Source organism: Chryseobacterium fluminis, assembly GCF_026314945.1.
GTDB classification, from domain to species: Bacteria; Bacteroidota; Bacteroidia; order Flavobacteriales; family Weeksellaceae; genus Chryseobacterium; species Chryseobacterium fluminis.
This window is the reverse complement of the sequence record NZ_CP111121.1, coordinates 2,652,893-3,575,638: the sequence shown is the minus strand read 5'-3', so window position 1 is coordinate 3,575,638 and position 922,746 is coordinate 2,652,893. Positions and strand designations below refer to the sequence as shown.

Annotated in this window: 834 protein-coding genes, 14 tRNA genes, 6 rRNA genes, 15 pseudogenes and 4 riboswitches (2 of these 873 only partly in view); of the genes and pseudogenes, 449 read left to right on the top strand and 420 right to left on the bottom strand. The window is 38.1% G+C overall.

The genetic code is table 11. From position 1 onward, the window contains the following. The 27 genes from rpsD to ODZ84_RS16265 form a co-directional block, all read right to left on the bottom strand. A protein-coding gene (gene rpsD, locus ODZ84_RS16395) for a 30S ribosomal protein S4 (RefSeq protein ID WP_266173477.1) crosses the window boundary here: on the bottom strand, positions 1–412 show its 5' portion. The gene continues 197 nt to the left of window position 1, outside the view; only the first 412 of its 609 coding nucleotides appear in the window; the start codon lies at positions 410–412; its stop codon lies beyond the left edge, outside the window. A 94-nt stretch (positions 413–506) separates the two neighbouring features. Continuing rightward, positions 507–896, bottom strand: coding sequence for a 30S ribosomal protein S11 (rpsK, locus tag ODZ84_RS16390; protein ID WP_259110854.1), 390 nt, complete (start codon positions 894–896; stop codon positions 507–509). A gap of 12 nt (positions 897–908) precedes the next feature. Beyond that, complete coding sequence (rpsM, locus tag ODZ84_RS16385) at positions 909–1,286, bottom strand: 30S ribosomal protein S13 (protein ID WP_266173476.1); 378 nt, start codon at positions 1,284–1,286, stop codon at positions 909–911. 9 nt (positions 1,287–1,295) lie between these two features. Then, positions 1,296–1,412 carry a 50S ribosomal protein L36 gene (rpmJ, locus tag ODZ84_RS23460; protein WP_007839480.1) on the bottom strand — a complete coding sequence of 39 codons (117 nt, stop codon included), beginning with the start codon at positions 1,410–1,412 and terminating at the stop codon, positions 1,296–1,298. A 110-nt stretch (positions 1,413–1,522) separates the two neighbouring features. Further along, positions 1,523–1,738: a translation initiation factor IF-1 gene (gene infA / locus ODZ84_RS16375; protein WP_027381317.1), complete on the bottom strand. Its 216-nt coding sequence runs from the start codon at positions 1,736–1,738 to the stop codon at positions 1,523–1,525. A 3-nt stretch (positions 1,739–1,741) separates the two neighbouring features. Next, entirely contained in the window at positions 1,742–3,121 is a 1,380-nt protein-coding gene (gene secY, locus ODZ84_RS16370; RefSeq protein ID WP_266173475.1) for a preprotein translocase subunit SecY, read from the bottom strand. Between the two features lie 9 nt (positions 3,122–3,130). Then, the gene (gene rplO / locus ODZ84_RS16365) at positions 3,131–3,580 is read right to left on the bottom strand and encodes a 50S ribosomal protein L15 (protein ID WP_266173474.1); all 450 of its coding nucleotides are present in this window, start codon (positions 3,578–3,580) and stop codon (positions 3,131–3,133) included. Between the two features lie 20 nt (positions 3,581–3,600). Then, positions 3,601–3,777, bottom strand: a complete 177-nt coding sequence (rpmD, locus tag ODZ84_RS16360) for a 50S ribosomal protein L30 (RefSeq protein ID WP_029297759.1) — start codon at positions 3,775–3,777, stop codon at positions 3,601–3,603. Positions 3,778–3,787: 10 nt separating this feature from the next. After that, a complete protein-coding gene (gene rpsE, locus ODZ84_RS16355) occupies positions 3,788–4,309 on the bottom strand; it encodes a 30S ribosomal protein S5 (RefSeq protein WP_149246717.1) in 522 nt (173 codons plus the stop codon). A 19-nt stretch (positions 4,310–4,328) separates the two neighbouring features. After that, positions 4,329–4,682: a 50S ribosomal protein L18 gene (gene rplR, locus ODZ84_RS16350; protein ID WP_100377194.1), complete on the bottom strand. Its 354-nt coding sequence runs from the start codon at positions 4,680–4,682 to the stop codon at positions 4,329–4,331. A 15-nt stretch (positions 4,683–4,697) separates the two neighbouring features. After that, positions 4,698–5,243: a 50S ribosomal protein L6 gene (rplF, locus tag ODZ84_RS16345; protein WP_266173473.1), complete on the bottom strand. Its 546-nt coding sequence runs from the start codon at positions 5,241–5,243 to the stop codon at positions 4,698–4,700. 17 nt (positions 5,244–5,260) lie between these two features. Beyond that, positions 5,261–5,659: a 30S ribosomal protein S8 gene (rpsH, locus tag ODZ84_RS16340; protein ID WP_266173472.1), complete on the bottom strand. Its 399-nt coding sequence runs from the start codon at positions 5,657–5,659 to the stop codon at positions 5,261–5,263. Positions 5,660–5,802: 143 nt separating this feature from the next. Next, positions 5,803–6,072 carry a 30S ribosomal protein S14 gene (gene rpsN, locus ODZ84_RS16335; protein WP_027387207.1) on the bottom strand — a complete coding sequence of 90 codons (270 nt, stop codon included), beginning with the start codon at positions 6,070–6,072 and terminating at the stop codon, positions 5,803–5,805. A gap of 3 nt (positions 6,073–6,075) precedes the next feature. Beyond that, positions 6,076–6,627 (bottom strand): 50S ribosomal protein L5, encoded by a 552-nt coding sequence (gene rplE, locus ODZ84_RS16330; RefSeq protein WP_089028770.1) that lies wholly within the window; start codon positions 6,625–6,627, stop codon positions 6,076–6,078. Between the two features lie 13 nt (positions 6,628–6,640). Further along, entirely contained in the window at positions 6,641–6,967 is a 327-nt protein-coding gene (rplX, locus tag ODZ84_RS16325) for a 50S ribosomal protein L24 (RefSeq protein WP_266173471.1), read from the bottom strand. A gap of 19 nt (positions 6,968–6,986) precedes the next feature. After that, the gene (gene rplN, locus ODZ84_RS16320; RefSeq protein ID WP_007839504.1) at positions 6,987–7,355 is read right to left on the bottom strand and encodes a 50S ribosomal protein L14; all 369 of its coding nucleotides are present in this window, start codon (positions 7,353–7,355) and stop codon (positions 6,987–6,989) included. Positions 7,356–7,357: 2 nt separating this feature from the next. Further along, positions 7,358–7,612, bottom strand: coding sequence for a 30S ribosomal protein S17 (gene rpsQ, locus ODZ84_RS16315; RefSeq protein ID WP_065400323.1), 255 nt, complete (start codon positions 7,610–7,612; stop codon positions 7,358–7,360). Between the two features lie 12 nt (positions 7,613–7,624). After that, a complete protein-coding gene (gene rpmC, locus ODZ84_RS16310; RefSeq protein ID WP_266173470.1) occupies positions 7,625–7,810 on the bottom strand; it encodes a 50S ribosomal protein L29 in 186 nt (61 codons plus the stop codon). 12 nt (positions 7,811–7,822) lie between these two features. Beyond that, positions 7,823–8,248, bottom strand: a complete 426-nt coding sequence (gene rplP, locus ODZ84_RS16305) for a 50S ribosomal protein L16 (protein ID WP_042720939.1) — start codon at positions 8,246–8,248, stop codon at positions 7,823–7,825. Positions 8,249–8,345: 97 nt separating this feature from the next. After that, positions 8,346–9,104, bottom strand: a complete 759-nt coding sequence (rpsC, locus tag ODZ84_RS16300) for a 30S ribosomal protein S3 (RefSeq protein WP_266173469.1) — start codon at positions 9,102–9,104, stop codon at positions 8,346–8,348. A gap of 7 nt (positions 9,105–9,111) precedes the next feature. Further along, positions 9,112–9,510, bottom strand: coding sequence for a 50S ribosomal protein L22 (gene rplV / locus ODZ84_RS16295; RefSeq protein ID WP_103289182.1), 399 nt, complete (start codon positions 9,508–9,510; stop codon positions 9,112–9,114). 2 nt (positions 9,511–9,512) lie between these two features. Next, positions 9,513–9,791, bottom strand: a complete 279-nt coding sequence (rpsS, locus tag ODZ84_RS16290; protein WP_034702850.1) for a 30S ribosomal protein S19 — start codon at positions 9,789–9,791, stop codon at positions 9,513–9,515. A gap of 2 nt (positions 9,792–9,793) precedes the next feature. Beyond that, the gene (rplB, locus tag ODZ84_RS16285; protein ID WP_262149551.1) at positions 9,794–10,615 is read right to left on the bottom strand and encodes a 50S ribosomal protein L2; all 822 of its coding nucleotides are present in this window, start codon (positions 10,613–10,615) and stop codon (positions 9,794–9,796) included. A gap of 22 nt (positions 10,616–10,637) precedes the next feature. Then, positions 10,638–10,928, bottom strand: a complete 291-nt coding sequence (gene rplW, locus ODZ84_RS16280; protein ID WP_055987507.1) for a 50S ribosomal protein L23 — start codon at positions 10,926–10,928, stop codon at positions 10,638–10,640. Between the two features lie 3 nt (positions 10,929–10,931). Further along, positions 10,932–11,561 carry a 50S ribosomal protein L4 gene (gene rplD, locus ODZ84_RS16275; RefSeq protein WP_266173468.1) on the bottom strand — a complete coding sequence of 210 codons (630 nt, stop codon included), beginning with the start codon at positions 11,559–11,561 and terminating at the stop codon, positions 10,932–10,934. Beyond that, on the bottom strand, positions 11,552–12,178 hold the full coding sequence (gene rplC / locus ODZ84_RS16270) for a 50S ribosomal protein L3 (protein WP_007839520.1): 627 nt from the start codon (positions 12,176–12,178) through the stop codon (positions 11,552–11,554). The genes rplD and rplC overlap by 10 nt, the downstream gene beginning before the upstream one ends. Positions 12,179–12,427: 249 nt before the next feature. Further along, on the bottom strand, positions 12,428–13,192 hold the full coding sequence (locus ODZ84_RS16265) for a DeoR/GlpR family DNA-binding transcription regulator (protein WP_266173467.1): 765 nt from the start codon (positions 13,190–13,192) through the stop codon (positions 12,428–12,430). A gap of 112 nt (positions 13,193–13,304) precedes the next feature. On the opposite strand from ODZ84_RS16265, the gene ODZ84_RS16260 reads away from it, so the two are divergent. From ODZ84_RS16260 to ODZ84_RS16235, 6 genes and pseudogenes are all read left to right on the top strand, one after another. Further along, entirely contained in the window at positions 13,305–14,903 is a 1,599-nt protein-coding gene (locus ODZ84_RS16260) for a glycerol-3-phosphate dehydrogenase/oxidase (protein WP_266173466.1), read from the top strand. A gap of 7 nt (positions 14,904–14,910) precedes the next feature. Continuing rightward, a pseudogene (gene glpK / locus ODZ84_RS16255) lies at positions 14,911–16,408 on the top strand (glycerol kinase GlpK). Between the two features lie 16 nt (positions 16,409–16,424). Continuing rightward, positions 16,425–17,159 (top strand): MIP/aquaporin family protein, encoded by a 735-nt coding sequence (locus tag ODZ84_RS16250; protein WP_266173465.1) that lies wholly within the window; start codon positions 16,425–16,427, stop codon positions 17,157–17,159. Positions 17,160–17,298: 139 nt separating this feature from the next. Further along, the gene (locus ODZ84_RS16245) at positions 17,299–17,712 is read left to right on the top strand and encodes a hypothetical protein (protein WP_266173464.1); all 414 of its coding nucleotides are present in this window, start codon (positions 17,299–17,301) and stop codon (positions 17,710–17,712) included. After that, the gene (locus tag ODZ84_RS16240; RefSeq protein ID WP_266173463.1) at positions 17,712–18,695 is read left to right on the top strand and encodes a hypothetical protein; all 984 of its coding nucleotides are present in this window, start codon (positions 17,712–17,714) and stop codon (positions 18,693–18,695) included. Before ODZ84_RS16245 ends, ODZ84_RS16240 begins: the two co-directional genes overlap by 1 nt. 34 nt (positions 18,696–18,729) lie before the next feature. Further along, positions 18,730–21,435 carry a hypothetical protein gene (locus ODZ84_RS16235; protein WP_266173462.1) on the top strand — a complete coding sequence of 902 codons (2,706 nt, stop codon included), beginning with the start codon at positions 18,730–18,732 and terminating at the stop codon, positions 21,433–21,435. A 109-nt stretch (positions 21,436–21,544) separates the two neighbouring features. Here the strand turns inward: ODZ84_RS16235 and ODZ84_RS23220 are convergent, their stop codons facing one another. The 17 genes from ODZ84_RS23220 to ODZ84_RS16150 form a co-directional block, all read right to left on the bottom strand. Next, positions 21,545–21,877: a hypothetical protein gene (locus tag ODZ84_RS23220; protein WP_323136754.1), complete on the bottom strand. Its 333-nt coding sequence runs from the start codon at positions 21,875–21,877 to the stop codon at positions 21,545–21,547. A gap of 111 nt (positions 21,878–21,988) precedes the next feature. After that, the gene (locus tag ODZ84_RS16225; protein ID WP_266173461.1) at positions 21,989–22,456 is read right to left on the bottom strand and encodes a hypothetical protein; all 468 of its coding nucleotides are present in this window, start codon (positions 22,454–22,456) and stop codon (positions 21,989–21,991) included. Beyond that, a complete protein-coding gene (locus ODZ84_RS16220) occupies positions 22,453–22,842 on the bottom strand; it encodes a hypothetical protein (RefSeq protein WP_266173460.1) in 390 nt (129 codons plus the stop codon). Before ODZ84_RS16220 ends, ODZ84_RS16225 begins: the two co-directional genes overlap by 4 nt. A 215-nt stretch (positions 22,843–23,057) precedes the next feature. After that, positions 23,058–23,441 carry a hypothetical protein gene (locus ODZ84_RS16215; protein WP_266173459.1) on the bottom strand — a complete coding sequence of 128 codons (384 nt, stop codon included), beginning with the start codon at positions 23,439–23,441 and terminating at the stop codon, positions 23,058–23,060. A gap of 2 nt (positions 23,442–23,443) precedes the next feature. Continuing rightward, entirely contained in the window at positions 23,444–25,378 is a 1,935-nt protein-coding gene (locus tag ODZ84_RS23215) for an RHS repeat-associated core domain-containing protein (protein WP_323136753.1), read from the bottom strand. Between the two features lie 346 nt (positions 25,379–25,724). After that, a complete protein-coding gene (locus ODZ84_RS16205; protein ID WP_266173458.1) occupies positions 25,725–26,120 on the bottom strand; it encodes a hypothetical protein in 396 nt (131 codons plus the stop codon). Beyond that, positions 26,117–29,722: a DUF6443 domain-containing protein gene (locus ODZ84_RS16200; RefSeq protein WP_266173457.1), complete on the bottom strand. Its 3,606-nt coding sequence runs from the start codon at positions 29,720–29,722 to the stop codon at positions 26,117–26,119. The genes ODZ84_RS16205 and ODZ84_RS16200 overlap by 4 nt, the downstream gene beginning before the upstream one ends. Before the next feature lie 6 nt (positions 29,723–29,728). Beyond that, complete coding sequence (locus tag ODZ84_RS16195; protein WP_266173456.1) at positions 29,729–32,809, bottom strand: RHS repeat domain-containing protein; 3,081 nt, start codon at positions 32,807–32,809, stop codon at positions 29,729–29,731. A 2-nt stretch (positions 32,810–32,811) separates the two neighbouring features. Further along, a complete protein-coding gene (locus ODZ84_RS16190; protein WP_266173455.1) occupies positions 32,812–34,371 on the bottom strand; it encodes a T9SS type A sorting domain-containing protein in 1,560 nt (519 codons plus the stop codon). A gap of 427 nt (positions 34,372–34,798) precedes the next feature. Beyond that, positions 34,799–37,018 carry a zinc-dependent metalloprotease gene (locus ODZ84_RS16185; protein WP_266173454.1) on the bottom strand — a complete coding sequence of 740 codons (2,220 nt, stop codon included), beginning with the start codon at positions 37,016–37,018 and terminating at the stop codon, positions 34,799–34,801. Positions 37,019–37,172: 154 nt separating this feature from the next. Further along, positions 37,173–37,661, bottom strand: coding sequence for a low affinity iron permease family protein (locus tag ODZ84_RS16180; RefSeq protein ID WP_266173453.1), 489 nt, complete (start codon positions 37,659–37,661; stop codon positions 37,173–37,175). A gap of 79 nt (positions 37,662–37,740) precedes the next feature. Then, positions 37,741–38,565 carry a GLPGLI family protein gene (locus ODZ84_RS16175; protein ID WP_266173452.1) on the bottom strand — a complete coding sequence of 275 codons (825 nt, stop codon included), beginning with the start codon at positions 38,563–38,565 and terminating at the stop codon, positions 37,741–37,743. A 149-nt stretch (positions 38,566–38,714) separates the two neighbouring features. Further along, on the bottom strand, positions 38,715–39,020 hold the full coding sequence (gene rpsJ, locus ODZ84_RS16170; RefSeq protein ID WP_002661363.1) for a 30S ribosomal protein S10: 306 nt from the start codon (positions 39,018–39,020) through the stop codon (positions 38,715–38,717). Between the two features lie 16 nt (positions 39,021–39,036). Next, on the bottom strand, positions 39,037–41,154 hold the full coding sequence (gene fusA / locus ODZ84_RS16165; protein ID WP_266173451.1) for an elongation factor G: 2,118 nt from the start codon (positions 41,152–41,154) through the stop codon (positions 39,037–39,039). A 6-nt stretch (positions 41,155–41,160) separates the two neighbouring features. Next, on the bottom strand, positions 41,161–41,637 hold the full coding sequence (rpsG, locus tag ODZ84_RS16160) for a 30S ribosomal protein S7 (RefSeq protein WP_266173450.1): 477 nt from the start codon (positions 41,635–41,637) through the stop codon (positions 41,161–41,163). A gap of 23 nt (positions 41,638–41,660) precedes the next feature. After that, positions 41,661–42,074: a 30S ribosomal protein S12 gene (gene rpsL, locus ODZ84_RS16155; RefSeq protein ID WP_002983146.1), complete on the bottom strand. Its 414-nt coding sequence runs from the start codon at positions 42,072–42,074 to the stop codon at positions 41,661–41,663. A 123-nt stretch (positions 42,075–42,197) separates the two neighbouring features. Then, positions 42,198–43,712 carry a hypothetical protein gene (locus tag ODZ84_RS16150; protein ID WP_266173449.1) on the bottom strand — a complete coding sequence of 505 codons (1,515 nt, stop codon included), beginning with the start codon at positions 43,710–43,712 and terminating at the stop codon, positions 42,198–42,200. 621 nt (positions 43,713–44,333) lie between these two features. On the opposite strand from ODZ84_RS16150, the gene ODZ84_RS16145 reads away from it, so the two are divergent. The 7 genes and pseudogenes from ODZ84_RS16145 to ODZ84_RS16115 all read left to right on the top strand — a co-directional run bounded on the left by ODZ84_RS16145 (position 44,334) and on the right by ODZ84_RS16115 (position 50,434). Next, positions 44,334–44,810: a Dps family protein gene (locus ODZ84_RS16145; protein WP_266173448.1), complete on the top strand. Its 477-nt coding sequence runs from the start codon at positions 44,334–44,336 to the stop codon at positions 44,808–44,810. A gap of 84 nt (positions 44,811–44,894) precedes the next feature. Further along, positions 44,895–46,072, top strand: a pseudogene (pncB, locus tag ODZ84_RS16140) (nicotinate phosphoribosyltransferase). A gap of 224 nt (positions 46,073–46,296) precedes the next feature. Beyond that, the gene (locus ODZ84_RS16135; RefSeq protein ID WP_266173447.1) at positions 46,297–46,899 is read left to right on the top strand and encodes a hypothetical protein; all 603 of its coding nucleotides are present in this window, start codon (positions 46,297–46,299) and stop codon (positions 46,897–46,899) included. 121 nt (positions 46,900–47,020) lie between these two features. Next, on the top strand, positions 47,021–47,392 hold the full coding sequence (locus ODZ84_RS16130; RefSeq protein ID WP_266173446.1) for a helix-turn-helix transcriptional regulator: 372 nt from the start codon (positions 47,021–47,023) through the stop codon (positions 47,390–47,392). 148 nt (positions 47,393–47,540) lie between these two features. Further along, entirely contained in the window at positions 47,541–47,798 is a 258-nt protein-coding gene (locus ODZ84_RS16125) for a hypothetical protein (RefSeq protein ID WP_266173445.1), read from the top strand. Positions 47,799–48,071: 273 nt separating this feature from the next. Further along, positions 48,072–49,580: a DNA recombination protein RmuC gene (rmuC, locus tag ODZ84_RS16120; RefSeq protein WP_408612348.1), complete on the top strand. Its 1,509-nt coding sequence runs from the start codon at positions 48,072–48,074 to the stop codon at positions 49,578–49,580. Between the two features lie 86 nt (positions 49,581–49,666). Further along, positions 49,667–50,434: a TrmH family RNA methyltransferase gene (locus ODZ84_RS16115; RefSeq protein WP_266173443.1), complete on the top strand. Its 768-nt coding sequence runs from the start codon at positions 49,667–49,669 to the stop codon at positions 50,432–50,434. Between the two features lie 96 nt (positions 50,435–50,530). Here the strand turns inward: ODZ84_RS16115 and ODZ84_RS16110 are convergent, their stop codons facing one another. After that, positions 50,531–50,860, bottom strand: coding sequence for a hypothetical protein (locus tag ODZ84_RS16110; protein WP_266173442.1), 330 nt, complete (start codon positions 50,858–50,860; stop codon positions 50,531–50,533). 181 nt (positions 50,861–51,041) lie between these two features. Between ODZ84_RS16110 and ODZ84_RS16105 the strand changes: the two genes are divergently transcribed. Beyond that, positions 51,042–52,208 carry a hypothetical protein gene (locus tag ODZ84_RS16105; protein ID WP_266173441.1) on the top strand — a complete coding sequence of 389 codons (1,167 nt, stop codon included), beginning with the start codon at positions 51,042–51,044 and terminating at the stop codon, positions 52,206–52,208. Beyond that, positions 52,189–52,779 carry a hypothetical protein gene (locus ODZ84_RS16100; RefSeq protein WP_266173440.1) on the top strand — a complete coding sequence of 197 codons (591 nt, stop codon included), beginning with the start codon at positions 52,189–52,191 and terminating at the stop codon, positions 52,777–52,779. Before ODZ84_RS16105 ends, ODZ84_RS16100 begins: the two co-directional genes overlap by 20 nt. Here the strand turns inward: ODZ84_RS16100 and ODZ84_RS16095 are convergent. Continuing rightward, on the bottom strand, positions 52,728–53,273 hold the full coding sequence (locus tag ODZ84_RS16095; protein WP_266173439.1) for a 5-formyltetrahydrofolate cyclo-ligase: 546 nt from the start codon (positions 53,271–53,273) through the stop codon (positions 52,728–52,730). The genes ODZ84_RS16100 and ODZ84_RS16095 overlap by 52 nt on opposite strands. A 35-nt stretch (positions 53,274–53,308) precedes the next feature. Further along, positions 53,309–54,691 carry an oxygen-dependent tRNA uridine(34) hydroxylase TrhO gene (trhO, locus tag ODZ84_RS16090; RefSeq protein WP_266173438.1) on the bottom strand — a complete coding sequence of 461 codons (1,383 nt, stop codon included), beginning with the start codon at positions 54,689–54,691 and terminating at the stop codon, positions 53,309–53,311. Between the two features lie 504 nt (positions 54,692–55,195). On the opposite strand from trhO, the gene ODZ84_RS16085 reads away from it, so the two are divergent. Then, a complete protein-coding gene (locus tag ODZ84_RS16085) occupies positions 55,196–56,731 on the top strand; it encodes a trypsin-like peptidase domain-containing protein (protein ID WP_266173437.1) in 1,536 nt (511 codons plus the stop codon). A 61-nt stretch (positions 56,732–56,792) separates the two neighbouring features. Here the strand turns inward: ODZ84_RS16085 and ODZ84_RS16080 are convergent, their stop codons facing one another. From ODZ84_RS16080 to ODZ84_RS16070, 3 genes are all read right to left on the bottom strand, one after another. Next, the gene (locus ODZ84_RS16080; RefSeq protein WP_266173436.1) at positions 56,793–57,251 is read right to left on the bottom strand and encodes a hypothetical protein; all 459 of its coding nucleotides are present in this window, start codon (positions 57,249–57,251) and stop codon (positions 56,793–56,795) included. Next, entirely contained in the window at positions 57,251–57,631 is a 381-nt protein-coding gene (locus ODZ84_RS16075) for a RidA family protein (protein WP_266173435.1), read from the bottom strand. The genes ODZ84_RS16080 and ODZ84_RS16075 overlap by 1 nt, the downstream gene beginning before the upstream one ends. A 139-nt stretch (positions 57,632–57,770) precedes the next feature. Continuing rightward, positions 57,771–60,359: a putative LPS assembly protein LptD gene (locus ODZ84_RS16070; RefSeq protein WP_266173434.1), complete on the bottom strand. Its 2,589-nt coding sequence runs from the start codon at positions 60,357–60,359 to the stop codon at positions 57,771–57,773. A gap of 63 nt (positions 60,360–60,422) precedes the next feature. On the opposite strand from ODZ84_RS16070, the gene ODZ84_RS16065 reads away from it, so the two are divergent. The 8 genes from ODZ84_RS16065 (at position 60,423) to ODZ84_RS16030 (ending at position 64,742) form a co-directional block, all read left to right on the top strand. Further along, complete coding sequence (locus tag ODZ84_RS16065) at positions 60,423–61,709, top strand: N-acetylmuramoyl-L-alanine amidase family protein (protein WP_266173433.1); 1,287 nt, start codon at positions 60,423–60,425, stop codon at positions 61,707–61,709. A gap of 58 nt (positions 61,710–61,767) precedes the next feature. After that, positions 61,768–61,842 (top strand) — tRNA-Glu (locus tag ODZ84_RS16060). 11 nt (positions 61,843–61,853) lie between these two features. Then, complete coding sequence (locus ODZ84_RS16055) at positions 61,854–62,174, top strand: hypothetical protein (protein WP_266173432.1); 321 nt, start codon at positions 61,854–61,856, stop codon at positions 62,172–62,174. Between the two features lie 67 nt (positions 62,175–62,241). Beyond that, positions 62,242–62,496, top strand: a complete 255-nt coding sequence (gene rpsT / locus ODZ84_RS16050) for a 30S ribosomal protein S20 (RefSeq protein WP_048510903.1) — start codon at positions 62,242–62,244, stop codon at positions 62,494–62,496. 11 nt (positions 62,497–62,507) lie between these two features. Continuing rightward, positions 62,508–62,579: transfer RNA gene (locus ODZ84_RS16045), tRNA-Glu, on the top strand. 93 nt (positions 62,580–62,672) lie between these two features. Further along, positions 62,673–62,744 (top strand) — tRNA-Glu (locus tag ODZ84_RS16040). An 85-nt stretch (positions 62,745–62,829) separates the two neighbouring features. Continuing rightward, a complete protein-coding gene (locus ODZ84_RS16035; protein WP_266173431.1) occupies positions 62,830–63,483 on the top strand; it encodes a FadR/GntR family transcriptional regulator in 654 nt (217 codons plus the stop codon). A 53-nt stretch (positions 63,484–63,536) separates the two neighbouring features. Further along, complete coding sequence (locus ODZ84_RS16030) at positions 63,537–64,742, top strand: MFS transporter (protein WP_266173430.1); 1,206 nt, start codon at positions 63,537–63,539, stop codon at positions 64,740–64,742. A gap of 235 nt (positions 64,743–64,977) precedes the next feature. Here ODZ84_RS16030 and ODZ84_RS16025 read toward each other — a convergent pair whose 3' ends face one another. The 19 genes and pseudogenes from ODZ84_RS16025 to ODZ84_RS15935 form a co-directional block, all read right to left on the bottom strand. Then, the gene (locus ODZ84_RS16025; RefSeq protein ID WP_266173429.1) at positions 64,978–66,453 is read right to left on the bottom strand and encodes a DUF1254 domain-containing protein; all 1,476 of its coding nucleotides are present in this window, start codon (positions 66,451–66,453) and stop codon (positions 64,978–64,980) included. A 105-nt stretch (positions 66,454–66,558) separates the two neighbouring features. Further along, positions 66,559–67,383, bottom strand: coding sequence for a hypothetical protein (locus ODZ84_RS16020; RefSeq protein WP_266173428.1), 825 nt, complete (start codon positions 67,381–67,383; stop codon positions 66,559–66,561). A gap of 323 nt (positions 67,384–67,706) precedes the next feature. Then, entirely contained in the window at positions 67,707–69,977 is a 2,271-nt protein-coding gene (locus ODZ84_RS16015) for a T9SS type A sorting domain-containing protein (RefSeq protein WP_266173427.1), read from the bottom strand. Positions 69,978–70,009: 32 nt separating this feature from the next. Then, positions 70,010–71,209 (bottom strand): cell surface protein, encoded by a 1,200-nt coding sequence (locus ODZ84_RS16010; protein ID WP_266173426.1) that lies wholly within the window; start codon positions 71,207–71,209, stop codon positions 70,010–70,012. Between the two features lie 14 nt (positions 71,210–71,223). Beyond that, positions 71,224–72,360, bottom strand: coding sequence for a YncE family protein (locus tag ODZ84_RS16005; RefSeq protein ID WP_266173425.1), 1,137 nt, complete (start codon positions 72,358–72,360; stop codon positions 71,224–71,226). Continuing rightward, a complete protein-coding gene (locus tag ODZ84_RS16000) occupies positions 72,357–74,387 on the bottom strand; it encodes a TonB-dependent receptor plug domain-containing protein (RefSeq protein WP_266173424.1) in 2,031 nt (676 codons plus the stop codon). Before ODZ84_RS16000 ends, ODZ84_RS16005 begins: the two co-directional genes overlap by 4 nt. Before the next feature lie 111 nt (positions 74,388–74,498). Beyond that, positions 74,499–74,684, bottom strand: a riboswitch (cobalamin riboswitch). Positions 74,685–74,865: 181 nt separating this feature from the next. Next, positions 74,866–75,807: a transporter gene (locus ODZ84_RS15995; RefSeq protein WP_266173423.1), complete on the bottom strand. Its 942-nt coding sequence runs from the start codon at positions 75,805–75,807 to the stop codon at positions 74,866–74,868. A gap of 10 nt (positions 75,808–75,817) precedes the next feature. Further along, entirely contained in the window at positions 75,818–76,861 is a 1,044-nt protein-coding gene (locus ODZ84_RS15990; protein WP_266173422.1) for a cytochrome-c peroxidase, read from the bottom strand. Continuing rightward, entirely contained in the window at positions 76,854–77,681 is an 828-nt protein-coding gene (locus tag ODZ84_RS15985) for an MbnP family protein (protein WP_266173421.1), read from the bottom strand. Before ODZ84_RS15985 ends, ODZ84_RS15990 begins: the two co-directional genes overlap by 8 nt. 172 nt (positions 77,682–77,853) lie before the next feature. After that, positions 77,854–78,222, bottom strand: a complete 369-nt coding sequence (locus ODZ84_RS15980; protein WP_266173420.1) for a hypothetical protein — start codon at positions 78,220–78,222, stop codon at positions 77,854–77,856. A 3-nt stretch (positions 78,223–78,225) separates the two neighbouring features. Then, the gene (locus tag ODZ84_RS15975) at positions 78,226–78,891 is read right to left on the bottom strand and encodes a superoxide dismutase (RefSeq protein WP_408612438.1); all 666 of its coding nucleotides are present in this window, start codon (positions 78,889–78,891) and stop codon (positions 78,226–78,228) included. Positions 78,892–79,000: 109 nt separating this feature from the next. Next, positions 79,001–79,681, bottom strand: coding sequence for an SCO family protein (locus ODZ84_RS15970; RefSeq protein ID WP_266173419.1), 681 nt, complete (start codon positions 79,679–79,681; stop codon positions 79,001–79,003). Further along, a complete protein-coding gene (locus ODZ84_RS15965; RefSeq protein WP_266173418.1) occupies positions 79,668–79,943 on the bottom strand; it encodes a YHS domain-containing protein in 276 nt (91 codons plus the stop codon). The genes ODZ84_RS15970 and ODZ84_RS15965 overlap by 14 nt, the downstream gene beginning before the upstream one ends. 178 nt (positions 79,944–80,121) lie before the next feature. Next, positions 80,122–80,484 (bottom strand): hypothetical protein, encoded by a 363-nt coding sequence (locus ODZ84_RS15960; protein WP_266173417.1) that lies wholly within the window; start codon positions 80,482–80,484, stop codon positions 80,122–80,124. 354 nt (positions 80,485–80,838) lie between these two features. Next, positions 80,839–82,791 (bottom strand): heavy metal translocating P-type ATPase, encoded by a 1,953-nt coding sequence (locus ODZ84_RS15955; RefSeq protein WP_266173416.1) that lies wholly within the window; start codon positions 82,789–82,791, stop codon positions 80,839–80,841. A gap of 44 nt (positions 82,792–82,835) precedes the next feature. Continuing rightward, positions 82,836–83,255 (bottom strand): Fur family transcriptional regulator, encoded by a 420-nt coding sequence (locus ODZ84_RS15950; RefSeq protein WP_266173415.1) that lies wholly within the window; start codon positions 83,253–83,255, stop codon positions 82,836–82,838. A 12-nt stretch (positions 83,256–83,267) separates the two neighbouring features. After that, on the bottom strand, positions 83,268–84,491 hold the full coding sequence (locus ODZ84_RS15945) for an efflux RND transporter periplasmic adaptor subunit (protein WP_266173414.1): 1,224 nt from the start codon (positions 84,489–84,491) through the stop codon (positions 83,268–83,270). 1 nt (position 84,492) lies between these two features. Further along, a pseudogene (locus ODZ84_RS15940) lies at positions 84,493–88,856 on the bottom strand (CusA/CzcA family heavy metal efflux RND transporter). A 298-nt stretch (positions 88,857–89,154) separates the two neighbouring features. After that, positions 89,155–89,478, bottom strand: a complete 324-nt coding sequence (locus tag ODZ84_RS15935; protein WP_266173413.1) for a DUF6660 family protein — start codon at positions 89,476–89,478, stop codon at positions 89,155–89,157. A gap of 445 nt (positions 89,479–89,923) precedes the next feature. On the opposite strand from ODZ84_RS15935, the gene ODZ84_RS15930 reads away from it, so the two are divergent. From ODZ84_RS15930 to ODZ84_RS15875, 12 genes are all read left to right on the top strand, one after another. After that, positions 89,924–91,147: a glycosyltransferase family 39 protein gene (locus ODZ84_RS15930; RefSeq protein WP_266173412.1), complete on the top strand. Its 1,224-nt coding sequence runs from the start codon at positions 89,924–89,926 to the stop codon at positions 91,145–91,147. Positions 91,148–91,155: 8 nt separating this feature from the next. Then, the gene (locus tag ODZ84_RS15925) at positions 91,156–92,094 is read left to right on the top strand and encodes a cell wall anchor protein (protein WP_266173411.1); all 939 of its coding nucleotides are present in this window, start codon (positions 91,156–91,158) and stop codon (positions 92,092–92,094) included. A 5-nt stretch (positions 92,095–92,099) separates the two neighbouring features. Next, positions 92,100–92,477, top strand: coding sequence for a hypothetical protein (locus ODZ84_RS15920; RefSeq protein ID WP_266173410.1), 378 nt, complete (start codon positions 92,100–92,102; stop codon positions 92,475–92,477). 40 nt (positions 92,478–92,517) lie between these two features. Next, positions 92,518–93,875, top strand: a protein-coding gene (locus tag ODZ84_RS15915; RefSeq protein ID WP_408612347.1) for an IS3 family transposase whose coding sequence is annotated in 2 segments (ribosomal slippage) — positions 92,518–92,853 and positions 92,856–93,875 — 1,356 coding nt in all. Because the reading frame shifts where the segments join, the coding sequence is not laid out codon by codon here. Positions 93,876–93,921: 46 nt separating this feature from the next. Next, positions 93,922–94,476, top strand: a complete 555-nt coding sequence (locus ODZ84_RS15910) for a hypothetical protein (RefSeq protein ID WP_266173409.1) — start codon at positions 93,922–93,924, stop codon at positions 94,474–94,476. 364 nt (positions 94,477–94,840) lie between these two features. Continuing rightward, positions 94,841–95,188 carry a hypothetical protein gene (locus ODZ84_RS15905; protein ID WP_266173408.1) on the top strand — a complete coding sequence of 116 codons (348 nt, stop codon included), beginning with the start codon at positions 94,841–94,843 and terminating at the stop codon, positions 95,186–95,188. Positions 95,189–95,314: 126 nt separating this feature from the next. Then, entirely contained in the window at positions 95,315–95,821 is a 507-nt protein-coding gene (locus ODZ84_RS15900) for a hypothetical protein (protein WP_266173407.1), read from the top strand. Between the two features lie 706 nt (positions 95,822–96,527). Beyond that, complete coding sequence (locus tag ODZ84_RS15895) at positions 96,528–96,923, top strand: hypothetical protein (RefSeq protein ID WP_266173406.1); 396 nt, start codon at positions 96,528–96,530, stop codon at positions 96,921–96,923. 521 nt (positions 96,924–97,444) lie between these two features. Next, complete coding sequence (locus ODZ84_RS15890; RefSeq protein ID WP_266173405.1) at positions 97,445–97,789, top strand: hypothetical protein; 345 nt, start codon at positions 97,445–97,447, stop codon at positions 97,787–97,789. Between the two features lie 150 nt (positions 97,790–97,939). Next, positions 97,940–98,095: a hypothetical protein gene (locus ODZ84_RS15885; protein WP_266173404.1), complete on the top strand. Its 156-nt coding sequence runs from the start codon at positions 97,940–97,942 to the stop codon at positions 98,093–98,095. A gap of 98 nt (positions 98,096–98,193) precedes the next feature. Beyond that, positions 98,194–98,550, top strand: a complete 357-nt coding sequence (locus ODZ84_RS15880; RefSeq protein ID WP_266173403.1) for a hypothetical protein — start codon at positions 98,194–98,196, stop codon at positions 98,548–98,550. A 293-nt stretch (positions 98,551–98,843) separates the two neighbouring features. After that, complete coding sequence (locus tag ODZ84_RS15875) at positions 98,844–99,098, top strand: hypothetical protein (protein WP_266173402.1); 255 nt, start codon at positions 98,844–98,846, stop codon at positions 99,096–99,098. 175 nt (positions 99,099–99,273) lie between these two features. Here ODZ84_RS15875 and ODZ84_RS15870 read toward each other — a convergent pair whose 3' ends face one another. Genes ODZ84_RS15870 through ODZ84_RS15860 form a run of 3 tightly spaced genes read right to left on the bottom strand, consistent with a single transcriptional unit; the run spans position 99,274 to position 103,694 of the window. Beyond that, positions 99,274–100,767 carry a RagB/SusD family nutrient uptake outer membrane protein gene (locus tag ODZ84_RS15870; protein WP_266173401.1) on the bottom strand — a complete coding sequence of 498 codons (1,494 nt, stop codon included), beginning with the start codon at positions 100,765–100,767 and terminating at the stop codon, positions 99,274–99,276. An 18-nt stretch (positions 100,768–100,785) separates the two neighbouring features. Continuing rightward, entirely contained in the window at positions 100,786–101,259 is a 474-nt protein-coding gene (locus tag ODZ84_RS15865) for a hypothetical protein (protein WP_266173400.1), read from the bottom strand. Then, a complete protein-coding gene (locus ODZ84_RS15860) occupies positions 101,247–103,694 on the bottom strand; it encodes a SusC/RagA family TonB-linked outer membrane protein (protein ID WP_266173399.1) in 2,448 nt (815 codons plus the stop codon). The genes ODZ84_RS15865 and ODZ84_RS15860 overlap by 13 nt, the downstream gene beginning before the upstream one ends. Before the next feature lie 83 nt (positions 103,695–103,777). Next, positions 103,778–103,874: riboswitch (SAM riboswitch) on the bottom strand. A gap of 352 nt (positions 103,875–104,226) precedes the next feature. Here ODZ84_RS15860 and ODZ84_RS15855 point away from each other — a divergent pair. Together ODZ84_RS15855 and ODZ84_RS15850 are read left to right on the top strand one after the other, a co-directional pair. Then, on the top strand, positions 104,227–104,634 hold the full coding sequence (locus ODZ84_RS15855; protein ID WP_266173398.1) for a type II 3-dehydroquinate dehydratase: 408 nt from the start codon (positions 104,227–104,229) through the stop codon (positions 104,632–104,634). Positions 104,635–104,649: 15 nt separating this feature from the next. Beyond that, positions 104,650–105,087 carry a hypothetical protein gene (locus tag ODZ84_RS15850; RefSeq protein WP_266173397.1) on the top strand — a complete coding sequence of 146 codons (438 nt, stop codon included), beginning with the start codon at positions 104,650–104,652 and terminating at the stop codon, positions 105,085–105,087. 33 nt (positions 105,088–105,120) lie between these two features. Here the strand turns inward: ODZ84_RS15850 and pckA are convergent, their stop codons facing one another. From pckA to ODZ84_RS15810, 8 genes are all read right to left on the bottom strand, one after another. Then, positions 105,121–106,740, bottom strand: a complete 1,620-nt coding sequence (gene pckA, locus ODZ84_RS15845; RefSeq protein ID WP_266173396.1) for a phosphoenolpyruvate carboxykinase (ATP) — start codon at positions 106,738–106,740, stop codon at positions 105,121–105,123. Between the two features lie 130 nt (positions 106,741–106,870). Beyond that, on the bottom strand, positions 106,871–107,773 hold the full coding sequence (locus tag ODZ84_RS15840; RefSeq protein WP_266173395.1) for a GYDIA family GHMP kinase: 903 nt from the start codon (positions 107,771–107,773) through the stop codon (positions 106,871–106,873). Between the two features lie 11 nt (positions 107,774–107,784). Then, positions 107,785–108,660 (bottom strand): ACP S-malonyltransferase, encoded by an 876-nt coding sequence (fabD, locus tag ODZ84_RS15835; protein ID WP_266173394.1) that lies wholly within the window; start codon positions 108,658–108,660, stop codon positions 107,785–107,787. 70 nt (positions 108,661–108,730) lie between these two features. Continuing rightward, a complete protein-coding gene (locus ODZ84_RS15830) occupies positions 108,731–110,665 on the bottom strand; it encodes a LysM peptidoglycan-binding domain-containing protein (protein WP_266173393.1) in 1,935 nt (644 codons plus the stop codon). Positions 110,666–110,702: 37 nt separating this feature from the next. Continuing rightward, the gene (bshC, locus tag ODZ84_RS15825; RefSeq protein ID WP_266173392.1) at positions 110,703–112,289 is read right to left on the bottom strand and encodes a bacillithiol biosynthesis cysteine-adding enzyme BshC; all 1,587 of its coding nucleotides are present in this window, start codon (positions 112,287–112,289) and stop codon (positions 110,703–110,705) included. Between the two features lie 13 nt (positions 112,290–112,302). After that, a complete protein-coding gene (locus ODZ84_RS15820; RefSeq protein WP_266173391.1) occupies positions 112,303–114,237 on the bottom strand; it encodes a putative porin in 1,935 nt (644 codons plus the stop codon). 143 nt (positions 114,238–114,380) lie between these two features. Continuing rightward, entirely contained in the window at positions 114,381–116,003 is a 1,623-nt protein-coding gene (locus ODZ84_RS15815; RefSeq protein ID WP_266173390.1) for a RagB/SusD family nutrient uptake outer membrane protein, read from the bottom strand. 12 nt (positions 116,004–116,015) lie between these two features. Then, on the bottom strand, positions 116,016–118,871 hold the full coding sequence (locus ODZ84_RS15810) for a SusC/RagA family TonB-linked outer membrane protein (RefSeq protein WP_266173389.1): 2,856 nt from the start codon (positions 118,869–118,871) through the stop codon (positions 116,016–116,018). A gap of 403 nt (positions 118,872–119,274) precedes the next feature. Between ODZ84_RS15810 and ODZ84_RS15805 the strand changes: the two genes are divergently transcribed. Continuing rightward, positions 119,275–119,949, top strand: coding sequence for a hypothetical protein (locus tag ODZ84_RS15805; RefSeq protein WP_266173388.1), 675 nt, complete (start codon positions 119,275–119,277; stop codon positions 119,947–119,949). Between the two features lie 57 nt (positions 119,950–120,006). On the opposite strand, the gene infB is transcribed toward ODZ84_RS15805, so the two are convergent. The 4 genes from infB to rimP form a co-directional block, all read right to left on the bottom strand. Continuing rightward, positions 120,007–122,535 carry a translation initiation factor IF-2 gene (gene infB / locus ODZ84_RS15800; RefSeq protein ID WP_323136745.1) on the bottom strand — a complete coding sequence of 843 codons (2,529 nt, stop codon included), beginning with the start codon at positions 122,533–122,535 and terminating at the stop codon, positions 120,007–120,009. Between the two features lie 77 nt (positions 122,536–122,612). Next, positions 122,613–123,014, bottom strand: a complete 402-nt coding sequence (locus ODZ84_RS23670) for a hypothetical protein (RefSeq protein WP_323136744.1) — start codon at positions 123,012–123,014, stop codon at positions 122,613–122,615. Between the two features lie 80 nt (positions 123,015–123,094). Further along, the gene (gene nusA / locus ODZ84_RS15795; protein WP_266173387.1) at positions 123,095–124,330 is read right to left on the bottom strand and encodes a transcription termination factor NusA; all 1,236 of its coding nucleotides are present in this window, start codon (positions 124,328–124,330) and stop codon (positions 123,095–123,097) included. Positions 124,331–124,345: 15 nt separating this feature from the next. Beyond that, positions 124,346–124,813, bottom strand: coding sequence for a ribosome assembly cofactor RimP (rimP, locus tag ODZ84_RS15790; RefSeq protein ID WP_266173386.1), 468 nt, complete (start codon positions 124,811–124,813; stop codon positions 124,346–124,348). 216 nt (positions 124,814–125,029) lie between these two features. Between rimP and ODZ84_RS15785 the strand changes: the two genes are divergently transcribed. The 21 genes from ODZ84_RS15785 (at position 125,030) to ODZ84_RS15685 (ending at position 146,028) form a co-directional block, all read left to right on the top strand. Further along, the gene (locus ODZ84_RS15785) at positions 125,030–126,340 is read left to right on the top strand and encodes a UDP-glucose dehydrogenase family protein (RefSeq protein ID WP_266173385.1); all 1,311 of its coding nucleotides are present in this window, start codon (positions 125,030–125,032) and stop codon (positions 126,338–126,340) included. 87 nt (positions 126,341–126,427) lie between these two features. Beyond that, positions 126,428–127,507 (top strand): dTDP-glucose 4,6-dehydratase, encoded by a 1,080-nt coding sequence (gene rfbB / locus ODZ84_RS15780; protein ID WP_266173384.1) that lies wholly within the window; start codon positions 126,428–126,430, stop codon positions 127,505–127,507. Between the two features lie 14 nt (positions 127,508–127,521). Further along, positions 127,522–128,385, top strand: a complete 864-nt coding sequence (gene rfbA / locus ODZ84_RS15775) for a glucose-1-phosphate thymidylyltransferase RfbA (protein WP_266173383.1) — start codon at positions 127,522–127,524, stop codon at positions 128,383–128,385. Positions 128,386–128,560: 175 nt separating this feature from the next. Next, a complete protein-coding gene (locus tag ODZ84_RS15770; RefSeq protein WP_266173382.1) occupies positions 128,561–129,409 on the top strand; it encodes an ABC transporter permease in 849 nt (282 codons plus the stop codon). A gap of 36 nt (positions 129,410–129,445) precedes the next feature. Next, a complete protein-coding gene (locus ODZ84_RS15765; RefSeq protein ID WP_266173381.1) occupies positions 129,446–130,708 on the top strand; it encodes an ABC transporter ATP-binding protein in 1,263 nt (420 codons plus the stop codon). After that, positions 130,701–131,114, top strand: coding sequence for a sugar 3,4-ketoisomerase (locus ODZ84_RS15760; RefSeq protein ID WP_266173380.1), 414 nt, complete (start codon positions 130,701–130,703; stop codon positions 131,112–131,114). The genes ODZ84_RS15765 and ODZ84_RS15760 overlap by 8 nt, the downstream gene beginning before the upstream one ends. Next, complete coding sequence (locus ODZ84_RS15755) at positions 131,104–131,601, top strand: acyltransferase (protein WP_266173379.1); 498 nt, start codon at positions 131,104–131,106, stop codon at positions 131,599–131,601. The genes ODZ84_RS15760 and ODZ84_RS15755 overlap by 11 nt, the downstream gene beginning before the upstream one ends. Beyond that, entirely contained in the window at positions 131,598–132,698 is a 1,101-nt protein-coding gene (locus ODZ84_RS15750; RefSeq protein ID WP_266173378.1) for a DegT/DnrJ/EryC1/StrS family aminotransferase, read from the top strand. The genes ODZ84_RS15755 and ODZ84_RS15750 overlap by 4 nt, the downstream gene beginning before the upstream one ends. Before the next feature lie 45 nt (positions 132,699–132,743). Continuing rightward, positions 132,744–134,279, top strand: coding sequence for a glycosyltransferase family protein (locus ODZ84_RS15745; RefSeq protein ID WP_266173377.1), 1,536 nt, complete (start codon positions 132,744–132,746; stop codon positions 134,277–134,279). Next, complete coding sequence (locus ODZ84_RS15740; protein ID WP_266173376.1) at positions 134,276–135,310, top strand: acyltransferase family protein; 1,035 nt, start codon at positions 134,276–134,278, stop codon at positions 135,308–135,310. Before ODZ84_RS15745 ends, ODZ84_RS15740 begins: the two co-directional genes overlap by 4 nt. After that, on the top strand, positions 135,307–136,227 hold the full coding sequence (locus ODZ84_RS15735; RefSeq protein WP_266173375.1) for a glycosyltransferase family A protein: 921 nt from the start codon (positions 135,307–135,309) through the stop codon (positions 136,225–136,227). Before ODZ84_RS15740 ends, ODZ84_RS15735 begins: the two co-directional genes overlap by 4 nt. A 34-nt stretch (positions 136,228–136,261) precedes the next feature. Further along, entirely contained in the window at positions 136,262–137,068 is an 807-nt protein-coding gene (locus ODZ84_RS15730) for a glycosyltransferase family 2 protein (RefSeq protein ID WP_266173374.1), read from the top strand. Position 137,069: 1 nt separating this feature from the next. Continuing rightward, positions 137,070–138,005, top strand: a complete 936-nt coding sequence (locus ODZ84_RS15725; protein ID WP_266173373.1) for a glycosyltransferase — start codon at positions 137,070–137,072, stop codon at positions 138,003–138,005. Positions 138,006–138,010: 5 nt separating this feature from the next. Further along, a complete protein-coding gene (locus ODZ84_RS15720) occupies positions 138,011–138,943 on the top strand; it encodes a glycosyltransferase family 2 protein (protein ID WP_266173372.1) in 933 nt (310 codons plus the stop codon). 16 nt (positions 138,944–138,959) lie between these two features. After that, positions 138,960–139,646, top strand: coding sequence for an NAD-dependent epimerase/dehydratase family protein (locus ODZ84_RS15715; protein ID WP_266173371.1), 687 nt, complete (start codon positions 138,960–138,962; stop codon positions 139,644–139,646). Continuing rightward, on the top strand, positions 139,639–140,556 hold the full coding sequence (locus ODZ84_RS15710) for a glycosyltransferase family 2 protein (RefSeq protein ID WP_266173370.1): 918 nt from the start codon (positions 139,639–139,641) through the stop codon (positions 140,554–140,556). The genes ODZ84_RS15715 and ODZ84_RS15710 overlap by 8 nt, the downstream gene beginning before the upstream one ends. Positions 140,557–140,591: 35 nt before the next feature. Next, positions 140,592–141,344, top strand: a complete 753-nt coding sequence (locus ODZ84_RS15705; RefSeq protein WP_266173369.1) for a class I SAM-dependent methyltransferase — start codon at positions 140,592–140,594, stop codon at positions 141,342–141,344. A gap of 40 nt (positions 141,345–141,384) precedes the next feature. Then, entirely contained in the window at positions 141,385–143,181 is a 1,797-nt protein-coding gene (gene asnB, locus ODZ84_RS15700) for an asparagine synthase (glutamine-hydrolyzing) (protein WP_266173368.1), read from the top strand. A 2-nt stretch (positions 143,182–143,183) separates the two neighbouring features. Then, entirely contained in the window at positions 143,184–144,119 is a 936-nt protein-coding gene (locus ODZ84_RS15695) for a glycosyltransferase family 2 protein (RefSeq protein ID WP_266173367.1), read from the top strand. Further along, entirely contained in the window at positions 144,119–145,063 is a 945-nt protein-coding gene (locus ODZ84_RS15690) for a glycosyltransferase family 2 protein (protein ID WP_266173366.1), read from the top strand. Before ODZ84_RS15695 ends, ODZ84_RS15690 begins: the two co-directional genes overlap by 1 nt. Positions 145,064–145,086: 23 nt before the next feature. After that, positions 145,087–146,028 carry a glycosyltransferase family 2 protein gene (locus ODZ84_RS15685; RefSeq protein WP_266173365.1) on the top strand — a complete coding sequence of 314 codons (942 nt, stop codon included), beginning with the start codon at positions 145,087–145,089 and terminating at the stop codon, positions 146,026–146,028. On the opposite strand, the gene ODZ84_RS15680 is transcribed toward ODZ84_RS15685, so the two are convergent. The 5 genes from ODZ84_RS15680 to ODZ84_RS15660 form a co-directional block, all read right to left on the bottom strand. Then, positions 146,020–146,706 (bottom strand): hypothetical protein, encoded by a 687-nt coding sequence (locus ODZ84_RS15680; protein WP_266173364.1) that lies wholly within the window; start codon positions 146,704–146,706, stop codon positions 146,020–146,022. The two genes, ODZ84_RS15685 and ODZ84_RS15680, sit on opposite strands and share 9 nt — an antisense overlap. Before the next feature lie 5 nt (positions 146,707–146,711). Beyond that, entirely contained in the window at positions 146,712–146,933 is a 222-nt protein-coding gene (locus tag ODZ84_RS15675; RefSeq protein WP_266173363.1) for a hypothetical protein, read from the bottom strand. 1 nt (position 146,934) lies between these two features. Next, on the bottom strand, positions 146,935–148,368 hold the full coding sequence (locus ODZ84_RS15670; protein ID WP_266173362.1) for an MBOAT family O-acyltransferase: 1,434 nt from the start codon (positions 148,366–148,368) through the stop codon (positions 146,935–146,937). 147 nt (positions 148,369–148,515) lie between these two features. Next, positions 148,516–149,532: an acyltransferase family protein gene (locus tag ODZ84_RS15665; RefSeq protein WP_266173361.1), complete on the bottom strand. Its 1,017-nt coding sequence runs from the start codon at positions 149,530–149,532 to the stop codon at positions 148,516–148,518. 25 nt (positions 149,533–149,557) lie between these two features. Continuing rightward, positions 149,558–150,328, bottom strand: coding sequence for an O-methyltransferase (locus ODZ84_RS15660; RefSeq protein ID WP_266173360.1), 771 nt, complete (start codon positions 150,326–150,328; stop codon positions 149,558–149,560). Positions 150,329–150,415: 87 nt separating this feature from the next. Here ODZ84_RS15660 and ODZ84_RS15655 point away from each other — a divergent pair, with 87 nt between their 5' ends. From ODZ84_RS15655 to ODZ84_RS15615, 9 genes are all read left to right on the top strand, one after another. After that, positions 150,416–151,255, top strand: a complete 840-nt coding sequence (locus ODZ84_RS15655) for a glycosyltransferase family 2 protein (RefSeq protein ID WP_266173359.1) — start codon at positions 150,416–150,418, stop codon at positions 151,253–151,255. Continuing rightward, entirely contained in the window at positions 151,255–152,418 is a 1,164-nt protein-coding gene (locus ODZ84_RS15650) for a glycosyltransferase (RefSeq protein ID WP_266173358.1), read from the top strand. Before ODZ84_RS15655 ends, ODZ84_RS15650 begins: the two co-directional genes overlap by 1 nt. Continuing rightward, entirely contained in the window at positions 152,415–152,981 is a 567-nt protein-coding gene (locus ODZ84_RS15645; protein WP_266173357.1) for an acyltransferase, read from the top strand. The genes ODZ84_RS15650 and ODZ84_RS15645 overlap by 4 nt, the downstream gene beginning before the upstream one ends. Further along, positions 152,978–154,129, top strand: coding sequence for a glycosyltransferase (locus ODZ84_RS15640; RefSeq protein ID WP_266173356.1), 1,152 nt, complete (start codon positions 152,978–152,980; stop codon positions 154,127–154,129). Before ODZ84_RS15645 ends, ODZ84_RS15640 begins: the two co-directional genes overlap by 4 nt. A gap of 1,123 nt (positions 154,130–155,252) precedes the next feature. After that, a complete protein-coding gene (locus tag ODZ84_RS15635) occupies positions 155,253–155,804 on the top strand; it encodes a serine O-acetyltransferase (protein WP_266173355.1) in 552 nt (183 codons plus the stop codon). Between the two features lie 339 nt (positions 155,805–156,143). After that, positions 156,144–156,812, top strand: coding sequence for a carbonic anhydrase (locus tag ODZ84_RS15630; protein ID WP_266173354.1), 669 nt, complete (start codon positions 156,144–156,146; stop codon positions 156,810–156,812). A gap of 20 nt (positions 156,813–156,832) precedes the next feature. Continuing rightward, complete coding sequence (locus ODZ84_RS15625) at positions 156,833–157,132, top strand: hypothetical protein (RefSeq protein ID WP_266173353.1); 300 nt, start codon at positions 156,833–156,835, stop codon at positions 157,130–157,132. A 139-nt stretch (positions 157,133–157,271) separates the two neighbouring features. Further along, positions 157,272–158,864, top strand: coding sequence for a SulP family inorganic anion transporter (locus ODZ84_RS15620; RefSeq protein ID WP_266173352.1), 1,593 nt, complete (start codon positions 157,272–157,274; stop codon positions 158,862–158,864). 47 nt (positions 158,865–158,911) lie between these two features. Next, complete coding sequence (locus tag ODZ84_RS15615) at positions 158,912–159,547, top strand: carbonic anhydrase family protein (protein ID WP_266173351.1); 636 nt, start codon at positions 158,912–158,914, stop codon at positions 159,545–159,547. Positions 159,548–159,692: 145 nt separating this feature from the next. Here ODZ84_RS15615 and pth read toward each other — a convergent pair whose 3' ends face one another. The 7 genes from pth to mfd form a co-directional block, all read right to left on the bottom strand. Then, entirely contained in the window at positions 159,693–160,256 is a 564-nt protein-coding gene (gene pth / locus ODZ84_RS15610) for an aminoacyl-tRNA hydrolase (protein WP_266173350.1), read from the bottom strand. An 88-nt stretch (positions 160,257–160,344) separates the two neighbouring features. After that, on the bottom strand, positions 160,345–161,274 hold the full coding sequence (locus tag ODZ84_RS15605) for a hypothetical protein (protein ID WP_266173349.1): 930 nt from the start codon (positions 161,272–161,274) through the stop codon (positions 160,345–160,347). A gap of 99 nt (positions 161,275–161,373) precedes the next feature. After that, complete coding sequence (locus tag ODZ84_RS15600; protein ID WP_266173348.1) at positions 161,374–162,228, bottom strand: hypothetical protein; 855 nt, start codon at positions 162,226–162,228, stop codon at positions 161,374–161,376. A 146-nt stretch (positions 162,229–162,374) separates the two neighbouring features. Next, positions 162,375–163,118 carry a hypothetical protein gene (locus tag ODZ84_RS15595; protein WP_266173347.1) on the bottom strand — a complete coding sequence of 248 codons (744 nt, stop codon included), beginning with the start codon at positions 163,116–163,118 and terminating at the stop codon, positions 162,375–162,377. A gap of 2 nt (positions 163,119–163,120) precedes the next feature. Next, positions 163,121–163,801, bottom strand: a complete 681-nt coding sequence (locus ODZ84_RS15590) for a hypothetical protein (protein WP_266173346.1) — start codon at positions 163,799–163,801, stop codon at positions 163,121–163,123. 137 nt (positions 163,802–163,938) lie between these two features. Continuing rightward, positions 163,939–164,763, bottom strand: a complete 825-nt coding sequence (locus ODZ84_RS15585) for a hypothetical protein (protein ID WP_266173345.1) — start codon at positions 164,761–164,763, stop codon at positions 163,939–163,941. A 130-nt stretch (positions 164,764–164,893) separates the two neighbouring features. After that, positions 164,894–168,265: a transcription-repair coupling factor gene (mfd, locus tag ODZ84_RS15580; RefSeq protein ID WP_266173344.1), complete on the bottom strand. Its 3,372-nt coding sequence runs from the start codon at positions 168,263–168,265 to the stop codon at positions 164,894–164,896. Positions 168,266–168,502: 237 nt separating this feature from the next. Between mfd and ODZ84_RS15575 the strand changes: the two genes are divergently transcribed. From ODZ84_RS15575 to ODZ84_RS15480, 20 genes are all read left to right on the top strand, one after another. After that, on the top strand, positions 168,503–168,892 hold the full coding sequence (locus ODZ84_RS15575; RefSeq protein ID WP_266173343.1) for a hypothetical protein: 390 nt from the start codon (positions 168,503–168,505) through the stop codon (positions 168,890–168,892). A gap of 199 nt (positions 168,893–169,091) precedes the next feature. Continuing rightward, positions 169,092–169,277, top strand: a complete 186-nt coding sequence (locus tag ODZ84_RS15570; protein WP_266173342.1) for a hypothetical protein — start codon at positions 169,092–169,094, stop codon at positions 169,275–169,277. Between the two features lie 295 nt (positions 169,278–169,572). Then, positions 169,573–169,821, top strand: a complete 249-nt coding sequence (locus tag ODZ84_RS15565; RefSeq protein WP_266173341.1) for a hypothetical protein — start codon at positions 169,573–169,575, stop codon at positions 169,819–169,821. A 118-nt stretch (positions 169,822–169,939) separates the two neighbouring features. Beyond that, complete coding sequence (locus ODZ84_RS15560; protein ID WP_266173340.1) at positions 169,940–171,439, top strand: GH3 auxin-responsive promoter family protein; 1,500 nt, start codon at positions 169,940–169,942, stop codon at positions 171,437–171,439. A 69-nt stretch (positions 171,440–171,508) separates the two neighbouring features. Continuing rightward, the gene (locus ODZ84_RS15555; protein WP_266173339.1) at positions 171,509–171,871 is read left to right on the top strand and encodes a hypothetical protein; all 363 of its coding nucleotides are present in this window, start codon (positions 171,509–171,511) and stop codon (positions 171,869–171,871) included. Positions 171,872–171,964: 93 nt separating this feature from the next. Continuing rightward, positions 171,965–173,200, top strand: coding sequence for an MFS transporter (locus ODZ84_RS15550; protein WP_266173338.1), 1,236 nt, complete (start codon positions 171,965–171,967; stop codon positions 173,198–173,200). A gap of 91 nt (positions 173,201–173,291) precedes the next feature. Continuing rightward, a complete protein-coding gene (locus ODZ84_RS15545; RefSeq protein ID WP_266173337.1) occupies positions 173,292–175,382 on the top strand; it encodes a T9SS type B sorting domain-containing protein in 2,091 nt (696 codons plus the stop codon). Positions 175,383–175,473: 91 nt separating this feature from the next. Further along, the gene (locus ODZ84_RS15540) at positions 175,474–177,534 is read left to right on the top strand and encodes a T9SS type B sorting domain-containing protein (protein WP_266173336.1); all 2,061 of its coding nucleotides are present in this window, start codon (positions 175,474–175,476) and stop codon (positions 177,532–177,534) included. Positions 177,535–177,689: 155 nt separating this feature from the next. Then, positions 177,690–179,273: a replicative DNA helicase gene (dnaB, locus tag ODZ84_RS15535; protein ID WP_266173335.1), complete on the top strand. Its 1,584-nt coding sequence runs from the start codon at positions 177,690–177,692 to the stop codon at positions 179,271–179,273. 80 nt (positions 179,274–179,353) lie between these two features. Beyond that, complete coding sequence (gene rnhA, locus ODZ84_RS15530; RefSeq protein ID WP_266173334.1) at positions 179,354–179,830, top strand: ribonuclease HI; 477 nt, start codon at positions 179,354–179,356, stop codon at positions 179,828–179,830. 179 nt (positions 179,831–180,009) lie between these two features. Further along, positions 180,010–182,268: a T9SS type B sorting domain-containing protein gene (locus ODZ84_RS15525; protein ID WP_266173333.1), complete on the top strand. Its 2,259-nt coding sequence runs from the start codon at positions 180,010–180,012 to the stop codon at positions 182,266–182,268. A gap of 169 nt (positions 182,269–182,437) precedes the next feature. Further along, the gene (locus tag ODZ84_RS15520; protein ID WP_266173332.1) at positions 182,438–184,696 is read left to right on the top strand and encodes a T9SS type B sorting domain-containing protein; all 2,259 of its coding nucleotides are present in this window, start codon (positions 182,438–182,440) and stop codon (positions 184,694–184,696) included. 559 nt (positions 184,697–185,255) lie between these two features. Beyond that, positions 185,256–185,882, top strand: a complete 627-nt coding sequence (locus tag ODZ84_RS15515) for an NAD(P)H-dependent oxidoreductase (RefSeq protein WP_266173331.1) — start codon at positions 185,256–185,258, stop codon at positions 185,880–185,882. A 32-nt stretch (positions 185,883–185,914) separates the two neighbouring features. Continuing rightward, complete coding sequence (gene nadB, locus ODZ84_RS15510) at positions 185,915–187,486, top strand: L-aspartate oxidase (RefSeq protein ID WP_266173330.1); 1,572 nt, start codon at positions 185,915–185,917, stop codon at positions 187,484–187,486. A gap of 11 nt (positions 187,487–187,497) precedes the next feature. Next, positions 187,498–188,358, top strand: a complete 861-nt coding sequence (nadC, locus tag ODZ84_RS15505) for a carboxylating nicotinate-nucleotide diphosphorylase (RefSeq protein WP_266173329.1) — start codon at positions 187,498–187,500, stop codon at positions 188,356–188,358. 210 nt (positions 188,359–188,568) lie between these two features. After that, positions 188,569–191,238, top strand: a complete 2,670-nt coding sequence (locus tag ODZ84_RS15500; protein ID WP_266173328.1) for a TonB-dependent receptor — start codon at positions 188,569–188,571, stop codon at positions 191,236–191,238. Positions 191,239–191,331: 93 nt separating this feature from the next. Further along, the gene (locus ODZ84_RS15495) at positions 191,332–191,763 is read left to right on the top strand and encodes a hypothetical protein (protein WP_266173327.1); all 432 of its coding nucleotides are present in this window, start codon (positions 191,332–191,334) and stop codon (positions 191,761–191,763) included. Positions 191,764–191,795: 32 nt separating this feature from the next. Next, positions 191,796–192,788 (top strand): aspartate-semialdehyde dehydrogenase, encoded by a 993-nt coding sequence (locus ODZ84_RS15490; protein ID WP_266173326.1) that lies wholly within the window; start codon positions 191,796–191,798, stop codon positions 192,786–192,788. A 54-nt stretch (positions 192,789–192,842) separates the two neighbouring features. Continuing rightward, positions 192,843–193,841: a cation diffusion facilitator family transporter gene (locus ODZ84_RS15485; protein WP_266173325.1), complete on the top strand. Its 999-nt coding sequence runs from the start codon at positions 192,843–192,845 to the stop codon at positions 193,839–193,841. A gap of 31 nt (positions 193,842–193,872) precedes the next feature. After that, positions 193,873–194,217, top strand: a complete 345-nt coding sequence (locus tag ODZ84_RS15480; protein WP_266173324.1) for a helix-turn-helix domain-containing protein — start codon at positions 193,873–193,875, stop codon at positions 194,215–194,217. A 189-nt stretch (positions 194,218–194,406) separates the two neighbouring features. Here the strand turns inward: ODZ84_RS15480 and ODZ84_RS15475 are convergent, their stop codons facing one another. The 4 genes from ODZ84_RS15475 to xrtF form a co-directional block, all read right to left on the bottom strand. Next, positions 194,407–195,219 carry a GLPGLI family protein gene (locus ODZ84_RS15475; RefSeq protein WP_266173323.1) on the bottom strand — a complete coding sequence of 271 codons (813 nt, stop codon included), beginning with the start codon at positions 195,217–195,219 and terminating at the stop codon, positions 194,407–194,409. 51 nt (positions 195,220–195,270) lie between these two features. Continuing rightward, complete coding sequence (locus ODZ84_RS15470) at positions 195,271–195,477, bottom strand: bacteriocin-like protein (protein ID WP_266173322.1); 207 nt, start codon at positions 195,475–195,477, stop codon at positions 195,271–195,273. Positions 195,478–196,050: 573 nt separating this feature from the next. Next, a complete protein-coding gene (locus tag ODZ84_RS15465) occupies positions 196,051–196,494 on the bottom strand; it encodes an exosortase F system-associated membrane protein (RefSeq protein ID WP_266173321.1) in 444 nt (147 codons plus the stop codon). Then, entirely contained in the window at positions 196,481–197,011 is a 531-nt protein-coding gene (gene xrtF, locus ODZ84_RS15460) for an exosortase family protein XrtF (RefSeq protein ID WP_266173320.1), read from the bottom strand. Before xrtF ends, ODZ84_RS15465 begins: the two co-directional genes overlap by 14 nt. 48 nt (positions 197,012–197,059) lie before the next feature. On the opposite strand from xrtF, the gene ODZ84_RS15455 reads away from it, so the two are divergent. The 5 genes from ODZ84_RS15455 (at position 197,060) to ODZ84_RS15435 (ending at position 200,638) form a co-directional block, all read left to right on the top strand. Then, positions 197,060–198,079, top strand: coding sequence for an aminoglycoside phosphotransferase family protein (locus tag ODZ84_RS15455; RefSeq protein ID WP_266173319.1), 1,020 nt, complete (start codon positions 197,060–197,062; stop codon positions 198,077–198,079). A gap of 79 nt (positions 198,080–198,158) precedes the next feature. Further along, positions 198,159–198,572 (top strand): RapZ C-terminal domain-containing protein, encoded by a 414-nt coding sequence (locus ODZ84_RS15450; RefSeq protein WP_408612345.1) that lies wholly within the window; start codon positions 198,159–198,161, stop codon positions 198,570–198,572. Positions 198,573–198,639: 67 nt separating this feature from the next. Then, positions 198,640–199,353 (top strand): nucleotidyltransferase family protein, encoded by a 714-nt coding sequence (locus tag ODZ84_RS15445; protein WP_266173318.1) that lies wholly within the window; start codon positions 198,640–198,642, stop codon positions 199,351–199,353. A 6-nt stretch (positions 199,354–199,359) separates the two neighbouring features. Beyond that, positions 199,360–200,109: an LOG family protein gene (locus tag ODZ84_RS15440; protein WP_266173317.1), complete on the top strand. Its 750-nt coding sequence runs from the start codon at positions 199,360–199,362 to the stop codon at positions 200,107–200,109. 58 nt (positions 200,110–200,167) lie between these two features. Further along, entirely contained in the window at positions 200,168–200,638 is a 471-nt protein-coding gene (locus tag ODZ84_RS15435) for a DUF6702 family protein (RefSeq protein ID WP_266173316.1), read from the top strand. A gap of 505 nt (positions 200,639–201,143) precedes the next feature. On the opposite strand, the gene ODZ84_RS15430 is transcribed toward ODZ84_RS15435, so the two are convergent. The 10 genes from ODZ84_RS15430 to ODZ84_RS15385 all read right to left on the bottom strand — a co-directional run bounded on the left by ODZ84_RS15430 (position 201,144) and on the right by ODZ84_RS15385 (position 217,464). Next, on the bottom strand, positions 201,144–201,605 hold the full coding sequence (locus ODZ84_RS15430; RefSeq protein WP_323136937.1) for an STM3941 family protein: 462 nt from the start codon (positions 201,603–201,605) through the stop codon (positions 201,144–201,146). Between the two features lie 114 nt (positions 201,606–201,719). After that, positions 201,720–201,920 (bottom strand): hypothetical protein, encoded by a 201-nt coding sequence (locus ODZ84_RS15425; RefSeq protein ID WP_266173314.1) that lies wholly within the window; start codon positions 201,918–201,920, stop codon positions 201,720–201,722. A 135-nt stretch (positions 201,921–202,055) separates the two neighbouring features. Beyond that, the gene (locus tag ODZ84_RS15420) at positions 202,056–202,310 is read right to left on the bottom strand and encodes an STM3941 family protein (protein WP_266173313.1); all 255 of its coding nucleotides are present in this window, start codon (positions 202,308–202,310) and stop codon (positions 202,056–202,058) included. Between the two features lie 420 nt (positions 202,311–202,730). Further along, the gene (locus ODZ84_RS15415) at positions 202,731–202,889 is read right to left on the bottom strand and encodes a hypothetical protein (protein ID WP_266173312.1); all 159 of its coding nucleotides are present in this window, start codon (positions 202,887–202,889) and stop codon (positions 202,731–202,733) included. Positions 202,890–202,943: 54 nt separating this feature from the next. Next, on the bottom strand, positions 202,944–203,474 hold the full coding sequence (locus ODZ84_RS15410; protein WP_266173311.1) for an STM3941 family protein: 531 nt from the start codon (positions 203,472–203,474) through the stop codon (positions 202,944–202,946). Between the two features lie 12 nt (positions 203,475–203,486). Continuing rightward, positions 203,487–206,999, bottom strand: coding sequence for a DUF6443 domain-containing protein (locus ODZ84_RS15405; RefSeq protein WP_266173309.1), 3,513 nt, complete (start codon positions 206,997–206,999; stop codon positions 203,487–203,489). 8 nt (positions 207,000–207,007) lie between these two features. Beyond that, complete coding sequence (locus ODZ84_RS15400; protein ID WP_266173307.1) at positions 207,008–210,661, bottom strand: DUF5977 domain-containing protein; 3,654 nt, start codon at positions 210,659–210,661, stop codon at positions 207,008–207,010. A gap of 11 nt (positions 210,662–210,672) precedes the next feature. Next, positions 210,673–212,232, bottom strand: coding sequence for a T9SS type A sorting domain-containing protein (locus ODZ84_RS15395; RefSeq protein ID WP_266173306.1), 1,560 nt, complete (start codon positions 212,230–212,232; stop codon positions 210,673–210,675). 337 nt (positions 212,233–212,569) lie between these two features. After that, positions 212,570–214,717 carry a DUF5689 domain-containing protein gene (locus ODZ84_RS15390; RefSeq protein ID WP_266173305.1) on the bottom strand — a complete coding sequence of 716 codons (2,148 nt, stop codon included), beginning with the start codon at positions 214,715–214,717 and terminating at the stop codon, positions 212,570–212,572. An 11-nt stretch (positions 214,718–214,728) separates the two neighbouring features. Further along, positions 214,729–217,464 carry a carboxypeptidase-like regulatory domain-containing protein gene (locus ODZ84_RS15385; protein ID WP_266173303.1) on the bottom strand — a complete coding sequence of 912 codons (2,736 nt, stop codon included), beginning with the start codon at positions 217,462–217,464 and terminating at the stop codon, positions 214,729–214,731. A 384-nt stretch (positions 217,465–217,848) separates the two neighbouring features. Here ODZ84_RS15385 and ODZ84_RS15380 point away from each other — a divergent pair, with 384 nt between their 5' ends. Continuing rightward, positions 217,849–219,048, top strand: a complete 1,200-nt coding sequence (locus ODZ84_RS15380; protein WP_266173301.1) for an endonuclease/exonuclease/phosphatase family protein — start codon at positions 217,849–217,851, stop codon at positions 219,046–219,048. 151 nt (positions 219,049–219,199) lie between these two features. Here the strand turns inward: ODZ84_RS15380 and ODZ84_RS15375 are convergent, their stop codons facing one another. Beyond that, the gene (locus tag ODZ84_RS15375; RefSeq protein WP_266173299.1) at positions 219,200–219,796 is read right to left on the bottom strand and encodes a superoxide dismutase; all 597 of its coding nucleotides are present in this window, start codon (positions 219,794–219,796) and stop codon (positions 219,200–219,202) included. A gap of 301 nt (positions 219,797–220,097) precedes the next feature. Then, positions 220,098–221,960, bottom strand: coding sequence for a transcription termination factor Rho (gene rho, locus ODZ84_RS15370; protein ID WP_266173298.1), 1,863 nt, complete (start codon positions 221,958–221,960; stop codon positions 220,098–220,100). Positions 221,961–222,105: 145 nt separating this feature from the next. Between rho and ODZ84_RS15365 the strand changes: the two genes are divergently transcribed. From ODZ84_RS15365 to ODZ84_RS15355, 3 genes are all read left to right on the top strand, one after another. Further along, positions 222,106–222,495, top strand: coding sequence for a DUF4293 family protein (locus ODZ84_RS15365; RefSeq protein ID WP_266173296.1), 390 nt, complete (start codon positions 222,106–222,108; stop codon positions 222,493–222,495). A 153-nt stretch (positions 222,496–222,648) separates the two neighbouring features. Then, entirely contained in the window at positions 222,649–223,572 is a 924-nt protein-coding gene (locus tag ODZ84_RS15360; RefSeq protein ID WP_266173294.1) for a M28 family peptidase, read from the top strand. 202 nt (positions 223,573–223,774) lie between these two features. Then, complete coding sequence (locus tag ODZ84_RS15355; protein WP_266173292.1) at positions 223,775–225,613, top strand: ABC transporter ATP-binding protein; 1,839 nt, start codon at positions 223,775–223,777, stop codon at positions 225,611–225,613. A 241-nt stretch (positions 225,614–225,854) separates the two neighbouring features. Here ODZ84_RS15355 and ODZ84_RS15350 read toward each other — a convergent pair whose 3' ends face one another. The 6 genes from ODZ84_RS15350 to rsfS form a co-directional block, all read right to left on the bottom strand. Next, positions 225,855–226,271: a hypothetical protein gene (locus ODZ84_RS15350; RefSeq protein WP_266173291.1), complete on the bottom strand. Its 417-nt coding sequence runs from the start codon at positions 226,269–226,271 to the stop codon at positions 225,855–225,857. An 86-nt stretch (positions 226,272–226,357) separates the two neighbouring features. Further along, positions 226,358–227,011: a phosphatidylserine decarboxylase family protein gene (locus tag ODZ84_RS15345; protein WP_266173290.1), complete on the bottom strand. Its 654-nt coding sequence runs from the start codon at positions 227,009–227,011 to the stop codon at positions 226,358–226,360. A gap of 4 nt (positions 227,012–227,015) precedes the next feature. Further along, positions 227,016–227,888: a phosphatidate cytidylyltransferase gene (locus tag ODZ84_RS15340; RefSeq protein WP_266173289.1), complete on the bottom strand. Its 873-nt coding sequence runs from the start codon at positions 227,886–227,888 to the stop codon at positions 227,016–227,018. 22 nt (positions 227,889–227,910) lie between these two features. Beyond that, positions 227,911–228,492 carry an LUD domain-containing protein gene (locus ODZ84_RS15335; protein WP_266173288.1) on the bottom strand — a complete coding sequence of 194 codons (582 nt, stop codon included), beginning with the start codon at positions 228,490–228,492 and terminating at the stop codon, positions 227,911–227,913. Positions 228,493–228,628: 136 nt separating this feature from the next. Next, on the bottom strand, positions 228,629–230,641 hold the full coding sequence (ftsH, locus tag ODZ84_RS15330) for an ATP-dependent zinc metalloprotease FtsH (protein WP_266173286.1): 2,013 nt from the start codon (positions 230,639–230,641) through the stop codon (positions 228,629–228,631). 16 nt (positions 230,642–230,657) lie between these two features. Next, positions 230,658–231,026, bottom strand: coding sequence for a ribosome silencing factor (gene rsfS / locus ODZ84_RS15325; RefSeq protein ID WP_266173284.1), 369 nt, complete (start codon positions 231,024–231,026; stop codon positions 230,658–230,660). Between the two features lie 86 nt (positions 231,027–231,112). Between rsfS and ODZ84_RS15320 the strand changes: the two genes are divergently transcribed. Beyond that, entirely contained in the window at positions 231,113–231,829 is a 717-nt protein-coding gene (locus tag ODZ84_RS15320; RefSeq protein WP_266173283.1) for a biotin--[acetyl-CoA-carboxylase] ligase, read from the top strand. Here the strand turns inward: ODZ84_RS15320 and ODZ84_RS15315 are convergent. From ODZ84_RS15315 to ODZ84_RS15300, 4 genes are all read right to left on the bottom strand, one after another. Then, positions 231,823–232,932: an LptF/LptG family permease gene (locus tag ODZ84_RS15315; protein ID WP_266177382.1), complete on the bottom strand. Its 1,110-nt coding sequence runs from the start codon at positions 232,930–232,932 to the stop codon at positions 231,823–231,825. The genes ODZ84_RS15320 and ODZ84_RS15315 overlap by 7 nt on opposite strands. A gap of 82 nt (positions 232,933–233,014) precedes the next feature. Continuing rightward, positions 233,015–234,148, bottom strand: coding sequence for a tRNA guanosine(34) transglycosylase Tgt (tgt, locus tag ODZ84_RS15310; RefSeq protein ID WP_266177381.1), 1,134 nt, complete (start codon positions 234,146–234,148; stop codon positions 233,015–233,017). Positions 234,149–234,153: 5 nt separating this feature from the next. Then, positions 234,154–234,522, bottom strand: coding sequence for a DUF4296 domain-containing protein (locus ODZ84_RS15305; protein WP_266173281.1), 369 nt, complete (start codon positions 234,520–234,522; stop codon positions 234,154–234,156). Further along, positions 234,519–235,235 carry a polyprenol monophosphomannose synthase gene (locus ODZ84_RS15300; RefSeq protein WP_266177380.1) on the bottom strand — a complete coding sequence of 239 codons (717 nt, stop codon included), beginning with the start codon at positions 235,233–235,235 and terminating at the stop codon, positions 234,519–234,521. The genes ODZ84_RS15305 and ODZ84_RS15300 overlap by 4 nt, the downstream gene beginning before the upstream one ends. A 59-nt stretch (positions 235,236–235,294) precedes the next feature. Here ODZ84_RS15300 and ODZ84_RS15295 point away from each other — a divergent pair, with 59 nt between their 5' ends. From ODZ84_RS15295 to ODZ84_RS15280, 4 genes are all read left to right on the top strand, one after another. Next, positions 235,295–235,981 (top strand): DUF4271 domain-containing protein, encoded by a 687-nt coding sequence (locus ODZ84_RS15295; RefSeq protein WP_266173280.1) that lies wholly within the window; start codon positions 235,295–235,297, stop codon positions 235,979–235,981. A 12-nt stretch (positions 235,982–235,993) separates the two neighbouring features. Beyond that, positions 235,994–236,734 carry a uroporphyrinogen-III synthase gene (locus ODZ84_RS15290; protein ID WP_266177378.1) on the top strand — a complete coding sequence of 247 codons (741 nt, stop codon included), beginning with the start codon at positions 235,994–235,996 and terminating at the stop codon, positions 236,732–236,734. A 161-nt stretch (positions 236,735–236,895) separates the two neighbouring features. Then, positions 236,896–238,947 (top strand): S9 family peptidase, encoded by a 2,052-nt coding sequence (locus tag ODZ84_RS15285; protein ID WP_266173279.1) that lies wholly within the window; start codon positions 236,896–236,898, stop codon positions 238,945–238,947. Next, positions 238,940–239,281 (top strand): hypothetical protein, encoded by a 342-nt coding sequence (locus ODZ84_RS15280; RefSeq protein ID WP_266173278.1) that lies wholly within the window; start codon positions 238,940–238,942, stop codon positions 239,279–239,281. Before ODZ84_RS15285 ends, ODZ84_RS15280 begins: the two co-directional genes overlap by 8 nt. A gap of 171 nt (positions 239,282–239,452) precedes the next feature. On the opposite strand, the gene ODZ84_RS15275 is transcribed toward ODZ84_RS15280, so the two are convergent. After that, positions 239,453–239,944: an SRPBCC family protein gene (locus ODZ84_RS15275; RefSeq protein ID WP_266173277.1), complete on the bottom strand. Its 492-nt coding sequence runs from the start codon at positions 239,942–239,944 to the stop codon at positions 239,453–239,455. Positions 239,945–240,146: 202 nt separating this feature from the next. On the opposite strand from ODZ84_RS15275, the gene ODZ84_RS15270 reads away from it, so the two are divergent. From ODZ84_RS15270 to ODZ84_RS15250, 5 genes are all read left to right on the top strand, one after another. Further along, entirely contained in the window at positions 240,147–241,694 is a 1,548-nt protein-coding gene (locus ODZ84_RS15270) for a sensor histidine kinase (RefSeq protein ID WP_266173276.1), read from the top strand. A gap of 104 nt (positions 241,695–241,798) precedes the next feature. Further along, the gene (locus tag ODZ84_RS15265) at positions 241,799–242,485 is read left to right on the top strand and encodes a response regulator transcription factor (protein WP_266173275.1); all 687 of its coding nucleotides are present in this window, start codon (positions 241,799–241,801) and stop codon (positions 242,483–242,485) included. Positions 242,486–242,564: 79 nt separating this feature from the next. Further along, positions 242,565–243,194: a hypothetical protein gene (locus ODZ84_RS15260; protein WP_266173274.1), complete on the top strand. Its 630-nt coding sequence runs from the start codon at positions 242,565–242,567 to the stop codon at positions 243,192–243,194. A gap of 19 nt (positions 243,195–243,213) precedes the next feature. Continuing rightward, the gene (locus tag ODZ84_RS15255) at positions 243,214–243,573 is read left to right on the top strand and encodes a hypothetical protein (protein WP_266173273.1); all 360 of its coding nucleotides are present in this window, start codon (positions 243,214–243,216) and stop codon (positions 243,571–243,573) included. 93 nt (positions 243,574–243,666) lie between these two features. Further along, positions 243,667–246,354 (top strand): TonB-dependent receptor domain-containing protein, encoded by a 2,688-nt coding sequence (locus tag ODZ84_RS15250; protein WP_266173272.1) that lies wholly within the window; start codon positions 243,667–243,669, stop codon positions 246,352–246,354. A gap of 246 nt (positions 246,355–246,600) precedes the next feature. Here the strand turns inward: ODZ84_RS15250 and ODZ84_RS15245 are convergent, their stop codons facing one another. The 13 genes from ODZ84_RS15245 to ODZ84_RS15185 all read right to left on the bottom strand — a co-directional run bounded on the left by ODZ84_RS15245 (position 246,601) and on the right by ODZ84_RS15185 (position 266,531). Continuing rightward, positions 246,601–247,098: a cupin domain-containing protein gene (locus ODZ84_RS15245; RefSeq protein WP_266173271.1), complete on the bottom strand. Its 498-nt coding sequence runs from the start codon at positions 247,096–247,098 to the stop codon at positions 246,601–246,603. Positions 247,099–247,145: 47 nt separating this feature from the next. Then, positions 247,146–249,416 (bottom strand): GH92 family glycosyl hydrolase, encoded by a 2,271-nt coding sequence (locus tag ODZ84_RS15240; RefSeq protein WP_266173270.1) that lies wholly within the window; start codon positions 249,414–249,416, stop codon positions 247,146–247,148. 405 nt (positions 249,417–249,821) lie between these two features. Next, complete coding sequence (locus ODZ84_RS15235; RefSeq protein WP_266173268.1) at positions 249,822–251,966, bottom strand: endo-beta-N-acetylglucosaminidase H; 2,145 nt, start codon at positions 251,964–251,966, stop codon at positions 249,822–249,824. 70 nt (positions 251,967–252,036) lie between these two features. Beyond that, the gene (locus tag ODZ84_RS15230; protein ID WP_266173266.1) at positions 252,037–254,361 is read right to left on the bottom strand and encodes a glucosamine-6-phosphate isomerase; all 2,325 of its coding nucleotides are present in this window, start codon (positions 254,359–254,361) and stop codon (positions 252,037–252,039) included. Between the two features lie 36 nt (positions 254,362–254,397). Beyond that, entirely contained in the window at positions 254,398–255,825 is a 1,428-nt protein-coding gene (locus ODZ84_RS15225; RefSeq protein WP_266173265.1) for a glycoside hydrolase family 125 protein, read from the bottom strand. Between the two features lie 29 nt (positions 255,826–255,854). Continuing rightward, positions 255,855–258,086 (bottom strand): GH92 family glycosyl hydrolase, encoded by a 2,232-nt coding sequence (locus ODZ84_RS15220; RefSeq protein WP_266173263.1) that lies wholly within the window; start codon positions 258,084–258,086, stop codon positions 255,855–255,857. Between the two features lie 123 nt (positions 258,087–258,209). After that, a complete protein-coding gene (locus tag ODZ84_RS15215) occupies positions 258,210–259,181 on the bottom strand; it encodes a glycoside hydrolase family 130 protein (RefSeq protein ID WP_266173261.1) in 972 nt (323 codons plus the stop codon). A gap of 37 nt (positions 259,182–259,218) precedes the next feature. After that, a complete protein-coding gene (locus tag ODZ84_RS15210) occupies positions 259,219–259,863 on the bottom strand; it encodes an MFS transporter (protein WP_323136936.1) in 645 nt (214 codons plus the stop codon). Positions 259,864–259,868: 5 nt separating this feature from the next. Next, positions 259,869–260,504 (bottom strand): MFS transporter, encoded by a 636-nt coding sequence (locus tag ODZ84_RS15205; RefSeq protein WP_266173259.1) that lies wholly within the window; start codon positions 260,502–260,504, stop codon positions 259,869–259,871. A gap of 178 nt (positions 260,505–260,682) precedes the next feature. After that, positions 260,683–262,308, bottom strand: a complete 1,626-nt coding sequence (locus ODZ84_RS15200) for a SusD/RagB family nutrient-binding outer membrane lipoprotein (protein WP_266173258.1) — start codon at positions 262,306–262,308, stop codon at positions 260,683–260,685. 11 nt (positions 262,309–262,319) lie between these two features. Then, complete coding sequence (locus ODZ84_RS15195; protein WP_266173256.1) at positions 262,320–264,104, bottom strand: SusC/RagA family TonB-linked outer membrane protein; 1,785 nt, start codon at positions 264,102–264,104, stop codon at positions 262,320–262,322. Beyond that, complete coding sequence (locus ODZ84_RS15190) at positions 264,101–265,261, bottom strand: TonB-dependent receptor plug domain-containing protein (protein WP_266173255.1); 1,161 nt, start codon at positions 265,259–265,261, stop codon at positions 264,101–264,103. Before ODZ84_RS15190 ends, ODZ84_RS15195 begins: the two co-directional genes overlap by 4 nt. A gap of 391 nt (positions 265,262–265,652) precedes the next feature. Beyond that, a complete protein-coding gene (locus tag ODZ84_RS15185; protein WP_266173254.1) occupies positions 265,653–266,531 on the bottom strand; it encodes an AraC family transcriptional regulator in 879 nt (292 codons plus the stop codon). Positions 266,532–266,772: 241 nt separating this feature from the next. Between ODZ84_RS15185 and ODZ84_RS15180 the strand changes: the two genes are divergently transcribed. From ODZ84_RS15180 to fabF, 6 genes are all read left to right on the top strand, one after another. Further along, a complete protein-coding gene (locus ODZ84_RS15180) occupies positions 266,773–267,639 on the top strand; it encodes a helix-turn-helix domain-containing protein (RefSeq protein ID WP_266173253.1) in 867 nt (288 codons plus the stop codon). An 89-nt stretch (positions 267,640–267,728) separates the two neighbouring features. Continuing rightward, entirely contained in the window at positions 267,729–268,151 is a 423-nt protein-coding gene (locus ODZ84_RS15175) for an OsmC family protein (protein ID WP_266173252.1), read from the top strand. 271 nt (positions 268,152–268,422) lie between these two features. Continuing rightward, positions 268,423–269,025, top strand: coding sequence for a TetR/AcrR family transcriptional regulator (locus tag ODZ84_RS15170; RefSeq protein ID WP_266173251.1), 603 nt, complete (start codon positions 268,423–268,425; stop codon positions 269,023–269,025). 10 nt (positions 269,026–269,035) lie between these two features. Further along, a complete protein-coding gene (locus ODZ84_RS15165; RefSeq protein WP_266173250.1) occupies positions 269,036–270,304 on the top strand; it encodes an acetyl-CoA C-acetyltransferase in 1,269 nt (422 codons plus the stop codon). 8 nt (positions 270,305–270,312) lie between these two features. Continuing rightward, positions 270,313–270,738, top strand: a complete 426-nt coding sequence (locus ODZ84_RS15160; RefSeq protein WP_266173249.1) for a PaaI family thioesterase — start codon at positions 270,313–270,315, stop codon at positions 270,736–270,738. Between the two features lie 2 nt (positions 270,739–270,740). Then, positions 270,741–271,982, top strand: a complete 1,242-nt coding sequence (gene fabF / locus ODZ84_RS15155; protein ID WP_266173248.1) for a beta-ketoacyl-ACP synthase II — start codon at positions 270,741–270,743, stop codon at positions 271,980–271,982. A gap of 150 nt (positions 271,983–272,132) precedes the next feature. Here fabF and ODZ84_RS15150 read toward each other — a convergent pair whose 3' ends face one another. From ODZ84_RS15150 to ODZ84_RS15140, 3 genes are read right to left on the bottom strand one after another with little or no spacing between them, the layout of a single operon-like run. Then, positions 272,133–272,624, bottom strand: coding sequence for a cupin domain-containing protein (locus ODZ84_RS15150; protein WP_266173247.1), 492 nt, complete (start codon positions 272,622–272,624; stop codon positions 272,133–272,135). A gap of 20 nt (positions 272,625–272,644) precedes the next feature. Further along, positions 272,645–273,064: a Dabb family protein gene (locus ODZ84_RS15145; protein ID WP_266173246.1), complete on the bottom strand. Its 420-nt coding sequence runs from the start codon at positions 273,062–273,064 to the stop codon at positions 272,645–272,647. 11 nt (positions 273,065–273,075) lie between these two features. Beyond that, positions 273,076–274,404: a hypothetical protein gene (locus tag ODZ84_RS15140; RefSeq protein ID WP_266173245.1), complete on the bottom strand. Its 1,329-nt coding sequence runs from the start codon at positions 274,402–274,404 to the stop codon at positions 273,076–273,078. Positions 274,405–274,647: 243 nt separating this feature from the next. On the opposite strand from ODZ84_RS15140, the gene ODZ84_RS15135 reads away from it, so the two are divergent. Then, the gene (locus tag ODZ84_RS15135; protein WP_266173244.1) at positions 274,648–275,331 is read left to right on the top strand and encodes a response regulator transcription factor; all 684 of its coding nucleotides are present in this window, start codon (positions 274,648–274,650) and stop codon (positions 275,329–275,331) included. A gap of 2 nt (positions 275,332–275,333) precedes the next feature. Continuing rightward, entirely contained in the window at positions 275,334–276,713 is a 1,380-nt protein-coding gene (locus ODZ84_RS15130; RefSeq protein WP_266173243.1) for a HAMP domain-containing sensor histidine kinase, read from the top strand. A gap of 221 nt (positions 276,714–276,934) precedes the next feature. On the opposite strand, the gene ODZ84_RS15125 is transcribed toward ODZ84_RS15130, so the two are convergent. After that, positions 276,935–277,687, bottom strand: coding sequence for a murein L,D-transpeptidase catalytic domain family protein (locus tag ODZ84_RS15125; protein ID WP_266173241.1), 753 nt, complete (start codon positions 277,685–277,687; stop codon positions 276,935–276,937). Positions 277,688–277,816: 129 nt separating this feature from the next. Beyond that, a complete protein-coding gene (gene msrB / locus ODZ84_RS15120) occupies positions 277,817–278,260 on the bottom strand; it encodes a peptide-methionine (R)-S-oxide reductase MsrB (protein WP_266173239.1) in 444 nt (147 codons plus the stop codon). Positions 278,261–278,510: 250 nt separating this feature from the next. Between msrB and ODZ84_RS15115 the strand changes: the two genes are divergently transcribed. Both ODZ84_RS15115 and ODZ84_RS15110 read left to right on the top strand, forming a co-directional pair. Continuing rightward, positions 278,511–279,755, top strand: coding sequence for a DUF445 domain-containing protein (locus tag ODZ84_RS15115; protein ID WP_266173238.1), 1,245 nt, complete (start codon positions 278,511–278,513; stop codon positions 279,753–279,755). A gap of 22 nt (positions 279,756–279,777) precedes the next feature. After that, on the top strand, positions 279,778–280,662 hold the full coding sequence (locus tag ODZ84_RS15110; protein ID WP_266173237.1) for a hypothetical protein: 885 nt from the start codon (positions 279,778–279,780) through the stop codon (positions 280,660–280,662). Positions 280,663–280,695: 33 nt separating this feature from the next. Here ODZ84_RS15110 and ODZ84_RS15105 read toward each other — a convergent pair whose 3' ends face one another. After that, positions 280,696–281,733 (bottom strand): quinone-dependent dihydroorotate dehydrogenase, encoded by a 1,038-nt coding sequence (locus ODZ84_RS15105; protein WP_266173235.1) that lies wholly within the window; start codon positions 281,731–281,733, stop codon positions 280,696–280,698. Between the two features lie 256 nt (positions 281,734–281,989). Then, positions 281,990–282,685, bottom strand: a complete 696-nt coding sequence (locus tag ODZ84_RS15100) for a pseudouridine synthase (RefSeq protein WP_266173234.1) — start codon at positions 282,683–282,685, stop codon at positions 281,990–281,992. Between the two features lie 306 nt (positions 282,686–282,991). Here ODZ84_RS15100 and ODZ84_RS15095 point away from each other — a divergent pair, with 306 nt between their 5' ends. From ODZ84_RS15095 to ODZ84_RS15085, 3 genes are all read left to right on the top strand, one after another. Then, positions 282,992–283,516 carry a hypothetical protein gene (locus ODZ84_RS15095; protein WP_266173233.1) on the top strand — a complete coding sequence of 175 codons (525 nt, stop codon included), beginning with the start codon at positions 282,992–282,994 and terminating at the stop codon, positions 283,514–283,516. Positions 283,517–283,610: 94 nt separating this feature from the next. Continuing rightward, positions 283,611–285,152 (top strand): glycine--tRNA ligase, encoded by a 1,542-nt coding sequence (locus tag ODZ84_RS15090; protein ID WP_266173232.1) that lies wholly within the window; start codon positions 283,611–283,613, stop codon positions 285,150–285,152. Between the two features lie 191 nt (positions 285,153–285,343). Then, positions 285,344–286,867 carry a hypothetical protein gene (locus ODZ84_RS15085; protein ID WP_266173231.1) on the top strand — a complete coding sequence of 508 codons (1,524 nt, stop codon included), beginning with the start codon at positions 285,344–285,346 and terminating at the stop codon, positions 286,865–286,867. Positions 286,868–286,893: 26 nt separating this feature from the next. Here the strand turns inward: ODZ84_RS15085 and ODZ84_RS15080 are convergent, their stop codons facing one another. Further along, positions 286,894–288,195: a M48 family metallopeptidase gene (locus tag ODZ84_RS15080; RefSeq protein ID WP_266173230.1), complete on the bottom strand. Its 1,302-nt coding sequence runs from the start codon at positions 288,193–288,195 to the stop codon at positions 286,894–286,896. 98 nt (positions 288,196–288,293) lie between these two features. Here ODZ84_RS15080 and ODZ84_RS15075 point away from each other — a divergent pair, with 98 nt between their 5' ends. After that, complete coding sequence (locus ODZ84_RS15075; RefSeq protein WP_266173229.1) at positions 288,294–289,433, top strand: serine hydrolase domain-containing protein; 1,140 nt, start codon at positions 288,294–288,296, stop codon at positions 289,431–289,433. A 4-nt stretch (positions 289,434–289,437) separates the two neighbouring features. Beyond that, positions 289,438–290,052, top strand: coding sequence for a YdeI/OmpD-associated family protein (locus ODZ84_RS15070; protein WP_266173228.1), 615 nt, complete (start codon positions 289,438–289,440; stop codon positions 290,050–290,052). Between the two features lie 128 nt (positions 290,053–290,180). Here the strand turns inward: ODZ84_RS15070 and ODZ84_RS15065 are convergent, their stop codons facing one another. From ODZ84_RS15065 to dinB, 3 genes are read right to left on the bottom strand one after another with little or no spacing between them, the layout of a single operon-like run. Beyond that, entirely contained in the window at positions 290,181–290,795 is a 615-nt protein-coding gene (locus ODZ84_RS15065) for an alpha-ketoglutarate-dependent dioxygenase AlkB family protein (RefSeq protein WP_266173227.1), read from the bottom strand. 21 nt (positions 290,796–290,816) lie between these two features. Beyond that, positions 290,817–293,882 (bottom strand): DNA polymerase III subunit alpha, encoded by a 3,066-nt coding sequence (locus ODZ84_RS15060; protein WP_266173226.1) that lies wholly within the window; start codon positions 293,880–293,882, stop codon positions 290,817–290,819. 18 nt (positions 293,883–293,900) lie between these two features. Continuing rightward, positions 293,901–295,049, bottom strand: a complete 1,149-nt coding sequence (gene dinB / locus ODZ84_RS15055) for a DNA polymerase IV (RefSeq protein ID WP_266173225.1) — start codon at positions 295,047–295,049, stop codon at positions 293,901–293,903. 61 nt (positions 295,050–295,110) lie between these two features. Here dinB and ODZ84_RS15050 point away from each other — a divergent pair, with 61 nt between their 5' ends. Both ODZ84_RS15050 and ODZ84_RS15045 read left to right on the top strand, forming a co-directional pair. Then, positions 295,111–295,884, top strand: coding sequence for an XRE family transcriptional regulator (locus tag ODZ84_RS15050; protein ID WP_266173224.1), 774 nt, complete (start codon positions 295,111–295,113; stop codon positions 295,882–295,884). Between the two features lie 286 nt (positions 295,885–296,170). Next, positions 296,171–296,818 (top strand): prephenate dehydratase, encoded by a 648-nt coding sequence (locus tag ODZ84_RS15045; protein WP_266173223.1) that lies wholly within the window; start codon positions 296,171–296,173, stop codon positions 296,816–296,818. A gap of 282 nt (positions 296,819–297,100) precedes the next feature. Here the strand turns inward: ODZ84_RS15045 and ODZ84_RS15040 are convergent, their stop codons facing one another. Then, entirely contained in the window at positions 297,101–299,296 is a 2,196-nt protein-coding gene (locus tag ODZ84_RS15040; protein ID WP_266173221.1) for a glutamine synthetase III family protein, read from the bottom strand. Positions 299,297–299,605: 309 nt separating this feature from the next. Here ODZ84_RS15040 and ODZ84_RS15035 point away from each other — a divergent pair, with 309 nt between their 5' ends. The 4 genes from ODZ84_RS15035 to ODZ84_RS15020 all read left to right on the top strand — a co-directional run bounded on the left by ODZ84_RS15035 (position 299,606) and on the right by ODZ84_RS15020 (position 304,957). Continuing rightward, positions 299,606–301,297, top strand: a complete 1,692-nt coding sequence (locus tag ODZ84_RS15035) for a DUF6909 family protein (RefSeq protein ID WP_266173220.1) — start codon at positions 299,606–299,608, stop codon at positions 301,295–301,297. 284 nt (positions 301,298–301,581) lie between these two features. Continuing rightward, positions 301,582–303,420: a M1 family metallopeptidase gene (locus ODZ84_RS15030; protein ID WP_266173219.1), complete on the top strand. Its 1,839-nt coding sequence runs from the start codon at positions 301,582–301,584 to the stop codon at positions 303,418–303,420. A 198-nt stretch (positions 303,421–303,618) separates the two neighbouring features. After that, positions 303,619–304,377: a type III pantothenate kinase gene (locus ODZ84_RS15025; RefSeq protein WP_266173217.1), complete on the top strand. Its 759-nt coding sequence runs from the start codon at positions 303,619–303,621 to the stop codon at positions 304,375–304,377. A 46-nt stretch (positions 304,378–304,423) separates the two neighbouring features. After that, positions 304,424–304,957 (top strand): GNAT family N-acetyltransferase, encoded by a 534-nt coding sequence (locus ODZ84_RS15020; protein ID WP_266173215.1) that lies wholly within the window; start codon positions 304,424–304,426, stop codon positions 304,955–304,957. Here ODZ84_RS15020 and ODZ84_RS15015 read toward each other — a convergent pair. The 7 genes from ODZ84_RS15015 to ODZ84_RS14985 all read right to left on the bottom strand — a co-directional run bounded on the left by ODZ84_RS15015 (position 304,954) and on the right by ODZ84_RS14985 (position 310,313). After that, the gene (locus ODZ84_RS15015; protein WP_266173213.1) at positions 304,954–305,385 is read right to left on the bottom strand and encodes a nucleoside deaminase; all 432 of its coding nucleotides are present in this window, start codon (positions 305,383–305,385) and stop codon (positions 304,954–304,956) included. The genes ODZ84_RS15020 and ODZ84_RS15015 overlap by 4 nt on opposite strands. A gap of 4 nt (positions 305,386–305,389) precedes the next feature. Continuing rightward, positions 305,390–306,016 (bottom strand): energy transducer TonB, encoded by a 627-nt coding sequence (locus tag ODZ84_RS15010; RefSeq protein ID WP_266173212.1) that lies wholly within the window; start codon positions 306,014–306,016, stop codon positions 305,390–305,392. A gap of 49 nt (positions 306,017–306,065) precedes the next feature. Next, positions 306,066–306,986 carry a helix-turn-helix transcriptional regulator gene (locus tag ODZ84_RS15005; RefSeq protein WP_266173210.1) on the bottom strand — a complete coding sequence of 307 codons (921 nt, stop codon included), beginning with the start codon at positions 306,984–306,986 and terminating at the stop codon, positions 306,066–306,068. Between the two features lie 163 nt (positions 306,987–307,149). Then, positions 307,150–307,794 carry a leucine-rich repeat domain-containing protein gene (locus ODZ84_RS15000; protein ID WP_266173208.1) on the bottom strand — a complete coding sequence of 215 codons (645 nt, stop codon included), beginning with the start codon at positions 307,792–307,794 and terminating at the stop codon, positions 307,150–307,152. 171 nt (positions 307,795–307,965) lie between these two features. Then, on the bottom strand, positions 307,966–308,136 hold the full coding sequence (locus ODZ84_RS14995) for a hypothetical protein (protein WP_266173206.1): 171 nt from the start codon (positions 308,134–308,136) through the stop codon (positions 307,966–307,968). A gap of 218 nt (positions 308,137–308,354) precedes the next feature. Next, on the bottom strand, positions 308,355–309,392 hold the full coding sequence (locus ODZ84_RS14990) for a patatin-like phospholipase family protein (RefSeq protein WP_266173205.1): 1,038 nt from the start codon (positions 309,390–309,392) through the stop codon (positions 308,355–308,357). A gap of 420 nt (positions 309,393–309,812) precedes the next feature. Next, positions 309,813–310,313, bottom strand: coding sequence for a M15 family metallopeptidase (locus ODZ84_RS14985; RefSeq protein ID WP_266173204.1), 501 nt, complete (start codon positions 310,311–310,313; stop codon positions 309,813–309,815). 387 nt (positions 310,314–310,700) lie between these two features. On the opposite strand from ODZ84_RS14985, the gene ODZ84_RS14980 reads away from it, so the two are divergent. The 3 genes from ODZ84_RS14980 (at position 310,701) to ODZ84_RS14970 (ending at position 313,876) form a co-directional block, all read left to right on the top strand. Next, positions 310,701–312,230, top strand: coding sequence for a PAS domain-containing sensor histidine kinase (locus ODZ84_RS14980; RefSeq protein ID WP_266173203.1), 1,530 nt, complete (start codon positions 310,701–310,703; stop codon positions 312,228–312,230). A 4-nt stretch (positions 312,231–312,234) separates the two neighbouring features. Beyond that, positions 312,235–312,615, top strand: coding sequence for a response regulator (locus ODZ84_RS14975; RefSeq protein WP_266173202.1), 381 nt, complete (start codon positions 312,235–312,237; stop codon positions 312,613–312,615). Positions 312,616–313,162: 547 nt separating this feature from the next. Continuing rightward, on the top strand, positions 313,163–313,876 hold the full coding sequence (locus tag ODZ84_RS14970; RefSeq protein WP_266173201.1) for a C40 family peptidase: 714 nt from the start codon (positions 313,163–313,165) through the stop codon (positions 313,874–313,876). 119 nt (positions 313,877–313,995) lie between these two features. On the opposite strand, the gene ODZ84_RS14965 is transcribed toward ODZ84_RS14970, so the two are convergent. The 6 genes from ODZ84_RS14965 to ODZ84_RS14940 all read right to left on the bottom strand — a co-directional run bounded on the left by ODZ84_RS14965 (position 313,996) and on the right by ODZ84_RS14940 (position 320,311). After that, complete coding sequence (locus ODZ84_RS14965; RefSeq protein WP_266173199.1) at positions 313,996–314,571, bottom strand: pentapeptide repeat-containing protein; 576 nt, start codon at positions 314,569–314,571, stop codon at positions 313,996–313,998. A gap of 76 nt (positions 314,572–314,647) precedes the next feature. Beyond that, the gene (gene rodA / locus ODZ84_RS14960) at positions 314,648–315,877 is read right to left on the bottom strand and encodes a rod shape-determining protein RodA (RefSeq protein WP_266173198.1); all 1,230 of its coding nucleotides are present in this window, start codon (positions 315,875–315,877) and stop codon (positions 314,648–314,650) included. Continuing rightward, positions 315,874–317,910 (bottom strand): peptidoglycan D,D-transpeptidase FtsI family protein, encoded by a 2,037-nt coding sequence (locus ODZ84_RS14955; protein WP_266173197.1) that lies wholly within the window; start codon positions 317,908–317,910, stop codon positions 315,874–315,876. Before ODZ84_RS14955 ends, rodA begins: the two co-directional genes overlap by 4 nt. Beyond that, positions 317,907–318,413 (bottom strand): rod shape-determining protein MreD, encoded by a 507-nt coding sequence (locus ODZ84_RS14950; protein ID WP_266173195.1) that lies wholly within the window; start codon positions 318,411–318,413, stop codon positions 317,907–317,909. Before ODZ84_RS14950 ends, ODZ84_RS14955 begins: the two co-directional genes overlap by 4 nt. Next, a complete protein-coding gene (gene mreC, locus ODZ84_RS14945; RefSeq protein WP_266173194.1) occupies positions 318,406–319,260 on the bottom strand; it encodes a rod shape-determining protein MreC in 855 nt (284 codons plus the stop codon). The genes ODZ84_RS14950 and mreC overlap by 8 nt, the downstream gene beginning before the upstream one ends. Positions 319,261–319,285: 25 nt before the next feature. Further along, a complete protein-coding gene (locus ODZ84_RS14940) occupies positions 319,286–320,311 on the bottom strand; it encodes a rod shape-determining protein (protein WP_266173193.1) in 1,026 nt (341 codons plus the stop codon). A 392-nt stretch (positions 320,312–320,703) separates the two neighbouring features. Here ODZ84_RS14940 and hemA point away from each other — a divergent pair, with 392 nt between their 5' ends. The 4 genes and pseudogenes from hemA to hemE all read left to right on the top strand — a co-directional run bounded on the left by hemA (position 320,704) and on the right by hemE (position 324,657). Next, positions 320,704–321,978 (top strand): glutamyl-tRNA reductase, encoded by a 1,275-nt coding sequence (hemA, locus tag ODZ84_RS14935; protein ID WP_266173192.1) that lies wholly within the window; start codon positions 320,704–320,706, stop codon positions 321,976–321,978. Next, positions 321,965–322,873 (top strand): hydroxymethylbilane synthase, encoded by a 909-nt coding sequence (gene hemC / locus ODZ84_RS14930; protein ID WP_266173191.1) that lies wholly within the window; start codon positions 321,965–321,967, stop codon positions 322,871–322,873. The genes hemA and hemC overlap by 14 nt, the downstream gene beginning before the upstream one ends. A 32-nt stretch (positions 322,874–322,905) precedes the next feature. Then, positions 322,906–323,586 (top strand): uroporphyrinogen-III synthase, encoded by a 681-nt coding sequence (locus tag ODZ84_RS14925; protein ID WP_266173189.1) that lies wholly within the window; start codon positions 322,906–322,908, stop codon positions 323,584–323,586. Positions 323,587–323,686: 100 nt separating this feature from the next. Next, a pseudogene (hemE, locus tag ODZ84_RS14920) lies at positions 323,687–324,657 on the top strand (uroporphyrinogen decarboxylase). Positions 324,658–324,750: 93 nt separating this feature from the next. Here the strand turns inward: hemE and ODZ84_RS14915 are convergent. The 6 genes from ODZ84_RS14915 to ODZ84_RS14890 form a co-directional block, all read right to left on the bottom strand. Continuing rightward, positions 324,751–325,383 (bottom strand): NAD(P)H-dependent oxidoreductase, encoded by a 633-nt coding sequence (locus ODZ84_RS14915; RefSeq protein ID WP_266173188.1) that lies wholly within the window; start codon positions 325,381–325,383, stop codon positions 324,751–324,753. Positions 325,384–325,524: 141 nt separating this feature from the next. After that, positions 325,525–326,745, bottom strand: coding sequence for an aminotransferase class V-fold PLP-dependent enzyme (locus tag ODZ84_RS14910; RefSeq protein WP_266173186.1), 1,221 nt, complete (start codon positions 326,743–326,745; stop codon positions 325,525–325,527). A 231-nt stretch (positions 326,746–326,976) separates the two neighbouring features. Continuing rightward, on the bottom strand, positions 326,977–327,618 hold the full coding sequence (locus tag ODZ84_RS14905; protein WP_266173184.1) for a 50S ribosomal protein L25/general stress protein Ctc: 642 nt from the start codon (positions 327,616–327,618) through the stop codon (positions 326,977–326,979). 56 nt (positions 327,619–327,674) lie between these two features. Next, positions 327,675–328,613 (bottom strand): ribose-phosphate pyrophosphokinase, encoded by a 939-nt coding sequence (locus ODZ84_RS14900; RefSeq protein WP_266173183.1) that lies wholly within the window; start codon positions 328,611–328,613, stop codon positions 327,675–327,677. Positions 328,614–328,697: 84 nt separating this feature from the next. Continuing rightward, the gene (locus tag ODZ84_RS14895; protein WP_266173182.1) at positions 328,698–330,284 is read right to left on the bottom strand and encodes an SGNH/GDSL hydrolase family protein; all 1,587 of its coding nucleotides are present in this window, start codon (positions 330,282–330,284) and stop codon (positions 328,698–328,700) included. A 10-nt stretch (positions 330,285–330,294) separates the two neighbouring features. Then, positions 330,295–331,527, bottom strand: coding sequence for an OmpP1/FadL family transporter (locus tag ODZ84_RS14890; protein ID WP_266173181.1), 1,233 nt, complete (start codon positions 331,525–331,527; stop codon positions 330,295–330,297). Positions 331,528–331,801: 274 nt separating this feature from the next. Here ODZ84_RS14890 and ricT point away from each other — a divergent pair, with 274 nt between their 5' ends. From ricT to ODZ84_RS14860, 6 genes and pseudogenes are all read left to right on the top strand, one after another. After that, complete coding sequence (ricT, locus tag ODZ84_RS14885) at positions 331,802–333,271, top strand: PSP1 domain-containing protein (RefSeq protein WP_266173179.1); 1,470 nt, start codon at positions 331,802–331,804, stop codon at positions 333,269–333,271. Continuing rightward, positions 333,264–333,728, top strand: a complete 465-nt coding sequence (locus tag ODZ84_RS14880) for a gliding motility lipoprotein GldH (protein WP_266173177.1) — start codon at positions 333,264–333,266, stop codon at positions 333,726–333,728. Before ricT ends, ODZ84_RS14880 begins: the two co-directional genes overlap by 8 nt. A 6-nt stretch (positions 333,729–333,734) precedes the next feature. After that, positions 333,735–336,108, top strand: a pseudogene (locus ODZ84_RS23455) (penicillin-binding protein 1A). 75 nt (positions 336,109–336,183) lie between these two features. Next, complete coding sequence (locus ODZ84_RS14870) at positions 336,184–337,725, top strand: protein adenylyltransferase SelO (protein ID WP_266177376.1); 1,542 nt, start codon at positions 336,184–336,186, stop codon at positions 337,723–337,725. 90 nt (positions 337,726–337,815) lie between these two features. After that, positions 337,816–338,730: a T9SS-dependent choice-of-anchor J family protein gene (locus ODZ84_RS14865; protein ID WP_266173175.1), complete on the top strand. Its 915-nt coding sequence runs from the start codon at positions 337,816–337,818 to the stop codon at positions 338,728–338,730. A gap of 77 nt (positions 338,731–338,807) precedes the next feature. Then, positions 338,808–340,082 (top strand): DUF6080 domain-containing protein, encoded by a 1,275-nt coding sequence (locus ODZ84_RS14860; protein WP_266173174.1) that lies wholly within the window; start codon positions 338,808–338,810, stop codon positions 340,080–340,082. 47 nt (positions 340,083–340,129) lie between these two features. Here ODZ84_RS14860 and ODZ84_RS14855 read toward each other — a convergent pair whose 3' ends face one another. Then, positions 340,130–340,669, bottom strand: a complete 540-nt coding sequence (locus ODZ84_RS14855) for an SPOR domain-containing protein (protein WP_266173173.1) — start codon at positions 340,667–340,669, stop codon at positions 340,130–340,132. Positions 340,670–340,850: 181 nt separating this feature from the next. Here ODZ84_RS14855 and ODZ84_RS14850 point away from each other — a divergent pair, with 181 nt between their 5' ends. The 12 genes from ODZ84_RS14850 (at position 340,851) to ODZ84_RS14795 (ending at position 355,913) form a co-directional block, all read left to right on the top strand. Then, complete coding sequence (locus tag ODZ84_RS14850) at positions 340,851–342,212, top strand: c-type cytochrome (protein ID WP_266173172.1); 1,362 nt, start codon at positions 340,851–340,853, stop codon at positions 342,210–342,212. 23 nt (positions 342,213–342,235) lie between these two features. Further along, positions 342,236–345,304 carry a TAT-variant-translocated molybdopterin oxidoreductase gene (locus ODZ84_RS14845; RefSeq protein WP_266173171.1) on the top strand — a complete coding sequence of 1,023 codons (3,069 nt, stop codon included), beginning with the start codon at positions 342,236–342,238 and terminating at the stop codon, positions 345,302–345,304. Between the two features lie 25 nt (positions 345,305–345,329). Further along, entirely contained in the window at positions 345,330–346,727 is a 1,398-nt protein-coding gene (gene nrfD / locus ODZ84_RS14840) for an NrfD/PsrC family molybdoenzyme membrane anchor subunit (RefSeq protein ID WP_266173170.1), read from the top strand. After that, a complete protein-coding gene (locus ODZ84_RS14835; protein WP_266173169.1) occupies positions 346,714–347,235 on the top strand; it encodes a DUF3341 domain-containing protein in 522 nt (173 codons plus the stop codon). Before nrfD ends, ODZ84_RS14835 begins: the two co-directional genes overlap by 14 nt. Position 347,236: 1 nt before the next feature. Beyond that, on the top strand, positions 347,237–347,920 hold the full coding sequence (locus tag ODZ84_RS14830) for a c-type cytochrome (protein WP_266173168.1): 684 nt from the start codon (positions 347,237–347,239) through the stop codon (positions 347,918–347,920). Positions 347,921–347,928: 8 nt separating this feature from the next. Further along, positions 347,929–349,260, top strand: a complete 1,332-nt coding sequence (locus ODZ84_RS14825; RefSeq protein WP_266173167.1) for a quinol:cytochrome C oxidoreductase — start codon at positions 347,929–347,931, stop codon at positions 349,258–349,260. Between the two features lie 132 nt (positions 349,261–349,392). After that, on the top strand, positions 349,393–350,412 hold the full coding sequence (locus tag ODZ84_RS14820; protein ID WP_266173165.1) for a hypothetical protein: 1,020 nt from the start codon (positions 349,393–349,395) through the stop codon (positions 350,410–350,412). Between the two features lie 49 nt (positions 350,413–350,461). Further along, positions 350,462–351,664: a hypothetical protein gene (locus ODZ84_RS14815; RefSeq protein ID WP_266173163.1), complete on the top strand. Its 1,203-nt coding sequence runs from the start codon at positions 350,462–350,464 to the stop codon at positions 351,662–351,664. 8 nt (positions 351,665–351,672) lie between these two features. After that, entirely contained in the window at positions 351,673–352,209 is a 537-nt protein-coding gene (locus ODZ84_RS14810; RefSeq protein WP_266173162.1) for an adenine phosphoribosyltransferase, read from the top strand. A 160-nt stretch (positions 352,210–352,369) separates the two neighbouring features. Continuing rightward, the gene (locus tag ODZ84_RS14805; RefSeq protein WP_266173161.1) at positions 352,370–353,077 is read left to right on the top strand and encodes a YfgM family protein; all 708 of its coding nucleotides are present in this window, start codon (positions 352,370–352,372) and stop codon (positions 353,075–353,077) included. Positions 353,078–353,080: 3 nt separating this feature from the next. After that, complete coding sequence (ribH, locus tag ODZ84_RS14800; protein WP_266173159.1) at positions 353,081–353,599, top strand: 6,7-dimethyl-8-ribityllumazine synthase; 519 nt, start codon at positions 353,081–353,083, stop codon at positions 353,597–353,599. A 235-nt stretch (positions 353,600–353,834) separates the two neighbouring features. Continuing rightward, a complete protein-coding gene (locus ODZ84_RS14795) occupies positions 353,835–355,913 on the top strand; it encodes an LTA synthase family protein (RefSeq protein ID WP_266173157.1) in 2,079 nt (692 codons plus the stop codon). A 349-nt stretch (positions 355,914–356,262) separates the two neighbouring features. On the opposite strand, the gene ODZ84_RS23665 is transcribed toward ODZ84_RS14795, so the two are convergent. Next, positions 356,263–356,424: a bacteriocin-like protein gene (locus tag ODZ84_RS23665; protein ID WP_408612344.1), complete on the bottom strand. Its 162-nt coding sequence runs from the start codon at positions 356,422–356,424 to the stop codon at positions 356,263–356,265. 494 nt (positions 356,425–356,918) lie between these two features. Here ODZ84_RS23665 and ypfJ point away from each other — a divergent pair, with 494 nt between their 5' ends. Then, positions 356,919–357,773 (top strand): KPN_02809 family neutral zinc metallopeptidase, encoded by an 855-nt coding sequence (gene ypfJ / locus ODZ84_RS14790; RefSeq protein ID WP_266173155.1) that lies wholly within the window; start codon positions 356,919–356,921, stop codon positions 357,771–357,773. 144 nt (positions 357,774–357,917) lie between these two features. Next, positions 357,918–358,721, top strand: a complete 804-nt coding sequence (locus ODZ84_RS14785; RefSeq protein WP_266173153.1) for a hypothetical protein — start codon at positions 357,918–357,920, stop codon at positions 358,719–358,721. Positions 358,722–358,853: 132 nt separating this feature from the next. Here the strand turns inward: ODZ84_RS14785 and ODZ84_RS14780 are convergent, their stop codons facing one another. Continuing rightward, complete coding sequence (locus ODZ84_RS14780) at positions 358,854–359,720, bottom strand: GLPGLI family protein (RefSeq protein ID WP_266173152.1); 867 nt, start codon at positions 359,718–359,720, stop codon at positions 358,854–358,856. 392 nt (positions 359,721–360,112) lie between these two features. On the opposite strand from ODZ84_RS14780, the gene ODZ84_RS14775 reads away from it, so the two are divergent. The 5 genes from ODZ84_RS14775 to sufD all read left to right on the top strand — a co-directional run bounded on the left by ODZ84_RS14775 (position 360,113) and on the right by sufD (position 364,582). Next, a complete protein-coding gene (locus ODZ84_RS14775) occupies positions 360,113–360,442 on the top strand; it encodes a HesB/IscA family protein (RefSeq protein WP_266173151.1) in 330 nt (109 codons plus the stop codon). Between the two features lie 82 nt (positions 360,443–360,524). Then, positions 360,525–361,973 carry a Fe-S cluster assembly protein SufB gene (gene sufB, locus ODZ84_RS14770; protein ID WP_266173149.1) on the top strand — a complete coding sequence of 483 codons (1,449 nt, stop codon included), beginning with the start codon at positions 360,525–360,527 and terminating at the stop codon, positions 361,971–361,973. 54 nt (positions 361,974–362,027) lie between these two features. Then, positions 362,028–362,177, top strand: a complete 150-nt coding sequence (locus ODZ84_RS23660) for a GxxExxY protein (protein ID WP_408612436.1) — start codon at positions 362,028–362,030, stop codon at positions 362,175–362,177. 189 nt (positions 362,178–362,366) lie between these two features. Next, positions 362,367–363,110, top strand: a complete 744-nt coding sequence (gene sufC / locus ODZ84_RS14765) for a Fe-S cluster assembly ATPase SufC (protein WP_266173148.1) — start codon at positions 362,367–362,369, stop codon at positions 363,108–363,110. A gap of 164 nt (positions 363,111–363,274) precedes the next feature. Next, positions 363,275–364,582 (top strand): Fe-S cluster assembly protein SufD, encoded by a 1,308-nt coding sequence (gene sufD / locus ODZ84_RS14760; protein ID WP_266177375.1) that lies wholly within the window; start codon positions 363,275–363,277, stop codon positions 364,580–364,582. Positions 364,583–364,728: 146 nt separating this feature from the next. On the opposite strand, the gene ODZ84_RS14755 is transcribed toward sufD, so the two are convergent. Beyond that, positions 364,729–365,673: a DUF3078 domain-containing protein gene (locus tag ODZ84_RS14755; RefSeq protein ID WP_266173147.1), complete on the bottom strand. Its 945-nt coding sequence runs from the start codon at positions 365,671–365,673 to the stop codon at positions 364,729–364,731. A gap of 273 nt (positions 365,674–365,946) precedes the next feature. Between ODZ84_RS14755 and ODZ84_RS14750 the strand changes: the two genes are divergently transcribed. The 3 genes from ODZ84_RS14750 (at position 365,947) to gdhA (ending at position 369,411) form a co-directional block, all read left to right on the top strand. Further along, complete coding sequence (locus tag ODZ84_RS14750) at positions 365,947–366,714, top strand: rhomboid family intramembrane serine protease (protein WP_266173146.1); 768 nt, start codon at positions 365,947–365,949, stop codon at positions 366,712–366,714. A 38-nt stretch (positions 366,715–366,752) separates the two neighbouring features. Beyond that, on the top strand, positions 366,753–367,862 hold the full coding sequence (dprA, locus tag ODZ84_RS14745) for a DNA-processing protein DprA (RefSeq protein ID WP_266173145.1): 1,110 nt from the start codon (positions 366,753–366,755) through the stop codon (positions 367,860–367,862). A gap of 190 nt (positions 367,863–368,052) precedes the next feature. Beyond that, positions 368,053–369,411 (top strand): NADP-specific glutamate dehydrogenase, encoded by a 1,359-nt coding sequence (gene gdhA, locus ODZ84_RS14740; RefSeq protein ID WP_266173144.1) that lies wholly within the window; start codon positions 368,053–368,055, stop codon positions 369,409–369,411. Between the two features lie 447 nt (positions 369,412–369,858). Here gdhA and ODZ84_RS14735 read toward each other — a convergent pair whose 3' ends face one another. Then, complete coding sequence (locus ODZ84_RS14735; RefSeq protein ID WP_266173143.1) at positions 369,859–370,347, bottom strand: YkgJ family cysteine cluster protein; 489 nt, start codon at positions 370,345–370,347, stop codon at positions 369,859–369,861. Then, positions 370,348–371,316, bottom strand: coding sequence for an ion channel (locus ODZ84_RS14730; protein WP_266173141.1), 969 nt, complete (start codon positions 371,314–371,316; stop codon positions 370,348–370,350). Positions 371,317–371,471: 155 nt separating this feature from the next. Here ODZ84_RS14730 and ODZ84_RS14725 point away from each other — a divergent pair, with 155 nt between their 5' ends. Further along, entirely contained in the window at positions 371,472–371,852 is a 381-nt protein-coding gene (locus tag ODZ84_RS14725; RefSeq protein WP_266173140.1) for a group III truncated hemoglobin, read from the top strand. Between the two features lie 38 nt (positions 371,853–371,890). On the opposite strand, the gene ODZ84_RS14720 is transcribed toward ODZ84_RS14725, so the two are convergent. From ODZ84_RS14720 to ODZ84_RS14675, 10 genes are all read right to left on the bottom strand, one after another. Then, a complete protein-coding gene (locus ODZ84_RS14720) occupies positions 371,891–372,961 on the bottom strand; it encodes a calcium:proton antiporter (RefSeq protein ID WP_266173139.1) in 1,071 nt (356 codons plus the stop codon). Between the two features lie 66 nt (positions 372,962–373,027). Beyond that, entirely contained in the window at positions 373,028–373,366 is a 339-nt protein-coding gene (locus ODZ84_RS14715; RefSeq protein WP_266173137.1) for a DUF6122 family protein, read from the bottom strand. A 6-nt stretch (positions 373,367–373,372) separates the two neighbouring features. Then, a complete protein-coding gene (locus ODZ84_RS14710) occupies positions 373,373–374,608 on the bottom strand; it encodes a hypothetical protein (RefSeq protein ID WP_266173135.1) in 1,236 nt (411 codons plus the stop codon). Next, the gene (locus ODZ84_RS14705) at positions 374,609–376,645 is read right to left on the bottom strand and encodes a hypothetical protein (protein WP_266173134.1); all 2,037 of its coding nucleotides are present in this window, start codon (positions 376,643–376,645) and stop codon (positions 374,609–374,611) included. A 15-nt stretch (positions 376,646–376,660) separates the two neighbouring features. Next, positions 376,661–377,329: a hypothetical protein gene (locus tag ODZ84_RS14700; RefSeq protein ID WP_266173133.1), complete on the bottom strand. Its 669-nt coding sequence runs from the start codon at positions 377,327–377,329 to the stop codon at positions 376,661–376,663. A 37-nt stretch (positions 377,330–377,366) separates the two neighbouring features. After that, entirely contained in the window at positions 377,367–378,083 is a 717-nt protein-coding gene (locus ODZ84_RS14695) for a DNA alkylation repair protein (RefSeq protein WP_266173132.1), read from the bottom strand. 91 nt (positions 378,084–378,174) lie between these two features. Further along, a complete protein-coding gene (locus ODZ84_RS14690) occupies positions 378,175–379,461 on the bottom strand; it encodes a cation:proton antiporter (RefSeq protein WP_266173131.1) in 1,287 nt (428 codons plus the stop codon). 23 nt (positions 379,462–379,484) lie between these two features. Then, positions 379,485–380,114: a DUF4919 domain-containing protein gene (locus ODZ84_RS14685; RefSeq protein WP_266173130.1), complete on the bottom strand. Its 630-nt coding sequence runs from the start codon at positions 380,112–380,114 to the stop codon at positions 379,485–379,487. Next, entirely contained in the window at positions 380,114–381,337 is a 1,224-nt protein-coding gene (gene hflX, locus ODZ84_RS14680) for a GTPase HflX (RefSeq protein WP_266173129.1), read from the bottom strand. Before hflX ends, ODZ84_RS14685 begins: the two co-directional genes overlap by 1 nt. A gap of 354 nt (positions 381,338–381,691) precedes the next feature. After that, a complete protein-coding gene (locus tag ODZ84_RS14675) occupies positions 381,692–382,126 on the bottom strand; it encodes an META domain-containing protein (protein WP_266173127.1) in 435 nt (144 codons plus the stop codon). A gap of 86 nt (positions 382,127–382,212) precedes the next feature. On the opposite strand from ODZ84_RS14675, the gene ODZ84_RS14670 reads away from it, so the two are divergent. The 3 genes from ODZ84_RS14670 (at position 382,213) to ODZ84_RS14660 (ending at position 386,771) form a co-directional block, all read left to right on the top strand. Continuing rightward, positions 382,213–384,405: a S46 family peptidase gene (locus ODZ84_RS14670; protein ID WP_266173126.1), complete on the top strand. Its 2,193-nt coding sequence runs from the start codon at positions 382,213–382,215 to the stop codon at positions 384,403–384,405. Between the two features lie 166 nt (positions 384,406–384,571). Then, positions 384,572–385,804, top strand: a complete 1,233-nt coding sequence (locus tag ODZ84_RS14665) for a spondin domain-containing protein (protein ID WP_266173125.1) — start codon at positions 384,572–384,574, stop codon at positions 385,802–385,804. A gap of 127 nt (positions 385,805–385,931) precedes the next feature. Further along, positions 385,932–386,771: a hypothetical protein gene (locus ODZ84_RS14660; protein WP_266173123.1), complete on the top strand. Its 840-nt coding sequence runs from the start codon at positions 385,932–385,934 to the stop codon at positions 386,769–386,771. A gap of 10 nt (positions 386,772–386,781) precedes the next feature. Here ODZ84_RS14660 and ODZ84_RS14655 read toward each other — a convergent pair whose 3' ends face one another. The 7 genes from ODZ84_RS14655 to ODZ84_RS14625 all read right to left on the bottom strand — a co-directional run bounded on the left by ODZ84_RS14655 (position 386,782) and on the right by ODZ84_RS14625 (position 392,672). Continuing rightward, entirely contained in the window at positions 386,782–387,087 is a 306-nt protein-coding gene (locus tag ODZ84_RS14655; RefSeq protein ID WP_266173121.1) for a hypothetical protein, read from the bottom strand. A gap of 160 nt (positions 387,088–387,247) precedes the next feature. Next, the gene (locus ODZ84_RS14650; RefSeq protein ID WP_266173120.1) at positions 387,248–388,783 is read right to left on the bottom strand and encodes a YifB family Mg chelatase-like AAA ATPase; all 1,536 of its coding nucleotides are present in this window, start codon (positions 388,781–388,783) and stop codon (positions 387,248–387,250) included. Positions 388,784–388,975: 192 nt separating this feature from the next. Beyond that, positions 388,976–389,938: a T9SS type A sorting domain-containing protein gene (locus tag ODZ84_RS14645; RefSeq protein ID WP_266173119.1), complete on the bottom strand. Its 963-nt coding sequence runs from the start codon at positions 389,936–389,938 to the stop codon at positions 388,976–388,978. Positions 389,939–390,066: 128 nt separating this feature from the next. Then, positions 390,067–391,443, bottom strand: a complete 1,377-nt coding sequence (locus ODZ84_RS14640) for an outer membrane beta-barrel protein (RefSeq protein WP_266173118.1) — start codon at positions 391,441–391,443, stop codon at positions 390,067–390,069. Then, positions 391,436–391,999, bottom strand: coding sequence for an RNA polymerase sigma factor (locus ODZ84_RS14635; RefSeq protein WP_266173117.1), 564 nt, complete (start codon positions 391,997–391,999; stop codon positions 391,436–391,438). Before ODZ84_RS14635 ends, ODZ84_RS14640 begins: the two co-directional genes overlap by 8 nt. 101 nt (positions 392,000–392,100) lie before the next feature. Continuing rightward, on the bottom strand, positions 392,101–392,424 hold the full coding sequence (locus ODZ84_RS14630) for a DUF4840 domain-containing protein (RefSeq protein ID WP_266177373.1): 324 nt from the start codon (positions 392,422–392,424) through the stop codon (positions 392,101–392,103). Positions 392,425–392,432: 8 nt separating this feature from the next. Then, complete coding sequence (locus tag ODZ84_RS14625; RefSeq protein WP_266173116.1) at positions 392,433–392,672, bottom strand: hypothetical protein; 240 nt, start codon at positions 392,670–392,672, stop codon at positions 392,433–392,435. A 197-nt stretch (positions 392,673–392,869) separates the two neighbouring features. On the opposite strand from ODZ84_RS14625, the gene ODZ84_RS14620 reads away from it, so the two are divergent. From ODZ84_RS14620 to ODZ84_RS14605, 4 genes are all read left to right on the top strand, one after another. Continuing rightward, positions 392,870–393,379, top strand: a complete 510-nt coding sequence (locus ODZ84_RS14620) for a hypothetical protein (RefSeq protein WP_266173115.1) — start codon at positions 392,870–392,872, stop codon at positions 393,377–393,379. Continuing rightward, on the top strand, positions 393,376–393,723 hold the full coding sequence (locus ODZ84_RS14615; RefSeq protein ID WP_266173113.1) for a tRNA-binding protein: 348 nt from the start codon (positions 393,376–393,378) through the stop codon (positions 393,721–393,723). Before ODZ84_RS14620 ends, ODZ84_RS14615 begins: the two co-directional genes overlap by 4 nt. 84 nt (positions 393,724–393,807) lie before the next feature. Next, on the top strand, positions 393,808–394,506 hold the full coding sequence (locus ODZ84_RS14610) for a 3'-5' exonuclease (protein ID WP_266173112.1): 699 nt from the start codon (positions 393,808–393,810) through the stop codon (positions 394,504–394,506). An 8-nt stretch (positions 394,507–394,514) separates the two neighbouring features. Next, positions 394,515–394,841 carry an SUF system Fe-S cluster assembly protein gene (locus ODZ84_RS14605; RefSeq protein ID WP_039371432.1) on the top strand — a complete coding sequence of 109 codons (327 nt, stop codon included), beginning with the start codon at positions 394,515–394,517 and terminating at the stop codon, positions 394,839–394,841. A 135-nt stretch (positions 394,842–394,976) separates the two neighbouring features. Here ODZ84_RS14605 and ODZ84_RS14600 read toward each other — a convergent pair whose 3' ends face one another. Together ODZ84_RS14600 and ODZ84_RS14595 are read right to left on the bottom strand one after the other, a co-directional pair. Continuing rightward, on the bottom strand, positions 394,977–395,816 hold the full coding sequence (locus ODZ84_RS14600) for a sulfurtransferase (protein WP_266173110.1): 840 nt from the start codon (positions 395,814–395,816) through the stop codon (positions 394,977–394,979). A 221-nt stretch (positions 395,817–396,037) separates the two neighbouring features. Further along, entirely contained in the window at positions 396,038–396,886 is an 849-nt protein-coding gene (locus ODZ84_RS14595) for a hydroxymethylglutaryl-CoA lyase (protein ID WP_266173109.1), read from the bottom strand. Between the two features lie 187 nt (positions 396,887–397,073). On the opposite strand from ODZ84_RS14595, the gene pepT reads away from it, so the two are divergent. Beyond that, complete coding sequence (pepT, locus tag ODZ84_RS14590) at positions 397,074–398,321, top strand: peptidase T (protein ID WP_266173108.1); 1,248 nt, start codon at positions 397,074–397,076, stop codon at positions 398,319–398,321. Positions 398,322–398,324: 3 nt separating this feature from the next. Next, the gene (locus tag ODZ84_RS14585) at positions 398,325–398,903 is read left to right on the top strand and encodes a hypothetical protein (RefSeq protein WP_266173106.1); all 579 of its coding nucleotides are present in this window, start codon (positions 398,325–398,327) and stop codon (positions 398,901–398,903) included. 578 nt (positions 398,904–399,481) lie between these two features. Here ODZ84_RS14585 and ODZ84_RS14580 read toward each other — a convergent pair. From ODZ84_RS14580 to ODZ84_RS14570, 3 genes are all read right to left on the bottom strand, one after another. Beyond that, on the bottom strand, positions 399,482–400,834 hold the full coding sequence (locus ODZ84_RS14580) for a T9SS type A sorting domain-containing protein (protein WP_266173105.1): 1,353 nt from the start codon (positions 400,832–400,834) through the stop codon (positions 399,482–399,484). A 144-nt stretch (positions 400,835–400,978) separates the two neighbouring features. Further along, positions 400,979–402,040 carry a thiamine-phosphate kinase gene (gene thiL / locus ODZ84_RS14575; protein WP_266173104.1) on the bottom strand — a complete coding sequence of 354 codons (1,062 nt, stop codon included), beginning with the start codon at positions 402,038–402,040 and terminating at the stop codon, positions 400,979–400,981. A 79-nt stretch (positions 402,041–402,119) separates the two neighbouring features. Beyond that, positions 402,120–402,611 carry an acyl-CoA thioesterase gene (locus ODZ84_RS14570; RefSeq protein ID WP_266173102.1) on the bottom strand — a complete coding sequence of 164 codons (492 nt, stop codon included), beginning with the start codon at positions 402,609–402,611 and terminating at the stop codon, positions 402,120–402,122. 114 nt (positions 402,612–402,725) lie between these two features. Here ODZ84_RS14570 and ODZ84_RS14565 point away from each other — a divergent pair, with 114 nt between their 5' ends. From ODZ84_RS14565 to ODZ84_RS14550, 4 genes are read left to right on the top strand one after another with little or no spacing between them, the layout of a single operon-like run. Further along, on the top strand, positions 402,726–403,928 hold the full coding sequence (locus tag ODZ84_RS14565; protein WP_266173101.1) for a BaiN/RdsA family NAD(P)/FAD-dependent oxidoreductase: 1,203 nt from the start codon (positions 402,726–402,728) through the stop codon (positions 403,926–403,928). A 12-nt stretch (positions 403,929–403,940) separates the two neighbouring features. Continuing rightward, positions 403,941–404,354 (top strand): energy transducer TonB, encoded by a 414-nt coding sequence (locus ODZ84_RS14560; protein ID WP_266173100.1) that lies wholly within the window; start codon positions 403,941–403,943, stop codon positions 404,352–404,354. 8 nt (positions 404,355–404,362) lie between these two features. Then, positions 404,363–405,001 (top strand): DUF2306 domain-containing protein, encoded by a 639-nt coding sequence (locus tag ODZ84_RS14555; protein WP_266173099.1) that lies wholly within the window; start codon positions 404,363–404,365, stop codon positions 404,999–405,001. Between the two features lie 47 nt (positions 405,002–405,048). After that, positions 405,049–405,969, top strand: a complete 921-nt coding sequence (locus ODZ84_RS14550) for a YARHG domain-containing protein (protein ID WP_266173098.1) — start codon at positions 405,049–405,051, stop codon at positions 405,967–405,969. On the opposite strand, the gene ODZ84_RS14545 is transcribed toward ODZ84_RS14550, so the two are convergent. Further along, a complete protein-coding gene (locus tag ODZ84_RS14545; RefSeq protein ID WP_266173096.1) occupies positions 405,970–406,374 on the bottom strand; it encodes a ribosomal maturation YjgA family protein in 405 nt (134 codons plus the stop codon). It abuts the gene before it with no gap. 686 nt (positions 406,375–407,060) lie between these two features. Here ODZ84_RS14545 and ODZ84_RS14540 point away from each other — a divergent pair. From ODZ84_RS14540 to ODZ84_RS23655, 4 genes are read left to right on the top strand one after another with little or no spacing between them, the layout of a single operon-like run. Further along, on the top strand, positions 407,061–407,501 hold the full coding sequence (locus tag ODZ84_RS14540) for an energy transducer TonB (RefSeq protein WP_266173095.1): 441 nt from the start codon (positions 407,061–407,063) through the stop codon (positions 407,499–407,501). Between the two features lie 28 nt (positions 407,502–407,529). Further along, positions 407,530–407,964: an energy transducer TonB gene (locus tag ODZ84_RS14535; protein ID WP_266173094.1), complete on the top strand. Its 435-nt coding sequence runs from the start codon at positions 407,530–407,532 to the stop codon at positions 407,962–407,964. Between the two features lie 47 nt (positions 407,965–408,011). Further along, positions 408,012–408,161 (top strand): hypothetical protein, encoded by a 150-nt coding sequence (locus ODZ84_RS14530; protein WP_266173093.1) that lies wholly within the window; start codon positions 408,012–408,014, stop codon positions 408,159–408,161. Continuing rightward, positions 408,158–408,415 carry an energy transducer TonB gene (locus ODZ84_RS23655; protein WP_408612342.1) on the top strand — a complete coding sequence of 86 codons (258 nt, stop codon included), beginning with the start codon at positions 408,158–408,160 and terminating at the stop codon, positions 408,413–408,415. Before ODZ84_RS14530 ends, ODZ84_RS23655 begins: the two co-directional genes overlap by 4 nt. Positions 408,416–408,447: 32 nt before the next feature. On the opposite strand, the gene ODZ84_RS23650 is transcribed toward ODZ84_RS23655, so the two are convergent. Together ODZ84_RS23650 and mutS are read right to left on the bottom strand one after the other, a co-directional pair. After that, positions 408,448–408,699 carry a hypothetical protein gene (locus tag ODZ84_RS23650; RefSeq protein ID WP_323136725.1) on the bottom strand — a complete coding sequence of 84 codons (252 nt, stop codon included), beginning with the start codon at positions 408,697–408,699 and terminating at the stop codon, positions 408,448–408,450. Between the two features lie 9 nt (positions 408,700–408,708). Then, positions 408,709–411,005 (bottom strand): annotated as a pseudogene (gene mutS / locus ODZ84_RS14525) (DNA mismatch repair protein MutS); the annotation flags it as partial. 321 nt (positions 411,006–411,326) lie between these two features. Here mutS and ODZ84_RS14520 point away from each other — a divergent pair. Then, entirely contained in the window at positions 411,327–412,205 is an 879-nt protein-coding gene (locus tag ODZ84_RS14520; protein WP_266173092.1) for a bestrophin family protein, read from the top strand. A gap of 9 nt (positions 412,206–412,214) precedes the next feature. Here the strand turns inward: ODZ84_RS14520 and ODZ84_RS14515 are convergent, their stop codons facing one another. Next, the gene (locus tag ODZ84_RS14515; RefSeq protein ID WP_266173091.1) at positions 412,215–412,811 is read right to left on the bottom strand and encodes a hypothetical protein; all 597 of its coding nucleotides are present in this window, start codon (positions 412,809–412,811) and stop codon (positions 412,215–412,217) included. Between the two features lie 145 nt (positions 412,812–412,956). Here ODZ84_RS14515 and ODZ84_RS14510 point away from each other — a divergent pair, with 145 nt between their 5' ends. From ODZ84_RS14510 to ODZ84_RS14470, 9 genes are all read left to right on the top strand, one after another. Further along, positions 412,957–413,577, top strand: a complete 621-nt coding sequence (locus ODZ84_RS14510; protein WP_266173090.1) for a toxin-antitoxin system YwqK family antitoxin — start codon at positions 412,957–412,959, stop codon at positions 413,575–413,577. 4 nt (positions 413,578–413,581) lie between these two features. After that, positions 413,582–414,112, top strand: coding sequence for an RNA methyltransferase (locus ODZ84_RS14505; protein ID WP_266173089.1), 531 nt, complete (start codon positions 413,582–413,584; stop codon positions 414,110–414,112). Between the two features lie 185 nt (positions 414,113–414,297). Continuing rightward, entirely contained in the window at positions 414,298–414,948 is a 651-nt protein-coding gene (locus ODZ84_RS14500; protein WP_266173087.1) for a CBS domain-containing protein, read from the top strand. Positions 414,949–414,954: 6 nt separating this feature from the next. After that, positions 414,955–415,821, top strand: coding sequence for an NAD kinase (locus tag ODZ84_RS14495; protein ID WP_266173086.1), 867 nt, complete (start codon positions 414,955–414,957; stop codon positions 415,819–415,821). Between the two features lie 72 nt (positions 415,822–415,893). After that, positions 415,894–416,964 carry a class II fructose-bisphosphate aldolase gene (gene fbaA / locus ODZ84_RS14490; protein ID WP_266173084.1) on the top strand — a complete coding sequence of 357 codons (1,071 nt, stop codon included), beginning with the start codon at positions 415,894–415,896 and terminating at the stop codon, positions 416,962–416,964. Positions 416,965–417,044: 80 nt separating this feature from the next. Beyond that, positions 417,045–417,899 carry an acetyl-CoA carboxylase, carboxyltransferase subunit beta gene (accD, locus tag ODZ84_RS14485; RefSeq protein WP_266177371.1) on the top strand — a complete coding sequence of 285 codons (855 nt, stop codon included), beginning with the start codon at positions 417,045–417,047 and terminating at the stop codon, positions 417,897–417,899. A 54-nt stretch (positions 417,900–417,953) separates the two neighbouring features. After that, positions 417,954–418,466 carry a DUF6973 domain-containing protein gene (locus tag ODZ84_RS14480; RefSeq protein WP_266173083.1) on the top strand — a complete coding sequence of 171 codons (513 nt, stop codon included), beginning with the start codon at positions 417,954–417,956 and terminating at the stop codon, positions 418,464–418,466. A gap of 271 nt (positions 418,467–418,737) precedes the next feature. Further along, positions 418,738–420,141 carry a nucleoside recognition domain-containing protein gene (locus ODZ84_RS14475; RefSeq protein ID WP_266173082.1) on the top strand — a complete coding sequence of 468 codons (1,404 nt, stop codon included), beginning with the start codon at positions 418,738–418,740 and terminating at the stop codon, positions 420,139–420,141. Between the two features lie 129 nt (positions 420,142–420,270). Beyond that, the gene (locus tag ODZ84_RS14470; protein WP_266173081.1) at positions 420,271–420,663 is read left to right on the top strand and encodes a hypothetical protein; all 393 of its coding nucleotides are present in this window, start codon (positions 420,271–420,273) and stop codon (positions 420,661–420,663) included. A gap of 14 nt (positions 420,664–420,677) precedes the next feature. Here ODZ84_RS14470 and ODZ84_RS14465 read toward each other — a convergent pair whose 3' ends face one another. The 4 genes from ODZ84_RS14465 to ODZ84_RS14450 all read right to left on the bottom strand — a co-directional run bounded on the left by ODZ84_RS14465 (position 420,678) and on the right by ODZ84_RS14450 (position 423,340). Next, positions 420,678–421,562 (bottom strand): ferric siderophore ABC transporter substrate-binding protein, encoded by an 885-nt coding sequence (locus ODZ84_RS14465; RefSeq protein WP_266173080.1) that lies wholly within the window; start codon positions 421,560–421,562, stop codon positions 420,678–420,680. A gap of 32 nt (positions 421,563–421,594) precedes the next feature. Next, positions 421,595–421,993 carry an ExbD/TolR family protein gene (locus tag ODZ84_RS14460; RefSeq protein ID WP_266173079.1) on the bottom strand — a complete coding sequence of 133 codons (399 nt, stop codon included), beginning with the start codon at positions 421,991–421,993 and terminating at the stop codon, positions 421,595–421,597. 9 nt (positions 421,994–422,002) lie between these two features. Then, on the bottom strand, positions 422,003–422,707 hold the full coding sequence (locus ODZ84_RS14455) for a MotA/TolQ/ExbB proton channel family protein (RefSeq protein WP_266173078.1): 705 nt from the start codon (positions 422,705–422,707) through the stop codon (positions 422,003–422,005). A 171-nt stretch (positions 422,708–422,878) separates the two neighbouring features. Then, a complete protein-coding gene (locus ODZ84_RS14450) occupies positions 422,879–423,340 on the bottom strand; it encodes a hypothetical protein (protein ID WP_266173077.1) in 462 nt (153 codons plus the stop codon). A 170-nt stretch (positions 423,341–423,510) separates the two neighbouring features. Here ODZ84_RS14450 and ODZ84_RS14445 point away from each other — a divergent pair, with 170 nt between their 5' ends. Together ODZ84_RS14445 and ODZ84_RS14440 are read left to right on the top strand one after the other, a co-directional pair. Next, the gene (locus ODZ84_RS14445) at positions 423,511–425,307 is read left to right on the top strand and encodes a DUF885 domain-containing protein (RefSeq protein ID WP_266173076.1); all 1,797 of its coding nucleotides are present in this window, start codon (positions 423,511–423,513) and stop codon (positions 425,305–425,307) included. 119 nt (positions 425,308–425,426) lie between these two features. Next, a complete protein-coding gene (locus ODZ84_RS14440; RefSeq protein ID WP_266173075.1) occupies positions 425,427–425,873 on the top strand; it encodes a DinB family protein in 447 nt (148 codons plus the stop codon). Positions 425,874–425,970: 97 nt separating this feature from the next. On the opposite strand, the gene ODZ84_RS14435 is transcribed toward ODZ84_RS14440, so the two are convergent. Beyond that, positions 425,971–426,591 carry an endonuclease III domain-containing protein gene (locus ODZ84_RS14435; RefSeq protein WP_266173074.1) on the bottom strand — a complete coding sequence of 207 codons (621 nt, stop codon included), beginning with the start codon at positions 426,589–426,591 and terminating at the stop codon, positions 425,971–425,973. A gap of 33 nt (positions 426,592–426,624) precedes the next feature. On the opposite strand from ODZ84_RS14435, the gene bcp reads away from it, so the two are divergent. After that, on the top strand, positions 426,625–427,074 hold the full coding sequence (bcp, locus tag ODZ84_RS14430; protein ID WP_266173073.1) for a thioredoxin-dependent thiol peroxidase: 450 nt from the start codon (positions 426,625–426,627) through the stop codon (positions 427,072–427,074). A gap of 171 nt (positions 427,075–427,245) precedes the next feature. On the opposite strand, the gene ODZ84_RS14425 is transcribed toward bcp, so the two are convergent. The 5 genes from ODZ84_RS14425 to ODZ84_RS14405 are packed head-to-tail and all read right to left on the bottom strand — an operon-like array spanning position 427,246 to position 431,455. After that, the gene (locus ODZ84_RS14425; RefSeq protein ID WP_266173072.1) at positions 427,246–427,779 is read right to left on the bottom strand and encodes a GNAT family N-acetyltransferase; all 534 of its coding nucleotides are present in this window, start codon (positions 427,777–427,779) and stop codon (positions 427,246–427,248) included. After that, complete coding sequence (locus ODZ84_RS14420) at positions 427,748–428,410, bottom strand: hypothetical protein (RefSeq protein ID WP_266173071.1); 663 nt, start codon at positions 428,408–428,410, stop codon at positions 427,748–427,750. Before ODZ84_RS14420 ends, ODZ84_RS14425 begins: the two co-directional genes overlap by 32 nt. Positions 428,411–428,431: 21 nt before the next feature. After that, positions 428,432–429,514 carry a mannose-1-phosphate guanylyltransferase gene (locus tag ODZ84_RS14415; RefSeq protein WP_266173070.1) on the bottom strand — a complete coding sequence of 361 codons (1,083 nt, stop codon included), beginning with the start codon at positions 429,512–429,514 and terminating at the stop codon, positions 428,432–428,434. A 2-nt stretch (positions 429,515–429,516) separates the two neighbouring features. Next, positions 429,517–430,107, bottom strand: coding sequence for a SprT-like domain-containing protein (locus ODZ84_RS14410; RefSeq protein WP_266173069.1), 591 nt, complete (start codon positions 430,105–430,107; stop codon positions 429,517–429,519). A gap of 1 nt (position 430,108) precedes the next feature. Beyond that, the gene (locus tag ODZ84_RS14405; protein ID WP_266173068.1) at positions 430,109–431,455 is read right to left on the bottom strand and encodes a TolC family protein; all 1,347 of its coding nucleotides are present in this window, start codon (positions 431,453–431,455) and stop codon (positions 430,109–430,111) included. 96 nt (positions 431,456–431,551) lie between these two features. Here ODZ84_RS14405 and ODZ84_RS14400 point away from each other — a divergent pair, with 96 nt between their 5' ends. The 8 genes from ODZ84_RS14400 to ODZ84_RS14365 all read left to right on the top strand — a co-directional run bounded on the left by ODZ84_RS14400 (position 431,552) and on the right by ODZ84_RS14365 (position 439,110). Further along, a complete protein-coding gene (locus ODZ84_RS14400; protein WP_266173067.1) occupies positions 431,552–432,796 on the top strand; it encodes a bifunctional folylpolyglutamate synthase/dihydrofolate synthase in 1,245 nt (414 codons plus the stop codon). Between the two features lie 44 nt (positions 432,797–432,840). Continuing rightward, positions 432,841–432,915: transfer RNA gene (locus ODZ84_RS14395), tRNA-Val, on the top strand. A gap of 32 nt (positions 432,916–432,947) precedes the next feature. Then, positions 432,948–433,022, top strand: a tRNA-Val gene (locus ODZ84_RS14390). A gap of 143 nt (positions 433,023–433,165) precedes the next feature. Then, positions 433,166–434,146 (top strand): hypothetical protein, encoded by a 981-nt coding sequence (locus ODZ84_RS14385; RefSeq protein WP_266173066.1) that lies wholly within the window; start codon positions 433,166–433,168, stop codon positions 434,144–434,146. Between the two features lie 56 nt (positions 434,147–434,202). Continuing rightward, positions 434,203–434,679 carry a DUF4280 domain-containing protein gene (locus ODZ84_RS14380; protein WP_266173064.1) on the top strand — a complete coding sequence of 159 codons (477 nt, stop codon included), beginning with the start codon at positions 434,203–434,205 and terminating at the stop codon, positions 434,677–434,679. Position 434,680: 1 nt separating this feature from the next. After that, entirely contained in the window at positions 434,681–437,707 is a 3,027-nt protein-coding gene (locus ODZ84_RS14375; protein WP_266173063.1) for a hypothetical protein, read from the top strand. Positions 437,708–437,825: 118 nt separating this feature from the next. Then, positions 437,826–438,641: a hypothetical protein gene (locus tag ODZ84_RS14370; RefSeq protein ID WP_266173062.1), complete on the top strand. Its 816-nt coding sequence runs from the start codon at positions 437,826–437,828 to the stop codon at positions 438,639–438,641. Between the two features lie 22 nt (positions 438,642–438,663). Next, positions 438,664–439,110 carry a hypothetical protein gene (locus ODZ84_RS14365; RefSeq protein WP_266173061.1) on the top strand — a complete coding sequence of 149 codons (447 nt, stop codon included), beginning with the start codon at positions 438,664–438,666 and terminating at the stop codon, positions 439,108–439,110. 109 nt (positions 439,111–439,219) lie between these two features. Here the strand turns inward: ODZ84_RS14365 and ODZ84_RS14360 are convergent, their stop codons facing one another. The 4 genes from ODZ84_RS14360 to ODZ84_RS14345 all read right to left on the bottom strand — a co-directional run bounded on the left by ODZ84_RS14360 (position 439,220) and on the right by ODZ84_RS14345 (position 442,037). Next, the gene (locus tag ODZ84_RS14360; protein ID WP_266173060.1) at positions 439,220–440,185 is read right to left on the bottom strand and encodes a glycosyltransferase family 9 protein; all 966 of its coding nucleotides are present in this window, start codon (positions 440,183–440,185) and stop codon (positions 439,220–439,222) included. 2 nt (positions 440,186–440,187) lie between these two features. Then, the gene (locus ODZ84_RS14355) at positions 440,188–440,607 is read right to left on the bottom strand and encodes a SufE family protein (RefSeq protein ID WP_266173059.1); all 420 of its coding nucleotides are present in this window, start codon (positions 440,605–440,607) and stop codon (positions 440,188–440,190) included. Positions 440,608–440,712: 105 nt separating this feature from the next. Beyond that, positions 440,713–441,813, bottom strand: a complete 1,101-nt coding sequence (locus ODZ84_RS14350) for a glycosyltransferase (RefSeq protein ID WP_266173058.1) — start codon at positions 441,811–441,813, stop codon at positions 440,713–440,715. Next, the gene (locus ODZ84_RS14345; protein WP_266173057.1) at positions 441,813–442,037 is read right to left on the bottom strand and encodes a uroporphyrinogen decarboxylase; all 225 of its coding nucleotides are present in this window, start codon (positions 442,035–442,037) and stop codon (positions 441,813–441,815) included. The genes ODZ84_RS14350 and ODZ84_RS14345 overlap by 1 nt, the downstream gene beginning before the upstream one ends. Positions 442,038–442,189: 152 nt before the next feature. On the opposite strand from ODZ84_RS14345, the gene ODZ84_RS14340 reads away from it, so the two are divergent. Next, positions 442,190–444,724, top strand: a complete 2,535-nt coding sequence (locus tag ODZ84_RS14340) for an ATP-dependent Clp protease ATP-binding subunit (RefSeq protein ID WP_266173056.1) — start codon at positions 442,190–442,192, stop codon at positions 444,722–444,724. Positions 444,725–444,885: 161 nt separating this feature from the next. On the opposite strand, the gene ODZ84_RS14335 is transcribed toward ODZ84_RS14340, so the two are convergent. The 3 genes from ODZ84_RS14335 to ODZ84_RS14325 all read right to left on the bottom strand — a co-directional run bounded on the left by ODZ84_RS14335 (position 444,886) and on the right by ODZ84_RS14325 (position 447,196). Continuing rightward, entirely contained in the window at positions 444,886–445,395 is a 510-nt protein-coding gene (locus ODZ84_RS14335; RefSeq protein ID WP_266173055.1) for a DUF4411 family protein, read from the bottom strand. Next, entirely contained in the window at positions 445,392–446,570 is a 1,179-nt protein-coding gene (locus tag ODZ84_RS14330; RefSeq protein ID WP_266173054.1) for an XRE family transcriptional regulator, read from the bottom strand. The genes ODZ84_RS14335 and ODZ84_RS14330 overlap by 4 nt, the downstream gene beginning before the upstream one ends. A 98-nt stretch (positions 446,571–446,668) precedes the next feature. After that, a complete protein-coding gene (locus ODZ84_RS14325; RefSeq protein ID WP_266173053.1) occupies positions 446,669–447,196 on the bottom strand; it encodes a hypothetical protein in 528 nt (175 codons plus the stop codon). 115 nt (positions 447,197–447,311) lie between these two features. On the opposite strand from ODZ84_RS14325, the gene mnmA reads away from it, so the two are divergent. Continuing rightward, a complete protein-coding gene (gene mnmA, locus ODZ84_RS14320) occupies positions 447,312–448,499 on the top strand; it encodes a tRNA 2-thiouridine(34) synthase MnmA (RefSeq protein ID WP_266173052.1) in 1,188 nt (395 codons plus the stop codon). 446 nt (positions 448,500–448,945) lie between these two features. Continuing rightward, positions 448,946–449,248 (top strand): hypothetical protein, encoded by a 303-nt coding sequence (locus ODZ84_RS14315; protein ID WP_266173051.1) that lies wholly within the window; start codon positions 448,946–448,948, stop codon positions 449,246–449,248. A 389-nt stretch (positions 449,249–449,637) separates the two neighbouring features. On the opposite strand, the gene ODZ84_RS14310 is transcribed toward ODZ84_RS14315, so the two are convergent. Next, positions 449,638–449,988 (bottom strand): hypothetical protein, encoded by a 351-nt coding sequence (locus ODZ84_RS14310; RefSeq protein ID WP_266173050.1) that lies wholly within the window; start codon positions 449,986–449,988, stop codon positions 449,638–449,640. Between the two features lie 11 nt (positions 449,989–449,999). Continuing rightward, positions 450,000–450,707 carry a glycine-rich domain-containing protein gene (locus tag ODZ84_RS14305; RefSeq protein ID WP_266173049.1) on the bottom strand — a complete coding sequence of 236 codons (708 nt, stop codon included), beginning with the start codon at positions 450,705–450,707 and terminating at the stop codon, positions 450,000–450,002. 99 nt (positions 450,708–450,806) lie between these two features. Here ODZ84_RS14305 and ODZ84_RS14300 point away from each other — a divergent pair, with 99 nt between their 5' ends. After that, the gene (locus tag ODZ84_RS14300) at positions 450,807–451,703 is read left to right on the top strand and encodes a hypothetical protein (protein ID WP_266173048.1); all 897 of its coding nucleotides are present in this window, start codon (positions 450,807–450,809) and stop codon (positions 451,701–451,703) included. Between the two features lie 79 nt (positions 451,704–451,782). On the opposite strand, the gene ODZ84_RS14295 is transcribed toward ODZ84_RS14300, so the two are convergent. From ODZ84_RS14295 to ODZ84_RS14255, 9 genes are all read right to left on the bottom strand, one after another. Further along, positions 451,783–452,526: a LytR/AlgR family response regulator transcription factor gene (locus ODZ84_RS14295; RefSeq protein WP_266173046.1), complete on the bottom strand. Its 744-nt coding sequence runs from the start codon at positions 452,524–452,526 to the stop codon at positions 451,783–451,785. Between the two features lie 31 nt (positions 452,527–452,557). Further along, on the bottom strand, positions 452,558–452,851 hold the full coding sequence (locus ODZ84_RS14290) for a 2TM domain-containing protein (protein ID WP_266173045.1): 294 nt from the start codon (positions 452,849–452,851) through the stop codon (positions 452,558–452,560). Positions 452,852–452,864: 13 nt separating this feature from the next. After that, positions 452,865–453,158 carry a 2TM domain-containing protein gene (locus tag ODZ84_RS14285; RefSeq protein ID WP_266173044.1) on the bottom strand — a complete coding sequence of 98 codons (294 nt, stop codon included), beginning with the start codon at positions 453,156–453,158 and terminating at the stop codon, positions 452,865–452,867. Positions 453,159–453,367: 209 nt separating this feature from the next. Further along, positions 453,368–453,937 (bottom strand): methyltransferase family protein, encoded by a 570-nt coding sequence (locus tag ODZ84_RS14280; protein ID WP_266173043.1) that lies wholly within the window; start codon positions 453,935–453,937, stop codon positions 453,368–453,370. Positions 453,938–454,015: 78 nt separating this feature from the next. After that, positions 454,016–454,318, bottom strand: coding sequence for a 2TM domain-containing protein (locus tag ODZ84_RS14275; protein ID WP_266173042.1), 303 nt, complete (start codon positions 454,316–454,318; stop codon positions 454,016–454,018). 14 nt (positions 454,319–454,332) lie between these two features. Further along, positions 454,333–455,649 carry a 2TM domain-containing protein gene (locus ODZ84_RS14270; protein ID WP_266173041.1) on the bottom strand — a complete coding sequence of 439 codons (1,317 nt, stop codon included), beginning with the start codon at positions 455,647–455,649 and terminating at the stop codon, positions 454,333–454,335. 139 nt (positions 455,650–455,788) lie between these two features. Further along, the gene (locus ODZ84_RS14265) at positions 455,789–456,442 is read right to left on the bottom strand and encodes a hypothetical protein (RefSeq protein ID WP_266173040.1); all 654 of its coding nucleotides are present in this window, start codon (positions 456,440–456,442) and stop codon (positions 455,789–455,791) included. A gap of 94 nt (positions 456,443–456,536) precedes the next feature. Further along, positions 456,537–458,786, bottom strand: a complete 2,250-nt coding sequence (locus ODZ84_RS14260; RefSeq protein ID WP_266173039.1) for a TonB-dependent receptor — start codon at positions 458,784–458,786, stop codon at positions 456,537–456,539. A gap of 228 nt (positions 458,787–459,014) precedes the next feature. Further along, positions 459,015–459,917 (bottom strand): AraC family transcriptional regulator, encoded by a 903-nt coding sequence (locus tag ODZ84_RS14255; protein WP_266173038.1) that lies wholly within the window; start codon positions 459,915–459,917, stop codon positions 459,015–459,017. Positions 459,918–460,061: 144 nt separating this feature from the next. Here ODZ84_RS14255 and ODZ84_RS14250 point away from each other — a divergent pair, with 144 nt between their 5' ends. Beyond that, positions 460,062–460,565 carry a superoxide dismutase family protein gene (locus tag ODZ84_RS14250; RefSeq protein WP_266173037.1) on the top strand — a complete coding sequence of 168 codons (504 nt, stop codon included), beginning with the start codon at positions 460,062–460,064 and terminating at the stop codon, positions 460,563–460,565. 85 nt (positions 460,566–460,650) lie between these two features. On the opposite strand, the gene ODZ84_RS14245 is transcribed toward ODZ84_RS14250, so the two are convergent. After that, a complete protein-coding gene (locus tag ODZ84_RS14245) occupies positions 460,651–462,690 on the bottom strand; it encodes a carboxy terminal-processing peptidase (protein WP_323136722.1) in 2,040 nt (679 codons plus the stop codon). A gap of 433 nt (positions 462,691–463,123) precedes the next feature. Between ODZ84_RS14245 and surE the strand changes: the two genes are divergently transcribed. Beyond that, entirely contained in the window at positions 463,124–463,894 is a 771-nt protein-coding gene (gene surE / locus ODZ84_RS14240) for a 5'/3'-nucleotidase SurE (RefSeq protein ID WP_266173036.1), read from the top strand. Positions 463,895–464,035: 141 nt separating this feature from the next. On the opposite strand, the gene ODZ84_RS14235 is transcribed toward surE, so the two are convergent. From ODZ84_RS14235 to ODZ84_RS14225, 3 genes are read right to left on the bottom strand one after another with little or no spacing between them, the layout of a single operon-like run. Continuing rightward, complete coding sequence (locus ODZ84_RS14235; RefSeq protein ID WP_266173035.1) at positions 464,036–465,439, bottom strand: radical SAM protein; 1,404 nt, start codon at positions 465,437–465,439, stop codon at positions 464,036–464,038. A gap of 9 nt (positions 465,440–465,448) precedes the next feature. After that, the gene (locus tag ODZ84_RS14230) at positions 465,449–465,685 is read right to left on the bottom strand and encodes a hypothetical protein (RefSeq protein WP_266173034.1); all 237 of its coding nucleotides are present in this window, start codon (positions 465,683–465,685) and stop codon (positions 465,449–465,451) included. Then, a complete protein-coding gene (locus tag ODZ84_RS14225) occupies positions 465,682–466,434 on the bottom strand; it encodes a prolipoprotein diacylglyceryl transferase (protein WP_266173033.1) in 753 nt (250 codons plus the stop codon). Before ODZ84_RS14225 ends, ODZ84_RS14230 begins: the two co-directional genes overlap by 4 nt. A gap of 72 nt (positions 466,435–466,506) precedes the next feature. Here ODZ84_RS14225 and ODZ84_RS14220 point away from each other — a divergent pair, with 72 nt between their 5' ends. Continuing rightward, positions 466,507–467,547: a GMP reductase gene (locus tag ODZ84_RS14220; protein WP_266173032.1), complete on the top strand. Its 1,041-nt coding sequence runs from the start codon at positions 466,507–466,509 to the stop codon at positions 467,545–467,547. Positions 467,548–467,716: 169 nt separating this feature from the next. Here the strand turns inward: ODZ84_RS14220 and fabG (ODZ84_RS14215) are convergent, their stop codons facing one another. The 4 genes from fabG (ODZ84_RS14215) to ODZ84_RS14200 all read right to left on the bottom strand — a co-directional run bounded on the left by fabG (ODZ84_RS14215) (position 467,717) and on the right by ODZ84_RS14200 (position 472,349). Next, a complete protein-coding gene (fabG, locus tag ODZ84_RS14215; protein WP_266173031.1) occupies positions 467,717–468,463 on the bottom strand; it encodes a 3-oxoacyl-[acyl-carrier-protein] reductase in 747 nt (248 codons plus the stop codon). Between the two features lie 173 nt (positions 468,464–468,636). Further along, positions 468,637–470,136 carry a WG repeat-containing protein gene (locus ODZ84_RS14210; protein WP_266173030.1) on the bottom strand — a complete coding sequence of 500 codons (1,500 nt, stop codon included), beginning with the start codon at positions 470,134–470,136 and terminating at the stop codon, positions 468,637–468,639. 6 nt (positions 470,137–470,142) lie between these two features. Beyond that, positions 470,143–470,817, bottom strand: a complete 675-nt coding sequence (rsmI, locus tag ODZ84_RS14205; RefSeq protein WP_266173029.1) for a 16S rRNA (cytidine(1402)-2'-O)-methyltransferase — start codon at positions 470,815–470,817, stop codon at positions 470,143–470,145. An 8-nt stretch (positions 470,818–470,825) separates the two neighbouring features. Beyond that, the gene (locus tag ODZ84_RS14200) at positions 470,826–472,349 is read right to left on the bottom strand and encodes a hypothetical protein (protein ID WP_266173028.1); all 1,524 of its coding nucleotides are present in this window, start codon (positions 472,347–472,349) and stop codon (positions 470,826–470,828) included. Between the two features lie 60 nt (positions 472,350–472,409). On the opposite strand from ODZ84_RS14200, the gene ODZ84_RS14195 reads away from it, so the two are divergent. The 8 genes from ODZ84_RS14195 (at position 472,410) to ODZ84_RS14160 (ending at position 481,696) form a co-directional block, all read left to right on the top strand. Then, a complete protein-coding gene (locus tag ODZ84_RS14195; RefSeq protein ID WP_266173027.1) occupies positions 472,410–473,000 on the top strand; it encodes a thymidine kinase in 591 nt (196 codons plus the stop codon). 54 nt (positions 473,001–473,054) lie between these two features. Next, positions 473,055–473,339, top strand: a complete 285-nt coding sequence (locus ODZ84_RS14190; protein ID WP_266173026.1) for a hypothetical protein — start codon at positions 473,055–473,057, stop codon at positions 473,337–473,339. A gap of 13 nt (positions 473,340–473,352) precedes the next feature. Beyond that, positions 473,353–473,670: a type II toxin-antitoxin system RelE/ParE family toxin gene (locus tag ODZ84_RS14185; protein ID WP_266173025.1), complete on the top strand. Its 318-nt coding sequence runs from the start codon at positions 473,353–473,355 to the stop codon at positions 473,668–473,670. Positions 473,671–473,673: 3 nt separating this feature from the next. Beyond that, entirely contained in the window at positions 473,674–476,121 is a 2,448-nt protein-coding gene (locus tag ODZ84_RS14180) for a bifunctional UDP-N-acetylmuramoyl-tripeptide:D-alanyl-D-alanine ligase/alanine racemase (RefSeq protein WP_266173023.1), read from the top strand. Between the two features lie 3 nt (positions 476,122–476,124). After that, a complete protein-coding gene (locus ODZ84_RS14175) occupies positions 476,125–478,281 on the top strand; it encodes a patatin-like phospholipase family protein (protein WP_266173022.1) in 2,157 nt (718 codons plus the stop codon). Between the two features lie 4 nt (positions 478,282–478,285). Next, complete coding sequence (gene ybeY, locus ODZ84_RS14170) at positions 478,286–478,693, top strand: rRNA maturation RNase YbeY (RefSeq protein ID WP_266173021.1); 408 nt, start codon at positions 478,286–478,288, stop codon at positions 478,691–478,693. A gap of 203 nt (positions 478,694–478,896) precedes the next feature. Continuing rightward, entirely contained in the window at positions 478,897–480,759 is a 1,863-nt protein-coding gene (gene mnmG / locus ODZ84_RS14165) for a tRNA uridine-5-carboxymethylaminomethyl(34) synthesis enzyme MnmG (RefSeq protein WP_266173020.1), read from the top strand. A gap of 115 nt (positions 480,760–480,874) precedes the next feature. Beyond that, on the top strand, positions 480,875–481,696 hold the full coding sequence (locus ODZ84_RS14160) for a class I SAM-dependent methyltransferase (protein WP_266173019.1): 822 nt from the start codon (positions 480,875–480,877) through the stop codon (positions 481,694–481,696). Positions 481,697–482,185: 489 nt separating this feature from the next. Here the strand turns inward: ODZ84_RS14160 and ODZ84_RS14155 are convergent, their stop codons facing one another. Then, on the bottom strand, positions 482,186–483,376 hold the full coding sequence (locus tag ODZ84_RS14155; RefSeq protein ID WP_266173018.1) for a phosphoglycerate kinase: 1,191 nt from the start codon (positions 483,374–483,376) through the stop codon (positions 482,186–482,188). 636 nt (positions 483,377–484,012) lie between these two features. On the opposite strand from ODZ84_RS14155, the gene rpiB reads away from it, so the two are divergent. The 5 genes from rpiB to ODZ84_RS14130 all read left to right on the top strand — a co-directional run bounded on the left by rpiB (position 484,013) and on the right by ODZ84_RS14130 (position 489,281). Next, positions 484,013–484,447: a ribose 5-phosphate isomerase B gene (gene rpiB / locus ODZ84_RS14150; RefSeq protein WP_266173017.1), complete on the top strand. Its 435-nt coding sequence runs from the start codon at positions 484,013–484,015 to the stop codon at positions 484,445–484,447. 450 nt (positions 484,448–484,897) lie between these two features. Continuing rightward, on the top strand, positions 484,898–487,051 hold the full coding sequence (gene rnr / locus ODZ84_RS14145) for a ribonuclease R (RefSeq protein WP_266173016.1): 2,154 nt from the start codon (positions 484,898–484,900) through the stop codon (positions 487,049–487,051). A gap of 3 nt (positions 487,052–487,054) precedes the next feature. After that, the gene (locus ODZ84_RS14140; protein ID WP_266173015.1) at positions 487,055–487,567 is read left to right on the top strand and encodes a hypothetical protein; all 513 of its coding nucleotides are present in this window, start codon (positions 487,055–487,057) and stop codon (positions 487,565–487,567) included. A 101-nt stretch (positions 487,568–487,668) separates the two neighbouring features. Then, positions 487,669–488,355 carry a LysE family translocator gene (locus tag ODZ84_RS14135; RefSeq protein WP_266173014.1) on the top strand — a complete coding sequence of 229 codons (687 nt, stop codon included), beginning with the start codon at positions 487,669–487,671 and terminating at the stop codon, positions 488,353–488,355. Continuing rightward, positions 488,352–489,281 (top strand): S66 peptidase family protein, encoded by a 930-nt coding sequence (locus ODZ84_RS14130; RefSeq protein ID WP_266173013.1) that lies wholly within the window; start codon positions 488,352–488,354, stop codon positions 489,279–489,281. Before ODZ84_RS14135 ends, ODZ84_RS14130 begins: the two co-directional genes overlap by 4 nt. 6 nt (positions 489,282–489,287) lie before the next feature. Here the strand turns inward: ODZ84_RS14130 and ODZ84_RS14125 are convergent, their stop codons facing one another. Beyond that, entirely contained in the window at positions 489,288–490,403 is a 1,116-nt protein-coding gene (locus ODZ84_RS14125; protein WP_266173012.1) for an outer membrane protein assembly factor BamB family protein, read from the bottom strand. 37 nt (positions 490,404–490,440) lie between these two features. On the opposite strand from ODZ84_RS14125, the gene ODZ84_RS14120 reads away from it, so the two are divergent. The 3 genes from ODZ84_RS14120 (at position 490,441) to tsaB (ending at position 492,598) form a co-directional block, all read left to right on the top strand. Beyond that, positions 490,441–490,812, top strand: a complete 372-nt coding sequence (locus ODZ84_RS14120; RefSeq protein ID WP_266173011.1) for a YraN family protein — start codon at positions 490,441–490,443, stop codon at positions 490,810–490,812. 274 nt (positions 490,813–491,086) lie between these two features. Next, complete coding sequence (locus ODZ84_RS14115) at positions 491,087–491,836, top strand: SDR family NAD(P)-dependent oxidoreductase (RefSeq protein WP_266173010.1); 750 nt, start codon at positions 491,087–491,089, stop codon at positions 491,834–491,836. A gap of 75 nt (positions 491,837–491,911) precedes the next feature. Beyond that, complete coding sequence (tsaB, locus tag ODZ84_RS14110; RefSeq protein ID WP_266173009.1) at positions 491,912–492,598, top strand: tRNA (adenosine(37)-N6)-threonylcarbamoyltransferase complex dimerization subunit type 1 TsaB; 687 nt, start codon at positions 491,912–491,914, stop codon at positions 492,596–492,598. Between the two features lie 46 nt (positions 492,599–492,644). Here the strand turns inward: tsaB and porW are convergent, their stop codons facing one another. The 4 genes from porW to ODZ84_RS14090 all read right to left on the bottom strand — a co-directional run bounded on the left by porW (position 492,645) and on the right by ODZ84_RS14090 (position 497,133). Beyond that, a complete protein-coding gene (gene porW, locus ODZ84_RS14105; RefSeq protein ID WP_266173007.1) occupies positions 492,645–495,224 on the bottom strand; it encodes a type IX secretion system periplasmic lipoprotein PorW/SprE in 2,580 nt (859 codons plus the stop codon). A gap of 86 nt (positions 495,225–495,310) precedes the next feature. Next, positions 495,311–495,865, bottom strand: a complete 555-nt coding sequence (locus ODZ84_RS14100) for a Maf family protein (RefSeq protein ID WP_266173005.1) — start codon at positions 495,863–495,865, stop codon at positions 495,311–495,313. 10 nt (positions 495,866–495,875) lie between these two features. Further along, positions 495,876–496,394, bottom strand: coding sequence for a KdsC family phosphatase (locus tag ODZ84_RS14095; RefSeq protein ID WP_266173004.1), 519 nt, complete (start codon positions 496,392–496,394; stop codon positions 495,876–495,878). Continuing rightward, positions 496,384–497,133 (bottom strand): Rossmann-like and DUF2520 domain-containing protein, encoded by a 750-nt coding sequence (locus tag ODZ84_RS14090; RefSeq protein ID WP_266173003.1) that lies wholly within the window; start codon positions 497,131–497,133, stop codon positions 496,384–496,386. Before ODZ84_RS14090 ends, ODZ84_RS14095 begins: the two co-directional genes overlap by 11 nt. A 199-nt stretch (positions 497,134–497,332) precedes the next feature. Here ODZ84_RS14090 and ODZ84_RS14085 point away from each other — a divergent pair, with 199 nt between their 5' ends. The 25 genes from ODZ84_RS14085 (at position 497,333) to ODZ84_RS13965 (ending at position 519,007) form a co-directional block, all read left to right on the top strand. Beyond that, positions 497,333–497,884: an RNA polymerase sigma factor gene (locus ODZ84_RS14085; protein WP_266173001.1), complete on the top strand. Its 552-nt coding sequence runs from the start codon at positions 497,333–497,335 to the stop codon at positions 497,882–497,884. A gap of 18 nt (positions 497,885–497,902) precedes the next feature. Beyond that, the gene (locus tag ODZ84_RS14080) at positions 497,903–498,529 is read left to right on the top strand and encodes a hypothetical protein (RefSeq protein ID WP_266172999.1); all 627 of its coding nucleotides are present in this window, start codon (positions 497,903–497,905) and stop codon (positions 498,527–498,529) included. Positions 498,530–498,538: 9 nt separating this feature from the next. Then, positions 498,539–499,048, top strand: a complete 510-nt coding sequence (locus tag ODZ84_RS14075; RefSeq protein WP_266172998.1) for a hypothetical protein — start codon at positions 498,539–498,541, stop codon at positions 499,046–499,048. A gap of 99 nt (positions 499,049–499,147) precedes the next feature. Beyond that, the gene (locus ODZ84_RS14070; RefSeq protein ID WP_266172997.1) at positions 499,148–500,173 is read left to right on the top strand and encodes a hypothetical protein; all 1,026 of its coding nucleotides are present in this window, start codon (positions 499,148–499,150) and stop codon (positions 500,171–500,173) included. Positions 500,174–500,260: 87 nt separating this feature from the next. Continuing rightward, entirely contained in the window at positions 500,261–501,301 is a 1,041-nt protein-coding gene (locus ODZ84_RS14065; protein ID WP_266172995.1) for a hypothetical protein, read from the top strand. A 205-nt stretch (positions 501,302–501,506) separates the two neighbouring features. Next, positions 501,507–503,303: a translation elongation factor 4 gene (lepA, locus tag ODZ84_RS14060; protein ID WP_266172994.1), complete on the top strand. Its 1,797-nt coding sequence runs from the start codon at positions 501,507–501,509 to the stop codon at positions 503,301–503,303. Between the two features lie 121 nt (positions 503,304–503,424). Then, a complete protein-coding gene (locus ODZ84_RS14055; RefSeq protein ID WP_266172993.1) occupies positions 503,425–503,880 on the top strand; it encodes a T9SS type A sorting domain-containing protein in 456 nt (151 codons plus the stop codon). An 8-nt stretch (positions 503,881–503,888) separates the two neighbouring features. Then, complete coding sequence (locus ODZ84_RS14050) at positions 503,889–505,031, top strand: hypothetical protein (protein WP_266172992.1); 1,143 nt, start codon at positions 503,889–503,891, stop codon at positions 505,029–505,031. 49 nt (positions 505,032–505,080) lie between these two features. Next, positions 505,081–506,151 (top strand): hypothetical protein, encoded by a 1,071-nt coding sequence (locus ODZ84_RS14045; protein WP_266172991.1) that lies wholly within the window; start codon positions 505,081–505,083, stop codon positions 506,149–506,151. A gap of 214 nt (positions 506,152–506,365) precedes the next feature. Then, positions 506,366–507,061 carry an NUDIX hydrolase gene (locus ODZ84_RS14040; protein ID WP_266172990.1) on the top strand — a complete coding sequence of 232 codons (696 nt, stop codon included), beginning with the start codon at positions 506,366–506,368 and terminating at the stop codon, positions 507,059–507,061. 396 nt (positions 507,062–507,457) lie between these two features. Next, positions 507,458–508,000, top strand: coding sequence for an NADAR family protein (locus ODZ84_RS14035; protein WP_266172989.1), 543 nt, complete (start codon positions 507,458–507,460; stop codon positions 507,998–508,000). Positions 508,001–508,030: 30 nt separating this feature from the next. Further along, complete coding sequence (locus ODZ84_RS14030) at positions 508,031–508,579, top strand: prolyl hydroxylase family protein (protein ID WP_266172988.1); 549 nt, start codon at positions 508,031–508,033, stop codon at positions 508,577–508,579. A 67-nt stretch (positions 508,580–508,646) separates the two neighbouring features. Beyond that, positions 508,647–508,982 (top strand): hypothetical protein, encoded by a 336-nt coding sequence (locus tag ODZ84_RS14025; protein ID WP_266172987.1) that lies wholly within the window; start codon positions 508,647–508,649, stop codon positions 508,980–508,982. Between the two features lie 3 nt (positions 508,983–508,985). Then, the gene (locus ODZ84_RS14020; protein ID WP_266172986.1) at positions 508,986–509,846 is read left to right on the top strand and encodes a hypothetical protein; all 861 of its coding nucleotides are present in this window, start codon (positions 508,986–508,988) and stop codon (positions 509,844–509,846) included. A gap of 1 nt (position 509,847) precedes the next feature. Then, positions 509,848–510,933, top strand: a complete 1,086-nt coding sequence (locus ODZ84_RS14015; RefSeq protein WP_266172985.1) for an adenylosuccinate synthetase — start codon at positions 509,848–509,850, stop codon at positions 510,931–510,933. Between the two features lie 102 nt (positions 510,934–511,035). Further along, positions 511,036–511,509, top strand: a complete 474-nt coding sequence (locus ODZ84_RS14010) for a macro domain-containing protein (RefSeq protein WP_266172984.1) — start codon at positions 511,036–511,038, stop codon at positions 511,507–511,509. A gap of 119 nt (positions 511,510–511,628) precedes the next feature. Then, a complete protein-coding gene (locus tag ODZ84_RS14005; protein ID WP_266172983.1) occupies positions 511,629–512,057 on the top strand; it encodes an ADP-ribosylation/crystallin J1 in 429 nt (142 codons plus the stop codon). Beyond that, on the top strand, positions 512,047–512,859 hold the full coding sequence (locus tag ODZ84_RS14000; RefSeq protein WP_266172982.1) for a TIGR02452 family protein: 813 nt from the start codon (positions 512,047–512,049) through the stop codon (positions 512,857–512,859). The genes ODZ84_RS14005 and ODZ84_RS14000 overlap by 11 nt, the downstream gene beginning before the upstream one ends. Then, complete coding sequence (locus ODZ84_RS13995; protein ID WP_266172981.1) at positions 512,859–513,494, top strand: DUF4291 domain-containing protein; 636 nt, start codon at positions 512,859–512,861, stop codon at positions 513,492–513,494. The genes ODZ84_RS14000 and ODZ84_RS13995 overlap by 1 nt, the downstream gene beginning before the upstream one ends. Before the next feature lie 10 nt (positions 513,495–513,504). Beyond that, a complete protein-coding gene (locus ODZ84_RS13990) occupies positions 513,505–514,011 on the top strand; it encodes an O-acetyl-ADP-ribose deacetylase (protein WP_408612435.1) in 507 nt (168 codons plus the stop codon). Between the two features lie 95 nt (positions 514,012–514,106). Next, positions 514,107–514,796, top strand: a complete 690-nt coding sequence (locus ODZ84_RS13985; RefSeq protein ID WP_266172978.1) for an SIR2 family NAD-dependent protein deacylase — start codon at positions 514,107–514,109, stop codon at positions 514,794–514,796. After that, on the top strand, positions 514,793–515,734 hold the full coding sequence (locus ODZ84_RS13980) for an ADP-ribosylglycohydrolase family protein (protein ID WP_266172977.1): 942 nt from the start codon (positions 514,793–514,795) through the stop codon (positions 515,732–515,734). Before ODZ84_RS13985 ends, ODZ84_RS13980 begins: the two co-directional genes overlap by 4 nt. An 11-nt stretch (positions 515,735–515,745) precedes the next feature. After that, positions 515,746–516,288, top strand: a complete 543-nt coding sequence (locus ODZ84_RS13975; protein ID WP_266172976.1) for an RNA 2'-phosphotransferase — start codon at positions 515,746–515,748, stop codon at positions 516,286–516,288. Then, the gene (locus tag ODZ84_RS13970) at positions 516,289–517,044 is read left to right on the top strand and encodes a metallophosphoesterase family protein (protein WP_266172975.1); all 756 of its coding nucleotides are present in this window, start codon (positions 516,289–516,291) and stop codon (positions 517,042–517,044) included. A gap of 238 nt (positions 517,045–517,282) precedes the next feature. Beyond that, positions 517,283–519,007, top strand: a complete 1,725-nt coding sequence (locus ODZ84_RS13965) for a M14 family metallopeptidase (RefSeq protein WP_266172974.1) — start codon at positions 517,283–517,285, stop codon at positions 519,005–519,007. Positions 519,008–519,137: 130 nt separating this feature from the next. On the opposite strand, the gene ODZ84_RS13960 is transcribed toward ODZ84_RS13965, so the two are convergent. Then, positions 519,138–519,293, bottom strand: a complete 156-nt coding sequence (locus tag ODZ84_RS13960; protein ID WP_266172973.1) for a hypothetical protein — start codon at positions 519,291–519,293, stop codon at positions 519,138–519,140. Positions 519,294–519,404: 111 nt separating this feature from the next. Continuing rightward, the gene (locus ODZ84_RS13955) at positions 519,405–520,286 is read right to left on the bottom strand and encodes a cupin-like domain-containing protein (RefSeq protein WP_266172972.1); all 882 of its coding nucleotides are present in this window, start codon (positions 520,284–520,286) and stop codon (positions 519,405–519,407) included. A 473-nt stretch (positions 520,287–520,759) separates the two neighbouring features. On the opposite strand from ODZ84_RS13955, the gene ODZ84_RS13950 reads away from it, so the two are divergent. The 8 genes from ODZ84_RS13950 to ODZ84_RS13915 all read left to right on the top strand — a co-directional run bounded on the left by ODZ84_RS13950 (position 520,760) and on the right by ODZ84_RS13915 (position 532,104). Then, a complete protein-coding gene (locus ODZ84_RS13950; RefSeq protein WP_266172971.1) occupies positions 520,760–523,483 on the top strand; it encodes a hypothetical protein in 2,724 nt (907 codons plus the stop codon). A 308-nt stretch (positions 523,484–523,791) separates the two neighbouring features. Further along, positions 523,792–524,688, top strand: coding sequence for a GLPGLI family protein (locus ODZ84_RS13945; RefSeq protein ID WP_266172970.1), 897 nt, complete (start codon positions 523,792–523,794; stop codon positions 524,686–524,688). Between the two features lie 202 nt (positions 524,689–524,890). Next, positions 524,891–525,166: a hypothetical protein gene (locus ODZ84_RS13940; protein WP_266172969.1), complete on the top strand. Its 276-nt coding sequence runs from the start codon at positions 524,891–524,893 to the stop codon at positions 525,164–525,166. A gap of 118 nt (positions 525,167–525,284) precedes the next feature. Beyond that, positions 525,285–525,539: a FeoA family protein gene (locus ODZ84_RS13935; protein ID WP_266172968.1), complete on the top strand. Its 255-nt coding sequence runs from the start codon at positions 525,285–525,287 to the stop codon at positions 525,537–525,539. Next, a complete protein-coding gene (gene feoB / locus ODZ84_RS13930) occupies positions 525,539–527,572 on the top strand; it encodes a ferrous iron transport protein B (RefSeq protein WP_266172967.1) in 2,034 nt (677 codons plus the stop codon). The genes ODZ84_RS13935 and feoB overlap by 1 nt, the downstream gene beginning before the upstream one ends. 178 nt (positions 527,573–527,750) lie before the next feature. Further along, entirely contained in the window at positions 527,751–528,806 is a 1,056-nt protein-coding gene (locus tag ODZ84_RS13925; RefSeq protein WP_266172966.1) for a DUF4421 family protein, read from the top strand. Positions 528,807–528,875: 69 nt separating this feature from the next. Then, entirely contained in the window at positions 528,876–530,258 is a 1,383-nt protein-coding gene (gene glmM, locus ODZ84_RS13920) for a phosphoglucosamine mutase (protein WP_266172965.1), read from the top strand. Between the two features lie 466 nt (positions 530,259–530,724). Next, positions 530,725–532,104 carry a tetratricopeptide repeat protein gene (locus ODZ84_RS13915; protein ID WP_266172964.1) on the top strand — a complete coding sequence of 460 codons (1,380 nt, stop codon included), beginning with the start codon at positions 530,725–530,727 and terminating at the stop codon, positions 532,102–532,104. 57 nt (positions 532,105–532,161) lie between these two features. On the opposite strand, the gene ODZ84_RS13910 is transcribed toward ODZ84_RS13915, so the two are convergent. The 3 genes and pseudogenes from ODZ84_RS13910 to ODZ84_RS13900 form a co-directional block, all read right to left on the bottom strand. Beyond that, positions 532,162–533,052: a DMT family transporter gene (locus ODZ84_RS13910; protein WP_266172963.1), complete on the bottom strand. Its 891-nt coding sequence runs from the start codon at positions 533,050–533,052 to the stop codon at positions 532,162–532,164. Further along, positions 533,039–533,691: pseudogene (gene aat, locus ODZ84_RS13905) on the bottom strand (leucyl/phenylalanyl-tRNA--protein transferase). The gene ODZ84_RS13910 and the pseudogene aat overlap by 14 nt, the downstream one beginning before the upstream one ends. A gap of 62 nt (positions 533,692–533,753) precedes the next feature. Then, positions 533,754–534,131, bottom strand: a complete 378-nt coding sequence (locus ODZ84_RS13900; RefSeq protein ID WP_266172962.1) for a DUF3127 domain-containing protein — start codon at positions 534,129–534,131, stop codon at positions 533,754–533,756. Between the two features lie 189 nt (positions 534,132–534,320). On the opposite strand from ODZ84_RS13900, the gene ODZ84_RS13895 reads away from it, so the two are divergent. From ODZ84_RS13895 to ODZ84_RS13885, 3 genes are all read left to right on the top strand, one after another. Continuing rightward, a tRNA-Leu gene (locus ODZ84_RS13895) sits at positions 534,321–534,402 on the top strand. A 6-nt stretch (positions 534,403–534,408) separates the two neighbouring features. Further along, positions 534,409–534,484: transfer RNA gene (locus tag ODZ84_RS13890), tRNA-Gly, on the top strand. A 6-nt stretch (positions 534,485–534,490) separates the two neighbouring features. Beyond that, a tRNA-Leu gene (locus ODZ84_RS13885) sits at positions 534,491–534,574 on the top strand. Between the two features lie 110 nt (positions 534,575–534,684). Here the strand turns inward: ODZ84_RS13885 and ODZ84_RS13880 are convergent. Next, complete coding sequence (locus ODZ84_RS13880; RefSeq protein ID WP_266172842.1) at positions 534,685–535,629, bottom strand: ISAon1 family transposase; 945 nt, start codon at positions 535,627–535,629, stop codon at positions 534,685–534,687. A 28-nt stretch (positions 535,630–535,657) separates the two neighbouring features. Further along, the gene (locus ODZ84_RS13875) at positions 535,658–536,011 is read right to left on the bottom strand and encodes an ISAon1 family transposase N-terminal region protein (RefSeq protein ID WP_266172843.1); all 354 of its coding nucleotides are present in this window, start codon (positions 536,009–536,011) and stop codon (positions 535,658–535,660) included. A gap of 168 nt (positions 536,012–536,179) precedes the next feature. Between ODZ84_RS13875 and ODZ84_RS13870 the strand changes: the two genes are divergently transcribed. The 6 genes from ODZ84_RS13870 (at position 536,180) to ODZ84_RS13845 (ending at position 542,118) form a co-directional block, all read left to right on the top strand. Beyond that, a complete protein-coding gene (locus ODZ84_RS13870) occupies positions 536,180–537,337 on the top strand; it encodes an RES family NAD+ phosphorylase (protein ID WP_266172961.1) in 1,158 nt (385 codons plus the stop codon). Positions 537,338–537,507: 170 nt separating this feature from the next. Further along, positions 537,508–538,437, top strand: coding sequence for an ABC-three component system protein (locus tag ODZ84_RS13865; protein ID WP_266172960.1), 930 nt, complete (start codon positions 537,508–537,510; stop codon positions 538,435–538,437). After that, positions 538,430–538,663 (top strand): ABC-three component system middle component 8, encoded by a 234-nt coding sequence (locus tag ODZ84_RS13860; protein WP_056215280.1) that lies wholly within the window; start codon positions 538,430–538,432, stop codon positions 538,661–538,663. Before ODZ84_RS13865 ends, ODZ84_RS13860 begins: the two co-directional genes overlap by 8 nt. Positions 538,664–538,666: 3 nt before the next feature. Further along, positions 538,667–540,424 (top strand): DUF2326 domain-containing protein, encoded by a 1,758-nt coding sequence (locus ODZ84_RS13855; RefSeq protein ID WP_266172959.1) that lies wholly within the window; start codon positions 538,667–538,669, stop codon positions 540,422–540,424. A 141-nt stretch (positions 540,425–540,565) separates the two neighbouring features. Next, positions 540,566–541,189 (top strand): hypothetical protein, encoded by a 624-nt coding sequence (locus ODZ84_RS13850; protein ID WP_266172958.1) that lies wholly within the window; start codon positions 540,566–540,568, stop codon positions 541,187–541,189. A gap of 32 nt (positions 541,190–541,221) precedes the next feature. Beyond that, positions 541,222–542,118: a hypothetical protein gene (locus tag ODZ84_RS13845; protein WP_266172957.1), complete on the top strand. Its 897-nt coding sequence runs from the start codon at positions 541,222–541,224 to the stop codon at positions 542,116–542,118. Positions 542,119–542,417: 299 nt separating this feature from the next. Here the strand turns inward: ODZ84_RS13845 and ODZ84_RS13840 are convergent, their stop codons facing one another. Further along, complete coding sequence (locus ODZ84_RS13840; RefSeq protein WP_266172956.1) at positions 542,418–542,867, bottom strand: T9SS type A sorting domain-containing protein; 450 nt, start codon at positions 542,865–542,867, stop codon at positions 542,418–542,420. 442 nt (positions 542,868–543,309) lie between these two features. Then, positions 543,310–545,166, bottom strand: coding sequence for an alkaline phosphatase family protein (locus ODZ84_RS13835; protein WP_266172955.1), 1,857 nt, complete (start codon positions 545,164–545,166; stop codon positions 543,310–543,312). A 201-nt stretch (positions 545,167–545,367) separates the two neighbouring features. Here ODZ84_RS13835 and ODZ84_RS13830 point away from each other — a divergent pair, with 201 nt between their 5' ends. The 13 genes from ODZ84_RS13830 to ODZ84_RS13770 all read left to right on the top strand — a co-directional run bounded on the left by ODZ84_RS13830 (position 545,368) and on the right by ODZ84_RS13770 (position 556,767). Further along, positions 545,368–545,523 carry a hypothetical protein gene (locus ODZ84_RS13830; RefSeq protein ID WP_266172954.1) on the top strand — a complete coding sequence of 52 codons (156 nt, stop codon included), beginning with the start codon at positions 545,368–545,370 and terminating at the stop codon, positions 545,521–545,523. Positions 545,524–545,566: 43 nt separating this feature from the next. Continuing rightward, complete coding sequence (locus ODZ84_RS13825; protein WP_266172953.1) at positions 545,567–546,454, top strand: hypothetical protein; 888 nt, start codon at positions 545,567–545,569, stop codon at positions 546,452–546,454. After that, on the top strand, positions 546,451–547,260 hold the full coding sequence (locus ODZ84_RS13820) for a GLPGLI family protein (protein ID WP_266172952.1): 810 nt from the start codon (positions 546,451–546,453) through the stop codon (positions 547,258–547,260). Before ODZ84_RS13825 ends, ODZ84_RS13820 begins: the two co-directional genes overlap by 4 nt. Before the next feature lie 148 nt (positions 547,261–547,408). Beyond that, positions 547,409–548,113 carry a response regulator transcription factor gene (locus ODZ84_RS13815; protein WP_266172951.1) on the top strand — a complete coding sequence of 235 codons (705 nt, stop codon included), beginning with the start codon at positions 547,409–547,411 and terminating at the stop codon, positions 548,111–548,113. A gap of 3 nt (positions 548,114–548,116) precedes the next feature. Continuing rightward, complete coding sequence (locus tag ODZ84_RS13810) at positions 548,117–549,529, top strand: sensor histidine kinase (protein ID WP_266172950.1); 1,413 nt, start codon at positions 548,117–548,119, stop codon at positions 549,527–549,529. 208 nt (positions 549,530–549,737) lie between these two features. Beyond that, positions 549,738–550,232 (top strand): hypothetical protein, encoded by a 495-nt coding sequence (locus tag ODZ84_RS13805; protein WP_266172948.1) that lies wholly within the window; start codon positions 549,738–549,740, stop codon positions 550,230–550,232. Positions 550,233–550,262: 30 nt separating this feature from the next. Continuing rightward, the gene (locus ODZ84_RS13800; protein ID WP_266172947.1) at positions 550,263–551,102 is read left to right on the top strand and encodes a YoaK family protein; all 840 of its coding nucleotides are present in this window, start codon (positions 550,263–550,265) and stop codon (positions 551,100–551,102) included. 277 nt (positions 551,103–551,379) lie between these two features. After that, positions 551,380–553,158, top strand: coding sequence for a DNA mismatch repair endonuclease MutL (mutL, locus tag ODZ84_RS13795; RefSeq protein WP_266172946.1), 1,779 nt, complete (start codon positions 551,380–551,382; stop codon positions 553,156–553,158). 4 nt (positions 553,159–553,162) lie between these two features. Continuing rightward, positions 553,163–553,921, top strand: coding sequence for a rhomboid family intramembrane serine protease (locus ODZ84_RS13790; protein ID WP_266172945.1), 759 nt, complete (start codon positions 553,163–553,165; stop codon positions 553,919–553,921). A 5-nt stretch (positions 553,922–553,926) separates the two neighbouring features. Next, entirely contained in the window at positions 553,927–554,922 is a 996-nt protein-coding gene (locus ODZ84_RS13785) for an endonuclease/exonuclease/phosphatase family protein (protein ID WP_266172944.1), read from the top strand. A 71-nt stretch (positions 554,923–554,993) separates the two neighbouring features. Continuing rightward, positions 554,994–555,968, top strand: a complete 975-nt coding sequence (locus ODZ84_RS13780) for an endonuclease/exonuclease/phosphatase family protein (RefSeq protein ID WP_266172943.1) — start codon at positions 554,994–554,996, stop codon at positions 555,966–555,968. A gap of 4 nt (positions 555,969–555,972) precedes the next feature. Beyond that, positions 555,973–556,335 carry a hypothetical protein gene (locus ODZ84_RS13775; RefSeq protein ID WP_266172942.1) on the top strand — a complete coding sequence of 121 codons (363 nt, stop codon included), beginning with the start codon at positions 555,973–555,975 and terminating at the stop codon, positions 556,333–556,335. A 21-nt stretch (positions 556,336–556,356) separates the two neighbouring features. After that, positions 556,357–556,767 (top strand): hypothetical protein, encoded by a 411-nt coding sequence (locus tag ODZ84_RS13770; protein WP_266172941.1) that lies wholly within the window; start codon positions 556,357–556,359, stop codon positions 556,765–556,767. Positions 556,768–556,798: 31 nt separating this feature from the next. On the opposite strand, the gene ODZ84_RS13765 is transcribed toward ODZ84_RS13770, so the two are convergent. The 16 genes from ODZ84_RS13765 to mraZ form a co-directional block, all read right to left on the bottom strand. After that, positions 556,799–558,313, bottom strand: a complete 1,515-nt coding sequence (locus ODZ84_RS13765; RefSeq protein WP_266172940.1) for a GH3 auxin-responsive promoter family protein — start codon at positions 558,311–558,313, stop codon at positions 556,799–556,801. A 104-nt stretch (positions 558,314–558,417) separates the two neighbouring features. Continuing rightward, positions 558,418–558,828: a BrxA/BrxB family bacilliredoxin gene (locus tag ODZ84_RS13760; RefSeq protein WP_266172939.1), complete on the bottom strand. Its 411-nt coding sequence runs from the start codon at positions 558,826–558,828 to the stop codon at positions 558,418–558,420. 400 nt (positions 558,829–559,228) lie between these two features. Then, positions 559,229–559,675, bottom strand: a complete 447-nt coding sequence (locus ODZ84_RS13755; protein WP_266172938.1) for a GatB/YqeY domain-containing protein — start codon at positions 559,673–559,675, stop codon at positions 559,229–559,231. A 117-nt stretch (positions 559,676–559,792) separates the two neighbouring features. Beyond that, positions 559,793–561,688 carry a cell division protein FtsZ gene (gene ftsZ, locus ODZ84_RS13750; RefSeq protein ID WP_266172937.1) on the bottom strand — a complete coding sequence of 632 codons (1,896 nt, stop codon included), beginning with the start codon at positions 561,686–561,688 and terminating at the stop codon, positions 559,793–559,795. 82 nt (positions 561,689–561,770) lie between these two features. Beyond that, the gene (gene ftsA / locus ODZ84_RS13745; protein ID WP_266172936.1) at positions 561,771–563,156 is read right to left on the bottom strand and encodes a cell division protein FtsA; all 1,386 of its coding nucleotides are present in this window, start codon (positions 563,154–563,156) and stop codon (positions 561,771–561,773) included. Between the two features lie 94 nt (positions 563,157–563,250). Next, complete coding sequence (locus tag ODZ84_RS13740) at positions 563,251–564,198, bottom strand: cell division protein FtsQ/DivIB (protein WP_266172935.1); 948 nt, start codon at positions 564,196–564,198, stop codon at positions 563,251–563,253. 87 nt (positions 564,199–564,285) lie between these two features. Further along, positions 564,286–565,653, bottom strand: coding sequence for a UDP-N-acetylmuramate--L-alanine ligase (gene murC, locus ODZ84_RS13735; protein ID WP_266172934.1), 1,368 nt, complete (start codon positions 565,651–565,653; stop codon positions 564,286–564,288). Between the two features lie 125 nt (positions 565,654–565,778). After that, positions 565,779–566,930, bottom strand: a complete 1,152-nt coding sequence (murG, locus tag ODZ84_RS13730) for an undecaprenyldiphospho-muramoylpentapeptide beta-N-acetylglucosaminyltransferase (protein WP_266172933.1) — start codon at positions 566,928–566,930, stop codon at positions 565,779–565,781. A gap of 36 nt (positions 566,931–566,966) precedes the next feature. Next, entirely contained in the window at positions 566,967–568,205 is a 1,239-nt protein-coding gene (locus ODZ84_RS13725) for an FtsW/RodA/SpoVE family cell cycle protein (RefSeq protein WP_266172932.1), read from the bottom strand. Positions 568,206–568,211: 6 nt separating this feature from the next. After that, complete coding sequence (murD, locus tag ODZ84_RS13720) at positions 568,212–569,549, bottom strand: UDP-N-acetylmuramoyl-L-alanine--D-glutamate ligase (protein ID WP_266172931.1); 1,338 nt, start codon at positions 569,547–569,549, stop codon at positions 568,212–568,214. 83 nt (positions 569,550–569,632) lie between these two features. Then, positions 569,633–570,874, bottom strand: coding sequence for a phospho-N-acetylmuramoyl-pentapeptide-transferase (mraY, locus tag ODZ84_RS13715; RefSeq protein ID WP_266172930.1), 1,242 nt, complete (start codon positions 570,872–570,874; stop codon positions 569,633–569,635). 108 nt (positions 570,875–570,982) lie between these two features. Next, entirely contained in the window at positions 570,983–572,443 is a 1,461-nt protein-coding gene (locus ODZ84_RS13710; protein ID WP_266172928.1) for a UDP-N-acetylmuramoyl-L-alanyl-D-glutamate--2,6-diaminopimelate ligase, read from the bottom strand. Between the two features lie 62 nt (positions 572,444–572,505). Then, positions 572,506–574,497, bottom strand: a complete 1,992-nt coding sequence (locus tag ODZ84_RS13705) for a penicillin-binding transpeptidase domain-containing protein (protein WP_266172927.1) — start codon at positions 574,495–574,497, stop codon at positions 572,506–572,508. Beyond that, positions 574,481–574,849: an FtsL-like putative cell division protein gene (locus tag ODZ84_RS13700; RefSeq protein WP_266172926.1), complete on the bottom strand. Its 369-nt coding sequence runs from the start codon at positions 574,847–574,849 to the stop codon at positions 574,481–574,483. Before ODZ84_RS13700 ends, ODZ84_RS13705 begins: the two co-directional genes overlap by 17 nt. A 62-nt stretch (positions 574,850–574,911) precedes the next feature. Beyond that, positions 574,912–575,805: a 16S rRNA (cytosine(1402)-N(4))-methyltransferase RsmH gene (gene rsmH, locus ODZ84_RS13695; RefSeq protein WP_266172925.1), complete on the bottom strand. Its 894-nt coding sequence runs from the start codon at positions 575,803–575,805 to the stop codon at positions 574,912–574,914. Positions 575,806–575,843: 38 nt separating this feature from the next. After that, positions 575,844–576,302, bottom strand: coding sequence for a division/cell wall cluster transcriptional repressor MraZ (mraZ, locus tag ODZ84_RS13690; protein WP_266172924.1), 459 nt, complete (start codon positions 576,300–576,302; stop codon positions 575,844–575,846). Between the two features lie 271 nt (positions 576,303–576,573). Here mraZ and ODZ84_RS13685 point away from each other — a divergent pair, with 271 nt between their 5' ends. The 3 genes from ODZ84_RS13685 to ODZ84_RS13675 all read left to right on the top strand — a co-directional run bounded on the left by ODZ84_RS13685 (position 576,574) and on the right by ODZ84_RS13675 (position 578,467). After that, positions 576,574–577,335: an alpha/beta fold hydrolase gene (locus tag ODZ84_RS13685; protein ID WP_266172923.1), complete on the top strand. Its 762-nt coding sequence runs from the start codon at positions 576,574–576,576 to the stop codon at positions 577,333–577,335. A 66-nt stretch (positions 577,336–577,401) separates the two neighbouring features. After that, positions 577,402–578,025, top strand: a complete 624-nt coding sequence (gene yihA / locus ODZ84_RS13680) for a ribosome biogenesis GTP-binding protein YihA/YsxC (protein WP_266172922.1) — start codon at positions 577,402–577,404, stop codon at positions 578,023–578,025. Continuing rightward, a complete protein-coding gene (locus ODZ84_RS13675) occupies positions 578,018–578,467 on the top strand; it encodes a GNAT family N-acetyltransferase (RefSeq protein ID WP_266172921.1) in 450 nt (149 codons plus the stop codon). Before yihA ends, ODZ84_RS13675 begins: the two co-directional genes overlap by 8 nt. A gap of 58 nt (positions 578,468–578,525) precedes the next feature. Here the strand turns inward: ODZ84_RS13675 and ODZ84_RS13670 are convergent, their stop codons facing one another. The 14 genes from ODZ84_RS13670 to ODZ84_RS13605 form a co-directional block, all read right to left on the bottom strand. After that, the gene (locus tag ODZ84_RS13670) at positions 578,526–579,425 is read right to left on the bottom strand and encodes a hypothetical protein (protein WP_266172920.1); all 900 of its coding nucleotides are present in this window, start codon (positions 579,423–579,425) and stop codon (positions 578,526–578,528) included. An 11-nt stretch (positions 579,426–579,436) separates the two neighbouring features. Continuing rightward, positions 579,437–580,777: a beta-carotene 15,15'-monooxygenase gene (locus ODZ84_RS13665; RefSeq protein WP_266172919.1), complete on the bottom strand. Its 1,341-nt coding sequence runs from the start codon at positions 580,775–580,777 to the stop codon at positions 579,437–579,439. 6 nt (positions 580,778–580,783) lie between these two features. Further along, positions 580,784–581,191, bottom strand: coding sequence for a hypothetical protein (locus tag ODZ84_RS13660; RefSeq protein WP_266172918.1), 408 nt, complete (start codon positions 581,189–581,191; stop codon positions 580,784–580,786). 5 nt (positions 581,192–581,196) lie between these two features. Next, positions 581,197–581,598 carry a DUF6804 family protein gene (locus tag ODZ84_RS13655; RefSeq protein ID WP_266172917.1) on the bottom strand — a complete coding sequence of 134 codons (402 nt, stop codon included), beginning with the start codon at positions 581,596–581,598 and terminating at the stop codon, positions 581,197–581,199. 9 nt (positions 581,599–581,607) lie between these two features. Beyond that, entirely contained in the window at positions 581,608–581,823 is a 216-nt protein-coding gene (locus tag ODZ84_RS13650) for a TM2 domain-containing protein (protein ID WP_266172916.1), read from the bottom strand. Positions 581,824–581,826: 3 nt separating this feature from the next. Beyond that, complete coding sequence (locus ODZ84_RS13645) at positions 581,827–582,453, bottom strand: PH domain-containing protein (protein WP_266172915.1); 627 nt, start codon at positions 582,451–582,453, stop codon at positions 581,827–581,829. Positions 582,454–582,470: 17 nt separating this feature from the next. After that, positions 582,471–582,995: an SH3 domain-containing protein gene (locus ODZ84_RS13640; protein ID WP_266172913.1), complete on the bottom strand. Its 525-nt coding sequence runs from the start codon at positions 582,993–582,995 to the stop codon at positions 582,471–582,473. Between the two features lie 11 nt (positions 582,996–583,006). Next, positions 583,007–584,077: a type I restriction endonuclease gene (locus ODZ84_RS13635; RefSeq protein WP_266172911.1), complete on the bottom strand. Its 1,071-nt coding sequence runs from the start codon at positions 584,075–584,077 to the stop codon at positions 583,007–583,009. A gap of 5 nt (positions 584,078–584,082) precedes the next feature. Then, the gene (locus ODZ84_RS13630) at positions 584,083–584,421 is read right to left on the bottom strand and encodes a YegP family protein (protein WP_266172909.1); all 339 of its coding nucleotides are present in this window, start codon (positions 584,419–584,421) and stop codon (positions 584,083–584,085) included. Between the two features lie 69 nt (positions 584,422–584,490). After that, a complete protein-coding gene (locus tag ODZ84_RS13625) occupies positions 584,491–584,661 on the bottom strand; it encodes a hypothetical protein (RefSeq protein WP_168802030.1) in 171 nt (56 codons plus the stop codon). A gap of 144 nt (positions 584,662–584,805) precedes the next feature. After that, complete coding sequence (locus tag ODZ84_RS13620) at positions 584,806–585,471, bottom strand: response regulator (protein ID WP_266172908.1); 666 nt, start codon at positions 585,469–585,471, stop codon at positions 584,806–584,808. Positions 585,472–585,588: 117 nt separating this feature from the next. Continuing rightward, the gene (locus ODZ84_RS13615; protein ID WP_266172907.1) at positions 585,589–586,251 is read right to left on the bottom strand and encodes a response regulator; all 663 of its coding nucleotides are present in this window, start codon (positions 586,249–586,251) and stop codon (positions 585,589–585,591) included. Positions 586,252–586,261: 10 nt separating this feature from the next. Then, the gene (locus ODZ84_RS13610; protein WP_266172906.1) at positions 586,262–587,890 is read right to left on the bottom strand and encodes a tetratricopeptide repeat-containing sensor histidine kinase; all 1,629 of its coding nucleotides are present in this window, start codon (positions 587,888–587,890) and stop codon (positions 586,262–586,264) included. 62 nt (positions 587,891–587,952) lie between these two features. After that, positions 587,953–588,162 (bottom strand): hypothetical protein, encoded by a 210-nt coding sequence (locus ODZ84_RS13605; RefSeq protein ID WP_266172905.1) that lies wholly within the window; start codon positions 588,160–588,162, stop codon positions 587,953–587,955. Between the two features lie 375 nt (positions 588,163–588,537). Between ODZ84_RS13605 and ODZ84_RS13600 the strand changes: the two genes are divergently transcribed. Then, positions 588,538–589,371: a hypothetical protein gene (locus tag ODZ84_RS13600; RefSeq protein WP_266172903.1), complete on the top strand. Its 834-nt coding sequence runs from the start codon at positions 588,538–588,540 to the stop codon at positions 589,369–589,371. 74 nt (positions 589,372–589,445) lie between these two features. Next, entirely contained in the window at positions 589,446–591,236 is a 1,791-nt protein-coding gene (locus tag ODZ84_RS13595) for a metallophosphoesterase family protein (protein WP_266172902.1), read from the top strand. A gap of 155 nt (positions 591,237–591,391) precedes the next feature. Here ODZ84_RS13595 and ODZ84_RS13590 read toward each other — a convergent pair whose 3' ends face one another. Next, positions 591,392–592,459, bottom strand: coding sequence for a phosphatidylinositol-specific phospholipase C1-like protein (locus ODZ84_RS13590; protein ID WP_266172901.1), 1,068 nt, complete (start codon positions 592,457–592,459; stop codon positions 591,392–591,394). 327 nt (positions 592,460–592,786) lie between these two features. Between ODZ84_RS13590 and ODZ84_RS13585 the strand changes: the two genes are divergently transcribed. Then, positions 592,787–595,828: a SusC/RagA family TonB-linked outer membrane protein gene (locus tag ODZ84_RS13585; RefSeq protein WP_266172900.1), complete on the top strand. Its 3,042-nt coding sequence runs from the start codon at positions 592,787–592,789 to the stop codon at positions 595,826–595,828. A gap of 17 nt (positions 595,829–595,845) precedes the next feature. Then, a complete protein-coding gene (locus ODZ84_RS13580) occupies positions 595,846–597,612 on the top strand; it encodes a RagB/SusD family nutrient uptake outer membrane protein (RefSeq protein WP_266172899.1) in 1,767 nt (588 codons plus the stop codon). 120 nt (positions 597,613–597,732) lie between these two features. On the opposite strand, the gene msrA is transcribed toward ODZ84_RS13580, so the two are convergent. The 9 genes from msrA to ODZ84_RS13535 form a co-directional block, all read right to left on the bottom strand. Next, positions 597,733–598,287: a peptide-methionine (S)-S-oxide reductase MsrA gene (gene msrA / locus ODZ84_RS13575; protein ID WP_266172898.1), complete on the bottom strand. Its 555-nt coding sequence runs from the start codon at positions 598,285–598,287 to the stop codon at positions 597,733–597,735. A 592-nt stretch (positions 598,288–598,879) separates the two neighbouring features. Then, entirely contained in the window at positions 598,880–599,848 is a 969-nt protein-coding gene (locus ODZ84_RS13570) for an ROK family protein (protein WP_266172897.1), read from the bottom strand. A 95-nt stretch (positions 599,849–599,943) separates the two neighbouring features. Then, a complete protein-coding gene (locus ODZ84_RS13565) occupies positions 599,944–601,143 on the bottom strand; it encodes a PepSY-associated TM helix domain-containing protein (protein WP_266172896.1) in 1,200 nt (399 codons plus the stop codon). Positions 601,144–601,416: 273 nt separating this feature from the next. After that, on the bottom strand, positions 601,417–603,534 hold the full coding sequence (locus tag ODZ84_RS13560; RefSeq protein WP_266172895.1) for a TonB-dependent receptor: 2,118 nt from the start codon (positions 603,532–603,534) through the stop codon (positions 601,417–601,419). Continuing rightward, a complete protein-coding gene (locus ODZ84_RS13555) occupies positions 603,531–604,730 on the bottom strand; it encodes a PepSY-associated TM helix domain-containing protein (protein WP_266172894.1) in 1,200 nt (399 codons plus the stop codon). Before ODZ84_RS13555 ends, ODZ84_RS13560 begins: the two co-directional genes overlap by 4 nt. 38 nt (positions 604,731–604,768) lie before the next feature. Next, a complete protein-coding gene (locus ODZ84_RS13550; RefSeq protein ID WP_266172893.1) occupies positions 604,769–606,922 on the bottom strand; it encodes a TonB-dependent siderophore receptor in 2,154 nt (717 codons plus the stop codon). A 151-nt stretch (positions 606,923–607,073) separates the two neighbouring features. Beyond that, positions 607,074–610,148: a preprotein translocase subunit SecA gene (secA, locus tag ODZ84_RS13545; RefSeq protein WP_266172892.1), complete on the bottom strand. Its 3,075-nt coding sequence runs from the start codon at positions 610,146–610,148 to the stop codon at positions 607,074–607,076. A 124-nt stretch (positions 610,149–610,272) separates the two neighbouring features. Continuing rightward, the gene (locus ODZ84_RS13540; RefSeq protein ID WP_027382805.1) at positions 610,273–610,494 is read right to left on the bottom strand and encodes a DUF2795 domain-containing protein; all 222 of its coding nucleotides are present in this window, start codon (positions 610,492–610,494) and stop codon (positions 610,273–610,275) included. A 140-nt stretch (positions 610,495–610,634) separates the two neighbouring features. Beyond that, a complete protein-coding gene (locus ODZ84_RS13535) occupies positions 610,635–611,657 on the bottom strand; it encodes a GDP-mannose 4,6-dehydratase (RefSeq protein WP_266172882.1) in 1,023 nt (340 codons plus the stop codon). An 89-nt stretch (positions 611,658–611,746) separates the two neighbouring features. Here ODZ84_RS13535 and ODZ84_RS13530 point away from each other — a divergent pair, with 89 nt between their 5' ends. Further along, positions 611,747–612,544 (top strand): DUF2797 domain-containing protein, encoded by a 798-nt coding sequence (locus ODZ84_RS13530; protein WP_266172881.1) that lies wholly within the window; start codon positions 611,747–611,749, stop codon positions 612,542–612,544. Positions 612,545–612,582: 38 nt separating this feature from the next. Further along, the gene (locus tag ODZ84_RS13525; RefSeq protein ID WP_266172880.1) at positions 612,583–615,198 is read left to right on the top strand and encodes a hypothetical protein; all 2,616 of its coding nucleotides are present in this window, start codon (positions 612,583–612,585) and stop codon (positions 615,196–615,198) included. A 63-nt stretch (positions 615,199–615,261) separates the two neighbouring features. Here ODZ84_RS13525 and ODZ84_RS13520 read toward each other — a convergent pair whose 3' ends face one another. Then, on the bottom strand, positions 615,262–615,609 hold the full coding sequence (locus ODZ84_RS13520; RefSeq protein ID WP_266172879.1) for a hypothetical protein: 348 nt from the start codon (positions 615,607–615,609) through the stop codon (positions 615,262–615,264). 151 nt (positions 615,610–615,760) lie between these two features. Between ODZ84_RS13520 and ODZ84_RS13515 the strand changes: the two genes are divergently transcribed. Together ODZ84_RS13515 and ODZ84_RS13510 are read left to right on the top strand one after the other, a co-directional pair. Continuing rightward, positions 615,761–615,955 (top strand): hypothetical protein, encoded by a 195-nt coding sequence (locus ODZ84_RS13515; RefSeq protein ID WP_266172878.1) that lies wholly within the window; start codon positions 615,761–615,763, stop codon positions 615,953–615,955. A gap of 115 nt (positions 615,956–616,070) precedes the next feature. Then, positions 616,071–617,117 carry a PA0069 family radical SAM protein gene (locus ODZ84_RS13510; protein ID WP_266172876.1) on the top strand — a complete coding sequence of 349 codons (1,047 nt, stop codon included), beginning with the start codon at positions 616,071–616,073 and terminating at the stop codon, positions 617,115–617,117. Positions 617,118–617,199: 82 nt separating this feature from the next. Here the strand turns inward: ODZ84_RS13510 and ODZ84_RS13505 are convergent, their stop codons facing one another. Both ODZ84_RS13505 and ODZ84_RS13500 read right to left on the bottom strand, forming a co-directional pair. After that, positions 617,200–617,370: a bacteriocin-like protein gene (locus ODZ84_RS13505; RefSeq protein WP_266172875.1), complete on the bottom strand. Its 171-nt coding sequence runs from the start codon at positions 617,368–617,370 to the stop codon at positions 617,200–617,202. A 79-nt stretch (positions 617,371–617,449) separates the two neighbouring features. Beyond that, complete coding sequence (locus ODZ84_RS13500) at positions 617,450–617,611, bottom strand: bacteriocin-like protein (protein ID WP_266172874.1); 162 nt, start codon at positions 617,609–617,611, stop codon at positions 617,450–617,452. Between the two features lie 232 nt (positions 617,612–617,843). Between ODZ84_RS13500 and ODZ84_RS13495 the strand changes: the two genes are divergently transcribed. Next, on the top strand, positions 617,844–618,116 hold the full coding sequence (locus tag ODZ84_RS13495) for a hypothetical protein (RefSeq protein WP_266172873.1): 273 nt from the start codon (positions 617,844–617,846) through the stop codon (positions 618,114–618,116). A gap of 61 nt (positions 618,117–618,177) precedes the next feature. Here ODZ84_RS13495 and ODZ84_RS13490 read toward each other — a convergent pair whose 3' ends face one another. After that, entirely contained in the window at positions 618,178–619,128 is a 951-nt protein-coding gene (locus tag ODZ84_RS13490; protein ID WP_266172872.1) for an isopenicillin N synthase family dioxygenase, read from the bottom strand. An 86-nt stretch (positions 619,129–619,214) separates the two neighbouring features. Between ODZ84_RS13490 and menD the strand changes: the two genes are divergently transcribed. Beyond that, positions 619,215–620,894, top strand: coding sequence for a 2-succinyl-5-enolpyruvyl-6-hydroxy-3-cyclohexene-1-carboxylic-acid synthase (gene menD, locus ODZ84_RS13485; RefSeq protein WP_266172871.1), 1,680 nt, complete (start codon positions 619,215–619,217; stop codon positions 620,892–620,894). On the opposite strand, the gene ODZ84_RS13480 is transcribed toward menD, so the two are convergent. Then, positions 620,891–621,517, bottom strand: a complete 627-nt coding sequence (locus ODZ84_RS13480; RefSeq protein ID WP_266172869.1) for an aminotransferase class IV — start codon at positions 621,515–621,517, stop codon at positions 620,891–620,893. The two genes, menD and ODZ84_RS13480, sit on opposite strands and share 4 nt — an antisense overlap. Next, complete coding sequence (locus ODZ84_RS13475; protein WP_266172868.1) at positions 621,501–622,478, bottom strand: aminodeoxychorismate synthase component I; 978 nt, start codon at positions 622,476–622,478, stop codon at positions 621,501–621,503. The genes ODZ84_RS13480 and ODZ84_RS13475 overlap by 17 nt, the downstream gene beginning before the upstream one ends. A 50-nt stretch (positions 622,479–622,528) precedes the next feature. On the opposite strand from ODZ84_RS13475, the gene ODZ84_RS13470 reads away from it, so the two are divergent. The 4 genes from ODZ84_RS13470 (at position 622,529) to ODZ84_RS13455 (ending at position 625,360) form a co-directional block, all read left to right on the top strand. Beyond that, positions 622,529–623,251 carry a hypothetical protein gene (locus ODZ84_RS13470; RefSeq protein ID WP_266172867.1) on the top strand — a complete coding sequence of 241 codons (723 nt, stop codon included), beginning with the start codon at positions 622,529–622,531 and terminating at the stop codon, positions 623,249–623,251. 72 nt (positions 623,252–623,323) lie between these two features. Then, positions 623,324–624,052, top strand: coding sequence for a beta-carotene 15,15'-monooxygenase (locus ODZ84_RS13465; protein WP_266172866.1), 729 nt, complete (start codon positions 623,324–623,326; stop codon positions 624,050–624,052). Further along, entirely contained in the window at positions 624,052–625,137 is a 1,086-nt protein-coding gene (locus ODZ84_RS13460) for an AI-2E family transporter (RefSeq protein ID WP_266172865.1), read from the top strand. The genes ODZ84_RS13465 and ODZ84_RS13460 overlap by 1 nt, the downstream gene beginning before the upstream one ends. A 10-nt stretch (positions 625,138–625,147) precedes the next feature. Continuing rightward, complete coding sequence (locus ODZ84_RS13455; RefSeq protein ID WP_266177369.1) at positions 625,148–625,360, top strand: DUF3820 family protein; 213 nt, start codon at positions 625,148–625,150, stop codon at positions 625,358–625,360. Between the two features lie 89 nt (positions 625,361–625,449). Here the strand turns inward: ODZ84_RS13455 and ODZ84_RS13450 are convergent, their stop codons facing one another. Beyond that, on the bottom strand, positions 625,450–625,824 hold the full coding sequence (locus ODZ84_RS13450; protein ID WP_266172864.1) for a VOC family protein: 375 nt from the start codon (positions 625,822–625,824) through the stop codon (positions 625,450–625,452). Between the two features lie 30 nt (positions 625,825–625,854). Beyond that, on the bottom strand, positions 625,855–627,846 hold the full coding sequence (gene uvrB / locus ODZ84_RS13445) for an excinuclease ABC subunit UvrB (protein ID WP_266172863.1): 1,992 nt from the start codon (positions 627,844–627,846) through the stop codon (positions 625,855–625,857). Positions 627,847–628,094: 248 nt separating this feature from the next. Between uvrB and ODZ84_RS13440 the strand changes: the two genes are divergently transcribed. Both ODZ84_RS13440 and ODZ84_RS13435 read left to right on the top strand, forming a co-directional pair. Beyond that, positions 628,095–629,444 carry a peptide-N-glycosidase F-related protein gene (locus ODZ84_RS13440; RefSeq protein ID WP_266172862.1) on the top strand — a complete coding sequence of 450 codons (1,350 nt, stop codon included), beginning with the start codon at positions 628,095–628,097 and terminating at the stop codon, positions 629,442–629,444. Positions 629,445–629,521: 77 nt separating this feature from the next. Further along, positions 629,522–630,742: a PQQ-dependent sugar dehydrogenase gene (locus ODZ84_RS13435; RefSeq protein WP_266172861.1), complete on the top strand. Its 1,221-nt coding sequence runs from the start codon at positions 629,522–629,524 to the stop codon at positions 630,740–630,742. A gap of 154 nt (positions 630,743–630,896) precedes the next feature. Here ODZ84_RS13435 and ODZ84_RS13430 read toward each other — a convergent pair whose 3' ends face one another. From ODZ84_RS13430 to miaE, 3 genes are all read right to left on the bottom strand, one after another. Then, positions 630,897–632,273 (bottom strand): tryptophanase, encoded by a 1,377-nt coding sequence (locus ODZ84_RS13430; protein ID WP_266172860.1) that lies wholly within the window; start codon positions 632,271–632,273, stop codon positions 630,897–630,899. Between the two features lie 86 nt (positions 632,274–632,359). Next, entirely contained in the window at positions 632,360–632,977 is a 618-nt protein-coding gene (locus ODZ84_RS13425; RefSeq protein WP_266172859.1) for a DUF502 domain-containing protein, read from the bottom strand. Positions 632,978–632,997: 20 nt separating this feature from the next. Continuing rightward, the gene (gene miaE / locus ODZ84_RS13420) at positions 632,998–633,579 is read right to left on the bottom strand and encodes a tRNA-(ms[2]io[6]A)-hydroxylase (protein ID WP_266172858.1); all 582 of its coding nucleotides are present in this window, start codon (positions 633,577–633,579) and stop codon (positions 632,998–633,000) included. Between the two features lie 156 nt (positions 633,580–633,735). Between miaE and ODZ84_RS13415 the strand changes: the two genes are divergently transcribed. Beyond that, the gene (locus tag ODZ84_RS13415) at positions 633,736–633,963 is read left to right on the top strand and encodes a hypothetical protein (RefSeq protein ID WP_266172857.1); all 228 of its coding nucleotides are present in this window, start codon (positions 633,736–633,738) and stop codon (positions 633,961–633,963) included. On the opposite strand, the gene ODZ84_RS13410 is transcribed toward ODZ84_RS13415, so the two are convergent. Then, positions 633,960–635,057: an acyltransferase family protein gene (locus ODZ84_RS13410; RefSeq protein ID WP_266172856.1), complete on the bottom strand. Its 1,098-nt coding sequence runs from the start codon at positions 635,055–635,057 to the stop codon at positions 633,960–633,962. The genes ODZ84_RS13415 and ODZ84_RS13410 overlap by 4 nt on opposite strands. 108 nt (positions 635,058–635,165) lie before the next feature. Further along, on the bottom strand, positions 635,166–636,050 hold the full coding sequence (locus ODZ84_RS13405) for a neutral zinc metallopeptidase (RefSeq protein ID WP_266172854.1): 885 nt from the start codon (positions 636,048–636,050) through the stop codon (positions 635,166–635,168). 180 nt (positions 636,051–636,230) lie between these two features. On the opposite strand from ODZ84_RS13405, the gene rplU reads away from it, so the two are divergent. The 3 genes from rplU (at position 636,231) to ODZ84_RS13390 (ending at position 637,382) form a co-directional block, all read left to right on the top strand. Next, a complete protein-coding gene (rplU, locus tag ODZ84_RS13400; protein ID WP_266172853.1) occupies positions 636,231–636,620 on the top strand; it encodes a 50S ribosomal protein L21 in 390 nt (129 codons plus the stop codon). Positions 636,621–636,648: 28 nt separating this feature from the next. Continuing rightward, the gene (rpmA, locus tag ODZ84_RS13395) at positions 636,649–636,906 is read left to right on the top strand and encodes a 50S ribosomal protein L27 (protein ID WP_047399085.1); all 258 of its coding nucleotides are present in this window, start codon (positions 636,649–636,651) and stop codon (positions 636,904–636,906) included. Between the two features lie 290 nt (positions 636,907–637,196). After that, positions 637,197–637,382, top strand: a complete 186-nt coding sequence (locus ODZ84_RS13390) for a bacteriocin-like protein (protein ID WP_266172849.1) — start codon at positions 637,197–637,199, stop codon at positions 637,380–637,382. Positions 637,383–637,424: 42 nt separating this feature from the next. Here the strand turns inward: ODZ84_RS13390 and ODZ84_RS13385 are convergent, their stop codons facing one another. The 5 genes and pseudogenes from ODZ84_RS13385 to ODZ84_RS13370 all read right to left on the bottom strand — a co-directional run bounded on the left by ODZ84_RS13385 (position 637,425) and on the right by ODZ84_RS13370 (position 643,369). Next, a complete protein-coding gene (locus tag ODZ84_RS13385) occupies positions 637,425–639,965 on the bottom strand; it encodes a DUF5686 family protein (protein ID WP_266172848.1) in 2,541 nt (846 codons plus the stop codon). Positions 639,966–640,605: 640 nt separating this feature from the next. Beyond that, positions 640,606–641,460, bottom strand: coding sequence for a GLPGLI family protein (locus tag ODZ84_RS13380; protein WP_266172847.1), 855 nt, complete (start codon positions 641,458–641,460; stop codon positions 640,606–640,608). 66 nt (positions 641,461–641,526) lie between these two features. After that, positions 641,527–641,727 (bottom strand): annotated as a pseudogene (locus tag ODZ84_RS23645) (bacteriocin-like protein); the annotation flags it as partial. A 437-nt stretch (positions 641,728–642,164) separates the two neighbouring features. After that, the gene (locus ODZ84_RS13375; protein WP_266172846.1) at positions 642,165–642,587 is read right to left on the bottom strand and encodes a tyrosine-type recombinase/integrase; all 423 of its coding nucleotides are present in this window, start codon (positions 642,585–642,587) and stop codon (positions 642,165–642,167) included. Continuing rightward, positions 642,560–643,369 carry a site-specific integrase gene (locus ODZ84_RS13370; protein WP_266172845.1) on the bottom strand — a complete coding sequence of 270 codons (810 nt, stop codon included), beginning with the start codon at positions 643,367–643,369 and terminating at the stop codon, positions 642,560–642,562. The genes ODZ84_RS13375 and ODZ84_RS13370 overlap by 28 nt, the downstream gene beginning before the upstream one ends. Positions 643,370–643,449: 80 nt before the next feature. Between ODZ84_RS13370 and ODZ84_RS13365 the strand changes: the two genes are divergently transcribed. From ODZ84_RS13365 to ODZ84_RS13355, 3 genes are all read left to right on the top strand, one after another. After that, positions 643,450–643,584 (top strand): hypothetical protein, encoded by a 135-nt coding sequence (locus ODZ84_RS13365; protein WP_266172844.1) that lies wholly within the window; start codon positions 643,450–643,452, stop codon positions 643,582–643,584. Between the two features lie 216 nt (positions 643,585–643,800). Further along, entirely contained in the window at positions 643,801–644,154 is a 354-nt protein-coding gene (locus tag ODZ84_RS13360) for an ISAon1 family transposase N-terminal region protein (RefSeq protein ID WP_266172843.1), read from the top strand. Positions 644,155–644,182: 28 nt separating this feature from the next. Further along, on the top strand, positions 644,183–645,127 hold the full coding sequence (locus tag ODZ84_RS13355; RefSeq protein WP_266172842.1) for an ISAon1 family transposase: 945 nt from the start codon (positions 644,183–644,185) through the stop codon (positions 645,125–645,127). Positions 645,128–645,393: 266 nt separating this feature from the next. Here the strand turns inward: ODZ84_RS13355 and ODZ84_RS13350 are convergent. The 4 genes from ODZ84_RS13350 to ODZ84_RS13335 all read right to left on the bottom strand — a co-directional run bounded on the left by ODZ84_RS13350 (position 645,394) and on the right by ODZ84_RS13335 (position 647,880). Beyond that, positions 645,394–645,470 (bottom strand) — tRNA-Asn (locus ODZ84_RS13350). A 365-nt stretch (positions 645,471–645,835) separates the two neighbouring features. Next, positions 645,836–645,909, bottom strand: a tRNA-Asn gene (locus ODZ84_RS13345). An 80-nt stretch (positions 645,910–645,989) separates the two neighbouring features. Beyond that, positions 645,990–647,336: an RIP metalloprotease RseP gene (gene rseP, locus ODZ84_RS13340; RefSeq protein ID WP_266172841.1), complete on the bottom strand. Its 1,347-nt coding sequence runs from the start codon at positions 647,334–647,336 to the stop codon at positions 645,990–645,992. Positions 647,337–647,439: 103 nt separating this feature from the next. Then, the gene (locus tag ODZ84_RS13335; protein WP_266172840.1) at positions 647,440–647,880 is read right to left on the bottom strand and encodes a DUF6646 family protein; all 441 of its coding nucleotides are present in this window, start codon (positions 647,878–647,880) and stop codon (positions 647,440–647,442) included. A 103-nt stretch (positions 647,881–647,983) separates the two neighbouring features. Here ODZ84_RS13335 and ODZ84_RS13330 point away from each other — a divergent pair, with 103 nt between their 5' ends. Then, positions 647,984–648,736 carry an amidohydrolase gene (locus ODZ84_RS13330; RefSeq protein WP_266172839.1) on the top strand — a complete coding sequence of 251 codons (753 nt, stop codon included), beginning with the start codon at positions 647,984–647,986 and terminating at the stop codon, positions 648,734–648,736. Positions 648,737–648,833: 97 nt separating this feature from the next. Here ODZ84_RS13330 and ODZ84_RS13325 read toward each other — a convergent pair whose 3' ends face one another. From ODZ84_RS13325 to ODZ84_RS13315, 3 genes are all read right to left on the bottom strand, one after another. Beyond that, positions 648,834–649,133: a thioredoxin family protein gene (locus ODZ84_RS13325; protein ID WP_266172838.1), complete on the bottom strand. Its 300-nt coding sequence runs from the start codon at positions 649,131–649,133 to the stop codon at positions 648,834–648,836. Between the two features lie 121 nt (positions 649,134–649,254). After that, on the bottom strand, positions 649,255–649,623 hold the full coding sequence (locus ODZ84_RS13320; protein ID WP_266172837.1) for a rhodanese-like domain-containing protein: 369 nt from the start codon (positions 649,621–649,623) through the stop codon (positions 649,255–649,257). Next, on the bottom strand, positions 649,623–651,032 hold the full coding sequence (locus ODZ84_RS13315) for an MBL fold metallo-hydrolase (protein ID WP_266172836.1): 1,410 nt from the start codon (positions 651,030–651,032) through the stop codon (positions 649,623–649,625). The genes ODZ84_RS13320 and ODZ84_RS13315 overlap by 1 nt, the downstream gene beginning before the upstream one ends. A 283-nt stretch (positions 651,033–651,315) precedes the next feature. Between ODZ84_RS13315 and ODZ84_RS13310 the strand changes: the two genes are divergently transcribed. The 14 genes from ODZ84_RS13310 (at position 651,316) to ODZ84_RS13245 (ending at position 667,404) form a co-directional block, all read left to right on the top strand. Continuing rightward, a complete protein-coding gene (locus ODZ84_RS13310) occupies positions 651,316–652,842 on the top strand; it encodes a helicase HerA-like domain-containing protein (protein ID WP_266172835.1) in 1,527 nt (508 codons plus the stop codon). 168 nt (positions 652,843–653,010) lie between these two features. Beyond that, positions 653,011–654,234 (top strand): 3'-5' exonuclease, encoded by a 1,224-nt coding sequence (locus ODZ84_RS13305; protein WP_266172834.1) that lies wholly within the window; start codon positions 653,011–653,013, stop codon positions 654,232–654,234. A 308-nt stretch (positions 654,235–654,542) separates the two neighbouring features. Then, positions 654,543–655,745: a diaminopimelate decarboxylase gene (gene lysA, locus ODZ84_RS13300; RefSeq protein WP_266172833.1), complete on the top strand. Its 1,203-nt coding sequence runs from the start codon at positions 654,543–654,545 to the stop codon at positions 655,743–655,745. A gap of 177 nt (positions 655,746–655,922) precedes the next feature. Then, the gene (locus ODZ84_RS13295; RefSeq protein ID WP_266172832.1) at positions 655,923–657,656 is read left to right on the top strand and encodes a thiamine pyrophosphate-dependent enzyme; all 1,734 of its coding nucleotides are present in this window, start codon (positions 655,923–655,925) and stop codon (positions 657,654–657,656) included. After that, on the top strand, positions 657,656–658,891 hold the full coding sequence (locus ODZ84_RS13290) for an MFS transporter (RefSeq protein ID WP_266172831.1): 1,236 nt from the start codon (positions 657,656–657,658) through the stop codon (positions 658,889–658,891). The genes ODZ84_RS13295 and ODZ84_RS13290 overlap by 1 nt, the downstream gene beginning before the upstream one ends. A 110-nt stretch (positions 658,892–659,001) precedes the next feature. Continuing rightward, positions 659,002–659,487: an energy transducer TonB gene (locus tag ODZ84_RS13285; RefSeq protein ID WP_266172830.1), complete on the top strand. Its 486-nt coding sequence runs from the start codon at positions 659,002–659,004 to the stop codon at positions 659,485–659,487. Between the two features lie 91 nt (positions 659,488–659,578). After that, a complete protein-coding gene (locus ODZ84_RS13280; protein WP_266172829.1) occupies positions 659,579–660,358 on the top strand; it encodes a hypothetical protein in 780 nt (259 codons plus the stop codon). 116 nt (positions 660,359–660,474) lie between these two features. Then, the gene (gene miaB / locus ODZ84_RS13275; RefSeq protein WP_266172828.1) at positions 660,475–661,914 is read left to right on the top strand and encodes a tRNA (N6-isopentenyl adenosine(37)-C2)-methylthiotransferase MiaB; all 1,440 of its coding nucleotides are present in this window, start codon (positions 660,475–660,477) and stop codon (positions 661,912–661,914) included. A gap of 72 nt (positions 661,915–661,986) precedes the next feature. Then, the gene (locus ODZ84_RS13270; RefSeq protein ID WP_266172827.1) at positions 661,987–662,415 is read left to right on the top strand and encodes a hypothetical protein; all 429 of its coding nucleotides are present in this window, start codon (positions 661,987–661,989) and stop codon (positions 662,413–662,415) included. Between the two features lie 86 nt (positions 662,416–662,501). Then, positions 662,502–663,788 carry a sigma-54 interaction domain-containing protein gene (locus tag ODZ84_RS13265; RefSeq protein ID WP_266172826.1) on the top strand — a complete coding sequence of 429 codons (1,287 nt, stop codon included), beginning with the start codon at positions 662,502–662,504 and terminating at the stop codon, positions 663,786–663,788. Between the two features lie 7 nt (positions 663,789–663,795). Then, positions 663,796–664,497, top strand: a complete 702-nt coding sequence (locus ODZ84_RS13260; RefSeq protein ID WP_266172825.1) for a hypothetical protein — start codon at positions 663,796–663,798, stop codon at positions 664,495–664,497. After that, entirely contained in the window at positions 664,494–665,015 is a 522-nt protein-coding gene (gene lptE / locus ODZ84_RS13255; RefSeq protein WP_266172824.1) for an LPS assembly lipoprotein LptE, read from the top strand. Before ODZ84_RS13260 ends, lptE begins: the two co-directional genes overlap by 4 nt. Position 665,016: 1 nt before the next feature. Then, positions 665,017–667,203 carry a hypothetical protein gene (locus ODZ84_RS13250; protein ID WP_266172823.1) on the top strand — a complete coding sequence of 729 codons (2,187 nt, stop codon included), beginning with the start codon at positions 665,017–665,019 and terminating at the stop codon, positions 667,201–667,203. A gap of 6 nt (positions 667,204–667,209) precedes the next feature. After that, positions 667,210–667,404, top strand: coding sequence for a hypothetical protein (locus tag ODZ84_RS13245; protein WP_266172822.1), 195 nt, complete (start codon positions 667,210–667,212; stop codon positions 667,402–667,404). Positions 667,405–667,416: 12 nt separating this feature from the next. Here ODZ84_RS13245 and ODZ84_RS13240 read toward each other — a convergent pair whose 3' ends face one another. From ODZ84_RS13240 to ODZ84_RS13225, 4 genes are all read right to left on the bottom strand, one after another. After that, a complete protein-coding gene (locus ODZ84_RS13240; protein ID WP_266172820.1) occupies positions 667,417–668,025 on the bottom strand; it encodes a DUF4126 domain-containing protein in 609 nt (202 codons plus the stop codon). Positions 668,026–668,126: 101 nt separating this feature from the next. After that, positions 668,127–668,501 (bottom strand): ribonuclease P protein component, encoded by a 375-nt coding sequence (gene rnpA, locus ODZ84_RS13235; RefSeq protein WP_266172817.1) that lies wholly within the window; start codon positions 668,499–668,501, stop codon positions 668,127–668,129. 150 nt (positions 668,502–668,651) lie between these two features. After that, positions 668,652–669,374 (bottom strand): tRNA threonylcarbamoyladenosine dehydratase, encoded by a 723-nt coding sequence (locus tag ODZ84_RS13230; RefSeq protein WP_266172815.1) that lies wholly within the window; start codon positions 669,372–669,374, stop codon positions 668,652–668,654. Next, positions 669,367–669,993: a TatD family hydrolase gene (locus tag ODZ84_RS13225; RefSeq protein ID WP_266172814.1), complete on the bottom strand. Its 627-nt coding sequence runs from the start codon at positions 669,991–669,993 to the stop codon at positions 669,367–669,369. Before ODZ84_RS13225 ends, ODZ84_RS13230 begins: the two co-directional genes overlap by 8 nt. Before the next feature lie 99 nt (positions 669,994–670,092). Between ODZ84_RS13225 and ODZ84_RS13220 the strand changes: the two genes are divergently transcribed. From ODZ84_RS13220 to ODZ84_RS13180, 9 genes are all read left to right on the top strand, one after another. Continuing rightward, entirely contained in the window at positions 670,093–670,722 is a 630-nt protein-coding gene (locus tag ODZ84_RS13220) for a TetR/AcrR family transcriptional regulator (protein WP_266172812.1), read from the top strand. A 103-nt stretch (positions 670,723–670,825) separates the two neighbouring features. Beyond that, positions 670,826–671,821, top strand: a complete 996-nt coding sequence (locus ODZ84_RS13215; protein ID WP_266172811.1) for an outer membrane protein assembly factor BamD — start codon at positions 670,826–670,828, stop codon at positions 671,819–671,821. 41 nt (positions 671,822–671,862) lie between these two features. Continuing rightward, positions 671,863–672,186: a DNA-directed RNA polymerase subunit omega gene (locus ODZ84_RS13210; protein ID WP_266172810.1), complete on the top strand. Its 324-nt coding sequence runs from the start codon at positions 671,863–671,865 to the stop codon at positions 672,184–672,186. Positions 672,187–672,307: 121 nt separating this feature from the next. Beyond that, a complete protein-coding gene (gene coaBC / locus ODZ84_RS13205; protein WP_266172808.1) occupies positions 672,308–673,510 on the top strand; it encodes a bifunctional phosphopantothenoylcysteine decarboxylase/phosphopantothenate--cysteine ligase CoaBC in 1,203 nt (400 codons plus the stop codon). 36 nt (positions 673,511–673,546) lie between these two features. Beyond that, positions 673,547–674,449 carry a type IX secretion system protein PorD gene (gene porD, locus ODZ84_RS13200; protein ID WP_266172807.1) on the top strand — a complete coding sequence of 301 codons (903 nt, stop codon included), beginning with the start codon at positions 673,547–673,549 and terminating at the stop codon, positions 674,447–674,449. Positions 674,450–674,516: 67 nt separating this feature from the next. After that, the gene (locus ODZ84_RS13195; RefSeq protein ID WP_266172806.1) at positions 674,517–676,166 is read left to right on the top strand and encodes a DNA repair protein RecN; all 1,650 of its coding nucleotides are present in this window, start codon (positions 674,517–674,519) and stop codon (positions 676,164–676,166) included. A 472-nt stretch (positions 676,167–676,638) separates the two neighbouring features. Further along, complete coding sequence (locus tag ODZ84_RS13190) at positions 676,639–678,306, top strand: T9SS-dependent choice-of-anchor J family protein (RefSeq protein WP_266172805.1); 1,668 nt, start codon at positions 676,639–676,641, stop codon at positions 678,304–678,306. Between the two features lie 140 nt (positions 678,307–678,446). Further along, on the top strand, positions 678,447–679,913 hold the full coding sequence (locus ODZ84_RS13185) for a DUF5687 family protein (RefSeq protein WP_266172804.1): 1,467 nt from the start codon (positions 678,447–678,449) through the stop codon (positions 679,911–679,913). A gap of 1 nt (position 679,914) precedes the next feature. Then, entirely contained in the window at positions 679,915–680,637 is a 723-nt protein-coding gene (locus tag ODZ84_RS13180; protein ID WP_266172803.1) for an ABC transporter ATP-binding protein, read from the top strand. Between the two features lie 98 nt (positions 680,638–680,735). Here the strand turns inward: ODZ84_RS13180 and ODZ84_RS13175 are convergent, their stop codons facing one another. Together ODZ84_RS13175 and fumC are read right to left on the bottom strand one after the other, a co-directional pair. Further along, positions 680,736–680,930 (bottom strand): bacteriocin-like protein, encoded by a 195-nt coding sequence (locus ODZ84_RS13175; protein ID WP_266172801.1) that lies wholly within the window; start codon positions 680,928–680,930, stop codon positions 680,736–680,738. Positions 680,931–681,093: 163 nt separating this feature from the next. Continuing rightward, positions 681,094–682,488 (bottom strand): class II fumarate hydratase, encoded by a 1,395-nt coding sequence (gene fumC / locus ODZ84_RS13170; RefSeq protein WP_266172800.1) that lies wholly within the window; start codon positions 682,486–682,488, stop codon positions 681,094–681,096. Between the two features lie 213 nt (positions 682,489–682,701). Here fumC and ODZ84_RS23450 point away from each other — a divergent pair. Both ODZ84_RS23450 and ODZ84_RS13160 read left to right on the top strand, forming a co-directional pair. Then, positions 682,702–684,310 (top strand): annotated as a pseudogene (locus tag ODZ84_RS23450) (fumarate hydratase). A gap of 164 nt (positions 684,311–684,474) precedes the next feature. Next, entirely contained in the window at positions 684,475–684,771 is a 297-nt protein-coding gene (locus ODZ84_RS13160; RefSeq protein WP_266172798.1) for a hypothetical protein, read from the top strand. A 96-nt stretch (positions 684,772–684,867) separates the two neighbouring features. On the opposite strand, the gene ODZ84_RS13155 is transcribed toward ODZ84_RS13160, so the two are convergent. Next, complete coding sequence (locus ODZ84_RS13155; protein ID WP_266172797.1) at positions 684,868–685,731, bottom strand: helix-turn-helix domain-containing protein; 864 nt, start codon at positions 685,729–685,731, stop codon at positions 684,868–684,870. Between the two features lie 152 nt (positions 685,732–685,883). On the opposite strand from ODZ84_RS13155, the gene ODZ84_RS13150 reads away from it, so the two are divergent. The 9 genes from ODZ84_RS13150 (at position 685,884) to ODZ84_RS13110 (ending at position 701,834) form a co-directional block, all read left to right on the top strand. Further along, positions 685,884–687,020, top strand: a complete 1,137-nt coding sequence (locus tag ODZ84_RS13150) for a T9SS type A sorting domain-containing protein (RefSeq protein ID WP_266172796.1) — start codon at positions 685,884–685,886, stop codon at positions 687,018–687,020. A 310-nt stretch (positions 687,021–687,330) separates the two neighbouring features. Continuing rightward, a complete protein-coding gene (locus ODZ84_RS13145; protein ID WP_266172795.1) occupies positions 687,331–690,165 on the top strand; it encodes an alpha-amylase family glycosyl hydrolase in 2,835 nt (944 codons plus the stop codon). Between the two features lie 381 nt (positions 690,166–690,546). Then, a riboswitch (SAM riboswitch) is annotated at positions 690,547–690,653 on the top strand. A gap of 94 nt (positions 690,654–690,747) precedes the next feature. Further along, positions 690,748–693,168 carry a TonB-dependent receptor plug domain-containing protein gene (locus ODZ84_RS13140; protein WP_266172794.1) on the top strand — a complete coding sequence of 807 codons (2,421 nt, stop codon included), beginning with the start codon at positions 690,748–690,750 and terminating at the stop codon, positions 693,166–693,168. 91 nt (positions 693,169–693,259) lie between these two features. Then, positions 693,260–694,558 carry an APC family permease gene (locus ODZ84_RS13135; RefSeq protein WP_266172793.1) on the top strand — a complete coding sequence of 433 codons (1,299 nt, stop codon included), beginning with the start codon at positions 693,260–693,262 and terminating at the stop codon, positions 694,556–694,558. Between the two features lie 175 nt (positions 694,559–694,733). Further along, positions 694,734–695,819 carry a peptide chain release factor 1 gene (gene prfA / locus ODZ84_RS13130; protein ID WP_266172792.1) on the top strand — a complete coding sequence of 362 codons (1,086 nt, stop codon included), beginning with the start codon at positions 694,734–694,736 and terminating at the stop codon, positions 695,817–695,819. Positions 695,820–695,904: 85 nt separating this feature from the next. Continuing rightward, entirely contained in the window at positions 695,905–696,582 is a 678-nt protein-coding gene (locus tag ODZ84_RS13125) for a hypothetical protein (RefSeq protein ID WP_266172791.1), read from the top strand. Positions 696,583–696,754: 172 nt separating this feature from the next. Continuing rightward, on the top strand, positions 696,755–698,866 hold the full coding sequence (locus ODZ84_RS13120) for a prolyl oligopeptidase family serine peptidase (protein WP_266172790.1): 2,112 nt from the start codon (positions 696,755–696,757) through the stop codon (positions 698,864–698,866). A 292-nt stretch (positions 698,867–699,158) separates the two neighbouring features. Next, on the top strand, positions 699,159–701,276 hold the full coding sequence (gene scpA, locus ODZ84_RS13115; protein ID WP_266172789.1) for a methylmalonyl-CoA mutase: 2,118 nt from the start codon (positions 699,159–699,161) through the stop codon (positions 701,274–701,276). A gap of 63 nt (positions 701,277–701,339) precedes the next feature. Beyond that, positions 701,340–701,834 carry a hypothetical protein gene (locus tag ODZ84_RS13110; RefSeq protein ID WP_266172788.1) on the top strand — a complete coding sequence of 165 codons (495 nt, stop codon included), beginning with the start codon at positions 701,340–701,342 and terminating at the stop codon, positions 701,832–701,834. Positions 701,835–701,885: 51 nt separating this feature from the next. Here the strand turns inward: ODZ84_RS13110 and ODZ84_RS13105 are convergent, their stop codons facing one another. From ODZ84_RS13105 to ODZ84_RS13095, 3 genes are read right to left on the bottom strand one after another with little or no spacing between them, the layout of a single operon-like run. After that, positions 701,886–703,046: an FtsX-like permease family protein gene (locus ODZ84_RS13105; RefSeq protein ID WP_266172787.1), complete on the bottom strand. Its 1,161-nt coding sequence runs from the start codon at positions 703,044–703,046 to the stop codon at positions 701,886–701,888. A 50-nt stretch (positions 703,047–703,096) separates the two neighbouring features. Further along, on the bottom strand, positions 703,097–703,699 hold the full coding sequence (locus ODZ84_RS13100) for an ATP-binding cassette domain-containing protein (protein ID WP_266172786.1): 603 nt from the start codon (positions 703,697–703,699) through the stop codon (positions 703,097–703,099). Further along, a complete protein-coding gene (locus ODZ84_RS13095) occupies positions 703,692–705,122 on the bottom strand; it encodes a DUF4836 family protein (RefSeq protein ID WP_266172785.1) in 1,431 nt (476 codons plus the stop codon). Before ODZ84_RS13095 ends, ODZ84_RS13100 begins: the two co-directional genes overlap by 8 nt. A 608-nt stretch (positions 705,123–705,730) precedes the next feature. Between ODZ84_RS13095 and ODZ84_RS13090 the strand changes: the two genes are divergently transcribed. From ODZ84_RS13090 to ODZ84_RS13045, 9 genes and pseudogenes are all read left to right on the top strand, one after another. Beyond that, positions 705,731–706,480: a hypothetical protein gene (locus ODZ84_RS13090; RefSeq protein ID WP_266172784.1), complete on the top strand. Its 750-nt coding sequence runs from the start codon at positions 705,731–705,733 to the stop codon at positions 706,478–706,480. A gap of 10 nt (positions 706,481–706,490) precedes the next feature. After that, complete coding sequence (locus ODZ84_RS13085) at positions 706,491–707,882, top strand: RtcB family protein (RefSeq protein WP_266172783.1); 1,392 nt, start codon at positions 706,491–706,493, stop codon at positions 707,880–707,882. 285 nt (positions 707,883–708,167) lie between these two features. Continuing rightward, positions 708,168–708,329 (top strand): annotated as a pseudogene (locus ODZ84_RS13075) (RtcB family protein); the annotation flags it as partial. A gap of 64 nt (positions 708,330–708,393) precedes the next feature. Continuing rightward, positions 708,394–708,555, top strand: a pseudogene (locus tag ODZ84_RS13070) (RtcB family protein); the annotation flags it as partial. A 284-nt stretch (positions 708,556–708,839) separates the two neighbouring features. Further along, positions 708,840–709,001, top strand: a pseudogene (locus tag ODZ84_RS13065) (RtcB family protein); the annotation flags it as partial. Positions 709,002–709,087: 86 nt separating this feature from the next. Continuing rightward, positions 709,088–709,213, top strand: coding sequence for an RtcB family protein (locus ODZ84_RS13060; protein WP_266172782.1), 126 nt, complete (start codon positions 709,088–709,090; stop codon positions 709,211–709,213). 68 nt (positions 709,214–709,281) lie between these two features. Further along, positions 709,282–709,443: pseudogene (locus tag ODZ84_RS13055) on the top strand (RtcB family protein); the annotation flags it as partial. Positions 709,444–709,674: 231 nt separating this feature from the next. Beyond that, complete coding sequence (locus tag ODZ84_RS13050; RefSeq protein WP_266172779.1) at positions 709,675–710,079, top strand: helix-turn-helix transcriptional regulator; 405 nt, start codon at positions 709,675–709,677, stop codon at positions 710,077–710,079. Positions 710,080–710,496: 417 nt separating this feature from the next. Further along, positions 710,497–713,058 carry a T9SS-dependent M36 family metallopeptidase gene (locus ODZ84_RS13045; RefSeq protein ID WP_266172777.1) on the top strand — a complete coding sequence of 854 codons (2,562 nt, stop codon included), beginning with the start codon at positions 710,497–710,499 and terminating at the stop codon, positions 713,056–713,058. A gap of 184 nt (positions 713,059–713,242) precedes the next feature. On the opposite strand, the gene ODZ84_RS13040 is transcribed toward ODZ84_RS13045, so the two are convergent. Beyond that, positions 713,243–713,533 (bottom strand): c-type cytochrome, encoded by a 291-nt coding sequence (locus ODZ84_RS13040; protein ID WP_266172776.1) that lies wholly within the window; start codon positions 713,531–713,533, stop codon positions 713,243–713,245. 204 nt (positions 713,534–713,737) lie between these two features. On the opposite strand from ODZ84_RS13040, the gene meaB reads away from it, so the two are divergent. Continuing rightward, positions 713,738–714,721, top strand: coding sequence for a methylmalonyl Co-A mutase-associated GTPase MeaB (gene meaB / locus ODZ84_RS13035; protein ID WP_266172774.1), 984 nt, complete (start codon positions 713,738–713,740; stop codon positions 714,719–714,721). On the opposite strand, the gene ODZ84_RS13030 is transcribed toward meaB, so the two are convergent. After that, complete coding sequence (locus tag ODZ84_RS13030) at positions 714,718–715,266, bottom strand: DUF4251 domain-containing protein (protein WP_266172772.1); 549 nt, start codon at positions 715,264–715,266, stop codon at positions 714,718–714,720. The two genes, meaB and ODZ84_RS13030, sit on opposite strands and share 4 nt — an antisense overlap. Before the next feature lie 109 nt (positions 715,267–715,375). Here ODZ84_RS13030 and ODZ84_RS13025 point away from each other — a divergent pair, with 109 nt between their 5' ends. Continuing rightward, the gene (locus tag ODZ84_RS13025) at positions 715,376–716,182 is read left to right on the top strand and encodes a M48 family metallopeptidase (RefSeq protein ID WP_266172771.1); all 807 of its coding nucleotides are present in this window, start codon (positions 715,376–715,378) and stop codon (positions 716,180–716,182) included. 84 nt (positions 716,183–716,266) lie between these two features. Continuing rightward, on the top strand, positions 716,267–716,584 hold the full coding sequence (locus ODZ84_RS13020; protein ID WP_266172770.1) for a hypothetical protein: 318 nt from the start codon (positions 716,267–716,269) through the stop codon (positions 716,582–716,584). 35 nt (positions 716,585–716,619) lie between these two features. On the opposite strand, the gene ODZ84_RS13015 is transcribed toward ODZ84_RS13020, so the two are convergent. The 8 genes and pseudogenes from ODZ84_RS13015 to ODZ84_RS12980 form a co-directional block, all read right to left on the bottom strand. Next, the gene (locus tag ODZ84_RS13015) at positions 716,620–717,237 is read right to left on the bottom strand and encodes an outer membrane beta-barrel protein (RefSeq protein WP_266172769.1); all 618 of its coding nucleotides are present in this window, start codon (positions 717,235–717,237) and stop codon (positions 716,620–716,622) included. Further along, positions 717,221–718,036: an ABC transporter ATP-binding protein gene (locus ODZ84_RS13010; RefSeq protein WP_266172768.1), complete on the bottom strand. Its 816-nt coding sequence runs from the start codon at positions 718,034–718,036 to the stop codon at positions 717,221–717,223. The genes ODZ84_RS13015 and ODZ84_RS13010 overlap by 17 nt, the downstream gene beginning before the upstream one ends. Next, positions 718,036–718,788 (bottom strand): MlaE family ABC transporter permease, encoded by a 753-nt coding sequence (locus ODZ84_RS13005; protein WP_266172767.1) that lies wholly within the window; start codon positions 718,786–718,788, stop codon positions 718,036–718,038. Before ODZ84_RS13005 ends, ODZ84_RS13010 begins: the two co-directional genes overlap by 1 nt. 104 nt (positions 718,789–718,892) lie before the next feature. Next, entirely contained in the window at positions 718,893–720,263 is a 1,371-nt protein-coding gene (locus ODZ84_RS13000) for an exopolysaccharide biosynthesis polyprenyl glycosylphosphotransferase (protein WP_266172765.1), read from the bottom strand. A gap of 41 nt (positions 720,264–720,304) precedes the next feature. Beyond that, the gene (locus tag ODZ84_RS12995; protein ID WP_266172764.1) at positions 720,305–720,934 is read right to left on the bottom strand and encodes a 7-carboxy-7-deazaguanine synthase QueE; all 630 of its coding nucleotides are present in this window, start codon (positions 720,932–720,934) and stop codon (positions 720,305–720,307) included. A 7-nt stretch (positions 720,935–720,941) separates the two neighbouring features. Then, a pseudogene (locus ODZ84_RS12990) lies at positions 720,942–721,825 on the bottom strand (bifunctional 5,10-methylenetetrahydrofolate dehydrogenase/5,10-methenyltetrahydrofolate cyclohydrolase). Positions 721,826–722,109: 284 nt separating this feature from the next. After that, complete coding sequence (gene pgi, locus ODZ84_RS12985; protein ID WP_266172763.1) at positions 722,110–723,750, bottom strand: glucose-6-phosphate isomerase; 1,641 nt, start codon at positions 723,748–723,750, stop codon at positions 722,110–722,112. A gap of 336 nt (positions 723,751–724,086) precedes the next feature. Further along, positions 724,087–724,992 carry a DUF4349 domain-containing protein gene (locus ODZ84_RS12980; protein ID WP_266172761.1) on the bottom strand — a complete coding sequence of 302 codons (906 nt, stop codon included), beginning with the start codon at positions 724,990–724,992 and terminating at the stop codon, positions 724,087–724,089. Between the two features lie 196 nt (positions 724,993–725,188). On the opposite strand from ODZ84_RS12980, the gene ODZ84_RS12975 reads away from it, so the two are divergent. Then, on the top strand, positions 725,189–726,547 hold the full coding sequence (locus ODZ84_RS12975) for an acyl-CoA dehydrogenase family protein (RefSeq protein WP_266172760.1): 1,359 nt from the start codon (positions 725,189–725,191) through the stop codon (positions 726,545–726,547). Between the two features lie 48 nt (positions 726,548–726,595). Here the strand turns inward: ODZ84_RS12975 and ODZ84_RS12970 are convergent, their stop codons facing one another. From ODZ84_RS12970 to lon, 3 genes are all read right to left on the bottom strand, one after another. Further along, a complete protein-coding gene (locus ODZ84_RS12970) occupies positions 726,596–726,973 on the bottom strand; it encodes a DoxX family protein (RefSeq protein WP_266172758.1) in 378 nt (125 codons plus the stop codon). A 426-nt stretch (positions 726,974–727,399) separates the two neighbouring features. Next, positions 727,400–728,512 (bottom strand): AI-2E family transporter, encoded by a 1,113-nt coding sequence (locus tag ODZ84_RS12965; RefSeq protein ID WP_266172757.1) that lies wholly within the window; start codon positions 728,510–728,512, stop codon positions 727,400–727,402. A 145-nt stretch (positions 728,513–728,657) separates the two neighbouring features. Continuing rightward, positions 728,658–731,063: an endopeptidase La gene (gene lon / locus ODZ84_RS12960; protein WP_266172755.1), complete on the bottom strand. Its 2,406-nt coding sequence runs from the start codon at positions 731,061–731,063 to the stop codon at positions 728,658–728,660. A gap of 260 nt (positions 731,064–731,323) precedes the next feature. Between lon and ODZ84_RS12955 the strand changes: the two genes are divergently transcribed. The 11 genes from ODZ84_RS12955 (at position 731,324) to serS (ending at position 744,123) form a co-directional block, all read left to right on the top strand. Beyond that, the gene (locus tag ODZ84_RS12955) at positions 731,324–733,471 is read left to right on the top strand and encodes a SurA N-terminal domain-containing protein (protein ID WP_266172754.1); all 2,148 of its coding nucleotides are present in this window, start codon (positions 731,324–731,326) and stop codon (positions 733,469–733,471) included. 125 nt (positions 733,472–733,596) lie between these two features. Next, complete coding sequence (locus ODZ84_RS12950) at positions 733,597–734,547, top strand: MlaD family protein (protein ID WP_266172753.1); 951 nt, start codon at positions 733,597–733,599, stop codon at positions 734,545–734,547. An 11-nt stretch (positions 734,548–734,558) separates the two neighbouring features. Next, positions 734,559–735,896: a (Fe-S)-binding protein gene (locus ODZ84_RS12945; RefSeq protein WP_266172752.1), complete on the top strand. Its 1,338-nt coding sequence runs from the start codon at positions 734,559–734,561 to the stop codon at positions 735,894–735,896. Positions 735,897–735,980: 84 nt separating this feature from the next. After that, positions 735,981–736,766: a (Fe-S)-binding protein gene (locus tag ODZ84_RS12940; protein WP_266172751.1), complete on the top strand. Its 786-nt coding sequence runs from the start codon at positions 735,981–735,983 to the stop codon at positions 736,764–736,766. Between the two features lie 98 nt (positions 736,767–736,864). Further along, positions 736,865–737,680, top strand: coding sequence for an FkbM family methyltransferase (locus ODZ84_RS12935; RefSeq protein ID WP_266172749.1), 816 nt, complete (start codon positions 736,865–736,867; stop codon positions 737,678–737,680). A 78-nt stretch (positions 737,681–737,758) separates the two neighbouring features. Next, a complete protein-coding gene (locus ODZ84_RS12930; protein ID WP_266172747.1) occupies positions 737,759–738,247 on the top strand; it encodes a hypothetical protein in 489 nt (162 codons plus the stop codon). 5 nt (positions 738,248–738,252) lie between these two features. Next, a complete protein-coding gene (locus tag ODZ84_RS12925) occupies positions 738,253–739,377 on the top strand; it encodes a glycosyltransferase (protein ID WP_266172746.1) in 1,125 nt (374 codons plus the stop codon). Continuing rightward, positions 739,374–741,023 (top strand): asparagine synthetase B family protein, encoded by a 1,650-nt coding sequence (locus tag ODZ84_RS12920; RefSeq protein WP_266172745.1) that lies wholly within the window; start codon positions 739,374–739,376, stop codon positions 741,021–741,023. Before ODZ84_RS12925 ends, ODZ84_RS12920 begins: the two co-directional genes overlap by 4 nt. Before the next feature lie 3 nt (positions 741,024–741,026). Then, positions 741,027–742,274 carry an oligosaccharide flippase family protein gene (locus ODZ84_RS12915; protein ID WP_266172744.1) on the top strand — a complete coding sequence of 416 codons (1,248 nt, stop codon included), beginning with the start codon at positions 741,027–741,029 and terminating at the stop codon, positions 742,272–742,274. Between the two features lie 19 nt (positions 742,275–742,293). Then, positions 742,294–742,791 (top strand): hypothetical protein, encoded by a 498-nt coding sequence (locus ODZ84_RS12910; protein WP_266172743.1) that lies wholly within the window; start codon positions 742,294–742,296, stop codon positions 742,789–742,791. A gap of 63 nt (positions 742,792–742,854) precedes the next feature. Then, entirely contained in the window at positions 742,855–744,123 is a 1,269-nt protein-coding gene (gene serS / locus ODZ84_RS12905) for a serine--tRNA ligase (protein ID WP_266172742.1), read from the top strand. Between the two features lie 51 nt (positions 744,124–744,174). Here the strand turns inward: serS and ODZ84_RS12900 are convergent, their stop codons facing one another. From ODZ84_RS12900 to ODZ84_RS12855, 10 genes are all read right to left on the bottom strand, one after another. Next, positions 744,175–744,633, bottom strand: a complete 459-nt coding sequence (locus ODZ84_RS12900) for a hypothetical protein (RefSeq protein ID WP_266172741.1) — start codon at positions 744,631–744,633, stop codon at positions 744,175–744,177. After that, entirely contained in the window at positions 744,630–744,938 is a 309-nt protein-coding gene (locus tag ODZ84_RS12895; RefSeq protein WP_266172740.1) for a hypothetical protein, read from the bottom strand. Before ODZ84_RS12895 ends, ODZ84_RS12900 begins: the two co-directional genes overlap by 4 nt. Before the next feature lie 14 nt (positions 744,939–744,952). Then, positions 744,953–745,720: a sulfite exporter TauE/SafE family protein gene (locus ODZ84_RS12890; protein WP_266172739.1), complete on the bottom strand. Its 768-nt coding sequence runs from the start codon at positions 745,718–745,720 to the stop codon at positions 744,953–744,955. Then, a complete protein-coding gene (locus ODZ84_RS12885; protein ID WP_266172738.1) occupies positions 745,711–746,163 on the bottom strand; it encodes a FixH family protein in 453 nt (150 codons plus the stop codon). The genes ODZ84_RS12890 and ODZ84_RS12885 overlap by 10 nt, the downstream gene beginning before the upstream one ends. 54 nt (positions 746,164–746,217) lie before the next feature. Then, positions 746,218–747,672 (bottom strand): cytochrome c oxidase accessory protein CcoG, encoded by a 1,455-nt coding sequence (gene ccoG / locus ODZ84_RS12880; protein ID WP_266172737.1) that lies wholly within the window; start codon positions 747,670–747,672, stop codon positions 746,218–746,220. Between the two features lie 96 nt (positions 747,673–747,768). Beyond that, positions 747,769–748,650, bottom strand: a complete 882-nt coding sequence (locus ODZ84_RS12875) for a cbb3-type cytochrome c oxidase N-terminal domain-containing protein (RefSeq protein ID WP_266172736.1) — start codon at positions 748,648–748,650, stop codon at positions 747,769–747,771. Positions 748,651–748,660: 10 nt separating this feature from the next. Beyond that, a complete protein-coding gene (locus tag ODZ84_RS12870; RefSeq protein WP_259112684.1) occupies positions 748,661–748,858 on the bottom strand; it encodes a cbb3-type cytochrome c oxidase subunit 3 in 198 nt (65 codons plus the stop codon). Positions 748,859–748,876: 18 nt separating this feature from the next. After that, complete coding sequence (gene ccoN / locus ODZ84_RS12865; RefSeq protein WP_266172734.1) at positions 748,877–751,138, bottom strand: cytochrome-c oxidase, cbb3-type subunit I; 2,262 nt, start codon at positions 751,136–751,138, stop codon at positions 748,877–748,879. Between the two features lie 39 nt (positions 751,139–751,177). Further along, a complete protein-coding gene (gene ccoS / locus ODZ84_RS12860) occupies positions 751,178–751,375 on the bottom strand; it encodes a cbb3-type cytochrome oxidase assembly protein CcoS (protein ID WP_266172733.1) in 198 nt (65 codons plus the stop codon). Positions 751,376–751,485: 110 nt separating this feature from the next. Then, positions 751,486–753,864 (bottom strand): heavy metal translocating P-type ATPase, encoded by a 2,379-nt coding sequence (locus ODZ84_RS12855; RefSeq protein WP_266172732.1) that lies wholly within the window; start codon positions 753,862–753,864, stop codon positions 751,486–751,488. An 89-nt stretch (positions 753,865–753,953) separates the two neighbouring features. Here ODZ84_RS12855 and ODZ84_RS12850 point away from each other — a divergent pair, with 89 nt between their 5' ends. From ODZ84_RS12850 to ODZ84_RS12795, 12 genes are all read left to right on the top strand, one after another. After that, positions 753,954–754,667, top strand: coding sequence for a Crp/Fnr family transcriptional regulator (locus tag ODZ84_RS12850; protein WP_266172731.1), 714 nt, complete (start codon positions 753,954–753,956; stop codon positions 754,665–754,667). A 60-nt stretch (positions 754,668–754,727) separates the two neighbouring features. Continuing rightward, positions 754,728–755,543: a 3-methyl-2-oxobutanoate hydroxymethyltransferase gene (gene panB / locus ODZ84_RS12845; protein WP_266172730.1), complete on the top strand. Its 816-nt coding sequence runs from the start codon at positions 754,728–754,730 to the stop codon at positions 755,541–755,543. Next, complete coding sequence (locus tag ODZ84_RS12840) at positions 755,543–755,869, top strand: hypothetical protein (protein ID WP_266172729.1); 327 nt, start codon at positions 755,543–755,545, stop codon at positions 755,867–755,869. Before panB ends, ODZ84_RS12840 begins: the two co-directional genes overlap by 1 nt. Before the next feature lie 3 nt (positions 755,870–755,872). Next, positions 755,873–756,550, top strand: coding sequence for an RluA family pseudouridine synthase (locus ODZ84_RS12835; RefSeq protein WP_266172728.1), 678 nt, complete (start codon positions 755,873–755,875; stop codon positions 756,548–756,550). 430 nt (positions 756,551–756,980) lie between these two features. Continuing rightward, positions 756,981–757,081: riboswitch (TPP riboswitch) on the top strand. 59 nt (positions 757,082–757,140) lie between these two features. Next, a complete protein-coding gene (gene thiS / locus ODZ84_RS12830; RefSeq protein WP_266172726.1) occupies positions 757,141–757,347 on the top strand; it encodes a sulfur carrier protein ThiS in 207 nt (68 codons plus the stop codon). A gap of 24 nt (positions 757,348–757,371) precedes the next feature. Further along, the gene (gene thiC / locus ODZ84_RS12825) at positions 757,372–759,183 is read left to right on the top strand and encodes a phosphomethylpyrimidine synthase ThiC (protein WP_266172723.1); all 1,812 of its coding nucleotides are present in this window, start codon (positions 757,372–757,374) and stop codon (positions 759,181–759,183) included. Then, complete coding sequence (locus ODZ84_RS12820; protein ID WP_266172721.1) at positions 759,180–759,767, top strand: thiamine phosphate synthase; 588 nt, start codon at positions 759,180–759,182, stop codon at positions 759,765–759,767. Before thiC ends, ODZ84_RS12820 begins: the two co-directional genes overlap by 4 nt. After that, positions 759,740–760,483: a hydroxymethylpyrimidine/phosphomethylpyrimidine kinase gene (locus ODZ84_RS12815; protein ID WP_266172719.1), complete on the top strand. Its 744-nt coding sequence runs from the start codon at positions 759,740–759,742 to the stop codon at positions 760,481–760,483. Before ODZ84_RS12820 ends, ODZ84_RS12815 begins: the two co-directional genes overlap by 28 nt. A 108-nt stretch (positions 760,484–760,591) precedes the next feature. Further along, positions 760,592–761,206, top strand: coding sequence for a thiamine phosphate synthase (locus ODZ84_RS12810; RefSeq protein ID WP_266172718.1), 615 nt, complete (start codon positions 760,592–760,594; stop codon positions 761,204–761,206). Beyond that, positions 761,203–761,979 (top strand): thiazole synthase, encoded by a 777-nt coding sequence (locus ODZ84_RS12805; protein WP_266172717.1) that lies wholly within the window; start codon positions 761,203–761,205, stop codon positions 761,977–761,979. The genes ODZ84_RS12810 and ODZ84_RS12805 overlap by 4 nt, the downstream gene beginning before the upstream one ends. Positions 761,980–762,080: 101 nt before the next feature. Beyond that, the gene (gene thiH, locus ODZ84_RS12800) at positions 762,081–763,199 is read left to right on the top strand and encodes a 2-iminoacetate synthase ThiH (RefSeq protein ID WP_266172716.1); all 1,119 of its coding nucleotides are present in this window, start codon (positions 762,081–762,083) and stop codon (positions 763,197–763,199) included. 180 nt (positions 763,200–763,379) lie between these two features. Next, on the top strand, positions 763,380–764,090 hold the full coding sequence (locus ODZ84_RS12795) for a HesA/MoeB/ThiF family protein (RefSeq protein ID WP_266172715.1): 711 nt from the start codon (positions 763,380–763,382) through the stop codon (positions 764,088–764,090). Positions 764,091–764,167: 77 nt separating this feature from the next. On the opposite strand, the gene ODZ84_RS12790 is transcribed toward ODZ84_RS12795, so the two are convergent. The 3 genes from ODZ84_RS12790 to ODZ84_RS12780 all read right to left on the bottom strand — a co-directional run bounded on the left by ODZ84_RS12790 (position 764,168) and on the right by ODZ84_RS12780 (position 772,007). Beyond that, positions 764,168–766,381 carry an outer membrane beta-barrel protein gene (locus ODZ84_RS12790; protein WP_266172714.1) on the bottom strand — a complete coding sequence of 738 codons (2,214 nt, stop codon included), beginning with the start codon at positions 766,379–766,381 and terminating at the stop codon, positions 764,168–764,170. A 261-nt stretch (positions 766,382–766,642) separates the two neighbouring features. After that, positions 766,643–768,910: an aconitate hydratase gene (locus ODZ84_RS12785; protein WP_266172713.1), complete on the bottom strand. Its 2,268-nt coding sequence runs from the start codon at positions 768,908–768,910 to the stop codon at positions 766,643–766,645. Positions 768,911–769,226: 316 nt separating this feature from the next. Next, positions 769,227–772,007 carry a bifunctional aconitate hydratase 2/2-methylisocitrate dehydratase gene (locus tag ODZ84_RS12780; protein ID WP_266172712.1) on the bottom strand — a complete coding sequence of 927 codons (2,781 nt, stop codon included), beginning with the start codon at positions 772,005–772,007 and terminating at the stop codon, positions 769,227–769,229. A 423-nt stretch (positions 772,008–772,430) separates the two neighbouring features. Here ODZ84_RS12780 and ODZ84_RS12775 point away from each other — a divergent pair, with 423 nt between their 5' ends. The 8 genes from ODZ84_RS12775 to ODZ84_RS12740 all read left to right on the top strand — a co-directional run bounded on the left by ODZ84_RS12775 (position 772,431) and on the right by ODZ84_RS12740 (position 782,019). After that, entirely contained in the window at positions 772,431–773,195 is a 765-nt protein-coding gene (locus ODZ84_RS12775; RefSeq protein ID WP_266172711.1) for a WG repeat-containing protein, read from the top strand. Between the two features lie 286 nt (positions 773,196–773,481). After that, complete coding sequence (locus ODZ84_RS12770) at positions 773,482–775,584, top strand: TonB-dependent receptor (protein WP_266172708.1); 2,103 nt, start codon at positions 773,482–773,484, stop codon at positions 775,582–775,584. A gap of 327 nt (positions 775,585–775,911) precedes the next feature. Next, positions 775,912–776,637 carry an HU domain-containing protein gene (locus ODZ84_RS12765; protein WP_266172706.1) on the top strand — a complete coding sequence of 242 codons (726 nt, stop codon included), beginning with the start codon at positions 775,912–775,914 and terminating at the stop codon, positions 776,635–776,637. A 6-nt stretch (positions 776,638–776,643) separates the two neighbouring features. Continuing rightward, a complete protein-coding gene (locus ODZ84_RS12760) occupies positions 776,644–777,174 on the top strand; it encodes an acyl-CoA thioesterase (RefSeq protein ID WP_266172705.1) in 531 nt (176 codons plus the stop codon). 277 nt (positions 777,175–777,451) lie between these two features. Then, positions 777,452–778,384 (top strand): 2-hydroxyacid dehydrogenase, encoded by a 933-nt coding sequence (locus ODZ84_RS12755; RefSeq protein ID WP_266172704.1) that lies wholly within the window; start codon positions 777,452–777,454, stop codon positions 778,382–778,384. Positions 778,385–778,516: 132 nt separating this feature from the next. Continuing rightward, positions 778,517–779,779 (top strand): serine hydrolase domain-containing protein, encoded by a 1,263-nt coding sequence (locus ODZ84_RS12750; RefSeq protein ID WP_266172703.1) that lies wholly within the window; start codon positions 778,517–778,519, stop codon positions 779,777–779,779. Positions 779,780–779,803: 24 nt separating this feature from the next. Then, on the top strand, positions 779,804–781,558 hold the full coding sequence (locus tag ODZ84_RS12745; RefSeq protein ID WP_266172701.1) for an Ig-like domain-containing protein: 1,755 nt from the start codon (positions 779,804–779,806) through the stop codon (positions 781,556–781,558). 2 nt (positions 781,559–781,560) lie between these two features. Beyond that, positions 781,561–782,019, top strand: a complete 459-nt coding sequence (locus ODZ84_RS12740) for a heme-binding domain-containing protein (RefSeq protein ID WP_266172700.1) — start codon at positions 781,561–781,563, stop codon at positions 782,017–782,019. Positions 782,020–782,054: 35 nt separating this feature from the next. On the opposite strand, the gene ODZ84_RS12735 is transcribed toward ODZ84_RS12740, so the two are convergent. The 5 genes from ODZ84_RS12735 to ODZ84_RS12715 all read right to left on the bottom strand — a co-directional run bounded on the left by ODZ84_RS12735 (position 782,055) and on the right by ODZ84_RS12715 (position 786,322). Then, complete coding sequence (locus ODZ84_RS12735) at positions 782,055–782,573, bottom strand: NUDIX hydrolase (RefSeq protein WP_266172699.1); 519 nt, start codon at positions 782,571–782,573, stop codon at positions 782,055–782,057. After that, a complete protein-coding gene (xerD, locus tag ODZ84_RS12730; RefSeq protein WP_266172698.1) occupies positions 782,573–783,484 on the bottom strand; it encodes a site-specific tyrosine recombinase XerD in 912 nt (303 codons plus the stop codon). The genes ODZ84_RS12735 and xerD overlap by 1 nt, the downstream gene beginning before the upstream one ends. A 6-nt stretch (positions 783,485–783,490) precedes the next feature. Next, positions 783,491–783,913, bottom strand: a complete 423-nt coding sequence (locus ODZ84_RS12725; RefSeq protein WP_266172697.1) for a deoxycytidylate deaminase — start codon at positions 783,911–783,913, stop codon at positions 783,491–783,493. A gap of 44 nt (positions 783,914–783,957) precedes the next feature. Continuing rightward, on the bottom strand, positions 783,958–784,725 hold the full coding sequence (locus tag ODZ84_RS12720; RefSeq protein ID WP_266172695.1) for an enoyl-CoA hydratase/isomerase family protein: 768 nt from the start codon (positions 784,723–784,725) through the stop codon (positions 783,958–783,960). A gap of 109 nt (positions 784,726–784,834) precedes the next feature. Then, the gene (locus ODZ84_RS12715) at positions 784,835–786,322 is read right to left on the bottom strand and encodes a catalase (protein ID WP_266172694.1); all 1,488 of its coding nucleotides are present in this window, start codon (positions 786,320–786,322) and stop codon (positions 784,835–784,837) included. Between the two features lie 131 nt (positions 786,323–786,453). On the opposite strand from ODZ84_RS12715, the gene ODZ84_RS12710 reads away from it, so the two are divergent. The 5 genes from ODZ84_RS12710 to ODZ84_RS12690 all read left to right on the top strand — a co-directional run bounded on the left by ODZ84_RS12710 (position 786,454) and on the right by ODZ84_RS12690 (position 791,178). Beyond that, positions 786,454–787,404 (top strand): LysR substrate-binding domain-containing protein, encoded by a 951-nt coding sequence (locus tag ODZ84_RS12710; protein WP_266172693.1) that lies wholly within the window; start codon positions 786,454–786,456, stop codon positions 787,402–787,404. A gap of 240 nt (positions 787,405–787,644) precedes the next feature. Beyond that, the gene (gene metK, locus ODZ84_RS12705; RefSeq protein WP_266172692.1) at positions 787,645–788,925 is read left to right on the top strand and encodes a methionine adenosyltransferase; all 1,281 of its coding nucleotides are present in this window, start codon (positions 787,645–787,647) and stop codon (positions 788,923–788,925) included. Between the two features lie 81 nt (positions 788,926–789,006). After that, positions 789,007–789,492 carry a hypothetical protein gene (locus tag ODZ84_RS12700; protein ID WP_266172690.1) on the top strand — a complete coding sequence of 162 codons (486 nt, stop codon included), beginning with the start codon at positions 789,007–789,009 and terminating at the stop codon, positions 789,490–789,492. A gap of 197 nt (positions 789,493–789,689) precedes the next feature. Further along, entirely contained in the window at positions 789,690–790,280 is a 591-nt protein-coding gene (locus tag ODZ84_RS12695) for an RNA polymerase sigma factor (RefSeq protein ID WP_266172689.1), read from the top strand. A gap of 202 nt (positions 790,281–790,482) precedes the next feature. Next, positions 790,483–791,178: a YjjG family noncanonical pyrimidine nucleotidase gene (locus ODZ84_RS12690; RefSeq protein ID WP_266172688.1), complete on the top strand. Its 696-nt coding sequence runs from the start codon at positions 790,483–790,485 to the stop codon at positions 791,176–791,178. Between the two features lie 59 nt (positions 791,179–791,237). Here the strand turns inward: ODZ84_RS12690 and trpS are convergent, their stop codons facing one another. From trpS to ileS, 7 genes are all read right to left on the bottom strand, one after another. After that, positions 791,238–792,206: a tryptophan--tRNA ligase gene (trpS, locus tag ODZ84_RS12685; protein WP_266172686.1), complete on the bottom strand. Its 969-nt coding sequence runs from the start codon at positions 792,204–792,206 to the stop codon at positions 791,238–791,240. A gap of 236 nt (positions 792,207–792,442) precedes the next feature. After that, positions 792,443–793,087, bottom strand: coding sequence for a SanA/YdcF family protein (locus ODZ84_RS12680; protein ID WP_266172685.1), 645 nt, complete (start codon positions 793,085–793,087; stop codon positions 792,443–792,445). 13 nt (positions 793,088–793,100) lie between these two features. Beyond that, positions 793,101–793,739 (bottom strand): lipoprotein signal peptidase, encoded by a 639-nt coding sequence (locus ODZ84_RS12675; protein ID WP_266172684.1) that lies wholly within the window; start codon positions 793,737–793,739, stop codon positions 793,101–793,103. Further along, positions 793,739–793,930 carry a DUF2683 family protein gene (locus tag ODZ84_RS12670; RefSeq protein WP_266172683.1) on the bottom strand — a complete coding sequence of 64 codons (192 nt, stop codon included), beginning with the start codon at positions 793,928–793,930 and terminating at the stop codon, positions 793,739–793,741. Before ODZ84_RS12670 ends, ODZ84_RS12675 begins: the two co-directional genes overlap by 1 nt. Positions 793,931–793,948: 18 nt before the next feature. Further along, a complete protein-coding gene (locus ODZ84_RS12665; protein WP_266172682.1) occupies positions 793,949–794,194 on the bottom strand; it encodes a DUF6576 domain-containing protein in 246 nt (81 codons plus the stop codon). An 84-nt stretch (positions 794,195–794,278) separates the two neighbouring features. Next, entirely contained in the window at positions 794,279–794,659 is a 381-nt protein-coding gene (locus tag ODZ84_RS12660) for a TraR/DksA family transcriptional regulator (RefSeq protein WP_266172681.1), read from the bottom strand. Positions 794,660–794,718: 59 nt separating this feature from the next. Beyond that, positions 794,719–798,105 (bottom strand): isoleucine--tRNA ligase, encoded by a 3,387-nt coding sequence (gene ileS, locus ODZ84_RS12655; RefSeq protein ID WP_266172680.1) that lies wholly within the window; start codon positions 798,103–798,105, stop codon positions 794,719–794,721. 434 nt (positions 798,106–798,539) lie between these two features. On the opposite strand from ileS, the gene ODZ84_RS12650 reads away from it, so the two are divergent. The 3 genes from ODZ84_RS12650 (at position 798,540) to ODZ84_RS12640 (ending at position 800,517) form a co-directional block, all read left to right on the top strand. Further along, positions 798,540–799,832, top strand: coding sequence for a phenylacetate--CoA ligase family protein (locus ODZ84_RS12650; RefSeq protein ID WP_266172679.1), 1,293 nt, complete (start codon positions 798,540–798,542; stop codon positions 799,830–799,832). Between the two features lie 92 nt (positions 799,833–799,924). Beyond that, positions 799,925–800,347, top strand: a complete 423-nt coding sequence (locus ODZ84_RS12645) for a hypothetical protein (protein ID WP_266172678.1) — start codon at positions 799,925–799,927, stop codon at positions 800,345–800,347. Further along, positions 800,302–800,517, top strand: a complete 216-nt coding sequence (locus tag ODZ84_RS12640; protein WP_266172677.1) for a hypothetical protein — start codon at positions 800,302–800,304, stop codon at positions 800,515–800,517. Before ODZ84_RS12645 ends, ODZ84_RS12640 begins: the two co-directional genes overlap by 46 nt. Positions 800,518–800,548: 31 nt before the next feature. On the opposite strand, the gene ODZ84_RS12635 is transcribed toward ODZ84_RS12640, so the two are convergent. Continuing rightward, complete coding sequence (locus tag ODZ84_RS12635; RefSeq protein WP_266172676.1) at positions 800,549–801,793, bottom strand: NAD(P)/FAD-dependent oxidoreductase; 1,245 nt, start codon at positions 801,791–801,793, stop codon at positions 800,549–800,551. Between the two features lie 98 nt (positions 801,794–801,891). On the opposite strand from ODZ84_RS12635, the gene ODZ84_RS12630 reads away from it, so the two are divergent. From ODZ84_RS12630 to ODZ84_RS12600, 7 genes are all read left to right on the top strand, one after another. After that, positions 801,892–803,412, top strand: coding sequence for an HAL/PAL/TAL family ammonia-lyase (locus ODZ84_RS12630; RefSeq protein ID WP_266172675.1), 1,521 nt, complete (start codon positions 801,892–801,894; stop codon positions 803,410–803,412). A 66-nt stretch (positions 803,413–803,478) separates the two neighbouring features. Then, the gene (gene fabG, locus ODZ84_RS12625; RefSeq protein ID WP_266172674.1) at positions 803,479–804,210 is read left to right on the top strand and encodes a 3-oxoacyl-ACP reductase FabG; all 732 of its coding nucleotides are present in this window, start codon (positions 803,479–803,481) and stop codon (positions 804,208–804,210) included. An 80-nt stretch (positions 804,211–804,290) separates the two neighbouring features. Next, positions 804,291–805,511, top strand: a complete 1,221-nt coding sequence (locus tag ODZ84_RS12620) for a beta-ketoacyl-[acyl-carrier-protein] synthase family protein (RefSeq protein WP_266172673.1) — start codon at positions 804,291–804,293, stop codon at positions 805,509–805,511. Positions 805,512–805,515: 4 nt separating this feature from the next. Then, positions 805,516–805,770, top strand: a complete 255-nt coding sequence (locus ODZ84_RS12615) for an acyl carrier protein (RefSeq protein WP_266172671.1) — start codon at positions 805,516–805,518, stop codon at positions 805,768–805,770. Positions 805,771–805,888: 118 nt separating this feature from the next. Beyond that, entirely contained in the window at positions 805,889–806,773 is an 885-nt protein-coding gene (locus ODZ84_RS12610; protein ID WP_266172670.1) for an LpxL/LpxP family acyltransferase, read from the top strand. Positions 806,774–806,982: 209 nt separating this feature from the next. Beyond that, positions 806,983–808,524 carry a phytoene desaturase family protein gene (locus tag ODZ84_RS12605; protein WP_266172669.1) on the top strand — a complete coding sequence of 514 codons (1,542 nt, stop codon included), beginning with the start codon at positions 806,983–806,985 and terminating at the stop codon, positions 808,522–808,524. Positions 808,525–808,528: 4 nt separating this feature from the next. Next, entirely contained in the window at positions 808,529–810,229 is a 1,701-nt protein-coding gene (locus tag ODZ84_RS12600; RefSeq protein ID WP_266177368.1) for a C45 family autoproteolytic acyltransferase/hydolase, read from the top strand. A 6-nt stretch (positions 810,230–810,235) separates the two neighbouring features. Here ODZ84_RS12600 and ODZ84_RS12595 read toward each other — a convergent pair whose 3' ends face one another. The 18 genes from ODZ84_RS12595 to ODZ84_RS12510 form a co-directional block, all read right to left on the bottom strand. Continuing rightward, positions 810,236–811,408, bottom strand: a complete 1,173-nt coding sequence (locus ODZ84_RS12595) for a DUF2062 domain-containing protein (protein ID WP_266172667.1) — start codon at positions 811,406–811,408, stop codon at positions 810,236–810,238. A gap of 4 nt (positions 811,409–811,412) precedes the next feature. After that, positions 811,413–811,889, bottom strand: a complete 477-nt coding sequence (locus ODZ84_RS12590; protein WP_266172665.1) for a hypothetical protein — start codon at positions 811,887–811,889, stop codon at positions 811,413–811,415. Next, entirely contained in the window at positions 811,886–812,266 is a 381-nt protein-coding gene (locus ODZ84_RS12585; protein ID WP_266172664.1) for a 3-hydroxyacyl-ACP dehydratase, read from the bottom strand. Before ODZ84_RS12585 ends, ODZ84_RS12590 begins: the two co-directional genes overlap by 4 nt. A 3-nt stretch (positions 812,267–812,269) precedes the next feature. Then, entirely contained in the window at positions 812,270–812,905 is a 636-nt protein-coding gene (locus tag ODZ84_RS12580) for a hypothetical protein (protein WP_266172663.1), read from the bottom strand. After that, the gene (locus ODZ84_RS12575; protein WP_266172662.1) at positions 812,871–813,497 is read right to left on the bottom strand and encodes a LolA family protein; all 627 of its coding nucleotides are present in this window, start codon (positions 813,495–813,497) and stop codon (positions 812,871–812,873) included. The genes ODZ84_RS12580 and ODZ84_RS12575 overlap by 35 nt, the downstream gene beginning before the upstream one ends. A gap of 146 nt (positions 813,498–813,643) precedes the next feature. Beyond that, on the bottom strand, positions 813,644–814,405 hold the full coding sequence (locus ODZ84_RS12570; protein ID WP_266172661.1) for a polysaccharide deacetylase family protein: 762 nt from the start codon (positions 814,403–814,405) through the stop codon (positions 813,644–813,646). Positions 814,406–814,488: 83 nt separating this feature from the next. Beyond that, positions 814,489–815,550, bottom strand: coding sequence for a beta-ketoacyl synthase N-terminal-like domain-containing protein (locus ODZ84_RS12565; RefSeq protein WP_266172660.1), 1,062 nt, complete (start codon positions 815,548–815,550; stop codon positions 814,489–814,491). Further along, on the bottom strand, positions 815,547–816,746 hold the full coding sequence (locus tag ODZ84_RS12560; RefSeq protein WP_266172657.1) for a beta-ketoacyl-[acyl-carrier-protein] synthase family protein: 1,200 nt from the start codon (positions 816,744–816,746) through the stop codon (positions 815,547–815,549). The genes ODZ84_RS12565 and ODZ84_RS12560 overlap by 4 nt, the downstream gene beginning before the upstream one ends. A gap of 79 nt (positions 816,747–816,825) precedes the next feature. Then, complete coding sequence (locus ODZ84_RS12555; RefSeq protein ID WP_076396292.1) at positions 816,826–817,083, bottom strand: phosphopantetheine-binding protein; 258 nt, start codon at positions 817,081–817,083, stop codon at positions 816,826–816,828. 153 nt (positions 817,084–817,236) lie between these two features. Continuing rightward, entirely contained in the window at positions 817,237–817,776 is a 540-nt protein-coding gene (locus tag ODZ84_RS12550; protein ID WP_266172655.1) for a 3-oxoacyl-ACP synthase, read from the bottom strand. Further along, positions 817,776–818,069, bottom strand: a complete 294-nt coding sequence (locus tag ODZ84_RS12545; RefSeq protein ID WP_266172654.1) for a type II toxin-antitoxin system RelE/ParE family toxin — start codon at positions 818,067–818,069, stop codon at positions 817,776–817,778. The genes ODZ84_RS12550 and ODZ84_RS12545 overlap by 1 nt, the downstream gene beginning before the upstream one ends. Further along, positions 818,066–818,305 carry an addiction module protein gene (locus ODZ84_RS12540; protein WP_266172653.1) on the bottom strand — a complete coding sequence of 80 codons (240 nt, stop codon included), beginning with the start codon at positions 818,303–818,305 and terminating at the stop codon, positions 818,066–818,068. Before ODZ84_RS12540 ends, ODZ84_RS12545 begins: the two co-directional genes overlap by 4 nt. A 41-nt stretch (positions 818,306–818,346) precedes the next feature. Next, positions 818,347–819,501, bottom strand: coding sequence for a beta-ketoacyl synthase N-terminal-like domain-containing protein (locus tag ODZ84_RS12535; protein ID WP_266172652.1), 1,155 nt, complete (start codon positions 819,499–819,501; stop codon positions 818,347–818,349). Further along, complete coding sequence (locus ODZ84_RS12530; protein ID WP_266172651.1) at positions 819,498–819,929, bottom strand: acyl-CoA thioesterase; 432 nt, start codon at positions 819,927–819,929, stop codon at positions 819,498–819,500. Before ODZ84_RS12530 ends, ODZ84_RS12535 begins: the two co-directional genes overlap by 4 nt. Continuing rightward, a complete protein-coding gene (locus tag ODZ84_RS12525) occupies positions 819,919–821,184 on the bottom strand; it encodes an ABC transporter permease (RefSeq protein WP_266172649.1) in 1,266 nt (421 codons plus the stop codon). The genes ODZ84_RS12530 and ODZ84_RS12525 overlap by 11 nt, the downstream gene beginning before the upstream one ends. Further along, on the bottom strand, positions 821,174–821,926 hold the full coding sequence (locus ODZ84_RS12520) for an ABC transporter ATP-binding protein (protein WP_266172648.1): 753 nt from the start codon (positions 821,924–821,926) through the stop codon (positions 821,174–821,176). The genes ODZ84_RS12525 and ODZ84_RS12520 overlap by 11 nt, the downstream gene beginning before the upstream one ends. Further along, positions 821,926–822,921, bottom strand: a complete 996-nt coding sequence (locus tag ODZ84_RS12515) for a BtrH N-terminal domain-containing protein (protein WP_266172647.1) — start codon at positions 822,919–822,921, stop codon at positions 821,926–821,928. The genes ODZ84_RS12520 and ODZ84_RS12515 overlap by 1 nt, the downstream gene beginning before the upstream one ends. Before the next feature lie 56 nt (positions 822,922–822,977). Then, complete coding sequence (locus ODZ84_RS12510; protein WP_266172646.1) at positions 822,978–823,382, bottom strand: hypothetical protein; 405 nt, start codon at positions 823,380–823,382, stop codon at positions 822,978–822,980. A gap of 285 nt (positions 823,383–823,667) precedes the next feature. Between ODZ84_RS12510 and ODZ84_RS12505 the strand changes: the two genes are divergently transcribed. After that, entirely contained in the window at positions 823,668–826,580 is a 2,913-nt protein-coding gene (locus ODZ84_RS12505; protein ID WP_266172645.1) for a M16 family metallopeptidase, read from the top strand. 131 nt (positions 826,581–826,711) lie between these two features. Here the strand turns inward: ODZ84_RS12505 and ODZ84_RS12500 are convergent, their stop codons facing one another. The 5 genes from ODZ84_RS12500 to ODZ84_RS12480 form a co-directional block, all read right to left on the bottom strand. Continuing rightward, the gene (locus ODZ84_RS12500; protein WP_266172644.1) at positions 826,712–827,155 is read right to left on the bottom strand and encodes an ABC transporter permease; all 444 of its coding nucleotides are present in this window, start codon (positions 827,153–827,155) and stop codon (positions 826,712–826,714) included. Positions 827,156–827,161: 6 nt separating this feature from the next. Continuing rightward, positions 827,162–827,593 carry a hypothetical protein gene (locus ODZ84_RS12495; protein WP_266172643.1) on the bottom strand — a complete coding sequence of 144 codons (432 nt, stop codon included), beginning with the start codon at positions 827,591–827,593 and terminating at the stop codon, positions 827,162–827,164. Next, positions 827,593–828,732, bottom strand: coding sequence for a beta-ketoacyl-ACP synthase III (locus tag ODZ84_RS12490; protein WP_266172641.1), 1,140 nt, complete (start codon positions 828,730–828,732; stop codon positions 827,593–827,595). The genes ODZ84_RS12495 and ODZ84_RS12490 overlap by 1 nt, the downstream gene beginning before the upstream one ends. A 144-nt stretch (positions 828,733–828,876) precedes the next feature. Further along, the gene (locus ODZ84_RS12485) at positions 828,877–829,647 is read right to left on the bottom strand and encodes a dialkylrecorsinol condensing enzyme DarA (RefSeq protein ID WP_266172640.1); all 771 of its coding nucleotides are present in this window, start codon (positions 829,645–829,647) and stop codon (positions 828,877–828,879) included. 42 nt (positions 829,648–829,689) lie between these two features. Further along, entirely contained in the window at positions 829,690–833,343 is a 3,654-nt protein-coding gene (locus ODZ84_RS12480) for an MMPL family transporter (RefSeq protein WP_266172639.1), read from the bottom strand. A gap of 196 nt (positions 833,344–833,539) precedes the next feature. On the opposite strand from ODZ84_RS12480, the gene ODZ84_RS12475 reads away from it, so the two are divergent. The 30 genes and pseudogenes from ODZ84_RS12475 (at position 833,540) to rrf (ODZ84_RS12330) (ending at position 872,456) form a co-directional block, all read left to right on the top strand. Then, on the top strand, positions 833,540–834,547 hold the full coding sequence (locus ODZ84_RS12475) for a hypothetical protein (protein WP_266172637.1): 1,008 nt from the start codon (positions 833,540–833,542) through the stop codon (positions 834,545–834,547). Continuing rightward, entirely contained in the window at positions 834,544–835,683 is a 1,140-nt protein-coding gene (locus tag ODZ84_RS12470; RefSeq protein WP_266172636.1) for an EpsG family protein, read from the top strand. The genes ODZ84_RS12475 and ODZ84_RS12470 overlap by 4 nt, the downstream gene beginning before the upstream one ends. 498 nt (positions 835,684–836,181) lie before the next feature. Beyond that, the gene (locus ODZ84_RS12465) at positions 836,182–839,505 is read left to right on the top strand and encodes a T9SS type A sorting domain-containing protein (RefSeq protein WP_266172635.1); all 3,324 of its coding nucleotides are present in this window, start codon (positions 836,182–836,184) and stop codon (positions 839,503–839,505) included. Positions 839,506–839,735: 230 nt separating this feature from the next. Beyond that, positions 839,736–842,291 (top strand): type I DNA topoisomerase, encoded by a 2,556-nt coding sequence (gene topA / locus ODZ84_RS12460; protein ID WP_266172634.1) that lies wholly within the window; start codon positions 839,736–839,738, stop codon positions 842,289–842,291. 207 nt (positions 842,292–842,498) lie between these two features. Continuing rightward, positions 842,499–843,578, top strand: a complete 1,080-nt coding sequence (locus ODZ84_RS12455; protein ID WP_266172632.1) for a glycoside hydrolase family protein — start codon at positions 842,499–842,501, stop codon at positions 843,576–843,578. A 141-nt stretch (positions 843,579–843,719) separates the two neighbouring features. Continuing rightward, positions 843,720–844,160, top strand: coding sequence for an ecotin family protein (locus ODZ84_RS12450; RefSeq protein ID WP_266172630.1), 441 nt, complete (start codon positions 843,720–843,722; stop codon positions 844,158–844,160). Positions 844,161–844,171: 11 nt separating this feature from the next. Then, on the top strand, positions 844,172–845,242 hold the full coding sequence (locus ODZ84_RS12445; protein WP_266172629.1) for a formimidoylglutamase: 1,071 nt from the start codon (positions 844,172–844,174) through the stop codon (positions 845,240–845,242). Positions 845,243–845,245: 3 nt separating this feature from the next. Continuing rightward, entirely contained in the window at positions 845,246–846,229 is a 984-nt protein-coding gene (locus tag ODZ84_RS12440; RefSeq protein WP_323136709.1) for a glycosyltransferase family 2 protein, read from the top strand. 126 nt (positions 846,230–846,355) lie between these two features. Beyond that, on the top strand, positions 846,356–847,483 hold the full coding sequence (locus ODZ84_RS12435) for a glycosyltransferase family 4 protein (protein ID WP_266172627.1): 1,128 nt from the start codon (positions 846,356–846,358) through the stop codon (positions 847,481–847,483). Positions 847,484–847,510: 27 nt separating this feature from the next. Then, positions 847,511–848,386 (top strand): polysaccharide biosynthesis/export family protein, encoded by an 876-nt coding sequence (locus ODZ84_RS12430; protein WP_266172626.1) that lies wholly within the window; start codon positions 847,511–847,513, stop codon positions 848,384–848,386. A 2-nt stretch (positions 848,387–848,388) separates the two neighbouring features. Beyond that, positions 848,389–850,884 carry an exopolysaccharide transport family protein gene (locus ODZ84_RS12425; RefSeq protein ID WP_266172624.1) on the top strand — a complete coding sequence of 832 codons (2,496 nt, stop codon included), beginning with the start codon at positions 848,389–848,391 and terminating at the stop codon, positions 850,882–850,884. A 214-nt stretch (positions 850,885–851,098) separates the two neighbouring features. Continuing rightward, entirely contained in the window at positions 851,099–851,992 is an 894-nt protein-coding gene (gene porG / locus ODZ84_RS12420) for a type IX secretion system protein PorG (RefSeq protein WP_266172623.1), read from the top strand. Positions 851,993–851,996: 4 nt separating this feature from the next. Next, entirely contained in the window at positions 851,997–852,746 is a 750-nt protein-coding gene (locus ODZ84_RS12415) for an isoprenyl transferase (protein WP_266172622.1), read from the top strand. A 28-nt stretch (positions 852,747–852,774) separates the two neighbouring features. Beyond that, positions 852,775–855,318 carry an outer membrane protein assembly factor BamA gene (bamA, locus tag ODZ84_RS12410; protein ID WP_266172621.1) on the top strand — a complete coding sequence of 848 codons (2,544 nt, stop codon included), beginning with the start codon at positions 852,775–852,777 and terminating at the stop codon, positions 855,316–855,318. Positions 855,319–855,324: 6 nt separating this feature from the next. After that, positions 855,325–855,874 (top strand): annotated as a pseudogene (locus ODZ84_RS12405) (OmpH family outer membrane protein). 66 nt (positions 855,875–855,940) lie between these two features. Then, entirely contained in the window at positions 855,941–856,444 is a 504-nt protein-coding gene (locus tag ODZ84_RS12400; protein ID WP_266172620.1) for an OmpH family outer membrane protein, read from the top strand. Between the two features lie 197 nt (positions 856,445–856,641). Continuing rightward, complete coding sequence (locus tag ODZ84_RS12395) at positions 856,642–856,848, top strand: bacteriocin-like protein (protein ID WP_266172619.1); 207 nt, start codon at positions 856,642–856,644, stop codon at positions 856,846–856,848. A gap of 72 nt (positions 856,849–856,920) precedes the next feature. Beyond that, positions 856,921–857,406 carry an acyl-CoA thioesterase gene (locus tag ODZ84_RS12390; RefSeq protein ID WP_266172618.1) on the top strand — a complete coding sequence of 162 codons (486 nt, stop codon included), beginning with the start codon at positions 856,921–856,923 and terminating at the stop codon, positions 857,404–857,406. Continuing rightward, positions 857,406–858,266, top strand: a complete 861-nt coding sequence (rfbD, locus tag ODZ84_RS12385) for a dTDP-4-dehydrorhamnose reductase (protein ID WP_266172617.1) — start codon at positions 857,406–857,408, stop codon at positions 858,264–858,266. Before ODZ84_RS12390 ends, rfbD begins: the two co-directional genes overlap by 1 nt. 11 nt (positions 858,267–858,277) lie before the next feature. Continuing rightward, positions 858,278–858,964 carry a hypothetical protein gene (locus ODZ84_RS12380; protein WP_266172616.1) on the top strand — a complete coding sequence of 229 codons (687 nt, stop codon included), beginning with the start codon at positions 858,278–858,280 and terminating at the stop codon, positions 858,962–858,964. A 912-nt stretch (positions 858,965–859,876) separates the two neighbouring features. After that, positions 859,877–861,394: ribosomal RNA gene (locus tag ODZ84_RS12375) — 16S ribosomal RNA — on the top strand. A gap of 224 nt (positions 861,395–861,618) precedes the next feature. Continuing rightward, positions 861,619–861,692: transfer RNA gene (locus tag ODZ84_RS12370), tRNA-Ile, on the top strand. A gap of 101 nt (positions 861,693–861,793) precedes the next feature. After that, positions 861,794–861,867: transfer RNA gene (locus tag ODZ84_RS12365), tRNA-Ala, on the top strand. A gap of 207 nt (positions 861,868–862,074) precedes the next feature. Next, positions 862,075–864,838, top strand: a 23S ribosomal RNA gene (locus tag ODZ84_RS12360). Between the two features lie 182 nt (positions 864,839–865,020). Then, positions 865,021–865,129: ribosomal RNA gene (gene rrf, locus ODZ84_RS12355) — 5S ribosomal RNA — on the top strand. Together the 16S, 23S and 5S rRNA genes with 2 tRNA genes alongside form the textbook arrangement of a ribosomal RNA operon. Positions 865,130–867,203: 2,074 nt before the next feature. After that, positions 867,204–868,721: ribosomal RNA gene (locus ODZ84_RS12350) — 16S ribosomal RNA — on the top strand. 224 nt (positions 868,722–868,945) lie between these two features. Next, a tRNA-Ile gene (locus ODZ84_RS12345) sits at positions 868,946–869,019 on the top strand. 101 nt (positions 869,020–869,120) lie between these two features. Next, positions 869,121–869,194: transfer RNA gene (locus tag ODZ84_RS12340), tRNA-Ala, on the top strand. 207 nt (positions 869,195–869,401) lie between these two features. Further along, positions 869,402–872,165 (top strand): 23S ribosomal RNA (locus ODZ84_RS12335). A gap of 182 nt (positions 872,166–872,347) precedes the next feature. Then, positions 872,348–872,456: ribosomal RNA gene (gene rrf, locus ODZ84_RS12330) — 5S ribosomal RNA — on the top strand. A gap of 54 nt (positions 872,457–872,510) precedes the next feature. Here the strand turns inward: rrf (ODZ84_RS12330) and ODZ84_RS12325 are convergent. Genes ODZ84_RS12325 through ODZ84_RS12305 form a run of 5 tightly spaced genes read right to left on the bottom strand, consistent with a single transcriptional unit; the run spans position 872,511 to position 877,030 of the window. Continuing rightward, a complete protein-coding gene (locus tag ODZ84_RS12325; protein WP_266172614.1) occupies positions 872,511–873,182 on the bottom strand; it encodes a hypothetical protein in 672 nt (223 codons plus the stop codon). 43 nt (positions 873,183–873,225) lie between these two features. Beyond that, positions 873,226–874,539 (bottom strand): spinster family MFS transporter, encoded by a 1,314-nt coding sequence (locus tag ODZ84_RS12320; RefSeq protein ID WP_266172613.1) that lies wholly within the window; start codon positions 874,537–874,539, stop codon positions 873,226–873,228. 28 nt (positions 874,540–874,567) lie between these two features. Beyond that, positions 874,568–875,074 (bottom strand): DinB family protein, encoded by a 507-nt coding sequence (locus ODZ84_RS12315; protein ID WP_266172612.1) that lies wholly within the window; start codon positions 875,072–875,074, stop codon positions 874,568–874,570. 20 nt (positions 875,075–875,094) lie between these two features. Continuing rightward, positions 875,095–875,982: a fumarylacetoacetate hydrolase family protein gene (locus ODZ84_RS12310; protein WP_266172610.1), complete on the bottom strand. Its 888-nt coding sequence runs from the start codon at positions 875,980–875,982 to the stop codon at positions 875,095–875,097. A gap of 28 nt (positions 875,983–876,010) precedes the next feature. Then, on the bottom strand, positions 876,011–877,030 hold the full coding sequence (locus tag ODZ84_RS12305) for a cupin domain-containing protein (protein ID WP_266172608.1): 1,020 nt from the start codon (positions 877,028–877,030) through the stop codon (positions 876,011–876,013). Between the two features lie 330 nt (positions 877,031–877,360). Between ODZ84_RS12305 and ODZ84_RS12300 the strand changes: the two genes are divergently transcribed. Next, complete coding sequence (locus ODZ84_RS12300) at positions 877,361–877,576, top strand: PadR family transcriptional regulator (protein ID WP_266172606.1); 216 nt, start codon at positions 877,361–877,363, stop codon at positions 877,574–877,576. After that, positions 877,533–877,928, top strand: coding sequence for a hypothetical protein (locus ODZ84_RS12295; protein WP_266172605.1), 396 nt, complete (start codon positions 877,533–877,535; stop codon positions 877,926–877,928). Before ODZ84_RS12300 ends, ODZ84_RS12295 begins: the two co-directional genes overlap by 44 nt. Before the next feature lie 202 nt (positions 877,929–878,130). On the opposite strand, the gene ODZ84_RS12290 is transcribed toward ODZ84_RS12295, so the two are convergent. The 8 genes from ODZ84_RS12290 to ODZ84_RS12255 all read right to left on the bottom strand — a co-directional run bounded on the left by ODZ84_RS12290 (position 878,131) and on the right by ODZ84_RS12255 (position 890,708). Next, entirely contained in the window at positions 878,131–878,658 is a 528-nt protein-coding gene (locus ODZ84_RS12290; RefSeq protein WP_266172604.1) for a hypothetical protein, read from the bottom strand. A gap of 10 nt (positions 878,659–878,668) precedes the next feature. Further along, positions 878,669–879,199 (bottom strand): hypothetical protein, encoded by a 531-nt coding sequence (locus tag ODZ84_RS12285; protein ID WP_266172603.1) that lies wholly within the window; start codon positions 879,197–879,199, stop codon positions 878,669–878,671. Next, a complete protein-coding gene (locus ODZ84_RS12280; RefSeq protein ID WP_266172602.1) occupies positions 879,199–881,940 on the bottom strand; it encodes a COG1470 family protein in 2,742 nt (913 codons plus the stop codon). Before ODZ84_RS12280 ends, ODZ84_RS12285 begins: the two co-directional genes overlap by 1 nt. Next, complete coding sequence (locus tag ODZ84_RS12275; RefSeq protein WP_266172601.1) at positions 881,933–882,733, bottom strand: WxL protein host-binding domain-containing protein; 801 nt, start codon at positions 882,731–882,733, stop codon at positions 881,933–881,935. The genes ODZ84_RS12280 and ODZ84_RS12275 overlap by 8 nt, the downstream gene beginning before the upstream one ends. A gap of 103 nt (positions 882,734–882,836) precedes the next feature. After that, complete coding sequence (locus tag ODZ84_RS12270; protein WP_266172600.1) at positions 882,837–883,415, bottom strand: hypothetical protein; 579 nt, start codon at positions 883,413–883,415, stop codon at positions 882,837–882,839. A gap of 231 nt (positions 883,416–883,646) precedes the next feature. Further along, positions 883,647–885,992, bottom strand: a complete 2,346-nt coding sequence (locus ODZ84_RS12265) for a phosphocholine-specific phospholipase C (protein ID WP_266172599.1) — start codon at positions 885,990–885,992, stop codon at positions 883,647–883,649. An 82-nt stretch (positions 885,993–886,074) separates the two neighbouring features. Continuing rightward, positions 886,075–887,550, bottom strand: coding sequence for a SusD/RagB family nutrient-binding outer membrane lipoprotein (locus tag ODZ84_RS12260; RefSeq protein ID WP_266172598.1), 1,476 nt, complete (start codon positions 887,548–887,550; stop codon positions 886,075–886,077). Positions 887,551–887,567: 17 nt separating this feature from the next. Beyond that, entirely contained in the window at positions 887,568–890,708 is a 3,141-nt protein-coding gene (locus ODZ84_RS12255; protein ID WP_266172597.1) for a SusC/RagA family TonB-linked outer membrane protein, read from the bottom strand. 606 nt (positions 890,709–891,314) lie between these two features. Between ODZ84_RS12255 and ODZ84_RS12250 the strand changes: the two genes are divergently transcribed. Continuing rightward, entirely contained in the window at positions 891,315–891,677 is a 363-nt protein-coding gene (locus ODZ84_RS12250) for a hypothetical protein (protein WP_266172596.1), read from the top strand. A 41-nt stretch (positions 891,678–891,718) separates the two neighbouring features. Here ODZ84_RS12250 and ODZ84_RS12245 read toward each other — a convergent pair whose 3' ends face one another. The 6 genes from ODZ84_RS12245 to ODZ84_RS12220 form a co-directional block, all read right to left on the bottom strand. Continuing rightward, positions 891,719–893,323 carry a BamA/TamA family outer membrane protein gene (locus ODZ84_RS12245; protein WP_266172595.1) on the bottom strand — a complete coding sequence of 535 codons (1,605 nt, stop codon included), beginning with the start codon at positions 893,321–893,323 and terminating at the stop codon, positions 891,719–891,721. Between the two features lie 5 nt (positions 893,324–893,328). Then, on the bottom strand, positions 893,329–893,949 hold the full coding sequence (locus ODZ84_RS12240; protein ID WP_266172594.1) for a hypothetical protein: 621 nt from the start codon (positions 893,947–893,949) through the stop codon (positions 893,329–893,331). Between the two features lie 21 nt (positions 893,950–893,970). Continuing rightward, positions 893,971–894,771, bottom strand: a complete 801-nt coding sequence (locus ODZ84_RS12235) for an SDR family oxidoreductase (RefSeq protein WP_266172593.1) — start codon at positions 894,769–894,771, stop codon at positions 893,971–893,973. A gap of 75 nt (positions 894,772–894,846) precedes the next feature. After that, the gene (locus tag ODZ84_RS12230; RefSeq protein WP_266172592.1) at positions 894,847–896,076 is read right to left on the bottom strand and encodes a 3-phosphoshikimate 1-carboxyvinyltransferase; all 1,230 of its coding nucleotides are present in this window, start codon (positions 896,074–896,076) and stop codon (positions 894,847–894,849) included. Between the two features lie 71 nt (positions 896,077–896,147). Beyond that, positions 896,148–896,474, bottom strand: a complete 327-nt coding sequence (locus tag ODZ84_RS12225; RefSeq protein ID WP_266172591.1) for a nucleotide pyrophosphohydrolase — start codon at positions 896,472–896,474, stop codon at positions 896,148–896,150. Beyond that, a complete protein-coding gene (locus tag ODZ84_RS12220) occupies positions 896,474–897,886 on the bottom strand; it encodes a hypothetical protein (RefSeq protein WP_266172590.1) in 1,413 nt (470 codons plus the stop codon). Before ODZ84_RS12220 ends, ODZ84_RS12225 begins: the two co-directional genes overlap by 1 nt. A gap of 181 nt (positions 897,887–898,067) precedes the next feature. Between ODZ84_RS12220 and ODZ84_RS12215 the strand changes: the two genes are divergently transcribed. Both ODZ84_RS12215 and ODZ84_RS12210 read left to right on the top strand, forming a co-directional pair. Continuing rightward, positions 898,068–898,319: a type B 50S ribosomal protein L31 gene (locus ODZ84_RS12215; RefSeq protein WP_027375398.1), complete on the top strand. Its 252-nt coding sequence runs from the start codon at positions 898,068–898,070 to the stop codon at positions 898,317–898,319. A 106-nt stretch (positions 898,320–898,425) separates the two neighbouring features. Next, complete coding sequence (locus ODZ84_RS12210; protein ID WP_266172588.1) at positions 898,426–899,589, top strand: GlmU family protein; 1,164 nt, start codon at positions 898,426–898,428, stop codon at positions 899,587–899,589. Positions 899,590–899,815: 226 nt separating this feature from the next. Here ODZ84_RS12210 and ODZ84_RS12205 read toward each other — a convergent pair whose 3' ends face one another. Genes ODZ84_RS12205 through ODZ84_RS12195 form a run of 3 tightly spaced genes read right to left on the bottom strand, consistent with a single transcriptional unit; the run spans position 899,816 to position 901,755 of the window. Then, on the bottom strand, positions 899,816–900,385 hold the full coding sequence (locus ODZ84_RS12205; RefSeq protein ID WP_266172587.1) for a DUF6705 family protein: 570 nt from the start codon (positions 900,383–900,385) through the stop codon (positions 899,816–899,818). A gap of 15 nt (positions 900,386–900,400) precedes the next feature. Then, positions 900,401–900,637 carry a hypothetical protein gene (locus ODZ84_RS12200; RefSeq protein ID WP_266172586.1) on the bottom strand — a complete coding sequence of 79 codons (237 nt, stop codon included), beginning with the start codon at positions 900,635–900,637 and terminating at the stop codon, positions 900,401–900,403. Positions 900,638–900,639: 2 nt separating this feature from the next. After that, positions 900,640–901,755 carry a hypothetical protein gene (locus ODZ84_RS12195; RefSeq protein WP_266172585.1) on the bottom strand — a complete coding sequence of 372 codons (1,116 nt, stop codon included), beginning with the start codon at positions 901,753–901,755 and terminating at the stop codon, positions 900,640–900,642. Between the two features lie 302 nt (positions 901,756–902,057). Here ODZ84_RS12195 and ODZ84_RS12190 point away from each other — a divergent pair, with 302 nt between their 5' ends. The 5 genes from ODZ84_RS12190 (at position 902,058) to guaB (ending at position 906,664) form a co-directional block, all read left to right on the top strand. Next, complete coding sequence (locus tag ODZ84_RS12190; protein ID WP_266172583.1) at positions 902,058–902,567, top strand: RNA polymerase sigma factor; 510 nt, start codon at positions 902,058–902,060, stop codon at positions 902,565–902,567. After that, positions 902,542–903,213 (top strand): hypothetical protein, encoded by a 672-nt coding sequence (locus ODZ84_RS12185; protein WP_266172582.1) that lies wholly within the window; start codon positions 902,542–902,544, stop codon positions 903,211–903,213. Before ODZ84_RS12190 ends, ODZ84_RS12185 begins: the two co-directional genes overlap by 26 nt. A gap of 59 nt (positions 903,214–903,272) precedes the next feature. Continuing rightward, complete coding sequence (locus tag ODZ84_RS12180; RefSeq protein WP_266172581.1) at positions 903,273–904,463, top strand: DUF4252 domain-containing protein; 1,191 nt, start codon at positions 903,273–903,275, stop codon at positions 904,461–904,463. A gap of 85 nt (positions 904,464–904,548) precedes the next feature. Continuing rightward, complete coding sequence (locus ODZ84_RS12175; RefSeq protein WP_266172580.1) at positions 904,549–905,049, top strand: DUF4252 domain-containing protein; 501 nt, start codon at positions 904,549–904,551, stop codon at positions 905,047–905,049. Positions 905,050–905,203: 154 nt separating this feature from the next. Continuing rightward, positions 905,204–906,664 (top strand): IMP dehydrogenase, encoded by a 1,461-nt coding sequence (gene guaB, locus ODZ84_RS12170; protein ID WP_266172579.1) that lies wholly within the window; start codon positions 905,204–905,206, stop codon positions 906,662–906,664. A gap of 608 nt (positions 906,665–907,272) precedes the next feature. Here the strand turns inward: guaB and ODZ84_RS23445 are convergent. After that, positions 907,273–907,473, bottom strand: a complete 201-nt coding sequence (locus tag ODZ84_RS23445) for a KTSC domain-containing protein (RefSeq protein ID WP_266172578.1) — start codon at positions 907,471–907,473, stop codon at positions 907,273–907,275. A gap of 208 nt (positions 907,474–907,681) precedes the next feature. Next, positions 907,682–908,752 (bottom strand): DUF4407 domain-containing protein, encoded by a 1,071-nt coding sequence (locus tag ODZ84_RS12160; protein WP_266172577.1) that lies wholly within the window; start codon positions 908,750–908,752, stop codon positions 907,682–907,684. Between the two features lie 166 nt (positions 908,753–908,918). Here ODZ84_RS12160 and ODZ84_RS12155 point away from each other — a divergent pair, with 166 nt between their 5' ends. Beyond that, entirely contained in the window at positions 908,919–909,329 is a 411-nt protein-coding gene (locus tag ODZ84_RS12155) for a hypothetical protein (RefSeq protein WP_266172575.1), read from the top strand. Positions 909,330–909,343: 14 nt separating this feature from the next. On the opposite strand, the gene ruvC is transcribed toward ODZ84_RS12155, so the two are convergent. Then, entirely contained in the window at positions 909,344–909,898 is a 555-nt protein-coding gene (gene ruvC, locus ODZ84_RS12150) for a crossover junction endodeoxyribonuclease RuvC (RefSeq protein WP_266177366.1), read from the bottom strand. A 101-nt stretch (positions 909,899–909,999) separates the two neighbouring features. On the opposite strand from ruvC, the gene ODZ84_RS12145 reads away from it, so the two are divergent. After that, entirely contained in the window at positions 910,000–910,488 is a 489-nt protein-coding gene (locus ODZ84_RS12145) for a hypothetical protein (protein WP_266172574.1), read from the top strand. 2 nt (positions 910,489–910,490) lie between these two features. Further along, positions 910,491–911,855, top strand: a complete 1,365-nt coding sequence (locus tag ODZ84_RS12140; RefSeq protein ID WP_266172573.1) for a T9SS type A sorting domain-containing protein — start codon at positions 910,491–910,493, stop codon at positions 911,853–911,855. A 145-nt stretch (positions 911,856–912,000) separates the two neighbouring features. Here ODZ84_RS12140 and ODZ84_RS12135 read toward each other — a convergent pair whose 3' ends face one another. From ODZ84_RS12135 to ODZ84_RS12115, 5 genes are all read right to left on the bottom strand, one after another. Then, entirely contained in the window at positions 912,001–912,528 is a 528-nt protein-coding gene (locus ODZ84_RS12135; RefSeq protein WP_266172572.1) for a 2'-5' RNA ligase family protein, read from the bottom strand. Positions 912,529–912,531: 3 nt separating this feature from the next. Beyond that, the gene (locus tag ODZ84_RS12130) at positions 912,532–913,662 is read right to left on the bottom strand and encodes a serine hydrolase domain-containing protein (protein ID WP_266172571.1); all 1,131 of its coding nucleotides are present in this window, start codon (positions 913,660–913,662) and stop codon (positions 912,532–912,534) included. Positions 913,663–913,820: 158 nt separating this feature from the next. Further along, entirely contained in the window at positions 913,821–914,525 is a 705-nt protein-coding gene (locus ODZ84_RS12125) for a Dph6-related ATP pyrophosphatase (protein WP_266172570.1), read from the bottom strand. Positions 914,526–914,723: 198 nt separating this feature from the next. Beyond that, on the bottom strand, positions 914,724–915,188 hold the full coding sequence (locus ODZ84_RS12120; protein WP_266172569.1) for a hypothetical protein: 465 nt from the start codon (positions 915,186–915,188) through the stop codon (positions 914,724–914,726). A 73-nt stretch (positions 915,189–915,261) separates the two neighbouring features. Then, a complete protein-coding gene (locus ODZ84_RS12115; RefSeq protein WP_266172568.1) occupies positions 915,262–918,609 on the bottom strand; it encodes a methylmalonyl-CoA mutase family protein in 3,348 nt (1,115 codons plus the stop codon). Positions 918,610–918,793: 184 nt separating this feature from the next. Here ODZ84_RS12115 and ODZ84_RS12110 point away from each other — a divergent pair, with 184 nt between their 5' ends. The 4 genes from ODZ84_RS12110 to rpsB all read left to right on the top strand — a co-directional run bounded on the left by ODZ84_RS12110 (position 918,794) and on the right by rpsB (position 921,230). Then, positions 918,794–919,126, top strand: coding sequence for a hypothetical protein (locus ODZ84_RS12110; RefSeq protein ID WP_266172567.1), 333 nt, complete (start codon positions 918,794–918,796; stop codon positions 919,124–919,126). A 310-nt stretch (positions 919,127–919,436) separates the two neighbouring features. Beyond that, positions 919,437–919,892 (top strand): 50S ribosomal protein L13, encoded by a 456-nt coding sequence (rplM, locus tag ODZ84_RS12105; protein ID WP_007843275.1) that lies wholly within the window; start codon positions 919,437–919,439, stop codon positions 919,890–919,892. Between the two features lie 6 nt (positions 919,893–919,898). Next, positions 919,899–920,285, top strand: a complete 387-nt coding sequence (rpsI, locus tag ODZ84_RS12100; protein ID WP_034706090.1) for a 30S ribosomal protein S9 — start codon at positions 919,899–919,901, stop codon at positions 920,283–920,285. A 183-nt stretch (positions 920,286–920,468) separates the two neighbouring features. Beyond that, positions 920,469–921,230: a 30S ribosomal protein S2 gene (gene rpsB / locus ODZ84_RS12095; RefSeq protein WP_259110445.1), complete on the top strand. Its 762-nt coding sequence runs from the start codon at positions 920,469–920,471 to the stop codon at positions 921,228–921,230. A 71-nt stretch (positions 921,231–921,301) separates the two neighbouring features. On the opposite strand, the gene ODZ84_RS12090 is transcribed toward rpsB, so the two are convergent. The 3 genes from ODZ84_RS12090 to trmB form a co-directional block, all read right to left on the bottom strand. Beyond that, positions 921,302–921,739, bottom strand: a complete 438-nt coding sequence (locus ODZ84_RS12090; RefSeq protein WP_266172566.1) for a DUF6759 domain-containing protein — start codon at positions 921,737–921,739, stop codon at positions 921,302–921,304. Positions 921,740–921,748: 9 nt separating this feature from the next. After that, a complete protein-coding gene (locus ODZ84_RS12085; RefSeq protein ID WP_266172565.1) occupies positions 921,749–922,465 on the bottom strand; it encodes a DUF6759 domain-containing protein in 717 nt (238 codons plus the stop codon). Between the two features lie 195 nt (positions 922,466–922,660). Next, positions 922,661–922,746 carry the 3' end of a tRNA (guanosine(46)-N7)-methyltransferase TrmB gene (gene trmB, locus ODZ84_RS12080; protein WP_266172564.1) on the bottom strand. It continues 592 nt past the right edge of the window, so only the last 86 of its 678 coding nucleotides appear in the window; the start codon falls outside the window, past its right edge; the stop codon is at positions 922,661–922,663.

Genomic DNA, 922,746 nt, shown 5'->3' with positions numbered 1-922,746 from the left:
CTTTAAGCAAATAAGATGGAATGTTTACCAGCTCTCCGTTCACAGTGATGTGTCTGTGAGAAACCAATTGTCTAGCACCAGCTCTGGTTTTAGCAAAACCTAATCTGTATACTACGTTATCCAATCTTGACTCGCAAAGTTGCAAAAGAACTTCACCAGTTACCCCTTTACTTCTGTGTGCTTTATCAAATAGGTTAGCAAACTGTCTTTCTAAAATACCGTACGTATATTTAGCTTTTTGTTTTTCGGCTAACTGAACTGCATATTCTGATTTTTTAGCACCTCTTCTTTTGTTAGGACCGTGTTGTCCTGGCGGTTGGTTTTTTCTTTTTTCGAAGTTTTTATCATCTCCGTAGATTGCAGCACCAAACTTTCTAGCAATCTTAGTTTTAGGTCCAATATATCTTGCCATTATTTTAGATTTTAGATTCTAGATTTTAGATTTTAGATTTTAAAAAATGTGAAATCACATTTAAAATTTAAAATTCAAAATTTAAAATTATAGATTATACTCTTCTTCTTTTTGGTGGTCTACAACCGTTGTGTGGCATAGGCGTCACGTCAACGATTTCTGAAACTTCAATTCCTGAATTGTGAATCGTTCTGATAGCAGATTCTCTACCAGCACCAGGACCTTTCACAAACACCTTTACTCTTCTTAAACCTGCTTCGTGAGCTACATTAGAGCAATTTTCTGCTGCCATTTGAGCAGCGAAAGGAGTATTCTTTTTAGAACCTCTGAATCCCATTTTACCGGCAGAAGCCCAAGAGATTACCTCTCCGTTTTTATTTGTTAAAGAAATGATGATGTTATTGAAAGAAGCCTGAATATGAGCTTCACCAATAGCTTCAACTTTTACTTTTCTTTTTTTAACTACTTTAGTTTGTTTTGCCATAATTCCTAACGATTATTTACTAGCTTTTTTCTTGTTAGCAACAGTTTTTCTCTTTCCTTTACGGGTTCTAGAGTTGTTTTTCGTTCTCTGGCCTCTTAAAGGTAATCCAAGTCTGTGACGTATTCCTCGTTGGCATCCTATGTCCATCAATCTCTTGATGTTCAATTGCACTTCAGATCTAAGCTCTCCTTCTACTTTTACGTTTTCTGAGATATAATTTCTGATTGCAGCCAATTCATCGTCATTCCATTCGTTGACTTTCTTGTCTTCGCTGATACCGGCAGCTTTAAGGATTTCAGAAGAAGTACTTCTTCCAACTCCGTAGATGTAAGTTAAACCGATAACGCCTCTTTTGTTTTTTGGTAAATCAATACCTGAAATTCTCGCCATAATTTAATTTTAGCCTTGTCTTTGTTTAAATTTTGGGTTTTTCTTGTTGATTACAAACAGTACACCTTTTCTGCGTACGATTTTGCAATCAGCACTTCTTTTTTTAATTGATGCTCTTACTTTCATTTTGAAAATATTTATTTTTTTAACTGCCAATAAAATCTTTCGATTTCATTCTGATAGTATTTATTTTTTAACAAGAGCCAAATGAAATAAATATTCCATTTGGCATTTGTTTAGTATCTGAATGTAATTCTCCCTTTTGATAAATCATACGGGGACATTTCTAATTTTACCTTATCACCAGGTAAAAGTTTAATATAGTGCATTCTCATTTTACCAGAAATATGAGCGATAAGGATATGCCCATTTTCCAGTTCTACACGGAACTGAGCGTTCGAAAGTGCTTCCGTAATAACGCCGTCTTGTTCAATATGTTTTTGTTTCGCCATAAATTAATATCCAGTCGTTCTTGATAATTTAGACTGCATTAAGCCATCATAATGATGGTTCAGCAGATAAGTATTAATCTGTTGAACAGTATCTAAAATTACTCCAACCATAATCAATAATGATGTTCCCCCGAAAAATAGGGCGAACGCATCTGTCTGAACAAAGCTTCCATGCACAATTGCCGGAAGGACTGCAAAGATAGATAAAAATATTGCACCTGGCAAGGTAATTTTTGATAAAATATCATCTAAATAATCAGCGGTTTCTTTCCCGGGTCTTACTTTCGGTACTAAACCTCCGTTTCTCTTCAAATCATCAGCCATTTGGTTTACCGGAATGGTAATCGCAGTATAGAAAAATGAGAAGATAATAATTAATAGCGCAAACAATACATTGTATTGCCAGCTAAAAACATTCTTGAAACCTGCAAGAAAAGTGTTTGATTCATCGAATTTCGTTAATAATCCAGGAACGAACATCAATGCCTGGGCAAAGATAATCGGCATTACACCTGCAGCATTTACTTTCAATGGGATCCACTGTCTTGCTCCTTGCATAAGATTTCTGTTTACACCTCCTCTTGCTTGAGCTCTGCTTACATACTGGATCGGGATTTTTCTGACAGCAACAGATAATACTACTGCTAAAAGAACTACCAACATCCAGAAAATTACTTCAATAAGGATCATGATAGATCCCATTCCTCCTTTTCCGTTCTGCACGGCCATTTCCTGTACAAATGCTTCCGGAAGTCTGGATAAAATACCGACCATAATAAGGATGGAAATACCATTTCCGATTCCTTTATCAGTAATTTTTTCACCCAGCCACATGGCAAATACAGATCCTGCAACAAGTATTACAATACTTGGTAACCAGAACATAATAGAATTTGGCTCTACATAATATGCAGAAGAGAATTGAGCATATGGTAAGAATAATTGAGTAATAGAAGTTAAGTAAGAAGGCGCCTGTACTAAACAGACTCCGATCGTTAACCATCTTGTAATTTGGTTCAATGTATTTCTACCTGACTCTCCATCTTTCTGAAGTTTCTGAAGATAAGGGATTGCCATCCCCATCAACTGAACAATAATAGAAGCAGAAATATAAGGCATGATTCCTAACGCCATCACGGAAGCATGACTGAATGCCCCTCCCGTAAACGACGAAAGCAAGCCAAGGAGACCTGCTCCTTGCTTGTTACCGCCCTGACTTTTATAATGCTCTAAGAGATCTCCTACTTCCGCAAGGTTAATTGCCGGAAGAGAGATATAAGATGCGAATCTATACACAAGGATAATTCCTAAAGTAAAGATAATTTTATCTCTAAGTTCTTTAAGACTCCAAATATTTTTAAGTGTTTGTATAAATTCTTTCATTAGTAATTATTATAAGGTAATTGCTTGTCCACCTGCTTTCGTGATAAGCTCTTCAGCAGATTTAGTGAATTTGTCAGCAGAGATCGAAACCGCAGATTTCAATTCTCCTCTACCCATAATTTTCACTAATTCGTTTTTAGTAATTAAACCGTTCTCAATCATAACTTCTCTTGTAATATCTCCAGTGATAGATTTATTTTCGATTAAAGTCTGAATGGTATCCAGGTTAATTCCTCTAAACTCTTTTCTGTTTATGTTTTTGAATCCGAATTTAGGTAATCTTCTTTGTAAAGGCATCTGACCTCCTTCAAAACCGATTTTCTGAGAATAACCGGCTCTTGCTTTCTGTCCTTTATGTCCTTTCGTAGCAGTACCTCCTTTTCCACTACCTTGTCCTCTACCAATTCTTTTTGAATTGAAAGTAGATCCTGCAGCAGGTTTTATGTTATTTAAATTCATTTTAATTTCTTTTTTAAAAATTATTTTTGAACTTCAAGTAAATGACTAACTGCAGCTATCATTCCTAAGATAGAAGGAGTAGCTTCGTGTTCTACAACTTGGTGAAGTTTCTTTAATCCTAATGCTTCAAGCGTTCTCTTTTGGGTTTTTGTTCTACCAATAGCGCTTCTTACTTGTTTTACTTTAATTGTTGCCATTGTTTATCTATTAACCGTTAAACACTTTACTTAGAGAAACTCCTCTCATTCTTGCAATTTCTTCTGGTCTTCTGATATCTAACAATGCTTTGAAAGTCGCCTTTACCACATTGTGAGGGTTTGAAGATCCTTTAGATTTTGAAAGGATATCATGAACTCCAGCAGACTCAAGTACCGCTCTTACCGCACCACCGGCAATCAATCCTGTACCGTGAGAAGCAGGTCTCAAGAAGATATCTGCACCACCGTATCTGGCAGAAGTCTGGTGAGGAATGGTGTGGTTCATTACAGGAACTTTTACCAAGTTTTTCTTAGCATCTTCTACTGCCTTAGCAATAGCAGAAGCTACTTCCTTAGACTTTCCTAAACCAAACCCGATAGTACCGGCTTCGTCTCCTACTACAACGATTGCAGAAAATCCGAAAGCTCTACCTCCTTTTGTTACTTTTGTTACTCTGTTAACAGCTACGAGACGATCTTTAAGTTCTAATCCTCCCGGTTTTACTCTTTCTATATTATCTAGTCCTAACATATTTTCCGAAATTTAATGATTAGAATTTAAGTCCACCTTCTCTCGCACCATCAGCAAGAGCTTTCACTCTTCCATGGTATACGAAACCGTTTCTGTCAAATACAATATTTTCAATTCCTGCAGCGATAGCTTTAGCAGCGATGGCTTTACCTACAGCAGCAGAAACTTCAGTTTTTGTTCCGTTAGCGTCAACTCCTTTCTCTCTTGAAGAAGCGGAAGCTAAAGTTTTTCCACTGTTGTCATCGATTAACTGAGCGTAAATTTCCTTATTACTTTTGTATACAGATAATCTTGGCAATTCAGAAGATCCAGAGATTTTCCCTCTTACTCTTCTTTTTATTCTTATTCTTTTTTCTAATTTACTTAATGCCATAATACTTATAATTTATTAAGCAGATTTACCAGCTTTACGTCTAACAATTTCTCCTACGAATTTAACACCTTTTCCTTTGTATGGCTCAGGCTTTCTGAAAGAACGGATCTTTGCAGCTACCATTCCAAGAAGTTGATTGTCGTGAGACGTTAAAGTAATAATTGGGTTTTTACCTTTTTCAGTCAATGTATCTACTTTCACTTCACCTGGAAGTTCTAGTACGATACCGTGAGAGAATCCTAAAGCCAACTCAAGTTTCTGACCTGAGTGAGAAGCTCTGTATCCTACCCCTACTAATTCCAGTTTCTTTTCGAAACCTGTATTTACACCAACAATCATGTTGTTGATTAACGCTCTGTATAAACCGTGAAGCGCTTTGTGTTGTTTAGTATCTGATGGTCTGTTCACGTTCAGTACCCCATCATTCTGTTCTAAAGTAATTCCTGCTGTAAGCTCCTGAGAAAGTTCTCCTTTAGGACCTTTAACCGTTACCACACCATTATTTTCAGTGACAGTAACTCCTGCTGGAACTGTTATAATTGCTTTACCAATTCTTGACATTTTCCTGTGATTAAAAATTAATAAACATAGCAGATTACTTCACCGCCTACTTTCTCTTCTCTAGCTTTCTTGTCAGTCATTACTCCTCTTGAAGTAGAGATGATAGAAATACCCAAACCGTTTAGTACTCTTGGAAGCTCAGTTGAACTTTTGTACTGTCTCAAACCTGGTCTAGAAGCTCTCTGAATAGACTTGATCGCCGGTTTGCTGGTTTGTTTGTCGTACTTTAAAGCGATTTTGATCGTTCCCTGAACAGCGCTATCTTCAAACTTGTAGTTTAAGATATACCCTTGATCAAATAAGATCTTAGTAATCTCCTTTTTGATTTTCGATGCAGGAATTTCCACCACTTTATGGCCTGCGCTTTGTGCGTTCCTTACTCTTGTTAGGAAATCTGAAATTGGATCTGTTACCATTTTTCTTTTATAAATTATTGGTTAAAGACAATCAGTATTGAAAGGACTTGAAGAGTAAAATATCAGACTTCAGAAAACTTCGGTCTGATATTATTCTTTAGTATCCAGACAACTTAATTGTCCCGATTTTTAATTAGTAATTATTACCAACTAGCTTTTTTAACTCCCGGGATAAGACCGTTGTTTGCCATTTCTCTGAAAGTTACTCTGGAAATACCGAACGTTCTCATGTATCCTCTTGGTCTACCTGTTAATTTACATCTGTTGTGTAATCTTACAGGAGAAGCGTTTTTAGGAAGTTTTTGCAAACCTTCGTAATCACCTGCTTCTTTAAGAGCTTTTCTTTTGTCAGCGTATTTAGCAACTAGTGCTTCTCTTTTGCGCTCACGCGCTTTCATTGATTCTTTAGCCATTTCTTAGTTCTTTTTAAATGGTAAACCGAAGTGAGTTAATAATGCTTTCGCTTCTTTATCTGTTTTCGCAGTTGTTACGAAAGTGATGTCCATCCCCTGGATTTTTTTCACTTTGTCAATTACGATCTCAGGGAAGATAATCTGCTCAGTAATTCCTAAGTTATAGTTACCTCTACCGTCGAAACCATCAGCCTTGATACCAGAAAAATCTCTAATACGTGGTAAAGCAGAAGCGGTAAGTCTGTCTAAGAACTCATACATTTTGTGAGCTCTTAAAGTAACTTTGGCCCCTACAGGCATTCCTTTTCTCAATTTGAAAGCAGCTTCGTCTTTCTTAGAGATCGTACCTACAGCCTTCTGACCAGTGATATTCGTTAATTCTTCAACAGCATAATCAATGATTTTTTTGTCTGCAGTAGCATCACCTAACCCTTGAGAAAGGATGATTTTTTCCAATTTAGGTACCTGCATTACTGACTTGTACCCGAATTCTTCCATCATTGCAGGAACAATCGTTTCTTTATATGCTTTTTTGGGTCTTGCTATATATTCCATGTGTTATTTAAAATTATAAAGTTTCACCCGTTTGTTTGTTGATTCTTACTTTCTTATCTCCTTCGATTTTGTAACCGACTTTGATCGCTTTTCCGTCTTTACCAACTAAAGCTACATTAGAGATATGAATAGAAGCTTCCTTCTCAGTGATTCCTCCTTGAGGGTTAGAAGCTGAAGGCTTAACGTGTTTTTTAACGATATTAAGTCCTGCAACGATAACTCTAGGGTCTCTTCCTTCTTTTTTGATCACTTCAATAACTTCACCTGTCTTACCTTTGATATCTTTCTTACCGGTAGTAATGATGACGTTATCTCCTCTTTTTATTTTTAACTTTGACATTTTTTTAAACTTTTAAATATTAAAGTACTTCAGGAGCTAATGAAATGATTTTCATATATTCTTTGTCTCTCAACTCACGAGCAACTGGTCCGAAAACACGTGTTCCTCTCATTTCTCCCGCTGCGTTTAGTAATACACAAGCATTGTCTTCGAATTTGATGTATGAACCATCTTTTCTTCTCACTGCTTTCTTAGTTCTTACTACTACAGCTTTAGATACCTGACCTTTTTTAGCGTTTCCTGATGGTGTGGAATCTTTGATAGTAACAACGATTTTATCACCAACTGAAGCATATCTTCTTCTGGTTCCTCCCAGAACTCTGATAACCAATACTTCTTTAGCACCTGTATTATCAGCAACTTTTAATCTTGATTCTGTTTGTAACATTATTACTTAGCTTTTTCAATGATTCTTACTAATCTCCATCTCTTGCTCTTGCTCAAAGGTCTAGTTTCTTGGATCAAAACTGTATCGCCTTCTGCGCATTCATTGTTCTCGTCGTGTGCAGTATATTTTTTCGTTTTCAAAACGAATTTACCGTACATCGGGTGCTTTACTCTTGTAGTCTCACTAACAACAATAGTTTTTTCCATTTTATTGCTGGAAACCACTCCGATTCTTTCTTTTCTTAAATTTCTATCCATTGTAAAATGAAATTATTGTTTGTTAGTTAACTCAGTATTTAGTCTTGCGATTGTCTTTCTCAAATCTCTGATTTGGATCGGGTTTTCAAGCGGGCTGATTTTGTGAGCCAATTTCATTTTAGAATATTGAGCTTTTGCATCAGCTAATTGAGCCTGAACATCCTCTGCGCTTAAATTTTTAATATCAGCTTTTTTCATTGTATTCAAAGATTAAAGAGGTTTAACAAAGTCGTTAGCAACGATGAATTTAGTAACTACTGGTAATTTCTGTGCAGCAAGTCTTAAAGCTTCCTTAGCGATCTCGTAAGGTACTCCTCCGATTTCGAACATAATTTTACCCGGTTTTACTACAGCTACCCAATATTCCACAGCACCTTTACCTTTACCCATACGTACTTCCGCAGGTTTTTTAGTAATTGGCTTATCCGGGAAGATTTTGATCCATAGTTGACCCTCTCTCTTCATATATCTTGTCGCAGCGATACGTGCAGCTTCAATTTGTCTTGCAGTGATCCAAGCACCTTCTGTCGCCTTGATCCCGAAAGTTCCATAAGCAAGTTGACTACCTCTCTGGGCATTCCCCTTCATTTTCATCTTATGAACTCTACGGAACTTGGTTCTTTTTGGTTGTAACATAATTTCTAAATTTTAGATTTTAGATTTTAGATTTTAGATTTTTTTTATTTTAAAAAAGTAACGGTAATTTAAAATTCAAAATTTCTATCTAAAATTTTTAATTATTATTGTTATTATTGTTATTGTTCTTTCTAGGTCCTCTATTGTCTCTTCTGTCTCCTCCTCTGTTATCTCTTCTGTCAGACTGACCTCCTTTTTTCTGTTGTCCCACTAGTGGAGAAAGCTCTCTTTTACCGTAAACTTCCCCTTTCATGATCCAAACTTTTACCCCTAGCTTACCGTACTGAGTCAATGCTTCACCAATGTGGTAATCGATATCAGCTCTGAAAGTAGACAAAGGAATTCTTCCGTCTTTGAAAGATTCTGATCTTGCCATTTCAGCTCCGTTCAATCTACCAGAGATCTGAACTTTAATTCCTTCAGCACCCATTCTCATGGTACCGGCGATAGCCATCTTAACAGCTCTTCTGTAAGAGATTCTGTTTTCGATCTGCTTAGCGATGCTGTCAGCCACTAATACGGCATCCAGCTCAGGTCTTTTAATTTCGAAGATGTTGATCTGAATATCCTTTTTAGTCAATTTTTTCAACTCTTCTTTCAATTTATCTACTTCCTGACCACCTTTACCGATGATAAGTCCCGGTCTAGCAGTAGTGATAGTCACTGTAACTAATTTTAATGTTCTTTCAATATAAATTCTTGAAATCCCACCTTTAGATAATCTAGCCTCAAGGTATCTTCTGATTTTGTAGTCTTCCGCGATTCTGTCTCCATAATCGTTTCCACCAAACCAGTTAGAATCCCATCCTCTGATGATACCTAATCTATTACCAATTGGATTTGTCTTCTGTCCCATACCTTGATTAATTTTCTTTTTTACCTAAGATTAATGTAATGTGGTTTGATCTTTTTCTGATTCTGTACCCTCTACCTTGTGGTGCCGGTCTCAGTCTCTTCAATTGTCTTGCACTGTCTACAAAAATTTCTTTAACGATAAGATTTGCTTCTTCAATATCAGCACCTTCGTTTTTAGTCTGCCAGTTAGCCATTGCTGAAAGCAATACTTTTTCCAACTTGTTAGATGCGTCTTTTTTAGAATATTTTAGAATATATAAAGCTTTGTCTACTTCTACTCCTCTGATGATATCAGCTACTAATCTCATTTTTCTTGGAGAAGACGGGCAATCATTATGTAATGCTTTTACTACATCCTGATTTGTTAACTTACGTGCTAATGCACTTTCTCTTTTTCTTGATCCCATGATTATCTACTTCCTTTGTTTTTGTTACCACCATGACCTCTGAAAGATCTTGTTGGAGAAAATTCGCCTAGCTTGTGACCAACCATGTTCTCTGTAACATAAACAGGGATAAAAGATTTCCCGTTGTGTACTGCAATAGTTTGTCCTACGAAGTCCGGAGAGATCATTGATGCTCTAGACCAAGTTTTGATAACTGTCTTCTTACCAGACTCTATGTTTGTCTGAACCTTCTTATCTAAAGTATGATGAATGAATGGTCCTTTTTTAAGTGATCTTGCCATAATTATTTTCTTTTAGATACGATGTAACGGTTAGACACTTTATTTTTCTTTCTTGTTTTGTAACCTTTAGCCGGCATTCCGTTTCTAGATCTTGGGTGACCTCCTGAAGAACGTCCTTCACCACCTCCCATTGGGTGATCTACTGGGTTCATCACTACCGGTCTTGTTCTTGGTCTTCTACCTAACCATCTGCTTCTACCAGCCTTACCTGATACTGTTAACTGATGATCTCCGTTAGAAACAGATCCAACCATTGCATAGCATTCAGTAAGAATCATTCTGGATTCCCCTGATGGCAATTTCACGATTGCATATTTACCGTCTCTGGAAGTTAATTGAGCTGAAGAACCAGCACTTCTTGCTAAAATAGCCCCTTGACCTGGCTTCATTTCGATACAAGAAATTACAGTACCCAAAGGAATGTTCTTCAATTTCATTGCGTTACCGATATTCGGTTCTACGCTTTCACCTGAAATGATTTTTTGGTCTACTTTGATCCCGTTTGGAGCGATGATATATCTCTTTTCTCCGTCTGCGTACTCCACTAAAGCGATGAAAGCAGTTCTGTTTGGATCGTACTCTACAGTTTTTACCGTAGCTTCAACATCATGCTTGTTTCTTTTGAAGTCGATAATTCTGTATTTCTTTTTGTGTCCACCTCCGGTGTAACGCATGGTCATTTTACCAGTTTGGTTACGTCCACCTGACTTACTAATACCAACGGTTAGAGATTTCTCCGGTTTGTTGGTAGTAATTTCCTCAAAATTGTTTACAACTCTGAATCTCTGTCCTGGGGTGATAGGTTTTAATTTTCTAACAGACATTACTATTATTTATAATTAATAATTAATTTACAGCAAAAATATCGATAACATCACCTTCAACAAGTTTAATTACCGCTTTTTTCAATTTGTTTGTCTTTCCTACTTGAAGACCTTTTTTAGTGTATTTCGAAGAAACCTTCGGAGCATAAATCATCGTGTTAACGTCTGCTACTTTTACACCATAAGCTGCTTCAACAGCTTTTTTAATCTGGATTTTATTCGCCTTAGGGTTTACTAAGAAAGAATAAGAACCTCTTAAATCTGTAAGGTAGTTAGCCTTTTCTGAGATCACTGGTTTAATAATAATAGACATGACTTATTTCTTTAAATTTTCCTGGAATTTTTCAACTGCACCTTCGAAGAATACGATCTCACCTGCGTTTACTAAATCGTAAGAACTAACTTCGTTGAAGTTCATTACTTTAGTTTTAGGTAAGTTTCTTGAAGATAAATACACATTCTTATTAGCTTCAGGAAGAATAAACAAAGATTTTTTACCGTTTAATGTCAATGCATCCAATAAAGTAATGAAATCCTTAGTTTTAGGAGCGTCTAAGCTCACATCTTCTAAAACTGTAATGCTGTTATCTCTCATTTTCTGAGATAAAACAGATTTCTTAGCTAATCTCTTAAGAGCTTTGTTCAATTTGAATCTGTAGTCTCTCGGTTTTGGTCCGAATACTCTACCTCCACCTCTGAAAGTTGGAGATTTGATATCACCATATCTTGCAGAACCAGATCCTTTTTGCTTCTTAAGTTTTTTGGTAGAAGCTGTAATTTCGCTTCTTTCCTTTGATTTATGAGTTCCTTGTCTCTGTGCGGCAAGGTACTGTTTAACTTCTAAGTAAACCGCGTGCTGATTTGGCTCAATTCCGAATACTGATTCGTCTAGAGTTACTTTTCTTCCGGTCTCTTTTCCTGATGTATTTAATACTACTAGTTCCATTTTCTGATAATTACATAAGAATTTTTAGCTCCCGGAACAGCACCTTTTACTACTAAAAGATTTTGTTCTTGATCCACTTTTAATACCTGAAGGTTTTGTACAGTTACCTGCTTACCTCCCATTCTACCCGCCATTCTCATTCCTTTGAATACTCTCGAAGGATCCGATCCAGCACCGATAGAACCCGGAGCTCTAAGTCTGTTGTGCTGACCATGAGTTGCTTGCATTACACCTCCAAATCCGTGTCTTTTAACAACACCCTGGAAACCTTTACCTTTAGAAGTACCTGTTACATCAACATACTCACCTTCAGCGAATAAATCAACTTTTACTTCCTCTCCTACTTTAACTTCATCAACGAATTCTCTGTAGAATTCTACCAATTTAGCTTTAGGAGCAGAACCAGCCTTTTTAAAATGGCCAGCTAACGCTTTACCAACGTTCTTCTCACTCTTGTCATCGAAACCTAATTGAACAGATTTATATCCGTCCTTTTCAATGGTTCTGACCTGTAAAACCGAGCATGGACCCGCCTGAATAACTGTACAAGGAATGTTTTTTCCTTCTTCGTTAAACAAAGACGTCATACCGATTTTTTTACCAATAATACCTGACATTGTTTATGTTATAATAAAATTTATCTTCTGTTTATCACCATTTTTCGGAGGTCTGAAGTAATTTCTACTTTTGATATAGGCATACTACGCCCCTAAAATGAGTGTGCAAATTTATGAATATTTTTAGAACTGACAAATATTTGCTGCAAAATATTTTGATTTTTAATCATTTAGGTAATTTTGGCATAATCCGCCCGTGATTTCCGGAAATATATTTTGGAAATATAAAAATTTTAAAAGGAGTTGATTTTAAGTAAGGATGACACGCACTCCAATTTCTTCAAGCCTGTCTCTGTCTTCACCGATCATCTTATGATCGGTAATCAGGTAATCAATTTTGTCAAGGGGCGCTATTTTGCCGAAGCCCTTTTTGTTGAGTTTAGAAGAATCCGCCAGAATAACGACCTGGTCTGAGCATTCGATCATCAGCTGATTTAAATGCGCTTCTGCGGCATTGGAAGTACTGATGCCGAAATCCATATCAAGACCATCTACCCCGAGGAATAATTTGTTGCAGGAAAATTGTTTCAGAATAGATTCAGAAATAGATCCCACAATGGAAGTTGAACTCTTTCTGACCTCTCCTCCCAGCTGAATGATGTTGATATTGGGATTATTGCAGAGTTCGATAGCGACCCGCAGAGAGGAAGTGAGCACCGTGAGGGGGCCGAAGCCTTTGAGCATCCTGGCCAGATAATGCATGGTGGTTCCGGAAGCCAGAATGATACAGTCGTTTTCCCGGATCAGGGACAGGGCGGCCTTTGCAATCCGTTGTTTGGCTTCTACATTAATGCTTTCTTTTTCATCAACGTTTTTTTCGTAAGCATACCGCACATGTTTACTCGCTCCACCGTGGTTTCTGAAAAGCAGCCCTAAGCTTTCAAGGTAACTAAGATCTTTTCGGATGGTGACAGAAGAAACACTGAACTTTTCACACAGTTCCTGTACGAGAACATAGTCTTTCTCTTCTATCTCCTTCAGTATGTCACTATGTCTCGGCTGCAGCTTTTCCATGAATTCGTTTCTCCAAAAGTATTACTTTTTTCCGAAACATAAAATTTCGTTTATTTTCTTTTTGATTTCGATTTTAATTTATAATTTTGAAAATGAAAGATAACGAAACATTATGAAACGACATGAAGAACTCGAAAAACTGAGCACCGTCAAAGAATGGGACTTTGTCGTGATAGGTGGCGGGGCTAGTGGTCTGGGTTCGGCACTGGATGCCACCAGCAGAGGATTCAGGACCCTTTTGCTGGAATCGCATGATTTTGCAAAAGCCACTTCGAGCCGGAGCACGAAGCTGGTGCACGGAGGCGTACGGTACCTTGCGCAGGGAGATATCGGACTGGTAAAAGAAGCTCTGAAAGAAAGAGGTTTACTGGCCCAGAATGCTGCTCATATCGTAAGAAATCAATCGTTCATCATTCCCAACTACAACTGGTGGGGCGGAATTTATTATAAAATAGGGCTATCTGTTTATGATTTTCTTGCCGGTAAATTAAGTTTGGGCAAAACCAGATACCTCAGCAAGTCAAAAGCCATTGATAAACTTCCTACTCTCGAACAAAAGAACCTGGCGAGCGGAGTCGTTTACCAGGACGGTCAGTTCGATGATGCCCGCCTGGCTGTTAATCTTGCACAGACGATCATTGAAAAAGGAGGGAGCGCCGTGAACTATATGAAAGTAACGGGCCTTCTGAAAAATAATTCTGATAAAATAACAGGCGTGGTGGCAGAGGATCAGTTAACGAAAAAGCAATTTGAAATTCATGCAAAAGTCGTCGTTAATGCAACCGGTGTGTTTACCAATGACATTCTGAATATGAATAATCCTGAACACGGAAAATTTGTCGTCCCGAGTCAGGGAATCCACCTGGTGCTGGACAAATCTTTTCTAAGAAGTGATCATGCAATCATGATTCCCAAAACATCGGACGGAAGGGTTTTATTTGTGGTTCCATGGCATGACCGGGCCCTGGTGGGAACTACGGATACGCTGCTGGAAAGTGAAAGCTTTGAACCCCGGGCACTGGAAGAAGAAATTAACTTTGTTCTCAATACCGCGCGTCAGTATTTATCAAAAAAACCAAGGCGGGAAGATGTGAAATCCGTTTTTGCAGGACTGAGACCTCTGGCTGCTCCGAAGGACGGAAGCAAGAGCACAAAAGAAGTTTCCAGAAGCCATAAAGTCGTAACTTCTGAAACCGGGTTAATTTCAATTATTGGCGGCAAATGGACCACCTACCGGAAAATGGCGGAGGATACGATTAATAAAGCGATGGAAATTCACCATTTAGGGTTGACCACCTCAAAGACCGAGCATCTCTCTATTCACGGAAATATAAAATCATCCCTAGTCAACACAAGCAGTCATCTGTATGTATACGGTTCGGATATTCCTTTTATAAAAGCATTACAGGAGAATAATCCTGAATATTCAGAAAAAATACATCCTGATCATCCATTTACCGTGGGTGAAATTGTATGGGCGATTCGAAACGAAATGGCAGAAACTATCGAAGACGTTTTGGCAAGAAGACTTCGTTTGTTATTTTTGGATGCGAGAGCTGCGATCGACAGCACACAAAAGGTAGCTACGATTATGGCAAAAGAAAAAGGATTACCGGAAGAATGGATCCATCAGCAGACCGAAGAATTTACAGAACTGGCAAAGGGATATTTACTAACGCCTTATTCTCCTAAAAACACTAACCCAAATTAAACACGATATGCGTGAGAAACTGATTCTTGCGCTGGACCAGGGAACGACTTCGTCCAGAGCGATCTTATTTAATCACAGAGGAGAAACGGAATTTATCTCCCAGAGAAATTTTGAACAAATTTTCCCGACCCCGGGTTGGGTAGAACATGATCCGAATGAAATCTGGTCTTCCCAGATTTCTGCTGCTGCAGAAATTATCGCCAAAGCGGGTATTTCCGGCCTGGAAGTAGCAGCCATCGGAATTACCAATCAACGGGAAACAACCGTTGTCTGGGACAGGGAAACGGGAGAACCTGTTTACAATGCTATTGTCTGGCAGGACCGGAGAACATCAAAATACTGTGACGAATTGAAAGAGCAGGGATATGCAGAAGATGATCCGTGAAAAGACAGGTCTTGTTTTGGATGCTTATTTTTCTGCAACCAAATTAAAATGGATTCTTGACACGGTGGAAGGCGCGCGCGAAAAAGCGGAAGCCGGTAAATTATGCTTCGGAACCGTTGATACCTGGCTGGTCTGGAAGCTCACCCGCGGAAAAATGTTTATTACCGATGTTTCCAATGCGAGCAGAACCATGCTTTTAAACATCCATACGCTGGAATGGGATGATGATTTGCTGGAGCTGTTTACGATTCCAAAGTCGATGTTGCCGTCGGTAAAACAAAGCAGTGAGATCTACGGAGAAACTGCCACTACCCTGTTTTCAACAAAAATTCCCATTGCCGGTATTGCTGGCGATCAGCAGGCTGCGCTTTTCGGGCAGATGTGCACGCACCCGGGAATGGTAAAAAATACGTACGGAACGGGCTGTTTTCTTTTAATGAATACAGGAAAAGAAGCAGTTTCCTCCAAAAACAACCTGCTGACAACGGTAGCCTGGAAAATCAACGGGGAAGTCAATTATGCTCTTGAAGGCAGTGTTTTCGTAGGCGGAGCTGCCATTCAGTGGCTTAGAGACGGCTTAAAACTGATCAGGTCTTCTGAAGAAATCAATGACCTGGCAAAAACTGTGGAAGATAACGGTGGGGTTTATTTTGTCCCTGCCCTTACAGGCTTGGGAGCACCTTACTGGGATCAGTATGCGCGAGGAACCATCGTAGGGGTCACCCGGGGCACTACCAACGGCCATATTGCCAGAGCCACGCTGGAAGGCATCGCTTTTCAGGTGTATGATATTGTGAAGGCTATGGAAGCAGACTCCGGAAGAGAAAGCCTGGAGCTGAGAGTAGACGGCGGCGCATCAGCGAGCAATTTACTGATGCAGATTCAGTCGGATCTATTCGGTTTTAAGATTACAAGACCGAAAACACTGGAAACAACAGCTTTAGGCGCTGCTTATCTTGCAGGGCTTGCGGTGGGATACTGGAAAAGCATTGATGAAATCCAGTCTCAATGGATCATTGATCAGGATTTCTACCCGCAGATGGAAAAAGAGAAGGTTGAAAAGATGGTCCACACCTGGGGCAAAGCGGTAAAACGTTCACAAAACTGGATTGAAGATTAATTTCTAAAAAATAAGTATGACACCATTTACCGCAGAATTTATCGGGACCCTGTTTATGATTCTATTAGGAAACGGCGTTGTGGCCAATGTTGTTCTGAAAGGCACCAAAGGACACGGCTCGGGCTGGATCGTGATTACCACTGCCTGGGCACTGGCGGTTTTTGTAGGCGTGACCATTGCAGGATCCGTGAGCGGCGCACATCTGAACCCGGCAGTTACCATCGGTTTAGCCGTTGCGGGGAAATTTCCGTGGGGATCTGTTCCGTCTTATGTTGCAGCCCAGATGTCCGGTGCGATGCTGGGTGCCTTTTTGGTCTGGCTATTCCACAGGGATCATTTTGCCATCACCGAAGATGAAGGCACAAAACTGGCGTGCTTCAGCACCTCTCCGGCTATCCGGAAAGCTTCTTCAAACCTGATCAGTGAAATGACCGGCACCTTTGTCCTGGTGTTTGTTATTTTTCATTTTGCAGACCCAAACATTACATTACATACCGATACTCATGCAAAAATAGGATTAGGATCGGTAGGCGCGATACCCGTCACCTTTTTAGTATGGGTGATCGGATTGTCTTTAGGCGGCACCACCGGATACGCGATTAATCCTGCCCGTGATCTGGGTCCCAGAATTATGCACGCCCTTTTACCCATCAAAGGAAACAGCGACTGGCGCTACGCATGGATCCCGGTTCTCGGTCCGATTGCCGGAGCCGCTATTGCAGGTATTTTATACATGGCTTTAACGCATTAATACAATTTAATGCAAATAAATATACCATGCTTCATTCCGGAGCGGTGTTATTGTATTAAAACCTTCCGTCAGGCTAATCCCCGGGATTTTACGGTGTAATTTTTGCTTAGATATTTTTAATTTTGAAAAAATTATTTATATGAAAAAGCTTTTTGGTTTATTGATGTTATGCTTCAGCATTTTATCGTTCGCTCAGGTAAAAACTCCTTTTACAGGAAAAAGAAGTTTCAATATTCTGGAGGGATTCGGAGGCAGCGGAACTCCTGCCTATTATGTAGATGTCAAGAAAAACGGCGATGTCCATTTCGGATATGTACAGGTGAATCAGGCAGACGGCACAGAAACTTCTGAAGATATCAACGTGGGAAAATATCACACCGGTGTTATGAAAGTACACTTTAAAAAATACAATGAGAAGTGGAATTTTAAGTTTAATAAAGAAAAAATCTATTTCACCGACGAAAAAGGAAATATCATGAAATCGGAAGACTGCTGTTCGGTAGCGGAAACGGAAAGCTCAAACTGTGAATGTGAAGGCGAATTGTTTCAATAATGAAGTATCTTAAACTCTTTTTTGTCTCGATTCTTATTTTCCTGTTCTCCTGCAATAACAAAAAGGATCATCTTTATGGTTTCTATTACTGGAAAACGCGGCTTTCGCTGAGTGAATCTGAGAAAACAGCATTGAAAAAGGCAGGTCTGCCTTATGTGTATACAAGATTTTTCGATGTTGACAAAATCGACGGAAAATTTCAGCCGGTCGGTGTTATTACGAAAGATAAAAGCTTTGAAACGGCTCAACAGATCGTTCCTACCATATTTGTAACCAACAGAACTTTCCTGTATATCACAAAAGAAGAAATACATTTTTTAGCGAAAAGCGTTTTAGATCTTATTCAGAAAAAGACCGCCGAATATCAACTGAAAAATTCAGGAGAGATTCAGATCGACTGTGACTGGACCGCCGGAACCCGGGATGATTATTTCGCATTTTTACAGGAGTTAAAAAAAATATCCGGAAAAGAAATTACCTGCACCCTGCGTCTTCACCAGGTAAAAGATAAAAACCTGATGGGCATTCCGCCTGTAAGCAAAGTATATCTGATGTGCTATTCCACTTCTTCTCCTTTGGAAAATTCTGATAAAAACTCGATTCTGGATGTCCGTATTCTGAAAAATTATCTTTCACAGGCAGATGATTATCCCATCAAAAAAATTGAAGTCGCGCTCCCGATCTATTCGTGGGGAATTGTGACGAATCACCTGGAAAAACATAAACTCATTAATGCTCTATCTGATAAAGACCTTGACAACCCGGATTTCAGAAGAATTTCAGCCAACGAAGCGGAAGTGATGAAAGACGGATTCTATTTCGGGCATTACTTAAATAAAGGATTCAGAATAAAGACCGAAGAGATCTCTGATCAGAAGCTTCGCGAAGTGGTTGATTTCCTTGAGGAAAAAATACCGCAATTCAATATTATTTATTATCAATTAGATAGTAAATTTGTAACCGGCCGGAATTTTAATTTTTAAAACCACCATAAACTCAAAAAACACCACTCACGATATGAAAAAGTATATTCTTTCACTCGCCGTAGTCTCTCTTTTTTATACCAAGTCCGATGCCTGCGCCTGGTCTGATCCGGATTATGAATACTTTAACCTGTTTACGCAAAGCATCATTAAAGATAAATCCTACCTGCCTTTTTTACACAGCTACTCTACCCGATTTTATACGGATTATAACAAGTCTCAGATTCCTGATGAAAATGTAGAATCATGGAAGAAATACTTTAATAATCAGCTGACGTATTCCGAGACTGATTTCCTGGTATACAAAATGGGAATGAATGATCTTAATGATCTGAAGAAAGGAGCCTCCACCAATCCGTTACTTCAGAAGCTGGGTAATGGTTCTTATCAGAAATACCGTGAAGGAATTGATTATCTGATTGAGGCTAAGTACCTGGAGCCTTTCATGAGGATCAATTTTGTCGAAAATGAAAACTCATTTTATTACGACGGAAATCAGAATGGTAAAAATGCCACGCAACTTGATTATAATAAAACCATTGCCGCTTTAACTTCTTTGTACAATGCGGCACAAAATCTGGAAATTAAGCAGCGGTATGGCTATCAGCTCGTCCGTTTCAATCATTACACCCGGAACTATGATGCCGCGACCCAGGCTTTTAAAACCTATATTGAGCCTGTAAAGCTAAGAGGCAGTGTTTATTTTATGGCTCTCGATCAGCTTGCCGGCGCTCAGCGGGGCCTGCAGATGAATACCGATGCCAACTGGAACTTTTTCCAGGTTTTCATGAACAGTAAGAGCCGTAAGGAATCTGCTTTTGTATCGATGAAACTATCGGATACCGCTTCATTTAATAATATTATGAAACGGGCCGGCACAAATGAAGAAAAAAATATGGCCTATTTTCTTCTGGGCTATGAAGATTTCAATAACCCGATTCCTATCATGGAAAAAATGTACGACATTAATCCTGATTCCGAAATGCTGAAAGTGATGGCCGTGAGAAGCATTAACGAGCTGGAAAGAAGCTACCTGCCGATCTATTATTACAACACCAATGAAACCCACGGATCTTCCGGCTACAACAAGACATCTGAAAGCAAAACGGAAAGCAGTCCGTCCGAAGCATCGGAAGTAAAACAGGAAAAGCTATCTTTCTGGCAGAAGATCGTACGTTTCTTTAAAAAGTTGTTCGGCATTAAGTCTGATCCGGCAACTGCTGATGGTAAGTCTGACCAAAGTGATGATGAGCTGCTCAACAATCCGGACAGAATTCCTTTTTACACCAAAAATAATTACTGGTACGATGAGAAGACAAAGGATTACCTGGACGACCTGGAAAAATTTACCGAAAAGACAAAAGAAAAATCGAAGGATGAATACTGGCAGATTGCAGACGCGTATTTAAAGTTCCTGAAAAAAGATTATAAGGCAAGCACGGAAATTCTGAATGATATTAAAACAACCCATCCCGAGTATCTGGAAGAAATAAAGAGAATGAAAGTTCTTAATGACATTGTTTCTCAGCCAAAGATCGATGCCGCTTATGAAGATCACCTGATAAAAGATTATGCTGAGTATTTCGTAGAAAAAGAGGTTAAAAAAGATACGGCTGCAACGGATGAGTATGATTATTACGGAACAGTTCCTTCCACCGCCGACTTCCTTAAGGACGTAATGGCCAACCGCTATTTCTTACAGGGGGAAGACGGAAAATCGTTTTTAATGAACAATAAGCTTTCGGATCTGCAGTACAATCCGAATTCAAGCTTAGTAAAAAGTGTTGAAGAATTCTACAGAAAACCTAATAAAACCCAGTTTGAACAGCAGATCATTGCTAAGAATATGGATGATGTGGGCAATATTGAAGGGTTTTTTGCGCTGATTTACGGAGACCGTGCGATGAGGCTGGCTGATTTTGAGAAGGCCAAATCCTATTATCAGAAAGCCGGAAACTTCAGCGGAATTCCACGGTCTGAATGGAATTACGATGCCAAGAAGGTGACCCCTCTGCAATATAAAGCCACCCAGTATAACGGGTATGCCAATATTTCTGATCTTGTATTCGGTCATAATGTGTGGGAAAGCTACCAAAGCGATGAGCAGACAAGTATGGCCAAAGAAGATTATTCTCCGTTCCCATTCATTAAGCCAAAGATGAATAAACTGGAACTGGCCGATGCGCTTATTCAGTTGAAAAAATTGGGTACAGGAAAAGACGAAAAGGCCGCAAAAGCCAACCAGCTGATCGGTAACCTCCTGTATAATACTTCTATTTTAGGGTATTACAGGCAACTGTTTGTAATGGACATTGATAATTCCAACGGAGGAAAATATGATTTCTGGAATACTGACCGAAAAAATCCATACCAGTATTATTATAAAAATTTCCTTAATACTACTTATATAGAGCCTGACAATTTTGATCTCGCGCTAAGCTACTATAAGAAAGCTCTGGATGCCTCTGCCAATAAAGAACAAAAAGCAAGAATCCTGTTCCAGATGGCGAGCGCAGAGCAGGGCAAGTATTACCAGTATGAAGCCAAAAACCCGGTGAAGATAGATTATTCAGATCCAAAATATACTGAGAAAACCGATGCCCATCAGCAAGAAATGGACCGCCTGAAAAATCAAAAGTTCAGAACCTATTTTGCCCTGTTAAAAACCCAGTATTCCGGTACGGAAACGGCAAAAAATTTAATGGGAAGCTGCTCTTATTTTGATTATTTTATGAAATAATTTTAATATTAAATGATAAAAACCGTCTCGGCAAAAGCTGAGACGGTTTTTTTGATATAAAACTTAATTAATTTTAGGGTGTAGTATAGTCAATAAGGAGAAATTTTGCTTATATTATTTTACGAACATCCAAATCGCTTATTAATTTTATATTATCTTCAATTTTGGTTTGTGTCAAAATATCTAAAATATCCGGAGATAAATCAGTTACTTCTAAGGGTTTTACTGGAGTAGTAACCAGATGATACAGATTATCAGTAAAATTATTTAAATGAGTCTTATCAAAAGAGTAAAGACCCCTTTGAGTAAAATATATAAAATCTCTCAGGTATCTTTCATCAGCACCACTTGCTTCTTTTAAAGCCAGATAGACTGATTTCATTACAGCGTCATTTGTTTGGAAACGACATTTTATTTTTGGTGTATTTACGGATTTTTCCATTGCGATTTTCAATTAAATTAAGAGCAAAAACCGCCTCATTTTGAAATGAGACGACTTCTTTTATCTTCAAAGGAACAAGCGGGACACTCGAACCATACAAAGAGCTACTTATTAAGTGCTTTCTTTGTTTATCTTATAAAATTTTAAAATTTCTATAAGGTACTTGTATTTTAACTCTTCTGAAAAATTTGTCTTCTTGAAGTAAGATAAAACTTCAGATATTGTTTTTGTAAGATTTTTTAAGTTAATAATTTTAACCTTATTATCCAACAACAAGAGGTAATATGGAGAATGACTAATAGATGGAATAATTATAAATATTCCCTTACTATTCTCTTTTACTAAACCCTTATCAAGAATTTCATTAATAAAAAAATGTCTGTTTATATATTTTACTTTATCTTCCTTAATCAAATTAGTTTGCTCTTTATTTAAAATTATATCTGCTATTTTTTGCTTAATTATAATTCCGTTATGGTCTAAGAAACTACTATTTATATGTATAATAGAGTCCTTTTTTTGTTGAGCATTTGTTAGAACAAAACAAATGATCAATAAAATCAATTTAATGCCTTTCATTGTTTTTTTTTATTTGCAATATCATGTAAAATTTGTTCCGCTTTCTGAGTTGGTATTGTTTCTGGATTTTTGCCATTCGCTTTATCTGTTTGATTTTTACTTTGCGAATGATCTATTTCATGGCCCAAAACAGCTATTGCCATATCAAATGCAGTAAGTTTAGTATTTTCTTTGATTATTTGTTCACCTTTCTCTGTTGCGTCTTGCTTTCCACTTCTAACATCAGAAACAAATTCTGAAATAACTCCAACGTTTATTGTGATATTGGATTCGGATATTATAACATCCACTACTTCATTTGTTTTAGTATTGATCTTTCGTCCTTCTATCGCATTTCCTGTTACCCTTAATTGGTATCCTCCTCTATCTTTAACTGTAGATTCCATGTTATAACTAACGGTGATAGGATGTTCAGAATTCACTAACGTTTGAAATTGTTTATTTCCAACATCTCCAGAATTACGTAATCCATCTCCAAAATTTCTATCATAAGCTCCTTTCCCTCCATTTGCTTTAGGATCATAAACTAATTGTCCATTTTTGTTTCTCCAATCCTCAACCTGTCTACCATCTAGATCAATAAATCTAAGTGGCTCTGTTATTAATTGCGAGTTTTTTCTTTATATTCTTTTTCAGTGATAAGAGTATCTTTTAAAACCTTTATCCCATTTAGATTCTCTTTATATTTATATATTATATTAGAAGATGGTTTATAGCATTTTAGATACAGAGTATCTTTTCCTTTAAAATAAATATCGATCACAGAACCGAAGTTTCCATGAAAAATAATATCTTCTTTATTGTTCTTTTCTATAGCAACATAATTTGTGATATCTGATATTGTACTTATTTGAAAAAAAGTTGCCTTAAGATTTCCATTATCAATAGTTTTAACAATAATTCTGTTTTCTTTTTCTTGCTCAGTTGTCCTTTCTTTCTTACAACTATATAGGCAAATTAAAATTGTTAAAAATAATATCCTCATTTTTAATATTTTATATCGGTTCTGTAAGGGAATCTCCCATAAAAACCATGAAAAATATACGATCCTGAAAATGTATGTTCTCCATAGAATGGCCAACCTGAATTATATCCTGTAGCTCCTTTATTTTGAGATTGATTGTAAGCCCCTACTCTTGGCATTACTCGATGATAAAAAAAGTCTTGATGGAATGGAGATTTATCTGCTGCTACGTTCATGTTAGCTCCAAATATTTCATTACCTAATCCTCTAATTGTTGTTAGTTTTCCATCAAGCATAACTACACTTTCTGGACTGAAACCAGCAACACTCGCTTTAATATCAAATTTCTTACTATTTCCTGAATTATCTCTTAAATATGAAAGAGTATCATACCAGCCCATACCCTTTGTCAGTTTTTTAAACAAATTGACATAAATATTTTTAATGTCATTACCATCTAAGTTTTTATATGATTTTCCATTAATCTTCATATTGTATTCTGGATTTAGGCTAAAGGTTGCATTTATATGTCCTTCAAATTTACCCGTAATATTATTTGCCTGCATGAATTCAGTTGGAAGATGGGTTTCAGCAACTTTTTGGCTTGAGTTTATATCATAATTACCCTTCTCATCAGTTATATAAACTCCTATATTTCCATCATTTTTAGCATTTACAACCGTGTAAGTCCCATCTTTGTTGTCCCTCACACCTGTACTTGCTACTCCACGTCCATCAGGATCGACAAAACTAATTGGATTGTTTATTGTATAGTTGTATGGCGACCATCTACGATATTCTTCGCTCAAAGGGTCTTGGCTAAACCATCTGCCTACATCAGGCATATAAAATCTTGCACCATAATCATACATCCCCGTCTCCTGCAATTCCTTTCCGTTGTACTTGTACTGGTACGCATTCTGAGTAGTCAGTGTATAATGATGCAGTAAACCAAACGGATAATAATTATTAACTTCCACAATCTCGCCCGGTTTCCAGATACTGATGCAGCTTGGGGGATTCCACGGATCCCATGGTATATTGTCACACAGACTCTGAAAATATTGCCGTGGCTGAATCGAACCATCTTTGTTGGTATCTGCATAACTCAATCTTACATTTCCCAAATGGTCTGTATAATGATAAATATAGAGCTTGTTAAGCGCATCATAATATCCTTCGGAAGTAGGAATAATCCTTAATTTTATTACTGCTGTTTGATTTGGGGCAGGCTCAACCATAATTCCACCAGTCACCAAACCTGCATTTTCCTCTGATGGTGTTGTAGACTTGTATTGAAATCCATCCAGATAATCTGTTTCAATGTCACCAAAGAGTTTTTTCACTTTTACTCCGTCTGCCCGGTAGGTATAACGGGTTATTTTAGACTGTCCCATAAATTGGGTCAAGGTCAAGGTCATTTGGGTAATCTGCTCTGGTAAATTTAAGTAATTATATTTGATTGCCGAAATTCCCTTGTCTAAATGACTGGTCATATTTCCATTATCATCATATCCTATTGTATTGTGCGTGGTCAAATAAGGATAGCCCCTGCTGTTACCAATCTGTTCTTCCGTTACTTTTGTGAGCCTGTTGCCTGCATAATCATACTTAAGATTATCGATCATTAAAGCGGTATTTCCTGAAACCAGTCCATCAGATCTTTGCAGTCTTTTTATGTTTCCATTCAGATCATACTCCAGTCTTTCAAAATATTCACGCGCCGACTCAGCACCCTGTTTCTGATAAAATCCAGCTGATAAACGGTTTAAATTGTCATACACATAACCGTACCTTTTTAAAGGCTCATTATCTTCTGTTAAGGTTTTCCAGGATACTTCAGCGATGTTTCCATTGTATTTCGGCTTTACTTTCAGATCCATAAAATCGGTATTCGGATTCTCCAAACCTTCGACATGGTTGTAATTGATTTTATAACCAAACAGATCATTGCCCAAATTGGACGGATCGTTGATCTGGGTCAGCCTATCCCCGGACTCTGCGGATTATCTCGTAGGATCTACCGATATTACTGGATAAAAATATTGGCTCTAAAATTTAGATATACAAAAACTATAAGAAAACGACAGACACACGTCTTCGCTCTCCTGTATGCTTTTGTTAAACCAATTAAATTGCAGTCGATTATGTAAAAAAGAGGCCGTCTCACAACTTGTGAAAACGGCCTATTCTTTATTTATTTGCTCACAGTCGAGGACTTTGCGCAGCGGGGGTTTATATGCCTAGAAAACCCTAATTTTTTATCTTTATTTGTGTAAGTCATAGTAATCGGGTTGTTTTTATCTACTTTTTTAGATAAGATTCTCTACGTTTATATCCTGTAAATACTGCAGTTGTATCTACTTTAATATTAAATCCTGCTATATTACTTTTTACAGTTATTGGTTCACTATATTTTTCAGGCTTTCCATAAAACAATAAGATAATATTATTGCCAGAAAGATTAACGTCTTTTAAGTTTGTAGATTTTATAATAGTATCATTCTTATCGTTTACCGGGTCATAAAGTAATACAAAATCAGCGGTTGTATTGCCAATTAATGAATAATAGAACCATTCTATGGTTTTTCCTTTCACTGGTATTTCTTTTAAGTAAAGACGATCTTTTTTGTCTGCATCTTTGTCTTTACATCCTACAAACAGTGCAAGACTAAAAAATAAAATTAAATACTTTTTCATTTTTTATAAAATTGTCTGAAATAACCAAAATAGATATATCCTCCGGAATAAGAATGTTCTCCAAAATAAGGAAAATATTTATTGTAACCGTTGCCTCCATTTTGAGACTGATTATATTGCCCTGCCTGATTCATAATAGCTCCATACCAAAAATTCTTTCCTACAATTGGAGGTTTTGCTAAAAGCATATTTGCACCAAATCCCATATTTCCCATTGCTCTAAGCGTTGTAATTATTGGTTTTCCTTTGGCATTTTTACCATTTCCGATTGCTGTATAAGGAGATAACCCCATACTTACTTTCACATCCAAGATAGAACCATTAGCCGATAATTCTCTTAATACCTGAAGCCAGCCATATGGTGTTCCTGGCATATCTTCATTAATGGTATCCATATAATACTGTTTAATCCATTGCAAAAGACCTACAGCATCTAAATCTTCTAACTCCGCGCTTCTTCCACTTTTATCTTTTGCAGTTCCAGAAACAGTAAGGTTATTTAAATTAAAGGTTACTCCAGATATTTTTTTATCAAACTTATAAATACCAGTTTCATCATCTGTCGTACAGAAATCGCAAGGACGCATTGTTTTTCCTATTACTTCACCTGTTCTCTTTCTCTCTTTCTCGTTGTTAACAACATATATATTGGTATCTCCATCATCATAGGCTCCTACAACAGTATAGGCTCCATTGGAATTTCTAACAACATCAGTACTTGCAATGTAATTATTGTTAGTTGGATAAGAAATCATTCCAGTTGGGTCGGTATAAAAAATAGGGTTGTTATTTGTATAACTATATGGTTGAAAAGTAGCATCACTTAATGGATCATGTACTCCCCATCGTCCAATATCCGGCATATAGAACCTTGCCCCATAATCATACATTCCGGTTTCTTGTAGCTCCTTACCATTGTATTTATAATTCCTGTACGAACTCTGCCCAAACATTGCACTACCCGTTTTCAGAAGATTCATCCCGAAAGGATAATAATCATTGGCATCGGTGATTTCTATAGCCTGCGACTGGCTGTTTCTGGTAAAACTTATTCTCGCGTTTCCAAGATGGTCTTTATACTGATAAATATACTGTTTTTTCTGGTAATCATAAAAACCCTCTGCTGTCGGAAAAAACTGCAGACCGATGGATGATGGAACAGGAAGCTTCTTTGCTTCAGGCGAAAATGCCTGTATCTCCATTGCCCGGGAAGATGCTGATGATAACGAAAGCAGTTCAGAACTTCCACCGTTATTACGATTCGTTGTGCTGGTAAAATACTGGAACCCGTCCAGGTAATCTGTAACATCCGATACCGTATAACAATCCATAATTCCACATTCAATTCTGGGGTTTATCTTTTGAAGCTTAACCCCATTGGCGCTATATTTATACTCCAACGTGATTCCGCGATGTATTTTACTGGGAAGATTCAAAAAATTGTAATCGATATTTGAGATATATTTATCTGGCATGCTTTTCATATTGCCATTCAAATCGTAGGTGATGGTCCGTCCGCCCCCTTCATAGCCACTAGGGTTATGCGCATTATCATTGATGGTCGTGGCTCTGTTTCCCTGGTAGGTGTAAGACAGATTATCAATGGTAGTAGGCGTCAGGCTATTCGTATTTTCGATGACCGATGTCCTGTAGAGCCGGGTTATATTTCCATTCGGGTCATACTCCAGGGATTCTGTATTTTCAGCGCTGTAGGCATTGTCAGGATTTTGGTAATATCCGGCCGTTAATCTGTTGAGCTTATCATACGCATAGCCATATCTCTTTGGTGTTAAAGAAGGATTTACACCTGGTGTTTCAACAGACCTCCAATCTACTTCCGCAATATTCCCGTTATATCTTGGAAGCACATTTTTTCCTGCAAACTGTGCTGTGCCGGGATTTTCTATTCCGTCTCTGCCCGTGTATTTAATTTTATAGGAAAACAACTTACCCCCTAAATCGGGCACCGTCATTTGATTTTTGTTGATATCAGTCAGCCATCCACGGATATTATACGCATAATCAATACTTTGTAAGTTGTTTCCTACTTTTTTATTAGTCAGCTGGGAAAGCTCATTATAGGTATGGTCTGCCAATAATTCCTCGGGGTTACTGTCTACCTGATGATAATGCTGTTTCAGCCTGTTCAGGTTGTCATAAACAAATCGTTCCCTGACGGTAACTCCTGCTTCGTCCGCTTTTCTTGCATGGTAGGTGTAGGTCTGAAGGACAGCGCCTGCAAAATCAAGCTTATTATTTACCACCGTATAGCCTCCCAGATGATTCTCACTCCTTGAGCCTATACTTCTTCCTTTGGTATCATACCAGGTGTAGATTTTGGTCCAGCTGTCGTCTTCAATATTTTTAACGTAGTTGGCTACCGGTAATCCTTTCGTGGATACGGTATTGGAATGGTTATCAGTCAGAAACTCCTGTGAGAACACATTGGTGACAGCGGGTGAACCGGCGGGATACGTATCATAGTAAGTAACCGTGAGTGCTGTATCAAAATACGGGAAACTGTCATTGGAATAGTAGATCTGCATCCCGTTTTTTGTAAAGCCAGCTGCATCTCTGCGCTCGGTCAGAATAAGATTATTCCCAATGACATTCTGCATATCGTTTCGGTCGGTTCCCGAAACACGTCCTGTAATAATGGGTCTTCCAAACGAGTCATACTTGGTAAAAAGCCACTTTCCGGCAGCACGCATTACAGCATCCTGCGTAAAAATCAGGCGGTCCGCTTTATCATACACCAGGTGTTCCCAGCCTTTTCCCGGGACTTTCTTTTCCACGAGTCTTGCCCTGCCGTCGTACCGGTACTGATAACAGAGATCATCCATCACAGTGTTGAGGTCTGTAGCGACGGCTGCTTTCGGAGGGATCACAAATGCCAGCTGATTATACTCATTGTATACATAATAGGTATCCACTTTTTCGGTTCCGTTGATTTTTCTGACTAAAACGACCTGGCCCTGACCGTTTTTAAATTCAATGGTTTTGTTTCCGTCTTCATCGGTGACCGTATTTTTATACAGCTGGTTGGCTCCGTAATTTCCGGTATAACTGATCGTGGATCTGGTGGCATTATTTTCCCAGGTGGTTGTGGTGGTATATTGAAACACTTCATCGGCTACTGCATTGGCATCATAATCGAATTTCACCGGCTTGTTGCTCCAGTCCGTTCCCACCTGGATCTGCTGCTGAATACGGTCTAACGGAGAGTTTTCCAAAATCTTCTCCGCATAGATCTTTTCTGAGCCGTAAGACGCAGAAGCATTGGCAAGTGGCGTCGGGAAAATAGCCCCGTTTAAGGTTTGGGATTGTGGGATGGGAAGATAATCTTTGGTCTGCCTTCCAAATCCGTCATATTCAATATGGGTCACCACATCTTTTCCCAGTGGCGAAGCTTTGACATTCACGATCTGTTTTGGCCGTCCCAGGCCATCGAAATACTGGACGGTTTCTGAGGTTTTGGTGGGAGTATTTCCGTTGTAATCTAAATACGTTTTGCTGTATACATAGTTTTCTGTCGGAGATAACTGACCGTACGTTATGTTGGATAGAAGCAGTGTTCCTATCGGGATTAATATTTTTTTCATCGTGTTTTAGTTTTTATAATTGTATTTGAATTCTTTCAAGACTTTACCGGTTTGGGAGTCCTGCCTGATTTCCTTTAACCTATTCGCGGTATCATACAGATATACTTCACGGATCCCTGAGGGTGGCGTGATGCTTCTTACTCCGATCAAAGGATCGTAGGTATAGGTAGTGATCTGATAGCTTGATAGTGCAGAATTGTTTCTAAAAGCATCTAATGCCTGCAATAAGCTTGTCTCATCATTATTCGGTGCTGCAGAAGCATCGGTATCAGAGGCTGTGACAATACCGGATGCTAAGCTCTGAACCTGTGTATAGGTTGCTCCTTCAATCCTGGCAATGGGCTGGGTTTGGTTGTAACCCCAGATGATGGTAGTGGAAATACCGTCTTTAGTAGTATATTGAAGGATATTCCCTGTGGAATCGTACTGATCATAGATGACTTCTGTGGTCGCAGACGCCGGATTTTGAAGGTCAAAAGATTTTAAGGATAATGGCAATACCAGCCCTGAGGTTTTTGCATTGGCTTCTGTTTGATTAAGGGGATAAATTGTTTCCGTTTTAGATAAAGTTCTGGTGGTGGTACCCCTGGTTTGAGTCGTGGTGGTTTCTAATGGGATGCCAATCATGTTTTTAGAAATCATTAACTGATTTCCTGAATCATTTGCATACCTATATTCGGTCAGAAGACTTACATTTTCAGCTGAAACCGTTTTTTTTGATAATAAATTATTTTGAAGAATTTCTTCATAATTTTGTTCGGTATAAGTACTGGTACTGCCAGTATTATAGAAATCAGTTATTATTGTTTTTTTTATTTGTGGAGAATTAAAAAAATATTTATAATTCTGGGCGTAGAACAAACATGTTTCATGATTAACAACAACATATTTTGAATTTATACTGTTATCAATTTCATTATTAAAGACGTTCTGAATTTCTTTAAGTAGTAGTCCGTTATTATTAAAATATTTTTCTGATAGAAGATTTCCTCTGAAATTATTTTTAGAGTTTGGATATATTCCATGCAGGTTCTTGACTAAATTATAGGGTCTAAATTGATATTGGGCAGTAGCTTCAGTTCCTGATCCCAACACAATTCGATACATTCCCAAATTTGAGTAATCATCAGAAGTATCTTCAAAATTAGAAAAATATGATTCTTTATAACCTTTCCCGTTTATAATTTCATACACTTTTTTATAATAAATATTGGCATTCTCAAGGCTGGCAGGAATCAAATTAGATGAAACCCAATGTGTCAGTGTATTATATTGGGTGCCGCTCAGATATTCCTTATAAGCATAAACGTATCTTGGCCAATTATTTAATATTCCACTTGAAACATCAGAGTTATAATCAACAGTGTATTTGTAATTTTTTTCATACAGGATATTACCATTAGAATCTTTATTAATTATTTGCTTTACTCGTGCACCTCCAACAATACCTGATTTATTATAAAGACCCTGAAGGAAATTGGTTTGCAGGTTTCGCTCAATTCTTTTCGAATATTGATGAGGCTCAAAAATAAATTCAGTTGAGCCCTTTGTGGGATATGAGATTGTTTTCAATAACGATACATCGGCTAAGTTAGGATTTGAATCTTTTTCTGTACCAACAATCTGATATTCGCCAGTATTAATGTCAATGCTGTGAGCAGGATATATTGGTTGTAAAGGAGCTGTACCATTCCAATAGCCCCAATGATCAGTTCCATAAGTATGAGGACTTGGCAGATTATCGGTTTTATAATAATCAAAAGCATAATTCTCTATGTTATTTATGCTCAAACCTGTCAGAAATGTTCTAGGATGGCTTCCTCCCTTATTTTGATAATTGAATTGTATCTTTTTAATTTGCCTTGTATTGTTAGTTAAAACAATATTATCAATAACAATTTCATTACCATTTTTCAGTGCGTCTACTTCATAGAATTTATATCCCCTATCCGAATAAGTAAAGGTAATTTTCTGGTCATTATATGCGATCTCTTTTATATAAGCTTTTTTTTGTATTTGATTAGTCGTATTATAACCATTTGCTGAGTTATACCCATACAAACATCCATAGTTACTTCCGCAATTAACCGTACTAGAATGTACACCACTGAACTCCGTAAAATAGTAAGACCTTAAAAATCTCCGGTTATAATAGTTATTGGAAGCATCTCTTTCTATTTCCTGATCAGTTGAATAATCCAGTCCGCTACTTTTTTTAAGATTTAGTTTATCGTAGGAAAAATTTATCACTTCATTGTTTGGAAACACAACTCTTGTCAAGTACCAGGAGTTGTTAACACTTGGTGTAGAACTTAATGAATGGAATACATCTGAAAGGTTAGTAGTGAATTCAATTGCATCAATTGATTCTCCGAAATAGTATCTAATTCCTCTATCATCGGTAAAAACAATCACAGATGCGGGCTTGTTTTTGTATCTTTGTAAGGTCGAATATGATACAATTCCTGATACGTCAACTTTTAGATTTCCAGCAGAACTTTTTACAACGGGGTTTCCATCATTCCCAATCATAAATTCACCAGAATATCCCATAAAATTAAAGGTAAATAAATCAGGTTCGCCTTCGTATCTTCCAGAATTATTGGACCCAATACCAAAGTTTAATCCTCCGATATTTAAACAGCTAAAATCATAGAAGCAATACTTGTTTTTCGGATCTGTTCTTACTCCTGTTAAAAAGCCACTAAATTTTGTTCCGGGACTGTCTGAGATATACTCATCAACAATTGCATTTACTTTTCTATTTACTACCCCTCCTTGAAATAGATTCCAGTTCATCCCGACTATACCTGGTGCCTTGAATGGCATGAACCCATTAGAATTATAAGTTAAATAAACATCTATTGCTTTTGAATACTTTGTATTTAAAGAAATTAATGGGATGTTCAAATCGAGCTCTCCAACCGCTAGTTTATTTCCAATATTTCCATATCTCCCCATTTCAGAAGCTTGTGGAGATTTAAAATTTATATTTGCCGGTAAAATTTCAATATTTTCTTGTGCATTTACTCTATGAATAAGAAAATTTGTAAAATAAAGCGTTATTAATAAAATATATTTTTTCATAATTATTTCTTAATCAGTTTACCATTCGCCGTTTTATCCGTATCCGTTTTGATGACCACCAGGTAAGCGCCCTGAATCAGATTCTGTGTATTGATCTTAGTCACCTTATTCTTGGTTTTCAGACTCTGCAGCTGTCTTCCGCCCATATCATACACTATAATCTCCGCATCCGTAAAATCTATCCCAATCTCTACGTACGCATAATCCGACACCGGGTTCGGGTAGATCTTAATATCCTGCTTCTCGATCAGCTGATCAATCTGCTGATCTCCCAGCTTTACAATTTTCCAGTTCTCTTTTCCCAGTTCGTCGGCACTGGTGCCTGCCAGGATAATGGAGCCGTCCCGGTTGAGCTTAATATCAGATAACCGTTCCTCTTTTTTAGAAGACTGCCCTTTCACATGCTTTCTCCACTGCTCATTTCCGTTTTCGTCCACGTACAGCATCCAGAATTTTTCATCATCGGCCTCTACCCTGCCCTCTGCCTGGGTATAACCTCCCAGTAAAATCCCTGTCGTCAGGTCTTTATTCTTTTCTCCTTTCTCTTTTTTCTCAATGACACTCATTCCCATCAGCACATCCCTGTTTTTAAAGCTGTAGGACTTCTGCCAGACTTCTTCTCCCCTGTTATTTAACGAAATCAACCATACATCCGTTCCTTCCGTGATCCCGACGGATTTATTTCCCGATCTTTCCGATCTTGATTCTCCTCCAACGATATAGCCGCTGGAAGTCAGTGCCAGTGTTCTTAAATGGTCATCTCCTTTTCCTCCGAAGTTCTTTTCCCATTCCACTTTTCCGTCTTTGGAAAGTTTTATGATCCAATAGTCGCCTTCCCCGAAGTTTTCGGTCTTCTTGGAGCCTCCCGCTGCACTTCTTGAGTATATCCCTAGCAGTGCACCTCCATCTTTTGTCGGGATCATTTTCTCCACTTCATCCAGGCCTTTTCCGCCCAGAATCAGCTGGGACAGTTCTTTCCCATTTTTATCGAGTCTTACCATCAGAACGTCTTTCGATCCGTATCCTTTGGCTGAATTTTGAATGTTTCCGGCTACAAAAAAGCCTAAATCGGTGGTCTGGATCACCGCTCTCGCCTCTTCATCAGAAGCGGTGCCGATCGTTTTTTGCCACATTTCTTCAGCAAAAGGACTAATTCTGACCAACCATATATCGGATCCTCCTTTCGAGTCTTCTTTTTTATCCAATCCTTTTCCTGAAAATGAAGTTCCTGCCAAAAGAAAACCACCTTCCTGCGTAGCAACTGTTGCCGATAAAAAATCGTGATTCTGTCCCGAGAAATATTTTTCCCAGACTTCTTCGCCTTTTTGGTTGAGTTTAACCAAATGAAATTCATAACCCTTGTTCTGTTTACCACCTCCAGACGGTATCTTCGTACTTTGAATGCTGCTTCCCGAAATTAGGTATTGCCCGTCGATGGTCGTAGTGACCTGGCTCAGGAAATCCTGGGTGTTGGATTGGATGTCTTTCTGCCAGATTACTTCCTGGGCAGAAAAATTTAAAATAGTGCATAAGAAAAATGCACTCCTGTAGAGTTTTTTCATATTCGTATTGATTAATGATTTATTTTGCTGATGATGGTGGATGGATGGCGATGCCGCAGAAAGGCATCCCTCTTAAGGTAATTTTTCATCGTTATAATTTTTTTGTGTTGTTTACATAGTAAATATAATTTTAATTATTGTTCCGGCCAAGAGATTTATGCTTTTTCTTCATCATAACGTATTGATTTTTATTATGATTGGTAAAAGTAGTGCTGCCCGGCGACAAAATAAGTCGTGTTAAAAATTAAAGATGCCGAAATATTACAAAAGGTAGGAAACAAAAAAAAGAGGCCGTCTCACAACTCGTGAAAACGGCCTTTTTTTTGAAATTTTCCTGTATCCCTATACGAGAAAGGTTTTCGTTTAAACGATCCTCAACCCACATCGTTTAGTTGTGATACACCTTCTTCAGCTTATTGAAAACTGATTATTTTTTAACAAACTTATTATGAAGCACAGTACCATTATTGTCTACTGTAATAAAATAAATACCCTTTACGAGATCTCTTACTACAATTTTAGCGTCACCTACCGTACCTTTAATAATTAACTGGCCAGCCGCGTTGTAAATTTCATACACCGCTTTTGAAGAAACATTTTTAATATTCAATACGTCGTCTGCCGGATTCGGATAGATCTGAACTGTTTTGATATTTCCTACCTCTGATACAGCCAGACTCCCTACCGTTGCCTGCCTTACAGCATAGAATACATTTCCGATCGCAGAAACCCTGATGTAAACCGTTTTATTGGCTAATGAAGCAGGAATAAAGATGCTTGCAGAACCGCTGTTCGGAACGGAAGCGGCTAAGGTATTCCATGTGGATCCATTATCCTCAGTATACTCAATTTTTACGTTGACTGCATTATAAGGTGCTGCTGTTGTTCCTGAAACATTCCAGGTAATTGTAGAATTTGAATTGGGCGTTAATGTTGGTGTATTAACAGTAAATGCACTTGCCGAACCTACCACAACCGTCTGTATGGCATACGCTGTCTGGGCCTGTCCTGCGGCTCTGTTATCTCTTACCGTTACCCGGAAATTCGTGGTTCTGGCCACTGTAGAAGCAGCTTCAAAGTCGGCTGTATTTTTTACAGCACCGCTAAGAACGGTAGCCTGTTTTGGGAAATATCGTGTCGGTCTTGATGTCGGAGACCAGGATCTGAAACTAGCTCCTGAAGTGGTATTTCCGATATTAGACTTCGTTACTCCGTTATCTAATATACTTGGATTGATCTGTTCCCAGCAATAGGTCAGCGCATCCCCATCCGGATCTGTTGCATTGGCCGTTAATACAAATGGTGTTGACTTGGGAATAGTATAAACGGTATTCATCGCAGTTATAACCGGCGGATTGTTTATGATCGGTGTTTCCACATCTGCCGTCACAGCAGCCAGATTGGCCTGTACCTGATCGATACTTACACTGTGGAAATAAGGGTCTGAATTACTTTGCAGATCTGTCGTACTGCCGGTTATACCAGCGTATCCCATAATGGTAGATCCTGAACCGGGTTCTACTTCCGTATCCATAAACTGCTCATAAAAACTGTAGGTATGCGAGTCTCCCAGCTGATGACCTATTTCGTGAGCTACGTAGTCTATATCAAAAGTATCTCCCATGGGTACAGCGTCTGCCGGAGAAGTTATACCACTCCCTTTGTAATTATCCGGAGCTATATAAGCATACCCGCATCCACCGTTGGCTGCGGAATAAGAAGTCGTAGAAACATCATTGCTTCCGATACATCCGATACATCCTGCATTTCCGCCTCCGCCACTGGCTCCAAAGAGGTGACCGATATCGAATCCTGCGTCATTTATCCCATAGTTTCCACCATGAAGAACATTCATCAGTTCATTATTCCATTTACACATCTGGCTGGCATTGCTGTAAGGATCAGTAGTAGAACTTGTAAAGATCAGATTCGGGGCACTTACCATATTTAAATGTAAATTAAATTCCTGCTCAAATACACCATTCACTCTGGTCAGGGTTGCATTTACCTGGGCCAGAGCCTGGGCAGCTCCCCCAAAAAAAGAAGTATATTCTCCCGTAACCGACATGGCTAACCGTAAGGTATGGTATTTCTTATCTCCGGATTTTGCGGCAGCTCCAGAAGCCATCATTTTCTGCATATTGGCTACCGACTGTGCACTTTCCTTAGTACTACAGGTGAATGCATGACCGTTTTTACCTGATTTTCCGTGGATAGAATAAAATGATTTATCCGTTGTTGCAGGCTCTATAAATTCATACTTCCCATTGGTAATGATCATCGACTGAAAATCATTGGGAGCAATACTGAATCTGATGTATCTTGTCGGATCATCAATTCCGACGCCTACATATGATCCTAACTGATACTGACCCGCCAGCTCCTGATCGATTACCGGAAAACTATTCACCGCAAATCTTTCAATTTTTCCTTCTAATGTGGGGATACTGATCGTAGCACTTCCGGTTCCTTTCCCAATTTCGGGAGCAGTAAGCAATTGGGTTCTGATTTTATTAATATCAAGTTTGTAATACACGGCGTTATCACTTTTTTTGACTACTTCGCGTGTGGGAACGCTTTTAGTCCACTGGGCATTAGCCATAGCCGCTGTTGCTACCAGTATTAAACAAAATAATTGTCTTTTCATGTAAACTAAAATTTTAGGCAAGCAAAAGTAATCTTTTGAAATAATATTTTAATTATAATACATGAAAATTCGTCTTTTTAACAATTAAATACCTGATATCTATTTATTATTTTAACTTTAATACGTTAAGATAATGAATTATAAAATTGGTGAATTATCTTTTTTGTTGTTTCCGCAGCCATTCCTCATGTTTCAGTTTAAAAAACTCATGCTTATAATCCTGGTTTCTTTTGGCGGCATCTATAGAATGTGAAGTATGGATATCCTCGTCCTCTTCAGCAAAATCTGACAGCTTTTCATAGTAACAGTGAAGGTCGTCAAGTTCTTTTTCAGTAAGGTCTTCGATATCCACGATCCTGTTGCTGGCTTTTTCGTTGGCGGCGAGAAGTTCGTTCAGTTTTATCTGGATCGCCTTCGAGTCCTTATTCTGTGCTTTCTGAATGAGAAAAACCATTAAAAAGGTAATAATGGTCGTCCCAGTATTGATAACCAGCTGCCATGTTTCCGAATATTTGAAAACCGGTCCTGAGATTGCCCAGACCAAAACAATAAGTGTTGCTCCGATAAATGCGTAGGAGCTTCCTGTGAATTTAGTTGCCCAATTGGAAAACCTCTCAAAAATGTCCTGATTCTTTTCTGCCATTTCATTAATTTTAGTACCGTAAGAGCATCAAAAACTTCGCCGAAACAGCAGATCTGCACTTATATCAATGCTTCAGGATTTAATAGGCCATCGCCTTATCAAGTTCAATCGGATTGTTTGTTTTACGAATCATCTCCTGAAGCTTTTTACTGAGCTCATTAAACTGTTCCCTGCTGGTGATTTTGGTTCCCATGACAAACATTTCGCCCTGCATATTATCTTTGTAACTGTTTCGCATATCGTGTAACGGATCATTATAAAATTCCAGTTTTTTTCTGACTCTGGTTTTTTCAGAAATCTCTAAGGGTTTTCTTCCGTAGTAGGTTTCTATAAATCCGGTTGTACTGTAAGTTTCAGCTAGATTTATATTTTTAATCAAAGTAAAAATATACTGAGATCTTGAGTCTTCCAATTGGAAAATAAGTCCCGGAAGTCCGCGGAATTTATACGGTCCTTCAGAAATACTGATCTCTTTGGTAAACCAGGCGGTCCAGCTTCTCCCTCCGAAATTTGCCGTCGCCTTCTGTAATGTATATTCCCCAAATTTCCTTGTATCATTTGTCAGCGTCCAGTTGATTTGATCTTCTGAAGGAAACGAAAACATATCATGACCAATGAGTTCATAATTTTGATTTTTAAATGAGTTCCTGTCCCGCAATAAGGATGGAAACCAACTTCCATATTGGTTTTCATAATTTCCGCGGCTTTTATTGATGGAATCTGTCTTGAGATAACTGAACTCATAGAATTTGACATCTTTCGGATTCACGTCCAGTGCAAAGCTGATCTTTTCGTAGTTTTCTTTAAGGCTGTCCATTCTGAACTGCATCTCATAAATAAATCTCTGAGTCTGCGCCTGTATATTCAAACTCATCAATAACATCAGTATTATAATTCTTTTCACAGTATTATTTTTGACAAAGATACAATGATAGCTGATATCTACTGAATAAAAATTAAATTACAGGGAAAGTAATGAAGATTCAGGACAAAATAAAAATCCGCCCCAAAAAGGAACGGATTTATTATAATCATTGCAAAGTATGCAAGTTATCACACTTTAATTTCAACGTCTACTCCTGAAGGAAGTTCTAATTTCATTAGAGCATCAACAGTTTTAGAGGAAGAAGAGTAGATATCCATCAATCTCTTGTGAGCTGATAACTGGAACTGCTCTCTTGCCTTCTTGTTTACGTGCGGAGATCTCAACACCGTGAAGATTCTCTTATTCGTTGGCAATGGAATCGGTCCGTTTACAACAGCACCGGTAGCCTTTACCGTTTTTACGATCTTCTCAGCAGACTTGTCTACCAAGTTATAATCGTAAGATTTTAGTTTTATTCTGATTCTTTGTGACATTTCTTTAATTTAAAAATTAACCTTTTGCTTTAGCAATGATATCTTCAGCAACGTTTTGTGGAGTTGGTAAATATTTCTCTAATTCCATAGAAGAAGTCGCTCTTCCTGATGAAAGTGTTCTTAGAGTTGTTACATATCCAAACATTTCAGAAAGTGGAACAGAACCTTTGATAACAACAGCTCCGTTTTTCTCTTCCTGACCGCTGATAGTACCTCTTCTCTTGTTAAGGTCACCGATGATGTTACCCATATATTCTTCCGGAGTTACAACTTCCAGTTTCATAATAGGCTCCATGATTACCGGTTTAGCAGCTTTACCAGCTTCCTTGAAACCAAGTTTAGCAGCTAATTCGAAAGAAAGTGCATCAGAATCCACTGCGTGGAAAGATCCGTCTTTAAGAACTACTTTAATACCTTCAACTTCGAAACCAGCCAAAGGACCGTTTTTCATTGCAGCTTTAAAGCCTTTTTCAATAGCAGGAACAAATTCTCTAGGAACGTTACCCCCTTTGATCTCATTGATGAATTCCAAACCGATTTTACCTTCTTCAGCAGGTCCAAGTTCAAATACGATATCCGCAAATTTACCTTTACCACCAGATTGTTTTTTGTAAACTTCTCTGTGCTGAGCAACTTTGGTTAAGTTTTCTTTGTATTCTACCTGAGGTTGTCCCTGGTTTACTTCAACCTTGAATTCTCTCTTCATACGGTCTACAATGATATCTAAGTGAAGCTCACCCATACCAGAGATAATCGTTTGTCCTGAAGCCTCGTCAGTTCTTACCGTAAATGTAGGATCTTCTTCAGCCAATTTAGCTAATGCGTTACCCATTTTATCCTGGTCAGCTTTAGTTTTAGGCTCCACAGCGATACCGATTACCGGATCAGGGAAAACCATCGATTCAAGAACGATCGGGTTTTTCTCGTCACACATCGTATCACCGGTTTTGATAGATTTGAATCCTACTGCAGCACCAATATCACCAGCTTCAATATATTCTACCGGGTTTTGCTTGTTCGCGTGCATCTGGTAGATTCTTGAGATTCTTTCTTTATCTCCTGAACGGGTGTTCAGGATATAAGATCCCGCGTCTAATCTTCCAGAGTATGCTCTGAAGAATGCCAATCTTCCTACGAAAGGATCGGTAGCAATCTTAAATGCTAAAGCCGAGAACGGCTCGTTTACGTCCGGTTTTCTTGTAATTTCAGCGTCAGTTCTAGGGTCAGTACCTTTGATGTCATCTTTATCCAATGGAGAAGGAAGGTATTTACATACTGCATCCAACATAAACTGTACTCCTTTATTTTTGAATGAAGAACCACAAGTCATTGGGATAATAGATAAATCGATCGTCGCTTTTCTTAAAGCTTCGTTGATTTCGTCTTCAGAGATTGAATCCGGATCTTCGAAGAATTTCTCCATCAAAGTCTCATCGTAGTCAGCTACAGCTTCTACTAATTTCTCTCTGTATTCAAGAACTTCAGCCTTCATGTCTTCAGGAATAGGCACAACTTCAAAAGTCGCCCCCTGTCCTGCTTCATCCCAGATGATTGCTCTGTTTTTAATTAAGTCTACTACACCTTTGAAATCTTCTTCAGCACCGATTGGTAAAACGATTGGAACGGCATTAGATCCTAACATTTCTTTAACCTGTTTTACCACGTTAAGGAAGTCAGCACCCTGTCTGTCCATTTTGTTTACGAATCCCATTCTTGCAACTTTGTAGTTGTCAGCAAGTCTCCAGTTTGTTTCAGACTGAGGCTCTACTCCATCTACGGCAGAGAATAAGAATACCAATCCATCCAATACTCTTAAAGATCTGTTTACTTCTACGGTGAAGTCAACGTGTCCCGGGGTATCGATGATGTTGAAGTGGTAAGGCTTAGTATCCGCTACAGGTTTTCCCTGATCTGTAGGAAAGTTCCAAGAACAAGTAGTTGCAGCAGAAGTAATCGTAATCCCTCTTTCTGCTTCCTGCTCCATCCAGTCCATTGTAGAAGCACCATCGTGAACTTCTCCAATTTTGTGGTTTACCCCTGTATAAAATAAAATTCTTTCTGTAGTGGTTGTCTTACCGGCATCAATATGCGCAGCAATACCAATATTTCTTGTAAATTTAAGATCTCTACCCATTTCAGATTAGAATTTAAAGTGTGAGAAAGCTTTGTTCGCTTCCGCCATTTTGTGAGTATCACTCTTTTTCTTATAAGCAGCACCTTCTTCTCTTGAAGCAGCTACTACCTCGTTAGCCAATTTCAAAGCCATAGATTTATCGTTTCTCTTTTTAGAGTAAAGGATTAACCATTTCATGGCCATAGAAATCTTTCTGTCTGCTCTGATCGGCATAGGAATCTGGAAGTTAGCTCCACCTACTCTTCTGGAACGTACTTCTACGTGAGGCATTACATTAGTAAGTGCATCTTTCCAGATTTCAAGGGCAGTTTTTTCGCTGTCTCCTTTTTTAGTTTCTACGATTTCCAATGCATCATAGAAAATTTTGAATGCAATTGACTTTTTACCGTCAAGCATTAAATTGTTTACAAATCTTGTTACCAATTGATCATTAAACTTCGGATCTGGTAACAACGGTCTTTTTTTCGCTTTTGTCTTTCTCATTGCTTCTGTACCTTATTTAATGATTATTTTTTCTTTCCTTTTGCAGGAGCTGCAGCAGCTTGTCCTGGTTTAGGTCTCTTAGCTCCGTACTTAGATCTTCTCTGAGTTCTTCCATTTACACCAGCGGTGTCCAAAGCACCTCTTACGATGTGGTAACGTACTCCCGGTAGGTCTTTCACCCTTCCGCCTCTAACCAATACTATCGAGTGCTCCTGAAGATTATGTCCTTCGCCCGGGATATAGGCATTCACTTCTTTACCGTTAGAAAGTCTTACCCTTGCCACTTTTCTAAGGGCAGAGTTAGGTTTCTTCGGTGTAGTAGTATATACTCTCGTACATACACCACGTCTTTGTGGACAAGAATCAAGGGCAGCCGATTTGCTCTTCTTGGCAAGCGTGGCTCTTCCTTTTCTTACTAATTGTTGAATAGTAGGCATTTAATTGCTTTTTATTTTAGGGTGCAAAAATACTAATATTTTTTTAATCCACAAGCAGTTATAAAGAAATAATAATTTTCCCCAGGTTTATTTAATGGATACTTAACGCCATGACTTCCACTCCTATTGAATAATATTTACCTTAACATGCTTATTCCACTTAAAGTTTTTTACATTCTCTTTAAGCTGATCATAAATCATATGGTCTATAGCATAAATCGTGACATGGTCCAGGGCCGCATTTGTATTGTTATTAATTTGCAGAACAGCCACTTTTTTCCAGTTTTCAGGAACGTGACCACCTAACCACTCTTCATAAACAATGGCCAGGTCATATTGATGATCAACAGTATACTGGGTCAGGAAGTTTTCAAATTGCTGATCAAAAATCTTTCCTTTTTCATTAAACGGAATCATTTCCTTAGAACCCAGTCCTGCAATATCGAACAGATGAATATCCGAAAAATAGCAGATGGCCCCGATATCATTAGCCACCACTTTCGAGGTATTATAATATTTCTTTAAAAATCTGGCCGACTGCACCTGCTGTTCATATATATTGCGACTCCCGTTGATCATCATCAAGTGGGCATATCCCGATTTATAAAACATCAGAAAGATATTACAGAGAACCAAAACAGCAAAAACCTTATTTTTTTTAAACTCAGGTAAAGGATTTACGAAGAAACCTTTTAACCTGGGAATTAAAACCATTGAAAATGCGACCAGTATATAAGCTTCATAACGGAAAAAACCGCGGAAATTCCCAAAACAGGCATGGAGAACCAACGTAAGACACCATACGGTAAGCAGAAAATTATTGACGACCAGACGATGGAAACTATATTTTTTACGGTAGTCCTTATACATGAAAACAGCAGCTATAAGAAGAGGGAAAAGCCCTACCTTGTAAAAGGTGACATTGAAAAGCACTTTATCAACAACCACGAATTTTATCTGAGAAAGATAATGTCCCGTCAGATCGAATGATGTCCCTTTGACAACCACTGAGTTCGGAAAAAAATAACCCGAATGCTGCTCATTAAAATACCCGAATACCAGAATCGGCAGAAATCCCCAGAATAAGGTAAAGAGCGCATATTTAAATTTTCTGATACAGCAGAAGACAAAGGCCAGCGATACAAAATAAAACATACTCTCAAACCGTATCAAACCCGATAATGCAAGGGTAAAATAAAACCAGTAAGAAGATTCCGAATTTTTAAAATCTGAACGGATCCAGTTCTGAAAGAAATAAATATTAACAATGATAACGGCCAGCTGTAATACATGCTCCATTCCTGCCATGACCTGCAGATGGGCCACCGCAAAAAACAGGGTGAATAGATTGGCAATAATAACATGATGCTCGTTCTCAAAATACCGGGTATAATATTGATTGAGAAAACAAATCGCAAAAAAAGCCATTGTGAGATTAAAGACCAAAGGAATCAGCTCATTGTTCCCAAAAATAAAGATCAGTATACTTAATATAAATGTGAACAGTGGCGAAGATGAAGAAGACGAAAAAGCATAAGGTGTCATTCCCCAGATCTTATGTAACGCAAAATTTTTTGCCATGGCCAGATGAATATAAGCATCGTCCAGGGTATACGTAAAAAAGAAGTCAGTTTTCATAAGCATCATTATTATATATAGGATGCAGATCCCGAAAAACAAACCACAGGTAATTAATAAACTTTTCATATCGCGACAATAATAAGGAAAGATTTTTTAACAGGCATATTATTTAGATTAAATCAGGGAGATATTTAATCAATACATAATTGGCAGGAGATAATAAGAAAGTAATTTCTTTCGCACAGATCACGCAGATCACGCAGATTTTTTACAGTAGGCTTTTACAAATAACCCAATTTATAATCTGCGTTATCTGCAAAATCAGCAGATTAAAAAAATGCTACCTTTTCAGGCCGATCCAGGAGATTACGCAGATTTTCATACCGGAGGATCTTTTATAATTGATTACATTTAATATCTGCGCACTATGCACAATCTGCGAGAAACTAAATAGTCAGAAAACAAGAATGCTGATACTTTCCTCACGCTGATTTAGCAGATTGCGCCGATTTTTTTACCAGAAGATCATTTATAATTACTAATGTAAAATCTTTGCAATCAGTACAATCTGCAAAAGATTAAATATTATTTTAAAAAATTCTACTATAGTTATCATCTATTAAATTATCAGAATTTCGGCACGATATTTCGTACATTTACGTCTAAAATAAATAAATTATGAAAAATTCCAACATAATTGGCTTACAGGAACACAAATGCAAAGAAATTGCAGACAAATTAAATGTTCTGTTAGCAAATTACTCCGTATTTTACCAGAACACTAGAGGTTCCCACTGGAATATCAAAGGAGATCAGTTTTTTACGCTTCACCCTAAGTTCGAAGAACTTTACAACAGTTTAGTATTAAAGATCGACGAAATCGCAGAAAGAATTCTCACCTTGGGAGCCACGCCTGCGCACAACTATTCGGACTATTTAAAAGTTTCCACAATCCAGGAAAGCAAAGAAGTATCTGATGGAAACAGAAGTGTAGAAATCATTTTAAACTCATTTAAAGTAGTGATCGATCTTCAGAGAGAGCTTTTGGACATTACCGCTGAAGCCGGAGATGAAGGAACCAACTCCCAGATGAGCGATTATATCACCGAACAGGAAAAAGAGGTCTGGATGTACAATTCTTATCTTGGAAAATAAAAGATCCGCAAATATTCAAAAAGTCACCTTACATTTAGGTGATTTTATTTTTAATGATTATATTTGCGTATAAATTACACAATTATGCACAACGTCAGATTAAATTCTATACTGGATAACGATTTCTACAAAATAACCATGCAGAATGCCGTGGTAAAATTATTTCCGGGCTCTGTGGTAAAATACGAATTTATCAACAGGGGAAAACATCAGTTTCCGGAAGATTTTGATGTAGCATTACGGGAAGCCGTCAACAAAATGGCCGAACTGAAACTGACCAAGGATGAAAAAAATATATGGCCAGAACCTGCCCCTATATCGATCTTCCCTATCTGGACTTTCTGGAAGGCTACCATTATGACCCTTCGGAAGTAAAGATTCATCAGCAAGGAACGGAACTGAGTGTCGTGGTTGAAGGACTCTGGTACAGGACGATCCTTTGGGAAGTGCCATTGTTAGCCTTAATCAGTGAGCTTCATTACGAAATGAATCATATGGAGAGGGATTCTAACGAGGTGGTCATGAGCAAAACCATTGAAAAAGCAGATGCTTTAGCAAAGTTAGGCGTTAATTTCGCAGAATTCGGAACGAGGAGAAGACACTCTCATAAAGTCCAGAACCTGGTCATGGAAGCTTTGACCCAAAAGAATGAATCAACCTTTATCGGCAGTTCGAATGTACATTTTGCCATGAAGTACGGGGTAAAACCTATCGGAACCCACGCCCATGAATGGTTTATGTTCCATGCAGCAGAATACGGCTTCAAAATGGCCAATGAATTAGCCCTGGAACATTGGGTAGATGTCTACAGAGGTGATCTCGGAGTAGCCCTTTCCGACACCTATACGACCGATGTATTTTTCCAGCAGTTTGACAAGAAATTTGCGAAACTGTTTGACGGGGTACGTCACGACAGTGGCGATCCCCTGGAGTTCGCAGACAAGACCATTGCCCATTATCAGAACAACGGAATCAACCCGTTATTCAAATACATTATTTTCTCTGATGGTTTAAATCTGGAAAAAGTAGAAGAAATTACCAACTACTGCAGCGGAAAAATAGGAATATCTTTCGGAATCGGCACTAACCTTACCAACGACGTCGGGTTAAAACCCATGAATATCGTGATGAAATTAATCGGCGTACAGGCTCCTAACGGAGAATGGATCCCAACCGTAAAACTTTCAGATGAACACGGAAAATATACCGGAGATCCTAAAATGATAGAACTGGCAAAAGAATTTCTGAGAATAAAAGATTAGACTTCTGATCTCATATTCCTATATGAAGGTTTAGAATGTCCTCATCTCTTGAAGATATCACCGTTATAAAGTAAAGGTTATTTTAACTTAAAAGACAGAAATGTCAATATAACAGATTCTCCGGTGCCATCCCGGAGGATCCGTTATCATTATTGTTCGGGTAAGACCCACGACATCACTCGCGGTTTAAAGTATATAAAGAAATCTCAAAAGACCACCACTCTATGAGTTTTTACAGTAAATTTTCTGAAGATGATCTGATTGAATCGTACAGAAACCAAACAGATTATCAGGGTAAGCCCAGCCATGAGCTTCTGGAAGAAATCTCGAAAAGAGGATCACTGGATGATTTCATCAGAAAAATCGATCATCAGAAATCAGTATTGGATGAGCGCAACAGGATCATCAGAGAAATCCACCGGCACTATTTAAATAAGTCTTCAAAACAGGAAGTTGCTGCATTATTACATTCTGAAATTTTATCTACTAAAGAGATAGATAGTCTTGTAGAAAAAAAATATGCAGATATCCACTTTGTAACTGAAAACTTAAAAGTGGACGCAGAAACGATCATAAGAAGTCTCATAGGAAGCCTGATTGCTTCATTGGCAAGCACGATCATCATGCTTTCCCTGATTCTTCTGGTCAATTCCCTGATTGTATTTCAATTCTTTTTGCTTGTTCCGGCTTATATTATCAATTATCTTATCATTAAATTTTTAACGAACAAAACGAGAGATAATTTAGCGGTATTCATTGCTACTTTTATAGCAACGGTTTTAAATGTTTTATATCTTTTCCTTTTACTATCTGCTTACAATCATTAGGATGATAATTAAACTTAAAGACAATAAGAACGATGCGCAAAAGCAGATCCCGCTATAAAAAAACTTCCGGAAATTCTCCATAATAAAATTAAATTTCCCAATTTTGTAAAAAATACCTATTATGGAAAAAGAAAAATTACGCAGGGTAAGAAAGCAGAAAGGCTTTACCCAACAGCAAATTGCCGACATTATTGCGACGGATGTTTCCAACTACAGCAGGAAAGAGGGCGGCAGTGTAAAAATCATTCATGACGAATGGAACAAGATTGCAAAATTCCTGGAAGTTCCGTTGGAAGATATTTATGAGGAAGAAGAGGCAACCATTATTATAAACAACGAAAATAATTCTTCAGGAGATAATTCAGGCTTCTATAGTGGTCTTAAGGATATTAATAATAATTACAATATCCCAAACAATGTTATCGACAGTCTTCAGAATTACATCGCCATGCTGGAAGAAGAAATAAAAAGACTTAAAGAGAACCAGAAATAATCCGGAAACTCTTAAATGATACAACATCCGGATCACCGGATCAGAAAAATTTAAAACAAAATCATTATGCACCTTCATAATGATTTTTTTATTACCTTAGACATTCATTGTCAATCACATACAATTTAACACCAAAAAAATTAATTCCATGAAAAAAATGAACGTATCAAGGCTTTCAAGAGAAGAACTGAAAGAGGTATTCGGGGGAACTTTGTACCCTGCCCTGGACTGTTATTCAGACAGAGAATGCGGTCGCTATGGTGAAGCGCTGATCCAATGCCCGAACGGCACTACGACTATGACCGGCTATATTTGCATGGGAGGCACCTGCATGATCGCCACAGGATTCTGCCAGCCCACAGGACCCATCGGACCGATAGATCCGGGACCGGTTGCCATCCCATAAACCGGCAGCAAAGCAGCCATTACAGTGAGTCCAATGGCTCACTTTTTTAATAATATGAGTCAAAAACAATTGTAAAAGGTGAACCGACATTACAGTCACGACTTCCACAATTAAATTACACCAGGAAATTCATCAAAAATCATTTAAAATCAAAGATCAGATCTCACTTCAGACCCATAATCCTGACAGGGAACAATGAAAAAATCTGATGACACAAAAAAAACTACGGTTTCCCATAAAAGAAATCACCCGTTGTTTTTGTAATTTTGAAATATGGAGATGACATATTTAATTTTAGGATGTATTGCCGGAGGAATTATCGGAGCACTGATATCCTATTTCGCATTCAGATCATCAATGGTTTCCAGGAGCTCTTATGATGAACTGAATACTGTACACATAAGAAAGCAGGCCGATTTAGAAAATTCGAATCTGAAAATTCAGGAATTGGTTCAGGCCGCTTACCAGGAAAAAGAAGCCAGGGAGCTGCAATCTGATCTTTTTAATGACCTTAAAAATGAGTTTTCCAGAATATCCGCAGAGAATGCCTCTTTGCAGTCGCAATTTTCGGAGCAGAAACTCCTCCTGCTAAAACAGGATAACCAGATCGAACTCCTGCAGACGGAAAAACAGACGGTATATGCCAAAAATGCAGAGCTGTCTGCAATGAATGAGAGCTTACAGCAGTCTCTTGAAATTCAGAAAACAGAGATCACAAAAATGCAGGAAGAATCGAAACTTCAGTTTGAAAACTTAGCCAATAAAATTCTTGAAGAAAAGACGGAAAAATTCACGACTTTGAATCAGAATAATTTAAAGACCATTTTAGAACCTTTTCAGGAAAGAATTACAGATTTAAAAAATAAGGTAAACGAAGCCTACGAAAAGGAAAACAAAGAACGCTTTTCCCTCGCAGAAAAAGTAAAAGAACTGGCAGCGCTGAACCAGCAGATTTCCGAAGATGCTAAAAAGCTGACCCGGGCCCTGAAAGGAGAAAGCAAAACCCAGGGAAACTGGGGCGAGATGATCCTTGAAAGCATTCTTGAAAAATCAGGTCTGGTAAAGGGAAGAGAGTATTTCCTCGAGCATGAACTGCGTGATGAGGATAACAATGCGCTGTTTTCGGAATTTTCAGGAAAAAAAATGCGCCCCGATGCGGTTATAAAATATCCGGACGAAAGAAACGTAATTATAGATTCCAAAGTTTCTCTGACGGCCTTTACAGAATTGGTGGATGAAACAGACCAGGATGTCTACCGGATCAAGCTAAACCAACATCTGTCTTCCATAAAAAACCATATTTCCCAGCTGAGCCAGAAAGCATATGATGATTATGGTAAATCATTGGATTTCGTCATGATGTTCATCCCAAGCGAACCGGCTTATATTGCAGCAATGCAGGCCGACCAGAACCTTTGGAACTATGCTTACGACAGGAGAATCCTCTTACTGAATCCCAGCAATCTGATCACTTCTCTGAAACTGATTGCCGACCTGTGGAAGCGTGAATACCAAAACAGAAATTCTATGGAGATCGCGGAAAGAGGCGCAAAACTTTACGATAAATTCGTAGGGTTCATAGAGAATCTTGAAAAAGTAGGTAAAAATCTTGATCAGGCAAAAAATGTCTACCATGATGCTTATAAGCAACTTTCTACAGGGAACGACAACCTGATTACCCAGACTCAGAAATTAAAATCACTGGGAATAAAGAACAAAAAAGAGCTTCCGCAAAGCCTCATTGATTCCGCCCATATTTTACCGGACGTTCCGGAAGAATAATCATTGGAAAAATTAAAAAACTGCAGTTTCATAGTGATGCTGCATTTTTTTATATATTAAAGTTGAATTTTCCATAATTTTGCGGAATGTTAATAGAAAGTTTTCAGAACGATAAGATAAAAAACATCACCAAACTCCTTTCGGACAACCGATTCAGAAAAAAATCCGGCGTTTTCGCCGTGGAAGGACAGCAGGAAAACGAAAGAGCCCGGGCTTATCATTTTGAACCCGTAGAATTTTATATTTGCGAAAGTATATTTAAAGGCGAACTCCCGACCGTAAAGGTACATTATGTAAGTGATAAGGTTTATGAAAAAATAGCATACAGGGGAACTTCCGAAGGGATTATCGGAGTGTACAAAGCCAGAGAATCAGACCTCAGTACCTTTAAGCCAAAGGAAAACTCAACGGTCATTGTTGTGGAGGGTGTGGAAAAGCCGGGAAATCTGGGCGCTATTTTAAGAAGCTGTGAAGCTTTCGGAATTGATGCCCTGATTGTTTCCGATGGCAAAACAGACTTCTATAATCCCAACGTCATCCGTTCCAGTGTAGGCTGCCTGTTCGGAATGCAGGTTTTTCAGGCCGAAAATCATCAGACTCTGGATTTTTTGCAGAAAAATAACTTCAGTATTTACACGACCATCATGGATGGCAGCTCAGAAGATCTCTTTAAAAGAGATTTTACCAGAAGATCTGCGGTATTATTCGGAACCGAACATTCGGGATTAAGTAATTTCTGGGCTGGCAAAGGAAAAAACACGCTTATTCCCATGTCCGGAAGTATTGACTCCCTGAATTTAAGCAATGCCGTTGCCATTACCTGCTATGAGGCCTTACGGCAAAAGAAACAATAATTCGCGGTCCCAAACAGATCCAGATACTTTTAAAGCACAAAAAAAACCGTCTCACAGGGTGAAACGGTTCTTTTTATTTTTAAGCGTAAGCTAAAATTATTTCTTAGCAGCATCTGCAGCAGCATCAGCAGCACCTTTAGCAGCATCAGCAGCACCTTTAGCAGCGTCAGCAGCACCAGCAGCAGCTCCTTTAGCAGCATCAGCACCAGCAGCAGTAGTAGCAGCAGCAGCATCTTTAGTAGCATCTACAGCAGTAGTAGCAGCAGAATCAACAACTTTAGCAGCAGAATCAACTACAGTAGCAGCAGAATCAGTAGCAACAGCAGCAGAAGAATCAGCGTTACCTTCAGTAGTAGTAGTTTCTCCTTTTTTACAAGCAACTAGAGAGATTGCAGCGATAGCAGCTACGAATAATGACTTTTTCATAATAAATTAAATTTAATTTTGTTAATATTGTTTTATAAAATTTTATTCTGTTCCGTTATTTGAACAAGACAAAGGTAGAGCAGATAGAAAATTTGTTTTGGAAAAATAATTGTAATACCTTTGTAAAATTGTTTTACAAAAGAACGATACTGAAAATCAACAATTTAATTATATTTTAAAATTGACAGATTTAGATCTATTGCATTTTGAGCAGCTGAAAAAAGAAGTTCAGGCTCAATATTTAAAAGAATATTCCCCTTCCTATGATGATATTTCGAAATGGAAGGGTATCGATATCATATACTTTCAGGAAGATCTCCGTAAAAAAGCCAAAGGGAACATCAGCGAAAAATCCTTCTATACTTACTTTAAAAACTCACCGGTAACAAAATTACCAAGGATTGACATGCTCAATCTTCTGAGTATTTATGCGGGATACGATTCATGGTATGAATTTAAGAAACAGCATCTCTTTGCGGGTGAACTCTTACAGGATGACGAGGAAACAGCTCCGGAAGTTATTCAGGAACTGGAACAGACCGTGTCTGCCGCACCTGACCTTCCAAAAACTGAAATTCCTTCTTCAAAAGAAGAAACAAAAACCCCGGAAATTACCGATTTACAAAAATCAATATCTGATAATCAGATAATTAGAAAAATTCCAGATACCGAAACGGAATCGCTGAAACCGAAGAAAAATTTCTTTAAAAAGAATGCGTGGGCTATCGTTACTTCGGTCCTTATTGTCATCACAGGATTATTAGGATTTAAAGATGAAATTTTTTCTCAGACTTATACCTATTGTTTCCGGGATGCAGACAGAGGCACTGCTGTGATCAATACTCTGGAAATTCAGGTAATCAAAGCAAATGAGTCGCCTATTACCTACCGGATTAAACCTGGAGAATGTTTTTATTATTCGACAAAAGACAAAGTCCTGAAAATGAAGATCCGTGCTCCGTTCTATGAATATCTGGAAGTAAACCGGAGCCTGGAAAACGCTCCCGACGAAGAGATACTGGAATTAAAGCCCGATGACTACAAAATGGCTGTTAATTATTTCTCAGTAAAAGACGTTAAGGGAGGTAATCCCGAAGAACAGATCGCTCTGATAAAGCAGAAAAGAAAACAGCTTGAGAATCTGATCAGCAACGACGCCACCATTTATCAGGTGTATGACAATGAAACTTTCGGTATAGAAACTTTAGACAAACAGAAGTACATCACTTTAGTAACCACCCCTACCACCTCTCTAAAAAATCTCAGCGTGATCGAAATGAAAAAAGACAAGGGAAAAATAGTATCCATTAAATTTAAAATTGCCAGCAATGATGAAAAAAATAAATAATTTCCTAGCTTTTACCCTCCTGATACTGGCTGTTGTTGCCTGTAACAATAAAAAAACAGAACCGAGTGATCTGGATAAATTACGGAACAGCAACAATACCAATAAAACATATCCTGCGGTACAGATGGACAGTGCACAGGTCATTAACTTTATTACCAAGCAGAAGGTGCAGGAACTTCTGGATCTATCGACACTTTATCTTTCAGGAAACAGAAATACTGAGATCGACACCGTGATCTATTCTCAAATGAAGGGCTATTTTCATAAACCGGACAGCCTGACCTTTAAGAAGCTGTTTCAGGAAATGGACAGTATGAAAGTGAAGACCGCCAAGGTAAACAGTCTTGAAGTTTATAAGGACTTTTATCAGCAGGATACCCTGGATTTTGCCAGATTCAGTGTGGAATATTTTGACGATAAAAATAAATCTCTGGGAATATTCGAGAGAAATGCACAATACATTTTAGTATCGGCACCGATAAAGTTTAAGAAAGAGTTTAAATTTTATTTCCTGGACTTTTATTCCACACCCAAACCAAAAGACAGCGTCCGCGCAGGCGTAACCAAATAGTCCAAAGGAATATCATTTTCCCGTATATCATCGATATTTTCATCGGGGTTAAAATAATTAACTCCGATTTTTTTTGACTTCTCCGGAATAGTCTCAAAAAAATCATCGTAAAAGCCTTTTCCATACCCTACCCGGTTTCCGCTATGGTCACAGTAAAGTAATGGGGTTATCACAAAATCGAAATTCAGGATTCCGGAATCTGTATCAGAGACAGGTTCTGAAATTCCCCACGGGCTGGTTTCGAATGCAGTACTTTCGGAAATCTCCACAGAGATGAGTTTTGCATCTACAATTTTTGGCACAAAAATGTGGATATTCCTGCTCAGGAAATAATCAATAAAAATTTTGGTATTTACTTCTTTAAACTTTTCAATCGGAATAAATATATGCACCCTCTGGCCGGGTAAAGGCTTGAAATAATCAACAAAATTTTTAAAAATATTTTCAGATAACAAGAAAGCCTCATCAGAAGACAAGGCTTTTCTTTTTTGCATATATTTTTTTCTGAGTTCAGCTTTCAGCATAAGTATTACGCGTTTTCTGAAGAGGTTATTATTTTATACAATTTGTCTGATAAACGGACTCTGAACGGAAGCTCAAAAGTGATCTGATCACCAGCTTTCGCCGTTGTGCAGGGACCTCCGTTAGCATAAATCTCCGTAACGGTAACTTCCTGCTCCCCGGTTGTCGGTCCGGAAATGAGTATCTGGTCTCCTACGGAAAGCTCACTATTTTCAATTAAAAACTGTGCAATTTTTGATTTTGAATAATAATGTTCGGCCTTTCCTATCAAGGTCTTCTTTACTTTTATTTTCTGGCGGATATTTTTGGTCTCAGGATTTGGGGCAGCTTTTGCTAAAGGCTGAGTAGATAAATGGCCGGAATTTTTGAATTTCAGAGCTTCGGATTTCCCTTTTCTGAATATTTTATTTCCAACCTGTAAACCTTTTCTTAACGCTACCTGCTCTTCCCAAGGCAAGTGAATGGTTTCGAGACACTCCGGAGAACAGGTATTCTCCATCGCTGCCTTACAGTCGTCACATTGGATAAATAACAAATGACAGGCATCATTGGCACAATTTGTATGATTATCGCATGGCTTGCCACACTGGTGACACTGTGAAATAATATCATCCGTAATTCTTTCTCCCAGACGGTGATCAAAAACGAAATTTTTACCAATAAATTTACTTTCGATATTTTCCTCTTTGATCTGGCGCGTGTATTCGATAATTCCGCCTTCCAGCTGGAAAACATTCTTAAAACCCTGATGTTTAAAATAAGCACTGGCTTTTTCGCAACGAATCCCGCCCGTACAGTACATCAAAAGATTTTTATCTTCTTTAAAATCCTGTAACTGTTCGTTGATGATCGGGAGACTTTCTCTGAAATTTTCCACATCGGGAGTGATGGCCCCTTCAAAATGCCCTACTTCGCTTTCATAGTGATTTCTGAAATCCACCACAATGGTATTGGGATCTTCGAGCAGGGTATTGAATTCCTTTGCTTTTAAATGAATTCCTTTATTGGTAACGTCAAAAGTTTCGTCATTCAGACCATCGGCCACAATCTTAGGTCTTACTTTTATCGTTAGTTTCAAAAATGAATGATTATCCTGCTCAACGGCAACATTTAAACGGATGCCCCGCATAAATTCGTAAACTTCCAGCGTATCACGAAATGCTTCGAATTGATCTGCCGGCACACTCATCTGAGCATTAATTCCTTCATGAGCTACATAGATACGGCCTAACGCATCCAGTGCATTCCAGGCTATAAATAAGTCGTCGCGAAATTTTTTGGGATCTTCAATTTTGGCATACGCATAGAAAGATAATGTAAGACGTTCTTTACCGGCTTCATCAATAAGCTGAGCTCTTTCTTCTGCGCTTAAGGTGTTATACAGTTGCATGCTATAAACGTTTTAAGTGAGAAAATATTTCTGCAAAGATAATAAATTCCTTTAATCTGACCGATAGGGTGTGTAAGAATCATCTGGTACTACTTTTTTGGATTCTGTAATTTTCACAGCAGAGACGGCAATTTTCAGATCCTCGTGCAATGGTAATGCTTTAAGTGAATGCCAAATATTATCAGAAAAAATGTCATACTTATACCAGATTAATTCTTGCTACTTTATCGGTCTTATACCTACTACGCCCATCCAGTTTTTGAAGATCATAATTTTGATCTATACTTTTGTCACATATTTCTTACATTTTGTCACATCCCTTTTAATAAATTTTTAAGTTTAGTTAACTGGCTTTTTAACAATTATGACAAAATATATGAATTATTGCTATTCCTGTTAAATTTTAGTTAAAATTGAAACATTGCATACTAATTGCATACCTATTTAGCATTAAATTTGTTTACCGTAGAACGATAATTATAATATAAATAAAGAAGATATACAATGAAGAGTACTTTAAAAAAACTATTACCCTTTGCAGTAGTAGGCGTTATGTCAGGAGCCACTACCGTTGGAGCATTACAATATTTCGATCATACCTCTGATAACGGGGACCAGTCTTATTTTACAAAATCGTCTAATGTTTCGTTTGCAGGAATGAATTCCGCAGCCGTAGGAGATGATTTCGTAAAAGCAGCCAAAACAACAGTTCCTGCTGTGGTAACCATTAAAAATTACCAGAACAGAGCTGGCGGCGGCGGCCGGGCTTCAGAGCAGGATCTGTTTGATTTCTTTTTCGGAGATCCTTTTGGTGGCGGAAGAAACCAGCAGAGACCGAAACAACAGCAGGCACCGGATAATATGCCTTCCGGTATGGGATCAGGGGTAATCATTTCTCCAGACGGTTACATAATTTCAAACAACCATGTTGTAGCCGGAGCCAGCAAACTTGAAGTTGTTTTAAGCAATAAAAAATCTTACATCGCAACCCTGGTGGGAACTGACCCGAACACAGACATCTCATTGCTGAAGATCGAAGAGAAAGGTCTTCCTTATTTAAATTTTGCCAACTCAGACAATATAGAAGTGGGACAATGGGCATTGGCAGTAGGAAACCCGCTTGGGCTAAACTCTACCGTGACTGCAGGGATTATTTCAGCCAAAGGCAGAGGTATCGGGATCTTGGGATCTCAGGGAAAAGCAGCTAATCCTATAGAGAGTTTCATCCAGACCGATGCGGCCATTAATCCGGGGAACTCCGGAGGAGCACTTGTGAACACCAATGGTGATCTTATCGGTATCAATTCTGCAATTCAGTCGACCACAGGATATTATCAGGGTTACGGATTTGCTGTTCCTGCCAATCTGGCAAGAAAAATTGTGGAAGATATTAAGAAATTCGGTATTGTACAGAGAGGATTCTTAGGAGTAACTTCTCTTGATCTTTCTGACGACCAGCAAATAGCAGCTTATAACAGACAGTTTAAAACCAATATCAAATCCGGTTCCGGAGTTTACATTACAGGCTTTGGTGACAGCAGCGGTGCTCAGGACGCAGGCCTAAGCAAAGGAGATGTGATCACTAAGATAGACGCTACTCCTGTAACCGATTTTGCCGATCTATCGATCGCTATCGGAAGCAAGCGTCCGGGAGATAAGGTGGCAGTTACGTATCTAAGAAACGGCAAGGAAAATACCACGACCGTTACTTTAAAAGACCAGAAAGGCGGAACCTCTACGAGAACCAAAGCTGACCTGAGTGTAGGTGAGAAGATCGGTGCAGATTTTGAACCGTTAAGCGACCGTTTTAAGACCGACTATGGACTGAACAGCGGTGTTGTTGCCAAAAATGTATCAGAGGGAAGCGAAATGGCTAAAATCGGGGTGGTGGATAACTACATCGTGATAGAAATCAACGGAAAGCCTGTGAATTCGCAAAAGGATGTAGAAAAGATACTTGAAAAGTATTCCGGAAACGTACAGGTAAAATTTGTGGATGAGTACGGAAGAATTTATACCAAAGGATTTAAAATGCCTTAATCATTAAACTAAACATTTCTTCATATCAATGAAAAACGCTGCAGATCTTTGCAGCGTTTTTTTATTTGGACTGATGATTCATCTTATCAGCGATCTTCTTTTTCTTTTTCCGTTCATAAATAACTTCAACGATCTTACCGCCGATCCACGAGAAAGGAAAAAAGGTAAGAAAAATAGAAATTTTATAAAACGTCGGATGATAAGGAAAGACAATCACATCCAGCATGGCTATAAAAAGCATGATAAAACCGATAAGGATCGCATAGGCTACTTTTGCGTACTTCACAATAATTGCTGTCGCCACCCCTCCGATTGTTGTTCCCAAACCGGAAATAAACAGCAGGAAACCAAAAAAGGCTCCATCATCCTGCATGCTGAACAGGAATTTTTGCCAATGCTCAAAAGGAGCAAAAGCTTCGAAAGTGACCCATTGCGGAAACACTCTTATGCCAAGAGTAATAGTAAGCCCTGCAATAGCAAGCCCAACAATAACCGCAATTGTATTTCTAAGAAAATTCATTAATCCTGATGTGCGATCATAGAAATTTCGATATCAACATTTTTAGGCAGACAGGAAACCTGTACCGTTTCACGGGCCGGAAAACTCTCTGCGTCCAGATAAGAAGCATAAATATCATTCATCACTGCAAAATCATCCATACTTTTAAGGAAGATCGTAGCTTTTACAACATTTTTAAAAGTCATTCCTGCTTCTGTAAGAATAGCTTCAAGATTTTTCATTACCTGATGCGTTTCCTTTTCAATTCCTTCTACTAGTTTGCCGGTTGCAGGATCTACAGGAATCTGACCGGAAATATACAATACTCCGTTAGCCATGTTTGCCTGAGAATAAGGTCCTATTGCTGCAGGAGCGTTCACTGTGTTGATTATTTGTTTCATATATGGATATTTATTTTCTATGGTCATATGGAATCATCAGCTACTGTATTTTACAATCATAAAATTCATTACCGTGATTTCACCAGAATTTATTTTGGGTGCAAATATAAAATTTATATTTGCAAATTTCACTCCAATATTAGAAAGGTGCGTTAGGTTGTGTAAAACTTCTGTCTTTATACTTTAATGCATCGCTTAAGATATTGGCTTTAATCCCGATAAAGAAATCATATACTTTATACTGTCCGAAAGGAACCCAGTTAAAATTAATGGTGAAACTTCGCTGATCCCTCGAGAAACCGATCCTGGTGTATGCCAGTTCTTTGGTCACCATATCGTAATGGGTACTTCCGTTGATATTCCAGTAAGGGGTAAGCTTAAGACTTCCGTCCAGACCTATCGAAGCCAGTCTTGTCGGAGTTCTTGACGCTGTACTTTTTGTATAAGCATAGTTGGCGTTGATATTCAGGGTCCATGCCTGATCAAAGTGGGCATAATTATCATTATCAAAATAATAATTTTCATTCCTGATTTCCCCTTTGGTATCGTATTTTTTAGCGTAGTCCTCCTTTTTACCGAAAATTTCGTTGCTTAAAGGATAAGATAACTGTACGTTAAACCCCTGTATGCTGAAGCTTCCAAAATCCTCCGTCCTGATTCCGGCATCCTGTCCCGGAATATAAATAGTTTTATAGGGATCCAGAGACAGGCTTGTATTGACACTTAATTTGTTATCAAAAAATGAGGACTGCCCATTGATGGTAAGAATAGACCATGGATGGTCCTTTGCCGCAAAGTTGTAGTTTCCGGAAAGGTTCAGGGATTCAAAAATCTTTACTTTTTTCACGCCTGTAGAATCACTTTTAGATTTTACCTTCATTTCAATATTGTTTCCGATATTAAAATTTAAGGCTCCTACCATTCCGCTGGTAGGAGTTCCCACAATACCGCCGTCAAAAATGGAATAAGGCGTTAAAGCACCATTGGCATCATAATAGTTTTTATAGTATCCGAATCCGGCACCTCCAAAATCAGGAGAATAAGTAAATCCGATACTTGGGGTCATCATATGCCTGATGGCTTCCACCGCTGAGCCTTTTTTAAATTTCAACATTCCGTAGAGGGTTGTCTGAAGACTTGCTGTAGTGGAAAAAGTAGAATATCCGGCAATACCTTTATCGGTTTCTGTTACGACCTTATCGGTAACGGGATTATAAAATTTGTCAACTGTTTTTGTTGTTAAAGCATTATCAATAGTGGCTCCCAAACTGAAAGTGAAATATTTCGCCACCGTGGTATTTGTACCTAACGCAATATTATTTTTCAGACCGGTCTGCATCTTATCCCACATGGCCTTTGTGAAAAGCTCGCCTTCATCGGTTTGAACAAAGTTGGTTAAGTTGATTCCCGTATTTACTGTAATATTCTCCAGTAATCCTGATCTAACTCCGGTTTTGGATCTGAACAGATAAAACTGATTGATGGCAATATTCATCTGTGGCAAACGAAGATCTGACAATCCGGTCGCAAAGTTCTGTGAATACGAGGTTGTTCCCGTAATCGTCATAGGCAGCTTCAGAAATCTTTTTGTGATGGTAACCGTCGAATTCTGTTGTGTATTCAGTACATTCTGATTCAGAATATAGTTATTATTCAAGGTATTATTATAAAACTTTGTACTTACAATATCCACAGACGCCGTAAAATTAAGGAAAGGATTTGCTTTTGTATCCTGGGTATGTCTCCAGGCAATTCTGTACGTGCTGTTTTTATTATAATCATCCAAACCTTTAATCCCCCGCACCATCGTTCCTACGTCTGCGGAAAAATTCCCGGAGTACCTGTATTTCTTCGCATAATTCATTTCAGGTCTTAAGTTCCAGCTTCCTTTGGTATAAATATCTGCAAGCACCTTAAGATCGAAATGATCTCCGATAGGCTGATAATATCCTATCCCGTTTAGAAAGAACCCTACATCCTGTCGTTCTCCAAAACTCGGGATCAGAATTCCTGCTGATCTTTTATCTGAAAACGGTAAAATGGCAAAGGGCATAATCAGCGGGGTCGGAACCCGCTCAATATACATCTGGATGGGACCGGTAATGATCTGAGATTTATTTTTCGTTTTAATTAATTTGATATTGGAAGCCAACATATGGTAATCGGCCGCGGTATCCTTTTTCTTTATGAAATAGTCATCCGTTGTGTACAGGGCATTTCTCATGGCAAAGACGGAATCGCTGTATTTCTTCGTCTTTTCAGCCACAATCACTCCTTCGCTCTCTTCCGTACGGGCATTGAAGGCAGTAGCCTGTCTTGTTTTGGTATTATACTGGAACTGATCGGTTTCATATTTTTTCCCGGCCTGCGTGGTCACTACCGGTTCGATAATCTTACCCAGAGAATCCTGTTTTCCGCGGGCGAACATCATATTTTTCTGTTCGTCAATAGAAATATAATCTGCATCTATCTGCATATCCTGGTACTTTACCTGAGCATTTTTGTTCAGATAAATCATTTTTTTCGGGAAATCTCTGCGGATATTATCCGCTTTTGTCTGCAGAATATCTTCTAAAGGTTCCTTTTTAATTACAACGGTATCCCTCTTGGGGATAGTATCATTAACCGCATTTTCAGGCAATTTTCCAGGATTTTTTTGTGCTAAAAAATTGTTAAAAATTAGGATAATTAAAATTTGTAATATATTTTTGAAGACGGTTTTGTCCAATTTTTATTATATTTATTATATACAATTAAGGCCCAAAATTAGTATAATTTTTAAAACTGTAAGATGCACAAACTAAATTTTAAAATAATTTTATCATTTCTCTTAATTCTTTCAAGCAACTTTATTTTTTCCCAGAAGAAATTTACATTAGTTTTAGACGCCGGACACGGGGGAAGTGATCACGGAGCAAACAGAACGTATTCAGATATCGGAAGAATTGCCGAAAAAGACGTTACGCTTGCCATCACCCTGAAAGTGGGCGCTATGCTTGAGAAAAACAAAGATTTTAAAGTTATTTACACCCGGAAGATTGATGAATATCCTTCGCTTTCGGACCGTACCAATCTGGCCAACAGAAGTAAAGCGGACCTTTTCGTATCCATTCACTGTAATTCTGCTGTAAGAAACACAGCCTACGGAACAGAAACTTATGTACAGGGGCCAGATCAGAATGATACGAACCTGGAAGTAGCCAAAAGAGAGAATGATGTGATCTTTCTTGACGAAAAAGATAAGCAGATTTTTGGGTCATATGATGCAAGTTCTCCTGAATCTCTGATTGCGCTGAAGCTTCAGCAAAGTAAATATCTTGAATCAAGTTTACTTTTGGGAGGTTTAGTAGAGGGCAATTTTGTAAATAAAGACAAAAGGTTCTCAAGAGGTGTTTTTCAGAAAAACCTACACGTTCTCCGTATGAATGCGATGCCGTCGGTATTAATTGAGGCAGGATTCATCAATCATCCGGAAGAAAGTCATTACCTTGCTTCAGACAGAGGCCAGACCGAAATCGCTGAGAGTATCTATCAGGCCATTATCGACTATAAAAAAGCCATCGACAGAAGATCAGGAGGTCCCGTAGTTACTAAAAAGCCGGAACCGGATAAATTAGCAGAAGTAGCTCTTAAAAATGACTTCAGAATTTTACTATTAAGTTCCCCGACGAAATATAATGACGGAGACCCCGCTTTAAAGGGCTTAAATTACATCCTTCCGATTAAAGAGAACGGACAGTACAAATACTATTACGGAGTGACCAATCTTGCTTCTGTAAGAGATATTAATATCAGAACTGCGAAGGACGCCGGATTCAGAAATGCATATGCGGTAGGGTTTATGCCTAATCAGAAACTGAGTGCCGGATATTATACCATCGAGCTGTATGTTGGAGACAAACTGAACGGCAATTCTTTCATTATGCAGACGCTGAAAGAGGTGGAAAGAACCAAGGAAAACGGAGTTTTCTATTATACCTATGGAAAATTTTACACTTTGGAAGATGCCGTTAAAGCCCAAAAAGGCATTGAGGCTAAAGGAATTAAGAATACGATCATTCAGAAAGTGTATAAATAATTAAAAAAAATATTTTGAAGTTAAAAAGTTAATCATTACTTTTGCAACCTCAAAATTTGGCCTATTCGTCTAGTGGTTAGGACTCAAGGTTTTCATCCTTGCAACAGGAGTTCGATTCTCCTATAGGCTACCAAATTTGATATCATGCCGGATTTAAAAATTCAAGAAGCACAATTGCTTTTTAAGAAAATCCACTCTAACCCAAAAAGTTATGATTTAAAAATCAATGAAGACGGGATTGCAGGCAGGGATGATAAAATTAGTTTCAGACTTTACAGGACGGGAGAAAGGGTCGCTTTTGAAGTAACGATTGACGGACTTACCTTCACCAATACTACCGGAGAATGGAACAATGCATTGATTATGCTGACAAGCACAATCAGAAAAATAGATAAGGAACAAGAAAATTTAAAAATAGAACAAGCAATAGATAAGCTTAAAAAATATTTATCAGAAGAAAATTAAAAATTTTTAAAGATAAATTTGGTAGATAAAAAAAAAGTCTATACTTTTGCACTCACATTTGAACGATATGGCAAATCATAAATCAGCACTTAAGAGAATCAGACAAAACGAAGTTAGAAAAGTTCGTAACAGATACTATCACAAGACTGCAAGAACGGCTTTGAAAGTATTAAGAAATGAAGAAGACAAAGCTGCAGCTGCTGAGCAGTTGCCAAAAGTAATCTCTTTGTTGGATAAATTAGCTAAGAAAAATATTATCCACAAAAACAAAGCAGCTAACTTAAAAAGTAAATTAACTAAGCACGTTAACAAACTAGCTTAATAAGTATAGTTGGCCCGTTCGTCTATCGGTTAGGACCTCAGATTTTCATTCTGGTAAGAGGGGTTCGATTCCCCTACGGGCTACAAAACTTAAACACTGCTAACCGGGTGTTTGGGATAAGAGTTGAAACTTATAAAAACAAAATACTAACCCTGTAGCAATACAGTTTGGTAGATGGCCCGTTCGTCTATCGGTTAGGACCTCAGATTTTCATTCTGGTAAGAGGGGTTCGATTCCCCTACGGGCTACAAAGAGACTTTATTTTTTAAAGTCTCTTTTTTTGTTTTAAAATTCTTATCTTTGCCATTCAGCAGATGATATGATGTTATCATTATGCAGATTCAGAAACGTACATTAGCACAGGAGGTAGCAGAAAGATTAACGGAGGGTATACTCACCGACCAATTCATGGTGGGAACAAAGCTGCCTACTGAACCGGAATTGATGCAGCTGTATGGTGTCGGGAGATCAAGTATTCGTGAGGCTATAAAAATTTTATCCATTAAGGGGATTTTAAGTGTTCAACAGGGTGTGGGAACATTTATTGTTTCAAAAAATATCCGGGAATCTCTGGAATCGCAAATGGATAAGGCTCAGATTGAAGAGGTATTTGAAGTGAGATCTCTTTTAGATTCGAAGATCGCTGCCAAAGCCGCTATGCATCGCACTGAGAAGGATCTGGAAATAATGAAGATGTATCTTGATCTCAGGAATACACTGGCAGAAGAAAACAGAATAACAGAATGCTATGAGGCAGATATTAATTTCCATGTAGCTATAGCGGAGGCCTGTGGTAATACCTTACTTAAAGAAATCTTCATCGTTGCGAGCAAGCATATCATGAGATCGTTTGAAAGCTCTCATACCGATACAGAACCTTTTAAAATTTCTCAAAATATACATACCGAACTTTATCATTCAATTGTCAATAAAGATTCTGAAAAAGCTGAATTCATAGCTCAACAAATCGTTGACAGAATCTATTAACTAAAAATTTAACAAAATTCATCAGATGATATGATGATTTAAAATATTATTCTATGGAAAATACCACGGTAAAAACAGTCGATACGTCAAAAATTGTTTATCCCATTTTATTCATGATCAGTTTTTCACATTTTCTGAATGATCTGATCCAGTCTACAATTCCTTCCCTCTATCCTATTCTGAAAGGAGAATTCAGCCTTTCATTTGCACAGATTGGAATTATTACACTGGTATTTCAGCTTACGGCTTCTATCCTTCAGCCATTTGTCGGAATTTATACGGACAAAAAACCAAATCCGCGGTCTTTAGCTATAGGAATGGCATTGTCGATGGCTGGCTTATTACTTCTGGCGGCCGCCCACCAATATTATGTAATCCTGATCGCGGTAGGGCTGATCGGAATGGGATCTTCCGTTTTTCATCCCGAAGCCTCCAGAGTCGCGCAGATGGCCTCCGGAGGACAGAAAGGCCTGGCACAGTCTATCTTTCAGGTCGGAGGAAATTCCGGAAGCGCCATCGGTCCCCTGTTGGTTGCCCTTATTGTTCTTCCGTTAGGTCAGGGATATGTGGGATTATTTGCGATTGCAGCATTTATAGGAATCATTCTCCTCTGGAGAATCGGTAACTGGTACGCTGATAGATTATCCGTTAAAAAGACAACCAAACATCATGATCTGGTGCTGAATATTCAATTATCAAGAAAAAAAGTTTTGTTTTCTATCACTATTTTACTGGCGCTGGTATTTTCAAAATATATTTACCTGGCTTCGATGACGAATTATTTCACGTTTTTCCTGATTGATAAGTTTCATATCTCCGTTAAAGATTCTCAGCTGTATTTATTTATGTTTCTCGCTGCCGTAGCTGTCGGAACCATCCTGGGAGGGAAGCTGGGCGATAAATACGGACGTAAAAAGATCATCTGGGTTTCTATCCTGGGAGCAGCACCATTTACGCTTTGTCTTCCTTATCTTTCATTGGTATGGACGATTGTCTTTGCTGTGATCATAGGCTTAATCATCGCATCGGCTTTTTCTGCAATTCTTGTTTATGCGACAGATCTGATGCCTGATAAGATCGGTTTGGTAGCAGGATTATTTTTTGGTTTTATGTTCGGAATGGGCGGAATAGGTTCCGCTGTGTTAGGGGCAGTTGCTGATGATACCAGTATCGAATACGTTTTTAAGATCTGTGCATTTTTACCGCTTATGGGTGTGATCACCGCGCTACTTCCCAATATTAAGGGAAGTAAGAAATAGTTATTTACCGGCGGTAATATCACTTGCTCAATAAAACCGATCTGCATAAAAAAACCCTTTACTTTTTACAGTAAAGGGTTCGAATTAATATTCGATTATAAGAAGAGAGTTTACGCTGGCACTGTGCTTCTAATGAAGCCTGTATAAGTTATTTATTCTGCGCTGAAAAAGTCTAAAGGATTTCTGGCCGCCAACGATGCTGTTGCACTCAAATATTTTGTAGTTAAACGATCCGTTAGTTCACTTTAACAACCGCAGGTGGTGTCCATATTCCTTTTATCACTCTGTCTTCCGGCCAATAGCATCTTATATACAAAGAGAACACTTCTTTGGGAGCGGGTAACCAGTTGCTTAATTTATCGTCTGAAGGCGGTGTATTCTGCACATACAGCGTTAAAGATCCGTCAGGATTATATTTTAAGTCTTTGTTTTTAGTTCCTAAAGAAAACCGGTTTATAGAATTCGGAGCAAAGAAGTGGTACTCATTGTATAGTGTAAGCGACCAGAAACCTTTCGCAGGAGGCACATTTCCTTTTTCAAAAGTAACCGTATATTTATGATCCCCTTTTAAACGGTCTCCTTTCATATCTTTGTCCTGATAGAAATATTTCGTTTCATTAGGCTTATTAACAAAAATATTCGCTTTGGCACATGCTGTCCTCGTGAGGTAATCTAAACCAAACTGTGCCCCATTTCCCTGGATGCTCCAGTTGTATTTTAATGGATAACCCACATTAGAGAATTGGAATAAAGGTGTAATTAATTTCTTATCTGCTTCTACAGCGGCCTGTTTCAGAATATCTTTTATTCTCTGATTATTTTTAGATGCATTTAACACAGATCGGATCTGTCCATATATCGCTTCTTCACCCGGTAATGATGGAACTTCTTTCATGATGACCGGCAATTCATCAAAAAAAGTTTCGGGCTTCACCCATTTTGTTTCTTCATTTCCTGCATCTGAGGGAGATGGCAATATGGGAATTTTTGTCCAGTCTTTTGTCTTCATCTTACCGTCAAACTGACTTAAGGGATACATTAATATCTGTTGGATAAGAGGCTGAATTGCTTTCTTATCCGCTGGATCATCAGTTTGAAAAACACGCGGAATAACAACACCTAAGTCTGTTGAAGATCTGAATACTTTTTTAATTCCTGACGGGACTTTCCCTTTCCAGTTAGGCCCTGCCAGCAAATAAAATCCGGCTTCCGTACCATACATTTTCCCCAGGGAAGCATATCCGTCCGTCCGCTGGTTGCAGACCTGATATACCCAGAACCGGTCTCCGAAATCAGGAACCTGGACTACCAGCGCATCTTTCGAAAAGTCCGTTAATCCAAAGCCGTATACAACGTCCTGGTTAGGACAGGCTACATCCTTTTCTCCCGGCTTGATATAATCTGTAAGCATACAGAGCTGATTAGGTGGACTCAGCGGCACCACGCCCCCTTTATATAAAGGTCCCGGAAGCTTTTCAAACAATACTTTCCTGTTATGGATGTTTACCATAGGCCAAGCCCACAGATAGGCGAATGAAGCCACTTGCCTGACGTACTCATCCGGTAATATTATATTAGCGGGTGGACCGGGCAGAATAGTTCTCTCTATAGCTGAAGAATCCAAATCAGCAGGTGTATTTTTTGCTGATGATTCTTTTCTGCAGTTTACTAATTGCGAAAATATTAATACTAAGATAAATACTTTTTTCATATGGCTGTTTTGTGTATTAAATAAATAAAAGATCTATATCATTTAGTGCTCAATTGGGCTATACCTTATTGATATCCAAACCTGTACGCGCTGCAGACCGGGATACTAGTGAGGAAAAACAAAAGCTACCACTGCTCTAAGTCCCCAATCCGGTCTTACCTGCGATGGTCCGACTATGGGAATCAGAGGCATTAAGGCAAATTGTACAACTTGATTTCCTAATTTGGTTACCGCTCCTATTGAAGGATTCACGGAAATCAGGGTGGTATTGGCTGCCCAGTTTTGAGTGATCTCGGCATTCACCCCAAGGCTTGCTCCACTTTTGTAGCTGTGAGAAAGGAAAATCTGTGTATAGAACTGATTAACATCCTCACGGTTTTCGTTTCCTGCCACCGACCATATCTGATTGGCTATAAAACCTGCGGAAAGGCCTTTAGCCTGATGCATAATTAATACACTTGGCCCTACCCCTAATTTTTCAGTGCCTAAAAATTTATTGGTTGCGATAGGTGCTAAAATCGCCGGACCTGCTCCCCAGATAATTTTCTCGCTTTTGGGCGCAAAAAATGCTGTAATGGTAGCATCACTTAAACCAAACTCATGCGTACTTTCTCCTGTAATGTCTCTTTGGTCTACAACAGGAACAATATAACGGGTAATTAAATTTAAATTTTCACTTAGCTTGAAAGGAATGACGGGCTGTACATTCACAGTATATCTTGATCCGTTAAAAGGCCCGATGCCATAGCTAATATTATTCTGCAGGGGAACACTGATAAGATTTGCAACCGGATTGGCTAATTTATCGGCAAGTTCCTGTACATTGGAATCAGTTTTTTCTACTTCCTGTGCATGGGCAGCATAGTGAATAAAAAAAATAAAGATTAATACCAATGGTGATTTAAGATTTAAACGTGAGGGATGTTTCATATAATAAATTATTAATAAATTTATAGTGCAGGTCAAATTCAATCAATCTTTCATCAGTTTTTGCAATACCCTTAAGATTATGTATTCAATTTCTTATTCAAAAATGAGAAAGCTAAACCCGAAAAAAGTATTCTTAAGATAGTTTTTATCTTATGGAAACGATTAAAATCCGTTTTCAGATTCTGAAAGTCAAATTATCGACTTTCATAAGCTATTGCTGTCCCAATTTCAGTAAAAATAAGCAGGCCAATGCATAAAAAAACCCTTTACTTTTTACGGTAAAGGGTTTCGATTAAAATCTAATTATTGAGAACGTGTTTTGGTTAATTTTTAATTAGTTTTTGCTGATAAACTGCTTTATCAGTCGTAGCACGTAAGATGTACATCCCTTTCGGAAGTGCACTTACATTGATTTGTCCATTGTTATACTGAACGTTAATCAATTTTCCGGAAATATCATAAAGCGTAATATTTTTAACCTGTTCCTGAGTTTTGATATATAAAATATCAGTAACAGGATTAGGATACACTGCGAATTCCAATTTCTTAACCTCAGCAGTAGCCAGGACTGAAGCAGTAGCATTAACAACCAGTGTTTTTTCAACGATTTTTCCGTTTGAGTTAAAGCTGATCACGATATCGGAGGTTCCGTTTGCAACAGGAGTCAGGACCAGCTCTTCATTAGCATTAACAGAAGCGGTTACCACAGCAGGATTTGAGTTGGACTTCACCGATTTAAGAATTGCAGCAGATAAATTATCCGAATCAGAAACAATTGTCTTAAGATCAATGGATGTAGCAGTGCCAACGTTTACCTGAGAAGGGAAAGTATTGCTTACTACCGGTGCGCTGTTATCGGGGAATACGGCCAACGCCGGGAACCAGTAATAGTCATTTAATATTTTTGTATTGGTCAGAACACCTGTATTGTTAAAAGTATGAATCCAGTTTTTCTGATAATGGGCTCCGTAGCCGCTTTCTGTTGTATTCAAAATTAATTCGTCAGTAGAAGGGTTTACTCTTAATCCCGCACCGTAAGGAATCTGCTTATACGTCCCTGTCTGTCCTGGAATTGCGGCAAAGTTTTCGTTAAAAGTCTTCGTTGTCACATCAAATTTTACAATCTGTGTTCCGGAAGAAAAACTGTTGATGGAATTGATCCAGTATAAAGCATTCTGCTGGCTGCTGGCCGTTAAACTTCCTGCATTCCAGGCTCCCCAGGCTCCTAAATACTTGGTCGTCGGAATAGCATATTCTGTTTTTGCAAAAGTAACCGGATTGATATTCACGATCTTCTGATCCTGGATGGCCCAGACACTTCCGTCTTTAGCCTGCACAATGGAATGGAAAGCTCCTGAAATTGTATTCACCACAGTATCCGTATTGGGATCAATGACTAAAATTCCTACGGTCTGTTTTACGGCAAAGACGTATTGCTGCGTACGGATCATATTTCCGACCTGTCCTGCATACTGACTTCCGCCCCCGGTTGTAGGAATTAAATTTCCTACCTGTAAGTGATCAATATCAAAAATATAAATTCCGTTAGACGCTCCGATATATCCCTTATGTTCATTTACGCCTACGAAAGATCTTCCGTCTCCTCCACCGATATTATTGAATCCTGCAATCTTCTGCATCGTCTGTGCATTCGCGATCACCAGCCTTCCGCCCGGAGTATATTGTGTATCTCCGCCATCAGCAGCCTGCTTTGAGATAAAATAAAACTTGTCTCCGTAAATAGTTCCGTATTGCGTTGTCGCTCCAAAAGCCTGATTGTTATTGGCATTGCTGTATACTCTGTAATTTATATTCCCATTACTGTCAATGAAATTTACAGATCCGTTTGTATGTCCGTACCATTCTTCGTTCACCATAAAATAGCCGTTGGTAAAATTGGTCGAGGCAATATAAGGTGAAACGGCTGTCATGGTTGAAGAAATAGGGAAATCTGCAAAACCGGCATTGAAGTTCCAGACATCCCAGGATCCGTTTACTAAAACACGGCTGGAAGCTCCTGCTCCGGAATATCCGAAATCAGGATCTGCAGGATCTTTTACCCAATACGCCCAATATCCGTTGGTAGCCCATCCGGATTGCCAGTGATCGTTAGCATCCGCAGCAGTATAATCATCAAAATCATAAGCTGTCGTGTTGACGATTCCGTCAACCGGATAATACGGGTACGTAACATTCCCGTTTTTGTACAGGGCATTAGCGTTGGCGCCGTTCAGGTCAAAGCCAAGTCCGCCGACTGCCGATCCGAACTGTGTTCCCTGATACAGCAGGGAGAAAAACCTGTGATCTGCTTTTGCGATAGCTTTTAACATATCTTCACCGGTAGCAGAACCGTTCCATCTGAATCCCCAAACGATGGCATCAGGATTCTTGCTGTCATTCCACTGAACAGCGAAAGCCGCCTGGTTTGTTCCGGTACCTACCCAATACTGAATATCGGAAAAATTAATAGTTGCTGCATTCTTATGGGCAGAATTCAGCTGAATATCATTCCGGGGCACGCCCTGTACTTTAATCTGCGCATGGGTGAAGAATGCGAAGAGAAAAAAGCTCATTAAAAGATAAAACTTTTTCATTTTTTTATTGATTTAAATATTGTTGTTAAATTTTAATTCAGATGTAAATCATAGGCTCCGGCTACTTCGGTAGAAACTTCACCCAGCCATCCAGCTTCCTGATTGATTCCGGTGTACACTTTTACAAAATCAATCCCCGGAAGTTTTACATACTTGCCGTTTTTGTCGACAGCCCAGGAGATATCAATATTAGATGCGTCGTCATTATTGGGTGCATTATCGGCATATCCGAAGTCATAAGATTTTCCTACCCAATACGATCCCGTTCCGCTCTGATCATAAAAATTGTTCTGAAGTTTTGTTCCCGAAAAACCGTACGAGCTATCTGTAAGCCATAACGGATAATAGCTTTGCCCATGAAAGGTATTTTTTGTTTTAAATCCTGAATTCCCTAAATTATCCTCCCATTTGATATATTCGGTATCGGTCTGCCAAAACTCATTTCCCGGAACGGGAATCTTATTTTCATTGGGTTTAAAGTAAGTGATGCTGTAATTTTTTACGGTTGTATTTTTAAAATATTCGCTGCCGGCAATTTCGTACCATTCGTCTTCATCGGGTTTTCCGTTTTTGTTTCTGTCGTAGGCTACCACTATAATTCCAGGCTCACAAGATCCCGAACGGGGCTGGCTGGTATCATTTCCCCAAAAGGCATTTCCGAGAATTTTAAAATCTTTACCGTTCATATTGGGAATGGTATGGTCAAAACCGAAAGTAACAGAGCCGCCATATCCTCCCAGCGTGATCATGGTGGAGTTTCCGCCGATTAAAGATGTTTTGGCTTTCTGAAGCATATCAACGGATGTATTTCCCGCTGTATATTCCGGAACTTCATTGATAAACTGGCCTACTGCCGGACGAAAATCTAAAACATCAGAAATATATTTGCTGTAATTTCCGGCTTCATGGCTGACAATTATTTTAGACTGGTAGGTTTTTACACCTCCGCTGCTTTCTATCTTTAATGTTAAAGGATAGGTTTTCACAACAGGACTGATGAAATCCAGCTCAGCATTCTGAGAGATCACAGAATCATTAATGCTCCAGGTAAAGGTTCCTCCCGCTTTCGGATTTATATTCAGTACTTTGAAACGGTTTATCGTATAAGATTCTTCAAGACCGGTAAAGTTTGAGGTATCTTCATCTTCTCTGTCGCTTTTGCACCCAACTACTGTTGCTACAGTAAGGGCGAGAAAAGTGGTTTTTATTACGTTAAAAGTTTTTCTTTCCATTTTTCAAATTCAGTTTATTTATACAAAAAGGTGAAATGGGCTGGGATATTTCCGCCTTCGGTTTTCCATTTAAATTGCCCGTTTTTATCAAAACAATACACAAAACCGGTGGATACATAATTTCGGGCATCCGTAATGTAAATATCTTCAGAGATTGGGTTCACAGCTATTCCGTAAGGTGTTTTTATAGCATCTACGTACTCCTGGCCAATGATCTTATTGGAAATAATTTCCTCGGTTTTTACATCAATGATTCCGAATGATTTTTTGTAGGTGTGCGTATTGTAATTAAACTCGTTCGCATAATAATAAAGTTTGTCATTCACGATTGTCATTTCGCTTACTGAAAGATGGAAATCTTTTTTGACGGTGCCTGTTGCCGCATCTATTAAGAATAAACTGGAAGGAACGGTATAATAATCTCCCCTGGACGTCACATACAAATCTCCGTAATTGTCCTTCTTCATCCGGTGAAGATTGATAGCCACATCTATTTTCTTTGTTTCCTTAAAAGTAGTAAGATCGACTACGGAAACCGTGCGGTCATAGTTCGGGAATTTATACCCTCCGGAATTGGCTACAAAAAGCTGGTTTCCCACCATCTGCATTTCTTCAGGCTGATATCCTACGACGACTTCTCTCTGAATATTCAGCGAAGCGGTATCGATTTCCACTACTTTTCCCAATGGAGCATTAGGATCTATAGAAACCGGACCTGCATAGCTTGAAGCGTAGGCTTTTCCGTTTTTAAATGTAATGTAACGGCAGTTCTGAAGATCGATCGATTTGATACGTTTCGCAGTTTTGGCGTCCATCACCTCTATTTTATTGGAAACATTCACCACTGCATACAGCTTGCTTCCGTAGATTTGGATATCGTTTCCAACGTCGCCAAGCTCTTTTACAACATTCGGATTGATTTCAGCATAGATATTCCGGTGATAGGTTCCTGTTGTATAATCGAAAAAGTCCAAAGTACATTTGTTGCTTCCCATGTTTCCTTCGTTCAGGACATAAAAACCTTTTATTGCCGTATTCTCCGGTTGGGCAAGTCCCGGAACCGTTTCTTCACGGGGAATATATTCATCCGTTCTACATGAAACCAATGAAAATAATACACCGATAAAAAGATAAAAGTTTAATTTTTTCATAATATAAAACTTACGATGAGTTTAAAATTTCTTCCGGGCATCGGATAATTCAGTACCACATCATAATATTGATTGAAAACATTATTCACCTCAACACTTGCCTTAAACTGATGCTCTCTCCACTTAATATTTTTCTGAACCGACAAATCATGCGTATACCAAGGCTGGATATAGTTGTACTGAATATTATTTTGTTGTCCGTCGTAACGCTCTCCTACATACACAAAGCTGTAATTGAAACTCCAGTCTTTGTAATCCGCCATCATCACAAAGTTTCCGCTGTGCCAAGGTGTGTAAGGAATCTGATCTCCGAAATAAGATTCGTTTCTGTCCGAAAAATCTCTTGCTCTTTGAAAAGTATAATTCATCTGAGGTTTTAACGTCACTTTCCCCAATTGAAGATCGGCCTGAACATGAACATCTGTTCCCAAGATCTCAACATTACCAAGATTCATCATAGTCCATCGGAATAAATTTCCTGTCGGAGCTGCAATGATTTTATTTTCAACTTTATTGAAATAACCATCCGCTTTAGCATAGATTAATTTTAAAAATCTTCCTGAAAATTGTTTTTCATAAGTCAAACCCAGATTATATTGATTGGTAAATTCGGGTTTCAGGGCTGTATTTCCAATAACCGTATAATAAAAATCATTAAAAGTCGGCATCCTAAAAATTCTTTTATAAAAAGCTCTTACCGTAAGATTTTTGTTTGAAAAAGGGTTATAAGACAGAAAAGCTGCAGGCGTCCATTCTCTCTTGTCGGGTGATTTTGAATTCTTTTCTACTTCTTCCGAAACAAAAGTTCCCAAAACACTTCCTAAGAATTTTAATCTTCCTAATTGATACGTCGTTGCGAAAGCTACCAAAGAAGTATATCGTTTAGGATAGGAAAAATTGACCAAATTCGCATCCAGATTATTAAACTGGAAATCTGCACTCGCACTTACATCCCAATCTTTGGTAATCGAATAAACATTGGAAGAAGAAACATAAAACTCTCGCTGAACATATATATTACGAACTGGAAAATCTGTTTCCGTAGAAAGAGTGTCTGAATAAAAAGTATAATCGTAAGCAAATTTTGCTTTAAGCTGAGTTTCAAATTTTGGAAATATTTTTTTCCTTAAACTTCCCTGAACAAAATAATTCTCGTCTCTCAAACGCTGTCCACGACTGCCGAAACGATTGTTTACAATGGCTGCGGGAATTCCCCGATCAGACAAATATCCGTATCCTCTCAACGTCCATTCTCCGTCTTTCAGTTTTCCGTTAAGCGAAGTTTCAAAACGTTTCGATTTTATATCAGAATCAAATCTTTTAGCAATAGTGTCATTGGCAACCTGTCCGTCAGGATACTTCTTTTTATACCTGAATTTGTAAATTCCGTCACTCTGCAAAAATTCAGAACTAAAGCTCGCTGAAATTTTATCAGAAATTTTCTGTTCCAGACGAAAAGAAGGATTAAAAAGATCAATCGAACTATTCTTAAATTTAACAACCAAATTTGTCTTTCTGTTTCCTTTAAAACTTGGAATTTTCGGTTGTAAGTAAATAGAACCCGAAGAACCGAAATCTTTCGCAGGTTGAAAAATTTCACTCTTTTGTCCGTTATACAACGAAATTTCCTCAAGATCATCCAACGAATACCTTCCCAAATCCACAATCCCGTTTTGTGCATTACCGATTTGGATTCCGTCGTAAAAGACACCGACATGCTGGCTTCCCATACTTCGGATATTGATGGTTTTCAAACCTCCTATTCCACCGTAATCTTTGATCTGAATTCCGGCAAAATATCGTAAGGCATCCGCAACGGACTGGCTATTCAATCGATCCAGCTGTTCACCCGATAAAACCTGTGCAGGAAGGATTTCTTTAAAATTTTTCTTTTTAATATGAACAGGAATGATCGTCTGTTCCTTTACCGTATCTTTCTTCGATTGTGAAAATATAAGGGTAGCCGTTAACACAAATACTGTGAAAACAACCTTCTGAAGTTGAGATGTAAAAAATGTTGTCACCATTAGCTCATTTAGAATAATGATGACGCCAATGGATATAAGAATACAACGACTGAGCACAGCTGTAAACTGCACAAAATCAATGATGTCCTAAGCTTTATTCCACGAAAGCGTCAAACGTTAAATCTTCTGGCAGGTCTTCTGACTTACTCCGTTTCTGAAATCCTTCCCATTAAATAACAGTGGATATCATCTTCAAAAACTTGTTTAGTGGAGCTTACAGCAGCGGGTCTGTTCCGGATTTTCACCGGATTCCCTTTTAAGCGCTTTTTACGGCTCACCAGATTGCGGCAAAGATAGAAAATAAATCATAGAATAAAAATTTAATTTAATTCTATGATTTTCAATTAAATACTTTAAAAATAAATTTTATAATTTCCCACAGATTCCACGGATTTTCACAGATGATAAGGTATATTTTTCGCTTTTTAAATTAATAATTAAAAAAATCTGTGTAATCTGTGGGAAACAAAAGCACTTTCTAAATTCCAAAATTTAAGAAAATACTAAATCGGGATCTTGCTTCAATATCTCCTCCTGCCAAATTGGAATATGCAGGAAGCATGACCTCACTTCCCAAACTGAATTTTCCGTAGGAAGCCTCAAATCCGAGCTTTCCGTATAATGCACTTCCTGCGGTATTGGGCAATGCTTCGCCAAATTGTCTGTTTGTATCGTAAACTTCTCCCTGCAAACCTATTTTGCCGGACAAAAGAGTTTTGTCACCGGACAGAATCTGATAAAATCCTGTCGTCGCATAGTTCCATTGATTTCCGAAACGGTAATCCTTTTTGTTTTCAGTTTTTATGGTATAATCTGTATTCACCAGAAGAGCCAGTTTATTTTTTTGAAATTTATAATTCAAAACCATCTGATAATCCCAACTCCCTGTTCCCAGCTGAAAACTTGGATTGACTCCCGAAACGCCTTTTTCATCAAATTTTCCCAACGGAACTTTTACCCCAAGTCCTCCATTGAACTGATGCAGATTATCTTTTGAACTGAAGAGCTGATAAATTCCCATCAGGTTCAGATCTCCGATTCCATGGATTGTAAGATCTCCCTGCGTGGTCTGCTTTTCATGAAAATGAAACGGCAGGCTTCCATACATACTCAGTTTTTGCGTCAAGGGAATTTTACCCCAAAGCTGAATGGTATTAAAATATTGGTCCTGCGTCAAATCTTTTACAAATAGGTTTTCTTTTGCCTTATAATGCTGGGCAAAATATTTAATCCCGATAAACTGAGGATTGAGTAACGATTCAAAACCGGACGACCCGTTGCCTGCGGCACATCCGCAGGCATCACAATCCTCAAAAAGCATGGGATTAGAAACCGCAGGAATATAGAGACTGTCAATGATAATTTCAGCCTGACTTACATGAAATAATGTCAGGCTTATGATTAAAAATATCTTCTTCATGTTCAATAAATTATTCCGCAAATTTTGGATCATTAATAAAGTTCTTGTCAGACAACGTTTTCAAAAAGGTAATAATGAATTGTTTTTCCTGGGCATTCATCGCAATTCCGACATGTCCGTTTTGCGTTAGCTGAGAATCAAGATTAGGATTATCTTCAACGTTATCCGAGTAAAAATCAAGCACCGCTTTTAACGTATAGAACCTTCCGTCATGCATGTAGGGTGCCGTATATTCCACATTTCGCAGACCTGGAACCCGGAATTTCATCCAATCACTTTGGTCGAGTGTTACGCGGTAACGTCCGGCATCTTTGAACTGCATATTGTAATACATCCCGGTATTTCTGAAACTTTCATCCGAAAAAAGGGGTCCGCTGTGACAGGAGGCACATTTCTGCTGAAACAAACCCATTCCCTGAGCTTCTTCTGAGGTAAAATTTTCTTTTCCCTGTTTTACACGGTCATATTTAGCATCTGCAGAAATCATCGTCGCCATAAATTGTGATAATGCTTTCAGTATTCTTTCGCCTGTAATATTTTCGTCTCCATATGCAGATCTGAATAATTTTTTATACTTAGAATCTGTCTTAAGCTTTGAAATTACTTCGGGCATTGAACTATCCATTTCATCTTCGTTGGTTATGGGAATGACCGGCTGTTCATTTAAATTGTGAATAACTCCATCCCACATGTACCGTTTTAGAAAAGCCATATTCTGGATCGCCGGCGCATTTCGTATTCCGGTCCTGTCGTCCACTCCATGACTGACCGTATGTCCGTGATGGGTAAATGCATTTTCCTGAATATGACAAAATCCACATGAAATGGTATTATTTCGTGAAAGTTTTCCTTCATAGAATAGTTTTCTTCCCAGTTCCACCCCATTTTTGGTTATGGGATTACCTGACTGATCGAAAGTCATTTCCGGAAAGTATGACGGAAAGGACAGGTTGTAGATCTCATCTTTTTCCAATGGCTCCATCACCTCCTCTGAACATGCCACAAAATTTAAAAGAGAAAGCAGGAGTACTCCTGTTTTATATATTTTAATCATTGTGTACATGGTCTACGGTAAACATTTTTGTCAGATTATCGGTAACCTTGACCAAATGCTGGCCGGATCCCATCATCATGTCGTTTGCTGAGGTTAGGAACAGCAAATTTCCCCCACTCAAATATTGATTAAAATCTGCAAGAATATGAATAGAAGGGGTAATATTGCTGGTCACCCTTGCCGTGGACGGGAGATTTAAGGTAATTTCCCTGTAAAGGTCCGGTGTTCCGTTGGCTGTAACATTCCCCATATTTCCGGTATGATTCATAAATTCCGTACCGGGAGAATTTGTTCCGTATTTCCCTTCCAGCTTTACAAAAATGTAACCGGCCGCCCAGGACCATGACATTCCTTTGGCTTTAGCCTTATTCCAGAATTCGGCCTGTCCGTCGTGCCCCAGGAGATAAGCGTTCTGACTGATGCCCAATCCGAATTTTATTTTTTTATAATTGTTTTTCGGAATTTCTTTTAGATTGAGATAGATAATTCCGGCTACGGCATCTGCCTGGTCTACGATGAAGGCACCTTTATCGGGATTATTTTCATTGTATTTGAACTCATTTCCTTTTTCATCGATCAGACTGATGTTACTGATCACATATTTCAGTGCAGAAAACTGATGTTTTTGTCCCTGCGAAGAGGTTTGTGTAGTTTGATTCAGAACAATATCTCCAAGATTATTGAATCCGTTTTCAAATTTAAGCTGAAGATTTCCGGGAGTTTCATTCGCGAAGTCTTCCCTGTCACTATTACGACAAGAGGTCAAAGCGAAAAAAGTGAAGGCAATATAAAGTAATGATAAAAATTTATAAATTTTCATTGTTGATTTTTTAGTGATATGTATAATGAGGTGCCCCCATCGCGATAGGGATGGTAGCGGTTATCCTTTTTTGGATTCTGACAGAGGAAGAATCTGAAAAAGATATGAGCGGACAGCCCGACCCGGGTGCTGGAAAAGCCGGGAGAGGGGATCGCCCTAACGATAAAATATCCTAAAAAACCGGTGGCCGGAAAATATTTTTCAGAAACAGAAAGGAATAATCTGTTTTATACGTGAATTTAAAATCGGCGAGAAAGGATTTCTCTGTAACCTGAATTTCCGTATTGTCGGGCAGAACATAAACATCCAGTAATTTCTGTCCCGGATTTTTTGTTTTATTTACAGGTGAAGGATCTGTATCATGGGTTTTTGCAATTTCTTTGCTGACATAACATTTTCCATTACAATGAAGGTCAGGATTGTTTTTGTTGATACATAACACTTGTGAAATATACTCATAATTTACAGCATATTCCACCAGCGGTACCAGAGGCCTGAATACCACAAATAAGGTGAGGAATATGCTGCAAATAAAGTTCATGAATTATTTTTTGCTGGTAGCTTCTTCGTATCTTCTGCTGATCTCCTTCCAGTTGGTAACGTTCCAGATCGCCGTTAAATAATCTGCTCTCTTATTCTGATATTTCAGATAATAGGCATGTTCCCATACATCGATCCCGAAGATAGGCGTTCCTTTTTCTTCTACCACGTCCATTAAAGGATTGTCCTGGTTAGGTGTGGAAGAAACGAATAATTTTCCGCTTTTATCTACCGAAAGCCATGCCCAGCCTGAACCAAACCGGTCGGCTCCCGCTTTGCTCATTTTCTCCTTAAATGCATCCATACTTCCAAAAGAGGCGTTAATGGCTTTTGTCAGTTTTTCAGAGGGCTTTGTATTTTTCTCAGGAGTAAGAACGGTCCAGAATAATTCGTGGTTGTAATGCCCTCCCGCGTTGTTTCTTACAGCCGCCGGCAGCTTCGAAGCATTCGACATGATCTGGAACAGGGTCTGCTTTTCCTGTGGAGTTCCTGCGATAGCTTTATTCAGGTTGGCAACATAGGCTGCTGCATGTTTTGAATAGTGAATTTCCATGGTCTGCGCATCGATATTCCCTTCCAATGCATTATAGGCATAAGGTAAAGGATTTTGTTTAAACTGTGCCAACGCAAACTGCGCTGCCAATACTGCACTTAAAGCAGCTACTTTCATAATCTTCATAACGTCTTGTTTTTTGTGGTTTGTATATGGGCAGGAATCCTGAATTGAAAGACTTTTTTCCGGGTATGAGAACCAGCTTCTCTCTTCATCTTCCTGCATTTTATTTTAATAATTTCTTAATATCTTCGATTAACATTTCCCGGTCGGGATGATATTTACCTGTGAGCTTGGGGGTTTTGCCTTCAGCATCCTCATAGTTTAATCCTGAGTAGTACAGAATCGGCATATTATCCTTATTGTACCGGCAGCGGATATTACCGTCCTTGTCGACAAGGGCAATCATACCGCTGTGGTTCAGGCTTTCGCCTTCATCTTCTTTGTCACCTACATAAATATTAAACTGATCTGCAATATTTCCGATATACGCTCTGTCTCCCGTTAAAAAATGCCAGTTGGGAGATTTCGCCCCAATTCTTTCAGCATGTTGTTTTAATAATCGGGGGGTATCGTTTTCGGGATCGATACTGATGGAGATAATTCCGAAATCAGGATCGTTTATTTCGTCCTCGATGGCCCTCATATTGGTATTCATGACGGGACAAATCGTGGGGCATCTGCTGAAGAAAAACTCAACGAGGTATACTTTCCCAAGCATCTGTTTACTGGTGATCTTTTTGTTATTCTGATCCGTCAGCTCAAAATCCGGAACTTTCATTACGGTATACAGACTTTTCTTAAAATAACCCATCCCTATACCTATTCCCAGGAAAAGCAATGCAATAACCGCAATGGGGACAATGATTTTGCTTCTGGAATTATCTGGTTTTTTATTTTTGGGCATATTTCTCAGGATTTTTCTTGAATTCGTCTTTACAGTAAGCACTGCAAAAACCGTACGTTTTATTTTTATAGACTGCCGTATCTTTCATACCGGGTTCTGTTGGCATATGACAAATCGGATCGGCAGCGTTCGCAAATTTCAGTTTTTGGACCTTTGATTTTGCAGAGGTATCTGATTTTTTATGCTTTACTTTAGGCGTTTCCTGGGCACAGGCCATCAGCGAAACCGACAATAATGCCGTTAAAATAATTTTTGATTTCATTTTATTAAATGGTAATTAATAATGGTATTGAATAAAAACAGATTGTTTCTTAAACTAAATTTAATATTGATCCTTTAAATGAAAGCCGCAAAGCTTTGCCTGACTCAGTATCCACCAAGTTGTTAATATTCACTAAGCTTATTGATATTCATTTAACCGGAAATTTAGTTTAAATCTACTAAGTTAAAGGAGGATGGAATATTCTGGAAAAATATTCTGAGGTGTTAAAATCAATATAATCCGGGACCGGATTTTTTACAGGAATATCCAATTGGTTTTTATCTGAAAAAAACAGGATTTCATTGGAAACGAAAACATCCAATCCCGCAATTTTTACATTTGAATTGCTGTTGGATTGCTTTTCTGTTTTTGCCAGTTCTTTTTCCACATAGCATTTTCCTTTACAGGTCGACTGGGGAATATTTCTGTTTTCACAAAGATTTTTCACGATATAACCGTAATTCACAGCATAGTTAATGAGCGGCAGTACCGGACGTAATGCAATGGTGAAAATAACAAATATGGTAATGAAAAATTTCAACTGTACTTCTGTTCTGCAAATATACTGCTGAAATTGTTTTTACCAATCGATTATGATGAAAGTCATTTTAATTTAATTCTATCTGCCTTACGGATGATTTGTTAATTGAGAATAAATGGAATCATCAGCATGATCTGTGGAATCTGCGGGAGATGATTACGTTTAGCTAAAGCCGGATTGTATTTATTCTAACAAAAAGAAGGTGTATCACAACTAAATGATGTGGGTTGAGAATCGTTTAAACGAAAACCCTGCTTGTATAGGGATACAGGAAAATTTCATATAAAAGGCCGTTTTCACGAGTTGTGAGACGGCCTCCCTATTGATAGTAACAGAGTCCCTCTTTCAACCTCATCAGAATTTCATCCGCTGAATTCTCACTGCATTCAGGATCGCCAGCAAAGCCACTCCCACATCGGCAAAGACCGCTTCCCACATGGTTGCCAGGCCGCCCGCCCCTAAAGCAAGAACCACTGCCTTCACGGCAAAAGCTAAAATGATATTCTGCCAGACAATTTTTTTAGTCTGTTTTCCGATGTTGATGGCCATCGGGATTTTACCCGGCCTGTCATCCTGGATGACCACATCTGCGGTTTCGATGGTAGCATCACTTCCAAGTCCGCCCATCGCTATTCCGACATCACTCAGAGCCACAACCGGTGCGTCATTCACCCCATCTCCAACGAATGCTACGGTTTGGTTTTTAGATTTGATTTCTTTGACCTTATTCACTTTATCTTCAGGAAGCAGGTCTCCATACGCCTTTTCGATTCCTAGAGTGTCCGCAACATGTTTTACGACTGAAGTTTTATCCCCACTCAGCATGATGGTGTTTACTTTCAGTGACTTTAATGTATTAACGGTTAATTGTGCATCCGCTTTAATTGAATCTGCAATGGTAAGATAGCCTACAAACTTCTGATCATATGCCACGGCAATTAAGGTATAGACCATATTTTCAGGCTTAAAGTTATAACGAATATCAAATTTGTCCATCAATTTAAAATTCCCTACCAGCAGTTCTTTTCCTTTGACCGTTGTTTTTAGACCATATCCTGCCAGTTCTTCGATATTTTCCAAAGGGACAGAATGGTCGACTTCCCCTACATATTCATGAATGGCGGTGGCGACGGGATGTGAACTTTTACTTTCTACGGCATTGACCAATTTTAAAATTTCATCTTTGTTAAACTCTTTCATGAAATTCACTTCCTGCACTTTGAAAACCCCTTCTGTCATGGTTCCGGTTTTATCCATCACGACATTTTGAACATTTGCCAAAATATCCAAGAAATTGCTTCCCTTGAATAAAATTCCGTTTCGGCTTCCCGCTCCGATTCCGCCAAAATACCCCAATGGAATGGAAATAACCAAAGCGCAGGGACACGAAATGACAAGAAATACCAACGCTCTGTACAACCAATCCCTGAACAGGTACCCATCAATGAAAAAATAAGGCAGAAAGGTGATGCCAATGGCAAGAAAAACAACAATCGGCGTATAAATTTTTGCAAATTTCCTGATAAAAAGTTCCGTCGGTGCTTTTTGAGCGGTCGCATTCTGAACCATTTCTAAAATTTTACTCAGCTTGCTGTCTTGATAAGCTTTGGTCACTTTTACCTGACTTACCGTGTTAAGATTGATCATTCCCGCCAGGACAGACTCTCCTTTTGTTTTGGTATCCGGTTTACTCTCACCCGTTAAAGCAGAGGTATTGAATGAGGCTGTCTCAGATAATAATTCCCCGTCCAAACCGAGTTTTTCTCCTGATTTTAACTGGATGATTTCCCCTATAATTACCTTTTCTGCCTTTACAGTCATAGGTTTTCCCTCTCTTAAAACGGTTACCTCATCAGGACGCTGGTCGAGCAATGATTTGATATTCGTTTTTGCCCTGGTCACGGCCATGGCCTGGAAAACTTCACCCACGGAATAGAAAAGCATTACGGCGACTCCTTCAGGATATTCTCCTATAGAAAATGCTCCTACTGTAGCGATTCCCATCAGGAAAAATTCTGAGAACACATCGCCGTTCCTGATGCTTTCATAAGCTTCCTTCAAAACAGGCCATCCTACCGGAATATAAGCGGTTAAATACCAGATCAACCGAACCCAGCCGGTAAACCAGTCAGGTTTTATATAGTAATCTAAAGCAATTCCTGTCAGCAGAAGCACCAATGAGATGATCGCGGGAAGAAACATCTTCAATGTTGACTGATCTCCCATATCGTGTGAATGGTCGTGGTCGTGGCCTTTATGATGGTGATCGTGCTCTTTTCCAGGTTTTGTACTGCAACATTCTTCCATAACTCAATAATTTAATCAAATGTAGGTTTAAACTCAATGCAATGCTATTGCAAACTTTCCAGGCAATTTTCACAGATGCCTTTCGCAAAGAGCCTGATTTCATCAATCCTGAAATTGGTCTGAACATTTTCGGGAAAGGAAATATCCTCTCTGCAGGTGGTCTGTTTACAGATTTTACAGTAAAAATGAAGATGCCGGTCCTGATGGGTATTTTCATCACATCCATCGTGGCAAAGTTTATATTTTGTAGTTGTAGTTTCCTGAATGCTGTGCACTATTCCTTTTTCTTCAAAAGTCTTCAGGGTTCGGTAAATGGTGATACGGTCCGCATTTTCAAAATTATTTTCAATTTCAGACAACGATAAAGCTGCGTTCTGAGTGCTCAGGAAATCATAAACCAGAATCCTCATGCTCGTCGGTTTTGTATTTTTGTCGATTAATTTATTTTCAATATCCTTTTTCATAATGATCATCTGTTAATGTTCGTGTTCTCCTGAATTCGTCAACTTTGCATTAATAAAAAATGCACCTTTTACTGCAATTTGTGCTCCTTCCGGAATAGCCTTTACCGGAGTAATTGCCGTATACCCCATTTCTGAAGTTCCTTTTACTACTTCCACTCTCTCAAAGTTAACGGTTTTTCCGCTGTGTTTTTCCTGAGATTTTTCATCTTTATGCCCCTCTGTTTTTTGTCCGGTCACAAGAAAAATATAATCTTTTCCGTCGGCACTGGTAATAGCTGTATTCGGAACGGCAGGCATTAATCTGTTGTTTAAGCTGACTACAGCTGTCGCATTCATTCCGTCAATTAATCCGTTTTTATTCCCTTTTACCTTACAGTGAACCGGGATGGTCTTGCTTTGATTTTCGAAAGCGGTTCCGATACTGTAGACTTCGGCATCATATTCTTCCACAGGGTTGTTCGTGAGGGTAAAATGAATTTTCTGTCCGACTTTTACCGAAGGTAAATCTTTCTCAAAAACCTGTAAATCGAGATGTAGGGAACTGTTATCCACAATTTCCGCAACAGGAGATGAAACATCGATATAGCTTCCGATCTGGAGCAAAATATTGCTGATGGTTCCGCTAATCGGTGCGGTAACCGGCAATCCTGACTTTAAATTTGAATTCGAAACACTGCCGGGGCTGATTCCCATCATCTGAATCTGTCTTTGAAGAGAAGCTCTTTTAGTTCTTAATATTTTTAATTCTGCTTCGGCGTTCTGTAGATTTTTTTTCGCTCCGGCATCATTATCAAAAAGTTCTTTTTGTCTTCTGTATTCCTGTTCTGCGAATGTAATTCTGCTTCCTGCCGTCAGATAGTCTTCCTGCAACTGAATAAAATCCGGATTAGCAATGGTCGTAATCACCTGACCTTTTTTCACATAATCTCCAACCTGTACATTCAGTGTTCTGATCACCCCGCCGTACAGAGAAGTAGCATTTGCTTTATTGTTATTGGGTACACTCAGCGCTCCATTGGCTTTGATCACGGCCGTCAATTCCTTCATTTCGATGGGTCCAAGCACTACCTCCACAGCATTCATCTGCTCTTCTGTCAGTGAAGCAACGGTCTTATTTTCATTTTCGGAATGTTTTTCAGTCTTCTCTTTTGTTTCTTCCGTCTTTTCGTTTTTATTACAATTGAGGAGAAAAACAGACAAAAGAATAAGTATGTTGATATTTAATTTTAACTTCATTTTATTGATTAATTAAAGAGTTGATGTTGATCACAGTTTGGTTCACCTGCTGAATGGATTGCAGATACTTAAGTTCAATATCCGTAGCAGTCTGCAGGGCAAAGAGGTATTCTACGTAAGAAATTTCACCTGTTTTATAGCCTAACTGAGCCGCTTTAACGATTCTTTCAGCATTAGGAACCGCCTGGTTGAGGTAATATTCATATTGCTGAAGATCCTGCTGATACTGACTCAACGAATTCTTTAGTTGAGCTTCCAATTGTTGCTGCTGAAATTTCACATTGCTTTCCTCCACCTGCTCCTGTAATTCCAAAGATTTAATTCTGGCTTTCGTTGCTCCAAATGTCAGGGGAATTGCCACTCCTACACTTACGGAACTGAACCGGTCACCTGCCCCGTAATATTTTTCCTGTCCGTTCAGCGAGTGGAAACCGATCAGCGACTGATTGGTATAGCCAATGGTGAAATCCGGCAGTCCCAGTGCTTTTTCCACATCTTTATTCTTTTCGAGGACTTCTCTATTTTGTTTAAGAATCTGAATCGAAGGATGATGGACAACGGTAGCGCTATTCGGAAGATATCCTGCGCTTAAAGGCTGATAATCCTGAGAAAAAGGTACTGCAATCTGTTCCTGTGTATTCAGTAAAACCTTTAAATTTTCATAAGCATTATTTAAATACACTTTATTTTGCTGAAACAGTAAATTGATTTCGCCTTTCTGGGTTTCTGCGGTGCTGATTTCAATTTTTTTGATATCTCCCGCTTTAAATCTTACGGTCGCAATCCTTATGAAATCGCCATAAAGACTATCCAGATACTGCAGTTTGGTTTGATTATGCTGCAGGTATTCAATCTGGTAAAAATAAGTCCGCACCTGTTTTATCAATTCATTTTCGGTGAGCTGTCTTTCCAGCTTTCTGCTTTTAACTTCTGCCCGGATCAGTTGTTTTCTTGCTTTGAATAAAGTCGGAAACGGAATGCTTTGAGAAACAGCAAACGACTGGTCGAATTTCGGACTGTTATATTGCCCGAGCTGTGCACTGAAATCTAATTTCGGGAGCTCTTTTGCTGTGGGCTGCAATGCTTCGGAAGACTGAACATTTAAATCTTTTGCCTTAATCGACGGATTATTTTTCTGCATCAGCGCTATCGCCTCATTCAAAGAAACCACTCTCGAATTTTGCGCATCAATATTCTGACCCAAGCATAGAAAACCTGTGATAACACCGACCGCTAAGGTTTTTTTAAGAAATTTATTTTTAAAATGAATGGTAGAATTAAAAATAACGTATAGCATGGGCAAAACAAACAGTGCAAGGAAGGTAGCAGACACTACCCCCCGATAACCACTGTTGCCAGAGGCTTCTGAACTTCGGCACCGGCACCTGTGCTCACCGCCATCGGTAGAAACCCGAATGAGGCTACCGTAGCCGTCATTAAAACCGGCCGCAGCCTGATTTTGGTGCCTTCCATTACTCTTTTGATTACATCCGAAACGCCCTCTTTTTCCAACTGATTAAAGGTTCCGATTAAAACAATTCCATTCAGAACCGCTACTCCGAATAACGCAATAAATCCGATACCCGCACTGATGCTGAAAGGCATATCCCTCAGCAGCAGGGCAAAAATGCCCCCGATGGCACTCATGGGAATAGCTGTAAATATCAATACCGCCTGTTTAAAGGAATGAAATGTAAAATACAACAACATAAAAATCAGTAAAAGTGATGCCGGAACTGCAATCATTAATCGCTGACCGGCTTCTTTTAAGTTTTCAAACTGCCCGCCATAGGTGAAATAATATCCGGGCGGAAGTTTTACTTCTTTTTCCAATTTTTGCTGAATATCTTTCACTACCGTTTCTACATCTCTGCCCTTTACATTAAAGCCGACAACAATCCTGCGTTTTCCGGCTTCACGGCTGATCTGGGCCGGACCCAGCCTGTATTCGATGCCGGCGATCTGAGATAAGGGAACCTGGGTACCCGTACTGGTGGGCACCATTACATTACTGACATCTTCAATACCGGTCCGGTACATGCTGTCCAGCCGTACTACCAAATCAAAGCGTCTTTCGTTTTCAAAAATCTGCCCGGCTGTCTTTCCGGCAAATGCAGTACTCAGTACGTCGTTAACATCTTCCACATTTAAGCCATAATTCGCCATTCCTGTCCTGTCGTAGGTTACCCTGATCTGCGGAAGCCCTCCTACTCTTTCAATCTGCGGCAAAGTGGCTCCTTCAACATTCTGAATCACTTTAGCGGCTTGTTCGGCATATACTGCGAGAGAATCCATATTTTCACCAAAAATTTTCACAGCAACATCCTGCCGGATTCCGGTCATCAATTCATTAAAACGCATCTGAATCGGCTGGTTGGCTTCGAAGAATACTCCGGGAATCAGTTCCAGTTTTTCTGTCATTTCTTCTGCCAGTTCCGTGTATGACTTTTTTGATTTCCATTCATTCTGCGGTTTCAGAACAATGATTAAATCAGAAGCTTCCGGAGGCATCGGGTCTGTAGGAACTTCGGCTGAACCTGTTTTTCCGACCACCATTTTTACCTCATCAAACTGCCTGATCATTCTGGAAGCCTGCATCGATGTTTCAATACTCTGGCTTAAAGAGCTTCCCTGCGGTAAAATGCAGTGAAAGGCAAAATCTCCTTCCTGCAGCTGAGGAATAAATTCGCCACCCATCCTGCTGAAAATAAAAGCTGATACGGAGAATAAAATAATTGTAGTCGCTACAATACTATATTTAATCTTCATCGCTTTCTGCAATAATGGTTGATATATTTTTTGCAGCCTGCTCATCATTTTATCGGAAAAGTTTTCTTTATGCGAAATATTTTTTGACAGAAAGAGCGCACACATCATCGGAATGTAAGTCAGGGAAAGAAGCAGGGCTCCGAGAATTGCAAATCCTACCGTTTTAGCCATGGGAGAAAACATTTTGCCTTCAATTCCGGCCAGGGTAAGGATCGGAATGTAAACAATTAAAATAATAATTTCTCCAAAGGCTGCACTTCCGCGAATTTTCGAGGCAGATAAAAAAACCTCTTCGTCCATCTCGCTCTGTGTGAGTTGCTGTACAGATTTTCTCAATCCTAGATGATGCAAAGTAGCCTCTACAATGATCACGGCTCCATCGACAATTAATCCGAAATCTATTGCTCCCAGACTCATTAAGTTGGCACTTACTCCAAATAGATTCATCATTCCCAACGCAAATAAAAGGGACAGAGGAATGGCAGATGCAACGATTAATCCCGCTCTGAAATTTCCGAGAAAAAGCACTAACACGAAGATTACGATGAGGGCTCCTTCCACCAGATTTTTCTCTACCGTTCCCATGGCGCGGCCTACGAGATCTGTTCTGTCCAAAAACGGTTCTATAACCATATCTTGCGGAAGCGATTTCTGAATCGTCGGGATTTTTTCTTTAATCCTTTTAACCACCTCATTGCTGTTAGCACCTTTCAGCATCATAACCACCCCTCCGACGGCATCGGTCTCCCCATTATACGTCATGGCACCGTATCTTATCGCATTTCCGAAACGGACATCGGCAACATCTTTTATAAAAACGGGAACTGTTCCGGAATTTTTCACCGCAATATTTTTCACATCATCTAATGAAGTGACCCAACCTATTCCGCGGATGAAGTAGGCATTCGGCTTTTTATCAATGTAGGCTCCCCCGGTATTCTGATTATTTTTTCCGAGGGCTGTAAAAATGTCCGAAATACTCACTCCCATGGCTTTTAACCGGTTGGGATCAACGGCGACTTCATACTGTTTTACTTCCCCACCAAAGCTGTTGACCTCAGCAACGCCCTCCGTTCCGTACAGTTGCCTAGCCACAATCCAATCCTGCATCGTCCGGAGGTCTTTTGCACTGTATTTTTTTTCGCTTCCTTTTTTAGGGTGTAAAATATACTGGTAAACTTCTCCCAATCCCGTACTTACGGGCGCCAGTTCAGGGGTTCCGATTCCTTTCGGGATGTTTTCTTCAGCTTTTTTTAACCTTTCATTGATTAGCTGACGTGCAAAATAGACATCCACTTTGTCCTTAAAAACAACGGTAATAACGGACAGTCCAAAACGGGAAATACTTCTGGTTTCCTCAATATCGGGAACATTGGCGATGCTCTGTTCGATCGGGAAAGTTACCAATTGTTCGACTTCCTGTCCGGCCAACGTAGGACAAACGGTAATAATCTGGACCTGATTGTTGGTGATATCCGGAACCGCATCAATAGGCAGCTTCGTAGCACTCCACAGTCCCCAGACCATGAGCAGCAAGGTCATTATTCCAATAACGATCTTGTTTTTGATACTGAATTTTATGATTTTATCTAACACAAACTGAGATTTAATTTGTGATTGTCTGCCTGGTGTTGTTTTTAATGCTGAGGCTCTATATTTCGCCCATTCGCTATTTTTAAAGACCATAAGGACTTTATTATACAAGAGGTAAGACAGACAATCTGTTAATTTTAATTGAAAATGCAGGCACTTCAGTAATGCAATTGAGGCTAGTGTTCTCTAAATCTCATAGGTTTTAAAAACCTATGAGGTTTGATACTGCTGAAATGCAAAAATATCATGAAGCTCTTTGCAAGGGTATTGCAAAGTTTCACGAAACGTTTAAAATAATTGATTAAATCTTAGGTGGTTGCCAGATATGGTCATATACCTGATAGGCAAAATTATTGTTCCGGAAAAAAATTTTCCTGGAAATAAGGGCTTTTATCTGTTCAGGAATTTCGAATAATGGTTCCATCTTAAAAGCGGTCACGGTAATCTGGCAGCAATTGCAGATACATAACGGGGAACAGATGTCTCCCTTATCTTTGGAGTGGGATTCTTCAATCCCTGAAGATAATTCTGTCTGGCCTGGACCTGATTTCTGATGCACATCTTCACAGGGCATTACGGATAAGGCCATGAAATAAAATGCTAAAATAAATCTGAACAGGTTCATCGTAACAAAGGTAAATATTTTTCAGCAACAGTAGTGCTGCAGAAAGTATATTTATCCGGCATGTATATTTTCTTTGTTTAAAAAGTTTCAATAGCAGTAAGACAAGGATAAGATTTTATTTACTCGCTTTGCTTATTGCTGTTTAGGTCCGATCTGAACTCATCCGAATATGATGGAAATCTCCGGAAATATTAAATTGCACAGAAAAATCTTCAGAAAAGCTCACCGAATGATGAGATAATTAATTTAGCGATTTATCATATCTCTATCATATTTCAATTTAGTGTAAATATTATTATGTTATTCACTCTTTAACGTACAAAATACCACGCAAACAACAATAAAATCCAAATATATTGTAAAACAATAAATTACAGGCTTTTTAATTTAAAAATAAAGGTCACAATTCTTAGATTTGCAGAAACGTAAATTTAGTCCGATACGTATGCAAAATAAATATTCAGTCTACACTTTTTTTTTCCTGGTAATTTTAGGAATTATATACTTTTTATCAATTGGTAAAGATCCTGCTTTAGGGGATAGCATTGGTTTTACGATACAAGGCTATAATGGATTTGCTTTTGAATCTAATGCTACCAATCACTTTTTGTTTTCCAATATTTTGGGGTTAGCCCATAAAGTACTCCCATTTATCAATGTTCATTTTTTATTTGTTGGAATATGCATTATTTCAGGTTTATTAGCTCTGTTTTATCTCAGAAAATTATTGCTTTTACTGGAAGTTTCTGAGAAATCATCGTTAATGTGTATTATGATCATGGGATTTTCATTTACATTCTGGAGACAAGCCGTTATTACAGAAGTGTATACGTTCTACTTGTTATTTGTAATCTTATTCCTGATTCAGTTATTCCGATTTCTTAAAGAAAAAGATATCAGACATTTTTATTATATGTCTGTGTTTCTAGGTATTCTTTTTTTAGTCCACATCCAAACCATTCTTTTCGGTCCGATTTATTTTTATTTTATATTTAAAAATTTCAGATTTCTTAAAAAACATTTTATATACGGAGGAGTTATAACCCTTGGATTATTTTCAATTCTGTTAATTCCTGTTGCGTTGGGACGTCATTCGTTATTATCTATATTTACCGATAATGCTTATGAAAACTCTCTTTTTGATTATGATCCTGCAACACTTTTGAATAGCATCATCAAGAATCTGGGGATCCTGGGATATAATTTTTTATTTTTCAGCTTATTTATTCTCTGGTCACTTAAAAACAGAAAATGGCTCGACTACATTCTTATCGGAGCTCTTCCTTTTTTATTTTTCTGTATAAAACATAATGTATCGGATGTTCATGTCTTTCAGCTTGTGCCTTATATCTTTATTATAATTCTCATAGGCCGGGGACTAGATAAATTTTCTAAAATCCCTGTTTTATTACCCGTTATTATTCCTGTTTTTTACTTTGCATCGTATAAAATCATTCAACCCACTTCTATCGGTCAGAATATCGAAAAAGAAAAAGGTTTTAAAGGAGGAACAAGATATATGTTTTTCCCTCCACTCCACGATAATCCAGATCTGGATTCTGTGTTGAAAAACTACGAAAAAGATTCACTCTATGAAAAATATGGTGTAAAAGAAATGTATCCTTCTATTATTCAATGGGAAGAAATTAAAAAGAAAAATAATTATTAAATCTAAATATGAAAAAAGTTTTATTTCTAGCAAGTAGTTTGATTATTAACAGTGCAGTATATTCTCAATTATATACGCCTAATTCAACGACTTCAACAACCACCAATGGTGCAACCGGCAATATTGGAATCGGGACTAATAATCCTGATGCCAAATTAACGGTTCAGGATAATGGAGTTTCGGGCTCTAACCAGTTTTTATTACGAACAAATCATGCCAGAAATCCTGAACGATATTTTATGAAAGCCAGTGTCTTCGGAACAGGAACAGAAGATATTGCTTTTTCCCTGAGACATGACGGGCAAATGTTTGTGGGAGGAAATGTACGGTTGGGTATGAATGACAATACAGCTTCTGATGCTGCATTACGCATCTTTAAAAATGAAAATACGCTTGTCGAAATTGCAAATTCTCTGGGCAGGCTTCAGATCTTTAAATCATCATGTGCTAACTGTGGCGCTATAGGAGCTGCTGCCGGGGATACTGTTTTAAGGAATTTGGGACAATCTCCCAATATTATCTTTTATATCCCTAACAACAGTAATGACGGTTTAAGCTACACCGGATTTGGTAACGATGCCCATGGGGTCTGGGCAAAATTTTTTAATAATAAAACTGCCAAATTCGATGGTAAAGTTTACGCCAAGGAAGTGGAAGTAAAAGCCAATGTATGGGCAGATTATGTTTTTAAGAAAGATTACAAGCTTAATTCTCTGGAAGAAGTGGAAAAACACATTGAAGAAAAAGGACATTTACCTAATATTCCTTCTGCAGAAGAAATTATAACGAAAGGCATCAATGTCGCTGAAATGGATGCTAAACTTCTTGAAAAAATTGAGGAGCTGACTTTGTATTCGATTGATCAGAATAAAAAATTACAACTCCAGTCTGAGAAAATCGAAAAGCTGGAGAAACAATTGGAACAACTTCTTTCTACTAAAAAATAACACCCATGAAAACAAAATTACTTTCGATCATCTCTGTATTTTTAAGCTTTCTGGGCTTCGCACAAACGGAGGTGTATTTTAAATATGATGAGGCCGGAAATCAAAGGTACCGGGGGACTAATGCTACCGGTAAAAAAGCGGCGGAAGAAATTAAAGAAATCCCTCAACTTGAGGAAGCCAGAACGGTTGCTGCCGTAAAGGATCCCGTGATGGATGAAAAATCTTTCTGGAAGCAGATCAGGCTGTATCCCGTTCCGGTAAATGATGTATTAACCATCGACTGGACAGAAGAAGCAGATGATATTATTGAATCTGTCGCTTTGTACCAGCACAGCACGGTGCACTGTGTAAATCGTCAGCAAAAAGTGGACATTAGACATTAAAAATTTAAGGAGTGTTTTCATAAAAAGAGTAATTTTAATTATGGCAACACCGAAAAAGAAACCGACCGAGAAATTCGTAAAAGATATTCGGCAGAACACCCGCAGAATATTCACTGCAGAGCAAAAGATTTTAATCGTGATGGAAGGTCTTCGAGCGGAGACTTCCGTAGCCGAACTTTGCAGGAACCATAATATTGCACAGTCGCAGTTTTATGCCTGGAACAAGGAGTTTATGGAAGCAGGAAAGAAGCGCTTAAATGGAGATGTCGCTCGCGAGGCTACGAGTGATGAAGTATCAGATCTGAAGAAGGAAAATGCACGTTTGAAAGAGATCGTAGCTGATCTGGTCGTTCGCTATGACATTGTAAAAAAAAGTTTAGACAGGCTGGATTAATCGATAAATACAGGAAATATATGAGATTATCGGCAGCTGAGAAATACGAGATCATTCAAACGGTAACCACAAGTGAACTCGGCGTGAAACGAACCTTGGAAAGTTTTGGAATTGCTAGAAGCAGCTTTTACAAATGGTATCAAAGCTACTTGGAAAACGGCTATGATGGCTTGGAAACTACGAAAAGAACAAACCATAGGCAATGGAACAGCATTCCTGAAAGACAGAAAGATCTGGTAGTAGAGATCGCTTTGGAACACACCGAATTATCTGCAAGGGAACTGGCCTACAAAATTACCGATGAGCAAAGTGTTTTTATTTCAGAATCTAGTGTTTACCGGATTTTGAAGCAAAGAGACTTAATCCCGGCACCGAATCATTTTCTTCTTTCGGCAGCAAATGAGTTCAAAGACAAAACGGAATTTGTGCATCAAATGTGGCAGACAGATTTTACTTATTTCAAGATCATAGGCTGGGGATGGTACTATCTGAGCACGATCTTGGACGATTACAGCCGCTACATCATTCACTGGGAGCTATGCGACTCAATGAAAGCCGAAGATGTGAAACGAACGGTGGACACAGCCATTAAAAAAGCAAAATTAAAGACCAAAGCCAAACCGAAACTGCTCTCGGACAACGGTTCCTGCTACGTCTCCAATGAGTTGAAAAGCTATCTGAAAGACGATTTAAGGATGAAACAGGTTCACGGAAAACCAATGCATCCGCAGACCCAGGGCAAGATTGAACGTTATCACAGAACGATGAAAAATGTAGTGAAACTAAATCATTTTTATCATCCCGAGGAACTCATCCAGGCACTGGAGAAGTTTGTAGAAAACTACAATAACAAGCGCTATCACGAGTCGATAAATAACCTCACTCCAGCAGATGTGTACTTCGGAAGATCAGAACAGATTTTGGAAAAAAGAAAGCAAACAAAAGCGGAATCCATCCGAAAAAGAAGACAAATATATAACCAACAAAAATTAGTAAGTTTATAAATCGAAAATCCTCCTTAAGGATTTAAACTAAAATGTCTAAGTTGGTTTGAAGACGTACAATGAAGCAATAGAAATCGCCTATGAAATACTTAAAGCAAGAGGTGTAATTTTTTCAATCTCTGAAGAACAGATGATAATTCAGATGATAAAGAATAAAAAACATAAAGAATTAAATATTACTAACATTAATAAATGGGATATTAATGCTGTTGATAAAGATTTATCAAATATTTTTTATTCTCAAAAAGCTGTTTGGTATTTTAGTGTTTTTGGAGGGGTACATATAGGTTCGGTTTTATTAGCTCTTAATTTATTTAGTATCTCGAAAAAAATGAGAGCGCTGTCGGTTATGTTGTTTGGTTTTTCCTACTCTGCAATGTCATACTATATTTATGAGTTAGCACAAATTTATTTTGCAGAATATAGTATTTTGATTTTTATTATTTTGACAGCTGGTGGAGCTTCTATACTTCAATTCTTTTTTTGGGATAAATATTTAGCTAATATTCAATATAGGAAAAAAGATATTCTGATGCCTATCATTTTATGTATTATTTTTAATACTTTAATATTTCTAGGAATAACAATGCTAAAAAAATAAATAAAAAGATAATTCATACCACTCTCTTTACTTAAAGATTAATTAAACTTGGTTTTGCTGATGCTAATAAGAAAGTTATGGATTAGTACACACAGGCATACTGAATTAGTTTAACGAAAAAGGAGGTTTATATAAAGTTGCACAATAATCAGGGATGTTTAAGAAGGAACAATTAAGATTTATGAAGACGGAAATTCATGGGGTATACAAGGAACAGATAGATTAAATTAAAACAGCGGAAAATTTTGATTGGATTTTTGATGGAAAGAAGTTCAACCTGTAAAAATTGATATCTGATTACATTTCAAATATAAATATGTTTTTCAAAACTCGCCAATTAATGATGGATTCAAAATTTTAGTCTATGAAAATTTTTAAGATTTTTAATATCATATTCTTATTAGCAACAATATATCAGTTTTATAATTTTAAAGTTATATTTAGGTATAGTATTTCTGATGAAAAATTAAATGCTGAATATAATTATGAGCAATGTAGAATTACTAAAGCAGAGTATGAAAAAGAGTTGTTTGATATTGGAATAGAAAAGGAAAAAATAGTTCTGTATGAGAAAATAAATCAATTCTTATTGATAATAAATATTTTATTCTTTTTATATTGGGTTCATATATGGATTAATAAGAAACAATTCAGACGATTTAAGAATTTATTACGTACGGTCAGGGATATAATAAATCAGGCTGAAGAATAAATGTTCAATACAAGGATAAAAGTTATACAGAAAGTGTATATCATGTAGATGTCGCTTTTATGAAAAATGGACAGGGCGTATTTGGACATACGCTTTATTCACCATACTATAATAAATTTTATTAAAATGAATTATAAATATATATTCGTTAGTATTTCTATGTTACTTAGTTTAATACATTGCACAACAAATAAAAAGTCTACGAATGAACAAGATTTAAAAAAAATAGAAATATTGTTATCAAAACATAAAAGATATGCTTTTATAGATTTATACCGAAAATCACTTAGACAGGAAGAAAAAAAATATCACGTAAAAAAATGCGATTCCTTATTGGATGTATCGTCCACTGAATTATATAATGAAAATTGTTTAAAAGCTGATTTTTATTCTGATGACCATAAATCGTATAATGATGAGAATTATAATTTATTAATTTTGAAATGGCTCAAAAAGGATTATCCTGTTTATATGCCAACGGATAATCCTGATGTCAGAACAACAATGACATTCAAAAAAGCGTTAGATTTTTACGAGAGCGATGATTTGAATAAATATATAGATTCATTAAGGATTTTGTTTTACAAAAAGTATGAACGGCATAATCTAAAAAGTATAGATTGTGTTGAATAGAATATATACCGTCATTTGGCTGGATTTCATATTAAAGAGAGAGCATTCTTATCTAGTTAATAAAGTCCCAGTTTTTTTATAAAGTCCTAGTTTTCAAACTTTAAAATATGAAATCAACAATTTATAATTTTTTACTTATCGTTATTGGAGTGCTTTTGTATTTCATTATTTTCAAATATTTTTTTATTAAGTTTGATATCACTGGATTAATTCATGATATTATAGAGCCGGAAAAAGAAGCTTATATTGGGTTGAGCTATCTGGGGTATGTCTATTTTATTTATAGTCTCATTTGGATAGGCATTTTATTGATTATCAGTCATTATATTAAGAAAAACAAATACACCAAATCAAATTATATATTGATTATAATTTTTGCATTGATAGGTTTATCTGGGTTGTATATTCAATTCTTGAACTAGTAAATTCCATTCATTAATCATTGTATAAAGCTTTGATTTTAAGATATATAATTAGCTCCAAAAAATTGACTCCATGTCAAATATTAAATCAGAGTAGGAATTTTTCTATTCTGATTTAGTTTTTACAGTTTATATTATGTTTGTTATACACATGAGGTATAAATCCAAATACAAGGTTTACCTAACTATAGATTAGAGTACTGAAACTACCAAAGAGAAGTAAAATATACGCAAGATTTGTGGTCTGTTCAACAATATTATAAGCATAAAAAGACTTCGGGATTATGAATAGAATTATTTTTTTAGTTATTTTATTGTACTGTAACTGTGCTTTTTCGCAGAGTATTTCTTTAAAAGTGAGTGATAATCTACACTACATCTACATTACTGTAAAATCAGAAAGCAGTATCAGTATCAAAAAGGATATAGAATATGCCAATAATAACTTTTATCAAGTAAAAACAATAGGGGTAAGTCCAAATAAATTAACCGTATTTTTATACGATGAAAAGGGCAACTTCATTGAAAGTGGAATTGCTAATAAAACAATTGGGAAAGCAGACTTTGAATCTGCTGAACAGCTTGACTCTTATTGGAAAGAAAAAGAAATATTAAATAAGGCATATCAAGACATACGTCAAATTAAGATGAAATTCCTACATCTAAAAACATTATATTAAAATATCCTTTTCGTATTTATAGTGATGCAACCTCTCTTTTTAAGGAATATCCCTGTACCATGCTCAACTGCTGGTATGAATTTTATACTTTAGAAAAAGGCAGGAAATACAAAATGCAAATTCAATTAAAAGTGAAATCTAAAATATCCAGATCTAATATTGTAGAATTTATTTATTAACAAAATGAAGACTTTCTCTTCAAAGGTAAACTCCCTTTTTGGAATAGGTAATTTGTTTTGTAAGCTTATACCATTTGACTCGTGAAAAAAAGAAATATATATTTATTTATACTGATTATACTTTTAGGAATATTTATCTTATTTAGACCCGATTTATTTATAAGGGAAATATTTAATTCTAAGAGGACTTCGAAAATACCGGAAAAATATGAAACCTACATACCTGCAGATTTTATTTCTCATCATGTTTATACCATAGAATATTCAGAGAGCCCGCCGGTAAGCTTTTTTAGAAATGACACAATTGATTTTATTACAGTCCAGTATGATTGTTATTCTAAAATGGATATCGCCTATTCCAAAAATGGTATTGAAAATTTAAATAACAAATTTTCCGGTGCATTTGAATTCAAAAATTCATTAGTCAGATATTTTAACAGGAATATTGGAAATGAAAAAATAAAAGTAATCAGATTCACCGGAGATTATACCGTAAGCATTAATAATGAAAAGATCAATTGCACCTACTTTACGGGAGATTTTGAAATATTAATCAATAATAAAAAAATAGTTTCCTACAAAACATTGGATAAAAGTTGTGTCATCCTTAAAAAGGATCAATCAGTCATACAGTTATACATTGTAGATAGTGACAACAAAGAGGTGATCAATCAATTTTTGCTTTAATAATCCGAGAGAAAAACGGCAATAAATTCTGTATTTAAAAAAGTTAAAAGAGGAACTTTTGGAACCTATTCAGCAGCTGGAGGTCAATTAATGTATGATGGAGTTATATATTCCCAAGGTAATATTTGTGGATATAGGCTCAGTTTCAGGATGGAAACAACAATTACATCTGCTATTGCCGCCACTGAAGCTGGTGTTGCTTTAGCAGGGCCTTATGGATTTTTAGTAAGGTCAACAATTAATAATGAATTTAAAAATATCAATAAAAAGCCAAATACAGGCTTTAAGAGAGCTGATTATAGTTAGTATAATATATTTCGGAACCATGTCTTTTCTGTATCTGAAAACTGATTTTGATTTATTCAGGATACTTTTTTTTTTCGACAATATGTTTCTACTTACTGGTGATTTTATTACCTGTCGTTATTTTGCATATTAATTATTTAAACAATAATAGTTTTAAAGACATTTCCGTTTATAAAAATAAGCTGGTTATCGGTAATAAAGAATATCATGCAGAAAATATTCAGTCCATTACCCTATATGCGACCCATCAGCATTTCAATAATTCAGTTGGCGCCTTTTCATTTGCCTACAATGATTACTATTACTACAGTGAAATTATCTTACAGAATAGTTCCGAAAAAATAATTTTAACTTCTTTGCTTGGTTATAAGCTCGATAAAATTTTAAGAGAAAACTTTGAATCCGTAAAAACGATTGAGCATATGGGAGGTTTCTTTTCATTATTAATTAAATGAAATTTAAAAAACTAAGTTTGTACAAATACATCAATCATACGGCAGAGGTTGCTATTTCTCAGAACAAATGATTAAATTAGTTCCGTTCAACAATATAAAAAAAGCAAGTTCCCGAAAATTATCGGTAAAACTAAATAACCAGATATGCAATCCCACATCCTTATATCAAAAATAATCGTCTGTATTTCTACCCTATTTTTAATTGCAGGCTGTAATGAAAAAAAGATTCAGAAAACCAAATTACCATAACCATCAGACCCATTGACAGCAAAACCAAACATCCTAGAATCAATATGTTTGATACGATAGTCATTAGAAAACAGGGCATTGGTTATTTAATAAAGACTTTTAATAAAGTTGGTGAATACATCACAGATTCTACAGGAACAGTTAATATTAAAGTCGATTCTACTAAGATATATGACATTTCAGTTTTCGGTTTGAATGGATCAGGAGGTGAAATATATTATCCCGGGAATTTAAAAAATGGTCAGGTAGTCAATATAGAGGCTATTGATCAGCAGATCATTAAAATAGGTAAACAATAATTTCGGTTGACAAAAATGTTGGTTGCAACGAAGATCTCATTTACAACTTATGTAAAATACTTTTATTTCTCCATTATTTTTAAAAAGCATTAGATTTCAATTGAATTCATGCATGGCAGACCATAAAAAACCGTCCCACAAATAGTGAGACGGCTGTTTTACAGATTGTATGAACCTATAAATTCGGATTATTCTCAATCTCCTTCTGCGGAATCGAAAATAAATAATACCTGCTGTTCGCTGTAAACGCGGACTGGTCCGGGAAAGCAAAAATCGTATGCCCTCTTCCATTCACGGTTTTCACGATGCCGTCCGGAGTGGTAATCTGCACCTGAATTGCCTGTCCGCTAGTATTTGTAAATGGTTTTCTTACCACGGTTCCCTGTGTTCTGATAATATCGGATAACGAAAAACCTTCACCGAACAGTTCTTTTCTTCTCTCAATCAGAACTTCTTTGATGACCTCATTCTGAGCCATAGATCCTGCATATGGATTGGCATTTCTTGCCAATTTCAACTGATTTAAAACCCCTACGGCATTGCTGACATTTCCGTTTCTTGCCTCAGCTTCAGCTTCAATTAAATACATTTCAGCAGCTCTCATGAAAACGATGTCTGCAATTAAATTTGCCTTAAATTTAAACTTGGCGTATCTCAACAGCCCTTCCCTACCCGGATTTCCATCCCATGAGAATAAAGAATAACGGATATCGTTCGTATCAAACAAATCTTTAAAATAAGGATCTGCCATAAAGCTGTAATAATAGCTTCCCGAAGAGGAAACATCCAAAAAGTGAAACGCATAGCTTTCACCCGACTGTTCCTGCGTCTGCCCATGTCCCCAGATCCATTCGCCGTTGCTGATGTCATTGAAGCCATCCTTATATTTCTCGGCAGTCATTAAAGCATATCCGTTCCTGGCAATTTTTGCGGAAGCAGCAGCCTTCGTCCATTCACCCGTATTCAGATAGGCTCTTGCCAAAAGGCCATTCACCACCGATCTGTCGATTTTATCTTTATTATTTCTTGAATAATTCTGTAGTAACAGATCAGCATCCTTCAGATCACTTTTGACCAGCGTATAAATTTCCTCCAGGCTTGCTTTTTTCTTTCCGACTGAGCTGGTGGTCGTAGGTTCGGTATAAATCGGGGCCGTGAGTGCATTTTTATCCTTTAAATAACTGAACTGGTAAAAACTTGCCAGGTTCAGGTAACAGAATGCTCTCAACGCTTTTGCCTGGCCCTTCACCTGGTCTTTTTTCTCCTGAGTTCCTTCTGCAGCATCAATTCTCGCAATAACATTATTCATATTATTGATGACGGAGTATAAAGAATTCCAGATATACAAAGGCCGGCTACCGGTATTGTTCACCAGATCCGTGAAAGCGTAGGCGCCTGGAAAACCATATTTATTGGTTAAAACCGCGACGTCACTTCCCATGGCATCACTCGTTCTCAACACGGTAGAATATCCTATGTTGGCATAAGTTGGTCCGTCATCATTGAATTTTGCCCAGGTTCCGTTAATAACAGTTTCAGCACTTTCGGCTGTTTTGAAAACCTCCGCTTCATTAGCCTGATTGGTAGGAGCAGTTTCCAGATCGCTTTCACAGCTTGTTAAAAACAGGGCTGTGATTAAAGCTAAAGACAGATATTTTAATTTTTTCATTGGTTTAATTTTAAAAGTTTAAAGAGTAGCCTGTAATCCGAAGGTAACCGTTCTCATCGCCGGATACCGGTAATATGTTGTCCCGTCTAAGGTCTGCTCAGGGTCCATTCCCTTATGTTTGTAAAAGGTTAAAAGGTTTTCAGCCTGTACATAGATTCTGAATTTCTTCAGTCCTATTTTTTCAAAATAATCGGTCGGAAGTGTGTATCCCAAACTTACATTTTTCACCCGGGCATACGTTCCGGAGTATAAAAATCTTGACGACGTTGAAGTCCAGTTATTGGTGGTTGTACTTAAAGCCGGAACATCCGTATCTGTATTTTCCGGAGTCCATCTGTTGATCATCTCGGCACTCCAGGCCCGTCCTGCCGAACTACCGTTATGCATTAACATGGTATAATCGGTATCTAAAATCTTTCCTCCCACGCTGAAAGTCACCAACGTTGAAAAGTCAAAGTTTTTATAAGCCAGGCTTGTCGTTAAACCACCCATAACCTTAGGAAGTGATGATCCTGCAAAGTTTTTGTAGCTTTCGCATATTCCGAGGTCGTTCCTTCCACCGTATTTCCTGCAGCATCAGTCGTTATGGTTTTCCAAAGCGGATTTCCGTTTGTCGGATCTACTCCCATCCATTCCGGAATGAAGAAATCGTAGATGGATCCTCCAACTTGTAACAGTTTTGTTCCGCTGACAATAGAACCTTTCGGAAGTTTTGTGATCTCATTTTTTAAAGTACTTAGATTAAGATCTACATTCCATTCAAAATCGCTTGTTTTAATTGGTGTTGTGAATAAAGAAAATTCAAAACCTTTATTTTTCAATTCCCCGATATTTGCCTGATATTCTGTGAAGCCCAGTGATGGCGCCAAAGGCATTCCGAATAAAAGGTCTTTACTCTGGCGCTGGAAATATTCTACATTCCCTTTAATTCTGTTTTTTAAAATCGCGAATTCCAAACCTACGTTTAAATTAAGGTTGGTTTCCCATTTCAGATCCGGAGTCGGCAATTTATTGGCAACCGTGCCCCCTTCGCCCAGATTATTGTAAAAGTCATACAAACTTTGGTAAGCATAATACGTACTCAGTTTATCATTCCCCTGGCCACCGTAGCTTGCCCGAAGCGTTAAATGGTTGAAGAAATTTAAATTTTTAATAAAAGTTTCGTTGGATGCTTTCCAGGAACCTCCGACAGACCAGAATGTCCCCCACCTGTTTTCAGGAGAAAATCTTGAAGATCCATCTGCTCTCACCGATCCGGAAAGGAAATATTTATTCTGATAATCGTATTCCGCTTTTCCAAGGTAACTCAGCAATCCCAACTGATCACTGCTTCCGCTGAATCCTCCTAATAAGGCCGCCGCATTAGGCTCGTAGTAATAAGGAAGTGAGAACTGGCTTCTGTTTCCTGAAATGGTCTGATATTCGTAATGGTAAAATTCCTGTCCACCCAAAATATTAATGTGATGCTGTCCGATTTTTTTATCATATGTCAAAATATTACTCGTAGTATAAGAAAGCGTTCTTGAATTGGTTTTCGTTACCGACCCTCCGATTTCCGCACCTTCACCCAACAATGGATTGGTGTAATAATGACCATTGTAATTCACTAAATCAACCGAAAAACTTGTTCGGAATTTAAGTTCCGGAAGGAAAGTAAATTCAGCAAAACCTTTTCCTGAAAAGTTATCTTCCCTGTTTTCATTTTTATCTAAAGGCAGTGTCGCTGCTGCATTTTCGTTCTGTAATGCACTGGTCGGTCTGTATTTTCCGAAATCGTAAATATAGTTTCCGTTGGAATCCAGCCTATAGCTTCCGTCTGCATTCCTTTCATAATACGGGTAAAAAGACGGAATAATTCTCGCGGCATTAATCACATTATCCGTTCTGGAATCTGATGAAGGCGGCGCTTCCTGGAGACTGTTGGTATAGGCTAAGTTCGCTCCCAGGTTCAGCCATTTTTTGACTTCAGAATTAATTTTTAATCTGGTACTGTATCTCTTAAATCCTGACTCAATGGCAATTCCCTTATCATCGAGGTATCCCAGAGAGAAGAAATAATTGCTCTTCTCATTTCCACCGCTGATGTCCAGGTCCACCTGGTTCCTTGAAGCCACTCTCTGCAAGATATCTTTCCAGTTGTCGTTCCATAAAGGAGTCGCTCCGGCTACCAGCTTCCCGTCTGTTCCCACCGGTTTTGTATAGCTGGCTCCATAAGGATTAATGCCTAATGCATTCACTAAATTATCCGTTGCCATCTGCGCTGCCTGCTGAGAAGAAATCTGGCTGGACTTATACCCGTTTCTCAATGCTTCCCAATACAGTTCGTAGTACTGATCGGTACTCAGCTGCTCATAATCTTTTACAGCACGGCCTGAAAAGCCCTGACTGATATTAAAATTCACGCGGGCTTCTCCTTTCTTACCTGATTTTGTCGTAATAATGATAATTCCGTTCGCTCCTCGTGATCCGTACAGGGAACTCGCTGTCGCATCCTTCAGCACACTGATCGATTCGATATCATTAGGACTTATTGAATTGATATTTCCGTCGAAAGGAATCCCGTCTACCACAAACAGAGGATTGCTGGAAGCACTGACAGAACCGATCCCACGAATTCTTATTGATGCCGTGGAACCCGGCTGTCCCGAAGAACTTACTGCCTGAAGTCCCGGAACCTGCCCTTCCAGTGCTTTCGTGATATTGGTAACGGGTCTGTTGTTGATTTTCTCGCTGGAAATGGTTGCTACCGAACCTGTATAACTTGTCCTTTTTGCTTTTCCGTACGCGACCACCACGACTTCATCGATCTCTTTTTCATGAAGCGTATCATTTTTTGTCTGCTGCGCATTAATCTGTGCTATCCCGAGAAAGAATGCCGCTACCGGCGGAATCCAGACTTTTGAATTAATTGAATCTTTGTTAATCATAATCAGTTTTTTATACCAAATATTAAAAATTTACCCTTTACAGAATAGTCAGCAAAGGGCACCGATCAATACGATTAACCAATTGCTTATTTTTCCTTTAAAGGCTGAATGTAACACCTTGCTTTGTGCAGGTTGTTAAGATTTCACAGGGTCAGTTCCCTCCATCTTTCTTTATAAGCCGATCGAAATAGGTCTGCAAATCTAAAAACAATTAGTCTATAAAACAAGTAGACTTTTGAAAAATTAATTATAATTTCACAAAAATTAAGTTAATTTTTAACCAAAAACCAATGAAACAACTACTTACGTAAAAATGTTAAATTAATAAATATGAGAAATATCATTAAAAATAATGCAATGGAAAAATTTATCTCTGCCCGAATTCATGTACGTAGTGGGTTTTGTCAGGTACGATTTCAGAATCACATCAAAAAGTGGTCTATAGATATCTGCGAGATATTGCGTTTATTTTTTTCTGAAAACAATCGTAACTACTGCGGCATAAATAAAAAAACTTAATTAATTTTATAGAATGAAAGTTTTAATTGTAAACGGACCTAATCTAAATCTGTTGGGCACACGAGAACCTGAGATCTACGGGACAACTTCAATGGAAAATTATCTGGAAATCTTAAGATCAGAATTTCCCAGTCATGAATTATACTATTATCAGTCTAATATCGAAGGAGAACTGATTAACAGATTGCAGGAAGATGATTTTGATGCCGTAGTGATCAACCCGGGCGCTTTCACCCATTACTCTTATGCGATCGCAGATTGTTTAAAGAATATCAGGAAGCAGAAAGTGGAAGTTCACATCAGCAATATTTACCAGAGAGAAGAGTTTCGGCAGAAGTCTGTAACAGCAGCGAATACGGATGCTGTGCTGTCTGGATTCGGATTGGATGGATATCGTCTGGCTATCTTAAGTTTAAAGTAATTTCCCGATGTTGTCATGGAAGTAAGCGATTCGGTGTACTGTAAAAACGTTGGAATATATGCTGGTCAACTGACTAAGAGGAAGTCATACAAAATCATAGAAATTAATCCACAGAATATTAGAATACAAAATGATGAAAATAAATTAAAATGGTATGCAAAATGGTATTTTGATTTAAACAATGAACCGGAAATAGTTTCAATTCATATAGACGACGAAATAACGGATGAAGAATCTGATCTTATAGAAGTGAGTATCGATTTAGTTAACGGCGCCAGGTACTGGGTCGTTTTTACCACCCCAAAATATTTGGATCAGATGCTGAATGACGAAAACCATTTTTCCGCCTACCACTGCATCATCATCAAAAACCTGAATGAAAAATCAATTCAATCAGTAATTTATCAATTGGATGAACAGAACGAGCTACTTGAAAACTGTAAAAAATATTAAAAAAGCCTCATCAAACTGATGAGGCTTTGTAACTTAGTTTGTTGTTTGTTCCTGCAATTGAGGACCGGAAGCAATAAGCTTTTTCCCTTCTTCAGTATTGCAGTACTGCTCAAAATTTGTGATATATTTTGCAGCAAGATCTTTTGCTTTTTCTTCCCATTCAGCCACATTGCTGTAAGAATCCCTGGGATCTAAAATTCCTTCAGAAACATTCGGTAATTCTGTAGGAACTTCAAGATTCATGATTGGGATTCTTGTTTTCGGAGCGTTTTCAATAGAACCGTCAATGATCGAATCGATAATCGCTCTGGTATCTTTTAGAGAAATTCTTTTTCCTGTCCCGTTCCAGCCTGTATTGACAAGGTATGCTTTAGCTCCGTGCTCTTTCATTTTTCCGATCAACGTTTTTGAATACATGGTCGGATGCAATGTCAGGAATGCTTCACCAAATGCCGGTGAAAAAGATGGCTGAGGTTCCGTGATTCCTCTTTCGGTACCTGCCAGTTTTGAAGTATATCCACACAGGAAATGATATTGAGCCTGGTTTTCGTCCAGAACAGAAACCGGAGGCAGTACTCCGAATGCATCCGCAGACAGATAAACAATTTTTTTGGCATGTCCTGCTTTTGAAGGCAGAACAATTTTATTAATATGATAGATCGGATAAGATACTCTCGTATTTTCTGTGATTGACCCATCCGTATAGTCGGCAACCCCGTTATTCACCACGACATTTTCAAGAAGGGCATCTCTCTTGATGGCTCTGAAAATATCCGGTTCTTTTTCCTCAGAAAGATCAATTACTTTGGCATAACAGCCTCCTTCGTAATTGAATACTCCATTGTTATCCCATCCATGCTCGTCATCGCCGATCAGATATCTTTTGGGATCTGCAGATAAAGTTGTTTTTCCTGTACCTGAAAGGCCGAAGAAAAGCGCAACATCACCTTCTTCACCTACGTTGGCAGAACAGTGCATGGAAGCCATCCCTTTTAAAGGCAGATAATAATTCATCATGGCAAACATTCCTTTTTTCATCTCCCCACCATACCAGGTTCCTCCGATGATCTGAAGTTTCTCCGTAAGATTGAACATGATAAAGTTTTCAGAATGCAATTCCTGCGCTTCCCAGTTCGGGTTGGTCGTTTTAGAACCATTGATCACGGTAAAGTCCGGTTCCCCGAAGTTTTCAAGCTCGTAGTGAGAAGGACGGATGAACATATTGGTAACGAAATGCGCCTGCCATGCTACCTCAACAATGAAACGCACTTTAAGTCTTGTGTCCGTATTGGTTCCACAAAAAGCATCAACGACATAGATTTTCTTTGAGGCAGAAAGCTGGTCCAGCACTAAATCTTTACAAGACTGGAAAATTTCCGCTGTAGTAGGCAAATTTACTTTACCGTCCCAGAAGATGGTTTCTCTTGTAACATCATCCTGAACGATATACCTGTCTTTAGGAGAACGACCTGTGAAAATTCCTGTTTTTACTGATACTGCACCAGATTCCGTAAGCTCAGCTTTTTCAAAGCCCTGATTTTCAGGAGAAACTTCATCTTGATACAATTCTTCGTAAGAAGGATTGTAAACGATTTCGTAATTTCCTTTAATCCCTAATTTTTCTAAATCCTGGATGATTTTAGCGTGTTTCATTTTACTTATATTTTCTATTTCTTTTTTGGGTATAACAAAATTAATATTAATTAATTGTTAAAGGTGGTTTAAATATAATGATATAAGTCAGAATGGCAAATAAAAAATAAGCCTTATAAGTTACTATTAATCAAATAATTAATTCATTCCAGTCGAAAATAGTGTTAAAACCTTTTCCCCAAAAATAGTCCTGATAGCCTTCAAATTTTGAGCTCATTACAAAATCTCCGCCCCATGCTCCCAAACTTTTAATAAAAACCGGACAATCGGGAAAAAACTGTTGTCTCACTGTGGGAATTTCAAGGAAATCGGATATTTTTTGCTCATGAATGAACAGGAGTTCAGAAAAATTTTCCAATTCGTTACATAGCAAAATATTTCTTGTGAGATCCGAAAATTCATCAACCCGTTTTTGAGACTTCTCTTTTGACCTGTAAAAACTGATTCCTTCACGGCTGTCCTGTTTTTGATTCAGGTGAATGAAAATAAGCTCATTTTTGAAAGGAGGACTGAAATTCACCTTTTCATAACTAATCTCAGGAACGTTCCGGAAAAGCACTGCTGATTTCTCTTTAGCAACTGCTATATCGTAACCGCTTCCACCCAGACTTATCTTATTAAGAAAGAAAGGATCGATCTCTGCCCATTCCGCGAGATTATTCATTAAGGTAGAACTGCTTCCAAGTCCGTAATTGGCAGGAAACTGAAGGTTGGTTGTTAAATGATACGTGAAGTCGTTTCTGAATCGAATGGCTGAGAGTGCCTGAACGTTCTTTAAGGTCTTCAGGATAAATTCAGCACCTGACGGAATATTGGTTTCTACAATCTGCCAGCTTTTATAATCAATGACCGCTTTCAGCCATAATTTGTTCTGATGATAGGCTTCCCAAAAAATCAAAGATTTCTGATCATCCTTTTGATAAAAGGAAAGCTCTTGTCCCAGCCTGGTAGGTACTGCTAAGACAAGAGCTCCGTCCATTGCGAAATATTCTGAAGTAAGCATAAGCTTTCCCGGTGAAAATATTCCGCTCATATTTTTAATTTTTAGATTGCTGATGCAACGTCTACAGAAGAATCGATTTTTTTAATTAATCCCTGAAGGGTTTTTCCGGGACCCACTTCGATAAAGTTGGTTGCTCCGTCCTTAATCATCTTCTGAACAGACTGTGTCCATTTTACCGGACCCGTAAGCTGTGCAATAAGGTTCTGTTTTATTTCTTCAGGATTTGTAATCGCTGTCGTCGTAATATTCTGATATACAGGAATGGTCGCATTTCTGAATTTTGTTTTCTCAATCGCTGCCGCCAGTCTTTCCTGTGCAGGCTGCATTAGTGGAGAATGAAAAGCTCCGTTTACAGGCAGCATTAAGGCTCTTTTTGCTCCTGCTTCTTTTAATTGAGCACAGGCTTCTTCTACAGCGGCCGTTTCTCCCGAAATCACCAATTGTCCGGGACAGTTATAATTGGCAGGAACTACTACCCCATTGATCTGGGCGCAGATCTCTTCCACTCTGGCATCTTCCAATCCTAAGATTGCAGCCATTGAACTTGGATTGGCATTACAGGCATCCTGCATAGCTTTCGCTCTTTCAGAAACCAATTTCAGCCCGTCATCAAAGGACAAAACGCCGTTGGCTACCAATGCTGAAAATTCTCCTAAAGAATGTCCTGCTACCATTTCGGCTCCAAGACCGTTTACTGCTTTCAGCGCAGCTACGGAATGTATAAAAATAGAAGGCTGGGTAACTTCTGTTTTTTTCAGGTCTTCATCTGTTCCATTAAACATAAGGGAAAGGATATCAAACCCTAAAATTTCATTGGCAGATTCCATCATGTCCTTAATGTCTTTTCTGGAATCATACAATTCTTTCCCCATTCCTACAAACTGAGAACCCTGCCCAGGAAATACAAGTGCTTTCATGTATTAATTTAAAATATTTTGCAAATATAAATATAATGTTAACAATATTCTCTAACTTGATTCAAATCATTTAGGGAACCAGTCTGATAACCCTGTAACCTGTATTTACGTAAGCTCCGTTTGCTTTTGATTTTACAAACTCAAATTTGGTTGCCAACTGAGTCTGAACTTTATTGATCTGTCTGAAGATTTCTCCTTTTCTGTTTTCTCTGCTCAGCATGTCATTTACTACATCAAAGCCGATAACAGCATATTTTGGAGGCGTCTTGCAATATTTACTTTTATAAGCTGCGAGAATTTCTTTTTCAAAACTACCTTCTGCGTTGATCTTTCTGTCCATCAGATACACCAGATTTGCCTGGCTCAGCTCATCCACTTTCTTTTCAAAAACCGGTGAGTAATACATACTGAAAGCTTTCACTCCCTGTACTTCTTTGGATAAGGCAATAACCCTGCTCGCAAAAGCATCTCCGGCCGTTCCATTATCATTTGCTAAAACAGCAATCACAGGAGCCGATTGCCCCGTCATCATATTCTGATCCAGCTGGATATCTGCCGGTGAATTTACAATGATTACATTGGGCGTTTTTAATGCTTTTTCAAGGCCTGCTTTAATATAATTGGCATTGTCTTTTTTAGCGTCTGCAACGATATAGACTTTCTGATCAGAATACGCCGATTTCACTTCATCAATAATTTTATCCGCATAGGTCTGATCATTGGTTTCCACAATAATCAGATTGCTGTAATTGTATAATTCCGGAGAGTTGGCAAATGGCGCTACGATCGGGATTTTCTGATTTTTAGTGAAGTCGAGTACGTCAACGACATTTGATTTAAAGAATGGTCCGATAATCAGGTCTGTATTATCCGGATTTATTTGAGTCAGTGAATTTCGGAAGGATGCTTCATTTCCCGAATCCACTATTTTCACATCTAATTTCTGTCCGTTTCTGGCATTTCTTTCAATAGCCAGCTTTGCTCCTGTCAAGAAATCAGTTGCCATGGTCCGATACTGAGTTTCGTTGGTACTGTATCCGAAAGGTAACATTAGCACAACGCTCAGGGCATCACCATTTTTCTTAACGTAAGCAGGATCAAGCTTTTTAATTTTTAAAATCATTCCTGATTTTAGTCCGTTAGATAAATCAGGATTTAAAGCGATTAAGTCATCGATAGAAATACCGAACTTATTGACAATAGAGAAAACGGTATCTCCCTGCTGAACGGTATAGGTCACATAATCATCTCCTACAGCCGTAGTGGTAGTGGAGGAAGATCTTTCGTTACCGGCATCTACTTTTGCTTTTGAACTGGTCTCCGCAACAGCTGTAGTTCCGGAAGTAGCTCCTTTCACTTTAATTGATTCTCCCGGCTTCAGGCCTCTTTCTTCCAATCCCGGATTGAGCTCAAAGAGCTCTTCCTTGGTAATATTAAATTGTCTTGAAATTCTGTAATAATTATCTTTCGACTGTACCACATATTCACCTTCCGTTGCCTGATGATCTGCGGTCTGTATCTCAACAGCTCTTTCTGCAGGCTTGGAAGCTGCAGCAATACTTTGCTGCTGGTCACCACCATATTTTTTGATACTTTCAAGAGGTAAAGTGATTTCATCTCCGATTTTCATATGGGAATCCAATTCGGGATTCAGTTTTCTTAAATCGGTTTCAGAAATGCGGTATTGTTTTGTAAGTCCGTAGATGGTCTGCTTAGGCTGTAACACAATTTTTCCAACCTGAGAATTATTCACCGGCTTTGAAGCTACCCCTGTTTTAGGTGCTGCAGCTGCTGCAGCTTTCTCAGTTTTGACGGTTAAAATATCTCCAAGCGCCAGCTTACCATCTTTCACCTTCGGATTCAGCTTATACAATTCATCTACAGTGAGTCCGTACTTTTTGGCAATATTGTAAGGAGTATCTCCTTTTACAACGGTATGCGATTTCTGAGCAGATACTCCCAACATCATACATAAACCGGATAGAATAAAAAACCTCTTTATCATAGTTGCAAATTATATGTACAAAAATACTTCTTTAAAATTAAATGGCAACAATTATTAGTTTGGACTCCCTTATTTCCATCTCTTCTAAACAAGTTTCAAGCCATGAATATCCATAATCTGCGAAGAATACGCTAAAATTATAAACCCTTTCCTGCCAGGTTTTAGAAGGATGTACATCTAAAAAGAGATTTTCCAGTCTTTCTAACAATTCAGTCTGTTTTATTTTTTCGGCATGAAGAAGACGTTTTTTTAATCTTTTAAAGGATTTCAGCTGTCTTACTTCTTCTGCCTTTACCATATTTCCAAAGGACTGTTCGGTCGTTTCAGCGGCCGCTTTTAAATCGGAAAACTGCTTTGCAAGGAGATCCTCCTTCTCTTCAAGCAATTTCAGAATGTCATTATTATTTAATATCTTATTGTTGGTGATCGTAGTAAAATTATGGAAGAAATCTTCAACTTTCAGTTCCAGTTTTTCAATTTTACCTAATGTTTTTTCTTTCAGAAAGAGCATAGAATTTCTTGGAATTAGAATCGGAAAAGGAATATTAATTTTCGAAAAATAGTCCTTAAGTTCGAGCCAGTACATGATTTCAGCATTGCCCCCGATGTAAGCCAGATTAGGCAGGACCGTTTCCTGATAAACCGGTCGCATCAGCGCATTGGGACTGAATTTTTCCGGAAAGTTCTCCAGCTCGGTTAAAATTTCTTCTTCTGTAAACTGAATGTTCCGGTCTACGATATGGTAGTGTGTTCCGTCGAAATCTATTCTGTCTCTTGTTTCAGATAAATAAAAAAGATTGATCTCACGTGGATTTACCTGTACCTTACCATACTTTGCCGTTAAGAAATCTACTTTTTCTTTTGTATTTTTATATAAGCTGAAATGAAGGAGCTCTCCTTTAAAAGTATTGCTGATCTGTTTTTTGAGGTCTATAGAGTCTCCGTCAAGAATGAGTAATCCAAATTCTGAAAAAAGACGGTTTACCAGAGTTCTGATGGCTGTTGTCAGCGTATTTCCCGGTTGATATGCCTCTTTTAACATCAAAATCAGTTCGGTTCCGAAGATCGAATCTTTAAATTCTTTTTCAAATTCAGAAATGAAATAAGTATCGCTGATCTTTATTCTCCCAACCGGACCGCCGGGTTTTTCGTTGTTTTCGTAATAGTTATTCTCTGTTTTAAAATGGTTGATCTCGGCAAAATCATGATCTTCCGAAGCCATCCAATAGACTGGAACAAAATTAAAATCAGGAAAGCTTTCTTTTAAATCACGGCACGTTTTAATGGTCTGTAAGATTTTATAAACGAAAAAAACCGGTCCCGAAAATAAGTTGAGCTGATGTCCGGTGGTGATGGTAAAGGTATCAGACCGCCTGAGACTTTCGATATTTTCTTTTTGTCCTGAAGAAAGCGAAAGGTTTTTTGACTGGTCGATGAACACTTTGTATAAAACCTCTCTCTGTTCCTCTGTAAAAGAGCTTTGTTTGAGGTGAATCTGTTTTTTAAAATTATCAAAAGAAAAAATATTTTCTTCAAAACCCTCTATTTTCTGATTTAAAAAATCTTTGACAAGCTGAGGAATACTCTCTATATCGTTGAACGATATTTTATTAATTGTTTTCAACTTTAATTAAGTTTTAGTTGAACAAATACCACACAATTCCGATATTTAATCTAAAATCATAGACCGGATAATGGGGAAATGCATAGGCTTTATTGTGAGACAAAAGCGTCCCGACCTGTTGTCCTTCTATAAAAAAGAACATCTTTTTCACCTTCATATTAATATACACATCAGCGATAGGCTGCCCACCGATGGAAAAAGAATTTGTTCCCGGTAAAATATAGTCATTAAGAACCGGAAAATATTCTCTGGAAGCAAATTTAGAGAAATAATATACTTTTATTCCCGCCTGGATTTCAGCAGCATTTTTAAAGGCCTTTGACTGATAGAAGAAATTGGCTCTTCCTATAAAACCGGGCATTGGTAAAAGTTCTTTGTTCGTCAGTGCGTTCTGGAACTGCAATCTTGTGTTCAGGTGAAAATTTCTGTAGCTGAAAGTCGCGTCACCTCCAATCTGAGAAATATTCAGGGGACTTTCACTCTGGGCAGGCATCGATTCGGCATCAAAATAGGTATAGTTATCGATCCTGAAGTAGTTGGCAAAGAGTTCTGTCTTAAACCACTTTAAATTGATGCTCCCCCCGATTTCCGTGATTGCCTGGTTTTTGGCGTCCTGTAAGTAATAATTAAAATTATTATACACAGAAGTATTGACAAGGTAATTAAATGATGGTGATGCGCTCTGAAAATTAACCCTGGCATTGACAAAATAATCTTTGACCGGCTCAAACTTTAGCTGATTGGTCGTTTTCACGTAACTTCCGAACTGACTTCCGTTTGAAAACTCCAGGAATGAATTGAGCTGTATTTTATCAAACAGCTTTACCTGCAGATTGCCAACCGCTCCTATCCTGCTTTCCTTCATTTCACTGGGAATATCAAAATTAGGAGATACCAGTTCTGTGGTTCCGAACTTTAACATCTGGTACCGGACCCCGGCATCCAGTTTAAACTTTTCATTATCCCAGACCATACTTACGGTATTGCTGAAATTATTGGAATATTTCTTTGTTGATAACGGGAATCCTGAAACAAGCTGAGATTCGTCATCGTACAAATATGGTTCTAAAGCATCCTGATGGTAATAATATTTATTCCCTTGGTTTGATATCGTATGTCTTATTTTAAAAGGAATCTTTTCTGAATTAAAAGGCGCAAACTGATGAGTCAGATAATATCTCCTGTAGGAAAACTGGGAACTTGTTCCGGTAAGATTTATCTGTGCGTTCGTCCTGTTTCTAAAATCACTGTCGCCACTCATGAAAAGGCTGTCTGCGACAATTCCTCCATTTTCCTGGTTATTTACATTTTGATGCAGATAGTGGGCGAATACTTCATAATTTCCGCTTTTAGAAGTATAATGTCCTGAAAATAGGGTATTGTTATTGGCAGCCAGGGAATTTCTGTAGAGACCTTGTGAACGCAGTCCCATGTACTCTAAGGCAAAATTGAACCTTTTCCCGATATTCTGGGTATAAGTAGATTTCAGAACGGCTCCGTTTTTCATTGAGTTATGATAGATGAATGCGGCGGTGGGCGTTTTTACATCATAATATTTAACATCACTTATCCCTAGAATCCCATAAGATTTATTGGCAGGCAGCAATGACAAATTTTCTTCGGCATTCACCTCATAAGACAGCGGATTAAATCCTGACCCCACGTTGGCAAACTGCACCCGTCCGAAATTATCTCTGTTGTTATATTGAGAAAATATATAGGTCTTATCAAAAGTCATTACGGTATCAAAAACCTTTTTCTCCGAAAACTGGGTCTGATACTGATAATCATTAATCGTAGGCTTAAATATTTTCATAGAATCCTTTTTTCCGGAATCGATGACTAAAGTGTCTTCTTCTTTAGGAAGCTGATTAAAATCTGTTTTATTAACTACCTGTGCCTGAGATATAAAACTAAAGAAAATCAGAAATGCAAGTATATACTTCATGTATTTATTTATATTATTCAAAAAGTCATATGCCATCCTACACCGAAGATGTTAATATCAAATTTTGTTAAGCAAAAATAAGAAATAATAGGAAATAAAAAACCCTGCTTGAAGCAGGGTTTTATATATATGGTTAATATCTATTAATAATAACCTGGGTTTTGCTGGATATTTGGGTTACCGGCAGTTTCCTGAATAGGAATTGGTAAGGTATACTTGTAGCTATCATTTGGAAGATTAGTAACAGCAACAATATCATCCTTAGCATTTCTATCCATAGTAACACCTGCGAGTGTTGCCAATCTTTTCAAGTCAATATAACGGTGACCCTCTAAGGCTAGCTCAACTCTACGTTCTTTCAAAATATCAGCATAAGCGATCTGAGTATTTGTATAAGCGGGAGTTACAGCAGTACCATTAAAGTTTCTAGCAACTCTTACTTGTTGTACAGCAGCAGCAGCAGCAGTTAAATTATTGGCAGCTACTTCAGCTTCAGCTACGATAAAATACATTTCAGACAATCTAAATATTTTAAGATCATTTCTTGTAGGCGCGCTGGTTTTACCCGGATATTTGTCAATAACAATTCTATCAGCAGTGGAAGACACATTCTGGTAATTTGTACTTGGTAAAGCAGAAGGATCTACGTATGCCCATCTTCTGATATCTCCCGGTACATTAATTAAATTATATAAGTTTCTTCCTAAGAACCACATAGGAACACCAGATACTTGCGAGGTGTTTGTATTCCATCTTGTTCCAATGCTGCTTCCAGCACCGGCAGGCAATCTATTTAATGCGAATACAATTTCCCCTCTGGTACGATCTGCCCACATATTTCTATAAGGATTGAATGAACCGTTCAGTCCGTTTCCATTTGCAGTCGATGTTCCTCCATAAAATGCTATATTCCAAGCACTAGACTGAGCAACATTAAGTGTTTGATTAAAAGGTCCTGAAACAGCACCTGAATAAGGATTGGTACCTTCAATAGGCATGGCTGTAGTAAGTACTAACCCTGAATTATTAATCGTTTCCTGAGCATATTGCTTAGCTAGCGCAGTATTCCCAATATAAAGATTGAATCTTGCAGATAGTGCGCTTACAAAGTTTTTATCAGCATAATATTGTGTTGTACCGTTAGCAGTTAAAACACCTCTAGCATAATCTAAGTCAGCTTTAATAAAGTCATAGATATCCTGATTTTTCACTCTAGGTAACTGAGCATCAGTAGCTGGTACATCTTTCACTAGCATAACTCCTAATGCATTAGGATTCTTCATATCAGTAGAGAAATAAGACTCTAACTGTAAATAACAGAATGCTCTGATAGCTCTAGCTTGAGCTAAAATACTGTTGTATTGATTAGTTTCAGCTGTACCGTTAGGAGTAATCTTCGTTGCTCCTTCGATTAATCTATTAATTCTGTTGATTGTAAAATAGTGACCTAACCAGATAGATCCTGTCAAACCTTCTGAAGGATCAAGAAAATATCTGTGTAGTTGAAATTCCTGTCCACCACTACCACTTCCTGGCTTAACCTCGTCGGTGATTACAGCTCCAAGGTAAATTTCATTATTTGTATCAAGACTTCCATATACAGATCCGATCAAGAATTCATTCATGTTAGCTACACTAACAAAAAGCTCATCTTCTCCTACCTGTCCTGGCTGAACGATATCAATGGCATCCTGGCAACTATTCATAGTGACACTTGCGGCCGAAAGAGTTGCTAAAATTAATACTGTATTTATTATTCTTTTCATAAATTCTTTTTTTTAAAAATCAACATTCACACCCACTGAAACAGTTCTTGGGTTAGGGTAAACATTTAATGAATATGTAGTAATTGGTTCTGGATCAAACCCTTTCCATGAAGTCCAGGTATATAAGTTTTCTGCCTGAACAAATACTTTAACCGATCTCACTGGCAAGTTACCTAATTGGCTTTTAGTAAAGTTATATCCTAATGAGATGTTCTTTAATCTGATAAAATCTGATTTATAAAGGAATCTATCTGAAGAACCTTCTAATCCTGCATTGTTTGCAAATAATGATGGTACATCTGTATTAGTATTATCAGGCGTCCACGCGTTTAATAAATCAGCAGAAACGTTGATATTATTAGCCGCATAGAATGGATCCATTACCCAAGAATATAAGTTATCATAGATATATCCTCCCTGTTGGAAAGAGAATAAAGTATCCATAAAGAATCCTTTATGCTGGAAGTTAAATCCAAAACCTCCTGTAAATTTAGCATATGGAGATTTCCCGGTTAATCTTCTGTCACCTGCAACTGGAGATTTCGTCATATTACCGTTAATATCCAGGAACATCTGCTCTCCGTCTGCAGGATCTACCCCAATGTAAGGATATAATTGATATTGACTAGCAGGACCTCCTACTGCATCTACTACATCTCCACTTAAATCCTGTGTATCCATAGATACGATTTTATTAGAGTTGTAAGCTGCATTGGCAAAAATACTTAATTTAGTGTCAGCTCCTTTCAATACATTGAATCTTACCGTACCTTCAACCCCTTTATTATCCATCACACCATTATTACCTCTGATAGTGTATTGACCGATAGCAGCAGATGTTACTAAATCATTAAACATTCTTGATGTTCTTTTCTGATAGTATTCTAAACTACCTTCAACAAATCCTTTGTAGTTAAAGTCTAATCCTATGTTCGTTTGTTTTACCTGCTCCCAACGCAAATATGGGTTTGCTAAATTAGAGAAAGAAACTCCCGGTAGATTTTGATAACCTGATACAGAGCTATATAAATCAAGATAGTTATTAGGTAAAAGTGCTAGTGGGTTGGTATTATTAGCAGGTACGGCTAAGTTTTGGTTACCCGTAGTACCAATTGAAGCTCTTAACTTTAATAATCTGAATCCAGAGTCAGCCATGAAGCTTTCTTTGTCGATATTCCATCTTGCAGCTACCGACCAGAAGGTTTCCCATCTGTTAGCACTGTTAAATCTGTAAGATCCATCTCTTCTTACAACTGCGCCTACCCCATAACGATCGTTATAGTCGTAATCCACTGTTCCAAAATAAGCAAGCGTTCCTCCGGTAACTTTCTGTGCAGAAACAGAAGGTCTGTAAATGTTCGGAGTATCTGGATTAAATGGTACATATCCTGTTCCAGCTCCAAATGACCAGAATAAAGGATTCAGACCATTCTGAGTCTGAGAATTATTATACCAGTGAATTTTATTATAATCTAAATAAGCTGCGGCTGAAATTGTATGTTCTCCAAAAGTCTTATTAAAAGTAACGTTCGTAATTGAGTTAAGTGTAAAGTCTTTTGTCGTACTGAACTGCTCAAGTCCTCCGTACTGTGCTCCTTGACCAGCAGCTACGGAAATAGCAAGATATCCTAGCGGAGATCTGGCAAAAATCCTTTCATATTCTTTATAATCAATACCTGTTCTGTTTCCTACACTTAACCAATCTGTCAATTTGTAGTTAACATTGGTAAGAGCACTGATGCTTGTTTCAGTAAATTGATTTCTGATACCTCCGTTAATATTATCGTAAAGAATGTATGGTCTGTTTGCTGCACTATTCTGTCCGATTGCATTAAATAGCTCTCTACCATTATTATATGGAGAAGGAGCCATAAATGATGGCGATAAAACTCCACCAAATAATGGGTTTTGAATTACGTTTGCATTAATAGCAGCGTTCGTTTCATCATCCAACTGATTTCTTTTGGAATACCCTAAACCAACGATTGTATTAAATGTTAATCTGCCATCTTTTGATTTTCCACTTAGATTATTTCTTAAGGTAAATCTTTTGAAATCCGTTGATTTAACGTTACCCTCACTATCCAAATATCCCAATGAAAGGAAGTTACTGATATTTTCACCTCCAGCACTTAATGATAAGTTATGTTGCTGAGACATCCCCACCTGAGTGAATTGCTTATTCCAATCGGTATCAATTCCCCAATTATCGATCTGCTCTTGCGTTAGTGTCGTTCCTAAACCTGCTGCACCATAGTTATTCTGAATTTGTAATAACTGTCTTGCATTAGACATATTGTAGTCAACCTTAGGCATATAAGAGAAAGAAGTCAGAGCATCGTAAGAAATTCTTAGTCCTGAGTTGAATTTACCACCTTTAGTAGTAATAACGACAACTCCATTAGCCGCTCTGTTACCATAGATCGCAGTAGCCTGAGCATCTTTTAAAATACTGAAAGTTTCAATATCATAAGAGTTCAAGTTTCTGAATTGAGATCCAGACGTAATAATACCGTCTACTACATATAATGGGTCTGTAGAACCGTTCAATGAACTTAGACCTCTAATTAAGATATTGAATTTACCTGAACCTGGTGATCCGGAAGCTGAGTTCACTACAATACCGGGAGCAGTACCCTGAATCGAGTTCAAAACAGAGATATTCGGTCTGTTTTCTAGAGTCTCAGATCCAACAGTTACAGAAGCCGATGTAGACTTAGCTTTTGTAGAAGTTTTGCTATACCCTAAAACAACTACCTCTTCGATTTTAGTCTCGTCTTTAGTTCTTGTAGAGTCGCTTTGTGCAAATACAGCCTGTCCTGTGAAAAACATGACACCAGCTGTTAATACTCGTAATTTAACATTCATATTAACAAATTTTAATATATTTTAATGGGCAAATATGTTAATAAATATTAACACTTGCAAGTTTTCTGATGACTTATATAGAATATTTTTTTATTAAATAATGTGAATACTATTATAATATAGTAATACTCAATAATAATTAGTGAATTTTATTCCATAATACGTAATTTTTACACCACTATAAGTTAATTTAACATTTTTTCAACAACATATAAAATATTATTTAGATTAATTATAAATTACAAAGCGTATAATTCACCAAAAAAAGATATTTTTACAAAATTTAACTTCTACCTCGTCAATAACTTAGAATAAATTAAACTTCAATATAAATTACTACATTTGTAAAGGCAATTCAAGTGTCATAAAACAACTCAATTACTAATCAACAACATAATCAAACATGAATCGTAAAATAATTCTTACAGGTCTATTATCCGTTTCGTCAATACTGGGTTATTCTCAGCAAACATTATCTGTAAATCAGGTGACGGGCGACCATGCAGTTTTCAGTGCTAAAGGAGAAGAAAAGCCCATGAAATATGAGGACATATCTGGATCTCCGTATATTGATAAAAATTTCCACCAGGCTAAGGTCGCTGACAACTATGAAAAAATCTCAGTGCGATATAATTCTTATAAAGATGAGGTTGAATTTCAGAAAGATAACAGCCCTCTTGTACTGCCAAAAGAAAGTCAGTTTTCAAGAATTGAGATATCATCACCACAGCAAACACTGGTTTTATTGGAAACCGGAGATGATTTAAGCGGATATTTTTTTGAACTGGCAGGCGGAAAAAATGCACTCTATAAAAAAGTAAAAACCAAATTTATAGATGCAGCTCCGGCAGCCAATTCTTACGCAACCGGTAGACCTGCATTGTTTAAACTTCAGCAGCCTGTTTATTATATTAAAACAGAAAAGGGATGGATCAAAAAACCTAAAAGCCAAAAAGACATCACAGAAGCTTTTTCAGATAAAAAGGATGCTTTAAATACATTCTTTAAATCCAATAAAATAAAGTTTGACAAAGAGGAAGACCTGATCAAACTGGTCAACTTTCTAAATCAAAATTAATTGAATAAAAAAACCACTTTAAAAAAGTGGTTTTTTTATGTTAATCAAAAAGTGAAATTATTTCAATTTTTTCTTCACGGCTACTTCTTCATAAACTTCAAGAATATCACCCGTTTCGATATCATTATACCCTTTCAGATTCAATCCACATTCGTAACCTTTTGTTACTTCTCTTACATCGTCTTTGAAACGTTTTAAACTTTCTAACTCGCCGTCAAACTTAACGATGCCATCTCTCAATAAACGAACTTTGGACTGTCTGGTAACTTTTCCTGTAAGAACCATACAACCTGCAATTGTTCCTACTTTAGAAATCTTGAATACCTCACGGATTTCAACATTACCGATTACCTGCTCCTGAATTTCCGGAGAAAGCATCCCTTCCATCGCTTCTTTTACTTCATCGATCGCTTTATAAATAACAGAATACGTTCTGATCTCAATTTCTTCACGGTCTGCAAGATCTTTTGCGTTGGCACCGGCTCTTACATTAAATCCGATAATGATCGCATCAGATGCTGCGGCTAAGTTGATATCAGATTCCGTGATCTGTCCTACTCCTGAGTGAAGGATTTTCACGCTGATCTCTTCCGTTGAAAGTCTTTGTAACTGATCAGAAAGTGCTTCTACAGAACCATCCACGTCACCTTTAAGGATAATATTCAGTTCTTTGAACTCACCTAAAGCAATACGTCTTCCCAATTCTTCAAGAGTTGTATGCTTCTTGGTTCGGATGGACAGTTCTCTCTGCAACTGCTCTCTTTTGTTAGCAATAGCCTTACCTTCACTCTCATCAGCATATACACGGAATTTATCCCCTGCTGTAGGTGCTCCGTCCAATCCTAAGATCGTTGCCGGAATTGAAGGACCAGCCTCTTCCAGATTTTTACCTCTTTCATCCAGTAAAGCTTTTACTTTACCGTGATTTTTACCGGCTACCACATAGTCACCGACTCTTAAAGTTCCTGTCTGTACCAGCATCGTTGCTACATACCCTCTACCTTTATCTAAAGACGCTTCGATAACAACACCGTTGGCTGCACGTTCCGGATTAGCTTTCAATTCAAGCATTTCTGCCTGCAATAGAACCTTCTCCAACAATACATCTACGTTATTACCAAATTTAGCTGAAATCTCCTGCGCCTGAACATTTCCACCCCATTCTTCAACCAATACCGGCGGATTTAATCCGGAAAGCTGCTGACGGATGTTATCAGGATTCGCATTAGGTTTATCAACCTTATTGATCGCAATAATCATCGGTACCTGCGCAGCCTGAGCATGGGCAATGGCTTCTTTCGTCTGAGGCATCACATCATCGTCCGCTGCAATTACAATAATAGCAATATCGGTGATCTGTGCTCCTCTCGCTCTCATTGCGGTAAAGGCTTCGTGACCGGGAGTATCCAGGAATGTAATTCTCTGTCCGTTTTCCAATTTCACGTTATAAGCTCCGATGTGCTGAGTAATTCCACCGGATTCTCCTGCAATTACATTGGTTTTCCTTACATAATCCAATAATGAAGTCTTACCGTGGTCAACGTGTCCCATTACGGTAACTACCGGCGCTCTGAATAACAGGCTTTCTTCAGTATCTATTTCGTCTTCTGCATCATTTTCTTCAAGATCCGCATCCGAGAATTCGATTTTGTACCCAAATTCATCCGCTACCAACAACAAGGTATCCGCTTCCAGTCTCTGGTTCATGGTAACCATTACCCCTAATGAGAAACATGCAGAAATAACTTCTGTCGGAGAAACATTCATTAAACTCGCAAGTTCACCTACCGTGATAAACTCGGTTACCTTTAATGTTCTGTCCTGTGCATCAATTTCCTGCTGACGCTCATCCTGTTCCCTACGGAAGTTTCTCTTATCTTTCCTGTGTTTGGCAGATTTTGATTTACCTCCTTTATTGGTTAACTTCTCAAGCGTTTCCTTGATCTGATTTTTAACTTGTTCATCTGTCAATTCAACAGGCATCGTTCTCTGACCAGGTCTGTTGTTACCAAAACGGTTTCCTCCCTGACCCGGCGGACGATTTCCCTGACCACCCTGACCTGGCGGTCGGCTGCCCTGGTTGTTTCCAAAACGGTTTCCACCCTGGCCGCCTTGCCCTTGCGGACGGTTCTGGCCACCTTGCCCCTGAGGACGGTTGCCTTGAGGCCCACCCTGTCCCTGAGGACGGTTTTGCCCACCCTGATTATTATTATAAGGACGGTTTCCCTGTGCACCACCCTGGTTGTTATTGTTTCCACCCTGCTGGTTGTTTCCACCACCTTGTGGATTGTTTCCACCGGGCTTTTCAATTCTTTTTCTTTTCTTCTTAGCCCCGGAATTTGGTTTTGGTGCAAATTGGGTTAAGTCGATCTTTTCACCAACAATTTTAGGTCCGTCAAGCTTTTGATAAACGGTTTCAATTTTTTGTGGTTCTTGAGGTTCTTCTTCTGTTTTCTTCGTTTCAACAGGTTTTACCTCGGCAGGCTTAGCAGCCTCAACAACTGGTTTTGGAGTTTCTTTCACAGGTTCTACAACTGGTTTTTCCTCTACTTTTTTCTCCTCTTCTTTAGGTTTGTCTTTTTTCACTGGTCTATTCCTAGATTCTATTTGAGACAAATCTATTTTATCCAGAACTTTAAATTCCTGCTTTTCAGGAGCCGCTTTCACCTCAGGAGCAGGTGCAGCTTCCTCTTTTTCTCCTCCACTACAGGTGCAGGTTTTTCAGCAGGAGTTTCTTCAACTTCAGGTTTTTTAGATTCAAGATCTATCTTACCTAAAATTTTAGTTTCCGGTTTATTAGCTTTAGCTCTTATTACTTCAGGGGTCTTTTTCTCTTCAATCTCCAGTTTTTCTTCCGGAACTTTAGTGATAACCACCTCATGGGAAGCTTTACGCTGCTCACCGTCTTTGGCAAACTCAGCTTCCAATGCAGAATATGCCGCTTCTTCTAATTGAGCGTTAGGATTGCTTTCAACCTCGATACCCTTAGCTTGTAAAAATTCCACTAATCTGGACATCGAAATATTGAATTCCTTAACCGCTTTATTTAATCTAATTTTTGGCATCTATACTATTTACTGTTTTTTTAATTCTATAAAATTAAAGTATTTCTTTTTTACTGTTTTATTAAAATTTATTGAAAATCTTAATCTTCGAATTCTTCTCTCAGAATACGTTTTACTTCTTCGATCGTTTCTTCTTCAAGGTCTACCATATTCAGAAGACTTTCAGTTTCCTTATCCAGTACCGATTTTGCAGTCGTAAGACCTACTTTTTTAAATTCATCCAGGATCCACTGCTCGATATCGTCATTAAATTCTCTTAATTCAACGTCGTCATCTTCGCTGGCTTCTCTATGCACATCAATTTCATAACCTGTCAACCAAGAAGCAAGTCTGATGTTCTGGCCCTGTTTTCCGATTACTTTGGAAATCTCTTCAATAGGCGTGTATACCAGTGCATACGACTGATCCTCATTGATATCAATTTTATTGATGGTAACATTTCCCAAAGCTCTCTTCACCAAAATTTCAGGGTTTTTAGACCACTGAATAACATCGATGTTTTCATTTCTCAACTCTCTTACCACGCCATGAATTCTGGATCCTTTCACCCCTACACAGGCACCTACCGGATCAATTCTGTCATCGTAAGCATCTACTGCTATTTTCGCCTTTTCCCCAGGAATTCTTACTACTTTTTTCAGCATAATAGTACCATCCTGAATTTCAGGGATTTCCAGCTCTAATAATTTCTCAAGGAATTTAGGAGCAGTTCTGGAAATAATAATCTGTGGTTTTGAACCTTTGAAATCTACTGTTTCAACAATAGCTCTGATATTCTCACCTTTTTTAAAGAAATCCGACGGAATCTGATTTTCTTTAGGCAAAATAAATTCGTTCCCTTCATCATCCAGCAAAATAACATGCTTATGACGGATGTGGTGAATTTCTCCTACAACAATCTCGCCAATTTTATCCCTGAACTGCTCATACAACATGGCGTTGTTATGCTCCTGCAGTTTGGTGGCAAGAATCTGCTTCAAAGTAAGGATATTTCTTCTGCCCAACTGAGCAACAGGAATTTCCATGGTAAAGTCTTCTCCAACTTCAAAGGTAGGGTCTATTTTTTTAGCCTCAGAAATTTCAATTTCCAAATCATCATCTTCAGACATTTCGTCTTCTACGATGGTTTTATTTAAAAATATCTGAAAATCTCCTTTATCAGGGTTTACAATCACATCAAAATGATCATCCGAATCGTATCTTTTTCTCAAAAGGGTCTTCAGTGAATCTTCAATAATTGCCATAAGATCAATCTTACTGATCCCCTTTTCGTCTTTAAAATCACCAAAGGATTCAATCAACGCTATATTGTCCATTTATTCTTTTTTCTTTTAAAATTTAATTGTTACTAACGCTTTTTTAATCTCAGAGTAAGGAATTTCTTTTTCCTCCTCCACATCTACTTTCCCTTTTCCAATATCTTTTGGCTTGCGGTAGCGCAGAATAAGTGTAATTTTTTCTTCATCCACTTTTGCAAGTTCTCCTTCTGTCTGGGTGGAGTCATTTAGTAAAACTTCAATTTCTCTTCCCAGATTTTTTGCAAACTGTCTTGGTGTCGACAGGGGCTCACTCAATCCTGCAGACATTACCTGAAGGCTGAAATCATGCTCCTCACGATCCATATTGAACTCTATTGCACGGCTTGCATCCAGGCAATCCTGCAAAGAAACGCCGTTATCACCATCCAGAATAACGGTGATATCATCCCCTGCAGAAAACTTTAAATCAATAAGAAATAAATCTTTTCTGGTGTCAAGGAATTCGTTTAATAATTCTTCAATTCTCTTTCTAAACTCCATAAAAAATGTAATCTTGATTTACCCGTACGAAAAAAGGCTTTCTTCCGAAGGCCTTCCCATTTTTTCCGTAAATCCAATGCAAATATACAAATTTTTCTTAAAAAACCAAAATATCCTTATTATCAATCAAATAAGTTAAAATGATTTACATCAAATTAAAAGTTGTGGTGAAGGTATTTTTATTATTTTTGTCTAGAATTTTTAAAAACATACATTTTGAATATAACGATTGTAGGAACAGGTTATGTAGGATTAGTAACAGGCACTACCCTAGCAGAACTTGGCAATTCAGTATACTGTGTAGATATTGATGAGAAAAAAGTAGAAGGTATGAAAAACGGCATCGTTCCCATTTATGAGCCGAACCTTGAAGAGATGTTCCTGAGAAACATTCAGGCTGAAAGATTATTTTTCACCACTAATCTGAAAGAAGCCTTAGACAAAAGTGAAGTGATCTACCTGGCTTTACCTACTCCTCCCGGAGAAGACGGTTCTGCAGATCTTTCATACGTCCTGAAAGTAGCCGGTGACATCGGCGAAATGATGACAGAATATAAAGTTGTCGTTAATAAAAGTACCGTTCCGGTAGGGACAGCAGACCGGGTACGTGAAGTTATTTCCTCAAAAACAAGCATTCCTTTTGATGTCGTTTCCAATCCGGAATTCTTAAGAGAAGGTTTTGCCGTTGAGGATTCTATGAACCCGGCAAGAGTAGTTGTGGGTTCGAGCTCTGACAAAGCGAAAGATATTATGGCTAAAATTTACCAGCCATTTACCAATACCGGAATTCCCATTATCTTCATGGATGAAAAATCTTCCGAACTTACCAAATATGCCGCCAACTCATTTTTAGCCGTAAAAATTACGTTTATGAATGAAATTGCCAATTATTGCGAAAAAGTAGGCGCCGATGTAGACAAGGTAAGACTCGGAATGGGAAGTGATGACAGGATCGGACACCGCTTTTTATTCCCCGGCATCGGTTACGGAGGAAGCTGTTTCCCTAAAGATGTAAAAGCACTGATAAGATCCGGCAAGCAGGAAGATTTTAATTTCCAGATCCTGGAAGCTACAGAAAATGTAAATATTGCCCAGAAAGTGATCCTGGTCTCAGAAATTGAAAAATATTTCGGAGGAAGCATCGAAGGAAAAACCATTGCCATGTGGGGACTGGCCTTTAAGGCCAATACGGATGACATCCGGGAAGCCTCTTCATTGGACAATATTGCTTTGCTATTAGAAAAAGGCGCGAAAATTGTTGCGTATGATGCCGTGGCAGAAAATAACGTCCGAAAAATACTGGGAGATCAGATTCAGTATGCAAAAACTATGTATGATGCACTGGAAAAAGCAGATGCATTGTTTGTCGCAACAGAGTGGCCCGAATTTAAGAACCCTAACTTTGGACTCATGGCTCAGAAAATGAACCACAAGGTTATTTTCGACGGAAGAAATTTGTACCCTCTTGAAATTCCGGAACAGAACGGATTCTATTATAAAAGTATCGGACGCAGAACAATCGGCTAAGAGCCATTGTAAGCATCTATTATTAATTAAAGACAATTAATCTTAAAAAAGTCAAAAGCGATAAGCCGTGACTTATAATATAAAAACATGAAGAATATAATCATTACTGGAGGAGCAGGATTTATCGGCTCGCATGTGGTAAGAGAATTTGTAAAAAACAATCCGGAATCTACCATCATCAACCTTGATGCGCTGACGTATGCCGGAAATCTCGAAAACCTGAAGGATATCGAAAACGAACCTAATTATGTTTTCGAAAAAGCAGACATCACAAAACCCGAAGAATTAAGAAAAGTATTTGAAAAATATAATCCGGACGCCGTGGTTCACCTGGCTGCAGAAAGCCACGTTGACAGAAGTATTACGGATCCTATGGCATTCATTAATACGAATGTAAACGGTACGGCCAATCTTCTGAATCTCTGTAAGGAATTCTGGACGTTAAATCCGGATCACACCCACGGAAGATTTCCTGATGAGAAAAGAACAAATCTTTTCTACCACGTTTCTACAGATGAAGTCTATGGAAGCCTTGGGGAAACAGGATTCTTTTTAGAAACTACGGCATATGATCCACAGTCTCCGTATTCAGCTTCCAAGGCTGCTTCTGACCACTTAGTAAGAGCGTACGGGAACACGTACGGAATGCCGTTTATTATTTCGAACTGTTCTAATAATTACGGTCCGAATCACTTTCCTGAAAAACTGATTCCTCTGTGTATTTCAAATATCATCAACGAGAGACCTTTGCCGATCTACGGTGACGGAAAATACACCAGAGACTGGTTATTCGTCATCGACCATGCTAAGGGCATCCACCAGATTTTTAACGAAGCAAAGACAGGAGAAACTTACAATATCGGCGGATTCAATGAATGGCAGAATATCGACCTGGTAAAAGAACTTATCAGACAGATGGATGAGAAGCTCGGAAGACCTCAAGGGCATTCAGAAAAGTTAATCACTTATGTAAAAGACAGACCGGGCCATGACAAACGTTACGCGATCGATGCAACGAAATTAAATTCCGAATTGGGATGGAAGCCTTCCGTAACTTTTGAAGAGGGCTTAGGAAAAACCATCGACTGGTATCTTGAGAACAAGGAATGGCTGGAACATGTAACGAGTGGTGATTACCAGAAATATTACGATAAACAATACAACTAAAACACAATCTGAAGATGAAAGGTATCATTTTAGCCGGAGGTTCCGGAACCAGACTTTACCCTCTTACCATAGCCGTAAGCAAACAGCTCATGCCTGTTTATGACAAACCGATGATCTACTACCCTCTTTCTACCCTGCTTCTGGCCGGGATCAAAGATATTCTTATCATTACGACACCTCATGACCAGGCCGGTTTTATTAAGCTTTTAGGAGACGGCTCACAGATAGGATGCAATATTGAATATGTAGTACAGCCAAGTCCGGACGGACTGGCCCAGGCATTCATTCTGGGTGATCAGTTTATAGGAGATGCTGCTGCTGCGCTGGTGTTGGGTGATAATATTTTCTATGGTTCAGAAATGGGCACTTTACTAAAAAATAAAACAAATCCGGACGGAGGTGTGGTTTTTGCCTATCATGTTTCAGATCCTGAAAGATATGGCGTGGTAGAATTTGATGACGACTTCAAAGCCGTTTCTATCGAAGAAAAACCCACCCAGCCCAAATCGAACTATGCCGTTCCGGGGCTTTATTTCTATGATAATAATGTGGTAGAAATCGCCAAAAACATCCAGCCTTCCCACAGAGGAGAGCTCGAAATCACGGACGTTAATAATGTCTATCTTCAGAACGGAAAACTTGAAGTCGGGGTATTGGACAGAGGTACGGCATGGCTGGATACGGGAACATTCGATTCCCTGAATGACGCCTCTGAGTTTGTAAGCGTTATTGAAAAAAGGCAGGGCTTCAAGATCGGATGTATCGAAGAAATCGCTTTCAGAAATAAATTTATCAATGAAGAAAAGCTGCTGGAAACTGCTGCCAAGTATGGAAAAAGCGGGTATGGCGAATATCTTAAAAAACTTGTTAACAAATAACGATTAACTTTAAATATTTATCAACTATTGGCCTTATTGGTCAATAGTTTTTGTTTATAACAGCAAATATCAATATATTAGTTGTTGTTTTTCTGTTTCAGGTGAATAATGTTTCGCAGGTGTGGAGTAACATAAGAATTAATTATTATAAATTTGCATTAAAATTTTTACATAGATGACTGAACCACAACAGAAGTGGACCGAAACGATTGAAGCCAACCACACCTTATTCGACTTAAAGCTTAAAGAAGTCTGGCGATATAAAGATCTTGTTTACATGTTTGTGAAGAGAGATTTCGTATCCAGTTTTAAGCAGACGATTTTAGGTCCAATCTGGTTTTTTATCAATCCTATTTTAACGACTATTGTTTATTTAATCGTTTTTGGGAGGATTGCAAATCTCCCTACAGATGGTGCTCCGCCATTACTTTTTTATCTTGCGGGCGTTACCCTCTGGAATTATTTTTCATCTTGCCTGCTTGGGACCTCATATACATTTGCAGGAAATGCAAATATATTCGGAAAGGTATATTTTCCGAGACTGGTTTCTCCCCTTTCTATTGTGATTTCAAACCTGATGCGTTTTGGGGTGCAATTTCTACTTTTTATTATCGGCTGGACGTATTACTTTTCTAAAGATCAGGTACATCCTAATATCTGGATCCTTGCCACTCCTTTTCTGATTATTTTAATGGCACTGTTTGCATTAGGTGTGGGAATGATTTTTTCCGCCCTTACAACAAAATATAAAGACCTGGCTATGCTTTTAGGATTTGGCGTAAGCTTATACATGTATGCTACTCCTGTTATCTATCCGACCTCTGCATTACCAGGATTTTTAAAAGAAGTTTCATTCTATAATCCTCTTACCGGAATATTCGAATGCTTCAAATATGCATGGCTTGGTGTCGGAAATTTTTCACCAGTAATGCTTGCCATAAGTACCGCTATTATATTGAGCCTTTTACTTATTGGTACTGTTATTTTTAATAAGGTTGAAAAGACCTTCATGGACACTGTTTAAAAAAATATTTATTAATTTTCCTAATTAAATTGTAAAATGCTGGCTTTAAAAGCAGAAAATATATCAAAACAATACCGCCTGGGGCAAGTCGGTACAGGAACCTTATCTCATGATCTTAACAGGTTCTGGCACAAAGTGAGAGGCAAAGAAGATCCCTATTTAAAAATAGGAGAAGCTAATGACAGGACCAAAAAAGGAACATCAGAATATGTATGGTCTCTTCAGGATATCAATTTTGAAATCGAACAAGGTGATACCGTTGGAATTGTGGGTAGAAACGGAGCAGGGAAATCTACCCTGCTGAAACTCTTAAGCAAAGTTACAAAACCTACGACAGGACAGATCTACACAAATGGGAGAATTGCATCCCTGCTGGAAGTGGGAACCGGATTTCATCCGGAGATGACTGGCCGCGAAAATGTTTTCTTAAACGGTGCCATTTTAGGAATGACCCGTAAAGAAATCAAGCGTAAGTTTGATGAAATTGTAGAATTCTCCGGTGTTGAAAGGTATATAGATACTCCAGTAAAAAGATATTCTTCGGGAATGTATGTACGTCTCGCATTTGCCGTTGCCGCCCATCTGGAATCTGAAATTTTAATTGTAGATGAGGTTCTTGCTGTTGGTGATGCAGACTTCCAGAAAAAATGCCTAGGGAAGATGAATGACGTAGCCAGAGGTGAAGGCAGAACTATTCTCTTTGTAAGCCACAATATGACAGCCGTAAAAGAGCTTTGCAATAAAGGCATTCTCCTTACACAAGGAAGGCTTGATTATAAAGGAGACATGCTAAGCACTATTATAGAATATCAAAAAAGCAGCTCTACAGCCACATCTTATCATTATAATGGTAATATTAGCGAAGCTTTAGGGAATGATAATATCAGAATAAAAGAATTTACGGTAACCCCTACTCATGGTAACTTAATAGATATCGATTCCGGGATACACGTAAAGCTTTCATTTTACAACAACTCTCCAAATATTAATCTTGATACAACTTTTGAATTAAGAAACTATGAAGAGCTTGTTATTTTTCATGTAGGAAACCTGATTACACAGAACAATGATTCCAAAAAAGGAGATTATACCGTAGAATTTGATATTCCTGCAGGATTACTCAATGCAGGGAATTACTATTTTAAACTGTACTTCGGCAAAGACCAAACCGAGCTACTATATGGTATTGATAATTTTATTGGATTTGAAGTTGAAAATGTAAAAGTTGGCACAAAGCTTCATGTATATCCTGGAGTTATAAGACCTAATTTTGATTATAATATAAATTTTAATGAATAGCGATATACCTCAGTATTTTAATTTAGACAGAATAGGGAACTCTTCTCTGGGTTTCATTACTGTGGCTGAAAGTCTGAAAAATATTCCGTTTGACATTAAACGTGTGTACTGGACCTACTATACTCCACAGGATGTTATAAGAGGTGGGCACGCTCACAAAAATCTCAAACAAATTATTGTTGCTGTTTCTGGTATCATTGAATTTAATACGGAGGACAAAACAAATAATAAAGAAGTTTTCACGTTAGACAATCCTTCAAAAGGCTTATATCTTCCCGAACTGGTATGGAGAGATATTAAATTTTCCCATAATGCAGTTTTATTATGCTTAGCTTCTGAACCATATACTGAGGATGATTATATTCGGGAATATAATGAATTTAAAAGCATTATTAATGAATTATAAAGTTCATAATCTGGCAGATGTTCAATCTGAAAACATAGGAGAAGATACCATGATATGGCAATTCTGTGTTGTTCTAAAAGATGCTGAAATTGGAAAAAACTGCAATATTAACTGCAATGTTTTAATCGAAAACGATGTAAAGATCGGCGATAATGTAACCATAAAACCAGGAGTTCAGGTTTGGGATGGGGTTACTTTAGAAGATAACGTATTTATTGGCCCTAACGTAACCTTTACCAATGATCTAATACCACGTTCCAAGCAATATCCTTTACAGTTCAGCAAAACTTTGGTAAAAAAGGGAGCTTCCATCGGAGCAAATTCTACCATTGTTGCAGGCAATACTATTGGGGAAAATGCCTTAATAGGCGCAGGAAGCGTTATTACGAAAGACGTGCTGCCAAATACCGTATGGTTCGGAAATCCGGCTAAGCAACGAGGAACTATCAATGAAAAAGGAGAAATCTCATATACAAAAACCAAATGATTAAATTTTTAGATCTACAAAAAATAAACTTATCTCATCAGGAAGAAATTGAAGAAAGGCTTCTAAAGGCCTTCCGTTCCGGATGGTACCTTATGGGTAATGAACTTAAGACGTTTGAAGCAAATCTTTCCCAATATATCGGGGCGAAGCATGCAATCGGCGTAGCCAATGGTCTGGATGCCCTCCGCCTTATCCTTCGTGGATACATCGAAATGGGACTGATGAAAGCCAATGACGAGATTCTGGTTCCTTCTAACACTTATATCGCTTCAATCCTAGCTATTTCCGATAACAGACTGGTTCCTGTATTGGTAGAGCCGGATATTGAAAATTATAATATCGATATCTCTAAAATTGAAGAAAAAATTACTTCCAGGACAAAAGCGATTTTAATTGTACACCTTTATGGAAGGGTTATCTTCTCGGACAAACTCGAAGCTTTAGCCAAAAAATATAACCTGAAGATTATTGAAGATAATGCCCAAGCCATCGGAGCAAAATGGAACGGTAAGAAGACAGGAAACCTTGGAGATGCTTCCGGATTTAGTTTTTATCCTGGGAAGAATCTCGGAGCATTGGGTGATGCAGGAGCTGTTACTACGAATGACGAAGAGCTTGCGAAGACCATCAAAGCTCTGGCGAATTATGGCTCGAATAAAAAATATGTAAATATCTACCAGGGCTTAAATTCAAGACTGGATGAGGTTCAGGCGGCTGTTTTGGATGTCAAGCTGAAATATATCGATCAGGAAAATGAAGTGAGAAGAAAGATAGCAGAGCGCTACATTGCCGAAATCTCCAATCCTAAAATTATTCTTCCGGAAAATCCGGAAAAAGGATCTGAGCATGTGTGGCATGTGTTTTTAGTCAGAACCGAAAAAAGAGATGAGCTACAGGCATATCTTACAGAAAACGGCGTACAGACTCTGATCCATTATCCTATCCCACCCCATAAGCAGGAGGCCTACAAAGATTGGAACGGTTTATCTTTTCCGATCAGTGAGAAGATTCATCAGGAAGTACTAAGCCTGCCGATCTCACCGGTTATGAGTGATGAAGAGGTACTAAAAGTAATTGAAGTTATCAATATGTATTAAAATTAGCCGCTACCAAAATATTAGCATTTACATTTAAGCACAAAATTGACAAAAAAGAAATTACATACCGATATAGAAAAAATACTGTTTTCAAATAAAAAGTATTTCGAATCCTGTGTCAAAACTGCTGAGAAGCTTTTTGAGGAAGGGCTGTATGAAGATTGCATTAATTATATTGAAAAAACAGCTTCCTTCGGATGGTTCAATTTTTCATGCTATTACAAATGTGAAAAATTAGAAATTCTTTTAGCTAAAATTCAGCAGAAGATTTTACCGGACTTCTTTCAGCAAAAGAAGCATGGGAAAACTAATAAAATACTTCATATATGTTCAGTGGTTTATACATCGGGAGGGCATTCTAAACTACTTTATAACTGGATAAAAAATGATACTTCCAAGAAGCATACAGTCTTAAGCACAAGGCTCTCTCTGGAGGAGCTGCAGGAAGTAAGTCATTTCCATCTCGGTGATTTCGAAGGTCTAGAACAGATCAGCGTACAAGCCTCATCAAAAATAGAATCCGTAAACTTGCTAAACCAGCTTCCTTTGAACGATTATGAAGCTATAATCCTGCATATACATCCTGACGAGACTATTACCAATATTGTTTTATCACAAAAAGATATTATAACCCCGGTTTGTTTAGTTAACCATGCCGATCATGTATTTTGGCTGGGAACTTCTATTGTTGATATTCTTCTCCAAATTAGAGAATCCAATATATCTATTGACACTGACAGAAGAGGTATCGCCCCGGAGCGACAGTTTTTTTTACCGATCCCTGTGGAAAACAGCAGCAATATAAATGATGGAAATACATCTTCAACCTTACAAATCTTAAGTACCGGAACAGCTTATAAATATAAGCCTACCGAAAACTATAATTTCCTTCAAGAGGCTCATAAAATTGTAGAGAAGCATCCTAATGTTATTTTTAATATTGTAGGAATAAGTCCGGATACATGGTATATTAAAGACTTTCATCACGAAAGAATCGTTCTGCACGGGATTATATCATCAACCGAGCTGGCTAGCCTTGAAGAAAAGACTCATATCTATGTTGAAGGTTTTCCTATGGCTTCGTTTACAGCGCTTCTGCAGGCTGCTTTGCGCAAAATACCTTTTGTGTTGCATTATAGACCGCTACTCTTATTTAAGCTTTTTAGTGAAAATAAAGAAAATGCAATCATATATCCTAATAATTTGGAACAGTGGCATGATATGATGGACAGGTTGATCCTTGATAAAAAATACCGGGCTGAGACTTTAGAAAATCAATATCAGTATATCCTGAATAATTTTAGTATTGATGTCTGGAAATCGCGTATTAATAATTTATATGAAATAATAAGTAGACAGTCTCATTCATTTTGGACGACGGGTCCGGATAAATATTACCATGATGAGAACGAGAAACTGCTGGTAACGATAGATAAAAGAAAATTTTCGCATTACAGCTTTACGGAAAAAATGTCTCTTAAAGGGAGGTATTTCGTATATAGAATGGCAAAATCTAAGAATATAAATATCGACTATCTTGAGAGAAAGGAAGTATTAAAATATCTTTTGAATAAAGCATGAGCACAATTCCCAATATTAACAGGATTAATAATTTTGATTTCCTCCGTTTACTCTTCGCCAGTTTAGTAATAGTATCCCATTCTTATCCTTTAACTGGCCGGCTTGAATTTGTAGGTATACTTACCAAAGATCAGCTAAGCCTCGGCTCTTTATCTGTAGATAGCTTTTTCATAATCAGCGGTTACCTTATCATGACGAGCCTGCAACGTAGTAAAAGCCCACAGGAATATCTGTGGAAAAGACTATTGCGGCTTTACCCGGCTTACACTGTCCTTCTTGTACTTACTATGCTTTTCCTTCCGATGATCTATCAGGGAAATAATATTTTTAAAGAAAAAACTTTTTGGAGTTATTTTCCTAATGCTATTTCTTTATATAAAGTACAGTATGAAGTAAAAGGAATCTTTGAAACCAATCCCTATCCAAGGGCTATCAATGGTAGCTTGTGGTCTTTGGCTTATGAATTCACCATGTATATTGCCCTGTTATTTTTATTTCCTTTCAGAAAAGCAAAATACCTCCGCATAATTGCATTGTCGATCTTTTTAATATCCTTCTTACTGAACGCTACGGATATCCATATCTTAGGGAATACCATGAAGAAGATATATCTCCAGCCCGCTGAATTTTATAGGCTTTGCACCTATTTTATGGCCGGAAGTGCTTTGGTTCTTTTCAATTTAGACAGAATAAATCATCTTTGGGTAAAATGGCTGTTGTTTGCGACCTTAATTGCCGCACTTTATTTTGAGGTATATAGATATGTAGCACCGGTTATTCTGCCCTTGTTTATTATCATGGCTGGTACCAGCAGCACCAAAGTCCTGAATAGTATCGGTAAAAAAATTGGTGATATTTCTTACGGTGTCTATATTTATGGTTTTATAGTACAGCAAACACTAATGTTCTATTTCAATCTTGGAGTAATTGAGCTAGCGATACTAAGCATTATGATCACCTACATTCTGGCATATGGCTCATGGCATATCATTGAAAAAAAGATGCTAAATTATAAAAATCTGGTAAAATGATTCAGGAAACTCAAAATAAACTTGCCATTGTTATACCTTACTACAAAATAGATTTTTTTGAAGAAACTATTCGCTCTATAGCATCGCAGACTAATAAAAATTTCACTATCTATATTGGGAATGATGCAAGCCCGGACGACCCCACTTCTATTATCGGAGAATATTTATATGAATACGAATATTACTATTTCGAGTATGCAGATAATTTAGGTGGTAAAAATCTGGCATTACAGTGGGAAAGAATTCTTGAAAATGTAAAAGAAGATTGGTTCCAGATCCTTGGCGATGATGATACTATCTCTGAAAATTTTGTGGAGGAATTTTATCATCATCTCACTAAAGCTGATGAAGGAAATATTAATGCTATAAAATTTTTATTCCACTGGATTAATGAAGACAGCAGTACTTATAAAATCCATGATTATAATACAGAATTCATTACAGCAGAGGAAATCTTGAAAAAAAAATATTTTGCAGAGATAGACAGCAGTCTTTCCGAAAATGTTTTCAGAACTTCTATGTATAAAAAATACAGATTTGAAAAGATACCATTGGCATGGGGCAGCGATGAACTGGCAATCCTGTCTTTTTCCGGAACAAAACCCATCCTGTTTGTTAAAGACGCAACCGTAAGCATCCGTATTTTCCCTAACAGCATTTCCGGATCTAAAGAAAAAAGCCTTGAAAAATCTCACGCCTACAATATATATCGGGAAAAACTAATCATAAAATATGGGCATCGGTTTCAGGAAAGCTTTGTAGAGAAAGTAACGGATGATTATCTCAACTGGTGCTATTATCAGAAACAGGATGCTAATCCTAATATCATCTTTTATTATTTAAAAAGATTTCAGTTTATAAAAGCTTTAAAGGCAGGCAGAAGAATTTTTTATATAAAAAGAAAATTAAAAATGTAACTTTATATAACATTAATGATGTAAAAACAGTACAATGAAATCTATTATAAGATCCCTTCTGGGAAATAAATATATGTTCTTTAAGGACTTATTTTTTCTGTTATCTGACCGAAAGAATTTAACCCAAATTATATCTCCAAAAGAAATACCTCTTATCATTATTAACTTCAATCAACTGTTTTATTTACAAAAACTGGTTGATTTTGCAGTTAAGAATAATTTCAAAAATATTGTCATTATAGATAATGTATCTACCTATCCTCCTCTATTGGATTATTATAAGAAAATAGAGCACTTCGTAACCATAGAAAGGATGGAGAAAAATTACGGACATATGGTTCTATTTGAAGTTCCGCAGCTGCTCGATAAATACTGCCGGAATTTCTTTATCCTTACCGATGCCGATATAGAACCCAATGCCAGGCTCCCATCTAACTTTTTAAAAAAGCTGATTTTTCTCCTGATGAAATACCATAATAAAGTTCTGAAAGTAGGATTTGCATTGGAAATAAAAGATATACCTCTACATTATCCCGCGCGAGAAAAAGTTTTGAGTTGGGAAAAAAAGTACTGGACCAAAGAAGTGGAAAAGGATATTTATGAAGCGTATATCGATACCACATTTGCCCTTTATAAGCCTCATCCGAAAAAATATATGAAATTTCCGCAAGATTTTTATAAAGCACTACGTATTGGGTCAGACTATACCGCAAAACATGGCGGCTGGTATATAAATTATGACCGCTTATCCGACGAGCAGCAGTATTACGTAAACCTGGCGAACCAAAGCAGTTCCTGGGTTTTAGATAAAGAAGGCACCACAAAAAGTAAAGATTATTGAAATGAAAGCATCTGTAGCTTTATGCACTTATAATGGCGAGCGATATCTGAACGAACAGTTAGATTCCATTCTCAGCCAGACGGTAGCAGTAGATGAGATTATTATCTGTGATGATGGCTCAAACGATAAAACCGTAGCAATACTCTTTGGCTACCGGGAAAAATATCCCGGTATTTTCAAGGTTTATCAGAATGAAACCAATCTTGGATTCATTAAAAATTTTGAAAAAGCAATTAAGCTCTGTTCTCATGAAGTTATTATTATCAGTGATCAGGATGATGTCTGGGAAAAGGATAAAGTAAAGGAGACTTTACATTTTTTTACCTCTAATACACAATTCGATGGCGTATTTCATGACTTGAAATTAATTGATAATGAAACCATACATTCTTCGTATCTGAATTGGAAAAAGATTTCCCACGAGGAAATTTTAAAAGAAATATCGGAAAAGGAGCTTTTCACTGCTCTAGTCAATAAAGGAAGTTTCATCCTTGGATGTGCCTTAGCCATTAGAAAAGAAGCATTACAAAGTCATCATTTGGAAAATTTTCCCATTGCCCATGATTATTTTATTGTTCAGAAACTGAGCATTAAAAATAAACTTGGCTTTATTCCGAAATCTTTATCTTCGTACAGGCTTCATGCAAATCAGGTCTATGGATTAAGATATAATTCTGACAAAAAACATGTTGAAAAACTCTCCAAAAGTAAACAGTATTTTAAAGATTATGTACATCCTTATATGAATGCCTTAAAAAGAGCCGGAGAACTATCTCCCGGAGAAGATCTGAAGAAGACAGAATTGTATTCAAAATTTATTGCTCGAAGAAATACCTATCTCAATACAATGGGATTTATACGTAAAAAGCTTTATATTGCAAAATGTGTCCGGTACCAATATCTGGATCTAAAACCTGCCGATATATTTACAATCTAATAATTATGGACATCAGTATTTGCATTACCACCTATAAACACGAAAAATATATCGTAGAATCTCTTGAGAGTATTTTCGCTCAGAAATTTTCAGGAACCTATGAAATTATTGTCTGCAATGACAATTCTCCTGATAATACCGAAAATATAATCAATACTATTATCCGTACACATCCCAAAGGTAGTGCGATTAAATATTTTAAGAACGTCCCGAATCTGGGATATGTGAAAAATACCCTTTTCTCTTTTTCAAAAGCCTCAGGAAAATATATTGCAATATTAGACGGTGATGATCTGTGGATAGATGCTTCAAAACTTCAAAAACAGTTTGACTTCCTAGAAGGCCATCCGGATTTTTCAGCAATAGGAACGGACTCTAAAGTTGTTTATGAAGATACTCCGGCGCCAAGTCACAGCTTCTCTGACCATGCCGGCGATGCGCTGACAAAAGACGATTTAACGGATCTTAAAATATGTCAGACCTCTACATTCTTTTTTAGAAAAAGCATTTTAAAAGATGATTTTCCTACCGATATTATCTCGGCAGACAGATGCCTTTATTTACTGGCAGGATGCTATGGAAAAATAAAGATTCTGCCCGACCAAATGAGTATTTACAGGCAGTTTGGAGCTAGTATTTCAAAAAATGTCACTTCAGAAACCATGAAAAAAGACTTCGCCATCATTTCTTTTATAAAAAAATATAATGCAGAATATAAAACTTTAAAACTAAAAACTTATTTTTATTTCACACTAATGTCTTATTCAAATTCTATTTCAAAATTTGAATTTTTTAAGGCAAGTGCCGGTTATCTGTTTTATAATATTTTATCTAAATTCTCTTTTAACCCTACGAAGTTATATTTAGCTATAAAATGGAGCAGGCATACTATAAAGCAGAAATACAAAATCAAACAAGAAAATAACAGCTTTATATAAGTAAAAACACTGATAAATGATTATAGGAACAGGACTTATTGCCCATGCGTTGAAAGATATCGACTCCGGAGCGATGCTGTATTTCGCTTCAGGAGTTTCAAATTCCCTCGAAACCAGAAGTTCGGAATTTGAAAGAGAATTTTCTCTTTTAAAAAAATCTGTGGAAGAAAACAAAGCCAGAAAGCTGGTTTATTTTTCTACACTCAGTATTCTGGACCAGTCGAAGCAAAACAGCCATTATGTTCTCCATAAAAAAGAGATGGAAGATTATATCAAAAAACATCTTGAATCTTATCTTATTCTGCGGATAGGAAATATTGTAGGAAACGGCGGAAATCCCAACACGCTTTTCAACTTCCTTAAAAACCAGATTACAGAAGACCGTGAATTCACCCTGCACAATAAAGCACGAAGACTCCTGATTGACATCGATGATATTTCCCGTTTTTTAGAGTCCGCCTGTGCACAGCTGCACAATCAGACCATCAATTTTGCCTTTCCTTATTATTATAACCTGAAAGAAATCATCAGGATTCTCGAACAGCAGATGGGGAGAACGGCAAAATACAATGAAACGGATGAGGGAGACTTCTACAAAGTAGATTTTGATGAAAAAACCGAAAATTTCTTTACGGGAACAGATCCGCAGGAATATTTACAGGTCTTGGCACAGAAATATATTCAAAAACACCAGAATGGCTAAAATTTATATTATCATTGTTACTTATAATGCCATGAAATGGGCAGAGAAATGCTTTACCAGTTTGAGGCAGTCGTCTGTTCCTGTAACAGCCATTGTTATTGACAACGGTTCTGCAGACGGCACCCAGAAATACATTAAAACTCATTTTCCGGAGGTTGATTTTATCCAGTCCGAAGAAAATCTCGGTTTCGGAAAAGCCAATAATATAGGGATCGAAAAAGCCTATAAAGAAGGTGCGGATTTCTTTTATTTAATGAACCAGGATGCCTGGCTCTATCAGGACAGTATGGAAAAATTGCTGGAAATCTATGATCAGTATCCGGATAAAAAAGAGATCGGTATTCTCAGCCCCATGCATATTGACGGTACAGAAAAGCTGCTGGATATTTTCCTTGATAAATATATCGCCATCAACTTTGAAACAAGATTAATTTCCGATCTCTATTTTCAGAATCTGAAACCGTATTACGAAATAAAATTCATCAATGCAGCACACTGGCTGATCCCCAGAGATACGATAGAGGTGGTAGGCGGTTTCAATCCTTATTTTTTTCACTATGGCGAAGATGTGGAATATGTGAACCGGATAATTTTCCATCAGAAAAAGACCCTTCTTGTCCCTGCCAGTAAAGTAGTACACGACGGAAAACAGCAGTTAACCAAAGTAGATACTTCGAAGTATCCGGATCTGAGGGTAGAAACCAATATCATGAATCCCGAGCTCCCGGATTCGCTATATTCGGAAAAAAAAGCGCTTAAACAGAGCATGCTTAAAAATATAGTTTTCGGAAAAATTGCCGATTATAAAAAACTATCCAAAAAGTATAAAAAGATCACATCGGAAGAGAAGGAACTTCATGAAATGAAAAATATCGTAACCCGGGTTGGGCCTGCTTTTCTGGATATATGAGTAAATCTATATAATAATAACAAAAATACACACAAATGAAAATCCTGAAAAAAATTAAAACCAAGCTCAAGCTATTATCACATTCCGGCTTTACCTACTATTGTCCTTTTTGTGGCTACCGCGCAAAAGACTGGGAGGTTGTAGGCCATGATCTTCCTGTGCTTCAGGAAAAAAAAGTGGTCGGAGGCGGAAGAAGAGCTGCCGGATGCTATAAGTGCCAGTCTCGGGATAGAGAAAGACTTTTATATGCTTTTATCGTAGAAGAATTGAGGCTCCCTGAAAATAAAAATCTCAGCCTGCTGCATATTGCTCCCGAAATTAAATTATCCGAGATCTTGCTTAATCAGAACTTTAAAGAATATATCTGTGGAGACTTGTTTACACCAGGATATTATTATGCCGATTATGTAAAAAACATCAATGTGCTGGATATTTCTTATTCGGATCATTATTTTGACTTTGTGATCTGCAATCATGTTCTGGAACATATTCCGGATGACAAGAAAGCTATGAGAGAATTATTCCGGGTACTGAAGCCCGGAGGAAAAGCGATATTACAGGTTCCTATTTCCGGTAACACCTGGGAAACTCACGAAGACTTTACGATTTCAGATCCCAAGAAAAGAGAAGAGCTGTTCGGACAGTTTGATCATGTCAGAATATACGGGCAGGACTACAGTTCCAGACTGGAAGAGTCAGGATTTAAAGTGAACCGAATAAATATTTCAGATCAATATAAAAAATTAGGTCTGAATCCTTATGAAGATATTTTCTTTTGTGAAAAGTAGTTTATATATTTAAACGTAATTAGAAAAATACAATACCATTATGTGCGGAATAGCAGGAATTATTGCCCGAAATGCCCGGAATTATCAGGAAGAAATTCAGAAAATGACAGATGCACTGGCACATCGCGGTCCGGATTCTTCACATGCGGAGTTTTATGAAAATGCGGCACTGGGGCACCGCAGACTTTCGATTATCGACTTATCGGAAAACGGCACACAGCCTATGTTTTCAAATACGAAAAACGAGTGTATTGTTCTGAACGGTGAAATTTACGGTTACCTGGCGATTAAAGACCAATATGCCGATTATCCCTACCACGGAAGTTCCGATACGGAGGTTATTCTTGCCATGTACCAGCGGAAAAAAGAAAAGCTGATCCACGATCTTCCCGGAATGTTTGCGTTTGCCATCTGGGATAATGAAAAACAGGAGCTTTTCTGTGCAAGAGACCGTTTCGGAGAAAAACCCTTTTTCTATGCAGTCGGAAAAAATAACGAATTTATCTTTGCTTCGGAAATAAAAAGTATCCTGGCTTCAGGATTAATTGAGCCACAAGTAAACCATGATGCCCTCTCCCACTATCTGCAGTACGGCTATGTAAGCACCTATCAAAGTATTTATCATAATATTTTTACGCTTCCCCCTGCCCATCAGCTTATCTGGAAAGACGGGAAATTTTCGGTTTCAAGATATTACAGCATTCCTGCAAAAGACCGGACCATGAGCTTATCCGAGGCAAAGGAAGAATTTACCTATTTACTGAAAAATGCCGTTAAGAAACAGCTGGTGGCAGATGTAGAAGTCGGCAGTTTCCTCAGCGGAGGTTTAGATTCCTCTTCCGTAGTTGCTTTGGTAGCCGAGTTTTTACCGCGGCAGACGACGATCAGCTTCGGATATGATCATAAAGAAAGTGAATTGAAATATGCCAAGGAAATTGCCGATAAATACCACACCAACCATATTGAAGTGCACGAAAAAAAGCAGGACCTTGCAACGGCACTTCTGAAGATTTCTCCATTTTTTGACGAGCCCTTTGCCGATATTTCGTTCATTCCCCATTATGAAATATGCAGAAATGCAAGAAAAGATCTTACGGTAGTGCTTTCCGGAGATGTGGGTGACGAGCTGTTTGGCGGTTATGATTTTTACAGGGTCGAAAATACGCTGAGAAACCATTTCAGCTATAAAAATATCATTGCCAAGTTTGGCTTAAAACTATATCAGAATCTGAAAGAAACGTCTTTTGTCACCAAGAAGAATCTGGCCCATCCGCATATCCTGGACTTCCATCAGAATTTTGTACGGAATTCATTTAATAAAGAAGAGCAGAGATCATTGGGAATTCTATCGGATTATCTTCAGCCCTATAGCTTTACTCCCGATCCGGATTCTCTGAATGACATTATGAGAGTGGATATGGAAGGATATGTACCGGGAAATATGATGGTAAAATCCGACCGGATGGCTATGGCCAATTCTCTCGAAGTACGAACTCCTTTCCTGGACGTGGATTTTGCTGAATTCTGCATTCAGCTTCCTGAGCAGCTGAAACTGAATAATGAACACGATAAAATCATTCTGCGGGAATCTATGGGTTCCTATTGGACGGAAACGATAAGAAACCGCCGCAAACAAGGATTCGGGATGAGTGTAAAAACATGGTTCGATGAAGAGAATCTCATCAGACTATCCGACGATCTGCTCAGAAACCGCGACCAGAAGATTTTTAACTATATCGATTTTGAGGCGGCTCAGAAATTCCAGAAGAAGGACCATAAGCACTGGAATCTGCTGCAACTTGCCCTTTGGGCTCATAACAACCAAAATGTTTTATAATAATGCTTGATGTTTCTGTTATCATCCCGGTCTACAATGCGGGCCCGTTTTTAGAAAAAGCGGTACGTTCTGCAATTCAGTTTGAAGAGGTAAGGGAGGTCATCTTAGTTGAAGATAAATCAACCGATCATTCACTGGAAATATGCAGGAAATTGGCGCTTGAATATCATAAGGTGGTCCTGTACCAGCATCCTGACAAAGAAAATCACGGAGCCGGGGCCACAAGAAATTTAGGAATTGAAAAGGCAACCGGAAATTTTATCACCTTTCTGGATGCGGATGATTATTATCTTCCCAACCGTTTTGATGCCGAGAAAGAAATCTTTAACGATCCCAAAATAGAAGGCGTTTTCGGAGCTATCGGCATTGAATACCTTACCGAAAAAGGTAAACAGGAGTACCAGTCGAAATTTAAAGATGCCCCGCTCACGACGGTAAACTACCATGCAGAAGGCGAGGAAGTATTCCGGGGCTTAATGAGTCTGACGCCTAAGACATTCGGCACTTTTTTTCATCTTAATGCATTAACGATCAGAAAATCGGCAGTCAACAAAAACAACCTGAGGTTTAATGTTAATCTTCGTGTACATCAGGATTCGGATTTCAATATTAAACTGGCGTATCACTGTTACCTGAAATCAGGAATTATCGATCAGCCGGTTGCGGTAAGAGGCATTCATGATGATAACCGGATTACAAAAATCATACAGTATTCCCCACAATATAACCAGAGACAGTATCTGTACTGGAAGTCCCTGTATGACTGGGCAAAGGCGGCTCATATTCCTGCTGAATATAAAAACAGAATCTATCTGAGTTATACCTCTTTTAATCTTTCTTTAAAAAAAGGACTGACTAAGTATTGCGGTATTATATGGGAAGCTATAAAAAACCCAGAGATTCTGAAAACAAAATATAGATTTAACTATTACAGATAATGATGAAGATTTCCATAGTGGTCCCTGTGTATAATGCAGAAAAATTTGTTACCCAGGCGGTAGAGTCCGCACTGTACTTTGATGAAGTGTACGAAGTTATTTTAATTGAAGATCAATCGCCGGATAATGCTCTTGAAGTCTGCCGCCGGCTGGCATTAACCTATGACAGGGTAAAATTGTTTCAGCATCCTGACCAGGGAAATCATGGAGCATCAGCCAGCCGGAATCTCGGAATAAAAAAAGCAACAGGTGATTTTATTGCTTTTCTGGATGCGGACGACTATTACCTGCCGAATCGTTTCGATGCCGAGAAAGAACTTTTCAAAGATCCCGGAGTAGACGGAGTGTACGGTGCTCTCGGAGTACACTACTATTCGGAAAAGGCCAGAGAACAGTATTATTCTGTCTTCCGGGATGATCTTACTACCGTTTATAAGAAACATCCGCCCAAAGATGTATTCCCGGGCCAGCTTTATATGCTCGGAAGTTTCGGTTTATTCAGTATCGACACCTTAACGCTACGACGGGATTCCCTGGAAAAGAAAATAAATATATTATTCAAATCGCATCTGAAAATGCATGAAGATACAGAATTCTTACTGCGTCTTTCTTATTATCTCGATCTTTATCCCGGCAGTATAGATAAGCCCATTGCGGTTCGCGGAGTACATGAGGATAACAGGATTACCAAAGTCGAGACCGGACAATTAAAACAGACAGTGTCCAGAGAAATACTTTGGAATGAAGTAAACAGTTGGGCGCAGAGCGAGGACACTATACCGCAAAATATAAAAACCCATATCAAAAGAATGCAGCGGAGTTTTAAGATTGCCAATGCCCCGAAACATAAGAAATGGGGAATGATTATAAAATATTTAATTCTTGATTATACCGGTATACGATCAGGATTATATAATATTAATTTCAGAAAAACACTATTATAACAGCCATTTTATTTGTATCAAGGATGAAAATATCAGTTATTGTACCTGTATATAATGCAGAAAAATATGTAACGCAGGCTGTAGAATCGGCACTGCAGTTTCAGGAAGTATATGAGATTATTCTGGTTGAAGACAAATCTCCGGACCATGCACTGCAGATCTGTAAATCATTGTCGGAAAAATATGACCGGGTTAAACTATTTCAGCACCCCGACCAGGGAAATCATGGTGCCGGAGCAAGCCGGAATCTGGGACTGGAAAAGGCGACCGGAGATTATATTGCCTTTCTGGATGCCGATGATTATTTTCTTCCGAACCGTTTTGATGCGGAAAAAGAACTGTTCAGAAATCCGGAAGTGGAGGGAGTATATGGCGCTCTTGGGGTACACTACTATTCTCAAAAAGCAAAAGAGCAATATTACAGCATTTTTGAAGACCGTCTGACCACAGTGTATAAGAGACATGATCCCAAAGATGTTTTCCCGGGACAAATTAATTTAAGGGGCAGTTTCGGATTATTCAGTATTGATACTTTAACGGTGCGGCGGGAAAATATGGTCCAAAAACTAAAGCCTTTCTTCAAAACACATTTAAGGCTGCATCAGGACACCGAATTTCTGTTCCGCCTGTCTTATTATCTTAATCTTTATCCCGGAATTTTAGATAAAGCTGTGGCAATGAGAGGCGTTCATGAAGACAACAGGATCACCCAACTGAATACCCGTAAAATAAATCCTGCCTCAACCAAAGTACTGCTTTGGAGGGAGATCTCCAGCTGGTCTGAACATGAAGCTTCCATTCCCGAACCTATCAAAACCCATATCAGAAGGATGCACCGCAGTTTCGAAATCGCATTGGCTCCGCCTTTAAAGAAATGGGGAATGATTACAAAATATCTGTTGACAGACTATCCCAGTATCCGGTCCGGGATCTATAACATTAATTTCAGGAAGGATTTATTTTAATAATCGAATCGAATCTGCAAGCTGAGCAGTAAATATTTTACCAGACTCCTTATACATATGATTCCCATCTGTATACTGATAATAATTTGGGTTTGGAGTAAAATCAAAATATTTTACCTGATGTTTCTCCGAGATTTTCTTCATTTTAAGGTTGAAATCCGGAGAATAGGAATTTTCTAATTTCAGCAGTCTTTCAGAGGTAGGAATTCTCACCAGATAAACAGTTCCTTTATCTTTGAGGAATTCGATAATATCCTCCAGAGACTTGATCCTTACTGAAGATAACTGTTGATTGGGTGCAAGCTCTTTATAAAAAAAATCTACTTTTTCAACTGCCCTTTTAGCCACCGAATCTTTTTGCATATCTACGGTTACTTCCAGCCATCCATCCTTATGCAGATAGGTATTGGATTTCCCCGTGTCTTCTCTCTCCGTATAAATTTTAAACCAGCTTCTGCTGTAGTTTTTTAAGAGATATTCATAATTGGGAGAGCAGTCGTAGAAATACATATTTTTTAAAGGAGAATGTTCTTCCGGAAAATCTTTTATTTTTTTAACCCTTTTGTCCAAAGATAAATTCCAGGGATCAACAGTTAAAATAAATATACCGTCTTTCGTATTTTCATTTATTTTTTTCTTTATCGCTTCATAGTAAATCGGACCATACGGAGACTGCACTACATTTAAACAAAAATTATCAAATTTTCGCTGAAGCTTTCCTTCCAGAATTTTCGGGAAAACGGCCTGTGATCCCTGGAGTCTCCCAAGATCATATGATGGGGCTTCTCTACTGCGAAATGCATATAATTGTCATCGGTATTTCCGTCAGCGAAAGATCCCAGAACACCAAAAACAGCCACTAATCCTACCAGATAAAACGATACTTTAAATAAAAACTTTTTCATACTAAAACTGAAAATAAATAAATTCGTTATTCCCGAAATTAGCATAACGGAGAATGATATATATAATGACCAAATAGAGGAGTCTTCGCAGCCACGGACTGAATCTTGCAATTTCCAATCCGTGGAACCGTGCTCTGTTAATCCATTCAATGAGCAGCATCACTCCTATTAATGCCAAAACTTTATAAGGAAGATTTGCCGGAACCGAAAAAATCGTCTGACTGAAAATTTTCCCTATATAGGAAACAGCGTCTGAAACAGATGCAGCCCTGAAAAAAATCCAGGCAAAGCAGGTAAGTAAAAAAGTAACGAATATCTGTAAAAACTCTTTCAATGACGGCAGAGATCTGTTCATTGCCACTACTTCAAGATTCTGTCGGTTTTTGCTGGCCACCAAAAGCGGCAGAAAATAAACGGCATTCAGCCCGCCCCATATAATAAAGGTCCAGTTGGCTCCATGCCAGAATCCTGATACCAGGAAGATGATAAAAGTATTTCTTATTTTCATCATCAGTCCCCCTTTACTGCCTCCCAGGGGAATATAAAGATAGTCCCTGAACCAGGAAGACAGAGAAATATGCCATCTTCTCCAGAACTCGGCAATATCTCTTGAGAAATACGGAAAAGCAAAGTTCTTCAATAGTTCGACACCGAATAATTTCGAGACTCCCAGAGCGATATCGGAATATCCGGAAAAATCACCATAAATCTGGAACGCAAATAATACAGCTCCCAAAACCAGGTTACTGGCACTTTCTGTGTGATAATGGGCAAAAATCTCGTTTACTAGCGGTGCACAATTATCTGCAATAACCATTTTCTTGAAAAAACCCCACAGAATCTGGCGCATGCCGTCTGTTGCCTGCTCATAGTTAAAGACTCTTCTCTTCTGAATTTGCGGCAATAAGTGCGTGGCTCTCTCTATAGGTCCTGCTACCAAAAGCGGGAAATAACTTACAAAAACAGCATAATCGATAAAATTTCGCTCTGCCGGGATTCTTTTCTTGTAAATATCAATGACGTAGGAAAGACCATGAAATGTATAAAAAGAAATCCCTACAGGAAGTACAATTTTAAGAAGCCAGACATTCGGATGGAATCCGAAACCTCCCAATAAGTCGGCAAAGCTTTCTATAAAAAAATTGTAATATTTAAAAAAGCCTAAAAAGCCCAGGTTGATAATAATACTTAGCGCCAGCCAAAACGTAGCCTCTTTCTTTGTTTTGCTTTTCTCGATCTGAAGGCCTGAAAAATAATCCAGCCCTATCGAGAATAATAGTAAAAACAGGAACCGCCAATCCCAGCAGGCATAAAAATAAAAACTTGCTACAAGAATCAGTACATTCTGATGTTGATATTTTTTATTAAATACAAACCAATATAGAAAAAAAACGATGGGGAGAAAGATCAAAAAACCAATGGAATTGAATAACATACAGTATTTTTAAAATTATTTTATTACTTATATGTTCCGGCCATACATTACGGATTTGAGACCACAGCCATTTTCGGGAATTATTATTTCACTCATGTGTATATGTTTGTTGAAGTTGAACAAAAATATCTATTTTTATTTAATGTTTTATTTTTTTAAATAATTTCTCATCGGTTTTTCAATAAACTGATAAAAAACCGCCGAAATAATTATTAAAATGATCAGATAAATTAAAAAAATAATGTCGGTTTTTAAAAACCCCATGATTTCCCATAAAATTTTTCTCACCAGGTATAGAACGGGAATGTGTAAAATATAGATTGCATAGCTTATCTCTCCCAAATATTCCATAGGCTTTAATGAAAATATCCTGGTCATCCATCCTGTATTGCAGGAAATCAGATAGATCAAAGGAATGAAAAGCACACCCATCAGGCCATTATGAAAATTCAGCGGAATACTTATTAATGAAAATAAAATGGCAGCAAAAATCAGAATGATCCACCAGTCAAGCTTCATCTTTTTATAATTTTTAACAAAAACCAATCCTGCCAGATTACCTGCTAAAAATTCATTAAGATGAAGGAGTGGGAAATACGAAATAAATTCATGGCTTATCGTATGCGGTCCCTGGTAAAATACGGAGTTTACATAAAGATTCGAAAACACCTGGGTAATCAGCCAAAGTAGAATTATTCCGATCCAGATGCTTTTATTTCCCTTAGAATAAAAATAATTATACAGTAAAGGGAAAAGCATATAAAAAAGAAATTCTACTGAAATAGACCATCCCGGAAAATTCAGAATCAAAGCATCACCGGGAATCCAGCTCTGTAGACCTGATAAATATAAGAGAATTTTATAAAAACTAAAATCAGAATATCTGGTGAACAGCAACAGCAGCAATCCTACAACATACAGAGGATAAATTCTGGCGAACCGGTTTCTGTAATATTCCCAATAAACGATCCTGTCTTTTTTATGATACGCAACAATCATGATAAAGCCGGAAAGAATAAAGAAATAACTCACTCCGACATTAGCCCGCAGGAAAATATCGGAGATATACCTAATTTTATACAGAAACAGATCTTTGCTGAAATGAGAGATGACAATAGCAATCGCTGCTATAAATCTTGTAAATGTAATCTGACTAATTTTCACTAAAATTCGAATACATTACCATCTATTATTTCACAAACACCCCGATGTATTTACCTTCGTATTCTACAACAACCGTATCGATTGCACTGGCCTCACAAAAATCCTGATAAGCAGAGTTGTCACCAATATCATCACTGATGAAAACACCTCCTTTTCTGAGATGCTTATATAATTCATGATAAGCCCATAATCTCCCGTTGTAACTTTTATCAGAGTCATAGTGCACTACATCGAAAGTTTCGTTGTCCGCGAAAATTTTGGGTAAAGATTCTTTATCTGCAAACCGGAACAGCTTCCAGAAACGCTTAAGATTTTCGGGAACGACAAAACCTACATACTGATCTCCATCCTGAGCCAGATATGGCATATCCGAACTGTACAGCGTACCCTCTCTTTTCTCCAGAGATAATAAGGCCGCCAGGGAAGACCAGCCATATGCAACACCGGTTTCCACGACATTCTTAGCATTGGCAAATTCGCAGGAATAATAAATCAATTCCAGAGCGCCGGGGCCTCCCATTTTAATAGGACATGCTCTTTCTTTTTGCTCGGACTGTTTTAAAACATCCGAAAATGCGGATCTGAAAGGAGAGCTGTCTGCTCCAAAAAGCTTGGCTATAGCCTCCTGCTGGGAAATTGATCTGGAAGATGCCCAGGAATTTGTTTTTTCCTTTCCTTTAAAAGCGTTACCGCGGTTTACGGTGTTTTTAACAATTTTTCTGCCCAATTCAGGGTAAAGATCCGGTCTTTTAAGATACGCAACGAACGTTTTGAGAACTCTTACTATTTCACTCACTGTGTTAAATTTAAGACACAAAAATAAAGATTTTTCTGTAACTTTTCAGATATAATTATATTTGTAAAAATTTATTAACACAAGTGTATGAAATTTTCTATTCTAATCGCCAATTATAATAATGGTAAATTCTTTAAAGATTGCTATGATTCTATTCTCTCCCAGGAGTATGAAAATTGGGAAACCATCATCATTGACGATCGTTCCACTGATGATTCCGTTGAAATTATTAAACAGATTATCGGAGATGACGAAAGATTTAAACTGTACGAAAATGAAGCCAATTATGGTGTAGGGGTTACAAAATCAGAGCTTATCGTGCGGTCCAGCGGTGACGTCTGTGGTTATGTGGACCCTGATGACTGCATTAAGCCAAAAGCATTGAAGAGCGCTGTTGAAGTTTTTCAAAAGAAGAAAGATGTCGTCCTTACGTATTCCCGTTTGGCGAAATGTGACGAGCATCTGAATGTTCTGCATGAATTCAAAGCTGCGATGCAGGTTCCCAACGGAGAAAAGTATTTTTTCAACTTTCCCATACAGATCGCTCCGTTTGTAGCATTCAGAAAAGAGGTGTATATGAAAACATCCGGAATAAATCCGGAATTGAAAATAGCAGAAGACCAGGACCTGTACTATAAAATGTATGAAGTCGGTAAGGTACAGTTTATCAATCAGACCGATTATTTATACAGAGCCCACCTGGGAGGCATTTCTCAGAACCATAACAAACAAAAGTCGTATGCCTATTATGCCTGGGCTATCTGGGAGGCGATCCAAAGAAGAAATCTAAAAGAAATTAACGGAATACCGGTTCCTGAAGATTATCAGGATCCACAGGAAATTTTTAAGCTTCTGGAATATCAAAATAAAATTCCCTTCCGTATAAAAAAACAAATTAAACTCAGAATACAAAAAATATTTAGATAATGACAGATCATAAAAAGATTAAAGTACTTTTTAGACATCGTTCCATGGAGATGGGAGGAGTGGAAAAAGTGATATTAAGCATGCTCCACAACCTCAATAAGGAAAAATTTGAGATCACTGTCTGTTTAAATATTAACCAGGGCGAGCTGAGAGACGAATTTCCGCCCCATGTAAAAAAAGTTTACCTTACGGGAGGAAGAGAAGATCTTTCTAAAAACCCTCTGATACAAAAAATACAATTGGTCCGCAGAAATCTTAAACTGAAAAAAGCGTTAAGAAATCCAAAGATGGCGGATGTTCTTTTAGAAGAGAATTATGATGTGGAAATTGCCACTACCTATTCTGCGTTTTCCCCGGTATTGAACTCTCTTAAAAAGAATTCAAAAAAAATAGGATGGTTTCATTCCGACATTACATTGCCCAAACTGCAGCCGCTGGTTCCTGAAATACTAAAACAGATTCCTCAGTTTGACTATTTTATATTCGGATCCCAGCAGACCAGGGACATTTTAGTGGAAACCTATCCTGAACTAAAAATTCCTGAAAACCAGGTCATATTAAATGCCATTCCTATTGAGGAGCTGAAGAAAAAAGCAGTCGCTTTCAATCCCGAATTTCCTGATAAGCCGGTCTTCGTATCTGTGGCAAGGCTCCATAGCAGAAAAGGGTTTCATAAGCTTATGGAGGCGCACGCAAGACTGTTAAAAGACGGTTTTGATCATCATATTATCGTTATCGGTGATGGTGAAGAAAAGGAAAATCTGAAAAAGCAGGCGGAACGTCTGGGAGTCGTTCAGAGTTTCGAGTTTTTGGGATCTCTGATAAATCCTTATCCGTATGTAAAACAGGCCGACTTCTTTATCCTGCCATCAGAGTCCGAAGGCTGGCCATTGATTATAGCTGATACCTTAATTCTTCAGAAACCGATTATATCAACCAATGTTGGCGGCATTCCGGAAATGATTACCCATGAAAAGAACGGATACCTCATCAATTATGAGACAGATGAGATGTATGGAGCTATGAAGAAATTTATTACGGATGCTGAGCTGGTTTCACAGATTACGGATAATCTGAAAGATATCGAAAAACAATTCGACAATCAGAAAATTTTTGATGCTGTTGAAAATATCATGACTAACTTAGTAAAAAAAGAACAATGATTTTCCTGTACCGCATTATTCTTAAGCTTCATACCACCTATCAGAAGATGATTCAGAAGATTTATATCAGAATTTCCATGGCGAGAGGATTAAGAGTCGGGAAAGAGGTGATATTCGTGGAAGCTCCGGATTTTGGTTCTGAACCTTTTTTAATTGAAATAGGAGACCGGACGAAAATTACAGCAGGTTGCAAATTCATCAATCATGATGGTGCGATGTATGTCATCCGCAGTATGAAAAAGTATGAAGATGCCCGAAATTTCGGCAGGATAAAACTTGGGAAAAACTGTTTTGTCGGGAATAACTGTATTTTTCTTCCGGGTTCCCAGATGGGAGACAACTGCATTCTGGGAGCAGGCTCGGTATTGAATTCCAGCATGCCTGACAATTCTGTTTATGCGGGAACTCCTGCAAAATTTATCTGTACCATAGAGGAATATGGCGACAGAGCCCTGGAAAACAATGTCATGTACCCAAGAGAACTGGAACCGGACCGGGCAAAACTTGAAGCCTACATCAAAGACCATCTTCCCTATAACTATAAACCTGTAAGAAAGAAATGATCAAAAAAAAGAAAATCCTGATCCGTATCGGTTCCCTAAGACATGGAGGCGCAGAAAAAGTGTTGGTCACCTTTTTAAAGAATCTTCCGGAAGATAAGTATGAAATCGACTTGCTGTTAAATCTATACTCAGGAAAATACTTACCTGAAGTTCCGGAATGGATCAATGTACTGTACCTCCACAAAGGTGAAATGATCACCACCAACCGTCCTCACGAAATTCCGAGGAAAGTAACCCGGGTACTTCATGAAAAAACATTAAAAAGATTTCCGAAACTTCTGTACAGAAGAAAATTAAAAAATAAACAATACGACATAGAATTTGCAGCCATCCATGGCATGCGCGATGAGATTTTAGGATCGCCTTTAACGGGCTCAAAAAAAATCGTCTGGATTCATAATGACCTCTCGCAGGTAAAAGGCTACACCGATGCTGAGATCCGGAAATTTTTCGGATTTGATAAAATTATGGTTATTTCGGAAAAAATCGAACATTTATTTTCAGCCCTGGCCAAAGACAATTCCGAAAAACAGAAGATTGTAAGAATTTATAATCCGCTGGATACTGAAGAATTTTTATCAAAGGCTGAAAAACCGGTTATCAATTATACTTTCGATTCTTCTGTTCCCACCTTTATCTCTGTAGGAACTGTTTTCCCTCAAAAAGGTTTCGACCGGCTGCTGAAGGTTCATAAGAGACTGCTGGACGAGGGATTAAAACATAAAATACTCATTGTAGGCGACGGATATGATTTCGAGAATATCAAAAAACTGAAATCAGACCTTGGCGTTGACTCGACAGCCACGATGCTCGGCTTTACGGATAACCCCTACCCGTACTTTAAAAGTGCCGATTTTTATATTTTAAGTTCAAGATATGAAGGATTTCCGACGGTTTTATTTGAAGCCATTACCCTGAAAAAGAAGATTATTTCCACAGATGTTTCCGGAGCCAGTGAGATGCTTGATCATGGCGCGCTGGGACTAATTGTAGAAAACTCGGAAGACGGAATTTACAATGGGATGAAGCAGGCTCTGACCCGGCCCGAGACTTTTGTATCCTATTCTGATAAACTCGGGGATTATAACATCCCTTTCAATCTAGAGAATTCTGTTTCAAAAATTATAGAGGTTTTTGAAAATTCATAGATTCCATTAAATAAAGATAATATCAGGCTAAAAATTATTATAATAAGAAGTATGTTATATCCCGTCTTTCGCAATTTTGAAGAAAATATAACGGCTGTCAAGAAAAGAAAGACATAGGGAAATAATAACCGTGGATTAAGATCATCAATATGGGTTTGAAAGTAAGAAATAATGGTCAAGACAAGAAAAATAAATCCCAGGGTTATACAGAATGCTGTCTCCCAAATAACCTTCCCTTTTTTCAATCCCTTCCTGATCATTATAAAGTAAATTAACAATATAAAAAAGTCAAAAACTGACAGTAAAAGATAATTTATCTTGTATCCTAATATAATTCTTTTGGCAACAACAGGATTTATTACATAAAGGATATTAAAAAAAGAATACCTGATGTTCATTTCATCCTTTATAGGTCCTGTTCTCTGGCCGACAAGCGTACCAGTACAGATATTATTGATCATCAAACAGATCCCTACCAGTACAGATGCTGATAAGACTGATACAAAAAATGGAGTAAATTTCTTTCTATTATAAAAAAACAGAACCGCCGAATAAAAAAAGCAGCCAAATATTATAAAAAATGCAGAATATTTCGTGATACAGAGTAACGCGAGAATAATTGCATTCCAAAAAATATATTTTTTATAAGTAATCTTTTCCTTGAAATAATTATGATTTAAATAAACAAGTAAAATAAGCAATGGCAGTAATATAATTTCAGCAAGTGAAAAGATGTAGATTCTCGTCATTACCGGAAATGCCAGTAATCCCCAAAACTCTTTCCAGAAAAAATTCTTGTAATAGGTAAAAGCATAGCAGAAAACAATCACCATAAAGCCAATCACTTTAGTTGAGACATAATAATCATCAATTAAAAAATTTACTATGCTGATTACAATGGGATAAAGAACCGGAAAAAGAGCTTCTTTAAGGTATGGAAGGCTGTCGGCAATTTCAATATAAAATCTGCTGTCCGTCGTTGTTCCTGTTCCAATCCCTTGGTAATCCTCTTCAAACATCAGATAAACAAGTGTATTGCATACAAGCAACATAGGAATTAAAATCCATATGATTTCTCTTTTTTTCATTTACATTTGTGGTTTTGTTAAATATATAAAAAATAATGAAATATTCCATCATTCAAAAGGATTTTTACCGGGAAAGCGGACAATGGCTTTCCGGCACCCGGGTCTGGACAAAATGCATCAATCCGAATCTTCATTTCATTTATGTTCTGAGGAAAGCCCAACAATATCAGGGAAAGCCCGTATCAGGAATATTCTGGAAATTGGTTTTAAGGCATTATCAGATAAAATACGGCTTCCAGATCTATCCGGAAACCAGAATAGGGGCCGGTTTCTATCTGGGACACTGGGGAAGTTTAGTTATTAATCCCAAAGTTATCATAGGAAAGAACTGCAATATTGCCCAGGGAGTTACCATCGGACAACAGAACCGCGGGAAAAACCAGGGCGTCCCTACCATCGGGGATGAAGTCTGGATCGGAGCCAACGCAGTGATTGTGGGCGGAATAACCATTGGAAATAATGTTCTGATTGCTCCGAATTCTTATGTTAATTTTAACGTTCCCCCCAATTCAGTGGTTATGGGAAACCCGGGAAAAATATACGAATCTGAAAATGCTACGGAAGGATATATTAATCATAAGATATAAAATTCCGAAAAACTGATAAGGCATCAATAAAAAGTTTTAAATATTACTATTCCTTAAATTGCGTCAGGATATTGGTTTTTTCACCCATTGTTTGTAATTTTATACTGGCTTTTTAAGAATAAGGGCTATCAAAAACTTAAAAAAGGACAGACAACATCAAGGATATCGCTTTTTAAAGCTTAAATTCGTATGATTTTAAACATACTTTAATATTAAACTTTGTTAAAAGTGATTACACTTTCACTAAAAATTATATTTTTGTAGAATTATTGATTTGGTCTATTGAATTTGGAAATAATTTACACGATATAAATAATTGTAACACTTTAAATTTTTTATATGTCACAATCGTACGAAGTTATTTTTGAAAACAACAGAAAATGGGTAGAATCCAAAGTTGCCAATAATCCCACTTTCTTCGAAGATTTAGCCAAAACTCAAAATCCGGATTATCTGTATATCGGATGTTCGGACAGCAGAGTCACCGCTGAAGAATTAATGGGCACACAGCCGGGCGAAGTTTTTGTTACAAGAAATATCGCTAACGTAGTCAATACCCTGGATATGAGCTCCACAGCGGTTATCCAGTATGCTGTAGAACATTTGAAAGTAAAACACATTATTGTGTGCGGGCACTACAACTGCGGAGGAGTAAAAGCAGCGATGACCCCTCAGGATATGGGATTGCTGAATCCCTGGCTGAGAACCATCCGAGACGTTTACCGATTGCACCAGGCAGAATTAGACGCTATTGAAGATGAAGACAGGCGCTATGACAGACTGGTAGAACTAAACGTTCAGGAGCAGTGCATCAATGTTATTAAAATGGCCTGTGTGCAGGAGCGGTATATTTTAGAAGAATATCCTGTTGTTCACGGGTGGGTGTTTGATCTTAGGACAGGTAAAATTATTGATCTGGATATCGACTTCGAAAAAATACTGAAGGATATTCAAAAAATTTATAACCTCATCAGTTCCGACTGGATCATGACGAGAAAAACAAAATAGTTTTTCAAAAAAAATGTAAAATGAAATTCTGGAGTATTATTGTTTTAACGTTTTTCCTGAACTTTACAGCTTTGCCAAGTATCGCTGCCGTTTTAGGCTGGGAATTGCAAAGAACCAATATGATCATCAATGAAGAAGAACCCCACTCCCATTCTACCTCTTTCACCGTTTACGAAAAAACACTTCCAAAAACCCTGGATGTATTCGATTACGTAAAATTTTTCGAGCCCGATCTTCAGGGTAAATCTTTCGTACTGATCGATGATGACTTTCATCTGTCGCCACTACTCACGATATTTTCTCCGCCTCCGGAAGCCTGATTTTTAAGTATCATTAGTTTTTTAATCGTATTCATATCAATCTGATATCGAATCGTCATGTGCTTTAAAAATTAAATTTCCAATCTTTTACAAATGGTCAATCACAGCTGGTCATCTGTAATCACAGCATTTTCATATCATGAAAAACACATCATTAATAGGAGGAATCAAGGAAAATTTCCCTTCAGGCCTCGTCGTATTTTTAGTCGCACTTCCTTTATGTTTAGGAATTGCATTGGCATCGGGAGCTCCGCCATTATCCGGAATTATCGCCGGGATCGTAGGAGGGCTGGTTGTAGGAACCATCAGTAATTCTAATATTTCGGTATCGGGTCCGGCAGCAGGATTAACCGCCATTGTCTTAACGGCCATTACAGATTTAGGAGCATTTGAGCTTTTTCTCTGTGCAGGCATTATCGCGGGTCTCATTCAGCTGGTATTGGGATTTGTAAAAGCGGGAAGTATCTCAAACTACTTTCCGAATAATGTTATTGAAGGGATGCTTGCCGCGATAGGGATCATTATTATTTTAAAACAGATCCCGCATGCACTGGGTTTTGACAAAGACTATGAAGGTCATGAGTCTATCTTTGACAACGGGCTGAATTTCGGTTATTTTACAGAGCTTTTCGGAGCGGTTCATCCGGGAGCAATTATTGTTACATTAGTCTCTATCGGGATTCTCTTGGCGTGGGATAAAATTCCGACATTAAGAAGAATGAAAATGCTCCCGGGAGCTTTGGTGGCTGTAGTAGCCGGTATTGTATTAAATGAACTCTTCAAAATGACGGGAAGCTCATTAGCCATCACCCCTCAGCATCTTGTTGTTCTGCCGGTTCCCCAATCTGCCGCTGACTTCAGCAACCTGATTGTAATGCCGGATTTTGCCGGATTCACCAATCTTAAAGTCTGGATCGTAGGAGCGACGATTGCTATTGTAGCCTCTATTGAAACCTTACTTTGTATCGAAGCATCAGACCGGTTGGATGCCCAGCGAAGAATTACCGATACCAATCTTGAATTGAAAGCTCAGGGTATCGGGAATCTTATCAGTTCGTTTATCGGTGGGCTTCCGATGACCTCCGTAGTGGTAAGAAGCTCTGCGAATGCCAATGCAGGAGCAACGTCTAAGCTTTCAGCGATTATCCATGGACTCCTTTTATTAATCTGCGTTCTTTCTATTCCGATGATTTTAAATCTGATTCCCCTGGCCACGTTGGCCGCAGTATTGCTCATGGTAGGTTATAAATTGGCAAAACCGGCCACATTTAAACATTTCTGGCATTTGGGCAAATTTCAGTTTATCCCTTTTGTAGCAACTGTAGCCGCTGTCGTAGCGACTGATTTGCTGAAAGGCGTGGGAATCGGTTTAGCAATATCTGTTTTTTATATTCTCCAGGGAAATATGAAAAGGGCATATTATTTAAGCCGTGAGAAGCTGGATGATGCTGACGGAATCACTATTAAGCTGGCTGAGGAAGTTTCATTTTTAAATAAAGCAGCAATTAAAAAGACATTAAAAAATATTAAGCCTAATTCTACAGTGACCATTGATGCCCGGGGAACTTCATACATCGCTACAGATGTGCTGGAAATGATCCAGGATTTTGCCAACATCAGGGCTAAAGAAGAAGATATCAGTGTAGAACTGCTAGGCTTCAAAACATCATACAAAGATTATGAACGAGACGAAGATTCTCACATTGTAATCACTCATAGAAGAGCAATGTAGCTCTGATTCGATAATTTTTTTAACTTTAAAAAGAATAAAACAAACATATGAAAGCACACACATCTGAAACTCAATCTACGATTACCCCTGAAAAAGCACTTAATTTTTTAAAGGAAGGAAATCAGAGATTTGTAAATAACTTAAAAGCAAACAGAGACCTTCTGGAGCAGGTAAATGCTACCCGCGAAGGACAATGGCCCTTTGCAGTGGTCTTGAGCTGTATCGACAGCCGTACTTCTGCGGAGTTGATCTTTGATCAGGGATTGGGAGATGTTTTCAGCATCAGAATTGCTGGAAATTTTGTAAATCAGGATATTCTAGGATCCATGGAGTTCGGCTGTAATGTTGCAGGCTCAAAACTTGTCGTGGTTTTAGGACATACCAAATGCGGCGCGCTGAAAGGTGGTCTGGATGCGGCTAAAATCGAGGGAATGGGAATGGACAATCTGAATCATCTGATCAATCATTTTGACCCTATCATCCATCAGGTCATTGAAGAGGGGGAAGAGCGTTCTTCCAGTAACAGTGATCTTTTGGAAAGACTAAACCAGCAGAACGTAAAAAGCGCCATTGAAGACATCCGCAAACAAAGCTCAACACTGAGAAGGCTTGAAGAGGAGAATAAAATAAAAATCGTTGGAGCCAATTACGATGTTGAAACCGGAGTGGTAACCTGGTTATAAAATCAGATCATCCATTATAATGATTCGCAGAAGGACTATCAGAAGAATGTTATAGTTAGATAGATTGGAAATTAATTTTTATTAAGAGTACAACAGAAAGACCATCGGTTTTCGATGGTCTTTTATTTTTTTCTTTATATATCTTTTACTTTCCGTTAAAAGAGGACATGGTATTGTTAATTCCTGCAAAAACAAAGGACAGACTTGCTTTGGAAAACTTTTCGATTCTTTCCTGAAGTGTTTTCGATTCTTCTTCATTCCAGGTTCCAAGTACATAATCTACCTGTCTTCCTTCTGAAAAATCTGCAGAAATCCCGAAGCGCAGTCGTGCATAATTCTGAGTCTGCAGAACCTCATTAATATTTTTCAGTCCGTTATGCCCTGCATCCGAACCTTTCCCTTTCATTCTCAGTGTTCCGAAAGGCAAAGCCAGATCATCAGTAACAATCAGGACGTTTTCCAAAGGGATATTTTCTTTCTGCATCCAAAATTTAACGGCATTGCCCGAAAGATTCATATAGGTATCCGGTTTTAGCACCAGCACTCTTCTTCCTTTATATTTTCCATCTGCCATCCAGCCAAAATTGGTAGAATTAAAAGGAACATCCAACAGTTCTGCAATCTTATCTGCAACTTTAAAACCTATATTATGACGGGTATTTTCGTATTCAGGCCCTTTGTTTCCCAGACCGACAATTAAATATTTCATTGAGAAATTTTTTGCAAAATTAAGGTATTAAAATAAAAAACTCAACCTTAAGAAAGATTGAGTTTGCTATTATGATTAAAAAATACGTTTAAAAAGGTTTATAGATATAGTTGATTCCAAACCCTTTGGTTACATACGTCTGAGGATCATAATTATAATCCGTAGAGAAAATCGTTGGGGTAGGAATAGGCTGCGTAAGATCCGTAACCGCTATCCTTTTGGGACTGTTCGGAGATAAAATCAGACTTCTGAAATCATTGGCCTGCGTAGATAAAAGATTTGAAATCTTATAGGCAAACGGCAATAGTGTATAAGCGCTGATCTGATTATCATAGCTTGTATACTCGTAGCTGTATTTTTCCGTTGCTGCCCCTGGTACCCCATTGGCCATTGGGCCATAATGTCTTACTACTTTAGAAACATTATCCCCTAAATAGGTATATTTTGTCTGTGAGTAATCTGTAAATCCGGAAGGACTTCCGGAAATATCCGGACCGGTTTTCATCGTAATAGAATCCAGTTTGGCTGTCGCCGCAGAATACATCAGGTTATACAAACTTTTGGTTTTTGCAAAAAGAACTTTCGGACCCAGCGTAGCCGGTGGCACAGCCGGACCTCTTTTATAATAAGAGCGGGTTTCTGAAATGGACTCCAGTCTTCCTGTATTCCCATAGGTAAACAGCTGGGTATAAGAGATGCTGTCTTTATCCAGTTTGCCGTCACCGTCTACATCCAGGAAACCGTTGAAATTAATTTTACTTACTTTTTCGCCACTGTACATTACATCTGTTACTGAAGCACTGTCTGTAAGCACTTTGGTCATCAGCAAACCGTTATAATGATACTCTGCGATGGTGTCTTTATCCGTTATTTCCCTGTAAAGTCCTCTCGGCCCGTTAAGACCTGTATTGTTGTTAAGATCTGAAAGCGGATCTCCGTTCTCATCCAGCATATCCTTACAAGAGTACACGGAAGATACACCAGCTAAGATTAAAATAAAATAAAAAATTCGTTTCATTCTTTAGGGATTATTTATTTTTCCACAAATATAATTTTTTTTTGCATAAAAATTACATAATTATTTATATTATAAAAAAAACGATAATCAAAAATATGATTATAATGCCTTATAAATATATTTTGTAGATTGCCCCTGATCCGATACCGGATAGTTTTGAGAATCATACAAATAGGTTTTAGGATATGATACCACAGCTCCTGCAGGGTTCTGCACTGTAATCTTTCCGGCATTGTTGGAAGAAATCATATTGAAATTAACCGGGAATAAAATTCCGGTAACGATAAAATATTCTCTTGACAGTGTTGTATAAGGATTAATCTTATTATCATAATTGTCGTAAGCATAGTTGGTCTTAGAAGCCGTTGTAGGATCAGGGTTATTATTTTTCATCAGCATCGCCGTATGCTCCATTCTTACCACGTTACTGGCAGAAAAAGTGAATTTATATTCTGCGTAGTGCGTGTAGGTGGCACTTCCGTTCATTTTTTTCTTTTCCTCTATTCTGTACAGGGTTCCTGCAGGATCATAACTTACGGTAAAATCGCTGAGATTAACGGCAGAACCGAGATTCTGCTGAAGGGTAACAGCAGTCATCCTTCCACCTGTATACGTGATATTATATTCATTATCGATCACATGCGGATTCTGATTATCGATATATTTTATCCTGGAAACCTTATCACCGGTATAGGTTACCGTGGCTGTTGTAGAATTGGCCGTGACCATGTCTTTCAGAATCACCTGAGAAATGGCACCTGAAGCAGTTATATACTCCTCTGATGTTGCCGTTCCGCTCATTACTTTATTCAGTACTCTGGGACCTGTGATAGTCGGTTCTCCATTATTTCCTGTATTATTCTGGTTGATGGGATCATCGGTCGTATTGTCACAAGAAACCAGAAGACCAAGAAGCACTGCGACAAAAGCTTTAAAAAAATAGTTTTTTTTCATAAGTAACTCAAATTTTCACGTTGCCAAATATAATTTATTTTAGCTTATGAAAGAATTAAAAAAACAAATATTTCGCTATCTATTTCACAAAAAAAATCTAAAAACAGATGCTTTTAGATTTTAATTATAAGGTATTAATCAATAAATTAATAAGGTTGCAATACCGATGTGGTCAGTACAGACTGGGACATTCCGGCATTCAGATAGGTGGTATTCACCGCTGTACCAATGCCTAATGTTCCTGAATTAAGATTTCTTTTCGTACAGGCTGCTTTTACGGTGTAATTGTTTTTAACAGCAAGATTGGTAAGTGTTGCATTAAGGTTAAAGATCTTATTGGTACCATCTGTTCCCAATAATACGTCTGTTCTTACGGCTCTTAAACGGTCATCAACAAAAATTCCGCAGGCAAAGCCCGAAGAGGCGCTTCCGTTTCCTGTTTTCTGTGCGGTGGTCTGGAATGTGAAAGCTACTTTGTTTGTTGTGCTGTTCACTGAAAATGTATCTGCCGTTCCGGGAAGAACAGTCCAGGTACTGGTGATTAAAGATCCTTCTGTGTAAGGGTCCGTAGAGCCATTCGTACCACTGAAAGAAGCACCGGTCTGGTCTGCAACCGTATTCATAAAAAACATAGACATGCTTCCCTGTCCGTCAGCAATTTTGATGCTTTTCCAGTCATTGACCGCCAGATCTGAATTGTTATGAAAAATAGTTCCGGCAGCACCCGTTGTTCCTTTAAAAGTATCGGTTCCGCCTGTTCTTATCTGTCCCCGCACATTGAAGTCACCATTGATATCAAGCATGGTAGCCGGTGCCGGTGTATTGATACCTACTTGGGCTTCATACAAAAACGAAAATAATAGGGACGTGATGAATAATATTTTTTTCATGATTAATTTAAAATTGTGTTAAATACCTGAGGCACTTCGTATACATCTACTTTCAGAGAGGATTGGGTAATGAAGCTGTCGATGTTAGTCGCCACATTGATCCCTATTCCCAGATTGACATTCGTATTATAGGATTTTAATCTGGAACACGCCACACTTACCGTATGCTGGCCTTTAGTGAGATTATCGGCAATACCGATCTGATTATGGGTAATGAAAGTACTTGATGCGCTGCTGGCTTTAATATTTCTCTGTCTCAGGTTGACCAGTTTATCATCTACAAATATCCCGCATGCATAATCAATCGAAATATCAGGGTCCCCGTTTACAGGGAATGCAGCCTGTACCACCGTTTCAAACTGAAAATAAGTTTTGCTCTGTGCACTGTAAATAGTGATCGGCTGTGAAAGTGCTGCAATTTTCTTAAATCTGTTCAGGGTACTGTAAGCAACGTTCTTGGTAAAGGAGGTAGATCTAGAACTTCCGTTGGTAGATTCTTCGGTGCTGCTGAACGTCACTCCTGTTTTATCCGAAAATGAATTATTAAAAATCAGGTAAAACTTATTGGCTTCATATTCCGGAATTCTGAGTGTTTTCCAAAGCGGCGGCAGGCCTTCTCCCTGAGACACCAATACCTGATCATTACTTCCTTCAAATAATTTATTATTATCAGAAACATTCATGACAGCCAGTTTACCTCTGAAATTGGTGTCTCCGTTTACATCAAGCGTTGCTTTCGGAGCATCAGTTTTTATTCCGATCTGCGCAGAGAGACAATCCTGTTATTACCAACAGGATAGAATATAATTTTTTCATTTAATTAGTTGGATTTGTAGGTTACGTATTCAATGACATCTGTTTTAAAAACAGATTCCAGCGTAAATGCGTTAGATTCAGTATTGGTGTTGGAGATATTTCGTCCGACTGTAAACTGAGCATTATTACTTGTCGTCTCTATTTTCCGGCATGCCACTTCTATTTTCTGGGCACCGATCCCTACATTTTGTTCTGTATAATTCAAGGTAAAGATATAATCCTGAAGCCCAGCTTTATCTGTATTATTGTTGGATGAGATTTTATCCGGTCGCACGGCGACCAGTTTACCGTTTCTGAACACACCACAGGCAAAACTTACACTCTGCATACTGGTGGCGGATGATGACTTCATTTCAACTCCGGTCTGCAGCTGATAGGTGAGTCTGTTTTTTGCATTCTTAATGGTAAAATTACCTTCCAGACCTGCAATTTTCATCCACTTGCCTTTACTCGTATCCGTGATATCATCATTTACACTGTTCTTGAAGACCCCGTCTCCGGCTACTCCGTTCGAAAGTGTCGTAATACCTGCCTGATCTGATGAAAGGTATGAATTAATTAATTTGTACTGTCCTTCTTCAAGGAAGGTTACATTTACGGTTTTCCAAACCGGCGGTAGGTTTTCTCCCTGAGAAACCAAAACCTGTCCATTCAGCCCGGCACTTCCTGCCTGAGATGAGGTTCCATTCACTCTAAGTTCTTTTCGTAAGGTGGTACGCCCGTTGATGTCGAGAGTAGAATTGGGGGCACTAGTTCCAATTCCCACCTGCGCGTACGACTGGATTGTAAAACATAATCCGATTACGCAGTAGTTAATAGTTTTTTTCATATAAGGGGCTGCAAAGGTAAAAAAATTTTCCCAAAAAATTCTACAACCCCGTTATAAATCAATAGAAATAAGCAATTTACAGCATAAATTAAATCACTTAAAAAGTGGAATTATTTCCTGCCGCGTTGAATTAAACATGATTTTTAAGGATCGATTTCAGAAGATAATTCACCTCATCGACATTTATTATCTTGTCTTTTCTCATCATAAGGTGATTTCCATCTTTGGTTATTTTCTCCTTCAGCTGCGCTTCAGCAGGGTTTTGGGTTAAGTAACTGATAATGTGCTTAAACTTATTTGTCTGATAAAATTTGTCCTGCGGGTTACTTGGGAAGTATCCGAGAAATACTCCGTTTTTCATGACGATCTTTTCAAAACCGATCTCCGCAGCCAGCCATTTTAAGGAAACACTTTTTAATAAATTAATGGCTTCATTGGGTAAATTCCCGAAGCGGTCGATCAATTCCGACTCAAATTTTTCCAGATCCTGTTCATTATCAATCTCAGCAAGCTTCTGATACAGCAACAGTCTTTCTTCCGTATTGGAGATATAAGAATCCGGAAGCATGAGCTCAAGATCCGTATCAATATTAACCTCTTTTACGGATTTGAAAAGCTTGTTCCGCTCTTCCTCATTTTCAAATAAATTTTCAAACTCCTGGTCATCTTTTAATTCTTCCAGTGCTTCCTGCATTAATTTCTGATAAGTTTCAAATCCCATCTCATTGATAAAGCCACTCTGCTCTGCTCCCAGCAAATCGCCCGCGCCACGAATTTCAAGATCTTTCATGGCAATCTGAAAGCCACTGCCCAGATCTGAAAACTGCTCGATAGCTTCCAGACGTTTTCTCGCATCCGAAGTCACCATATCGTAAGGCGGCGTGATCAGGTAACAGAAGGCTTTCCTGTTGCTTCGCCCTACTCTTCCTCTCATCTGGTGCAGATCTGCCATTCCGAATCTTTGGGCATCATTAATGAAAATGGTGTTTGCATTCGGCACGTCTACCCCACTTTCTACAATGGTGGTAGAAACCAGAACATCATATTTACCTTCCATAAAATCCAGGACGTTTCTTTCCAGCTGCTTGCCTTCCATCTGTCCATGCCCGGTAATTACTCTTGCATCAGGAACCAGTCTCTGGATCAGTCCGGCGATATCTTTCAGATTTTCAACCCTGTTGTTGATAAAATAGACCTGCCCGTCACGCTGGAGTTCGTAAGAAACAGCATCACGGATAATCTCTTCGTTAAAACCAATTAACTGGGTATCTACAGGCTGCCTGTTGGGCGGCGGTGTTTTAATGACTGATAAATCACGGGCAGCCATCAGAGAAAACTGCAATGTACGCGGAATGGGCGTGGCTGTTAATGTCAAAGTATCGACATTGCTTTTTAATGTCTTCAGCTTATCTTTTACAGACACCCCGAATTTATGTTCTTCATCAATGATAAGCAATCCCAGATCCTTGAACTTTACGGTATTACTGGCCAGCTGGTGAGTCCCGATGATAATATCCACTTTCCCGTTTTTAAGCCCGTCCAGGGTTTCAGACTTTTGTTTGGCAGTTCTGAAACGGTTGACATAGGCAACAGTCACCGGGAAATCTTTAAGCCTTTCCTTAAAGCTTCTGTAATGCTGAAACGCCAGAATAGTGGTGGGAACCAGAACCGCGACCTGTTTCCCGTCGGTAGCGGCTTTAAAGGCTGCGCGGATCGCTACCTCGGTTTTTCCGAAACCTACATCTCCACAAACCAACCGGTCCATTACCGTATCAGATTCCATGTCTTTTTTCACATCGATCGTTGCTTTTTCCTGATCCGGAGTATCTTCATAGATGAAGCTTGCCTCCAGTTCGTTCTGCAGATAAGAATCCGGGGTATACGCAAAACCTTTTGCTGTTTTTCGCTGGGCATATAATCTTATCAGGTCAAAAGCAATCTGCTTTACTTTTGCCTTGGTTTTTTGTTTCAGAGATTTCCATGTCGGCGATCCCAGCTTACTCAAAACCACTTCCCGCCCATCCGGGCCATTGTATTTCGAAATTTTATGAAGAGAATGGATACTTACATACAGCAGATCTCCATTTTTATAGGTCAGTTTAAAACATTCCTGAATTTTTCCGTCATTATTCACCTTTACCAATCCCATAAATTTTCCGATTCCATGGTCGATATGGGCAATATAGTCACCGATTTTCAGGGACATCAGATCTTTCAGGGTGAGTTGTTCGGATTTTGCAAAAGTATTTTTCGCTTTATAGCGCTGGTAGCGGTCAAAGATCTGGTGATCGGTATAAACCAGGATTTTATGCTGATGATCTACAAAACCTTCATGAAGTTCAGATTTAAAACTTTTAAAAGGGACTTCACGATCCAGCTCTTCAAAAATAGATTCCAGCCTTTCTTTCTGCTTGTCCGATGAAAAAGAAATCCAGGTTTCAAAACCAGCCTGCTGTTTTTCCTCAAGATCTTCGGTAAGCAGTTCGAAATTTTTATGAAAAGACGGCTGAACCTTCTGATCCATCCTGATTTCAGTCAGTTTTTTGATTCCCTCTATCGGGAGGCTTCCAAAATCTATTGTTTTGAATTTTTTATAATCAAATAAAAATTCCTGATCGGAACTGAATAATTCCTGGGGTGTTTTATGAGCAATATCTTTGCTCAGGGTTTCGTATTTTTCCAGTGCTTTTTCATAGAAAGCTTTCATTTTATTCATTCCTGCAATCCCATTTCTGGACACTACAAAACTGTCTTCGGGCAAAAGCTGAAGTAATGAAACCCGGCTGCCTGTCACTGAAAAGTTCATATTGGAAACCAGCTGAAATTCTTTTATCTTATCCAGGGAAAGCTGGGTCTCAATATCAAAAGTCTTAATGTTTTCAACTTCATTTCCAAAAAATGTAATACGGTAAGGTTTTTCGTATGAATAGGAAAATACATCGACGATTCCTCCCCGGATCGAAAACTCGCCGGGTTCGGAAACAAAATCGGTCTGCTGGAAATTGTAATGATTCAGAAGTTCATCAACAAAATCAAAATCCAGCTGGTCGCCCACTTTAATATGATGCGATATCGCTTTAAAATCTTCTTTTTTTAATACTTTTTCGGATAGCGCTCCTGCATAGGCTACAATCACTTTAGCTGCTTTACCGGAATTCATTTTATTCAGAACCTCGGTTCTCAGAACCAGATTGGCGTTCTGCGTTTTTTCAACCTGGTAAGGCTCAAGATGAGTGGCCGGAAAATACAAAACCTTTTCCTTGCCCAAAAGATCTTCCATTTCTGCATTGGCATATAGAGCATCTTCCTTATCATCTACTATATAAAGGATGGTTTTCTTATGGGTGAGAAAAAGCTCGGCTATAAATATGGAGACTGAAGATCCGGCACCTCCTTTTACAGAAACATGGTCATTGTTTTCGAGCTGGATAAAAATTTCTTTTCCAAATTCTTTCTTAAGCAACTCGGGAAGAAACTTTTCGCTGATGGTTTTTAACTGCATAATTAGTGATGGTATAACGACAAAAGCGATTTCGGGAGGTTCCCGGAATCGTTGGTCACTCAAAGATAATACTATTTTTTGTTTTTATGAGAATGACCGCCTCCCTGAACATAATTACTTTATTGAAATACCTTAATTTTTTGCTAATTTTTTTAACAAAAAGTTAAAAATTTCCTTAAAAAACCGTCGTGGCATAAACTTTGAAATTTCGAATGCACAACTTAAAGAAATAGTATTATGAAAAAAGCAATTAAAATTTTAGGAATGCTGATGCTGGCATTTTTCGCAGTAACTTCGATCACAGCATGCAGCGATGACGATGATCCGGCAAACAATGATTTCTTCGCAGGAACGTACAAAGGAAATATTTCCTATGTTGACAGTGACAAAAACATCAGTACCAACGGTAGTGTTTTTGTAACCAAAATTGCCAGCGGGACCAAATACAACTTCGCATTTTCGGATGGCATTCCTGATCTGAACGGCGTAGAATTTCAACAACAGGGAGACAATACACTGGTTATGGTAGGATCTACTGCAACCTCTTATATCAGAATTGATAATAATGATCTGAAAATATTATACATTAAAGATGGCAGAACCTGGACAGCCAACTGTACCAGATAATCACCTCCAGCTTAAATTAAACCTGTTCTTTAAAAGAGCAGGTTTTGTTTTTTATACCTGCAGAAAATTTCTATAAGAAAAATGGAAGCTGTTTAATCTTTTTTTAAGCTGTGATAAACTTTAGTTAAGTTTCTAAAATCGAGTATTTAAGTTCAGTTTTTGTATACCTTTGAATCAACAAACAAGTAAAATTATTCTTATGAAAAAGTTATTTCTGGCCATGTCCGTCATTTTTGGATTAGGACTCGCCACTGCTCAGCAAACAGCTCCGGCTAAAACAAATCCAACAACAAAAACAGCGAAACCTGCCAAAGTTAAAAAAGAGATTTCTGCTGAAAAAACAAAGACCGCCACTGCTGATAAAAAAAGTAAAGCTACCCATTAAACTCAACACATAGTTGTTATTTTCATAATCAAATTTCGAAAACCGGTGAATCTTTTCATCGGCTTTTTTATTCTCCGATGTTCCGGTGAAGAAGTGTCATTTACAGGAGGCCGGAGCTAAAGTCTTTTTATTATCAACTGAGGCAATAGCGATTAAAGATTAGAAGAGTGCATTTAATGCACTTGAACTTAATTTTTTTTTAAGCACTGATAAACTTTTGTAAAATTTACTAAACCTTTCATTTTCAACACATTTTTACTTAACTTTGATTTTACAAAAACAAAAAATCATCGTTATGAAAAAATTATTAGCAGCAATGTACCTGGCCCTAGGATTAGGATTTGCTACCGCTCAACAGACAGTTCCCGCTACTGCTGCAAAAACTCAGCAGACAACAAAAACGACAAAAACTGCCGCCACCACAAACCCGGCGTCCCCGACAGTTAAAATGAAAAAAGACGGAACTCCCGACAAGAGATATAAAGACAATAAAAATCTTAAAAAGGACGGCACTCCGGACAGGAGGTACAAGGCAAATAAATAAACTCTACATATAGTTATTATTTTCATAATCAAATTTCGAAGAACCGATGAACATACCCATCGGTTTTTTCTTATTCAAAAATGTCACAAAATTCTTCAGTAATTTATAAATTTGAATCATGTTAAACTTCCTCAAGAAAAAAGCAGCATTGATTTGGGCAAAAAAGCATGTTCAAAAAGCAGAAGAATTCAAGAAAAATTCTGAGAAGAACCAAGAAGAACTGTTGTTTGCTCTGGTAAATACAGCTCAGAAAACCCTTTTTGGAAGAGAGCATGATTTTGAGAATATCAGAACCGTAAAAGATTTTCAGGACAGGGTAAAAGTTTCCGATTATGAGGACCTGAAGCCTTATATTGAAAAAGTAAAAAAAGGACAGGCCAATATTCTGTGGACCTCGACACCGGAGTATTTTGCCAAAACATCAGGAACCACTTCAGGCGCAAAATATATTCCGATCTCCAAAGAAGGAATGCCTTACCAGATCAAAGGAGCTCAAAGTGCCCTTTTCCATTATATTGCCAAAAAACAAAATGCAGATTTTGTAAACGGGAAGATGATCTTTTTACAGGGAAGTCCGGAGCTGGAGGAGGTTTTCGGCATCAAAACAGGAAGACTCTCCGGAATCGTAGCGCACCATATCCCCAATTATCTGCAGAAAAACCGTCTTCCCAGCTGGGAAACCAATATGATGGATGACTGGGAGGCCAAGGTAGATAAAATAGTGGAAGAAACTGAAAACGAAAACATGACTTTGATTTCGGGAATTCCACCGTGGCTCATCATGTATTTTGAGAAGCTGACTGAGAAACACGGCAAAAAAATAAAGCAGATATTTCCCGATCTTCAGCTTATTGTAACCGGAGGCGTCAATTACGAACCTTACCGCGATAAAATGGAAGAACTTCTGGGTGGGAAAGTGGATATCGTGCAGACTTTTCCTGCTTCCGAGGGCTTTTTTGCCTTTCAGGACGACTACACCAGAGAAGGTCTTCTGCTTCTTACCAATCACGGCATTTTTTACGAATTTATTCCATTGGAAGATTATGGCAGGCCTGATGCCAGAAGACTGACCTTGAAAGATGTTGAACTGAATAAAGATTATGCTTTGATCTTAACGACAAATTCAGGGTTATGGGCTTATTCTATCGGGGATGTTGTCAGGTTTACCGATAAGACACCCTACCGGATTCTGGTGAGTGGACGGACCAAACATTTTACTTCTGCTTTTGGCGAGCACGTTATCGCTTTCGAAGTGGAAGAAGCTATGAAATCTACTGTGGAAAAATATCCCGCCCAGATTACAGAATTCCACCTTGCACCGCAGGTAAATCCTGATGAAGGACTTCCCTATCATGAATGGTTCATCGAGTTCGAAAAGGAACCTGAAAATTTAAATGTATTTAAAAGCGAACTTGACGATCAGCTCAGAAAACGAAATACGTATTACGATGATCTGATAACCGGCAGTATTCTTCAAAAGCTTCATCTTACCGTATTGAAAAAAGGGGCCTTTCATGAATATGCAAAATCCCAGGGTAAGCTCGGGGGACAAAACAAAACACCGCGACTGGCCAATGACAGAAAAATTGCCGATTTGTTGGAAATTTACAAAAAATAAATACATTTTTTCAATTCCGAAAACATATATTCAAAAAAAATTATACATTTGAGAAATTAAAAAATAATAATGAAAGCATCTGTACTTTTAAAATCATCATTACTTACATCTTTATTTGTTATTTCCTCTTGTGCAACGACAAAATATTCTGAAGACATTTCGAAGAATAACTATTCGAATCTGGAAGCCGGAAAAAAATATGTTGTTACGATGAAAGACGGTTCTCCAAAACAAAAAATGTTATTCCGTAACGTAGATGGTGATAACATTATCGGTACAGCCGGAAAAAAAGACAGTACAGTGGTGATCATTCCGAAATCCAACGTGGCAGCAGTAAAAGACAGCAGAAAAGCCGGGATTACTGCCGGAGCAGTGGTCATAGGAGCTGCAGGAGTGGCAGCCCTTGTATTAAGCTCATCCAGAGCAGACTAAAATAGATTTTATCTTTTACATTTTATTTGATTTATCATTTAAAAAACCGACATATACATAGCCTTAACTCAATATTTAGGGCTATTTTTGTGCATGATTTCGTTCACCCCGTTACAGACATTGCAAAATGTCGAATTCAGGAATCTTCTTACAGGAAGGTTCTTTATGGTTTTAGCCTTCAGAATGCTTGCTACTTTATTGGGATGGTGGGTATACCAGTTAACAAAAGACCCTTTTTCTATCGGACTTATCGGACTTTCAGAAGTGATTCCTGCAGTAAGCTGCGCCTTATACGCAGGGCATGTTATCGATATGAACGAGAAGAAAAGACTGTTGCTGATCTGCAATTACGCCTATGTATTTCTCATCGGACTGTTGTTAATTCCTGCTTTTCTGAACGTTGAAATGCACTTTACGGGCCACCAGATTACATACTATATTTATGGAGTGATCTTCTTTACCGGAATAGCCAGGGCTTTTATCGGGCCGATTGTACCTTCCATGATTCCGAAGATCGTCAAAAAGGAAAATCTCCCCAATGCAGTTACTTTAAACCAGGCTACTTTTCTTATTTCCTCGGTTTGCGGGCATGCGGTCGGAGGATTTCTGATCGGGTATTTCGGGGTACAGTGGACCCTGGTGGTGATCATATCATTAATATCCATAGCTTCTTTATTTTTCTGGCAACTGAATAAACAGTATTCTGAACACAAAAAAGAGACCGTGAATGTCATGGAGAGTATGAAAGAAGGTATCGCCTATATTTTTAAGACCAAAGAAATACTGGGAGCCTTGTGTCTGGACATGTTCGCGGTTTTATTCGGAGGGGCAGTGGCCATGATTCCGGTGTTTGCCACTGACATTTTAAAAGTGGGCGCTGAAGGTTTCGGCTTACTGAACGCTGCGTCAGACATTGGGTCGATGTGCATTATTACCATTCTATCTCTGGTTCCGCTGAGAAAAAATCAGGGTAAAATATTACTGGCCGTGGTTACCGGATTCGGACTTTGCATCATCGGATTCGGACTGTCGAGAATCTACTGGATTTCTTTCATGTTCCTGGTGTTTAGTGGTATGCTCGATGGCATTTCGGTGGTCATCAGAGGAACCATTGTACAGCTGAAGACTCCGGATCATATCCGAGGCCGGGTTTTAAGTGTAAATTCTATTTTCATCATGTCCAGTAACGAGATGGGACAGTTTGAGAGCGGACTGAGTGCCAAGATTTTAGGAGTCGTCCGTTCCGTTATTTTCGGGGGAAGCATGACCGTGCTTATCGCATTATTGGTAGGAACTACAAATTCTAAATTAAGAAAAATGCAATATTAGGAATGAATCTGCGTTATTCTTTAAATATATAGCAAAAACTTTAATTACAGATTAATAATTTTTTATATTTGCTTTATAAAATTCCCCCTTCATGAAAAAAACTCTACTCATTTTTCTGATCTCGTTTTTTCAGATAATTTCCGCGCAGGAAGATTGCGCAACAGCTTTGGCTGTCTGTGGAAACTCAGGTTTCTCATACACGCCTTCCGGTCATGGTATTCAGGAACTCCCTGAAGCCAATTGCGGTTCTTACCTGGAAGATTATTCGGTATGGTATAAATTTACGATTGCTACTGCCGGAACACTGACCTTTGCGATTACACCTTTACAAACCACTGCCGCAGATTACGACTTTTACGTCTGGGGCCCTAATGTGGACTGTAACAACAAAGGGAATACCGTGAGATGTTCAACGCCTTATACTGCCGGTGCAACAGGATTAAATTTAACCTCTACCGATCCTTATGATTATTTTGGGCAGCCCGGCTCTAATGCTGATGGCTGGGCCAAATACCTCGATGTTTTACCCGGAGAGACGTATTATCTATTAGTTAATAACTATTCCGGAAATACAAACGGATTTTCATTAACCTGGGGAGGAACGGCTACCCTGGCATCCCCGTTTAATGACCCGAACCTTACTCCTCATCCTTTCGTTCCGCCGGGACAGCCAGCGGCCAACCCTGCTGATCCGAGAGAGGTAATTGTGTGTACAAGCCCTGCAGTTTTCGATTTCAGCTCACTGACCAGTGGGATCGTCAACGGAAATGCTAATTTCCTGGTGAGCTACCATACTTCTCAGAATGATGCTATCTCCGGGAATAATGCAATTTTGACTCCGCAGACCGTGAACACAACGGATATTTATTATTACAGCATCCATTACCAGGATCCTGCTAACCCGGCCAACCCGATCAACTCTTGCCGGGAAATCGGAAAATTTAAATTTATCCTCGGAAATATCACAGCCAATGACGCAACGTTGACGGCATGTAACAATAATAATGCAGGCACGGCAATATTCGACCTTACTTCTGCTGCCGTATTCAACGACCCTACTGCGATCAAGAAATTTTATCCTACGATGAATGATCTGAACGCGGGAACCAATGAAATCACCAACCCTATTCAATATCAATCTTCAACAGGTGTTGTATACGTTTCTGTAACGACACTTCAGGGTTGTTCTGACACGGCTAAGATTACGTTAAACTTCTTCCCGGTAGTCGTTGTGAATGATGCTACCATACGATCTTGCTTTATAGAAGGAAGTCCGGCAACGGCATCTTTCAACCTTACCGTAGCGGGAGTTACGACCCAGAGCGGAATAACAAAGACTTATTATCCTTCATTAACGGATGCTGTAAACGGTACTAATGAGATCACTGCTCCTCTTACCTATATCGCACCAAACGGAGTTATCTATGTTAAGGTAACCAACGGAAACGGATGTTATGCTGTTGCAAAAGTAACTTTAGTAGTACTTCCTCCGGTATACTCAAATGTGCTGGAAGATAAAATCATCTGTATTGAAGATAAAACAACCTTAGATGCAGGTCCCGGATTTGCGTCTTACGAATGGAGCACGGGAGCAACGACTCAGAAGATCGACAATGCCGGTGTGGGAACCTACTGGGTTAAACTGAAAACCGGAGAATGCGTCACTCTACAGACCGTAAAAGTATATGCTTCCGAACAGCCTGTCGTTTCTAATATTGACATCACCAATAATACCGTTACCGCTTACGTAGTAGGAGGAACGGCTCCTTATAAATATTCGATGGATAATATCAACTGGCAGGATTCTAACGTATTTAATAATGTCCCAAGAGGTAATGGTGTGGTCTATGTAAAGGATGCTTACGACTGCGAGCCTATCGATGTTGAGATCGTGATCCCTAACCTGATCAACGTTATCACCCCGAACGGGGATGGAGTGAATGATGTGATCGATTATTCAGCATTGGGAACTAAACAGAATCTTGTATTTAACATCTACGACCGATACGGAACAAAAATCTTCCAGGCTGATAAACACAACGGTTATAAATGGGACGGAACTATCGCCGGTAAAAAAGTACCTACCGGAACGTACTGGTATTCTGTCACATGGAATGAAAACAACAAAAAAAATACTCCACTCAAATATTCCGGCTGGGTAATGGTAAAAAACAGAGATTAAGCTAATTAATATTATAAAAAAAACCGCTTGAAAGGGCGGTTTTTCACGTAAAAGAAACCCTATTATTTAAACTTCACATAAACTTAAAAAAATGAGAAGACTACTATTCATTTTAGTTTTATTTTTATCACAATTTTACTTTTCACAATCGGATTGTGATACCGCTATTCCCGTTTGCGGAAACTCCAATTTTTCGTATACTCCCAGCGGCTCTGGTACTGTGGATGAAGATCTGGGCGGATGTCTGGTTTCCGATGAGCACTTTTCTGTGTGGTATTCTTTTACCATCGCTACATCCGGAACTTTAACTTTTACCATTCATCCTAATGTATTTGCAGACGATTATGATTTTGCAGTATACGGACCAAATAAAACCTGCGGAAGTTTAGGCGCTCCGATCCGTTGTAATTATTCGGGAGCAGATGGTGATACAGGATTAACACTGGATCTGACTGATCAGGACACCGATGACGCATGGAGTGCCTATATGGATGTTGTTGCCGGAGAAACTTATTATCTGGTGGTTGACAATTATTTAAGTACGGCAAACGGTTTTTCATTAGCCTGGGGAGGCACTGCCACAATATCATCAGCATTTACTGATCCTACCCTTACCCCATTTCCGTTTGTGCCGCCTGGACAACCAAGCGCAACACCTAATCAGCCTAATGAAATTGCGAGATGCGCGCTTCCTACGACGTTTAATTTCAACTCTCTGACCAGTGGAATATTGAATGGAAATACAGCCTTTACCGTAACCTATCATACCACTATGAATGATGCCATTACCGGAGACAATCCTATTACCTCTCCTACAACGGTAACGGCAACAACCTATTATTACAGAGTAAAATATCAGGACCCAAATAACCCGGCCAACCCTCTGAACAAATGTTTCCAGACGGGGTCATTTAAGTTTGTCCTCGGGGATATAAAACCTATCAATACCACTCTTCTTGCCTGTAACAACAATGCAGCCGGAACGGCATCATTTAATTTAACACTGGCAGATGTGTATTCTGATCCTGGAGCCACTAAAAAATACTATCCGACCCAGGCAGATTTAACAGCTGGTACCAATGTGATCACCAACACCACCAATTATATTTCAGGTGAAAAAACAGTCTATGTAAAGGTAACCACCGCTGAAGGATGTACCGGAACAGCTGAAATAGCATTGAAATTTCATCCTGTAGTCGTCGTGAGAGACGCCAGCATAGAATCTTGTTTTATTGATACAGCTGTTACAACCGCTTCATTTGATTTAACAACGGCCAGCATAACCTCTCAGACAGGAATTACAAAAAAATTCTATACAACGTTTGCTAATGCGGTAAGCGGGGTCAACGAAATAACGACTCCTCTGGCTTATGTATCTGCCAGCGGGGATGTTTACGTGAAAGTAATCAGCACAAACGACTGTTATGCTATTGCTAAAATAACGCTCAAAGTTTTGCCGCCGGCAAAATCTAACATGCTGACCGACAAAACAATCTGTATGGAAGATACGACTACGCTGGATGCCGGACCCGGATTTGACGGTTATGAATGGAGCACAGGCGCTACAACGTCCTCTATTTCAAATGTTCCGGTAGGATCCTATTGGGTGAAATTAAAAACCGGGCCTTGCTTCACCTTACAGCAGGTAAAAGTATATGCTTCACAGCAGCCTGTCATTACGAGTATCGATATTACCAACGATTCTTTCACAGTGAATGTAAACGGAGGGAAATCTCCCTATAGATATTCCCTTGACGGAGTCAACTGGCAGGATTCTAATGTATTTACCGGTCTTCCGAGAGGGGAAAACAAGGTATTTGTAAAAGATGCTTTCGACTGTACCCCGATCGATGTTCAGGTGACCGTTCCCAATCTTCTGAATGCCATTACGCCCAACGGTGATAATATTAACGATTATATTGATTATTCGGCACTGGGTTATAAAAAGAATTTAACATTCATTGTTTACGACAGATACGGAAATAAATTGTACGAAGCCGATAAAATCAGAAATTATAAATGGGACGGAACTTCCGGTGGTAAAAAAATCATTACGGGAACCTACTGGTACACCATCTCATGGAACGAAAATGATAAAAACAATACCCCAACCAGCTATACCGGATGGATATTGGTTAAAAACAGAGAATAATTTAATTTTCACTTTCCATAAAAATCACCCCGATTCGGGGTGATTTTTTTTATTCACACATATAAGGCTCTTCATTACTGGAATTTTGGAACTTATCCACAATATTTATTAATTACTAATCTCAGATTATTTTTCAAATAAACTATCTTTGCATCATGGCGCAGAAAGAAACATTATCATCTCTTACCAACGGAAACTTTGCAAAAGAGCTGTCAATTGCTGATGGAAAAATGCCTCCTAATGCAGTGGATTTTGAAAGATTGGTGATCGGTACTTTTTTAATAGACAAAAAGGGGCTGGACCATTCCATCGATTTACTTACTCCCGATGTGTTTTATGATCCCAGACATCAGGTCATCTTCTCTACCGTTTTAAAATTATACGAAGCCAACCAGCCTGTTGATTTAATGACGATTATCCAGGATCTTAAAAAGTCTGAAAAACTTAATCTGGCCGGGGGAGATCATTATATTGTAGATTTAACGATGGGGGTAAGCTCATCTGCCCACATCGAATATCACGTGCGTGTTATTCTTGAAAAATACATCCTGAGAAGCTTAATTAATGTTTCTGCGAACGTAATCGATTCCTCGTATAAAGAATCTACAGACGTTTTTGAACTGCTGGACAAAGCGGAACAGTCTTTTTTTGAAATTACCAACGGCACCATCAAAAAAGGATTTGATACGGCCAATTCTTTGGTAAAACAAGCCATTGAAACCATCAAATCTTTAAAAGATAAAGAAGGACTTTCCGGAGTACCTTCAGGATTCAGGGATGTGGATAAAGAAACCGGAGGCTGGCAGAACTCCGACCTTATCATCATTGCGGCACGTCCGGCAATGGGGAAAACGGCTTTTCTCCTTTCCATGGCAAGAAATATCGCAGTGGGACATAAAATCCCGATGGCCCTTTTTTCTCTGGAGATGGCCTCGGTACAGCTGATCACCAGAATGATCGCTTCCGAAACAAGAATTTCATCTGAAAAATTACGGAAAGGGACCTTAGACGATGAAGAATGGCAGAGACTTTTCTCCAACGTTTCGGAATTGGAAAATGCACCCCTGTATATTGACGAAACGCCATCGCTTTCTATTTTCGACTTCCGTGCCAAATGCCGAAGGCTGGTGATGCAGCATGGTGTAAGAATAATAATGGTGGATTATCTTCAGCTGATGACTGCCGGTAGCGGCGGAAAAGGAGTCGGGAACCGTGAACAGGAAATTTCCATGATCTCCCGTTCCCTGAAAGCGATTGCAAAAGAATTAAACGTTCCTGTAATTGCCCTTTCACAGCTTTCCAGAAGTGTGGAAACCCGTCCCGGAAAAAGACCTCAGCTCTCAGATTTGAGGGAATCCGGAGCGATCGAGCAGGATGCCGATATTGTATCTTTTATTTTCAGACCTGAGTATTATAAAATTACCGTTTGGGACAATGATGAAGAGGGACAGGAAACTTCCACTGAAAACCAGGCCGAGTTGATTATCGCAAAACACAGAAACGGGGCTACAGCCGATGTCCGACTTTCTTTCTTAAAGCATTTTGCAAAATTCGGCGATGTCGAAGCAGCTATGGGAGGACCTGAAGGATATCCTTCCAATTTTAATGCGGAACCCAGCGGTTTTGATAAAATTAAGACGACCATTCAGCCGGGAGCCGCCTTTGACCTGCCGGACAGTTCTAAACTCTCCGGATCGTCGATGAATGATTTTGATGATGAAGATGATTTTCCGTTTTAATTATTAAGGCTAAAATTCAGGTCAGGATCAATGCCGACCCATAATAATTAAACTTACACTAAACCTCAGCCAACCTACAAATGAGAATAGAAATCTATACCGACGGAGCGTGCAGCGGAAATCCCGGAAAAGGAGGATACGGGATCCTTATGCGCGTGCCTGAAAAAAACTACCAGAAGACATTCTCAAAAGGATTCCGGAAGACCACCAACAACAGGATGGAGCTGTTGGCAGTCATTACGGCACTGGAAAAGCTGAAATCTACAGAAAACGACATCCATGTTTTTACAGACAGCAAGTATGTTTCCGATGCCATAAACCAGAACTGGATCTCCGGATGGGTAAAACGGGGCTGGAAAAATGTAAAGAATCCTGATCTATGGAAAAAATTCATAGAGCTCTATCGTTTACATAATCCGAAAATGCACTGGATAAAAGGACATGCCGGTCACTTCGAAAATGAACTTTGCGATAAGTTGGCCGTAGCAGCGGCAGCATCACCGGAACTTGAGGTCGATACGTACTTTGAAAGCCAGGAAAACAATACCCTGTTTTAAGAAAAATTTAAACTTATTTTTAATTAAACCAAATTTATATTAACTGCGTTACTTTTTTCGCTTTTCAAATTCATATTCATTATAAAATACTCAGCTTTTTCTACAAAATTAACATTATATACATATTTATTAATTAGGATTTAATATATTTACACGTCTAATTTTAAGTATGTTAATAAATGAATAAAAAACTACTATCTTATCTTTCCCTTCTTATCATCTGTTTTTTCGGAACATCATCAGCACAGACCTATCAGCTAACAGGTAATCCTGTAGTGACGACAGGATGGACCATGGTTGCACCGACACAGGTAAATGGTGATTTTGTTCAACTCACCCCCGACACCAATAACCAATCGGGATCCATCAGACTGAACGAGCAAATAAACTTAAAATATTGTGATAAATGGAGGGTGGAGTTCGACTTCAGAATGGATTCGAACCAGACTGCTAACGGAGACGGTATCGCCTTCTGGTACCTTCAGAATCCTCCGGTTGCCAGTGTACTGGGCTCCGGTTTAGGAGTTTCCCAGAATGCCATCGGTTTAGTAGTAGGATTTGACACCTATAACAATACCACAACCGCTGTAATGAGCAAGGTCCATGTAGGGTATGGACAGATCGCTAATACGACCGATAACAATAATGTAGAATTTTTCAATACCCCGGGAAGCTCTTTCCATTCCCCGGATATGAATACTACGCTTCCATTTCAGGGAACTACGTACAAGCACGTTGAAGTAACATCAGAAGTAGATCCTGCCAATCCCGCCAACTGGATCATCAAAATTACCATCGACGGAAACATCATATGCAATCAGTCATTTGCCCCCGCAGGAGCTGCTACTGCTGCCATGACCATTGGATATTTCGGTTTTTCCGCCTCTACCGGAGGAAACAGATCACGACATTCGGTTAAAAATGTGAAAGTATATGTCGATAAAGTAGCCATCAGCCAGACCACCGTTACGGATACCTTCTGCCCCAATCCATCAACAGGACAGGGAACCGCAAATCTTACCTCCTATCAGAATCAGTTTGTAACCAATCCTGCTAATTATACATTTTCATACAGTGTAGCAGGAACACCGATTGCAACGCCCGGCAACTATCAGTTTGCCGCCAACACTACAGTATCAGTTTTAGTTAAAGACAATTCAGGACTCCTCTGTGATAATCCCGATGGAAAAATCCAGCTGAATCTTTCCCCATTTACCGCGACACCGGCTACTTTAACCGCCTGTAACAACAACAATATCGGCACAGCCATGTACAATCTGAATCTTGCCAATGTGAATGAGCCTCCCGGCTCTACAAAGAAGTACTACAAAACAATGGCAGATCTGAATGCCGGCACGAATGAGATCACGAACCCGACCGCGTACCTGTCCATAGCCGGAACGGTGTATGTGAAAGTAACCACTCCCCTGGGATGTACAGGTTCAGCACCGATTACCCTTGCCTTTTATCCTCAAATACCTTTAACGGATGTGACCATGCAATCCTGTTTCATTGAAACGAATGTAACCACGGCACTGTTCAATCTTACCACTGCTGCCGTAACACAACCTTCGCAGACAGGAATCGTAAAACAATATTATACCACTCTGGCGAATGCGCAGAACGGAACCAATGAAATACAGAATCCTGCCGCTTATGTAACGACCAGCACAACAGTGTACGTAAGGGTTACAAATACAAACGGATGCTACAATATTGCCAAGATTAACCTTGTTGTATTGCCTCCGGTGAAATCCTCTGTATTAAAAGATAAAATAATCTGCATCGATGGTAGAACTGATCTTGACGCAGGCCCCGGATTTGACGGTTACGAATGGAATACAGGTGCTACAACACAATCTATCGGAGGTGTACCTGTAGGTGTTTATTGGGTGAAACTGAAAACAGGAAACTGCATTACCACCCAAACAGTAAAGGTAAATGCTTCTCTGCAGCCTGTGATTTCAAGCATTGACATCAACAATAATACGATCACCGTAAATGTAAACGGAGGAAACCCGCCATACCGGTATTCCCTGGATGGTATTAACTGGCAGGATTCTAATTATTTTACCAATCTGGCAAGAGGTGAAGTGAAAGTATATGTCAAAGACTTTTATAACTGCGAGCCTATTGATGTGCAGATTACCGTACCTAACCTGATCAATGCCATCACTCCGAACGGAGACAACATCAATGATGACATTGATTACTCTGCCCTGGCCTACAAGAAAAATCTCGTATTTACAGTATATGACAGATACGGAAACCAGCTATACCAGGCTGATAAAATCAGAAATTACAAATGGGACGGCACTGCCTTCGGTAAAAAAATTGTTACAGGAACCTACTGGTACACCATTACCTGGAATGAAAACGACAAAAACAATACTCAAACTAAGTATAACGGCTGGGTATTGGTAAAAAACAGAGAATAATATATTGTAAGATCGCTCCGGATGAGGAGTGATCTTTTTTATTTCAACTTAAAAAATAATTTTATCTCAACTTCATTTTATATTGATAAATCTGAATTACTATTCCTTAATTAACCTACTTTAACTTTAATATACTTACAAAATCAACAAAAAAAAAGAACCATAACATATGAAAAAAAATATACTCTACAATCTTTCAGTACTCCTTGTCTTTTTGTCAGGATTATTTTCAGCACAAACGTATCAACTTGTTGGAAATCCTGTTAACATTACCGGCTGGGATCTTGTTTCCAGCGCTACGGTAAATAATGACTTCATACAGCTTACCCAGGATATCGGCAGCCAGTATGGTGCTATAAAATTAACTGATCCCATCAACCTTAAGTATTGTGATAAATGGAAGGTGGAGTTTGACTTCAGAATCGACGGAAACGGAACTACACAGTTTGGCAGAGGAGACGGATTTACATTCTGGTATTTAGCCAATCCGCCAACAGGGTTTGTCTCAGGAGGAGGCCTCGGAATTCCGGCTAACGCCAACGGACTCATGGTAGGTTTCGACATTTTCAACAATACCACAGAGGGGCAAATGAGTAAAGTTCACGTTTTATACGGAACCAATAATGGCACTAACAACAATATTGAATATAACAATACGCCCGGAAGCACTTTCCATTCCAACGATCTCAATCCTACCCAACCCTTTGTAGGTGCTACCTACAAGCATGTTGAAGTTAACGGAGAAACAGATCCCGCCAATGCCGCTAACTGGCTTATCAAAATCAGAATTGATGGGGTACTGATCGTAGACCAATCCTTTGCTCCGTCGGGGAATGCCATCGGGATGACGACAGGATATTTCGGCTTCTCGGCTGCAACAGGCGGAGCCAGCGCCAGACATTCGATTAAAAACGCAAAAATATTCATCGATAAAGTTCCTATTTTAACCAATACCATTACACCGTTTGTATGTGTAAATCCGGCTACAGGAAACGGATCTGTGGATCTGACGTCTTTTCAGAATCAGTTTGTAGCAAATCCTGCCAATTATATTTTCTCCTATTACGGTCCCGGCGGAGTCCAGATTACAACCCCTGCCAACTATCAATATACCGCAGGCACCACCACCATTTCAGTGGTTGTAAAAGACCCCTCCTCTACCCTGTGTGATAATGGCGACGGTAAAATTGTATTAAACCCATCTCCTTTCTCAGCAGATGATGTGACATTAACCGGATGTAACAACAACAATGCCGGCGGGGCAATATTTGACCTGACTGCTGCACCGTTTACCACAGTTCCGGGCGTTACCATGCAGTTTTATAACAGCATGTATGATCTGAACAACAATATCAATCAGATTCAGAATCCAAATGCATTCTTTTCGCCGGCAGCAGTAATCTATGCTAAAGTGACTACCCCTCAGGGTTGCATCGACACCGCAAAAGTAACCTTAAACCTGTTTCCGGTCGTGGTTGTCAATGACGCCACCTTAAGATCCTGCTTTATTGAATCAACCCCTTCCCTTTCATCATTTAACCTTACAGTAGCAGCCGTAACCACGCAAACAGGAATTACTAAAAAATACTATCCTTCTGTAACTGATGCAGAGAACGAAACCAATGAAATTACGACCCCTACCGCTTATATCTCTCCAAACGGAGTAGTATATATAAAAGTGACTAACGGAAACGGATGCTATGCCATTGCAAAAGTAACCCTGACAGTACTTGCCCCTGTTTATTCCAATGTATTGAAAGATAAGATTATCTGCATGGAAGATAAAACGTCTCTGGATGCCGGGTCTGGCTTTGCAAGCTACGAGTGGAGCACCGGAGCAACGACCCAGGTTATCAGCAATGCAGGCGTCGGCACCTACTGGGTAAAATTAAAAACAGGAGAATGCGTTGCCACACAGACAGTAAAAGTATTTGCTTCCGAACAACCTGTCATTAAGAATGTGGACATTTCCAATAATACTGCCACCATTAATGTTATCGGAGGTACTCCGCCTTACAGATATTCGGCGGACGGAATTAACTGGCAGGATTCGAATGTATTCAAAAATCTGTCGAGAGGAGACCACGAAATCTACGTAAAGGATGATTATGACTGTGAACCGATCCATATTACGATTGTCGTCCCAAATCTGATCAATGTGATCACTCCCAACGGAGACGGAATCAATGATGTTATAGACTATTCAGCTTTAGCCGGTAAAAAGAATTTGGTTTTCACTATTTTTGACCGGTATGGAGCGAAAATCCACCAGGCAGACCAATCCAATAAGTACCGTTGGGACGGAACAATTGCAGGAAGAAAAGTACCTACCGGGAGCTACTGGTACTCTGTAACATGGAACGAAAATGACAAAAACAGTACGCCGTTTAAATATTCCGGCTGGATCTTGGTGAAAAACAGAGAATAAAAAATAACATTCATTCAATATCAGAGGATCACTTCATTCATTGAAGTGATCCTTTTTTATGAAAAGAAGACGTCACAAGAGGAGGAGCAAAATATATGTAAAAGATTCATACGATTGCCAACCCGTCGACATCTCGATAGTTGTTCCGAATCCTTTATTAATGTGATTACCCAAACTGAGACGGAATCAATGACGCTATAGACTATTCTGCATTAGCCGGTAAAGAACCTGGCTTTCACTATTTTTGACAGGTATGGAGCGAAAATCCACAAGGCAGACATATCCAACAATTACCGTTGGGACGGATCGGGATCGGTTGGCGGACAAAAAATCCCTGTCGGAAGTTACTGTATTTCGTTCGTGGAATGAAAACGACATGAAAATACAGCGATTAAATATTCCGACCGGATTCTTGTAAAAAAAGGAGAATAAAATTTTGACACACTCATTGACCAAAGAATCACTTCGACCGCTGAAGTGATTCTTTTTTATGCTTATTTAGAAAGAGATATTTCGTTTTAAACAGAATTTATTCACATTCAATTCTTAAATTTGTCTTATGAATTATTTGGAAGCTTTAAGCAGAAGATATTCTGTAAAGAAATTTAACGGCGAGATTATCCCTGAGGAAACACTTCACAACATTCTTGAGTCAGGAAAGCTGTCTGCAAGTTCTCTTGGGCTCCAGCCTTATAAAATTCTGGTGGTGGAAAGTGAAAACATGAGACAGAAACTCATCCCCGCCTTCTACAATCCTTCGCAGATCTCCACCTGCTCTCATTTGATCGTCATTATTTCAAAAAAAACAGTTGAGGAAACCTACATTACCGGGTACTTTAAGCATATTTCGGAAGTGAGGGAAACCCCTCTGGAGCAGCTCGATTTATTCAGAAACAGTATCAGCCAGCATATTAATCAGAAAAACCAGGATGAGATTTTCAACTGGGCAGAAAAACAATCTTACATCGTACTGGCCAATTTAATGTATGCGGCCGCTATCGAAGGGATCGACACCTGCCCCATGGAAGGTTTCCGGCACGATGTGATAGAGAGCATTTTAGGTATCGATCCGGAGACAGAAAAAGTAACCGTCACCCTCGCATTAGGCTACCGTTCTGAGGAAGACTATTTCCAGCACATGAAAAAAGTAAGAAAACCAAACGAAAAATTGTTTAAATTTATCTAATTATTGAGACGATTGTACCTAAAGCAAGCATAATGATAAAAGCGGATGTATTAGTAATTGGTTCCGGAATTTCGGGACTTTCTTATGCCATAAAAATTTCTGAGCAACTCCCTGATGCCAAAATAATTATCGTAACAAAATCTGATGAAGACGAAAGCAATACCAAGTACGCCCAGGGCGGTCTTGCCGTAGTCACCGATTCTAAAAACGACAATTTCAGCAAACATATCGAAGACACCATGCGTGCCGGAGACGGAGAGAACAAACGTGATGTGGTAGAAATGGTGGTGACGGAAGCTCCCGCAAGATTTAACGAAATCGTGGAATGGGGTGCCAATTTCGATATGAAAAATGGAGAATTTGCTTTAGGCAGAGAGGGCGGCCATACTGAGAACAGAATCGTCCACCATAAAGATATCACAGGTTTCGAAATCGAACGTGCATTACTGGAGACCGCTAAAAACAGTCCGAATATTGAAATTCTTGACCATCATTATGTTATTGATATCATTACCCAGCATCACGTACCCGGAAAAGAATTGCACGAAGGGCACATCCACTGTTACGGAGCTTACATTTTAGACGAAAAATCCAGATCCATCAAAAAGATCACCTCAAAAATAACATTGGTAGCCACCGGCGGGGCCGGCCATGTATATAAAAACACGACCAATCCCACCATTGCGACAGGCGACGGAATTGCTTTCGTGGCCCGTGCAAAAGGACAGGTTTCCAATATGCAGTACTATCAGTTCCATCCCACGGCTTTATACAGCAAAATAGACGGAATGCTGTTTCTTATTTCTGAAGCGGTACGTGGTGACGGAGCCAGATTAAGAACCAAGAGAGGCGAAAAATTCATGCATAAATACGATGAGCGTGAAGAACTGGCTTCAAGAGATATCGTCGCAAGAGCCATCGATGCCGAAATGAAAATTACAGGCGACGAATATGTAGGGCTGGACTGCCGCGATATGGATCACGAAAAATTCCTGGAACATTTCCCTAATATTTATAAAAAGTGCAGAGCTGAAGGGATTGATCCTTTTACACAGCTCATTCCTGTCGTACCGGCCTGTCATTATTTAATGGGCGGAATCGAAATCGATAAAGACGGACAATCTTCCATCAAAAATCTTTTTGCGGTGGGAGAATGCACCAATTCGGGACTTCATGGCGCCAACAGACTGGCTTCGAATTCATTACTTGAAGGATTGGTTTTCGGACACAGTGCCGCTATGAAAACAGTGGAACTACTGAATGAAAACAATTTCAACTTTGACGATTTAAAAGCCGTACCGGAATGGAATGAAGAAGGGATGAAAATCATGGATGAAATGGTTATCATTTCTTACCTGAGAAAACAGCTTCAGGAAATGATGAGCGATCTTGTAGGAATTGTACGGAGCAACAGGCGTCTGAGCATGGCTCTTCAAAAGCATCAGGAGATCGCTGCGGCCGTTAACGAAATCTATCACTATTCAATTCTTTCGCCTCAGCTATCTGAATTAAGAAACTTAACGACCGTTGCCCATCTCATCATCACCCAGTCTATGGAGATGACGGAGAATAAGGGGGCATTTTACAATAAAGATTTAGTTTAAAATCAAACAGAATGAAAAGACCAGCCTACGCCACAGATAAAATTTTAAAACAGTTTATTAAAAATGCTCTTGAAGAAGATATTCAGGACGGCGACCACTCTACCCTTTCCACGATTCCAAAAGATCTGCAGCAGAGTGCCAAACTCCTTGTGAAAGAAAACTGTATTCTGGCCGGTGTAGAACTCGCTGAAATTATTTTCAAAACTTTTGATAAAAATCTTAAGGTGGAAACTTTTTTTGCCGACGGTGATATTGCTAAAACAGGAGATATCGCTTTTATTGTCAGTGGAAGCGCAAGGTCTATCCTTTCCACTGAAAGACTGGTTTTAAACTGCATGCAGAGAATGAGCGGAATCGCAACGATGACCCATGACTGGGATTCACGACTGGTAGGAACAAAAACAAAGTTGCTGGATACCAGAAAAACAACCCCAAATTTCAGAGTCTGCGAAAAATGGGCGGTTGCCATTGGCGGCGGAACCAATCACCGGTATGGTCTTTACGATATGATCATGCTCAAAGACAACCATATCGATTACAACGGAAGCATTACCAATGCCGTAAAAATGGCGAAAGACTATATTAAAAAGAATAAGAAGAAATTAAAGATCGAGGTGGAAACCAGAAATCTTGAAGAAGTTCAGGAAGCCATTAAAGCGAAGGCAGACAGAATCATGCTCGATAACATGGATGTAAAAACGATGAAGAAAGCAGTAAAGATGATCAATAATGCCTGCGAATCTGAAGCTTCCGGCGGAATTACCCGTGACCAGCTGAAAGAAATTGCCTCTACAGGCGTAACCTATATATCCGCCGGAGCCCTTACTCACTCTGCAGAGAATATCGATTTGAGTCTCAAAGCCGTGAGATAGCATTGATTTTTTAATAAAAACAACCCATATTTGTTAAAAATTCAATAATATGATTTTTTTCATGTAAAATGTCAACTATTATTCAATACATTGTAAATCAAAATATTATAACTTATTAAGATTCAGTAAAAATTAACATAAAGTTAATATTAGTTAAACATTATTTTCCGAATTTTGCGGAAAATTTAAATCTAACTATTACTAACGATTATGAAATTAATCAACAAATCGATGCTAACTGCGATAATTACCTTATCTACGGCTAGTATTTATTACGCTCAAGAAGTTCAGGACACTACTACAAAGTCCAAAGACATCGAAGAGGTAATCCTAAGAGGTGTAACGGATATCGCAAAAGATAGAAAGACACCTGTTGCAGTATCTACTATTAAAGCTGCACAGATTCTTGAAAGACAAGGAAACCAGGAGCTTGTTGAATTACTTAACACAACACCGTCTGTATACGCTACAAAAGGGGGTGGTGGTTTTGGAGACTCTCAGATTGTTATGCGTGGGTTTGAGTCTAGAAACATTGCCGTAATGGTAAACGGTATGCCGGTTAACGATATGGAAGGCGGTACTGTTTATTTCTCAAACTGGACCGGATTATCAGACGTAACAAGTTTCATGCAGGTACAAAGAGGACTGGGTTCATCTAAATTAGCTATCGCTTCAGTAGGGGGAACTATGAACTTCATCACAAAGTCAGCTGACATGAAAAGAGGAGGTATCGTAAGATTAGGAGTGGGTAACAATGATTATCTTAAAACATCTTTTGCTTACAATACAGGTAAATCTGATCAGGGATGGTCATCATCTATTTTAATGAGCAGACAAGCAGGAAGTACTTATATTCAGAATACAGATTATGAGTCTTATGCTTACTACTTCGCTTTAGGTTGGGAAGCTAATAAAAAACATAATTTCCAATTTACTTTAACTTCTGCGCCACAATGGCACAACCAAAGAACATATTCACCTACGATTGCCGATTATAAAAGATATAATCAGGAAGATAACCAGACTCCGGACAGAACATACAACTCCGATTGGGGGTACTTCATCGATGGCAATGGGAACAGAGTAAATATTGCCAATAGAGCCAACTACTACTCAAAACCTGTAATGATGTTGAACTGGGATTTCTCAATTAGTGATAAATCCAAATTAAGCACAGTTCTTTATATGTCTAATGGTAGAGGTGGTGGAACAGGTGATCTAGGAAGCTACTGGACTGGTAAATTCAACGCTGCAGGGAATCCTACCACAACAAACCTTAACAGTTATAGAAGAGCAGATGACGGAACATACGATTACAATCAAATCTTCAATTTAAATAACGGTTTAGTCGCAGGAACACCTTACCAGGTTACAGATCCTAAAACAGGAAAAACATCAACCGTAAGAGATGGAATCATCCGAAGATCAAGCATCAACTCTCACAACTGGTATGGTATCTTAGCAAATTTCCAACATAAAATAAACGACAATTGGAATTTCTCAATTGGTACTGATGATAGATACTACTATGGATATCACTATCAAGTAGCTTCTGATCTTTATGGATCAAATGGTTACCAGGAAATTTTAAACAAAAACGTAGCACCTTATACTGTTACAAACACTTTCGATTATCAAAAACTTGCCTGGAATCCTTTCGGAGGAAAAACAGCTCCGCTTAACCAGCAGATCGGATACAGTAATGACGGAGAAGTTATTTGGTACAGTGCATTTGGTCAGGTTGAATATTCTAAAAATAACCTTTCTGCATTCTTACAGGGATCAGCTTCTAACCAAGGGTATCAGAGAATTGATAACTTCGTTCAGGACGGGGTAACTAAGCAACAAGGACAAGTAGTAAATACTAAAACAGGATTTAAAAACCTTTTTGGATATAACATTAAAGGGGGTGCCAACTATAACATAAGTGATCAACATAATGTATTTGCGAACGTTGGTTATTACAGCAAGCAACCTTTCTTCAACTCTGTATACCCAAGCAACTTTCAGGTTGTAAACCCAAGCTTAACAAATGAGAAAATTTTCTCGGCTGAAGTTGGATATGGTTTCAGATCTCCTAAGTTCTCGGCGAACATTAACGTATACAGAACTGAATGGAGAGACAGATGGTTGAGAAGAACAAACCAAACTTTTACCCTAGCTGATAATACAACGACTACAGGTTATGCCGAAATCAGTGGAATTACAGAAATTCACCAGGGAGTTGAGTTTGACGGAGTTTACAGACCAACTAATTTCTTAGAAATTAACGGGATGTTCTCATGGGGAGATTATTTCTATAAGGGAAATGCCAACGGAGCTGCATTTGATGATAATAACAACCCTCTTTCTTTATCAGGAGCATCTACAACATCTAATACACTTTACTTAGATAAAGTAAAAGTTGGAGGAACTAGTAACAACAGTATCCCACAAATGACAGCATCATTGGGTGCTACAGTGAAACCTGTTAAAGACCTAAGCATTTTCGGAACATGGAGATATGTTGGAAAACTTTATTCTTCTATTGACATTGCAACGTTTTCTAATCAATCTGCACAAGAAAAAGGTGTATTACAGTTACCAGATTTTAACTTATTTGATGTAGGTATTTCTTACAAAATCAGATTAAATAATACTAATCAGTACTTCACTATCGGGGCAAATGTTTATAATTTGCTTGATACCTTCTACATCTCTGATGCATCTACAAACAACTTTGCAAAGGGACAAGGAGACTTTAAAGACAGTGCAACTGCAACAGCTCAACAACAATATGAAGCGTACCAGAGTACTTTATACAAAGGTTTAGATCCTTCAAACCGTGTATTATTCGGATTTGGAAGAACCTGGTCAGCTAACCTGTCATTCAACTTCTAATGAATTAAAATATTAGATTTTATACATATCAATCCCGGCTTTTCGCCGGGATTTTTGCTATATTTGTGTCAGAAAAAACAAAAAAAACTAAATATGGATTTTTACAAGATTTTGCTTAGTGCTCACAAAGGATTTGGGTATTTGGAACTCCTTTTAACTTCATTATTTGTGATTGCGCTTTTGGCGACAATGTTTGGATTTAGCGGAAAAGTGAATAAATTTTTAAAGAAAACAACTTTATTCACCATGATCTTCTTCCACGTTCAATTTTTGATCGGACTCGTTATGTTGATCATCAATTTTACAAACGGATTAAATATGGGTGAAGTCATGAAGAATTCCGCGCTGAGATTTCAATATGTAGAACATCCATTTTCAATGTTAATCGCGGCTGTCTTGTTAACGGTTATCAACAAAAAAGTAAAAGTAAACCCTACAATTTCTCTGGGAATTGTAATAATGGGACTTATTGCGGTGGGCTTATTTGCATTCGCGTTCCCTTGGGCAAGAGTCTTCGGGGCATAAATATATTAACAAAATAATTTTTAATTAAATCAATGAAAGTAGCTGTAGTCGGTTCAACAGGAATGGTTGGACAAGTTATGCTTAAAGTTCTAGAAGAAAGGAACTTCCCTATCACAGAATTAATTCCGGTAGCTTCGGAAAGATCTATTGGTAAAAAGGTGAAGTATAAACAGGAGGAATTTACGATTGTAAGCATGAAAGACGCTATAGCTGCCAAACCGGATATCGCCATCTTCTCAGCTGGCGGCAGTACTTCTCTTGAATTTGCTCCCCTGTTTGCTGAGGCAGGAACTACCGTGATCGATAATTCTTCTGCATGGAGAATGGATCCGGATAAGAAACTGGTCGTTCCTGAGATCAATGCTGATGTATTGACCAAAGAAGATAAGATCATTGCCAATCCAAACTGTTCTACGATTCAGTTAGTGATGGTTTTAGGACCTCTGAATAAAAAATATGATTTAAAAAGAGTGATTGTCTCTACCTATCAATCGGTAACCGGAACCGGTAAAGCCGCGGTAGATCAGTTAAACGGGGAGATCGGCGGTGATGAATCTATCGCAAAAGTATATCCTTATCAGATTTTTAAAAATGCATTGCCACACTGTGATGTTTTTTCCGATGATGACTATACAAAGGAGGAAATAAAATTAATGAAGGAGCCTAAGAAAATTCTGGGTGATGACACTTTTAATCTAACCGCAACTGCAGTAAGGGTTCCTGTACAGGGAGGTCATTCTGAAAGTGTAAACATTGAGTTTGAGAACGAGTTCGATCTTGATGAGGTCAGAAAAATACTGTCTGAAACGCCGGGAGTTGTCGTAATGGACAATGTGAAAAACAATGAATATCCGATGCCTTTGTATTCCGAAGGGAAAGATGAAGTATTTGTGGGAAGGATCCGACGGGACCTCTCCCAGCCCAAGACGCTGAATCTCTGGATTGTAGCAGATAACCTCCGAAAAGGAGCTGCCACAAATGCAGTACAGATCGCAGAATACTTAGCATCAAACAACTTAGTTTAAACTAACAAAACAAAAAAGAGTCTCAGAGTTGAGATTCTTTTTTTTATCAAATCTATGAACGTTCAGAAAACTCATAAAAAAGATAAATTAGCCTTTCAGAAACTTATTGCTGTTTTTGGCATTGTCCTTTTTATCGGAAAAATTGCCGCGTGGAAACTTACCAATTCCGATGCTGTTTTCTCAGATGCCATGGAGAGCATTGTCAACGTGATCAGTGCATTTATGGGATTGTATTCGCTCTATCTGGCCGCGAAACCCAAAGATGAAGAACACCCGTACGGACATGGAAAAGTAGAATTTGTTACCTCAGGAATAGAGGGCGCCCTGATTGCTATTGCCGGCATTATGATCATCTATGAAGGGATTAACAGTTTAATTACCGGAAAAGTTTTAAATAAGCTGGACTGGGGAATCTGGATCATTGCAGCGACCGCCGTTGTGAATTATATTTTAGGATATATCTCCATCAAAAAAGGAGAAAATGAAAACTCTCCGGTTTTAATTTCTTCCGGAAAACATCTTCAGTCGGACACCATGACGACCCTGGGTGTGGTCATCAGCTTGATTATCGTTTACTTTACAAAAATCTATTGGCTGGATTCTGTCGTAGCCTTAGCTTTCGGGCTTTATATCATCTATGTAGGATACAAGATTGTCCGGAAGTCCCTGAGCGGAATTATGGACGAACAGGACCCTGATCTTTTACATCAGATCATTAAAATTTTAGAAGATAACCGAAAGGTAGAATGGATCGACGTTCACAATATGAAAATCCAGCAGTTCGGAGCTTCCCTTCATATCGACGCCCATATTACGCTTCCCTGGTATTACAGCCTTCGCGAGGCTCATAATGAGATGGAAAAAATGATCATTCTTTTAGCAGAAAATATACAGAGAAGTATTGAATTTAACTTTCATATGGATGACTGTAAGCCCATCTCCTGCCCTATCTGTCAGATTGCAAACTGCCCGGTCCGCGAAAAAGATTTTGTAAAAAGAGTGACATGGACTCCTGAAAATGTGACCTGTATGGATAAACACTCCGCAGAATAAAAAAAATATTACATTTGATAAAAATAACATTATGGGAGTTGGAACTAATCTTAAAAGACTGCGGAGCAAAACAAAATTTTCTCAGCAAGATATTGCAGATAAATTAAATATCGACAGAGTTACCTATGCAAACTGGGAAAGTGAAATGTTTGATGTGAAGTCTCAATATATTCCAAAACTTGCGGAGATCTTTGAAGTGGAATTAAAAGAGCTTTTTGAAGATGGAATAAAAAACATTAACACTACAGACAATACTTTTGAAAATAAGGACGATTCAACATCTGGAAATATCATTGTTTTTAATTTATCAGATAAAGATGTGGCAGAAAAACTAAGCTCACAATTTGCTGAACTGATTAAAAATATTAAAAAATAATCCTTTTCCATAATCTGAATTTCTCAAATTCAATGGAAAGGAATGACGTCAGAATCAGACGGTGTAGGTTCAGAATCTTTAAATGAAAACCTTCCCGTATCGGGCAATACATGATTTTACAGAAAAGACTTTTTTACGGGGAGGGCTTCTATTATTATTAAAAGTATAATCTGGCTCGAATAAACCCGTTTACTTAAAAATCAGTGCTTTATTGAGTTCTAAAAGATTATTTCCATTATTTTTCATATTGGCTTGAAATTTTTCTAATATTGTTTTAGGGCTCAAGGTAGAAATATTTCCTTTGTCATCACCCACTACATATTTAATTCCACTGCTCTTCACTTCATAAAATGGATCATTATAATAGCTTTGCATGATCTTCTGAAAGTCCATCCAGGTAATTTTTTTTCCGGAAGGAGGAGTGAAAAAGTCACTATTCTTTACATTCTTCAACTGTATTAAACTGAAATCATAATCCGAACGAGAGTCTGCTATTTTAACAATCAATCCAGGTAAGCCATTAAAAATATAAGGTCCTTCCTGAAGATTCATGGAATCCGCAAACCAAGCGGTCCAATGCCTGCCGCCATAATCCACTTCTGCTTTTTGGCAGTACAGTTCTCCTATTTTTTGTTTCTCACTTGTCATTTTCCAGTCCAGTTTATCCTCAATAGCGATATAAAACCTGGTTCTCATTGTCGGAGTGATAATTACTTTCTGAATTTCTTTCGTATCCAGATTTTTCTTGGCAAATAAATCTGTAAAAAAAAGCATTCCTCTGCCTGGGCCCAAGCCTGTTTTTTGTACTATTGAATCTGATCTCCTTTCTGATCCCGATCTAAAAATAGATTTCTTCCCATCAATCTCTAAATAAAACGGGCTGGCTACCAAACTATCTTTATCCTGATCTGGTCTGAATTTTAATTCATATATACAGGTTACACTCTGAGAATGCAACATACTTATTATAAATACCAATAAGCTGATCATATACTTTTTCATATCCAATTTGAGGTATGCAATATAAACGATGCTGTGCACCGGTTATATTTATTATATACATTTAAAACAGGCAGTGGTAACTGATCCATCAGAGCCTGTTGTACTCCACACTCCGCAAGTAAGGCCATACTGCTCACAAAAACCATTTCCCGGCGTACAGACACTCGCACAGCCAAATCCTCCGCCAGAATCGGGATCTACCCTTCCTCCAATAATAGTCTTTAAACTTTCTCTGGAGAATTTTTTCAAATTTTTCATAAGTATCTTTTTATTGTTACCATCACAAACCTAAACATTAGAAATGAAAAATTCTGTAACAGAAACACAACAAATTCCGTATGTTTTTTCCAACATTTAAGGACATCAAATAATTAATATTCAAAATATTAAGGATACTATTACTCGTTATGAATTTTAATAATGTAAAGCAAGTTCAATTGAAGAAAATTTTTATTTTCTCCTTATAAGATAATACATCATTTAATATTGCCAGTTCATGAAAAGATTTTATGAAGGAGTAAATGGGCGCTGAGAATTTGATCTGCGTGAATTATCAAATGGCAGAAAAATTTTAAAATGAGATTAAATATCTGAGTTTTGGCTAAAGCCTAAGTTGATCCTATAAATTTTACAGAATGGGCAAAGCTCGATTCCATTAAACCGTCATGTAATTCGTCAGATTATTTGTGATATTTTTTGTTTAATTAAATCCGACGGTTGGTTCGCATTCAGAATGATACTAAACACTACTTCAAAATTAAATAAACCGCAGTTCAAGCCCCGTCAGTCTGAGCCTGTCGAAGACTATATTATTAATAAAACTGTCTCCTTTTATTTATTGTCTTTGCTTGTATCCACTTGCCTACGGTAATAAAACATAGGAATAATCAGCAGTAAAATCAAAGGCTGAATCACAAATCTTCTCATATAAAACGAGAAAAGATAGCCAATCTCAAATCTGTCAGCAATGCAGTACAGATAAATCGGGAAAGTGATGACAAAAATGATCATCATTAAAATAGCTCCCTGCATCGTCCACTGCCTATTTTTAAATATGAAGTGAATGATGACACATGAGAAAAACAGGTTTAGACCAAATCTGAAAAGATAGCCCAGGATCAGCTTCCCCCATTCAAAAAACGGAAACGGCAGATTTTTATCGACTTCATGGAAGTAATCTAGAAAAGGATCATAAAAGAGGCTTCCTTCAAATGCTCGTACCCCAATGAGCCCGCAGAGCCCTGTGAATATGAAGAACCAATTAAGAATTTTCATTTTTTAAAGCAAAGAGTTTTATCCAGACCAGCCAAAGAACGACCACACTTCCGTAAATAACAGCAGGAAACACAAAATCATGTACTGCTTTCCCATATTGTTTGTAATCTGTCATCACCACATTAAGCCCCACAATACGAAGCAGATTCATTATGTACAGCAGAATAAGCCCTACAAAAGCAAAAATAAAAGTTCTGGAGCCTTTATAAAATGCGAATATAAAGGAGAGAAAAAGTATCATCACAGAAATCGCATTGCATCCTTCCACCATCCGGGTTGCATATCCATTTTTCACGTAAAACCATACCTGCGACCCTGTTACGTCATTGTATAACCGGGTTGGAAAGCCTATAAAATTCTGAATATGTCTTACCTGTCCTGCAATCAGTCTGGAAAACGGATCAAGACCTGACTTCTCAAAAGAATTCAGGTAAAACTGGTAGGCAAAAAGCAATACCAGATACATCATGATGAATCTGAAAAGAATTCCTAAAACCGGCTTAAAGTCCTTTAGCATATGCAAATATAAAAATTAGCTTGTAAATTACTATATTTGTTTCCGACTATGATTTCCGACGACGCAAAAAGATTTTTTGAAAACTTTACAGGTAAAAAGCCATCTGGATTTAAAATTTTAGCTCAAAGCGGCTCTGCCAGGGTTAATTTTTGGGCTAAATCTGACGATCAGCAGTATATTATTACTTATAATGAAAACGTTCAGGAGAATGAAAGTTTTTTATATTACTCTGAAATTTTTTCACGCCTCCACTTAAATACACCTTCCATTTTTGATATTTCTGAAGACAGAAAGATGTATATTCAGGAATTCCTGGGAGAACATACTCTTTCAGAAATTATTTCAGAGGACGGATTATCCGGGAAAACTAAATCTTTAGTAAAACAGACCCTGGAAAAACTGTTCAGACTGCAGATGGAGACCCGCAACGCCATAGACTACAGTAAGACCTTTGAATATGAGAACTACGATGATCTGCCGGTCATTCACGATTTATATTACTTCAAAAACTTTATTGCTGATGTGCTGGAGCTGGAATACCATAAATCTACGCTCCTGAAAGAATTTAAAAACATTGCATCTCTTATTGAGAGTCTTGAACCTAAAGGAATCATGATCCGTGATTTTCAGGCGAGAAATATTATGGTGGATAATGATGACGGGGTTTCATTCATAGATTACCAGTCTGCAATGAAAGGTCCCCTGATGTATGACGTCATTTCTTTCCTGTTCCAGGCCAAAGCCAACTTCCCGGAACATTTTAAAGAAGAAATGCTTACCTATTACATTCAGCAATTCGAAAGTACAGATTACCAGGATCAACTAAGAAAATCGGTGAAACCAATTCAACTGATGAGATTTCTCCAGGTTTTAGGAGCGTACGGTTTCAGAGGTCTGATTCAGAGGAAATCTCATTTTATTTTAAGTATTGAAAAAGGAATCGAAAATATTACGGTGTTTTCCGAAGACTGGGAACAGATGAAAGATTATCCTGAGCTTAAAAAAGTAATCAGGCAATTGAGTTTAAAAAAAACCGCAGTAAAAATTGAAGAAATTTTAAAATATTAAGTGTGTTAATAAATACAGGTCTTTTGACAGAATTCAACCATAGGTTTAATGGTTCAAAATAATTAAAAATAAAAAAAAAATGCTACACATCGATATACACAGCTTTTCGTATAAAAAAGGGGGAATTCCAAAAGATGATACCGGTAACGGAGGAGGTTTCACCTTCGACTGCCGTGGAATTCTGAATCCGGGAAGAGTTGAGGAATACAAAATTCAGACGGGAAATGACATCGGCGTTCAGGAATATTTGGAAACCAAGACTGAGATGCCGAAATTTTTAGAATTGGTTAAAAACATGGTTTCCATGAATATCGACAACTATCTTGAAAGAGGTTTTGAAAACCTGCAAATCAACTTCGGATGCACAGGCGGACAGCACCGCTCTGTTTATTCTGCTATAAAAATTGCTCATTTCATAGAAGAAAAATATGGTGAAAAAGTGGAAATCAGCCTTCACCATGACGAACAGCACCAACTTAATGATAAGTTATGAGACGTGTTGCCCATATCATGCCTAAATCTTCTATGACTCAGTACCAACAATTTATGATTCACATCCTATGAAGGCCTTAATTTTCGCAGCAGGGAAAGGCACACGCCTTAAACCTTTTACCAATCATCATCCTAAGGCATTGGCTAAGGTAAATGGCATTCCGCTTCTGGAAAGGAATATCATGTATCTTAAAAGTTTCGGAATACAGGATTTTGTAATCAATGTCCACCATTTTGGAAATCAAATACTTGATTTTTTAAAGCAGAATAATAATTTCGGCTGCCGTATTGAAATTTCCGATGAGTCCGATGAACTTCTTGAAACAGGAGGTGGTTTGATTTTTGCTAGAAGGTTTCTGGATCATGGGGAAGATTTTATAATCATGAATGCTGATATTCTCACCAATATAAATATCAACAGGCTGGCAGAATATCATAAAAAGATGAAAGATTTTGCTACTTTAGCCGTTTCAGACAGAGAGAGTTCAAGAAAACTGCTTTTCAACGACGACATGGTTTTAAGAGGTTGGCTTAATGTACAGACCGGCGAACAGAGGCTTGCCGAATTCAATAAAGGATTCAGGGCACTGGCTTTCAGTGGCGTTCACTGCATCAATCCTACGATCTTTGAGAAAATAAAAAGAACAGGCAAATTTTCTGTTATGGAAGAATATCTGGATCTGATGCTGACGGAGCATATCCACGGATTTGTACACGACAGCATCCTGATCGATGTCGGGAGACCGGAATCTGTAACAGAAGCCGAAAAACATTTTAAATAATTATTGATGGAAATCAACGGAAGAGACGAAAGCTTAATTAATCCCGAATTTGATATAAATGAGACAAAACTTCATAACAGTCTGAAGCAAAAAGCCTGGGACGAAACCATTACGAAGGACAGCTGGATGGTGTTTAAGGTAATGGCGGAGTTTGTAGACGGCTATGAGAAGCTGGCCAAGATAGGCCCTTGTGTTTCCATTTTCGGTTCTGCAAGGTTAAGGCCTGAAAGTAAATACTACGAGATGGCGGTAGAAATTGCGGAAAAAATAACACAGATCGGCTTCGGAATTATTACCGGAGGCGGTCCCGGAATTATGGAGGCCGGAAATAAAGGCGCGTTCAATGCAAAGGGGAAATCCATTGGTCTGAATATCGATCTTCCTTTCGAACAGCATTTTAATCCTTACATCAATAGATCGTATTCCATGAATTTCGATTATTTCTTTGTCAGAAAAGTGATGTTTGTAAAGTACTCTCAGGGATTTGTCGTAATGCCGGGAGGATTTGGTACCTTAGACGAACTTACTGAAGCGTTGACCCTTATCCAGACCAATAAGATCGGAAGATTCCCCATTGTTCTGGTAGGAACTGATTTCTGGAGCGGTTTACTGGACTGGTTTAAAGAGACCTTATTAAAAGAAGGAATGATCTCTGAAGGTGATCTTGATTTGTACCGCGTGGTAGATACTGCCGATGAAGCGGTGGCCCATATCAAGGCATTTTATGATAAATACTCCGTAAATGTTAATTTTTAATTGGCATATTATTTGTGACCTATAAAAAGCAATCATGATTGTAAATCTATTAAGTAAGATGAAAAGACTTTTATATATCTTAGGAATATTAACATTTTTTATGTTGATGAGTTTTATGAATGTAGACTTTTTCTCTTCGATGACAAAAGTGGATTATATAGATGGAAGCAAGACATTAAAGTTTACCACAAAGATGAATACCAATCATATTTCTGACGCCATAAAAATCAATGCGAATACCGCCGGATTTGAAGCAGAGGTTAAAAAATATGTAAATAATAATTTTGACGTGTATGTAAATGGCTCTCCAAAAACGATAACATTCACCGGAAGTCAGGTAAGCGGAGAAACCGTATGGGTATATTTCGAAACCGGAGGCGTTTCTGATATTAATACCTTAAAGATTAAAAACACGATCCTTTTAAGCGCTTTTCCAAAACAGGTAAACCTGGTTAACATTGCTTATAAAGGAAGCCAGAAGACAATGAGCTTCCAGAGAGGAAAAGAAGTCAATGAAGTTTCTTTCTAACCGAATTAATCTTAAATAAATATTCCCTGTTTCAGTATTGAGACAGGGATTTTTTTATGAAGTTAACCTGCTATCCTTCAAATCCGGGAACGTTCTTCGATAGGATTATTATATAAGATATTTCAAATTTGCTCAGGATATAAAGCAACAGAGCCAGTGGTCAATAAAATGGATAAAGATTATGTATTTACGCTCATTGACGTTTTTATCGCAAGAAACAAAATGCAACGATTTTAAAATAAAAAAGCCGTCTCACAACTGTTTGCACATCTCAAACACAGAAGTCATTTTAAACGATTTATGCTTAAATCACTTTCAAAAGTAGAAATTTAGTTCGGACTACATGCTTAGCTCACAATATAAGAAAAAGAAGTGTCATAAAATGGCTACCACAACTCAATCTAATTTAAAATCGCATCCAATAAAATTAATTACAAAAAAACCGTCTCATTTTACAATGAGACGGCTTCTTTTTCTATTATTCTCGGATTGTGAATCCACGCTATCAAGATTCTTTTTTATACTTCTCCCAAGAGTCAAATACGGCCTCTTTTAATTCTTCAAATGTGCAGTTTAGTAGTAAAGGATTTAGAACTACAGGAGTTCCAAATTTATTATATTGATTTTTAAACAGCACTTTCCAAATTAAATTCTTATTGTTAAAAAATTCTTCTGGATTTTTTAAATTTACAATTATTTGATTAATTTTTTTACTTTTTGTAAATTGTAAGTTTACTTCTTCATTATTTATTTCTATATTAGAAATATCCTTCCATTCAATCAATCCAACGGATGGCATTGTATAATTAGAGTAAATACCTTTTTGATCTATAATTATACCTAATGACTTTTTTAAACTAAGTAGTATTAAAAAAAACATTACTATAGATGCTAATCCAAAAAATACCAAACCAATAATTCCAACAATTTTTATTTTTAAAGGATCTTTTGTTAGGAAATTATATATTTTTCAGGATTGCCAATCAATAAGTTAGAGAGACAAATAAAAACAATTCCTATCAACAAATTTATAAATAACTTACCTTTTTTTATTTTAAATTCTCTATACATAATGCAATTTTTATTCATATGCTTTTTCTACTCCTGTTTTTCCCAATTCTGATCCGCCCCAGCTTCCAAGTGCTCCAAAAATAATACCACCTACAACGGCTCCAGGGACAGCACCTACGCCATCAAGCCAAACTCCGATTGCTGCTCCGGCGGCGGCACCAGCCTCACCTCCTGCAACTCCTCCTGCAACTCCCCTGCAACACTTCCTCATGCAACTGCTGTATTTCTTACCGTTGGTTTCACCTTCTGTCTGATAATCATTGTAATCTTCTGCTACGCAACTTCCAACTTCTAATTAGCAGTAAAATTTAGCAAAAGCCAAGTTGAACAGGCTTTTGCTAAATTATTAAAGAGATTGCTTTTTATACTTTTCCCAACTAACAATAATTGAGTTAATAATATCATTAAAACTGTCAGATAAAGCACTCACATTTATTATAAAGGGAGTCTTATACTTTTCAGTTCTAGATATAAAAAAATGTTTTTGAATTCCTTTTTCTTGATTTTTATAATAATCAATATTTTTAATATAAATTACGATATGTTTAATCCCATTAATTTCTACACTTTCAATACCTATTATATCTTTCCAGTAAATCAATTTGTTAGAATATTGGATTATTCCTAAAAATAAACCATCCTGATAAGAAATTTTTTATTAAAAACGCTTTTTAATATAATGTAAAGTAAAATTAAAGTGCCCAAATTGCCTAAAATACCTACTAAAAATACAGTTACTTCATTTGGCATTAACCAATAAATATATTCAGATGGATTAAAAATAAACAAAGCACTGATATAAGCTACAATAAATAAAATTAGTAAGAGTAATGATATAAAAAGTAAATATTTAGATTTATTCTTTTTGAAAATAATGTCTATCATAATTTTAATATTTATTTATATGCGTTTTCTACTGCTTGTCCTGCATACTCACTCGCAACATATCCAATAGCAGCTCCTACAACAAAACCTATTACAGTTCCTACGCCTGGTGCAACGGAACCACCTGCTGCTCCTGCTAAAGCACTAGTAAGCCACGTTGCACCCGCTCCTGCAACATATCCTGCTGCTGCCCCGTAACTACTTTCGCACTAGCAACTGCTGTGTTATTTCCGTTGATTTCACCTTTTATCTGATAATCATTGTAATCTTCTGCTACGCCATTTCCAACTTCCAACTAGCAGTAAAATTTAGCAAAAACCTGTTCAACCTGGCTTTTGCTAATAAATTATTAAATAGATTGCTTTTTATACTTTTCCCAAGAATCAAATATAGCTTTTTCAAGTTCTTCAAAACTACAATCTAAATCTCCCGAAGAAATTATATGAGCTGTCCCTATAGAGCTTTTATTCATATTGTATAGAAAATAATTTATCCCTTTTTCATTGTTTTTTGATTCTCTCAAAAAAATACCAACATAATTATTGTGATTATATCTAATGATTTCAATCTTATCAATTTCTTTCCATTTTATCAATTTGTTTTTATAAAAAGAAAAACCATTAAATATTCCATTTTCATCTATTTTTAATACAGCGTCCTTTCTAAATAAAGTTTTTATAATTAAAAATAATGCTAGTAAGCAAGCTAAAATTCCAAATACAGAAAATACAATGACGGCATTTTTCGTAGGTAATAGAAAGTAAGTGTGTTCTGATGGATAAAGCAAAAACTTAAATATTAGAAAATACATCGTACACAGTATCAATACTATTACTACAATAGTTTTAAAATAATTTCTATTTTTATTAATTATTCTCATTATAATTCAATTTTATTCATAGGCTTGTTCAAGTAATTCTCCAGCAGCCTCACTTGCAAAATATCCAACAGTAGCTCCAACAGCAGCTCCTAAAATAGTTCCTACAACAGGAAAAGAAGAACCCATTATCGCACCATAAGCAGCTCCTGTAGCTACTCCAGCTGCCCAACCCACAGCTGCCCCTGTAGCTACTTTTGCACTAGCAACCGCTGTATTCTTCCCATTGGTTTCTCCCTTTGTTTGATAGTCATCATAATCTTGTGATATTCCATCACCAATTTCTACAGCACCTAAAACTACAGAAGCTACAATAGAGCCTTTTTTCAAAAACTTGGAGACATTCATTGTTCTTACGCGAGCTCTCCCTCCTCCTGTCCAGTTGCTGCTATAATATCTAACATTAACCCTGTTGTAAAAGACGCCATCAAATTGTCTGTTTCTAAGAGTAGAAGTCCAAAAACCAATAGAACCTCCCTGATTGGGTCTGTGGCTAATGATATCGCCTGTATCTCCAATTCTGTCGTTGAAAAAATTAAGATAATCTAATGTTCCGCTCTCGCTTTTCTTTCCAGTTACAGCCACTTCCTGTATTTGGATTTCTCTTTCAGCGGTGTTTGTCTCAGGACTATAGACGTATGTATTGTTTTGATCATCAATATATGGCTTAAATTCTGGTGTGTTTGGACAGGTAGGACAAGTTGCAAGAGCGTCTCCGGTTTCTTCAAATAATCCTTTAGGGTCTTTAAAATATACAGGATTATTAAATGCAAAACGATAAGGTGTCCAACCGGCAATGACTCCTGTTAAAGGATCCATAACGCCAAATCTTCCAATATCGGGCATATATTGTCGCCAATCCATTCCGTACATTCCCGTCTCCTGAAGTTCCTTCCCATTGTATTTATAATTCTGATAACCTCCTAACAGTCCCTTAATTCCTCCCACATGGTTTAACCCAAACGGATAATAATCATTCGTATCGGTTATTGTAAGAATTCCTTCGCTGTCTTTTGTAAAGCTCACCCGGGCATTTCCTAAATGATCCCTGTACTGGTAAATATAACGATTTTCCGTAAAGCTGTAAAATCCTTCTGAAGTAGGGACAAAATCCAGCTTCCACTCAGCAGTGCCAGGAAAAGGATCCGGCGTTATCTCACCAAATGCCCTCTGCTCAAAGGCGACACTGGTTCGGCACCAATCACAAGGAGCCACGGTCTCACTGAAGTTATAATGAAAACCATCCAGATAATCTGTGACTGTATGGGTAACCGACTGTCCTTTCCCCCCTCCGCGGGTATAGGTGTTACGAAGCTTTGTACCATCAGCCCGATACAGATAACTCAATCCGAAATTAACGGAGGTCCCAAACGGATCCTGCTGGGTGATCGAATAAGAATCAGGCAGGCTCAAGTAATTATAAGCAATACTCTGGATACCTTTATCTTTCATATTGATCATATTTCCGTTCAGGTCGTAGTCAATGGTATTTCCGCCTCCCTCATACCCTGATGGGTTCATGGTAGCATCGGTCACTGACGTCAGCTGGTTTCCTGAATACTGATAGGTCAGGATATCAATTCCCTCATACCCACCAGATGGATTTTTAGCATTTCTCCACAGATTTGTAATATTTCCATTGAGATCATAAGCCGCTTCTTCGCTGTAAAAATGATTTTGAGGCACCGAAGTCATTGGCTCGCGGTAATGGGCCATGGTCAGTCTGTTCAGACCATCATAATTGTAATCGTATCTTTTTAAAACCCCGTCATTGGAATTCTTCCAGTCGATTGTAAGAATATTTCCATTATATCTCCCTCCTGTAATAGAACTCGTCGTTGGCGTCTGATATTTCATTTCATATCCGAATAATTTCCCGTTGAGATTAGCCGGATCATTGATTTTGGTCATCCACCCACGGATATTATAAGCATAATCGATGCTCTGAAGATTATTCCCTACTTTTTTATTGGTCAACTGGGAAAGTTCGTTGTACGTATTTTCAGCCAGTAATTCCCCAGGGTTATTGCCTACATAATGCCAGTGTTTTTTTACCCTGTTCTGATGATCGTATTCAAAGACTTCGGCAATACCGGTTTCGGGATCTCCCGCCAGTCTTTTGTGATAGGTATTGGTCTGAAGAACAGCACCAGCAAAATCAAGTTTATGATTGACCACCGTATAGCCTCCCAGATGATTATCACTCTTTGAGCCTATACTTCTTCCTTTGGTATCATACCAGATGTAGGTTTTGGTCCAGCTGTCGTCTTCGATATTTTTGATATAACTGGCTACCGGTAATCCTTTCGTAGATACGGCATTGGAATGGTTATCAGTCAGAAACTCCTGTGAGAACACATTGGTGACAGCGGGTGAACCGGCGGGATACGTATCATAATAGGTAACCGTGAGCGCTGTATCAAAATACGGGAAACTGTCATTGGAATAGTAGATCTGCATCCCGTTTTTTGTAAAACCGGCTGCATCTCTGCGCTCTGTAAGAATAAGATTATTCCCAATGACATTCTGCATATCGTTTCGGTCGGTCCCCGAAACACGCCCTGTGATAATGGGTCTTCCAAACGAGTCATACTTGGTAAAAAGCCACTTTCCGGCAGCGCGCATTACAGCATCCTGCGTAAAAATCAGGCGGTCCGCTTTATCATACACCAGGTGTTCCCAACCCTTGCCCGGGACCTTCTTTTCCACGAGTCTTGCCCTGCCGTCGTACCGGTACTGATAACAGAGATCATCCATCACAGTGTTGAGGTCTGTAGCGACGGCTGCTTTCGGAGGGATCACAAATGCCAGCTGATTATACTCATTGTATACATAATAGGTATCCACTTTTTCGGTTCCGTTGATTTTTCTGACTAAAACGACCTGGCCCTGACCGTTTTTAAATTCAATGGTTTTGTTTCCGTCTTCATCGGTGACCGTATTTTTATACAGCTGGTTGGCTCCGTAATTTCCGGTATAACTGATCGTAGATTTGGTCGCATTATTGTCCCAGGTGGTCGTAGTGGTGTATTTAACCACTTCATCGGCTAGTACATTGGCATCATAATCAAATTTCACCGGCTTGTTGCTCCAGTCCGTTCCCACCTGGATCTGCTGCTGAATACGGTCTAACGGAGAGTTTTCCAAAACCTTTTCCGCATAGATCTTTTCTGAGCCGTAAGACGCAGAAGCATTGGCAAGTGGCGTCGGGAAAATAGCCCCGTTTAAGGTTTGGGATTGTGGGATGGGAAGATAATCTTTGGTCTGCCTTCCGAATCCGTCATATTCAATAGGAGTCACCACATCTTTTCCCTGTGGTGAGGCTTTGACATTCACGATCTGTTTTGGCCGTCCCAGGCCATCGAAATACTGGACGGTGTTAATCTGTTTTGCATCCGGACTGGATGTTGTAACAGGCTCTAGATAGGTTCTGGACTGGATATAATTTTCTGTAGGACTCGGCGCATTCTGTGCATGAACTAAACCGGAAAGAAGCAATGTGGCTACTGGTATAATTATTTTTTTCATGATTTGTTTTATTTATCGTATTCAAAATTAAGGGTAGCTACACTTCCAGATGAACTTCCGCTTGAATATAACGTTACTCCTCCGCTTGGAGCTATAGAAATACTCCATCCGTTAATGCTTATATTTTTATAAGAATTGGGTCTGCATAGATCCTGAAGTGTTCCGATAAATACTCCCCCAGACCAATGTAAGTTGGGATCATTGACCGGTATGCTTATAATGGCTTTTATATGATTGGCTGATGTTTCCTGAAAGGCCGAATAATAAATAGAAACGTTATAAGAGGGTGTAACTGAACACACATAAGGTTTACACACTCCATTTGTGTTAGCATAAGCTTGTCCGTTGGCATTGATATCGTTCTGTGCTTTCTGGTCAGCATCCGCCTGGCTTATTTCTGAAGTATATTTTCCTGAAGGAATTTTATACACTAGAGGTTCTGTTAAAGTACTTGGCCCACAATTTTCTTTAGTGAATGCTTGACTTTTCTGGATGTTATAATATTTTTTCGGAGTATAATTAAATGTAAATTCTTTTACAATATTATTATTAATATCAACAATTTTTTCAAGTCTGTTTGAAGAATCATAGATATAGTTTTCTCTTATTCCTGATGGAGGTGTAATGCTTGTAATTCCAATTAACGGATTGTAAGTGTAAGTAGAAATCTTAAAGTCCTTTAATTCAGATTTGTTTCGAAAAGTATTAAGTTCAGATATCAAAGTGGATTCGGAATTGTTATCGATATCAAGGTTAGATTTGTCTACAATAGCCAATTGTAAATAAGAATTGTTATCACCTGAATTCAGACCAAAAGCTTGCATTACCTGAAGATAAGTTGCCCCTTCAATAGTAGCAATAGGTAGAGTTTGATTATAACCCCATATAGTTGTTGTGGGAATTCCTGATTTACTTGTTTGTTGAATAAGATTAACCTTATTATCATACAAATCAAAAATAGAATTATCCTCTGTTTGAGAAACGGGTATTTTATAGCTGTTAAAATCAAATGTCGAATTTAATAAGGAATTTCTCGTTTTCTTTATCGCATAGGCGCCAGATACAAGAGATGTAGTTGGAGAAAAAATGTTTTCTTTTAATAAAAACTTGTTATCATTATTCTTAGCAATTTCTACAACAGGCGTAAAAACATTTTTATAGTGAAGTTGCTGATAGGTAACATTTTGCCCACCAACAATTGTGATATTGTCATTACAGCTTACACAGGGATTTTCATTATACAAATCAATTGGATAAAGATACCTATTAATACTTGTCCCCAATATTGTATTATGCATAATTTCTTTAGGATAAGGATACCATGTGTAATCTTTACTAGTAGAAGATCCTTCATTATACTTTTTCAGAATTTTATCCAGATAGCTAATATTGTTGACCGTCTCCACGACCTTGTTACCAAAATATTCCCGAGTTATTTTGGAACTTAATAAATAAGGTATTACAGGTACATACATCGATTGGACGAATGCTGAATTATGATCACTTGTATATACATAGTAATTCAGATCGGAGACCTTACAACCTGCACAATTTTGTACTAAATCTAAATTTGGAAGCTTAGAAAGAAAATTAGAATATTTATATATTATTTCCTTTACTTTAATATTATCTTTATTATAGATCTCCTCTCTTAAAATTTTTCCTCGTTCATTAGCCTTGGAAAGATATTTCCTATCAATTTCATCCCAACTCTCCCAACCATAGATACTAAAATGAGAGCCGGGATATACTTTACTGGCCAGAGAATCCGGATTTGTAATCCTATCACTAAATTTGTAGTTTTTAAAACCCTTATTAGTTACTATTTCTTTGACATTACTATAATGTAAGGAATTTTGAGAATAAAGATTAGTAGCTAAATTCTTAAAACTTTGCATGTCAATTCCCTGTATGTACGTCTTAGTTACTTTTCCATCCAGTATTCCTGACGAAGTATTGTCATCATTTTTATAAGTATATAGAGTTTCTATATTATTTCCTGAAAGATCATTTTCTATTTTCTTATAAAGTCTAGGCGAATTAGTAGTTCCATTGTTATTAAACAATACTGGTTTTCTAGTATTGAAATCGATATTATATTCTTTTGAGAAATCACCATGCTCATAAAAGAAAGTTGAAGTACCTTTTGTAGGGAATGTCACTGTTTTCAGCATTCCTGTATCATATACTGACTGATCTTCAGATAATGGAGTATAGAGCATTATATCATAATTAGAAGCATCATAAGTCATCACCCCGTTCCAATAACCTAAATCATTTGTTAAAAATTCATTATAAGGGGGAAATTTAGTTGTATTATAATATTCAAAATATACATTTTCACCAACATTACTGGTAACATTATTGAGGAAGGTGCGTTTGTTGGTTGAACCATAGTCTTCATAATTCAAATTAATTTTTTTTATTAACTTATTTTTTCTTTTAATTTTAATTTCACTCAAATATTTATTAGTTAATTCTAAAGGATTCTGTGTATCAATGTATGAGTAATGAACTGTCACGTCATTTATAGTGATACTGTCTAACATGGCTTCTTTTGTATAAGTATCTAATTGTGTGTTAACATTTGTATATATTCCAGAACTTCCTACGAAACTAACTGTTCGCCCATATATTCTTGAATGCTTTATATTTAGATTATTGATATTTAAATCTACTTTAGTAGGAAAATTTGAACCTATATCACCAGAAGGCTCAAAAGTATATGCAGAATTGCCATTTCCTCTAAAATTATTAAGAATAGAATGATTCGAAACCTTATAAAAGCCATTTATTACTGTCCCATCATTTAGTATAACTTTCTTTAGTAGCCAAGAGTCAATATAATTTGTCCTCTTTATCTCATTTCCAACGCCTATATAATCATTATTAGAATAATTTAGATATGATTGACTGAAATTAATATCCAGTTCATTCAGACCTCCCCCAAAAAAATATTGATTTCCTTTATCATCTTGAATTATAATCTGTGAAGCTGCCACATTTTCAAAAATATTATAACATTTTGAATCAATTGAAATTTTTAATGAAGCATTTTCACTATAAACAATTGGTTTACCCTCATTATCGATAATAAAATATCCTTTATATCCTAGGAAATCAAAATAAAATTTATCTGGTTCATAATCTTTATAATGACTTAAATAAATTTCACCTCCAGCCCCTATCGTTTGACTCTTATAACTTGTATTGGCTGGATCATTTAAAATATTTTTTTTATAAATATTTTGTCCAAATGATGAAAATATACAATCATTTAACCTATATGGTACACTGGTGAGATTCCAATTAATTACGGAACCAGTTAAAGGTGCCAATCTTAAAATGTTAAGTACTGTTGGATCAATACGATGTTGCTCTCTAGTAATTTTCCCAAATTGTTGCATATTCCAGTTAAGTCCTACATAACTTGGCATCATGTGAGGAACGAATCCTCTTGATTCATATGATAAACTGTTACCTAATTTAAATTTACCTTCTGTTATCTCAAAAAGAGGAACTTCTAAATTTACAGTTCCAGAATGCAAATTAATATTTTCGTTGACACCTCTAATTAATGAATAACTTTCGGGAGGTTTTGTTTGGGTTAAATAGAGCAAGAATATATTTAGAAAAAATAGTATATTTAATTTTTTAATCATTTCAAGTAATTTTATTTTTTAATTAATTTAGCGTTAGCGGTATTATCCGTATCCGTTTTTATGACTACCAGATAAGCACCTTGAATCAGATTCTGTGTATTGATCTTAGTCACCTTATTCTTGGTTTTCAGACTCTGCAGCTGTCTTCCGCCCATATCATACACTATAATCTCCGCATCCGTGAAATCCATCCCAATCTCTACGTATGCATAGTCCGACACCGGATTCGGATAGATCTTAATATCCTGTTTCTCGATCAGCTGATCAATCTGCTGATCACCCAGCTTTACAATTTTCCAGTTCTCTTTTCCTAATTCCTCAGCGCTGGTGCCTGCCAGGATAATGGAGCCGTCCCTGTTGAGCTTAATATCAGATAACCTTTCCTCTTTTTTAGAAGACTGACCTTTCACATGCTTTCTCCACTGCTCATTTCCGTTCTCATCCAGATACAGCATCCAGAATTTTTCATCATCGGCCTCTATCCTGCCTTCCGCCTGGGTATAACCTCCTAATAAAATCCCTGTCGTAGAGTCTTTATTCTTTTCTCCTTTCTCTTTTTTCTCAATAACGCTCATTCCCATCAGCACATCCCTGTTTTTAAAGTTGTAGGACTTCTGCCAGACTTCTTCTCCCCTGTTATTTAAAGAAATCAACCATACATCCGTTCCTTCGGTGATCCCAACGGATTTATTTCCTGATCTCTCCGATCTTGATTCTCCTCCAACGATATAGCCGTTAGAAGTCAGTGCCAGGGTTCTTAAATGGTCATCCCCTTTCCCGCCGAAGTTCTTTTCCCATTCCACTTTTCCGTCTTTGGAAAGTTTTATGATCCAGTAATCGCCTTCCCCGAAGTTTTCGGTCTTCTTGGAGCCTCCGGCTGCACTCCTGGAATATATCCCTAGCAGTGCACCTCCATCTTTTGTCGGGATCATTTTCTCCACTTCATCCAGTCCTTTCCCTCCTAAAACGATCTGGGATAATTCTTTCCCGTTTTTATCGAGTCTTACCACCAGAACGTCTTTCGATCCGTACCCTTTAGCTGAGTTTTGGACGTTTCCTGCAACGAAAAATCCCAGGTCAGTCGTCTGGATCACCGCTCTCGCCTCTTCATCAGAAGCGGTGCCAATCGTTTTTTGCCACATTTCTTCAGCAAAAGGACTAATTCTGACCAACCATATATCGGATCCTCCTTTCGAGTCTTCTTTTTTATCCAATCCTTTTCCTGAAAATGAAGTTCCCGCCAAAAGAAAACCACCTTCCTGCGTAGCAACTGTTGCCGATAAAAAATCGTGATTCTGTCCCGAGAAATATTTTTCCCAGACTTCTTCGCCTTTTTGGTTGAGTTTAACTAAATGAAATTCATAGCCCTTGTTCTGTTTACCGCCTCCAGACGGTATCTTCGTACTTTGAATGCTGCTTCCCGAAATTAGGTATTGCCCGTCGATGGTCGTAGTGACCTGGCTCAGAAAATCCTGGGTGTTGGATTGGATGTCTTTCTGCCAGATTACTTCCTGGGCAGAAAAATTTAAAATAGTGCATAAGAAAAATGCACTCCTGTAGAGTTTTTTCATATTCGTATTGATTAATGATTTATTTTACTGATGATGGTGGATGGATGGCGATGCCGCAGAAAGGCATCCCTCTTAAGGTAATTTTTCATCGTTATAATTTTTTTTGTGTTGTTTACATGGTAAATATAATTTTAATTATTGTTCCGGCCAAGAGATTTATGCTTTTTCTTCATCATAACGTATTGATTTTTATTATGATTGGTAAAAGTAGTGCTGCCCGGCGACAAAATAAGTCGTGTTAAAATAAAGATGCTAAAAATTCTGTAAAAGTCGCGATACCAATAAGAAAGGCGAACTACAAAGTCCGCCTTTTCTTTATCATTTTAAATGCAAATTATTATTGCGCTTTAATTTTGAAATCATCAATCTCCCATGTTGCAGAGGCTGAAGTTGTAGAAGTATACTTAAAAGCAATTCTCACATTTTTACCTAAGAAAGCAGCTAAATCTACATTTCCGGAACTTACCCAGTCTCCAAATGCGGCAGTATTGGTATCTAAAGTCGCCGGTAACTGTACCCAGGTGGTTGTCGCCGGATCTCCTGTATAGTTCTCCGTGGCATAGACCTGTAAAGCATTTCCTGCATATCTAACGTCAGTTGTAAAGTTCACAATTGCTTTTGTTTTTCCTGCTAAACTTACCGATTTAGAAATTAACCAATCTTCATTGGCATTGCTTGATCCTACAAAACCATTCATTACTGCATAATAATTAGTCCCGTTTCCTTGGTTTGAAGTCGTCCAGACCTGAGGTCCTAAAACATTTTTTACCGTCCAGTCTGCGCTGAATCCTCCGTTTGCAAATTCGTCACTATAAATAGTGGCTAATGGATTATAAACCGAACCGTCACACCTAGGATTGGTGAATACTATATTATTTAACTGAGGAATCCATAACTGATAAGTGTTATTGAATATGCTTACGATAGCATAAATATCTCCTCTGCCCCCGGCAACTTCAATAGTACTGGCAGCTTTCAGTCCAAAAATAGCACGGCCGCTTGTCCTTAATGTTACGGTATTCCCTGTACAATCTTTTAAAGTTCTGTTCGATGTAGCCGTACCATCTGCATATGTTTTTCCGAGATCCCCATCTATAAACTCAAGATCTTTGATTTTGATCCATCTTCCGACATCTCCTGAACTTAGCTGGGAGATTGTTCTTTCCGTAGCCACGACGGATTTTGCAAGGGTATTATTATCAAATAAATATTTATAAATTTCTTCATCTTTAATTCTGTAAGCGACTGCAGAAGAGGAATCATTAGAACCAATCTGAAGCTCTCCACTTACATTTCTGATGTATAAACCTTTTAATTTGATATTGAGATCTTTTCCTACCTTAAACCTGTTTTCTAAAAACAGGTCAGCTCTGTTGATATTCACTCTAATACCTCCGGTAGCATCTTCCACATACAGATATTTAAATAAATTTCCGGTTTCATCATTAGCGGTTATCTGTGCTCTAACGTAGAAATCACCTGTGATCTGAACCAGCCCATTAGGAGCCAATCCAGCTGCGAGTTGTTTAATATCTGCAACGGATTTAGCCGTCAGCCCTGTCTCACTGAAGTTGCATGGGTTTTTTGTCTGACCATCCAAACGAGGAAAATGCTCATCTATTCCATCACCATCTTTATCTCCCTCCATGTTCAGGTCTGACACCTTATTAATATATAATTGATAAGCTGAATTGTACTTGCTGTAAATTCCCAAAAATGTTCCTTTACCTGCAGGAATAGTCTGGTTGGCAAAAGATGCATATCCACTATTTCTTACGATTGCTGTTTTCAGATATCTTTTATTTGCTGCATCCCATCCTTCACCGATAGTCTTATCAACAGTCTGTCCGTTTGGAGCAAAAGTTGTACAAAGAGCCCTTCCGTCAAATTCGACATTGTTCACCTGTATTAAACAACCGATAAGATTATCATTGGCTGTCATCATTTCTGTCATGGTTAATACTTTCGGAACAATATTCGCTCTGATATTACAGTCTCTGAAAATGTGGTTCGGAACTTCCTTTTCTAAAATTCTTGTTCCGGCAGGAGTAATCATCCCTAATTGCTTCACACCTCCATACGTACTAATCGCAAGATCCTTAACTTCAATATAAACTTTAGATCCCTGTGGAAATCTGGTATAAGTACTTACCATATCCAAACTTACGGTTAATCCTTCTGTTGGGTTTACAGGAGCATCCTGTATATAAAGCGTTTTATAAATATTTCCGGACTCGTCTGTAGATGAAACATATCCCTCGATGTAAGCTTTTTCTGTAATGGTTACATTCTGAGGTTTTGCTTTTAAATCTGCCAATGACCATTTTTGAAAATTGTTTTCAGGCTTGGTGTAATAATCAGCAGTTCTGCACTGATAATTTTCAAGATCAGGCTCATTATATTTATCATCGTGCACACAGCCTGTAATAAATAAGGCCGAAACGATAATAAAAATATAGTTGAAAATTGAATTATATTTTTTCATAATAGTCATAATTAGAATCTTAAATAAACATTAGTAAAGAAAGTTCTTCCTCTGTCATACCAAAGCTTTGGACCAAAGTAAGGCGTCGCTCTCTGGTACTCTTCCAAAGCATCCGGAAAATTAGCAAGTCTTCCCTGCTCAAAACCTCCGGTTACGTAATCTCTGTTGTTTAAAATATTGTTTACCGAAATACTGATTCCCATCCTGTATTTCCCAAACTGGAATGATTTACCGGCATTGGCATTCAGCATAAACTGATCATCAAATTTCTTTTGCGCCGTAAGTTGCTGGATAAGTTCAGGTGTTACGCCGTCATAATACATGTCAGTCGTACCGGGAACCGTGTAAAGAGCTGCTGTCTTGTTAAGTGCTGAAAAGTCCAGATACTGGTCCATCAGATAATTGGCAGAAGCGCCAACCCACCAATATCGGGAAGAATTGTATCTCAGCCCTAAAGAGAAAGCTTTTTGAGGCGTGCCTGCAACTTTATAATCTTTTATGTTTGCAGCTCCGAAGCTTCTGAACCCGTTCTGGTCATCAAATGAATACACCTGAGGAGTATTGGTAAATTTATATTCTCCAATACTTGCTACTCCCACAGCATTCAAGGTAGGTGTTATTTTTACATCAAATCCTAATTCAGCTCCCAAATACCTTTTATCTGCTCCACTCATAGCTTCATTGATCAATGTATTATATGATCCTGTGCTTGTAGAAGATGCGGCAGCATAATATCTGGAAATCTCCGTGGAATTACTGATGGTTGTATAATAACCCGATAATCTTAGCTTTAAGATCTGACCTCGCATGATATAGCTTAAATCATTAGAGTTAATAATTTGATTTTTAACTCCGGGAGTCAAATAATCAACAACTCTTGGGTTAATAAAAATCTCATTAAGGGTCGGTGCCAAACTAAAAAATGCTCCGTTATAGACAATGAAGTTCTTACCGTTAATTTTATAAGTAATTTTACCTTTGATCCCGGCGTCTATAGCATCATAGACAGCGCTTTTACCTTTAGAATTATTTACAAATTGCGCAATACCGCTTCTGTAATCTCCATTTCTGTAAGATTCTGAGTAGGAAGAGAAGATAGACGCTACAAAATTCCATTTTGCAAAATCTACTTCTGTAGATATGTTTAAAGTATAATGATTTTTTGTAAGTTGGTAAGAATACTGAGTTCTGTTACCTTCTTTTACCTGATAATTCGGATCATCAATATTATATTGCGCATCATTGTTAAACGGATTAAGATTGTAAGCATAATTTGCTCCTAATAAATCCTTAACTCTTCTAAAATTATCTGATTGTAAATTCTGATAATTGAAGTTGATGTTCAATTTCCAGTTATCACTAAGTCTTGTATCAAAGTGTGACGCCAGATTGAAAGTTTTATCTTTATTTACATCCTCTACCAATGTGTAGGAAGCTCCTCTTTTCGAGTCATCCATATTGGTGAGGTTAATGCGGTTTGCATTATATAAATAATCCCAGTCAATTTGAGATTGGGCTCTAAACTCGTCCGCTGTCAGAAGACCATAGCTCGGCAATTTTCTGTAGTACGTAGGATTCGGATCAGAGGCATGGAACCAGTCTAATCTGCTTCTTGCATCGCTGCCGATCTGGTAAGAAACCGTGTTGGTCCAGTTTGAGTTTTTACCGACTTTTAAATAATCGGTTAACATAAACATCGGTTCGAAAACCTTTCTGATTCTGGAATTTCTTTTTTCTCCGTCTTGCCATCCCCAGTATGAGTTATAGTCTTTTCCCATAATATCATACACTTCCTGGGTGTTTGGAGAGTTGGAAGCTCTGTAAGTGGGCGAACCGAAAGCTGTTAAGTTAATCGAGTGTCTGTCGCTGAATTTCTTCTCAATAGATCCGAAGTAAGCATACGCATCCTGGTAAACCCCGTCAATGATTGCATTGTCACCCCATCTTCTGCTGGCAGAGAAAGTAAATGCCCAACCTTTTTTCGAAAGACCTGAAGAATAAGTCGCCATTAATCTGTGCAGATAACTCCTGTTGGTAAATGAATAGGCCAATGAAGTTTGTTTTCTATAGCTGGAAGCTCTCGTATTATAATAAACAACACCACCCAAATTTCCGAAAGTATATTCTGAAGGAGTAATATTATCTACATTTTCGTAAGGATATCGGGTTACATCATTAAGACCACCCCAATTGCTGAAGTCTATTCTTCCGTCATCATTTTTAGACATCGAGACCCCGTTAAAAACAACGTCCTCAAATCTATTATCCACCCCTCTCGGTCTGAACCAGTAGGCTCCCAATTCAAAAGCAGAAACATTTTGGAAAGCATCTCTCCCGGAACTTAAAAGTCCCACAGTAGGCTGCATGGCAGAACCTCCGTCTTCTGTGTCGTTGGCAGAATCGTCAATTACGACAACTCCTGCATCTGATCCTACACTGTAATTAAGCGTAATCACACCTAAGTCTTTTCTCTTCTCATCATTCGTCACATCAAATTCCAGAATCTTAGATTCATAGCTTGATTTTGTAACGGTAATAAGATAATGGCCAGGTTTTAAATCCACAAACTGGAAGTATCCAATTTTATCCGCAGTTTTGTCATCGTCGGATTCTGCCAGATCTACTTCTGCTCTCTCTACAGGCTTACCGTCCTGATCTTTAACATACGCATAAACAGTCGTTTGCGCAAAGTAATAGGAAGCAGGCAGTAAAGTAAACAAAGAGATTAGGGATAGTTTTTTAATCATAATAAACTTATTTTTAACTCCTAATTTATTTAAGGGGCCACAAATTTAGAACTATTTTCATAAACACAAACATTTTCAATATTTTATTCTATTAATTTTTCTTAACGCACTAGTATTTCGATAATAAATCCTGCTATTTACCATCGATTGCAAAAACAATCCTCTATATATATTTTAGTGCGATAAGCTATTATGACAGATAAATTGTTATTATTAAGGCAGAATATTAAATGATTTATCTGGTTTCACATCGGTCAGGTCAAATATTTTTGTCTTCCATTAATCACGACATTCAATAAGCATAGATTGTTAAATATTTTTAACACCGTATTTTATATAAAATTAGTACTTTTAACCCCTTAAAATTTTGAATATACTAAGAGCATGAAAAAATATCTGATTGCTGCTGCAGTTTTTTGCTACGGATTTGCATTTTCACAACAAAAACAGGTAAAAAGGGCTGCTGTAGGTTTTTTGAACGTAGAAAACCTCTGGGACATTGTTCCATCAGCAGATTATATAGACGGAACATTGTCTGTTTCCAATCCTGCATTTCACAGGAGTGTGCCTGTCGACTCGCTGAAATTTCTGGAAACAACTGAAGATTATAAAGGGGAATGGAATGACGACCTTCTGAAAGGTAAAAAAGTGATACGCCATCAGGTCCTGGCAGAGGAATTTACAGAAAACAGCCCGAAAAGATGGGGCGCGAAGTTCTACAACCAGAAACTGGAAAATGAAGCCAGAGTTATTTCAGAACTGGGAAGACAATATACTAACGATAACCCTGCCATCTGCGGGTTAATCGAAGTCGAAAACAGACAGGTCATTGAAGATCTGATTAAGCAGCCGGCTTTAGCCAAAAGTAATTACGGAATTGTTCATTTCAATTCTTATGATTCAAGGGGTATTGATGTAGCTATTATTTATCAGAAAGGAAGATTTTCAGTTTTAGATTCATACAAAAGGGAAATTAAAATCTTTAACGAAGACGGAAGAAGAGAATACACCAGGGACATTGTGGTTGCCATAGGCCTGCTGGATGGTGAAAAAGTAGCTGTTTTAATGAACCACTGGCCTTCCAGAAGAGGGGGCGAAGCGATTTCACAAGCCAAAAGAAATGCAGCAGCGACCGTACTGAAAACTGAAATGGATAAAATAACTGCTGAAAATCCGGGAATCAAAATTTTCTCCATGGGCGATTACAATGATGATCCCGTAAGCCCGAGTCTGAAAAAATATCTCAGTGCAGTAGGTGATCCGGGCGACTTATCTGATAAATATCCTTATTATAATTTAATGTATAAATTATTTAAAGCGGGAGTAGCTTCTCTTGCTTACAGAGATGCTCCGAATCTGTTTGATCAGATTATTGTTTCAAAGAATTTATATTCTCCTGAAAAACTGACTCCTACTTACAGCATTTTTAAGGCTGAGATTTATGCTCCTTCCTATTTGGTGAACAAAGAAGGCCAGTGGAAAGGATATCCCTTACGTTCATGGGATGGAGACCGATTCACCGGAGGCTACAGTGACCACTTTCCGGCAGTTTCAATTGTTCAGAAAGAATATGTAAAAAAATAAATTAAACGAAGCTGTTCCAGAAGGATTGTATTTTTACTGAAATACGTCTCGGTATTAATGATCAGTTTAATTTGTGATTTATTACTGGTAACAGTTAAAAATAAAAAAGGTTCAGAGTAATTCTGAACCTTTTCATTTTATATAGCAAAAATTATTTATTAAATAATTCTTCCACTTTATCCCAGTTAACTACAGAGAAGAACGCTGCTACATAATCAGGTCTTCTGTTCTGATAGTTTAAATAGTAAGCATGTTCCCATACATCAAGTCCTAAAACCGGAGTTCCTTTAACGTCTGCAACAGGCATTAACGGGTTATCCTGGTTTGGAGTTGAAGATACAGAAACGGAACCGTCAGTATTTTTTACCAACCAGGCCCATCCTGAACCGAATCTTGTCTTAGCAGCATCAGAAAAATCCGTTTTAAATTTTTCAAGGCCTCCGTACGTTTCAATAGCAGCTTTTACATTTCCTACAGGTTCATTGCTTCCCCCAGGCGTTAAAATTTCCCAGAATAAAGAATGGTTAAAATGTCCACCCCCGTTATTTCTTACCGCTGGTTTATCAGTCCCTGTCTGGCAGATTTCTTCTATTGTTTTTTCTTCTAAGTCGGTCCCTTTTATGGCATTATTTAAATTGTCGATGTATGCCTGATGATGCTTGGTATGGTGGATTTCCATCGTTTTCGCATCAATAGTAGGCTCCAGTGCATCATAAGCATATGCTAATTTTGGTAATTCAAATGACATAATTATTATTTTTAATGTTATAAACCAAAGTTAGCCATAAATTAATCCATATTCAAAAAAAGGGGATTACTTTAATAAATCTTTAACATTGATATATTAATTTATAATACGATAGTTAGGAGGTAAGGAAGCTTGAATATGGACCTACAGCGGATTGAGAATTAAATAATAACAATTCGATAAATATAATTTTTTATCCTGAAATTTAATTATTCTGAAATCAACCCATGTATCATTTGATCAAAAACAAAAAGCACGGACCCAGAGATCCGTACTTCTTTAACAATATTAATCTATTAATTTATTTATTCATAGACATCAGGAATTCTTCGTTATTACGGGTTCCTCTGATGTTTTTACTTACGAATTCCATGGCTTCGATAGGATTCATTTCTGAAAGATATTTTCTCAGAATCCACATTCTCTGAGACGTCACCTCATCCAGAAGCAAATCATCTCTACGCGTGCTTGAAGCAACCAGGTCAATGGCAGGGTAAATTCTTCTGTTGGCAATTTTACGGTCTAACTGAAGTTCCATATTACCCGTTCCTTTGAATTCTTCAAAAATCACTTCATCCATTTTTGAGCCTGTGTCAATAAGAGCCGTTGCGATAATCGTCAATGATCCTCCACCCTCGATTTTTCTGGCAGCTCCGAAAAATCTTTTCGGCTTATGAAGAGCATTCGCATCAACCCCACCCGATAAAACTTTACCGGAAGCAGGTGTCACGGTATTATAAGCTCTTGCCAATCTTGTAATGGAATCCAGTAAGATCACCACATCATGTCCGCATTCAACCATTCTCTGTGCTTTTGCCAGTACAAGGTTCGCTACTTTTACATGTTTTTCCGCTGCTTCATCAAATGTAGATGCGATCACTTCCGCATTTACGCTTCTTTCCATATCGGTAACCTCCTCGGGACGTTCGTCAATAAGAAGCACCATCATATAAACTTCCGGGTGATTGGCAGCAATGGAATTGGCAATATCTTTAAGCAACATGGTCTTACCGGTTTTAGGCTGGGCGACGATCATGGCTCTTTGTCCTTTCCCGATAGGTGCAATTAAATCAACAATTCTGGTAGACATGGTAGAATTATTTCCGGTAAGATTAAATTTTTCTTCCGGGAAAAGCGGGGTAAGGTATTCGAAAGCGACACGGTCTTTAATAAAGGCAAGATCACGTCCGTTCACCTCTGTTGGCTTCAATAAAGAGAAATATTTTTCACCTTCTTTCGGAAGCCTCACGATTCCCCTTACGGTATCTCCTGTTTTTAAACTGAAATTTCTGATCTGTGCGGTAGATACATACACATCATCAGGAGAAGAAATATAACTGAAATCTGACGAACGTAAAAATCCGTAATTATCAGGTAAGATTTCCAGAACCCCTTCAATGCTTACCATCCCGTCGAAACTGAACTCTTTTTTGTGCTCGTGGTGTTCCTCCTGTCTTTCAGAATGCTGTTGTCTGTTCTGATTCTGATTCTGGTTTTGGTTTTGGTTTTGATTCGAATTCTGGTTCTGATTCTGATTCTGATTTCTATGCTGGTTTCCGCTGTTTTGCGGTTGGTTTTGTCCCTTTTGAGATCTGGCCTGAGGCTGTTGTTGAGGATTGGCAGGCTTTTCTTCTGCTGGAGCAGATTCCTGAGATTCTGTGTTTTTAGGAGCTTCTGTTTTAGGCTGCGGGGCTTCGGTATTACCGGTTTCCGCTACAGGAACTCTTTTTCTTTTTTTCTTCGCTGCGTTGGCGTTTGAAGTTTCATCTGTGGTTGTTGCTGGTTTTGCCTCTTCAGGGTGTTCAGCTTTTACTTCTTCGGAAACAATTTCCTTTTCTTCAGTTTTTATTTCTGCGGCTTCCTGTGGTTCTGCAGCCGCTTTTGCCGCCGGGACCTTAGGTTTTGCAGGTGTTTTCCTTGGAGCAGCAGCTTTCTTCACAGGCGCTTTCGCTGGTTTTTCGGCGGGCGCTTCTTCAGCAGTTATACTCGCTTCTGTGGTATTGAAATAATCTTTGGATACTTTAGGGTTAGAAGCTTGAAAGTCGAGAATAGCAAATATTTTATCATTCTCATTGCTGTTTCTTGCAACTTTAACGCCTAAATCCTTCAAGATTTTAGTCAGTTCCGTTACGGATTTTGACCTTAACGTTTCTATGTTAAACATATTTAATGTAAAAATGTAATTAATTGTGAGTAAGAAAAGTAAGTCCGGTGACTTTTAATTTTCAAGTACATTGTATAATGCAAATCTACACTTATTTTTGAATTGTGCAAAATTTATACTACTTTTGCCTGGAATTTAATATTCAATGTTACAAAGAATACAGACAATATGGACTTTTTTAGCAGTTTTGGCTGCTGTATTTCTGTTCGTTACAGGGCAGGATATGATCATTTCAGCTTCTATTCCTATCCTTGATATAGGCTGTGTGATCCTGGTTTTGGTTGGATTACTGAGTGTATTCAGCTTTAAAAACAGAAAGAGACAGATTTTGCTGAATACCATCAGCATTATTATAAACGCTTTGTTGATTGGTGTATTGATTTACTGGTTGCAAAACTTATCCGGAGGAATTCAGTTTCCTGAGAAGGGTATTGAGCCGGTTTTTCCATTGATCGCGGTGATCTGTTTGATTATTTCAAACACATACATCAAGAGAGATGAAAGGCTCGTAAAATCTGTAGACAGACTTCGATAACCGTACAACGATTTTTTGAGTAAGAACAGCTTCTTTTTAGGAGCTGTTTTTTTTATGCCGGCCAGTCATTTCTTTCGGCTTATTAGAAATAAGTAATTTCGTTGCAACATTTACGTTTATATCACGACAGATTATTAATAAATTCGATTTAAAATGAAAAAACTTACCTATCTTACCTTTTCTCTTTTTTCAGTTTTCTCCTTTGCGCAGCAGGTATCAGAAGAAAGAATCCGGACCGTACTTTCTACCCTGGCTTCCGACGAAATGAAAGGCCGGGAAATCGGAACTCCGGAAAATGACAATGCAGCCCATTATATTGCTGCACTTTTTAAAGAAAATAATTTAGAATACTGCACCGGAAATTCTTACCTGGTTCCCTTTAATTACAAAGGAAAAACGGTCTACAATGTATGTGGAATAAAGAAAGGAAAAACAGATCAATATCTCGGTTTCTCCGGTCATTTCGATCATATCGGAACAACCGGTAAAACAAATGGTGATAACATCTATAACGGCGCCGATGATGATGCCAGCGGCATTACCACACTGGTGGGAATTGCAGACTATTTCAAAAACAAAAAGCCAGATTTCTCTATGGTTTTCATGGCATTTAACGGAGAGGAAAAAGGGATGCTGGGCTCAACAGCGATTTCTACCGATAAGACACTGGATCCCATTTACAATAATCTTACTTCCCTTTTTAATTTTGAAATGGTGGCAACGGAATCAGAATTTGGCAAAAATGCAGTATTCATGACCGGTGACGGGTTTTCAGATCTTGCCGGAATTTTTAATAAAAATGCGGCGAACGGACTGAAAATACATCCCGACCCATATGCTAAGGAACAGTTGTTTTACAGATCCGATAACGTCAGCTTTGTGAAAAAGAAAATCATTGCCCATTCTATTTCTACGGCAGACATGAGTAAAATAAAGCATTATCATCAGGTAAGCGATGATGTCACTGTAGTGGATTTTGATAATCTCACCCGGATCATCAATAATTTTGGTACAACTTTAGAAAAGCTGTCTCCAGAGAATTTTGCCCCTAAATATAATGACAAAGTAAGATTTTAATAAAATTTTAATGCTATCGAAAACCACTGATTCCGGTGGTTTTTATTTGATATTAAATCAAAATCTTCAGCAAAGTCTTTTAATTGCCCGAAGACTGTAACGAATCCTCGTAAACGGTAACTTATCACACTAAAGTAAAAGACTATTAAAAAACGTCTTATCATTTTAATTATGTAATTTTGCTATCCAATTTTTTCATTGAATGAACCAATATATTAAAATACTAAAGTTCGCGAGACCTCACCAAAAATACATCTACGGAAGTTTATTCTTCAATATTTTATATTCCGTATTTCAGATTGCTTCTTTAGGGACCATTTTACCGGTTTTAGGAATGCTTTTCGGAACCATTGAAGCTAAAAAATACAGTACGGCACCTGTTTATTCGGGTGACATTTTAGACTTTTTTGACTATGTCAAAGAATACGCCAATTATTATGTTCAGAGTTTAGTGACAGAACATGGTGCACTCAGCGTACTGGCGTGGCTTTGTATCATTACGGCCTTTATGTTTTTACTTCGGAATATCTTCAGATATCTGGGTTCATTTTTGCTGATCAATTATCGTGTAGGAGTTACCAAGGATCTGCGGGGAGCCATGTACAGAAAGATCCTTTCTTTACCGGTTTCCTTCTTTACGGAAAGCCGGAAAGGAGATCTGATGTCCCGTATGTCGAATGATGTGGGTGAAGTGGAAGGTAATATTCTAGGCAGCCTGGTTGAGCTTATTAACGCTCCGTTTATGTTAATCAGTACACTGGTGACGCTTTTCTTTTTGAGTACAGAGATGACTCTTTTCTCATTATTGGTACTGCCGGTAATGGGAACGATGATCGCCTTAATCGGAAAAAGTCTGAAAAAGGATTCTCACGAAGCGCAGAACGAAATGGGAAACATCTTTTCTATCGTTGATGAAACCCTGAAATCTACCAAAGTGATTAAGATTTTCAGCGCCGAGAAAATAATGGATACCCGGTTTATGCAGTCTATGCAGCGTTGGATCAACAGCTCAATACGGTTAGGAAGAAAAAAAGAACTGGCATCGCCCATGAGTGAATTTTTAGGTTCAGTTACGTTCCTGATTATCGCCTGGTACGGCGGAAAACAGATTATCGTGGAACAAAGCATTTCTCCGGCAGATTTCCTAGTGTTCTTAGGTATTTTTTTCCAGATATTGCCTCCTGTAAAGAGTTTGTCACAGTCTATCTCCAATGTTCAGAAGGGAGAAGCTTCTCTTGAGAGAGTTCTGGAAATCCTTGATGCTGATGTAAAAATCGATGAAGCACCCAACCCGGTTTCAATTTCAACGCTAAATCATTCAATCGAGTTTAATAATATCGGATTCTTTTATGATAAAGACCATGCAATCCTTAAAAACTTCTCGCTCAGTATTCCCAAAGGAAAAACAGTAGCGCTGGTAGGACAGAGCGGCAGTGGGAAAACAACGATTGCCAATCTTCTGGCGAGGTTCTATGATGTTTCGGAAGGGGAAATTATGATCGACGAAACGAATATAAAAAATCTAAATCTGAAAAATTACCGACAGCTCTTGGGAATGGTTACTCAGGAATCTGTATTATTCAATGATACGGTTTATAATAATATCTTAATGGGTAAACCTGATGCCACCCGGGAAGAAGTGATCGCCGCAGCAAAAATTGCCAATGCCGATGCTTTTATCACAAGACTACCTGAAGGATATGATTCTAATATCGGTGATGACGGAGGCAAGCTTTCCGGAGGACAGAAACAAAGGGTTTCAATTGCCAGAGCCGTACTGAAAAATCCACCGATCATGATTCTGGATGAAGCTACATCTGCTTTAGATACCGAATCGGAAAGATTTGTGCAGGATGCGCTGGAAAAAATGATGGAAAACAGAACTTCACTGGTCATTGCCCACCGGCTTTCAACCATTCAGAAAGCAGACTGGATTGTGGTCATGGAGAAAGGCGATATTGTGGAACAGGGAACACACCATGAGCTTATGGCTAAGAAGGGCACTTATCAGAAATTGGTAGAGCTTCAGAATTTTGATTAAAGGCTCTTCATTATAATTTAAATAATCCCTGTAAAATCATCAGAGTACTTCTGCAGAATCACAAGCCTGGCAGAAGTACTCTTTTTTTATGCAGAAAAACAAGAACAGCCTCGTTTTGTATTACAATGAGAGATCGGGTGCTTAAGGCAATGGAAACAAGTTGAAATACCTGCTGGTATAAAAATATCCGTAATGATTATTTAAGTCTGATATACCGGTTAAAAACGCACTGCATATCCTTTTAATTAAATCCGTTTAAGAGAAAGGATATATTACTTTTGTGCTTTATTTTTCTGCTGACCGCTATTGTAATTTTATTCCCGTTAATTAAGGTATCTTTTAAAATATAATCTCCGGAATTTTTTTTATTATTCAGAAGGATGTAATACTCTGCCTGAGAAACCCATGATTGTCCGTACAACAATACATTTTTAAATTTAGGAGCATTTTTTACTTTCAGTTTATTGAATTCTTTTTTGTCAGTTGCGGTATATACACCTCCAAATGAAGTATAGTTCCAATGCAAAGCTTCATTCGCAAAACAGACATACCGTTTGTCGTCATCGCATTTCACCGTTTTTGTATCTTTTGAATATTCGCTGAACGTGGTGCATGAACAGAGGCTGGCGATCATTAAAATTAAAAGGAAAAATTTCATCGGCTTATTTTTAAATCATATTTAAATATAACGAAAAAAAAGACTGCTTCCTTCGAAACAGTCCTGTTAATATTTTAATACAGAATCTAATCTTTCATTCTGGCAATCACATCCAGACCTCCTTTTGTGATATCTCCGATCTTACAGATAATCTCGGTATCCAGCGGTAAAAAGACATCCATTCTCGACCCGAATTTAATAAACCCGAATTCGTGTCCTGCCTTAGCATGATCTCCTTCATTACAGTAGAAAACAATTCTTCTTGCCACATAGCCCGCAATTTGTCTGAAAACCACCTTATGATTCGTCAGACTCTGTACGGCAATCGTCGTTCTTTCGTTCTCAGTAGAAGATTTCTCGTGCCATGCAACCAGATATTTTCCGGGATGATATTTTTTGTAAATGACTTCTCCTGAAACAGGATACCGGCATATATGAACATTCAGAGGAGACATAAAAATGGAAACCTGGATGGCTTTTCCTTTAATAAATTCATCTTCTTCCACTTCTTTGATCATGACCACCTTTCCGTCAACCGGGGCAATAACATTTTCTCTGTGCTCAAGGATTTCACGATTCGGAACCCTGAAGAACCAAAATACCAAACTGTACACCACCAATAACGGCAGCACGATCACTAATGACCACATTTCAAGAAAATAAATAGCCAGCGCACCAATAATGATAAACAGTAGGGTTGCAACGGTAATTGTTCCTTTTGATTCTCTGTGTAATTTCATGAGATTAAATAAATTTTTCTAAAATAAAGTACAAATATACGACAGGAACGCAGATTAAAAAACTATCAAGCCTATCTAATACGCCACCGTGTCCCGGTATAATGTTTCCGCTGTCTTTGACTGCGAAATTTCTTTTAAGCTGGCTTTCTACCAGATCGCCCGCAGGAGCAAAGGCTGCCACAAGAAATCCTACCACCATCCAGTTTCCGCGAAGATCAGGATGATACTGCTCCACAAAATATGATAATACCAAAGTCAGTACTACTCCACCGACATACCCTTCCCAGGTCTTTTTAGGAGATATTTTAGGCGCCATTTTATGCTTCCCGAGGAACTTTCCTGTCAAATAAGCAAACGTGTCACTACTCCATATGAGAATAAACAAGAACAGAACCTCCAGGGAAAACCGGTCTTCATAACTTGAGAACTTAGGCAGACCCAGCGCAAAACTGAAGGGTAAGGCTACATAAATAACCGTAAAAATGAGTTTTCCGCTGTCAAAGTATAATTCATTGGGATACTTGAATAAAGTGACCACTGCGACCACAATTAAGACCAGAGCCAAAATCTCACTGAGCCTGAAATCAAAAAAGAAATCATGATGAAAATACCTTTTGGAAAAAATATAAAAGATAAATCCTACCAGTGGAAAAACGACCCATTTCTCATAACTGTTTCCAAACTTCATGATCTTTACACATTCCCATGAGCCTACTGCCATCAGAAATGTGATTAAACCGTAATACAGGTATTCCTGCTTTGCTGATTCCGGAGAGATGCTGTTAATAAGCTGAGCGCCTAAAGGCGTTGTACACAGAATAATAACGGCAACGTACACAATTCCGGAAAGGGTTCTTTGAATGAGGTTTTTGTCCAAAATTTAAAATTTAGAATAAAGCTTAATCTTCCAGCAACAATAAAAACAGTTTTGTATTGGAATGAGAAGACGTATCAAGTTTCGAATGGCTGCCGCTGATAGAAGTAAGATTCTTAATGTTCCCGTTTCTCTTTATTTTCCCCATAGCATCGTTTAGATTATTGACAATCTGCGAAACATTGGCTATGATAATAATCTTACCGGGTAATCTTGATGAGTGATAATGAAGGATGTTATTATGAGAAAGCATGATCCTTCCGTCATATGCGATCAGATATTCGCAGGTGATAAAAGCCGCATCACTTGAGTGCTCCATTTCCGGGGTATAAGGAACTTTCACGACATTTAGGAAGTTTTGCAGTTCTTTATCCCAACAGAATACCTTCCCGATGCCTTCTATTTTGATAATCTGATGTAATGTCTGTAGCGCTTCCGCTTCATCGGCACAATAATTAAAAAATCCTCCCGAGTGCGTAAACAATTGGGCAAACTTATAGTCGAGATCCGCATTTTTCAGCGAGTCCCCTAACTTTTCCAGGCTTGGTTTTTCTTCTTCCTCAGGCTGGTTGGTAAATTTACTAACAATCCTCTTGAATAAATTCAACTTAATTTATTTTTAGTCTACTTTATACAAAAGTAAAAAATTAATTATAATAGACTCCTAAAATCTGCCTCTAAATATGAAAAAACCTGACAATTTTCTTGTTGTCAGGTTTTAATTTATTGTTTTGTAAAGAATTTTAAAGTTGAGTAGGACTTTCAGGGGACTGAATTCCGGTTTCTCCTTCTTTTTCTTTTATAATAATCTGTTCAGTAGGCTCTATCACATCAGGAATCGTGTTGGTAACAGGTTTCTCTGTGAGTTCAGGATCCCAGGCTCTTTTTCCGAAGACCTCTTCCAGATCTTCACGGAAAATAACTTCTTTTTCCAAAAGCTTATTGGCCAAAGCATCCAGTTTGTCTTTATTATCTGTAAGAATCTGAACTGCTCTGCTGTACTGAGTCTCAATAATTCCTTTTATTTCTGCGTCAATCTTTTTTGCCGTTTCTTCAGAATAAGGTTTCCCAAAAGAATATTCAGACTGTCCTGAGCTGTCATAGTAAGAAATATTACCAATATTCGGACTCAGACCATAAATGGTTACCATCGCCTGTGCTCTTTTGGTTACACTTTCCAAATCTGAAAGGGCTCCTGTGGAAATATTATTGAAGATCACCTGCTCTGCGGCTCTGCCTCCCAATGTGGCACATAATTCGTCCAACATCTGTTCTGTAGTCGTCAGCTGTCTTTCTTCCGGCAGATACCATGCAGCTCCCAGAGAACGTCCTCTTGGAACGATCGTTACTTTAAGCAATGGTGAAGCGTGTTCTACCAACCATGAAATAGTGGCGTGTCCCGCTTCGTGGTAGGCTACTCTCTTCTTTTCAGAAGGCTTAATGGCTTTATTCTTTTTCTCAAGACCTCCGATGATTCTGTCTACAGCGTCAAGGAAATCCTGTTTTGTTACTGAAGTATGGTTATTTCTTGCTGCAATTAATGCGGCTTCGTTACATAAATTGGCTATGTCTGCTCCACTGAATCCCGGTGTTTGTTTTGCCAGGAAATCACGGTCTACATTGTCATCAAGTTTGATTTTCTTTAAGTGAACATCCAGAATCTGTCTTCTTTCATGCAGCTCAGGAAGATCCACAAAGATAGAACGGTCAAAACGTCCTGCTCTCATCAAAGCCTTATCCAGGATATCAGCTCTGTTGGTAGCTGCCATGACAATAACATTGGTATCGGTTCCGAAACCATCCATTTCCGTAAGAAGCTGGTTCAGGGTATTTTCTCTTTCATCATTTCCGCCTGAGAAATTATTTTTTCCTCTGGCACGTCCGATGGCATCAATCTCATCAATGAAGATAATGGCCGGAGACTTCGCTTTAGCCTGAGCAAAGAGATCTCTTACTCGCGACGCTCCTACTCCTACAAACATTTCCACGAAATCAGATCCCGAAAGTGAAAAGAAAGGAACTTTAGCTTCACCCGCTACTGCTTTTGCCAGTAACGTTTTTCCTGTTCCCGGAGGCCCTACTAAAAGGACACCCTTAGGAATTTTACCTCCCAGTTTCGTATATTTTTCAGAATTCTTCAGGAAATCCACAACTTCCTGTACTTCTTCTTTAGCACCTTCAAGACCTGCAACATCTTTAAAGGTCACCTGAATTCTTTCTTTTTCGTCAAAAAGTTTGGCTTTAGACTTTCCTATGGAGAAAATCTGTCCACCGGGACCTCCGCCACCGCCCATCTTTCTGAAAAGAAGGAAATAGAATAATCCTAAAATGGCGATCCAGATCAGTGCTGAGAACAAAATATCCATAAACGGATTTTTACCAGCCCCGTAATCTTTTGAGGTTTTAATGGCCGGATTTGCGGCTTTTACCTGATCAAATTTCTGAAGAAAAAGTTGAAGATCTCCGTACTTTACAGAATAATCTGCTTTTGGAGCCATTGAGAAAGCAGAAAGCGGGTCGTTTTCTTTGGTTTTACTCACCATCGCTGTTTTTGCTGCCTGCGTAAGGAACACATCGGCTTTCTCGGTATCTTTGTATATTATTACATTCTGAACTTTTCCGGACTGCATTTCTCTGAAGAAACCATCTTCATCGATAGATTTTGCATTTTCACCCCCTAAAAAATTAGAACCGAAAAGTAACAAAAGAGCTATGATTGCAATCGGAAAAAACCAGTTGAATCCTTTATTATTCATCTATTTTTTTTAAAATTTAATATTCGCTTTCAATTTTTGTAATTTTCGCATCTCCCCAAAGTTCCTCGATGTCATAATATTCACGAGTTTCTCTCTGGAAGATATGAACGACTACTGTAACATAATCTACCAAAACCCACATGGAGTTTTCAGTACCTTCTACATGCCATGGTCTGTCTTTAAGATCATTTCTTACCTTCTTCTCTACACTTCCTGCCAACGCAGATACCTGTGTATTAGAATTTCCGCTACAAATTATAAAAGTTTCTGCTACAGAGTTTTCTATGTTTGAAAGATCGAAAATCATAATATCTTCACCTTTTACATCCTGGATAGCCTCTACAATTTTATCTATTAGCGCTTGCTTTTCTGCTGTTTTATTCATTAAAATATCTATAATCTGCAAATTTATTGTTTTTTCTTTAGTTTAGCCTTATTTTTAGCCCTTTAAAAGTCTTAAAGTTTTCTTAAATGAGCCAATTGTTTTATCTTAAAGCCTGTTCTTCTACTAATGACGAAATATCAAAGTTTTTACTTTACGAAAAATCTGATTTTTTAGGTTTACATACATTCAATCAAACAAAAGGCCGCGGCCAGTACGGAAATACATGGGCTTCAGCCGCTGAAAAAAATGTGGCGTATACATTAGCCGTGAAAACGCAAAATTTCAAAGTCTCCGATTATATGTTCAATTATTATACCGCAATCATCATCAGAGATTTCCTTGCCAAATTGACTGATCTCCCTGTTTATATCAAATGGCCCAATGATATAATTCTTAAAAATAAAAAAATAGTCGGAATTCTGATAGAAAAGAAAAAAATTATTCAGAGTAATTACTTTATCATGGGAGCCGGATTTAATGTTCTTCAGGATAATTTTGATGAAATATCGAATGCAGGATCACTTCTGACCCAGACGGGGCAGAGATTTGAGCTGGAAGATTTCACCCTGAAACTCCATAATTATCTGACAGAAAAACTAAAAAACTATCCTTCTGAGCAGGAAATTATGGAAGAATTTAACCGCAATCTTTTCCGTAGAGATCAGGTTTCGGTTTTTGAGATCAAAAAAGAAAGACAAAATGGCATCATCAGATATGCAGATGAAAAAGGAGAACTGTGGATCGACCTGGAAAATGACGGATTACAGCGTTTTTATCACAAAGAGATAAAGTTGCTTTACTGATTCGCTCTTTTTAAATATAAATAGGCTGCAAGCGGAAAAAAAACAATATTCGGAAACCACATGGCCAGTACAGGTGACATGCTTTTATTTTCCGATACTACCTTTAATGCTTCGAACGAAAATACAAATACGAACGCCAAAGAGATTCCAAGTGCAAGGTTAATCCCCAGACCGCCACGCTTCTTCTGAGAAGAAAGCGAAAGCGCCAGAAATGTTAAAATCACAATAGAAATAGGCATCGAAGTCCTCTGATAAAGCTCGTTAAGGTGGGCATTAAGGTTACTGTTTCCCTTTTCGGTTTCCCTTTTAATGAATTTTAAAAGCTCAGGAGTCGTTTTATTCTGTCCTAAAAGTTCGTTGGGGAAAAGCTCATCAGGATCGTGGCCATAGCTTTTGATCAGCTCGTAACCATTGGCCAGTTTCTCAGAATCATCACTGTTAATGGTTTTCTCAAGGTAACTGTTAAGGATAAATTTCTTTTTTGTGTTGTCCCAAAGTACATCAGAAGCTTTAAGCTCATAAATCATCTTCCTGTTCTTATCAAACTTCTGGAAAATAAACCCGGAACCTCTTTTCTCCCTCTTATTCCAGGAATTAATAAAAATATACTCCGTTCTGCTCAGCTGTGCAGACACGGGTGCCGTTCCCAAAACTTTTTCTTTATTGGCCGCATTGTAAGTATAAGCTTCCAACTGGTTTTTCTGAATATTAGCCCAGGGCAATACGAAATGATTGATTCCCAATGACAATACCGCAATAAACAGAGAGGTAAGCAGATAAGGTTTTGCGAAACGGTGAAAACTTGCTCCACTGCTTATTATCGCTACAATTTCTGTATTGTTGGCCAGCCTTGATGTAAAATAGATTACTGAAATGAACACCAAAACGGATAAAAAAGTCATCACCAAATTGATGATCCAGAATGGATAAAAATGGATAAGAAAATAAGTCAGATCCAGTTTAGGATCAATGAGTTTAGCATTTTCAATCCTTGGAATTTTCTGCTGAACATCAATAACCAAAACCACGATAGACAGCAATATCAACATGAAACTAAAGGTTCCAAGGTATTTTTTAATGATATATCGGTCTATTATTTTCAGCATCTTACTGCGCTTTATTTTAAATATTGATCATTTTAGTGGAATTTTCCCACCGGTGTCAGTGTTTATTCAACTGTTATTTTTAAAGTCTCTGTCTGAGAACGGGAACAACAGAGCGTTTCCATTCGTAGAAATCACCTGCCAGGATATGCTCTCTCGCTACCTTTACCAAATCAAGATAAAATGCAAGATTGTGAATGGAAGCAATTTGTTTTGCCAGGTATTCTTTAGACACAAATAAATGTCTTACATACGCTTTTGAATATTCTCTGTCTACAAAACTTGTCCCAAACTCATCCAAAGGCGAAAAGTCTTTTTTCCACTTTTCATTTTTCATATTCATTACACCCTGCCATGTGAAAAGCATTGCATTTCTTGCATTTCTTGTCGGCATTACGCAGTCCATCATATCAATACCTAACCCGATAGACTCTAGAATATTCCATGGCGTACCTACTCCCATCAGATATCTTGGTTTTTCTTTTGGCAGGATATCGGTCACTTCGTCGGTGATCCGGTACATCTCCTCTTCAGGTTCTCCTACAGAAAGTCCTCCGATCGCATTTCCTTCAGCTCCGGATTCTGAAATGACCTCTGCCGAGATTTTTCTTAAATCAGAATAGGTAGATCCCTGAACGATTGGAAAAAGCCTTTGTTTATGACCATATAATTCCGGATTACTCTCCGTCCATTCAATACATCTCTTTAACCATCGGTGGGTAAGTTCCATGGATGTTTTAGCCTGATTATACTCACAGGGATACGGTGTACATTCATCGAAGGCCATGAAAATATCGGCTCCGATCTGTCGCTGGATTTCCATTGACTTTTCCGGAGAGAACATATGATAACTTCCGTCGATATGCGATTTGAATCTTGCTCCTTCTTCCGTCATCTTTCTGCTGCTTGCCAGGGAAAATACCTGAAAACCTCCTGAATCTGTAAGAATAGGAAGATCCCAATTCATGAATTTGTGTAGACCTCCGGCCTCCTGCATGGTTTCCATGCCGGGACGAAGGTATAAATGATAGGTATTACCCAAAATGATCTGGGCTTTAATGTCTTCTTTTAATTCTCTCTGGTGAACGGTTTTTACACTGGCCACCGTTCCGACAGGCATAAAAATAGGAGTCTGAATCTTACCGTGATCTGTGGTAATTTCTCCTGCTCTGGCCTTGCCTTCAGAGGTTTTTTCTATATTAAAAAATTTTTGCATCATAACTATCTTGCGAAAGACGGGACATTCCCGTTCTTCTTCAATTTATCCTTTACATACTGATCCGCTTTCGGATCTTTTTCTAATACTATTTTTTGGGCGTCTTCAGCTATTCCCTTCATTTTATTTTTAACAACATAATATTTGAAGCTGGCATTAAAATCATCAGGTTTCACCTGGTGTGTTTTCAGAACATACCTTGTTCCTGCTTCCATGTTTGAGTTCGGATACAGAAAAGTAGCCTGATCACTGATTGCGAGGTCAGCCATAATTTCGGCCATCTTTTTGGTATCGATCAGGTTTTTTGGCTTATCGACATAATCTCCGCATGAAAACAGAGTTAACAAAACGAAAATGAAGATCAGCTTTTTCATAATCTGTTGATTAATGATTTCCATTTTAAATTTAATACTCCAAAAACAGCTTCATGAATAATTCCGCCGTTCATTTTACTTTCTCCCAAAACTCTGTTGGTAAAAATAATAGGGACTTCTACAATTTTGAAACCCTTCTTAAAAGTTCTGAATTTCATTTCAATCTGAAACCCATATCCTTTCAGCCTTACATTATCCAGTCCGATTTCTTCCAGAACGTTCCGGGAAAAACAAACAAAACCTGCCGTTGTATCATGAATGGTAAGTCCTAAAATAAATCTTACATATCTGGATGCAAAATAAGAAAGCAATACTCTTCCCATGGGCCAATTGACCACATTTACTCCTTTAGAGTACCGGGACCCGATCGCCATATCCGCATTCAGACAGGCTTCATATAATTTTGGAAGATCATTGGGATTATGTGAAAAATCGGCATCCATCTCAAAAATATAGTCATATTTATTCTGGAGGGCCCATTTAAATCCATGGATATATGCTTTTCCCAAACCGTCTTTTACATGTCTCACCGAGAGGTGCAGGTTGTGAGTAAATCTTCTTTGCAGATCTCTCACAACTTCAGCCGTTCCGTCGGGGGAGGTATCATCCACAACCAAAATATGAAAGTCATCTTCCAATGCAAAAACAGCGGAAATAATATTTTCAATATTTTCCTTTTCGTTATACGTGGGGATAATGACCAGTTTTTTCATTTCGATTTGCAAAGATAGTTTATTTAACCTTTTTATTTTATACAAAATAATCTATAATTTTGCAAAAAAACATTCTGTTGCTGTTATCACAAAATTTCACAAACCATGTAAGAATACCCGAGAACAATGACTGGGTAATTTTTATACTGCTGGGCTGCATCTTCCTGTTCATTTTTATGATGAATGTTATCGAGAGAGATGCCAATTTAAAAGATTTCCTGCTTCAAAAATACTTTGATGCCAGCAACAATCTGCCCAGCTGGGTCATCACTTCGTGTGTAACCACTCTTACTCTTGCGGTTTTATTATCCCAATACATCCCCACGGTCCCAAAATACGTGGCCGATCTTCAGGTTATGGGCTATCAGATGAACAAATTCGGATATACCTTAACCGTTGTTATTTTATTTTATGTCTTAAAATCATCTTTCGGTTTCTTATTTTTCCAAAGTATCGGTGATGGAAAAAAATGGCCGGTATTTTATTTCACCTCCACAAAATTCTATTTCATCCTGTCTTTTCTGCTTATAATTTTATGTGTAGTCCATTATTATTTCCCTGTAGACAGAAGTAGAATATTTTATTACTATCTGTTGTTCTTTTCTTTTGTCTTCATTTTCAAGGTTTTTTTCTATTTATTTCACAAGAACAACGTATTACCTGAAAAATGGTATTATAAATTTTTGTATATTTGCACCCTCCAAATCGCACCACTTTTGTTGCTTTGGAAATTGTTGTTTTATTAATAAATGTCAATGATGAGAATAAAGTCTATTTTGGTTTCACAACCAGCGCCTAGTGAATCTTCGCCCTACCTGGATATAGCGAAAAAGGAAAAAATAAAGATTGATTTTCGCCCTTTCATCCATGTCGAGGGAGTTGACAACAAAGAACTTAGAACACAGAAGATAGATCTTACGCAGTATACCGGTATTATTTTTACCAGCAAGAATGCGATTGATCATTATTTCAGATTGGCTGAGGAACTTCGTTTTTCCGTTCCGGATACGATGAGATACATCTGCCAGTCGGAAGCTATTGCCAATTATCTTCAAAAACATATTGTTTACCGAAAAAGAAAGATCAGTTTCGGGGAGAAAAACTTCTCGGATCTTGCTCCTCTTTTCAAAAAATTCCCAACGGAAAAATACCTGCTTCCTTCTTCTGATGTGTTGAGTCCTGATATTGTTAAAACATTAGATTCCGCCAATATTCAGTGGACCAGAGCCATTATGTACAGAACGGTATGCAGTGATCTTACCGATATCAATATTAAGGATTATGATATGCTGATTTTCTTCAGCCCGCAGGGGATTAAATCCTTACAGCAGAACTTCCCTGACTTCAAGCAGGATGAAACGAAGATTGGCGTCTTCGGAACTACGACCTCGGCTGCTGCAGAAGAAGCTGGCTTAAAAGTAGACTTAATGGCTCCTACAAAGGAAACACCATCGATGACCATGGCATTAGAAAAATACATCAAAGCACTACACAAGTAGGATTTTGATATAAAATACAAACTCACCGTCTTTTCATAAAGGAAAGATGGTTTTTTTTTAATTAAATTTGAACAAGAATTAATATTAAAAGAAACGCCTGCAAAAAGATACTTTTTCAGGGAGAAAAACGTAGCAGCGCTTTAAAAATTTAAAACATTCGAATGAAAGCTCCACAGGCAAAAAAAATAGAAAAAATACTGGAAACACACGGAGATAAAAGGACCGACAATTATTTCTGGCTCAACGAAAGGGAAAATCCGGAAGTCATAAAATATCTTGAAGAAGAAAATGCCTACGCAAATTTCATCATGGAGGATACTGAAGCGTTTCAGGAAGAGCTTTTTGAGGAAATGAAGGCCCGTTATAAAAAAGATGATGAATCTCTACCCTATTTTTTTAATGGATACTGGTACATCGTTCGTTACGAAGAGGGAAAAGAATATCCTATTTTTTGCAGAAAGTATCAAAGTCTGGATAACGAAGAAGAAATTATTATCGATGTCAATGACCTGGCAGAAGGTGAAGACTATTTTGAAGTCGGCAGCCTCGCGGTAAGCCCGAATAATGAGATGGTATCCTTCTCTGAAGACAAAGTAGGGCGAAGAATTTATTCCATTCATTTTAAAGATTTAAAGACCGGAGAAATTCTTTCTGATAAAATCGACAATACGACAGGAAAAGCAGTCTGGGCTAATGATAACGAGCATGTTTTTTACATCCGAAAAGATGAAAGTCTACGTGCATTCCAGGTCTACAGACATAAATTGGGCACCGATGCTTCAGAAGATGTTCTTATCTTCCATGAAGAGGATGACACTTTTGACGTGAATGTCTTCAAAACAAAATCTCTGGAATATATTTTCATCGCAAGTTCAAGTACGATTTCCGACGAGCATAGATTCATTCCTTCCGATAATGTTTTTGCAGACTGGACGATCATTCAGCCGAGAATCGATGATCTGGAATATTCTGTAGAGCATTATGAAGACGAATTCTACATCATTACCAATGCAGATGATGCGTTTAATTTCAAAATCGTAAAAGCAAAGATCAGTAATTGCGGAATGGAAAACTGGGTGGATGTCATTACTCACCGTCCGGAAGTACTATTGGAAGGCTTTGAAATTTTCAGACATTATCTCGTCCTTGAGGAAAGAGAGGAAGGGCTGCTGCAGATCAAAATCATTGAAGAACAGACACAGGAATCATACTACCTTCCTTTTTCAGATCCTACTTATACTGCTTATATCGGCGTCAATCTTGAGTTTGACACGGAAATTTTACGCTATGGTTATACTTCACTGACCCAGCCAAGCTCTACTTACGAATATAATATGAAGGACAAAACCACCCGACTTTTGAAACAGCAGGAGGTTCTGGGTGGAACATTTTTCCCGGAAAATTACATTTCGGAAAGGATATGGGCAGAATCCCGGGATGGAGAGGTAAAAATTCCGATTTCTCTGGTTTACCATAAAGACACGAAAAAATCTGCAGATACCCCGTTGCTTCTGTACGGTTACGGAAGCTACGGTCATACCGTTGACGCAAGCTTCTCAAATGTGAGGCTGTCCATTTTAGACCGTGGTTTCATTTATGCCATTGCTCATATCAGAGGAGGTGAATATTTAGGAAGAGAATGGTATGAGAACGGAAAAATGATGTTTAAGAAGAATACCTTTTTTGATTTTATCGATGCCGGAAAATATCTGATTAAAGAAAATTACACTTCATCAAAACATCTGTATGCGATGGGCGGCAGTGCAGGCGGACTTCTGGTAGGTGCTGTGATGAATTATGAACCGGCTTTATTTAACGGAATCGTGGCGCAGGTCCCTTTTGTAGATGTTGTGACAACCATGCTGGATGAAACCATTCCTCTGACTACCGGGGAATACGACGAATGGGGAAATCCGAATGACGAAGAATATTATCATTATATGAAAGATTATTCGCCTTATGACAATGTAGAAGCTAAAGACTACCCTCATGCTCTGATCACCACCGGACTTCATGATTCCCAGGTTCAGTATTGGGAGCCTGCCAAATGGACGGCAAAATTAAGAGAGCTGAAGACGGATGACAATCTTCTGATCTTTAAGACCGATATGAGCTCAGGACACGGAGGTGCCAGCGGAAGATTCGAATCCCTAAAAGAGGATGCGCTGGAATATGCCTTCTTATTAAAATTAGAAAATAAAAAAGATGATTAACGACGCAGAATACTGGAAAAAAATACAGGAATTTTTTACCGAAAATTTTGACACTGAAAAAGATCCGCCTATTGAGACACTCTTATTTTTAATTGGCCTGCAGGAATTAGGAAGTGGTCAGCAGAAATATACCAAAGATGATAAATTAAATATTCTTCATATTGCCGTATGCAGATTACTCGAACCTTTCGGATACTATAAATTCTCGCATTACGAAGATGGCTGGCCACATTTTAACCAGCTGGAAGAACTTCCCGAATTGCGGCCTAATGAGCAGACGCTGCTTATGAAAAAGGCGATTATTCAATATTTTCAGGATGAAGAATTGATTTGAGAATTTGAAAATTTGAAAATTAAATAATTTGAAAATGGAAAGTAAAACCTACTTTCCATTTTTTGTTTTTTAGTTTGGCTAAAGCCAGATTTAATACGTTTATCTTGTAAATGGGCTAAAGACCGTTCCTGTTGATAAAATCATTGAATTTCTTCGTGAAAATATCAGTCATTAAGGGTTTATTAAAATCTGCTCTAACTGATCCAGTCCTCTTTTAAAACCGTCTTCAAAACCCATTTCCAGTAGCTGCTTCATGGCCTGCTCCGATTGAAAATGAATATTAACGGTAATTTTTGTTCCTTCTTCCACGCCGGTGAAACCGAACAGCCACCTGGTATCCGGAAAATCAGGATTTACCTGCCCGTTTTCATCACAGAAGTTATCGACACCGTCAAAACTTCTGTGTTCCATGATTTCACCGTATTTCATCTGCGCGTAATGCCTTTCACCCTCCGGTCCAATCATGGAGTAGAGCCAACTTCCGTCTTTCCTGAAATCCTGGTGTCTGGTTTCACACTTCCACGGTTTTGGAGCCCACCATTGATCCAGTAATTCCGATTGGGTAAAATAATTCCACATCTCTGAAACATCAGCGTTAAATATCTTCATAATATATACACTGTTCGAATCAAAATCTTTGTTAAAAATGATATCAGATTCCATAATACTATTTTGTTTTAAACAAAGCTACTTTTTTATTTTGTAACCTTACCGCACCTGTAAAAAGCCGTACAAATTCATAAATAAATGTTAAAAAACGTCTTTTTAAGAAAAATTATACAATTTTTTGGCTCGTTTTTTGTTCATTAAGTCATAAAATAATTAATTTTAACATTCATCATTACAAGAATTATAAAATACCCTCATGAATAATAAATTCATTCCAATAATTTCGGTGTTTATGACAATTTCATTGATTGTCTTCGTCACGCTTCAATTTTATTGGCTGAAACGTTATTATGGTGCTCTTGAGCAGGATTTTTCCAATAAAGTATATTCCGCTCTGGAAAGTACTTCCAAAAGCATGGCTGAAATTGAAGTTGACAAATATCTCAATATTGATTATAAGGACCTTAGAAATAATATTTTAGCCAATAGCGATAAACCTTCCCTGACAACCATTCAGCAGGTAGAAGATTCCGGCGCCCAGAGACAGATCATTTACTCAAAAAATATTATTGAGAAAACCCAGCTTCCCATTTCTCAGCAGGGAGACTCTATCAAGCTGACCAAATTATATACTGATGAAGCTGCTTACAAGATCAAAAGAGATACGACCAACCGTGAGATTTTAACTTCGGACATCAATCAGTCTTTGGAAAATGGTGATTACTCTTTAAAAGAATACGCTAAAATTTTAGGTAATAATATACCGATCACTAAAAGAGTGGATGAGAAAGTTCTGGATTCTGTGATCACCAAAGAACTGAGGATCAGGGGGATTTCATCCAAATTCGGCTATGGAATTATTGATAAGAATAATAATCTTACCAGCGTCGTTAATAAAGATTATAAGGAAAAAAAGGAAAACAATACGTACAGCTACCCTCTTTTTACCGACCAGAAAGAGAGAACTTTATATAATCTCGCATTGGTTTTCCCTAAAAAGGAATATTCACTGGCGATGAATAACTGGCCGATGTTGTTGGGAACTTTCCTGTCACTCCTAACCATTCTGGGAATTTATATCATTTCCATTAATTATATGATGAAGCAGAAAAAACTGGCAGAAGTGAAGACCGATTTTATCAATAATATGTCGCATGAGTTTAAGACGCCGCTGGCTACCATCTCCGTCGCTACCGATTCTTTGGCCAATGATAAGATCGCAACCAATCCTGAAAAGGTAAAATATTATTCAGAACTTATAAAGCAGGAAAATCTGCGGATGAAAAAGCAGGTGGAAAACGTTCTCAATATGTCGAAACTGGAGCGTAATGAAGTCAAACTGTTCTTAAGGGAAACCAATGTAAGAGAACTGATCAAGAGGACAACCGAATCATTTAACCTGATTGTACAGCAGCGAAACGGCTCTCTTACCCAGGAATTTACCGCCGATAGATATAAATTTAAAATTGATGAATTCCATATTTCCAATATGTTGGTAAACTTATTGGACAATGCGAATAAATATTCTCCTGAAAATCCTGAAATTCATGTAAAAACGAGCAATGAAGGAAATCTGTATGTTATTGAAGTCTCGGATAAAGGAATAGGAATGGAAAGCCAGAATAAAACAAAAATTTTCGAAAAGTTCTTCAGGGAGGAGACCGGGAATATTCACAATGTTAAAGGTCAGGGATTAGGGCTTTCTTACGTAAAAAAAATTGTAGACTTACACAAAGGGCAGATTATAGTAGACTCCAACAAAGGGGAAGGAAGTATATTTACTATAAAATTACCGATGAGTTAAAATAAATAAAAGTATAATCAATCATAAAACAGACCCAAGCAAAATATATAGAGAGAGGAATGCTTATAACATTCCTGCCTCTTAATTATTAATTACTTAAAACTATGAGCAACAGAATATTATTAGTAGAGGACGATCAGAGTTTCGGAGCAGTACTGAAGGATTATTTAACGATCAATAACTTCGAAGTTACCCTAGCCACAGATGGTGAGCAGGGATTGAAAGAATTTACAGAAAATGAATTCGACATTTGCATTTTTGATGTAATGATGCCTAAAAAAGACGGCTTTTCATTAGCCGAAGACGTAAAAAAGATCGATAAGAATACGCCTATTATTTTTCTGACTGCAAGAAATATGCGAGAAGATATTTTGAAGGGATATCAGCTGGGAGCAGATGATTATATCACAAAACCTTTTGATACCGAACTGCTGTTATATAAAATCAAAGCTATCCTGCAGAGAAGCTCCACATTGGAAAATGAAGAGCAGGAACAATTTAAGATCAGCAGTATTTTTTTTGATTCTATGCTGAGACAATTAAGAGTCGGTGACAACGAATACAAGCTGTCACCTAAAGAGAATGAATTATTAAAGCTTCTCTGCATCCACAGAAACGATTTCATGCCAAGAGATCTTGCCCTAAGGAAAATCTGGAAAAAAGAAAATTATTTCACCGCGAGAAGTATGGATGTTTATATTGCAAAACTTCGTAAGTTGTTGAAAGATGATGAAGGTTTGGAAATTATCAACGTTCATGGGGAAGGATTCCGACTTTTAGTTAAGAATTAATTCCTAAATATTATTATAAATATAAAATTAGCAAAACAATTAAAAATGTTTTGCTAATTTTGTTTCATACCAACAGGACATGAAGAATACATTTTTAAGTTTAGCTGCTGTTACGTTAATAGCAGTTTCTTGTAAAAAAGATGAAAGACCTACCTACATTAAAGAAGAGGCTGCCGTTCAGCAGCCTGGTGTTGCTGTAAATAACTCACCTAAGGCTTCTTTACTTAACCAGTCCGGTCTTCAGCCTATCCAAAGTACCTCTTCTGCTATCACCGCGCCCGGAATGAATCCTGCTCACGGGCAGCCGGGACACCGATGTGATATTCCTGTCGGACAGCCTTTAAACAGCAAACCGGCTCCGGCAGCTAAGAATGTTGCTGTCAACAATGTTCCGAATGCTGTTCAGATCGATCCGAATACACTGCCAAAGGGTAAATTTGTCATTCCGAATAATGGAAAACCGGTAAAGGTAGCTGCGGGAATGAATCCTGCTCACGGACAGCCTGGACACCGATGTGATATTCCTGTCGGACAGCCTTTAAACAGTAAACCGGCTCCCGCATCAACACAACCTGTTCAGACGATTGCTCAGAATACACCGGCACCCAATTCAGCTCCTGCTCCCACAGGTCCGAAGCCTGCTTTGAATCCTGCCCATGGAGAACCCTGGCATAATTGCGGCGTAAAAGTGGGTGAAGCTTTGCCATAATTTTTGTATTTTTGCATCTGTGAAATTATTTCAGATCATAGCTATTATTTTCTGCCTGGGGATTTTTCTGATTCCCAAAGATAAATTCTATTCACAAATTTCACAGGAAACATGCTGCACCTCCGGTTCAGAAATGAGTTGCTGTAAGGATGAACATTCCAAAGATAATCACGGAAAAGAACAGAAATCGTCTTCCTGTCATGATGACTGCTGCTCCACCTGTACCACCTGTTGCAGTTTTGTGGAAACTCCTTTTTCAAAGAATCTTCAACTGGAGATTTCGTACTACAAATCAAGCAAAAATCTATATTTCCGATATTCTGATCCTCATATTTCAGACCGTTTAAAAGAAATCTGGCAACCGCCGAAAATAGGTTAATTGAAAATGTAACGAAGTAATAGCTTACTGATTGGTAAACTAATACATCGTTATATTATTACATGATGTTCAATTAATCTAAATTTTAAACAAATGAAATTATATATTTCCAGGATTGTTCTTGGTTTATTTCTATTATCTACTCCATTTATATCCGCTCAGAATCTTTCAAAAAATCAGTTTCAGGTAAAAGGAAACTGTGAAATGTGTAAAGAAAGAATTGAAAGTGCCGCACGAAAAGCGGGCGCCAAAGCAGCAAGATATTCTATTGATAACCAAACCCTAACCTTAGAAACAGATTCCGGCGCTCCGGCAGAGGTCATCCTTAAAAAAATTGCAGAAGCAGGTCATGACAATGAAAAATTCAAAGCTTCTGACGAAGGATACGAAAGTCTTCCCGCATGCTGTCATTATGAAAGAGATCCGCAGCCACAGCCGGTTAAAAATAATGACCGTCATTCAAAAAAAGAGAATGAATTTTATGTCAGAGGAAACTGCGGATCATGCAAAGCCAGAATTGAAAAAGCAGCAAAAGACGCGGGTGCAGACTCAGCGGAGTGGACAGCAGAAAGACAAACGGTCATTTTGAATTTTGATGCCTCAAAAACGTCTGCAGACAGAATTTTAAAGAAAATCGCTGACGTTGGACACGATAATGAAAAATATAAGTCGACAGATTCAGTATATAACGGATTACCCGGGTGCTGTCTCTATGACCGTGAGATTCCTCTTGGTAAAATAGGCCCGAAAGTACACTTTGAAGAAAGTTCAGAATCTGAACACCTGGATACCCACAGTTATCATTCTGCAGGCGAAGACCATGATGGTAATGAAAAGCTTATTGAGGGCGTGAGCATAATAGGAGGAAAGGCTGCTACTACCCTAAGTAAGAAAGAAGCCGGCCTTGTTTTTAATATTGATAAAAAAGAATTATTAAAAGCAGCCTGCTGTAATTTATCTGAAAGCTTTGAAACCAATGCGACGGTAGATGTATCTTTCAGCAATGCCGTAACCGGAACAAAACAGCTGAAAATGTTGGGTTTAGACCAGAAATACACAAGCCTGACCAAAGAACTGCTACCTGAAATCAGGGGACTGGCTTCAGCCTATGGTTTAAATTTCATTCCCGGAAGATGGATTGAGAGCATCCAGCTTACCAAAGGGGGAAGCACCGTTACCAACGGTTACGAAAGCATCACAGGACAGATCAATACCGAACTGCTGAAAAATGCCAAAGAACCGGAAACTTCACTCAATATCTTTGCTGATTTCAACGGAAGGGCCGAAGTCAATATTACCAGCGTATCCCCTATTAATGAGAAATGGTCACAGACTTTTTTACTGCACGGAAACGGAACTTTCGGCAATACGGACATGAATGATGACTCCTTCCTGGACCGTCCGAAAGGTACTCAGATCAATGCTGCTTACTTATTAAATTATAATGATCTGGAAAGATCCGGTTTCGGTTCTCACTTCGGAATCAATTTTATCAGGGACGAGAGAACCGCAGGACAGACCGGTTTTGATAAAAATCTGGCGCAGGATAAGCAAAATGCGTACGGCGTAGGGATTGACATTTCAAGATTCCAGATATGGAATAAAACCGGGTATGTTTTTAGAGGGAAGCCTTACCAGAGCTTAGGATGGATGAACCAGTATGTTTATCACCAACAGGACAGCTTTTTCGGATTGAGAAATTATGCCGGGAAACAGCACACTTATTATTCCAACCTGATTTTTGAAAGCATCATTGGGAATACCAACCATAAGTATAAAGCCGGGGCCAGCTTTTTATATGACGGCTATGAAGAGACCTATCTAACGGATGATATGAAAAGAAATGAGATCGTTCCGGGCATCTTTGCAGAATATACATTGACAGGGCTAAAATATACCTTGGTAGCAGGGGCCAGAGCAGATTTCCATAATCTGGCAGGAACCCAATTTACTCCGAGATTAAATTTCAAATATGACTTTAGTCCTCAGACCATTGTAAGGCTTTCTGCCGGAAGAGGTTTTAGAACAGCTAATGTTTTTGCGGAGAACCAGCAGTATTTTGCATCCAACCGTTCTGTGAAGATCATAGAGAATGGAGGCAATATTTATGGCTTAAAGCCTGAAATTGCCTGGAATTACGGTGTAAGTTTACAGCAGGAATTCAAAATTTTCGGGAGAAAATCTACGCTTGTGGCAGACTTTTTCAGAACTGATTTCCAGGATCAGGTACTTGTAGATTTAGACCAATCTCCACAGCAGCTTACCTTTTATAATTTAGACGGGAAATCTTTTGCGAATTCTTTTCAGACGCAGTGGGATTTTACAGCTTTCAAGAATTTTGACGTGAGACTGGCTTATAAATATTACGATGTTCAGGCAGATTACCTGGATGGAAGGAGGACTGTTCCCTTTATGGCAAAACACAGAGGTTTTGTGAATTTAGCTTATGCAACCAACAAAAACAGTAAGGGAGGATTCTGGAGTTTTGATACAACTTTAAACTGGGTAGGAAAACAGAGACTTCCGGAAACTTCAGGTAATCCGGCTGAATTCCGGCTTCCGGCATATTCTGATTCTTATGCGGTACTGAATGCACAGATCTCAAGGAATTTCAATAAAAAAATCAGGGGTTATTTTGGAGGTGAAAATCTTACGTCTTATTATCAGAAAAATGCCATCGTGGATTTCAGGAATCCTTTGGGAAATTATTTTGACGGCGGAATGGTGTATGCGCCCATTATGAAGGCTAATTTTTATGTAGGGCTGGATGTGACTTTTTAATCATTAATCCGGTAAAGGTATGATTTCAAACCTTATAGGTTTTAAAAACCTATAAGGTTTAGCCCCAACAAATCCATCTTCAAAATTTTTATTCTACATCACACAAGGAAGTATTACAACTAACCGATGTGGATTGAGAATCGTTTAAACTAAAATCCTTCTCGCATAGGGATACAGGAAATTTCATAAAAAAGGCCGTTTTCACGACTTGTGAGACGGCCTCTTTGCTTGGTACCATCAGATCAATTATCTTCCGAAATCATCCTGTACTCTTACGATATCATCTTCATCCGATGGATGGGACACATCGGTATGCTGCCAGATTTCTGCCACCACGCCCCAGCCGTCCAGACCGATGAGCCTATGCCTCTCCCCCTGCTGAAGCTTAATCTGATCTTTCGGATGGTATTCTTTCAGTTCACCTTCTTCATCGGTATTGCTTGTCTTGACCCCCACTATTCCTTCTACAACCTGCCAGATCTCTGCTCTGCGGTGGTGATACTGCCAGCTCAGGCGTGTATTCGGAGCTACAAGAAGGATTTTTGGACTGAGCTTTCCTCCTATTTTCAGACTTTCAACATCAATTCCGTCAAAATACTGATTGGCAAAATCCTGCGCCTGGTTTTCATCAATGACGAAAAATCCGCCCCAGGGTCTTGAACTGTCTTTTGATGCAATGGTAAATCCCTGCGATGCCAGCATTTGCTCTATTTTACTAAATATTTCTGTTTTCTCTGCATTCATAAGTTATGTTCCTTTCTAAATTATTTTCAAATATAATGTTTGTCATTTTATTCTTTCGACATGGAATAGGGAAAATCTTTTTCCTGCGAACCTCTTTCTTTATTCGGCTTACTGTCCATCCTGAATTCCAGAATGGCTCCATTCATCAGTTCTTTGTGGCTCAGCCAGTTTTTGGAGTATGGCCGAAGGTTTACGTTTAAGGATTGTACATATAAATTTTCGGCACTGTTTTGCGGTGCCCGTATTTCAATTTTTTTCCCGTTTTCCAGGTGAATCACAGCCTCTTTGAAAAGCGGTGCTCCTAAAACATACTGATCTGTGGCTGGTGTCACGGGATAGAATCCTAATGCTGAAAAAATATACCATGCAGAGGTCTGCCCATTATCTTCGTCCCCGCAGTATCCGTCCGGCGCCGCATCATACAGCTTATCCATTACCTGTCTTGTCCAATACTGTGTTTTATACGGAACTCCTGCATAATTGTACAGGTAGATCATATGCTGGATCGGCTGGTTTCCGTGGGCATACTGCCCCATATTCATGATCTGCATTTCACGGATCTCATGGATCACACTTCCGTAATAGCTATCATCGAATACCGGAGGAAGTGAAAAAACTTCATCCAGCTTTGCTTCGAATTTCTTTTGGCCACCCATCAGTTTTGCCAAGCCATCAATATCCTGGAAAACCGACCAGGTGTAATGCCAGCTGTTCCCTTCTGTAAAGGCATCGCCCCATTTAAAAGGATTGAATGGTGACTGGAATTTTCCATCTTTGTTTTTACCACGCATCAGGCCTGTTTCCGGATCGAAAAGATTTTTATAATTATAGGCTCTTTTTTTATAGATGTCTATTTCGGAAGCCGGCTTTCCGAGAGCTTTTCCGAGTTGATAAATTGCAAAGTCATCATAAGCATATTCCAGTGTTCGGGCTGCGTTTTCATTGATCTTGACATCATAAGGGACGTAGCCCAGCGTATTGTAGTATTTTACTCCCTTACGGCCTACGGCATCCATTGGACCTTCATGATTGGCACCATGCTTTACCGCCTGCCAAAGGGTTTCGACATCATAGCCACGCAAACCTTTCAGGTAAGCATCGGCAACGACAGAAGCAGAATTATTCCCGATCATGATGTTGGAATATCCGGGGCTGCTCCATTCCGGTAAAAATCCGCCTTCTTTGAAGGCATTGGCAAGACCTTCCTGCATTTCTACATTGATGCTTGGATAGACGAGGTTCAGGAAAGGATACAATGCACGGAAGGTATCCCAGAAGCCTGTTCCTGCAAACATTTTCCCATCCATAATTTTCCCGTTATAAGGACTCCAGTGTTTTATTTTATCATCAGAATCAATCTCGTATAATTTCTGAGGGAAAAATAAAGTCCGGTAGAGTGAAGAGTAAAATGTTCTCATCTGCTGATCTGTTCCTCCTTTCACTTCAAGGCGGCCCAGAGTTTTGTTCCAGATATTTTTGGCATCTGCTTTTACCTGCCCGAAACTCCTGTTTCCGATCTCTCTTTTGAGGTTCAGTTCTGCCTGTTCAAAGCTGATGAATGAAGAAGCCGTTCTCGCATATACACTTTCTTTATTTTTAAGTTTAAATCCGATAACCGCTCCGGCATGATCACCGGTAATTTCCAGCTGGTTTTTGACAAAAGCACTGTCCTTCCAGGTGGTAGCTAAGTCAAAATCTTTATCGAACTGGATGACGAAATAGTTTTTGAAATTGTTATATTTCCCTCTGGCATATTTGGTAGTATACCCAAAAATTTTTCTTTCTTTGGGAAGTATTTTGATATATGAGCCTTTATTCAAAGCATCGATGATCACATAGGCACTGTCCGTTTTAGGGAAATCAAATCTGAAAAAAGCAGCTCTTTCTGTTGGAGTAAGTTCTGTGGTCACATTAATGTCTGCCAGATATACGCTGTAGCTGTAAGGTTTTGCAACTTCCGCTTTGTGGCTGAACCAGCTGGCACGGTCTTCTTCCTTAAATTTTAGTTTCCCCACACCCGGCATAATGGCAAAAGCACCGTAATCATTCATCCACGGAGACGGCTGATGGGTTTGTTTAAACCCTTTTATTCTGTCTGCATCATAGGTATAGGCCCATCCGTCCCCCATTTTCCCGGTCTGCGGTGTCCACAGGTTCATTCCCCATGGAAGTCCTGTTGCAGGATAGGTATTTCCATGGGACAAAGAGGGTTTGGATTGGGTACCCATGAGAGGATTCACATAGTCAGCGGGAGAGATTTCCTGCGCAAACGTGAAGATCGTGAATAGAATGAGAAAGCCTGTAAATAGAGATTTCATGATATCATTTTGTTAAATTTATTCTTGTTATTCTTCAAACTGCAACACCAAAAATGGCTGCACCTCCAAAAATAGCGGAAATTTTAATAGGAAGGTCGATTTTATGCTACGTCAGGTACTAATTTACGCAGAAGCAATAACCTCCCGGATCTTGGTAATGCGAACCTCCGATGTCTATTTTTGCTAAATTTTGCACTATACTATATTTGATTTTTCTGATCACGGCTTGTATTTTAAAACATACCATTTCAAATTCAGCATATTGTTGTTTACATCCTCACAACAGATTCACAAAGGAGTTTAAACTGCATCCTGAGCAAAAAATAACATTACGACAGAAGATTGATTTTCTTTTTTAGTATATTTTAATAAGATCACCGGGCCTGCGGCCCGGTGATCTTATGGTTATTTCACAATTAATTTCTCGGTTTGCTTCAGATTTCCGTTCTGAGATTCAAACTGAATGATATAATTCCCCATTTTAAGTCCGGAGAAATCATACGGATTGTTTCCCGGATTCAACGTTTTTGTTTCTAAAACAGTTCCGTTAAAATTATAGACGGTCAGTTTTCCTTTACTGTATTCTTCAGGCACGGAAATAATAAGCGGTGAAGGTATACTTAAAGGATTCGGGTATAATTTTATTTGTTCTTGGGCGGCTGTTTCTTCAAGACCTGCTGCTTTCCGGGTTCTTGCCGTTGAAGAAAGTTGCTGAGCCGTCGTACAGGGTATGTCAGTTCCCCAGTTGGAAGCATCAACTCCCGTAAGTGTCAGGGTCACTCCGTTTCCTGAGTTATCCTGAACAGTTGCACCGCTGCCTTCGTTAAATTTCCAATAGGCGGCAAGGGATGTGGCCGGAGCCGTTACATTACACATATTCTGGCTGATCTCCGTCTGTGTCAATGCTTTTTTCCATATACGGACCTCATCTATTTTCCCATTGAAATTTCTGGATGTACTGTATGAGTAGCCCACATTGAATGCTCCGCTGGAATTTACAGGTCCGGTCTGTGATTTGCTGGCATCAAGAACTCCGTTGATATAAATTTTCATCGTTGAGCCATCATAAGTAGCGGCAACGTGATACCATGTATTGGCCGTGAGTGCTGTAGCGGCAGTTAATTTTTGCTGTACATTATTGATACTTAAAACAAACTGAAGCTTGTTATTGGCAATATTAGCATCTCCAAGACGAAGTAACGCTGAATTGCTGTCACCCACTTCCGTTCCCATAAGCGAAGAAATATAAGGAGATGCTGATTTGAAAGACGATGGTTTGATCCAGCCTTCAAAAGACAGTGCGGACCCGCTTAAATTAAGGTTTCCAGCAGTGCCTGATTCTGTGCTTCCATCCAGAGAAAGAGAAGCTGAACCCGGAGATGCTGCTCCTGATCCACTATTGAATCTTGGTGCAAAAATATAGGTACTTTTTACGCTGCAGTTCGTCCTAATCCTCCAGTCGTATTCTGTATTGGCTGCCAATCCGGATAGGGTAACTGAAGTAGCCGTTGTAGCGGTCACCGCATTGGTCCATACCGTTGAAGCAGCCGGTTTATAATCTACGTCATAGGTATTGGCTCCTACGGCAGACCAGTTTAATCTGGCACCTGTTCCTGTCAGATTACCGGTAAATAATCCTATCGGGGCATCACAATTGGCTCCCTGGGTCCAGGACTGCAAAGGCGTGCTTAAGACCGTTTGTTCTCCATACAGTGTTTGTGTTCCTGCTGAAAGCTGAGAGGTTTCATTCGTTCCGTGAAGATCATACCACATGAATACTCCGTATCCGCCATTCTTGGTCTGGGTAGCCAGGCTGGTGGTGGTAGAACTGGACGTATTTCCCATCCATACTGCTGCAGGGGAAATCTGTGCATTGGTAAGCGGCGGAACATTGGGTGCTGAGAAAGTTCCATACATGGCATTCCAGCTGTAGTTGATATAATCTCCTACCCTTAGCCCGTTCCAGGAAAGTCTTGAAGCGGCAGGTCCGAAATAATAGAATGTGATTAATTTATCCGGCAGTAAAGCCTTTAATTCCTGTACAAGCATTACGAAAGAGCTGGCATTCGGCTGGCCGGTTCCGTTTTGTCCGTAGTCAGAATATTCATCATCAAAATCGATCCCGTCGAGACCATAGGTATTTACTGTATGGGCAAGCTGCTGGGCAAAATCTCTGGCAGCTTCACGGGTAGGGAAATTACAAAGTCCTGCTCCCTGGTGATTTCCCAAGATGGTAAGTACCACTTTCATTCCTTTAGCCTGTAGTGGCTTTATGTAAGTATCTGCATTGGTAAGTACTTTTGTAACGTTATTGTTACAGTAAAGATAAGGCCTGCTGCGGCTGGAATCGTAATTGATATTGGCAGCAAAAATATTGACGACATTAAATAAATATTTACCTGAAGTCTGCAACTTGTACGATCCTGCATTCAGAAGGTTGTTGTTGTTTACTTCCACATAGCATATTCCCGTAGGGTTAAGCTGTTGTGCATTAAGCACAGGGATGGCATTGATGATCATTACGATCATCAGGGTAATGGCTTTTTTCATAGTGGCTTTTTTAGTTGTTTGGTACTATCTAAAATTTCATTATTGAAATTTAATTGGCAATAAATTCAGGCTAAAATGCTCCTTCGGTAGACTTCTCCAGCTCCCTGGCAGACTTTAGAAATTCTTCCGCGTCCATTTCGCTGAAGAAAAGAAGGCCGTGTGCGGCCCTAAGGCGCGGGCTTTCATTGTCATAAAAGTAAGGTTTTCCTAAGACCAGCTGTACGTCCTCCAGCTGCTCTACCCACGTCTGAATGGAAAGATGACTGAATTTTCCATCGTAGCGGTAGCTTGGGAAGGATGCCTCCACCTGGCTCATATAGCTGTTGGTAAAGCTTACATCCATCGTACTCATCGCATTCAGCGATACCGGAAAAATATGGGTAACCTCTGCTGCATCAAACTGGTACCAGACATTTCTATAGCCCCATATCCTAACCTTTGAAAGGTCTTTTTCCTTACCCCATTCTCTTACGGCTTCAGCTATGGCCTGCAGCACCTTGTAATGAGTATCGGGTCCGCTGCCTTCGGGATCGAATGCCAGGCTTATGACCGTAGGATTTATATCTCTGAGCTGTTTCAGAATGGGAATTACATCCCTTTCCCGGTCGGGTTTTTCTGTAAAAATTGCTCCGGTATAAAATCCCAGTCTCAAATGATGAACATTTTCAGTCCTGACGCCAAAGTGGGCCCAGACCAGCTCTTCTTCGTACTCACGGATCATCCCTTTCAAAGTCTGGATTTTGGGTTCCGGATTCTGACCGTCGTAGCTTGAATTCACCGCAGTGATAATGGCACTGATCCTGACTTCTAGATCCGTTCTGTTTTTCAGATCCCAGAGTTCAACAACATTTCTTACTATCCTGTGCGAAACGGCCCTTGATCTTTCATAAGCATTTTCAGAGGCGATATTGATCAGGTAATGATAAACGTCTTTGTCTTTTTTATTTTTGTATCCTGCCTCGAAAAAGTCCGGGTACTGAAGCATCTCAATTTCTTCTTTCTGAACAAATGAGAGGGTTTCCGCAAGGATTCTTATTAAGAATTTATTGGTAACTGCCGTAAATCCGGAAGTAAGAACCGAATAATGGGAGACATTAGTCTCATTATGCGACTGATAATGAATATAGGGCAGCAATCCCAGTGAAATATCGTCGTGATGCGGGCCCGTGTGATAAAAAACTTCACTGCTGAGCCGTTCCGTTCCTTTTCTGATTTTGCAGGTAATGGAATCGATGACAGATTGAACGGTATGCTCCCCAAGACCGGGAATCAGGTGTGTATACGGGTCCTCCCTCAGATCATCAGGAGTCAGATGCTCTGCATATTTATTTAGTTTTCTTGTTAAAGACATCACTGCTTTATCTGTTTTTTCCTGGGACCAGCTTCCAGACCGGTAGTAATCATCTGTATAATCTTTCAGCATACCTGCAGCTCCCAACGTAATATAAAATCTTGCGTTCGGCAGGGTGCAAAGCACGGAAGCCGGATACAGATTGGACGGCGGCAGCTCAAGTGCATTTTTGATCATAGGAGCTTTGGCCTCTCCTGCGGCAAAAATAATGGCTACTGCATCCTGGTTATAGGTGATGGTCTCCAGACCAATTGTAATCACGAGCCTCTCCCTTGAGATTTCAATACCCCCGAGATCTCCTGCTGCTACGGCCTGTGTTTCAAAGTTGGTAGAGGTGAGCCTTGTGGTGGAATAACGGTCGGAACCTTTGATATTGAATGCAATATGCCCGTCAGGACCTATTCCGCCAAGAAAAAAACCGATTCCTCCCAATGCGCGGATTTTATATTCGTATTCCGAGCACCAGCTATCAATGAGGAAAATAGAGTCTTTCTGCAGTTTTTCAAGAGGATTCAGAGCTTCACGGTATCTCAGATCCAGATTTACTTTATGATCCGGAAAAACTTCTTCAAAGCTTTTGCCTTCTGCTAAAGGAATTACGTTGGAATTGATCAGTAGTGCATTTTCCCGCTTCAGCCCGAAACCTTCGATGTAATATTTGTTCACGTAATGGTAAAAACTGTTCGCCTGTGACGCCTGTATAGGGTAAAATTCATCGATCTGAACAAAGTGAAGTTCTGCCAGGGACGGTTTATCTTCCCACAGCAATCCGTGTTTCTTTCTGAGGGCAACCGTGCTTTCGTTTTCCCAGTTTTCAAGGATGTGTTGGGTCCAGAAAATAAAATATTCCGGTGTTTTACCTGTGGGAAGACTGATCACTCCGGCAGGGTTATCATGGACCCATTCCAGAAACCTCATCGCTGTAAGCATTCCTAAGTTCGGAAAGTTATCTACAGCGATATAGGGAACATTCACCTTATTGTTCCGCGGAACCTCATTTAAAAATGACTGTTCTACCGGTGTAAAAATTTTGTTTTTTTCCATTACGTTCAGTATTTGATGTTATACCAATCGATGCCGCTAGGTCAGCAGGTCAGGATTTTTGTTAAAGGTTTCCCATAGCAGCTCGCCAAACAGCGTGTTGGCCCACGCAAACCATTCTCTGGTGAATTTCTTATCGTTGTCCTTATGGAAAGATTCGTGCATGAATCCGGTTCCTCCGTGGGTTTTCTGTAAAGTGCCTATGCACCATTTGATCTCTTTTTTGTTATTGGAAGTGAGCGCTTTCATGATAATACTCATGGGCCAGATCATATCGAGACCGATGTGAGGTCCGCCGATCCCTTCTGCCAGCTTTCCTTTGAAGAAGAATGGGTTGTCTTTTGACCAGACATATTTTCTGGTATTAATGTAAACAGGATCATCGGCTTTCACAGCGCCCAGGTATGGCAATCCGAGCAAGCTCGGGCAGTTGGCATCATCCATCAGGTTATAACTTCCAAATCCATTGGTTTCAAAAGCGTATATTTTTCCGCATTCCGGATGATTGTAGATTCCGTATTTTTTGATGGCGGCCTCTACCTCATCGGCCAGACTGTTCAGCTGCTGGGCAAGTGCCTGCTCATTTTTGATCTTTGAAACCATTTCTGCTGCCTGACGTAAGCTTACCACTGCAAATAAATTAGAGGGAATCAGGAAAGCGTAGATTGTAGCGTCGTCACTAGGACGGAACATTGAGCTGATTAACCCCACGGGATTTGTCGGATAACCGTAACCTCCCATTGGAATGCCGTCTGTAGCCCATGCCGTGGTACGCTCGAATTTATAAGGTCCTAAGCCAGTCTTTCTCTGCTGTTCTCCAAAGGTCTGTAAAGTCAGTTTAATTCCCTGTAACCAATTATTGTCGAACGGTTTCGTATCCCCTGTTGTTTTCCAGAAATGATAGGCGAGACGGATAGGATAGCACAATGAATCTATTTCCCACTTTCTTTCGTGAATACCTGGTTTCATGTCTGTGTGATCGTATTCTTTCCATTTGCTGATTTTGTTCTCATCGTTGTAAAAAGCGTTGGCATACGGATCTTTCAGGATGAATTCCGTCTGTTTATGAATCACTCCTGAGATCAGCTGATGTAATTTTTCATCTTTTTCGGAGAACTTAAGATAAGGGAAGACCTGTGCAGAGCTGTCACGAAGCCACATGGCATCTATATCTCCTGTAATGACGTAGGTGTCGGGTCTTCCGTGAATTTCTTTATAAAAAACGGTAGTATCTAATGTATTGGGGAAACAGTTTTCGAATAACCAGACAAGTTCTTTATTTTTCACTTTCTGTTTAAAATCGGCAATCGCACTTTCTACGGCTTCACTGGTAAACTGTCTATTAGCTTTAGGAACACGTACCACCGGGAAGTCCTCGCGGCTCAATGTTTTCGCAAGAACATTTTGAGTAAACAGCAATCCTGCTCCTGCCAGTGCACTTGTCTTTATAAAATTTCTCCTTTCCATTATACTTTTTGTTTCGTTGTTTTTTGATGTTATTTTACTGGCCTGCTTCCCATTATTAATTTAAGTTCTCCGCCATTCATAATATCGCTGTGGTTAATTTCCCAGCTTTTAAATTTTTTCCCGTTCAGGAACATTTTCTGAACATAGATATTTTTGTCGGATATTTTATCTGCAGTCACTGTAAAAGTTTTTCCGTTTTCAAGCTTTAGGGAAACTTTCGGGAATTGAGGTGCTCCGATCGCATATACCGGCTTTCCCGGTGTTACAGGATAAAATCCCAGTGAAGAGAAAATATACCAGGCCGACATCTGCCCGCAGTCTTCGTTATTTACGATTCCGTCCGGTTTTGCAGCATACATATTATCGCGGATGAATTTCACCATTTTCTGGGTTTTGTAAGGGCTTCCTGCATAGTTGTACAGGTAAGGCACGTGATGTCCGGGTTCGTCCCCGAAACCTAAAGATCCGATAAACCCTGAGATATCCACATGCTGCTCGCCTTCCATGTTTAAGGCTTCCGTAAAGGTTTTATCCAGCTTTTCACCAAAACCTTTCTTTCCTCCGTACAGATTGATCATTTCGTCGATCTTGTGGGGAACGAAGAAATCATATGCCCAGATATTTCCGGAAACCCAGTGTGGCTGTAGTTTTTTCCAATCGTTTAATTTAAAATCAGCAAGGAACTCCCCGTTTTTCTGTCTTGGCCAGAAATGGTTATTTTCTTTATTGAATGTGTTAAGGAAGTTCATCGAGCGTTGCCTGTAAACTTCTGCTTCGTCTTTTTTACCCAGTTTTTCGGCCAGCTGCTGGATGCACCAGTCATCATACGCGTATTCCAGTGTTGCAGAGACCGACGCTCCGTTTTCAGATGGGGTGTAACCTAATTTAATATAATCATTCAGACCGCCGCCGCCATCGCTACTGCTCATTTTATCCGTTAAGGAAGCATCTTTCATTGCTGCAAAAGCTTTTTCGTGATCAATTCCCGGTACGCCTTTGGAAATAGCATCCCAGATCACGGAAACACTGTGATATCCAAGCATACAGAAATTATCATATCCGCACAGTTCCCAGATCGGCATGTGATCTTTACGGTCGGTATACCTGCTGATCAGGGAATTGGCAAATTCTTTCGTGTGCTTCTGATCCATAATGGTAAGCAGCGGATGTGTTGCCCTGAAGCCGTCCCAGTAGGAATAAGTGCTGTAATTGGTGAACCATTGGGTGTTCATATTTTCCTGTGCGGCCACATAATCTCCGTTGGTATCCATATACAGATTTGGGGCAATGAAGGTATGATACACTGCGGTAAAGAAAATTTTTCTCTGGTCATCTGTTCCTCCTGTTACGTGAAATCTGCCGATCAGGTCTCTCCATGTTTTCTGAGCGGTTTCTTTCGCTTTGGCAAAATCTACGTCTGTTGCTTCAGCATCAAAGTTCTGCTGTGCCCCTTCTGTACTTACGGGAGACAGGGAAACTTTAACTTCAATACTTTCGTTTTCCCGGGTAGAAAACCTTACGAAGGCTTTTGCATCTTTTGCCAGGGCAATTTTTTCATTTTCTTTAATTTTTCCTTCTGAATAGGTTCCGTATGATTTAAAAGGCTTTGAAAATTCCATCACGAAATAAGCGAATCGTTTGCCTCCCCAGCCGTTGCTGTAGCAGTAGCCTTTGACTTTATTATTCCCTTCAATGCTTACCAGCGTATGATAAATATTCCCGAAGATTTTGTTTGTAGGATCTATAATGACGTTGGCTTCATCACTCTTTGGAAAAGTGTATTTGTGGAATCCTACCCGTGGAGAGGCTGTTAATTCCGCTTTAATTCCATAACTGTCCAGCATCACGGAATAATATCCGGGCGATGCGGTTTCTTTTTCGTGGGTAAATGTAGAACGGTAACCGCTTTCCGGCTTGTCTTCAGAGCCCGGAAGCATCTTTATGTTCCCGGTTGTCGGCATTACCAGAATATCTCCAAGATCTGCCCAGCCCGTGCCGCTAAGGTGATTATGACTGAAGCCCATAATGGTTTTGCTGCTGTAATGGTATCCGGAGCACCAGTCCCAATCGCCGCTTTTGGTATTCTGATCCGGACTGAGCTGGATCATCCCGAAGGGTGTTGTAGCTCCCGGAAATGTGTGACCGTGCCCACCGGTTCCGATGAAAGGATCAACCCATGAAAGGATATCATTATGCTGTTGGGCATTTCCAACAGGCGAAAGCAAGGTAAGGAGTAAAAATATAAGCAGTTCATTTTTCATAATCATAGTATGGAAATCTAAAAATCCAAGATAAAGGTTTATTGAACAATATAAAAGCCATCGCGGGTTTCGGCAAACGGGAAGATAAGGTCTGCTGATCTGTTTTCTGAATTTTTTATCCTTTTAAAGGGAATTGTTTTTCATAAAATCAATAATTTCTGAAATATATCCGAAAGCTATGGCCACTACCGTATCTGCCGCTCCATAGTACACCGTTACTTTGTCTCCTTCGGAAAGTGCTGCACACGGAAAAACCACATTCGGAATATCCCCGGTAAGTTCATACAGTTCTGCAGGAGCCATCAGATAAGGTTTTGTACGGTAGAGTACTTGTGACGGATCTTCGAGGTCAAGCAGGGCTGCACCCATAGAATATCTGAATCCTCTGCATGTATTGATTACCCCATGATAGAAAAGCAGCCATCCTTCTTCAGTTTTTATAGGGACAGGACCTGCTCCTATTTTGGTACACTGCCATGCACTGTCTTCAAACCGTGCCACTTTCATTACGCATCTGTGCTCGCCCCAGTATACCATATCCGGGCTGTAGCTGATGTAAATATCTCCGAAAGGCGTATGCCCGTTATCACTGGGTCTGCTCAGCATGGCATATTTACCGTTTATTTTTTCCGGAAAAAGAACTCCGTTTCTGTTGAAGGGAAGAAATGCATTTTCGCACTGAAAGAATTCTTTAAAATCAAAAGTATAGGCGATCCCGATAGTGGGTCCGTGGTATCCGTTGCACCACGTAACCCAGTAACGGTCTTCGATAAAGGCGACCCGGGGATCATATTTATAATCCGAGTCTATCATTGGTGTATTTCCGGCCTTCATATCGATAGGGTCATGATTGATCTCCCAATTAATCCCATCCTTACTGAAACCTGCAAAAATATTCATCTGTACTGCTTTGTTGTCACATCGGAAAACACCTGCAAATCCATCCTCAAAAGCAACCACCGCACTGTTGAAAATGCTGTTGGATGTGGGGATCGCGTATCGGTTGATGATCGGATTTGCAGAGTAACGCCACATAATATCGTGGCTGCCCTCCGGACGATCCTGCCAGGGGATCTTTGATGGTTGAAATGTCATAAAGTATTTTTTACTTTTAATATGTTTAATGAATGATTTAGTGTTTTTTTAATTTTTCGGGATATGAAAACGGAACAAGCAGCGTCACGACAAATGCCGGAATGGTAGCGATGAGAACCCAGATAAAAAATATTTTGTACCCTACCCAATCACTGATCATTCCGCTGAACATTCCCGGAATCATGACCCCGAGGTTCATAATACCGGTTGCAAATGCATAATAAGCTGTTTTGTGCTCGCCAGGTGCAATCTGCTGCATGATATACAGCATAAGTCCTACAAATCCGAACCCATAGCCAATATATTCGACGACCACTGCAATACCTACCGGAAGTAGTTCTGCAGGCTGAAACCAGGCTAACAGCGCGTACACCACAAATGGGATATTAAAGGCTGTGCAGAGCCAGATCAGCGATCTTTTCAACCCTCTTGCAGCAATGAAATAGCCAGCCAGCACAGATCCTAAAATAAATGCGGCAGAACCATATGTCCCATAAATAAGCCCAATATCCGATGTGGATAACCCAAGTCCTCCTGAAGTTCTGGGTGCCTTGAAAAAAAGCGGAGCAATCTTGATTGCAAATCCTTCTGCAAAACGATAGAGAATAATGAAGAGCACCGCCCACATAATATTCTTTTTTCTGAAGAAAGAAGTGATTACTGCCAACAGCTCCTCACGGATGTTCCCTACTTTTCCGGTCTGCTTTTCCTTTTTTTTTCTTTTGGCAAAACGGTATAATGATAGACTGCCAGAGCAAAAAACAACAGGCCATACATTCCCATAATGATCATCCAGGCATTAGTCACTCCCTTTGTTTTTTCCAAAACTCCTGCGAAATAAACCAGTACTCCACTGCTTATGATCTTGGCCAGATTATAAAAAGCTCCCTGCCATCCTATATATTTTGCCTGCTCTTTATTGGTTAGAAAAGTGATATACGTTCCGTCTGCAGCAATATCATGGGTAGCCCCGCAGAACGCCACGACAGCGAAGAGAGCAATGCTGTATTTGAAAAAACCAGGCATCGGCAAGCTTAACGCAAGAAGTGCAAACAAAATTCCTATGGCAAACTGTGTGGCTACAACAAAAAATTTTTTTGTTTTATAGATCTCCAGAAACGGGCTCCAAAGTGGCTTCAATGTCCAGGAAAACATAATCAGGGCCGTCCAGAATGTGATCTTAGCATCTGAAACACCCATATCTTTGTACATAATCCCGGAGACTGCATTAATAGTTACAAAGGGGATTCCCATTGCAAAGTATAAGGTCGATATCCAGAAGATCGGCTTTATCAAACGTCTTTCAGAGCTGTTATTTCCCATATTCAACTAAAATACTAAAGAAAAGAGGGCCACCTAAAGCATCATTCCAGACTGAACGAAACTAAACTGAAGAATCTTAAAACTAACATGAGATCTCTTCTGCCGGAATAATAAAACCAAATTAAATCTAACTTTTGAGGCGGCCCCTTTACTTTTTGTGACTGATCTGCTAAAATTATTATTTTTTATCCCACCATAGCTTTGTTCCTCCTGTGTCCGGGCCTCCGAGATATTGTAAAGCCTGTGCATAATTGAGGGTATTGTTTCTATATTTGGTTGGGATAGGGATTCTTCTGATCATTGCATCTGTACTGATGGTCCCCTGGCTGTCATTAAGAACATTTTTGAAGATTATCGGATATCCGGTTCTTCTCTGTTCGGCCCAGGCCTCGGCTCCGTCGGGATAAACAGCAATCCATTTCTGAGTCATGATTCTTTCTAATTTTCTTTCGAAAGTATCGGCATCATTCCATTTGATGGTAATGGTACTTAATAACGGACTTCCCGCAGCAATGGTATTGGATGCATTTTTAGGATCGATATAAGGAGCTTCTTTGGAGGTCGCGTCTGCGATATACACGGCATAGGATGCACTTTTGCCCCATTCTGCAAAGGACATTTCGATCCCTTTATTATAGTTTACTCCGGCATCTCCTGCTCCCGCATATCCTCTGATGGCTGCTTCCGATTTCAGAAACCATGCTTCTGCAGCGGTGAATAATTTATTTTTCCCATTGCTCACAGAAAAGTAATCTCCGGTTGCAGATGCTGCTATAGGCTGGGAAAAGTCTCCGTAACGGTCTTTACTTCCACCCATGTCAACACCCTGCCGAACGCCGATGTACTGTCCTGCTACGGCAGGATCGGTGGCAGGCTTGGCATAAGCCGCTCTTCTCGGATCATTAAAACCGTTCATGTATGCCATTAACGGAGCCCCTATTTTACAGTCTCCCCATGAGTAAATAATATCACTCAGAGGAGAAGCCGCTCCGTAATTAACCAAAGCATTTTCCATATTGTCGCTGATAAGACCTGCAGAAGACGACAGTGCCTGCTCTGCATATAATTTAGCTTTTCCGGCGTCTGCATAACTGATACGCAAAGCATAACGCAGTTTCAGTGAATTCGCTAATTTCGCCCAGTTGGCAGAATTTCCTCCGAATACAAGGTCAGATTTTTTAAGGACTGCGTTGTCTTCTATTCCAATATTCGTCTGAAGCGCAGCTATTGCCACATCCAGGTCAGCGACAAAATTATGGTATGCATCCTGCTGGGAATCAAAATCCGTAATTCCTGTGGTTATATCCGGGTATTCAAATTTACTGTAAATAACGGGACCGTGAGCATCTGATACTTTTTGGGCCGCCATGATTCTCAATATGGAAAGTACTGCTAAAGAGTGCGAAAAATTAACACCGGCATAGTTTTTTACAGCAATGGTTTTAAAGTTTTTATATTGCTGATTCACATCTTCCAGCTGGTTCATCATGATCCTTTCATTCCATCCATCCATCATAAAATAGGTAGTATTATTCCTTCCCCCATTGTAAGGTGTTGCTGTACTGAACAACCCGCTGTACATATCAGCATTAAGATTGGTCTGCAGCTGATAGACCCAGTTGGTCTGGTTTTGGAGATTCCTCTGCATTTGTTTCATTGGATTGGTAAGCAACAGAAAATCGGCGTTCAGCTGTTCTGTTCCCAAACCTTCAGAACTTTTAGAATCTATTTCTGAAAAGTCATCGGTGCAGCTTGCTACGGAAAGAAACAGAGCAGCTGCTGCGAATAGTATTTTGATATTCATTTTCTATGTTTTTAAAAGTTAGCTTTTAAAGAAAAACCAAGTGACCTTGTAATAGGCATTCCAAACATATCCACGCCCACTCCGCCGGGATTTACGCCGGATACCTGCTCGGGATCGAATGGGGCTTTCTTGTAAAAGAAGAAAAGGTTGGTTCCGATTACACTTAACGTGACATCTCTGAAGTATTTTGCGTTTACACTGAAGGTATAAGATGCAGAAGCCTGTCTTAACCTTATCGTAGTTGCTTTGTAAATATAGGCCTCATTGATTCCGTCACTACCTCCTACAAGATTGTAGTAGGCGTGAGCGTCCGTACGTGCTGTATAAGCCTCCCCGTTGGCATAGACCGCATTAGGAATAACTACCCCGCCGGCATCTCTTGCATCAGCAGTGGTCTGGCTTACTCCAAACTTATCATTTAATGCCTGGGTCATTCCAAGTACCCTTCCACCAAATTTACCGTCAATCAGAAAATTTAAATTGAACTTCCCGATGTTAAACGAATTGCTGAAACCAAGCATGAACTTTGGATTCGGGTTGCCTAAATACTGTCTCTGATTGGGATCTTTCGATGGCAGACCGTTTTCGTCAACAATAATTCTTCCCTGCGCGTCTCTTAAGAACACTGTTCCATAGAGATCTCCAAAAGAACCTCCTTTTTTTATGACGTTAAATCCTCCTCCGTTAAGGGTAAATAATTTTTCAGGATCAGAATAAAATCCTGAAGGAAACACTTCTTTAATTCTATTTTTATTGGCTGAAGCATTGAAGGTGGTAGTCCATCCGAATTTAGCACCACTAAACACTTTATATGATAAGCTGGATTCAAAACCTGTATTCTGAATTTTACCGGCATTAATATCCCACTTTCCTATCGTTGTAGTGTAATATCCGGTAGCATCTACTCCTTTAAGGTATTGGTCTGTCGTTAATGTATTGTAATAGGTGATATCAAAACTTAACTTATTATTGAATAATCTAAATTCTGTTCCCGCTTCATAACTCTTCGTTTTTTCCGGTCTTGGGAAAAGAGCAGCAAGCTCAGGATAAAGGCTGATATCCACAGGAGATGAGGTGTACGATCCTGTAACCACGCCTCCGTTAAAAATGGGCTGAGGCAATGTAGAGTTTGGATCCAATGCATTTCCTACTGTAGCATATGAGGTTCTCAGTTTCCAGAAATTAACAAAGCCCGGAAGCCGGAAGATTTCGTTCATGATAACATTTACACCTATGGATTCATAGTCAAACGACCTGTTCGGCGCACCTGCAAGAGTGGAAGACCAGTCATTTCTGAACGTGAGATCCAAATAAAGCATTTTTCTATATCCAAAGTTTGCGCTCGCAAAAACAGACTGATTCCTTCTGTTGTAATTGGTAATTGTATAATTCAGTCCGTTTCCTACAGTTCCTTCTCCTGAGCTGTTTCCCCAGTCCAGATTATTCAGTGCAAAAAGATTGGCAATAAAGAGTTTATTGTTTTCTATGTTGGTCACTGTAGTTTTCGAATCGGAAATACTTCCTCCCACCGTAAAATCAAGGCTCAGATTGTCGTTGATCTTTGGATTACCTACGAAAATGAAGTCTCCGTAGGATGAAGTTCTTTCAACCGTATTCTTATAAAGTTTACCGTTGTTATTGCCTCCCAGAACAATCGGAAGGGAGAATACGGCCACATTACGCTGGCTGTCCGAATTGAAATAATTGTAATTTCCTCTTGCCTTTGCGACCAGCCAGTTATTGATGGTATAGCTCAGTGCGGCAGATCCGTAAAAAGTTTTGTTTTTTGTATTCACGGCATTTTTATTAAGTATCCAATACGGGTTCTGGGAGTTTTCCCGTTAAAACTGCCGTCCGGTTTTATTGCCCACCAGTTTTGCGCCGGAAGGTAGCGGGTCTGATCAAAATAGGTATAGTTGTCTCCGCTGAAATTGTCAAAATTTATTCCCCTCGGAAACCAGTAGATATTAGTAAGAGGCGAAAAATAACTTCCGGGCGTAAGTCTGTTTCTGGATTCCTGTAAAGATGCCATTACATTCGCATCCAAAACCAATCGGTCCTCTAAAAACTTGCTTGTATTTCTGAAATTAAGATTGTACTGGTCAAATGTTGAGGTAGGAATTACTCCTTTATTGGTAGTATTTCCAAAAGAAAAGAAACTCGAAGATTTATCATTTCCTGCCTGGAACGTGAGGCCGTTCGTCCAGGTTATGCCGGTATCAAAAAAATCTTTCACATGATCTTTGGAAGCTCCTTTTTCTCCCCAGCTGTCCTGAGATCCCGTAGTTCCTGTGGATGAATTGTAAGGAGTTGTCTGAAGGTAGCTGTACTGCAGTTTCGGTAAGCTATATACCTTATCAAAAGTAAGACTGGAAGTAAAAGACAGGAGTCCTTTTCCTTTTGATCCGGTTTTTGTAACGATCAGTACGGCCCCATTTCCTCCTGCCGCACCATACAAAGCTGCTGCAGAAGCTCCTTTCAAGAAATTGATACTCTCAATATCTTCAGGATTTATCGTGCTGAGTACATCGCCCGTGTCAGGCATTGATGCAAAATAATCCACATTTGGTCCGGTGGTTCCCTGAGTACCGGTATTGTTGATGATAGGTATCCCGTCGATTACATATAACGGCTGGCTGTTTCGTGTAGATTTATCGCCCCTCATGACCACCCTCACTGATCCACCGGCTCCACCGTTGGTTTTATTGATCTGCACATTGGACACCTTCCCGTTAATTGAATTCAGGAGATTGGGTGTTTTTACTTCTGTAAGTTCATCCCCTCCAATCTGCTGGCTAGAATAGGTTAAGGAACGTGCCTGCCTTTTTATCCCCAAAGAAGTAACAACCACCTCCTCTATTTTGGTTGTACTAGCAGTATCCGCCTTTTGGGTCTCCTGTGCATAGGCAGACAAAGAAGTAACTAATAAAACCGGTATAACAGTTTTTCTCATAAGGTTAGTTTTATTAAGATTTTTTAAGAATCAATCACATCACTTTAAAATATCGTTTAGATTTCAAAACAAGGTTTATCTTTATTTTTCTGCAATATTTGCATTAAATAATTAAAGTTTTGTTAAGATTTAATTCATATTAGCAAATCTAAATTTTGTAGCCAGTCGGATATAATACTATTTTATCATAAAACGATATTATTTTTTCAGGTACTTCTGATGACTCATGGTTACCATCTGACTAACAATAACTTACCTTGATTTCAGACTTTTGAATAGCCATGTATATAGGGCATATTTTTGACATTTTTTATCAAAACATGTTAAATATTTATCAAAAAATCCGGACATATGGTCCGGATCTTAATATTAAAATGTCTTTTTGACTGTATTACTCAATTTTTTTTACACCTTTAAAAAGTTCTTTAAATTCTGTGGGTGTTGTTTTTTTGATCGATTTAAAAACTTTATTAAAATTTGCGATGTTATTAAATCCGGCTTCAAAAGCAGTCTCAAAAACGGTCAGATTCTTCTCCATCAACCATCTTGCGGCATAGCTGATCCGGATTTCGTTCAGGTAATTCACAAAGGTTTTCCCGGTTCTTTTTTTGATAAATCTATTGAAAGTAACACTGCTCATATTGACAAGGGAAGCAGCATCATGAAGTGTTATTTTATTCTCAAAATTTTTATGGACAAAATCATGCACAATTTTCATTTTGTCATTATCCGCAAAGGTTTCAAGCTCGATACTGTATGAAGACAGGATGGTTTTGTCTTCAGCGATGGCCAGTTCGTTAAGAATTCTCATGATCTCAATAAAAGAATCAAAGCTGTTCATTTTTGATAGATTGAAGAAAGAATGCTTCAGCTTTTCTGCAGTTTCCACGGAAAATAAAATTCCCCGGATCGAGTCTTTCATCAGTTTGCTGATCGGTTTAAGAATATTTTTATCCATCATCGACTGGTTAAAAAAATCCTGGTTGAACTGCACGGTGATCTCGTGGGTCTTTTTGTTTTTACAGGTATGGTTAGCCCAGCAGTGCGGAAGATTGGGGCCTACCAGGACCAGTTCAATATCACCTATTTCTCCTGTGTGGTCACCAATTAATCTGCGATATCCTTTTCCTCTGCTGATAAAATTGATCTCGATTTCCGGATGATAATGGTATGGAAAATCAAAAGATGCCTTGATCCTGTCAAATACAAGAAAGCTGTCTTCAGGAGATAAGGGCGTTATTTCTCTCAAAATATTTTCTAACTTGTTCATGAGTCTTTGAAGAAATTAAAAATTATAATTCAATACAGTACATTTTGCAAAATTGATAAAAAACCAACAACTAATATATAATTTTTATTATTCTAATTTAAAAAAGTAAATAAAAATGGATAATTTTATCCAAAATATAATATTCAGCACATGTTATATTCAGAAAAGACTTCAAGACGGTATTTCATTGATGGATACTGTTCAAATTTTCTTTTTTGTATCTTAAAAATATAGTACTGGTATGCCGGAACAGCTCATTTTTGAGGATCATTATAAAAAACTGGGGCTTGAAATCTTCTCCCAGGGTGATCTGCAAATTCTTAACGGACCTAAATTCAGGTCCGATATCAAAATCTTTTTCATTCCAAAAGGCTATGAACTCACCGTAGATTTTAATCATTATAAAGTTTCAGTAAATTCGCTGTTCTTTCTTACGAACCAACATCTGAAAATAGAAACAGGCAAAGAAGAATCCATGATGCTGTATTACAACCGCGATTTCTACTGCATCCAGATTCATGATAAAGAGGTAGCCTGCGACGGGCTTCTTTTCCATAATGTGTTTGAGATTCCTTTTGTGGAACTTAATGATAAAGAAACTTCGGACATCAAAAATTTATTTCTTCATATAAAGGATGAATTGCAATGGAAAGATTCTTCTGCTGAGGAAATGATACGGACCTATGTAAAACAGATCATCATCCGGGCTACCAGAAACTGGAAAAAACAGCATCTTGACAATGATAAGGTAAAAATTCCGGGTAACGAACTGGAGGTCTTCAGAGATTTCAGCCGTTATCTGGAAATCCATTTCAGGGAGAAACATACCGTAGCAGAATATGCCGGACTTCTCCATATTGCCCCGAAAACATTAACCCATAAATTCAAAAGCCTGAAGCTGGAATCCCCAAACCAGCTGATCATCAACAGGATTTTACTCGAAGCCAAAAGACTTCTTTTTTATACAGACAAAACCGTGAAAGAAATTGCCTATGATCTCGGCTACGATGACCCCGCCTATTTCAACCGGCTTTTCACCCACAAAACAGGAACTACTCCTGTACATTTTAAAAAAAATTACTCTCCGGGAAAAAAGTACAATTTTTAAACCCTTTTATCTAATGCTTTGAATTAAAATCTGCCATACATTTGTAACATCAAAAACAAAACAACATTAAATAATTAAATACAAACATTATGAAACGTAACGCAACAGCCGTGTGGAACGGTAACATCAAAGAAGGAAACGGGCACCTAACGACTCAAAGTACTACATTAAACCAGACTCAGTATTCTTTTAACAGCCGTTTTGCCGACGGTGTGGGCACAAACCCGGAAGAATTGCTGGCCGCTGCTCATGCAGGATGCTTTACGATGAAACTAAGTGCAGAATTGTCACAAGCCGGTTTTACTCCTGAAGAATTAACTACGAAATCAGTCATTACTCTGGATCCGAATATTGGAAAAATTATCAAATCTGAACTGACTTTAACCGCAAAAGTTCCCGGAATTTCAGAAGAAGAATTTCAAAAATATGCTAAAATAGCAGAAGAGGGATGTCCTGTAAGTGCAGCGTTCAATTTTGAGATTACTTTGGAGGCTACTTTGGTTAATTCATAATCTGAACACGAAGATTTTATTTAAGAAGTTGAAGATCAATTCACTTCATATAAAATGATTCAACATCAATAGGAACGGGCTTCAGCCCGTTTTTTTATGAATGACCATCAAATGGGCTTTAGCCAAAACCTGAAAGCGATCATCATAATTTGTTTACCTTCCATTCAAATTCCTCCTTAATCATTTCAATAAATCAAAAAAAGAATTAATCACGCTAAATAAAATATACCGATTGGTATATTTTTGTATATTTGTGCCAGATTATTTGATAATGTCAAAAGCGGAAAAAACAAAACAATTCATCATTGAGAAAACAGCATCTTTGTTTAATACCAAAGGATATCTTTCTACGACCTTATCGGACATCGGACAGGCAACCCAGTTGACCAAGGGAAGCATCTACGGAAATTTTGCCAATAAAGATGAATTGGCAATAGCAGTTTACAAATACAATGCAGGAACATTGAGCAAAAGCGTGTCGCGGTCTTTCGGAAATAATTTTCCAACTACGGCAGACAAACTTCTTGCGTTTGTAGATTTTTACAGAAAAAACTGGCGTTCGGTTTTTTTAAACGGAGGTTGCCCGCTGATGAATGCTGCAACAGAATCCGACGATTCTTTTCCAGCTCTTAAAACTGAGGTTAATAAATCATTTGAAGACTGGATCGGAAAAATTTCTTCGGTAATCACTGAAGGCCAGGAAAATGGGGATCTAAATAAGAAAGCGAATGCCGGGGAATATGCTTCTCTTTTTATCATGTTGATTGAGGGCGGAATTTTACTATCCAAAACAACAGGAGATGACAAATTTCTAAACCAGGCTCTAGACAGAATTACCCGGATGATCGAACATGAATTGACCATTCCATCATAAAATTTATAATATGGAAACAAAAAAAGTGGCTATTGTAGGATATAATAGAATTCCTTTTGCCAGAATGAATACCGCCTATACAGACAAAGGAAATCAGGACTTACTGCTTCCTGCTCTGAATGGTTTGATCGACCGCTATAACCTCAGAGGAAAACTTCTCGGGGAAGTTGCCGGAGGAGCCACTATTAAACACATTTCCGAGAGCAACCTCATCCGGGAAACTGTGATGAATACCTCTCTTGATCCTGCAACTCCGGCATGCGATCTGCAGCAGGCGTGTGATACAGGGATTGAAGCAGCAGTTTATATAGCAAACAAAATCGCTTTAGGACAGATTGAAAGCGGAATTGCATGCGGCGTTGAAGCCATGAGCAACATTCCTTTTGAATCTTCACCCATATTGAGAAAAGCCTTATTAAAAGCCAGTAGAGAAAAATCTGCTTTTGGAAAAATCAAACAGCTGTTAGGCCCGAAGCTGAAAGACTGGATGCCGGTTCCTTACAAAGGCCAGGAGCCGAAAACAGGACTGGTCATGGGCGGTCATACCGAAATTACGGCAAAATATTACGGGATATCCCGCGAAGAACAGGATGAGCTGGCTCTTAAAAGTCACCAGAATATGGCAAAGGCTTATGATGAAGGATTTTTTGATGATATGATTACTCCGGCTTTTGGGTTGGATAAAGACAGTAATCTTCGAAGAGATACCAGTCTGGAAAAATTATCTTCTTTAAAACCAGCTTTCGATAAGCAAAATGGAACCTTAACAGCCGGAAATTCGACACCATTCACCGATGGAGCTTCTGCCGTTTTACTGGCGAGTGAAACATGGGCAAAAGCCAATAATTTACCGATTCTGGCATATATCACTTTTTCAGAAATTGCAGGGATTGAATATGTTGATAATCAAAAAAACTTATTGCTTGCACCGGTTTTCGCAGCCGAAAGAATGTTGAAAAAAGCTGGAATGAACCTTGAAGATTTTGACTATTATGAAATTCATGAAGCCTTTGCTGCACAGGTTCTGGCAACATTAAAAATCTGGGAGGATGATGATCTGGCTAAACAATTCGGGCTTGAAAAGGCATTGGGGAAAATCGACAGAAGCAAACTGAATATAAAAGGCGGAAGCCTGGCAGCAGCACATCCTTTTGCAGCGACTGGCGGAAGAATTATCGGAACATTAGCGAAAATTTTACACGAAAAAGGAAGCGGAAAAGGATTTATTTCCATTTGTGCCGCCCGCGGACAGGGTATAACAATGATTTTAGAAAAATAAAAGAAGATATGGATAGATTAGTACAATTAAAACAATATATCGGGAAAAAATTTGACCAGTCACCCTCCCCTTTTATGAAATGGCTGAATCCAACTGTTCTTTCTGTAGAAGAAGGTCAGCTGGCGTTTCAATATACCGTAAGAACGGAGTGGCTGAATCCTGTCGGAAATTTACACGGCGGCGTAACAGCAGCAATTATAGATGATATTATCGGGGCAACCATGTTTTCATTAAACGAAAAATCTTTTATTACCACCATAAATAACAGCATCGATTATTTTTCAGCTGCCAAAGAAAATGATAATATTGTAGCCGAAACAAAAATTATAAAAAGAGGAAAGCAATTCGTCAATGCGCAATGCGAAATATGGAATGCCGACAAAACACGATTAATTGCAAGAGGAACCTCTAATCTATTCAAAATCAATAATTAAGCATGAAAAGAGTTGTCATCACAGGTCTTGGCGCAGTGACGCCTTTGGGAAATAATGTTGAAGAATTCTGGCAAAACAGTATCAACGGGGTAAGTGGTGCCCATAAGATCACGCATTTTGACACAGAAAAATTTAAAGTACACTTCGCTTGTGAAGTTAAAAGTTTTGATCCAAAAGTTCATTTAACCCACAACGAGATCAAAAGAAGCGACCTTTTTTCACAGTATGCCATGTACTCTACTGCAGAAGCGCTGAAAGATTCCGGGCTGGAGCTGGAAAATATGGATCCTTTTGACACCGGCGTTATCTGGGGAACCGGACAGGGAGGCATGTGGACTTTCGAAAGTGAAGTCATGAACTTTGCAGCGGGAGACGGAAGCCCAAGGTTCAATCCTTTTTTCGTCCCGAAATTTATTGCGAATATGGCTTCGGGAATGATTTCCATGAAATTCGGACTGCAGGGCATCAATTACACTACGATTTCTGCCTGTGCCACAGGGAATACTGCTATAATGGATGCTTTCAACTATATTCGTTTAGGAAAGGCAAAAGTAATTGTGAGTGGTGGTTCTGAAGCCGCAATTTCTCCCGCTTCCGTTGGAGGCTTTTCAATTATGAAAGCAATGTCTACCAGAAATGACGATTTTGCCACCGCAAGCCGTCCTTATGATGCAGATCGGGATGGTTTTGTAATGGGTGAAGGCGCAGGAGCGCTCATTCTGGAAGAATATGAGCATGCAAAAGCAAGAGGGGCCAAAATCTATGCAGAACTGGTCGGCGCCGCAATGACCGCTGATGCGTATCACATGACAGCACCTCATCCGGACGGTGTGGGCGCAATCAAAGCAATGCAGCTGGCTCTAAAAGAAGCAGAGATTAACACAGATGATATCGACTACATCAATCCCCATGCAACCTCTACTCCTCTGGGAGATCTGGTGGAGCTTAACGGCATAAATAAACTGTTTAAAGGAAGCAAAAACTTAGATATCAGTGCCACAAAATCCATGACAGGACATTTATTGGGTGCGGCAGGAGCAGCAGAAGCTATTCTTTCGATTAAAACGATCGAAAACGGAATTATTCCTCCAACCATTAATCTTCATAAGATAGATGAAAACATTCCGAAGGATATCAATATTGTCTTTGGTGAAGCGAAGGAAAAAGATATTACGTATGCTCTAAGCAATGCATTTGGATTCGGAGGGCATAATGCCACTTTGATTTTTAAAAAGTTTTCTTAATTTTCAGTGGATCTCAACATAGTGGCAGATGCCGGAGGTTTATCTTTTTAAGTAATTTGAAAATCAGCTTGATTTAATATGAAAAGCAGTCTAAAATTAGACTGCTTTTACCATTGTACGAAATATAAAAACGCTGAAAATATCCCTAAATTAGTCTGAATCTTTATCTGAAATAAAAAAATCATCTGCATCTTCAGAAATAGGAATATATAGTCTCTCCCACGCCTTGCTTTTCACCATATCCCAGCTATGCCCTTTTCCTTTCAGATCTTCTGCCAGAAGAACCGTTCCCGGTTTGATGATAAAAGTGGAACCGTCAGTAACTTTAAATTTAATATTTCCTTTCAGGGTAATCACATATTGCCTTCTTGGAGCCGGATGCGCATTCTTCTCCCAGTCTTCTGTTTTATTACTCATCCAGAAGGTTGTGGTATTCATGTGCTTCAAAGTGGGAATTTTTCCTTTTTCGAAAGTACAGGAGCCGTCAGGATTATTAACCAACCTTACCGCAGGAATATAATCCTTCGATTCTTCGGTATTTACGCTGATACTTACATTTTTGTTTTTTTTGTGCTGTGCATTCATCAATCCAAATGTGCTTAATGCCAGAACAAAGCTAATGCCTTTAACTATATTTTTCATTCTAAAATTAAATTCTTTTTCTAATTGTAAACCGTATCATGAACGATCATTTTCTCAAAGAACGGTTTGTATTTTTTTACCAAAGCCAGATGCTCCGGAAGCTGTCCGTATGCTTCCAATTCTTCCAGCGTATCAAATTCCATAGAAGCATTGTACGTAAAAGTATTATCTAAAACATTTCTCGGACTGGAACCGGCAGGTTTTCCGTAGCGGAGATTTTTCTGATAAGGTAATTTTTTAAGTCCTTCAAAGAAGTTTTCAAATTCTTTTACTTCAGCGGCAGAAAGATCTTTTCTCAGCCAGAATAATAAATAATGGAAGTACACTTTTTTCTTTTTTACGGGGTTAAACATAGGTAAGGCAGACGCAAACACATTTCCGGAAATCAGTAACAGCGCTGATGCCTGCACTGAACGGAATAAAAATTTTCTTCTTTCCATTGTTATTTTTTTTAGTTAAAATCTATTCTGTATTTTAAAACAAACTGCCATTGTCTGTCGGAAACAACCGCATTATTATTGGCACTCCCGGTAAAAACAGGTCTGTTTTGGGCATCAAAAGTTAATCGCGAAGACATCCCATTCATTAATAAAGAAATTCCGGCATCGTAAATAACAGCGTTATCATGAAGCCCTTTAAGATCAGAAAGCTGCACCCCTACCGCAGGCTGAAGCTGAAGATTCTTCTTTTCCTTGTTTAAATACGGAAGTGTTCCTCCCAGCTGAACATAGTAGGTGTTTCCGGTTCCGATCACCGGCATGGCATTTCCTGCCCCATTAAGACTCGCCAAAGAGGCATCCACAGAAGTTGCCGGATTATTTGTGCCTACATACCGGATATAATTCGGTCCGTAATCATTATGCATCGCCATTCCGTATGCACTTACGGAAGTTCCTTTCTCTTTGTTTAAAGGTGCATCATAAAATAAATCGACCGCAAAATTTTTCATGTCATCGTTTACGGTATTTTTGTCGATATCCTGATGCCACAATGCATTATGAATATAATCGAACCCTGCACCCAGACTCAAAACATTTTTCTTTCCACCATAAGTTCCGGAATTAAAAGGGGTTGAAATATTTTCCGTATCCAGAAAGGCATACCTGAAGTATCCTGAGAAATCTTTATGAGGGGAATTTTTACTGAAGGCAGCTACATTATATTTAGGATCCGAAGTTGCCATCGTATATGGATCTGCCACCACCAACCGATAATCGAATTTTCCCAGCTGACCTTTGACGTAAGCGCCCAGTTCTCTCACTGTATAGTCTGTGGCACCCGCATTGGATGTGGCATAAGCCGGCAGATCATAGAGTAACGTATTTAAAGGTCCGGTTGTAAACCGTGAAAGCCCTCTCCAGGTTGAACGTCCCGCTCCAAAAGCAATTTTTTCATTAAACGTATATTCTGCATACGCATCCAGTAAATCAAAATAATTGCTTCCTTTTGCATTAACATTCACGTTGGTAGTCCCGCCCTGCAAAACAAACATTAATTTTTCTGTCGGTTTATAGGTCATTTTTACCCTCACTCTGCGTAGTGACAGGTCTGAAACATCTGTTTTTGCTTCATTATTAATCAGACTTCCCGGATTGAGCTGTGTGTATCGTGCCCAGAGTTCTGCATATCCGCTGAAAGAAACGTATCTTGTATGTTCGTCATTCAGATAATGCGTGAGTCCCGGATTATTAAAATCGTTCTTTTTCTGAGCTTCAATTTTTGAACATATACCCATAATTGACACTAAAATGAGTCCGATTTTAACAGATTTTCTATTCATAATATTTCTTTTTCTAAATCCTTAGTGTTGATTTCAACGGGACAAAATTAGGCTGGAAAGACCAGGAACATCATTAGAAAACAATTAGAAATACTATAGAAATTTATTAAAAAAATAAATCTGTTCTTTTTAAAATAAAAATATAGAATACCTTTGTACGGCAATCCAGGGACTACTGGCAATCAGTTCATTGACCCTACTTATTGTATGGTGAGATCAAAAATGTCCTGAAACAATTTTCACATGAAAGTTTTAATTATAGAAGATAATGCCCGTGTTTCTGCCTTATTAAAAAGAGGCCTTGAAAGTCAGGGCTATCAGATTTATATTTCGGAAGATGCAGAAGATGCCTTGGTGATGATCAAAAGAATTTCCTTTGATGTAATCATTACCGATATCATGTTGCCCCGGATGAACGGCATTGAACTGAGCAAAATCGTTAAACAAAACCATCCTGACCTTCCGATTATCATGTTAACCGCTTTGGGAACTATTGATGAAAAAATAGAAGGTTTTGATGCCGGTGCAGATGATTATATGGTAAAACCATTTGAAATCAGGGAGTTGTATGCCCGGATAAAAGCCGTGTTATTAAGAAAATCTTCTTCACCTGAGAAAAGTGAGCAGTCACACATCCTTGCCTATCATAATCTTAACATCAATAAAAATACAAATCGTGTTTTTAGAGATGATAAAGAAATCAATCTTACACCAAAGGAATTCAGGCTTCTGGTTTTTCTGATGAGCAATGCAGAAAGAGTGTTGAGCCGTGAAGAAATTGCAGAAAATGTCTGGGGAAATCATTTTGATACGGGCACTAACTATATAGATGTCTATATTGCCTATCTCCGCAAAAAAATTGACAAGGATTTTGAAGAGAAACTTATTCATACCAAGCCCGGAATGGGATTTATTTTTAAGCTTTAATAATGAAAATAGCCACCAGAACAGCGCTTAATTATGCCATTCTTACTGCGGGAATTCTTTTTGTTTTCGCCTATGTGCTTTATTTTGTGTCGGAAAAAAACAGGGAGGATGAGTTCAATGACCGCTTGGGATACAAAATTACCTGGAGATCAGAATTTATTTTTGATGCTAAAATTGAGGATTCGAAAATCCGTGAGCTGCACGAACGCAACAAAAAGCTGTTAAACGAAGCGGACATCAGTGTTTATAATGCTGATAAATCATTGATGTTTACGGATATTCCACCATCGAAAAATAATCTGAAATATCTGGATAAAATTATCAAAACCAAACGGGACAGGATTACGTGGCAGAACAAAGACCGCCAGTATATGGCTGTTAAATATGAATTTAACGGTGAGAACTTCTACATTATCGGAAGCGCAACCGACATTACCGGAAAAGCGCATATTGAAGAGTTTAAAAAAGATGTCATTACGATTTATATTATTTCGATTATCATTATTTTCGTTATCGGATTTTTGTTTTCCTATTATACGCTGAAGCCTTTGAAGGATATTATCTTACAGATCCGTGATATTTCAGAACATAATCTCAACCGGAGACTGGTGGTTCCAAAAGCAAAAGATGAAATTTATGAACTTACCGAAACGTTCAACTCAGCCTTTAACCGCCTGGAGAAATCATTTAATCATCACAGACAGTTTGTAACTACCATTTCCCATGAATTCCGGACACCACTTTCGACCTTAATTGCTGAACTTGAGCTTGCCAAAGAGCTTAATGTTACCCTTAATGATTATAAAATTTCGATAGATAATGCGCTACAGGATGCCAATCATGCGTCGCAGCTTTCATCGGCATTGCTGGATTTTGCAAGGGCCAGTTATGATATTTCACAGATCACTTTTTCAGATCTAAGGCTGGATGAAGTGCTGGCAGATGCTAAAGTCGCCCTGCTCCAAAAAAATTCTGCCTACAAAATAGGAATTCATTACATGGACAATCTGGCGGATAAGGATGAAAGCCATTATGATTTTCATGGAAACCCCTATTTACTCCAAATTGCATTTCTGAATCTGATGGAAAATGCCTGTAAATATTCATGTGATAAAAGTTGTTATGTAGAAATTGAGGTTCAGAACAAAAATCTTATCATACGTTTTATAGACCACGGAATCGGGATTTCGGAAGCCGACCAGCTCAAAATATTCGACTTATTTTACAGGGGGGAAAATAAAAATTACGAAAAAGGAAACGGTATCGGGTTATCGATTGTAAAAAGAATTATTGAGATGCACCAGGGAAGACTTTCCTTACAGTCTGAGTCGTTAAAAGGAAGTGTTTTTACGATAGAATTTATTTCCCAAAACAGATTGTAACTTCAAACCTATGGAAAAGCCCTCACAGCAAATTATTGAAGACCTATCAGACCGCGAACAAGAACACATGAGTTTTGAAAATCTTTGATTTTTTTTCTTATATATTCTGAATGTTTTAAGTTCTTATTGTGTCTTATGTGTTTAAATTACATCATACATATCTTTAAATTAAATTTTAAGCTAACATAAGTAAAAAAAGCAGCCTGATAGACTGCTTTATTTTATGATTTTAACCATTCCGATTTGGAAAGATAATTCTGATCCGGATAGTAAATAAAAAGGCAATTCCTTCCTTTTATCGTATTAATGATGGGTTGTGTCAAATCTCTCGGTACAGCGGGACACCCCCAGCTTCTTCCGATTCTTTTGTGTACAGCGGCAAAATTTTCGCTTACATAGTCGGCTCCGTGCATGACGATGGCTCTTTTATAAGCTGCGTCATTGAACCCCTTATCCATCCCCAGCAATCTTAAAGAATACCCGTTATCTCCGTTATAAGTAGCGTCTGTGATGTAAAATCCCAAACTGCTCTGCAGAGAACTGTTGGTATTCGAAAAGTTGGTGGCAAATTCTTCACCTGTATTTTTCCCGTGGGCCACAAGTGAATTGAATAAAACCTTCTTTTCTTCTGTATCGATCACCCACAGTCTTTTCGTATTGGAAGACATTGAAAAATCGCATACCGTTAATAAATGAGCATCCTGATTAAGCAAACCAGCTTTCTTCAAATTTTCAAAACCTGTTAAGGCTTTAAAGAAAACTTCTTCGTTAAGTTCGTGCCCCTCTTCAAACGGAATTGATTTGTACAATGCTTCCGACGAAGATAATGTTGTGATCTTCTCAGATTTCATTTCGTTTAATCTTTCAGTTTTTTCTGTACTGATTTCATTCTTTACGATTGCCTTTTCTGAAGACAGATAGAATGAAGTGGTAACCATGTAAACAATACCTAATAAGCTATAAAATCCTTTCATTCAATATTATGTTAAATTCAATTGAGTCAGCAAATGTATAAAAACATAATTATCTAGGAGGAATAACTCTAAAAAGTTTAACTGTATTTAAGAAACTTTAACTTACTGATTTCGTGATTTAAAAGTTGCTTATTTTGCAGAATCTCCAACAAATTCCAGACTGATGGAATTCATGCAGTAACGTAGCCCTGTAGGTTGCGGACCATCATCAAATACGTGCCCCAGGTGAGAGTCGCATCTCTTGCAAAGCACCTCTACTCTTTCCATTCCGTAAGCGGTATCTCTTTTATAATAGACGCCTTCCTTATCTGCCTCAAAGAAACTTGGCCATCCGCAACTGCTCGAAAACTTAGAATCAGAACGGAATAAATGGTTCCCACAAACTGCACAGTAATATTCTCCGATCTCGTCAAATTCATTGTATTTTCCTGTAAAAGCCCTTTCCGTGGCAGCTTCTCTTGAAATGGCATATAAATCAGGAGCTAAAATATTTTTCCACTCGTCATTCGAAATATTAAGTTTTGTTGTATCGGTTCTGGAATAGTATGGATTGTTTTTTGCTTCGTTTTCCATAGAATTATTTAAATATTTTTTGATTATTAATTGATATTCGACTATAAAATTAAAAAGTTAACACATAAGTTTGTCGGAGGCTACATTTTGTAACAAAAAGGTGCACCGGCATTTAAAAAATAGCTTGATTTTCTTATACGATCGGTATAAGTTTATCATTTTTAGGGTCTCATGTGTTACAATTTTCCTAAATCTTCTGTAGTTGAGTTAAATATTAAACTTCACAACCAAATTTACTAAATTTGAGAATATGAATGATGAAACCAAAAGAAAACAATTAAGAAAATTTAAAGCATTTGCCACGGGATTATTTGTGCTGATGGCATTGGTATTTATTATTACGACAATTGTACAGAAATCAAGCGATTCTCATTGGATTGGGTATGTGCGTGCTTTTTCAGAAGCGGCAATGGTCGGTGCCCTGGCAGATTGGTTTGCGGTAACGGCTTTGTTTCGGCATCCGCTTGGTCTTCCGATTCCACATACCAACCTTATCGAAAACAGCAAGCAAAAGCTGGGGGACAATTTAGGTAGCTTTGTCGTTTCCAATTTCTTATCTCCTCAGAACATACGTCCTTATATTCAAAAGCTGAAGGTTTCAAATTTTGTGGGAGAATGGCTTGCCAAGGAGAAAAATCAGGAAGTTTTAATCAAAAACCTTTCGGGTATTGTTTTGGATATTCTTAACAAACTGGATGATTCTACGGTAAGTGTTTTCATCAGTAAAAAAGTTTCTGAAATGACTGAAAATATCAAACTTAATGCTCTTTTGGGAAACGGAATCAATTATCTTTTAGACAAAAACGATCATCAGAAAATTATTACCAATCTTTCGGCCCAGATTAAAAATTATATTATTGAAAACGATGAAATGATTAAAGATCGCGTGAGAAAAGGTAGTTATACTTTTATTCCTGCTTTTGTTGATAATAAGATTGCAATTAAAGTTGCAGATGGACTTGCAGATTTTTTTAAAGAAATTGAAGAAAATCCGCAGCATGAAATCAGACAATTAATTACACAAAAAATCTACGATTTTTCTACCGAACTGAAACAGGATCCGAAATGGGAGGATGAATTTAAAACAATTAAAAATGATCTTCTTAAAAACGATAAACTGAATGAATATTCCAGCGATATATGGATTTCAATTAAAAACTCGCTGATTAAAGAACTTCAGGAGGATGAATCTTTATTAAAAAATTATTTATTGGTAAACCTGAACGAATTTTCCCAAAATTTAAAAACAGATGAAAATCTTCAGAATAAAATTGATCACTGGGTACGTGTAACTGCTTATAAATATATTCTTAAAAACACCCATCAATTCGGGGATCTCATTAGCTCAACCGTTGGAAACTGGCAGGGAAAAGAGCTCAGTGAAAAGCTGGAGCTCGAAGTCGGAAAAGATCTTCAGTTTATCCGGGTTAACGGGACTTTGGTCGGAGGTTTGGTCGGACTCATCATTTATACCATCTCCCACTTCTTCCTCTGAAACATAACCACAAAACTGAGCCATGAGAAAAACGCTACTTTTATTATTTTCTTTGAACATAACCTTCCTCCTCTGTCAGAAAGTTGAATTGAAGAAAGTAACGGATTCATCGCAGGTTTTCAAAGGAGATATTGCGGGCGTTCCTATCACGATGCAGCTTTATTTTGCAGGAATTGCGGACTGCAACTTGTCCCAATATTTTGTTGACGGATGGTATTACTATGATAAATACCAAAAGAAAATCCCATTGACCGGTATCTATGATTACGGGAAACTGTCTTTATTTAATTTCGCCGATCAGAAAAAGGGTTCTGAAAGTTTCAGAGAACAGATTACCTCACCTCAGAAAGTAGAAAAAGCAACAGAAATTGCAGAAACATTATCTCCTAAGGAGAAAATGATCTTCGAGCAAAATGACCTCAAAGAGAATCCTGTTCCGGGCAGTTTTTATCTGAATAAAAAAATACATCCGGCAAAATTATTCACCGGTAATACCATGGTTTACCGTTACAATAATTATCTGATTCTGCCCAATAATAAAAAGATCAATACTTTTGATTTTATTAATAAGCATGGCGGAAATGAGCTCATTTCCTATTTTTCCGGAGAGAACGGAAACCGTATTTTACTCTATTTCGAGCATTCCTCCAACTTTAATGCATGCGGAAGGTGTGGCGCAAGCGAAGGAGAAAAAGGCTATCGGGTTTTATATTTTACAAAAGACTGGAATTATAAAAACTACGAGGAGTTTCTCACAGAAAGCTGTCTGGAAAATATTTACGATACCAAAGTCACGCGAAATAAAGACTCAAAAATTCTGAAATTCAATATTAAAAAATCCGACAACAGGTCATCCTACAATATAACGGTAGACCCTAAAAACGCATCTGTTGTAAAGTCTAAATAGTTAAACATAAAAACAGCTGAAACGCTTTGTATGTTATCCCGGCAGTCTGCCCGCTCTTTTTAAAATTTCTTTATTGATATCGTTAATCAATTCCGGACCTTCATAGATGAATCCAGTGTACAGCTGAACCAAATCAGCTCCTGCATCCAGCTTTTCAATGGCATCTTTTGCAGAATGAATTCCACCGACCCCGATGATCGGGAATGCCCTGTTGCTTTTATCCGAAAGATATTTAATCATTTGGGTACTTCTCTCCCGAATCGGTTTACCGCTTAGTCCTCCGTTTCCGATTTGCTCCAGAACTTCCGGTGAAGTTTTCAGCCCCTCTCTGTTTACTGAAGTATTGGAAACTACGATCCCGTCGATCTTTGTCTCGGCAATCAATTCAATAATTTCGTCAAGCTGGGTATGATTGAGATCCGGAGCTATTTTAAGCAAAATCGGTTTCTGAACAGATTTCGACTGATTTATTTTTTTAACTTCCGTAATCAATTCGCGGAGATAGTCTACATCTTCCAGCTTGGCGTGGCTGCCTACATTCGGACAGCTTACATTCAGTACAAAATAATCTACATGAGGATGCAGACCTTCAAAACAATCTAGGTAATCCTGAGTATAATTTTCCGGGCTTGTATCTGTATTTTTTCCGATGTTTCCGCCAATGATAATTCTTCCCCTGTTCCCTTTCAGTTTTTCGATAGCAGCCTGAAGACCGTCATTATTAAACCCCATTCTGTTGATGATCCCGCCGTCCTCAATCAAACGGAACAATCTTTTTTTAGGGTTTCCGGCCTGCGCCCTCGGCGTTACCGTACCGATTTCTACAAATCCGAAACCCAGATCTCCCAATTCATTAAACAGTACCGCATTTTTATCAAAACCGGCGGCCAGTCCTACGGGATTTTTAAATTTCAATCCGAAAACTTCTCTTTCCAGACGCTTGTCTTTAATAGGTTTAGGAAAAAACAATCTGGTAAGAAATCCAAAATTTTTAAGCATCGAAAAAGTAAAGTGATGAACTTCTTCGGGATCAAATTTGAAAAGGATGGGGCGAATAAGCGATTTGTACATTGAAAAAAAGTTTTACAAAAATACTCATTTTAAAATTAATCCTAAATTGACGTATGATATTTTATCAAGAATGTATAAATAGCCTGAATCTATAACGTTACGTCAATTCAGGTAGGTTTAAAGACCATACTAAAAGTTAGTTAAGTTCTCAATACATTTCTCTGCTTTCTACGAAAACACTCAAACTGACAAAGTCTATTGATCTATGACCCTTGTCAAGGTTTGAAACTCTGACAAGGATATATTGAGGTTGTCATTACGAATAAGAGCTTAGGTCAAAATTCAGGATTTCCCCTACTCTTTTGAATTCATCATCCAGCGTGGCACTTAACGTAATTCTTTCATTGGTAACCGGATGATTAAAGATCAACTGATGGGCGTGAAGGGTCATTTTATTGATACCGAATGTTTCCAGCCACAACTTATTCTGTTTGTTGCACCCATGCTTACGACAGCCCAAAATAGGATGTAAAATATGTTTGAAATGTTTTCTCAGCTGATGAAATCTTCCGGTTTCAGGAGTAGCTTCTACTAAACAATATCTCGACGTCTGATGTTTTAAGAAAGGTAAATCTATTTCTGAGGTCTGTAAACGACGATAATACGTAACGGCATTTTGGGTGACTTCATTTTCATTAACCAGATCATAATCGATTGTTTCTTCTTCTTTGGCCCAACCCCGAAGAATAGCGATGTATTTCTTTTCGACTTCCCGGGATGCAAACTGCTCACTCATGATCCTCAGGGTCTCTTTATCCAAAGTAAACAGCAAAACACCCGAAGTTTTCCGGTCCAGCCGATGTACAGGAAAAACCTTTTGTCCGATCTGCTTTTTCAGCTCCTGAATAGCGTAGGTATCTGCTTCTCCTGCATAAAAGGATTTGTGAACCAGTAATCCGCTGGGTTTGTTGATGGCAATAAGGTGTTCGTCGCGATAAAGAATTTCTAGCATCCGGCAAAAGTAGAGATTTCAAATCTATTCACTTGAAACCTTCGCTGAAATTACCTGAAAATCTATTCCAATTTTGTTAAAATGATATTAGCTTTTATGATTTCAGACAGCGAATAAAAACCTGACGGGTTTTTGAAACCCGTCAGGTTTGAGTTCATTTCGTTGTTTTCAGCGCGGCGGCTGAGCCGCCGCGCTGAAAACAACGAAATAGCGAATAGCGAAAGCAGGCTCCCGGCTCCTGAAAGTTTAACTATAAAAATTCGTATACAAATCTTTATTTCTCTATTTTCGCGCAAAATTTTGACTATGAAAAAACTATTATTTGCAATCCTTTTAAGCAGCTTTCCATTAATTTCTTTTGCACAGAATTCAGATTCACTGGAATTAGGAAAAACCAATAAAGAATTTTATATCAGGGGAGATCAAACGTACAAAGCCTCAGAATATAAAAAGGTTTTTACCAATGCCGACGCCTTAAAGTATGCTAAAAGATCCCGTTCGAGCTCTACATTGGGACAGATTTTCGGTTTTACGGGAGGAGCACTGATGGGAGCGGGTATCGTAAAAGCTTTACAAAAAGATGAAACGGTTTATTTCAATTACGGATATGGAACGTCCATTCCCTATACTTATAAAAGAAACCAGGGAGGTTGGGCTCTGGCGGGAATTGGCGCAGGGGTTACCCTTATCGGAATTATCATTAACTCGAGTTCAAAAAAGAATTTAAATAAAGCGGTCGAACTGGAAAACGGATCTCGCCGTAATTCTAATCACGCGTATTATAAAGCCGGTTTTACCGGCCATGGGATGGCCTTCAGTTACCATTTTTAAGAATATCTCTTCAAGTTTTTTACAGCTTTTTTTTTGAATTTCATGGAATTGGAATTCAAATTCATATTTTTGCACTTCAGACGTAAAAAAAATTATGGCAAAACAAGAAGATGTTTTCAAGAAAGTGATTTCTCACGCTAAAGAATATGGTTTTATTTTCCCTTCGAGTGAGATCTACGATGGTTTATCCGCTGTCTATGATTACGGACAGAACGGGGCTGAACTAAAAAATAATATCAAACAATATTGGTGGAAAGCGATGGTACAGCTTAACGAAAATATTGTGGGTATTGATTCGGCAATCCTTATGCACCCCACTACCTGGAAGGCATCGGGCCACGTAGACGCTTTCAACGATCCATTGATTGACAATAAAGATTCTAAAAAACGTTTCAGAGCAGATGTTTTGGTGGAAGATTACTGCCTGAAAATAGAAGATAAAGAGAACAAAGAAATCGAGAAGGCAGCGAAAAGATTCGGTGATGCTTTCGATAAAGATCAGTTTGTTGCGACGAATCCGAAAATTTTGGAATACAGAGCAAAACGCGAAGCTATTCTTTCAAGACTCGCAAAATCTCTGGAGAATGAAGACCTTGCTGACGTAAAAGCTTTAATTGAAGAATTGGAAATTGCTGATCCTGATACAGGGTCTAAAAACTGGACGGAAGTAAGACAGTTTAACCTGATGTTCGGAACGAAACTGGGTGCTTCTGCAGATTCTGCGATGGATCTTTATCTGAGACCTGAAACGGCCCAGGGGATCTTCGTTAACTTTTTGAATGTACAGAAAACTTCACGTCACAGACTGCCTTTCGGTATTGCCCAGATCGGGAAAGCATTCAGAAATGAGATTGTTGCAAGACAGTTTATTTTCAGAATGCGCGAATTTGAACAAATGGAAATGCAGTTTTTCGTTGCCCCGGGAACAGAATTGGAATTCTACGAACAATGGAAGCAAAAACGTCTGAACTGGCACCTGGCGTTAGGTTTGGGAAATGATAATTACAGGTTTCATGACCATGAGAAACTGGCTCACTATGCTAATGCAGCAGCCGATATTGAATTTAACTTCCCATTTGGATTCAAAGAACTGGAAGGTATTCACTCCAGAACAGACTTCGACTTAAAAGCACATGAAGAATTCTCAGGAAGAAAGCTGCAGTTCTTCGATCCGGAAAGAAACCAGAATTATGTGCCATATGTGGTGGAAACTTCGGTAGGACTGGACAGGTTATTCCTTTCTATTTTTGCGCATTGCCTGAAAGATGAAACTTTGGAGGACGGATCAGAAAGAACGGTATTATCACTGCCTCCTGCTTTAGCTCCTATTAAAGCCGCAATTCTTCCGCTAATGAAGAAAGATGGTCTCGCAGAATATGCAGAACAGATTTTCAATGACTTAAAATACGATTTCAACTTATTCTACGAAGAGAAAGATGCGATCGGAAAACGATACAGAAGACAGGACGCCATCGGTACTCCTTACTGTATCACTATTGATCATGATTCACTGACGGATCACACGGTGACAATCCGAGACCGGGATACAATGCAACAGGAAAGAGTTCCGGTTTCAGAACTGAGAAGGATCATCGACGAAAAGACGAATTTCAGAAATTTACTTTCTAAACTATAGATCAGAAGCCTTGAGAAATCAGGGCTTTTTTATTTTGAAAAAGTAGAAAGGCCGGCGGTTAAGATTACCAAAGTAATCGGTATGCATCAGAAATTTCCGCCTTACCTCTCCACTCCCGTCTTATACCCTATTTTGATAAGAGTTTATGAAAATATAAGTTAATTTATTACTTTTGAGGCCAAATTTCAATCATGAAAAAAATATTTTTACTGGCATTTGGCTTAGTTCAGACTTTATATTTTTCCCAGACACAGGATCTGGCGGCTTTGGCTACCGGAGAACATGTAGGTATGAATGCTTTATTCGATGAGCAGGATAACCTTTACGGATATGTATCTCTTTATTCCTATGGGAAATCCGGAGACAAAACAAAAAAATTCGAGTATGTCATCCTGGATAAAAACCTGAATCCCGTTGCCAATAAAGAATTCGAAGGTGATATTACGGCAGGTTCGTATATGGGCTATGTAGACTTCAGAAAAAAAGTAATTCTGCGTCCCAGTTCATTAGATTATTCTAAGATTAAAATGGGTGAACTGTTTACGCCCCGTTCCATGGAAATTGACTTAGCAAGTAATTCTGTTCAGCAAAAGACGTATTACGACTACGACAACGGGACTTTCAAAGTGATCAATCAGCCCAAAAACTGGAAAACTGCCCGTCAGGAGAACAAGGAAGAGAAAAAAGCCAAAGGGTATAATTACTACTCAAGCGTTTTTGAAATCAAAGAAGGCGGCTTTTTAGCTATTGAACTCAATGATTATGGTAAATATGTCAACAATAATTCCCTGATAAAGTTTGATGAAAACAAAAACGAAGTCTGGAGATACCGATATAATGAAAATGGTGATAAGAAAAATACCGAAGAACTGGCATTGGTAGAAAAGGATGCCCAACATATCTACTTTATCAGACAGAAAAAAACCAACGACACCAAAGAATTCACTTTGCTTGTTTTAGATATGAAAACAGGGAAAGAAGTGGTCAGCAAACCTATTTCCGGGCTTTCTGATGACACCGTCGATCACATCACCTCACTTTCTTCCACAACGAGAAGTTTGGATAACGACAAAACATTCGATGATAAAATTGTCATGGTCGGAAGAAATTTTGAAAATAAAAAAGGGGTCGGCTTTGCAAGACTGATCATTGATAAGAATACTTTTGAAGTTACTACCAAAAAGATCAATTACACTACCGATCTGTCTTCTTACATTCCGAAAATTGATCAATTTGGATATGTGGAAAAAAGCTATCACCTACAGCCCCGGGATGTCTTTTTCTTAAAAGACGGAAGCGTGGGAATTCTCCTTGAAAAATATAAGATAGACTTCAATTACGGTGTTCCCAAAACAACCGACCTGGTTTATATTTTTACAGATAAAGACTTTAAAGTAAAAGGAACTAAGATATTCACCAAAGAAAAGTCGCTGGCAACCAGTGATTATTTGTTTTCACAATATATTAATGACGGGAATGATGTGGTTTTCTTTTACAGAGATTTACAAAAAGATAAAGAAACCAAGGAGAAAAACTGGAAACTCTTCATCAATACTCTTATTAACGGGACCTTTAAGCAGGAAGTCGTTCCTATTTCAGAGAAAGATTCTTATACCGTACTTCCTTATGTCGGAAAAGAAGGTTATATCCTACTCCGGGAGTTTAATGAAAAAGAAAAATTCAATAAAATACGTCTCGAAAGGCTGAACTACTGATAAGACAAAGAATCCTGATCATGCGATCAGGATTTTTTATTTTGATAATATTCTGAAATATTCTTAATCTCTTCGAGGCTCAGATTCCACATAAAATTTAAAAACTGCTGATAGCTGTCACTCTGTTTTTTAGGTTCAATTCTATCCAGGTATCTGTTAAGATTATAATTTTTCCGGGCTTCATAAATTTTTGCAAAGTATTTTCCAAGCCAGCTTTTATAATAGGCTTCATCTTTCCCATCCTGTAAAAACTGCAGCGAAACATAAATTCCTAATCCGTAATCTTCAGAATGATAATAGTTGGGCAAAACTTCCATTTCTGCTGCTTTTGCAAGGGTTTCATAAGCAGGCGAAGGTTTAAGGGTTTCAGTGTCCTGGCTGAGCTCCGGGAAAATTTTCTTTATATGCTCTATTCTTTTGGTCATCTCAGGATGTGATGCTAAAGAATCTCTGTTAAATTTTTCTTTATAAAAATCATAATTATAGAGTGAGAAATCTTCTTTTTTAAGCCACTGGTCTTTAAAATGCTGATGGGGAAGTTCAAAAAACTTTTTATAGGTTTCCACTTTCAATGTCCGGGGTGATATCGTATCAAAATCCTGAAGCTTTTTTAACATATTGACAAATTCACCCTTACGGAAATCTCCTCTTGTAAAAATTGAATAGCCCAATGAATCGGCTTCCATCTCCTGCTGTCTCTTTTCAGCACCCTTTTTATACATCCTGTTTTTAAGAATATCAAAAGCTTTTTGATTAATCCCCTTTTGCTCAATTTTCAGATTTTTGACGGCGACTTTATCTTTTTCATTATTTTCAACAAATTCCACAAAAAGCTTAAAAGAATGTTCTTTGATCCGATGGCCCAGCTCATGAGAAATAACAGCAGCCATCTGCTCTTCATTGTCAAGCCAGTAAAAAAGCCCCATATTGATCACAAAAGTTCCGTCCAGAAGGCAATATGCGTTGGGTGTATTGTCTTTAGCGATTAGTATTTTTAAATTTTGCGGAATCTGGGGACTATTTTTTCTTAACCGCTGAATCAGCGATTTTACGTGGATGTCATAATCTGATTTAAAGATAAAATCCCGGTTTTTCACCTGCTTCATAAAATCAGTCCCGAATTCTTTATAAATTTTGGCAAGCTCAGTCCCTGTTTTACCCGAATATTGCGATTTTATCTTTTTAATAAACAGCTCATTATTGATATCGAAAGTTTGTATAAATTCTTTTCGCTGTGCGTAATCTGCGGTGTCTGTAGTCTTATTTATCTGACTGAAAGACAATCCGAAAATAAAAATAAATAACCCGTTAATAAGTCTGAAATTCATGTTTTTATCAAATAATCACAAAAATAGTTTATTTACATATCCATTTTAATTTTCGTGTCAATTTTATTTTAAATTTGTTTTACCCTAATCATTTAAATATGTGGCTGATCATTTTACAGACCTTTCTGATTATTCTTATCATTATCATCGTCCTTACTTATATTTTCGGATATGGATATCTTTTTAACGGAATTTCAAAAACCTACCTGAAAGGAAAATCAAGTGCCAATATTGATGACGGCAAACTCTTTTCAGGAAATATCATTGCAACGAAAAATCCCGTTCTCTGGGAAGAAGCTCCCGGCTATAATGCAACGGAACTGCCTCAGAATATAACGGATGATCTGATCCATTCCCACACCGCTTCTTTCATTGTCGTTAAAAACGGGAAACTGGTTCATGAACAGTATTTTAACGGCTATACTCCATTGTCACAAACCAATTCTTTTTCCATGGCGAAAGCAGTTACTGTCATGCTTCTGGGAAAAGCCCTGGAAGAAGGGAAAATTAAAAGTATTGATGATAAATTATCCGATTATTTTGATGAATTCAAACAAAAAGAATTCGGAAAGGAGGTCACGTTAAAAAATCTGGCCCAAATGGAAGCCGGGTTAAACTGGAATGAAGACTATAAAAACCCTTTTCTTCCCAATGCCAAAGCATACTACGGAAGAAGTCTGGTAAAGGCTTCCTTTTCAAGAAAATTTAAACATAAGCCCGGTGAAAAATTTGAATATCAGAGCGGCTCCACACAGCTTCTTGGGTTTGCGGTACGAAAGGCTGTTAATCAGTCTTTAGCCGGTTATCTATCTGAAAAATTCTGGACACCATTGGGCATGGAACAAAATGCAGAATGGAGTACTGATGAAAGCGGAATGGAAAAAACCTATTGCTGCATCCACTCCAACGCAAGAGATTTTGCAAAACTGGGACAGTTTTTTCTGGACAACGGAAAAGTGGGAAACCAGCAAATTTTAAATCCTGATTTTATTAACCAAATGAGAATGCCTACTCAGAAATCCGGAGAAATTTATGGAATGGGATTCTGGATTAATCACGATAATCCTGTCCGGCATTATTATTTCCTTGGATTACAGGGCCAGTATATCATTATGATTCCTGAACACAATATGGTGATTGTAAGAACAGGAAGCTATAATAACCTTCCTAAAAATGACAGGGGAAGACCTGATCAGGTGAAATTCCTGGTGAACGAAACGGTAAAATTATTTCAATAAAAATATGAAAAAGTACAGCGCTCAGGTGGATGAATATATTGAGAAGTCCCGGGATTTTGCAAAGCCTGTTTTACATTATCTCCGCGAACTTGTTCATGAATACTGCCCCGATGCGGAAGAAACAATAAAATGGAGCTTCCCGAATTTCACTTATAAAGGCAAAATACTTTGTTCAATGGCTTCATTTAAGCAGCACTGTACCTTTGGATTCTGGCTGGAAAAGGAGATGAAAACGATGCGGGAGATCACGAAAAATATTGAGAAAAATTCGATGTTCAGCTTAGGAAAAATTACCAGAATTGAAGAGCTGCCTTCAAAACCTCAGCTTAAAAATGCCATTCTTGAGGCGATGGAGCTGACCGACATGGGAGTTACCGTAAAAAAAGCAGTCCCTTCTGCAAAGGAGCCTGAAATTCCGGATGCGTTTCAAAATGCACTGAATGACCATCAGAAAGCTCTTGCTGTTTTTGAGAAAGGATCAGCTTCATTCAGAAAAGAGTATATCAGCTGGATTGCTGAAGCAAAAACTGAAGCTACCAGGAACAAAAGAATAGCACAGGCGCTGGAATGGATTGCCGAAGGCAAAGGAAGAAACTGGAAATATGAAAAAAAGTTATGAAACCCTTCGATACACATTTGACCTAAATCTTTAGTTAACCCTGTATTGATTTAGTAAAATTGAGGCAGTCATTTCACAATGGGCTTTAATACCTACAGAAAGATAAACTATTTATCAGATGATTCCGGTTATATAAGATCATTCACTAATCTGAAAGTAAGATTAATCCTTTCCTTCATTGGAATGGCAGATTTAGCAATCCTATGCTCCCAATGTTCCTGCAGATCGCCTTTCATAATAAGTAGCGAGCCGTGGGGAAGAGGAAGGCTGTATTTGCTTTGATGGTGATCTTTTTTCCTGAAATCAAAGTTCCGGGTCTGCCCCAGACTAATGGATGCGATGACAGGCCGTTTCCCATACCTGCTTTCCTTATCCCTGTGCCAGGCCACAGAATCATTGTGGTCTCTGTAAAGGTTCAGCAGGACCCCGTTAAACCGGCAGCCAAACTCTTTCGCTATTTTTTCCTTTAAAGAAAACAGCTCAGGGGTCCATAGATTTGTCGGTTTTCTTTCTTCTTCAGCCTTATCATCTTTTGGATCTCCATACCAGGCTGTCAGCCGGGGAGTCAGTACGATTTTATCATACATTTTCTGGGTATGCTGTTCCCACGGAGCAGTATCCAGCAGAGTCTCTTTTAATCGGTCTGCTTCTTCCCTACTTAAAAAATGTTCTCTGTACTCCAGAAGATCTTTTGGAAATTCGTATAATTCTTCTGCATCAAATAAACTCAGCTGATCCATCATTTTATTATTTAAATTTAACTGCTATTCTATCTTATATCGTGGCAATCCGATCTCATGGGCCTGAGGATAGGGTTTTCTATTAGTCATGCTTACATCTTCCTTAATCTGCCGGTGAATATCATATTGCTTTTCTTTATCGTAAGCATACCGGGGATCCGGGATCATGGGCATCTTCGCCATCTTATGAATGGTAATGGTCGGAAAATGATAATCTACTTCTACCGTTCCTAAAAGTAAGTAGCATCCTCCACCCTGAAAATCATATTGTTTCAGGCTATCCGGAAAGTGGGCCGTATCAAAATAATCACCGTCCGCATCAATCCAGGTTCCGAAATACATCTCGCCTTTCTTAGTCGGCACATGTTTTCTGGAAATCAGATAGGCCATCATCTTTACCTGTTTTTTATGGAACCTCAACAGATCTTTCACAAAAACCGAGCCTCTGTATTGGGTCTGCAACAGATCAAACGGGCTGCATGAAACCGGAAAGCCTATCAGTTCGATTTCATCAAAAGCATCCTCAAACTTTTCTCTTTTTAACTCAGGAAGCCGAAATTCCTGAACGGGCTCCTGAATCAACATAAGTCCCCTGTTTTCAGGTTTGAAATTTACCAGCAGTATTCTGGCTTCCACCAGGAGTTCATTTTTAGGTTTATCCGTAAATCCGAATGCCCCGATAAAAATCAGGATCTGTATGGTTTCAATACCGACAGGAACACGTTTAATAAAGTCCTGTAAAGAGGAATAAGCCCCGTTTCTTTCCCGTTCCTCAACAATTCCGTGCGCAATTTTGGTCTCCAGGCCTTCCAGGAGCATCAGCCCCAAAAAGATCTCTTTTCCTTTTAGTGTTGTCTGAAGATCACTGGAATTGACACACGGAACCCGGATATTGCCTCCCGACATTCTTGCTTCATGAATATAGACTTCGGTCCGGTAAAATCCTCCCTGGTTATTGATCACCGAAACCATAAATTCCAAAGGATAATAGACCTTCAGGTATAGACTCTGATAGCTTTCTACTGCATACGATGCCGAATGTGCCTTACAGAAAGAGTACCCTGCGAAAGATTCTATTTGCCGGAATGCTTCGGCTGTTAACTGAAGCGAATGCCCTTTGTCGGTACAGGATTTAAAAAAATTAGCTTTTACTTCCCGAAGTTTTTTAATGGAGCGGCCTTTTCCACTCATTGCTCTCCGCAGAATATCTCCGTCAGCCAGAGACAGATTTCCGAAATACTGGGCAATTTTAATCACATCTTCCTGATAGACCATAATGCCATAGGTCTCTTTCAGATGCTCCTCAAATATGGGGTGGAAATACTGAAACTGATCCGGATGATTATGCCTGAAGATGTATTCCCGCATCATGCCACTCTGGGCCACTCCCGGTCTGATAATAGAGGAAGCGGCAACCAGTATCCTGTAATTGTCACATTTTAATCTTCTGAGTAGTCCGCGCATGGCCGGTGATTCTATATAAAAGCATCCGATTGTTTTCCCTATGGCTAAATATTCATTGGCTTTTTTTTCATCTTTGGAAAGCCTTGTATCGCGGATATCAACATCAATTCCTCTTGTTTTTCTGATCAGATCTACAGTATCCTGTATGGTTCCCAACCCTCTCTGAGAAAGAATATCAAATTTTTCAAGACCAATGTCTTCCGCCACATCCATATCAAACTGGGCAATCGGGAATCCCTTCGGGGGCCTTTCTAAAGCGGTAAAATTGGTAATGGGATCTTCAGAGATCAGAATGCCGCAGGCGTGCATACTCCGCTGGTTCGGATATTTTTCCAGAAGCTTCCCATATTTATACACCGATTTTATGATTTTATCAGAATAATGCGTTTCCGGTGGTTTTGTCGCCAGCATATCGAGCTCTTCTTTCGGAAGCCCGAAGGCTTTTCCCACTTCCCTGAAAATTGACCGGTACTTAAATTCTACATTGGTTCCACAGAATGCCACATGTTCTTTTCCGTATTTTTCAAAAACATATTTAAGAATGGCATCGCGGTCCTGCCAGCTCCAGTCGAGGTCAAAATCAGGAGGTGAGGTACGGTTGAGATTCAGAAAGCGTTCAAAATAAAGATCAAGTTCCACCGGACAGATATCTGTGATTCCCAGGCAATAACTCACAATGGAATTGGCCCCGCTTCCTCTTCCCACATGCATAAATCCCATCCTGTTGCTATGCTGAACAATATCCCATGTAATCAAAAAATAGGCAGAGAAATTAAGGTCACTTATTACTTTTAATTCAGTTTCAACTCTTAATCTTGCCGTTTCGTTTGTACCATATCTTTTCTCCAGACCTTCGTAGGCAAGCCTGGTCAACAGTTCTATATCTTCTTCCCGGGATTGGGTATAATATTTTTTATTCTTATTTTCTGTGCTTCCTTTCTCTTTATAGGTAAATTCAAAATGGCATTGGTTTAAAATAAACCGGGTATTCCGAATAATCTCCGGATGGTGCTGAAAGGTATGAATCATCTCTTTTTCGGATTTAAAATACTCCGACTTGCGACAGAGATTTCCTTCGGCAAGCTTTGAAATAATCGTATTATTATCGATCGCTCTCAAAATCCTGTGCAGGTTGTATTCTTCTTTCGTACTGAAGGTAACAGGATGCAGAACAACCATTTCAGAAATCCTTTTTTTAAGCTCGGGACGCACCAGAAGATTCAGCTCTTCTTCGCGGATTCCTATGAATTCATTTTCTCTTAAGCGCTCCGGAATATTGTGTAACGGGTAGATCACAAAAACGTTTTTAAATTCAGGAGCTGCTTCAGAAAGTTCTTCTTCATTACGGTTGTGTGCCGTAATTATTGTATTGACCTCACCGATCCCTGAAAATTCTTTTGCAATGGCAATATAAAGTAATCTGCTCTCTTTTCTGACTTCCATTCCTGCGATGGGTTTAATTCCTTTTCCTTCGCACACTTTCTTGAAATCATAAATCGCGGTAACCGTATTGATATCCGTCAGCACTAATTCTTTAATACCCAGCGCCTCCGCCTGCTGCACCAGTTTTTCTACCGATAAAGCTCCGTAACGGAGGCTGTGAAAGGAATGACAATTTAAAAACATATGAGAAAGGTTTACACGTTATTTTCCAAAATCAAAACCGGATGCCCTGCCGACTGCATCAGTACCAAACCTGTTCTTCAGATAATCCATCGTCTGGTATAAACTCATCTGTTCTTCCGTATCTTCAAACAGGTTCATCTGATGATGACCATGCACAAGCCCTGTGAAACGCAGCCCTACCAGCCTCAGCCGCATTCTTCTTGTATACACTTTACTGAAGAGTTCCAGTGCCACCCTTGACAAGGTATGATCAGCTGAAGTATAGGCAACTTTATGCTGTTTGGTTTCCGTATCAAAATTGGCATAACGGATCTTTACAACGACCGTAGAAGTCAGCCATTTCTCCTGTCTTAACTGATAAGCCAGCTGTTCTGCCATTCCCGAGATGAGTCTTCTGAGCTCTGGCATATCCATCGTATCATTCGTAAAGGTCTTCTCTGTTGAAATCGACTTTCGTTCCGAATAGGGAATCACAGGATTTTCATCGATGCCATTTGCTTTTTTCCACAGTTCCTGACCATTCACCCCGATCATCTGCTGCAGGACCTGCACCGGCATTTCCGCTAAAGTATGAATGGCACGAATTCCCATCCGTGACAGCAGATGGAACGTCTTATCCCCTACCATCGGAATCTTTTTGATGGATAGTGGATTCAAGAAAGGCTGAACTTCCATTTCCTTAATTTCCAGCCTTCCCACCGGTTTAGATTCCCCTGTTCCGATCTTCGAAACCGTTTTGTTCGTGGATAAGGCAAAACTTATCGGCAGCCCCGTTTCTTTGGTCACTGCAGCCGCAATTTCCTGCGTCCACTGATAACAGCCGAAAAACTTATCCATTCCGGAAAGATCCAGATAAAATTCATCGATACTTGCTTTTTCCATGACGGGAACTTTTTCCTGAATAATTTCGGTAACGGTATGAGATAAATTGGAATAAAGTTCATGATCACCCCGGATCACTTTGGCCTCCGGACACAATCTGAGCGCCATCCGGATGGGCATGGCCGACCGGACTCCGAATTTCCGTGCTTCATAAGAACAGGAAGCAACGACTCCACGGTCTCCGCCTCCTATAATCAGGGGAATCCCGTCAAGCCGCTCGTCATTACGCCTCTCGCAGGATACAAAAAATGTATCCAGGTCCATATGTACAATTGCTCGGTTCACTTTACAAAATTAGATACAAACTGTATCATTTTTCATATATTTGCTGATACAATTTGTATCAATGTCAATTTTCTCAGATAACATCAGGTTTTTAAGAGCTCAGAAAAATATATCCCAGAAAGAACTCGCGGATGAAATTTTGATGAGCAGGGTTCGGTATTCAAAATATGAAGATGGACGTTCAGAAGCACCGTACGAAGTTTTAATTAAAATTTCGAAGTATTTTAATGTAAGTATTGATCTGCTTCTTACCGTGGATATCCGAAAATACCCACTTGAGGATATCCTGAAACTTCCTGACAACAGAATCGTATTACCGGTAGTGGTCGACAGGCTGGGAAACAACAGTATTGAAATTGTTCCCCAGAAAGCATCTATGGGATATTTGTCCGGTTACAGTGATCCGGAATACATTGAAAACCTGCAGAGAATCTCATTACCGTTTTTAACGAATGGAAAATACAGGGCATTTCCTGCTCAGGGTGACTCCATGCCTCCTTTCAAAGACGGATCCTACATTATCGGAAAATATGTTGAAAATACAGAGGAACTGAAGGTGAATAAAAGCTATGTTTTTGTAACCCTCAATGACGGTATTTCCTATAAAAGACTGAAAGCCAAAAAGAAAAAGTCGATCACTGTAGCTGCTGATAATTCATTTTATAAGCCTTACGATATTTCTTTGGGAGAAGTTGTAGAAATATGGCAGTACGCATCCGGAATTTTTCCTGAAGACTTTGAACCCGACCAGCTTGAAAATTATAATCTGAAAGACCTGTTTCTGGAATTAAGAAAAGATATTGAAAAATTAAGTAATAAACTTCCGCCACATTGAATTCTTTCAAAAAAAAGCGGATAAATTTCATAATATTTTAAACAGAACTCTAACCCGGTTATTAAAACTCAGACCTATAAGGCAGATATATTAAAGCTTCATTAAAAACTCAATTAATTAGTTTAATTTTAAAAAAACGAATGATGAGGTACTTTTAAAATTTCTGCTGTTTGTTGTTTCCAGCAATATTCTGTCATGTATAAACCATTATGAGCAAAGACATCAGGAAGAGTGTTTATTGAAATTAATTAAAACATCATCAATAATCTTAATATTCCCATTTATTATGAAAAAAAACACAATAAGAATTAAATCAATACAGTATCTAACAGGATTTATCCTGTTTGTAAGTCTTCTTCTCTGCGCATGTATATCAAACAAAAGTTTTTATACAAAAAAAATAGCTTGCCTGGGCCCTATGGGATCGTTCACTCATCAGGCAGCAGGAAAGAAATTTCCATCACAAATTTTGGTTTTTCAAAACAGCATTGAAGATTGTTTTGTTTCTGTACGTTCAGGAAGCGTGGAAAAAGCAGTTGTTCCTTTAAAAAATTCAATAGGAGGCGTCGTTTTAGCCACTGAAAGGGCACTGAAAGAATTTTCAGATTTAAAGATAGAAGATTCGGTAGAACTCCCGATATCTCAAAACTTAATGATTGTTCCCGGCACAGTAGCTGTTAGAAAGATCTATTCTCATCCACAGGCTCTAAGGCAGTCAAGACACTTTCTTGACAGCCTTTATCCCGTTATTCCCAGAATAGAATATTCTTCTACTTCCGCAGCGGCGAAATGGGTGTCAGAACATCCCGAAGAAAAAGCGGCGGCAATTGCCAATTCCGAAGCAGCAAAATTATACAAACTGAAAGTTATTTACACAGATATTCAGGATGATAAAAATAATAAAACCAAGTTTATAATTATTTCTAAAAAATAAAAGGCCCAATAATAATAGTATTATAGGGCCGGCCTACGATAAATAAATTCAAAACCATTTTTTCTACAAAACATTAGCCGTATTAAACTTTTTTTGAAGTTCTACTTTTTATTAATCAGTATACTTTTCATATTTAATTTCAATCAATTTGGTAATCTGATCATCCAATATTCAATTAATTTATTCCTCAGCTAGCAAAGCCAGTACAAACAAGCTGATAAGAAAAAATAAAAACTCCCCGATAAAATCGGAGAGTTTCACCAATATGGAACTTTACAAATGTTATTTTGTAAACAACATTTCTCTGTATTTTGTCATCGGCCAAAGCTCATCATCCACCATCATTTCAAGATCGTCGGACGCCTCTCTGATGATATCAAATAAAGGTTTTACTTCGTTACAGTATGCTTCTGCCTGCTCCTGACTTTCAGATACAGCTTTTGCGGTTTCTCTGGCTTGAATAAGATCTTCAACCCCTAATTTAATTTTAGAAACATTTTCAGAAATATGGGAAATTAAGCTCATCTGCTCTTTCGCCAAAGTCCTGAATTCTTGATCTCCGAAAATTTCCTTAAGACCTTTTACGTTTTCAATTAATCTGTTCTGATACTTTAAAGCAGAAGGAATAATGTGGTTTCTTGCGATATCACTTAAAACTCTTGCTTCAATATCAATAACTGTAGAATATTTTTCTAATTTGATTTCGTTTCTGGCTTCAACTTCTCTGTGGTTAAAAATTCCCATCTCTTCGTATAAGTCAACGAATTTCTGATCCATTTCCTGCTTAAGCGCTTCAGGAGTGGTTTTCAGATTGTTTAACCCTCTTTTTTCAGCTTCCAGAGCCCAGTCATCAGAATATCCGTCTCCTTCAAACATGATGTTTTTACACTGCTTGATGTATTCTCTCAATACATTGAAAATGGCTTCATCTTTTTTAAGCCCTTTCTCAATTAAAGCATCAACTTCTTTTTTGAAATCGTTTAACTGTTTTGCAGCGATGGTATTCATTACCGTCATCGATTCTGCACAGTTGGCAGAAGAACCTACCGCTCTGATCTCAAATTTATTTCCTGTAAACGCAAATGGAGAAGTTCTGTTTCTGTCGGTGTTGTCCAACAGGATTTCAGGAATTTTTCCAACTACATTTAATTTTAAATCTGTTTTTTCGTCCGGTGAAAGCTTTCCTTCCGTTACTTTTTCAAGCTCTTCCAACACTCTGAACAACTGACTTCCGATAAATACCGAAATAATTGCCGGTGGTGCTTCGTTGGCCCCTAATCTGTGGTCGTTGCTCGCAGAAGCGATACTTGCTCTTAAAAGATCGGCATATTCGTGAACCGCTTTAATGGTATTTACAAAGAATGTTAAGAACTGTAAGTTTTTCTTAGGATTTTTCCCCGGGCTTAAAAGGTTTTCACCTGTATCCGTTGCTAAAGACCAGTTGTTGTGTTTCCCGCTTCCGTTTACTCCTGCGAATGGTTTTTCGTGGAATAAAATATGGAAATGATGTCTGTGCGCAATTCTTGCCATAATATCCATCAAAAGAGAATTGTGGTCTACAGCTACATTTACTTCCTCAAACATCGGAGCCAGCTCAAATTGGTTAGGAGCCACCTCGTTGTGTCTTGTTGTTACCGGAATACCCAATTTCATACATTCGATTTCCAGCTCTTTCATGAAATTCATGACTCTTGTAGGAATAGAACCGAAATAGTGATCGTCTAACTGCTGTCCTTTAGCAGGAGAGTGTCCCAGCAAAGTTTTCCCGGTAAGCACGAGATCCGGACGAGACTGGAATAATGCTGAATCCACCAGGAAATATTCTTGTTCCCACCCTAAAGTAGGCGTTACTTTCGTTACGTTTTTATCGAAATACTGCATCACCTGGGTTGCCGCTTCGTCTACCGCGTTCAAAGCTCTCAGAAGAGGTGCTTTATAATCCAGTGTTTCTCCTGTATAAGAGATAAAAATAGAAGGAATACACAATGTAGTTCCCATAATAAATGCCGGAGATGTAGGATCCCAGGCTGTATAACCTCTTGCTTCAAATGTGTTTCTGATCCCACCGTTCGGGAAGGAAGATGCATCCGGTTCCTGCTGAATCAGTAAGTTTCCGCTGAATCTTTCAATGGCTCTGCCCCCTTCTATCGGCGTAAAGAAAGAATCGTGCTTTTCTGCTGTCGTTCCTGTCAAAGGCTGAAACCAGTGAGTATAGTGTGTTACTCCTTTGCTCATTGCCCAGTCTTTCATAGCCACTGCTACCTGGTCTGCAATGTGTCTCTGGATTTTAGTTCCCTTTTTCATAGCATCCAGAATAGACTGGAATGCTTCTTTCGTTAAATATTCTCTCATGGTTTCTTCCGAGAAAACATTCTGACAGAATAATTCTGACAATTTTACAGGAACTTCAATAGAATTATCCTTTCTAAAGTCCTTGAATGGTAAAGTTTCTAACGCTTTGAATCTTAAAGTTGACATATGAGGTTAATTTTTACGGGGCAAATTTACAAAAAAAATGTATTGAAAATGTTTTTACCCTCAAAATTTAAGGGGTCAGTTAAATTTTAACTAAAAATTAAACAAATATTTGATAATTGGTAACGGTTATAAAGCTACAGTTCATACATTAATAAAATTTATTCTGAATCGCTTCCCGGATTGTTTAATATATATTAATTTTAAAACGCATAACAGAAGCTTCAATGATTATATACCTGATTATTAATCAATTATATTATTAAATATATTTTTCGTAACTTAGCAGACTTTTTATAAAAATTTTACTATATGACAAATTCTAGAGCAAGAGAAACTACCGAGGCCATTGAAAGACTATACATATCTATGAGACACCTGTTTTATAGAGGTTTTTTCAAGCCGAGCGGAGTTTCCGGAGAAAGCATTAGAAGTTTGTTAAAGACGATCAATCCGGAAATTTACGGTACCATGAGTGTTCCAGGCAAGCTGGAATTGAATGGTTTGATGTATGTTTTAGACAGACTTCCAGAAGGCATTGAAGAATGTGCTTTTATTCATCTTACATCAGATGAAGGTTTTGATAAGGGAAGTTTCGAACCTATTGTACCTAAAAAGAGAAGAAGAAACTGTTACAGAATAGATGAACATCAAATGAATATTGAGGTTCTTTTAGGACGTTCTGAAATTTATGATATTCTTACGCACCTTACCTTCTTATTTATAGAGGCTGATAAGATCAGAAACCTGGCTTTCAACCAGGAAGAAAACTGGAAACCTACGCGGGCTTTTAAAATTATTGAAGAAGTGGTGAAAGGGGAAAAGAAATTCAGCAGAAAAGAAAAAGAGGTCGCTTTGATTCATTTGTCTTCTTTAATCGGAAGGACTTTTGAAGAAACACTAAATGCCTACAATACTTTCGGTGATGACAGCAACCCGGACCGTTTATTTAAGATAATCTACAACTTAGGAAAAGTAAGTCTGGAAGATGCTAAACAGACAAGGGAAAGAGAAATTCATTTCAGTGCCATATTAAAAGAAAGAGTGGGGCATCATTATTTCGGTGAAAAATGGGCAGATAAAGTGAAAGAAGTTTTATTTGAAAATAATCTTCACATGCGCCCGCTGCATATTATTTCCGCCAATATGCACTCGGTGAAAAATATGTTATATGCCAACGATGCCTTAAAGAAAAAAGACACGAAAGAGGTAGATTATAAACTCTACGGAGAGATTTCTGATAAAAAAGAACTCCGGGATAAAGTTTCTAAATACGCGCTGGAGGAAGGTTTGATTTATATTAATGATAAAAGTGGAAGTAATATTGATGTTCAGATCATTGATTTAAGTAAAACGAATCTTAAAAATACGCCGTTCAGCGGTATAAAATATGACGGAGACGATGTGATTATGGTTTTCGATTATGCTTTTGGCGAACAGGCTTACGAGGTAATGGACGAACTATTAAGACCTTATGAGCATAAAAGCGAGGTTTATATGATGAAAGTAAAATCTGTCTCCATTATGGGTAAAGCCGGGATTCTGGCTGGCGGAAAGGGAGACATCATGATTCCTACATCTCATATTTTTGAAGGTACCGCAGACAACTACCCTTTTGAAAATGCTTTAAAGCTGGAAGATTTTGATGATGATGAATTAAAAGCTTTTGAAGGCCCGATGATCACTGTTTTAGGCACCTCACTTCAAAACAGAGACATCCTCTCCTATTTTATGAATACTTCCTGGAAGGCAATCGGACTTGAAATGGAAGGTGCACATTACCAGAAAGCCATTCAGGTAGCCTCTAAAATCAGACATCATATTTCACCGGATCTATTCGTAATGTATGCCTATTATGCTTCGGATAATCCTTTGGAAACAGGAAGCACACTTTCTTCAGGAGGTTTGGGGCTTACTGGTGTAAAACCGACTTACCTGATCACGTTAAGAATCCTTGAAAAGATCCTTCGCAGCGGAAATAAAGAAATTGCCGTTAAAAAATAATTTTCTTAACTTCATTAAGAATCGATCTAATCCTTTAAGTTCAAATCTTGAAGGATTTTTTGTTTTAGGGAAGATCTGACCAGATTACTGCGATCAAAAGACTGTCGAACTCATTGCTTTTTTATATATCGGACAACCATGATGTTAAAAAAAGTTCAGAGGATAAAATTTAACAATTAAAATAATATTAATCTAAAACCATAACAAACAGGACAACCTCAATATAACGCCACGTTTGAGGTTGTTATTTAAAATACATACCTTTAAAAAAAATAAAATTTTAAATGAAAAAATCGGTTGCAATCATTTTTGCGTTTATCATTTCTCAGTTTCAGGCTCAGCAGGGAGCTTACTATCAGCAGAGTGCGAAGTACAGGATGGATATTGATGTGAACGCTGAAAAATTTACTTACCAGGGAAATCAGACTTTAGAATACACCAACAACTCACCGGATGAACTGAATGTGGTTTATTTTCATCTGTACTGGAATGCTTTTAAGCCTAATTCTATGATGGATCAGAGAGTAGCCGCCCAGGGAAAAAACGGAGACTCCAGATTACAGAAAGACGGTATTTCGAGGTTAGCTTCGATTCCGAAAAATGAAGAAGGGGCCCAAAACATTCACTGGCTTAAACAGAATGGTAAAGCGGTAAAGTTTGAGGTTCAGGAGACCGTGATGAAAGTATATCTGGCAGAACCTATTAAACCTAATTCCACAACGACTTTTACCATGGAATGGGATGCCGTGATTCCTCAGCAGATCAGAAGAAGCGGAAGAAACAACAGAGAAGGCGTTGATATGACCATGACCCAATGGTATCCGAAAATTGCAGAATATGATTATGATGGCTGGGCAACCTTCGACTATATCGGAAGAGAATTTCATGCTCCGTTTTCAGATTTCGACGTAACTATTAAAATTGACAAAGACTATGTCATCGGAGCCGGAGGGATTCTTGAAAACCCCGCAGAAGTAAAAGGTTATAATACCAATGCAAAAATTAAAGCTGAAAAAAATAAAAAAGCAACCTGGAAATGGACTGCTAAAAATATTCTGGACTTTGCCTGGAGTGCAGATCGGGATTATATTGTAAAAAGTTTTGATGTTCCGCAGGGACCTAAAGTTTTCTTCGTGTATCAACCCAATGATAAAACTAAAGTTTGGGAAGAAGCCCAACCTTACGTGACGAAATATTTCCAGATCATGAATTCTCATTTCGGAAAATACGCCTATCCTACCTATGCATTTATTCAAGGCGGAGACGGTGGCATGGAATACGGCATGTGTACAATGATTCTGGGTGAATCCAAAGATATTAAAGATTTAATGGGGTTAATGGCTCATGAAGGCTCTCATTCCTGGTACCAGCAGATGCTGGCTACCAATGAACCGATGCGCCCGTGGATGGATGAAGGCTTTACCAGCTACGCCGAAAGCTTTGTGATGCATCAGCTTTTTCCGGAAAAACTTCCGAATCCGTTTACCGATAAATTGAATGCCTACAGAAGTTTTATCAAAAAAGGAATTGAGGAGCCTGCCATATGGTTCGGCGACCATCATGATAACGGAACTTCATATTCATATGCTTCTTATGTAAAGGGAGAATTGTATCTGGTGCAGTTGGGATACATTATGGGGGAGCAGAATTTATCGGAGACCCTGAAGCAATACTATGATCAATGGAGCCTGAAACATCCTTCGGACAGAGACTTTTTACATATTGCCCAAAAAGTTTCCGGAATGGATCTGAAATGGTTTCATAATTACTGGATCTATACCACAAAAACAATCGATTATGGAATCAAAGAGGTGAAGTATGAAGCAAAATCTACCACTGTTACTTTAGTGAACAACGGTCAGGTGCCAATGCCCATCGACTTCAGTGTACTGACCAAAGATAAAAAAGTGGTCACCTACCAGATTCCGTTAAATATGACCCATACCTGGAAAACAAAAGACGGGTACGGAGATTTTAAAACAATGCTTTACTGGCCGTGGACACAGAAAGAATATGTAATAACGGTGCCTTACACAAAAGATCAATTGTCTGTTTTAGGAATTGATTTCAGCCAGAGAATAGCAGATGTTAATCCGGCGGATAATTTTGTTGAAGTGAAATAACACGCCTGAAAAATAATTACTGAATCCCACACGTATGCTGTGGGATTTTTTGTTCGTGGAAATTTATTTAATCTTTTTTAAGGACAGGACGAATTTATGGGAGATTGACCCATAGTTTTTATGAAAATCATTAAATTTATCCCCTTAAAATAAACAGGAGTTTCTGTTGTAAGCAGACCCTTCAGAAAAAACAGGTCAATGAATTCAATCGTAATCAACGTAGGAAACAGCAATATCAGATTTGGTCTTTTTGATGATGACAATTGTGATATATCCTGGGTCATCAATACAAAACCGTACAGAACCGCAGACGAATTATATGTGCAGATGCTCATGCTGTACCAGACCTATAAAGTTGAACCGGAAAACATTGACAGAGTAATCATCGGCTCTGTGGTCCCTCAGCTTACAAAAGTAATGAGTGCGGCAATAAGGAAAATTCATAGCATAAATCCGGTAATTGTTGACAGTACGACACCGTCTGTCGTTAAGGCAAAATCAAAGTCGAGAGGAACCGATATTTATGCCAATCTGGTAGCTGCACACATGCTTTATCCGGGAAGAAAGAAGATTGTTCTCGATTTTGGAACAGCACTTACAGCCAGCTGCATTTCGGAAACCGGAGAATCCCTGGGTGTCATTATTGCCCCTGGAATTATTACAGCGCTGAATTCTCTCATCAGTCAGACCGCCCAACTCCCTGAAATTGAATTAAAAAAACCGGAAACCGTATTAGGATTAGATACCGTAAGCTGTATGCAAAGCGGGATGGTATACGGCTTTTTAGGAATGGTAGAAGGATTTGTCGACAGAATTAATGATGAGGTGAATGATGACTGTTTCGTCATCGCTACCGGTGGAGTTTCCCATGTCTATAAACCATTAACGGATAAAATTCATTTAATGGACCGGCTGCACACCTTAAAAGGGCTCTATTTTTTAGGGAAAGATCTATAATTCTACTGAAATGAAATAATCACTTTAAAATCTCAACCTTAAAGCAATGAAAAATTTCCCTAAAATAGAAACGGAAAGATTAATTCTTTCTGAACTGAGAGAAGAAGATCTTTATTTGATTGTTGAATATCTTCAGGAAAAAATTTTTTCGGAGCTCACAACCAACATTCCTTATCCTTACCGAAAGGAAGACGCTGAGTTCTGGCTTAAAATTTCAAAAGAAACATTTGCGGCAAACAAAGGATTTACTTTCGCTATCAGGAATAAAAATGAGCAGATCATCGGGGCGATCGGCCTTCATGATGAAGGTTCTGATAAAGCTGAAATAGGATACTGGCTGGCAAAACCATTCTGGAATAACGGATATGTAACCGAAGCGGCAACAGCAGTCATTGATTTCGGGTTTAAAGAGCTGGGCTTTAATAAGATTTACGCCACTCATTTTCCTCACAACCCGGCTTCCGGAAAGATCATGCAGAAAATAGGAATGGAACAGGAGGCTGTTTTGAAACAACATCTCAAGAAAGACGGCAAATACTATGATATTCCGATGTATTCTGTTTTCAGGGATAAAGATTAACGCTTTGACCTAAAAAAATCTTTTACAATCGCTGAACATTCATTTTCCATAATTCCGGTAATGATTTCTGTTTTGGGATGTAAGGAAAGGTGTTTATTGATGAATCCTCTTTGCTCATCGCGGGCTCCAATGACTACCTTTGATATCTGAGACCACGAAAGTGCCCCGGAACACATCACGCAAGGTTCCATGGTAACATACAGGGTGCAGCTGATCAGATATTTTCCACCCAGAAAATTAGCTGCTGACGTTATGGCCTGCATCTCGGCATGGGCAGTGACATCATTCAGGGTTTCTGTAAGATTATGGGCTCTGGCAATCACACGGTTATTGGAAACGACAATACATCCGATGGGAACCTCATCTTTTTCAAGAGCAGTTTCGGCTTCCTGCAGAGCCATTTTCATGTAATATTCATCTGTAAACATTGGTTTATTCAATAGTCATCGTTAAAGGAAGTTTGAAACGATATCGTACAGATTCCCCGTTAAAAACAGCAGGAGTAAATTTTTGGGGAACGGAATATAAAGCAATTTCTGCCTGTCTGTTAAAAGTAAAATTATCTCCTGACGCCTGTACATTGCTGATGGTCCCGTCTTTTTCTACAATAAAGGCTACAAGAGCTTTTGCGGTCTTCATTTCGGAATGTACCCCTTCGATATAAAAAAGATTAGCGACTTGTTGTCTCAGGGTGTTCATGCCGCCGGGATATTCAGCCATCTGACCTTCGGATGAGGTGATGTCTGAGGTCGGTTCAGGAAGCCTTGCTGTTTTATTCCTGATGTTGCTAAGATCTTCCAGATTTTTAACCTTCAGTAAAGCACCTACTAATGCCGTATTTTCGATACTGTCCATTTTCTTCATAAAAAAGACAAAATCTCTTTTTATGGCATCTTTATTCAACATATTGGGCTCACCGTCATATTTCTTTCGAAATTCGTTATTAAGCAGTACGCGATGCTGGTTGTAATAGTTCTTTACATTCTTAAATTCTTCTGCCTGCTGAGAAAAACAGAAAAAGGGGATCCAACAAAAAAAGTAAAGAAACAGAGATTTCACGATATGTTATTTATGTAAATGTAATGAAAAAACAGAGATTGAAGGACAATTAATTTTCAAAATATTTGTTCAGGGATTCCTGCAGGTGATTGCGGATGTCATCCACTAAACCTTTTGGTTCCAAAACCTGTACTTCTTTTCCATAAGAAAGGATTTCCTGCATAAAGTCATAAGTCGGATGGAGAAAAAATTCGAAAAAAGTTTCTGTAAGGGTTTCTTTGGTTTCTTTCTGAGATTGGTGAAGTGGGAAGCTTTTAATATATTCTCCCTGATGTTTACTGCATTTGATAACAATCTGCTGAGGTTTCTGTTCGGCAAGGTTCATCACTCCGAAAGCATTTTTAAAATGTTCTCTAAGGTTGTATTTGTATTTTTCGCGGAATTTGTTTTTATCGACATCCAGATAATTGATTCTGTCGAGTCCGAAAGATTTCAGCATTTCATCCTTAGTATCGATGGCAATAAGATACCACCGTCCTTTAGATTCTTTTAAAGCCAGCGGATGAACTTTTCGTGAGGTCATCAGTTTATTTTTATAATTATAATGCTCGAAGCTGACAATTCTTCTATTACGGATCGCAAAGAAAAGATCATAAAAATGATCTACTCCCGTAGGTTTCCGGTTTTCAAAAAAGATAAAGTTTGAAAAATCCGGATGAAGATTTAAAGCATTGCTCACCTGGAAAGATTCCAATAATTTTTGGTTGTATTCGTCTACTTCCATGATGGGCCGGCTTTCGATATAATACCGGTTATCGCCCTTTTTTTTATTATGAATGGAAAGATTAAAAAGATCAGAAATTTCCCGGATATCCCTCTGCAGCGTGCGGATCGAGTAACTCTTGATGCCCGCATCCTGAAATTCAAAAGAGTTGAGCAGATAGTCCTCCAGCTGCGAATAGGTAGCCGGAGAACTTTCTAATCTTTTTATGATTAAGGCATATCTGGTCAGGTAAAAATCTTTTTTCATTCGAAATAATTTTTTTTGGCCGGCATTTTCTGATAAAATACTGAGCCTGTTTCACAGTTAAAAGTTTGGTACCACAAAGATATGCTCTTAATGCGACAAAATATGTCGTGTTTTATTTTTTTTTAAAAGAAATCTAATCCATATTCTCAATTTATATCTACAATTATCGATAAGTAATCACAGCATTAGCGGGAATACCTGAAGTACTCAGATTTAAACCCGCAGGTGCAGAAACCGTCTCCAACGAAGCAATGGCAAGACCATTAGAACTTACGGTGGTAACCGATGAAGGAATGTACAAATCCCTTATAAATGTGGCTTTGGGAATATTGAATGCATCACTTGCAATATTGATCAATCCTTCGTTGAGTGTTATTTTTTCCAGTCTTGCATAAGCACCTCCATAATATTCCTGATTCTGAAAAACACCGGGTTCAACAGATTTTAGATTGGGGGGCGTTTTAATATGCCTGATATTCTGTCCGTAAAATGAAAACATTCCTATTATTTCCAACCCGTCGTTAAAAACAACTTCCACAATCTGTTCTGTTTTGGTATCATAAGCAAAAGATCCAATTGCTATTGACTTGATCTGTTCAGGAACGGTAAGGCATAAAACCGGTGTAGTTAATAGGGTTGAATCCTGCCAATAATTTTCGGGATTTACATGCGTGTATAAAATGTTAAGCGAGTCCTGAGGAATCGCGTCTTCCTTATGCCAGTAAGAATCCAGCCATTCGTAAAATTCCTGTTGGGTAGGCTTATCTCCGGCCTCAAAATATTTTTTTAGTTTTTCTCTTGTTGTCATAATATTTTTGTGTTGGTATTTAATAAAATGGTATGATGTATTGTAATCTAAACACAGTTCCGGCTGTTCAGCATCTTGTGAATGGTGAGTTCAAAGGTGGTGAGACATAAAAATGATTATTGGTTTTTGAGGAATAGGCTGAACAGCACAGAACCGATGTGTTTAAATTGTTTAATAAATATCTTCTTCGAGAATGTCACTCTCAAAATCCTGTCGGAAGAAATTTTCAATATCGTTGAGATAGTTTTCATAGTCTATCTCTGCATTTTCGATATCGCTCCATTCAATGGTGTAAAGCTCTTCATCGAAAAGTATATCAGGTTGGCAATTTGGTGTTTCCATGTTTGGCGTTTTATAATTTGAACATATTTCAGGCTGTCCAGCATTTATAAATGTTGAATTCCATAAGGTTTAAAAGTTTTTAATGATGTATTTTGTGCCTTTGTTTATATTTCAAAGATAGAAGCGAAGAACGACAAAACTTGACGTGTTTTTAGAAATATTTTTAAATTTAAATATTAGCTGAATTGCTTATATCTAATAATTATAAGGAAAACTGCTTATATTTTGTTTTTAATAAGTTTCTGTACAATTTGGTTCAGGGTTTCCCTGTTATCATCTATATAACTTAATCCGGCCTGAATCAGATTCTCAATATTTGATCTTCTTACGTTATCCATCGCCGGAGAAGCATTTTTCAGTGAAGGATTCAGTCGGTAGTAATTTTTCTGATTCCGCAGTCCCAAGGTCTGAAACATCTGACAAAGCTGGTAATCTACAGTCTCTGCATTGGCAGACATTAAAATATCAATAATAGGATTCACCCATCCCAGTTTGCCGGATTTTTCCATTTTTTTAAATGAATAGCTCCTGGATTCGATACCGGTTCCGATAGAAATCATAATCATGTCATTAACCGTCGGATGATTTGCTTTCTGATGGTTTTTTAACACTTCTGCAAAAGATATTTTCCGGGCTTCGGCGTAAGCGCAGAGTGAAGGATTATTGGCAAACATTCCGCCGTCAATCAGACTGAAAATCTGTCCGTACATCGATTTTATCTGAACAGGGCTGAAATAGGTTGGAGCAGCAGAAGTAGCTCTGCAGACATCTTTTACATAAAAATTATCTGTGCTTACATTGGCCTTCCAGGAGTTAAAAAGTTTTGCTCTTCGGTTCTCTATATCATAACTGGTGATCAGGCATGGTTTTATCAGTTCTTTTAATTCTAACTTTCCAAAAAAGTCATTTAAATTTTTTTCAAGAGCTTCCTGAGAAATTTTTTCGTTCAGTAATCCAAAAGGATTTACTAATCTTTCCCAAAAAGAGACCTGAAATATGTCTCCCCCTTTTTCAGCATATAGCTCTAATCCTTTTTGAATAGAATATTTTGCTTTTCGGTGTTCGTCAGGGCATAGAATAATAGACGCAATCAGACCTCCTGTACTGCTTCCGGCTACCAGATCAAAATAATCACCAAGTTTGGCGCTTGGCTTATCATGAATCTGCAATTGCTCCTCTATGTAGCGTAGAATAATACAGGTGATGATCCCCCGTATTCCGCCCCCGTCTAAAGAAAGAATGGTTGTTTTTTTCATGTTATTTTACTTTTTCACAGAAAACCTGGCAACCTAAGACAAGTAAAACCAATAGTTGATGATTTTTACTATTGGTTTTAGCTCTTTTATAGATATTGCTTTAGCGTTTCTGCAATCCAAAGGTAGACGCGGAAAGCGACAGAACTTGTCGTATTAAAAAATAAATTCTCTAAAAGGGGAAATTTGTTTGAAATATTTCTAAGTATTTAATTGTATGTAATAATATCCATTAGCATCCAAGGTTTTAGTTTTCACAGAAACCATTTGTAGAATCTGAAAAATTTCGTCTACTATAATATCATATGATGGTGAATTTTCCATACATTTTGTTTTATACAGTTTAGAAGCCTGTATTATCAACATCTTCAGTACAAAAGATCAGCCGTTAATCATTTTATCGGACATGCATTCACCGAAGTTTTATAAAATAACATATCCTTCTTTATCCCTGGTCATTTTCAAAAGAGTTCTCCAGCTTGTCTTAATCACTCCTTTTTTCGTAGTAATATTCTTTTTTTCAAAATGCGGCAGGTCTTTAAAAGTTTTCCAGTTTCCTCCCCAGTCCCAGCCATGTCTTGCAAAAATTTTTACACATTCGTACCAATCGGCAACGCCGTCATTATCCCAGTCTTTAGCGGTATCCCAGCTTGCGGTTTTTCCGTCAATAATTAAACAAATATCTACAGCAAGACCATAGTTATGAATACTTTGTCCTGCTTTGGCATTCGTTACTTTTTTTCCTGTGGTCAGTCTACCGATCGCGTAGAGTTTTTCCTGTTCCTCAAAACTTCTTAAACCCTGGGTAATTCTGATTTTTGCTCTTCCTTCTAATGCTTCATCGCATTCTTTAATAATTTGCTTCACTTCCTCTCTGACATAAGGGTGCAGTTTTTCGATTCTTCCTAGGCTAACTTTGTCCATAATTATAAGTTTGTATGTTTTGATAAACAAAATTATGTTTCATGAACGTCAAAACTTGACGTATTTTTGAATAATAAAATTAATCTATTATATGTATTCGGTTATTAAAATTTTAAATATTTTCACCAATACAATTTTTATAAATACTGTCATATTTTGTATATGTTAAAAATCATTTATTAGTTTGCAAGAAAAACAGTATAAATAAGACAGTTAACTATAAAAAATGGAGAATGAAATATACTTCTTACCTACCATACTTCACAAGTAAAAAATTAAACTATTATTAATAACTATTAAATAATATTAAGGCACAATTTTAGTTGATTTAGAAAAAAAGTGAAATATTAATATTTCGTATAATATAATATCTAGTAATAAGTCCATATGGAAACATATATTGACAGTGATGCAATAAATGATAATCTGAATAACAATATTTATCTGCAGGCACTAAATTCAGCAAGATCAGGCATCATCATCACAGATAACAGACAGCCGGACAATCCCATTATCTACTGTAATAAATCCTTTGAGAATATGACCGGATATTCACACAATGAGGTTATAGGTCATAATTGCCGTTTCTTACAGGCTCAGGACAGGTCTCAGCCTGAACGTCAAAAGATTAAGGATGCTATACAGAACGGTACTGAATGCAAAGTAGAGATCAGAAACTACAAAAAGAACGGAAATTTATTCTGGAACGAACTGATCATTTCTCCGGTTCTTGATCATAACGGAAATGTAACCCACTTTATCGGTGTACAGAATGACATTACAGAACGTAAGAAATACGAAACAGAGTTGAGGGAAGAAAAAGCATCGGTAGATAGAAAGATCAAAGAGCGCACCAAGGAACTTCGCGATAACGAGGCATTTCTTTCAAGTATTATTCAGACGGTAAGAGAGAGCCTGCTGGTATTAGATGCAGAGTATAAAGTCCTCAGTGCCAATACGCACTTTCTTAATTCTTTTAAAGTCACTTCTGAAGATACCATTGGAAAAGTCCTTTTTGAGCTGGGTAATCACCAGTGGGATATTGACCGGTTAAAGGATCTTTTAACAAAAATTCTGCCTACGAACAATCCGGTGATCGATTTTGAAGTCGAGCACGATTTTCCTTATATAGGAAAAAAGATCATGCTGGTTAATGCTTACCGGGTAGAGTTTGAGGGGCAGTATAAAGACCGCATCCTAATTGCTATCGAGGATATTACTGACAAAAAAGAGATTGACAGACGCAAGGATGACTTTCTTTCTATCGCAAGCCACGAATTAAAAACACCTTTGACGACGATTAAGGGCTTTGTGCAGTTGCTTGAAAGAATGATTCCGGAAAATTCATCTGAAAAATTTGTCACTACGCTGGGGAAAGTATCCGTTTATGTAGACCGGCTGAATAATCTGATATCAGAACTGTTGGATACATCCAAAATCCAGTCCGGAAATATTGAGATCCATAAGGAACCGTTCGATATCGACAAACTGATAAAAGATACCGTTGAAAATCTTGCACTGGCAACACCGGAATATAAAATTAACATCATCAGTAACACTAAAGCAGACATTCTGGGAGATGAGCTGCAAATCTCGCAGGTGATTAATAACCTTGTATCCAATGCCATTAAGTACTCACCGGGAAAAGACAAGATTGATGTATACTGTAACAGGGTCGGAAATTTTGTAAAGGTCTCTGTAAAGGATTATGGTATGGGCATAAGCCAGCAGGATCAGGCAAAGATTTTTGACAGGTTCTTCCGCGCCCGGGACATTCAGAAAAAATTTCCGGGTATGGGAATAGGGCTTTATATATGCCATGAGATCATCGCTAAACACAATGGAACATTATGGGTAGAAAGTGAAATAGGTTCGGGATCTACATTCAATTTCACTTTACCAATTATGAAAAGATAAGAAAATGGAAGGAAAAAAAATAATGATTTGTGATGACGACCCCGGAATATTGGAAGTTCTGGAAATGATCCTTGAAATCGAAGGGTATACCGTTTATACAGAAAGCAACAGTACCAATTTAATCAAAGAGATCAGTCAGACCCTGCCGGACCTGCTCCTTATGGATCTCTGGATGCCGGTACTGTCGGGAGACCAGTTGTTAAGAACAATCAGAGGAACGAAAGAATTGGAGCATCTGCCTGTAATTATTCTTTCCGCCAGTGTTGATGGCAACGAAATCGCCAGTAATGCCGGGGCCGACGGATTTATTGCCAAACCATTTGATATGGATGAAGTATCTGTGAAAATTCAAAATGTATTATCAGATATACGACAAGTCAATTAGTCTGCCGTAACATTCCCATTAATTGTACAGTTAATTTAAGACTGGAGCATACTGTTTGTATGATCATACCAACCATAGGAGAATTAAAATATCGTTATTTTAATTCTCCTTTTTTTCGGCATCTTATAAAAGTATATGCCTCTGATGATGTATCGATAATTGTTATTTAACTTTTTAAACCTATTGATGATCGTATTATAAAAAAACATCTGATTTGAGCAATTAGAATTGCAATGCAGGTAAACTTAGTTTAAAATATTCTGCTTTATTAACAAACGTAAAAATTAGAGTTTTAAAACTGAACACCTGATTAACAACGGAAATCGAATTGGTTTTGTTAAAGAATCTTAATAAAAAAAACCGCATCCTTGCCTAAAACAGGCGGCTGCGGTTTATTTTTTTTTAACATACCTAAATAATATGTTAAAATGTGTTAAAATAAGAACCTGACAATTATCATATCAGGGCTTTTTTAGTTGGAATACATACTTTTGTAGTGCTTTTGAAAAATACTATTCCTTTTTTAACACGGTTAAATCAAATTTATATGAAGAAAAGAGTTTTGTTTTATTTAGTTGCTTTAGTTTCTACAGTTTCCTTACAGTCTTGCGCTACCAATTATGTAGTTTCAAAACCAGCAACTTACACTAAAGAATACAAAACAGATGCCAAACTTGCTTCTCTTGATACGAAGAAGATGGAGCAGGACAAGCAAAGATTAATTGATTCTTTCCTTGCAGAAAAAGCGGCATCTTTAGTAAATGCTAAAAACGCAGTTAAGAATTCTGAGATAGCCAAGGCAATCAGACACAACAAAACGATCGACAATGTCTTAACAGAAGCTGAAACATACTTGGGAACACCTTACAGATATGGAGGGATGACAAGAAATGGTATCGATTGTTCAGCTTTCGTTCTTTCTGTATTCGGTGCCGCAGCAGGCCTTAGCTTACCTAGAGTAGCTGCCTCTCAGTCACAGGAAGGAGAAAAAATTGAAAAGGAAAACCTTCAGAAAGGAGACCTTATTTTCTTTTCTCATGGAAGAAGAATTTCTCACGTTGGTATTGTAGAAAGTGTAACAGAAGAGGGGGAGGTTAAATTCATTCACGCTGCTACATCAAGGGGGGTAATGATTTCTTCATTAAATGACTCTTACTGGGGACCTAAATACAGATTCGGAAAAAGAGTAATCAACGAAAACGGAGAAGCCTATAATAATCTGGCCAGTACAACTCCAGCATCAAACGCAACAAGTTTTTAATTTTAAATAATTGATTTAAATAATGAAACCATCAATATGTTGATGGTTTTTTTATTTTTAAATTTTAATAACTTTCTATATCGCCAATCTTTTCCAGTCTATATCTACTCTGTCTGATGTTAGCTATTTTTATCAATTTCGATGTCGAACTGTTGCAAAAGTCCGTCGATTCCGGAAAGTGAAAATTTAGCCTTTTTCAGCCTGTTCTGAGCAGGATCTATCGAATAGTTGACTGATGTTCTGAAATCTGCTTTTTCCAGGTTGGTATTCTCGAAAACAGCCCCAGCCAGATCGCAGTGGTTAAAGACGGCAAAAGAAAGATCACAGTCGGAAAAATCCGCCTCTATAAGCTTTGAATTTTTAAACTGAGTTCTCTTTATGTTTGTTCTGTAGAAAATTGAATGGTGCAACAGGCAGCCCTCAAAACTAAAAGCCATTCCAAATGCATTGCAGTCATCAAAGTGAAGTCCGAACATCTTACATTCTTTAAAAATAACCTCACGAAAGGCCGTAGAAACAAGTTTTGACATACTCAGATTACACGCTACGAATTGACAGTCGCTAAAACTGAAACCCGACAGATCTGCGTATTCAAAATTACAATTCCGGAATACACAGTTTTCATATTCACCTTTTTCAAACTGTGAAAAAACGGCATCTTCGAAAGTCTGGTCCAAAATGTATGCTTCTTTCATGAGAGTATGATTTTGTCGTAAATATAAATCAGGAATTTATTCGATAATGCTTTATCCAACCTGTCGCTTCAAATTTTTAAACCAGGCTGTTTTTATCAGCGTAATTCAGTTTAAAGAAAATGAAAGTCATGATCGAGAAGGCTAATAGAGAACTTCCTCCGTAGCTGAAATAGGGTAAAGGAATACCGACGGTAGGAAAAAGTCCCATAACCATCCCTAAATTAATCGTAAAGTGCATGAGAAGAATAGAGGCAAAGCAATACCCGAAAACCCTGTTAAAGGTAGATTTCTGCTTTTCTGCAAGGTAATAGATCCTACCTATATATACCATATAAGATAACACCAGCACAGCACTGCCCAGAAACCCCCATTCTTCTCCCACGGTACAGAAGATATAATCGGTTTCTTGCTCCGGAACAAATTTCCCTTGGGTTACAGAACCTTCCCTGTACCCTTTTCCTAAAAAGCCGCCCGATCCTATTGCGGTTTTTGAATACAGTAAATTATATCCTGAAGTATCCCTGAAAGCCTTTTCACCTTTAAAAAGAACCTCAATTCTCTCTCTCTGGTGTTTTGGCAGTTTTTCTAAAATATAAGGCGACCCAAAAGCAAGTCCGCATAAGACCAGAATAGATCCCGCAATCCCAGAAATAGAAATAACATTCCAGGACATTTTATAATAATTCATCGCGATCCATCCTCCTGCAATCAGCAAAATGGTAATAACAACGTATACCGGAGGTATAGCCAGTGAAACAAGAAATACACCTGCAAAAAGAAAGCCCACGCCGAAAAGCAGACCGCTCAGCCCTTCCCGGTATAACGCGATAAAAAAAGCGATGAACACCAACATAGAACCCACATCAGGAATGGCAAGAACCACAACTGCAGGAATCCCTATAATTCCAAGTGCCGTTAAAAGTGATTTTCTGTTTTTTAAATTAAAGTCTGGACCGGAAACATAGTTGGAAACCATAAGGGCTGTTCCTATCTTTGCAAATTCTACAGGTTGCATCGTAAAACTTCCGAATTTATACCAGTTTTTCTGGCCCAAAATTTCTTTTCCGAAAGGAAAAAGACCGATAAGCAGTAAAACACCGCTTATATAGATGATCCCAGCCATATTTTCAAAGAATTTACTTCTTCCGACAAAAATAATAAGTCCTACAAACAGAGAAATACCGAAGAAAATCAATTGTTTTTCGCCCAATTTCTGGTCTACACTGTAAATATTTGCAATGGCAAAAATGCAAAGCAGGAAATATAAGCCAAGACCTAATTTATCTATTCCTTCTGTCCATTTCATTGCTTCGCAGGTTTTGTATTTTTACTGTTCTTTGTTTCTTCGTCAATCCTTTTCTGCAGTTTAAGCTTCTGTTCCTTAACCAATTTAAGGCTATCCTGAATTCTTTTTTGTTTCACAGAATCCATAGCAGGATCTTTATAAAGACCTTTACGTTTCAGATCAGCTACCCACTGTCTCTTATATTCAGGCATGAAACTGGCGCCTGTCATTTTTTTATAAAGATTTTCTCTTTTTAAATCTCCTGTAATATATTTTTCAGCAATGACTGCAGAAGCAGGGCCCGCCCATGTGGCACCGAATCCGGCATGCTCCATCACGGCAACTACCACAATTTTAGGTTTATCTGCAGGAGCAATCAGTACAAAAATTGAGTTGTCTTTTCCCTGCGGAACCTGTGCCGTACCCGTTTTTGCCAACATCGTAAAGTCGTTGGATTTTAAACTTCTCGCGGTTCCCCTCAGTACTACGGCCTCCATTCCTTTCAGTACAGGCTCAAAGTGTTTCGGATCTACCAAAGTCTTATGTTTCTTTTTGAATCTCGGATCAGGATTAGGTTTTCCATCGATCGCTTTTACAATATGGGGCGTATAGTACCAGCCTTTGTTGGCAATCGCTCCCACATAATTGGCCAGCTGGAGAGGCGTGATCATGATGTCCCCCTGCCCCATTCCGTTAAAAACGGCACCGGTGGCCAGAGGATCCCAGTTTTTATAATCTTTTTTACCGCTGTATTTGTTCAGCGTTTTTTGTCTTTTCTCATAAAATTCTCCTGATGGAATTCTGCCTTTTGCTCCTACTGCCAGGTCATTATTTAAAAATTCCCCCACACCGAAGCTGTTCATGATTTTTTTCCACTCATCTACTCCCTTGGATGGATTGCCCGGATATTTATTAATAATAGCCAGATAAGCATAGGAAAAGTAACAGTTGCTGGAAATCTGAATAGACGGAATCAAAGGATCTGCTCCTCCGTGACCTTTAATTCTTAATCCTCTGTAATTAAAACCGCCTCCACAGGGAAATATGGTATTCTCTGTCATCACTCCCATCTGCATCGCTGAAAGTGCGGTCAGCAGCTTAAAAGTGGAACCGGGAGGGTAAGCAGCCTGTGCGGACCTGTCAAAAGTAGGTTTATTTTCATAAATCGTATCTTTTGATAAGGCGTATAGATTCTTGGATTTGTTAGGACCTGTAAATAAGTTCGGATCAATATCCGGGCCGGTGGCCATGGTTAATATCTCACCGTTATTAGGGTCTATGGCGACGATAGCGCCATGCTTATCCACAAGCATTTCTTCGGCCATTCTCTGGAGATCATAATCAATAGTCAGCGTGATGTCTTTTCCCGTAATAACATCCTTATCCAGTGCCCCGTTTTTGTAAGAACCAATGTTTCGAAGCCGGATATCCTTCTGGATATATTTCATTCCTTTTACGCCCCGAAGTTCTTTTTCATAAGATTTTTCCACTCCCGTTTTCCCGATAAAATCTCCAGGCAGATAGTATGTAGAATCTTTTTTTATTTCTCTTTCATTAACTTCACTCGTGTAGCCTAAAAGGTTTCCTGAAGTAGAAACTTCGTACTGACGCTGAGGTCTTGAAACAATACTGAACGCAGGATATTTAAATATAATTTCCTGAACTCTGGCGATATCTTCTCTGCTGAGGTCCTTAATAAAAGTCATCGGCGTCAGCTTCGAATAATATTTTTCTTTTTTGATGATATTTACCCTGGTGATGAAGTCAGATTTACTGATCTTCATTAAATTACAAAAGCCAATGGTATCAAAATCAGGCTTCATTAAGGCTTGTGTAAAAGAAATCTCGTATGCAGGCTGGTTGCCTACCATGATTTTCCCGTTTCTGTCGAAAATGACTCCCCGTTGTGGAATGACGTATTCGATTTTAATGGATGTATTGGCCGCATTTAAGGCATACCGGTCTGTAAACAACTGTAAATAAGCAAGTCTCGCCACGAAAATCAAGGCGATAACAGCAAGAGCGGAAAAAACTTTTAAATAACGTGTGTTCAAACTTTTTGTTTGATTTTAAATATTAATGCATAAATAACAATAAAGATAAATGAAATTATACTCGTTACCAATACATTAATTAATATTTCAAAAAATCTACTCAACTTAAAGAACTCTATATATTGCACTAAAAGCTGATGTAAAAAGATACTTGAAAATAAAAACAGCAAAAACTGCGCCCACTGGAGGGACTGAAATGAGAAAAAATCGGTGGAAGTATCGGTAGAGGTTCTGAAAATTAAGGTTCTGAAATACGCGATCAATGTTGTAGCAAACGCATTGATTCCCCATGAGTAAAGGAAAGCATCTACCGAGAGACCGATTAAAAAACTGAGCGCAAGGAATTGAAATTTATTTCTGAAAAAAGGATAAAACATGACAAATACAGGATATAATACCGGCGTGTATTTTCCGAAAATCGTAATCCTGTTCAAAACAAATATTTGTAATGCAACCAGAAAAATCATGATTAATATGTCCGTAAATAAAGTCCTGCTAATCATTTTCTTTTTTTATTACAGCCTGCATGGTATCCTGAATCTTTTGTACTTCAGCTTTTTTAAGATTTTTAACAACGAACACTTTATTCAAAGCGCCCATTTTTTCGCTTAATTCAACTGAAATATCCCAGAAACCTGTTTTATTATCTACCGAATATCCTGCAATGGTACCGATCATTACCCCTTTAGGAAAAATTGCTGATTTACCATCGGTAATCACGGTATCTCCTACTTTTAAAGCTACATATTTAGGAATGTCTGCCAGGTGCATTACTCTCGAATTATCACCATTCCAGGTTAAGGTTCCGAAATATCCTGAATTTTTTAAGGCAGCATTTATTCGGATTGTGTTTACACTCAAAACAGACTGAACCAATGCGTAGCTATCGGTAGAGTTAATGACAATTCCGGCAATTCCCTTTGGAGCCATTACGCCCATCTGCGGAAACACCCCGTCTCTTCTGCCTCTGTTTATAGTAAAGTAATTGTTTCTTCTGTTGATGCTGTTAAAAACAATTTCACCATCAACGAATGTATAGATCTGTCCACCACCCAGGGTGTCATGAACTTTTCTGAACTGAGGATTTGCAGCGCCCTGTTTTCCGTAGAGCTCTACCATTAATGCTTTATTCTGAGAAACCAGATCTTCGTTGATCTGTTTAAGCTTCAGATAAGAAACTCCTTCGTCAATATATCCCGAAACCCTGGAGTTTAACGCAGCAGACTGACCTGCGATCCAGGATTTCTGCATGGCATTTTTAGAGAATATCAGAACCAGAGCAATAATTTGCAGGAATATAAAGAAGACAAAAAGTGCGTTCTTCGAAAATAATCTCAGCAAAAATCCCATTCAGATGTGTTCGTAAAAGTTAAAATTATTTAATTAAGAAATTGAATTTATCCATATTCTTAAGCGCAATACCTGTTCCGCGAACTACGGCTCTCAAAGGATCTTCTGCAACGAATACAGGCAGACCTGTTTTCTTGTGTAACCTATCCGCAAGCCCTCTCAGCAATGCACCGCCACCAGCAAGATAAATACCTGTTTTATAGATATCTGCAGCCAACTCAGGAGGAGTAAGGGAAAGCGTTTCCATAACGGCATCTTCAATCCTGATAATGGATTTGTCTAATGCACGGGCAATCTCTTTATACCCAACCATAATTTCTTTAGGTTTCCCTGTGATAAGGTCTCTACCCTGCACCGGAATATCTTCAATATCAACATCAAGATCCTCAACAGCAGAGCCCACTTCAATTTTGATTCTCTCAGCCGTTCTTTCACCGATGTAAAGGTTGTGGTGCGTTCTCAGGTAATATGCAATATCATTAGTAAATACATCCCCGGCAATTTTCACAGATTTATCACAAACGATACCTCCTAAAGCAACCACGGCAATTTCCGTAGTACCCCCACCGATATCGATAATCATATTACCTTCAGGTTTCTGTACATCGATCCCGACTCCTATAGCTGCTGCCATTGGCTCATAGATCAATCGTACTTCTTTAGCATTTACTTTCTGGGCAGAATCTCTTACTGCTCTCTTTTCAACCTCAGTGATTCCGGAAGGAATACAGATCACAATTCTTAAAGCCGGTTGAATAAATTTACCTTTGATTCCAGGAATTTTTTTGATAAATTCTTTAATCATATGTTCAGAAGCATGAAAATCTGCAATAACCCCGTCTTTCAATGGACGAATGGTCTTGATATCCTCGTGAGTTTTACCCTGCATATGCTTCGCATGCTCCCCGACCGCAATCGGTCTCCCTGTAGAACGCTCAATTGCAACAATTGACGGCTGATCTATAACAATTTTATTATTATGGATGATAAGGGTGTTGGCAGTACCAAGGTCTATCGCAATTTCTTGCGTAAACATATCGAATAAACTCATATTTTCCTTCTGATTTTTTAAAGAGTTACAAAGATATAAATTTAAGACAACCAAAGAAATTCCGCAAGCACTTAATTTGGTTAAAATTTTATTAAAATTTTAACTCCTCTATTAACTTTTACATTAATCAATTAGACAGCCTGATCTCAACCAGATTTCAGTTAATGATTGATTAGAAGGGGTTAGATGGAAGGTAATCATTTTGAGGATCTGAAAGAAATTATTCTCCGGATGATTTATGAGCTCTTAAACGTTAAAATTAATCTGGAAAATTTAACTTTTCATATTCCAGACTGCTTATTTAGAAGCAAACCAAAATAGTTTTTTACGATAATTATCATATACATTATCAGAAAATCTTTAATTAAAAAAACCGTAAATTTGCTCCGCTTATGTTACAGTATTCCAATATACATCAAACTTCGAATTTCGCCGTACTTTCTATAAGCTTTGAAAAGGCTGATGTAGAAACCAGGGGAAAATTTGCATTCTTTGATGAAAATATCAAAAACTTTGTCACCCGAATTCACAATGAAGATTTAGGGGATGCTTTTGTGGTATCGACCTGTAACAGAACCGAAATCTACACTACTTCGCCCAATTATCTTCTGGTTGCCGAAGAATACTGCAAGACGATCAGAGTGCATTTTACCGATTTCATCAAATTTGCGAATATCCATACGAAAGAAGAAGCACTGACCCATCTGTTCAGAGTGGCAGCAGGTCTTGAAAGCCAGATCATCGGTGACTTTGAAATTATCGGGCAGATCAAAAAAGCATACAACCGCTTTAAAAAAGAAAGAAAAAATTCTAATCCTTTTTTAGAAAGATCGATTAATTCTGCTATTCAGATTTCGAAAAGAATCAAAAATGAAACAGGAATTTCCAATGGTGCAGCTTCCGTTTCTTACGCTGCAGTACATTATATTTTAAATAACCAAAAAAGAATTACTGAGAAAAATATCCTGCTATTGGGTGTAGGAGAGATCGGCCAGAACACTGTTGAGAATCTGGTAAAGCATGTGTACCAGCCAAAAATTAAAATCGCCAACAGAACACAGGAAACAGCAGTGAAGATCTCCGAGAAATACAATATTCCTCACATCGATTATTCTGATTTTGATCAGGAACTCAGCGGCACGGATATTCTGATTGTCGCTACCGGAGCAAGACATCCTATTGTAAATAAATCCCACTTCCCCAACGGAAAGGAAACATTAGTCATTGACCTTTCGATCCCCAATAACGTTGATAAAAACGTAGTGGAAAATAAGAATGTAACCTTAATTGATGTTGACGAGCTTTCGAAACAGATTCAGGAAACCATTCAGCAAAGAGAGAAAGAAATTCCGAAAGCCGAAAAAATCATCAAGGAAATGACCAAAGATTTTCTTGAATGGGAAAAAAAGAGAAGACTGGCACCTAATATCCATCATTTTAAGGCGGTTTTAAAAAATATGGAACGCAATGAAATGCATAATTTTTACAGAAAAAATAAATATATCAATATCCCTGATATGGAGCTTTCTGATAAGATGATTCAGAAAATCACCAGCCGTTTTGCAAAATATATTATTGACAATCCTTTAAAAGCAGAAGAAATCAGTAAATTAATGCACGAAATATTAGTTGAACAACCAAACAACGAATTCAATGAAAAGCATTAGAATCGGTACCAGAAATTCCGCCCTTGCACTCTGGCAGGCGAGAGAAGTTGCGAGACATCTTCAGAACAAAAATTATTTAACCGAAATTGTTCCTATTGTATCTTCTGGTGATAAAAATCTTAACCAGCCGCTTTATTCTTTAGGAATCACGGGCGTGTTCACAAGAGACCTGGATATCGCCTTATTAAATGACGAGATCGACATTGCGGTCCATTCTTTAAAGGACGTTCCCACCAATCTTCCTGAAAACCTTAAAATCATTGCCTGCCTGGAAAGAGATTTTCCCCAGGATGTTCTGATCCGCAAGGAATCAGCTAAAAACAAGGAGTTTCATGAGCTGAAGCTGGCAACCAGCAGCCTCAGGAGGAGAGCATTTTGGCTGAAAAACTATCCTCATGCAGAGTTTTCCGACATCCGCGGAAATATACAGACGCGTCTACAAAAACTGGAGGACGGTGATTTTGATGCAACCATTTTATCGTTAGCAGGAATCATGCGGATGAAAATGGAAATCGACTACGAAATGCTTCCTTTCTTAATTCCGGCTCCTTCACAAGGCGTCATTGCTGTTGCAGGACATTCTGAAAAGACGGAGATCAACGAAATCCTAAGCTCGATCAATCACAAGCCTACACAGATCTGTGTAGAGATGGAAAGAAACTTCCTGAATACATTAGAAGGCGGCTGTACTGCTCCGATTGGCGCATTCGCAGAAATATTTGAAGATCAGATCCGTTTCAAAGCAGGCCTTTGTTCTTTAGATGGCAAAAGCTGCATCACCACAGATGAAAGCTTTGTATATAATGATGAAGAAAACTTTGGGAAAAAATTCGCAAAAATAGTTCTTGAAAACGGCGGAAAAGAACTCATGTCCGAAATTAAAAGCCAGATTTAAAATATACTTTCTTAAGCTTTACGCTTCAAAAAATGAAAATCTTATTTACCAAAAATATAGACCCATCTGTTATATCCAAAGAATTAGGAGAGCATATTGCGGTCGATTGTATTGAGGTAATCAGGACAAGTCATCTGACCGTTCGTTCTTTTGATTTAAAGGATCATTCCTTAATTTTCACCAGTGCAAACGGGGTACATTCCTTTTTTAAAAACGGCTTTACACCCAATGAAGATTTTACTGCAAAAAATTATAATAAGATCTATTGTGTTGGTGAAAAGACAAAAAGAGCATTAAGAAAATACGGTTTCGGGACCTTTAAGGTTCTGAAAAATGCAGACACCCTCTCCAGATTCCTGATTGGTCATTGTCAGCATGAGAATTTCCTGCACTTCTGCGGCAATCTGGCCATCAGTGTCCTTGACCGGGAACTTCCGCTGCAAAACATTAAATATAAAAAAGTTACCGTTTACAACACTGAAGAGCTAAATCCTCTGATACCTGAAAAATATCATGCTGCTGTTTTTTTTAGTCCGAGTGGAGTTCGTAGTTTTGCAAAAAACAATTCACTGGAAAACATGAAGCTTTTTTCCATCGGGGAAACGACTTCCTCCGAATTGAAAAAGTACACTTCCAAAGAAATTTTCACTTCGGAAGAGAATAATTTAATCTCCATTTTTTCACTGATTAAAAAATTTCTTCATGCTTCATGATAACAACATTGGCAAATTATAATCTAAATAAATTATGATCAAAAACGACCTATACCTAAAGGCTCTCCGTGGTGAAACCGTAGAAAGACCGCCTGTCTGGATGATGAGACAAGCCGGAAGATACTTACCGGAATTCATTGCTCTGCGTGACAAGTATGACTTCTTTACGAGATGTCAGACCCCGGAGCTGGCTTCTGAAATTACAGTACAGCCCATCAGAAGATATCCTTTGGATGCTGCTATTCTGTTTTCTGATATTTTAGTAGTTCCCCAGGCCATGGGAATCGATTTTAAAATGAAAGAAAATGTAGGTCCGTGGCTTGATAATCCGATCAGAACAATGGCAGACGTTCAAAATGTGATTGTTCCGGATGTGAATGATACGCTGGGATACGTTTTTGATGCCATTGAACTGACTTTACAGAAGCTCGACAATGAAATCCCGTTAATTGGTTTCGCAGGTTCACCCTGGACCATTCTTTGCTACTGTGTGGAAGGAAAAGGAAGCAAGGCTTTTGATATTGCCAAATCTTTCTGTTTCCAACAACCGGAAGCTGCTCATCTGCTGCTTCAGAAAATCACGGATACTACCATTGCTTATCTGAAAAGAAAAGTAGAGAAAGGCGTTTCTGCTGTTCAGGTTTTTGATTCGTGGGGGGAATGCTTTCTCCGGCAGACTATCAGGAATTTTCATGGAAATACATTAACCAGATTGTGGAAGCTTTAAGCCCGCTAACACATGTTGTTGTTTTCGGAAAAGGATGCTGGTTTGCTCTGGAAGAAATGGTTCAGTCACCGGTTTCGGCTTTAGGTGTGGACTGGACGATCAAACCGGAATTCGCCAGAACCCTTACCAACCATACGATGACCCTTCAGGGGAACTTTGATCCGGCGAGACTTCATTCTACGCCTGAGACAATTAAAAAGATGGTCAATGAAATGATTAACCGTTTTGGGAAAGACCGGTATATTGCCAATCTTGGCCACGGAATTTTACCTAACATTCCTTTGGAAAATGCAGAAGCGTTTATCCGAGCGGTAGTGGACTGGAAACCTGCTTCTCAGTTTTAATTTACGTTAATTTCAGAAGAAACTGGCTTTACTGTTATCATAAACCAAAATCCCTTTCTATTTTCGAAAGGGATTTTTCTATGGGTAAAATAATTAGTTGATCTCTGTGATAAAATCTTCTTTGGGCTTTCTTACTTTGGTAAGGTTTACGAGCCAGTCATCAGGAGTATCCCTATAGCCAATTGGCAGTAACAGTACACTTTTTAATCCCTTTTCTTTTAAATGTAAAACCTCATCAACAGCTTCCGGGGAGAACCCTTCCATTGGCGTGGAATCCACCTCTTCAAAGGCCGCTGCAATAATCGCTGCTCCAAATGAAATATAAGCCTGTTTTGAAGCATGTATGAAGTTCTCTTCAGCAGATCTCTGCGGATAGGTGCTCAGTAGCATCTGTCTGTAGTTTTCCCAGCCTTCATTTTTAAATCCGCGGATATCATTGGTTAGATCAAACATTTTATTGATTCTTTCTTCTGTATAATTATCCCAGGCAGCAAAAACCAAAAGATGCGAACAATCGGTGATCTGTGGCTGATTCCAGGCGTGAGGCTTAATCTGCTCCTTAATTTCCTGATTGGTGATCACCAAAATTTCAAAAGGCTGAAGACCACTGGAAGTAGGGGCCAGTCTGGCTGCCTCCAATATTTTATCCACTTTTTCCTGTGGTACTTTCTCACCGTTCATTGCCTTAGTGGCATATCTCCAGTTGAGCTTTTCAATTAATTCCATAAATTTAAATTTAACACTGCAAAATTACTTCAAGTATGCTGAATAAGATTAAAGATTTTTCAGATTTGACTTATTGTTAATATCTATAAATGGAAAACACTCCGGACAGATGACCGGAGTGTCTAAATATATCTTATAATATCAGCTCAACATTCTCTGTGCTTTTTTCACCCCTTCCACCAATGCATCAATTTCATCAAAGGTATTGTAAACGGCGAAACTTGCTCTTACAGTTCCTGCAATATTAAAGAAATCCATGATCGGCTGGGTACAGTGATGTCCTGTCCGTACGGCAATTCCCATTTTATCAAGGATCATACCCACGTCAGAAGCAATGCCTATTCCTTCCAGATTGAATGAAACCACTCCTGTTCTTTTGGCCTTTTCACCATAGATTCGGATCCCGTCCAGTTCCAACAGACGCTTTTGAGCATATTCCAGTAAAGCATTTTCATGTTTCTGAATATTCTCCTGCCCTACTTTATAAATAAAGTCAATAGCTGCTCCTACAGCGATATTTCCGCCTACGTTGGGTGTTCCTGCTTCATATTTAAACGGAAGGGCTGCATAGGTTGTTCCGTTGAACGAGCAGGTGGCGATCATCTCTCCGCCCCCATGAAATGGCGGTAAATCTTCAAGAATTTCCTGTTTCCCGTACAAAATACCTGTTCCCATCGGTGCATACATTTTATGGCCAGAAAACACAAAAAAATCACAATCCATCTTCTGAACATCAATGGTAAAATGGGGAGCGGACTGGGCTCCGTCAATTACAATATAAGCATCAGAATTTTTCCTTGTTTTCGCAATGATTTCTTCGATAGGATTTACTACCCCCAACGCATTCGAAACCTGATTAATAGAAACAACCTTTGTTTTTTCACTTAAAAACTTATCCAGATGCTCCAGCTGCACAATTCCATCTTCATTAATCGGAAGTACTCTCAATTTTGCTCCTGTTCTTTCACAAAGCAATTGCCACGGAACAATATTCGAATGGTGCTCAAGATAAGAGATGATAATTTCATCATCTTTTTTAAGCTTCTGCGTCAGAATATAAGCAATAAGATTAAGACCTTCTGTAGTGCCTTTTGTAAAAATCACCTCGAAATCATGCCTGGCATTGATGAATTTCTGGATTTTTCTTCTCGAAAGTTCCATTTCCTCTGTTGCCAGCTGACTTAAAGTATGAATTCCTCTGTGTACATTGGCATTGAGCTCCGTATAATATTTAGTCCAGACTTCCAGAACGGAGTCGGGCTTTTGTGATGTCGCTGCATTATCTAAATAAACCAATGGTTTACCGTTTACCTTCTGATCTAATATAGAAAACTGACTTCTGATTTCCTGAATGTCAAACATTTATTAAAATTTTAAATTAAAACGTTCTTATTTAGAACACCTCAAATTTACGCCTTTTTTTCGGATTCCTCCCGGATGCTGACGGTTGTCATTTATAGAAAGATTCAATGGATCATATGGCAGGCTTCATCCAACCAAGTCATTAGTACACATTTATATTCATCTTTTAGCACACAAAAAAACCTGTCAAACTGAGTTGACAGGTTCTTATATTGTTTAAATAAGCAATTCTTATTCTGCTGCAGTTTCTTCTGCTGCCGGAGCTTCTCCTTCAGCTGCAGTTTCTTCTTCATCTTCATCATCCATTGCTGCTGCACCTCCTTTCATTGCATTTCTAGACATCTTAACAGCAACTACTACTGCGTTGTCAGGGTGAACGAATGAGTATCCTTCAGCCTTGATACCTCCAACATAAAGTTTGTTACCAATTCTTAACGGAGTAACATCAACAACGATTTCGTCAGGTAAGTTAGCAGGAATAGCTTTTACTTTCAATTTTCTGAAAGACTGACGCAAAACACCACCAGCTACAACACCTTTAGAACGACCTGTAATTCTTACAGGAACCTCCATCACTACCGGCTTATCTTCAGATAACTGATAGAAGTCTGCGTGAAGGATTTTGTCTGTAATCGGGTGGAACTGAATATCCTGAAGAACAGCAGGGATTACCTGTCCGTCGATTTCAATAGATACCGTGTGTGCTTCAGGAGTATATACCAAACCTTTGAATGACTTCTCTTCTGCAGAGAAATTCAATGGCTCACCACCTCCGTAAACAACACAAGGAACTAATTCAGCATCACGTAGAGCCTTTGTAGATTTTTTACCCACGCTTTCTCTTTTTGTACCTTGAATTGTAATAGATTTCATTTATAAAAATTTAAAAAATTGTTTTAAGTTTAATTCGCAAACTCACTGAAAACCAATTAAATAACAAATTTGCTACTAATAGATTGGTGCTCATGTACCATCTTCATAACGTCTGCAAATAATGGGGCGCAAGATAGCACTTTTATTTTAGTTGACAAATTATTTTTAACAGGAATTGAGTCAGTTACAATCACTTCCAATAATTTTGAGTTTTCTATATTGTCATAAGCTTTACCTGAAAGGACTCCATGTGTAGCCATTGCTCTTACAGATTTTGCTCCTTTTTCAATAAGAATCTCTGCCGCTTTACAAAGGGTACCTGCGGTATCAATCATATCATCGATAAGAATCACATTCTTCCCTTCTACATCACCGATCAGGAACATTTCCTCCACTACATTAGCTTTCTTTCTTTCTTTGTAAGCAATCACTACCTCTGCGCCTAAGTGACCCGCATAGTTTTTGGCTCTTTTTGCTCCACCCATATCCGGAGAAGCAATGGTAAGATCTTCAAGATTCAGGTCTCTGATATAATCTACGAAAATAGTAGATGCATATAAGTGATCTACCGGAATTTCGAAGAACCCCTGAATCTGATCTGCGTGAAGGTCCATGGTCATCACTCTTGTTGCTCCCGCAGCTGTTAAGAGATTAGCTACCAGCTTTGCACCGATCGGCGCCCTTGGCTGGTCTTTTCTGTCTTGTCTTGCAAGTCCGAAATACGGAAGTACGACAGTAATGCTTTTTGCAGAAGCTCTTTTCGCAGCATCAATCATTAGAAGAAGCTCTAAAAGATTGTCTGCAGGCGGGAATGTAGATCCGATTAGGAATACTCTTCCTCCTCTTACAGATTCATCAAGAACAGGCTCAAATTCCCCGTCGCTGAACTCCTGAAAGTTGATTTTTCCTAATTCTTTCCCATAATACTGGGCAATTTTCTCTGCCAGGTCCTTACTCGTCCTTGTAGAAAATAGATAACTTAACTGATCGGCCATTTTTACTTTTTAAAAGATTTTGCAAATTTAAAAAAAAACCACAAGAATTAGTCTTGTGGTTTCTAAGTTTTTACTATTTCAGTTTTACTGAGGGAATTTTACCCCTGAATATTTGTTGGGATCTACCTGTGGTAAAGTAGATTTGTATTTTGCGTTAATTGATTTAATAAATTCATTAGCAATGATGGCGTACCCTCTTCCGGTTAAGTGAACCCCATCTAAAGAGAAAGCTCCACCCGTAACGAAAGTTGCCGTATACTTCACCCCATTCCAGGTAATTCCTGCTTTGGAATCCAGTTCTTTCATTTTCGTGTTTGCGTCTACAAAAGCAAGATTGTAAGAATCTGCCAGCCCTTTAATGGCAACATTATATGCTTTAACTGCTGTTGAAATATTACTTACTTCATCTGCTGTCAGAGAAAGCTGGTCTCCAATCGGGAAACTGGCACCATATATAAACTGAGAGTTGGCTGTAGGAGCCTGATTTGTAATAGCATCCAGACCTAAAAGCTTGCTTGCCGTAAGGAGAATGAGTTCACCCTGTTTTGCCTGACGGGTCTGCCCAAAAGCATTGCCGATAAAGGTTGCCTGATCCAAAGGATATCCCCCAGCTACGAGAGCACCGGTAAGCTGAGCAGAAAGATTGGCCAATTTGTTATCCTTAATCAGAACAGGGTTGTTTCCTGCCGTTACAGGATTAAGTCTGTTTCCCTGCCCATAGATGTTAAGCACAGCTTTTAAAGGACCGTAAAGAGTTGTATTCAACTTCTGAGCAGTGGCTGCATCCAGAGGAATAGCATTATACGGCACTCTTGTAAAGAAGGGGATACTGGTTACATCTGGAATATTTGCGATGATCCCTTTTGTAGCGCCCACACTTTTAAGACCATCCAACACCCCTTTTATAGAACCGGCCAATACATTCGGATCTGAAATATCATTAGATTTGTAAGTGCCAGGATTTAAGTTTCCGGTTTGTACTGTCGCTGCCGAGTACGTGGTAACCGTTCCTGAGGCCTGTGAATTTGTACCTCCATTAGTCGCATAAGAAAGTACATCGTTATTTCCTATCCATAGAGAGAAAAATGTTGGAGCCTGAGACATTGCATCGGCTAAGACCGTAGTGGAAGCTGAAGAAGCGAATCTTGCAAAATACGGGTTGGCAGTTCCCCCAGCTAATCCTGCAGGATTACCATAATTAGGAGCCACCAGATGGAAAGATTTAGCACCCGGAACACCCATATTTCTGTATGGTCTTCCCGCTGAAATATTGTCTAAAGCCGTGGTAGTAGTTAGAGCCTCAGGAGAAAGCGCTCCGTTGACCACTTTTAATTCAAGTTTTCCCGGAAATAAAAAATTTCCAGCCGCATCCTTTAAATTGCTAAAACCACCGATGTCATTAGGCATCATAGGCTGGTTAAAATCTCCTCCTCCTGCAAGTTTCATCTGACCTGCAATCATGCTTGGATAAGATTCGTTCTGTCCCGAACTGTACAGCGCGCCATCTCTGTATCCTGAAGTTAAAGAGTTTCCTAAAGAAACGTATCTGGTGAAATCAGCCTCACCACTCGTTACAGGAATATCTTTTACATCCGTATCAAAATCGTGCTCGCAACTTGTTGTTACAAATAGCGCAGAAACAGCTAATGTTGAAATTATAATTTTTTTCATAGTCTTTTAATTAAAATGGATTATAAGATAAACCCAGACCTACATAAAACGCAGTCGCTGTAGATTGTCCATAAAACTGCAGATAGTCGTTTTTCACATCTCTTGCCTGAGGTATCGCGTATCCTCCTGATAAATCTACTCCGAACTTTTTCAGTTTAAATCCTACCCCACCGGTAACTACATAGGTGTTATAAGAAGGAGTTTCAGGAATGAAATTCTGGTCAGAATAAGGAGATTCGTCATAGTAAGCTCCAAGACGGCCATAGATCATGTCTGTGAACGCATACTGTGTTCCCAATCTGAAGGTTTTTGTATTTTTAAAATTTTTCGGAGCAACCAAAACAGTCGGGTCTGGCTGGTTTCCAACAGGAGCATTCGCAAAATCCAAAGTAAGCTTGCTATATCTCTCCCATCCATGGTAATTGAAATCAGCTGAAACCAACCACTTTGGAGTAATTTTATAGGTTAAACCAACCGTATATTCTTCTACCAGTGGCAATGTTGCTGTGAAGCTATCCTGTCCCTGAGCATTTAAGCCCAACTGAGAATATACCGCCGGTGATATTTCAAAGGTTGCTGTCCCATTTTTCGCTTTCATATCCACAGGTGAACGGTAAGCAATACTCACATCCAGTTTTGGATCAGGTCTGAAGTAAAAACCGAAGCCATATCCGCTGCCGCTTGCTTTTTCATCCTTAATATTAAGATTCCCGCTAAACTGCGTAACCGCTTTATCCCAATTCACCTGCCCTTTTGCATAAATATAACTTGCTCCAAATGCGAACCAGTCGTTAAATTTATATGAAATCATAGGCTGGAAGTAGAAGCTCTTAAGCTCCAGCTTCTGTACCATTTCTTTTCCTTCCCAGTCGTAAGGATATTTAATGGTACTCCCGAAAGGTGTGGAGAAACTGAAACCTACAGATAGTTTTTCCAGAGGTTTATAGGTAATCGCGCCATAAAGAGGAGTCCCGATAGGGTTATCCGTTTCTGTGCTTTGTAAAGTATTCAGGTTTTGGAATGTAACTTTATTACCTGCTGCAAAACCTCCTATTGATATACTCAGCTTCGAAGGGATGAATGACATACCTGCCGGATTAAAGAATGCCACACTTGCATCTTCAGCATGCGCACTGGTATGTGCCATTGCCAATTGTTTTACCCCCTGCAAAGAGACTCTGAAGCCTCCTGCATAAGATAGAACACCCGCCAATAAAGCAGTTGATACTAAGATTTTTTTCATAGACTATTATTATATAACCCAAATATAAAATTATTTTACTTACGTCTGTTAATAAATCTTAAAATTTTAAACATTCTAACTAAATAAAATTATGTTTAAAATAACAGTTTAGAAAATACAGTTCTTAAACCCATAGTTTATAAGCATTTAATACATATGACAAGGCTAAACCAATTTAAAGTTTAATGTTAAACATGCAGATTAGGAATATTTGCTTATTTTACAATCGCATAAGATAAAAATATATAAATTTGCAAGATTAAATATATACAATATGAGTTGTGGATGTAAAACATCCGGCGATTCTGCACATTCTTGCGGACCCAAGAAGACCGCGAATGGCTGTGAAAGTGTAAATACCTGTGGTAATAGTTATAAATTAAGTGTTTTTGACTGGCTTTCTAACATTAACAATCCGGCACCGAACAGGTGTGATTTTGTAGAAGTTAGATTTAAAAATGACAGAAAATCTTTTTATAAAAATGTAAATAATGTTCCTTTACATATAGGTAGCGTAGTAACAGTAGAATCAAGTCCCGGACATGATGTAGGTGTGGTAAGTCTCACCGGCGAACTGGTAAAGATTCAGATGAAAAAGAAAAAATTTTCAGAAGAATCTGTCCTTAAAATATACAGACAGGCCAACCAGAAAGATCTGGAAGTTTGGCAGGAAGCAAGAAAAAAAGAAGACGGCATAAAACTGGAGGCCAGAAAAATAGCGCAGAGGCTAGGTCTTGAAATGAAGGTAACGGATGTCGAGTATCAGGGAGATGGCTCCAAAGTCACTTTCTATTATACTGCGGATAACCGCGTAGACTTCAGACAGCTGATAAAAGATTATGCAGGAGCCTTCAGAACTAAAATCGATATGAAACAAATCGGTTTCAGACAGGAAGCTGCAAAAGTAGGAGGTATAGGTTCGTGCGGAAGAGAACTCTGCTGCTCAACCTGGTTAACGGATTTCAGATCTGTAAACACCAATGTTGCCAGATACCAGCAGCTTAGCATAAATCCTCAGAAACTGGCAGGCCAGTGTGGTAAGCTTAAATGCTGTCTTAATTATGAACTGGACAGCTACCTTGACGCATTAAGTAATTTCCCTTCTTCTTCCACCATGCTGGACACCGAAAAAGGAAGGGCTTTTTGTATCAAGATCGATGTCTTCAAAAAGAAAATGTGGTTTGCCTACGTTGACAGTTCAATGGCATGGTATGATTTTGATATTGACTTAGTTAAAAAACTAATTGCCAAAAACAAAAAGGGTGAAAAAATTCTTCCTCTTGAAGATTTAAAACAACCGGAAATTCCTTTGGCAACGATCGATTTGATTCAGGAAAACAGTGTTGACCGATTCGAAAAGAAAAACAGAGGAAATAACAAGAACAGAAATCAGAATAAACCGAGCAATAATCAGAATAACCAGGGGCAACAGCAGGGTCAGAACAGAAATACAAGACCCAACAACCGACCTGAAAGACAAGAACGTACGGAAAGAGCCGATCGTCCTGAGAGAGCGGAAAGATCAGACAGATCAAAACAGCCTCGGCAGGAAGGACAGGAGAAACAGGAAAGACCGAATTCCCAGCCTAACAATCAGTCCAAACAGCACAAGCCTCAGCAACCGAAGCCTCAAATGGAGAAAGTAGAAGCGGCAGGTTCTGAACAGGATAAAAAACCACAACAAAATCCGAATAAGAAAAAGTTTAAAAAGAAATTTCCTCCAAAAAAAGATAATAATGCGTAAATTTTTAGGATTACTAAGTCTTATCCTTTTCCTGAGCTGCAACTCTTCTTCTGAAGGAGACGTGATGATGAATTCTGTTAACAGCAAATGGAGTAAGAAAAGTGAACAGAAATTTAATCTTGAAATTTCAGATCCGCAAAATCCTAAAAATATTATATTTGTTGTAAGAAATAATAACGATTTCCCTTACAGCAACATAAGATTTATTGTCAATTTTACAGATCTTCAAACCAGAAAAAAGGAAACGGATACCCTGAATTATGTTTTGGCAAAACCTAATGGGGAGTGGCTTGGTACAGGATTCGGCGATACGAAGGAAACTTTCTTTCAGTATAAACTGAATTATAAATTCCCGAAGAAGGGCAAATACGAAATTGGCTTAATCCAGGCCATGAGAAACGACATTCTTCCGGGAATTGAAGATATCGGAGTAAAAATAGAAACGGCTAAACCGTAATTATAAATGGAACAAAATAAGCAAAACGCTGGAAGTAAAGGAAAAACATTCCCACTTCCTCCTAAAAAGAAGAAAGATACCTCCTGGAAAAAGTGGGTTAGATTTATTTGGATTGGGCTTATCGCGGTAATTTTAGGTATTTCAGGGCTTTTCTTTGCCGTCTCCCAGGGGTTTCTTGGCGAGATGCCCGATGTAAAAGAACTCGAGAATCCGGATATATTTGTCGCTTCTGAAATTATTTCTTCAGACGGTGTTACCTTAGGAAAATTTGAAAAAGAGAAAACACAGCCTATCTTTTATAAGGATCTTCCACCTTATCTTATTTATGCCTTACAGGCCAAAGAAGATGAGCGTTTCAAAGAACATTCGGGCATAGACTTACAATCTGTGGCCAGGGCCGTTGTTTATGGAGGCAAAAGAGGGGGTGGATCTACGATTACCCAGCAGCTTGCCAAATTACTTTTCACAGGAAATGCCTCCCAGAATAAAGTTCAGAGAGCTTTCCAGAAGCTTAAAGAATGGATCGTTGCCGTGAGTCTTGAAAAAAGATATACCAAAGAAGAAATCATTACATTATACTTTAATAAATTCGATTTTCTCTTCAATGCAAACGGCGTTGAGATGGCCTCCAAAGTATATTTCAACAAAAAAACATCTGAGCTTACCCTTCCGGAAGCAGCTACTTTCGTAGCCATGCTTGAGAACCCGAGAAAAACAATCCTTACAGGAATCCGGACAGAGCAAAAGAAAGAAGAAATGTCGTACTGGAGCAAATGCTTAAGACCGGTTATATTGACCAGGCAACGTATGATAAAGCGATCAGTACGCCCGTTGAAGTTGACTTTCATCCGATCAAGAACATTTCAGACGGCTATTCGGCTTACTATAAGTTTTATCTGAGAAAGGAGATCGATAAATACCTTAGCGATTACGAAAAGGAAACCGGCAAGAAACTAAACCTCTTTAAAGACGGTTTAAAAATATATGTTACTCTTGATTCAAAAATGCAGAAATATGCAGAAGATGCCATCAGGGAACATTTAACAGATCTACAGAAAAGATTTGATGCAGAGCAGAGAGGAAGAAAGAACAGGCCTTTCTACTATCTGAATGATAAGCAGATCAACAGCGTGATGATGCAGGCAGTAAGAAGAACCGGGCGTTATAAAATGCTTAAAGCTGAAAAAATGCCGGATGATTCTATCATGATGGAATTCAAAAAGCCCATTAAAACATCACGTTTTACATGGAATGGTGAAGAAGAAGTAGAAATGTCTCCGTGGGATTCTATCAGATATCACAAACAAATTGCACAGGCAGGACTAATGTCTATGGTTCCAGGAACAGGTGAGATTAAGGCCTGGGTCGGAGGTATCGACTGGCAGCATTTCCAGTATGACCATATCAAACAGGGAAAAAGACAGGTAGGTTCAACATTTAAACCATTCGTCTATGCTACCGCTATTATGAAACTTGGAATGACTCCATGTTCAGCAGTATCTAATGCAACCTACGACCACAAGGGATGGCATGTACCGGGCCGGGGGGAATGCTCACTCTCAAGGATGGCTTGGCACACTCTCAAAACCCCATTGCTGCAAGACTTATTGAAATGACAGGGGTAGATGCAGTTATCCAAACAGCAAGAGATTTGGGCGTAACAGAAGATATTCCCAGAAATAACACGATAGCCTTAGGCTCATCCGATATCACGATCTATGAGATGCTGGGTGCCTACAGCACATTTGCAAACTATGGAAATCACAACAAACCGGAAATGATCTGGAGAATTGAAGATGCTAACGGCAGAGTCATTAAAGAGGTAAATGTAGAGCCGAAAGAAGTAATGAACCCACTGTATGCCTATACGATGATAGAGTTAATGAAAGGAGTGGCACAATATGGTACTGCTTCGGGAGAGTTAGGAAGAAGAGGAATTTCCAAAGACACAGAGATCGCTGCCAAGACAGGGACTACCCAAAACAACTCTGACGGATGGTTTATGGGAATTACTCCAAAATTAGCAACCGGAGCATGGGTCGGATGGGAAGACAGGGCAACCCACTTCTATGGGACCGGTGAAGGTCAGGGTGCTAAGATGGCATTGCCGATCTGGGCTATTTTTATGAAAAAAGTCTGGGCCGATAAAACCCTGGGCGTGTCACCGGATGATAAGTTTGTAAAACCTTCTGACTGGAAAGACGGATGCTCCAACCTTAAAGGTATTGGCGGCGGCTACGGAGACGAAGGAGGACTTCAGACTATCGATGAGATTAAAAACCCTAAGCCTGCAGATCCTACTCCCAAGAGTACAGACAAAAAAGAAGAAAATATTAATGAAAATCTTCATTCCTCGGATGAGGTAGATTTTAATAAATAAATTCTCTTTTAGAAATATACAAGACCTTTCAATATAATTGGAAGGTCTTTCTTTTATAATTAATATCTTTGAATGATGAATACACAAAATATTAAACAACCTTTTATCGATATATTTCCCGGGGATTTCTCACGCAACAACAGACAAAGAAACACTCCCAAAGTTCTATTTTCCACGATCGACCCAGCCGGCTTTACCAATCCGGAACTCATTATTTTTAATGATGAATTATCTGCCGAAATAGGTATTGGAAAGTTCGAAGAAAAAGACCTGAATTTTCTTGTGGGAACAGATCTTCCGGAAAATATTAAAGCATACGCCACAGCTTATGCAGGACATCAGTTCGGGAACTGGGCCGGACAATTGGGTGACGGAAGGGCTATTTTAGCCGGAGAAATAACAAATGACAGCGGAAGGAAAACCGAAATACAGTGGAAAGGAGCCGGAGCCACTCCTTACTCAAGACATGCTGATGGAAGAGCCGTTTTAAGGTCCTCACTCAGGGAATATCTGATGAGTGAAGCAATGTATTATCTTGGAGTTCCTACTACCCGGGCATTAAGTTTAAGCCTCACCGGGGAAAATGTAGTCCGTGATATGATGTATAACGGAAATCCTCAGGAGGAAAAAGGAGCTGTGGTGGTCAGAACAGCAGAAAGTTTTCTTCGTTTCGGGCATTACGAATTAATGTCTGCCCAGAGAGAGTATAAAACCCTACAGGAGCTTGTTGATTTTACTATTGAAAACTATTTCACAGAAATCAGCCCGGAAGGGCCTCAAAAATACAAAGACTTTTTTGAAAATGTTTCAAAACGAACAGCCGACTTAATGGTGGAATGGTTTCGGGTGGGTTTCGTTCACGGCGTAATGAATACCGACAATATGTCTATTCTGGGACTGACAATAGACTATGGTCCTTTTTCGATGCTGGACGAATATGACCTGAACTTTACTCCCAATACTACCGATCTTCCCGGCAGAAGATATGCCTTCGGAAAACAGGGACAAATCTCACAGTGGAATCTTTGGCAGCTGGCCAATGCTCTTCACCCTCTCATTCAAGATGAAAAGTTTCTGGAAGATACCCTGAATAAATATGGAGATTACTTCTGGAAACAGCATGATCAGATGCTGTGCAGAAAATTCGGGTTTGATAAACTTCTGGAAGGAGATGAAGAATTTTTCACCAACTGGCAGGGCCTGATGCAGGAACTGCAGCTTGATTACACTTTGTTTTTTACACAAATTGAGAAATTTGATATGGAAACAGATTTGAGTAAACAATTTGAAAATATTTCCTATATTTTTTTAAACAATGACGATTTAGGAAAAATTACAGATTTTATAAAATCATACCACACGAGATTAAAGAAAAATAATATCTCCGAAACAGAATCTGTTGCTTTAATGAAAATCACCAATCCAAAATTTACATTAAGAAATTATCTGCTTTATGAATGTATTGAAGAAATTAATTCAGGAAAGACAGAAAAATTAAATATTTTATTGAACGCTTTGCAAAATCCTTACGAAGAAATATATTCTGAACTATCAGTGAAAAGACCTTCAAAATACAATGATATTTCAGGATCATCTACCCTTTCGTGCAGTTCATAAACTTTATATTATTCTTATTAATATAAGTTTTAACTTAAAATTTTATGCACAATTGAGTTTTTTTAGTACTTTTACGGAAAATAAAGTATCATGAAAAAAATTCTACTATCTCTAAGTTTATTATTTACGGCAGCGGCAGCTCAAGGTCAGACCGTATTACTAAATGAAAATTTTGATTCTTACACGGATTTTGTCATTTCCGGCTTTGGAAACTGGCAAACTTTAGATCTGGATCAGCTTTTCACTTACACAGGTGGTTCTGATGATCCTCAGTGGGCTAATGCGGGAGCTCCTATGGCATTTCAGATTTTTAACCCTACTGCTGCAGGCGTAACTAATGCAACCAGCGGTACAGAAGTTCGAAATTTCGATCCTCACAGCGGTTTAAAGTATGCAGCTTGCTGGGCTGGTTCTCCAGATCTTGTTACTGCTAATAATGACTGGCTTGTATCACCTGCCATAACATTAGGAGCAAGTGCTAATCTATTGTCTTTATGGGTAAAATCAATGTCTAGCTCTTACGGCCTTGAAAAATACAAGATCGGGGTATACGTTGGTTCTGGAACGCCTACTACTTCTTCAAACTTCACCATTATTTCAGGTGCAGCTTCGTTAACAGCTCCTTATCCGAACTGGGAACAAAAAACATTTAACCTGGACGCCTATGCAGGACAAACCGTGCGTATCGGTATCCAGTGCGTATCTGCAGATAGTTATATGTTTATGGTGGATGATGTAAAAGTTACAACAGGAACCCTTGCTACAGGTGAAGTTTCTGCTTCAAAAACAAAAACCAGCATCTATCCTAATCCTACAAAAGGAGAACTTAACATCAAAACGGATAAGAAAATAAAAACTTCAACAGTGTTAGATGTTTCAGGAAGAGCAGTATTAAGTTCTACAACACAAAAAGTAGATTTGTCTTCTTTACCAAAAGGAGCATACCTGGTAAAAGTTGAATTCGCAGACGGAACAACTTCTACAGAAAAAGTAATTAAAGAATAATTTTAATTACAAAAGTATATTGAACTCACCAAATTTTGGTGAGTTTTTTTATTTTATTTTTGCAAAAAAATTCACCTGTGGAAATCAAATCAAAGATTGTAAATGTCTTTAAACTCATCTTCCCTGCATCGCCTATTGAATCAGGTATATTCTTACTGTTTTTTTCAGTATACGGAATTTTGGGATCCTATATAGCCATTAACTATACGGTTATTTTTGACAGCAGAATACCCTGGGATGCTTATTTCAGCTTCGACAACAAATCAATCGTTATGTCCGGAGGAAGCTTTGAAAGACATCCTTTATCCTACTATTTTTTTAACTGGCTACGGAGTTTAGCTTTATATATCTCAGGCGGCAAAACAGACACCACTTTCAGACTGGTACTGGCATGGTTCAGCAATCTTGCGGTAAGCTTAAGTATACTTCAAATTTTCAAATATTTAAAAAACATCATTAAACTACCCTTTAAGGTCAACCTGCTTTTGGTTATTTTTTTCAGTTTTTTTTCCACCAGTATCATACTCTCCTTTACTCCGGAGAACTTCACATATACATTGTTTTTATTAACTTTATTCAATCACTATTCAGCCCTTAAAGTTCAGAAAGAGCAGCAAATACCCGCATTAGCCTTGATTTTTGCCGGAGTTTCAATCGGAGGATTAACCGTCACAAACATTGTCAAAGTATTTATTCCTGTAGGCTTCCAGAGAGGGCTTTTTAAAGACAGGAAAAAAATCGGACATGCCATTTTGAGTATAATACTTACCTGCATCTGCTTTGCCCTGTTATATTTAAACAGAATCAATTTCAAGTACGAAAATATATTTCACAGGACCAATGAGCAATATGAGAAATTTTCGAATGTCCGGTCCACTCCTTTGTGGGACGCTGTTTTATCCTACTTTTTCGGAGAAAACATCTTACTTTCAAACTTTATCATCCGTAATAAACATAATATGCAGGGATTCCATTACAAAGGACTGATTATGGACATCTATTCTTCATGGATTCCTTATGTATTTATCCTGATTTTACTGCTGCTTATTTTGTGGAGTTATGTCAAAAATATTAAGAATAAACTGGTTCATATTCTCGTGATTTCTTTTATGGTAGACATCATTATACACTGTATTCTAAAATTCGGGATACATACGTCATACATTTACGGCGGGCACTTTGTTTTCGTTTATCCATTACTGTTGGGATGGCTTTTTTATGCTTACAGAAAGTCTTCAAAAGCATTTTCAGTTTTGACCATAACAGTCATTTTTCTCAGTGTGTATTTAGTCATCAATAACATCATCAGAATGTCAGAATTTTTTGTTTTTTTAGATCAGAATTACCAATAAAAAAGCTGAGAATTTTCATTCTCAGCCCCATTTATATAAAAATAATATTATTTCGCTTCTGCACAGAAAATCCTGTACTGTACTGCAACCGCAGATTTAAAATACTCTCTGATCTTCGAAAGGTCAGACGCTGCACTCTGCTTTGTAAAATAACTTCCTGCCAGAATTTTATAATTAGGTCTTAAAGAAGCATCCGTTTCAACTTTCAGGCTCGGAAACCTCTTTCTGAAATAAGACTTCACCTCATTGGCCTCCTCATTACTTTTCACCGTAGTAATCTGAATCTTAAAGCCCAGAATCCTGGGGTTCTTTCTGCAGATTTCGGCATTGGTAAGCTCTCTGCTAGGAACATATATTTTTGCAGGCCGTACATAGTGCTCTCCTCCATCCATGTCTTTTACCGATGTAGTAGCAGCCACTTTAGCACATTTACCTTCAATATTTTCCAATGCACTGCTCACTTTAGAATCCATAGTCATCACCAGTTCCGTACCGGCCAAGGTATCTCTTTTTACAACCTGTTGTGCTTCAACAGTATAAAATCCCAAAAGAGACAATACCGAAAATATTCTGATCAATTTTCTCATTTCAACTTGTTTCCGCAAATTTATACAATTAAAAATTTATACCAAACTGAGTTATTTAGAATTATTACAAATTAAACGTAAATGATATTTTCCCCTTTGCATATACCGTTAAATTCCTGTTAAAAATATTATTTTTGCGGAATTGATTGGTTCAATATTTTACTAACATAAGATAATTTAAATGATTAGTTGGAGAAAGCATTATAAACAAACGTTGATCGCAATAGGCTTATTGCTATCGACAAGTGCTTCAATTTACGGGCAAGACGGCGATCCTAAAAACGGTGAGAAACTTTTCAAAGCGAATTGTACTGCATGTCACGCGCTGGACAAACAAGTTGTAGGACCACCTCTGAAAGGGGTTGTAGAACGTGTAAAGACAGAAGGTGGTGTAGATACTGATTGGCTTCACAAGTGGATCAAGGACAACAAAGCTCTGAGAGCTTCCGGGGACAAATACGCCAATGAAATTTTCGAAAAGTATAACAAGACTGAGATGCAGGTCTTTCCAAATCTTACCGATAAGGATATAGACGATATCTTAGCCTATACAACTAATCCTCCGGCACCTGAGCCGGAAAAAGCTGCAGAAACTGCGACTGCAACCGATGCTACCACAGCAGCGGCACCAGCAGACAAAACCACCACCAGCGTTGTTATCATTTCACTTTTGGCGATTGCAGGTTTGTTGGTTTGGATCTTAATTAAACTGAGACAATTGGTTAAATTAGGTCAGTCTGAAGATTTATCCGGTCTTAATGAGACGCGAGTAAAATCTTTCAGTGAAATTTATGAAAAATACCACTATGTAGGTAAAGGATTAATTGCTGTCCTTGCGCTATTGGCTACTTATGGAGTTTGGAACTGGATCATGTGGATCGGGGTCTACAAAGGATATAAGCCAGAACAGCCTATTTACTTCTCTCATAAAATCCACGCAGGAGAAAACAAAATTGACTGTCAGTTGTGTCACTCCAGTGCTAAATACGGTAAGGTTTCCGAAATACCATCCATGAACGTTTGTATGAACTGTCACAAAGCTATTTCTGAATATAACGGAAAATATCTTGAGCCAGGAAAAGACAAAGCATTCTACGATGGAGAAATCCAGAAAATTTATGCCGCAACAGGTTGGGATCCTGAAAAAGCTCAGTATACGGGCAAAACTCAGCCGGTGGAATGGACGAGAATCCACAACATGCCTGATTTCGTATATTTCAACCACTCTCAGCACGTAGTAGCTGGTGAGCAGGCGATTATTAATTCTTTTAACAAAAAGAATCCTACAAACAAGATTGATGTTGTCTGTAAAGCCTGTCACGGAAAAATTGACACGATGAATGTTGTTCAGATGGCCAATGACTTCACTATGGGATGGTGTATCGAATGTCACAGAACGACGGAAGTTGATATGAACAACGGTTATAATAAAGAATACTTCAAGAATCTACATGACAAGCTTAAGAAGCAATACCCTAAAGATGGTGGTAAAATTACTGTAGATGCTATTGGAGGTCTTGAGTGTGGTAAATGTCATTATTAATAACTAAAAAATTAGAAGTATAAATGGCTTCAAACAAAATACAATTTAGAAGTATTCATGAACTTAAAGACCCGGCTTTAAATAACAAGCTGGCTCAGAAAGAGTTTCAGGAAGAAATTCCGGTAGAAGATTTCCTTGGAGATGCTGAACAAAACGGATCAAGTACTTCAAGAAGAGATTTCTTAAAGTTGCTAGGATTCTCTACAGCTGCGGTAACGCTTGCTGCTTGTGAAGCTCCCGTAATTAAAACGATTCCTTATGTAGTAAAACCTCACGATATTATCCCTGGGGTTCCTAACTACTACGCTTCAACATATTTTGACGGTTTCGATTTCGCCAGTGTTTTAGTAAAGACACGTGAAGGTAGACCCATCAAAATTGAACCGAACCCGGCTGCTGGTGAATTAGGTAAAACTAACGCCAGAGCCCAGGCAGCTGTACTTTCTCTTTATGATAACGATAAAGTAAAACAGCCTAAGCTGGACGGTAAGGACGAGACATTTGATAAAGTAGATGATTTTGTTCTTAAAGGATTAACTGAAGCAGCAGCAGGAAACAAAAGAATTGTTCTTTTATCTCAATCTTTTGCTTCCCCTACATTCAAAAAATTATTTGCTGAATTTAAAGCAAAATATCCTACCGCTGAACTGGTAACTTATGATGCTTTCCCTTATTCTGCTGCTTTAGATGCAGCTCAGGAAGTATTCGGAACAAGAGCTTTACCGGTTTATGATTTTAAAGGAACAGAACTGGTAGTATCTTTCCAGGCAGATTTCTTAGGAGATTATAACGCTGCTAGCCTAGAAACATCTTATGCTGCAGCGAGAACTCCGGGAGCAAGCATGATGAGACACATCCAGGTAGAATCTAATATGTCTTTAACCGGTGCTAATGCCGATTCAAGATACAGATTAAAGCCAAGTGCCGTAAACAAAACATTAGTTGAAGTTTATAATGCTATCGTAGGAGGTGCTGCTCCGGCTGACCAGTCTGCTGCTGAAATCGTAAAAGAAATTCAGGCTAAAGGTAGTAAGGCGGTTGTATTCGCAGATGGCTCCAAAGGTGCTCAGGTTCTGGCACACTTGATAAACCAGAAATTAGGTTCAGTAGCTTTCACAGGTAAAGCGAATTTCCTGAAAGAATTCGATAAAGCAAGATATAATGAATTTTTAGGCTGGGTAAATGCAGGACAGGTTGGAGTATTGATTACGAATAATGTAGATCCTATTTACTCTCACTATAAAGGTGCTGAATTTGAAAAAGCAATTAAGAAAGTTCCTTATGTAGTAGCCGTTGCGGATAAGAAAAATGCAATGTATAAGGCAGCGAAAGCTGTTATTCCTGTGGCTAACTGGCTGGAATCCTGGGGTGATATGGAACCTCAGACCGGAGTTTATACATTAATGCAGCCAACCATCCAGAAAATTTACAAATCAAGACAGATCGAAGAATCTTTATTGGTTTGGAAAAACGGAAAAAACAATGCTGCCAACAACTATTATGATTATTTAAAGTCTAATGCAGCTTCTATTTTAGGAGGGACTTCTTTCAACAAGGCTTTATATAACGGTATCACTACTTCTAATAACGCAACAACGTTATCTTATGCAGGAGGAAATGGTGCTCAGGCCGTGGCTGAACTAAGTAATTTCAAAGCTTCCGAATTAGAATTAGTATTATATACGAAGACTTCTATTGGTGACGGTACTCAGGCCAACAATCCATGGTTGCAGGAATTACCGGATCCGTTAACAAGAATGTCTTGGGATAACTATCTGACAATTTCTCCAAAAGACGCTGAAAAGTTTGAAATAGAAAATGATCTTAATGCCAGAATGCAGTTGGATGGATCTATTGTAAATCTTACGGTAAACGGAGTAAAAATAGAAAACGTTCCTGTATTCATTCAACCTGGTCAAGCTGAAGGATCTGTAGGTCTTGCACTTGGTTACGGTAAGAAAAACTCAGGAGCTACAGCTGATACAGGAGTAAATGCTTATCCTTTATTTGATGGATCTAACCTGGTTGTTTCCGGTGTTAAAATCGAGAAAACAGGAGAAGATCATGAATTCGCCGGTATTCAGCTTCAAAACACATTAATGGGTCGTTATGAAATTGCGAAGGAAGTTCCTTTAGCAGATTATATTAACGTAGCATTTGACGATGAACACAAAGGATGGAACAGACCTTTGGAATACCATACGATAAGCGGTGCATTGCCGGCAAGAAAAATTGACCTGTGGGATGCATTTGATGATACAGACGGACCTCACTTTAACTTATCAATCGACCTGAATTCTTGTACTGGTTGTGGAGCATGTATCATTGCTTGTCAGGCAGAAAACAACGTTCCTGTTGTAGGTAAAGAAGAGATCAGAATGTCAAGAGATATGTATTGGTTAAGAATCGACCGTTACTATTCTTCAAGACAAAAGGTAGAGGTATACGAAGGATTAAAAGACGGATTGGCTGTTCCTGAATTATACGGAACTGCATTCGGTGACGGAGGTGCATTGAACCACCCTGCTGATAATCCGGATGTAATTTTCCAACCGGTAATGTGTCAGCACTGTAACCACGCTCCTTGTGAAACGGTATGTCCGGTTGCGGCTACTTCACACGGTAAGCAAGGTCAGAACCACATGGCTTACAACAGATGTATCGGTACGAGATATTGTGCAAACAACTGTCCTTATAAAGTAAGACGTTTCAACTGGTTTACGTATAACCTGAATGACAAGTTCGATTTCAACATGAATAACGATCTTGGAAGAATGGTTCTAAACCCAGATGTAGTGGTAAGAACGAGAGGGGTAATGGAAAAATGCTCTATGTGTATTCAGAAAACACAGGCAACGATCCTTAATGCTAAGAAAGAAGGAAGAAGGGTTACAGACGGTGAATTCCAGGACTCTGTTGCTTGTGCAGCGGCTTGTTCTACAGGATCGATCAAGTTTGGAGACATGAATGACAAAGAATCTAAAGTGAGAGAATTATACTCGAGCAACAGAAGATATTATTTACTTGAAGAGATCGGAACAAAACCAAATGTGTTCTATCACGCTAAAGTAAGAAACAGAGTAGAAAAATAAAGTTTAAATAATAAATAGGTAAAAAATGTCAGGACATTACGAAGCTCCGATAAGGGAACCTCTAATTATTGGTCACAAAACTTATCACGATATCACAGAAGATATTGCACGACCTATCGAAGAAAGAGCAGGTAAATTATGGTGGATTTCATTATATGCAGCCTTGGTTCTATTCCTCTATGGTTTTGGATGTATCGCTTATACGATCGGGACAGGTATTGGAGCATGGGGGCTTAACAGAACTATTAACTGGGGTTGGGATATTACCAACTTCGTATGGTGGGTAGGTATCGGTCACGCCGGAACACTTATCTCCGCAGTATTATTATTATTTAGACAGAGATGGAGAATGTCTGTTAACCGTTCAGCTGAAGCGATGACCATCTTCGCAGTTGTACAGGCGGCAATCTTCCCTGTAATCCACATGGGTAGAGTTTGGGTAGGTTATTGGGTATTCCCTTTACCAAACCAGTTCGGTTCTCTTTGGGGGAACTTCAACTCTCCTCTACTTTGGGACGTATTTGCGATCTCTACTTATTTCTCGGTATCCACTGTATTCTGGTTTATGGGATTAATCCCTGACTTTGCAATGATCAGAGACAGAGCAAAAACGCCTTGGACTAAGAAAATTTATACATTCCTGGCTTTCGGTTGGGGTGGTAAAGCAAAACACTGGCAAAGATTCGAAGAACTTTCTTTGGTTCTTGCAGGTTTAGCAACACCACTAGTATTCTCAGTACACACTACCGTATCTTTTGACTTCGCTACTTCGGTAATTAAAGGATGGCACTCTACGATCTATCCTCCTTACTTCGTTGCAGGAGCTATCTTCTCAGGATTCGCAATGGTGCAGACCTTATTGTTGATCGCCAGAAAAGTATGTCACTTAGAAGACTATATTACCATGTATCATATCGAAATTATGAACATCGTAATCATCCTAACAGGAGGTATGGTAACCGTTGCTTATGCTACCGAATATTTCATCGGATGGTATTCCGGGTCAAGATTTGAAGATTTTACCTATCTTTCTCCGGGAGCTGCTGTTGGACCTTACTGGTGGGCTTTCTGGTCACTGATTATCTGTAACCTTGTAATCCCAGCATTATTCTGGTTCAAGAGAATCAGAACAAACATCATCGCAACATTTATTATTGCTTTGATCATTAACATCGGTATGTGGTTTGAGCGTTTTGATATTATCGTTATCAACCTTTCAAGAGACTACTTACCTGGATCTTGGACTATGTTTAAGCCAACGATCATTGATGTGGGTGTATATTTAGGAACAATCGGATTCTTCTCTGTATTATTCTTACTATACGCAAGAACATTCCCTGTAATTGCACAGGCCGAATTGAAATCGATTCTGAAAATCTCAGGTGAAACTTATAAAGCAAAAGAAGGAGATGAGCACCACTAAAATTGTATACGGACTTTATGCCGATGACGACGACTTAATGAACGGCGTTAAGGCATTCAACGATAAAGGGATTGCGATAAACGAAGTTTATACTCCATTCCCGGTTCACGGACTAGATAAAGCTTTAGGGTTAAAGAAAACAAGAATTTCTGATGCTGCATTTATCTATGCTCTTTATGGAGTGACCATCGGTGCTACGGTAACCTGGTATGTGATGAATCATGACTGGCCTCAGAACATTGGTGGTAAACCTGCCTTTGACTGGGCACACAACATGCCGGCATTCGTAGTTCCCATGTTTGAATTGATGGTATTCTGTGCCGCTCACATGATGTCATTAACTTTCTTGGTAAGAAATAAAATGTATCCTGGAGCTCCGGCTCAGAATCCGGATCCAAGAACAACCGATGATAAATTCATGATGGAATTTGTAACTCAAGATGTAGAATCTGTAAAACAGTTGCTTATTGAAACTGGAGTTGAAGAAATAACTGTTAAAGACGCTTAAAATGAAAAAGAATGTATTAAGAATTACAGCGGTTTTAGGTTTAACAACAGTTTTACTTAATTCTTGCGGACCGAAAGAAAATACTCCGTTGGTTTATTTCCCTGATATGTACTTTCCTGTAGCTTATGATCCATTGATGAAAGCTGAGGATGCCTATTCGGATCATGACAATGAAATTCCTGCGTTTGTTAAAAATAATGGTGCCACAGGACTTTCTCCGGTAGAAGGAAGTGTTGCTCAAAATAAAGACGGCGTTTTTGAAGAAACACTGCTTCCTAAAAATGTAGACGAATACAATGCAGGATATGAAGCTTCTAAAAAAATGACAGCTTCTCCCTTAACTTCTGCTAATGCTGCAAAAGATATCGAAAGAGGGAAAATGTTATTTGACAAAACTTGTGCGGCTTGTCACGGAACAGGAGGAGATGGACAAGGACCAATCGTACAGAGCGGAGCATATTCCGGAGTTCCGAACTATGCTGACAGAGAACTTACGGTAGGATCTGTTCATTATGTAATAACAAACGGTAGAAACAACATGGGATCTTATGCAGGTCAACTTACTGCAGGAGATCGATGGAGAGTGGCAATGTATGTGATGAATGCTTTCAAAAAAGGAGCAGCAGCACCGGCAGCAGCTACAGCGACAGCAACCACTGAAACTACTACCGAAACTAAAAAATAAGAAAAGAAATGTATAGTTTTTCACCAAAATTAAAATCAACTTCTATAATACTTCTTGTTGTAGGTTTAGTGCTGTTTGGTATTGGTTTCTTTTTAAACAAAGAAATTTCTACTGAAAAAATCGAACATATGATGGAAGCGGTACATGCTTCCGGTCATAATGCTCCTACACACTCAAGTGAAATGGTAGGTCCCCAGGATCACCAGGCTCATTTAGAGCATGCTGCCTTACAGGTTCATAATCAACCGTTGGCATCTCTGCATTTTGTGGCTGTATTTTTCTTTGGAATTAGTTGTGCTGTATTGTTTTTTTACTGTATTCAGCACGCTGCACACGCAGGTTGGCCAATTATTATTACAAGAGTAATGGAAGCTATTGCTTCTTATATTCCTTACGGTGGTATTATATTAGTAATATTAATGTTTTTAAACATTTTCCACCAGGCACACCTTTTCCACTGGATGGATCCGGACCTTACAGATCCTAATTCTGCTCATTTCGATGTGATTTTATTCGAAAAGAAAAGATTTTTAAATATTCCTTTTTACGCAATTAGAACGATTATTTACGTAGCCGGAGCATCTTTCTTTGCCTGGAAACTGAAAGATCAGTCTAAAAAAGTGGATGAAACCAAGTCTAAAGTAGAGTACCAGATGCTTTACAGATGGGCAGTAGGATATATCGCATTCTTTGGATTTGCTTCTGCAGCATGGGCTTGGGACTGGTTGATGTCTATTGACCCTCACTGGTATTCTACCATGTACATCTGGTATTCAATGGTGAGCTGTCTGTCAAGTGGTATTGCTGTCATTATTCTTTTAAGTGTTTACTTGAAGAAAAACGGATTCTTACCTCAGTTCAATGATAATCACCTTCATGATTTGGGAGTATTCCTTTTCGCTACAAGTATGCTTTGGACATATACGTGGTTTGCTCAGTTTATGTTATACTGGTATGCCAACGTACCGGAAGAGGTTAACTACTTCTTCGGAAGATTCCAACACTATGGTACAACATTCTTACCTATGCTGATTGTAAACTTTGTGTTACCATTATTAGTATTAGTAAGCAGCAGTATCAAGAGAAACTACAAAGTAGTTACCACAATGGCAGTAGTGGTTATCCTTGGTCACCTTCTAGATTACTTCAACATGGTAATGCCGGGAACAGTAGGACCATACTGGAAAACTCCTGAAGTATTTATATTAATATTAGGGGCTGTTTTATTCGTCGTTGGATTATTTATGTTTACAGTGCTTACTGCATTATCTAGACTTAAACTTATTCCTACCGGTAACCCTTACCTACACGAATCTGAAATTTATGAGTATCCTTTCTAAGGACTTGTAACAAAATAAAATTGTAAAAGACTGATTAGTAAAATAATCAGTCTTTTTTTATACCCATACTTACATCATAAAGATGGAATATCTATCACAATAAAAACTCTTCAACCACTCAATTAAATCATTATGAAAAGAAATTACTTCATTTTCCTTGTTATTATTCTTACTGCACAGATGTTCAGCGGGCAGTCCATCACTTTTATTTCAGAAAACAACGGAAAACCTTTACCCCAGGTTTCCGTGTTTGGAAAAGACGGAAGCATCCTGGCGTATTCAGATATCGAGGGTAAAATAGATAAAAAAGTATTACGTCCCGATCAGGAAAAATTTCAGCTTGTCTATGATAACTACCCTATTGCTACCTTATCTTATGCTGATCTCAATAAGGAAGTTATAAAGTTAAATGATGTGGTGAAAGAAATTGCTCCCATTGTCCTCAGAAACGGAAAGCCGGCAAAATACATTATTGTCAAAGGTAATTTCAACGCTTATGTGACCGTAAACAATACATTAAATTGTTATGCAGACGGAATTGCAGCCTATGTTTTTGACAACGAGACCAAGAAACTGAAAAATACATATGTGGAACAATATAGGATGTTCAGACTGGAAAATCAGAAAAACGATAGAAAGCAGACTTCATCGTGGGATTACGACGCTGCACTGGAAATCCCGGATATTAAAGAAGTAGGAAATATTCTCGATTATAAAACCAAAAAAAATACGGTGATCAAAGAGCTAAAGGGACCCCGGAAAGACCAGATAGAAATTACCGGGGAAGCATTACAGAAAAAAGAATTCGCTTTCCTCGGATATCGTTTTTTCGATGTCAGAAGTATTCTCAACGTTTCATATGAGAAAGATTCCAAAAAAACGCTTAAAGACTTTGTAGAGTTTAATGAAATCTCATTTCTAAAATTAAAACACAAAAGTGAACCGGATTATAATCAGCTGATACTTTACACCAACTTCTACCCTTCAGAACTCAGCTTCACCGATAAAGCGGATAAGGCAAAAGTAAAATTCAACACCCATAACAGTAACTATACAACAAACTACTGGGAAGAGGCCTCATTTCCCAATATGCAGAAAGTGTTCAGCTCATTTTTTAAAGATGATTTGAAAGAACAACAAAATAAAAAATAAAACTTTCTATTAATAAAGGTTTTATTAAATTTGTAGCAAATCATTAAAAATGAAAAAGTTTTCTTTTCTACTCGTTTTCAGCTTATTGCTTTTTACAGCATGCAAGAAAGACCATGTAGATGCAACGAATACTCAAACCCTGCAGTCAAGTATCAATGATATGACTTCCAGCCTTACGACGATTAAACAGATTAAGTTTAACGAGGCACTCTACATCCTGAAAACTTTTGGTGTGGAAGCAGACGGTGATGTTGCAGAACTAAAAGCTCTTGGAGCGCTGATCAACGGTAAAAAAGTTCCCGAAATTCTGGCACTGGCCGATGAGGTAGCACAGAAAAACGGGATTGAATGGGCAAGTACAGCACCTCCGTCCTTAGGAGAAATGAATATTTTCGGCGACGATAAAGCTAAGGAAAGTGATCCAAATGATGTAAAGGCCAGCTCGCTAAGCATCACAACAAGACCTACGGGAGATGACGGATCGGGTGCAGCCACCGCTATTCAGATTGTTCCCAGACTGGTGGATGCCGCGGGAAATCCGGTTTCCTTTACAGGAGCGGGTCTGGAAGCGACTTTAGAAGTTTTCAGCAATGGCGTAAGGCTTGCGACAGCTAAAAACCTAATGCAGGATAATAATTTCAAAGGATTTAACTTAAAATTCTCATCCATTCCTGCTGCAAAAGTAGTTGACAATAAAATTGACATCACGGTTTCTGTAAAAACAACAGCAAAAACACTTAAAATGTCAAAAATCGGCTTAGAGGTAAATCCATCAGCACTGAAAGTTCCTGCTCCCGCGATAGTAGATTCTATGGCTGTAAACCAGACTCCTGCAGTAACTGATCCTAATAATCCCGGATCTGTAGTACCTTCAGACCCTAATGCCACGACAGCTACCCCTGCAACAACAGCTCCGGCGACTCCAAAACAGCCCGCAGCTGATCCCAAAAATACAGTATCCAGCTTTCTGAATAATGTAAGTGCACAAAATCTTAAAGCAGCTTATAATGCTTCCAGCAATCCTAATTGGGGAAGCTATGAATCATTCTCTAATCCTACATCAGGTTTTGGTTCCGTAAAAAATGTAAGTGTAAAAAATCTTACTACCAATGCTACCAATCCGAATGTGGCAAGTGTAAATGCAACGTATGACGTTACAGATAAAAGTGGAAAAACAACCTCGCTGAAGGTAACATTCGGTCTTAAAAATGTAAACGGGGACTGGAAAATTTCCAGCTATAAAATCAACTGATAATAACAATGACTTCACCAGAACTTATCCAAAAATTAGAAGAAACTATTGAAAATATTCCTGACTTCCCTATTCCGGGGATTCAGTTTAAAGACATATCTCCTATTTTTTTAGATGCAAAACTTTACGAAACCGTTATCGAACAATTTGTAAGATTCAGTAAAGGAAAAGTAGATGCGGTCTGCGGAATCGAAAGCCGGGGTTATCTTTTCGGAATTGCCATCGCTGTAGCTCTTGAAGTTCCTTTTATTTTAATAAGAAAGGCCGGAAAACTTCCTCCGCCGGTCATTTCAGAAAAATATGATCTTGAATACGGAAGTGCCATCATTGAAACCCGTGAAGGACAAATCAAACCAGGACAGAGAATCTTAATTCACGACGATCTTTTAGCGACAGGAGGAACAACGGAAGCCGCTGCAAAATTAGTTGAGAAACAAGGTGCCACAGTTTCACAGTTCAGTTTTCTGATCGGGCTCAAGGGACTGAACGGAGAAGAAAAATTAAATAAATTCAATGCAGAAGTATACCATATTCTGGAATATTAAAATTCGTACCATAAAATTTAAAAATGCTTTATGATTTGCTTCATGAGGCATTTTTTATAGCTTATGACGGGAATTATTTTACTTTTATCAATAATACAAACAAAGTATTTTGTAAATCACTCAGAAACAATTAAATTTGCAGTTCAATTTTTAAGAATTTATGGCAAAATTGGGAAAGAATGCTCAAAATGAGCAAGAAGGTAAAGAAACAGTGGAATTTTTTAAAGACCTGGACAGAGAGGCTTTAAATACAGAGAGGTTCCTCGAAAGATATTCAAAACCGATCGGTATTATCTTCGGGGCATTGATCTTGGGGGTACTTGGATTTTTTGCTTACAGGCAATTTGTCGTTGCTCCTCAGAATGCTGAGGCTGTAAAAAGCTTTCTTGCTGCTCAGAAAAACCTTACTGAAGGAAAAGATAAAGAAGCACTGGGTGGGAAATCTGCTGCAAATCCCGGGTTTCTGGGAACGGCAAATGAATATCCGTCTACCACTATTGGTAAGCTTTCTGCTTACAATGCCGGTTTGCTGAAATTTAAAGAAGGGAAATTCCAGGAAGCCTATGATCTTTTAGATAAATTTTCTTCAGATAACAAGACGATGGAAGCTATGAAATTCGGAGCTATGGCCGATGCTAAATCCGGTCTTAACAAAAATGATGAAGCTTTACAGTTATTGGATAAAGCAGCCTCTGCTTCTGATGATCCTTATACCACCTATTATTTTACCAGAAAAGCAGGTATTTTAGCTTTAGGATTAAAGAAAAATGCAGACGCTAAAAAATATTTCGCTACGATTGACGAAAAATACCAGGATTACGACAACGGAATGTCTGATTCTTATATTGAAATGACTAAATATTACTAAATAATGGCAACAGTTAATCTTTCCGATTACAAGCCACTTCATATAACCAATGCCGATGAGTTTTCTATCGGCATTGTTTTTTCTGAGTGGAATGACTTTGTAACCTATAATCTTCGTGATGCAGCGCTTGAAATCCTTCAGAAAGAAGGGGTAAAATCTGAAAATATAAAGCTTTTTCCGGTTCCCGGAGCTTTTGAGCTGAACTATGCAAGCATGCAGCTTTGCAAGGAACGTAAGTATGATGCCGTAATTTCAATAGGATGTGTGATCCGCGGAGAAACACCACATTTTGATTATGTCTGTTCTGCGGTCGCGCAAGGTATTAAAGACTGTAATATCCTGACAGATACTCCTACGATTTTCTGTGTACTGACGGATGATACTAAAGAACAATCAATTGCAAGAAGCGGTGGTGACTTAGGAAATAAAGGGGTGGAAGCAGCTGTTACGGCATTAAGAATGATTGATTTCAGGAAAAAACTTTCAGATAAAAAAGGATATATCGGCTTCGGACATTCTTAATTTTAACATATTTTATAAAAAATAACATCATAAAAAAGAGCTGTATCCCAGCTCTTTTTATGTTTAAAAATAAGCATCAATTAATATACACAGCCTTATTTATTAATCTAATAATAATTTAAGGATAAACTTAAATATCATAAAATTTCTTATAAAAATCAAGTTTTTATTTTTTATATCTTAAGATTTAATATGCAAACTATCTTTGCGGGTAATTATTATCCGATTTTTAAAGATGTACCCAAAAAAATTAAAACCTTTTTTCTACCTAGGTGTATTTTACATTATCATTTCATTAATTTCGAGAGTTATATTCCTTCTGCATCCGATCACAACGGTCCACCTGGGATTTATGGATATTCTGAAGGTTCTGTCTGTTGGTTTTGTTAATGATTTCTTTGTATTCATTTTGACCTGCCCTTTTTTAGTTCTTTATCTTTTATTTCTTTCAAATTCAAAATATCAAAAGCCTTACGGATTTGTAATTTTAGGAATACTGTTATTACTTTTTATCTATATTCTTTTAATTCCGAACAATATTTTTAAACAATATGGAGGCTCTGTAGCAGAAATTGCTCTTGTATTTGTTGGTTTAAAAATTATCTTCTTTGGTTTTATGTTTTTCTGGCCGGAAAAAAGAATAAAAATGAGAAATACCCTTTACTTCATAACTTTATTCTTATATGTTTTACTGATAGTCTTCAATGCGGTAAGCGAATATTTCTTTTATAATGAATTCGGGTTAAGATACAACTTCATTGCAGTAGATTATCTTATCTATACCAACGAAGTAATTGGCAATATCATGGAGAGTTATCCTGTAATTCCATTATTTACATCCATTATCATAACAACAGCACTCATTACTTTCTACATTTACACAAAAACAAAACAGGAACTACTTCACCTTCCTGATATAAAACAAAAAATCCTGTTACTGGGATTATTTATGATATTAATGGGAACCAGCCTGTTGGGTTTAAGTTTTACGACGAAAATTAAATCCTGTAACGTCTTTGAAGAAGAAATTCAGGCCAATGGAATTCCCAAATTTTACTGGGCGTTTACCCATAATGAACTCGACTACTTCCAGTTTTACCCGGTGATTAGCCAGAAAGCAGCAGAAAAACAGTTTTTACAGCAGTTTTCTCCTTCAGCTTTAAAAAGAGAGATCACTGCAGATCAGCCGGAATTAAAGAAAAATGTTGTGCTTATTTCTGTCGAAAGTTTATCTGCTGACTATCTTGAGCATTACGGCAATTCAGAAAAAATCACCCCGTTCTTAGACAGCCTGGCAGATCGGTCATTATTATTTACCAACCTGTATGCAACAGGAAACCGGACAGTGAGTGGTCTGGAAGCATTAACCCTCTGTATTCCTCCAACAGCTGGCGAAAGTATTATCAAAAGAGAGGATAATAAAAAGAAATTTACTACCGGAGGCATATTTAAATCCAAAGGGTATGACGTAAAATTCCTATATGGCGGATACAGCTATTTTGACAATATGCAGGACTTCTATGCCGGCAACGGATATGGCATTGTAGATCGAAACAATTTCAAGCCCGAAGAGATCAGTTTTGCCAATGTATGGGGTGTTGCCGATGAAGATATGGCAAAAAAAGCCATCAGGACCATGAATGCTGAAGCTAAAAGCGGAAAACCTTTTTTTAATCACTGGATGACTGTTTCCAATCACCGGCCATTTACCTATCCCGAAGGCAGAATAGATATTCCGGGAGATGCCAAATCAAGAGAAGGAGGCGTAAAGTATACCGATTATTCTTTGAGAAAATTTTTCGAAATGGCAAAAAAGCAGGATTGGTACAAAAATACGGTCTTTATTATCATTGCGGATCACTGCGCCTCAAGCGCGGGAGACATAGAATTGCCGATGGATAAATACCGAATTCCGGCCTTTATCTTATCAGAAGGTTTTATTAAACCTCAAAAATTTACAAAACTGATGTCTCAGATCGATGTTATGCCTACGCTTTTCGGCCTGTTGAAATTTAATTATCACTCTAAGTTCTTAGGTCAGGATGTGTTCAGTAAGAAGTTCCAGCCAAAAGCTTACATAGCAACTTATGAAGATCTGGGGCTGATAAAAGACAATTATCTGACCGTCATCTCACCCCTAAAAAAAATAAAACAATATTCATTATCCCCGGAACCATCCAAGCTGTCTCCGGAATTTAATATTCATTATGACGAAAAATATTTGAAAAAACAAAATCAAAATCTGGTTAACGAAACCATATCTGCGTATCAGTCTACTTCACATTGGGTGAAAAACCACGCGCTTAATCAGTAAGTTTTTTAAATTTATTTTGTGCTTTCGAAAAAAGTAAGCATTAAATTTGTTAAGAACATGAAATTAAGGATGATACAAAAGTGATTCATCACGAAAAGCGTCGGAGATCTGGAAACTAATGATAGTGAACCAGCAGTAACAGCTTTAAGAATGATTGAACTCAATAAAGGATCTTTCAGGAAAAAGAAAATTGGCTTAGTAGACAATTTCCGGACATCGAAAAAAGGAGACCGTCAAACCAGTGAAAGCGGTCTCTTTTGTATTTATCTATCTTCTGCCTAAGAATGGCTCTTATATATAAGATTCTCTATCCATATTATTTAGCCGTAAGACAGATTTTGTGATATCATTACCCGAAAGTACTACACCACCAGTTACGTATTTCTTGTATCCACTCCGGCTTCGCTCCTCGTCTTCTATCTATCACATTTCCGCATCTATCGTCTGTCCATTTCATACCTCCATTAAGATTTTTCATTTCTCCTCTTGAAAGTTTTCTTAAATTTTTCATATTGTGTAATTATTTGTTTTGCCTACTCTTAAGATTTTCAGCGTACTCTATCTTGATGTATTGTTAATAGGTGGGAGCGAAAAGCAATCTGTTGGCGTGGTGATTGCAGATGTTGAGGGTTCCCGGAAGACTACTTTTATAAGTATAATTATTAAAGCTACACCTATTAATATTTTATGCCATTTTTTCATAATCCAAACTATTAGATCATTTAGCAAAACTAATAAATTTATTTAATAAATTATTTTGGAGACTTACTTTTAGGAATTATAAGTTTTTAGATATTCCCATTTGTAACTTATTGTTTTCAAACTACTGTAATTCAGAACCATACTAACATCGCCTACACTATCTTTTCTAGATCTTTACCTTGGCATTTTGTAAGACTGATTGATCTAACAATTAAAAAGGAACTTGAACTTTTCTCACTTTATTTATAATTTTTAGATGAAAATATTATTTAAAATTTTAAATTTACATATAAATAACAAACTATGAAATGGACAGACGACAGAAGCGGTAATGTGGAAGACAGGCGGGGCTTAGGCGGTGGTGCCGTTGTTGGAGGAGGCCTTGGAACTCTTATTATTGCTGCCATTGTATTTTTCCTGGGCGGTGATCCTTCTTCAATCCTTAATTCGGGAAATGCCGGAAGCAACAGTATCGGTACAGAGCAGAGAGATTTAAGTCCCGACGAACTTAAAATCCGTGAATTTGTACAAATGATTACAGCCGAAAACGAGGAGACCTGGACAAAGGTATTTACTGAAAACGGAATGCAGTATAGCCCTGCAAAAGTGGTTTTATTTGAAAGCGTGACGGAGTCCGGTTGTGGAACTGCTCAGTCAGCAATGGGACCTTTTTACTGCCCCGCAGACCGTAAAGTTTATATGGATATGAGTTTTTTTAAAGAACTTCAGTCAAGATTCGGCGCAAAAGTTACAGAATTTACTATTGCATATGTCATGGCTCACGAAATGGGGCATCACGTTCAGAATCTTGTAGGTGTTTTAGAAGAAACTAATAAAGCCCGAACCAGTGGAAATTATTCAGAAGCACAACTCAATAAAATTTCAGTGGCCACAGAATTACAGGCGGATTACTATGCCGGAGTTTGGGCAAAACAGACCGATAGCCGCGAACATTTTCTGGAACCCGGAGATATCGATGCTGCTATTGAAGCAGCGGAAGCAGTGGGCGATGATAATATTCAAAAAAGATCCCAAGGATATGTGAATCAGGAAAGCTTTACCCACGGATCTTCTGCACAACGCAAGGAATGGTTCATGAAAGGGTATAATACGGGAGACATCAGACAAGGTGACACTTTTAATCAGCTTTTAAAATAAATCAAAAAATAACAAATCTAAACAGGGGTTCGTAATAAAAGTGAAAAACATCTAATTTTCACTTTTTTATTATAAATAATTTTTTTTATCTTTGCCCGAAATATATAATTACATGGTAATTATATATTTGAAAAACACAATAAAATGAGAAAAAAAATTACATTTCTAATGTCATTGACATTAGCCCTCCCCTGCGAGATTCTTTACGGGCAGATAGGTATAAATACAGCCCAGCCTCAGGCTACCTTAGATATTACAGCAAAACAATTAACCGGTACAGCCACAAATCCAGACGGTATACTCGTCCCGAGGGTAGACAGACAGAGGGCTCAAAGCATGACTTCAGTAGTAACTTCTACGATAATTTATATAAGAAGTATCTCAAATGGCAGTCGGTCCGGTACGACGGCAGATGTAGATACGGTTGGATTTTATTATTTTAATGGTACCAAGTGGGTAAAATTAAACAGCGGCGAAAAAGGAACTTCGAAATCATCGATATACTATCTTCCCAATAATCAGAACAATTTCTTAAATGGAATTGCAAGTGGTTCTAGTCAAAACATCCCTATTTCTGTTTCTACAGATGGAGCCGATGGAGTTACCTATAGTACTTCAACGAATACATTTACTTTTACAAAAGCAGGTTTTTATAAATTTGTTTTGACATATGAAGCCACGCATAATGCCACCGACTGCACAATATCACCTTATTTTGCTGATTTTCCAGATAATGATAGAAATACTGTGAGAATACATAGTACAGCATCACACTCCCCGGGAGGTGCTTCTCAGCATGGAGGAAGTATTGTCTATGCGACAGCTTTACCAGCAAATTCCCAATGGAAGGTCGCGCTCGGTAGAGGTTCTTCAGGAAACTGCTCTGGACCAGGAATGTTATTAAGAGCTAAAAGTACAATAGTAGAAATTACCTCAATAGCTCAATAATACAGCTATAAAATTAATCTTAGTTAGTTTTTATTATGCCCATCTTCCACTTGTATATTGTTTAGGCTTTAAATACTAAAATTATCCATTACAGATAAAAAAATTCCGAAATGTTTTTTCGGAATTTTTATCTTACTGCAGTTCAATCGGATTGCTGTTTTTCTTTGCTTCATCTTTCAATCTCTCCTCTCTCTTTTTCATGTCAGCAGGATTTTGATTTCCGCCGCGCCCCCCACTACCTCTTGGAGCACCAATTCCCCCATTACCCATCACACGGGTTTGAGAAGAACCACCGCCACCACTCTGAGTCATAAAAGACACCGGATCTTTTTTGAATTTTTCCTGCTGCTTTAAGAAATCTGTTCGTTTTACCTTAATGGTATTTCCAAATTGATTCAAAGCAGCTATTTCCGGGATTTTATAATTCTTCATCAAATCAAAGGAATAATCACCCTGAGTGTCTTCTACTTTTACAATCAGGCCGGGAAGACCACCGAATTTATAGGGTCCATCCTGATAAGGCAGATCTGTTGTAAACCATGCCGTCCATTGTCTGCCCCCAAAGTCCGTTTCTGCTTTCTGAACTTTATACTCCCCGATGTTTGTTGTTTCAGAAGAAATTTTCCAATTAAGAGGCCTGTCTTCTTCATACACATAAGCATCTCTTCCGATCCTGTCCTTAAAAAGAGTTTTTTGATTGTTTCTGTCTTTTTCAACAGAATAATTAATATTGGATCTTAATTCCTGCATCTGTTCTCTGTTGAAGCCTCTACCGCCCCCACTCTGAAAATTTTGCTGCATAATAGAATCTCTTTTAAATCTGTTTTCAGAATAGAAAAGCGATTTGTCTTTTGAAATATCTAAATAGGCATTTTCCGTTTTTACCTCATTTTTATTGGTGGCATCCGATTTCATGGTAACCTGGTAGACAAACCTGTTGGTCTGTGCAAAAGCAGTATGTACGAATAAGGCTAAAGCAATAAAACCTAATTTTTTCATTCCGTATTTATTTATTAAATTTTTATCCATCTTAACTCTGCTGAATATTTTCGGAGATTAATACCGGCAATTTTAATCTCTTGAATGTATATTGACTTAATTTCATCAAGTCTATACGACTTGCTGTAATGTAAAGTAGGTAAATCAATATGACTATTAATGATTCAATCTTTTTCAGAGTAATTTTTTTAAATAGATGAAAAATACTTGTCAAAGTTAAACGAAAAGCAAGGTTTTCATGTTTCGCGGAAAAAATTATATAAAATTAACATTAAGAATCATCTTAATGATGATTTTACTATGAACAGAATCGTTAAAATAGATATCTTCAATTTGAGATTGCGGAAATTAGTTCGTAGTTTTGCATTATTAAATCATTCTAAATAAATACAATGATAAAAGTATCTGATCAAGCAAAAGCAAAAGCCATCCAACTGATGACAGAAGAGGGGTTTAAGCCTTTTGAAGACTATATAAGAGTTGGGGTAAAAAGTGGAGGATGTTCAGGATTAGAATATGTTTTGAAGTTTGACAACGAAAAAACAGACACCGATCAAATCTTTGAAGACAATGACATCAAAATTGTTGTAGATAAAAAATCAATTCTTTATCTGGCAGGGACCATTCTTGAATATTCAGGGGGATTAAATGGAAAAGGATTTGTTTTTAACAATCCTAATGCATCCAGAACATGTGGATGCGGAGAAAGTTTTTCTTTGTAGAAAAAGACATTGGAGGATGGATCTCAGAGGTCGGAATAATTCCGGTACTTGAGATCTGTCATCTGAAATCTAAAAAAAAATAATGAGTAAATATACTGAAGACGATTTAAGAGTCGATCTAGAAAATAAAAAATACGAATTCGGCTGGGAAACCAAAATTGATTATGAAGATTTTCCGACGGGTTTAAATGAAGACATTGTCCGTGCGATTTCCGCTAAAAAGGAAGAACCGGAATGGATGACCGAGTGGCGTTTGGAATCTTTCAGAATCTGGCTGAAAATGATGGAGCCCGAGTGGGCAAATATCAAGTATGAAAAACCGGATTTCCAGGCGATTAAATATTACGCGGCTCCAAAATCGAAACCAGAGCTAGAAAGCCTGGATGAAGTAGATCCTGAATTATTGGCCACTTTTGCAAAATTGGGAATCAATATTGAGGAACAGAAAAGACTTTCGGGCGTTGCTGTGGATATCGTAATAGACTCCGTGTCTGTAAAGACAACTTTTCAGGATACTCTGATGGAAAAAGGGATCATTTTCTGCTCTATTTCCGAAGCTATTAAAAACCATCCTGATTTAGTAAGAAAATACCTGGGAAAAGTAGTTCCGCGGGGAGATAACTTCTATGCAGCATTGAATTCTGCCGTATTTTCTGACGGAAGTTTCTGCTATATTCCGAAAGGTGTAAAATGTCCAATGGAATTATCTACATATTTCCGTATCAATCAGGCAGGAACAGGCCAGTTTGAAAGAACGCTTGTCATCGCAGATGAAGGAAGTTATGTTTCTTATCTTGAAGGCTGTACAGCTCCATCGAGAGATGAAAACCAGCTTCACGCTGCAGTTGTTGAGCTGATTGCCATGGACAATGCAGAAATTAAATATTCAACCGTTCAGAACTGGTACCCGGGAAATGAAGAAGGAAAAGGTGGCGTTTTCAATTTCGTTACCAAGAGAGGACTTTGCGAAAGAAATGCAAAAATCTCCTGGACTCAGGTGGAAACAGGTTCTGCTGTGACATGGAAATATCCTTCTTGTATTTTGAAAGGAGATAATTCAATCGGTGAGTTCTACTCTATCGCTGTAACCAACAACCATCAATATGCCGATACCGGAACAAAAATGATCCATATCGGAAAGAATACAAGATCAACGATTATTTCCAAAGGAATTTCTGCAGGAAAATCTCAGAATTCGTACAGAGGCTTGGTAAAAGTAATGCCGACGGCCAAGGGGGCAAGAAATTTCTCTCAGTGTGACTCTCTGTTGATGGGTAACGAATGTGGTGCACATACATTCCCATACATAGAAATTAAAGATCCAAGTGCTCAGCTGGAGCATGAAGCAACGACTTCAAAAATCGGGGAAGATCAGATTTTCTACTGTAACCAAAGGGGAATCGATACTGAAAGAGCAATTGCACTGATTGTTAACGGATTCAGTAAAGACGTTCTGAATAAATTACCGATGGAATTTGCCATTGAAGCTCAGAAGCTACTGGAAATTTCACTGGAAGGTTCTGTAGGTTAGCATATTTAAACATTAAGAAGTTAAGTTTTCATTATCTTAAAATTTTAATGTTTAATTAAGGAATTAAGAGAAAAAGGATTTTCGGTTGATCAGCAAATCAATACCAAAATCAATTATGAAAAGATTGAGATTGATACTCGGCTAAAAGTTGACTTATTAGTAAATGAATATTTGTCAAACTTCAGGAATAATAGGCTGGGATAAAGAATTCACGGAACGCTTAAAGATCTTAATTTAAATCAATTTCATTGATTTACTTAAAAAAGAAATAATACATTAGAATTAAACTTAAATTCTTAATGTTAAAAAAATAAAAACGAAATAGTATTTCATTCGCCAGCGTTGAAGCTTTTGTAAATACTCAAAGTTTGACCTTGCGATAAATTTAAACGTATGTTAAATATAAAAAACTTGCACGCCAAAATTGAAGATGGCGCAGAAATTTTAAAAGGGATTAATCTTGAAATAAAGCCTGGTGAAGTTCACGCCATTATGGGACCGAACGGAGCCGGAAAATCTACGCTTTCCTCTGTCATTGCAGGAAAAGAAGATTATGAAGTTACAGACGGTGAAATTATTTTCGGGGGTGAAAACATCATCGAAGATGCCCCTGAAGACAGAGCGCACAAAGGAATTTTCCTTTCTTTCCAATATCCGGTAGAAATTCCGGGAGTTTCTGTTACCAACTTCATCAAAGCTGCGATGAACGAGAACAGAAAGGCAAAAGGACTATCCGAAATGCCTGCAAAAGAAATGCTGGCTTTGATTCGTCAGAAATCTGAGCAATTGGGCATTAAAAAAGATTTCCTTTCAAGATCACTGAATGAAGGTTTTTCCGGAGGTGAAAAGAAAAGAAATGAGATCTTCCAGATGATGATGCTGGATCCTAAACTGGCAATTCTTGATGAAACTGATTCGGGATTAGACATTGATGCCCTAAGAATCGTTGCAGATGGTGTCAATGCATTTAAGAATGAAGGAAATGCAGTTCTTTTGATTACGCACTATCAGAGATTGCTTAACTATATTCAACCTGACTACGTTCATGTACTGGCCAATGGGAAAATCATTAAAACAGGTGATAAATCTCTTGCGCTGGAACTGGAAGAAAGAGGGTACGACTGGCTTCTTAACTAAGAAAAATTTGATTATTCAGAGATTAAAAAATTCCTCGTCATCATTCCCCGTGAATCAAAGCGATAACAATCTCTAATAAGACAAATAGATTATTCATTCATTGTAATGATAATATTTTAGCTCAAATAAAAAGAAATATGGTGCAAACCACAGATATACCAGTAATGGCATTAAAAGAACAAATTATAGAAAATCACGGTGAATTTTTAGAGAGCCTACGTCACAGATTTCTGGATGGCGACAGAAAAGCTGCTCTCCAAAGATTTGAAAATCTTGGTTTTCCGACAAAAAAAGACGAAGAATATAAATATACCAACCTAAAGGAAATTACTGAAAAGGAATATAATTTTTTCCCGAAAGAAAGTCATAACATCACCAAAGAGCAGTTGGACCAGCTGCATCTTGGAGAAGAAAATTTCGACTGGATTACTTTTGTAAATGGCAAGCTTCGCAAAGAATTATCAAAAGTTTCGATTGAAAATGTTGAGTTCCTTTCATTCAATTATGCTTTGAATGACGAGAAACACAGAGATATTTTTGATCGTTATTTTAACACCATTGCTTCTGACAAGTCTGCTTTTACCAATTTAAATCAGGCATACTGCAAATATGGTTTCTTTTTGAAAGTTCCGAAAAATGTGGTGATTGAAAAACCGATCCATGTTTTCTACATTTCTCAAAACCAGGAAGAGAACACGTTCTATAATACCCGAAATTTATTAATCGTAGATGAAGGGGCAAAAGTGGAAATCATCGAAAGTCATCACAATTTTGACAGCACGTATGTATTAACCAATTCCGTGACGGAAATTTTCACGTATCCAAACGCAAAAGCAGACTGGCATAAAGTTCAGAATGATAACGATACTTCCTATTTAATTGACAATACCTTCGCGAAGCAGGAAAAAGACAGTTTAACCACTGTCAATACATTCTCTTTTGGCGGGAAACTGGTAAGAAATAATCTTGATTTTATTCAGAACGGATCGAATATCAATTCTTTCATGAACGGAATTACGATTATAGGTAAAGATCAGCTGGTAGATCATCACACGGCAGTGCATCACAATCAGCCAAACTGTGAAAGCTATCAGAATTATAAAGGTATTTTCAGCGGAAATTCTCACGGTGTTTTCAACGGAAAGGTCTTTGTAGATAAAATTGCACAGAAAACCAATGCCTATCAGCAGAATAACAATGTTTTATTAAGTGAAGGAGCCAAGATTGATACAAAACCTCAGCTGGAGATTTTTGCAGACGATGTGAAGTGTTCTCACGGCTGTACCGTAGGTCAGTTAAACGAAGATGCGTTATTCTACCTGAGAGCCAGAGGGATTTCTAAGAAGGAAGCTCAGGCTTTATTATTATATGCTTTTGCCAATGATGCCATGCAGAATATTGATATTGAGCCTTTAAAAGAAAAAATTTCAAAGCTTCTGGCTGAGAAATTAGAAGTTGATATAGAGTTTTAACAATATATATAATTGATGATAAAAAGCACTTCGCCAGGAGTGCTTTTGTTTTGGTAAATTTTGGCTAAAGCCGATTGTCTCTGCAAATAAAAAGTGGGCTGAAGCCCACTCGTATCGATGATAAATTTGCTTTGATTTTATTAATATTATTTTTTAATCCACCACTGGCTGTCTTTTCTGTCGGATCGTTTTACACCGTTATTGAGTGTATACGCTAAACCAACTCCTAAAGTCTGTTTGAGCTGGGTTTTTTGAATCTGGTTATGGTCATACAACACATCTACCGTAATATTAGAAGAGATGAATTTATTTACTTTTAAATTTAAAACCATTCCGTAGGCTAAAACGAGCCTTTCCGGATGATCCAGATAATTGGAAAAAACAGAAGCATTGTTGGTCATACTTATATTTTCCATGATCTTAAATTTATAAGATGCCGTTCCCAGAAAACCGAACTGTAATAAGGAGGAGTCGCCGTCTGCCTTCAAACCATAATTTCCTGCCACCTGCAGGCTTTCGTCCAAAACAAAAGCCCATCTTGCATTGCTTGGTCTTAAAGTGACATTCAGGTTATCATTCGGCCGGTAAGTGATACCCATACCGACATTCAGGTAACCGGGAGCCATAAAGTTAGATATTTTCTTAGCTTCAGGATTATTCCCGTCTTCGTATCCCAGATAAAACTGCGACTGCAGACCGGCCCCTACGGAGAGATACCAGCTTTTTGAAACTTTTCTTCCGTAATTGGTAGAGATATTAATCACATCCTGTGTTTTTCTCACACCGATACCCTGGGTATCATTTTGTCCATAATTCAGAAGAATAATATTTTCCCAGAGATCTTTGTCTTTCTCGTACGTTATATTATAGTCTACCGAAGCCAGCCAACCGACATTGTTTGCTCCACCACCCACCCAGTTTGAGAAGGCAGCCTGATTGATCATTAATGCTTGTTTACCCAAAACTGACCAATGCTTGATCGTATCTACCACTTTTATGGGCTGCTTTACGGCCGGCGTGTCTACAATGACTACTTGTGCACTGCTAAAAACTCCCAAAGAAAGGGAAAGAAATAATAGAAACTTCTTCATTACTCAAAATTTTCATTTGCAAAAATATTAAATATAATTTTTTTCGTTAAGAACAAAGAATAATTTAACATGAATATTTTCGGCAAGACGTTTTTTTTATTTCTAATTGTGATAATAAACTACTTTAATTAGTTAAATGACACAATATTAAGCATGAAATTAAAAAAGAAAAGAAAATCCTAACCTTTTGTCTTAAAATAACAACAGCTATTTAAAATCATCGACATTTTTTCCGAAATTTACTCTTGGCGTTTCATTTGACGTACTACCAGCATGTTTAAAAATGTAATTTCCAAGAGAGCTATTATCAACCCTCTACTGATGCTTTCTGCCATGTGGCTGGGGTATTTCCTACAGTTAAACGGCTTTTTTGAAAATTGCTTCGGAGCAATTATTCCCTTATTGCCGGAGGGCTTATTAGGAATTATTACGTCCCCTCTTTTACATGGTAATTTTGATCATATCGTGGGTAATTCAATTCCGATCGCTGTACTGATGTTTCTCCTTTATCAATTCTATCCGGTCGTCGCCAATAAAGTTTTTGTAATTGGCTGGCTGGCCACAGGATTACTGGTCTGGCTTCTTCCTCCTGTGGATATTGTTACCGGTGAATATATGTACAGCTGTACAATAGGCGCCAGTGGAGTCGTGTATGTTTTAGCTTTTTTCTTATTTTTCAGCGGAGTGTTTAAATGGAATATGAAACTATTAACGATCTCTTTGCTTGTGGTGTTATACTACGGAAGCTTAATCTGGGGGATGTTTCCGGAAGAGTTTTTTTATAATCTTAATGAACCTAGTAAAATCTCCTGGCAGGCCCACCTGTCCGGTGCTGTGGTAGGCAGTATTATCGCATTTATGTTCAAAAAGGTAGGTGAAAGAAAGAAAAAATACATCTGGGAGTTTCCCAATTATTATAACGAAAAGGATGATAAATTATGGCAGGAATACAGAGAAAATCATCCGGAAGACTTTCTGGAACTGCCTTATAAGAAAAAGGATGATATCTGGGATCATTTGGACGAATTACGGAAAAAATAAAACTTAATTTTCTACATTTGTGAAAACAAAAGACACAAATGTATTCAGAAGAACATCTGTATGCCATTGCTCTGCGTGAATGCAAACTCATTGGCGATATGAATTTTTATAAACTTGTCAGAATTTTCGGCGGCGCCAGGACAGCATGGGAAAATGCTAAAAAAGAATACAAGACCATCGACGGTATCGGTTGGAAAGCCGTTTCTGAAATTGGCAATCCCGAATATTTAAGATTTGCCGAAAATGAACTTCTTTTTTGTGAAAAGAATAATATCCGGATAAAATTAAGACACCGCAATGAGCTTCCCCGTCTTTTGAGCGAGTGTGATGATGCTCCCGCTATCCTTTATCAAAAAGGAGATTATGATGATTCCAGACAAAAAATAAGTCTTGTAGGAACCCGAAACATGACCATGTACGGAAAGCAGTTTATCACCCACTTTTTTGACGAAACCAAGAGCTACCCTTTCACCACGGTCAGTGGTTTGGCCTTAGGAGTAGACAAAGAGGTTCACGAACAGTCCGTACAACATAACATCCCTACAGTTGCGGTACTGGCTCACGGATTTCATCTTCTGTATCCTTCAAAAAATAAAAAGCTTTCGGAAAAAATACTCCAGGAAGGAGGGGCTTTACTGACAGAATTTAACTCATCCCGAAAGCCTGACAGAGAAAATTTTATTCAGAGAAACAGAATTGTAGCCGGACTCTCACCTTCAACCATCGTTATTGAAACGGGATTTGGCGGAGGATCGGTAAGTACAGCCACTTTTGCTAATAACTACAACAGGGAAGTATTTGCACTCCCCGGAAAAATTACCGATAAATACAGCCAGGGCTGCAATCAACTGATTTTTCAGAACAAAGCAACGGCTATTTCAACATTGAAAGGCCTTATTGATGCATTGGATTTTAACAAGCCTGACAGCAGAATACCCGAACTTTTTCCGGAAAGCAGATTATCCATACAATTAACTGAAAATCAAAGTATAATATATAGTGCTGTTGTAGACCAACCATACATTTCCTTAGATGATTTATGTAATGAGATTTCTCTTCCCTCTTATAAAATCTTACCTGTAATTCTGGAATTGGAACTTTTAGGGAGAATTAAATCGCTTTCCGGGAGGCAATTTGTAGCAATCTAACAATTAATGATTTCTTAATATTGCATTATTTCAGAGATAACATTTAATTTTTAATAATATTTAATGGTAAATTATTAATTCAATAATATTTCGACACATTATTATTAAATTTTTAACAATCAGCAAATAAGGTATTGTGAATCTTGAAAAAAAAATTAAATTTGTTGATAATAATATTCAACCTTAATATATGGAACAATATAATATTGACCAGAAAATCCAGGAGTTTATTGCAAAAATTGAGGCAAAAAACCCTAATGAGCCAGAATTTTTACAAGCTGTAAAAGAAGTTGCCGTAACTGTAATTCCGTTCATTATGACGAAAAAGGAATATACAGGAATGAAGCTTCTTGAAAGAATGGCTGAAGCTGAAAGAATTATTATTTTCAGAGTTCCATGGGTTGATGACAAAGGAGAAATCCAGGTAAACAGAGGTTTCAGAATTCAGATGAACTCTGCAATCGGACCTTACAAGGGAGGTATTCGTTTCCATCCTACCGTAAACCTTTCGGTTCTTAAATTCTTAGCATTTGAGCAGGTATTTAAAAACTCATTAACCACTCTTCCGATGGGAGGCGGTAAAGGAGGTTCGGATTTTGACCCTCAGGGAAAATCTGATATGGAGGTGATGCGTTTCTGCCAGGCTTTCATGACGGAGCTTTGCAAACACGTAGGTCCTGAGACCGACGTTCCTGCCGGAGATATAGGTGTTGGAGCCAGAGAAATCGGGTATTTATTCGGACAGTACAAGAAAATCAGAAATGAATTTACAGGAGTACTGACAGGTAAAGGCCTTGCTTATGGAGGTTCACTGATCCGTCCAGAAGCTACAGGATATGGGGTTGTTTATTTTGCAGAACAGATGCTTAAAACCATCGGACAGACATTTAAAGATAAAACCGTAACGGTTTCAGGTTTTGGAAACGTAGCGTGGGGAGTTATTAAAAAAGTGTCTGAGCTGGGTGGAAAAGTTGTAACCATCTCCGGACCGGACGGATACATTTATGATAAAGACGGAATTGATGGTGAAAAGGTCGATTATTTATTGGAATTAAGATCTTCAGGAAACAACAGAGCTGAAGATTATGCTAAAAAATACCCTTCAGCCGTATTCTACGCCGGAAAACGTCCTTGGGAAGTGAAATGTGATGTTGCTATTCCTTCTGCTACTCAAAACGAACTTGATCTGGAGGATGCTAAAGTTCTGGTTGAAAACGGATGTCTTTGTGTCACTGAGGCGGCAAACATGCCTTCCACTTTGGATGCCATTAATTATTTCTTAGACAATAAAGTGCTGTTCTCGCCGGGTAAGGCGTCCAATGCAGGTGGAGTGGCTACCTCAGGACTGGAAATGACGCAGAACTCTATTCGTCTTAACTGGACTTCTGAAGAAGTGGATGCGAGGTTAAAAGAGATTATGATCGGAATTCATAAAGCATGCAGAGACTACGGAAAAGAAGAAGACGGCTATGTAAACTATGTAAAGGGGGCGAATATCGCAGGCTTTGTAAAGGTTGCAGAAGCAATGTTGGCTCAGGGAGTCGTATAAAATATAGAGGTCGGGAAAGTTTTCCTGACCTTTTTTGATATACCCTGTTCCCGGGATTATAAATGGGAAAAAAGTAAAAAGTGAAAGGAGAAAGCGTTGATGTATTCAACGCTTTTTTTATTGGTAAGCTATAGAGTCACCTTAAAAGATATTAATTATTTTTCATTGTCAAATTGCAATAATAGGAAACCGGTATGCTCAAAGAAATCCTGAAACATTACATTCAGGATCACCACTCTACTATATCAGCATTACTTTGGATTTTTCTTCCGGGATTTTTTGTTTCGGCCGTAGAATCTGCCGGTTTCATTGACTCTGCAGTAGCGGTACCGGACGTAACAGTTGAGGTAGCACCTGTTTGTATGAAGCTCTACTCTTTAATAATATATCTAAAACTCTTATTTGATGTGCTTTATAGAACTTTATGACGAATTTGGGATGACCCTCCTACTTTCTTAAATTTTTCATCATCCTTTCAACAAATTCAAATGCTGCCGGGCAGATGATTGTATTTTTTACCATCAGGTTATTGATCTGGTATATCTTTTTACGATCTGTGTGGGGATACTCTCTACAGGCCTTCGGGCGAACCTCATAGATTGAACAGGTATTATCTGAATTCAGAAAAAAACATGGAAGATTCTGCAGGACCTTATCGTTATCCTCATCGATCCTCAGAAATTTGGCTTCGAAATCAGCAGGCTTCATGCGCAGATGCTTTGATATACGTTCTATATCTTTCTCTGTATATAATGGGCCGGTGGTTTTACAGCAGTTGGCACATTGGAGGCAATCTATGGTTTCAAATACTTCTTCATGGGTTTCCTGAACAGTATAATCAAGATTCTTAGGCGGTTTTTTCTTTAATCCGTCCAGAAATTTCTGATGATCCTTTTGCTTCTGTAAAGCCTGTTTCTTGTATAATTCTAAATTCATCTATTTTTCCTCCGCTAAAACAGGCATCTCCGTTGCCTTATATTCATTAATTTTGTCCAGATCCAGTACAGTAGACGTATTGTCTTTTGCCGGATAATACATCGGAACGAACTTCGCCCCAAAAATAATTTCTTTCGAAACATAGGACGTCCGCTGCACTACCGTATTTGAATACACTTCATCAAATGCCCGTACATGAACAATAATTTCAATCGGTGTATTTTTAAAGTCATCTTCTGTAAATCCATAAAAAGGTGAGCTTTCATCTATTTTATGCACCACCGTCCAGTTCAGCGCCAGGGTATTGATCTGATTCAAATGTGTTTTTAAGGTATAAAAATTGGTTTTCGTCTCTGAATTTTCATTTACCTCAATGGCTGTTGAAACAACAACTTCAGCACTTGTCAGCGCATTATTTTTATAAGGGGCCAGCCTGAACATCAATCCTGTACCTTCCTGAAAAGGAGCAATGACTGCTATTTCTGAAAATCTGAGGTACGCTCTGGGACGCGAAAACCGTCCATAAAACAATCCTGTTGCAATGGCAAAGGTAAGCAATCCTAAAAAAGCTTCAAAGGTGGCCACCAGACTGGCCATAAAACCCACCGGCGCTATTCTCCCGTAACCTACTGTGGTAAAGGTTTGCGAACTGAAGAAAAAAACATCAATAAATTCATTCAGCGGATCGCTTTTATCAATTCCCGTAAGATGCTCAACGCCGATGAGGTAATAAATAAAGGCAAAAATTAAATTTACCAGAATATAGGCCGAAACCAGATAAGAAAGAAACTGAATCGTAGATAAATCCAGCATGGTATGATACCAGCTGAATCTGTTCAGAATATTCACCCCTTTCCGTTCTACGTTCGGCAGGCCGTCCTTCCTGATAAACCTTCCTGAAGCACTGGTCCCAAAACCACTGTTCTCTGTATTATTCAGATGAATTTCTTTTCTAAAATCTCGTGCCATTTTTTTATTTCATTGATGCATCATCACCTTATAAGGATTGGACAACCTGCTAAATGATAACCATTTTCGATATGCAAAGATAAAATATTGTTTTTATGAAATTTATCAAGCTGACGGTTGATTTTTGGATTTAATTTTTATCCTAACTTTGAGAAATGAAAAAGTTAGAATCAAGAGAGGATATTCAAAACCTCGTTAATTTATTTTATGCTAAAGTAGTTAGGGATGAAACCATTGGCTTCTTCTTTACAGATATTGCAAAGGTAGATTGGGAAAAACATCTTCCTAAAATGTATTCATTCTGGGAAACGGTTCTTTTTGGCCAGATGACATACAAAGGTAACCCGATGGGAGCCCATTTTCCGATCAACGAAATCGAAGCCATGGAACAGAAGCACTTCGACAGATGGCTTGAATTATGGAGAACAACTATCGAAGAAAATTTTGAAGGGGAAAATGCAGACATGGCCATTTATAAATCTGAAAATATTGCCAAGCTGATGGCTTTTAAAATGGAACTGGCACGAAGGCTTTAAACACCGGAATTAGGATTATTATATTGGAAAGCCCATTATTACGGGACAATTACCGTAAATATATAAGCCGCCAGGTTAACCAGTAATACTGTTCCGTAAAGAACATTCGTTTTTCCTCTGCTTAACGACAGCATTACGATAAATACAGATAAAGAAAGGAGAATGATATCTTTTTTATCCAACCCTAAGACGAGTGGAATATCATAGAGAATACAAACTACGGAAACTGCCGGAATACTAAGACCTATACTGGCCAGAGCGGAGCCTAAAGCCAGATTTAAACTGGACTGGATCTGATTGCTTCTGGCAGCTCTTATCGCCGCCAACCCTTCCGGAAGCAACACAACCGCAGCAATAATGACTCCGACCAGAGATTTGGGTGCTCCCAGGCTTCTTACCATATCTTCAATGGTCGCAGATAGACCTTTTGCCATCATAACGACAATGGCCAGGCAAACGACCAGAAAAACAAAGCTCACGATCGTTTTCATCACTGAAGGGATATAATGTTCTTCAGGATGTTCATCAGGAATGATGAAGTAACTTCTGTGACGTACCGTCTGTACCATCAGAAATATACCGTAAATTACCAGACAGGCAACAGAGACGAATATCAGCTGTGCCTGGTTATAAAACGGACCGTTAACACTTGATGTAAAATTGGGGAGAACCAATGTAAGTACCAAAATAGAAATAATACTTACAAGATAAGTGGTCGCAGAGGTCCTGGCAAAAAACTGCTCATAGTATTTAACACCTCCCACTAAAATACAGATTCCCAAAATACCATTAAGAATAAGCATAACAGCAGCAAAAACAGTATCTCTGGCCAGCGTGATCGCCTGATCTCCGCCGGCTACCATCAGTGAGATGATCAATGCCACTTCGATAATGGTGATACAGAGCGCCAGAATAATCGTTCCGAAAGGCTCTCCTACTTTATGAGCCACCACCTCCGCATGGTGTACTGCCGATAAAACACTCCCGGTGAGTAAAATTCCGGCGATCATATCATAAACCACTCCACCACCCATCAAACCGGAAAAGTAATAAACCACCGCTAAAACAGGAAAAATATACGTGTAATGCAAAAATTCTTTTAATCTCATAAAGCGTTTACAAAATACAAAAAATCTATTGTTTTCGCAATTCTAAAAGAAAATATTAATAGCTTTTTAATGATTCCATAAATAAAAATCCTGAAAATCAGTTAACATATGAAATAACAATCCAATGCCCACAATTCTGATATTTCCTCTAAAAAAGAGCATCAAAAAATACACCGCAATGGCATAATAGGAATGCAGAAAATGAAAGCCGATGCTTGCCCGGTCGGGGTCAAAAACAGGATCTGCAAACAGATGATCCAGGTCAACGAGCATCGTAGCCAATAATAGGAGATATACTCTTTTCCAGTTATCACGATAAAAAGTGAAAGCGATACCCAATGGAAAAATAAAATGCAGAAAGTAATGGGTACACGTTTTAAGCAAGGCAAGATCTGAAGAATTCATTGTATTTTACCACCTTAAAATTAAAGGCAATTTATCTTTTTTAAATTTTAACTGTAGATAATAGTCCTGATCGCGGTTTGTATAGAAAAGGTAATCCAGGGTAAGCAGTATTTTTCTTTCACGGGAATTTAAAGTTTTAAGAGAAGAGACCATGAGCTTATTATTTCTTATTATCACATAGTTTTCATTCAGCTTCTGCGCAGCCTGCATTTTTTTACGGGTAGATTTTATCTCAAAACCACCACTGGTCTTCTGAATAATATTCGGCTGAAACGGAATCGCGGTAAATTGATTTTGTACATTGATCCATTTTTTGTTTCGGAAATACTCTTCTGTTTTCGGTGAATCTGAACTTTGAAGACCGATGATATAATTGGGCTGAATAATTTTTTGAATTGTCTTTTTTTCGACCTCATTAAAATCGTCATCATAGCCATAAGTGACCATAGTATCGCTTACCTGTTCAAGATCAGCTACTGCTTTAAGATGATTTATTTTAGACGAATCCAGAGATTTCCGATTAAAAATAAAATCAAGATTATTGATGTTTTGAGCATTCAATTCGGCTTCGAAAAAAGATTTTGTGTTTAATAATTTGGAAATAAGAGAAGTCGGCGGATTAAAATATATGTTATTTTTAATTTCGATGTCATCGTCATTTACGGTGACGGAAAGGTTCTGACTGCCTTTTTCAGACTGAATCAGAATACTGCCGATACCATGTGTAATAAGTTCATCTGCATCCAAAATATTAATCTTAGAGGATGGAAGAAGCCGGCAGTCTATACTTTTAAAATCCCGGTCAGAAGTTCCCAGAATAAAATTATCTCTTTCTATTTTGACAAAAATCTGATCTTTCCTGAAAACATTATTTCCTCGGTCCGTAAACTTTTCCTGCTTTAAAAAAGTGATGAGCTTTTGCTTATCCTTTATTTCAAAAATGCTGTACCAATCGGAGAATCCGGAATTCCTCAGATGAAAGATCTGTAAAAAATCGGGAATTTTCACTCCCGATTCTTCTATAGAAACTGTTTTTTTGCTTTTATTTTTACTTCCGAACCATTCCGAAGGATGGCTAAGAAGGCTGGAAATATATTGTCTTTTGATTTTTTTCACATCCAGTAAAATGACGACATCTGCCTGGGCAGGCACGACTGTAAATGTTTGTTTATGGTGATAAAACATTAGATACAACGTTACTGCGATAAGAAAAACCGCGAGGGCAATTAATTTCTTTTTCATTTATAATATGGGTGCCTTTTTTTCGGATTCGTTGATTTTATAAATTTCATCAAACAGATCAAAGAAATACATCAGGCTGTTTTCAGAAGACGTTTTAATATGATAATCTATTTCCGTTTCGACCTTACTGCCTTTCACTTCCGACTTAAAATACATTTCACCTACATTTTTCTTTACAAAATCAAGCGTCTTTCTTTCGGAAGGGCTCTTGAATTCCTTTTCCATTCCTATTAAAAGCCTCTTAACATCAAATCTGCCGGATGCAGCATATCTTGAGGCATCTTTTGTCCATTTTTTAGAAACTTCGGACTGGGCTTTAGGTATAATATTTTCCGATGAGGTGGTAATGTAGACGATTCCGTCTTTTACCTTAAATAGCAGCTGGTCAAAATAACCGTCATTTTTTTCTTCCCTGAATGAATAAAAATCTCCTTTTTTAATAAATTTTTTCGCTGTCTTTTTGTTGGTGGTCAGCAAATTAAAAATACGCGTCCAATAGCCTTCATTTTCTGTAGCAAAAGCAAAAGTGAAATCAGGCATTGCTACTTCTTTCGTTTTTTTCACCTCCTTTTCGTTATACTCATCATCGTAATCATAATCTGTGTATTCCACTGTTTTTGTCTTGAGTTCGTTTAATACAAAAATTCCGTTACCCGGTGCTATTTTAGCGATGGCCTCCTCATCAAGAACAATTTTCATAGTCTCCATCATCAGCTCCATTTCCTTCTGGTAGTCTCCTTCTCCCGAATTTTTCAACAGGCTGTACATCAGATCAAAATATTTACTCCCGTCTACATTTAAGGAATAGTATCCGATGCTTTTATCGTTTATAAGATTTGTAAGATTTCTGTTTTTCTTTCCCTTATACAGTGAGGAAATATTTTTCTGTACTTCATCATCTTTGTGCTGGTAGCTGTTCACCAGCTTTACTTTATCCTGATCAAAGTACAGGTTATAAGAAGAATTGGAATTGTATGCTTTCTCAAAAATACTCCCGAACTCATAATTTTTCATCATCTTTCCGTAGATCCCGTCATTCACAATTCTGCCATAATCGGTATATACGAAAACATCAGAATGAGCATCTCTGAAACCCAGAATGTCTTTTGATATTTCCAGCTCCAGATTTGAATTAAAATACTCATCAAAAGAATCTTCTGCCAGCTTTTTCACAATCTTGAATGTCTCTATTTTCAGAGAATCCATTTCTTTCCGGAATACGGCATCTTCCTCTGTTTCTCCTTCCATATTTTCGTCCTCTAAAGGCGGCAGAATTTCATTATCTTTTTCAGAATAATTCTTATCCGTAGAGTCTTTTTTTTCTTTAGGGTACTCATGATGCTTTTCAAGATACTTAATGTCTTTCTGCATTCTGGCAATCTCAGCATTGTTATCTTTTATACTCTCTTTCAGATATTTTATATCATCTTTGAGATACTGTATTTCATCTTTATAATTGAACGGCTTTTCCGGCTCTTCGGCATACGCACTGTCTACAACAGCTGCAGCACTGTCTACTGCAACAGCCATGCTGTCTATATCGTCATCTGTCCAGGTATCTTTGTAGGGTTTGCTGTAGCTGATCATTTTAAGAACGGCCCGGTTGTCATTCCAGGCCACAAAAATATCATCATCGATGTCGACGTAAGAATAATTTTTCTTCTTTGTCACTTCCAGACCCTTTTTCTTGGTAGAGTTTATAAACTCCAAAAATTTGTCCTTATTATCTAAGATAAAGTGTGCGGTATACACTTTTACCGAGTCATTAAATCCTGCATAATGATATTGTGTCGCATCATATTTAATTCCTGTTTTGGAATAATCTGTCCATGAGGGCTTTTCTTTACTCTTTTTAGTAACTTCCTGTAAAAAAGGATTGAATTTTTGCCAGTTGATTTTCTTATTAAGCTGTTTCCCGTTGATTTCCATATAGAATACTGCATCCTGGGGCAGCTTCATGTTTTGCTGTGCGAAAACTAGGGCAAAACCATACAGGAGGAATATAATGGTCTGTGTTTTTTGTAGAATTAATTTCATGGCTTATAATTAGAATTATTGGAAAAGGATATTATTTTGAATTTGCTTTTTCTGAAGGATAAAATCCAGGAGGTTGGCTTCTATTTTTACGGCTTTCCTGTTTGGCGAAAGCATATAAGAGGTGTTAGACTGCGATTTTATTGTATTTTCAAATTGCATGACAGAAGTATATCGGGCATCATTAAAGATCTCTTTATCAGCCTTACTCATTTTATCGTAATCACTTTTAAACGTATTCACTTTGTTTTTGGAAAACAGCTTTTTGCCGGGATTATGACTGTAGATTTGCGTCGGAACCATTTTACCGATTAAATTCCGGGCTTTCAGCTGCTCCAGACCGGCATTGATATTTTCAATTTTTTTGAAATTACAACTTAGTTTAATAATATAATTATCAAAATCCAAAGAAGTTTTTACATTACTGATTCCGGGAGTTGCCCTGAATATTTTTGCGGCTTCATTAACTTTATTTTCAATTTCAGCTTTTTTAGGAACTTTCTTTCCGTTAATGGTTTCCATTTTGGAGATAGAAGCGAGTCTGGTTTTGCTTTTACTGGCATTCAGGATAATGGTATACTCACCGCTACCGTCCGCTTTAACACTGACTTTATCTAATAAGTCGAAACAGCTTGTAAGCAAAAGTAAGGGAAGAAGAAGCATCAACTTCTTGAGAAAAATTTTCATGATTCAGGTTTAAAAAACAAAAATACAATCTTATTTTCTAAATTCTGCCTTTTAAATAGTCCTGTCGTACATCTTCGTCCAGTTTTTCAATGGCATATCGTAAACAGGTTCGGGGCATCTCCTTATAATGCCGGTTGAGATAATCGATCAAATCATTTTCACTCTTCTGGCCCATTTCCCTTAAAAGCCAGCCATTGGCTTTATGCATGAGATCATGAGAATGCTTTAAATTAGCCGTAACCAGCTCTTTCGTCAGGTCAAATGATCCTTTTTTTACATAATACATGGTTCCTACCACGGCGATTCTTTTACGCCACATCACTTCTGAGTCTGAAAGATTTCTCAGAAGCTCTTCCTTGTGATTCTCAAAAGCATACCTTCCTAAAAGCTTGTAACAGCTGGAATCTACCAGATCCCAATTATTTACATAAGGTAAATGATTAAGGTAAAATGTAATAATTTCATCCTTAACGGCCTGATCTTTTGTTTTTTCAAATTTTGAAATCAATATAAAAAGTGCTGTCAGACGATGCTCATGATATTGTGATGAAAGCAGTTCAGTCAATTCTTCTAATGAAATTTTAGCATAATATTCTTTTGCTACGGATCTCTGATCCGGAACCTTAACGCCTAAAAACAAATCTCCTTCACCGTATTCTCCTTTTCCGGTTTTGAAAAACTTTGGAAAAAATGCTGTTTTTTCCGGAGTGGATAAAGCGGCTAATGCTTCCGTGATCTCTTTAATACTGTTCATCTTACTATTATTTGTCTACTGCTAAGTTTACAATAATATTTTAGGGTATAAAAAAGAGCAAACCATTACAGCATGCTCCAGTTTTTTTAAATTATGATCCATGTTGCTCTTCCAGAACAATATTTTCCAGTTCCTCTTCCTCTTTTGCAATTTTTTTAGGATTGGCCACTTTAGCAATCGTAAGTCCCTGAACAATGATGGAAAACACCACCACACAATAGGTGATACTCAAAATAATTTCACTGTATTCACTCTTAGGAATAGACATCGCCAGAGCAATAGACACTCCTCCCCTGATTCCTCCCCAAACCAGAACTTTTACCGTTTGCGGACTGAAGGTTTTCCTCATAAACTTGGTCGGCCCCCAGATGGAAATCACTCTCGCCAGTAAAACAATAACGATAGCCACCAATCCCGGAACAATAAAATGTCTTAAATCTTTAATCATTAAAAGTTCAAAACCGATGAATAAGAATAAAACAGCATTCAGGATTTCATCAATTAATTCCCAGAATTTGATCAGATAATCCTGAGTGATGGATTTCATTTTAAACTTAACATTAAAATTACCCATAAACAGACCTGCCGCCACCATGGTCAAAGGTCCCGAAATATGCATCTGCCTGGCAATCAAATAACCACCCATAACCACTGAAAGAGTTACTAAAACAGAAATGATATAGTCATCTACCTCACGCATTAATCTGGAAGTGATCCAGCCCAGGACGACCCCAAGTAATATTCCGCCTCCGGCTTCTTTTAATAATAATATCCCGATACTCTCAACTCCCAAATCTACTTCTTTCCCAATCGCCAGTTGTAATACTACAGAAAAAACAACCACCGCCATACCGTCGTTGAAAAGAGACTCGCCTGCCACTTTGGTTTCCAGAGATTTAGAAACGTTTGCCTGTTTCAGAATACTTAAAACCGCCACAGGATCAGTCGGGGAAATCAAAGCTCCAAAAAGAAGACAATAAATAAAGGGCAGATTAATCCCTAAATACGGAAGCGTATAAAACATCCCAAAACCAACGACAAAAGTCGAAATCACAACCCCCACCGTGGAAAATATCACGACAGGTCTCAGCTGTTCTTTAAGATCGTTAATATTGATATGAATTCCTCCGGCAAAGAGCAGGAAGTTTAACATGGCGCCCATCAGGACCTCTGTAAAATCGATGCTGCTCATCAGATTATGAAGGTGTCCAAAAGTTCTGGGTAAAATAGTCTCTCCGAAAGAAACCAGAAATATAGAAACTACAATGGCAATGACCATGATTCCGATCGTACTCGGAAGTTTAAGAAATCTGTAATTAAGATATGCGAATATTGATGCTAATACGATTAAAGCTGAAAATGAATAATATAACTCCACTAAGCTGTTTTTTATAATTTGGTTTATAGATTTAAATATAATACTTTGATGTAAATTTTGTTGCCGCCTTTTTCCCAGATATCATACATCCCGTCTTTTGCCGCTTTTGAACCTCGGGTATAGTCCTGACCGATATTAAGAATATTCAGCAGAATGTATTCATCCCCCACGGAATTGACAAGATAAGCTGTCTTTTCTGATTTTCCGTCACCTGAAGATTTTATCGCATCGGTAAGCGTTCGAAACTGGCCGATGTGGTGCATAAAATGATCCCCGTCTTTTTTATTGTCGTAGGCACGAAGCAAAATCAGGAGAATATCCAGATTGGTAGGATCTTTTTCGTACAGAATTTTTCCCTGCTTTATACATTCTTCAAAATTATTGTTCTTGAAAGCTTCTGCAAGCATTTTAAAGTCTGCATCATCAGTGCTGACGGTATTACTTTTAAAATTCCTGCCGTAATACAGATACTGTGCTTCTATGCTGTCCAGTGATTTTGGATATCCCTTGTATTTGAAAATGAGCTTTTCGTAGTTGTAAGGAGATTTAGAATCGGTAAGACTTTTCTCAATTTCCCTGAAATCAATTTTTGATTTCTGAGCAAAACCAAAAATTGAAATCAAGAACACGAATAGGAAAAGGTAATATTTCATTATCCGTTATTTTCTTCCTCGTCGTTATCGAAATATTCGAAAAGGAAATCGTTATAAGGAAACCTCGAAATATGAATTTTCATGACCTCATCATAGATCATTTTCTTCATTTCCGGGAAGTTCTCCTTGGTAAGAGCTGAGATAAAAACGGTCGGATATTTTGATTTGCCCATCCATGTTTTTTTCCATTCCTCCAGAGAGATATTCTTTCTTGTAGACGGTGTAAGATCATCATCGTCTTTTTTCTCATAGCTGAAATCGTCGATTTTATTAAAAACCATGACCATCGGTTTCTGATGTGCATTAATTTCCATTAAAATCTGGTTGACAGAATCAATATGATCTTCAAAACTCTCGTGGGAAATGTCTACCACATGAATCAGTAAGTCGGCTTCACGTACCTCATCCAGTGTAGATTTAAATGATTCTACCAGCTGAGTCGGTAATTTTCTTATAAATCCTACGGTATCGGTTAATAGAAACGGTAAATTACCGATTACCACTTTTCTTACAGTCGTATCAAGGGTTGCAAACAACTTATTTTCAGCAAAAACCTCCGATTTTGAAAGTGAGTTCATTAATGTGGATTTTCCAACATTGGTATACCCTACCAAGGCTGCACGCACCACTTTTCCACGGTTGTTCCGCTGCGTGGCCATTTGTTTGTCAATGGTCTTCAGTTTATCTTTCAATAAGGATATTCTGTCGCGGATGATACGTCTGTCGGTCTCAATTTCTGTTTCTCCGGGCCCTCTCATCCCGATTCCCCCTTTCTGACGCTCCAGGTGGGTCCACATTCTGGTCAGTCGGGGCAACAGGTATTGGTATTGAGCCAGCTCTACCTGCGTTCTGGCGTAAGAGGTCTGAGCTCTCTGAGCAAAAATATCAAGAATAAGATTGGTCCTGTCAAGGATTTTAACTTCGATTTCCCTCTCCAGGTTTTTGAGCTGTGAAGGAGACAATTCGTCATCAAAAATAATGGTTCCTATTTCGTTTTCCTTAGCATATTCTTTTATTTCCTGAGCCTTTCCGCTTCCGATAAATGTTTTAGAATCAGGCTGCGTTAACTTTTGAGTAAAACGTCTGTCTACTGAAGCACCGGCCGTATACGCCAGAAACTCCAGCTCATCCATGTATTCCTGAAGCTTGTCCTCATCCTGATGCTGGGTAACAACACCTACCAAAACTGCCTTTTCGTAATTATGTTCTTTCTTTTCTAGCATTAAGTTCTATCTATATTTGTGAGATTTACAAGTTACCATTTTTCGGTAAAAAATGCAAAACAATCTTTACGCCAATTATCACCAGATATTAATTTTAATCATCAGATTGCTGACTCATAGGTTTAAATAACGTTATAATGAGAATTTTTAAATTTTAAATTCTATAAAAGCATTGAAGCCTTAAATGCCGCACACAAAATAATTCACGAAATATAAAGTAACACAATGCAGGACTTTCCGGGTATAGTCATGTACAGGAAATATGAAATAGTTGTAGAACTGATATCAATCCGGGTTTTCAATCAAGAATGAAGTCCGCTGATACAGCAGACTTATTCCTGATATTCAGTTAAATTAATCCCAATCTGAAGCTACAAATTTCATTTGATGTCCGTCGTCGTCAGAGATTGTCAAAAAATGACCGTCCACCGAATATCTGATCATTTTTTCGAATGTTGCAGCAAAATTTGTTTCCAGGTCCATATTCCGGCAAGCCATCATGGTACTTCCAAGCCCGGATATCTTTACTTTTCCGTTGTTTTTAAATTCGGAAGTAAAAAACATTGTATTACAGCCCATGAAAGCACTTCCTTTGACCTTTTTTCCTTCTATGGGAGCTGTTAAGTTAATCCGTGCTTTATTTTTAATGAACTGATCTTTGGTAAATCCCTCAAAAGAGACCAACATCCATTCTCTCTGAATGGGTGTATTATCGGTCTTTACAGATGTGCAGTTTGTAAGAATATTCAGGCACAAAACAATAAAAACTGAAACTATTATCTTATCCATAGAGACTCCGATTCCATTTTCATACCACTCCCAGGCAGAATACCGTAAAAATTAGTAAATTAGCGACACAAAAATTATTTTATAAAATGAAAAGACTATTTCTACTATTCACTTTTCTGTTGGGCTTTGCTCAGATGAGGGCGGATGAGGGTATGTGGCTGTTGATGCTCATCAAAAGGCTAAACGGTGTCGATATGCAAAAACAAGGCTTGCATCTGACTCCGGAAGAGATTTATTCGGTGAACAATTCGAGCATGAAGGACGCGATCGTGAGTTTCGGTGGCTTCTGTACCGGCGAGATTGTTTCTAATCAGGGACTTATTTTCACAAACCACCATTGTGGTTACGGTGCTGTTGCAGCAGCTTCTACTCCGGAAAAAGACTATCTGAAGAACGGGTTCTGGGCCATGAAGCAGAAAGATGAGTTCAATGCGAAAGATCTTTATGTAAGATTTTTGGTAAGAATGGATGATGCCACGCAGAGAATCAATTCTAAACTGAATAACAGCATGACTCCTGAACAGAGAAAAGCGGTGATTGACGCCGAAACCAAGGCCATTCAGTCTGAAAATTCTGAAAACGGCAAATATACGGTTGTCGTAAGAGATTTCTTTAACGGAAATGAATTTTATTATTTTGTATATCAGGACTATAAAGATATCAGACTGGTAGGTGCTCCCCCTTCATCATTAGGTAAATTCGGTGGTGATACAGATAACTGGGAATGGCCGAGACATACTGCCGACTTTACGGTTTTCAGAGTCTATGCTGATGCGGCGGGAAATCCGGCAGAATTTGCACCAGGCAATGTTCCATTGAAACCTAAGCATTTCTTACCGGTTTCTCTAAAGGGAATCAAACCAGGTGACTTTTCAATGATTTTAGGATACCCGGGGAGAACGAACCGTTATTTAACTTCTTACGGTATCCAGCAAATGGTGAACAAAGATTATCCGGCTTGGGTAGAATCTTCTAAACTTGCCATGGATATTATGAAGAAGTATATGGACAAGGATAAAGCTACGCAGCTTAACTATGCTTCCCAATATGCTTCTGTAGCGAACTACTGGAAAAACAGACAGGGAACGATAGATGCTGTTGAAAAAAACGGTACGATTACTGATAAACAGAAAATCGAAGATGTTTACAGAAAATGGTCTGTACAGCCAGGAAATTCTGAATATGACGGAGTTCTGGAAGATATCGAAGCCTATTACAAGCAGGTTTCCGACAGAAATGTTGAAAGAAACTATGCCTCTCAGTTCTCAAGAAATGCCAAATATATCAGCCTTGCGATTCAGCTAGGTTCTGTATTAAAGGCGTATGTAGCTCAGGATATGCAGGGAAGACTGGCGATGAAGCCAAAAGTAGACGCTGCTATTAAAGCGGCTTACGAAAACTTTAACCCCCAGCTGGAAGGCGAGATGTTAAGCGGAATGGCTAAACTTTATAAGCAAAGAGTAAATCAGAATGTTGCTTCTGCTGCAATCTCAGGAATTGATCCGGGTACTGTTTCCAATGTTGCCTATTCTTCAATTTTTGCAAATAAAACATCTGCAACCAACTTTACTCTTAATCCTGATGCCTTGAAATTAGATGCAGACCCATTGTGGAAACTTGCGAACAGTATCGTAGCTGACCAGAAAATGAGTACGGAAAGATTCTCAAAGGTAGATGATAACTTTGCTAAAAACAACCGTCTTTTCTTAGCCGGACTGATGAAAGCCATGCCTGAGAAGAAATTCTATCCGGATGCTAACTCTACCATGAGATTAACTTACGGAACGGTAGACAAACTACCTGTTAGAGAAGACAGAAATTATTTCGGTGTTACCGATAACTATTATACGGATATGACCGGTCTTGTAGGTAAATATAAAAAAGGGGACGAAGAATTCGACCTTCCCCAGAGAGTGATCGATCTTTACAATATGAAAGATTTCGGTCAGTATGCTGATGCAAAAGGGTATATGCCTGTCAACTTCTTATCCAACAATGATATTACAGGAGGTAATTCAGGATCTCCGGTAATTGATGGTGACGGTAACCTTATCGGTATTGCATTCGACGGAAACAGTGAAGCACTAAGCGGTGACATCGTTTTTGAACCGGAATGGCAAAAAACCATCAACGTAGACGTTCGTTTTGTTCTTTGGACCATCGACAAATATGCCGGAGCAAGAAGACTGATCGACGAACTGCAATTGGTAAGAGATGAAAATACGCCTGCCGATACGAAAACAAAAGCTCCTAAAGCTGCACCTAAAAAGAAAAAATAATATCTTTTGATATATTTCAAGAACCGCGAAAGTTTTCTTTCGCGGTTTTTTTATTTCCATTGAGAAACCATCCACTAAGCCGATTTATAGAAAAAGACTTTTTTGTCAGGATTTTACGATGTTGCGACTAAGGTTAAAAGACAATTTATAACAATAAAAAATTATTATGAAAAAACACATCTTTAGAATCACTCTAGCAGCAACAGGAATCATGGCTTTCTTTACCCTTGCCTCTTGTGATAGCAATGATACTGTAGACACGCCTTCACAGAAAACCATTACCTTTGAAAATGTCGTAACTCCTAAAGATTTTGTACAAAGCGGAGAAATCCCGGGAGTGACTTTTTTTGCTCCTGCGGGAGGTAAAGTCATCCTTCCCGGTGAATCTCAGACAATAACATTCAGCGCAGGAAAAGCTCAGGCACTCATGTTTGCGACCATGTACGGCGCTTCAAAAGATTGGTTTTTTGCTTCCAAACAACCGGGCATTAAATTATTCGACAGCAATGGAAATGCCATAACGGGAGACGTTTCTTCAGAAGTATTACTCTGGGACAATGGCAGTAAAAATGATATTACAGGACTGGCTGAAAGTAAGCCGATCACCCAGGTAATGAATATAAATGCTTCTCAACTGGTAAAACTAAACCTGGCTTATGATGATGTTTCTTCTAAATTTACCTTAACCATTACGAATACTTCAGGTGGTACTGCAAATCAAACTCCCCTTTCTCCCGGAGTCTGGGCTGTGTCCAATTACAACGGTTCACAGCTGATAAATTCAGCACCTTTTTTCACTCCCAATGCTTTATCGAATCCTGAAATAACTGCGATAGCACAGCAAGGAATGACCGATAAGATGATCGCAAAACTTAATGCCAATACGGGAATAATGACAGGACTTTCCCCTGCTTTGGTTGTTGTATACAGAGGTGATAAAAACCCTATTTATGAAACAGGAAAAACAGATGCAGGAAAAGGATTGAAAGAGATTGCACAATTTGGGAATGTAACGAAACTTCAAAACTACTTAAAGTCATTACCTGATGTAAAAGGGGTATATGTTGCCGGGAATGCACCCATTGCGCCTGGAAGTAAGGTGATGACCACATTCCAATCAGGTGCAGGAGATAAAATAGCTTATGTAACCATGTTTGGCTTCTCTAATGATTGGTTTTATGCAAATGAACAGGTAATATCTTCCGGTATGACAGGTGATGTCACGTCAAAGACAGCATTATTCGATTCAGGAACTGGTATTGATCAATATCCTGGCGCAGGAAATCATCAGGCTCTGTTTGGAGGGACCCCTCAAGCTGAAAATAACCCGATTAAAAAGGTAGGAAATCAATATCCCATTCCTTCGGTACAGCAGGTTGTGAAAGTAACAATTAATTAATTATTCTAAATATATTTTTAAAACCGTGAAAGTATTCCTTCACGGTTTTTCCTATTTTTGGAGACTTTAAATAAACTGTCAACCGGAAGATTTTTAAGTTCAGACAGAATTAAAAACGATTACTACCATGAAATGTATTTCTACCTTTATTTTGCTTCTGGTATACATGCAAGTATGCTCACAGCAGCCTGCCTTTTCTTCAAAAGTAAAAAATAAGGACCTTAAGGCCCAGATGATTATCCAGGAAAAAGTAACCCAAGAAATTCTTGATATATTCAATGCTGATCAGAACACTGAAAAATATATCGATGAATTAGCCGATAAAGAAGCCCGGCAATTCAGAAAAGAACAGAATCTTAAAGATAATCAACCCATAATGATCGCACGCCCCAGACTCTCTCATAAAGATTCAGTACAGTTAAAATTATACAATCGCGATGCTCTGCTGTATGAGAAATATAAAGAATATTGTAACGCTTATCGGTACATTGAAAAATTAAGCAAAGCCGACAACCAGATGAGAAAGGAATTTCACAGGCAGCATATTCAGCTGCTGGACAGCGCTTACAAAGGATTCTATGAAAACAAAAAGAGAACAAAGTCTGTATTTGAAAAACGGGCTCTTTATACAACCAACTGGAACGTTCCCATCCTTCTGTCCTGTGAAGGAAATGCAGATCCCGAAAAATGTTTCGGAACAAGTATCCGTACAGAAATCGAAAGAAAATATCAGGTGCCGGAATTTGTCTATTATGATGCTGTTCCGCATATAAAATCCAAAGTCTTATTCAGGATTAATAAAGAAGGGAAATATGAGGTATTGGAAATTGCAGAAACTACCAACACCTATTTTCTGGACATGTGTGCTCTGGAGATTGCAAAAAGTTTATTCGGCAACAAAAAAGTTGCGAAACCTCAGGAAGATGACTTTTATTCTAAGATTCCGCTTACTTTCAGTTTTGAATAATCGCCAAACATCATGACTCCGTTAGATCTGCTTCCAGATATTGCTCTACTCCACCGTTGGTTATGGCAATAATACCATCGTGGTGAGCAACAGAAGCGCCCAGGTCATTTTTTATCTCTTTAAAGTAACCTTTGGAGGTGTAACTTATATTCTTTTGCCATAAAAACTGCGCCGATAGTCCGGTGTTATTTTTAATCATTAAAGTTCCGAAATCATCCCCAGTACCAGCTGAATCAAGATTAACGACAATACTTTCATTGGCTGCAAAATTTTTACTTAGTAAACGCACGGACTCTTTTATATCTGTAGTATTCATTGATTTGTTTTTATTTTCTATTAAATACGTATTAGCTTTATCTTACAAACGTCAACATACACAGCGACAAAACTTGACGTATTATTTTTAAATAAAGAACTGATCCGGTAAATATTGAATCACCGACTGATCATTGAATTTCTTATTGGTCACTACAAGTTTATACATTCCAGAATTCACGGTCTAAGCTCCGGTACTGTATGGCTTCGGATACATGCTGCGGCAGGATATTTTCGGACTGCTCAAGATCCGCAATGGTACGGGATACCTTCAGGATCCTGTCATAGGCTCTGGCAGAAAGATTAAGTTTCTCCATCGCTAATTTGATGAGGTTAAATGAAGTGCTGTCCAACTGACAAAACTTTTCCAATTCCTTTGACCCTATTTGAGCATTGTAGCTGATTTTTAAATCTTTATAACGGTTGTTCTGGATTTCCCTGGCTATTAAAACACGTTTTCTGATCTCTTCACTTTTCTCACCCTTCCTTTTTTCTGCCAGCTGCTCAAATTCAACTTTCTGAACCTCAACGTGGATATCAATACGATCAAGCAGAGGCCCTGAAAGTTTATTCATATACCGCTGCATTTCAAAAACCGATGACGTATTATTGGGATCATCCGGAAAATATCCGCTTGGACTGGGATTCATAGAAGCCACCAGCATAAAACTTGACGGATAGTTTACCGTAAATTTAGCTCTCGAAATAGTCACTTCGCGATCTTCTAAGGGCTGCCGCATTACTTCAAGTACTGTTCTTTTAAACTCCGGCATTTCATCTAAAAACAAAACTCCGTTATGGGCTAATGAAATTTCTCCGGGCTGAGGATAGCTGCCGCCTCCCACCAGTGCTACATCCGATATCGTATGATGGGGTGCCCTGTAGGGACGCGTAGTCATGAGTGCTGTTTCAAGACCCATTTTTCCTGCTACAGAATGTATTTTTGTCGTTTCCAGTGCCTCTTTTAGCGTCAATGGAGGCAGGATGCTCGGAACTCTTTTGGCGAGCATTGTTTTTCCACTGCCGGGCGGACCTATTAATATAATATTATGGCCACCCGCCGCAGCGACTTCCATTGCTCTTTTAGCAGTTTCCTGCCCTTTAACTTCGGAAAAATCAAATGGAAAATCATTAATTTTCTCCTGAAATTCTTTACGGGTATCAATGACAAATTTCTCAAGAGGCTTTCCTTCGTTAAAAAAGTCGATTACTTCTTTAATATTTTCCACGCCATATACGTCTATATTATTGACTATAGCGGCTTCCCGTGTATTTTGTCTGGGAAGGATAATTCCTTTAAACCCTTCTTCCCTGGCCTGGATTGCAATAGGCAGGACCCCTTTTATCGGCTGAAGGGTTCCGTCTAAAGACAGCTCACCCATAATAATATAATCCTGGATATTTTCAGCCAGAATCTGATCCGAAGCTGCCAGGATTCCAATGGCAATACTCAGATCATAGGCAGCTCCTTCTTTCCGGAGATCGGCAGGCGCCATATTAATAGTGATCTTCTTCCCGGGGATTTTATACCCTACATTTTTAAGTGCTGCAGAAATCCTGTAACTGCTTTCCTTAATCGCATTATCTGCAAGACCTACAAGGTGATAGCCTATGCCTCCGGTATCTACATTAACTTCAATGGTAATCGTCTGGGCCGATACTCCAAATATGGCACTTCCGTAAATTTTAATCAGCATGATCGTGTTTTGGCGTAAAAATAATTAATATTTTTTTCTACAAAATGCTGATTTACAATGTATAATATTTCATAAAAAACTATTTTAAAAACATGAATTTTAAGAATTTTGTCACATAAAAAAGGCGCAAACTTCGTTTGCGCCGATCAGATAAAGATTGAAAAACTAAATAACTTAGGATCTATTTTCGTATTATTTCTTGATGAATTTATTTTTATACATTTTGCCACCAGAACTTTTGGAGACTATCATATAATTTCCGGGAACCAGCTGACTTACATCTATCGCTTTATCATATTGATGATCAGACTTTTGCATAATCAATTTTCCGGACATATCAATAATGGAAATCTGATAATTTTTATCCGATTCTTTGCCTACATACAGAAGCTGAGTCGTGGGATTCGGATAGAGTTTTAAATTGCCTTCTTTTGTTTGCGTTTCGCCGGTTCCCAAAGTACAGAACGGGAAGTTTCCGAAATTTAGCTGTACGAAACTGCCCATTCCCAGAAACTCGCACTGGTCAGGACAATATTCGGTACAGGCATAAAAGCCATAATATCCTGAGGTTGTCGCATCGTAAGAATCTCCTGTGGCCCCTCCGATGATGCAAGGATCTCCGGGAACCGGAGGAATATTGCCGGGTGTACATTTATACCAGGTATGAACGCCGTATACTGTGGGATAAATATTTTCAAACCTCACCGTAGCCCCTTCACACACATTGTAGGTATCAGCATCGGTCTGCTCATACGTCCCGGGAGCAAGCGTAGTCATCATGGCCGGAAGACCGTAGGCATAACCGTCTGCAAGAATTTCCGGACTTTCCGCATTACAGTCATTCTGGGTAACTGCCACTTTAAAATAATACAGCATGTCGTTTGTACCGTCAATCGTCAGATTCTGAGAAGTTGCTCCGGGAATGGCCACCCACGGATTATTATTCGGCGTCTGCCAGTCCCATTCCTGTTTGTACCACTGATAGGTGTCAAATGCCTGCGTGGTGGATAATGTCTCCGATTCGCTGTTACAAAAAACAACTTTATCAGGAAACATGGTTCCTAACCGTGGACTTGTAATCGCTGGATTACATTGTGCCTTTAAGGTAAAAAAGCCAGACAGCAGGGCCGTCAAAAAAATGAGTTTTGTTTTCATATGGTAATATTTAATGGTTGATTTAGCGACTGTTTTTACCTTTTCACCAGAAAATAAAAAATATGCTCCTGAAGCTCATACATACCCCATAAGCCTTACATATTCTTTTAATTCCGTTGATCATCCGGTTATTCGATCAATACTCTGATTCCGAATTTTATATTAAAGTTTAAAGGTTTTTCCTTATAAATGGTATTCAGCGTACTGTTATCTTTAAAATGGTAACCTACGCCGGGTTCTGCGTACAGCCCGATTTTATTCACAATTTTATACTGTACTCCAACCGCAGAGTTTACAGAAAGCTGAAAGGGTTTCTGGTCTGTTTTCCCGGTTGTATTATCTTTCACTTCTTCATTGACAACATATTGGGTCTTAAGGTTGGCAGCCACTGCTTTTTCAATCATCGCCCCGACTGTAACATACCCTGTTAACTTTCCTTTTTGGATTACGTTATAATTTACCTGTACCGGTATTCCGATATAATGGAGCGTCTGTTCACTTTTAATAAAATTTGCCTGGCTTCCTGAACGGACTTCTGAAGAAAGCTTGGTATAATTAACACCGGTACCGATTCCCCATTTTCCATTTTTTCCTAAGCTGTGATATACAGAAGCTCCCACCGTAAAAGGCATTTTATGAACAAACCTGGCATCTACATTCTGATCCTGATTGGCGACCAAAACGGCGACCAGAGGATTTACCTCGGTACCGGAACTCTGATAGATGTCATCCGCTTTTATCGGAGCACCGCTTATTGTAGCATAACCCGGAATTTGATCGGCAGAAGAAGCTGCATTTCCGGCGAGCATGCTTAACATCCATAATTTCCGGGATGCCTGCTTTTTTATTTTCGCCGGTCCTGGAATTTCATTTTTTATTCCATTATTGGAAATAAGTTCTGCAAAATCATCTTTCACATCAGAAATTTTATTCTCAATGACCTCATTCTGCTTTTGTGGAGTATCTTCATTTTCATCCAGTGAACTCATCTTTTCATTTTCAACTATCATTGATTGTATATCAATTTCTTTTTTATTTTCTATATGGAAGATTTTTTCAAAAATGTCTGTGCGATTATTTTGATATTTTACCACTTCCGGCATTTTGGCCTTCTCGGATAAACCAGATGTTGAATACTGCTCATCTGCTATTAAATCACCCTGATTTTCAATGGATTGAAATACATCTTTTTTATCTGCTTTTATCACACGTTCTGAAGAAGCATTTCCTGTAAAATAATCAGAGATGCGATTCCCCACCACAAAAAATAAAGCAATGGCAGCTGCTGCTCCAGCAGCACGGTATAAAGGTTTCAGTTTAAAAACAGCAGACTCTTCTTCCCCATTCGATTTAACCGTATTGTCTTCCGTAGCCGGAACAACCGCCTGAATTCCGTCTTCATCACGAAACAACTCATCTTCAATATCGTCCCACAACCCTTCCGGAACTTCCTCTGCATGATCTTCCATTTTCATGCGCAGATCATCTAACCAGTCATTATTCATAGTGCGCAGTTTTTAACATTTTATATTCTTTTATTTTCTGAGCAAGCATCGCTTTTGCCCTATGAAACTGTGATGCTGAAGAATTCTCTGCAATTCCCAAAAGCACTGCGATCTCTTTATGGCTCTTATTTTCGAAGACGTACAGGTTAAAAACAGTCCTGTACCCATCCGGCAGAGCCCTGATCATTTTCATAATTGCTGCCTGAGAAATTTCATTCAGGTCCGGTTCTTCTTCATCAGGAACATCAGGAATTTCGAAGTCTGTCACCATTTTAAAATCAGGATTTTGCCTGATGTGCTTCAAAGATTCATTAACAACAATACGGGTAATCCATGCTTTCAATGAGCCGCTACCCCTGTATTCGAATGATTCGATCGAACGGAACATTTTTATAAAACTGTTCTGCAGGACATCATGTACATCATCCTTACTGACGATATATCTGGAGCATACATAGGTAAGCGTTCCGGAATAAGCTCCAAAAAGCTCCTTCCAGGCAGACTCTTCTTTCGAAAGAAGCCGTTTCGCCAAATCCTGTTCTTTAGTTTCCTCCATACATTCTGCAAGACCACCTGATGATCAATCTTTAAAAATTGATGCAAAAATAGATTGTGTCTTATCAAGCACAACCTATTTCGCATAATAAACTAATTATTTTACTTTTTCAGACAGTATGGAAAGTCATACTTAATCACCTCATAAGGCGTTACCTGTACACCGTCAACTTCTATTTTCTCTGCAATTAAACCGAATCTTAACGACCAGTCCTGTCCGACATAAAATCCTTTCTGATTATCTTTAAATGTTACTTTCGTACTTTTATTTGTTCCGTCTACAGGAATTGTTAATTCCAGTACTTTCGGCGCAAATGTAAGTTCCACAACATTATTTTGGGTATCAATTTTTGAAGTATAATTAAGATTATATTTCACTTTTCCTATTGCTGCAATGGCCGCCTCTGCTTTTACAGGATCTGTAATTACGGTTTTTACAATTCTTTCAATCTGAAAATCATCAAATTAATGGTATCCTTTTTTGCTTCAAAACCAGTAATTTCCTCCGTTTTTTTATTTCCCTGTGTCGTTATCAGTTTGGCTTTATAGCTTCCTGGAATATCATCTGATGTAACAGGCACCGGCTCATAATCATCCTGACAAGAGATCATAGAAAGTCCTGTGAATACGATCAAAACAGCCATACAGGCTTTAAAAATTAATTTTCTCTTCATTACTTAAAATTTTCATTAAACATTAATTATTTTGAGCGCTCATTTATATAAATCCCATTTTTCCGGAATCTTGCGTAACATTTCAAGAAAAAACAAAGAAAAACCGCAACTCATTGATTTTAAACAGTAAAAAATTCCTTTAGTTATGCTTCCCCGGTTTTTCATTATTTTAATACATTTGTTAAAACGTATTTCTGATGAATTTCGACCCTATTAATTTCCATATTGACGCTTATAAGAAACATGACCAAATTTTGGACGCGGCTAACTATTTAATCAGCTCATTTAACCTAGTGCATGAGAACTTTGCGGGTTTTGGTTTCCGGGAGGAGCTTTCCCCACATTCTATGCTGCTTACTGCAGAAGGAGAGCTGGGAAAGCCTCAAAAAGTAATGATTCCAAAAAATTTATTCGATTTTGATCTGAATCTGGTTTTAAATATGCTGGCACACGAAATGCTTCATGTAAGACAGAAAGCGCCGGGAAATACAGTAGCAGATAAAAACGAACGGGAATTTCAGGCCTATTACGAAATGCTTTTTCATAAAGTTTTTCCGCAGATTCCAGAGGTTTCAGATTTTCACAAGAAGTTTTTTGGAAATAAAGCGCTGGAATATTATAAAAGAATGGGTGAAAACTCCGATCTTCAACAAAAATATGCCGACCGAAAAAAAGAAGTTGAACAATTAATCAATACCATAGCATGACCACAAAACCCGAGATTACCTGGGCAGATTTTGAAAAACTGGACATCAGAACCGGAACAATAGTCGCCGCTACCGATTTTGAAAAAGCGAGAAATCCATCTTATCAGCTGGAAATTGATTTCGGAGATCTGGGCGTTAAAAAATCTTCTGCACAGATCACTTCTTTATATGCAAAAGAAGATTTAGTTGGCCGGCAAATTCTGGCTGTCGTTAATTTTCCTAAAAAGCAGATTGCTAATTTTTTCAGCGAATGCCTGGTTTTGGGAGTATATGGTGAGGATCCAAAAGATATTACGCTTTTAACAACATCGCTGCCTACAAAAAATGGAATGCAGGTAGGATAAGGTCGATCTCACAGTACGCCTGTAACCACTGGTCTGTGCTAAAAAGCCATTCATCCAGATTAATTATAGATAAGTAAGAAACAAATGATACAACATATTCCATTAGAAAGAGTTTTATTCCTTGATATAGAAACGGTCCCAGGAACAGGAAACTGGCATGAACTGCCCGAAACCGAACAGAAACTCTGGGAAAAAAAAACGAGATTTCAGCGAAAAGAAGAGGTTTCCGCTGAAGAATTCTATCCCGAAAGAGCCGGAATTATGGCTGAATTCGGGAAAATAATCTGTATTACCATTGGGATGATCGAAAAGAATGACACTCTGAAGATCAAAAGCTTTGCGGATCACGATGAAAAAAAGATGCTGCTTGAATTTGGAGAAATTTTTAACAGTCCCAGACTGAGAGAGGTCATTCTGTGTGCTCATAACGGTAAAGAATTCGACTTTCCGTGGATTGCCAGAAGATTCCTGATTAACGGGATACAGCCTCCTGTACCATTTCAGATGTTTGGCAAAAAACCGTGGGAAATTCCTCATCTTGATACAATGGAGCTCTGGAAATTCGGGGATTACAAAAGCTTTGTATCTCTTGAATTATTAGCTCATGTTTTCGGAATCCCGACTCCAAAGGATGATATTGACGGCTCACTGGTTTCATCAATTTACTACATAGAGAAAGACTTGCAGAGAATAGTCGACTATTGTGAAAAAGATGTGTTAACTTTGGCAAATATATTCCGGCGGATGCGTCAGGAAGATTTGTTGAAAAGGTACATCAATTAGATTAAAAAATGAAATTTACAGACGATCAGATTGCTGACATTGGTGAAGAAATCATCAGTGTACTAAAAACCGTTTATGACCCTGAAATTCCGGTAGACATCTACGAATTGGGTCTGGTTTATGATGTTCAGATTTCCGATGATGCGGACGTTAAAATTATAATGACCCTTACGACTCCGAACTGTCCCGTTGCTGAAACGCTTCCGCAGGAAGTGAAAGATAAAGTCGCAGAGGTGGAAAACGTAAAAAGCGTTGATCTGGAACTTACTTTTGAGCCGAGCTGGAACAAGGATATGATGAGTGAAGAAGCGAAATTTGAGTTGGGAATGCTTTAAAACCCGTATTAAAATAAAATAGGCTGTCAGAATGTTGACAGCCTTTTATTTTTGCTTTGTAATAAATAATGCTCAGTTTATTTAAGGAAATTCAATTTTAAGCCAGGCTTTAATTAATTAGTCGTTCAGAATATCTTATTGAATTTCTTTCGCGACTTCTTTTCCATCCCTCCTGCTCCACTCACTCCATGAGCCAACATATAAATCGGGAATCGGAAAACCGGCGTAATACAAAGCCAGAATACTATGGCATGCGGTCACTCCGGAACCGCAGTGAACGATTAAATGCTGAGATTTATCTTTTAAAAGTTCTGTGTATTTTTCTTTTAAAATTTCCGGCTTCAGGAAATTTCCGTTTTCATCCAGGTTTTCAGAAAAAGGAATATTAATGGCTCCGGGAATATGCCCTGCTACCAGATCAATGGGTTCAGATTCTCCATTATAGCGGTATGCATCCCGCACATCAATGACCGTTGCAGATGTGTTGATCAGTTCATTTTCAACATCTTCCAGGGTCGAAGTAGGCAGAAGCCAGTTTTCTCTTTTAATGATTTCCGTTTTTTTAAAGCTTTCTTCTCCTGCTGAAAATTCCAGATTTTCCCGCTCTGCATTTTGAAATCCGCCATCCAGAACCTGAACGTCCGTCAGCCCAAAAGATTTCAACATCCACCAGGCCCTGGCTCCTGCATTGGCTCCATTCTTATCATCATAAATAACGACCTGAGAATCTTCTGAAATTCCGAGACCGGCAAGAGTCACTGCAAATTTTTCAATGTCAGGAAGAGGATGCCTCCCTCCAAAAGCCGCATCTTCTCCGATATCAGCCAGATCTTTATCCAGATCTATAAATCTTGCCCCTTTAATGTGCTTATTAAGATAATTCTGATACCCATCCTTACCTACTCTTGTATCAAGAATAATAAGATTTTCGGTTGATCCGTTTTTTAATTCAGATGGAGTGATTATTGGTGACATTTTTTATTTTTTTGAATTAGTTAAATTGATTTGGGCCAAAACCGAATTGAGCTTTGAATAAATAAGCGGGCTAAAGGCCCGCTCCTGTTTATGTTTTATTTTGCAGCCTTCTGAAAGACAATAAAACTGAATTTCAGTTGAAACTTGTCGAAACTCTTCTCACTAGCTCTTTGACCAGCTTAAGATGACATTACTATGCTGAACGAAGTGTATAATTTTGATTAAAAATGAAAAATATCCTTTGCTCTATTATAGGAACTTTCAAAGTTCAGTAAATTCAGTTTGTGGTCGGCTTTTTCTACACTCATAAAATTAATTACCTGTTCGGTCGGCATATTTCCAACGAGATCATCTTTTGCCATCGGGCAGCCTCCGATTCCTTTAATGGCACTGTCAAATCTTCGGCAGCCTTTATCGTAAGCAGCCTTTAGTTTAACATAAGAATCTTCGTAGCGGTTATGAAAATGTCCCCCGAAATTAATTTCGGGATATTTTGATGGTATCTTATCAAACAGTAGACTGATCGTTTCCGGTGTGGCAACCCCTGTCGTATCAGAAAGTAAGATGTCTTTAACTCCTATTTCCGAGAACCGCTGCGCCCAGAAATCCACATCTTCCCATTTCCACATTTCCCCATAAGGATTTCCAAAGGCCATCGAGAAGTATATATTCAGTTGCTTTCCTTCAGCTTTCACCAATTCAAGCATTTTAATAACTTCCTGAAAAGCTTCGTCCTGGCTTTTGTTGGTATTTCTGTGCTGAAAGGTTTCGGAAATAGAAAATGGAAATCCCAGAATATCTACAGACGGATGCTTTAGAGCCTTTTCGGCCCCTCTGTAATTTCCGATAATGGCAGAAACCTTTGTATTGGATCTGGATTTATCAATATTTTCGGCTACCTCATCAGAGTCTGCCATTTGGGGAATTGCTTTTGGAGATACAAAGCTCAGACAGTCCAATACATCAAAACCAACATCCATCAGGGAGTTGATATAATCTATTTTCTGATCTGTGGGAATAAACTCTCCCCAACCCTGCATTGCATCACGCGGACATTCAGTAAGAAACATTTTACTTTTAGATTTTCTCAAATATAATAAAACTTAACAAGTTTATATAAGCTTTACACAAAACTACCATGATTTTGATTTTCAATCCTTTATATCTGATTCATAATTTCAATAATTTATATTCAGGTACAAATAACGTATTCTGAACATCAAATTTGCTAACTTTGGTAAAATTTAATCATTAATAATGAGTGCTATAGAATTCAAACCGTTGTGGAAAGAAAAGTTGCTGAACCGTTTTCTCAGTTATGTAAAAATATATTCAACAAGCGATGCTGAAAGTGAAACCACCCCTTCTACCGAAAGACAGTGGGACATTGCCAATTATATCGTGGAAGAACTGAAAACAATAGGTCTCGAAAATGTATCGATAGATGACAACGGCTATATCATGGGATATGTACCCTCTAACCTTGAAAATGATGACAAACCAACTATTGGATTTATCTCCCATTATGACACTTCTCCGGATTTCAGCGGTGAAAATGTAAAACCGCAGGTTTGGGAAAATTATGACGGGAGTGATCTGCTTCTTAATCAGACGACTGGGTTTACTTTGTCGCCTTCAAAATTTGAAAGCTTAAAAAAATATATCGGTAGCACCTTAATTACAACTGATGGAAATACTCTTCTCGGAGCTGACGATAAAGCAGGTTGTGCAGAGATCGTAACGGCTGCGGAATATTTAATTGCCCATCCTGAGATCAAACACGGAAGAATCGCTATCGGTTTTACTCCTGATGAAGAAATCGGAAGAGGGGCGCATAAGTTTGATGTTGCTAAATTCGGAGCAGAATTCGCGTATACAATGGATGGCGGAGAAGTTGGTGAACTGGAATATGAAAACTTCAATGCAGCCGGAGCGGTCGTAAAAATTCACGGATTGAGTGTTCATCCGGGGTATGCTTACGGAAAAATGGTTAATGCAGCTTTATTGGCTTCAGAATTTGCACAGATGCTTCCTGCTGATGAAACTCCGGCGACGACAAAAGGGTTTGACGGGTTTTATCATTTGATGGATTTAAATGCTGATATTTCTGAGGCTAAGCTTCAATACATCATCCGTGATCATGATGCTGATAAGTTTGAAATCCGAAAGAAATTCATGGAAGAAAAGGTAGCGGAATTTAATCAAAAACACGGAGAAGGAACGGCTGAAATCGAGATTAAGGAACAGTACCGGAACATGAAGCAGCAGTTTGAAGGAAAAATGCACATTATAGATCTTGCAGCAGCCGCGATGAAAGAAGCCGGAATTGAACCTAAAATCAAAGCGATCAGAGGTGGAACAGACGGTGCCCAATTATCATATATGGGATTGCCGTGCCCTAATATTTTTGCAGGAGGAATTAATTTTCACGGCCCGTACGAATATGTAGCATTGGAAAGCATGGAAAAGGCAACTGAAGTTATTATAAATATTGTAAGTGCTTAAGTCATGAAAAGAATTTCGGTTTTATTTTTTGTGATGTTTTTCTTTTTTGGTTATTCTCAGACAGAAGAATTTAAAACGGCCGATGATCTTTATAACAAAAAGATGAAGATGCTTGTTAAAAAGTCTCCTAAGGAATCCGTAGAAAGATCGGAACAGGAAAAACTGCTCCTTGAGGAAAAGCTCGCTTCCTACAGAAAAACGTTAGAAAAGATCAGTGTAGAAGAACAAAAAGGAATCACGGAATATCCCGCGCCTGCCGTTCCGCCCGTGACAAAAAAACCGGAATTTGAACTAGGGGAAGCTCAGTTTAAGAAACTTTTATCCTCTGCTTATTCTGATAATATTTCTCTATTAAATTATCCAGGTTCTACTTATTTGGCCAGGTTAACATGTACCGTAGATTCAAAAGGATATGTGTATGATGTCCGGGTAAAGGGCAAAAATGCCAATATCAATACATTTATACTGGCCGCCTTTTACAGAATAAAGGATAAAGGAAAATGGAAACCTGCAGAAATTAAAGGAAGCCCTATCTTATATGCTTTTTCGTATCCTATAACCTTAAAATTTGAAGAGGAATAATCAGATTTAATAACTAAGATAAACCCATTGCTACGGCGATGGGTTTATTTTTTTAAAAAACAGTTTTTATTTTTTATCTTTATGTGATGTAAATATTTACATGTTAACCCAATACAAACTTTTAATTATGAAAAACATTAAAAAACTTATGAGAAAGGATTCTATCTGCCATTCTTGGCAGCGGAGGACCTGGTTGCCATGCGAACGGAGATTCAGCGTACTGCTGGAACGACTGCGAGTGCACTTTTGGAAAAGCCTGTGAAATGAATGATGACGGAAATCCGGGTCAGTGCATCGCTGTAGGTGGCGGTGGTGGTGGTGGCGGAACCCCTTGTTTTCCTGGTGATGACCGGTGTACCGAACAACCTTTTTAAACCATAGGAGATGTGATTCGCAACTAATACTGCGGTTGAGAACCTCCACCCATGTTCGAATAAAGACCAACAGAAAGACCGCCTCACGTTCTGAGGCGGCCTTTTCTGATCATTCATCCTGATCATATTCATGTACAGATTCTTCCCCTTTTGTCGAATCCGGGCCTTCACATTTAAAATATTTTTCAGTTTAACATATGGAAGTTATTCTTTTATAATTTTCTCTGAAGAAAAAGTACGGTCTTCAAATATTACCTTTAAAATATATACCCCTTTTGGCAAGGAAGAAATATCTGCTTTTGCGGTATCCAATTTTAGCACTATTTTTCCTGACAGATCTAAAATCACAGACGTTTTTATTTTTTTAACCGACTGTATCGTGAGCTCCCCCTTGGTAGGAATGGGATGGATTTTGGTTTCCTTACCTTTTATTTCTTCTGTACTTAAACTTTTTAAATCATAATATTTTGCGAAAGCTCCTAAAGTCCCGAGTGTAACACTGTACGCGATGATGATACGATTTCCGTCAGGAGTTATGGCCAGACTGGGAAAAGAAACCTGATTCGCTGTAAAGCCGGCACTTCCTACGGTTGCCCACTGAGTTCCGTTGAACTTCATGACGGTAGCACCAAATCCGTTGCTAACATCCTCATATCCGACATATGGTGTTCCGTCCGGAGCAAAAGCCAGACTCGGCATATAAATACCACCTGCCGAAAAGCCTGCGGTTCCTACGTTTACCCAGCTTACTCCGTTATACTTCATCACCGTGGCTTTGTTGACAGCGTAATCATCCCGGTACGCAATGTAAGGGGTTCCATCGGGAGCCACCTTGAGAGTTATATGATCTGCGACCCCTGCCGAAAAGCCGGCAATACCTACCGTTACCCAATTTGCACCGGTAAACTTCATTACCGTAGCTTTATTATTACTGCTTGTATCCTTATATGCAATATACGGGGTGCCATCCGGAGCAATGCTAAGGCAGGTATAATTTACCATATTGGCTGAGAAGCCTGGTGCTCCCACAGTCACCCACTGGATTCCGTTGAACTTCATGACGGTGGTTTTTAAGCCATTAAGCGAGTCTACAAACCCGACGTAAAGAGTGCCATCCGAAGCAATATCAAGACTTGCGTAGCTAGCATTACCCGGTGAAAAACCAGCCATGCCTACCGGCACCCAGTTTATTCCGTTAAACTTCATGACTGTCACTTTATTACTGTTGGCCTGATCTACATACCCTACGTAAAAAGTACCGTCCGGGGCAATTTTAAGATTAATGTACGAAGCCGTACCCGGTGAAAAACCGTCTGCACCTACGGTTTCCCAGTCTGTTCCGTTATATTTCTTTACGACAGCTTTATTATTATTGCTGTTATCCTGATAGCAGATGTAAGGAATTCCGTTTTGGGTTATGGCGAGGCTTGCAAAATTAATGGAACCTGAGGATATCTGGGATCCCAGTGGCTGCCAGCTATTAATCTGGGCAAAAGTCATTGAGAATGACATAAATAAAAAGCACAAAACAGTGGTTTGAAAAAATTTGATTCGCATAATGGTTTTTATTAGTTTTCCATAAACATACATCTTTTTTCACTATTATTAAATGATATATTGTAAAAATTACTATTTTATTTAATTATTCACAAAAAAACCACCGCAAAAAGCAGTGGCTCGGTATTTTAAATTAATAATAATTTATCCTTGCTGATTTCCTAAAAAGGCATCCCATCCCTGTGCTGTTAAAGCCACCAGCTGATTTGAACCTCTCGCTACCATAAAATTCCCTTCTTCTTTATCTACGGCATGCCCGATAATTGTAAAATCCGGGTGGTTTTTGATCTTATCAAAATCATTTGGAGAAATCGTAAACAAAAGTTCGTAATCTTCACCACCGCTCAAAGCTGTCATTACAGGGTTCAGATTAAATTCATCTGCCGTAGTGATCGTTAAATTATCCATTGGGATTTTCTCCTCATACAATCTGAAACCTACTTTGGACTGGTCAGAAAGATGCAGAATCTCAGAGGCTAAACCATCTGAAATATCGATCATCGAAGTTGGTTTAATCTCCAGCTGTTCCAGAATCCCTTTCACATCGGTTCGGGCCTCAGGCTTCAGCTGTCTTTCCAGGATATAGTCGTATCCTTCCATTTCAGGCTGCATATTCGGATCTGCCAGAAAAACGGCATGTTCTCTTTCCAAAATCTGAAGTCCCATGTAGGCTCCTCCCAAATCTCCGGTAACCACGAGAAGATCATTCGGTTTTGCCGTACTTCTCTTAACGATATTCTCATCTTTTTCAAGTCCGATTGCGGTAATACTCATCACAAGCCCGGCATTGGAACTTGTCGTGTCACCTCCAACCAGATCTACTTTATAACGGCCGCATGCTGCCTGAATACCCGAATAGATTTCTTCTAAAGCTTCTACCGGGAAACGGTTTGAAACCGCAAGAGAAACTAAAATCTGTGTAGGTGTGGCATTCATCGCTGCGATATCGCTAAGATTCACAACTACCGCTTTATATCCTAAATGTTTCAGCGGTACATACCCTAGATTAAAATGTACGCCTTCCGCCAGAACATCCGTGGTGAGAACAACTTTTTTATTTTCAGGATTAATGACTGCACCGTCATCTCCCACTCCGAGCTCCGAAGATTCGTTGGACAGCGGAAAAAATTCGGTCAGGTGTTTAATTAATCCGAATTCTCCTAATTTGGAAATCGGGGTTAATTCCGGTTCTTTATCTTCAAACATATCTTTTAATAATAAATAATGAGTAATGGGTCACAGGAAATGCCTGAATATAATTCAGATCATTGTACATTTACCTGTTTTAAGCAAATACTGACGGGTCAATATTTTCAGGACGGAAAGGTAATTTCTTAAAATCTTCTCTCGTCAGAACAACCGTATCCGGGGTTTTATACTTATTAATTGCTTCTACCACGTCATCCGGCGGCGTTGTCATTTTTCTCAGCATGGTATCGATCCAGACTCCTGTAGCTTCTGATGTGGCACAGTGTTCTCCCTGCGGCGTGTAAAACTTATGTACAAAACGGTAAATAGAACAGTCTTCTGCACAAGCATCCACTTCCAGGCTAACGATAACTGTCTGATCTGCAAATATTTCCTTGAAAAAAGAAAATCTTTCATGCATAATGACCGGGCCGATTCCCCATCGGCTCATCTGCGTAACTCCCATTTTCTCCTCCTTCATAAAAGCCATTCTGGTTTGGGCGCAATACTGAACGTAAGATGAATTGGCTAAATGTTTATTAGCATCGAGATCACTCCAGCGTACTTCGAATTTATGGTAAAAAATCATTTAAATATCGGTTTTAGAATAATTAAATTATATTCTTCAAAATTACTCAAATAAGATGGTTTATAAAAATTGTACTTTTGGAAAAATAATCTTGAGCATAAGATTAAAGTTATTATGAAGCGAATTATCATTATCGGAGGCGGTGCAGCAGGATTTTTCTGTGCATCCAATCTCGACGAAACAAAATATAAGATTACCATTCTGGAACAGAACTCGGACGTTCTTCAGAAAGTTAAAATTTCCGGTGGCGGAAGATGTAATGTAACCCATGCCTGTTTTGATCCCAGAGAGCTGGTTCAGTTCTACCCGCGTGGAAATAAGGAATTATTGAGTGTCTTTACAAAATTTCAGCCTGGTGATACAATGGAGTGGTTTGATCAGCGAAAAGTTCCGTTGAAAATAGAAAATGACAACAGGGTTTTCCCGGAAAGCAATTCTTCACAGACTATTATCAATACGCTCCTCAACGAAATTCAGCAGAAAAAAGTAGAAGTGAAGACTCAATGCTCCGTGAAAGAAATTGAGCAACGGGAGGATAGATACCTCGTAAAAACAAGCATAGGAGATTTTGAAGGAGATTTTGTGATTTATACGACCGGAAGTTCTCCAAAATCTTTAAAAATCATCGAAAATTTAGGACATAAAATCATTCCCCTGGTTCCTTCCCTTTTTACGTTTAATATCAAGGATGATTTATTGAAAGATCTGGCTGGAACAAGCTTTGAGATGGCGGAAACTTCTATTCCTAAATTAAAGACCGGGGAAAGTGGGCCGCTTCTGATTACACACTGGGGTCTTTCAGGACCTGCTATTCTGAAAATTTCGGCGTGGGAAGCCATTAATTTGGCGAAGGTAAAATACAATTTTGAAATTGAAGTGAATTTTATTTCAAAGGATATAGAGGATGCAGAGGCCTTATTCCAGAATTTCAGGCAGTCGAATCCAAAGAAAACCATCGGACAGTCGAAAATTTTTGAGATAACGAATCGTTTCTGGCAGAGAATTCTGGAGGTTTCAAAAGTTGACCTCAATAAACAGGTCGCCCAGATTTCGGGAAAGGAGATGCAGACGATTATTGAAAATGTATGTAAAAAGAAATTTCAGGTCACCGGAAAATCTACTTTTAAAGATGAATTTGTAACTGCAGGAGGTGTTGATTTAAAGGAAATTAACTTTAAAAATATGTCTTCAAAAATTTTGCCTAACTTTTATCTAGCCGGAGAGGTTCTGAATATCGATGCGGTGACAGGCGGTTTTAATTTTCAGGCATGCTGGAGTGAGGCGTGGCTGATTGCACAGAATCTGAATGAATTATAAAATACCATAACCATGAAAAAAATGATCCCATTTATTTTTATTTTAGTGCCTGCTGTAGCTCTATCTCAAATACAGGAAGGTGTAAAAGCTCCTCCAACGGAACAATCTTTAAGACAGGAACTTTCTGATGACTCGACAGTTGCAGAATTTCCGGGAGGATTAACGGCATTGAGAACTGTTATCGGGAATAAAATTAATACCCGCAAAATAAAAGCGGCGAAAGGCAGAATCACCTCAAAAGCCAAATTTGCCATTAATATTAACGGTGAGATTGAGGAGCTAACGGTAACCGGAGACAATGAATCTTTAAATCAGGAATTAGCTAAAGCCATAAAATCTTTAAAGATGAAATGGAAACCCGGAACCTATAAAAACAACCCGGTAAAAACCTGGTTTACTTTTCCTCTTCATATGAATTTTGAGTAAATCATAAGATGTATTTAGCCAAAAAGAATACTTCGCTCTTTTTTAGAATCCTTTTAATCATTGGATTCGGATATTTTTTTTGGCTGATGCTTACCATTACTATGGAATATATTCCTTTTAATACAGAGGTGAGTTTTTTAATGATCAAGCAAACGGAAGTCAGACAAAGACCGGAATATCTTTCCTTTTTTTATGTCCATGTTTATACCAGCATTTTGGTTTTGCTTTTTGGTTTTCTGGCCATTCTCAGAAAAGATTTCGGATCGAAAAATTTCCATAGAAATGCAGGAAAGATTTACATTTTCCTGATTTTGCTTTTGGCTGCTCCGTCCGGTATTTATATGGGAATCTTTGCCAACGGCGGTTTGTATTCTAAAATTTCGTTTGTGATCCTCGGCTGTTTATGGTGGTTTTCAACTTTTAAAGCGTATCACCTCGCAAGGCAGAAAAAATTTAAAGCGCATAAGCAGTGGATGTGGCGCAGTTTTGCACTGACAGTTTCTGCAATTACTTTACGGATGTGGAAGGTAATTATCGTATATTTATTCCATCCAAACCCAATGGACGTATACCAGATCATTGCCTGGCTCGGATGGATTCCCAATTTTATTTTAATTGAATATCTAATCACTAAAAAATTGATATAATCGCTGTTCTGCGATGCCTTAACCCCTCTAAATCAACAAAACTACCTATGAAAATTTTTAAATTATCACTGATCTCGTTTTTTACCATGGGTTTGATCGCATGTAAAAAAGACGTAAAAACCACCGATTCTTCTAAAGACAGCCTTACCGCTAGGAAAGATTCTGCTGTGGTTCCTGAGGTTTATAAGGAATATTACGGAATTTATACCGGTGAGTTCGCCGGTGAAGGCAAAATCTACGATAATGAAACGGATGAATATTATGATGGAACCGAATATAAAAAAATATCATTAAAAATAAATAAAATCACGAAGGACAGTGTTTACGGCCAGAGTATTGTAGATGGCAATCAAAGACCTTTCCGGGGAATTTTCAATGAAAATACAAAAACATTTGTGCTAGATGAGCCCGGAAATGATAAGACCGATGGAAGATTCGAAGTGAAACTGACTCGGGACAGCTTAACAGGAAATTGGAATGCCTTCAACAAATCGTCGGTAAAAGCACCGTCTAAAAGCCTGAAACTGATCAAAAAGACATTTGTCTATAACCCGAACTTTATGCTGGATGAAAATTCTGACCTGATCGACTGGGAAAATCCAAAGAAGTTTGTCGAAAAATACATAGACGAAGAAACTGGTAAAGCTGAAAACTATACGGCATCCAAAAACAGGATTGCCTCTGACGCGGTTTTTAAACTGAACGCTTCAAAACAGAAACTAACAGAAAAAGATCTGAAAAACCTCAGGAAACTGGACATGGAAATTATTAAGAATTCAGTTTTTGCAAGACACGGCTATTCTTTTAAAAAAGCGACTTACCGGAACTTCTTCGAACAGACAGACTGGTACATTCCCGTTTCTAACAATGTAGATAACGATCTTTCGCCAATGGAAAAGGAAAATGTAGCCTTGCTGAACCGTTTTATAAACTACGCAGAAGATAAATATGACAGCTTTGGAAGGTAATTAGCGTGTGCTGATTTCTTTGCCTGACTGATTATTCAGTTTCACGAAAAGAAAAAGCAATAAACATCCCACAGCATAGCATAGAATATCGATCCACGAAAAAGAATTTCCTACAACAATATACATCAGGCTTCCTTCCGGGAAGCCCAGCCGGTCTGCCAGTTTACAATACTGGGCGAACTCTACCAGGCAGGAGAATACAAAAATTCCGAGAATGATGTTCTGGTCGTTTTTAGTTTTAAAAAAGCTTTTAATAAAGGTGTAGATCAGCATGACGACAATCACATCACCCAGATAAGCTCTTATAAAGAATATATCTTTTAACCGGGTCGCTATTAATACCTCAGCTAAAAAAATAAACAGGGTGAAGAGGAAATATTTCAGGTTAAATTTGAAGTGTATCATTTGATCTGTATTTTATGCGGAATTCTGAAAATATAATAATCTATTCCAGCTTTTTATGCCGGATTTTTATTTTCATTTCTCCGGTTTTATTATTCGCTACTACATAGGTTTGTAACGATGACAAAAGTAAAGATAAAACAGGCAGATCATGATATAAAAATCCATATGATGGGATTTTTTTTAGACTGATAACCTTTTCTGCTGTTGCTTAGATGGATCATTATTTCTTTATCAGCATCTATCCTATAATAGATCAATAGAGTTTCCGGCGGCCTTCGGCCGCCGGAAACTCTTTAACTTTCACATTGAGCGCACATCCAATGCCAACAGTCCTGACCATTTTTGACGGTGTTTTTTGATTTTCTTTTTGAAAAGCCATGCGGGTTTTCGTAGCAGTGTATATCAGGTAAATTCTCTGATTCATCTTTTTATTCTGAACATGAAACATTACAGATCATCATACTAATCGGGTACCCAAAGAAAAATCATGGACAACTATGGCGGAAACAGGCTTGCTTACAAACTGAAATGACCATAATGTACGAATACAATTACTTATAAGGATTCGGCTTTCTTTTTGCTGTTTAAAAAATATTAATGTCAATTGTTAAAAATAGTGCTTCAATACGGCTATATTTACATTTTTTTATTAAAATTACCATACAGTGTGTAATTAAATACAGATTATGCAGAAAAGAATTATCCTGTTCATAGGAATGATAATTAATTTTATCGTTTTTGCCCAGGTACCTGAAGGCATGTGGAGGTCGTCTGTCATTATTCCTACAGAGATTTCTCAGAAATTCGGTTTTACTGAAGCCCAGCTTAAGGCAGATACAGAGCCTGAATTTAACGGAGGAATTCATACCTTAAGAAGAAGGATCGCAGAAACAATAGACTTAGGAAATGTAAAATCATCGAAAGACAGACTTCAATCAATCATTTATTTTGTGATCGAAAGCGACGGTAAAATTTCAGACGTCACTTCTGTTGGAGATCATGATGATTTTAATAGAGAAGGAGAACGGGTTATAAGAAGCATTAAAAATATATGGACTCCGGCAAAATTAAATGGCGATCCGGTGCGTTTTATTTATTCCCTTCCTCTGACGATGGCCTTCGAATAATTTAATACAAACTAAAAAAATCTACGTAATGAAAAGGATAACACTATGCCTCGGAATTTTTCTGAATATTTTTCTTTTTGCACAGGATACGTCCACGTATACGACTGTAACCGGCATTCCGGATTATGCTGTTTTAAAAACAAAAATGAAACTTGATGATGTGGTCACTAAAGCTGATGTTCCGCCGGAATATCCGGGAGGAAAGGATGCCTTTAAAAAAACGTTTGCTGAAAAAATGGATGTCATTGATGTTAAAAGTACTAAAATCAACACAACTCTATATTTTATTGTTGAAAAAACCGGGTATGTACGGTACGTAAAAGCCATCAGCGACAATAAACAGCACGCCCAGGCTGCAGAAGTAGCGATCAGGAGAATGTTTGTAAAATGGAAGCCCGCAACAATCAATGGTGAGCCGGTGCGGTATCTATACAGTTTCCCTCTGACCCTGAAGAAATACTAAGGTTATTTTGTCAAAAGTACATGATCAAAAAAATACTTATTATTCTTATGTCTGCTGTATCCGGACAGGATATTTCCGCAAAAAACAATTCTGTCTATGATTTGCCTGATTATGAGATTCTGAAGACGAAAATTGATTTAAGTGGTGGAGCAATATCAGCGGATCATCTTCAGGAATACCCCGACGGTCTTATGTGATAGAAAAAACGATAGCTGATCATTTAGACATATCTTTCATAAAAAGTCAAGGAACCCTTACAGTCAGGGTATATTTCAATATAGAAAAAGACGGCACAATATCTAATATCACAAGCATCGGAGCGTCTGGAGATTTTAATAAGCAAGCAGAGAAAGCTGGCGGAGCCCTGAAAAAAAAGTGGAATCCTGCGAAAATTAAAGAGCAGCCGGTAAGACATCTCTACAGTTTTCGCCTGTACATAACATTTCAATAATAATGAAGTCTCAGGAATTCTGAGACTTATTTTTATCCGCCAATCATTTTTTTGATCGCATTCAGTTTCATTAATGCTTCAATCGGAGTTAAGGTATTGATATCTATTTTTGTCAGCTCTTCACGGATATTTTCCAGAACAGGATCATCGAGCTGGAAAAATGAAAGCTGCATGTTTTCTTCCGTTACCCTCTTGATACTTTCTGATGAACTGCCTGCCTGCGAACGGCTGGCTTCCAGTGTTTTTAAAATTTCATTGGCCCTGTTGACCACCTTTGAAGGCATTCCGGCCAGTTTTGCCACGTGGATCCCGAAGCTATGTTCGCTTCCCCCGGAATCAGTTTTCTTAAAAAAATGATATTGCCTTTATTTTCCTGAATAGATACATGGAAATTTTTTACCCTTTCAAAATTCACGGTCATTTCATTAAGTTCATGATAATGGGTTGCAAATAAAGTTTTTGCCTGAGTAGGATGCTGATGGAGATATTCTGCAATGGCCCATGCAATAGAAACGCCGTCATACGTAGAAGTTCCGCGCCCGATCTCGTCTAATAGAATGAGACTGCGGTCGGAAATATTATTAAGGATGTTCGCGGCTTCATTCATTTCAACCATAAAGGTAGATTCTCCCGCAGAAATGTTATCGCTTGCCCCCACCCTGGTAAAAATCTTATCCAATACTCCGATTTCAGCATATTTTGCAGGAACAAAACTTCCGATTTGAGCTAACAGGCAAACAATGGCGGTCTGGCGCAGAATGGCCGACTTACCAGCCATATTCGGACCTGTCACCATTATAATCTGCTGAGAATCTTTATCCAGAAAAATATCATTCGGGATATATTTTTCACCCAGCGGAAGTGCGTTTTCAATAATGGGATGCCGGGCCTCTTTTAAATCAATCATAAAAGTTTCCGTCAATACAGGCTTTGTATAACTTTCAGAAATGGCCAGTTCCGATAATCCCACCGCAATGTCCAGCTGTGCTATAATGTTTGAGTTTTCCTGAATCTGATCCATATAGATCATGGTCTCAGAACATACTTTTCTATACAGTTCATGTTCTAATACGGAGATTTTTTCTTCCGCACCCAGAATCTGACTTTCATATTCTTTAAGCTCTTCCGTGATATAGCGCTCTGCATTAACGAGGGTCTGCTTTCTCAGCCAATCGCCAGGTACTTTGTCTTTATGGGTATTCCGGACTTCAATATAATACCCGAAAACGTTATTAAAATCTATTTTGAGACTTGTAATCCCTGTCCTTTCGATTTCTCTCTGACACATCTCATCCAGAAAGCCACGGCCTTTGGACTGAAGACCTCTCAGCCGGTCCAGCTCCTCAGAAATATTCTCCCTGATAACACTTCCCTTTGCCAGATTCACCGGAAGTTCTTCATTTAAATGGCCCTGAAGCATTTCAATCAGTTCTTTCTGATCATATATAGGATCAAGCCAGGCCAAAACATCAGCAAAAGGATGCAATAAGGTTTTGATCTTATGTATATTCACCAGACTCTGGCGCAAATATCCAAGTTCTTTCGGTGAAATTTTCTCGGCTGCCAGTTTTCCCATTAACCGGTCTAAGTCTGAAATGGCTTTTAAAAGCTGGGAAATCTCATACTTCAACTGATCATGTTCATTAAAGAAATCAATTAATGAAAGTCTTCTTCCAATTTCGCTTACAGACTTCAGCGGGAGAATAATTCTTCTCCTCAGCAGTCTGCCTCCCATCGGGGTCGAAGTCTTATCAACGATGTCCAGTAAAGACTTTCCTTTCGGATGACTCGGATAAATAATTTCCAGATTTCTTAATGTAAAATGATCCATCATCAGAAAATCCTCCTGGGGAATAACCTGGATTTTGGTGATGTGTGCCAATAAATTATGATGGGTATCTTCTACGAGATACGCGAATATAGCTCCTGCCGCAGTAATGGCCTGCGGTAAACCTTCAACACCAAAACCTTTCAGTGAACTGGTTTTAAAGTGATGAGTCAGCTTTTCGTAAGCAAAATTGTATTGATAGGCCCAATCTTCAAGTTTAAAGGCATTTTTATTTTTAAGCTGCTCGGGCATCTGCACACTTCGCTGATAAATAATTTCGCTCGGATCAAAAGTACTGACAATATGAAGAAGCTTTTCCAGATTTCCTTCACTTACCAGAAATTCACCGGTGGAAACATCAACCAGAGCAATGCCGTATTTCTCTTTTTCTTTATGCAGGGAAAGCAAAAAATTGTTCTTTTTTGAACTTAAAACCTGATCATTGAACGTAACGCCTGGCGTGATGAGTTCTGTTACGCCGCGCTTTACAATTCCCTTAACCGTTTTCGGATCTTCCAGCTGATCACAGATAGCAACACGCAGTCCGGCTCTCACCAGCTTTGGCAAATATGAATCTACAGAATGATGAGGAAAACCTGCAAGCTCGATATGCCCTTCGCCATTAGCCCGTTTCGTGAGAACAATACCTAAAATCTTGGAAGTTTTAACGGCATCCTGCCCGAAAGTCTCATAAAAATCCCCAACCCTGAACAGTAAAAGCGCATCAGGATATTTTGCTTTTATCGTATTATACTGAGTCATTAACGGGGTTTCTTTCTTCGATTTTGCCATAATAAAAAATGAACACCAAATTTAAAAAATAAATTCAGGGTTAGGAAATTCTTTCAATATTAATCTCTGTTCAGGTCTCTGAGCTTTGCTGTAAACATTTCCGGATCAGCAGCACAGAAAGACAGATCGCTTTTTTCAGTAACAGTACCAATGTTTTCAAAAATCAATTGATCTGTATGAAGTAAAAACAGTGTTTTTTTAAACCCTGGTAGAATATTGGCAATAATCTGAGAATTTCATCCCTGTAATGATAAAACAAAAACTTTTATCTTTGTAAAATCAACGTCAAGTATGAGAGTCTATAACACAAAACATTTCCTTAAAATCCTTTTCAGTTTACACAAAAGTGACACTCTGAAGATCCTTTTCCCCAGTATGGTCCTGATCGCTTTATATTCCTGGGGAATTCAGTATCTGGAAGTGGAATACCTGCATCTAACGGCAAAATCGGGAATCAGTAATGTGGGAATGATTCATTCTTTGCTTGGGTTTGTCTTGTCTTTATTACTGGTTTTCAGAACCAATACAGCTTATGACCGATGGTGGGAAGGAAGAAAATTATGGGGTAAACTGGTTAATGATACCCGAAATTTTGCTATAAAAATTAATAATATCCTGACCGATGATCCACAGGATGCAGAACAGATCGCAAGGTATTTAAAGTTTTTTCCTCATTTTCTGGCCAAGCATCTTTCAAAAGAATCTACACGTCTGGCTTTGGATGAAGACTATTCTGAAATTGAAAAGTCTCTGCAAAACCATGGTCCCAGCGAAATGATTATCCTGCTCACTCACAAACTGAATATGCTGAAGAAACAAGGAAAAATTTCAGACATGGACATGCTCTATCTGGATCCCCAGCTTTCTGGTTTTCTGGATGTTTGCGGAGGATGTGAACGTATTAAAAACACACCGATCCCCTATTCTTATTCCTCATTTATTAAAAAATTTATAATCCTTTATGTTTTTGCTTTACCGATCGCCTATGTCATTACCATCGGGCTTTTTATGATTCCGCTGACGGTTTTTGTATATTATGTACTGATGAGCCTGGAACTCATTGCAGAAGAAATTGAAGATCCGTTCAATAATGATGAAAATGATATTCCTATGGAAACGATAGCGCAGAACATAGAGAAAAATGTCCATCAGATCATGTTCAAAAAATGACCTGATTTTTTAAAGATTAATCTCTTTAAATTCTCCGTCTTTTTTTATTTCTACAAATTTACTTTCGCGGTTTCCTGCAGAATAACCGTAGAAAAAAGTCTGGTATATGGGCGTGGAATATAAATATCCCCCATAAGCATTGTAGGCATCTGACTGACCCGTTTTCTGCTGGTAACTTGCCGTAGCTGTAAAATTAACAATAGTTTCAAGATAATATTTTCCGGGTTTCAGTTTTTCAAACCTGAATCGTCCATGATCGTCCGTTAGGGCTTCGATTCTGTATTTAAAGGCTTCTTCAGACATATAAACCGTTGTTTTTTTATTTTCATATTTTTTCCTCATACTATAGAATTCTTCAAAATAAGAAGTTACGGGAAAAAGCATGACCACAGTTCCTTTCTGTGCATAATGTTTTTGGGCCAACAAAGGTTTTATTCCCCAATTGTTTTTCTGTTTGGTAGACGCCGTTCCTTCAATGGTTGCGTTTCCGAAACCGATCATTTGCTGAGCCTGCTTTTTGTCAAAGAAAGCTTGAGGATAATACGTATTCTGTGCTTTGGCAAAAAGGGCCGATACCACAGTTACCAGAATAAGAGCATCTTTCATAGTGTATATTTTAACCAAATATAGGTATTTTGCAAAACCGAATAAATACCCATATTTGGGGAGTAAAATGTTAAAAAATCATCTTCATAAATCGATATTAAAATATATTTTACACTATTAAGTTCAATTTTTAAAATAAAAAACGATGAAGTTTTCACTTTTAATTCCGGTTCTCGCATTTTCAGTGTTCAAAGCACAAAAACCATGCGGCTTCAAGGACGGCCTGCAGTATGGTAGCTGCCAACAGTTTTTTGACAATGGGCAGATCAAAGAAATTGCCGAATGGAAAATGGGAAAACTGGAGGGTAGTGCTGTATTTTATTTTGAAAACGGGAAAATTCAGGCAAAGGGCGAATATAAAAAAGGATATAAGGTTAAAGAATGGCAATATTTTGATAAAAACGGAGTTTTAACATCAAAAGAAGTTTTCAGAAACGGAGAGAAAAACATTTATGACAACAGCCTGACAGCCACTTTTTATAATGCTTCGGGAGTCATTACAGAGATTTCAAATTTTAAATTTGGTAAATTGCATGGCGAAAGTAAACTTTTTTATGAAAACGGAAAGTCTGTAAAGCAAATCGGAAATTATGACAACGGGTTGGCTACAGGAAAATGGAAAATGCTTTACCCATCGGGAAAAATCCAAAGGGAGACCGAATTCGTAAATGATAAATGGAACGGAACCAGAGTTCATTACCGCGAAGACGGAAGCATTGGGAAAACAGAAGTTTACAGAGACGGAAAATTAATCTCAACAAAATAAAACATTGGTACACAAATTAAAACTGGAAGAACTCAACAGGATAGACGTAGAAACTTTTAAAACGGTTGAAAAAATCCCTTTAATCGTAGTCTTAGATAATATCAGAAGCATGCATAATGTAGGAGCTACATTCAGGACGGCAGATGCATTTCTTGTCCAGAAAATCATTCTCTGCGGAATTACTCCTCAGCCTCCCCACCGTGAAATTCATAAAGCGGCCTTGGGAGCTACGGAAAGTGTAGATTGGAGTCATGAAAATAATATTAATACAACCATTTCCGATTTGAAGAGCCAGGGCTTTGAAATTATCGGAATTGAGCAGACTTCCAACAGCCTGATGATTACAGATTTTACAATTGATGCATCTAAAAAATATGCGGTCATCCTGGGAAATGAAGTAGAAGGAATCAGCGATGAAGCCTTACCCAATATTGATTCCTTCCTGGAAATTCCACAATTGGGAACAAAACACTCTTTAAATGTAAGTGTATGCGGAGGGATCGTAATGTGGGAATTTGCCAAGGCCTTAAAATAAAAAAACTGCATATGTCTTATAGACAGTGCAGTTTGAAATAAATCTAATAAAAAGTAAAAATGAAAGGCGACAAAGATACTTTTTTTTTAAACACAAACAAATTTTGGAGCTCATTTTTTATTTTTTGAGAAAAAAAACTTTAATATTACAAATAGGATTCGTTTAATTTTTTATAAATTAGCACAATGTTTATCAAGGACTATATCTCAAAAGATTTCCCGTGTTTTAGCCTGACTGACTCTATAGAATCAGCAAGAAACATGTTAGAGGACTTTGGATATTCACATGTTTTCGTTAAAAAATCCCATCATTTTTACGGAGCTTTGGCGCAGGATTTCCTTTATGAAGAAGAAGGAACGCTGAAAGATCTGGAACACCAGATCGAGCGGTTTGCTATTCTTGAAGACCATAATATTATGGACAGCATACGTTTGTTTCATACCTTCAATGCCAATGTGGTCCCTGTAATCAATAAGGCCGAAAAATATCTGGGGTACATCAGCTGTGAAGACATTTTTCAGGATTTTTCAAAATATCCTCTGTTTTCGGAATCGGGAGCTATTCTCACCGTAGAAGTTCCCTCCAGAAGATACTCTATGACAGAGATCGCGAATATCGTAGAAAGCAACAACTCTAAATTTTACGGTGCATTTATCAGTTTCATGTCCGATGAGCTGATTCATGTAACCGTAAAGATCAGCAATGAAAATCTGAGTTCTATTGATGAAACATTCGACCGGTATGATTATCGGATCGTACAGAAGTATTACTCTGATGAGAAATCAGATCTGTTCGATGACAGATTCGGTTTTTTCCAAAAATTCATAGAAATATAAAACTAAATGAAGGCAGCCATCTATTCTCAGAAAAAAGATCTAGATACTTTTTTATATTTAAGCAAATTTGTTTCAGAACTTGAAAACAGAGGCGTAAAATCTGTTTTGTATGATGAAATGGCTGAAGCCCTTCAGTTTTCAAAAATATTTGAAACCTTTAACAGCAAACAGGATCTTCTGGATAAAGAGGTGGATCTTTTTTTCACTTTCGGAGGAGACGGAACGATTGTAAATTCTCTTACTTTTATTGAAGATCTTGAGATTCCTATCGTAGGTGTTAATACCGGAAGACTCGGATTTCTGGCAAGCTTCACCAAAGAAGAAGCGTTCAAAGAGCTGGATTCTATCTTAAGAGGAGATGTAAAAACAAGCCGACGCTCTGTCATCCAGGTGGTTTCTCCCGAACTGGAAGGTTTTTTCCCCTATGCCCTGAATGATGTAACTGTTTCAAGAAAGGAGACCACATCCATGATTACGGTGGATTCTTATATTAATGATGAGTTTTTAAATGTTTTCTGGGGAGACGGTGTTATCGTTTCTACTCCTACAGGTTCTACTGCTTATTCTTTAAGCTGTGGCGGACCGATCATTTCCCCGAATAATGAAAACTTTGTGATTACCCCGATCGCCCCTCACAATCTTAATGTAAGACCTTTGGTGGTGAACGACCGCGTTGAAATTAAATTCAAAGTGGAAAGCAGGGTTTCACAGTATTCTCTTTCTCTGGACTCCCGGCTGATCCATATAGAAACCGATAAAGAGATCATCGTCAGAAAGGCCAGTTTCCAGATCCTTCTGGTACAGCCCAACAATCTGAGCTTCTATGAGACCATCCGCCAGAAGTTACTTTGGGGAAGGGACAAAAGAAATTAACAATAGCTTAAAAATTATTACCTTTACAGGAATTTAAAAAACACCCTAATAATTTATATTAAAAAGTAAAACATGAGCAGAATTTTCCCGGCAGGAGTTGCCACAGGTCAATTAGTTACTGATATTTTTCAGCATGCTAAAGAAAATAAATTTGCATTACCGGCAGTAAACGTAATTGGTTCAAGCAACGTAAATGCGGTTATGGAAACTGCAGCAAGACTAAACTCACCTGTTATTATTCAGTTTTCTAATGGTGGAGCTGCTTACAATGCAGGAAAAGGATTAGGCAACGACGGGCAGAAAGCTGCAATCTTAGGAGCAGTTGCAGGCGCAAAACACATTCATACTCTTGCAGAAGCATACGGAGCTACTGTAATTCTTCACACCGATCACGCAGCAAAGAAATTATTGCCTTGGATCGACGGATTACTGGATGCCAGTGAAGAGCACTACAAGCAGACAGGAAAAACATTATATTCTTCTCACATGCTGGATCTTTCTGAAGAATCTTTGGAAGAGAATCTGGAGATTTCAGCTCAGTACTTTGAAAGAATGGCCAAAATGCAGATGACATTAGAGGTTGAAATCGGGGTTACAGGAGGTGAGGAAGACGGTGTTGATAATTCGGATGTAGATAATTCGAAATTATATACTCAACCGGAAGATATTGCTTATACGTATGAAAAGCTGAAAGCCATTTCTGATAATTTTACTGTTGCAGCAGCCTTCGGAAACGTACACGGGGTATATAAGCCAGGAAACGTAGTCCTTACTCCGAAAATCCTTGATAACTCTCAGAAATATGTTCAGGAGAAATTCGGAACCGGTGAAAAGCCTGTAAACTTTGTATTCCACGGAGGTTCGGGATCTACTTTAGAAGAGATCAGAGAAGCCATCGACTACGGAGTAATCAAGATGAACATTGATACTGATCTTCAGTTCGCTTATACAGAAGGAATCAGAGACTATATGATCGACAATATTGATTATTTAAGGACTCAGATCGGAAATCCTGAAGGGGAAGAAAAACCGAACAAGAAATTTTACGACCCGAGAGGCTGGATGAGAAAAGGTGAAGAAACTTTCTCGGCAAGACTGGTAAAAGCGTTTGAAGATTTAAATAACGTAAATACTTTAAAATAATTTTGTAAAAGTAAAATGTATAAGATACTCCGGTGCTCTTATACATTTTACATTCTACAATGTACATTAATACAGACAATATGGCATTCGAGTGGTTTAAAAGACAGGCAAAAAACATAACAACCTCTACTGATGAAAAAAAGGATGTTCCCAAAGGTCTTTGGCATCAGACTCCGTCAGGAAAAATAGTTGAGAATGACGAACTTAAAAGAAACAATTATGTTTCTCCTGAAGATGGATTTCATGTAAGGATAGGAAGTGCAGAATTTTTTGACATCCTTTTTGATGAAGGTAAATTTACTGAACTGGATGCTCATGTTGAAAGTATAGATATCCTTACTTTCAAGGACACAAAGGCTTATGCTGACCGTTTAAAGGAAGTAAAGGCTAAAACAAAATTAACGGATTCTATCAGAAACGCTGTGGGTACTGTCAAAGGAACCAGAATGGTCGTTTCCTGTATGGATTTCGCCTTTATCGGAGGATCGTTAGGTTCTGTGATGGGAGAAAAAATCAGAAGAGCAATAGATTACTGTATTGAACACAAGCTACCGTATATGATTATCTGTCAGTCTGGAGGAGCGAGAATGCAGGAAGCCACCTATTCTTTAATGCAGCTGGCTAAAGTACAGGCTAAATTAGCTCAGCTTTCAGAAGCCGGACTTCTGTACATTGCTTATCTTTGTGACCCTACATTCGGGGGGATCACGGCTTCTTTTGCAATGACAGCAGATATCATCATGGCCGAACCTAAAGCATTAATCGGCTTTGCAGGCCCGAGAGTGATCCGTGAGACAATCGGAAGAGATTTACCTGAAGGTTTCCAGACTTCTGAATTCCTACAGGAAAAAGGGTTTGTTGACTTCATTGTCAAGAGAACTGAAATCAGAGATACAGTCGCTAAAACAGTTAACTTATTGGCTGTAAACGCTTAAATTTTCTAATCAATACAATACAATCTCTCTCTAATTGGGGAGAGATTTTTATTTATGAGGACATTCAGGATATTTATCAATACCGTCAGAAGTATGAGCTTTAAAAAGATCATGCGTCTTTTATCGCTGGTTCTGCCCCACCCCTTATTTTCTTTGCTGAGCTTTCATGCGACATTACAGGCATTTACCATTGCGCAGAAAAAGTTTCCCAAGACCGCATCCAACAATGGTATAGGAAATTCTTTCAGACATGCATTGTGGTGCGCGCTCATCATGATGTACTGCTGCAAGGTTTCCTCTCCAAAGAAAGCTCTTAAATTCTGTAAAAGAATCACAGATCTTCATGAAGAACTGTTTCCGAACAAGCCATTAGAAACCAAAATGGATCTTCATAACAATAAGATCGGAATGGATTATTTCATGGAACTTTTACCGGGAACACACCGCCAGTTTTTTGAGAAAAGTTTTTTTATTGATGGTCTTGAGAAAAAAATGAAGGAAGCCAAAGTTTTAAAGAAACTGGATGATGATTTTGACGGATTTTTGGTTTACCTGGATGAAAAATAATATGTTTTTTATATTGACGGTTAACATATAGTTGTCATTCTGAACGAGGCGAATGCAGAGTGAAGAATCTATTTTAATAAACCTTTTATTCATCTATGTTTTGGCCAGAGCCAATTTTGATACCCGTCATTCTTTAAATCGGCTTTAGCACGTTCCTACTAATATTAAAAGATTACTTCGTTATTTCATGCCTGGCAATGACTTAAAAATTCATCCCCTCTTTGTAATCTGAAGTTTTTTTGATAAGTTTAAACAATCTTAATTCAATAAAATGGTTCTCAGCAGAATTTGGTCGGCTTTTATTATCATAGCTATTGCCATTGCCAGTATAAAATACGTTTCATCAAGCCACTACAAAACCATTTTCAATGATATGGTGGTAGGAAAAGGTGGTGATACGGTAAAAATCGCAACACAAAAGATGAGTGTTGTTGAACCGATTGTTCGGGATAGTCTGATGAAAAAAAACAGTTTTGAAGACAACCGAATTCATTATAGAACCGATTCTTTAAGACAAGATGTAAAAGTTTACCGTGTTCAGGAAACAGACGGCGTAATCGGCACTTCCGAAACTGCAGTAAAAATCTGTTTGGGATTGATTGGAATCATGGCACTGTTCATGGGTTTCATGAGTATTGCAGAAAAAGCAGGCGGAATCAATCTTTTAAGCCGATTAATTCAACCATTTTTTTCTAAATTATTCCCTGAAATTCCGAAAGATCACCCGGCTTTTGGACATATGCTGATGAATTTTAGTGCGAATCTTCTGGGTTTGGATAATGCTGCGACTCCTTTTGGATTAAAAGCGATGGAAAGTCTTCAAAGCTTAAATCCAAATAAAGATACGGCGAGTAATTCACAAATCATGTTTCTCTGCCTTCATGCCGGAGGAATGACTTTGATTCCGGTTTCGATTATCGCCCTGAGATCCTCTGCCGGGTCTAAAAACCCGACGGATATTTTCCTGTATTGTATGATTGCTACTTTTGCGGCGACGTTGGCTGCAATGATTATAGTTTCTGTTTATCAAAAAATAAATCTCTTAAAACCTGTTCTTTTAGCCTACATTGGAGGAATTTCTGTATTGATTGGCGCTCTGGTTTGGTATCTTACGGGATTGAGTAAAGAAGCTTTAGATATATTCAGTCAGGTTTTGAGTAATGGACTAATTCTATTCATTTTCCTCGCGATTATACTGGGAGCTGTTTATAAAAAAATCAATGTTTTTGAAGCTTTTGTAGATGGAGCAAAAGAAGGTTTTACTACAAGTGTGAAAATTATTCCATATTTGGTTGGGATGTTAATCGCTATCTCACTTCTTAGGACTTCAGGCGTTTTTGAAGTCATTATTGACGGAATGAAATGGGTTGCCAATGCTTCCAATTTAGATGCAAGATTTGTAGACGGACTTCCCACTGCTTTAATCAAGCCATTATCCGGTTCAGGAGCACGTGGAATGATGATGGATACGATGGCTACTTTCGGTCCGGATAGTTTCCAGGGGAAATTAGCGGCAGTTCTTCAAGGAAGCTCAGATACGACGTTTTACGTGATTGCCGTTTATTTTGGGGCAGTAGCTGTAAAGAACACCAGATATACGGTAATTGCTATGCTTTTAGCGGATCTGGTAGGTGTTATTACAGCGATTATCCTGGCGCATCTTTTCTTTGCTTAAATAAATACGGGAGGCTTCGAGAACCTCAGCCACCGCCCGTGTATATAAATTCTTTTAATCAGAAAACAACTTAGTGATTGAGATTTCCGAAACCACTAATAACTTTAAACATAAAACTTTAAATCAATTATGATAACAGATAAAGAATTCACTTTAAGACTCATACGCCAGTTAAGTCAGGCACTGGAAAAACTGATTTTAGACAAACCTGAAGAAAGCTTAATGCAGAAAGAACTGGACTTCGATTCTTTAATGAGAGATATTTTCAAATTTGACTTCACGACCCTTTCACTGAAATCCAAGGAGGAAATCATAGAAATCGTGAATGAAAGGCAGGAAAGAGACCACAAAGATTATTACGAGATGTTAGGAAACCTTTTCTATTTCAAAGGCCGGGGAGAGAAAGATAATGAGTTTTTAGACAAAGCCAAGACATTTTATGAGCTTTATCTTCAAACCAGCGGGATCTTTGCGCTCCCGGTTATCAACAGAATCTCGGAAATAAAAAAAGCACTTGAATAAAGCGCTTTGTATTTTTAGAAGGTAATTTTATAGGTTCCTGTAGATGATGTACTGGCTTTTTCGGCTTTTACATATTTCTTCACCCAAGCTACCGCGTTTGAACTGATGCAGGGATCTGAAGTTCCTCCCGATCTTCTTGCAGAGACAACATTTCCGGCTTTATCCACAGTGTAGGCTATGGTGATTGTTCCGCTTGCCGTACAGCTGTTAGCAGGCTGCGCACCGCCTCTTCCCATTGTTCCCGGGATATAGGAAACTAATTTCCGGTCTATTCCTACTTTGCTGTCTCCATTACCGTCACCGCCCAGAGGATCACCTGCATTTCCTGGTCCTTTTCCATCACCCTGATTTCCCGGGTTTTTTCCTCTTCCTGCCAGTAAATTTCCAATCGCTGCATTTCCTTTTCCATCGCCGTTGCCGGTTTTGGAATTTCCTGTCACCGCACCCGATTTCTTTGTATTTTTAGTAGCTGAAGTGCTCGTAGCAGACTTTTTATCTGTTTTTTTAGCATCCTCTTTTTTAGGTGCGCTTAGTTTAGAATTATTTCCCGTAATGACCTTCTCTTTGGCCTCCGTTTTTTTCGGTTCAGGAACAGGTTCCGGTTTTATCACTGCTTTTGTTTCAGGAACAGCAGCTTCTACAGGCTCCGTAGTCACTTCCTCACTTGCAGCAGCTAAACTTCCAGGCTGTTCGGCAGGTTCCTCAGTACCTTCTCCATTTCTGTTGTCCCCGAAATTAACGAGCATTGTCGTTACCACTTCGGGCTCCTTTTCGATTTCCGGCTTCAGTTTATAGATAAAAACAAAAAGCAGGATCGCAGACCAAATCAGGATAGAAAGTAATGCACTTTTAATCCGGTCTCTATTTTCCTCTCCTTTGTTTACAATATGGCTTTTCATCTTACATGATCTTTTCCGGAATTCCGGGACTGCTATTTATCCTTAACTGTGGCAATGGCGATATTAAATTTGTGCTTTTCGGCTATCTCCATTGCAAAAACAACATCCTTATGCATTGTGTTTTCATCTGCCCGTATAGTAAAAGACTTATTGGTCTGACTGGCTAATTTATCAACGATGATCTGTTCCAGCTGCACCCGGTCCACGGGGCTATCATCTACAAAATAGGTTCCGTCCGGTTTAATGCTTACCGTTAGCGGATTCGGAATATTATCATCCACAGCTCCTGCCTTCGGTAATTTTACATCAATCGCGCTCTGATTGGCTGCAGATGAGGTGATCATAAAAAAGATCAGCATCAGAAGGATAACATCCGTCATCGCGGCCAGACTAAATTCAGGATTTGCTTTATTTCTTCTTTGAATTTTCATACCGAAGATTTATAAAGGTTTGTTGATAAGATCTAAAAATTCTCCTGACATATTCTGGGCTTTCAGAACAAATTTGTCTATTCTTGTTAAAAGAATATTGTAGAAAAAGTTGGCCGGAATTGCCACCGCAAGACCCACAGCAGTTTGCCCTAAAGCGGTATAAATACCTTCTGACAATGTTTTGGGAGAAAAAGATCCGCTTGCGTGAGATAAATTAAAAAATGCAATAATCATCCCGATAACTGTTCCCAAAAGACCCAACATCGGTGCAATACTGGGTACCACTGCCAAAAGATTCAGGTTTTTCTCCATATTGGCTACTTCTACCTGAGCCTGGGATTCCATAGCACTTACAATATCTGATACGGGACGGCCCAGTCGTGAAATTCCTTTTTCAAGAATTCTTCCCTCCGGGGAATTCTGTCTTTTACAATAATCGGCTGCAGCTTCTATTTTGCCTTCTTTAATGAAGTCTTCGATATTATCCATAAAATTGGAGTCTGTTTTCGAAGTTAACCTTTTAATAAAGAAAAAGCGTTCGAAAAACAGGTATAGAGAAAACACACCCAACAGCAACACGGTTACCATCACTATTTTAGCGAAAGCTCCTCCGTGAAACATAATTTTCCAAAATGAAAATTCTAAATCTTCTGCAGCTACTGCAGGGGTAGCAACCTGTGCGAATAAAATCTGAGTAAGTTCCGTTAACAGCATTAATGTGTATTTTTATAAAAGTTTTAACGACAAATGTAGTGGAATATTATCAATTGATATCTTAAAAATTGCTTAAAACAACTTAAAAATTTGTTATTGCGCAAAAACAGCAATTTCTTTCCAAAAAGAATTCTGAAAAGAAATTTGATCTAAAAACAGGGGCAGAGGAATTTAATCTTCGTCTACCACAATATCATCCTGTTTAAACTCGCATTTTAACCTGAATGGGATGGGTGTATCTGATCCCGTGTAGAAATCGTCAATCGTTCCTTTCCAGATTACCTGGAGCTCACCCTCCTCGTTTTTTTCAAACTGGAGCTCATTATCATAAATAAAAGCTTCCTCATCATCAAAAAGGTCTACTTCCGTATAGGTTTCCTCATCGGAATCATCAATGGTAATAGATTTTCCCTCAATTTCTCCCGAGTCTAAGGGGAAATCAAAAACTTCAAAAGAAAGCTGCGGAAAATTGTACTGTAATGAATCATCATCCACATGATCCAACCCGTCATCCGTAATGATCTCAACCTCAAGAAGGTGTTGCTGGTTGCTGTAAACGGCTTTACAATAAGTATTTCTGATATTGTACTTTAGCGTTTCCTCCGGATGGTAAATTTTTAAAATCCCTTTCATTATTTCTTAAAAAAGAACTGTAATAATATGATTGTTAAACGTTTTCAGCAAAGATAAAAAATAGATTGAAAGTGAAAAATATTTTGAATGTTATTTTTTCAATCAATTTCACAAGACCATTCAGCTTATTCTAAATATTACTTATTTTTGTTACTCAAAAGATCCTGATAATGAAAAATATTTTATCGAAAGGTTTTATTGCTGCAGGCTTAGCCATAAGTTTGTTTTCATGCAAAAAATCTGATTCCCCTTTAACCAAAGTCACGCCGAGTAATCTGGATTCCATAGCTTCTAATTATTATGAGCAATATCTTAAGATGTATCCTCTGGAAGCCACTTCACAGGGAGACCCGAGATACAATGACCAGTTACCGATTAATATAGACAAAGATTTTATTTCTGGGGAGATCGCCTTCTACAGCTCCGTTCAGAAACAGCTTTCTAATGTGGATTATAAAAGTCTTTCAGACGATAATAAAGTCGTGTATGATGTTCTGGATTATACTTTGAAGGACAGGATTGAAGTCTATGCCTATCATCCCGAATACATTCCGTTTACCCAGTTTGGAGGACTTCCTTTAACATTTCCGTTATATGGCAGCGGTGAAGGAAGCCAGCCCTTTAAGACAGAAAAAGATTACAGCGACTGGTTCAAAAGAATGGAAAAGTTTCCTGACTGGATGAATGCTGCCGCTGAAAATTTCTGTGACGGCATCAATAACAAGATCGTTTTACCCAAAAAGCTGGTCGTAAAAATGATACCCCAAATGCGAGCAGAAGAAATCACGACCTCCGATATGGAGAAGAATATCTTCTACGGCCCCATCAGAAAATTTCCCCAAAATTTCACACAGGCTCAAAAAGATAAATTCTCAAAACTTTATAAAGATGTTATTATTCAAAAAATCATTCCGGCTTATACTAAAATGGGAGATTTTTTAGAAAAGGAATACCTGCTAAAAGCAAGAGATACAGACGGATACAACAGTCTTCCCAATGGAAGAGAGATTTATCAGTATTATGCTAAAAGCTGGACAACCACCAATCTTTCCCCGGATGAAATCAATAAAACAGGTCTGCAGCAGGTTGCCCTGTTGCGTGCAGAAATGGAGAAAGTAAAACAGCAGGTTGGCTTTACCGGAACATTGGAAGAGTTTATCAATTTTGTAAAAACTGATCCGAAAGCAATGCCTTATAAAAATTCAAAAGAGGTTTTAGCAAGCTTTAACGGTATTTTAGCGAAGATCAGCCCGAAACTTAAAACCATGTTCAATGTAACTCCTAAAACAAAATTTGAGATCAGACAGACCGAAAAGTTCAGAGAAGCGAGTGCCAGTGCAGAATATATTCAGGGAACATCGGATGGAAAAAGACCCGGAATTTTTTATGTTCCTCTTCCTGATCCTTCAAAGTTTAACGTAACTTCCGGAATGGAATCTTTATTCCTGCATGAGGCCATTCCCGGGCATCATTACCAGGTTTCTCTTCAACAGGAGAATACGAAACTTCCGAAGTTTATGAGATTTGGCTGGTTCGGGGCTTATGGTGAAGGCTGGGCCCATTACTGTGAAACGCTGGGCCCGGAATTTGGCTTGTATACTGACCCTTATCAGAAAATGGGCTATTTAAGTGACCAGATGCTGAGAGCGGTGAGACTGGTAGTAGACACGGGTCTGCATACCGGAAAAATGACCAGAGAAGATGCTATTAAGTATTTTCTAAGCAATATTTCTTATGATGAAGCCGGAGCAACAGCCGAAGTAGAAAGATATATGGCAATGCCCGGACAGGCTTTGGGCTATAAAATCGGTTCATTGAGAATCCGTGAGCTGAGAGAAAAGTATCAGAAAGAGCTCGGAAGTAAGTTTAAACTGGCGAACTTCCATGACGAAGTTTTAAGCCAGGGATGTCTTCCATTGAATGTTCTGAACAGAAAAATGGAACTTTGGGCTAAGAAGCAGAGATGATTGATATCAAACAATCATTTACAGGCAGCTATTAACTCCCTTGTTTTATATATTATAGTGAATTTTTTATATCTCATTATATTGCTTTAGAAATATAGATCAGAATACAGAAATAAAAGATGATAACAGAATCCATCAAATCTCTTTACGAGAGAGATTTAAACCGGTTAAAAGTGGAGATTGAATCGTATCAGAATGAAGAATCGATCTGGAAAACAGACAAGAATATTTCCAACTCTTCCGGAAATCTCTGTCTACACCTCGTAGGAAACCTCAGCCATTACATCGGAGCAATCCTGGGAGATTCAGGCTACATAAGAGACCGTGATCTTGAATTTTCACAGAAAGATATTCCCAGAACCGAATTACTTAGAAAAGTGGAAGACACAATCCGGATCGTAATAAAGACTTTAGATCAGCTTAATGAAGAAGATACACAGAAACCCTACCCTATTGAACCTTTGGGATATCCTATGACGATAGATTATTTCCTGATCCATCTGGTCGGGCACCTAAATTATCATCTGGGGCAGGTTAATTACCACAGAAGGCTGCTGGACCTGTAAAAGGCATCCGTCTCCTATGTTTACAAAGTCAAATGTAGGAAACGGATTTTTTCAATTATCTTTCGATTGGGCTATCCGTTTACTGAAACGGATTCTGTTACTTTTCAAACAGCATTTTCGTAATAAAATCTTTCTCCCCTTTTCCTCTTGCCGGAGAATATTCTCTTCCGTAATAGATAATCTGAAGGTGAAGCTTATTCCATAGTTCTTTTTTCCAGAGTTGTTTTGCATCTTTTTCGGTTTCCACCACATTTTTCCCTGAGGTAAGCTTCCATTGCGTCATCAGCCTGTGAATATGGGTATCTACTGGGAAAGCAGGAAACCCGAACCCCTGACTCATCACCACAGAAGCTGTTTTGTGCCCCACCCCCGGCAAAGCTTCTAGTTCCTCATAAGTCTGAGGCACGACTCCCTGGTGCCTTTCTAATAAAAGTTCAGCCATTCGTTTCAGATTTTTGGCTTTGGTATTGGACAGCCCTATTTCTTTAATGAGTTCTTTTATCTGAAATTCCTCCAGTTTTGCCATCCGCTGCGGTGTTCCTGCCACTGCAAAAAGATGAGGCGTAACCTGATTCACTTTTTTATCCGTAGTCTGTGCAGACAATGCTACTGCTACCATCAATGTATACGGATCGGTATGATCTAAAGGAACAGGAACTTCCGGATATAATTTTTCTAATTCTATTTGTACGAGCTCGGCTCTTTGCTTTTTTGTCATGTAACCATTAAATTTGAACAAAATTAATTTATTATGCTGAAAATCGGAGACAAATTACCGGAATTCGAAGGAATCAATCAGGATGGCGAAACGGTACGCTCATCCCAATTCTCAGGTAGAAAACTTGTCGTTTTCTTTTATCCTCAGGCAAGCACCCCTACCTGTACGGTAGAAGCCTGTAATCTGAGCGACCATTATTTTCAACTGGAAGAAGCCGGATTTCAGTTATTGGGAATAAGCGGAGACGGTGTAAAAAAGCAGAAAAACTTTCACAGCAAGTTTGCTTTTCCTTATGATCTTATTGCTGATGAAACCCATGATATTATTGAAAAATTCGGAGTATGGAAAGAGAAAAAGACCTTTGGAAAAACCTATATGGGAATTGTACGGACAACATTTATTTTCGATGAAAAGGGAATCTGTGAAAGAGTCATTGAAAAAGTGACTTCAAAGACCGCAGCGCAGCAGATTTTAGAAGGATAACTTTGCTTCTGTTCATTTATCTGTTTCATTAACAAGTACTAAACCGGTGTTTTTTACCACTATTTGTCATGCTGAAATTCAGATTTCAGATTGGATTTTACCTGATCTTCGGCATGGCAAACCTGGTTGTTCTACGATTCTTAAAGCTGCCCTTCGATGTAAAAGGGGAAGCTATTCAGTTTCGAAGTACATCAGTTCCTCATCTTCATTGGGAAGCGTAACATATTTCTGAAATTTCAGCCCTAACTTTTCGATCAGCTTCTGAGAAGAAAAATTATTTTTTGACGTGATCGCAGAGATTTTTGTTAACCCAAAATCATCCATTCCGATCGATTTTACTTTTGAAGCAGCTTCATAGGCATATCCTTTGCCTTCAAATTCATCTAAAAGAGAAAAGCCTATATCTACAATATCCAGTCCTTCCCTTTCAAATATTCCTACGCCCCCTATCTTTTTATTGTGATCCTTTGTTACGACCAGATAGTTTCCGAATCCCCGTCTTTGAAACTGAGGCAGAAATTTGTTCCTGATATAATTTTCAGCATCTGCAACCGTATTAATACCACGGTTACCGATAAATTCTATAAACTTGGGCCTGTTGTAAAGATCAAAAATAAATTCACCATCCTCCAATGACATCGGACGAATGATCAGTCTTTCCGTTTCATAAAAACTATCGGCGTTTTGTAGATTTTTTAGGCTCATCTTTTGGTTCGTTTTTTTTCTCAAGTTTTAAAAGCCTCGGATTATTCGTGCACTTTTTATTGTAAAGCTCAATATAGGTCCCGTTATCTTTTACGTCTGTTACATTTCCTGAAGATTTGCTTACTGTTAACGTATAATGCGTTTTCTGGTATGGACATTCTGTGGAAGTAAGTTTCCCAAGTTCCAGATAATAATTGGATTTATCTTCATAATAATTTCCCGCCATATCTTTAAACTCCTCATCTACAAAATATCCTTCTATCGTAGCGTCAATAGCTGCTTCCTCTACATTATCTACCTTTCCGATGAATGTTTTAAGACCGGGCAGGTCCAGCACATAATTCATCTTTCCTGCCTGTGAATAAGCAATATAATAAAAACTGTCTTCACTTGGAAAAAGGTCGAATCCTGAAAACTGAGGAATATAAGTCTTCTTGCTTCCTGAAGTCTTTATTTCTTTATCTTTCCCGTAAGAATTATAAACCAGCACCCAGAAGTCTACTTTGCCATTCGGTTCGATTCGTTGGAGAATATTCGGAATTCCTGAAAATTTCATTTTCTCCTGGGAAAATAAAAACACTCCTGAAAGCATCAGGATAAGTACCGGAAATTTGAGTTTTAAACTGTTCATAATGGGTAAACATACAGGTTGCTACATGAACTTTTCTCCTTTTTTGAAGTTTTTAAGATCTAAAACATAATCCTTTATCAGCTGATCATGATCCCGCGGACAGATAAGAAGCACCTTATCCGTATCTACGACAATATAATCTTTCAGTCCATCAATCACTACCATTTTGTTGTTGGTTTTAATATGAACGAGATTTCCTTCGGAATTGTATGTCAGAAGATATTTTTGATTGATTGCGTTCTGATTTTCATCCTTTTCTGTATTTTCATAAACCGAAGTCCATGTTCCGAGATCACTCCACCCGAGATCTGCAGGAATTACATATACATTTTTAGCTTTTTCGAGAATACCGTTATCAATAGAAATTTTCTGAACTTTAGGATAAATAATTTCAATACAGCTACTTTCACTTTCAGAATTATATTCACAGGACATAAACTGTTGCGTCATCTCCGGAAGATGCATTTCAAAAGCATGCTTTATCGATTTCACATTCCAGATAAAAATTCCAGCATTCCAGATAAAATCACCGCTTTCAAGAAAATTCTGTGCAAGTTCAAGAATAGGTTTCTCCGTAAACGTTTTTACTTTGAAATAATCTGATCCTTCTTTTTCCACCAACTGAATATATCCGTACCCTGTATCCGGTCTCGTAGGAGTTATTCCTAAGGTCACTAAGTAATCGTTTTGTGACGCCAGGTCAAAGGCAATTTCTGCCTTTTGAAGAAAAATCTCTTCTTTCAGAATAAGATGATCTGCAGGAAGGACAATCATGGTCGCATCAGGATCTATTTCGGCAATTTTGTTTACCATATAGAGATTACAGGCGGCTGTATTTTTCGCCATCGGTTCCCCCACTATATTTTCTTCAGGAATTTCAGGAAGCTGCTGATGAGAAAGCGTAACGTATTCTTTATTGGTAATGACGAATATATTCTCATCCGGAATCATTTTACTGATCCTGTCATAGGTCTGCTGTATCATTGTACGTCCCGTCCCTAAAATATCCTGAAATTGTTTTGGAAATTTCTGCGTACTCATGGGCCAGAATCTGCTACCGATCCCTCCAGCCATAATCACACAGTATTTATCTGATCTTGACATGTTTAACTACATTTTTCTACCCTCGCTAATGGTTTGAAAGAATACTTTCTTCCTGTAGCCAGGTTCTTACAAAGATAGTTTTTTTTAATCAGACCTTCTAATAAATACTTTTCATTTCGATACATAAAAAAATCTCCTTTCTGAAGGGTTTCAATAAACTGAAGGGTATCATCTTGTTTTTCAATATGAAAATATTTAACCAAATCCGGGCTGGACATAAAATTGGCCTTTGGAGATTTTGAAAATTGGATGATGATGGGGCGGAGCTTTTCGTCATATATACTGAGACTTTCCAGCAACATTTCCCTGAATGTAAGCTTCCACTCATTACCATGAGGAGAGATTCTTCTGCCATACTTTTCAAAAGCAATGAGATGGGCAAGTTCATGGGTAAGCACGAAGAAAAAAAGCTCCGGAACAAGAGTCGAATTGATGGTAATTTCGTGGGACTTATCCGGAAGCTTCCGGTAATCTCCCAATTTGGAATTCCTGTTTCGCGTGATCTTTATATGAATATAATGATCGGCAAACCACAGTTTTAAATATTCTAATGTATTGGGCGGTAAATATTTTTCTAATGATTGAATGGACATTTTATAAACTTAGAGGAATTCCCGCATAGAAATTCAATAATTTAAGACTGAAAATATAGTTAAATCTTGCCTGCGCTACAGAGCCCTGTGCATTAGCATAATTATTCCTTGCTATATTGACATCATAGATGGTAGATCTACCCGCAGCATAGCTTTTATCTGCAAAATCCAATGCCAGTTTTGTACTTTTTTCGGTTTCTACGGAAGAAAGGTAAATTTCGTAGTTGGCATCCACATCAAACTGAGCTTTCTGTACGTTTTGACGAACGATCTGTCTTTGCTGCTCTAAAGTTGTTTTGGCAATGCTTTCGTTAATTTTGGACTGTTCCACCTGCAGTCTGGTAATTCCTTTATTGAAAATAGGAATATTTAAGGATATGGCAGCCTGCTGTCCAAAGTTATCCTTATACTGTCCGAATAAATTTCTTTCCGTAATAATGTTCCCGGCGGCGTCTATCCCTGTTGTATTGGTGGTCAAGAGGTTATTGTAGAAAGATCCGATGCCCACACTTGCAGAGAGGGTAGGCCAAAAAGAGGTTCTCGTAACTTCGGTCTGTGCTTCTGCCGATTTTATTCTGCTTTCCGCCGCTTTTATCTGAGGCTGGGTATCATAAGCAGTAGTCAGGACTTCATCCACAGTTCTGAGCTGGGGAGCCAGCTGATCTGGAACCTCTACATTTTCCACATCAAAATCTTTATATTCCTCCAGTTGTAAAAGCTGGGCAAGTGCGAATAAGCTTCTTCCTACATTAATTTCCGCAGTTTTGCGGTTTTGTTTCTCTCTTGCAAGGGCCGCTTCTGCTTCTGCCAAAACGGTTTGAGCCGTTGTTCCTACCTTCGTTGTTATCTTTGCCCTGTCATATTGTTTCTGAGCATTTTCTACGGCTGCTTCAGCTATCTTTACGATTTCTTTATTCAGTAAAGTGGTAAGATATTGCTGTGCAATCTGCAGAGAAATATCATTCCTGATGGTTTCAATATCATATTGGCTTGCCTCTACATCAAATTCCGTCTTGCGGATCGTCTTATCCAGCCTTCCGTTATTATACAGCAAAACATCAGCAGCAATATTGGCACTGTTACTGAATCTGTCATTTCGCAAACTTCCCGTACCGAATGAGGTCTGACCGAAACTTACCGTATTTCCTACATTAGCAGATACAGACGGGAGATAGCTTTTCTGCGCAATTCTGAGGTTAGAGTCCTGAATCTGTTTTGAGTATTCGTTTTGGATTACCTGAAGATTATGCTTTACCGCATAGTCTATACATTCTCTCAGAGACCATTTTTCCTGGGCGCCGATTCCCAGACAGGATAATCCTAAAATAATAATCAAAACTTTTTTCATATGAGATTTTTCCATGATTAGACGTGTCAAATATAAAAAAGTTACAGTTTCAAAAAATTAATATTTTATTTTAAAAACTTTTAAGAATTTTGCATCATGACAAACGAACAATATCAGGAAGCTGTAGAATGGCTCTTTGTACAGGCTCCGAATTATCAGATCGATGGAGAGAAAGCTTATAAGCCTGGTTTGGATAATATTAAAAGGCTCTGTGATTTTTTTGATAATCCTCAAAAAAAAATTAAATGTATCCACATTGGCGGCACAAACGGGAAAGGTTCCTCAAGCAATATGCTCGCTTCAGTACTGCAGGAAGAAGGTTACAAAACAGGTTTATATAATTCACCCCATCTTATTGATTTTACAGAACGTATCAAAATAAACGGTGAAAATTGTGATAAGGAATTTGTATATAATTTTATCCAGAAGCTTAAAAACCTTCCGAAAGATATTCTTCCTTCGTTTTTCGAATTTACCACGATTATGGCTTTTGAGTATTTTCACCAAAAAAATGCAGATTTTGCTATCATTGAAGTAGGCTTGGGAGGGAGATTGGATTCTACCAACATTATCACCCCTTTAGTTGCCGCAATTACTAATGTAGAGCTCGACCATCAGAATATCCTGGGAAATACCATCGAAGAAATTGCAGGTGAAAAAGCGGGAATAATTAAGCCCGGTATATCCATCATCTCCGGAGATGACAATGAAACAGTAAAAGAGATTATCAGAAGCAAAGCCATTGAAGAGAATGCTCCCTTCGTGGATGCAAGTCTGCTGACCACGGATTTGTCATCCGATCTGAAAGGAAATTACCAGAAAAAAAATATCAAAACCGTTCTTGCTTTAATTGAAGAACTAAGAAAATTAAATATCGTTATTTCTGATCGAAGTATTGAAGAAGGCCTTTTACACGTTCATCAGAATACAAAATTTATCGGCCGTTGGTTTGAATTTTCAAAAAACCCACTGATCATTTGTGACACCGGACACAACCAGGCAGGTTTAGCCTATGTTTTTGACCAGTTAAATTCAATAAATAAACACAAACATATTATTTTAGGTTTTGTAAATGATAAAAAAATAGATGAGGTGATGAATATATTACCGGACGATTCTGAATTTTATTTTGCAAAACCGGCGATCCACAGGGGAAGGCCGCCTCAGGAGTATGAAAATCTTCTGGTGAATGCAAAAATTTCTTACAAAATTTTCGACACGGTACAGGATGCGTATCTTTCTGCAAAAGAGGAATGTACAAATGAAGAAATGATTTTTATCGGCGGAAGCAACTTTGTAGTCGGAGAATTTTTAGAAAAAAATTTGGAGATTTCCAAATAAGTCGTATATTTGCACCACTCTAATCGAGGAAACAACGATAAAGAGGGTTCTTAGCTCAGTTGGTTCAGAGCATCTGGTTTACACCCAGAGGGTCGGGGGTTCGAATCCCTCAGGACCCACAAAAAGGAAACGAAACCTTTCAAAAAAAATCGGGCTCTTAGCTCAGTTGGTTCAGAGCATCTGGTTTACACCCAGAGGGTCGGGGGTTCGAATCCCTCAGGGCCCACAAAATCTCTCAGACTTCTGAGAGATTTTTTTATTTTTATAATAACCAATCGAAAACTCATGAAGAAATTATTTCTATTTTCTTTATATCCCTATTTTTCGGTTCAGATGTAGAAATAGTGTTGAATAAAAAATGAATCAGCCATGGACGTATTAATGTCAAAAAAGGAAATTCTGAGAAGACTTAACAGCCTTAGAATAAAACCTTTTGGGTTAACTCAAAGAAAATATGGTATTACTGTAAAATACTTTTCAGAAAACGAAGAAATCCCCTCAAAAAGAATAGATTATGATATAAATGTGGAGTTGAGCCTGGAATATAACCGAGGGACCTTGACGGTTCATAAGGAAAACATCTATTACAATCAGCACCAGCCAGACCGTATTAACGAGATATTGGGAGAATCAATATCGAAAGCGTTGTATCCGCTTCAGACCGTTATTAATGAGAAAGGACTGACCACAAGTGAAATACTTAACCATAAAGAAACGATGTCCCGGTGGGAGCTGGAAAAACAAAAGATAGTACAAAATCATCAAAGTGACTCTCTGTACAGTTTTTTTGCTGCTGCTGATAAAAAGCTGTCTGATAAAACGAGTGTAGAAAGGAGTTTAAAATACGATTGGTTTTGGAATCTGTTTTTCCATCCTAAATTTATTGATTATGGCGAATTCAGAACAACCGAAACTTCATTAAACCTATCCGTTATTCCTTACAGACCTCCTGTAAAATTTTCAGGAACGCAGTTAATTCATAAAATCCCCACAAAATACCATTCTTTTGTTATAGAATTTAACAGTAACGAGATGGCTGCGCATCCATATTTTATCCCTCGTCATTATACCCACCAAAGCTGCTTTATGTCTCTAAAAGTTATTTTTGACATGGACGTTTATCATCATTTTCCAATGCATATTCAGGCCTATTTTGAAGTTTACACAAAAGACTGGGCAGGAAATAAAATTTTCATCAAAAGGATCAATTATACCCAATTTCAGGAAAATACCGGAGAATATAAAGACCGAAAACTAGACAGGGACAGCCCCTTTATCACAGGCGGAATGGTCGTCTCTGAGCCTAATCCATGGGGATTTTATAAAAACAGGTATGAAAACGACTGGTAAAAATCCTGTTTGAATAAAAAACACTAAATTTACCTACCACACAAAATTATATTAATATGTCCTTAAAACAAAAGGTAGTACAGGGAGCCTTGTGCCAATGTCAGTTTGGTACTACTCCGGACAAACTAAAAGTACTTACCCAGCAGAAGTACTTCATTAATGACTTTAACGGCAGTTCGAAATTGGCTGCTACTCATAAAGATATAGGCCTTACTTTCGAAAAAAACACATTCGGCTCCTGTAAAAAGATGAACAACAGCCCCTGCACAGCCAGTGTTACAGAATGGAGCGGCTACTATGAAAAAGAAAAATACTCTCCCCCTGACGGATTTATTTTACTGGAAGACAGCAAGGCCACCTGTCCTATTGGCGGAAAAGACTGCATCAGCATTTTGAAAACCGGGCAGATCGGGGAGCCTTCCGAAAGCAGTATTCAGAATGGAGATGAAGAATTACAGTCTCATATCAATCCTGTCCTGAATTTAAAAAATAATGCCCTTACTTATCCTTACGATCTGTTAAATGCAAGATAAAATGGAAGATATTTTGAAAGGAATAAAGGCCTGCTATCACGAGATAGACGGAAGAAAGGAGTTCACCGTAGTTCCCGATGTGGTCGTTTATCTTCTCAGTGGAAAAACCCATCGGTTTGTACTGGAAAACAATGCGAACATTCTGGGATCAAAGACCACCAATCCCCAGACCACAGTACACGGAGCAAAATGGGCTTTTATTTTATCGTATCTCTATGGAGAAGCCTTAAAAACCCCTGAAAATGAAAAGCTTCCCTTATGGGCAGATTTGGGTGGCGGAGATGTTTCTGTAAAATATTTGGGAATTGATGATCAGTATAAACAGGGTTCGGCGATAGAGATTACCCCTAACGAACATGATGTCTGGCTTGGGAATTACCATAGAATGGAAGTTTTCAGCCATATCCCGGGAAAAGGCTTAAATTTTCACTTCCTGACCATTGATAAACCGAAAGTTTATTTAGCATATTTTGACAAGCAGAATGTAGATCCCGAAATCAAAGAGTTTAAGATCAATGATGGCTATTATTCTTACGGTGAGGTTATTAAATTTCATGTGGCGACCCATATGCTCCCTCTCAAAATCAGTGATCAGTATAAAGCGAAGTACGGAAAAATAGAAGAAGAGCCATCTTTTGAACATTTGGAGGTTGAGATAAAGCTTACAGATGAAAACCATAAAGTTTTATTGGAAGAGCCTATTATAAAAGGAAAGTTGGTAGACTACTCTCCTACTGTAAAAGATGCAGGCAGCATCCACATCAGTCTTGGAACAGCCAATATCGCCTATGAATTTCCCATCTTTATTAATCCCGACTGGAAAGATACCATCCATATTAAGGACAAAAAAGTAAAAGCCTACTCTGTCGATATAAAGATTACCAATACTAAAACAAAAAAAGAATATACCTATCAGCCGGACAGCAGCCAGATCCGGAGAATTTCCGAATCTAAAAGAGATTTTGATGATCTGGATGTTTCTCCTGTTTTCTGGGTAAAGTATGAGGAAATGGAAATGGTGATGGCCAGGCTGGAGCAGAAAAAAGCCAATATGATACAGTATATTGGTGATATTGACTATAATTATAAAGATAAAAATCCTTGTGCCTATTCAAAAATTATCATTAACGACGGAGAAACTGATCATGAGATTTTCAATGAGTACAGTACGGGCGATCAGGTAAAGGACAGCACCAAAAGATGGGTGGATATTGTAGCAGGAGATAAAGAAGCAAAGGATGTAAAAATTACCGCAAAATATCTTCAGTCTAAAGATGCCGTCCCTGAGAACGTACGAACTGCTAAAAACGGATATCTGTGTCAGATGATTCTGAATGACGAAAAGCCCCATGAAGGAATTAAAGACGTTTTTAAAATGGACTGGATTGTCGGACAATACCGGCCTTCCCAAGATCCCACCTTATTTATACAGAGAGTTCTGGATCTTGCAAAATCTCCTGCTCCGGGAGGTCCGCTGGTGTATCATCCCTCCAATGCCAGTAAGGCTCCGAAACTCAGCATTCAGAAAGTCCCTACCGATCAGGAAATGAAAGGAACTCCCCAACCCAAAGAAGTGCAGGAAGTTTTTAAGGGAATCTCCGTTTCGGGAATTCAGGGACTGCAGGAAGGAACGGATTTTATCATTGATGAGGGCAACGATTCTATTACATTAAAACTTAAATATAAGTATAATAAGTCCTACGACGATAAAATTAATAATTACCTGTACGGGAAACAGGAATATATGTCAAAAGGTCTTTTAAATGATAATTTCAAAAATGCCTGGGTTGTAAGATACTTATTGAAGTTTTTTAACAAAGAGCAGATTCATCAGACCTACTTCGTTCCCGTTACAACCTGCAGATACCCCAATCAAATAGCCGGAGTCCGGGTATTCCCGGATATGAAATGGGTGATTAATTTTAATTATAATATTGATACTCCCCTTTACTATAACACCACAACTCCACTGGATGAGTATTATAGCGGATTTAATGAAGGAAAAGTCAATACCCAGAACAACAGTACAAGAAAAGATATTCTTGATAAAAAAGTGGCCAATCATTTACAGCATTACGTAGGCAGAAAAACATCTTTCGGCCTGTATGTAGAATGCGAAGTAAGTGGCGAAGACGACGTTATAAAATTGGGCCATGATTTTGCTGAAAAATACAGAACGATGCTTAAGCCTCTTTTTTGGATTGTCAATAAAGTAGACGGAGATCTGGGGGTTTCTGATGCTCAGGCAGAAAACAGACGGCTCCAGACTTCTCCGGCCACTCAGAAAGGACTTATGGCCAGGTTAAATGCACTTCCTATGAGCTTTGAGCTTAACCCTCCAAGTATCGGTGTCGGTCTGGGGATAGGATATGGAGTTTCTAAGGCAGGTCATATTACAGCAGAGTTAGAAGGCAGAATTGTTGCAGATCCCATTATCGGTGCTAAAGTAAAATTAGATATCTTAGCACTGGGAAGTAAATTTAAGCCATGGGGAGCCATTATTGATGCGCTGGATCTTGTATCCTGGCTTGCCAATCTTTTTAGTGGCGGCCGGGTGGAAGTTAATTATGAATTGTATTTTGAACTCTCTGCTGCAATTACACTGGTGGGGGCAGATTCTAAAGACGGAGAATCTACGCCTGCGAATATTAAATATAATTTTGCAGATGAAGCGTTTAGTGGCAGTATTGCTTTACAGGGAGAATTAAAGGGAGTGCTGCATGCCAGTTTTTCTCTTAAAATATATGTAAAAGCAGAGAAAAACAAGTCTTTTGATGCGGAAGAGAACAAAAAGAAATCTCTGGGAGCAGGTATCGGGGCAGAAGCCAACACAAGCGTAACGCTTACCTTGGGAAAAAACTTCGGGAAAAATAATGACTGGGATGCAGATTTTTATTTTGCCGGCGTTACTTTAAAAGTATGGGCAGAAGCAGGATATTCCGACAAAAGTGATGCTAAAACAGTACAACTCATTCCTGATTACGAAGACAAGATTAATATTTTTAAAAATAAAGGAGAAATAAAATAATGAGACATTTTTTATTAACAGTTACCTCTTGTACCTTACTGTTTGTATGCTGCGGCAATGAAAAAAAGAAAGCAATCAGCCTGCAAACGAACAAAATATCACAAAAAAAATACCATCAATGAAATCATACCTTCTTAATCATGAAATAAGAAATGTAGACTACGAAATATATTTAAATGATTTCCTCGTGGGACAATCCCACGAAAATAACGGAATTCCCGGGCCCTATAAACTGAATCAATATATTTTCTCCAATGGAAAACAGGAAGTACGGATAAAGATTTCAGCTAATAAAAATCAGAAAGAAATAACTTCGGAAATCCTGAATGAAATAAGCAGAAATACGGGAATTTACCTTCTTCAGAATAAAGATTACAATAACATCCAGGAAGTAAAAAAACTTGAATTTCCAAAGCTTGAAAAGCCGGTTCCTTCCTATGAGTTTAAATGGGAGTTTGACGCAGAAGCCACTCCCGGAATCAACAACCTGAATAACTCTCAGGATATTTCAAAGATGGATAAAAGCAAGCTGCACGATGAGGTTTTTGCAAAATATGATGAACTGAGAAATCTTCTGCATTCAGGAAACGGAGATCAGTTTATGAAAGAAATTTCTAAAGCTAAAAACGATCTTTTTATTGCAGACGGACTTTCTGAAGAGGGCCAGAAAAAATACAATGAAAATCTTAAAAATTATTTTTCCTCTCACAAAGACTTACTTCCTGATTTTAATGAATTTACCATAAAAATACTGGGACACGGAAGAGCCGTTGCTTTGGAAAATATTTCTCAAAATAAGGGCATGGGTGTATTATCCGCTGAAGACAAAAAAGAAGGAATGCTGAATTCCAATTATATTATTTTACACAAGCCCAAAGGCTCCGATTCTTTTGAAGTTTTCCGATACAGCAGTTCTTTTTCTGAGCTGAAGTAAAATGTAACAATCTAAGATAATAATGAAACAATTATATATCCTGCTGGTCATATGCTTACCCTTTGCCACTTATTATTCTCAGGAAGTCATAAAGGCAGATGCTCCGGAAGTGCTGAAACCATCAAAATTTACTGATTCTGATTTTACTAACGCGAAGGCATATGAGTACAAAAGCAAAAGTGTTACTAAACCTCAGCAGGCTCATTCAAAAGTTTTGGTTTTTCTCAGTAATGAAGAAGCTTTCTTTCAAATGAATCCGGGAGTTGGTACAGAAGACAGAAAAGCACTTTTAAAGCCTACCATTAAAGATGACATCATTACGCTTACAAACTCAAAAAACAGTGAGAAAATAGTTTTAAAAATAGACCGGTCAGGAGATTATATCAAACTGACTGATACGAAAACAAAAGAAGTCTATCTCGCCAAACAGAAAAGGATAAAAAATACAATAGCTATTCCTGTACATTAAAGGGATCTGCCCACAATTAATAATACGGATTAAAATCTTTTATTAAAAACAATTCCAAATAATAAAAAGAAACAAAAATGCCGTTTTACAATGATAAAACGGCATTTATTTAAATTTTCTGTATAATTTTCTGTAGGTTAAGCTCTTCCAGACAAGCCCAGTCACCGCGATAACATTCTTTATCACCAAAAACAGAACATGGCCTGCAGGTAAGATCCTTTACCTGAACCACATCCTCCTCATTCTGTCCAAAGCCTAAGAACCCTGCGTAAGGATGAGTAGATCCCCAGATAGAGATGCATCTGGTTCCCATGAGACTTGCCAGATGCATATTGGCAGAGTCCATAGAGATCATGAGTTCCAGTTCAGAAATTTTATTGAGTTCCTCCTTAAGGCTCAGTTTTCCTGACAGACTTTGGGTGTTGGGTATTTCCCTTTCCCATCTTTCCAGGGTTTCAGTCTCTTGTTTTCCGCCTCCGAAGAAATAGATTTTATGCTTTTGAGCCAATATTCTTACTAATTCGTAAGATTTTTCCAACGGCAGCATTTTTCCTTTATGCTGGGCAAAAGGTGCAAAACCAATCCCGGATTTAGATGTGGAGGTCGGTCTCAGCCGATGAGATAATACTACATTAAAGCCCATTTCACGAAAAACATCCGCATACCGCTCTGTTGTTTTTTTCAGCTGAACTTTATTGAGATTCCAGATGTCGGTTAAATGTTCTTTCTCCTCTTTTCCTTTATTGATCTTAAATACTTTAAACCCCTTTCTCCTATAAATTTTATCTAAAACTTTAGTCCTGATAACATCATGAAGATTGGCGATTAAATCCGGCCTGAATTCTTTAATGAGCTCATTCGCAAGCCTGTTTAATCCAAAGAAACCCTTATAATCATCCAAGTTGATTCCTTTGAATATAACATTGGGTATATCAGCAAATAAATTCTCAAAATTGCTTCTGGAAACCATAATGATTTCCACCTCCGGATTTTGTTCTAAAAACTCACGGAAAACAGGTGCGGTCATTGCAACGTCACCAAAAGCGGAAAAACGATATGCTAAGATTCTGGTCACAATTATGATTTCAGTTGGTAGGCAACTGCATAGAACTTTATTTGTTTTGTCATCGCCATTAATCCGTTGGCTCTGGAAGGAGAGAGAAATTCCTGCAACCCGATTTCAGAAATAAATTCGAAATCAGAATCCAAGATTTCCTGTGTAGAATGACCACTGTAGATGCTTACCAGCAAAGACACAATTCCCTTAGGTAAAATTCCGTCGGAATCAGCCTCGAAAAAAAGTTTCCCATCTTTAAATTCCGCATCGATCCAAACTTTACTCTGGCAGCCTTTAATTAAATTTTCATCATTTTTTTTATCTTCAGCAAGTCCTTTCAGCTCCTTTCCGAGGTCGATGATATATTCATATTTCTGCTCCCAATCCTCAAGAAACGCAAATTCCTCAATAAGCTCCTGCTGTTTTTCTTTAATGGTCATTTTTATACTTTCTGCAAAGATACTAATTTATGCTTTAGACCTGAAGGAATACATCAGGGCAAATAAGATGATATTGATACCGCCGAGGTTTTTTGATCTATCAGCTCATAAAGAAGCTGAAGCCTTATCAAAAATCTTTAATAATTTTATTTCTTCATTCTCCCAACAGAGAAAATCCGCCGCTTTATCAAGTTCAGGCAGATAATTTTTTCTTCCTTTATCCAAAACTTTCCGGATTGCTTCTGCAATACTTTCCGGTCGATGGTCTTTAATAATTTCACCAATGTCAAATTGTCGCTTAATATTCTGCATTTCAGGAAGATTTGACAGTATCAACGGAATCCGTGCCTGGATACCATCCAAAACTTTATTAGGTAAGGAATAAAAATAGCTTTCCCCACCATTTTCTTCGATGCTCATGCCGCAATCTGCCGTCGGCGTTATTTTTCTTAGATCTTCAGGAAGTAATTTCCCCAAAAAACAAACTTTATGCTGAAGGTTTTCTCTGGTAACCAGGTCTTCATATTCTTTTTTCATAGGGCCGTCACCGGCAATCTTAAAAATAATATTATCCAAGTGATGCATTGCCAAAATCGCTTTATCGATCCCACGGAACGGGTTGATTACTCCCTGATACAGTAGGATTCTGGGCTTATTTTCAGGTATTTCGATACTTCCGGATAATTTTCTCGGAGCATTCTGAACGACAGTAGCATCAACGTTGTACTTATTTTTGAACCAATCTGCATATCCGGAACTTGCCGTTATCATAAACTGTATATCCGGCACCATTTTCTTTTCAAGATATCTCCACAGTTTCTGTGACATTTTACCCTGAATGGCAGGCATTTCCGAGAAGATTTCATGACTGTCGAAAACCAGGGGAATACCTAGTTTTTTAGCCAGCCAATAATTTGGAAGCAGTGCATCCAAGTCATTGGCGTGCAGAACTGTACTCTTATCCGCTTTTCTCTTTAATTCACGGTATAATTTCCAGTTGAATTCAAAATAAGCAGTTTTTAAACTCGTGGAGATTAAAGGTATTCTTGAAACCTTGTAAGGTCTGGACATTTTCTCTGCACCACCCCAGTTATTCCCCAGCAATTCTATCTCGTAGCCATTTTCGTACAAAGTTCTGCATATCTTTTCAATGCGCTGATCTGTGGATAAATTACTGAAAGCAGACGTAATAATTTTCTTACGCATCAGCCCTTTTTTCCGTTGAGCAAATGGTAAATCTGAATAAAACAGATTAAGCCGTTGGGTATGATGACAGGCCAAAGCATTCCGCTGAAGATTCCATAAATGACAAAACAGATACAGCCGATCATGTTGACAATTCTGATTTTCCTTATGTCTTTCAGTATGAAGCTCAGCACAATAAAAAGGGAAGCGGAATATCCGATATAGGTAGCAATTTCGGGATTCATGTGAGGAATTTTGAAGATCACAAACTTAATCATTTTCAATAAGATAATAAAATTTTTTCTGCCATATCGTCATTTATTTGTTTTTGGTAAAATATTTGTAATTTAGATAATGAATAAATGGTAATGTTGCCTTTATTCTAATGAGATATATTATGGATTATAAGTTTTCACAAGGTTTGAGCCAGGTGTTCAAACAAAGCAAAAGCGAAGCTAAACGGCTGAAAAGTGAATTTCTTAATACAGAACATCTACTTTTAGGTATTATAAAAACGGAAAACTCTGCAAAAGAAATCCTTCAGAACCTTAATGCGGATTTAACACAAATCAGAAGAAAAATTGAAACCCTAAATACAGCAGGTCTTAATCCTATTTCTGAGGAAGTTACCAATATTTCTTTCACCAAGATGGCAGATCACGCGATCAAACGTGCAGAGTTAGAATGCAGACAATATAAAAGTAATGAAATCAATACGGTTCATTTACTTTTAGGTATTCTTTATAAATATGAAGACCCAACCTCAAGTATATTAGGAGCATATGACATCGACTATGAAGGCGTTTCAAAAGAGTATCACACCATGCTTAAAAACTCCGGTCAGGCACCACAAATGAGTGCTTATGATGACGATGATGAAAGAGAGGATTTTGAGCAGATGAGAAAGCCTACGGGAAATTTAGGCTCTGCCAAAAGTAAAACTCCTACCCTTGATAACTTCGGTAGAGACTTAACTTCTCTGGCTCGGGACGGTAAGCTGGATCCTGTCATCGGACGTGAAAAAGAAATTGAAAGAGTTTCCCAGATTTTATCAAGAAGAAAGAAAAACAATCCTTTGCTTATCGGTGAGCCGGGTGTCGGTAAATCTGCAATTGCTGAAGGATTAGCATTAAGAATTCAGCAGAAGAAAGTATCCCGTGTTCTTTTTGGTAAACGAGTGATTACCCTGGATCTGGCCAGTTTAGTGGCAGGTACGAAATACCGTGGTCAGTTTGAAGAAAGAATGAAAGCGATCATGACAGAACTCGAGAAAAATCGGGATGTCATCTTATTTATTGACGAGCTTCATACGATCGTCGGTGCAGGAAGTTCCACCGGAAGCTTAGATGCTTCTAATATGTTTAAACCTGCATTGGCCAGAGGTGAGATCCAATGTATTGGTGCCACTACTCTTGATGAATACCGTCAGTATATTGAAAAGGACGGTGCGTTGGAAAGAAGATTCCAAAAAGTAATGGTGGAACCGACTTCTATTGAAGAAACCGTGCAGATTCTGAATCAGATTAAAGACAAATATGAGGAGCATCATAATGTAGTTTACACGCCTGAAGCTATTTTAGCGTGTGTAAACCTGACCTCACGATATATTACAGACCGTTTCCTACCGGACAAGGCGATTGATGCCATGGACGAAGCGGGATCCCGTGTCTATATTAAAAATATGAAGGTTCCTACTGAAATCATCGATTTTGAGAAGAAAATCGAGGATATCAAAGAAATGAAGCAGAAAGCGGTAAAAGCTCAGGATTATCTTGAAGCCAGAAAGCTGAAGGATGAAGAAGAAAGACTTCAGATGGAACTGAATGCTGCCCAGGATAAATGGGATAAGGATGTGAAGGAGAAAAAAGAAACCGTAACCGATGAAAATGTAGCGGAAGTGGTTTCTATGATGAGTGGTGTTCCGGTAACAAAAGTAGGTAAAAATGAGCTTGATAAATTAGCTCAGATGGACGAAAAACTAAACGGAAAAGTAATCGGTCAGGAAGACGCTGTGAAAAAGGTTGTCAAAGCAATTCAGAGAAACAGAGCAGGGCTGAAAGATCCGAACCGTCCTATCGGAACCTTTATCTTCTTAGGAACTACCGGAGTCGGTAAAACTGAGCTGGCTAAAGTTATGGCAAGAGAGTTGTTCGAATCTGACGAGTCTCTGATCAGAATCGATATGAGTGAATACATGGAAAAATTCGCAGTTTCAAGATTGGTTGGAGCGCCTCCGGGATACGTTGGTTATGAAGAAGGCGGTCAGTTAACAGAAGCTGTAAGAAGAAAGCCTTATGCTGTGGTTCTTCTGGATGAGATTGAAAAAGCTCACCCTGATGTATTTAACATTTTATTGCAGATCCTGGATGAAGGTCATGTTACCGATAGCTTAGGCAGAAAAATTGATTTCAGAAATACCATTATCATTCTGACATCAAACATCGGAACAAGAGATCTTAAAGATTTTGGTGATGGTGTAGGATTCGGAACATCAGCTAAAAAGACCAATACTGATTCCAGAGCAAGAAGCACCATTGAAAATGCGCTTAAAAAAGCATTTGCTCCGGAATTCTTAAACAGAATTGATGATATTGTAATCTTTAATTCTCTTGAACAGACTGATATTAAGAAAATCATTGATCTTGAGCTTAACAAACTTTACAGCAGACTTGAAAAATTAGGCTATAAAGTAGAGTTAACCGACGAAGCGAAAAACTTTATTTCTGAAAAAGGCTGGGATAAAGATTTTGGTGCGAGACCGTTAAAAAGGGCCATCCAGAAATACATTGAAGATTTACTAGCGGAAATGCTTGTAAATAAACAGTTAAATGAAGGAGAAACTGTAGTTCTTGATCTCAATGAGGCGAAAGATGCCTTGGCAGGGAAAACTTCAAAACCGAAAAAATCGGCGGAAAAGTCTTCTCAATCATAGAATAAATAATTTAATAGAAATAGAAAGCATCGAAATTTTCCGATGCTTTTTGTTTTTAAATAAATCTTCCCCACAAATTGCTCAGATGAATAAGTGTAAATTAGGAGGGAATAAAATCTTTGAGATTGATAAAAAGTCGATTTATTAAGCCTTGAAACTTTTTATTTCGACAAGAAACATTTAAACTTTAGGTCTAATTCATGAATGAATTGAAAATCATTTATCCAACGTACACCCATATTGTCGCAAACATTTGGAATCTTTATTTTGCTGGAATTTAATGCAGTTACCTTTTCTTCTTTTGTTACAACAGTAGCATTTTCATGTATTGAGTGTGCAATTACCCAAGGATCTGCTAATGAACGCGCTCTTGTATTATCTACTAAGTTTATATGATTAGGATTTGATGAGTAAATATTTTTTAAACAATTTGCAACTTGTTCACTTACCTTTTTAATTGGAATTTTGCTGCTTTTCAACCATTTAGAAAGATCATCTTCTGTTCTTACTATTTCTTCATAAACATATTCAGGAATAAATATCTTTTCTTGTTTGCCAAGTTCAATCAATATATCCCAATAGTCTGGACAAAATGTTGGATTGTAATATTTTTGCCATGCTTGAATTAGCACATTGGCATCTAAACAATATGTATTTGCCTTTGTATTCATCTAACTAATTGAGATTCTAATTTTTGAAATTTATTTACTTGGACATTTAAAAGATTACTAGCCAAAGTTGGTTCAATATATCCACCCCGAAATGCATCTAAAACAGTTTGTGTAAATAGTCTACTATTTCTATTTAATTGTAGTAAAAAATAATTTGGTCCACCTGGATTTTCCTTATCTTTTTGTTTTGCTTTCTTTTCTGCTTCTCTTATTAGGTATTCTGCAAAATTTTTATCCGCTTGTTTTTTGAGATCTTGATAAGTATTAACTGAAATAATATTAAGGTTTAATGCTCTTACCAACAATGCAAACGAACTAACTCCTAATTGTTTAGCAATTTTAAAAATACCTTTTGAAGATTGAAATAATGAAGCATCAAAATTTAATATTATTTCTTTAGGCATCAAAGCATTTGCTGCAACTTCGTTGCAAAATAATTCGACAGGATGAAATTTATCTTTTTGTTTCAGATTAGGTTCAACTTCATTTGAAATACCAGTTTCCGCAATCCAAATATGTGCTAGTTCATGAACTAGTGTAAAAAGTTGTGGAGCATTCCAATCTTCTGAATTTACAAATATGAATGGAGCATATGAGTCTGCAATTGCAAAACCTTGCAATTCGTCAGAGTCCAATTTTAATCTAGAATGAATGAAACTTGTCCGTGAGATAAATATTCCATTGATTTCCGCTGCGTCAATCCACTCTTTTATTGGATTATCAGATTTGTAAAATAATGGATTAATATTTAAAGTTTCAAGTATGTCTTTTGCTACTTTCTCAGGATTTGAATTAATATTGAATAGTCCAACAAATGGAAGTTTTTGTTCTTGACTATCTGAATAAACATCCCTTATCCACGCTTGTTTTTGTTGTATTTCTCTAATTATAAAAATTGAAGATGTTGTCAGCGATTTCGAACCCGATTTTCTAAAGTCTTGCAAAGGTTGAAAGTCTCGAGGAATGTCTGGTAAAAAGAAAAGTGCAAAAGGTCTTTTATATGATTTAGCTAATGTCTGCGCTTGTCTAATAGTAGGTTGGCTAATTCCTTCTTCCCATTCCCTTATCTTTTCAATAGACACAGTAACTTTGGCAGCAGCAATTTCCTCGGACATTCTTGCCGATTCCCTTGCCCATTTTAGAACATTTGGTGTTATGTATGCTTTGTCTGCCATTGTTGGGCTAAAAGTACAAATTTTTAGCTAATTATATTATGACCTAGATTTAATAATTTAAATTTATAATCATCGTGAAAACAATCTGTAGTAAATTTCTAAAGCCCCACCACAAAACCGATATTAGGCACCAGCCCACTGGAAAATATACTGGTCCTTTCCTTCCAGAGAACATTGTACATCACCCCAAACTGCATAAAAGAATTGTTTCCGATTCTCTGCATATAACCACCTCCCAGGTACAAGGCATCCTCCTCATTATTCAGCTTGTAGTCGTAATACTTATTTTCGTAATTGATAAAATAATGCTGATAATTTGCGCCCAGGTAAAATGTTCTTGCGATATAATAATTTAAAAACGGACCTACTCCAAACATTGTCGACCGGTTGTAATCTGAGGTTTGCCAGGAAATGCTGCCTACTACCCCACCTTCCAGATCCTCTGTAAGACGGTAGCCAACTCTTGGTGAAGCCTGGAGATAAAAGGAGCTCTGGCTTCCAAAGCCAATCCCGATTCCTCCACCAAAGGTCCAGCGATTGTTACTTTCCGGGGAAGCCCCAACGGAAACTTGGGAAAATAAGGATTCTGAAATCAGGAGAAGTACAGGTATAATAAATTTTTTCATGTTCTATTGTTTTTGTCAATGTTTAAAATTATGGTTTTTTTCCGAATCTTTTTAATTGTATTTTTGCCGCATCAAACTAAGAACTCCCGTTAAGAGTTTCGTAAAATTGAAATAAATGAAAGTAGTAGTAGGCCTCTCAGGAGGTGTAGATTCGAGTGTGACCGCTTATTTGCTGCAACAGCAAGGTCATGAAGTGGTGGCATTGTTTATGAGAAACTGGAACGATGCTTCAGTAACGCTGGAAGATGAATGTCCCTGGATCGAGGACAGTAATGATGCCTTAATGGTTGCTCAAAAGCTTGGGATTCCTTTCCAGGTGATTGATATGAGTGATCTTTATAAGGAAAGAATCGTGGATTATATGTTCGACGAATACCAGAGAGGAAGAACGCCGAATCCTGATGTTCTGTGTAACAGAGAGGTAAAGTTCGATGTTTTTATGAAGACGGCGATGTCTTTAGGAGCAGATAAAGTGGCAACCGGACATTATGCAAGAGTGGATTCAACCTTTGATGAAAGCGGAAAAGAAATTTTTCATTTACTGGCAGGCAAGGATAACAATAAAGATCAGTCTTATTTTTTGTGCCAGTTGAGCCAGGATCAGCTGTCAAAAGCTTTGTTCCCGATTGGAGAACTTACCAAACCCCAGGTCAGAGAAATTGCGAAAGAAATCGGGCTGGTAACAGCTGATAAAAAAGATTCGCAGGGATTGTGCTTTATTGGGAAAGTGAGTTTACCCCAGTTTTTACAACAGCAACTCGTTCCAAAAGAAGGCGAAATTGTAGAAATCTTCAAAGATTCTCCTCTTTTCGCTCAGGAAACTCCTCAGTTTTCATCAAAACAGAAAGAGTTGGAACATTTAAGTCAAAAAATACATTATAAAAAAGCTAATGGAAAAGTGATCGGAAAGCATCAGGGGGCTCAGTTTTTCACGATCGGTCAAAGTAAAGGCCTTGGGATTGGCGGCCACAAAGAAAGCTGTTTTATCGTTTCCAGAGATATGGAAAATAATATTATTTTCGTGGGAGAAGGACATAGCTTCCCCGGATTGCATAAGAAAGCTTTAAAAGTAGATAATTCCGAATTGCATTGGGTAAGAGAAGATCTTAGACTGAACATCGGGGAATCTATGGAAGTTATGGCCAGATTCCGTTACAGACAGGCTTTGCAGCCTGCAAAAATCTTCCAGTTTGAGGATGCTTTTTATATGGAGTTTGAAGAACCGCAGTCAGCCATTGCTGAGGGACAGTTTGCATCGTGGTATATCGGTGATGAACTTATCGGAAGCGGGGTAATTGCTTAGTTATTGTAATGCTTTTTGATGATGGCCCTTATAAGATATCAAACATCATAGGTTTTGAAACCTATGATGTTTTTTTTACCAGTTACTAATTCCTAGCCCCGATCGAGCGGCATGTTTGAGCTCTTTTCTAGTTTCGGCGGCGGCTTTGCCGCCGCCGAAACTAGAAAAGCGAGTAGCGAAAGCGGGAAACTGCTTCTAAAAAAAATAATACAAACAACAATTCACCGTAATTAAGCAGCTTTAAATCAAAAATAAATAATTTTTTCTGTAAGGTCACACCAATTTAAAAGCATCATATATCTTAATCGTCGATTAAATTTTAACGTTCATCTATAAGAATGGCTTATACTTCCATAAGCCGCTATCTATGCCGGATTCAGGCATATCTATTGTTTAATCTTATATAAGAATAACAAAACAGAATATCAATTTAAAATTTAATTATTATGAAAAAGTTAGTGTTTGCAGCCAGTATATTTATCGCATTCGCAGCCAATGCACAGCACAGAAATGACGACAGAAGATATGATAAAGTGGAATATCACCAGGGTCCGAGAGATTTTGATGGGCTAAGGTTAACGCGTTCTCAGGAAAAACAAATCAGTGCGCTTTCCAAACAGAGGCTCAGCCCAAGAGAATATGATATCCGACTTAGAAAAATTCTGAACAGATCACAGTATGCGCAGTATCAGAAATACGGTTTTAAAAAAGACAAAAGAGTTGCCATTAATCGGGGATTTAGAGATTAGTGAGATAAGGTAAGCCTGGAAATTTAATTTTCAGGCTTTATCATTTTAATATTCAGAAATAAAATTTAGTGTAACATATTCCGAATTGGTTTACTTACTCATCAATAACAATTTAATCTATTAATTATGAAAACTACTTTAACGGATCAGTATGCTCAGATCAATCAGATTTTAATCTTTGTGGTGTCGTTTGTTTTTGGATATAATTTATATCAGGCTATCGTAAATCCCGAAAAATCACATTGAGTATTAAGTACCATTCTATTGGCCATTACTTATTACGGGTGTAAAAAATATGGTTATCAACCTACGAAAGAAAAATAAATTTCCCTGTTATGGTATAAAACCCGAAGTATTTGTTTCGGGTTTTATTTTGAAAGTATTTAAAATCACTTCCTCTTATTCTCTGGTTTAAGTAAGACAAACATTAGGGTAACCACTATTTCTATTATTAGAATCATCACTAAAAATCCGATAGGTTTGTCTAAGGAGATACCCCGAATCAACTTTATAACTCCCAGAAAAAAAATAGAAACCATAAAGCACCATGTTGTTTTGCCAATCCTTTCTTTAAAAAAATTTAATATAAAAATTGAGACATAATAGCTTAAAAGAAGCATCAGGTAAAACTTCAGAAAGACGGGACCTTTCACGGAAACCGGATTCAGGGTATGATGGTTGATGAAAAGCCAGATCAGGCTGATCAAAACCGCGACTGTATGAACAATTATTTTTTTCATTGCTTTGAAATTTAATCCCCACCACCACATCCACCGCATCCGCCGCCACATGAACTGCTACAAGAACTGCTGCAACCTGAGGAACTTCCGCCACAGCTGCCGGAGCCTCCGTCGTTGCCATTCTGCCCTTTATTTTGAGATTCAGCATCCTTGTTTCTTCCGAACATCCATGAAATTAAAAATATGAAGAGAAATAGGGCTGAAACATTCCCAAGACCATCGGAACAGGAACTTAAAGTCAAAAGGAGACCTACAGCTGAAATCATAGTAAGCGGGTTCATTTTGGGATTTTTCCTTTCTTTCTTATGTATCCAGATATCTGCAGGAGGCCGACCAAAGATCTCCTGATAGTGTTTCAGTGTGTTATCAAACCAAAGTTTATGTTTTTGCTTCTCCTCAGAACCCCCTTTTGAAGGATGATGATGGAGTCTGAACCGGAGAATGTTCGGACAGAATTCTTCCCAGTAATTCTGAGTATAGAGCAGATGCATATGCCAGACTCTATCTACAATCCTGCTTGGTGACGCTCCGTCTGGCAGAGTACAGCACAGATAAATAAACTTTTTGTATTCCTCTATGGCTCTTTCCGTGAAGGCAGGAGACCAATTTTCTTCTCTGGCCAGTTTTTGTGAGAAAGACCTGCCCATTTCTTCGTCTGGAGAGAAAGATTTGAGCCTGTTCCAAAGCCACTCATTTTGTAATACGATTTCTTTTTCCATTGTTTGACATTTTAGTTTTACCCAAATATCATTCGATCTAAAAATATAAAAGTCTCACAACGGTCCTTTTTAGTTTTAAAATAATCTTACATTAGTCTTATGAAAAAAGAAGATATTCTGCATCTCGAAAAATTGATGAATTTTTTGGGTCAGCATTTTTTGAAGAAGCATCGCTGGGAAGATGTTTCAAAAACTGAATGGTCATACATTGTCGATGAAATCAATGATTTGATTGCCGTTCAGCGCACGGACCATAATATTAAAAAAGCACCGGATACTCTGGGATCAAACTATCTGTATGAACATCTGATCATCAACAAATTAAAGAAATACCTCCATAATGAAAACGCTGTACTCAGTAAACCTAATCTGGCAAAATTAAGTATGATTGTGAAAGCCCTCGGATATTCCAGCTATATAGATTTTGTCAATTCCAGTACCGAATCGTTCAATTTCAATGATTTAAAAATCGACATGAATAAAGTTCAGCAAAATACAGATTTGCTGGACCGCTTAACGGGCTGCTGGTACTCTTACAACAGGAATCTTCCGGAAAGTCCCTTACAGGCAAAAGAAGACCGGATCTGGCGTTCTGCAACAGAAATTTATAAGTCGGAAACCACAGGGGAATATTTTATTGAAAGGAGCGGCGGAGACCGTCATAAATACTTTGGAAAAGTAACGGCTTATTCGGATTATGTTTTTATCATTATGAACAGCAATACCTTTATCCGCCAGCGTCATTTTATTTCAAGAATAAAAGACATCAAGGAAAAGCTGAAGAATCCGGAATATAAGCTCCATGAGTTGCATTTTATAAGTACATGTATCAGCTTTAACCAGGAGCCGATCGCCCTGTTCGAAATCTTTCAGAAAGCAGATCGGAAGAATTTTATTTCCGAGTCCATCAGCTACCCTATCGATAGTGAAGAGATTCCGAAATCTATCGTCAAACAGCTTGAAGATACGGACTCTAACAGAATTGATTACAGATAATTGTGTTGTCTTATTTTCAAATTATCTGAGTAATGTAGTGACATATTTTTAACGCTACCTTTTAACTTCTTTAGCAGAATTAACTCACCAGCCACTCTTTAAAATCTTTCACGCGATCGCGGCTGACGGTAATTTCTTCTGCAGGCTGAAAATCCAGTTCGACTTTATAAGTGGGTGAAGTATGGATATTTTTAATATGGTCTGAACTGATGATAAACTGACGGTTTACCCGGAAAAATTTTTTCTGGTCTAACACCTCTTCCAGTTCATCCAGGGTAAAATCAGATGGAAATGTTCTACCCTGAGTCTGCAGGTAAACGATTTTATTTTCACTGAAAAAACAGCTGACTTCACGGGTCTGAACAATCTTAAGGTTATAGCCAATCTTCACCAGAATTCTGGAAAGCGTAGTTTTATCTTTCTTAATCAGCTGTTTTATTTCCTGCGAGGCTACCGAATGATCCGAAGGGATAAATGATTTGAATTTTTCAATGGCTCCCGTCAGATCTTCCTCCAGGATAGGTTTCAGAAGATAGTCGATACTGTTTAATTTAAATGCTTTTAAGGTATACTGATCAAATGCTGTCGTGTAGATGATAAAACCTTTGGATGGGATTTTCTCAAAGATATCGAATGAGAGTCCGTCTCCCAGTACAATATCCGAAAATATAAGCTGAGGATGTTCATGATTCGAAAACCATTCTATGCCGTCTTCTACAGATTCTATATGGGCAACAACTTCTATTTCAGGAAATTCACTCAACATCCTTGCCAACTTCCTTGAAGCCGGTTTTTCATCTTCTATAATAACCGTTCTGATCATTTAAGTCTTCGTTTTTTAATTTGAAATAAATTTAATTAAAATTAATCGGCTCTTTTGATCTTCTGATTTCTCTTACCATACGATCATTTTCCCAATCGGCATCGAATATAAATAGTTTTGCCGCTTTCACCGTTAAAATAATTCCCCAGATCACGAATATAACTGATCCGTCATACATTGAAAAATCAAATTTTCCTTTTTCGGAAATATTCCTGAAATATACAATTCCTGTCACGATTCCGAACCAAACTAAGCTTTTATAAAACTTTTTTAATTCTTTTACGCTCTGTACTGCCTGGTTATAATTCATTGTATTCGTTTTCATATGATTACTGTTATTAGAATGTCTTCGGACTTTTTGATTCTTCCTCCATTAATTGTCTTATTTTTTTCTCTTCCCAGCTTTTTCCGATCCCAAACGTATTTATCGCATGTGCGGTAATCCCAAAGCCCCAACCTAACATGGGCCAGAAGAACCATAAATAATCAGGAGATGTTACCAGGTTCAGCACAACTAAAAACGGAATAACCATACAATAAGAGGTCAGATTACCATAAAATCCTTTTAATTCTTTTACTCTTCTTGAAGCTTTTCTGTAAGCAAGATCTTCTTTTCTAATGATTGTTTCCATAATTTTTAAGTTTAAAAATTTAATCTGTTTGTTTTGCTGAGACAAATGTAGTTCGGGAATCGTTCTCAGATCAATTTTATCTTACCGAACGGTAGAAAATAATCACTGAGTTGTAAAAAGTATTGTCAAGCGCTAACAACCGCCTTTTCTTTACACTTCTACTTAATAAACAAATCATGAGAAAACCTGTTTACTTCTAAGAGAAATACTTAATATACAAAAGGGATGAGCTTTTTGGTTTTTTTCCGGTACTCAACATATTCTGCCCCGAACTGTTCAGTCAAAGCCTCCTCTTCGACCTTAATTCGATAGGTAAAAGCAATCAAGGGAGGAACAAATGCCAAAATCAATGATACCCAATTATTCAGATATAAACCGAGCCCAAGAGAAGTAAGCAGCGAAAAAGTGTAAGAGGGATGCCTTATCAGTCTGTAGAAACCTTCTTTTTTAATTTTGTGGTCCTGTTTTATGGTAACCTCTACCGTAAAATATTTTCCTAATGATCTGATAATAATAAATCTCAAGATAATTCCGGTTATAATAAAGCTTTCTCCTAAATAGAAAATCCAGGGATGGCGGGTGATCGGGAATTGGGTAAAATAAGAAACCGTGACGGAAGACGCTATAGAAAAAAGAATGGCAATCCACAGAATATTAAGTGTGGATTTATCTTTATTCTTAGGATCTTTTTCTCCTGCTTTTAATATTCTTTTATAGAGGAATTCACTTAAAAACCAGGCGAACATGGAAATGGTAAAAAGTATTTCTAATGTTTTCATTTTTTATTTATACAGTTTTTTTATAAGTCCTGAACCGGACATCAAAGTTTAATGGTTTACGGAAGCCCTAAACAGGCTCTAACTTTTTTCTTTATCCATTAATTCTTTGATTTTCTTTTCTTCCCAGTCACTCCCAAAAAAGAATCTGGGAAGAAAGACACTCATGGCATAAATGAGCAATCCTATTCCCCAAAAGAAAGGGAGCGTAAAATACTGCCATCTCCAGATGGTCTGTCCCGGTTGTAAGTTTTTATAATTAAGGAATAAAATAAACAGATTTACAGCAAAATATACAAAGGTAAAAACATAAAAATTTTTGATCTTTTTCACTCTTCGCTGGGCTTCTTTATAGCGGAAGTCGTTTTCGTCAATATGTTCCATGGGTTTATTTTAATTTATGGTTTGTTGTTCCTTTCTAAGATCTCACGAATTTTCTTTTCCTCCCAGTTTTTTCCAATGGCAAAAACACTCATTCCATGAGCGATAAGGCCTATTCCCCATCCCAGCATCGGAAAATAAAACCAGATCTGTTTAGGATTTGTCAGGAGGTTGATGATGATTAAAGCCGGAATGATGATGCAGTACGAGATAAGATTTCCGTAAAAACTTTTTATTTCCTGTACTCTCTTTTTTGCTCTTTCATACGCTTTATCTTTTTTATCAATCTTACTATTGACAACGTTTTGTTTAGCCGGTAATACCGGAAGTTTTACTTTAAAATAATCCTCCGATTTTTCAATAAAAACATTTCGTCTGGTAAGCAGTGAATACCGCTGAACGATATTCGAAAGCCCGATCCCTGAGCTTTCTTTCATCTGTTCCCTGACCTGCAGGTTATTCTCAATACATAGGGTATCATGTTCAGAAAATATTCTGATCCTTAAAGGTTTTGCAGAAGTGGCGAAATTGTGTTTGATGCAGTTTTCCAAAAGCAGCTGCAAAGACAACGGGACGACAAACCTGCGGAAGTCTTCCTTTTCAACATCGAACATAAAATCTACACTGTCTTCAAATCTGGTTTTCAGTAAGTCACAGTAGGTCTTGGCAAATTCTATTTCATCCTCCACCGTTACCAGTTCTTTATCTTTCTGTTCCAGAACATATCTGTAAATCTTTGACATTGAGGCGGTAAACTTTTGAGCCTGTCTGGGGTTCTCATCAATCAATGAGCTTAAAACATTTAAAGAATTAAAGAGAAAATGAGGATCGAGCTGGTTTTTTAAGCTTTCAAACTGGGCATTGGCCGATTTCGCAATTAATTTCTGCTCGACAACCTCTTTTTTTGAAGTTTTTTTAAGCTCTTCCATAAAGCCCTTTGCATGAAGGAAAGTCGAAATGAGCAAAGCGATATTAATGGTAAACCAGTTGATAAAATTATATCTTCCCGAAAAATATTCATGAGTGTTTGCGGTTTTCTGTACAACCACAAAATTTATATAATTACAGAAATACACCAGGATCGTATTGGCAACAAGAATAGAAATGATACTTATAACCGTTCTTTTCGTCGTCGCTTCGGACCATGGAAATTTCTTATTGAGAAAATCGTTGATCAGACCGTTTCCCGCTCCCAGAAGAAATGAATACATTGCAGAGACCAGCAAGGTCTGCATAAAGTTTTGAACCGTCAGCTCATCTGTAAAAAAGAAAAAGAAAAACAGCGAAGTAGCCACTGTGATCCACAGTAAGGTGATAAGATTTTTACGTTTCATAAATAAATTTCCTGGTTCAAAATTAGTCGATATTATAAGTATTAAAAATTATTTTTCTCCGAATGGTATTTTTCCGTGACCGAACTGCACAAAAAAGCCTTCCGTTACATGGGAAGGCGTTATATGGATGTCCGGATGACTATTTCTTAGCAGTCTGTCCTGCAAAATATTCAGCTTCTGCTCTTCCCCAGTTCGGATCTAAAGCAGACTTTGGTTTGTACGTCTTGAACTTCTCTAAAGCCTGCTTAAACAGTTCAATGCCTTTAGCCTCACTTCCTCCGTACTGTTTTGGTGTAAAATACATATCTTCAGCTTCAATCAGGGCAATTCTCGGATTATTGGGATCCAGTTTTTTAGCCTCATTCATCGCTTCGGTAGCTTTAACTCCGTCTGTCGCATACCGCACCTGTGGATTTTCCATCATACTCAATGAATAGGCCATTTTTCTCAGCAGCTGAACCTCAGCATTATTTGTTCCTCCAAGCTTTCCTACATTGTCAAGATATTTTCTGGCTGCTCCGGCATATGCCAGCAATTCATCTTTTTTACCTGCGGTCATCTGGGCTCTTCCTTTCTGAATATACGCATAAGCAGCATAGTAAAAAGGAAGCCACTGGTTTCCTTCCTTCACCCCGATCCTGTTAAACTCCTGCCCCAAAGTTTCAAATTCTTCAGGTGTTTTAGCTTTTTCAATATGGATTATTTTTTCAGCCATTACCTTTTCGTAAGTGTTCTGAGCAAAAGCCGTTAAGCTCACAAGAGCGAAAGCAAAACTTAAGAGATATTTCTTCATTTTATTTCTATTTTTAAGGTTAGTTATATTTTATTCAAAGATATGTATTTAATCTTTACCATTAAATGCTGAAAAGTTCAGATTATTTAGATTTTTATAAATTATTATTAATGGCATCCTGTGTTTTATCAACTCCGAAACTGATGAAGGCTCCCACAAAAATAAAGCTATTGACAGGGGGAACAACAGCCGATCTTCTTCCACTGTCATTAGCCGGAAAATTATAGCCATACACATTTTTGGATCCCAGTACATTGGAAATACTCAATACAAAAATCGTAAAGGCCTTTGCATCTTTTTTACCCAGATTAGGCAAATAATTAAAGCTGATATTCAATGCGTTGTAATCTTTCAGTTTTCCTTCATGTCTGATATAATAGGCAGAATTTCCGTTACTATTCTCCGCAGCAATATCATAGTACGGACGTCCTTTTGCATAAGTATAAGAGAGATTGACTCCCGTTTTCCATTTCGGAATGAATTTTTTGGCGACGGCTGAAAGTGTATGTTCGGAAGCAAAATTAGGCCTTAAGCTTACCGGATAATTCATAAAATCTCTTTTAGAATCCAGAAAAGAATAACTGATCCAGTAGTCGATATTGTCAAATGTTTTTTTGTCTCTCCAAAACAGCTCAAGGCCTTTTGCGTATCCATAGCCACCGTTATTATCTGCGGTTTGGACATATTGGTTCTGACCGTCTTTGAAATCCAGGTTTTTCACTTTTAGCAGCTGGTCATATTGTTTATAAAAAGCTTCGAACCTCAGACTTCTTCCTTCGGTAGTCCGCTGAACCTGGAAAATATAATGCTGGGATTTCTGAAAATCTAAAATTGCCGGCCCATTGATATATCTGCTTTCCGGATTCTGGTAGAAAAGGCCGTATGCGAATGAGGTTGTCCAGTTTGCTGCCAATCGGTACGCTAAAGCCAGACGTGGAGCGATATTACTTTTTTCAAGAAAAGAAGAATGCTCTGCCCTCACTCCTATTTTAGCAGAAAGGTGATTGCTGAAGCCCAGATCTGTTTCTGCAAATGCAGAAGAAATGAGGTCTTTATAATTTTTACTGATCGCTTCTCCGTAATTCAGTTTTTCGCCGGTACTGTTCAGTTCAATACCTGCCCTCAGCGCACTGATCTTATTTATTTTTCTTTCTAAAACGGTTTTAAAGTTGACGTAATTTCCATCCGTTAATATTCCCGTATTTTCAGATTCTACGGTATTATTTTCCGTGGAAAAATCAAGATCTGATCTGTTGAATGAATAGGAAGCTCCGGCATTCAGGAGATATTTCCCGAATTTTTGCTTAAATGATAAGTTATGATATGTATTTTTACCTTTTAACCTTATTAAATTAAATTCATGATCGTTTTCGAGGCTTTCGGTTTTCACTCCCATTCTATTGGAATCGTACATTCCGTAATATTTGAAAAAGCCTCCGGTTTTTGTTTTGAATCTGAAGTTAAAATCGGCATTCATCCCTTGGGGAGCTTCTGTAAAATCGGTGTTGAAATTTAAAGCTTCCTGCATTAATTTTAAATTTGAATATGCTAAAGTAGCTCCATAAGAATAATTTTTCTGATCACTCAGCTTCTGAAACCCCGCATTCAAAAATATCGGTGACACTCCGAAATCATACGAGCTCTGATCCGGAAGATCGACGCTTTCCAGCATGAGCGCGCCGGAGAGCGCCTGCCCATATAGTGCGGAATACCCTCCGCTTGAGAAAACATTTCCTTTAAAAAGAGAAGTGTTGAAACGGTCTCTTCCGGCAATTCCGGGAACAGAGCTGGAAAAGTAATTGTTGATCAGACTTCCGTCCATGAAGATTTTAGATTCAGTTCCAGTACCGCCACGGACAAAAAGGCCTTCCGTTTCGCCTACTTTCTGTACTCCGGGAAGATAAGTAAGCGCTGAGGAAATCTGCCCATCGGCACCTGCCGTTGTGTAAATATCAATAGGCGTGAGCAAGGCTGTTGCTCTTTTCTTATCACTGGCTTCAATGGATCCGGCAGAAACGACGACGGCATCGATTTCACTGATCTGTTCCTTTAATTCAGCAGTAAGTATAAGAGTTTCACCGTTAATAACAACTGACTTTTCAGTTTCTTCATATTTCGGATGTGAAAATACCAGGATATGATTTCCTTTTTCAGAGGTTTCAAAAGAGAAATTCCCGTTGGAGTCTGTTGTCGCTCCATCATAAGTATCCTTTAAAGTAATACTTACTTCATTTATTCCCTTATTTCTGAACATAACCTTTCCCGTGATCTTCACCTGAGAATATCCCAGAATAAAGCTTAAAAAAGCAAACAGAAACCATACTTTTTGTAATCGTATTTTCATTGTCATTAATTTCGAATCAAAAGTAAGATGAATTTCTGCCGCTTTTAAATTTTTATGGCTGAGTCGTAGAATTTGAATCCCGAACGGTAATTTTAATTTTTTGTTCCGGTAAACGGAACGATTTATACGGTTTCTGCTCGTCCATTTCCAAATACCATGTATCCAGGAAAATGCTTTGTTGCCATTTTAAACCCCTTCTTCTTTAGTGAATTGGAAATGTTTGACGGACTAACTGACAGGAATACAGAAATCCACCACCATTTTTCCTTCCGGATGTTCTTTAAAATTGGTGTGATAAATTTCAAAGGGAAAAGCTTTTCTCACGGAGTATCTGTTTTCATTCATCCATAAAAAAAGAGATACCCAGCATTGCTCAAAATCAGCCAGCGTGAACTCTCCGCTACCGATAATGAATTTTCCGCTGCCAACAGTTTCAGAAAAAACTTCACCCTCCTGCTTTTGCAGTTTTGCATCCAGAAGCATACAGGCATGAATCCGCACTTTATCCGGAGGGGTAACTTTAAAACTGTCATGATACACAGATATCATTTTTACATTCTCCTTTGGAAATAATTTTTTCCCTTTCGCCCAATTCATCAAAATATTGTAAGAAGGTTCCACATTGGCAATGCCAAGACTCATTACCGCAGCAAGATTCATTTCCGGCAGAGTCGTTACTTTAATCTTTAAATTCATTTCAGTCCAGTTTAACAGGTTTTCTATAGTGCAAATGTATTGTTGAAAAACCGTATCCACTTGTCCGTTCTTGCTTTGTTTTAATTGAATTTTGTGAAATTTTTCGGGAGCCAAATTTCTGAATTCGGATGGGGATCTTCCATAATGCTTTTTAAAAGTTTTATGAAAGGCAGAATGACTGGAAAAACCAGCCAGAAGGTAAATATCTTTTATAGTCAGGTCCTTTTTTACCGCAAGATAAAAGGCACTTTTTTCAATTCTTTTTCTAATGATGTATTGCTGAATTGTTTCTTGGGTAATCAGCCTGAAGATTCTGTGAAAATGAAATGGTGAGTAAGCGGCTATTTCTGAAACTTTTTCCAGAGTAAGTTCCGTATCAATATGATGATCAATATACTCTATCGCCTTCACCATTCTTTTTTTATAATCTTTCAATACTGTTGTTTTGCACAAAGGTATTAACAACCGGTTATAAAGGTTTGTCTTTTATTGCTATTTCTAAAAAAAGAGCCGAAATCATAAAGAGGTTTGAAAAATGTTGTTTAAATTTATCGTACAATCACTTTAAATCATTTAAAAATGAAAGTACAAACATTAGCACTACTGGCAGGATGTGCATTATTTGCCGTTTCCTGTGGAACGACAAAAACGTATTCTGTACTCGCAAAAAGCAACACTCAGACAGGAGGAACGGCAAAATTTATGCAGAAAGGAGATGACGTCATCATGAAACTTGATGTTACCAATCTTACTCCGGGAATTCATGCCGTGCATATTCATGAAAAAGGAGACTGCTCTGCGGCGGACGGAACCTCAACGGGAGGACACTGGAATCCTGCAAAGGACGATCACGGAAAATGGGGTGCCGAGCATTTCCATATGGGAGATATCGGAAATCTGACAGCAGATCAGAGCGGAAATGCCACTTTAACCTTCAAAACCGATAAATGGTGTCTTGGCTGTGCCGATGAGTCTAAAAATATCATCGGAAAAGGAATTATTGTGCATGCTGCCGCTGACGATTTCCATACCCAGCCTACCGGAAATGCGGGTGGAAGAGTTGGATGTGTAGAAATAAAATAGACAGATTATTAAATAAAAATACCGCTAATTTTCGTTAGCGGTATTTTTTATATTTATGATTTTACATTCATATCAGCAATGATGTTCATGGCTTCCTGAAGGTACAGATCTTTTTAAGATTCTTAACCCAGATTTCAGATTTCTTTTTGAAAGCTTCATCTTTTTTCTCTCTTTCCACCTCATTAGGATACATAGTAAACTGAAGACCATTTTCAGATTTCGTCAGCGATTTGAATTTTTCTATCTGAGATTTTCTCTGTTTCATTAACTCGTTGAATTTGTTAATATTCAGAGTAATGGTTTCTTCCTTGTCCAATTTTTCTCTCCATTGCGCAGACTCCAGAAGTAATTGATACTTGGCATTTTTAGCCATTCTGTCATTGCTCGCCTTTTCAAGAGCTTGTACATTGAAATAATTCAGTTTCTTGAAGTTGGTACTTGGAATTTTATCCCAGGCCAGGGCAAAATCATCATATCTTTCTCCAATTTCAGCATACGTAAAGAAATCTTTCATCTGAATATGAGAAACGATACCCTTTCTCTGTGTAGATTCTCCGGTAATTCTGTAAAATTTCTGAATCGTCAGCTTTAATGATCCAAAGTCATCTTCTGTATTTAAAAATCTGTTTAGATCGACAAATGTCTGAACGGTTCCTTTTCCGAAAGACTGTGGAGACCCGATAATCATCGCTCTTCCGTAGTCCTGCATTACCCCTGCGAGAATTTCAGAAGCCGAAGCCGAAAGCTCGTTCTGCATAATAACCAGTGGACCTGTCCAAACCGGCGTTTCATTTTTATTCTTCAGGGTCTGGATCTTTCCGTTTCCGTCTTTTACCTGGACATAAGGTCCTGCTTCCATAAAAAGTCCCATGATATCACCTACTTCGGTAAGAGAACCTCCACCGTTGTTTCTAAGGTCTAAAATAATTCCTTCAATATTCTGAGCTTTTAACTTAATGATCTCATTTTTGATGTCATCAGAAGCATTTCTTCCCTTAGCATCTTCAAAATCAGCATTAAAGCTCGGAAGGTTAATGAATCCGTATTTCTTCCCATTCGGAGAATTGACGATGATACTTCTGGCAAATGTATCTTCGATGGCCACCTCTTCACGGATCATAGTTACATCTTTCGTTGTTCCGTCTTTTTTCTGAACCGTTAAAGTTACCGGAGTACCTTTTTCTCCCCGGATCAGACGTACCGCTTCGTCAGAAAGCATCCCTACGACATTTACAGCATCTTCTTTAGGTTTTGATCTTACTTTTAAGATCTTATCTCCTTCAGAAAGCTGCTTGGATTTCCATGCAGGAGCCCCAATCGTAAGGGCACCCAGATAAAGATTTCCTTTTTTCTCCTGAATCAGCGCACCGATACCAATGACCTTTCCAACAAACTGAGTGTCAAAGTCTTCTTTATCTTTAGGAGAATAATAGTTGGTGTGGGGATCAAAAACTTCAGTATAAGAATTCATGTACACCGTAAACCAGTCCATTTTTTTTCTCTTCTTGAATCTTGTGAAAGTTTCTTTTACCAGATCCTTTACCTCATCGGTAGCCTTCACTCTTTTCTGTTCAGGGGTAAGGATTTTAAGTGTAATGGTATCTTTTAAATTAAACTTCTGAACAGAGTCTTTTTTCTCTTTCTGAGCTTCTTCTTTGCTATTCATAGACTCAATTTCCTGAAGAATATTATATTTGATGAATTTCTTCCACTCATTATACTGCTCCTGCTTATTGGCAGGAACTTTCTTCAGCTTAGGCTCAAGCGTTAAAGTTTCATCCTCTTCAAGATTAATGGGCTTGCTGAAAATGTCCTGAGTGATTTTATCGATTTCGTCTACCCTTTGATAAAGCCTGTCGATCGTAAGTTTATAAAAGGTAAGATCTCCGATGTTCAGGTAATCATCAAGTTTGGTCTCATGCTTGCCGAATTCATCCATATCCGACTGCAGGAAATATCTTTTGGCAGGATCCACCATCTCGAAATAATGCTTATACACATCTTTAGAATATGCATCATTGATCGGTTTCGGACTGTAATGTAAATAGGAAAGGGTATTTTTTACGCTCACCATTATCGTCTGCATCTTTTCATCATCATTTTTAGGCGAATTGAAACAAAACATTAGACTTGTTAATGGAATCAGGAGTAAAAATTTATTTAGCTTAAAATTTTTCCACATAAATCTGTAATGTAATTTTATTAATTTTAAAAAGTATCTTAATTAGTAGTAAATTTTAATTTACTGTTACAAACTATCAAATTTAATACCTTATTTATAAATATCAATTAGTTTTAAGAGTTTTTATTGCTGTAATAGGCGAATTTATTTTTTCTTTATTAATGGTAATAAAAATCTTAAAAAACAAATTGATAACTGTCATGCTTATTCGGCGGATGATCATCCTGATTTTATGATAAAAAAACAATGGTAAAAAGATTATCAGATACAATATTCTGTAAAAATGATAAATAAGCATTAAAGGATTCAGATTGTATTCACAGTAAAGATTTTAAAGAAATTCAATTAGTATATTTGTTAAAATTAAAAATTCTATATGGAAAGACCACTTATTTTGGTTACTAATGATGACGGAATCACAGCACCTGGTATCAGAAATCTTATCAGTTTCATGAACGAAATCGGAGAAGTAGTTGTTGTAGCTCCAAATTCTCCCCAAAGCGGTAAAGGCCATGCCATTACTATCAATTCTACGCTTAGTTACGAAGAAGTGCAGCTGGAAGGTCCACAGAGAGATTTTTCGTGCAGCGGAACTCCTGTTGACTGTGTGAAGATGGCTCTTGATAAAATTCTCCCGAGAAGACCGGACATCGTCGTTTCAGGGATTAATCACGGAGCTAACTCTTCCATTAATGTTATCTATTCCGGGACGATGTCTGCCGCGGTGGAAGCCGGTGTAGAAAATCTTCCTGCCATCGGGTTTTCATTATTGGATTTCAGCTGGGAAGCAGATTTTACGCAGGCCAAAGAGCATATCCAGAATATCGTCAGAAGAACACTGGAAAATCCAATGCCAAAGGGTATTGTTCTGAATGTAAATATCCCGAAACTTTCTAAAGCAGAGATAAAGGGAATCAAAGTCTGCAAACAGGCTAAGGCAAAATGGGAAGAAAGTTTTGACGAAAGGGTAAATCCTCACGGCAAAAAATATTATTGGCTGACAGGCTATTTCAACAATATGGATGAATCTCCGGATGCAGATGAAACTGCTTTGGCCAATGGCTATATCTCAATCGTTCCGGTAAAGTTCGACTTGACAGCCTACGAATACATGGCAACACTGGAAAAAGTAATGAATTTCGATTAGGTCAGAAATCAGACCTTCTATTACCTGAAGATTCATGAAAAGTTCTGCTCAAACTCTGAGGAAACTGTATCCGAGAAGCTGGCTTATTTGAAAATAAATTAAAGGGTGTAAAGTTTAAATTTTACACCCTTTTTAGGCTTTTTAAAACAAAATCTTATCTTCTTTTCGTAATTCTTCCAGGTATTTAATTTTATCATCCCGGTAAAAGAGGTTCATGGTTTCGAAAGGAATCAGCTTTAAGTCTTTATTGACGATATGAACACATGATTTCTTTACAGCACGTACATCAAAATCATGAGCGTCCATAAAATTCATAATGATGATCCTGAAAAGATTATCGTAATCTAAATTGGGTGCAGAAACTTCGGGAAGACAGCACAATAACTGATTGACTTTAGGCTGTACTTTATCTACAGAGATACCTGTACTGAAAATATCCAGAAGCTGCATCTGTAGGCCGGTGTCCTGCTCGTATACGATGGTATTCCGGGTTTCATTATTCAGCAGATCAGCAGGATTGATATAACGCGTTAACGGAATAATTTCTCCTTCCAGCTTCAGGATATATCCCATAGCCAGAGCGTCAGGATTACAGGGCACCGGAATAATATCGTCCGAATTTAAAAGAGGAAACTGATTTAAAATTTCCTGTCGTACTTCTGTTAATGTAATTTTTTCATGTGAGGAATCTTCCCTGTTTCTACCGGCAATTTCTACCGGCTGAAAAGTGATCCCTCGAACGCATTTCTGTTTTAAGGCAAACTCAATGATTTTACCTATTTCATCAATATTTTTACCTTGCTGAAGAACGATGACAAGAGTGGTTGAAAGATTTAAGGCATTTAATTTTTCCAGGGCTTTCATTCTGACATCAGTAAGATCCTTTCCTCTGAAATCCGTTAAAACTTCAGGTTTAAATGAGTCAAACTGCAGATAAATCTCAAATTCCGGAGCATATGCAGCCAATTTTTCGGCGAATCCCGGATCATTGGCGATCCGTATACCATTGGTATTCAGCATCAGGTGTTTAATAGGTTTGGATTTTGCGATATCCATTATCTTAAAAAATTCAGGATGGATGGTTGGTTCGCCACCACTGATCTGTACCACATCCGGCTCTCCTTCATTTTTGACAATGATATCAAACATGGCTTCTATCTCTTCCAGGCTCCTGTGGCTTCCGTAGTGAGGTGATGACATGGCATAGCAGGTCGGACAGGTCAGATTACACCGGTCTGTCACTTCCACGATAGAGAGACAGCTATGCTGCTCATGATCTACACATAATCCACAGTCATAAGGACAGCCGTATTCTACCTCCGTCCCGAAATGTAAAGGCATTTCAGAGGCTTTGTTGTAATTTCTGATGTTTTTATAATAATGGACATCCGATGCGATCTTTGTTTTAAAAAAGCCATGATCGGGACATCTCTTCGTCATAAAAACAGCTTCATCCTCTATAATAATCTTGGCGCCTACCCTTTTCAGGCATTCTGGACACAGGCTGATGGTATAATCGTAATACGTATAGTTTCTTACTGGCATCTCTTTATTTTATAACCCTCCCCCGCAAATATATCCGCTGATCAGACCACAGATCAGCAGACAGATAATCATGGTTTGTATAAACTGTTTTCTCGAAAATTTTTTACCGTCCTTCCATTCATAAATTAATTTTATAAATAAGGTGACGACAGCCGAAATGAATAAGGCACCAAACAGCATGATCAGAATGATCATTACAACCAGCCCTCCAAGATCTCCAACTTCCAAAAGTGTTAAAAGTTTCATGACTTAATATTTATGATGATAAGGGTATTTTGAATTTTATAAATGTAATAAATAATTACACAAATACATACGATCTGGATCGTTCCGAGATTTCCGGCAATTTCCACTCTCGGTTTTATAAAATCCAGGAAGAACCGGAACGTGAAATAAGTCAGCATAAAGATCTGAAAGATAAAGCCTGAAGGATATTTTTCTTTCTGCTGAATATATTTTAAACCGATCCAGAGCAGAATTAAAAATACAATTTCGTATAACGCCACAGGATGTCTCAGATACTGGTCACCCAGGTACATTCCAAAAACAGAATCTGTTGGAAGACCATATGTTTCTTCATCAATTCCGGTAAGAAAACATCCTATCCGTCCGATTATCATCGCCAGTATCAATGGAAAAACAATTAAATCTCCGGTACTCTCCTTATGACCGACGATTCTCTTTGCCAGCTCCACGCCAGACAATCCAAACGCCAGACCTCCGACAATCGTATTATTGGACCAGATTTTTTTTAAATCAAAATGTTCAAAAACATGATACGGATTTTCCAGGTTTCCAATGAGTTTCGAACCGAATAAAGCTCCTGCCGTAGCACCTATCAATACAGCTGCGGAAGTATTAAACGATAATTTTTCTGCTGATTTTCTTTTTAAATAAAAATAATACCGCATACCGATGAACATCCCCAGTGCTTCAAACAGAGGATGTGCAAGAATGGTTTTACCAAAAAGATGAAATGTTACAGGAAAATCCATCGTCTCAAAAATAAGATATTTAATATTATTTACTATTTTTATTCTGTAAACAATTTAAAATAATTTACCCAAATGAGAATAGAAAATGATGTAAAACTGGGGTTCAAGGATGTGATGTTCCGTCCGAAACGTTCAACCCTGAAATCCCGTTCTGAAGTTAATCTGGAAAGAGAATTTACTTTTAAACATACTCAAAAGAAATGGGAAGGCACTCCGATTATTGCGGCCAATATGGATACCGTGGGAACTTTTGAAATGGCGGTGGAGCTGGCCAAAGATAAAATTATCACGGCAGTCCATAAGCATTATTCTGTAGAAGAATGGAGTACATTTCTAAACAGTCAGCCGGAAAGTATCCATCAATATATTGCTTTAAGCACGGGAACAGGGAAATCTGATGAAGAAAAAATTAAAGCTATCATCGACAGACATCCGAAGATCGAGTTTTTATGTATAGATGTTGCCAATGGTTATTCTGAGCATTTTGTGGAATTCGTGAAAAAAGCCAGGGCTGATTTTCCGGATAAGATCATCATTGCCGGAAATGTGGTCACCGGGGAAATGGTAGAAGAGCTTCTGTTGGTAGGCGCAGATATTATAAAAGTCGGGATCGGGCCGGGTTCTGTCTGTACCACCCGGGTAAAAACAGGGGTTGGCTATCCGCAACTTTCTGCGATCATAGAATGTTCTGATGCTGCTCATGGACTGGGAGGTCATATTATTGCAGACGGAGGCTGTAAAGTTCCCGGAGATGTTGCCAAAGCTTTCGGCGGCGGCGCCGATTTTGTGATGCTGGGCGGAATGTTTGCCGGCCATGATGAAAGCGGCGGCGAAATTATTGAAGAAAACGGTAAAAAATACAGGTCATTTTACGGTATGAGCTCGAAAACAGCAATGGATAAACATTCCGGAGGAGTGGCAGAATACAGAGCCTCAGAAGGGAAAACCGTTAAGGTGCCATATAAAGGTCCGGTGTCGGAGACGGTAAAGGATATTTTGGGCGGTGTTCGCTCCACCTGCACCTATGTGGGTGCTTCAAAATTAAAAGAACTGTCAAAAAGGACGACCTTTATCAGAGTTCAGGAACAGGAAAATCAGATTTTTAAAGATTAAGTAATGTAAGAGTCCCATCTACATGGTTTATGGAGATGATCTCTCGTCAAAGTCTTAAGATTTTGAATGTTTAACACCGGAGATTCCTTGGAAAGTTATTCCATTGAAAGAAAAAACAATAAAAAATCCGTCTACAAGTAGACGGATTTTGGTTATAATGTAAGCTTAATTAAGGCATCAGCATTCCTCCGTCAACATTTAATGTCTGGCCGGTAATATATGATGACATGTCGCTGCCGAAAAATACACAGGCATTGGCAATATCTTCAGGTCTTCCTCCTCTTTTCAACGGAATCCCGTCTCTCCATCCCTGTACTGTTTTTTCATCCAGAACAGCCGTCATCTCAGTTTCAATGAATCCCGGCGCCACCGCGTTGCAACGGATATTTCTGGAACCTAATTCAAGGGCTACCGATTTTGTAAATCCGATAACTCCGGCCTTAGAGGCAGCATAGTTGGCCTGCCCGGCATTTCCTTTCAATCCCACTACAGAAGTCATATTGATAATAGATCCTGATTTTGCCTTCATCATCGGCTTAATCACAGCCTTTGTAAGGTTAAATACAGAATCTAAATTTACTTTCATAATCGTATCCCAATCATCTTTAGACATTCTTAATAAGAGATTATCTCTCGTAATTCCTGCATTATTCACCAAGATATCGATTTTGCCGAATTCTGCCATTACTTCTTCAATGAGTTGTTGAGCTGCATCGTAGTCTGATGCATCAGATTGGTAACCTTTAATTTGAGTTACAGAACTTAAAGTTGCTTCTAATTCTTTCGCTTTGTCTACAGAACCGGCATAGGTGAATGCTACTTTTGCCCCCTGCTGTGCAAAAACTTCAGCGATTCCTCTTCCGATTCCTCTTGTAGCTCCCGTTATTAGCGCTACTTTTCCTTCTAATAGTTTCATATGTATGACAATTATTTTCTTTATAACTAATTAGCTTTTTGAAAGTTGGCTAATTTAGTCTATTTAATTTTGATCTAAAATTAATGGTCGCAAAGATATTATAAAATGTTATTCAAAGCATTTTAAATCATCATTTTAGTAAAATTTTAATAATGTTTTTTGTTATATGGAATTTATTGTGAATCTTTTTCATTAACGGAATCGGTAAAGTAAAGATAATCGGTAGTTTTATCTTTATAGAGTTTTATTCCTTGCTTGTCAGTAGTGTACTTATCAAAGATCACCTCTTTAAGCGGCTCATTCTGGTAATTGGTAACCCCGTATTTACCTCCTTTTTGTACTACAATTTCATTGTCAGAAAGAAAAGTGATAATATCATCATAGATGAACGGAAGTATTTCTTCCCCATTTTCGCCGATCATTCCGTAAAAACCTAAATTATTTTTGCAGATCATCGCAGGAAATATGGTTTTGGGATAGTAAAAAACCCCGTTCTCCTTTATAGAAGTTACATTCTTTAACTCCTTATAACTTTTATCGGTAACCGTATATCTGTAGTAGATATTCTCTTTCCGGAGAATCAGGCTGTTCGGAAAAATTCTTTCGATCTGATAGCCCGGTTTCAAAACATTTTTTAAATCTTTATCTAAAAAACGCTGTTGGTTTTCTTTAATCAGATATATAAAATCTTCTCCCGAGATTTTTATTCCTTCAATATTATCGTATTCTTTTGGTATTACTACTTCGCCGTTTACCCGGATGACTGCCATTTTAGGGTTTTTAAGGGTCTTCTGTGTAGTAAACAAATTACCGAATAAGGATTTTACATAACCGAATTCGGTAGGGAAAACTTCTTTAGCCTCCTTAGAAAAGATACTTACTTTTTCGCTTTTGATCAGGTAAATATATCTTGTTCCCAGAAAGACTTCATCATATATTTCTTCAGCAATGCGGTTTTCATCGGCATCAATAATCCCGTATTTACCCTTTTTATTTTTGGTGATGAGATAGGGATACGCCCCGATATTGTCAATATTATTGTCGTGAATTGTATTCAGAACCACGCCGTTATTATCAATAATCTCTCCTTTTCTGCCTCCGGAACTTATGTAGGCTCTGTTCTTATAAAAGTACAGGTTTTCATCGAATCTTCTGTCGGAAACAGGCTTTCCGTTAGCATCATAAATATACCATCCTCCCTCCTTTTTCACGAAAAACCTATTTTGTCCTGCAAATTTTATCTTGTCAGAAAATGGAATAATTTCTTTTCCATTAAAATCATAGACAGATTCTTTTCCTTCTTTGGAGGAAATGATCCGTTCATTAATACTCCAGGATGCATCCAGTTTTTGAATGTCGAGGGGAATCAGCTGTTTTCCTTTTTCGTCAATTAAAGCCGTTTTTATCTTTGAATCCGCTTCTTTAACCCTTAGCATGAACCTGTTTTTGAGCAGATGAATGATCTCGTTCTTTCCTGCCGGTGCCAAAGTAACTGCTCCTGAAGAATCAACAATTCCGGATCCTTCGGTTTCGGGATCGACAATGACTCCGTATCCGTTAGCATAAGACCGAACTTCTTTTCCAAGCTTTCTGGATAAAAGTATCTGAGTGTACTGATCGGTCTGCTGTGCCATACAAATCGACGAAATCAGTACAAAAAATAGTTTTTTCAATTAAAATTAGATAGCATTATTGACAATCAGAACAATCTCCCCTTTTAAAGTTTTGCTTTTAGAGAACTCGATTAATTCACTGATTGTTCCGCGTTTGGTTTCTTCAAATTTTTTCGATATTTCTCTGCTTAAGCTTATTTTAGTTTCTTCACCAAAAAACATTCTGATCTGTTCTAAGGTCGTATTGATTTTATGTGGACTTTCGTATAAAACAATGGTCTTTTTCTCTTCTGCAAGCTGTTTAAGCTTTGTCTGCCGTCCCTTTTTCTGCGGAAGAAAACCGGCAAATAAAAATTCGTTGTTCGGCAGACCGGAAACGACCAGGGCCGGAACAAAAGCAGTGGCTCCGGGCAGGCAGATCATCTCAATATTATGGTCTGAGCCCGCTTTTGCCAATAAATACCCGGGATCCGAAATTCCGGGAGTTCCGGCATCTGTAATAATGGCAATATTCTGACCACTTTTAAGATCAGCAATCACTTTTTCTGTAGCCTGATGTTCATTATGTAAATGGTAAGATTTTAAAGGCTTGGAAATCTCGAAATGCTTTAAAAGAATTCCGGAAGTTCTGGTGTCTTCACATAAAATATAATCTGCTTCTTTCAGTATTTTTACCGCCCTGAAAGTCATGTCATCTAGGTTCCCGATCGGTGTGGGAACAAAATAAAGAATTCCGCTCAAAATTTAATTTATAAAAATTTGTTTTCTACCAATATCCAAAGTCTTTGAGCGTACTCATCCACCCCGCTCCATTTTCTTTCATAGTAAAGATCGCTTAGGTATTCTTTAGCTTCTTCCAATGTTCTGAAACTGTTCAGATTTCCGATCACATCATTCATATCTGCCTGACTCCCGCCGAAAAGTGTTTTTGTAAAAGCAATCCTGTCATTAAGATCTAGCCTGAAAGCAGGTTTTGCCTTTTCAGCTTCCATGAAATGGGTCGGGATATTGGTCTTCAGAATGCTTCCTGTTTCTTCTTTTTCCGGAACACCAGTTGTTTTATGGTCAGGAAAATCTTTGTCAAGGGGATCGCTGTCGAATAATGAATGAATGGATTTTAATCCTTTGATATTGGCTAATTTTATTTTTTTCTCGTGATTGTACTGATCCAGGTCCTCAAAGTTTTCATCAGAAGGATGAATTTCTTTTTCAATGTGAGGTCTATCAATCTCCGTAATTTTTCTTCTCTCGCTGGTCTCTGGGTTTACTAAATCTTCCTGGGAATTTTCATTTTTAATATCAGTCAGTAGATCTTCTGTATTGGAAGTTTCTGATACCGGGCCACCCTGTTCCGCCGTTCCCGGAAAAGCCATATATTCCTCTTCAGCTTCTTCTATCAAAATTTCTTCATCCTCTATCGGCTCACTGTCGAAAGTACCTGCAACTGGTTCAGAAGTGGCATATTCTTTATCTTCACTCTGTGCCATCGACTGAAAAGTATCCTGTATTTTTTCTTCTTCCTCAAAATGGTTGATATTTCCGTCATCATCAGAAATCTGATTTTCAAATTCATCGATTTCATTCAGCTGATTATTGAAAACGGCTTCTTCCTCCGTTACTTCATCAGAAAACATCTTCTCCTCGATACCTTCATCGTCATCCGGTTCAGCATCTGCGAGAATCTTTTCCTCATCAACGAAATTTAATATCTGCCCGCTATCTTGTGAAGAAGGCTCCGTTTCATCAATTTCATTCAGTTGATTATTAAATATGGCTTCCTCTTCCGTTACCAGATGCTGGGAAAGGGTTTCTCCGATATCTGCATTTCTTTCAGACGAATGTTCTTCAGCTAAATGTACAACCGTCTCATGCAGCTCATTTTCGACAATTTCGTTTAACTGATGGTTGAATTCAGCTTCTTCATCTTCGTTTTTATGACTTTGGGAACCAACTTCATACCCGCCGATTTCATTCAGCTCATTATTAAAGATGGCTTCCTCTTCCGTAACTTCACGATTTTCATCGTTAAATTCAAATTGAGGCATATCGGATGAAAGAAATGATGAATTTACAGAATCTTCCGCCGGATTCCGGGCGCTGAAATACTCTATGTTTTTTTCCAGTAACCTCAGAAACGAGATCCTGTTACCAAGTTCATCCACAAGATCCTGCTTGGAAAGTAACTCGTCTACGTTGCTTATTTTATCCAAAATACCAATGATATTCTTGGATTCGAAAAAAATCTTTTCCTTTAAATCTTGGATGTTCTGCATATAAGAATCTTGTTAAAATTGCGTACTTTTGATGATAGAAATATACGGCTAATTTAACAAATGTTTTTAGAAAATACAATTAATCATTCCAAACAAAGTGGTTGGATGGAAGTTATTTGTGGCTCAATGTTTTCCGGAAAAACCGAAGAGTTGATCAGAAGGCTGAGAAGAGCAGAAATGGCGGGACAAAATGTAGAGATTTTTAAACCCAGGCTGGATACCCGATATTCTGATGAAGATGTGGTGTCTCACAACCAGAATAAGATCCGGAGTACGGCAGTAGATAACCCCAGCGAAATTTTATTGCTGGCTTCAAATTGTGATGTGGTGGGAATTGATGAAGCACAGTTTTTCGACGAAAGCATTGTGGAAATCGCCAATCAGATGGCCAACACCGGAGTGAGGGTCGTCGTTGCCGGTCTGGACATGGATTTCCTGGGAAGACCTTTCGGGCCAATGCCCAATTTAATGGCTACTGCAGAATATGTAACTAAAGTACATGCGATCTGCAGGAGAACCGGAAATCTGGCCAACTATTCGATGAGAACCTCTGCCGGGAAAGACCTGGTAGAACTCGGAGAAACAGAGTCTTACGATGCAGTAAGCAGAAAAGTTTTTGTGGATGAAGTTTTAAATAAAAAAGGGATTTAATATCAAATTTATTTTTAAATTTGTTTAAAATTTAATAGTTTAAACTATCATAAAATGATATCAGAAATCAAAAATTATATTAAAATAAGTAATTCTATTGATGAGACTCTGAAAAATTCGCCTTTCAAGCTGAAATATATTATCGAGAAAAGCGGAATTTCCGAACCTACCTTTTTCAGAAAAATGAAAGAGAAAAAATTTCTTCCTGAAGAATTGCTGAAGATTGCTGAGATTATAGAACCGGAAAGAATTTCAAATGATGTACTGAGTGCAATTCAGGAAGGTTTAAATGATGTCAGAAGGGGAAAAATAACAGAACATTCAATCGTTATGGATTAAGTAAAAGAAAGAATTGCAAAAAAGAAAAATGCCCATTTACTGGACTAATAAAGCTAAAACAGATTTAGAAATTTTAGAAGACTTTCTGATCCCGAATTGGGGATTTGATGTGTTGGAGGATTTTTATGTCGTTTTAGAAAAGAAAATATCTTTGTTTGAAAGCGGAAATCTTGTACATCAGAAATATGAAGATATAAACTTCTACAAATTATTGATTACCAAGCACAATTCGATCATTTACGAAATTTCAGGAACTCAAATAAATCTTTTGAATATGATTAATAATTTCCGAAATCCTAATTTCAATTATAATTTAATTACAGAGAAGTAGTTTATGAACTACACAATAAAATATATTGCAGAAATTACCAATTCGCATTTCATTGGTGATGGTTGTCTGATCATCAGAAACATAGCTTTCGACAGCAGGATTATTTATTCTACCAGAGATGCCGCATTTATTGCCATCAATACTTATAAAAATTCAGGTGAAAAATTCATTGAATCTGCCATTGGCCGGGGAATTAATATTATTATTTCCGAACATCACTATCCTCAGTTTGAAAATGTAACATGGATTATTGTTGAAAATGCGCTAGAATTTCTTCAGAAACTGTCTAAATATCATTTTGAGAATGCTCACCTGAAATCGATCGGAATTACAGGAAGCAATGGCAAAACCATTTTGAAAGAATGGCTCTACCAATGTCTATGGAATGAATTTCCAACAGTTAAAAGCCCTAAAAGTTTTAATTCGCAGACTGGCCTGCCCCTTTCTCTGCTGCAGATCAATAATGCCCACCAACTCGGCATTTTCGAAGTCGGAATTTCCAGACCTCAGGAAATGGAAAAGCTTGAAAACATCTTCCATCCTGCAATCGGTCTGCTGACTCACATCGGAACTGCCCATCTTGCCAATTTCACGTCTGAAGAAGAACTGATTGATGAAAAAATCAAACTCTTCAAAAGATCGGAGGTCATTATTTATAATGGCGATCATTTTTTGGTTGACAAAAAAATAAAGGAATTGTATTCTGATAAAAAATTAATATCCTACGGTTTTGAACAGCAGAATGATGTTTTCTTTAAAGACGGTATCTCCAGAAATGAAGACGTGAAAGTATGTTATTTTAACGAAGAAATATCTTTTCCCGTTCATCAGAGAGATGAAGCTACATTAACGAATGCATTGGCACTGGTAACGGTCTTAAAGGAGCTGGGTATCGAAAATGATAAAATAGTCGAAAAAATCAATGCTTTAAAGGCTGTTGAAATGAGGCTTGAAGCCATTGAAGGAATTAAGAGTAATATCGTTATCAATGATTCGTTCAATCTTGATCTGGATTCTCTGAAAACGGCCCTACAGTTTCTGAATGAATATAATAAGCCAAAAAAATCATTGGTGTTAACTGATATTATTGGAGTCAGGTCTAATTCTAAGGAACTCTACGACGAAGTTTCTGAACTCGTTAATGAGCAGAAATTTGATTCTATATTCCTTATTGGTGAAGAAATATCTAAATTCAGTGAATTATTTAATGCCAGAATATATACTTTCATTAATACTCAGGAGGTCATTGACAGTAAACACCTTACGGAACTTGAAAATCAGATCATTTTACTGAAAGGAGCCAGAAAGTTCGGGATCGAAAGGCTTAAAGATATACTTGAACTCCGAAAACATGATACTGTTTTAGAAATTAACCTGAATGCCATTCTTCATAATATCAGTTACCATCAGTCTTTGCTTAAACCGTCAACCAAAATGATGGCTATGGTAAAAGCCAATGCTTATGGACTGGGAAGTTATGAAATATCAGAATTTTTACAGCACCATCATATCGATTATCTGGGCGTTGCTTTTGTAGACGAAGGCGTTGAGCTTCGTAAAAAAGGAATTACCGTTCCTATTGTAGTAATGAATCCTGAGCAGCACAGTTATGAAACAGTCATCCACTATAACCTGGAACCTGAGATTTACAGTTTCAGGGTTTTAGAATTATTCAATGAAGCAGTTCAGAAATCAGGATTTGATAAAAAATATCCTATTCATATTAAACTTGAAACAGGCATGCACCGTCTGGGTTTCAAAAATTCTGAGCTGGATGAACTGATTGAGGTTTTATCTCATAAAAATTTAAAAGTTCAAAGTATTTTCAGTCATCTTTCGTCTTCTGATATACCGGCCGAAAGAGAATTTACACTCAGTCAGCTGGAAACGTTTGAAAGAAATTCAAGTTATCTGATTAAAAATTTGGGCTACACTCCTATCCGCCATATATTAAATTCATCAGGAATTACAAGCTACACCGATCATCAGTATGATATGGTAAGAATTGGTATAGGGATGCTCGGAGAATCACCGAACGGTGGAATACAGAGACAGTTGCGGTCTGTGGTAAGTTTTAAGACTGTAATTTCACAAATATCGCTGGTAGAAAACGGAGAGTCTGTAGGCTATAGCAGAAAATATAAAACAGATCATGCAACTAAAATTGCCACCATTCCTGTAGGCTATGCTGACGGAATCCCCAGGCTTATTGGAAACCAGGTTGGCAGTGTAGGCATCAGTAAAACTTTCGCACCCATCGTCGGAAATATCTGTATGGATATGATGATGATCAATGTAGATGCTATTCCAAATGTCAGAGAAGGTGACACCGTCACCATTTTTAATGCAAAACCAAGTTTAAAGGAATTTGCAGCGTATTGCAAGACCATAACGTATGAAGTACTAACGTCCATTTCGCCCCGGGTGAAAAGGATCTATATAAAAGACTAAACCATGAAAAAACTCCTGATCCTTCTATTGACAGTTCAGCTATTTTTGATTCAATCTCAGGTAAAAAAAGATCTGGTGATTCCTAAAAATCCGAAAATAGGACTTTCACTGGCAGGAGGCGGAGCTAAAGGCTTTGCTCACGTAGGAGTTCTTAAGGTACTCGATTCTTTGGGAATTAAGGTTGACTATATTGCCGGAACCAGTATGGGAGCCATCGTCGGAGGTTTGTATGCTTCCGGATATTCCGGAAAAGAAATAGAAAAGATTGTAATGGACACCGATTTCTATTCTCTGATTACGGATCCTAAATCAAGACAGGAAAGTTCGTTCTTTAATAAATCTGTCGACAAATATCTTCTGTCGATTCCGCTGAAGAACGGCAAGATTACCCTTCCCTCCTCTATCAGCACAGGACAGAAGAATGTATATTTATTAAAGGAGCTTTTCAAGAACGTTTCCAATATAGATGACTTTTCCAAACTGCCGATTCCTTTTATGTGTGTAGCCACCAATCTCGAAAGTGGAAATATGCAGATTTTTGAAAAAGGAGATCTCGTACAGTCCATTATGGCAAGTTCTGCTTTTCCCTCACTGATGGATCCCGTAAAAATTGGTGACAGTATTTACATTGACGGTGCTATGACCGTCAACTATCCTTCCAAACCTTTAAAAGATAAAGGCATTGATATCGTAATCGGGGTTGATCTTAATCAGGATCTTTCCAAAAGAGAAGATCTAAATAATATTATTGCGATTCTGAACCAGGTAATTGACATGAATATCCATAAAGATACCAGACGTCAATATAAATATACAGATATTAATATCAAACCTGACCTGAAAGGAATGTCGGCTACCAGTTATGATGACAAGAAAAAAATTCTTGATAACGGCTATATAGAAGGGCTTAAATATACCGATATTTTAGAGCAGTTACCCAAACGGGAGTTTGACCGTCTCAGACAGCCTACAAATCCCATATATTCCAATGTTTATAAGATCGACAGCCTGTCTCTGGACGGTAGTAAAATATACGGTAAAAACTATGTCCTCGGAAAGATGGGACTCCGGCTCCCCTCTCTTCAGACCTATGGTAATGTCAATAAAATGATCGATAAGCTGGTAGCCACTAACAATTACAGATTTATCAATTATGACATCATTGCTGACAGAGAGGCCAGTTATCTTAAGCTTTATGTAACCGAAGATGATGCCCGGCACTTTCTGAAATTCGGACTTCATTATGATGATGTTTTTAAAACGGGTCTCCTGTTAAATTATTCGGCAAAACGTCTCCTTTTTAAAAATACCAATCTTTCACTGGATGTAGTGGTAGGTGATAAACCCAGGTATTATTTAAACTATTTTATTGACAACGGCTATATTCCCGGTTTTGGAATTTATTCTTCCGGAATGAGCTTTGATCTGAAAGATGTCAGTAACAATACCGTTGACCGTTGGGAGTGGTTAAGGAATGAGATGTTTATCCAGTCCGTCTGGAAAGATAAATTTGCTGTTGGCGGTGGTCTCAGCCATGATTATTTTAAAGCTGAAATTAATGATGCCAATATCAGATACAGCCGCTTTTTAAACCCTTATGTTTTCATAAAAAGCGACACCCAGAACGACAAAGATTTTCCGAGTAAAGGAATCTATATTGGTGCGGAAGGAAAAGTAGTGGATTTGCTGAAATCCGAAGTAGACAAAAGAATTGTTCAGGTGAAAGCGGATATCAGAATAAACGTACCGTTAACCAGACAATTCGCTTACCGACTGAATCTTTATGGGGGAATTACAATTGGTGAAAATCTTCCTTCATTCTATCAGTACAGATTAGGTGGAATTTTTGAGCAAAATGTCGTCAATTTTAAAAGATTCGGAGGTTTCTATTTTGCCCAGCTTAATACCAATAATGTTATATTGATCTCGAATGATCTGCAATTTAAATTTAATAAAAACTACTTTCTGAGCGGAAACTTTTCTTTTGCCAATCTATCTGACGATATAAGTTTTGAAGATGCAGTGAAACTCAATTACAGTTCATTGGGAATTACCGCCGGATATAAATCTCCATTCGGACAGATTAAAGTAAACTTCAGTCACTCACTCAAAAATAATCAAAAAGGCATATTCAGTGTTATTTTAGGACACTGGTTTTAAAACAATGATACAATTTTTTTACGAAAACCTACCGGAGTCTGTGAATACAGACTATATCGACTGGCTTAAAGACATTATTATCTCAGAAGGCAAAAAGCCGGGTGAGATCAACTATATATTCTGTGACGATGAGTATTTACTCAAAGTTAATCAGGATTATTTACAGCATGATTACTATACTGATATTATTACATTTGACTATGTAAAAGGCAGGACTATAAGCGGCGAGATTTTCGTATCTTTGCAGCGTATTTCAGATAATGCTTCTACCCTATCCGGAGAATATGAAGAAGAACTGCGAAGAGTCTTGGCTCATGGGATTCTTCACCTCTCAGGATATAAAGACAAAACTCCGGAAGAAGAACAACTAATGAGAAGTAAAGAAGATTTTTATTTGGCAAAATACAGTTAAGCTATTTTTCAAGAAGCTTAATCCCGCTCTCCGCACTCGCTATTTTCTTTTAGAAAAAAAGAAAATGAGCTCAGACAGATGCTGCGATCGGGGCTAAATGAAACTAATGGTTACACCATTTAGAATTATAAAATATAAACAATGTTTCACGTGAAACATTTGTAAAAATATAAAAATATAAGGCTTTAAATAAGCAGTAAAAAATGATTTCAGAAATATATGATGTAATTGTAGTTGGTGCCGGTCACGCAGGATGTGAAGCAGCAGCAGCAGCAGCAAATCTTGGCTCTAAAACCCTGCTCGTTACCATGAATATGCAGACCATCGGACAGATGAGCTGCAACCCTGCGATGGGAGGAATTGCAAAAGGGCAGATTGTCCGGGAAATTGATGCCATGGGAGGATACTCAGGAATAATAGCGGATAAGTCTGCCATTCAGTTTAAAATGCTGAATCTTTCTAAAGGTCCTGCGATGTGGTCCCCGAGAACACAGAATGACAGAATGCTTTTCGCCGAAGAATGGCGTCTTGCATTGGAGAATACCCCTAATCTTGATTTCTTTCAGGATATGGTAAAACAGCTTATCGTTGAAAACAATAAAGCTGTCGGCGTTGTAACATCATTAGGAATTGAGATAAGATCCAAATCTGTAGTGCTCACCAACGGTACATTTCTTAATGGTCTTATCCACGTTGGAGATAAGCAATTGGGAGGAGGACGAATGGGAGAACCCAGAGCTTTTGGTATTACCGAACAATTGGTTTCTTTAGGATTTGAAGCAGGAAGAATGAAAACCGGTACTCCACCGAGAGTAGACGGAAGAAGTCTTGATTATTCCAAAATGGAAAAGCAGAAAGGTGATGAAAACCCTCAGAAATTCAGTTATTCAGACACTCCAAAATTAACAAAACAATTAAGCTGCCATATCGTATATACAAATGAGGCGGTACATGATATTTTACGGGAAGGCTTTGACAGAAGTCCTATGTTTAACGGCACCATTCAAAGTTTAGGCCCCAGATACTGTCCCAGTATAGAAGATAAAATCAATCGCTTTGCAGAGAGAACCCGCCATCAGCTTTTTGTAGAACCAGAAGGATGGAAAACGGTAGAAATTTATGTTAACGGATTCAGTTCTTCTCTTCCCGAAGATGTTCAGATTAAAGCGATGAAGCATATTCCCGGTTTTGAAAATGTAAAGGTTTTCCGTCCAGGTTATGCTATTGAATATGACTACTTCCCCCCTACTCAACTCAAACATACTTTAGAGACAAAACTGGTAGATCATTTATATTTTGCAGGTCAGATCAACGGAACTACAGGATATGAAGAGGCAGCGGGACAGGGTTTAATCGCAGGAATCAATGCTCATAACAAAGTACATGAAAAGGAAGAATTTATTCTTAACAGAGACGAAGCCTATATTGGTGTTCTGGTAGATGACCTTATTACCAAAGGTACTGAAGAGCCTTACAGAATGTTTACTTCAAGAGCAGAATACAGACTTCTTTTAAGACAGGACAACGCTGATATCAGGCTTACAGAAAAAGCATTTGAACTGGGATTAGCAAAAGAAGACAGACTACGACGTGTAAATGAGAAAGTAGCTAGAAGCCAGGAGCTTGAGACATTTCTCCGAGAAACTTCTTTAAAACCCGGTATCATTAATCCGATATTGGAAAGTATCGAAAGTAATCCTGTTGATCAGGCTTATAGAGCTTCACAATTTCTTACGAGACCTAATATTACTTTAGATAAACTGGATCAAATCGAAACCATTAAAGAATTCACCTCTCAATTCGATGATGAAGTGAGAGAACAGGCTGAAGTTAATATTAAATATAAAGGATATATTGAGAAGGAAAAAGAAAATGTCGCCAAACTCAACCGTTTAGAGAATATTAAGATTCCGGAGGATTTTGATTATAAAGCAATTTCAAGTCTTTCGGCCGAGGCAAAACAGAAGATGTCAAACGTAAGACCAAAAACAATTGCCCAGGCAGGTAGGATCAGTGGAGTTTCACCGGCTGATATTAATGTTTTATTAGTCTATTTGGGACGTTAAATTATAAATGTTTCACGTGAAACATTTACACAGATAAAAGGAAAAAATTAAGATATCTGCGATGGTACAACCTGTTAACAGATATCTTAATTTTAATGTAAAGAAAAATAATTCAATGAAAATAAAAGATCATTTTCTAACCCAGGAAATATTTGAAATTAAAGAAACGGAGACTAAAGGTGTCTTTAAGACCTCCCCTATTCCACCGAATATATCCAGATACTATGAAAGTGAAAATTATATCTCCCACCATCAAGATTCAGGGAGTATAAAAGAAAAACTCTACAAATTTTTACAGTCATTTAATTTACAGTATAAAAAAACAATTCTGCTGGACAGGATTAAAAAAGGCGCAAAAGTATTGGACTACGGTTGTGGCGCAGGAGAGTTTGTGAAATATATAGAAAATGATTTTGAAGCTTTTGGTTTTGAACCTGACACTGACGCAAGAAACGCCGCAAAAAATAAAATCTCTAAGGCAAAGATTATAGATAATATCGATTTAATTGCAGATCAAAGCTTAGATGCAATTACGCTCTGGCATGTTTTTGAACATGTAGAAAACCAGGATGAGATGCTCGAAATTTTCAACAGCAAATTAAAAGAAAAAGGTTTACTGATTATTGCGGTTCCCAATCCCACCTCTTATGACGCAAGACATTATAAAGAATATTGGGCAGCCTATGATGTACCCCGGCATATTTATCATTTTTCAAAAACCGGAATGGAAAACCTGATTTCAAAAAAACCGAATTGGAAAATGAGAAAAATAAAACCATTGGTATTAGACTCCTACTACATCTCCATGCTGAGCGAAAAATATAAAAAATCACCATTATTTTGGTTCAAAGCCATACTTTACGGAACGATTTCTAACATAAAAGCCCTTTTTTCGAACGAATTTTCAAGTCTGATATACATTATTGAAAAAAAGTAGAAAATGGAAATTTGGGCTATTTCTGAAGGCCAATTTTCCCGCTGACTTCTATAAAAACCTAAAAAAACCCGGAATTAACTCCGGGTTTTTCTATTTCAACTACTCCCCTAATCCATGCATTCTGAGTATTTCGATTATATTTTAAAAATTGCCTAACTCCCACTTAAATTTGTTAGTTAAACGTTAGTAACTCTTGAAATAAAAATAATTTCAGTTTATAATTAAAACTTTTTTAAACAATCGACCTTACATTATTATAACTATCTTATAATATCAACATAATAGATGAAAAGTTTAATATGATTAATCTGCCCAGTGATCAATCTGAAAAATAATTAAAAGCAGTTACCCAAGATTTAACAATATAAACTGCAAATCAGATTACCGACCACCGAAAAAAATCTTAGCTTATAAAATTAATTTAAGACTCTTGAAAATAAAAAAGTCCACTGAAAAATTTCAGCGGACTCATTTATAAAAATAAATCTCTTATTTATTAATTGCAGCTACTCCAGGAAGCTCCAATCCTTCCAGACTTTCCAGCATGGCACCGCCTCCGGTGGAAACATAACTTACTTTTTCACCATAACCAAATTGTTTAACAAATGCTACACTGTCCCCTCCTCCTACTAAAGAGAAAGCACCAAGTTTGGTTGCTTCAGCAATACTGTCACCCAAAGCAACAGTTCCGGCAGCAAAATTTGACATTTCGAAAACCCCGATCGGACCATTCCAAAGAATTGTTCTGGAATTAAGAAGAACATCATTAAACTGATCTCTAGATTTCGGACCTGCATCCAATCCCATCCAGCCTTCCGGAATTTCATAAATATCAGCTTCCTTTCTTTCTGCATCATTACTGAAACTTTCAGCGATTATCGTATCAGACGGAAGATAAACTTTTACCTGATGCTCTTTTGCTTTTCCTAAAATTTCCAATGCTAAAGGCAGCTTATCTTCTTCTACTAACGAAGTACCGATTTTGCCACCCAATGCTTTAATAAATGTAAATGCCATACCTCCTCCGATAATCAGATTATCAACTGCAGGAAGTATATTTTCTATAATGGTAATTTTAGTTGAAACCTTAGATCCACCGAGAATAGCAGTAACAGGGCGCTCACCGGATTTTAAAACTTTATCAATCGCTTTTAGTTCATCAGCCATTAATAAACCGAAAAACTTAGTTGATGGGAAGTAATCTGCAATAACGGCAGTGGAAGCATGAGCGCGGTGCGCAGTTCCGAAAGCATCATTCACATAAGCATCTCCCAGTCTCGAGAGCTGCTCAGCAAAATCAGCATCCCCTTTTTCCTCTTCACTATGAAAACGCAGATTCTCTAACAGAAGAACTTCTCCGGTTTTAAGAGCAGAGGCAGCCTGTACAGCCTTCTCCCCTACACATTCATCTACGAATTTCACTTCTTTGCCCAGAACATTGGAAACTTCATCAACAATATGTTTAAGCGAGAATTTATCATTCACTTCTCCTTTTGGCCGTCCCAGGTGAGCCATCAGAATTACAGATCCCCCATCATTCAGAATTTTATCTACCGTAGGCTTTACAGCTACGATTCTTGTATTGTCTGTTACTTTAAGCTGATCATCCTGCGGAACATTGAAATCAACTCTTACAAGAGCCTTCTTTTCATTAAAATTGAAATCATTGATTGTTTTCATATGTACATTTATATTATTTCTTCGGTCATCCCGGAACAGACTTCTTCTAAGCTTTATAAAAATTTCGGGCAAGTCAGCTTCCTGGATATTTTGAATTTTCGTTTCACAAATGTAAGATTTTAAAATTTTTGAAGAGCGCAACCTTTTAAAAGTTTTTAAAAAGTTTCCCCCAGACCACTCATTCAATAATCAACATATTCTTCTTCTCTTTAAAAAAAGAAATAATGTAGTTGTTGTTGAGTCTTGTTAGTAACGGGGATAAGTTTTACTCTAAAAATTGATAACAAATAATTTTTATTCAATTCACAGGTTATCTACATTATAATATCCTGTAAGCGTGGTATTTTGGATACTTATTAACAAATGTGGGTAACTTTCATTAATCCCTGTTATTAATAAGTGCTTTATGGAAAACCCGGAGATTAGTCCCAGAAAACTTTTTGAAAATTGTGAACAAAAAATTTTGATAAAATTTCCGTTACAAATTTTTCTAATGTTACGAAACATTTAATTCGCGATACTTTTCCACAGTTATTAACAATGCATTTCACAAATTACTCCCTAAAATTTAAGACTTATCCACATTATACTTACATTTGTGTGGAAATAAATCGAATAAGACATAATACAGGAATTATGAAAAGAAAAATTGCTATCGCAGGTGACCATGCCGGTTACGAGTATAAGGAGATTGTTAAGAACTATTTATCAGAAAACTTTGAGGTTCAGGATTTTGGAACGTTTTCCACAGACAGTGTGGATTATCCGGACTTTGTACACCCTGCCGCGACTTCTGTTGAGAACGGAGAGAATGAATTGGGTATTTTGATATGCGGAAGCGGAAACGGTGTCCAGATCACGGCGAACAAACATCAGAAAATACGTTGTGCCCTTTGCTGGATGCCGGAGATTGCCAGCCTGGCAAGACAGCATAATGATGCCAATATGATCTCTATGCCTGCCCGATTCATATCGAAGGAACTGGCTATTGAAATCGTAGAGAAGTTTTTGTCCACGGACTTTGAAGGTGGCAGACACCAGAACAGAGTTGATAAAATCGCATTTTGCTAATTATAAAGGCTTGTAAATCAAATTACAGGCCTTATTTATTTTTTATTTCATATATTTGCATGTCCAATAGATGATACCAGTCTGTTATTTCCACTAACCTATCTTGATAATCAAAAGATATTTATAAAGGTTTTTTTTTCCTACTTGTCTCCATATTGATAGTATCTTTATAAAACTAAACTCCCAGTTGTAGAATAATTTGGAAGGAAAATTGATGTAATTCTGATAATAAATGCTGCCGGGGAAATATATGAAGTGAACTTACAAACCCTAAAGCGGTATTGGTGGTCAATTAAAAATAAAGTCGTACATATCAGAAGAGCTAAATCCTGATTTTGTATAAGAAACAAAATAAAATTCTCACCGGGCGGGACGATGTATGCCGGATATATATTCTAAGGATACAAAACCCGGAAACTGTGATGAGATTAATTAATAAGAAAATTAAAAATGTCAAAAAAAAGAAAATATATAAGCCAGAAAAATGATCATAAACTTCAGGAAATCGGAAGACTGATCCTGCGCTTTATGAACGAAAACTCCACAAAAATCTATAATTATAAACAGATTGCAGACGGAATAGATCATAAAAATCCAAGACAGAGAGAGCTGGTGATTCAGGCTTTGCACAAACTTCAGTCCTCCGAAAGAATTAAAGAAACTGATAAAGGAAAGTATATCATTAATCTCAATATCAAAGGTACCCTTACCGGGATTATCGATTTTAACCAGTCAGGAAATGCCTATGTAAATGTTGAAGGAATGGAAGACGATGTGTTTATCCATTCTAAAAATGTGAAAGATGCATTGCAGGGTGATAAAGTTTTAATCGTAACCTATACATATAAAGGTAAAAAAATTGAAGGTTCAGTACTGGAAGTCCTGGAAAGAAGCAGGACCGAATTTGTAGGAACCCTTCAGGTGGTACCTCATAAAGATTTCGGATTTGTCGTTTGTGATAAAAAGTCGATTAATACTGATATTTTTATTCCTAAAGGCAAATTCGGAGGCGCTGAAGACGGTAATAAAGTTATTGTGAAGATGACCGAATGGAGGCCGGGAGATAAAAATCCTGAAGGCGAAATTATTACGGTTTTAGGTGCACCCGGGGAACATGAAACAGAGATTCATTCAATTTTGGCTGAATACGGTCTTCCTTATAATTTTCCCGAAGAAGTGGAAAAAGATGCTGATAAAATCGACAGAAGTATCAATGAAGAAGAAGTCGCGAAACGCTGGGATATGCGTGATATACTAACTTTTACGATAGATCCTAAAGATGCCAAGGATTTTGATGATGCATTGTCCATGAGAAAGTTAGAAAACGGGAACTGGGAAGTAGGTGTTCATATCGCAGACGTATCACACTATGTTGTTCCCGGCACCATTCTGGATGATGAAGCCTATCAGAGAGCAACTTCTGTTTACCTGGTAGACCGTGTCGTACCTATGCTTCCTGAGGTTTTAAGTAATGATGTGTGCTCGCTGCGTCCCCACGAAGATAAATTTACGTTCTCTGCCGTTTTTGAACTGGATGACAACGCTGAAATTCAGAAGCAATGGTTTGGAAGAACGGTTATTCATTCCGACAGAAGATTTACTTATGAAGAAGCTCAGGAAAGGATAGAAACTAAGGAAGGCGATCTGGCGGAGGAAATTCTGGTTCTCGATCAGCTGGCGAAAATTATGCGTCAGAAGAGGATCAAAAACGGAGCAATTACTTTTGACAGAAGTGAAGTTCGTTTCAACCTGGATGAAAATAACCAGCCGATCGGGGTTTATTTTAAGATAAGTAAGGATTCGAATCATCTGATTGAAGAATTTATGTTGCTGGCCAATAAAAAAGTGTCAGAATTTGTATCTCTCAATAAGAGAGGAGAAATTACTCAGAATACCTTCATTTACAGGGTTCATGATGATCCGGATCCGGCAAAATTAGAATCCTTAAGAGATTTTGTTTCTACATTCGGATACAAAATGGATCTTGCCAATACCAAAAAGGTAGCCGAATCTTTAAACAGGTTACTGCACGATGTAAAAGGAAAAGGCGAAGAGAATATGATTGAAACTTTAGCCATGCGAAGCATGAGTAAAGCAGTATATTCTACAGAACCGATCGGTCACTACGGTCTAGGGTTCGACTACTACAGCCACTTCACCTCTCCTATCCGACGTTATCCCGATCTGCTTGCCCACAGGCTGCTTCAGCATTACCTGGATGGAGGAAAATCTCCGAGCAGACCGGAACTGGAAGATAAAGCCAAACACTGCAGTTCTATGGAAAGACTCGCAGCCGATGCAGAAAGAGATTCCATCAAATACATGCAGGTAAAATTCATGGAGAAACATTTGGGTGAAACCTTCAATGGAGTCATTTCCGGAGTTGCTGAATTTGGTTTTTGGGTAGAAATTCCCGAAAACGGTGCAGAAGGTCTCATTAAGCTGAGAGATCTTGTAGATGATTCTTATACCTATGATGCAAAAACACATGCAGTATACGGGTCCAGACACGGAAAAAGATACCAGTTGGGAGATCAGGTTCAGATCAAGGTGGTGAAAGCCAACTTAATTCAGAAACAGCTTGATTTCAAAATTGTAGATTAATTCATGACGGAAACCGATAAATATATCGTTTTTAGTTTGCTCAATGTGGCCCTGTTGGTAACAGTAGTTTTTAATACTGTTATCAGTTTTTATTTATTTGTAGCCATCATCTTCATTCTGATCATGGTATGTTCTGTTCTGATCAGGAAAAAAATTCTGAAGACAGGGCCGTTAGGAAAGAAATATTTCTACGGGGTCACCTTTCCAATGATAGTCAATTCATTTTTTCTGATCAATTACCTTACGGGTATGAATCCGGTCAGGGAAACCTACTGCTTCAGAAATATGATGGCCGAAGTCGGGAGTAAGCACAGCCATCAGAAAGGAAAAACCACCTACATCTACCTCAATGGCAATGCCTATGAGTATTCGTATATGACCCGGAGTTTTTTTATAGATTATAAAAGAATGCTATTTAAAAACCAAATAACGTATACTTTTGAAAGAGGAATACTGGGAATGAAAATCAGAAAAGATTTTGAATTTACGTACAACGAAAACTGCATGAACCGATAAGCTGAAAGCAATTGCATTTCCGGATTGTTGATTTATTAAATCATAAAGTATAAATTTGTATAAACGGGATGAAACTTGTTTTTCATTTAAAATACTACTGAATGTTTGAACTTATATTATCTGCTATCGTATTAGGATTTATGCTGAGCCTGGTTTTTATAGGACCTATTTTTTTTCTGCTTATTGAAACCAGCTTTTCCAGGGGCCCGAAGCATGCTTTAGCATTGGACATTGGAGTTATTTCCGCAGATCTCCTCTGCATTCTGGCTGCCTACTATGCGAGCGCAGATATTGTAACATTAATTGACAAACATCCCGGTTTTTACAGAATTACCTCTATTCTCATCCTGGTTTACGGAATTGTGATGATGGTTACTAAGACCAAAATGCATATGCCGGGTGAAGATAAAATCATCAGTCAAAACTATTTTAAAACCTTTATGAATGGTTTTTTCTTTAATCTTCTGAATGTCGGGGTGATTCTTTTCTGGCTGGTTACGGTAATTTCCGTAAGAAATCAGTATCCGGATACCGGCAGTTTTATACTCTATATCGGAATTGTGATTGCCACTTACCTGTGTATTGATCTGGCTAAGATATTTCTGGCCAAACAATTCCATGATAAACTCACTCAGACCTTAGCCAATAAAATAAGAAGAATAGTCGGAGGCATACTTATTGTCTTCAGTTTTTTTATCTTTTTACAAAGCTTCAAAAAATTCAATCAGTTTGATAAACGGTTGGAAGAAGCTGAAAAAAAAGAAGTTAAATACCAAGAAACAAAATGAAAAAGATAATCTTTCCCAAGTCTCTTAAGAAAGGCGCAAAAATCGCTGTTATTTCCCCCGCCGGAGCAGTAGAATCTTCCGAGCTGGAAGGCGGAATTCAACTTATTAAAAGTAAAGGTTTCGAGCCTGTTTTAGGAAAAAACCTTTATTCCAGATTTTCGAACGGCTACAATTATGCAGGAACTGAGCAGGAAAGAACAGAAGACATCAACTGGGCTTTTAACGATAAGGAAATCTCCGCGGTGTGGGCTTCCAGAGGCGGATATGGATGTCAGCATCTGATAGAACATATTAATTTAAACAGTTTTGCAGAGAATCCTAAATGGTATATCGGATACTCGGATAATACGGTAATCCAAAGTTATTTACTGAAGAACGGATTTGCTTCAATTCACGGGCAAACCGTTAAAACACCCATTTCCGGAGTAACAGACGAGACGTATGAGCTTATTTTTGATGCCCTGCAGGGCAAAATGCCGGAATACAACCTTATGTCGCATGAATTAAATAAAGAAGGGAATATTGAAGGAGAACTCGTCGGAGGGAATTTAGCCCTTATATATGCCCTGATGGGAACCAAATACTCCTTCGAATTCAAAGATAAAATTTTGTTCATTGAAGATGTGGGTGAAAACTTTTATCCTTTGGACCGAATGATCATGAGCCTGGAACTGGCTGGAGTGTTCGATAAAATTTCAGGATTAATCGTTGGTGGAATGACCAATATGGGCGATGAAAAAGAAAATGACGAATACCATGAAAGCTTTGATCCGTTTGCTTATAAATTAATTGCAGACAAAATTTCAAAGTACAATTTCGCGGCTGTATTCGGATTTCCAAATGGGCATATCAAAGATAACCGCCCTTTGATTATCGGTGGGAATGTGAAATTACAGGCTAAGAATAAGGTTAAGATTGAGTTTTAGAAATGTTTAATCTCTCCCGCCAGACTTGCTTGGATAAACTAATTTTCCATCGTTATTGATTATTACGGGAGCTGAAGTAACAACTGAATTTATTGGGTATTTCCATATTTGCGTACCGTCGTTCTCGGAAAAAGCATATATAAAATTTGAACCTCCACCACCAATGAAAACAGTGGATTTAGTAGTGACAGCTTCTGCACTATTGGAATATATGGTTTTTTGCCACTTTATACTTCCTGTTTGTTTATCAATGACAAGAAGACTACCTGAGCTGGAATTTACAGAAATATAGTTTTCATTTACAAAAGGACTGCTGGAATAACCACCTGCGTTGTAGGATTGCCAAATGATATTTCCTGTAGAAGCATCTACTTTATACAGAGAATTTTCATCAGTAGTATATAAATATCCATCCAAAATTGTAGGAGAAGAAGATTCAAGAGAACTTCCAAGTTGTACTTTCCAATTTAATCCGCCTGTAACTTTATTAATATTGTAAATATTACCATTTCTATTTCCGATGTACAGGTTATTTTGAATTATCGAAGGCGAAGAAGAATTAAAAATATTTCCAGCATAATATTTCCATTTCAGAGTTCCATTACTTTGATCTAAGGCGTAGAGGTAGCCATCATCACTACCAAAATATACTATTTCTCCGGATACAATAGGACTAGAACTTACATTAAAACCAGTAGTATACTTCCATTTTAAATCTCCTGTTGTAGCATCCAGTGCATAGAAATTATCATCATCACTACCAAAGAAAACAGTATTATTGGAAACATACACGCTTGATTCGATTGCTTGATTTGTTTTGAATTTCCATAATAAACTTCCATTATTAGCATCTAAAGCGTATAAATAGCTATCAGTACAACCAACATATATTACATTATTATAATAAAAAGCGGTACTGTATGTAAAACTTCCGTTAGCAACTGAAAAAGACCACTTTAAGTGACCACTTCCTGAATCAAAAGCATAATATTGATTAATCGCACCAATGAACATTATATTTTTTGTCTTAATATCTGCTGGAGTTTCATTAATATCCTCAGATGAAGAACAACTCATTGAACATACTAATGCAAAAAAATAGAAAAGTAAATTAAATTTCATAGGTTTGAAAAAAGTATGGCAAAAATATAAATTTATTATGGCAAATCACAATGACTTTGGTAAATTAGCAGAAGATATTGCGGTAGAATTTTTAGTGAAAAATGGCTATAGAATTCTGTGCAGAAATTTTCGTTTTCAAAAAGCTGAGATTGATATTATAGCTGAAAAAGATCAGATGATCGTTATTGTGGAAGTAAAAGCACGTTCTACCGATACTTTTATCATGCCTCATGAAGCCGTAACAAAAACTAAAATACGGTCCATTGTTAATGCTGCCAATCATTATCTGGAAGAATTCAAAAAAAATCAGGAAGCGCGATTCGATATCATATCGGTCCTGCCGGATGAGAAAGGAATTTTATCTGTGGAACATATGATCGATGCTTTTAAGTCTTTTGATGCTAACTAACGGAATCTGTACTCTGACATATAATAAGAACGTAATATATTACTAAATCATTTACAGCATTGTCGTTTCATCTATAATTATAGTTTTAGGATTGCCCCTACCCTGCTCCATCTAAAACTATTGATTTACGATAGCCAATAAAACTAATGGATATACATCACATCGTATCAATATCCGTTTGCTGTAGTTGATCAATGTCCTGCTGATATCAAGGTTGAATTTCAGATATGACAATAAATAAACAAATACGAAATATCAAAAAAGTTATACAATTATGAAGACTATATTAATTACCGGTGCAACTTCCGGAATAGGAAGATCAACGGCAGAACTCTTTGCAAAACAAGGGAACAGGATTATTATCTGTGGCAGAAGAAATGAAGTATTGGAAGCTTTGAATAAAGAGTTGTCTCAAATTACCGATGTTTTTAGTTTAAAATTCGATGTCAGAAATTTAAAGGAAGTGGAATCTGCCATTCAATCTTTGCCGGAGAGTTGGAAGAATATTGATGTCCTGATCAATAATGCAGGAAATGCACATGGCCTGCAGCCTCTTTCTGATGGAAATACAGAGGATTGGGATATGATGATCGACGGAAATGTGAAGGGACTGCTCTATGTTTCTAAAACCATTATTCCTGCAATGAAAGAGAGAAATTCAGGTCATATCGTAAACATTAGTTCAGTCGCAGCACGGCAGACTTATGTCAATGGTGTTGTTTATTGTTCGACTAAAAAAGCAGTTGATGTGATTTCCGAAGGAATGAGACTTGAGCTGACGGAATTTGGGATCAGGGTGACGAACATTCAGCCCGGTGCTGTAGAAACAGATTTCTCTTTAGTAAGGTTCAAAGGAGACGCAGAGAGGGCGGCCACGGTTTATGCGGGATATCAACCCTTAACAGCAGAAGATATTGCAGATTCGATTGCGTACTGTGTCAACGCGCCTAAACATGTTTGTGTTTCAGATATGACCATTTATCCGGCTGCCCAGGCAGAACCGAGAACCATTTACAGAAAGTAATTTCAGAAAGAATTAAATTTGCAGAAAGAATCAAAGCGTTCTGCTTTAGTAAATTTAAAATCTTAAAATAAAAAAATGAAAATTTTATATATCGAAACTTCTTCAAAGAACTGCTCAGTGGCTATTTCCGATGATGAAAAACTGCTGTGCCTCACAGAAGAAGTCTCGGAAAACTATAAACAGTCAGAAAACCTTCACACGTTTGTAGAATGGGCACTGGAAGGGGCGGGGATCTCAATGAAAGATATTGAGGCTGTTTCTCTGGGGAAAGGACCGGGTTCCTATACCGGTTTGAGGATTGGTGCAGCTTCTGCCAAGGGATTTTGTTATGGATTAAAGATTCCTCTTATTGCAATCAATTCTCTCGAAAGCATGATAGAGCCGTTTTTAGATAAAAAGTATGACTATATTATCCCATTGATCGATGCGAGGAGAATGGAGGTGTATACGGCTGTATATGACGGCATTTCGGGTACAGAGATTTCTCAGACGGAAGCCAAGATTTTAGATGAAACGTCCTTTGCTGAATATCATGATAAAAAAATTGTATTCGTGGGCGATGGTGCGGTAAAAGCAAAAGAGATTCTACAGCTGCCGGATGCAGACTATCAGGAATCAATTTATCCTTCTGCACAATATTTAATAAAGAGAACTTTGGAGAAAATAGAAAATAACGACTTTGAAGATATCGCCTATTTCGAACCGTTCTATCTGAAGGATTTCCATGGAGTAAAGAAAAAGAAATCATCCGATTCTATCTGATGCAGTGATAAATTACCTAAAAAGCGAAGACAATTCTTCGCTTTTTTTATTGGGTTTTTACAGGGGCTGCATTTGGATTTTTCATTTCCATCTGAATTCCGTTATTACCTGGCATTTTTGGAGGCTTTCCGGAAGATGGGGTAGTAGGTTGTGTATTTACATTTCCATTAAACTGCTGCTGATTCATCATATTCTGTTGCGGCTGCCCCCCAGGTTGCCCGGGTACTGAATTTTGAGAGACCACATTTCCTTTATTGTCAGTAGCCTGAAAACTGAGATCGCTTTTCAGGTAATTAAGCATTTCCTTAGCTTTTAAACCTTCCGGTGTTTTGGCATAATTCAGAACGATCTGTTCCAGCTGCAGGATCATTACTTCCTTACCGCTCATTTTCCCTGAATTGAAGGCATTCAACAGATAGAATTTCGGAATAAGAGCATCTTTCGGATATTTCTGGATAGCCTGGTCCAGTATAGATTTACTCTCCTGGAACTTCTCAGATTCGAATAGGGCATATGCCTGTTTATATTGATTTTCCACTTCAGCAGAAGATTTTACAAACGTATTGCTCTTAGGATTTCTGGCAAACTCTGCATATGAGGTGTACGGATAATCCTTCAGCAACATTTGCTTTGCTCTTTCTGCAGCCTGCGGTGTTTTTTCATAGTTCATTGCAAATATTTCATACAGAGCCTGCAGCATTACTTTTTCTTCCGGTTTTACATCGATCAGGTCATACAGCGTTTTTGTCGCCAGGGGAGTATTGGTGAAATAATTCTGGTACATAATTCCAAGGCCCAGAGAAGCGGTATCCCTGTCTTTCTTAAGCTGATCCAGCTTTGAAGCATCATTCGGAATCTGCTCAATATAAAAAGCAGGTTCAAAACGCCTTGGATTAGGGGCTGTCGTAACTCCCAGGGCTTCATTTTTCATATCTTCCAGTGAAGTCATTTTCTTGGAAAAACGCCAGTTGTCTACCAAAGCCCGGTCTCCCCATACCTGCTTAAAGTTGGATGTCCCTTTAGCCACAGTATTCGTATTTGCGAAATAAAATCCTTTGGTAGTGGTGCCAAATTCTGCAAAAGAATTGGGACCGTTGGCGAAAAGTGAATTCTGGCTGTAATCTCCGGTATCAAAACCTTTGCTTCTTTCGGCACGTCTTCTTTCCAGCTCGTCTTTCTCTTCTTTTGCTTTAAGCTTTGCAATATATTTTGTAAAGAAATCATTTTTCTGCTCAGGACTCATACGGGCCAGTGAAAGAATACTGTCGTTTTTCTTGATCAGATAGTAATTTCTGGAGATTTTTTTAATGTTGATAGCCTGTTCCTTCAGAAGATCTTTTGAGGGCTCATAGGTCATTGCCACCAGGGCAGAATCATAATAACTTCCGGCTCCGATATAGTCGTTTTTTTCAAGATAGCTGTTCCCGATCTCGTAGTATGACAAACCGCGGACCTGCGGATCAGAAACATTCTCCTTAAGGGATCTTCTGAAAAACTGCTGAGCTTCTTCTTTCTTACCGGCCTTATTGGCCATCAGGCCCAGTGCATAATAAAATTCGTTTTTTCTTGAGCCGTAGGTTCCTTTTTTACTGATGCCCTCCAGATAATTCTTAGCACCGTTATAGTCGCCTTTTCCGTTGAAGGTTTTGGCAATCTCGATCTGGGACTTTACTTCAAATTCGAAGTCATTGGCATATTTATAGGCAGAAGCGAAACTTTCACGGGCTTTCTCATTCTGACCGAGACCCTCCAATATCTGGCCTCTCAGATAAGCAATTCTGCTTTTCAGCTTCCGGTTGGAATTCAGTTCAAATGCGAGATCCAGTTCTCTGGCTGCTTCTTCTTTTTTCCCCGCGTCCAGAAATGTTTCAGCGGTATATATGCTCAGCAGCTTACCGTAAGTCTTACTGGTTCCGTCACTTTTAAGCTTAGCAAAAATATCCTGAGCCCTGTGATAGTCTTTAATTTTTGCATAAGAAACTCCCTGGTATATTCTGGCCAGAGGAAGTCTTTTATCATCCTTCATATGGGTAAAGACATAATTCAGCGCATCTAAAGCTTCAAGCGGTTTATTCTGGTAAATTCTAGACTGGGCTAGGATGATATACGCATCAAAGATCTTTTTATTCTGTTCCTCCCCATGTTTGATCACCGAATATTTATTAATGGCCTTTAAGGCTTTTGCTTCAGCAATTTCCAGCGTCGATGCCCCTGTAGGCTGTCCAGGATCGGAACTGGTCTCATTTCCGGATACATTCTGGGAATTGTAAGGCTGGCTTTCTCCCGGCATGGCTGGTGGCATTCCCGGAGCACTTCTCCCGGAAGGTTTGTTCACTTCTGCCATTTTAAAGGTATTTTCAGCAAAAGCTGAAGACTGCCCCAGATCACTTCCCAAAGGCTGATCTTCAAAGGTAAGGATCGGGATATAAGGTGCATAAAAATTGTCTTTATGCGCTTTGTCCCGGGTTTCAAATTCAGTGGTCAATGCATCCTTAGCATTAAACAAAGTATTGTAATATGTGGAAAATCCTTTCATAAACTTGGATCGCTGCTCAGGTCTCTTGGGTTTTGAAACACAGGAAAGCAGGAAACATGCTGTTAAGAGGAATATAATATTCTTTTTCATTTACTCAATATAACTCGCTAATCTACTTTTTATTATCAGTAGTTTGATGATTTTGTAAAAATAATAAAAATTTATATGGGAAAAATTTATATTTCTTTCAGGATTTTATATACCAAATGTGTGGGAAGTCCCATGATCGTATAAAAACTTCCGTTTATTCTCTTTATTTTCGCCATCCCCAGCCATTCCTGGATTCCATAGCTTCCTGCTTTATCGAAAGGGTGGTACTGCCGGATATAATAATCTATTTCAGTATCGGTGATCGTATCGAATTCTACCTCTGCCATATCAGTTTCAGTAATGCTTTTATCACATGTTTTAATGGTAATTCCCGTATATACCTGATGCACTTTACCCGATAAAAGTCTCAGCATTTCCCGGGCCTCATCTTCATGATCAGGTTTTCCCAGAAATTGGTTATCAATGGCAACTACAGTATCTGCAGTTAGTAAAATTTCTCCTTTCTCAGGCACTCCGAATGCAGCAGCTTTCAATTCTGAAAGATAAGCCGCGGAATCACCTACCTTTATATGGTCGGGAACAATTTCTTCACAATCAATTTTTACGACTTCAAATTCAAAGCCCAGCTGAGACAAAAGCTCCTTTCGCCTGGGAGACTGAGAGGCTAATAATATTTTCATTATCAGTTATTTAAATAGATTGTGTGTTATCGTTGTGCCATTTTCCCTGAACTTTCATTACCTGTTCGATCACATCACGTACAGCACCGCTTCCTCCTTTCACAGGAGAAATATAAGAGGCCACTGCCTTAACCTCAGGAACCGCATTTTCAGGACAGGCTGCAATCGCTGAGTTTTTCATAATGTGAAGATCAGGCAAATCGTCTCCCATCGTCAGGATTTCTTCGTTTTTAAGATTATATCTTGTTTTGAAATCTTCAAAATCTACCATTTTATCAGGTGATTTGGGATAATAATCTTTTATCCCCAGGTAATTGATTCTGTGCTTTACCATTTCATCATTACCTCCCGTAATAACACCGATTAAATAATTGTTTTTAAGCGCCTTAACGACGGCATAGCCATCCAGGACATTCATGACCCTGGACATATTTCCGCCGGGCATCAGATAGACACTTCCGTCGGTAAAAACACCGTCTACATCAAATACGAATGCCTTAATATCTTTTAATTTCTCTTTATAACTCATACATTTTTTGAATTGAATGATTCATTGTTTTATAAATCTCAAGACTTTCATCTTTTAGCAGCAGTTCATGCAGTTCCATAATTCTTTTATCATTTCTTACCGCAGGTCCGGTCTGAGCTGCTTTAGGCTCGATCGTATCAATTTTCCGTACCGTTTCATCAATTAATGGTAAGAAATAATTGAAAGGAATTTCCTGAGCGTCCGAAATTTCCTTGGCTCTGGCAAAAAGATGATTGACAAAATTACAGGCAAAAACGGCGGTCAGATGAATATACTTCCTTTTTTCATACGTACTTTCCATCACTCTTTCAGAAATCTCTGAAGCAAGATCACTAAGGATTTTTTGGTCATCCTCGGTTTCCGTTTCTATGAAAAAGGGAATCTGAGTATAATCCAGATCTTTGGATTTAGAGAAGGTTTGCAAAGGATAAAAACTTGATTTTCTGTAGCCTCCTTTCAGTATTTCCTTAGGCAAAGAACCCGAAGTATGAGCCACCAGGCAGTCTTTTTTAGTGATCAGTGCAGAAACATCTTCCACAGACCGGTCACTTACACAGATAATGTACAGATCTGCGTCTTCCAGCTTTTCCGTTGAATAAGGAATATTTAATTCTTGAGAAATTTTACTCAATTCCATTTCATTTCTCCCGAAAACCTGTGCTACGGAAATAGTATTCAGGATAAAAGCCTTCGCCAGATGGTAGGCAACATTGCCGGAGCCGATAATTACGATTTGCATAAAACAAAGATAAGATTTTGTCCGGAGTTTACGAAAGCACTATGAGGAGGATTGAGAGCAGTACTAAATTTATATACCGCCTTTAAAATCCGGAGTTACCGTGTAACTGTCTGATATTATTTTTAATATTTGGACTGAAAATTGAATAAGTAATTTAACTTTCCATTATTTTTGTAATCCAAAACAATGAAAGCATCTTATGAAGATTAAAGACGCGGAAATTATCACGTTGATGCAAAACCCACGAACTCAGGAGAAAGGAGTTCGAGCGCTAATGGATGCTTATCAGAGTAGATTATATTGGCACATACGACGTATTATTGTGGACGGAGATCTTGCGCAGGATACGTTGCAGGAAACCTTCATTAAAGCATATCAGAATTTTCACCAGTTTAAAAATGATAGTCAGTTATACACCTGGCTGTACAGAATCGCAACCAATGAAGCGTTGCAGCAGATCAATAAACTGAAAAAGATGCAGAAAACAGATGAAGACCCGGAGTACTATATGCAGAATCTTGTGGCCGATAATGCAGAAAGTGATGCAGAAGAGATACAGATGCTGTTACAGAGTGCTATTCAGAGTCTGCCGGAAAAGCAGAAATTGGTATTCATGATGAGGTATTATGATGATTTACCCTACGAAGACATATCCAAAATTGTAGATATGTCGGTAGGAACACTGAAAACAAATTATCATTATGCCAAACAGAAAATAGAAGAATATATCAAAGAGAATTACGAGAGATAATTTTTGAGAAACAACAACATGAAAGACTTTGATCTAGAAAAATTAGAACGCAAGAATATCTACACAGTTCCCGATAATTTATTTGAAAATATTCAGGAAAAGGTGTTGAGCGGGATAAATGATTTCGATCTGGAAAAATTAGAACGTAAAAATATTTACAAAGTTCCCGAAGGATTATTTGATGATGTTCAGCAAAACGTCCTGAATGGGGTCCTGCCAGCTAAAAAAGCGCCTATTTTTAAACTGAACTGGGCCTATGCGGCGGCGGCGTCAGTAGCTTTGATTTTTGGAGCGACTTTTGTTTTAAATTCAAATGACAGTTCAGAAGCTACAGGTTCGCAGGCAGCAATAGTATCTAATGAAAAAAAACCAAAGCCAGAAAGCGAGATTGCTTATGAAACTTTGAAATCGGATTTAACTTCTGTGGAAAATAGCAATCAAACATTTGTAAATCAAAATGTTGAAAGTTCTTTAACAAAAGCTGGTGAAAACAGGGAACAGAAGACGGTGACGCAAACAGTAAAACCTGTTTCGAAAAAAGAAGAAGCTCAAGTAAACGAGTATCTGGATTCTTTCTCTAACTCTGAAATTGCAGAGTTGGCAAGTAATTCAACACAGGATGTTTATTTGGATTTATACAATTAATAAAAAACGATGAAAAAGATATTATTTACACTTTTTATTATTTATGGTTTTGGCTTAAATGCCCAAAGAACGGATTATGACTGGAAGAAGATGAACCCTAAGCAAAGAAAAGAGGTAATAAACAATCTTTCTCCGGAAGAAAGAAAAACACTTCTCACCGAGTTCAGGAATAATATGGTGATGGATAATCTTGATATTGATCCAAGTGATAAGGCTGAATTTACAGAAATTTATAATGAATATCTGGAGAGCCAAAAGCATATCAAAAGTCAGTTTAATTCAAACTTTAATCCTGAAACGCTTTCTGAAGATGAGGCTAAAGCCAAGTTACAACAGAGTTTTGAAGTGGGACAAAAATTGTTAGATAATAGGAAGAAATATGCGGATAAAATGCAGCAGGTGATTCCTTGTCAGAAAGTTTTGAAGTTATTCCAGTCTGAGAAGATGATGAAGGATAAGATGGAGGAAAGAAGGCCTCACGGAAACTCAAATACTTCGAGACAGAAACAAAACCCATAATAGTTTATTTTTTTAATGTTGGACGACTCTTACAATTTTTTTTGTGAGAGTCGTTTAATTTTAAATGAATCTTCTATTTTTGCAGGAAATACATAAATAATGAAAAAAACATTTCTATTTCTTTTGTTCACCCTCTTTTTATCTGCTCAGAAAACGGAGATTATTTCTCTTAAACAGAATATCAAAGACAGAAACGCGCGTACAAAATCGCTTATTTTGATGGATACCAGGACAGATAAGGAGATCGGTAAGGTATCCGATAAAAAAGAAGAAGCTTTACTGAAACTTCCTGCTGAAGACATGAATGCTTTTGTACAGAATTGGTTTACAGAGGATAATAAGGCAAAAGGCAATAACGACATTGTTCTGATGCTCGAGGAATTAAAGGTTTATGATGAGCAGGCTCCCAATGACAAGGTTAGATTGGGAAAAGCCAGACTTAAAATCTCAAGCTTCCTGAAACGGAATGACAGATATTATTTTATCAGCCGTTTTGACAATGTGATTGTGTGTGATCCAAGAAGAGTATCCAGTGTTTCCAGATATTTATCTCAAAACCTTTCATATGCTATCGTAGAATTTATTAATGGTACGTATGCAGGATCGGTTATGAGCCAGTATATACCCGAAAATGAAATTACCCGGTATGATTCTTATTTAGCTGAAAGCAATAAATCTTTGCATCAGGAACTCAAAGACGGTGTTTACTTGAATTTCAGAAGTTTTTCTAATCAGGAGCCGGCCGTCGGTTATTATACTGAAAAAAATAAAAAAGGAAAAGTGGTAAGAGTAAAAGAAAAAGAGGTCACGGTTCCTATGGGTGATGTATTTTGCTACGTCGAGAATGGAGAAGCATACCGATATACTCCGTCAGGTTTTTTAAAAATGACAAAAGATAATAAGGGGTTCTATATCGTTTCTTCGAGAGCAGAACTCTTTCCTGATGCTAAATCAGGCGGGGTGGTCATCGGAGCTTTAGCCGGAGGACTCGTGGGGGCAGCCATCGGAGCGGCCATTGACGCAGAATCTAATAAAAGGATGCTGAAGGGATACGGCTATAAATCAGCAACTTTTACGAATGTATATATTGACCCTTTAACAGGTTCTTATAATTTTCAACAGTAAATTATTCAAAATAAATCATGCCTTCTAAAATTTTTCAGGAGGCATTTTACCATAAATTCATATTTTTGACTGAAAATCTACTAAACCATGAAAAAAATATTTCAAATTATCTTTATTTTTCTTTCAGCTATTTCTTTTGCACAGGGTCCCGAGGTCATTAAGGAAAGAGGAAATCTCTCAAACCCAAAAGGCAATATCTATAAATCATTAGAAGTAATTGACCAGAGAGAGGATCAGAAAATAGGGGAAATGCCTTTTGGTGAACAGAAAGAAATGAAAGAAATTGTTTTTCCTTTGTCGGTAAATAAATTTTTAAGTCAATGGTATACGGACAGCAATCATAAAGGAGGAAAACATGAGATGGTTCTGATCCTGAAAAAATTAAAAACTTCTATGGGCGAAACGGTCGGTAAGGAAACGGAAGCGGATATCGATTTTTCAGCCCAAACCTTCTTAAAACAGGGAGAGAATTACCGGTTTTTATACAAAAAAGATACGGTATTCAGTTTTAAAGACAAAAATATCTCTGATGCCGTTGTTAAAAATATTCCTGTGATCATGGCGATGTTCATGAAGAAGACCTATACGATGAAACCTTGTGAAAATGAGGTTACGGCAGAGGCTCTTTCCGATTATGAGACCTATGTAAAAAATAATTCAGAAGCATATAAGAATACTCAATTGAGAGATGGAATTTATATAAATCATACTTCATTTTTAAATCAGACTCCCGAACCCGGCTATGTTCCGGAAAAAAATGAAAAAGGCCAGGTAATAAAAGCCATTAAAGAAGAAAACGGGAAGAAAGATAAAATTTCTGCGAACGAAATATTCGCTTATGTGGAAAACGGAAAAGCATATAAAAAAACATATTCAGGGTTTTTGGAATTAAACAAGAACGAAAACGGATTTTATATCGTCAGCAACAGAGGCTTTATCCTGCCAGCAAGAAATTCTTCGGTATTTGTAAGCGTTGGCGGAGCTCAGGGCGGAATGTACGGTGGTATTGCCGTAGGCCTGGTAGGAATATTTGAACGAAGCCTGAGACAGAATAAAAATAAAAAAGATGAAATGACTGAAATCTATATAGATCCGCTTACCGGAGAATATGACTTTTCAGACAATTGATTCGATTAAAGCTTATTTTAAACTTCAGCTGATACTTTTGATCATTCCTGACGGGTTATTGGTTTAAAAACATTTTTTGTTTCTTAGCAGGGAACATAGCTTAAAATTGTAAGCCCAGGATAATTTAAATAATTTTTTACACTACAAAATAACAATAAGGAATTCTCTTGCATTTTCTTATCTTTGCAAATTACAAGGTTCTTAAATGAAAAACATACGAAATTTTTGCATAATCGCCCATATCGACCATGGTAAAAGTACTTTGGCGGATCGTCTTTTAGAGTATACCAATACGGTCACCCAAAGAGAATTACAGTCTCAGACCCTGGATGATATGGATTTGGAAAAAGAACGTGGGATTACCATTAAATCTCATGCGATCCAGATGGATTATGAATATAAAGGAGAAAAATATATTTTAAATCTGATCGACACCCCGGGACACGTAGACTTTTCGTACGAAGTTTCCCGTTCCATTGCTGCCTGTGAAGGAGCGCTTCTTATTGTAGATGCAGCGCAAAGCATTCAGGCTCAAACGATCAGTAATTTATACCTGGCATTGGAAAATGATCTTGAAATCATTCCTATACTAAATAAAATAGATCTTCCGTCTGCGAATCCTGAGGAAGTTACCGATGAGATTATGGGACTTTTAGGATGTAAATATGAAGATGTTCTCAGAGTTTCAGGAAAAACAGGAGAAGGTGTTCATGATTTGCTTGAGCAGATCGTTAACAGAATTCCGGCGCCGGTAGGGGACCCGGAAGCACCCCTTCAGGCACTGATCTTTGATTCGGTTTATAACCCGTTCAGAGGGATTGAAGCCTATTTTAAAGTAGTAAACGGAAGAATTTCCAAAAACGAGAAAATTAAGTTTTTCGCCACAGGAAAGGAGTATGGTGCTGATGAAGTGGGAACCTTAAAACTAAAGCAGGTTCCGAAAAAAACAATCGAATGCGGTGATGTTGGATATATTATTTCCGGTATTAAAGATGCAAGGGAAGTAAAAGTGGGAGATACCATTACTTCTTTTGTGAATCCTGCTGCTGCTGCGATCGACGGTTTTGAGGAAGTAAAACCGATGGTATTTGCAGGTATTTATCCTATTGAATCTGAGGATTTTGAAGAGTTGAGATTCTCTCTGGAAAAATTACGACTGAATGATGCCTCTCTGGTTTTCGAACCGGAAAGCTCTGCAGCTCTCGGTTTCGGTTTCCGTTGCGGATTCTTAGGAATGCTGCATATGGAAATTGTACAGGAGCGTTTGGAAAGAGAATTTGACATGAACGTTATCACGACGGTACCCAATGTTTCTTACCATGGATATTCTAAAAAGGATCCTGAAACCGCTATTTTAATTAATAACCCATCTGAAATGATTGATCCCAATCTTTTAGATCGGGTTGAAGAGCCTTATATCAAAGCTTCCATCATCACAAAATCTGATTTTGTAGGTGCTGTAATGACACTTTGTATAGAAAAGAGGGGCGAAATTGTAAACCAGAGTTATCTGACGGCAGACAGGGTAGAATTAACATTTAATATGCCTTTGGCGGAGGTTGTTTTTGACTTTTACGACCGGTTGAAATCAATTTCTAAAGGTTACGCATCCTTCGATTATTCTCCGATCGGAATGCGCTCTTCTAAATTGGTGAAAATGGATATCCTGATCAATGGTGACATGGTGGATGCCTTATCTTCACTGATTCACGACAGCAATGCCTATTACATTGGTAAAAAAATGTGTGAAAAACTGCGTGAGCTGATTCCAAGACAGCAGTTTGATATTGCCGTTCAGGCAGCCTTGGGAGCAAAAGTTATAGCAAGAGAAACTATCAAAGCCCTGAGAAAAGACGTTACTGCAAAATGTTACGGAGGAGATATTTCCAGAAAGAGAAAACTTCTTGAAAAGCAGAAAGAAGGTAAGAAAAAAATGAAGCAGATCGGTCGCGTAGAGGTACCGCAGTCAGCATTTATGGCTGTTCTGAAGCTTAATGATTAAAAAATCAAACCACTTATATATAAAATGCCGGAATTTTCCGGCATTTTTTTGTAGTCAATCACTCATAAAAATTTTGAAAAAAATAGATTCTTTAGTTTACATTTGCCGAAAATTAATTTTCATGAAAAAACTCTATGTTTTTGCAGGGGTTCTTATATCTGCCACCTTCTATTCTCAAAGTCTCATGGGAAACATAAACTCCGGCGGGGTATCCGGTCAGGATCTTATGTATACTGTAGGTGAAATTTATGTGATCCCCGATGATCCGGATCAGCAGAATTCTGGAACACTGGGAATGCTGTATCAGACTTCTTTACAGGTTTTGGGAGCTGGTGAAGTTATTGTAAAACAGGATAAAGTAAATGTCTATCCCAATCCCACCGCAGATTATATCACCCTTCAGATATCTTCTCAAGAAAAACCAAAGGAAGTATCCGTGTATGATCTGTCCGGAAAACTGGTAATGCAGCAAGCAGTTAGCAATGACCGCCTTGACCTTTCTTCTCTGATGAAAGGTATCTATCTTCTTGTTTTTAAAAATTCAGATCTGAAGCCCGTTAAAATCATTAAAAAATAACAATCACAATGAAAAAACTATATACTTTTTTGCTGGCATTAATGACAGCCACTTTATTCGCACAAATTCCCCAGGGATTTACATATCAGGCCATTGCCTTTAATGCTTCGGGAAATCCGGTGGCTAACGGGAATGTAACAGTGAGAATCAGTATTCTGAACAATGCTGCTTCAGGAAATAATCTGTATACGGAGACCCACAGCAAAACAACGAACTCAAAAGGACTGATCAATCTGAACATCGGGCAGGGCACACCCGTTTCCGGATCATTTTCCGGAATCAACTGGGCTTTAAATTCTAAATTTATTAAAGTGGAAATCGATCCGGCAGGCGGAACCAATTATACCAGTGTGGGAACCAACCAGCTGATGAGTGTTCCGTATGCGATGACCGCATCTAAGGTGGACGTTACTTCTCCCGCCTCTTCTGTCGCGGATGATATTGTTGAAGGGAAAAGTACCAATCATTTTTTTACCGATAAATATGACAGTAAAGTTTATGTTTTAAACTCCAAAACAGGAACCTGGTCTTCCCAGACCTATAATGTCGGATACACCAATAATAATACTACCCCGGAAATTACAGCCAAAAATGGAAATATCATGTTTATAGACAGGTATGACGGCAAAGTGTATATATTCAGTTCTAGATCCGGCTTGTGGGCTTCACAGCCTTACAGTGCAGGATATATTAATAACAATAACACTACGCCTTCCTTATTTTCTTTGTCCAATGGTAGTACGCTCTTTATCGATAAGTATGATCATAAAATGTATGTCTATAACTATACGAACGGGACATGGTCCGGACAGGAATTTAATATCGGCTATACCAATAATAATATAGTGCCCACAGCCATTGCTTCGGGAAGCAATTTTGCATTTGTTGATAAATATGAACATTCAGTAACTGTTTATAATACGAAAACAATGGATTGGAAAACACAGGTATTTAATGTTGGCTATTACAACAATAATTTAGATTCTCCAAGTGTTACCGTTTCGAATGGAAACTTCATATTTACAGATCGCTATGATCATAAAATATACATTTTTAACTCAAAAACCGGGAACTGGACCTCTCAGGAATATAACATAGGGTATTTAAATAACAGTACCGCTCCGACGGTCGCCGGATCTGAAACCAACTAAAATAAAACCGTGTCATTCTAAATGAGACGGCTTTATTTCGCTTTATCTGATGAAATATTTATTACTGATACTGATATTAATATCTGACTCTTTTTTTTCTCAAACCATTGAGCTTAAAAATAAAGATTTAATAAGATATTATGAATTAATAAACAAAGCGGAGCTTGCTATTGTAGATAGTAGACTGTCTGATGCAAATGACCTTTATAAGCAGGCATTCAAAATTCTTGATCGTCCTCAGGCGAAGGATCTTTATAACTCAATGCAGGCAGCCTTAAAGGCTGGCGATGCTAAGAATTCATATTCTCAATTTAAAGCATTAAAGTGCCTGGGTTATCCGTTTGACAAAAGTTTTGTCATCAATAACTTTAAAGGATTGGAAAAACAGATAGATAAATGCGATATAAAAATTGATTTAGCCTACAAAAAGACTCTGGATTCTCTAAATTCTATTGATCAGGAGAATAGGAAGCTTTCCAATGGAGATTATGCAAAATATCAAAAGGAAATAGCTAATAGCGATAGTATTGCATCCCTAAATTTATTAAAGCTGATAGACAATAAGGGATTTCCAAATGAATATAATATTGGTATAGGCGACAAATCCGATATTGTGTTACAGAAATTTTACCTTATCATTTGGCATCAATTGGCCACTAATATTTATAGTTCACAAAAGGTTAACTTTTCTGAGTCATTAGATAAAGCTTTAAATAACGGTAAAATAAGCCCTCAAAATGCAGCTTTTCTTTATGACCTTAACAATGGTACAAATAGTTTTTCGTCTCTACATTTCAATATAATGGGATTCGCAACCAGCAACGGCACTGATAAACCTTTAAAAGATCAGGTCGTAAGTAACACTGCACATACTGAATGTTGTTTTGTTCATGTTTGGTTCTTTCCGGAAAAAAGAAATGAAAAAGCGATTCGGATGGTTGCAAAAATTAATGAAAGCAGAAAGCGTATTGGCCTTCCAGATCTGGATTCGCAATTAGTAAAAGATGAATTTTATCTAAAAAACAAAGACTACATCTTTCAGGGTATTCCAGTAAAACAGGAAGTAATTGAAGATAGTAATAAAGCAGAATATATAAAGAAAAGCTTAATTAAGTTATAATAATCCGTATAAATTGTTCACTCAAATCAGTCTAATAATTGCAAATTATTTCTTCGTATTAATGCTTAAATATTTTGTAAGACCCAAATGCAATACGATCATTATGGTGATGATTTGGAATCAGACATTTAAAAAAATAAAGTTTCTCCCTTTAAAGTTTGATATTGTTTATTCTAAAGCTTAACTTTGTGTATTCACAACGCAAATTAACACAATGGAGCCTCCAAAAAAATTACAGGATATAAAAGTTGCTGTAGACGCAGTTATTTTCGGATATTTTGATAAAAAAGACCTTCAGGTTCTTCTCATAAAAAGGAATATAGAGCCTTTTAAAGGGGGCTGGGCATTGCCGGGCGGTCTGGTTCTGGATGATGAAAATCTGGATGATGCCGTAAGAAGAGAACTGTGTGAAGAAGCGGGCATAAAACCGGATTTTCTGGAACAGCTCTATACTTTTGGAAATGTAGGCCGGGATCCCCGGAACCGTGTGGTTTCTATAGCCTATTTGGGACTTGTCAATCCCTCTTACCACGAACTTTTTGCCGATTCTGATGCAGATGACGCCCAATGGTTCAGTATCAATAAGCTTCCGAAGCTTGCTTTCGACCATCAGACCATTATTGACCTTGCTTTAAAAAGACTTCGGACAAAAATTCAGTTTCAGCCGATTGGCTTTAATCTCCTGAACGAAGAATTTCTTTTTTCGGACCTGGAAAACCTTTACAAAACCATAATTGGACAGGATATCGACCGTCGGAATTTCCGCAAGAAAATAATGAGTTACGGGCTCTTGAATGATACGAATACTCTGAAAAAGGAAGGCAGTGGCAGACCCGGAAAGTTATTTACCTTCAATCAGGAAAAATACAAGGAATTAGAAGAACAAGGGTTTTACTTCGAAATCAAATAATTCAATCATAAATATCCCGGACTTTCACACAACTTTTCACAAAAAAAAATTTCCTGTTATTCTGAATGGAAGGAATAGGAATGAAAGGTAAATTAAATCTGTTGAGATTTTTCTGATGCAAAGTGACAGATGAGTTGAAATTTGCTTTGAATAATACAATTTTGCATCAATAGAAGCGGGATCCAGTAGGCTCTTATTTAAGCATATCGGATGGGCTTTGGCCAAAATGTATAAATATAAATAATTCGTGAAAGATCTTTGAATATTTAGATCTCAATTAAATAAAATTTTAGGCACTGTAAATCAAATTATTACCACTATTAGTGTAAAATTAACACAAATTAATTTGGAAGATAAAATCATAATTTTCTACATTTGTGTAATAATAACGCAATCATGGAATACACAGTAAAAAATATCACTGAACGGTTTCAAAAAAAGGAAAAATTAAAATTTTTATTCTTCTGGGGACATACGGTAAAAGATGAAATTACAAAAGCCTGTTTCAGCCAGTGGTTTCCTTTGGAGTTTACCGAAAACGGAACAAGGTATAAAACAGCTGAACATTATATGATGGCCGGAAAAGCGAAATTATTCAATGATGAGGAAATTTTAGATAAAATAGTGCAGGCCAGTTCTCCGAATCAGGCTAAAAGCTTAGGCAGAAAAGTAAGAAATTTTGATCCTAAAATCTGGGATGAGCATAAATATGAAATCGTAAAACAGGGAAATCTGCTGAAGTTTTCGCAGAACGAAAAGTTTGGAGAATTTCTTTTATCTACAAATAATAAAATTCTGGTAGAAGCGAGTCCGTATGATAAAATCTGGGGAATCGGAATGCTGGAATCTGATTCAAGAGCTGAAAACCCACTATTGTGGAACGGTGAAAACTTACTGGGATTTGCTCTAATGGAAGTAAGAGATGAATTTAAAGGATAAAATCACACAGTATAACACAACCTACTCATCATGAAAAAAACAGAATTGCATCCACAGATCTTCGTAATTGAAAATTTTCTGACCGATAGAGAATGCGATCATTATATTGAATTGACAAAAGATAAAATCTTTGAAGAAGCAAAAATCAATATGGGAGGCCGGCAGATGATGAGTAAGGGAATCCGGAACAATGATCGTCTGATGGTTTTTGATCATGATTTAGCTGAAACCCTCTTTCGTAAAGCAGCTGAATTTCTTCCTCAGACCCACCAAAATTATAATCTTCTGGATTTTAATGAAATGTTCAGAATTTATAAATATTCTGCAGGACAGAGATTCAAAATGCATCGGGACGGGAGCTACATCAGAAATGAAAATGAGAAAAGTTTTTATACTTTTTTAATATATCTGAATGATGATTTTGAAGGCGGAGAAACAGAATTTGAAAATCTGTTTACCGTTAATCCCAAGAAAGGTTCTGCATTGGTTTTTTATCATCCCCTGAGACATGAGGGAAAAACATTGATCTCCGGTTTAAAATATGTTTTAAGAACAGACGTCATGTATTCTAAAAAATAATACGGTTACAATAAAGTACAACCATGCGTTTTTAAATTAGCGTAAAAATAACACAAAATAATGAATTATGGAAAAAGACCTAAAACCCAGATTCATCGAGTCATTACAGAGAAATAATGACCAGATCAGAGAAGACCGTGCCCACATTATCGGAGAAGATGCCGCGCTGCTTTACAGGCGGAGAGTGGAAGATATCGAACTGAAAATCAAAAGACTGGAAAGAGAACAGGAAGGTCTGACCGACATCAGTCCTTTAGACAGAAACAGTCTGACATTCGCTGATTTTCAGCCGGAAGCATTCGTTCAGAAAGACATAGAGTTATCATTAATCATCAGAAATTTAAATATTCAGCTGGAGGTGACCAAAGCAAGATTTGAATATTTATTTGGCAAAAAATTTTAAGTTATGGGAAGTACAAGATATGATATGGACGCTCGTTATGACAGAGCAAAAAAAGCAGGATATGCATCAAAATCTGCAGCTGAAATCTTTACACAGAACGCGGAAAGAAAGGCACACGAATCGATGAACCCCATGGGTATTTCCTTCAGGGAGTCGCGAGATTCTGAAGTTCATCCGAATTCAGTTCCTATTATTTTAGGACTGGATGTGACCGGAAGCATGGGACATATTCCTTATGATCTTATTCAGGAAGGACTTCCGAAACTGATGGGCGGAATTATCCAGGGCGGCGTTCCCGATCCGGCACTTTTATTCCTGGGAATCGGAGATCATGAATGTGATGGCTATCCTCTGCAGGTGGGTCAGTTTGAATCCGGAGATGAAGAGCTGGATATGTGGTTAACGAGGACGTATATCGAATCCGGAGGCGGAGGCAATGCCGGTGAAAGTTATTTGTTGGCATGGTATTTTGCCGCCTTTCATACCCAAACAGATGCATTTGAAAAGAGAAACCAGAAAGGATTACTGTTCACCGTAGGTGACGAACCCTGTCTCAAAACACTTCCGGCTTCTGCAATCAGGGAAATTATGGGAACGGGTCAGCAGACTTTTAAGCACACTGAATTACTGGCAGAAGCACAAAAAAAATACGAAGTTTTTCACATCAGTGTTTTACATTCCGGTCAGGCAGTGAATGCAGACAAAGGCTGGAAAGATCTGTTGGGACAGAACTGTCTGTCTATAGAAGATTACAGAGATGTTCCTAAAGTAATTAAAGAAGTAGTATGCAGCAGGTTCAAAGATTCTTTTACAAATCGATCAAACGGAACTACAGGAGGATCAGATCACATTCAAATGTATTAAAATGAAATCAGCAAAAATAGTTATAGGCTTGGGATTTGGTGACGAAGGAAAAGGAATCACCACCGATTTTCTGGCTCAGCAGCATCCTGAATCTATTGTAATTCGGTTTTCCGGAGGCCAACAGGCAGCGCATACGGTGATGATTGGCGACAAAAAGCATATTCATTCCAGTTTTGCGAGTGGTGCGCTGCGCGGTCTGCCTTCTTATTTCTCGGAACAGTGCACGATTCATCCGACGTTTTTGTTCAATGAAAGAAAAGAGCTCATTCAGAAAAACGGAAGTGTGGAACTGTATATCCATCCTCTCGCGAAAGTAACCACCCCTTTTGATGTTTTATACAACAGAAAAAATGTAAAAAACTTAGAACACGGAACCTGCGGGAAAGGAGTAGGAGCGACGATGAAGAGAAATGAAAGTCCGTTTAAATTATTTGCGGTCGATTTAATCGCTCCACGAACGATGCTGATCGAAAAATTAAAGGGAATTGCCCATTATTATGGTTTCGAAGACGGAAAAGACATTGAAAATGCTCTAGAGGACTTTTTCGAAGCAGTGGATGAAATCGATTGGAAAATAGAAGGCTACGAGTATTTAAAATCCTATGATCATCTTATCTTTGAAGGAAGCCAGGGAATTTTACTGGATATGGATCATGGGGTTTTTCCCAATGTGACATACGCCAGCACCACTTCAAAAAATGCCTGTGAAATATGCCGTCTGCTGAAAATTGAAGATATCGAAATATTTTATGTGACAAGATGCTACTCGACCCGCCATGGAAGCGGATGGATGAGTAATGAAAATGAACTGACTTTAAAAAATAATGAAGAAGAAACCTGCACATTCAATGAATTTCAAAAGGATTTACGCTTCGGAGATTTAGATTATGATTTGCTGAATTATGCCTTAAAATCAGATCAGGCCTATGGTGTTGCCCAAAAGAAAAATTTGGTGATAACCTGTCTGGATCAGTTGGAGGAAACATTTCAAATACAAAAACTTAAAGTGACATTTGACAAGATTTTTGGATCTTATTCGCCTTATTCAAAAGATTTTAAAAGAATAGGTAAGCAAGATTTTGATTAAATTTAAATCATGAAAGCAATCATTTATCAATAGGAATGGGCTTTAGCCCATTTTCAGAATAATAGATTTGCTGGCTGTAGTCAAATCAGATAATAATTGACCATGAAAACAATACAATATATAAGAGGAGACGCTACCAGTCCACAAACAGAAGGAAAGAAGATCGTTGCCCATATCTGCAATGATATCGGAGGTTGGGGAAAAGGTTTTGTGAAGGCCATTTCCAATCGGTGGTCCGATCCTGAAAACGAATATAGAAAATGGTTTAAACGTGGGGGAAATTTCTGTCTTGGTGAAATTCAGATGGTTCAGGTTGAAGAAACTATCTGGGTATGCAATATGATTGGTCAGCATAAAATTACCACCCATTCAAAAAAAGTTCCGCCGATTCGGTATGAAGCTGTTGAAAAGTGTTTAGAAAAGCTTTCTGTTGGAGCTTTCGAAATGAACGCGAGTATACATATGCCTCGAATCGGTTGTGGTCTGGCAGGCGGAACATGGGAAGAAATCGAACCAATTATTGAAAGAACTTTACTGAAAAATGAAGTGGAAGTATATATTTATGATCTTGAATGAATCAATTATTCGAAATTCAGAATAGCCTGTGAACTTTGCCTTGCGACTTTAAAATCAGTAAAAAGACTGGCAAAAAACTTTACATTAAAAACAGGAGACATTAAATTATCAAAACAGGAATGATGAAAACAAAAACCTTATACAGGCCCGTTGGAGAAAAGGAAATGATTTTAATTATCGAAAGTAATTACAGAAAATTTCCGCCAAGATTGGAATGGCAGCCTATTTTTTATCCGGTCTTAGATGAAGATTATGCATCTGAAATTGCAGAAAAATGGAATACAAGGGATGAAGCGGGAAATTATTTGGGCTTTGTAACCCGATTTGAAGTTTTGGAAGAAGTAGCCAACCAGTATCCATCACAAAATGTAGGAGCAAGAAATCATAATGAAATGTGGGTTCCTTCTGAAGAATTGGAAACATTCAATCAGGCCATTGTCGGGAATATTATAGTAATCAAAGTTTTTATAGGAAAAGATTTTAAAGAAGCCGCAAATAATAAGGTAGAAAATTTAATACTAAAATTAAAAACTAATTATGACAAATAAAGGAATGGCAAAAGATACGTTGGAAATATTAGCTAAAAAATATTATATAAACGAGCACAAAGAAAAAATAAGTATAGGAAATGAAATGGAAACCTGTATAAGAGAAACCTTTTTATTTTCATCCGAAGAATTGTCGGAAATGGCAGAAAATAAACTTCCCGAAACCCATTTCGAAACTCAATTTGAAGTTTGGAAATGCAGTTCTTTAAAAGCAATTTTACAGCTGGCCGAAGAAGAAGATCAGGAAAAACTCATGTGTCTGAATTTTGCATCAGCAAAAAATCCGGGAGGAGGTTTCGTCAGCGGGGCAGAAGCACAGGAAGAAAGCCTTGCAAGGACTTCCGGGCTTTATGACAGCTTGCTTCAGTGCTGGGAATATTACGATACACACAGGGCAATGGAATCTTGTTTTTATACAGATATGATGATTTACAGTCCGAAGGTTCCTGTTTTCAGAAAAGACAAAGGAGAATTGTTGAACAAACCTGTTTTATGCAATTTTATCACCTCTCCTGCGGTAAATGCGGGTGTGGTAAAACGTCAGGAACCTGAAAGAGAAGTTGAAATTTTCGGAGCTATGGATGTGAGAATTGATAAAATGTTGGCATTGGCTTTAAGACAAGGGAACGAAACCTTAATTTTAGGAGCTTGGGGATGCGGTGTTTTCAGAAATGATCCGGAAGAAATTGCCGAATTGTTCAAAAAGCATCTTCACGGAAGATATGAAAATAAGTTTAAAAGAGTGGTTTTTGCAATCCTCACGAAGAAAGAGGAAGTAATAAAACCATTTGAGGAAATATAATGAAACTCCATTTAAAAAAATATAAAGAACAAGTACCTGACTGGCCTGAAAAGGGATATCACATCATGGCCCAATATGATGATGAAAAAATTATTGTCTATCAATCGTACCGGAAAGATATTGGTCAATTTGCGGTTGAAAATCAGTATTTTGGTGGAGCCTTCAGTTTGGAAAGGATGACCTGGATAAAACCGAATTTTCTTTGGATGATGTACAGGAACGGTTGGGGAACAAAGGACAATCAGGAGTCTGTTTTGGCCATTCACCTAAAATTGGAAGCCTTCATAAAATACCTGAAAAATGCAGTTTATTCTTCTTACAATAACGAATTGGGAATATGCAGAGAAGAATGGCAGAATCAGGTGAAAGAATCCTCTGCAAGATTACAGTGGGACCCGGACCACGATCCTTTTGGCAGGAAATTGGAAAGAAGAGCAATTCAGATTGGTTTGAGAAATGAATTCATCAGGACTTTTGCAAAAGAAGATATTATCATGATTGAAAATATTTCAGGTTTTGTAAAAGACCAACATCAATTTATATTAAACCATGACCTGGATAGCCTGGTGATTCCTGAAGAAAAACCATTGCTCTTTACAGATGAAGATTTAAATCAAAAATTAAGGCTAAAATAATTCTGAAATGATGAATATTGAACTGATAAAAGGTGACATTACCAGAGTAGAAGCAGATGCTGTCGTAAATGCTGCAAATTCCTCATTACTTGGCGGAGGCGGAGTGGATGGCGCTATTCACCGTGCCGGCGGCGGCGCTATTTTAGAGGAATGTAAAGCTATCCGAAACCGGCAGGGGAAATGCAGGACAGGAGAAGCAGTGGTAACGACTGGCGGAAATCTTCCTGCAAAATATGTCATTCACACCGTTGGGCCGGTTTGGGATAATGACGCGAAAAAAAGTTCCGAACTTTTAGCAAATTGTTATAAAAATTCCCTGAAATTAGCAGAAAGTCTTGGGGTCAAAACCATCGCTTTTCCTAATATCAGTACAGGAGTGTACCGGTTTCCGAAGGAACTGGCCGGAAAAATTGCTGTTGAGGAAGTGAAAAATTTCACATCAGACATGATTGAAAAAGTCATTTTTGTCTGTTTTGATGATGAAAATGAAGAAATTTATAAAACGTTATTGGAGTAAATTTAATATTCCGATTAACTATTCGGAGGTGCGCACTTTCAGATCATAAAGATCTGGAAAATGGCAGGCATCTTCAGGTAACTAAAGATAAAAACATGAAAAAACTAACCATATTAACCGGCGCCGGAATCAGTGCCGAAAGCGGAATAAAAACATTCAGAGACGGAGACGGCCTCTGGGAAAATCATAGCATTACAGACGTTGCAAGCCCGGAAGGATGGCGAAAAGACAGAGCTTTGGTATTGGAATTCTACAACCAGAGACGAAGACAGCTTCATGAAGTGGAACCCAATGACGCGCATCGGTTAATTGCAGATTTAGAGAAGTATTTTGAAGTTCAGATTATTACGCAAAACATTGACGATCTGCATGAAAGAGCAGGTTCTTCAAATATTCTTCATCTACATGGAGAATTGTTCAAATCATGCTCGTGCAGTAATAAAAGTCTGATTTACGAACAGAGAGAAGATATAAAGATCGGTGATAAAGGGGAAGACGGCGCCCAGCTGAGACCCTTTATCGTTTGGTTCGGGGAAGATGTTCCGTTGATGAAAGAAGCCACGAAAAAAGTAAAAGAAGCCGATATTTTCCTCGTTATCGGAACTTCTCTGCAGGTATATCCGGCAGCAGGATTACTTCATGATATTAACGATGACTGCCTTTTAATTGTCATCAATCCCAATGAAACAGGGTTTGGTTACGGACAAAGAGCCGTTGTGATGAAAGAAACCGCCACAAACGGAATGAGAATATTATTTGATAAATTAGTATCTCTGGCCCGATGAAAAATAGCGTAAAAGCAGGGATTTTTGGAGTCTGTATCGGCGATGCTCTGGGTGTTCCTGTCGAATTTAAAACCAGAGAAGATCTAAAACGGTCTCCGGTAACCCGAATGTTGGAATATATGTCCTGGAATCAGCCAAAAGGAACCTGGAGTGATGACAGTTCGCTCACACTTTGCCTTGCAGATGAATTGGCAAAAGGATATGATCTGGAAAAGATAGGACAGAGCTTTGTAAAATGGAACCGATACGGACACTGGACTGCCCACGGAAAGCTTTTCGATATAGGCGGTACAACCAGACATGCTATCGCAAGATTGATCAAAGGAGAAAGTGCCCGGTTTTCAGGAAATATTTTTGAAGAAGATAACGGGAACGGTTCCTTAATGAGAATTCTTCCCCTGGCCTTTTACCTTAAAGAGGAAGAAGATACCGGGAAAGTCTATCAAACCGTTAAAGAGGTCTCATCCATTACACACGGACACTTCCGATCGGTCTTCTCCTGTTTCATCTATATCATTTTTGCAATTGAATTATTGAAAGGAAAAGATAAAAAAGAAACCTATCGGCATGTTCAGGAATTGGCTTTGGAATTGGCAGAAATTCAGGGTTTTAACCCAGATGAGGTTCAGCTTTTCGACAGGATTTTGAAGTACGATATTTCAGCATATCCGGAAGATGAAATCAGAGGCAGCGGCTATGTTCTTCACAGTCTCGAAGCTTCTTTATGGTGTCTTCTAAATTCTGAAAGCTATGCTGAAGCAGTGTTGAAAGCAGTGAATTTAGGAGAAGATACCGATACAACAGGAGCCATCACAGGAGGAATTGCAGGAATTTATTATGGATTTGAAAATATTCCTGAAGAATGGGTGTCGGAGCTTGTAAGGAAAGATGATATTGAAAAATTATGTGGTAGGCTAGAAAACAAATTAATGAATTAAAGAGATAACACATGAATGAAAAAGAAAGAAAAAAAATAAGTAAATTTATAAGTTTAGTACTAAGACATAAACCTGAAGTCATCCATTTAAATATAGATGAATACGGCTGGGCAGACGTTGATGAATTAATGGCAAAGTCGGCAAATCATGGTAATGGCTTTACCTTTGAAGAACTTGAGGAAATGGTAGAAACCAACGATAAAAAAAGGTTTGTATTCAATGAAGATAAAACCAGAATCAGGGCAAACCAAGGACATTCGATTGATATTGATCTGGCCCTTAAACCACAGCAGCCCCCGGAATTCCTGTATCACGGAACAGCGCAAAGTAATATCGATTCTATTTTGCGGAATGGGATTGAAAAAAGAAACCGGCAGCACGTTCATCTGAGTCAGGATAAAGAGACCGCTACTAGAGTGGGTATGCGTCATGGTAAACCGGTTATTCTGATCATCAGAACAAAGGAAATGTCCGAAGACGGAATAGCGTTTTATCTGTCGGAGAATAACGTCTGGCTGACCGATTTTGTGGATGCAAAATATGTTTCGAATTAAATGAAAAGAACATTGGCAATCGGTGACATCCACGGTGGATTCAAAGCACTGAAACAGGTTTTGAAAAAAGCTGCTGTCACTGAAAACGACACCTTAATTTTCCTGGGAGACTATGTTGATGGCTGGAGTGAATCTTCAGACATCATCCAGTTTTTAATCAGACTTTCCGATAAACAGCAATGCATTTTTATCAAAGGCAATCATGATGCCTGGGCAGAAGACTGGCTTTCTTTCGGAAGAGCTCCCGAGGTCTGGCTTTCAAATGGCGGTCGGAGTACAGTTGACAGTTATGCTGAATACAGTCAGGAAAATTTAGAAGCTCATCTGGAATTTTTTCAGAGGATGAAAAACTTTTATGTTGATGAAGAAAACCGTCTGTTTATTCATGCCGGTTATTCCTCAATGCACGGGCCGGAGAAAGAAGTGTATACCAGTAATTACCGTTGGGACAGAACGCTGTGGGAAACGGCTGTCGCTATGGATAGAAAATTATCCAAAAATTCAGAACTGTATCCCAAAAGACTGCTTTTATACAATGAAATTTTCATTGGTCATACACCTACCTTACACTTAGGATTCAGGGAACCTCTCAACAAGGCAAACGTCTGGAATCTGGATACCGGTGCCGCTTTTATGGGAGCTCTGACAATCATGGATGTTGAAACCAAGGCATTCTGGCAAAGCGATCCGCTTCCGTTGTTGTATCCTGATGAAAAAGGAAGGAACAATGATAATGCAAGGTCCAAAAAACACTGAATATTCCTCTCTTTGATCCGGAAGATAATTTTTAAGCATAAGCATCTGCGCCGTCTGCGAAATCCGTGGGATAAAAATTAAACATCAGGTCTGTCATTTTCAGGAAAGACGAATCCCACGTCGGTGGGAAGAGATTCTTCAATCTACTTCATTTCGTTCTGAATGATAAATTATACGCAAAAAAACAACAGCCTGTTTTCCAAACTTTGAGTAATTTTGAAGACTGAAATATTACTCCATGAAACTGAAATATCTCCTGTTTTTCCTTATTTTTTCCTTAACATCAGCGCAGAATAACTATCAGACGCCTTTTGAAAAAGGAAATGGAAATCAGACCGTTACTTATGACGAGATGAATGCCTATTATCAAAACTTATCTCAAAATTTCAGCGTTATCCAGTATCTGAAAAAAGGAGAAGATGACAACGGAAAGCCAATCTATGTGGTCATTTATAATCCTTTTCCGGAGAAAGATTTAAACAAGCTGAGAAAAGACAAGGCCATCCTCTTTGTTAATAATGGAATACATCCCGGCGAACCTGATGGAATCGATGCAACCATGATGCTGATGAGAGATTTAGCCTCAAAGAAAATCAAAACCCCGCAGAACGTTGTCGTTGCCGCAATCTCAGCCTATAATGTGAGCGGCATGCTGAATCGCGGTTCATTTTCCAGAGCCAATCAGAATGGTCCCGAACAATACGGTTTCAGGGGAAATGCAGGAAATTATGATCTAAACAGGGATTTCATAAAAGCAGATTCTAAAAATGCCCGGAGTTTCCAGGAAATCTACCATTGGCTGAAACCCGATGTTTTTATTGATAACCATGTAAGCAACGGCGCAGATTATCAATATACATTTACCTATATTTCCACTTTTAAAGAACGTTTGGGAAAGGTGTTGGGCGATTATTTTTATAACAGCTATCAGGCTGGAAATCTTGAGGATTTAAAGAAACTGGGCTACGAAAGTACACCGTACGTCAATATTCACGGGGATGTTCCGGAAGTGGGATTTGCTTCGTTTGAAGATTCACCCAGATATTCTACAGGGTATACGACGCTGTTCAATTCTTTGGGAACCGTCCCGGAAACCCACATGCTAAAACCGTATGACAAAAGAGTAGATGCGACCTACAAATATATGCTGATAAGTCTTCAGAATTTAGATAAAGATTACAAAAAGATAAAACAGCTTCGAATTGAAAATTTAAAGCAGTACCAGGCAGGAAAACAATATGGAATCCGGTGGAAAATAGACTCGACGAAATATTCTTCGATGGATTTTAAAGGATATGAAGGAAAATATAAACCCAGCGAAATTTCCGGTAAGCCAAGACTGTACTATGATCGTACCAAACCCTTTACGAAAAAAATAAAACTCTTTACAACCGCCGTTCCGACAGGATATATCACCATTCCGAAATATTACGTGATTCCCCGGTCGCAATACCGCGTGATCGAAGAGCTGAGAAGGAATCAGATCCAGATGAAAATGATTCAGCGTGACAGCACTATTGCTGTACAATCTTATAAAATTAATGATTTTAAGACTGTGAAAAACCCTTATGAAGGGCATTATCTGCATTTTGAAACCACTGTTGAAAAGTCCGATAAAATGCAGAGTTTCTCTGCGGGGGATTATATTGTCTCAACCAGCCAGGAAGGCATAAAATATATTATCGAAACCCTGGAACCGGAAGCAATAGACTCCTTCTTCAACTGGAATTTTTTTGATGGCATCGTAGCGCAGAAAGAATACTATTCCGCGTATATTTTTGAAGATACGGCAGCAGAATTACTGAAAAAAGATAAAGGTCTTAGGCGGAGATTTGAAGCGAAGAAAGCCTCTGATAAAAAATTTGCCGAGGACGGAACTGCCCAGCTGGATTGGATCTATATCAATTCGCCTTACTTCGAGGAAAAAACCTTCAGACAATATCCTGTCTGCAGAATTTTATAAGTTTTGTAGAGTACCCGTTTTAATTAATTCAGATAAAGGCTGATTCACAAAAATAGCTGCCCTGATAAGATGAGGTCTGTATTAGATAAAAAAAATAAGCTGCCGAGCAGCTTATTTTATATTGGACCCATTATATAAAATTTGGATTCCCTGTGGCTCCCTGTGGAAGAAAAACAACTTTTCTTTTGATGTTTTTTGCCTTTTCCAGGGCTTTAATGGCTTTTTGTCTTTCAATTTCCCTGTTGAAATGGGAATTGTTGTTTTCAGATTGTGAAGATGAATTCATATGTAATATTTTTAGTGTGGTAATATCATCCAATCTAAAAGTATACCATTTTCGAAAAAGACTCAACATGTGGTATCCAAAAAATGCGTTTCAATCGAAACGCATTTTTATTTATTTGGGTAAACCTCTTTTTAAAGCGGATTCAGCTCGTCTAATAGCAACTTTTTCTTTCCAGTCCATGTATTTGTTTTTAAAATTGGACTTCATGATATCATCAAACTTACGCTGAACCGTAAGATTCCATAATGATTGCGCCTTTACAGTCCATGACTTATCCCAGGCTCTCAGAGAGAGGGAGAAGCTGCCGTCCAGATATTTCATCCAGTGCCACCAGCCGGTTGGCATAAATAAAGTGTCACCATGCTCCAGATAACAGTCGATACCTTCTATACCGTCAAGGGCCGGAAATTTTTCAAAGTCCGGGTTTTCGATATCATAATCTTCAAGTGCATAAGTCGCATAGGGGATCTGATAAAGTCTTTCTCTCCATTTGTTTTCAAAAAGTATGACATGCTTTCTTCCATTGAAATGCGTGTGAAAAATATGCGCAAGATCGATATCAAAATGCAGGAAAGTAACGGAGCTTCTGCCACCAAAAAACATACTCGGATATTTATCTAAAAATCCACCCATCAGAGCCTTGGGAGAAATATAATCTTCCAGCAGTTTCGGGGCATGTTTTATAGGGTCAAAAAAGAAAATTCTGAGATCTGTAGGCTCTTTCTGAATGAGATCAATATAATCTGCGAATTTCATTTTTGTGGTAGGCGTGTTAATGGGAGCGGCAGGATCAGCCTTTTTAGAATCGTAAAGAGGTACTTCTACATCCCCGACTACCTCCTTCATGTATTCCATCGTCCATTTTTGGTAGGCAGGCCACTTTCTTGCCATGTTTTTAATCACAACAGGTTTTCTAGGCTTCAGATATTTTTCGATAAACTCTTCCTGAGTAATATCATCTACAACATCTATAGGCTTTAAGTTAATTCCCATTTTATAAATTTTATGTTACAAAATTATTAAATAAAAGATTACAATACCGTGTTTAAATTTTTTTTAATCTATGATTCAAATCATTATTTTAAATACTCAGACTAAATAGAAAGATCTTAACATCAAAATACCCTGTAAGAATATTACAGGGCAAAAACACAAATTGATGAATAAGGATTTATTCTGTTGCTAATATAAAACTTTATTTTAACTACAAAATTGTGTAAAGGTTTATATTGTAGGTTGTTATATTACATTTCTATTCATTTTATTCTCCTATATGACTTCCAATTAGATGCACTTTAAGAAGAGAATCTTTTTTGTAGTATTTTTTAAGGGAAAAAATTTTTTTAAAAAAAATATAACTAGTTTCGTAGTGATAAAGAGGGCTTTAACCTTTTATTATAAAATACATCTTTATAAAAGTGTAACAAAAAATAGTTAACATGAACTAATTACGAAAATAATAATTTATGAAAAAAAATATTTCTTTATTTCTGATGCTTCTTTTCTCCGTACTCACGTATGCACAAAAAACGGTTACGGGGAAAATTACAGACTCAGATGGAGAAGCAGTGCCCAGCGCAAGTGTCACCATTGAAGAACCGGGAAAAGATGCCATTCTTGCGTATGGAATTTCGAATTCAAAAGGTGAATACAAAGTAACGTTCACGTCATCTGAGCCTAAAGTAGATCTGAAAGTGAAAGCCTTTAATCAAAGACCTCTTACCCAGCAGATCTCAAACAGTGACCAGACAATAAGCTTCAAAATGCAGTCTGAAACCACAGAAATAAAAGAAGTTCAGCTAAAGACCAAAATGATTACCTCCAGAGGAGATACCATCGCCTATGACCTTAAGGCTTTCGATAATAAAAATGACAGAACCCTTGCCGATGTAATGAAAAAAATTCCGGGTATTGAAGTGAATACCGACGGAACGATTCTTTACCAGGGAAATGCAATCAACAAATTTTATGTTAACGGAAAAGATTTAATGGAAGGAGGGTATGGCACCATTAACAACTCTCTTCCGAAAGATGCCGTATCCAAAGTGGAAGTTCTGGAAAATCACCAGCCCGTAAAAATTCTTCAGGATAAAGTACCTTCCGATCAGGCGGCTATTAATATTAAGCTGAAAAATTCTGTTACCATGACGGGAAGGGGAGAAGTAGGAACAGGTTTTGGAGATCCCTGGCTCTGGAATGTAAAATTAACCCCGATGTTTTTCGGACAGAAAAGCCAGTGGGTCGTTAATTATAAAACCAATAATATGGGGGAGCAGGTCGAAAATGAAGGAAATATCCTCGCTTTCGGAAGCAGTTGGGAAGGAAGAAGGATCAATGCATCTCAGAACGACTGGCTTAATGTAGAAACAGCAAGTACCCCGAATACTCCTGTAAAAAGATATCTGATGAATAATGTTCATTATGTATCGGCCAATTACCTGACCAATATCGACAGCAAAAAGGAGTGGGAGCTGAAAGCCAATGCGAATTATACCAACAATGCCGTAGAACGGGAAGACTACAGGGAAACTACGTACCAGACAGGAGAACTTGCCGGGTCAAAAGTAATTAACAGTATAAGAAATAACTTTTATACCGATAAAATAAAAGGAGAACTCATCTTCACGAAAAATGCGAAAAAAGGATTCTTTAAAAACACCACCAGTTTCAGCCAGTTCTGGAACGGAGATAGGGCCGTTGCGATAAGGGAAGGCAGAACAGGAAATGAATCTGTACAGTCTCCGACTTCTTCATTTCAGAATTCATTAAGCACCATCATTCCATGGAAAGAAAAAATGGTGAATTTTAAATCATTTATCAATTATCAGGATGATACACAAACACTTCAGGTGTCTCCTGCGAGCTATATGCTGATTCCTTTTAAAATAAGTGCAGATTCGATCGGAAGAATTAATTTTGCCCCCGGATCTATTGCTGAACAGAGATTCAGACTTAAAACATTAGACACTTCCCATTCGGCAAATATCAGTTTTTCAACCAAAGGCTGGACCTTTACGCCACAGGTTGGACTGGATTTTTCATCAGACCAGTTAAATACTAACTTTAACGGTTCAGCAGTTCCTGTGAATCCCGGAGACCTGCAGCCGGACTTCAGCAGCCCCGCTTACGAAAACGATCTGAGATTTACAGAGATCAATCCAAATGCATCAGTGGGTGTCAATTATAAATCGGAAAACTGGATGTTATTCGCCAACTTTCCTGTTAATTTCAACAATATTAAAGCGGAGGACGGCCAGAGAGGGGTTTCGAAATCCTTAAATAAAGTGACTTTCACACCGAATATTTTTGCCCAATATTCATTTGCTTCTTTCTGGAAAGCCAGTGTCAACGGAAATATAAGCAATAACTTCGGAGATATCAAATCGGCCTACGCGGGATATATGTTGCTTTCGCCGACAGGATTTAATGTGATGGATCCCAATAACCCGATCCCACAAACAACAACTTCCTCCGCAGGTTCAAGAATAGAATACAGAAATCCGCTGAATAATTTATTCTTTAATGTAAATTACGCATTAAGCGACAGCAAAAGAAATCTTCTGGCAGCTCCTATTCTGGATCCCGCCACAGGATTTACATTAATGCAGTATAAAAATCAGGAAAATCATGCAAAGAGCAGCCGGTTAAGTGCCGAGGTCGGAAAATATTTCCCGAAGTTTAAGACCAATGCATCGATCAGTTATGGCAATACAACATCCGTTTCAGATGCCTTTTTAGATGATGAAGAATTTAAGAACAGGAACAACGCCCAGACTTACGGATTTAAACTGAACAATACCTATTTCAGCTGGATGAGCGTAGACTATAATATGAGTCTTTCAAGAACGAAGCAGGACAGCCGGGAAGGAACTCTGGGCGTGAACAAAGGATATAACCATAATCTGGCTGTTTTTTTCTACCCGATTGAAAACCATACCATAGGTTTCAACTGGGATCAGGTCAATACGGTGAACGGACCGAATAAATACGATAATCCATTTTATGATATATCCTATCAGTTTTCATGGGCTAAAAAGAAAGTCGATTTTGAACTGAAATGGATGAATGTCGGAAATCGTAAAGTCTTTGAAACCTATGATCTGGACGGACAGTTCAATGCCATCCGATATACCAGAATACAGCTTCGCCCAAGCCAGGTAATGTTTACGGTGAAGTTCAACTTTAAATAAATTAAAAACCAATCTCAATGAGATTGGTTTTTTACTGGAAGAAGCTCCGGGAAACCTAAGATTTACGGTAAGTCAGTAGCATAAGTGCTGCATCACACCATGAAATCAGTAATGGTTCCAATGATGAATATCTGTACAGCTTCGGTCTCGTCCGTAGGATAAATCAAGGATCCGGAAAATTGTAAAAGAATCATCCGGGTTCTGAAGCTGAAAATTTCATATAGTTTTACTGTATTGAATAAAAAAACAAAAAATTATGTAACAAAATCTGTAAACTATAAACTAATAACCATAAACATTCTATTAAAATGAAAAAACTATTCTCTTTATTCTTTATCATGGTTCTGGTTTTTGCTCATGCACAGGAATCTAAAGAAACGGCAAACCGCTTTTTCTATGAACTGACCTTTAAACCAAAGAAAGACTCTGCAAAGCTCGATAAAGTAATCGCCATACTGGACATTACAGGAAAAAAATCCATCTATCAGGATTATACCGTTCCTGCACAGGATTCCATTATTAAATCTGCTGTAGAAGAAATGGAAAAAACCAAGACTTTCAAGGATATGAGCAAGCTGGTAAAAATGCCGAAGTTTTCATATAAAATTGTGAAAACATATCCGGATATGAAACAGCAGTATGTCGACAGAATCAGTATGAATTTATTTGGTTTTGATGATCAGGTTACCTTAAACTGGAATATTTTACCGGAAAAAGAAAAAATAGGAGCGTATAATACTCAGAAGGCAACTACGGAATTCGGCGGAAGAAAATGGACTGCCTGGTTTACGACAGAAGTTCCTTTTCAGGATGGACCTTATAAATTCTACGGGCTGCCGGGCTTAATTGTAAAAATTGAGGACACTGAGAAAAATTATTCATGGAAACTGAGCGGAAATAAAAAAATCGAAAATTATGAAGAATTGACCTATTCTGACAAGATCAATGCTAAATATGGGATTCCTACTACCGTGACCCCTACGACTAAAGAAAAGTTTGATAAAGCTTACACCGGATATAAGCAGGATCCGATGGCTGAATTCCGTCAGAAAATAAGCCCTGAAATGATGACTATGAAAATGCCGGGCTCGGATATTACGATTGGGGATTTTGCCAAAAAACAGGAAAAAATAGCAAAAGATTTTTTTAACGCCAACGATAATCCGATTGAAAAAAATCAGGTTCAGGATAAAAAGAAAAAATAGCATTCTTATCAACTAAATTATATTGAAGTCACCCCGAGCATAAATGTTATGTTTGGGGTGATTTTTTTTAATTAGCATAGTATAGTGATATTGCAAATAGCCGCAAATACAGGTGTATTTGATGAAAAATATACTAAAATATTTGGCTGCTGGATTAATTTAGTTTATTTTTAAAAAAAACATTTTAAAAAATTATTTCGACATGAAAAAACTCATTTTCGGATCATTATTCATGATCTCCATGGTTACCTCTGCAAAAACGGCAGATACAAATCCAACATCAGATTTAAAAAAAGAGGATCAAGTTTTAGTTGCTAAAAAGACACTTCAAAACGATGGTAAAGAAGCGAAAAAAATTGAGGTTACCTCAAGAATTGCAGTTGATCCTTGTGTCGTTGCTGTAGTGGTTCCTCCGCCTACCAATTTGGACGCTTTGCTGGCCTGTCTGAAATCAATATCTGATTCGGTACAGCCGTAAAAACAAATAGACAGAACAATTTCAAAAACCGGGTATTTATATCCGGTTTTTTGTTTATGTAAATCGTTATTTAGATTAAATTTAAATAGCGTATATTTGCGTACACAAAAATCAGGCTTTGAAAGAGAAGAATTTACATAAGTTGAGTGCTTTTCCCAAAAATAAACTGGGAAAAATATCGGGGTATGATAACGAACATCTGAAGATGCCCAATAAGATCATTGAAATGGGTCTTCTGCCGGAGACATCGTTCCGAATTTTGTACCAGGCTCCGTTCAACGGACCTATGTATGTAGAATTTGGAGAAGAAAAAAGCCGTATTGCCCTTCGGGAAGAGGAAGGAGATTTTATTATTGTTGAAGAATTGATTTGATGCAGGAAAATAAGAAAAAGCAGGTACTTTTAGTTGGAAATCCTAATGTAGGAAAGTCAACGGTTTTTAATGCGCTCTGCAACAAAAAACAGAAAACCGGGAATTATGCAGGAGTAACCGTAGCAAGCCATTCGGGACATTACAGGTACAGGAATGAGGAGGTTGAGGTCGTTGACCTGCCGGGTTCTTACAGTCTGTATCCAAGCTCCGAGGACGAAGCCATTTTTTCCAAATTTCTTTTAGATCACCAGAAGGATTATGCAGGCGTTATCTATATCCTTGAAGCATTAAGTTTAAAAAGAGGTCTGCTTCTATTTCAGCAGATCCAGGATTTGGGAATTCCGATGATTCTGGTCATCAACCAGATCGATCAGGCAGAAAGAAGAGGAATTACCATTGACTTTCAGAAATTTTCAGAATCTCTGGGAATAAAAATCATCAAGACCAATGCGAAAGAGCAGATGGGTATTGATGAAATTAAAGAAGCTGTTTTAGCAAATAATTTTGTAAAAACCGACAAAGCTTCATTCCAAACACCGGATGAGCATAAAGATTTTATACGGAAAATAGCGGCACACAAAGGTCTCGATAATGAATATAAAGCCTGGATGAGCCTTTCGCTCGGAACAGATTCAGTGAGAACCGGAGCGCTGGCGCGACAAGTAAATGAACCAGATTCTAAAAGCCTGGTTCCAAAAAGATTACAGGTTCAGGAGACCGTGAGGAGATATCAGAACGTTGATAAAATTCTGTCTGATGTCATCACCAAAAAACCACAGTTCAAAGAGCTGTTAACCGAGAAACTGGATAAGGTTCTGGTTCATAAGTTTTGGGGATATGCCGTTTTTATGATGATTTTACTCCTCATTTTCCAAAGCGTATTCTTCTTGGCAGAATATCCGATGAACTGGATCGATGATGCCTTCGCATGGCTTTCTGCTTTTACCGGAGAGCATCTGCCGGAAGGACCTTTAAATTCATTGATTTCAGATGGAATTATTCCCGGGTTGGGTGGTATTATCATTTTTGCACCTCAGATCGGAATTCTGTTATATTTCCTTTATTTACTGGAAGATTCAGGATATATGGCACGCGTAGTTTTCCTGATGGACCGTATTTTACGGCCGTTCGGACTCAATGGAAAAAGTATTGTTCCGCTGGTTTCCGGAACAGCCTGCGCGATTCCGGCCGTGATTTCCACAAGAAACATTGAAAATTTAAAAGAAAGACTGTTGACAATCCTGGTGACGCCATTTATGACGTGTTCTGCCAGACTTCCCGTTTACAGTATCATTATCGGCCTTATCATTTCAGATAAGACTTTTTTAGGAGTACAGTATAAAGCTTTGGTTCTGATGGGAATGTATTTATTAGGTTTTTTCGTAGCTTTACTTTCTGCAGCCATTCTTAATAAATTTATCAAAAGCAAAGGCAAGACTTATCTTGTGATGGATCTGCCGACATATAAAAAGCCACTGTTCGGATATGATCTGAAAATGGTGCTCGGAAAGGTCTGGGATTTCATTACCGGCGCCGGAAAAATTATTTTCATAGTCAGTATCATCATCTGGTTTCTGAGCTATTTTGGTCCGAAGCAAAAACCGGATCAGTGGGTGGCAACAAATGTAGAGCTCGATCATTCTTATCTGGCCAAAATCGGAAAGGGGATAGAGCCGGTAATTGCTCCTTTGGGCTACGACTGGAAAATGGGAGTAGGAATCCTGACAAGCTTCGTGGCAAGAGAGGTTTTTGTAGGAACCATGTCTACTTTATACAGTTTAGATGATGATGCTCCCGAAATGAAAGTCATTGATAAAATGCGGCATGATGTGAAGCCAAATGGAGAAAAGGTCTTCAATTTTGCAACAGGAGTGTCGGTGCTTTTATTTTACGCATTTGCAATGCAGTGTATCTCTACACTTGCAGTAGTTTACAGAGAAACCAAAAGCTGGAAATGGACCGCTTTTCAGGTTGTGATGATGACAGGTTTGGCCTATTTTGTGTCGATGTTTGCTTACCAAATATTAAAGTAATGGAATCTTCATTAATTTTACAGTATATCATTGTTCTACTGATCGTTGGATTCGCATGCTATTCTTTATTCAGAATATTGAGAAAGAATTTTGCGCCGAAAAAATTCAGTTCAAAAAGAACAAATTGTGATAAAGATTGCGGTTGTTCATAATAAACCGATAAGGAGTATTAAAAAATGTGGTATTTTCATTTTCTGAAAACGAAACCCATTTTGGATTGAAACACCGAAAAATATTTTTTGTAATACCTTTTCTATACGCTGTTCACGGAAGAGCGCAGGAAGATTCTGCCAAAATCATATCGTATGAAGATCGCGTGATGATCCGTGCTACTGCAGACACGAATATAGAAAGCTATACATTTTATACAGAAGGAAATCAGAAGGAGACCGTACTTTCCATCAACAACAAAATAAAAACCTCTGTTTCCGTAGATTACAGAATCATTAGTGCAACCCTGTCTTTTGCGCCTAAATTTATTTCTTCAAATAAATACAATCCTCTGAAAGGAAATAGTGCTTACACCGATTTTACGGTCAGGTTCTTTCCCAAAAGACTTACTCAAACCCTGTATTATAAGAATGTAAAAGGATTTTATGTTGAAAATATGCAGGACATCCTGCCCGGATGGCAAAAAAATAAGGATGCCTATATTCAGTTTCCGGATCTTAGGGTACAGACTTTCGGAGGATCTACCGCCTATGCGCTCAATAAAGATTTTTCCGTGAAAAGCATCTATACCCAGGGTGAATGGCAGACAAAAAGCAGGGGAAGCTGGACTCCTTTTTTAGATTACGATTATACCATTTTCAGCGATACCATAGCAGGACAGAAAAGCAAAGAAACCCAGATTAATATCGGAGCGAATATGGGCTATTTCTACAATTGGGTGATTGCCGGTAAAGTGAATATTGCTCCCTATATAGCAGCTGGGCTCGGAGCGAAATTTTCGAGCTTCAGAGATACTTTGGAAGACGGAACGAAAGGGATGAGAGAAAACACCCAATATCTGACCGTAAGGTTTGGCAGTGGGCTTCACATCGGGTATAATACAGACCGGTTCCTGTTTGGAGGAAAGATGATCTTTAATGCCAATGCTTACAGTCAGAAAAAAAATTATACGGTGGAAAACAGCAATTATTTCGGGCTGGTTTATGTAGGATACCGCTTTGCTCCTCCAAAGGTGGTAAAAAGCAACTACGATAAGCTTCAGAAAAAGATCCCCATCTTATAGGTAAAGTCTTTTTAAGTATCTTTGCTGCGGAAATGAGGCATAAACCAATTAAATATATATAAAAACATAATGTCGTTAATTAAATCTATTTCAGGGATAAGAGGAACCATAGGGGGGAAAGTGAATGATAATCTGACACCTCTTGATGTTGTAAAATTCGCTTCGGCGTTCGGAGCGTGGCTTCAGAATAATAAAAATAAAAAGGATTTAACCTTAGTGATCGGAAGAGACGCCAGAATTTCCGGACAGATGGTTTCTTCTCTGGTAACAGCAACATTACAGGGTCTGGGGATCAATGTTATAGACCTGGGACTTTCTACAACACCTACTGTTGAGATCATGGTGCCGGAACTGAAGGCTGACGGAGGAATTATCCTTACCGCTTCACATAACCCCAAGCAGTGGAATGCACTGAAATTACTGAATGAAAAAGGAGAATTTATCACCGGAGAAAACGGGGCGGAGGTTTTAGCGCTGGCTGAAAGTGAGGATTTTAATTATGCAGAAGTGGATAATTTAGGTCAATATGAAACCCGTGACGATGCTTTTGATATTCATATCCAGCAGATTCTTGATTTGCCAATGGTGGATGCTGAAGCGATCAGAGCGAAAAATTTCAAAGTTGTCTTAGATGCTGTAAATTCCACAGGAGGGATTGCCATTCCAATGTTGTTGGATAAATTAGGTTGTGAAACCATAAAATTATATTGCGAACCCACAGGTCAGTTTCCGCATAATCCGGAACCATTGAAAGAACATTTGGGAGATATCTGCGAATTGGTGAAGAAAGAAAATGCTGATTTGGGAGTTGTGGTAGATCCTGATGTCGACAGGCTGGCGTTAATTGATGAAAACGGCGAAATGTTTGGGGAAGAATATACCTTAGTTGCGGTGGCAGACTATTTACTGAAAAATAAAAATGGAGCGGCTGTTTCAAATCTTTCTTCAAGCCGTGCCCTAAGAGATGTTGCCCATACCCACCATTCAGAATATTTTGCGAGTGCTGTTGGGGAAGTAAATGTGGTTACTTTAATGAAGGAAAAAAATGCGGTAATCGGAGGAGAAGGAAACGGAGGAATTATTTATCCCGATTTGCATTATGGAAGAGATTCTCTGGTTGGCGTTGCCTTGTTTCTGACTCATCTGGCGAAAGAAAATAAAACCGTTGCTGAATTGAGAGCAGGGTATCCGAGTTATTTTATGGGTAAAAAGAAAATAGAACTGACTCCCGAGATCAATGTAGATGATATTTTATCTCAGATGGAAAAAGAATATCAGAATGAAGAGGTTTCTACGGTAGACGGCGTGAAAATAGATTTTGAAAACAATTGGGTCCACCTTCGCAAATCGAATACGGAGCCGATCATCAGAATTTATACTGAAGCCCGATCTCAGGAAGAGGCAGACAGATTAGGAGACGATATTATCGCAAAAATCAAAAGTTTGATTTAATAAATATAACGGGACGGGACTTTAGGTCCCGTTCTTTTACAGTAGGTACATCTACTTAAAAACACATTTTTTTTCAAAGAAACACTCAAATAAACGATGGAGAAGCAGATCATGTTATCCGTTTCCGGGAATTCAGGAACATTCGCGGCAGCTGTTAACGGAGATTAAAAATAGATAAAGAAAGAGTTTAAGTAAAAAATATCAGAAAGGTTTACAGTAGAGATATTTCAGGCTAAGACGATTAATTGTGTTAATTTAACAATAACTCCTCTTTATTTTTCCGGAATAATTTGATTCTTATCTTCTTTTCACTATCTTTAAGATAGAAATTTACAAAGATATATGTCAAAAAAATTTCGCAACTTTGCATACGTTTTGAATGATAAATTTCAGAATTAATATTAATTAATAAGTTTGTCGAGGTTTGTAAGCATATTCGAACATTGGCTGACGAGGGAAAAAAGTATTGGAAGAATATTTTGGAAATGAACTTGTAAAAAAGTTCGAGGAAATGATGGAAAACAATGATGAATTCTACTTTGATACAGAAGAGTTGGAAGATATCATTGTTTATTATCTGGAGCTTGGAGATTTTAATTATGCTGATACAGCAGTAAATTACGGTCTGAAGCTTCATCCCAATTCTCTGGATATCAAGATAAAAAAACTTGAAATTCTTCTGGAGTGGGAAGATTATAATACGGCAAAAGAACTTATCAGTGAGTTAAAGGGTTCCTCAATGGAGAATACCGACTTCCTGGTATGCTATGCGAAGTATTATTCGAATTTAGGAAATCCTAAAAGATCCATAGAAATTTGTAAAAAAGCACTGGAACTGAAAGAAGAAGAAAACTTCCTTCACAATTTCATTGCCGATGAATATGTTAATTTAGGAGATCCTTTTAACGCTCTTAAACATTACAGGAAAGCACTGAAAGAAGACCCCACCGATGAGTATTCGCTGGAAAACAGTATGATCTGCTTTGCTGATCTTAATAAGAGCGATGAGGCCATTGCGTTTCTTAACGAATACCTGGATGACTTTGCCTATTCGGAAGTCGCTTGGTTTGAATACGGACAGTTTTATTTCAACAGAAAAAACTATGAGGAGGCCATAAAAGGGTATGATTATCTTTTGGCCATTAACTCAAGCTCTGTGGGAGTATATGCTAATAAAGCTGCCTGCTATGAAGCATTAGGACAGTACCAGAAAGCCATTGAAGTTTATGAAGAAATGTTGGAGCTTGAATATACGAAAGCTTTTACATTCTATAAAATAGGACTTTGTTATAAAGCCTTAAAACAGCCGATCGTTGCTTTAAATGCTTTCCAGAAATCGCTAAGGGAAGATCCTCAGTTTTATCTGTCGATGATGGAACAGTCTTATCTTTATGAAGAGATGGGCGGCATGTCTGAAGCATTGCACTTTGCAAAAGAAGCTACCCATTTAAACGAAAATAACCTCGATTATCAGAAAAGACTTGCGTTTTTATTTATCGACTCCGGAAAATTTGAAGAAAGTCTTTCCTGTCTTAAGAAATTAGTGGATGCAGAGCCGTCGAGATTTTATAACTGGTATGCTTTTTCGGAAGTGTTGATGTTGCTGGGTGAATATGAAGAGGCGGTTACTATTTTATACAGTGCCTTAAAAGAACATGACCGGGCAGAATTGTACTACCAGCTCAGCAATTGTTATTTTAATTTAAAAGATCAGGAAAAAGGGGCCGAATCCCTTCAGAAAGCTTTAGAATTAGACCCTTCTCTGGCTACAGATATGCAGAAAAAATATCCCTACATCAAAGATGAGGTGAAAAAGGTCAAGGCAAAAGTGAAAAAGAAAAATTAGTCATTTATCACTCATTCAGATGGTAAAAAAAAGATAAAATCCTGCCGCAATGCAGGATTATTTTTTTATAGCAGCCGGCCGGGCTCTTAAAAATATCAGTCCGGCAATGATAATACCTGCTCCGATAAATTGTAAAACGCTAAGTTTTTCACCGTCCAGAAGACCCCAGATGATAGCGACAATCGGCATCAGAAGGGTAACAGTAGATGCAAATAGGGGAGTGGAAACTTTTAACAGCCGGTAATTCATCATCATAGCCAGTCCGGTCCCGAATACAGAAAGCAGACCTACAAACATCAGGCCTGTCAAATTATTTTCACTAAAACTAAAGGTGGAGAAGAATCCTGTAAAGCATAAAGCAACTAATGAGGGGAAAAATAATACGAAAGAAAAAACAAAAGCCGATAAGACTGTTGAGGAAACATCCATTAATTTAGATTTTACGGTCGTTGTGCTCAACGCATAACATAAAGTAGCCAGTAGTAATAATAAAATGGGAATCAGTTTAAATTTTCCGCCTTCCCCGTCACCGCCGAAGGCGAGTAAGCATACGCCTGCAAAGCTTATTAAGGTCCCTGTCATCTGTCGCTTTGTTGTTTCAAACTTCCAGATCAGGGCACCGACAATAATTACAAAAATGGGCATCATGGAATTGATGATTCCTGCAATGCTGCTGCTGACTTCCGTTTCGGCAATCGGAAACAGAAACATCGGAATAAAATTTCCCGTAAACGCAGCCAGCAAAAGCCATTTTAGATGTTTTTTAGGAAACAGTTTATATTTTGAAATGGCAATAGGCATTAAAATTATTCCGGCGATCAAGACCCTTAATGCGCCAACCTGATAGGGGCTGAAATGTTCCAGTGATTTTTTTATCAGGATAAAAGACGATCCCCAGATGAGACTCAGGACGACCAGAAGAATCCATTTTTCTCTATCTGCGTTCATTATTTTTATGTAAAATTTTTAGAAATTCTATTTTAGGAATCATTTTTGCGCCCAGGCTTTCCAAATGCTCCGTATGAGACTGGCAGTCAATTAATTCTATGGTGTCTTTGTTATTTTCAACAAAGTAAATAAATCCTGCTTTTGAAGCATTGCTCACTTTTGCAAACATACTTTCCCCACAGAAAACGTGACCGATCTGAAGACCATAAAATCCACCCACCAGCTCATCGTTTTGCCAGACTTCAATACTTCTGGCCAGCCCATATTCGTGGAGCTGAATGAAAGTTTCCATGAGTTCATCCGATAACCACGTTCCTGTTTGGCCCTTTCTGTTTGCCTGCTGACAGTTTCTGATAACTTCCCTGAAGTTTTTATTCTCAGAAAAGGTGAAAATACCACGCTGAAGTATTTTTTTCATGGATTTTGAAATCTTCAATTCGGCTGGATACAGCACAAAACGCGGATCCGGGCACCACCAAAGAATCTCCTCCCCGGGTTATACCAGGGGAAAATTCCCAGTTGATAAGCAAACCAGATTCTTTCTATAGAAAGATCGCCACCGAAAGCGATCAGTCCGTCGTGGCCATCGTAAATTTCCGGATCCGGGAACGAAATCTCGCTTTCTTCTAATCGAACCATTTTTTAAGGAAAAAAAATCCCACTTAAGAAAGCAGGATTATATTTCAAGTATTTTCTTCTCATTAGAAAGGTAAATCATCGTCATCGTCTCCGGCAAACGGATTTTCGTTGGATACAGGAGATGAAGATTGTGACGGTGCAGCCTGCGTAGGCTCTGAACCGTTATCGAATACCTTTTCTACCCTCCACCCTGTAATGGAGTTGAAGTATTTTGTTTCGCCCTGAGGAGAAACCCATTCTCTTCCTCTGATGTTGATTCCGACCTTTACATTTTCCCCTTCCTTCAGATTATCCAATAATCCGATCTTATCAGACAAAAATTCAATGTTTATCGGCTGAGGATACTGTTCCTGCGTCAAAATCACCATTTCTCTTTTCTGGAAACCGCTCGCAAAAGTCTGAGCATCAAATATTTTCTTTACCGTTCCTTGTAATTCCATATCATAATAATTAACGATGTAAAAGTAAGAAAATCAATCGTAATAAAGACTACGGGAGAAAAAAAATGTAAAAAAATTAATTTTTTTTTCTAAAAAGTTTGGAACTAAAAGAATTTATCCTATCTTTGCACCACTGAAAACGGAAAACGAAACAAGTTCTTTAGAAAATAAGTTTTCAGAATAAACAACGCGGATGTGGTGTAATTGGTAGCCACGCCAGACTTAGGATCTGGTGCCGAGAGGCGTGGGGGTTCGAGTCCCTTCATCCGCACAGTATGCGAAAATAGCTCAGCTGGTAGAGCACAACCTTGCCAAGGTTGGGGTCGCGGGTTCGAATCCCGTTTTTCGCTCCACGCCATGCCCTGGTGGTGGAACTGGTAGACACGCAGGACTTAAAATCCTGTGCCTCTTTTGGCGTGCGGGTTCAAGTCCCGCCCGGGGTACTTTAAAAAGCTGATAATTTTAGATTATCAGCTTTTTTTGTTTATTCGGTGTCCTTATTTGTTAATTTTTTACGTAGAGTGTTTTTGGGATCATGAACAAAAGTTGGGGACTATGCAAAAAGTTGAGAGAGTCTGAACAGGAAAAATGCTTTGTCTTTTACTCCCCGAAGCTGTAATCTGAAGTTTTTAATTTTAGCATTAAAAGATTCTGCCGAAGCGTTGGTACTTCTTCTGTCGAAAAAGTTTAAGATGCCGCTGTAATGATTCATTATTGTTTTTCTTAAAACTGAGAATGATTTAAAACCTGATGTTTCAACATCCCTGAACCAATGCGCTAACTTTGTCATGGCAATAGATTTGGGAATATTCTGATTGTAAATCTTTCTTAATCCATCCGATAACCCATATGCCTTCTTTAAATCAGGATATTCTGTAAATAAAATTTCAGCTCTCTGCATTTGAGAAGGCGTCCACTTTTCCCTGCTTTTGTAGAGTAAATACCTGCTTCTTGCCAGAAGCTGTTTGCGGGTATCACCGTTTTCAAACGTTTCTATCTCAATAGGCTCCCTGTTTTTCTTTGCTTCATCGAGCAGGCTATTTTCCCATTCTATAGCTTCCCAACGGTAGTTGATCCTTAATTCCTGAAGGGCTTCAGTGGCGAGCTTCTGAACATGGAACCGGTCTATGACCTTAATAGCATCAGGGAAACAGCGTTTGGCAATAAGCTTCATAGACCCGGCCATATCAAGGGTAATTTCCTTTACATTTTTGCGAAGCTTCCTGTTTATTTTCAGAAGCTGCTCAATGACCTCTTCACTCTGTGTACCTTTGATAATGGCAACAATACTGCCTTTCCTGCCTTTTGCTTTTTTGGAAGTAAGAACCGTGTATAATTCTCCCTGGGAAAGAGCAACTTCATCCAGAGACAGAGAAGAGGAGCAATTTTCCGGATAAAGAATCCAATCTTCCGCATGGGGCTTTTGGAGCCAGTCTTTGAACCCGCTTAATGATTTTTTGTATTGCCTGCGGAATGTCTTTCCCTGTACCCCATACATCTCACCGATGGTTTCTAAGGGAAGGGCTTTAGTATCGGCTGATTTTTTTTAAGAACTCCGCAAAGTCCTTTGTCATGCGGGTTCCAACGGCAATGAGATTCCAGTCTCTCTGCAGGATCTTACCAGATTTTATATCGGTCCATCTTCTTCGTCTGATGTGAAGTTTTACAGGTTTTCCACGGAGAGGAAAGTCATTAACCGTGATTTCTTCATGAAAGCCTTTGGATTGTAGATGCAAAGAGGAAAGCTCTTTGGGAACAGTATTTTTTTCCTCAAAATAAAGATGAAGCAATCCTTCTTTTTCTTCAAAATGGGTAATATCAAAGTATTCAACCAGATATTCCGGTAACAGTAATTTTAATAATTCTTTCTCAGATGACATCTGGTAAAATTACATTTATTAATTTTTCTCCCCAACTTTTTATACTGATCCATTATAAATGCAAGTAGAATTTATTTTCATTTTTTACGGTAATCCATAATAGGAGAAAATTGAATGTAACTATATTTGTAATGCATATATTAATCTCTAAAATGTATATTTCGAACTATGGATGAAAATTTTTTTTTATGTAGTAATTGTTGTAAAGATGAGTCATTAAAAAATTATGTTTTAATCAACTCTAATAAAAATTCATTTCCATGCACAATTTGTTTATCTAATAATTATAATATAGATGTAACAATTAACGAAAAATTTAATAGATTTTGCAGATTTTTAATTAGATATCATTTTCCAGAGTATATATATAATTCACGATGGGGTGGAGAGGATTTTCCACTTCCATTTTATATGCAGAACAGTATAATCAATCATGAATTTGCAGATAAAATATCTAGAGAAGAAGAAATAGATCAATTTATAGATACACTATTTGATTTAAATGAATATCCTTTTGATGACTTATATTATGGGTATGACGATACTGGAAGGGGTTTGTTTTCTTATTCTTTAAAAGAAAATGGTTCAAAATATTGGCATAAATATAAACCAGAATTACAAAAAAAGAATCATTACCTTTTAATAAATGAAGCTTCTTTAATATTCAAACAAGCTTTTGAAGATAATAAATACACCTTGCTCTCCGGCACTCTATTGTACAGAGCTAGAATAGGATACAAAGAAGAAAAAATAGAAGAAGAATTTTCAGTTAAAATAAAAAAAGCTTTCGAAAAAGATTCAATCTCGTCTCCCCCAATTTTTAAATCAACTTCGGGTAGGTTGAACAGGCAAGGAGTTTCTTACTTATACCTGGCTTCTAGTGAAGGAGTGGCTTTAGGAGAGGTTAGACCACAACCAGGGCATTATGTTTCTATAGGTTGCTTTGAAAACTTGGACGATCTTAAAATGGCAGATTTAAGATTTATAAATTTGTATGATCATTTTGATGATAAAGAAAGTTTAAAAAAATATCTTTTTCTCAAAGACATTTCAGATGAATTATGTTCTCCTATTCTCCCAGAGATGAATGAACAATATTTGATAACTCAATTTATTTCTGATATTATTAGAGATTTAGAGTATGATGGAATTTTATTTAAAAGTTCTGTTTATGAAGGTTATAATGCACTTATTTTTGATTCTTCTAAATTTAAATATACTTCGAAAAACTCATCATTAGTTAAAATAAAGAGTTTAGAGTATTTAACAGAGGCTGTTATTTATGATGACAATGCTTTTACGGGGTTACCTGAAGAAAGAAAATAAAAAAAAGTATAACCGTGAGTAGTAAATATTAATGAGAACATCAAAACTGATTAATCATAATAAAACCAAAATTTGAGATCTATTTAGATAAGAACTATTGTCATTTGATAGACTCATACTTATTAAATCATCTTATTATCATTGATTTCTTTAATTATATTTGAAACTTTATGAGAAAATATCCCTTACATTATTTAAATGATACCGAATTTGAAAATTTAGCTACATTGATTTGTAAAAAAATTCTCGGAGAGGCTGTTATTCCTTTTACGAAAGGTACGGACGGGGGAAGAGATGGTAGATTTCACGGAAAAGCAAATTGTTTTCCAAGCACAACAGAACCTTGGGATGGAAAAATAGTTATTCAGGCAAAACATACAACAAAGGAGAATACAAGTTGTTCTGATAGTGATTTTCAAAAGATTCTTAAGAATGATGTAGTTCCTGCAATTGAGCGTTTGAAAGGTGTAAAAAAGGTAGAGTATTATATGCTTTTTACAAATCGCAAATTAACAGGTAAGCAAGATGAGAAAATTGAAAATTTAATTGATGAAAATACAGGCATTACAAATATTGTTATTGCAGAAGAGAAAATACAACAGTGGTTACAAGCCTATCCTGATATAGTTAAAGAAGCAAAATTACAGAGTTTGTTAACGCCATTACAGTTTGATGAGCAGGACTTAAAAAACGTCATTATTGAATTTCACAAAACCATTCCCGATACTAGTATAGCAGGAAAAAGTGAAGAAGATTTTACTTATGTGGCAATAGAACGTAAAAATGAGATTAATGCTTTAAGTCAAGATTATTTTGATGAAATAATTAAAAAGAATTACACATATTTTGATTTTATTCGAGATTTTTTGAAAGATCCAATCAATAAATCTTTAAAAGAAATTTATGATGATACAATAGATGATTTAAATGCCAAAATTGTAATCAATAGAAGTGCATATAATGCTTTTGAACATCTGTTGGAAGAATTATATGATTATGTAATTACTAATAATTCTGAATTAGCAGGAAAGAAAAGATTAATTCGTCTATTTTTGCACTATATGTATTGCACTTGTGATATAGGTAAAAAAGATGCTTAAACCAGACAAACATACAGATATAAAATATTCAGTTGTATATCTTTCTGCTATTATGTTGAAAGAAATACAGCTGAGTGGTATTATTAAGTACGATGAATTAAAAAATATCTTAATGCAAAAAATAGGAAACAAAGCAAATGAGAATTTTGAGCAAGCACTTTCTTTTTTATATCTTTTGGATAGAATTCACTATTTAAAGGAACTTGATTCTATCAAACAAAACTAGATAATGAAATTAGTCAAAATATACGCTAACAAAAATCTTAAGAACATTGAGTTTAATCCAAAATTCAATGTAGTATTGGCTACTATCAATGATAAATTAAATAAAAAAGACACTCATAACCTAGGAAAGACATCTTTAATACACGTAATCAATTTTATTCTTTTAGGTTCTTTCAATAAAAAAATATTTGAAAATGATATTTTCAGAGGTGTTATATTTTATGGGGAGCTAAAGTTGAATAATGGACAATACCTTACCATAAGAAGGGAAATAGATACTAATACGAAAATTTCATTTAAGATCGATGACAATAAAAGTCAAAACTTTAATCCTCCTATTATTTGGGATGAAGAAAATCTTCCTTTCGACAAGTCTAGAAAAAAATTAAATGAATATTTGGGATTTGATGTTGTTATAAATTTTGACTATCGAAAAACTATTACATATTTTTTAAGAACACAACAAGATTTTCTTGACGTCTACAAATTGGACAAGTTCAAAGGAAAACATATTGATTGGAAACCTTTTGTATTTGAGCTCCTGGGATATGACAGTAATTTGATAATTAAAAAACTATCATTAGAGGATGATATTGAAAAGAAAAAAGGAATTATAAAAGTTCTGAAAGAAGAAGCTCGCATAAACATTGAAGACAAAGATAAATTAGAAGGTTTGCTTGATATTAAAAAACAGGATTTAGAAGTAGCATTACACACTATTGATAAATTTAATTTTTTTGAACAGGACAAAAGCCTTAACAAAGAATTGATTGAGCAAATAGATAATAAAATACAACTCTTGAACACAGAGCGTTATCGCTTGGATTATGAAGTCAACAAGCTTGAAGAGTCTTTGTCCCATTTAAATCTAAATATTAAAATTCAGGATTTAGAAGAATTATATAGAGAAACTGAACTTTATTTTCCTGAGGTTTTAAAGAAAGACTATTCAGACTTAATAAAATTCAATGAAGCAATATCTATAGACAGAAAGAAATATCTAAATGAAAATTTAGAAGATTTAAAGACACAGATTACTGCTGTAAATAAAGAACTTAAAAGCCTTGAAATTGATAAAAGTGATAAGCTTGCATTTCTGACTGAGAAAGATAGTTATGAAAAATTTAAATCATACCAAAAAAAGCTTTCTAAATTAGAAGCAGAAATTAGTAGAATTTATGATAAGATAAAAGCTGTTGACCAATCTTTGGAAATCGATGAACAAATTCAGGGAATACATTTGCAGGTCGAAAATGCGGTAACAGCGATTAGGGAGGCTGTGAGCAAAAGAAAGCACGCAGAGATAAACAGAATTTTCAATAATATTATTGTTGATATTCTCGGAACCAATGCTTTAATATCAATACAGCTGAACAAGCAAGGAAATGTAGAATACAGTGCTGATTATCAAAATCCAGCCGATCTATTAACTACTTCTGAATCACAGGGTACTACATATAAAAAAATACTTTGTATGGCTTTTGATTTGGCTCTATTAATTCACTATCGTAAAAATTCTTTTTATAGATTTGCTTATCACGATGGAATTTTAGAAGGGCTCGATGATCGTATAAAAATCAAATTATTGAACAAGGTAAAAAGCATCTGTGATGAATATGATTTACAATACATCCTATCATTGATTGATTCGGATATACCTACTGATGAAAAAGGGGAAAAATATATTTTCACGCATGATGAAATTTGCTTGGAGCTAAATGACCGAGATGATTTAGGAAAACTTTTCCTTCATAGTTTTTAATTTATATTTAAATATTAAATATAAATTTTTAGGAATATTCTAATCTTCTAAAATGATTTATAAGAGGGGGTATTCTTCAATTCATAGTGATATCTGTATTGAAAAGATTTGTAAAGATAATAACATTCAAAAACTAATATTATGAATTTAGATTTAACATGGACAAGTTTTGATGACAATCAACAGAAAGTCATAAAAGAATATTGTGCACTTTTACTTGACCAAGGATTTAACAATAGTGAAACGAATTTTTTCACATTGTATAATCAAGATAGTTCTTATATAATCATTAATATTTTGAAAGATCACATTTTTGTCAATAAACAGAGATGGATAAATTCAAAGTATAATTTTATTGAACCTCAATTGAATGCTGCAAAAACAGGAGCTCGATTCAAAGAAATTATAGACAACCTTATTTTAGCTAAAGAAGCGGATGAAGACAAAAACCTGGCATATTTTGAAACTGTAAAAAATATGATAACTAAATTGAAGGAAGAGCATGAATTTGCAGATCTTTATGATTTCGATTGTCAGACTAATAGAATGAGAAAGTTGATAAAACATGAAGGATATAATAAAAGTACCTTCATTTTCAATTTCAATAAATTAAATATGATATTTATTTTCGAAGGAAATTCGGAGCATAAATCAAGTTATCTTCCAATTGAATCTCTTTTAAGTAATACAGTTGAAGAAAATATAGAAATACTTATGTCTTTCAATGGTATGGATAATTTTATAGGAGTTAATGGATTTTTTTAAAAGGCAAATGATTAGAAAAAAAAATCTATAAAATGTCACTAATTAATTTTCAATTTGGAGAGTTTGAAAGTAGCTCTCCGGGCTGGTTTGGTTGGCTATCACTCTTGTCAACACTCACTATAACAGTTTTAAGTATCTGGTTTGCATATTATTTAGGTGAAAGAACTTATAAACGGGATAAAAAAGATAAAGCTTCTGAGGAGGAAAGAAATATCAAATCTGAGAATGAATTGTTTATAAATAATCTACAGGAATTACAAAACAACGTTCAAGTACAAATTGGTTTTTTGAAAGAATATATAGAAAACAAAGATTTCAGATTAAAAATTAATCCTATACTTCAAGTAAATTTTTTAAAATTTATTAAAGTAAGAACTTTATACAATGAAAAATCTGATCAAGGAATAACAACTTTAAATCACCTGCTAGCTAGTTTGTATTCTAATGATACGATTTTGGAAAATTTGAGATCAGAACTAAATAACTTTATCTCAAAACATAATATTCATGAGACAAAATTTAAAAATGGGTATAGACAAATTTTGTACACAAAATTCTTTAAATTCTCTAACTTGAGAGCCGTTAATTATAGAGAAAATGCTGGAAGAATAGAATGGGCTTATAATGCTGATGATATATTTATGCAAGAATATTTTAAATTAACACAATCTGATATTGCAAATGATGACACATCAACAGCTGATCATAACAAAATTGATGCAAATTTTTTATTACCTATAATTGAATTATCAAAGAATCATGTTCCAAGAGATGCTATTGCGATAGAGGTTCTTGATATAGCAAATGATGCACATTCCGCTTATCTAGATATGCAAGCTCTTACTAATGCTCATTTTAATGTCATTAATAGTTATTTAACTACACTCGAAGATCTAAATGTTGAAATACAGGAATTTTCGACAGCGTAAAAAATCTCAAGAAATAAAAAATTTTGAACAAAGGAGCAACGAGTGACAAGCGTTTTGAAGAAACGAGCAGTCTGAAGAAGTGATGACTGAAAAATTTATTAATAGTTTGAAACCGTCAAAAATTGTTTTTTAAAGAAAATATACTATTTTTACCAACAAAAAAACAGGATTTATAAAATCTGAACAGCTTAACGGCAGGATTTCTAAAACCTGAACAGTTTTTTCTTTTTAAGTTGAAAATAAACTTATAAAAATCCATCTTCAAAATTGTTTGAGATGGATTTTTGTCTTAAAGATTACTAATTAACTATAAATTTATGGGTCATATTTTCTGTTTTAAGAAAATAGATACCTTCCAATAGATTATCTATTAATATTGAATTGCTTTTTAAGTTTGATTTATTAATCAGTCTTCCTTCACTATTATAAATAAGGATTTCATTTACCTTTTTATTAAGATACAAATATTCACCATTTTTAATTGGATTAGGATAAATTGAAAGCAGATAAAGAAATATTTTAGAAACCTTTTCTTCTATTCTTTGCAAATCATCATTAATAAGCTGGTAGTTATTATCAGTTTCTTTTTTTAAATTTGGTTTTACTCGGTGACCTGTCCAATGGTTTTCTAAAACAGTTAAACCTGTGTTTTTTCTAATTCTTATACCATCATTTCTAATAGTAAGTTGAATTGGAATTGAACCATTTTTATTAATCTTTTCCTTTCTTAATTCAAAAACTAACTTCATTCTGTATTTAAATTTATTAAAATAAAATAAAGGGTGGCTAAAAGGGTGGTTAAATTCAAATTGGTTTAAATTTGAAAAATTTATATTACCTAATTATTCTATATATCGAAGTTATTGAATATAAATCAATTAAAAAAAAATAAAAATTAAAGAAAATTATATAGTACCCCCGCCCGGGGTACTTTAAAAAGCTGATAATTTTAGATTATCAGCTTTTTTTGTTTATTCGGTGTCTTTATTTATTAATTTCATTGATCCTGAAAATGAAACTACAGGAAATCTGTTTTAACATATTCCGGTTAGCGATTCTCCTATCAGCATTGTATTGCAAAATAATTCGGGACTGGAGGCATCACTCATAAAAAAAGATATCAGAACTGGGACCGGATGATCTTTGTCCTGATATCAAAAATGAAAATCTATTACTTATTTATTGCTCAAACTATTTTTTTATAAAGGTTTTTGACAAAGATTTTGAAGGTCCGCTGATTTTAATAAAATAGATGCCACTGGCGAGACGGCCTGTATCGATTTTTTCATCATAATATCCATTACGAGACTTTATCTTTTTTAATAAAACAACTGATCCTTTTGAATCAATAATCTCCGTTTTCATTTCTTTATCTTCTGACCTGAACTGAATGTTGATGCTCTGTGAAGCAGGATTTGGAAATATTTTAAGATGATCATAGGTGGCCTCAGCCGTATCTGATGCAGATAAACTTCCGCTCTGACAGACAGGGATTCTGTTGACACCATCAATGCCCCATGACGACTGGACAGGAATGCAGAGCCAGTTCAAAACCGTCGGCAGATGGTCTGTTTCCCTGGGGGTGTTCAGGTAATTATAAATTTTAAATGTAGCCGAAGTATTAGCAGCGAAAGCCGGAGTACCGGTAATAACCGCATTGTTGTTGTGGGGGCTGGAATCAATTAATGTGTTCCCTAAAGCCTGGTCGCATGTATAATTGGCCAGTAACTGGTTGTAGTAGGGATGTGAAGGCGTAATACCCTGGTTTGCCCACTCGACAATAACGTCATTGGGCAGTGCCGAATTCCAGATCCTGATGTCTTTATAAGAAGCGGATAAGTTGAGATTATAAGTATTGGTCCCATCCTGGTTGATTGTTAAAGGAAGTCCGGAATCGATATTTCCAATGATATTCATTTTGGCAAAAGTTACGGGAACGCCATCCTCGTACATTGTGACCAATCCGTCTCTGTCAAAACTTACCGCGATATGTTTCCACTGGTTGGTTTCTGCTTTTCCGCCTGTAAGATCTATCCTGTTGGTTCCGTCACCGATATTCATCCTGAAGGTCTGTCCCGAGTATCCTGAAATGACAAAACCTTTGTTACTTCCGTTGTCCCAGTTTTTATTGCTCAGCATTACCGGATCGCTTGAATAGCCTGCGTTGGGTTTCACCCAGAATTCAATGGTGAAATCCTGGCTGGCACCGAAGTTAAAGGGCGCCTGATTGGCAGGTTTTGCATACGTCCCTGCCGGAAAACTCAACTGGCTGAATGTTTTGTTAGATTCCAGAACGGTTTTACTGATCTGCTGAGGGGTAAACCCCGGGTTGGAATATATGGTAAAAATATCTCGTTCAGAAAGATCTCCTCCGCCATGAGAGGTGTCTGTAGCACCATGGTCCGTCGTTAATACCACCAGCCAGTCTTCATCACTGTAGGTAGATCTCGCTTTCATCGCATTGACGATCTCACCGATATAGGTATCGGTAGTCTCTATGGATGAAACATACTGGGGCGTGTTGGCATTAAATCCATAGGAATGCCCGGAATGATCCACATCATCGAAATCAACAAATAAAATATCCGGATTGTCAGTCTGTAAAGCATTGACGGCTGCATTTTTTACTGCCAGATCACTGGCAAAATTAGTCTGTACATCTGCATTTTCAACAATCTTATCATTAATCATCGCCCAATGCGCCAGCGAAATAGTCCTTAAGTTGGGATTGTAGGTCTCTGCCCTTGTAAGAAAATCAGGGTAGTTGGCAAAATTAGGATTGCTGAAATTATTGTCCTGAACATGATGCTTGGTGTGCCAGACTCCCGTAAGCATCGTGCTCCATCCGTTTCCGCTCCAGGTTGTTGCGGCACAAAGCCCGTCCAGCGAATAGATAGACTGGCTGATCAGGCTGTGAATATTGGGCGTGTTGACGGACATCATAACATCCGGACGGCAACCATCAATACCGATAAATAGAACTTTTTTAGTCTGAGCTCCCATGAAGCAGCTTACTAAAACAATAAGTGAAAATAATTTCGTTTTCATAAATGTGATCGTTTTGGAAATTGTAAAAGTGAATTTAAATCTATAATGTTAGAATTAAATGACGATTTGTAAACATATGTGAACTTAACATGAATAATATGTGGTGTTAAATTTAATTAACTGGTAGTTAATGATTTATAATGCGACAATTCTCTTTAAAGAATGTTTTCAGCTTAAGAATGATGTTAAAAATATAGTCAAATGTATTTTTTTTACAGGGGTTGGCAATCTATGGTGGTGATCGTGGAATTGCCGGTTTTACGACTGCCACAGCTTACGACATTGGAAATAGAGATAATCAGCCACGGAAAGAAGATGTATGCAATGGAAACTTCTTTGGAATTATTATATTTGTGAAAACTAAAATAAACCCTTGTCTCATTTACATAAAATAAGCTTATTGTATTTAAATCGTAAAGTATACATTATTCTTTTCCTGCTTCTTTTTTTGTGGGGATCGGGTCAGAAAATATCGATTGAAAATAAAAATACTTCGGTAATCACACTTCGATACAATAATAACAAGGTTAAACTTAAAACGGGAGAAACCAAAACCATTACCGGTAAGGATCTTAATTTTCTCTATATTACCCTGAATGACGGAAAGAGTACAGAGCAGGCCTTACCCATTTTTCTTAACAGTGGGGAATCATTAGATCTTACTGTAAATGATTATAATGATGTTGATTTCAAGGGTGATAAGGGTGAGCTACATAAATTGATAGTCAATCAACAGCATACTATTCTGTACAAGAATGTTGTGAAATATCAGAATATCTTTTATTCAAAGAAAAACACCAAAGAACTCATCAATTTTTCTGAGCTTATACTTTCGGAATATCTGGCAAAAATAAGATCTATGAATGCTTCACCGCTTGGAAGGGAGGATGAAAGATACAAACGGATGGAAAAATATGCTGTTCAGGATTGGATTTCATCATTGTTTCTTTTTCTGACCGGCAAGAAAACACTTGACCATCAATCTAAAGAGTTGATGTTGTATTACTACAATACCTACATGGTAAAGGATATTGAAAATTTTGACTGTGATGTTAGATTCCAATATTCTAATCTGAGTGAACTGGCCAGATACAGCAGTCAGCTTGGTATTACTCTGCCAAAATATACCGTTATTGAAAATACCGGAGATGATCCTGTAAACCAGTATCTTCCTGAAAAATGTCAGGCCTATTATTTTAAAAATAAATTTAATTATTATAATAAAATTAATAGTGAAAATAAAGAATATTATCTTAAAGTATTAAAAGAAAAATTTAATAATAAATGACCATTCTCAAACTGAAATATTTATTTTTTATACTCTGTTTTGCGAGTGGATTTTTTGGGTTTTCACAAAACTATCAGATCTTATACAAAGTAAACTTTCACCCCAAAAAGGATAATACTGATCTCAAAACAGAATATATGCGTTTGGAAACCTCGGCTTCTAAAAGTATTTTCTACAATTTTAGCAATAAAGATGATTCAATGGCCGATGCGAAAGAAAATCGGGTGCCTTATCTGCGGTTTACAGTGATACAGGAAGATAAAAGATATTCTTATTACGGAAATTTTAATGACCTGTACTATGTTTTTAATGAACCTTTAAAAACCGGCTGGACGGTTAATAATAAAACTTCTGATTTTAGCGGTTATAAAGTTCAGGAAGCCAAAATAGAGCTGGATGGCAGAAAATGGACTGCCTTATTTTCTCCTGAAATTCCAATTTCAGCAGGACCCTACAAATTCTCCGGTTTGCCGGGTTTAATTCTGAAAGTATATTCTGAAGACGGAGACTATAGCTTTGAAATGATAGAACTTATAAAAAGCACTTCCTCAGGCTATGCCGAGACTTTCTCCAAGACAAAATATGTTAAAATAAGCAAGAAAAAGGCAGACACATTTATCTTCAATTTCTTGAAAGATCCGGGTTCCCAGAACTTTAAATTAGTTAATACTTCCGGAGATCAGTTTGATTATAAATTCAGCGGAAGCAGAGATGCTTCGTATAAGGACATGAATAATTATCTGAAAGATGTCATCCGGAAATACAATAATCCTATTGACGGAAAAATCTATATATTGATTTTCTGATAAGTGAGTCAATATAATCCATCAAAAACAGTCCGTTGACTTCCGTATTCTTTTTACGGTCTAATCGTTTCAATGTCTGTTATTCACTTCCGGTCGAAGCTGGTTATTCCCGAAATAATTTTCTATTTTTGTCTAATTCCTTATTTCAATGAAAAAAATTATTCTGATCGAAGATGAAACGAGCGTGGTCTCTTTTATAAAAAAAGGGCTCCAGGAAAACGGATATGAAATTTCCGTGGCTTTTGACGGGCGTACCGGTGTGAATCTGGTGCAGTCCAACGAATTTGATCTGGTAATTTTAGATATTATGCTTCCTGAAATGAACGGGTTGGATGTCTGTAAAGAGATCAGAAAAACCAATAAGCATGTCCCTATTTTGTTTTTAACAGCTTTGGGAGCTTCCGAAAATATTGTTCTCGGACTGGAAAGTGGAGGAGATGACTATCTGGTGAAGCCGTTTAAATTTATCGAATTGGTGGCCCGTGTAAAATCTTTGTTGAGAAGGAGTAATGGAAATATTCAGGAAGTTGAAGAGCCGGAAATTGATAATGAATATGTTTTTCAGTTTTCAGATCTGATCCTGAATGATTATACCAAAAAAGTTACCCGTGGAGGCGAGGAAATTTCTCTTACTTCCACAGAATATAAGCTTCTGATGTATTTCCTTAATAATCCTGAAAAAGTAATTTCAAGGGCTGAAATTTTAGACGCGGTATGGGGCGTTAATTATGAACTGGGAACCAACGTGGTGGATGTATATGTGAACTATCTGAGAAAGAAGTTAGATCATCATGATGATAATAAAATCATCCACACGGTGATAGGAATGGGGTATGTATTAAAAAAGCCGTAACGAATGTTTAATAAAGTGATCACCAATCAAACCAAAACGATGGTTCTCCTGATGTTGGTTTTTACTGCCATCATATTACTGTTTAGCGGTTTGGTTTATTTCTCCATCGTTAATTTTTCACACCAGCGGTTTTACGAATTGCTGAAAATCCGTACGACTACCATTATACAGATCGAAAAAAGCAAAGAAGATCTGGATCTGCCGGAAAATTATGTGCTCAACAGTCTCAATGATGAGGAACTGCCTATGGAAAAAGATTATGTGTTCGCGGTGCCTGCAGATTCCAATTTTAAGAAGATCTCTCATGAAGTGCATATTCCGGATTATTTCTTTAAGAGCATTGTAAGGAATGGCGAAGCCAATTATAATGATAAAGAATTTTATTATATCGGGCAGACTTTTAAATATGAGGATAAAGATTATATTGCCATTGCGTCAGCTAAAAACCACTACGTCGTTTATTATTTAGGTTTTTTAAAGAGAACTCTGATCACCTGTATCGTGCTTTCACTTTTCTTCAGTATGATCTTTTCTTTCTATCTGTCTAAAACCCTATTTAAGCCGATTTTAAAGATTACAGGAAAGGTAAAAGAGATAAGCTCTGAAAATCTTCATTTACGGTTGGAAGCTCAGCCGGATAACAAAGAACTTAACGAATTGGTGGATACCTTTAATGATATGCTGAACCGTATTGAGACCTCCTTTGAAACGCAGAACCACCTGATCGGAAATGTATCTCACGAACTGAGAACGCCTCTCACCTCTATCATGGGTGAAGCTGATGTTGCGCTTTCAATCGGCAGAACGGCCGGTGAATATAAAGAAACCCTGGAAGTCATTCTGGATGAAGCGGAAAAGCTTGATAAAAAGATCAAGGCACTTCTGATGATTGCCCAAACCGGCTTTGACGGGAAAATTCAGAAAATTGATAAAGTAAGAATCGACCAGCTGCTCTGGGACGTTATCGAAACATTGAGAAGGCTGGATTCAAGAAATAATATTTATCTGGATATAAGCATGCTGCCGGATAATCCGAAAAAACTGAAAGTTCAGGGAAATGAACAGCTTCTGCATCTTGCCGTGACTAATATTATTAACAACGGCTGTAAGTATTCCGACTTCCAGCAGGTTAAAGTTTCCCTGGGCGCGACGGATACAGATGTGTACATCATTGTAAAAGATTACGGCATCGGAATCCCGGAAGTGGAAATGAATAAAATATATGATCCTTTTTTTCGGGCTTCGAATACCAAAAATTACGAAGGATACGGAATAGGTCTTCCCCTGGCAAGAAATATTGTAAGAATGCACCACGGTGAACTGATCGTAAGTTCTCATGAAAACCAGGGAACAACCGTTCAGATGCGCTTTCCTAATTTTTACAGCACCATGCAGCAGGAAAGCAAAGAAGTATAATCGGTATTGTCAGCCTGCTCCGACGCAAGCTTTGCTTTAGGGTCTATTTCACCGGCTTCTTGAGTGATATTAACTCCTGTTAACAATTTTCTAATCTCATTCTAATCTCTTTAATCACATTTTAATTCTATTCCAAAGCCCTTTTAATTTGGTCATGATAGTTTTGTATTATCAAATTACGATAATACGGAACTAAATAATACATCATATGACCAGAAAAATTTTAATTGCCACAGATTACTCTCTTGAGTCATTGAATATATTAAAGAAAATACTCAAAGAGAAAGATACGAATGAAGACCCGAATCAGTATGACATTATGCTGGTTTCAGGATATGACATGGGAGATTCGATAAGAGATCTTCTCTTTACGACGAAGAGCACGGTTTTTAACAAAATAAAACCACAGGAATTTAACGAAGCTTTCGGAATCATAAAAAATAAATATCCTCACCTGATCAATAAGATCCTTTGCGATGTTTTTACGGGAAGTTTCCAGAGGGCCTTTAATAATTATGTAAAGGCAGAAAATATTGAAGAGGCATACTATTCGCCTTCGATTAAGAGCAAGGGAAAGGGCAAGTTCGACCTTATTCCCTACATTAAAAACTGTAAGGATCTGCCATCTTATGAAGTAAAGGTTGAGATTCCGGAAAAGCTTCCCGAAAGAGGAAGGTTGGCTGAGATTTTTGTTGAGGTCTAGAAAATAATCCATTATTTAAAAATTATTACAATGTTAAGGAATTATAGTAACAGCAGGACGTTGGGAGACAACATCAGATTGGGAACGCTGACTGCCTTTACGGCAGGTACTATAAATATAGCATCCCTATTAATATTTCTCTCTTTTACGTCAAACGTGACAGGGCACTATGCTATCCTGGCAGCAGAGATCAGTAAAGGAAACTGGACGCAGGTAGCGGTGGTAGGACTTTGGATCTTCCTTTTCTTCTTCGGAAGCTTCGTATCGAATTTTATTGTCATTAATTTCAATAAAAAAAGCAAATATTTTGCTCATTCGATGCCTATTGTGCTGGAGATCATCTGTTTGTTGTTTGTAGGAGTATACGGGCAGTTTTTCTACCAGAAAACACTGGAAGAAACGGAATACCTGGTCGCATTGATGCTGTTTGCCACAGGTCTTCAGAATGGTCTCACGGCAAGTATCTCCAATTTCTCCGTGAAGACGACCCACCTTACGGGGACCACCACCGACCTTGGAATTCTGTTTTCCATGTTTACGCAGAAGAAATTCAGGAAGAACGGGGAACTGATCGGAAGAGCCAAACTTTTATCAAGTATCATGGTTGCCTATGTTTTTGGTGCAGTGTTCTCCGGGCTGACTTATTATTACCTGGAATTCAGAGTATTTTACGTCATTAGTCTCTGTCTCTTAGTCGTGATCGGGTATGATGCCTATAAAATTCACATCAGACACTTCAACACCCAGTACAGGTACAGCAAAATTTACAAGAAGCCAAATCTAATGGCCTACCTGTACGATAAAATTCATGGAGTTCCTGAACTTAAAACAAAAAGAGAAAAAAAGCGCAAGCTTGTATTCGATGAATAGATATTCTGATGAGTACATGATCATCAGACCATACTAAAAGATATAAATATCAGTATTAATTTTGTGTAAACTAGCTGTGAAACACCCCTTCTCTGTCATGGAAAAGGGGTGTGCTTTTAAAAGACAGGGAAACAAAAGGGTCATTTTCCAAACTTAAACGGATCCTGATAATGGGGATAAAGTGGTCAAAATGTTGATAATTAAATTTTAATTCACCGTTTTAAAGTTTTAATTCCGGTTTTCATTAACTATTTTTGTAAGTTGATTTACTTATTTTATGTCAGATATTATTCAGCTTTTACCGGATCATGTAGCCAACCAAATTGCGGCAGGAGAGGTCGTGCAAAGACCTGCATCCATCGTGAAAGAACTTTTGGAAAATGCTATTGATGCAGAAGCTACCAAAATTGAGTTGATCCTCAGAGATGCCGGAAAAAATCTGATACAGGTTGTAGATGACGGGAAGGGCATGTCCGAAACAGATGCAAGAATGGCATTTGAAAGACATGCGACATCCAAAATCAGAGGGACGGAAGATATTTTTAAGATTATAACGAAAGGGTTTCGCGGGGAGGCACTCGCTTCTATTGCTGCAGTTTCCCAGGTTGAATTAAGAACAAAACAGAAAGCTGCCGCCATTGGTACCAACATCTATATTGAAGGCGGCGTTTTTCAGTTTCAGGATCCGGTACAAACGGCGGAAGGGTCTAATTTTTTGGTTAAAAACCTTTTCTATAATGTTCCTGCCCGCAGAAAGTTTCTTAAAAACAATAATGTTGAATTCAGACATGTCATTGATGAATTTCAACGTGTTGCCCTGGCTCATGAAGGTCTGGAGTTTTCTCTGTTTCATGATGATGAGGCTGTTTTCAGGCTCAGAAAGGGAAGTCTGATGCAGCGTATTGTCGATGTATTCGGAAGAAAGTTGCAGCCACAATTAATTCCTATTAAAGAAGATATTATCTGGTGTAAGCTTCAGGGATTTGTTGCCAAGCCGGAAGGAGCTAAAAAGACCCGGGGTGAGCAGTTTCTTTTCGTGAACGGAAGGTATTTTAAAAGTGCCTACTTTAATAAAGCGGTTCAGGAAGCTTTTGACGGTCTTTTGATGCCGGGTTATGTACCTACATTCTTCCTGTACCTGGATCTTGATCCCGGGAAAATAGACGTGAATATCCATCCGCAGAAAACGGAAGTGAAATTTGAGGATGAGCATCTTATATTTGCTTTGCTCCGTTCTACGATAAAAAGATCTTTAGGGATTTATAATGTAGCACCAAGTCTTGATTTCGAGAGAGATCCGGAATTGGACAGTATGATGAATACCTCACCGAGCAAAAGCAATGGAGGAGTGCTTAGAATGCCGGAGATTATCGTTGATAAAGATTATAACCCGTTTTTGGAAGAGCGGGAGGTTTTTAATCAGGGAGAAATTCAGAACCTCACCGAAATGTATCACACCAATATCACAGCAGAGCCTTCAAAGATCAATCTCTTTGAAGATGAAGATTTTGATGAAGACTTAATGAGGTTGCCTAATGGATACTGGCTGTTCAATAAAGGAGACCGTACATTAATGCTGGATTTGGGCAGAATGCACAGGCTGATGGTTTCCGAGAACAGTAAACCTACAAAAAGAAGTGCACCGGGCAGCCATGCCCTGCTGTTTTCTCTGGAGTATCATATGAATGAGATTGAAAATACAAAGTATAAATCGATCAAAAAGTATCTCCCGGAGCTGGGGTTCGAAATAAGTGTCGCTCATGAAAGTGTATTGAGAATCGATGCCGTTCCGGAAGGGCTGAAAGAAACCCAGGTGATGAAATTCCTTGAAAATCTGTTTGAGATTCTGGAATATAAAACAGAAGAAGAATTCATGCAGTTTTATCAGAATCAGTGGGGCAAGCTGCAGTCTAAATCAAGATTCGATTTTATTTATAAAAAGGATGCGGAACAGCTGATCAAAGATTTTACGGCATTGGGTTTTCCTGAGTTTTTACCCAACGGGAAAAGATGCTTCTTTGAAGTTCCTTTTAATGATTTTAAAAATAAATTTTAAAAAGATGTTTAATAATATACCGCCAATTACGAGAAATATTATCATTATAAATATTGTTGTCTATGTGATAACTAATTTTTTTCTTTATGCTTTAGGCAATTTTCAGTTATATTCAATACTATCGGCATATTATCCTTTTTCACCGTTCTTTAAATCATGGCAGATTATTACATCAATGTTCATGCATGCTCCATTGGGAGATGGGTCAGGATTAATGCATATTTTTTTTAATATGTTTATGTTGTATAATTTTTCTTTTTTAGAAAATATATTAGGAGGAAAAAGATACTTAATACTTTATTTTCTTAGTGGAATAGGAGCTTATGTAATATTTAATGCTTGGGAATTTGTTCAGGTTGAAATTTTTGCGAGAGAATTAGAAAGTCTTGGGTTTAATATTTATGAATATTTTTCAAATACTAATCAGATTTTGAAAGGTTCCCAAGAGTCAATAGCCACGCAGAAAGAATTAATTGAAAAAATTATAAAGATAATTTCTACTCCTCTCGTTGGGGCTTCAGGAGCTATTTTTGGCGTATTAGCAGCGTTTGCTACAATTTACCCGAATACAAAACTTATGATTTTATTTGTTCCTTTTCCTATAAAAGCCAAACATCTTCTTATTTTCAGTATAGTAATTTCTCTTTTTTTGGGATACCGTGGAAATGATAGTGGTACGGCTCACTTAGCTCACGTGGGAGGTGCGCTGGTTGGGTTTCTTTTGGCAAAAATATGGAGAAAACATTTATACCGTTTTAATTAAAGCCTGTGAAAATCGTTCGTCTTATATTTTTAATTTTACATTTAGGGATTTTCCTTCTTTTAGTCGGAATGTTAATGAATGCTTACGTTCCGCCGAAAATATTTCCATGGTTCAATTTACTTTCTCTGGGGTTCCCTGTTTTGTTGACAGGGTATATACTGCTTACTTTTTTCTGGATCTTCAGCTGGAAAAAAAGAGCATTTGTCTTTATGTTTCTGGGATTAATATTCACAGGTCCTGTTAAACGATGGGTCAATTACTCACCGGATAAAAAAGAAGCTGCCGATTTAAAGATTGTTTCCTTTAATGTAAAAGCAGGAGGTACCGGAGTGGCAAATATTGAAAAATATATTAATGGTCTTCAGGCCGATGTGGTCCTTCTGCAGGAATATGGAGGGAAGAAAAAATATGAATTCAAAGGATTGAAAAGCGGCCCGGAAACCCAGCTGATTTCAATCTATTCAAAATATAAAATTATTGACCAGAAGCAGCTTATCAACAGCGATTATGAATACAATAATGCTTATGCCAACCAGACGGATATCGAAATAAAAGGGAAGACTTACCGTTTTATTAACGTGTATCTCCAGCCCTTTAAGTTTGAAAAAGAGATGGTGAAACTGAACGGCAACAGTGATGCCGACGAACAGAAGCTTAAAAATATCGTCAGAAGGCTGATCCCGACCTTTAAAATGCATCAGGAGCAGGTAGAAGAGGTTCGAAAAGGAATAGACGGTTCTCCATATCCGGTAATCCTGGCCGGTGACTTTAATTCAGTTCCCAATTCTTATGAATATTATCATTTGTCTGAAGGTTTGCAGGATGCATTTGTTGAAGCAGGGAAAGGAAGTGCAACAAGCTTTCACGACTATAAATTTCCAATAAGAATTGACTATATTTTTACCTCGGAGACGGTAAGACCGATAAGTTATAAGGTGGACCGTTCAGTAAAAATTTCAGATCATTATCCTGTAATTTCTACCCTTAAACTCAGCCGGTAAACTTATAAAAAAAGTTAAAGTATTGATCTTGGTAAAGTTTTTGCTTAAATTTGATTACTTATAAGCTTTTCATGAAATTTAACCAGATTCTGTTATTTGTCCATATTTCCGTTGCTGTATTGCTATTATGCACACTGGGAAATGCATGGGTCCCTCCTAATCTTTTGGGGGCTCTGAATCTGCTGTCACTGGGTTTCCCTTATTTAATGACTTTATATATTGTACTAACCTTGGTCTGGATCGTTAAACAGAAGAAAGTGGCCATTGCGTTTGTCCTCGGAATTTTTCTTTTTTATAACCCTATCAGACGATGGGTGAATCTTACTCCCAAAACAGCTAATGTTAAAAGCATAAGAGATATCAAGGTACTTACATTTAATGTAAAATACGGAGATTTCGGATGGGATAAAGTGAAAAAATATATTGCAGATCAGAATGCAGATATTATCCTGGTACAGGAAAGGGATACCAACAGGGCGATCAGGCAGGATCTTGTAAAATACCCTTCCGTTATTCTGAAAACAAAACATAAAATCGTCAGACAGGAAGAACTGATCACCGATAATTCGCGTGGAAATTCTTTTTACGCCGATATTGATATCAATGGTAAAATCATTAGGATTGTAAATGTTTATCTGGAACCTTTCAGACTGCATAAATCCATGCTTAAATTTAACGGAATAGAAAAGCAGGCCGGAAAAGTAAATGACCTCCTCTCTCACATGATTCCTACTTTCAAGGCTCATGAAGACCAGATCAGAAAAATAAGAAAGATTATTGATCTTTCCCCATATCCTGTTATTCTGGCCGGGGATTTTAATTCTGTTCCCAATTCTTATGAATATTATAATTTGGGAAAAGACCTCCAGGATGCTTTTTTGGTGGCTGGAAACGGAAGTTCCTCCAGTTTTCACGATTATAAGGTTCCCCTAAGGATCGATTATATTTTCAGTTCAAAATCCATTATTCCATTAAGCTATAAAGTAGATCAGTCTGTAAAATTATCGGATCATTATCCTGTAATCGCAGAATTTCTGCTAAATTAGTTCTATGAAAAACTTTCTTTTTTTAATTATTAGCTTTTTCTTTATCATAATGTCGTGTTCTAAAAAAGAGCCCGGTAATCTGTATCCTCAGGATACGCCAAAGACAAGTTATGATACGGTGCCAAAAGATTCCTTTTCTGCAGGGGCGACATCGGTAGATATTATCCGCCAGATCAGAATGTCTTCACAGAAATACAGGGATTCTGTAAAAGAGGCTTTAAAAACCCAGCAACAGGAGGAGAAATTAAAGGCAGAATTAGAAAAAGAGAATAAAAAGGTGCAGGACGAAGAAAAGAAAAAGACAGAAAAGGAAAAAAAACAGCAAAAGACTGAAACACCGGCCACTGCTGAGACAACAAAACAATAAAATTATTTTAAAATATAGAATATGAAAAAAAACATTTTGACTGCTGGTATCGTTTCTCTATTAATTGTATCATGCACAAAATCAACCACTAAAACAGAGCAGACTGAAAATCCGGATGGTTCGGTTACAACGACCACAACCACGGTTTCCGGACCTGGTGTGAACGTTGACACTTCGAAAATTAATGCGACTAAAGAAGATGTTCAGACTAAAGTTGATGAAGCCGGAAATAAAATAGATGATGCCGCTCAGAAGGCAAAAGACAGAATAGACGCTACTGCGGATAAAACGAAGCAGGACCTTCAGAAAGCAGGACAGGACATCAAAACAGAAGCAAATAAAGTTGGCAAAGACGCAAAAGCTGCTGCTGCGAAAGGAGCTTCGAAAGTTGAAGACGCCGCTAAAAAATTAAAAGAAGATTTAAGTAAATAAAAAAGAAACCGCAGATCGTTCTGCGGTTTTTCTATTTGTTCAACTCCAGCAAAGGATCGATGTATTCTCTGTCGTTGCTCAGTCTCGGTACTTTGTTCTGACCACCCAATTTTCCTTTGGATTCCAGCCAATGATAAAAAAGGTTGGGCTTTGCTATATGGACGATGGGTCTTTTTAACGTTATATCGTTGTATCGTTTGGCTTCATAATCTGAATTAATGGCTTTCAGATGCTGATCAAAAATATCCACAAAATGTTCTAAGCTATCTGGTTTTTCGCAGAATTCAAAAATCCACTCATGAGCCCCGCTTTCATTTTCTTTCATGAAAACAGGCGCCCCTGTGAAGTCCGAGACAGCTGCATTGGTTTCTTCACATGCTTTGGATAGTGCTGATTCTACATTCGTGATCATCAGTTCTTCCCCGAAAGCATTGATATAATGTTTCGTCCTTCCTGTGATTCTGATTCTGAATGGATTTACAGACGTGAAAACTACCGTGTCTCCAATTAAATAACGCCATAAGCCGCCATTGGTCGTGATGACCATTGCATAGTTTATTCCTGTCTCCACATCTTCCAGGTTGATAACTTTGGGATCTGCAGAGTGAAACTGATCCATAGGAATGAATTCGTAGAAAATGCCGTAATCGAGCATTAGAAGCATCTCATCACTATCAGATCTGTCCTGAATCCCAAAAAAGCCCTCAGAAGCGTTATAAATCTCATAATAATTTATCTTTTTTCCGATAATCTGCCTGTATTGTTCCCGGTAAGGCTTAAAACTGATACCTCCGTGAAAAAATACTTCAAGGTTCGGCCACAGCTCTGAAATGTTTTTAATATCAGTTTCTTTTAAAACCCGCTGCAGAAGGACCATCATCCAGCTGGGAACGCCCAAAATACTTCCCACGTCTTCATTTTTAACCTCAGAGACGATCGCTTTCAGCTTACTTTCCCATTCTCCCATCAGAGAAACCTTTTTACTGGGTGTGGTCGTGATCTCTACCCAAAACGGAAGATTATCAATTAAAATGGCAGAGAGATCTCCAAATTTCGTATTGAAGTCCGCATACAGTTCAGAACTTCCGCCCAGCCTCAGATTTTTATTGGTGAAAAGTTGGTTTTCCGGATGATTATTGGCGTAGATGGAAACCATATCCTTTCCTGCCTTCATGTGACAATATTCAAGACTTTCTGCTGAAATAGGAATAAATTTACTTTTTGCGTTGGTCGTTCCTGAGGACTTCGCAAAATGTTTGATATATCCAGGCCAGCTCACATCCTTATGTCCCTGTCTTGCTCTTTCGATGTAGGGTTCGAAATCTTCATAGGTAACAATCGGGACCTTACTTTTAAAGTCCTGGTAGCTTGATATAGAATTAAAACCATTCTTTCTGCCGTACTCGGTATCTTCCGCATGAAAAAGTTGGGAAAATAGAATACCCTTCTGAGTCTCAATAGGATGGTCTATGAAATTCTGGATCTGATCTATTCTCTGACGAATAAACCAGTTTACCACAGTATTGAAAAGTGCTTTCGTTGCCATTTCAACAAATATAACAATATTTGAATTTTCAGGGAATTTTTTACTCTGTTAAATAAAAAAAACCGTTACAAATAGTAACGGTTTCATATTTTGCTGTATTATTCCTAGCAATATTCATCATAAGCAGCCTGAAGATTCGCAGCAATAGCTCCTGCAGGATTTCCTTCAATATGGTGTCTCTCAAGCATATGAACCAATTCTCCGTCTTTGAAAAGAGCCACACAAGGTGAGCTTGGAGGGAATGGAGCCAAATGTTTTCTGGCTTCTACAACAGCTTCCGTATCAAAACCTGCGAAAACAGTAGTTAGATGATCCGGTTTTTTATCTCCTGTTAAAGAATAAACAACTCCCGGTCTTGCAGCTCCTGCAGCACATCCGCATACAGAATTAATTACTAAAAGAGTTGTTCCTGATTGCTTTAGAGCTTCCTCTACCTGTGCCGGTGACGTTAAATCTTCGAAACCTTTATCTGTAAGCTCTGCCTTCATAGGCATTACTAAATCTGTTGGATACATAAAATTTGTTTTTTAATCTATGCAAAGTTAAACAATTCCTGCCGTTTGTTCAATATATAAAAACTATCAGGTGATTAAGAAAATAAGATGGAAAGAATATTAATAATTTAAATATATGCTGTAATATCTAAATTAAAAACAGGTATATAGGAATAATTTTGTTAAATTTGAAATGATTCTGAAGACAAACAATATGAGAAAAACATTTACAACCTTCTGAACCCATTGAAACATTAGATTCCGTCTGAACAGATGATATGGGAGTAAGATAAAATGAAGCCCGGAACATAGATGTTCCGGGCTTCTTTAATCAAATCGATATGCAAAGGATGAATATCCGTATGGTAGTTAAGCTGAATTAGGCTAGGGAGCAGAACTTAATCCCTTACCCCGAATCTCATTATGAAAGTAATTTCTTGGCCATTTCTGAAATACTTTTACCGTCAGATTTACCTGCAAAAGTTTTGGAAGCAATTCCCATTACTTTTCCAAGGTCTTTGATCGATTCCGCTCCTGTATCAGCGATGATCTTTTTCATTTCATCCTCCAGTTCTTCCGGAGAAAGCTGTTTCGGTAAAAACTGTTCGATGACCTTCATCTGGGCTTCCTCTACTTCAGCAAGATCATTTCTGCCCTGCGCAGTAAACTGCTCATAGGAATCTTTACGTTGCTTTATCATTCTCTGAACGATAGCAATTTCCTGCTCTGTAGAAACTTCAGCGCCACGTGCTTCGGTTTTCAGTAGTAATATCTGTGACTTTACAGCGCGGAGGGAATCCAAAGCGACTCTATCTTTTGCCCGCATTGCCGTTTTTATGGCTTCACTTATGGTATTTTCTAAACTCATAATTATGATTTGAAAATTTGAAAATGAGACAATTTGAAATTTATAAAGTGGTATAACCTGTTCCTGATGTATACGGTTAACTTTCAAATTCTCAAATTATATCATTTTCAAATTAATTTAGTCTACGTCTTTATTTAAAAATCTGTTCTCTCTGATCTGCATGTTTCCGTTGTTATCAGACAGATAGGTATTGATGTTTTGTTCTGAAGCATTGTTTCCGTCGATAGAAATATTCTTTCTTTTGAATGCAGGCACAGATTCGAATTCGCTGGTGCTGTCAAAGCTCTGATAGCGCGAGTTGAATTCCTTCAGTTTATTTCTTCTTTCGATAATTCTTTCCTGATCTACCGTTTTGTTAACAAAGGTAAATTCTGAATCTGCCGGCTGGGGCGTTTCAGTTTCTCTTTTGTTTTCAATAGTAGTTCTGGTCTCTTCCTGATAAAAGGTCTCAATCTTCTGAGTCGTTTCTTCAGTAATCTGAACTGCTGTATTGGCTGGTACCTGAAACTCTGCTTTGGGCTGTCCGTAATCTGATTTAGGCTCATTGACAGAGTCATTCACAAAGAAACTGAATTCAACAGGTTTCGATTCTGAAAAAGTATTATTCGGCGTTTGTTCTGTCCGCGGCTCTTCTTTTTTCTCGAAATCAAATGAAAAAGACTGAATTTCCAGATCATTCGGATCTTCACTGTCATCTTCTGAAGAAAACAGACTGTAAGACTCCTCGTGTTCTTCTTCATTTCTCCAGTGATGAGAAGGGGTATCTTCTTCGTTATCAGAGAATCTTACTTCCGTTTTTTTCTCTTCACTGTCAATAATCATTTTTTTTTCAGTGGACGTCATGCCAAACTGAGGGCTTTCATTGTCCTCATCATCCAGTCTGAAGTGGTTTTTATCTCCGAAATTATAGTTGTATTCAGGAGCAGCAGATCCTCTTTCTTCTCTCGTTTTAAAAGGAGATTCTTTCGGAGTATCCAAACTGTCGTTAAGGCTGATTTTTATTTTTTCTGTAGGTCCTGCAAATTTCTTGTCTTCGTTTGAAAAACCTGTTGCGATAACAAGAACACTTACTGCATCCCCTAATTCGTCATCAGCACCCACCCCGAAAATAATATCAGCAGTATGTCCTGCTTCTTTCTGGATATGATCCATGATGATACCGATCTCATCCATGGTTACTTCTTCGGCACCACTTCTGATCAGCAACAGCACGTTTTTAGCGCCCGTAATTTTATTATCGTTCAACAACGGAGAATCCAGTGCTTTCCTTACCGCTTCTTCTGCTTTATTTTCACCGGAAGCCGTCCCTGTAGACATCAGTGCTGTACCCGAATTCTGAAGGACAGATTTCGCGTCCCTGAAGTCAATGTTTACATCGAAATAACCGGTAATCACTTCCGCCATTCCTTTGGCAGCATTGGTTAATACCTCATCAGCTTTGGAGAATCCCTGTTTAAAACCAAGGTTTCCAAACTGCTGTCTTAATTTGTCATTATTAATAACAATTAAAGAATCAACATTATTTCTTAATTTATCAAGACCGTTTTCGGCCTGCTCTAATCTTCTTTTACCTTCAAAACTAAAAGGAACAGTCACAATACCTACGGTTAAAATACCCATGTCTTTGGCTACTTTAGCAATGACAGGAGCTGCACCCGTACCGGTTCCGCCACCCATTCCGGCGGTAATGAAAACCATCTTGGTGTTTTGCCCCATGGCTGCCTTAATATCTTCGATGCTTTCGATTGCCGATTTTTCGCCCACTTCCGGATCGGCACCTGCTCCAAGACCTTCTGTGATCGTAGTTCCCAGCTGTACCTTATTGGCAACCGGGTTATTGTCCAACGTTTGAGCATCCGTATTACAAATAACGAAATCTACTCCGTGTATCCCTTTCTCATACATGTGTTTCAGGGCGTTGTTTCCACCACCTCCTACACCGATTACTTTGATGATGGATGAATTCCCTTTTGGCAAATCAAATGAAAATCCCTGTGTTCCTATATTTTCCATGCTTATATTTTTAATAATTGATAACCGACTTATGATAATGGATAAGAAAGTCATTTATCGATTATCATTCATCATTATAATTTTACTCTACTTCTTCAAAGAATTTTTTTACTTTTTCCATCAGCGACTGACCGAATGTCAGTCTTGCTGCTTTTTTAACTTGTTGCTGTTCGCTGACCATTTCCGGCTCCTGTACCGGAGCAGCGTGTATCGGCTGAACGGTTTCTGCAGGAGCAGCACTATTTACAGTCTCCTGCTCGGATTTTTCCTGAACAACTTCCTCTTCTACAATAATAAGTTTTTTATCTCTAATTTTTAAACTTTCCATTAATAATCCTATAGAAGTAGCAAATTCAGGACCTTTAAGATACTGATTTTTATCATTGGCAATATATTCATTGGCAAAACCGATTCTGCTGTCGAAACCTGTAGTATAGTTGGCAAGCTGTCGGAGGTGCTTCAGATTTGAACCACCACCTGTCAGAACGATCCCGGCAATCAGTTTTTTCTTCTGTTCAAAAGCGCCGTACGCTTTTAATTCGGTATTGACCATTTCCAGAATTTCCTCTACTCTTGCATTGATGATCTGTGCCAGAGTTTTTAAGGAAATTTCTTTATCCGGTCTTCCGTGAAGTCCTGGAATCGTAACATAGGTACTGTCTTTTTCAAGCTCAGGAACCGCAGAACCGAATTTTACTTTGAGTTGTTCCGCATGTTTTTCAATAATTGAACAGCCTTCTTTGATATCCTCTGTAATAATTCCTCCTCCGTAAGGAATAACACAGGTATGGCGGATGATATTATCTTTAAAGATGGCAATATCGGTGGTACCACCGCCGATGTCTACAATGGCAACGCCGGCTTCTTTTTCTTCTTTTGTAAGTACCGCTTCAGATGATGCCAGAGGCTCTAAAGTGAGGGCTTCCATTTCTAATCCAGCTTCTCTTACACATCTGGCGATGTTTCGGATGCTTCCCATTTGGCCTACCACGACGTGGAAATTAGCTTCCAGACGTTTTCCGTGCATTCCAACGGGTTCTTGTATTTCACCTTCCGAATCCACCTTGTATTCTTGTGGCAGAACGTGAATAATTTCTTCTCCAGGAAGCATGACCAGCTTTTTCACCTGATCTTTCAATGCTTCAATGTCGTCGTCCGTGATGAATTTATCGGGATGTTCACGCATAATATAATCAGAATGCTGCAAAGAACGGATATGTTTTCCTGCAATTCCTACCGTAACTTTACGGATGGGCACTCCTGCGCTTGACTGTGCCTCGGACACAGCTGCTTTGATTGAATTAATGGTCTGTGAAATATTATTCACGATACCTTTGTGAACCCCAAGACTTTTCGCCTTTCCTACACCGAGAACCTCTATTTTCCCGTGTGCATTCCTCCTTCCGACTATCGCAACAATCTTTGTTGTCCCGATGTCCAGACCTACTGAATACTCTTGATTATCCATTTTTTATTTCGATTTGATTTTTTTCTGTTGATCCCTGTTTTAATGTAAAGTTAAATAAGATTATCCATCTATCAGTCCGCTAGGACGCCCTTCGTTATTCTATTTTAACTTTTGCTTTTGTTTTCGGTTTTGATGCCGTCTGTTTCTCTGTTTTTTTTGAGTCCTTGGGTCTGGTTAGTGTTTTTGTATTTTTACTTTCTTTTGAAGGTGTTTTCTTAATTTCCTTTTTTACTTCTGTTTTCTTGACCATTACAGGAGTAGGAGGCTTTGCCAGTATTTTATTCCCTGCTTTTAAAATACTGTCGTTTTCTTTGAAATAAGGATTTAAAGTAGCTACAATCTGGTTCTGATATTTTATAGAGACCATATTATATTTCTGAGGATCCTGATATACAAGGTATTTCTCTACAAATGCCTTAAAGCCTTTTACTTTTAAGTCTATATGATCTAAATCTCCCAATTCTACCTTATAATTTCCTTCACTGGTCAGAAGATTATAATCTCCATTGTTATCTTTGGATATTCCGATAAAATATTTCTTACTGAAGTCATCTTTATCGATTTTTTCAACCAGCTCTGCCAGTTTTTCATATTCATCTTTCTTCACATTCCCGGTCACCAGCATACACGGATGTGAATAGGTTTTGGAAATGGGAAACTCAATTCCCTTTTCATCGACGTAAAAGTCTCTGCCGTCTTTATTGAGCCTGAAAACAGGAACTCTCTGTTTTATATCTAAATTTAATTTTCCGTTTAAGTTCAAATATACATTGGCACTGTCAATAGCAGGTAATGCATTAATTTTCTTTTCTAAAGCAGGAATGTCGAGATCACCTATTTTTTCTGACGGGTTTTCTTTTTTTACAATTTCCCGGATATCTTTTTCATCAACAAAATAGACCTGTGTTTTTTCGTTCATTTTTACAGAAATCTTCTGGTCCGTAATCTTCTGGCTGTTGAACCTCTTCAATGAGAAACTCAACAGAAATCCTAGGAGGATGACGGTAACCGCAATTTTTAATATTCTGTATTTATTCTTCATAATTTTTGTACGATGTCTAATGTAAAAAGTACAATATTTTGATGTATTAAATTATTATTTTTTACTTTTTATTCAAAATACATTTTATCATGTACTTTGTAAAGGTTGTAACCACTCACAGACAGGGTCATATAGCGTATCGACGTTTCCTGCGCCTACTGTAAGGAGGATATCAAAATCTTTTTCTTTTATCTTCTTAAACGCATCAGCTAAAGTGGATGCTTCTTTTTTACTTAATGTCACTTTTTCCAACAGCCATTCTGAGGTTATTCCTTCAAAATTTTCCTGAAGTTCTCTTGCCGGGTATATATCAAGCAGGATTAACTCATCAGCGTGATTCAGACTCTCAGCAAATCCATCTGCAAAATCTCTCGTTCTGCTGAAAAGATGAGGCTGAAAAACCACCAGTAACTTCTTATCAGGGTAAAAGGTCCGGATCGAGCTTATCACCGCATTTATTTCTGTAGGATGGTGAGCGTAATCATCAATGTAAATTTTACCGTTCTGATATCTGTGCTTGGTATATCTTCTTTTGATTCCTTTAAAATGGGCAATTGCCTTTTTTAAAGTTTCAAAATCTACTCCTAAATTGTTTAAAATGGCAAGGGCCACCGTTGCATTTTCTACATTATGAATTCCCGGTGTTTCCCAGATAAAATCCTTAACAGTTTCGGTGGGTGTATGGAAATCAAAATAAATTTTATCATCCTCCATTCTGAGGTTATCGGAGTAGTAATCTGCCACCTCATTCACGGCATAGGTGATATGAGGTCTACCGATGTCAATTCCTTTTCTTACAAATAGATGCTGATTATCCGGAACAAGCGCTGCAAATTGCCTAAATCCTTCTTCAATGGTATTTTTATCCCCATATATATCAAGATGATCAGCATCCGTAGAAGTAATGACTGCCCAATCCGGAGAAAGGTTCAGGAAACTTCTGTCATATTCATCTGCTTCCACTACAGAATATTGCGAACCGTTATATAGAAAATTGGACCTGAAATTTTCTGAAATGCCTCCCAAGAAGCATGAAAAAGGCAGATCGGACTCCTTACAAAGATGTGCCACGAGGGTAGAGGTTGTGGTCTTTCCGTGGGTTCCGGCAACGGCAATACAATCTGTATTTTCAGTAATTAATCCTAATACTTTGGCACGCTTTAATACTTCAAACTGATGGTCATTAAAAAAATCTAGGATGTCAAGTTTTTTAATGGCCGGGGTATAAATGACCAATGTATTTTCTTTCTGTAATAAAGTAATTCTCCCGTCTATGGTATCTTCAAAAACAATATCAATTCCCTCGTTGATCAGAGCTGCAGTTAATTTGGTATTGGTTTTGTCATAGCCCAATACTTTTTTGCCCGAAGCATGGAAATAGCGTGCAAGAGCACTCATTCCAATACCTCCGATTCCCACGAAGTAAAAATTTTGATATGTTTCTAAATTGTTCATTTTTATTGTCTTAATGTATTATGTACAAGGTACAAAGTACAAGGTATAATGTATTTTACTTCGTACTTTCTACTTTCTACTTTCTACTTTGTACGTTGTACATTTTACTTTGTACATTTTACTTTTTACACTTTATCAAATATCTCGTCCACAATATCTTTTGCCGCATCCGGTTTGGCAAAATATTTCAGATTGACAGACATTTCTTCTCTTATATTTTCGTCTTCACAGATTTCTGAAAGTGTATCCCAGAATTTTTCCTGCATTTCAGAGTCTTTTACCATTCTGGCTGCGTTTTTATTAACCAGATTCATCGCATTTTTTGTCTGGTGGTCTTCTGCCGCAAAAGGAAAAGGAACCAATAAAACCGGCTTCCGGGCTACTGCCAGCTCTGAAATGGCAATTGCTCCGGCTCTTGAAACGATCACATCTGCTGCAGAATACGCTGTCTCCATATCTTTGATGAATTCCCTGATCTGTATCTGGCTGTTGGCTGTTCCCTGTGGGCCAGTTCCAGCATCCGGCGACTGACAGTGGTCAACAATATCCTTATAATCCAGTTTTCCCGTCTGCCAGATCAGCTGATAGCCTTTTTCTTTAAGGTTTTCAAGATTGTCTTTCCAGCCGTTATTTAGTGTTCTTGAGCCTAAAGATCCGCCGACAGATAAAATCGTCAGTCTGTCCTTATCAAGGCCCATTTTCTCTTTTGCCTGAGTAGTATCCTGCATTCCTGAGATAATATTCTCACGGATCGGATTACCCAGAAATTTTATTTTTTCAGCCGGAAAACCCTCCACTTTCGGGTAGGCTGTAAACACGGCTTGTGCTTTTTTACTTAAAATTTTATTCGTTACTCCGGCATGTGCATTCTGCTCCTGAATAAAAATAGGAATTCCCATTTTGGATGCTTCATACAAAGCCGGCCCGCTCGCAAAGCCTCCTGTTCCCACGGCAAAATCCGGAGCAAAAGCTTTAATGATCTTTTTAGATTTAGATAAACTTTTTAGGATTTTGAAAGGCAGACCCAAATTTGAAACCATATTTCCTCTGTCTATTCCTGCGATTTCTATTCCTTCGATCCTGTAGCCTGCCTGCGGAACCTTTTCCATTTCCATTTTTCCGTTAGCCCCGATGAACAAAAATTCTGCATCAGGAAATCTCCTTCTGATCTCGTCAGCAATAGCAATGGCAGGGAAGATATGACCTCCTGTCCCTCCGCCTGATAATAAGACGCGGATGGTTTTTGGTTTTTGGCTATTAACTGATTGATTGTCCATTTTTTTTTATCTTGTTTCTTTACTCTTGCTCTGATGTTAAGCGATATCGTTGATCTCGGCTATGCTTTGTTTTTTACCCATTCCTTCTTCATCATAAATCTGTATTCTGGAGCTTATGTTTAAAATAATTCCCAACTGCAAATATGTTACCAACATCGAGGTTCCTCCGTAACTGATCAATGGCAGCGGTTGCCCGGTAACAGGGATTAAATTCACTGCAACTGCAATATTGACAGCAAGTTGTATGAATATCATCACCCCGAGGCTGAGGACCAGCAGGGATCCGAAAAATGCGGGCATCTTGCTGGCAATCATCACGATACGGATCATCATAATTAAATATAAACTGATGAGAAAAGCAGCGCCGATAACACCGTACTCTTCAACAATAACAGCGAAAATAAAGTCGGATGCAGATTGTGGAAGCATTTGTTTTAAAGCACTTTTTCCGGGTCCCATACCTGTGATTCCACCATGAACAATGGCGGCTTTTGCCTGCATGACCTGATAGTTTTTGGCCTTCAGACTTTCATCGTCTACATCGGCTGTCTTTGCTTTGGTTGATGTAAATGTTTCAATACGGCTCATCCAGGTATGAACACGGTTCCCCCCGATCATATTCGTATTGAGTGCAATTACTAAAAAGAAGACAATCGCTACAAACGATGCTGAAATAAATCCTGCGATATATTTCCAGTGCAGCTGACCGATAATCAGAACGATCACTGAGACCATTAAAATCATTAACGCTGTAGATCCGTTATCTTTTGCCACCAATACAAAGACCAGTAAAATAGGTCCGAAAATATACATGATATTCTCGATCGGAAGTCTTTCCCGGGTAATTTTCTTGGTCAGGTATCTGCACAGATAGATAATCAGCATTAAGAAAGCGAATGAAGAGGGCTGAAATGAAATCGGGGTTCCCGGGATTTTCAGCCATCTGGAGGCGCTCGCTCCGTCGATGGTTTGTCCTGTAAACATCGTAACGACCAGCAGAATAATCATTAACCCAAGAAGAATGCTGCTGAGCTTCCCGATATATTCATACTTTACCATCCCGACCACTCTCATAATTCCCAGGCCTAAGACTACAAAGAACATATGTTTGATAACGTGACCGGTAGTGGTCCCGTTATTGACAATATATTCCAGATTCGAACTTGCAGAATAAACAGGGAAGATAGAAAAAATGGAGATCACAAGAATGACCATCCAAAGTACTTTATCACCCTTTAGAAATTCAAATCTGCTTTCTGTGTCTTGTTCGTTCATATATTGCTATTGGCTTATGGCTTTTAATACCTGGTCTTTAAACTGACGTCCTCTGTCCTCATAGCTTTGAAATAAGTCGAAACTAGCACAACAAGGGGATAATAAAACCGTATCTCCTTTCTTTGCCAGCGCTTTTGCAGTCTCCACCGCTTTTTCCATGCTTGAGGTGTCGTAAATAAACTCTATTTTGTCTTTAAAGAAATTAATAATCTTATCATTATCAATTCCCAGGCAGACAATCGCTTTAACTTTTCTTTTAACCAACTCTTCAATTTCTGAGTAGTCATTTCCTTTGTCCAGTCCTCCCACAATCCATACGGTAGGAGTTTTCATGCTTTCCAGTGCATAATAGGCTGCATTGACATTGGTCGCCTTACTGTCATTAATGTATTTAACGCCTCCGATTTCAGAAACAAACTCCAGTCTGTGTTCGACGGCCTGAAAAGTCATTAATGAATGTCTGATACTTTCATTATTAATCTGTAATATCTTACCTGCTATGGAAGCGGCCAGACTGTTGGCTACGTTATGTGTTCCGAGAAGGGATAATTCTTCAATTTTCATTGAAAAATCATCTTTGAGTTTAACTTCTATTTTATCATCATTAATGAAACCTCCTTCCGCTACTTTTTCTTTTGTGGAAAAAGGAATCATTTTGGCTTTGATCTCTAGTTTTTCAAGAATGATTTTACTCATTTCGTCATCCTTATTGTAGATGAAGAAATTATCATTCTCCTGGTTTTCAGTAATCCTGAATTTGGCTAAGGCATATTCTTCATAATTGTAGTTGTACTGATCCAGATGGTCCTGTGACAGGTTCAGCAACAAAGAAATATAAGGTCTGAAATTCTGAATATCGTCCAACTGGAAAGAGCTTACTTCCAATACATAATATTCATGGTTTTCATCAGCTACCTGTCTGGCAAAACTGTAGCCTATATTTCCGCCTAACCCAACGTTTAATCCATCATTTTTAAGGATATGATATATTAATGAAGTCGTTGTTGTTTTTCCGTTGCTTCCTGTGATGGCTATGATTTTTGCATCGGTAAACCCGGCAGCAAATTCAATTTCAGAAGAAAGTCTGATTCCTCTCTCATGAATTTTATGAATAATATCGGCCTTCTTTGGAATTCCCGGGCTTTTTACGATCCAGTCGGCATTCAGAATTCTTTCTTCATCATGGTTTTGTTCTTCAAATTGAATCTCATTTTCAATAAGAAACTGCTTATAGTTATCTTTAATAGCTCCCTTGTCTGAAAGAAAAACCTCCAGACCTTGTTTTTTAGCCAAATAAGCAGCTCCACAACCGCTTTCACCTCCTCCTAAAACAACTATTTTCATATTAATTTTTTTGTAATATGTAAAATGTAAAGCATATCATGTATTTTCAATCTGATTACCTTACTATTTTACTTTTATAAAAATTATCTCATCTTCAACGTAATCAGACATACAATGGCCAGCATTACACCGATGATGATCATTCGGTTAACTATTTTGCTCTCATGAAATCCTCCCTTCTGATAGTGGTGATGTAAAGGGGACATTCTGAACAATCTATTAGTCTGGGCATATTCCAGCCCATATTTTCTTTTTCTGTATTTGAAAACCACGACCTGCAACATTACCGATAAGTTTTCTATTAAAAAGATTCCGCATAACACAGGAATCATCAATTCTTTTCTTAAAATGATGGCCAGGACGGCGATAACGCCCCCAAGCATAAGACTTCCGGTATCACCCATGAAAACCTGTGCCGGGTATGTATTATACCAGAAAAAGCCGATAACAGCTCCCACCATGGCGACAACAAAAATGGTGGTTTCACCCATATTAGGGAGAAACATAATGTTGAGATAGTCCGCAAAAATGATGTTCCCGGATAGGTAGGCAAAAAGGCCTAAAGCCAATAAAATAACGGTACTTGTTCCCGCAGCGAGACCATCAATTCCATCAGTGATATTAGCGCCGTTGGATACTGCGGTTACAATGAATATAACAATAGGTATAAAAACAACCCAGGCCCACTCGTGGGCATCTTTATCATTCATCCAAAAAAGGATTCCACTGTAGTCAAACTCATTATTTTTAGTAAACGGAACAGTAGAAACAGTGATTTTCTCGGTAGGCATGAAGTTCTGCTCTACATTATTCCTGTTGACCACTTTTGCGTCTGCATATTTTCTTTTAACAGTAATGTCAGGATGGAAATACATTGTTACTCCGATGATTAGCCCTAATCCCACCTGTCCTACAATTTTGAATTTACCACTTAATCCGTCTTTATTTTTTTTGATTTTCTTCAGGTAATCATCTAAAAAACCAATGGCGCCCATCCAGATGACGGAAACGATAAGAAGGACAATGTATATATTGGTAATTTTTGTAAACAGAAGAACAGGGATCAGCGTTGCCAATATGATGATCAGACCTCCCATGGTAGGAGTTCCTTCTTTTTGCTTTTGCCCGTCTAGTCCAAGATCACGAACCAGCTCACCCATCTGTTTTGCTCTCAGGTAATTGATGATTCTTTTTCCGTAAACAAGAGCAATGGTTAGAGAAAACAAAACTGCCATTCCGGCACGGAAAGAAATGTATCGTAACAATCCTAATCCGGGAACGTGTATTCCATGGGCAGTTAAATATTCATATAGATAGTATAGCATGTTTCTTTTTTTTTATTATTTAAAAATTTAAAAATTCAGTCTATTTAAGATGGATTCCTTATATTTTTATCAAATTTTTAAATTTTAAATGCATTCGGTCTTTCAATTTTATTTGGACATTAATTTCCAAAGCTCATCGATTACTTCCTTATCATCAAAATGTTGTTTTACCCCATTAATCTCCTGATAGGTTTCGTGACCTTTTCCGGCTACGAGAACGATATCTTTAGGTTCTGCAAACTTGATGGCCATTTTTATGGCTTCCCTTCTGTCCGGAATTGAAGTGTATTTGCTGAAGTTCTGAGGCTCCACGCCGGCTTCTATTTCCTTTATAATGACTGCAGGATCTTCCGTTCTCGGATTGTCTGAAGTGATGATCGCCAGCGTAGATTTCTTCGTGGCGATATTTCCCATTTCTGATCTCTTGGAATGATCTCTGTCTCCTCCGCAACCGAAAACAGTAATCAGTCTTTCATTTTTTGTTCTGATATCATTGATGCTGTCCAGAATATTTTCCAGAGCGTCCGGAGTATGTGCATAATCGACGATAAAGAAAATTCCTCCGCCGGATTTGAAGGTTTCAAACCTTCCGGAAACTCTTTTTAATTTACTGATGGCCTGCAGAATTTCATCCTGCTCAAAACCCAGCTCTGAAGCGATCGCGTACACAAGCAATAGATTATAAACATTAAATTTTCCTGTCAGCGTTGTCCAGAATTCTTTGCCATTGAAGTTCAGCAGCATTCCGTTAAAGTCTACTTCCAGAAGTTTCCCATGGAAATCTGCCATTGTTTTCAAGGCATAGGACTTTTTTGTTGCTTTTGTGTTCTGAAGCATCACATTTCCGTTCTTGTCATCAATATTGGTGATGGCAACTGCGGTATGCTGAAGTTCATCAAAAAACCTTTTTTTGGTTTTTAAATACCCGTCAAAAGTTTTATGATAATCTAAATGGTCGTGGGTAAGATTTGTAAATCCGGCTACTTCAAAATGAAGACCTTCGATCCTGTTCTGGGAAATTCCGTGAGAACTTACTTCCATAAAAGCGAATTCACAACCTTCTTCCACAGCCTGGGCTAAAATTTTATTGATGGTAATCACATCCGGAGTGGTATGGGTCGCCGGAATCTTTTTTTCTCCTATTCTGATTTCTACCGTAGAAAGTAAAGCAGAATCGTAGCCTAAATTTTTAAATACATCGAAAAGCAGGGTAGAAACTGAAGTTTTCCCGTTCGTTCCCGTAACTCCTATCAGCTTTAATTTTTCAGAAGGATTTCCGTAGAAATTGGAAGCCAGCTGCCCTAAAGCCCTGGAAGAATCTTTCACCATAACATACGTAATGTTATCTGCGAAGTTTTCAGGAAATTCTTCACATACGATTGCTTTAGCTCCATTTTCAATGGAAGATGCAATAAATGAATGTCCATCCACAACCGTTCCTCTCATTGCGATATACAAAGAGTTTTCCGTAATCTTCCTGCTGTCAGATACCAGATCTGAAATCTCACGGGTGTTATCACCGTGAATTTCAAGGACCGGAACTCTGTTCAATAATTCATTTAACTGCATTTCTTTATTCTTTAATAGGATTCAGCCTATTCTGTCTATATCTCTTTGAGTCTTCTTTCTAATTAATTCTGCAGAGATAAATATATTCTCTGATTTTTACTAATGGTGGTGCCTTCCATAGGAAATTGCTCTGTTATTCTTCCTACTCCTTTAAAATTAACGCGGTAGCCTAAATTTTCCAGTTGTGGAATTACATTCTTTCCTATCAGACCTACGACGCCTGGCATCTGTTTATTACTTACCACTACTTTTACATTAGGCTCAACCATTTTATTCAGGTTAACCTTTCTGTCTACAAGCATTTCTTTCTCAACATTTTGAGGGGTCTTCAGGAATGTTTTTCCTGCGATTTCTTTGAAAACAGGTGCTGAAACCGTTCCTCCATAAAACCCTTTTGCCGTATTGGGCTCACTGATCATTACGTAACAGGTGTACTTAGGATGATCTGCGGGATAAAATCCTGCGAAAGAGGCTCTGTATTTCATCGGCCCCGGTAACCAGTATTCAAATCTGGCCGTCCCGGTTTTTCCTGCCATTTTTAAATTAGGAGTAAAAATACTTCGTCCGGTGCCTTTTTCAACCGCCTTTGTTAACGCATTGGTCATCATTTTAATCGCTTTGTCAGATGCCATTCTGTTGACCATTACTTCAGGTTTTGCACTGTACATGATCTTTCCGTCTTTCATGATTTTGTCGATGAATAAAGGCTTAAGCATTTTTCCACCGTTAGCAACTCCATTATAAAAGCTCGTTAACTGTAATAAATTAATGTTTGAAGAATAACCGTAAGAGATAGACGCTAAAGTTGCAGCATTCCATCTTTTGTTCTGAGGGGTTACAATTTTAGGCTTTGTAATCCCCGGAAGTTCGATATCCATTTTGTCAAATAACTTCCAGCGTTTCAGGTGATCCAGAAAGATTTGGGGTTTTTCAGCATAATACTTTGTGATCAGTTTTGCAGTACCCACGTTGCTGGATTTTGCCAAAACGTCACTGATGTCGTAAGTTCCGCCGCCGTGACCGTCTGAAATCCTTTGTTTGGCATATACCCAAACTCCGTTTCCTACGTTCACGGTTGTATTTTCGTCAATAAAACCATCATCCATTGCCGCCAGAAGTGAAATGGTTTTAAAAGTAGATCCGGGTTCTATATTATCTTTTAAGGCATAGTTGTAGGAATCTGCATAATCTCCGTCTTCGGTTCTTCTTAAATTAACCATAGCCCGCACTTTACCCGTCTCGACTTCCATCACGATGACAGTTCCGTGTTTTGCCTCAAAATTGATCAGTTGTTTTTCTAAAGCGGAGTGGGCGATATCCTGAATTCTAAGGTCTAAAGTGGTGTAAACATCTTCGCCATCCACAGGTTCCTGAACTTTCCAGAAATCAATAGGCTTCCATTGGGAAGAATTGATTCTCTGCTCTAATCTTTTTCCGTCGGTCCCTCTTAAGTATTTTGAGAAAGCACCCTCAAGCCCGGCCGTATGCTCACCGTCATCCATTCCGATCGTTCCGGCTCCGATTTCAGATGTGGCAAGTTCCCGTTTATAATTTCTGTCAACAATAAAACCACCTTTGTTTTTACCTTTTTTAAAAATAGGAAATTGTCTTATTCTGTCGTACTGATCAAAATCAAGACCTTTCACCAAAGTATAATACTGGTTCTTTTTCCTTCTCTGTTCATCAAATTTCTTTCTGAATTCACCTCTTGGTTTTCCGAACATCTTGCTTAAGGAATCCGTTAATGCACCGATATTGTTGGTGTAAACGGTATCCCTCATTGTTTTGAAATCGAGATAGATATCGTAACGCATTACGGTAGTGGCGAGGATCGAACCGTCTGAAGCAAACAGGTTTCCGCGGGCAGCTTTTAAAGTGGCTTCGCGGTAGTTTTTATTAATGTAATCGTCTTTGATTTCCTGGACATTGGTGTTTTGAAGGATTATAATTCTTGCAATGAACATTACAAACACGCACAAAGCTACCACTGCGAAGAGGTAGCCCCACCTTAACGTTTTTTTACGTTTGTTATCGTATTCACTTTGCTTTTGCATCGGTACTGTCCAGTTTTATCAGCAGTTTATGAGGATGATTTTCAAGGGTCATTAAAGAGTCCCTTGCCACTTCTTTCCCCAATTGCGATTCCATTTTTACTTTGATCAGCTTACTTTGGGCGTAAGCGTTTCGTGATTTATATTCTTCTGTTTCTTCTTTTAAAGCGTTAACAATTTTAATCTTTTTGTTGACAAGGTGATTGCTGTAAATCATGGCCATCATTAAGATAAACAACAGGAGGAAATACTTATAATGTATTTTGATCTCATCACGGTTCAGGAAATTCCCCTTTATAATGTCAATAAAGGTTAATCTTTTCTGAGGGCGATTTGTTGTTGCTCTTTTTGCCATCTCATTTACCTGTTAATGGTTGTTTGTTGCGAGATTATAAACCCTCAACAGTAAACCAGAAACTACACTTTTATTCCTGTTCTCATTTTTGCACTTCGCGCTCTTGAGTTTTCTTCGATTTCCTTATCATCAGGAATGATCGCTTTGCTCTTTACCAGTTCGAATGCTTTTTTATAATTTCCGTAAATGTCTCTTTGAGGTTCCCCTTCAAACATTCCGTTTTTCAAAAATCTTTTGACCAGCCTGTCTTCTAATGAATGATAGGAGATTACAACCAGTCTGCCCTCCGGTTTTAAAACATTATAGGCCTGAACCAGCATTTCCTTTAAAACTTCCAGTTCCTGGTTTACTTCAATTCTTATCGCCTGAAAAAGCTGGGCATAAAATTTATTAACTTTATGCGGAGGAAGATAGCTGAATAATTTTTTCAGATCTTCCGTGGTGTTGATACTCTTGTTTTTCCGGTGATGAACAATATCTCTGGCCAGTTTTCTCGCTTCTCTCAGTTCGCCGTAATAATAAAAAATATCAGCCAGCTGCTCTTCCTCGTAATCATTGATGACTCTTTTGGCATCCAGCCCCTGCATTACATTCATTCTCATGTCCAGAGGCGCATCGCTTCTTGTCGAAAAGCCTCTTTCCGCTTCATCAAACTGATGTGATGAAACGCCAAGATCTGCCAGGACCCCATCAATCTGAGAAATACCATACATAAGCAGGGAATTTTCCAGAAATCTGAAATTCTGATTGATCAGGGTAAATCTCGGGTCATCTATTGTATTCTTAAGGGCATCTAAATCCTGGTCAAAACTAAACAGCCTTCCTTTATCCGAAAGTCTGCTCAGGATCTCCTTCGAATGACCACCGCCACCAAAAGTACAGTCCACGTATGTTCCGTCTGGATTCGTCACCAAATCATCAACACTTTGCTTCAACAAAACGGGGTTATGATACATGTCTAAATTGTGTTTTTTTACGCTTTTTAACAGCGCGGTTATTCTTCATCAAAAGCGCCCATTACATCCTCCGCGAGGCTTGCAAAATCAACTTCATCGGTAGAAATTACTTTTTCATAGGCTTCTTTATCCCAAACTTCAAAAAGCTCTCCTGCACTTGTAATAACAACATCCTTCTGTAGGGTTGCAAAATGCATCAGGTCTTTTGAAATCTGTAATCTTCCAGCATTATCCAATTCTACCGTTTTTACTCCTGCCGTAAACATTCTGATGAAATCAGCATTCTTTTTAATGAAACGGTTTAATTTATTAATCTTGCCCATCACTTTGTCCCATGCATTCATAGGGTAAACTTCCAGGCAAGGTTGGAACACGGATCTTTTGACTACAAATGCCTTATCCTCGAAGTTTTCCATCTGTTTAATTAATGATGAAGGAACTTTTAAGCGGCCTTTGTCGTCAATTTTACACTCATATGTCCCAATGAAACTTTTCATTTGGAGCAAATTTATATAATAATTTCCAAAAATTCCCACTTTTTCCCACTTTTTGACTTAATGTTAATAAGTTTTATCAAAGATTTAGATTTTGTAGTGTAATGAATTGACGTGCAATAGGTTGTGAAATGTGTTATTTGGGGCATACTAAGAGATTTTCAAAAAAAGCGTTAAAATAATGGTTATTATATTATTTTTATTTTAAATTAGGGTAATCAAAATATTTTTGAGGTTTAATTTGTATTTTTGCAAGGCTTTATTAAGGCATTTTATGATATTTAGTACAAAAAAAGAAAAGAAATATACCTTTGTAGAAGCGGGGGAAGGACATCCATTGGTGCTATTGCACGGTTTAATGGGTGGTTTGAGTAATTTCGATAAGATGGTGAATTTTTTTTCAGAGAAAGGATTTAAGGTGTACGTACCTCAATTACCGATCTATGATTTGCCGGTACTTAATACGAATCTCACCACGATTGCAAAATATATTATAAAGTTTATAGAGAGCCATATTGAAGAGCCTGTTACCATTGTCGGAAACTCGATGGGTGGCCATGTGGGACTTATCTTAACATTAGCAAGACCTGATCTTGTAAGTAATCTTGTGCTCACGGGAAGTTCAGGTTTGTATGAAAGAACTTTCGGAGACAGCTTTCCTAGAAAGAACGACCGTTCTTATATAAGGAAGAAGACAGAAGAGGTTTTTTATGATCCTTCAGTAGCCACCGAAGATCTGGTAGATGAAGTTTTTGGTGTAGTCAATGACAGAATGAAAGGCATCAAAACAGTGATGCTGGCCAGAAGTGCAATCAAACATAATATGTTGCATGATCTTCCTAAAATTTTAACCCCAACCTGCCTGATCTGGGGAAAACAGGATAATGTAACACCGCCAGAGGTGGCAGAAGATATGCACAAATTTATTCCGAATTCAGATTTGTTCTGGATCGATAAATGTGGTCATGCTGCCATGATGGAGAAGCCGGATGAATTTAATGAGATTCTCTACAGCTGGTTGAAAAATAAAGTTTAATAAAATATAAATGAACCATTAAGAGCTTTTCTTAATGGTTTATTTTTCTTAAAATATTCAAAAAAAATGGTTATTAAAACTGCAAATTTTGTAAAGAGTAGCGGAAAATGGCAGGATTGCCCGGAACCTACCATTCCCGAATATGCTTTTATCGGAAGGTCCAATGTGGGAAAGTCTTCACTGATTAATGCAATGATGAATCACAAAGATTTAGCTAAAACATCAGGGACTCCCGGAAAAACCCAACTTATTAATCATTTTTTAGTTAATGAAAACTGGTACCTGACCGATTTACCGGGTTACGGATACGCCAAGGTTTCTAAATCTATCAGAAAAGATTTCGAGAAACTCATCACCAATTATATTTTAAACAGAAGAAATTTAGTCAATCTTTTTGTGCTGGTAGATTCAAGACACACGCCACAAAAGATCGACCTGGAATTTATTCAGTGGTGTGGGGAAAGCGGGGTGCCGTTTTCTATTGTATTTACAAAAGTTGATAAACTAAAACCGAATATCGCCATTAAAAATGTAGAAAACTATAAAGCAGAACTTCATAAGACCTGGGAAGATCTGCCGGAAATTTATGTGACTTCTGCAGAAAAGAAAGTGGGTGGGGAAGAGATTCTGAGTTTTATACAGAAAACCAACGAGTTTTTAATTAATAATGCGGTAAGTTTCGATGAGTAATACAATCTGGAAAATTAAAAGTTTTGAAGAATTCACTGTTCCTGAGCTGTACGCTGTTTTAAAAGCCCGCATCGATGTTTTTGTTATTGAACAGAACTGTCCTTATCCTGATCTGGATAATTATGATCAGAAAGCTCTTCATATCTGGGCAAAGGAAGATGGTGACGTATTAGCCTACTGCAGGATTTTTAACAAAGGGATAAAATATGAGGAAACCTCTCTGGGAAGAGTGCTGACAACAGAAAAAGCGAGAGGGAAGAGCCTTGGCAAGCAGTTGATACAGTATGCTGTAGAAACCATAGAAAACCGCTTTCATACTTCCGAAATAAGAATTTCGGCCCAGGATTACCTGTTGAGATTCTATTCAGATTTCGGATTTGAAGATACCGGAAAAAAATACCTGGAAGACAATATTCCTCATACGGAAATGTTGAGAAAGTAAAAAACAGCAAAGAAATTTAATTCTTCGCTGTTTTTAGTTAAATATTGGAGTGTGTTTTTTATTTCCCTGAAATAGCTTTTAAGATAATGGGTTCCAGATTGGAAGGGAGGTCGGCAGATCTGATCTGGTACTTTTTGATTTTCATTTCTTTAAACCAATTTTCCCAGTATTCTTTAATAACAGCTTCTTCAAAAGGATTTCCTTTTTCGGGATTGATTCCTAAAACAATAACTTCGAGATTACTCAGGTTTTCATTTGCTTTTACAAAGCCAAAGCCATTTTTTTCAATGGTATCTTTAAAACCGGATGTTGTCAGGTTATTAGCTTTTATAAGCTTGGTTGTTAAATAGGAAGTTTTGTATGATTTTTCCTTCTTTTCATCAAACTTAGTATTTTCATGATACATATAGCCGTCGGTTAAAATGAAAAGAATGTTTCTGCGATCATCTTTAATGCAATAATCTTTCACTTTGTTTTTGAAAAACTCCCAAATATCGGAGCCAATGTATTCTCTATCTTTAATGGCTGATTTATAGATTTGTAAAGGTAATTCCAAATATTTTTTGTCAACAGAATCAAAATAACTTTTTGGAATATCCTTATTAAAGGAAACTTTCAGCTCTTTTGTAAGTTCATTCATTTTCGGGTCTGAAGGCTCCGGGTTGAAGAAAACCTGCATCTGATCATCATATGTGATGATTTTTTTTGATTTGACATGGTTTAAAAATCCTTTTTCAATGGCCTTAATATATTCCGTGTCCCTTTGATAATATTCCATTGTGGGATTAGGATTAGCTACTGTATCAATTCTGTCTGATAAATCAATTAAAATGCTGACATTGATATTGTTTGAGTCAACAACAATAGAATCCGTATTTCCTTTGACTGTTCCGTCATCTTTGCCTTTGCAACAGGAAACCAACGAAATGATCATCAATAAATAAAGTAATTTTTTCATAATTTGTAATTTTACAAGGATGATAAATACACTAAGTTTTGGTTGTCGGAATTAGCACCTACCGTTTCCAGATTGACATTGTAGGTTGCAATACAGTCATCAATCATCGTTTGCTTTTCCGTTCTTGATACTGCTATTTTTTCACCGATAAAAGTGATCCAACCTTGAACATACTCTGACGCATATAATTTGTAATCTTTAGTAGGTATGATTACACCGTCAATAATATTCTGAAGTTCTTCTATTCTTCCTCGTGTTTTGATAATTGATTCTTTTGTACTTCCGATATTGGCCAGGATTTCTTCAATTTCCTTTTTCAGAATATTGATCTTTTCCTGAAAGAATTCAATCCTCTTCTGTCTGATTTCCTGTTCATTTTTGATCTTATCTTTTTCACGGTGTTCTTTCATTACAAAGTCGAAAACCAGTCCCCAAATAATGTATACAATGAATCCAGCGAAAATAATTCCCCAAAACTGAATTTTGGTAAAAGCAATTTTAATATCAAATGGTGGTGATTCAAAAGTTTTGTTTAATTCATACAATTTTGACTCAATTTCGTAGGCTAGAATGCAGTCGAAAATAAATGTTACGATAAATAATAATCCCAGCTTGATATAATTGGCTCTTGTTTTATTCTCCCAAAACATATGAATCAAATATCCCAACCCGAGAAATACAAACGGGATCAAGGTAACAAAAGCTCCTTCAATTACTCCTTCGTTCCACGCTTTACTGAAAGCCTGTGCATCTAAAACACTTTGGATAATTGTACTTTTTGCATCAAAACTTTTGAAAAAAGCTGAATAAGAAGTTGAGATATAAAATGTTCCTAAATATAAAGTTATGGGAATCAAAAGGAAAAGCCCGATCCAGAATTTTGCAGAAGCTCCTTTTGTTGCTTTTATATTGTGCTTTTCCGGGTTTCTGGGTAGATCAAGGATTTCAGCTTTTAAATTTTCAATTGTATGCTGATGATTTTCAATTTCTATATTTTTGTTTTTTAGCTGCTCTTCTTTTGTTTCCTGTGATACTGTCAGCGCCTTAATTTCAGTTTCTCTGTTTTTTTGTTCGTTGACGTAGGATTCTTTCAGATTTTTCTGTTTTTCGACCATTTCCTTTTCTTCGTTCTGAAATTTCGAATAAACGGCATCCAGGCAAATGGATAGAGTAGAGTGGTTTCCGTTGGTTCGTGAGCTGTCCCTGTAACCTGATTCATGATAGGTTCTTTTTCGGGTTTCTTCGAGAGATTCATCGCTTGGAATGATATCGGTTTTAGGAAGATGTTCCTGTTTGGACTCTATCGGAACGGATTTGAGTTTAAATAAATTTTTTATACTGGTGGTATCCATGATAAGTTAGTTTTTTAATTCATATAAAATTTCGCTTTTATTCTTTCCGATTTTCACGGCTTCAATAAGATAATCTACAATGGAAGGTGCATTTTCTTCTACAAAACCAAACATCAGAACGTATTTTTGCATAGCAATATATTCGTTTGGAGAAACAATTCCATCTGCCCAGATCATTACGGTGAGATCATATAAATAATCTACTTTCTCCTCAATAGTCTGTGGTACCAATGATTTTAAATTGATTGGATTTAAAAGGATTTCATCTAAATTTTTGGATGGAATTCCCCTTTCTTCTGCACATTTGTAGAGCATTTTTAATTCTAGTGCACTGAAATCATCATCACAGATAGCCATTTGATACAATCGTAAAAAATGTGCTTTGAGATTTTCAGTTATTTGATTGTTCTCCATAATGGTTATTCTTCTTTTGGCTTTTTAGGATTAATGATTCTGTCTCTTGAAACAGTTCTTTGTTGGATGGGAGCAGATTGTTTCGTGGTTTCTTCAGGAACTTCTTCTTCCTTTTTTTGTTCTTTTCTTTCTGCGAAGTTGATCAGCAGAAATAAAATTCCTGTGATGATATCAATCGGGATCCAAATGCTTTTCCTATATAAATAAAAAGGAAAAACGGGATTGAAAAGAATGAGAATGATTAGAAATAATATACTGAAATAATGTTGTTTAGAGCTCAGCGTATTGTATAAAACCAATAAAGCTCCAATGGAAATAATAATTCTAAGAAAAGTATAATATTCTATAGGAAGTTTGAAAATACCAGCGAAACAACATAACGCACAGAAGGTGAGAAATGGTTTCATAATGTTTGCTTAAAATCCTGTTTTGAGATTATATTTATAATTAAAACGGCTTTCAGACATAAAAATAAGTACAAAGAAATCAAACAATGCAATTAATGCGGGAATGAAAGTCCAGCAAAATACCAAATACAATATTCCCATAATATTTTGACCTAGGTAAAACCTGTGAATGCCTAATCCTCCCAAGAAAAAAGCAAGTAATGCGGCGGTAGATTTTGATTTCATAATTTAAACTCTTGATAAAACTTCGTTCTTTTTTGTTTCAAACTCTTCAGGAGAAATGATTCCGTTCTCTTTTAAGTCTTTTAACTTCTGCAATAAAGCAAAAGGATCTTCATTCTCTATCAACAATGGCTTTTTTTCTTCCTGAAATTGTTGAGGTTGTGTGATAATAGGGGTAGCATTATTCACAGTAACGCCCCCTGCAGAGGCTCTCAATGTTTCAAGATTTTTTTCTCGTCTGAGCCCCCGCATTTTTTCTTCCACTTCCTGTGCAAACTGATACAGCTTTCTGGCTTGGTTTTTAGGAAGATAATCCATCATATTTGTAAAGTTTTTTGTAGTTCTCATAATAAAGGTAGAGCCAACAATTCCTTCTTTGATGTGACAATCAGCAATATCCACCCAACTGTAATCCTGAAAATCCATAGATAAGCCGAAGTTTTTTGGCCTGCAGAAAATAATTCTTCTATTGGTAAGGGCAATACAATCAGGGGATAAATTTATTACAGGTTTTTTCTGAACAGCTATATATTCTACAGCTTCTTTTGAGGTAAGAAGGCTGTTAATTCTTCCTAAAAGCTTTTGAACAGCTTGAGGATCCTGTTCTTCATTTAAAAATTTCTTTAAGTTCATATTATTTTGTTTTTTGATTATTTTATATCTTTATTGAAGACATATCCTGTCTTTCCATTTGGTTTGACCTGTACTTTATACCATGATCCTTCCTTTGAAAGCTTTAACAGTTTGGCATCTTTAGGTACTTTTGTTATTACTTTAGATCGAAAGGTAGGTTTTTCATAAACATTTGTTATTGCAATGCCTGCAATGTATCTGTTGTTAGAATTTAGATTGATATTTACCTTTTCAATAAATACTTTTGGAGGTTTACTGGTATGGGGCTTTGAAGATCTGTAAGAATCCGGGGATTTATGTTTTTTAGACTTGCTTTTCGAAGAGCTTCCCGAAGAAGAGCTTTTTCTGTAAGATCCACCACGACAAACACCACAAGTTCCACCACTGCTGCAGTGGGCACATCCTGAACAGTTGGAACAAGCGGAACAATAGGCCGAACCCGTACATCTTCCGCCGTGTCCTACATTGTCATTGGCTTTCAGACAAGAATTTAAAAGAAATAAGCTGAATATCAGTATTATGAAAGATATTAAAGTTTTCATGGCTATTAATTTTATACATAATTTTCCAGCGTCAGATGAAGCTGATTTCTATAATTGGAGATCTCATCCAGTGTATTTAATAACATCTTTTCTCCTGCTTCTTTTCCGTTGTGAAAAGTCTCCAGATATTTATTCGTTGTATTAAAATGCAATCTGCAAAGTGGCTTTCTGTTGTTATCATCCAACAACACCCCGAAATAGGAAAGAGTATCTCTGTAAGCAATTCTTGAAGATGGAATTTTCTCCCTTAGAATAGCTTTTACAATTTGAAAACCTTCGAGCTCTTCCTCCGTAGTTACAATTTTAGAATCGTTATTTTGATCGATGGGCTGTGATGATTTCACATCGTCTTCGTTTTTTTCTATCTGTTCATTGATGCTCAAAGCGGATTTTAACCGGAAGCTGATCGACTCATTAATAGAAGTAGTCAATGCTTTTTTAGCATATTCCTTGAAGGAAACCATTCTGTTGGCTGTTAAGGGCTTTTCAAAGAAGCGGTTCACCAGAAGTTTTACCAGTTCGTCAGATGGGTTTTCGATTTCTTTTTCGAATTCCTTTCTGATGGCTTTGATGTATTTCAATGCTTCTGCAGAATCGAGGATACTTTCCAGATTATAATCTTTTTTGGTAAAGCTTTCCAGAATTTTAATGGAGCTGTCTTTAAGATCTTCAATATTGATGGTAAAAAACGGCTTTTCATCCATAATATTAGGCTTTTCCAAATCCGTATAAAAGTTGTACACAATCCCATTGGTGAGAACTCCGAATCTTGTTTTTGAAACATGATAATATCTGTGAAGCTGCGAATTATGAGCATCAGCGCTTTCTTTCCAGTGCTTACATTCAATGATGAAGATGGGTTCATCATTATTTTTGATCAAATAATCCACTTTTTCTCCTTTTTTTGTTCCGATATCACAGACGTGTTCAGGAACAACTTCAGTAGGATTGAAAATATCATAACCAAGGATTTGTATGAAAGGCATTACAAAGGCGTTTTTTGTCGCTTCTTCTGTTCCTATCTTGTCTTTAAGACCAATTACTTTCTGATGCAGTTGCTCAAGTTTAATTTTAAGATCCATAGTTTTTAGTTTTTTAAAGTTTCATCAACGATTTCTGCTGTCGGAGCGTTTGATTTTACGGAAGCGATACCATTTTCCATTCCGGATTTTGTGCTGTACATTTGGCTGTTTCCGATAATTTCACCATTTCTTGCTTTTAACACGAAATAGTCTTTTCCATTTTTTGCAAGCCTTCTGTCGTATCTTGAAAGATCCTGAGAATTAACTTTTACGGACTCAATTCCTTTCTGGCAGGATGCTTTCTGAACATATCCTTCGCTGGTTAGAATAATTTCACCGTTTCCGGCTTTCAGATTGAACTGATACTCTCTGTTAACTCTTTGAGTGATTACGAATTTTCCCATGATTATTATTTTTTTTAATTAAAATCCAGCGACATTTTTTATTAATAATCGCTGGAAATAAAGACTTAGTTAAGCGTACTGAATTAATTCCCAGGTAACTGCTTTTCCATCATAAGGAGGCATTCTATTTCCTTTTGAAATTGGGGCTGTAGTAGAAGGGTTCCCAACGACTTTCCAAACTCCAGATTCAGGACAATTTTCTCCTGTCTTTGCTTTTGTTCCTAATGGTTTTCTTTCCATTGCAAAAATTTTATTGGTTTAACACTTCAAAATTATGAGCATTAAATCTTGATTCATTACGGAAAACCGTAAATTGCAATTACTTCATAAAAAAAACCTTTCAAAAATGAAAGGTTTGTATATCACAGGATTAATAGGAGAAGCTTAAATAATCCCTAAATCTTTACAAAAAGCAACAAGTTGCTCATTACTAGTGATCTGAAGATCTTCTTTCAGGTTGTTGAGTTTTTTTTCTACACTGCTCAGGCTGGAGGGTTTAATATTTCTTTCTTCCAGATGAGCAGGAATATTTTTCTGTAATATTCCTTTAGAAAGAAGGGATACGAGGGTGATGTCAAATGTAGAAAACTCATAGCTGTTGAACTTTTTCATGTCTTCCTTCAGATCAAAAGATAAATAATTTTCCCCGATGTATACAGCTGCAATAGATTTTTTCAAATCTTTTGAATCGTTTCTGGCTTTACGAACATATCCGTTAATGTGATAATCTGAAAAAAGACTTTCTATTACGCCGGTTTTATGTTCAGCCGAAAATACAATAACTTTCAAATCAGGCTGTATCTCTTTTGCTTTTCTGATGAGTTCTTTTCCGTCTTTAAGATTCTGTTCGTGATGATCATCCTCATAGTAAAGATCTGTAATTAACAAGTCGTATGGTTGTTCTTCCCGTAAAGATTTCTGTATTTTTCCTATAGCGTCGTCGCAATAGTATACATAATCTACCTTAGAGATATTCAGACTCTCAAGGGTTTTCTGAACGGAAATGTTGATGCTTTCATGGTCTTCGGAAATTAAAACTTTTTTGAACATGGTTATACGGTTTAATTTTAAAAATAGGTTAAGACCTCAAAAGTATATTCATTTATTTTTTCATCATTACGGTTTCACGTAAAGCGTAAGAAAAAATGACCTTTTCAGCAGAGGTCATCAGATCAGGCCAATATCTTTGCAGATCACAATCATCTCAATATTGTTTTTTGCACCGAGACTATCCCTAAGTTCATTCAATCTCTTTTCAATGGATCTGATGCCGTAAGGCATCATTCGATGTTCTTTCAGATAGGTACTTATTTCACTTTGTTTGTTCCCTTTAGCAAGGAGCTCAAGCAATTTAATATCATACATATCAAACTCAGAAGAAATATGGCGCATTGTATTCAGAACTTCCTGAGGAATAACAGTCTCTCCATTAAATATTTTCCGTATTGTGCTTTTCAGATCTTGTCCGTCACGTCTTGCTTTGCTTACAAATCCGTCAACTTGATATATCTTGTAAAGATCATCAATTGTCTTAGCTTTCTTTTCTACAGAAAATACGACTACTTTTAAATCAGGCTGAACCTTTTTCACCTCAAAGATAAGCTCTTGTCCGGAAAGAAGCTTCTGTGGAATATGGTCTTTGTCAAATGACAGATCAGCAATAAGCAGATCGTATGGATTTTTCTTTTCTAAAGATGTTCTGATTCTGCTTAAAGCTTCATCACAATACGTTACATAGTCAAAATCAGGGATGTTTAATTCTTTTATTGTATTCAGGATTCCCTGGTTCATTATTTCCTGATCTTCGACGATTAAAACTTTTTTGAACATGTTTCTATGTTTAGGAGATAGGGAAAGAAAGATTTACTTTCAGTCCTTTTTCAATTTTCGTATCAAAAATAATTGTTCCGTTGATGGCTTCAATGCGGGAAGTCGTATTTCGCAATCCGTTTTGAAAAACGGGTTCTCCGGAAATCCCGATACCGTTGTCTTTATATTGGATTTCGACTTCTTTATCTGTTCTTTCAAATTTAAAAGCAACATGGCTGGCGTGGCTGTGTTTTTTCATATTCACCATAAGTTCCCGGATGATCTGATACACCTCTTCTTTGATAGCAGGAGAAAGATTTTCCCAGATGGCAGGATTATTCCCTGCGGTAAAGGTTTTAACGGTTGCATTATTAAACGAAGCAATAAGTTCCGAAATCTCTTTACTGAATTCTTTTTCTTCACCGGCTTTATCATACGAGATATCCCGTGATTTTTCGTATACAAATTCCAGTTCATCAAGAGCCTTATTACGGTCAAATTCTTCCTGGTTTTCAATCTTTGTCATCACCTGATAGATCCCGTTAGCGACCACATCATGAACTTTTTTAGAAAGCTTAAGCTGAGTGTTTTTAACTTCAAGTTCTTTTTCCTGTTCGAGGCGTTTTTTTCTTTTTTTGAAATAGAAAGTCCCAACAATCAGCAACAGTCCTAAAGAGAGAAGTCCGATATTTTTCTTGAAATTATCTACTTTTAATTTCTGATTTAAAGCATTCTTCTGTTCTACATCATATCGTACACTGGCAAATTGGTTTTTGTGCCTGCTTATGGTTGTCTGTAGGTGATCGTTTATCGAATCAAGTTTTTTGAAGTTTTGCAGATAATGATCTGAATCTAAGGTTACAATTCTTTTTAATGCCGTGATCTGATCATCGGGAAGTTTGTTTTCCAAAGCAGACTGCAGCATGCACTTGGCAAAAAATAATGAAACGGTGTTATCTTTATCAAGATAATAGGTTGATAAGGTCTCAAAGCTTGAATTTCTGCCGAGTGCGTCATCACTCCGTTCTCTAATGTGTAAAGCTTGAAATAACTCAGGCAGCGGATTATAATTTTTATCCTTGAGGTATTTCGCTTTTGCAAGATTGTTGATGACTTTGGAGAAGGTAGCGCTGTCTGTAGTGGCAAGTGCTTTATTTAAATAAGCTTTTGCAGAATCATATTTTTTCTGGCTTATCAATAAATCACCGATGTTGTTGTAACATAAATATTTGTCTTCCTCATTATCAATATATTCTAACGCAGTAATATAGTTTGAGGAAGATCTTTCAAACTCCTTAAGAAAATGATATGCCAGCCCGATATTATTATAATTGGTGGATAGCGCCCTTCTATAGGCACTGTCATTTTGTTTTTTAAGAAATTTATTGGCTTCAAGAGAAGATTCGATGCCTCCAAAAAAATCTCCCTTGCCGGTCTGAATTACAGCCATATTCACTAAGGAATTACCTATGCCCAGAGAATCGGAAGTTTTTAAAAAATCATTTTTGGCCAGGTTATAGTAATAAAATGCTGAATCTTTTTCATTAGCCTCTCTGAATACCCGGGCTTTTTGATAATTATAATTATTATGCAGTATTTTATTCTCTTTTTTACAAGAAAATAGGAATATGATTAAGATAAGAAAGAATAATCTTTTCATGAAATAGTTTTGTGCAAAGTAAGAAAAAGGACAGATTTATGCAATCTGTCCTACATTAATTATTATGGATGTGGTGTATATGGTGGAGGTAATTGTCCTGAATTTCCACCTACGGGTCCTCCGTCTTCACTGCCACCGGTTCCTGTATCTCCTCCCGGATCACTTGGGCCGCTTTGAACGGTTACCGGATTCTGGTTGTTATGACATGCTGCTGTATTTGCGTTATTATGTGAGAATGCTAAGCCAAATAGCATTAAAATAAACTGGATCATTTTCAAAAAATTTAATGTTAAAGCATTCGTGTTCTTCCCTGCGAAACAGATCACAGATAGTATTCACGATTAAAAAATTTCGAAGCGCTTCTTAAATTTTTTGGGAAGTAGAACCTTCAAAAACGGAAGAGAAACATCTGCTTCCCAACCCGGAGTTTTCTTCCGTTTTATCTGGTAGTTTGAAATCAGGATTTGATTTGTTTTTATTTTTTGTCCCTGATTTCTTTTACAAATATCGCATAGATGTAATGGAATCTACGGACATGGGACGGACAGGTAGATCGAGCGTAAATATTTGATTTTTACGGTAAACCGCAAATTAGTTGTCCGATTTTTGTCTAATTTGGACAGCAAATAATTAATACCTGAAAATTTATGTATGAGAAGAAAAGATTTTTAGTGAAAACTGTGTTTGAAAAAGCAAAAAATGAGATTTCTCGAGGAAATAAAAGTTCTATTGCTTCATATCTAAGTTCCCTTTTTGAGGAACGATATGGTTTTGAAAGAGAAGAGAGAGCATATGTAAGATATTATAAAAGCTTAGTCCAAGAGAATACAGACTATAATATTGATGATCTGGCTTTGGATTATTTGAGTAAATATATTAGATATGATAACTTTGAAGATTTTTGCAATAAAATAAACATAGAAAATGACGATCTAAAGACTTTTACATTAAGCTTTAATGATATATCGGAAAAGCTTCAGCAAATAATTATTACAGTAACACCAACAGTTCTATTGCCCGATTTCATTAAGAAAAATGGTTTAGGTATTTTAGAAATGACTTTTGTTTTATTGCTTGTTACTGGAGGAGTTATGTTTTCAAATGGAAAAAAAGGAGATGGTCAAGTTCCAATTGGCCTAGGTTTTTTATCAACGGGAAAATCTGGTTTAAAAAAAGATTATATGTATTGGGATGGAGACAGATTTATTGCAACAGATAGCAGTGATCTCGGACCTCAAAAAGAAGTTATTCCAATGAAAGAATATGATTTTAAATATCTTCAACGTATTACTAGACCAGATACATTGACGGTTGATAATGCATCGGGAAAAGTTTGGTATGACAAAAGTAACGGAGATGTTGATTTTTTCACAAGTTTTGGAATCAATCCAGAAACTGGAAAGACTCTTAAAGAAGCAACTGATTATATGCTTGCTCAACATGGAGGAGAAAATGCACAACCATTATTCGTTGAAGAATAATATTCCTTCACAATTATTTAAAATTCACGTAAAACAATTCCCGCGATATTCCTTTACTTTCGTCTTATTTTAGGATGAATAAAGGAATATTCTTATTTTTAATCAGCAGTCTCGTGTTGTTTCCGGCACAGCAGAAGCCGGTGCAGATCGCTTTTCTTTCAGATGTTCATTTTCAGGATCTGTACGGACATTTTTCGGATCATGACTTTAAAGGGATTATCAATCCCCAAACCGGAAAACCGACTATTCTGAGGACAATGGATGCTCAGCTGCATTCGACCAGGATTTTTAATGAAAACTATTTTGCTTTTCTGAAAGCACTGGATGATATTGCAGCCAAAGGAATTACCATTGTTGCCATGCCCGGTGATTTTTCAGATGACGGACAGGCATACAACCTGCGGGGGCTCCACAGGATTTTAGATCAGTATCATAAAAAATATGGAATCAATTTTTACATCACCACAGGCAATCATGATCCGGTAGGTCCGTTCCGGCAGGATGCAGGAAAAGATGATTTTTTAGGAGAAGATGGAAACCCGGTAGGAATTTACAGCCGGGAGAAGCTTAGCAAAATAAAACCTGAAATCATTACCAAAGATATTGCCGAATCAGGCTATCTGGAAATCCTGGAAGAATTGAAAAATTTTGGGTTCTATCCCAAAAAAGGGGATATCTATTGGAGTACTCCTTTTGATTCAATCCTATATAAATACTATTCTTTCGCAAGAGCAGTTCAAAATGCTGATTATTCCAAAAGGATGTACGAAGTTTCAGAAGGATTCTCTGTTCCTGATCTGAGTTATGTGGTTGAGCCTGTGAAAGGCGTGTGGCTGATGGCGATTGATGGCAATACCTACATTCCTAAAAACTTTAAAGAACATTCCGGTGATCCGACAAATTATCAGGGGGCAGGTATAGGCTATAATCATGTTTTGACCCATAAAAAATACCTGATCGATTGGGGGAAAAAAATAACCCGGGAAGCCAAAATTAACGGAAAAACAGTTATTGCATTTACCCACTATCCCATGATTGATTTTAATGATGGTGCTACAGGAGAGATCAAAAAGCTGTTGGGCGAAAAAAAATGGCAGCTGGAAAGAGTTCCTGATGAAGAGGTAGCTAAAGCATTTGCGGAAGCGGGTTTACAAATTCATTTTGCCGGACATATGCATATTAATGACACCGGAATTCGCGTATTTGGAGATCATACGCTGGTGAATGTTCAGGTTCCCTCTTTGGCAGCTTATGTTCCGGCCTATAAAATTCTGACGATTCATTCGCCTCAAAAAATGGAAGTGCAGACGGAAGTTTTAAATACGGTTCCCCGCTTTGATGAATTGTTTCCTTTGTATGAAAAAGAATATGAGACCTTACAGAAAGATAAAACCAAAATCATCTGGGATAAAGATATTCTGCAGTCGAAATCATACCGTGATTTTATGCTTTTTCATTTAAAAGAGCTCGTTCGTTTGAGAATGATTCCTAACGATTGGCCGAAGGATTTTATTGAAAAAGCTGAAAAACTGAATGGAGAGGAGCTGTTATTATTAATTCAGAATAGGAGTCAGTTAAAAGAAAGAGGAATAAACTCAAAAGCTTTCAGCAAATGGAATTTTAATGATGTATTACTGGATCTCTATAAATTTCAGTCTGCAGATGAATTGGCGAAAACGGATATTCCAAAAGAAAGATTACGGCAATATCAAGCCTTGGAAAAGCTATTTGAGGAAAATCAATCGCAGGATTTTTTTATAATACAACTGAAATCAGTCTTTAAAATTCTTTCGTTACTGTCCAACGGTGATCCGGCGGATCATTTTGAAATAGATTTAGAAAGTCAGGAAATCAGAAGATTATGATTTTTCGCACAGATCACACATTAAGCAGAACGCAAACATCTGCGTAATCTGTGGGATTGGAGGGAGATTACAAGCTTCAGGCCTCTGTAGAAAAAAAGAAAAGACTGCCAATACTCTGACAGCCTTTTCATATCAATCTAATGGTAAAAAATGTTCTATTTTGCATTAACCGGATTCCTCCTTTCGTAAGTTTTACTGTCAAAACTAACTTTATAGCTGGATTTAAAAAGTTTGCTGGGCTGATAATAATCTGTTGTGATAATCTGGGCACCGCTTTCTTTTGCCCGTTCAAATCGGGAATAATCTTCTTTTCTTGCCTCCATCGTATCTGCATCAGCTCTTGTCCGGATCAGATAGCCCTGCTTTACAAGTCCGGAGATCTCCGGACCCGGATCGTTCATAAACAGAACGGCAGCTTCCGCTGTTCCCGGAGCAGAATTGGTAAAAACCATTCTCCCTTGTAATGATGGATGTCCCTGTATATAAAGATCTCTGTTTTCGCTGTTATTATCAAGGACAAAAAGAAACTTTCCTTTGGCATCTTTTATTTTTGGCCAGTTCTGATGTAGAACAGCTTCATTTAAACTTGTATAACGGCCGCGAATATCATCAGGAGTAATTATTTTATTCTTTCCCAGATACTTTCTAAGTTCGTTATCCAATTCATCAAAAAGCGCAGAAGTATAATGTTCAGGTTCGGTTCCGAATTGGTTGGTGTTCCCGTCTTTAGGCTCAAGGGTAATAAAAACCGGGTCATGATCGGGATGTGCATCAGACCATTTTTTCAGATCTTTCAGACAGTCTTCCAGGGTATAATACCAGGTCTGATAGTCAATATCGGTGATATGAATCATTTTATAGCCCGGCTTTTTCATTTTTCCTTCTGGATCAAAAGGGATTGTTGTGTTTACCAGATCCAGAATTTTAGGATGGGCATATTTTCCGCCTTTGCTGTCTGCATACACGTCAATTTCCAGATTTCTTAATCCCATATCCAGTTGTTCAGGAATAGGAATGTGTTCATATTGAATTCTTGGCAGAAGATTCATCGAATCTTTTTTAGACAGATAGCGGTACACCTCCGGAAGAATTGCTTTTTTATAAGAATTATGTGAGCCGATGACCTGAATCTGATTAATTTTCAGATCATCAAGCTGCTGGGCCTGTAGCAGGCTGACAGAAAGTAAAGATAAATAGAAGCCTGTATAAACTGCCTTTTTCATTGTATCCGATTTTGTATCTGCGAAGGTAGTGCACGCAGACTGCTTGCAGATGATCTATTATGTTAAGTGTTTTTTAAGCTTTTGTAACAGGATAAAAATATCAATTGGTAATGCATTGAGGGTTAGTTATATTCTGTAGGGTTGTTTTAAGGTATTTATATTTTGTTGATTTTAACATAATACTCTGTTAAAATGATTTCGATGTAAACGAATTTACTTTGTATGCCGAAAAACTAACAATGTGCTGAAATGAAAAACCACTGTTGCGGGAACAACAGCGGCTTTTATCAGGCAATGTAATGTCTTGCAATTACTTTACTTAATGATATGTACCACAAAATTAATTTTTTTAAGTTTAAAAAGCTAATTCCGATAGCATTAATCTTTCTCGTAGCGGGAAATGTTCATGCAGAAGGATTTACCAAAAATGACCCTGTGTTCTCACAGGCCAGCGAAAACATTACCGGAAAGATCCTGGATCAGGAAGGTAAACCTGTTGCTGGCGCGGTCATCACCGTTATAGAAAGCGGTGCAACGGCCACCACCGATGCTGAAGGAAATTTTTCAATCGCAGCATCGGTAGGACAAAACTTATCGGTTTCTTACGATGGGTTCGAGGATCAGAGAGTCCGGATTTCCGGCACCAGCATTTCCATTAATCTGCAGTCCAAAAAAGATACCTCTATTGCTGAGGTAACGCTGGTAGGGTATGGATCTCAGAAAAAATCGGATTTAACAGGAGCGGTAAGCCAGCTGAAGGCCGAGAATTTCAAAGATGGAATGAATATCTCCGTAGATAACCTGATGCAGGGAAAAATTGCCGGTGTGCGAATTGTTCAGTCGAGCGGTGAACCGGGAGCAGGAGTAAATGTTTCCATCAGAGGAATCGGATCGATCAGGAGCGGAAGTACCCCTTTATTCGTTGTAGACGGTGTTCCTTTGAGTAACGATGCGGTGAGTGCACAGAGTCCGAACGTCGGTTTAGGAAATACGCAGGCAAAAAACCCGTTAAACTTCTTAAATACCAGTGATATAGAATCCATCACTGTTTTAAAAGACGCTTCGGCAGCAGCTATTTATGGTGCCAGGGGATCCAACGGGGTTGTTTTGGTAACAACTAAAAGAGGAAAGAGAGGAGAGCCCATGTTTACCTATGATACGTATCTGGGTTTTTCTTCAGTAATTAAAAAACTGGACCTGATGACCGCTGATGAATACCGTGCTGCAGGCATTAATAAATTATATGATCACGGCGGAAACACTGACTGGCAGGACGAGCTTTACAGAAATGCAGTGTCCTCAAATCACTCCGTTTCATTTTCAAAAGCAACCGAAACCGGAAACTATTTTGCATCCCTTTCTCATATGGATCAGGATGGTATCGTGCTGAACAGCAGCTTCAAAAGAACAACAGCCCGTTTAAATGCAGAAGAGTCTTTTTTCGATAATAAAAGACTGAAAGTTAAGGTAAATCTTACCGCAAGTGATATCAAGGAAACAGGAATCCCAAATGGCGGGAATGCAGGGTCGGACGGTCAGGTCATCATTCATGCCCTGATGGCAAATCCCACCCGTTCTGTATACGATGAAACCGGAAAGTATACGAATTTCAACATGAATGCGCATTACAATCCTTTGTATCTCCTGAGTGTATATAATGACAAAACCAATACCTTTAGAGTATTGGGGAATACAGAAGCTACCCTGAGAATTGTACCGGGCTTGAATTATAAATTCAATTTAGGAATCGATAAGACGATGTCGGAAAGAAATACAACCATGTATCCGAACGTTACCGACAGAACCCCGAAGGGAATGTATGTTCAGGCAAATCTTGATTCTTATAATGTGCTTCTGGAACACTATTTAACCTATGACCTCAGCTTAAACAGACATAACTTCAGTCTTCTGGGAGGTTTTTCTTATCAGAAATTCAAATCGACAGGGACTTATTTCGGGGTAAAGGATATTGCAGCTCAGGGAGCAGGAGTTGCACCGGAAATAAATCCGGGATATTCGGGAACGGCATTTGTTCCGGGAGCCGGATATGCACAGGAAAATGAATTGCAGTCGTATTTCGGAAGAGTAAACTATAATTTTGACAAAAAATATCTGATAACGGCTTCATTACGGGCCGATGGTTCTACCCGTTTCGGATTAAACAACAAATACGGATATTTCCCTTCGGTAGCAGTGGGATGGACCATGTCTAATGAAAATTTCCTTAAAGATTCTCAAATGGTGAATGAGTTGAAACTGAGAGGAAGTTGGGGGCAGACCGGTAACCAGGAAGTGACCAATAAAATTACGCAGGCAAGTTATTCGTTGGCACAGTCTGCAGGTTATTATTTATATGACAACCTAAACCTGATCAATGGTGTGGTCATCATCAGAACTCCTAACCCGGATCTTAAGTGGGAGGTCGTGGAACAGACCAATATCGGGACAGATTTCAGCTTATGGAAAAATAAAGTATACGGATCATTGGAATATTACAACAAAACAACAAAAGATCCGATTCTATTCATCACGGCTCCTCCTTTAAGCCCAACCGCTAACTACTGGATCAATGCGGCAGGAGAGATCGTCAATAAAGGTTTTGAATTCACTTTAGGATCAGAAATTATTAAAAATGAAAATTTTACATGGAATTTTGATGTCAACGGAGCCACGGTAAATAACGTCGTTAAAAATCTTCCGGTTTCAGCGATTTATTCCGGTGAAGTTTCAGGTCCCGGGCTTTCAGGGGTCACGGCCAATATCTATAAAAACGGGTATGAAGCGGGGTCTTTCTATATGCTTAATTACCAGGGAGTCGATGCGAACGGTAAATACATCTATGAAGATGTCAACAGTGACGGAAGAATAGATCAGAATGACAGAAAAATATTTGAAGGAGCGATTCCTAACTTCACTTTCGGGATCAATTCCTATATGAAGTATAAAAAGTTTGATTTTTCATTCTCTTTCATAGGACAGACAGGCGGTTATCTGGTGAATAATACCGCTTTGAACTTAAATATCAACAATTTGGCTTCAGACAGAAACGTTCTGAAAAATTTCTACGATTCGGGAGCAAGCTTTACCAATCAGCCTCAGTTGTCTTCGCTGTATCTTGAGAAATCAGATTTTTTACGGCTTAACAATGTAAGATTAGGCTATACTTTTGATATCAGTCAGCTGAAATTTCTCAGAAGCATCAATCTGTATGTCAGTGCACAGAATTTATTTACCATTACGAATTATACAGGCTATGATCCGCTTGTGGACACCAACAAGCAGGTTGGCGGGAACCAGTCTCTGGGCATCGACTATACCACTTATCCCTCGGCGAAAACCTTTATTTTGGGAGCAACTGTCAAATTTTAATTTAAATGAAAGAAAGTATGAGATCTAAATTTTTAAATATAAACAGAATCTTTTTATCTGTGGCTACACTGGCTTTAGTAGGATGTACCAACCTGGATGAAAAAGTAATTGATGAGGTAATGGGATCCGAAAACATAGATCCCGAAGCTGCCCTTACTGCTGCTTACAGCCAGCTCGGGGAAGGAACCTTTGTAGACCACGGAAATGTATTTGCCTTACAGGAGTACTCTACTGATGAGGCGATGTTACCCACAAGAGGAAGCGACTGGGGCGACGGCGGAAAATGGAGAGCCATGCACGAATTTACCTGGGATGCCGGTAATGACGTAGTAAAAACGACCTGGAACAATCTTAATTTCGGGATTACAAAGTCCTTAACAGCAATTTCAAGCATCGAAAAGAGCAGTATTGCCAATAAAGCATTGTTTCTGGCGGAAGCAAAAGGATTGCTGGTATTTTATACGTATACCACACTCGATCTTTACGGACAGGCTCCTTACAGAGATCCGGGAAATCTGAGTGCCCCGATTGAAATCAGAAAAGCAGAAACAGCGATTGATGCTTTAATTACTGAAGTGGAAGGGCTGATTCCCAATCTGGCAGATATTAAAACCCAGAATACCCATGCCGGAAGATTTACAAAGCAGGCAGCCTATGCGCTTCTGGCGGATATGTATCTGAACAGGGCCGTTCTGAAAAATAAAACAGCAAGTAATTTCAACTTCTTGGAACCCGCCGTAAATGGAGGAGGAACGGATATGGATAAGGTGATAGAATATAGTAATCTGCTGATCAACAACCCGAATTTCAGCCTGGAGTCCAATTATTTCCACAATTTTGATATTAATAATGATACCAGTAAAGAGATGATTTTTACCGTGGTTCAGAAGAAAATTTCAAATTCGGATAAAGGTTCGGATAATGACCTGGCTTATATGTCTATGGAAAGAATTCAGAAGCCGTCACCGGATAACAGGGGAACCAATGCCAATTGTGTGACTCCGGAATTCTATTATTCCTGGACCGGAAATTTTAATGATCCCCGTTTCCAGAGAACCTATCAGTATGCTGACGGGACATGGTTCCGGAATGACGGTACAGATATAAGTGTGCCGGCCACAAGCAAAGTGGAAGGAACCGGAAAGGCTTGGTTTCATTTCAACAGAGGGCTGCAGGTGGGCCAGCAGTACGGCCCTAAAATTCTGGCCAGCGGAGATTTTGACATGACGGCTGACGGCAGAATTAAAGTCTATAAACTGTTTACAGAAAAAAATACGACTCTTACCGCTGACTTTACTCCTGAACTTAACTTTGATAATCCTGCAGAAGCCGTATTAACTCAAGCCCAGATCAATAGGGGAGTAAGGAATTTCAAATTTGAATTTGATCCCGGATACGGAAATAACGGAACAAGCGGTATGGATGTGCCATTGTACCGACTGGGAACAATTTATATGATGAGAGCAGAGGCCTATTTCAGAAAAGGGAATACAGGAGCGGCCCTGGCTGACGTGAATAAGCTGCGTACCAGCAGAACCAATGATGCTTTAAAGGGCAGTACTGCAGGCGTTGCGATCGGTTCACTCGATGCCAATACCTTGTTTAAAGAAAGTGGCTTCGAATTGTATTGGGAATTGTACAGAAGAAAAGCAATGATCCGGTTCGGAAAGTTTGACCTTCCGGGAACCGCAAAACCTGCTTCCCAACCATACAGAAGAATTTTCCCGATTCCGCAGGCCACTATTGATGCCTCAAAAGATTTTACACAAAACCCTGGATATTAAGTTACTTTATATCAAATTAATTTTTGTACACAGAAGCGAAGAGAAATATCTCTTCGCTTCGTTTATTGTCTTAAAATTATAAAGTCCGATCTGATGGGTATTAATAAATGCAGACTCCGTTTATTCTTCATTCAGCATTCCCAGTTCTCCGAAATGCTTTTTAAACTTCTGGATTTTCGGGCCCACGACGGCGCTGCAATAAGGCTGCGTAGGATTTTCATGATAATATCCCTGGTGGTACTGTTCAGCAGCCCAGAATTTCTCGAATTTCGTTACTTCAGTTACGTATGTGCCGGTCCATTTTCCTGATTCCTGTGATGTTTTGATGGCTTCTTCAGCTTTTGACTTTTCTGCATCATCTGTATAGTAAATTACGGAACGGTACTGAGTTCCGATATCATTCCCCTGTCTGTTCAGTTGGGTAGGATCATGGAGAAAGAAAAATACATCCATTAATTGTTCATAAGAGATTACAGCCGGATCGTAAGTGATCTGTACTACTTCCGCATGGCCCGTTTCTCCTGTGCAGACCTCTTCATAAGTAGGGTGGTCTTTGTGACCTCCCGAATATCCGGAAACAGCAGACTGTACTCCTTTAAGCATATTGAAACAGCTTTCCACACACCAGAAACATCCGCCTCCGAAAGTAATCTGTTCTAATTTATTGTTATCCATTTAGGTTGATTATTGTATTAAAAAACTAATCAAAAATAAGAAAAAGTTTTTCAAGTAGGGTCTTCAAACCCGTCTAAAGACAAATGATGATGATAGATGAGACAAATTAATTCATGTATAATTCTGCATGATGAGGAGTCCTGAGCGGGCAATAGTCGAAGGATTCTTACAAAATTGTGCCTCATAAGGAGGATTCAAATATAATAAGATCCTTCAGGGTGCCAACGTTACTAATTTTCGAATGAAATTGGACAGATCTATCAAGAGTATCATTCTTAGCGTGCAGCAGCCGAAGTATTTCAACGAAGCAGAATCTCAAACAGAAAAGAATTGAAATATTATAAAAGATCCTTCGACAGGCTCAGGATGACAGCGTTACAGATTTTCGAATGAAATTGGACAGATCATATTAAGAGTATCATCCTTAGCGCGAAGCAGCCGAAGATTCTAACAAAGCTGTATCTATACAGTTTTGATAGTAAAACAATAATTAAACCTAAACATCTGCGGGAATCCGTGAGATCCGTGGGAAACTCAAAAACAAAAAGCACCCTTAAAAGGATGCTCCATATATTTAAATAGCATTCAGGTGTTATTTTTCCCAAACCAGGGCGCTTGCTCCCAAAATAGCAGCGTCGGCTTCGTCCAGTTCACTGAACACCAATTTTACTTTATTTCTGAAAATAGGAAGAAGATTCCTTTCCATATGAAGTTTTGTAGGCTTTAAGATAAAATCGCCGGCTTTGATCACTCCTCCAAATAAAAGTATGGCTTCGGGTGATGAGAACATCACGAAATTAGCTAAAGCTTCTCCTAATTTCTGACCGGTATACCTGAAAACCTCAATCGAAATCGGATCTCCTTTTAAAGCACATTCGTGTACTGTTTTAGAATTAATGGCCTCTTCAGGGAACTGGCTCAGCATAGATTCCGGAAACTCAGCTCTCATTTTCTTGGCCGTGATCGCGATTCCCGTCGCCGATGCATAGGCTTCAAGGCTTCCTTCAGAACCGGTGCTCCAGTGTTTTCTTCCACCTGGCTTTACGATGGTATGCCCCAGCTCTCCGGCAAATCCGTCATGGCCGTACACCAGCCTTCCGCTCGCTACGATTCCGCTTCCTACTCCGGTCCCCAGTGTGATCATGATAAAATCTTTCATTCCGCGGGCCGCTCCGAAAAGCATTTCCCCAAATGCTGCTGCATTGGCATCATTGGTGATGGTACACGGCATCCCGAATTTACTGGTCATCATTTCCGCAAAAGGAACAACTCCTTTCCATGGTAAATTGGGCGCCTGCTCGATGGTTCCTTTATAATAATTGCCGTTGGGTGCACCCACTCCGATTCCGTCAAAGTTTTTTTCGGTTCCGTGGCTTTCAATGAGAGGATTTACCTGTTCATATAAAGCATCGATAAAATCCTCAACCTTTTCATAGGCATCCGTTCTCAAATTTCCTTTTTCAAGAACTTCACCGCGGTGGTTTACAACTCCAAATTTGGTATTTGTACCACCAATATCAATTCCAAGGGCTACGTGTTTCGATAAATCTATTAATGACATTTCTATTCTTAAATTCTAAAAGGTTAAAATTATAAAAAAGATTGGATTAATGGATTATTAACAAAACATTTATTTTAAAAAAAATTAAGCGGTCTTTACGGTTTTCTTTTTCTCCTTCCCCACCAGATGAGGAATCCGGTGACTGGTAATGAGGCACATATAATGCTGACAACAAAAGCAATAATCTTGGTAGGCAGTCCTAAAATGGATCCTACGTGAATATCATAATTGGCTCCCACTGCTTTTTCACCGAAATTTTTATCTTTCATATCATGAGTGTGAAGCAGTTCTCCGGAATTTTCATCGAAAATCAGACTGCTGCTTTTATGATAAGAATAGGATAAGTGTTTTACATATACCTCGAAATTGGGGTGCTCATGATCATCCATATGTTCGTGTCCCAAATCGATGGAGAAACCATAGGAATCAGGATATTTTGCCTTTACGGTATTGCTTATTTTGTCTAAGGTGCCTTCCGTTCTCATCTCAATAGGCGCTTTTGTCTTAATCGAGGAGAAGTCCGGATATTGCGTGCTGCCGCCGGAGAAAATAAAATAAAATGCTGCCTGAACGGCAAAAAATGCATAAAATAGTCCTGTTAATGAAAAGATCAGCGCAAAAATGGAGGCATAAAATCCAAGGACATTATGAAGATCATAGTTTTTTCGTTTCCAGTTTTTAACATTTTGCCATTTAAAAGAGAAGCGTTGCTTTCTCGCTGCCTTGTTCTTCGGCCACCAGAGAATAATTCCCGAGATCAGCATAATAACAAAGATGATAACCGGAATCCCCACCAGATAAGTTCCCCAATCCTGCTTCAGAAGATAGCTCCAGTGAATCATCTTTACAATCTGGAAGAAACCGTTTTTCTCGTCATACGTTCGGAGAACCTTTCCGCTGTAAGGATTAACATAGGCTACCTTATAGATCGGAAATTCCTCAAAATAATTCCAGCCTTTCGGATCATGCTCATACCAGTAAAAAAGATACGACATTTTTTTATCGATCGGGATATTAACCCAGTGGATAGGATATTTTTCTTTGACCTGCTCAGCAACTGCTTTTTCTAAAGTACGGATCGGAAGAATCTGCTTTTGATCAATATTTTGCTCGTTGTGGTAAATAACCTCCTTCCTCGTGAAATTTTCAACTTCATCTTTAAAAACATACAATGCTCCCGTAATGGAAATAATAAAAATCAAAAAACCAATTCCAAGACCCAACCATAAATGCAGTTTTCCGGTCCATTTTTTCAGCGCGCTGGGTTTTTTCCTGTGGTGATGCTTTTTCTTCATGTTATCCTTAAGTTCGGCAAAGATAAGATTTAATTTTTATTTAGAATGTTTATAAATTGCTATGCTAAGAATTGGGGCTTATTTTTTTCACACATTATACAAAGTTCTTCTTCTAATTTTTGTTATACATTAAGAAGTTAAGACATTTAATAGCCAAAAAGATAGATTTAGAAATTTGACTTTTTTAATTATCTAAGCGTTGTATTCCATAAACATCCAAGATGGTTCTTAGCTATCCTAAACGACTTAAATTTTCTTAATGTTTAAATCCAACTAAAATTTATATTCAACCATAAAAGTTCCCCTCATTCCCAAAGCGTTGTTAAAATCGCTGTCTCTCGCGGTCCACCATGCGATGGCAGGCTGATACAGCTTATTGAAAACATTTTCAATGCCCAAAGAAAGTTTCCAGTTGCTGTTAACCTCATAGCTTGATTTAAAATTAAAAACGGTGTATTCCGGAACTTTACCTTCGCCATAGGCATAGAGTCCCGTTTTCACGTTCGGAACAAAACGGTCCTGTTTAAAAGCGTGAAGCATGTCTAATCCTACAGACAGACTCTTTAAAGGTCTCACCTGAAGATAAGTCAGTACCTTCGGAGCTGAAATTCTGCTGTTGTTGATCCTGTTCGAATAATCTCCGTCATCTTTCAATGAAGTGATTCCCTCCATCCAGCTGTAGCTTCCTCCAAAACTGATCCATCTGGCAGGAGTAAAATGTAAAAACCCTTCAACACCATAAATCACTTCCGGAGCTCTCTGAATCGTTAACGCTCTGTCCGGGCTCTGGATAAATGTGGCTCCCAGTTTGGACGTACTTACATAAGAAGTCACTTCATAATTGATCCATTTGGTAATCTGTCCTGTAGCGCCCAGTTCGTAATTGTTGACAATAATGGGCTTGGTTTCAAGATTACTGATCGTATCGGAGGTAGATGTTCTTAAAATTCTTCCCAGCTCATTAATAGAGTAGGCCTGAGAAAAACTCCCGAACAGATTGATCATCGGATTAATGTTATACCGGAGACCAAAATTGGCTACCAAAGCATTATATTCCAGATCTCCGCCTGTTACAAAAATGCTTTTGGTGAAGGTTCCGTCAGATTTGATTGTTGAAAGGGTATTGAAATCACCGACTTTCACTTTCATATTTTCATAACGGAGTCCACCTTTGATCGTTAATTTTTTTAATAAATCAATTTTAACCAATAGGAAAGGGGCAATATTGGTCATATCCATATCCGGCGTCCAGTACCGGCCGTCTTCCAGTTTCTGAACCGTCTGATCATTCAGAATATCCACGCCGTAGATGACTTCTCCCTGGGAGTTTGTAGCGTTCCATAATTGGGTATCCAGGTTGATTCGTGCTCCTTTTTTATTCGAGATCACATTAGACTGTCCTCCGTTCAGGAAAGTATCGCTGTATCCATAAACGGTTCTGAAATCCTGCAAATAAAGATTTACATTCAATGCAGTTCCCTTCCAGAGATTTTTATTGTCGTAGCTGATCTTGAAATTATGATTTCTCGGGGTTCCCTGTGGAGTCGTTTCTAGGCTCTTTCCTTCTCCTTCTCCAATCGTTGGAATCAAACCGTATTTTCCGGTCTTTAATCCTAAGTTCAGATCCGATTTTGAAGCATAGCCAATATAGGAAGCCTCAATTCTCTGGTCAGCATTGATATTATAACCCAGCTTGATCATACCGTTATAATTATCCATCTTTGCGGTGCTGTACGTAGGACTGAGATTGACACCGTCCGCATCTTTCATATAGCCTGTCTTTTCATACGCTAATGAAACCACGTAGTCAAACTTATTGGTTATTTTTCCTGAAAGCAGTTGACTGGCCCTGAATCCCAAGGTTCCGCCATACGGCTGTCCTGTGATGCCCAACTGGGAAATTCCTGAAATCTTTTGCGCAGAATTGCTTTTCCGGGTGATATAATTGATAATTCCTCCGTCAGCACCATTGCCATAGATAGAAGATGCTCCTTTAATCACTTCAATTCTTTCGATAACGGATGGATCAATGGAACGTAGATCTCTGGCTCCGTTTCTGAGAGGAGTAGATTGGGGGATCCCGTCAATCAAAACCAGAACCTGTCGACCCCGCAAAGTCTGTCCGGTGTTGGAGGTTTGTCCTGAACTCGTTGCCAGACTCGGGACCGTATATTGTAATATACTGGTGATATCCGAATTAACGGTTAATTGGGACTGAACCTGCTTCAATCCGACAATGGTCACGGAACCCGGTATTTCTTTGATGCTTTCTTTTTTTCTGGATGCAGTCATTACCACTTCGTCCACATCTTTCACCTGTAAAGAATCCTGTTGTTGGGCAAACGTGGTGATCGCAGCTAAAACCGCTGCCGATAGTATTATTTTCTTCATTTTTTAATTCCTTTTTTCTTCCTGCCCATCCAGATCAGAAATCCTGTTACAGGCAGTGAAGTGCAGATTAATCCTGCTATAAACCAGATGATTTTTCCTGCCATTCCAAAGTACGAACCGGTATGGATATCATAATTGGCGTTAGCATATTTTTCGGCATTGTTCAGTTGCTGATGGGGTTTATTAGACAGAAGCTTCCCTGAATATCTGTCAAAAGCCAGTTGATGTCTGACTGCAAATTTTCCATCCTCACCATAAACGGTAACAGGGAGGTTCTTTAGCTCTTTTCCTTTCTTATTTTTTCCGTTCAGCGGGATTCTGAAACTAGATGAGGCGGAATACATCTTCCGGGTTTCCTGTGCAGTGAGGTCAAAAACCGAATTGTTTTTAGCGGAAAGAGAATCAGGAGATTTGATTTCTTTTTCTTTAGGAAGCTCTGCGGATCCTGTTAATGTAAAGTTAAAAGCATTCTTCACCCATGGATATGAAAAGTAAATCCCTGAAATACTCATCAGAAGAGCAATAAATGAAGCATAAAAGCCCAAAACATTATGAAGATCATAGTTTTTGCGTTTCCAGGTTTTCACGTTTTTCCAGTCGAAGGAGAAACGTCCTTTTCTCATCTTTTTGTTCTTCGGCCACCAAAGGACAATCCCCGTAACCAGCATGATCATAAATAATACGACAGGAATGCCCACTACATACTTTCCCCAGTCGGCTTTTAATAAAAGGCTCCAGTGAATGGATTTTAGAATAGGAAACAGGTCATATTTTTCATTATAAATCCCTAAAATCTCACCGGTATACGGATTGACATACACCAGTTTATTGATTTTAACCTCATCAAAATAATTCCACGCTTCTTTATCCTTTTCGTAATAAAGAAATTTATATGACTTATTCTTATTTAAAGGAATTTCTACTGAACTGACCGGGAATTTTTCATTGACTTCCAGATCGACTTTTTCCCGAAGGATTTCGATTGAAAGTGGTGTCTGGGTGATCGTTTCCTTTTTTACAAAGATTGCTTCTTTACGAAGCCGATTTTGAATCTCATCCTTAAAAACATACATCGTCCCGGTTAAAGAAACAATGAATACAACCAGCCCAACGGACAAGCCAAACCACAAATGCAGTTTGGCAGACCATTTTTTTATAAAAGAAGGTTTCTTTTTATGATGATGTTTCTTCTTCATAGTAAAAAGTTAACCTTGTAGGGGTTAACTTTTGTATATTAAAATTTGTATCCTATTGATAATCTAAAGTTTCGTGGAGCTTCCGCCTGATAGTAGTAGCCTCCTCTCTGCGTATTATCTGTCATGGTAAAGTTGATGCTGCTTCCACTATATAGGTATCTGTTGAAAACATTAAATACATTCATGCCAACCCGGAATTTTGTATTCTCCCAGGAAAGACCGGCATCAAATTTCAAATAGTCATTCATTTCCAGCGGAGCATTTGTACTTCCCCAATTCCAACTGCTTCTCCCTCCTAAGAAAGTTCCTCCAAAACTTAATCCGAATCCTTCTAAATCACCTTGTGTAAAGGTATAATTTAACCAACCATTTACGGTGTGTTTTGCATATCCCGGAACTTTGTCTCCTTTATTGGCTAATGGAGTAGTCTCTACAAATTTATTTTCTGTAAATGCATAATTAAAAATAGCATTGAACCCTTTAGTAATTTCCCCTTTTAAGTCAAATTCGGCTCCTTGTACTCTTGTTTTTCCAAGGAATATTGAAAACATTCCATTCGGATCTGTTGGATCTGTGCCGATTGCATTATTTTTATTGATGTTATATAGAGATAATGTCGTGTTCCATTTTCCTCCGAACCAGTCTTTTTTAGCACCAACTTCAAAATTGTTCCCAGTAATAGGTTTTGCAGTTGTTCCGTCTCTGAATAATCCGGATTGCGGTGAGAATGCCTGATCATACAATGCGTAGACAGACATATCTGTATCGATAGAATAGCTTAAACCAATACGGGGAGTAATTCTGTTCGCTTCAGTTTTTGTTCCGTAACTGTTTTCTTTTACATTGGTGTACCTTGCTGCAAGAGTTAATCTTAAGGCATCGTTGAAGAAGCCTAATTCGTCCTGTAAATATACCCCTGTATATTCCTGTTCAATAGTGCCGTAAGGGGTGGCTCTTTCCAGAAGAGATTTTCCCTCATTATTAAAATGTGGATAATTTACAACTCCTTGATATACTGCAGAATTAAGATCAAAAGGTTTATCAACAGTATCCAGTGGGCCGCTCTCAGACCAATCTGCTAAGTATTTTTTAGAGCCCATATCAAGGCCTGCAAGAATCTTATGAGAAACTGATCCTGTTTTTGCATATCCGTTCAGAAATGCCTGGCCAAACTTCATAACATTGCTTGCTTCCCAGAAATTTAATGTTCTGATAAATTGTGTGTTTGAAATAAATTGTCCTGGCCAGATATCGCTACCCATAGTATATTCATTCACATACGTCAATTGAGTAGTTAATTTCCAGTTTTCATTGAATTTATGTTGGAGATTTACATTTACTGTATTATTTGTGACATTGGTAGGATCAATTCCAGGATCGGTCACTGTAAATTCTACAGGTTTTGTTCCGTATCCTTCAAAGCTATAAACATATGCGGAACCTACTTCAGACATCTTAGCCTTTTGATAGATGTATTCTGCAGTAAGGGTTGTTTTATCTGTAAGATTTACTTTTAATGAAGGATTTATGATATATCTGTCATTAAATTCATAGTCTCTGAAACTTTTTTTATTCTGAGCCATTAAATTCAATCTAAAAGCAATCTTGTCGGTAATTTTGGTGTCAATATCAGTTTCTCCTCTGTACATATTGTAACTTCCAAGAGTAATTCTGGCTGAGCCGTTTAAAGATTGTCCGGTAGGCTTTTTGGTTACAATATTATAAATACCGCTTGGTTCACCATTTGACATCAAGAAACCAGCCGGTCCTTTGATAAATTCGATGTGATCTACAAACGACATATCTTCACTTAGTGGTCCCCAGTTTGAAGTAACATTTACTCCATTCATAAAAGCTGATGCTCTGGAACCTCTCATATTTACTCTGGTGTACATATCTCCCCAGTGCTCCAGCCTTTGTGCTCCAGCAACGTTTCTAAGAACACCATCACTCATTGTAGTTACCTGCTGATCTTCCAATGCCCTGTTGGTAATGATGGAAACGTTTTGTGGAATCTTAATTAATTCTTCATCCAGACGCATCGAAGAAGATCCTTCTTTTTCTACATATTTCTTGTAATATTTTCCATTAACCACTACTTCTTCAATATCATTTGATTTAACAGAATCCTTTTCCTGCGAAAACGCTAGTATAGACCCCAACAGTGAGGCACAGATCAGTACATTTTTCATGAAACTCAAAATTTCTGCAAATATATTGTTTTTAATTATTCTAAATTAGAAATGAAATTGATATTTATCATGTAATTAGTATACATTAAATAAGAAAAACCCGCAACAATCTGTATTGATGCGGGTTCTGTATGATAAATTATTATTTTTCCTAGGCAGGAATTTCTCCTTTGTAGAGGAATGAAATAATTTCTTTATTTAATTTGTCGATCATTTCGCTGAATAAGTGGAAAGATTCCTGTTTGTAAATTACCAGAGGATCTTTCTGCTCATAAACAGCTCCCTGAGAAGATCTTCTCAGATCATCCATTTCACGAAGGTGAAGTTTCCAGTTCTCGTCGATAATTGATAAGGTGATATTCTTCTCAAAATCATTAACAAGACTTTCACATTTTGTATCGAATGCTTCCTTCAGATCCGCTACGATGGTCATTGTTTTGTGACCATCTGTGAAAGGAACCTGGATCATTTTGAACATTGAACCCTGAGTCTGATACACATTCTCAATAATAGGGAATGACTTTTCCTTCAACAGGTTCAGCTTCATCTGGTAATCTTCCTGAGCCGCTTTAAATAGAATATTCGTCAGTTCAGGAATTTGCTTATTGCCAAAATCGCTTTCTGAAACCGGTGATTCCATGGTGAAAGTTTTGATGATCTCGTATTCAAAATCTTTATAATTTCCGTTTGCCTTTCCTTTGGTAACAATAGAGTTGGCAACATCGAAAATCATATTGGTGATATCATATTTCAAATGGTCTCCGAACAGAGCATTCTTTCTTCTTTTGTAGATTACATCACGCTGCTTATTCATAACATCATCGTACTCAAGAAGTCTTTTTCTCGTACCGAAGTTGTTCTCTTCCACTTTTTTCTGTGCTCTTTCGATAGACTTACTGATCATAGAATGCTGTATAACTTCACCTTCTTTATGACCCATTCTGTCCATCATTTTAGCAATTCTTTCAGAACCGAATAGACGCATCAGGTTATCCTCCAGAGAAACATAGAACTGAGAACTTCCCGGATCTCCCTGACGTCCTGCTCTACCTCTCAACTGTCTGTCAACACGTCTTGAATCGTGTCTTTCTGTACCGATAATCGCTAAACCACCGGCTTCTTTTACTTCCTTGGAAAGCTTGATGTCGGTACCACGACCTGCCATATTGGTGGCAATCGTTACCACTCCAGGCTGACCTGCTCCGGCAACGATCTCAGCTTCTTTTTTATGAAGCTTAGCATTCAGTACCTGGTGCGGAATCTTTCTTAATTGAAGCGCTTTTGAGAGCAACTGTGAGATCTCAACAGAGGTCGTACCCACCAAAACAGGTCTTTTTGCTGATGTTAATCTTTCAATTTCTTCAATTACTGCATTGTATTTTTCTCTGTTGGTTTTGAAAACCAAATCCTGTTTGTCATGTCTCAAAATCGGACGGTTGGTAGGAATTACCACTACATCCAGTTTATAAATTTCCCAAAGCTCACCCGCTTCTGTTTCAGCAGTACCTGTCATCCCCGCAAGCTTATTGTACATACGGAAATAATTCTGAAGGGTAACAGTGGCAAAAGTCTGGGTTGCCGCTTCGATCTTTACATTTTCTTTAGCTTCGATTGCCTGGTGAAGACCGTCTGAATAACGTCTTCCTTCCATGATACGGCCGGTCTGCTCATCAACGATTTTTACTTCACCGTCAATAACGACATACTCATCGTCTTTTTCAAACAAAGTGTACGCTTTAAGAAGCTGACTCATCGTGTGAACACGCTCAGATTTTTCAGCAAATTCTGCAAAAAGTTTTTCCTTCGCTTCAAATTCTTCTTCTTTAGATAAGTTTTTAGCTTCCACTTCAGCAATTTCAGTTCCGATATCCGGAAGAACAAAGAAGTTAGCATCAGAATTTCCCTGGGACATGTATTCAACACCTTTGTCCGTCAGGTCAACCTGATTGTTTTTTTCTTCAATAACGAAGTAAAGATCCTTATCTACGATCGGCATATCGCGGTTGTTGTCCTGCATATACTGAGCTTCAACTTTCTGAAGCAATGCACGGTTCCCGCTTTCTGATAAAAATTTGATTAACTGTCTGTTCTTAGGAAGACCTCTGTAAGCCTGAAGTAATTTAAATCCTCCTTCTTTTGTCTTTCCTGCAGCAATTAGCTTTTTAGCCTCATTAAAAATGGCAGAAACGGTCTTTTTCTGAACGTCAACAATTCTGTCGATAGAAGGTTTTAAAACATCAAATTCCTGTCGGTCACCCTGAGGAACCGGACCGGAAATAATCAAAGGTGTTCTCGCATCATCTACCAAAACGGAGTCTACCTCATCTACGATCGCAAAGTTCAGTTCTCTCTGTACCAGTTCTGAAGGAGAAGTTACCATATTATCTCTCAGATAATCGAAACCGAATTCGTTATTCGTTCCGTAGGTAATGTCTGAATTATAGGCTTTTCTTCTTCCGTCTGAGTTAGGCTGGTGATTATCGATACAGTCGATGCTCATTCCGTGGAACTGATACAATGGTCCCATCCATGCCGAGTCTCTTTTGGCAAGATAGTCATTTACGGTTACCACATGTACCCCTCTCGCAGGAAGGGCATTTAAGAAAATAGGAAGGGTTCCTACCAGGGTTTTACCTTCACCAGTGGCCATCTCGGCAATTTTACCACTGTGAAGAATAACCCCACCGATAAACTGAACATCATAATGTACCATATCCCAGTGTACAGGAGTTCCGGCAGCATCCCATGAGTTTTTCCAAACGGCTTGATCTCCCTGAATTTCTACGAAATCTTTCCCCATACCGGCCAGTTGCCTGTCCCAGTCAGAGGCTTTCACACGGATTTCTCCGTTTTGCGCCCATCTTCTTGCCGTTTCTTTTACTAATGCAAAAACTTCAGGAAGAATCTGGAGAAGAACTTTTTCTTCAATTTCGTATGATTCTTTTTTTAGAGTCTCAATTTTTGAAAAAAGAGCTTCTTTTTCGTCTACATTGGTAGAGTTTTTTATCTGCTCTTTAATCTGTTCTATTTGAGCTGTGATTTTGCTGGTTGCAGATTTAATATTTTCTTTAAACTCAGCAGTTTTCTCTCTTAAACCATCATCAGACAATTGCTGAATGTTGGGTTCAACAGCTTTGATTTTTGTTACAACTTTTTTTACTTCTTTCAGGTCCTGCGCTTTCTTGTCTCCCAAAAACCCCTTAAGAACTTTGTTTAAAAAACTCATAAATTTTTTACTTTATGCCTAAAGCGATATACTTTAAGCGTTTTTAATAACACTTAACGTGCAGATTTAATATTTAAAAAGGGCAAAAAAGCTCTAAGCTGTTGCCTAAAGCTTAATGCTTTAATTAATATTCGTCTTCGTTCCAAAGATAATCTTCGTCCGTAGGATAGTCGCTCCAAATCTCGTCAATTGCATCATAGATTTCTCCTTCATCTTCGATGGCCTGAAGATTTTCTACCACTTCCATAGGTGCACCAGTTCTGATGGCATAGTCGATAAGCTCTGCTTTTGTCATTGGCCAAGGGGCGTCACTTAGGTATGAAGCTAATTCTAATGTCCAGTACATAATTTTTAATTTTTTGCAAAAGTATAAAATTAGCTTATATTATATGCTTTTTTATACTTGATTTTCAACTCTTTTTATAAAATTTCGTTCATGGTACGTCATAAAAAGCCTGCCGGCAGTGTTCTGTAACGCACTTGCTGTCACTTTCTCAAAAACCATTCCACAAATTTTTTTATGCCATTTTGGAAGTTGGTGTCAGGTTTATAGCCAATTAATGTCCTGGCTTTGGTAATATCGGCATTGGTTTTCTGGACATCCCCGGGTTGTAATGGCAGATTTTTTCGGATGGCAGATTTTCCTAGCGTATTTTCAATCGTCGAGAGCATTTCATTTAAATTGATGACCTGACTTTCACCTAAATTAATGATTTCGTAAACCCCGGAATGTGTTTCCAGATATTGTAAAGATTTGGTAATGCCATCGATAATATCATCAATAAAAGTATAATCCCTTGCGGTAGTCCCGTCACCGTAAAATGGGATTTCCTCGTCTTGGGAAATTAATTTTGTGAATTTGTGAATGGCCAGATCCGGCCTTTGTCTTGGCCCGTAAACAGTAAAGAACCTCAGCTGAATCATATCAATAGCATATAACTGATGGTACACATGACCTAAAACTTCACCACATTTTTTAGTAGCGGCGTACGGAGAAATAGGATTGTCTACATTATCTGTTTCTGCAAAAGGGACTTTTTCGTTGTTTCCGTAAACACTCGAAGACGATGCACAAATAAATTTTCTGATATTGAATTGATGACAAAGCTCCCAGAGGTTCATGGTGCCCCGGATGTTCACTTCTTCATATTCAAGAGGTCTTTCGATGGAGGGTCGAACGCCGGCTAAAGCAGCCAGGTGAATCACCAGATCTATACTGTGATTTTTGAAAATCTGTTCGAGGCCTTCTTTATCACGGATATCCTGATAATAAAGTGTATAATGGGATGATTTTGACAGTGAAACAAGGGTCTGAATGTCATTTTCTTTATCAGTATACTCAAAATCCGAAATTTCACTTATAGATTCTAAAGTATTTTTGATTTTAATCTGATGACTGTAGAAGTTATCAAAATTGTCAATGTTAATGACAGAATGTCCATTTTTTAATAATTGTTCAACCAAATGGGAACCAATAAAACCGCTTCCGCCGGTTACAAGATAATTCATCTGTATTTTTTTCTTATTACAAAAATATAAATTTACTTTGTGAAAAATATAATCATTAAATTTACTTAAAAAAGTAATACAAATTTAATATGCAGTTTCAAGGGCAAATTTTAAAAATGATCAGTTTCGATGATCAACCCATTCAATATTATCTTAATCTTTCCGGAGATCTGATTCATATGAATGAATTGTTCGGAAAAGAATTGACGGTAAAGCATATAGGGTTTCAGTGTGTGAATTGTGGTGAGGATAAACCGGTGTACAGAATGGGATTTTGCAAAAACTGTTTTTTTGAAAGTCCGTATGCGAGTGATACCATCATTCGTCCCGAACTTTCAACGGCACATCTCGGAGTTGCTGAGCGCGACCTGGAAGTAGAAAAAGAAATGCAGCTTCAGCCGCACACGGTTTATCTTGCTTATACCGGAGAAGTAAAAGTTGGGGTGACCAGGAACACCCAGATCCCTACAAGGTGGATCGATCAGGGGGCTACTTTTGCTTTGCCTATTGCCAGAACCGAAAACCGTTACGAAGCCGGGATGATAGAAGTTGCTTTAAAGCAGCATGTACCGGACAAGACAAACTGGAGAAAAATGCTGCAGGATGATTATGAAGATGAAATAGATTTAATTGATTTTCAACAAAAAATCAAAGAATATTTTCCTGATGATTTTCAAAAATTCTACAGTGAAGGCGAAAAGGTATGGAAATTTGATTTTCCATACGACAAACCTGAAAAAATAGCGTCATTTACCTTAGATAAAAAACCTGAATTTACAGGCAGACTCGTAGGAATTAAAGGACAGTATCTGAGTTTCGACGGAGGAAACTTTATCAATGTGCGAGGACATGAAGGATATAAAATTGAGCTGAATGTGAAAAATTAGTATTATATTTATGTATTAAATAAGAACCAATTCACAAAATGAAAACATGGGTTAAAAGGCTTTGGATAAGTCTGGGAGTCTTATTTGTCATTCTGCTGCTGGCAAATTTCGGACTTAATATCTGGCTTAAAACCCAGCTTCCTGATTATATAAGGAAAAATACGGATTATAAGGTTTCCTACAAGATTCTGGAAGTTGACCTTATGTCCGGAAATATCCTTTCTACAGGAATTTCCGTTAACAGTAAAAACCCTCAAAACATCAGTGTAATTGGGCTCCAGGGTACTATTGATACCTTAAAGATAAGCCGGTTTGGAATTTATGATGCAGTCTTTAATAAGCAGATCAATTCGTCTGATCTCCTGCTATCCAGGCCCAATCTGAATGTCATTCTTGCCAAGCCTATTGACCAGAAAACAGGAAAAAAAAGAAATCCGGTGCTGTTTAAAAATATCAGGATCAGTAAAGGATCCATAAGTGTTTTCAGGCACACCAAGCAAAAGTTACTGTCAGTTCAGGATCTGGATTTATTTGTTGAAAATCTACAGATGACTGAAGAATCTGTAGAAAATAAATTGCCGGTTATCTTTGATAAATATGATATCAGGGGAAAACATTTTTTCTTCCGTCCTGATCCGGTGTATGCATTAACGATCAACAGGATATCAACGGCTAACGGACAGATGCTTGTCCAGGGTTTCAGGCTGATTCCATTATTGAATATAAATCAGCTAAAAAGATTTTACCCAAAGAGAACAAAACTTTTTCAATTTGATATTCCGAAAATGGAATTTAAGGATATTGTACTGAATAACAATAAGGTGTCACTTGCCAATGTTAATTTTGAAAATCCTGACCTGTTAATATATAATACCAATGCTGTTTCTCTGAAATCAGCAAAACCTCTTGATTTTGAAATGAATCTGGATGATGTTAAACTAAATAATGCCACCGTTCAGATTATAAAGCCCGATGGGAATAAGCTGTTTACTGCCAAAAGCCTTAACTTAAATATCAATAAACTGAGGTTTGACAAAAAAACGAGAGACCAGGTGATTCCGGTGGGATATCAAAGTTTTCAGTTTGCCGGAAAAGACATTTTATACTCTAATCATCAGGATTTTAGGGTTGAACGTGTTGCGGTTAATCAAAAAGGTGGTGAACTGAGAAATATTTCCGTTATTTCTACTCCGGCGGATCCGCTAAAAAAATCTACGGATTTTAAGACACGTCTCGTTGCCTTTAATATTAATACATTAGAAGTTGTCAATAAAAAACTGAATCTTGACATTAAAGATGTTTTAGTGGACAATGTAAGCGGAACTTTGGCAGCTCCGGAGCGTAAAGTGAAAAAAACGACGGGAGAAAATAAAATAAATTCAGTTTTAGTAAGGAATATCTCGCTTAAAAACTCAAATATTATTTATACTAGCGAAAACGGGCCTCTCGTTCTTAATAACCTGAATGCGAAAATTAATGATTTTCAGCTTGCACCAAAGCAAAATAATAGCGGTCATACGGTCAAAATCGGAGATTATTCATTAACAGCCGGTAATTTTGCATACAAAACACGGTTTTATAATATGACGGCCGGACTTCTTGCATTGAATAGAAATAAAGTTCAGATTACCGGATTTGCCATGAAACCTCTTGTTTCAAGAGCCCAGTTCATTAAAATGATTCCGGTAGAAAGAGATTTATATGACATAAAAGCGCAGCAGATTACTGCACAGGGAAGTTGGGAACTGTTTTCGTCAGATAAATCTATCAGCGCCTCCCAGGTAACCGTTCAGGGAGCAGATGCCAATATTTTCAGGAGTAAAATTCCGAACGATGACCCGAAAGAAAAACCATTGTATTCCAGAATGCTGCGGTCTATAAAAATTCCGATGTTTATCAATAATCTGGATTTAAAGAATTCTGTCCTGGTTTATGAAGAAGACACTCCTGAGAGTGCGGGTCCGGGAAAGCTGACTTTCAGTAATTTTAATATGAATGTGAAAAATCTGAATTCGGCAAAGATGAAAGGAAAACCTACCCGGGTAGATATTAAAATTAACTGCTCGTTTATGAATTTGGCGCCGTTGTCTGTAAACTGGAATTTTGACGTGGCAGATCAGCGGGATTTATTTGCTATTTCCGGACGGGCGGCTCATCTTCCCGCACAGGGAATTAACCCTTTTATCCGGCCTTATCTTCACGTGACCGCTACTGGAACCATCAATGAAATGCTTTTTAATTTTAAAGGAAATCCTGCTGGTCTGAACGGAACATTTAATCTTAAAAATACAGATCTTAAAGTTACCATTCTCGATAAAAGTAACCGTGAGAAAAAGGGTTTCCTTACAGCTGTTGCCAATTTGGTTGTGAAATCGGATTCCGGAAAATTTCCCGAGTCAGTGGCAGTAGAAAAGATGGAGCGTGATCCTACCAAATCATTTTTCAATCTGTTCTGGAAAGGAATTCAGGACGGGTTAAAGCAAACGCTGATCGGGATTAATCTTAAAAAGACCGGGGATGCTGTGAAAAATACGGTTTCTACCGTAAAAAATATAAAACAACAAACGGCAAAAGAATTGAAACAGGATAAAAGCGGTTCAGAAACCGGACAGCAACAGCCCAATCCGAAAAAAGAAGAAAAAAAGGTTTCCTGAATGGAGTATTCAATAAAAAAGAAAAGTCCGAAACTGAATAATTCCGGACTTGATTATATAATTTTAAAAGTTAAATTCATCGCTTTCCTGAATCGGAATATCTCTTAAGAATTTATCAAATTCTTCACCGGGATAATTGCTGTGTGCTCCGTAAGAATCGATAATCATTCCCAAATTTCCGGAAGTGTCTTTCAAAACGTACAGAACGGCATTATCGTCAGGATTACTGTCACCCTCAAAACGGTATGTTTTTAAGATAATCAACTCATCAGGCTTATAATTTTTTTCAGAGTTCTCAAATTTCATTTCACAGTTTTCATTCATTCTGAACTCCCGGTGTATGCCTCTCTGTGCAAGTTTTGACATCACCTGGCTTAGGGTGGTCATTCTGTCATGATCTGTATTTTCCATAATAATATTTTTGTTAGTTACAACAATAATTAAACCATTTAAATAATAATATAGTCCCGGAAAACAATTTTAATGTTAACAAAAATTATAATGTAAAAAAATAAATTGGGTATGCTTTTTGCAATATTCAGGTTATTAAATCTTGCAAAATATGAAAAAAGAAGTTGGCGTTTTACTGGCGGGAGGAGTTGGGCTTCTGGCAGTATTAAGTATCATCGGAATTAGAAAGATATTAGATAAAAAGGATAAAAAATATAGTGATACCTATTCGGATTATTACAGACACTTCGATGATAAAAATCTGGACGATGAATATCACGGAGTAGAATTTTATGCATTGAAGTAGTAAAAAAATATATTCAATTATGTTTAGGTCCAGCACGATTACGGTGTTGGATTTTTTTATGGAAATTGTACTGTTCAAATTCGTATTTTAAAATATTCCGCTTTAATTTTACATGATGCAGAACGAAAAAATTATAAAAGGCCAGGGAGCTCAGCGAAATGTTGTTAACCGTTTCGATAAGTATACCTATGAGCCGGAAGATGATGATTTTGAAGCTGTAAAAACAACCTTCACCGAGATTTTTCCTAAAACAATTGTCAATAAGGTTAAAAGTGAAGACCTCCCCATGGAATATTCGATGAATCCATACCAAGGCTGTGAACATGGATGCGCTTATTGTTTTGCAAGACCTACCCATGAATATTGGGGATACAGTGCCGGAATTGATTTCGAAAGAAAAATCATGGTGAAAAAAAATGCACCAGAACTTTTAGAGAAATTTTTTCAGAAAAGAGGCTATCAGCCTGCCCCGATTTTACTTTCCGGAAATACAGACTGCTATCAGCCCGCAGAACGGCAGTTTGAAATTACAAAAAAACTGCTGCAGGTCTGTCTTGATTACCGCCATCCCGTTCATATCCTGACAAAAAATGCAATGGTTTTAAGGGATATTCCCATTCTGAAGCCCATGGCAGAGCAAAGTCTTGTTTCTGTATCATTAAGCATTCCTACGATAAATGAAGATCTGAGACGGAAAATAGAACCCAGAACAAGCTCAGCGAAAAATAAGCTGAAGGCCATTGAAATCCTTTCTGAAAATAAGGTTCCTGTACATGTAATGGTAGCACCGGTTATTCCGGGATTAAACAATGATGAGCCGCTGTCTATTTTAAGAGCAGTTTCAGATGCCGGTGCTCAGGGCTTTGGGTACACACTGGTAAGGCTGAATGATACGGTAGAGCCCGTCTTTATACAGTGGATCGAAAAAACTTTCCCTGACAGGGCGCAAAAAGTCTTAAATCTCATCCGCTCTATGCGAGGCGGAAATCTAGGCGAAAAAAGGTATTTTGACAGACAGAAAGGGGAAGGCAATATTGCAGAAATGATTCATACAACTTTTAAAATTGGAAGTAAAAAGTTTTTTGACGGTAAAGAATTTCCTAAGCTTTCCATTGCTGATTTCACAGGTGCGAAAGATCAGCAATTAAGATTGTTTGAATAATTTAAGATTCAAGGATTATATTTTGATAGTATAAGAAAACCATCCAAAAGGATGGTCGTTCATATATTTTGTCAGATGGTTTCTAGTGAATAACAGGATCTTCACCATCAGGACAAATAAATTCATTGCGGCACAATGCGCGGTAAGTAATTCCGTCACTGCATACATAAATACATTCTCCGGGAAAAGGATAACTTATTCCTCCGGAAACACTCTTCAATTTCTCTTTGGTTAGTTTCTTCAGATTTTTCATATTATTTTTAAGTTTGATTTATTATAAAATAAAACCCGTTTCAAAGAAAACGGGTTTTTATTCGGTCTGATTTTCAATCTTACATAGTATTATCCGGACATTTGAAATCATCACTGCAGGTAGCACAAACTACGGTACCGTTGCAGTAATACATGCAGAATTCTGGTTCAGGAAGTTTAATTCCTCCTGCTCCGGAGATGCTTTTTAATTGGCCTTTGTTTAGTTTTTTTAGATTTTTCATATTGTTTTAATTAAAATTTTGATAGTATGGTAAAGATAATTAAAAATATCATTACTCAGCTAAATATGGTATTTTTTTTCTTAAAAATTTTTTATGAAAATAAGGAAACATCTTTCTAATGCCAGGTTAAAGATCATTTGTAGCGAATAAAATATGGTAAAGTTGGATTATTAAATGAAAATGAGTAATTTTTAAACTAAATAAATTCTACCAAATACCAAAAAATAAAACCATGAAAAACATCAGAAAATTATCAAGAGAAGACAAGAAAAAAATTTCTGCAGGAGATCTGTCTCCGGCTTTCTGTATTGAAGGCGGCAGTCCCGGCACGGGAGGATGTTCAGACGGTCACATCTGTTCAGGAGGAAGATGTATCCCTTATGTTGATCCTGGAAATGGCGGCGGGGGCAGTGGTGGGGGAGGAGACTCCTATACTTGTATCTGTCCCTGGGGAACGTTTACCCAATCGACACCCTGTCCGGAATTTTATTGTATAACAGGTTAACCCTAAGTTAAATTAAAAACCTTATAGGTTCAAAGACCTATAAGGTTTTGTATATTATTAATTATTTTTTGATTAATCCTAATTCGATCAATCTTTCATGAAGAAATTCTCCCGCTGTTGTATCTTCATACAGCTTCGGGTTATTTTCATCGACACAGTTTTCAAGAGCATTTAATGACATTCCACTTACGGGATGCATAAAGAAAGGAATAGAGTACCTTGAAGTTCCCCATAATTCCCTGGGTGGGTTTACTACCCGGTGAATCGTGGATTTCAGTTTGTTATTGGTATGTCTCGAAAGCATATCTCCGACGTTAATCATCAATTCATCAGGCTCTGCAATGGCATCAATCCAGTCTCCGTTATGATTCTGTACCTGAAGGCCTTTCCCCTGAGAACCCATAAGCAGGGTAATCAGATTAATGTCCCCATGAGCAGCGGCTCTTACCGCATCATCCGGTTCTTCTGTAATGGGCGGATAATGAATAGGTCTCAGGATTGAATTTCCTTCCGCAATTTTGTCATCAAAATAAAATTCATCGAGCCCCAAATAAATAGCTAGAGCTCTTAAGACATACTGTCCTGTCTTTTCAAGCATCTGGTAAGTTTCCTTACCTACTTCGTTGAATTTTGGAAGTTCATCAACGATTACGTTGTCCGGATACTCACTTTTATATTGGGAATCATCAGACACATACTGTCCGAAATGCCAAAATTCTTTTAAGTCTCCTTTTTTGAAACCTTTTGCAGTCTCTTTACCGAATCCTACATATCCTCTCTGGCCACCAATTCCCGGAATTTCGTACTTCTGTTTCGTTTCCGTTGGAAGTTCAAAAAAGTTTTTTACCTCTCCATACAATTCACTCACCAGCTTATCGTCCAGGAAATGGCCTTTTAAGGCAACAAATCCGATTTCTTCATAAGCTTTTCCGATTTCATTTACAAATTTCTGTTTGCGTTCCGGGTCACCCGAAAGGAAATCACGCAGGTCTACACTAGGTATTTTGTCCATTTTTAGAAATTTAACGTAGCTGCAAAATTACAGTTTTTTAAATTAAATGTTTTTAGAATTAGGGATTTATAAACTAAATTTGTGATATGAAAAAATATTCTTCCAAAAGAAGTATTCAGATACTTGCCCATCTTCTCCAGCAGTACGGAATTTCAGATATTATTATTTCACCGGGATCAAGGAATGCGCCTTTAGCCATGCATTTTGCAGAAATGCCGGGAATTTTTCATGCTTATAGTATCGTTGACGAAAGAAGTGCAGCTTTTGTGGGAATGGGAATGGCGCTTAGTGAAAAAAAGCCGGTTGCTGTTACGTGCACCAGTGGTTCTGCGGCGGCCAATTATTATCCTGCCGTAACAGAAGCATTTTATCAGAATATTCCTCTTCTGATTCTGACGGCAGACCGGCCAACGGATTATGTGGATCTTTTTGACGGGCAGACGATCAGGCAGAATACTATTTTTCACCAGCATTCTTACGGAGATTTCCAGCTGTTGGAAGACAGTAAGGAGAATGCGGAAGATATTAATTTTGACATCATCAAAAAAGCGATAGAGCTCTGTTTTGAGAAACAGGGTCCTGTACACATCAATATTCCTTTAGAGGAGCCTCTGTATGAGTTGGTTTCGGAACTCCCTGCTTTCCCGACCGTAGAAAAAACAATCAGGCATAAAGAATACGAAATTCCTTCCAATCTTGTCGCGGAATGGAATACTTCTCACAGGATCATGATCCTTGTCGGAACAATGGATCATAGTCCCGAGCTTGAAAATCAGCTTACCCAATTGGTGAAAAATCATTCTGTGGTTGTTTTGAGTGAAGCGAATTCCAATCTGTATCACGAAAAATTTTTTAAGCATATCGACCGTTATATTTTTAATTTTACGGAAGAAGACTATAAAACCTATGCTCCGGATTTATTGATCACTGTAGGGCAAAACGTTGTTTCAAAAAAGGTAAAGCAGTTCTTAAGAAATGCACATCCAAAACAGCATTGGCACCTGGACGAGGTATGGCAGCCCGATACGTATTTTGCGCTGACAGAGAAAATCGAAATAAAGCCGGAGATTTTCTTTTCCAAGCTTCTGAAATTTGTAACACTGGAGCCTAAACCTTACTTTAATCTTTGGGATGTTTTAAAAGATAAAAAAGATGCCAAGCACGAGGTGTTTTTAAATAAAGTGGAATTCTCGGATTTTTATTTCTTTAATAAAAGTTCGCAGATGATTCCGGAGAATTACAATATCCATTTCAGTAACAGTTCGGCGATCAGGTATGCGCAGTTATTTGACTATGGTAAGAGAAGAATCTATTGTAACAGAGGAACAAGCGGGATAGACGGCTCTACCTCTACAGCAATGGGATTTGCTATTAAAAATGCCAACCCCACGTTGTTAATCACCGGAGATTTAAGCTTTTTCTATGACATAAACGGCCTTTGGAATCAGTATATTCCGCCGTTTGTGAGGATTATGATCTTTAACAACGGAGAAGGAAATATCTTTAAAATTATTCCGGGGCCCGGCAATGCCAACCCAAATACGCTGGACGAATTTATAGCTACCAAACATCATAAAAACGCAGAATATCTGGCCAAGCACTTTGGATTTTCCTATACAAAAGTGGATGAAGAAGCTACGCTTGACCGTGTTCTGGAGAACTTCTTCAAGCCGGACACCCAACCAAAAATATTAGAAGTCAATACGTATGGAAAGAACAGTGCCGATGTGCTGAAGGCTTACTTTGAGTTTATGAAAGAGAACTAAAGATCAAGATATTCGTCACTTCCCGGTAAGTTAATAATTTTATCAATAGGATAAATAAAGTTTTTGTCAAAGTCATTTAAAGAATTGATGAGCTGGAAATGAGAAAACTGCTTTATATTCTGTAAAGTGATCTCGGTTTCCTTAATCTCTTTCTGCTTTAAAAGACTTTGTCTCTGAACTCCGTTTAAAAGATAGGTGGATGGCGTGAACCATTCTTTACCTTTCAGAAACAAAAGGTTGGAGTAAGAGGTATCTGTGATATGATGATTCTTTACAATGATGATTTCTTCGGATCTGGATTTCATTTTCATCCTTTCCAGTTCCTTCCGGTCTTCAAATTTAAAAGAATAGTCAAAACTGTTGTTTTCCACCAGCTGGAAGTCTGCTATCTCAGGAATGGCATACGGAATCATCTGGGTACGGAATTTTTTGTCCAGATCATAGACAATTCTCAATTTGAACAGGCCGTCTTCATCATGTTCTAAATTTTTATAGATTTTAGCCAGATCAATAGAACCTTCTTTTCCAAAATGGGCAAAAGTCTGATTGACACGTTGCTGATGGAATTCAATCAGGAAAGTTTCCTGATCTTCTACTTTAATGCTTTCAATGAATTGGGACATAAATTTTATTTTTCATTTCCTGATATTCGTCTTCTAACGTACTCATGTGGGTGATGCCGCCGCCACTTTTGAAGTAGAGCTCATCGCCCTCTTTTTCAATAAAACGGATCATCACGCAGCTGTCAAGATTTTTACCGTCATACCAACCGCAGACACCGGTATAATAACCCCGGTCGTAGCCTTCAGCTTCAAGAATAATTTCCAGGGTTTTCGGCTTGGGAGCTCCTAAGATAGAACCGGCAGGAAGCAGTTTTTTCATAATACTTCCTACCCTTCCGTCAAATTCAGGTTTTATAATCCCGGATATTTCGGAACTCATGGCATATAAATCCTTTTGCTGTGTTTTGATAAAATCGATGTGCTGGAACTGATCAACTTTTACACCGTCTGCAACCATGCTCAGATCATTTCGAAGTAAATCTACTACCGTATAATGCTCGGCTTTTTCTTTCCTGTCGTTTTTCAGGATTTCTGCTGCATTATCAAGAGATGCATCGATGGTGCCCTTCATCGGATAGGTCAGAATTTTACCGTCCAGGATCTTTACAAAAGTTTCAGGAGAAAAAAATACGAAAAAATCTTTATAAAAAACTTTATATTTTGCAGTAGAATGATAAAAAATTTCTTCAAGGGAAAGATTGGTCTCAATTTTTGTTTTCCGGGTATAATTGACAAGATAAGAATTTCCAAGATGGATATTTTCCTGAACTCTGTCGAAGCCGATTTTAAAATTTTCCAACGTTTCAGGAAAGGACTTCCACTCTGTCTTTTTTGTAAGCCCATGAGTTTTTTTTATAGTTGAGAAGCCTTGAAAATCAATCATTAAGCCTGACTCTTCAATTTCTTCCTGTCTGAAGATCTCAATATTTTCTGTGAGAAAGTCGATAATAAAAAAATAGGGAACCTTCTGAAGGGAAAGTTCATCCATTTTCATAAATTTTTGATGATTCATTGAAAACATTCGACAAAAGTAATTATTGATGTTTACTTTTGCACAAAAAATTTTTTCAAATGCAGAATAATTATCCTCAGAAGCCGGGAATAAATTTAATGCTGAAGCAGGCATTTTACTACTGGAACAAAACACTGGTCTTTCAGTTAATGTTTTCCATTGTATATTTCGGTGTTTTTTTTACATCGGTCTTTTTCTTTGCTTCGAAGTACGGAATCTGGGATCAGCAGCAGGAATTGGTGGAAGCTTTTAAGATGAGTACGGAAGCGTACGTTCAGAAAGCGACCGAATTGGGACAGTCTGAGAATTCCCGCTACTTCAGTTATGCATTTTTAGGAACGATGGTTTTTCTGTATCCTCTGAACCTGGGATTGTTTAAAATTTTCAGAAAAGTAGATTTAAATGAGAAGATCGAACCCGGAGATCTGTTTGCTGGTTACAGCGGACTTAATTTTTTCAAATACATCGGGTATGCATTGTTTTGGTTTCTGGTGTATCATATGATTTTCGCCACGGTGATTTTGCCTGTAATTTGGATAATGGTTACTGTTTTTGTCGCGCCACTGATGTTTTTTATGGATAAGAGAATTTTTGAAGCTATTGCATTGAATTTTCAGGCTTTAAAAATGTTTTTTGTCGAAGTGCTGGTCTGCGTGATGGTGGCGTTCTTATTTAAATATATGGGATTTGCTCTCCTTTTCATTGGAGGACTTTTTACTTTTCCGTTCTGGAATGCGATAATTTATGCCATGTATAAAAATATTTTTTCTGAAAAAAGTTAAATTTAAAGGTGGTTTTAATGGATTTCTGCCAAAAAAGGTTTATTTTGGTGGTAACATTAAAAAATTTACACCATGTCAGAATTTAATGAATTTGACCAACAGGGGTCGGTCCCGAGCAGAGACACAGGGGCTATCATTTCTCACGCTTTTGAAATGTATAAGGGGGTTTTCCTTTATGCGATCGTTGCTATGATCATCTACCTTGTAGGTGGGTATGTTATTCAGTCGATCAGCGGTTTTAACTCTGCAGAGATGGCAGAAGAAATGCAGGGAGGCAACTATGATTATAACATCTGGGCAGCGCCAGGATTTACCGCGTATATGTCGTTATCATGGCTGTTTGGGCTTTTGCTGGCACCATTGTATGTGGGATTAATCTACATTGTCAACAAATTCAATACAAAAAGTCCTATTGAGTTTTCGGATTTGTTTATCGGCTACCGTCAGAATTTTGTAAACATTTTGATTTACAGCATTCTTTCCGGGATTATTTCCACTGTTGCAGCAGCACTCTGTTTCTTCCCGTTCTTTTTTGTGTATCCGTTACTGATGTTGGGTTATCCTATTTTGCTTTTCGAAAATGCATCTGCTACGGAGGCTCTCGGAAAGTCTTTCAATATTGCTAAAGAAAATTATGGTACGTTTTTAGGTACAACCCTTCTCGGATTTATCATTTCTGTTGCAGGAATTATCCTTTGCGGGATCGGGATTATTGTTACGGCTCCATTTATCATGGTCGTAATGTATTCTTTGTATTGCGCTTTTTTAGGAAAACCAAGACAAATACTATTTAATAAATAATGAATAACAAAGACAACCAGATAAGCAGTGTGACCATAAAGCAGGTTTCATTACTTGCCATTATTTTAGTGTTGGGAGGATTAATCTGTTTTAACCTGGCACTCTTCATACCTTCTGTGTTGGGGGCCATTACCATTTATGTAGTCTGCCGGAAGTATAATTTTTATCTTCAGGAAGAGAAAAAATGGAAGCCATGGCTTTCATCATGTGTGCTTATGTTTGCGAGTCTGGTTATTCTGATCTTACCGGTTTACTTCATAGCGGATTTATTGATTGAAAAATTTGGAAATGCCCAGGCGTATATGGATAAGTTCAATGTATTTCTGGAAAAAATCCATTCATATGTTTATTCAAAAGTAGGGTTCGACATTTTAAGTAAAGAGAATATGGGTAAGGTGAAAACTTTCGCAGGGCAGTTTTCAACCAAGGCATTGAGCGGTACTTTTAATACGCTTACCGTCATCCTGTCGATGTATTTCATTCTCTATTTTATGCTGGAGCAGCCCAGGCTTTTCGAAAGAATCCTGGCATCTTCTGCCCCGTTAAAAAGAGCAAACGTTTCTCTGATAGGGGAGAAGATGAGAAAACTGATCATGGCCAATGCGATAGGAATTCCTGTCGTTGCCTTAGGACAAGGGCTTGTCGGCCTGGTAGGATACTTCATTTTTGGAGCGCCCAGCCCTGTTTTATTGTTTGCGCTTACTTCAGCAGCTTCTATGATTCCTGTGGTGGGAGCAGCCATTGTTTATGTTCCGGTCTGTATTTTTATGATCGCAGAAGGAGATACCGGGCATGGACTTGGACTTGCAGCTTATTGTGTCATAATCGTTGGTCTTACCGATAATCTTCTTCGCTTTACGCTCTTAAAGAAACTGGAGGATATACATCCTTTAAACACAGTTTTTGGAATTATCATGGGCATGAATTTATTCGGTTTTATGGGATTGATCTTCGGCCCGATATTGATTTCTCTGACGCTTCTTCTGATCCAGGTCTACAGAAATGAATTTTCAGACGATGATACCCCTGAGCTGATGTTACCTGATAACGATGATGTAGAAGATAAAATCAATTTAATTGTATAAAATGGAAGGGATAAATCCGGAGATATTAAATGAGATTTGTGTTGTGAAAATGCCTTTCGGAAAATATGAAGGGACTATTTTAGCCGATCTCCCGATCAGTTATCTTGAGTGGTTTCACCGCAATGGGATGCCAAAAGGTAAATTGGGGATGCAGCTCTCGACAATCTATGAGATCAAATTAAATGGGTTGATGGACCTGCTCATTCCGATTCGGGAGGGGTAGTAAATAATGAAAAATATAAATCAAAAACGTATAAGTTTTAATAAAAAATAGGCCTCGTCTTGACGAGGTCTATTTTTTAGATTAAAATATTATTTAGGCTCCCACAGTTCAACCTTGTTTCCTTCCAGATCAAGAATATGTACAAATTTTCCGAAGTCGTAAACGGCGATTTCATCAAGAATTTCTACGTTTTCTCTTTTTAATTCCTCTTTCAGCGCTTCCAGGTCATCAACAATATAATTAATCATGAATTCTCTATCAGACGGTTCAAAATACTTTGTTGTCTCGGGAGAAGGGCTCCACGTCAAAGATCCTTTGGCATTGGATTCAGCGATATCTTTCCATCCGAAAGTTGCGCCATATTCATTAACATCAATGCCCAGATGAGTTTTATACCATTCTTTAAGGGCTTTAGGATCTTTGCATTTGAAGAAGATCCCTCCGATACCGGTTACTTTTTTCATTTGGTTAAGTTTTATTTATTTTAAAAGAAATTATCCTTTCAAAGCAGCAATTTCATCTCTCAGTTTGGCCGCTTTAATAAAATCAAGGTTCTTTGCTGCCACTTCCATTTCTTTCTGCTTTTGAGTGATGACTTTTTCTATGTCTTTACTGCTGTAGCTTGCCTTTGTTTCTGCCACTTTCTGAAGGATTTCTTTCTGAGTATATTTTTCATCAGGAAAATCCTTGCTTCTTCCGACTAAATTTTCAGATATTTTTTTATTTAAAGCCTGAGGGACCTGTCCGTGTTCTTCATTATACTGCATCTGCTTGGCTCGGCGGTATTCGGTTTCGTCAAGAGTGGCCTGCATGGATTTTGTAATTTTATCGGCATACATGATCGCTTTTCCGTTAATATTTCTTGCGGCACGGCCGACCGTCTGAATCATCGACCGTCTGCTTCTGAGCATTCCTTCTTTGTCAGCATCCAGAATAGCAACGAGGGAAACTTCCGGTAAATCCAGACCTTCTCTTAAAAGGTTTACCCCGATTAAAACATCAAAAAGACCGAGGCGCAGATCCTGCATAATCTGAATACGTTCCAGCGTCTCAACATCAGAGTGTATATATCGCGTTCTGATACCGAATTTGGTGAAATATTTAGTAAGTTCTTCAGCCATTTTTTTAGTCAGGGTTGTCACCAGAACCCTTTCATCGACATCAGACCTTTTCTGGATTTCCTCCATCAGATCATCGATCTGGTTTAAAGAAGGCCGCACTTCAATGATCGGATCGAGAAGTCCTGTCGGGCGGATGATTTGTTCAATATAAGCACCTCCTGTCTTTTCCAGCTCATAATCTGCCGGGGTCGCGGAAACATAAATTACCTGATTCTGGATGCTTTCAAACTCTTCGAACTTCAAGGGTCTGTTGTCCATCGCTGCAGGAAGCCTGAATCCATATTCCACCAGGGATTCTTTTCTGCTCCGGTCTCCTCCGTACATGGCGTGTACCTGCGGTACCGTAACATGACTTTCATCAATAACCATTAAAAAATCCTTTGGAAAGTAGTCCAGAAGGCAGAAAGGCCTTGAGCCGGGAAGTCTGCCGTCTAAATATCTAGAATAGTTCTCGATACCCGAACAATATCCGAGTTCTTTGATCATCTCCAGGTCAAGCTCTGTTCTTTCCTGAAGTCTTTTGGCTTCAAGAGGCTTTCCGACTTCACTGAAGAAATCCACCTGTTTTACCATATCATCCTGAATATTCCTGATAGCACCATTCAGGGTTTCTTTTGACGTGACAAAAAGATTGGCAGGATAAATCTGGATCTGTTCAAAGCTTGATGTAACGTTTCCGCTCACAGGATCGAAACTCTGAATCTTTTCAATTTCGTCACCATAAAACTGGATTCTGACACCATTATCGGCATAAGCAGGAAAGATATCGATAACGTCTCCTTTGACACGGAATGTCCCCCTTTGGAATTCGCTGAGGGTTCTGGAATAAAGGGCATTTACTAATGAATGGAGGAGTGCGGTCCGCGTTACTTTTTCACCAATGGCAACGGAAATCAGCGATTTATGAAATTCCGTAGGATTTCCGATGCCGTAAATACAGGAAACAGAAGCTACAATGAGTACATCCCTTCTTCCGGAAAGTAAACTTGCCGTGGCGGAAAGACGGAGTTTTTCTACTTCCTCATTGATACTAAGGTCTTTCTCTATGTAAGTTCCGGTCGTGGCAATATAGGCTTCCGGCTGGTAGTAATCATAGTAACTTACAAAATATTCCACGGCATTTTCAGGAAAAAATTCTTTAAATTCCATGAAAAGCTGGGCGGCCAGCGTCTTATTGTGAGCCAACACTAAGGTAGGCTTCTGGACATTCTGGATAACATTAGCTACCGTAAATGTTTTTCCGGAACCGGTAACACCCAGTAACGTCTGGTATTTTTCACCGATTGTTATCCCTTCGGTCAGCTTTTCAATAGCTGTTGGCTGATCACCGGTAGGTTTATATTCTGATTGAAGTTTAAATTGCATAAAATGATGTTGTCTAACAAAAGTACAAAAGAAATAACAGACATTTAATGCCTCGCACTAAGATTAATATTTTAACCGTTCCTATACCACGTGCAGAGTGTTTTCCTATGTAAAACGGTATTTGATCAATATTTATTAATTTATGTTCATTATGTTTTTTATAATGATATCTATTTTTTAGAAGTTTGTTTATAATTTATTATTCTTAATTTTGAGTTATATTTGCTTTTAAATCAAAAAAATTAATAATGAAACAAAATTTACTTTATTTCTTTATCATAGTTCTTGCAGTACCTTTCTATGGTAAGGATATGAAATTGCCACTGCCACCAAGTACAGTCTTACTGTTCGATGAGGCCGTTTTTTATGATATGTATGCTACTACGGTTAATCAGCCACTGCCTTCCGGAGCTGTCCGGCTTAGCAACAGTACCTACACCAAAAAGATGACGGATGCCCAATTGGATTCTTTCGGTAATCAGGTGACGATGAACGTTACAATCGGAGCCTTATGTGACAATTATGACCGTCTTGCCCATGTTTTCCTGGCATTTGTACCAAAAGGAGCTTCGTCTTATGATACAAATGCCGTTACAAAAATAGAATTAGGAAGATTTATCACTCCTTTTATGAACAAAAATGTTTCTCCGACAAGCGTGCCCTATAGTTTTCAGATCGACAACGCAGGAGCTATCTTTAAAGATGTATCATTGAGGAACCAGTATGATTTCTGGATAGAATTTACCGTACTGGGTGTTCCGTATGCTGCGCAGACGCAGGTCGCAGGTTGCGCCTCGAGAATTGATACTTTTAAAGGATCTTTAAGTTTTGTGACCGATATTAATACCTCAATTCCGGCTGTAAACAATCTGCTGATTCCTATGGCAGCCGTTAAAAGTCTGAACAATTATGCGGGAACAGATGAACCCGGCCAGACGATCAGAATTTTGTCTTTTGCCTTAAATAGTACGATTAACAATGCAACTTTTAATTTAATAACCTCTAATCACGGTGCCAACTCCGGAGGGGAAGAATATGTGAGAAGACAGCATTATATTTACCTTAATGACCAGGAAATTTTCAGCTATAAACCCGGAGGCGTATCTTGTGAACCCTACCGGCAGTATAATACCCAGGGCAATGGGATTTATGGAACTAATCCTCAATCTGCCGCATGGTGGGCATCATGGAATAACTGGTGTCCCGGAAGTACCATTCCTATCAGAAAAATAAATGTAGGAACCATGCTTCCCGGGAATCATGCCTTTATGATCAGTGTTCCGGATGCTCAATTTGTAGGACAGCAGGGAGATTTTCCTTTGTCGGTATATCTGCAGGGTGAGGCTGTTAATGTTTTGGGCGTGAAAGATATTTCTGTTGCAGAGGTAAAAATATATCCGAACCCGGTTGTAAATATTGTGAAGATATCAAGTTCTAAAAAAATCAGGGAAACAGAAATATATTCTGTCGACGGAAAGTTTATAAGAAGGTTCAGTGGATGTGAAGCAGATGTCAGCGATCTTTTATCAGGAATTTATATTTTAAAAGTAAACTTTGAAAATGGAGTTTCATTTAAACATAAAATGATTAAGCAGTAATCTGCCGGACACTGTATCCACCAGGTTTTTTATGGCACTATTTTTCCATTTATAATTTTTATCGAAATTACATTATTATGAAAATAAATCAATGCTATATCCCTGTTCTAAGCCTGTTTTTATTGTTGACCTCCTGTGAAAAGAACAGTATACAGGCCCAGCAGACCGGAAAAGACGGAAGTGTAGAAACAGAAAAACCTAATTCTCCGGAATATAAGCCCGCCTTTCAGGGACAGACCAGAATTAAAGCGGTAAAAACGGTAACGCCTTATCATGTCGAGGTTATAAGCAAAGACCTGGGAAAACCCTGGGGAATTATCAATTTACCGGATGGAAGGTTCTTAATTACAGACAAAAGAGGCTATATGAATGTAGTCTCGGCAGACGGAAAAGAGGTGTCGAAAATTGAAGGCTTTCCAAAAGTGGATACCAAAGGGCAGGGTGGAATGCTTGATGTAGCCCTTGACCCAGAGTACCAGAACAATAACCTGATCTATTTCAGTTTTTCAGAGCCCTATGGCAAAGGAAATCATACGGCTGTTGCAAAAGGTAAATTATCTTCGGATCTTAAAACTGTTTCTGAAGTACAAGTGATTTTCAGAGCAACACCGACTTATGATGGCGACAAACACTACGGAAGCCGGCTGGCCTTTGATAAAGATGGAAATTTATTCGTAAGCACGGGAGAACGTTCCGATAAAGAGACCAGGATATATGCTCAGAAAACAGATAATTATCTGGGAAAAATATTAAAGATTACAAAAGAGGGAAAGCCGGCGCAGGGAAACCCGTTCATAGGAAAAGCCGGATTTAAACCTGAAATTTATGCTTATGGAATCAGAAATCCTCAAGGTATGGCGATCGATCCGAACGGAACGCTCTGGGACGTAGAAATGGGACCCAGGGGAGGAGATGAAATTAATTTAATTCAGCCCGGAAAAAATTACGGATGGGGTGATGTGACTTATGGAATTGAATATTCCGGAGATAAGATTAATAACGGAACCACGCAAAAAGCAGGCACTGAACAGCCTGTTTATTACTGGGATCCTGTAATTTCTCCGAGTGGGGTGACGTTCTACACCGGAAATATTGAAGAATGGAAAGGAAATCTGATGATCGGATGCCTGAGTGGTGAACATATCAATAGGATTGTCATGAAAAATAATAAAGTGGTAGGAGAGGAGCGTCTTTTGGCCGATCAGAAAGAAAGATTCAGAGATGTTCTCAATGGTGCCGATGGAAATCTGTATGCGGTAACCGATAGTGGAAAATTATACAAAATTTCAAAAAAATAATCTTTTCTACCTAAAGCTCAGGCTCAAAACGTTGTTTTGAGCCTGAGCTTTTAATGGACATACCTATTTTTGAAAATAGATGAATGAATTTGTACGTGCTCCTATCCTTTAAAAGATATCATAAAAAAACCCGGGAATAAATCCCGGGTTAAATTTACGCTTCTTCCAATTGGACCGTGAAGTGTCTTAACAGATCCGGTTCCCAGGTAATTTTATAGCCTTTTGCAATATCATCCCGTCTTTCATAAACGTTTTTAATAGCCGCTGCAATATAATCCATATGATTATTGGTGTATGTTCTTCTCGGAATCGCCAAACGTACCAGCTCTAACTTAGGGTAACGGTTTTCCCTTGTTTCAGGATCTCTGTCTGCCAGTAACGTACCGATTTCTACAGTTCTGATGCCTGCCTCTTTATAAATTTCAAGCCCTAAAGTCTGCGCAGGATATTCTGAGCGGTCAACTTTTGGTAAGAAATTTAGAGAATCAATAAACACGGCATGTCCTCCGATGGGTTTCTGAACCGGAATTCCATATTCAATCAGTTTATGTCCCAGATATTCAACCTGGGAAATACGGCTTTCCAGGTAAGCGAATTCAGTCGCTTCGTCCAGACCCACTGCTAAGGCTGCCATATCTCTTCCTGCCATACCTCCGTAAGTAATGAAACCTTCGTAGATAATAGTGAAATTTGAAGCCTTTCTGAAAATTTCTTCACTGTTTAAAGCAATGAAACCGCCGATATTAACCAGGCCGTCTTTTTTAGAACTCATCGTCATCCCGTCTCCGTAAGAGAAAATTTCTTTGCAGATCTCTTTAATGGTTCTGTTTTCCTGTCCGGCTTCGCGTTTTTTGATGAAATAAGCATTTTCAGCAAATCTGGCAGAGTCAAAAAAGACAGGAATCCCGTATTGATCGGAAAGTTCTTTTACCGCTTTCATGTTCTCCAGAGAAACAGGCTGCCCTCCTGAAGAATTACAGGTGATCGTAATCAGACAGAAAGGAATATTTTCTTTAGGATGGCTTTTGTAAACTGCTTCCAGTTTTTCAAGATTGATATTTCCTTTAAAAGGATGAAGATCATTAATGTCAAAAGCTTCATCAATCGTACAGTCGATCGCATGCGCTTTTCTGAACTCAATATGACCTTTTGTCGTGTCGAAGTGAGAGTTCCCCGGTACAACATCGCCTTCTTTTACCAATACTGAAAATAATACGTTTTCAGCGGCTCTGCCCTGGTGGGTAGGCAGAAGATATTTAAATCCTGTGATCTTCTCTACGGTCTGGTGTAATTGTTCAAATGATCGGGAGCCTGCATAGCTTTCGTCACCCATCATCAAAGCGCCCCACTGTCTGTCGGACATAGCTCCGGTCCCGGAATCCGTCAGCAGGTCAATGAAAACCTGTGAAGATTTTAAATTGAATAAATTATAGTTTGCTTCCTTAAGCCATTGCTCTCTTTCTTCTCTGGTTGACTGGCGGATCTCTTCGATCATTTTAATACGGAAAGGCTCCGCGTACGGTAAATTCATGATATGTATATTAGATTGTTTATAAAGAAAATTCTATTTGAAATAAATTCAAATTCATCAGGTATATTTAAAAAAGTATGATAGTATTACTCAGGAGCTTTAAATATATTATCATCCGAATGGAAGCCTGCTACACCGCCGCTTACTGCAAATTTCATTGCGGAGGCTGCCGTCATCCCCACTACGGGTTTGATGTTTTTTTCTTCAGTAATAATTACCCAACCCGAAATCGCATAGGAATGAGGAAGATAAACGGCAACGTAATTGTGTTTATCTACATCTGCCATTTCTTTTTGCGTTAAAAAACCGATTCGCCAGATCTCCGGATCAGCATTTGTTTTTACCCATACAGGATCATTGAATTTTTTCTTATCTCCCACGAATGAAGACATGACATCCTTCGTCGGAGTATAAATATGCTTTACGCCGGGTATTTTTTCCAGTAAACTGTCCATAGTGTCGAAGAAAAATTTCCCAAGGACAAATTTGTTTCCCAGAAAACCTAAAATGGCCGTCACTAAAATAGTGGAAATAAAAACCAACCCGGGAATTTCCTTTGCAACGGAAGGAATGATATTGTCAATAGAGGTTATAACATACCAGATTACAAAAATAGTAAGTCCGATAGGACCGATAATAACCAGTCCCTGAAAGAAATTTTTCAGAAAGAAATTGGCAATATTTTCGAAGGTCAGTTTTTTCACTGGGTTATTAAGGTATTTTTTTAACCGTGTATAGATTCCTTATTTCCGTAAGACTGGATGATTTCAGCTTCATATTCAAGCCATTCTTCCCAACGTTTATTCACTTTTTCTTCATCACCCAGCTGTCTGGCAAAACCGATGAATGTAGTGTAATGATTGGCTTCCGAGATCATTAATTCCCGGTAAAAAGTTTTAAGCTCCTCATCTTTGATGTTTTCGGTAAGAACCTTGAATCTCTCGCAGCTTCTGGCTTCAATCATCGCTGCAAACAGCATTTTATCAACAATAAGATCATCTCTGTTGCCCCCTTTCTGAATGAAATTTACCAGCTCATTCACGTAATCGTCTTTTCGGGTACGACCAAAGGTATATCCTCTTTTTTTGATGATTTCATGTACCTGGTTAAAATGATCGAGTTCTTCCTGTGCGATGGCAAGAAGTTCTGTTACGATTTCAGGATATTCAGGAAGCATGGTGATCAATCCGATGGCATTGGTAGCCGCTTTCTGCTCACACCAAGCGTGATCCGTTAAAATTTCTCCGATGTTTTCCTCTGCAATATTTGCCCACCTTGGATCGGTAGGAAGTTTCAACTTAAACATGACTTAAATTTTTTGTAAAATTAAAATAAATTGCGGTAAGTATAATCTTTATTATCATTTAAAATTTATAATCCAATTCTTTATTTTTCTTTGAATTAATTAATATGATGGTATTTTTTTTGATATAAATGTATTATAACTTTAAAAAAATAAACAATGGAAACGATTATTCAAAAAACATCCGGTCGACTAATGGCCTTTATGTTTACATTATTAAGTTCAGCGATGCTATTCGCCCAGGATTCAAATGTGGTAACCAGCAATACAACTAAGACGACTACCACGACCGAATGGTATACAGATCCTACGTATCTGATTGGCGGAGGCGTTCTGTTAATCATCATTATCGCTCTGTTGGTAAGAGGCGGAAGAAGAAATGATTAAATTATCTTTTCTTCTGTTTTTTCTCTGAGAAATTTCAGAAGATTCCATCCTACCGTATCTATTTTTTTCAGTCCTGCAGAAATAATAAAGGCCAAAATAATATTAACGGGATAAATGATGATCATTAATATCCACCACGGCATACTTTGTTTCATGGGATCTACAAGAAAATAAATCAGTGAGGAACTTATTCCCTGTCCGAAATAGAAGAATATGGCATTCTTTCCAATGTAGGTGATCACATTTTCTTTTGTAATTTTCAACCGGTTATAAAAAACAAATAAGGTTACCAGAGAAAAAAGACACCAGATGATATACGGGATTTTAGGAGGAAATTTATTTCTGTTGATTTTAAAGAAAATTTCATTCCCATAATACCAGAACATCCATCCTAAAGCGCCGGCAACAATTCCGTAAAGGAGCGGAATTGTTCTGGCCGGGATTGTTTTACCCCTCATTCTGTTGCCGATTAAAAAGACGGTCATGTAAAACGCCACATACCCAACTTGCCCGGAAGGATATATCTGAGGAAAGATGTTGAACAGGAGGGTAAGACCAATACAGATCCCGATGAACCAATTGATATGTCGGGGAAAAAATTTTAAAATTAAAACACCGAAAACAGTCAGTATAAAATAGACTTTAAGATACCAGAAACTTCCCATTACGACAGGAAATGTATCGGCATTGGTATATTGATGGAGATACCAGTTTCCGAGATTCTGCCATTCCGGAACTGTTGAAATACTTGCCGCTGCATATTTTGATCCGAATGTTGAATAGAAATTCTGAAGCCACTCTACTGAAAAGAAAGTAAGCCCGAAAACCTTAAAAAAGTAATCCAGGAAAAACAGAAACGTTACAAAAATCATATAGGTAATCTGCAGCTTCAGAAGTCTGTAAAATGTTTTTTCAACATTGCTGCCTGAAGTGAGTCCGCTCAGCGCATAAAACAAGGCAACATCAAAAACAAGGGAAAAAACTCTTACTTCCGCCGGAATATATAACTGCCCCGACCAGAATGCCGTATGAATGAATATGATGGAAAGTGTGGCCAGTCCTTTTGCAAAATCAATATAAAGATCTCGGTTCATGATAATATAGATAAAGTTCAAAAGTAAATAAACTTTATGAATGTAAGCAAATGAAAAAGAGGTAAACGTATCGGTTACCTCCTTTTTTAAATATGCTAAAATGAATGTTTATTTAAGCTGTTTAAATTCTTCTGCAGAAATTTCTCCGGTCTGAATTTTTCTTAATTCTTCCAGATACTGACTCATGTACGCGTCTAGCTCGGGATACTTTGAATTTTTGCTCATTTTGTAAGTTCCGTTCAGCACTCCCTGATAATAATAGAAGAAATTATAATCAAAGTCCGCTGCAGAGAGACTGTATTCTCCCAAAAGGAAACCTAAACGTACTGCTGATCTCCTTTGAGCCGGAGTACCATGGTGTCCCGGACTTGTAGTCTGGTAATCTCCGATACTCTGAGCAAATTCATATGCAGCCGCAATCTGGGCAAAAGAGGTCTGGTTGTAGCCATTAGGTCTTCTCAGGTAATATCCTGCAAAGCCGTCCGCCTCCAGCTCATTAGGTCTGGCCGTAGATTCGTTAACAGAAGGCAAATTGAATATATACTGAAGCTGGTGACCATATTCATGAGCCAGAATCATGGCATTTACAATATCTCCTCCTTTCGCTTTTGCATCATAATAGATGGCAAATCCGTAATAGATCTTTCCTGTGGAATACGAAATGGCATTATACGTAGAATTGTAGTTGGAAGGATCATTCACAAACCGTAGTGTAGGATTGCTTCTTCCCCACATACTCGCGATTCTAGTCATTTGCGTATTCATGAAATTGGTATCTGTCGTATTCTGCAGGGCAGTGGTAAGAACTGCGGTTGAGCTCCAGTACTGATCTACATAGGCACAGATTTTTTCAATCTCACCGGGTTGTTCGATTTTAGCATTTTCCGTCTGCAATTCCTGCGAAGTTGTTTCGAAGTTGTCGTCATTACACGCTGTAAGGGAAAGTACAGCCATTGCTCCTGCTAGTAAGCAGAAATTAAAGTTTCTTTTCATATAAAATATTTTTGGTGTAAACGAAGATATGAAATAAAATATTACGCGTTATCACTTTTGTGTGAAAAATTATTCAGGACATAGTTAATTTTTTTATTTAAAAAAGATAAGTTTGATTGTAAGGTATTTATAAATTTATTCTTATATTTGCACCTCGAAATAACTAAAAATTTATAAACAATGTTTGCAATTGTAGAAATAGCAGGGCTTCAATACAAAGTTGAGCAAGACCAGAAGTTGTTTGTAAACCGTTTAAAAGGAGACAAAGGAGGAAAAGTATCTTTCGATAAAGTACTTCTTACCGTAAACGGTTCAATCACTGTTGGCGCCCCAGCTGTAAGCGGAATCACTGTCGAAGCAGAGATCCTGGATCATGTAAAAGCTGATAAAGTAATCGTTTTCAAAAAGAAAAGAAGAAAAGGTTACAAAGTAAAGAATGGTCACAGACAATCATTAACTCAGATTCAGATCACTGGTATTACAGGATTTGAAGGAGCTAAAAAAGCAGAAAAACCTGCTAAGAAAACAACTAAAAAATCTGATGCTGAGGTAACTGAAAGCGCAGAATAATTTTTTAACCCAAAAACCTTAAAATAAAATGGCACACAAGAAAGGGGTTGGTAGCTCCAAGAACGGTAGAGAATCTCACTCTAAAAGATTAGGGGTGAAGATTTTCGGAGGACAAGACGCTATTGCCGGAAATATTATTGTTAGACAAAGAGGGACTCAACACCACCCGGGTGCAAACGTGGGAATCGGTAAAGATCACACCTTATTCGCTCTAGTAGACGGTAAAGTTGTTTTTAGAAAAAAAGCGAATAACAGATCTTTTGTATCTGTAGAAGCAAACGCATAATCAGCGTTTTATAAAATTCAGATCCCGGCATTTTGCCGGGGATTTTTTGTTTGAAGTTTTTAACGCTTTCTGTACTATTTTACTGATAATATCCTTACTAATTGGGATGGTGTAGAAATTCTGTTTGGATGGGTAAATAGTTATAATCGCTGCCGTCAGCCTGCTATTCTATAATGTTCTGGTAACGAATATCATTGGTTCATTTTTTTTGTCAATATTATAGTTTATGTGAGAAATAATTTGCTTAAATTTCCAATACTAAATAGACATCAGATTAAAACCAGATTATTATGAAAAATTTAAAGAAAATCACCCGCGAGGAACTGAAAAATCTATCTGGGGGCGCATTGCCTTCAACGGGGTGTCTCCCATGTGATATCTACTGCAGTATTCCGGAAGGGCAAAGACCTTCCTGCAATATCGTTTATATTGTAGCGCATTGTAACGGATGCAAAAATTATCCGTCAGAATCTTAATGAATTAAAAATCTCCTTTATTTTTATAAAGGAGATTGTTTTTTAAAATCCAAACTGGAAGCCGGCCTTTATGCCGAATTTTGAAATATCAGGCCTGTCGAGATAATTTCCGCGCCAGTTAAAATCTACCCTGAAAATCCTTAGATTTCCAAAGCCTATATTTTCAATTCCTACGCCATATTCATAATATACATGCTCGCTGGGAGCTGTGTATTTGAATCCTTCTACGTTAATGGCTTTTGATTCGTCACTTAGTGTGCCGTAAGCCGCTCTGAAGAATGCAACTTCTCTGAGCTTTAATTTTTTGATTAAAGGAATGTAGGATAAAATTTTTCCGTTAAAATGGTGCTCCAGATGAAGCGTTGTGTAGGTGTCCGCTACAAATTCATAGTAGTTCAGTTGCGCAAAAGTATTTTGGGCTAAACTGTATGACTGGTTTCCGGGAATCACATTCTGTAAAGCCAGGGGAACAGTATCGAAATTTTTTCCTGCCTCAAAATTCAACATCAGCTTCCCAAGATTTCCGATAAGAATAGGCTTGTAAAACATGAACTGTAATTTGTTATAGTTAAAATCGGATCCGAATAAGCCTTCAATACCTTTGGTGTATTTTAAAATGATAGTCGGTGCCAGGGTTCCGTGTTCATATCGGTCGATACCGGTTTGCGAAAATTTTGCCCCGGGTCTCGCAATTAAACTTAATGTAAAGTGAGAATCGTTGGTTGTCTTTCTTAAATCTCCGTTTTTATAATACATCAGACTGAATCCGTCAGGATTCGCAGATTTAATGCTTTGCATGGTGCCGTCCAGTCTGATCTGAAAATTTTTCCAGGGTTCGATGGCTGTGAAAACATTGGTCTGATTAACGGAGCTCAGGGATGCATTTTCACCTCTCGCAAAAATCGTTGAGGAAGCAAAAGTTCGCGCCATGATTCCATCATCATTGGTCAACTGTACTCCTAATTGCAAAACATCTCTTCTCGTTCCGGCACCTATGGTAAATCTGTTTACCCTGTTAAACATAAATCTTGCTTCCGCGCCATATTTTACCTGCTGATCTTTAAAACCATATGCTGTATAAAACTGAACTCTCCAAGGGTCATTTCTTGTAAAGTACGTTCTGGCACCCAGTCTTATTCTGTCTCCTTCCACTTCATTCTTACCATAAATAGAAAAGATGGGTCCTAAGTCAATACCTTTTACTACATTATAATATCCTGATCCAAGCGTTTCGTATAATTTCACCAATCGGTTGAACTTTGGGGTTTGCTGCAGCTTGTCCAACATTTCATATACGCCCTGTTCGGTTTTGGACAGAGAATCCGGTCTGGCATTTAGCCAAAAGGAATCGTCCTTATCTACAAATCGATCATCATATTCTTCTTCCTGTCTTTTGAAAATTTTATCTTCCAAAGGCTTGTTGAACTCATATTCAGAATAGTCAACGGATCTTCTGGCAACGATGCTTTTTGCTGTTTTCTTTTTTGAAAAAGGAGTCATCTCAATCTCAGTGGAAAATTTTCTGGGAAGAAAAGTATTCTCATCAGGATTGTCGTATTCTAACTCGGTCGAGATTCCATTAATAAAATTGACATTAATTTTTTGAGTGGACTTTAATGTAGCGCCGAGAACAGCGTAAGTATCCGTATCAATGTAAAGATATCCCTGAAATGCCAAAACCTCGGTTCTCTTGGGCTGATAGCGGATTTTATAAGCGTTTTCTCCTCTTATGGAAATCGTATCCGTCAGATTATAGTCATACGTACTGAAACCGGTATTGCCGACAGGACTTGGAAAGCCGATGTCAAAATAATTTAAGGTATTGTCATAAATATTAATATCACGGTAAAGGTTCTTTGCCGTAAGTGTGATAATCTGGTTATCCTGAAATCCGGAAGTTTTCTGAGCGGTTAAAAGTCTTTTGTTTTTTTTATCAGGTCTGTTTTCCCCGTAGTTTTCATAGATGGCCTCATTTAAGAAAATGGGAAGTGCCATCTTTCCATTAGCCGTAGAGTCTGCATAATCAAATATAAAATCAAGTTTGTTGAATATTTTCCTGTTCATAAAGGTGCTATCCAGATTATTGGCATCAAACTGAATTTTTTCATATTCCTTATAGGTATACGTATCGAACTTATCTAAGCCGTTGTTTCTTTTTCTTTTCCAGACCTCCTGCATGATGGCATATGCCGGATTTTCTTTCTTGTTTTTATACTTCGGCTTTTCGTTGTGAATAACTACTTCCTTGATCTCGTTAGTCTTTTCCTGGGTAAGATCGATCAGAAGGTTATTGGCATTTTCAGTAGTAATGTCAATACTTTCTGAAGTATATGTTTTTTTTACAAATTTCAACCGGGTTATAATGCTGTCTGACTGAACGGAAAAAGTTCCGGTAATAGTCGTTAAAGCAGGTTTTTCACTGTTGTTTATAAATATAGCCACACCACTGATCTCTTTCTTTGTAGTAGCATCAGTAATTTTACCGGTGACTGTATTTTGAGCGTAAGCAGTATTAATGAAAAATAAAAGAAAAAATAGAGGGTAATATGTAGAATTGTTAATTAACATTTGTAGTTTCTTCAAGCTATTAGCATAAACAAAAAGTATGCACTTTTATTGCCTACATTTAAATTTAAGTCTAAAGCTGCAAATATAGTGAAATAACTCCATCAAAATGATGATGTTATCTATAAAATATTTCTTAAAAATGACACTTAAAAGAGATGGGTAATTTCCAAGTTCTACAATGAGGCTGTGAAATAGGAGAAAATTAAAATAATTGCTCTATTGAAAGATAAATGCCGGCAATATATAATATTTCTACTCTTTGATTATCAAATCATTAAGCATTAAATAGGCCCGCTGCTTTGAAGTGATTCAAATAAAAAAAAGACCTACATTTCTGTAAGTCTCTTGACTCCTCCTGCTGGGCTCAATACTTAATATGTTTCATGTTGATATTTAGTTATTTAGATGTAATTTTTAATAGGGTATGCCTAAAAGTGTGCCTTTTCATTCTAAAAGCACATTGATATATGTAAAAGAATTTGAAAAGTAAATTAGCCTTATCTCTTTGCTAGCAGGGAAATAGATATTCCAGTAGATCACTTTGCTAGTTATAAACTTATTTGACCTACTGACCTACAATAGAAAAAACTATCTTCTACAGAAAAAGATAAATCTGTGTAATTCATAACAAGATATACTCTAGAGACCACATTACTTAATTGCTTAGTTCTAGAGGATTTTCATATTTTTTATTTTCTTGCTTATCTTTTTCTCTTTGTCTTATTATTTCCCGTCCTTTTATGATTGTAGTTCCATAACTTGCAAGTACAGCAGCAGTATTGGCATCAGCATTTTTTAATACTTGTTTCAATTTAGGTTGTGTAGTTTCTATAGCATCATTATATCTGCTTTTCCTAATGGAAATCAACTTTCCTTTCAATTTAGAATTTGATACAGATTTTAACAATTCAAAATCATAATCCCCTTTATCATCAGTTATTTTTATAATTAACCCAGGCAATCCACTAAATTTATAAGGTCCATAGGGTAAAGGAATATCAGTTGAGTACCATGCAATCCAGTTTCTTCCTTTAAAAGTAACTTCTGCTTTTTTACAATTGATTGTATTGATGACTTTTGTTTCATCCATAAGTTTCCAATCCTTTATTACTGGTTCTTTATAAGTGAGTAATGCCATGGCAACTGGTGCAAAATATTGTATATTTTCATTGGATTGTAATATGGTAAAGTGAAAATTAGTTTCAGGAGTTAATGTTCCATTTTTAATACCAAGGGTAATACTTCCATCTGAATTATGTGTTGTTACTCTTGAATTATCTAATACAGAATCTCTTTTAAGGGAGTTACTACTTGCAAAAAATGCTCTTTTATCCCCTATCAATAATGTAAAAAATTCTTTGTGTCTATAATCAGTATTTGTATTAAATTTTGCTTTTAACTGATATGTAAAATCACCATGCAAAGTATCCTGTTTGTATGATTGAGCATGAGATAAAACACTATAAAATAAGATGAATAGTTGAAGTAGCTTTTTTTTATGGTAATGCATGGGGGGTATTAAAAGATTGCACTTATAGTGGAGGTTATCTACCATAAGTGCATAAATTTAGATTAATTAAGCTAAGTTTTGCCTAGGACCACTATAAGTAGGTGTTGGACAATTAATTGCTTCAACCCTGTCTCTCCATTCACTTGCTTGTTGTGGTGTCCAATCTTGAGTTGTTGTTGCAGTTATACCACATCTAGTCTCTGCAATCCAAACTTGACCTGCCTTTACAGTTTTAAGCTCCTCTTTAGAGAGTTTTTTTAAACTTTTTCATATTATATGTTTTAAAAATGAGTTGTAAATATATGTAATAATTCATTTCATAGATGAATTATTTTATTATGTTAAGTATTGATATATAGGTGTATATCAATATAGAAAAATTCACCATACAGTAAAGTATGGTGAAAGTAACTAACTCAAAAACCAATGATAATCAGAATTATCATTAAGTGCCTGTTGAATACCTTTAGTAAAATTGGATATGCAAATAGTAGTTTTTCTTATTCTTGATAATTCTCTTTGATATTGAACATTTTGCATATTAAGAGCCTCTCTCTCTGAACCATAAGTACTATAAAATCCTCTTTTTCTATTTTGAAATAATCTATGGGAAAATTATTAAAGTGGTGATTAACATTCATAAATATTAGAATTAACAGTGTTATAAATAATTAATAAATATAACACTGTTATTTCATTCTTTTTTAATGATTCAACTTTTTTTCTAATTCTCTTAAATGCAAGCTTAATTTTTCAGGCATTATCTCTGCATAATATTCCTGTGTAGCGTTAATCTTAGAGTGGCCTAAAGGTTTAGATATAACTTCCATAGGGATGTTATTACTCAATAATACTGTTGAAGCAAAAGTTTTCCTTGCTGTGTGGTGAGTAAGATTTTTAGATATTTCTAGTGCAGAGGCTATTTCCTTAAGTAGTCTGTTAAAATATTGATTGCTTACTCTGGGTAATAGATATTCACTTTCAGAAGAATATTTAGCTATAACAGCAAGAACTTTTGGAAGTATTAGGGGAACTGAGAAATTTCTTCCTGTCTTTCCCCTCTCTTTATAAATCCATGTAATTCCATCAGGTTTAGTAATTAAATCTCCTTTTCTAAGTTCAAACATTCCTTATATGCTAGTCCTGTATAACAACAAAATAGATAGCAGTCTTTGATTTTATTTAATATTTCAGACTGGAATATGTGATTTTCTAACTGATTGAGTTCTTTTTGAGTGAGGAATATTATTTTAGGATACACTTTTTTAGGTGTATGCTCCTCAAAAGGATTAGATTCTATATGTTTCTGTGATACAGCTTTTTTAATTACTTTCTTAATTCTCTGAATAGCTTTGTTAATAGTAATCTGACTATGTTTCAGCTCAGTTTTAGAATAATATTCAAACTCTGATATGAAGTCAAAATCTAAATCCTTTAGCTTTATATCTGATTTCTTGAATTTGAATCTTATAAACTCTTCCAAATCATCTTTGATATATTCAAACTTATTATAGGTGGGTTGTTTAATATCAATTCCTATCAACTTTTTAAGTCTTTCAAGGTAGAGTTTATAGTACTCTAATAAAGAATAATTTTTCACTAGAGTCTCACCCCTGTATTGTCTGTAAATATCATCTACATTAAAGTTTTCATCTTGGAGTTGGAGTAATAAAAAAGCCTGATTAATCTTATTCTTAATCAGGCTCAATTGGTTGTTAATATAATTGTGTTCTTCATTGGGTGGCTTAGTTTTCTGCTGTTTACTATCCCAATATTTAGGGTTAATGAATAATCCTGTAGCAAAAGGTTTTTTTTCTCCCAAATATGTTATTCTACATCTTAATGGGGCTAAACCTTTAGTGTTTGTCTTTGCTTTGTCTAATACAAAGAGTATGCTTATAGTGTTCATGATTTTGTAGAATTAATAGAGGTTTGAATGGATCAGTTTCAAAAGTTGGGGAGAAAAATTAATAATTGTAATTTTACAAGATGTCATCTGAGAAAGAACTATTAAGATTACTGTTACCGGAATATCTGGTTGAATACTTTGATATAACCCATTTTGAAGAAAAAGAAGGATTGCTTCATCCATTTGAAGAGAAAAAAACGAATAAATTGATTTAAGGATTATTGGATGAATTGAAAAAGATTTACAATCAGAATATACCAAATCTATTGCGATGATAAAGTTATCCGCTGAATCTTTTAATGCTAAAATTAAAAACTTCAGATTGCAGCTTCGAAGAGTAAAAGACAAAGCATTTTTCCTATTCAGATTAGCTCAACTTTGGATCAGTATAAAAAGTTGGGGAGAAAAATTAATAAATGTAATTTTACCAGATGTCATCTGAGAAAGAATTATTAAAATTACTGTTACCGGAATATCTGGTTGAATACTTTGATATTACCCATTTTGAAGAAAAAGAAGGATTGCTTCATCTTTATTTTGAGGAAAAAAATACTGTTCCCAAAGAGCTTTCCTCTTTGCATCTACAATCCAAAGGCTTTCATGAAGAAATCACGGTTAATGACTTTCCTCTCCGTGGAAAACCTGTAAAACTTCACATCAGACGAAGAAGATGGACCGATATAAAATCTGGTAAGATCCTGCAGAGAGACTGGAATCTCATTGCCGTTGGAACCCGCATGACAAAGGACTTTGCGGAGTTCTTAAAAAAAATCAGCCGATACTAAAGCCCTTCCCTTAGAAACCATCGGTGAGATGTATGGGGTACAGGGAAAGACATTCCGCAGGCAATACAAAAAATCATTAAGCGGGTTCAAAGACTGGCTCCAAAAGCCCCATGCGGAAGATTGGATTCTTTATCCGGAAAATTGCTCCTCTTCTCTGTCTCTGGATGAAGTTGCTCTTTCCCAGGGAGAATTATACACGGTTCTTACTTCCAAAAAAGCAAAAGGCAGGAAAGGCAGTATTGTTGCCATTATCAAAGGTACACAGAGTGAAGAGGTCATTGAGCAGCTTCTGAAAATAAACAGGAAGCTTCGCAAAAATGTAAAGGAAATTACCCTTGATATGGCCGGGTCTATGAAGCTTATTGCCAAACGCTGTTTCCCTGATGCTATTAAGGTCATAGACCGGTTCCATGTTCAGAAGCTCGCCACTGAAGCCCTTCAGGAATTAAGGATCAACTACCGTTGGGAAGCTATAGAATGGGAAAATAGCCTGCTCGATGAAGCAAAGAAAAACAGGGAGCCTATTGAGATAGAAACGTTTGAAAACGGTGATACCCGCAAACAGCTTCTGGCAAGAAGCAGGTATTTACTCTACAAAAGCAGGGAAAAGTGGACGCCTTCTCAAATGCAGAGAGCTGAAATTTTATTTACAGAATATCCTGATTTAAAGAAGGCATATGGGTTATCGGATGGATTAAGAAAGATTTACAATCAGAATATTCCCAAATCTATTGCCATGACAAAGTTAGCGCATTGGTTCAGGGATGTTGAAACATCAGGTTTTAAATCATTCTCAGTTTTAAGAAAAACAATAATGAATCATTACAGCGGCATCTTAAACTTTTTCGACAGAAGAAGTACCAACGCTTCGGCAGAATCTTTTAATGCTAAAATTAAAAACTTCAGATTACAGCTTCGGGGAGTAAAAGACAAAGCATTTTTCCTGTTCAGACTCTCTCAACTTTTTGCATAGTCCCCAACTTTTGTTCATGATCCTCAACTTTTTGCATAGTCCCCAACTTTTGAAACTGATCCATTTTTATTTGCATATCCAGTTCCAGCTCTTAAAAATTATGGTGTTCCAAAGCTAAAAGGAAGGTGTACCTTTTTGGAAGCCTATTATTTAATAAAAATATGGGAAATAGAATATTTAGAATATTGTGAAATCCCCTAAACATAGGGGTAACTCACAGAATTTGAGTAGAAATAAAAAAAAGACCTACATTTCTGTAAGTCTCTTGGCTCCTCCTGCTGGGCTCGAACCAGCGACCCTCTGATTAACAGTCAGATGCTCTAACCAACTGAGCTAAGGAGGAATGTCCCTCTTTTAAGGTGATGCAAATATAATATGAATATTAATAGCAAGCAAGTTTTTGCTTTATAAATTTTATTTTTTTTCCTCTGATAGAGGGTGTTTAGTCGCTATTTTGTTATTTTTCAATTAATTAAAAAATAAATTTATTTTAAAATTTCGATACGAAGTCAGAGATTAGAATAAAGATAAAATGTTTTATGTTTTTGTTACGCTGAATCGTGGCCGCTCAATAGCGCCGAGTGCAGGATGTCTGTTTAAATATCCTATTCCGAATTTGTGTTTATTCAAAAACACGCTCCAATATCTTTATGCAGGATAAAGAGGTAAGAATATAAAAAAAGACCTACATTTCTGTAAGTCTTTTTGCTCCTCCTGCTGGGCTCGAACCAGCGACCCTCTGATTAACAGTCAGATGCTCTAACCAACTGAGCTAAGGAGGAATGTCCTATGTTTTAAGTGGTGCAAATATAGGACGAATATTTATACCCTACAAATATTTTTATTAAAAAAATCAAAAATATTATAAGCTTCCGGTGATCGCTTTGAAAATATCACTTCCGAAGATCAGTAACATTAAGCCTAACAGGAAGATAACTCCAACCATCTGTGCATTCTCCAGTATTTTCTGAGGAACCGGTTTTCCTACAATCATTTCATATAATGTGAAAATAACGTGTCCACCGTCCAGTCCCGGAATAGGAATTAAGTTCAAAAATGCAAGCCAAACCGAAAACATTGCGGTAAAACTCCAGAAAGCTGTCCAGTTGATGGAAACACTGCCGTCCTTTGCCTGGTCTACCGGCATATTTTTAATGATCGCAATAGGGCCGCCTACTTTTTTATAACCCTGAACTTTTTTATTGAAAATTAATTTAAACTGCTTAATCTGGTAGGTTAAACTCTCAATACTTCTTGTAAATCCTCTTCCGATAGACTCTCCGAAAGTGAAGTGCTGAGTCTGTGCATATTTTTGCAGCTGCTTATAAGAAGCAATTCCGATAGTTCCTTCCTTTGAAACGGGAATGTTTAATGACTGCACACTTCCGTTTCTCATTACTTCAAGAGCAATGGGTTTTCCGGCACTTTTTACTACGGCATTCTGAAACTCATCATAATAGCTGATTTTCTGACCTCCTGCAGAAACAACCTGGTCTCCGACTTTTAATCCGGCCTCAGCTGTTTTTGGATTGACGATCGTGTCAATCACCGCTGCGTATCTTGGAGTCAGGAATGCTTTAGGATTTTCGTCTTTAAAGGCGAGTGCCTTACCGTCATCATTGGTATTGAAAGTAACTTCTTTACCGTTTCTTAAAACCGTAATCTGATCACTTAAAAGGATATCCAAAGACAATTTATCAAGATTATTCTGCACCTTTCCGTCTACCTTAAGGATCTTATCTCCATCTTCAAAGCCCATAGCCTTTGCGATATGGGTATAATGCATCGGGGCGTTTACCCTGGTGGAATCAAAAGAAGTTTCTCCATTGAAAAAGGAAAGGCATCCATAGATAATCCATGCTAAGAAAAAGTTTACAGTAACCCCTCCCAGCATAATAATCAGTCGCTGCCATGCCGGTTTCGCTCTGAATTCCCATGGTTGCGCCGGTTGTTTTAATTGCTCGGTATCCATGCTTTCGTCTACCATTCCTGCAATCTTTACATAACCTCCGAAAGGAAGCCAACCGATCCCATATTCTGTTTCTCCGATTTTCTTTTTTGCCAGGGAAAACCACGGATCAAAAAACAGATAAAATTTTTCTACTTTGGTTTTAAACCATTTTGCCGGTAAAAAGTGCCCTAGCTCGTGAAGAACTACTAAAATAGAGATGCTTAATATAAACTGGAAAATCTTGATTGCTAATTCCATTAATAAAATTTAGATTTAATTTGCAAAGGTAACAATTCTCAAAACTATGCCAAATAAAAAAACTCCTCAAAATGAGAAGCTTTGTCATAGGGTACGGTATTATTTACAAATTAAAAGAGACGCCGAGACTGCCATTGTTTCCAACTTCTGCAAAAACGCCTATTTTCTCTGTGAAAAAGTATCGGGCTCCGATATGAGCACCTATTCCGAAGCTTTTGCCAAGAACGCCAACATCTACACCGGGATAAATATCTAATTTTTCGGGAAGCTCTAAAGCATCTTTTAAATGAAAATTAAGTCTTCCGAAAACAAAAACCCGATTGTCTTTATCATGATCTTTATATCCGCCAAAGTAGGCATTCAGTCCTGCTCCCACAGATATCAACTGATTGAGACCATAATCGTACGTTCCTGTAACTCCGGTGCCATATCCCCATGCACTTAATCCGAGCTGGATTTTTTGATCTCCTTTTCCGGTCCAGGCCTGAGCATCGGCAGCAGTACTTATAAAAATCAACATCAGCACAAAAACCAGTTTCTTCATGAATTTTATATTTTTAGTGTTAACAATAAAAAATATCCGCATCAAAAATGAAACCGAAATCAATTAAAAATCTTATTTTTATGAAAGTTTTTGAATATAAAATATGAAAATTGCAGGACTTAATTTAGACATCGTCTGGAAAGATAAAAATGAGAATTTTCAATTTATTGAAAGGGAAATTGCGAATACTGAAGCTGATTTATTTCTGTTGCCGGAGATGTTCTCAACAGGATTCTGTATGGACGCTGCTGAAGTTTCGGATAAATATGAAGAGTCTCTCACGTTTTTAAAAAAGATTTCAAAAGAAAAAAATGCTGCGGTATGTGGAAGTGCTTCTGTAGAGGAGGACGGTCATTTTTACAACAGAATGTATTTTGTACAACCAGATTCTGCCGTAAATTTTTATGACAAAAGACATTTGTTCTCTTTTTCTGGTGAGGATAAAGTTTATACGCCGGGAAAAGAAAGGGTTATTGTGAATTATAGAGGGATAAGAATTTTACTGCAGGTGTGTTATGATCTTCGCTTTCCGGTTTTTGCAAGAAATAACAACGACTATGACGCGATATTGTATGTTGCCAACTGGCCGGAGAAAAGAGTAAGTGCCTGGGAGCATCTCCTAAAGGCCAGAGCTATTGAGAATTTAGCTTTTGTTTTTGGATTAAACAGAATCGGAACAGATGGGAATAATCTCTTTTATAAGGAAAGTTCGCACTGCTTTTTTGCGGACGGAACCGAAATTTCTGAGAAGATGGGAAATATTGTTTCTGCCGAATTGGATCTTACAGAATTAAAAGACTTCCGAAGTCATTTCCAGTTTTTAAATGACCGGGATTCTTTTTCGTTGGAAGTGTAATTAAATTTTAAAAACTATCAGACGTTAGTTGTATCCATTACAAGGTCATTCAGGATTCGAAACAGGTAATAACCAAAAAACTGTGAAAAATCACAGTTTAAGCATATTGTTGTAAAAGTTGAGTGAGCGTATTCACGTCATGTACACCACTTTCTTTCCAGAGCATTTCCCCTTGTTTGAAAATGGCCAGTGTAGGAACTCCGCGAACTCCATATTGAACTGCCAGTGCCGGGTACTGGTCGACGTCTACTTTTATGATTCTGGCCCCTTCGCCTATATTTTCTTTCACCGTGGTTAAAACTGACGACTGTACCTTGCAGGGCTGACACCATGTTGCAAAGAAGTCAATTAAAACAGGTCTCTCGGATTCAATAATTTCCTGAAATTTTTGTGACATAATTTTTGTTTTATGAGGTTGTTTCCAGTTTAGAGCTTATAATGATTAAACTAAATAATAGTACAGTCAACGATACCGATAGGCATGTATCAGGTTATCAATCAACCAGAAGCAGTCTTTTTTAATAAATGGCTTTATCCTGAATGGCTTTTACGTTTTGCAGGCTGGTGCCGTCATAAACATCAATACCGTTTTTCTTTAAAATTTTAAATGCCTCATCTGCCTGTACACCTTTGTTACAGAAGACCACTACCTTTTTGCCTCTTAAAGATTCCGCTTTAGTATGTATTTCTGCTAAAGGAATATTAATGGCATTATCTGCTGTGCCGGCTGCATACTGTTCAGGTGTTCTTACGTCTACCAAAACAACATCGGGGCTGCTGATGGCTTTTTTAACACTAGTATAAAAAGTACCCGCGGTGGCAGAGGTCTGACAGGCACTCAAAAAGCAAGCTGCCATCAGAATAATTCCGAAATTTTTTATTTTCATTATAACGTTTTAGACTGGCATACAAAATTGGAGGTTGGAAACTTCTCTGTTTTTTTAATTCCGTTGAAGCCTCCCTCTATTTCTGTGAAGTTTCTGATTCCATGTGAATTAAGAATGCTTGCTGCAATCATACTTCTGTAGCCTCCTGCGCAGTGTAAGAAAAAATGTTCTGAATCTTCAATTGTTTGTATCCAATCGCTTATCAGATCCAAAGGCTTATTATAAGCATTTTCAATGTGTTCGGCTGTATACTCTGAGATCTTACGTACATCAATCACTTTTGAGTTTTCATTAAACTGTTCAGCAAATTCTAACGGAGAAATTCTTTTAATTTCATCTATTTCCTTATTTGAATTTTTCCAAGCTTCAAAACCGCCTTTTAAATAACCCAAAACATTGTCAAACCCAACTCTGCTTAATCTTGTGATAGCTTCTTCCTCTGCTCCTTCATCCACAATCAGAAGCAGAGGATGTTTTACATCCACAATCAGGGTGCCTACCCAGGGAGCAAAGTCTCCTTTCAGGCCTATATTGACAGAATTCGGGATAAATCCTTTGTGAAACTCTGCAGGGCTTCTGGTATCAAGGATCAAAGCTCCGGTATCTTCGGCATAAGATTCAAAATCTTCGGCGGCAACTTGGTTAAGGCCCTTATTCATCACCGTTTCTAAACTCTCATATCCTCCTTTGTTCAAAGCAACATTCATCCCGAAATATTTGGGAGGAGCTGTAAGTCCGTCCAGTACCTCTCTGATAAAAGATTCCTTATCCGGCTGGTTCAGGGCATAATTGGTTCTTTTCTGATTTCCTAAAAGATCTACTGTTTCTTTCTGCATGTTTTTTCCACAGGCAGAACCTGCTCCGTGTGCGGGATAAACAGTAATGCTGTCGTCCAACGGTAAAATTTTAGCGTGAAGGCTTTCATATAAAATGCCCGCAAGATCTTCCTGGGTAAGATTGGTCGCTTTCTGCGCAAGATCCGGTCTTCCCACATCTCCCAAAAATAAAGTATCTCCGGTAAAAATAGCGGTTTCCACACCATTTTCGTCAATCAGGAGATAGGTGGTGCTTTCCATAGTATGGCCAGGCGTGTGAAGAACTTTTATTTTAATCTTCCCAATTTCAAAAACCTGATAATCCTCTGCGATAATCGCTTTAAAATCTGGCTGTGCGGTAGGGCCGTAAACAATGGGAGCCCCTGTTTTTTTGCTTAAATCCAAATGTCCCGAGACAAAATCTGCATGAAAGTGCGTTTCAAAAATATATTTTAAAGTTACATTATCTTTTTCCAGACGATCCAGATACGGTTTCACTTCCCTTAAAGGATCTATTATTACTGCTTCATTCTCTGATACTATGTAATAGGCGCCCTGCGCAAGACAGCCAGTATATATTTGTTCAACTTTCATTTGTTTTGTAACAATTTGTTGTTATTTAATGTACAAAAATCGGGTTTATTTTTTTAAAATCGGTTAAAATATAGAAATCTATACCAATAGAATAAATCAATAAAGTCTTTGTACGTTTTGATCTGTAAGATTATGGTGAAATATTAAATAAATCATTGATTATTTCCCCATGACTAAGGTAAGCATATTTCAAGAGATCTGAATACTGAAATTCGTCATGACTTTTTGCGATGCCTCCATATTCTGGAAAAACTTTTTATATTTATCAGTTAAAAAAGAATCAATGGCAGATAAAACACAATTTATTGAAGAACTTAATAAAAAATATGCCCCGAAGGGAGATTATATTATATTGGGAAAGGGAATGCTTGACGGAGAGGTCGTACCTGAAGTAGATGTTACCATTCCTCTGAAAACAATCAATCGTCACGGACTTATTGCAGGCGCTACAGGGACAGGGAAAACAAAGACCCTGCAGGTTTTTGCCGAACAGCTTTCCCATAAGGGAATCCCCTCTTTGGTACTGGATATTAAAGGGGATTTTTCCGGAATAGCAGAAGCGGGTATACAAAATACCATTATCGACGAAAGGTATGCAAAAACGCAGTTACCTTACCATCCTCAGGCTTTTCCGGTAGAATTAATGACCATTTCCGGTGAAAAAGGCGTAAAATTAAGAGCCACCGTTACCGAATTCGGCCCGGTATTATTAAGTAAAATTCTTGAGCTGAATGATACTCAGCAAAGCATCATCTCCATTGTTTTTAAATATTGCGACGATAAAGGACTTCCCCTGATAGACTTGAATGATCTGAAAAAGGTTTTACAATATGTTACCGAAAATGCACAGGGTAAAGCTGAACTTTCGGCGAATTACGGATCAATCGCCTCTGCTTCTCTGGGAGCTATATTGAGATCTATTGTGGCTCTGGAGCAGCAGGGCGCAGCAAGTTTCTTCGGTGAACTGAGCTTTGATGTACAGGATTTACTAAAAACCAGAGACGGAAAAGGAGTGGTAAATATTTTGAGAGTAGCCGATATTCAGAATAAACCGCAGCTGTTTTCAACCTTTATGCTGTCTCTTTTCGCGGAAATTTATATGACTTTTCCGGAGGAAGGGGATAGTGGCAGGCCTAAACTGGTTCTTTTTATAGATGAGGCGCATCTGATTTTTGATGAATCTTCGAAGGCACTGCTGTCTCAGATCGAAACCATGGTAAAACTGATTCGTTCTAAAGGGGTGGGAATTTATTTTATCACCCAGATTCCGGGTGATGTTCCGGAGGCTGTTTTATCGCAGTTAGGATTGAAAATTCAGCATGCACTGAGAGGATTTACCGCAAAAGATAAAAAAGAGATTACAAAAGCCGTTGAAAACTATCCGACAACAGACTACTATAACGCATCCACTCTGATCCAGAACTTAGGAATCGGAGAAGCTTTTGTGACTGCCTTAGATGAAAAAGGGATCCCAACACCGCTGGTTCATACCTATCTGATCTCTCCGGAGTCCAGGATGGATGTTTTGAATGATGCGGAAATTTCAATGTTAACGGGTAAGTCAGCCCTGGTGGCCAAATATGAAAAGGTTGTGGATAATGAATCCGCCTATGAAATACTGGTCAGAAGAATGGAGCAGGCAACCCAAAATCCACTGCCAAATCAAAAATCCAAACCGGTAAAAGAAGAGCCGGGAATGTTTGAGCAGGTATTGCAAAGTAAAGCGGGAAGAACATTTACCAGTACGCTTATGCGGGAAGGAGCAAAAGCAATTCTGGGCATGCTGGGCTTAGGAGGAAGAAAAAGATAAAATTTGTATATTTTTTGCTATTTTAGCAGGATTACCTTTGTCAATTAAACAAAAACTGAAGTGAGTTCTGCAGTTGTATGGCATAAGTTATGTAGTTGATTAGCTGACATGAGATTTAGCTTTGTCAAAGGTAACTGAAAATTAATTTAAAGCTAGTTTTATATTTAAATGTATTCAATAATTGATATAGAAAGTAATGGTGCAGGTTACAGAAAAGAATGCATTATAGATATTGCCATTTACCGGTACGATGGACAAAAAATTGTCGATCAGTTCATCTCATTGGTGAATCCCGAAAGTGATATTACACCATTTGTCCAGAAACTGACCAGTATTACGCCTAAAATGGTCAAGACCGCTCCTAAATTTCACGAAATTGCCAAAAGGGTAGTGGAAATTACCCAAAACACAACATTGGTAGGTCATAATATTGACTTTGATTACAGAATGCTCCGCCAGTCTTTCCAAAGACTTGGATATGAATTCACAATCAATACGCTGGATACGATCCCTCTAGCTAAAAAATTGATTCCTGATGAGGTAAGTTATTCACTCGGAAAACTGGTAAAGTCACTCGGAATTCCACTGACGAATCATCACCGGGCGGAGGGCGATGCCCGGGCCACATTGGAACTGTTTAAGCTCCTGGTGTCAAAAGATACTGAAAACGAGATTATTCAGAAGCAGCATGAGGAAACCAATGCTAAATCCTATATAAATAAAATCAAACAGTTAACGCAGGATTTGCCAAACGAGAAAGGTTTCGTTTATTTTCAGAATGATGCAGGGAAAATTATTTTTTCAGATCATGTACAGGATATTAATAAGTTTTCTAAAAAGGTTTTTAACTCAAAATCCAAAAAATGGGAATCGATTCAGAATGGGACAGAACAGATCAATTTTGAACTTACGGGTACCGATATCATTGCCAAGCTGATTCTAAACTCTAAAAATATCAGAAAGAGGGACATTCTGCCTTTCGGATTGTATTTCAGAAACAACAGATACATTGTTGAAAAGAACACCCTGAATAAAGCGGAAAAACCGATTCTTAAATTCAGGTCTTTTACACAGGGCTCAAAAGCTGTTCAGTTTATCAATGATATTGAAGAATATAATGATCTGAATATTTTTAAAAACCGGATAGATTTTAAAAGAAGGAATGAACTTTGGCTTGGACAGGGAAGAAAGCTGGGCGAAAAATTATTTTTAATAATCGAAAACGGGAAGGTCTGTTCGTATGGTTTTTATGAACTGTTTACGCAGATTCAGACACTCAGCAAGCTTTCTAAATTAAAAATAGATCTTCTGTTTCAGTCTTCGGATTTAAATAATGACTTACAGCTGGCCTTACTTCGGGGTGATTTCGAAACCCTGCCGTTACCGAAATAATGCAATATCGACTGCAGTTCCGATCTTAATATGAAATTGATATTGTTGCTGAAGTACAAATTTCAGATCTCGATAATCTCCTTAAAAAGAAACACTTCGCAAATCAATTTTCAGGAAATAAAAAAGAATTAGTATTTTTGCAAAAATAAAACGAAGCAATGCAAAATTTTAAACAAAATAAAACCGGAAAAAAGGGAGCTGTAAAGTTTTCTAAGGTTTGGAATATGTAAAAGAGTTGCCTTGCATAAAATAATTATTGTGGCAGACTCTTTTCGAAGAATCTGCCCTTTTTATGCCAAAATAAAATTATGAATTCAAAAGAATTATTAAAGATTGCCAATGAATTTGGCACCCCGGTGTATGTTTACGACGCTGAATCTATTAAAACGCAATACGAAAAACTTACATCTTCTTTTTTAAAACACACAAGATTCTTCTATGCTGCTAAGGCACTGACAAACATTAACATCCTTAAGTATGTCAAGAACTTGGGTGCTTCTTTGGATTGTGTATCAATTAATGAGGTCAAACTGGGCCTGAAAGCCGGATTTTCGAAAGAAAAAATACTATTTACTCCCAACTGTGTCGACTTGGCTGAAATCGAAGAAGCAATGACATTCGGGGTGCATATCAATATTGATAATATTTCTATTCTTGAGCAGTTCGGAAACAAATACGGAAATACGTATCCCATTCTAGTAAGAATTAATCCGCATATTTTTGCAGGGGGCAACTATAAAATTTCAACAGGACATATCGACAGTAAGTTCGGTATTTCGATCCATCAGGTCCGTCATATCGAAAGAGTGATGAAGTCTACCAATTTAAATGTTGAAGGGCTTCATATGCATACAGGAAGCGAGATTAAAGATCCGGATGTTTTTCTTCAGGCTTTAGATATTATGCTGGAACTGTCAGAACATTTTCCGAATCTGAAATATCTTGACATGGGCAGTGGTTTTAAAATTCCTTATCAGGACAGTGAAGAGGAAACCGATGTGAAAACATTAGGAAAAAAAGTGGAAAAAGTGATTTCCGAATTTTCAAAATCTACCGGAAAAAAATTCGAATTGTGGTTCGAGCCGGGGAAATTCTTAGTAGGAAAAAGCGGATATTTATTGGTAAAAGCCAATGTGATCAAGCAGACAACCGCAACCGTTTTCGTAGGTGTGAATTCAGGCTTTAATCACCTGATCCGTCCGATGTTCTATGATTCTTATCACAATATAGAAAATCTATCCAATCCAAAAGGAGCGGAAAGAATCTATACCGTGGTCGGAAATATTTGTGAAACAGATACTTTTGCGTGGGACAGAAAGCTTAATGAAGTAAGAGAAGGAGATATTTTAGCTTTCCACAACGCGGGAGCCTATGGTTTTGAAATGAGTTCGAACTTTAATTCAAGACTGAAACCGGCGGAAGTTCTGTTCTTAGACGGAAAAGCGCATTTAATCAGAAAAAGAGATGAATTCGAGGATTTATTAAAAAACCAGATAGAAGTAATCAACTAAATACAAGAACCCTGCAGGAAATGGCAGGGTTTTTTTATGGAGTTAAGCTAATTTTAATACAAAACAATCTTTGAAATATTTATTATTCCCTAAATTTGATAGAGGCTTAATCTTATAAAGACCTCGTCAATCCATATTCACACCGTTTTCCTATATAAACACCAAAAAATATTAATTATGGCTAAAAACATAGCTGAGCAAATTGTGGAAATGCTCGAAAATGCAAATGTGAAAAGAATTTATGCAGTAACCGGCGACAGCCTTAATCATTTAAATATTGCCGTAAAAAAAAGCAGCATAGAATGGATCCATGTACGGCATGAAGAAGTAGGTGCCTATGCCGCCGCGGCAGAAGCCGAACTCGATGGTTTTGCTGTTTGCGCAGGAAGTTGTGGGCCGGGACATGTTCATTTAATTAACGGAGTCTATGAAGCACACCGTTCTCATATTCCCATGCTGGTAATAGCTTCTACCATTCCGAGCGAAGAAATGGGAATGGATTATTTCCAGGAAACAAATACTATAAAATTATTCGATGATTGCAGTTATTACAATCAGATGATCACAAGACCGGAGCAGGTTCAAAGAATGGTACAGACGGCAATTCAACATGCAATTTCCAAAAAAGGCGTAGCGGTAATCGGCCTGCCGGGGGATGTATCCGAACTGGATGCTGAAGAAGCTGCGACTTCCAATAAAATATTCAGAACCAATCCGGTAATTCGCCCTTCTGATGATGAATTAAATCAGCTGGCGGCATTAATTAACGAGAGCGGGAAAGTAACCATCTATTGTGGGATCGGTGCAGAGCATTCCAATGCTGAGGTGATAGCACTTTCAAAATATCTGAAAGCTCCGGTAGGATATTCTTTCCGGGGAAAAATGGCCATTCAGCCTAATAATCCTAACGAAGTGGGACTCACGGGACTCTTGGGGCTACCCTCTGCCTATCACGCCATGCATGAAGCAGATTTACTCATTCTGTTGGGAACGGATTTTCCTTACCAGAAATTCATGCCTGTAAAAAATAAAATCGTTCAGATTGACGAAAGCCCGGAAAGATTAGGAAGAAGGGCTAAGCTTGAATTGGGGCTTACCGGTGATGTGAAAGAAACCATCAAAGCGCTGTTGCCACTGCTGAAAGAAAAAACCGACGTTAATTTCCTGAATCAGCAATTGGAGTTTTACGAAAAAGTGAAAGAAGCCCAGCTTACGTATGTGAAAGATGCCGGAGAGGAAAATGCCATCCAGCCCGAATTTGTAACCCATACCTTAGACCAATTAGCGGAGAAAGATGCCATCTTTACAGTAGATACCGGGATGTGTTGTGTATGGGGCGCCAGATATATTACGGGAACAGGAGAAAGAAAAATGTTAGGATCATTTAACCACGGTTCGATGGCGAATGCAATGCCAATGGCTATCGGTGCTTCCCTGGCTCATCCGGACCGGCAGGTGATTGCGATGTGCGGAGACGGAGGATTATCTATGTTATTAGGAGATATGGCGACTATTTTTCAATACAAACTGCCCGTAAAGCTTATTGTCTTTAATAACAGGGCTTTGGGAATGGTGAAACTGGAAATGGAAGTTGGCGGAATGCCCGACAATGAAACAGATATGGTCAATCCTGATTTTGCAATGATTGCTCATGCCATGGGATATCCCGGGAAAAATGTTCACAAACCTGAAGAAGTGGAAGCGGCGATAAAGGAATGTCTGGAGTATACCGGCCCTTATTTACTGAATATCTTTACCAATCCGAATGCATTGGCCTTACCTCCGAAAATTGAATTCGATCAGGTTCTGGGAATGACAAAATCCATGGCACAGCTGATGCTGGGAGGAAAAATGGAAGAAGCGCTGGATACCGTAAAAACAAACTATAAACATATTAAAGGATTGCTATAATGAGTGCATCTCTGAAGAAATTCTATATCATAGCCTGGTTATTCGGACTGATTTTTTACTTTTTAGACTATGTCATCAGATCTGCTCCGGCAGTGATGATTCCTGAACTGGTCAGTAATTTTAACACCACTGAGCTGAAACTGATCAGCATGGTAGGAACCTATTATTACACTTATTCCACGTGTAGTCTGATTGCGGGAATTGCTTTAGACAAATTCGGGGGTAAAAAATCACTCTTTGCCGGGACATTGATTTTAGGAATCGGGTGCTTACTGTTTTTAATTTCAAGCCAGGTGGCAGGCGTTTCAGGAAGGCTGTTGCAGGGGGCGGGATGTGCATTTGCATTTCCAGGCTGTGTCTATCTGGCAAGTAAAGGTTTTTCTTCAAAGTCTTTGGCCACGGCCATCGGTTTTACTCAGTGTATCGGTATGCTGGGAGGGACTGCAGGGCAGTTTATTGTAGGTCCATGGGTGGAAAAAGGAGTTAATATTGATACTTTTTGGCTTTGGTCAGGAATTGTTACCATTATCACCGCATTGGGTTTGTTCCTCGTTATTCCTAAAGAAGATAAAGCGAAAGAACCGGGAGAATTGGGAGCTAAGCCAATAGGCTATCTGGAACCGTATAAAATTGTTTTTAAAAACCCACAGTCGTGGCTGTGTGGAATTACTTCAGGACTGCTGTTCGCGCCTACCACGATATTTGCGATGACATGGGCGGTTGCTTTTTTTCAGAAAGACAAACAGTTTGTTTTTCATGAAGCCGCCATTACCAGTGCCATGGTTGCGTTTGGATGGGTTTTTGGATGTCCGTTACTGGGTTTTATTACCGATAAAATAGGAAGAAGAAAGCCTGTTTTGGTCGCAGGTGCCACATTAATGATCATCAGCCTGCTTCAGTTAATTTATCTGCCGGATCTGTATCCTGCCAAAATCAGCATGTTTGTTCTTGGATTAGGTTCCGGAGCGGCAATGATTCCCTATTCCGTTATTAAAGAAGCGAATCCTGATTTTGTAAAAGGAAGTGCGACGGGAGCCATTAATTTCATCACTTTTGGAGTAACAACTTTATTGAGTCCTGTTTTCAGCAGGTGGTTTGGGAAAAGCCTGGATACTTCAGCAGGGAACATACATTTTCAACATTCGGTGTTATTCTGGATCGTGGGAATTGTATTGGCGATTGTCGTTTCACTGATGCTGAAAGAAACGGGCAGCAGAGCCAGGTCCAGCCTTTAAAAAAATAAATAATAAAATCAGATATTTACGGAAACTTCACTTTTTAGTGGAGTTTTTTTTGTTTTTTGGTGTAATTTTGGACTTTGTAAGCCTGAATAAAAAAATACACTATGAAAGCGATAGCATTATGTATAGGACTTTGTATGGCAAATTTATCATTTGCCCAGACGGATTTAGAGGACAGGGATGAATCTTTTATTGTTGAAAACAACAAAAATCTCCTTAAAATAGATATTAAGGAGCCGTTTCTACAGGTTGCCGTAAAAAACTGTAATGATTTTAAACCTGCTGCATTTGAAGGTGGAGCAGCGGCGTACAAACAGCTGCTCAGGAAATATATGTATACCTATCTTAATTCCGATTTTTATACCTTAACAGGAGATTTTACATTTACCCTTACCATCGATGCGACGGGTAAAGTGACTGATGTAGAGGGGGACCCGAAGGTCTTAAACAGCGATGTTTTTTTTGACGATATGCAGTATGTGGTGAGAAGAATCAAGAAAAGCTGGTCTCCGGCATTGTGCAACGGCCAGCCGGTAAAATCCGAAATGAAACTGAAGATGAACTTCTCTTCAATGTCTGCCGATATGTAATTTCAAAACTTAACGAAGTCAACTACTTAACCAGAATCATTATCATTCCAAAAAAATAATTAAAACTAATTTTACTTCAGACTATTTAACCATGATTAAAAATACTCTTCTATTCTTCTTCTCTATTTTTTCCTGTTGTCTTTATGCTCAAAACCAAATTTATGATGGATATCCTAAAGGACAGTTCTATTATAAAGGCGGCGAATTAGCATTATTGAAAGAAATAAAAAAAATCATTATATCTCAAAATATACAGGTATGTACTAATAAAGAAGAAAAATATGTAATTCCTGTCATTATTAATAACGATGCATCCATCAATTTTATAAAGTTTTCCGATTCAATTAATATAGCAAATAACAAATGTGCCTATGAATTTGGGATGAAAATTATTCCACATCTTAAAAATTGGGAACCTGCAATAATTAAGAACGAAAAGATAAGAGCGATTGCCGAGATTGAATTTCATCCTTTTTTCCTTTATTATACAAACGAAGATTTAAGAAAAAATAAAATGACCGAACCTGAATATAGCAAAGGATTAAAAAAATTCAGGGACGAGGTTACAGATGTACTTTCCAGAAGTTTAATTAAGAATGAAAACAATTCATCTATGCTGGTGTTTTCGATTGATGATAATGGAGATTTAACTGATGTTGCTATTATAGACAGTAAACTAAATGAGAGAGACAGAAAAGAATTAGCCTATAGAATTACAAAAATAGGGGGTAAATGGAAACCCGCCACTTTTAATGGTGTTTCTTTCAAAAAAGACTTGCGCATTTCCTTACGTCAGGAATTTAGTTTTGAACCGGAAAGGGAGAGGCAGAAATATTATGATAATTATTATAATTCGATGAGATTTAGATAGTCCTGCCATTCTGTCATAAGATTTTGTATCTTTGCAAATTCAGGAAGTTCAAAGTTTAAAAAATCAAAGTCGGAAAACTTTGAGCTTTAAATAATGAATGGTAAAAAGATACTACAGTGCAAGAAAAATATATAGACGAGACAAAACAGGGAGAAGCATTCGCCATCGCGGAGAAAGACGGAAACTCTAAGAAACTATTTTTAGAGAGTTATGGCTGTCAGATGAACTTTTCTGATTCTGAAATCGTTGCCTCTATCCTGAATGAGCAGGGGTATAATACCACGCTTAAGGTAGAGGAAGCAGATCTCATTCTTTTAAATACATGTTCGATCCGTGAAAAAGCCGAGCAGACCGTAAGAATGCGTCTTTCCCAATTCAAAAATCTGAAAAAGGAAAAACCGAACATGACGGTTGGGGTTTTAGGCTGTATGGCAGAAAGGCTTAAAACAAAATTCCTGGAAGAAGAACAGCTGGTTGATCTTGTGGTTGGACCGGATGCCTACAGAGATTTACCCAATCTGTTAAAGGAGACAGAAGACGGAAGAGATGCGATAAATGTAATTCTGTCAAAAGAAGAAACCTATGCAGATATTAATCCTGTCCGTTTAGGCGGAAATGGTGTTACAGCATTTGTCACCATTACAAGAGGTTGTGATAATATGTGTACGTTCTGTGTCGTTCCTTTTACAAGAGGCAGAGAGAGGAGCCGCGACCCGCACTCTATTTTAGAAGAGTGTAAAAGTCTCTGGCAGAGCGGCTACAAAGAAATTACTCTTTTGGGACAAAATGTAGATTCTTATCTCTGGTATGGAGGAGGTCCTAAAAAAGACTTTGCGAAAGCCTCAGAAATGCAGAAAGCTACAGCCGTTAATTTTGCCCAATTGCTTGACCTGGTAGCGAAAGCCATTCCTGAAATGAGAATCAGATTTTCAACTTCGAATCCTCAGGATATGAGCCTGGATGTATTCAGAATGATGGCAAAACATGAGAACATCTGTAAATATGTTCACCTGCCGGTTCAGAGTGGAAGCAACAGGATGCTGGAAGCAATGAACAGACAGCATACCCGTGAAGAATATCTGGATCTGATTAAAAAGGCAAAAGAAATTGTTCCGGATATTTCTTTTTCCCAGGATATGATCATCGGTTTCTGTAATGAAACTGAGGAAGATCATCAGGATACTTTAAGTCTGATGAGAGAAGTGGAATATGATTACGGTTATATGTTTGCCTATTCAGAAAGACCGGGAACTCCGGCCCATAAAAAAATGGAAGATAATATTCCTGCGGAAATCAAGCAGAGACGTCTGGCAGAAGTCATCGCGCTACAAGGTGAGCTGTCCAGAGAACGAATGAAATCCTACGTTGGAAAAAACCATCAGATTCTGATCGAAGGAATTTCCAAAAAGAATAAAAATCAGTGGAAGGGAAGAAATTCGCAGAATGCCGTTTGTGTCTTTGATATGTTGGAAGGACAGAAAATAGGTGACATTGTGGACGTATTTGTATTTGACAACACCCAGGGCACACTTTTAGGAGAAACAGTAAAAGGCTAATTCGTTTATTGATTAATAACGTACTGCCAATAGTAAATCGTAAAAATTATCAACAATAACCTGTAATAGACAATGGAAAAGTTTCAGAAATATTGCCTCAGTGTTTTATTGGTAATCATATGCAGTAATGTTTCGGCACAGATAGGACATGGAAGTGCTGATCATGAAGATTATAAGAAACTTTACGAATTTTATACAAAACTCTTAATCTCACAGGACTGTCAGAAGGCTCAGCAACTTTCAGCTCAGAAAAAAGTCGGTCATTTTGCCATACATCAGAAGCAAAATGCGGCTGATCTCATTGAAAATATCTTTCCAAACCGTCAGAATAACCACAGTTTTTATAAGCTCTGGCTTATAGATTTAGAAGAAGAGAGAGATTGTCGGATTTTATATAATTTCGAAAAACTTGGCAAACAACATGGCTTTGCTGAAATCATATCTTTTAAAAGCAAGGTTTCAAAAGTAAGAAACAAAGATTATTTGGAAGCAATCAGTTAAAATTTATAACAAATTCATTTAACTAATTAAAAGATTTTCAGTTTATTACGAAGATCCGCCTCAAATCAATAATCTAAATTTTACTTATGAGTATCGAATTACAAAACATAAAAAACCGTTTCGGAATTATCGGGAATTTTCCAGCTCTAAACCGCGCTTTGGAGAAATCGATTCAGGTAGCTCCGACAGATATTTCCGTGCTGGTCATCGGGGAAAGTGGAGTTGGGAAAGAATTTATCCCTAAAATCATTCATTCGGAATCCAAAAGAAAGCATCAGCCCTATATTGTTGTCAATTGTGGTGCCATTCCGGAGGGAACCATCGATTCAGAATTGTTCGGTCACGAAAAAGGGGCCTTTACAGGAGCTACAGCAACCAGAAAAGGATATTTTGAAGTAGCAGACGGAGGAACTATTTTCCTTGATGAGGTGGGCGAGCTTCCATTACAGACACAGGTTCGTTTACTGAGAGTACTGGAAAGCGGAGAATTCATGAAAGTAGGTTCTTCACAGGTCCAGAAAACAAATGTAAGAATCGTAGCGGCTACCAATGTGAATATGATGAAGGCCATTCAAGACGGACGATTTCGTGAAGACCTGTATTATCGTCTAAATACCGTACAGATTGATATGCCGCCCTTAAGAGAACGAAAAGGAGACGTCCATCTGCTGTTCCGGAAATTTGCCATAGATTTTGCTGAAAAATACAGAATGCCTGAGCTTGAGCTGGATCCGGGCGCAGTACATTATATAGAAAATTATACGTTTCCCGGGAATGTAAGACAGTTGCGAAACCTGGTAGAGCAGATGACCGTGGTGGAGAGGAACAGGCATGTCACCGTAGATAAGCTGGCAGAATATATTCCTATGGAAACTCATCTTCCTATGGTAGTCAACCAGCCCAATAATTCAAAACAGACGGATTTTGGCAGCGAAAGAGAAATCATGTATAAAATTCTCTTCGATATGAGAAGTGATATTAATGATTTAAAATCATTAACTTCGGAGCTTATTAAAAATCGTGGCGCCGCAGATCTGAGCAATCATGAGAAAAACCTGATTAACAGGATCTATACTCCTGAACCGCAGCAGAATGCCGGTCCGGGTTCTCTGATGTATTTTGAAGAGAATCATCATCCTGCAGTGCAGAATCCTACCATTATTTCGAATCCTGAAGAGAGTTATGAGGATTTTGAAGATATTGAAATTGAGGAAAACAGACCAGAATCTTTATCTCTGCAGAATAATGAAAAAGATTTGATTATCAAGGCACTGGAAAAACATAAAGGACGCAGAAATAAAGCTGCTGACGAGTTGGGAATCTCGCAAAGAACTTTATACAGAAAAATAAAACAGTATAACTTAGAGGAATAATAAACGCATGGGGAACTTTGATTTAATAACAAACAAAGGATATAATTTCAACATAGGAAAATATATTTCCGAAGGAATTGATCTGTTTAAAAAAGATATTGGAGGCTTTGTATTGGCGACCCTTTTAGCTGTTATAATGAGCATTATCCCTTTTTGCGGAATATTGGCCATCGGAAACTTTTATAAAATCTGTAAAAAGGCTGACGAAGGAAAACCTGTACAGGCCGGTGATATTTTTGATTTTACAGATTTCTTTGTGTACTTTAAGTTATTGATATTACTTATGGCGGTAGTCTTTATATTAATGATCCCGGTACAGTTCTCATTAATTCCGTTACTGGCAGCTGCAAAATATGGTAACGATCCCGGTGCTGTAGGCTCAGCATTATTTGCCGGAGGATTTATAATCTGGTTTTGCCTCTTTATAATATTGATGTTTGCATTTTCTGTATCTTTTTATTTTGTGCAGCCGCTTATTTCAGTATACAGAGTTCAAAGTGTTAGACAAGCCTTTGGTTTATCATGGAAAATTGCCAAAAAGAACTTCTGGATGATTTTTATTTTCATGATTCTTGCAGGAGTTATTTCACAGATAGGTATTCTGGCATGTGGTATCGGTATTTTTCTTACTGCTCCGCTTGGGCTTTGCATTAAATACATGAGTTTTAAAGACGTTTTAGAAACGCAAAATCAAAAGATTGGTTTATGAGTAAAACAAAATTAATTTTCGGGTTTATTATCCTTACATTGTTCGTGCAATGCTACTCTTTTACAGGGTCATCTCTTACAGATGAGAAAACGGTTCAGATCAATGAATTTCCAAACAATGCCGCTCTGGTGAATCCTGCTTTATCTCAGCAGTTTTCAACGGATATTCAAAACCGGTTTTTACAAAGGACAACCTTAAAAGGAACGAAAGAAAATCCTGATATTCTGATTGAAGGTGAGATCACGGATTACTCTATTTCTCCTACGACAATCAGCTCAACGACGACTACCACCACGACAGGAGGAGTGATCAATGAATCTCAGAACAAACTGATAATTACCGTGAAAGTGCACTATGAAAACAAAATTCATCCGGATTCCAGTTTCGACAGGACCTATTCTGATGAAGCAGTCTTCAATAATAGCCTATCTCAGAGTGATATAGAAAATTCACAGGTTAAAATTGTAACCGATAGAATTATCAATAAGATTTTTAACGATATTGTAGCAAACTGGTAAGATGAATCCTAGAGTTTTAGAATTATTAAAGAACCCCAAAAATATTCAGTCAGAAGACCTCAATCTTTTGAAAGAAGAGATTGATTCTTTTCCGTTTATTCAAAATATCAGGGCATTGCATCTTTATGGTATTCACCTTTATGATAAAGCGAATTATCAGAAAGAGCTTTCCACAACGGCAGCCTATACCACAGATAAAAAAATACTATATCAGCTGATCAATGGTAAAATACACCAGAAACAAAATACAGCAGAAGAACTTGTCGCTGAAGAACAAACAAAGGCTCCCAAAAATACATTCAGCTATACTTATAAAAGTCAGAATTTTCCGTTAAAAAGAGAAGATAAGACAGCAGCTCCTGCTGAAAATCCGGCCTTGGCCCCTATTGAGCAATTGGAACCGTCAGAAATTCCGGAAAATGAATTCTCAGAGAAGACAGCAGCGGAAAATAAATATGCTGAAGCGGCAAGTCTTGTCCAAAATAACACCCCGGAATCTGTAGAGGTTTATGTAAATGGTGAAAGAAACAGAATTTTATTTGAAGGTGAAGAAAATTTCCTCAGCGAAGAAAATTATGAAACCATAGATCTTGAATCTACACTCGAATCCGGATCTATTGTAACGTACAGACCGAAATCTCTTCAGATAGAAAATGATGATCAGGAAACAGCTTCTGATGTATCTGCAGAGCCTCTGGCTGCTGAAGAAGAATCAGGTTCTGAAAAAAATACCGGATCTGAAAATAAATCAGATACAGAAATTACAGGAGCTCAATCAGATACCGGCATTAGTGAAGTAGAATCTATAATAGCTGACATAGATATTTCGCCAGATACTCCGGAACAAAATACAGAAGAAGAAAAAGAAGAACAGATTATTTCAGGTGAAAATTCAGAACATCTCCTGAAAGAAGAGGTGGAATTTACTTCGGAAACCATCATTGATGGAGATAAAATAGCTTCGGAAGAGGTTAAAGATACCGTTAAAGAAGAATCTGATATCAGTTTTCATGAAACGGAGTCTTTTTTGCCTGACGTGACCATTCCTTCTGATACAGTGGAGAAACCCGAACTGATTTCCGGAAATACAGAACCTGTTGAAAGCAATTCTGAGGCAGATCCGGATAAGGTACCGGGAGACCAGCAGAAGTCTCAAAATGAGGAAACGTCTGCAGGAGTTTTAAATAAACATGAGGAGGAAATAAGACGTCTTATTGAGCAGGTAGAAAGGAAAATGAAGGAAAGCAGAAAGGTTTCTGATGAGCAGAAAACAGATGAGCCTGAGACCGCCGGTAATGATAATATCAGTTTCGCTGAAACCCAGAATTTTGACATCGTTTCCGCTGAGGAAGAAATAGAAGAGAAAGTTCCAGAAACCACGCAGGATGCTCAGGATGAGGAGATAATTATAGTTCACGAGCCTGAAGCGGAGAAAGAAATTATAAACGAGTGGAAACCTATGAGTTTTGAAGCTCATGTTCCGGATTCTCTGATCAATAAAGAACAAACAGCTTCTCAACCGGAAGAAAAAGTTAATGAACCTGAAATTTCAGAAAAAGAAAACACAGTACCTGAAAAAGACGACGTTCGGGAAATAACGGAAGATCAGGAGAAACAGGAAATGAATGACCATATTTCTGAAATTGAGGAAGAATCAGTAATACCGGAACAAAAGGAAAATGAAGCACCGGTCATGAATGTTTCTTTCTTCAGTTCTGATATTTCCAGATGGTCTTCAGAAAAAACCGAACCTGAACCTGTATCCGATACAGAGAAAGAAAAGCAGGAAAATCCTGAAGTGAAAGTTAAAAGTCCTGCAGACAGCAATGTTCCGGGATTCATCAATACATGGCAGAGCTGGCTTAAAATCGACAGACATGAGGGAGAACCTGTGCCGGTAGAAGACAAAAAAGAAATTGTAGAGATTAAGAATAAAGTGATTGAAACCTTTATCGAAAACAACCCCAGAATTTCCCAGCTGAAAGAAGAGTCTGCATATGTTATCAAAGAAAGAAACGACGATATTTCTCACTTAATGACCGAGACCCTCGCCACTTTGTACTTTGAACAGAAATTGTATACAAAAGCCATTAAAGCATTTGAAATATTAATTAAGAAAACACCGGAAAAGAAAGCCTATTTTGAAGAAAGAATTCAGAAAATAAAAGATTTCAGAAGCAAAAATTAATACAGGATGAATAGGAAGATCATAGGGCTTACGGTAGCTTACCTGATGCTGGGTTTTTTGTTTTCCGTCATGTTTTATCCTGACTTATCCCGGAAACAGGCATTGCTACGCGGATATGTAACACTGCTCTTTCCTTTTGGATACGGAGTTTATCAGCAAATACAATTAAAAAGAAATACAAGAGAAAAGACTGGGAGATAAACCTGGTCTTTTTTATGTATGATGAACCCTTTTTTTTCTGCTTCTTAATTTTTTCCATGCTTTTCTTCCCAGAATTATAATGCACACAATTGTGATGATCGTAAAAATCACAGCAATTACAGGAGCAGCCATTGCTAAAATAGACATAATCCCGGCGCCGGCCGTTTCTGTAGTTCCCACCACAGAATTTCCTAATCCTCCTGTTGTGGCAGTAGAGGCCGCACGAATCCCCGCAAAGCCCGAACTTATCGTAGCTGCAGTTCCTCCTCCCGCTATTAATGCGAGGCCCCATTGTGAAAATGACCCGATACCCGCAAACTGGCTGGCAAATAACAGAGAGCCGGCAATTGTTGCCAGCGGAACCGATACCGTATCCAGGAGATGATCAATAAAAGGAATGTAATAGGCCAGAACTTCAACCACTGTCGCTATTGCTGTTGTAATGAGAGTAGGAAGCCCGGTAAGCCATTCAAACTGCTCGCTCATAGGGATCCAATGGAAGTACGAGGCCAGACTCACGGCAAATAAAGGCAGGAAAACCCTGAATCCACTGGCGGCAGCTAAGCCGATACCTATAAAAGCACTTAGAATATAGGATAGATAGGGAACATTTTCTAACATATTAATTTTTCGGATGATTTGTTTCCCTGAAAGTTACAAAAAAAATATTTCCAATGAAAACTGAAAGATTGAGAAGACCCTAATATATCGGGAAAGAAGAATTAAGATTTCTTCTGGGTCTGGCAAAGCCTGATAAACTGTGTTTCCACGTCCTGAAATTTTTTGGGCATTTCCGGAGAAGTCCAGAAAAGCATCGCCACGGTTTTTTCTCCGAACGCTTCTTTGAAAAGGTCTTTGTTCATACGGTAGCATTCCCGGAGAAGCCTCTTTACCCGATTTCTGTGTACCGCTTTTTTAAAATATCTTTTAGATACTGAAACCGAGAATTTTGCAGAGCTTACCGGGAAATCAGGCTTATCTTTTAAAAGAATGATCCTAAGGTTTCCATAGGTTCTCCATTTGCCTTTTTCAAAAAGTAAGGCAATTTCAGTTTTAGCTTTCAGCTTTTCTGCTCTGGGATATTTGGAATCTGTCATTTACGGATGGTAAATATAAGGCATATTTTATTGTTTTTTGATACTCCGTCTGATTTGGGCTGACTGTGTGAGATTTACTGCTGTCATTAATTTTAATTCCGGCAATGTTTGTGTATAGAACCTCAAAAAAAATAGAGATCATGTGAAAATCTAATCTTTCAGCAAATGATTGATAACTTCCGAAGCCGTATAAAGACCAAAAATGGCAGGCATATAACTGATGGTCCCGTAAAAAGATCTTTTATAATTGGTCCCGTCGGTCATTTTCAGACTTTCCTCATCCTGAATGTCATTGGCAAAAACACAACGTACCCCTTTGTCAATTTTTACTTTTTTCAGCCTTTTTCTCACCTGTCTGGCAAGGTGACAATGTTCGGTCTTACTGATATCTCTTACCATGACTTTGCTGGGATCGGTTTTTCCGCCCGCGCCCATAGAGCTCACGATCTTTATTCTTCTTCTTTTAGCGGCAATGATTAAAGAAAGTTTTGGCGTTACGCTGTCGATACAGTCCAAAACGTAATCAAATTTCGCAGAATCCAATACTTCGTCCATTCTTTCAGGATTTAGAAATTCATTGATCTTTACCAGATTAAGCGTTGGGTTAATGTCTAAAAGACGATCTGCAACAAGATCTACCTTATGCTTTCCAATAGTAGAATGCAGTGCGGGTAACTGTCTGTTAATATTTGTGATATCTACGGTGTCACCGTCTACAATGGTCATATTACCGACTCCGGCTCTTGCAAGAAATTCAGCAGCAAAAGAGCCTACTCCTCCCAAGCCGACGACCAGAACAGTTGCCTTGTTGAGTTTTTCCAATCCTTCTTCTTTTATCAGAAGCTCCGTTCTTTCCAGCCAGTATTTATCCATTTTGTATCGTCTCTAAATTTTCTAAAATCTGTTCATTTAATCTCTCTAAAGAAATCCCTTTGATTTCTGATGCTTTCTGATATAATTCTTCAATTATAAAATCATCATTGTCCGTTTCCAGAAACACTTTATCCAGAGGAATCATTTTCAAAGTATTTTGCAAAGATAAATTATACAAAACCGCTTTTCCAAAACTCAGATAAAAATTATTTTTAAGTAAATCTTCTGCGATACTGTGCTTTTTATTAAAACCGTGAATGATCATAGACTGTTCTGCGTATTTTTTAAAGGAAATGACTTCATAGAACTTTCTTACACAGTGGATGATCAATGGTTTTTTAAGTTCGTTGGCAATTTCAATCTGTCTTAAAAAAACATCTTCCTGAATTTTTTGATCAGTTTCCGAAAAAGAATCCAGTCCGCATTCCCCGATGGCAAAGCAGTGACTGTCGATATTGGAACGCAGCCAGTCAAACTGAGACTCTAAGGCATCGGCAGCAATCTCTTTAGGATGAATGCCTATAGAATATGGGAAATCCGGAGGAATTTCTCTGAGGTTTACATTATAAACACCGTATCTCAAATTATTCTTATGGTGATGAAAATCAAAAAATTCCATTTGTCAAAAATAAGGTTATTTAGAATTAATATAAAATTATTAAACGAACGTTTATAAATTTGTTAAAAATTTCTTAACTTTACCTGAAAGCAGCACTTTATGAAAAAAAAATTTACTGAGAAACAAATTCACATATTAGACATCGCAGAGGAACTAATTGCGAAAAAAGGGTATGAAGGAACATCCGTGCGGGATATCTGTTCCAAAGCCAATATTAATGTGGCAATGATCTCCTATTACTTCGGATCAAAAGAGAAAATGATGTCTTATCTCTATCAGTACCGGGTTTTAAAAACAAGAGAGAATTTTTCTGAATTTGCAGATACCATTAAAGATGGTAAACCGGAAATGCAGATGAAAGAAATCATAAAATATATTGTCTCGCAGTTATTTAAATACAATTATTTCCACGGATTTGTTACCCAGGAACTGCGCCATACCGATAATCTCAAAGATGAATTGCTGGATTTCTATCAGCTGTTTGTCAAAAAACTGGATGATGTGATCAAAAAAGGGGTCGCCTCAGGTGTTTTCACATTTACTCCCAAACCGGAAGATATCCTCACCACCATTATCGGGTCAACCTTATTTGTGATCCGCAATAAAAATTTTTACGAACTGTATGTTCCGAGTAAAAGTGAGGAAACCTATGCTAAAGAAGCGGAGAAAAAGGTAAGGATGAATCTCTTGCTTAGTGTTTTTGCTATTTTGGGATACACGGCAGACTAAAATTACGTTAAATAATCATAAAAAAAAATCTATTGGCAAAAAAGTTATATTTTTGCAAATTAGTAAATCGGTGGTATAGTCCGAAAACTGTTGAATTTTTTATATGAAAAAATATATTTTAGGTCTTTTTGCTGTAGCGGTGGTTGCATCATGCGTGAGTCAGCAGGAAAAAGCAATGAAAAGTGCTGATAAAAATTTCATTCTAAAAGCAGCAAATGATAATTTTGCTAAAAAGAAATGGAAAAATGCGCTGGCTCTTTATGACAGACTTGCCAATCTTGTTGCCGGAACGGATGATTTTCCAAATGTAGGTTTTAATACGGCCTATGCAAATTATTACGATAAAAACTTTAAACTGGCAGGACACCAGTTTAAGAACTTTGCCGTAAGTTTTCCGAAAGATCCAAGAGCAGAAGAGGCAGCTTATATGTCGGCTTTATGTTATTACGAAGGGTCTATGGATTATAATCTGGATCAGACTAGCACGGAGCTTGCTATAAACGAACTTCAGGATTTCTTAAACAATTATCCGAACTCTGAAAGATCCAAGAATATCACAACATTAATCGATGAGTTGTCTTACAAGCTTGAATTTAAAGCATACGAAAACGCAAGACAGTATTTCAATATGGGGGATTATAAAGCGGCAAACGTTGCTTTGGAAAATGTACTGGAAGATTTTCCAAGTACAAAACTCCGTCCGAAAATTTATGATTATATGATGAAATCCCGTTACCAGCTGGCGGTAAAATCAATTTATGATCTTAAAGATGAACGTATTGATAATGCGCTGGCATTTACCAGACAGGTCGAAAAAGATCTTCCAAATACAGAATATTCCAAAACAGCTTTGGAGCTGAGACAAAAACTGGAGAAAGAGAAGAAAGATTTCGTTGTTGTAAAAAAGAATACAGAAGCCAGAATTGCAGCTTTAACAGCCCGACAGAAAAAAGAAGCGGATAAGCTGGCTGCGCAGAATAAAACAGAGCAGCAGATGAAGGATCAGGTAGATGCCGAGAAGAAAGCAATGCAGATCCAGAGGGATAGTGCGGTAATAAATACCCCTCCTCCGGCGGCGACTTTCAAAATTCAAAGATAATTCGTAAATTTGCGATCTTAAAATAATTTAATTTTCTCAAAATGAGTGTAAAAGATACAAAAGCAGAAGTAAATACTATCACTTACGATAAGGATAAGATTGAAGATAAAGTAGGTTCAATCTATGAAGCTATTGTTATCATGGGAAAGAGAGCAGAGCAGATCAATGCTGAAATTCGTACTGAGTTACACAACAAATTAGACGAATTTGCTGTTCACAATTCTACATTGGAAGAAGTTTTCGAAAACAGAGAACAGATCGAGATCTCCAAACATTACGAAAAACTTCCGAAACCAACTTCGATCGCTGTTGAAGAATGGCTGAATGAAGATATCTACTTCAGAAAAACAGAAGAAAGAAAATAAACATTCGTGTTTTTTATATGTGAAGGTCATAAAAGGATTATTTCTTTTTATGACCTTTGTTGTTAGGAAACAGGTTTATGCGAAAAAATAAGTAATTTAGTATTTTAAAAAATTAAACTACATGAGTCTTTCCGGGAAAAAAATTCTCATTGCTGTTTCTGGAGGTATTGCAGCATACAAAATTCATTTTCTGATAAGAGATTTCGTTAAAAAGAATGCTGAAGTCCAGGTTATCATGACGCCGGATGCAGAAAATTTTGTTACAAAATTAAGTCTGGCGACCTTATCGAAAAAGCCTGTCTATTCAGATTTTTATGGTGATAACGGAACATGGAACAGTCATGTGGAGCTCGGTTTATGGGCTGATGTCATGGTAGTGGCACCCTGCACGGCCAATACCTTGGCAAAGATGGTTTACGGAATGTGTGATAATCTGGTTATTGCCACCTATATGTCTGCAAAATGTCCTGTTTTTATAGCTCCGGCGATGGATTTGGATATGTATGCACACCCATCGACCCAGAAAAATATAGAATTGGCCGAAAGCTTCGGACATACCATTATTCCTGCTGAGAACGGAGAGCTGGCAAGCGGGCTGGTCGGTCAGGGAAGAATGGCGGAGCCTGAAACAATTGCGAACGCTGTTGAAAAATTTTTTAATAAAAATGACAGAAAGACCCTGCAGGATAAAGTCGTTTTGATTACCGCAGGACCAACTTATGAATCGATTGATCCTGTGAGGTTTATCGGAAATCATTCGTCAGGAAAGATGGGCTTTTCTCTGGCTGAAGAGGCTTCAAAGCGCGGCGCAAAAGTTATTCTTATTTTGGGACCCAGTGTTCAGAATATCCATGATCCGAATGTGACGGTGCATAGAGTGGTTTCTGCAAAAGAAATGCTGGCAAAGGTTTTTGAGTTTTATGAACACGCAGATATCGCTATTGCGAGTGCAGCCGTGGCAGATTATGCTCCGAAAGAAGTTGCCACAGAAAAAATTAAAAAGAATGATGAGAATTTAACCATTGAACTGGTTAAAAATCCGGATATCCTTAAAACCATGGGTGAGCAGAAAGAACATCAGTTTTTGGTGGGTTTCGCTCTGGAAACCCAGAATGAAGAAGAAAATGCAATCGGGAAGCTTCACAGAAAGAACCTCGATATGATTATCCTGAATTCGCTGCGTGATGAAGGAGCCGGTTTTAAAAATGATACCAATAAAATTAAAATATTTACAAAGACGGAAAAGAAAGAATTTAACCTCAAATCAAAAGCCGAAGTTGCTACAGATATTCTCAATTTCGTTGAGGATCAACTTTTAAAATAATTTTAATAAATTTCCGTTCTCAATTTTTACTTAATAATGAAAAAGATCATAAGCTTATTTTTACTGCTTTTCATATCTACGATGGGGTTTTCTCAGGAATTGCTGGCTACCGTACAGGTTAATTCCCAGCAGTTGGGAGGAAGTAACCAGTCTGCCTACAAAGCTCTGGAGAAAAGTCTCAGAGATTTTATTAACAATACAAGCTGGACAGGGAGAAAACTTCAGAATTTTGAGAAGATAAAATGTGGATTCGCCCTGGTTATTAAAGAAAGAAACGGAAACAGATTTTCGGGTGATATGGTGGTTCAGGCCGTGAGACCGGTTTACAATTCATCATATGAATCACCGCTGCTGAATGTTCAGGATACTAAAATTTCCTTCGATTATATTGAAAATGAAAACCTCATTTTCAATGAAAGACAGTTTTCGGGGAAAAATTTAGTGGATATCATCGGCTTTTATGTCTACACGATTTTAGGCTACGATGCAGATAGTTTTCAGTCAATGGGAGGCACCCAATGGTTTCAGAAAGCTCAGCAGATTGCCCAGAACGGAGAATCTCAGAACACCTATGACGGGTGGAAACAGATTAATGAGCCCAGAAGCCGTTCTATTTTAATTAAGGAAATTATGAGCCCGAGCTGGAGCCAGACCCGCGCCACTGCATACACGTACTACAGGGCAGGACTCGATAATTTATTTAATCAGGATCAGACGCAGGCCAAAAGAGCTATTTATGATGCACTCAGCCAGTTAAAAAACTACGAAAATACCTTCCAGCAAAGTTACTTCTTCAATACTTTTATGGACAATAAGAATGATGAGATCTTTAATATTTTCAATTCCGGAAATAACGGAAATATTCCGATGACTGACCTTAAACAGCTCATGAACACCATTTCTCCGAAATATTCCGAAAAATGGAATAAGTGGAAGTAAAATCATGTTTGAATCCTGACCTCTAAAGTTCTATATTTGTCATAGCCAAATAATCTGCTACCAATCCATGCTGTCGAGAATTTACATTAAAAATTTTGCCCTTATTGATACACTTGAAGTATCACTGAACAATGGTTTACAGGTGATTACCGGAGAAACGGGAGCCGGTAAATCTATTATTTTAGGAGCCTTAAGGCTGATCCTTGGAGAAAGGGCCGATGTAAAGTCCATCTCGAAAGCGGAAGAAAAAAGTGTGGTGGAGACAGAATTTGCGCTCAACAATCAGTTCAAAAAATTCTTTATAGAAAATGACCTCGATTACGAGCACCAGACGATTATCAGACGGGAGATTTTGCCTTCCGGGAAGTCCAGGGCGTTCATCAATGATGTTCCGGTCACATTGGATGTTCTCAGGGAATTATCATCCAGGCTTATTGACATCCATTCCCAGTTTGAAACTTCCAATTTATTCACTTCTGAGTATCAGTTTAAAATTATAGACGGACTTTCGGAAAATAAAAGATGGGTAGAGGACTACCAAAATCAGTTTGCAGATTTTCAGAGTCTGAAAATTCAGCTTAAAAAATATCAGACCGAGCTCCTCGAAAATAACAGAGAAAGCGATTATAAGCAGTTTCTCCTTAATGAACTGGAAGAACTGCAGCTGGATGACGTAGATTACGAAGACCTTCAGAATCAGCTTTCTATTCAGGAAAATGCAGGAATGATTTCTGAGAATCTGGCCCAGGTGCTGTCGAGATTTCATCAGGAAGAAGTGGGGATCTTATCCTTCTTCAATGAGGCCAGAAATAAATTATCCAGAATTGCAGAAGTTTCCAATGGCTTTGCCGAACTTAATGAGAGGCTGGAAACATCTTTTGTAGATCTGAAAGATATCATCTCCGAACTCGAAAATGAAGCTGAAAAAATTGAAATAAATCCTGCCAACCTGGCTGCACTATCCGAATTCAATAATAAAATTAACAGTTTGCTCATTAAGCATAACGCCTCAGATGTGGATGAGCTGAAAGAAATCCGGGATCAGCTGTCCGGAGACCAGAAAGGAGCTTCGGAACTCGAAGAAACGATTGCAGAAATTGAAGAAAAAATTATAAATAAGGAAAAAATACTTCTGTCTCTCGCCGAAAAACTTTCAAAAAACAGAAAGAAAAGCGTTCCTGTTTTTATTAAAAAAGCAGAACGCTTATTAAAACAGTTAGGTCTTGAAAAAGCAAAAGTAGATATCGAATTGTGGGATTCACCGGAATTCAACACCTTTGGAAGAGAAAATATTCAGCTTTTATTTCAGGCTAATTCAGGATTTCCTTTAAAGCCTATCCAAACGGCCATTTCAGGAGGGGAAAGGTCAAGAGTAATGCTGGCAGTGAAAAAAATCATTGCGGAAAGTGACGAACTTCCAACACTTATTTTAGATGAAATTGATACCGGAGTTTCGGGAAAAGTAGCTGAGGAAATTGGAAATCTGATGCGTGAAATGTCAAAAGACATGCAGTTAATTGTGATCTCTCATCTGGCACAGGTGGCTGCTAAAGGAAACGACAATTATAAAGTAGTCAAACAGGATATTGCCGGCAAAACGCAGTCCACCATTATTCCTTTAAGCGATCAGGAAAAGCTTAATGAAATTGCCCAGCTGCTTTCAGGAAGCAAGATTACCGAAGCGGCGTTGGCGCAGGCTAAAGAGCTGATTGGTTAATGAGGGGAATATACATTTGATAATACGAAGCATAAGTTTAAAATTCAGGGTTTGAAATTGATAATCTTAAGAAATAATTGTAATGGCTGAGGATAGGATCTCTTGGCCCTTTTCGTAGCTTTTTTAAAACCGTGTATGTAGCTTTGAGACAATCATCCGTCTGGTAACGAAATTTAATCTTGGTTTAATTGCAGATCTTTCAACAGAAATTTTCAGCTTAATGACCACTCAATAATCTTAAAAACTTTAAATATTAAATGTACCTCTCAAATAGAGGTATTTTTTTTGTTGTTTAGTATTTATTTTCAGATATAGCATTAATTGAAATTTTATTTTAGAATAATATTTTTTTAATAAAGCACTTATTTTTATTAAATATTTAACCATATTGTCGTTTTAACTAAATATATGTATTTAATTTTAGTTTTATTTAAATATTTACTATATTTAAAAAACACAAAAAATAATGCTTATGTTAAAATTATTATTCACGAGTGTTTTGTTTGCACATGGTTTGGCAAACATCACTTTACCAGATGCGAAACCCGGAAAAGCTGTAGCTCCGGGGGAAAGCGTGACCACTTCTGTGTTTCCACCATGTAGTGCAGTAAATGTACCCTACACAGAAAATTTCGAAACCGTACATGTTCCTTCTCTTCCTGTATGTACCACTGTGCAAAATACAGGAGAAGCAGTCCATTTAGGAAATATGGGGAGCAACGTAAATGACTGGCGAACTAGTATTGTGAATGCGAACGGATTCTCCGGTAAGGTTTTATCGTATAGGGCATCCTTTCCTTCTCAACCGGCCAAATCATGGTATTATACCCGCGGAATTAATTTGTCGGCTAATACCACTTACCGTATAAAATTCAAGTACGGAAACAGTAGTCTCAATCGTACAGAAAAGCTTAAAGTTGCTTATGGTACTTCTGCTGCTGCTGCTGCAATGACCAATGTTATTACGGACTTCCCTTCTGTAACAGGAGGAAATATCAATTATTTTAAAGGTACTTTCACGCCATCTGTAAGCGGCGTGTATTATTTCGGATTTAATGCATATTCGCAAGCCGGCCAGGAAAATTTATATGTAGATGACATTGACATTGATATCAATTCGACATGTGCTGAGCCTGGAACACCAGCAGTTGCGCCTTCACCGGTACCTGGGGTAACTTCTGTATCATGGCTGCCTTCTGCTTCCGGCAAATACGAAATATACTACAGTACAGCACCTGCAGAGCCTTCTGCTCAGACTCTTCCTGTCATTAATAATATTACTACTCCGGGATTGAGCCTGAATCTTACACCGGGAACCCAGTATTACCTGTGGGTACGATCTGTATGTGGAGCTGATTCAAGAAGTGATTGGTCTAATCCTGTAAAATTCATTACCGGATGTGCTATTGCCGAAGTTCCTTATAAGGAAGACTTCGAAAATGCAAGAAGTCCGTTGCTGCCAATATGCGGAACAGTACAGAACGTCGGAACCGGGAACGAATGGCAGACCGCCCGTTTAAATGCCAATGGTTTTTCAAGTAATGTACTAGCCTATAAATATCATCCTTCTTCAGCTGCCAATGTCTGGTATTATACCCAGGGAATTAACTTATCAGCCGATGTTACTTACAGAATATCATTTAAATATGGTAATAATGATAAGAATTTCAAAGAAAAGCTAAAAGTTGCATGCGGAACTTCTGCCTCTGCTTCTGCAATGAACACCATTATAACCGATATGACTTCAATCTCCGGAGGCAATGCTCAGACTTTTACAACCACCATCAAACCTTCAAGCAGCGGCGTTTATTTCTTCGGTTTTAACGCAGTCTCTGATGCAGGACAATACAATCTTTATATTGATGATATAGCAATTTCAAAAGATGTAGAAGTGCCGGCAACAAATCCTGATATTACTGCCAATTCACTGGTCTATCCGAATCCTGTTAAAAATGTAATCAACATAAAAGATCCTAAAGGAATTCTCAGTATTTCAGTAATTGGACTTGGAGGAAATGTTATTAAAGTATTTTATGGTCCAAAGCAGTCTGTTGATTTAAGCAGTCTTCCAAACGGAACGTATGTTCTTGCATTACAATATCAAAATACAAGAAAAAATATAAGAATTGTAAAAGAATAATCTTCTTTTCATAAAAATAGAGTATCAGGAGACCGTTTCACCAGTTGTGGAACGGTCTCTTGCTGTAGTTTTTTAAGGGCTGGTCATGAAAATTTGTAACATATCATAGAATATCCTTACTAATGTAGAAAAAGATAACTATGTTTTTAAAATTCCTGAGATTAGAGTTTAAAAGTTTTTTTCGGGGTTCTTCTTTGGGAATCAATCTGGCGATGAAGATCCTCCGGTTTATCGGAATTCTTTATTTTATGGGATGTTTGGTGGCAGGTGCGTTTATTGCCTTTTATTACATCCAGGAGGAAATGCACGAAAACGCTTTAAAAATCATTTCTAAATTTTTAATAGCGGCCTGGGCAGTCGATCTCATTTTAAAATACATGTGGCAGGAAATGCCCACTCAGAATATCAAACCCTTTCTTACTTTAAATATTCCTAAGAAAACACTGGTGAACTATATGTTGAGCAAGACTTTCCTGTCTGCTTTCAGTTGGCTGAATTCTCTGTTTTTTATTACCTTTTCCGGGATCGCTTTATTTAACGGATATGATACTTTAGGTGTTCTGGCGTGGTTTATCGGGGTGTCTTTATTGTTTTACCTTAATAATTTTATTAATATCCTTTTCAACGATAAAGAAACAGTAGCCGTTATTGTCGGATGTATTTTCGCAGCGGTTGCGGGGCTTACTTATTATAATATGGTGCCCGTACTGGAATATTCAGAAAAGTTTTTCTTCGGTTTTTATGAAAGACCTTATTTCGCCTTAATCTCTGTGGTACTGTTTGCAGGTTTATGGCAGATCTGTTTTACACACATCCGAAAGGTATTTTATCTTGATCAGGGTTTAGAAGCTAAGAAAACGGTTGGCAAAACTGAAAATATTGCTTTCCTGAACAAATATGGCGCTATTGGAACTTTTATCAATAACGATATCAAAATGCTGAAACGGAATAAAGTAACCAAAGGAATCTTATTGGGCAGTGTTCTGTTTCTGTTTTATGGAATGCTGATGTTTTCGTCTCCGATATATAAAACGCCGGCAATGACTATGTTTATGGGACTTTTTGTAACGGGAGGCTTTCAGTTTCTTTTCGGACAAAGGGTTCCGGCATTCGACAGTTCCTATTATCCTTTGATGATGACACTGAACGTTCCTTACAAAGAATACTTAAAAGCAAAATGGTGGCTGATGAACATGGTAACGGCGGCATCTATGGTATTGGCTGTTTGCTATGCTTATTTTGGCTGGGAAATGTATGTGACTTTCTTTGCGGCAGGAATTTATAATATCGGTGTAAATTCCCAATTTACCCTCTGGTCCGGAGCATTTAATAAAATGCAGATCGATCTGAATTCCAAGGAAAAAAGATTCGGACAGAAAAACAGTTTTAATCTGAAATCTTTACTGCTCCTGATCCCTAAAATGTTATTACCGATGGCTGTTTTCGGTATTGTACAGCATTTCTTCGGAATCACTGCCGGGGTGATAAGTGTAGCGATCATGGGACTCATCGGTTTTTTGTTACGGGAAAAAATCTTCGATATCATCGTAAAGCATTATAAGGTAGAAAAATATACGACACTGGAAGCATTTAAAAACAAAGACTAATATGATCACAATAAACAATTTATCAAAAACATACGGAACAGCTACTGTTCTCAATATTGAAAATCTTGAAATTCCGAACGGAGAAACCTTCGGACTCGTAGGAAATAACGGTGCCGGAAAAACAACGCTTTTTAGTCTGATGCTGGATCTGATTCAGCCGACAACAGGTTCTGTAAGTATTGAAGGAATAAAAGTAAATGAATCTGAAGCCTGGAAAAAGAAAGTATCAGCCTTTGTAGACGATACTTTTTTGATAGGATATCTTACGCCGGAAGAATATTTTTATTTTATCGGAGAGCTCAGAGGGCAGAATAAAGCTTCTGTGGATGAATTTTTAAAACAGTTTCACGATCTTTTTAACGGAGAGATTTTAAATTCAGGAAAATACGTCAGAGATCTTTCAAAAGGAAATCAGAAGAAAGTGGGTATCGTAGGCGCAATTATCGGAAATCCTGAAATTATTATTCTGGATGAGCCTTTTGCCAATCTTGATCCCTCCACCCAGATCAAACTGAAAAACTTAATCAAAGAACTGTCAAAACATGATGGGGTAACTTTCCTGATCTCCAGCCATGACCTTTCACATACGACAGAAGTATGTAACCGTATTGTAGTGGTGAATAAGGGAGTGCTTGTGAAAGATATCCAGACCAATCCTGAAACGCTGAAAGATCTGGAACAGTATTTTGCCGATCAGGTTTCCAAACCTGCAGAGATGGTTTAAAGGGGTATATTGCAACGCTACAGCAGTGATTTAACATTCATAAGATAAAATGCCGGAACAGTTTTCCGGCATTTTTATTTAAAATTATGTACTCCTTATCAGCCAATACCTCCGTCACACATATCAACAGGGATCAGGCATGAGGTTCCGTTGCATGGGTTTCCGGCTGGCGGAGGAGTAATGCAGCAGGCGTGATAACCGTTCCAGGTAAGGTGGATAAGGTTTCCGGGACAGGTATGGCCGCCCAATACCTCCTTTAGATTTTGTCTGGTGATTTTCTTTAGATTTTTCATAATGTTTTGTTTTATAATGATTTGTATTTAATCACTAAATTATGAAAAATTTTAACTCTAAAAAATACTTAGTTAAAATATTAAGCAGGTATAATACCGTGACAATAGAAAACCCCAGAATTTCTCCGGGGTCTCTTACATTTAATCTATGTTTACTTAATCATTATTTCAGACTTCCGACCATATCCTCAGGTCTTACCCATTCATCAAACTGCTCGGCGGTTAAAAGACCCAGGTTTACAGCCTCTTCTTTTAAGGTAGTTCCGTTTTTGTGGGTGGTTTTTGCAATCTTTGCTGCATTTTCGTATCCGATATGGGTATTCAGCGCTGTGACAAGCATCAGGGATTTATCAACCAGTTCTTTAATTCTCTCGTGATTAGGCTCTATTCCAACGGCACAGTGATCGTTAAATGAAATACAGGCATCAGCAATCAGCTGGGCAGACTGCAGGAAATTGTAGGCCATCACAGGTTTGAAGACATTCAGTTCGTAATTTCCCTGGGTTCCGGCAAACGAAATAGTGGTGTCATTTCCTAAAACCTGAGCACACACCATGGTCATCGCTTCATTTTGTGTAGGATTTACTTTTCCCGGCATGATGGATGAACCGGGCTCATTTTCGGGAATATGAATCTCTCCGATTCCCGAACGGGGGCCTGAAGCCAGTAATCTGATATCCTGAGCGATTTTATATAAAGAAACGGCCAGTTGTTTTAACGCTCCGTGAGTTTCCACGATCGCATCATGAGCAGCTAATGCCTCAAATTTATTTTCTGCAGTGACGAAGGGAAGATGGGTGAATTCTGCAATATACTCTGCCACTTTCACATCGTATCCCTTGGGAGTATTAAGACCGGTTCCCACCGCTGTTCCCCCGAGAGCAAGTTCAGAAAGATGGGGCAGCGTATTTTTTAGTGCCTTAATTCCATAATTCAGCTGGGCAACATACCCTGAAAATTCCTGTCCTAATGTCAATGGAGTAGCATCCATAAGGTGGGTTCTCCCGATTTTAACGATATCTTTAAAAGCTTCCGATTTTTCATGTAAGGTATCTCTCAGCTTTTCAACAGCGGGAATCGTGGTTTCTGCTACCTTCTTGTAAGCTGCAATGTGCATTGCTGTCGGATAAGTATCATTGGAAGACTGAGATTTGTTGACATCATCATTGGGATGTACTTCAGATTTGTCTCCTAAAGTTCCGCCATTGTTTACATGTGCCCTGTTGGAAACCACTTCATTTACATTCATATTAGACTGTGTTCCCGAACCGGTCTGCCAGATTACCAAAGGAAACTGGTCATTGAGCTTTCCCTCCAGAATTTCTTCACATACTTTGGCGATCATATCTCTTTTTTCTGCAGGCAGAACTCCCAAATCAGAATTGGCAAAGGCTGCAGCCTTTTTTAAATACGCAAAAGCTTCTATAATTTCGTGTGGCATCGAACCTTCCGGGCCTATTTTGAAATTATTTCTGGAACGTTCTGTCTGTGCGCCCCAAAACTTGTCCGCAGGCACCTGCACTTCACCCATGGTGTCTTTTTCTATTCTGTAATTCATTGTGATGGAAATATTTGTTTATGTTTAGTTGACGGTTAAAGCTTAGATTTAGCGGGTAGATTTTATCCTGAATCTTCTCTTTAGCCTCAGCTTATAAAGTTAATTAATAATACAAAAACATGCAATTTATAATCATTATAAATATCAGTCTGACCACTGATTTTGCTCATGTATTTTTGGCTAAGCCGTATTTTTGCACCAAGAAAAATTGAAATGGAATTTAGATATCAGGATCCGTATCCGATTCAGAAAGATGATACGGTGTATAAGAAACTTACATCAGATTATGTAAAATTAGAACAGTTGGGAAGCAGGGAAATCTTAACAGTAGATCCGAAAGGACTTGAGCTATTGGCGGAGGAAGCGATGGCAGATGTCTCTTTCATGCTCCGTTCTTCTCACCTGGAAAGTCTCAGAAGAATTATTGATGATCCTGAAGCCACTGACAATGACAGATTCGTTGCCTATAATTTATTACAGAATGCTGCTGTCGCTGCCGAAGGGGCTTTACCATCCTGCCAGGATACGGGAACCGCAATTGTAATGGGTAAGAAAGGAGAAAATGTCTACACCGGAGTAGATGATGGTGAATATTTGAGCAGAGGAATCTACAATACCTACCAGAAAAGGAACTTAAGATACTCTCAGGTGGTCCCTTTAACGATGTTTGATGAGAAAAATTCGGGATCAAATCTTCCGGCACAGATCGATATTTATGCTAAAAAGGGAGATTATTACGAATTTTTATTCCTGACAAAAGGAGGAGGCTCGGCAAACAAAACTTTTCTTTATCAGAAAACAAAATCTTTACTTAACGAAAAATCTCTCGAAGCTTTTGTAAAAGAACGGATCTCAGATCTGGGAACAGCGGCCTGCCCGCCTTATCACCTGGCACTGGTTATCGGAGGAACTTCTGCAGAGGCCAATCTGGCAGCGGTAAAGAAAGCATCTGCCAAATACTATGATCATCTTCCTACTGAAGGAAACGAAGCCGGACAGGCATTCAGAAGATTTGGAGTGGGAAGCAAAAATTCAGAAAATATGCCAGGAAAGTTCTATCGGGGCACAGTTTGGAGGAAAATATCTCACGCATGATGTCCGTGTGATCAGACTTCCGCGTCACGCCGCTTCCTGCCCCGTAGGAATGGGAGTGTCATGTTCCGCAGATAGAAATATCAGAGGAAAAATTACAAAAGAAGGAATTTTCTTAGAGCAGCTGGAGCAGGACCCTAAAAGATTTTTACCTGCTACACCGCCACATCTTGAAGAAGCAGTTGAGATTAATTTAAACCGGCCGATGCCTGAAATTCTGGCTGAACTTTCGAAGTATCCGATCAAAACAAGGTTAAAATTAAACGGGACTTTAATTGTGGCAAGAGATATTGCTCATGCAAAAATAAAGGAACTCTTAGATGCAGGACAGCCTATGCCCGAATATTTCAAAAATCACCCAATCTATTATGCCGGCCCCGCGAAAACACCGGAAGGAATGGCTTCGGGAAGTTTCGGGCCTACAACGGCAGGAAGAATGGATGTGTATGTAGATGAATTCCAGAGTCACGGCGGAAGTATGGTCATGTTGGCAAAAGGCAACCGGACAAAAGATGTAACAGACGCATGCCATAAGTACGGAGGTTTTTATATCGGCTCGATCGGCGGACCAGCTGCCATCCTGGCGAAAGACAATATTCTCTCTGTTGAGGTCGTGGATTTCCCGGAATTGGGAATGGAAGCTGTACGAAAAATCGAGGTAAAAGATTTTCCCGCATTCATCATTACCGATGATAAAGGGAATGACTTCTTTGCAGCGCTTGCGCATTAACAGATCAATAGTAGACAGACCGGGAAAAATCAGGCAACTGTTATGGGTGTTTATCCTCGGTTAGTCTGTTTTTAAATTAAAATCAGTATAAATTATAAAATAGGACAGGTATCTTTTGTGTAAAAAAATAAAAAGTCCTATTTTTGCCTAAAATCTTTAAGAAAATGATAACGATTTTATCAGCATTTTGGCCGTTTTACCAGTTCCTTTGGACTATTTTCTTCGTGGTAATGTTCCTAGTAGGGTTCTGGTGTATCTTTATGTTCTTCGGGTTGGTAATTCCAATGTGGTTGACAGAAGGTTTAAAGGAGTATTTCGGAAAAGTAAAACCTTTTGATCCTGAGGAAATCAGAAGCAAAATGATCTATGAGCAGGAAGGTGTGGAAGTAATCTACAACGAGCCTAAAGGTCACGGGCCTTTTATTCATGATCACGGTCACGACAGTCACGGACATCATTAACTGATGCTCATTGCTTTTTCACCTGAATTCTGAAAAAGCAATATCAAAGCAAAACAACATATACGGAACCACTTAATTTATTAAGTGGTTTTTTATTTATTCGGTTCTTAACTTTTCAGGAGATACGCCGTATTTTTTCTTAAAAGCCCGGGTAAAATTCTGGACGTATTCATATCCGCATTCAATAGCAATTTCTTTGATCATCATCTTCTTATCGGTGATCAGTTTTTTCGCCTTTAGCATTCTCAGTTCAGAAATATAATCCGTTACCGTCATATGATAGCAGGCTTTAAAATCTTTTCTGATTTTATTTTGATTGAAACCCATGAGCTTCCCTATTTCTTCAGCCCTGATATTCTTATGATAATTTTCGTCAATAAATTTCTTAATAACAGCAGGTGCTTGCGGAGCTTCTTCGATTATATTTTTTTGATCAAACTGTTCAAAAATAAGCATGAGAAGTTGGATCACTTTGGCTTCGATAAATAATTTCTGCATAACCCCTTTCTTAGAATAACCGATGATTTCTCTCAGAATCATATGCATTTCCACGGTCATGTCGGGTGGGGTTCCTTTGTGGAGAAAAATATAATTGTTTTTAATCATACTTTCCAGAATACCGGCATTTTCCTTATGAGATTCGGGATTGATAAGATTAAAAATATACTGATAATCAAGTTGTATGTGGAGATATTCTAAAGACTCCTTATTTTCCGTCCGCAAGTCCGCATTATTTTCTTCCGGAGAGTAGTGGAGAATATACTGGTTTTTTTTAAACGACAGTTGAGTTCCGCAGTCGTGGGCATTCAGATGTATATTGGAGCTGAGAAAAAAAAGCAGATTAAAACCCGAGTTACCCTCAATCATATGGGATCTGTTTTCCGGACAGGACTCTTCCTGCATCAGAATTCTGATATCTTCAGACCTGAACAATATTCCTTTTTTACTTTGATGCTTCATACGGAATGGATTTGACGGACTTGGTACAATTTGAAATAAAAGCTTCTCATAGGATAACACAAAGTTTGGAAATGATAACTTCAGTTGAATTAGGTAAAGTAATTTTGTGCAAAATTAAATATAATTTAGAATAAATAAAAATAATAATGCTTATGTTCGGACATTTAGAGTTTGGAATGCGAAAAATTGGTGCAGGATTAGGATTGGTAGCCCTTATGGGGAGTTTGGCGCCTGCTCAGCAATGGGAAAATGTTGGAAGCGTAGGGACGGCTACAGCAGGAGATACCATCTACAATAATTTTGCAGTCAACACAGCAGGAAAATATGATCTTTCCAAGAATACATGTAATAATACTGATCCGGGAACTAATCCGGGAGACCTTGGATGTGCTACATTCACCTACAGAGGGCAATCGGTTTCCTATGCTACGGTGAGGGGAAACGACGGAAAAATCTGGTTACAGCAAAATTTAGGAAGCTCGCAAGTGGCGACCTCTGTGACCGATGTTGATTCTTATGGAGATTTATTCCAATGGGGAAGATGGGACGATGGACATCAGCTGAGAAATTCGGCTACCTCATCAGTTCCTTCTCTAAACTCACCGGATGGTTTGGCAGGAAGCAATTCATTTATGATTGGATCGGGAACAGGTTCCTGGTGGTCTACCAACGCCACGAGCGATGCATGGACTGCAAAAGATGATTCTGCAGTGACAGCGTCTATTGGGGCAGATCCCTGTAAAGCCGTTGGGCAGGACTGGAAGATGCCGTCTCAGGCAGACTGGACATTATTGGTAGGCTCCGAAACCATTATAAATCCTGCATCGGCCTATGCAAGTACATTGAAAATGCCGGCGTCAGGATATCGGAGCAATACTACAGGTGGATTTACATTCGTAGGTCAGAGAGGGTATTACTGGAGTGCCGATACGGCAAGTACAGGAGGAAAATATTTATACATCGGAAGTACAAATGCCAACCCTTCATCCGGAGCGCCCAGAGGCCAGGGTGCAGCAGTAAGATGTATAAAGGAAACTACGTCACTAAACACTTCTGATATCAGATTAAATACCATCGGAATCTATCCTAACCCTACCCATGGAATTCTGAACGTTGAAGCAGATTCGAAAATTGAAAATGTAAATATTTTCAGTATTGGAGGTCAGAAAATGAAGAGCAAAGTTTCTGATAACCAAGTTGATCTGCAGGAACTTCCCAAAGGAATATACATTATCGAATTAACATTAAAGAATGGGCAGAAACTCTCTGATAAAATCATTAAAAATTAAAATACCGGATAAAACGATGGACGAAAGAATCTGTCTTACAATAAAATAATGGGACTTCAACATCTTCTATAATATAATTATTTCAGAAGTTTGAAAAAAATAATAAAGGCCGCTTACACTCGTTGTGACGGCCTTTTGTTTTAAAATATTTTTCACTACAAATAAACAAAACGGAAGGCGCTGATGGTAATTGTAGAAATTGGGCAATCAAATATCTGGATCTTTGTGCCATGGTTTGATGAAAAAAAATTAATATTTTTCTAAAAATAAACTACATTCGTATAGATACTAACTGAAAAATCAAAATTTTATGAAGAAATTTTATTCCGGTGTTTTATTGCTGATGATTACGCTGGTCTTTGGACAGATCAGCTATACAATAACACCAAATCCGTTCAACGAAACGGACCAAATCACGCTTACGGTGCCCGGTAGTCAAATCGATGAATCGGCCTGGGGAGTTGTGAATCATGCAGTCTACATCTGGACGTGGTCGTTCGATACCAATTATCAGAACAGCCAGGACTGCCCTACAAACGGCAGCTGGAACAGCTCAAACGAGGCTAACAGGCTTACGTATAATTTAGGGACCGATACTTATTCATTAACGTTTACACCTGCTTCGTTTTACGCAAGAACGGGAATCGGAAGATTCGGCTTTTTATTAAAGGATAAAACAGGCGCGCATCAGACCTCTCCGGATATTTTTGTCAACGTAGGAGTGCTTGCTCTGACTATGACCAGTCCCGCAGCCAATAGCCTGACTTCAGTGATCGCAGGAAATTCAATTGCAGTCACTGCAACCACCAATGTAAATGCTCTTTTTCAGCTTAAGGCCAATGGAGTGGTAGTGCATTCGACCACAACACCTTCTGCTTCATATTCCTATAATTATACCGTTACAGAAGATGCGAATATGGAATTAATTGCGAGCCAAGGTGCGACATCCAAGAGTTCCTCATTTATCCTGCAGGTTCCGAGAAACGTCGTTTCAGAATCTGTTCCCAGCTGGATCAAACAGGGCATAAACTATGATCCGGCAGATCAGACAAAAGTTGGGCTGGCGCTGTATGCCCCATCTAAAAATTTCGTTCATGTCATCGGAAGTTTTAATAACTGGACAGTAAATGACACATATTTGATGAAAAGAGATACCTCGAATCCGGATTTATACTGGATCGAACTGTCGGGAATAACTCCACAGCAGCTATATACTTTCCAGTATAGAACCAACGATCTGAAAAAAGTGGCAGATCCTTATTCTCCACAGATTTTATCCTCGTATGATGACCAGTGGATCTCACCAACTACTTATCCGAACCTTCCTCAGTTTCCTCCGGGACAGGGTTTTGAAGTTTCGATGTTTAAAACAGGACAGACTCCGTATAACTGGCAGGTGACCAACTTCCAACGGCCTCCGAAGAATGACCTGGTGGTGTATGAGTTATTGCTCAGGGATTTCACTCAGGAAAAAAACTGGCAGTCCCTTATTAATAAGATCTCTTATTTAAAAGGACTCAACATTAATGCTGTTGAGCTGCTTCCCATTATGGAATTTGAAGGGAATCTTTCATGGGGCTATAATACCTCTTTCCATTATGCCTTAGATAAGGCTTACGGAACCCCGGAAAAATTTAAGGAGTTTGTCGATCTCTGCCACCAGAATGGTATTGCCGTGATCCTGGATGTGGCTTTTAATCATGCGACAGGAAGATCTCCGCTGGTAAGACTGTGGAATGTAGATCCCGATGGTGGCGGGTACGGAGAGGTAGCTGCCAATAATCCATATTTTAATACCGTTCCGAAACATTCCTATAATGTTTTCAATGATTTTAATCACTCAAGCAGCTCAACTAAATATTACGTTGAAAGATGCCTGCAGCAGTGGCTGACGGAGTATAAGATTGATGGTTTCCGTTGGGATTTAACCAAAGGCTTTACACAAAACTGTTCTGAAAATGATGAAGCCTGTACCAATGCCTATCAACAGGACAGGGTGGATGTGTTAAAATATTATGCAGACAGGCAATGGGCTGCTGATCCCAATTCTTATATGATTTTTGAGCATCTGGGAACAGATCAGGAAGAGCAGGAATGGGCAAATTACAGAATTGCAGAAGGAAAAGGAGTGATGTTATGGAACAAGCAGACCGATCCTTATAACCAAAATACGATGGGTTACAAAGAGAACAGCAATTACGATAGGATGAATCATGCGCTTCACGGCTTTACCAATATGCATGCTGTCGGTTACGGAGAGAGTCATGATGAGGAAAGGCTGATGTTTAAAAACCTTGAATATGGAGCAATAAACGGGTCTTATAGTGTAAAAGATCTTAATACGGCACTTACCAGAATGAAAACTTTCGGAGCAACGTTCTTTACCATTCCGGGACCAAAAATGATCTGGCAGTTTGGAGAATTGGGGTACGATTTCAGCATCAACAGATGTGCAGATGGATCCATAAATAACGGTTGCAGAACAGATGAAAAGCCTGTGGCTTTCACATTAGGATACGATACGAATGCCAACAGAAAAACGGTATATGATACCTGGGCACAAATTATTAACCTCAGAAATACCAATCCGGTATTCAAATCTAAAACCTATACGGTAGAGTCTAATAACCTCGCAAATGACCCGAATGGTCTTATCACAAGAATTTATATATACGATAATACGGTAAACGGTGTTAAAAATATCGTGGTGCTGGCCAATTATAATACCACCTCACAAAGTGTAGTCCCTTATTTTCCGTACACGGGACAGTGGAAGAATTTAATGGATAATACAATTTCAGATGTCACTTCCACGACAGCTCCCGTCACACTTCAGCCCGGGGAATTCAGAATTTTCGGTAACAATTCATCCACTTTATCCACAATAGATGAAAATGCAGGGAATAAGTTGTCTCTTCAGATTGTGGATAACCCGGTAAAAAACGGAGTGGCCAAGCTAAAGTACAATAAGGTGAAGAATGGAGAGGTTACTATATATGATATGAGCGGAAAAAAATTAGATTCGTTTAAACTTATCAGAGAGAATGGGATTGATGAAGTGAAAATAAATTATCCGGCAGGAGTGTATTTGGTTTATTTAAAATCAGATACGGGAATTGCTATTCAGAAAATGATGGTAAAATAGCCTGTGGATAAGTCTGTCAGTTCATTAAAAAGAGATCATGCGAGTGATCTCTTTTTTTGTTTATCCATATTTAATCCGCAATAAATGATAGGCTATCCACGCATTATTAATACCTTTTCCATATTTTACTCACATGGCTATCCGCGGAATGCATATCATTTATCCATCTGATACTAATAGCTTACTAAGACGTTTTCCATAGGTTATCCACGAATATAAATTTTAAAACTTTAGTTGATTTAGACTTATCAATATGCAATTCACACACTGCTGATAGCTAATTAACAGCTTATCCACAAGTTATTCACAATTGGTAATGATCGATTAAGCTGATCGGTTTCTATTTTTTGCCATATTAAATTATTAGTCTACCTTTGCAGTAGATTATCAAGAAAGGTGGAGGGATTTGGCCCTGTGAAACCTTAGCAACCGACACCATTCATCGATGTAAAGGTGCTAATTCCAACCCGATTGGGGGAAGATAAGTGAAGTCAATATTCTTATATTTATTCCATTTCTTGAACGATCTTTATTGGCGGTGCTGGCCGTCCGGGTATATTAATAATTTTAGAAAAACAAGAGATGAAAAAACTAAGCATATCTGTATTATTGCTTGGAGCAGTGTTGGTATCGGCTCAGGAAGAAGAAAAAGAAAAACAGATAGAAGATGTAGTCATAGTCGGTAACCGAAATGTTAAAAGGACAAAACTGGAAACACCTGTTCCGGTAGATGTCATCAATATTCAAAAAATTCAGCAGTCTGCGCCACAGACTACGGTTCAGGATCTCTTAAATTATATCATCCCGTCCTTTAATGCAGTGAGGCAATCATCCTCAGACGGAACCGAGCATATCGACCCGGTAACGTTACGCGGAATGGGTCCAGATCAGGTTTTAGTACTGGTGAATGGTAAAAGGCGCCATACCACTTCGTTGGTCAATTATCAGAATACGGTAGGCAATGGCTCGGTAGGAACAGATTTAAGTACGGTTCCTGTGATTGCGATCGACAGGATAGAAGTGCTGAGAGACGGAGCTGCGGCCCAGTACGGCTCCGATGCCATTGCCGGGGTTATTAATATTATTCTTAAAAAAAATACAGGTGCTTCCGCCAGTCTCAATTATGGAATTACAGGCAGGAATGATGGGGAAACCTACCAGGGCGGCATAAACTACGGAGCTTCGTTAGGAAAAGACAAAAGTTATATCAACCTGTCTCTTCAGCTGAACTACCGGGGAAAAACCACCAGAACGCAGAATCATAATCTGGACATTTACGGAGATAACTTTGCCTATGATTTTGCGGCCGACCCCGGTAAAGCAAGAGCGGATGATGATGCTTTAATTGCTCAGAACGGTTTGTCCCGTGACGACTTTAATTTCCAGATTGGTGACGCACAGATAAAACAGGCTCAGCTGTTCTTTAATTCGGAATATCCTGTTAATGACCAGTTCAGGATCTACTCTTTCGGAGGGTTCAGTATCAAAGAAGGGCAGGGCTTCGGATTCAGAAGGCTTCCCAACGAAAAATCAAATACGGTAGCTTCTATTTATCCTAATGGATTTCAGCCGACCTTAGGATCCAAAGTTTATGACATCTCTTACGCAGTGGGCGCGAAATATGACGTTAATCAATGGCTGTTTGACCTGAGCAACACTTTCGGAAGCAATACCTTCAATTATGATGTCAGCAATACGGTAAATGCATCATTAGGCGCAAAATCACCCACCAGTTTTTATGCCGGGGCACATAGTTTCCTCCAGAATACAGTCAATCTTGACGTATCTAAAAACCTCAACAGGTTTAATGTCGCATTTGGTGGAGAATTCAGGTTTGAGCAATATGAGCTTAAGGCAGGAGAAGAAGCTTCCTACGCGAGATATGATGTGAATGGAAATATAGCGGTTCCGGGAGCTACTGTGGAAGGGAATGGAGGGGCACAGTCCTTTATCGGCTTTTCACCGGAGAATGCTTTGAAAAAATCAAGAACTTCTACAGCTTTGTACGCAGACGTTTCTTATGATCTGAATAAAAAATTAAATATCGATGCCGCTGCAAGGTTTGAAAATTATTCGGATTTCGGAAGTATCCTGAACGGAAAATTAGCTGTCAGGTATGAATTTATTACAAATTATGCCATTCGTGGTGCGGTAGGAACAGGCTTCAGAGCGCCCTCTTTGCAGCAGCAGTATTTTAATAATTCCTATGCGGATATTTCAACCACAGGAAGCGGAATTGTAATAAAAGGGATTTTTAATAATGACAGTGAAGCGGCGAAGGTACTTGGCTTTGATCAGTTAAAACAGGAAACATCAGTAAACGGAAGTCTCGGATTTACCCTGAAACCTGTTAAAGGATTATTGATCACGCTGGATGGCTATCTGATTAAGGTAAAAGACAGAATCGTGATCACAAGTAATATTACAGATGACCGGTTAGCGGCTTACGGAGTCGAAAGTGCAAGATTTTTCGCCAATGCCATTGATACGGAAACAAAAGGAGTAGATGTGGTAGTTTCCTACGACTGGAAATTAGGAAAAGGAAATTTAAATATGAACCTTGCAGGAAATTATACCGAAACAAAAATTACGGATTTCCATTTCCCTGCCAACCTGCAGACCCCTCAGGAAGAGTTTTTCGGACCGGACCAGATCAATATTATCGAAACATTATCACCTAAAACAAAAGCAACATTAGGACTGAATTACGGGATCGGGAAATTTAATTTTCTGGTAAGAAATACCTATTTCGGGAAAGTTACCAGAGACGGATATCCATTCGGAGGAGTTCAGGAGTTTGCCCCAAAAGTGGTAACAGACCTGAGTGTAGGATATACTCTTACAAAAAATGTTAACTTGACCCTTGGAGCCAATAATGTGTTCGATGTCTTTCCGGATCTGCAGATTTATGAAAACTCATATTACGGGGTTTTTAAATATGCGCCCGTTCAGATGGGAACACTGGGAAGCTATTTTTTCGGAAGACTTAATTTTAATTTTTAGCAGTAACAGCCATGACCTATATAATTTGTACCAGAATAATACCGCAAATCCATGGGGCAGTTTCTTATTTTTTATATTTAAAATCCGAATAATGAGTGCACCTTCACATCAGATCGGCTGGAAAACCGCTGTAGCTATTGTTGTCTCCAGTATGATCGGTACCGGGATTTTTACGACCTTAGGATTTCAGCTGGTAGATATTACAAACACCTACAGCATATTTTTACTTTGGATTATCGGAGGGATGCTGGCACTGTTCGGAGCTTTTTGCTATGCCGAATTAGGCTCGCATTTTAAAGGTAACGGAGGTGATTTTTTGTATTTAAAAAAAACGTACCATCCTATCCTGGGCTATCTGGTCAGCTGGGTCTCTCTGATTATCGGCTTTTCCTCTCCGGTGGCTTTGGCTGCGCTGGCAATGTCGAAATACCTTTCTGTTTTTAATTATACTTTCGGTACAGGATTTTCCATAGCGATCATTATATTGGTGTCGCTGTCTTTGTCTTTTAGCTTAAAATCATCAAGTAAATTTCATAATTTTTTCACTTTTATCAAAGTCGCTTTTGTTATCGTTCTTATTATTCTGGGAGTCGTCCTTTCGGATCCTGATACAGGAAACAGTCTCAGCTTCGGAGAAAGCTGGCAGAAGGAAATGATGATGCCTGCCTTCGCTACCTCATTGGTTTTTGTGACCTATTCCTACACAGGTTGGAATTCTGCTTCATATATTGCGGGAGAGATAAAAGATGTCCAGAAAAACTTACCGAAATCACTGATTATAGGAACGGTTTTCGTAACGGTGTGCTATGTTTTAATTAATTATATCATGCTGAAGCATGCCTCACTGGATCAGCTGGCCGGAAAAGAAGATGTAATGGATAAAGCAGCCAATAACATGCTCGGACTGAGCTTCGGAAAAGTGGTGAATATTTTCATAGCCCTGCAGCTGGTAGCGACGATCAGTGGATATTTATGGGTAGGCTCCAGGCTGACGCAGGCTTTTGCAAAAGAAAACCATTTATGGAAATCTTTATCTGTCAATAATAAAAAAGGAATCCCGCTACGGGCTATTTTTGCGCATACAGTCATTGCTGTTTTAATTATTCTCACCGGAACGTTTAAAGAAATTTTTGTTTATACTGCTTTTTTATTACAGCTTTTTGCCAGTCTTTCCGTATCTACGGTTTTCTTTCTCAAAAAGAAAGACCGGAAGATATTTAAATCGGATCTTTTTTATATTTTTCCTTCTGTCTTCTTGTTGTTCAGCATCTATATTTTGTATTTTACCTTTATTCATAATCCGCGGGAAAGCATTATCGGACTCGGCATTGTAGCAGTTGGAATGATTCTGTATTTAATAGATAAAAGACGGCCTTTGTCTGATTCATAATTTCCTTCTGTTATTACAGTAAGAGGATTTTTGAATATACTTTTACATAAGAAAGGATCTGCGGATTTAAAAAATTACACTTACCTACTGTGCTTTAAAAACAGATTGATACATCCGTAATCCATATCCAGAATGAATTAATTATTCTTATCTTTGCATTCACAAAAATTCCATAATGTCTAAATCATTAATTCCAAAATTAGAAGCTATAAAACAAAGATATAATGAGGTGGCAGACCTTATTATTCAGCCAGATGTCATTTCGGACCAGAAAAGATATTCTTCTCTGAATAAAGAATATAGCGATTTGGGAAAAATTGTAAGAGTATACGATCAATATAAAGGAGCTTTGGATACCATCGAAGAATCTGATGAAATCATTGCTGACGGTTCAGATAAAGATTTTGTTGAATTGGCAAAAATCGAAAAAAACGAGGCCTTGGAAAAAATTCCGGGATTGGAAGATGAGCTGAAAGTATTACTAATTCCGAAAGATCCGGCTGATGATAAAAACGTCATCGTAGAACTTCGTGCCGGAACCGGTGGCGACGAAGCGGCTATTTTCGTAGAAGATGTGTACCGAATGTATACCATGTATTTCAAAACGAAGGGATGGAGACATGAAGTGACCGATGCTAACGAAGCGGCTAAAGGCTACAAGGAACTGATCATGAAAGTGGAAGGTGAAGGCGTATACGGAGTCATGAAATTCGAATCCGGAGTGCACAGGGTACAGCGTGTTCCTGAAACAGAATCACAGGGCAGGGTTCATACTTCAGCCATTACAATTGCTGTTTTGCCGGAAGCTGAAGAAGTGGATTTCGAACTGAATCCTGCAGATATTGAAATGCAGACTTCGCGTTCAGGGGGAGCCGGAGGTCAGAACGTTAACAAAGTGGAAACCAAGGTACAGCTTACCCATAAACCTTCCGGAATGGTAGTGGTTTGTCAGCAGGCACGTTCACAGCTGGCTAACCGTGAACTGGCAATGGAGATGTTAAGAACAAAATTGTATGATATAGAATTGCAGAAGGTTCAGGGCGATATAGCAGCACAGCGTAAATCTATGGTGTCTACCGGTGACCGTTCGGCAAAAATCAAGACGTACAATTATCCTCAGGGAAGAGTGACCGATCACAGAATCAATAAGTCAATGTATAATCTCGACGCCTATATGAACGGTGATATTTCCGAAATGATCGATGCCGTGATCATGGCCGAAAATGCCGAAAAGATGAAAGGCGAAGAAGATAACTATTAATATAGAACGTAAATAAATCAAGCTCTTGTGAATCAGGAGCTTTTTTTGGCGGTACGTCCAATGGAATGTAACAATAATTTGAACTATGGGAAGAATTAAATGTCTGCTGTTTTTAATGCTGATTTTTTGTGTTAAAAACCTGAACGCACAATCAACTGTCTTAAAACCGGATGAAGTTTTCGGTTTATACTTTAATACTTTCGTAAGGCATGACGAAACTTCTCTGGTCCGACTTAATGCTTATCTGAAAAACTTTGTACAGGACGATGGTGTTTACCAGAATAATATAAAATCTACTCAGGAACAGGAAATTACAGGTTTAACGAATCTTTTTCTTTCCGGATTTTCCGACAAGATAGGTAAAGAATGCCGTGAGGACGTTAAAAATTATTTTACCGTATTATTCGACCGGTTTAAAACAGCTACGTATACCATCAGAAATATTGAAACAATGAGAAATGATTATTCTCAGAGCCAGGATGTATCTGAAGTGTTTTATGATGTGATGATTAAAGTTCCGGCAAAGGTTTCTGTCATTGATTTTAAAAACGGGAAAAAAATGAGCGTCAAAGAACTAAGGGGATACCTGAAAAATTTAACCAATGAGCTGTTAAGCGCCAGTAAGGAAGCTTCTTACAGTGAAAAAATCAACTTATATCAGATTTATAAGGGAGATGCCGTATATTACTGGAACGGTGGGCCACAGGAGCTTTTATGGAAACTGAATAATTTCTATTTTAAAAATATCAATTCCGGCAGGTAATCATTTCGGGATACATTTTGAAGCAGTCGGTACGATTGCTTTTTATGTTTTATAGCAAAAGAAGAATTTAAAGCTTCCTGAAGAAGGGGTTTCTACGGAATGGCCTCCGTATCAAAAACGTATTTTTTTTATTTAATAGAGATTACGTATTTTTGAAAAAATCGAATTTGATATGAATTTTAAACCGATCCTATTAACTGCCGGCGTTGTATTCTCGGCATCATTGTATTCTCAGAGCATGAAATATCCTAAACCTTTAAAAGGAAATCAGACCGATACGTATTTCGGAACTGCCGTGGCAGACCCGTTCAGAGATCTTGAAAACGATTCTGAAGCTACCGGAAAATGGGTGGATGAAGAAGTGGCGTATACCCAAAACTATCTTTCAAAAATACCCTTTAGAGATCAGATCAAAAAACAATTGACCGATATCTGGAATTACGAAAAAATTTCAGCTCCCTTTAAAGAAGGAGACTATACCTATTATTATAAGAACAACGGTCTGCAGGCGCAGTCTGTTTTATACAGAACTCATAACGGAACAAAGGCTACTGAGGTTTTCCTGGATCCTAATAAGTTTTCGGAAAAAGGAACCACTTCTCTGGCGAATCTTTCTTTTAACAAAAAAGGAAATCTGGCAGCTTACTCGATCTCGGAAGGCGGAAGCGACTGGAATAAAATCATCATCCTCGATGCGGTTTCAAAAAAACAGATCGATGAAACCATTATTGACGTAAAATTCAGCGGCATTTCATGGCAGGGAGACGACGGGTTCTATTACTCAAGTTACGACAAGCCGAAAGAAGGAACGGTGCTTTCCGGAATGACCGATAAGCACAAAGTCTATTACCATAAACTCGGAACAAAACAGTCTGAAGATCAATTGATTTTCGGAGGCGAAAAAACACCGAGAAGATATTTAGGTGCAGCGGTTACCGAAGATCAGAGATACCTGATTATTTCTGCGGCCAATGCGACCAACGGAAATGAAGTATACATCAAAGATTTAAAAAACGGAGGAGACTTTGTTCAGATCAATAAAGGTTTTGACATCAATGCAAACATTGTAGACACGGAAGGAGATAACATTTTTATCTATACCGATAAAGATGCTCCAAACGGACGTCTGGTTAAAACAACCATTAAAAACCCCGCTCCCGACACCTGGAAAGATGTGATTCCTGAAACCGCAAACGTATTGTCTGTTTCTTCAGGAGGCGGATATTTCTTTGCCACGTACATGGTGGATGCGATCGACCAGGTAAAACAATATGACAAATCAGGTAAACTGGTAAGAGATATTGTTCTTCCCGGAAAAGGAAACGTAGGCGGTTTCGGAGGAAAAGAAAAGGAAAAAGATCTGTATTTTTCTTTCAGCAATTACATCATGCCGGGCACGACCTATAAATTTAACGTAGACTCAGGAAAATCAGAAGTATATCAGAAACCGAAGGTGAAATTCAATCCTGAAGATTATATTTCAGAGCAGGTATTTTATACCTCGAAAGACGGGACTAAAGTTCCGATGATGATCAATTATAAAAAAGGAACCAAGCTTAATGGCAAGAATCCTACCATTCTGTATGCCTATGGCGGTTTCAATGTAAGCTTACAGCCAGCCTTCTCCGTTACCAATGCCATCTGGATGGAAAATGGAGGTATCTATGCTGTTCCCAATATTCGCGGTGGTGGCGAGTATGGTAAAAAATGGTACGATGCAGGCACGAAGCTTCAGAAGAAAAATGTTTTCAATGACTTCATTGCTGCAGGAGAATATCTACAGAGCAAAGGCTACACGTCCAAAGATTATATGGCTATTTCCGGAGGATCAAACGGAGGTCTTCTGGTAGGAGCCACCATGACGATGCGTCCGGATCTCGCAAGAGTGGCATTCCCGGCAGTAGGCGTTCTGGATATGTTACGGTATAATAAGTTCACTGCAGGAGCAGGATGGGCATACGATTACGGAACGGCTGAGGACAGTAAAGAGATGTTCGAATACCTGAAGTCATACTCACCGCTTCACAACGTTAAAAAAGGAACCTGTTATCCTTCGACCATGGTGACGACAAGTGATCATGATGACAGGGTGGTACCTGCGCATTCATTCAAATTCGGAGCAGAACTGCAGGAAAAACAAAGCTGTGACAAACCCATATTGCTGAGAATTGAAAAAAATGCAGGACATGGAGCCGGAAGATCTACAGAACAGGTGATCGGTGAAAGTGCCGATAAATTGTCTTTTGCCTTATATGAAATGGGCATTAAAAAATTAGGAAAATAAATTTTTGCCTTTAAATACAGAGAGACCGCTTTTTTGGCGGTCTCTTTTTTATATTCAGTGATTAGTTTTAGTAAACGCAGCACTTAACTCCCATTTTTATAAATATACATTTCTCTCGGAAGATTTTCTGCCTGAGATGAAATAAAAACAGCTGTTGCCCATTAAATATCCTTATTTAAACAAAATGTAAAACATGATAAAGGAGATTTAAAATACACGTAACGAATCCATTATCATGATGAAGCTGTTATTTCAAAAATGCTTATTTTTAGCCATCTATAAATCTGAAAGTATGAGACGGGAAGTTCAAAATAAAACTCCTCAATTTAGCATCACCGGCAAGCAGACTGAAATCTATCCATTTGAAAAAGACGGATTACAGCTGAAATCTTCATATACCAAAGAAGACGTGAAAAATGAAGCGTTAACACAGACTTCTCCGGGGATTGCTCCATATTTAAGAGGTCCCTATTCTACAATGTACGTTCAGAAACCCTGGACGGTCCGTCAGTATGCAGGCTTTTCCACGGCAGAAGAATCCAATGCTTTTTACAGAAGAAATCTGGCAGCAGGTCAGAAAGGACTTTCTGTGGCTTTCGATCTGGCAACACACAGAGGCTATGATTCGGATCACGGCAGAGTGGTAGGCGATGTGGGGAAAGCAGGAGTTGCGATCGATTCTGTGGAGGATATGAAGATTCTATTTAACGAAATTCCACTGGATCAGATTTCAGTATCCATGACCATGAACGGGGCGGTTTTGCCTATTTTATCTTTTTATATTGTTGCAGCGGAAGAGCAGGGCGTTTCTCAGGAGCTGCTTTCAGGGACCATTCAGAATGATATCCTGAAAGAATTCATGGTCAGAAATACCTATATTTATCCACCGGCACCTTCCATGAAGATCATTGCCGATATTTTTGAATATACCTCGAAGAATATCCCGAAATTCAATTCCATTTCTATTTCAGGATATCACATGCAGGAGGCAGGAGCCACTCCGGTTCTGGAGATGGCTTATACGCTGGCTGATGGTCTTGAATATGTGAGGACAGGGATAAAAGCAGGAATGAATGTCGATGATTTTGCCCCAAGATTATCATTCTTCTGGGCCATCGGAATGAATCATTTCATGGAAATTGCAAAAATGAGAGCCGCTAGATACATCTGGGCTGAACTTTTAAAACAGTTCAATCCTCAGAATCCAAAATCTTTGGCATTAAGAACGCATTCACAAACGTCAGGATGGTCTTTAACCGAGCAGGAACCTTTTAATAATATTACCAGAACAGCCATTGAGGCATTGTCCTCAGCTTTAGGAGGAACCCAGTCTCTCCATACCAACGCATTGGATGAAGCCATTGCCCTGCCTACGGATTATTCGGCGAAAATTGCCCGGAATACCCAGATTATTCTTCAGCAGGAAAGCGGTATCTGTGACGTGGTTGACCCGATGGGAGGAAGCAACCTCGTGGAAAGCCTTACCCAGCAGATGATCGAAGAAGCGATGAAATACATCGATGAGGTAGAGCAGGAAGGCGGAATGACGAAAGCGATAGAAGCCGGAATCCCAAAAATGAGAATCGAAGAAGCCGCAGCAAGAAAGCAGGCAAAAATTGATAGTGGTGAAGAATTCATTATTGGAGTAAATTCCTTTAAATCGGATTTAAAACAGGACCAGATTGAGATCCTGGATATTGATAATACGGAAGTACGGAGAAAACAGATCGAAAGATTAGAATCTATCAAGCTGAACAGGAATACCGAAGCTGTAAACCATATTCTCGATGAAATCAGGGAAAGTGCAAAAACCGGGAAAGGAAATCTTCTGGAATTGTGCATTGAGGCTGCCCGAAGAAGAGTTACCCTGGGCGAAATGAGCGATGCGATGGAAGAAAGCTTCGGGAGATATAAAGCAAACATCAGAACCATTTCAGGAGTTTATGCCATGAACGCAGGAAAGAACGAATATTTCGAAAAAGCCCTGAACCTGACTCAGAAGTTTGAGGAAGAAGAAGGCCGCCGCCCAAGATTAATGGTGGCGAAAATGGGACAGGACGGTCACGACAGAGGAGCTAAGGTAGTAGCGACAGCATTTGCCGATATGGGATTCGATGTGGACGTTGCCCCGCTGTTCCAGACCCCTGAAGAAGTGGCAAAACAGGCGGTGGAGAACGACATTCATATCCTGGGCGTATCATCTCTGGCAGCCGGACACAAAACTCTGGTTCCCCAAGTCGTCGAAGAATTGAAAAAACTGGGTGCTGATGACATTACGATCGTAGTAGGCGGCGTAATTCCCCAGCAGGATTATGAGTTTCTGTATGCCAACGGAGCCGATTTTATTTTCGGTCCCGGAACCAATCTTCCCAAGTGTGCAGTAGATATTTTGGAGAAATTTTTAAACTAATTGGCTTCCAGAGAATAAATTGCATAACATTTGTACTGTAGACCGTAACCAAAATAAAATATTATGGCTTATACAGTAGTTTCAGTATTTCCGCAGACTGTAGATACAGAGGAAATCAAAAGAGATTTAAGAGAAAAAGGATTTAACGAAGCAAATATTATTGTTTCAAAATCTAACGTAGAAAGTGGATTGAATCATTATCAGGAAGACGAAAAAACCAAAGGGTTTTTCGATTACGTCTTCGCTCACGACGCTGAAATGCTGGATGCATACAGAACACACAGCATCGGGAAAAATAATATTGTAGTGTATGCAGATGATCTTGAGCAGGCTAAAGTAGCAAAAGCCGTTCTTAATGAGAACGGAGCGCTGGAAGTCTACAGAAAACCTTCGGATCAGCAGAAAGACATTCCGGAGGGAATGACAGAAAAGGAATACGACGGAATTATAGCAAAAGCAAGACATAATATATATTTCCTGGGCTCAGAAAGAGTATATCATTCAAACATCATAAAGGGGATGGACGATCCTATGGACGATCTTGGCTCAAAAGATTAAAAATAAACCTATACAAAATAAAAACGACCATCAGCACGATGGTCGTTTTATTTATATTTTCCATGACCTGATGAGCCATCGGTAAATCAGTTCTTTCACAAAGAAATAAACCAGTATGGGAATAATAATGATGGCCATCCAGAGCAAAGGATTGATATAAAAGGATAATAATCCGTTGGAAACACCCGATTTTGCCAAAAAATATTGCCCGACAGCAAGTAAGCCTAAACTTAGGATCAAAACAATCATCAAGTTGATGCTAAAAGTTCTGCTGATATCGCTTACCATCTTTTTGGGAGAATATCCTAGACTGTTTTTAATAGAAACCTCTTCCTGCTTTTCCAGGAAACGGATTTTAATAAAGCTTACGATAATATAAAGACAAAGCGCAAAAATGAAAATTCCCAGAACGGCAATTACTTTCAGCACAAGAAAAAGTTTGGATTTGATCTTCGCGGAGCGCAGGCTTTCCTGGTTAGATTCATAATTGTTTTCTTTCATTTTGGTGATCAGACCCTCATCACCGGAATCTTTCACCTGTACCAGAACCCTGTTGTAGATTTTCAGTTGATGGGCTAATTCAGGCTTTGCAACCAAATTCAGAGAATCAAGAAATTTTTTCGGAATCAGAACAGAATGTATCCTGTCCGAAAGCCCGACCATTCTTCCTTTATAGCTTTTATTCTCCTTATTGACCACGATATTGATGTTCACTTCGATTTTCTTTGCAAAATCTTCTGAAATCTGTGGGAGCCCCTGGTTTAAAGCAAATCCGTAATTGTAAAGATTCAGGTATTCTCTTGAAATGATGATCGGAATTTCGTCACCTTTCACCTGGAAATCTTCCTCAGTCAGAGGAACATCAATGGCCTTGATATCTACCCCTTCGAAATACAGATCCGTGTAAAAAGGTATAAAATCCCCGCCATTGGCAGAAGCTTTAAACTCATTGGCAGAAAAAGGATAAATACTTTTCACCTCTTCCCATTGCTTCAGCTTGGCGATATCGTTTTCATTAAAGCCCAAAAGTTCTTTTCGCCCGATATTATCAGGCGTAATTTTCTTGCTGAAGGTCAGCCAGTAGTTACTGTCACTGCTCTTGCTTCCGAAGAGCCTGTTGGCATTTTCGTAGAGCTGAAGGCAGGAAAGCACCAGAATAAAGGCTATAAATAACCCTGCATACAGTATTATTGAATTAAAGATTTTCTTCATACGCTGTTATAAATGAAGAATTTGACAGTCGTGCTCAAAAGGAAACGCATTCAGCTCAAAAAGATCACCGAACTTCCGCTTTCCCCAGACACCTCATTAATCAGGGAGAATGCCATTTTTTTGTTGTTTAGATCCAGGTGGCTGAAACATTCATCATAGATCAGAAAGTCAGTAGGATTTACCAGGCTCCTCACAATAGCACTTCTCTGTCTTTCACCATACGAGCAGTTTTCCGCTTTCTTATGAAGCAGATTTTCTATTCCTAATCTGGCGGCATATTCTTCCATTTTTGGGACAAATTTTTTTCGGTCTTTATTAAAGATACGAAGCAGGATATTCTCAGAAACCGTAAGGTTTTTAATCAGTCTAACATCCTGGAAGAGTAAGCTTACACCTTCTTTTCTGTGTTCCACAATTTTTTCGAGGTGAAGTTTTTTAACAGCCTGTCGGTCATAGAGTATCTCGCCTTCATATTCAAAATGCGTCCCCAGAATAGCGGTAGCCAGCGTAGATTTTCCACTCCCGGAAGGGGCGACAATCAGGATTTTGTTTCCTTTCCGGAAAAAAATATTCTTTTTCCAGATTTCAGATTGTTCGATATTCCTGGGAGTGAAATATTTAGGTGAAATATTTTCTAAAACAATATTATCCATTCATTATCAAATAATACAGTGCGTTTTCGTCTTTTTTGTCTAAAGTGAAAACCGTCTTTGATACCAGGTTTCCTCCTTCTTCCTTAGATTCATTAACCATATCCACCACTTTTACACTTGCTTTCTCTCTCTGGTTGTAATCACTTCCGTCAGACCATGAGTACGCCGTAATTCCCGATTTTTTGTCAAGCTTTGCATTTTTTCCGGCTTTCTTGTTCTGGAACTGGTAGATCACATTATTATCATCAGAGAAAATGACCTGATGATCAGCGATCATATATTTTTTGCTGGCGCCCAACGGCCCTTGAAGCAATGAAGTCAGGTTATCCTTTTTCTTGGGATTAAAACCTAATACCACCGCATTGTTAGTTCGGTAATAGTCCAGCGAATCAGCCGGTTTAGCTTTGAAATATATAAAAGCATAATCTCCCGTGAAAGTAGACGTGATGTCTTCCAGTGTTTTATTGGTAGACGCTAAATAATGGTTAACCGTAGCTTCAAAACCCGCTTCTTTTACCAGGTATTTCATGAAATCTAAACTGAAAAATCCGATGGTGAAAGATTTGGCGTTATCCAGCTCTACATTCTTTACCAGATCGTAATCTACCTTGTTTTTGTCGAAGTATTTTTCAACGACTTTTTTCATTTCTGCGTTGAAGAAGGTCTTTGTATCCATTTCAGCTTTTCCCTTGTCAAAATTGAAATCGAAACCGATCCCCGAATCTTTGATTAGTTTATTAACGGCAAGAGTCTCAATGTATCCTTTGGAAGCATAGCTCGCTACAGCAGCAAGATTTACCCATCCGCTGATGTCTTTATGATCTACCAGTGACTGGTTTACCTGATCTTTAATGGCATCATTTGCCGTTCCTTTTCTTCCCCAGAAATCGGTAAAATACTTTTCGTTAAGTTTTGCAGAAGGTTCAGGAGTATTATAAGAATTGTAGCCTGCATAAGGGTTATAAGACTTTTCGCTGGAAACAATGGCCATATCTCCTTTGATACTGCCCGTTAATTTTCCGTCTGAGTAGATATAATCTTTTTTGTCAACCGTAATTTTACTTTTGGTAAGATCTGACATGCTTTTCTGAAACTTCGCTTTGTCACTGATCCAGAAAAAAGCTTTTGCATCAGGATCCGAAGTAGATTTTCCCTGGTCAATGATGAAATAAAGAGGCTTATCCGTATCAATGCCGGACTCTTTCGGTTTGTTTAGAAGCTGCAGAAAAAATTTTTCATCCTCCTTCAGGTCTTTTTTCTCCTTTAAAATTTTATCTACCGGGATTTTATTGGAAATCGTCTTTAGGTTTACCCTCGATAACCCCAAAGTAGCATCTGTGGTGTAGGCTAAAACTTCATTATTCCTATTAGAATTACAGGAAAATAGAATAGCTAATGTGAATACGTAAAATAACGATCTCATTAAAGTGTTTTTCATAATTATTTAGTATAAGAACACAAATATACCATTTTGCACCGAATGATAATCTATTGAAAAAGGGTGGAAAACCATAAAAATTTTTCATTTTCAGAAAAATGCATATATTTGCACCAGAAAATAAAGTATAACCCTTAAAAAAAACAACGAAGCAATGTTCAGATTCGATCATCATTCTCCAATCGGTTTGCCACTTATGGTGGTGAGGCTTCGTGGTTCGGTACATTCTTAGAATAACAGTATAATGATATATCAAAACCCGAAGTCATAAGATTTCGGGTTTTTTATTGCGCAATATTTCAAAACTCAAATTTAGTTTTCCCCGAAATCTTTTTTTAATAATATTCAGAACTTATCCTAAGAATAGTTTTCAGGAGCTGTTCCCGCTATCCACTGTATCTTTTTTGCTGCGGCCTCCGCTTCGCTGCGCCCGCAACAAAAAAGGATGCCGTTTCTATCGGGGCTAATGATAATGCTTTGGAAATAAACCGGATAGGTTTGAAACAGTGATCAACTAAAAATGAGGTTGATTAAGATTTAATGTGACGTACAGAATATAATCTTCCGTACCTCACCTCTAATATCTGGAATTAATGGAAAAAGAGAACCTTCTGTCTTCCAGGCTAAGAAGTCTGAGAAGCCGAAAAAGAATCATAAGAAAAGATGTAGAAAAACAGATCAGACAAAAGCATAAACGGTGTAACGAACTTTGGCAATTAAGAAGAGAAATTCCGCTGGTCCCTTTGGAAAAGCCTTACCAAAAAGGATTTGTAAGATTCTTTGTGGTGAGAGATGATGTGATGAGAACGAAAGACGGAACGTTTTTCAATGGGATCCTGAATAAAATCAACACGGAAATGTATTCTGAAACCCGGAAATTCTTAAAAAAGAAAAGAAAATCCGGAAGAAGAATTTATGTTGACCGGGAGCAGAAAATTACCAGCCTTTCGACCTATGAGTGGAATGATCCAAGGATGGGATTAACGGAGAGAGAAAGACAATATTTCTTAAGAACAGAAACGTATTGCCCGTTCAGAAAAACAACCGTCAGCAGCTACGAATTCATCGAGCCATGGAGGTTTATATTAAGAGTGAAACCTTATATCATCACCCATTACAAACCTTTAGATTCAGAACTGGAAAAAGAAACAGACGAACTCGATGATTTCTTAAGTCAGTATAAAGTGGCGGGAATTGTCCATAAAACAATTTACGGAAAATCTGCCCGATGGAAAAAAAAGTACAGACGTGATCACACCGTGAGCAGGAAATGCTTTCACTACAAAATGTCTGCAACAGAGTTTGCAGAAAGTTTAGAGGATAATAATATCCGCAAATTTTAAAACAAAAACAATGGGAAATTTAAAACTAAAAGGAAAAGATATATTAAAAATAGGATATCCAAATAATCAGAGCGTCAACATCGCTCTGGAAGTCATGAAAAGAAATTTTGCAACGAAAAATATTCATCATGTAAAATCTCTTTTAAAAGAAATTCTGCAGAGCCCGGAACAATTTGAAAATGATTTAACCTTCGGGCAAATCGCAGAAGCACTGCTTTCCTCCAGGAAAACGGAAAAAAGAATGCTCAATGCCAACCGTGCTTCTTTTCAGATTTTCGGAAATAACATTTCAGATGAGGCAAAAAACCAACTGTACACGGCACTGAAACTTCCAATTTCAACACAGGGAGCTTTAATGCCCGATGGACACAGCGGCTACGGGCTTCCGATCGGAGGTGTTCTTGCAGTGGAAAATGCCGTGATTCCTTACGGAGTCGGGATGGATATAGGCTGCAGAATGAGCCTCAGTATTTTGGATACGCCGGTTTCATACCTGGATGGAGCCAGAGATAAATACGAAAAAGCGCTCGCAGAGCATACCAAATTCGGAATGTACGAAACGCATAAATCCCATGTCGACCACGAAATTTTCGACCGGGATACGTTTGATCTGATTCCTGTTTTGAGAAGATTAAAAGGAAAAGCCATCAAGCAGATGGGCAGTTCCGGAGGCGGAAACCACTTTGTAGAATTCGGGGAAGTGGAAATTACCGAAGAGGACCCGCAGATCGGCCTTCCCAAAGGAAAATATCTCGGCATCCTGTCACACAGTGGTTCACGGGGTCTTGGAGCTGAGATTGCTCAGTATTATTCAAGAGTAGCAACAGAGCAATGTCCGCTGCCGAAGGAAGCGCAGAACTTTGCATGGCTGGACCTGAACACCCACCTGGGACTGGAATACTGGACTGCCATGAATCTGGCCGGAGATTACGCTTCGGCCTGTCATGACGATATTCACCGGAGACTGGTGAAAGCAGTAGGAGGCAGGGTAAAAGCCAGGATAGAAAACCATCACAACTTTGCCTGGAAAGAAATTCATAACGGAAAAGAAGTGATTGTCCACCGGAAAGGAGCAACGCCTGCCAATGAAAATGAGCTGGGAATGATTCCCGGGTCGATGACGGCAAAAGGCTTCATCGTACGCGGAAAAGGAAATCCGGATTCATTAAATTCTGCCTCACATGGCGCAGGAAGAGCTTTTTCGAGAGGAGAATGTAGAAACCTTTTCACTCAGAATGATATCAAAAAAGAACTCAAACTTAAAAATGTCACCCTGATGGGTGGAAATACCGAAGAAGCGCCGATGGCCTATAAAGACATTAATGAAGTCATGAACGCTCAGAGTGAGTTGGTGGATATTCTTGGGACTTTCCAGCCCAGGATGGTGAGAATGGATAAATAATTGAGATCATCAGAGCTGTTGAGCAGGCATAAACCTAACAGGTTTCAAAAACCTGTTAGGTTTTAAAAAAAAACTCAAACTTAAAATGTCACCCTGATGAGTGGAAATACCGAAGAAGCACCCATGGCCTATAAAAGACATTAATGAAGTCACGAACGCTCAGAGTGAGTTGGTGGATATCCTTGGGACTTTCCAGCCCAAGGTGGTGAGAATGGATAAATAATTGAGATCATCAGAGCTGTTGAGCAGGCATAAACCTAACAGGTTTCAAAAACCTGTTAGGTTTTAAAAAAAGAACTCAAACTTAAAAATGTCACCCTGATGGGCGGAAATACCGAAGAAGCACCCATGGCCTATAAAGACATTAATAAAGTCATGAACGCTCAGAGTGAGTTGGTGGATATCCTTGGGACTTTTCAGCCCAGGATGGTGAGAATGGATAAATGATGTGGCAATAATCTTAGCTGTTGAGCAGGCATAAACCTAACAGGTTTCAAAAACCTGTTAGGTTTTAAAAAAACAACTCAAACTTAAAAATGTCACCCTGATGGGTGGAAATACCGAAGAAGCACCCATGGCCTATAAAGACATTAATAAAGTCATGAACGCTCAGAGTGAGTTGGTGGATATCCTTGGGACTTTTCAGCCCAGGATGGTGAGAATGGATAAATGATTTGGCAATAATCTTAGCCGTTGAACGGGGGCAGTCAATACACCTAACAGGTTTTTGAAACCTGTTAGGTTTTAAAAAAAGAACTGATGGGCGGAAATACCGAAGAAGCACCCATGGCCTATAAAAGACATTAATGAAGTCACGAACGCTCAGAGTGAGTTGGTGGATATCCTTGGGACTTTCCAGCCCAGAATGGTGAGAATGGATAAATGATTTTGCAATAATCTGAGCTGTTGAAAGGGGGCAGTCAATAAACCTAACAGGTTTTTGAAACCTGTTAGGTTTTAAAAAAAGAACTCAAACTTAAAAATGTCACCCTGATGGGCGGAAATACCGAAGAAGCGCCCATGGCCTATAAAGACATTAATAAAGTCATGAACGCTCAGAGTGAGTTGGTGGATATCCTTGGAACTTTCCAGCCCAGGGTGGTGAGAATGGATAAATAATTTTGCAATAATCTTAGCCGTTGAAAGGGGGCAGTCAATACACCTAACAGGTTTCAAAAACCTGTTAGGTTTTAAAAAAAGAACTGATGGGCGGAAATACCGAAGAAGCGCCCATGGCCTATAAAGACATTAATAAAGTCATGAACGCTCAGAGTGAGTTGGTGGATATCCTTGGGACTTTTCAGCCCAGGATGGTGAGAATGGATAAATAATTTTGCAATCTTAGCCGTTGAAAGGGGGCAGTCAATAAACCTAACAGGTTTTTGAAACCTGTTAGGTTTTAAAAAAAGAACTCAAACTTAAAAATGTCACCCTGATGGGCGGAAATACCGAAGAAGCGCCCATGGCCTATAAAGACATTAATAAAGTCATGAACGCTCAGAGTGAGTTGGTGGATATCCTCGGGACTTTTCAGCCCAGGATGGTGAGAATGGATAAATGATTTTGCAATAATCTGAGCTGTTGAAAGGGGGCAGTCAATAAACCTTATAGGTTTCAAAAACCTATAAGGTTTTAAGAAAAAACAGGTCAAAACAAAATTGAAGCTTATTTAATCCGGATCTGGTAATGCAGTAATAACCAAATTTAACAAAAGGGATCCGGATTGACACCCTGTAAAAAATTTTAGGCCGCATATTATAATTTTTTTGCAATTTTGTATAAAATATGAATCATGCAAAAAATAAAATTACGAGAAATAAGAAAAAGAAAGGGGTATACCCAGCAGCAGGTAGCGGATATCATCCCTACAGACGTTTCTAACTACAGCAGGAAAGAAAGCGGCGATGTAAGAATTGTTTCTGAAGAATGGAATAAGATTGCCCGTTTTTTGGATGTTCCGTTAGAAGATATCTACGAAGAGGAAGAAGCAAAAATAATTATTGAGAATCCGGTAATTAATGACAGTCCTGGAGCTCTTTCTGTTGGAAATACCGGAAACACAAATAGTCTGAATATTAATGACATGAGTATGTCACTTCTGAAACACCTGCAGGATTATATAGAACTGCTGAAAAAGGAAATAGACCGCTTGGCACCTGAAGATAAGTCTGAACAAAAAAGTAAAACATCCGAATAACAGATGTTTTATTTTTTTCAGATATCTGAAAAAGTGACGCAGAACTTTTAAAATCTCTATTTTCCGCATTATCAGAAATTCTTAACTGTATAGATAAATACACTTCACGAAAAATCGATACAGAACACCCGCTCATTCATGTTGCCGGAAGATCCGGGACATTAATTGAGGTTGATATTTTCATATTTTGACCTCTTTAGCTCAGAAAAAGAGGTGAGAAAACCCGTGAGAAAAAAAATTAAAAAACAGTCATTTGAAATTTATGATTAATATTTTTTTACAGAATAAAAGTATTGACGAAATTTAAAATAAATAGGATTTAATTATATGAAAATGAGTGAATTAAGTCATTTAACATAATATATTTTTTTGTTGTCAGGTTAAAAAAAAAATTAGATTTGTTTAAAAAGAGATGAAATGATAACAAAACTATTTTTTATGCCGCTTTCTGTAGCGGTATTCCTCGGCTATGGCGTTGTACGCGCCCAATCTTCCCAGGACCTCATCAAAGATTATTATCAGAAAAACGCAAAAATCGTTCAGAAGGGCGGCTCGTCTAAACTGGGATTCATTATTCTTAATGAAGACCGGTCCAGAAGCTTAAATGCAAATATCGTTAATATTCAGCAGACCTACGACGGGCTTAGGATTTATAACGCTTTAGGAAAGGTGATTATAAAAGAGGGGGCCATTGTATCTGAGAAAAACGATTTTAAAAGAGAGATCTCCGTTACACATCAGGGTAATCCAAAAGAAAAGTTTCCTGAGGAAATGCTGAAGCAGAATTTGGGGTTGCAGGACATTGCTGATATTCAGTATTTACCCAATGTTTATTTTGAGAAAAATAACGTCTATGTTTTATCTAAAGAACTTTTTGTTTCCGACAAACATTCTGCAGATGTGTGGCATATTATTGCAGATGCAGTTTCCGGTGAGATTCTTGCCAAAGATAATTTAACACTCGAATGCAATTTTGAAAACAATCATCATGAAAATCATGCCGAAGATGCGCATCCTGCTTCCGGGAATAAAAAAGCAGAAATAAAGGCAGGATCCGGTACATTTTTAACACCACCTTCTGCTGCAGCATATCGTGTATTTCCCCTGCCAACGGAGTCGCCATCTTTCGGAGGGCGTTCACTGGTAACCGATCCCTGGGATATGACCGTTTCTCCCGAGGGCTGGCATTCTGACGGAACAAATACTTATACGAATACCAGAGGAAATAATGTTTATGCCTATTCTGATCAGACCAATACCAACAGTCCAGGATATTCCCCGGATGGCGGCAGTACGCTCACTTTTGATTATCCATTTGCCGATGGTAGGTATGATGATCCTTTTGCATATCGCGATGCAGGTATTACCAATCTTTTTTACATGAATAATAAGGCTCATGATATTTTTTATAAGTTTGGATTTACCGAAGCATCCAGAAATTTCCAGGTGAATAACTTCGGAAAAGGAGGTATCGAAGGAGATCCGGTAAGAGCAGAAGCATTGGATGGTAGCGGTCTCAATAATGCTAATTTTTTCCCCGGATATGAAACTGTAATTGGAGGAATTACTTATGTGCTTTCTCCAAGGATGCAAATGTATCTTTGGGACAGATTACAGACTCCGGATGATTATATTACAAGATACCAGTACAATGCTCCTGCTTCTCTCGTGAGCAGACCTAAAGTGGCAACAGGCGCCGCCGCATTCGGAACACTTTTGTTTGGAGGAGCTTCAGTTACAGGTGATTTGGCACTTTCCAGCCCGGATAATGCCTGTACAGCTCTGACAGCAGGAAGCCTGACAGGGCAGATAGGGGTTGCCAAGAGAGGGGCATGCAGCTTTGCGAAAAAAGTTAAAAATATGCAGGATGCAGGAGCCATAGGGGGGATTATTTATGATCCGGTAAATGCAGATCCCATATCTATGGGTAAAGATAATACCGTGTCGGGAATTACGATTCCTTCTATTATGATGGGTAAAGCTGAAGGTGACTATCTGGTGGATCAGATCAATGGCGGAACTGTAGTTAATACCACATTGAATTTCGATTACAGTGGTTTTAGGCATTCCAGTATGGATAATGGAATTGTCGTGCACGAATATGGACATGGCATCTCAAACAGATTAACAGGTCGGGGATACAGCTGCCTGAGAAGCGCAGAGCAAATGGGAGAAGGCTGGTCAGATTATTTTGCCTTAATGTTTACGACAATGCCGGGAGATACTTCATTTTTATCAAGAGCTATAGGGACCTACGCCAGTAGTCAGCCCACCACGGGATCAGGAATAAGGCCTGCAAGATATTCTCCGGATTTTTCCGTAAATAATTTTACCTATGGCAGAACCAATACACTGGTTGGAGCTCATGCTATAGGCTTTGTCTGGGCAACAATGCTTTGGGATCTTACCTGGAAATATGTGGAGAAGTATGGGTATAACAGTGATGTCACAGCAAGCGCAACCTCAGGAAACGCAAAAGCCCTACAGATCGTTATGGATGGACTTAAGCTTCAGGCCTGTGATCCTTCATTCATCGATGGAAGAGATGCCATCCTTCAGGCAGATGCCCTGGGAAATGCAGGGCAGGACAAGTGTATGATATGGGACGCATTTGCGAAAAGAGGATTGGGAGTAAATGCTTCCGCAGGAGCCAGTGATGCTGCTAACGATCAGACGGAAGATTTTTCGATACCTGCCGACTGCGCTGCTTTGGCAACCCAGGAAACAGCATCCGGAAATACCAGATTTGTCGTTTTCCCAAATCCTACCTATGATGAATTCTTTGTAGGAAATATCGACCGGTCACGAGAAGAGGTAAAGATAAAGCTGTTTGATATGTCGGGGAAACTCGTATTGTCAGACCGTCGCGAAAGCACCTCCAGAAAAGCGATATCTACCCGGGGATTACAAAAAGGAGTATATATGGTAAATATCAGGCAGGGAGAGAAAATGCAGACAGAAAAATTAATTGTTAAGTAAAATATCCATAATTATCATAAAAGGAAGTCAGATTTGGCTTCCTTTTTTTGTCGTTTCAGCAGACGCAATCGCAGATTTAAATGTAAACAGATTTAATGGAATATAAAATGCCGTTACACTCCGGAATCGTATAAAGGAACGAGGCGTGTATACAGAACCATGGTCCCTGAAGTCTTTATTATGGTTATTTTTTTACTGAGACTACATAATCATAAACCCACTGATGCTGCTCATCCGTCAGTTTTGCTTTTGGAGCCATAGAGTTCATAATGCCTACCCACTGTACAGGAGTATGCTTTGCCGGATCCGGTAATTTATGACATCTTCCGCACGAATTTTCAAAAATGGTTTTCCCCTGAGCGATCTGTTCAGCAGTAGATACGGCCAGTACAGGTGAGGCTGCAGTGGATGCTTTCGGGGTACAGGATAGTAATGCAACAGCTGCCAATGATCCTGCTAAGATTATTCTTTTCATGTTTATCTTTATGGTAAATAGCAAATGTAGGAAATTCCTTGTGCTGTAAATAAAATAAGATGTAGTTTTAATTTAGAAGAAATAAAAATTGTAAAATAACAGTATGGTGAACAATCATTCACTTTAAATAAATTTTAAATTAAAACTTAAAGGGAAGTTCGTGAACTATTGATCATTCAGTGTTTAATCCTTATTTTTGAATCAATGAAATTTTCAACAGAAGAATTATTAGCAGGAATACGGTCGGGAAATAAACGTCTGATTGCAAAAGCCATTACTTTGGTCGAAAGCAAAAAAGCAGAACACAGACAGCAGGCCGAAGATCTTTTAAAGCAGATCATGCCTTTCACGGGAAATTCAATCCGGGTAGGTATTACAGGAGTTCCGGGAGCAGGAAAATCGACTTTTATAGAAAATTTCGGGAGACTGGTGATTGCACAAGGCAAAAAAGTAGCGGTTTTAGCGATAGATCCCAGCTCATCCATTAATAAAGGGAGTATTCTGGGTGATAAAACGAGAATGGAAGAACTTTCCAGGGAAGAAAATGCCTTTATTCGCCCTTCGCCAAGCTCCGGATTTCTAGGTGGAGTGGCCAATACCACTTTCGAAACCATGATGATTTGTGAAGCAGCAGGTTATGATTATATTTTAATTGAAACGGTGGGCGTGGGACAGTCTGAAGTTTTAGTGGCAGATATTACCGACGTATTTTTATTTTTAAAAATTATCGGCGGTGGTGACGAGCTTCAGGGAATCAAGCGCGGGATCATGGAAATGGTAGATGTTATCTTCATCAATAAAGTAGAAAAAGATAATCTGCAGAAAGCAAAAAATACCAGACTTGAATTAAAAAGAGCCCTCGATTTTATTCCACCGAAAGAAAAAGACTGGAAAGTGCCGGTTGTATTGGGATCTGCATTACATAATGAAGGTTTGCAGGATGTTTATGAAAAAATTGATGACTTCATCACTTTGAAAAAGAAAACCGACCGTTTTAATGACGTGAGGACAAGGCAGTCGGAGAAACGTTTTGAATGTTGGGTACAGGAATATATTTTATCGATGATGAAGCGGGATAACTCAGTAGAAGAAGCATATATTCAGCATAAAAAAAATGCTTCCGCGCTGATTTCAAATCCAAGCACCGAAGCAAAATTATTTGTTGAGAAATTTCTATTTAAAGATTAAGGTTGCGCTGTTTTATCCTTTGCAGGACTTGCACCTTTTGAAATATACCCGTCGTAAGAAATCGGCTGCCGGTCATTACTCTGTATAGAAGTGAAAGCCTTACCGTTTTTGAAAACCTCGATGATGATTTCACTTACCGTATTTACATCATTAGGCTTGATTTTTATAACCCAGTTTCCTTTCTTGTTCTGAGATTTATTTAAGCTAAAATCTTTAGAACTGAATTTGTAACTGTTGTCTCCTCCGTAAGTAGCCTTAAATGATCTCCCGAAATAAGGAAGATAAACATCCAGCACATTATTCTTTAGGTCAATAGTGTATCCTCCGTCCAGATTTAACATTCTGGTTGAGGTAGCATTCGGCATAGAATTCATGACATTAATCACATCATAATTGGTAGGATTGGCTCTCTCGGCATAAAAAGTAAACTCCTGAGCGTTCACCATTGCGGCTACTGCTTGTGGATCAGAAGACTTCTGAGATGCACAGTTTTGGAAAATCAATAAAAATCCAAGCAGAAATATAACTGAAATATACTTTTTCATGGTAATAAATATTTATTAACTTTAATAGCAAAATGTATGCAAATATATTCTTTATGTTTTTTCTTTTGGAATAAAAATTGTTAAGGTTGAATTATTAACACTCGAAACAATGAAAATAACACATCTATTTGGAATAGGAGCCATTGCTCTGTCGATTGCATCTTGCACCACGAATCCTATTACAGGGAGATCTTCTCTACAGATCGCCAATAATTCGGAGATATTAACAATGTCTGCACAGGAGTACAAGACAACACTGTCAAAATCTAAAGTAATTTCAGGAACGGCAGATGCCAAAAGAGTGGTTAACGTAGGAAGCAGAATAAAAGCTGCAGCACAGAAATATTATCAGTCTATCGGCAGATCGGCAGATCTTACGAACTATAACTGGGAATTTAACCTTATCCAGAGCAATGAACTTAATGCATGGTGTATGCCGGGAGGGAAAGTTGCAGTGTATACAGGGATCCTGCCGGTAACTAAAAACGATAACGGGCTTGCAGTTGTGATGGGGCATGAAGTCTCTCACGCCTTAGCCGGTCATGGAAATGAAAGAATTTCTCAGGCCATGGTGGCGCAATATGGCGGCGCAATTTTGGGAGGAACTATCTCTAACGCACAATGGGCCGGAGTTTTCGAGAAAGTTTATCCTATAGGGTCTCAGGTGGCCTTACTGAAATATGGTAGAAATCAGGAATCGGAAGCAGATAAAATGGGATTGTATTTAATGTCGATGGCAGGATACGACCCACGAGAAGCAGTTCCTTTCTGGAACAGAATGGAAGGGGCATCTTCTGGGAACAGACAGCCGGAATTTTTATCGACTCACCCTAATCCGGAAACAAGAATTTCCGATATTAACAGAGACCTTCCTAAAGCTTTAGAATATTATAAAGCTGCCGGCGGAAAAATATAAAGAATAATATAATCTAATCTCAAAAGCCTTATATAATTTTTTAGTAAATTGGGTAAGGCTTTTTTTTAATGTAAACACAACACTATGAAAAATTTAACGATTATCGGACTTGTACTTTTAGCTTTATCAGTATTGCTATTTTATCTTACCTCTCCCAACTTTACCATTAATGACCTGGGCATGCCTCATATCATGGGAATCCTGGGGGGCATTGGAATAGGCCTGATTATTGGTGGTCTGGTAGGATATGTCAGCAAGGGAAGTGCAATAAAAGAAGAGCAGAAAAGAAAAGAATTCAGACAGCTGCAGAAGGATAAAGAAGATCTCGAAAAACAGGCTGCAGAGATCGCAAGAAGAGAAGCAGAACTTCAGCGTCAGCAAAATCAAAATCCTCAAATTTAAAATTTGAGGATTTTTATATTTTTATATCAGATGTCCTAGAACTTATATCCGACTCCTACCATAAACAGGTTAGGGCGATTGTCGTATCTGATCTCTTCACCGGAAACTTTATTAATGAAGTTTCTGGTATCTTTACTGAATGCGCCTTCATATTTTGCATTCACCAGGAATTTCTTAATTTCAAGCTGGGCTCCAAACTGATAACCGACCGTAAAGTTATCCCTTGCGTTTTCTTTGAAATCGTTATAGGTATCTTCTTTGCTTAAGTTATAGCTTGCCACAGGGCCTATAAATACGCCCAGCATATCTCCCAATACCTTGTGTCCTACAAGAACAGGCAGGTCGATACGGTTGCTGTTAATATCAAAGCTTGTGTTAGACGTAGGATCTGTAAAATCACTTTTAAAATGAGTATAATACAGTTCCGGCATCACGAAGAAAGACAGCGGAAGATTCGCCTTTAAGGAAAGACCTACATTGAAACCTACATTATTTTTACCTTCTCCTTCTACAGCCTGATTTACTGTTCCTTTAATGTTCTGCCAGGATGGAGATCCCGTCGGGAAGATCAGGTTTGCTTTTGCTGCCAGAGAAATCTGTGCAGAAGCGAATATCGAAAATCCTATTAATCCTATACTAAATACCTTTTTCATTGTCATCTATTTTTGTGATCGTATTTTCAATGGTTTTATTATTTTCCAGTAAATATTCTCTGAGTTCTTTAAATAATTCTGATGAATAAACGAAGTCGATGAGATTTTTATTGCCTGCCGTAATCAGAATGTCTTTATTTCCTTCCCACTCCTTAATGCCTAGTCTGAGATAAACAATCTTCTCACCAATTGTCATTACAGAATTCATATCATGGGTGTTGATGATCGTAGTGGTGTTATATTCCTGGGTAATCTCAAGAAGAAGATCATCAATGACATTAGAAGTATAAGGATCCAGCCCGGAGTTGGGCTCATCACAGAACAGATATTTAGGATGGTTTACAATAGCTCTGGCAATGGCAACCCTTTTCTGCATCCCTCCGGAAATTTCGGACGGAAATTTTCTGTTGGCTTTATCAAGATGTACTCTTCCGATAACTTCAAAAACCCTTCTTTTTTTCTCTCTGAAAGTAAGATTGGTGAACATGTCTAAAGGAAACATGATATTTTCTTCGACCGTAAGAGAATCAAAAAGGGCACTCCCCTGGAATACCGTCCCGATCTCGGAACGCAGCTGTTGTTTTTCCTCCCTGTTCATGACGTTAATGTTTCTGCCGTCAAAAAGGATTTCTCCTGATGAAGGCTGATAAACATTAAGTAAGCTTTTAAGAAATACGGTCTTTCCTGAACCGCTCTGTCCAATAATTAAGTTTACCTTCCCTTTATCAAAAGAGGTTGAAATGCCTTTAAGTACTTCAACTTCATCAAAACTTTTTTTAAGATCTTTTACCTCAATCATTAGCTTAATATCAATTGGGTTAATACTAATTCAGAAAGGATAATGAATACCATCGTCCATACTACGGCCTGTGTACTTGCTCTACCTACCTCCAGTGAACCTCCTTTTACGGTGTATCCGAAATAAGACGGAACCGTGGCAATTACGAATGCAAAAACAGCAGTTTTCGTAAAGGCATAATAAATAAAAAGATTCGGCATGTACATCTGAATTCCTGTGATATAATCTGCGGTAGTCCAGTTTCCTGTTAACACTCCTGCAATGTAACCTCCTAATATACCGAATACGATGCTTATAGCAATAAGAAGAGGATTGAAGATCACACAGGCGATAATTTTCGGAAGTATCAGAAAATTGGGAGAGTTCACTCCCATAATATCCAATGCATCAATCTGTTCCGAAACTCTCATTGTTCCGATACTGGAGGCAATATATGAACCTACTTTACCCGCCAGGATCAGACTGATGATCGTAGGGGCAAATTCCAGTACCAGTACCGCCTTGGTAGCATACCCTACAAATGAAGGAGGGATGGGAAATGAAGAAGCATCAAAGTTGTTAAACATCTGAATGGCGACTACCGCTCCCACAAATATAGATGTGAAGATCACCAACCCGAATGAGTTGACTCCCAAATCATTGATTTCTCTCATAAACAGCTTCCAGAATACCCTCATTTTCTGAGGCTTCTGAATAGATTTACCTAATAGGATAATATATTCTCCTACCGCTGTAAAAAACTTTTTTAACATAATGCTAAATTAGACTTTTTTATTTAATTAAAGTGAAGGTTAAAATGATACAATACGCATCCATTATCAATAAGATTCCGGTCTTATAATCATTTTTCTGAACCTTACTTGGCATTCTTATCTCCTCCGATTACTAACAGGACTGTTTTTAAAATAATGACAAGATCCAGCACGAAACTCCAGTTTCTTACATAAAAGGCATCTGCCAGTACACGCTTGGTCATCTCTATCTCTACATCACCCGAATCCCCTCTGAGCCCGTTTACCTGTGCCAGCCCTGTAATCCCCGGGCTGACCATGCTCCGCAGGCTATACCTTCCGATTTTGGGTTTGTAGTAATTATCTACAGCCAGCATGTGGGGTCTGGGTCCTACAATTGACATTTCCCCTTTTAATACATTAATAAACTGAGGCATCTCATCCAGACTTGTTTTCCTTAAAAGCTTCCCGAAGCCTGTAATTCTGGCATCATTTTCACTGGTTGTTTTCGTAGAAGACTCATCATTGATGATCATCGTCCTGAATTTAATACAGTTAAAAACCTCCTCATGAAAGCCATATCTTTTCTGTATGAAAAAAACGGGCCCTTTCGAAGTTGTTTTAATAATAATTGCAATTATCGGAAATAACCAGGAACAGATGCCGGCCAGAACGATGATGGAAAAGATGATATCAAAACTCCTTTTTAACAGAAAATTCGAGTAATAATCTAAAGGGTACCTTGCCTGGTTAAGAACCGGTTGTGTCTGGATGTACGCCAGATCATAAAGGAAAAAATCACTTTGTGTAATGCTGGGTACCAATGAGATATGCACTTTATTGGCTTCTGCCAGTCTGAAAATATCATCCTGAGTCTTCTCGTCAAATGAATTTTCCGATGGGAAAAACAGCGTATGTATTCCATGATTTTTCCAGAATTCTACCAATTCTGAGGCATTGATTTCGGTTTTCCCATATTCGAATATCTTGTACCCGTAGTCTTTTCTGTCCCTAAAAATATTTTTCAGAATCTCTGTAGAGCTGTTTTCACTCAGAAACATGATATTTCTGTAGTTGATTCCTAAACTCCGGAAGTATTTAATGGCAAAATAAATAATGGATTTGGCAAGGAAAACAAAGAAAAACAGATACAATGAAAGCCAGTAAATATCTGAATTGAAAAATGCATTGTAACTCACCTTTCCGATCAGAAAAACTCCGAGTATAAACAGCATAAAGTGAATCAGAAGTCTCTCAAGAAATAACGTATAGGTTAAGTTTCTCGGAATATTATAAATTTTTGTCCTGCCGCTTAAAAGCATCCAGAATAAAAACAATAATGCCAGAGAGAAAGCGTTCTGATACCACGATTCCTGATTGTATTTCAGCGCCTGGTTTCTGCTTACGAAAAAGAATATAAAAATAGATGCCATAACCATCAGGTCAAGCAAAATGATGATCGATTTCAGGTATCTGGAGTATCGAATTCTCTGCATCTATGGGCGTTTACGGATACGAAGAGCTAAGTTACATATTTTTATGGGATATTCAGATATTTATGCGTCTGAACTGAAGCTCTCCATCGTGGGTTTTCGAGGATAAAATCCGTAATCTTCGGGTACATTTCATCACGCTTGCTCCATTCACTCTGAAGGTATAAAGTACAGTTTTCGGAAACTCTTGCTGCCTGTTCCTGCGCAAATTTGAAATCATTGTTATTAAAGATGATTACTTTAAGCTCGTGTGCCCGTTGGTAGATTTCATCTTTTGGAAGGCCTGTTTTCTTTGGTGAAAGGGTGATCCAGTCGATCTGCCCGCTCATCGGGTAGGCGCCCGAGGTCTCAATATGAACTGTACATCCCAGTTCTTTTAACCTGGATGTTAAAATATCAAGATTCCACATCAAAGGCTCACCACCTGTTAGTACAATAGTCTTGCAATGTCTTGCCGCGGTTTCTGCGATTTCTTCTGCACTCATTAATGGATGCAGCGTAGGGTCCCAGCTTTCTTTTACATCACACCAGTGGCATCCTACATCACACCCGCCTAATCTGATGAAATAGGCTGCTTTACCCGTGTGTGCTCCTTCTCCCTGAAGAGTGTAAAAATGCTCCATTACAGGGAGCATTTTACCTTCTTTTAATAAAATATCTTCTTCTTTGTTCATTTTAAATTTAGTCGTTATAGACCGAAGTCTTATAAGCAATGATGGTGTTTTTCATCAGCATCGCTCTGGTCATAGGTCCTACTCCTCCCGGAACAGGAGTGATCCAGCTTGCTTTGGCAGCGCAACTGTCGAAATCTACATCACCAGCCAGATAATATCCTTTTGGAGAATCATCGTCTACTCTTGTAATTCCTACATCCACAATTACGGCTCCGTCTTTGATCATCTCCCCTTTTAAGAAGTGCGGATCCCTAAAGCGGTAATCACGATATCTGCTTTTTTAGTATACTCTTCAATATCTTTTGTGTAGGAATGGGTAAGCGTCACCGTAGAGTTTCCCGGGAAATCTTTCCTTCCCATCAGAATACTCATAGGTCTTCCCACAATTTTACTTCTCCCGATAATGACACAGTCTTTCCCTTTGGTCTCAATATTATATCTTTCCAGTAATGTTAAGATCCCAAACGGAGTTGCCGGTAAGAAGGTATCCATTTCCAGTGCCATTCTTCCAAAATTCTCAGGGTGGAATCCGTCTACATCTTTTCTTGGATCAATCGCATTGATGATTTTTTCCTGATCGATCTGATCCGGCAATGGCAGCTGAACGATAAACCCGTCCACTGCTTTGGATTTATTCAGCTCATCGATTTTTTCCAGTAACTCAGCTTCAGAAACCGTACTTGGAAATTTAACCAGACTTGATTGAAAGCCTACTTCTTCACAGTCTTTCACTTTAGCATTTACATACGCCTTGCTTGCGCCGTTGTTTCCGACAAGAATGGCCACCAGATGGGGTGCTCTTCTTTTGCTTTCAAGGATTTTTTCTACTTCAACCTTGATTTCTGCTTTTATTTCTTTGGATATCTTTAGTCCGTCAAGAATTTCTGCCATTTTTACTTTATTACTTTTTATTAGATTTTTAAGGATATTTTCCGGGTTCTGACGAGTGCAGAAAACGGAAATTACATAAACGGATTTTTTAATTTCCTCAATTGAAATAACATCATGTAAGGGAACTTTTTAAGAGGCGGTGCTCTCACATTATCGTACCGAATTTTAAAAAGGATTTCTTTCTTCAATCACTCTTTTCATGTCGTCCGCCAGCTCAAAATCCTCGTTATTTTTAAAAGCTGATTTCATTTATTTAAATCAAAATCATGAAAATCAGCAATAATTTATTTATTCGATTTATAGTAATTGATCAATCCGTTGGTAGAACTATCGTGGGAGTTAACGCTTTCACTATTTTCCAGTTCAGGTAAGATCTTGTTCGCTAATACTTTTCCCAGCTCCACCCCAAACTGGTCAAAACTGAAAATATTCCAGATAACCCCCTGAACGAAAATTTTATGTTCATACAAAGCAATCAACTGTCCTAATGAAAAAGGAGTTAATTCATTGAATAGTATAGAGTTAGTGGGTGTGTTTCCGTGGAAAACTTTATAGTTCAGTAAGAAATCAATTTCTTCATCTGATTTGCCTGAATTTTTTAACTCTTCTTCTACTTCCTCTTCAGTTTTTCCAAAGGCCAGTGCTTCAGTCTGAGCAAAAAAGTTAGCCAGTAACTTATCCTGATGGTCAGAAACTTTATTAGGGCTCTTTGCGTAAGCGATAAAATCTGCAGGAATCAGCTCTGTTCCCTGATGAATCAACTGATAAAAAGCATGTTGTCCGTTGGTTCCCGGTTCTCCCCAGATGATCGGACCGGTTTCATATTCTACAAATTCACCATTTCGGTCAACACATTTTCCGTTGCTTTCCATATCTCCCTGTTGAAGATAGGCTGCAAACCGGTCCAGATACTGTGAATACGGAAGAATAGCATAGGTTGTGGCTGCATAAAAATTACGGTACCATATTCCGATTAATCCCATTAAAACTGGGATGTTTTCAGAAAACTCTGCCGTCTGAAAATGTTGGTCTGTATCGGAAGCTCCCTTTAATAACTGCTCAAAATTTTCATATCCGACAGAAAGTACAATGCTTAAGCCGATCGCGCTCCACAGCGAATATCTTCCGCCTACCCAGTCCCAGAATTCAAAGATATTCTCCTCTGCAATTCCGAAGTCTTTAACTGCCTGAACATTCGTAGATAAAGCAACGAAGTGTTTCGCTACATCTTCCTGTTTTCCTGCTTTTAAGAACCAATCCTTTGCGGAGTTGGCATTCGTCATGGTCTCCTGTGTGGTAAACGTTTTAGAGGCAATGATGAATAAAGTGGTTTCGGGATTCAGGTCTTTTACCACTTCCGCAATGTGATTTCCGTCCACATTGGAAACAAAATGAACGTTTAACCTGGTTTTAAAATGTTTTAAAGCCGACACCACCATCACAGGCCCTAAATCTGAACCTCCGATGCCGATGTTCACAACATCCGTTATTTCTTTTCCGCTGAAACCTTTGTGATCTCCTGAAATAATACTTTCAGAGAAAGTTTTCATGTGGTCAAGCACTCTTCTGATCTGAGGCTTGATGTTTTCGCCGTCTACCAAGATCTCCTTATCCGAAAAATCCCTTAAAGCAGTATGCAGAACCGCTCTTCCTTCTGTTTCATTGATCTTATCCCCGGAAAACATTTTTGAAATGGCGTCTTTCAGTTGACTTTCCTCTGCAAGATTCAATAAAAGTTCTTTGGTCCGTGAATTGATCAGGTTTTTGGAATAATCAAAAAGGAAATTATCCTTCTGTAAAGAAAATTCATTAAAACGGTTTGGGTTGTATGCAAATAGACTTCTTAAATCAAAATCGTTATCTCCGAAATGTTCATCAAGAGCTTTCCAGCTGTTTGTTTGGGTAGGATTTATTTTTGATAGCATAAATGTAGGGCTTAATTTTAGGATTTAGACAATGCGTTGGACCGAATCATCTGAATCCTGATTGTTTCAATTTGCAAATTTAAGAAAAAATGGATGGGGTGAAGGTCTCAAAATGATAAGAAATATTTAAATTTTAAAAATTTAGGGAAAATTTGCATATCGAGCCACCAAAAGATGATACTCTGAATAGAGCCATTAATTTTCTGAAAAATTTTTACGGATGTATTACCTGATTAAATGAATATTTCAAAAATGAGAATCAATCTAACCGCAGTTCCTTATACTTTAATTGCGATCAAAAACGAAAAGGTGCATTCTTTAAATCAATTTTTATAATTAATGTCGTTCAGTTACTTTTTTACGGAGTTTCTGTTTTTTCAGAAAATAAACAATGACGGCTCCTGTCAAAATTATCGGCCATACCGTAATTAATCCTACAATAATTCTCTGGATCAGATAATATCCTTCGATAAAAGCCGATTTTGCACTGTAAATGAAACTGAATTTATATTGGTCATCGATGTTTTCTGTATTGGTAATGGCGATTTCGGCAGTTCGGAGTTTAGGCTCTCTGATATAGATATCGATGGTGCTGTATTTTAACTGGTCCAAAACATTCATATTGGCGAGTTTCTGCTCATTATGGTCTGAGGTGTTTTGATTATCCAGTTTGACCTTATCTTTATCTGCCTTAAGCTGAGAAATGTTTTCTTGAGTTTTTTTTATTCTTTCTCCTTCCATTTCAGCATATTTAATGTTTGAAGTGATGTCCTCGGCATGTATTGATCTTGAATTGAGAAATAGTTTTTTATGATTAATCAAAGTCAGCAGTTCGCCTAATTTTTCGGTCGGAACCCGCAGCTGCATTCTGTTTTCAGTCTGGTATTTTTTTACCAGCATCGCATCTTTGTCGGATGTATTGTAAGTGTTTTCAGAAACCACATGAGTTTGCAGATTGCTGTTTGTCACAAACCCTCCTAATTCCTGGACTGATTTTTCGATGGAAACTGTCGTTTCGTAAACATCCTTTACTTCCATGCTGACATCTGCTGTTTTTATAAACTGTTTGTCTTTCACTTTCATGGTTGCTACAGATGAAATGCTGTCTGATAAATCCACAGCGGCCGAATCTGCTTCTGCATAACCTTCAGGTTGCGATATTGCCGCTTCTCCCTTTTTACACGAATAAATACTTAATAAAAGAATGGTGGCCATTGATAATCTGATGTAAGTCGTTTTCATAATGTTGATTTTTTTGTTATTCCAAAGTTCCAGCTGAATGATGGGTAATGTTTGAAAAACGGCGGTAAAAATTTTGTAAACCGGCGTTCCGGTGTAAATTATTTACAGTCAGTCATTTGTAAAATTATTTTTTGACGGGTTATTTATTTAGGATTAATTTTTGCTTATCTTTTACAAGTCAAACACACTAATTATTATGTCAGGAACTTTTTCCAAAATCAGAAACGCAATAGAACTATTCAGATCAATAGATTTTGATCAGCTGAGTGCTATTTCTCAAAAAGTAGATTTACCCAAAGTGATGCATACCTTCTCAAAACTGGACAACAAGCAGCTCGGAGATATGATGAAGATGCTGGACCCGAACAGGAAGAAGAGGGACCTTCCGCCTATCGACGGGGATTTCTACGGTATTTATGAAGCGCTGTCTCCTGAACAGCGGGAAGTACAGCTTAAAGTGAGAGCGTTTATGGAAAAAGAGGTGAAGCCTTTGGTAAATCATTATTGGCTCAGAGACGAATTCCCGCATGAATTAATTCCTAAGTTTCAGAAGCTCGATATTTGCGGAGTTACTTATGAAGGATACGGATGTCCCGGAATGCCCTTTTTAATGGAAGGTATTATAGCAATGGAAATGGCAAGAGTAGATGCCTCGATTGCGACCTTTTTCGGGGTACAGTCCGGGTTGTCTATGGGTTCTATTTACATCTGCGGATCGGAAGAACAGAAGCAGAAATGGCTTCCCCAGATGCAGAAGTTTGAAAAAATCGGAGCATTCGGCTTAACGGAACCTGAAGTAGGATCCGGCGCTGCCGGGGGCTTAACGGTGACCTGTAAAAAGACGCCGGACGGCTGGGTGTTAAACGGTCAGAAAAAATGGATCGGGAATGCAACGTTTGCAGACATTATCATTATCTGGGCAAGAGACCTGGACGACGGTGAGGTTAAAGGATTTATCGTTGAAAAAGATAATCCGGGTTATTCTGTCGAAAAAATCAAAGGGAAAATGGCGCTGAGAATTGTTCAGAACGGATTGATTACCTTAAAAGACTGTATGATAACAGAAGAAAACCGTTTGCAGAATGCCAATTCATTTAAAGATACGGCAAAAGTATTGAGAATGACCAGGTCGGGCGTTGCCTGGATGGCTACAGGTTGTGCAAGAGGAGCGTACGAAAGTGCCTTAGATTACACGAGAAAAAGAGAACAGTTTGGAAAACCCATTGCTTCATTTCAAATGATCCAGGGACACCTGGTAGAAATGTTATCCAATCTTACTGCGATGCAAACCATGGTTTTCAGACTTTCGGAAATGCAGGATGAGGGTGTCTTAAAAGACGAGCATGCTTCTTTAGCCAAAGTCTTCTGTACCATGAGGACAAGAGATATTGTGTCCAGAGCCCGAGAAGTTATGGGCGGGAACGGAATCCTATTGGAATATGATGTCGCCCGGTTTGTTGCCGATTCGGAAGCAATATATTCTTATGAGGGAACCAAAGAAATCAATTCCCTGATTGTCGGAAGATCAATTACTGGCTTTAGCGCATTCGTCTGAATCATAAATGAATGGTCAATTATAATTTAAATTGACCATTCTTTTTTTTCAGTGTACTAAAGCACTGTATTTTTCCTTATTGTCGATTAACATCCACAGATTAATCAGAAATAGTACGCCTGCGATCAGCATTCCTATCGGAGATTTATCCATCGAAAATATGTGTACAACAATTCCCACCATTACGGGCAGAATAACGATAGCTCCCAATGCTCTGGTTTTCGGGAAAATAAATAACAATCCGCCAACTACTTCTACAATTCCGACCAGGGGCATCAGCCAGTGAATTTCGGTAAATGCTGCGAAAAGCTTCATTTGCTCGGGCGTAGGCTTTTCCATAGGCATATAATTGAAAAATTTGTTTAATCCGGCATTAATAAACATAAGTCCGAAAAGAAGGGCAAAAATAAACTTTACGATTTTCATGATTGATATATTTTAACCAAATTTAGTTAAAATAAATACGATATAGTCTGTTAAAATTGATTATTTGGTAAAATTTGAAGCTTTTTAGGCAAAAATATTATTTTGTATAATTTTATTCATTATATGTGCCATGAAGTAAATTAAATTAATGAATTGTTTCGAAGAATCTTAAAAAATTAAATCAACCGTTTTGAAGCAATTGGCAGCATAGGCAATATTGGTGATATTTCTGGGCTGCCCTTATAAAATTCTATTGGATGATTCGTACCTGGCGGTTCCGGCGGAAATCCTCCCGGAGCGTACGTAGCAGGATATTGTCCGCCCATTTAATCATATATTCTCATATTGTACAGAGCATGTGCTCCAACAGAATGATTCTCTGCGTTCCTAAAAAGTTCAGTCCTCGGTTTTTTGAGCTTTATTATATCAGTCTTTTTCCTGAAGCGTAATGTTTTTTGAAATTTTGTACTTCTTCTTCCTTTTGTCAGGCCTTTCTTCCTCTCCAAGAAGTCTTCCCCAAGGTTGTAAGCCGTCTACTCTTTCAAAAATAATTTTTAGAATCGCGATGGCCGGGATACAGAGAAACATTCCGGCAATTCCCCACAAATGCTCTCCCAGAATAATTCCTATGAACGAAAACAGTGCATTGATTTTCACTTTGGATCCCACTACAAAAGGAAGAATGATATTCCCGTCTATAATATGAACCACAATATATCCGATCAAAACATAAACACAGGTACCCGGCGTGCCGGTTGCAAAGGCGATAAAGCATGATATGAGCAGCGAAAGACAGATTCCTAAATAAGGAATGACATTAAGTAATCCTGTAAGCACAGCCAGTAAGACCGCATATTTTACCCCGACAATAGTTAAAACAATAGAGGTTAATATAGAAACAATTAACACCTGAAGGCATAGTCCTATAATATACCTTTTTGTCATCACGCGTACTTGTGTTACTACCTCCTGGACACTGGATTTATGCTTTTCGTTAAAAACTGTTACAATGAAATTATTTAAAATTCTCCTGTAATTTAAAATGAAAATGAAGAATAGAATAAAGAAGATGATAAATCCGAATCCGGTAGAAAATATCCCGAAGGTAAAGCCAAGGATGATTCCTGAAGAAGATAAAATCTTATTGATCCCCTGGTCAAGGTAATCCAGCTGTTCATTAATCTTTATGTTGAAAGTATCAGATACCCAATGCTGAAGACTGTTGAAGACTGCGGTAGACTGTACTCTTAGGTGAGGAAGGTCTTTGCTGAAACTTGAAAGCTGTGATCCGAAAAAGTAAATTAAGCCTGATAAAATGACAAGCATAATCGCAACGGAGGTTATCGTAGAAAATGATCTAGGAAATCTTAATTTTTTCTCCAGCATAGTAGCAAAGGGTAGAAATAACATCGCCATTAAAAACGCCAGAAAGAACGGTGCCAAAATACTTTGTCCCAATGCTAAAAGATAACCAATACCAATGATAGATATGACAACGAGCGTAAGCCTGACAAGAAAAGGTAAACGAATAAAATTCATAATTTCAAAATCTGTAGTATAAAAATAAGAAAAACCCCTCGTATTAAAGGATTTATTTCTTTAATTAACGTTATTGCATCCAGATTATAAATAAAACACGTCTCACAATCTGAAACGTGTTTTTATTTATAAAAAATAGGGTTGATTATTTTTCGATAGCGATTTCAATAACCTCTTCCATTTTATTGACATAGTGAACTTTCAGATCTTTTAAATAATCTTTTTTAATTTCTTCTACATCTTTCCTGTTGGCTTCACAAAGAATCACTTCTCTGATCCCGGCTCTTGTCGCTGCCAGAAGTTTTTCTTTAATTCCGCCTACCGGAAGTACTTTTCCTCTTAAGGTAATTTCACCGGTCATCGCCAGGTGAGGCTTTACTTTTTTATTTTTAAAAGAAGAAACCATGGAGGTCAGCATTGCAATACCTGCCGACGGCCCGTCTTTGGGAGTAGCGCCTTCCGGCACGTGAACGTGCATATTCTTCTTTTCAATATCTTCCTGGGAAATACCCAGTTCATCGTGCTTGGCTTTAATGTATTCCAAAGCGATGGTGGCAGATTCCTTCATCACTGTGCCCAGGTTACCCGTCATCGTTAAAGTTCCTTTCCCGCTGCTTAAAATACTTTCGATAAATAAGATGTCTCCTCCTACGCTGGTCCATGCCAGACCGGTCACTACCCCCGGAACGTCGGTAAGTTCAGATAAGCTTTTCGGTCTTGGAACGCCTAGAATTTCATCTACTTTTTCAAGAGAAATTTTAGGGTCGTATTCTTTAACTAATGCCGTTTGCAATGCTACCCAACGTCCGATGGATGCAATTCTTTTCTCCAGGGATCTCACTCCGCTCTCTGAAGTATGGGCCTCAATAATATGTTTTAATTCAGCATTTCCAAGTTTGAAAGACTTGGAATCCAGTCCGTTTTCTTCCTGCTGTTTTTTAATCAGGTGTCTTTTTGCGATCTCGATTTTTTCCTCCAGCGTATAACCTGCGATCTGAATGATTTCCATTCTGTCAAGCAAAGGCGTCTGAATAGTAGATAATGAGTTGGCTGTAGCGATGAACATTACCTTGGACAGGTCGTAGCCCATCTCCAGAAAATTATCATAAAATGATTTATTCTGCTCAGGATCAAGAACTTCCAATAATGCTGAACTCGGGTCTCCGTGGATGCCTTTTCCCACTTTATCGATTTCATCCAGTACGATCACAGGATTTGAAGTTCCTGATTTTTTGATAGATTGAATAATTCTTCCCGCCATTGCTCCAATATATGTTTTTCGGTGGCCCCTGATTTCACTTTCGTCATGAAGTCCGCCTAGAGATACACGTACGTATTTTCTGTTTAAAGCATCAGCAACCGATTTTCCCAATGATGTTTTACCTACGCCCGGAGGCCCTACCAATAATAAAATCGGTGATTTCATGTTGTTTTTAAGTTTTAAAACAGCCATGTGTTCCAGAATTCTCTTCTTGATATCCTCCAGTCCGAAGTGAGCTTTATCTAATATTTTCTGTGCTCTTTCAATGTCGAACGTATCTTTTGTAAAAGTATCCCACGGTAAATCGGTAAAGAAATCCAGATAATTCCGCTGCACATTATAATCCGGTGAGTTCGGGTTCTGGCGTTGCAGTCTGTTGATCTCCTTTTGGAAGTGCTCCTCAACCTCCGCATTCCAGGTTTTCTTTGCTGCTTTGGCGATCAGATCTTCAACATCACTTTCAGGACCACCGCCTAATTCTTCCTGGATCGTTCTTATCTGCTGATTCAGAAAGTATTCTCTCTGCTGCTTGTCTAAGTCTTTGGACGTTTTCTGATGAATCTGATTTCTCAGTTCCAGTTTCCTGAAATCTTCGTGCATCATTTCGTAGCACTTATTAGCTCTTTCCATCAGATTTTTTTCTTCAAGCAGGTTTTGCTTTTCGACAGATGAAAAATTGGCATTGGTACAGATAAAGTTCAGTAAATCATCATTGCTCGTAATATTCTTAATGGCAAAATTGGCAGCATTGGGTATATTCGGATCCAGCTCGATAATCTTTAAGGCAAGATCTTTTACATTTTCCAGCAATGCCTCATATTCTTCCTTATTTTTTGCTTTTCCATCCTTTAATTTTGTGATTTCACCTTTGAAATAAGGTTGCTTTTCAACAATTTTCTTAATCTTAAACCTGTGGAAACCCTTGCTAATCGCGGTAATATTTCCTTCCGGGAGTTTTATTATTTTGATGATTTTCGCTAATGTTCCGACCTGATAAATATCTTTTTCGGCAGGTTGCTCCACATCTGAGTTTTTCTGGCTTACAATACCAATAAACTCACCGTTTTTCTGAGCATCTTCCAGGAGTTGTATGGAGGTTTTTCTCCCTGCAGTAATTGGAATAACGACATTGGGGAACATGACCATATTTCTTACCGGAAGTATAGGGAATATTTTCTGTTCGGAATTCTGCTCGGTTTCCGAAAGGTCTGCAAGGTTGATTTCTTCAGCGACAATATCAAATCCGTCATTTATTATTTCCTCGAGACTCATATCTTCAAATTCTGTCATAGTTAGTCGAATGACAAATTGTCATTTTTCGTTTTAAATCGTTAACGTGAAATTTCACAATATGCTTTGAAAGCGTATAACATATTATGTTCTTATAAAATGCACAAGACTTATGCCATTCGTTTTTTGCTAAAAAATACGGTCAAAATTTCCTTTTTTAAATAAATTAAATTTTAAAAACTAAAATAAAGAATCAGGATTTCCGTAATTTCTTAAAAATGTGTATTTTCGCAAACTGATAAAAAACTATAATTTATAAAATGGCAATTTTAGGACAGATTAGGAGTAAGCCTTGGCTTTTGATGGGAGTAATTGCACTGGCGCTTTTGGCGTTCCTGGTGAATCCCGATAGTATTGATAAGGTTTTTGGTAAAAATCCGGATGTTTTAGGAAAAGTGAACGGTGAAAAAATTACCCGCGAAGAGTTTAATGACCAGCTTTTCGTGCTACAACAACAGGCCGAGCAGCAAGGGCAACCCAAAAATGGTCTTGAAGAACAGGCCTGGCAATTGCTGGTGCAGTCGAAACTGATCAAACAGCAATTCGAGAAAATGGGCTTTGAAATGACAGAAGATTATTTCTGGAATCAGATCCAGTTTGATCAGATGTTTGCTCAGAACCAACAGTTCCACGATGAAAAAGGTAATTTTAAAACGCAGGAGCTTAAAAAACAGATTGAAGAAATGAAAGCGGTAAGCCCGGAAGGGTATAACCAGTGGCTGAAAACCAGAAAGTCAATCGAGTACAGACTCATGGCAAGACAGGTTTTTGCAAACATTTCTCAGGGAATTACTACCGGTAAAAAAGAAGCAGAAGAATTAATGAAACAAAGGGATCAGCTGGCTGATATCGATTTTGTAAAAGTGGATTACACTTCTTATCTTCAAAAAAATAATATTAAAGTTACTACGGACGACCTGGCTAACTATATCAAGCAACATCCTGTAATGTTCAAAACAGATGCGAGCAGAAACCTGGGAATTGTATTTTTCCCTTCTGCGCCAAGTGCTGCTGACGATGCCGTAGCTCAGAAAGAAATTACAAAATTATTCTCTGGAGGTACGGATGCCAGTGGAGGAACAGAGAATTTCCAGAATACGACAAACGATTCTATGTTTGTAATGGCAAATTCTGATATGCCTTTCAATAATCAGTATTTAAAGCCTACTCAGTTGCCTCAGGCCATTCAGGGTCAAATTGCAACAGCAGCTATCGGTCAGACTTTCGGACCATATAAAGAGCAGGATTTTTATGTTGTTTCTAAGCTTTTAAATAAAAAGACTTCAGATTCCACTTTATCAAGACATATTTTGATCGCATTTAAGGGAAGTCCTGCGGGAGAAGGCGTTACAAGATCAAAAGAAGAGGCGAAGAAATTGGCTGATTCTATTGGTGCTATTGTAAAAGCAACACCGACGAAATTTACAGAATTCCTTAAATTATCTAATGATCCAAATTCTGCAGCTCAGGGTGGCAGTTTAGGGTGGACAACTCCTGAAACACCTTTCGTTCCTGAATTCTTAACCTATTTGGCAAACAATCCTAAAGGAGCTACAGGAGTGGTGGAAACTCAGTTCGGATACCATATCATCAATATTGAAGATAAAAAAGCCGGAGCGATGGGATATAAAGTGGCGAACCTTGTAAAAGCGGTTAAGCCTTCTGATGCAACAGAAGCGGAAACAGATAAAAAAGCCAGAAGATTTATCCAGCAGGTTCAGGGGAAATCATTCAACGATTTCGTGAATATTGCTAAAAAAGGAAACTATCAATATTCGAACCCTAAACAGGCGAAGAGATTTGACGGTCAGCTTCAGGGATTAGGAACAGACAAAGACAATGAGATCCTTGCCTGGGCTTTTGATAAGAAGAGAGAAAAAGGAGATACAGAATTCTTTACAGTAGACGGAACAGGTGACAAAATAGTGGTATATCTGAACGGTAAACAGGAAAAAGGAACTGCTGATCCGGAGTCTGTAAGAGATCAGATTGAAACTGTGGTAAAAAATAAACTGGCCGCAAAACAGATTTCTGAAAAAATCGGAAAAGCAGGCAGTCTTGATCAGATTGCAAAACAGTTTGCGACCACAAAACAGTCAGCACAGGTTAATATGTTAAATCCTTCAGTTGCCGGAGCGATGGAGCCTAAAGTTGCAGGAGCGGCGTTCGGTGTTAAGAAAGGTCAGCTTTCCAAACCGGTTGAAGGAGGAACGGGAGTGTATGTTTTGGTGAAGAAAAACGAAACCATTAATAAACAGCCTGGGGATGCTAAGCAGTTTACAGAGTCCATTTCCCAGAGGAATGCAGGAATGTTCGGTCAGTCATGGATGAAGAGCTTGCAGGATAATGCAGATATCAAAGATTACAGAATTGAAATCTGGAATAAACTTGGAAATCAACAACAATAAAAGTTAATTTATCAATTATATAAAAAGTGGCAGAATTTTTGCCACTTTTTTTGTATCCAACCCAGAGCAATAAAAGGAAACATTAATTAAAATGTGCTATATTTGCTCATAGAAAAATTTAGCAAGTGAAGTTTAGTAAAGAAATAAAAGCTGGAGTAATAGCACTTTTAGCCATCGTCGGCTTTGTGATTTTATTTCAATTCATGAAGGGCAGAAGCCTTTTCACCACCGATAATATATTTTACGCAAGATATGATAACGTTGAAGGGTTGGCGCAATCCTCCCCGGTTTCGATCAATGGACTGAAAGTTGGGCAGGTTGATAAAATCATTCCACAGACCACCAAAGACGGAAAAATCCACTTTATCGTAAAAATTACCGTAGATAACAAATTTGAATTTTCAAAGAATTCAACACTTGAAATTTTCGAACCTGGACTTATGTCCGGTAAAGAAATGAGGGTGAATCTTCAATATGGTGGCGCCACTGCCAAAGACGGAGATACTTTGCAGGGTGCTTTCAAATTAGGAACACTTGGAAGTCTTTCTTCTCAGGTGGGTCCGGTGAAAGACCAGTTACAGACGGTTCTTTACAGAGTAGATTCTTTAATGGCAAGTGCCAATCAGGTGGTAAACGCACAAAACAGAGAAGAGATCAGAGCCTTACTTGCTAATCTTAACAAAACAGTGGGGGCATTGCAGACTACTGCAGGAAACGTCAACAGCTTAGTAGGACATAATGATCCAAAGCTTCAGAAGGTATTGGATGATGCCAGCCTTACCATGCAAAGTGGTAAAGTGACCTTGGATAAATATGGGAATCTGGCTGAAAGTATTGATACCCAAAGATTAAATGCAACAATTGCCAATCTGGATGCTACGGTAGGAAAACTGAATCAGGTTGTTTCAGGGATCGACAACGGGCAGGGCAGCTTGGGTAAACTGATGAAGGACGAACAGCTGTATAATAATTTAAATTCTGCTTCTACCAATCTAAATACATTGATTGAAGATGTGAAAGCCAACCCAAAAAGATATGTTAACTTCTCTGTTTTCGGAAAAAACAGTAAAGACTAAACTCATATACCATGCAATATATTGATAATATTATTTTTCTAATTTTATTAGTTGCAGGTTTTGGGCTGTTCGCAAAAAGTCTGCAGAATATATATAGAAACATCAAATTAGGTAGAGAGATTAACCGAACCGACAGGAAAGCAGAGCGCTGGGAAACCATGGCACGTGTGGCAATGGGACAGAGTAAAATGACTGCGCGACCTGTTGCCGGTGTATTGCACCTATTCGTCTACGTGGGTTTTGTGATCATTAATATAGAACTTATTGAAATCATCGTCGACGGAATTTTCGGAACACATCGCTTTTTATCTTCCGTTTTAGGACATGGTTTTTACAATTTTTTCACTGCAACTTTAGAGGTGCTTGCCCTTTTGGTAGTCATTGGAGTGGTTATATTTTTTATACGCAGAAACTTTTACGGCGTAAAAAGATTGACCATGAAAGAACTCTTCGGATGGCCAAAAAACGATGCCAACTGGATTTTAATCATCGAGTTCGCCTTAATGATGGCCTTCTTCACTATGAATGCATCTGATTCTATTTTACAAATGAGAGGCGTGTTTCCGGAACACGGAAATTTCCCGATCAGCGGAATAACATTTGTTCCGTTTTTAGAAATTTTCAGTTTTGACAACGGATTTTTATCTTTCGTAGAAAGAGGAGCATGGTGGTTTCACTTTGCCGGGATCTTATTTTTTATGAATTACCTGTATTATTCCAAACATTTACATATTATCTTAGCTTTTCCAAGTACTTGGTATGCGAATCTTGAAAAGAAGGGGAAATTTAATAATCTGGAATCTGTCACCAAGGAAATCAAACTCATGATGGATCCTAATGCTGATCCTTATGCTGCTCCGGCAGAAGGAAATGAGGCAGACGCACCTTCAAAATTTGGTGCAGAAGATGTTTTTGACCTGAATCAGGTTCAGCTTTTAAATGCTTATGCCTGTACAGAGTGTGGTCGATGTACTTCCGTTTGTCCGGCTAATATCACAGGGAAAAAATTATCTCCAAGATTGATCCTGATGAAAACAAGAGACCGCTTAGAAGAAGTAGGGAGAAATATCGATAAAAACGGGAAATTTGAAGATGACGGTAAAAAGTTACTGAACGATTATATCACCAAAGAAGAACTGTGGGCATGTACCACCTGTAATGCCTGTACGGAAGCCTGTCCGGTATTGCTCGATCCTCTTTCGATTATTTATGATATGAGACAATTTCTGGTCATGGAACAGTCTGCAGCTCCACAGGAACTTAACCTGATGATGACCAATGTGGAAAACAATGCCGCCCCTTGGCAATACAATCAGGCAGACCGTTTAAACTGGGCGAAGGAAAATTAGATAATTAATTAATTTGAAGATTTGAAAATTGATTCTTTATTGGATTTCAAATTCTCAAATTCTCACATTTTCAAATTGACAAAAATGGATTTCAATATAAAAACTATGGCAGAATATGCTGCCGAAGGAAAATCACCGGAAGTTTTATTTTGGGTAGGCTGCGCGGGGAGCTTTGACGACCGCGCCAAGAAGATTACGAAAGCATTCTGCAAAATACTGAATAAGATAGAAGTCGAATTTGCTGTTTTAGGACAGGAAGAAAGCTGCACGGGTGATCCTGCCAAGAGAGCGGGAAATGAATTTGTCTTCCAAATGATGGCTTTAACCAATATTGAAGTATTAAATGCTTATGAAGTAAAAAAAATTGTAACGGCCTGTCCTCACTGTTTTAACACCCTTAAGAACGAATATCCCAGCTTAGGCGGGAACTATGAAGTCATTCATCATACGCAGTTTCTGAAAAAGTTAATGGAAGAGGGCAGACTGAAAATTGAAGGCGGTGCGTTCAGGGGTAAGAAAATTACGTTCCACGATCCATGCTATCTGGGGAGAGCCAATGGTGAATATGAAGCTCCCAGAGTATTGCTTGAAAAACTCGACGCTGAGCTTGTAGAAATGAAACGTTGTAAAACCAACGGGCTTTGTTGTGGTGCAGGAGGCGCACAGATGTTTAAAGAGCCTGAAAAAGGAAATAAAGATATTAACATTGAAAGAACAGAAGAAGCTTTATCTTTTCAGCCGAAAGTGATCGCAACAGGTTGTCCTTTCTGTAATACCATGATGACAGACGGTGTTAAGCATTTTAATAAAAATGATGAAGTGGTAGTCAAGGACATTGTCGAACTGCTTGCAGAAGCAGAAGATTTGTAGAATAATACACCATATACATGTAAAACTCAGGAGAAATTCTGGGTTTTATCGTTTTAATTCAAAATTGCAGTATCTTGCATTCAACATAGGAATCGGTTATGAGAAGTCTTTTAGCTTCATTGTTCAGGCATATTTTAGGAATTCAGTTTTTTAAGGAGAGATATTTTGCTTTCCAAAAATATATTTTCAGACCTTATCATCTTTTTAAAGGGGTACATAAAGATGTTATCTACAGAAATTCCATCAGACTGCATTTGAATCTTGCTGACTGGATACAGCAACAGCTCTATTTTTTGGGAGATTACGAAAAAAATGAAATTGACTATCTGTATTCAACGCTGAAGGAAGGCGATACCTTTATCGATATCGGAGCCAATATAGGGTTGTTTTCTTTAAATGCAGCCCGGATTGTAAAAAATACGGGAAGTATATATTCTTTTGAAGCATTTACACCTAATTACAGTACATTTAAAAAACATATTGAAATGAATACATTCCGGAATATAACACCGGAACATCTTGCCATAGCCGGAGCAAAGGGACATATTGAAATTTTATATAATGAAGATTATGATAATGTAGGAATGGCTTCCTCCTTCCTCAGGGATTTCACATCAAAAGAAAAGGTGGAAAGCATAAGCCTGGATGAATATGTTAAACAGAAACAGCTTTTAAAACTGGATTTAATCAAGATTGATATCGAAGGGGGCGAATATGCTGCCTTAACGGGAATGAAAGAAACCCTCCGCATTTTCAGGCCTAGAATTCTCATAGAAATAAACACTGCAGCACTCAGAAGTTCAGATAAAAGCGAAGAAGAACTTATTGGGTTACTTTCAGAATACGGTTACATCAAAACAGAAGTTTTAAGCAGGAATGATAATTCCTATAATGCCGTATTTGTCTTTGCTTAATCTTCCGGATCCTTTCCGGAATTCAGATCATATGCTTTTGAATAAAAAATCGTAATTTTATCCTTTAAATTCATCAGCATGAAAATTGAAGAATCAGACATCGTAGAAACAAACGACTACAGAGTTATTATATATCCGGCATCGAGGCCTTTAGAAACGAAAGAAGCAAAGGTAATCACAGAAAAATTATATGATTTTCTGTCAACCTGGGCGGCTCATGGCAAACCTCTTTCCTCCTCTTTTAAAATTGAGAAAAACCAATTTATCATCATCTGTGTAGATGAAGAGAAAGAGATGGCTTCAGGATGCAGCATCGATGCATTAGGAAAGATTATGAGAGAAATTGACGCTGAATATCAGCTGGGTCTTTTCGACAGAATGAAAGCCAGTTTTATTGAAAACGGAGAAGTAAAAACCTTAAAGCTGATTGATTTTAAGACAAAAATCAGAAATGGGGAACTCTCAAAAGATATTCAGGTCTTTGATTTTTCTAAAAATACATACCTGGATTTCTTAAGTCACTTTATTCTGCCATTTGAAAAAAGCTGGGCAGCTACTATAAAATAATTCTGTTGAAAATCCTTTTTATCTCCTCCTGGTTTCCGAATAAGCTGGAACCTACAAATGGTAATTTTGTGCAGCGTCATGCAGAAGCTGTAGCATTGTTGAACGATGTGGAAGTTTTACACGTGATCGGGGATAATAACCAGGAGGAGGAATTTATTTTTGATGACAAAATGCTGAACGGAATCAGGACACTTATTATCTATTATAAGAATTCGAATAACCCGGCACTGAACATTCTGAAACGAATGAAAGCATATAAATCAGGATTTTCAAAAATGAAAAGACCTGATGTTGTGCATGCCAATGTGCTTCATAATAATATGCTTTTTGCCGTTTATCTGAAAAAGAAATATAAAATTCCCTTTGTGGTCACCGAGCACTGGACAGCTTTGCAAGCCGAGAATTTATCAAAGACTCCATTTAGTATCAAAAAGATCGCAAAATATATTGCCGGAAATGCCAGCTATGTTTTACCGGTGAGTTATAATCTCAAAGAAAGTCTTGAACTTTTACAATTTAAAACTCCGATGAAAGTGATTTCCAATGTAGTAGATACGGATGTTTTTACGATTGCCCAAAAAGCTGAAGACTCAGAAAATATAAAATTCTTGCATGTTTCTAGCCTTATCTCCCGTAAAAGGCCTCAGGAAATTATTAAAACGGTAGCCAGATTACGTGAAAAAGATTACCCTGTAAGTCTCGAAATTGGAGGAGATGGAGATACAGATTCGCTTATCAGGCTTGTCCGGGAGCTGAAAGCAGATTCTTACGTTCATGTCTTTGGAGCCTTACGCTATGAGCAGGTAGCTGAAAAAATGCAGCGTTCGGATTATTTTATCTTGTTCAGTGAAAATGAAACACAGGGATGTGTGATTTTAGAATCATATGCCTGTGGAAAGCCGGTCATTTCAACGATGGTAGGCGGAACAACAGAACTTATTCTGGACGGCTTAGGTATTGGCGTTAGGAAAAATAATACCGAAGAGCTTTATAATGTTCTGGAAGATGTCTGCAGGCAAAAATATGCTTTCAAAAACAAGGAAGAAATCAGGAGGTTTGCCGTGGATGGCTATTCGAGGGAATCGATCGCAAGAAAGTTTACAGAAATATATCAAGAAATAGTATCATGACACAAGGTTTTTCTGTTCATATTAAAAATAATCAGGTCGATTTAAAAAGCTTTTCCCCGAAATACAGCTACGATTCTGTGGTGATTAGCACCTCAGAGTTTGATATTGTTCTCGAAGGGCTTATTCTGAATAAAAAAAAACTGTTAAAAGATAGGAATGAAGTTGATTTCCGAAATTTCATCATTGTAAGTTATCTCAGGTCAGGCTGGAAAATAATAAAAGAACTCGAAGGTGAATTCAGAGGCTGTATTTGGGATAAAAGAACGCAACAGGTTTTTGTATTTACCAATCCGACTTCAACCCAGCGGGTATTTTATGCTACAATAAATGATGAATTCTTTGCAGACTCGGACCTCGTAAGATTAAGCCAGACTCTCAGAGCTCAGGGCAATTCTTTACAGCCGGATATTACTTCAATTTATCAGCTTCTTGCCATCGGAAACCTTCTGGAAGATCGGACCCCAATATTAAATGTTAATAAAGTTTTAGATTCGGAGCTGCTGGAAATTAACTGCAATACTCTGAATTTAAAAAGAATAGTATACTTTGATGTTAATAATATCTCTTATTACCGCCAATCTCAAAATAATGCCCTGGATCAGATTCATGAAATTTTTACGGAAGGCATAAAAATGGAATATGAGAAGGATCTTGAACTGGACGGATCGCATCTGGCATTGCTAAGCGGTGGTCTGGACAGTCGTATGGCGATGATGTATGCTGTAAAAAATGATTTCGATATAGACTGCGCCTTATGCTTTTCCCAAAAAGGTTATTTTGATGAGACCATATCAAGGCAGATCGCTTCAGATTATCACATCAGTTACGAATTTGTGGCGCTGGATAAAGGGTCGTTTCTGAAAAAAATAGACGAGCTTACCCGAATTTCCGAAGGGACAAGCCTGTATACCGGCGGTGTACATGTAAGCTACGCCTTAGATCAGCTACAGTTTGACGGATTTTCTATTTTCCATGGCGGAGCCATAGGAGACGGAATTTTAGGCGGATTTAATTCGGAGCCCGGACGTAAAGCTCCCTCACAATATAAAATCATTGCTAACCCATCATTTTTACCGAAAATTCAGGCGGATTTAGATCAGATTTTTAAAAATTATGAAAGAGAGGAAATTTTCCTGCTTAAAAACCTTGCTTATAACAGAACGGTGTTGGGTGCACAGGTACTGCAGCAGAAAGCTTATCTTATCTCGCCTTTTATGACGAAGGATTTCATACAGTTTTCCGTCAGTCTTCCGGAATCCTGGAAATATAAACATCAGTTTTATCTTCGGTGGCTTCTGAAACATTGCCGTGAAGCTTCAAAGTATTCCTGGGAGCGAACACTAATGAAGCCCAATGCTCAATGGAAGATTCCTTTCGGTGAAAAATATCTCAAAGGAGCATACAATGCTTTCTATGGTAAAATATTGAGAAAGCCGGAGAAGACAAGTATGTATCCCTATCAGTATTACTACGATTCTGACCTCAGTATTCAAAGATATTATCAGCAGTATTTTGATGAAAATCTGGATAGACTGCAGGATTATCCTGAACTCCAGCAGGAGATAGCCCGACTTTTCTCATCGGATATATTTTACTATAAATGTCAGGCTATAGATATTTTATCTATTTTTAAACTGTACTTTTAATGAATGAAAAGTCTACGGGTTTTTTTACAGAATTTTCTTAAAAATCAGGGACAGTATGTTCTTGTTTCTCTGCTGATTGGAAAAATCTGCGCTTTTCTTTCTTCTTTATTCATCATCAAACTGTTACCTGTTGAGGATTTTGGAAAGATGAGTATTGTAGCAGCTGTTTTTGCGTTGTTTGCATCGTGTACAGGCCTGGGAAGCTATCAGAGTCTGTTACGCTATGGTTCAATCACTGAAAACCCAGACATAAAATCCAAACTATCAGCCTATCTTTTACGGAAGGGCTTTATCTATCAGCTTATGCTGACAGCGGTTTTTTTGCTCAGCAGCCTGTTTTATGTCAATAAGTACGAAGACCTGTTCTGGATTTTTCTGTTTTTCGGACTGCGTTTCGTTGGATTTTATTTTTTTAATTATGTGCAGACTGAGTTGAGAATTAACAGTAAAAACCGGGAGTTTGCAAAATTAAATAATACAGTCAATATTGCAGGACTATTGATCACATTGGTATTTACCTTCTTTTTTCAGTTAAAAGGATATCTTTTTGCCATTGCGATGATGCCGTTTTTATCTTTATTATGGTATCAGAAGACAGATGTATCCGTAAAAGAAATACCGTCTGTTTTCAGCTCAAAAGAAATTTGGAAATATGCCCTTCATACATCCGGGACAACCGTACTTTCCGACGCCCTTTTCTCGGCAGATATTCTGTTATTAGGATTTCTGCTGAATGAAAATTATGTTGCAGATTATCGTGTCGCCATTCTGATTCCTTCCAATGTTACCTTTCTTGCTTTGGCCTTTATGCAGAGCGATTTTCCGGTACTGGCTAAAAACTATACCAATAAGATATTTCTTAAAAGTTATATTTCAGGATATTATAAATTTTTCATCCCGGTTTGTCTGGGTGTTTTTACAGTCTGCAGTTATTTCAGTAAAGAGATTTTAAAAATATTTTTTAATGAAAAGTATGCAGATAACTCAGGATTGTTCATCATTTTTATGGCAACTTTTCTGCTGAATATCCTATTTAGGAATCTGTATGGAAACCTTATGTCAGCCGTTGGTAAAATGGCAATCAATACAAAGACTTCCTTATTTTCTCTGTTGCTTTTGGTAAGTCTTGCTTTTATATTGGTTCCGAAATACCATTTAATGGGCATGACGATCAGCGTTTCTGTTACCTTACTGGTTTCAGGGCTTCTTTTGGCGTTCTTCTTTTATAAATATCTGAAAGAATTAAAATAAGTTTCTATCTTTGTTGGAAATGAAAAATATTGTTTTCGGAATTCTGGTTGTTTTTTTCGCATTTCTAAGCTGTAGAAATGACGATGATGATTTGCAGAAAATAGATCAGATCCTTACCATTTATATGAAAAGCAGTTCGGGACAGGATCTTCTTAATCCTAACAAATCCGGTTCTTATATTTCTTATACGGTGAATGATGTGTTTGGTACTACCGACAACGCGCCGGTGAGCATTCCACTTAAATTATCTTCCGATTCCCTGTATTATATGGAATACATTGCCGGAGCCAAAAGAATTACAGATGATTCACTGAGTGATACGAGAACATACCGGTCCAGAATGGCACTGGCTCTACGAAGAACGGTAAACAGTGTTACGGATACCATTAATGATACTCTTGATATCGAATACCGCTGGACATCCTCGGTTTTCGAAGTTTCGAAAGTGTACTACAATAAACAGCTTCAGTTTACAAAAGAGCCGGGAGGATCAAATGTAGTGACGATCGTAAAATAATTTTTAAATTTGCAAACGGTTAGCAATTTATGCTAACTTTCTAATAACTAACATCTAAATAAAATGTTACAAGTCAATTTTTTGCGCGACAATAAAGAACGCGTTTTAGAAGGTCTTCAAAAAAGACAATTCAAGAATCTTGAGTTGGTAGACGAGGCGATTGCTACTGACGACGAAAGAAAAAAAATTCAATTTGAATTGGATTCCCAACTTTCTGAAATCAATAAAATCTCCAAAGAAATAGGGATCTTAATGAAAGAAGGGAAGAGGGAAGAAGCAGAATCTGCAAAATCTAAAACAGCACAGTACAAAGAATCGACTTCAGAATTGAAATCTCAGTTAGATGTTAAAGAAAAAGCTTTACTGGATATTTTGTATCAGCTTCCCAATATTCCGAATACGCTGGTAAAAAGTGGTGCTTCCGCAGATGACAACGAAATTATTTATCAGTCCCATGATGTAGAAGGACTGGGAGAAGGGGCAATTCCTCACTGGGAGCTTGCTAAGAAATACAACCTGATCGATTTCGAATTAGGAGTAAAAATTGCAGGCGCAGGTTTTCCCGTTTATTTAGGAAAAGGAGCGAGATTACAGAGAGCTTTGGTTCAGTATTTTCTCGATAAAAATGTCGAGAAAGGATATATGGAAGTCAATCCGCCTCACGTGGTGAACGAAGCTTCAGGATACGGTACCGGTCAGTTGCCTGATAAGGAAGGTCAGATGTATTATATTCAGGCGGATGATCTATATTTGATCCCGACTGCAGAGGTTCCGGTAACGAACTTATACCGTGATGTGCTGCTGGATGAAAAAGATCTTCCGATTAAAAATACGGCATTTTCTCAGTGCTACAGAAGAGAAGCAGGAAGCTACGGTGCGCATGTAAGAGGCTTAAACCGTCTTCATCAGTTTGAGAAAGTTGAAATTGTAAGAATTGAAAAGCCTGAAAATTCTTATGCTGTTCTGGAAGAAATGGTGGAGCATATTAAAGAAATTCTGACCGATCTTGAACTTCCTTACAGAGTTCTTAGACTCTGTGGTGGCGATACAGGCTTTGCATCAGCAATGACGTATGATTTTGAAGTATGGAGTGCTGCTCAGGAAATGTGGCTGGAAGTAAGCTCTGTATCAAACTTCGAGACCTTCCAGGCGAACCGCCTGAAGTGCAGATTTAAAGCAGACGGAAAGTCTCAGCTGGTTCACACTTTGAATGGATCTGCAATGGCTTTACCGAGAATTATGGCTGCCTTACTGGAAAATAATCAGACCGCAGAAGGAATTAAACTGCCGAAGAAAATTGCTGAGTATGCCAGATTTGATGTGATTAATTAAAATGAAATAATCAAGATTGATAAAAAACCACCGGAATTTCGGTGGTTTCTTTTATTCTGTAATAATAATTATCTTTTTATCTGCATTTTTAGGCTTGGCTCCCTCTTTATCAAACATGGCCTTTAGATCATACTGTATTCTCACAGAATGATCATCGATTTGCTTAAACCAGTCATGTTTTCCGGTGATGGATTTGATTTTATTTTCAAACTTTAAAGTCGTCCCGATATTCTTAAAAAACATCATGATCATGCCTTCCATTTTTCCCATGGATTCGTCAGTTCCAAGTTCCGGATTTTTGGAGGCTAAAGCTTCCTGAAGGTTTTTAAGGTTAAAATTTTCGGTATCGATCGTTAATGTCTTACCATTCCAGTTATTATATACATTCTGATCAATAGGCAGTTTTTCCTGTTTTGTAAAGCTATTGAGCGCAGTATAATCCTGTGCTGTAAAATGGTCCATTTTCAATGAAAATCCGGCAATTTCTTTTCCGTTCTTATTGGACTTCATGAAATTTTTTTCATGATCCTGATGGAATCCTGATTGGTAGTCTTCAGTTTACCTTCTTTCTTATCGATATCATAAAGGCTGGTCCACACTGTAGGGAGTTTATCCATATCTCCGAATTCTTTTTTGTCTTTTAAAGAATCGGGAGTCATGGCCTTCATTTCTTTCATAAATTCTCTGACATCTATATCCATTACGGTAGTAGAGGCAGCATCTTTGTAGTAGACGATCTCAGAATTAACATTGCAGGACTGTAAGGTCAGAATTCCAAGTACAGCGAAAATAAATAAATTGAGTGTTTTGTTCATGGTGTAGTTTTGTTTTAGTGACAATTGGTATTTAAATGTTTATGCGTACTGTGATCTCCGGGCAAGTGACAATCTCCTTTATGATCTTTTGAAATTGTCATCGCTTCTGCTCTTGGCGAAATATACGGAATGCCCAGTTCCATTCCGCGGACGATAAACAGTCCTCCCAGAATGATCATAACGACCGGAATCGCTTTCAGGACTTTTATCCTGAAGGTTTGGTTCATGAGGTTTCCGACTAAGACTACTGCAAACATAAATGGAAGTGTTCCCAATCCGAAAAGACCCATATACAGTGCCCCCTGCCATATCCCTCCGCTTGCCAGACTGGCTGTTAAAGCCATATAAACCATCCCGCAAGGTAGAAATCCGTTAAGAAGGCCGGTTGTAAATCTTGAACGGTAATCTGCCTTTTGAAGCAGCCTCCCCAAGTTTGATTTTACTTTAAATAAAAACTTTGAAAAGAAAGGAATCTTTGAAGCAAAATCTTTTCCTCCAAATGAAAAAACAGCCATGATAATTAACATGATTCCTACTGCAATCGTAAGATATCGTTGAAAACCTGCCATTTCAAAGCCCTCGCCTATAATTCCTAAGATGGCACCTAGTAAAGAATAAGTACATATTCTTCCGAACTGGTAGGTGAGATTCTGAAGATAAAAATTAGTCGCCTGTTTTTTTGTTAATCCCATCGACAGTGCAATAGGTCCGCACATTCCGATACAATGGAAACCGGATGCAAAACCTAATCCTATTGCCGATAAAATAAGTGCTATTTCCATATCACATCATAGTCCATTCTATACTCCTGTTTATCTTTCGTCCACATCAGTCTTAAAGTGTAATTTCCCATTTTTAATACTTTGGAAGGAATTAAGAATGACTGGTTTGCATCAAGCTGCTCAGATCTCTTTACATCAAGATTCTGATCATCAGTTCTGTTTAAAACAAATTTTACCGTAGTATTGGAATTATCGTAGCCTTTCGGAAAAGATATTTTAATTCCATTGGCATCCTGAGTGTAAGTAGGTTTTTCCTGTAATTCGTCTGCTCTTTTTTTGGCATCAATAACATCCTGATATTTTAATTCTTCCTCATAGTAATTATCAGTTACCATCTCAGAATTCTTCTGTCCGTTCGGAAAAAGAAATAACATAGACAGTATAAAAATGATGAACGCACCAAGCGCAATTATAATACCATGTCCCCAACTAAAATTTTTCATTATTCTCTTAAGATATTTTAAAACCCTCATTTATGAATCATGAGGGTTTGTCATTTAAAATTGTAATCTGAACGGTCCCTCAAAGTAGGTTTGGTAAGAGTCTACCAACTTCCCATTCATATCATAAACACCGATGGTGATGTTTTGCTTAGACAGCTTCATTTCACTTTCCGGAAAGCTGATATTAATCGTTCCTTTTGAAATCTTATCTCTTTCTATCGTTATCTTACTCGAAGCACTGTAGATAATTTCTCCGTGAACAGGCTCGATAACTTTGATCGTCACTGTTTTCTTATCGTTTGTTTTATTCAGGAAGGTATAATTGTAAGTATTGGTAATCTTCCCGTCTCTTACAAAAAATGTACTTCCTGCAGGCTTAATGAACTTGGCTTCCATTTCACCCCTGTTGTAAAGCAGAAATCCTAAAAATCCTACCAATAGAGCCAGAACAACTGAGAAACCTTTCATTCTCCCCGTAAATTTGAACTGAGTCTTCTGCTCAATTTCATTTTCCGAAGCATACCTGATTAATCCTTTCGGAAGTCCTACTTTTACCATTACTTCATCACAAGCATCAATACATGCAGTACAGTTAACACATTCCAGCTGCTGTCCATCACGGATATCAATACCGGTTGGACATACCACAACGCATTGATGACAGTCTATACAATCACCTTTACCGACTGCTTTTCTGTCTTCTCCTTTTCTCCATTTCGCTCTGTTTTCACCGCGGTTAAAATCATAAAATACATTAATGGTATCTTTGTCAATTAACACACCCTGTAGTCTTCCATAAGGGCATACCAGAGTACAGACCTGCTCTCTGAACCAGGCAAATACAAAGTAAAATGCTGCGGTAAAGAGAACCATCACGATAAAATTCGTAGGATGAGCAAAAGGTCCTTCTGATATAATCCTGAAAATTTCCTTATACCCGACAATATACATCAGCATAAAGTGGGTAATGATTAATGAAATAACAACGTAAATACTCCATTTAAGACTCCTCTTCCAGATCTTCTCACTATTCCATTTCTGTCTGTCCAGTTTCATCTGCTTATTCCGGTCACCTTCAATAGCATATTCAATTTTACGGAAAATAAATTCTAAAAAAATTGTCTGAGGGCATATCCACCCGCAGAAAATTCTTCCGAATACAATCGTAAAAATGATAATAAAAATTAGAGAGGCAATAGCACCTAATGTAAGAATGAAAAAGTCCTGAGGATAGAAAGGCTGTCCGAAGATAAAGAACTCTCTGTCAATAACATTAAATAAAAAGAAGGGATTACCGTTAATTTTTAAAAACGGGACTGTAAAATATATAACTAATAAGAGAGAACTTACCAGGTTTCTGTAATTTGTAAATTTGCCTTTGGGCTTTCTTGGGAATACCCATTTCCTTTTCCCGGATTGTTCCATTGTCCCAATAGAATCCCTGTAAGTTTCAGGGTCCAGAACCTGTCCCTGTCCGCCGCGTACTTCTATTTCTTCTATATCTGACATTTTGTAATATTTAAAAAAAGAAAAACATAATTTGTTACTATTTTTTAATTAAATAACAAATTATGTTTTTTCATATGTTTCTATTTTTCTGTTTAATTATTCCTTTTCCCAATGAGCTTCCGTTCCCTGAGGGGCTGCTCCACCCTGAGCGGGTGTCACCGGAGGCTGTTCCTGATTAATATGATAAACATAAGCTGCAATTTTTTCAATCTCAGCACCTGAAACTTCTCCGTTTTTCCCGAATGCTCTCATCGCAGGGTTGGTAGGAGATCCATTCCAGTCCATATGGAAGACATTTTTGAATAATGTCTTCTCAGGCATGTTGATCCAGTAGTTATCAGTCAGGTTTGGTCCGATACCACCGCTACCGTCTTCCTTATGACAAGATGCACAGTTGGTCTTGAATAGCTCTTTACCTTCCGCGATGTTATCAGCTGAATATTTGGCTGTTTCTATCGTTATAGGAGGCTGGGTAGCTTCATATGCTGCGATACTTGCAATCTGCTCTTTATATTCTGTCTCATATTCGTTCAGAGGATGAGCGAAATCTGTGAAAGAATAGGCTGCTACATAAACAATACAAAAAGCGGTCCCAAAATAGAACAAACCTACCCACCATTTTGGTAATTGGTTGTCCAGCTCCATAATTCCGTCAAAACCGTGGTCGATAAGGATATCTTTTTCCTCAGAAGCAGACTGCTTTTTGAAAGCACTGTCGTACATTCTCTTTAAATAAGGAATTTTCTTTTCCGCCAAATAAGCAGCTTTTTCTTCTGCAGATAGTTTTTTGAATTTATTATTCTCGATCAAATCTCCGATAGCACTGTGGATATACGCCAAAATAGCAGAAATAAATACAGTTCCCCAGAAATAAGGTGAAGCCAAGAATTCGTAGCTCTGTACAAACAAATAATAAAAAACTATCAGAAGTCCAATTATTATTAAGATGTTTATACAAACCGGTGTTCTCTGTTTCATAATAAATAGTTTAATTTTTTAAATTAAAATCGTCTTCATCATCTCCCAGTGGTGCCTCTTCTTCTTCCTTATAATATTTTTTCGGTCTGCTGAAGACATATATTACCAGGGCTACGAAGAACATCATAAAGAAAATCAGAGCCAATGTCTGGTACAAACCTGCATTTTCCGAATTGGATAATATATCTTTAAAGTTCTGGGGTATCATAATGATCCTTTTTAATGATTAGTTATTACTTGCTGTTTTTATTTCCGTCGTTTTGATATCGGTTCCTAATCTTTGTAAATAAGAGATCAGTGCTACCACTTCTTTTTGCTCCAGTTTTACATCAGGTCTCTTTGCATATTCCTGCTTCAGGTCATTCGCTTCAGAGAAGATATCTTTTACAATTTTTTTAGCCTGATTATTTGCCCACGAGTCTGCAGAATCAATTTCAGATTTGGTGTAAGGTACATCGAATGCATTCTTCATCAATTTCATTTTATCTACCATCTTAGATCGGTCCAGATCTGTAGCAATTAACCAAGGGTAACGAGGCATGATCGAACCTGCAGAGGTAGATCTTGGGTTGTACATGTGTTTGTAGTGCCAAGAGCTTGGGTTTTTACCACCCTCTCTGTGTAAATCCGGTCCTGTTCGTTTTGATCCCCAAAGGAAAGGTCTGTCATAAACAAATTCCCCAGCCTTAGAATACTGTCCGTTCTTACCGTTAAATCTGGTAATCTCATCACGGAAAGGTCTGATCATCTGAGAGTGACACGCATTACAACCTTCTCGGATATAAATATCTCTACCTTCTAATTCCAGCGGAGAATAAGGTTTTACAGCTGAAATGGTAGGCACACTCTTTTTAAGTGACAGCGTCGGGATGATTTCCACGGAACTTCCTACAGATATTGCTAAGAAAGATAATATTCCGAGTAATACAGGAGTTCTTTCCAACCAAAGGTGAGTACCTTCTCCTTCTTTTCTGTTTTTAGTAATGTTTGCTAAAGCCGGTGCCTCAGCAGGAACTTCTTTCTGGAATGATCCTTTTCTTACCGTTGCGATAACGTTGATTACCATTAAAATAGATCCGGAGAGATATAAAAATCCTCCTACGAATCTCATTTTAAAGTAAGGGATGATAGCCGTTACTGTATCTAACCAGTTTTTCCAAACTAAAGTTCCGTCCGGGTTAAACTGCTTCCACATTAATCCTTGTGTGAAACCTGAAATATACATTGGAACCGCATAGAAAATGATCCCTAATGTACCCAACCAGAAATGCCAGTTAGCCAGTTTTACGGAATATAATTTTGTTCTCCACAAGATCGGTACCAGATAATAGATAACCCCGAATGCCATGAAACCGTTCCATCCCAGTGCTCCTAAGTGAACGTGACCAATAACCCAGTCTGTAAAGTGACCGATTTTATTGATGTTTTTAGTTGCCAAAAGCGGACCTTCAAATGTGGCCATACCATAACAGGTAACGGCAACTACGAAGAACTTCAGGATAGGATTTTCTCTCACTTTATCCCATGCTCCTCTTAAGGTAAGAAGTCCGTTTAGCATCCCTCCCCAAGACGGTGCAATAAGCATGATAGAGAACCCTGTCCCTACTGCCTGAGCCCATGCCGGAAGCGATGTATACTGAAGGTGGTGAGGACCAGCCCAGATATATACGAAAATTAACGACCAGAAGTGGATGATAGACAGTTTATACGAGAAAACCGGTCTGTCCGCCGCTTTTGGTAAGAAATAATACATCAGACCCAGAACCGGAGTCGTCAGTACGAATGCAACCGCATTGTGACCGTACCACCATTGTACGATAGCATCTTTTACCCCTGCGTATACTGAGTATGATTTCCATCCTGTAAATGATAACGGAACTTCAAGGTTATTGAAAATATGAAGCATTGCTACTGCAATCCAGGTACCGATATAGAACCAGATTGCCACATAAAGGTGTCTTACCCTTCTTTTTGCAATCGTTAAGAACATATTGGCTCCAAAAATAATCCAGGAGAATGCAATCAATATATCAATTGGCCACTCATGTTCAGCATATTCTTTTGAAGTATTAATCCCCATAAAGAAGGTGATGAACGTGGCAACAATCATAATCTGCCATGTCCAGAAATGTAACCAGGATAAAGTATCACTGTACATTCTTGTTTTTAATAATCTTTGCAGCGAGTAATAAATACCGGTATAAACGATATTACATACGAATGCAAAGATGACGGTATTGGTGTGCAACATTCTGATTCTACCAAACCCGAATGCACCGTGGGTGTTTATCAGGCCCTGAATATTACCGCTCTTCAGACTCTGAATCGTGGTGTCATCAGTTCCGAACAAAAATTCGGGGAGTTCAGGGTAGAAAAGCATTAATGCTGCCGTAAGCCCGAACGTGAATCCTATAAGCCCAAAAACTATGGTCGCATAAAGGAATGCACGCACAATGCTGTTGTCATAACTAAACTTTTGTGTCTCCATATCAACTATTCACTTTTTTCTTCAATTTTATTATTTCTCCTATTTTTCTTTTTCTTCTTTATCGTTGCCAACTTCTTCATCGTCCTTTTCCTTGATTTCATCAGAGTCAAAAAGAATTCGTACAGCCGGAGATTCATCATCTTCAAACTGTCCTTTTTTGGCATAGACTATAAATACGACCAAGAAAATCGCAGCCAAAGAAACACTGCATAGGATCATTAAATATAGAATATCCATTTGACAACAAATTTAACCTATTTTCGGGGTTCAAATTTAGTGAAAAATAATGACTTTCATCACGAAATACGGTTTTCAGCTAATTTAAAATCAGTCTAAATAAGCGGTGTTTAAGCCTGTTTTTTAAAGTACTTTCTTCCCAGAATCCAGGTTGAAAATGTAGTGAACGAAACAACGGTAATAGAGCTTGCCGGCATAATTAAAGCAGCAAAAAGTGGATGCATATGTCCTGTTACGGCATAACTTAATCCGATGATATTATAAAGAAAACTTATTATAAATGTCATTTTCACAATTGTGATAGAGCCTTTACAGACGTTTAGATACCGGTCAAGGGCAACTACCTTTTCTCCGTTCATAATCACATCCGATGATGGCGTAAAGCTGTTGCTGTCATCGGCAATAGCAATTCCTACATTGCTCTGTTTCAGGGCTCCTGCATCATTCAGTCCGTCGCCAAGCATTGCCACCTTCATGTTCTGATGCTGAAGATTCTGGATGTAATTCAGTTTGTCTTCCGGATTCTGGTTAAATGCCATTGCTTTACAATTGGGAATCAATTGTTTCAGCTGATCTTCTTCAGATGAATTGTCCCCACTGAGGATGTAAATTTTATAATGCGTCAGCTTTTTAAATAGATCCTTAAGATTCTGACGATATTCGTTTTTAAAAATAAATTTCCCCAAAAACTCGCCATTTTTACTTACAAAAACAGCTGTTTCAAGATTTTTTGATTCCTGGCTGTTGTATTTTGCAGAACCGATTTTATAGGCATTACCGCGCACCTGAGCTTCGTATCCTTTCCCCGAAACTTCCATGAAATTTTCAACCGGGAAATACGGATCTTTTTCCTCAATAAATTCATATAATGACTTTGAAAGAGGATGGTTGGAATTTTTTAACAGGGTTTTGATATTCAGTAAGTCAAATTCGCTGATCTCTGAACCTTCATATTTGATGTTGGACTTTTTCCTGTGCGTAATAGTTCCTGTTTTGTCAAAAACGATAGTATCTAACTTCGCAATTTTTTCGATGGTCAGCGTATCTTTTACGTAGAATTTATTTCTGCCTAAGATTCGCATAATGTGCCCGAAAGTGAATGGTGCGGACAGCGCAAGAGCACAAGGACACGCAATAATCAGAATCGCGGAAATGACCTGGAACATCTTCTCCAGATCCACGGTTGCCCAGTAGATTCCTGAAATCAATGCGATACCTAAAATAATGAAAGTGAAATACTTACTGATGGTGTTGGTTAAGGTGTCCAGACCAGTCTCATGTTTTTTGAAGGCTTCCTTATTCCAAAGCTGGGTCAGATAGCTTTGATCCACGTCCTTTATCACTTCAAGTTCTAGGGATGAACCCACCTGTTTTCCACCCGCGAAAATCTTGTCTCCGGGTTGTTTGCTGATGCTTTCACTCTCTCCGGTGATAAAACTGTTGTCAATATTTCCTTCTCCATTAATTAAAATAGCATCTACAGGAATAATCTCCTGGTTTCTCACCAAAATCCGGTCACCCACTTTAACCTCAGACAGTAAAATATTGTTCTGCTTTCCTTCGAAATCCACTTTTGTAACGGCAATCGGATAAAATGATTTATAGTCCCTGTCGTATGAAAGTGCATTATAGGTTCTTTTCTGGAAAATTTTACCCAACAGCATGAAAAATAAGAGTCCGCACAGCGTATCAAAATATCCTGGTCCGTAATCGGTTACAATCTCATAGACGCTACGCCCGAAAAGGACAATGATTCCCAAAACGATCGGAACATCGATATTAACGATTTTATTCTTCAATCCATACCATGCGGATTTATAATAATCTGATGCAGAGTAGAATACTACAGGGATGGCCAGCAGGCACATCAGCGTTCGGAATAGCCCTTTATAGTGATCCATCCAGTAGTCTTCACCCCCTACATATTCGGGAAAGGCAAGGAACATTCCGTTTCCGAACGCAAAAGCCGCAATGGCAAATTTTATCAGTAGGGATTTGTCCAGATGATCTACATTTTTATCAGCAGTTTCAAGACTGATCACGGGCTTATATCCCAGATTGGTTAATAAATTGGCGAGTTCACTTAATTTCAGGTCGTTATGGCTAAAGGAGATCTGTAAAGTCTTTCTTGTGAAGTTCACCTGGGAGTATTTAATATTCTTATTCAGCGTATGAAGACTTTCCAATAGCCAGATACAGGAAGAGCAGTGAATGACCGGGATTTTAAAAGTAACCAGGCTGGTATTTCCCTCTGAGAAATCAGTCACTTTTTCAAAAATTTCAGGCGTGTCAAGATAATCAAACTGAGTAGAATTTTCATCGCTCGGACGGATTCCTGCCCGTTTGTTCAATTCGTAAAAATTACTAAGATTATTCGTATTCAGAATCTCGTAAACCGATTTGCAACCGTTGCAACAGAAAGTCTTTTCATCAAACAAAATCCTTTCCTTTTCGATACCTTGACCACAATGAAAACAGTTCTCGCTCACCTCCATAAATTATTGAACTACAAAATTATAACAAATTTTTTTGTTTATCGATTTAAAAAGTTCTATTTTTGTGATAAATGTCATATAAAATGTCGCAGGAACAACAGATTGCAATTGAAGAGAGGTTCGCAAGAGTTTTTAATGATAAATCATTCAAGGAAAGACTTTCCAGCGCTGATTTTGAGAAATACATCACCACTAAAAAAAAATTGAGCTTTCAAAAGCATGATACCATCTTTGAAGATGGAGAAACGCCGAAAGGAGTGTATGTCTTGGAAAAAGGAGCGGCAAAGCTGTCAAAATCGGGAGCTTTCGGAAAAGATCAGATCCTCAGGTTTATCAAAGAAGGGGACATCATCGGCTATCGTTCTTTACTTTGCGGGGAAACTTTCCAGGCGAAAGCAGAAGCTATGACAGATATTGAAGCTACATTTTTACCGGCAGATGTTTTCATGTACCTTTTGGAAGTGGATCCTAAGTTGTCTTTTATAATGCTTCAGAAAATTTCTTACGAATTGGGAGAATCATCCAATACGATTACTTTCCTGGCTCAGAAAACCGTGAGAGAAAGATTGGCAGAGATCTTAATTCTTCTTGAGCAGAAGTTGGGCGTAGATCCCGAAGGATTCATCAAAATTTCTTTAACACGAGAAGAAATTGCCAACATTATCGGGACCGCTACCGAAAGTGCGATCCGTCTGATCTCAGAATTCAAGGGAGATCATCTCATTGAGGTGGACGGAAGGAACATAAAAATTCTCAACCACGACAAGCTAATGAAACTGGGACACGTAGTTTTATAAAAATCATACAAAAAATTGAGTCGGCGAAAGCCGACTTTTTAACTTAAAAATAGATACCTTATGTCTGTTCATTCTGAAATTAAAAAAGTTACGACTGAAACCTTGCGAAAGATGAAATTCGACAAGGAAAAAATAACAATGCTTACCGCTTATGATTATACAACGGCAAAGATGGTGGATGCCGGAGGAATTGATGCGGTACTGATCGGAGACTCTGCAGCTAATGTAATGGCCGGTTTCGAAACGACACTGCCGATCACTTTAGATCAGATGATTTACCATTCTCAAAGCGTGGTCCGTGGAACCGACAGAGCATTGGTGGTAGCAGATTTGCCTTTCGGAACCTATCAGAGCAATCCTGAAAAAGCATTGGAATCAGCGGTAAGAATGATGAAAGAAGGAGGTGCCCACGCTATCAAGATTGAAGGAGGGAAAGAGATTTCAAAATCTATTAAAAAAATAATTAATGCGGGGATCCCTGTCATGGGACATTTAGGACTCACACCACAGTCGATTTATAAATTCGGAACCTATAAAGTACGGGCTAAAGATGAGGCTGAAGCAGAAAAATTAATCTATGATGCTAAAGTTTTAGAAGAACTCGGATGCTTCGCCGTTGTTCTGGAAAAAATTCCTGCAGATCTTGCCAAACAGGTGACAGAAAGTATCTCCATCCCGACCATCGGAATAGGAGCCGGTCCTCATTGTGACGGCCAGGTGCTGGTTTACCACGATATGGTAGGGATGAATCAGGGGTTCAGCCCAAAATTCTTAAGAAGATATCTCGATCTTTACACTGAGATTACGGGAGCTGTTGCCCAATATGTAAAAGATGTGAAAAACGTTGATTTTCCAAATGATAAAGAAAGTTATTAATGAGGCATAATCTTCAGACCGCTCAGGGAATCATTTCAGTTTTAGCTATTGTATGCCTGGCCATAGGATGGTTTAATATATTCTCTCCGGAAGTTAATAATATCCTCTCCAGAAGAGTATTTTATATCATTGTAGGAGTAAGTTTCATTTTGCAGGCCCCATTACTGGTGAACAAGAAGCTTGTTTATCCGATGTATGCGGCGGCAGGACTGTGTATCATCGGTGCTTTTCTACCATACGAATCAAAAATAGCAGGAATCAAAACGCTTGGGTTACTGGCCGGAGTGATACTCTCCTTATCTAACAGATCAAATTTCCGCCAATAGCCCATGGAAGATCAGATTGTTTATGAAGACAACCATCTTTTGGTGATCAATAAAAAGGTAGGGCAGCTTGTACAGGGTGACAAAACCGGTGATGATTCTCTGTTGGAATTGATCAAGGATTTTATAAAAAAAAGAGATGCCAAGCCGGGAAATGTATTTCTGGGTTTAGTTCACCGTATAGACAGGCCCACGTCAGGGCTGGTGATCTACGCCAAAACGTCCAAAGCTCTTTCCCGACTGACTCAGATGGTAAAAAACAGAGAGGTTAAAAAGACCTACTGGGCCGTGGTTGCAAAAGATATGATTCCAAAGACCCAAAGGCTGGTTCATTATTTACAGAAAAACGAAAAAAATAATAAAGCGATTGTATTTCCAAAAGCAACAGAAGGAGCTAAGGAAGCGATTTTGACCTATCATGTCATTAAAACGTTAGACAATTATCTCCTGCTGGAAATCGATTTGGAAACTGGAAGGCATCACCAGATCCGCGCTCAGTTGTCAAAGACAGGTGTTCCGATCAAGGGAGACTTAAAATACGGTTCACCGCGTTCAAATCCCGATGGCGGAATACATCTGCATGCCAGAAAACTCGAATTTATACACCCTGTTACGAAAGAAAATATTGAAATTGTAGCTCCGGTTCCGAAAAATGATGCGATTTGGAAGGCCTGTGAGGAGTAAATTATTTAAAATAAAAGTTAGAAAAGGGAAACTGAAATTATTCGGTTTCCTTTTTTATTTTTCAGGAGCTATTTCCCGCTTTCCGCACTCGCTATTTTATTAGTATCGGCTCGGCGGCGAAGCCGCCGAGCCGATACTAATAAAATGAGCTCAAACAAATGCTTCAATCGGGGCTGGGCATTTGTCATTAATTTAAATATACCCAAAAACACGATGATTGCCATCTAATAAATACCTTAAACCCTGATTTATTTCACAAAAATATAAAGCACAAATATCTGCTATATCTGCAAAATCCGCGAGAAAATTTTAAATAAAATAGTAAAAAGGGCAAAAATATTTCCAAACATATAAAACCTCCATCCTCCATCATCCCGCTTTCATCTTTCAGAAAAAATTTTGCCTGTTTCAAAAAAATGTCTAACTTCGTCCCACACTTTAGGGGTGTCTGTTGAACAAACAGGCTGAGATTTTACCCTTTGAACCTGATTTCTAGATCATACTAGCGTAGGGAAAAGTAGATGACTTTTGCTGCACATTCTATTGTGCAATGACAGCCATTCCTAAGGTGCATTATAAAAATGTTAGGAATGGAGCTTACAATCAACCACACGACAAAAACTTTTGAAGTACTTCCCGTTAATCTGGAAGACCTTATTGCTATAGAATTACCTGAAAAGAAAAAAGGGATTGCCGTAGCACTCAACAACCGCATTATTCCGCAGTCATTCTGGGCGGAAACATTCCTGAACGATAAAGATTCAATTTTAATAATTACGGCCACCCAAGGTGGTTAATTCTCATAAAAACCCCAATCATTTATGGCTCACAACATCACACGTTCGCCGTTTCCGAACTCAAAAAAAATCTATGTTGACGGGAAAATTCACCCGATCAGCGTAGCGATGCGCGAAATACAGTTAAGTCCGACGAAACTTACCAACGGAACACTGGAACATAATCCCCCAGTTACCGTATACGATACCTCAGGACCTTATACCGACGAAAACTCAGAAATAAATATTGAGAAAGGACTTCCAAGAATCCGTGAGCAATGGATTTTAGACCGGCATGACGTAGAAATTCTTGATGGAATTACTTCAGAATACGGCAAAGCCCGTTTAGCTGATTCCAGATTAGACGAGCTTCGCTTTTCTTACAATCACAAACCGAAAGTTGCGCGCGAAGGGCATGAGGTCACCCAGCTATACTACGCAAGGAAAGGAATCATTACTCCGGAAATGGAATATATTGCGATCAGGGAAAATCAGCGGATCGAGCAGCTGGACTCTGTTTCAAAGGAGATGGCTTTTCAGCATCAGGGAAATAACTATGGAGCCAGAACTCCCAAAACCAAGATCACAGCGGAGTTTGTAAGAGATGAAATCGCAGCCGGAAGAGCCATTATTCCAAACAACGTCAATCACCCTGAAAGCGAACCGATGATTATCGGGAGAAATTTTTTAGTTAAAATTAATGCTAACATCGGGAACAGTGCTGTATCGTCAAGCATTGAAGAAGAGGTAGAAAAAGCAGTCTGGGCCTGCCGGTGGGGAGCCGATACCATTATGGATTTATCCACCGGAAAAAATATCCACGAAACCAGAGAATGGATTATAAGAAACAGTCCGGTTCCGATCGGTACCGTGCCGATTTACCAGGCGTTGGAAAAAGTAAAGGGTGTGGCTGAAGATCTGACCTGGGAAATTTTTAAAGATACGTTGATAGAACAGGCAGAACAGGGCGTTTCTTACTTCACGATCCATGCCGGCGTCTTACTGAGATATATTCACCTGACCGCCAAACGTGTGACCGGAATCGTTTCCAGAGGTGGTTCTATTATGGCAAAGTGGTGTCTGTTTCATCACAAAGAAAACTTTTTGTACACTCATTTCGAAGAAATATGTGAAATCATGAAGAAATATGACGTTGCTTTTTCTTTAGGAGACGGTCTTCGTCCCGGTTCTATTGCCGATGCGAATGATGAAGCACAGTTTGCAGAACTGGAAACATTAGGGGAGCTGACAAAAATCGCCTGGAAACATAATGTTCAGGTGATGATTGAAGGTCCGGGTCACGTTCCGATGCATATGATTAAAGAAAATATGGAGAAGCAATTAGAAGTATGTGATGAAGCACCGTTTTACACATTAGGTCCTTTGACGACAGATATTGCCCCCGGTTACGATCATATCACGTCAGGAATCGGTGCAGCGATGATTGGCTGGTTCGGATGTGCGATGCTGTGTTATGTGACTCCGAAAGAACATTTGGGACTTCCGAATAAAGAAGACGTAAAAGTGGGGGTAATCACATATAAGTTGGCCGCTCATGCTGCAGATCTGGCGAAGGGCCATCCGGGATCGCAATACAGAGACAATGCTCTGAGCAAAGCCAGATTTGAATTCCGTTGGGAGGACCAGTTCAATTTATCCCTGGATCCGGATACGGCAAGATCTTACCATGATGAGACTCTTCCGGCAGACGGAGCAAAGATCGCTCATTTCTGTTCGATGTGCGGACCGAAATTCTGTTCGATGAAGATTACACAGGAAATCCGTGAATCAGCAGAAAAAGGCATGTTTGATAAATCACAGGAGTTTATCGAAAAAGGGAAAGAAATTTATATATGATCATCATTATCACGGCTGAAGAATCTTTTAAAAATGAAACTGAGAACATCAATGCATTGTTTTATGCAGGATTGGATTTTCTGCATGTCAGAAAACCTTGCATTACTAAGGATGAAATGACGGCTTTTATTCAGCGGATCGATCAGAAATATCATGATCAGCTGATTCTGCATAATCATTATGAAGTGGCGGAAAATTTTGATCTTTCGCGATTCCATTTTAGAGAAACTGACCGGAAAAATGGGTTGTACACCTCTTTTACAGATAAAATAATTACAACTTCCGTTCACGATATTGCTGCATTCAATGATTTGGAAAAAGATTGGGAGTATGCTTTTTTCAGTCCGGCTTTTCCAAGTATTTCTAAAAAAGGATATGGTGAAAATTCGGCTGTTTTAAATGAGATTAAAAAACGTGATAACCCCCATCTGAAATTAATTGCTTTAGGGGGGATACATGAAAATAATATCAGTGAAGCTTTCGAAAACGGTGCAGATGGAGTGGCTTTGCTGGGAGCAATCTGGAAGAGTGGAAATCCCTTAAACGTTTTTAAAAAATGCAGACAGAACGTCCTTTTGTACTGAGCATGGCCGGGTATGACCCAAGTGGTGGTGCCGGCCTATTGGCAGACATTAAAACCATGGAACAATTGCAGGTCCAGGGACTGGGTATCTGTACCGCCATGACATTACAGACGGAATCACAATGTCTGAGTCTTAAGTGGCAGCCTTTAGCAGACATTTTATCTGCAACCGATGTTTTAATGAAAAACTATAAAGTAGAAGCAGTCAAAATCGGGGTTGTTAAAGACACGGAATTTTTAGGTCAGATTACAGAAAGGATCAGATCCATTAATCCGGCTGTGAAAATTGTCTGGGATCCCGTTTTGAAAAGTACATCAGCATTTTCATTTTTTGATCTGAATACAGTTTCAGAACTAAAAAATGTTTTGGAAAAAATAGATCTGATCACGCCGAATTATAATGAATATACCATTTTAAAAGAAAACGGGCCTTTTGAAAAATCAGAACCTCTCTGTTCTGTATTAGTTAAAGGAGGCCACCGTGAAGATCAGTTGGGAACAGATATTTTATTGGCGAATGGAAAAGAAGTTTCCATTCAACCTAGTAATGAAAAATCTGTTTATTATCCGAAACATGGTTCGGGCTGTGTGCTTTCTTCTGCCATTACAAGTTATCTGGCAAAAGGACAAAGCCTGGAAAATGCCTGTCGAAAAAGCAAATTATACATCGAAAAGTTTTTAACAAGTAATCCTGGTTTATTAGGATTTCATTCCTAAGAGTTATGATTTTAAGTTTTGCGGCCTTTGTTAAGTGAAACGCCTGTGCGAACTTAAAACATTTAGTAGTCAAAAAAATCTTTGCGCTCTTTGCGTTAAAAAATAAAAATGGAAAAATTACAATATATCTCTCAGGGAATTACCAGAGAAGAGCAGGAACTGAATATTCGAAAAGCTCTTGATCATGGTATACAATGGGTACAGGTCCGATGGAAAAATGCTCCGGAGAATGAATTGATCCGGCTTTGTGAAATTTCAAGGAAACTGTGCTCAGACCATCAGGCGATCTGCATGATCAACGACCATGTTCAGATTTCCAAAGAGGTGGATGCAGACGGCGTTCATTTAGGATTGAAAGATACTTCGGTAGAAACGGCAAGACATCTTTTAGGCAGGAATAAAATCATAGGAGGAACGGCAAATACGATTTCAGATGTTCTTCAGAGAATGCAGGAACCCTGTGATTATATTGGTCTCGGACCTTTGAGATTTACCTCAACCAAAGTACAGCTGAGCCCGATTTTAGGTTTTGAAGGATACAGAAATATCATTCAGGGTCTAAAACAGAAATCATTAGAAATTCCGAAAATATTCGCCATCGGGGGAGTGGTTCTCAATGATATTGAACAGTTACAGCAAATCGGAATCTACGGAGTGGCAGTTTCTGGACAGATTACCGGGCAGCCTTTTATTATTAATGAATTTAAAACAGCAATGCAATGAAAAATAAACCCTTAATTATAGCAGACAGAACATTTGAGTCAAGACTCTTTTTAGGGACGGGCAAATTCGGAAATCTATCCGAAATGACTGACTCCATCATCGCTTCAGGAAGTGAAATGGTGACCATGGCTTTGAAAAGAATCGATTCTCAATCCTCAGAAGATGACTTACTGAGTGCTTTAAAACCCACACAGTCGCATCTTTTACCCAATACTTCAGGAGCAAGAACAGCCAAGGAAGCAGTTTTGGCAGCACAATTGGCAAGAGAAGCACTGGAAACCAACTGGGTGAAGCTTGAAATTCATCCTGATCCGAAGTATTTGCTGCCTGATCCCATTGAAACTTTATATGCGACGGAAGAGCTGGCAAAATTAGGATTTATTGTAATGCCTTACATTCATGCGGACCCTGTCCTGTGCAAAAGGCTGGAAGATGCCGGTACGGCAGTAGTGATGCCTTTAGGTGCTCCCATTGGAACAAACAAAGGATTAAGAACACTGGATTTTTTAGAGATCATCATCAGCCAGAGTAATGTACCCGTGGTCGTGGACGCGGGTATCGGAGCGCCTTCTGATGCGGCGAAAGCTATGGAAATGGGTGCCGATGCCGTATTGGTGAATACTGCGATTGCTGTTGCTGGAAATCCTGTGAATATGGCACTGGCTTTTAAAGAGGGCGTAATAGCAGGACGAAGGGCATTCGAATCGGGATTGGGCGCAATCGGGCAGCACGCGGAGGCATCGAGCCCGCTGACTTCCTTTTTGTTTGATTAAATGAATTGATATCGATAGAAACGAATCTTTAAATGACAGAAATAGAATAAATGGGATCTGCTCATTACAGATGATGAATCACAAGTTAAAAACAGCAAGCTATGAAAACTTTTAAAAATTTTTTTGAACAGTATCAATGGGATGAAGTCTGGGCAAAACTTGAAAAAGTGACTTTGTCCGAGGTCGAAAACAGTCTTCAGAAAAAAAATAAAACAACAGATGATTTTCTGAATTTTCTATCGCCGGCAGCGGCTGATAAGTTGGAAGTCATGGCCCGGATGACTCAGCAGATCACCCGAAAACGTTTTGGGAAAATCATTCAGTTGTATGCACCGCTGTATCTGAGTAACGAATGTCAGAATATCTGTACGTACTGTGGCTTCAGTTTAGATAATTCCATTAAAAGAAAAACGCTTTCCGACACGGAACTGATGATAGAGGCGACTGTTTTAAAATCCATGGGTGTGAATCATGTTTTACTGGTGAGTGGGGAGGCAAATAAGACCGTAGGGATGGAGTATTTTTTGAAAGCAATCCGTTTGCTGAAGCCGCATTTTGCCAATATTTCAATTGAAGTTCAGCCTCTTTCAGAAGGAGAGTATCTGCAGCTTCATGAGGCGGGCGTAAACGCAGTCCTGGTGTATCAGGAAACCTATCATCAGGAAGTATATAAAGAATATCATCCGAAAGGAAAAAAATCAAATTTTAATTTTCGTCTGGAAACTCCTGACAGAATCGGAAAGGCAGGAATTCATAAGATGGGTCTCGGGGTTTTGCTAGGATTGGAGGATTGGAGAGTAGACAGTTTTTTTAACGCGCTACACATCGACTACCTCCAAAAGCAATACTGGAAAAGCAAATATTCGGTTTCCTTTCCCAGACTCCGACCGGCAGAAGGAATGGTGGAACCGAATTTTATCATGTCAGACAGAGATTTACTGCAACTGATCTGTGCCTACAGAATCTGGAATGAAGATCTGGAAATCTCTATTTCAACCAGGGAAAATGAAAAATTCAGGAACAATATCATTTCGCTGGGCGCAACCACAATGAGTGCTGCCTCAAAGACCAATCCAGGGGGATACGCAGTTGACAGAGAATCTTTGGAACAATTTGAAACCAGCGACGAAAGAAGTATGGATGAAATGAAAGAAGTGATTAAAAGATCCGGTTATGATCCTGTAATGAAAGATTGGGACGCAGTCTACAGCGGAATTTAAATTGAAACGTTGATTACTGTTTAAGAAGTATCGCAGAGGTCTTTTCGGGTAAATTTCTGAAAAGCGTATTGAGAAGTTCAATGAATGTTCTCAGTACATTTTTCTTCATTGCATGACGAAAGACATTTGTAGTAACGAAAGATAAATTTTTGAAATTCAATTATTCAGGTAAAAAAATAAATGAAAGGCAAAGACAATTATGCAAGATACAGCCGACAGATTTTTATAGAAGAAATCGGTTTGGAAGGGCAGCGGAAAATCATAAATTCAAAAGTTCTGGTGGTCGGAGCGGGCGGATTGGGAAGCCCTGTTATCCAATATTTAGCTGCGGCTGGAGTGGGAACTCTGGGTGTTGCAGATTTTGATGAGGTTGAGCTTCACAATTTAAACAGGCAGGTTATTCATAATGAAAGTTCGGTAGGAACATCAAAAGTGAAAAGTGCAGAAAAATTTGTAAGCCATCTTAATCACCAGATTAATTTTGTGGGAATTGAGCAAAAAATTAATCAGAAAAATGTTGAAGAAATCCTCTCTCCATTTGATCTGATTATTGACGGTTCCGATAATTTTCCGACCAGATATTTGGTTAATGATACCTGTGTGAAACTGGAAAAACCTTTAGTGTATGGAAGTATTCTCGGTTTTTCGGGGCAGGTAGCTATTTTTAATCATAAAGGAAGCAGAAATTTACGGGATATTTTCCCGGAGCCTCCTTTTGAAGGCGATCTGCCGGACTGTGACAGTTTAGGAGTCCTGGGAGCCTTACCCGGAATGGTAGGAAGCATGATGGCTCATCTGGCGCTGAATCATATAACGGGTCTGCCGGTACCAGTTAATCAACTGACATTAATTGATATCCTAACCTGGAGATTTCAGACCATTGATTTTTAAATTACAGCATTTTTAAGAAAAGAAGAACAGGCCCGGCAGATCGTTCCGGATCTGTTCTTCAGTTTATCATAATTTAATTATTGTGCCTGCTGCATTACTCCGCTAGTCTCTTCCTTCTTCGTCTGATTCAGAATATTGGCATCCTCTTTTGCCAGCTTATTTCTCGTAGGAATTTTATAATTTACCGACAGTCCGAAGTTTCTTGTATCATACTTGCTGCTGATCGTAACCGGAGTTCCGGAAGGCGGATTAGAACGTACCTGCATCACCTGTCCGTTAAAAATATCATTGGCAAACACAGAAACGGTTAAACGGTTGTCCATGAATTTCTTTGTTAAAGTAAGATCAAATGAATTGTTGAACGGTTTTTCCGCAGTAAAGTAAAAATATCCTGCTTTAGGCGTAAGATAGCTGTAGTTGGCCGTTAATTTAATATCCTTCGGTAAAATCACCTGAGTCATAATATTAAAGATCCAGAAGCCTTTATTGTTCAGGTTATCGATATCATGTTTTTGATAGCCGGCATACAGATACATAAAATTAATCTTATCCGGATTAAAATCAAACTTCATAATTTCACTCAGCGGTTTACTGAAGATCATAAAAGGAATCGGAAGTCCGACATTGAAATTGTGAATTCTCATGTTTGAAATATTCACCTGTTCATTAAACAGTTTCCTGCCGTCTTTTCTGATAATCTGTGCGACCTGGTTACTCGCGGAACTTACGCTGTATCCGATAAATGCATAATCAAAGGCCGAAATCTTCAGTTCGTAATTGTCAAAAATCGTAGGCTGCAGATTCGGATTTCCGGATACTTCTGTGCTGGGGCCGGAAAAGGTAACATTATTAGGGTTTAAAGCAGAAATACTCGGTAAGCTGATCTTTTTGTTATAATTTGCCGCGACAAATACCTGTTTCATCAGGTTATATTGTACACTTGCGTTGGGAAACAGCTTAAATTTATTAAAAGGGATCAAATCAGCCTGCACCAGATTTCCATTCTTGTCAAAATATCTTGTAATTCCCGAAATATCATAATTTTCAGCTCTGGAACCTAAAATAAAATCAAAATTTTTCAGTTTAGCCTGAAATTCCAGGTAGGTAGATGCCGTTTGTCTCTGGTAATCGAGGTTCGTGATTCCGAAACTTTCTGTATCATAATCCTGCCGTTCATATAATCCTCCAAAACTTACTTTTCCGCCGTCCAGAAGCTTGATCGGTTGAGAATAATCGATTTTGAAGTTGGCGATATTCATTCTTGATTCATTGTTCAGAATATTATCTCGTCCCGGATAATTAAAACTCTCAGTATTCTGCACATAGAATCCTTTCTGGAAAAAATTATCCTGGGCAAACTTGCTGTCCGAACGGGTATAACCGAACTGGAAATCTAATTTTTGAGATTTATCTGCAAATCTTTTCTGATACGTTGCCACGGCCTCCTGTCGCAGATTATCGGTGCGGGCAGCATCCGATGCATCAAAGAATGCTTCCCTGAGGTCTTTCGGGTTATTTTGATAGGGAAGATCTCCATGACCGCTACTTAAAGTGTAATTGTCATTATTATTGTGATAAATATCGTAATTGATCAGTAATCGGTCCTGTCCAAGATCAAAAGTCAGACCTGACTTGGCGAAATATCCTCGTGCGATTCTGTCAGTATTACTCGTCAGCAGCTCATCCTGTTGCCCGTTCAGCATGCTTTCACGATAATTCTGGCCTACGTTCAGCTGCCATCCGAAGATTTTATTTCGTGCATTTAAATTAATGGAGTTGGTCGTTCTGCTTCTGAATTTATCGTAATTCGTGAAAGAGTAGTTCCCGGAGTAGGTGGCTGTTAAATATTTATTGGCGTTTTTATTTGTAATGATATTCATAATAGCACCTCCCGAGGTGGCAGGAAACTCCGCTCCGGGCTGTGTGATGACCTCAATTCTTTCTACTGAATTGGCAGGCATCCCTTCAAGAAAGGAATTTAATTCGTTGGACGTGATATTCAACGGTCTTCCGTTGAGATAGACATCAAGAATCTTTCCCTGATACATCATTCCGGCGATGTCTGTAGAAACCAGCCCCGGAAGCTTTTTAATTCCTTCCAGAACACTGCCGTTGCTGAGGTGTGGCTGTTCAGAAAAATCAAAAACAGTACGGTCAGCTTTTTGTTCAACGGCTTTTTTAGTTTTAGTGATGGTCACGCCTTCTATTTGCTTTTCCTTTACCTCATTTTTTTGCTGCGCATACGTCAGCATGGATCCAATAAAAGATAGAGCGAATATGGTTTTTTTCATAATATTTTTACTACTATTTGGTTAGACGTAGAAAATACCTATTTGTTACAGAAAAATTGTATTCCTTTATTTCAGCGGAGACAATTCTGTAAATTCATGTTTTGACAATGATGTAAAATACGTTCTTCAACTCATGAGTATGCCCTTTCTGTCACATAAGAAATATATTCTCAGTATTTTTCAGCTTATCTGGACGGACAGTATAAAATAAAAGGCGACTTCTGCTGAAGCCGCCTTATATATGATGCTGATAATTTATTGTTAATTTTCCTGCAGCTTAATCAGATTCAAAGCAGAACCTGCTTTAAACCAATCAATCTGCTGCGCATTGTAAGTATGGTTGGCCATAATGATATCTTTAGTCCCATCAGAATGAATGAATTCTAAAGTTAGTTGTTTTCCCGGCGCAAACTGCTCGAGATCCAGGAAGTTGATCACATCATCTTCCAGAATTTTATCATAGTCAGCTTCATTGGCAAAAGTTAAACCTAACATCCCTTGTTTTTTAAGGTTGGTTTCGTGAATTCTTGCAAATGATTTTACGAGAACAGCTTTTACCCCAAGATGTCTTGGCTCCATGGCAGCATGCTCTCTTGAAGAACCTTCACCATAGTTCTGGTCACCCACAACGATAGAAGGAACCCCGGCGGCTTTATAAGCTCTCTGTACAGCAGGTACTTCACCGTATTCTGCAGTCAGTACATTTTTCACCTTGTTGGTTTCCATATTGAAAGCATTTACTGCTCCGATCAACATATTATTGGAAATGTTATCCAGGTGACCTCTGTACTTCAGCCATGGTCCGGCCATGGAAATATGGTCGGTCGTACATTTTCCGAAAGCCTTGATCAAAAGTCTGGCTCCGGTAATGTTTTTACCATCCCAGGCAGGAAACTCTTCCAGTAACTGAAGTCTGTCGGAAGTCGGGCTTACGTCGACAATCACTCCCGATCCGTCTGCAGAAGGAGCCTGGTATCCGTTATCATCTACGGCAAAACCTCTTGAAGGAAGTTCAAAACCTTGAGGCTCATTTAAACGTATCTGTTCGCCGGATTCATTCGTTAAAGTATCGGTAACCGGATTAAAGTCCAGTCTTCCCGAGATCGCGATGGCAGCCACCATCTCCGGTGATGCTACGAAAGCATGGGTATTTGGGTTTCCGTCTGCCCTTTTCGCAAAGTTTCTGTTGAAAGAGTGGATGATCGAGTTCTTTTCGCCTTTCTCAGCGCCCTCTCTGTCCCATTGTCCGATACAGGGGCCACAGGCATTAGTAAAGATTCTTGCATTCTCAAATTTTCTGAAAGAATCTAAAAAGCCATCTCTTTCCGCTGTGAATTTTACCTGCTCAGAACCCGGGTTGATTCCTAAAATAGCCTTAGGCTTAACCCCTTTTGCTACTGCATCTTCAACGATGGAAGCTGCTCTTGATAAATCTTCGTACGAAGAGTTGGTACAAGAACCGATCAATGCCCATTCTACCTCGATAGGCCATCCGTTGGCCTCAGCTTTAGCCCTGAATTCAGAAACAGGGGTCGCTAAATCCGGAGTGAAAGGTCCGTTCAGATGGGGAGCCAATTCAGAAAGATTGATTTCAATAACCTGGTCAAAATATTGTTCAGGATTTGCATATACTTCAGGATCACCTGTCAGATGCTCAGCAATTACGTCTGCTGCATCTACGACATCCTGTCTTCCGGTAGAAGCAAGATATCTTCTCATGGAATCATCATACCCGAATGTAGAAGTCGTAGCTCCGACTTCGGCACCCATATTACAGATGGTTCCTTTTCCTGTCGCTGAAAGGGACTCTGCCCCTTCACCGAAATATTCTACGATGCATCCTGTTCCCCCTTTTACGGTAAGAATTCCTGCAACCTTTAAGATAACGTCTTTAGCAGAAGTCCATCCGGACATTTTTCCGGTTAATTTTACGCCGATCAGTTTTGGCATTTTAAGCTCCCATGCCATTCCTGCCATTACATCTACTGCATCAGCTCCACCTACTCCAATGGCGACCATTCCCAGGCCTCCTGCATTTACCGTATGTGAGTCTGTACCGATCATCATTCCTCCAGGGAAGGCATAGTTTTCCAATACAACCTGGTGAATAATTCCGGCTCCGGGCTTCCAGAAACCGATTCCATATTTATCACAAACTGAGCTCAGGAAGTTGAACACCTCCGAGTTTTTATTGATACCTTCCTGTAAATCAGATTTTGCACCAATTCTGGCCTGGATCAGGTGATCGGCATGGGCCGTTGAAGGAACCGCTACTTTAGCTTTTCCAGCCTGCATAAATTGTAGCAGGGCCATCTGTGCCGTTGCATCCTGCATGGCGACTCTGTCCGGTGCAAAGTCCACATAAGAGTTTCCTCTTTCATAGGCCTGTGTAGCATTTCCTTCCCAAAGGTGAGTATAAAGGATTTTTTCTGAAAGAGTAAGAGGTTTCCCCACGATTTGTCTTGCCGCAGCAATTCTTTCCGGGTAACGCTCGTACACTTTTTTGATCATGTCAATGTCGAAAGTCATATCTGTTTTAATTTTTTGCTTTTGTAATATGTTTTCCCGAATTCATATTAAATAATTCCGGAGAATTCTATCCTTACCATTTCATCAAAATCTATTCCTAGCCTTGCGAATCGGGATAAATAAGATGAATCATTACTATTTTTAATACCTATCAAGTTAAGGAAAAAATAAATTTTGAATCATTGACATACGTTAAAATAATTTTCACTGGTCTTAAATGGAAAGATTCTAAATAAAAAAGAAAGATTCTAATCCAACGGACTAAAATCTTTCTTATATAACTTAGAAAAGTCTTTCGACTTATTTTTTTATTCGATTAATGACCTACGGTAACCAATTCTTTGATTGAAGGTACAAAAGATGTAAGATCGATACCTTCTACAGCTGTTTTATATTCATCGATATTGGGAATTCTGCCCATGATCGCAGAAAGTACGACCACCGGAGTGGAAGCTAATAAAGATTCTCCTTTTTTGCGTTCAGAATCTTCAACCACTCTTCCCTGGAAAAGACGGGTAGACGTCGCCAGAACAGTATCTCCTTTCTCGGCTTTTTCCTGGTTACCCATACAAAGGTTGCATCCCGGACGCTCAAGATACATCATGTTTTCGTATTGGGTACGCGCTTCCCCTTTAGGAGCATTATCGTTAAATTCGAAACCTGAATATTTTTCCAGGAATTCCCAATCACCCTCAGCTTTTAATTCGTCAATGATGTTATACGTAGGAGCAGCCACTACCAATGGAGCCTGAAATTCTACTTTACCATTTTGCTTTTCAATATTTCTAAGCATTTGGGAAACGATTTTCAAATCTCCTTTGTGAACCATACAAGATCCTACAAATCCAAGATCAACCTTTTTTCCGCCTCCGTAGTACGTAAGATCCCTGATGGTGTCGTGGGTATATCTTTTAGAAACATCATCATTGTTTACATCCGGATCAGCAATCATGGGTTCAACGATAAGATCAAGATCTACAACTACTTCTGCGTAATATTTGGCATTTGCATCTGGAGTAAGCGCCGGTTTATCACCGGTTTTTATTTCCTCGATTCTCTTATTGGCTTTATTAATGAGACCCTGAAGAACGTGATTATGATTATCCATTCCTTTATCGATCATGATCTGGATTCTGCTCTTGGCAATTTCCAGTGACTCGATTAAAGTATCATCCTCAGAAATACAGATAGAAGCTTTGGCTTTCATTTCAGCAGTCCAGTCTGTGAATGTAAAGGCCTGGTCAGCAGGTAGTGTCCCGATGTGAACCTCAATGATTCTGCCCTGGAATACATTTTCACCATCAAATTGCTTTAGCATCTGCGCCTGCGTAGCATGAACGACATCACGGAAATCCATATGCTCTTTCATATCTCCTTTGAAAGTCACTTTCACCGATTCTGGGATAGGCATTGATGCTTCTCCTGTTGCCAATGCCAGGGCTACTGTTCCTGAGTCAGCTCCGAAAGCAACTCCTTTAGACATTCTTGTGTGAGAGTCACCACCTATAATGATGGCCCACTCGTCGATCGTAATGTCATTAAGAACTTTATGAATAACATCTGTCATTGCATGGTATTCACCTTTAGGATCACGCGCTGTGATTACTCCGAAATCATTCATAAATTTCATCAATTTAGGAATATTCGTCTGCGCTTTTTTATCCCATACTGAAGCCGTATGACATCCTGACTGGTAGGCACCGTCTACGATCGGAGAGATCACAGTTGCTGCCATTGATTCCAGTTCCTGGGCCGTCATCAGACCTGTCGTATCCTGAGAACCGACAATGTTCACTTCTACACGGACGTCAGAACCGGCATGTAATAATTTACCTTCCGTAATGCCCACAGCATTTCTGTTGAAGATTTTTTCAACGGCAGTAAGACCCTGTCCTTCGATAGAGATTTCTTTGGAAGGTGCAAAGACAAGAGGCGTTTCAATTCCTAACGCTCTTGCAGCAAAAGTCTGCAATTTTTTACCAAATACGATGGCATAAGAGCCACCGGCCTTAATGAACTCTAATTTTTGAGGAGTAAATGATTTTGAAATATCTTTCAGTTCTTTGTCCCCGTTATATAATTTCTTTTCTTTGGTATTGATTGTTAAAACTGTTCCTGTTGCTACTGAATAAGCTTCTTCTAAAACGATGTCACCATTCTCGTTACGAACAGGGTTTCCGTTTTCGTCCACTTTTTTCACCCAGTTCTGAAGGTCGATCCCGATACCTCCTGTTACATCTACCGTAGTAAGGAAAATCGGAGAAATACCATTGGTACCCCCGACAATCGGAGCGATATTTACAAATGGAATATAAGGGCTCGCCTGTTTACCGGTCCATAAAGCGACGTTGTTTACTCCCGACATACGGGATGATCCTACACCCATGGTTCCTTTTTCAGCGATAAGCATAACACTTGCATCAGGATGCTGTATCTGCAAAGCCCGGATTTCTTCCTGCGCCTCGGGAGTGATCATGCATTTCCCGTGCAGCTCACGGTCTGATCTTGAATGCGCCTGGTTACCCGGAGAAAGTAAGTCTGTGGAAATGTCACCTTCACCTGCGATAAATGTTACGACCTTAATTTCTTCAGCAACTTCAGGCAGTTTAGTAAAGAATTCAGCTTTTGCGTAGCTTTCAAGGATTTCTTTTGCAATGGCATGGCCACTGTTGAAGGCGCTCTTCAGGCGGTCCGTGTCTGCTTCATAAAGGAAAACCTGAGTTTTAAGCACTTCAGCAGCCTGACGGGCAATGTCTTCATCGTTACCTAAAGCCAAATCCAGTAATACCTCGATCGATTTGCCACCTTTCATGTGAGATAATAATTCGAAGGCAAAAACAGGAGTTATTTCTTCTACTACGGATTCTCCAAGAATAATTTCTTTCAAAAACTTAGCTTTTACGCCTGCTGCACTTGTCGTTCCCGGTAAAGTGTTATAAATAAAAAATTTCAGAGAGTCAGCCCTGTGTTTATTAGCTGTATCTTTAATCTGTGCAATGATTTCACTTAATAATTCTGCACCGTCAATCGGCTTTGGATGAAGCCCCTGGCTTTTTCTTTCTTCAATTTCTTGGATGTAATCCTGATAAATATTCATAATGATAGAAGTCTTTTCAATTTAAGAGTAGATTCACACACTGTTATACTTCTTTTGTAAAGTGCGCGAACTATATAAAGTATTTAGATCCTTTCGCACAAAAAGCAGTCATAACAACATCTACTTCATTTGAAATATAAGATAAATGTTCGCGTTAAAGGTTATGTATATAATTTTTTTGGAAGTGTGGATAGCCTACCTGTAATTTTTTACAAACTCTTAAGGGGTAAGTTTTACACTTTTTTTGATACTGTAATGATCAAAAATCATATCTCCAAAACGTTTTAAATTATCTGACACTTAAAATGTTCCCAAATTTACGGATTTTAAATATTTTTTAAAGATGAAATTATTTAGATTCTTTATAAATATGAATTTTATAATTTCTATTTTTAGCCCTATTTTTGCAGACAAATGATGATTATGAAGAATTTAGTTAATTTTTTCGGGGTATTTATTTCGGTTTTCGTTTTTTCCCAGACCCGATCTGTGAAAAATCTTCCCGTGAAAAGTGTGCAGAATAGCCAGGTGAAAAAACCGGTTCAGACAAAGCCCAATCCTGATCTGGTACTATTAAATGAAGACATTCCTGTTTTAATTCCAAAAAAGAAAAACGGAAATTTCGGATACATCAACCAAAAAGGGAAATTTATTATTCAGCCGGATTATCATATTGCCGTATTTTTTGCTGAAGACTGCAATCTTTTGAATTCTCCAAATGAAAAAGCCCGGAAATTCGGCACCGAAGACTATGCTACCGTTGAAAAAGAAAAGATTTCATACAGGATCGATAAGTCCGGAAAGAGAGTATATCAGTATAAAGATTCGGATCTTGCGAAATGTAAAAGTGAGTTTAAACAGCAGCTGTTTCATGCATATGTCTTAAACGGTTTCTACGGAATTATTGAAGATGCAAGGTTTAAGAATGCGGCAGATTACAAAGACTATCAGATTTATCCGCAGTACCAGTATCTGCATATTCTGGAGGGCGATGATTTGACAGATCCGATGATTATTGCTTTGCATAATGACAAATTCGGAATTATTGACGTTAACAACAGAATTATCGTGCCTTTTGAATACGAAGATATCAAACGCAATTTCAGCTGGAAGCTGGGTAAGATGTTTGAAGTTTCAAAAGACGGAATACATTATTATTATATTGATGCTGACAATAAAGCCTATTAATGCCGGAAGCTTAAAAGCAGCTTAATTTTAAATATCAAAAAAATCTGATACGGAAGTTAAAATCTATATCTCGTATATTTTTTGTAATTTCGCGGCTGAAATAAAGGGGTGCTGTAAAAAGCTGAGATTATACCCAATGAACCTGGAACGGATAATGCTGTTTAGGGAATTTAAAATGTACCGTTGAACAATCGACTATATGCCAGGTGGCAGGTCAGATTGTTAAGTTTAACAGATACATTATTTAATCCGCCCCTTTTATTCATTAAATTTTAAAATTTAGAGAATGAAAGGATTTATTTTTTTAGGGCTTACCGTGGGCTCTTTTGCTTTTGTACAGGCACAAAACACGGATTCCCTAAAAATACGGGAAATTGAAGCAGTCAGCTTTACAAAAAGACTTCCTGTCGCAAAAGAAATCATTAATGTTCAGAAGGATCTCGACAGCCGGAATCTTGGCCAGGATTTACCGATTCTTTTAAAAAATCAAACCTCTGTTATTTCTACCTCTGATGCAGGAAATGGAGTGGGATATACCGGTTTTAGAATTCGTGGGGTTGCCGGTAGAGGCATTAACGTCATGATGAATGGCGTACCGTTTAATGATTCAGAAAGCCAGGGAACATTTTTTGTCAACGTACCGGATCTCACAAGTTCGGCGTCTCAGATTGTTATTCAGAGAGGAGTCGGAACTTCCAATAACGGAGTTTCTGCATTCGGAGCAAGTATCAATGTAATTTCTAAGGAACCTGACGAAAAATTCTATGTGAAAACAGATGACAGTTACGGCTCCTTCAATACATATAAGTATTCCGCAGAAGTGGGTTCCGGAAAATTCTGGGGAAACAGGCTCTCGGTGATGGGACGGTATACGCATATAAATTCCGACGGATATGTCGACAGGGCTTCATCCAGGCTAAACTCGTATAACTTTACCGCGCTTTTTGAAGAAGGAAATACTAAAATCCGCTTAATGGCTTTTGGGGGTAAAGAAAAAACATACCAGGCGTGGAACGGTATAGACAGAAATACCTGGGAGACGGATCCTACATTCAATTATTCAGGTGCTATTTATGATGAAGCGGGAAATATTTCAAGTTTCTATGATAATGAAACAGATAACTACAGACAAAATCATTACCAGTTGCTGTGGGAACAAAAGTTCAATGACCGCTGGAATTTAGAAACGACACTGCACTATACAAAAGGCAAAGGTTATTACGAAAATTATAAGCAGGGAGATCCTTTTTCAAGATACAATCTACCGGATATTAATAACGAGGAGAATTCTGATTTTATAAGAAAAAAATGGCTTAATAATGATTTTTACGGAATTGTTTCGACTTTATACGGGAAATTTGAAAATCTTGATTTAAACTTTGGGGCCGTCGCCAATCAGTATTACGGCAGGCATTTCGGAAATGTGACCGGGGTGTTTCTTCCTCAGGTTGATGAATATGAATATTACAGAAACCGTTCCGTGAAAAATGAAGTTGCCGGATTTGCCAAAGCTTTAATTAAAGTCAATGATTTCGAATTCTTCGGAGATCTTCAGCTGAGGCATATCGATTATGATACCAGGATTCTTCAGGAAGGGGATGGCGAAGGCGGAAATATGAATAAAAACTGGTTGTTTTTTAATCCGAAAGCCGGAGTGAACTACAGAATCGGAAACGGGAAAGTTTTCTTATCGTATGCGCACGCACAGCGCGAGCCCAACCGGGATGATTTAATGGCAGATCCTGATGTAAAAGCGGAAAGGCTTCATGATTTCGAAGCCGGAATTGAAAAACAGTTCGGAATTGTTTCATTCACTGCGAACTTATACTATATGTATTATGTAAATCAGTTGGTACTGAATGGTGAACTTAATAATGTGGGTGCTTTTATCAGGACAAATTCGGGGGAAAGCTACAGAAGAGGAATTGAAATAGGAGCACTGGCAAAATTATCAAAACAGTGGGAGCTTTCAGGAAATGTAAGTCTTAGCCAGAACAGGAATTTAGATTTCAAGATCGAAGATGAAACGATGGTTACGGATTTAGGAAACACCCAGATTTCTTTTTCACCAGATGTAATTGCCAATCTGGGATTGAAATTCAATCCAAACAAAAATTTTCAGTTTGCTTTGATGAACCAATATGTCGGTAAACAGTATCTGGACAACACAGAAAGCACCAATTTACAGCTAAAGGATTATTTCCTGACTGATTTCAATGCCCAGTACCAGTTTAAGATTAAAAACAATGATATCGCTTTGAAATTACTGGTGAATAACCTTTTCAATAAAAAATATGTGAACAATGGAGCGGTTTATGATGGCGACCCGTATTATTTTTCTCAGGCAGGGACCAACTTTATGTTTGGGATCAGCTGGAAAATCCAGTAACATTCATGATGAATATTTTACCTCTATATAAAGTAAAATGTTAGATTAATTTTTAAGGGCTGCTACGGCAGCCTTTTGTTTTTAAGTATTATTTAAAAACAGAGTTAAAAATTGTGAAATACCTAAAAAGGATGAAATTAACCGAACTGCTTTTAATTTAGAGTATATAAGATGTTTTTTCATGAAAATATATAAAAAAATAAAGAAAATAAGAGGTTTATGATTACGGAATATGAAAAAATGCAATATTAATAAACCGATATTTTCTCTTTCTTACAAAAACAAATGACCGAAAAAGTCATCAGAAAGTTATAAATTTGCCATCAAATGAATATTTCAGCTTACATTTTAGATTATCTGAAACAATTCGGAACGGTGACTGTTCCGAACTTTGGCGTTTTCTATCTGGAAAAATCCAAAGCAATTATTAATTCTGAAAATGGGAGCATCCTTCCTCCTTCCAGCCAGATTGCTTTTACTTCAGACTACGGACTGCAGTCAGATGATCTGGCGGCCTATATTGCAGGCCAGAAGCAGATGTCACTTGAGGCTTCAAAGACAGATTTGCAGATTCAGACCGATTTCTGGAAAAAAAAGCTTCAGGCCGACCAGGCTGTGGATATTCAGAACCTCGGAACTATTTTTATTGAAGACGGGCACACCCATTTCAGAGGAAATAGGCTGCCATCTGACCATCCGGATTTTTACGGATTGGAGGAAATCAAAATTTCAGATATCAATAGTACGGGAAAACCTGTACAGATTGTTAGTTCTGAAAGTGATTACAAATTCAAAAAATCGATCTTGTGGATTTTTCTGATTGTACTACCGGTGTTAGGGTTGCTGTTTTTGGCCTATACCCAGCAGGAGCTGCTTTTCGGGGAAAAATCTTTCGATAACGTGTCGGTAAAAACCAAAACACACAGAATCGTAAAAGATACGATCAAGATTAATGTACATACTCCGCCTGTTCAGGATTCTGTAAAGAAAGATTCGGCAGTAAAACCTGCTGATATCAAGGTGAAGACTCAGCCCATTCAAAAACAACACTAAAACAACATGGCAAAAGTAAAAAAAGCGTCAGAATCTCTGACCATTATGACCAATATTGTACTTCCTAATGAAACCAATTCTCTAAGAAACCTTTTCGGAGGTGAACTTTTGGCAAAAATGGACCGTTGTGCGTCTATTTCAGCGGCAAGACATTGTGAAAGGAGAGTCGTTACCGCTTCGGTCAATCACGTATCATTTCATCATCCGATTCCTGAAGGAGGTGTTGTGGTTTTGGAATCTAAAGTCTCAAGAGCTTTTTCAACTTCCATGGAGGTGTATGTAGATGTTTGGCTGGATGATCCTATCAATCAGAAAAAAGTACATTCCAATGCCGGAATTTATACTTTTGTAGCGGTAGACGAATTTAACCGCCCGATTCCAATTCCGGAAATGATTCCTGAAACGGAAGAAGAAAAAGAACGTTTTGCCGCGGCTTTCAGAAGAAAAGAGTTATCACTGATTCTTTCCGGAAGAATGAAGCCTCTGGAGTCTGTCGAATTGAAAAAACTTTTCCAGGATCCAAAGGAAGATCAATAAAATAAATATTTGTAGGATAAAATGCTTTTAATCTTGTTGAGCAGTGCTCGCGGGTTAAAAGCATTTTTAGTTTGAAGAGCCTGTTTCAATTTTTTGAGGCTGTTTCTACTTTCCACGATCCCGTTTTGTTACGTTTCGCAAACACTGGGAGGTTACAATTGGGCTATAATTTGTAAGAAAAAAGGAATTTCGGTATAAGCATAAAGCTTGTGCGGTTTAATAAATCTTACGAAATTTGTTTTCGCAATATTCAATTTTCCAATTTTAAAGTAACAATATGAAGATTCTCCTTTTAGATAAAAACCATCCTTTAATTACCGAACAGCTTTTAGCTAAAAACTTTATCCTTGAAGAGGATTTCACCTCTTCCTATGATGAGGTATGCCGGAAAATTCAAAATTATGAGGGTGTTATCATCCGCAGCAGAATTCCTCTGGATAAAAATTTTCTGGAGAATGCGAAAAATCTGAAATTTATTGCCAGAGTAGGAGCGGGAATGGAAAATATTGATATTCCGGTGGCGGAAAAATTGGGAATCCAGCTCATTAGCTCCCCGGAAGGAAACAGAGATTCTGTGGCAGAACATGCAGTTGGCATGCTGCTGATTTTGATGAACCGGCTCTTTATAGCCTCTCAGGAAGTAAAAAAAGGAATCTGGCTGCGTGAAGAGAACCGCGGCGATGAGTTGCTGGGAAAAACAGTAGGATTAATCGGGTATGGAAATATGGGGAAAGCAACGGCAAAAAGATTTTCGGGATTCGGATGTACGGTTATTTTTCATGACCTGATACCAGGTCTTTTCGATGAATATGCTACCCAGGTTTCATTGGAAGAGTTAAAGGAAAATGCGGATGTCATCAGTCTTCATATTCCGATCACCCCGGAAACCCATTATCTCGTTGACGCTGCATTTATTTCTGATATGAAAAAAGATTTTTATCTCATCAATACGGCGAGAGGGAAAAATGTTGAAACCAGAAGCTTAGTGAATGCTTTAAAATCAGGAAAAATAAAAGGCGCCTGCCTGGATGTGCTGGAATATGAAAAATCTTCTTTTGAAAACCTTGAACTGGAAAATGATGACCTTCGATATCTCCTTGAATCGGAGAAGGCAATAGTAACCCCTCATATCGCAGGGTGGACGGTCCAGAGTAAAATAAAACTCGCACAGGTAATCGTTGATAAAATTACAGCACAGTTTGCCTCTTAAAAGCGTTCCTTTAAAAATTATTTAATTTATAATTTTCTCTTTTTATTTCTTTGTGTTAAATAATTCATAATTTATGCTCAATATATAATATTTATTTCGAGTTTTATTAAATTGCCGCTCATTTTTGAAACTATGGGGATGCGCAATTTTGTACTTATTTTGACTGTTTTTTTATCACTTTTTTCCTGCAAAAAAAAATCTGAAGCCAAAGAAGATAAAACGGAAAGTACGACTTCGTTACCCAATTACGGAAATGTAGACCTTAGTAAAGTTTTTACCAAAGAAGACGCTCATCTGCCGGACAAAGCGTCCCTGGTAAGATATATAGACCAGTATTATCAGAAAATCTGGAATGCAGGTAATCTGAGCGGAGGGATTCTGGTAGCCAAAGGAGATGATATTCTCTATGAAAATTACAGAGGCTTCGGCAGAGAAGGACATCAGATGCCTATCGATAAAAATACACCTTTACATGTGGCCTCAGTTTCAAAAACGATGACCGCCATGGCGATGATGAAGCTCATTGAAGCCGGTAAGATTAAATTGTCAGACCATCTGACGAAATATTTTCCCGGATTTCCTTATCCCGGGATTACCGTTCAGACATTATTGGATCAAAGAAGCGGGCTTCCCAAATACGAATATTTTATTACTAAAATACAGCCGGCTCCGGCAGAACTTTCCAAGGCTTTTATCACCAATCAGGATATTCTGAACATGATTGTTAAATATAAGCCTGAAATGGCCAGGGATACGGATACAGGATTCATGTACTGTAATACAAATTTTGCTCTGCTCGCGTTACTGATCGAAAAAGTTACGGGAATTTCTTTTCCGCAGGCGATGAAAGAAATGGTTTTCGATCCTTTAAAGATGAAAAATACCTATATCTTCCAGGAAAAAGATATTCCGACTGCAGCCCAGTCTTTTTATTATGGCGGAAATAAGTTATATCCTCTCGACAGGCTGGATCTGATCTATGGTGATAAAAACGTGTACACCACGCCAAGAGATCTCTATAATTTTTCCAAAGCCATGTTTTCAAAGGATTTTTTAAAGCCTGAACTCATGCAGATGGTGTTTTCTCCGTACAGCAATGAAAAAGCAGGGATGAATAATTACGGCCTGGGATTCAGGATGAAAATTTTTGATAACGGAGAGAAATTAACGTACCATAACGGGTGGTGGCATGGAACCAATTCTGTTTTTGCCCACCTCCTGAAATCAAAAGTGACGATCGTAGCCATCGGTAACGCGTACTCTAACAAAGTATATACTGCTTTGGCATTGTCTGGTCTGTTTGAAGATTTTCCGGCTCAGAAGGATAAACTGAACAGTATTATGAGTGACGGCAGAGATACTTTAAACAGTCATCATGAAGTTTATGGAGAATAATGTTTATTTTTGCGTAAACATATCATGAAAAGACTTCTTCTATTATTCGTTTTGGCTTTTCTTGTACAGTCCTGTGCAAGAGTAGGATCACCTGTAGGTGGTACAAAAGACAGTATAGCTCCGAAATTTTTAAGCTCAAATATTGATTCCACACGGATTAATGTTAATAGAAATATAAAGGAGCTCCGTCTTGATTTTGATGAGTATATAACCCTGAAGGACATCAATAAAAACCTGATCATCTCTCCGCCGATCAAGAATATCAAAAGGATTCTTCCTTCCAATATAGCCAATAAATTTGTACTGATTCAGTGGACCGATACTTTGCAGGCCAATACAACCTACAATTTCAATTTTGGGAACTCTATTGTCGATAACAATGAAGCGAATATCCTTCGTTATTTTAATTTTGCCTTTTCAACAGGCGATAAGCTGGATGATCTTTATATCAGTGGAGAAATTAAAGATGCCATGGCTATTAAAAAGGCCACTGCTGAAAACAAATTTGTAGTAGGTCTTTATCAGGTAAAAGATACCATCAATTACAGACAGAAACCCTATTATATCACGAAAGTAGATGAGGACGGGTATTATGAACTGAATTATTTATCTCCGGGTAAATATAAGATCATTGCTTTCGAGGATGAAAACGGAAACTCGATGTATGATCCCGGAAAGGAAAAAGTTGGCTTTCAGAAAGAAACCGTAGATGTGGAAAAATCGATTTCCGGACTTAATCTGAAGTTATACCCATCGAGAAAACCCCTGAAATATCTGGAAATGAAGGAAGCGCCGGGTGGTGTTTCAATGGCTTTTGAAGGAAAACCTGAGAACGTGAAGGTTGAACCGCTCAATGAAAAAATTAAAGAATATAAAGTAACTCACGTGCCAAAATCAGATACGGTGAGAATTTGGTTTGATGCTGTAAAAAGTGATGTCGGACAGACTTCCACAGAAAACCTTAAGTTTGGATATAATGCCGACGGTAAAAAAGATACGCTCTATAATTCCTCTCTTTTTTACAAGTATAACGCTAAAAACGTAATGGATATCAATAACGATATTGGTGGAAATGCACTGGCTCCCAAATCAGATTTTAAGATTCTTTCCAATTATTATCTTGATAAAATAGATCCTGAAAAGTGGGTGCTGAAAAGTGACAGTGTAACAACCCAGCAGTTTACTGCCAGAATTTCAGAGTCTAATCCTTACCAGATTTTGGTGCAGTCCGATTTTATTGAAGGAAAAAAATATCAGCTTACCATTCCGAAAGAAACGGTGTCGTCATTTTTTGCCAAAAATACCCAATCGAAACGATTTGACTTCGAAGCAGATAAAGTAGAAAACTATGGCAGCTTGGCATTTGAGATAGAAAACGCTCCGGCATCCGGCTACTGGATTCAGTTATTGGATACCTCTGAAAAAGTTGTCTATCAGAAATATACGAAAGGCAGTAAAGTGAAATTTGATATTTTAAAGCCAGCCGAGTATATCGTACGGATTCTTGTTGATAATAACAATAACAAATATTGGGATGAAGCAGATTTCCTGAATGAAGTCTTTGCGGAAGAATCATTTGTGTTTTATAAAGCGGTCGTCATAAGGCCTCTGTGGGATACTAATGAGAACTGGGATCTGAAAGATACAAGAACACTGGATAAACCTAAAGCAACAATCCCTGTGAAAATTTCTGATCCTGCCCAGGAAAAACCTGTACAACAGGATGCTAATAACCGTGAAATAAAGTCAGATAATGCTATTTTGACGCCTGTAAAATAGTTATGAAAACCGCAAAAAAAATAGTGTTCTGGTGCCTTGTAGGCTTTGCTCTAATGCAGTTTATCCCTATTGACAGAGTGAATAAACCCATTGATCATAAAGTCAACTTTGTAGAAGCAAAGAAAACGCCGGAAAAAATTGCCGGCTTAATAAAAAGAGCCTGCTATGACTGTCATTCCAATGAAACGGTTTATCCGAAATACGCCTATATCGCTCCTGTATCATGGTCTGTAAAAAGCCATGTTAACGAAGGACGGGAGCATCTTAATTTCTCCGTTTGGGATACTTATGGTAAAGAACTGAAAGAAAATATGCTTGACCGCGCCGTAGAGAGTATTCAGAATAAAATGATGCCTATGCCGGGCTATATTGTTTATCACAAAGAAGCCAATCTATCTTCCGCAGAAAGAAAATTGCTGGCCAACTATTTCGAAGACATGCTGAAATCTAAAACGTATTAAAATCAAAAAACTCCTGCAGTTGCAAGAGTTTCAGTTTATCTTATATGTTTTAGATAATTTTCAAAAAATTGCTTCTGTGAGTCAAAAGCAAGATCATCCGTATTTAATTCTTTTAACGGAACCCATATCGCTTCCGAAATTTCCGAAAGTTCAAGATTTACCTCAAATTTTTCTGAGACCGTATATTCATAAAAAAGGTCAATGGTATTGTAATCAATCTCTTTATACTGGTATATATTAGGAAGACTGGTTATGTATTTTAATCCCGCAATATCAACCGTAAGCTGAAGCTCTTCGAAAAGTTCTCTTTTGCAGGCTGTTTCTGCACTTTCCCGGGGGTCTATAAATCCTCCTGCCAGATCAAGTTTTCCTTTTTTGGGATCTTTGTTTCTCCGGGTCAGATAAATTTCATCTTCAAATCTTATCACCACCGCTACCGCACCGGCGACATTGTTATATAATGAGAAATTGCAATGGGGACAGCTCCATTTTTTTTCGCCGTCCCAGTGGAGAGATTCTTGGCCGCAGCTGGGGCAATATTTCAGTAATTTCATTAAGCAGTATTGATATTTCGCGGGTGATAGCTTAAGATAACATCTCTGAGTTCCTCCGTTTTCAGATGGGTGTAGATTTCCGTTGTCGTAATGCTGGAATGCCCAAGCATTTCCTGAATATAACGAAGATCTGCACCGTTCTGCAACAAATGAGTTGCAAATGAATGTCTGAAAGTATGGGGAGATATTTTTTTGCTTACCCCGGCTTTGTCTGTTAATTCCTTTATAATTAAAAATACGATGACTCTTGACATAGACGTTCCTCTGCTGTTCAGGAAAAGAGTGTCTTCATATTTTTTATTAATTTTATTATGGGCACGAACGTCACGGATGTAGCTTCTCAGTAATTCAGCCGTATAGTCTGCCAATGGAACAAAACGGATTTTATTTCCTTTCCCGTTTACTTTGATGTACTGTTCCTTAAAATTAATATTCGAAATTTTAAGCTCGATGAGTTCCGATACGCGGAGCCCGCATCCGTAAAGCACTTCTATGATACATTGGTTTCTCTTTCCAAGATCTGAACTCACTTCTATAGCGTTGATGATCCTGTTGATATCCGGTAAGCTTAATGTATCGGGTAGATAGAGTCCCAGTTTAGGTCCTTCCAGTAAAGCAGCAGGATTGTCTTCACGGTATTCATCTTCCAGTAAAAATTTAAAGAAGGCTTTAATGGAAGATATCCATCTTGCCTGCGATCTTTCGCTGAATTTCTGTTTGGAAAGATTGAAGATGTACTCCTGTAGATTTTCGTAGCCTATAGCGTCCGGACCGACATTCTCCAGATCTTCTACGGCATAGTCTTTTAGTTTTTTGATGTCCCGTACATACGCGTCGAGAGTGTTTTCTGAAAAATTCCTTTCAAAACGAAGGAAGATTTCAAAATCCTTAATTTTTTCATCCCAAGTCATTGTGTGTTATTTTTTTAGTTCACAGTCCGATATTTGTTCTATTTCGATGTTATGGTTTCTCAAGAACGATATTCCGTCATCGTCCGAATATTCATTAATATAAACCAGTCTGGTAATTCCCGCCTGCAAGATCAGCTTACTGCATTCTTTACATGGAGATAGCGTCAGATACAAGGTTGCCCCCTTTGCAGATTGAGTGGAAGCCGCTAATTTCAATATTGCATTAGCTTCTGCATGGAGTACGTACCACTGGGTTTTCCCTTCTGCATCCTCACAGCAGTTTTCAAATCCTGAAGGAGTACCATTATAACCATCTGAAATAATCATCCTATCTTTTACGATAAGAGCTCCTACCTGTTTTCGTTTACAGTAGGATAGTTTTGCCCATTCCTGAGCCATTTTTAGATAAGCCTTGTCAAACTTATTCATACCGCAGCATTAAGGTTTTTTCGAAATAATTTGTATTAAGGTTGTTAGAAGTTAGGCTTTCTTTTTTCAATAAAAGCAGAAACTCCTTCTTTCTTATCGTCAAGTTCAAAGACTTCTCCGAAATATTTTATTTCGGTTTCAAAACCTTTTTCAGTATCCGATAAGTTCACTGCATGAATTGCCTTGGAAATTGCCATGGGTGAATTGTGGGCAATAACGTTTGCTAATTCCTTTGTTTTGGTTAATAATTCTTCAATAGGATATACTTCATTCACCAGCCCGATTTCTTTAGCCCTTTGAGCTGAAATCATTTTGGCAGAGAAGATCATTTCGTTGGCAATACCTTTTCCGACAAGCTTGGGAAGCCTTTGGGTACCACCATAACCGGGAATTAATCCCAAAGTTACTTCCGGTAATCCCAGTCTGGCATTTTCCGATGCATATCTGATATGGCATGCCATAGCAAGCTCAAGACCACCCCCTAATGCAAAGCCGTTTACGGCTGCAATAACAGGTTTGGTCATATTTTCAATTTTATTAAATAAATTTTGGTGACCGTTACGTGCCAGTTCCTCAGCTTCCGCCTGACCAAAATCACTGAATTCTTTAATGTCCGCTCCCGCTACAAAAGACTTTTCGCCGCTTCCGGTAATAATTACCACTCTGCAGGATGGGTCAGAATTTAAGTCATCAACAGCTGAGCTGAGTTCCTGAATGGTCTTTGCATTCAACGCATTCAGACTTTCAGGTCTGTTTATGGTAATGAATGATATTTTATCGTGTTTTTCTAATAATATATTTTCGTAATTCATTTTTCCACTTTTAATATTATCATTTGCAAATTATAAATTTTTTGCAAAAAAAAGGAAAAAATATTAACTTTTTTTCCTTTATTTTAATTGATATTATGGTTTAATATAATTATTTGGAATGATTCATCATATTGGCGTCAATATTAACGTTCAGTCTCGCTGCCACTTTCATGCCAAGCTCAATATTCGCCCGGAAAAAATGACACAATTGTCTGTTGATGATTTCCTCTCTCTTAGACCCGCCTATTGCCCGCATACTTCCTACAATATTGTTAATCAGATTCTCACGATCTTCAGTATTCATTGCTTTCGAATACAATAAGCCTGGCTGTGTGTAATGATCGTCATCGTTTTCGTTTCTGTTATAACTTGCAACGTGTGCGCTGTCCAGTTCGTATTCGTAGTTTTTATACGCAGGGTCAGGTTTAATATCATCAAAACTGTTGGGATGGTAATTCGGTTTGTCCAGATATGCACTGGCATCTGCCATGAAGCCGTCTCTTTGGTAGTTATTCGTTGCAAAAGGACACCTGTTCACTTCCAGTTGATGAGCATTTACGCCTACCCGGTACCGATGGGCATCAGGATAAGAAAACAACCTTCCCTGGAGCATTTTATCAGGTGAAAAACTGATGCCGTTGATCAGGTTGGCGGGAGAAAATGTAGACTGTTCTACGTGTGCAAAATAATTGACAGGAACTTCATTCAGTTCCATTTCGCCGACCTCGATTAGTGGGAAATCACCCTGAAACCATACCTTTGTGATATCAAAAGGATTCCATCTGAAATCCCTTGCCTGCTGTTCGGTCATTACCTGAATATACATCGTCCATTTTGGGAAATCACCGTTTTCGATAGCATGGCAAAGATCTTCCTGCGCAAAATCAGGATTTTCTCCAGCCATTCTAACTGCATCGTCATTGGTGAAGTTTTTGATGCCCTGTTTTGTTTTAAAATGAAACTTTACCCACGTTCTTTCGTTATCTGCATTGATCATTGAGAAGGTGTGAGATCCGAAACCGTGCATATGTCTGTATCCGTAAGGTGTTCCTCTGTCAGACATCAAAATTAAAACCTGATGAAGCGATTCCGGATTCAGACTCCAGAAATCCCACATCATGGTAGCACTTTTTAAATTGGTCTTCGGCACTCTTTTCTGGGTGTGGATAAAATCCGGAAACTTTTTAGCGTCCTTAACGAAAAAAACGGGTGTATTATTTCCTACCAAATCCCAGTTTCCGTCTTCCGTATAAAATTTTAACGCAAAACCCCTCGGATCTCTTGCGGTATCGGCACTTCCTTTTTCGCCACCCACCGTAGAAAAACGGGCAAACATTTTACAGCTATTGCCAACCTTGGCGAACAACTTTGCTTTGGTATATTTTGTAATGTCATGGGTGACCGTGAATTTTCCGTAGGCTCCGCTTCCCTTTGCATGAACGATTCTTTCCGGAATTCTTTCCCGTACGAAATGAGCAAGATTCTCCTGTAGAATGAAATCCTGTAATAAGACCGGACCCCTCGGTCCAACTGTTTGAGAATCCTGATGTTCAAAATACGGAGCGCCGTTGCTTAACGTTAATTTTTTAGAATCCATACCCTTATGATTTGAATAAATAATTTCTTTTTGAATTGTATTATGTAAAGGTACTAAATATCAAATTAACTTGAATTTTTGATGGGTAATGACAAAAACGTTATATCTTTGTAATAGATAATATTAATCAGATGAACATTCAGCAACTGGAGTATCTTATCGCGGTAGATAAGTACAAACATTTTGGTAAAGCTGCCCAGGCATGCTTCATTACACAACCTACGCTAAGTGCAATGATCCAGAAATTTGAGGATGAACTGGATGTGAAGGTGTTCGACAGGACCACACATCCGATCCGGACTACAGATGTAGGCCTTCAGATAATCGATCAGGCCAAGGTAATTATAGAATCTGTCAATGAACTCAAGAACAAAGCCAATCTTTTAAATAATATTTTGGGGGGAACAATCAATCTTGGAATTATTCCCACCGTATCATCATTTATCCTTCCAACGGAAATTTTCAGGTTTTTGGAACAAAATCCGAAAATCCAGATGAATGTAAAGGAAATGACCACCGATAATATCATTAAAGCTTTAAAAGCCGGTGAGCTCGATGCCGGGATTATTTCTACACCTTACGATTCTGCAGATGAGTTTTATCAGGACTTTTTATTCAATGAAGAATTGATGATTTACAGCTCTAATACGGAGGCGAACAAAAAGAATACTTATGTTGTTCCTGAAGATCTGAATGTAGAGAAGGTCTGGCTGCTGGAAGAAGGAAACTGTTTAAGAAATCAGTTTGAAAATATCTGTCATTTAAAAGAAAATACATTAAAACCTAAAAATCTGGATTTCCTGGCATCTAATATTCAGACGTTGGTACACATGGTCGATAAAGTGGGTGGAATCAGTATTTTGCCGGAATTGGCGTTGAATCAGCTGTCTGAACAGCAAAAAGATAATGTTTTCAGATTTAAAAAGCCATTCCCGTACAGAGAGATCAGCATTATTTATTATAAGCCGACCTTCAAGCAGAAAATTATTGACGAATTAGCACATTCTATCAGAACTTCATTGGAGCAAAAGCTTCATTACCATGAAAATCCGAAAGAATTCGTAAGCATAAAACCACAATAATTTATTAATGATAAACAACAGTATATCGTTAATTTAAAGAAAATTACAATTAGTAAACAAAAATTTTGAGTATTAAAAAAATAGTACTTAAATTTGCCAACGTTTACGACGAGGAAAAATTTGACCTGATTGCAACCTCTATAAAAATATGCTAAAACAGTATTCTTTTTTAGGCTTTCTGGGCAATTATTCTTATTTTTCTTCAAAAATTATTTTAATCTAAAAAACAAATAGAATAATATGTCTTATTTATTTACATCTGAATCCGTTTCAGAAGGGCATCCAGATAAAATTGCCGATCAGATCTCCGATGCGTTAATCGATCATTTTTTAGCATACGATAAAACTTCAAAAGTAGCTTGTGAAACTCTTGTAACTACAGGGCAGGTCGTTTTGGCGGGTGAGGTGAAATCTGATGCTTATCTTGATGTACAGACCATCGCCAGAGAGGTGATCAACGGAATCGGATATACCAAAGGCGAGTATATGTTCAATGGTGATTCCTGTGGAGTGATTTCTGCCATTCATGAGCAGTCTCCGGATATCAACCAGGGTGTTGACAGAGCGGTAAATGATGAGTCATTCGAGGCCAAAGCAAATGCTCAGGGAGCTGGTGACCAGGGGATGATGTTTGGATACGCGACCAATGAAACGGCGAACTATATGCCATTGGCCTTAGATTTAGCACATACTATTCTTAAAGAGCTTTCTGCGATCAGAAGAGAAGATTCTGAGATAAGGTATCTTCGTCCTGATGCAAAAAGCCAGGTTACGATCGAATATTCCGATGATCACAAACCGGTAAGAATTGATTCTATTGTGGTATCTACACAGCACGATGACTTCGGAAATGAGGAAGAAATGCTCAACAAAATCCGTGAGGACATTAAAAATATTCTGATTCCCCGAGTAGTGGCGCTTCAGCCTGAGGAAATCAAAGCTTTATTCAACGATCAGATTAAGTATCATATCAATCCGACAGGTAAATTCGTTATTGGAGGACCTCACGGCGATACCGGTCTCACAGGAAGAAAAATTATTGTTGACACCTACGGTGGAAAGGGTGCTCACGGGGGCGGTGCTTTCTCCGGTAAAGATCCTTCAAAAGTAGACAGAAGTGCTGCTTATGCAACAAGACATATTGCTAAAAACTTAGTTGCTGCAGGAGTTGCTGATGAAGTCCTGGTACAGGTATCGTATGCTATCGGTGTGGCTGAGCCTTGCGGATTATACATCAATACCTACGGTACGGCAAAAGTAGATCTGCACGACGGAGAAATTGCTAAAAAAGTATCTTCGATTTTTGATCTGAGACCTTATGCTATTGAGCAGAACTTAAAGCTGAGAAATCCTATCTACCAGGATACAGCATCTTACGGTCATATGGGAAGAGAACATTATACAGCTGATAAAACCTTCAATAAGGGGCATAAGAATGAGTTAACCATTACAGGCCTTGAATTTTTTACCTGGGAAAAATTAGACAAAGTTGAAGAAATTAAAGCCGCTTTCGGAATTTAATTTTTTCTTTAACATAATAAATAACTGCTTTATCTTTTCGGTAAGGCAGTTTTTTTTAATTTTACACTAAATAAATTAAAGATGATGAATTTTCGTTCTGCGATAGCGGTTCTTTCCGTGTTTTTTTTAAGCATCGTAGCAAAAGCTCAGTATACCGTACATAAAATGGTGAGTGTAGGATATACCTACCAAAATCAGAGTTTTGGAGAAGTGGGAGGGAAATTGCTGTTCCTGAAAAATGATGATGTTATTTACAGGCTGGGAGGGTCTGCCTTAATGGGTTCTGCCCATTCACAATTTGTAATCATGCCGAAGCTGCAGGCTGACGTGCTGCTTAACTTTCAGAGGAATGTTGATTTCTACCATTCTTACTATTTTTTAGTAGGAGCGGAAGGAACAAATAAATATGTGGCACCCAAAATCGGGGTGAGTCTTTTCGGAATTCTGGATCTTACCGGTGGTTATGCCTTCCCAATCGGTGACTTAAACGGGAAGGAAATGAAAGGTCTGAATATTAATTTTACATTAAATATCCCTACTGTATTCATTCACGATATGTTTAAGTAGGTTTTTTTATATTTTTATCGCTAAATATTAATAAAAGCTTAACAGTTGTTAAAAATTTATTATATTTACCACTGTAAAAATTGTACTGCCTATTGATCCGACTTTACTCTGAAGAATTATTTTGTATATACTGCTATGACCAGATCAAATATCTGGAAGGATGCTTGTCTGCAAAAGTTTTATTATTGAGAAGAGTTATGAAATTAAAATCGGATAGTTTACTAATTTCCCTTTATCAGGAAGGAGACGAAGAGGCGTTATCAGCCCTTATTCATCGTCATCAGAAAGAATTGTTTACATTCATTTTTTACAAAATTAATGATGAAGACCTGGCCAACGATGTATTTCAGGATACTTTTATGAAAATTATCGTTATGCTGAAAGAAGGCCGGTACAACGAAGAAGGAAAATTTATCCTTTGGGCCAAAAGAATCGCACATAATTTAATTATCGACCATTTCAGATCGAAATCAAAAAATATTAAAGTTTCAGAAACTACTTTTGAAACGGACGAATATTCTATTTTTGATCTGATCCGGGAACCGTCGGAAAATATTGAAGACCAGCTGGTAACGAACCAGATACAGGAAGATCTTCTTAGAATGCTGCAGTTTCTCCCGAAAAACCAGCAGGAAGTCATTAAGTTAAGGTTTTTTGACGGGTTAAGTTTTAAAGAAATAGCGGATCACACCGATATGAGTATCAATACTACTTTAGGCAGAGTACGGTATGCGTTAATCAACCTAAGAAAAATCATGGATGAAAATAAGATTATCTTAACCCGATAGATAATAATTTTCGGAAATTCTCGTTTTAAGGAAAACATTGATCGCCTATGAGAAAAAATGATCCCTTAAAAGTGAAAACTTTGAAACCGAAAAAAGAAACAATTGACTTTTTATTAAATTTTTCAAAGGGTCTTGAAATTGTAAAGACCAAAAACAAGAATTATCCGATTAACAAAAATTAAAATTATTAATTTTGTGCTGTATGAAAATTCAGCACATTTTTTTTGATCTCGACAATACGTTGTGGGATCATCGCAGGAACGCCTATCTTACCATCAGGGACTTATTCGAAAAAGAGGAAATTACCTTAAAATACAGTATCGGTTTTGAAGAATTTCATTCCGTTTATCATGAAATTAATGAAAAACTTTGGGAAGATCTCCGCGACGGAATTATTGACAAAGACTATTTGAGAAAGCATCGCTTTTATAATACTTTCAGACATTTTAATGTTGATGATCAGGAGTTGGCCATGTATTTTGAAGAACACTTCTTAGACAGGATACTGAATCATAATGAATTGGTAGAAGGTGCGCAATACATTCTGGATTATCTCAAGGCTAAAAATTATACCTTACACATTATTTCCAACGGATTTAAAGAAGTAACGGAAAGGAAATGCATCTTATCCAAAATCGATCACTATTTTCAGACGATTACCAGCGCTGACACGGTGGGATTCAGAAAACCCCGGCCTGAAATTTTCAGCTATTCTTTAAGCCTTTCTGATGCAACGACAGACAACAGTATTCTGATCGGAGACGATTGGGTGGCTGATGTGGTAGGCTCTCAGAATTTCGGATTAGATGTCATCTTCTTTGATGTCCTGCATGAAAATCCACAGCAGGAAGGTTTAAAATCGATTAAACATTTATTGCAGATTAAAGAATATTTATAAAAATTTCAGTGGCCTCGTCAAAGACGAGGCCACTGAAATTTTATGTATGGAAATCAGATTTAAATTCCCAAACTTTCTCTGACTCTTTTTATGGTTTGTGTAGCAACAGCTCTTGTTTTCGAGGCTCCTTCCTGGAGTTTTGCCTCCAGCTCATCAAGATTGTTCATATAATAAACAAAAAGTTCTCTTTCCCGCTCAAATTTTACAAGAATCAAATCTAAAAGTTCTTTTTTAGCATGGCCGTATCCAAAGTTTCCGGCTATATATTTTGATCTTAACGCTTCTGTCTGTTCAGCGCTGGCAATCAGTTGATAAATGGCAAATGTTTTGTCGGTTTCCGGGTCTTTCGGTTCTTCCAAAGACTTTGAGTCTGATTCAATGCTCATCACCTGTTTTTTAAGTTCTTTTTCAGGAAGGAAAATATTGATGATATTTCCCCGGGATTTTGACATCTTATGACCGTCAACTCCCGGAACATATTTAGTGTCTTCCTGAAGTTCAGACTGTGGTAAAACAAAAACTTCACCCATCTGATTGTTGAAACGGGACGCCACGTCACGGGCGATCTCCAGGTGTTGAAGCTGATCTTTTCCCACCGGTACGATTTCCGCATCATACAGCAAAATATCTGCGGCCATTAAAATAGGATACGTAAACAGACCTGCATTTACATCCTGAAGCCTGTCTGCTTTATCTTTGAATGAATGCGCCAATGTAAGTCTCTGATAAGGAAAAAAACACGATAAATGCCAAGAAAGTTCACAGGTCTCAGGGATATCACTCTGTCTGTAAAAAAATGTTTTTTCGGTATCTAAACCACAAGCAAGCCAAGCCGCAGCAATCTCATAGGTATTCTGTTTCAGTTCTTTCGCATCCTTAATCTGCGTAAGTGAATGTAAGTTCGCAATAAATAAAAATGACTCATTTCCATCCTTTTTTGATAGTTCTATTGCAGGAATGATTGCCCCCAACAGGTTTCCAAGGTGTGGGGTTCCGGTGGCTTGAATGCCGGTAAGAATTCTTGACATTGTTAAAAATTTATATTTAAAAATTAATGAATTGCAAATTTACGAGAATCAGGCTGAAGTATAATAACAGTGACCCAGCAGATTTTTACAGATTTATATGGGGATTGTTTATTATTTGATTTTACGGATAACCATAGGAGCGGACTTTAGTCCGCTTTCAAAATAATATATACATCCGGCTTTAGCCAAAACTTAAATACCTGCAATAAAATAGGCACAATTCGTAAGAAAATAAATTAAGGAATCAGAATTTTATCTCCGCCAAATTTCGGCTCTACTCCTAAAAGAAGATCCAGATATGCTTTTGCTTTGGCAAGATATTCTCTTAAATTGGTTTTGAAACCGGCATATTTATTCACATCTGCTGCATTATAGCCAAACGCTTCGATTCCGTTTTGTTTAGCCAGAAATACAGCCCTTTCATTGTGAAACTTCTGTGAAATGATTACCAGTTTTGTTTGTCCGAAAATTTCTTTAGCCCTTACCACAGAATCGAGTGTCCTGAAACCTGCATGATCCAGAAAAATCCTCTCCTGCGGAATTCCGTATTCCATTAATGCGACTTGCATATCTTCCGGTTCGTTATAATCTTTCTGACTATTGTCGCCGCTCACAATAATGTATTGGATTTTTCCGCTTTTATATAAACCGGCAGCGGCCCGGATCCTGTTATAGAAATAAGCATTAGGCTGTCCGTTACTTAAGGTTTTACCGGTTCCGAGAAGCAATGCTGTTTTTGTCCGGGGGATGTCAGCAATGGTATAGGAAACAAACGCCTGGCTCTTCTTTTTTATGCTGTAATTCGCCCATGCGATAAAAACAATTCCTGCAACGATCAGAAGCAGGAAAAATTTGAGAATATTTTTAATTACTCTTTTCATAGAGAATAAAATCTTAAAATTCAAGCCCGTTTGGAAATGCCTTTTTTCTGAAAATTAACAGTAAAGCTGCTCCAACGGTGATGGCCGAGTCCGCAACATTGAAGATATATTTGAAGAATTCAATGTGTTTTCCGCCAATGATCGGGAAGTTTTCAGGAACATTCCAGTCTACCAGAGGAAAATGAAGCATGTCGACCACGCAGCCTCTCATAAAGGTAGAATATCCTTCTCCGAAAGAAGTTAATTTTGAAATTCCGCCATACCCGATCCATCGGTCGATGCTTGGATCATATACGGTACCGCTGTCGAAAATCAGACCGTAGAACATACCGTCAATCAGATTTCCGATTGCTCCTGCAAAAATCATGGCCATCGGAATCAGAAGATAATTGGATTCACCTCTTTGCAGCCATTTCTTAAATAAATAGATCATTCCTCCAATCAGGAAAATTCTTACGATAACAAGGAAGTATTTACCGATAACACCGCCAAAGTGAAGGCCGTAAGCCATGCCCGGATTTTCTACAAAAGTAAGTTTAAAACCTGGCAGAACAGTAATGCTGTCATCAAGGTTAAAATGTGTTTTTACATAAATTTTAGAAGCCTGATCAATTAATAAGATAAGAAAGGTTACAAATAATATCTTTTTCATTACAGTCCTTTTGGTTTATATGGTTTCCCTATTTTTTCATTTTTCTTCTCAACGATTTTCTTGATCGTTTTCTCGTTATGATGCGTATTCTTGGTATGGAATTTCTCGAACTTGATATTCATCTCTTTTAAAACACTTTTCAGAGCATTCAGTTCCATTGCATTTTTGGTGTGTACTATTATGGATTCCATTTTTCCGGATTTAAATTTTTACTTTTTAGACAGTTCATCAAGGCGGTTACGATCTTTTGCAGACAGATCGCTGAGGCCGTTTTTACCTATTTTGCTTAACAGGCGGTCAATTTCTTTTTCTCGTTCCCGTTTATCAGAATTAAATTGATCATCCATAGTGTAGTTCCGTTGTTTATCGGGAAAGAATCTGTTTTTGATCCGATCCCGGTTGAAAAATCCTAAAACGGCTACGATGATAACTCCTAAAACTAATAATTCGGTCATGGGTATACATTAAAAATTAGGTTTATAAAGTATTTCATAAGTAAAATACGATATAAACCCAATTTATTTTTATTAACCTAGTCGTTATTTCTGCATATTTTTCGCTTCAATGCTCAAAGTGGCATGCGGAACAGCCAACAGTCTTTCTTTAGGAATCAGTTTACCTGTCACTCTGCAAACACCATAAGTCTTGTTTTCAATTCTTATTAAAGCGTTTTTCAGATCACGTAAGAATTTTTCCTGTCTGCCCGCCAATATAGAGTTCTGCTCTTTGCTTAATGTTTCAGCTCCTTCTTCAAATGCTTTGAAAGTCGGAGACGTATCATCAGTTCCGTTATTCTGATCATTGATAAAACTCTCTCTGATCAGTTGCAGATCCCTTTCAGCTTTTTCTATTTTTTCTTTAATGATCGCTTTAAATTCTTGTAAATCAGCATCACTGTATCTTACTCTTTCGTCTGACATGTTCGTTTCTCTTTTTTAATAAAATTATGAAATGGAATTTGAAAAACAATAACTATATGTTAAATTTTTTCAACATTTATCTTAAAATTAACCTCATCTATTTCGATTTCGTTAAAATTTGAGAGTGAAGATACAATTTCTATTTTATCTGACAAGACTTCAGAAGAAATATATTCTTCATTTTTCTTAACATCATTTAAGAAAGGAGAATTTTCTTCCAGAAAGATATTAATTCTGTCTGTCAAATCGAAATCCTTTTCTTTTCTCAGGTTCTGAATTCTGTTAATAAATTCTCTTGCGATACCCTCAGATTTTAATTCGTCTGTTAACGTCAAATCTAGTGCCACAGTTGTTTTCCCATCAGAAGTTACAGTCCATCCCGGGATATCTTTTGTTGAAATCTCCACATCATCAGGCGTAATTTCGTATCCCTGAATATCTAATTTTCCTTCTTTCTCTAATTTTGAAATCTGTTCTGCATCAAGATTAGCGATCTCACCTCCGACCGTTTTCATGTCTTTCCCCAATTTTGGTCCCAGTGCTTTGAAATTCGGTTTTATCTGTTTTACAATTAAATGTGATGCTTCTTCCGCATTGATCAACTGTAATTCTTTTACATTTACTTCCTGTTTAATTAAGTCTGATACCGCCAAAATCTGCTGTTCTGATCTGGCATCTAAAACTGGAATTAAAACTTTCTGCAATGGCTGACGAACTTTTACGTTTTCTTTTTTTCTCAAAGAGAAAACCATACTCGTAATGCTTTGAGCTAAATGTGTTTTTTCAACAAGATCCTGGTCGATCAGGCTTTCATCAGCGACAGGGAAGTCTGTTAAGTGAATAGATTCAGCATTCTCTTTACCTGTTACTTTATTTAAATCCTGATACAGTTGATCCATAAAGAACGGCGCAATCGGTGCAGATAACTTCGCGACCGTTTCCAGGCAGGTATATAAGGTCTGGTAAGCCGAGATTTTATCTTCCGAATAATCACCCTTCCAGAAGCGTCTTCTGCACAATCTTACGTACCAGTTACTCAGGTTATCGTTCACAAAAGTATTGATGGCTCTTGCGACTCTTGTCGGCTCGTAATCTTCGTAGAATGCTTTTACCTCCTTAATTAATAAATTTAATTCAGAAAGTATCCATCGGTCGATTTCCGGTCTGTTTTCAACTTCTTTTTCAGAATAACTGAATCCGTCTACATTGGCGTATAAGGCAAAGAAGGAGTAAGTATTATACAGTGTTCCGAAGAATTTTCTTCTTGTTTCGTCAATTCCTTCGATGTCGAATTTCAGGTTTTCCCACGGGTTCGCATTCGAAACCATGTACCAACGCGTAGCATCCGGACCGTACACGGCTAATGTTTCAAAAGGATCAATTCCGTTTCCTTTGGATTTTGACATTTTGATCCCGTTTTTATCCAGAACCAGTCCGTTACTCATTACATTTTTATAAGCAACTGAATCAAATACTGCCGTTCCGATCGCATGAAGAGTGTAGAACCAGCCGCGTGTCTGGTCAACGCCTTCCGCGATAAAATCTGCAGGGAATGCTTTATTGTTATCAATTAATTCTCTGTTTTCAAACGGATAATGCAGCTGTGCATAAGGCATCGACCCTGAATCGAACCAAACGTCGATCAGGTCGCTTTCCCGTTTCATTGCTCTGCCGGAAGCTGAAACCAGAACGATCTGGTCTACAATATTTTTATGTAAATCTACCAATGCATAATTCTGTTCAGACATATTTCCGACCTCAAATTCTTTGAACGGATTGTCTTTCATGAATCCTGCTGCAACAGATTTTTCAATCTCGTTGCACAGCTCTTCCACGGAACCGATGATGATTTCTTCCTTTAAATCCTCCGTTCTCCAGATGGGCAACGGAATTCCCCAGTACCTTGAACGGGAAAGATTCCAGTCGTTGACATTTTCGAGCCAGTTCGCGAAACGTCCTTCTCCGGTTGATTTGGGTTTCCAGTTGATTTCTTTGTTTAAATTTACCAGGTTTTCTTTTACCGCAGTCATTTTAACAAACCAGGAATCCAATGGGTAATATAATAAAGGTTCGTCTGTTCTCCAGCTGTGTGGATACGAGTGAACATATTTTTCTACTTTAAAAGCTTTATTCTCTTCTTTTAAGCGAATTGCAATTTCTACATCGACCGACTTTTCCGGTGCTGTTCCTGCATCGTAATATTCGTTCTTTACATACTTTCCGGCAAAATCTCCCATCTGCGGGATGAATTTCCCCTGCAGATCTACCAAAGGAACCGGGTTTCCGTTTTCGTTTAATACCAACATCGGTGGAACTTCCGGAGTTGCCTCTTTCGCTACTTTCGCATCATCAGCCCCAAAAGTAGGTGCCGTATGAACGATTCCTGTTCCGTCTTCTGTTGTCACAAAATCTCCCATAATGACTCTGAACGCATTTTCAGGGTTTTGATAAGGGAGCGTGTATGGCAACAGTTGCTCATATTTAATTCCAACCAGATCAGCCCCTTTGAATTCTGCTAAAATTTGGTAAGGAATCACTTTATTATCTGATGTATAATTGGCAAAATCTTCTTCTGTTCCTTCTGCATATTTCTTTCCGAATTGTTTTCCTACCAAAGGTTTGGCCAAAACAATCGTAATAGGCTCGAAAGTATACTGATTGAAGGTTTTTACCAAAACATAATCGATTTTTGGTCCTACAGTCAATGCTGTGTTAGAAGGCAATGTCCATGGAGTTGTCGTCCAGGCTAAAAAATGGATGTCCCCAAACCCTTGTAAAAACGAAGGTAAAGTTTCCGGCAATGCTTTAAACTGTGCTACAATCGTCGTGTCAGAAACATCACGGTATGCTCCGGGCTGGTTAACTTCATGTGAAGAAAGTCCGGTTCCCGCTTTTGGAGAATAAGGCTGGATTGTATATCCTTTGTACAATAATCCTTTGTCATACAATTGCTTTAACAGCCACCAGACCGTCTCCATATACTTTGACTTATAGGTAATATAAGGATCCTCAAGATCTACCCAGTATCCGATTTTCTCAGTTAGGTTGTTCCAGACGTCTGTGTAACGCATGACTGCCTCACGACACGCCTTGTTATAATCTTCAATAGAAATTTTTTTGCCAATATCCTCTTTCGTGATTCCCAATTCCTTTTCTACGCCCAGCTCTACAGGAAGTCCGTGTGTATCCCAACCCGCTTTACGGAAAACCTGTTTCCCGTTTTGGGTCTGATAACGACAGAAAATATCCTTTAATGCTCTAGCCATAACGTGGTGAATCCCGGGCATGCCGTTTGCTGAAGGCGGACCTTCATAAAAAACAAACTCAGGTTGCCCCTCACGAATCTCAACACTCTTACTGAAAGTTTTATTCTGTTTCCAGAATTCCGCTACTTGCTCTGCAACGTCAATAAGGTTAAGGTTTTTGTATTCTTTAAATTGGCTCATTGTAATATCTCAATATCGTTGATTAATTAAGTTGGCAAATTTACTAAAATTTGTCGGTTTATAATATATGTTTTATTTTGATATTTCCAATTAAAAAGTTCTGTTTCAGAATGTAAATTGCCGAATTATTTTTTTGTGAATGGCTCGTCAGAAATTATGAACTTTCTGATTATTGCTTTCCCGTGAATAGTCTATTGTATACGGGATTTTGAGAAGCTTTAATGGTGATCCTTGTCAAGGTTTTAAACATTCACAAGGATGACAAAACGTTAAAAAAAGCACGACGAACAGGCAGAAGTATAATTCAGCAGAGTAGGAACAGCAAGATTATTAGTAGATCGGTCTATTCCATTCCTTTTTTTGGCTGGAATTAAAATTTAATCACTCGATCTTTTAATTTTAATTAAATAAATTTGTCCTTAAAATAAATACCATTGGAATTCTATCCGCCCATCGAAAAATCAGAAATTCAGGAAATAAAAAAGTTTCAGGAGCAAAAGCTTCAGGAGCTGTTGGTTTATCTTGATAACAATTCTCCGTTTTATCAGAAATTATTTAAACAAAATAATATCAATATTGCTGCGATCCGGACGTTGGAAGATTTAAAGAAAGTTCCTACGACTTCAAAAAACGATATTCAGCAGAATAATGATGACTTTTTCTGCATTCCTCCTGATAAAATTGTAGATTACAGTACGACTTCAGGAACATTGGGTGATCCGGTAACTTTCGGACTTTCGGATCATGATCTGGAGAGGCTTGCCTACAACGAAGCGATTTCTTTTGTCTGCGCAGGAATCAGGAAGGGTGATGTAGTTCAGATGATTACGACGATTGATAAAAGGTTCATGGCAGGTTTGGCATATTTTTTAGGACTGAGGAAAATGGGAGCGAGTGTTGTCAGAATGGGCCCCGGAATTCCCGAGCTTCAGTGGGACTCTATTTTCAGATATAAACCGAAATATCTCATTACCGTACCGTCATTTCTCTTAAAAATGATTGATTATGCCGAAAAACATGGAATTGATTATAAAAACTCCAGTGTTTATGGCGCGGTTTGTATCGGAGAAAGCATCAAAAATCAGGATTTTACGGACAATATCCTATCTCAGAAAATTAAAGAAAAGTGGAATATTAAGCTTTTCTCGACATATGCTTCTACGGAAATGAGCACCGCTTTTACGGAATGTGAGCATCAGATCGGCGGACATCAGCATCCCGAGCTCATTATCACGGAAATTCTGGATGACGAAGGCAATATCGCTCAGGAAGGAGAAAGCGGAGAATTAACGATCACTACTTTAGGGGTAGAGGCACTCCCTTTGTTAAGGTTCAGAACAGGAGATATTGTAAAACCACACTACGAACCCTGCCCGTGTGGCAGAAACACGATGAGGCTGGGACCTGTTATCGGAAGAAAGCAGCAGATGATAAAATACAAGGGAACGACTTTGTATCCTCCGGCTATGAATGATATTTTAAATGACTTTAATCGCATTTTATGCTATCAGATTGTTATTCATTCCAATGACATCGGATTGGATGAGATTATCATTAAAATAAGCACAGACAGCGGATCTGAGAATTTTGTCAGTGAAGTAAGAGACCATTTTCGTGCAAAATTAAGGGTAAGCCCGAAAATTGAAATTATTGATTTTGATATTTTATCTAAGACAGTCTTTAATCCAAACAGCAGAAAGCCGATTACGTTTATAGATCTCAGATAATAAATATAAAATCAACTTAAAATAAAATACAGCAGTTCGAGGGAACTGCTTTTTTATGATATATTTGCGGCTTATTTTTTAATATAATAACTATGAAAAAATTATTCCTGCTTTTGTTTGCAGCAATAGCCACTATGAATTTCGCTCAGAACCTGACGGTCACTTCTGGAAATCTTGATTTTTTAAAAGATCAGACTGAAATTAATGTTAAATTTATTGATGGCGAACCTCTTTTCCAGGCTGAAAATTATACGGAAGCTCAGTATCTCGAAAGAAGGAAAACCGAAACCCTGGCTAAAAAAGGAGAAGTAGCGTGGGAAAAATGGATTTCTGCCTGGAAGCAACATTCAGAATCTATTTTTTCGGATAAATTCGTAGAAGGTTTAAATAAATCTAAAAAAATTAAATTCAGTAAAAATGTGGATACAAAGTATACATTAATGGTGGAGCCTCAATGGATGTATGCAGGATGGAGCGGTTTTATAATGCACCCGGAAAATTATCTGCAGATATAAGCTTTGTCGAAACCGCCAACCCTTCTCATGTCTTAGCTGAAATAAAAGGAGATAAGATCGAAGGAACCGGTAGTAAGGTAGATTACGGAATGGAATATGGCAGAATTTCTGCAGCCTATGAAAAAACCGGAAAGGAATTGGAAAAAGAAATTAGAAAAGTGAAAAAATAAATAAAAACGGTCTGAATGGAGACCGTTTTTTTTATGACTGCATTTTTTCTGTTCTGATAAAGTCCGCAAGATTTTTGATTGCGGTATCGTGTATTCTGACAAACGTATTTTTCCTGTCCCAGACGTATCCTGCTAAAACTGCACAGATTTTTCTTTTTACGTCCGGATTTTCCGGCTGATGGAAAAACAGTTCCTGAAGATTTCCGGTGTACCATTCTTTTACGTAGGTGGTAAAAACATCTACTCCATACAAAATATAATCTGCGAATTCTGTCTGCCAGTCAACTTTTTCGCCATTCAGCTGTCGTAAAGCTAATTTAGCAGCGGTCATTCCGCCTTCCGTAGCAAATGCCATCCCTGAAGAAAAAACAGGATCCAGGAATTCCGAAGCATTTCCGGTAAGGGCAAATCCGTCTCCGAATAAGCTTTTTACCGAACATGAATAGTCTTTCAGAAGCTTGGGATCAAAAAGAAATTCTGTATCCCCGAAACGTTTTACATAATAATCCGAGAGCGAAATGGCTTTTCGCAGCGCTTCAGCGGTGTTTCCGTTTTCAGACAGCTGATCAATATATTCTGTAGGGCCAACGATGCCTATACTTGTATTACCGTTCGAGAAAGGAATGACCCAAAGCCACACTTCCGTTTCGATAATATCAAAAGAAATCAGTGTTCCCTCTGTTCCTTCTTCTCTGTTAATGTCTTTTACATGTGAGAAAATGGCAGAATGGGGTGCTAATTTAGAAGGTTTCTCCAGATCTAAAAGACGGGGCAGAACTCTTCCGTACCCGCTGGAGTCGATCACGAATTTTGCATGGATTTCCTTCGTTTCTCCCTCTTTATTTTTTACGGTTGTAACCGAATCAGTTCCGTTAAATTCGATCCCGATGACTTCGGTTTCAAATTCAAGATCGATGCCTTTATTCATAACTTCCTGAGCCAGGGTATGATCAAAGTCAGCGCGAGGCACCTGCCAGGTCCAGTCCCAGCCCTCGCCAAACTTATTGCTGAAATCAAAGATGCAGACTTCATCACCCCGTAAAAAACGGGCCCCCAATTTCTTTTCAAATCCCATTTTATTTAAAGCCGGAAATAAGCCTGCTTCTTCAAAATGGTCCATTACTCTTGGAATTAAGCTTTCGCCGACGACCAGCCTGGGGAACTTTGTCTTTTCGACAACCTTTACGTTGACGTTGTTCTTCTTTAAGTATGAAGAAGATACGCATCCGGAAGGCCCTGCTCCGATTACGAGAACGTCAACAAATTCTTTGCTCATCTTTGATTTTTTATTTTAATAATAACTTCTATCTTTGCCGCAAAATTAATGACAATTAATTAATATTTACAAAATTATCGATTATTACTTTTTAATTAATGAAAATAAATAACTTTTTAGAACTGAACGACTTTAAAAAAATTATCATTGAGAATGAAAAAATAGAACTGGATGAAACACTTCTTGCCAGAGTGGATGAAAGTTTTCAGTTTTTAAAGGATTTTTCGAAAAATAAAGTAATATATGGTGTAAATACCGGTTTTGGACCTATGGCACAGTTCAAGATCAGTGATGAAGACACGCATCAGCTCCAGTATAACCTGATCAGAAGCCATTCTTCAGGAATCGGAAATCCACTTCCGCCACAGGAGGTGAAGGCCTGTATGCTGGCAAGATTAAATACCCTGTCACTTGGGAATTCGGGTGTTCATCATTCCGTAGTTCATTTGCTTAAAGAATTGATAAACAGGGATATTACTCCGCTGATCTTTGAACACGGAGGTGTGGGAGCAAGTGGTGACCTGGTCCAATTGGCTCACCTGGCTCTTGTTTTGATTGGTGAAGGAGAAGTGTTTTATAAAGGCGAACGAAAAACGACAAAAGAAGTTTTCGAAACAGAAGGACTGGAGCCTATCCAGGTTGAAATCAGGGAAGGACTGGCTTTAATGAACGGAACTTCTGTGATGTCAGGGGTAGGAATTGTTAACGCGTATAAAGCCAATCAGTTAACGGAGATTTCAATTAAACTGTCCTGTGCGATTAATGAAATTGTTCAGGCTTACGACGATCACTTATCAGCCGCTTTGAATGGTACAAAAAGGCATGACGGTCAGCAGAAAGTTGCGGAAAGAATGAGGGCTCACTTATCGGACAGTCAGCTGATCAGAAAAAGAGAAGACCATTTGTATACTCATTTCGAAGAACAGGAAAAAATATTTAAAGAAAAAGTTCAGGAATATTATTCCCTAAGATGTGTTCCGCAGATTTTAGGACCTGTATTAGATACTCTGGAATACACAGAAAAAGTTTTGGAAAACGAAATCAATTCAGCCAATGATAACCCGATCATCAATGTTGAAGATCAACACGTATATCACGGCGGAAACTTTCACGGAGATTATATCTCTCTGGAAATGGACAAACTGAAAATTGTTGTTACAAAACTGACCATGCTGGCAGAAAGACAATTAAATTATCTGTTAAATGCTAAAATTAACGAAATTTTGCCTCCATTCGTTAATTTGGGAAAACTGGGCTTCAATTTCGGGATGCAGGGCGTTCAGTTTACGGCAACTTCTACTACAGCAGAAAGCCAGATGCTGTCTAATCCAATGTACGTTCACAGTATTCCGAATAATAATGACAATCAGGATATTGTGAGTATGGGTACCAATGCAGCCGTGATTTGCAGAAAAGTGATCGAAAATGCTTTTGAAGTATTAACGATCGAAGCGATTACGATTGTTCAGGCTATAGAATATCTCGAATTTAAAGATAAAGTTTCCTCTTCGACGAAAGCGCTGTACGATGAAATAAGAAAGATCATTCCTGCGTTCTCAGATGATATGGTAATGTACCCATATCTCGAGGAAGTAAAAAAATATTTAAAAACAATATAATTATTGAATATAATAAATTGTTTAAACTAAAGATGAAAACTGACTTTTAAAAACTAACACTAAGACATGAAATGTGCAATCGTCACAGGAGGCTCCAGAGGAATCGGAAGAGCAATCTGTATAAAACTGGCAGAAGAAAAAACTGAGAATATTCTAATTAATTATACTTCCAATGAAGCTGCAGCAAAGGAAACTTTAGCCAAAGTGCAGGAATTGGGTGCTACCGGAGAAATTCTTAAATTCGATGTAGGCAATGCAGAAGAAACGCTGAAAGTATTAACCGAATGGCAGGACCGTAATCCGAAGGCAGTCGTAGAAATCATTGTGAATAATGCAGGGATCACCAGAGACGGATTATTTATGTGGATGCCCAGTGAAGACTGGAATTCGGTAATCAATACAAGTCTCAATGGTTTTTTCAATGTGACCAATTTCTTTATTCAGAAACTGCTTCGTAATAAATACGGGAGAATTATCAATATGGTTTCGGTTTCCGGAGTAAAAGGAACGGCAGGACAAACTAATTACTCTGCCGCCAAAGGTGCCCTTGTTGGTGCTACAAAAGCACTCGCTCAGGAAGTAGCTAAAAGAAATGTTACGGTGAATGCCGTAGCCCCGGGCTTCATCCGTACCGATATGACGCAGGATTTCAATGAAGATGAACTGAAAGCAATGATTCCGGCCAACAGATTTGGTGAAGCAGAAGAAGTTGCGGATCTGGTCGCATTTTTAGCTTCTAAAAAATCATCGTACATCACAGGTGAAGTCATTAATATTAACGGAGGGATCTACTCATAAATAATAAAATAATATAGCAATTTACCAGTGTACCCACTTTTGTTACATGGTTAAACTGATACATTGTTAAATTTATAAAAATGGAAAATAGGGTTGTAATTACCGGAATGGGAATTTATTCCTGCATCGGAACTTCTTTGGAGGAAGTGAAGGAATCCCTGTATCAAGGAAAATCCGGAATCGTTCTGGTAGATGAAAGAAAAGAGTTTGGTTTCAGATCAGGGCTGACAGGTATTGTTCCAAAACCGGATCTGAAAAATCTTTTGAGCAGAAGACAACGGGTGAGCATGGGGGAAGAAAGCGAATATGCTTATCTCGCAACACTGGATGCTTTAAAGCAGGCTGATATAAGCCAGGGCTTCTTAGATCAGTACGAGGTCGGAATTTTATATGGAAACGACAGTGTTTCTAAGGCAGTGGTAGAATCTATCGACATTGCAAGAGAAAAAAAGGATACCACTTTAATGGGTTCAGGAGCCATCTTCAAATCAATGAATTCCACCGTAACCATGAATCTGTCTACGATTTTTAAGTTAAGAGGAATCAATCTTACCATCAGTGCCGCCTGTGCAAGCGGATCTCATTCTTTAGGACTGGCCTATATGATGATCAGGAACGGGTTTCAGGATATGATTGTTTGTGGAGGTGCTCAGGAAACCAACAAATATTCAATGGCAAGTTTTGACGGATTAGGCGTTTTTTCAGTAAGAGAAGATGAGCCGGCAAAAGCTTCAAGACCTTTTGATCAAGATAGAGACGGCTTAATTCCCAGTGGAGGTGCCGCTTCTTTAATTGTTGAAAGTTTAGAATCAGCCCAGAGAAGAGGAGCTACAGTTTTAGCGGAAATTGTTGGCTATGGTTTTTCTTCTAACGGAGGACATATTTCCACACCCAATGTTGACGGTCCGGCTTTAGCGATGAACAGAGCTTTACAGCAGTCGGGTATGCAGGTGTCGGATATTGATTATATCAATGCTCACGCAACTTCTACGCCTATAGGTGATGCAAATGAGGCAAAAGCTATTTACGAAATTTTCGGAAGTGATGTTCCGGTAAGCTCTACCAAATCAATGACCGGTCACGAATGCTGGATGGCGGGTGCCAGTGAAGTGATTTATTCGATCCTGATGATGCAGAATGATTTTGTTGCGCCCAACATCAACCTTGAAAACCCCGATGATGAAGCGAAGAGGATAAATTTAATCACCAAAACAAAAAGTCAAAAAATTGACGTATTTTTGTCGAATTCTTTCGGATTTGGGGGAACCAATTCCGCATTAATCGTTAAAAAATTTAAATAAAAACATGGAAAGGGAAAAGATTATTGCTATCGTCAACGACTTTTTAGTCAATGAATTTGAAGTGGACGGTGATGATATCAGCAATGATGCCAACGTAAAGAAAACACTGGGTTTAGACAGTCTGGATTATATTGATCTGGTGGTAGTAATCGAATCTAATTTCGGAGTAAAATTAGGTGAAGCAGACTTCAAAAAAATGGTCACTTTTGATGACTTTTATTCGACTATTCAAGATAAGATCACTGAAAAAAACGCGTAACTATCGATTGAAAATTTACTCTAAATTAACTGACAATATACCAATTTAACAGTTTGTCAGCGATTTACGTCTGATAAATTGTGGCCTGTTAAAATCGATTCATTGCTAAACTAATACTATGAACAAGTGGAAAGGTAAATCTAAAGGGACGATTTCAGGATATAAAATTTTCGTCTGGTGCATTAGAAATATCGGGATCCGAAGTTCATATGCAGTACTTTATTTTGTAGCGGCCTACTACTTCTTATTCGAAAAAAAAAGCAACCGGTACATTTCATATTATTTCAAAAAAAGACTTCACTACAGTTCACGAAAGACCATAGCTTCTATATTTCAAAGCTATTTTACCTTCGGGAAAATTCTGATTGATAAAACAGCTATTTCTGCCGGATTACGAGAAAAATATACGTATGAGTTTGACGGAATTGAAAATCTCCGGAATCTGTTAGCAGAAAAAAAGGGCGGCGTCTTAATCAGTGCCCATATCGGAAACTTTGAAATTGCAGAACATTTTTTTGCAGACATCGATTTCGACTGCCAGATTAACCTGGTGACAACAGATCAGGAGATTACTGTTATCAAAGAATATCTTGAAAGTGTTTCGGTGAAGAAAAGTAATATCAAATTCATTTATGTAAAGGACGATATGTCGCATATTTTCGATATTAATGAAGCTTTATCCAAAAATGAATTGATCTGCTTTACAGGAGATCGCTACTTTGAAGGTTCAAAATTCCTGGAAGGTGATTTACTGGGAAAAAGTGCAAAGTTTCCTGCCGGTCCTTTCATGATTGCTTCCAGACTGGGTGTTCCGGTAGTGTACGTATATGTAATGAAAGAGAAAAATCTTCATTATCATCTGTATGCGCGGGTAGCTCAAAACGTTAAAAAACGCGATGCCCAAGGGCTTTTGAATTCTTATACTCAAAATCTGGAGTCGATGCTCAGAAAATATCCGCTACAGTGGTTCAATTATTTTGATTTTTGGGATGATATGGATTAATTTCCTACTTTTACTCCGGAAAAACTAACAACAAACTCAAATCATTAAGATTTTTAGAAATGTATACTAAGTTTTTGTACCGAATATTGATCCGCATGGCTTTTATTCCAAAAGAATTAAAACATACCGGAACTCTTTAAGTCAGGCGCCGAAAACTTTTACTATTATAATTTCCTGATTTCTTACTTAGAAAAACGAATTTTTCTCCTTTGAAAAAAGAATATGACATACTGGTGATCGGAAGTGGATTGGGAGGTCTTGTTTCGGCTCTGATTTTGGCCAAAGAAGGCCTGAAGGTCTGTGTTCTGGAGAAAAATAATCAGTACGGAGGAAATCTGCAGACATTCTCACGAGACAAACTTATTTTCGATACCGGCGTTCACTATCTCGGCGGACTTTCTGAAGGGCAGAATCTCCATCAGTTTTTTTCCTATCTGGGAATTACAGATGAACTTAAGCTCGAGAAAATGGATGTTGACGGATATGATAAGATTACTTTCGGCAATGATGAAATAGAATATCCCCATGCGCAGGGCTATGAAAATTTTATCGAACAGTTATCAAAATATTTTCCCGATGAAAGAGAAAATCTGGAAAACTACTGTGAAGAGATCCAAAGAATCTGCAACCATTTTCCACGGTATAATGTGGTAGCCAGCCAAAGCTACAGCGAGGAAATTCTCCATCTAAATACAAAAAGATTCATTGAGTCTATTACTGGGGATAAAAGATTACAGTCGGTATTATTGGGATCAAACTTCCTGTACGGAGGTGATTCTGAAAGTATTCCGTTTTATGTTCATGCGCTGACCGTCAATTCTTATATCCAAAGTGCTTATAAATGTATAAACGGAGGAAGCCAGATCTCAAAATTATTAATTAAAAAATTAAAAGAATACGGAGCTGAGGTGTATAAACATACTGAAGTTATCCAACTGGTATTTGGCGAAAATAATGTATTAACTGGTGCTAAAACCCAATCCGGGAAAGAATATTCTGCAAAACAGATCATTTCAAATATCGATATTCGCTCTACGCTTAAATTAATTGGGGAAGAGCGGTTAAGAAAATCCTTTCTGAACAGAGTGCTGAGCTGGGAGCCTGTTTCATCCTGCTTTAGTGTTTATCTGGTTCTGAGACCTGATACCGTTCCCAATTTTAACTATAATATATATCATTACTCATCAGAAAAAATGGTTTGGAATGCTCAGCGGTATGACGAAAAAGTATGGCCGGAAACCTACATGCTTTCGTCGGCGAGGAGCAAACATCATCCCGATTTTGCAGAGAGCCTTACTGCTATTTCCTATATGAGTTTCGATGAGGTGAGAGAGTGGGAACAGACCTTCAATACGGTAGCAGATGAACATACCAGAGGTCTTCTATACGAGAAATTCAAAGCAGAAAAAGCAGAAAAGATGATCGATGCTCTGGAAAAGAAGATTCCTGATATAAGAAACTCAATCAAAAATATATATACTTCTTCACCACTTTCTTATCGTGATTATATCGGAAGTTTTGAAGGGAATATGTACGGATATATAAAAAGTTCCGAAAACCCTCTGAAAACAATGGTTTCACCCCGTACCAAGATAGACAATCTCTTTCTGACAGGGCAGTCTGTCAATATGCACGGAATTTTGGGCTGTACCATCGGCGCATTCAATACCTGTGCTGAAATTCTTGGAAAAGAACGGATCGATGACCGGTTAACACAATGGATCAATAAGAATAAAAGTGAGGGTAAATAATTTAATGGCTGTCATTCTGAAGAGAAAATATTCATTCAATAGGGTGAATAGCATCGCTGTAATTCTGATATGTTTAAGTATCATCCTTACATCATGCGGCATCAGAAAATCGGTAAAACATGTGCCCGAGGTGAAACAATATTCATTAGACATTCCCAAAGTCAATAAAATAAATGATTCGACCTTTAATTTTAATCAAAATTATCTTCATAAGAACAAGCAGCAGCTTTGGGAGCTTTATATCAGGGGAAATCCGCTACAGTTAGGTTATAATAACGGAGCCTTAACACAGAATCTGATGCAGAATCAGGAAGAGATCTTTTTCTCGAAAGTAGAAAGCTTTGTTCCTTCAAAGTTAAAGCAGAACCTGTTAAGAGGTTTTCTGAAGTGGTACAACCGGAAAATGTACCTGAATGTACGGGAAGATTACCAGGCGGAATTATATGGATTATCCCGGTATTCATCCGGCAAATATGATTTTATTGCTCCGGGATATCTTCGGAGCCTTTATCTGCACGGCGCGCATGACATCGGGCATGCGATGCAGGATCTGATGATGGTAGGCTGTACTTCACTCGCCGTATGGGATGACAATACGGAAGACGGTGATCTCCTCATCGGTAGGAATTTTGATTTTTATGTAGGGGATGATTTTGCTAAAAACAAGCTTGTGGAATTTGTAGAACCGGAAGACGGCATTCCGTATCTGTCTGTCAGCTGGCCGGGAATGATCGGTGTGGTTTCAGGAATGAATAAGAAAGGGATTACAGTCACCATCAATGCCGGAAAGTCTAAAGTTCCTTTGACGGCTAAAACGCCTATTTCTTTGGTGACAAGGGAAATTTTACAATATGCAGCCACCATCGATGAAGCAGTTGCCATAGCCAAAAAGAGAAAGGTCTTTGTTTCAGAATCCATCCTGGTAGGAAGTGCGAATGATAAAAATGCAGTGATTATTGAAGTTTCCCCGGATAATTTCGGAGTTTACAAAGTGGAAAATACCAGCCGAATTCTTTGTACCAATCACTTTCAGTCGGATGCCTACAAAGAGGACAGAAAAAATCAAAAACATATTCTGGAAAGTCATTCGGAATACCGTCATGAAAAGATTCAGGAACTCTTGCAGAAAAACAAAAAACTGAATCCTGAAAAAATGGCTTCTGTTTTAAGGGATAAATCCGGCTTAAATGGGGAAAATATAGGATATGGAAACGAAAAGTCGGTGAATCAGCTCCTGGCTCATCATGCCGTGATCTTTTCACCTCAGAAAAAGCTGGCATGGGTTTCTTCAAATCCTTATCAGCTTGGGGAATTTGTATGTTATGATCTCAACGAAATTTTTTCTGACAGAAGATTACACAGAACTGAGCTCGCAACATCAGTGCTGAATATTCCCAGAGATCCTTTTGCAGATTCTCAGGAATTTAAAAATTATGAAGTCTACAGGAAGTTAACTTCTGAAATAGAAGAAGCAACAGGTGAGAAAAAGATCCTTTCGGAAGAGTTAATCAGCCGGTACCGGTCCTTAAATCCTGATTTTTGGGTGGTGTATTATCTAACCGGTAAATATTATTTCGCTCATAAACAATATTCCAAAGCAGAAAAGGCATTTGAAAAGGCACTCACTAAAGAAATAACCACGGTTCCTGACCGGAAAAAAGTTGAAGAATACGCCAGGAAAACAGTAAGGAAGTTAAAAAAATAATGATGATCAATGGTTTTCCGGATTTACTTTACTCAGAAAAATAAAAGTGGCAATACCTGAAATCACAGACATTGAACTTGCCAGGATAGCACTACCGATGATGTATTGAAGCAGATTGTTTTTTACCAGCTCGAAGTTGAGTTCCTGGTTTAAAATATTACTTTCTCCCTGTATAAAAGGAGCTCCCAGGTACAGAGCTGCAGCAATAATAAAAGGAATAAACGGTGGCAGGCTGACGTTGGAGGCTACAAACGCAAGGACCTTATTCAGCTTAAAAAGAACTGACAGAGAAATCACAAGCAGAGTGTGAAATCCCCAGAAAGGAGAAAAGCCAATGAATACTCCCAATGCAACTGAAAATGCCTTGGTGCGATTGCTTCCGTCACTCTCTAAAACATCTTCCCTGATGAATTTTTTTAAACTTTTTTTTCTGAAATTATTCACAAAATTTCTGGGAATGATATAAAGCAGAGTGATGGTTACCAAAATCGTATTCAGAATGCTGATTCTGGTAAAATCTCTGAAGGGTCTGAAATGCGAAACCCTTTCTGCAGGATCATAGAGAACTTTTACAGGAACATTCTTTACGGGAACATGCCTCCACGCTGTCCGGACAATAATCTCAATTTCAAACTCAAATTTTGGCGTAAAATATTTTTTCGGAATTTTATGCAGGGGATAAAGGCGGTAGCCGGATTGAGTATCTTCCAGTTTAATCCCGGTTTCAAACCAGAACCAGAAATTAGAAAAACGGTTTCCGAAACTGCTTTTTTTAGGAATGCCTTCCTGCGACATATTTCTGTTGCCGATCAGTAAAACCTCCTGACCTTCGTCCAGTAACGCTTTCACAAAAACAGGGATATCGTCAGGATAATGCTGTCCGTCTGAATCTATTGTTATAGCATAATCATAACCCAGTTCTATAGCTTTTCTGAAACCAATTTTAAGGCCGTTTCCCTTCCCTTTATTTTCTGCTAAATTAATAACGGTAATATGAGGATATTCATTTAAAATGTCCGCCGTTGAATCGGTAGAACCATCATTTACAATAATGATACGGTCTGTGTACTCAAGCACACCGTCGATTACTCTATTAAGAGTTTTTTCATTATTATAGGTCGGGATTAAAACACCTATTTTATTTTGAAAAATGGCATTCTGTATTTCAGAAAAGGTCATTACTTTATTTTAGTGTCGCTCTTTCCTCTGGGGTTATCGTTTTGGACTGGGCAGCAAATCGTTTGATGTAATTTTTCAGAGCTGCATTTTGCTTACCATAGTTATTCAGAATAAAAGTCTTATCATCTTTAAGGCTCCCTCTGTATCCCACAATTTTAGGAATATTTTCCTGAACGCTCATTCTTATCACTCTTAGTTCGGCATTATTCGGGTTGCTCTTAATAACAGCTTCCAGGCTGGTGGCCCCGGATTTTACAAGAGCTTTCCTGTTAGATGTTGCAATTTTAGCTTCCATGATTTTGGCTGCAGCCTTATAACCCGTGGTTACTGCATCGGATCCGGACTGCTTTTCAGCAATATTGATGAAAGATTGGACATTCGCATTAGATGAATTGGCTTTTGAATAGCTGTTTCTTAACGCTTCAAGATCGGTCTGAAAGAAAAAAATAAAAGCGGTTATGAATGATAAGATCAGTTTCATGAAGTCATTTTTTTATAATTAACTGACATTTTTAATGCAATTGTCCCGCCAAAAGAAGTGGTATTCTTTACCTTAACCTCTTCATCATTTTCTGTGATATCCAGTTGAAGTTTTAAATCCGGCGTTTCAAACGGATTGATGATCGCCATAAATTTCACATTGGATGCTGTTTTTAAGAACAGTGGTAAGCCGGTGAACTCTTCCGTCAGCTCCTTTACGATCTGCATCATACAAACTCCGGGAGTTACAGGGTTTCCGGGAAAATGACCCTTAAAGATAGCATGGTCCTTATTTAAAGAAATATAAGCCGTAAAACTTCCGTTTTCCGCCTGTTCGTATGATTGTAACGTATAAAAATCTGTAAGAATAGTCTGCATCGGTTATTCAGTTTCAGTTATTTGGAATAATTTTATATTGATCTTGAAATCTTTATGTTGAAGATTCAAACTATCCGCGAAGATATGTTTTTTTGCATCAAAAGTGAAATCGATTTTTTCCTTATTGTTTTTCGTGTACACGATTTGTTTCAATAAATTATTTTCTTTACTGAAAAATAAATAATAGGCTTTTTTATCAGCTTTTGAAAGATAAATTTTCGCATTACTATTTTCGAAACTTTCACTAACCGGATATTTCTGTCTTAAAAGATGCTGAAAATCATTCTTTAAAAAATTGATGACGGGTTGTTTATCCAAGTCAGGCAGTACATAATTGAGTTTAAAATGTTGATCTGAAATTTCAAAATCAATTAATTTATTTCCAAAATCTGAAGTTAAGGCAACTCTGTGTGTCGTCTGATTAATCTTTTTTAATATTAAAATTCCGCTGACATGATTGTTATAAATATCCATCTGGCATTTATACACATAATCTTCAGAGGAAGAAAAATATAAATTTTCAACTGTCTGTTCAGAACCTGAAACAGGCTGCACATCCGTGAGTCGATATGTTTTGCACGAAACACAGAGTAATGAGATCAGACTATAAACTGAACTCTGAAGCAGCAACCGGCGCATTGATCTTTGTATTTTTGAAAACAATATTCGTCGTGTCTCCTGAGGCTTCCGTCATATTGACCTGAGAAACTGTTGATTGTCCTTTCGGAAAACTCAATTCTATCTGCTTGATATATTTAAGAAGCTGAGCAGATTTCGGGGTAAATTTGGCAATGTTAAAACTTGCGTTTTTATAATAGCTTACCGAAAACTCGGGATCGCTGAACATCTGTCCGTTTGAGCTTCCCACAATCAGCTTATTGATTTTTTCAAATGTTTTGCTCTTCGCATCCACAGAAGATTTTTTTCCCTGGTCGTTAATGAAAATTTTATTGTCCTTAAAAACGATGCTGTACTGATAAGGTTTTACGTATTTCCAGCTCAGCGAGTTCGGTGTTTTTAAAGACATCTTACCGTAAGTCACGATACTTTTATCCAGAAAATCCATTTTTTTGGTCTGGGTAAAATCACTTTGCAACGTTTTGACCTGTCTGGTCTCCGAAGAAATTTTTGTTACAAATGCTTTAGCTTCAGCGCCTGACATTGCCGTATTTTGAGCAAAAAAGAGGCCTGAAACTAATAAAAATGCGCCAAGAGCAATATTTTTAATCATTTTTTTATTTTAAATTTAATCAGTACTGCCTGAGCACCTGAACATGTTTAAGTTTTATAAATAAAAGTTCCCTGAAAATGAAAGTCAGATTTCAAAGAGCTAAGAATTCTGCAGATTCAAATCTTTTATTTCAAATTATTCTAGTGTTAAAAAACTTTTGGATCGTTTGTATTTACAACTTGATCTATTGTAAAAGTAGAATATTTTTTCTGCTTCAAAAATACTAATACATCGACCAATACATTGTACGTTTTCTCTGAAGTGTCGTGAAGCAGTATGATGCTTCCTTTCTTTAATCCTCTGGTAACTTTCCGGTAGATTTTTTTCTCATTCCCGGTAACGGTGTCCAGCGAGCGGATATTCCAGCCGATGCTTTTTTTGCAGGTTTTATTTATCGCTTTAGCAATATTCGGATTGGTAACACCGAAAGGTGGACGGTACAGTCCGGTTTTTATATTTCCGAACTTAGAAATAATTTCATCACATTTTTCTATTTCCTCCACTATTTTTGAAGCAGATAAAAATCCTGTATTCGTGGAATGGGAAAGAGTATGATTTCCCACCGTATGACCTTCGGAAATAATTCTCTGAAATGTTTCAGGATATTTTTCAATCTGTTTTCCGATACAGAAAAAGGTAGCCTTTACATTGTTTTCCTTTAAAATATCCAGAAATTTAGGAGTGAATTCAGTAGGACCATCATCGAAAGTCAGGGCAACTTCTTTTATTCTTGTCTTTTTATGCGTCATACTGTCGACAAAATATCCCAAACTAATATCGAGAGAACCCCAGATCACAACCGCAGAAAAAATAAAAAAACAAAACAGGTACACCCAGAAAGACGCTTGCAGGGCATAAATCAATACATTACAGAAAAGATAAAATATAATAAACGAATAATGTTTCATCTTTTATTATTTTGAATGTTAGGTCAGTACGAAGAATGATATGATGTCGTGTTCTAATTTAAGATAATAGTTAGATAAATAAACTAAGCTTTTCCCAACAATACAAGACTGTGATCGTTTCCTCCCAAATGATTGTAAAGAAGAATATTTTTAATTTCTCTCTTTTTCATATCAGTAATCATCATCATTTCCGGAATCTTCTGGTTTTTGAGAATATGACAGGCCATAAATGTCGAAAAACCACTTGCTGTATTAAATTCTCCGCTCAGATGTTTATAGTACAATAAGGTGGAATTTTCAAAAGCAGCCATGGCTTCTGTATAATAAACATCCGATCTTGCATCTCCGCTGAAACCTAGAATGACAGCATCAATATTTTCAGCAGACAACTTATTTTCAGTTAAAAAATCTTCAATAAACTGTTGGGTTTCTTCTAAACCTAATCTGTTGACGATCTGAATATCTTTCAATTGAGCATAAGAATTTTCCGTTTTATCTTTCCCTAAAACGAAAAAGCTCGCGCCTTCACCCCAAATGACGCCATCAGTGGTTGAGTTCAGATAATCAGCGGGAAGGTTTTCTTCTTTTTTGATGGTATTGTTTAATCTGTACAATTCCATTGTCCGGTCGGTTTGTTCATCTGTCGAGCCCACCAAAACGGCTGAAGCTTCCCCGTCATTGATCTGCAGTTTCGCGTCTAAAAAAGAGAATTCCAGAGAAGAGGAAGTATTTACATACGTGAAATTGTAGGCGTGACACTGTAACCCGAGAGCAATCTGTCCTGCAACGGTATTATGAGTAGACTGAATAAAAAAGGTTGGTGTCAGAAACTCTTCGTTATGCTCAATCACATTTTTTAAAAATTTTTCAGAATCCTGAGAACAGCCCATTCCTGTTCCGACGATAATCGCATCAGGATTTTCTATCCCAGCTTCTTTTAAGGTAAATTGAGAAGCTACAGAGCTCATTTTTACCGTTTTAGACATTCTTCTGATCATGGCAGGAGGAATGAATTCTTTGTAAACCGGTTCGATAGCTTTTAAAACCTGAACAGCATTTTGAGGCTTAAGATTCTGGAAAAAATCTTCTTGTAACGTATCCTGAACTGAAATACAGGCTGCGCTGTTAATATAAACTAAACTCATGGCTTTGAGAAAATTAAAGTTGAACAATTTCCTCCAAAACCAAATGAATTGGAAAGAACATGGTTAATATTTTTCTCTTTAAGCTCAGTTACAGGAGTCAAATCAAATTCTTCCATTTTCGTTTTAAAATTCAGATTCGGGAAAATGAGATTGTTTTGAATGGCCAACAGAGAATACACCGCTTCAATTCCCGCCGCTGCTGCCAGGGTATGGCCTGTAAAAGCCTTAGTAGAGCTGAATTCCGGGACATTATTCGCGCCAAAAATTCGGATCATCGCAATCCCTTCGGATAGATCATTATTCGGAGTTGCCGTTCCGTGAACGTTGATATAATCGATCGCTTCCTTAGGCAGGCCGGAAACTTTTAAAGCTTTTTCCATGGCCAGATAAGCACCCTGTCCGTTTTCAGAAGAAGCCGTCTGGTGATGCGCATCATTGGCATTTCCATAGCCCGAAAGATAGCCTAAGACTTTTTTATTTTCTTTTTTTACCACCTCATCAGATTCTAAAACGAGATAAGCAGCTGCTTCTCCCAAATTCAGCCCTTTCCTGTCATTATCAAAAGGAGTATTGTAAGAATCCGTAAGGATCATGAGTGTACTGAAACCATTTAACGTAAATTTCGAAAGAGAATCTGTTCCACCCACAATAACCCGGTCCAATACGCCGTTTTTGATTAATTTTGCACCCATCATAATAGCGTTTGCCGCTGACGAACAGGCGGTGCTGATGGTCGAAACCATTCCTTTTAAACCCAGATAGTCAGCGATAAGTAACGATGAATTTCCGGCATCGTGAGCATCGATATATTTCTGCTTTTCGGGAAGGTCTTCGTAGGTATAGAAATACTTTTCAGTGATATCCATTCCGGCAACACTGGTAGAAGAAATGAAGCCTGTCTTATACTCATTAAGATCCGATATTCCGGCACTTTCTACCGCCTCCTTTGCAGCAACCATTCCTAATAAAGCCGTTCTTGTAGCATGAGTATCTTCTCTTAACTGAAGTTTCAGTATCAGATCTTTATTAGACAGTTTTATCTCACCTGTTTTGAAATTTCCAATATGGCGCGTTTCAAACAACTGAATGTCTGAAATTCCGTGTTTCCCGGTTTTTAACGAAATAAAATTTTCCTCCACATTGTTTCCAATCGCGGAAATAATTCCCATTCCTGTTATGGCAATTTTTTGGCCCATTTTTACAAAATGTAACAGTGTATCAATGTAACAGTTTCCCAATTGCTAGACTGCTGCATTGATACATTGGTATATTAATTTATTTTGTTCTGTTTTCTTCAATAAATTTTGCCATCGTTTCAATCGAGGTAAAAATTTCCTTTCCTTTTTTAGGATCGGCTAGTTTTATTCCATATTCTTTATCTAAAAGAACGATCAATTCGAGAGCATCGATAGAATCCAATCCAAGACCGCCACCGAACAACGGATCCGTATCTTTAATTTCTTCTACTGCAACATCTTCAAGATTAAGTACTTCAATGATTTTGTGCTTTAATTCTTCTCTTAAGTTTTCCATAAAATTAATTTGAAAATAGGTTAATGAGATAATTTGAAAATATATTTTATAAAGTATATTAAATTTAAATTAAAAATATTTTCTTAAATAATTGCTGTACTTTAATGATAATATTTTGAATTATCAAATTAGTACATTTTCAAATTATCAAATTTATAATGTCAGCAAATATACGAAAGCTTTATAACTTTCCTGATAGAGTTCTACCCAGCCGCACAATACTTGGTCAGCCTTACCCGACTGAAGAATCTGCTCTGAGTAATTATTTAAAAAATTTTCATCAAATTCATCCAGAACAAAAAAAGCATTCTCGGTCTGCATTTTGTGCCTGATGCTGATTTCCCCTACACAGATATTCGGTAACGTATAGACAAAAACCGCAGGACTCGGAAAATAATTTTCCTGAGAATTGATGCTTTCCTGATATTTAAAATCGGTATCCAGGCTTGAGGATTTATTAGCAAAAACCAAAGCCGTTCTGCTGTGATCTTCGCTTTTTAAAATCATTTCAGAAGCGAGAAAAGCGAGTTTGCTTAAATTATCCATTTTATGAAATTTTGGATAATTCAATTCTAAACTTTTGTAAGCTTCTTTCGCAAAATCTGAAAAATTTTTCGTTTTAGTTTCAAAAATAGTGTCGTTGTTGAGGACGATTTTTGAATTTTCAATAGTGCAAATGTCTGTTTTCTTCATTAATGAGTTTTAAGGCTTTCGCGTAGGATTTTGATGCGTGTTGAAAACAGATAATACAATGATTTTGTTATCAATAATATCAAAATTATGAGGTAAGGGAATTTTTGTACAAATGCTTCTCTATAATTTTTTTTAATTTCAAAATGTTTTGGATTACTTTGAATTTTGAGAAAGTATTTACTTAACTGTTTCATGAATTTTTCGCCCAAACCTGCTTGTACATTTTCGTAATAAATATAAGCTTCCGGAATTTCTAAACTGGCTTCTTCTTGTACAACTAATTCATAAATCATTTCAAAGCAGATTTAGCTTTTTCTTTAACTTCCTCCCAAGTATATGATTTGCTTTCACCAGTTATGTATTTTTCTCTTCTTTCATTTACTTCATCATAATGCCAATCTGGAACAGATGCATAATTATCTTCCTGTTCTTCAGCATCAATAATTCCTTTGAAAATGCGCAAAATTCTTTCATCCGCAATGTCGATGAACTCGTGAATTCTTTTTCTGATTTCTAAAGTAGATTCCATTTTCTAAAACTTAATGTCTATCAAAATTACAAAATTATTATTTAGACTTTTTCCAAAACAATGGCCGCATTACATCCCCCAAAACCTGAAGCTGTTTTTAAAATAGATCTGATTTCCGCCGGTTGATTTTCTCTTATTATATTCAGCGGTTGTGAAGTCCCCGTTTCTTCAAAGTTTTTAGACGGAATCAGAGTGCTGGTTAGAGCGCTTTCCATTGAAATAATGCTTTCCAGTAGTCCTGAAGCACCCAGACAATGTCCGTAATAGGCTTTCATGCTGTTCAGAGGAACATGCTGTAATCCCATTCTGTTGAACGCAATGGCTTCCATTTCGTCGTTGTATATCGTAGCTGTTCCGTGTGCTGAAATAAAATCAATCTCTTCTGCTGAAATATTGGCTTCTGTCATGGCATTTTTAATGCTTGCAAACAATCCGTCGCCGGTTCTTGACGGCCCGGAAATATGGTTGGCGTCGTTGACGGCTGAATCTCCTGAAACTTTAAAACTGAATTTTCCGTTTGAGATTGCTTCGTTACTTCGTTTCTCGCAATGACTTGTCATATAAACTGCGGCAGCTGCTTCCCCGATATTGATTCCGTTACGGTTTTTATCGTAAGGTTTGCAGACTTCTGTTCCAATGGCCTGAAAAGAATTAAAGCCTGAAATGACAAACTCCGAAATTTCGTCTCCGGCGATAACAAATGCATCCTTGTATTGTCCTGCCTGAATCATATTTTTCGCCACAGCAATGGCCATTACTCCGGAAACACAAGCATTGGAGATGACAATCGGTTTTACTGTAAATCCGAAAAAATCAGCAATTTTCTGAGCTAAATTCGACAGGAAAACTCCTTCCGGTAAAGTCTCCTGATTTTTCAGCAGGCTGATATTCCCTTTGGTTGTCGATAAAATAAAAGCGGTTTTATCTGAAATAGGGTGTCTTTCCACCAAAGGTTTTAAACTCAGCAAAAACATTTTTTCAAGCTTTGTGAAATCTGAATCGTCGAAGTTTTTGTTAAACTCTTCTTCCAATTTTTCAGGATCCAGAACCGAAGCGAAAAAAGGCTCCTGATTTTCTATAATTTTATGTAGAGCTACGCCCGACTTTCCTGTGAGAAGGGCAGTCCAGTTAGACGGAATATCAAAGCCTAAAGGCGTGACACAGTTATAATCTGTAATGTACACTTCGTTTTTCATGATAAGCCCATTTTATCTTTCCATGCCTGAAAAAAATCAGGATTATACAGACACAACTTGTTATCAGCATCCAGAAACACCTGGATCGTTTCTCCGGAGCATACTAATTTGTGGTCTTCATTAAAAAGCTCGTACCGATAGATCAATTTTGCTGAAGCAGCATTTACGAAAGTCGTTACAATATTGAATGTTTCGCCATATTTTAAAGGAAGAAAATGTTCACAGGTACTTTTCACGATCGGTGTTACAAATCCGGCATTCTGAATATCAAGATAGGTTAAGCCGTGCTGCCTCCCGAAAGCTTCTCTCCCGTCTTCGAAATAGACGATGTAATGTCCGTGCCAGACAATTCCCAGGGGATCAGTTTCGTTAAATCGCACCCTTACCTGTTCTGTACACTGTAATATAATTTCTTCTTTAGACTGCATTTTGTTTTCTTTCGTAAATTAATGAAATACCCACCATGGCAAGATAGAATAAAAAGAGGAACGACAATTCTTTTGCGATTCCGCCGATTCCGCTGTTTCTCAGAATAATATCATAGTAAGCATTCAGTCCCCAGTTCATTGGCGAGAATTTGGCAATGGTCTGCATAAATTCAGGCATTAAAAAAACCGGGACCCAGATTCCTCCGATTGCGGCTAATACGACAACGGATGTCGCGCCAAATGGAGCCGACTGTTCCTGGGTATCAGCAACAGTTCCCAATAAAACACCAAACCCAATGGCAGCCAGACCTGAAAATAAAGTCACTACCATAAGCTGGAACATTTTTCCGGTAACATCAAACTGTGGCAAATCCATGTACGGAAACAGGTAAATTCCTACTGCTACCATCAATAAAAACTGGATGATACAGATGATAAGATAGGTAAATGTCTTCCCTAAAATATGCACAAAATAAGGAGTTGGGCTTATCCTGGCTCTTACGCTGGTTCCCTGGCTTTTTTCTTTAACCAGATTAATAGACAGAGGCACGACAATAAAGAAAATGGCAAACAGTGCCCAGGCCGGAACGTTATGCTGAACGGAGTTGGGAATGGTTTCCATGGCTCCCTTTTTAGGAGTGATCTCTTTAAAGCTGATTAAGTTTTTATTTTCTTCAAGATTTTCGGTGGTTCCCAACTGATCCTGGAAAGCTTTGTAAATCTTTTTATTCTCGATCTCAAAAACCATTTTATTAACCGCATTCATCACATTGTTTTTGAAACCTGCGTTAGTCGCAGGATCAAAATATAAATGAATGTCTTTGGCTTTCACCGTTTTCAACTTTGCTTTATCTGAATTTTCCTCGAGACCGAACGAACTTACAATCGTCTTGACTTTGGATTCTATCTCAGCATTTAAATCTGTGGTTAAATTTTCAGGAATAACGATAGCCATCTGATAGTCTCCTGAAAAAACGGCATCCTGTGCTGATTTTTCATTATAATGGGTCAGAAGTTCAAAAGTTTTGCTGCTTTCAAGTTCGTATTTTATATTTTTTGAAATCTCAGATTTATCGTTATCAATAAAAATGATCGGGATTTTTGAGCCTTCAAGATTCTTGAAAGTAGAATCCTGAATCAGGGTGATCGTGATAATGAGTAACAACGGCATCACAAAAATAATAACGATCCCGCCAATATCTCTTTTCAGTAAAAGAATTTCCTTAACAAAACTTCTCCACAATTTATACAACATCTCTTAATTCTTTTCCGGTTAATGAAATGAAAACATCTTCTAGATTTTCAGAGCCTGTCACTCTGTTTACCAGTTCTTCAGGAGTTCCGACCGCATGTATTTTCCCATGATCGATGATCGCTATTTTGGTGCAGAACTCCTCTGCTTCCGACAGGTGATGTGAGGTATAAATAATACAGGTTCCTTTTTTATTAAGCTCAAGAAGATAATCGATGATTGCTTTTTTGGACTGAACATCAACGCCAACGGTAGGTTCGTCCAAAAACAGAACTTTCGGGTGATGCAGGGTTCCTGCAATAAGATTACAGCGGCGCTTCATTCCTCCTGAAAACTGTTCTACTTTTTTATCGGCAAATTTTGACAGGCCCATGATTTCCAGTGACTCATCAATGGCATTCCTTAGCTTTTTGTGACTTAAACCGTAAAGACTTCCGAAGAACATTAAATTTTCTTTAGCTGTCAGTGTTGGATACAGGGCATATTCCTGAGGAACAATCCCAATAATCTGCCTTAATTTATAACCCTCTTTCTGAGGGGACAGGCCACTGATGGTAAAGCTTCCGGAAGTGGGTTTTATTAAGCCTGAAAGCATAGATATCAAAGTGGTTTTTCCGGCTCCGTTAGGCCCCAGAATACCGTAGATTTCGTTCTTATCAATAGTCAGCGAGATATCATTTACAGAGAAATCATCTGCATTTTTATATTTTTTATATAAATTTTTAATCTCAATAAAATTCTCCATTAAATCGCTTTTCTCAGTTTTTTATAGAAAGCTTCTTCCAGATCTGCAATGTGAAGCATGGTCCTTGAAAGTTGATTATAAATATCGCTTTTTGAATTTCTGTTTTTGTAAACTCTGGCGATGTCTACTGCAAAATCTCTCCAAAGATCACCGATGGCTGTAATTTCGATTGACAATTCATTCAGCTGATCGTTCTTAAGAATAATAGCTGCCTCCTGCAGGAATGCTCCGTAAATAAACCTGAAACCGCCACCGCCGGTGCCGATTTCCTCCTGCATCCTGATGAGCTGACCCAGGTAATGGTTAGTGGTTTTCGTGCCTTTTTTTGCGGCCCATTTCGGAATGCTTCTGGCGACCCATCGGATGGCTTTTACACCAATGATCGGAACGGGAGCCAACATATTTTTACAGGTATCTTTGATTCCCTTTTTGATCGCTTCTTCGAGATTTACATGGTCGGGAATGTAGGTAGGATAATACATATGACCTTTCGGTGGAAGGGCTCCTTTAGCATATCTCACTTTTTCCAGTTCCGCTTCTGTAAGGGTGGTTGCATAATCCATAACAGGATCACTGATCAGGAATCTGCCGTCTTCTTTTCCGTAAACAACAAGGTTGTGCGCATTGAAATGGAATTTATATTCTTCAGGAAAGTAGGTAAGGTTAAAAACGCCTACCTGTAAACCTGTAGGTATATTTTGATCCAAATTTCTTTCCAGTGCTTTCTGTGCATCTGCAGGATTTGAAAATTTTTCTCTTTTGATTTTAATGCCCAGTCTCTTTGCTGCTTTGCTGAAAATAGCACCCGGCATCGGACGGTAGCTGAAACCAGGAGCGAAATTTACCTTCAGAAAAGGTAAATACACAAAGAATAATCCGGAACCAATTCCGAAAATCATAGGTTCGCTGAGTTTCAGCCCTTTGTTCAATAATAAATTGGAGGCCACACCGTTTTCGCAATGCGCGGTCTGATGGTGCTCAAAATTAAGTTTCATTCGTAGCTTTCTCTTTTTGATCTCAGATAAACCCTGCTAAACCAATATGGCTTTACTTATTTACCGTTGAAGTTTTTTAATTCATCCACTGAAATTCCGAAGGTATCGGCATATTTTTTCAGTACGGATTCGCTTAGTGTCTTAAATATTTTAGGTTTTGCATGTCTTTTTACACGCCATTGCCACATTCCTACATAGGCGGCAAGCACCTGCAGATCCATCTTATTCAGTTCCATGAAGTAAATAATCGGACTTACCTTATTATGGGCAACATTTTGCCTGGCTTCTTCAATTCTTTCATTAATTAAAGCGATAGATTCGTCTAAAGCAGCTTTCTTCGCCTCCCAACCCGTACTGTTTGCAGTAGTATAATTGTTGTTCTCATCAGTTACATATAAAACCTCAGTCATGTTGGCTGATTTCATATTGCTTTCATCCTGAGGAAGGTCTTGTTTTTTCATCTTACTGCTGTTGTTTTTCCGGATCCCAGATGAAAAAAATCATCCGATTTCCCGATTAATTTATCAATCGGCTAAAATAGTGAAAATTGATTATATGTAGATCATATTATCTTCTGTGATATTTAGATCGGCTTTCAGGATGTAAAGTTAAATTGATTATTAAATATCATCATTCATTATACTCATCAGTAGCAGGATAAATTTCATGATTACATAATTACTTGTAACAAATAAACGATTAGATGACACTAATAGATCAAGAAAATTTGATTAACAAATAATTTTATGAAGAAATTTTTTATTTCTGTTTCACTCTTCTGTATGTTGAGTGCAATGGCTCAGAAATTTGAAACTCAGACTCTCACTGACCCACAGGGCTACTCGTATGAAACGGTGAAGAATGACCAGTCCGGGGTAAGGGTTTACACTTTAAAGAACGGATTGAAAGTATATCTTGCCAAAAATGAAGATGCCCCAAGAATTCAGACTTATATTCCGGTAAGAACAGGGTCAAATAACGATCCCAATGATAATACAGGACTGGCTCATTACCTGGAGCACATGGTGTTCAAAGGAACTTCTCATCTGGGAACTCAGGACTGGGCAAAAGAAAAGGTTCTTCTTCAGAAGATTTCTGATCTTTATGAGCAGCACAAGGCTGAAAAGGATCCTGTAAAGAAAAAAGAATTATATAAAAAGATCGATGAAGTTTCTCAGCAGGCATCAAAATATGCCATTGCAAATGAGTATGATAAAGCTATTTCATCTCTTGGAGCAACAGGTACGAATGCTCACACCTGGTTGGATGAGACCGTTTATAAAAATAATATTCCTGCCAATGAGCTTGAAAAATGGCTTAAAGTGGAAAAAGAACGTTTTTCCGAATTGGTCTTAAGACTTTTCCATACTGAACTGGAGGCGGTATATGAAGAATACAACAGAGCTCAGGATAATGACGGGCGTCTGGTAAATTATGCTTTAATGGAAGCACTTTTCCCAAAACATCCCAACGGGCAGCAGACCACCATCGGAACTTCCGAGCATCTGAAAAGCCCGTCGATGGTAGCGATTCATAAGTATTTTGATACCTATTATGTTCCTAACAATATGGCCGTCGTACTGGTTGGTGATCTGGATTTTGATAAGACCATAAAACTGGTTGATCAGTATTTCGGAGCATTCAAATACAAAGAACTGCCAATGAAAAAGATGGTCACGGAATCTCCGATGACCTCTGTTGTAACCAGAACCGTGAAAAGCCCTTCTACAGCAAGAATGACGATGGCCTGGAGAACCGATTCGTATGGTACGCAGGAGGCAAGACTGGCTGATGTGGTTGCAGAAATCTTAAGCAACAGGGGAGACGCGGGTCTGATTGACCTTAATATTAATCAGAAACAGAAAACGCTGGGTGCAGGAGCTTACGAGTCTCCGTTTAAGATGTACGGATCTTTTGCTTTAACGGTGACCCCGAAAGAAGGGCAGAGTTTTGATGATGCTAAAAAATTATTGTTGGATCAGATCGGTTTAGTTAAAAAAGGACAGTTTCCGGACTGGATGCTGAAAGCGATCGTAAATGATAAGAAGGTTCAGAGAATGAAGACCTGGGAAACAGCAGATGGGCTTGCGACCAATCTTTATGATACTTATATCCATGAAAGAACCTGGCAGCAGGAACTGGATGAGATTAACGAATATGAGAAGATTTCAAAAGCAGACATCGTAAAATTCGCAAATGAGTTTTTCAAGGACAATTATGTCGTTGTATATAAGGAAAAAGGAGTGAATGATAAGCTGGTTCGCGTTGAAAACCCGGGAATTACTCCTATTGAACTGAACAGAGGAGCACAGTCACCTTTCCTGAAGGATATTCTGGCGACCAAACCGGCAGAGATCAAGCCTGAATTTATAGATTATAAAACAGCGATCCAGACTTCTCAGATCAAGGATAAAAAAGTAAGTTTCGTAAAAAATAAGTATAACGAAATTGCCCAGGTAAATTATATCTTCCCGTTCGGAACAGACAACGACAAAGAATTGTCTCTGGCCATTACAGCTCTGGAATATCTGGGAACCGATAAATATACTCCGGAGCAGCTGAAAGAAGAGTTCTATAAATTGGGAATCTCAAATTCTTTCAGAACATCAAATGATCAGACGATCATCACACTGAGCGGTCTTGAAAGCAATATGGAAAAAGGCGTTAAGCTGATGAACCATTGGCTGACCAATGTGAAGGCGGATAAGGGAATTTATGATCAGACTGTAAAAACGATCCTTGAAGCCAGGGAATCTGCCAAAAAAGATAAAACCAGAATCATGAATGCATTGAGCAATTATGCGAAATACGGAAAAGATTCCCGAATGACGGATATCGTTTCTAAAGAGCGTATGCAGGCCATCAATGTAACTGATCTGATGACAAAAATCAAAACCATGAATCAATATCCGTATGAAGTTTTCATCTACGGTAAAGATCAGAAGAACTTAGAGAAAGCAGTAAAACCTTATATTGCCAACACGACTCTACAGCCTGCAAAAGCAAAAGTATATGCTGAACCTGCTACTGAAGGGAAAGTATACTTTACCAACTATGATATGGTACAAATGGAGATGGCTAAAATTGCAAAAGGAAACAATGTGAATCTTGGAAACTTCGGTAAGGCTAATCTTTTCAATGAGTATTTTGGCCGCGGACTGTCTTCTATTGTGTTCCAGGAGATCAGAGAAAGTAAATCCCTGGCCTATTCTGCATATGTTTCTTATGCGAATGCCAGCGAAATCAACCACCCGAATTATGTGACCAATTATATCGGAACGCAGTCCAACAAACTTCCTTTAGCGGTTACGGCAATGAATGATCTGATGGCACAGCTTCCGCAAATTCCTGCACAGTTTGAAAACTCGAAGGGATCTGCATTGAAACAGATTGCTTCAAACAGAATCAACAGAACAAATATTTTCTTTAACCAGCTGGCCTTGAAAAAACTGGGTGTTGATTATGATATCCGAAAAGATGTATATGCCGAAATTCAGGGTCTGACTTTGCCACAACTGACAAGTTTTTACGACACTGAAATTAAACCCTTAAAATATAATACAGCCATCATCGGGAAAAAAGAAAACCTGAATATGGAATCTATTAATAAGATGGGAGAATTTAAAGAGGTAAGTCTTGAAGAGATCTTCGGATATTAATTCTTAATGAAATACAGATTGAAGTGGGGTAGAGATACCTCACTTTTTTTATTTGGTAACACCAGCAACGCCTGACATAACAAAAGCTGCACAAAACTGTACAGCTCTTATCTATTTAAAGTCAGCTTTTTTTATGATTCCACCTGCTGGATAAACAGGTTGATCTCTGCTCTGATTAATAATTCGTCATTCATAAAAGTCTCACAGAATATATTGCAGATATTTTCAAATTGAGAAATAAGGGATGCTTTGGAAATAATGTGATCTCCAACGTTCGGCAAAGCAAAAATTTCAATTTTTTTGATGTTGGTAATAAATCCGATGACTTTCGTTTCTGCTTCATCATTTGTAAAAAAGCTTTGTCCGAGAATTGAAGAGCATGTCTGCGCTGCATTTTCAATAAGACCGGCTTCCGCAAATTTCCCATGATGAACAAAAATATTGTCTTCCAGAATTTCAAAGGAAGTTACCACTTTTTCTTCAGTCAATTCCAGAATATAATCTGCCATCAGCATCGGTTCGCGATGCGGGAGAAAATGGTGGATATTGATGGTGCTTTCTTCCTTGATTTTCATTGATATTTATTTTACAACCGTTTTCATCTGAGAACTTGCAATGACCTCATCATTCAGTTTTGTTACTGCGTCTACCAAAGTCACTCCCATAATTTCGTTCAGAATCGTCACTTCTGTTTTCAACTGATCTCCAACTTTGGGCAATTTTTCGGTCTCAAAAGATTTGATTGCACCAATGTATCCTGTCGGAGCTTCTTTTCCTAACAGAAAATATTTGTAGCCTGTGTGTAACGCGACGCTCTGTGCCTGATGTTCCACAAGGCCTGAAGCCTGGAAAATACCGTCCTGAACAAAAATATTCTCCTCTTTTATATCAAATCCTGAAACCAGATGGTTTTCGGAATAAGAGGCAATGCTATTAACCATAACAAAAGGAAACCGCTGCGGAATTAAGTTTTCCACAAAATTCTGATCAGTGGTTGGTAAATTATTTTCCATTAGCAAACCGTTAATAAAGCACAGGAATATGAAAATCTTCCGCTTTCAGGAACGCAGAGAAGTACTTTTTCTCCCTTTTTAAGATTCCCGGAATTCATCAGTTGCTCTAGGGCGATGAAGATGGATCCGGCACCGATATTTCCGACTTCAGAAAGATTGTAAAACCATTTTTCCCATGGAAAATCCAAACCTACATTGGCAAATTCATCCTTCAGTCCCTCTTTGAAGTAACCCGAAGAAATGTGTGCCAGAACGTGATCTATAGATTCCGGGTCCAGCTCGTGTTTGTCGAAAGAGGATCTTAAGCTTTCTGCTCCTTTTACCAGAATATATTTATCTAAAATCTTAGTGTCCTGCTTTAAGGCAAAAATAGATTGTTTCAGCCATTCTTCTGATGGGTAATCTGCCCACGATTTTAGGCTGCCGTCCTCCTGCTTTTCGGAACCTGCATACATACATGCTTCAATTTCATGAGCGTACGAGTAGAAATCAATCCATTCTAATTTCAGATTTGTTTCATTTTCCCTTGGTTTATTTTCCAGCAGGAAAGCGCCGGCTCCGTCAGAAAGCATCCATCTCAGGAACTCTCTTTTGAAAGCAATAATGGGCCTTTCTTCTAATAAAGCTAAATTTTCAGCTTCGTGATTAAATTTATCAGCAGTCATCCATGCGGACATCCTTTCAGAACCCAGGCATACTGCATTTTTATGTACTCCTGCTTTCACGGAAAGAAAACCATAGTTCAGTGCGTTCATTCCTGAGTTACAAAGTCCTGATGCCGTGTTAATTGCCAGAGGTTTTCCGATATTAAGCTCGCCATGAACCATTGATGCATGAGACGGCTGGATTTGATCCGGAGTAGAGGTGCCTACCGAAAGAAGCTCCAGGTCTTCTTTTCTGAACTGGTCATCAAAAAGTCCCTCTACAGCGTTCGCTGCAATCTGAGCATTGGTGTGGGTAGGATTACCTTCTTTATCTAAAGCATAATATCGGGTCGTAATTTTATTGTTTCTTAAAATAATAGACTTTGCTTTAGATTTAGCGCCATTTATATAACCAAGATACGTTTCCATTTCATCATTAGAAACAGGTTCATTAGGTAGGTATGTTGATGCTTTTGTTATAAATACGTCGTACATTCTATTTTAATTTAATTCCTTGTAAATATTCTCTCTGTCTTTTTCTTTTAAACCAAAAAATCGGTGTGGTCAGTAGGTGTAAAACTAAAACTATCGGTGAAATAATCCAGATAGCGGCCATCAAATATACTTTAAAGAATTTTATCAGCAATGGGCGCTTCTCTTTTTCTTGATAATAAGATTGGACCAGACGGTAAAAATTTTATTTCCCACTTTTTCCACTCTTACCAGGAAAGGTCTTATTTCTACGGCCCCGTTTTTTACCAGATCCGGCTGGAGAGTACTGAACTCATTCTTACGGAAATGGGTTTCGATAATTTCACCATATTTTACCGAGCCGATAATTTCTTCGTCTGAAATCCCGGCTGCAGGGAGCAGTCCTGATTTTTCTTTCCGGCCTGTTGTCAGCCAGCGCAGGATCGTCAGCACACTTGTATAATTGTCATGCCTGTCTACCAGGGCGATATTTCCTATAAGCTGAGCCTGCATATCTCTTAAGTATACCTTAAGTTTTTCCTGTGAAAGCATCCACATATTTCTGGTTGCAGAAATGGTAATGACAGGGGTGTCTTTCAGTATATTTTGGGCAAAACCACTTTTCAGAAAGGAAATGACAGGAATAGACGGCGTTAAATACCAGACCTGGTATCCGAATAGGATAAGATCAAACTTTTTATTCAGCACTTCTTCCGGTGGTGGCAGAATCTCACTGGGAATCTGTAAATAAGACTCCGGAAAAGTATTAAAGAAGACATCACCGGGCCATGGAAACGGAAAATCTTTCCTGAGCGTGATGTTATAATACGTTACTTCATATTCATCGTTTTTATCTTCAAACGGTCGGGCGATATTTTTAATGATATCTTCCAGCTGTCCGGTTTGAGTGTAATATATGACGAGTATATTCTTTTTCATTAATATCGTTTAGCGTTTACAAAAATATGCTTTTCATATTTATTATTTGGACCTAAATACTTTTAAAGATTCTGAACTGAATTTCAGGAGATAATTACTATTCTCAAACGAACTTATTTTTGTTCCTACAAAAATAACGGTTTCAGGATATTCTGACCATTCATTACCGTTGAAATCAGGATCGGAAACTAAAAGAACGTTAACATTTTCAGGAATGTCTTGGGTGTTCTTTCTGTAATTGATCTTTCTTTTCTGCACTAAATAATGCTGTTGGGCAATTTGCCTTTTCTCATCATCCTGAATGACTGAGAAAATCTTTCTGCCTGCCTGCTGCAGTGTTAATATAATATCTTTTTGCCCGAAATCATTGGCTATGTGCAGAATGACCGCATCTTTCGGAATCTGTTTATTCATTTCGTAATAAACAGATTTATGGGAGTTAAAATCATCTTTAACCGCTCTCACTACTTCTGCATCCTTATATAAAAAAGCCAGCAGTAATTTCTTCTTAAAATAATCTTCGCCTTCGAGCTCATCTCTTAATCTGGCAAATTCTTTTCTGAAGCAGGCGTTAATTTTTTTTGTTCTCTCGGAATAATTCTTACCGAAATTCATGTCATCATTCGGGATCCGGTCTCCTACCTTTATGGTAATGGCTCCGTCATAAATAATAAAATCGCCTTTCGGAAGAACTTCAGAATTTCCGTGAATGTAGAGAGGCAGAATATCCAGTCCAAACTGTTCGGCCAGGTAAAAAGCTCCTTTATGAAACCTTTTGATATCATGGGTATAAGAACGCTCTGCTTCCGGAAAAACGACCAACGAGTATCCCTGATCTATTTTTTCTCTCAGCTTTTCCATCCCATTTTCAATTCCCTGAGAGACAGGATAAAAACCGAGGGCCCTCACCATTTTTCCAAAAATCGGCGATTCGTAGACCCAGTCATTCACAAGATAAACAATTTTGTGAGTCACCATCGCGATCGCCAGGGTATCCAGAAAAGAAGTGTGGTTCGCAATAATGATTGCAGGTTTACTAAAATCCTCCTTTGTATTTCTAATGACCTTCTTCTTTACAAATGGATTCGAAAACAGCACAGAAGTTAAAAACTTCGCCGTTATTAATTTAATAAGGTCTAATGTTTTGCCTTTTGAATTTTTCACGAAAATACTTCCGATAAAAGAAAACAGCAATCCGCCCAGCCCGTAATATAAAAATGACAGCCCAGAATTCAGAAGCAGCCTGAAGGTAATAGGGGATAGACCTTTTTTGGCTCTGTTGGTAATTAATAATCTGAACCAGAAAGGATACAGGGTTGAGGTAATGATGATCACGGAAAACATTCCGATCAGTGCGACCAAAGCCAATGAGTGCAGAGCAGGATGTTTGGCAAAAATCAGTGACCCGATGGATAAGATTGTCGTAAAAACAGCCAGAATAATGGAAGTCCTGTAAGTTGGCAGTTCATTTTTCCCGGTAGTATGCTCCTTCTGCATCGCCTGTGTCAGGAAAATACTGAAATCATCTCCCACTCCGAAAACAAGGGTGCAGACGACCGTACTGAAAATATTCAGCTCCAGACCTAAAAAATATAACATTCCTGCAGTGACCACTCCTGTTAAGACAATAGGAAACATGGTCAGAACAGTGAGTTCAAAGTTTCTGAAGAAAACAATGATCGTTAGGATAATGGCAAGAAGAGAATAATTGATCAATGTGTTGAAATCCTTTTTCAGCAAACCCAAAAAGTTTTCATTCATCTGCTGCCGGTCGATCGCCAGAGCATCGTGATGTTTTTCCACCTCCCTGATAAAGGTATCTCTTTTCTTTTCGTCAAGTTTAACCACATTTGACACCGTATAAAAACCGTCTTCATGGCTTAAAAACTCAGAAATCTGTAAAGCTTTTACCTGGGAATACTCTTTTAAGGATAGCGGAGAATATTCTTTATCTAAATTTTCACTGAACCGGTCGAACGCTGAACGGTTGAAGCCGAATTGATCCCCATTCCGGATCAGGTCAGATAACGTCCGGTTCTTTTTGTAGGGATCCCAGAATTTTTTCCAGTCATCGATTTTCTTTTGCTGGTCTTTTTCCGATAAAACCACATTACCAATTGAATTGTAACTTAAAATTACACCGTTGTTTTTCTCTTTCTCAAGGAAACGGCTCAGCTGGGAGTTTCGTGTTAATGCTTCGTCTTCAGAATCTCCGTAAGAAATGGTATAAATGGATTTCGAGGTGATATCTGAAAGTTTTTCCAGTTTTGCTTCACTTATTTTTAGATCTTCAGGGATGTAATTCAAATCTCCGATATCCTCATTAAAGCCGACATGTCTGAAACCGAAAAGGCAGGCAATAATGATGAGCGAGCATCCGATAATTAACGGTTTGTTTTTCTCATATGGATAAGACCCTATTTTATCAATAAAATTAGCATTGGGCTCAAATCCTTTTTTCTTAGGTATATAAAGCTGCGGAACAATGATCAAAGCGGTCACTGCAGATAAAATAACGGTAATCGCTGCGAAAAGGCCTAAATCTTTCAGGGCTTCCGAACGAACAAAAACCAGGCATAAAAAAGAAACCGCCGTAGTGGCGCTGCTTAATATAATGGGCTGTGTGATCTCCTTATACAGCTCTTCAATATTATTATTGTGCTTATAATGGGTAAGAATATGCAGGGCATAATCGATGGTGATTCCTATCAGAATAGCGCCTACGCTCAGAGAGATGGCAGAAATTTTATCTTTAATAAAGTACAAAATAAGCAGGGCTAATAAAACAGAAAATACAGTCGGCAGAAAAACAATAACAGGCGTGAAAAAATTCCTGAAATAATAAATCAGAAGAATTAAAAGCACGGTCATAGAAATCGCAACCGTATTCTGTATATCTTTTTTAATTTGTTGAGCGTTAGCAACAGCGATGATGGGAGAACCGAAATAACTGACTTCCGTTTTCCCTTTAAACCGGGTGTTGAGATGGTCTTTTATTTTATTAAGCTCATCAACAAAAGCTTCGTTGTTTTTGGTATCGTTGCTCTTATTTTTAGGTTCTATAAAGAGAAGAAGATTTTTTCCGTCCCTGGTAACGATATAGTTATCTTCCAACTTAAAATCTTTACTGATGTTCAGAGCATTCAGCTTTTTAATTCCTAAAAAAGTAATTCCAAGGGGATCCTTTTTAATGAATTCTTTGGTGACCAGACTCGTAGGGGATACCAAAGAAATATAATTGTTTTCTACCTGCCTGGCAATGCTGTCTTTCTGCAGTTTATGTTCAATTTCCCGGTAATCGGCCTCATTTAAAAACAACGGAAGATTCTGATTCACGAAATCAAAGGTTTCGGAAATTTCATTGTCATTGATTTTTCCCTGCACAGAGCTCATGTACTTTTGTAAAGGCTCTGTTTTAGTTAGAAATAAATCTGCCGTTTCCGAAAGCTGATAGTGATCTTCTTTGGACTTATTTTCAATGATAACAATGATCTTGTCTGAAAAATTAAGCTGTTTCAGAACTTTAGCCGTAAGGTCAGACTTTTCACTTTTGGGAATAATCTGATTAATGTCTTCTTCAAAATTAATTTTTGAAGCAAAAAAGACACAGATAACGGCAACTCCAACTGCAAAAAATACAGAAAGAAGCCTGTTTTTGCAAATCAGATAATATAAATAGATAAAGAAGCGATGCATTACACAGTTAAAATCAAGATTGCAAATTTAATTTTTTCATGATGAGTTCAAAATGTTTTAACAATAAGTTTTGTCTGAAAATCAATAAAATATTCTAGGTGGAAAGAAAAAAACTTATACTTTTGCAAAAGTTCCCAATTGATGAAAATACATTTTAAAACAAAAAACTTCTATAGTAAAGGAACTTAGATTTAATATGTTTAAAATATCTGATGAAAAATTTAACGGATTTTTATTTGTAATAATACTTCCGTTTTTGTTGTTTGCTATGTCCTATTACGGGTTTGAATCTTCCTATACCAGGTTAAAGACTGCTGAAACAGCACCCGATTTTCTGTTCTCTTCGGTATATGCTTACCGGGTGGTTCCGAATTATCTCAGCGTTTATCTTACCGGCAGTGCAGCGTTTGTGATTGAGCATTATCTGCCATTTTTTCAAAAATTTCTCTACAAGAACGGTACGGCTTTTTATCACAGTCTGTTTGTAATGAACAGCTTTTTCTTTCTCCTGTCTTCTTGGGTTTTCAGTAAAATTCTGGGATTGAAATTTATTGAAGTTAACGTATCTGTAAACCTGAAGAGAATTGTTCATTTATTGGGAATCTTCTTTATTGTAATCACTCAATATGCCCCGACCAATTGTGATATGATGGCACTCTTTTGTTATCTAAGCGGTGTTTACTGTACCTTAAAATATTTTCACACAAGAAAAGCATCATATTTTTTTAGTTTGACAGGTATTATTTTTTTGTCAACCTTCGTCAGGGAGACGGCATGTTTAAACATTGCGTTTTTTGCCGCTCTTTTTATACATCCGGAGGAGCTGAAGAAAGGAAAGTTTGAGGCAGTATGGAAAACAATTCCTTTGGTTATAAGTTTTTTAATACCTTACCTCGGACTCAGGTTAATGATTGTTCAGAAAACAACGTTTGTCGAAGGGTTCTATATTGACAGGAATTTTGAGAGCCCTTTTAATCTGGCAGGATTGCTGTTTGCAATGATTGTTTTGTACTTCGTTTATATGCTTTGCCAATCAACAGAGAGCAAAACTTTTTTTAAAAAATATCTTTTTTTCTCTCTTCCTTATCTTGTTATGATTACGATGGTAGGGCTATACTGGGAGGTGAGGCTTTTCTTACCATTAATTCTCACGGGAATTGTACTTGCCTGTCATCAATTTAAAAATTCCCTTACGAGAATATGAATTTATTACATCCTTATTACATCATCGCAATCTTTTATATGCTTTTTTTCAGCATACAGGAGGTATTCGGAAAAAGAGTTGAGAAGAAATGGTTTTGGTTGTTAGGAGTTTATCTTATCATATTGGTAGGATTTCGGGATAACGTCGGACCGGACTATGGGAGTTACCGGGGTATTTATATTTATTCTTATACGGCGGAGTATATGAGCATTATCAAAAAAGCACTGCATATTGAAGGATCTGAGAATGTGCAGATCGAATGGCTTTATGCCATGATTAATAAGCTGTTGCTGGATGTCTTTAATGCGCCTTTTTATATGCTCACCCTCGTGATTGCCATATTGGCTATATTCTTTAAAATTGAATATACTGAAGACAATACCTTTTATCCTTTCACTTTCACGCTCTTCATGTTTATTCCGAACTTTTTTATTGGAGAAAGTGGGCAGATACGTCAGAATTTAGGTACATTCATTATTTACTTTGCCATACGGTATATTAAAGAGCGTAAGCTCTGGCATTACCTTTTCTGGGTCTTTATAGCTTCCGGAATTCACAATGTCTGTTACATCTTTTTACCGATGTACTGGCTGGTGAAGTTTCCACTTAACCGGACCTGGATGCTTGTACTTATTTTAGGATCTGTTTTTGCCTCGCCTTTTGAAATTTACAGAGTTTTTGGGGATTTTCTGGGTAACCTTTCTTCCGACAGTATGTTGGTGGATGGTTTTAATGGCTATATTGAAGAAACGGCAGAAAGGCTGAACGGTGGCTTCGGGATTCCTGAGGCAATGATGGCAATTCTTACATTTTTCTTATTTGTTTTTGATAAGAAAATGGTTGAAAAATATCCGTATTACGAATATCACAGGGTATATGCCGTCATGGGCATCTGTTTGTATTTCATATTCCGGAACAATCCTGTATTCTCTTCCAGACTTGCAGGTGCATTTATCGGCTTTTCCTATCTGATCATACCTAATGCAATGTATGTGGTTTCTTCAGTTCAGAAAAGATTAATATACTCTTTCATTATAGCTCTGGTTGTTTTCAACTTCTTTGTATTTGCCAGTTTTAGAAATATTATCGGGGGGAGGTTTACAATTGATCTTTATAAAAATCACATACTGCCTTAAATGGTCGGCTGATTATAAATATTTCAAAAAGCAGAGAAAAAGACAGTGTAGTAACATTGTCTTTTTTTTATTTCACTAATATATTATTTACATTATCTATCACAAAACTGATTATTAATATTAATTCAAATTGAGCAAAAACATAAAAAATATTTCAAGAATGCTTTATTTTAGCGTTGTTCACGTTAAAATAGGAAACTCTTATAGGTGTAATTTAATACTTTTAACAAATTTTTGTATTACATAGTATTTTTTTAACATTATCTATAAAATAAATCAATATTCTTTAACGAGGGCGTAGATGTTGTAATATTTTGATAACGCAAAGTTAAGGAAATGAATAAGTCAGTTAAAAATTTAGCGGCAATTACTTTTTGCCTAGTGTCAGTTGGCATCTATTCTAAGAATAAGATAAAAACTCGTGAGATCTTTTCAAATTACATTAATTCCGATGGATTACTTTTAAAAATCCGGGATACTGTAGTTAAGCCTAAGGAGATGATTTTTAATGAAAATAACAAAAATAAAGCGCTGCTCGGGAGAGATCTGCCAAAAGACTGGTCCAAGGCGCCTAACAGTTATATTTTTGATCCGGGCCAAGACAGTGAAGGCCTGTATATTCCGGTCCGAAAAGCATATGTCATGTGGGAACAGGACAAACTTATGGGAGGAACACCTATTCCTAACGGCAAAATTACGGCCGATGTTTTATGGGAAGATGCCCATGGATTAATTAAAACAGGAGCCTCGTATAAACTTGAGGTCCTGGATTCCGGAATCAATGCAAAAATAAAAGTCCCGATCAACAAGACCAAAAAAGGAAATGCCGTCATCGCATTCAGGGTCGGGGGACAGATCTTCTGGAGCTGGCATGTGTGGGTAACGGATGATCCTACGAACGGAAGCACGTACAGAAGTTTTACCGATTTAAAAAGACAGAAAAACGACGGCACAATAGAAGCTATTCCGGATTCAGACTGGGGATGGATGGATAGAAATCTTGGAGCGCTTACCAGCTCAATTACAGCCAATGAGTGGAACCGAAACGGTGGATTGCTTTATCAGTGGGGAAGAAAGGATCCTATTCCGCCATTGGTTACGAAAGGGAACGACTTCTATGAAGTTTCAGGCTCTGTTGGAAGAGTAAGACATAGAGGGGCTAAAAATTTCACGAATGCAACAACTATTGATAATCTGAGAAAATTTGTACTTCTGTCCAATGCTCAGGCTCCTGATAATATCAGGCTCTCAGTAAGGAATCCGCTAAGCCTTATTTACGTAAATAAAGATGACAATTCCGGACCGGCTTATTATAATAACAATACCAATCTTCCTTTAAATTGGTTTGGTAAATATTTTAATCTGAGCGATAATCTTCTGTCCGAACTTAACCTATGGTCGGATAATTCTGAAGGAAAGATTGCAACCGGATACAACAGTGATGCCAATGCAAAACCTTACAGAGATAAATCATCTTATGACCCCTGCCCGAACGGGTGGAGAATGCCTTCCATGCTTGTGGCCAATCTGGCCGGACAGAACTATATTGACGATGTGAGAATGGATTATTCTCCTTTTGGAGTCAGAACAAACATGGGAAAAAACGTATTTGAATCCAATAATTATCATCTAATAAAACCTACTGACTCAGGATTACCTGCTTTCATGACCGGCTTTAAAGTATATCCCAACGTGGGGTTCGATTTATCCAATGTCGGAGGATTAGATATGGGCATTTTTCCGGGTACAGGACAGCTTATTCTGGGGCTGCATTCCGGGCAGTATACGGATCAGCACCATACAGGGCTGTGGACTGCAACGATGGCCAGACAGTTTGATGCCACACCGGCTACGTCAGCAAGGGGTTTGTATATGATTCCGGACAGAGAGCAGCCGGATGTGCCGGATCCATCTCTCCCCACAGTGAAAGGAAGGTACTGGTACCGCCCGCTGTACCCCATGAATACTTCTGATGCTAATGCCTGCAGATGTATAAAAGATCCACTGTATATAGAAGATAATTATAATTTTTCTACAGAATTTCTGGCCCCTGAGACAGAGTACCGTGAAGGAATCGACGATCCCAATACGTACCAGGTACTAAAAAGTACAAGTGCTATTACCATCGAAATTCCTGTCAGCAAGGCTTTTTCAGTACAGAGCGAGCTTCTGAATAATAAAGATATCCTTAACCCCGTTAATTACAACGATTTAAAATCAAATGTTCTATGGACAACCAATACTTCTCTTATTAATAATGTGGCAATGCAGAACTCTTCGCCATCTTCACTGTCTGCAATTTCCGGATCAAAAATCCTGGTAACGCTCAATCCTAATCAGAGTGGAAATGCTGTAATTACCCTGCATAACGGAAATATTACCAATCCTGTGTATTGGAGCTGGCATATTTGGGTTACAGATACGCCGGTATCCTCTTATTCATATACCACGGAGCTGCCGATTTCCAGTGCTACCAATTTTATCAACTATTCGCCTAAAGCAGATAATATATTTCAGACCGAGTTTATGGACAGGAATCTTGGCGCGACAGATGCCTTTCCTGTCGTTGCGGATCCGCTTACCCCTACAGCAGCAGAATTAGCAAAAATAAAAGCATCTACAGGACTGCATTATCAGTGGGGAAGGAAAGATCCTCTGCCTGTTTTCCAATATGCAGATAACAGAGCTTCTTATCCGGTTTACCTCGGAAATGTGTCTGCCAGCGGAACTCCTGCTTATACTTCGCTGCCTTTTGCTACCTATAACAATATGTCAGGAAGCTACATCATACCTTATAATACCTATGCGAATGCGGTAAGTGTACAGCCTACAGACAAACCTTCTGAAAAAGTAGCTAAAATACTATCCTATTCTGTACAAAACCCATTGGTTTACATGATTCCAAGCACATTTGCCCCTTTCAGCAGCAGTTCAGCTGTGTATACCAATGGAACAGACTGGCTGGCTGATGAGCCTAATTTAGCTCCGGACAGATGGGGAAGAGGAGGCAAAAAATCCCCTTTCGATCCGTGTCCTGAAGGATGGAGAATTCCTGATCTGAGTGCAGTTTCCATTGGTACCGATAAAGATTTCGGATTGACACCATGGTATAAAAAAGATAAAAACGTGGCAACGGCATATAGTGTAGTTACAGATTATAACGGCGTCAGAGTCAGAAGAAGCGCATCTTTTAGTTATACGATAGGCTATACCTTTAATTCGTCGGAGTATGCTGTCGGGAATTACCCCAATTCCGGATCAAGAGGATTTAGAAGTGTCATTGCAAATCAGACGGCGCAGGGAACTTATAATGTAATTAATTATCAGTACCCCGCGGTATGGACTGCCGCTCTCAATTCCAACTATATGGGCAGACCGATCAATGTACTTTTTGATGCCGCTGCGACAGCCAACCGTATGATTGCTTTTCATGATAACAATGACCCGTACTTCGGATTGAGCTGCCGTTGTGTGAAAATTAAATATGACACCGATGGGAATGAAGAAGGCGTAATTCCGAAATTACCCGTTACATCGTTACCTGCCGTTAAAGCAGCAAGAGCATTAAGTAATACTGAAATACAGGAAATCGTGAAGGAAGAAAAGATCCTCCTGTTTCCGAATCCGGTTAGGGAAGAACTGCATATCAAGGCTCCTGATCAAAAAGACGGATATTATTTCCAGATATACAATATGTCCGGGCAGCTGGTAAAATCCGGGAAATTTGAAAGCGGTAAAACCAATGTTTCATCACTGATTTCCGGAGCATATCTCGTAAGAATTAATGAATCAAAGGAAATTGTAAAAATCATAAAAAAGTAATGGGCAATTAAATCAGAGAAATAAAGTCATCTTATTTGGGAGGCTTTGTTTCTCTTTTTTCTTATCATTAAATATTTCTCATTAATTGTCCCGTAGAAATGGATAAAACCTTTTGATTACAGATAATTCTTAGAAAGAACGATAAGATAGGTATTACTAATTATAAAATAAAACTTGATTCGCAAAATCTATATAATAAAAAAGCTTTACTTTTGCAAAAAATTTTTAGAATGTCGAAAAATTTAGTAATCGTTGAGTCTCCGGCCAAAGCAAAAACTATTCAGAAATATTTAGGGAAGGATTTCGATGTGAAATCCAGCTTCGGTCATATCCGTGATCTGCCTAAAAAAGGAATGGGAATTGATCTGGGAACATTTACTCCTGATTATGAAGTTTCTGCCGACAAGAAGAAATTAGTAACAGAATTAAAAGCTGCAGTAAAGAAGGCTGAGATGGTATGGCTGGCTTCCGATGAAGACCGTGAAGGAGAAGCTATTGCCTGGCACCTGGCAGATGAACTGAAGCTCAAGCCGGAAAACCGGAAAAGAATTGTTTTCCATGAGATTACAAAAAATGCCATTCTGAAAGCTATTGATAATCCAAGAGATATAGATCAGAATCTGGTGAATGCCCAACAGGCACGGAGGGTGCTAGACAGGATCGTAGGTTTCGAAATGTCTCCGGTGCTTTGGAAAAAAGTAAAACCGGGATTGTCTGCAGGAAGAGTTCAGTCTGTTGCAGTACGTTTAATTGTTGAAAGAGAAAAAGAGATCCGTGAATTTATTCCGAAGGCAAGTTTCAAAGTAGATGGGATATTCCAGAATAAAAATGAGCAGGAAATTGCTGCTAAACTTAAAAAAGACTTCAATAAAGAAGAAGACGCTGAAAAATTCCTGGAACAGGCAAGAACCACAGATTTCAAAGTGCTGAATGTTGAAACAAAGCCTGGTACGCGTTCTGCTTCTGCTCCTTTTACAACTTCGACACTACAACAGGAAGCATCATCCAGGTTAGGGTATAATGTCACCAACACCATGCGTCTTGCCCAAAGACTGTATGAAGAAGGATATATTACCTATATGAGAACCGATTCGGTAAATCTTTCTCAGGAGGCGATTGAAGGAGCAAAAAAACAGATTACATCAGAATACGGTGCAGAATATTCTTCACCGAGAAACTATACCACCAAATCATCTTCTGCGCAGGAAGCTCACGAGGCGATTCGTCCTACGGATTTTGCGGTGAAAAGCATTGGTGATGTTCAGTTAAACAGATTATACCAGCTTATTTACAGAAGAACACTGGCTTCGCAGATGGCTAATGCCAAAATTGAGAAAACAGTCATAGAAATCGGAGATGAAAAACTTCCCCAGCATTTTGAAGCACAGGGAGAAGTCATCATTTTTGACGGTTTCTTAAAAGCATACGGAATTGTAAAGACAGAAGAGGAAGATGAGGAGAACAATGAAAAGCTGCTTCCGAAAGTAAGGGTAGGAGAAACGTTAGCGTATAAAAAAATTACGGCTACAGAAAAATTTACAAGACCCAGTGCGAGATATACGGAGGCTGGATTGGTGAGAAAGCTTGAGGAGCTGGGAATCGGTCGTCCTTCGACTTATGCACCGACGATTCAGACGATTCAGAATCGTGAGTATGTCGATAAGAGAGAAGTGGAGCCACAGACAAGAGAAGTAGTGAAAATTTCTCTGGCAAAAGATAAAATCAAAAAAGAAGTCCTTGACGAAAAATTCGGAGGAGATAAAAATAAATTCCTTCCCACCGATACCGGTGAAGTGGTAAGTGATTTCCTGACCGATAATTTTAAAGAAATCTTGGATTATGGTTTTACAGCGAGAGTTGAAGAAAGTTTCGACGAAATTGCCAATGGTGATCAGAAGTGGAAAGAAATGATGACGGATTTCTACTCAAAGTTCCACCCGAGAATTGAAGATGTAGAAGAAAATGCAGATCGTGCGACAGGCGACAGGCTTTTAGGTGTTGATCCCAAAACAGGTAAAAATGTGCATGCCAGGATCGGAAGATTCGGGGCAATGATCCAGATTGGGGAAACCGAAGATGAAGAAAAACCTATTTTTGCCTCACTAATGGCCGGGCAGAATATAGCAACCATTACCTTTGAAGAAGCTTTGGAGTTATTTAAACTTCCCTTTGATCTGAATGAGATCGATGGAAATCCGGTTTCTGTAGGCGTAGGGAGATTCGGACCTTATGTGAAATGGGGGGAAACGTACATCAGTATTCCTAAAGGAGAAGATCCTCTTTCAATCGATCAGAAACGGGCCGAGGAAATCATCAACGAAAAGAAAGTTGCCGACGCTCCGATAGCAACTTACAAAGGCGAACCTGTAACTAAAGGAACCGGAAGATTCGGACCTTTTATCAAATATCAGAGTATTTTCGTCAACGTTCCGAAGCGATACGATTTTGATAATCTTTCTCAAAGCGATATTAACGAATTAATTGATGCTAAGCTTGAAAAAGAGGCCAACCGGTATATCCAGCAGTGGGAAAAAGAAAAAATTTCCATCGAAAACGGAAGATGGGGCCCCTTCATTAAATTCGGTAAGGCCATGTTCAAGATTCCGAAAAAAGCTGATGATACCAAATATGAAGCAGATGAGCTGAAGGAACTTTCTCTGGATGAGGTGAAAAAGTGGATTACCGATCAGGATCCCAAAGCATTTGCAGAAAAGAAAAAGCCGGCGGCTAAAAAAACCACAGCAACGAAAAAGCCAGCGGCTAAGAAACCGGCAGCAAAAAAATAGACCGTTATATTTAAATAGTACAGGCCCCTTTTGAGCATTTCAAAAGGGGTTTTTTGTATAGTTCCTGGCTGATCCTCAGATGGGTGTTGTCCTTGGCTCAATAATTACTCAATCGGATAATTATGTTTTTGCTGAATTGGAGGTCTACCCGAAACCGCAGGATACTCAATCTACAGGCTTCTGCTAAATTAGCTTCAAATAAATGCTATGGAAAAGCCTTTCACGCGCAAAGAATTCCTGCAAACATCAGCTTTAGGAATCACAGCTGTTGTTTTTGGATCGTCGTTTACCCGTTTATTAGCTTCAGAAGAAAAACCTTATTTCGATTTGAAACCGATCGGCCGGCAGTTTTCCCTTGAGGGATATTATATCTGGTGCAGTTCTCCGATCTGGGGTGAAGACGGGAAAGTTCATCTCTTTTACTCGCGATGGAAAAAAGAAAAAGGAATGGGCGGATGGCTTAACGGTTCTGAAATTTGCCGTGCAGAAGCAGATTCGCCATGGCACAAGTTTGAACATAAGCAGGTTATCCTGGCGCCAAGAGGTGGAGAATTCTGGGATGCTACCACCTGCCATAACCCTCTGATTAAAAAAGTAGGAGATGAATATTATTTATTCTTTATGGGAAATTCCAATGGAAAAACAAATACCAAAAGGATCGGATTGGCAACTGCAAAAAGTCTTAGTGGCATCTGGACCCGTCCGGAAGAACCTCTGCTTCTTCCCGGAAAAGAAGGTTCGTGGGACGATCATTGCACAACAAATCCGGCTTTTGTAGAAGGAAATGATGGTAAATACTGGCTGTTTTATAAATCCTGGAATACCGGAGAATATGAAACGCAGAAAGGCAGCGTAAGGGGAAACCGGAAATACGGAGTGGCAAAAGCCGATTCTCCAAAAGGACCCTACATAAAAGTTCCTGAAAATCCGGTGATCGATTTTTCGTCACTGCCTGATAATGCCCAGCTGGAAGATGCTTTTATCTGGAAACAAAAAGGAAAGTTTCATATGGTAGCCCGCGACATGGGATTTTTTAACCATGCGTACGGTTTGCATTTAACAACAAAAAATGGTCTATATTGGTCAAAGCCCGAAATTGCTTATCTCAGTATGGGAAATTATGTCAATGAACCCGATCCTCCGAAACATTTAAAACGATTCGGAAGATTAGAACGGCCTATGCTTTTACCTGATAAAAACGGGGAAAAACCCCGGTTCTTATTCGGGGCAACACAGGGCGGGGATTTTGAAACTTCAACGGCTTTTGTATTTGAGATCTTAAAATAGAATTTATCACAGTTTGAAACGATGACAAAGCCGATCCGTATAAAGCCGTTAACAATTTGTTGATGGTTTTTTTATGCATAAAAATTATGTTACAATTTCAACTTGATGAGGTTTTTTGTAAGTTTGTGAAAATGTTTTTTAATGAAGTTCCTGTACACGCTGTTTTTAGTTTTTTTATTTAATATATGTTTTTCTCAGGAAAATTATTATCCGGGGGCCAGAAGAGGGTTCACGAGGGTAAATGTGAACTTACCGAAAAATGCAAATGAAAAAAAGTACAAGGTAGAGTTTTATCTTACCATCAATAAAGAAATGGAGGATTGCCATACGGCTAAAATGGAAAATAAATTCCAGAAAAAGACCTATGGAAGCAATTCGTATTATGAAGCATCATCAGATTATCAGATTCTGATTTACAGCAACGAAAAGTGCGGTGGCAAAAAAATGTCCAAAAAGGTTTATAATGAACCCGTAACGGAAAAGTATCAGTCCAAAGACAGTTTTGTATTTTATATACCTGAAAATATGGCTGTAGAATACAGGCTGTTGAAAGACGAATCTGGTTTGAGTAAAGTAAATTAGACAGAATAAGCATGAATTTTGAAGATTTTATCATTTCACCAAGAAATTTCAAAACCGAAAACTGGCAGATCGGGAGCCGTATTACCAAAGATATAAAAGAAGATAGTATTGTTCTGCTGTTTATTTCCGATTACAGAGGCGCAGGCGGCGATGCAGAAGTGCAGGACTTTACGGGGATCAGAAAAGAGTTTTATAAACTTTCGCAGCTGGATTTTGAGATTCCCGTTGTCGATTTGGGAGATCTGGTTTCAGGAAAATCCGTTCAGGATTCTCACTATATTCTGCAGGAGGTATTATCTGCCTGTCATCATAGAAGAGCGATTCCGGTTATTATTGGTGGCTCGAACGATTTTGCGTATTCCTTATTTTCAGGATTGAACCTCCACCAGAACAGTATTAATTATACACAGATCAGCAATATTATTGCTCTTAATCAGGATGAGAACATTAATGAGCATACCTTTTTAAGTAAAATCTTAGGATCTAAAAACTTTTCAATTAAAAATTATCATCATTTAGGATATCAGAAACATTTAAACCAAACAGATTCCATCCGTCTGATCAAAGAAGTAGAATTCGACATTGTTCGTCTCGCCGAAATGATGAATTCCACTGAAAAAACAGAACCTTTCTTCAGAAAAGCAGACCTGGTAACGGTAAATTGTGATGCAGTGGAAAGTTTCAGTGAACCCTTTTCGATGAATCCGCAGGTGAACGGATTAAACCGCAGAGAGATCTGTGCTTATATGAAAGAAATAGGGTTAAGCGAAAATCTGAAGTCTGTAGGAATTTTTAATTATAACATCTATTCTGAAAACCAGCTTAACCACCAGCTTCTTGCACAGATGATCTGGTACCTGATTGAAGGAATTAATATTCAGAGATCCCATCCTAAAGAAAGATATTACGAAATATTTTATGTGCTCGTTGATGACAGACAGTACGCTTTTAAACGTGATACTTTCAGTAACCTGTGGTATTTTGGTGATGATGAAAATATAGAAAACTGTATTCCCTGTTCCCGCAAAGATTTTGATGAAGCTAAAAAAGGATGGCTGAATGCACGACTGACGAAAATTTAATTTATGACACATGTTCCCTCAAAAGTTTCCATTATTGTTCCCGTTTACAATGTAGAGCATTACCTGGCAAAATGTCTGGACTCCCTGGTTAATCAGACAGTCAGACATATGGAGATTCTCGTTGTTAATGACGGGAGTAAAGATAATTCTGAGCAGATTATTCAGGATTATGCTCATAAGTATCCTGAAAAAATTAAAGCCTTCAGCAAAAAAAACGGAGGCTTAAGCGACGCCCGTAATTTCGGGCTCGACAGATCTACAGGAGATTATATAGGCTTCGTCGACAGTGATGACTACGTAACTCCCACGATGTTTGAAGAAATGCTGGATCTGGCAGAAAAGCATCATTCTAAAATGGTGATCTGCAACATTCAGAAAGTGAATCAGCATGGGACGATTACCCAGAAGCTCACACAGATCCCGAATATGCCGGAAAAAATAGATCTGGAGCGTAATTTCTCCGTTTTTTCAGACCTGAGTTATTTTGCCTGCAATAAAATCTTTCATAAAGACTTATTTAAGGAGAGACGATTTAAAAAAGGAATTCATTTTGAAGATATACAGCTCATTCCACAGCTACTTTTAGAATGTGATACCATTGCTCAGACACAGAATTTTCATTATCAGTATCTTGAACGTACGGATTCTATTACAAAAACCCATACTGAGAGGGGATTAGATATTCTGAATGCGGTGAAAAATGTAGAAACTGCCTTTAAAGATTCAAAATACTCCAATAAACACAATGAACTCAGAAATTTCCAGATTTTTGAAGGGGTCTACTCCTTTTTAGCGTATTTAGCATATGTTGAAAAAGAAGAGATATTTTATAATATGTCTGCTGAATTAGAGCTTTTTGTGAAGGAAAGAAATATAAAAATTAAAGATATATTGAATTATAGTCGTTTTGATAAAAATTATCTTTTATCTTTGCCCCTGAAAAAAAGATATATTATCTGCTTTTTTTTGCAGGACAAAAGAAGCTGATAAGAAAGTTAATGTAAACACAAATGTAAGTACTATTGTTTCGATTCGGTAGAAATCTTAACTGTAAGATTTTATTGAATTGTCTAACAGTTATTTATAAAACAAAATGTACTTGAGTAGAAAAAAATGAAAAATTTTGAATTGTTCTTAAGCCAGTCAGGAATTCCTATCTTCTATGTGAAAATAGGACTCGGTTTTATATTTTCCTTTCTAATCACATTTTTTTCCGTGCCTACGATTATTAAGATTTCCAGAAGGAAAAATCTTATGGATGAGCCGGGTATGAGGAGTTCCCATATCAGAAAAATTCCTAATTTGGGAGGAATCGCCATATTTTATTCCATCGGGATATCTGCATCCATCTTTGCCTATGAGCTTTTTGATCTGTACAAGTTTTTATTCGCTTCAATGGTCATTCTTCTTTATATCGGAGTTATGGATGATATAGTGGTAATGAGGGCTTATAAGAAATTAGTTGCTCAGATCGTGGTTTCATCACTTATCGTGATCGGATCAGATATCAGGATTAGAAGTCTCTTCGGTATACTGGGAATCTATGAACTCAAATATATTATAAGTGTTGTTTTCAGTATCGTCACTTTTATTATTCTGATCAATGCGTTTAATTTAATTGACGGAATCGATGGTTTAGCCGGAGGATATTCTATTATCTGCAGTATTCTTTTCGGGATCAGTTATTATAGATTGGGAGAATATAATTATCCGCTGGTCGTTTTATCCGCAGTTATTATAGGTGCTGTTCTGGCTTTTCTGTACTACAATCTTTCAAATTACCGCACCAGTAAAATATTCATGGGAGATACAGGATCGATGTTGCTGGGTTTCCTGCTTGCTTTTACATCCATTTGCTTTATCAATATCTTTATAGATAGGGCTCTTCCCAATGTGCCCAGGTATCATCTGCAATCAGCACCGGTGATCGCCGTTGCCATTTTAATACTGCCGATTGTAGATACCCTGAATGTGATCATTGTGAGACTTATCAATAAAAAATCTCCTTTTGACGCAGATAAGAACCATATCCACCACAAACTTTTAAAACTGAATCTTACCCACAGAAGATCAAGTTTCTATATCATCGTTTATTATCTTTTTATCGTATCTGTGGCCTATTATTTTAGGCATATAAATATAAACCTGCTATTGGCCGTTATTGTATCACTGGGTTTTTTAGGAGCTTATATACCAGATTTTATTTATCTTACGAAGAAAAATAAAAAGACTAATAATTAATCTTTATTTTTGCAAACAACTTGAAATATGATGAAGAATTATAAGTATTTATACCTTTTGATATTACCCTTTTTAGTGACATCTTGTATTACAACAAAGGATGTGCGGTATATGCAGCCAAGCGAAAGCCTGGTGATTAATGAGGAAGGCCTTATTCCTTACAATATACCGGTTTATCGGATTACTAAAAATGATATTTTAAACCTTAATATTGTGACTACTCCAAAAGGAGATGCAGCACAGTTTTACTCCTCACTTAACACCTCAGGAAGTACACAGGCTCCTACGACGAATACGGTAGCCAGCTCGGGCGGACGGGCCGGAATTACCGGTTCTTCAGGAAGCCAGGGAGGGAACTCTGTTTTTTACTTTAACGGATTGAAAGTAGATTCCAAAGGAGATATTAATGTATTCGGTATTGGATATATTAAAGCAGAAGGAAGAACCATTGAAGAAGTCTCTCAGGAAATCCAGGACAAGGTGAATGAAAATTTTCAGGAAGGAAAATCTGAGGTAAGATTAAATACAGATGGTATTACCTATTATATCCTTGGGGATGTTGAAACTACAGGCGTTACAGGTGAAAAAGTAGCCCATAAAAATACTTTGACCATTACTGAAGCATTAGCAATAAACGGAGGCTTAAACAGAACAGTCGACAGAAAAACAGTGGTTATTCACAGAAAATTACCTGAAGGAATCAAAGTAGCCCAAATAGACCTTACCCGTGAAGATATTATGAATTCCCCTTACTACTATGTACAGAACGGAGATGAGATTTATCTGAATACCAGGGCGAAAAGTCTCAACGGATTCGGAAAAGACCCGGTTCAGACTTTAATAACGGGAGTGTCTGTCATCACTACGGCATTATCAATTTATTTATTGCTTAAAAACCTTTAGTCATGATTCCAGAAAAAGATACTGCTGTAGAGAAAATAGATTCTCAAAAGGAAAAATACGGATCTTTTGCTCTTTTTGATATTGAGCATTTTATAAGGAGGCTTCTTAAAAATTGGTATTGGTTTGTTTTTATGCTTTGTATCGGGTACGCCATCTCATGGGTGTACAGCAAATATTACGCACAGAATATTTATTCCTCCAATCTTTCATTGAGTGTATCCAATAATACTTCAAGCTATTTTACACCCAATCAGTCGATTAATTTCATCTGGGGGCAGGGAGGAAATCAGGACGGTATTTATCTGAAGAAAATGCTTTTATCAAGAACTCACAACGAGTTTTTGGTTAAAGAACTCGACCTTTTTGTAAATTATTCTACCAAGGGAATGATTAAATCTACGTATCTGGATAAAGATGATTCACCGGTTTTTTTACAGGTTGACAAGAAGCATCTTCAACAGATCAATTATCCGATCACTTTACTGCCGAAGGGAAATGGTTCTTATGAAGTTGTCCTTCCGGAAGAGGGACAATCCACAAACTTATACAACTACGAAATAGAAGGTTTCCAGAATATTAACAGCTACGAAAGGCCCGCAAACAAAATTATAAAAACAGGAGAGTGGTATACGACCCCCAACCTTAGATTCAGATTAATTAAAAATCAGGTAAGTCCAAAACTTAAACTGGATAATATCATCATTAATCTGAGTTCTGTAAACCAATCGGTAAATGACATCGTTTCTACCGTGAATGTAGATTTTGATAAAGAGATCAGTACGATTATGATTATTTCGAAAACAGGCTATAATCTTAACAGTACGGTTAACTTTTTAAATATGTCCGTAAACCAGCTTCAGAAGAAGAGGCTTGCCGATAGAATGCTGGTAGATAAAAATACAGAAATTTATTTAAAAGGAAATCTCTCGACAATCGGAAAAAAACTGGACTCAAGTGCTAATGTCCTCAATTATCTGAAGACTTCAGAAAAGCTTTATGATATTAAGGACAGAGATGAAAAATCTTTAACCAGAATTAAAGAGCTTGAAGCCGAGAAAGCAGATCTGTTAAGTAAGATCTCATCTTTGAATGAGATCAAAAATACACTGGAAAGCCAGAATTTCGACAGAATGATAAGCACTACCGCTGCAGGTTTTGAAGATGGAACGTTCACGGCATCAGTTACAGAATTAAAGGCTCTGTATCTCAAGAGACGGGAATTAGCGGCTATTTATACACCGAATTCTGAGCCTATGAAAGAAATCAACAGGCTTATTAATGAGGCGAAAATGAGCTCTTCCGGTTCATTGCGAGCATATTATAACAAGTATTTCACACAAATCAACAAGATCAACAATGATGTATCTGAAGCCAATTCCGACCTGGATTCTTATCCGGAAAAAGAACGCAGATACCTTGATGCGGAGAGAACCTACAATATGATCGAAGCGACGTATAACAGCTTGCTGGGCAGGCAGAATGATACACAGATGAAAATGGCTGCCAATCAATCGGATATAAGTGTGATCGACCCTGCCAAAAATGTAGGGCAGCCTCCCATCGGACCGAATGTGAAGGGTGTAAAGCTTGCCATTTTCGGCGGATTACTGTTGCTGCCGTTGCTTTTCATCTTAATCGGAGAGCTATTGGATAATAAAATCCGAAATATAAAGGAATTATTAAATGCTACAAGAATTCCTTTATTGGGAGTGGTCGGGAATAATAACAGCGAAGACATGCTTACCGTTCTGGGACATCCTAAATCTTCTGTTTCTGAAGCCTTCCGCGGAATCAGGGCCAATATGAGATTCCTAATGAATGAGGATGGAAAAAGTAAAGTGATCCTTGTCACTTCTTCTATTGGTGGTGAAGGAAAGACCTATGTTTCCATTAACCTGGCTTCTGTTCTTGGACTTAGTGATAAAAAAACGATCCTTCTGGGAATGGACTTGAGAAAACCGAAAATTTTCGGAGACTTTAAAATTGATAATAAATATGGTATTTCCAACTATCTTACCGGTGAAGTGGGGATAGATGAGATTATCAATAAAACAAGAATATCAAATCTTGATGTAGCTACTTCCGGTCCGATTCCGCCAAACCCTTCCGAGCTTTTAATGAGCAGGAAGAATGTAGAATTTATCGAAGAGCTAAGGACCATCTATGATTTTATCATTATCGACTCTCCTCCTGTAGGACTTGTTGCAGATTCTTATGAGCTGATGAAATATTCTGATGCCAATATTTATGTGGTGCGTCATGAATATACCGAAAAATATATGCTGAAAATGATTACTGAGAAGTATCACAGTAATGAAATTGAGCACCTGGGGATGGTGTATAACGATTATAATACGAAACAGGGCTATGGATATGGGTACGGATATGGTTACGGCTATGGCTATGGCTATGGTTATTTTGACGAAGACAAAAACTATAAAGAGCCCCTGTTAATCAGGATCAGAAATAAGGTAAGGACAATACTCAACAGAAACTAATATATAATAAACCCTCATGTAATGGGGGTTTATTGTATACAACTTGCTTTGATTCTATGAAAAAAAGAATAAATTTGTGACTTTGCCGTTTACTTTATAACAAATTATGTTTTTTTGTTTATTTTTAACTAAACATTAAGAATATCATTAATATAAAAAAGTTTTATATTTGCAAAAATTAATTTTTAAAATAACCATAAATCCATATTCTTTTATGAATAAAAAATTATTGTTTAGCTTCCTTGCCGCCCTGGGAACTTTGGTAAGTGTTAAAGCACAAAGAAACGAGCTTGGAGTTCGTCTGGGTATGAGTAACCTGGTGGGTGATATTGGAAGAACGAATTATATTTTACAAAAGCCATTGGATTTAAATAGAACGTCAGATTGGGGAGTGCCATTTTATGGAGGTATTTTATACAGATTTAATTTTAACCCACATCAGACCGTGAGATTAGACCTAGGGTATAACCAAATACAGTTTAGTGACAAAGCTGCAAAGGAAGATTATAGAAGAAATAGAAATGGAGTTGGTAAAAATAATGTATATGAAGCAAGTTTAACGTTTGAATATAATTTCTTCCCTGTAAATAACGAACAGAAAGGAATGCTTAGCCCCTATATTTTCGGTGGAGTAGGTGCATTGATGTTCGATGCTCCGAAAGCAACTCTGGTTAACGATTTCAGAAGAGATGCAGATGGAGTGGCACAAGCGCCTATCAATGAGCTGGATTTTACCACAACCGCAGAATATACTACGGGGACCAAAACCACGGTTCATATTCCGTTCGGAGTAGGACTGAAATATAAATTTAATTATAGCTGGGCTATTTTTGCAGAGGCTACATTTAGATATACACTTACAGACCAGTTAGACTACAGCCAGATACAAAGTAAAGATGTAATCTCAACGTATAACGGCGATATTCTGAACCCCGGTACAGGAGGGTCGCTGCTTCAGTCTGATGCCTACTATGTAGTGTCAAAAGAAAGAGAAGCTGCTATTATTGGAGAAAGAAATGTTGGTGATTTAAAGTCTAAAGATTGGATGAATACCGTAAGTTTAGGACTTACCTATTCTTTCGGAAGACCACCATGCTATTGTGATTAATAAGATGTCGTTGATAAAAGATAAAATAAATTCTGAGAATTTACCAAAACATGTGGCCATTATTATGGATGGCAATGGAAGATGGGCAAAATCTCGTGACGAAGATAGAACTTTCGGTCACAAAAATGCTATTAATGCAGTGAGAAACGCTATTAATGCGTGTAATGAAATCAATATTCCGTATTTAACGCTGTATACTTTTTCTTCTGAAAACTGGAACCGTCCCGCAAAGGAAGTGAATACATTGATGAATCTGCTTGCAGAAACCTTATTGTTAGAAGCTGAAGAGGTTTTTAGTAAAGGCTTGAGAATGCATGTTATCGGAAATGTTGATCAGCTGCCACCTCTTGTAAAAGAACAGTTGTTTCGGGTGGTAGAACTTACAAAAGAAAACACAAAAGGTAATTTGGTATTAGCATTAAGCTATGGCTCCCAACAGGAGATCCTGAATGCCGTAAAAAATATAAGTTCTGATGTGAAGGATGGAAAGATTGAAGTGGAGGATATTGATGGAAAACTATTCGAAAACTATCTTTATACAAAAGATTTTCCCCCCGTTGATTTACTTATCAGAACCAGTGGCGAAATAAGAATAAGCAATTTTCTCCTTTGGCAGATCGCCTACGCAGAACTACAGTTTTTAGATGTTTTATGGCCTGATTTTTCAAAAGATATTTTCTTTCAGTGTATTGTAGATTATCAAAACAAAGAAAGAAGATACGGATTGACCGGGGAACAAATAAAAGCTCAGTAAAATTTAAGAAAAGAAAGACTACGATAAAATGAAGTTTAGACTATTACCCATCATTATGTTTGTTGCTTCTGCACATTTTTATGGACAGGTAACGCCACAGGACAGCACAAAAGTGAATAATCCCGTGCATGCAGAGAACCAGGCAGGAACTTATACACTTAAAGACATCGTTGTAGATGGGGTTAAAAAGTATACACCAGCGCAAATCCTGAGATTTACTGGTTTAACTAAAGGCGAAAGTGTAGATATCCCAGGGCAAAAAATTAGTAACGCCGTTAAAAAACTTTGGGACACTCAATCTTTCTCGGAAGTGGAAGTATACGTACAGAGTATTGAAGGCGAAACTGTAGTTTTAAGATTCTACTTAGAAGACTTGAAAGAGCTGGGTGAGGTGAAATTTACTGGAAAAGGAATCGGTAAGTCTAAAAACGAAAAACTCGCGAAAGACAACAATCTGAAGCCGGGTACCAAGATTACCCAGAATTTAGTTTCAAGTCTTAAGACAAATATTCCTAAAGATTATGTTAAGAAAGGTTTTGCCGATGCTAAAATCACCATCCAGGATAAAGTAAATGCAGGTGACCCTGCCTTGGTGGACTGGACAATAAATGTAGATAAAGGCAAAAAGGTTAAAATCGATCATATCGAATTTGAAGGAAACCAGGCGGTTACCGACAGCAAGCTTCGGAAAAAAGCCTTTAAAGAAACAAAACAGAAAAGATTTGGTATTGGAGGGATCTTAAAGTCATCTAAATTCATCGAAGAAAAATACCAGGAAGACAAGCAAAGCCTTATCAGCTATTACAACTCTCTGGGATATAGAGATGCTGCCATTGTTTCTGACTCTGTATGGAGAAATAAAAGAAATAATTACGAAATAGACGTAAAACTTAAAGAAGGAAAGCAATATTATATAGGAGATGTTACCTTTACAGGTAATACTGTATATGCTACAGATTATTTACAGAGACTTTTAGGATATAAAAAAGGAGATATCTACGATGCCGTGGGTTTCAACAAAAAAGTAGGAGAAGATGGAGGTAAAGAAGATGATTCTGATATCAAATCTGTGTACATGAATAACGGATACCTTTTCTCGAATGTAACACCGGTTGAAAAATCAGTTGACGGGGACAAGATAAATCTTGAAATCCGGATCAATGAAGGAGAAAAAGCGACATGGAACCGCGTAACATGGCAAGGAAATGTTACCACTCATGACCATGTTATTCTAAGATCTTTGAGAACCAAACCCGGAAGTCTTTTTGCAAAAAGTGATATCAAAAGAACATATTTTGATTTAGCAGGGATGTCATTCTTTGATCCCCAGCAGGTAGGTCAGGATATCAATCCCAACCAGCAGGACAATACGGTGGATATCAATTGGAAACTGGTTGAAAAAGGATCTTCCCAGGTTCAGTTACAGGCAGGTTACGGAGGAAACAGTTTTATTGGAACGTTAGGATTAACATTCAATAACTTCTCACTGAGAAACTTCCTGAAATTTAAAGATTTCAGACCCGTACCGCAAGGGGACGGACAGACCTTATCTATTCAGGCTCAGGCAGGGCAATACTTCCAGAACTATGGGGTTTCATTCACGGAACCATGGCTGTTCGGAACAAGACCGACTGCACTTTCTGTAAGCTTAAATAACTCAAGAGTAAGATATTCTTCTACAGATGGTACCGGAATTCCTCAGAAATTAAATATTTTCTCTGCTTCCGTAGGTTTAAACAGATTACTGAAGTGGCCGGATGATTATTTCTCATTGTATACTGGTCTTCAGTATCAGAAGTATGACTTCAGCAACTACCCGTTTGAATTTGGTGACACGACAGAATATTACGGTAGTGCCAATAACCTGAGTATTAATATAGGATTAAGCAGAAACTCTGCCGGAATAGATCCGATATTCCCTACGACAGGTTCTAATATTGAAGCTTCTGTAAAATTCACTCCGCCATATTCATTGTTCAGCAATAAAGATTACTCTACAATGAGCCCTACGGACAAATATAAGTGGATGGAATTCTATAAAGTAAAGTTCAAGGCAGATGTTTATAACGAGATTGTTGGTAAATTGGTCTTAAGATCTTCTGCTGAAATGGGATTCATGGATGGATATAACAAAGAACTTGGAGCGCCGCCATTTGAAAGATTCTATGTAGGAGGTACCGGTTTATTCGGAGGTAGATTTGACGGTAGAGAACTGATCCCGTTGAGAGGGTACGAAAATGCATCCACTTATGGAGGAACTATTGATGATATTACTCCAAAAGGAGGAGGTACCATTTACAACAGATTCACATTGGAACTGAGATATCCGATTTCTCTGAACCAGACCGCTAAAATTTACGCCTTAACATTTGCAGAAGGAGGAAATGTATGGAACTCCTGGAGTAATTATAATCCTTTCCAATTGAAAAGATCGGTAGGAGTCGGGGTAAGAGTTTATATGGGAGCATTTGGTTTGATCGGGTTTGACTTTGCTTATGGATTTGATAAGACGATAAGCGGAACAGAACCTTCAGGTTGGAAGACACACTTCTTAATGAACCAATCATTATAATAACATATGAAGAACTTAAAAATCATTTTCACATGTATACTCTTCCTGCTGTTTAGTTTTACGAACGCACAGAAAGTAGGAGTGGTAGATACCGAATATATTTTGGATAAAATGCCTCAGTATAAAGAAGCGGAAGCAAGATTAAATTCGCAGATCGATACCTGGCAGTCAGAATTACAGAGTCTTCAGGCAGAGTATGAAAAAAAGATCTGCATTCGAAAGTGAAAAGGTATTATTGGTAGGAGACCAGTTGAAGCTGAGAGAAAAAGAAGTGATGGATCTGGATAAGAATATTAAAACAACTACCAGTCTGCGCTTTGGAAACACGGGAGAGATTGCCAAACTGAGAACAAACCTCGTGCAGCCCTTTCAGGATCAGATCTGGAACGCCATTAAGGCCATGTCCGAGAAAAACGGATTGGGAATAGTTCTTGACAAAAGCAATAACGTTAATGTTATTTTTCTCCAGAAAAGGTTCGATTATACCGATAAAGTACTGGACATTTTGTTAAAAGGTACAGAACAGGAGAAAAAAACAAATAAAGGTAAAAAGTAATTCATCAATTAACTTTTACCTAAATTTACAATCAAAAGAAAAATTAAATTATTTATTTTACCAATTATGAAAAAATTAAGTGTATTATTTGCAGCAGTAATGATGGTTGTATCAGTAGGTATGGCAAAGGCTCAAAAAATTGCAACTTTAGATGTGATAGGTGTTCTTAACGCAATGCCTGAAAAGAAAAAGGCTGATGCCGATCTTAAAGCATTCTTAGATACTAAGCAGGCTGAAATCAAAAAAAGAGCGGATGCAGGTGAGGCTAAGTTAAAGCAATATACTGAAGAAGCTCCTAAGAAAACAGCTGAAGAAAACAAAGCAAGAGAAGCTGAAATAGGAAAGTTACGTGAAGAAATTCAACAAATGAGTGACAAAGCTCAGAAAGATTTCGTAGCTAAGCAGGATACCGCTTACGAACCGATCGAGAAAAAGTTAAACGATGCTGTGTCTAAAGTAGCTAAAGCCAGCGGATATGACTATATCATGGATGCTAACTCTTCTGCTTTTGTATACAAAAACGGTCCTGATGCTACTGCAGCTGTGAAAAAAGAATTAGGAATCCAATAATTTTGGAAATTAACAAAGATTTATAAAACCATCTCAATTGGAGATGGTTTTTTTATTGTAATTATGGCACATAATTTTTGTTTAATATAAGTATCCGTACTGTGAATTATTTAACAAATTTTTAACATCATATCATATTCTTGCGCCAAGAAATTATTTATACATTTGTTTCAGTATTAAACATAAAAATTAATAAAATGAAAAATTTAAAGAAAATTTCAAGAGATGGGTTAAAAACAATCAAAGGAGGACAATTAGTACCTTCGGGTGTTTATGCTTGTTGCGTAGGAAATCAATGTAGTAGCACGGTTACACTTTATTTGGGAGGTGATATCTTTTGTGGACAGGAAGGTGCTGTTGTAACCAGAGTAGGAAACGCTAGCTTTAATGAAGATCTTGGATAAAAGTTTTCATAAAACTAAAAACATTTATAAAATAACCATCTCTTTTAGAGGTGGTTTTTTTATTTTTGCCAGATGGAAAGAGAAGTATCAACCACGGTTAAAGTTAGATTCAGCGATTGTGATCCGATAGGACATTTAAATAATGTCAAATATCTGGATTATATGTTTAATGCCAGAGAAGACCACGTGGAAACATTTTATGGTTTTACCTATGAAGAATATACAAAGAAAACCGGATGTACGTGGATTGCCATTCAGAACGAAATAGCTTACCTTAAAGAAGTGCGGTATAATACCCAGGTTGTCATCAGCAGCAAAACAATCGAAGTACAGGACAGGACTGCCAAAGTTGAAATCCTCATGAAAAGTGCAGACGAAAAAACAATTCATGCTGTTCTTTGGGTAACGGTTATTTATTTTAATATCAAAACCAGAAAATCAGAAGTACACCCAGAAGATATTAAGGAGACTTTTCATAAATTCTATGTAGATTTAGAGCAGAAAGATTTTCAGTCAAGAGTTAAATTTTTAAGATCACAAAACGCAAAAAATTCATAATGAAAAAAATACTGGTAATTGGAGGAAATGGTCAGTTGGGAAACTGCCTTAGAAAAATCGCTCCCGATTTCGAATTAGACTATGAATTTGTATTTACAGATTCACAGACATTGGATATTACAAACGAAGATCAGATCAATAATTTTTTTAACAGCGAAAAGCCGGATTTCTGTATCAATGCGTCGGCATATACAGCAGTAGACCTGGCAGAAAAAGAAAGAGAAAAAGCTTTTGCGGTTAATGCGGATGGAGTGGGATATCTGGCTCAGGCTTGTAAAGACAATAAAGCAACTTTCATCCACGTTTCTACCGATTATGTTTTCGATGGCGATACAAATCTCTGCTATTCAGAAGATGATTTCACAAATCCTGTCGGAGTTTACGGTGAATCTAAGCTGAAAGGTGAAGAACTGGCATTAGAGAACAATCCGGAAACCATTATTCTCAGAACATCCTGGTTATATTCGGAATTTAACAAGAATTTTGTAAAGACAATGCTGAACCTTTTTTCTCAAAAAGAAGAATTGGGAATCGTGGGAGATCAATTCGGACAGCCGACGAATGCCAATGATTTGGCAGAAGCAATCATGACTGTCATCGAAGCGCCTCAAAAAACCTATGGCATTTTTCATTTCTCAAACTATCCGGAAACAACATGGTTTGAGTTTGCCCGGAAAATTGCTGATTTTTCAGAATCTTCGGTAAAATTAAATGCTTTGACAACCGAGCAATATCCAACACCTGCAAAGAGACCGAAAAGAAGTACGATGTGTCTGGACAAAATAGAGGAAGTCTACAAAGTTGAAACCAGACATTGGGAAAATAGTCTGGAAGAATGTATTAATATCCTCGTAAAATAGTACAATATATAATGAAGAACCTAGTAATTATCGCGTTGGTCTTATTTGTCCGGCTTTTCAGTGCCCAGAATGTGTATCTGACGAAAGTTGAAAAAACAAATGATAACACAGATAAATTTTTATATAAAATAAGTGAAGAAAACGTAAATGCCCAATATCTGGGAGACGTAGAGGTACAGGGATTCGCAAAAGATGATGCAGCTGTTTTTTCATTAATCTATAAAAAAGCAAAAGAAATCGGGGCCAATACTTTTACTTTAAAGCCCTTTGAAAATATAGACGGAAGTCCGCAGGACTTTAATCCTGCAAACTACAGGTTGTCCCTGTATTATCTTCCAAAGGAAAAATTACTAAATCAGACGGGTTATGTGTACTTATTTGCATCATCAGAAAAAAATCAAAAGATCAGTATAAACCGTACGGATTACGAAATCTCCCCAAGATCATATCTTATCCTAAAAGTAATTCCCGGAAAGATATATACCATCTCTACTAAAAAGCTGCTGGGATCTACCATCAGACTACAACCAAAGTCAGATGAAGGAAATCAGTATTTTCAGATTTCAGCGACAAAGATCAAAGCGGATGAATCCGGTGTCGGAGGTCTTAACCTGAAAAGCGGAGATATCATAAGCCTGGAAAAATCATATGCCGAATTTTTAAGTACCATCTATAATGAAGAAAAGCAGCGTAATTAACGTTGCTTTTTTTAATTGAGGAGCTTAATCACGCTATCCGCACTCGCTATTTTCGTGAATTCGGGCGGCTTTGCCGCCCGAATTCACGAAAATGAGCTCAGACAAATGCTTCTATCGTGGCTAGGGTAGTGGGATAAAATCAATTCCGGTATTCGAATCAGTACAAAGTATATATAATAAGGAAAAGACCTTTATCCAAACCTCATAGGTTTTCAAAACCTATGAGGTTTATATATAAAGAATAAGAAAAATACTTTCATCTTCCCTACAACGATTATTTTTGCCTCTAGCCTCTAGCCTCTAGCCTCTAGCCTCTAGCCTCTAGCCTCTAGCCTCTAGCCTCTAGCCTCTAGCCTCTAGCCTCTAGCCTCTAGCCTCTAGCCTCTAGCCTCCAAAATTAATATCCCGGAAAATCAGATATTTACCGTCAAATATGAACTCAATATTAATATTATGTTAAATAAATTAGGATGGTATAGGATAAAGGGTGTACTTTTGCGGCACTGAAAAACCAGGATTGGTTCGGTAGCGCAGAAGAGCTTTAAGGAGCGGAGAATATAGAACTGATATCTACGGATACATGAGATAAAAACTTTTTAATTTTTAGATGATAAAAGTTGCGGAGTTTAAATTTTTTAGTATCTTTGCAGTCCGGTAAAACGGGAGCGCAGGAGTAGAAGGATTGAGGGTTTGAGAGGATATTAGGGTTAACAAAAAACTTTAAATTTTCTTTAAAAAACATTTGGTCAATTAGAAATTTATTTTTACTTTTGCACACGCAAATACGATAAAGCGAAATGACAGAAATTAGCTAAAGTAGGAGCGGAAGAATAGAGATCATTGAAATACAATATAACAACCAAGTAAGGAAAAACTAAAGCGTCAAAACTTTGAGTGAGTCAGAACAAACATACAATGGAGAGTTTGATCCTGGCTCAGGATGAACGCTAGCGGGAGGCCTAACACATGCAAGCCGAGCGGTATTTGTCTTTCGGGACAGAGAGAGCGGCGTACGGGTGCGGAACACGTGTGCAACCTGCCTTTATCAGGGGGATAGCCTTTCGAAAGGAAGATTAATACCCCATAATATATTAATTGGCATCAATTGATATTGAAAACTACGGTGGATAGAGATGGGCACGCGCAAGATTAGATAGTTGGTAGGGTAACGGCCTACCAAGTCAGTGATCTTTAGGGGGCCTGAGAGGGTGATCCCCCACACTGGTACTGAGACACGGACCAGACTCCTACGGGAGGCAGCAGTGAGGAATATTGGACAATGGGTTAGCGCCTGATCCAGCCATCCCGCGTGAAGGACGACGGCCCTATGGGTTGTAAACTTCTTTTGTATAGGGATAAACCTACTCTCGTGAGAGTAGCTGAAGGTACTATACGAATAAGCACCGGCTAACTCCGTGCCAGCAGCCGCGGTAATACGGAGGGTGCAAGCGTTATCCGGATTTATTGGGTTTAAAGGGTCCGTAGGCTGATCTGTAAGTCAGTGGTGAAATCTCACAGCTCAACTGTGAAACTGCCATTGATACTGCAGGTCTTGAGTAAGGTAGAAGTGGCTGGAATAAGTAGTGTAGCGGTGAAATGCATAGATATTACTTAGAACACCAATTGCGAAGGCAGGTCACTATGTCTTAACTGACGCTGATGGACGAAAGCGTGGGGAGCGAACAGGATTAGATACCCTGGTAGTCCACGCCGTAAACGATGCTAACTCGTTTTTGGGGCTTTATGCTTCAGAGACTAAGCGAAAGTGATAAGTTAGCCACCTGGGGAGTACGTTCGCAAGAATGAAACTCAAAGGAATTGACGGGGGCCCGCACAAGCGGTGGATTATGTGGTTTAATTCGATGATACGCGAGGAACCTTACCAAGGCTTAAATGGGAATTGATCGGTTTAGAAATAGACCTTCCTTCGGGCAATTTTCAAGGTGCTGCATGGTTGTCGTCAGCTCGTGCCGTGAGGTGTTAGGTTAAGTCCTGCAACGAGCGCAACCCCTGTCACTAGTTGCCATCATTAAGTTGGGGACTCTAGTGAGACTGCCTACGCAAGTAGAGAGGAAGGTGGGGATGACGTCAAATCATCACGGCCCTTACGCCTTGGGCCACACACGTAATACAATGGCCGGTACAGAGGGCAGCTACACAGCGATGTGATGCAAATCTCGAAAGCCGGTCTCAGTTCGGATTGGAGTCTGCAACTCGACTCTATGAAGCTGGAATCGCTAGTAATCGCGCATCAGCCATGGCGCGGTGAATACGTTCCCGGGCCTTGTACACACCGCCCGTCAAGCCATGGAAGTCTGGGGTACCTGAAGTCGGTGACCGTAACAGGAGCTGCCTAGGGTAAAACAGGTAACTAGGGCTAAGTCGTAACAAGGTAGCCGTACCGGAAGGTGCGGCTGGAACATCTCATTTTAGAGTCTCGTTTTCGGACGAGAATAAACAAAATTAAGGTACTTCAATGTACCATGCACTTACTTAAAGCGAAGCTTTAGTTTTTTATTTGGTTGCTATATATATAAAAATACACACCCACTAGAGATTAGTAACAGGGAACAAGAGATTTTAGATTATAAATTATAAATTTTAGATTTAAAAGTTATTTAAAATTTTCAATTTAAGATTTAAAATTATAACGAAGTCTCGTAGCTCAGCTGGTTAGAGCGCTACACTGATAATGTAGAGGTCGGCAGTTCGAGCCTGCCCGAGACTACTAATTGAAGGGAATTGCAGATTTTAAATTATAGATTTTAGATTATAACATATTGTTTTCATTTAAAATTTATCATTTAGAATTTAAAATTTCTACTAGAGGGGGAATTAGCTCAGCTGGCTAGAGCGCCTGCCTTGCACGCAGGAGGTCAAGGGTTCGACTCCCTTATTCTCCACGTATTGTATGGTGTACGGTAAGTACATACGTATGATGTATGAGGGTAATTTTACGGAAATGTATATTCTACATAATGACGGAGCCGTCATTAGTACATATTTCGGGATTACATGATTACAAGATTTAAGATCATTGACATTAACGGTAAAGACATCACAAAGAGAAAACCGAGCACTTATAAGTGCTTGAGTAACCTAAAAATAGGAAAGAAATCGTTAAGGGCGTATGGCGGATGCCTAGGCTTTCAGAGGCGAAGAAGGACGTGGTAAGCTGCGAAAAGCTCGGGGGATTGGCACACACGAATAGATCCCGAGATGTCCGAATGGGGCAACCCGGCATGTTGAAGACATGTCATCTTGATGTTTACATTAAGAAGCAAACCCGGAGAACTGAAACATCTAAGTACCCGGAGGAAAAGAAATCGAAGAGATTCCGTAAGTAGTGGCGAGCGAAAGCGGATTAGCCCAAAAGTCTTTATATATTTAGAAGAACGTACTGGAAAGTGCGGCCGTAGACGGTGATAGCCCGGTATTCGAAAGGTATATTTTGATGATAAATGAGTAGGGCGGGACACGTGAAATCCTGTCTGAATATGGGGGGACCATCCTCCAAGGCTAAATACTCCTGAAAGACCGATAGTGAACAAGTACTGTGAAGGAAAGGTGAAAAGCACTTCGAATAGAAGGGTGAAATAGAACCTGAAACCGTACGCCTACAAGCGGTCGGAGCCCACAAGTTGGGTGACGGCGTGCCTTTTGCATAATGAGCCTACGAGTTAATTTTACTAGCGAGGTTAAGGACTTCAGGTCCGGAGCCGGAGCGAAAGCGAGTCTGAATAGGGCGCATAGTTAGTAGGATTAGACGCGAAACCTTGTGATCTACCCATGGGCAGGTTGAAGCTCTGGTAACACAGAGTGGAGGACCGAACCGGTTGACGTTGAAAAGTCTTCGGATGACCTGTGGGTAGGGGTGAAAGGCCAATCAAACTGGGAGATAGCTCGTACTCTCCGAAATGCATTTAGGTGCAGCGTCGCAATAAAGTTTATTAGAGGTAGAGCTACTGATTGGATGCGGGGGTTTCATCGCCTACCAATTCCTGACAAACTCCGAATGCTAATAAATGTTCTGCGGCAGTGAGGGCATGGGTGCTAAGGTCCATGTCCGAGAGGGAAAGAACCCAGACCAACAGCTAAGGTCCCCAAATATATGTTAAGTTGAAGCAACGCGGTTGGACTGCATTGACAGCTAGGATGTTGGCTTGGAAGCAGCCATTCATTTAAAGAGTGCGTAACAGCTCACTAGTCGAGCGGTCCGGCATGGATAATAATCGGGCATAAACATATTACCGAAGCTATGGATTTATAATTTTATTATATCTGGTAGGAGAGCATTCTATTTGCGCCGAAGCAGTATCGTGAGGTATTGTGGAGCGGATAGAAAAGAAAATGTAGGCATAAGTAACGATAAAGGGGGCGAGAAACCCCCTCACCGAAAGACTAAGGTTTCCTCAGCCATGCTAATCAGCTGAGGGTTAGTCGGGACCTAACGCGAACCCGAAAGGGGTAGTGGATGGACAATGGGTTAATATTCCCATACTTGCTCACACTAAAAAGGGGACGGTTCGACGTAGCTATTGAAGACGGACGGAAGTGTCAAGGCCTAGCCTTCGGGCGAAGCTGTTATAGTGAAATCGGATCCAAGAAAAGCCGAAGTGAAGCAACCCGTACCAAAACCGACACAGGTGGTCGAGGAGAGAATCCTAAGGTGCTCGAGTGAGTCGTGGCTAAGGAACTAGGCAAAATAGTCTCGTAACTTCGGAAGAAGAGACGCCAGCAGCAATGCTGGCCGCAGTGAAGAGGCCCAGGCGACTGTTTATCAAAAACACAGGACTCTGCTAAATCGAAAGATGCTGTATAGGGTCTGACACCTGCCCGGTGCTGGAAGGTTAAGGAAGGGCGTTAGGGTAACCGAAGCGTTTGACTGAAGCCCCAGTAAACGGCGGCCGTAACTATAACGGTCCTAAGGTAGCGAAATTCCTTGTCGGGTAAGTTCCGACCTGCACGAATGGTGTAACGATCTGGGCACTGTCTCAGCCACGAGCTCGGTGAAATTGTAGTATCGGTGAAGATGCCGATTACCCGCAATGGGACGAAAAGACCCTGTGAACCTTTACTATAACTTCGTATTGACTTTGAGTAAGTAATGTGTAGGATAGGTGGGAGACTTTGAAGCAGGCACGCTAGTGTTTGTGGAGTCAACGTTGAAATACCACCCTTTACTTACTTGGAGCCTAACTTCTTTCAGAAGGACATTGCGTGGTGGGTAGTTTGACTGGGGTGGTCGCCTCCAAAAGAGTAACGGAGGCTTTCAAAGGTACCCTCAGCACGCTTGGTAACCGTGCGTAGAGTGTAATGGCATAAGGGTGCTTGACTGTGAGACCTACAAGTCGATCAGGTGCGAAAGCAGGACATAGTGATCCGGTGGTTCCGTATGGAAGGGCCATCGCTCATAGGATAAAAGGTACTCCGGGGATAACAGGCTAGTCTCCCCCAAGAGCTCACATCGACGGGGAGGTTCGGCACCTCGATGTCGGCTCGTCACATCCTGGGGCTGGAGAAGGTCCCAAGGGTTGGGCTGTTCGCCCATTAAAGTGGCACGCGAGCTGGGTTCAGAACGTCGTGAGACAGTTCGGTCTCTATCTATTGCGGGCGTTAGATGTTTGAGAGGGCTTGATTCTAGTACGAGAGGACCGAATTGAACAAACCTCTGGTGTATCAGTTGTACCGCCAGGTGCACCGCTGAGTAGCTACGTTTGGAAGAGATAAGCACTGAAAGCATATAAGTGCGAAACTCGCCTCAAGATGAGACATCTTTTAAGGGTCGTTGGAGATGACAACGTTGATAGGCTACAGGTGTAAAGTTGGTAACAGCATAGCCGAGTAGTACTAATTACCCGTAGATTTATAGCCTATTGGTTGCTGTAATCTTAACTTTAATTAATTAATAATAAGACAAGTGCTTATAAGTGCAGAACTGGTTTTGCCTTTGTGATGAAATTTACCGATAAAATTTGTAAAATGTAAAAAGTAAAAAGTATCATGTCAATACATGGTACCTATTACAACCGACATGATACAAGATATACCTTATTTAGGGTGGTTTTAGCGGTGGGGCTCACCTGTTCCCATTCCGAACACAGAAGTTAAGCCCACCAGCGCCGATGGTACTGCGACAAGCGGGAGAGTAGGTCGCCGCCAGTTTTTTATTAAAAGTCTCATACATTCATTTGTATGAGACTTTTTTCGTTTTATAACCAGAAGATAAACATGAGATATTAGATACTAGATGTCAGACTTCAGACAACAGATATAAGACAGCATACCAATAAGTCCCTTTTTTATTTACTGCTTGCAATTACCCGAAAGATTTTCTTTGCTTAATGGCTTTAGCCTAAAATTAAAATCTTTATTGCAGGATTCAAATTAGTTTTTCGCCTTATGTCACCAATCATCAGATACCCTCACAAACCATAAGCTGTTTCATAGCTTAAAATCTAATTTATAACACTAAAAATTTCCTGACCTTTTAATCTCCCAGATGTTTGGATGGGATTATTATTCTATTGAATTAAATCGCCACTTCATCGTTCGTCACTGATCGAATATCTTAATACAATCATAGTTATAATACGTAATCAAAACTACTGTTATTCCTGTTTTCCCACGCTTCACTTTCACGGTTTCCATTACCAAAAAAAATTACCGTTCTATATTATTTAATCTGTTTAAAAAATGATTACATTTATAATCTACCGTAAGTACCTTTTTATATTTTAAAAAATATTCCAAGGAAACATCCCATGAAATTTAAGCATATCCGGAAATAAAATAGCAACGTCATTCCAATCTTCAAGGTTTTAAAAACCTTGAAGATTTAATTACAACAGATACACTAAAGAAACCTCTATAAATACGCTCTATCCATTTACTTTCCGGCAGTTTTACCTTTTATAAATACATGGTAACTCTTCTCATATTTAAAAATATATTCCAAACATCCGTGAAAATTTTACTCGTATCCGGAAACCCAAATAAGAACCACCATTCCAATCTTCAAGGTTTTAAAAACCTTGAAGATTTAATTAAACAGGCACCCTAAAGAAACATCTAAAAAATACGCTCTACCCATTTACTTTCCCTGTCAGTTAATTGCAAATTATAAAAAATTTCGGCAAAAATATTCTGTGATTTTCTTGGATGTGCTTTATATGAATTAATTTCGCTAATCGCTAATCGCTAATCGCTAATCGCTAATCGCTAATCGCTAATCGCTAATCGCTAATCGCTAATCGCTAATCGCTAATCGCTAATCGCTAATCGCTAATCGCTAATCGCTAATCGCTAATCGCTAATCGCTAATCGCTAATCGCTAATCGCTAATCGCTAATCGCTAATCGCTAATCGCTAATCGCTAATCGCTAATCGCTAATCGCTAATCGCTAATCGCTAATCGCTAATCGCTAATCGCTAATCGCTAATCGCTAATCGCTAATCGCTAATCGCTAATCGCTAATCGCTAATCGCTAATCGCTAATCGCTAATCGCTAATCGCTAATCGCTAATCGCTAATCGCTAATCGCTAATCGCTAATCGCTAATCGCTAATCGCTAATCGCTAATCGCTAATCGCTAATCGCTAATCGCTAATCGCTAATCGCTAATCGCTAACTGCTATGAAGAGTAGTAAAACAGAGCCTTAGTAAATAGTTCAGAAAACATTGAGTTAATGTGAGTAAATATAAAAAGACTTTTAAGGTCAATGATATCAGTATCTTATATCAATAAGTTTTCCACAATAGCCCTTCCATATTAATATTATGTTAAATAAATTAGGATGGTATAGGATAAAGGGTGTACTTTTGCGGCACTGAAAAACCAGGAGTAGTTCAGTAGCGCAGAAGAGCTTTAAGGAGCGGAGAATATAAAACTGATATCTACGGATACATGAGATAAAAACTTTTTAATTTTTAGATGATAAAAGTTGCGGAGTTTAAATTTTTTAGTATCTTTGCAGTCCGGTAAAACGGGAGCGCAGGAGTAGAAGGATTGAGGTTTTGAGAGGGGATTAGGGTTAACAAAAAACTTTAAATTTTCTTAAGAAAACATTTGGTCAATTAGAAATTTATTTTTACTTTTGCACACGCAAATACGATAAAGCGAAACGACAGAAATTAGCTAAAGTAGGAGCGGAAGAATAGAGATCATTGAAATACAATATAACAACCAAGTAAGGAAAAACTAAAGCGTCAAAACTTTGAGTGAGTCAGAACAAACATACAATGGAGAGTTTGATCCTGGCTCAGGATGAACGCTAGCGGGAGGCCTAACACATGCAAGCCGAGCGGTATTTGTCTTTCGGGACGAAGAGAGCGGCGTACGGGTGCGGAACACGTGTGCAACCTGCCTTTATCAGGGGGATAGCCTTTCGAAAGGAAGATTAATACCCCATAATATATTAATTGGCATCAATTGATATTGAAAACTACGGTGGATAGAGATGGGCACGCGCAAGATTAGATAGTTGGTAGGGTAACGGCCTACCAAGTCAGTGATCTTTAGGGGGCCTGAGAGGGTGATCCCCCACACTGGTACTGAGACACGGACCAGACTCCTACGGGAGGCAGCAGTGAGGAATATTGGACAATGGGTTAGCGCCTGATCCAGCCATCCCGCGTGAAGGACGACGGCCCTATGGGTTGTAAACTTCTTTTGTATAGGGATAAACCTACTCTCGTGAGAGTAGCTGAAGGTACTATACGAATAAGCACCGGCTAACTCCGTGCCAGCAGCCGCGGTAATACGGAGGGTGCAAGCGTTATCCGGATTTATTGGGTTTAAAGGGTCCGTAGGCTGATCTGTAAGTCAGTGGTGAAATCTCACAGCTCAACTGTGAAACTGCCATTGATACTGCAGGTCTTGAGTAAGGTAGAAGTGGCTGGAATAAGTAGTGTAGCGGTGAAATGCATAGATATTACTTAGAACACCAATTGCGAAGGCAGGTCACTATGTCTTAACTGACGCTGATGGACGAAAGCGTGGGGAGCGAACAGGATTAGATACCCTGGTAGTCCACGCCGTAAACGATGCTAACTCGTTTTTGGGGCTTTATGCTTCAGAGACTAAGCGAAAGTGATAAGTTAGCCACCTGGGGAGTACGTTCGCAAGAATGAAACTCAAAGGAATTGACGGGGGCCCGCACAAGCGGTGGATTATGTGGTTTAATTCGATGATACGCGAGGAACCTTACCAAGGCTTAAATGGGAATTGATCGGTTTAGAAATAGACCTTCCTTCGGGCAATTTTCAAGGTGCTGCATGGTTGTCGTCAGCTCGTGCCGTGAGGTGTTAGGTTAAGTCCTGCAACGAGCGCAACCCCTGTCACTAGTTGCCATCATTAAGTTGGGGACTCTAGTGAGACTGCCTACGCAAGTAGAGAGGAAGGTGGGGATGACGTCAAATCATCACGGCCCTTACGCCTTGGGCCACACACGTAATACAATGGCCGGTACAGAGGGCAGCTACACAGCGATGTGATGCAAATCTCGAAAGCCGGTCTCAGTTCGGATTGGAGTCTGCAACTCGACTCTATGAAGCTGGAATCGCTAGTAATCGCGCATCAGCCATGGCGCGGTGAATACGTTCCCGGGCCTTGTACACACCGCCCGTCAAGCCATGGAAGTCTGGGGTACCTGAAGTCGGTGACCGTAACAGGAGCTGCCTAGGGTAAAACAGGTAACTAGGGCTAAGTCGTAACAAGGTAGCCGTACCGGAAGGTGCGGCTGGAACATCTCATTTTAGAGTCTCGTTTTCGGACGAGAATAAACAAAATTAAGGTACTTCAATGTACCATGCACTTACTTAAAGCGAAGCTTTAGTTTTTTATTTGGTTGCTATATATATAAAAATACACACCCACTAGAGATTAGTAACAGGGAACAAGAGATTTTAGATTATAAATTATAAATTTTAGATTTAAAAGTTATTTAAAATTTTCAATTTAAGATTTAAAATTATAACGAAGTCTCGTAGCTCAGCTGGTTAGAGCGCTACACTGATAATGTAGAGGTCGGCAGTTCGAGCCTGCCCGAGACTACTAATTGAAGGGAATTGCAGATTTTAAATTATAGATTTTAGATTATAACATATTGTTTTCATTTAAAATTTATCATTTAGAATTTAAAATTTCTACTAGAGGGGGAATTAGCTCAGCTGGCTAGAGCGCCTGCCTTGCACGCAGGAGGTCAAGGGTTCGACTCCCTTATTCTCCACGTATTGTATGGTGTACGGTAAGTACATACGTATGATGTATGAGGGTAATTTTACGGAAATGTATATTCTACATAATGACGGAGCCGTCATTAGTACATATTTCGGGATTACATGATTACAAGATTTAAGATCATTGACATTAACGGTAAAGACATCACAAAGAGAAAACCGAGCACTTATAAGTGCTTGAGTAACCTAAAAATAGGAAAGAAATCGTTAAGGGCGTATGGCGGATGCCTAGGCTTTCAGAGGCGAAGAAGGACGTGGTAAGCTGCGAAAAGCTCGGGGGATTGGCACACACGAATAGATCCCGAGATGTCCGAATGGGGCAACCCGGCATGTTGAAGACATGTCATCTTGATGTTTACATTAAGAAGCAAACCCGGAGAACTGAAACATCTAAGTACCCGGAGGAAAAGAAATCGAAGAGATTCCGTAAGTAGTGGCGAGCGAAAGCGGATTAGCCCAAAAGTCTTTATATATTTAGAAGAACGTACTGGAAAGTGCGGCCGTAGACGGTGATAGCCCGGTATTCGAAAGGTATATTTTGATGATAAATGAGTAGGGCGGGACACGTGAAATCCTGTCTGAATATGGGGGGACCATCCTCCAAGGCTAAATACTCCTGAAAGACCGATAGTGAACAAGTACTGTGAAGGAAAGGTGAAAAGCACTTCGAATAGAAGGGTGAAATAGAACCTGAAACCGTACGCCTACAAGCGGTCGGAGCCCACAAGTTGGGTGACGGCGTGCCTTTTGCATAATGAGCCTACGAGTTAATTTTACTAGCGAGGTTAAGGACTTCAGGTCCGGAGCCGGAGCGAAAGCGAGTCTGAATAGGGCGCATAGTTAGTAGGATTAGACGCGAAACCTTGTGATCTACCCATGGGCAGGTTGAAGCTCTGGTAACACAGAGTGGAGGACCGAACCGGTTGACGTTGAAAAGTCTTCGGATGACCTGTGGGTAGGGGTGAAAGGCCAATCAAACTGGGAGATAGCTCGTACTCTCCGAAATGCATTTAGGTGCAGCGTCGCAATAAAGTTTATTAGAGGTAGAGCTACTGATTGGATGCGGGGGTTTCATCGCCTACCAATTCCTGACAAACTCCGAATGCTAATAAATGTTCTGCGGCAGTGAGGGCATGGGTGCTAAGGTCCATGTCCGAGAGGGAAAGAACCCAGACCAACAGCTAAGGTCCCCAAATATATGTTAAGTTGAAGCAACGCGGTTGGACTGCATTGACAGCTAGGATGTTGGCTTGGAAGCAGCCATTCATTTAAAGAGTGCGTAACAGCTCACTAGTCGAGCGGTCCGGCATGGATAATAATCGGGCATAAACATATTACCGAAGCTATGGATTTATAATTTTATTATATCTGGTAGGAGAGCATTCTATTTGCGCCGAAGCAGTATCGTGAGGTATTGTGGAGCGGATAGAAAAGAAAATGTAGGCATAAGTAACGATAAAGGGGGCGAGAAACCCCCTCACCGAAAGACTAAGGTTTCCTCAGCCATGCTAATCAGCTGAGGGTTAGTCGGGACCTAACGCGAACCCGAAAGGGGTAGTGGATGGACAATGGGTTAATATTCCCATACTTGCTCACACTAAAAAGGGGACGGTTCGACGTAGCTATTGAAGACGGACGGAAGTGTCAAGGCCTAGCCTTCGGGCGAAGCTGTTATAGTGAAATCGGATCCAAGAAAAGCCGAAGTGAAGCAACCCGTACCAAAACCGACACAGGTGGTCGAGGAGAGAATCCTAAGGTGCTCGAGTGAGTCGTGGCTAAGGAACTAGGCAAAATAGTCTCGTAACTTCGGAAGAAGAGACGCCAGCAGCAATGCTGGCCGCAGTGAAGAGGCCCAGGCGACTGTTTATCAAAAACACAGGACTCTGCTAAATCGAAAGATGCTGTATAGGGTCTGACACCTGCCCGGTGCTGGAAGGTTAAGGAAGGGCGTTAGGGTAACCGAAGCGTTTGACTGAAGCCCCAGTAAACGGCGGCCGTAACTATAACGGTCCTAAGGTAGCGAAATTCCTTGTCGGGTAAGTTCCGACCTGCACGAATGGTGTAACGATCTGGGCACTGTCTCAGCCACGAGCTCGGTGAAATTGTAGTATCGGTGAAGATGCCGATTACCCGCAATGGGACGAAAAGACCCTGTGAACCTTTACTATAACTTCGTATTGACTTTGAGTAAGTAATGTGTAGGATAGGTGGGAGACTTTGAAGCAGGCACGCTAGTGTTTGTGGAGTCAACGTTGAAATACCACCCTTTACTTACTTGGAGCCTAACTTCTTTCAGAAGGACATTGCGTGGTGGGTAGTTTGACTGGGGTGGTCGCCTCCAAAAGAGTAACGGAGGCTTTCAAAGGTACCCTCAGCACGCTTGGTAACCGTGCGTAGAGTGTAATGGCATAAGGGTGCTTGACTGTGAGACCTACAAGTCGATCAGGTGCGAAAGCAGGACATAGTGATCCGGTGGTTCCGTATGGAAGGGCCATCGCTCATAGGATAAAAGGTACTCCGGGGATAACAGGCTAGTCTCCCCCAAGAGCTCACATCGACGGGGAGGTTCGGCACCTCGATGTCGGCTCGTCACATCCTGGGGCTGGAGAAGGTCCCAAGGGTTGGGCTGTTCGCCCATTAAAGTGGCACGCGAGCTGGGTTCAGAACGTCGTGAGACAGTTCGGTCTCTATCTATTGCGGGCGTTAGATGTTTGAGAGGGCTTGATTCTAGTACGAGAGGACCGAATTGAACAAACCTCTGGTGTATCAGTTGTACCGCCAGGTGCACCGCTGAGTAGCTACGTTTGGAAGAGATAAGCACTGAAAGCATATAAGTGCGAAACTCGCCTCAAGATGAGACATCTTTTAAGGGTCGTTGGAGATGACAACGTTGATAGGCTACAGGTGTAAAGTTGGTAACAGCATAGCCGAGTAGTACTAATTACCCGTAGATTTATAGCCTATTGGTTGCTGTAATCTTAACTTTAATTAATTAATAATAAGACAAGTGCTTATAAGTGCAGAACTGGTTTTGCCTTTGTGATGAAATTTACCGATAAAATTTGTAAAATGTAAAAAGTAAAAAGTATCATGTCAATACATGGTACCTATTACAACCGACATGATACAAGATATACCTTATTTAGGGTGGTTTTAGCGGTGGGGCTCACCTGTTCCCATTCCGAACACAGAAGTTAAGCCCACCAGCGCCGATGGTACTGCGACAAGCGGGAGAGTAGGTCGCCGCCAGTTTTTTATTAAAAGTCTCATACATTCATTTGTATGAGACTTTTTTCGTTTTATTATTTAGTTAAATTCTTTTCTAATAAAAAAACCAAAGTTTGTTTTTGTTACAGGTCGTAGGCCATATTGGTCAAAATCTGCAGCTAGTCCATATTGAAAGTATTTATAATCAAGACCTATGCGAAACTGTTGCTGACTTCTGCGATGTAGTCTTAAATCCAGCCAGCTAGTTGTTGCCAATAATTGAGTGAAAAATTGATATTTAGAGGTAAGAGGAAAACGATAATTTATTAGTATTATGGCTTCCCGTAGAGGAATATTGATTACCATATAAGAAAAAAATACGGTGAAAAATAATCGTGATGAACGCTTAGAAAACTGTGCAGCCAAGAAAGGAGTGATTCCAGTGGTATTTACAAATTTTATTCCAGCACCGGCACCAAAAGATTTTGCATAATTATAGGTTATGGCAATATTGGTAAATACTTCGTCAAAAACTTTATCTTCGGAAGTGTAGAAACTATGAACAGCTGTAATGTTTAGGAAATTTAGTTTTTTTCGCTGATCGATTTTTTTTGAAATAACAGCAGAAATCAATGTTTTTCTTGTTCCTGCATCAAGTTCTGCCTGGATAATGGGCGCTGGAAGAATACTATCTTTAGCTGTCTGTGCTTGATATATCAGTAATATAAATATAAAGATAGAGCTTAAGATTTTTTTACAATAACAATGCATAGAATTGATTTTAAAAGTAAATAATTCAGAATATTTTTCATTTTTAAAAAGTGGGAGTTACTTTTCTTTGTTCTGACAGGCTATTAATATCTTTTTCTATATGGTGAGACGCTCTCCAATAGATTAGTCCTGAAAGCAGGGCAACTCCCGTAGCAGACAGTAATGAATACCGTATTGCATTTACATGATAAGTTTCTGATAAGAGATCATTAAAAAAACCAGGAACAGAACTCCCCAATCCATGGCCTATAAGGTTGCATGAGATAGTCAATATAGCTGCGGCTAATGTACGTACTTCTACTCGGGTAACAGTTTGAGCAACTCCCCAGGCAACTCCAATATGAAAGGCTAGAAAGAATGTGGTAATACCGAGGCCTATAATCGCCATTGTTGAGTTATCTGAAAATAGAAAGATGAGAGAAGAAGCTGCACATAAAAATGTTGCTATCGCAGGAATTTGCAAAATATACCTATAGTTTTTTTTGCCACAAGTATTACAAAGCCAACCTCCGAGAAAAGCTCCTGCCAGACCAGTTCCTCCCTTTACTGTTCCCACAATAAGGCCTATCTGTATTCCATCAAAGTGATAAATTCTCCTAAGAAATGTAGCTTCCCATGTGCTGAATGCATAAATGACAAAAGCACCCATCGTAGTTGCGATTAAAACAAGACGGTAACTCGGTTGACGAAATATATCTTTAACTGCGGTACGAAGTGGTATTTTCAGTCCTTTCAGTTCATAATGCTCTTCTGAACTACCACGTATAGGCTCTTTCATGGTTAGTCGGATAATTAAAGCCAGCAGAAGTCCTGGAACCCCGGCAAAAAAGAATGCGTACCTCCACCCCAGCATCTGTCCAATAAGTCCGGCAATGATATATCCCAGTAATATTCCCAGATGAAGTCCACCAGAATAGATACTGAATGCTTTAGGACGTTCATGTTTTGGAAAAAAGTCAGATAAAAGAGAATGTCCCGGTGCAGAGCCCATGGATTCCCCAAAACCAACAAGGATCCGTGCGATGGTAAGTTGGAGTATATTTGTTACCAAACCACTAAAAGCAGTCATTGCACTCCAAATCGTAAGACCGGTCACAATAATATTTCTTCTGTTATAGCGATCTGCAAGTCGCGCTATAGGAAAAGTCATTGCAGAGTAAAAAGCAACAAACGCAAATCCAGATAATAGTCCCATAATAGTATCTGATAAGTGAAACTCTTCCCGGATGGGATCTAAAAGTACATTAAAGATAACTCGATCTAATAAACCTAATGCGAAAACTAAGGTTAACAGTAGGAGTGCATAGTTAGGCTTAGTTCTACTCAACCTTTTATGCTGTGAGATTTCAGAATTCATATAAGTGTTTTTTAATGGTGGTAGGTAATTAACGAATTTGCTTCAGGATTCTATCAATCTGTGCTAAATGAATATGATCATGCTCAACGATAAAATGGTCGATGAAGTCTACTAATTTCATTAAGCCAAACTTGGGATTCATATGCTGAATTTCTATCTCAAGATCGGAAGGTTTTAAATTTTTGAATATTGTAGTAACTTTAGAATAACTTTTTTCTAAGCGATCCAGGATTTTGTCTATTGAAGGCTGAACAATATCAGCTTCTTTGATATTTGCTAACCGAACCGGATCATCCATTGTTCTTCCTATGGGCAAATCAGTATGATGTAATACTTTTTCAATTTCATTGGCAAAGAAAGTGCGTGCTTCTCCAATATGCCAGAGTACAATACCGCAAGACCATTCTGCAGGTGAGGGTTTGGTATATAACTTTTCTATAAGAAGCGATTGGCTGGAGAGCTTTAAGAAGTTTTCTTGTGTGCTTTGAAGAGCATTTTTAATCTCTTGCAAAGTCAGTTGTTTAGTATTTTTCATGATTTTTTTTAAAAGAATCGTTATTTTATAGTATTTTCTAATATACCAACATCGGTAATCTCTACTTCCACGACATCACCCCTCTGCATGAATACTTTAGGGTTCCTTCCAAATCCGACCCCGGAAGGAGTTCCTGTTGCAATAATGTCTCCGGGATTTAAGGTCATAATTGCTGAGATTACCTCAATTAGGGTCGGAACATCAAAAATGAGATCACCAATAAAAGATTCTTGCATAATTTCTCCATTTAAGCGCAACAGGATTTTTGATGAGGAAAGGTCTTTTATTTCGTTTGGAGTGACAAGCATAGGTCCTATCGGTCCGTGTCCATCAAAATTTTTGCCCTGCATCCATTGGACTGTCCGAAACTGATATTCACGTACCGTTACATCATTAAAACAAGAATATCCGACTACATATTCCATCGCATTCTGTTTTTTTATATTTTTCCCTTTTTTTCCAATAACTACTGCCAATTCAGCTTCAAAATCCAATGAATCGGATACATCTGCATAAGGAACAGGCTGCTTGTGACCATTTAATGTAGTAGCCATTTTGGCAAATAATACTGGAGCTTTAGGCATCTCACGATTCATTTCCATGATATGATGCTTATAATTAAGTCCTACACATATAATTTTTTCAGGTGAACTTATTATAGGCAACCATTGAATCTGATTTTCGTTCCAAATAGTATATTCAGGCAGGTCATCCCAATGTTCTTCTGAATATTGTATAACTTTTTCTGCATCCGATAGTCCGGCGGCACTTTTTAAAGACTCCTGTAATGACGTAGGGAGACTAAGCCCTGCTAGATTCGCAATTTCATTGAGGTCAATAATCTTTCCCCGAACAAAAGCTCCGAATTTTGGCTCTGATGAACCACTGGTAAACATAAGTAATTTCATTTTTTTTGATATTTAGTTGATTAAAAATTTATAAATTCCCCGTAAAAACGCTATGGACTATTTGATGACCATCATTCTCCTTAAGGGGTTCTTGTCGGTATTTGTCCATTGCCTGCATTAAAGGACGATCACTTACAGAAAATAAAATAGCATCTGTACTTTCTGAAGTATTACAATGTTCATGATAGGCCCAGGTAGGAATAACCAGGAAGTCTCCTTCAGACCAGTTAAACCGAACTCCGTCAATTACCGAATATCCGCTTCCTTCAAAAATATAATAAACGTTGCTGGATACATGGCGGTGTGCTTTGGTGTGTATTTTCGGACGTATTAATTGGATGGAAGCTCCAAAAGTTTTCATTGAGGAATTGCCATTGAATGAATTAACGTATTCCAATGCCAGATCATCATAAGGACAAGCTTCGTCAGCTTCTTTAAGGCCGTTAAGAGCTTTTAAAGTTTCTTTCCATTTATATACTGAAACTGGAGGGTATTCATTAATAGGGTCTTCCCATAGAGGGCGGTAATTTCCATTACCATATTTTAATACCGATGCGTTTATTTTTTTAGTTACTTTCTGCTTGTCTAAATAATGAGACTCAAAGAAATTAGCATTCAGATAATTTGTTACAGGTATATCCAGCGCATCCAGCCAGATAGCATGGTTATTATTGATGGAACCATGGTCATGCCATAGTAAGGGAGGGTTAAGGACAAAATCTCCCCTTTCCAAAAATATTCTGTTTCCTTCCACTGTACTATAAGAACCTTCACTTTGGATAATAAATCGTGAGGCCTGTGCGATATGACGGTGTGGTGGAGCTATCTCCTTTCCATTAAGCCACTGCAGTGCCATCCATAAAGTTTCAGTAGCATAGGGTTTTCCATTAAGACCGGGGTTACTTAGACCCAAGGCACGACGATCTCCGCCATCTTCAAGTTCAATCAGTTTGCCTGCCATGGCTGCCAGCTGATAGAGTTCATCCCATTTCCAAAGCCAGGGAACAGCTGCCGGGGTTGGCTGCAATGGTAATACATCTTGTTCCACGAGCCATAAAGGAGTTAAATTTTGCTCTCCCAGTCTTGTATATAACTCTTTTAATTCTTTCATAATATATTACTTTTAATACTATTTGTTTAAAAAGGTTTAATTTTAATAATCTTTAAGTTTTATATTTATTATTGATTTTTTAAAGTTAATAATAAATAATTATATATTATAAATAAAATATCGATTAATTTAACATTTATAATAATTATGCGTTTTTGCTAGTTTTTTTTAAATAGTATTTTAAGTACTATTTTGGAGCGTAAATGAGAATAATACTATAATGATTATATTTGTATAAAACATTTTATGTCGACCAAACACATCATTATGTCAATGTTAGAAATCGCACCTATGACGGGCTATGAGATTGCTCAGAACTTGAGTACGTCGGTAGTTCCTTTCTGGAGTGCAACTGCCAGCCAGATCTACAATGCCCTCAAAAGTATGAAGGAAAATAATCTGGTGGAAACACAAAATAATATCAGGGGAAAAAATGAATGTGGAGCAGTATATACTCACTCCGATCGGCAGAAAAGAACTTGATGCCTGGATTATGAGGGATATTCAGTATATTCCCATTCGGGAGCCTTTTTTACTGTGGTCTTCTTATATGGAGAAGTGCACACTGGATAAAGCCCTTTCTATTATAGATAATCATATTGAAAAATTTGAAAAAAGAGCACGTCAGCTTGAGGAGGCAACCTATAAAATACAGACCAACGAATATAAGCTAATGAAAGTGAGAGCCGAAGATACACCAAAAGACAAACTCAAAAAGATTCAGATGGCCCGTGCATTTGCTTATGGGGAAATTGCAACTAAGGCTCGCTTTGAAGTAGAACAGGCCAGACGCATCAAACAATTTGCTTACTCTTTTTTTTCAGGAGATGATTGATGAGAAGAGATAGACATTAATGATATGTCAGAAAAATTATTATTCACTACATCGGTGGTTAACTAAGACAGTAAGTTACAAAGTTTTTTAGATCCTCTTTTAATTTTTATAAAACATATCTCTAAAATTTTCCAGTTAAAAATGAAATGATTTTCGCTATCTCTACATCAGATTGATTCCACAGATTGTGAATGTTATTGTCTTAGGGGGCTGCTATCGTAAAAACGACTAAGCTGCTATACGTTGCTGCCGGTATGGCTACCGAAACTCCTGATAACTGCAACTGCACTGGAATATTAGAATAAGATGCCAATGCTAATACAGCGGTAATTCTGAACAATTCTACGTCCGTTGCTAAAGGAATGGTAATGTAACTTGTTCCGCCGGTGATCGAGCAGCCGGCACAGGGTGTTGTTCCGTTTCCTGTTCTCCTTGCTGATAAAACGAGATTGCTGTTCCATGTAGGGTTGGCCTGATATTGCACACTTACTTTCCCATTCCCTAATAACAACGGAACACTCGCCCCTAACAAAACCTGATTGGTCGCGCTTTCATAAGTTCCTGTATAGTTGGAGCCTGCTTCCGATATCGGCGGGATGGTAACGGTCCAGTTAGTTCCTCCAACAGTTAATACTCTTTGGGATTTTAAATCTAAACTTAAACTTAACAAAAGAATGAGTACGCTCTTAATTAAAAATATTTTATAAAGAAAAATAGTATAAACTTTCATTTATTTAGTATTATTCTGTGATTGTATACGTTATAACAACAGGTGTACTGGTACGTGCAGATAAATTGGCGTAGGTATTGGTAGTAAGACTTATGGTAAGTCGGTGACCGTTATTGATGCCATTTCCCGTAAAAGCACCGCCGATCCCGCTGATGATCGTCCGGGCAGTTGTGGTAAGGGTAATTTGTGCTGCAGGAGTACCTAGTGTCCCTCCGCCGGAGCCCGACGCAGCAGCAGCCAGAATTTTGATATCAATTCCGGGAAGAACCTGATTAATTGATGCAGTAATCCTTCTTGTTATGCCACCCGATACAATGGCGGAAGTATAATTGACCCATTTTGTTGTATTCGAAGTAGGCACCGTTACAGCATTTCCGGCTTCTGTAGGAGTTGTATAATTTAAACTGATGGCTCCGGCAGGTTCTATATCCATCAAAGTCACAACCGGTAAAGTGACAGCAACGGACCTGTTCCCGGTAGTTTGTGCCAGTATTTTAAAAGATACACTTAGGCTTATTAAAAGTATAGTTTGACAATACATTATTTTCTTTTCTTGTTTTCGTTATAACTTACTTTGATACTTTCCCGCTGATACTTTACTTCAGATGGCTGCTTGATGACATGAACGTCTAATTTTTTGGTTTCAGATGGTTTTAAAGTAAATTCGAATTCATCAACTGGAATTTTATATCTTTTATCCAAGCCGTTCCGGTAAATTTTTACCTTCCAATCCCCGGGCCTGAGATAAGTGAAATCAAAATGTTCTCCGATGACTCCCATTTTTCGATAAATCTGATCGCCATTTGAGACTTCAATAATAAGATTTTCCTTTTTCTTTTTGTCTTTGTGTACTGAGAGTCCGGCAAAACTTGCCTGGCCGGTCTCTGAATACTGAATTTCTCCCTCTATATAGGCAGCACTTGTTAGTCCGAAATTGAAAATATTTTCTTTATTTTTTAAGGATAACGAAACCGGAACGTTCAGATTGGGAATATCATTTATAGCCGTTGTAGATCTGTCAATTTCAAGAACGTAATCCCCGGGAATCACATTTTTAAATATATAATTACCGTTCTTATCTGTTACCGATAAATAATTTCCCAACCGGAGTCGGATTCCGTCAACCTTTTGTACCCCGAGATTGTCAATCGTTCCTGAAAGACTTGTATACTCTGCAATCTTTTGGGTTGGAACATTCATTCGCAATGTGTAACGGAGAGAGAAAATAAAATCTTTATTTCCCAACTCACCCCGCTGCAAAGCGTACCGGCCGGAAAGGTCCAGCTCGTGGCCGGGAAAAAGCTGCTGATGGAAAAGCAATTCAAAAAGATTTCTGTCGGTATAATAATCTTCCGGCATATAATTATTTTGATAAAACAGACTGAAATTCGTCTTATCCGACAATCGGTTTAAAATTCTGACGCCGTAATACAACTGTTTTTGCTTCTGCATCTGATAACGTGAAGTAATGGCATAACTTCCAAAAACGTTAAATGATGTTTTAAATTTCTCAAAACCGATATTAACGGTATAAAAACTAGAATTTCCTGAAGATCCGGTAATAAAATTATCAGTCTTTCCAAACTGACCCTGGAGATTTACCTGAAAAATTCCGATCTGCTGATCTATTGTTGCTCTGAAGAAATGTTCTTTATAATCGAATTCTTTCGGCATCATGCGATCTTCATATCTTTGAGATCCATTATAAAGCATTAATGATCCTTGATCAGTGTACCGGTACTGCAGTCCATACTGCAAAAACTTCCGGTAGGGAGCTGCTAGAAACAGAGTGTCACGCTGGAAATTTCTCGCATCCTGAACATAATTTGCCAGAAGGCTGATCCTTTTCGAAAGTTTATATTGAAGATTTCCGTTAAAATTATTCGTATTATTAAAATATCCTGCGTAATCGGGGCTGGCGCGCATATACATAAGATTCCCGCTAAGGCTCTTAAAGCTGACGATAGTCTGAACCATAAAAGCACTTCCATCTGTTTTATCAGTTTTACTATACGAGATCTCTCCCGAGGCCTCAATATTTTTATTTAATTTAAATTTTCCCGTAATATAGGGCAGATGAGCATTAGAGTCTAATTGTACATTCGTAAGATTTAATCTTGCCTCCTCTGTTCTGGGAATTTTATACAGATATCCGGCTGTAATTTCAGATTCTTTTGTCACGTTTAATTTCAAATAGGCGTTAAATTCGTCTTTAATGTCTCTGAAAAATCGAGGGTGATTATAAAATCCTCCGAGACTTATTTTCTTCAGGTCGATTTTAATTTCTGCACCACGGCCATACCTGGCATATTCCGTCAGAAAAGATGATGAGTAATTTTTATCTCCTATATGAACATAAAGATTTTCCCGTTTGTAATTCAAAAAATATTCTTCATATTGTGTAAAAGAGCTGAATTCAACAGGATTTTTTGTTACTGCGTGAAATTCAAGCTGATTTTTATTATCCTTATCGAGGGCGCCTTTTCCGTAAATTTCCCCTTGAAAACCATCATTATATTGACCACGGTTTCTCATTCCGATGAATAAAAGTGAGGCTGAGACCGGCAACCTGTGAAAAATATCTTCCTCGACAGGTTTTACAGAGATCATTTTTACAGTGGTATATGCCGTTTGGGTTTCTGCAGGATTATTTTTAGAAGATACTGAAAGATTTAGATTTTGATATTCGTTCTTTCCGAGAACCGAGCTGGTGGTTTTACTGACAGTAATTATTTTACTTTCTCCGGGAGGCAGAAGTAGTGAAGTACCTTCATTGACCACGGCATTTTTACTTTCCAAAATTAAATTTTCGGATACATTGCCACTGTTTTTCAAAAGAAATGTTGATATGATAGTTTCTCCGGCTTTCACAAACTCAGGCGTATGCAGGGCCGTTAAAGTAAGCTTTCGGATCCCAGCGAGCCGGAATTCTGTTTTTTGGGTGAATGTTTCCCCCGTTTTTCTTTCAGTGCCATTTAAAACCACGGAATATTTACCCTGCGGTGTTTCAGTTGCCACTTTTAACGGGACGATATACACATTACTTTCAGAAGCGGAAATTCTAAGTTCACCATTAGTGAGAATCGGCGAAATATGGGGACTTGTCGTTTCTACCTTAATATCATAAATTTTGTTTTCGGACGTCCTGTTTTCTATGGTAAAGGAAATAGAAGTAGATGTTCCCGGCAGCAGACTATCTTTTTTGTTGACAAAATTTTCTTTTTGGGCAAAAATAAATACCGGGAATAATATGAATAGATATAAAGCACAACTTTTAATCATTCTTTACTTCTAGTTCCACATTGAGAGCGAAAGCATTTTCATCTTCATCAGTGGCGATCAATACGGCGTTGTATCGGTCGGGAGGAATTTTGCTGATATCAATATGGAATGATTTTGAGGTTTGCGGTAATAATCCCATGGCCTGGCTGGATAAATTTTCGAGTTTCTGGCCGTTCTTTTTATTGTAGATTTCTATGTTGACCGTTGGTTTGCAGTAGAGATTTCCTTTATTGGAAATGTCAACCTTCAGAATACGTCTTCCTTCTTCCTTTTCAATTTTTACACCTTCAAATTTTAAGTCGGATTTTGCTTTTTCCGAATCAAAATTGGTAATTACCTGAATGGCATACCGTATAATGGAGGTAATGTTTACTCCCTGCTTATTATGGTCAGGTTTTATCTCATCCACCGGCTCCACCATGATGACACTCCAATAGCTTCCAGGCTCAGAAATCGTATCAGGGATGGTAATTTCGTAATAAACTTCTGTTTTTTGTTTGGCTTTAAGGGTGACTAAGTTGGTGTTTATCTTTATCCAATCCGAATTGGTTTTATCATTCGTATGAGGGGCCGTATAGCTGGTGGTACCATCAGATTTATAGCTGTAGTCCTGGAGAAACAATTTTACGCTCTGAGGCTGGTTACCTGTATTTTCTATGGCTATTTTTCCTTTATACACCTTTCCGGTTTCTACCTGATAAGTATGGGAAAGACCATTAAGGACCACAATACCCGCTTTTATAAAACAGAATTGAAGCATAAACATTATCAACAGGAAAATGCGCTTTATCATAAATATGTAAAGTTTGGTGTTTGAAATATTGATTATACAGGACTAAGAAGAAAAGGAAAACCGTTTCTTCCTGCCTGTATACATAAAAATGATTTAGGACAGATTAATTGTCCGAGATGGTGTAGGTGACTGTGGCTACTGCAGTAGCTGTTGCCTGTAGATCTGCATAAGCCGCTACTCCGCCAGGGCCGCTTCCGGGAGCTAATGCATAGGTCAGATTGTGTCCGTTGTTGGCTCCGTTACCTGTATAGGCGCTTCCTATTCCTGAAATAATGGTTTGGTCTGCCGCACTTAAGGTAAGCTGGGCCGCCGGAGTTCCTAAGGTTCCTCCACCCGCACCTGTAGCCGCTGCTGCTGTTACGTTGATATCAATTCCCGGAATAATTGCATTTAATCTTACCGATACATTACGGGTTGGGTCCGCAACAGATTTAATGGATGAATAGTTTAGCCAAAGGGTACTGTTTGCAGCATTTGCGATCACGGGGTTACCCGCTTCTGTAGGGGCTGTAAATCCTAAAGTAATATTTTTCGTGGCAGCAGGCTCTATATCTACTAAGGCAACCTCCGGTACCGAAATGGTTATCGTATGGTTATCGGTGTTTGTGTCCTGTGCATGTAGGTTTGTAGACAATGCCAATGCGACAAATGATGTAGCAAATGCGTAATTCAATTTTTTCATGGTAATTCTATAATTTTGGTCAAGTGAAGTTAATAAAATTCAAATAAGTATGAAATATTTTTTTGTTTTTTTAATTATTAATGGTTCATTATCAAGAATTTAAAAATATTTAAATTTGAATTTTCAAATTTCAAAAAAAATTATAATTACTTTTTATGATTGAAATCAGTGTGAAAAAAAAAGTCCTGTATCATGGATGCAGGACTTTTTTCATATAAAAAAATTGTAGAATTAAGCCCAGTGAGGGTCCGAAGTGGAGGGCTTACCCGTTTCTATTCTGCCTGCAAAATGCCAGATGTTGTGGCCGGCCATAAGCTTGAGATCATACCATCCTTTCATCTTACCGAGTTCTATAATGATGCTTTGTTCGGGGTGTTGCAATGATATTTTATTTGGTTTTTTCTCATACAGGTTTTCTAATGAAACCTGCAGATTTTCGTTACTTCTCTTTTTGAAAATAAGTTCAACCTGATTTTTTGATCGATTATTGACTAATGAGATTTCGAAACTGGGTTTTTTTTCACCTTTAAAATTTCTGTAAAACCCATTAGGACCAAAAACTTCAAGATTATATTTTCCAGCAGGTACCGCATGTAACCATTCCTGTTTAGCATATAACGCATACGAGAAACAGAAATCATCTTTGTCCAGCCTTGTACGGTCATAGATTAATAATGGAATTCCCGCTTTGTTCAGGTTCGTCATTTTAATCTGATCATTTTCAAAATTAACCTGATAATCATAGGGAAGCGGATTTGAAGGCTTCAGCCCCCGCTCCTGGATTTCCAGTAAGTGGCCCTTCAGTTCATTTTCGGTATGCCATTTTAAATGGGGAACAGGCTTATTTCTCGCAGCATTGATGGTTTTTGTATAATTCTTCTGATCCAGGTAATCCATCCTGGGAACTTTGATATCCGATGAATTAAAAGCGGAAGTTAAATCTCCGCAAATAGCTCTACGCCAATCACTGATATTATCTATGGTGACGTCTTTATTAAATTTTTGATGAATGAATTTTTCCAGAAACTGAAGAACTGACGTATGATCTGAAACTTCAGAATTCACGAATCCTCCTTTGGTCCACGGGGAAGCGATAATCATCGGGACTCTGTATCCAAGACCAATAGTGCCTTCTATTCTTTCGTGATCCTTCAGCTTTTGTGAAGTCATATATTCCTGACTCCTGCTGACATACTCTACGCCGTCTTTACCATTGATATCCACAGGCTGACTTGGATTTATGGGCGGGGCAAATGGTAAAACGTGATCAAAATAACCGTCATTTTCATCATAGTTGATAATGAAAATTGTTTTTTTCCAGGTTTCAGGATCTTTTGTCAAGATATTTAACACCTCGGAAATGTACCAGGCTCCGTACCAAGGCGATCCGGGATGATCAGAAAAATGCTCGGGAGCTACCAGCCACGATACCAACGGCAGTTTTTTCTCTTCGACATCTTTTCTGAACTGGTATAATACATCTCCTTTCGGAACGACCAGCCTCTCTCCGTTTTCATCATTTCCGGTTTCCAGATTCCAGAAATCAGGATCGCCGGAATTGGTAGTAAAAGCTTTTTCGTGAAGATTTCTTTGATGCTGAGAAAGCTTATCAAAATTTTCCGGCTTATATTCGGTCAGATCATTCTGAAGTTCAGTAATCATTCCTTCCAGTCTCTCTTTCTGTAAGGGATTTTTTTCGGCTTCCTTTTTTAAATGTACAATGATATTCGGAATGTTTTCATAATATCCTTTCGAAAATTTTACATTGAAGTTTGAAAACCATTCGATCGGATTATCCGTAAAATTACTCAGCCAGGCTTCCTGCTCACCGGACATTCCTTTCGGAAGACTGATTTCGTTCTGATAAATTTTCCACGAAACATTCTGCTCCTCCAACACCTCTGGAAAGGTTTTCCACTTTGCCTGTCTGGCTTTATCGTAATCGATGTTTTCATTATAAACATTGGGCTTTACCTTTCCGTTTTGCTGCTCCCGTAGGGTTCCTGACCAAAGAAACAGACGGTTCGGAGTGGTTCCCGTTAATGAAGAACAGAAATACTGATCAAAAATGGTGAATGCGTCTGCTAATTGGTAATAAAATGGCAGATCTTCCCGGTTGTAATATCCCAGTGTAAGAGGAATGTCTTTATAATCTTTATTTCCTGAAGCTTTTGCCTGAAGCCACTGATTGTACTTTCCTTTATTCAGTGCTTTCTGCTGATTATCCCAGGAATGGGGCAGGGAACTCATCCACGTGGATTTCGTATTTCTTAAATCTAAACGTGCGGGAGACGCATATTTGCCGTTATCACCCTTCTGAAAGAAAACCGGATGGCCGTCCTGCTTAATGAAAGCTCTTTGATCCAAGAAACCTCTCACGCCTTTCAATGCCCCGAAAGCATGATCGAAAGAGCGGTTTTCCTGCATTAAAATGACGACATGTTCTGCATCATAAAAAGTTGATTCTGCGGCAGGTTCTATAGTTAACGCCTTTAAAATAGAGGGATGTAAAACTCCCGAAGTTCCTAAGCCGGCTAAAAGTAAACTTGATTTTTCTAAAAATTCTCTTCTGTCCATTTCATTAGTAATACAAAGAAACCGCAAGTTAATTTGTTTTCCTGCGATTTCTTTTATTTGAAGTTAAAAATAGTTAGTTTTTTTACTGCAGCCACCAGGGTTTCGAGTTGATATTGTCGTTTCCTCCGTATTGTGCGGTCAATGCTGCCTGTAAATTGACACTGTTGTAATTGTACTCGGCCTGAGGATATCTGAACCGTACAGGGGCGGCAACTCCTGTCTGTAATGGGTAATTCGGATATCCGGTTCTCAGATAATCATAGTAGGAGGTCCATTGGGACTGATGGAACATGGTCATGTATTTCTGAGTCATGATCTTTTCCAGCTGAATAGGCAGTGACGCCGAATTATCATATAAAACTAAAGATTTAGTTAAGTATTGATTCACATCGAAACCTGTAAAATACTGGTTTGAATTTTTCACATACGTCTGATAAAATGTAAAACTTGCTTTGACGGCATTATCATAATGGGTTTTTGCAGAACCTGAAATCCAGCCTCGTGCCGCAGCTTCTGCCAAAATAAATTCCAGTTCAGAATAGCTTAAAACAGATGAGGGCTCATTGGTTGCATCTTTATAGAAGCGGTCATTGACCTTGGAAATATTTTTTGAAGCAACCAGTGCAGCATTATCAGAATAGGGAGAAGTTGGGTTTCCTCCGTTGTATCCTGAAAAATCGGTAATGGGTTTTCCTGCTTCTTTCGCTGCCGTCGTTTGTGCTGCAAAAGTAAATAAGCGGGGGTCTTCCCTGGCTTTGAATAAATTGATAAAATAATCTGCCATATACAGACTCGATCCGTATCCACTGTTATTAAACATGGTATATCTGCTGTCTGCCGCATCTGCAAATTTTAATTCTCCGTTATCTGTGACTGATGACATTAAAGTCTGGCTTCCGGCAATCGAAGCAAATTCTGTAGCAACCGTATAATTTCCAACTGTCGCTTTTTTAGAAAGGGTGATCAGGATCTTCAGACGGAAAGAGTTGATCAGCTTTTTCCATTTTGTGGCATCGCCGTTATAAATGATGTCGCCTTCAATTTTGTCGTTGGAATTTATGAGATCATTGGCTTCTTTCAGTTCAGATAAAATCCCGGCCATCACCGTTTCCTGACTGTCATATTTAGGCTGGGTAATTCCCGATTCACCTTTTACGGCCTCGGAATAGGGAATACTTCCAAATTTTAAACTTAAATTAAAGAAATAAAAGGCTCTGTAAAATTTACCGATCGCCTGGTAATTTTTATTATTGATCTTTTCCGCTTCCTGCATCATTTTAACCGTATTCAGGAGGCCGGAGGTATAGACATCGAAAGAAGCATCATTCCATTTCATATACTGGTAGGTATTTTCTCCGTCGGTCCCGATCATCATTCTTGAAGCATACATATTATCCCCATTCACCTGGAATGCCGATTTTGAAACGTATGTTAAAAGAAATTTAGGGTCGATGCTCGCCTGATCATTAGGATTTTCATTAATGGTGTCCAGATTCGATTCACAAGAGGTCAATGTAAATAATCCGATAACGAATAACAATTTTATGCTATTTTTCATTTTGATGATTCTTTTAATTAAAACTTAAGATTAAATCCGATTCCGAACCATCTGCTGGACGGATCCTGAATATCATTTCCTGTACCGATTTTATAATCCGGATCTGAGTAAAGGTTTTTAGATTTTTTCCACATGGCAAGGTTATATCCTGATACGTTCGCAGTAAAACTCTTGACAAAACCCTTTGGATTCAACAGGTGAGAAAAATCGTATTCCAGAATTACCGATCTCAGTTTCACGAAAGTTCTGTCGAAAACATTGGCAAACAGTTCACTTTCATCTTCCGTCACCCTTGCCTGATAAGGGTAGTTCTGTGCCCAGTCCTGAAAACTGATGGCTTTGGTATGGGGCGTATACGTTCCTGTCGCGGCATTATAGTTTACCCCGTCCGGTACGAAATAATACGTTCCCGGATTGGCATATTCAAGATCCCTGTACGCTACAGAATTAGGGTGCTTTCCTCCCCACCACATTTTTTCCACGACCTGAGATCTCATCACCCCGCCGATGCTTCCGTCGATTCCCACTGTGAGACTTAGTTTCTTATATTTAAATGTATTGTTGAAACCAAAAGTCCAGTCCGGATTAAAATGACCCAAATTGGAAGGCGTTGTTGCTCTGGTAGGCATACCGGTTTCTGCATTAAGGATAACTTTCCCGTCCGGAGATTTCTGCCACGTCGTGTCATAATAGCTGTCCATTCTTTCGCCTAATCTGATATTGTTATAATTGGGCATACCGGCATATATGGAAGTCAGCTTCTGCTCATAGGTGCTCCAGTTTATTAAGGTTCTCCATGTGAAATCTTTTGTTTTTACCGGAACAATACCTAATGAGATCTCAAGACCTTGGGTCGTATATTCATTTCCGTTTACATATTGTGATGTGAAACCGGATGACGGTGCGCTCGGGAACTGCAGGATATTGTTATAATCCAGTGTATGGAAGTAAGTAGCATCCAGGGTAATCCTGTTTCTGAATAATCCTGCGCTTAATCCTAATTCATACGATTCGGTCTGCTCAGGTTTTAAAGAGTTTTCATAATTCAGGGTAGTAGGATAATAGAACGTAGGATTTCCGTTGAACGTTATGCCGCTGTTATTCAGGTAATAATTTCTGACGGAATAAGGCTGGAAATCATAGGCTACTTTTGCCCAGGAGGCTGACAGTTTCAGTAAATTAATTGATTCCGGAAGTTTAACTAAATTAGAAACAACGGCACTTAAAGAAGCAGAAGGATAAAAATAAGATCTGTTGGCTTTCGGAAGGGTAGAGGACCAGTCGTTACGTCCTGAAACGTTGAGGAAGAATGCATTGTATAAGCCAATGTCTATGGTTGTATAGGCACTGTAAATTAGTTTTTCTTTTAGATAATCATAATATTTAACGGCTCCTGTCGAATTGTCCAGTGAATACTGCTCAGGAATTTTCAGTCCGTCGGTCGAAGCATTGTCCACATCATTTTTGTAATAAAATGTTGAAGCTCCTGCATTGATCGTGAAATCAAAATTTTCTGAAATTTTCTTTTTGTACGTTGCCAGGATATCTGAATTGAGATTCCAGGTTTTGGTATCATTCAGAATATAGCCGCCGTTTCTCGGTGCGCTGTAGTTGAAATAAGAATACGGACTTAAAATCTCCTGCTTATTGTGGTTTTCAACAATGGAAATTTTCCCTTTTACCGAGAAATCCTGAGTCGCTTTATATTCTAAGCCGGTCTGCGCATTGATGATGTTTGTTCTGTTTTTATTTTTATAATACTCTGCTCCGAACCATGGGTTATTATACCATGCATAATTCCAGTTGGCCTGTGTTTTACCTTCCTGTCCCGGCACCCACATATGATTTCTTAAGTCTCTTCCGTCTACGTCACCGCCCATCCAGATCAGAATGGTGTACATGTGACCACTCGGGTTATAATCGTAGTTCGGAATATTAGGGGTAAAGGTCTGATTAAAATTGAACTTCGTATCAAAGATTAATTTCTCGCCAATATGATTCTCAGAAGAGAAATTGATCCCGTACCGTTGTAAATAAGCTTCCGGTATTCTGTCGTCATAGTTCATGAAATTTCCGGAGAGCCTGTAAATATCTTTGTTATTTTTGTAGCTGATCGAGAAATTGTTGTTATTGATCATGGCAGGCTTCATGAATGTTTTTAAATTATCATGATATTCCCAATCGATCGGCACTCTTTCATACCGGGATTTGTCATTATACTGGCTTCCTGCTACTGTTCCGTACCAGGGGATAACCTGTCCGGTCTGCTTGTCCCTGATCGGACTGTTCCATTGGGCAATCTTTGTTCCCGGAACAAACTTTGGCCCCCAGATCATATCTCCGTCATTAACTCCGCCATCGGCTCCGTCCCAGAATTCATACTTTCCGTGTGACCCGTTTCCGTATTCGGTTTGGGTTTCCGGAAGATTGGTGAATCCTCCTGTGATCATTGTATTCTGTGAAAACTCTACGGTAAAGCCTTTCTTTTTGGCGCTTTTGGTAGTAATTAAAATGGCTCCGTAGCGGCCTCTTGAACCATACAGGGCAGAAGCAGTTGCTCCTTTGAGGACATTGATATTATCGATATTATTCGGATCCAGATTCTGAAAAACTTCTTTTTCCACAATCACCCCGTCGATCACGAAAACAAGATTAGAGTTGCCTCTCAGGGTAAACTGGGGAGCCTGCTGCATTCCGGTGGGATTGGAAACGTTAAGTCCCGCAACCTGTCCTGAAAATAAATTTCCGATACTGGGTGTGGTAACGGTCTCAAATGGTCTGGTGCTGACCTCCTGAGTGGAATACCCGATTTTCTCTTTCCTTTTGGCGATTCCTAAAGCGGTAATAACGACTCCCTCGATCTGTTTTTCGTCGGCCTTCTTCAGCACAACCGAATAATTTCTTCTGTCCGAAACCTCAATCGTAGAAGTGAAAAAATCCGGAGCGAAAAATTCGAGAATATCTTTGGGGTTTGCTGAAATGGTAAAATTACCGTTCTCATCAGTAACAGCTGTTTTTCCGGTATTTTTATCTGCGATGCTCACGCCTGAAACACCGGAGCCGTTCTCTGATATTACATTTCCTGAAATCATAATTTCCTGAGCTGTAAAATAGAGCGGAAGTAAAAAAACGGCAAACGTAGCTAAAGTTTTCTTCATTTTTTTGAAGGCAAATTTAGCAGGGTACTGTTATCTGAATTTTAATGGGGTATTAAGTTAGAAATATGATTTTAGCCTGTGACTATCGTAAAAATTAATAAAATGATAAAGCTCAGACCTTTGTTTTTTAGCAGATTTTGCTTTTTTAAATATATAAAAATGTATTTTTTATTAAAAATTCAATTAAATAGCAAATTTTGTAAACAGGTCACGGTTTTATTTAGTAAATAATTACGAAATGACAATAATTATTATAGATGTCTTTTATATGTGGAAAAAAACATATAATATTGTTGTTCAAAGTAGGTGTCGGTTTACCGTTTAGATAAAAAGGAGTAGTCTTTTCCTGTCTTGGAAAATCAGGTAATAGGAAATATGCGATATTGAGATGTCTGTATAAGGCATCATTTATTGTCTAAATATGGCAGGGACATCAAACATTAAGCACAGTTCCGTGCTTTTTCATTCTTGGAATTGGCTAGCTTGGGAATAAGAAATATATTTTAACATTCAGCATTTTGTAGTAAGTAATGCAAAAGAAACATAAATAAATATACATGAAGCAAGATATCGGATTAAATGCTTAATAAAAATTAAAAAAAATTTATGAAAAGTAATCTAATACTGTTATTTTTTATTTTTTTCTCTTTAGGCTCATGCATATCTGATGAAGAGAGTGCAAGACAAGTAGGTCCTGCATTGCGGGACAATTGGTATGGGAATTTTACAGGTGATCATAATGGTTCAGTAAGATTTGTAGTGCTACATGAAGGAACAATTGCCGGCGAAATTACCTATGTTCCGAGCAATGAAAAGGAATTAATAAATGGATATCTCAATTTTAACGGGAAATTTGATATGAGTACAAAAAGCAAATTAAGTTTTTCAGGGTATCTAAAGGGAACAAAAACTGAGGGAAAATGGACTAAGAATAATCTGAAAGGTAGTTTCAGTTTTCAAAAACAGTGAAATATGAAAAGGATTTTGTATTTGGTACATTAGAATTTTGGCTAGAATCTGCTCAGAATTCCCCAGTGAATTTTGATATCATTAAATTTAAAAGGATTTCCAAATTCATTACCATTAGAAAGCTGGAAGCTCATTAAACCAATCGGAATAAAGAAATTGAAACCTAGTCCCACACTGTAGAGCTTGGGTTTTACATTTAAAGATTTATTATTGAGCTGGCCGTATTGCCCGAAGACATCAAAAAAAGCCTGGCTTCCGATGAGGTATCGGTATTCCAAACCTCCGTAATAATAAAAATCGGCAGCAAGGGAGTTTTCGTTAAACCCGCGCATCGAATTCCAGCCTCCGAAACGGTACAGCTCGTTGGCCGAGAATTCCACCTTAGAGTCCATCATGGCGCCCTCTGCTTTTATATTAAGAAAATGATTGCCGTTAATATGATAATTATGCTCCCCGAAAAAGTAAAACTGGTTTTGAGGGGATTTGATATTGTCTTTGGTATAAGTCGTTGTCAGATAATCATATCCGGCATTGATTTTCGTTTTATAAAGGAAAAGATCGATATCGGTAGGTTCCACCATTTCAAACCAGATCCCGATTCCTTTTTTGTTGTAATCTTTCCCCTGTACATACAGACTGTCAATAATACTTGAACTCTCAAAGGTTCCCCGGAGCCCGATTTTATTGCGGCTGTTCATATGATAATATAAAGCAGGTAATGCTTTTACATTGGCAAAAGTAGAATCCTGCCTGAAGATATTTACTTTCATATTCAGACCGACATTAGATTTAAAAAGATAAGGGACATCCGTCTGAAGGTCAAAATTCTGTCCTTTATCAGGATTCCTCTGCCAGTAGAGATTGACGGTTTCAAAACCATTAAACATATTCCTGAAATTCACATTCAGTGTTCCGTTCAGGGTAAACTTATCGGTTTTATCATTTCCGAAACCGATGACTCCATCGAAACTATTAGTCTTTTTCTTTTCCATGAAAAGGTAGATCTGGGTAGAGTCTTTTGTAAACAGGGTTTGTGGCGGTCTTTCGAGCGTTACGAACTGATGGCTCTGAAAGCTTTTATTGATCGCAATCAGGTTCTTGTCATCATATGTTTTTCCTTTGAATTCCTTATTGAGGTTTTTCATAAACCTCTTGGGAACCCGTTCATATCCTTTTACGACAAATCCGTCAATCGTTCTTTTATCGTTTTTGTTGATATCCAGTTCTACAATAGGGTAGCCGTTTTTCTGGCCTTTGTATTTCGTTTTGATCCTGCTGAATGAATAGCCGTCATCAATATAAGCTTTATTGATATTCTTCTTTGTGGAATCTAAATTCTTGGTGAAAAATTCCTTCTGAGATTTGATTTTCTGTGAAATAGAATCGGAGATGTTTACATACGTTTGGTTAAAGTTTTTTCCTTTATTATAGAAAATTTCTGTACTATCGCCCTTTACTTTTACCTCTTTAAGTTGGGTGAAAAAATAATTACTCTGGGTAAGAGAATCCAGAAATTTTACTGCCGATACCGAGTCTTTTACTTTTCTCTTAACTTTGGTTTCCGTATCGATAAGCCAATACTGCTTCTTTTGCGCTTTAAAAAAAGTGCAGAAACAACAAAATAATATGATATAAAAGCGAATCAACTATGTTAATTGATTTTAGTTTCTAGACCCGATTGATTCAAAAGATAATTATTCCCGATACGCTCCACTTTTAAGACACCATTCACAAAACTCCCCGGTGCTTTATCGTATTTTTTATTATTAATTAATTTGCCGGCAGGAATATTGAAGAATTGAATTTTTCCATCTTTAGTTCCTACTTTAATGATCTGACCGTTTTCTGTAGAAGGTGAAAATGGTGAATAACTTTCTACAATCAGACTACCATGATTTGAGTAATATCTTTGTGGAACTGATACATCGCTGTATCCGATCATGTACATTTCATACTTACCGGGTGCAACTGTTTCGTAAGTGTGTGCTTCGATGAATTGATGATCAGCTGGAACGACTGTAATTCCATTCAAATCAATAATTCCTTTTTTTTTGTTTTGAATTACTAGAAAAAGTGTGTCATTATGAGGTAGAAATTTTTCTACTCTTTCATACTTTTTTCTGATTTGTTCAGGAATTCTATTAATAACCTGCTCATCATATGCTTGTACTGTTTTCTGTTGGATTTCATATTCCGCAGAAGTTATTACCGAGGGTTTAATATTTTGTGAAAAAGCAAAAACACTAACTAGAAGAAACAAAAATTTAATCATAATATAGCTATTAAACTTTAATTATTTTAAATTATTATATTTCTTCATTAAATTTTCATAAGTTCCCTGTGGAAGAATCCATTTCAGAGGAACTCCGATCTTCTGCCCGAATTTACCGAAATAATAATGGGCTTTCCATTTCTTTTTAGTTAATAGTTGATCGACGTATTCTGCAACTTCCAACGGTTCGGTTCCGTCCCCAACGTGAGAATTCATCAAAGCATACACTTTATCAAATACATTTTGATAAGGTGCGGAAACTTTCGTTTTCACCCGGTTTTCGGCAATATTGGTTTTAATATCACCTAAATGTAGCGAACAAACATTCACATTCCACGGATACACTTCATACCTCATCGCCTCCGTTACTTTATCTAAAGCGGACTTGGAAGCAGAATAAAATCCACGGAACGGAAGTCCCATTTCACTTCCGATACTGGAAACATTAATGATCTGTCCGAACCTGTTTTCGCGCATTTTCGGCAATACGGCGCTCATCATCTGAACGGCTCCTACAAGATTTAAATTAAATAACTTCAGAATATCTTCTTTTGTCGAATCCTCCACTGCTCCTACCATTCCCATTCCTGCATTATTGATCAGGAGATCAATTCTCGTTTCTGTTCTAAGAATTTCTTCGATTGCATTCTGAACAGCATCATTATCCGTAACATCGGTCGGAATAGATTTGAAATATTGACTTTCAGTATGTTTTCTGCTTAAGCCATAAACCTTATGTCCTTTTTTGCCGAAATATTCTCCTAAGACGAAACCTATTCCTGATGAGGTTCCTGTAATGATGATCGTTTTATATGATGACATTCTATTATATAGTATTTTAGTTACTTTAGATCTCTTCTTCATCATGAATAGAGATTCCTGTATTTTCGTGTTAAATTAGTTTTTAATTAACAGATCTTCTAAATCCTCCCAAAATAAAGGATAGGATTTTTCCACCACTTCTTCATCTTCAATATTGAGTTTTTTAATCAGGCAAAACGGGGCAAAACTCATGGCCATTCTATGATCCTGGTAGGTCTTGATAATGATATTCTCGTGAGGTTCATTAAAACCGATTGATTTTATGGTTAAATCCGTGATTTCAGTTTCAGTGCCTATTTTTTTAAGTTCATGATACAGAGCCTGCAGCCTGTCGGTTTCTTTTACCCGTAATGTCCCCAATCCTGAAATTTCAAAAGGTATTTTCAGTGCTGCTGCGGTGACACAGAGGGTCTGTGCGATATCCGGACAATTATTCATATCCAAAACAATTTTTTCGGGAAATTGAAAATCAGGCTCAGGATGAAGGCTCAGCATATGCTCCTCTTCGGTAAAAGTGGTTTTGATTCCGAAAAAATCTTCATAAATTTTTGCAATCGCAGAATCTCCCTGGGTAGATTCTTTGTAAAAGCTCTTAAGATGTATGGTTTCTCTCCCCAATGCTGCTAAAGAATAGAAATAAGAAGCAGAACTCCAGTCGCTCTCTACTTCATAATGTACGGTGGGTGTTTCATTCTGTATTTCAAATGGTTTTACTTTTATGGTGTTCCCTTCAAAAGTATTGGTAATCCCGAATTTTGTCAGAATATCCAAGGTCATTTCAATATAAGATCTTGATGTGATCTCACCGATAAGATTGATCTCAAGACCGTTTTCCAACTTCCCTGCAACCAGTAAAAGGGAAGTGATAAACTGGCTTGATATATCGGCCGGAACATCTACGGTCTTCCGGACGATTTTTTTTCCTGTAATTTTCAATGGTGGAAAGCCTTCATTTTCAAGATATTCAATTTCTGCGCCCAGGGTTTGTAATGCGGTCACCAAATTTTTGATCGGTCTTTCTTTCATTCTTTTGGAACCGGTAAGTATGGTTGTTTTTCCTTCAGAAATCGAATAATAAGAGGTAAGGAAGCGCATAGCCGTTCCCGCATGGTGAATGTCTACGGTCTCCGTACGCTCCGAAAGTGCTTTTTTAAGCAATTGAGTATCCTGGGAATTGGAGAGGTTTCCTATTTTTATATTTTTAAATAAACTTTCTAAAATCAACAAACGATTCGAAATGCTTTTCGAACCGCTGATCTGTATTGTTTTATTGGCTTTTAATCCTGATTTTTCCAGCTGCTTCATTATTTCTTCATTTTTTTAGACTCCGGATATCAGATCTAAGATCTTTAGTCTGAGATCTCATAGTGGAGGTCTTATTTTAATTTTTCATTGTTCTGATGGCGGTCTCTGTCGCGATCCGTTTTTATCTTCATTTTTCTATCGAAAGCCTCCTGAAGATTGACACCGGTCTGGTTGGCCAGACATAAAGTGACAAACAGAACATCGGCCAGTTCTTCCCCCAGGTCTTTGCTTTTATCACTTTCCTTTTCACTTTGTTCGCCATATCTCCTGGCAATAATTCTGGCTACTTCACCTACTTCTTCGGTCAGCATAGCCATATTGGTCAGTTCGTTAAAATAACGGACCCCAATCCTTTTGATCCATTCATCAACTTGCTGCTGCAGATTTGTAATTTCCATTATTGATACTGATATGCTCCTGATGTAGGATTGGTGGTTCTGGATACATTCACAATGTCAAAAGGAACGGTTCCTGCTATGGCGACATTTCCTTTATTAATGGCAGGTGAATTTTGTTTCACTCTTAAATTCTGATGGGCTGTAAAATAATTAACGAATAAAGGATCCTGATTTTTAAGGCACTGAACAACACCTGGGCTGCCATCAAATGTAAACCCGGCTTCTGTAGCCCCAGAGTATTTTATCAGACAGTTCTGCAACAGGAAATTAAACTGCTGCCCGGGAGTCTGTTCAAAATTGACAGAATTGTCCCGGTCAGAATATACAATACTGTTTCGTACATTAAGCACCAGTGCTCCCTGTTCCTTTTGTCCGGAATCATTTGTCCATTCATTCGTTGCAAAAATTCCGATGCGGTTCAGTGCGCTCATGGTATCAGAATAGTTCGCGATGGTAGAATGAATATAATTGTGGTTTCCACCCTTGAAAATTCCGATACCCGATTCTCCGCAATTATTCATCACAAGATTTGCTGCATTCACAGAGGAAGCTATAGCGTAAATTCCGTATTCCTGAAACGTATGAATAAATGAATTATTAATCGTAGCATTGGTCTGTTTCATTTCCAGTCCTCTGGTACCCCCGAAAAGTCTTGCATAATTCATATTCAGAGTAGAATTAACGTCCATTTTTATAGAGTTCCAGTTCTTAGGAATGGTATCATATCTGGGGTCATTCCGGTCTCCGCGAAGAATGACTTCGTTATTCAAGGCGCCATTGATATTCAAAGTGGCACCGGAAGCAATTTTCATCCCGCTGTTTTTATGGAAGTATACTTTTGTACCCGGCTGGATGTCAAGAACCACATTCGGGTTCACCGTAAGATCTCCATAAATAATTTTAGCCTTATCATTATTCCATACGGTATGATTGGTAATGACATTTGGGTTAGATGGGGTCTGGATAAAAAATTCTGCATCCTGAACAACGGAAAACAATGTTACATGCTGTTGTCCCGCAGGGCTGTCAAATAAAACTTTATCCTCAGCAATCGCTTCGGGACCTGTAGCCTCAGGAGCAATTTCAACAAAAATATAAAGACTGTCTTTTTTTCTTAAAGGAACATTTTTAAAATCATACCCAGGCTTTCCGTCCACATTGATCTTATATAAAGAGGCAGCACCTTTTTCCAGTCGGATTCCGGGAATCAGTATATCTTTATCTTCATTATTATATACTTTTACGACGTACGTTTCAGAACGGACCTGGTGATACACCGTATCACAAAATACAGTGTCCCTGGAGAAACTAAGCTGCTGGGAAGGCGCATCAAAACTTATATCATCTTTATTACAAGATAGGGTCATCAGAAGTATCCAGAAAGAAAAAGCCAGTAATAATTTGAATTTCATCGAAATTAAAGTTTAATAGATTTCAAATGTAACGAAAATACTTCAAATTTCTTATGATGAAAAAAATATTGGATTGGTATTTGCAAATTAGAAAAAATATTGTATTTTTGCACCCTAAAATTAGCAGAGAAATATCCATTACTATTTCGAAAGCAAACCTTAATTTTTTAAAAATTGTATTATGAAAAACGGAATTCACCCAGAAAATTATAGACTTGTTGTTTTCAAAGATATGAGTAACGACGAGGTGTTTCTTTGCAAATCTACTGCAGAAACAAAAGACACTATCGAGTTCGAAGGACAGGAGTACCCATTAATCAAAATGGAGATCTCTTCAACTTCTCACCCTTTCTACACAGGTAAAGTAAAACTTGTAGATACTGCAGGTAGAGTTGATAAGTTCATGAACAAATACAAAAAATTCGCAAAATAATTTTTTGTCATTAAAAATATTTAAAGTCTTCCAATTTTTGGAAGACTTTTTTATTTGTATTTTTGTATGATATTAGACTATAAATTTTTAAACTTAAAACTGAACGATGCAGGTAGTATTTTCAGATGCACAATATTGGGAAGATTTTCTTCCGCTGACCTTCACACGACCTGTTGCCGAAATGCGATGCGGTATCTTTACTTTTTCTGAAAGATGGCAGAAAATTCTGGAAAATACGGAAATTTCTTATTTTACAGAAACTTATCTACAGGACAAATTCAGAGAACCTGAAAAAAAAGAAAGCCTGTTTTTGGTAACGAATTTTTTGCCGACTGAACATGTCATTCAGCAGATTAAAAATCTGAAACAGGGTGAAGCACTGGTTTATGAAGATGAACTGGTAGCGGCTAGAATTAACATGCAAGATTTCTCTTTACATCAGATCGAAAAAATGACTGATATTAAAGAAGAGCTTATTTTCTTTAAAAAGCCGAAAGACCTGTTTACTTTTAATGATAAAGCCATAGATTTCGATTTTGATTTACTGACAAAAGGAAGAGTTTCGCAGGAACTTTCTTCCACCAACGGTTTTTTAGGCGACAAAAAAGATCTTTTTATTGAAGAAGGAGCTTCTGTAGAGTTTTCCACCATCAATACAAAGACCGGAAAAATTTATATCGGAAAAAATGCCGAAGTTATGGAAGGGTGCCACCTTCGGGGGCCTGTTTCTCTGGGTGAAGGGTCTAAATTTAATTTAGGAGCCAAGATCTACGGGGCAACAACAGTGGGTCCTCAGTGTAAAGTGGGTGGTGAAGTTAATAATATCATCATCTTCGGCTACTCCAGCAAAGGGCACGACGGATTTATCGGGAATTCTGTGATCGGGGAATGGTGTAATTTCGGAGCAGATTCCAATTCTTCTAATATGAAAAATAACTATGGTAATGTAAGACTTTGGAGTTACCGGACCCAGTCTTTTGAAGATACAGGATTACAGTTTGCCGGCCTGATTATGGGAGATCACTCGAAAACGGCGATTAATACCCAGTTGAATACAGGAACGGTAGTAGGGGTGGCCTCCAATATTTTTAAAGCGGGCTTTCCTCCCAATCTGGTAGAAAACTTTTCATGGGGCGGATTTAAAGATGATGAACGGTTTAAACTGGACAAGGCTTACGAAGTTGCCGAAAGAGCAATGGCGAGACGGAAAGTTCCTTTAACAGAGCAGGATAAAGCAATTTTAAAACATATTTTTGATGTGTATTCGTAAAAATCAAAGCTTCCGCAATTCCGGAAGCTTTGTTATTTATTACAGCAAATCATCCATGCTATCCGACTGATTGAGTCATTTATTTTTTTGGTTCCAATAATTCTTCTGCATATACGCCCATAATTGGATATGCTTTTTGATTTTCTATTTTAAAATATTCTTTCGGAAATCTCTGGTCAATTTGTTCGGTGGATAAAGAAGAAATACATTATGAGGCTTAATAATATTATTGTTTTGTGAAGATCATATTCTCAGTTTGTGGGAGATACACTGTTAGGTTAGGTGTTCCAGGACAGTTTTGATCATTAATTATAGAGCTGTTTGAGCCGTATGTCCAAGAAAGTTGGGTGTCGTTTATTTTCTTTAAAATGATTTTACCCCATCCAACTCCACAATTAGTGCCACTATAACTCAATATTAGATTGTTTGATTTAGTTTTTAAACTTTCTATAGTGTTTTCATTACTAGAAGCATTTTGGGTATCTTGTAGAACTATTCCTGAACTATTTTTTATTTGGAACTTAATTGAAATAATATCTCTATAAAATTTTTGATTATCATAATCAATCAATTTATGTTCCTGCTTTGTTACGAAAAGAGTAATTTCATTGCCTTGAAAGATGCCTTTATAGACACCAATATAAGGAGATAATTCATTATTTAAATCTTTTAAATACGAATAGTTTGAAATGGAATTAAAGTTTGTATTCAATGGATATATTTGCTGTGCCTTACAGAAACAAAGCATATTGAAAAATATAAAGGATGTAATTATCTTTAAATGTAATGTTTTCATAATTTTAATTTTTATTTATGGGCAAGGTATTTGAACCGTTGTTCCGTCACTATTTATTGAAATAGTATTTATACCTCCATTATCTTCTATCTTTTGTAATATCATATTATCTTTATTAATATTCATTTTACCTAAAGTATCAAAGAATAGCTTTTCTAATCCAGTATGATTTAGTGAAGTTCCGGAATTGTCAGTATATGCTGATTGATCAGTTAAATTAGCTTCTTGATCTTGATACCATTTTCTCATCATAGTCATGTTATAACTGGCAGAAGAAATTGTCCCGGCATCTTGTATCGGTCCATTATAGCTGATAAGATAATGAAAATATTTGATTCCCCCGGACAACTTTGACATATTTCAGAACCAATAACACCAAAGTAAATATCGCTTACTGTGGAACTGTTACCAGCAGTAATAATTGCGGTAAATAGACTTTGGATGTCAGGGGGAGAGAATATATTAATACCTATAATTCCCGGATGTACATGATAAAAACCACTATATCCATTCATGTCTCCAAAATCTAATTTATCTTTTCCTCCTTGTATCAGGGGAGAAGTTGTTCCGTCGGATTTTATTTTAAATCCAAATTCATTGCCATTGGCGTTCGCTTTTTCTTTTAATGTTTGAACTTTTGCCTGTACTTCAGGTTTTTGTAACACTGTTTTAGTTTTTTTACAAGGATCAGGTATCTCAGGTTCAGGATTTTCTCCACCGCCTCCGCCAGGGTAAGGGTAGCCTCCACCGCCTCCACCACCACTACATTCTCCATACTCGTTTACGGTCCCCATACATTCATCCATCATCTGTCTGCATTTGATCACAGAATACGTATTCCAATGCCCGTCACCTCCTCCTGGATCATAACTCCCCTCGTTATTCGGCATCCATACCGAATAGAATGTTCTTGTACAGCTCATCCCCTTTGCCGTAGCGCCGGATGATTTTTCGGTAGGAAGCACTTTCTTATAGGTTGAAAAGATAAGATTCTGGAAAAATCCAAGATGACTTTTGTAGTTTGTATAATAGAAATATGCCCTCTGCCCGTTTCGCGGAACCTGCAGTACGGAGGTTACCGTATTATTCTCTACAATAGGTACCATCAGGAAACTTTCGTCGTAACTTTCTAATGTTGTTGCGTAATCCCAAAAAGGATGACCATTTGTTTTTTTAATTTCAGTCTCGTGCTCCTGATAGATTTTTATTATGTTTTTGATATAGACCTCATCTTCTTTCCAAAGAGTTTTGGAAGAATACTTATAATTAGAAGGGTTCGCGGACGAACTGATTTCATCATGGACACACGAATGTAAAAATAAACTGAATATTATTGCAAAAGATAACCAAAAAATGATTTTTTCCCTCATAAGCATTTTTGTTTTTTTAGAATTTAAAAATAATGAATTTTTATTACTCTACAAAGGTGTGAATAATATTCAACATACAATTACTGATTTCCGTAGAATATGGTCAAAGAAAAAATTATGTAATTTTGATGAACTGCTTTGTATTAGAACGATATGGGCAAGGCAGGAGAATCACAGGCAGATCAGGTTTTTTTGAGGAACTTTCCGTTAAAAAAACAGGAAAATGAAAAAAAATGTTTTTTTTCGTTTTTTGATGTAATAAAATGTAAAATCTGATTGTCTTACTTATAGAAACAAAACTTATGACCCAAGAGACCTTTAAAAGTACGGTATTCATTCTCAAAGATGAGATGTATCGCTTTGCGAAAAGGTTTGTCATGAGCAGTGATGAAGCGGAAGATGTGGTTCAGGAGGTCATGATCAGGTTCTGGCAAAAAAAAGATGAGCTCGGGCAGTTTGGAAATTTAAAATCCTACGCTTTGAAATCCGTCCGGAATGAATGCCTCAACAGGCTGAAGCACCATGATGTAAAATTGGGATTCGCAGATTTACAGCTTCACCGGTCTGAGCTTTACAGTATGGAAGTGAACAATTTAAAAGAGCAGATCATCGGTTTTATTAACCAGCTTCCTGAAAAACAAAAAATGGTCATCCATTTGAAAGATGTAGAAGAGTACGAAGTTTCTGAAATTTCCGAAATGCTGGAAATGGAAGAAAATGCGGTAAGAGTAAATCTTATGCGGGCAAGACAAAAAGTAAAAGAACAAATCTCACAACTGATGGATTATGAACAAAAACAAATTTCAAGATAAATACGATGAAGTCTTCCGGAATATAAAGGAAGAAAAAATGGACTGGGATTTTGAAGACTTCCTGAAGAAAGCTGAAGGAAACAAACCCGATGCCGAAGAAAATCCGGTGATTCCCATTACCAAAGCGAAACCTTCTTTTCCGAAATGGTTTTGGATGGCAGCATGTGCCGTGGCAGTTTTCGGGATTGGCTTTCTTATTAATCAGCATTCTGATATAAATGACCAGGCTCAGCGTGTTGAAAATCAGATAAAACAACAGAAAAAAGACTTTATTGCAGAAAATAATGAACATCAGGGACAGGTTGCTGTCAATCATATCAATGATTCTATTGCTGATGCTAAAAAAGATTCGATTTTTCAGGAAAATATACTGGCAGAAAAAGATCTTTTAGACGATATTTTACCTAAAAGAGGAAGGCTGAAAAAAGAAAAAAGGCCGAAATATGCGGATAATGCCACCTATAAGAGTGATAAGAGCGCTTCAAAAGACTCTACAGGGTACAGAGATTCCTATGTCATTGTCAACGGAAAAAGAATAGAGAATGTAGAAGAAGCTATTAATGTCACCAAGTATTCATTCCAGATATTAGCCAATAATGTCAGTGAAAAAATAGTACAGCCCAAAGTCGTAGACGACGATTATTAATGAACCTAAATTATGCGCCTGATCAGCTGCCGATAATCCATAAAAATAAAAATTGACTCATGAAAAAAGTAATCATCATATTCGCTCTTGCTTTCTCCCATTTCTTTAATGCGTACGGGCAGGATAAACTCGACCAGCTTTTTGAAAAATATCAGGAAGTGGAAGGAGTAACCTCTATTAAAATCGCTAAACCCATGTTCGGAATGCTGAACAATCTTGACCTCGGGGATGCAGAATTAGACCAGATTAAACCTCTCTTATCAAAAATCAACGGTCTGAAAGTTTTAATAGCTGAAAAATCTGCAGACGGAAAATCCGTGAAAGGACAGAAAATGTCCCAGATCAATAAAGATATTGCCTCTTATCTTAAAACTTTGAATTACAGTGAAATAATGACCATGAACAGCAATGGCGCCAAAATAAAATTCCTGTCTGCAGAAGCCAGCAAAGACGGAATTCTGGACGATCTGCTGTTAAGCATTGACAGTGGTGGAGAGGAGAATATCCTGGTTAAGCTGGATGGAAGACTATCAATGGATGATGTGAATAAGATCATCAGTTCCAATGAGACCAAAATCAATTCTGCTGCCAGTACTAAAAATAATATAGCTTCAGGAGACAATTCCTCCTATTTAAGTGGTGAATCCAGAAATGTAGGAGAGTTCTCAGGAATTCAGGTGAGTACCGGGGTGATTGTTAACTTCAATCAGGAAAGTCCCACTAACGTCAAGGTTATTGCTGATGCAGACAAACTTCAATATATTGTCACAAAGGTTGAAAACGGAGTATTAAATGTTTATATCGATAACAAAGGTCAGAAAAAACTAAAGTTTAAAAACATCAGTGTAAATGTCTCATCTCCAAGGATGGACCGTATCAAGGCCTCTTCAGGTGCGGTTTTCAATTCAATCACGGATATACGTGAAAAAAACATCAGTGTTGAGGTTTCTTCTGGTTCTGTGGTAAACGGAAACTTTAAATCTGATAATGCAGACGTAACAGTAAGTTCCGGAGCGGTGATCAACTCTGATATTAATTCAAAAGATATTATCATTAAAGGTTCAAGTGGTGCAGTAGCCAATCTTACCGGAAATGCCAGTATGGGCTCAATCGATGTAAGCAGCGGTGCTGTCTGCAATGCCGAAGGTCTTAAGTTTACGACTTTAAAAGCGGAATCTACGTCAGGAGCTGTTACCTCCGCCCATGCGGCTGAGCTCCTGAAAGCAACAGCATCTTCAGGGGAGCTATAAAATATAAAGGAAATCCTAAGATTGATGCCAATATCAGTAAAACATCCGGAGGTACATTAAAGCAAATCAATTAAAACAAACCATCATGAAAATTCTAAAAAATATATTTCTTAGCCTATTCACCTTGTTTCTGTTACAGTCGTGTATCATTTCAGAAAAACCGAATATGGCTTATTTCTCAGATTCCGGAAGAGATTTTAAAGGAGCCAGGTTCGTCAGCATTAATGTCCCGATGTTTTTAGCAAAACCTTATATTAAAAGAGCCTTAAAAAAAGATGGTAACCGTGAAGAGATCATTAATATCGTTAAAAAAATTTCCAAAATTAAAGTTCTGACGGTAGAAAATGGTGACCGGACGATGTTAAAAGAATTTGCCGGTTATCTTAACAATAATAATTACGAAGACTGGGCTACCATAAAGCATGATGGTGATAATGTCAATATCCGGGTAAAACAAAAGGGAGATGCTATTAAAAATATGCTGATCACGGTAAACTCAGATAAAGACCTGGTTTTTGTCGATATCAAAGGAAACTTTACGGCAGATGATATTTCAAAAATGATAAATTCTGCTACAGACAAATAGCTTTACATTCATATCCTTATTATTTTGTACATGAAAACCGTTCTGGATTGGACGGTTTTTTTAATTCAACTTATGCATGGTTACGTTTTATTTAAACTATTAAAAACGATTTTCATATGTCGTCAGAATATCTTAATTTTGCAAGAAAGTAAAGATGTCTATTCATAACAAAATTGTAGAGACAGCCATCACTTTCGATGACGTGCTTCTAGTCCCTTCTTATTCTGAAGTTTTACCCAACCAGGTTTCATTAAAATCAAGACTTACCGACAAAATTACGCTGAATGTTCCGATTGTATCTGCTGCAATGGATACGGTTACAGAGGCTGAATTGGCGATTGCACTGGCAAGAGTGGGCGGTTTGGGTTTCATCCATAAAAATATGACGATTGCCGAGCAGGCAGCACAGGTAAATAGGGTAAAACGTTCTGAAAACGGAATGATCTCTGATCCGGTTACCCTTTCTAAAGATCATACCCTGGCTCAGGCTAAGGAAACGATGGCGAAATATAAAATTTCCGGACTTCCCGTAGTAAATGCTGATGGTGTTTTAATCGGTATCATTACCAACAGAGACGTAAAATATCAGGAAAACCTTGATATGAAGGTGGAAGAGATCATGACCAAAGAAAATCTGATCACTTCTGATAAAAATACAAACCTTGAAAAGGCCAAAGAAATTCTTTTGAAAAGCCGCGTTGAAAAGCTTCCGATCGTAGATTCGGAAAATAAGCTGGTCGGTTTAATTACGATTAAAGATATCGACAATCAGTTGGAATATCCGAACTCCAATAAAGACCAAAAAGGGCGCCTTATTGTAGGAGCAGGAGTAGGAGTGGGAGAAGATACCATGGACAGAATTGCTGCTTTGGTGGAAGCCGGTGTTGACATCGTGGGAATCGATTCAGCACATGGTCATTCCAAAGGTGTTTTAGATAAAATTTCTGAAATCAGAAAAGCGTATCCTGATCTGGATATCGTTGGAGGAAATATCGTAACGGCTGAGGCTGCTGAAGATCTGATCAAGGCTGGTGCCAATGTTCTTAAAGTAGGGGTAGGGCCGGGTTCTATCTGTACGACAAGAGTGGTGGCAGGAGTCGGAGTTCCTCAGTTATCTGCCATTTATAACGTTTACGAATATGCCCAGACTAAAAATATAGCCGTCATTGCTGACGGAGGAATCAAGCTTTCAGGAGATATTGTAAAAGCAATAGCAAGTGGAGCAGGAGCGGTGATGCTGGGATCTCTATTGGCCGGAACTGATGAAGCTCCGGGAGAAGAAATCATCTTCCAGGGCAGAAAATTCAAAACCTACCAGGGGATGGGAAGTCTTTCTGCGATGAAGAGAGGAGGAAAAGAAAGGTATTTCCAGAGTGAGGCTAAAAAATTCGTTCCGGAAGGAATTGAAGGAAGAGTACCCAGCAAAGGCAAACTGGAAGATGTTATTTTCCAGTTGACAGGAGGCTTAAGAGCCGGAATGGGATATTGTGGTGCTAAAGATGTTGAAGCTTTACAGAAAGATACGAAAATGGTTAGGATCACAGGAAGCGGCCTGAAAGAATCTCATCCTCATGATGTGATCATTACTCAGGAAGCTCCGAATTATTCTTTATAATAATAAACAATATATAAAGTGAAAGGCTATCTCAATGGGATAGCCTTACTTTTTATTAGGAGATTGACAGATTAAAAATAAGAGTTTACTTTAACACATAATTTACATTGGATTTTACCTGATGCCTAGAATATTCAGATCATATAAGAGATAAAAGTCAAGATTTTTAAACTAAAAGTGTCCTTGCCTACAGGGTAATGCTTATCTTAATAAGCACTTCAGTGTTAAAAATAGATCAAATTAACTCATAAGTTACAATAGATTTTATCTCGATGCTTAAATATTTAGATCATAAGATAAAAATCAAAGATTTTTAAAACTATAGTGTTCTTACCTACAGTGTAATACTCCGTAATGCTCAACTTAATAAAAGCGTACGTGTTAAAATAAAATGCTAAAAACCTTAAAGTTTCTGTTCTTATAGGTCCGAAGACTGGTTGCCAGTCTTTCGTTACCTGAAGAGCATTCAGGAATCTACAGAATCAACCAGACCTTGGAAAAAGGGGTGTATATAGTTCTAACGGAACTGACAGTAAGACGTCGAAATTAATTATTAAGTAATTGCAGAATATCAACATAGGAAAGCCTCCAGACGGAGGCTTTTATTGTTAATCGCTTATTTTTCTGTATTTAAACCGGGGTTTTATAACTTTATTTAAAAACTGGCCTTTAGATCGGGCTTCTCTGAACTGGGTAAAAACAGGTTCCGGTACTTTAAAATATTCATACACCGCTTCCGACTGATATATAATCCTTAATATTTCAGTGTCCGGGAAATAGTTATAATATTTGATTACAGACGACGGCATAGGATAGGGTGAGCAAAAAATATTCCTTAGTGGAGTGTTCTATATAAGTTATTTTAAACCCTGCCTGACTACATTTGTAGAACAATTCATTTGAAATTTGCGTTTCTAATGAACCTTGCATTCTCTTTGTTTTAAATCGATGAGTATTTCACCATTAATCTACTTGGGATCTTAATTCCGGGAGCTTGCCAGCTTATTGAAAAACTTCTTATTTTTTCAGATTTTCCTTAAAATCTTCAATCCTGAAATCGGTGAGAGAATTTCCCTTTTCAATTTTTTCTTTAGCATACAGGCGGAAATCATTCTCTGTCTTTTCCAGGAGATAATCATAGGGTCCGACGGAAGAGATCAGCTTTACCAGGACCGGAGAAATTTCCAGACAGATGAAGAGTCCCATAATGAAAGTAGCAGCAAGACCGATGATGGCAGAATTTTTACCCAGCTCATCCAGAGCCTGCAGTCTGGCTGCAAAACCGTTGAATTTATCTTCAAAAGTTTCTGTTGATTTCCTTTCTGTTTCAAGATTGGTATAAACTTTAGATATTTCTTTATCTAAATAGGCAACCCTCGGTGCCACCTGCTTCTGATAATTTTCAAGATCCTGTCTGCGCTGTTCTTTGAGTTCCTGCTTACGTTTGGCATTAGGCCCGTAGCCTTCTTTACCACTGGTAAGACCGGATTGTTTCCCTAAAATTTCTTTCTCAAGCTCTACTGCGGCTGAGTCATAGGATTTCTGGTACTGGACGATTTTTTCCGAAATCTGTTTTTTCTCCGTTTCGAATGGTCCGCTTTGCTGGAGAATTCTGCCGTTCATCTCACCCTGAAGCTGCTTCTTATTTCTCTGAATAATGGTATTTAACTGTTTGTTGACTTCCTTCTCAAAAATCTTAAGTTCTAAAGGTTTAGAGATGATAATTCCCAGAAAGGTCGCCAGAATCAGACGCGGAATTGCCATTAGAATCTGATTCCACCAGGTGCCGGTCTTTTTGATGGAAGAAACGATATAGCGGTCAAGGTTGAAAATCATCAGTCCCCACAAAGTCCCGAAACCGATAGCGGTCCAGATATTGTCGAATACTGTAAACATCGCATAGCCGGCTGAAAGGGTAGCAAAGATCGCCGTAAAAAGAACGATGCCTCCGATCCCGGAAAATTTATTCCATTCACTGGGTGTTTTCCTCAGGATATGCACATTTCCACCGGAGCATATCAGCAGAAATTTCTGGAACCAGTTGATATGATGATTCGATTGATTTATAGTTTGTTGGTTGTTCTTCATGATAGAAAATTTATACAAATGTAAGACTAAAAATCATACCAATGTTAAAGATAGTATTATGTTTTACCAAGTATGATGTGGTTTTAATTTAAATAATTGACAATCATTATTTTAAATTTAGTTCTGAAAATAATCTTATCTTAGTAGTAAATCCAAAAAAAATAATATGAAAAAGGTACTTAAACTGGCCTTTATGGCAGCTGTGATTCCTCTCACCTCATGCCAAAAGGAAAAAACAATCGATGATGAGCTGAAACAAGCCGCCGCAGATATGAATAAGCTTACCCCTCAGATTCTTAATGACGGAATACGGTTAGACAGTGTTTCCACAGAACCGGATAGGGTTTTTAAATATAATTATACCCTCACGGACGATGTAAAAGAAAATGTGACGCCCGAGCAACTGCAGGTTTTTAAAAAAGAAGCGAAAGACGGTGCTTTAGAGGCTGTTAAAACTTCTGAAGATCTACGGGAGTTCCGGGATCGGGACGTCATCTTAAGATATTCGTATTATGATAAAAACGGTAAACTCACTGCTGACTTCAGTATTACGCCCGAAGAGTACAAGGCCCGATAAAAAAAATCCGGATGTTATTTTAAACGATCCGGATTTTGTTTTAAAAAGCTCTCCCAGCCCGTATATCCTTTGGTGTCCGAAAGCGTACCTGAATTAAAGTGATGGCAGACCGCCACGGCCAGACCATCGGACGCATCAAGATATTTTGTCGGAAATTCTTTAAGACCCAATAAATTCTGAAGCATTCCTGCCACCTGCTCTTTGCTGGCATTTCCGTTTCCGGTGATGGCCATTTTTATTTTCTTCGGAGAATATTCGGTAATCGGGATATTCCGGTACAGGCTTGCTGCCATCGCTACACCCTGTGCACGGCCTAATTTAAGCATACTCTGAACATTTTTCCCATAGAAAGGTGCTTCCAGAGCGACCTCATCCGGATGAAATTCATCAATTAAAGCCAGCGTTCTGTCAAAGATGTATTTAAGTTTTGTTTCATGATTGGGATACTTCTTCAGGAGAAGTTCATGGATGGAAATCATTTCCATCTTACCTCTTTTAACGGAAATAATCCCGAATCCCATTACTGCCGTTCCCGGGTCTATACCCAAAATTATTTTTTCTGAAATCATTACGCCAAAGATAGGACTTCTAAATTTTCTTACCGATGAAAAAAAATAGTTAAAATCGAAAAATACATTAAAATCTTTTTTAACTTTAATCAAAAATAATCATGAAAATTTTATGCATCCTATTAACGGGAACCCTTGTGGTTTTTTGCAATCTCCTGCGGACGAGTTCCTTAAAGAATGAAAGGACCGGAGAGCATGCGCTTCCTGTAAAAGAAAACGATAAGATCGTTTACCTCTTTTTTAAAGTTGAAAAAAATGCTTCCGATACGGAAAAAATTATCTTGGAAGATAAGAAAACCGTCAGTGGAAAACTGAAATCAAATCCCTTTTTTGATGAACGTGAAATGAAAACCGGCGATTTTATTGTCTCTTTAACTGATGCTGCGGGTAAAGAAATGGTGAAGCAAAGTATCGCAGATCCTTTAAATCCGGTGATGGAAGTATATGAAGAAACCATCAGCAGAAATAGAGTTTCTTTAGAGCATGCCGAATTCAGTATACGGTATGCGCATTCTGAAAATATTCAGATGGTAAAAATCGAAAAAGTAGGCCCATCAGGGAAAAAGCTTCTATTCACCCAAAAACTTTAATCATGAGAAAGACTTTATTAGCCCTGTTGGTAAGCAGTTTCTGTTTTGCCCAGGTTTTCCAGACGGTTCCCCTTCTGCAAAACGGATCCAATGATAAGCGCCTGAATATTGCGATATTGGGCGATGGCTTTACAGCCGCTCAGCAGGACAGTTTTATAAGTTCTGCGCAGTCTACCATTAATTATCTTTTCACTAAAAGCCCTTATACAGAATATAAAAATTATTTTAATGCCTACGCGGTTAAGGTGGTCTCAACGAATAGCGGGGTTAAACATCCGGGTACGGCCACTGATGTGACGGAGCCTGTGATTCCGGTTTCTAATCCCAATAATTATTTGGGATCGTCTTTCGACTTCGGGGTTCACCGGTGTCTCTACAGCAGTTCTACCAATAAAGTTGGACAGGTGCTGGCCGCCAATGTTCCGGATTATGATCTCACCTATGTTTTAGGAAACTCTACAGAATACGGCGGATGTGGAGGAGCCTATGCCTTTGCTTCATTAAACGGGTCTGCTAATGAAATTGTAGTTCATGAACTGGGTCATTCCTTTGGAAAACTGGCTGATGAATATTGGTTTTCGGGTTCGGGAGAATCTCCTAATAAAACCCAGACTTCCAATCCGGCAACCGTAAAATGGAAAAACTGGGTAGGCCTGAATGGGGTAGGGGTCTATCCTCATGCAGAAAGCCCAAGCTGGTTCCGTCCTCACCAGAGTTGTGAAATGAGATATCTGAATCAGCAGTTTTGCGCTGTATGCAAGGAAGCGATCATCGAAAGGATACATACCCTGGTGTCTCCGGTAGATTCCTATTCTCCATCCAATAATGCAACCATTCTAAGTTCTTCCAATATAACATTTACCGTGAATGAAATTCTTCCCATCCCGAATACATTGGTGAATACATGGAAACTGAACGGCTCTGCTCTTGCAGCAACAGGAAATACAGTAACAATCTCTCCGGGACAGCTGACCAGCGGAAATAATACCCTGCTTTTTTCGGTGACCGACAATACATCATTATTAAAAGTGAATAACCACAGCACTTTGCATATTACCAATATCACATGGGTTCTGAATAATTCATCAGCACTTAAGGCTTCAGAAATAAAAGCGACAGAAAGGAAATTCAGCATGTATCCTAATCCTGCAGGAGATGAATTCTTTATTAAAGGAAAACAGGATTTTTCAAAAAATATCCAGGTTGTTCTGTATGATGCTTCCGGAAAGCTTATCCCTGCTAAGTCTGAGCGTAAAGATTTTCAGACATTAGGTATTGATATAAGCAGTCTTCCGGCAGGAACTTATATCGTAAATGTCCATCAGGATACAGAGCTGATCATTTCGCAAAAGATCAGTAAAGAATAAAAGATATAATCTGTAAGAAGAGGCCGTCTCACAACTCGTGAAAACGGCCTTTTTTATGAAATTTTCCTGTATCCCTATACAAGCAGGGTTTTCGTTTAAACGATTCTCAACCCACATCGTTTAGTTGTGATACACCGTCTTAACATTAAAAGAGATTTAAAGTTTTTTCATCGATGGGTATCCACTTTCCGTCATGACGAAAAAGTATGATTTTATCAACGGTAAATTTAGTTTTATAAGCTTTATTCTTATAGATCTCCCAGGCTTTAAGGTAGTTTTCGAAACTTAAATCCCGGTAACCGACCGTTATATGAGGGTTAAATGATCGTTTATTAAAATTAAATTGATGTTGTACCCTCAAGTGTAAATCTTCGAGGGCACTATTCGTTTCCGGTTTTACAAAGATCACAGGATGTTTTGGGTTGGGAAAGCTGCCGAAACCATCCAGGACAATTTCAAATGGTGTAACATCTGTATCAATTTTCCGGAAAGCTTCTGTAATATCGCTTTCTGATTCGGTATTTCTGGAAAAAGGAGGGAGCAGTGTGATATGAGCCTCATTTTTTAAAGCCTTGGAGTTATTATATTGCTGTGCAAAATCTTCTTTAAAAATTCTTACTTCGTCAATAATTTTCCGGGGAGGGCTGATTGCTATGAAATAGAGCTTTTCCACCGATTACAGATGTTTAGGCGCTACAGTGTCATGCTTCATACTTTCAAGCGAACTTTCTATTACATCCATTATTTTCTTGATTTCAATATGAGGTTTAAACGCGGTTCCTTTTTCCTGGTCGGCAATATTTGATAAGATAATCACAGAAGTTTTGGTTTGTGGATAGTAAATGTTCAGAGAGGGAGCTCCCTTTACATATCCGCTGTGAAAGTAGGCGGCTGGTGTACCGGTGTTCATCATGATACCATAGCCGTAGCCCATTTTTCCGAATACAGGATGTTGTCTTTCAGCAGTCTTCGAAGTGAACTTTTTTAAAGTTTCGGAATTCAGAATTTTACCGCTATACAGCATGGTGTTCCATTGGTGAAGATCATCAACCGTAGACAGAACTCCACCTGCCGGTATTCCTATGTCGCTGCTCGAAAGTCTTCCGGGCATGTTTTCTATCTTTTCAAACTTCTTCTGAGACCCGAGATAAGTCTGTGCCAAGTCTGCTCCTTTAAAAAGAGTTGCAGTGGAAGAATTTTTCATTCCTGCCTTATAGAAAAGTTCCTGAATATTCTGATCATAAGATTTTCCTGAAACATTTTCTACGACTTTACCCAAAGCATTAAATCCGTCATTGGAATAGTAAAATCCGTTTCCGCTCTTAAACATCAGCGGATTCCCCAGAATATTTAATCCTGACGTATGATTTAAGAGCTGATGAATGGTAATCGAGGTATATTCTTTTGTTTGAAATTCTTTTAAGTATTTTGAAACCTTATCCTGTACATTAAGCTTTCCCTGCTCAGCCTGAAGCAAAATAAGAGCTGCAGTAAACTGTTTGCTGATGGAGGCAATAGAGAAAACAGTCTGACCGTTAATAGGAATTTTACGCTCAAAATCTGAAAAGCCATTATTTTTTCTGTACATCTCCACAGAATCTCTGAAGACAGCGACACTGGCGTTGAACTGGTATTTTTTGAAGACGGAATCAATCTGGTTCGAAATTAATTTCTTTTCAAAAACAGCGACTGCTGAATCCGCGATTGCTTTTTTATCAATCTCTTTTACCGGCTGATCTTTTTGGCAGGAAATTAAATTCGTAATGATGAAAAACAGCAAAAGAAAGTAATATAATTTTTTAGTCATTGGTGGTGTGTTTTAAGTTGAAAGATAAATTGATGGGTCAAAAGTATAAAAAACCTCTTGATTTTACTTAAGAGGAGAGGAGCAAATATTTTGACATTGATCTTGCTTCAAAAGGATTGCTGAAGAAACTGTTCTGATTTATTTGTTGCTGGAACTATCTATATCAGGTCACAGAACCAAAACACATACTCACCGTCTTCCCCGTTTTCTTCGGATTTCGGTTTCGGATATGTTTTTTTAACCATTTCTCCCACTTCAAACTTCACGGGACTTTTAAAAATAGGTCCGTTAAAAGTAAAAGTATGAAATTCGCCGTTTTCTCCGCATGGATCCACATTTTCCGGTAAATCCTTAATAAAATCCTGATCAATAACCCTTCCGGCAAAGCTTTTATCAAGATATGTTTCGTTGACACAGGTCACAATAGTCTTAAACCCTGAATCTAAAAATTCCCGGATGAGGTCGGAAGTATTGTCTTTCCAGAGAGGAAAGACCCCTTTCATTCCTATAGTCTTTAGTTGATCCTCCCTGTATTTTCTTAAATCTTCCAGAAAAATATCGCCAAAAACAGAATGAGTTACGCCTGTGGATTTTATTTCATTCATCGTCTGTCTCATGATTTCCCGGTACTCTTCCATTGAAGGCTCTGCCGGGAGTTCCATCTTCATCAAAGGTAAGCCTAAACTTTCAGCTTGTTTTTCTAAAAGTGACACACGGACGCCGTGCATGGAAATCCTCTGGAATTCTTTGTTGATACTCGTCAGTAAAGAAGTTACTTCGTATTTATTTTCCTCTAAAATTTTATAAAGTGCCAGGGAAGAATCTTTTCCACTGCTCCAGTTGAAGATCGCTTTGGGTTTCATTTTGTAAAAATAATAAACCTTCAAGATTTTTAAAACCTTGAAGGTTTGAATTAAAATTCAATAATAAATTCATTAGTCCGAATAGTCTTTATCTTCTTCGTGATAAAGCTTAAAATACTCTTGATTTTTAAAAAGCTCGGTTACAAATTTTCTGTTAAGTTGGGTAGGCTTATGAGAAATAACACTCTGATAAGAGCTCTACGGATAATCCCAGATATGTTCGGTAAAACCATGTTTCACGGGATTAAGGTGGATATAATGGATAAGCTTTTTGAAATATGATATTGTGGGAACTTCTTTTCTTTCAAAATTTTTTTCAAACAAGCTTCCGGTTCTTTTATATCGTTTATTTATTGCCTTTGCATAAGAATTAAAAAAATGACCAAACTGCAAATGCACATCTATCCTTTTCGGAATCTTTGTCGCGGTATATTCTAATTTTTCAATATCAATTTCTTCCAAAGGTTTAACGTAAATCAGAATATGAAAATGATTTCTTAATAAAACCCAGGCAACAGTATCGCAGAACGGGGAAATATATTGATCGTATCTATTCAGAAAAAAGGTGTAGTTTTCTGTGTCAAAAAAAATATTCTGACCATTATTCCCTCTGTTATAAATGTGATCATATTTACCTGCTTCGAGAAGTGGTTTGTGATTCATTTTTAATCATCTGTGTGTTTTCTGTTTAATTAAACCTTCAAGGTTTTTAAAACCTTGAAGGTTTGGTTTGTGCCTACATATTTCTTCTGTATTTACCACCCACTTCAAATAAAGCGTTGGTTATCTGTCCCAGAGAGCAGTATTTTACGGCGTCCATCATAACTGCAAATAAATTCTGCTGATTGATGGCGGCGTACTGCAGCTGCTTTAATGCTTCTTCAGACTTATCTTCGTTTGATTTCTGGAAATTATGAAGGGTTTCAATCTGAACCTGCTTTTCTTCTTCAGTCGAACGGATGACTTCTCCCGGACGAACCGTAGGTGAGCCATCTTTTCCAAGGAAGGTATTTACCCCGATAATCGGATATTCTCCGGTGTGTTTTAACCATTCGTAATGCATGGATTCTTCCTGAATTTTTGAACGTTGGTACATGGTTTCCATGGCTCCAAGAACGCCTCCTCTTTCCGTAATTCTATCAAATTCTGCATACACTGCCTCTTCTACTAAATCTGTAAGTTCCTCAATAATAAATGAACCCTGCAGCGGATTTTCGTTTTTCGCCAATCCCAATTCTTTATTGATAATAAGCTGAATGGCCATGGCTCTTCTTACAGACTGCTCAGTCGGAGTGGTAATCGCTTCATCATAAGCATTGGTATGCAGTGAATTACAGTTGTCATAGATTGCATACAACGCTTGCAGGGTCGTTCTGATATCATTAAAATCAATTTCCTGAGCGTGAAGCGAACGTCCTGAAGTCTGAATGTGATATTTCAGCATCTGGCTTCTTTCGTCTGCGCCATACTTTATTTTCATAGCTTTTGCCCAGATTCTTCTTGCCACACGTCCGATTACTGAATACTCAGGATCGATCCCGTTGGAGAAAAAGAATGATAAATTCGGGGCAAAATCATTGATGTCCATTCCTCTGGACAGATAATATTCCACATAGGTGAAACCGTTAGCCAGCGTGAATGCCAGCTGAGAAACAGGGTTCGCCCCTGCTTCTGCGATGTGGTATCCTGAAATGGAAACCGAATAGAAGTTTCTTACTTTTTCCGTGATAAAATATTCCTGAACATCACCCATCAGTCTCAGGGCAAATTCAGTAGAGAAAATACAGGTATTCTGAGCCTGGTCCTCTTTGAGAATATCAGCCTGAACGGTGCCACGAACAGTCGCAATTGTTTTTGCTTTAATTTCAGCATAGGCTTCGGCAGGAATCACTTCATCTCCTGTTATCCCTAATAATTTCAGCCCTAAACCATTATTGGACGGAGGAAGTTCACCGTTATATTTTGGTCTTGCTAAACCTTTATCATCAAATTTAGCTTTTAAAACTTCTTCAATTTTAGATTCTAACTGATGTTCGGCGATATATTTTTCAACATTCTGGTCGATGGCAGCATTCATAAAGAAGGCCAGTAACATCGGAGCCGGTCCGTTAATGGTCATGGACACTGAAGTCAGAGCATTTACCAGATCAAATCCTGAATATAATTTTTTAGCATCATCCAAAGTCGCAATAGAAACCCCTGCATTTCCGATTTTACCATAAATATCAGGAGGTAAAGCCGGATCCTGTCCGTATAACGTTACCGAGTCAAAAGCCGTAGACAAACGCTTTGCAGGCATTTCGGCAGAAACATAGTGAAATCTTCTGTTGGTCCTTTCCGGGCCTCCTTCTCCTGCAAACATTCTCGTCGGATCTTCCCCTGTTCTTTTAAACGGATAGATTCCCGCGGTGTATGGGAACCCTCCCGGGAGGTTTTCCTGGCCTTTCCATTTGATCAGATCACCCCAGTCCGTGTATTTAGGAAGGGCAATCTTGGGAATTCTTAAATGAGATAAAGATTCTGTTGAGGTTTCAACTTTAATTTCTTTTCCTCTTACAAAATAGGAGTAAAACTCTTCATGAAAAGCCTTTTTCGTATCTTCCCAGGTTTTTAGGAAATCAATATTTTCCTGCTGTAGATCTTTTTCAGCTTTCTGATATTCAGCGTCTAAAATTTCATTCGAAATGATTTTTTTAACGCCCTCGATATGATACATTTTTCTTGCTAATTCAGCCTGTTTTTCAACATTGGCATCGTACTGCCTGTTGTTTTCAACAATTTCAGATAAATAGCGTACCCTTTTCGGAGGAATGATCGTCACTTCGTCGGTAATTTCCTGTTCTACAAAGCCTTGTAGGCCTAGATCCGGAAATTTATCATTTACTTTTTCAATCAGCCTGTTGTATAGTTCAGTGGTTCCGTGGTCATTGAACTGTGAAGCTTTTGTTGCGTAAACAGGCATATCATCCAGCGGACTTTCCCATAACAAATGGTTTCTCTGGAACTGTTTCCTTACCGCCTGGAGTGCATCCAAAGCACCACGTTTATCAGATTTATTTAAAGCAACCAGATCTGCATAATCCAGCATATCGATTTTTTCCAGCTGCGTGGAAGCACCATATTCAGGAGTCATAACATACATGGAAACATCTGCAAAATCAGAAACTTCCGAGCCGGACTGTCCGATTCCCGAAGTCTCCAGGATAATCACATCAGGATGAGCCAATTTCAGCACATTCAGAGCAGAATGAATAAACGGGGAAACGGAAACGTTGTTTTCTCTTGTTGCCATCGACCTCATATAAACGCGAGGATCATTGATCGCATTCATACGAATTCTGTCACCCAGCAGGGCACCTCCGGTTTTCTTTTTAGAAGGATCAATGGAGATAATAGCAATTTTTTTATCGGTGTTGGATCGAAGGAAACGTCTCACCAGTTCGTCTGTCAATGAAGACTTTCCCGCTCCGCCGGTACCAGTGATACCGATGATCGGTATGTTTACATCTTTTGATTTTTCCTCAATCGCCTGAACCAGTTCCGGCTTTTCTTCTGAGAAATTTTCAACAGCAGAAATGATTTTAGCAATGCTTGTTGAATTTTCAAAACTGATCGACTCTAAGTCCGCTGCTGTTACTTCTTTTCCTGTAGGAAAGTCAGATCTTTTTACCAGATCGTCGATCATTCCCTGAAGGCCAAGTTCACGGCCGTCATCCGGAGAATAGATTCTATCGATTCCGTAAGACATGATGTCTTCGATCTCTTCTGGCAGGATCACACCACCGCCGCCACCAAAGATTTTGATCTGCGGAGAATTTTTTTCTCTTAAAAGGTCGTAGATATATTTAAAATATTCATTGTGACCGCCCTGATAAGAGGTCAGGGCAATGGCATTCGCATCTTCCTGAATCGCTGTATTGACAACTTCTTCAGCAGATTTGTCGTGACCCAGGTGGATGACTTCACATCCTGTTCCCTGAATAACACGGCGCATAATATTAATTGCAGCATCATGACCGTCGAATAACGAAGCGGCTGTTACAATTCTTACTTTGTTGTTAGGAGTATATTTTTGGGTTTCCATAAAAAATCTAGAGAATTTCTGAATTCCAAATATAATAATAAAATAAGAACCTGAATTTTATATTTAATATTCTGAATATTAGATATTTGCAGTATTTCATCACTATGCTTCCCCCCTGAAATAACAAACATTCGTTTAGAAATGAGTATTAAAATCTTTACTTTTGTATTCTATAATATAAGACATGAAAAAAGCATTGCTGTATTTTGCGCTGGGGACGGTATTGAGTTTTCTGATCAATTATTTCTTTTACAGTTCAGATAACCTTGGCCTGGATATCTACTATGCCCTGGCTTTCGGTATTGCGTGGGGAATTGCTTATTATCTGGATACTCCCGATATCACATTGGCTCAAAAACTCGGATTATCTTTCGTGGCCATGGCCATTCTGGTATTTATTGGAACCCTGTTATTTAATATTGAACTGGCGGTTCCTTCTGTTCTTAAGTTTTCAACCGTTTTTGTAGCGTATTATCTGATTGCAAGTTTCAGAGCAACAAAATCACTGCGCCATTAGTGTATACAGATACGGCAACTTTAATGATTAACAGGATTTCTAAATCAAATTTTTATTCAAATTATAGAGTTAAATAGAGAGTTTAAATTACACTTCTGGATTTTGATGTGTTTTAGAATCTTCCGATTATTTCTGTTATCAAAATTTTTCAGCAATATTTAACTAAAAATAATGATGGTGGTATATTGATCTGCATAAACCGGAGCAATCATTATATGATAAATAAAATAAGTTTTTGCAATCCAAAAAATATTTGTACCTTTGCACACCCTTTTAGGGGGAAATTATGTTTAATCTTTAACTAAAACGTGTGAATACATTAAGTTACAAAACTGTTTCAGCGAACAAAGCTACTGCTAATAAAGAATGGGTTGTGGTAGACGCTGAAGGACAGCCGTTAGGAAGACTAGCTTCTACGGTTGCAAAGATTTTGAGAGGTAAGCACAAAACGAACTACACACCTCACGTAGATTGTGGTGATAACGTAATCGTTTTGAACGCTGGGAAAGTTACTCTTTCCGGAAACAAGTGGAACGATAAGACTTATATCTGGCATACAGGTTATCCTGGAGGTCAAAAGTCTATGACTGCGGCTGAACTTCAAAAGAAAGATTCTTTAAAAGTATTGGAAAAGTCTGTAAAAGGGATGTTGCCTAAAAACAGATTAGGATCTGCTTTATTGAAGAACCTTTATTTATATGAAGGGACTGAGCACAAACATGAAGCTCAACAGCCTAAAACAATTAATGTTAACGAATTTAAATAATTAATTATGTCTATAGTTCACAAAATCGGAAGAAGAAAAACTTCTGTAGCGAGAGTTTATGTAAAGCCAGGTTCTGGTGTTATTACAGTAAACGGTAAAGACGCTGCAACTTATTTCTCTACAGACGTGATGGTTTACAAATTAAACCAACCGTTCATCCTTTCTGAAACTGTTGGTCAGTATGACGTTACCGTAAATGTTTTCGGTGGTGGAAATACAGGTCAGGCAGAAGCTATCAGATTAGGTATTTCAAGAGCTTTATGCGAAATCAATGCTGAATTCAGATTAGCTTTGAAACCAGCTGGTTTACTTACAAGAGACGCAAGAATGGTGGAAAGAAAGAAGCCAGGTCAGAAAAAAGCAAGAAAGAGATTCCAATTCTCAAAACGTTAATTTTCAGACTTCAGATTGGAGATGTCGGATTTCAGACTTTTTATCGTCTGCTATCTTATATCTGAAATCTATTAATCTAATTTTAAAAATTGCCCGTTACGTTTAGCATCCAAACACTTCTCCCATCTAAAGAAGTTGTTGATTGTTTAAGAAACGGAAAGTAAACTAACAAAAACAGAAAACATGGCAAAAGCAAATGTAAAAGACCTTCTAGAGGCTGGTGTACACTTCGGTCACATGACTAGAAAGTGGAATCCAAATATGGCTCCATACATTTTTATGGAGAAAAATGGTATTCACATTGTAGACTTACATAAAACAGCAGTTAAATTGGATGAAGCATGTAGCGCTTTAGAAAAATTAACTTCTGCAGGTAAAAAAGTTCTTTTCGTAGCAACTAAAAAGCAGGCGAAAGAAGTGGTTGCAAAACACGCTTCTGAACTTAATATGCCTTATATTACAGAAAGATGGCCAGGAGGAATGTTAACGAATTTCGTTACCATCAGAAAGGCTGTAAAGAAGATGAACTCTATCGACAAAATGAAAAAAGACGGTACGTTCGAAACTTTATCTAAAAAAGAAAGATTACAGGTTGACAGACAAAGAGCTAACCTGGAGAAAAACTTAGGTTCTATCTCTGACATGGTTCGTCTTCCTTCTGCAATCTTCGTTGTAGATATCATGAGAGAGCACATTGCTGTAACAGAAGCTAAGAAATTAGGTATTCCTGTTTTCGGTATTGTGGATACAAACTCTGACCCAAGAAAAGTAGATTTCGTAATCCCAGGAAACGATGATGCTTCTAAATCTATCGATATGATCTTAAACATTGTTTCTGATTCTATCAAAGAAGGTCAGTCTCAAAGAAAAGCTGATAAAGAAAAATCTAAAGAAGAAGGAGAAAAAGTATCTGCTGAAAAAGATGCTGATTTCGATGCTGAATAATTAAAGATTTTCTTTAATATAGGAAAAACCACTAAGATCAACTTAGTGGTTTTTTTATTGATCTATTTTACTTATTTATTTGAGAGTGTGATCGAATAAGAATCACTCACCCATGCTTTTTTGCTGTAGGCGGAGCCACAAACCATTCCGGAAATTGTGTAATTCTGATTCCTCTGTACCATAGCATACCCTATTTTTCCGGCGGCAACAGGTATTTTCTTATGATAACCGCTTCCGCTGATGGTCAGCACCATATTGCACGCAGACTTATTGTGAACGGATATGGATGTTCTGAGTCTGTCTGATGAACCATTTAGAAGATCGTTTAATACTTCTGTGGTCTCAGGTTTATAATTTTTAATAAGGTCGCTGTATTCCTTATCTGTATTGACGGACGGACGATTGATACTTTTCGGGGAAGGAGAGGTTCTCTTCACAGGATACTTGCTGTAATTAACACTGCAGGACACAATGATACTTAATGTTGCTGAAAAAAGTAATTTTCTCATATCTTGATCTTACGGTTTACTTTTCTTTTTTGAAGTACTTGTAGCAGACCTACCGGCAGAAATCGAATTATTCAATTCAGATCCTTTGCCGACAGCAGTTTCAGGTCCCGTATTCTTGTATAAAGGGTTGCCCAGTACCACAAAGATACTTTTTTTTATATCTTTTTGAGAATCATATTTTACATCACACACATTGGCACTGAAACTGTAAACGCCTTTTCTGACGACGATAGAATTTTCACCATGGGCGGGAACAGCAAGATTGTAGAAGTTTTGCCCCTGTATTCTTAAAACAATATTACAATCTGAATTATTTTTAAATAAGACGATAGCCTCCCTGCTGGTAATATCTTCATCGAACATGGCGGTGAGTATTTTTGCCGTTTTTTCTTTATGCTCTTTATCACTCAGTACAATCAGCTTCTTAAATTCTTCAGCTTCTTCTGAATTGGGCTTCCTGAGAATTCTGTTTGGGATTTCGGTGATAATGGGCCTGGCCTCCATTGGCTTTGCATTCTTTTTACCTTTCGTCCACTCCTCGTTTTTCAGGGCAATAATCTTTGATTTTAATACGATCCTTTTAGGATCGTCCGGATGTGCTTTTTTCAGATATTCTTCAATTTCTCCGATATTGCTGCTTTTTAAAATATTTTTGTTGTTTTTTTGAGCGTAGGAATGGGAAATTAATAGAATAAAAAACAGTGTGATAACATTATTTTTTTTCATCGTGTTAGAATTAAACCAATTAATAAAGGTTAAATTTTCTGGGTTTGTGTTTTCTTAATGGGAAATGCAGACTGTAAAAAATTACAGTCCTGATATTGAAAAGGCAGGTTGTACCTTTGTGTCGAGAAAAACTGACGTTATCCGGAGACTTTTATGAGTGGGAAGTTATATTTTTTCATCATTGACATTTGTTTTTTAATTAATTTTAAATTTTATATAGGTAATGGTTTTCCCTTTGGCAGAGAAAAGCTCCTCATAGTACGTTCTGATATCCCGTAAAT

Bases quoted from the DNA above. Each gene is read 5' to 3' on its own strand.
- ODZ84_RS15390 (WP_266173305.1), bottom strand. From the start codon at position 214,717: ATGAAAAAATATAATTCAATTTTCAACTATATTTTTATTATCGTTTCG.
- ODZ84_RS12995 (WP_266172764.1), bottom strand. From the start codon at position 720,934: ATGAACAAAGAAGAAGATATTTTATTAAAAGAAGGTAAAATGCTCCCT.
- ODZ84_RS12645 (WP_266172678.1), top strand. From the start codon at position 799,925: ATGAAAAAATTATTCCTGCTTTTGTTTGCAGCAATAGCCACTATGAAT.
- ODZ84_RS15445 (WP_266173318.1), top strand. From the start codon at position 198,640: ATGAAGGCCTTAATTTTCGCAGCAGGGAAAGGCACACGCCTTAAACCT.
- ODZ84_RS15490 (WP_266173326.1), top strand. From the start codon at position 191,796: ATGAAAGTAGCTGTAGTCGGTTCAACAGGAATGGTTGGACAAGTTATG.
- ODZ84_RS13530 (WP_266172881.1), top strand. From the start codon at position 611,747: ATGCAGTTTCAAGGGCAAATTTTAAAAATGATCAGTTTCGATGATCAA.
- ODZ84_RS14755 (WP_266173147.1), bottom strand. From the start codon at position 365,673: ATGAAGAAGTTTCTATTATTTCTTTCCCTTTCTTTGGGAGTTTTTAGC.
- ODZ84_RS13215 (WP_266172811.1), top strand. From the start codon at position 670,826: ATGAAAAAATATATTTTAGGTCTTTTTGCTGTAGCGGTGGTTGCATCA.
- ODZ84_RS14810 (WP_266173162.1), top strand. From the start codon at position 351,673: ATGACTTCACCAGAACTTATCCAAAAATTAGAAGAAACTATTGAAAAT.
- ODZ84_RS12640 (WP_266172677.1), top strand. From the start codon at position 800,302: ATGGAGCGGTTTTATAATGCACCCGGAAAATTATCTGCAGATATAAGC.
- ODZ84_RS14435 (WP_266173074.1), bottom strand. From the start codon at position 426,591: ATGACAAAAAAGCAAAGAGCCGAGCTCGTACAAATAGAATTAGAAAAA.
- rplE (WP_089028770.1), bottom strand. From the start codon at position 6,627: ATGGAATATATAGCAAGACCCAAAAAAGCATATAAAGAAACGATTGTT.
- ODZ84_RS14795 (WP_266173157.1), top strand. From the start codon at position 353,835: ATGTACCCAAAAAAATTAAAACCTTTTTTCTACCTAGGTGTATTTTAC.
- ODZ84_RS15725 (WP_266173373.1), top strand. From the start codon at position 137,070: ATGAAAGCATCTGTAGCTTTATGCACTTATAATGGCGAGCGATATCTG.
- murC (WP_266172934.1), bottom strand. From the start codon at position 565,653: ATGAACAATTTAGAAACATATCAAAATTTTTACTTCGTGGGAATCGGA.
- ODZ84_RS15380 (WP_266173301.1), top strand. From the start codon at position 217,849: ATGAAAAAATATCTGATTGCTGCTGCAGTTTTTTGCTACGGATTTGCA.
- ODZ84_RS15855 (WP_266173398.1), top strand. From the start codon at position 104,227: ATGAAAGTTTTAATTGTAAACGGACCTAATCTAAATCTGTTGGGCACA.
- ODZ84_RS14465 (WP_266173080.1), bottom strand. From the start codon at position 421,562: ATGAAAAGCCATATTGTAAACAAAGGAGAGGAAAATAGAGACCGGATT.
- ODZ84_RS13315 (WP_266172836.1), bottom strand. From the start codon at position 651,032: ATGAAAGTTGAACAAATATATACTGGCTGTCTTGCGCAGGGCGCCTAT.
- ODZ84_RS15180 (WP_266173253.1), top strand. From the start codon at position 266,773: ATGCCGGAACAGCTCATTTTTGAGGATCATTATAAAAAACTGGGGCTT.
- ODZ84_RS14230 (WP_266173034.1), bottom strand. From the start codon at position 465,685: ATGAAACTTTTAACACTTTTGGAAGTTGGAGATCTTGGAGGGCTGGTT.
- ODZ84_RS13005 (WP_266172767.1), bottom strand. From the start codon at position 718,788: ATGTTAAAAAAGTTTTTTACAGCGGTAGGAGAATATATTATCCTATTA.
- ODZ84_RS14915 (WP_266173188.1), bottom strand. From the start codon at position 325,383: ATGGAATTAATTGAAAAGCTCAACTGGAGATATGCCACTAAGGCAATG.
- ODZ84_RS13150 (WP_266172796.1), top strand. From the start codon at position 685,884: ATGTTCGGACATTTAGAGTTTGGAATGCGAAAAATTGGTGCAGGATTA.
- rpsS (WP_034702850.1), bottom strand. From the start codon at position 9,791: ATGGCAAGATCACTTAAAAAAGGACCATTCATTCATCATACTTTAGAT.
- ODZ84_RS13125 (WP_266172791.1), top strand. From the start codon at position 695,905: ATGGGAAGAATTAAATGTCTGCTGTTTTTAATGCTGATTTTTTGTGTT.
- ODZ84_RS15145 (WP_266173246.1), bottom strand. From the start codon at position 273,064: ATGGAAAGAAGAAAATTTTTATTCCGTTCAGTGCAGGCATCAGCGCTG.
- ODZ84_RS12225 (WP_266172591.1), bottom strand. From the start codon at position 896,474: ATGGAAATTACAAATCTGCAGCAGCAAGTTGATGAATGGATCAAAAGG.
- ODZ84_RS12745 (WP_266172701.1), top strand. From the start codon at position 779,804: ATGAAAAGACTTCTTCTATTATTCGTTTTGGCTTTTCTTGTACAGTCC.
- ODZ84_RS14660 (WP_266173123.1), top strand. From the start codon at position 385,932: ATGAAATGTATTTCTACCTTTATTTTGCTTCTGGTATACATGCAAGTA.
- secY (WP_266173475.1), bottom strand. From the start codon at position 3,121: ATGAAAGAATTTATACAAACACTTAAAAATATTTGGAGTCTTAAAGAA.
- ODZ84_RS14615 (WP_266173113.1), top strand. From the start codon at position 393,376: ATGACCACAAAACCCGAGATTACCTGGGCAGATTTTGAAAAACTGGAC.
- ODZ84_RS13320 (WP_266172837.1), bottom strand. From the start codon at position 649,623: ATGAAAATAAAAAATTTCGGAATTATTCTGATGGCAGCTTGCTTTTTG.
- ODZ84_RS14820 (WP_266173165.1), top strand. From the start codon at position 349,393: ATGAAAAGAAATTACTTCATTTTCCTTGTTATTATTCTTACTGCACAG.
- ODZ84_RS12765 (WP_266172706.1), top strand. From the start codon at position 775,912: ATGAATATTTCAGCTTACATTTTAGATTATCTGAAACAATTCGGAACG.
- ODZ84_RS14985 (WP_266173204.1), bottom strand. From the start codon at position 310,313: ATGGACAAAGTTAGCCTAGGAAGAATCGAAAAACTGCACCCTTATGTC.
- ODZ84_RS12895 (WP_266172740.1), bottom strand. From the start codon at position 744,938: ATGAACAAAACACTCAATTTATTTATTTTCGCTGTACTTGGAATTCTG.
- ODZ84_RS15405 (WP_266173309.1), bottom strand. From the start codon at position 206,999: ATGAAAAAAATAATTATACCAGTAGCCACATTGCTTCTTTCCGGTTTA.
- ODZ84_RS16235 (WP_266173462.1), top strand. From the start codon at position 18,730: ATGAAAAAGTATATTCTTTCACTCGCCGTAGTCTCTCTTTTTTATACC.
- ODZ84_RS14535 (WP_266173094.1), top strand. From the start codon at position 407,530: ATGAAAAGGATAACACTATGCCTCGGAATTTTTCTGAATATTTTTCTT.
- ODZ84_RS14720 (WP_266173139.1), bottom strand. From the start codon at position 372,961: ATGAGATTAAAAGAATTTTTGCATTACACGTATATTTTTCCTGTTTTA.
- ODZ84_RS16095 (WP_266173439.1), bottom strand. From the start codon at position 53,273: ATGCAAAAAAGAAAAGCCTTGTCTTCTGATGAGGCTTTCTTGTTATCT.
- ODZ84_RS13380 (WP_266172847.1), bottom strand. From the start codon at position 641,460: ATGCATTACCATAAAAAAAAGCTACTTCAACTATTCATCTTATTTTAT.
- ODZ84_RS13580 (WP_266172899.1), top strand. From the start codon at position 595,846: ATGAGATCTAAATTTTTAAATATAAACAGAATCTTTTTATCTGTGGCT.
- ODZ84_RS14580 (WP_266173105.1), bottom strand. From the start codon at position 400,834: ATGCGAATCAAATTTTTTCAAACCACTGTTTTGTGCTTTTTATTTATG.
- fumC (WP_266172800.1), bottom strand. From the start codon at position 682,488: ATGAATTACAGAATAGAAAAAGACACCATGGGTGAAGTGCAGGTGCCT.
- ODZ84_RS12780 (WP_266172712.1), bottom strand. From the start codon at position 772,007: ATGAATATTTATCAGGATTACATCCAAGAAATTGAAGAAAGAAAAAGC.
- ODZ84_RS16240 (WP_266173463.1), top strand. From the start codon at position 17,712: ATGAAGTATCTTAAACTCTTTTTTGTCTCGATTCTTATTTTCCTGTTC.
- rpsN (WP_027387207.1), bottom strand. From the start codon at position 6,072: ATGGCTAAAGAATCAATGAAAGCGCGTGAGCGCAAAAGAGAAGCACTA.
- meaB (WP_266172774.1), top strand. From the start codon at position 713,738: ATGAAATTTTCAACAGAAGAATTATTAGCAGGAATACGGTCGGGAAAT.
- ODZ84_RS15975 (WP_408612438.1), bottom strand. From the start codon at position 78,891: ATGAAAGTAGCTGCTTTAAGTGCAGTATTGGCAGCGCAGTTTGCGTTG.
- ODZ84_RS15850 (WP_266173397.1), top strand. From the start codon at position 104,650: ATGGAAGTAAGCGATTCGGTGTACTGTAAAAACGTTGGAATATATGCT.
- ODZ84_RS12970 (WP_266172758.1), bottom strand. From the start codon at position 726,973: ATGAAAATCGTAAAGTTTATTTTTGCCCTTCTTTTCGGACTTATGTTT.
- ODZ84_RS14305 (WP_266173049.1), bottom strand. From the start codon at position 450,707: ATGGAAAAAGAAATCGTATTACAAAATGAGTGGCTTTGGAACAGGCTC.
- rpsI (WP_034706090.1), top strand. From the start codon at position 919,899: ATGTCTATAGTTCACAAAATCGGAAGAAGAAAAACTTCTGTAGCGAGA.
- ODZ84_RS12480 (WP_266172639.1), bottom strand. From the start codon at position 833,343: ATGCATCGCTTCTTTATCTATTTATATTATCTGATTTGCAAAAACAGG.
- ODZ84_RS15520 (WP_266173332.1), top strand. From the start codon at position 182,438: ATGAAAAAAAATATACTCTACAATCTTTCAGTACTCCTTGTCTTTTTG.
- ODZ84_RS13050 (WP_266172779.1), top strand. From the start codon at position 709,675: ATGCAAAAAATAAAATTACGAGAAATAAGAAAAAGAAAGGGGTATACC.
- ODZ84_RS12635 (WP_266172676.1), bottom strand. From the start codon at position 801,793: ATGAGCAAAGAATTTGTTGACGTTCTCGTAATCGGAGCAGGGCCTTCC.
- thiS (WP_266172726.1), top strand. From the start codon at position 757,141: ATGGAGCTTACAATCAACCACACGACAAAAACTTTTGAAGTACTTCCC.
- ODZ84_RS15360 (WP_266173294.1), top strand. From the start codon at position 222,649: ATGAAAAAACTTACCTATCTTACCTTTTCTCTTTTTTCAGTTTTCTCC.
- ODZ84_RS15220 (WP_266173263.1), bottom strand. From the start codon at position 258,086: ATGAAAAATGAACTGCTTATATTTTTACTCCTTACCTTGCTTTCGCCT.
- rpsG (WP_266173450.1), bottom strand. From the start codon at position 41,637: ATGAGAAAGACAAAAGCGAAAAAAAGACCGTTGTTACCAGATCCGAAG.
- ODZ84_RS12125 (WP_266172570.1), bottom strand. From the start codon at position 914,525: ATGAAACCCAAAGCGATCTTCAACTGGAGCAGTGGAAAAGATTCTTCC.
- ODZ84_RS13415 (WP_266172857.1), top strand. From the start codon at position 633,736: ATGGAAACGATTATTCAAAAAACATCCGGTCGACTAATGGCCTTTATG.
- ODZ84_RS15350 (WP_266173291.1), bottom strand. From the start codon at position 226,271: ATGAAATTTTTCCTTTTAATTTTAATGATCGCCAGCCTCTGTTCATGC.
- ODZ84_RS12085 (WP_266172565.1), bottom strand. From the start codon at position 922,465: ATGAAAAAAAATAATGTTATCACACTGTTTTTTATTCTATTAATTTCC.
- ODZ84_RS14055 (WP_266172993.1), top strand. From the start codon at position 503,425: ATGAAAAAACTCTATGTTTTTGCAGGGGTTCTTATATCTGCCACCTTC.
- ODZ84_RS16085 (WP_266173437.1), top strand. From the start codon at position 55,196: ATGAAGAGTACTTTAAAAAAACTATTACCCTTTGCAGTAGTAGGCGTT.
- ODZ84_RS13450 (WP_266172864.1), bottom strand. From the start codon at position 625,824: ATGAAAAAAGTAACCGGTATCGGAGGGATCTTCTTCAAATGCAAAGAT.
- ODZ84_RS15890 (WP_266173405.1), top strand. From the start codon at position 97,445: ATGGATATCGCCTATTCCAAAAATGGTATTGAAAATTTAAATAACAAA.
- ODZ84_RS15575 (WP_266173343.1), top strand. From the start codon at position 168,503: ATGAAAAAAGCAATTAAAATTTTAGGAATGCTGATGCTGGCATTTTTC.
- ribH (WP_266173159.1), top strand. From the start codon at position 353,081: ATGGCAACAGTTAATCTTTCCGATTACAAGCCACTTCATATAACCAAT.
- ODZ84_RS15015 (WP_266173213.1), bottom strand. From the start codon at position 305,385: ATGTTTACAGATGAATATTACATGAAAATGGCTCTGCAGGAAGCCGAA.
- ODZ84_RS15240 (WP_266173270.1), bottom strand. From the start codon at position 249,416: ATGAAATCTCTATTTACAGGCTTTCTCATTCTATTCACGATCTTCACG.
- ODZ84_RS12700 (WP_266172690.1), top strand. From the start codon at position 789,007: ATGATGAATTTTCGTTCTGCGATAGCGGTTCTTTCCGTGTTTTTTTTA.
- ODZ84_RS12955 (WP_266172754.1), top strand. From the start codon at position 731,324: ATGGCAATTTTAGGACAGATTAGGAGTAAGCCTTGGCTTTTGATGGGA.
- ODZ84_RS13360 (WP_266172843.1), top strand. From the start codon at position 643,801: ATGTCATCTGAGAAAGAATTATTAAAATTACTGTTACCGGAATATCTG.
- nusA (WP_266173387.1), bottom strand. From the start codon at position 124,330: ATGGACAATATAGCGTTGATTGAATCCTTTGGTGATTTTAAAGACGAA.
- ODZ84_RS12285 (WP_266172603.1), bottom strand. From the start codon at position 879,199: ATGTATTGTCAAACTATACTTTTAATAAGCCTAAGTGTATCTTTTAAA.
- ODZ84_RS13635 (WP_266172911.1), bottom strand. From the start codon at position 584,077: ATGGATCTTAAAATTAAACTTGAGCAACTGCATCAGAAAGTAATTGGT.
- ODZ84_RS15100 (WP_266173234.1), bottom strand. From the start codon at position 282,685: ATGCTAGAAATTCTTTATCGCGACGAACACCTTATTGCCATCAACAAA.
- ODZ84_RS12785 (WP_266172713.1), bottom strand. From the start codon at position 768,910: ATGACTTTCGACATTGACATGATCAAAAAAGTGTACGAGCGTTACCCG.
- ODZ84_RS14280 (WP_266173043.1), bottom strand. From the start codon at position 453,937: ATGAAAACATTAGAAATACTTTTTACCATTTCCATGTTCGCCTGGTTT.
- rpsC (WP_266173469.1), bottom strand. From the start codon at position 9,104: ATGGGACAGAAGACAAATCCAATTGGTAATAGATTAGGTATCATCAGA.
- hflX (WP_266173129.1), bottom strand. From the start codon at position 381,337: ATGCTAGAAAAGAAAGAACATAATTACGAAAAGGCAGTTTTGGTAGGT.
- ODZ84_RS15045 (WP_266173223.1), top strand. From the start codon at position 296,171: ATGAAAAAAAACACAATAAGAATTAAATCAATACAGTATCTAACAGGA.
- rplD (WP_266173468.1), bottom strand. From the start codon at position 11,561: ATGGAACTAGTAGTATTAAATACATCAGGAAAAGAGACCGGAAGAAAA.
- ODZ84_RS13465 (WP_266172866.1), top strand. From the start codon at position 623,324: ATGTCAGAATTTAATGAATTTGACCAACAGGGGTCGGTCCCGAGCAGA.
- ODZ84_RS13665 (WP_266172919.1), bottom strand. From the start codon at position 580,777: ATGGATACCACCAGTATAAAAAATTTATTTAAACTCAAATCCGTTCCG.
- ODZ84_RS12930 (WP_266172747.1), top strand. From the start codon at position 737,759: ATGAAAATTGAAGAATCAGACATCGTAGAAACAAACGACTACAGAGTT.
- ODZ84_RS14000 (WP_266172982.1), top strand. From the start codon at position 512,047: ATGACAAATAAAGGAATGGCAAAAGATACGTTGGAAATATTAGCTAAA.
- ODZ84_RS12660 (WP_266172681.1), bottom strand. From the start codon at position 794,659: ATGTCAGACGAAAGAGTAAGATACAGTGATGCTGATTTACAAGAATTT.
- ODZ84_RS13620 (WP_266172908.1), bottom strand. From the start codon at position 585,471: ATGTTCAAAAAAGTTTTAATTTCCGAAGACCATGAAAGCATCAACATT.
- ODZ84_RS14380 (WP_266173064.1), top strand. From the start codon at position 434,203: ATGTCCTTAAAACAAAAGGTAGTACAGGGAGCCTTGTGCCAATGTCAG.
- ODZ84_RS12465 (WP_266172635.1), top strand. From the start codon at position 836,182: ATGATTTTTAATGAAAATAACAAAAATAAAGCGCTGCTCGGGAGAGAT.
- ODZ84_RS15495 (WP_266173327.1), top strand. From the start codon at position 191,332: ATGGATTTTTACAAGATTTTGCTTAGTGCTCACAAAGGATTTGGGTAT.
- ODZ84_RS15735 (WP_266173375.1), top strand. From the start codon at position 135,307: ATGATTCAGGAAACTCAAAATAAACTTGCCATTGTTATACCTTACTAC.
- ODZ84_RS14730 (WP_266173141.1), bottom strand. From the start codon at position 371,316: ATGGCACGAGATTTTAGAAAAGAAATTCATCTGAATAATACAGAGAAC.
- ODZ84_RS12215 (WP_027375398.1), top strand. From the start codon at position 898,068: ATGAAAAACGGAATTCACCCAGAAAATTATAGACTTGTTGTTTTCAAA.
- ODZ84_RS15930 (WP_266173412.1), top strand. From the start codon at position 89,924: ATGCAAAATAAATATTCAGTCTACACTTTTTTTTTCCTGGTAATTTTA.
- ODZ84_RS13140 (WP_266172794.1), top strand. From the start codon at position 690,748: ATGAAAAAACTAAGCATATCTGTATTATTGCTTGGAGCAGTGTTGGTA.
- ODZ84_RS14835 (WP_266173169.1), top strand. From the start codon at position 346,714: ATGAGCACCACTAAAATTGTATACGGACTTTATGCCGATGACGACGAC.
- ODZ84_RS12610 (WP_266172670.1), top strand. From the start codon at position 805,889: ATGAACAAGTGGAAAGGTAAATCTAAAGGGACGATTTCAGGATATAAA.
- ODZ84_RS15170 (WP_266173251.1), top strand. From the start codon at position 268,423: ATGTCAAAAGCGGAAAAAACAAAACAATTCATCATTGAGAAAACAGCA.
- ODZ84_RS12525 (WP_266172649.1), bottom strand. From the start codon at position 821,184: ATGTTGTATAAATTGTGGAGAAGTTTTGTTAAGGAAATTCTTTTACTG.
- ruvC (WP_266177366.1), bottom strand. From the start codon at position 909,898: ATGATTTCAGAAAAAATAATTTTGGGTATAGACCCGGGAACGGCAGTA.
- ODZ84_RS15860 (WP_266173399.1), bottom strand. From the start codon at position 103,694: ATGATTAACAAAGATTCAATTAATTCAAAAGTCTGGATTCCGCCGGTA.
- ODZ84_RS13955 (WP_266172972.1), bottom strand. From the start codon at position 520,286: ATGGGAATTAACTTAAAGCCTATAGATGTTGTAGATGATATTACTCAG.
- ODZ84_RS14130 (WP_266173013.1), top strand. From the start codon at position 488,352: ATGAAAAAGATAATCTTTCCCAAGTCTCTTAAGAAAGGCGCAAAAATC.
- rplF (WP_266173473.1), bottom strand. From the start codon at position 5,243: ATGTCAAGAATTGGTAAAGCAATTATAACAGTTCCAGCAGGAGTTACT.
- ODZ84_RS13975 (WP_266172976.1), top strand. From the start codon at position 515,746: ATGAATGAAAAAGAAAGAAAAAAAATAAGTAAATTTATAAGTTTAGTA.
- ODZ84_RS12540 (WP_266172653.1), bottom strand. From the start codon at position 818,305: ATGGAATCTACTTTAGAAATCAGAAAAAGAATTCACGAGTTCATCGAC.
- ODZ84_RS12665 (WP_266172682.1), bottom strand. From the start codon at position 794,194: ATGACCGAATTATTAGTTTTAGGAGTTATCATCGTAGCCGTTTTAGGA.
- ODZ84_RS14570 (WP_266173102.1), bottom strand. From the start codon at position 402,611: ATGATTTTTTACCATAAATTCGAAGTACGCTGGAGTGATCTCGATGCT.
- ODZ84_RS13220 (WP_266172812.1), top strand. From the start codon at position 670,093: ATGAAAAAAAAATTTACTGAGAAACAAATTCACATATTAGACATCGCA.
- fabG (WP_266172674.1), top strand. From the start codon at position 803,479: ATGAAATGTGCAATCGTCACAGGAGGCTCCAGAGGAATCGGAAGAGCA.
- ODZ84_RS12920 (WP_266172745.1), top strand. From the start codon at position 739,374: ATGACACAAGGTTTTTCTGTTCATATTAAAAATAATCAGGTCGATTTA.
- ODZ84_RS13060 (WP_266172782.1), top strand. From the start codon at position 709,088: ATGGGCGGAAATACCGAAGAAGCGCCCATGGCCTATAAAGACATTAAT.
- ODZ84_RS16180 (WP_266173453.1), bottom strand. From the start codon at position 37,661: ATGGCAGAAAAGAATCAGGACATTTTTGAGAGGTTTTCCAATTGGGCA.
- ODZ84_RS12585 (WP_266172664.1), bottom strand. From the start codon at position 812,266: ATGCAGACTATTCTTACAGATTTTTATACGTTACAATCATACGAACAG.
- ODZ84_RS15425 (WP_266173314.1), bottom strand. From the start codon at position 201,920: ATGAGGAAGTGTTGCAGGGGAGTTGCAGGAGGAGTTGCAGGAGGTGAG.
- rfbA (WP_266173383.1), top strand. From the start codon at position 127,522: ATGAAAGGTATCATTTTAGCCGGAGGTTCCGGAACCAGACTTTACCCT.
- ODZ84_RS12535 (WP_266172652.1), bottom strand. From the start codon at position 819,501: ATGAAAAACGAAGTGTACATTACAGATTATAACTGTGTCACGCCTTTA.
- ODZ84_RS13265 (WP_266172826.1), top strand. From the start codon at position 662,502: ATGAGTATCGAATTACAAAACATAAAAAACCGTTTCGGAATTATCGGG.
- ODZ84_RS14025 (WP_266172987.1), top strand. From the start codon at position 508,647: ATGGAAAAAGACCTAAAACCCAGATTCATCGAGTCATTACAGAGAAAT.
- ODZ84_RS13605 (WP_266172905.1), bottom strand. From the start codon at position 588,162: ATGATCCAGTTTATTTTAATGCTATTTGGCTTAGCATTCTCACATAAT.
- ODZ84_RS14235 (WP_266173035.1), bottom strand. From the start codon at position 465,439: ATGCCAGTAAGAAACTATACGTATTACGATTATACCATCAGCCTGTGT.
- ODZ84_RS16100 (WP_266173440.1), top strand. From the start codon at position 52,189: ATGATGAAAAAAATAAATAATTTCCTAGCTTTTACCCTCCTGATACTG.
- ODZ84_RS14560 (WP_266173100.1), top strand. From the start codon at position 403,941: ATGAAAAAAATGATCCCATTTATTTTTATTTTAGTGCCTGCTGTAGCT.
- ODZ84_RS13625 (WP_168802030.1), bottom strand. From the start codon at position 584,661: ATGGAAAGAAAACCATTAGGAACAAAAGCAAAGACAGGAGAAAATTGT.
- ODZ84_RS15375 (WP_266173299.1), bottom strand. From the start codon at position 219,796: ATGTCATTTGAATTACCAAAATTAGCATATGCTTATGATGCACTGGAG.
- ODZ84_RS12675 (WP_266172684.1), bottom strand. From the start codon at position 793,739: ATGAAAAAGATATTATTTGTAACCTTTCTTATCTTATTAATTGATCAG.
- ODZ84_RS15615 (WP_266173351.1), top strand. From the start codon at position 158,912: ATGAAAGCACACACATCTGAAACTCAATCTACGATTACCCCTGAAAAA.
- ODZ84_RS12145 (WP_266172574.1), top strand. From the start codon at position 910,000: ATGAAAATTTTATGCATCCTATTAACGGGAACCCTTGTGGTTTTTTGC.
- ODZ84_RS12735 (WP_266172699.1), bottom strand. From the start codon at position 782,573: ATGAAATTACTGAAATATTGCCCCAGCTGCGGCCAAGAATCTCTCCAC.
- ODZ84_RS13910 (WP_266172963.1), bottom strand. From the start codon at position 533,052: ATGAACGCAGATAGAGAAAAATGGATTCTTCTGGTCGTCCTGAGTCTC.
- ODZ84_RS12490 (WP_266172641.1), bottom strand. From the start codon at position 828,732: ATGTACGACGTATTTATAACAAAAGCATCAACATACCTACCTAATGAA.
- ODZ84_RS13295 (WP_266172832.1), top strand. From the start codon at position 655,923: ATGGCTAAAAACATAGCTGAGCAAATTGTGGAAATGCTCGAAAATGCA.
- ODZ84_RS14325 (WP_266173053.1), bottom strand. From the start codon at position 447,196: ATGAAAAAATTTATTATACCTGTACTTCTCCTGATTTCAGAATCCTTA.
- ODZ84_RS14155 (WP_266173018.1), bottom strand. From the start codon at position 483,376: ATGAAAACAATCAATGATTTCAATTTTAATGAAAAGAAGGCTCTTGTA.
- ODZ84_RS13945 (WP_266172970.1), top strand. From the start codon at position 523,792: ATGAAAAAACTATTCTCTTTATTCTTTATCATGGTTCTGGTTTTTGCT.
- ODZ84_RS13990 (WP_408612435.1), top strand. From the start codon at position 513,505: ATGAATATTGAACTGATAAAAGGTGACATTACCAGAGTAGAAGCAGAT.
- uvrB (WP_266172863.1), bottom strand. From the start codon at position 627,846: ATGCAATTTAAACTTCAATCAGAATATAAACCTACCGGTGATCAGCCA.
- panB (WP_266172730.1), top strand. From the start codon at position 754,728: ATGTCTGTTCATTCTGAAATTAAAAAAGTTACGACTGAAACCTTGCGA.
- ODZ84_RS14420 (WP_266173071.1), bottom strand. From the start codon at position 428,410: ATGAACAGTTTAAAACTCAAATTTCCGGTACTTATCCTGATGCTTTCA.
- ODZ84_RS13555 (WP_266172894.1), bottom strand. From the start codon at position 604,730: ATGAAGAAGAAACATCATCATAAAAAGAAACCTTCTTTTATAAAAAAA.
- ODZ84_RS16010 (WP_266173426.1), bottom strand. From the start codon at position 71,209: ATGGAAAGAAAAACTTTTAACGTAATAAAAACCACTTTTCTCGCCCTT.
- ODZ84_RS13700 (WP_266172926.1), bottom strand. From the start codon at position 574,849: ATGGCAAAAAGAGCAACAACAAATCGCCCTCAGAAAAGATTAACCTTT.
- ODZ84_RS13100 (WP_266172786.1), bottom strand. From the start codon at position 703,699: ATGGATAATATTGTTTTAGAAAATATTTCACCTAAATATTTCACTCCC.
- ODZ84_RS16200 (WP_266173457.1), bottom strand. From the start codon at position 29,722: ATGAAAAAAATATTAATCCCGATAGGAACACTGCTTCTATCCAACATA.
- ODZ84_RS13840 (WP_266172956.1), bottom strand. From the start codon at position 542,867: ATGAAGTTAGTTTTTGAATTAAGAAAGGAAAAGATTAATAAAAATGGT.
- ODZ84_RS14335 (WP_266173055.1), bottom strand. From the start codon at position 445,395: ATGAATACAAAGGCAAATACATATTGTTTAGATGCCAATGTGCTAATT.
- ODZ84_RS15465 (WP_266173321.1), bottom strand. From the start codon at position 196,494: ATGAAAATTCTTAATTGGTTCTTCATATTCACAGGGCTCTGCGGGCTC.
- ODZ84_RS12120 (WP_266172569.1), bottom strand. From the start codon at position 915,188: ATGAATCACAAACCACTTCTCGAAGCAGGTAAATATGATCACATTTAT.
- ODZ84_RS13755 (WP_266172938.1), bottom strand. From the start codon at position 559,675: ATGAGTTTAGAAAATACCATAAGTGAAGCCATAAAAACGGCAATGCGG.
- ODZ84_RS15040 (WP_266173221.1), bottom strand. From the start codon at position 299,296: ATGTCAACTTTAAGATTCAAAGCGTTAGAAACTTTACCATTCAAGGAC.
- ODZ84_RS16145 (WP_266173448.1), top strand. From the start codon at position 44,334: ATGAAAAATTCCAACATAATTGGCTTACAGGAACACAAATGCAAAGAA.
- ODZ84_RS16135 (WP_266173447.1), top strand. From the start codon at position 46,297: ATGAGTTTTTACAGTAAATTTTCTGAAGATGATCTGATTGAATCGTAC.
- ODZ84_RS13370 (WP_266172845.1), bottom strand. From the start codon at position 643,369: ATGAACACTATAAGCATACTCTTTGTATTAGACAAAGCAAAGACAAAC.
- ODZ84_RS12195 (WP_266172585.1), bottom strand. From the start codon at position 901,755: ATGAGGGAAAAAATCATTTTTTGGTTATCTTTTGCAATAATATTCAGT.
- ODZ84_RS12560 (WP_266172657.1), bottom strand. From the start codon at position 816,746: ATGGGCCAAAAAATTGCCATAACAGGAATGGGAATTATTTCCGCGATT.
- ODZ84_RS15205 (WP_266173259.1), bottom strand. From the start codon at position 260,504: ATGGGAAATAACAGCTCTGAAAGACGTTTGATAAAGCCGATCTTCTGG.
- ODZ84_RS15590 (WP_266173346.1), bottom strand. From the start codon at position 163,801: ATGAATGTTTCTGATAATAATAAATTATTTGAAGGAAGTAATGATCAG.
- ODZ84_RS14855 (WP_266173173.1), bottom strand. From the start codon at position 340,669: ATGAGAAAATTGATCAGAATATTTTCGGTATTGTCTCTTTTGGGATTT.
- ODZ84_RS15005 (WP_266173210.1), bottom strand. From the start codon at position 306,986: ATGAAAAAAGATTTTTACCTGACCAGATATGCCTTAATCATAAAAAGA.
- ODZ84_RS14040 (WP_266172990.1), top strand. From the start codon at position 506,366: ATGGAGCCTCCAAAAAAATTACAGGATATAAAAGTTGCTGTAGACGCA.
- ODZ84_RS12530 (WP_266172651.1), bottom strand. From the start codon at position 819,929: ATGCAGTCTAAAGAAGAAATTATATTACAGTGTACAGAACAGGTAAGG.
- ODZ84_RS14005 (WP_266172983.1), top strand. From the start codon at position 511,629: ATGATGAAAACAAAAACCTTATACAGGCCCGTTGGAGAAAAGGAAATG.
- ODZ84_RS12760 (WP_266172705.1), top strand. From the start codon at position 776,644: ATGGCAAAAGTAAAAAAAGCGTCAGAATCTCTGACCATTATGACCAAT.
- ODZ84_RS14260 (WP_266173039.1), bottom strand. From the start codon at position 458,786: ATGAAAATACGATTACAAAAAGTATGGTTTCTGTTTGCTTTTTTAAGC.
- ODZ84_RS13430 (WP_266172860.1), bottom strand. From the start codon at position 632,273: ATGAATTTACCGTACGCGGAGCCTTTCCGTATTAAAATGATCGAAGAG.
- ODZ84_RS15820 (WP_266173391.1), bottom strand. From the start codon at position 114,237: ATGAAGTATATACTTGCATTTCTGATTTTCTTTAGTTTTATATCTCAG.
- ODZ84_RS15815 (WP_266173390.1), bottom strand. From the start codon at position 116,003: ATGAAAAGAATAATAAATACAGTATTAATTTTAGCAACTCTTTCGGCC.
- ODZ84_RS12450 (WP_266172630.1), top strand. From the start codon at position 843,720: ATGAAGTTCCTGTACACGCTGTTTTTAGTTTTTTTATTTAATATATGT.
- ODZ84_RS15025 (WP_266173217.1), top strand. From the start codon at position 303,619: ATGAATTCAATCGTAATCAACGTAGGAAACAGCAATATCAGATTTGGT.
- ODZ84_RS12710 (WP_266172693.1), top strand. From the start codon at position 786,454: ATGAACATTCAGCAACTGGAGTATCTTATCGCGGTAGATAAGTACAAA.
- ODZ84_RS13855 (WP_266172959.1), top strand. From the start codon at position 538,667: ATGAAATTAGTCAAAATATACGCTAACAAAAATCTTAAGAACATTGAG.
- ODZ84_RS12940 (WP_266172751.1), top strand. From the start codon at position 735,981: ATGGATTTCAATATAAAAACTATGGCAGAATATGCTGCCGAAGGAAAA.
- ODZ84_RS12595 (WP_266172667.1), bottom strand. From the start codon at position 811,408: ATGACCTTTTCTGAAATACAGAATGCCATTTTTCAAAATAAAATAGGT.
- ODZ84_RS14030 (WP_266172988.1), top strand. From the start codon at position 508,031: ATGAAAAAAACAGAATTGCATCCACAGATCTTCGTAATTGAAAATTTT.
- ODZ84_RS14440 (WP_266173075.1), top strand. From the start codon at position 425,427: ATGATAACAGAATCCATCAAATCTCTTTACGAGAGAGATTTAAACCGG.
- ODZ84_RS14180 (WP_266173023.1), top strand. From the start codon at position 473,674: ATGAACTACACAATAAAATATATTGCAGAAATTACCAATTCGCATTTC.
- trhO (WP_266173438.1), bottom strand. From the start codon at position 54,691: ATGCAACTGTATAACACCTTAAGCGCAGAAGAAAGAGCTCAGCTTATT.
- ODZ84_RS14245 (WP_323136722.1), bottom strand. From the start codon at position 462,690: ATGTTTTGTTTCAATTCGCCTAAAAATGATGATGAAAAGATGCAGACG.
- ODZ84_RS15740 (WP_266173376.1), top strand. From the start codon at position 134,276: ATGAGCACAATTCCCAATATTAACAGGATTAATAATTTTGATTTCCTC.
- nadB (WP_266173330.1), top strand. From the start codon at position 185,915: ATGATAAAAGCGGATGTATTAGTAATTGGTTCCGGAATTTCGGGACTT.
- ODZ84_RS14585 (WP_266173106.1), top strand. From the start codon at position 398,325: ATGAAAAGAATTTCGGTTTTATTTTTTGTGATGTTTTTCTTTTTTGGT.
- ODZ84_RS12910 (WP_266172743.1), top strand. From the start codon at position 742,294: ATGAAAAATATTGTTTTCGGAATTCTGGTTGTTTTTTTCGCATTTCTA.
- ODZ84_RS15235 (WP_266173268.1), bottom strand. From the start codon at position 251,966: ATGAAAAAAGCCATTACCCTGATGATCGTAATGATCATCAATGCCATC.
- ODZ84_RS12965 (WP_266172757.1), bottom strand. From the start codon at position 728,512: ATGAATTTTATTCGTTTACCTTTTCTTGTCAGGCTTACGCTCGTTGTC.
- ODZ84_RS15945 (WP_266173414.1), bottom strand. From the start codon at position 84,491: ATGAAGTTAAAATTAAATATCAACATACTTATTCTTTTGTCTGTTTTT.
- ODZ84_RS13560 (WP_266172895.1), bottom strand. From the start codon at position 603,534: ATGAAGAAAATAATACTATCGGCAGCGGTTTTAGCTGCGATCACCACG.
- ODZ84_RS14065 (WP_266172995.1), top strand. From the start codon at position 500,261: ATGAAAAAAATATTTCAAATTATCTTTATTTTTCTTTCAGCTATTTCT.
- ODZ84_RS13740 (WP_266172935.1), bottom strand. From the start codon at position 564,198: ATGAAGAATAAATACAGAATATTAAAAATTGCGGTTACCGTCATCCTC.
- ODZ84_RS15365 (WP_266173296.1), top strand. From the start codon at position 222,106: ATGTTACAAAGAATACAGACAATATGGACTTTTTTAGCAGTTTTGGCT.
- ODZ84_RS12270 (WP_266172600.1), bottom strand. From the start codon at position 883,415: ATGAAAAAATTGAATTACGCATTTGCTACATCATTTGTCGCATTGGCA.
- ODZ84_RS14470 (WP_266173081.1), top strand. From the start codon at position 420,271: ATGATAACAGATAAAGAATTCACTTTAAGACTCATACGCCAGTTAAGT.
- porW (WP_266173007.1), bottom strand. From the start codon at position 495,224: ATGAAAAAGAATATTATATTCCTCTTAACAGCATGTTTCCTGCTTTCC.
- ODZ84_RS14270 (WP_266173041.1), bottom strand. From the start codon at position 455,649: ATGAAACGTAAAAATCTTATCACCTTACTGTGGATCACAGTGGCTACT.
- tgt (WP_266177381.1), bottom strand. From the start codon at position 234,148: ATGCAAAAATTTTTTAATATAGAAAAAACCTCTGAAGGCAAGGCCAGA.
- ODZ84_RS15970 (WP_266173419.1), bottom strand. From the start codon at position 79,681: ATGCCCAAAAATAAAAAACCAGATAATTCCAGAAGCAAAATCATTGTC.
- rpsB (WP_259110445.1), top strand. From the start codon at position 920,469: ATGGCAAAAGCAAATGTAAAAGACCTTCTAGAGGCTGGTGTACACTTC.
- ODZ84_RS15070 (WP_266173228.1), top strand. From the start codon at position 289,438: ATGAAAAAGTACAGCGCTCAGGTGGATGAATATATTGAGAAGTCCCGG.
- xerD (WP_266172698.1), bottom strand. From the start codon at position 783,484: ATGACTTGGGATGAAAAAATTAAGGATTTTGAAATCTTCCTTCGTTTT.
- ODZ84_RS15770 (WP_266173382.1), top strand. From the start codon at position 128,561: ATGACTGAACCACAACAGAAGTGGACCGAAACGATTGAAGCCAACCAC.
- ODZ84_RS14285 (WP_266173044.1), bottom strand. From the start codon at position 453,158: ATGGAAACAATCATTAGAAAAGAAGATCTTGCTTACAGAAAAGCTTCA.
- ODZ84_RS14725 (WP_266173140.1), top strand. From the start codon at position 371,472: ATGAAAAAGTTAGAATCAAGAGAGGATATTCAAAACCTCGTTAATTTA.
- ODZ84_RS14925 (WP_266173189.1), top strand. From the start codon at position 322,906: ATGAAAATCTTATTTACCAAAAATATAGACCCATCTGTTATATCCAAA.
- ODZ84_RS13375 (WP_266172846.1), bottom strand. From the start codon at position 642,587: ATGTTTGAACTTAGAAAAGGAGATTTAATTACTAAACCTGATGGAATT.
- ODZ84_RS14100 (WP_266173005.1), bottom strand. From the start codon at position 495,865: ATGAAAATATTATTAGCCTCTCAGTCTCCCAGGCGAAAGGAGCTTTTG.
- rplV (WP_103289182.1), bottom strand. From the start codon at position 9,510: ATGGGATCAAGAAAAAGAGAAAGTGCATTAGCACGTAAGTTAACAAAT.
- ODZ84_RS14115 (WP_266173010.1), top strand. From the start codon at position 491,087: ATGAAGACTATATTAATTACCGGTGCAACTTCCGGAATAGGAAGATCA.
- ODZ84_RS13880 (WP_266172842.1), bottom strand. From the start codon at position 535,629: ATGTATGGGGTACAGGGAAAGACATTCCGCAGGCAATACAAAAAATCA.
- rpsL (WP_002983146.1), bottom strand. From the start codon at position 42,074: ATGCCTACTATTCAACAATTAGTAAGAAAAGGAAGAGCCACGCTTGCC.
- ODZ84_RS16250 (WP_266173465.1), top strand. From the start codon at position 16,425: ATGACACCATTTACCGCAGAATTTATCGGGACCCTGTTTATGATTCTA.
- ODZ84_RS14415 (WP_266173070.1), bottom strand. From the start codon at position 429,514: ATGTCAAGATCAGATAAATACTGTGTGATTATGGCTGGAGGGATCGGT.
- rplC (WP_007839520.1), bottom strand. From the start codon at position 12,178: ATGTCAGGTATTATTGGTAAAAAAATCGGTATGACGTCTTTGTTTAAC.
- fabD (WP_266173394.1), bottom strand. From the start codon at position 108,660: ATGAAAGCACTTGTATTTCCTGGGCAGGGTTCTCAGTTTGTAGGAATG.
- ODZ84_RS14385 (WP_266173066.1), top strand. From the start codon at position 433,166: ATGGACGTATTAATGTCAAAAAAGGAAATTCTGAGAAGACTTAACAGC.
- mutL (WP_266172946.1), top strand. From the start codon at position 551,380: ATGTCAGATATTATTCAGCTTTTACCGGATCATGTAGCCAACCAAATT.
- ODZ84_RS15840 (WP_266173395.1), bottom strand. From the start codon at position 107,773: ATGAGCGGAATATTTTCACCGGGAAAGCTTATGCTTACTTCAGAATAT.
- ODZ84_RS15320 (WP_266173283.1), top strand. From the start codon at position 231,113: ATGAGCCAATTGTTTTATCTTAAAGCCTGTTCTTCTACTAATGACGAA.
- ODZ84_RS14075 (WP_266172998.1), top strand. From the start codon at position 498,539: ATGAAAAAGATATTATTTACACTTTTTATTATTTATGGTTTTGGCTTA.
- ODZ84_RS15480 (WP_266173324.1), top strand. From the start codon at position 193,873: ATGGGAGTTGGAACTAATCTTAAAAGACTGCGGAGCAAAACAAAATTT.
- ODZ84_RS12980 (WP_266172761.1), bottom strand. From the start codon at position 724,992: ATGAAAACGACTTACATCAGATTATCAATGGCCACCATTCTTTTATTA.
- ODZ84_RS14410 (WP_266173069.1), bottom strand. From the start codon at position 430,107: ATGTCCATTCAATCATTAGAAAAATATTTACCGCCCAATACATTAGAA.
- ODZ84_RS15685 (WP_266173365.1), top strand. From the start codon at position 145,087: ATGAAAATATCAGTTATTGTACCTGTATATAATGCAGAAAAATATGTA.
- rsfS (WP_266173284.1), bottom strand. From the start codon at position 231,026: ATGAATAAAACAGCAGAAAAGCAAGCGCTAATAGATAAAATTGTAGAG.
- ODZ84_RS12820 (WP_266172721.1), top strand. From the start codon at position 759,180: ATGATCATCATTATCACGGCTGAAGAATCTTTTAAAAATGAAACTGAG.
- ODZ84_RS14290 (WP_266173045.1), bottom strand. From the start codon at position 452,851: ATGAAAACGAATACAATGAATTATAACCAGGCAGTACAGAGCGTAAAA.
- ODZ84_RS12115 (WP_266172568.1), bottom strand. From the start codon at position 918,609: ATGGAAACCCAAAAATATACTCCTAACAACAAAGTAAGAATTGTAACA.
- ODZ84_RS14345 (WP_266173057.1), bottom strand. From the start codon at position 442,037: ATGAATCCCGAAATTGCTACCTATATCGGATATTCCGCTTCCCTTTTT.
- ODZ84_RS15085 (WP_266173231.1), top strand. From the start codon at position 285,344: ATGAAAAAAATATTTTTACTGGCATTTGGCTTAGTTCAGACTTTATAT.
- ODZ84_RS15270 (WP_266173276.1), top strand. From the start codon at position 240,147: ATGAATAATAAATTCATTCCAATAATTTCGGTGTTTATGACAATTTCA.
- ODZ84_RS15250 (WP_266173272.1), top strand. From the start codon at position 243,667: ATGAAATTATATATTTCCAGGATTGTTCTTGGTTTATTTCTATTATCT.
- ODZ84_RS23220 (WP_323136754.1), bottom strand. From the start codon at position 21,877: ATGGAAAAATCCGTAAATACACCAAAAATAAAATGTCGTTTCCAAACA.
- ODZ84_RS12415 (WP_266172622.1), top strand. From the start codon at position 851,997: ATGTCGTTGATAAAAGATAAAATAAATTCTGAGAATTTACCAAAACAT.
- ODZ84_RS16245 (WP_266173464.1), top strand. From the start codon at position 17,299: ATGAAAAAGCTTTTTGGTTTATTGATGTTATGCTTCAGCATTTTATCG.
- ODZ84_RS14670 (WP_266173126.1), top strand. From the start codon at position 382,213: ATGAAAAGACTATTTCTACTATTCACTTTTCTGTTGGGCTTTGCTCAG.
- rnhA (WP_266173334.1), top strand. From the start codon at position 179,354: ATGAGAATAGAAATCTATACCGACGGAGCGTGCAGCGGAAATCCCGGA.
- ODZ84_RS12470 (WP_266172636.1), top strand. From the start codon at position 834,544: ATGAATTTATTACATCCTTATTACATCATCGCAATCTTTTATATGCTT.
- ODZ84_RS12505 (WP_266172645.1), top strand. From the start codon at position 823,668: ATGAAGAAATTTTTTATTTCTGTTTCACTCTTCTGTATGTTGAGTGCA.
- ODZ84_RS13535 (WP_266172882.1), bottom strand. From the start codon at position 611,657: ATGAATTATCTTGTAACCGGCGGAAGCGGTTTTATTGGTTCCCATTTG.
- ODZ84_RS15475 (WP_266173323.1), bottom strand. From the start codon at position 195,219: ATGAAAAAGTATATGATCAGCTTATTGGTATTTATAATAAGTATGTTG.
- ODZ84_RS15030 (WP_266173219.1), top strand. From the start codon at position 301,582: ATGAAAAAATCGGTTGCAATCATTTTTGCGTTTATCATTTCTCAGTTT.
- rpmC (WP_266173470.1), bottom strand. From the start codon at position 7,810: ATGAAAAAAGCTGATATTAAAAATTTAAGCGCAGAGGATGTTCAGGCT.
- ODZ84_RS16035 (WP_266173431.1), top strand. From the start codon at position 62,830: ATGCAGATTCAGAAACGTACATTAGCACAGGAGGTAGCAGAAAGATTA.
- ODZ84_RS13815 (WP_266172951.1), top strand. From the start codon at position 547,409: ATGAAAAAAATTATTCTGATCGAAGATGAAACGAGCGTGGTCTCTTTT.
- ODZ84_RS13845 (WP_266172957.1), top strand. From the start codon at position 541,222: ATGTCACTAATTAATTTTCAATTTGGAGAGTTTGAAAGTAGCTCTCCG.
- porD (WP_266172807.1), top strand. From the start codon at position 673,547: ATGAAAAAGATCATAAGCTTATTTTTACTGCTTTTCATATCTACGATG.
- rnr (WP_266173016.1), top strand. From the start codon at position 484,898: ATGTCAAAAAAAAGAAAATATATAAGCCAGAAAAATGATCATAAACTT.
- ODZ84_RS13495 (WP_266172873.1), top strand. From the start codon at position 617,844: ATGAAAAACATCAGAAAATTATCAAGAGAAGACAAGAAAAAAATTTCT.
- ODZ84_RS15570 (WP_266173342.1), top strand. From the start codon at position 169,092: ATGAAAAAGTTATTTCTGGCCATGTCCGTCATTTTTGGATTAGGACTC.
- rplX (WP_266173471.1), bottom strand. From the start codon at position 6,967: ATGTCAAAGTTAAAAATAAAAAGAGGAGATAACGTCATCATTACTACC.
- ODZ84_RS12575 (WP_266172662.1), bottom strand. From the start codon at position 813,497: ATGATTAAAAATATTGCTCTTGGCGCATTTTTATTAGTTTCAGGCCTC.
- ODZ84_RS13225 (WP_266172814.1), bottom strand. From the start codon at position 669,993: ATGGAATTTTTTGATTTTCATCACCATAAGAATAATTTGAGATACGGT.
- ODZ84_RS16020 (WP_266173428.1), bottom strand. From the start codon at position 67,383: ATGAAACATCCCTCACGTTTAAATCTTAAATCACCATTGGTATTAATC.
- ODZ84_RS14785 (WP_266173153.1), top strand. From the start codon at position 357,918: ATGAGAAAAAAAATTACATTTCTAATGTCATTGACATTAGCCCTCCCC.
- ODZ84_RS12690 (WP_266172688.1), top strand. From the start codon at position 790,483: ATGAAAATTCAGCACATTTTTTTTGATCTCGACAATACGTTGTGGGAT.
- ODZ84_RS12915 (WP_266172744.1), top strand. From the start codon at position 741,027: ATGAAAAGTCTACGGGTTTTTTTACAGAATTTTCTTAAAAATCAGGGA.
- ODZ84_RS12325 (WP_266172614.1), bottom strand. From the start codon at position 873,182: ATGCATTGTTATTGTAAAAAAATCTTAAGCTCTATCTTTATATTTATA.
- ODZ84_RS12875 (WP_266172736.1), bottom strand. From the start codon at position 748,650: ATGAAACAGAGAACACCGGTTTGTATAAACATCTTAATAATAATTGGA.
- rmuC (WP_408612348.1), top strand. From the start codon at position 48,072: ATGGAGATGACATATTTAATTTTAGGATGTATTGCCGGAGGAATTATC.
- porG (WP_266172623.1), top strand. From the start codon at position 851,099: ATGAATAAAAAATTATTGTTTAGCTTCCTTGCCGCCCTGGGAACTTTG.
- ODZ84_RS15805 (WP_266173388.1), top strand. From the start codon at position 119,275: ATGAATCGTAAAATAATTCTTACAGGTCTATTATCCGTTTCGTCAATA.
- trpS (WP_266172686.1), bottom strand. From the start codon at position 792,206: ATGTCAAGAATTCTTACCGGCATTCAAGCCACCGGAACCCCACACCTT.
- ODZ84_RS15905 (WP_266173408.1), top strand. From the start codon at position 94,841: ATGAAAATTTTTAAGATTTTTAATATCATATTCTTATTAGCAACAATA.
- ODZ84_RS13810 (WP_266172950.1), top strand. From the start codon at position 548,117: ATGTTTAATAAAGTGATCACCAATCAAACCAAAACGATGGTTCTCCTG.
- ODZ84_RS15110 (WP_266173237.1), top strand. From the start codon at position 279,778: ATGAGAAAAACGCTACTTTTATTATTTTCTTTGAACATAACCTTCCTC.
- ODZ84_RS12545 (WP_266172654.1), bottom strand. From the start codon at position 818,069: ATGATTTATGAATTAGTTGTACAAGAAGAAGCCAGTTTAGAAATTCCG.
- ODZ84_RS13010 (WP_266172768.1), bottom strand. From the start codon at position 718,036: ATGATTGAGGTAAAAGATCTTAAAAAAAGTTTTGATGAAGTTGAAGTA.
- rfbB (WP_266173384.1), top strand. From the start codon at position 126,428: ATGAAGAATATAATCATTACTGGAGGAGCAGGATTTATCGGCTCGCAT.
- ODZ84_RS13180 (WP_266172803.1), top strand. From the start codon at position 679,915: ATGATCACAATAAACAATTTATCAAAAACATACGGAACAGCTACTGTT.
- ODZ84_RS15165 (WP_266173250.1), top strand. From the start codon at position 269,036: ATGGAAACAAAAAAAGTGGCTATTGTAGGATATAATAGAATTCCTTTT.
- ODZ84_RS14195 (WP_266173027.1), top strand. From the start codon at position 472,410: ATGTTTTTAGAAAATACAATTAATCATTCCAAACAAAGTGGTTGGATG.
- ODZ84_RS13025 (WP_266172771.1), top strand. From the start codon at position 715,376: ATGAAAATAACACATCTATTTGGAATAGGAGCCATTGCTCTGTCGATT.
- ODZ84_RS12275 (WP_266172601.1), bottom strand. From the start codon at position 882,733: ATGATAAAGCGCATTTTCCTGTTGATAATGTTTATGCTTCAATTCTGT.
- ODZ84_RS13900 (WP_266172962.1), bottom strand. From the start codon at position 534,131: ATGGAATTACAAGGAACGGTAAAGAAAATATTTGATGCTCAGACTTTT.
- ODZ84_RS14265 (WP_266173040.1), bottom strand. From the start codon at position 456,442: ATGAAGAAATATCTCTTAAGTTTTGCTTTCGCTCTTGTGAGCTTAACG.
- ODZ84_RS12435 (WP_266172627.1), top strand. From the start codon at position 846,356: ATGAAAAATTTTGAATTGTTCTTAAGCCAGTCAGGAATTCCTATCTTC.
- ODZ84_RS13185 (WP_266172804.1), top strand. From the start codon at position 678,447: ATGTTTTTAAAATTCCTGAGATTAGAGTTTAAAAGTTTTTTTCGGGGT.
- ODZ84_RS12565 (WP_266172660.1), bottom strand. From the start codon at position 815,550: ATGAGTTTAGTTTATATTAACAGCGCAGCCTGTATTTCAGTTCAGGAT.
- ODZ84_RS12485 (WP_266172640.1), bottom strand. From the start codon at position 829,647: ATGAAAAAGAATATACTCGTCATATATTACACTCAAACCGGACAGCTG.
- ODZ84_RS12515 (WP_266172647.1), bottom strand. From the start codon at position 822,921: ATGAAACTTAATTTTGAGCACCATCAGACCGCGCATTGCGAAAACGGT.
- ODZ84_RS16005 (WP_266173425.1), bottom strand. From the start codon at position 72,360: ATGAAAAAATTAAACTTTTATCTTTTTATCGGTGTATTATTTTCATTG.
- ODZ84_RS14520 (WP_266173092.1), top strand. From the start codon at position 411,327: ATGAGAGTCTATAACACAAAACATTTCCTTAAAATCCTTTTCAGTTTA.
- ODZ84_RS15275 (WP_266173277.1), bottom strand. From the start codon at position 239,944: ATGGAATCTGATATCATTTTTAACAAAGATTTTGATTCGAACAGTGTA.
- ODZ84_RS15175 (WP_266173252.1), top strand. From the start codon at position 267,729: ATGAAACGTAACGCAACAGCCGTGTGGAACGGTAACATCAAAGAAGGA.
- ODZ84_RS14070 (WP_266172997.1), top strand. From the start codon at position 499,148: ATGAAAAAAACATTTCTATTTCTTTTGTTCACCCTCTTTTTATCTGCT.
- ODZ84_RS13775 (WP_266172942.1), top strand. From the start codon at position 555,973: ATGAAAAACTTTCTTTTTTTAATTATTAGCTTTTTCTTTATCATAATG.
- ODZ84_RS14710 (WP_266173135.1), bottom strand. From the start codon at position 374,608: ATGAAAAAGAAATTAATTGCCCTCGCGGTTTTTCTTATCGCAGTAACG.
- ODZ84_RS15555 (WP_266173339.1), top strand. From the start codon at position 171,509: ATGAAAGCATCTGTACTTTTAAAATCATCATTACTTACATCTTTATTT.
- ODZ84_RS12265 (WP_266172599.1), bottom strand. From the start codon at position 885,992: ATGGACAGAAGAGAATTTTTAGAAAAATCAAGTTTACTTTTAGCCGGC.
- coaBC (WP_266172808.1), top strand. From the start codon at position 672,308: ATGAGTCTTTCCGGGAAAAAAATTCTCATTGCTGTTTCTGGAGGTATT.
- ODZ84_RS14775 (WP_266173151.1), top strand. From the start codon at position 360,113: ATGATAAAAGTATCTGATCAAGCAAAAGCAAAAGCCATCCAACTGATG.
- ODZ84_RS13610 (WP_266172906.1), bottom strand. From the start codon at position 587,890: ATGAAAAGATTATTCTTTCTTATCTTAATCATATTCCTATTTTCTTGT.
- ODZ84_RS15215 (WP_266173261.1), bottom strand. From the start codon at position 259,181: ATGACATTTCAACCATCAAAGATCCCCTGGCAGGATCGTCCGGAGGGC.
- ODZ84_RS13870 (WP_266172961.1), top strand. From the start codon at position 536,180: ATGGATGAAAATTTTTTTTTATGTAGTAATTGTTGTAAAGATGAGTCA.
- ODZ84_RS15645 (WP_266173357.1), top strand. From the start codon at position 152,415: ATGATTTTCCTGTACCGCATTATTCTTAAGCTTCATACCACCTATCAG.
- ODZ84_RS15600 (WP_266173348.1), bottom strand. From the start codon at position 162,228: ATGAAAAAAAACTATTTTTTTAAAGCTTTTGTCGCAGTGCTTCTTGGT.
- ODZ84_RS12720 (WP_266172695.1), bottom strand. From the start codon at position 784,725: ATGAATTACGAAAATATATTATTAGAAAAACACGATAAAATATCATTC.
- ODZ84_RS13245 (WP_266172822.1), top strand. From the start codon at position 667,210: ATGAATAGGAAGATCATAGGGCTTACGGTAGCTTACCTGATGCTGGGT.
- ODZ84_RS15965 (WP_266173418.1), bottom strand. From the start codon at position 79,943: ATGAAATCAAAAATTATTTTAACGGCATTATTGTCGGTTTCGCTGATG.
- ODZ84_RS13045 (WP_266172777.1), top strand. From the start codon at position 710,497: ATGATAACAAAACTATTTTTTATGCCGCTTTCTGTAGCGGTATTCCTC.
- ODZ84_RS12770 (WP_266172708.1), top strand. From the start codon at position 773,482: ATGAAAGGATTTATTTTTTTAGGGCTTACCGTGGGCTCTTTTGCTTTT.
- rpsK (WP_259110854.1), bottom strand. From the start codon at position 896: ATGGCAAAACAAACTAAAGTAGTTAAAAAAAGAAAAGTAAAAGTTGAA.
- ODZ84_RS15095 (WP_266173233.1), top strand. From the start codon at position 282,992: ATGAAAAAACTATTATTTGCAATCCTTTTAAGCAGCTTTCCATTAATT.
- ODZ84_RS15870 (WP_266173401.1), bottom strand. From the start codon at position 100,767: ATGAAAAAATTAAAATATCTGTCTTTAGCTTTAATCACAGCCCTGTTT.
- rsmH (WP_266172925.1), bottom strand. From the start codon at position 575,805: ATGTATCATAACCCCGTTTTGTTGAAGCAAAGTGTTGATGATTTGGTG.
- ODZ84_RS15280 (WP_266173278.1), top strand. From the start codon at position 238,940: ATGATTAACGACGCAGAATACTGGAAAAAAATACAGGAATTTTTTACC.
- ODZ84_RS12580 (WP_266172663.1), bottom strand. From the start codon at position 812,905: ATGCGCCGGTTGCTGCTTCAGAGTTCAGTTTATAGTCTGATCTCATTA.
- rpiB (WP_266173017.1), top strand. From the start codon at position 484,013: ATGAAAAGAAAAATTGCTATCGCAGGTGACCATGCCGGTTACGAGTAT.
- lptE (WP_266172824.1), top strand. From the start codon at position 664,494: ATGAGTAAAACAAAATTAATTTTCGGGTTTATTATCCTTACATTGTTC.
- fabG (WP_266173031.1), bottom strand. From the start codon at position 468,463: ATGAAACTATTAGAAGGAAAAGTAGCGCTAATAACGGGAGCTACAAGA.
- ODZ84_RS16030 (WP_266173430.1), top strand. From the start codon at position 63,537: ATGGAAAATACCACGGTAAAAACAGTCGATACGTCAAAAATTGTTTAT.
- ODZ84_RS12725 (WP_266172697.1), bottom strand. From the start codon at position 783,913: ATGAATAAGTTTGACAAGGCTTATCTAAAAATGGCTCAGGAATGGGCA.
- rpsT (WP_048510903.1), top strand. From the start codon at position 62,242: ATGGCAAATCATAAATCAGCACTTAAGAGAATCAGACAAAACGAAGTT.
- ODZ84_RS14340 (WP_266173056.1), top strand. From the start codon at position 442,190: ATGGATTATAAGTTTTCACAAGGTTTGAGCCAGGTGTTCAAACAAAGC.
- ODZ84_RS14050 (WP_266172992.1), top strand. From the start codon at position 503,889: ATGAAAAAACTATATACTTTTTTGCTGGCATTAATGACAGCCACTTTA.
- ODZ84_RS15585 (WP_266173345.1), bottom strand. From the start codon at position 164,763: ATGAAAAAAACTATTAACTACTGCGTAATCGGATTATGTTTTACAATC.
- ODZ84_RS16000 (WP_266173424.1), bottom strand. From the start codon at position 74,387: ATGGTGACAACATTTTTTACATCTCAACTTCAGAAGGTTGTTTTCACA.
- ODZ84_RS13520 (WP_266172879.1), bottom strand. From the start codon at position 615,609: ATGGAAAATACAGATCATGACAGAATGACCACCCTAAGCCAGGTGATG.
- ODZ84_RS12190 (WP_266172583.1), top strand. From the start codon at position 902,058: ATGACCCAAGAGACCTTTAAAAGTACGGTATTCATTCTCAAAGATGAG.
- ODZ84_RS14900 (WP_266173183.1), bottom strand. From the start codon at position 328,613: ATGGCCGATCAGTTAAGTTATCTATTTTCTACAAGGACGAGTAAGGAC.
- ODZ84_RS13355 (WP_266172842.1), top strand. From the start codon at position 644,183: ATGTATGGGGTACAGGGAAAGACATTCCGCAGGCAATACAAAAAATCA.
- ODZ84_RS15865 (WP_266173400.1), bottom strand. From the start codon at position 101,259: ATGGGTGGTTTAACGACAAGCCTGGCTTATAAAAACTTTGACTTTTCA.
- ODZ84_RS14095 (WP_266173004.1), bottom strand. From the start codon at position 496,394: ATGAGTTATAAAGAGAAATTAAAAGATATTAAGGCATTCGTATTTGAT.
- mfd (WP_266173344.1), bottom strand. From the start codon at position 168,265: ATGCAGTTAAAAACCATCAGCGAAAAGTTTCTTCCCGAGTTGCTTAAG.
- nrfD (WP_266173170.1), top strand. From the start codon at position 345,330: ATGTCAGGACATTACGAAGCTCCGATAAGGGAACCTCTAATTATTGGT.
- ccoN (WP_266172734.1), bottom strand. From the start codon at position 751,138: ATGGAGACACAAAAGTTTAGTTATGACAACAGCATTGTGCGTGCATTC.
- ODZ84_RS13590 (WP_266172901.1), bottom strand. From the start codon at position 592,459: ATGAAAAAGGCAGTTTATACAGGCTTCTATTTATCTTTACTTTCTGTC.
- ODZ84_RS13515 (WP_266172878.1), top strand. From the start codon at position 615,761: ATGAAAAAAGAAGTTGGCGTTTTACTGGCGGGAGGAGTTGGGCTTCTG.
- ODZ84_RS13615 (WP_266172907.1), bottom strand. From the start codon at position 586,251: ATGTTCAAAAAAGTTTTAATCGTCGAAGATCAGGAAATAATGAACCAG.
- rpsM (WP_266173476.1), bottom strand. From the start codon at position 1,286: ATGGCGAGAATTTCAGGTATTGATTTACCAAAAAACAAAAGAGGCGTT.
- ODZ84_RS15060 (WP_266173226.1), bottom strand. From the start codon at position 293,882: ATGTTTTTAAATTGTCATTCCTTTCACAGCCTCCGTTACGGAGCTTTA.
- rpsQ (WP_065400323.1), bottom strand. From the start codon at position 7,612: ATGGATAGAAATTTAAGAAAAGAAAGAATCGGAGTGGTTTCCAGCAAT.
- ileS (WP_266172680.1), bottom strand. From the start codon at position 798,105: ATGAGCCAATTTAAAGAATACAAAAACCTTAACCTTATTGACGTTGCA.
- prfA (WP_266172792.1), top strand. From the start codon at position 694,734: ATGTCTAAATCATTAATTCCAAAATTAGAAGCTATAAAACAAAGATAT.
- ODZ84_RS13705 (WP_266172927.1), bottom strand. From the start codon at position 574,497: ATGCAAAAGCAAAGTGAATACGATAACAAACGTAAAAAAACGTTAAGG.
- mnmA (WP_266173052.1), top strand. From the start codon at position 447,312: ATGAAAGTAGTAGTAGGCCTCTCAGGAGGTGTAGATTCGAGTGTGACC.
- secA (WP_266172892.1), bottom strand. From the start codon at position 610,148: ATGAGTTTTTTAAACAAAGTTCTTAAGGGGTTTTTGGGAGACAAGAAA.
- ODZ84_RS15605 (WP_266173349.1), bottom strand. From the start codon at position 161,274: ATGAAACGAATTTTTTATTTTATTTTAATCTTAGCTGGTGTATCTTCC.
- ODZ84_RS15410 (WP_266173311.1), bottom strand. From the start codon at position 203,474: ATGAGAATAATTAATAAAAATAGAAATTATTTTAAAACTATTGTAGTA.
- ODZ84_RS13435 (WP_266172861.1), top strand. From the start codon at position 629,522: ATGAAAATAAATCAATGCTATATCCCTGTTCTAAGCCTGTTTTTATTG.
- ODZ84_RS15035 (WP_266173220.1), top strand. From the start codon at position 299,606: ATGACAAATTCTAGAGCAAGAGAAACTACCGAGGCCATTGAAAGACTA.
- ODZ84_RS14830 (WP_266173168.1), top strand. From the start codon at position 347,237: ATGAAAAAGAATGTATTAAGAATTACAGCGGTTTTAGGTTTAACAACA.
- ODZ84_RS14715 (WP_266173137.1), bottom strand. From the start codon at position 373,366: ATGAATTCTTCAGATCTTGCCTTGCTTAAAACGTGTACCCATTACTTT.
- sufC (WP_266173148.1), top strand. From the start codon at position 362,367: ATGTTAAATATAAAAAACTTGCACGCCAAAATTGAAGATGGCGCAGAA.
- ODZ84_RS13365 (WP_266172844.1), top strand. From the start codon at position 643,450: ATGTCATCTGAGAAAGAACTATTAAGATTACTGTTACCGGAATATCTG.
- ODZ84_RS15995 (WP_266173423.1), bottom strand. From the start codon at position 75,807: ATGAAGAAGATATTTTTAATCATAAGCCTGACATTATTTCATGTAAGT.
- ODZ84_RS12550 (WP_266172655.1), bottom strand. From the start codon at position 817,776: ATGAAGAAAACAGACATTTGCACTATTGAAAATTCAAAAATCGTCCTC.
- ODZ84_RS14035 (WP_266172989.1), top strand. From the start codon at position 507,458: ATGGAATACACAGTAAAAAATATCACTGAACGGTTTCAAAAAAAGGAA.
- ODZ84_RS13850 (WP_266172958.1), top strand. From the start codon at position 540,566: ATGAATTTAGATTTAACATGGACAAGTTTTGATGACAATCAACAGAAA.
- ODZ84_RS15695 (WP_266173367.1), top strand. From the start codon at position 143,184: ATGCTTGATGTTTCTGTTATCATCCCGGTCTACAATGCGGGCCCGTTT.
- ODZ84_RS13585 (WP_266172900.1), top strand. From the start codon at position 592,787: ATGTACCACAAAATTAATTTTTTTAAGTTTAAAAAGCTAATTCCGATA.
- nadC (WP_266173329.1), top strand. From the start codon at position 187,498: ATGAAAAGACCAGCCTACGCCACAGATAAAATTTTAAAACAGTTTATT.
- ODZ84_RS15090 (WP_266173232.1), top strand. From the start codon at position 283,611: ATGGCAAAACAAGAAGATGTTTTCAAGAAAGTGATTTCTCACGCTAAA.
- ODZ84_RS13040 (WP_266172776.1), bottom strand. From the start codon at position 713,533: ATGAAAAGAATAATCTTAGCAGGATCATTGGCAGCTGTTGCATTACTA.
- rimP (WP_266173386.1), bottom strand. From the start codon at position 124,813: ATGGAGTTTAGAAAGAGAATTGAAGAATTATTAAACGAATTCCTTGAC.
- ODZ84_RS13440 (WP_266172862.1), top strand. From the start codon at position 628,095: ATGAAACAAAATTTACTTTATTTCTTTATCATAGTTCTTGCAGTACCT.
- ODZ84_RS16205 (WP_266173458.1), bottom strand. From the start codon at position 26,120: ATGAAAAAGTATTTAATTTTATTTTTTAGTCTTGCACTGTTTGTAGGA.
- fbaA (WP_266173084.1), top strand. From the start codon at position 415,894: ATGAGCAGAATTTTCCCGGCAGGAGTTGCCACAGGTCAATTAGTTACT.
- ODZ84_RS15625 (WP_266173353.1), top strand. From the start codon at position 156,833: ATGAAATTCTGGAGTATTATTGTTTTAACGTTTTTCCTGAACTTTACA.
- ODZ84_RS14805 (WP_266173161.1), top strand. From the start codon at position 352,370: ATGGCAAAATTGGGAAAGAATGCTCAAAATGAGCAAGAAGGTAAAGAA.
- ODZ84_RS14540 (WP_266173095.1), top strand. From the start codon at position 407,061: ATGCAGAAAAGAATTATCCTGTTCATAGGAATGATAATTAATTTTATC.
- ODZ84_RS14605 (WP_039371432.1), top strand. From the start codon at position 394,515: ATGAAATTTACAGACGATCAGATTGCTGACATTGGTGAAGAAATCATC.
- ODZ84_RS15200 (WP_266173258.1), bottom strand. From the start codon at position 262,308: ATGAATATCAAAATACTATTCGCAGCAGCTGCTCTGTTTCTTTCCGTA.
- ODZ84_RS15395 (WP_266173306.1), bottom strand. From the start codon at position 212,232: ATGAAAAAACTCTACAGGAGTGCATTTTTCTTATGCACTATTTTAAAT.
- ODZ84_RS16080 (WP_266173436.1), bottom strand. From the start codon at position 57,251: ATGAATTTTCTTAGAAATACAATTGCGGTTATTGTTGGGCTTGCTATT.
- ODZ84_RS12290 (WP_266172604.1), bottom strand. From the start codon at position 878,658: ATGAAAGTTTATACTATTTTTCTTTATAAAATATTTTTAATTAAGAGC.
- ODZ84_RS13980 (WP_266172977.1), top strand. From the start codon at position 514,793: ATGAAAAATAGCGTAAAAGCAGGGATTTTTGGAGTCTGTATCGGCGAT.
- ODZ84_RS14300 (WP_266173048.1), top strand. From the start codon at position 450,807: ATGAAAAAAGAAGATATTCTGCATCTCGAAAAATTGATGAATTTTTTG.
- ODZ84_RS14515 (WP_266173091.1), bottom strand. From the start codon at position 412,811: ATGAAAGATGCTCTTATTCTGGTAACTGTGGTATCGGCCCTTTTTGCC.
- ODZ84_RS13325 (WP_266172838.1), bottom strand. From the start codon at position 649,133: ATGTCACAAAAATTTCAGGAAATTATTGAATCCGAGAGACCTGTTTTA.
- ODZ84_RS15160 (WP_266173249.1), top strand. From the start codon at position 270,313: ATGGATAGATTAGTACAATTAAAACAATATATCGGGAAAAAATTTGAC.
- ODZ84_RS15245 (WP_266173271.1), bottom strand. From the start codon at position 247,098: ATGAATGCAGAGAAAACAGAAATATTTAGTAAAATAGAGCAAATGCTG.
- ODZ84_RS12620 (WP_266172673.1), top strand. From the start codon at position 804,291: ATGGAAAATAGGGTTGTAATTACCGGAATGGGAATTTATTCCTGCATC.
- ODZ84_RS14085 (WP_266173001.1), top strand. From the start codon at position 497,333: ATGAAGATTAAAGACGCGGAAATTATCACGTTGATGCAAAACCCACGA.
- ODZ84_RS13510 (WP_266172876.1), top strand. From the start codon at position 616,071: ATGCAGAACGAAAAAATTATAAAAGGCCAGGGAGCTCAGCGAAATGTT.
- ODZ84_RS16055 (WP_266173432.1), top strand. From the start codon at position 61,854: ATGCCGGATTTAAAAATTCAAGAAGCACAATTGCTTTTTAAGAAAATC.
- ODZ84_RS15230 (WP_266173266.1), bottom strand. From the start codon at position 254,361: ATGGAAAAAAACAAAATTTTTACACCGGTAGAACAGTCATTTTTAAAT.
- ybeY (WP_266173021.1), top strand. From the start codon at position 478,286: ATGATACAATTTTTTTACGAAAACCTACCGGAGTCTGTGAATACAGAC.
- ODZ84_RS13965 (WP_266172974.1), top strand. From the start codon at position 517,283: ATGAAACTGAAATATCTCCTGTTTTTCCTTATTTTTTCCTTAACATCA.
- ODZ84_RS12555 (WP_076396292.1), bottom strand. From the start codon at position 817,083: ATGGAAAACTTAAGAGAAGAATTAAAGCACAAAATCATTGAAGTACTT.
- thiH (WP_266172716.1), top strand. From the start codon at position 762,081: ATGAAAACTTTTAAAAATTTTTTTGAACAGTATCAATGGGATGAAGTC.
- ODZ84_RS15065 (WP_266173227.1), bottom strand. From the start codon at position 290,795: ATGATGGATCAGCTGAGTTTATTTGATGCAGAAGAATTATACGAATTT.
- ODZ84_RS15715 (WP_266173371.1), top strand. From the start codon at position 138,960: ATGATTATAGGAACAGGACTTATTGCCCATGCGTTGAAAGATATCGAC.
- scpA (WP_266172789.1), top strand. From the start codon at position 699,159: ATGAGACGGGAAGTTCAAAATAAAACTCCTCAATTTAGCATCACCGGC.
- ODZ84_RS12390 (WP_266172618.1), top strand. From the start codon at position 856,921: ATGGAAAGAGAAGTATCAACCACGGTTAAAGTTAGATTCAGCGATTGT.
- ODZ84_RS16225 (WP_266173461.1), bottom strand. From the start codon at position 22,456: ATGAAAGGCATTAAATTGATTTTATTGATCATTTGTTTTGTTCTAACA.
- ODZ84_RS12840 (WP_266172729.1), top strand. From the start codon at position 755,543: ATGAGGCATAATCTTCAGACCGCTCAGGGAATCATTTCAGTTTTAGCT.
- ODZ84_RS14950 (WP_266173195.1), bottom strand. From the start codon at position 318,413: ATGATTAGCAGGACTTTATTTACGGACATATTAATCATGATTTTTCTG.
- ODZ84_RS15565 (WP_266173341.1), top strand. From the start codon at position 169,573: ATGAAAAAATTATTAGCAGCAATGTACCTGGCCCTAGGATTAGGATTT.
- ODZ84_RS14015 (WP_266172985.1), top strand. From the start codon at position 509,848: ATGAAATCAGCAAAAATAGTTATAGGCTTGGGATTTGGTGACGAAGGA.
- ODZ84_RS15130 (WP_266173243.1), top strand. From the start codon at position 275,334: ATGAAAATAGCCACCAGAACAGCGCTTAATTATGCCATTCTTACTGCG.
- ODZ84_RS12815 (WP_266172719.1), top strand. From the start codon at position 759,740: ATGCAGACAGAACGTCCTTTTGTACTGAGCATGGCCGGGTATGACCCA.
- ccoS (WP_266172733.1), bottom strand. From the start codon at position 751,375: ATGGATATTCTATATTTAATGATCCTATGCAGTGTTTCTTTGGCTGCG.
- ODZ84_RS15620 (WP_266173352.1), top strand. From the start codon at position 157,272: ATGAAAAACACATCATTAATAGGAGGAATCAAGGAAAATTTCCCTTCA.
- ODZ84_RS13090 (WP_266172784.1), top strand. From the start codon at position 705,731: ATGGAAAAAGAGAACCTTCTGTCTTCCAGGCTAAGAAGTCTGAGAAGC.
- ODZ84_RS12500 (WP_266172644.1), bottom strand. From the start codon at position 827,155: ATGAAAATCAAGGAAGAAAGCACCATCAATATCCACCATTTTCTCCCG.
- ODZ84_RS12140 (WP_266172573.1), top strand. From the start codon at position 910,491: ATGAGAAAGACTTTATTAGCCCTGTTGGTAAGCAGTTTCTGTTTTGCC.
- ODZ84_RS13330 (WP_266172839.1), top strand. From the start codon at position 647,984: ATGAAAATTGCAGGACTTAATTTAGACATCGTCTGGAAAGATAAAAAT.
- ODZ84_RS14135 (WP_266173014.1), top strand. From the start codon at position 487,669: ATGTTTGAACTTATATTATCTGCTATCGTATTAGGATTTATGCTGAGC.
- ODZ84_RS14975 (WP_266173202.1), top strand. From the start codon at position 312,235: ATGGAAGGAAAAAAAATAATGATTTGTGATGACGACCCCGGAATATTG.
- ODZ84_RS13650 (WP_266172916.1), bottom strand. From the start codon at position 581,823: ATGAAATCAAAATCTACCGCCGCATTACTTGCTTTTTTCTTGGGAGGA.
- ODZ84_RS23650 (WP_323136725.1), bottom strand. From the start codon at position 408,699: ATGCCTTCAAAGGTGGTCAACAGGGCCAATGAAATTTTAAAAACACTG.
- ODZ84_RS12715 (WP_266172694.1), bottom strand. From the start codon at position 786,322: ATGGATTCTAAAAAATTAACGTTAAGCAACGGCGCTCCGTATTTTGAA.
- ODZ84_RS15400 (WP_266173307.1), bottom strand. From the start codon at position 210,661: ATGATTAAAAAATTAAATATACTATTTTTTCTAAATATATTCTTGCTC.
- mraZ (WP_266172924.1), bottom strand. From the start codon at position 576,302: ATGAAAAGTTTCATTGGGACATATGAGTGTAAAATTGACGACAAAGGC.
- ODZ84_RS13820 (WP_266172952.1), top strand. From the start codon at position 546,451: ATGACCATTCTCAAACTGAAATATTTATTTTTTATACTCTGTTTTGCG.
- ODZ84_RS15450 (WP_408612345.1), top strand. From the start codon at position 198,159: ATGCTACACATCGATATACACAGCTTTTCGTATAAAAAAGGGGGAATT.
- ODZ84_RS13195 (WP_266172806.1), top strand. From the start codon at position 674,517: ATGCTGTCGAGAATTTACATTAAAAATTTTGCCCTTATTGATACACTT.
- ODZ84_RS12210 (WP_266172588.1), top strand. From the start codon at position 898,426: ATGCAGGTAGTATTTTCAGATGCACAATATTGGGAAGATTTTCTTCCG.
- xrtF (WP_266173320.1), bottom strand. From the start codon at position 197,011: ATGCTAAAGGACTTTAAGCCGGTTTTAGGAATTCTTTTCAGATTCATC.
- msrB (WP_266173239.1), bottom strand. From the start codon at position 278,260: ATGGAAAACGAAGCAAAAAACAATCCATACTATTCCAGAACCGATACA.
- ODZ84_RS15345 (WP_266173290.1), bottom strand. From the start codon at position 227,011: ATGAAATTACACAGAGAATCAAAAGGAACAATTACCGTTGCAACCCTA.
- miaE (WP_266172858.1), bottom strand. From the start codon at position 633,579: ATGTTTAAGTTGAAACTTCCTACCGATCCAAGGTGGGCAAATATTGCA.
- ODZ84_RS16260 (WP_266173466.1), top strand. From the start codon at position 13,305: ATGAAACGACATGAAGAACTCGAAAAACTGAGCACCGTCAAAGAATGG.
- ODZ84_RS15550 (WP_266173338.1), top strand. From the start codon at position 171,965: ATGATTTCGTTCACCCCGTTACAGACATTGCAAAATGTCGAATTCAGG.
- ODZ84_RS15640 (WP_266173356.1), top strand. From the start codon at position 152,978: ATGATCAAAAAAAAGAAAATCCTGATCCGTATCGGTTCCCTAAGACAT.
- ODZ84_RS13710 (WP_266172928.1), bottom strand. From the start codon at position 572,443: ATGCAGTTAAATGAATTATTGAACAGAGTTCCGGTCCTTGAAATTCAC.
- pgi (WP_266172763.1), bottom strand. From the start codon at position 723,750: ATGCTATCAAAAATAAATCCTACCCAAACAAACAGCTGGAAAGCTCTT.
- surE (WP_266173036.1), top strand. From the start codon at position 463,124: ATGGAAAGACCACTTATTTTGGTTACTAATGATGACGGAATCACAGCA.
- ODZ84_RS12180 (WP_266172581.1), top strand. From the start codon at position 903,273: ATGAAAAAAGTAATCATCATATTCGCTCTTGCTTTCTCCCATTTCTTT.
- ODZ84_RS12975 (WP_266172760.1), top strand. From the start codon at position 725,189: ATGTCAGGAACTTTTTCCAAAATCAGAAACGCAATAGAACTATTCAGA.
- sufD (WP_266177375.1), top strand. From the start codon at position 363,275: ATGGCATTAAAAGAACAAATTATAGAAAATCACGGTGAATTTTTAGAG.
- ODZ84_RS12890 (WP_266172739.1), bottom strand. From the start codon at position 745,720: ATGGAAATAGCACTTATTTTATCGGCAATAGGATTAGGTTTTGCATCC.
- bcp (WP_266173073.1), top strand. From the start codon at position 426,625: ATGCTGAAAATCGGAGACAAATTACCGGAATTCGAAGGAATCAATCAG.
- ODZ84_RS13110 (WP_266172788.1), top strand. From the start codon at position 701,340: ATGGCTTATACAGTAGTTTCAGTATTTCCGCAGACTGTAGATACAGAG.
- ODZ84_RS13660 (WP_266172918.1), bottom strand. From the start codon at position 581,191: ATGGAGAACAATCAAATAACTGAAAATCTCAAAGCACATTTTTTACGA.
- ODZ84_RS14510 (WP_266173090.1), top strand. From the start codon at position 412,957: ATGAAGTTTTCACTTTTAATTCCGGTTCTCGCATTTTCAGTGTTCAAA.
- ODZ84_RS16190 (WP_266173455.1), bottom strand. From the start codon at position 34,371: ATGAAAAAACTCTACAGGAGTGCATTTTTCTTATGCACTATTTTAAAT.
- ODZ84_RS16115 (WP_266173443.1), top strand. From the start codon at position 49,667: ATGTTAATAGAAAGTTTTCAGAACGATAAGATAAAAAACATCACCAAA.
- ODZ84_RS15440 (WP_266173317.1), top strand. From the start codon at position 199,360: ATGGAAATCAACGGAAGAGACGAAAGCTTAATTAATCCCGAATTTGAT.
- ODZ84_RS13015 (WP_266172769.1), bottom strand. From the start codon at position 717,237: ATGAAAAAGGTATTTAGTATAGGATTAATAGGATTTTCGATATTCGCT.
- ODZ84_RS12310 (WP_266172610.1), bottom strand. From the start codon at position 875,982: ATGAAATTACTTATGTTTACCAGTGGTTCATCAGAGCCAAAATTCGGA.
- ODZ84_RS13240 (WP_266172820.1), bottom strand. From the start codon at position 668,025: ATGTTAGAAAATGTTCCCTATCTATCCTATATTCTAAGTGCTTTTATA.
- thiC (WP_266172723.1), top strand. From the start codon at position 757,372: ATGGCTCACAACATCACACGTTCGCCGTTTCCGAACTCAAAAAAAATC.
- ODZ84_RS15225 (WP_266173265.1), bottom strand. From the start codon at position 255,825: ATGGAAAGGAGAAATTTTATAAAGACAAGTGCACTGGCAGGAGCAGGA.
- ODZ84_RS12155 (WP_266172575.1), top strand. From the start codon at position 908,919: ATGAAAAAGGTACTTAAACTGGCCTTTATGGCAGCTGTGATTCCTCTC.
- ODZ84_RS13600 (WP_266172903.1), top strand. From the start codon at position 588,538: ATGTATGAGAAGAAAAGATTTTTAGTGAAAACTGTGTTTGAAAAAGCA.
- ODZ84_RS12590 (WP_266172665.1), bottom strand. From the start codon at position 811,889: ATGAAACTGATCTTATCATTCATAACCGCTTTTATTTTTTTCTTTCAG.
- mreC (WP_266173194.1), bottom strand. From the start codon at position 319,260: ATGGGATTTTTGCTGAGATTATTTTCGAAGAACGCACTTTTTGTCTTC.
- ODZ84_RS14480 (WP_266173083.1), top strand. From the start codon at position 417,954: ATGAGGACATTCAGGATATTTATCAATACCGTCAGAAGTATGAGCTTT.
- ODZ84_RS12455 (WP_266172632.1), top strand. From the start codon at position 842,499: ATGGAAAAGCCTTTCACGCGCAAAGAATTCCTGCAAACATCAGCTTTA.
- ODZ84_RS13835 (WP_266172955.1), bottom strand. From the start codon at position 545,166: ATGAAAACGAAATTATTTTCACTTATTGTTTTAGTAAGCTGCTTCATG.
- ODZ84_RS12680 (WP_266172685.1), bottom strand. From the start codon at position 793,087: ATGAAAAGAGTAATTAAAAATATTCTCAAATTTTTCCTGCTTCTGATC.
- ODZ84_RS13020 (WP_266172770.1), top strand. From the start codon at position 716,267: ATGAAAAATTTAACGATTATCGGACTTGTACTTTTAGCTTTATCAGTA.
- rplR (WP_100377194.1), bottom strand. From the start codon at position 4,682: ATGGCATTAAGTAAATTAGAAAAAAGAATAAGAATAAAAAGAAGAGTA.
- ODZ84_RS14090 (WP_266173003.1), bottom strand. From the start codon at position 497,133: ATGCAAATCGTAATTATCGGCTCCGGCAATGTTGCCTACCATCTGGCG.
- ODZ84_RS15710 (WP_266173370.1), top strand. From the start codon at position 139,639: ATGGCTAAAATTTATATTATCATTGTTACTTATAATGCCATGAAATGG.
- ODZ84_RS13470 (WP_266172867.1), top strand. From the start codon at position 622,529: ATGCAGAATAATTATCCTCAGAAGCCGGGAATAAATTTAATGCTGAAG.
- ODZ84_RS13670 (WP_266172920.1), bottom strand. From the start codon at position 579,425: ATGAAAAAATTACTTTATTTATTGATGATCATTTCGTTGGTTTCCTGT.
- ODZ84_RS13630 (WP_266172909.1), bottom strand. From the start codon at position 584,421: ATGGGAAAATTCGTAATCACTCAAAGAGTTAACAGAGAGTATCAGTTC.
- ODZ84_RS15635 (WP_266173355.1), top strand. From the start codon at position 155,253: ATGAAATATTCCATCATTCAAAAGGATTTTTACCGGGAAAGCGGACAA.
- rseP (WP_266172841.1), bottom strand. From the start codon at position 647,336: ATGGAATTAGCAATCAAGATTTTCCAGTTTATATTAAGCATCTCTATT.
- ODZ84_RS14565 (WP_266173101.1), top strand. From the start codon at position 402,726: ATGAAGCGAATTATCATTATCGGAGGCGGTGCAGCAGGATTTTTCTGT.
- ODZ84_RS13985 (WP_266172978.1), top strand. From the start codon at position 514,107: ATGAAAAAACTAACCATATTAACCGGCGCCGGAATCAGTGCCGAAAGC.
- ODZ84_RS13475 (WP_266172868.1), bottom strand. From the start codon at position 622,478: ATGTTTTCAATGAATCATCAAAAATTTATGAAAATGGATGAACTTTCC.
- ODZ84_RS13000 (WP_266172765.1), bottom strand. From the start codon at position 720,263: ATGCAGAGAATTCGATACTCCAGATACCTGAAATCGATCATCATTTTG.
- ODZ84_RS14220 (WP_266173032.1), top strand. From the start codon at position 466,507: ATGAGAATAGAAAATGATGTAAAACTGGGGTTCAAGGATGTGATGTTC.
- ODZ84_RS12810 (WP_266172718.1), top strand. From the start codon at position 760,592: ATGGAAAAATTACAATATATCTCTCAGGGAATTACCAGAGAAGAGCAG.
- rplB (WP_262149551.1), bottom strand. From the start codon at position 10,615: ATGTCTGTTAGAAAATTAAAACCTATCACCCCAGGACAGAGATTCAGA.
- ODZ84_RS13105 (WP_266172787.1), bottom strand. From the start codon at position 703,046: ATGAAGAAAATCTTTAATTCAATAATACTGTATGCAGGGTTATTTATA.
- ODZ84_RS12220 (WP_266172590.1), bottom strand. From the start codon at position 897,886: ATGAAATTCAAATTATTACTGGCTTTTTCTTTCTGGATACTTCTGATG.
- ODZ84_RS13270 (WP_266172827.1), top strand. From the start codon at position 661,987: ATGGAAAAGTTTCAGAAATATTGCCTCAGTGTTTTATTGGTAATCATA.
- ODZ84_RS14405 (WP_266173068.1), bottom strand. From the start codon at position 431,455: ATGAAAAAAGTTTTGATTATTATTTTAGGATTATCCTGTCTGGGAATC.
- ODZ84_RS14160 (WP_266173019.1), top strand. From the start codon at position 480,875: ATGAAAATAAAAGATCATTTTCTAACCCAGGAAATATTTGAAATTAAA.
- ODZ84_RS13800 (WP_266172947.1), top strand. From the start codon at position 550,263: ATGTTAAGGAATTATAGTAACAGCAGGACGTTGGGAGACAACATCAGA.
- ODZ84_RS12185 (WP_266172582.1), top strand. From the start codon at position 902,542: ATGAACAAAAACAAATTTCAAGATAAATACGATGAAGTCTTCCGGAAT.
- feoB (WP_266172967.1), top strand. From the start codon at position 525,539: ATGCAGGAAAATAAGAAAAAGCAGGTACTTTTAGTTGGAAATCCTAAT.
- ODZ84_RS12670 (WP_266172683.1), bottom strand. From the start codon at position 793,930: ATGGAATCCATAATAGTACACACCAAAAATGCAATGGAACTGAATGCT.
- ODZ84_RS12775 (WP_266172711.1), top strand. From the start codon at position 772,431: ATGAAGAATTTAGTTAATTTTTTCGGGGTATTTATTTCGGTTTTCGTT.
- bamA (WP_266172621.1), top strand. From the start codon at position 852,775: ATGAAGTTTAGACTATTACCCATCATTATGTTTGTTGCTTCTGCACAT.
- ODZ84_RS13175 (WP_266172801.1), bottom strand. From the start codon at position 680,930: ATGAAAAATCTAAAGAAAATCACCAGACAAAATCTAAAGGAGGTATTG.
- pth (WP_266173350.1), bottom strand. From the start codon at position 160,256: ATGAAATATTTAATTGTCGGTCTGGGAAACAAAGGGCCTGAATACGAA.
- ODZ84_RS13280 (WP_266172829.1), top strand. From the start codon at position 659,579: ATGATTAAAAATACTCTTCTATTCTTCTTCTCTATTTTTTCCTGTTGT.
- ODZ84_RS13230 (WP_266172815.1), bottom strand. From the start codon at position 669,374: ATGGATAAATACTGGCTGGAAAGAACGGAGCTTCTGATAAAAGAAGAA.
- ODZ84_RS14545 (WP_266173096.1), bottom strand. From the start codon at position 406,374: ATGATACACTTCAAATTTAACCTGAAATATTTCCTCTTCACCCTGTTT.
- ODZ84_RS23445 (WP_266172578.1), bottom strand. From the start codon at position 907,473: ATGCCGTCGTCTGTAATCAAATATTATAACTATTTCCCGGACACTGAA.
- ODZ84_RS13405 (WP_266172854.1), bottom strand. From the start codon at position 636,050: ATGAAAAGAAACTTTAATTTCTGCTTACTAGCAGGAGCAATGGCTGTA.
- ODZ84_RS14140 (WP_266173015.1), top strand. From the start codon at position 487,055: ATGACGGAAACCGATAAATATATCGTTTTTAGTTTGCTCAATGTGGCC.
- fusA (WP_266173451.1), bottom strand. From the start codon at position 41,154: ATGGGTAGAGATCTTAAATTTACAAGAAATATTGGTATTGCTGCGCAT.
- rplP (WP_042720939.1), bottom strand. From the start codon at position 8,248: ATGTTACAACCAAAAAGAACCAAGTTCCGTAGAGTTCATAAGATGAAA.
- ODZ84_RS16065 (WP_266173433.1), top strand. From the start codon at position 60,423: ATGCACAAACTAAATTTTAAAATAATTTTATCATTTCTCTTAATTCTT.
- ODZ84_RS15135 (WP_266173244.1), top strand. From the start codon at position 274,648: ATGAAAGTTTTAATTATAGAAGATAATGCCCGTGTTTCTGCCTTATTA.
- ODZ84_RS13155 (WP_266172797.1), bottom strand. From the start codon at position 685,731: ATGAAGCATCAAAGTAAAAAAGGAATATTGTTCAGGTCTGAAGATATC.
- ODZ84_RS14910 (WP_266173186.1), bottom strand. From the start codon at position 326,745: ATGTTTGACATTCAGGAAATCAGAAGTCAGTTTTCTATATTAGATCAG.
- ODZ84_RS14400 (WP_266173067.1), top strand. From the start codon at position 431,552: ATGACAAACGAACAATATCAGGAAGCTGTAGAATGGCTCTTTGTACAG.
- ODZ84_RS12315 (WP_266172612.1), bottom strand. From the start codon at position 875,074: ATGAAAAATACTAAACAACTGACTTTGCAAGAGATTAAAAATGCTCTT.
- rplO (WP_266173474.1), bottom strand. From the start codon at position 3,580: ATGAATTTAAATAACATAAAACCTGCTGCAGGATCTACTTTCAATTCA.
- ODZ84_RS14450 (WP_266173077.1), bottom strand. From the start codon at position 423,340: ATGAAAGGGATTTTAAAAATTTACCATCCGGAGGAAACGCTAAAGTAC.
- ODZ84_RS13285 (WP_266172830.1), top strand. From the start codon at position 659,002: ATGAAAGCGATAGCATTATGTATAGGACTTTGTATGGCAAATTTATCA.
- ODZ84_RS14595 (WP_266173109.1), bottom strand. From the start codon at position 396,886: ATGTTTCTTACTGAATGTCCGCGTGATGCAATGCAGGGTTGGGGAGAG.
- ODZ84_RS14905 (WP_266173184.1), bottom strand. From the start codon at position 327,618: ATGAAATCTATTACAATTCAAGGTACAAAAAGAGAAAGCGTGGGTAAA.
- ODZ84_RS13210 (WP_266172810.1), top strand. From the start codon at position 671,863: ATGAGTGTAAAAGATACAAAAGCAGAAGTAAATACTATCACTTACGAT.
- ODZ84_RS15760 (WP_266173380.1), top strand. From the start codon at position 130,701: ATGAATAGCGATATACCTCAGTATTTTAATTTAGACAGAATAGGGAAC.
- ODZ84_RS15300 (WP_266177380.1), bottom strand. From the start codon at position 235,235: ATGAAAAAACTGGTCATTATCCCCACGTATAACGAAAAGGAAAATATT.
- ODZ84_RS16015 (WP_266173427.1), bottom strand. From the start codon at position 69,977: ATGAAAAAGTTTTATCTTTTAATGAGCTTTTTTCTCTTCGCATTCTTC.
- ODZ84_RS13290 (WP_266172831.1), top strand. From the start codon at position 657,656: ATGAGTGCATCTCTGAAGAAATTCTATATCATAGCCTGGTTATTCGGA.
- ODZ84_RS15755 (WP_266173379.1), top strand. From the start codon at position 131,104: ATGAATTATAAAGTTCATAATCTGGCAGATGTTCAATCTGAAAACATA.
- ODZ84_RS16025 (WP_266173429.1), bottom strand. From the start codon at position 66,453: ATGAAAAAAGTATTTATCTTAGTATTAATATTTTCGCAATTAGTAAAC.
- ODZ84_RS12510 (WP_266172646.1), bottom strand. From the start codon at position 823,382: ATGAAAAAACAAGACCTTCCTCAGGATGAAAGCAATATGAAATCAGCC.
- ODZ84_RS13095 (WP_266172785.1), bottom strand. From the start codon at position 705,122: ATGAGATCGTTATTTTACGTATTCACATTAGCTATTCTATTTTCCTGT.
- ODZ84_RS14940 (WP_266173193.1), bottom strand. From the start codon at position 320,311: ATGAGTTTATTCGATATGTTTACGCAAGAAATTGCGATAGACCTTGGT.
- ODZ84_RS14010 (WP_266172984.1), top strand. From the start codon at position 511,036: ATGAAAACAATACAATATATAAGAGGAGACGCTACCAGTCCACAAACA.
- rpsJ (WP_002661363.1), bottom strand. From the start codon at position 39,020: ATGTCACAAAGAATCAGAATAAAACTAAAATCTTACGATTATAACTTG.
- ODZ84_RS15830 (WP_266173393.1), bottom strand. From the start codon at position 110,665: ATGATAAAGAGGTTTTTTATTCTATCCGGTTTATGTATGATGTTGGGA.
- ODZ84_RS15525 (WP_266173333.1), top strand. From the start codon at position 180,010: ATGAATAAAAAACTACTATCTTATCTTTCCCTTCTTATCATCTGTTTT.
- ODZ84_RS13570 (WP_266172897.1), bottom strand. From the start codon at position 599,848: ATGTCATTAATAGATTTATCGAAACACGTAGCCCTTGGAATTGATATT.
- rpsH (WP_266173472.1), bottom strand. From the start codon at position 5,659: ATGGTAACAGATCCAATTTCAGATTTCCTAACAAGAGTAAGGAACGCA.
- ODZ84_RS15515 (WP_266173331.1), top strand. From the start codon at position 185,256: ATGAATTATTTGGAAGCTTTAAGCAGAAGATATTCTGTAAAGAAATTT.
- ODZ84_RS15075 (WP_266173229.1), top strand. From the start codon at position 288,294: ATGTGGCTGATCATTTTACAGACCTTTCTGATTATTCTTATCATTATC.
- ODZ84_RS14850 (WP_266173172.1), top strand. From the start codon at position 340,851: ATGATTAGTTGGAGAAAGCATTATAAACAAACGTTGATCGCAATAGGC.
- ODZ84_RS13135 (WP_266172793.1), top strand. From the start codon at position 693,260: ATGAGTGCACCTTCACATCAGATCGGCTGGAAAACCGCTGTAGCTATT.
- ODZ84_RS14225 (WP_266173033.1), bottom strand. From the start codon at position 466,434: ATGGATTTTCCTGTAACATTTCATCTTTTTGGTAAAACCATTCTTGCA.
- murG (WP_266172933.1), bottom strand. From the start codon at position 566,930: ATGGACAATCAATCAGTTAATAGCCAAAAACCAAAAACCATCCGCGTC.
- ODZ84_RS14655 (WP_266173121.1), bottom strand. From the start codon at position 387,087: ATGAATACTACAGATATAAAAGAGTCCGTGCGTTTACTAAGTAAAAAT.
- ODZ84_RS14895 (WP_266173182.1), bottom strand. From the start codon at position 330,284: ATGAAAAAAATTATAATTTCAACATTAGCTGTTTCTGCGCTATTTGTA.
- ODZ84_RS15885 (WP_266173404.1), top strand. From the start codon at position 97,940: ATGGAAACAACAATTACATCTGCTATTGCCGCCACTGAAGCTGGTGTT.
- ODZ84_RS14045 (WP_266172991.1), top strand. From the start codon at position 505,081: ATGAAATATTTATTACTGATACTGATATTAATATCTGACTCTTTTTTT.
- ODZ84_RS14845 (WP_266173171.1), top strand. From the start codon at position 342,236: ATGGCTTCAAACAAAATACAATTTAGAAGTATTCATGAACTTAAAGAC.
- ODZ84_RS13190 (WP_266172805.1), top strand. From the start codon at position 676,639: ATGTTAAAATTATTATTCACGAGTGTTTTGTTTGCACATGGTTTGGCA.
- ODZ84_RS14310 (WP_266173050.1), bottom strand. From the start codon at position 449,988: ATGAAAAAAATAATTGTTCATACAGTCGCGGTTTTGATCAGCCTGATC.
- ODZ84_RS12885 (WP_266172738.1), bottom strand. From the start codon at position 746,163: ATGAAAAATTTTAGTTGGGGACATGGTATTATAATTGCGCTTGGTGCG.
- ODZ84_RS13960 (WP_266172973.1), bottom strand. From the start codon at position 519,293: ATGAATTCATCTTCACAATCTGAAAACAACAATTCCCATTTCAACAGG.
- ODZ84_RS13030 (WP_266172772.1), bottom strand. From the start codon at position 715,266: ATGAAAAAGTATATTTCAGTTATATTTCTGCTTGGATTTTTATTGATT.
- ODZ84_RS13655 (WP_266172917.1), bottom strand. From the start codon at position 581,598: ATGAAACCATTTCTCACCTTCTGTGCGTTATGTTGTTTCGCTGGTATT.
- ODZ84_RS14460 (WP_266173079.1), bottom strand. From the start codon at position 421,993: ATGAAAATTCAAAGAAGAAATAAAGCAAATCCTGAATTTAGTCTGGCC.
- pckA (WP_266173396.1), bottom strand. From the start codon at position 106,740: ATGAAACACGCTAAAATCATCCAGGATTTAGAAAAATTAGGGATTAAA.
- ODZ84_RS15285 (WP_266173279.1), top strand. From the start codon at position 236,896: ATGAAAGCTCCACAGGCAAAAAAAATAGAAAAAATACTGGAAACACAC.
- fabF (WP_266173248.1), top strand. From the start codon at position 270,741: ATGAAAAGAGTTGTCATCACAGGTCTTGGCGCAGTGACGCCTTTGGGA.
- ODZ84_RS14780 (WP_266173152.1), bottom strand. From the start codon at position 359,720: ATGAAAAAATTAGGTTTTATTGCTTTAGCCTTATTCGTACATACTGCT.
- ODZ84_RS12870 (WP_259112684.1), bottom strand. From the start codon at position 748,858: ATGATACCCCAGAACTTTAAAGATATATTATCCAATTCGGAAAATGCA.
- ODZ84_RS12200 (WP_266172586.1), bottom strand. From the start codon at position 900,637: ATGATGAGAAAATGGTATCAAGATCAAGAAGCTAATTTAACTGATCAA.
- ODZ84_RS14965 (WP_266173199.1), bottom strand. From the start codon at position 314,571: ATGAAAGAAGCATACATTTTGGACCAGACTTTCGAAGATGCCGTTTTT.
- ODZ84_RS14250 (WP_266173037.1), top strand. From the start codon at position 460,062: ATGAAAGTACAAACATTAGCACTACTGGCAGGATGTGCATTATTTGCC.
- sufB (WP_266173149.1), top strand. From the start codon at position 360,525: ATGAGTAAATATACTGAAGACGATTTAAGAGTCGATCTAGAAAATAAA.
- ODZ84_RS14365 (WP_266173061.1), top strand. From the start codon at position 438,664: ATGAAACAATTATATATCCTGCTGGTCATATGCTTACCCTTTGCCACT.
- ODZ84_RS14425 (WP_266173072.1), bottom strand. From the start codon at position 427,779: ATGAGCCTAAAAAATCTACAAAACGCCGATAGTTTTTATGAAACGGAA.
- ODZ84_RS16185 (WP_266173454.1), bottom strand. From the start codon at position 37,018: ATGAAAAGACAATTATTTTGTTTAATACTGGTAGCAACAGCGGCTATG.
- ODZ84_RS13640 (WP_266172913.1), bottom strand. From the start codon at position 582,995: ATGAAAACTTTAATATCTTTCATAATACTGATATTCAGCTTATTTCTT.
- ODZ84_RS12945 (WP_266172752.1), top strand. From the start codon at position 734,559: ATGCAATATATTGATAATATTATTTTTCTAATTTTATTAGTTGCAGGT.
- rodA (WP_266173198.1), bottom strand. From the start codon at position 315,877: ATGAAATGGACAGAAGGAATAGATAAATTAGGTCTTGGCTTATATTTC.
- rnpA (WP_266172817.1), bottom strand. From the start codon at position 668,501: ATGACAGATTCCAAATATCCCAGAGCAGAAAAGCTGAAAGCTAAAACT.
- ODZ84_RS12835 (WP_266172728.1), top strand. From the start codon at position 755,873: ATGGAAGATCAGATTGTTTATGAAGACAACCATCTTTTGGTGATCAAT.
- ODZ84_RS23665 (WP_408612344.1), bottom strand. From the start codon at position 356,424: ATGAAAAATTTAAGAAAACTTTCAAGAGGAGAAATGAAAAATCTTAAT.
- murD (WP_266172931.1), bottom strand. From the start codon at position 569,549: ATGAAAATAGTTGTTTTAGGAGGAGGTGAAAGCGGTTGTGGAGCTGCT.
- hemC (WP_266173191.1), top strand. From the start codon at position 321,965: ATGAAAAGCATTAGAATCGGTACCAGAAATTCCGCCCTTGCACTCTGG.
- ODZ84_RS14970 (WP_266173201.1), top strand. From the start codon at position 313,163: ATGAAGAAAAGAGTTTTGTTTTATTTAGTTGCTTTAGTTTCTACAGTT.
- ODZ84_RS12615 (WP_266172671.1), top strand. From the start codon at position 805,516: ATGGAAAGGGAAAAGATTATTGCTATCGTCAACGACTTTTTAGTCAAT.
- ODZ84_RS12570 (WP_266172661.1), bottom strand. From the start codon at position 814,405: ATGAAACATTATTCGTTTATTATATTTTATCTTTTCTGTAATGTATTG.
- ODZ84_RS12425 (WP_266172624.1), top strand. From the start codon at position 848,389: ATGATTCCAGAAAAAGATACTGCTGTAGAGAAAATAGATTCTCAAAAG.
- ODZ84_RS12175 (WP_266172580.1), top strand. From the start codon at position 904,549: ATGAAAATTCTAAAAAATATATTTCTTAGCCTATTCACCTTGTTTCTG.
- ODZ84_RS15545 (WP_266173337.1), top strand. From the start codon at position 173,292: ATGAAAAAAACTCTACTCATTTTTCTGATCTCGTTTTTTCAGATAATT.
- ODZ84_RS15485 (WP_266173325.1), top strand. From the start codon at position 192,843: ATGAACGTTCAGAAAACTCATAAAAAAGATAAATTAGCCTTTCAGAAA.
- ODZ84_RS13685 (WP_266172923.1), top strand. From the start codon at position 576,574: ATGATATTTAGTACAAAAAAAGAAAAGAAATATACCTTTGTAGAAGCG.
- ODZ84_RS14825 (WP_266173167.1), top strand. From the start codon at position 347,929: ATGTATAGTTTTTCACCAAAATTAAAATCAACTTCTATAATACTTCTT.
- ODZ84_RS12750 (WP_266172703.1), top strand. From the start codon at position 778,517: ATGGGGATGCGCAATTTTGTACTTATTTTGACTGTTTTTTTATCACTT.
- ODZ84_RS13875 (WP_266172843.1), bottom strand. From the start codon at position 536,011: ATGTCATCTGAGAAAGAATTATTAAAATTACTGTTACCGGAATATCTG.
- ODZ84_RS13550 (WP_266172893.1), bottom strand. From the start codon at position 606,922: ATGAAAAATGTACTGATCTGTGCCTCACTGTTGGGGTCTATACTAGCG.
- ODZ84_RS12495 (WP_266172643.1), bottom strand. From the start codon at position 827,593: ATGGAAAATAATTTACCAACCACTGATCAGAATTTTGTGGAAAACTTA.
- ODZ84_RS13995 (WP_266172981.1), top strand. From the start codon at position 512,859: ATGAAACTCCATTTAAAAAAATATAAAGAACAAGTACCTGACTGGCCT.
- ODZ84_RS12850 (WP_266172731.1), top strand. From the start codon at position 753,954: ATGTCGCAGGAACAACAGATTGCAATTGAAGAGAGGTTCGCAAGAGTT.
- ODZ84_RS13765 (WP_266172940.1), bottom strand. From the start codon at position 558,313: ATGGCAACGAAAGCACTTTTCAATACTGTGGTAAACTGGTTTATTCGT.
- rho (WP_266173298.1), bottom strand. From the start codon at position 221,960: ATGTTTAACATAGAAACGTTAAGGTCAAAATCCGTAACGGAACTGACT.
- ODZ84_RS15810 (WP_266173389.1), bottom strand. From the start codon at position 118,871: ATGAATGTTAAATTACGAGTATTAACAGCTGGTGTCATGTTTTTCACA.
- ODZ84_RS15950 (WP_266173415.1), bottom strand. From the start codon at position 83,255: ATGAAAAAGGATATTGAAAATAAATTAATCGACAAAAATACAAAACCG.
- ODZ84_RS13480 (WP_266172869.1), bottom strand. From the start codon at position 621,517: ATGTCCCAATTCATTGAAAGCATTAAAGTAGAAGATCAGGAAACTTTC.
- ODZ84_RS16110 (WP_266173442.1), bottom strand. From the start codon at position 50,860: ATGAAAAAGTCATTATTCGTAGCTGCTATCGCTGCAATCTCTCTAGTT.
- rpmA (WP_047399085.1), top strand. From the start codon at position 636,649: ATGGCACACAAGAAAGGGGTTGGTAGCTCCAAGAACGGTAGAGAATCT.
- mraY (WP_266172930.1), bottom strand. From the start codon at position 570,874: ATGCTATACTATCTATATGAATATTTAACTGCCCATGGAATACACGTT.
- ODZ84_RS15080 (WP_266173230.1), bottom strand. From the start codon at position 288,195: ATGAATTTCAGACTTATTAACGGGTTATTTATTTTTATTTTCGGATTG.
- ODZ84_RS15765 (WP_266173381.1), top strand. From the start codon at position 129,446: ATGCTGGCTTTAAAAGCAGAAAATATATCAAAACAATACCGCCTGGGG.
- ODZ84_RS14495 (WP_266173086.1), top strand. From the start codon at position 414,955: ATGAAGGCAGCCATCTATTCTCAGAAAAAAGATCTAGATACTTTTTTA.
- ricT (WP_266173179.1), top strand. From the start codon at position 331,802: ATGAGTTGTGGATGTAAAACATCCGGCGATTCTGCACATTCTTGCGGA.
- yihA (WP_266172922.1), top strand. From the start codon at position 577,402: ATGGTTATTAAAACTGCAAATTTTGTAAAGAGTAGCGGAAAATGGCAG.
- ODZ84_RS14980 (WP_266173203.1), top strand. From the start codon at position 310,701: ATGGAAACATATATTGACAGTGATGCAATAAATGATAATCTGAATAAC.
- ODZ84_RS15500 (WP_266173328.1), top strand. From the start codon at position 188,569: ATGAAATTAATCAACAAATCGATGCTAACTGCGATAATTACCTTATCT.
- ODZ84_RS14550 (WP_266173098.1), top strand. From the start codon at position 405,049: ATGAAAATTTTTAAATTATCACTGATCTCGTTTTTTACCATGGGTTTG.
- ODZ84_RS13865 (WP_266172960.1), top strand. From the start codon at position 537,508: ATGAGAAAATATCCCTTACATTATTTAAATGATACCGAATTTGAAAAT.
- ODZ84_RS14865 (WP_266173175.1), top strand. From the start codon at position 337,816: ATGAAAAAAATTCTACTATCTCTAAGTTTATTATTTACGGCAGCGGCA.
- ODZ84_RS12430 (WP_266172626.1), top strand. From the start codon at position 847,511: ATGATGAAGAATTATAAGTATTTATACCTTTTGATATTACCCTTTTTA.
- ODZ84_RS16265 (WP_266173467.1), bottom strand. From the start codon at position 13,192: ATGGAAAAGCTGCAGCCGAGACATAGTGACATACTGAAGGAGATAGAA.
- ODZ84_RS14600 (WP_266173110.1), bottom strand. From the start codon at position 395,816: ATGTCACCAATAATCACTCCATCTGAATTAAAAAACGGATCAACCGAA.
- menD (WP_266172871.1), top strand. From the start codon at position 619,215: ATGAAAAAATATTCTTCCAAAAGAAGTATTCAGATACTTGCCCATCTT.
- lon (WP_266172755.1), bottom strand. From the start codon at position 731,063: ATGACAGAATTTGAAGATATGAGTCTCGAGGAAATAATAAATGACGGA.
- ODZ84_RS15540 (WP_266173336.1), top strand. From the start codon at position 175,474: ATGAGAAGACTACTATTCATTTTAGTTTTATTTTTATCACAATTTTAC.
- rpmD (WP_029297759.1), bottom strand. From the start codon at position 3,777: ATGGCAACAATTAAAGTAAAACAAGTAAGAAGCGCTATTGGTAGAACA.
- ODZ84_RS13505 (WP_266172875.1), bottom strand. From the start codon at position 617,370: ATGAAAAATCTGAAGAAACTAACCAAAGAGAAATTGAAGAGTGTTTCC.
- ODZ84_RS14665 (WP_266173125.1), top strand. From the start codon at position 384,572: ATGAAAAAACACATCTTTAGAATCACTCTAGCAGCAACAGGAATCATG.
- ODZ84_RS12520 (WP_266172648.1), bottom strand. From the start codon at position 821,926: ATGGAGAATTTTATTGAGATTAAAAATTTATATAAAAAATATAAAAAT.
- ODZ84_RS16075 (WP_266173435.1), bottom strand. From the start codon at position 57,631: ATGAAACAAATAATCAACACAGTGAACGCTCCTGCAGCAATAGGACCT.
- ODZ84_RS15355 (WP_266173292.1), top strand. From the start codon at position 223,775: ATGAACCAATATATTAAAATACTAAAGTTCGCGAGACCTCACCAAAAA.
- ODZ84_RS13540 (WP_027382805.1), bottom strand. From the start codon at position 610,494: ATGTACTGGACATTAGAATTAGCTTCATACCTAAGTGACGCCCCTTGG.
- ODZ84_RS13950 (WP_266172971.1), top strand. From the start codon at position 520,760: ATGAAAAAAAATATTTCTTTATTTCTGATGCTTCTTTTCTCCGTACTC.
- hemA (WP_266173192.1), top strand. From the start codon at position 320,704: ATGTTACAGTATTCCAATATACATCAAACTTCGAATTTCGCCGTACTT.
- tsaB (WP_266173009.1), top strand. From the start codon at position 491,912: ATGAAAATTTTATATATCGAAACTTCTTCAAAGAACTGCTCAGTGGCT.
- ODZ84_RS15920 (WP_266173410.1), top strand. From the start codon at position 92,100: ATGAAAACAAAATTACTTTCGATCATCTCTGTATTTTTAAGCTTTCTG.
- ODZ84_RS12260 (WP_266172598.1), bottom strand. From the start codon at position 887,550: ATGAAAAATAGCATAAAATTGTTATTCGTTATCGGATTATTTACATTG.
- ODZ84_RS12400 (WP_266172620.1), top strand. From the start codon at position 855,941: ATGAAAAAATTAAGTGTATTATTTGCAGCAGTAATGATGGTTGTATCA.
- ODZ84_RS15630 (WP_266173354.1), top strand. From the start codon at position 156,144: ATGTCACAATCGTACGAAGTTATTTTTGAAAACAACAGAAAATGGGTA.
- ODZ84_RS14555 (WP_266173099.1), top strand. From the start codon at position 404,363: ATGTATTTAGCCAAAAAGAATACTTCGCTCTTTTTTAGAATCCTTTTA.
- ODZ84_RS12235 (WP_266172593.1), bottom strand. From the start codon at position 894,771: ATGTCATCATATAAAACGATCATCATTACAGGAACCTCATCAGGAATA.
- rpsE (WP_149246717.1), bottom strand. From the start codon at position 4,309: ATGTTAGGACTAGATAATATAGAAAGAGTAAAACCGGGAGGATTAGAA.
- ODZ84_RS12110 (WP_266172567.1), top strand. From the start codon at position 918,794: ATGAAAAAAGCATTGCTGTATTTTGCGCTGGGGACGGTATTGAGTTTT.
- ODZ84_RS14610 (WP_266173112.1), top strand. From the start codon at position 393,808: ATGATACAACATATTCCATTAGAAAGAGTTTTATTCCTTGATATAGAA.
- ODZ84_RS14735 (WP_266173143.1), bottom strand. From the start codon at position 370,347: ATGAATTTAGAATTATACAAGAAACAGGCTTTACAGAAGCAAAAGGAT.
- ODZ84_RS14675 (WP_266173127.1), bottom strand. From the start codon at position 382,126: ATGGATAAGATAATAGTTTCAGTTTTTATTGTTTTGTGCCTGAATATT.
- ODZ84_RS12440 (WP_323136709.1), top strand. From the start codon at position 845,246: ATGACACATGTTCCCTCAAAAGTTTCCATTATTGTTCCCGTTTACAAT.
- lysA (WP_266172833.1), top strand. From the start codon at position 654,543: ATGAATTCAAAAGAATTATTAAAGATTGCCAATGAATTTGGCACCCCG.
- ODZ84_RS14645 (WP_266173119.1), bottom strand. From the start codon at position 389,938: ATGAAAACAAAACTCATTTTTTTGACGGCCCTGCTGTCTGGCTTTTTT.
- ODZ84_RS15955 (WP_266173416.1), bottom strand. From the start codon at position 82,791: ATGGAAGAATGTTGCAGTACAAAACCTGGAAAAGAGCACGATCACCAT.
- ODZ84_RS13525 (WP_266172880.1), top strand. From the start codon at position 612,583: ATGAAAACATGGGTTAAAAGGCTTTGGATAAGTCTGGGAGTCTTATTT.
- msrA (WP_266172898.1), bottom strand. From the start codon at position 598,287: ATGGATAACAATAAATTAGAACAGATTACTTTCGGAGGCGGATGTTTC.
- ODZ84_RS15925 (WP_266173411.1), top strand. From the start codon at position 91,156: ATGAAAAAAGTTTTATTTCTAGCAAGTAGTTTGATTATTAACAGTGCA.
- ODZ84_RS12755 (WP_266172704.1), top strand. From the start codon at position 777,452: ATGAAGATTCTCCTTTTAGATAAAAACCATCCTTTAATTACCGAACAG.
- asnB (WP_266173368.1), top strand. From the start codon at position 141,385: ATGTGCGGAATAGCAGGAATTATTGCCCGAAATGCCCGGAATTATCAG.
- ODZ84_RS15935 (WP_266173413.1), bottom strand. From the start codon at position 89,478: ATGAACCTGTTCAGATTTATTTTAGCATTTTATTTCATGGCCTTATCC.
- ODZ84_RS13645 (WP_266172915.1), bottom strand. From the start codon at position 582,453: ATGAACTTAAAGAAATTTTTAAATGAAGAACAGGATCCTCAAGCTGTT.
- ODZ84_RS14870 (WP_266177376.1), top strand. From the start codon at position 336,184: ATGAATACACAAAATATTAAACAACCTTTTATCGATATATTTCCCGGG.
- ODZ84_RS14880 (WP_266173177.1), top strand. From the start codon at position 333,264: ATGCGTAAATTTTTAGGATTACTAAGTCTTATCCTTTTCCTGAGCTGC.
- ODZ84_RS15730 (WP_266173374.1), top strand. From the start codon at position 136,262: ATGAAATCTATTATAAGATCCCTTCTGGGAAATAAATATATGTTCTTT.
- ODZ84_RS16215 (WP_266173459.1), bottom strand. From the start codon at position 23,441: ATGAGGATATTATTTTTAACAATTTTAATTTGCCTATATAGTTGTAAG.
- ODZ84_RS14315 (WP_266173051.1), top strand. From the start codon at position 448,946: ATGAAAAAGTTAGTGTTTGCAGCCAGTATATTTATCGCATTCGCAGCC.
- ODZ84_RS13760 (WP_266172939.1), bottom strand. From the start codon at position 558,828: ATGTATCCAACAGATTTAGTAATGCCTATGAAGGCAGAGCTTACAGAT.
- lepA (WP_266172994.1), top strand. From the start codon at position 501,507: ATGAAAAACATACGAAATTTTTGCATAATCGCCCATATCGACCATGGT.
- ODZ84_RS15650 (WP_266173358.1), top strand. From the start codon at position 151,255: ATGACAGATCATAAAAAGATTAAAGTACTTTTTAGACATCGTTCCATG.
- ODZ84_RS15140 (WP_266173245.1), bottom strand. From the start codon at position 274,404: ATGAATAGAAAATCTGTTAAAATCGGACTCATTTTAGTGTCAATTATG.
- ODZ84_RS13805 (WP_266172948.1), top strand. From the start codon at position 549,738: ATGACCAGAAAAATTTTAATTGCCACAGATTACTCTCTTGAGTCATTG.
- ODZ84_RS15105 (WP_266173235.1), bottom strand. From the start codon at position 281,733: ATGTACAAATCGCTTATTCGCCCCATCCTTTTCAAATTTGATCCCGAA.
- ODZ84_RS12795 (WP_266172715.1), top strand. From the start codon at position 763,380: ATGAAAGGCAAAGACAATTATGCAAGATACAGCCGACAGATTTTTATA.
- ODZ84_RS13085 (WP_266172783.1), top strand. From the start codon at position 706,491: ATGGGAAATTTAAAACTAAAAGGAAAAGATATATTAAAAATAGGATAT.
- ODZ84_RS13940 (WP_266172969.1), top strand. From the start codon at position 524,891: ATGAAAAAACTCATTTTCGGATCATTATTCATGATCTCCATGGTTACC.
- ODZ84_RS14355 (WP_266173059.1), bottom strand. From the start codon at position 440,607: ATGACCATTAAAGAAAAACAGCAGGAGCTTATTGAGGAATTTGCGTTT.
- ODZ84_RS14815 (WP_266173163.1), top strand. From the start codon at position 350,462: ATGAAAAAGTTTTCTTTTCTACTCGTTTTCAGCTTATTGCTTTTTACA.
- ODZ84_RS16125 (WP_266173445.1), top strand. From the start codon at position 47,541: ATGAAAAAAATGAACGTATCAAGGCTTTCAAGAGAAGAACTGAAAGAG.
- ODZ84_RS16130 (WP_266173446.1), top strand. From the start codon at position 47,021: ATGGAAAAAGAAAAATTACGCAGGGTAAGAAAGCAGAAAGGCTTTACC.
- ODZ84_RS13160 (WP_266172798.1), top strand. From the start codon at position 684,475: ATGATAACGATTTTATCAGCATTTTGGCCGTTTTACCAGTTCCTTTGG.
- ODZ84_RS15125 (WP_266173241.1), bottom strand. From the start codon at position 277,687: ATGAAAGGATTTTATAGCTTATTAGGTATTGTTTACATGGTTACCACT.
- ODZ84_RS15595 (WP_266173347.1), bottom strand. From the start codon at position 163,118: ATGAAAAAAATATTATTCATCACGTCCCTATTATTTTCGTTTTTGTAT.
- ODZ84_RS15990 (WP_266173422.1), bottom strand. From the start codon at position 76,861: ATGATTAAAATATATAAAACAGGAGTACTCCTGCTTTCTCTTTTAAAT.
- ODZ84_RS14375 (WP_266173063.1), top strand. From the start codon at position 434,681: ATGGAAGATATTTTGAAAGGAATAAAGGCCTGCTATCACGAGATAGAC.
- ODZ84_RS15385 (WP_266173303.1), bottom strand. From the start codon at position 217,464: ATGATTAAAAAACTATCCCTAATCTCTTTGTTTACTTTACTGCCTGCT.
- ODZ84_RS14635 (WP_266173117.1), bottom strand. From the start codon at position 391,999: ATGGAGGAAACTAAAGAACAGGATTTGGCGAAACGGCTTCTTTCGAAA.
- ODZ84_RS14080 (WP_266172999.1), top strand. From the start codon at position 497,903: ATGAAAGACTTTGATCTAGAAAAATTAGAACGCAAGAATATCTACACA.
- ODZ84_RS13390 (WP_266172849.1), top strand. From the start codon at position 637,197: ATGAAAAATTTAAAGAAAATCACCCGCGAGGAACTGAAAAATCTATCT.
- ODZ84_RS14175 (WP_266173022.1), top strand. From the start codon at position 476,125: ATGAAAAAACTCCTGATCCTTCTATTGACAGTTCAGCTATTTTTGATT.
- dprA (WP_266173145.1), top strand. From the start codon at position 366,753: ATGTATTCAGAAGAACATCTGTATGCCATTGCTCTGCGTGAATGCAAA.
- ODZ84_RS13260 (WP_266172825.1), top strand. From the start codon at position 663,796: ATGGGGAACTTTGATTTAATAACAAACAAAGGATATAATTTCAACATA.
- ODZ84_RS12805 (WP_266172717.1), top strand. From the start codon at position 761,203: ATGAAAAATAAACCCTTAATTATAGCAGACAGAACATTTGAGTCAAGA.
- ODZ84_RS13790 (WP_266172945.1), top strand. From the start codon at position 553,163: ATGTTTAATAATATACCGCCAATTACGAGAAATATTATCATTATAAAT.
- ODZ84_RS14620 (WP_266173115.1), top strand. From the start codon at position 392,870: ATGAATTTCGACCCTATTAATTTCCATATTGACGCTTATAAGAAACAT.
- infA (WP_027381317.1), bottom strand. From the start codon at position 1,738: ATGGCGAAACAAAAACATATTGAACAAGACGGCGTTATTACGGAAGCA.
- ODZ84_RS13860 (WP_056215280.1), top strand. From the start codon at position 538,430: ATGCTTAAACCAGACAAACATACAGATATAAAATATTCAGTTGTATAT.
- ODZ84_RS15655 (WP_266173359.1), top strand. From the start codon at position 150,416: ATGAAATTTTCTATTCTAATCGCCAATTATAATAATGGTAAATTCTTT.
- ODZ84_RS14445 (WP_266173076.1), top strand. From the start codon at position 423,511: ATGAAAAATATTTTATCGAAAGGTTTTATTGCTGCAGGCTTAGCCATA.
- ODZ84_RS15720 (WP_266173372.1), top strand. From the start codon at position 138,011: ATGGACATCAGTATTTGCATTACCACCTATAAACACGAAAAATATATC.
- ODZ84_RS13770 (WP_266172941.1), top strand. From the start codon at position 556,357: ATGAAAAAAAACATTTTGACTGCTGGTATCGTTTCTCTATTAATTGTA.
- ODZ84_RS14370 (WP_266173062.1), top strand. From the start codon at position 437,826: ATGAAATCATACCTTCTTAATCATGAAATAAGAAATGTAGACTACGAA.
- ODZ84_RS14275 (WP_266173042.1), bottom strand. From the start codon at position 454,318: ATGGAACATATTGACGAAAACGACTTCCGCTATAAAGAAGCCCAGCGA.
- ODZ84_RS15150 (WP_266173247.1), bottom strand. From the start codon at position 272,624: ATGAAAAATATAGTTAAAGGCATTAGCTTTGTTCTGGCATTAAGCACA.
- ODZ84_RS15985 (WP_266173421.1), bottom strand. From the start codon at position 77,681: ATGAAAATTTATAAATTTTTATCATTACTTTATATTGCCTTCACTTTT.
- mnmG (WP_266173020.1), top strand. From the start codon at position 478,897: ATGATTTCAGAAATATATGATGTAATTGTAGTTGGTGCCGGTCACGCA.
- ODZ84_RS12740 (WP_266172700.1), top strand. From the start codon at position 781,561: ATGAAAACCGCAAAAAAAATAGTGTTCTGGTGCCTTGTAGGCTTTGCT.
- ODZ84_RS14350 (WP_266173058.1), bottom strand. From the start codon at position 441,813: ATGCGTAAGAAAATTATTACGTCTGCTTTCAGTAATTTATCCACAGAT.
- ODZ84_RS15980 (WP_266173420.1), bottom strand. From the start codon at position 78,222: ATGAACTTTATTTGCAGCATATTCCTCACCTTATTTGTGGTATTCAGG.
- ODZ84_RS15900 (WP_266173407.1), top strand. From the start codon at position 95,315: ATGAATTATAAATATATATTCGTTAGTATTTCTATGTTACTTAGTTTA.
- ODZ84_RS14120 (WP_266173011.1), top strand. From the start codon at position 490,441: ATGGCAAATCACAATGACTTTGGTAAATTAGCAGAAGATATTGCGGTA.
- ODZ84_RS15190 (WP_266173255.1), bottom strand. From the start codon at position 265,261: ATGAGAAAAACTGTTATACCGGTTTTATTAGTTACTTCTTTGTCTGCC.
- ODZ84_RS12160 (WP_266172577.1), bottom strand. From the start codon at position 908,752: ATGAAGAACAACCAACAAACTATAAATCAATCGAATCATCATATCAAC.
- ODZ84_RS14330 (WP_266173054.1), bottom strand. From the start codon at position 446,570: ATGGCAGACAAAGCATACATAACACCAAATGTTCTAAAATGGGCAAGG.
- guaB (WP_266172579.1), top strand. From the start codon at position 905,204: ATGTCTATTCATAACAAAATTGTAGAGACAGCCATCACTTTCGATGAC.
- rplU (WP_266172853.1), top strand. From the start codon at position 636,231: ATGTTTGCAATTGTAGAAATAGCAGGGCTTCAATACAAAGTTGAGCAA.
- ftsA (WP_266172936.1), bottom strand. From the start codon at position 563,156: ATGGATAATCAAGAGTATTCAGTAGGTCTGGACATCGGGACAACAAAG.
- ODZ84_RS14695 (WP_266173132.1), bottom strand. From the start codon at position 378,083: ATGAACAGTATTAAAGAGATCACGGAAGCATTAGCCGCTTTATCCACT.
- ODZ84_RS15115 (WP_266173238.1), top strand. From the start codon at position 278,511: ATGAATGATGAAACCAAAAGAAAACAATTAAGAAAATTTAAAGCATTT.
- ODZ84_RS12255 (WP_266172597.1), bottom strand. From the start codon at position 890,708: ATGAAGAAAACTTTAGCTACGTTTGCCGTTTTTTTACTTCCGCTCTAT.
- ODZ84_RS13565 (WP_266172896.1), bottom strand. From the start codon at position 601,143: ATGAAGAAAAAGCATCACCACAGGAAAAAACCCAGCGCGCTGAAAAAA.
- ODZ84_RS14890 (WP_266173181.1), bottom strand. From the start codon at position 331,527: ATGAAAAAAATCTTAGTATCAACTGCTTTATTGGCGGGTGTTCTATCT.
- ODZ84_RS15875 (WP_266173402.1), top strand. From the start codon at position 98,844: ATGTTTGATACGATAGTCATTAGAAAACAGGGCATTGGTTATTTAATA.
- thiL (WP_266173104.1), bottom strand. From the start codon at position 402,040: ATGTTTGAAGATAAAGAACCGGAATTAACCCCGATTTCCAAATTAGGA.
- ODZ84_RS23670 (WP_323136744.1), bottom strand. From the start codon at position 123,014: ATGCCAAAAATTAGATTAAATAAAGCGGTTAAGGAATTCAATATTTCG.
- ODZ84_RS14295 (WP_266173046.1), bottom strand. From the start codon at position 452,526: ATGATCAGAACGGTTATTATAGAAGATGAAAAACCGGCTTCAAGGAAG.
- topA (WP_266172634.1), top strand. From the start codon at position 839,736: ATGTCGAAAAATTTAGTAATCGTTGAGTCTCCGGCCAAAGCAAAAACT.
- ODZ84_RS12130 (WP_266172571.1), bottom strand. From the start codon at position 913,662: ATGACTAAAAAATTATATTACTTTCTTTTGCTGTTTTTCATCATTACG.
- ODZ84_RS15260 (WP_266173274.1), top strand. From the start codon at position 242,565: ATGAAGAATACATTTTTAAGTTTAGCTGCTGTTACGTTAATAGCAGTT.
- ODZ84_RS15690 (WP_266173366.1), top strand. From the start codon at position 144,119: ATGATGAAGATTTCCATAGTGGTCCCTGTGTATAATGCAGAAAAATTT.
- ODZ84_RS13500 (WP_266172874.1), bottom strand. From the start codon at position 617,611: ATGAAAAATCTAAAAAAACTAAACAAAGGCCAATTAAAAAGCATCTCC.
- ODZ84_RS15305 (WP_266173281.1), bottom strand. From the start codon at position 234,522: ATGAAAAAGCTGATCTTCATTTTCGTTTTGTTAACTCTGTTTTCATGC.
- ODZ84_RS14995 (WP_266173206.1), bottom strand. From the start codon at position 308,136: ATGGAAACACCAAATTGCCAACCTGATATACTTTTCGATGAAGAGCTT.
- ODZ84_RS13675 (WP_266172921.1), top strand. From the start codon at position 578,018: ATGAGTAATACAATCTGGAAAATTAAAAGTTTTGAAGAATTCACTGTT.
- ODZ84_RS15020 (WP_266173215.1), top strand. From the start codon at position 304,424: ATGAAAAATTTCCCTAAAATAGAAACGGAAAGATTAATTCTTTCTGAA.
- ODZ84_RS15750 (WP_266173378.1), top strand. From the start codon at position 131,598: ATGATTAAATTTTTAGATCTACAAAAAATAAACTTATCTCATCAGGAA.
- ODZ84_RS14125 (WP_266173012.1), bottom strand. From the start codon at position 490,403: ATGAAATTTAATTTACTTTTCTATTTTTTTGCATTAGTATGTTCAATG.
- ccoG (WP_266172737.1), bottom strand. From the start codon at position 747,672: ATGTCAGATATAGAAGAAATAGAAGTACGCGGCGGACAGGGACAGGTT.
- ODZ84_RS15435 (WP_266173316.1), top strand. From the start codon at position 200,168: ATGAAAAGACTTTTATATATCTTAGGAATATTAACATTTTTTATGTTG.
- ODZ84_RS13410 (WP_266172856.1), bottom strand. From the start codon at position 635,057: ATGAACCGAGATCTTTATATTGATTTTGCAAAAGGACTGGCCACACTT.
- ODZ84_RS12445 (WP_266172629.1), top strand. From the start codon at position 844,172: ATGAATTTTGAAGATTTTATCATTTCACCAAGAAATTTCAAAACCGAA.
- ODZ84_RS12600 (WP_266177368.1), top strand. From the start codon at position 808,529: ATGGCTGTCATTCTGAAGAGAAAATATTCATTCAATAGGGTGAATAGC.
- metK (WP_266172692.1), top strand. From the start codon at position 787,645: ATGTCTTATTTATTTACATCTGAATCCGTTTCAGAAGGGCATCCAGAT.
- ODZ84_RS13250 (WP_266172823.1), top strand. From the start codon at position 665,017: ATGAATCCTAGAGTTTTAGAATTATTAAAGAACCCCAAAAATATTCAG.
- ODZ84_RS14200 (WP_266173028.1), bottom strand. From the start codon at position 472,349: ATGCAGAACATCCAAGATTTAAAGGAAAAGATTTTTTTCGAATCCAAG.
- ODZ84_RS14190 (WP_266173026.1), top strand. From the start codon at position 473,055: ATGATATCAGAAATCAAAAATTATATTAAAATAAGTAATTCTATTGAT.
- ODZ84_RS15000 (WP_266173208.1), bottom strand. From the start codon at position 307,794: ATGACAACAAGAGAAAAACTAAAAAAATATTTTGAGGCCGGAGATAAG.
- ODZ84_RS15895 (WP_266173406.1), top strand. From the start codon at position 96,528: ATGAATAGAATTATTTTTTTAGTTATTTTATTGTACTGTAACTGTGCT.
- ODZ84_RS13120 (WP_266172790.1), top strand. From the start codon at position 696,755: ATGAATTTTAAACCGATCCTATTAACTGCCGGCGTTGTATTCTCGGCA.
- ODZ84_RS14705 (WP_266173134.1), bottom strand. From the start codon at position 376,645: ATGAAATTAATTCTACAAAAAACACAGACCATTATATTCCTCCTGTAT.
- gdhA (WP_266173144.1), top strand. From the start codon at position 368,053: ATGGAACAATATAATATTGACCAGAAAATCCAGGAGTTTATTGCAAAA.
- ODZ84_RS12790 (WP_266172714.1), bottom strand. From the start codon at position 766,381: ATGAAAAAAACCATATTCGCTCTATCTTTTATTGGATCCATGCTGACG.
- ODZ84_RS13310 (WP_266172835.1), top strand. From the start codon at position 651,316: ATGGCAGATAAAACACAATTTATTGAAGAACTTAATAAAAAATATGCC.
- ODZ84_RS14475 (WP_266173082.1), top strand. From the start codon at position 418,738: ATGGTTCTCAGCAGAATTTGGTCGGCTTTTATTATCATAGCTATTGCC.
- ODZ84_RS12300 (WP_266172606.1), top strand. From the start codon at position 877,361: ATGTCAATGTTAGAAATCGCACCTATGACGGGCTATGAGATTGCTCAG.
- ftsH (WP_266173286.1), bottom strand. From the start codon at position 230,641: ATGAATAATAAAGGATTCAACTGGTTTTTTCCGATTGCAATCATAGCT.
- ypfJ (WP_266173155.1), top strand. From the start codon at position 356,919: ATGAAATGGACAGACGACAGAAGCGGTAATGTGGAAGACAGGCGGGGC.
- ODZ84_RS15670 (WP_266173362.1), bottom strand. From the start codon at position 148,368: ATGTTATTCAATTCCATTGGTTTTTTGATCTTTCTCCCCATCGTTTTT.
- ODZ84_RS16150 (WP_266173449.1), bottom strand. From the start codon at position 43,712: ATGAAAACTGACTTCTTTTTTACGTATACCCTGGACGATGCTTATATT.
- ODZ84_RS14750 (WP_266173146.1), top strand. From the start codon at position 365,947: ATGTTTAAAAATGTAATTTCCAAGAGAGCTATTATCAACCCTCTACTG.
- ODZ84_RS16220 (WP_266173460.1), bottom strand. From the start codon at position 22,842: ATGGAATCTACAGTTAAAGATAGAGGAGGATACCAATTAAGGGTAACA.
- ODZ84_RS12380 (WP_266172616.1), top strand. From the start codon at position 858,278: ATGAAGAACCTAGTAATTATCGCGTTGGTCTTATTTGTCCGGCTTTTC.
- ODZ84_RS14990 (WP_266173205.1), bottom strand. From the start codon at position 309,392: ATGAAAAAAACAACCATTCTTTCTTTAGACGGGGGCGGAATACGGGGG.
- ODZ84_RS15050 (WP_266173224.1), top strand. From the start codon at position 295,111: ATGTCAATTTTCTCAGATAACATCAGGTTTTTAAGAGCTCAGAAAAAT.
- ODZ84_RS12090 (WP_266172566.1), bottom strand. From the start codon at position 921,739: ATGAGAAAATTACTTTTTTCAGCAACATTAAGTATCATTGTGTCCTGC.
- ODZ84_RS13595 (WP_266172902.1), top strand. From the start codon at position 589,446: ATGAATAAAGGAATATTCTTATTTTTAATCAGCAGTCTCGTGTTGTTT.
- ODZ84_RS15470 (WP_266173322.1), bottom strand. From the start codon at position 195,477: ATGAAAAATTTGAAAAAATTCTCCAGAGAAAGTTTAAAGACTATTATT.
- ODZ84_RS12205 (WP_266172587.1), bottom strand. From the start codon at position 900,385: ATGAAAACATTACATTTAAAGATAATTACATCCTTTATATTTTTCAAT.
- rplN (WP_007839504.1), bottom strand. From the start codon at position 7,355: ATGTTACAAACAGAATCAAGATTAAAAGTTGCTGATAATACAGGTGCT.
- accD (WP_266177371.1), top strand. From the start codon at position 417,045: ATGGCATTCGAGTGGTTTAAAAGACAGGCAAAAAACATAACAACCTCT.
- glmM (WP_266172965.1), top strand. From the start codon at position 528,876: ATGTCGTTAATTAAATCTATTTCAGGGATAAGAGGAACCATAGGGGGG.
- ftsZ (WP_266172937.1), bottom strand. From the start codon at position 561,688: ATGGAAAATATAGGAACACAGGGATTTTCATTTGATTTGCCAAAAGGG.
- ODZ84_RS14625 (WP_266173116.1), bottom strand. From the start codon at position 392,672: ATGAAGAGAAAATTAATTTTTAAAGCCTGTATGGCTGTTTTGATCGTA.
- ODZ84_RS14530 (WP_266173093.1), top strand. From the start codon at position 408,012: ATGTCTGCTGTATCCGGACAGGATATTTCCGCAAAAAACAATTCTGTC.
- ODZ84_RS13460 (WP_266172865.1), top strand. From the start codon at position 624,052: ATGAATAACAAAGACAACCAGATAAGCAGTGTGACCATAAAGCAGGTT.
- ODZ84_RS12395 (WP_266172619.1), top strand. From the start codon at position 856,642: ATGAAAAATTTAAAGAAAATTTCAAGAGATGGGTTAAAAACAATCAAA.
- ODZ84_RS14650 (WP_266173120.1), bottom strand. From the start codon at position 388,783: ATGCTGATTAAAATTTACGGAAGTGCCATATTTGGAGTATCGGCCCAG.
- rfbD (WP_266172617.1), top strand. From the start codon at position 857,406: ATGAAAAAAATACTGGTAATTGGAGGAAATGGTCAGTTGGGAAACTGC.
- ODZ84_RS14700 (WP_266173133.1), bottom strand. From the start codon at position 377,329: ATGAAAATTTTTCTCAAGAAGTTGATGCTTCTTCTTCCCTTACTTTTG.
- ODZ84_RS12230 (WP_266172592.1), bottom strand. From the start codon at position 896,076: ATGAAGCAGCTGGAAAAATCAGGATTAAAAGCCAATAAAACAATACAG.
- ODZ84_RS13780 (WP_266172943.1), top strand. From the start codon at position 554,994: ATGAAATTTAACCAGATTCTGTTATTTGTCCATATTTCCGTTGCTGTA.
- ODZ84_RS12935 (WP_266172749.1), top strand. From the start codon at position 736,865: ATGAGAAGTCTTTTAGCTTCATTGTTCAGGCATATTTTAGGAATTCAG.
- ODZ84_RS13335 (WP_266172840.1), bottom strand. From the start codon at position 647,880: ATGAAGAAACTGGTTTTTGTGCTGATGTTGATTTTTATAAGTACTGCT.
- ODZ84_RS13725 (WP_266172932.1), bottom strand. From the start codon at position 568,205: ATGAACGAACAAGACACAGAAAGCAGATTTGAATTTCTAAAGGGTGAT.
- ODZ84_RS14685 (WP_266173130.1), bottom strand. From the start codon at position 380,114: ATGAAATATTACCTTTTCCTATTCGTGTTCTTGATTTCAATTTTTGGT.
- ODZ84_RS12630 (WP_266172675.1), top strand. From the start codon at position 801,892: ATGAAAATAAATAACTTTTTAGAACTGAACGACTTTAAAAAAATTATC.
- ODZ84_RS15675 (WP_266173363.1), bottom strand. From the start codon at position 146,933: ATGAAAAAGTTTTTATTTAAAGTATCGTTTTATCTGGTAGGATTAGTG.
- ODZ84_RS13305 (WP_266172834.1), top strand. From the start codon at position 653,011: ATGTATTCAATAATTGATATAGAAAGTAATGGTGCAGGTTACAGAAAA.
- ODZ84_RS14455 (WP_266173078.1), bottom strand. From the start codon at position 422,707: ATGCTGTTAACGGAACTTACTCAGATTTTATTCGCACAGGTTGCTACC.
- pepT (WP_266173108.1), top strand. From the start codon at position 397,074: ATGAGTGCTATAGAATTCAAACCGTTGTGGAAAGAAAAGTTGCTGAAC.
- ODZ84_RS13970 (WP_266172975.1), top strand. From the start codon at position 516,289: ATGAAAAGAACATTGGCAATCGGTGACATCCACGGTGGATTCAAAGCA.
- ODZ84_RS13490 (WP_266172872.1), bottom strand. From the start codon at position 619,128: ATGGACAAAATACCTAGTGTAGACCTGCGTGATTTCCTTTCGGGTGAC.
- ODZ84_RS15455 (WP_266173319.1), top strand. From the start codon at position 197,060: ATGATTTCCGACGACGCAAAAAGATTTTTTGAAAACTTTACAGGTAAA.
- ODZ84_RS14500 (WP_266173087.1), top strand. From the start codon at position 414,298: ATGTTTATCAAGGACTATATCTCAAAAGATTTCCCGTGTTTTAGCCTG.
- ODZ84_RS15290 (WP_266177378.1), top strand. From the start codon at position 235,994: ATGAGAATAAAGTCTATTTTGGTTTCACAACCAGCGCCTAGTGAATCT.
- ODZ84_RS15185 (WP_266173254.1), bottom strand. From the start codon at position 266,531: ATGAACAAGTTAGAAAATATTTTGAGAGAAATAACGCCCTTATCTCCT.
- ODZ84_RS14020 (WP_266172986.1), top strand. From the start codon at position 508,986: ATGGGAAGTACAAGATATGATATGGACGCTCGTTATGACAGAGCAAAA.
- ODZ84_RS16195 (WP_266173456.1), bottom strand. From the start codon at position 32,809: ATGAAAAAATATATTTTATTAATAACGCTTTATTTTACAAATTTTCTT.
- dnaB (WP_266173335.1), top strand. From the start codon at position 177,690: ATGGCGCAGAAAGAAACATTATCATCTCTTACCAACGGAAACTTTGCA.
- ODZ84_RS12240 (WP_266172594.1), bottom strand. From the start codon at position 893,949: ATGATTAAATTTTTGTTTCTTCTAGTTAGTGTTTTTGCTTTTTCACAA.
- ODZ84_RS12695 (WP_266172689.1), top strand. From the start codon at position 789,690: ATGAAATTAAAATCGGATAGTTTACTAATTTCCCTTTATCAGGAAGGA.
- ODZ84_RS12280 (WP_266172602.1), bottom strand. From the start codon at position 881,940: ATGATTAAAAGTTGTGCTTTATATCTATTCATATTATTCCCGGTATTT.
- ODZ84_RS15705 (WP_266173369.1), top strand. From the start codon at position 140,592: ATGAAAATCCTGAAAAAAATTAAAACCAAGCTCAAGCTATTATCACAT.
- rplW (WP_055987507.1), bottom strand. From the start codon at position 10,928: ATGTCTATTATTATTAAACCAGTGATCTCAGAAAAGGCTAACTACCTT.
- serS (WP_266172742.1), top strand. From the start codon at position 742,855: ATGTTACAAGTCAATTTTTTGCGCGACAATAAAGAACGCGTTTTAGAA.
- ODZ84_RS12900 (WP_266172741.1), bottom strand. From the start codon at position 744,633: ATGAAGTCCAATAAGAACGGAAAAGAAATTGCCGGATTTTCATTGAAA.
- ODZ84_RS14640 (WP_266173118.1), bottom strand. From the start codon at position 391,443: ATGAATAATGACTGGTTAGATGATCTGCGCATGAAAATGGAAGATCAT.
- ODZ84_RS13830 (WP_266172954.1), top strand. From the start codon at position 545,368: ATGTATTTTTTTTACAGGGGTTGGCAATCTATGGTGGTGATCGTGGAA.
- ODZ84_RS12250 (WP_266172596.1), top strand. From the start codon at position 891,315: ATGAAAAGTAATCTAATACTGTTATTTTTTATTTTTTTCTCTTTAGGC.
- ODZ84_RS13145 (WP_266172795.1), top strand. From the start codon at position 687,331: ATGAAGAAATTTTATTCCGGTGTTTTATTGCTGATGATTACGCTGGTC.
- ODZ84_RS12475 (WP_266172637.1), top strand. From the start codon at position 833,540: ATGTTTAAAATATCTGATGAAAAATTTAACGGATTTTTATTTGTAATA.
- rpmJ (WP_007839480.1), bottom strand. From the start codon at position 1,412: ATGAAAGTAAGAGCATCAATTAAAAAAAGAAGTGCTGATTGCAAAATC.
- ODZ84_RS15560 (WP_266173340.1), top strand. From the start codon at position 169,940: ATGTTAAACTTCCTCAAGAAAAAAGCAGCATTGATTTGGGCAAAAAAG.
- ODZ84_RS12320 (WP_266172613.1), bottom strand. From the start codon at position 874,539: ATGAATTCTGAAATCTCACAGCATAAAAGGTTGAGTAGAACTAAGCCT.
- ODZ84_RS15265 (WP_266173275.1), top strand. From the start codon at position 241,799: ATGAGCAACAGAATATTATTAGTAGAGGACGATCAGAGTTTCGGAGCA.